Origin of the sequence: Sphingobium fuliginis (assembly GCF_004152845.1) — a bacterium.
Lineage (GTDB): Bacteria > Pseudomonadota > Alphaproteobacteria > Sphingomonadales > Sphingomonadaceae > Sphingobium > Sphingobium fuliginis.
Window position 1 is genome coordinate 1 of sequence record NZ_SEON01000002.1, and the last position, 842,236, is coordinate 842,236.

The 842,236-nt window shown below is 64.8% G+C and carries 783 protein-coding genes, 12 tRNA genes, 2 pseudogenes and 1 riboswitch; of the genes and pseudogenes, 389 read left to right on the forward strand and 408 right to left on the reverse strand.

From position 1 onward, the window contains the following. Nucleotides 1-124: 124 nt before the first annotated feature. On the reverse strand, nt 125-892 hold the full coding sequence (locus tag EWH10_RS04950) for a methyltransferase domain-containing protein (RefSeq protein WP_044661807.1): 768 nt from the start codon (nt 890-892) through the stop codon (nt 125-127). A 61-nt stretch (nt 893-953) separates the two neighbouring features. Between EWH10_RS04950 and EWH10_RS04955 the strand changes: the two genes are divergently transcribed. From EWH10_RS04955 to bfr, 3 genes are all read left to right on the forward strand, one after another. Then, complete coding sequence (locus tag EWH10_RS04955) at nt 954-2,198, forward strand: DUF418 domain-containing protein (protein WP_044661806.1); 1,245 nt, start codon at nt 954-956, stop codon at nt 2,196-2,198. Between the two features lie 53 nt (nt 2,199-2,251). Further along, entirely contained in the window at nt 2,252-2,422 is a 171-nt protein-coding gene (locus tag EWH10_RS04960) for a (2Fe-2S)-binding protein (protein ID WP_025547882.1), read from the forward strand. 150 nt (nt 2,423-2,572) lie between these two features. After that, entirely contained in the window at nt 2,573-3,052 is a 480-nt protein-coding gene (gene bfr / locus EWH10_RS04965; protein ID WP_025547881.1) for a bacterioferritin, read from the forward strand. A gap of 117 nt (nt 3,053-3,169) precedes the next feature. On the opposite strand, the gene EWH10_RS04970 is transcribed toward bfr, so the two are convergent. After that, complete coding sequence (locus EWH10_RS04970; protein ID WP_025547880.1) at nt 3,170-3,577, reverse strand: (deoxy)nucleoside triphosphate pyrophosphohydrolase; 408 nt, start codon at nt 3,575-3,577, stop codon at nt 3,170-3,172. A 78-nt stretch (nt 3,578-3,655) separates the two neighbouring features. On the opposite strand from EWH10_RS04970, the gene EWH10_RS04975 reads away from it, so the two are divergent. Together EWH10_RS04975 and EWH10_RS04980 are read left to right on the forward strand one after the other, a co-directional pair. After that, nucleotides 3,656-3,841, forward strand: coding sequence for a Flp family type IVb pilin (locus tag EWH10_RS04975; RefSeq protein WP_007682781.1), 186 nt, complete (start codon nt 3,656-3,658; stop codon nt 3,839-3,841). A 138-nt stretch (nt 3,842-3,979) separates the two neighbouring features. Further along, nucleotides 3,980-4,144 (forward strand): Flp family type IVb pilin, encoded by a 165-nt coding sequence (locus EWH10_RS04980; RefSeq protein ID WP_025772654.1) that lies wholly within the window; start codon nt 3,980-3,982, stop codon nt 4,142-4,144. A 66-nt stretch (nt 4,145-4,210) separates the two neighbouring features. Here EWH10_RS04980 and EWH10_RS04985 read toward each other — a convergent pair whose 3' ends face one another. The 5 genes from EWH10_RS04985 to EWH10_RS05005 form a co-directional block, all read right to left on the reverse strand. Beyond that, a complete protein-coding gene (locus EWH10_RS04985) occupies nt 4,211-5,689 on the reverse strand; it encodes a M48 family metalloprotease (protein ID WP_044661805.1) in 1,479 nt (492 codons plus the stop codon). 79 nt (nt 5,690-5,768) lie between these two features. Continuing rightward, on the reverse strand, nt 5,769-6,713 hold the full coding sequence (locus tag EWH10_RS04990) for an acetyl-CoA carboxylase carboxyltransferase subunit alpha (RefSeq protein WP_044661804.1): 945 nt from the start codon (nt 6,711-6,713) through the stop codon (nt 5,769-5,771). 11 nt (nt 6,714-6,724) lie between these two features. Then, nucleotides 6,725-7,642: a tyrosine recombinase gene (locus EWH10_RS04995; protein WP_044661803.1), complete on the reverse strand. Its 918-nt coding sequence runs from the start codon at nt 7,640-7,642 to the stop codon at nt 6,725-6,727. After that, nucleotides 7,642-9,456: a hypothetical protein gene (locus EWH10_RS05000; protein ID WP_065846814.1), complete on the reverse strand. Its 1,815-nt coding sequence runs from the start codon at nt 9,454-9,456 to the stop codon at nt 7,642-7,644. Before EWH10_RS05000 ends, EWH10_RS04995 begins: the two co-directional genes overlap by 1 nt. Nucleotides 9,457-9,461: 5 nt before the next feature. Further along, nucleotides 9,462-9,650, reverse strand: coding sequence for a hypothetical protein (locus EWH10_RS05005; protein ID WP_044661801.1), 189 nt, complete (start codon nt 9,648-9,650; stop codon nt 9,462-9,464). Between the two features lie 94 nt (nt 9,651-9,744). Between EWH10_RS05005 and EWH10_RS05010 the strand changes: the two genes are divergently transcribed. Then, nucleotides 9,745-10,293: a shikimate kinase gene (locus tag EWH10_RS05010; protein WP_025547872.1), complete on the forward strand. Its 549-nt coding sequence runs from the start codon at nt 9,745-9,747 to the stop codon at nt 10,291-10,293. Further along, nucleotides 10,284-11,396, forward strand: a complete 1,113-nt coding sequence (gene aroB / locus EWH10_RS05015; RefSeq protein WP_044661800.1) for a 3-dehydroquinate synthase — start codon at nt 10,284-10,286, stop codon at nt 11,394-11,396. Before EWH10_RS05010 ends, aroB begins: the two co-directional genes overlap by 10 nt. A 254-nt stretch (nt 11,397-11,650) precedes the next feature. Here the strand turns inward: aroB and rpmE are convergent, their stop codons facing one another. From rpmE to rpsB, 12 genes are all read right to left on the reverse strand, one after another. After that, nucleotides 11,651-11,875, reverse strand: a complete 225-nt coding sequence (gene rpmE / locus EWH10_RS05020; protein WP_007687040.1) for a 50S ribosomal protein L31 — start codon at nt 11,873-11,875, stop codon at nt 11,651-11,653. 181 nt (nt 11,876-12,056) lie between these two features. Further along, the gene (fabZ, locus tag EWH10_RS05025; protein ID WP_044661799.1) at nt 12,057-12,539 is read right to left on the reverse strand and encodes a 3-hydroxyacyl-ACP dehydratase FabZ; all 483 of its coding nucleotides are present in this window, start codon (nt 12,537-12,539) and stop codon (nt 12,057-12,059) included. A 7-nt stretch (nt 12,540-12,546) separates the two neighbouring features. After that, a complete protein-coding gene (locus EWH10_RS05030) occupies nt 12,547-13,206 on the reverse strand; it encodes an OmpH/Skp family outer membrane protein (RefSeq protein WP_025547868.1) in 660 nt (219 codons plus the stop codon). After that, entirely contained in the window at nt 13,206-15,845 is a 2,640-nt protein-coding gene (gene bamA / locus EWH10_RS05035; protein WP_044661798.1) for an outer membrane protein assembly factor BamA, read from the reverse strand. The genes EWH10_RS05030 and bamA overlap by 1 nt, the downstream gene beginning before the upstream one ends. Before the next feature lie 112 nt (nt 15,846-15,957). Further along, a complete protein-coding gene (rseP, locus tag EWH10_RS05040) occupies nt 15,958-17,091 on the reverse strand; it encodes an RIP metalloprotease RseP (RefSeq protein ID WP_044661797.1) in 1,134 nt (377 codons plus the stop codon). Beyond that, on the reverse strand, nt 17,088-18,245 hold the full coding sequence (locus tag EWH10_RS05045; protein ID WP_044661796.1) for a 1-deoxy-D-xylulose-5-phosphate reductoisomerase: 1,158 nt from the start codon (nt 18,243-18,245) through the stop codon (nt 17,088-17,090). Before EWH10_RS05045 ends, rseP begins: the two co-directional genes overlap by 4 nt. After that, a complete protein-coding gene (locus EWH10_RS05050) occupies nt 18,242-19,021 on the reverse strand; it encodes a phosphatidate cytidylyltransferase (RefSeq protein WP_025547861.1) in 780 nt (259 codons plus the stop codon). The genes EWH10_RS05045 and EWH10_RS05050 overlap by 4 nt, the downstream gene beginning before the upstream one ends. A gap of 5 nt (nt 19,022-19,026) precedes the next feature. Further along, complete coding sequence (locus EWH10_RS05055; protein ID WP_025547860.1) at nt 19,027-19,803, reverse strand: isoprenyl transferase; 777 nt, start codon at nt 19,801-19,803, stop codon at nt 19,027-19,029. 43 nt (nt 19,804-19,846) lie between these two features. Then, complete coding sequence (gene frr, locus EWH10_RS05060; protein ID WP_025547858.1) at nt 19,847-20,404, reverse strand: ribosome recycling factor; 558 nt, start codon at nt 20,402-20,404, stop codon at nt 19,847-19,849. Between the two features lie 6 nt (nt 20,405-20,410). Then, nucleotides 20,411-21,136, reverse strand: coding sequence for a UMP kinase (gene pyrH / locus EWH10_RS05065; protein WP_020821031.1), 726 nt, complete (start codon nt 21,134-21,136; stop codon nt 20,411-20,413). Between the two features lie 170 nt (nt 21,137-21,306). Then, the gene (gene tsf, locus EWH10_RS05070) at nt 21,307-22,233 is read right to left on the reverse strand and encodes a translation elongation factor Ts (RefSeq protein ID WP_044661795.1); all 927 of its coding nucleotides are present in this window, start codon (nt 22,231-22,233) and stop codon (nt 21,307-21,309) included. Between the two features lie 98 nt (nt 22,234-22,331). Then, on the reverse strand, nt 22,332-23,090 hold the full coding sequence (gene rpsB, locus EWH10_RS05075) for a 30S ribosomal protein S2 (protein ID WP_025547855.1): 759 nt from the start codon (nt 23,088-23,090) through the stop codon (nt 22,332-22,334). 172 nt (nt 23,091-23,262) lie between these two features. Here rpsB and EWH10_RS05080 point away from each other — a divergent pair, with 172 nt between their 5' ends. Continuing rightward, nucleotides 23,263-23,565 (forward strand): hypothetical protein, encoded by a 303-nt coding sequence (locus tag EWH10_RS05080; RefSeq protein ID WP_226869765.1) that lies wholly within the window; start codon nt 23,263-23,265, stop codon nt 23,563-23,565. 3 nt (nt 23,566-23,568) lie between these two features. Here EWH10_RS05080 and EWH10_RS05085 read toward each other — a convergent pair whose 3' ends face one another. Then, on the reverse strand, nt 23,569-24,345 hold the full coding sequence (locus EWH10_RS05085; protein WP_025547851.1) for a CDP-alcohol phosphatidyltransferase family protein: 777 nt from the start codon (nt 24,343-24,345) through the stop codon (nt 23,569-23,571). Further along, entirely contained in the window at nt 24,345-25,079 is a 735-nt protein-coding gene (locus EWH10_RS05090; protein WP_025547850.1) for a phosphatidylserine decarboxylase, read from the reverse strand. The genes EWH10_RS05085 and EWH10_RS05090 overlap by 1 nt, the downstream gene beginning before the upstream one ends. A 165-nt stretch (nt 25,080-25,244) precedes the next feature. On the opposite strand from EWH10_RS05090, the gene EWH10_RS05095 reads away from it, so the two are divergent. After that, nucleotides 25,245-26,465, forward strand: coding sequence for an NADP-dependent isocitrate dehydrogenase (locus EWH10_RS05095; RefSeq protein ID WP_025547848.1), 1,221 nt, complete (start codon nt 25,245-25,247; stop codon nt 26,463-26,465). A gap of 98 nt (nt 26,466-26,563) precedes the next feature. After that, nucleotides 26,564-28,177 carry a bifunctional GNAT family N-acetyltransferase/carbon-nitrogen hydrolase family protein gene (locus EWH10_RS05100; RefSeq protein WP_065846816.1) on the forward strand — a complete coding sequence of 538 codons (1,614 nt, stop codon included), beginning with the start codon at nt 26,564-26,566 and terminating at the stop codon, nt 28,175-28,177. 20 nt (nt 28,178-28,197) lie between these two features. Here the strand turns inward: EWH10_RS05100 and EWH10_RS05105 are convergent, their stop codons facing one another. Further along, nucleotides 28,198-28,746 carry a GNAT family N-acetyltransferase gene (locus EWH10_RS05105; RefSeq protein WP_229742449.1) on the reverse strand — a complete coding sequence of 183 codons (549 nt, stop codon included), beginning with the start codon at nt 28,744-28,746 and terminating at the stop codon, nt 28,198-28,200. A gap of 54 nt (nt 28,747-28,800) precedes the next feature. Here EWH10_RS05105 and EWH10_RS05110 point away from each other — a divergent pair, with 54 nt between their 5' ends. Continuing rightward, complete coding sequence (locus EWH10_RS05110; RefSeq protein ID WP_044661791.1) at nt 28,801-28,995, forward strand: KTSC domain-containing protein; 195 nt, start codon at nt 28,801-28,803, stop codon at nt 28,993-28,995. A 19-nt stretch (nt 28,996-29,014) separates the two neighbouring features. On the opposite strand, the gene glmS is transcribed toward EWH10_RS05110, so the two are convergent. From glmS to glmU, 3 genes are all read right to left on the reverse strand, one after another. Continuing rightward, a complete protein-coding gene (glmS, locus tag EWH10_RS05115) occupies nt 29,015-30,838 on the reverse strand; it encodes a glutamine--fructose-6-phosphate transaminase (isomerizing) (protein ID WP_044661790.1) in 1,824 nt (607 codons plus the stop codon). Between the two features lie 83 nt (nt 30,839-30,921). Next, complete coding sequence (locus tag EWH10_RS05120) at nt 30,922-31,779, reverse strand: metallophosphoesterase (protein ID WP_044663072.1); 858 nt, start codon at nt 31,777-31,779, stop codon at nt 30,922-30,924. Beyond that, entirely contained in the window at nt 31,776-33,068 is a 1,293-nt protein-coding gene (glmU, locus tag EWH10_RS05125; RefSeq protein WP_229742502.1) for a bifunctional UDP-N-acetylglucosamine diphosphorylase/glucosamine-1-phosphate N-acetyltransferase GlmU, read from the reverse strand. Before glmU ends, EWH10_RS05120 begins: the two co-directional genes overlap by 4 nt. 160 nt (nt 33,069-33,228) lie before the next feature. On the opposite strand from glmU, the gene EWH10_RS05130 reads away from it, so the two are divergent. From EWH10_RS05130 to EWH10_RS05140, 3 genes are all read left to right on the forward strand, one after another. Further along, a complete protein-coding gene (locus EWH10_RS05130; protein ID WP_170825624.1) occupies nt 33,229-33,897 on the forward strand; it encodes an HAD family hydrolase in 669 nt (222 codons plus the stop codon). Further along, a complete protein-coding gene (locus EWH10_RS05135; protein WP_025547835.1) occupies nt 33,894-34,655 on the forward strand; it encodes an enoyl-CoA hydratase/isomerase family protein in 762 nt (253 codons plus the stop codon). Before EWH10_RS05130 ends, EWH10_RS05135 begins: the two co-directional genes overlap by 4 nt. A gap of 149 nt (nt 34,656-34,804) precedes the next feature. Next, nucleotides 34,805-35,977: a GGDEF domain-containing protein gene (locus EWH10_RS05140; RefSeq protein WP_065846818.1), complete on the forward strand. Its 1,173-nt coding sequence runs from the start codon at nt 34,805-34,807 to the stop codon at nt 35,975-35,977. A gap of 172 nt (nt 35,978-36,149) precedes the next feature. Here EWH10_RS05140 and lpdA read toward each other — a convergent pair whose 3' ends face one another. The 9 genes from lpdA to EWH10_RS05185 form a co-directional block, all read right to left on the reverse strand. Beyond that, nucleotides 36,150-37,550 (reverse strand): dihydrolipoyl dehydrogenase, encoded by a 1,401-nt coding sequence (gene lpdA, locus EWH10_RS05145; RefSeq protein ID WP_044661785.1) that lies wholly within the window; start codon nt 37,548-37,550, stop codon nt 36,150-36,152. A gap of 49 nt (nt 37,551-37,599) precedes the next feature. Next, nucleotides 37,600-37,863, reverse strand: coding sequence for a GIY-YIG nuclease family protein (locus EWH10_RS05150; protein ID WP_044661784.1), 264 nt, complete (start codon nt 37,861-37,863; stop codon nt 37,600-37,602). Between the two features lie 75 nt (nt 37,864-37,938). After that, nucleotides 37,939-39,180: a 2-oxoglutarate dehydrogenase complex dihydrolipoyllysine-residue succinyltransferase gene (odhB, locus tag EWH10_RS05155; protein WP_065846821.1), complete on the reverse strand. Its 1,242-nt coding sequence runs from the start codon at nt 39,178-39,180 to the stop codon at nt 37,939-37,941. Between the two features lie 8 nt (nt 39,181-39,188). Beyond that, a complete protein-coding gene (locus EWH10_RS05160) occupies nt 39,189-41,984 on the reverse strand; it encodes a 2-oxoglutarate dehydrogenase E1 component (protein ID WP_044661782.1) in 2,796 nt (931 codons plus the stop codon). 86 nt (nt 41,985-42,070) lie between these two features. Next, nucleotides 42,071-42,955 carry a succinate--CoA ligase subunit alpha gene (gene sucD / locus EWH10_RS05165; RefSeq protein ID WP_025547828.1) on the reverse strand — a complete coding sequence of 295 codons (885 nt, stop codon included), beginning with the start codon at nt 42,953-42,955 and terminating at the stop codon, nt 42,071-42,073. 104 nt (nt 42,956-43,059) lie between these two features. Continuing rightward, nucleotides 43,060-44,022 (reverse strand): malate dehydrogenase, encoded by a 963-nt coding sequence (gene mdh, locus EWH10_RS05170; RefSeq protein ID WP_044661781.1) that lies wholly within the window; start codon nt 44,020-44,022, stop codon nt 43,060-43,062. Between the two features lie 288 nt (nt 44,023-44,310). Further along, nucleotides 44,311-45,423 (reverse strand): cell division protein ZapE, encoded by a 1,113-nt coding sequence (zapE, locus tag EWH10_RS05175; RefSeq protein ID WP_044661780.1) that lies wholly within the window; start codon nt 45,421-45,423, stop codon nt 44,311-44,313. Further along, entirely contained in the window at nt 45,420-45,866 is a 447-nt protein-coding gene (locus EWH10_RS05180; protein WP_044663071.1) for a PaaI family thioesterase, read from the reverse strand. The genes zapE and EWH10_RS05180 overlap by 4 nt, the downstream gene beginning before the upstream one ends. A 34-nt stretch (nt 45,867-45,900) precedes the next feature. Then, complete coding sequence (locus tag EWH10_RS05185) at nt 45,901-46,689, reverse strand: succinate dehydrogenase iron-sulfur subunit (protein ID WP_025547823.1); 789 nt, start codon at nt 46,687-46,689, stop codon at nt 45,901-45,903. 154 nt (nt 46,690-46,843) lie between these two features. Here EWH10_RS05185 and EWH10_RS05190 point away from each other — a divergent pair, with 154 nt between their 5' ends. The 3 genes from EWH10_RS05190 to EWH10_RS05200 are packed head-to-tail and all read left to right on the forward strand — an operon-like array spanning nt 46,844 to nt 49,451. Further along, nucleotides 46,844-47,935, forward strand: a complete 1,092-nt coding sequence (locus EWH10_RS05190) for a hypothetical protein (RefSeq protein ID WP_044661779.1) — start codon at nt 46,844-46,846, stop codon at nt 47,933-47,935. Then, nucleotides 47,932-49,026 carry a CDP-alcohol phosphatidyltransferase family protein gene (locus tag EWH10_RS05195; RefSeq protein ID WP_044661778.1) on the forward strand — a complete coding sequence of 365 codons (1,095 nt, stop codon included), beginning with the start codon at nt 47,932-47,934 and terminating at the stop codon, nt 49,024-49,026. The genes EWH10_RS05190 and EWH10_RS05195 overlap by 4 nt, the downstream gene beginning before the upstream one ends. Further along, the gene (locus EWH10_RS05200; protein ID WP_044661777.1) at nt 49,023-49,451 is read left to right on the forward strand and encodes an HIT family protein; all 429 of its coding nucleotides are present in this window, start codon (nt 49,023-49,025) and stop codon (nt 49,449-49,451) included. The genes EWH10_RS05195 and EWH10_RS05200 overlap by 4 nt, the downstream gene beginning before the upstream one ends. Here the strand turns inward: EWH10_RS05200 and EWH10_RS05205 are convergent. Beyond that, nucleotides 49,439-50,206, reverse strand: coding sequence for a phosphocholine cytidylyltransferase family protein (locus tag EWH10_RS05205; RefSeq protein WP_044661776.1), 768 nt, complete (start codon nt 50,204-50,206; stop codon nt 49,439-49,441). The two genes, EWH10_RS05200 and EWH10_RS05205, sit on opposite strands and share 13 nt — an antisense overlap. A gap of 119 nt (nt 50,207-50,325) precedes the next feature. Between EWH10_RS05205 and EWH10_RS05210 the strand changes: the two genes are divergently transcribed. Further along, on the forward strand, nt 50,326-51,657 hold the full coding sequence (locus EWH10_RS05210) for a lipopolysaccharide biosynthesis protein (RefSeq protein WP_044661775.1): 1,332 nt from the start codon (nt 50,326-50,328) through the stop codon (nt 51,655-51,657). Nucleotide 51,658: 1 nt separating this feature from the next. On the opposite strand, the gene EWH10_RS05215 is transcribed toward EWH10_RS05210, so the two are convergent. Both EWH10_RS05215 and EWH10_RS05220 read right to left on the reverse strand, forming a co-directional pair. Next, nucleotides 51,659-52,762, reverse strand: a complete 1,104-nt coding sequence (locus tag EWH10_RS05215) for an NAD(P)/FAD-dependent oxidoreductase (RefSeq protein WP_025547816.1) — start codon at nt 52,760-52,762, stop codon at nt 51,659-51,661. Continuing rightward, the gene (locus EWH10_RS05220) at nt 52,759-53,739 is read right to left on the reverse strand and encodes an alpha/beta hydrolase (protein WP_083199215.1); all 981 of its coding nucleotides are present in this window, start codon (nt 53,737-53,739) and stop codon (nt 52,759-52,761) included. The genes EWH10_RS05215 and EWH10_RS05220 overlap by 4 nt, the downstream gene beginning before the upstream one ends. Before the next feature lie 63 nt (nt 53,740-53,802). Between EWH10_RS05220 and EWH10_RS05225 the strand changes: the two genes are divergently transcribed. From EWH10_RS05225 to EWH10_RS05260, 8 genes are all read left to right on the forward strand, one after another. Next, on the forward strand, nt 53,803-54,255 hold the full coding sequence (locus EWH10_RS05225; protein ID WP_082166087.1) for an A24 family peptidase: 453 nt from the start codon (nt 53,803-53,805) through the stop codon (nt 54,253-54,255). A 52-nt stretch (nt 54,256-54,307) separates the two neighbouring features. Beyond that, the gene (cpaB, locus tag EWH10_RS05230; protein WP_025547811.1) at nt 54,308-55,327 is read left to right on the forward strand and encodes a Flp pilus assembly protein CpaB; all 1,020 of its coding nucleotides are present in this window, start codon (nt 54,308-54,310) and stop codon (nt 55,325-55,327) included. Nucleotide 55,328: 1 nt separating this feature from the next. Further along, nucleotides 55,329-56,858 (forward strand): type II and III secretion system protein family protein, encoded by a 1,530-nt coding sequence (locus EWH10_RS05235; protein WP_044661774.1) that lies wholly within the window; start codon nt 55,329-55,331, stop codon nt 56,856-56,858. 17 nt (nt 56,859-56,875) lie between these two features. Then, a complete protein-coding gene (locus EWH10_RS05240) occupies nt 56,876-57,547 on the forward strand; it encodes a CpaD family pilus assembly protein (RefSeq protein ID WP_044661773.1) in 672 nt (223 codons plus the stop codon). A 1-nt stretch (nt 57,548) separates the two neighbouring features. Further along, a complete protein-coding gene (locus EWH10_RS05245) occupies nt 57,549-58,835 on the forward strand; it encodes a pilus assembly protein CpaE (RefSeq protein ID WP_044661772.1) in 1,287 nt (428 codons plus the stop codon). 71 nt (nt 58,836-58,906) lie between these two features. Next, entirely contained in the window at nt 58,907-59,905 is a 999-nt protein-coding gene (locus EWH10_RS05250; RefSeq protein ID WP_044661771.1) for a type II secretion system F family protein, read from the forward strand. A 13-nt stretch (nt 59,906-59,918) separates the two neighbouring features. Beyond that, entirely contained in the window at nt 59,919-60,911 is a 993-nt protein-coding gene (locus EWH10_RS05255) for a type II secretion system F family protein (protein ID WP_025547806.1), read from the forward strand. 133 nt (nt 60,912-61,044) lie between these two features. Beyond that, on the forward strand, nt 61,045-61,476 hold the full coding sequence (locus tag EWH10_RS05260; RefSeq protein ID WP_065847693.1) for a DUF2147 domain-containing protein: 432 nt from the start codon (nt 61,045-61,047) through the stop codon (nt 61,474-61,476). Between the two features lie 300 nt (nt 61,477-61,776). Here EWH10_RS05260 and def read toward each other — a convergent pair whose 3' ends face one another. Then, the gene (def, locus tag EWH10_RS05265; protein ID WP_044663069.1) at nt 61,777-62,307 is read right to left on the reverse strand and encodes a peptide deformylase; all 531 of its coding nucleotides are present in this window, start codon (nt 62,305-62,307) and stop codon (nt 61,777-61,779) included. A gap of 48 nt (nt 62,308-62,355) precedes the next feature. Then, nucleotides 62,356-62,952, reverse strand: a complete 597-nt coding sequence (recR, locus tag EWH10_RS05270) for a recombination mediator RecR (RefSeq protein ID WP_044661769.1) — start codon at nt 62,950-62,952, stop codon at nt 62,356-62,358. A gap of 125 nt (nt 62,953-63,077) precedes the next feature. Between recR and fmt the strand changes: the two genes are divergently transcribed. Together fmt and truA are read left to right on the forward strand one after the other, a co-directional pair. Next, nucleotides 63,078-63,986 carry a methionyl-tRNA formyltransferase gene (gene fmt, locus EWH10_RS05275; protein ID WP_044661768.1) on the forward strand — a complete coding sequence of 303 codons (909 nt, stop codon included), beginning with the start codon at nt 63,078-63,080 and terminating at the stop codon, nt 63,984-63,986. Between the two features lie 4 nt (nt 63,987-63,990). Then, on the forward strand, nt 63,991-64,737 hold the full coding sequence (gene truA / locus EWH10_RS05280; RefSeq protein ID WP_044661767.1) for a tRNA pseudouridine(38-40) synthase TruA: 747 nt from the start codon (nt 63,991-63,993) through the stop codon (nt 64,735-64,737). 32 nt (nt 64,738-64,769) lie between these two features. On the opposite strand, the gene EWH10_RS05285 is transcribed toward truA, so the two are convergent. Continuing rightward, a complete protein-coding gene (locus EWH10_RS05285) occupies nt 64,770-65,489 on the reverse strand; it encodes a queuosine precursor transporter (protein WP_025550419.1) in 720 nt (239 codons plus the stop codon). Between the two features lie 86 nt (nt 65,490-65,575). Here EWH10_RS05285 and EWH10_RS05290 point away from each other — a divergent pair. Beyond that, a tRNA-Arg gene (locus EWH10_RS05290) sits at nt 65,576-65,652 on the forward strand. Between the two features lie 12 nt (nt 65,653-65,664). On the opposite strand, the gene EWH10_RS05295 is transcribed toward EWH10_RS05290, so the two are convergent. From EWH10_RS05295 to fsa, 3 genes are all read right to left on the reverse strand, one after another. Then, nucleotides 65,665-67,686, reverse strand: a complete 2,022-nt coding sequence (locus EWH10_RS05295; RefSeq protein WP_229742451.1) for an acyltransferase family protein — start codon at nt 67,684-67,686, stop codon at nt 65,665-65,667. Between the two features lie 193 nt (nt 67,687-67,879). Continuing rightward, nucleotides 67,880-68,224: an antibiotic biosynthesis monooxygenase family protein gene (locus EWH10_RS05300; protein ID WP_025550459.1), complete on the reverse strand. Its 345-nt coding sequence runs from the start codon at nt 68,222-68,224 to the stop codon at nt 67,880-67,882. Between the two features lie 105 nt (nt 68,225-68,329). Then, entirely contained in the window at nt 68,330-68,983 is a 654-nt protein-coding gene (fsa, locus tag EWH10_RS05305) for a fructose-6-phosphate aldolase (RefSeq protein WP_025550461.1), read from the reverse strand. A gap of 143 nt (nt 68,984-69,126) precedes the next feature. Here fsa and EWH10_RS05310 point away from each other — a divergent pair, with 143 nt between their 5' ends. Genes EWH10_RS05310 through EWH10_RS05320 form a run of 3 tightly spaced genes read left to right on the forward strand, consistent with a single transcriptional unit; the run spans nt 69,127 to nt 72,182 of the window. Beyond that, nucleotides 69,127-69,792, forward strand: a complete 666-nt coding sequence (locus EWH10_RS05310; RefSeq protein WP_044661766.1) for a DUF2490 domain-containing protein — start codon at nt 69,127-69,129, stop codon at nt 69,790-69,792. A 48-nt stretch (nt 69,793-69,840) separates the two neighbouring features. Further along, nucleotides 69,841-72,012: a primosomal protein N' gene (locus tag EWH10_RS05315; protein WP_065846501.1), complete on the forward strand. Its 2,172-nt coding sequence runs from the start codon at nt 69,841-69,843 to the stop codon at nt 72,010-72,012. A 14-nt stretch (nt 72,013-72,026) separates the two neighbouring features. Further along, nucleotides 72,027-72,182, forward strand: a complete 156-nt coding sequence (locus EWH10_RS05320) for a DUF1289 domain-containing protein (protein ID WP_229742504.1) — start codon at nt 72,027-72,029, stop codon at nt 72,180-72,182. Here the strand turns inward: EWH10_RS05320 and EWH10_RS05325 are convergent. Next, entirely contained in the window at nt 72,151-73,596 is a 1,446-nt protein-coding gene (locus tag EWH10_RS05325; RefSeq protein WP_229742506.1) for a tetratricopeptide repeat protein, read from the reverse strand. The genes EWH10_RS05320 and EWH10_RS05325 overlap by 32 nt on opposite strands. Before the next feature lie 133 nt (nt 73,597-73,729). Continuing rightward, the gene (ada, locus tag EWH10_RS05330) at nt 73,730-74,791 is read right to left on the reverse strand and encodes a bifunctional DNA-binding transcriptional regulator/O6-methylguanine-DNA methyltransferase Ada (protein ID WP_065846499.1); all 1,062 of its coding nucleotides are present in this window, start codon (nt 74,789-74,791) and stop codon (nt 73,730-73,732) included. A gap of 118 nt (nt 74,792-74,909) precedes the next feature. Between ada and EWH10_RS05335 the strand changes: the two genes are divergently transcribed. From EWH10_RS05335 to EWH10_RS05385, 11 genes are all read left to right on the forward strand, one after another. After that, nucleotides 74,910-76,460, forward strand: coding sequence for a S1C family serine protease (locus EWH10_RS05335; protein ID WP_025551224.1), 1,551 nt, complete (start codon nt 74,910-74,912; stop codon nt 76,458-76,460). Nucleotides 76,461-76,675: 215 nt separating this feature from the next. Continuing rightward, a complete protein-coding gene (locus EWH10_RS05340) occupies nt 76,676-77,230 on the forward strand; it encodes a F0F1 ATP synthase subunit delta (RefSeq protein WP_044663066.1) in 555 nt (184 codons plus the stop codon). Nucleotides 77,231-77,240: 10 nt separating this feature from the next. Next, complete coding sequence (gene atpA / locus EWH10_RS05345; RefSeq protein ID WP_044661763.1) at nt 77,241-78,770, forward strand: F0F1 ATP synthase subunit alpha; 1,530 nt, start codon at nt 77,241-77,243, stop codon at nt 78,768-78,770. 122 nt (nt 78,771-78,892) lie between these two features. Next, nucleotides 78,893-79,519, forward strand: coding sequence for a LysE family translocator (locus tag EWH10_RS05350; RefSeq protein WP_025551227.1), 627 nt, complete (start codon nt 78,893-78,895; stop codon nt 79,517-79,519). Between the two features lie 3 nt (nt 79,520-79,522). Further along, on the forward strand, nt 79,523-80,407 hold the full coding sequence (locus tag EWH10_RS05355) for a F0F1 ATP synthase subunit gamma (RefSeq protein ID WP_044661762.1): 885 nt from the start codon (nt 79,523-79,525) through the stop codon (nt 80,405-80,407). Between the two features lie 21 nt (nt 80,408-80,428). Beyond that, nucleotides 80,429-81,874 carry a F0F1 ATP synthase subunit beta gene (atpD, locus tag EWH10_RS05360; RefSeq protein WP_025551231.1) on the forward strand — a complete coding sequence of 482 codons (1,446 nt, stop codon included), beginning with the start codon at nt 80,429-80,431 and terminating at the stop codon, nt 81,872-81,874. Nucleotides 81,875-81,879: 5 nt separating this feature from the next. Then, the gene (locus tag EWH10_RS05365; protein WP_139111457.1) at nt 81,880-82,452 is read left to right on the forward strand and encodes a hypothetical protein; all 573 of its coding nucleotides are present in this window, start codon (nt 81,880-81,882) and stop codon (nt 82,450-82,452) included. 4 nt (nt 82,453-82,456) lie between these two features. After that, the gene (locus tag EWH10_RS05370) at nt 82,457-82,711 is read left to right on the forward strand and encodes an ATP synthase F1 subunit epsilon (protein WP_044661760.1); all 255 of its coding nucleotides are present in this window, start codon (nt 82,457-82,459) and stop codon (nt 82,709-82,711) included. Between the two features lie 339 nt (nt 82,712-83,050). Beyond that, nucleotides 83,051-84,577, forward strand: coding sequence for a TadA family conjugal transfer-associated ATPase (locus tag EWH10_RS05375; protein WP_044661759.1), 1,527 nt, complete (start codon nt 83,051-83,053; stop codon nt 84,575-84,577). A gap of 122 nt (nt 84,578-84,699) precedes the next feature. Then, on the forward strand, nt 84,700-85,506 hold the full coding sequence (locus EWH10_RS05380; RefSeq protein ID WP_044663065.1) for a class I SAM-dependent methyltransferase: 807 nt from the start codon (nt 84,700-84,702) through the stop codon (nt 85,504-85,506). A gap of 389 nt (nt 85,507-85,895) precedes the next feature. Then, nucleotides 85,896-86,801, forward strand: a complete 906-nt coding sequence (locus tag EWH10_RS05385; RefSeq protein ID WP_044661758.1) for a DMT family transporter — start codon at nt 85,896-85,898, stop codon at nt 86,799-86,801. Here EWH10_RS05385 and EWH10_RS05390 read toward each other — a convergent pair. Next, a complete protein-coding gene (locus EWH10_RS05390; protein ID WP_044661757.1) occupies nt 86,793-87,224 on the reverse strand; it encodes an OsmC family protein in 432 nt (143 codons plus the stop codon). The two genes, EWH10_RS05385 and EWH10_RS05390, sit on opposite strands and share 9 nt — an antisense overlap. A 102-nt stretch (nt 87,225-87,326) precedes the next feature. On the opposite strand from EWH10_RS05390, the gene EWH10_RS05395 reads away from it, so the two are divergent. The 11 genes from EWH10_RS05395 to EWH10_RS05445 all read left to right on the forward strand — a co-directional run bounded on the left by EWH10_RS05395 (nt 87,327) and on the right by EWH10_RS05445 (nt 98,157). Further along, entirely contained in the window at nt 87,327-87,692 is a 366-nt protein-coding gene (locus tag EWH10_RS05395; protein ID WP_044661756.1) for a PRC-barrel domain-containing protein, read from the forward strand. A 172-nt stretch (nt 87,693-87,864) separates the two neighbouring features. After that, a complete protein-coding gene (locus EWH10_RS05400; RefSeq protein ID WP_025549911.1) occupies nt 87,865-88,533 on the forward strand; it encodes an RBBP9/YdeN family alpha/beta hydrolase in 669 nt (222 codons plus the stop codon). Between the two features lie 155 nt (nt 88,534-88,688). Further along, nucleotides 88,689-88,880 carry a YezD family protein gene (locus EWH10_RS05405; RefSeq protein WP_025549910.1) on the forward strand — a complete coding sequence of 64 codons (192 nt, stop codon included), beginning with the start codon at nt 88,689-88,691 and terminating at the stop codon, nt 88,878-88,880. A gap of 174 nt (nt 88,881-89,054) precedes the next feature. Then, a complete protein-coding gene (locus tag EWH10_RS05410) occupies nt 89,055-91,547 on the forward strand; it encodes a TonB-dependent receptor (protein WP_044661755.1) in 2,493 nt (830 codons plus the stop codon). A gap of 162 nt (nt 91,548-91,709) precedes the next feature. Then, nucleotides 91,710-92,582, forward strand: coding sequence for a 3-methyl-2-oxobutanoate hydroxymethyltransferase (gene panB / locus EWH10_RS05415; protein ID WP_044661754.1), 873 nt, complete (start codon nt 91,710-91,712; stop codon nt 92,580-92,582). A 74-nt stretch (nt 92,583-92,656) separates the two neighbouring features. Continuing rightward, nucleotides 92,657-93,355, forward strand: a complete 699-nt coding sequence (locus EWH10_RS05420) for a tetratricopeptide repeat protein (protein ID WP_044661753.1) — start codon at nt 92,657-92,659, stop codon at nt 93,353-93,355. Between the two features lie 14 nt (nt 93,356-93,369). After that, nucleotides 93,370-94,713 (forward strand): outer membrane protein assembly factor BamB family protein, encoded by a 1,344-nt coding sequence (locus EWH10_RS05425; RefSeq protein ID WP_371873079.1) that lies wholly within the window; start codon nt 93,370-93,372, stop codon nt 94,711-94,713. A gap of 117 nt (nt 94,714-94,830) precedes the next feature. Next, a complete protein-coding gene (gene der, locus EWH10_RS05430; protein ID WP_044661752.1) occupies nt 94,831-96,198 on the forward strand; it encodes a ribosome biogenesis GTPase Der in 1,368 nt (455 codons plus the stop codon). After that, nucleotides 96,185-96,400: a sulfurtransferase TusA family protein gene (locus EWH10_RS05435; RefSeq protein ID WP_025549906.1), complete on the forward strand. Its 216-nt coding sequence runs from the start codon at nt 96,185-96,187 to the stop codon at nt 96,398-96,400. The genes der and EWH10_RS05435 overlap by 14 nt, the downstream gene beginning before the upstream one ends. Before the next feature lie 140 nt (nt 96,401-96,540). Continuing rightward, nucleotides 96,541-96,984, forward strand: coding sequence for an Hpt domain-containing protein (locus tag EWH10_RS05440; protein ID WP_025549905.1), 444 nt, complete (start codon nt 96,541-96,543; stop codon nt 96,982-96,984). Nucleotides 96,985-97,125: 141 nt separating this feature from the next. Next, on the forward strand, nt 97,126-98,157 hold the full coding sequence (locus tag EWH10_RS05445; protein WP_044661751.1) for an LLM class flavin-dependent oxidoreductase: 1,032 nt from the start codon (nt 97,126-97,128) through the stop codon (nt 98,155-98,157). Here the strand turns inward: EWH10_RS05445 and EWH10_RS05450 are convergent. Next, nucleotides 98,125-99,207 carry an acyltransferase family protein gene (locus EWH10_RS05450; RefSeq protein WP_238320061.1) on the reverse strand — a complete coding sequence of 361 codons (1,083 nt, stop codon included), beginning with the start codon at nt 99,205-99,207 and terminating at the stop codon, nt 98,125-98,127. The two genes, EWH10_RS05445 and EWH10_RS05450, sit on opposite strands and share 33 nt — an antisense overlap. A gap of 185 nt (nt 99,208-99,392) precedes the next feature. Here EWH10_RS05450 and EWH10_RS05455 point away from each other — a divergent pair, with 185 nt between their 5' ends. After that, nucleotides 99,393-101,051, forward strand: a complete 1,659-nt coding sequence (locus EWH10_RS05455; RefSeq protein ID WP_025549902.1) for an ATP-binding protein — start codon at nt 99,393-99,395, stop codon at nt 101,049-101,051. A 4-nt stretch (nt 101,052-101,055) separates the two neighbouring features. On the opposite strand, the gene EWH10_RS05460 is transcribed toward EWH10_RS05455, so the two are convergent. The 6 genes from EWH10_RS05460 to EWH10_RS05485 form a co-directional block, all read right to left on the reverse strand. After that, nucleotides 101,056-102,507 (reverse strand): MATE family efflux transporter, encoded by a 1,452-nt coding sequence (locus EWH10_RS05460; RefSeq protein ID WP_044661749.1) that lies wholly within the window; start codon nt 102,505-102,507, stop codon nt 101,056-101,058. A 106-nt stretch (nt 102,508-102,613) separates the two neighbouring features. Further along, nucleotides 102,614-105,337 (reverse strand): valine--tRNA ligase, encoded by a 2,724-nt coding sequence (locus EWH10_RS05465; protein WP_044661748.1) that lies wholly within the window; start codon nt 105,335-105,337, stop codon nt 102,614-102,616. A gap of 59 nt (nt 105,338-105,396) precedes the next feature. Then, complete coding sequence (locus EWH10_RS05470; protein WP_044661747.1) at nt 105,397-107,442, reverse strand: S9 family peptidase; 2,046 nt, start codon at nt 107,440-107,442, stop codon at nt 105,397-105,399. 217 nt (nt 107,443-107,659) lie between these two features. Next, a complete protein-coding gene (locus EWH10_RS05475; protein ID WP_044661746.1) occupies nt 107,660-108,151 on the reverse strand; it encodes a DUF2497 domain-containing protein in 492 nt (163 codons plus the stop codon). Nucleotides 108,152-108,220: 69 nt separating this feature from the next. Then, nucleotides 108,221-109,693: a TolC family outer membrane protein gene (locus tag EWH10_RS05480; RefSeq protein WP_044661745.1), complete on the reverse strand. Its 1,473-nt coding sequence runs from the start codon at nt 109,691-109,693 to the stop codon at nt 108,221-108,223. A gap of 20 nt (nt 109,694-109,713) precedes the next feature. After that, entirely contained in the window at nt 109,714-110,346 is a 633-nt protein-coding gene (locus tag EWH10_RS05485; RefSeq protein WP_044661744.1) for a protein-L-isoaspartate O-methyltransferase family protein, read from the reverse strand. Between the two features lie 200 nt (nt 110,347-110,546). Between EWH10_RS05485 and EWH10_RS05490 the strand changes: the two genes are divergently transcribed. Both EWH10_RS05490 and EWH10_RS05495 read left to right on the forward strand, forming a co-directional pair. Then, nucleotides 110,547-110,620: transfer RNA gene (locus tag EWH10_RS05490), tRNA-Cys, on the forward strand. Between the two features lie 162 nt (nt 110,621-110,782). Further along, nucleotides 110,783-112,033, forward strand: a complete 1,251-nt coding sequence (locus tag EWH10_RS05495) for a tyrosine-type recombinase/integrase (RefSeq protein WP_065846498.1) — start codon at nt 110,783-110,785, stop codon at nt 112,031-112,033. A gap of 70 nt (nt 112,034-112,103) precedes the next feature. Here EWH10_RS05495 and EWH10_RS05500 read toward each other — a convergent pair whose 3' ends face one another. Beyond that, entirely contained in the window at nt 112,104-114,083 is a 1,980-nt protein-coding gene (locus EWH10_RS05500) for a DUF6118 family protein (RefSeq protein ID WP_083199076.1), read from the reverse strand. Nucleotides 114,084-115,266: 1,183 nt separating this feature from the next. Beyond that, nucleotides 115,267-115,557 (reverse strand): annotated as a pseudogene (locus EWH10_RS22175) (ParB/RepB/Spo0J family partition protein); the annotation flags it as partial. A 783-nt stretch (nt 115,558-116,340) separates the two neighbouring features. On the opposite strand from EWH10_RS22175, the gene EWH10_RS05510 reads away from it, so the two are divergent. The 3 genes from EWH10_RS05510 to EWH10_RS05520 all read left to right on the forward strand — a co-directional run bounded on the left by EWH10_RS05510 (nt 116,341) and on the right by EWH10_RS05520 (nt 119,905). Next, nucleotides 116,341-116,553, forward strand: coding sequence for a helix-turn-helix transcriptional regulator (locus EWH10_RS05510; protein WP_065846496.1), 213 nt, complete (start codon nt 116,341-116,343; stop codon nt 116,551-116,553). Nucleotides 116,554-116,843: 290 nt separating this feature from the next. Further along, complete coding sequence (locus EWH10_RS05515) at nt 116,844-118,064, forward strand: SIR2 family protein (protein ID WP_165363319.1); 1,221 nt, start codon at nt 116,844-116,846, stop codon at nt 118,062-118,064. After that, nucleotides 118,061-119,905 carry an ATP-binding protein gene (locus tag EWH10_RS05520; RefSeq protein WP_130029844.1) on the forward strand — a complete coding sequence of 615 codons (1,845 nt, stop codon included), beginning with the start codon at nt 118,061-118,063 and terminating at the stop codon, nt 119,903-119,905. Before EWH10_RS05515 ends, EWH10_RS05520 begins: the two co-directional genes overlap by 4 nt. Here EWH10_RS05520 and EWH10_RS21660 read toward each other — a convergent pair. From EWH10_RS21660 to EWH10_RS05535, 3 genes are all read right to left on the reverse strand, one after another. Beyond that, nucleotides 119,870-120,106, reverse strand: coding sequence for a hypothetical protein (locus tag EWH10_RS21660; protein WP_165363320.1), 237 nt, complete (start codon nt 120,104-120,106; stop codon nt 119,870-119,872). The genes EWH10_RS05520 and EWH10_RS21660 overlap by 36 nt on opposite strands. 594 nt (nt 120,107-120,700) lie before the next feature. Next, nucleotides 120,701-123,637, reverse strand: a complete 2,937-nt coding sequence (locus EWH10_RS05530) for a class I SAM-dependent DNA methyltransferase (protein ID WP_065846493.1) — start codon at nt 123,635-123,637, stop codon at nt 120,701-120,703. 395 nt (nt 123,638-124,032) lie between these two features. Beyond that, complete coding sequence (locus EWH10_RS05535; RefSeq protein ID WP_044661728.1) at nt 124,033-124,824, reverse strand: sulfite exporter TauE/SafE family protein; 792 nt, start codon at nt 124,822-124,824, stop codon at nt 124,033-124,035. A 331-nt stretch (nt 124,825-125,155) separates the two neighbouring features. On the opposite strand from EWH10_RS05535, the gene EWH10_RS05540 reads away from it, so the two are divergent. Continuing rightward, the gene (locus EWH10_RS05540; RefSeq protein WP_025549127.1) at nt 125,156-125,830 is read left to right on the forward strand and encodes a glutathione S-transferase family protein; all 675 of its coding nucleotides are present in this window, start codon (nt 125,156-125,158) and stop codon (nt 125,828-125,830) included. A gap of 189 nt (nt 125,831-126,019) precedes the next feature. Here EWH10_RS05540 and rsmA read toward each other — a convergent pair whose 3' ends face one another. The 4 genes from rsmA to EWH10_RS05560 all read right to left on the reverse strand — a co-directional run bounded on the left by rsmA (nt 126,020) and on the right by EWH10_RS05560 (nt 131,622). Continuing rightward, a complete protein-coding gene (gene rsmA, locus EWH10_RS05545) occupies nt 126,020-126,877 on the reverse strand; it encodes a 16S rRNA (adenine(1518)-N(6)/adenine(1519)-N(6))-dimethyltransferase RsmA (RefSeq protein ID WP_044661727.1) in 858 nt (285 codons plus the stop codon). A 5-nt stretch (nt 126,878-126,882) separates the two neighbouring features. After that, the gene (pdxA, locus tag EWH10_RS05550; protein WP_025549697.1) at nt 126,883-127,908 is read right to left on the reverse strand and encodes a 4-hydroxythreonine-4-phosphate dehydrogenase PdxA; all 1,026 of its coding nucleotides are present in this window, start codon (nt 127,906-127,908) and stop codon (nt 126,883-126,885) included. Beyond that, on the reverse strand, nt 127,886-129,271 hold the full coding sequence (locus EWH10_RS05555; protein WP_044661726.1) for a peptidylprolyl isomerase: 1,386 nt from the start codon (nt 129,269-129,271) through the stop codon (nt 127,886-127,888). The genes pdxA and EWH10_RS05555 overlap by 23 nt, the downstream gene beginning before the upstream one ends. Before the next feature lie 86 nt (nt 129,272-129,357). Continuing rightward, the gene (locus tag EWH10_RS05560; RefSeq protein WP_044661725.1) at nt 129,358-131,622 is read right to left on the reverse strand and encodes an LPS-assembly protein LptD; all 2,265 of its coding nucleotides are present in this window, start codon (nt 131,620-131,622) and stop codon (nt 129,358-129,360) included. 180 nt (nt 131,623-131,802) lie between these two features. Between EWH10_RS05560 and EWH10_RS05565 the strand changes: the two genes are divergently transcribed. The 3 genes from EWH10_RS05565 (at nt 131,803) to ndk (ending at nt 134,365) form a co-directional block, all read left to right on the forward strand. After that, nucleotides 131,803-133,248 (forward strand): leucyl aminopeptidase, encoded by a 1,446-nt coding sequence (locus tag EWH10_RS05565; RefSeq protein WP_044661724.1) that lies wholly within the window; start codon nt 131,803-131,805, stop codon nt 133,246-133,248. A gap of 151 nt (nt 133,249-133,399) precedes the next feature. Further along, nucleotides 133,400-133,849, forward strand: coding sequence for a DNA polymerase III subunit chi (locus EWH10_RS05570; RefSeq protein WP_025549699.1), 450 nt, complete (start codon nt 133,400-133,402; stop codon nt 133,847-133,849). A 93-nt stretch (nt 133,850-133,942) separates the two neighbouring features. Then, nucleotides 133,943-134,365: a nucleoside-diphosphate kinase gene (gene ndk, locus EWH10_RS05575; protein ID WP_007684133.1), complete on the forward strand. Its 423-nt coding sequence runs from the start codon at nt 133,943-133,945 to the stop codon at nt 134,363-134,365. A 512-nt stretch (nt 134,366-134,877) separates the two neighbouring features. Here the strand turns inward: ndk and EWH10_RS05580 are convergent. The 7 genes from EWH10_RS05580 to EWH10_RS05610 all read right to left on the reverse strand — a co-directional run bounded on the left by EWH10_RS05580 (nt 134,878) and on the right by EWH10_RS05610 (nt 140,425). Continuing rightward, entirely contained in the window at nt 134,878-135,396 is a 519-nt protein-coding gene (locus EWH10_RS05580; protein ID WP_044663058.1) for a tetratricopeptide repeat protein, read from the reverse strand. Nucleotides 135,397-135,473: 77 nt separating this feature from the next. Continuing rightward, entirely contained in the window at nt 135,474-136,649 is a 1,176-nt protein-coding gene (locus tag EWH10_RS05585; protein WP_044661723.1) for an RsmB/NOP family class I SAM-dependent RNA methyltransferase, read from the reverse strand. Between the two features lie 46 nt (nt 136,650-136,695). Next, nucleotides 136,696-138,153, reverse strand: a complete 1,458-nt coding sequence (gene guaB, locus EWH10_RS05590; RefSeq protein ID WP_025549701.1) for an IMP dehydrogenase — start codon at nt 138,151-138,153, stop codon at nt 136,696-136,698. 304 nt (nt 138,154-138,457) lie between these two features. Further along, nucleotides 138,458-139,150, reverse strand: coding sequence for an aspartate/glutamate racemase family protein (locus EWH10_RS05595; protein WP_025549702.1), 693 nt, complete (start codon nt 139,148-139,150; stop codon nt 138,458-138,460). Between the two features lie 59 nt (nt 139,151-139,209). Beyond that, nucleotides 139,210-140,019: an NAD(P)(+) transhydrogenase (Re/Si-specific) subunit beta gene (locus EWH10_RS05600; RefSeq protein WP_229742508.1), complete on the reverse strand. Its 810-nt coding sequence runs from the start codon at nt 140,017-140,019 to the stop codon at nt 139,210-139,212. Then, nucleotides 140,019-140,288 (reverse strand): proton-translocating transhydrogenase family protein, encoded by a 270-nt coding sequence (locus EWH10_RS05605; protein ID WP_044661721.1) that lies wholly within the window; start codon nt 140,286-140,288, stop codon nt 140,019-140,021. Before EWH10_RS05605 ends, EWH10_RS05600 begins: the two co-directional genes overlap by 1 nt. A 29-nt stretch (nt 140,289-140,317) precedes the next feature. Next, nucleotides 140,318-140,425, reverse strand: a complete 108-nt coding sequence (locus EWH10_RS05610) for an aa3-type cytochrome c oxidase subunit IV (protein ID WP_226869800.1) — start codon at nt 140,423-140,425, stop codon at nt 140,318-140,320. A gap of 169 nt (nt 140,426-140,594) precedes the next feature. Here EWH10_RS05610 and EWH10_RS05615 point away from each other — a divergent pair, with 169 nt between their 5' ends. Both EWH10_RS05615 and EWH10_RS05620 read left to right on the forward strand, forming a co-directional pair. Beyond that, nucleotides 140,595-142,040: a sigma-54-dependent transcriptional regulator gene (locus tag EWH10_RS05615; protein WP_044661720.1), complete on the forward strand. Its 1,446-nt coding sequence runs from the start codon at nt 140,595-140,597 to the stop codon at nt 142,038-142,040. Between the two features lie 104 nt (nt 142,041-142,144). Next, the gene (locus EWH10_RS05620) at nt 142,145-142,786 is read left to right on the forward strand and encodes a hypothetical protein (RefSeq protein ID WP_044661719.1); all 642 of its coding nucleotides are present in this window, start codon (nt 142,145-142,147) and stop codon (nt 142,784-142,786) included. A gap of 61 nt (nt 142,787-142,847) precedes the next feature. On the opposite strand, the gene EWH10_RS05625 is transcribed toward EWH10_RS05620, so the two are convergent. The 9 genes from EWH10_RS05625 to EWH10_RS05665 form a co-directional block, all read right to left on the reverse strand. Further along, nucleotides 142,848-143,351, reverse strand: a complete 504-nt coding sequence (locus EWH10_RS05625) for an asparaginase domain-containing protein (protein ID WP_044661718.1) — start codon at nt 143,349-143,351, stop codon at nt 142,848-142,850. 70 nt (nt 143,352-143,421) lie between these two features. Further along, entirely contained in the window at nt 143,422-144,234 is an 813-nt protein-coding gene (locus tag EWH10_RS05630; protein WP_044661717.1) for a pyrroline-5-carboxylate reductase family protein, read from the reverse strand. Between the two features lie 11 nt (nt 144,235-144,245). After that, nucleotides 144,246-144,752 (reverse strand): type III secretion system chaperone family protein, encoded by a 507-nt coding sequence (locus EWH10_RS05635; protein WP_025549709.1) that lies wholly within the window; start codon nt 144,750-144,752, stop codon nt 144,246-144,248. 91 nt (nt 144,753-144,843) lie between these two features. Further along, nucleotides 144,844-145,134 (reverse strand): accessory factor UbiK family protein, encoded by a 291-nt coding sequence (locus tag EWH10_RS05640; protein WP_007683948.1) that lies wholly within the window; start codon nt 145,132-145,134, stop codon nt 144,844-144,846. Nucleotides 145,135-145,179: 45 nt separating this feature from the next. Next, nucleotides 145,180-145,728 (reverse strand): TspO/MBR family protein, encoded by a 549-nt coding sequence (locus EWH10_RS05645; RefSeq protein WP_025549710.1) that lies wholly within the window; start codon nt 145,726-145,728, stop codon nt 145,180-145,182. A 20-nt stretch (nt 145,729-145,748) separates the two neighbouring features. Then, nucleotides 145,749-148,853 (reverse strand): efflux RND transporter permease subunit, encoded by a 3,105-nt coding sequence (locus EWH10_RS05650; protein ID WP_044661716.1) that lies wholly within the window; start codon nt 148,851-148,853, stop codon nt 145,749-145,751. 12 nt (nt 148,854-148,865) lie between these two features. After that, the gene (locus EWH10_RS05655) at nt 148,866-149,924 is read right to left on the reverse strand and encodes an efflux RND transporter periplasmic adaptor subunit (RefSeq protein WP_044661715.1); all 1,059 of its coding nucleotides are present in this window, start codon (nt 149,922-149,924) and stop codon (nt 148,866-148,868) included. A gap of 87 nt (nt 149,925-150,011) precedes the next feature. Next, nucleotides 150,012-150,749: a TlyA family RNA methyltransferase gene (locus EWH10_RS05660; protein WP_025549713.1), complete on the reverse strand. Its 738-nt coding sequence runs from the start codon at nt 150,747-150,749 to the stop codon at nt 150,012-150,014. Continuing rightward, nucleotides 150,749-152,782: a protein-disulfide reductase DsbD family protein gene (locus tag EWH10_RS05665; protein ID WP_065846797.1), complete on the reverse strand. Its 2,034-nt coding sequence runs from the start codon at nt 152,780-152,782 to the stop codon at nt 150,749-150,751. The genes EWH10_RS05660 and EWH10_RS05665 overlap by 1 nt, the downstream gene beginning before the upstream one ends. 79 nt (nt 152,783-152,861) lie before the next feature. Here EWH10_RS05665 and EWH10_RS05670 point away from each other — a divergent pair, with 79 nt between their 5' ends. Then, nucleotides 152,862-154,514 (forward strand): alkaline phosphatase family protein, encoded by a 1,653-nt coding sequence (locus EWH10_RS05670; protein WP_044661713.1) that lies wholly within the window; start codon nt 152,862-152,864, stop codon nt 154,512-154,514. A gap of 64 nt (nt 154,515-154,578) precedes the next feature. On the opposite strand, the gene epsC is transcribed toward EWH10_RS05670, so the two are convergent. From epsC to EWH10_RS05715, 9 genes are all read right to left on the reverse strand, one after another. Then, on the reverse strand, nt 154,579-155,583 hold the full coding sequence (epsC, locus tag EWH10_RS05675) for a serine O-acetyltransferase EpsC (protein WP_025549715.1): 1,005 nt from the start codon (nt 155,581-155,583) through the stop codon (nt 154,579-154,581). Nucleotides 155,584-155,675: 92 nt separating this feature from the next. Beyond that, nucleotides 155,676-156,995, reverse strand: a complete 1,320-nt coding sequence (locus EWH10_RS05680) for an ATP-binding protein (protein ID WP_025549716.1) — start codon at nt 156,993-156,995, stop codon at nt 155,676-155,678. Next, nucleotides 156,992-157,702: a response regulator gene (locus EWH10_RS05685; RefSeq protein ID WP_025549717.1), complete on the reverse strand. Its 711-nt coding sequence runs from the start codon at nt 157,700-157,702 to the stop codon at nt 156,992-156,994. The genes EWH10_RS05680 and EWH10_RS05685 overlap by 4 nt, the downstream gene beginning before the upstream one ends. A 166-nt stretch (nt 157,703-157,868) precedes the next feature. After that, nucleotides 157,869-158,714: a TorF family putative porin gene (locus EWH10_RS05690; protein WP_025549718.1), complete on the reverse strand. Its 846-nt coding sequence runs from the start codon at nt 158,712-158,714 to the stop codon at nt 157,869-157,871. A gap of 297 nt (nt 158,715-159,011) precedes the next feature. Next, entirely contained in the window at nt 159,012-160,508 is a 1,497-nt protein-coding gene (locus EWH10_RS05695) for a SulP family inorganic anion transporter (RefSeq protein WP_044661712.1), read from the reverse strand. Nucleotides 160,509-160,512: 4 nt separating this feature from the next. Continuing rightward, nucleotides 160,513-161,211, reverse strand: coding sequence for a carbonic anhydrase (locus tag EWH10_RS05700; protein ID WP_025550378.1), 699 nt, complete (start codon nt 161,209-161,211; stop codon nt 160,513-160,515). A 206-nt stretch (nt 161,212-161,417) separates the two neighbouring features. After that, entirely contained in the window at nt 161,418-162,128 is a 711-nt protein-coding gene (locus EWH10_RS05705; protein WP_044661711.1) for a response regulator transcription factor, read from the reverse strand. Continuing rightward, nucleotides 162,125-162,577 (reverse strand): hypothetical protein, encoded by a 453-nt coding sequence (locus tag EWH10_RS05710; protein ID WP_025550374.1) that lies wholly within the window; start codon nt 162,575-162,577, stop codon nt 162,125-162,127. The genes EWH10_RS05705 and EWH10_RS05710 overlap by 4 nt, the downstream gene beginning before the upstream one ends. A gap of 154 nt (nt 162,578-162,731) precedes the next feature. Further along, a complete protein-coding gene (locus tag EWH10_RS05715; protein ID WP_044663057.1) occupies nt 162,732-163,256 on the reverse strand; it encodes a 3'-5' exonuclease in 525 nt (174 codons plus the stop codon). A 288-nt stretch (nt 163,257-163,544) separates the two neighbouring features. On the opposite strand from EWH10_RS05715, the gene EWH10_RS05720 reads away from it, so the two are divergent. From EWH10_RS05720 to EWH10_RS05740, 5 genes are all read left to right on the forward strand, one after another. Next, the gene (locus EWH10_RS05720; RefSeq protein WP_025550370.1) at nt 163,545-164,639 is read left to right on the forward strand and encodes a glycosyltransferase family 4 protein; all 1,095 of its coding nucleotides are present in this window, start codon (nt 163,545-163,547) and stop codon (nt 164,637-164,639) included. A 107-nt stretch (nt 164,640-164,746) separates the two neighbouring features. Continuing rightward, the gene (locus EWH10_RS05725) at nt 164,747-166,996 is read left to right on the forward strand and encodes an amylo-alpha-1,6-glucosidase (RefSeq protein ID WP_044661710.1); all 2,250 of its coding nucleotides are present in this window, start codon (nt 164,747-164,749) and stop codon (nt 166,994-166,996) included. Nucleotides 166,997-167,066: 70 nt separating this feature from the next. Beyond that, nucleotides 167,067-167,816 (forward strand): SDR family NAD(P)-dependent oxidoreductase, encoded by a 750-nt coding sequence (locus EWH10_RS05730; RefSeq protein ID WP_025550367.1) that lies wholly within the window; start codon nt 167,067-167,069, stop codon nt 167,814-167,816. A gap of 242 nt (nt 167,817-168,058) precedes the next feature. Beyond that, nucleotides 168,059-170,377, forward strand: coding sequence for a TonB-dependent receptor (locus tag EWH10_RS05735; protein ID WP_065846799.1), 2,319 nt, complete (start codon nt 168,059-168,061; stop codon nt 170,375-170,377). A gap of 4 nt (nt 170,378-170,381) precedes the next feature. Then, nucleotides 170,382-171,722, forward strand: coding sequence for an alkaline phosphatase family protein (locus tag EWH10_RS05740; RefSeq protein WP_065846801.1), 1,341 nt, complete (start codon nt 170,382-170,384; stop codon nt 171,720-171,722). A gap of 43 nt (nt 171,723-171,765) precedes the next feature. Here EWH10_RS05740 and EWH10_RS05745 read toward each other — a convergent pair whose 3' ends face one another. Continuing rightward, nucleotides 171,766-172,284, reverse strand: coding sequence for a CYTH domain-containing protein (locus tag EWH10_RS05745; RefSeq protein ID WP_229742455.1), 519 nt, complete (start codon nt 172,282-172,284; stop codon nt 171,766-171,768). A gap of 295 nt (nt 172,285-172,579) precedes the next feature. Here EWH10_RS05745 and EWH10_RS05750 point away from each other — a divergent pair, with 295 nt between their 5' ends. Next, complete coding sequence (locus EWH10_RS05750; RefSeq protein WP_025550361.1) at nt 172,580-172,948, forward strand: YciI family protein; 369 nt, start codon at nt 172,580-172,582, stop codon at nt 172,946-172,948. A gap of 101 nt (nt 172,949-173,049) precedes the next feature. Here EWH10_RS05750 and EWH10_RS05755 read toward each other — a convergent pair whose 3' ends face one another. The 6 genes from EWH10_RS05755 to EWH10_RS21945 all read right to left on the reverse strand — a co-directional run bounded on the left by EWH10_RS05755 (nt 173,050) and on the right by EWH10_RS21945 (nt 180,254). Then, entirely contained in the window at nt 173,050-174,252 is a 1,203-nt protein-coding gene (locus EWH10_RS05755) for an alpha-hydroxy acid oxidase (protein WP_065846804.1), read from the reverse strand. Between the two features lie 76 nt (nt 174,253-174,328). Then, nucleotides 174,329-175,726, reverse strand: a complete 1,398-nt coding sequence (locus tag EWH10_RS05760; protein ID WP_044661706.1) for an FAD-binding oxidoreductase — start codon at nt 175,724-175,726, stop codon at nt 174,329-174,331. 88 nt (nt 175,727-175,814) lie between these two features. After that, entirely contained in the window at nt 175,815-178,070 is a 2,256-nt protein-coding gene (locus EWH10_RS05765; RefSeq protein ID WP_065846805.1) for a TonB-dependent receptor, read from the reverse strand. A 56-nt stretch (nt 178,071-178,126) separates the two neighbouring features. Then, complete coding sequence (locus EWH10_RS05770; protein ID WP_065846807.1) at nt 178,127-178,867, reverse strand: HpcH/HpaI aldolase family protein; 741 nt, start codon at nt 178,865-178,867, stop codon at nt 178,127-178,129. Nucleotides 178,868-178,878: 11 nt separating this feature from the next. Continuing rightward, nucleotides 178,879-179,787 carry an MFS transporter gene (locus EWH10_RS05775; protein WP_229742458.1) on the reverse strand — a complete coding sequence of 303 codons (909 nt, stop codon included), beginning with the start codon at nt 179,785-179,787 and terminating at the stop codon, nt 178,879-178,881. Continuing rightward, on the reverse strand, nt 179,718-180,254 hold the full coding sequence (locus tag EWH10_RS21945; protein ID WP_229742460.1) for an MFS transporter: 537 nt from the start codon (nt 180,252-180,254) through the stop codon (nt 179,718-179,720). The genes EWH10_RS05775 and EWH10_RS21945 overlap by 70 nt, the downstream gene beginning before the upstream one ends. Nucleotides 180,255-180,376: 122 nt before the next feature. On the opposite strand from EWH10_RS21945, the gene EWH10_RS05780 reads away from it, so the two are divergent. Beyond that, nucleotides 180,377-181,222, forward strand: a complete 846-nt coding sequence (locus EWH10_RS05780) for a GntR family transcriptional regulator (protein WP_165363322.1) — start codon at nt 180,377-180,379, stop codon at nt 181,220-181,222. Nucleotides 181,223-181,305: 83 nt separating this feature from the next. Next, complete coding sequence (locus tag EWH10_RS05785; RefSeq protein ID WP_130029846.1) at nt 181,306-181,638, forward strand: hypothetical protein; 333 nt, start codon at nt 181,306-181,308, stop codon at nt 181,636-181,638. Between the two features lie 254 nt (nt 181,639-181,892). On the opposite strand, the gene EWH10_RS05790 is transcribed toward EWH10_RS05785, so the two are convergent. Both EWH10_RS05790 and EWH10_RS05795 read right to left on the reverse strand, forming a co-directional pair. After that, nucleotides 181,893-182,696 (reverse strand): OmpA family protein, encoded by an 804-nt coding sequence (locus tag EWH10_RS05790; protein WP_044661702.1) that lies wholly within the window; start codon nt 182,694-182,696, stop codon nt 181,893-181,895. Further along, nucleotides 182,671-184,560, reverse strand: a complete 1,890-nt coding sequence (locus EWH10_RS05795) for a YadA family autotransporter adhesin (protein ID WP_044661701.1) — start codon at nt 184,558-184,560, stop codon at nt 182,671-182,673. Before EWH10_RS05795 ends, EWH10_RS05790 begins: the two co-directional genes overlap by 26 nt. 407 nt (nt 184,561-184,967) lie before the next feature. On the opposite strand from EWH10_RS05795, the gene EWH10_RS05800 reads away from it, so the two are divergent. Next, entirely contained in the window at nt 184,968-185,873 is a 906-nt protein-coding gene (locus tag EWH10_RS05800) for a PAS domain-containing protein (protein WP_044661700.1), read from the forward strand. On the opposite strand, the gene EWH10_RS05805 is transcribed toward EWH10_RS05800, so the two are convergent. The 9 genes from EWH10_RS05805 to EWH10_RS05845 all read right to left on the reverse strand — a co-directional run bounded on the left by EWH10_RS05805 (nt 185,863) and on the right by EWH10_RS05845 (nt 194,902). Beyond that, a complete protein-coding gene (locus EWH10_RS05805; protein ID WP_025547243.1) occupies nt 185,863-186,336 on the reverse strand; it encodes a Csu type fimbrial protein in 474 nt (157 codons plus the stop codon). The two genes, EWH10_RS05800 and EWH10_RS05805, sit on opposite strands and share 11 nt — an antisense overlap. After that, nucleotides 186,333-188,708, reverse strand: coding sequence for a fimbria/pilus outer membrane usher protein (locus EWH10_RS05810; protein WP_052628213.1), 2,376 nt, complete (start codon nt 188,706-188,708; stop codon nt 186,333-186,335). Before EWH10_RS05810 ends, EWH10_RS05805 begins: the two co-directional genes overlap by 4 nt. 13 nt (nt 188,709-188,721) lie before the next feature. Next, nucleotides 188,722-189,459: a fimbrial biogenesis chaperone gene (locus EWH10_RS05815; protein WP_083199139.1), complete on the reverse strand. Its 738-nt coding sequence runs from the start codon at nt 189,457-189,459 to the stop codon at nt 188,722-188,724. A gap of 14 nt (nt 189,460-189,473) precedes the next feature. Further along, entirely contained in the window at nt 189,474-189,905 is a 432-nt protein-coding gene (locus EWH10_RS05820; RefSeq protein WP_226869815.1) for a Csu type fimbrial protein, read from the reverse strand. 474 nt (nt 189,906-190,379) lie between these two features. Further along, entirely contained in the window at nt 190,380-191,552 is a 1,173-nt protein-coding gene (locus EWH10_RS05825) for a glycosyltransferase (protein WP_044661698.1), read from the reverse strand. 3 nt (nt 191,553-191,555) lie between these two features. Further along, complete coding sequence (locus EWH10_RS05830; protein ID WP_044661697.1) at nt 191,556-192,056, reverse strand: DUF2141 domain-containing protein; 501 nt, start codon at nt 192,054-192,056, stop codon at nt 191,556-191,558. Beyond that, entirely contained in the window at nt 192,053-192,997 is a 945-nt protein-coding gene (locus EWH10_RS05835) for a hypothetical protein (RefSeq protein WP_044661696.1), read from the reverse strand. Before EWH10_RS05835 ends, EWH10_RS05830 begins: the two co-directional genes overlap by 4 nt. Continuing rightward, on the reverse strand, nt 192,994-194,163 hold the full coding sequence (locus EWH10_RS05840; protein ID WP_044663052.1) for a glycosyltransferase: 1,170 nt from the start codon (nt 194,161-194,163) through the stop codon (nt 192,994-192,996). Before EWH10_RS05840 ends, EWH10_RS05835 begins: the two co-directional genes overlap by 4 nt. 1 nt (nt 194,164) lies before the next feature. After that, on the reverse strand, nt 194,165-194,902 hold the full coding sequence (locus EWH10_RS05845; protein WP_044661695.1) for a polysaccharide deacetylase family protein: 738 nt from the start codon (nt 194,900-194,902) through the stop codon (nt 194,165-194,167). Here EWH10_RS05845 and EWH10_RS21665 point away from each other — a divergent pair. Both EWH10_RS21665 and EWH10_RS05850 read left to right on the forward strand, forming a co-directional pair. Then, nucleotides 194,816-195,154 carry a hypothetical protein gene (locus EWH10_RS21665; RefSeq protein ID WP_165363317.1) on the forward strand — a complete coding sequence of 113 codons (339 nt, stop codon included), beginning with the start codon at nt 194,816-194,818 and terminating at the stop codon, nt 195,152-195,154. The two genes, EWH10_RS05845 and EWH10_RS21665, sit on opposite strands and share 87 nt — an antisense overlap. Next, nucleotides 195,151-196,161 (forward strand): endonuclease/exonuclease/phosphatase family protein, encoded by a 1,011-nt coding sequence (locus tag EWH10_RS05850; protein WP_044661694.1) that lies wholly within the window; start codon nt 195,151-195,153, stop codon nt 196,159-196,161. The genes EWH10_RS21665 and EWH10_RS05850 overlap by 4 nt, the downstream gene beginning before the upstream one ends. A gap of 153 nt (nt 196,162-196,314) precedes the next feature. Here the strand turns inward: EWH10_RS05850 and EWH10_RS05855 are convergent, their stop codons facing one another. The 3 genes from EWH10_RS05855 to EWH10_RS05865 form a co-directional block, all read right to left on the reverse strand. After that, a complete protein-coding gene (locus EWH10_RS05855; protein WP_052628211.1) occupies nt 196,315-198,660 on the reverse strand; it encodes a TonB-dependent receptor in 2,346 nt (781 codons plus the stop codon). Continuing rightward, nucleotides 198,578-199,525, reverse strand: coding sequence for a FecR family protein (locus EWH10_RS05860; protein WP_044661693.1), 948 nt, complete (start codon nt 199,523-199,525; stop codon nt 198,578-198,580). The genes EWH10_RS05855 and EWH10_RS05860 overlap by 83 nt, the downstream gene beginning before the upstream one ends. 106 nt (nt 199,526-199,631) lie before the next feature. After that, entirely contained in the window at nt 199,632-200,150 is a 519-nt protein-coding gene (locus tag EWH10_RS05865; protein WP_044661692.1) for an RNA polymerase sigma factor, read from the reverse strand. A 383-nt stretch (nt 200,151-200,533) separates the two neighbouring features. Between EWH10_RS05865 and nhaA the strand changes: the two genes are divergently transcribed. Continuing rightward, entirely contained in the window at nt 200,534-201,721 is a 1,188-nt protein-coding gene (gene nhaA / locus EWH10_RS05870; protein WP_044661691.1) for a Na+/H+ antiporter NhaA, read from the forward strand. A 33-nt stretch (nt 201,722-201,754) separates the two neighbouring features. Here the strand turns inward: nhaA and EWH10_RS05875 are convergent, their stop codons facing one another. Further along, entirely contained in the window at nt 201,755-202,924 is a 1,170-nt protein-coding gene (locus tag EWH10_RS05875) for a citrate synthase (RefSeq protein WP_044661690.1), read from the reverse strand. 78 nt (nt 202,925-203,002) lie between these two features. On the opposite strand from EWH10_RS05875, the gene EWH10_RS05880 reads away from it, so the two are divergent. Then, nucleotides 203,003-204,040: a DUF2332 domain-containing protein gene (locus EWH10_RS05880; RefSeq protein WP_044661689.1), complete on the forward strand. Its 1,038-nt coding sequence runs from the start codon at nt 203,003-203,005 to the stop codon at nt 204,038-204,040. Between the two features lie 128 nt (nt 204,041-204,168). Here EWH10_RS05880 and EWH10_RS05885 read toward each other — a convergent pair whose 3' ends face one another. Next, nucleotides 204,169-206,766, reverse strand: coding sequence for a PAS domain S-box protein (locus EWH10_RS05885; protein WP_044661688.1), 2,598 nt, complete (start codon nt 206,764-206,766; stop codon nt 204,169-204,171). A 166-nt stretch (nt 206,767-206,932) separates the two neighbouring features. On the opposite strand from EWH10_RS05885, the gene EWH10_RS05890 reads away from it, so the two are divergent. The 4 genes from EWH10_RS05890 (at nt 206,933) to EWH10_RS05905 (ending at nt 212,019) form a co-directional block, all read left to right on the forward strand. Beyond that, the gene (locus EWH10_RS05890; protein ID WP_044661687.1) at nt 206,933-208,651 is read left to right on the forward strand and encodes a histidine kinase famiy protein; all 1,719 of its coding nucleotides are present in this window, start codon (nt 206,933-206,935) and stop codon (nt 208,649-208,651) included. 91 nt (nt 208,652-208,742) lie between these two features. Further along, entirely contained in the window at nt 208,743-209,975 is a 1,233-nt protein-coding gene (locus EWH10_RS05895; protein WP_044661686.1) for an FAD-dependent oxidoreductase, read from the forward strand. After that, nucleotides 209,972-210,388: a thiol-disulfide oxidoreductase DCC family protein gene (locus EWH10_RS05900; RefSeq protein ID WP_044661685.1), complete on the forward strand. Its 417-nt coding sequence runs from the start codon at nt 209,972-209,974 to the stop codon at nt 210,386-210,388. The genes EWH10_RS05895 and EWH10_RS05900 overlap by 4 nt, the downstream gene beginning before the upstream one ends. Continuing rightward, nucleotides 210,385-212,019: a saccharopine dehydrogenase family protein gene (locus tag EWH10_RS05905; RefSeq protein ID WP_044661684.1), complete on the forward strand. Its 1,635-nt coding sequence runs from the start codon at nt 210,385-210,387 to the stop codon at nt 212,017-212,019. Before EWH10_RS05900 ends, EWH10_RS05905 begins: the two co-directional genes overlap by 4 nt. A 292-nt stretch (nt 212,020-212,311) precedes the next feature. Here the strand turns inward: EWH10_RS05905 and EWH10_RS05910 are convergent. Beyond that, nucleotides 212,312-212,386: transfer RNA gene (locus tag EWH10_RS05910), tRNA-Gln, on the reverse strand. Between the two features lie 128 nt (nt 212,387-212,514). Between EWH10_RS05910 and EWH10_RS05915 the strand changes: the two genes are divergently transcribed. The 3 genes from EWH10_RS05915 (at nt 212,515) to EWH10_RS05925 (ending at nt 214,417) form a co-directional block, all read left to right on the forward strand. Beyond that, complete coding sequence (locus tag EWH10_RS05915; RefSeq protein WP_025550834.1) at nt 212,515-213,036, forward strand: MarR family winged helix-turn-helix transcriptional regulator; 522 nt, start codon at nt 212,515-212,517, stop codon at nt 213,034-213,036. 74 nt (nt 213,037-213,110) lie between these two features. After that, complete coding sequence (locus EWH10_RS05920) at nt 213,111-213,425, forward strand: hypothetical protein (RefSeq protein WP_044661683.1); 315 nt, start codon at nt 213,111-213,113, stop codon at nt 213,423-213,425. 107 nt (nt 213,426-213,532) lie between these two features. Continuing rightward, complete coding sequence (locus tag EWH10_RS05925; RefSeq protein WP_025550836.1) at nt 213,533-214,417, forward strand: DMT family transporter; 885 nt, start codon at nt 213,533-213,535, stop codon at nt 214,415-214,417. A gap of 154 nt (nt 214,418-214,571) precedes the next feature. Here EWH10_RS05925 and EWH10_RS05930 read toward each other — a convergent pair whose 3' ends face one another. After that, nucleotides 214,572-215,327: an enoyl-CoA hydratase-related protein gene (locus tag EWH10_RS05930; RefSeq protein WP_025550838.1), complete on the reverse strand. Its 756-nt coding sequence runs from the start codon at nt 215,325-215,327 to the stop codon at nt 214,572-214,574. Between the two features lie 137 nt (nt 215,328-215,464). Here EWH10_RS05930 and EWH10_RS05935 point away from each other — a divergent pair, with 137 nt between their 5' ends. From EWH10_RS05935 to EWH10_RS05995, 13 genes are all read left to right on the forward strand, one after another. Further along, on the forward strand, nt 215,465-216,454 hold the full coding sequence (locus EWH10_RS05935) for a bile acid:sodium symporter family protein (RefSeq protein WP_044661682.1): 990 nt from the start codon (nt 215,465-215,467) through the stop codon (nt 216,452-216,454). A gap of 4 nt (nt 216,455-216,458) precedes the next feature. Beyond that, nucleotides 216,459-216,974, forward strand: coding sequence for a phosphoribosyltransferase (locus EWH10_RS05940; protein WP_044661681.1), 516 nt, complete (start codon nt 216,459-216,461; stop codon nt 216,972-216,974). A gap of 69 nt (nt 216,975-217,043) precedes the next feature. Then, on the forward strand, nt 217,044-218,216 hold the full coding sequence (locus EWH10_RS05945) for an aromatic ring-hydroxylating oxygenase subunit alpha (protein WP_371873078.1): 1,173 nt from the start codon (nt 217,044-217,046) through the stop codon (nt 218,214-218,216). Further along, a complete protein-coding gene (locus EWH10_RS05950; RefSeq protein WP_044663050.1) occupies nt 218,213-219,823 on the forward strand; it encodes a phytoene desaturase family protein in 1,611 nt (536 codons plus the stop codon). The genes EWH10_RS05945 and EWH10_RS05950 overlap by 4 nt, the downstream gene beginning before the upstream one ends. A gap of 64 nt (nt 219,824-219,887) precedes the next feature. Beyond that, the gene (locus EWH10_RS05955) at nt 219,888-220,898 is read left to right on the forward strand and encodes an aspartate carbamoyltransferase catalytic subunit (protein WP_025550847.1); all 1,011 of its coding nucleotides are present in this window, start codon (nt 219,888-219,890) and stop codon (nt 220,896-220,898) included. A gap of 169 nt (nt 220,899-221,067) precedes the next feature. Continuing rightward, nucleotides 221,068-222,291, forward strand: a complete 1,224-nt coding sequence (locus EWH10_RS05960) for a dihydroorotase (RefSeq protein WP_044661679.1) — start codon at nt 221,068-221,070, stop codon at nt 222,289-222,291. Between the two features lie 170 nt (nt 222,292-222,461). Further along, nucleotides 222,462-222,537: transfer RNA gene (locus EWH10_RS05965), tRNA-Trp, on the forward strand. Nucleotides 222,538-222,707: 170 nt separating this feature from the next. Beyond that, a complete protein-coding gene (gene secE, locus EWH10_RS05970) occupies nt 222,708-222,914 on the forward strand; it encodes a preprotein translocase subunit SecE (RefSeq protein ID WP_025550848.1) in 207 nt (68 codons plus the stop codon). A gap of 29 nt (nt 222,915-222,943) precedes the next feature. Then, on the forward strand, nt 222,944-223,480 hold the full coding sequence (gene nusG, locus EWH10_RS05975) for a transcription termination/antitermination protein NusG (protein ID WP_007683610.1): 537 nt from the start codon (nt 222,944-222,946) through the stop codon (nt 223,478-223,480). A 187-nt stretch (nt 223,481-223,667) separates the two neighbouring features. Then, the gene (rplK, locus tag EWH10_RS05980) at nt 223,668-224,099 is read left to right on the forward strand and encodes a 50S ribosomal protein L11 (RefSeq protein ID WP_044661678.1); all 432 of its coding nucleotides are present in this window, start codon (nt 223,668-223,670) and stop codon (nt 224,097-224,099) included. A gap of 4 nt (nt 224,100-224,103) precedes the next feature. Continuing rightward, a complete protein-coding gene (gene rplA, locus EWH10_RS05985; protein WP_044661677.1) occupies nt 224,104-224,802 on the forward strand; it encodes a 50S ribosomal protein L1 in 699 nt (232 codons plus the stop codon). Between the two features lie 360 nt (nt 224,803-225,162). Then, nucleotides 225,163-226,911: a DEAD/DEAH box helicase gene (locus EWH10_RS05990; RefSeq protein WP_044663049.1), complete on the forward strand. Its 1,749-nt coding sequence runs from the start codon at nt 225,163-225,165 to the stop codon at nt 226,909-226,911. 40 nt (nt 226,912-226,951) lie between these two features. Next, nucleotides 226,952-228,493 (forward strand): cryptochrome/photolyase family protein, encoded by a 1,542-nt coding sequence (locus tag EWH10_RS05995; protein ID WP_044661676.1) that lies wholly within the window; start codon nt 226,952-226,954, stop codon nt 228,491-228,493. A gap of 141 nt (nt 228,494-228,634) precedes the next feature. On the opposite strand, the gene ybaL is transcribed toward EWH10_RS05995, so the two are convergent. The 3 genes from ybaL to EWH10_RS06005 are packed head-to-tail and all read right to left on the reverse strand — an operon-like array spanning nt 228,635 to nt 230,935. Continuing rightward, nucleotides 228,635-230,281, reverse strand: a complete 1,647-nt coding sequence (ybaL, locus tag EWH10_RS06000) for a YbaL family putative K(+) efflux transporter (protein WP_025551612.1) — start codon at nt 230,279-230,281, stop codon at nt 228,635-228,637. A 58-nt stretch (nt 230,282-230,339) separates the two neighbouring features. Then, the gene (locus EWH10_RS21670; RefSeq protein ID WP_165363323.1) at nt 230,340-230,480 is read right to left on the reverse strand and encodes a hypothetical protein; all 141 of its coding nucleotides are present in this window, start codon (nt 230,478-230,480) and stop codon (nt 230,340-230,342) included. A 56-nt stretch (nt 230,481-230,536) separates the two neighbouring features. Further along, nucleotides 230,537-230,935 (reverse strand): hypothetical protein, encoded by a 399-nt coding sequence (locus EWH10_RS06005; RefSeq protein ID WP_044661675.1) that lies wholly within the window; start codon nt 230,933-230,935, stop codon nt 230,537-230,539. A 188-nt stretch (nt 230,936-231,123) separates the two neighbouring features. Here EWH10_RS06005 and rplU point away from each other — a divergent pair, with 188 nt between their 5' ends. The 6 genes from rplU to EWH10_RS06035 all read left to right on the forward strand — a co-directional run bounded on the left by rplU (nt 231,124) and on the right by EWH10_RS06035 (nt 235,978). Then, a complete protein-coding gene (gene rplU, locus EWH10_RS06010) occupies nt 231,124-231,420 on the forward strand; it encodes a 50S ribosomal protein L21 (RefSeq protein ID WP_007683601.1) in 297 nt (98 codons plus the stop codon). A gap of 30 nt (nt 231,421-231,450) precedes the next feature. Beyond that, nucleotides 231,451-231,720 (forward strand): 50S ribosomal protein L27, encoded by a 270-nt coding sequence (gene rpmA, locus EWH10_RS06015; RefSeq protein WP_022683124.1) that lies wholly within the window; start codon nt 231,451-231,453, stop codon nt 231,718-231,720. 273 nt (nt 231,721-231,993) lie between these two features. After that, the gene (locus EWH10_RS06020; RefSeq protein ID WP_044661674.1) at nt 231,994-232,584 is read left to right on the forward strand and encodes a GNAT family N-acetyltransferase; all 591 of its coding nucleotides are present in this window, start codon (nt 231,994-231,996) and stop codon (nt 232,582-232,584) included. 122 nt (nt 232,585-232,706) lie between these two features. Then, nucleotides 232,707-233,801: a GTPase ObgE gene (gene obgE, locus EWH10_RS06025; protein WP_044661673.1), complete on the forward strand. Its 1,095-nt coding sequence runs from the start codon at nt 232,707-232,709 to the stop codon at nt 233,799-233,801. 121 nt (nt 233,802-233,922) lie between these two features. Next, on the forward strand, nt 233,923-235,053 hold the full coding sequence (proB, locus tag EWH10_RS06030; protein ID WP_044661672.1) for a glutamate 5-kinase: 1,131 nt from the start codon (nt 233,923-233,925) through the stop codon (nt 235,051-235,053). Between the two features lie 4 nt (nt 235,054-235,057). Beyond that, on the forward strand, nt 235,058-235,978 hold the full coding sequence (locus EWH10_RS06035; RefSeq protein WP_025551603.1) for an NAD-dependent epimerase/dehydratase family protein: 921 nt from the start codon (nt 235,058-235,060) through the stop codon (nt 235,976-235,978). Between the two features lie 80 nt (nt 235,979-236,058). On the opposite strand, the gene folP is transcribed toward EWH10_RS06035, so the two are convergent. After that, a complete protein-coding gene (folP, locus tag EWH10_RS06040) occupies nt 236,059-237,180 on the reverse strand; it encodes a dihydropteroate synthase (protein WP_044661671.1) in 1,122 nt (373 codons plus the stop codon). Between the two features lie 43 nt (nt 237,181-237,223). Then, entirely contained in the window at nt 237,224-238,348 is a 1,125-nt protein-coding gene (locus EWH10_RS06045) for a site-specific DNA-methyltransferase (protein WP_025551601.1), read from the reverse strand. 290 nt (nt 238,349-238,638) lie between these two features. Between EWH10_RS06045 and EWH10_RS06050 the strand changes: the two genes are divergently transcribed. Further along, nucleotides 238,639-238,980 carry an ArsR/SmtB family transcription factor gene (locus EWH10_RS06050; protein WP_025551600.1) on the forward strand — a complete coding sequence of 114 codons (342 nt, stop codon included), beginning with the start codon at nt 238,639-238,641 and terminating at the stop codon, nt 238,978-238,980. Between the two features lie 68 nt (nt 238,981-239,048). Here the strand turns inward: EWH10_RS06050 and EWH10_RS06055 are convergent, their stop codons facing one another. Further along, the gene (locus EWH10_RS06055; protein WP_025551598.1) at nt 239,049-239,846 is read right to left on the reverse strand and encodes a nucleotidyltransferase family protein; all 798 of its coding nucleotides are present in this window, start codon (nt 239,844-239,846) and stop codon (nt 239,049-239,051) included. Nucleotides 239,847-239,882: 36 nt separating this feature from the next. After that, nucleotides 239,883-241,412 carry a M23 family metallopeptidase gene (locus EWH10_RS06060; RefSeq protein WP_025551597.1) on the reverse strand — a complete coding sequence of 510 codons (1,530 nt, stop codon included), beginning with the start codon at nt 241,410-241,412 and terminating at the stop codon, nt 239,883-239,885. Nucleotides 241,413-241,885: 473 nt separating this feature from the next. On the opposite strand from EWH10_RS06060, the gene EWH10_RS06065 reads away from it, so the two are divergent. From EWH10_RS06065 to EWH10_RS06080, 4 genes are all read left to right on the forward strand, one after another. Then, nucleotides 241,886-244,531 (forward strand): helicase-related protein, encoded by a 2,646-nt coding sequence (locus EWH10_RS06065; protein ID WP_229742462.1) that lies wholly within the window; start codon nt 241,886-241,888, stop codon nt 244,529-244,531. Beyond that, the gene (locus tag EWH10_RS06070; RefSeq protein ID WP_044661669.1) at nt 244,524-244,820 is read left to right on the forward strand and encodes an RNA-binding S4 domain-containing protein; all 297 of its coding nucleotides are present in this window, start codon (nt 244,524-244,526) and stop codon (nt 244,818-244,820) included. Before EWH10_RS06065 ends, EWH10_RS06070 begins: the two co-directional genes overlap by 8 nt. Before the next feature lie 204 nt (nt 244,821-245,024). Further along, nucleotides 245,025-245,363, forward strand: coding sequence for a ferredoxin FdxA (fdxA, locus tag EWH10_RS06075; protein WP_025551122.1), 339 nt, complete (start codon nt 245,025-245,027; stop codon nt 245,361-245,363). A 280-nt stretch (nt 245,364-245,643) separates the two neighbouring features. Beyond that, the gene (locus tag EWH10_RS06080) at nt 245,644-246,171 is read left to right on the forward strand and encodes a CarD family transcriptional regulator (RefSeq protein ID WP_025551124.1); all 528 of its coding nucleotides are present in this window, start codon (nt 245,644-245,646) and stop codon (nt 246,169-246,171) included. Nucleotides 246,172-246,287: 116 nt separating this feature from the next. Here the strand turns inward: EWH10_RS06080 and EWH10_RS06085 are convergent, their stop codons facing one another. Then, entirely contained in the window at nt 246,288-246,527 is a 240-nt protein-coding gene (locus EWH10_RS06085) for a hypothetical protein (protein ID WP_025551125.1), read from the reverse strand. A 71-nt stretch (nt 246,528-246,598) separates the two neighbouring features. Continuing rightward, complete coding sequence (locus tag EWH10_RS06090; protein ID WP_044661668.1) at nt 246,599-247,066, reverse strand: hypothetical protein; 468 nt, start codon at nt 247,064-247,066, stop codon at nt 246,599-246,601. 128 nt (nt 247,067-247,194) lie between these two features. Here EWH10_RS06090 and betI point away from each other — a divergent pair, with 128 nt between their 5' ends. The 3 genes from betI to ahpF all read left to right on the forward strand — a co-directional run bounded on the left by betI (nt 247,195) and on the right by ahpF (nt 250,312). Further along, nucleotides 247,195-247,833: a transcriptional regulator BetI gene (gene betI / locus EWH10_RS06095; RefSeq protein WP_044661667.1), complete on the forward strand. Its 639-nt coding sequence runs from the start codon at nt 247,195-247,197 to the stop codon at nt 247,831-247,833. 131 nt (nt 247,834-247,964) lie between these two features. Next, nucleotides 247,965-248,528: an alkyl hydroperoxide reductase subunit C gene (ahpC, locus tag EWH10_RS06100; RefSeq protein ID WP_013040906.1), complete on the forward strand. Its 564-nt coding sequence runs from the start codon at nt 247,965-247,967 to the stop codon at nt 248,526-248,528. A 203-nt stretch (nt 248,529-248,731) separates the two neighbouring features. Next, nucleotides 248,732-250,312, forward strand: a complete 1,581-nt coding sequence (ahpF, locus tag EWH10_RS06105) for an alkyl hydroperoxide reductase subunit F (protein WP_044661666.1) — start codon at nt 248,732-248,734, stop codon at nt 250,310-250,312. Nucleotides 250,313-250,387: 75 nt separating this feature from the next. On the opposite strand, the gene EWH10_RS06110 is transcribed toward ahpF, so the two are convergent. From EWH10_RS06110 to glmM, 5 genes are all read right to left on the reverse strand, one after another. After that, entirely contained in the window at nt 250,388-251,029 is a 642-nt protein-coding gene (locus tag EWH10_RS06110) for a L,D-transpeptidase family protein (RefSeq protein ID WP_229742465.1), read from the reverse strand. Nucleotides 251,030-251,121: 92 nt separating this feature from the next. Next, nucleotides 251,122-251,721 (reverse strand): ribonuclease HII, encoded by a 600-nt coding sequence (locus EWH10_RS06115; RefSeq protein ID WP_025551133.1) that lies wholly within the window; start codon nt 251,719-251,721, stop codon nt 251,122-251,124. Further along, nucleotides 251,714-252,475: a bifunctional hydroxymethylpyrimidine kinase/phosphomethylpyrimidine kinase gene (gene thiD, locus EWH10_RS06120; RefSeq protein WP_044661665.1), complete on the reverse strand. Its 762-nt coding sequence runs from the start codon at nt 252,473-252,475 to the stop codon at nt 251,714-251,716. The genes EWH10_RS06115 and thiD overlap by 8 nt, the downstream gene beginning before the upstream one ends. Further along, nucleotides 252,472-252,696 carry a DUF1272 domain-containing protein gene (locus tag EWH10_RS06125; RefSeq protein ID WP_044661664.1) on the reverse strand — a complete coding sequence of 75 codons (225 nt, stop codon included), beginning with the start codon at nt 252,694-252,696 and terminating at the stop codon, nt 252,472-252,474. Before EWH10_RS06125 ends, thiD begins: the two co-directional genes overlap by 4 nt. Nucleotides 252,697-252,819: 123 nt before the next feature. Continuing rightward, on the reverse strand, nt 252,820-254,160 hold the full coding sequence (gene glmM, locus EWH10_RS06130; RefSeq protein WP_025551139.1) for a phosphoglucosamine mutase: 1,341 nt from the start codon (nt 254,158-254,160) through the stop codon (nt 252,820-252,822). Nucleotides 254,161-254,249: 89 nt separating this feature from the next. On the opposite strand from glmM, the gene EWH10_RS06135 reads away from it, so the two are divergent. After that, nucleotides 254,250-255,623 (forward strand): alanine/glycine:cation symporter family protein, encoded by a 1,374-nt coding sequence (locus tag EWH10_RS06135; protein ID WP_044661663.1) that lies wholly within the window; start codon nt 254,250-254,252, stop codon nt 255,621-255,623. A 393-nt stretch (nt 255,624-256,016) separates the two neighbouring features. Here the strand turns inward: EWH10_RS06135 and EWH10_RS06140 are convergent, their stop codons facing one another. From EWH10_RS06140 to radA, 4 genes are all read right to left on the reverse strand, one after another. Next, nucleotides 256,017-257,339: an aminopeptidase P family protein gene (locus EWH10_RS06140; RefSeq protein ID WP_044661662.1), complete on the reverse strand. Its 1,323-nt coding sequence runs from the start codon at nt 257,337-257,339 to the stop codon at nt 256,017-256,019. 118 nt (nt 257,340-257,457) lie between these two features. Beyond that, the gene (locus EWH10_RS06145; protein WP_025551144.1) at nt 257,458-257,640 is read right to left on the reverse strand and encodes a general stress protein CsbD; all 183 of its coding nucleotides are present in this window, start codon (nt 257,638-257,640) and stop codon (nt 257,458-257,460) included. Between the two features lie 265 nt (nt 257,641-257,905). Beyond that, nucleotides 257,906-258,421 (reverse strand): CvpA family protein, encoded by a 516-nt coding sequence (locus EWH10_RS06150; protein WP_044661661.1) that lies wholly within the window; start codon nt 258,419-258,421, stop codon nt 257,906-257,908. An 11-nt stretch (nt 258,422-258,432) separates the two neighbouring features. Then, nucleotides 258,433-259,800, reverse strand: coding sequence for a DNA repair protein RadA (gene radA / locus EWH10_RS06155; RefSeq protein ID WP_044661660.1), 1,368 nt, complete (start codon nt 259,798-259,800; stop codon nt 258,433-258,435). A gap of 89 nt (nt 259,801-259,889) precedes the next feature. Between radA and EWH10_RS06160 the strand changes: the two genes are divergently transcribed. The 3 genes from EWH10_RS06160 (at nt 259,890) to EWH10_RS06170 (ending at nt 263,642) form a co-directional block, all read left to right on the forward strand. After that, entirely contained in the window at nt 259,890-260,588 is a 699-nt protein-coding gene (locus tag EWH10_RS06160; protein ID WP_170825606.1) for an endonuclease/exonuclease/phosphatase family protein, read from the forward strand. Nucleotides 260,589-260,703: 115 nt separating this feature from the next. Next, nucleotides 260,704-263,037, forward strand: coding sequence for a patatin-like protein (locus EWH10_RS06165; protein ID WP_044661658.1), 2,334 nt, complete (start codon nt 260,704-260,706; stop codon nt 263,035-263,037). Beyond that, on the forward strand, nt 263,034-263,642 hold the full coding sequence (locus tag EWH10_RS06170) for a hypothetical protein (RefSeq protein WP_044661657.1): 609 nt from the start codon (nt 263,034-263,036) through the stop codon (nt 263,640-263,642). The genes EWH10_RS06165 and EWH10_RS06170 overlap by 4 nt, the downstream gene beginning before the upstream one ends. Before the next feature lie 4 nt (nt 263,643-263,646). Here the strand turns inward: EWH10_RS06170 and EWH10_RS06175 are convergent, their stop codons facing one another. After that, entirely contained in the window at nt 263,647-263,934 is a 288-nt protein-coding gene (locus tag EWH10_RS06175; protein WP_044661656.1) for a 4a-hydroxytetrahydrobiopterin dehydratase, read from the reverse strand. An 86-nt stretch (nt 263,935-264,020) separates the two neighbouring features. Here EWH10_RS06175 and EWH10_RS06180 point away from each other — a divergent pair, with 86 nt between their 5' ends. Genes EWH10_RS06180 through EWH10_RS06190 form a run of 3 tightly spaced genes read left to right on the forward strand, consistent with a single transcriptional unit; the run spans nt 264,021 to nt 265,692 of the window. Continuing rightward, on the forward strand, nt 264,021-264,446 hold the full coding sequence (locus tag EWH10_RS06180) for a metallopeptidase family protein (protein WP_044663047.1): 426 nt from the start codon (nt 264,021-264,023) through the stop codon (nt 264,444-264,446). After that, on the forward strand, nt 264,443-265,048 hold the full coding sequence (ccmA, locus tag EWH10_RS06185; protein ID WP_044661655.1) for a heme ABC exporter ATP-binding protein CcmA: 606 nt from the start codon (nt 264,443-264,445) through the stop codon (nt 265,046-265,048). The genes EWH10_RS06180 and ccmA overlap by 4 nt, the downstream gene beginning before the upstream one ends. Beyond that, nucleotides 265,045-265,692, forward strand: coding sequence for a heme exporter protein CcmB (locus EWH10_RS06190; RefSeq protein WP_044661654.1), 648 nt, complete (start codon nt 265,045-265,047; stop codon nt 265,690-265,692). Before ccmA ends, EWH10_RS06190 begins: the two co-directional genes overlap by 4 nt. Nucleotides 265,693-265,782: 90 nt before the next feature. On the opposite strand, the gene EWH10_RS06195 is transcribed toward EWH10_RS06190, so the two are convergent. The 9 genes from EWH10_RS06195 to EWH10_RS06235 form a co-directional block, all read right to left on the reverse strand. Then, nucleotides 265,783-266,466, reverse strand: coding sequence for a Fe2+-dependent dioxygenase (locus EWH10_RS06195; RefSeq protein WP_044661653.1), 684 nt, complete (start codon nt 266,464-266,466; stop codon nt 265,783-265,785). 49 nt (nt 266,467-266,515) lie between these two features. After that, the gene (locus EWH10_RS06200) at nt 266,516-267,280 is read right to left on the reverse strand and encodes an energy transducer TonB (protein ID WP_044661652.1); all 765 of its coding nucleotides are present in this window, start codon (nt 267,278-267,280) and stop codon (nt 266,516-266,518) included. A gap of 175 nt (nt 267,281-267,455) precedes the next feature. Further along, entirely contained in the window at nt 267,456-270,035 is a 2,580-nt protein-coding gene (locus tag EWH10_RS06205; protein WP_065846484.1) for a TonB-dependent receptor, read from the reverse strand. 86 nt (nt 270,036-270,121) lie between these two features. Next, on the reverse strand, nt 270,122-270,397 hold the full coding sequence (locus EWH10_RS06210) for a ribbon-helix-helix domain-containing protein (protein ID WP_044661650.1): 276 nt from the start codon (nt 270,395-270,397) through the stop codon (nt 270,122-270,124). Continuing rightward, nucleotides 270,397-271,119, reverse strand: a complete 723-nt coding sequence (phbB, locus tag EWH10_RS06215) for an acetoacetyl-CoA reductase (RefSeq protein WP_025548750.1) — start codon at nt 271,117-271,119, stop codon at nt 270,397-270,399. Before phbB ends, EWH10_RS06210 begins: the two co-directional genes overlap by 1 nt. A 36-nt stretch (nt 271,120-271,155) precedes the next feature. Continuing rightward, the gene (hemH, locus tag EWH10_RS06220; protein ID WP_044661649.1) at nt 271,156-272,127 is read right to left on the reverse strand and encodes a ferrochelatase; all 972 of its coding nucleotides are present in this window, start codon (nt 272,125-272,127) and stop codon (nt 271,156-271,158) included. 5 nt (nt 272,128-272,132) lie between these two features. After that, nucleotides 272,133-274,400, reverse strand: coding sequence for a molybdopterin cofactor-binding domain-containing protein (locus EWH10_RS06225; protein ID WP_044661648.1), 2,268 nt, complete (start codon nt 274,398-274,400; stop codon nt 272,133-272,135). Nucleotides 274,401-274,456: 56 nt separating this feature from the next. Further along, the gene (locus EWH10_RS06230) at nt 274,457-274,885 is read right to left on the reverse strand and encodes a CoA-binding protein (RefSeq protein WP_025548752.1); all 429 of its coding nucleotides are present in this window, start codon (nt 274,883-274,885) and stop codon (nt 274,457-274,459) included. A gap of 171 nt (nt 274,886-275,056) precedes the next feature. Continuing rightward, nucleotides 275,057-275,824 carry an Mrp/NBP35 family ATP-binding protein gene (locus EWH10_RS06235; RefSeq protein WP_226869663.1) on the reverse strand — a complete coding sequence of 256 codons (768 nt, stop codon included), beginning with the start codon at nt 275,822-275,824 and terminating at the stop codon, nt 275,057-275,059. A 334-nt stretch (nt 275,825-276,158) separates the two neighbouring features. Between EWH10_RS06235 and hflK the strand changes: the two genes are divergently transcribed. From hflK to EWH10_RS06275, 8 genes are all read left to right on the forward strand, one after another. After that, nucleotides 276,159-277,286, forward strand: coding sequence for an FtsH protease activity modulator HflK (gene hflK / locus EWH10_RS06240; protein WP_025548756.1), 1,128 nt, complete (start codon nt 276,159-276,161; stop codon nt 277,284-277,286). Next, nucleotides 277,286-278,131 (forward strand): protease modulator HflC, encoded by an 846-nt coding sequence (hflC, locus tag EWH10_RS06245; RefSeq protein WP_044661646.1) that lies wholly within the window; start codon nt 277,286-277,288, stop codon nt 278,129-278,131. The genes hflK and hflC overlap by 1 nt, the downstream gene beginning before the upstream one ends. A 109-nt stretch (nt 278,132-278,240) precedes the next feature. Beyond that, the gene (locus EWH10_RS06250) at nt 278,241-279,749 is read left to right on the forward strand and encodes a Do family serine endopeptidase (RefSeq protein ID WP_025548759.1); all 1,509 of its coding nucleotides are present in this window, start codon (nt 278,241-278,243) and stop codon (nt 279,747-279,749) included. A gap of 146 nt (nt 279,750-279,895) precedes the next feature. Continuing rightward, the gene (locus tag EWH10_RS06255; protein ID WP_044661645.1) at nt 279,896-281,521 is read left to right on the forward strand and encodes a helicase HerA-like domain-containing protein; all 1,626 of its coding nucleotides are present in this window, start codon (nt 279,896-279,898) and stop codon (nt 281,519-281,521) included. 15 nt (nt 281,522-281,536) lie between these two features. Next, nucleotides 281,537-281,980, forward strand: a complete 444-nt coding sequence (locus tag EWH10_RS06260; protein ID WP_044661644.1) for a hypothetical protein — start codon at nt 281,537-281,539, stop codon at nt 281,978-281,980. A 174-nt stretch (nt 281,981-282,154) separates the two neighbouring features. Beyond that, complete coding sequence (locus EWH10_RS06265) at nt 282,155-283,459, forward strand: MFS transporter (protein ID WP_044661643.1); 1,305 nt, start codon at nt 282,155-282,157, stop codon at nt 283,457-283,459. Next, the gene (cysK, locus tag EWH10_RS06270; RefSeq protein ID WP_044661642.1) at nt 283,456-284,373 is read left to right on the forward strand and encodes a cysteine synthase A; all 918 of its coding nucleotides are present in this window, start codon (nt 283,456-283,458) and stop codon (nt 284,371-284,373) included. Before EWH10_RS06265 ends, cysK begins: the two co-directional genes overlap by 4 nt. A 30-nt stretch (nt 284,374-284,403) precedes the next feature. After that, nucleotides 284,404-285,738, forward strand: coding sequence for a cell wall hydrolase (locus EWH10_RS06275; RefSeq protein WP_044661641.1), 1,335 nt, complete (start codon nt 284,404-284,406; stop codon nt 285,736-285,738). Between the two features lie 20 nt (nt 285,739-285,758). On the opposite strand, the gene EWH10_RS06280 is transcribed toward EWH10_RS06275, so the two are convergent. Beyond that, nucleotides 285,759-286,856: a helix-turn-helix transcriptional regulator gene (locus tag EWH10_RS06280; RefSeq protein WP_229742467.1), complete on the reverse strand. Its 1,098-nt coding sequence runs from the start codon at nt 286,854-286,856 to the stop codon at nt 285,759-285,761. A 119-nt stretch (nt 286,857-286,975) separates the two neighbouring features. Here EWH10_RS06280 and EWH10_RS06285 point away from each other — a divergent pair, with 119 nt between their 5' ends. Further along, nucleotides 286,976-288,178: an MFS transporter gene (locus EWH10_RS06285; RefSeq protein ID WP_229742469.1), complete on the forward strand. Its 1,203-nt coding sequence runs from the start codon at nt 286,976-286,978 to the stop codon at nt 288,176-288,178. Here the strand turns inward: EWH10_RS06285 and EWH10_RS06290 are convergent. Continuing rightward, on the reverse strand, nt 288,158-290,416 hold the full coding sequence (locus EWH10_RS06290) for a TonB-dependent receptor (protein ID WP_044661638.1): 2,259 nt from the start codon (nt 290,414-290,416) through the stop codon (nt 288,158-288,160). The two genes, EWH10_RS06285 and EWH10_RS06290, sit on opposite strands and share 21 nt — an antisense overlap. 448 nt (nt 290,417-290,864) lie before the next feature. On the opposite strand from EWH10_RS06290, the gene rpoB reads away from it, so the two are divergent. The 3 genes from rpoB (at nt 290,865) to EWH10_RS06305 (ending at nt 299,678) form a co-directional block, all read left to right on the forward strand. Continuing rightward, nucleotides 290,865-295,028, forward strand: a complete 4,164-nt coding sequence (rpoB, locus tag EWH10_RS06295; protein WP_044661637.1) for a DNA-directed RNA polymerase subunit beta — start codon at nt 290,865-290,867, stop codon at nt 295,026-295,028. An 85-nt stretch (nt 295,029-295,113) separates the two neighbouring features. After that, nucleotides 295,114-299,370 (forward strand): DNA-directed RNA polymerase subunit beta', encoded by a 4,257-nt coding sequence (gene rpoC / locus EWH10_RS06300; protein WP_037482269.1) that lies wholly within the window; start codon nt 295,114-295,116, stop codon nt 299,368-299,370. A gap of 234 nt (nt 299,371-299,604) precedes the next feature. Then, a tRNA-Gln gene (locus EWH10_RS06305) sits at nt 299,605-299,678 on the forward strand. A gap of 397 nt (nt 299,679-300,075) precedes the next feature. Here EWH10_RS06305 and EWH10_RS06310 read toward each other — a convergent pair. Continuing rightward, nucleotides 300,076-300,450, reverse strand: a complete 375-nt coding sequence (locus tag EWH10_RS06310) for an HIRAN domain-containing protein (protein WP_083199066.1) — start codon at nt 300,448-300,450, stop codon at nt 300,076-300,078. 424 nt (nt 300,451-300,874) lie between these two features. Here EWH10_RS06310 and EWH10_RS21675 point away from each other — a divergent pair, with 424 nt between their 5' ends. The 8 genes from EWH10_RS21675 (at nt 300,875) to EWH10_RS06345 (ending at nt 310,586) form a co-directional block, all read left to right on the forward strand. After that, complete coding sequence (locus tag EWH10_RS21675; protein ID WP_165363324.1) at nt 300,875-301,039, forward strand: hypothetical protein; 165 nt, start codon at nt 300,875-300,877, stop codon at nt 301,037-301,039. A gap of 427 nt (nt 301,040-301,466) precedes the next feature. After that, complete coding sequence (locus EWH10_RS06315; RefSeq protein WP_065846485.1) at nt 301,467-301,751, forward strand: hypothetical protein; 285 nt, start codon at nt 301,467-301,469, stop codon at nt 301,749-301,751. 73 nt (nt 301,752-301,824) lie between these two features. Next, on the forward strand, nt 301,825-302,196 hold the full coding sequence (locus EWH10_RS06320; RefSeq protein ID WP_065846486.1) for a thermonuclease family protein: 372 nt from the start codon (nt 301,825-301,827) through the stop codon (nt 302,194-302,196). Between the two features lie 558 nt (nt 302,197-302,754). Next, a complete protein-coding gene (locus EWH10_RS06325; protein WP_065846487.1) occupies nt 302,755-304,680 on the forward strand; it encodes an ATP-binding protein in 1,926 nt (641 codons plus the stop codon). A 391-nt stretch (nt 304,681-305,071) separates the two neighbouring features. Continuing rightward, a complete protein-coding gene (locus EWH10_RS06330) occupies nt 305,072-305,779 on the forward strand; it encodes a hypothetical protein (protein ID WP_229742471.1) in 708 nt (235 codons plus the stop codon). A 2-nt stretch (nt 305,780-305,781) separates the two neighbouring features. Next, on the forward strand, nt 305,782-308,817 hold the full coding sequence (locus tag EWH10_RS06335) for a phage tail length tape measure family protein (RefSeq protein WP_229742473.1): 3,036 nt from the start codon (nt 305,782-305,784) through the stop codon (nt 308,815-308,817). Between the two features lie 198 nt (nt 308,818-309,015). Continuing rightward, the gene (locus EWH10_RS06340; protein ID WP_130029849.1) at nt 309,016-310,014 is read left to right on the forward strand and encodes a hypothetical protein; all 999 of its coding nucleotides are present in this window, start codon (nt 309,016-309,018) and stop codon (nt 310,012-310,014) included. Beyond that, entirely contained in the window at nt 309,996-310,586 is a 591-nt protein-coding gene (locus tag EWH10_RS06345) for a hypothetical protein (protein ID WP_130029850.1), read from the forward strand. The genes EWH10_RS06340 and EWH10_RS06345 overlap by 19 nt, the downstream gene beginning before the upstream one ends. A gap of 254 nt (nt 310,587-310,840) precedes the next feature. On the opposite strand, the gene EWH10_RS06350 is transcribed toward EWH10_RS06345, so the two are convergent. From EWH10_RS06350 to EWH10_RS06415, 13 genes are all read right to left on the reverse strand, one after another. Beyond that, entirely contained in the window at nt 310,841-311,479 is a 639-nt protein-coding gene (locus EWH10_RS06350) for a hypothetical protein (protein ID WP_207212576.1), read from the reverse strand. Nucleotides 311,480-311,547: 68 nt separating this feature from the next. Further along, nucleotides 311,548-312,090 (reverse strand): hypothetical protein, encoded by a 543-nt coding sequence (locus tag EWH10_RS06355; protein ID WP_130029852.1) that lies wholly within the window; start codon nt 312,088-312,090, stop codon nt 311,548-311,550. Beyond that, nucleotides 312,087-312,371: a hypothetical protein gene (locus EWH10_RS06360; RefSeq protein WP_130029853.1), complete on the reverse strand. Its 285-nt coding sequence runs from the start codon at nt 312,369-312,371 to the stop codon at nt 312,087-312,089. The genes EWH10_RS06355 and EWH10_RS06360 overlap by 4 nt, the downstream gene beginning before the upstream one ends. Beyond that, the gene (locus tag EWH10_RS06365; protein ID WP_229742474.1) at nt 312,364-312,756 is read right to left on the reverse strand and encodes a hypothetical protein; all 393 of its coding nucleotides are present in this window, start codon (nt 312,754-312,756) and stop codon (nt 312,364-312,366) included. The genes EWH10_RS06360 and EWH10_RS06365 overlap by 8 nt, the downstream gene beginning before the upstream one ends. A 37-nt stretch (nt 312,757-312,793) precedes the next feature. Then, nucleotides 312,794-313,153, reverse strand: coding sequence for a hypothetical protein (locus tag EWH10_RS06370; protein ID WP_188453286.1), 360 nt, complete (start codon nt 313,151-313,153; stop codon nt 312,794-312,796). Nucleotides 313,154-313,186: 33 nt separating this feature from the next. Beyond that, the gene (locus EWH10_RS06375; RefSeq protein WP_165363325.1) at nt 313,187-314,635 is read right to left on the reverse strand and encodes a DnaB-like helicase C-terminal domain-containing protein; all 1,449 of its coding nucleotides are present in this window, start codon (nt 314,633-314,635) and stop codon (nt 313,187-313,189) included. Nucleotides 314,636-314,821: 186 nt separating this feature from the next. After that, entirely contained in the window at nt 314,822-315,523 is a 702-nt protein-coding gene (locus EWH10_RS06380; protein ID WP_013039465.1) for a hypothetical protein, read from the reverse strand. A gap of 471 nt (nt 315,524-315,994) precedes the next feature. Further along, nucleotides 315,995-316,195, reverse strand: coding sequence for a hypothetical protein (locus EWH10_RS06390; protein ID WP_165363326.1), 201 nt, complete (start codon nt 316,193-316,195; stop codon nt 315,995-315,997). Beyond that, entirely contained in the window at nt 316,185-317,012 is an 828-nt protein-coding gene (locus tag EWH10_RS06395; RefSeq protein ID WP_130029858.1) for a hypothetical protein, read from the reverse strand. Before EWH10_RS06395 ends, EWH10_RS06390 begins: the two co-directional genes overlap by 11 nt. Further along, nucleotides 316,999-317,625 (reverse strand): hypothetical protein, encoded by a 627-nt coding sequence (locus EWH10_RS06400; protein WP_130029859.1) that lies wholly within the window; start codon nt 317,623-317,625, stop codon nt 316,999-317,001. Before EWH10_RS06400 ends, EWH10_RS06395 begins: the two co-directional genes overlap by 14 nt. After that, complete coding sequence (locus tag EWH10_RS06405; RefSeq protein ID WP_130029860.1) at nt 317,622-317,903, reverse strand: hypothetical protein; 282 nt, start codon at nt 317,901-317,903, stop codon at nt 317,622-317,624. Before EWH10_RS06405 ends, EWH10_RS06400 begins: the two co-directional genes overlap by 4 nt. Before the next feature lie 63 nt (nt 317,904-317,966). Beyond that, nucleotides 317,967-318,155: a hypothetical protein gene (locus EWH10_RS06410; protein WP_165363327.1), complete on the reverse strand. Its 189-nt coding sequence runs from the start codon at nt 318,153-318,155 to the stop codon at nt 317,967-317,969. Between the two features lie 16 nt (nt 318,156-318,171). Further along, nucleotides 318,172-318,357, reverse strand: a complete 186-nt coding sequence (locus EWH10_RS06415) for a helix-turn-helix transcriptional regulator (protein ID WP_130029862.1) — start codon at nt 318,355-318,357, stop codon at nt 318,172-318,174. A 116-nt stretch (nt 318,358-318,473) separates the two neighbouring features. Here EWH10_RS06415 and EWH10_RS06420 point away from each other — a divergent pair, with 116 nt between their 5' ends. Together EWH10_RS06420 and EWH10_RS06425 are read left to right on the forward strand one after the other, a co-directional pair. Then, the gene (locus EWH10_RS06420; protein ID WP_065846488.1) at nt 318,474-319,115 is read left to right on the forward strand and encodes a hypothetical protein; all 642 of its coding nucleotides are present in this window, start codon (nt 318,474-318,476) and stop codon (nt 319,113-319,115) included. Continuing rightward, nucleotides 319,116-320,330 carry a tyrosine-type recombinase/integrase gene (locus EWH10_RS06425; RefSeq protein ID WP_065846489.1) on the forward strand — a complete coding sequence of 405 codons (1,215 nt, stop codon included), beginning with the start codon at nt 319,116-319,118 and terminating at the stop codon, nt 320,328-320,330. On the opposite strand, the gene EWH10_RS06430 is transcribed toward EWH10_RS06425, so the two are convergent. From EWH10_RS06430 to EWH10_RS06440, 3 genes are all read right to left on the reverse strand, one after another. After that, nucleotides 320,324-321,556, reverse strand: coding sequence for a hypothetical protein (locus tag EWH10_RS06430; protein ID WP_229742476.1), 1,233 nt, complete (start codon nt 321,554-321,556; stop codon nt 320,324-320,326). The two genes, EWH10_RS06425 and EWH10_RS06430, sit on opposite strands and share 7 nt — an antisense overlap. Before the next feature lie 240 nt (nt 321,557-321,796). After that, entirely contained in the window at nt 321,797-322,456 is a 660-nt protein-coding gene (locus EWH10_RS06435; RefSeq protein ID WP_083199068.1) for a DUF3800 domain-containing protein, read from the reverse strand. 220 nt (nt 322,457-322,676) lie between these two features. Further along, entirely contained in the window at nt 322,677-323,045 is a 369-nt protein-coding gene (locus tag EWH10_RS06440; RefSeq protein ID WP_044661636.1) for a thermonuclease family protein, read from the reverse strand. A gap of 574 nt (nt 323,046-323,619) precedes the next feature. Here EWH10_RS06440 and EWH10_RS06445 point away from each other — a divergent pair. Beyond that, nucleotides 323,620-324,645 (forward strand): DUF2279 domain-containing protein, encoded by a 1,026-nt coding sequence (locus tag EWH10_RS06445; RefSeq protein ID WP_229742478.1) that lies wholly within the window; start codon nt 323,620-323,622, stop codon nt 324,643-324,645. A gap of 126 nt (nt 324,646-324,771) precedes the next feature. Here EWH10_RS06445 and EWH10_RS06450 read toward each other — a convergent pair whose 3' ends face one another. The 8 genes from EWH10_RS06450 to EWH10_RS06485 form a co-directional block, all read right to left on the reverse strand. Continuing rightward, nucleotides 324,772-325,272, reverse strand: coding sequence for an energy transducer TonB family protein (locus EWH10_RS06450; RefSeq protein WP_025548772.1), 501 nt, complete (start codon nt 325,270-325,272; stop codon nt 324,772-324,774). Between the two features lie 148 nt (nt 325,273-325,420). Beyond that, a complete protein-coding gene (locus EWH10_RS06455) occupies nt 325,421-326,671 on the reverse strand; it encodes a glycosyltransferase (RefSeq protein ID WP_084694378.1) in 1,251 nt (416 codons plus the stop codon). Next, on the reverse strand, nt 326,668-327,693 hold the full coding sequence (locus EWH10_RS06460; protein ID WP_065846216.1) for a sugar-transfer associated ATP-grasp domain-containing protein: 1,026 nt from the start codon (nt 327,691-327,693) through the stop codon (nt 326,668-326,670). The genes EWH10_RS06455 and EWH10_RS06460 overlap by 4 nt, the downstream gene beginning before the upstream one ends. Nucleotides 327,694-327,698: 5 nt before the next feature. Continuing rightward, nucleotides 327,699-328,499, reverse strand: coding sequence for a nucleotidyltransferase family protein (locus EWH10_RS06465; RefSeq protein ID WP_065846215.1), 801 nt, complete (start codon nt 328,497-328,499; stop codon nt 327,699-327,701). Beyond that, nucleotides 328,496-329,542 carry a D-alanine--D-alanine ligase family protein gene (locus EWH10_RS06470; protein WP_025548776.1) on the reverse strand — a complete coding sequence of 349 codons (1,047 nt, stop codon included), beginning with the start codon at nt 329,540-329,542 and terminating at the stop codon, nt 328,496-328,498. The genes EWH10_RS06465 and EWH10_RS06470 overlap by 4 nt, the downstream gene beginning before the upstream one ends. A gap of 158 nt (nt 329,543-329,700) precedes the next feature. After that, complete coding sequence (locus tag EWH10_RS06475) at nt 329,701-331,323, reverse strand: NAD(P)/FAD-dependent oxidoreductase (protein ID WP_044661633.1); 1,623 nt, start codon at nt 331,321-331,323, stop codon at nt 329,701-329,703. Nucleotides 331,324-331,365: 42 nt separating this feature from the next. After that, nucleotides 331,366-333,387, reverse strand: a complete 2,022-nt coding sequence (locus EWH10_RS06480) for a TonB-dependent receptor family protein (RefSeq protein ID WP_044661632.1) — start codon at nt 333,385-333,387, stop codon at nt 331,366-331,368. Between the two features lie 44 nt (nt 333,388-333,431). Then, complete coding sequence (locus tag EWH10_RS06485; protein ID WP_044661631.1) at nt 333,432-333,848, reverse strand: hypothetical protein; 417 nt, start codon at nt 333,846-333,848, stop codon at nt 333,432-333,434. A gap of 105 nt (nt 333,849-333,953) precedes the next feature. Here EWH10_RS06485 and EWH10_RS06490 point away from each other — a divergent pair, with 105 nt between their 5' ends. Both EWH10_RS06490 and EWH10_RS06495 read left to right on the forward strand, forming a co-directional pair. Then, nucleotides 333,954-334,361: a MerR family transcriptional regulator gene (locus tag EWH10_RS06490; RefSeq protein ID WP_025548781.1), complete on the forward strand. Its 408-nt coding sequence runs from the start codon at nt 333,954-333,956 to the stop codon at nt 334,359-334,361. Between the two features lie 34 nt (nt 334,362-334,395). Next, nucleotides 334,396-336,198 (forward strand): acyl-CoA dehydrogenase C-terminal domain-containing protein, encoded by a 1,803-nt coding sequence (locus tag EWH10_RS06495; protein ID WP_044661630.1) that lies wholly within the window; start codon nt 334,396-334,398, stop codon nt 336,196-336,198. 58 nt (nt 336,199-336,256) lie between these two features. Here the strand turns inward: EWH10_RS06495 and EWH10_RS21680 are convergent, their stop codons facing one another. Then, nucleotides 336,257-336,403: a hypothetical protein gene (locus EWH10_RS21680; protein WP_165363328.1), complete on the reverse strand. Its 147-nt coding sequence runs from the start codon at nt 336,401-336,403 to the stop codon at nt 336,257-336,259. 367 nt (nt 336,404-336,770) lie between these two features. Between EWH10_RS21680 and EWH10_RS06500 the strand changes: the two genes are divergently transcribed. Beyond that, entirely contained in the window at nt 336,771-338,066 is a 1,296-nt protein-coding gene (locus EWH10_RS06500; protein ID WP_044661629.1) for an amino acid permease, read from the forward strand. Nucleotides 338,067-338,167: 101 nt separating this feature from the next. Here EWH10_RS06500 and dnaJ read toward each other — a convergent pair whose 3' ends face one another. Continuing rightward, nucleotides 338,168-339,295: a molecular chaperone DnaJ gene (gene dnaJ / locus EWH10_RS06505; protein ID WP_044661628.1), complete on the reverse strand. Its 1,128-nt coding sequence runs from the start codon at nt 339,293-339,295 to the stop codon at nt 338,168-338,170. A gap of 63 nt (nt 339,296-339,358) precedes the next feature. Next, nucleotides 339,359-341,257 carry a molecular chaperone DnaK gene (gene dnaK / locus EWH10_RS06510; protein WP_044661627.1) on the reverse strand — a complete coding sequence of 633 codons (1,899 nt, stop codon included), beginning with the start codon at nt 341,255-341,257 and terminating at the stop codon, nt 339,359-339,361. Between the two features lie 177 nt (nt 341,258-341,434). Between dnaK and EWH10_RS06515 the strand changes: the two genes are divergently transcribed. Next, nucleotides 341,435-341,905 carry a copper chaperone PCu(A)C gene (locus tag EWH10_RS06515; RefSeq protein WP_044661626.1) on the forward strand — a complete coding sequence of 157 codons (471 nt, stop codon included), beginning with the start codon at nt 341,435-341,437 and terminating at the stop codon, nt 341,903-341,905. Then, the gene (locus EWH10_RS06520; RefSeq protein WP_044661625.1) at nt 341,902-342,387 is read left to right on the forward strand and encodes a hypothetical protein; all 486 of its coding nucleotides are present in this window, start codon (nt 341,902-341,904) and stop codon (nt 342,385-342,387) included. The genes EWH10_RS06515 and EWH10_RS06520 overlap by 4 nt, the downstream gene beginning before the upstream one ends. A gap of 154 nt (nt 342,388-342,541) precedes the next feature. Here EWH10_RS06520 and EWH10_RS06525 read toward each other — a convergent pair whose 3' ends face one another. The 4 genes from EWH10_RS06525 to secB all read right to left on the reverse strand — a co-directional run bounded on the left by EWH10_RS06525 (nt 342,542) and on the right by secB (nt 346,608). Then, nucleotides 342,542-343,192 (reverse strand): DUF4136 domain-containing protein, encoded by a 651-nt coding sequence (locus EWH10_RS06525; RefSeq protein WP_025551911.1) that lies wholly within the window; start codon nt 343,190-343,192, stop codon nt 342,542-342,544. Between the two features lie 198 nt (nt 343,193-343,390). After that, complete coding sequence (gene trpS / locus EWH10_RS06530; protein WP_044661624.1) at nt 343,391-344,395, reverse strand: tryptophan--tRNA ligase; 1,005 nt, start codon at nt 344,393-344,395, stop codon at nt 343,391-343,393. A gap of 4 nt (nt 344,396-344,399) precedes the next feature. Then, nucleotides 344,400-345,989: a murein biosynthesis integral membrane protein MurJ gene (gene murJ / locus EWH10_RS06535; protein WP_044661623.1), complete on the reverse strand. Its 1,590-nt coding sequence runs from the start codon at nt 345,987-345,989 to the stop codon at nt 344,400-344,402. Nucleotides 345,990-346,110: 121 nt separating this feature from the next. Next, entirely contained in the window at nt 346,111-346,608 is a 498-nt protein-coding gene (gene secB / locus EWH10_RS06540; RefSeq protein ID WP_025551907.1) for a protein-export chaperone SecB, read from the reverse strand. A gap of 188 nt (nt 346,609-346,796) precedes the next feature. Between secB and EWH10_RS06545 the strand changes: the two genes are divergently transcribed. The 4 genes from EWH10_RS06545 to EWH10_RS06560 all read left to right on the forward strand — a co-directional run bounded on the left by EWH10_RS06545 (nt 346,797) and on the right by EWH10_RS06560 (nt 351,027). Continuing rightward, nucleotides 346,797-347,453, forward strand: coding sequence for a Tim44/TimA family putative adaptor protein (locus EWH10_RS06545; protein ID WP_044661622.1), 657 nt, complete (start codon nt 346,797-346,799; stop codon nt 347,451-347,453). Continuing rightward, nucleotides 347,450-348,706 carry a murein transglycosylase A gene (mltA, locus tag EWH10_RS06550; protein WP_065846214.1) on the forward strand — a complete coding sequence of 419 codons (1,257 nt, stop codon included), beginning with the start codon at nt 347,450-347,452 and terminating at the stop codon, nt 348,704-348,706. Before EWH10_RS06545 ends, mltA begins: the two co-directional genes overlap by 4 nt. Before the next feature lie 12 nt (nt 348,707-348,718). Next, complete coding sequence (locus EWH10_RS06555; RefSeq protein WP_065846213.1) at nt 348,719-349,252, forward strand: Smr/MutS family protein; 534 nt, start codon at nt 348,719-348,721, stop codon at nt 349,250-349,252. A 95-nt stretch (nt 349,253-349,347) separates the two neighbouring features. Next, nucleotides 349,348-351,027 (forward strand): putative bifunctional diguanylate cyclase/phosphodiesterase, encoded by a 1,680-nt coding sequence (locus tag EWH10_RS06560; RefSeq protein ID WP_044661619.1) that lies wholly within the window; start codon nt 349,348-349,350, stop codon nt 351,025-351,027. A gap of 175 nt (nt 351,028-351,202) precedes the next feature. On the opposite strand, the gene dapE is transcribed toward EWH10_RS06560, so the two are convergent. Then, the gene (dapE, locus tag EWH10_RS06565) at nt 351,203-352,345 is read right to left on the reverse strand and encodes a succinyl-diaminopimelate desuccinylase (protein ID WP_025552008.1); all 1,143 of its coding nucleotides are present in this window, start codon (nt 352,343-352,345) and stop codon (nt 351,203-351,205) included. Nucleotides 352,346-352,526: 181 nt separating this feature from the next. Here dapE and EWH10_RS06570 point away from each other — a divergent pair, with 181 nt between their 5' ends. Further along, nucleotides 352,527-352,970, forward strand: coding sequence for a cupin domain-containing protein (locus EWH10_RS06570; RefSeq protein WP_025552009.1), 444 nt, complete (start codon nt 352,527-352,529; stop codon nt 352,968-352,970). A 20-nt stretch (nt 352,971-352,990) separates the two neighbouring features. Further along, entirely contained in the window at nt 352,991-353,998 is a 1,008-nt protein-coding gene (locus EWH10_RS06575) for a S66 peptidase family protein (protein WP_044661618.1), read from the forward strand. 150 nt (nt 353,999-354,148) lie between these two features. Here the strand turns inward: EWH10_RS06575 and EWH10_RS06580 are convergent, their stop codons facing one another. The 6 genes from EWH10_RS06580 to mutM all read right to left on the reverse strand — a co-directional run bounded on the left by EWH10_RS06580 (nt 354,149) and on the right by mutM (nt 358,831). Next, a complete protein-coding gene (locus EWH10_RS06580) occupies nt 354,149-354,502 on the reverse strand; it encodes a hypothetical protein (RefSeq protein ID WP_044661617.1) in 354 nt (117 codons plus the stop codon). Between the two features lie 38 nt (nt 354,503-354,540). Further along, entirely contained in the window at nt 354,541-354,717 is a 177-nt protein-coding gene (locus EWH10_RS21685; protein ID WP_165363329.1) for a hypothetical protein, read from the reverse strand. Between the two features lie 275 nt (nt 354,718-354,992). Further along, a complete protein-coding gene (locus tag EWH10_RS06585) occupies nt 354,993-355,601 on the reverse strand; it encodes a peptidylprolyl isomerase (RefSeq protein ID WP_044661616.1) in 609 nt (202 codons plus the stop codon). A 176-nt stretch (nt 355,602-355,777) separates the two neighbouring features. Continuing rightward, nucleotides 355,778-357,193 (reverse strand): chromosomal replication initiator protein DnaA, encoded by a 1,416-nt coding sequence (gene dnaA, locus EWH10_RS06590; protein WP_025551638.1) that lies wholly within the window; start codon nt 357,191-357,193, stop codon nt 355,778-355,780. 442 nt (nt 357,194-357,635) lie between these two features. Beyond that, entirely contained in the window at nt 357,636-357,899 is a 264-nt protein-coding gene (gene rpsT, locus EWH10_RS06595) for a 30S ribosomal protein S20 (RefSeq protein ID WP_007687699.1), read from the reverse strand. Nucleotides 357,900-358,018: 119 nt separating this feature from the next. Then, nucleotides 358,019-358,831 carry a bifunctional DNA-formamidopyrimidine glycosylase/DNA-(apurinic or apyrimidinic site) lyase gene (gene mutM, locus EWH10_RS06600; protein WP_044661615.1) on the reverse strand — a complete coding sequence of 271 codons (813 nt, stop codon included), beginning with the start codon at nt 358,829-358,831 and terminating at the stop codon, nt 358,019-358,021. 125 nt (nt 358,832-358,956) lie between these two features. On the opposite strand from mutM, the gene EWH10_RS06605 reads away from it, so the two are divergent. Together EWH10_RS06605 and ubiB are read left to right on the forward strand one after the other, a co-directional pair. Next, nucleotides 358,957-359,688, forward strand: a complete 732-nt coding sequence (locus EWH10_RS06605) for a class I SAM-dependent methyltransferase (RefSeq protein ID WP_025551633.1) — start codon at nt 358,957-358,959, stop codon at nt 359,686-359,688. A 49-nt stretch (nt 359,689-359,737) separates the two neighbouring features. Next, nucleotides 359,738-361,279 carry a 2-polyprenylphenol 6-hydroxylase gene (ubiB, locus tag EWH10_RS06610; protein WP_044661614.1) on the forward strand — a complete coding sequence of 514 codons (1,542 nt, stop codon included), beginning with the start codon at nt 359,738-359,740 and terminating at the stop codon, nt 361,277-361,279. 105 nt (nt 361,280-361,384) lie between these two features. Here the strand turns inward: ubiB and EWH10_RS06615 are convergent, their stop codons facing one another. After that, nucleotides 361,385-362,134 (reverse strand): hypothetical protein, encoded by a 750-nt coding sequence (locus EWH10_RS06615; RefSeq protein WP_044661613.1) that lies wholly within the window; start codon nt 362,132-362,134, stop codon nt 361,385-361,387. 33 nt (nt 362,135-362,167) lie between these two features. Continuing rightward, a complete protein-coding gene (gene rlmB / locus EWH10_RS06620) occupies nt 362,168-362,908 on the reverse strand; it encodes a 23S rRNA (guanosine(2251)-2'-O)-methyltransferase RlmB (RefSeq protein ID WP_025551629.1) in 741 nt (246 codons plus the stop codon). A gap of 104 nt (nt 362,909-363,012) precedes the next feature. On the opposite strand from rlmB, the gene EWH10_RS06625 reads away from it, so the two are divergent. The 3 genes from EWH10_RS06625 to EWH10_RS06635 all read left to right on the forward strand — a co-directional run bounded on the left by EWH10_RS06625 (nt 363,013) and on the right by EWH10_RS06635 (nt 367,828). Next, a tRNA-Tyr gene (locus EWH10_RS06625) sits at nt 363,013-363,099 on the forward strand. Between the two features lie 133 nt (nt 363,100-363,232). Then, complete coding sequence (locus EWH10_RS06630) at nt 363,233-365,524, forward strand: glycoside hydrolase family 3 N-terminal domain-containing protein (RefSeq protein WP_044661553.1); 2,292 nt, start codon at nt 363,233-363,235, stop codon at nt 365,522-365,524. Between the two features lie 423 nt (nt 365,525-365,947). Beyond that, nucleotides 365,948-367,828, forward strand: coding sequence for an ABC-F family ATP-binding cassette domain-containing protein (locus tag EWH10_RS06635; protein ID WP_044661552.1), 1,881 nt, complete (start codon nt 365,948-365,950; stop codon nt 367,826-367,828). A gap of 95 nt (nt 367,829-367,923) precedes the next feature. Here the strand turns inward: EWH10_RS06635 and EWH10_RS06640 are convergent, their stop codons facing one another. Together EWH10_RS06640 and EWH10_RS06645 are read right to left on the reverse strand one after the other, a co-directional pair. Further along, nucleotides 367,924-369,021: an AI-2E family transporter gene (locus tag EWH10_RS06640; protein ID WP_065846217.1), complete on the reverse strand. Its 1,098-nt coding sequence runs from the start codon at nt 369,019-369,021 to the stop codon at nt 367,924-367,926. A gap of 42 nt (nt 369,022-369,063) precedes the next feature. Further along, nucleotides 369,064-370,302 carry a YceI family protein gene (locus EWH10_RS06645; protein ID WP_044661551.1) on the reverse strand — a complete coding sequence of 413 codons (1,239 nt, stop codon included), beginning with the start codon at nt 370,300-370,302 and terminating at the stop codon, nt 369,064-369,066. Nucleotides 370,303-370,517: 215 nt separating this feature from the next. Here EWH10_RS06645 and EWH10_RS06650 point away from each other — a divergent pair, with 215 nt between their 5' ends. Continuing rightward, nucleotides 370,518-370,955 carry an acyl-CoA thioesterase gene (locus EWH10_RS06650; protein ID WP_025552022.1) on the forward strand — a complete coding sequence of 146 codons (438 nt, stop codon included), beginning with the start codon at nt 370,518-370,520 and terminating at the stop codon, nt 370,953-370,955. Between the two features lie 37 nt (nt 370,956-370,992). Here the strand turns inward: EWH10_RS06650 and EWH10_RS06655 are convergent, their stop codons facing one another. Then, nucleotides 370,993-371,376, reverse strand: coding sequence for a DUF983 domain-containing protein (locus tag EWH10_RS06655; protein WP_044663034.1), 384 nt, complete (start codon nt 371,374-371,376; stop codon nt 370,993-370,995). Between the two features lie 93 nt (nt 371,377-371,469). On the opposite strand from EWH10_RS06655, the gene pabB reads away from it, so the two are divergent. The 6 genes from pabB (at nt 371,470) to EWH10_RS06680 (ending at nt 377,066) form a co-directional block, all read left to right on the forward strand. After that, the gene (gene pabB, locus EWH10_RS06660; protein ID WP_044661550.1) at nt 371,470-372,645 is read left to right on the forward strand and encodes an aminodeoxychorismate synthase component I; all 1,176 of its coding nucleotides are present in this window, start codon (nt 371,470-371,472) and stop codon (nt 372,643-372,645) included. A gap of 45 nt (nt 372,646-372,690) precedes the next feature. After that, nucleotides 372,691-373,314 (forward strand): aminotransferase class IV, encoded by a 624-nt coding sequence (locus EWH10_RS06665; protein ID WP_044661549.1) that lies wholly within the window; start codon nt 372,691-372,693, stop codon nt 373,312-373,314. Between the two features lie 283 nt (nt 373,315-373,597). Further along, a complete protein-coding gene (locus EWH10_RS06670) occupies nt 373,598-374,800 on the forward strand; it encodes a pyridoxal phosphate-dependent aminotransferase (RefSeq protein ID WP_044661548.1) in 1,203 nt (400 codons plus the stop codon). A 317-nt stretch (nt 374,801-375,117) separates the two neighbouring features. Continuing rightward, the gene (locus EWH10_RS21690) at nt 375,118-375,279 is read left to right on the forward strand and encodes a hypothetical protein (RefSeq protein ID WP_165363330.1); all 162 of its coding nucleotides are present in this window, start codon (nt 375,118-375,120) and stop codon (nt 375,277-375,279) included. Then, nucleotides 375,266-375,937 carry a peptide-methionine (S)-S-oxide reductase MsrA gene (gene msrA / locus EWH10_RS06675; RefSeq protein WP_065846212.1) on the forward strand — a complete coding sequence of 224 codons (672 nt, stop codon included), beginning with the start codon at nt 375,266-375,268 and terminating at the stop codon, nt 375,935-375,937. The genes EWH10_RS21690 and msrA overlap by 14 nt, the downstream gene beginning before the upstream one ends. 13 nt (nt 375,938-375,950) lie before the next feature. Then, a complete protein-coding gene (locus EWH10_RS06680) occupies nt 375,951-377,066 on the forward strand; it encodes a zinc-binding dehydrogenase (protein WP_044661545.1) in 1,116 nt (371 codons plus the stop codon). Between the two features lie 292 nt (nt 377,067-377,358). Here EWH10_RS06680 and EWH10_RS06685 read toward each other — a convergent pair whose 3' ends face one another. Further along, nucleotides 377,359-377,676 carry a 2Fe-2S iron-sulfur cluster-binding protein gene (locus EWH10_RS06685; protein ID WP_025549918.1) on the reverse strand — a complete coding sequence of 106 codons (318 nt, stop codon included), beginning with the start codon at nt 377,674-377,676 and terminating at the stop codon, nt 377,359-377,361. Nucleotides 377,677-377,752: 76 nt separating this feature from the next. On the opposite strand from EWH10_RS06685, the gene EWH10_RS06690 reads away from it, so the two are divergent. The 3 genes from EWH10_RS06690 (at nt 377,753) to EWH10_RS06700 (ending at nt 379,109) form a co-directional block, all read left to right on the forward strand. Further along, the gene (locus EWH10_RS06690) at nt 377,753-378,370 is read left to right on the forward strand and encodes a DNA-3-methyladenine glycosylase family protein (RefSeq protein WP_044661544.1); all 618 of its coding nucleotides are present in this window, start codon (nt 377,753-377,755) and stop codon (nt 378,368-378,370) included. Continuing rightward, nucleotides 378,371-378,598: a hypothetical protein gene (locus EWH10_RS06695; RefSeq protein WP_044661543.1), complete on the forward strand. Its 228-nt coding sequence runs from the start codon at nt 378,371-378,373 to the stop codon at nt 378,596-378,598. It begins immediately after the preceding gene. Nucleotides 378,599-378,671: 73 nt separating this feature from the next. Then, a complete protein-coding gene (locus tag EWH10_RS06700) occupies nt 378,672-379,109 on the forward strand; it encodes a response regulator (RefSeq protein WP_044661542.1) in 438 nt (145 codons plus the stop codon). Here the strand turns inward: EWH10_RS06700 and EWH10_RS06705 are convergent. Both EWH10_RS06705 and murA read right to left on the reverse strand, forming a co-directional pair. Further along, on the reverse strand, nt 379,054-380,577 hold the full coding sequence (locus EWH10_RS06705; RefSeq protein WP_044661541.1) for a sensor histidine kinase: 1,524 nt from the start codon (nt 380,575-380,577) through the stop codon (nt 379,054-379,056). The two genes, EWH10_RS06700 and EWH10_RS06705, sit on opposite strands and share 56 nt — an antisense overlap. After that, nucleotides 380,570-381,853: a UDP-N-acetylglucosamine 1-carboxyvinyltransferase gene (murA, locus tag EWH10_RS06710; protein ID WP_044661540.1), complete on the reverse strand. Its 1,284-nt coding sequence runs from the start codon at nt 381,851-381,853 to the stop codon at nt 380,570-380,572. The genes EWH10_RS06705 and murA overlap by 8 nt, the downstream gene beginning before the upstream one ends. Nucleotides 381,854-382,058: 205 nt before the next feature. Between murA and EWH10_RS06715 the strand changes: the two genes are divergently transcribed. Next, entirely contained in the window at nt 382,059-382,796 is a 738-nt protein-coding gene (locus EWH10_RS06715) for a Crp/Fnr family transcriptional regulator (RefSeq protein WP_044661539.1), read from the forward strand. 103 nt (nt 382,797-382,899) lie between these two features. On the opposite strand, the gene EWH10_RS06720 is transcribed toward EWH10_RS06715, so the two are convergent. Continuing rightward, entirely contained in the window at nt 382,900-383,466 is a 567-nt protein-coding gene (locus EWH10_RS06720) for an HNH endonuclease (RefSeq protein WP_025549923.1), read from the reverse strand. Nucleotides 383,467-383,563: 97 nt separating this feature from the next. Here EWH10_RS06720 and gluQRS point away from each other — a divergent pair, with 97 nt between their 5' ends. From gluQRS to EWH10_RS06740, 4 genes are all read left to right on the forward strand, one after another. Beyond that, on the forward strand, nt 383,564-384,466 hold the full coding sequence (gene gluQRS / locus EWH10_RS06725; protein ID WP_083198971.1) for a tRNA glutamyl-Q(34) synthetase GluQRS: 903 nt from the start codon (nt 383,564-383,566) through the stop codon (nt 384,464-384,466). A 9-nt stretch (nt 384,467-384,475) separates the two neighbouring features. Beyond that, nucleotides 384,476-384,709: a twin transmembrane helix small protein gene (locus EWH10_RS06730; protein WP_025549925.1), complete on the forward strand. Its 234-nt coding sequence runs from the start codon at nt 384,476-384,478 to the stop codon at nt 384,707-384,709. A gap of 14 nt (nt 384,710-384,723) precedes the next feature. After that, on the forward strand, nt 384,724-385,293 hold the full coding sequence (locus EWH10_RS06735) for a cob(I)yrinic acid a,c-diamide adenosyltransferase (RefSeq protein WP_044661537.1): 570 nt from the start codon (nt 384,724-384,726) through the stop codon (nt 385,291-385,293). A 117-nt stretch (nt 385,294-385,410) separates the two neighbouring features. Beyond that, nucleotides 385,411-386,286 (forward strand): GGDEF domain-containing protein, encoded by an 876-nt coding sequence (locus EWH10_RS06740; protein ID WP_044661536.1) that lies wholly within the window; start codon nt 385,411-385,413, stop codon nt 386,284-386,286. A gap of 72 nt (nt 386,287-386,358) precedes the next feature. Here EWH10_RS06740 and infC read toward each other — a convergent pair whose 3' ends face one another. Next, a complete protein-coding gene (gene infC, locus EWH10_RS06745; protein WP_013039295.1) occupies nt 386,359-386,892 on the reverse strand; it encodes a translation initiation factor IF-3 in 534 nt (177 codons plus the stop codon). 127 nt (nt 386,893-387,019) lie between these two features. Beyond that, complete coding sequence (gene thrS, locus EWH10_RS06750) at nt 387,020-389,017, reverse strand: threonine--tRNA ligase (protein ID WP_065846211.1); 1,998 nt, start codon at nt 389,015-389,017, stop codon at nt 387,020-387,022. 173 nt (nt 389,018-389,190) lie between these two features. On the opposite strand from thrS, the gene EWH10_RS06755 reads away from it, so the two are divergent. The 3 genes from EWH10_RS06755 to EWH10_RS06765 all read left to right on the forward strand — a co-directional run bounded on the left by EWH10_RS06755 (nt 389,191) and on the right by EWH10_RS06765 (nt 391,905). Beyond that, entirely contained in the window at nt 389,191-389,628 is a 438-nt protein-coding gene (locus tag EWH10_RS06755; RefSeq protein ID WP_044661534.1) for an ExbD/TolR family protein, read from the forward strand. Between the two features lie 121 nt (nt 389,629-389,749). Next, entirely contained in the window at nt 389,750-390,826 is a 1,077-nt protein-coding gene (locus tag EWH10_RS06760; protein ID WP_025549930.1) for a YjgN family protein, read from the forward strand. 5 nt (nt 390,827-390,831) lie between these two features. Continuing rightward, entirely contained in the window at nt 390,832-391,905 is a 1,074-nt protein-coding gene (locus EWH10_RS06765) for a M48 family metallopeptidase (RefSeq protein WP_044661533.1), read from the forward strand. A gap of 107 nt (nt 391,906-392,012) precedes the next feature. On the opposite strand, the gene rpmB is transcribed toward EWH10_RS06765, so the two are convergent. After that, the gene (gene rpmB, locus EWH10_RS06770) at nt 392,013-392,306 is read right to left on the reverse strand and encodes a 50S ribosomal protein L28 (RefSeq protein ID WP_025549932.1); all 294 of its coding nucleotides are present in this window, start codon (nt 392,304-392,306) and stop codon (nt 392,013-392,015) included. A 148-nt stretch (nt 392,307-392,454) separates the two neighbouring features. Between rpmB and EWH10_RS06775 the strand changes: the two genes are divergently transcribed. Together EWH10_RS06775 and EWH10_RS06780 are read left to right on the forward strand one after the other, a co-directional pair. Beyond that, nucleotides 392,455-392,676, forward strand: a complete 222-nt coding sequence (locus EWH10_RS06775) for a hypothetical protein (RefSeq protein WP_025549933.1) — start codon at nt 392,455-392,457, stop codon at nt 392,674-392,676. 76 nt (nt 392,677-392,752) lie between these two features. Next, nucleotides 392,753-393,211, forward strand: a complete 459-nt coding sequence (locus tag EWH10_RS06780; protein WP_044663033.1) for a nucleoside deaminase — start codon at nt 392,753-392,755, stop codon at nt 393,209-393,211. Here the strand turns inward: EWH10_RS06780 and EWH10_RS06785 are convergent. Beyond that, on the reverse strand, nt 393,173-395,074 hold the full coding sequence (locus tag EWH10_RS06785) for a hypothetical protein (RefSeq protein WP_044661532.1): 1,902 nt from the start codon (nt 395,072-395,074) through the stop codon (nt 393,173-393,175). The genes EWH10_RS06780 and EWH10_RS06785 overlap by 39 nt on opposite strands. Nucleotides 395,075-395,118: 44 nt before the next feature. Between EWH10_RS06785 and EWH10_RS06790 the strand changes: the two genes are divergently transcribed. Further along, a complete protein-coding gene (locus EWH10_RS06790) occupies nt 395,119-395,535 on the forward strand; it encodes a GtrA family protein (RefSeq protein WP_044661531.1) in 417 nt (138 codons plus the stop codon). A gap of 107 nt (nt 395,536-395,642) precedes the next feature. On the opposite strand, the gene EWH10_RS06795 is transcribed toward EWH10_RS06790, so the two are convergent. From EWH10_RS06795 to EWH10_RS06805, 3 genes are all read right to left on the reverse strand, one after another. Next, nucleotides 395,643-396,443 carry a LytR/AlgR family response regulator transcription factor gene (locus tag EWH10_RS06795; protein WP_044661530.1) on the reverse strand — a complete coding sequence of 267 codons (801 nt, stop codon included), beginning with the start codon at nt 396,441-396,443 and terminating at the stop codon, nt 395,643-395,645. After that, complete coding sequence (locus EWH10_RS06800; protein WP_044661529.1) at nt 396,440-397,546, reverse strand: sensor histidine kinase; 1,107 nt, start codon at nt 397,544-397,546, stop codon at nt 396,440-396,442. Before EWH10_RS06800 ends, EWH10_RS06795 begins: the two co-directional genes overlap by 4 nt. A gap of 146 nt (nt 397,547-397,692) precedes the next feature. Then, nucleotides 397,693-398,172, reverse strand: coding sequence for a winged helix-turn-helix transcriptional regulator (locus tag EWH10_RS06805; protein WP_025549937.1), 480 nt, complete (start codon nt 398,170-398,172; stop codon nt 397,693-397,695). A 112-nt stretch (nt 398,173-398,284) separates the two neighbouring features. On the opposite strand from EWH10_RS06805, the gene EWH10_RS06810 reads away from it, so the two are divergent. Continuing rightward, entirely contained in the window at nt 398,285-400,390 is a 2,106-nt protein-coding gene (locus EWH10_RS06810; protein WP_044661528.1) for a RelA/SpoT family protein, read from the forward strand. Between the two features lie 371 nt (nt 400,391-400,761). Here EWH10_RS06810 and rplL read toward each other — a convergent pair whose 3' ends face one another. Further along, entirely contained in the window at nt 400,762-401,142 is a 381-nt protein-coding gene (gene rplL, locus EWH10_RS06815) for a 50S ribosomal protein L7/L12 (RefSeq protein ID WP_007687446.1), read from the reverse strand. 84 nt (nt 401,143-401,226) lie between these two features. Beyond that, nucleotides 401,227-401,742, reverse strand: a complete 516-nt coding sequence (rplJ, locus tag EWH10_RS06820; protein WP_025551854.1) for a 50S ribosomal protein L10 — start codon at nt 401,740-401,742, stop codon at nt 401,227-401,229. 727 nt (nt 401,743-402,469) lie between these two features. Here rplJ and clpS point away from each other — a divergent pair. The 8 genes from clpS to EWH10_RS06860 all read left to right on the forward strand — a co-directional run bounded on the left by clpS (nt 402,470) and on the right by EWH10_RS06860 (nt 411,630). After that, the gene (clpS, locus tag EWH10_RS06825) at nt 402,470-402,829 is read left to right on the forward strand and encodes an ATP-dependent Clp protease adapter ClpS (protein ID WP_229742482.1); all 360 of its coding nucleotides are present in this window, start codon (nt 402,470-402,472) and stop codon (nt 402,827-402,829) included. 209 nt (nt 402,830-403,038) lie between these two features. Further along, nucleotides 403,039-403,755, forward strand: coding sequence for an integrase core domain-containing protein (locus EWH10_RS06830; RefSeq protein WP_268236494.1), 717 nt, complete (start codon nt 403,039-403,041; stop codon nt 403,753-403,755). 168 nt (nt 403,756-403,923) lie between these two features. Next, nucleotides 403,924-404,448, forward strand: a complete 525-nt coding sequence (locus EWH10_RS06835; protein WP_048577268.1) for a PilZ domain-containing protein — start codon at nt 403,924-403,926, stop codon at nt 404,446-404,448. Between the two features lie 188 nt (nt 404,449-404,636). Next, the gene (locus EWH10_RS21695; RefSeq protein WP_165363318.1) at nt 404,637-404,861 is read left to right on the forward strand and encodes a hypothetical protein; all 225 of its coding nucleotides are present in this window, start codon (nt 404,637-404,639) and stop codon (nt 404,859-404,861) included. A gap of 11 nt (nt 404,862-404,872) precedes the next feature. Continuing rightward, complete coding sequence (locus EWH10_RS22215; RefSeq protein ID WP_200887662.1) at nt 404,873-405,256, forward strand: GFA family protein; 384 nt, start codon at nt 404,873-404,875, stop codon at nt 405,254-405,256. Between the two features lie 305 nt (nt 405,257-405,561). After that, on the forward strand, nt 405,562-407,088 hold the full coding sequence (locus EWH10_RS06850; protein ID WP_165363347.1) for an alpha-N-arabinofuranosidase: 1,527 nt from the start codon (nt 405,562-405,564) through the stop codon (nt 407,086-407,088). Between the two features lie 501 nt (nt 407,089-407,589). Further along, complete coding sequence (locus EWH10_RS06855; RefSeq protein ID WP_130029863.1) at nt 407,590-409,902, forward strand: glycoside hydrolase family 127 protein; 2,313 nt, start codon at nt 407,590-407,592, stop codon at nt 409,900-409,902. Nucleotides 409,903-410,244: 342 nt separating this feature from the next. Further along, the gene (locus EWH10_RS06860) at nt 410,245-411,630 is read left to right on the forward strand and encodes a glycoside hydrolase family 43 protein (RefSeq protein WP_052628200.1); all 1,386 of its coding nucleotides are present in this window, start codon (nt 410,245-410,247) and stop codon (nt 411,628-411,630) included. Nucleotides 411,631-411,886: 256 nt separating this feature from the next. Here EWH10_RS06860 and EWH10_RS22220 read toward each other — a convergent pair whose 3' ends face one another. Both EWH10_RS22220 and EWH10_RS06870 read right to left on the reverse strand, forming a co-directional pair. Further along, a complete protein-coding gene (locus EWH10_RS22220) occupies nt 411,887-412,114 on the reverse strand; it encodes an Arm DNA-binding domain-containing protein (protein ID WP_083198967.1) in 228 nt (75 codons plus the stop codon). A gap of 182 nt (nt 412,115-412,296) precedes the next feature. Continuing rightward, a tRNA-Ser gene (locus tag EWH10_RS06870) sits at nt 412,297-412,387 on the reverse strand. A gap of 52 nt (nt 412,388-412,439) precedes the next feature. Between EWH10_RS06870 and EWH10_RS06875 the strand changes: the two genes are divergently transcribed. Beyond that, a complete protein-coding gene (locus EWH10_RS06875; protein WP_083198966.1) occupies nt 412,440-413,369 on the forward strand; it encodes a peptidylprolyl isomerase in 930 nt (309 codons plus the stop codon). 90 nt (nt 413,370-413,459) lie between these two features. After that, nucleotides 413,460-414,575, forward strand: a complete 1,116-nt coding sequence (gene ald / locus EWH10_RS06880; RefSeq protein ID WP_025551745.1) for an alanine dehydrogenase — start codon at nt 413,460-413,462, stop codon at nt 414,573-414,575. A 188-nt stretch (nt 414,576-414,763) separates the two neighbouring features. Here the strand turns inward: ald and EWH10_RS06885 are convergent, their stop codons facing one another. Together EWH10_RS06885 and EWH10_RS06890 are read right to left on the reverse strand one after the other, a co-directional pair. Further along, a complete protein-coding gene (locus EWH10_RS06885; protein WP_044663028.1) occupies nt 414,764-417,301 on the reverse strand; it encodes a penicillin-binding protein 1A in 2,538 nt (845 codons plus the stop codon). Between the two features lie 146 nt (nt 417,302-417,447). After that, nucleotides 417,448-418,446 carry an N-acetylmuramoyl-L-alanine amidase family protein gene (locus tag EWH10_RS06890; protein ID WP_083199152.1) on the reverse strand — a complete coding sequence of 333 codons (999 nt, stop codon included), beginning with the start codon at nt 418,444-418,446 and terminating at the stop codon, nt 417,448-417,450. 452 nt (nt 418,447-418,898) lie between these two features. Here EWH10_RS06890 and EWH10_RS06900 point away from each other — a divergent pair, with 452 nt between their 5' ends. The 9 genes and pseudogenes from EWH10_RS06900 to EWH10_RS06940 all read left to right on the forward strand — a co-directional run bounded on the left by EWH10_RS06900 (nt 418,899) and on the right by EWH10_RS06940 (nt 428,164). Beyond that, entirely contained in the window at nt 418,899-421,595 is a 2,697-nt protein-coding gene (locus EWH10_RS06900; protein WP_044661521.1) for an Rne/Rng family ribonuclease, read from the forward strand. A 442-nt stretch (nt 421,596-422,037) separates the two neighbouring features. After that, nucleotides 422,038-423,390 carry a M48 family metalloprotease gene (locus EWH10_RS06905; RefSeq protein WP_044661520.1) on the forward strand — a complete coding sequence of 451 codons (1,353 nt, stop codon included), beginning with the start codon at nt 422,038-422,040 and terminating at the stop codon, nt 423,388-423,390. Continuing rightward, on the forward strand, nt 423,387-424,157 hold the full coding sequence (locus tag EWH10_RS06910; protein WP_044661519.1) for a DsbA family protein: 771 nt from the start codon (nt 423,387-423,389) through the stop codon (nt 424,155-424,157). The genes EWH10_RS06905 and EWH10_RS06910 overlap by 4 nt, the downstream gene beginning before the upstream one ends. 320 nt (nt 424,158-424,477) lie before the next feature. Next, nucleotides 424,478-424,612 (forward strand): 50S ribosomal protein L34, encoded by a 135-nt coding sequence (rpmH, locus tag EWH10_RS06915; RefSeq protein ID WP_007683189.1) that lies wholly within the window; start codon nt 424,478-424,480, stop codon nt 424,610-424,612. A 32-nt stretch (nt 424,613-424,644) separates the two neighbouring features. Then, nucleotides 424,645-425,019: pseudogene (gene rnpA, locus EWH10_RS06920) on the forward strand (ribonuclease P protein component); the annotation flags it as partial. A 104-nt stretch (nt 425,020-425,123) separates the two neighbouring features. After that, nucleotides 425,124-425,336: a membrane protein insertion efficiency factor YidD gene (gene yidD, locus EWH10_RS06925; protein WP_025551802.1), complete on the forward strand. Its 213-nt coding sequence runs from the start codon at nt 425,124-425,126 to the stop codon at nt 425,334-425,336. 33 nt (nt 425,337-425,369) lie between these two features. After that, nucleotides 425,370-427,073, forward strand: coding sequence for a membrane protein insertase YidC (gene yidC / locus EWH10_RS06930; RefSeq protein WP_044661518.1), 1,704 nt, complete (start codon nt 425,370-425,372; stop codon nt 427,071-427,073). Nucleotides 427,074-427,083: 10 nt separating this feature from the next. Further along, nucleotides 427,084-427,731 carry a ribosome biogenesis GTP-binding protein YihA/YsxC gene (gene yihA, locus EWH10_RS06935; protein ID WP_025551804.1) on the forward strand — a complete coding sequence of 216 codons (648 nt, stop codon included), beginning with the start codon at nt 427,084-427,086 and terminating at the stop codon, nt 427,729-427,731. Between the two features lie 10 nt (nt 427,732-427,741). Beyond that, the gene (locus tag EWH10_RS06940) at nt 427,742-428,164 is read left to right on the forward strand and encodes a GFA family protein (RefSeq protein WP_044661517.1); all 423 of its coding nucleotides are present in this window, start codon (nt 427,742-427,744) and stop codon (nt 428,162-428,164) included. Nucleotides 428,165-428,199: 35 nt separating this feature from the next. Here EWH10_RS06940 and EWH10_RS06945 read toward each other — a convergent pair whose 3' ends face one another. Then, entirely contained in the window at nt 428,200-428,754 is a 555-nt protein-coding gene (locus tag EWH10_RS06945; protein ID WP_044663026.1) for a 2'-5' RNA ligase family protein, read from the reverse strand. Between the two features lie 128 nt (nt 428,755-428,882). Between EWH10_RS06945 and EWH10_RS06950 the strand changes: the two genes are divergently transcribed. Genes EWH10_RS06950 through EWH10_RS06965 form a run of 4 tightly spaced genes read left to right on the forward strand, consistent with a single transcriptional unit; the run spans nt 428,883 to nt 432,055 of the window. Next, on the forward strand, nt 428,883-429,317 hold the full coding sequence (locus EWH10_RS06950; RefSeq protein WP_371873080.1) for a pyridoxamine 5'-phosphate oxidase family protein: 435 nt from the start codon (nt 428,883-428,885) through the stop codon (nt 429,315-429,317). Then, nucleotides 429,314-429,772, forward strand: coding sequence for a DoxX family protein (locus tag EWH10_RS06955; protein WP_083199151.1), 459 nt, complete (start codon nt 429,314-429,316; stop codon nt 429,770-429,772). Before EWH10_RS06950 ends, EWH10_RS06955 begins: the two co-directional genes overlap by 4 nt. 52 nt (nt 429,773-429,824) lie before the next feature. Next, nucleotides 429,825-431,873: a carbon starvation CstA family protein gene (locus tag EWH10_RS06960; protein WP_044661515.1), complete on the forward strand. Its 2,049-nt coding sequence runs from the start codon at nt 429,825-429,827 to the stop codon at nt 431,871-431,873. After that, nucleotides 431,870-432,055, forward strand: a complete 186-nt coding sequence (locus tag EWH10_RS06965; protein ID WP_044661514.1) for a YbdD/YjiX family protein — start codon at nt 431,870-431,872, stop codon at nt 432,053-432,055. The genes EWH10_RS06960 and EWH10_RS06965 overlap by 4 nt, the downstream gene beginning before the upstream one ends. Before the next feature lie 203 nt (nt 432,056-432,258). On the opposite strand, the gene EWH10_RS06970 is transcribed toward EWH10_RS06965, so the two are convergent. Both EWH10_RS06970 and EWH10_RS06975 read right to left on the reverse strand, forming a co-directional pair. Further along, nucleotides 432,259-433,176 carry an XdhC family protein gene (locus EWH10_RS06970; RefSeq protein ID WP_044663024.1) on the reverse strand — a complete coding sequence of 306 codons (918 nt, stop codon included), beginning with the start codon at nt 433,174-433,176 and terminating at the stop codon, nt 432,259-432,261. A gap of 111 nt (nt 433,177-433,287) precedes the next feature. Continuing rightward, entirely contained in the window at nt 433,288-433,959 is a 672-nt protein-coding gene (locus EWH10_RS06975; RefSeq protein ID WP_065847022.1) for a S24 family peptidase, read from the reverse strand. Nucleotides 433,960-434,072: 113 nt separating this feature from the next. Here EWH10_RS06975 and EWH10_RS21955 point away from each other — a divergent pair, with 113 nt between their 5' ends. After that, on the forward strand, nt 434,073-434,258 hold the full coding sequence (locus tag EWH10_RS21955; RefSeq protein WP_025549299.1) for a hypothetical protein: 186 nt from the start codon (nt 434,073-434,075) through the stop codon (nt 434,256-434,258). Beyond that, the gene (locus EWH10_RS06985; RefSeq protein WP_044661512.1) at nt 434,255-434,623 is read left to right on the forward strand and encodes a hypothetical protein; all 369 of its coding nucleotides are present in this window, start codon (nt 434,255-434,257) and stop codon (nt 434,621-434,623) included. The genes EWH10_RS21955 and EWH10_RS06985 overlap by 4 nt, the downstream gene beginning before the upstream one ends. 46 nt (nt 434,624-434,669) lie before the next feature. On the opposite strand, the gene EWH10_RS06990 is transcribed toward EWH10_RS06985, so the two are convergent. Together EWH10_RS06990 and EWH10_RS06995 are read right to left on the reverse strand one after the other, a co-directional pair. Continuing rightward, nucleotides 434,670-435,527, reverse strand: a complete 858-nt coding sequence (locus tag EWH10_RS06990; RefSeq protein WP_130029939.1) for a hypothetical protein — start codon at nt 435,525-435,527, stop codon at nt 434,670-434,672. A gap of 5 nt (nt 435,528-435,532) precedes the next feature. Then, nucleotides 435,533-436,759 (reverse strand): TIGR04063 family PEP-CTERM/XrtA system glycosyltransferase, encoded by a 1,227-nt coding sequence (locus EWH10_RS06995; protein WP_044661510.1) that lies wholly within the window; start codon nt 436,757-436,759, stop codon nt 435,533-435,535. A 179-nt stretch (nt 436,760-436,938) separates the two neighbouring features. Between EWH10_RS06995 and EWH10_RS22095 the strand changes: the two genes are divergently transcribed. The 6 genes from EWH10_RS22095 (at nt 436,939) to EWH10_RS07020 (ending at nt 441,906) form a co-directional block, all read left to right on the forward strand. Beyond that, nucleotides 436,939-437,067 carry a hypothetical protein gene (locus EWH10_RS22095; RefSeq protein WP_255308758.1) on the forward strand — a complete coding sequence of 43 codons (129 nt, stop codon included), beginning with the start codon at nt 436,939-436,941 and terminating at the stop codon, nt 437,065-437,067. Continuing rightward, nucleotides 437,060-438,421: a putative O-glycosylation ligase, exosortase A system-associated gene (locus tag EWH10_RS07000; RefSeq protein ID WP_044661509.1), complete on the forward strand. Its 1,362-nt coding sequence runs from the start codon at nt 437,060-437,062 to the stop codon at nt 438,419-438,421. Before EWH10_RS22095 ends, EWH10_RS07000 begins: the two co-directional genes overlap by 8 nt. Continuing rightward, a complete protein-coding gene (locus tag EWH10_RS07005; RefSeq protein WP_044661508.1) occupies nt 438,418-439,113 on the forward strand; it encodes a hypothetical protein in 696 nt (231 codons plus the stop codon). Before EWH10_RS07000 ends, EWH10_RS07005 begins: the two co-directional genes overlap by 4 nt. A gap of 89 nt (nt 439,114-439,202) precedes the next feature. Then, nucleotides 439,203-440,210: a DNA topoisomerase IB gene (locus tag EWH10_RS07010; protein WP_044661507.1), complete on the forward strand. Its 1,008-nt coding sequence runs from the start codon at nt 439,203-439,205 to the stop codon at nt 440,208-440,210. A gap of 27 nt (nt 440,211-440,237) precedes the next feature. Continuing rightward, on the forward strand, nt 440,238-441,416 hold the full coding sequence (locus EWH10_RS07015) for a mechanosensitive ion channel family protein (RefSeq protein WP_044661506.1): 1,179 nt from the start codon (nt 440,238-440,240) through the stop codon (nt 441,414-441,416). Nucleotides 441,417-441,519: 103 nt separating this feature from the next. Next, entirely contained in the window at nt 441,520-441,906 is a 387-nt protein-coding gene (locus EWH10_RS07020; protein WP_044661505.1) for a hypothetical protein, read from the forward strand. A 41-nt stretch (nt 441,907-441,947) separates the two neighbouring features. Here the strand turns inward: EWH10_RS07020 and dgcA are convergent, their stop codons facing one another. Further along, a complete protein-coding gene (dgcA, locus tag EWH10_RS07025) occupies nt 441,948-442,922 on the reverse strand; it encodes an N-acetyl-D-Glu racemase DgcA (protein WP_044661504.1) in 975 nt (324 codons plus the stop codon). Between the two features lie 95 nt (nt 442,923-443,017). Here dgcA and EWH10_RS07030 point away from each other — a divergent pair, with 95 nt between their 5' ends. After that, a complete protein-coding gene (locus EWH10_RS07030) occupies nt 443,018-444,304 on the forward strand; it encodes a class I SAM-dependent methyltransferase (protein WP_044661503.1) in 1,287 nt (428 codons plus the stop codon). A 67-nt stretch (nt 444,305-444,371) separates the two neighbouring features. Next, on the forward strand, nt 444,372-446,159 hold the full coding sequence (locus tag EWH10_RS07035) for an ABC transporter transmembrane domain-containing protein (RefSeq protein WP_044661502.1): 1,788 nt from the start codon (nt 444,372-444,374) through the stop codon (nt 446,157-446,159). A gap of 48 nt (nt 446,160-446,207) precedes the next feature. Here EWH10_RS07035 and EWH10_RS07040 read toward each other — a convergent pair whose 3' ends face one another. Further along, nucleotides 446,208-446,534, reverse strand: a complete 327-nt coding sequence (locus EWH10_RS07040) for a hypothetical protein (protein WP_044661501.1) — start codon at nt 446,532-446,534, stop codon at nt 446,208-446,210. A 2-nt stretch (nt 446,535-446,536) separates the two neighbouring features. Next, the gene (gene pip, locus EWH10_RS07045) at nt 446,537-447,490 is read right to left on the reverse strand and encodes a prolyl aminopeptidase (RefSeq protein WP_044661500.1); all 954 of its coding nucleotides are present in this window, start codon (nt 447,488-447,490) and stop codon (nt 446,537-446,539) included. Between the two features lie 229 nt (nt 447,491-447,719). On the opposite strand from pip, the gene EWH10_RS07050 reads away from it, so the two are divergent. Further along, nucleotides 447,720-450,404: a TonB-dependent receptor gene (locus EWH10_RS07050; RefSeq protein ID WP_044661499.1), complete on the forward strand. Its 2,685-nt coding sequence runs from the start codon at nt 447,720-447,722 to the stop codon at nt 450,402-450,404. Nucleotides 450,405-450,888: 484 nt separating this feature from the next. On the opposite strand, the gene EWH10_RS07055 is transcribed toward EWH10_RS07050, so the two are convergent. The 5 genes from EWH10_RS07055 to EWH10_RS07075 all read right to left on the reverse strand — a co-directional run bounded on the left by EWH10_RS07055 (nt 450,889) and on the right by EWH10_RS07075 (nt 454,134). Next, nucleotides 450,889-451,206 carry a PilZ domain-containing protein gene (locus EWH10_RS07055; RefSeq protein WP_025549314.1) on the reverse strand — a complete coding sequence of 106 codons (318 nt, stop codon included), beginning with the start codon at nt 451,204-451,206 and terminating at the stop codon, nt 450,889-450,891. Nucleotides 451,207-451,525: 319 nt separating this feature from the next. Continuing rightward, a complete protein-coding gene (locus EWH10_RS07060) occupies nt 451,526-451,948 on the reverse strand; it encodes an ExbD/TolR family protein (protein WP_025549315.1) in 423 nt (140 codons plus the stop codon). A gap of 79 nt (nt 451,949-452,027) precedes the next feature. Next, nucleotides 452,028-452,516: an ExbD/TolR family protein gene (locus EWH10_RS07065; RefSeq protein ID WP_025549316.1), complete on the reverse strand. Its 489-nt coding sequence runs from the start codon at nt 452,514-452,516 to the stop codon at nt 452,028-452,030. 114 nt (nt 452,517-452,630) lie between these two features. Continuing rightward, entirely contained in the window at nt 452,631-453,389 is a 759-nt protein-coding gene (locus EWH10_RS07070; RefSeq protein ID WP_025549317.1) for a MotA/TolQ/ExbB proton channel family protein, read from the reverse strand. A gap of 85 nt (nt 453,390-453,474) precedes the next feature. Further along, the gene (locus EWH10_RS07075) at nt 453,475-454,134 is read right to left on the reverse strand and encodes an energy transducer TonB (protein ID WP_025549319.1); all 660 of its coding nucleotides are present in this window, start codon (nt 454,132-454,134) and stop codon (nt 453,475-453,477) included. A gap of 267 nt (nt 454,135-454,401) precedes the next feature. Between EWH10_RS07075 and EWH10_RS07080 the strand changes: the two genes are divergently transcribed. Together EWH10_RS07080 and EWH10_RS07085 are read left to right on the forward strand one after the other, a co-directional pair. After that, nucleotides 454,402-455,262, forward strand: a complete 861-nt coding sequence (locus EWH10_RS07080) for a hypothetical protein (RefSeq protein WP_083199150.1) — start codon at nt 454,402-454,404, stop codon at nt 455,260-455,262. Between the two features lie 113 nt (nt 455,263-455,375). Further along, on the forward strand, nt 455,376-456,680 hold the full coding sequence (locus EWH10_RS07085; protein WP_044661497.1) for a homoserine dehydrogenase: 1,305 nt from the start codon (nt 455,376-455,378) through the stop codon (nt 456,678-456,680). Between the two features lie 181 nt (nt 456,681-456,861). On the opposite strand, the gene EWH10_RS07090 is transcribed toward EWH10_RS07085, so the two are convergent. Further along, nucleotides 456,862-457,173 (reverse strand): hypothetical protein, encoded by a 312-nt coding sequence (locus EWH10_RS07090; RefSeq protein ID WP_065847901.1) that lies wholly within the window; start codon nt 457,171-457,173, stop codon nt 456,862-456,864. A gap of 141 nt (nt 457,174-457,314) precedes the next feature. On the opposite strand from EWH10_RS07090, the gene glpX reads away from it, so the two are divergent. Next, nucleotides 457,315-458,298 (forward strand): class II fructose-bisphosphatase, encoded by a 984-nt coding sequence (gene glpX / locus EWH10_RS07095; RefSeq protein ID WP_025549323.1) that lies wholly within the window; start codon nt 457,315-457,317, stop codon nt 458,296-458,298. A 69-nt stretch (nt 458,299-458,367) separates the two neighbouring features. Here glpX and EWH10_RS07100 read toward each other — a convergent pair whose 3' ends face one another. The 5 genes from EWH10_RS07100 to EWH10_RS07120 form a co-directional block, all read right to left on the reverse strand. Beyond that, on the reverse strand, nt 458,368-458,745 hold the full coding sequence (locus EWH10_RS07100; protein ID WP_025549324.1) for a MerC domain-containing protein: 378 nt from the start codon (nt 458,743-458,745) through the stop codon (nt 458,368-458,370). A gap of 192 nt (nt 458,746-458,937) precedes the next feature. Next, nucleotides 458,938-461,598, reverse strand: coding sequence for a bifunctional lysylphosphatidylglycerol flippase/synthetase MprF (mprF, locus tag EWH10_RS07105; RefSeq protein ID WP_229742486.1), 2,661 nt, complete (start codon nt 461,596-461,598; stop codon nt 458,938-458,940). Further along, nucleotides 461,595-463,010 carry an AcvB/VirJ family lysyl-phosphatidylglycerol hydrolase gene (locus EWH10_RS07110; RefSeq protein WP_065846968.1) on the reverse strand — a complete coding sequence of 472 codons (1,416 nt, stop codon included), beginning with the start codon at nt 463,008-463,010 and terminating at the stop codon, nt 461,595-461,597. The genes mprF and EWH10_RS07110 overlap by 4 nt, the downstream gene beginning before the upstream one ends. Further along, nucleotides 463,007-463,438: a DUF2147 domain-containing protein gene (locus EWH10_RS07115; protein ID WP_025549329.1), complete on the reverse strand. Its 432-nt coding sequence runs from the start codon at nt 463,436-463,438 to the stop codon at nt 463,007-463,009. The genes EWH10_RS07110 and EWH10_RS07115 overlap by 4 nt, the downstream gene beginning before the upstream one ends. Before the next feature lie 43 nt (nt 463,439-463,481). Beyond that, on the reverse strand, nt 463,482-464,276 hold the full coding sequence (locus EWH10_RS07120) for an AcvB/VirJ family lysyl-phosphatidylglycerol hydrolase (RefSeq protein WP_025549330.1): 795 nt from the start codon (nt 464,274-464,276) through the stop codon (nt 463,482-463,484). Between the two features lie 174 nt (nt 464,277-464,450). Between EWH10_RS07120 and EWH10_RS07125 the strand changes: the two genes are divergently transcribed. Genes EWH10_RS07125 through EWH10_RS07135 form a run of 3 tightly spaced genes read left to right on the forward strand, consistent with a single transcriptional unit; the run spans nt 464,451 to nt 466,951 of the window. Continuing rightward, nucleotides 464,451-465,692, forward strand: a complete 1,242-nt coding sequence (locus EWH10_RS07125) for a glycosyltransferase family 4 protein (RefSeq protein WP_130029864.1) — start codon at nt 464,451-464,453, stop codon at nt 465,690-465,692. 1 nt (nt 465,693) lies between these two features. Beyond that, on the forward strand, nt 465,694-466,224 hold the full coding sequence (locus EWH10_RS07130) for a sigma-70 family RNA polymerase sigma factor (protein ID WP_082718654.1): 531 nt from the start codon (nt 465,694-465,696) through the stop codon (nt 466,222-466,224). Further along, nucleotides 466,217-466,951 (forward strand): anti-sigma factor family protein, encoded by a 735-nt coding sequence (locus tag EWH10_RS07135; protein WP_065846969.1) that lies wholly within the window; start codon nt 466,217-466,219, stop codon nt 466,949-466,951. The genes EWH10_RS07130 and EWH10_RS07135 overlap by 8 nt, the downstream gene beginning before the upstream one ends. A 91-nt stretch (nt 466,952-467,042) precedes the next feature. Here the strand turns inward: EWH10_RS07135 and EWH10_RS07140 are convergent, their stop codons facing one another. Both EWH10_RS07140 and EWH10_RS21705 read right to left on the reverse strand, forming a co-directional pair. Then, entirely contained in the window at nt 467,043-467,636 is a 594-nt protein-coding gene (locus tag EWH10_RS07140) for a nitroreductase family protein (RefSeq protein ID WP_065846971.1), read from the reverse strand. A gap of 71 nt (nt 467,637-467,707) precedes the next feature. After that, nucleotides 467,708-467,875: a hypothetical protein gene (locus EWH10_RS21705; protein WP_165363332.1), complete on the reverse strand. Its 168-nt coding sequence runs from the start codon at nt 467,873-467,875 to the stop codon at nt 467,708-467,710. A 295-nt stretch (nt 467,876-468,170) separates the two neighbouring features. On the opposite strand from EWH10_RS21705, the gene EWH10_RS07145 reads away from it, so the two are divergent. The 8 genes from EWH10_RS07145 (at nt 468,171) to EWH10_RS07180 (ending at nt 481,308) form a co-directional block, all read left to right on the forward strand. Beyond that, nucleotides 468,171-471,488: a trifunctional glycoside hydrolase family 18/polysaccharide deacetylase/glycosyltransferase family 2 protein gene (locus EWH10_RS07145; protein ID WP_065846973.1), complete on the forward strand. Its 3,318-nt coding sequence runs from the start codon at nt 468,171-468,173 to the stop codon at nt 471,486-471,488. Between the two features lie 29 nt (nt 471,489-471,517). Continuing rightward, nucleotides 471,518-471,961: a PDZ domain-containing protein gene (locus tag EWH10_RS07150; RefSeq protein WP_083199149.1), complete on the forward strand. Its 444-nt coding sequence runs from the start codon at nt 471,518-471,520 to the stop codon at nt 471,959-471,961. Further along, nucleotides 471,958-472,644 (forward strand): response regulator transcription factor, encoded by a 687-nt coding sequence (locus EWH10_RS07155; RefSeq protein WP_025549336.1) that lies wholly within the window; start codon nt 471,958-471,960, stop codon nt 472,642-472,644. Before EWH10_RS07150 ends, EWH10_RS07155 begins: the two co-directional genes overlap by 4 nt. Nucleotides 472,645-472,915: 271 nt before the next feature. Then, nucleotides 472,916-474,208: a sensor histidine kinase gene (locus EWH10_RS07160; protein WP_025549367.1), complete on the forward strand. Its 1,293-nt coding sequence runs from the start codon at nt 472,916-472,918 to the stop codon at nt 474,206-474,208. 307 nt (nt 474,209-474,515) lie between these two features. Next, nucleotides 474,516-475,511, forward strand: a complete 996-nt coding sequence (locus EWH10_RS07165; RefSeq protein WP_065846975.1) for a LacI family DNA-binding transcriptional regulator — start codon at nt 474,516-474,518, stop codon at nt 475,509-475,511. A gap of 72 nt (nt 475,512-475,583) precedes the next feature. Beyond that, nucleotides 475,584-476,807 carry an HlyD family secretion protein gene (locus EWH10_RS07170; RefSeq protein ID WP_229742489.1) on the forward strand — a complete coding sequence of 408 codons (1,224 nt, stop codon included), beginning with the start codon at nt 475,584-475,586 and terminating at the stop codon, nt 476,805-476,807. Between the two features lie 7 nt (nt 476,808-476,814). Beyond that, nucleotides 476,815-478,761, forward strand: coding sequence for a glycosyltransferase (locus EWH10_RS07175; RefSeq protein ID WP_065846978.1), 1,947 nt, complete (start codon nt 476,815-476,817; stop codon nt 478,759-478,761). Between the two features lie 156 nt (nt 478,762-478,917). Continuing rightward, nucleotides 478,918-481,308, forward strand: a complete 2,391-nt coding sequence (locus EWH10_RS07180; RefSeq protein WP_065846979.1) for a membrane-bound PQQ-dependent dehydrogenase, glucose/quinate/shikimate family — start codon at nt 478,918-478,920, stop codon at nt 481,306-481,308. Between the two features lie 60 nt (nt 481,309-481,368). Here the strand turns inward: EWH10_RS07180 and EWH10_RS07185 are convergent, their stop codons facing one another. Continuing rightward, entirely contained in the window at nt 481,369-481,974 is a 606-nt protein-coding gene (locus EWH10_RS07185; protein WP_226870340.1) for a DUF1993 domain-containing protein, read from the reverse strand. Between the two features lie 551 nt (nt 481,975-482,525). Between EWH10_RS07185 and EWH10_RS07190 the strand changes: the two genes are divergently transcribed. Both EWH10_RS07190 and EWH10_RS07195 read left to right on the forward strand, forming a co-directional pair. Then, nucleotides 482,526-483,542, forward strand: coding sequence for a M12 family metallopeptidase (locus EWH10_RS07190; RefSeq protein ID WP_165363333.1), 1,017 nt, complete (start codon nt 482,526-482,528; stop codon nt 483,540-483,542). A gap of 41 nt (nt 483,543-483,583) precedes the next feature. Beyond that, nucleotides 483,584-483,976: a hypothetical protein gene (locus EWH10_RS07195; RefSeq protein ID WP_130029866.1), complete on the forward strand. Its 393-nt coding sequence runs from the start codon at nt 483,584-483,586 to the stop codon at nt 483,974-483,976. Nucleotides 483,977-483,988: 12 nt separating this feature from the next. Here EWH10_RS07195 and EWH10_RS07200 read toward each other — a convergent pair whose 3' ends face one another. From EWH10_RS07200 to EWH10_RS07235, 8 genes are all read right to left on the reverse strand, one after another. Further along, nucleotides 483,989-488,854 (reverse strand): hypothetical protein, encoded by a 4,866-nt coding sequence (locus tag EWH10_RS07200; protein ID WP_130029867.1) that lies wholly within the window; start codon nt 488,852-488,854, stop codon nt 483,989-483,991. Then, nucleotides 488,851-495,819, reverse strand: a complete 6,969-nt coding sequence (locus EWH10_RS07205) for a hypothetical protein (RefSeq protein ID WP_130029868.1) — start codon at nt 495,817-495,819, stop codon at nt 488,851-488,853. Before EWH10_RS07205 ends, EWH10_RS07200 begins: the two co-directional genes overlap by 4 nt. A gap of 61 nt (nt 495,820-495,880) precedes the next feature. After that, nucleotides 495,881-496,303 (reverse strand): hypothetical protein, encoded by a 423-nt coding sequence (locus tag EWH10_RS07210; RefSeq protein WP_130029869.1) that lies wholly within the window; start codon nt 496,301-496,303, stop codon nt 495,881-495,883. 793 nt (nt 496,304-497,096) lie between these two features. After that, nucleotides 497,097-498,200 (reverse strand): IS5 family transposase, encoded by a 1,104-nt coding sequence (locus tag EWH10_RS07215; protein WP_130029870.1) that lies wholly within the window; start codon nt 498,198-498,200, stop codon nt 497,097-497,099. A 320-nt stretch (nt 498,201-498,520) separates the two neighbouring features. After that, nucleotides 498,521-499,852, reverse strand: coding sequence for a hypothetical protein (locus EWH10_RS07220; RefSeq protein WP_130029871.1), 1,332 nt, complete (start codon nt 499,850-499,852; stop codon nt 498,521-498,523). Nucleotides 499,853-500,169: 317 nt separating this feature from the next. After that, nucleotides 500,170-503,241 carry a helicase-related protein gene (locus EWH10_RS07225; protein WP_130029872.1) on the reverse strand — a complete coding sequence of 1,024 codons (3,072 nt, stop codon included), beginning with the start codon at nt 503,239-503,241 and terminating at the stop codon, nt 500,170-500,172. 321 nt (nt 503,242-503,562) lie between these two features. After that, nucleotides 503,563-503,961, reverse strand: a complete 399-nt coding sequence (locus tag EWH10_RS07230; protein ID WP_130029873.1) for a hypothetical protein — start codon at nt 503,959-503,961, stop codon at nt 503,563-503,565. Nucleotides 503,962-504,059: 98 nt separating this feature from the next. Then, the gene (locus EWH10_RS07235) at nt 504,060-508,946 is read right to left on the reverse strand and encodes an autotransporter domain-containing protein (protein ID WP_130029874.1); all 4,887 of its coding nucleotides are present in this window, start codon (nt 508,944-508,946) and stop codon (nt 504,060-504,062) included. A 410-nt stretch (nt 508,947-509,356) separates the two neighbouring features. Here EWH10_RS07235 and EWH10_RS07240 point away from each other — a divergent pair, with 410 nt between their 5' ends. Next, complete coding sequence (locus EWH10_RS07240; protein ID WP_130029875.1) at nt 509,357-510,088, forward strand: hypothetical protein; 732 nt, start codon at nt 509,357-509,359, stop codon at nt 510,086-510,088. A gap of 57 nt (nt 510,089-510,145) precedes the next feature. Here the strand turns inward: EWH10_RS07240 and EWH10_RS07245 are convergent, their stop codons facing one another. From EWH10_RS07245 to EWH10_RS07255, 3 genes are all read right to left on the reverse strand, one after another. Further along, the gene (locus EWH10_RS07245; protein WP_130029876.1) at nt 510,146-510,793 is read right to left on the reverse strand and encodes a hypothetical protein; all 648 of its coding nucleotides are present in this window, start codon (nt 510,791-510,793) and stop codon (nt 510,146-510,148) included. A gap of 149 nt (nt 510,794-510,942) precedes the next feature. Further along, nucleotides 510,943-512,115 carry an adenylosuccinate synthetase gene (locus EWH10_RS07250; protein WP_130029877.1) on the reverse strand — a complete coding sequence of 391 codons (1,173 nt, stop codon included), beginning with the start codon at nt 512,113-512,115 and terminating at the stop codon, nt 510,943-510,945. A gap of 1 nt (nt 512,116) precedes the next feature. Further along, entirely contained in the window at nt 512,117-513,001 is an 885-nt protein-coding gene (locus EWH10_RS07255; protein ID WP_130029878.1) for a hypothetical protein, read from the reverse strand. Nucleotides 513,002-513,070: 69 nt separating this feature from the next. Here EWH10_RS07255 and EWH10_RS07260 point away from each other — a divergent pair, with 69 nt between their 5' ends. From EWH10_RS07260 to EWH10_RS07275, 4 genes are all read left to right on the forward strand, one after another. Then, nucleotides 513,071-513,739 (forward strand): NUDIX hydrolase, encoded by a 669-nt coding sequence (locus EWH10_RS07260; protein ID WP_130029879.1) that lies wholly within the window; start codon nt 513,071-513,073, stop codon nt 513,737-513,739. 196 nt (nt 513,740-513,935) lie between these two features. Further along, nucleotides 513,936-515,720 (forward strand): AIM24 family protein, encoded by a 1,785-nt coding sequence (locus EWH10_RS07265; protein WP_130029880.1) that lies wholly within the window; start codon nt 513,936-513,938, stop codon nt 515,718-515,720. A 666-nt stretch (nt 515,721-516,386) separates the two neighbouring features. Next, nucleotides 516,387-517,658, forward strand: coding sequence for a DarT ssDNA thymidine ADP-ribosyltransferase family protein (locus EWH10_RS07270; protein ID WP_165363335.1), 1,272 nt, complete (start codon nt 516,387-516,389; stop codon nt 517,656-517,658). A 3-nt stretch (nt 517,659-517,661) separates the two neighbouring features. After that, on the forward strand, nt 517,662-518,360 hold the full coding sequence (locus EWH10_RS07275; protein WP_130029882.1) for a DarT1-associated NADAR antitoxin family protein: 699 nt from the start codon (nt 517,662-517,664) through the stop codon (nt 518,358-518,360). A 457-nt stretch (nt 518,361-518,817) separates the two neighbouring features. On the opposite strand, the gene EWH10_RS07280 is transcribed toward EWH10_RS07275, so the two are convergent. The 8 genes from EWH10_RS07280 to EWH10_RS07315 form a co-directional block, all read right to left on the reverse strand. Beyond that, entirely contained in the window at nt 518,818-519,303 is a 486-nt protein-coding gene (locus tag EWH10_RS07280; protein WP_065847315.1) for an RES family NAD+ phosphorylase, read from the reverse strand. Continuing rightward, on the reverse strand, nt 519,300-519,734 hold the full coding sequence (locus EWH10_RS07285; RefSeq protein WP_130029883.1) for an antitoxin Xre/MbcA/ParS toxin-binding domain-containing protein: 435 nt from the start codon (nt 519,732-519,734) through the stop codon (nt 519,300-519,302). Before EWH10_RS07285 ends, EWH10_RS07280 begins: the two co-directional genes overlap by 4 nt. Before the next feature lie 325 nt (nt 519,735-520,059). Further along, entirely contained in the window at nt 520,060-521,592 is a 1,533-nt protein-coding gene (locus EWH10_RS07290) for a Fic family protein (protein WP_130029884.1), read from the reverse strand. A gap of 46 nt (nt 521,593-521,638) precedes the next feature. After that, complete coding sequence (locus EWH10_RS07295) at nt 521,639-521,833, reverse strand: type II toxin-antitoxin system VapB family antitoxin (protein ID WP_130029885.1); 195 nt, start codon at nt 521,831-521,833, stop codon at nt 521,639-521,641. 174 nt (nt 521,834-522,007) lie between these two features. Continuing rightward, nucleotides 522,008-522,520, reverse strand: a complete 513-nt coding sequence (locus tag EWH10_RS07300) for an alpha-ketoglutarate-dependent dioxygenase AlkB (protein WP_308507641.1) — start codon at nt 522,518-522,520, stop codon at nt 522,008-522,010. Between the two features lie 19 nt (nt 522,521-522,539). Further along, complete coding sequence (locus tag EWH10_RS07305) at nt 522,540-523,094, reverse strand: SOS response-associated peptidase family protein (protein ID WP_229742495.1); 555 nt, start codon at nt 523,092-523,094, stop codon at nt 522,540-522,542. A 184-nt stretch (nt 523,095-523,278) separates the two neighbouring features. Beyond that, nucleotides 523,279-523,779 (reverse strand): RES family NAD+ phosphorylase, encoded by a 501-nt coding sequence (locus EWH10_RS07310; RefSeq protein ID WP_130029886.1) that lies wholly within the window; start codon nt 523,777-523,779, stop codon nt 523,279-523,281. Nucleotides 523,780-523,787: 8 nt separating this feature from the next. Next, nucleotides 523,788-524,138, reverse strand: coding sequence for an MbcA/ParS/Xre antitoxin family protein (locus EWH10_RS07315; protein WP_130029887.1), 351 nt, complete (start codon nt 524,136-524,138; stop codon nt 523,788-523,790). A gap of 179 nt (nt 524,139-524,317) precedes the next feature. Between EWH10_RS07315 and EWH10_RS07320 the strand changes: the two genes are divergently transcribed. The 7 genes from EWH10_RS07320 (at nt 524,318) to EWH10_RS07350 (ending at nt 533,143) form a co-directional block, all read left to right on the forward strand. Further along, on the forward strand, nt 524,318-524,971 hold the full coding sequence (locus tag EWH10_RS07320; protein ID WP_229742496.1) for an SOS response-associated peptidase: 654 nt from the start codon (nt 524,318-524,320) through the stop codon (nt 524,969-524,971). Continuing rightward, on the forward strand, nt 524,971-525,393 hold the full coding sequence (locus EWH10_RS07325) for a DUF1810 domain-containing protein (protein ID WP_130029888.1): 423 nt from the start codon (nt 524,971-524,973) through the stop codon (nt 525,391-525,393). Before EWH10_RS07320 ends, EWH10_RS07325 begins: the two co-directional genes overlap by 1 nt. A gap of 264 nt (nt 525,394-525,657) precedes the next feature. Beyond that, complete coding sequence (locus EWH10_RS07330) at nt 525,658-526,272, forward strand: ImuA family protein (protein ID WP_340640824.1); 615 nt, start codon at nt 525,658-525,660, stop codon at nt 526,270-526,272. Then, nucleotides 526,190-528,001 carry a DUF6504 family protein gene (locus tag EWH10_RS07335; RefSeq protein ID WP_130029890.1) on the forward strand — a complete coding sequence of 604 codons (1,812 nt, stop codon included), beginning with the start codon at nt 526,190-526,192 and terminating at the stop codon, nt 527,999-528,001. Before EWH10_RS07330 ends, EWH10_RS07335 begins: the two co-directional genes overlap by 83 nt. Beyond that, nucleotides 528,001-531,264, forward strand: coding sequence for an error-prone DNA polymerase (locus EWH10_RS07340; protein WP_130029891.1), 3,264 nt, complete (start codon nt 528,001-528,003; stop codon nt 531,262-531,264). The genes EWH10_RS07335 and EWH10_RS07340 overlap by 1 nt, the downstream gene beginning before the upstream one ends. Nucleotides 531,265-531,446: 182 nt before the next feature. After that, on the forward strand, nt 531,447-532,103 hold the full coding sequence (locus EWH10_RS07345; RefSeq protein WP_130029892.1) for a hypothetical protein: 657 nt from the start codon (nt 531,447-531,449) through the stop codon (nt 532,101-532,103). Then, nucleotides 532,100-533,143: a hypothetical protein gene (locus EWH10_RS07350; protein WP_130029893.1), complete on the forward strand. Its 1,044-nt coding sequence runs from the start codon at nt 532,100-532,102 to the stop codon at nt 533,141-533,143. Before EWH10_RS07345 ends, EWH10_RS07350 begins: the two co-directional genes overlap by 4 nt. A 163-nt stretch (nt 533,144-533,306) precedes the next feature. On the opposite strand, the gene EWH10_RS07355 is transcribed toward EWH10_RS07350, so the two are convergent. The 6 genes from EWH10_RS07355 to EWH10_RS07380 form a co-directional block, all read right to left on the reverse strand. After that, nucleotides 533,307-535,187, reverse strand: a complete 1,881-nt coding sequence (locus tag EWH10_RS07355) for a hypothetical protein (RefSeq protein ID WP_229742514.1) — start codon at nt 535,185-535,187, stop codon at nt 533,307-533,309. Between the two features lie 274 nt (nt 535,188-535,461). Beyond that, nucleotides 535,462-535,893: a hypothetical protein gene (locus EWH10_RS07360; protein ID WP_130029894.1), complete on the reverse strand. Its 432-nt coding sequence runs from the start codon at nt 535,891-535,893 to the stop codon at nt 535,462-535,464. Between the two features lie 515 nt (nt 535,894-536,408). Further along, nucleotides 536,409-536,984 carry a hypothetical protein gene (locus EWH10_RS07365; protein ID WP_130029895.1) on the reverse strand — a complete coding sequence of 192 codons (576 nt, stop codon included), beginning with the start codon at nt 536,982-536,984 and terminating at the stop codon, nt 536,409-536,411. Next, complete coding sequence (locus EWH10_RS07370) at nt 536,981-537,478, reverse strand: hypothetical protein (RefSeq protein ID WP_130029896.1); 498 nt, start codon at nt 537,476-537,478, stop codon at nt 536,981-536,983. Before EWH10_RS07370 ends, EWH10_RS07365 begins: the two co-directional genes overlap by 4 nt. A gap of 141 nt (nt 537,479-537,619) precedes the next feature. After that, nucleotides 537,620-537,979: a hypothetical protein gene (locus tag EWH10_RS07375; protein ID WP_066526473.1), complete on the reverse strand. Its 360-nt coding sequence runs from the start codon at nt 537,977-537,979 to the stop codon at nt 537,620-537,622. Further along, nucleotides 537,976-538,512, reverse strand: a complete 537-nt coding sequence (locus tag EWH10_RS07380; protein ID WP_130029897.1) for a hypothetical protein — start codon at nt 538,510-538,512, stop codon at nt 537,976-537,978. The genes EWH10_RS07375 and EWH10_RS07380 overlap by 4 nt, the downstream gene beginning before the upstream one ends. A gap of 337 nt (nt 538,513-538,849) precedes the next feature. On the opposite strand from EWH10_RS07380, the gene EWH10_RS07385 reads away from it, so the two are divergent. The 12 genes from EWH10_RS07385 to EWH10_RS07440 all read left to right on the forward strand — a co-directional run bounded on the left by EWH10_RS07385 (nt 538,850) and on the right by EWH10_RS07440 (nt 551,960). After that, nucleotides 538,850-541,537, forward strand: coding sequence for a PD-(D/E)XK nuclease family protein (locus EWH10_RS07385; RefSeq protein WP_130029898.1), 2,688 nt, complete (start codon nt 538,850-538,852; stop codon nt 541,535-541,537). Nucleotides 541,538-541,539: 2 nt separating this feature from the next. Beyond that, nucleotides 541,540-544,698 carry a UvrD-helicase domain-containing protein gene (locus tag EWH10_RS07390; protein WP_130029899.1) on the forward strand — a complete coding sequence of 1,053 codons (3,159 nt, stop codon included), beginning with the start codon at nt 541,540-541,542 and terminating at the stop codon, nt 544,696-544,698. Between the two features lie 261 nt (nt 544,699-544,959). Next, nucleotides 544,960-545,817, forward strand: a complete 858-nt coding sequence (locus tag EWH10_RS07395; RefSeq protein ID WP_130029900.1) for a hypothetical protein — start codon at nt 544,960-544,962, stop codon at nt 545,815-545,817. Between the two features lie 296 nt (nt 545,818-546,113). Next, nucleotides 546,114-547,457 (forward strand): anti-phage deoxyguanosine triphosphatase, encoded by a 1,344-nt coding sequence (locus EWH10_RS07400; RefSeq protein WP_130029901.1) that lies wholly within the window; start codon nt 546,114-546,116, stop codon nt 547,455-547,457. A gap of 178 nt (nt 547,458-547,635) precedes the next feature. Further along, nucleotides 547,636-548,148 (forward strand): hypothetical protein, encoded by a 513-nt coding sequence (locus EWH10_RS07405; RefSeq protein WP_130029943.1) that lies wholly within the window; start codon nt 547,636-547,638, stop codon nt 548,146-548,148. A gap of 130 nt (nt 548,149-548,278) precedes the next feature. Next, nucleotides 548,279-548,548 (forward strand): hypothetical protein, encoded by a 270-nt coding sequence (locus tag EWH10_RS07410; RefSeq protein WP_130029902.1) that lies wholly within the window; start codon nt 548,279-548,281, stop codon nt 548,546-548,548. Continuing rightward, the gene (locus EWH10_RS07415; protein ID WP_207212577.1) at nt 548,532-548,987 is read left to right on the forward strand and encodes a type II toxin-antitoxin system VapC family toxin; all 456 of its coding nucleotides are present in this window, start codon (nt 548,532-548,534) and stop codon (nt 548,985-548,987) included. The genes EWH10_RS07410 and EWH10_RS07415 overlap by 17 nt, the downstream gene beginning before the upstream one ends. Before the next feature lie 279 nt (nt 548,988-549,266). Next, the gene (locus EWH10_RS07420) at nt 549,267-549,455 is read left to right on the forward strand and encodes a DUF6961 family protein (RefSeq protein WP_130029904.1); all 189 of its coding nucleotides are present in this window, start codon (nt 549,267-549,269) and stop codon (nt 549,453-549,455) included. 123 nt (nt 549,456-549,578) lie between these two features. Continuing rightward, nucleotides 549,579-550,199: a hypothetical protein gene (locus EWH10_RS07425; protein WP_130029905.1), complete on the forward strand. Its 621-nt coding sequence runs from the start codon at nt 549,579-549,581 to the stop codon at nt 550,197-550,199. A gap of 28 nt (nt 550,200-550,227) precedes the next feature. Beyond that, a complete protein-coding gene (locus EWH10_RS07430) occupies nt 550,228-550,620 on the forward strand; it encodes a heavy metal-binding domain-containing protein (RefSeq protein ID WP_130029906.1) in 393 nt (130 codons plus the stop codon). Between the two features lie 4 nt (nt 550,621-550,624). Then, nucleotides 550,625-551,188, forward strand: coding sequence for a hypothetical protein (locus EWH10_RS07435; RefSeq protein WP_130029907.1), 564 nt, complete (start codon nt 550,625-550,627; stop codon nt 551,186-551,188). A 73-nt stretch (nt 551,189-551,261) separates the two neighbouring features. After that, the gene (locus tag EWH10_RS07440; RefSeq protein WP_130029908.1) at nt 551,262-551,960 is read left to right on the forward strand and encodes a HEPN domain-containing protein; all 699 of its coding nucleotides are present in this window, start codon (nt 551,262-551,264) and stop codon (nt 551,958-551,960) included. Between the two features lie 90 nt (nt 551,961-552,050). Here the strand turns inward: EWH10_RS07440 and EWH10_RS07445 are convergent, their stop codons facing one another. The 5 genes from EWH10_RS07445 to EWH10_RS07460 all read right to left on the reverse strand — a co-directional run bounded on the left by EWH10_RS07445 (nt 552,051) and on the right by EWH10_RS07460 (nt 553,909). Then, nucleotides 552,051-552,788 carry a hypothetical protein gene (locus EWH10_RS07445; protein ID WP_130029909.1) on the reverse strand — a complete coding sequence of 246 codons (738 nt, stop codon included), beginning with the start codon at nt 552,786-552,788 and terminating at the stop codon, nt 552,051-552,053. Between the two features lies 1 nt (nt 552,789). Then, the gene (locus EWH10_RS22225) at nt 552,790-552,996 is read right to left on the reverse strand and encodes a DNA translocase FtsK (protein ID WP_165363338.1); all 207 of its coding nucleotides are present in this window, start codon (nt 552,994-552,996) and stop codon (nt 552,790-552,792) included. A 44-nt stretch (nt 552,997-553,040) separates the two neighbouring features. Beyond that, on the reverse strand, nt 553,041-553,199 hold the full coding sequence (locus EWH10_RS21710) for a hypothetical protein (protein WP_165363339.1): 159 nt from the start codon (nt 553,197-553,199) through the stop codon (nt 553,041-553,043). After that, nucleotides 553,199-553,546 (reverse strand): thermonuclease family protein, encoded by a 348-nt coding sequence (locus EWH10_RS07455; RefSeq protein WP_130029911.1) that lies wholly within the window; start codon nt 553,544-553,546, stop codon nt 553,199-553,201. The genes EWH10_RS21710 and EWH10_RS07455 overlap by 1 nt, the downstream gene beginning before the upstream one ends. 114 nt (nt 553,547-553,660) lie before the next feature. Further along, on the reverse strand, nt 553,661-553,909 hold the full coding sequence (locus EWH10_RS07460; protein ID WP_130029912.1) for a hypothetical protein: 249 nt from the start codon (nt 553,907-553,909) through the stop codon (nt 553,661-553,663). A 171-nt stretch (nt 553,910-554,080) separates the two neighbouring features. Here EWH10_RS07460 and EWH10_RS07465 point away from each other — a divergent pair, with 171 nt between their 5' ends. The 5 genes from EWH10_RS07465 (at nt 554,081) to EWH10_RS07485 (ending at nt 563,302) form a co-directional block, all read left to right on the forward strand. After that, nucleotides 554,081-555,565: an ADP-ribosylglycohydrolase family protein gene (locus tag EWH10_RS07465; protein WP_130029913.1), complete on the forward strand. Its 1,485-nt coding sequence runs from the start codon at nt 554,081-554,083 to the stop codon at nt 555,563-555,565. Nucleotides 555,566-555,697: 132 nt separating this feature from the next. After that, the gene (locus EWH10_RS07470; RefSeq protein WP_130029914.1) at nt 555,698-556,738 is read left to right on the forward strand and encodes a helix-turn-helix transcriptional regulator; all 1,041 of its coding nucleotides are present in this window, start codon (nt 555,698-555,700) and stop codon (nt 556,736-556,738) included. A gap of 65 nt (nt 556,739-556,803) precedes the next feature. Further along, nucleotides 556,804-558,291 (forward strand): DUF2779 domain-containing protein, encoded by a 1,488-nt coding sequence (locus EWH10_RS07475; protein WP_130029944.1) that lies wholly within the window; start codon nt 556,804-556,806, stop codon nt 558,289-558,291. A 71-nt stretch (nt 558,292-558,362) separates the two neighbouring features. After that, complete coding sequence (locus EWH10_RS07480) at nt 558,363-559,595, forward strand: exonuclease SbcCD subunit D (RefSeq protein ID WP_130029915.1); 1,233 nt, start codon at nt 558,363-558,365, stop codon at nt 559,593-559,595. Beyond that, nucleotides 559,595-563,302, forward strand: a complete 3,708-nt coding sequence (locus EWH10_RS07485; RefSeq protein ID WP_130029916.1) for an AAA family ATPase — start codon at nt 559,595-559,597, stop codon at nt 563,300-563,302. Before EWH10_RS07480 ends, EWH10_RS07485 begins: the two co-directional genes overlap by 1 nt. A 520-nt stretch (nt 563,303-563,822) precedes the next feature. Here EWH10_RS07485 and EWH10_RS07490 read toward each other — a convergent pair. From EWH10_RS07490 to EWH10_RS07530, 9 genes are all read right to left on the reverse strand, one after another. Then, on the reverse strand, nt 563,823-566,762 hold the full coding sequence (locus EWH10_RS07490; protein WP_165363340.1) for a DEAD/DEAH box helicase: 2,940 nt from the start codon (nt 566,760-566,762) through the stop codon (nt 563,823-563,825). Then, entirely contained in the window at nt 566,762-568,561 is a 1,800-nt protein-coding gene (locus tag EWH10_RS07495) for a phospholipase D-like domain-containing protein (protein ID WP_130029918.1), read from the reverse strand. Before EWH10_RS07495 ends, EWH10_RS07490 begins: the two co-directional genes overlap by 1 nt. Next, entirely contained in the window at nt 568,558-569,748 is a 1,191-nt protein-coding gene (locus EWH10_RS07500; protein ID WP_130029919.1) for a DUF6361 family protein, read from the reverse strand. Before EWH10_RS07500 ends, EWH10_RS07495 begins: the two co-directional genes overlap by 4 nt. Before the next feature lie 403 nt (nt 569,749-570,151). Next, nucleotides 570,152-571,648 (reverse strand): relaxase/mobilization nuclease domain-containing protein, encoded by a 1,497-nt coding sequence (locus tag EWH10_RS07505; protein ID WP_130029920.1) that lies wholly within the window; start codon nt 571,646-571,648, stop codon nt 570,152-570,154. Next, the gene (locus EWH10_RS07510) at nt 571,645-571,968 is read right to left on the reverse strand and encodes a plasmid mobilization protein (RefSeq protein WP_130029921.1); all 324 of its coding nucleotides are present in this window, start codon (nt 571,966-571,968) and stop codon (nt 571,645-571,647) included. The genes EWH10_RS07505 and EWH10_RS07510 overlap by 4 nt, the downstream gene beginning before the upstream one ends. A 293-nt stretch (nt 571,969-572,261) precedes the next feature. After that, on the reverse strand, nt 572,262-572,846 hold the full coding sequence (locus EWH10_RS07515) for a hypothetical protein (protein ID WP_165363341.1): 585 nt from the start codon (nt 572,844-572,846) through the stop codon (nt 572,262-572,264). Then, nucleotides 572,843-573,604, reverse strand: a complete 762-nt coding sequence (locus tag EWH10_RS07520; RefSeq protein ID WP_130029923.1) for a nucleotide-binding protein — start codon at nt 573,602-573,604, stop codon at nt 572,843-572,845. Before EWH10_RS07520 ends, EWH10_RS07515 begins: the two co-directional genes overlap by 4 nt. Before the next feature lie 147 nt (nt 573,605-573,751). Beyond that, entirely contained in the window at nt 573,752-573,931 is a 180-nt protein-coding gene (locus tag EWH10_RS07525; RefSeq protein WP_130029924.1) for a hypothetical protein, read from the reverse strand. A 95-nt stretch (nt 573,932-574,026) separates the two neighbouring features. Then, nucleotides 574,027-574,479: a hypothetical protein gene (locus EWH10_RS07530; RefSeq protein ID WP_130029925.1), complete on the reverse strand. Its 453-nt coding sequence runs from the start codon at nt 574,477-574,479 to the stop codon at nt 574,027-574,029. Nucleotides 574,480-574,634: 155 nt separating this feature from the next. Here EWH10_RS07530 and EWH10_RS07535 point away from each other — a divergent pair, with 155 nt between their 5' ends. Both EWH10_RS07535 and EWH10_RS07540 read left to right on the forward strand, forming a co-directional pair. Continuing rightward, nucleotides 574,635-576,137, forward strand: a complete 1,503-nt coding sequence (locus tag EWH10_RS07535; protein WP_130029926.1) for a hypothetical protein — start codon at nt 574,635-574,637, stop codon at nt 576,135-576,137. 172 nt (nt 576,138-576,309) lie between these two features. Then, complete coding sequence (locus EWH10_RS07540; RefSeq protein WP_308507645.1) at nt 576,310-576,450, forward strand: helix-turn-helix transcriptional regulator; 141 nt, start codon at nt 576,310-576,312, stop codon at nt 576,448-576,450. A 476-nt stretch (nt 576,451-576,926) separates the two neighbouring features. Here the strand turns inward: EWH10_RS07540 and brxL are convergent, their stop codons facing one another. The 9 genes from brxL to EWH10_RS07590 form a co-directional block, all read right to left on the reverse strand. Next, nucleotides 576,927-578,975: a protease Lon-related BREX system protein BrxL gene (gene brxL / locus EWH10_RS07545; protein ID WP_130029927.1), complete on the reverse strand. Its 2,049-nt coding sequence runs from the start codon at nt 578,973-578,975 to the stop codon at nt 576,927-576,929. 1 nt (nt 578,976) lies between these two features. Then, nucleotides 578,977-581,256 carry a BREX-1 system phosphatase PglZ type B gene (pglZ, locus tag EWH10_RS07550; protein WP_165363342.1) on the reverse strand — a complete coding sequence of 760 codons (2,280 nt, stop codon included), beginning with the start codon at nt 581,254-581,256 and terminating at the stop codon, nt 578,977-578,979. Then, nucleotides 581,253-584,582: an Eco57I restriction-modification methylase domain-containing protein gene (locus tag EWH10_RS07555; RefSeq protein WP_130029929.1), complete on the reverse strand. Its 3,330-nt coding sequence runs from the start codon at nt 584,580-584,582 to the stop codon at nt 581,253-581,255. Before EWH10_RS07555 ends, pglZ begins: the two co-directional genes overlap by 4 nt. Before the next feature lie 4 nt (nt 584,583-584,586). Then, a complete protein-coding gene (gene brxC, locus EWH10_RS07560; RefSeq protein WP_130029930.1) occupies nt 584,587-588,009 on the reverse strand; it encodes a BREX system P-loop protein BrxC in 3,423 nt (1,140 codons plus the stop codon). Between the two features lie 11 nt (nt 588,010-588,020). Then, the gene (locus tag EWH10_RS07565) at nt 588,021-588,566 is read right to left on the reverse strand and encodes a DUF1788 domain-containing protein (protein WP_130029931.1); all 546 of its coding nucleotides are present in this window, start codon (nt 588,564-588,566) and stop codon (nt 588,021-588,023) included. Beyond that, nucleotides 588,553-589,371, reverse strand: a complete 819-nt coding sequence (locus tag EWH10_RS07570; protein WP_130029932.1) for a hypothetical protein — start codon at nt 589,369-589,371, stop codon at nt 588,553-588,555. The genes EWH10_RS07565 and EWH10_RS07570 overlap by 14 nt, the downstream gene beginning before the upstream one ends. Next, complete coding sequence (mads1, locus tag EWH10_RS07575; RefSeq protein WP_130029933.1) at nt 589,368-589,574, reverse strand: methylation-associated defense system helix-turn-helix domain-containing protein MAD1; 207 nt, start codon at nt 589,572-589,574, stop codon at nt 589,368-589,370. Before mads1 ends, EWH10_RS07570 begins: the two co-directional genes overlap by 4 nt. A gap of 472 nt (nt 589,575-590,046) precedes the next feature. Next, a complete protein-coding gene (locus EWH10_RS07585; protein ID WP_130029934.1) occupies nt 590,047-591,369 on the reverse strand; it encodes a tyrosine-type recombinase/integrase in 1,323 nt (440 codons plus the stop codon). A gap of 153 nt (nt 591,370-591,522) precedes the next feature. Continuing rightward, a tRNA-Ser gene (locus EWH10_RS07590) sits at nt 591,523-591,612 on the reverse strand. Between the two features lie 122 nt (nt 591,613-591,734). Here EWH10_RS07590 and hspQ point away from each other — a divergent pair. The 3 genes from hspQ (at nt 591,735) to EWH10_RS07605 (ending at nt 594,897) form a co-directional block, all read left to right on the forward strand. Beyond that, nucleotides 591,735-592,106 (forward strand): heat shock protein HspQ, encoded by a 372-nt coding sequence (gene hspQ / locus EWH10_RS07595; protein WP_025549362.1) that lies wholly within the window; start codon nt 591,735-591,737, stop codon nt 592,104-592,106. Beyond that, nucleotides 592,063-592,839 (forward strand): GDSL-type esterase/lipase family protein, encoded by a 777-nt coding sequence (locus EWH10_RS07600; protein ID WP_044661426.1) that lies wholly within the window; start codon nt 592,063-592,065, stop codon nt 592,837-592,839. Before hspQ ends, EWH10_RS07600 begins: the two co-directional genes overlap by 44 nt. A gap of 120 nt (nt 592,840-592,959) precedes the next feature. After that, nucleotides 592,960-594,897, forward strand: coding sequence for an OPT family oligopeptide transporter (locus EWH10_RS07605; protein WP_371873081.1), 1,938 nt, complete (start codon nt 592,960-592,962; stop codon nt 594,895-594,897). An 87-nt stretch (nt 594,898-594,984) separates the two neighbouring features. Here the strand turns inward: EWH10_RS07605 and EWH10_RS07610 are convergent, their stop codons facing one another. After that, entirely contained in the window at nt 594,985-597,786 is a 2,802-nt protein-coding gene (locus EWH10_RS07610) for a TonB-dependent receptor (RefSeq protein WP_065846233.1), read from the reverse strand. Between the two features lie 180 nt (nt 597,787-597,966). Here EWH10_RS07610 and EWH10_RS07615 point away from each other — a divergent pair, with 180 nt between their 5' ends. Beyond that, the gene (locus tag EWH10_RS07615; protein WP_065846232.1) at nt 597,967-599,040 is read left to right on the forward strand and encodes a phytase; all 1,074 of its coding nucleotides are present in this window, start codon (nt 597,967-597,969) and stop codon (nt 599,038-599,040) included. A gap of 113 nt (nt 599,041-599,153) precedes the next feature. Next, nucleotides 599,154-600,470 carry an acetyl-CoA hydrolase/transferase family protein gene (locus tag EWH10_RS07620; protein ID WP_065846231.1) on the forward strand — a complete coding sequence of 439 codons (1,317 nt, stop codon included), beginning with the start codon at nt 599,154-599,156 and terminating at the stop codon, nt 600,468-600,470. 69 nt (nt 600,471-600,539) lie between these two features. Here the strand turns inward: EWH10_RS07620 and EWH10_RS07625 are convergent, their stop codons facing one another. From EWH10_RS07625 to queF, 3 genes are all read right to left on the reverse strand, one after another. After that, nucleotides 600,540-603,197, reverse strand: coding sequence for a M1 family metallopeptidase (locus EWH10_RS07625; RefSeq protein ID WP_065846283.1), 2,658 nt, complete (start codon nt 603,195-603,197; stop codon nt 600,540-600,542). 188 nt (nt 603,198-603,385) lie between these two features. Continuing rightward, the gene (locus EWH10_RS07630) at nt 603,386-603,649 is read right to left on the reverse strand and encodes a GIY-YIG nuclease family protein (protein WP_037482640.1); all 264 of its coding nucleotides are present in this window, start codon (nt 603,647-603,649) and stop codon (nt 603,386-603,388) included. A gap of 77 nt (nt 603,650-603,726) precedes the next feature. Continuing rightward, nucleotides 603,727-604,185, reverse strand: a complete 459-nt coding sequence (queF, locus tag EWH10_RS07635; RefSeq protein ID WP_065846230.1) for a preQ(1) synthase — start codon at nt 604,183-604,185, stop codon at nt 603,727-603,729. Between the two features lie 101 nt (nt 604,186-604,286). Here queF and EWH10_RS07640 point away from each other — a divergent pair, with 101 nt between their 5' ends. From EWH10_RS07640 to argB, 8 genes are all read left to right on the forward strand, one after another. After that, nucleotides 604,287-605,474: a hypothetical protein gene (locus EWH10_RS07640; protein ID WP_130029946.1), complete on the forward strand. Its 1,188-nt coding sequence runs from the start codon at nt 604,287-604,289 to the stop codon at nt 605,472-605,474. Nucleotides 605,475-605,569: 95 nt separating this feature from the next. Then, nucleotides 605,570-606,418: a sulfurtransferase gene (locus EWH10_RS07645; RefSeq protein ID WP_065847695.1), complete on the forward strand. Its 849-nt coding sequence runs from the start codon at nt 605,570-605,572 to the stop codon at nt 606,416-606,418. Further along, nucleotides 606,415-607,638: a cystathionine beta-lyase gene (gene metC, locus EWH10_RS07650; protein WP_065847705.1), complete on the forward strand. Its 1,224-nt coding sequence runs from the start codon at nt 606,415-606,417 to the stop codon at nt 607,636-607,638. The genes EWH10_RS07645 and metC overlap by 4 nt, the downstream gene beginning before the upstream one ends. Further along, entirely contained in the window at nt 607,635-608,894 is a 1,260-nt protein-coding gene (locus EWH10_RS07655; protein WP_025549353.1) for a mechanosensitive ion channel family protein, read from the forward strand. Before metC ends, EWH10_RS07655 begins: the two co-directional genes overlap by 4 nt. A gap of 252 nt (nt 608,895-609,146) precedes the next feature. Continuing rightward, nucleotides 609,147-609,887, forward strand: coding sequence for a TorF family putative porin (locus EWH10_RS07660; RefSeq protein ID WP_065847697.1), 741 nt, complete (start codon nt 609,147-609,149; stop codon nt 609,885-609,887). A 103-nt stretch (nt 609,888-609,990) separates the two neighbouring features. After that, complete coding sequence (locus EWH10_RS07665) at nt 609,991-610,500, forward strand: sterol desaturase family protein (RefSeq protein ID WP_061939372.1); 510 nt, start codon at nt 609,991-609,993, stop codon at nt 610,498-610,500. A gap of 70 nt (nt 610,501-610,570) precedes the next feature. Further along, entirely contained in the window at nt 610,571-611,242 is a 672-nt protein-coding gene (locus tag EWH10_RS07670) for a queuosine precursor transporter (RefSeq protein ID WP_044661417.1), read from the forward strand. 25 nt (nt 611,243-611,267) lie between these two features. Continuing rightward, nucleotides 611,268-612,185: an acetylglutamate kinase gene (gene argB, locus EWH10_RS07675; RefSeq protein WP_065847699.1), complete on the forward strand. Its 918-nt coding sequence runs from the start codon at nt 611,268-611,270 to the stop codon at nt 612,183-612,185. Between the two features lie 55 nt (nt 612,186-612,240). Here the strand turns inward: argB and EWH10_RS07680 are convergent, their stop codons facing one another. After that, nucleotides 612,241-612,768: a GNAT family N-acetyltransferase gene (locus tag EWH10_RS07680; RefSeq protein ID WP_065847700.1), complete on the reverse strand. Its 528-nt coding sequence runs from the start codon at nt 612,766-612,768 to the stop codon at nt 612,241-612,243. 205 nt (nt 612,769-612,973) lie between these two features. Here EWH10_RS07680 and EWH10_RS07685 point away from each other — a divergent pair, with 205 nt between their 5' ends. Genes EWH10_RS07685 through EWH10_RS07705 form a run of 5 tightly spaced genes read left to right on the forward strand, consistent with a single transcriptional unit; the run spans nt 612,974 to nt 615,759 of the window. After that, the gene (locus EWH10_RS07685) at nt 612,974-613,264 is read left to right on the forward strand and encodes a YggT family protein (RefSeq protein ID WP_007688568.1); all 291 of its coding nucleotides are present in this window, start codon (nt 612,974-612,976) and stop codon (nt 613,262-613,264) included. Further along, nucleotides 613,261-613,590, forward strand: coding sequence for a DUF167 family protein (locus EWH10_RS07690; RefSeq protein ID WP_025549347.1), 330 nt, complete (start codon nt 613,261-613,263; stop codon nt 613,588-613,590). Before EWH10_RS07685 ends, EWH10_RS07690 begins: the two co-directional genes overlap by 4 nt. Further along, nucleotides 613,587-614,480, forward strand: coding sequence for a bifunctional methylenetetrahydrofolate dehydrogenase/methenyltetrahydrofolate cyclohydrolase FolD (gene folD, locus EWH10_RS07695; RefSeq protein WP_044661414.1), 894 nt, complete (start codon nt 613,587-613,589; stop codon nt 614,478-614,480). The genes EWH10_RS07690 and folD overlap by 4 nt, the downstream gene beginning before the upstream one ends. Continuing rightward, complete coding sequence (locus tag EWH10_RS07700; RefSeq protein WP_065847055.1) at nt 614,477-615,145, forward strand: Cif family virulence factor; 669 nt, start codon at nt 614,477-614,479, stop codon at nt 615,143-615,145. The genes folD and EWH10_RS07700 overlap by 4 nt, the downstream gene beginning before the upstream one ends. Further along, the gene (locus EWH10_RS07705; protein ID WP_025549344.1) at nt 615,142-615,759 is read left to right on the forward strand and encodes a MarC family protein; all 618 of its coding nucleotides are present in this window, start codon (nt 615,142-615,144) and stop codon (nt 615,757-615,759) included. The genes EWH10_RS07700 and EWH10_RS07705 overlap by 4 nt, the downstream gene beginning before the upstream one ends. Nucleotides 615,760-615,862: 103 nt before the next feature. Here EWH10_RS07705 and EWH10_RS07710 read toward each other — a convergent pair whose 3' ends face one another. From EWH10_RS07710 to coxB, 10 genes are all read right to left on the reverse strand, one after another. Beyond that, nucleotides 615,863-616,744 carry a class I SAM-dependent methyltransferase gene (locus EWH10_RS07710; protein ID WP_065847057.1) on the reverse strand — a complete coding sequence of 294 codons (882 nt, stop codon included), beginning with the start codon at nt 616,742-616,744 and terminating at the stop codon, nt 615,863-615,865. Nucleotide 616,745: 1 nt separating this feature from the next. Then, nucleotides 616,746-618,146, reverse strand: a complete 1,401-nt coding sequence (gene thrC / locus EWH10_RS07715; protein WP_044661411.1) for a threonine synthase — start codon at nt 618,144-618,146, stop codon at nt 616,746-616,748. Nucleotides 618,147-618,190: 44 nt separating this feature from the next. Then, nucleotides 618,191-618,817: an SURF1 family protein gene (locus tag EWH10_RS07720; protein WP_065847059.1), complete on the reverse strand. Its 627-nt coding sequence runs from the start codon at nt 618,815-618,817 to the stop codon at nt 618,191-618,193. Continuing rightward, nucleotides 618,814-619,212 carry a DUF983 domain-containing protein gene (locus tag EWH10_RS07725; RefSeq protein ID WP_229742500.1) on the reverse strand — a complete coding sequence of 133 codons (399 nt, stop codon included), beginning with the start codon at nt 619,210-619,212 and terminating at the stop codon, nt 618,814-618,816. The genes EWH10_RS07720 and EWH10_RS07725 overlap by 4 nt, the downstream gene beginning before the upstream one ends. 84 nt (nt 619,213-619,296) lie before the next feature. Further along, the gene (locus EWH10_RS07730) at nt 619,297-620,127 is read right to left on the reverse strand and encodes a cytochrome c oxidase subunit 3 (protein ID WP_025549339.1); all 831 of its coding nucleotides are present in this window, start codon (nt 620,125-620,127) and stop codon (nt 619,297-619,299) included. A 36-nt stretch (nt 620,128-620,163) separates the two neighbouring features. Further along, a complete protein-coding gene (locus tag EWH10_RS07735) occupies nt 620,164-620,739 on the reverse strand; it encodes a cytochrome c oxidase assembly protein (RefSeq protein WP_065847063.1) in 576 nt (191 codons plus the stop codon). Further along, entirely contained in the window at nt 620,739-620,870 is a 132-nt protein-coding gene (locus EWH10_RS22100) for a hypothetical protein (protein ID WP_255308763.1), read from the reverse strand. The genes EWH10_RS07735 and EWH10_RS22100 overlap by 1 nt, the downstream gene beginning before the upstream one ends. After that, the gene (locus tag EWH10_RS07740; RefSeq protein WP_044661408.1) at nt 620,867-621,787 is read right to left on the reverse strand and encodes a heme o synthase; all 921 of its coding nucleotides are present in this window, start codon (nt 621,785-621,787) and stop codon (nt 620,867-620,869) included. Before EWH10_RS07740 ends, EWH10_RS22100 begins: the two co-directional genes overlap by 4 nt. A gap of 117 nt (nt 621,788-621,904) precedes the next feature. Continuing rightward, complete coding sequence (ctaD, locus tag EWH10_RS07745) at nt 621,905-623,572, reverse strand: cytochrome c oxidase subunit I (protein ID WP_044661407.1); 1,668 nt, start codon at nt 623,570-623,572, stop codon at nt 621,905-621,907. Between the two features lie 18 nt (nt 623,573-623,590). Continuing rightward, nucleotides 623,591-624,604 (reverse strand): cytochrome c oxidase subunit II, encoded by a 1,014-nt coding sequence (coxB, locus tag EWH10_RS07750; protein ID WP_025551904.1) that lies wholly within the window; start codon nt 624,602-624,604, stop codon nt 623,591-623,593. A 241-nt stretch (nt 624,605-624,845) separates the two neighbouring features. On the opposite strand from coxB, the gene pyrE reads away from it, so the two are divergent. Genes pyrE through EWH10_RS07775 form a run of 5 tightly spaced genes read left to right on the forward strand, consistent with a single transcriptional unit; the run spans nt 624,846 to nt 628,594 of the window. Further along, complete coding sequence (gene pyrE, locus EWH10_RS07755; protein ID WP_025551902.1) at nt 624,846-625,427, forward strand: orotate phosphoribosyltransferase; 582 nt, start codon at nt 624,846-624,848, stop codon at nt 625,425-625,427. A 3-nt stretch (nt 625,428-625,430) separates the two neighbouring features. Then, entirely contained in the window at nt 625,431-626,168 is a 738-nt protein-coding gene (locus EWH10_RS07760) for a pyridoxine 5'-phosphate synthase (protein WP_065847065.1), read from the forward strand. Continuing rightward, entirely contained in the window at nt 626,165-626,566 is a 402-nt protein-coding gene (acpS, locus tag EWH10_RS07765) for a holo-ACP synthase (protein ID WP_044661404.1), read from the forward strand. Before EWH10_RS07760 ends, acpS begins: the two co-directional genes overlap by 4 nt. A gap of 31 nt (nt 626,567-626,597) precedes the next feature. Beyond that, the gene (gene lepB / locus EWH10_RS07770; RefSeq protein WP_065847067.1) at nt 626,598-627,488 is read left to right on the forward strand and encodes a signal peptidase I; all 891 of its coding nucleotides are present in this window, start codon (nt 626,598-626,600) and stop codon (nt 627,486-627,488) included. Nucleotides 627,489-627,511: 23 nt separating this feature from the next. Continuing rightward, the gene (locus EWH10_RS07775; RefSeq protein WP_170825637.1) at nt 627,512-628,594 is read left to right on the forward strand and encodes an AI-2E family transporter; all 1,083 of its coding nucleotides are present in this window, start codon (nt 627,512-627,514) and stop codon (nt 628,592-628,594) included. A 160-nt stretch (nt 628,595-628,754) separates the two neighbouring features. Here the strand turns inward: EWH10_RS07775 and EWH10_RS07780 are convergent, their stop codons facing one another. Together EWH10_RS07780 and rpsU are read right to left on the reverse strand one after the other, a co-directional pair. After that, complete coding sequence (locus EWH10_RS07780) at nt 628,755-629,318, reverse strand: FKBP-type peptidyl-prolyl cis-trans isomerase (protein ID WP_044661401.1); 564 nt, start codon at nt 629,316-629,318, stop codon at nt 628,755-628,757. A gap of 88 nt (nt 629,319-629,406) precedes the next feature. After that, the gene (gene rpsU / locus EWH10_RS07785) at nt 629,407-629,613 is read right to left on the reverse strand and encodes a 30S ribosomal protein S21 (protein ID WP_004208618.1); all 207 of its coding nucleotides are present in this window, start codon (nt 629,611-629,613) and stop codon (nt 629,407-629,409) included. Between the two features lie 223 nt (nt 629,614-629,836). Here rpsU and EWH10_RS07790 point away from each other — a divergent pair, with 223 nt between their 5' ends. The 6 genes from EWH10_RS07790 to EWH10_RS07815 all read left to right on the forward strand — a co-directional run bounded on the left by EWH10_RS07790 (nt 629,837) and on the right by EWH10_RS07815 (nt 636,507). After that, nucleotides 629,837-630,607, forward strand: coding sequence for a class II aldolase/adducin family protein (locus tag EWH10_RS07790; protein WP_065847072.1), 771 nt, complete (start codon nt 629,837-629,839; stop codon nt 630,605-630,607). A gap of 286 nt (nt 630,608-630,893) precedes the next feature. Then, nucleotides 630,894-632,762 (forward strand): CHASE3 domain-containing protein, encoded by a 1,869-nt coding sequence (locus EWH10_RS07795; RefSeq protein WP_065847085.1) that lies wholly within the window; start codon nt 630,894-630,896, stop codon nt 632,760-632,762. 50 nt (nt 632,763-632,812) lie between these two features. Beyond that, complete coding sequence (locus tag EWH10_RS07800) at nt 632,813-634,060, forward strand: putative DNA modification/repair radical SAM protein (RefSeq protein ID WP_065847074.1); 1,248 nt, start codon at nt 632,813-632,815, stop codon at nt 634,058-634,060. 75 nt (nt 634,061-634,135) lie between these two features. Beyond that, nucleotides 634,136-634,486, forward strand: a complete 351-nt coding sequence (locus tag EWH10_RS07805) for a hypothetical protein (RefSeq protein ID WP_025549867.1) — start codon at nt 634,136-634,138, stop codon at nt 634,484-634,486. Nucleotides 634,487-634,539: 53 nt separating this feature from the next. Then, nucleotides 634,540-635,010 (forward strand): hemerythrin domain-containing protein, encoded by a 471-nt coding sequence (locus EWH10_RS07810; RefSeq protein ID WP_025549866.1) that lies wholly within the window; start codon nt 634,540-634,542, stop codon nt 635,008-635,010. A 99-nt stretch (nt 635,011-635,109) separates the two neighbouring features. Further along, nucleotides 635,110-636,507 carry a UdgX family uracil-DNA binding protein gene (locus EWH10_RS07815; protein WP_065847076.1) on the forward strand — a complete coding sequence of 466 codons (1,398 nt, stop codon included), beginning with the start codon at nt 635,110-635,112 and terminating at the stop codon, nt 636,505-636,507. An 82-nt stretch (nt 636,508-636,589) separates the two neighbouring features. Here the strand turns inward: EWH10_RS07815 and EWH10_RS07820 are convergent, their stop codons facing one another. After that, nucleotides 636,590-636,988: a DUF1489 family protein gene (locus EWH10_RS07820; RefSeq protein ID WP_065847077.1), complete on the reverse strand. Its 399-nt coding sequence runs from the start codon at nt 636,986-636,988 to the stop codon at nt 636,590-636,592. Nucleotides 636,989-637,016: 28 nt separating this feature from the next. Next, nucleotides 637,017-638,444, reverse strand: a complete 1,428-nt coding sequence (gene mgtE, locus EWH10_RS07825; RefSeq protein ID WP_065847079.1) for a magnesium transporter — start codon at nt 638,442-638,444, stop codon at nt 637,017-637,019. A 136-nt stretch (nt 638,445-638,580) separates the two neighbouring features. On the opposite strand from mgtE, the gene EWH10_RS07830 reads away from it, so the two are divergent. Further along, nucleotides 638,581-639,033, forward strand: a complete 453-nt coding sequence (locus EWH10_RS07830; RefSeq protein ID WP_065847081.1) for a peptidylprolyl isomerase — start codon at nt 638,581-638,583, stop codon at nt 639,031-639,033. Here EWH10_RS07830 and EWH10_RS07835 read toward each other — a convergent pair. From EWH10_RS07835 to EWH10_RS07845, 3 genes are all read right to left on the reverse strand, one after another. After that, the gene (locus tag EWH10_RS07835; protein WP_025549861.1) at nt 639,023-639,694 is read right to left on the reverse strand and encodes a hypothetical protein; all 672 of its coding nucleotides are present in this window, start codon (nt 639,692-639,694) and stop codon (nt 639,023-639,025) included. The genes EWH10_RS07830 and EWH10_RS07835 overlap by 11 nt on opposite strands. Then, a complete protein-coding gene (locus EWH10_RS07840) occupies nt 639,694-640,317 on the reverse strand; it encodes a hypothetical protein (RefSeq protein ID WP_065847084.1) in 624 nt (207 codons plus the stop codon). Before EWH10_RS07840 ends, EWH10_RS07835 begins: the two co-directional genes overlap by 1 nt. Nucleotides 640,318-640,441: 124 nt before the next feature. Beyond that, nucleotides 640,442-640,906, reverse strand: a complete 465-nt coding sequence (locus EWH10_RS07845) for a DUF6456 domain-containing protein (protein WP_025549859.1) — start codon at nt 640,904-640,906, stop codon at nt 640,442-640,444. A 97-nt stretch (nt 640,907-641,003) separates the two neighbouring features. Here EWH10_RS07845 and EWH10_RS07850 point away from each other — a divergent pair, with 97 nt between their 5' ends. Next, nucleotides 641,004-641,567, forward strand: a complete 564-nt coding sequence (locus EWH10_RS07850; protein WP_044661396.1) for a helix-turn-helix domain-containing protein — start codon at nt 641,004-641,006, stop codon at nt 641,565-641,567. Between the two features lie 130 nt (nt 641,568-641,697). Next, entirely contained in the window at nt 641,698-642,873 is a 1,176-nt protein-coding gene (locus EWH10_RS07855; RefSeq protein ID WP_044663001.1) for a glycosyltransferase, read from the forward strand. 185 nt (nt 642,874-643,058) lie between these two features. On the opposite strand, the gene EWH10_RS07860 is transcribed toward EWH10_RS07855, so the two are convergent. Next, a complete protein-coding gene (locus tag EWH10_RS07860) occupies nt 643,059-644,738 on the reverse strand; it encodes a molybdopterin oxidoreductase family protein (protein ID WP_044661395.1) in 1,680 nt (559 codons plus the stop codon). A gap of 106 nt (nt 644,739-644,844) precedes the next feature. On the opposite strand from EWH10_RS07860, the gene modA reads away from it, so the two are divergent. Continuing rightward, nucleotides 644,845-645,618 carry a molybdate ABC transporter substrate-binding protein gene (gene modA / locus EWH10_RS07865; protein ID WP_044661394.1) on the forward strand — a complete coding sequence of 258 codons (774 nt, stop codon included), beginning with the start codon at nt 644,845-644,847 and terminating at the stop codon, nt 645,616-645,618. 33 nt (nt 645,619-645,651) lie between these two features. Here the strand turns inward: modA and EWH10_RS07870 are convergent, their stop codons facing one another. After that, entirely contained in the window at nt 645,652-646,398 is a 747-nt protein-coding gene (locus EWH10_RS07870) for an HAD-IIB family hydrolase (RefSeq protein ID WP_044661393.1), read from the reverse strand. 122 nt (nt 646,399-646,520) lie between these two features. Between EWH10_RS07870 and modB the strand changes: the two genes are divergently transcribed. Beyond that, entirely contained in the window at nt 646,521-647,219 is a 699-nt protein-coding gene (gene modB / locus EWH10_RS07875; protein WP_044661392.1) for a molybdate ABC transporter permease subunit, read from the forward strand. Next, nucleotides 647,209-647,817 (forward strand): ATP-binding cassette domain-containing protein, encoded by a 609-nt coding sequence (locus EWH10_RS07880; RefSeq protein WP_025549854.1) that lies wholly within the window; start codon nt 647,209-647,211, stop codon nt 647,815-647,817. The genes modB and EWH10_RS07880 overlap by 11 nt, the downstream gene beginning before the upstream one ends. On the opposite strand, the gene EWH10_RS07885 is transcribed toward EWH10_RS07880, so the two are convergent. The 9 genes from EWH10_RS07885 to thiS all read right to left on the reverse strand — a co-directional run bounded on the left by EWH10_RS07885 (nt 647,799) and on the right by thiS (nt 657,023). Then, complete coding sequence (locus tag EWH10_RS07885) at nt 647,799-648,626, reverse strand: phosphotransferase (RefSeq protein WP_044661391.1); 828 nt, start codon at nt 648,624-648,626, stop codon at nt 647,799-647,801. The genes EWH10_RS07880 and EWH10_RS07885 overlap by 19 nt on opposite strands. Nucleotides 648,627-648,632: 6 nt before the next feature. Beyond that, entirely contained in the window at nt 648,633-649,907 is a 1,275-nt protein-coding gene (locus tag EWH10_RS07890) for a capsule biosynthesis protein (protein ID WP_025549852.1), read from the reverse strand. Continuing rightward, on the reverse strand, nt 649,900-651,537 hold the full coding sequence (locus EWH10_RS07895; RefSeq protein WP_044661390.1) for a capsular polysaccharide export protein, LipB/KpsS family: 1,638 nt from the start codon (nt 651,535-651,537) through the stop codon (nt 649,900-649,902). The genes EWH10_RS07890 and EWH10_RS07895 overlap by 8 nt, the downstream gene beginning before the upstream one ends. Nucleotides 651,538-651,648: 111 nt before the next feature. Beyond that, nucleotides 651,649-652,947, reverse strand: coding sequence for a glycosyltransferase family 4 protein (locus EWH10_RS07900; protein WP_044661389.1), 1,299 nt, complete (start codon nt 652,945-652,947; stop codon nt 651,649-651,651). Nucleotides 652,948-652,977: 30 nt separating this feature from the next. Next, nucleotides 652,978-653,418 (reverse strand): HIT family protein, encoded by a 441-nt coding sequence (locus EWH10_RS07905; protein WP_044661388.1) that lies wholly within the window; start codon nt 653,416-653,418, stop codon nt 652,978-652,980. Nucleotides 653,419-653,526: 108 nt separating this feature from the next. Then, nucleotides 653,527-654,162 carry a CoA transferase subunit B gene (locus tag EWH10_RS07910; RefSeq protein ID WP_044661387.1) on the reverse strand — a complete coding sequence of 212 codons (636 nt, stop codon included), beginning with the start codon at nt 654,160-654,162 and terminating at the stop codon, nt 653,527-653,529. Nucleotide 654,163: 1 nt separating this feature from the next. Further along, the gene (locus tag EWH10_RS07915; RefSeq protein WP_044661386.1) at nt 654,164-654,997 is read right to left on the reverse strand and encodes a 5'-nucleotidase, lipoprotein e(P4) family; all 834 of its coding nucleotides are present in this window, start codon (nt 654,995-654,997) and stop codon (nt 654,164-654,166) included. Nucleotides 654,998-655,061: 64 nt separating this feature from the next. Further along, entirely contained in the window at nt 655,062-655,772 is a 711-nt protein-coding gene (locus EWH10_RS07920) for a CoA transferase subunit A (protein WP_044661385.1), read from the reverse strand. A gap of 225 nt (nt 655,773-655,997) precedes the next feature. Further along, nucleotides 655,998-657,023, reverse strand: a complete 1,026-nt coding sequence (gene thiS, locus EWH10_RS07925) for a sulfur carrier protein ThiS (protein ID WP_082166098.1) — start codon at nt 657,021-657,023, stop codon at nt 655,998-656,000. A gap of 110 nt (nt 657,024-657,133) precedes the next feature. On the opposite strand from thiS, the gene aroQ reads away from it, so the two are divergent. The 4 genes from aroQ to arsC all read left to right on the forward strand — a co-directional run bounded on the left by aroQ (nt 657,134) and on the right by arsC (nt 659,856). Continuing rightward, nucleotides 657,134-657,574, forward strand: coding sequence for a type II 3-dehydroquinate dehydratase (gene aroQ, locus EWH10_RS07930; protein ID WP_044661384.1), 441 nt, complete (start codon nt 657,134-657,136; stop codon nt 657,572-657,574). Nucleotides 657,575-657,658: 84 nt separating this feature from the next. Continuing rightward, entirely contained in the window at nt 657,659-658,144 is a 486-nt protein-coding gene (accB, locus tag EWH10_RS07935; protein WP_025772776.1) for an acetyl-CoA carboxylase biotin carboxyl carrier protein, read from the forward strand. 14 nt (nt 658,145-658,158) lie between these two features. Then, entirely contained in the window at nt 658,159-659,505 is a 1,347-nt protein-coding gene (accC, locus tag EWH10_RS07940) for an acetyl-CoA carboxylase biotin carboxylase subunit (protein WP_065847289.1), read from the forward strand. A 6-nt stretch (nt 659,506-659,511) separates the two neighbouring features. Then, a complete protein-coding gene (gene arsC / locus EWH10_RS07945) occupies nt 659,512-659,856 on the forward strand; it encodes an arsenate reductase (glutaredoxin) (protein WP_044661382.1) in 345 nt (114 codons plus the stop codon). A gap of 522 nt (nt 659,857-660,378) precedes the next feature. Here arsC and EWH10_RS07950 read toward each other — a convergent pair. The 7 genes from EWH10_RS07950 to EWH10_RS07980 all read right to left on the reverse strand — a co-directional run bounded on the left by EWH10_RS07950 (nt 660,379) and on the right by EWH10_RS07980 (nt 666,140). Beyond that, complete coding sequence (locus EWH10_RS07950) at nt 660,379-661,734, reverse strand: sensor histidine kinase (RefSeq protein WP_044661381.1); 1,356 nt, start codon at nt 661,732-661,734, stop codon at nt 660,379-660,381. Continuing rightward, nucleotides 661,731-662,450, reverse strand: coding sequence for a response regulator (locus EWH10_RS07955; RefSeq protein WP_025551099.1), 720 nt, complete (start codon nt 662,448-662,450; stop codon nt 661,731-661,733). The genes EWH10_RS07950 and EWH10_RS07955 overlap by 4 nt, the downstream gene beginning before the upstream one ends. A 73-nt stretch (nt 662,451-662,523) precedes the next feature. Next, entirely contained in the window at nt 662,524-663,174 is a 651-nt protein-coding gene (locus EWH10_RS07960) for an EF-hand domain-containing protein (protein ID WP_044661380.1), read from the reverse strand. Between the two features lie 174 nt (nt 663,175-663,348). Further along, entirely contained in the window at nt 663,349-664,566 is a 1,218-nt protein-coding gene (locus EWH10_RS07965) for an argininosuccinate synthase (RefSeq protein WP_025551103.1), read from the reverse strand. Between the two features lie 160 nt (nt 664,567-664,726). Then, entirely contained in the window at nt 664,727-665,665 is a 939-nt protein-coding gene (locus EWH10_RS07970) for a hypothetical protein (protein ID WP_130029935.1), read from the reverse strand. Between the two features lie 179 nt (nt 665,666-665,844). Beyond that, nucleotides 665,845-666,039, reverse strand: a complete 195-nt coding sequence (locus tag EWH10_RS07975; RefSeq protein WP_044661379.1) for a DUF4169 family protein — start codon at nt 666,037-666,039, stop codon at nt 665,845-665,847. Between the two features lie 27 nt (nt 666,040-666,066). Next, nucleotides 666,067-666,140: transfer RNA gene (locus EWH10_RS07980), tRNA-Gly, on the reverse strand. A gap of 110 nt (nt 666,141-666,250) precedes the next feature. Here EWH10_RS07980 and EWH10_RS07985 point away from each other — a divergent pair. The 4 genes from EWH10_RS07985 to EWH10_RS08000 all read left to right on the forward strand — a co-directional run bounded on the left by EWH10_RS07985 (nt 666,251) and on the right by EWH10_RS08000 (nt 671,649). Continuing rightward, nucleotides 666,251-667,165 carry a LysR family transcriptional regulator gene (locus tag EWH10_RS07985; protein ID WP_044661378.1) on the forward strand — a complete coding sequence of 305 codons (915 nt, stop codon included), beginning with the start codon at nt 666,251-666,253 and terminating at the stop codon, nt 667,163-667,165. A 127-nt stretch (nt 667,166-667,292) separates the two neighbouring features. Further along, entirely contained in the window at nt 667,293-669,407 is a 2,115-nt protein-coding gene (locus EWH10_RS07990; protein WP_044661377.1) for a TonB-dependent receptor domain-containing protein, read from the forward strand. A 106-nt stretch (nt 669,408-669,513) separates the two neighbouring features. Then, nucleotides 669,514-670,629 (forward strand): DUF47 family protein, encoded by a 1,116-nt coding sequence (locus EWH10_RS07995; protein WP_044661376.1) that lies wholly within the window; start codon nt 669,514-669,516, stop codon nt 670,627-670,629. An 18-nt stretch (nt 670,630-670,647) separates the two neighbouring features. Then, on the forward strand, nt 670,648-671,649 hold the full coding sequence (locus EWH10_RS08000) for an inorganic phosphate transporter (RefSeq protein ID WP_044661375.1): 1,002 nt from the start codon (nt 670,648-670,650) through the stop codon (nt 671,647-671,649). Between the two features lie 61 nt (nt 671,650-671,710). On the opposite strand, the gene EWH10_RS21715 is transcribed toward EWH10_RS08000, so the two are convergent. Next, on the reverse strand, nt 671,711-671,878 hold the full coding sequence (locus EWH10_RS21715; RefSeq protein ID WP_007682549.1) for a hypothetical protein: 168 nt from the start codon (nt 671,876-671,878) through the stop codon (nt 671,711-671,713). A gap of 123 nt (nt 671,879-672,001) precedes the next feature. Between EWH10_RS21715 and EWH10_RS08005 the strand changes: the two genes are divergently transcribed. Next, nucleotides 672,002-673,417, forward strand: coding sequence for a helix-turn-helix domain-containing protein (locus EWH10_RS08005; protein WP_044661374.1), 1,416 nt, complete (start codon nt 672,002-672,004; stop codon nt 673,415-673,417). A gap of 76 nt (nt 673,418-673,493) precedes the next feature. Here EWH10_RS08005 and EWH10_RS08010 read toward each other — a convergent pair whose 3' ends face one another. Both EWH10_RS08010 and EWH10_RS22105 read right to left on the reverse strand, forming a co-directional pair. Beyond that, entirely contained in the window at nt 673,494-675,197 is a 1,704-nt protein-coding gene (locus EWH10_RS08010; protein ID WP_207212578.1) for an AAA family ATPase, read from the reverse strand. Between the two features lie 373 nt (nt 675,198-675,570). Beyond that, nucleotides 675,571-676,401 carry a cold-shock protein gene (locus EWH10_RS22105; protein WP_065847285.1) on the reverse strand — a complete coding sequence of 277 codons (831 nt, stop codon included), beginning with the start codon at nt 676,399-676,401 and terminating at the stop codon, nt 675,571-675,573. A 247-nt stretch (nt 676,402-676,648) separates the two neighbouring features. Between EWH10_RS22105 and EWH10_RS08020 the strand changes: the two genes are divergently transcribed. The 3 genes from EWH10_RS08020 to EWH10_RS08030 are packed head-to-tail and all read left to right on the forward strand — an operon-like array spanning nt 676,649 to nt 678,488. Next, nucleotides 676,649-677,266, forward strand: coding sequence for a ribonuclease D (locus EWH10_RS08020; protein ID WP_025552208.1), 618 nt, complete (start codon nt 676,649-676,651; stop codon nt 677,264-677,266). An 11-nt stretch (nt 677,267-677,277) separates the two neighbouring features. Then, the gene (locus tag EWH10_RS08025) at nt 677,278-677,925 is read left to right on the forward strand and encodes an LPS export ABC transporter periplasmic protein LptC (RefSeq protein WP_044661371.1); all 648 of its coding nucleotides are present in this window, start codon (nt 677,278-677,280) and stop codon (nt 677,923-677,925) included. After that, nucleotides 677,925-678,488: an LptA/OstA family protein gene (locus EWH10_RS08030; protein ID WP_044661370.1), complete on the forward strand. Its 564-nt coding sequence runs from the start codon at nt 677,925-677,927 to the stop codon at nt 678,486-678,488. The genes EWH10_RS08025 and EWH10_RS08030 overlap by 1 nt, the downstream gene beginning before the upstream one ends. A 239-nt stretch (nt 678,489-678,727) precedes the next feature. On the opposite strand, the gene EWH10_RS08035 is transcribed toward EWH10_RS08030, so the two are convergent. From EWH10_RS08035 to EWH10_RS08050, 4 genes are all read right to left on the reverse strand, one after another. After that, entirely contained in the window at nt 678,728-679,318 is a 591-nt protein-coding gene (locus EWH10_RS08035) for a histidine phosphatase family protein (RefSeq protein ID WP_025552212.1), read from the reverse strand. A gap of 52 nt (nt 679,319-679,370) precedes the next feature. Continuing rightward, nucleotides 679,371-680,180, reverse strand: coding sequence for a 3-deoxy-manno-octulosonate cytidylyltransferase (locus EWH10_RS08040; RefSeq protein WP_044661369.1), 810 nt, complete (start codon nt 680,178-680,180; stop codon nt 679,371-679,373). A gap of 397 nt (nt 680,181-680,577) precedes the next feature. Further along, entirely contained in the window at nt 680,578-681,585 is a 1,008-nt protein-coding gene (locus EWH10_RS08045; protein WP_044661368.1) for a KpsF/GutQ family sugar-phosphate isomerase, read from the reverse strand. A 343-nt stretch (nt 681,586-681,928) separates the two neighbouring features. Continuing rightward, the gene (locus tag EWH10_RS08050) at nt 681,929-682,939 is read right to left on the reverse strand and encodes an NAD-dependent epimerase/dehydratase family protein (protein WP_044661367.1); all 1,011 of its coding nucleotides are present in this window, start codon (nt 682,937-682,939) and stop codon (nt 681,929-681,931) included. Between the two features lie 475 nt (nt 682,940-683,414). Here EWH10_RS08050 and EWH10_RS08055 point away from each other — a divergent pair, with 475 nt between their 5' ends. Together EWH10_RS08055 and EWH10_RS08060 are read left to right on the forward strand one after the other, a co-directional pair. Beyond that, nucleotides 683,415-683,654, forward strand: a complete 240-nt coding sequence (locus EWH10_RS08055) for a CBU_0592 family membrane protein (RefSeq protein ID WP_044661366.1) — start codon at nt 683,415-683,417, stop codon at nt 683,652-683,654. A gap of 71 nt (nt 683,655-683,725) precedes the next feature. Then, on the forward strand, nt 683,726-684,451 hold the full coding sequence (locus EWH10_RS08060; RefSeq protein ID WP_044662998.1) for a glutamine amidotransferase: 726 nt from the start codon (nt 683,726-683,728) through the stop codon (nt 684,449-684,451). A gap of 149 nt (nt 684,452-684,600) precedes the next feature. On the opposite strand, the gene EWH10_RS08065 is transcribed toward EWH10_RS08060, so the two are convergent. Then, nucleotides 684,601-685,257, reverse strand: a complete 657-nt coding sequence (locus EWH10_RS08065) for a glutathione S-transferase (protein ID WP_044661365.1) — start codon at nt 685,255-685,257, stop codon at nt 684,601-684,603. A gap of 125 nt (nt 685,258-685,382) precedes the next feature. On the opposite strand from EWH10_RS08065, the gene EWH10_RS08070 reads away from it, so the two are divergent. The 3 genes from EWH10_RS08070 to EWH10_RS08080 are packed head-to-tail and all read left to right on the forward strand — an operon-like array spanning nt 685,383 to nt 688,620. Next, the gene (locus EWH10_RS08070) at nt 685,383-686,612 is read left to right on the forward strand and encodes a polyhydroxyalkanoate depolymerase (protein WP_044662997.1); all 1,230 of its coding nucleotides are present in this window, start codon (nt 685,383-685,385) and stop codon (nt 686,610-686,612) included. Nucleotides 686,613-686,647: 35 nt separating this feature from the next. Then, nucleotides 686,648-687,763 (forward strand): GNAT family N-acetyltransferase, encoded by a 1,116-nt coding sequence (locus EWH10_RS08075; RefSeq protein ID WP_044662996.1) that lies wholly within the window; start codon nt 686,648-686,650, stop codon nt 687,761-687,763. Continuing rightward, complete coding sequence (locus EWH10_RS08080) at nt 687,760-688,620, forward strand: cupin-like domain-containing protein (protein ID WP_044661364.1); 861 nt, start codon at nt 687,760-687,762, stop codon at nt 688,618-688,620. The genes EWH10_RS08075 and EWH10_RS08080 overlap by 4 nt, the downstream gene beginning before the upstream one ends. On the opposite strand, the gene EWH10_RS08085 is transcribed toward EWH10_RS08080, so the two are convergent. The 3 genes from EWH10_RS08085 to EWH10_RS08095 form a co-directional block, all read right to left on the reverse strand. Then, the gene (locus EWH10_RS08085) at nt 688,598-689,653 is read right to left on the reverse strand and encodes a GNAT family N-acetyltransferase (RefSeq protein ID WP_044661363.1); all 1,056 of its coding nucleotides are present in this window, start codon (nt 689,651-689,653) and stop codon (nt 688,598-688,600) included. The genes EWH10_RS08080 and EWH10_RS08085 overlap by 23 nt on opposite strands. A gap of 263 nt (nt 689,654-689,916) precedes the next feature. Continuing rightward, nucleotides 689,917-690,285, reverse strand: a complete 369-nt coding sequence (locus EWH10_RS08090; protein ID WP_044661362.1) for an Mpo1-like protein — start codon at nt 690,283-690,285, stop codon at nt 689,917-689,919. 65 nt (nt 690,286-690,350) lie between these two features. Next, a complete protein-coding gene (locus EWH10_RS08095; protein ID WP_044662995.1) occupies nt 690,351-691,322 on the reverse strand; it encodes a serine hydrolase in 972 nt (323 codons plus the stop codon). 79 nt (nt 691,323-691,401) lie between these two features. Here EWH10_RS08095 and ung point away from each other — a divergent pair, with 79 nt between their 5' ends. The 6 genes from ung to EWH10_RS08125 all read left to right on the forward strand — a co-directional run bounded on the left by ung (nt 691,402) and on the right by EWH10_RS08125 (nt 699,711). Next, on the forward strand, nt 691,402-692,097 hold the full coding sequence (gene ung / locus EWH10_RS08100; RefSeq protein WP_044661361.1) for a uracil-DNA glycosylase: 696 nt from the start codon (nt 691,402-691,404) through the stop codon (nt 692,095-692,097). After that, nucleotides 692,094-692,357, forward strand: coding sequence for a hypothetical protein (locus EWH10_RS08105; RefSeq protein WP_025552251.1), 264 nt, complete (start codon nt 692,094-692,096; stop codon nt 692,355-692,357). The genes ung and EWH10_RS08105 overlap by 4 nt, the downstream gene beginning before the upstream one ends. Before the next feature lie 39 nt (nt 692,358-692,396). Then, the gene (locus EWH10_RS08110; RefSeq protein WP_025552249.1) at nt 692,397-692,828 is read left to right on the forward strand and encodes a DUF488 domain-containing protein; all 432 of its coding nucleotides are present in this window, start codon (nt 692,397-692,399) and stop codon (nt 692,826-692,828) included. A gap of 198 nt (nt 692,829-693,026) precedes the next feature. Beyond that, the gene (locus tag EWH10_RS08115; protein WP_044661360.1) at nt 693,027-696,356 is read left to right on the forward strand and encodes a transglutaminase family protein; all 3,330 of its coding nucleotides are present in this window, start codon (nt 693,027-693,029) and stop codon (nt 696,354-696,356) included. Then, nucleotides 696,353-698,824, forward strand: coding sequence for a circularly permuted type 2 ATP-grasp protein (locus EWH10_RS08120; protein ID WP_044661359.1), 2,472 nt, complete (start codon nt 696,353-696,355; stop codon nt 698,822-698,824). The genes EWH10_RS08115 and EWH10_RS08120 overlap by 4 nt, the downstream gene beginning before the upstream one ends. Continuing rightward, on the forward strand, nt 698,821-699,711 hold the full coding sequence (locus tag EWH10_RS08125; protein ID WP_044661358.1) for a transglutaminase family protein: 891 nt from the start codon (nt 698,821-698,823) through the stop codon (nt 699,709-699,711). Before EWH10_RS08120 ends, EWH10_RS08125 begins: the two co-directional genes overlap by 4 nt. 146 nt (nt 699,712-699,857) lie before the next feature. On the opposite strand, the gene EWH10_RS08130 is transcribed toward EWH10_RS08125, so the two are convergent. The 4 genes from EWH10_RS08130 to EWH10_RS08145 all read right to left on the reverse strand — a co-directional run bounded on the left by EWH10_RS08130 (nt 699,858) and on the right by EWH10_RS08145 (nt 704,388). Beyond that, nucleotides 699,858-700,223 (reverse strand): hypothetical protein, encoded by a 366-nt coding sequence (locus EWH10_RS08130; protein WP_025547345.1) that lies wholly within the window; start codon nt 700,221-700,223, stop codon nt 699,858-699,860. Nucleotides 700,224-700,432: 209 nt separating this feature from the next. Continuing rightward, on the reverse strand, nt 700,433-701,263 hold the full coding sequence (locus tag EWH10_RS08135; RefSeq protein ID WP_025547343.1) for a sulfite exporter TauE/SafE family protein: 831 nt from the start codon (nt 701,261-701,263) through the stop codon (nt 700,433-700,435). 329 nt (nt 701,264-701,592) lie between these two features. Continuing rightward, nucleotides 701,593-702,495 (reverse strand): phasin family protein, encoded by a 903-nt coding sequence (locus EWH10_RS08140; protein ID WP_044661357.1) that lies wholly within the window; start codon nt 702,493-702,495, stop codon nt 701,593-701,595. Between the two features lie 153 nt (nt 702,496-702,648). Next, nucleotides 702,649-704,388: a PHA/PHB synthase family protein gene (locus EWH10_RS08145; RefSeq protein ID WP_044661356.1), complete on the reverse strand. Its 1,740-nt coding sequence runs from the start codon at nt 704,386-704,388 to the stop codon at nt 702,649-702,651. Nucleotides 704,389-704,527: 139 nt separating this feature from the next. Here EWH10_RS08145 and EWH10_RS08150 point away from each other — a divergent pair, with 139 nt between their 5' ends. The 3 genes from EWH10_RS08150 to EWH10_RS08160 all read left to right on the forward strand — a co-directional run bounded on the left by EWH10_RS08150 (nt 704,528) and on the right by EWH10_RS08160 (nt 706,983). Continuing rightward, nucleotides 704,528-705,736 (forward strand): LL-diaminopimelate aminotransferase, encoded by a 1,209-nt coding sequence (locus EWH10_RS08150; RefSeq protein WP_025547340.1) that lies wholly within the window; start codon nt 704,528-704,530, stop codon nt 705,734-705,736. Between the two features lie 237 nt (nt 705,737-705,973). Continuing rightward, nucleotides 705,974-706,450: a DUF2721 domain-containing protein gene (locus EWH10_RS08155; protein ID WP_025547338.1), complete on the forward strand. Its 477-nt coding sequence runs from the start codon at nt 705,974-705,976 to the stop codon at nt 706,448-706,450. Continuing rightward, nucleotides 706,447-706,983, forward strand: coding sequence for a (2Fe-2S)-binding protein (locus tag EWH10_RS08160; protein ID WP_044661355.1), 537 nt, complete (start codon nt 706,447-706,449; stop codon nt 706,981-706,983). Before EWH10_RS08155 ends, EWH10_RS08160 begins: the two co-directional genes overlap by 4 nt. A 21-nt stretch (nt 706,984-707,004) precedes the next feature. Here EWH10_RS08160 and EWH10_RS08165 read toward each other — a convergent pair whose 3' ends face one another. The 3 genes from EWH10_RS08165 to EWH10_RS08175 form a co-directional block, all read right to left on the reverse strand. Further along, complete coding sequence (locus EWH10_RS08165) at nt 707,005-707,814, reverse strand: DODA-type extradiol aromatic ring-opening family dioxygenase (protein WP_065847509.1); 810 nt, start codon at nt 707,812-707,814, stop codon at nt 707,005-707,007. A 94-nt stretch (nt 707,815-707,908) separates the two neighbouring features. After that, on the reverse strand, nt 707,909-710,476 hold the full coding sequence (locus tag EWH10_RS08170; protein WP_044661353.1) for an HWE histidine kinase domain-containing protein: 2,568 nt from the start codon (nt 710,474-710,476) through the stop codon (nt 707,909-707,911). Further along, the gene (locus EWH10_RS08175) at nt 710,469-711,002 is read right to left on the reverse strand and encodes a biliverdin-producing heme oxygenase (protein WP_037481584.1); all 534 of its coding nucleotides are present in this window, start codon (nt 711,000-711,002) and stop codon (nt 710,469-710,471) included. Before EWH10_RS08175 ends, EWH10_RS08170 begins: the two co-directional genes overlap by 8 nt. Before the next feature lie 226 nt (nt 711,003-711,228). On the opposite strand from EWH10_RS08175, the gene EWH10_RS08180 reads away from it, so the two are divergent. The 3 genes from EWH10_RS08180 (at nt 711,229) to EWH10_RS08190 (ending at nt 713,617) form a co-directional block, all read left to right on the forward strand. After that, complete coding sequence (locus tag EWH10_RS08180) at nt 711,229-712,161, forward strand: RcnB family protein (protein ID WP_065847511.1); 933 nt, start codon at nt 711,229-711,231, stop codon at nt 712,159-712,161. A 114-nt stretch (nt 712,162-712,275) separates the two neighbouring features. Beyond that, entirely contained in the window at nt 712,276-712,953 is a 678-nt protein-coding gene (locus tag EWH10_RS08185) for a prolyl hydroxylase family protein (RefSeq protein WP_044661351.1), read from the forward strand. Between the two features lie 193 nt (nt 712,954-713,146). After that, nucleotides 713,147-713,617, forward strand: a complete 471-nt coding sequence (locus EWH10_RS08190) for an RcnB family protein (protein ID WP_025547327.1) — start codon at nt 713,147-713,149, stop codon at nt 713,615-713,617. A gap of 218 nt (nt 713,618-713,835) precedes the next feature. Here the strand turns inward: EWH10_RS08190 and EWH10_RS08195 are convergent, their stop codons facing one another. After that, on the reverse strand, nt 713,836-715,416 hold the full coding sequence (locus EWH10_RS08195) for a lysine--tRNA ligase (protein ID WP_044661350.1): 1,581 nt from the start codon (nt 715,414-715,416) through the stop codon (nt 713,836-713,838). A 241-nt stretch (nt 715,417-715,657) separates the two neighbouring features. Between EWH10_RS08195 and EWH10_RS08200 the strand changes: the two genes are divergently transcribed. The 3 genes from EWH10_RS08200 to EWH10_RS08210 all read left to right on the forward strand — a co-directional run bounded on the left by EWH10_RS08200 (nt 715,658) and on the right by EWH10_RS08210 (nt 719,418). Then, entirely contained in the window at nt 715,658-716,014 is a 357-nt protein-coding gene (locus EWH10_RS08200; RefSeq protein WP_044661349.1) for a PilZ domain-containing protein, read from the forward strand. A 53-nt stretch (nt 716,015-716,067) separates the two neighbouring features. Continuing rightward, complete coding sequence (locus EWH10_RS08205; RefSeq protein WP_130029936.1) at nt 716,068-718,803, forward strand: ATP-dependent DNA helicase; 2,736 nt, start codon at nt 716,068-716,070, stop codon at nt 718,801-718,803. Between the two features lie 72 nt (nt 718,804-718,875). Next, on the forward strand, nt 718,876-719,418 hold the full coding sequence (locus EWH10_RS08210) for a SixA phosphatase family protein (RefSeq protein WP_044661347.1): 543 nt from the start codon (nt 718,876-718,878) through the stop codon (nt 719,416-719,418). Between the two features lie 121 nt (nt 719,419-719,539). Here the strand turns inward: EWH10_RS08210 and EWH10_RS08215 are convergent, their stop codons facing one another. The 5 genes from EWH10_RS08215 to rpmF all read right to left on the reverse strand — a co-directional run bounded on the left by EWH10_RS08215 (nt 719,540) and on the right by rpmF (nt 723,069). Continuing rightward, nucleotides 719,540-719,893, reverse strand: coding sequence for a MerR family transcriptional regulator (locus tag EWH10_RS08215; RefSeq protein WP_044661346.1), 354 nt, complete (start codon nt 719,891-719,893; stop codon nt 719,540-719,542). A 72-nt stretch (nt 719,894-719,965) separates the two neighbouring features. Next, nucleotides 719,966-720,262 (reverse strand): integration host factor subunit alpha, encoded by a 297-nt coding sequence (gene ihfA / locus EWH10_RS08220; protein ID WP_007687990.1) that lies wholly within the window; start codon nt 720,260-720,262, stop codon nt 719,966-719,968. A 568-nt stretch (nt 720,263-720,830) separates the two neighbouring features. Beyond that, the gene (locus EWH10_RS08225; protein ID WP_044661345.1) at nt 720,831-721,799 is read right to left on the reverse strand and encodes a beta-ketoacyl-ACP synthase III; all 969 of its coding nucleotides are present in this window, start codon (nt 721,797-721,799) and stop codon (nt 720,831-720,833) included. Beyond that, nucleotides 721,796-722,821 (reverse strand): phosphate acyltransferase PlsX, encoded by a 1,026-nt coding sequence (gene plsX, locus EWH10_RS08230; RefSeq protein WP_037481578.1) that lies wholly within the window; start codon nt 722,819-722,821, stop codon nt 721,796-721,798. Before plsX ends, EWH10_RS08225 begins: the two co-directional genes overlap by 4 nt. A gap of 68 nt (nt 722,822-722,889) precedes the next feature. Next, nucleotides 722,890-723,069, reverse strand: coding sequence for a 50S ribosomal protein L32 (gene rpmF / locus EWH10_RS08235; RefSeq protein WP_013848214.1), 180 nt, complete (start codon nt 723,067-723,069; stop codon nt 722,890-722,892). Between the two features lie 207 nt (nt 723,070-723,276). Here rpmF and EWH10_RS08240 point away from each other — a divergent pair, with 207 nt between their 5' ends. Continuing rightward, nucleotides 723,277-723,708, forward strand: coding sequence for an MAPEG family protein (locus EWH10_RS08240; protein WP_025547313.1), 432 nt, complete (start codon nt 723,277-723,279; stop codon nt 723,706-723,708). Between the two features lie 2 nt (nt 723,709-723,710). On the opposite strand, the gene EWH10_RS08245 is transcribed toward EWH10_RS08240, so the two are convergent. The 5 genes from EWH10_RS08245 to EWH10_RS08265 form a co-directional block, all read right to left on the reverse strand. Beyond that, nucleotides 723,711-724,367: an MBL fold metallo-hydrolase gene (locus EWH10_RS08245; RefSeq protein WP_025547311.1), complete on the reverse strand. Its 657-nt coding sequence runs from the start codon at nt 724,365-724,367 to the stop codon at nt 723,711-723,713. Between the two features lie 164 nt (nt 724,368-724,531). Further along, nucleotides 724,532-724,957 carry an RrF2 family transcriptional regulator gene (locus tag EWH10_RS08250; RefSeq protein ID WP_013848211.1) on the reverse strand — a complete coding sequence of 142 codons (426 nt, stop codon included), beginning with the start codon at nt 724,955-724,957 and terminating at the stop codon, nt 724,532-724,534. A 39-nt stretch (nt 724,958-724,996) separates the two neighbouring features. Next, on the reverse strand, nt 724,997-726,034 hold the full coding sequence (locus EWH10_RS08255) for a glycerophosphodiester phosphodiesterase (protein ID WP_165363350.1): 1,038 nt from the start codon (nt 726,032-726,034) through the stop codon (nt 724,997-724,999). Between the two features lie 11 nt (nt 726,035-726,045). Continuing rightward, the gene (locus EWH10_RS08260) at nt 726,046-726,402 is read right to left on the reverse strand and encodes an ArsC family reductase (RefSeq protein ID WP_025547306.1); all 357 of its coding nucleotides are present in this window, start codon (nt 726,400-726,402) and stop codon (nt 726,046-726,048) included. 5 nt (nt 726,403-726,407) lie between these two features. After that, on the reverse strand, nt 726,408-726,788 hold the full coding sequence (locus EWH10_RS08265) for a RidA family protein (protein WP_025547304.1): 381 nt from the start codon (nt 726,786-726,788) through the stop codon (nt 726,408-726,410). A gap of 135 nt (nt 726,789-726,923) precedes the next feature. Between EWH10_RS08265 and EWH10_RS08270 the strand changes: the two genes are divergently transcribed. Beyond that, entirely contained in the window at nt 726,924-727,229 is a 306-nt protein-coding gene (locus EWH10_RS08270) for a hypothetical protein (protein ID WP_044661343.1), read from the forward strand. Between the two features lie 27 nt (nt 727,230-727,256). On the opposite strand, the gene EWH10_RS08275 is transcribed toward EWH10_RS08270, so the two are convergent. Continuing rightward, nucleotides 727,257-727,649 (reverse strand): globin domain-containing protein, encoded by a 393-nt coding sequence (locus EWH10_RS08275; protein WP_044661342.1) that lies wholly within the window; start codon nt 727,647-727,649, stop codon nt 727,257-727,259. 116 nt (nt 727,650-727,765) lie between these two features. Between EWH10_RS08275 and EWH10_RS08280 the strand changes: the two genes are divergently transcribed. Beyond that, complete coding sequence (locus EWH10_RS08280; protein WP_065846901.1) at nt 727,766-728,341, forward strand: thermonuclease family protein; 576 nt, start codon at nt 727,766-727,768, stop codon at nt 728,339-728,341. Nucleotides 728,342-728,409: 68 nt separating this feature from the next. On the opposite strand, the gene EWH10_RS08285 is transcribed toward EWH10_RS08280, so the two are convergent. The 4 genes from EWH10_RS08285 to EWH10_RS08300 all read right to left on the reverse strand — a co-directional run bounded on the left by EWH10_RS08285 (nt 728,410) and on the right by EWH10_RS08300 (nt 732,594). Continuing rightward, complete coding sequence (locus tag EWH10_RS08285; protein ID WP_044661340.1) at nt 728,410-728,910, reverse strand: glycine zipper 2TM domain-containing protein; 501 nt, start codon at nt 728,908-728,910, stop codon at nt 728,410-728,412. A gap of 189 nt (nt 728,911-729,099) precedes the next feature. Then, nucleotides 729,100-730,155: a ribonucleotide-diphosphate reductase subunit beta gene (locus EWH10_RS08290; protein WP_044661339.1), complete on the reverse strand. Its 1,056-nt coding sequence runs from the start codon at nt 730,153-730,155 to the stop codon at nt 729,100-729,102. A gap of 6 nt (nt 730,156-730,161) precedes the next feature. Continuing rightward, complete coding sequence (locus EWH10_RS08295) at nt 730,162-730,548, reverse strand: endonuclease domain-containing protein (protein ID WP_044661338.1); 387 nt, start codon at nt 730,546-730,548, stop codon at nt 730,162-730,164. A gap of 90 nt (nt 730,549-730,638) precedes the next feature. Continuing rightward, the gene (locus EWH10_RS08300; protein ID WP_025547294.1) at nt 730,639-732,594 is read right to left on the reverse strand and encodes a ribonucleoside-diphosphate reductase subunit alpha; all 1,956 of its coding nucleotides are present in this window, start codon (nt 732,592-732,594) and stop codon (nt 730,639-730,641) included. A gap of 498 nt (nt 732,595-733,092) precedes the next feature. Between EWH10_RS08300 and EWH10_RS08305 the strand changes: the two genes are divergently transcribed. Beyond that, on the forward strand, nt 733,093-733,737 hold the full coding sequence (locus EWH10_RS08305) for a glutathione S-transferase family protein (RefSeq protein WP_025547292.1): 645 nt from the start codon (nt 733,093-733,095) through the stop codon (nt 733,735-733,737). Between the two features lie 33 nt (nt 733,738-733,770). Here EWH10_RS08305 and EWH10_RS08310 read toward each other — a convergent pair whose 3' ends face one another. From EWH10_RS08310 to rpsL, 29 genes are all read right to left on the reverse strand, one after another. After that, nucleotides 733,771-734,811, reverse strand: a complete 1,041-nt coding sequence (locus EWH10_RS08310) for an acyltransferase family protein (RefSeq protein WP_044661337.1) — start codon at nt 734,809-734,811, stop codon at nt 733,771-733,773. Between the two features lie 171 nt (nt 734,812-734,982). Continuing rightward, nucleotides 734,983-735,522 carry an SRPBCC family protein gene (locus EWH10_RS08315; protein WP_044661336.1) on the reverse strand — a complete coding sequence of 180 codons (540 nt, stop codon included), beginning with the start codon at nt 735,520-735,522 and terminating at the stop codon, nt 734,983-734,985. Between the two features lie 96 nt (nt 735,523-735,618). Then, complete coding sequence (locus tag EWH10_RS08320; RefSeq protein ID WP_025547288.1) at nt 735,619-736,275, reverse strand: adenylate kinase; 657 nt, start codon at nt 736,273-736,275, stop codon at nt 735,619-735,621. A 48-nt stretch (nt 736,276-736,323) separates the two neighbouring features. Beyond that, nucleotides 736,324-737,688 (reverse strand): preprotein translocase subunit SecY, encoded by a 1,365-nt coding sequence (gene secY / locus EWH10_RS08325; protein ID WP_013847751.1) that lies wholly within the window; start codon nt 737,686-737,688, stop codon nt 736,324-736,326. A gap of 250 nt (nt 737,689-737,938) precedes the next feature. Further along, nucleotides 737,939-738,463: a 50S ribosomal protein L15 gene (gene rplO / locus EWH10_RS08330; protein WP_025547286.1), complete on the reverse strand. Its 525-nt coding sequence runs from the start codon at nt 738,461-738,463 to the stop codon at nt 737,939-737,941. Nucleotides 738,464-738,618: 155 nt separating this feature from the next. Beyond that, complete coding sequence (rpmD, locus tag EWH10_RS08335) at nt 738,619-738,795, reverse strand: 50S ribosomal protein L30 (protein WP_013847753.1); 177 nt, start codon at nt 738,793-738,795, stop codon at nt 738,619-738,621. 6 nt (nt 738,796-738,801) lie between these two features. Continuing rightward, nucleotides 738,802-739,518 (reverse strand): 30S ribosomal protein S5, encoded by a 717-nt coding sequence (rpsE, locus tag EWH10_RS08340; RefSeq protein ID WP_044661335.1) that lies wholly within the window; start codon nt 739,516-739,518, stop codon nt 738,802-738,804. A 2-nt stretch (nt 739,519-739,520) separates the two neighbouring features. Further along, nucleotides 739,521-739,874, reverse strand: a complete 354-nt coding sequence (gene rplR, locus EWH10_RS08345; RefSeq protein WP_025547282.1) for a 50S ribosomal protein L18 — start codon at nt 739,872-739,874, stop codon at nt 739,521-739,523. Between the two features lies 1 nt (nt 739,875). Beyond that, a complete protein-coding gene (gene rplF / locus EWH10_RS08350) occupies nt 739,876-740,409 on the reverse strand; it encodes a 50S ribosomal protein L6 (protein WP_025547280.1) in 534 nt (177 codons plus the stop codon). Continuing rightward, nucleotides 740,409-740,804, reverse strand: a complete 396-nt coding sequence (gene rpsH / locus EWH10_RS08355; RefSeq protein WP_025547278.1) for a 30S ribosomal protein S8 — start codon at nt 740,802-740,804, stop codon at nt 740,409-740,411. Before rpsH ends, rplF begins: the two co-directional genes overlap by 1 nt. Before the next feature lie 12 nt (nt 740,805-740,816). Beyond that, nucleotides 740,817-741,122: a 30S ribosomal protein S14 gene (gene rpsN, locus EWH10_RS08360; protein ID WP_025547277.1), complete on the reverse strand. Its 306-nt coding sequence runs from the start codon at nt 741,120-741,122 to the stop codon at nt 740,817-740,819. 52 nt (nt 741,123-741,174) lie between these two features. Further along, entirely contained in the window at nt 741,175-741,747 is a 573-nt protein-coding gene (gene rplE, locus EWH10_RS08365; RefSeq protein ID WP_037481563.1) for a 50S ribosomal protein L5, read from the reverse strand. After that, entirely contained in the window at nt 741,747-742,058 is a 312-nt protein-coding gene (gene rplX, locus EWH10_RS08370; protein WP_025547274.1) for a 50S ribosomal protein L24, read from the reverse strand. The genes rplE and rplX overlap by 1 nt, the downstream gene beginning before the upstream one ends. Next, nucleotides 742,058-742,426 (reverse strand): 50S ribosomal protein L14, encoded by a 369-nt coding sequence (gene rplN / locus EWH10_RS08375; protein ID WP_007686569.1) that lies wholly within the window; start codon nt 742,424-742,426, stop codon nt 742,058-742,060. Before rplN ends, rplX begins: the two co-directional genes overlap by 1 nt. Nucleotides 742,427-742,626: 200 nt before the next feature. Further along, a complete protein-coding gene (rpsQ, locus tag EWH10_RS08380; RefSeq protein WP_006960320.1) occupies nt 742,627-742,890 on the reverse strand; it encodes a 30S ribosomal protein S17 in 264 nt (87 codons plus the stop codon). A gap of 15 nt (nt 742,891-742,905) precedes the next feature. Then, nucleotides 742,906-743,109: a 50S ribosomal protein L29 gene (rpmC, locus tag EWH10_RS08385; RefSeq protein ID WP_013847759.1), complete on the reverse strand. Its 204-nt coding sequence runs from the start codon at nt 743,107-743,109 to the stop codon at nt 742,906-742,908. Nucleotides 743,110-743,112: 3 nt separating this feature from the next. Further along, nucleotides 743,113-743,544, reverse strand: coding sequence for a 50S ribosomal protein L16 (gene rplP / locus EWH10_RS08390; RefSeq protein ID WP_007686573.1), 432 nt, complete (start codon nt 743,542-743,544; stop codon nt 743,113-743,115). A 21-nt stretch (nt 743,545-743,565) separates the two neighbouring features. Further along, a complete protein-coding gene (gene rpsC, locus EWH10_RS08395) occupies nt 743,566-744,261 on the reverse strand; it encodes a 30S ribosomal protein S3 (protein ID WP_021239758.1) in 696 nt (231 codons plus the stop codon). Nucleotides 744,262-744,266: 5 nt separating this feature from the next. Further along, on the reverse strand, nt 744,267-744,653 hold the full coding sequence (gene rplV / locus EWH10_RS08400; RefSeq protein WP_025547267.1) for a 50S ribosomal protein L22: 387 nt from the start codon (nt 744,651-744,653) through the stop codon (nt 744,267-744,269). After that, complete coding sequence (gene rpsS, locus EWH10_RS08405; RefSeq protein WP_007686576.1) at nt 744,653-744,931, reverse strand: 30S ribosomal protein S19; 279 nt, start codon at nt 744,929-744,931, stop codon at nt 744,653-744,655. The genes rplV and rpsS overlap by 1 nt, the downstream gene beginning before the upstream one ends. Nucleotides 744,932-744,936: 5 nt before the next feature. After that, a complete protein-coding gene (gene rplB, locus EWH10_RS08410; protein ID WP_007686579.1) occupies nt 744,937-745,773 on the reverse strand; it encodes a 50S ribosomal protein L2 in 837 nt (278 codons plus the stop codon). 2 nt (nt 745,774-745,775) lie between these two features. Next, nucleotides 745,776-746,093: a 50S ribosomal protein L23 gene (locus EWH10_RS08415; RefSeq protein ID WP_007686581.1), complete on the reverse strand. Its 318-nt coding sequence runs from the start codon at nt 746,091-746,093 to the stop codon at nt 745,776-745,778. Continuing rightward, a complete protein-coding gene (gene rplD / locus EWH10_RS08420; RefSeq protein WP_025547264.1) occupies nt 746,086-746,709 on the reverse strand; it encodes a 50S ribosomal protein L4 in 624 nt (207 codons plus the stop codon). Before rplD ends, EWH10_RS08415 begins: the two co-directional genes overlap by 8 nt. A gap of 2 nt (nt 746,710-746,711) precedes the next feature. Then, the gene (gene rplC, locus EWH10_RS08425) at nt 746,712-747,467 is read right to left on the reverse strand and encodes a 50S ribosomal protein L3 (RefSeq protein WP_025547262.1); all 756 of its coding nucleotides are present in this window, start codon (nt 747,465-747,467) and stop codon (nt 746,712-746,714) included. 274 nt (nt 747,468-747,741) lie between these two features. After that, complete coding sequence (rpsJ, locus tag EWH10_RS08430; RefSeq protein ID WP_007686587.1) at nt 747,742-748,050, reverse strand: 30S ribosomal protein S10; 309 nt, start codon at nt 748,048-748,050, stop codon at nt 747,742-747,744. A gap of 208 nt (nt 748,051-748,258) precedes the next feature. Next, nucleotides 748,259-749,449 (reverse strand): elongation factor Tu, encoded by a 1,191-nt coding sequence (gene tuf / locus EWH10_RS08435; protein ID WP_025547259.1) that lies wholly within the window; start codon nt 749,447-749,449, stop codon nt 748,259-748,261. A gap of 136 nt (nt 749,450-749,585) precedes the next feature. Further along, nucleotides 749,586-751,658 carry an elongation factor G gene (gene fusA / locus EWH10_RS08440; protein ID WP_044661334.1) on the reverse strand — a complete coding sequence of 691 codons (2,073 nt, stop codon included), beginning with the start codon at nt 751,656-751,658 and terminating at the stop codon, nt 749,586-749,588. A 174-nt stretch (nt 751,659-751,832) separates the two neighbouring features. After that, nucleotides 751,833-752,303: a 30S ribosomal protein S7 gene (rpsG, locus tag EWH10_RS08445; protein WP_007686590.1), complete on the reverse strand. Its 471-nt coding sequence runs from the start codon at nt 752,301-752,303 to the stop codon at nt 751,833-751,835. Between the two features lie 15 nt (nt 752,304-752,318). Continuing rightward, complete coding sequence (gene rpsL, locus EWH10_RS08450) at nt 752,319-752,690, reverse strand: 30S ribosomal protein S12 (protein WP_007686591.1); 372 nt, start codon at nt 752,688-752,690, stop codon at nt 752,319-752,321. A gap of 526 nt (nt 752,691-753,216) precedes the next feature. Here rpsL and EWH10_RS08455 point away from each other — a divergent pair. After that, on the forward strand, nt 753,217-754,395 hold the full coding sequence (locus EWH10_RS08455) for a M23 family metallopeptidase (RefSeq protein ID WP_044661333.1): 1,179 nt from the start codon (nt 753,217-753,219) through the stop codon (nt 754,393-754,395). 137 nt (nt 754,396-754,532) lie between these two features. On the opposite strand, the gene rpsI is transcribed toward EWH10_RS08455, so the two are convergent. The 4 genes from rpsI to EWH10_RS08475 all read right to left on the reverse strand — a co-directional run bounded on the left by rpsI (nt 754,533) and on the right by EWH10_RS08475 (nt 757,037). After that, nucleotides 754,533-755,060, reverse strand: a complete 528-nt coding sequence (rpsI, locus tag EWH10_RS08460) for a 30S ribosomal protein S9 (RefSeq protein WP_044661332.1) — start codon at nt 755,058-755,060, stop codon at nt 754,533-754,535. After that, nucleotides 755,060-755,539: a 50S ribosomal protein L13 gene (gene rplM / locus EWH10_RS08465; protein ID WP_007686594.1), complete on the reverse strand. Its 480-nt coding sequence runs from the start codon at nt 755,537-755,539 to the stop codon at nt 755,060-755,062. The genes rpsI and rplM overlap by 1 nt, the downstream gene beginning before the upstream one ends. A 137-nt stretch (nt 755,540-755,676) precedes the next feature. Next, complete coding sequence (gene cutA / locus EWH10_RS08470) at nt 755,677-755,994, reverse strand: divalent-cation tolerance protein CutA (RefSeq protein WP_044661331.1); 318 nt, start codon at nt 755,992-755,994, stop codon at nt 755,677-755,679. Next, nucleotides 755,991-757,037, reverse strand: coding sequence for a COX15/CtaA family protein (locus tag EWH10_RS08475; protein ID WP_065846899.1), 1,047 nt, complete (start codon nt 757,035-757,037; stop codon nt 755,991-755,993). Before EWH10_RS08475 ends, cutA begins: the two co-directional genes overlap by 4 nt. 146 nt (nt 757,038-757,183) lie before the next feature. On the opposite strand from EWH10_RS08475, the gene EWH10_RS08480 reads away from it, so the two are divergent. Further along, nucleotides 757,184-759,220 carry a hybrid sensor histidine kinase/response regulator gene (locus EWH10_RS08480; RefSeq protein ID WP_229742745.1) on the forward strand — a complete coding sequence of 679 codons (2,037 nt, stop codon included), beginning with the start codon at nt 757,184-757,186 and terminating at the stop codon, nt 759,218-759,220. Nucleotides 759,221-759,483: 263 nt separating this feature from the next. Here EWH10_RS08480 and EWH10_RS08490 read toward each other — a convergent pair whose 3' ends face one another. Then, a complete protein-coding gene (locus EWH10_RS08490; protein WP_044662993.1) occupies nt 759,484-760,386 on the reverse strand; it encodes a 2-dehydro-3-deoxygalactonokinase in 903 nt (300 codons plus the stop codon). Between the two features lie 122 nt (nt 760,387-760,508). Between EWH10_RS08490 and EWH10_RS08495 the strand changes: the two genes are divergently transcribed. From EWH10_RS08495 to EWH10_RS08515, 5 genes are read left to right on the forward strand one after another with little or no spacing between them, the layout of a single operon-like run. Then, entirely contained in the window at nt 760,509-762,311 is a 1,803-nt protein-coding gene (locus EWH10_RS08495) for an IlvD/Edd family dehydratase (RefSeq protein WP_044661329.1), read from the forward strand. A 24-nt stretch (nt 762,312-762,335) separates the two neighbouring features. Further along, nucleotides 762,336-763,913 carry an aldehyde dehydrogenase (NADP(+)) gene (locus EWH10_RS08500; RefSeq protein WP_044661328.1) on the forward strand — a complete coding sequence of 526 codons (1,578 nt, stop codon included), beginning with the start codon at nt 762,336-762,338 and terminating at the stop codon, nt 763,911-763,913. A 20-nt stretch (nt 763,914-763,933) separates the two neighbouring features. After that, nucleotides 763,934-764,911: an AraD1 family protein gene (gene araD1 / locus EWH10_RS08505; protein ID WP_044662992.1), complete on the forward strand. Its 978-nt coding sequence runs from the start codon at nt 763,934-763,936 to the stop codon at nt 764,909-764,911. Beyond that, nucleotides 764,908-765,831, forward strand: a complete 924-nt coding sequence (locus EWH10_RS08510) for a Gfo/Idh/MocA family protein (RefSeq protein ID WP_044661327.1) — start codon at nt 764,908-764,910, stop codon at nt 765,829-765,831. Before araD1 ends, EWH10_RS08510 begins: the two co-directional genes overlap by 4 nt. Nucleotides 765,832-765,849: 18 nt before the next feature. Beyond that, the gene (locus EWH10_RS08515; RefSeq protein ID WP_044661326.1) at nt 765,850-766,605 is read left to right on the forward strand and encodes a FadR/GntR family transcriptional regulator; all 756 of its coding nucleotides are present in this window, start codon (nt 765,850-765,852) and stop codon (nt 766,603-766,605) included. Between the two features lie 73 nt (nt 766,606-766,678). Here the strand turns inward: EWH10_RS08515 and EWH10_RS08520 are convergent, their stop codons facing one another. From EWH10_RS08520 to yajC, 7 genes are all read right to left on the reverse strand, one after another. Then, nucleotides 766,679-768,187, reverse strand: coding sequence for a YifB family Mg chelatase-like AAA ATPase (locus EWH10_RS08520; protein ID WP_044661325.1), 1,509 nt, complete (start codon nt 768,185-768,187; stop codon nt 766,679-766,681). A 134-nt stretch (nt 768,188-768,321) separates the two neighbouring features. Next, the gene (locus EWH10_RS08525; RefSeq protein WP_044661324.1) at nt 768,322-768,993 is read right to left on the reverse strand and encodes an RlmE family RNA methyltransferase; all 672 of its coding nucleotides are present in this window, start codon (nt 768,991-768,993) and stop codon (nt 768,322-768,324) included. 10 nt (nt 768,994-769,003) lie between these two features. Further along, on the reverse strand, nt 769,004-770,122 hold the full coding sequence (locus EWH10_RS08530; protein WP_025551587.1) for a Ppx/GppA phosphatase family protein: 1,119 nt from the start codon (nt 770,120-770,122) through the stop codon (nt 769,004-769,006). A 103-nt stretch (nt 770,123-770,225) separates the two neighbouring features. Continuing rightward, complete coding sequence (locus tag EWH10_RS08535; protein WP_306303108.1) at nt 770,226-770,627, reverse strand: Mth938-like domain-containing protein; 402 nt, start codon at nt 770,625-770,627, stop codon at nt 770,226-770,228. Next, nucleotides 770,624-771,610, reverse strand: coding sequence for a protein translocase subunit SecF (gene secF / locus EWH10_RS08540; RefSeq protein WP_025551591.1), 987 nt, complete (start codon nt 771,608-771,610; stop codon nt 770,624-770,626). Before secF ends, EWH10_RS08535 begins: the two co-directional genes overlap by 4 nt. Before the next feature lie 15 nt (nt 771,611-771,625). After that, nucleotides 771,626-773,227, reverse strand: coding sequence for a protein translocase subunit SecD (gene secD / locus EWH10_RS08545; RefSeq protein WP_025551592.1), 1,602 nt, complete (start codon nt 773,225-773,227; stop codon nt 771,626-771,628). Between the two features lie 9 nt (nt 773,228-773,236). Next, nucleotides 773,237-773,572, reverse strand: a complete 336-nt coding sequence (gene yajC / locus EWH10_RS08550) for a preprotein translocase subunit YajC (RefSeq protein WP_044661323.1) — start codon at nt 773,570-773,572, stop codon at nt 773,237-773,239. A 189-nt stretch (nt 773,573-773,761) separates the two neighbouring features. Here yajC and EWH10_RS08555 point away from each other — a divergent pair. From EWH10_RS08555 to EWH10_RS08565, 3 genes are all read left to right on the forward strand, one after another. Further along, nucleotides 773,762-773,838, forward strand: a tRNA-Pro gene (locus tag EWH10_RS08555). A gap of 140 nt (nt 773,839-773,978) precedes the next feature. After that, nucleotides 773,979-774,518, forward strand: coding sequence for a glycoside hydrolase family 108 protein (locus EWH10_RS08560; RefSeq protein ID WP_044661282.1), 540 nt, complete (start codon nt 773,979-773,981; stop codon nt 774,516-774,518). 9 nt (nt 774,519-774,527) lie between these two features. Further along, complete coding sequence (locus EWH10_RS08565) at nt 774,528-774,797, forward strand: 3TM-type holin (protein ID WP_044661281.1); 270 nt, start codon at nt 774,528-774,530, stop codon at nt 774,795-774,797. 313 nt (nt 774,798-775,110) lie between these two features. Here the strand turns inward: EWH10_RS08565 and EWH10_RS08570 are convergent, their stop codons facing one another. Further along, nucleotides 775,111-775,992: a LysR family transcriptional regulator gene (locus tag EWH10_RS08570; RefSeq protein WP_044662979.1), complete on the reverse strand. Its 882-nt coding sequence runs from the start codon at nt 775,990-775,992 to the stop codon at nt 775,111-775,113. A 100-nt stretch (nt 775,993-776,092) separates the two neighbouring features. On the opposite strand from EWH10_RS08570, the gene EWH10_RS08575 reads away from it, so the two are divergent. After that, nucleotides 776,093-777,604 (forward strand): acetyl-CoA hydrolase/transferase family protein, encoded by a 1,512-nt coding sequence (locus tag EWH10_RS08575; protein ID WP_044661280.1) that lies wholly within the window; start codon nt 776,093-776,095, stop codon nt 777,602-777,604. 644 nt (nt 777,605-778,248) lie between these two features. Here EWH10_RS08575 and EWH10_RS08580 read toward each other — a convergent pair. After that, nucleotides 778,249-778,788 (reverse strand): hypothetical protein, encoded by a 540-nt coding sequence (locus EWH10_RS08580; RefSeq protein WP_044661279.1) that lies wholly within the window; start codon nt 778,786-778,788, stop codon nt 778,249-778,251. A gap of 317 nt (nt 778,789-779,105) precedes the next feature. On the opposite strand from EWH10_RS08580, the gene rpsM reads away from it, so the two are divergent. The 11 genes from rpsM to guaA all read left to right on the forward strand — a co-directional run bounded on the left by rpsM (nt 779,106) and on the right by guaA (nt 790,917). Then, a complete protein-coding gene (rpsM, locus tag EWH10_RS08585; protein WP_025552414.1) occupies nt 779,106-779,474 on the forward strand; it encodes a 30S ribosomal protein S13 in 369 nt (122 codons plus the stop codon). 100 nt (nt 779,475-779,574) lie between these two features. After that, entirely contained in the window at nt 779,575-779,964 is a 390-nt protein-coding gene (rpsK, locus tag EWH10_RS08590) for a 30S ribosomal protein S11 (protein WP_004208752.1), read from the forward strand. Nucleotides 779,965-780,086: 122 nt separating this feature from the next. After that, nucleotides 780,087-781,151, forward strand: coding sequence for a DNA-directed RNA polymerase subunit alpha (locus EWH10_RS08595; RefSeq protein WP_044661278.1), 1,065 nt, complete (start codon nt 780,087-780,089; stop codon nt 781,149-781,151). Nucleotides 781,152-781,334: 183 nt separating this feature from the next. Continuing rightward, nucleotides 781,335-781,760 (forward strand): 50S ribosomal protein L17, encoded by a 426-nt coding sequence (gene rplQ, locus EWH10_RS08600; RefSeq protein ID WP_044661277.1) that lies wholly within the window; start codon nt 781,335-781,337, stop codon nt 781,758-781,760. Between the two features lie 203 nt (nt 781,761-781,963). Further along, nucleotides 781,964-784,156 (forward strand): prolyl oligopeptidase family serine peptidase, encoded by a 2,193-nt coding sequence (locus tag EWH10_RS08605; protein WP_371873104.1) that lies wholly within the window; start codon nt 781,964-781,966, stop codon nt 784,154-784,156. Between the two features lie 135 nt (nt 784,157-784,291). Beyond that, nucleotides 784,292-784,834, forward strand: a complete 543-nt coding sequence (locus EWH10_RS08610; protein ID WP_044661275.1) for a hypothetical protein — start codon at nt 784,292-784,294, stop codon at nt 784,832-784,834. 91 nt (nt 784,835-784,925) lie between these two features. After that, nucleotides 784,926-785,525, forward strand: coding sequence for a YqiJ family protein (locus tag EWH10_RS08615; protein ID WP_044661274.1), 600 nt, complete (start codon nt 784,926-784,928; stop codon nt 785,523-785,525). Between the two features lie 9 nt (nt 785,526-785,534). Then, nucleotides 785,535-787,250, forward strand: a complete 1,716-nt coding sequence (locus tag EWH10_RS08620) for a flotillin family protein (protein WP_065847885.1) — start codon at nt 785,535-785,537, stop codon at nt 787,248-787,250. Between the two features lie 18 nt (nt 787,251-787,268). Beyond that, nucleotides 787,269-787,916 (forward strand): YoaK family protein, encoded by a 648-nt coding sequence (locus EWH10_RS08625; RefSeq protein WP_044661272.1) that lies wholly within the window; start codon nt 787,269-787,271, stop codon nt 787,914-787,916. 145 nt (nt 787,917-788,061) lie between these two features. Continuing rightward, nucleotides 788,062-789,315, forward strand: a complete 1,254-nt coding sequence (locus EWH10_RS08630) for a TCR/Tet family MFS transporter (protein ID WP_044661271.1) — start codon at nt 788,062-788,064, stop codon at nt 789,313-789,315. A 42-nt stretch (nt 789,316-789,357) separates the two neighbouring features. Then, nucleotides 789,358-790,917 carry a glutamine-hydrolyzing GMP synthase gene (gene guaA / locus EWH10_RS08635; RefSeq protein ID WP_044661270.1) on the forward strand — a complete coding sequence of 520 codons (1,560 nt, stop codon included), beginning with the start codon at nt 789,358-789,360 and terminating at the stop codon, nt 790,915-790,917. A 224-nt stretch (nt 790,918-791,141) separates the two neighbouring features. Here guaA and EWH10_RS08640 read toward each other — a convergent pair whose 3' ends face one another. Continuing rightward, a complete protein-coding gene (locus tag EWH10_RS08640) occupies nt 791,142-791,402 on the reverse strand; it encodes a DUF6356 family protein (protein WP_044661269.1) in 261 nt (86 codons plus the stop codon). Nucleotides 791,403-791,505: 103 nt separating this feature from the next. Between EWH10_RS08640 and EWH10_RS08645 the strand changes: the two genes are divergently transcribed. The 6 genes from EWH10_RS08645 to EWH10_RS08670 all read left to right on the forward strand — a co-directional run bounded on the left by EWH10_RS08645 (nt 791,506) and on the right by EWH10_RS08670 (nt 797,407). Then, nucleotides 791,506-792,693 (forward strand): aminotransferase, encoded by a 1,188-nt coding sequence (locus EWH10_RS08645; protein ID WP_065846920.1) that lies wholly within the window; start codon nt 791,506-791,508, stop codon nt 792,691-792,693. A gap of 86 nt (nt 792,694-792,779) precedes the next feature. Then, on the forward strand, nt 792,780-794,213 hold the full coding sequence (locus EWH10_RS08650) for a DNA recombination protein RmuC (RefSeq protein WP_044661267.1): 1,434 nt from the start codon (nt 792,780-792,782) through the stop codon (nt 794,211-794,213). Between the two features lie 190 nt (nt 794,214-794,403). Beyond that, a complete protein-coding gene (locus EWH10_RS08655; RefSeq protein ID WP_268236561.1) occupies nt 794,404-795,036 on the forward strand; it encodes a nicotinate-nucleotide adenylyltransferase in 633 nt (210 codons plus the stop codon). Nucleotides 795,037-795,048: 12 nt separating this feature from the next. After that, complete coding sequence (gene rsfS / locus EWH10_RS08660; RefSeq protein WP_044661265.1) at nt 795,049-795,438, forward strand: ribosome silencing factor; 390 nt, start codon at nt 795,049-795,051, stop codon at nt 795,436-795,438. A gap of 158 nt (nt 795,439-795,596) precedes the next feature. Then, nucleotides 795,597-796,019 carry a 23S rRNA (pseudouridine(1915)-N(3))-methyltransferase RlmH gene (locus EWH10_RS08665; protein WP_025549938.1) on the forward strand — a complete coding sequence of 141 codons (423 nt, stop codon included), beginning with the start codon at nt 795,597-795,599 and terminating at the stop codon, nt 796,017-796,019. 152 nt (nt 796,020-796,171) lie between these two features. Further along, on the forward strand, nt 796,172-797,407 hold the full coding sequence (locus EWH10_RS08670; RefSeq protein WP_044661264.1) for a murein hydrolase activator EnvC family protein: 1,236 nt from the start codon (nt 796,172-796,174) through the stop codon (nt 797,405-797,407). 145 nt (nt 797,408-797,552) lie between these two features. Here the strand turns inward: EWH10_RS08670 and htpX are convergent, their stop codons facing one another. Continuing rightward, nucleotides 797,553-798,500: a zinc metalloprotease HtpX gene (gene htpX / locus EWH10_RS08675; protein ID WP_170825631.1), complete on the reverse strand. Its 948-nt coding sequence runs from the start codon at nt 798,498-798,500 to the stop codon at nt 797,553-797,555. 105 nt (nt 798,501-798,605) lie between these two features. On the opposite strand from htpX, the gene EWH10_RS08680 reads away from it, so the two are divergent. The 9 genes from EWH10_RS08680 to gltB all read left to right on the forward strand — a co-directional run bounded on the left by EWH10_RS08680 (nt 798,606) and on the right by gltB (nt 810,256). Continuing rightward, nucleotides 798,606-798,779 carry a DUF1674 domain-containing protein gene (locus tag EWH10_RS08680; RefSeq protein ID WP_064485884.1) on the forward strand — a complete coding sequence of 58 codons (174 nt, stop codon included), beginning with the start codon at nt 798,606-798,608 and terminating at the stop codon, nt 798,777-798,779. A gap of 198 nt (nt 798,780-798,977) precedes the next feature. Then, on the forward strand, nt 798,978-799,406 hold the full coding sequence (locus EWH10_RS08685) for a hypothetical protein (RefSeq protein ID WP_025549941.1): 429 nt from the start codon (nt 798,978-798,980) through the stop codon (nt 799,404-799,406). Nucleotides 799,407-799,493: 87 nt separating this feature from the next. Next, nucleotides 799,494-800,393, forward strand: a complete 900-nt coding sequence (locus EWH10_RS08690; RefSeq protein WP_025549942.1) for a UTP--glucose-1-phosphate uridylyltransferase — start codon at nt 799,494-799,496, stop codon at nt 800,391-800,393. A 111-nt stretch (nt 800,394-800,504) separates the two neighbouring features. Beyond that, nucleotides 800,505-800,622: riboswitch (yybP-ykoY riboswitch) on the forward strand. A gap of 94 nt (nt 800,623-800,716) precedes the next feature. Further along, nucleotides 800,717-801,295 (forward strand): TMEM165/GDT1 family protein, encoded by a 579-nt coding sequence (locus EWH10_RS08695; protein ID WP_025549943.1) that lies wholly within the window; start codon nt 800,717-800,719, stop codon nt 801,293-801,295. 103 nt (nt 801,296-801,398) lie between these two features. Next, a complete protein-coding gene (locus EWH10_RS08700; RefSeq protein ID WP_044662978.1) occupies nt 801,399-802,337 on the forward strand; it encodes a complex I NDUFA9 subunit family protein in 939 nt (312 codons plus the stop codon). A gap of 157 nt (nt 802,338-802,494) precedes the next feature. Beyond that, nucleotides 802,495-803,304, forward strand: coding sequence for an undecaprenyl-diphosphate phosphatase (locus tag EWH10_RS08705; protein WP_044661262.1), 810 nt, complete (start codon nt 802,495-802,497; stop codon nt 803,302-803,304). 165 nt (nt 803,305-803,469) lie between these two features. Next, nucleotides 803,470-804,921 (forward strand): NAD(P)-dependent oxidoreductase, encoded by a 1,452-nt coding sequence (locus tag EWH10_RS08710; RefSeq protein ID WP_025549946.1) that lies wholly within the window; start codon nt 803,470-803,472, stop codon nt 804,919-804,921. Next, nucleotides 804,921-805,631 carry a DUF2059 domain-containing protein gene (locus tag EWH10_RS08715; RefSeq protein WP_044661261.1) on the forward strand — a complete coding sequence of 237 codons (711 nt, stop codon included), beginning with the start codon at nt 804,921-804,923 and terminating at the stop codon, nt 805,629-805,631. The genes EWH10_RS08710 and EWH10_RS08715 overlap by 1 nt, the downstream gene beginning before the upstream one ends. A gap of 86 nt (nt 805,632-805,717) precedes the next feature. Beyond that, nucleotides 805,718-810,256 carry a glutamate synthase large subunit gene (gltB, locus tag EWH10_RS08720; RefSeq protein ID WP_044661260.1) on the forward strand — a complete coding sequence of 1,513 codons (4,539 nt, stop codon included), beginning with the start codon at nt 805,718-805,720 and terminating at the stop codon, nt 810,254-810,256. 9 nt (nt 810,257-810,265) lie between these two features. Here gltB and EWH10_RS08725 read toward each other — a convergent pair whose 3' ends face one another. After that, nucleotides 810,266-810,742 carry a hypothetical protein gene (locus EWH10_RS08725; protein ID WP_044661259.1) on the reverse strand — a complete coding sequence of 159 codons (477 nt, stop codon included), beginning with the start codon at nt 810,740-810,742 and terminating at the stop codon, nt 810,266-810,268. A gap of 149 nt (nt 810,743-810,891) precedes the next feature. Here EWH10_RS08725 and EWH10_RS08730 point away from each other — a divergent pair. The 12 genes from EWH10_RS08730 (at nt 810,892) to EWH10_RS08780 (ending at nt 820,981) form a co-directional block, all read left to right on the forward strand. Further along, a tRNA-Leu gene (locus tag EWH10_RS08730) sits at nt 810,892-810,978 on the forward strand. Nucleotides 810,979-811,283: 305 nt separating this feature from the next. Next, on the forward strand, nt 811,284-812,069 hold the full coding sequence (lptB, locus tag EWH10_RS08735; protein ID WP_025549950.1) for an LPS export ABC transporter ATP-binding protein: 786 nt from the start codon (nt 811,284-811,286) through the stop codon (nt 812,067-812,069). 48 nt (nt 812,070-812,117) lie between these two features. Continuing rightward, a complete protein-coding gene (gene rpoN / locus EWH10_RS08740; protein WP_044661258.1) occupies nt 812,118-813,632 on the forward strand; it encodes an RNA polymerase factor sigma-54 in 1,515 nt (504 codons plus the stop codon). A 161-nt stretch (nt 813,633-813,793) separates the two neighbouring features. Beyond that, on the forward strand, nt 813,794-814,645 hold the full coding sequence (locus EWH10_RS08745; protein ID WP_044661257.1) for a D-amino-acid transaminase: 852 nt from the start codon (nt 813,794-813,796) through the stop codon (nt 814,643-814,645). Nucleotides 814,646-814,902: 257 nt separating this feature from the next. Further along, nucleotides 814,903-815,907, forward strand: coding sequence for a winged helix DNA-binding protein (locus tag EWH10_RS08750; protein WP_170825632.1), 1,005 nt, complete (start codon nt 814,903-814,905; stop codon nt 815,905-815,907). Between the two features lie 85 nt (nt 815,908-815,992). Continuing rightward, nucleotides 815,993-816,068: transfer RNA gene (locus tag EWH10_RS08755), tRNA-Val, on the forward strand. Between the two features lie 88 nt (nt 816,069-816,156). Next, entirely contained in the window at nt 816,157-816,330 is a 174-nt protein-coding gene (locus tag EWH10_RS21720; RefSeq protein WP_165363344.1) for a hypothetical protein, read from the forward strand. 55 nt (nt 816,331-816,385) lie between these two features. Then, complete coding sequence (locus tag EWH10_RS08760; RefSeq protein WP_065846926.1) at nt 816,386-816,613, forward strand: zinc-finger domain-containing protein; 228 nt, start codon at nt 816,386-816,388, stop codon at nt 816,611-816,613. Between the two features lie 325 nt (nt 816,614-816,938). After that, nucleotides 816,939-818,381: a metalloprotease TldD gene (gene tldD, locus EWH10_RS08765; RefSeq protein WP_044661254.1), complete on the forward strand. Its 1,443-nt coding sequence runs from the start codon at nt 816,939-816,941 to the stop codon at nt 818,379-818,381. Between the two features lie 55 nt (nt 818,382-818,436). Next, complete coding sequence (locus EWH10_RS08770) at nt 818,437-819,012, forward strand: DUF924 family protein (RefSeq protein ID WP_025549955.1); 576 nt, start codon at nt 818,437-818,439, stop codon at nt 819,010-819,012. 275 nt (nt 819,013-819,287) lie between these two features. Further along, entirely contained in the window at nt 819,288-819,626 is a 339-nt protein-coding gene (locus EWH10_RS08775; protein ID WP_013847864.1) for a P-II family nitrogen regulator, read from the forward strand. Nucleotides 819,627-819,637: 11 nt separating this feature from the next. Then, the gene (locus EWH10_RS08780) at nt 819,638-820,981 is read left to right on the forward strand and encodes an ammonium transporter (protein ID WP_025549956.1); all 1,344 of its coding nucleotides are present in this window, start codon (nt 819,638-819,640) and stop codon (nt 820,979-820,981) included. A 101-nt stretch (nt 820,982-821,082) separates the two neighbouring features. Here EWH10_RS08780 and EWH10_RS08785 read toward each other — a convergent pair whose 3' ends face one another. From EWH10_RS08785 to crtY, 4 genes are all read right to left on the reverse strand, one after another. Next, the gene (locus tag EWH10_RS08785; RefSeq protein WP_044661252.1) at nt 821,083-822,036 is read right to left on the reverse strand and encodes a phytoene/squalene synthase family protein; all 954 of its coding nucleotides are present in this window, start codon (nt 822,034-822,036) and stop codon (nt 821,083-821,085) included. A 354-nt stretch (nt 822,037-822,390) separates the two neighbouring features. Continuing rightward, nucleotides 822,391-822,972 carry an LOG family protein gene (locus EWH10_RS08790; RefSeq protein ID WP_044661251.1) on the reverse strand — a complete coding sequence of 194 codons (582 nt, stop codon included), beginning with the start codon at nt 822,970-822,972 and terminating at the stop codon, nt 822,391-822,393. Between the two features lie 12 nt (nt 822,973-822,984). Beyond that, a complete protein-coding gene (locus EWH10_RS08795) occupies nt 822,985-824,466 on the reverse strand; it encodes a phytoene desaturase (protein WP_025552140.1) in 1,482 nt (493 codons plus the stop codon). 13 nt (nt 824,467-824,479) lie between these two features. Next, a complete protein-coding gene (crtY, locus tag EWH10_RS08800) occupies nt 824,480-825,640 on the reverse strand; it encodes a lycopene beta-cyclase CrtY (protein ID WP_044661250.1) in 1,161 nt (386 codons plus the stop codon). A 75-nt stretch (nt 825,641-825,715) separates the two neighbouring features. Here crtY and EWH10_RS08805 point away from each other — a divergent pair, with 75 nt between their 5' ends. From EWH10_RS08805 to EWH10_RS08815, 3 genes are all read left to right on the forward strand, one after another. Next, complete coding sequence (locus EWH10_RS08805) at nt 825,716-825,988, forward strand: metal/formaldehyde-sensitive transcriptional repressor (RefSeq protein WP_044661249.1); 273 nt, start codon at nt 825,716-825,718, stop codon at nt 825,986-825,988. Then, a complete protein-coding gene (dmeF, locus tag EWH10_RS08810; protein WP_044661248.1) occupies nt 825,985-826,980 on the forward strand; it encodes a CDF family Co(II)/Ni(II) efflux transporter DmeF in 996 nt (331 codons plus the stop codon). Before EWH10_RS08805 ends, dmeF begins: the two co-directional genes overlap by 4 nt. Before the next feature lie 174 nt (nt 826,981-827,154). Next, nucleotides 827,155-827,409 carry a hypothetical protein gene (locus EWH10_RS08815; protein WP_044661247.1) on the forward strand — a complete coding sequence of 85 codons (255 nt, stop codon included), beginning with the start codon at nt 827,155-827,157 and terminating at the stop codon, nt 827,407-827,409. A 358-nt stretch (nt 827,410-827,767) separates the two neighbouring features. Here the strand turns inward: EWH10_RS08815 and EWH10_RS08820 are convergent, their stop codons facing one another. From EWH10_RS08820 to EWH10_RS08835, 4 genes are all read right to left on the reverse strand, one after another. Beyond that, complete coding sequence (locus tag EWH10_RS08820; protein WP_044661246.1) at nt 827,768-828,952, reverse strand: BaiN/RdsA family NAD(P)/FAD-dependent oxidoreductase; 1,185 nt, start codon at nt 828,950-828,952, stop codon at nt 827,768-827,770. Next, complete coding sequence (locus EWH10_RS08825; protein WP_025551865.1) at nt 828,952-829,380, reverse strand: protein tyrosine phosphatase family protein; 429 nt, start codon at nt 829,378-829,380, stop codon at nt 828,952-828,954. Before EWH10_RS08825 ends, EWH10_RS08820 begins: the two co-directional genes overlap by 1 nt. Nucleotides 829,381-829,487: 107 nt before the next feature. Beyond that, nucleotides 829,488-831,260 (reverse strand): DNA helicase RecQ, encoded by a 1,773-nt coding sequence (gene recQ, locus EWH10_RS08830; protein ID WP_025551867.1) that lies wholly within the window; start codon nt 831,258-831,260, stop codon nt 829,488-829,490. Nucleotides 831,261-831,344: 84 nt separating this feature from the next. After that, nucleotides 831,345-831,659 carry a hypothetical protein gene (locus tag EWH10_RS08835; protein WP_044661245.1) on the reverse strand — a complete coding sequence of 105 codons (315 nt, stop codon included), beginning with the start codon at nt 831,657-831,659 and terminating at the stop codon, nt 831,345-831,347. A 38-nt stretch (nt 831,660-831,697) separates the two neighbouring features. Between EWH10_RS08835 and EWH10_RS08840 the strand changes: the two genes are divergently transcribed. Continuing rightward, nucleotides 831,698-832,819 carry a serine hydrolase domain-containing protein gene (locus EWH10_RS08840; protein ID WP_044661244.1) on the forward strand — a complete coding sequence of 374 codons (1,122 nt, stop codon included), beginning with the start codon at nt 831,698-831,700 and terminating at the stop codon, nt 832,817-832,819. A 75-nt stretch (nt 832,820-832,894) separates the two neighbouring features. Here EWH10_RS08840 and EWH10_RS08845 read toward each other — a convergent pair whose 3' ends face one another. The 6 genes from EWH10_RS08845 to EWH10_RS08870 form a co-directional block, all read right to left on the reverse strand. After that, on the reverse strand, nt 832,895-833,683 hold the full coding sequence (locus EWH10_RS08845; RefSeq protein ID WP_044661243.1) for a PhzF family phenazine biosynthesis protein: 789 nt from the start codon (nt 833,681-833,683) through the stop codon (nt 832,895-832,897). 111 nt (nt 833,684-833,794) lie between these two features. Then, nucleotides 833,795-835,573, reverse strand: coding sequence for an SLC13 family permease (locus EWH10_RS08850; RefSeq protein WP_065847416.1), 1,779 nt, complete (start codon nt 835,571-835,573; stop codon nt 833,795-833,797). A gap of 325 nt (nt 835,574-835,898) precedes the next feature. Continuing rightward, nucleotides 835,899-836,987 carry a chorismate synthase gene (gene aroC, locus EWH10_RS08855; RefSeq protein ID WP_044661241.1) on the reverse strand — a complete coding sequence of 363 codons (1,089 nt, stop codon included), beginning with the start codon at nt 836,985-836,987 and terminating at the stop codon, nt 835,899-835,901. 89 nt (nt 836,988-837,076) lie between these two features. Continuing rightward, a complete protein-coding gene (gene fabI / locus EWH10_RS08860; RefSeq protein ID WP_025552145.1) occupies nt 837,077-837,883 on the reverse strand; it encodes an enoyl-ACP reductase FabI in 807 nt (268 codons plus the stop codon). After that, complete coding sequence (locus tag EWH10_RS08865) at nt 837,880-838,851, reverse strand: YihY/virulence factor BrkB family protein (protein ID WP_044661240.1); 972 nt, start codon at nt 838,849-838,851, stop codon at nt 837,880-837,882. The genes fabI and EWH10_RS08865 overlap by 4 nt, the downstream gene beginning before the upstream one ends. A gap of 14 nt (nt 838,852-838,865) precedes the next feature. Next, nucleotides 838,866-839,804, reverse strand: coding sequence for a DnaJ C-terminal domain-containing protein (locus EWH10_RS08870; protein WP_044661239.1), 939 nt, complete (start codon nt 839,802-839,804; stop codon nt 838,866-838,868). A 123-nt stretch (nt 839,805-839,927) separates the two neighbouring features. Between EWH10_RS08870 and pdxH the strand changes: the two genes are divergently transcribed. Continuing rightward, nucleotides 839,928-840,503, forward strand: a complete 576-nt coding sequence (gene pdxH / locus EWH10_RS08875; RefSeq protein ID WP_044661238.1) for a pyridoxamine 5'-phosphate oxidase — start codon at nt 839,928-839,930, stop codon at nt 840,501-840,503. Between the two features lie 174 nt (nt 840,504-840,677). Beyond that, nucleotides 840,678-842,009 (forward strand): dicarboxylate/amino acid:cation symporter, encoded by a 1,332-nt coding sequence (locus EWH10_RS08880; protein WP_025552151.1) that lies wholly within the window; start codon nt 840,678-840,680, stop codon nt 842,007-842,009. Between the two features lie 18 nt (nt 842,010-842,027). On the opposite strand, the gene EWH10_RS08885 is transcribed toward EWH10_RS08880, so the two are convergent. Next, nucleotides 842,028-842,236 (reverse strand): transposase (locus EWH10_RS08885; RefSeq protein WP_165363345.1); only part of this gene is annotated, 209 nt, incomplete at its 5' end.

Sequence of the window (842,236 nt, forward strand, 5' to 3'; positions counted from 1 at the left end):
CTGCCGGAAAGCCCGCCAAGATCGCCATCACCGCCGTCATGCGAAAGCTCGTCGTCACCGCGAACGCCATGCTCAAAGCCGATCGATGCTGGACGCAATCTCCAGCTTGATCATCACGGATACTCTAACCGGCGCGCGTCACCCGGCCGAACAATATCTGATAGACGTCATCGCCGCCGTCCTCTTCGAAAGCCGCCATGACTCGGCGCAGATCGCGGGGAGGAAGCGGCTTTCTCCCCTCGCTCGGCACCACGGCGCCGATGCCCTTGAGATGGGCGATCAAACCCTTTGCGCCGCCGCATGGCAGGGCATATTCCTCATCGAAGGCGAAGGCGTCCTCATAGGGCGCCAGCATGGACCGCAATGCGGGTAGCGAAGGATAGTCGGGAATGCCCGGCCTCAATCCGGCGGCCTGATGCGCCGAACGCCAGCGGGCGAAGCTGCCCTGCCCCATGGTCGAGAAAAGCAGGCTGCCCCCCGGGCGCAGCAATCCCGCCAACCGTGCGATCGCGCTTTCCAGATCGTCGAACCATTGAAAGGCCAGGCTGGAAAGAATGAGGTCGAACCATTCGCCGTCGAAGATCGGCGCTTCCCCATCCATCGCCAGGAAAGTGCCCGCAACCAGTCCGCCCGTGGCGGCGCGGGCCAGCATGTCCGGCGACAGATCCGTCACCACCAGTTCGGCGCCCGGCCAGCGCGCCTGGATGTCGCGTGTCAGAAAGCCCGTGCCGCAGCCGATCTCCAATATCCGGCCGACCCCGTCAGGCCTCTGCCGCTGCGCAAGATCGGCCACCAGCGCGGCGGCCAGCCGCTGCGGCCCGGCATGATCGTCATAATGCCCCGCAGCCGCGCCGAAAGCGTCGCTTATTCGTTGCTTGCGGTGGCCGTTCATGGCTAGTCGCATTGACAGAGCCGCACTCTCTTTTCCAGTCTTTCAAGGACCGCGCCGACCGATGACCGCCCTTTCCGCCCGGATTCCCGCCATGGACGTTCTGCGCGGCTGCGCGGTCATGGGAATCCTCTGGATGAACATCGCGGCCTTCGCCCTGCCCGAACAGGCCTATTTCAACCCCGCGGCGGCGGGGCCGCTGTCGACAGGAGACATTGCCTTCTGGACCGTCAGCTTCCTGTTGGTGGACGGCAAGATGCGGGCGCTGTTCTCCATGCTGTTCGGCGCGTCGATGCTGCTGCTGATCGACCGGGAGGAAATGGCCGGACGCGACGGACGACGGGCGCAGATGATCCGGGCCGGCTGGCTGTTCGTCTTCGGCCTCGCCCATTACCTGCTGCTGTGGTGGGGCGACATATTGATGATTTATGCGCTGGTCGGGCTGGCGGCGCTGCCATTCGCGCGCAGGGAGCCGCTGGCGCTCGTCAAATGGGCCTTTTTCTTCTTCCTGGCGCATTTCCTGATCTGCGCAGGCTTCATCGGCACGCTCTATGCCTGGGGCCATGCCGCCGCCGCACCCGATGCTCCCGGCCATGTCAGTGAGGGTTTCGCCGATTTCGTCGCTTCGCTTTCCGATCCGAACCACGCGGCCATCAGCAGCGAATATAGGGTCTATCGCGGCGGCTATGGCGGCATCCTCCTCCATCATGTCGCCCTGTTCGGCGGACAGTGGCTCACGACCCTGCCATTCGTCGCATTCGATACGCTGGGTTTCATGCTGCTGGGCATGGCGATGTTGAAGGGCGGTTTCCTCACCGGCCGTTGGGAGGCGGAGCAATATTGGCGGACGGCGCGGCACTGCTTCCTGATCGGGCTGATTCCGATGGCGGCGCTGGCGGCGTGGATCGTTTCCAGCCGGTTCGCTCCGCTCACGGCATTGGGATCGGTATTGGCCTGGTCCTTCCCCTTCCGCATCCCGCTTGCTGTGGGGTGGGCGGCCCTGGTCCTGTGGCTGTTCACGCGCCATCCTGCCGCATCGTTGACCGGGCGCATCGCGGCCGTCGGCCGACTGGCGCTCAGCAACTATCTGGGCAGCAGCCTCATCATGTGCGGGATCTTCTATGGCTGGGGACTGGGACTGTTCGGCCAGGTTCCGCACCATAGGCTGCCGCTGTTCGTGATCGCGGCATGGGCGACGATGCTGATCTGGTCGCCCCTCTGGCAACGCCGATTCGCCCTTGGCCCGGCGGAGTGGCTGTGGCGCAGCCTTGCCCGCGGCCAAACGCAAAAGATTCGCAACAGCGCCTGAATTCCTATTGCGACCTATTATCATCTGCGCTATCTCCCCCTCAGGAGATTTGCATGGTTGTCTGTGTCTGCAATGCCATCCGTGAAAAGGACCTGAAAGAGGTCGCCCGTGAAGGTTGCGCAACCCCTTGCAGCGCCTATGCGCGCCTTGGCCGGCGGCCGAAATGCGGCCAGTGCGTGCCCTTCGCCCGCACGATCATCGCGGCGGAGCGCGCCTCCATTTGAAGCCATTGCGAAGCAAGCGCATCGGATTGACGCGAACCTGACGCAATAGCGTAGCAGAAAATGGCGGATTTCTGCGGCTTTGCGGATTAACAAACGCAAGCCGAACGCTTATGATCCCGGCACTTTCCCCTACAGCCGGAGAAGAACGCCATGAAGGGCGACGCCAAGGTTATCGAATATCTGAACGAGGTGCTCAAGAACGAGCTGACCGCGATCAATCAATATTTCCTCCACTATCGCATGCTGAATCATTGGGGCATCGAGAAGCTGGCCAAGTTCGAATATGAAGAATCCATCGATGAGATGAAGCATGCGGACAAGCTGGCGGAGCGCATTCTGTTCCTTGACGGCCTGCCCAACTTCCAGTTGCTCGGCCGGCTGAAGATCGGGGAAACGGTGGAAGAAATCCTGAAAGCCGACCTCGAGTTGGAATATGAAGCCCTGCCAGTGCTGAAGGACGCCATCGCCTATTGCGAATCGATCCGTGACTATGTGAGCCGGGACCTGTTCCAGCATATCCTCGAAAGCGAGGAAGAGCATGTCGACACGCTGGAAACCCAGTTCGAGATGATCGAGCGCATGGGCATCCAGAACTATATCCAGCTGCAGAGCAAGGCTGCGGAAGAATAAGGGATCACGGGCGGGCGGGCCTATCCGGCATGCCTGCCCCGCCACTGACGCTTCGGATCAGCGGTGGGAATGACATTGTGCTCATGCGAAGACGGGAGCAGGCGTCATTCAGCCCATTTAAATCAGCGAATCGAGCAAACCGATCAGCGGCAGGTCGGCCGGCGGCATCTCCAGCGCATACATTTGCGCCGGCCTGACCCATTGCAGCGCGGTCGCATGACGCGCTTCCGCTATTCCTTGCCACTTGCGGCAGACATAGAGCAGCAGCAGCAGATGGCGGTCGCCCAGCGGCTCGCTCGCGAAGGTCGCGGGCGCCAGGCAGCTCGCATGGGTGCGAATGCCCAATTCCTCCTCCAGTTCCCGGATCAGCGCGGTTTCAGGCGCTTCCCCCGGCTCGACCTTGCCACCGGGAAACTCCCAGAGATGCGCCATCGGCTTGCCTGGCGGCCGCTGCTGCAGCAGCACGCGGCCATCCGCGTCGACCAGGGCGGCGGCGACCACCAGCAGAGGAGAAATTATCGTCATAATGGTTCCGCTTGAGGGGTTTGTTAACTCTGCCCCTTTTACAAGGGCATCCGGGGCTGTGTGTAAATGGGGTGCGGCATGCGGGCATTATTCAAAAATTTCAGCTTCTGGAAGCTGATCTACTGCCAGCGCGGAGCGACGGCGGTGGAATATGGGTTGATCCTCGCCCTCATCTGCCTGGCCATAGTCAGTGCCCTGTCCAACGTCGCCAACAAGACCATCGGCATGTGGAACAATGTCGCGACGGAAGTCCTGGCGCATTAACCATTTATGTCTGACACCTGCTGCGCTCCATTAAATCTTTATCAACCCGCACTCTCTACACCGTCCGAAGCTGACCTTCATTCCAAGCGGGGGGCGGCCGGGTAGTTAAACGTGAAATTTGACGCAAGGAGACTTCCAATGCAGTTCATCCGCAAGATGATGAAGAATGAAAAGGGTGCGACCGCCATTGAATATGGCCTGATCGCCGCGCTCATCGCTGTCGCCGCCATCGGCGCCATGACCAGCCTGGGCGGCAAGCTCACCAACACCTTCAACAAGGTGTCGAACAGCCTGACCAACTAAGCTTAGGCTTTAGTTTTAAAAAGGGCGACGGAAGCAATTCCGTCGCCCTTTTCATTGCGCCCAGCTTCACCAAGTCACGATCTTGACCCGCTGCCCGGAACGCAGCACGCTATTCGCCGTCAGGGCGTTGATCGTCAGGAACCGGTCCAGCGGATAATCCGTATAGGCCATGCGCCTGGCCAGGGACTGGACGGTGTCGCCAGCCTTTACAGTCACGACATCGACCCGGCGAGGCTTGATCGCCGCCGCGTCCTGGGGCGAAAGACGTTGTACCGACTGCACCATGGTGGAAAAGGGACCGATCCCCTGCCCCGCCGCCGTCAGCAGCAGGAAATGATAGGCTTTCCCGCCGCCGAAATCATAAGCGAAGACCGTCGCATCCACCTGGCTGGACTGGGTGCTGGCGCGAACGGTGCGCCAGGCTGCGGGCAGGCCGTTGACGGTGGTGCGCCGCACCTCTCCGGCCGGAACGCCGCCATTGCCGCCGCCCAGCTTCGCGAACACTGAGTCGATATAGGCGGACAGATCGCCCGAATAGGGTGCGGCGCTGAACTGCGCCTGGCCGCCCGACCCCACGACGCTGACGGCGCTCGCGCCATTTTCCATGCCGAAGCCCGATGGCGCGGTGAAGCTGACCCGCAAATCGGGATGGCGGAAGCGGCTGCCCTCGATCACGCCCTGTTTCGGATCGTCGCCATAGAGAACGCCGTTGAGGGCGTTCAGGAACGCGTCCCGGTTGCGGACCGTGCTGGTCGAGCCGCTGCCGGCTGCATTGCGTGACGCGCGGCCAACGCGCGAGGCGGGGTCGGGATGGGTGCTTGCCCATTCCGGCACCGAACGGGAACTGCCGGTGACCCGGGCATCCAGGCTGCTCTGCGCCGCGAGCGAGGCCAGCATGGATGACAGGGCCTTGGGATCGTAACCGCCCGACGCAAGATAGCGGATACCCAGATCGTCCGCCTCATATTCCTGGCTGCGCGAGAATTTGAGCGTCAGCAACTGGCTGCCTTGTCCGATCCCCTTCTGCAACATGCCGGTGAGCGCCGAATCGCCCAGCAGAGCGCCCGTCAGCACCTGCAACAGGGTGCCGCCAATGGCGTTGCGCTGCGCCGCCTGCTGCCGCCTCTGGCCATGCTGCGCCGCGACATGGCCGATTTCATGACCGAGCACACCGGCCAACTCCGCCTCATCGTTCATCAGCGCCATGAGCTGGCGCGTCACATAGACATAGCCGCCGGGAATGGCGAAGGCGTTGTTCACCGGCGAATTGAGCAGGGTGACGGTGAAGTCCCCCTGCGCATTGGACAGGCCGGACTGGACCGCGATGCGTTGGCCCACGCCCTCCACATATTTCGCCTGCGGCCCGGCATAGGCGCCGCCAAATTCGTTGAGGAGCTGGGGATGCTGCTTGGCGCCCGCTTCCTTTTCCTGCGGACTGATCGACGAAACCGTACGGATCGCCCGCTGCTGGCCGTCTGCGGACGGCGCGGCCGTCAGGACGATCAGGCCCAGCCCGGCGACAGCCAGAGATGATGTTCGTTTCACGGCGCCTCCTGCTACCCCTGTTACCTTCGCGTAACGAGCAATAGCAGGTGGATGTTCCCCGAAACAGAGGATCGCGCGGTCAGACGCCGATCGCCAGAAACTTGTCAGCGCGATCGGTACGCAGCGCATCGCCGCCAAGACCCGAGAGCGAATCCAGTTCCTCCCCGATCGCCGCGCCCAGATTGGCGATGGCCTGCACCGGCTCGCGATGGGCGCCGCCGACCGGCTCCGGCACGATCCGGTCGATGACGCCAAGCGCCTTCAGATGCTGCGCCGTCACCTGCATGGCGGTCGCGGCGTCGCTTGCCTTTTCCGCCGTGCGCCAGAGGATGGAGGCGCAACCTTCGGGAGAGATCACCGAATAGACGGCATGTTCGAACATCAGCACGCGATTGGCCGCCGCCAGCGCCACCGCACCGCCGGAGCCGCCCTCACCCACCACGGCGGCCACCATCGGCACGCCCAGCGCCAGGCATTGTTCCGTCGAACGGGCGATCGCCTCCGCCTGACCGCGCTCCTCCGCCTGCACGCCGGGGAAAGCGCCCGACGTATCGACCAGCGTCACCACAGGCAGGCCGAAACGGTCGGCCAGCTGCATCAGGCGGATCGCCTTGCGATAGCCCTCCGGCTTGGCCATGCCGAAATTATGGCGGACGCGGCTTGCGGTATCGTCCCCCTTCTCATGGCCGATCACCATCACGCGCCGCTCGCCCAGCGTAGCGAAGCCGCCGATGATCGCCTGATCGTCGGCAAAGGCGCGGTCGCCGGCCAGGGGCATGAAATTGTCGAACATGCCCGCGACATAATCCTTGAAATGCGGACGGTCGGGATGGCGGGCGACCTGCGTCTTCTGCCAGGGCGACAGCTTCGCATAGGTGTCGACCAGCATTTTGGAGGCGCGCTGCTCCAGCTTGTCGATCTCGCCGCTGATGTCGATGTCGCCCGCATTGGCGGTCGCGCGCAATTCGATGATGCGCGCTTCCAGTTCGGCAATCGGCTTTTCGAATTCGAGAAAACTAACCATGGCGCATGGCGTTAGGGCGCAGACGCTTCGCCGTCAACGCGCCGATGCGTCATGGAAGCCAGCGGATGGCGGCTGTTGACCAGTTCGACCAGCCTGCGGCTGTCGACATGGGTATAGATTTGCGTGGTGCCGATGTCGGCATGGCCCAGCATGGATTGCAGCGCGCGCAGGTCCGCCCCGCCTTCCAGCAAATGCGTGGCGAAGGCATGGCGCAGCACATGGGGGCTGACCCGATCCGGCGCGATGCCGGCAGCGGCGGCCAGCGCCTTCACCATCTGATAGAGGCGAATCCGGCTGACATGGCTCTTGCCCGACGGAAAGAGCCAGGGGCTGTCGGCCGGAACATGCGGCAGCCAGGCCGCCACGGCGGCGCGGGCGCGGTCTGAAATCGGCACCAGCCGCTCGCGCCCGCCCTTCCCCCTCAGGATCAGGAAGGGCCGATCGGATGCCAGGGCGCGGCGCGGCAGCGACACCAGTTCCGTCGCCCGCAGCCCCGATCCGTAAAGCAGCTCGATCAGCGCGGACAGCCGCAGGTCCAGCGGCGCGGGATGCTCGACAGCCAGCTTCGCCGCGATCAGGGCGAACAGGGATTCGACCTCGCCCGTCGAAAGGATCTTGGGCAGGGACCGGCGGGTGACGGGACGCGGCAGGGCAGCGGCAGGATTGTCGGCGCGCAGCCCCTCCTCCTCCAGAAAGGCGTAGAAGGCGCGCAGGGCGGAAGACTTGCGGGCGACGGAAGAGGCCGCCAGTTCCGCCCAGGCCGTCGCCAGTTCCGCCAGGCCATCCTTGGTGGCGACCGCCAGGCCGCCGACAAGGTCCGCCGCCCCCTGCAGGTCCGCGCGATAGGCCAGCAGCGTGTTGCGCGAGGCACCCCGTTCGGCCGCCATCATTTCCAGAAAGCGGTCGATAAGCGCGGCATCCTCTCCCATCAGAGCCGCGTCATCGCCTCCGCGGCGATCATCCGGGCTTCGGGGTCCAGCCCGACCCGATGCAGTGCCGCGACGATGTGGTAGAGGTGGAAGGCCGGGAGCCGGTTCCAGTCGGCGGTCTGCATGCCGACCGCCGCCAGCAGCGCGACGCTGCCCTTCTCGCCCCGGCCGGCCGCCGCATCGATGGCGCGCGACCAGCGGCTGGCGGCAGCCAGATCGAAACCATGATCCTGCGCCAGCGCCGCACCGTCCTGCGCATTGAGCCGCGACAGGCCCGCCAGCGCGGCGATCAGCATCTGCGCCTTGTGGGGATCGGCATCCTTGGCGAAGGAGGAAACCCGTCCCGACCCGATCTCCACCACCGCGCTCGGCGCACCGACCGCCAGCAAGGCCCAAAGGTCGGCCGCGCCGTCACCGTCCGCCTGCGCCGCAAGCCGCGACCACTGCGCCGCGCTGCGGTCATAACCGGCGGTGAACATGGCCGCGACCAGATTGGCGGCATCGCGCGCGCTCAGCTCCGAAACCGGCAGCGCCGCGGCTGCCCGCGCCGTCGCGATCAAGCCGACGAAATCCGGCCGCGCCTCATTCTGCCAAACTGTCCGCATCGCCTGGAGCCGCTCGTCCGTCCCCGATCCGGCATAGGCGGTGCGCAGCGCGTCCACCCGGTCGGCCGCATTGGCGGGCACGTCGCCGTCGGATTGCAACTGGCTGTAGAAGCCAACCAGCGCCTGCGAGGAAAAGACGCCGAGCCGAGCCGCCACCTCTGCGCCCGGCAGGCGACGAACGGCGGACAAGGCAGGGGCACGCGCTTCCCAGGCGCGGACATGGGGCCCGGCCGTGGCATAGAGATCATCGGGTATCTCGACATTGAGCGCCGTCGCGAGGCCGAAACGCCAGGCCGTCAGCCGGTCCACCGCGTCCCATTCGATCTTCACCGACCTGCGGGCGTTGAATCCGGTGCCCACGACCTTTTCCGCCAGCCGATAGTCGATGCCGCGCACCACGCCCCGCCGTTGCGCCTGGTTGAGCGCCCCGCTGGCCGAACCCTGATCCCCTGAAAGCGCCGGGCATATGGCGCGCGTCATGTCCCAGCCCGGCTCCTTGCTGAACCGCAGCGCGCCCACCGACAGCGGACACAGTCCCGCCGGATCGGCCGTCGCCAGATAGGTCTGCATGGCGATGGCATAGAGGCGGGGGGTGAACCGGTCGGAATCGACGCTCTGCACCAGCAGGCGGGCGCTGTCCGCCTCCCCCATGCGCAGCAGCAGCCAGGCGCGTTCGGCGACCCAATCGGCGCCGTCGATGTCGCGGGGCGTATCGGTCGCGGACAAGAGCGCCCGGCGCAGCAGGATCGACGCCCAGCGGGAGGTGATCGGCGCCCGCGTTTCCTTCATCAATGCAGCAAGGAACTGGCCCGACTGCGCGCCGAAGGCATTGGGAGCCAGCCCCCGCTGCTCCGGCGTCAGCGGCCCAACGCGATCGAGTGAGCGATGGGCGTTTTCCGGCAGGTCGTATTTCTGCTTTTCGGCGGCCAGCTCCTCCTCGCTCATCGGTTCCGCCGCATTGTCCCCGGCCTCGTCCGTGATGGCGAAGCTGGGCGGCACGATGGGCGCGGCGGGCGTGGAGCCGACAGGCGGCGCGGGCGTGCCCGGGGCGGGGCGCGGCGGCTGCGTGCCGGGTTGCGGCGTTTCGGGCGCATCGCCGAAGCCGGGCGGCAGGAGCGATTCGGGCGTCTCCTGCGCCACCACCGGCAGCGCCAGAGCGAGCGCAAGCGTGCCCAGCGCCCATTTCGCATTCACCCGCCGTTGCGCCATGCCGTTTACTGGCCCAGCTTTTCGGCGGGAATGACCTTTTCCACGCGGGCCTGCGGCTTTTCGCCGCCGCGCGACCAGAGCAGGGCGATGATCCCCGCCAGCACAAGGACCGCAATGATGGGGATGATCGGCAGGGACGTCTTGCGGCGCCGGGAGCTGCCCTCAAAACTGCTGTAGGAACGGTTGCGCTTCATGAGTCCTGTTCTGGCTGGCTATTCTGGCTGGGCCAAAGCTGAAGGAAAGTTGCGATTTGCCTTGTCGACGCGGGGATGTATAGCCCCGCTCGCCATGCAGCGAAACAGCAAATCCGCCAATGCGCAAGCGAAGCGCGGTCCCATCGTCCTGGTGGGCATGATGGGCGTGGGCAAATCGACCGTCGGGCGTCGGCTGGCGGCGCGGCTTGGCGTGGGCTTCGTCGATGCGGACGAGGAGATCGAAAAGGCCGCGGGCATGACGATCACCGAAATGTTCGAACGCTATGGCGAGGCCTATTTCCGCGATGGCGAACGGCGGGTGATCGCCCGGCTGATGGATGGGGAGCCCAAGGTCATCGCGACCGGCGGGGGCGCCTTCATGCAGGAAGAGACGCGGGCGCTGATCCTGGAGCATGCGCTGGCGATCTGGCTGAACGCCGACATCGACACGCTGGTCGACCGGGTGTCGCGGCGCGAGGGACGGCCGCTGCTGAAGGGCAAGGACCCGCGCGTCGTGCTGACCGAGCTGGCCGCGATCCGCAATCCGGTTTACGCACTCTGCCCCATTCATGTGAAAAGCGCCGCCGCGCCGCATGACGTGGCGGTCGACAGTATCATGGAGCAGCTTTCCCAATGGCCATAGTCCGCGTCGCACTGGATTCGCGCAGCTACGACATTCTGATCGAACAGGGCGTGCTGGACCGGGCGGCAACGCATCTGGCAGGCTATGCGCGCAAGGGACGGCTGGTGGTGGTGACCGATCGGCATGTCGCCGCCGCGCAACTGCCCCGCCTGGAGGCCAGTCTGCGGGCCGCCAATGTGGCGGTCGAAGCGGTGGTCCTGCCACCGGGAGAGCAGACCAAGAGCTGGCGCCACCTTGAAGAGCTGCTCGATGCGCTGCTGGCGCTGGAGATAGAGCGCGGCGACCATGTGGTGGCGCTCGGCGGCGGGGTGATCGGCGATCTGGTGGGCTTTGCCGCCTCGATCCTGAAACGCGGCTGCCATTTCATCCAGGTGCCCACGACATTGCTGGCGCAGGTGGACAGTTCCGTCGGCGGAAAGACCGCGATCAATGCGAAGGCGGGCAAGAATCTGGTCGGCAGCTTTTACCAGCCCTCGCTGGTGCTGATCGATCCCTCGACGCTCGACACGCTGCCGGCGCGGGAGACGCGGGCCGGTTATGCCGAGGTGGTGAAATATGGCCTGATCGACGATCCCGCCTTTTTCGCCTGGTGCGAGGCGGAAGGGCACAGGCTGCTGTCCGGCGACGTCCAGGCGCGCGAATATGCCATCGAACGCAGCGTGGCCGCCAAGGCGGCCATTGTTGCCGATGACGAGCGGGAGACATCCGGACGGCGGGCCTTGCTGAACCTTGGCCATACCTTCGGCCATGCGCTGGAGGCGGATACCGGCTTTTCGGATCTTCTGCTCCATGGCGAGGGCGTCGCGGCGGGGATGGCTCTTGCCTTCCGCTATTCGGCGCGGCGCGGCCTGTGCCCGGCGGAGGATGCGGAGCGGGTGACGGCGCATCTGAAAGCCGTCGGGCTGCCGCACGACCTCGCCAGCGCGCATGTGAAGGCGGACGGCGCGGCGCTGGTCGCGCATATGCTGCACGACAAGAAGATGGCGGCAGGCACCCTGCCCTTCCTGCTGGCGCGGGGAATCGGGCAGACCTTCCTGTCGAAGGATGTCGTGCTGGATGATGTCGCCGCGTTCCTGGACGAGGATCGCATGGCGGCGGGATGATGCCCGGGATGGCTGATAGGGATGGTCAGCCACCGTTAAGCCCCTTCCCTTCAGGTTCAAACGGGGCATGTAACTCGTTTGAAGGGTGGGGATGGGAAGTGCCCATAGGCTGAGACTGCGCGTGAGGCACGCCCCTCTCCCCTGAAGAGGAGGGCAAGCGTCAATGTCCGCTTCTGGCGAAAAGCCGCCTCTACCAACCAAATAAAAAGGGCGCCCCAGGAGGCGCCCTTCCCTATTCTTCGCTTGAAGGCCGATTACTTCTTCAGCGTCAGGCCGCCGAAACGCTTGTTGAAGCGTGCCACCTGGCCGCCCTGCTCAAGCTGGCGGGTGCCGCCGGTCCAGGCCGGGTGCGACTTGGGATCGATGTCGAGCGCCAGCGTGTCGCCTTCCTTGCCCCAGGTCGAGCGGGTGCGGAACGTCGTGCCGTCGGTCATCTGGACGGTGATGAAGTGGTAATCGGGATGCGTATCGGCCTTCATGGGTCTGCTCCGTTCAGGGGCCGGTTTCCGACCGGCCATGGATGCGAAAATCTGCGAAGGCGCGCGGTTACATGGGAATGCGCGCAAAAGCAAGGGGAAGAACGGGCGGTTCCCTGTATCAGTCGACCCGTCATTCCGGCTGGGGAGGAAGTGGCGGGAAAGTCGGGATCACCGCCGCGTTTCAGTTCACCGGCGGGTCGGCAATCATCGCGACGAAACTGGCCTCGGCGCAGAGCTTGCCCTCGACCATCGCCTTGCCCGTGAACTTGCAGACGCGGCCGCGAATCTGGACCAGATCGACATGCAGGTCGAGCAGGCAGCCCGGTTCGACCGGATTGCGGAACTTCGCCCCATCGATGCTCATGAAATAGACGAGCTTGCCCGAACCGCGAAGGTCCATGGTTTCGACCGTCAGCACGCCAGCGGCCTGCGCCATGGCTTCGACGATCAATACGCCGGGCATGATCGGCCGGCCGGGGAAATGCCCCTGGAAGAAATCCTCGTTGATCGACACCGCCTTGACCGCGTGGATCGTGCTGTTCGGCACGAGCGAAATCACGCGGTCGACGAGCAGCATCGGATAACGGTGCGGCAGCGCCGCCATCACCCCACGAATATCGATGGGGCCGATGGCGGCGGCAGCATTGTCAGACTGAACCGTCATCAAGCGATCAGCGCGAGGTCGGCTGCTGCGACGGATTGGCGGGAGCAGCGGCCGGAGCGGCAGCGGCCTGGCCCTGGCGGCCCGGCTGCCAGCCGGCCGGCGGGGTGATGCCGACGCTGGGCACCAGCGCGTTGAGTTCGGTCACCACCGACTGGGTGATGTCGACGGTCGGCTGATAGGACACGGTCGCGTCAGGCGACAGGATCAGGTCGACCTTCGCCTTGGTCATCGCGGACTTCAGCGCATCCGACAGCTTGGCCGAAATCTGCTCCTCGACATAGGCGTTGGCGAGAGCGATCGGCTGACCCAGGCGCTGCAGTTCGGCCTGGCCGTCCTGACCGGCCTTCTGATAGGCCTCATATTGGGTCTGGATTGCCGGGGTCGGCTTGCCACCGGCTGCCTTCATCGCGGCTTCCAGGGCCGTGCCCTTGGCCTTGAGATCGGCGTCGATCGCATTCTTGCGTGCGGTAAAGCCGTCGATCTGCGCCTTGTAGGTGGTCTGGATCTGCGTGCGCGCGGTCGAATAGGCCGAGCTGGTGGCGACGGCGCGTTGCAGGTCGACGACGGCGATGCCGGTCTTCGACTGGGCAGCGGCCGGGACGCTGGTCAGCGCCATGGCGGTCATCGGCGCCAGAACCAGCGCGGCGGCCTTGAAAATGGTCTTCATCAGAATTGAGTCCCTACGTTGAAGCTGATTAGCTGAGTGTCGTCCCCTGGTTCCTTGAGCAGGGCCTTGGCGATGTCGATGCGGAACGGCCCGAAGGGCGAGTTCCAGTTGACGCCGAAGCCCACGGCGACACGCGGTTTCAGCGTATCGCCCAGATATTCCTCATCGAACGGGCCGATGATGAGGGTCTGGTTGGTCCCGCACGTGCCGGGAGTCCCCGCCTCGCTGCGCGAACCGGTCGTGTTGTCGGCGCAGATGCCGTTCGAATTCGTCGTGCGGGGATTGCGCAATCCGGCGACCGCACCGACATCCGCGAAAATCGAGGGACGCAGGCCCATTTCACGCGCACCCGAGCCCAGCGGAATTTCCATTTCCGCCCGCGCCAGATAATAGACCTTGCCGCCCAGGGCGTCGTCGGAAACATTGTTGTTCCCTTCGCCCCGCACATAGGTGGTATTGCCGCTCGAGTCGGTCTGCGACTGCAGGTAATAGCGCTTCACGCGCGGGCCGATGCCGCGAATATCGAAGCCGCGAATCTGCGGATTGCCCAGGAAGAAGCGATCCGTCAGGCGAACCTTGTCGACCAGCTCGTTCGAAGCGTCCCGGCGGTCGCCTTCAAGGCTGTGGATATAGCCGCCCTCCGCAGAGACGGAGAAGATGAACCCGCCGCCGACAGGCCAATATTTGGAGCCGTTCAACCGCGTGCGCACATATTTGACGCTGCCGCCCAGACCCGCGAAATCCTGGCTGAGAACGACATTATGGCCCCGTGTCGGACGAATGCGGTTGTCGCGGGTATCGTAGATCAGAGAATAGCCCAGCGACGACGTCGTCCGCTTGCCGATGGCGTCGCAAAGATAGCGTCCGGCCAGCAGCGGATCGCACTGAAGTCCCAGCGGACCTGCGCCATCGGGATCGGAGTAGTAGGTATCCTTGTCGAGCGTCACGTCGTCCAGATTCAACGTGTAACGCAGGGCCAGCGACATATATTCCGTGATCGGCACGCCGGCGCGAAGCTGGAAGCCGGTCGTCGTCTGTTCATAGGTCGTGTCGCGGTCGTTATTGTTCAGATAACGGAAGCTGTTGAGGTCGCGGCGATAGATGTCGCCGCCCAGTGCGATATTCTTGTCCATGAAATAGGGCTCGGTGAAGCCCACTTCCACCGACTTGGAATAAGCCGAATAATTGACGCTGGTGCGCAGTTCCTGGCCCTTGCCGCGGAAGTTGCGCTGGGTGATCGACGCCGCGACGATGAAACGCTCCAGCGAGGAGAAGCCGGCCGAAAGCGACAATTCGCCGGTCGATTTTTCCTGCACATTGGTTTCCAGGACGATGCGGTCCGGGGCGGAACCCGGCTTCTGCTCGATGTCCAGCTTTTCCTGGAAGAAGCCCAGCGAATTGATGCGGTCCTTCGACCGCTTGACCAGGAAGCTGTTGAACGCATCGCCCTCCGCCAGGCGGAATTCGCGGCGCACGACCTTGTCCTGGGTCAGCGTGTTGCCATTGATGTCGACCCGCTCGACATAGACGCGCGGCGCATTGGCGATGCGGAAGTCGATCCCCATCGTCAGCGTGTCCTTGTCGCGCTGGAAGTCCGGCTGGACGTCCGCGAAGGCATAGCCGAACAGGCCCGCCGTTTCGCTCAGCGTGTCGACCGTGTCCTCGACCTGCTTGGCGTTGTACCAGTCGCCCTTCTTCATCGGCAGCATCTTGGTCAGCGAATCGCCGGACAGGTCGCGAATGTCGCTGTTGACCTTCACATCACCGAATTTGTAGCGCTGCCCTTCCTCGACCACATAGGTGATGATGAAGTCCTGCTTGTCCGGCGTCAGTTCCGCCACGGCGGAGATCACTCGGAAATCGGCATAGCCTTCGGTCAGGTAGAACTGGCGCAGCTTCTGCTGGTCATAGGCCAGACGATCCGGATCGTAGCTGGTGCCCGACGAGAAGATGCGGAACCAGCGCGATTGCTTGGTCACCATCTGGCTGCGCAGTTCGCCGTCCTTGAACTTCTCATTGCCGATGATGTTGATCTGGCGGACCTTGGATTTCGGCCCTTCGGAGATTTCGAAAACGATGTCGACGCGGTTCTGGTCAAGCTGCACCATCTTCGGTTCGACCGTGGCGGCGAAGCGGCCCTGCCGGCGATACAGCTCGATGATGCGGGCCACGTCGGCGCGCACTTTCGAGCGGGTATAGATCTGGCGCGGAGCCAGTTTTATTTCGGGACGTATCTTGTCTTCCTTGAGGCGCTTATTACCTTCAAGGACGATGCGGTTGATGACCGGGTTTTCCTTAACCTCGACGGTCAGCGCGCCATTGTCGTTGCGGATCTGGACGTCGGCGAACAGCTCCGTCTCGTAAAGGTCGCGCAACGCTTGGTCGAGCGATTCCTGGGTGAAGGGCTGGCCGATCCGCAGCTTGGTGTAGGACAGCACCGTATCCGGCTCCAGGCGCTGCTGGCCAGTGACGGAGATGGCGCGGATGGTTCCGGCGGCTGGAGCGACTGCCGGAACGGGCGCAGGCGCGGCAGCCGGCGGGGCATTTTGAGCCATCGCCGGGATCGCAGACATGCCCGCGATCATCGTCGTCGCCAACAGGGCCACGACGACCGGGCGCTGCCTGTTGCTGCTCATCATCGCTGTCACCCGCTCCACCTTCTACAAAAAAGCAACATGTCGTTCACGCCGGACCCATTCCGTTCACATCCGGAAAGACGGCGCCAAATCGCGTCCTCCTGCCCGATACGGCTCAGCCGATCAAGCCGGACAGACGATCCCAGAGGCCGAAAGAGGATAAATCGTTGAATGTTACCAGCACCATCATCGCCAGCAGAACCGCCAGGCCCGAGCGATAGGCCCATTCCTGCACCTGCGGACTGACCGGTCGCCGCTGTATCGCCTCCACCCCGTAGAACAGCAGATGCCCGCCATCCAGCATCGGGATTGGCAAGAGGTTGATGAACCCCAAGTTAATCGAGATGAGGGCCATGAAGAAGACGAAGCTCTCCACCCCCAGCGTCGCCGCCTGACCGGAAACCTCCGCGATCTTGAGCGGGCCGCCCAGTTCCTTGACCGATCGGCCGCCCCCCACGATCTGGCCCAGCGTCTCCACCATGGTGCGGATGATCTGCCCCGTCCGCTCCACGGCGACGACCGGGGCTCGGGCTAGGCTGACGGGCTCGATCACCGGCTCACCCGGCGCGATGCCCAGCCGTCCGATGCGGAACTTGTTGCCGAAGCCGTCATCTTCCTCGACCGCGCCGACCTTGCCCTGCTTCTCGAACAGCTTGCCCCGGCGGTCGATCACGATGGTGACGGGTTCGCCGGGGCGGATCTGCGCGAACAGGCGAATATCGTCGAAGGTCGTCATTTCCCGCCCGTTGAGCGAGACTATGCGGTCGCCCACGACGATGCCAGCCGCCGCTGCCGCGCTGCCGGGCTGCACCTGCCCGGCGACCGCAGGAGTACGGCTCTCGCCATGGACGAAGGCGAAGGTTGCAAGGATCGCCATGGCGAAGAGGAAGTTGATCGCCGGCCCGGCCGCGACGATGGCCGCCCGCTGCCATAGCGGCTTGGCAGGGAAGCTCTCGGCCCGTTCGGCGGCGGGCATTTCCAGCCAGCGGGGATCGGTCTGGCTCGCCGCGTTCATGTCGCCCTTGAAACGCACATAGCCGCCCAGCGGCAGCGCCCCCAGGCGCCAGCGGGTGCCGCGCCTGTCCACCCAGGCCGCGATTTCCGGGCCGAATCCGATGGAAAAGGCCTCCGCCTTCACCCCGCACCAGCGGCCCACCAGATAATGGCCCAGCTCATGCACGAAGACGAGCGGTCCGATGACCGCCACAAATGCGACTACGGTCAACAGGAAACCGGGATTCTGGATCAAGCGGTCAATCTTTCCATCACTTGTGCAGCCATATTACGCGCCTGCGCATCCGCTTCCAGCACATCGTCGATCTGGCGGGGCACAGGCGCGCTATAGCGGTTCAGGACATCCTCCACAATCATGGCGATATCAAGGAAGCCTATGGCGCCTTTGAGGAAGGCGGCGACGGCGACCTCATTGGCGGCGTTCAATATGGCGGGCGCTGCGCCGCCCGCCTCCGCCGCCTGCCGGGTCAGCCGCAGCGCGGGGAAGCGATGCTCATCCGGCGCCTCGAAATCCAGGCGGGCGATCCGGGCGAGGTCCAGCGGCTGGCAAGGGGTAGCGATCCGATCGGGCCAGGCCAGCGCATGGGCGATGGGGATGCGCATGTCGGGCGAGCCAAGCTGCGCCAGGGTTGAGCGGTCGCGATATTCGACCATGGAGTGGATGACCGATTGCGGATGGACGAGGATCTCGATCCGGTCGAGCCCGACCGGGAAGAGATGCGCCGCCTCTATCAGTTCCAGCCCCTTGTTCATCATCGTCGCGCTGTCGACGCTGATCTTCGCGCCCATGGACCAGTTGGGATGGGCGACGGCCTGCGCGGGGGTGATGCCGCGCATCCCCTCCCGGCTGCGGGTGCGGAAGGGGCCGCCGCTCGCGGTCAGGGTGATCCTTGCGACATCTTCCATGCGACTGCCCGCAAGGCACTGGAATATGGCATTATGTTCGCTGTCGACCGGCAGCAGCGTCGCGCCCGACGCACCGACCGCGTCCATCATCAGCGCGCCCGCCGACACCAGCGATTCCTTGTTGGCGAGCGCGACCGTGCCACCCGCCTTCAACGCCGCCATGGTCGGGCGCAGCCCCGCGCAACCGACGATGGCGGCCATGCTCCAGTCCGCGCCTGCACCGGCCACGTCGACCAACGCGCCTTGGCCGGCCGCCGCCTCCGTCCCGGAACCGCGCAGCGCATCCTTCAGCGCGTCATAGCGGGTCTCGTCCCCGATCACCGCGATCGCGGCATTGCTCTGCCGCGCGGCGGCGGCCAGACCCGCCACATCGCCATGCGCGGTCAGCGCAACAACGCTATAGCTGTCCGGATCGCGCTGGATCAGGTCCAGCGTGGACATGCCGACCGATCCGGTCGCGCCGAAGATCGACACTTTCTTCATGGCAATTGCACCAGGATCATATAGCAGATCGCGGCCAGCGGCGCGGCGGCGACCACCCCGTCCAACCGATCCATCACGCCACCATGGCCGGGCAGCAGCGTACCGCTATCCTTCACCCCTGCACGGCGCTTCATCCAGCTTTCCAACAGGTCGCCCAGTTGCGCGGCGACCGCCAGCAGGCCGCTTGCCGCGGCAAGCTGAACCGGCAGGTCCGCGAACCGGTAGAGCAGGAAACCCACGGTCAGCGCCGCCAGCACCCCACCGCCAAGGCCGGCCCAGGTCTTGGACGGGCTGACGCGCGGAGCCAGCTTCGGCCCGCCAATGGAGCGGCCGGCGAAATAAGCGCCGATGTCGGTCGCCCAAACGAGGCCCAGCGCCCAGAGGGTCAGCAGCAACCCCTGAAGATTGGGCGCCTGTTCGCGCAGGAAAAGCAGCGCCATCACCGGCACGACGATATAGGGCACGCCCAGCGCCAGCTTGACCGACCGGCCCACCAGCGCGACGAAGAAGAAGGCGGCCGCCATCAATGTGAAGGCGAGCCAGGACACGCCGGCCGCCGCCGGGCAAAGGATCGCCAGCGGCACCGAGACGGCGAACATCGCCAGCTTGCGGTTCTCCGGCGTGGCTCCGGTCAGGTCGCCCCACTCCCCCTGCATCAGCACGCCCGCCACGGACAGCAGCATCCAGAAAAGGAAGCCGCCCGAAAACAGGGCCGCCAACGCTACGAGGATGAGCACGACGCCGACGATGGCGCGGGTGCGAAGCTCGCTCGACATGCCTGTCACAGCCCGCCGAAACGGCGGTCCCTCAGGCGGAAGGCGTCCAGTGCGGCAGCCAGCGCCCGCCCGTCGAAATCCGGCCACAGCATGTCCGTGAAATAAAGCTCCGCATAGGCGGCCTGCCATAGCATGAAATTGCTGAGCCGCTGCTCGCCCGAGGTACGGATCATCAGGTCGAGCGGCGGCAGGTCTGCGGTGTAGAGCGCCGCATCCACATCGGCGAGGCCGATCTCCTCCGCCGCGATCTCGCCGGCGGCCACGCGGCGCGCCAGCGTCTGGGCCATGCGAACCAGTTCGTCCTGCGCGCCATAGTTGAGCGCTATGGCAATGATCGGCCCGCTATTCCCCGCAGTCCGCGCCACTGCATTGTCGATCAGCGCCACCAGCGCAGGATCGAGCGCCCGATAATTGCCGATGATGCGCAGCCGCACGCCATTGGCATGGAATTCGTCAAGGTCGGACTGGATGAAATGACGCAGCAGGCCCATCAGGTCCGCCACCTCGCCGGCCGGACGCTTCCAGTTTTCCGAGGAAAAGGCGTAGAGCGTCAGGCATTCCAGACCCAGTTCCCGCGCGGCGCGGGCGACGCGGCGCACCGCCTCCACCCCCGCCCGATGGCCGGCGATGCGGGGCAGGAAGCGCTTCTTCGCCCAGCGTCCATTGCCGTCCATGATGATGGCGACGTGACGAGGCATGGCCGTTCCTGGCGGAACATCCTTGGGGCGCGCGCCATGGGCTGGCGCGCCGCTGGTCAGATCGGTTTTGGCTTGGGTGGCCATCAGACAGGAATGCGTGCTTTGGCCGCGAAAGGAAAGCCCCGGATCACTGACCGAGAATTTCCTTTTCCTTCGCCGCAGCCGCCGCGTCGATGTCCGCGATGGTGCTATCGGTCAGCTTCTGGACTTCGGTTTCCTTGCGCTTGCGCTCGTCCTCGCTGATCTCGCCCTTCTTCTCGTCGGTCTTCAGGCTGTCCATGCCGTCGCGGCGGACATTGCGGACGGCGATCCGGGCGCCCTCGGCATATTTGCTGGCGAGCTTGGCGAGTTCCTTGCGGCGCTCCTCGGTCAGGTCGGGGATCGGCAGGCGCAGCGTCTGGCCGTCGACGATGGGGTTAAGGCCCAGCCCCGCCGAACGGATCGCCTTGTCGACCGGGCCGACATTGCTCTTGTCCCACACCTGCACGGAAAGCATGCGCGGTTCGGGCGCGGAAACGGTCGCGACCTGATTAAGCGGCATATGCGCGCCATAGACCTCGACCGTCACCGGATCGAGAAGCTGGATATTGGCGCGGCCCGTGCGCAGGCCCGACAGATCGCCTTTCAGCGATTCCAGGGCACCCGCCATGCGGCGTTCGAGGTCGGCCTTGTCATATTGAGCCATTTTGTTTCAGCGCTCCTGATTTTGCACGATCGTCGCCACACCGTCACCGGCCAGCACCTTGGCCAGATTGCCGGTTTCGCGGATGTTGAACACGACGATGGGGATATTGTTTTCGCGGCAAAGGGCAATGGCGCTCGCGTCCATGACCTTCAGATTGTCGTTCAGCACCTGGTCGAAGCTGATCGCTTCATAGCGGGCCGCATCCGGCACCTTCTTGGGATCGGCATTGTAGATGCCGTCGACGCTGGTCCCCTTGAACAGGGCGTCGCAATCCATTTCGGCCGCCCGCAGCGCCGCCGTGGTGTCCGTGGTGAAGAAGGGGCTGCCGGTGCCCGCCGCGAAGATGACGATCCGTCCCTTCTCCATATGCCGCACCGCCTTGCGCCGGATATAGGGTTCGCAGACCGACGCCATCGGAATGGCGGACTGGACGCGCGTGTCGTAGCCCAGCTTCTCCAGCGCATTCTGCACGGCGAGCGCGTTCATGACGGTGGCCAGCATGCCCATATAGTCGGCGCTCGCCCGGTCGAAACCCTTGGCGGCGCCCGCCAGACCCCGGAAGATATTGCCGCCGCCAACGACGACGCACAGTTCGAACCCCGCATCCTTCGCCGCCGCGATCTCGCCCGCGACGCGGTTCACCGTCTCCGGCTCGATGCCGAACTGCCCCTGCCCCATCAGCACTTCGCCCGAAAGTTTCAGCAGGATGCGCTTGAAGGCTGGGCGAGACATGCGGGGCAATATTCCTTTTATGATCGGGCAAGGAAATGGCGCGCACCTTAAGCAGCGCGCGCCATGTTGTGAAGCAGGGTTTTGGAAACCCCGAACTTCCTTAGCGCCCGCTTCCGGCTTGTCGAGAAGCCTGAGCCTCCCGACACCGCCGAAGCGAACGAACTATCGGATCAGACGCCTGCGGCCGCGGCCACTTCGGCGGCGAAGTCGCTCGTTTCCTTCTCGATGCCTTCACCGAGCTGGAAGCGGACATAGTTCTTCAGCGTGATCGACGCGCCGGCATCCTTCGCCGCCTTCGCGACGACATCGGCAACCGGGGTCTTGTTGTCCATCACGAAGAGCTGGCTGAGCAGGGCCTGCTCCTTGGCGAACTTGGCGACGGCGCCGTCGACCATCTTGGCGACGATCTCGGCAGGCTTGCCCGATTCGGCGGCCTTTTCAGCGGCGATGGCGCGCTCGCGCTCCAGCAGGGCCGGATCGATGTCGGCGGCCGACAGCGCCAGCGGGAAGGCAGCGGCGATGTGCATCGCGATCTGCTTGCCCAGCGGCTCCAGGACGTCGGCGGGCGCATCGCCTTCCAGCGCAACCAGCACGCCGATCTTGCCCAGGCCCGGAGCGGCCGCATTATGGACATAGGGAACGACCACGCCCTGGTTCACCTCGACCTGGCCGACGCGGCGCAGGGTCTGGTTCTCGCCGATGGTGGCGATGTTGGCGACCAGCTTCTCGGCGACCGTGCCGCCCGAGGGATAGGCCGCGTTCGACAGCGCCTCGGCATCGGCCACGCCGTTCTCCAGCGCGATGACCGACACGGTGCGGACGAAATCCTGGAACTGGTCGTTCTTGGCGACGAAGTCGGTTTCGCTGTTCACTTCGACGGCCACACCCTTGGTGCCGGCGACGGCGACGCCGACCAGGCCTTCGGCGGCGGTGCGGCTCGACTTCTTCTGCGCGGCGGCCAGACCCTTGGCGCGCAGCCAGTCGGTCGCCGCTTCGATGTCGCCATTGGCTTCGGTGAGCGCCTTCTTGCAATCCATCATGCCCGCGCCCGAACGGTCGCGCAGTTCCTTGACGGCAGCAGCGGTAATCTCGGCCATGTTTCGGCTCCTAAAGTTCAATGTTTCAGAAAAACGGCAGGGCGCGTTCCAGTGGAGCGCGCCCTAGCCTGTCAATTTTGCAGTTCGAAGACCGCGTCTCAGGCCTGAGCGACGACCTCTTCGGCCTCGGGCTCGTCCAGAGCGCCCAGGTCGACGCCCGAAGCCTGCTGCGCACCGCGGTTGCCCTTGGTGGCGGCGGCGGCGACGGCGTCGCAGTAAAGGCGGATCGCGCGGCTGGCGTCATCGTTCGCCGGAACCGGGAACGCGATGCCGTCGGGCGAGACGTTGGAATCGAGGATCGCAACGACCGGGATGCCCAGCGTGTTGGCTTCCTTGATCGCCAGTTCTTCCTTGTTGGCGTCGATCACGAACATGACATCGGGGATGCCGTTCATGTCGCGGATGCCGCCCAGCGACAGTTCCAGCTTCTCGCGCTCGCGGGTCATCTGGAGGACTTCCTTCTTGGTGAAGCCGTGGGTGTCGCCCGACAGCTTCTCTTCCAGGGTCTTCAGACGCTTGATCGAACCCGAAATGGTCTTCCAGTTGGTGAGCATGCCGCCCAGCCAGCGATGGTTGACGAAATGCTGGCCCGACTTGCGGGCGGCTTCGGCGATCGGGTCCTGCGCCTGGCGCTTGGTGCCGACGAACAGCACCTTGCCACCGGCGGCGACGGTCGCCGACACGAAGTCCAGCGCGCGGCCGAACAGCGGCACGGTCTGCGACAGGTCGAGAATGTGGATGCCGTTGCGCTCACCGAAGATGTACGGCTTCATGCGCGGGTTCCAGCGGTGGGTCTGGTGGCCGAAATGCGCGCCGGCCTCGATCAATTGATGCATGGTGACGACAGGAGCCGCCATAATATTTCTCCTTCCGGTTACACCTCTGGGAATCAGGAACTGGGCGTCACGCACAGCACCGGATATGTCGATTCCCATGTGGAATGGGCGCGCCTTTAACGGCGTCGGAATATCAATGCAAGGGGGTTGACTCTCCATTCCGGATAGAACATAAGGAGAACATCGGGAACAAATGGCGGATTCACGCCGTTTGCCTGCCTATAGTGAACCAAGCCGTGCAAATGGCAAGACAGAAAGTGAGCTGCATATGTTCGCACTGGTCGCAGCACTTGTTTTCATCGGATCCTTCCTGCTGGCCGCAGGCACCATTATCGGCATGTTCCTGGCCTATCATGACAAGATGGTCGCGGCGCTGACGTTCGAACCGATACCGCAGGAAACGCCGGTCTATCGCCTGCGCATCAGCCGGCGACGCGCGTCACCCTCTGCACGGCAGGCCGCGCCGGCTTTTGCGGCGGCGGTCCTGGCCGCCTGAGGATTACGCTTCCTCGCCCGCCCGCTGGCGGCGCACCTTGGCATAGGACATCATGCCGAAGGGGATGAGCGCAAGGTAGAAGGCGCACAACACCAGCAGCGTCAGCCACGGATCGGTGATCAGCAGCGCCGCCAGCAGACCCGCCAGCGCGATCGCCTCCAGCCGGATGCGTTTGCGCAGGCGCAGCGCCGACCAGCTATAGGTCGCGATGTTGGAGATCATCAGGAAAGCCGTGAAGGCGGTCCAGGGCGCCACGACATACCATTCCCGAAAAAGCGGCTCGCCCGTCACCAGCCAGAGATAGAGCGGCACGAAGGCCAGCCCCGCACCTGCCGGAGCCGGCACGCCGGTCAGGAAACCGGCGGATTTGTGCGGCTGAACATCGGCGTCGATATTCGCATTGAACCGCGCCAGCCGCAGCGCGCAGGACAGCGCATGGGCGAGCGCGAAGATCCAGCCGAATTTCGGCATGGCGTTCAGCGACCAGAGATAGAGCACCAGCGCCGGCGCCACGCCAAAGGCGATGGAGTCCGACAAGGAGTCGAGTTCGGCCCCGAAACGGCTCTCCCCCCGCAACAACCGCGCGATGCGCCCGTCCAGCCCATCCAGCACCCCGGCGATGAGGATGGAGAGCACCGCCCTCTCCCACTCGCCCGATATGCCGTAGCGCACGCCGGTCAGGCCGAAGCACAGGGCCATTGCGGTCACGGCGTTGGGCGCCACCATCCGCAGGGTGATCCCCCGGCGCAATCCGCGCGGGATGGCGCGCCGCTGCCGCATTATTGCTGAATCCCCGAAATCACGCGCATGTCACCGATCTGGCCCAGGATCGTCTCACCCGCGACGGTGCGCTGCCCCAGCACCACGCGCGGCGCGGTGCCGGCGGGCAGATAGACGTCGACCCGGCTGCCGAAACGGATGAGGCCGATGCGCTGTCCGGCCGCGACCATGTCGCCCGGCTTCACGAAGGGCACGATCCGCCGCGCCACCAATCCGGCGATCTGGGTGAAGCCGATGCGCACGCCGTCATGCCGCTCCACCAATATATGCTGGCGCTCATTATCCTCGCTCGCCTTGTCGAGATCGGCGTTCAGGAACTTGCCCGAGATATAGACGACCGATTTCACCGTCCCGCCGATCGGCGTGCGGTTGATGTGGACGTCGAACACGCTCATGAAGATCGACACGCGGATCATGGGCTGGTCGCCCAGCCCATCCGCCCCTGCCATCTCGCGGGGGGGCGGCACCCGCTGGATCAGCGTCACCAGCCCATCGGCGGGGGCGACGATGGCCCGCTCATCCTGCGGCACCGCGCGCACCGGATCGCGGAAGAACGCCAGCACCCAGATGGTCACCATCACCATCAGCCAGCCGAGGATTTCCCAGCCGACCAGGAACAGCAGCGCGGTGATGGCCGCCGCGATCAGGCCGAATTTCACGCCCTCCGGATGCACGGAGGGGAAGCGCCATTTCACATTGCCGCCCAGTGCGACCGTCAGTTCGTCATTTTCCATGGGCACCGTCTTTAAGGACAGACACTTGCAGTGACAACGTCCGATACCGTCGCAGGAGCCATGAAATGTTCCAATCCTGCAAAGGGCATTGGACGGTTGAACATTGCCGTCGCTTTGCCTAGGGCGGTCGCAAATTCCACCCGAACGAGAAGGCGAACAGGCGCTATGGCTAAGATCAAGGTGAAAAACCCCGTCGTGGAGATCGATGGCGATGAAATGACGCGGATCATATGGCAGTGGATCCGTGAGCGCCTGATTCTCCCCTATCTCGACATCGATCTTAAATATTACGATCTGGGCGTCGAGAAGCGCGACGAAACCAACGACCAGATCACCATCGATTCCGCCAACGCGATCAAGGAACATGGCGTCGGCGTGAAATGCGCCACCATCACCCCGGATGAAGCCCGCGTGGAGGAATTCGGCCTGAAGGAAATGTGGAAGTCGCCCAACGGCACCATCCGCAACATCCTGGGCGGCGTGGTGTTCCGTGAACCCATCGTCATCCGCAACGTGCCGCGCCTGGTCCCCGGCTGGACCGACCCCATCGTCATCGGCCGCCACGCCTTCGGCGACCAGTATCGCGCCACCGACTTCCTCGTCCCCGGCCCCGGCAAGCTGCGCATGGTGTGGGACGGCGCCAATGGCGAGAAGATCGAGAAGGACGTCTTCAACTTCCCCAGCTCCGGCGTCGCCATGGGCATGTACAATCTGGACGACTCGATCCGCGATTTCGCCCGCGCCAGCATGAACTACGCGCTGGGCCGCGGCTGGCCGCTGTACCTCTCGACCAAGAACACCATTCTCAAGGCCTATGACGGCCGCTTCAAGGACCTGTTCCAGGAAGTGTTCGACAATGAATTCGCCGACGAGTTCAAGAAGGTGGGCGCCGTCTACGAACATCGCCTGATCGACGACATGGTCGCCTCCGCCCTCAAGTGGAGCGGCAAGTTCGTCTGGGCCTGCAAGAATTACGATGGCGACGTCCAGTCGGACACCGTGGCGCAGGGGTTCGGCTCGCTGGGTCTCATGACCTCCGTGCTGCTGTCGCCCGACGGCAAGACCGTCGAGGCCGAAGCCGCGCACGGCACCGTCACCCGCCACTATCGCCAGCATCAACAGGGCAAGGCGACCTCGACCAATCCGATCGCCTCGATCTTCGCCTGGACCCAGGGCCTTTCCTATCGCGGCAAGTTCGACGAAACGCCGGAAGTCACCAAGTTCGCGGAAACGCTGGAAAAGGTCTGCATCGAAACGGTCGAGGGCGGCGCGATGACCAAGGATCTCGCCCTGCTGATCGGTCCGGAACAGGCGTGGATGACCACCGAGCAGTTCTTCGAGGCGATCCGCGTGAACCTGGAAGAAGCCATGGGCAAGTGGCAATAATCGGACGGAACTGATCCGCCCTTCCGCGGTTCAATACGGAAACGGAACGAGGCGGCGCCGTGTATCGGCGCCGCCTTTTCCATGGCAGGAGATCAGCGATGACGACGACAGCCAAGAAACGCCTGGAGGTCCGGGCCGCCGTTCCTTCCGATGTACGCGGCATCCAGCGACTGATCGCCCGGGTCTATCCCGGCATGCCCAATTATTCGCTCGCCACCCTGCGCGGGCAGATCAACAATTTCCCCAATGGCTGCTTCGTCGCGCTCTACGACAATAAGGTCGTCGGCTATTGCGCGACCATGCGGGTCAGCAAGGCGATGGCCTTTTCCCATCATGACTGGGAGGAGATCACGGCAAACGGCTTCGGCACGCGGCACAGCGCGGCGGGCGAGTGGCTGTACGGCTATGAAATGGCCGTCGACCCCAAGCTGCGCGGCCTGCGCATCGGCCAGCGCCTCTATGACGAGCGCAAGGAGCTGGCCGAGGAACTGGACCTGCACGGCATCGTCATCGCCGGGCGCATGCCGGGCTATGCGCGTGCGAAGCGGCGCGTCGATGGCCCGGCGGATTATCTGGACAAGGTCGTGCACGGCAAGCTGCGCGATCAGGTGATCAGCTTCCAGCTCAAGAACCAGTTCGAGCCGCTCGGCGTGCTGGAAAACTACCTGCCCGAAGACAGGCAGTCCGACGGACACGCCGCCCATCTGGTATGGCGCAACCCCTATGTCGACCCCGACGAAGCGCCCGAAATGCGGGTGCCGCGCGGCGTGGAAAGCGTCCGCCTAGCCACCTGTCAGTTGCAGGCCCGCGCGGTGAAGGACTTCGAAGAGTTCATTCGCAATATCGAATATTTCGTCGACGTGGCGGCAGATTATCGCTCCGACTTCATCGTTTTTCCCGAACTGTTCACCCTGCCGCTGCTCTCCTACGAAACCAAGAAGCTCACTCCGATCGAGGCCATCGACAGGCTGACCGGCTACACCCCGCGCCTGACCCGCGAACTGGAGCGGATGGCGCTGGAATATAATATCAACATCATCGGCGGCTCCCATCCGACGCGGGCAGAGGATGGCGACATCCAGAATATCGCCTATGTCGCCCTGCGCGACGGTTCGCTGCACACGCAGGAGAAGATCCACCCGACGCCCAACGAAGCCTTCTGGTGGAACATCAAGGGCGGGGACTCGCTGGACGTGATCCAGACCGACTGCGGGCCGATCGGCGTGCTCATCTGTTATGACAGCGAATTTCCGGAACTGGCGCGGCGACTGGTGGACCAGGGCGCGCGGATCATCTTCGTCCCCTTCTGCACCGACTCGCGGCTGGGCTATATGCGCGTGCGCTATTGCGCGCAGGCCCGCGCCATCGAGAATCAATGCTATGTCGTCATGTCGGGCAATGTCGGCAACCTGCCCAATGTCGACAATATGGACATCCAATATGCGCAGAGCGCGATCCTGACGCCCTGCGACCTGCCCTTTGCGCGGGACGGGATCGCGGCGGAATCGACGGAGAATGTCGAAACGCTGACCATGGCCGACGTGAACCTGGCGGACCTGAGCTGGGCGCGGGCGGAGGGTACGGTCCGCAACCTGCGCGACAGGCGGTTCGACCTCTATCATATCGACTGGGACAGCAATCCCGACCACAGCCATGCGCCGAGCGGCGGGCCGGTGCCGGCGGGCGGGCACAATGCGCCGGGTGGCGGCTGAGCTTCTCCGCCGGGTCGCCTCTATGCGGACGATTTTTCGAGCATGACGGCCGTCCGCCCCTTGTAGACCGCCTCCCTGAACGGCGCATAGCCCAACCTGGCCGCAAGCCTGAGCGATGGGTCGTTGGCGGGATCGATGAGGCAGACGGTTCGGCCGGCACCCTTGCGCCGCGCATACCAGTCGTGCGCGGCGCAGGCGGCCTCGAACGCGTAGCCGCGGCCATGTACCTCGGATGAGAAAATCCAGGCCGCTTCCCCCGCCTTGTCGAAATCATCGCCGAGGCCCCGATGGAAATCCGCCAGCCCGGTTTCTCCGACATAGCGGCCGCTGGCCTTTTCGATCACCGCGAAAATGCCGTAGCCCAGAAGGGACCAGTGCCCCTCATAACGCAGGATGCGGTTCCAGGCGTCTTCCGGCGAAGGAGCTACGCCGCCGATATGCCGCATCAGGTCCATGTCCGACCACATGGCGCAATAAGGCGCGAAGTCAGCGAGCGTGTAGGGGCGAAGGCGCAGTCTTTCCGTCTCGATCATTCCCCAGAGGATAGAGCGGCCCGGTTCGGCCGGCAACGGCTGGCGCCCTCCGACACGCAACCTCCCCCGTCGCGGATCATTGTCATCCGCATGCCGTCGACCGCCATCGCCCGTTTCGACTATGACGCCACCCAGCGCCGGCTGGACGTGCAGTTCGTCAGCGGGCGGCGCTACAGCTATCATGATGTCCCGGTGGACGTCGCGGAAGGCATGCGCGCCGCCACGTCCAAGGGCGGCTATTTCAACCGCCGCATCCGGGACCGCTACCGCTTCACTCGCCAGTGAATCACTCGCCAGCCATCTATCACTCGACAGTGACGGACTTGGCGAGGTTCCTTGGCTGGTCGACGTCCGTGCCCTTGGCCACGGCGACATGATAGGCCAGCAACTGCACCGGCACGGCATAGACCATCGGCGCGATCAGCGGATGCACCTTGGGCATGGTGATGGTCGCCATGCAGCCCTCGCCCGCCGCCTGCACCCCGTCATAGTCGGAGATCAGCACAACCTTGCCGCCGCGCGCCTGCACTTCCTGCATGTTGCTGACGGTCTTCTCGAACAGCGGCCCGCTGGGCGCCAGCACGATCACCGGCACCTTGTCGTCGATCAAGGCGATGGGACCATGCTTCATCTCGCCCGCGGCGTAGCCCTCGGCATGGATATAGCTGATTTCCTTGAGCTTCAGCGCCCCTTCCAGCGCCAGCGGATAGTCCGGCCCGCGCCCCAGATAGAGCACGTCGCGGGCTCCCGCGATCAGATGCGCCATCGCCTCTATCGATTCATCATAGGCCAGCGCCCCGTTGAGCGCGGCGGGCGCTTCGGACAGGTGGCGGACCAGTTCCTTCTCCGCCTTCGCGTCCAGCCGCCCCTTGGCGCGGGCGAGATTGGCCGCGAACGCCGCCAGCACCGCCAACTGGCAGGTGAAGGCCTTGGTCGACGCCACGCCGATCTCCGGCCCGGCATTGGTGGGCAGCAGCAGGTCCGCCTCCCGCGCCATGGTGCTGGTTGGCACGTTGACGACGGCGGCGATCTTCTGCCCTTCGGCCCGCGCATGGCGGAGCGCGGCGAGCGTATCGGCGGTCTCGCCCGACTGGCTGATGACGATCATCAGGCCGCCCTCCTCCATCACCGGGGCGCGGTAGCGGAACTCGCTCGCCACATCGATGTCGACAGGCACGCGGGCGAATTGCTCGAACCAATATTTGGCGACCATGCCCGCATAATAGCTGGTGCCGCAGGCGACGATGGTGACGCGGCGGATGGTTCCCAGGTCGAAATCGGGGATCGGCAGCGACACCTGATCCTCCATCCGGCGCAGATAGGAACGCAGGGTCTGGGCCACGACCACCGGCTGCTCATAAATTTCCTTGAGCATATAGTGGCGGTGATTGCCCTTGGAGATCAGTTCGCCGGTCACGCCGCTGATGGTGACGGGGCGTTCGACGGGGTTGTTGTCCTTGTCGAAAATCTCCGCGCCGTCGCGGGTGATGACGACCCAGTCGCCTTCCTCCAGATAGGCGATGCGCTGGGTCAGCGGGGCCAGCGCCAGCGCGTCGGAACCGAGATAGGTCTCACCCTCGCCATAGCCCACCACCAGCGGCGAACCCAGGCGCGCGCCGATGAGAATCTCGGGATGGCTGCGGAACAGGATCGCCAGCGCAAAGGCGCCATGCAGGCGCGGCAAAACCTGCGCCACGGCATCGCGGGGCGACGCGCCCTGCTCCACCAGCTCGCTCACCAGATGGGCGACGACTTCCGTGTCGGTCTGGCTGTCGAAAGTCCGGCCCCGCGCCATCAGTTCCTCGCGCAGCGGCTTGAAATTCTCGATGATGCCGTTGTGGACGAGCGCCACTTCCTTCGTGGCGTGGGGATGGGCGTTGCTGGTCGTCGGCGCGCCATGGGTGGCCCAGCGGGTGTGGGCGATGCCGGTGGTGCCCGGCAGGGGCGCGGCGTCCAGTTCCTTCACCAGATTGGCGAGCTTCCCCTCGGCCCGGCGGCGGTCGATCCGCCCGTCATGGACGGTGGCGACGCCCGCGCTGTCATAGCCGCGATATTCCAGGCGCCTGAGGCCCTCCACCAGCCGTCCCGCCACGTCGTCCTTGCCGATGATTCCGATGATACCGCACATGGATAGTCAGTCCCAAAGCCGTGAAAACTCTATGCTTACGCCGCCTATGCCACGATCATGCGGCGGGCGACAGGGGTACCGCATCATCGTGGATGAATTGTAATCAGCCAGACATCGGGGGGCGCCAGCATCCGGATCGGCAGGCCGCTGGTGCCGAGCCCCGCGGACACCACCATGGTCCGCCGCCCTTCCCGATACACCCCGCAGGCATAGCGGGTGCCATAGCGCGAGGGCACATAGACGATGCCCGCAAAGGGCAAGGCTACCTGCCCGCAATGGGTATGCCCGACCAGCGTCAGCATCGCCCGGTCGGGCAGCAGCGGAAAGGCGTCCGGCCCGTGCGACAGCATCAGCGGCGCGGCGCCCAGCGCCTGCATGGCCGCCAGCGTCCCGGGAATATCGGGCCGCCCGGTATAGATGTCGCGCAGTCCGCCAATGGCCAGCGGTCCCCGCCGCACCGCCTGATTGTCGAGCAGGCGGATGCCGATCCGGCCGAACAGATCGCCCCATTGCCGGCGGCTGATCCCCGTATGCTTGCGCGCATCGTGATTGCCCAGCACCGCCACCACCCCCAGCGGGGCGCGCAAGGCGGCGAAGGGAGCGATGCTCTGCGCCGGATCATAGGTCGCACCGCCCTTGTCGTCCCCGATATAGTCGCCGCCCAGCACGATCAGCTCGGGCCTGAGGCGGTTCACCAGAGCGACGATCCGCGCCATCCGCTCCGGACTGTTATCGGGACCGGACAAATGGCTGTCGGTCAGCAGCGCCACCGTCACCGGGCGGCGCGGCGCATCCGCCGGAAAGGGCAGCGCAACGTCCAGCCGCCGCACAACCGGCATGGCCCGCGCATTGGCATAGAGCCAGACCGCCCCGCCCGGCACGGCCAGAAGGATGAGCAGCAGCGCCGCAAGCCAGCGCCGCCTTCGCAGAAGACCCGTCACTTGGCGGCTTTGCGCGCCTGCATCCGCGCCCGGAAGCGGGCCGCCCAGCCGGGCTTCGCCTCCTGCTTCGGCCGGACGAGGCATAGCGCGTCGGCCTCCACCGGCTGGGTCACGACGCTGCCGGCCGCCACGATCGCGCCGTCGCCTATCTTCACCGGCGCGACCAGCGCGCTGTTGGAGCCGATGAAGGCGCCCACGCCGATTTCCGTCCGATATTTGAAGAAGCCGTCATAATTGCAGGTGATGGTGCCCGCGCCGATATTCGCGCCCGCGCCCACGCTGGCGTCCCCGATATAGGACAGGTGATTGGCCTTGGCGCCCTCGCCCAGTTCGGCCTTCTTCACCTCGACGAAATTGCCGACCTTGGCCTTGACGCCGATTTTCGCGCCGGGACGCAGCCGGGCATAGGGGCCGATTTCCGCGCCCTTGCCGACGGCTGCGCCCTCCAGATGGGAAAAGGCGTGGATCGTCGCATCGTCCGCCACGCTGACGCCGGGGCCGAAGACGACATGCGGCTCGATCACCACATCGCGGCCCAGCAGCGTGTCATGCGCGAAGAACACCGTTTCCGGCGCGATCAGCGTCGCGCCCTCCCGCATCGCCTCGGCCCGGCGGCGGTCCTGCCAGACGGCCTCCACCCCCGCCAGTTCGGCGCGGCTGTTGACGCCCGCCACTTCCCAGGCCTCCGCCTCGATCACCGCGCTCTGGGCGCCGGGCAGCATGACGATGTCGGGCAGATAATATTCGCCCGCCGCATTGTCGTTGCCGATCTTGTCGAGCAGCACGAAAAGATCGGTCGACCGCACTGCCATCAGCCCGGAATTGCAGAGCGTCACCGCCCGCTCCTCCGCATTGGCGTCCTTATATTCGACCATCTTCTCGATCACGCCCTGATCGCGGGCGATGATCCGGCCATAAGCGGCGGCATCTTCCGGCCGGAAGCCCAGCACCACGGCGCGCGGCTCGTCGCCCCAGTTCAGGCGATCCAGCATGCTCCGCAGCGTTTCGGCGCGCACCAGCGGCACGTCGCCATAGAGGATCAATATGTCGCCCGCGAAACCGGCCAGCGCGTCATGCGCCTGCGCCACGGCATGGCCGGTGCCCAGCTGCTGTTCCTGCACGGCGATGACGGCGCCGCTGCCCTCCACAGCCCTTTCCACCTGTTCGCGCCCAGCACCGACCACCACGACCTGCCGCTCGGGCTGCAACTCCGCCACGCTGGCGAGCAGATGGAGAAGCATCGGCCGCCCCGCAATCGGGTGCAGAACCTTGTGTCTGGCCGACTTCATGCGCGTGCCCTGTCCGGCGGCAAGGATGATCACGGCCAAGGGGCGAGCGGGGGAGCGGCTGGAGGTCACGGGGGCATCCTTCACGAAAGGGCCAAGAATCTGAGCGCTCTCTGCCATGTTTGACTTGCCTTTGCCACCACCCAGGCGGCATGAGCCGGGCATGGTTTCCATTCCCTTCGACATTGTCGGCTTCGACCTTGACGGCACCCTGCTCGATACCAGCGGCGACCTGGCGGCGGCGGTCAACTACGCCATCGCCACCGACGGGCGGCCGCCCTTTCCGGTCGAGGCGATCCATCCCTTTGTCGGCAAGGGGGCGAAGGTGATGCTTCAGCGCGCGCTCGACGCCTCGGGCGGCTATGACGACGCCATGCTGGAAAGGATGCTGCCGATCCTGCTGGATTATTATGAGCAGAATCTGGCGATCCATTCGCTGCCCTATCCCGGCCTGATCGCGGCGATGGATGCGCTGGAGGAGGCGGGCGTGAAGCTCGCCATCTGCACCAACAAGGCGGAGCGCTTCACCATTCCCCTGCTGCACCAGATCGGCCTGTCGGACCGTTTCGCCAGCGTCGTCGGCGGCGACACGGTCGGCATCGCAAAGCCCGACCCGGCGCCGATCCACGCCATGATCGAGCGCGCGGGCGGCGGGCGGACGATCTTCCTGGGCGACACGATCAACGACATCGCCGGGGCGCGCAATGCGGGCATCCCCAGCATCGCCGTCAGCTTCGGCTTTCTCGACGGGCCGGTCGAGGCGCTGGAGGCCGACGCCGTCATCCACCATTTTGACGAGCTGGTGCCGCTGCTCGAAGGCTGGCCGGCATGACCCTTCGCCTGGAACGCGACGGCGCGGTCGCCACGCTGCTGATCGACCGGCCCCGGCAGCACAACGCCATGAACCAGGAGATGTGGGAGCGATTGCCCCAACTGGTGCAGGAAGCGATGGCGGACGAGGCGATCCGCGTGCTGATCCTGACATCGGCTGCACCGGGCCTGTTCTGCGCGGGTGCGGACATCCACGAATTCGCGCGTCATTCGGGCGAGGAGGATTGGCGCGTCGCCAATCAGGCGGCGATCCGCGCCACCCAATATGCCCTGGCCCATGCCGAAAAACCGGTGATCGCGGCCATAGACGGGGACGCGATCGGCGGCGGATGCGGCATGGCCATCGCCTGCGATCTGCGGATCGCCTCCCCCTCCGCCAGGCTGGGCATCACGCCGGCCAAGCTCGGGATCGTCTATTCGCTGTTCGACACCAGGCTGCTGGTGGATCTGGTGGGGCCGGCGCGGGCCAAGCGCATCCTGTTCACCGCCGCCCTCCATGATGCGGAGGATGCGCTCGCCATCGGCCTGATCGACCAGATCGCCCCCGCCCCGCTGGAGACAGCAGTGGAACTGGCTCGGCGCATGGCCGCCAATGCCCAGCATTCGATCCGTTCTTCCAAGGCGATCGTCCGCCGCATCCTGGATGGACAGGCGGATGACGACGCGGAAACGCTGGCCATGTTCCGGGACGCCTTCACCCTGCCCGACTTTCAGGAGGGCGTGCAGGCCTTCCGCGACAAGCGTCGTCCCCGCTTCTGACCCGCTCATCGCATGTTCATCCAAATTGGATGAACATCTCATCCGATCCGGAAGTATTTGTTAAGGATCGGCTTTTACCGGTCTCCCGACACGGACGACGCGCCGGCTCGCGCATGACTTTCGACCGATAGAAGGAACAGGCACGCAGCGTGGGAGAGAATTTCGCCTTCTTCCTGCCCGTCATGATGGCGAGCTTCGGCGTGGTTTTCGCCTTTGTCTGGACCCTGCGGGTGCGCGCCGCGGGATATTGGAGCGCCGCCTTCTTCTGCGTCGCGGGCGGCTTTGCCGTGCCGGCGGGCTTCGCCCTTGTGCCGACGCCCTTCTGGGGCTTCCTGGCGGACCTGCTGTTCGCCAGCGGCTTCCTGCTGTTCAGCCAGGCTTTGCTGGAACGGTGGCGGCCCAACTGGCTGCTGCGAGTGCGGATCGCGATCTGGGCGCTGTCCGTGATGCTGTGCGCCGTTTCCCTCATGCTGGACAATCTGCCCTTCGAACTGGCCGCGTCCGATTTCGGCTGCTTCCTGCTGATCGGCCTGCCGCTGATCGCCGGCAGGGATCGCCTCGACAACTGGTCGGACCGCACATTGTTCGGCGCGGCGACGCTGGTCGCGCTGGACAATCTGATACGCGGCAGCACCGTGCCCCTTACCCTGTCGGGCGGCAGTTTCCTGAGCAGCGACTATGCCTTCCTGATGCAGGCGCTTGCCTGCGTCCTTGGCCTGTTCCTGGCTCTGGCCGCGCTTGCGGCGAACATGCTCGACCTTCTCGCCCGCTATCAGCGCGACGCGCTGCATGACCCCCTCTCCGGCCTGCTCAACCGCCGGGGATTCGACGATGCCATCGGCCAGAGGGCGCGGAAACTGCCGACGCAGGGCAGCCTGATCGTCTGCGACATCGACCATTTCAAGTCGATCAACGATGCCCATGGCCATGCGCTGGGCGATCGCGTGATCGTCACACTGGCGCGGATATTGGTGCAATTCGCGCCTGCCGAGGCCATCACGGCGCGCTTCGGCGGGGAGGAATTCATATTGTTCCTCCCCGATGCCGACGCGGCCCGGGCAGCCACGGTCGCCAATGACATTCGGGAGAGCATCGCGCAGGAGGTCGCTCGCCAGCTTGGCCTTTCGCGCCCCCTTACCGCCAGTTTCGGATTGTCGGCCGTCCAATCCGGCGATGCCGCGATCCACGATGCCATCGCGCGGGCGGATGCGGCGCTCTATGAAGCGAAGACGCATGGCCGCAACCGGGTCTGCGTGCGGCGGGCGCTTGCCGTACCTGACAAGCGCGCCGACGGTCCAAGGTCCCGGGCCCAGAGCGGATAGAATTTGCTCCGCTCCCTGCACGACCTGGGAACGGCATTCCTGCCTTCGCGAGAATGGGCGTGCCTCAACGCAATCGGGGCAAGCTCCACGCAATGCTCCAATCATCAATAGGCCATGAAAAAGGCCGCCCCGAAGGACGGCCTTCTCATTCTTTCCCAAGGGCGGGACGCGATCAGATGTGGATCGGCTTGCCCGTCACGGCCATGGCCGCTTCCTTGATCGCCTCGCTATGCGTCGGATGCGCGTGGCAGGTATAGGCAATGTCCTCGCTCGAAGCGCCGAATTCCATCGCCTGCGCCGCCTGCGCGATCATCGTGCCCGCAACCGTCGCGATGATCCAGACGCCCAGCACCTTGTCGGTTTCTGCATCGGCAATGATCTTCACGAAGCCATCGGGCTCATGGTTGGTCTTGGCGCGGCTGTTCGCCAGCATCGGGAATTTGCCGACCTTGATCGCGCCCTTTTCCTTGGCGGCCTCTTCCGTCAGGCCCACGCCAGCGATCTCCGGCTTGGTATAGACCACCGACGGGATCACGTCATGGTTCACGATCCCGGTCAGGCCCGCGATATTCTCGGCCACGGCAATGCCTTCATCCTCGGCCTTGTGCGCGAGCATCGGGCCGGGGATGACGTCGCCAATGGCCCAGACGCCGGGAACCTTGGTCGCGAAGTCATGATCGGTCTCGATCTGGCCACGGGCATTGAGTTCCAGACCGATCTTGTCGAGACCCAGCCCCTCCGTGTTCGGACGACGGCCGATCGACACCAGCACCACATCGGCCTCGATCTTCTCCGCCTCGCCGCCGGCGGCCGGCTCGACGGTCAGGGTCACGCCCTTCTTGCCGACTTCCGCGCTCGTGACCTTGGTGCCGAGCTTATATTCGAAGCCCTGCTTCTTGAAGATCTTGTTCGCTTCCTTGCGGACTTCGCCGTCCATGCCCGGCAGGATCTGGTCGAGGAACTCGACCACCGTGACCTTCGCACCGACGCGACGCCATACCGAACCCAGTTCCAGCCCGATGACCCCGCCGCCGACGACGACCAGATGGCCGGGAACCTTGTCCAGTTCCAGCGCGCCGGTCGAATCGACGATCCTGCCCCCCGCATTGTCTACCGCAACGCCCGGAAGCGGCGTGACCGACGAGCCGGTGGCGATGACGATGTTCTTCGCCGTCACCGTCTTGCCCGCGACTTCAACGGTGTTGGCGCCGGTGAAGCTCGCCAGACCCCTCAACCAGTCGACCTTGTTCTTCTTGAACAGATATTCGATGCCGCCGGTCAGGCCCTTCACCGCTTCCTTGCGCTGGCCCTGCATGGTGTCGAGGTCCAGGCTCATCTTGTCGATCTTCACGCCCAGCTTGGCGAGGGCGCCATTGGCGGCTTCCTCATACAGTTCCGAAGCGTGCAGCAGCGCCTTGGACGGAATGCAACCGACATTGAGGCAGGTGCCGCCCAGCGTCTCGCGGCTTTCGGCGCAGGCGGTCTTGAGGCCGAGCTGAGCCGCGCGGATCGCCGCGACATAACCACCGGGACCGGCGCCAATCACCAGAACATCATAATCGAAGTCTGCCATTTCTCACTCCATTGCCGTGCTCCCGCGAAAGCAGGAGCCCAGGGCGTCGTCAGAACAGCGTTTCGAACAAATCCCGCCATTGTGGATTATCGCGTTCGATCAGCTCGATCTTCCAGGCGCGTTTCCATTTCTTCATCCGCAGTTCGCAATGTCGCGCTTCCTGCAGATCGTCATATGCCTCAAACCAGACCAAAAGCTTACAATCATGGTCCTTGGTGAAACCGTCAATCAAGCCTTTGCGATGTTGATATGCCCTGGCCGCCAGATCGCTGGTGACACCCAGATATAGGGTGCCGTTGCGCCTGTTGGCCAGAAGATAGACATAGCCGGCTCGCGTAGCGCGTCTCCACCCTGGACTCCTGCTTCCGCAGGAGCACGGGTCGCATCTTTACAGGTCGATCAGCAGGCGGGTCGGGTCCTCGATCGCGTTCTTCACCGCGACGAGGAAGGTCACTGCCTCGCGACCGTCGATCAGGCGATGGTCATAGCTGAGCGCCAGATACATCATCGGGCGGATGACGATCTGGCCGTCGCGGACGACCGGGCGATCCTCGATGCGATGCAGGCCCAGCACCGCCGACTGCGGCGGGTTGATGATCGGGCTCGACAGCAGCGAACCGAACACGCCGCCATTGGAGATGGTGAAGGTGCCGCCCTTCATGTCCTCCATGGTCAGCGTGCCTTCCTTGGCCTTCTTGCCGAAGCTGCCGATCGTCTTCTCGATCTCGGCCACGCTCAGGCTCTCGGCATTGCGGATCACCGGCACGACCAGACCGTTCGGCGCCGACACGGCGACCGAGATGTCGGCGAAGTCGTTATAGACGATCTCGTCGCCTTCGATCTGCGCATTGACGCCCGGAATATCGCGCAGCGCCATGCAGACGGCCTTGGTGAAGAAGCCCATGAAGCCCAGGCGGACGCCATGCTTCTTCTCGAACAGGTCCTTGTACTTGGCGCGCGCCTCGATGACGTTGGTCATGTCGACGTCGTTATAGGTGGTCAGCAGCGCGGCATTGTTCTGCGCTTCCTTGAGCCGCTTGGCGACGGTCTGGCGCAGGCGGGTCATCTTGACGCGTTCCTGCGCGCGGCTGGGGCCAGCGGCAGGCGCAGCAGCGGCGGGCGCGGCGCCAGGCGCAGCAGCGGCGGCCTTGGCGGTACCGGCGGCGGCGGCGGCCACGACGTCGTCCTTGGTCAGGCGACCGTCCTTGCCCGTGCCCTTGATCTTGCTCGGATCAAGGCCATGTTCCAGCACCAGACGGCGCACGGCGGGCGACAGGGTCAGGTTGCCGCCCTCATCCTCATCGGCGGGGACCGAAGCGGCCGGGGCAGGCGTGGCGGCTTCCGCCTTGGCGGCGGGGGCCGGAGCAGCGGCAGGCGCTGCCGCAGCGGCCGCGCCCTCGTTGACATAGGCCAGCAGCGCGCCGACCTCGACCGTATCGCCTTCCTTGGCGACGATGTCGCCCAGCGTGCCGGCGGCCGGCGCGGGCACGTCGACCGCGACCTTGTCGGTTTCAAGGCTGACGATGGGCTCGTCGGCCTTCACGGCGTCGCCGGGCTTCTTGAGCCACTGGCCGACGGTTGCTTCGGTAACGGATTCACCCAAGGTGGGGACTTTGACTTCGGTAGCCATGAGCTTGTTCAGCCTTTCTTCTGGCGACGGATTTCTTCACGGACGCTGTGACCCAGCGCATCGGCGACGAGGGCGCCCTGCTCAGCGACATGGCGCTTGGCGAGGCCCGTGGCGGGCGACGCCGACGCCTTGCGGCCGGCATAGCGGGCGCGCATCGGCGCCTTGCCGGCGGCTGCCAGCGCTTCCTCGACATAGGGCTCCACGAAGAACCATGCGCCGTTGTTGCGCGGTTCTTCCTGACACCAGACGACTTCTTCCAGGTTCGTCATGCGCTCGATGCGCTTGGCGAGGGCTTCGGCCGCGAACGGGTAGATCTGCTCGATGCGCACGATCTGCACGTCCGTGTCGCCCGCGGCGTCGCGGGCTTCCATCAGGTCGTAGAACACCTTGCCGGAACAGAGCACCAGGCGGCGGGTGTCCTTGTCAGCGGCCCCATTGGGGTCCGACAGGATGCGCTTGAAGTGCGTTTCGCCCAGGAAGTCCTCCGCCTTGCTGACCGCCAGCTTGTGGCGCAGCAGCGACTTGGGCGCCATGATGATCAGCGGCTTGCGGAAGGGCCGCAGCATCTGACGACGCAGGACGTGGAAGTAATTGGCCGGGGTCGTGATGTTCGCGACCTGGATATTCCCTTCCGCGCAAAGCTGGAGATAGCGCTCCAGCCGGGCCGAGCTATGCTCGGGACCTTGGCCTTCATAGCCATGCGGCAGCAGGCAGACGAGACCGTTGGACCGCAGCCACTTGGTCTCCGACGAAGCGATATACTGGTCGAAGATGATCTGCGCGCCATTGGCGAAGTCGCCGAACTGCGCTTCCCACAGCACCAGGCTCTTGGGATCGGCCAGCGCGAAGCCATATTCGAAGCCCAGCACGCCATATTCGGAGAGCGGCGAATCCAGCACCTCGAACCGGCCATGCGGCACGGTCGAGAGCGGGATATATTTGTTCTCCCTATCCTGGTCGGTCCAGACCGCGTGCCGCTGGCTGAAGGTGCCGCGCCCGGAGTCCTGGCCCGACAAGCGGACGCCATAGCCTTCCGACAGCAGCGATCCGAAGGCCAGCGCCTCGCCGGTCGCCCAGTCGAAATTCTCGCCGGACTTGAACATCTCGGCCTTGGCGTCGATCACGCGCTTCAGCGTCTTGTGGACGTTGAGGCCCTCCGGAATCGCCGTCAGCGTCTTGCCCAGGCTGTCGAACAGCTTCTGGCTGATGGCGGACTCGACGCTCTGGCGGCTCGTTTCGGCATCGGCCGGCTTGTGCAGGCCGGACCACCGACCGGCGAACCAGTCGGCCTTGTTGGGCTTGTAGCTCTTGCCGGCCTCGAACTCTTCCTCCAGATGGTTGACGAAGTCGCCCGTCACCTGGGCGACGAAATCATCGTCGACCACGCCCTCCGCCTTCAGCCGCGCCGAATAGACGTCGCTGACCGGCGGATGCTGACGGATCTTCGCATACATTTGCGGCTGGGTGAAGGACGGCTCGTCGCCTTCATTGTGGCCGAAGCGGCGATAGCACCACATGTCGATCACGATGTCGCGGTGGAAGGTCTGGCGATATTCCATCGCCAGCTTGCACGCGAAGGTCACGGCCTCCGGATCATCGCCATTGACGTGCAGGATCGGGGCCTGGACGCCCTTCGCCACATCGCTGGGATAAGGCGAACCGCGCGAAAATTGCGGGCTGGTCGTGAAGCCGATCTGGTTGTTGACGATGAAGTGGATGCAGCCGCCGGTATTATAGCCCGACACGCCGGAGAAGCCGAAACATTCCCAGACGATTCCCTGCCCCGCAAAGGCCGCGTCGCCGTGGATCAGCACGGGCAGCACCTGCTCATGCTTGGCGAGGTCGTCACGGAAGGTCTGCTGCGCGCGCACCTTGCCCAGCACCACTGGATCGACGGTTTCGAGGTGCGACGGATTGGGGACCAGCGACATATGGACCTTGACGCCGTCGAACTCACGGTCGGTCGAGGTGCCGAGGTGATATTTGACGTCGCCCGATCCGCCGACATCCTCGGGATTGGCGGTGCCGCCCGAAAATTCGTGGAAGATGACGCGGAAGCCCTTGGCCATCACATTGGCGAGCACGTTCAGCCGGCCGCGATGCGCCATGCCATAGACGATCTCGCGCACGCCCTGCGCGCCGCCATATTTGATGATGGCTTCCAGCGCCGGGATCATCGATTCGCCGCCGTCCAGGCCGAAGCGCTTGGTGCCGACATATTTGCGGCCCAGGAACTTCTCATATTGCTCGGCGTGGATCACCTTGGCCAGGATCGCCTTCTTGCCTTCCGGCGTGAAATGGATTTCCTTGTCCTTGCCCTCCAGACGCTCCTGCAGGAAACGGCGTTCCTCCACGTCCGCGATGTGCATATATTCCAGGCCGACATTGCCGCAATAATTGGCGCGCAGGATCGCCACGATCTCACGCACGGTCGCATATTGCAGGCCCAGCGTGCCGCCCAGATAGACCTTCTTGTCCGGATCGTTCAGGCCGTGATATTCCGGCGTCAGGTCGGCCGGCAGATCGCGTTGGGTCAACCCCAGCGGGTCGAGATTGGCAGCCAGATGACCACGTACGCGATATGTGCGGATCAACATCTGCGCGCGTATTGCATCGTCGGCCGCACTTACGGCATCGGCATCCGAAACCGCCTTGCCGCTGGCCTTGGCGGCGGCCTTCACGGCCACTTGCATCTGCGTGGGGTCAAGCGCCCCGGTCAGGTCGTCGGTGTCGATCGGCGGCCAGTTGGTGCGCGCCCAGCTCGGTCCGCGCTCAATCTCGAAGTCCTGGTTTTCGTAACCCATTTCTCTCGTCCCATGCCAACCGCGTGCAGTCGCGGGTGCGGGGTAACAGATGGCCGGGGTGCAGCCCGGCCATCTCCATGGCTGGATCAGCCCTTCAGCACTTCCAGCAGGGTCGTGCCGAGTTCGGAGGGGCTCGCCGCAACCTTGATGCCGGCTGCTTCCATCGCCGCGATCTTGCTCTCCGCGTCGCCCTTGCCGCCCGACACGATCGCGCCGGCATGGCCCATGCGGCGTCCCGGAGGCGCGGTGCGGCCCGCGATGAAGCCGGCCATCGGCTTCTTGCGGCCCTTCTTGGCTTCGTCGATCAGGAACTGGGCGGCCTGCTCTTCCGCGTCGCCGCCGATTTCACCGATCATGATGATCGATTCGGTGGCGTCGTCGGCCAGGAACAGTTCCAGCACGTCGATGAAGTTGGTGCCGTTCACCGGATCGCCGCCGATGCCGACGGCCGTGGTCTGGCCCAGGCCCGCATTGGTGGTCTGGAACACGGCTTCATAGGTCAGCGTGCCGGAGCGCGAGACGACGCCGACGCTGCCCTTGGAGAAGATGTTGCCCGGCATGATGCCGATCTTGCATTCGCCCGGCGTCAGCAGGCCGGGGCAGTTCGGGCCGATCAGGCGCGACTTCGAACCCGAAAGGGCGCGCTTCACCTTCACCATGTCCAGCACCGGAATGCCTTCGGTGATGCAGACGATCAGCGGGATTTCGGCGTCGATCGCTTCCAGGATCGAGTCGGCCGCGAACGGCGGCGGAACATAGATGACCGACGCGTCGGCGCCGGTCTTCGACTTGGCTTCGGCCACGGTGTCGAACATGGGCAGGCCGATATGGGTCGTGCCGCCCTTGCCCGGCGTGACGCCGCCGACCATCTGCGTGCCATAGGCCAGGGCGGTTTCGGTGTGGAAGGTACCGGTGGCACCGGTCATACCCTGGGTGATGACCTTGGTGTTCTTGTTCACCAGAATGGACATGGGCGTCCCTTCATTTTCTGTGGACGTGGCACTTTGGGTCTAAAGGCGGACCGCCCCAGGCTGCGCACTTACCTGGGACGGTCCGGTGCAAGCTCGTTTGCGGATCAGGCCAGCGAAGGATCGATGCCCTTGCAGGCTTCCAGCAGTTCCTTGACGGCGTCGATCGACACCTGAAGGTTCGCCTTGGCTTCGTCGTCCAGTTCGATCTCGACGACCTGCTCGACACCGCCGGCGCCGATGATCACGGGCACGCCGACATAGAGATTGTCGACGCCGTACTGGCCGGTCAGGTTGGCGGCGCAGGGCAGCAGGCGCTTCTTGTCGCCCAGATAGGCTTCAGCCATGGCGATGGCGCTGGTGGCCGGCGCATAGAAGGCCGAGCCGGTCTTCAGCAGCGCGACGATCTCGCCGCCGCCCGAACGGGTGCGCTGCACGATGGCGTCGATGCGTTCCTTGGTCGAGCGGCCCTGCTTGATCAGGTCGGGAACCGGGATGCCCGCGACGGTCGAATATTCGATCACCGGGACCATCGTGTCGCCATGGCCGCCGAGCACGAAGCTGGTGACGTCCTTGGCCGACACGTTGAATTCTTCCGCGAGGAAATGGTTGAAGCGCGACGAGTCGAGTACGCCCGCCATGCCGACCACCTTGTTGTGCGGCAGGCCGGAAAATTCGCGCAGCGCCCACACCATCGCGTCGAGCGGGTTGGTGATGCAGATGACGAAGGCGTCGGGCGCGTTGGCGGCGATGCCCTCGCCCACGGCCTTCATGACCTTGAGGTTGATGCCCAGCAGGTCGTCGCGGCTCATGCCCGGCTTGCGGGCGACGCCGGCGGTGACGATGATGACGTCCGCACCCGCAATGTCGGCATAATCGTTGGAGCCGGTGATCTTCGCGTCGAAGCCTTCGACCGAAGCGCATTGCGACAGGTCGAGCGCCTTGCCCTGCGGCACGCCTTCGACGACGTCGAAGAGGACGATGTCTCCAAGCCCCTTGAGAGCCGCCAGATGCGCGAGCGTGCCACCGATATTACCAGCGCCGATAAGCGCGATCTTCTTACGGGCCATATGCAATCATCCTCCAAGCCGTAAACTGGAATTGCCAAGAAACCGGAACTGAAAGTGCGCTTAGGCCTATCCGCCCTAGGTTTCAACCGCGCAAAGGCCCGCATGCCAATTTATCTTTGCAATTCATTCGCAATTTCATTAATAGCCGTTTCGCCTCTGTCGCCCACGCGCTCCTACCCTGGCGCATGGCCCTTCCCCACAGCGGCCACCTGCCGCACGCCTCCCTTCAATGGGAGCGTGCGGACCCTTTTTTCCAGAGCGGACAATGGCGAATTCGACGGAGCGAGATTATTTCTCGCCGTGGCCCAGCGCCAGATAGTCGTCGGACTGCATTTCCATCAGGCGGGATACGGTGCGCTCGAACTCGAACGCGCCATCGCCCTCCGGGTATAGACGCGCCGGTTCCGCATCGGCGGAGGCGAGCAGTTTCACCTTATATTCGTAGAGCGCGTCGATCAGCGTCACGAAACGCGCGGCCTCATTGCGTTTCTCCGGCCCCAACACCGGGATGCCGACGATGATGACGGTGTGATATTTGCGGGCGATCGCCAGATAGTCCGGCGCGCCCCGCGCCTCGACGCAGAGGCGCTTGAAGGAAAAGACGGCGACGCCCTTCAGGCTCTTGGGCACATGCAGCGTCCGGCCGCCCTGCACCTTGATGTCCTCGGCCGGAACCTTCGCCCGGTCTTCGACCGGATAGTCGGTCAGGCGGAAAAAGGCTTCCGACAGCGCCCTGGTCGCTTCCGGACCGTTGGGCGCGTGCCACAGGGTCGCATCGCCCAGGCGATCACGGCGATAGTCCGTCGGACCGTTCAGGGTCATGACGTCCAGCTTCGCCTTGATGAGGTCGATGAAGGGCAGGAAAAGCTGGCGGTTGAGACCGTTCTTGTAGAGTTCGTCCGGCTCGCGGTTGGAGGTGGTGACGATCGTCACCCGCTTTTCCAGCAAACCAGTAAAAAGCCGCGACATGATCGCGGCATCGGCCATATTGTTGACGACCATCTCGTCGAAACAGAGCAGCCGCGCCTCCTCCGCCAGCGACTCGACGACCGGGGGGATCGGGTCGCCCGTCTCCGACTTGCGCGCCTCAGCCAGCCGGGCATGGACATCGAGCATGAATTCGTGGAAATGGGCGCGCTTCTTGCGCTGGACATGCACCGTGTCGAAGAACAGGTCCATCAGCATCGACTTGCCGCGCCCGACGCCGCCCCACATGTAAAGGCCGCGCGGCGGTTCCGGCGCCTTTCGCAGCAGCCTCCACAAGGTCGAACCGCGCGGCGGCGACGCCTCCAGTTCCTGCTGGAGCAGGTCCAGGCGCATCGCCGCCGCCCGCTGGTCGGGGTCGGGCCGCAATTCGCCCGCGGTCACGAGCGCGTCGTAACGGGCGATGACGCTGCTCACCCTGGCAGCGGCTTCTTGGGTTCGGGCGCCTTGCGCACGGTCGCGGTCGATGCCGCGATCAGGTCGTCATCCTGGGAAATGGTCAGGCGCAGGAACATCAGCCGCCCCGTCTCCCGCAGCAATTCGACCTCCGCGCGCAGGACGGGACCGATCTTTCCGGAGCCACAATATTGCATGCTGAGGTCAACGGTCACCGCCGCCGCCTGTTCCGGGCGCCCCATCGCCGCCAGGGCCGCGAAATAGGCATGATCGGCAAATCCGGCGAGAAAGCCGCCATGCAGCGCCCCCAGCCGGTTGGCGTGCGACGGCAGGCTTTCCAGCATGACCGTCGCCCTGCCCGCCGCATCGCTGCGCGAATAGCTGGTGCCGATGGCCGAGTCGAGGAACGTGCCCGGCGCCGTGTCGGTCCAGCACGACCAGCCCGCCCAGGGCCCTTCGGCCACCGGGCTCAGATGACCCGCTCCGTCGCTCACCGTGTCAGAGTTGCCGCTCGACCATCATCTTCTTGGTTTCCGCGATCGCCTTGGCCGGGCTCAGGCCCTTGGGGCAGACATTCGCGCAGTTCATGATGGTGTGGCAGCGATAGAGGCGGAAGGGGTCCTCCAGCTCGTCCAGACGCTCGCCGGTATATTCGTCGCGGCTGTCGGCCAGCCAGCGATAGGCCTGGAGCAGGATCGCCGGGCCCAGGAACTTGTCGCTGTTCCACCAGTAGCTGGGGCAGGAGGTCGAGCAGCAGGCGCACAGGATGCACTCATAGAGACCGTCCAGCTTCTCGCGGTCGGCGGGCGACTGGAGCCGTTCCTTGCCGCTGGGCGCCGGGCTGACGGTTTGCAGCCAGGGCTTGATGCTGTTGTACTGGGCGTAGAAATGGGTGAAATCGGGGACCAGATCCTTGATGACGTCCATGTGCGGCAGCGGCGTGACGCGCACTTCCTTGCCCGCGCATTCCTCGATCGAGGTGGTGCAGGCCAGGCCGTTGCGGCCGTTCATGTTCATCGAGCAGGAACCGCAAATGCCCTCGCGGCACGAACGGCGGAAGGTCAGCGTCGGATCATATTCATTCTTGATCTTCAGCAGGGCGTCCAGAACCATCGGCCCGCAATTGTCGAGATCGATCTCGAACGTGTCGTAGCGCGGATTCTGCCCGGAGTCGGGATCGTAGCGATAGACCTTGAAGCTCTTGACGTTCGTCGCGCCGTCGGGCGCCTTGTGGGTTACGCCCTTGGCGCTGATCTTGCTGTTCTTGGGCAGCGAAAATTCGGCCATTGCTCGTCAAGCCTCTTCGGATAATCCTTCAGTCGGCGTTGCGCATAACAAAAAATCTGTAAAGGTCCAGCACTGACGCAATGCAAAAAACGGGTTGCTTGATTTGTGGCGGTCCTGATCGCTACGGCGCGGCACACCCTGGAGAGCCAGCCCGTTGCCGACCGACATCGCCTTCCTCGCCATTGCCGAAGCCCATCAGGTCTATCACTGGCTGCCGGCCGCGCTTGCCCTGTCGCGCCGGGCGGGGGTGAAGGTGCATGTGCTTTCCCCCTCCCGCCTGATCCTGGATCTGGTCGCCAGCTATGATCCGGAAGGCGCGCTGGACCTCATCCGCCTGCGCAGGCCGCCCGCCCAACCCGACTCGCTGTTCCGCCAGCCGTCGCGTTTCCTGACGCTGATGCTGAACTATGCGACGGTCCGCCGCTTTCCCCTGTTGGTGACGACGGAGATTTCCAGCGGCTGGCTGCGCACCATGCCCGGCTTTTCCGCCCGCATGATCCAGATCAAGCATGGCGCGGGCGACCGGGAGGGCGGGTACAAGGCGCGCCATTCCGCCTTCGACCTGACGCTGGTCGCGGGCGAGAAGGACCGGCGGCGGCTGATCGACCGCGGGCTCTGCACGGCACAGGATTGCGCGGTCGGCGGCTATGCGAAGTTCGAGCTGAAGGCCGCGCGGCAACGCTTTTTCGACAATGACCGGCCGGTGCTGCTCTACAATCCGCATTTCGATGCCCAATTGTCGTCCTGGCCCTGCCATGGGCCGGAGGTGCTGGCGGCGCTGGAAGCGCTGGAGGGGTGGAACGTCATCATCGCCCCCCATACCAAGCTTGCCTGCCGCACCGCGCCGATCCGCACGACGGCGCCCCATATCCGCGTCGACATGGGCAGCCGTCATTCCATCGACATGAGCTATACGATGAGCGCGGACGTCTATCTGGGCGACGTGTCGAGTCAGGTCTATGAATATCTGCTCCATCCCCGCCCCTGCATCTTCCTCAATCTCGACCGGCGCGACTGGCGCGGCGATGAGGCCTTTGCCCATTGGCGGCTGGGTCAGGTGATCGAGGATATGGGCGTCCTGCCACAGGCGCTTGATCGCGCGGCGGACTTGCAAGCCGGGTTCGTTGATGCTCAGGAAGCGGCCATGTCCGATTCCATCGACCGATCGCCCACGCCTGCTTCCGAAAGGCAGGCCGACCTCATCCTCGATTTCGCCCGGAAATCCGAAAGGACTGCCGCCGCATGACGCAGACGATCATGACCGCGCTGGGGCCGGTGCGGCTGCTGGGCGACAATGCGACCCGCATCTGGGGCATGTCCAATGCCGAACGCTGCCGCCGCATGGCCGAAAGCGCCGCGAAGAACGGCAGCGCATTGGCGGTGGGGCAAGAACTGCTGTTCAACCTGAGCTACGCCTTCGATCCGATGCTGCTGCGGCTGGTGCTGGAGGAGCCGGGGACGGTCTTCGCCTGGGGCACGGTACCGATCGTCGGGCAGGTGCCCGAAGGCAGCGATCCGCTGAGCGCGCCGCATGTCGTCGATCTGTCGGATGGGCGGAAGCTCTACAACCGGCAACTCCGCAAGCTGGAGCAGCCCTTCGTCCGGGAACTGACGCCCGCGACCCGGCGCGGCATCGAACGGCAAAGCTATTTCGGCGCCTATAAGGGCGTCACCGACCTGCTGACCAAATATCTCTGGCCCGAATTGGCGCTGTGGCTGACGCGGCTGGCCGCCTCCATCGGCATGACGCCCAATATGGTGACGGCCATCGGCGCGACGCTCTGCATATTGGCGACCTGGTTCTTCGCGCAGGGGCTGTATTGGACCGGCATGCTTGCCGGCTTCGTCTTCATGGTGCTGGACACGGTGGACGGGAAGCTGGCCCGCTGCACCATCACCTCGTCCAAATGGGGCAATGTGGCGGACCATGGCGTCGACCTGATCCATCCGCCCTTCTGGTGGTATTTCTGGGGCGTGGGGCTGTCGGCCTGGGGGCTGGCGCTGTCGACGCAGACCTTCGCGCTGGTGATGGCGGCAGTGATCGCGGGCTATGTGCTCCAGCGGCTGATCGAGGGGATGTTCATCAAGGATTTCGGCATGGACATCCATGTCTGGGGCCGGTTCGATAGCTGGTTCCGGCTGATCACCGCGCGGCGCAACCCGAATATGGTGATCCTGTTCGTCGCGCTGCTGGCCGGGCGGCCGGACATCGGGCTGATCGCGCTCGCCTGGTGGACGATCATCTCGCTGGGCGTCCATGCGGTGCGGCTGATGCAGGCCTATGGCGTGAAGCGCTCCGGGCGGCCCATCGTCAGTTGGATGGAGGCAAGGGCATGAACGCGACCATCGGGAAATTCGGCTATCCCGCGACCCTGATCGCGGAGTTCGCGCATTGGCTGGTGTTGCTGCGCCCCGCCCAGCCGACGCTGGGGTCGCTGGTGCTGGCGGCGAAGTCCGACGCCACGGCCTTTGGCGACCTGCCGGCGGAAGCCCATGCCGAACTGGCCCTCGCGACCAAGGCGATCGAAAGCGCGCTGACTGAGGCAGTCGGCTATGAGAAGATCAATTATCTGATGCTGATGATGGTGGACCCGCATGTCCATTTCCATGTGCTGCCCCGCCATGGGGGCAGCCGCGAGCATGAGGGCCTGCGGATAACGGACGCCGGATGGCCGGGACAGCCCGACCTCGGCAGCGCGGTGAAGCTCGACCCCGATCAGATCGCCGCGCTGACGGGCTGGCTCAGGCCCTATTTCGCGTAACGCCCCTCGGCCAGCCAGCGGGCGGTGAGCGTCTTCGCCGCCTCCACATCCTGCGGGAAGTCGACTTCCTGCCAGTCCAGCCCCTCGATGGAGACGGTGCCGACGCGGTTGCCCTTGGCGATGATGTCGATGGCGCGCAGATACCAGCGCTCGACGCCCTCGGGCGTGCGCATCATCTGGTCGATCTGGTTGCGGAAGATCGCCGGCCCCTCGCCCTTGAAGGCCAGCATGCCGATGGATTCGGCATTGGTGTCATGGGGCAGCAGCCGCTTGCCGATGGCAAGCAGGCGGCCGGTCTCGTCCCGGTTCACCTTCATGTCGTCATCGTCATAGTCGCCGGGCTTGACGTCCACGGTGACGGTGATGGCGTCCTCCGCCCCCGCGATCAGCTTCGCCACGATCTCGTCCGAAACGATGGTGTCGCCGTTCAGGATGATGAAGTCCCGATCCATCTCCTCCCGCACGATCCAGCAGGTGCCGAGATTGTCCGCCACCTGAAAAAAGGGGTTGAAGACAGTGCGGATGCGCGCGCCGGTGTCGCGGTAGAGTTGCAGCGCGTGATCCTCCACCCGTTCCGTGCGGAAGCCGGTGACGACGACGATGTCGGTCACGCCATTGGCCACCAGCGCGGCGACCTGCCAGCTGATGAGAGTGCGGCCGTTGAAGTCGATCATGCATTTGGGCACGTCGCGGGTCAGCGGAAGCAGGCGCGATCCCTGGCCCGCGGAAAGGATGATGGCTTTCGAGATAGTCATGCGTCGGGCCATTAAAGCAAAGACAGGCGGAGGGACAGGGTGTGTTGCATCACACCCGGCCCAATCCTAGATAGGCGCGCGCCCCAGCGAAGGCGTTGCATCGAAAGGCCGGAACCCAAGTGACGAGCAAGCGCGGATCGGGTGGCGCTCAGGAAGGCTTCGCCCGCATCCTGGCGAATACCGGCTGGCTGCTGGGCGGCAAGGGCGTGGGCGCGGTGCTGAGCCTTGCCTATCTGGCCATCGTCACGCGAACGCTGGGCGTCGCGGATTTCGGCCGGTTCGCGCTGGTGCTGAGCGCCGCTAACGTCATCAAGACGCTGGTCAGCTTCGACAGCTGGCAGATCGTCGTGCGCTACGGCCAGCCGCATCTGGCCGCGGGCGACGGCGATGCGCTGAACCGGGTGCTGCGCTTCTGCATCCTGATCGACCTTGGCTCCGCCGTGGCGGGCGGGCTGATCGCGGCCTTCATCATCCTCGCCTTCGGACCGCTGATGGAATTGTCGGCGGGCATGGGGTGGCAGGCCTGGATCTTCTGCATGGTGATGATGATCACCATCCGCTCCAGCCCGACCGGCGTTCTGCGTCTGTTCGACCGGTTCGATTCGGGCGCCTTTGCCGAAACCATGATCCCGGTGGGGCGGATGATCGGCGCCGGGCTGGCCTGGGTGCTGACGCCCGATGTCACCGGCTTCCTGATCGCCTGGGGCGCGGCGGAATTGTTGTGCGCGATCAGCTATTGGTGGCTGGCGCTGCGCGTCGGAGGCGAAAGGCTGGGGCGCTGGCGGTCCGGCCGGGCGCTGGACGCGCGCAGGGAAAATCCCGGCATCGTCGGCTTTCTCACCGCCACCAATTTGCAGACGACCCTGTCCTCCGTGGGCCAGCAGGTGGCCGTGCTGGTGGTCGGCCTGTTCGTGGGACCGGCGGGGGCTGGCCTCTACCGGCTTGCCAACCAGCTCGCCAATTCCCTGACAAAGATTTCCAGCCTGCTCTCCCGCAGCATCTTCGTGGAACTGAGCCGCACCCATTCCAGCCATGGCCATGAGGCGCTGGGTACGCTGTTCCGGCGGACCAACCGGCTGGCGCTGATCGCAGGGGCCGTGATCATCGCCCTCATCCTGGCCATCGGCCATCCGCTGCTGGGGCTGATCGCCGGCAAGGCATTTCTGCCGGCCTATCCGCTGCTGCTGCTGCTGGGGATCGCGGCCTGCATCGACCTGGTCGGGGTGAGCTATCGTCCGCTGCTGATGGCGACCGACCGGGCCAGCCTGTCGCTGCGCATCACGCTGGTTTCGACCGCCTTGCTGCTGGGGATGCAGGCGGCCTTGTTGCCGATCTATGGCACGGTCGGGGCGGCAAGCGCGAATATCGTCGCCGCGATCGCGGGCTTTGCCATGATGGGGCTGGCGAGCCGACGGGTTTTGACACAGCCCGGCATGAAGGAAGCAGGCTGAACTAACGGAACCGCGCCGGAGAATAAGGCGCCGGATCGATCCCCATGATCTGCGGCGGCAAAGCCTCTCCCCTGAGAAGGGCAGCGCCCAGCAAGGCCGCAGCGGGCGAGGTCTGGATGCCGAACCCGCCCTGCCCCGCAAACCAGAAAAAGCCCCGCGCCGCCGGATCGAAGCCATAGACCGGCGCCCGGTCGCGGGAGAAGCTGCGCAGCCCGGCCCATTTGCGTTCCACCGCCTCGACCGGCCAGTCGACCACCGCCTCGAAGCGGGCGATCGCTTCCGCCACCGCCATTTCCTCCGGCGCGGCGTCGCAGGGCGGCGAAGGCTCCTCGTCATGGGGCGTGAGCCAGACCCGGCCCTCCCCCTCCGGCTTGAAATAGAATTGCGAGGCAAGGTCCATGACCAGCGGCAGATCGGCCGCAGGCATGGCAGGCACGCGCAACTGCACCACTGTCCGCCGCAGCGGCGCAATGCCAATCGGCACGACCCCGCAGGCCCGGGCCACATCGTCCGCCCAGGCCCCCGCCGCGTTGACGATCATGGTGCAATCGATCGCGCCCCTGTCCGTTTCGACCCGCCAGCCGCCGTCCCGCGCCTCGGCACGCCGCAACGCCGTCGCCAGCCGCACCTCGCCGCCCAGGCGACGGAACAGCCGCAACCAGGCCTGATGCAACGCCGCCACGTCGATGTCGCGCACACCCGGCTCCAGCACGCCCAGCGTCCATTCCGGCCGCAGTCCAGGGACAAGCCCGGCAGGCTCGACCGGAACCAGGTCCACCTTGCCGCCGAACTGCTCCAGCAGGCGGTCCCGCGCCGCCGCATCGCCTGCCCGCCCGATATGCAACGTCCGGCGCGGCGTCAGGAAAGGGGTGTCGGAAAAGTCCGGATCGGGCGCGGCCAGCATCGGTCCCGACGCCGTGGTCAGGGGCTGAACCGCCAGCCCGCCATAGGTCTCCTCCCAGAAGGAGACCGCCCGCCCCGTCGCGTGATAGCCGGCGCTCGGCTCCATCTCCAGCATCAGCACGCTGGCACGGTCCGCCAGCACCGCGCCAAGGCTCGCCCCGGCGATCCCGCCGCCGACAATCACGATGTCGGGCCGGTTCATTCCAGTCCGGCCCGGCCGGGGGCGACTTCATCCAGAAAGCAATCGATCCGCGCCAAGGCATCCAGCCGCACCGGGTCCAGCTCCCGCAATATCTCGTGCGCGGCCTCCCGCCCATAGACATGCAGCCGCGCGCCGGCGATCCGCGCCGCGATCCGCGCGATGGCAGGCGTGGAGACGAGCCGGTCGGTCCGCGCCGCCAGGATGAGCAAGGGCACGGCAATCCGCTCGATCGCGCGCCCCTGCTCCAGCGCGCGAGTCGAATGCAGCGCCTGCGCCACCCATTTCCAGCTCGGCGGGCCCAGCGCCACCTCCCTGCTATGATCGCGCCACCACAGCTCATCGGCATAGCGTTCGGGATCGTGGGTCAGCCGCTTCTGCCGCATGCGCCGCTGGCGTTCCGACTCCTCCTTCTGCGTCCACGCCTGCTTTTCGGCAAAGCCCAGGGCGCACATCGCTTCGGCAATGGCCACCGCCAGCCAGCGCGGCAGGGGCGCGGTGTGCAGTCCCATCATCGGCGCAACCGTCACGGCGGCATCGGGCGGAGCCATCCCCTCCGCCAGCGCGCGCAGCAACAGATGGCCGCCCATGCTGTGACCGACGATCACGCTCGGCCCCACCCCCTGCCCGCGCCAATCGGTGGCGAAGGCTTCAAGGTCGGCGATCCACTGTCCGAAATCGTCGATATGGCCGCATAGCGGATCGCCGGTCGTGCGGCCCGATCCGCCCTGACCGCGCCAGTCGAAGCCGGTGACCGCCCAGTCCCGGTCAGCCCAGTGGCGGATGACCTCAAGATATTTCTCGATCATGTCGCCGCGTCCACCCAGCACCAGCATCCGGCCGCGACCACCTTCGCCCAGCCGGTAGCGGCGAAGGCGCCAGCCATCGGGCGCGGTCCAGTAATCGAGCCGCCCGTCCATCGGCCAGGCGCGCCGGTCGAAGGCAACGGGAACGAAACGGGGCGAATCCATGCGCCGCATGGTTACGCTTTGGTAAGCCATGCGGTCTATAGTTTCGAACCCATGACGGGGGATATTTTCCAAATGGCGCTGATCGGCGCCCTGACAGTGCTGCTGATCGTGGCGTCCGTCACCGATCTGCGGTCGCGCATCATCTCCAACCGGCTCAACCTGACGGTGGCCGCGCTGGCGCCGCTCTGGTGGCTGGCCTGCGGCCTGCCCTTCTGGCCGGGCATGGCGGTGCAGCTGCTGGTGGCGCTGATCGTGTTCATGGCGTTCGCCGCCCTGTTCGCGCTCGGCTGCATGGGCGGCGGCGACGTGAAGCTGCTGGGCGCGCTGGCGCTCTGGTTTCCCTGGCAGGCGACCCTGTCGATGCTGATGCTGATGGCGGTGCTGGGGGGCATCGTCACCATCGTGACCGTCGTGCACCATCGCATGACCCGGCGGCTGGGCCAGCCGCAAATCCCCTATGGCATCGCCATCTCGTTCGCAGCGCTTTGGCTGCTTGGCGAACGATATATTAACCAATTTGCGTGAATAAACGGGGGCTCGGGCGCAACTCGTCCGATTGAGGGAGGCGAATTTCATCATGGATGCCAAGAAGATCGTGCTGCTGGTGGGGGCGCTGATCATAGCGGTCACTACAGCCCTGCTTGCACGCAACATGCTGAGTTCGTCGAGCGCACCGCAAGCGGGCGCCTCGTCCATGCCGGTCGAGGCTGACCAGCCCCATGTGCTGGTCGCGACCAAGGCCCTGCCGGTGGGCACCATCCTGGATGCGGAGAGCTTCCGCTTCCAGCCCTGGCCCAAGGATCTGGTCGAGCAGGCCTATTATATCAAGGGCCAGGCCGATCCGCAGAAGCTGGTGGGCAGCGTCATCCGCACCGCCATTTCCGCCGGCCAGCCGATGACCCTGGGGTCGGTGATCAAGCCGGGCGATCGCGGTTTCCTGGCCGCGGCCCTCGGGCCGGGCATGCGCGCCGTGACCGTGCCGGTGTCGGCGCAGAATTCAGTGGCAGGCTTCGTCTTTCCGGGCGACCGCGTCGACCTGATGCTGACGCAGAGCGTCAGCGGCGGCGGCGAAGGCGAACCGCTCAAGGTCTCCGAAACCATCCTGCGCAATCTGCGCGTGCTCGCCACCGACCAGCGCATGGACGCGCTGGGCGCCGACGGCAAGCCGGTGGTTCAGACCTATTCCAACGTCACCATCGAAGTGACGCCGAAGATTGCGGAGAAGATCGCGGTGGCCCAGACCATCGGCTCGCTCTCGCTCTCGCTGCGCTCGCTCGCGGACAACAGTTCCGAACTGGACGCGGCCATTGCCGGCAGCGACGTCGACCTGCCGGACGGCAGCAATCCCAATGCGGAAAAGAAGCTGCTGGCCAGCATCGCCGCTCGCCCGGTCGACAAGGGCAGCACCTATTCCACAGGCGCCGACGTCTCGCGCTATCAGCGCAGCAGCGTCCCCGCCAAGCCTTTGCAGGCCATGGCTGCTGGCGGCGCTCCCGTCATCGGCGCGCCGGTCGGCGGAGGCATTGTCGGCCAGGGGCCGGTGATCCGCGTCGCCCGCGGAACCAGCGTGACCGTCGTTCCGGTCGGGGGGAAGTAAGATGAAGGGGTTCACTGTTCACACCCGTGCGGCCAGGCCGCACACCCTCTCGGCTCTTGCGGCCAAGCCGCTGCTCGGCCCCGCCATCGCGCTCGGCCTGGCGGTTGCAGCCGCTGCCGCGCCGACCACCGCGCTCAACGCCGCGCCCGCCTCCATGCAGGACAATGCGATCCTGCTCTCCGTGGGCGGCAGCAAGGTCATCAACCTGCCGGCCAAGATGTCGGACGTGGTGATCGGCGATCCGGATGTGGTCGACGTTCATGTCCGTTCGCAGAACCAGCTTTACCTGATCGCGAAGAAGGCGGGCGAAACCACCGTCTTCGCGACGGCGACGAACGGCAAGGTGCTGTTTTCCGGGACGGTGCGGGTCGGCAACAACCTGACCAGCATCGACGACATGCTGAAGCTGGCGATGCCGAACGCGGACATCGCCGTCAACAAGATGAACGGCATGGTCCTGCTGACCGGCACCATCGCCGCGCCGGAAGACGCGGCGGAGGCCGAAAGGCTGACCCAGGCCTTCGTCGGCAAGGAAGTGACCGTGGTCAGCCGCCTGCGCACCGCGACGCCGCTTCAAGTCAACCTGCAGGTCAAGATTGCCGAAGTCAGCAAGGATGTTGGCCATAAGATCGGCATCAGCCTTGCCTCCCGCGATCCTGGACTGGGCAAGGTCGTCGGCAATATTGGCGGCGGCATCCGTAATCCGCTGACCTTCAATGCCGATGGCGGCGGGACGTTCAACAACCTCTACGATGGCAGCTACACGCTCGGCGGCGTCGCCCGTATCCTGGGCATGGACATCGGTGCCGCTCTGGACCTTGCGGAATCGAGTGGTCTTGCCACCACCTTGGCCCAACCCAACCTGACCTCGCTCTCGGGTGAAACCGCCAGCTTCCTGGCAGGCGGCGAATATCCCTACACAATCAGCAATGGCACGCAGGGTAACAGCATCGAGTTCAAGCAATATGGCGTGCAGTTGGCCTTTACACCAACCGTACTTGCTGATGGCCGCATTTCGCTGCGTGTCCGCCCAACCGTGTCGAGCTTGGACTTCTCCGTTGATTCCAGCGTTCCGGCCCTCAAGAGCCGCACCGCCGAAACGACGGTGGAACTGGGTTCAGGTCAGGCCTTCATGATCGCGGGGCTTTTGAGCAGCGAAACGGCTAACAATATCAACAAGGTTCCCGGCCTGGGCAATCTGCCGATCTTGGGGAGCCTCTTCAAGTCGCGCAGCTTCCAGCGCAACGAGACGGAACTCGTTATTCTCGTCACCCCCTATCTGGTGAAGCCGATGAATGCTTCGGACGTGCGCCTGCCGACGGACGGGTTCCGCAACGCCAATGAAGGTCAGGGACTCTTCCTGCAGCAGATGCACGACGGCGTCAGCGGGGCCCGCTCCCCCATGCCGAGCCGCGCGCCGGGCGCTCCGGCGCCCGCGCCGGGTCCGCAAAGCTCCGCCGCTCTGCCGCCGGTTGCCTCTCGTGACACCGGCAAGCGTTCGAAGGACGCCGCGCCCGGCTTCAGCTTCTGATCCGAAGGACGAAAGACATGACTTTCCAGTCTCGCAAGACCCCCGTCCTCCCCGGCCTTGTCCGCCTTGGCGCGCTCGCGCTGATGGCCCTGCCGCTCGCCGGCTGCCAGACCGACCAGGCCGCCAATCGCGGCGTGCAGTCGGTCCATCAGCCGGTCGTCAGCCACACCGCCTTCACCTATGATGTGCAGGCGGCCCCCGATGGCGGCCTCACCGCATCGGAGGCGCGCCGGCTGGACGACTGGTTCGTTTCCATCGGCCTTGGCTATGGCGATCAGGTCGCCGTGGCGACGGATGCGGGCTATTACAGCCCTGCCCTGCGCGAAGGCATAGCCGATGTGGTGGCGCGGCACGGCATGCTGGTGGGCGAAGACGGCACCGCCGTCGCCGGCACCGCGCCGCAGGGCGCCGTGCGCCTGATCGTGCGCCGCGCCACCGCCCGCGTGCCCGGCTGCCCCGACTGGTCGGACAAGCCGGAAACCGACCAGCAACTGGGCGCATCGACCAATTTCGGCTGCGGCGTGAACGGCAATCTGGCCGCGATGATCGCCAATCCGGAGGATCTGGTGCGCGGCCAGACCACCGACAGCGACCTGCGCACCGCCACGTCCAACCGCGCGATTTCGACCTATCGCGAAAAGGCGCCGACCGGTTCCGGCGACCTCAAGACCCTGTCGGGAGGCAATTGACATGAACGCACCCTGGAAACCCGGCGCATCCGGCCAGCGTGACCCCTTCCATGCCTTCGTCTGCGACGATCACAGTTTTGACCTGCTGCGCGTCGTCGCGGCGGAAATGGGCTGGGCGCCGGAAAAGGTGAACAAGGGCGGCATGCGCAACGCCGTGCAGTCCCTGTCGATCACCGCTTCGCCGCAGATCCTGTTCATCGACATGTCGGAAAGCGGCGATCCGCTGAACGACATCAACAGCCTTGCCGAAGTGTGCGAACCCGGCACGGTCGTCATCGCGGCAGGCCAAGTCAATGACGTGCGCCTATATCGCGACCTGCTGGCCAGCGGCATCCAGGACTATCTGCTGAAGCCCTTCGGCGCGGACCAGTTGCGCGACGCGCTGGCGCAGGCGCAGGCCGTATTCTTCGCGCCACGCGATGCGGGGCCGGAACGGCCGCACATGACCACGGCGGTCATCGGCACGCGCGGCGGCGTGGGCGCGTCCAGCTTGGCAACCTCGCTCGCCTGGCTGCTCAGCGACAAGAGGCAGCGCCCGACCGCCCTTCTCGACCTGGACGTCCATTTCGGCACCAACGCGCTGGCGATGGACCTGGAGCCGGGGCGCGGCCTGACCGACGCCATCGAAAATCCCAGCCGCATCGACGGTCTGTTCATCGAACGCGCGATGGTGCGCGCGAGCGACACGCTGGCGATCCTGTCGGCCGAAGCGCCGATCAGCCAGCCCCTGCTGACCGACGGCGGCGCCTTCTACCAGTTGCTGGAGGAGTTCCGCGCGGCTTTCGAATGCAGCGTCATCGACCTGCCGCGCGCCATGCTGATCCAGCATCCGCATCTGATGAGCGACGTGAACGTCACCGTCGTGGTCACGGAACTGACGCTGGCGGCGGCGCGGGATTCGATCCGCATCCTGTCCTGGCTCAAGACCAACGCCCCGCAGTCGCGCGTGCTGGTGGTCGCCAACCGCGTCCACCCCGGCGCGCCGGAAATCAGCCGCAAGGATTTCGAACAGTCGATCGAGCGCAAGGTGGACGTGCTGATCCCCTTCGACCTCAAGGTCGCCTCGCAGGCCGCCAAGCTGGGCAAGACGCTGGCGGAGACGGCCAAGGGCAGCAAGGTCGGGGCCGCCTGCAACACCCTGCTGGATGCGGTATTGGGCGCGGCGGAGGAGGCGGAAGCCGATGAAGGCCGCGCGACCTCGTCGAAGAAGGGCGATTCCCTGCTGGGGAAGATCAGCGATCTCAAGAGCATGATCCCTTCGCGCCGCAAGGGCAAGGCTTCGGCCTGAACAGGATGGGCCGTGCCGCCTGGGGGCGGCATGGCCGCTTTGATGGAACCGGATAAGAAACGGGCAGGCACATGAACGGCAATATCATCCTGATGGCGGTGCTGCTCGCAACCATGCTGGGCCTGATCGTCATGGCCTTTGGCGGCCCGTCGCCCGAAAAGGCGCAGAAGCGCCGCATGGAACTGATCCGCGGCCGGCACAGCGATTCCACCGACGTCATATTGGAAGCGCGCATGCGCAAGGCGATCTCGAACCGCCCGGCCGGCAATGAATCGTCGATGCTGGTGTCCCTGGTGCCCAATCCGGAAAACCTCGCCAAGCGTATCCGCATGACCGGCAAGAAATGGACCGTCAGCCAGTATATGACCGCCTGCGCCGTGATCTTCCTGCTGCTGTCCGCCGTGCTGATGCTGCGCGGATTCCCGCCGCTGTTCGCCGTGATGCTGGGCCTCGCGGCGGGGCTTGGCCTGCCGCATATGTGGATCAGCCGGCTCATCAAGGGCCGCGTGCTGAAATTCAACGCCAAGTTTCCAGACGCATTGGAACTGCTGACCCGGGGCCTGCGCTCGGGCCTTCCCATTGCCGAGACGCTGAACGTCGTGTCGAGCGAAGTGCCGGGACCGGTGGGCGAGGAATTCAAGCTGATCACCGAACGCATCAAGATCGGCAAGACCATGGATCAGGCGTTGCAGGAGACCGCCGACCGGCTGGGCACGCCCGAGTTCCAATTCTTCGTCATCAGCCTGGCGATCCAGCGCGAAACCGGCGGCAATCTGGCGGAAACCCTGTCCAACCTCGCCAACGTGCTGCGCCAGCGCGCGCAGATGAAGCTCAAGATCCGGGCGATGTCCTCGGAATCCAAGGCGTCGGCCTATATTATCGGCGTGCTGCCTTTCACGGTATTCGGCCTGATCTGCTACATCAACTACGATTACATGTCCCCCTTCTTCACGCCCGACCCAGCCGGGATATTCGGCCTTTCGACCATGCAGGTGGTCGGCATCGGCGGCATGTGCTGGATGGCGATCGGCGCCTTCATCATGGCGCAGATGATCAACTTCGAAATCTGAGGAAGCCGACAAGATGGAAAGCACACCCGTCCCCGCCGGCACCCTCTTCGGCCTGACCGCCACTGATTTCGGCACGCTGCTCGCCGCCCTGGCGACACTGGCGACGCTGTTCGCGCTTTATGCGGTCATGACCGTGCGCGATCCGATGGCAAAGCGCGTCAAGGCGCTCAACGAACGGCGCGAACAGCTGAAGGCCGGCATCACCGCCTCCACCGCGCGCCGCCGCGCCAAGCTGGTGAAGAAGAACCAGACGACCGACCAGATGCGGTCGCTCCTCTCCAGCCTGAAGGTGCTGCAGGACGATCAGCTCAAGGAAGCGCAGATCAAGCTGGCCCAGGCCGGCATCCGGTCGAAGGACTGGGCGGTCGCGGTGATCTTCGGCCGCATGATCCTGCCGATCGTCATCGGCGGCATGGCGGCGCTGCTGCTCTATGCTGTGGGCATCTTCCCCGAATGGGGCGGCGCGAAGCGCTTCATGGCGTTCGCCGGCGCGTTGCTGCTGTCCTACAAGGCGCCCGACATCTTCATCGACAACAAGATCCAGAAGCGTTCCGCCGCGATCCGCAAGGGGCTGCCGGACGCGCTGGACCTGCTGGTGATCTGCGCCGAGGCTGGATTGACCGTCGACGCCGCCTTCAGCCGCGTCGCCCGTGAACTGGGCAAGGCCTATCCGGAACTGGGCGATGAATTCCACCTGACCGCCATCGAACTCAGCTTCCTTACAGAGCGGCGCATGGCCTTCGAGAACCTGGCCACCCGCGTCAAGCTGGACGCGATCAAGGGCGTGGTCACGACCATGATCCAGACGGAAAAATACGGCACGCCGCTGGCTTCGGCCCTGCGCGTGCTGTCCGCCGAATTCCGCCACGAACGCATGATGCGTGCCGAGGAAAAGGCCGCGCGCCTGCCCGCGATCATGACCGTGCCGCTGATTCTCTTCATCCTGCCGACCCTGTTCGTCGTCATCCTGGGTCCGGCCGCCTGCTCGATCAGCCAGGCCTTCTAAAATTTTGAAGGGGCGCAGGCGCGTTGCCGTAGCGTCCCTTCGAACGCCCGCGAAAGCCGCTGATTTTCCGCCTTGGCGAAGCGGCCGATCCTGCCCTATCCCCTTTTGCAAAGACGCAAAACCGGAGAGGTCCATGGTCGCCATCACCCGCATCGCCGCCCGCGCCGCGCTGCCCATCCTGCCCCTGTTCGCCGCCCTGCCCGCGCAGGCCGCCCAGCCCATCACAGGCCGCTGGGCCACGGTCGACGGCAAGGCCATCGTCCAGATCGCCCCCTGCGGCAAGACGCTCTGCGGGCGGATAGAAAAGATCGTGAAACCCACCCCCGGCCGCCCCCAGACCGACATCAAGAACCCCGATCCGGCCCAGCGCGGCAAGCCGCTGACCGGTCTGGCGCTGCTCACCGGCTTTGCCGACGCGGGCGATCTGTGGAAAGGGTCGATCTACGATCCGGAAAGCGGCAAGACCTATAACAGCAAGGTCAGCCGAAACGGCGACGGCACGTTGAAGGTGCAGGGTTGCATCATGATGTTTTGCAAGACCCAGACATGGACGCCCATGCGCTGATCGGCTGACCTCTTTTTGGATGAAGCCAGCCATTCCCCCTCCGCGGGCGGGAGGGGGTGAGCCAGCGCGACATCTGCGGAGATTCCCAACGGCCAGGCCGGAAACTCGCTACGCTCGCGCTCACCCTCCGCCTCCCGCCCAAAAACGAAATGCCCCGGCCAAGGCCGGGGCATTTCGTTTTAGAGCAGATTCCGATCCGATTGCATCGGCTCGACTGCTCTCAGTTTTTGTTTTGTCGCGTTTTCCGAGTCAGCAGATGATTCCATCTGCTTGGAAGACGCTCTAGCTCTGCCGCTGGGATCAGGCCGCCTTGCGCGCCTTGGTCAGCTTCTTCATCAGCATGTCCCGCTTCAACCGCGACAGATGGTCGATGAACAGCACGCCCTGCAGATGATCCATCTCATGCTGGAGGCAGGTGGCCAGCAACCCTTCCAGCCGCTCCTCATGGATGCGTCCGTCCCTGTCCATCCAGCTCGCGCGGATGCTCGCCGGCCGCTCCACTTCCGCAAACTGGTCGGGGACGGACAGGCAGCCCTCATTATAGACCGACAGGTCCTCCGATCCTTCCAGGATTTCCGGATTGATGAACACCATCGGCTTCCTGACCGGCGGCGCGCCCTCCTCATCGGATTCGGGTTCCTGCAGGTCGATCACCAGCACCCGCTTGGGTACGCCCACCTGGATCGCGGCCAGGCCGATGCCCGGCGCGTCGTACATGGTTTCGAACATGTCGTCGATCAGACGCTGCAATTCGTCATCGATCGCCTCCACCGGAGACGAGATGGTACGCAGGCGCGGATCGGGCGCCTCCAGGATAGGAAGAATGGCCATGGAACCAAAATAATCGGACGGCCGGAAAATTTCAAGCGACCGCCACATTCACCCGACGGGGCGCCGCGCCCTCAGCGCCTGGGCCAATGTCCCCTCGTCCAGATAGTCCAGTTCCCCGCCCACCGGCACGCCATGCGCCAGTTGCGTCAGGCGCACGGGAAAACGCTCCAGCCGTTCGGCCAGATAATGGGCGGTGGTCTGTCCCTCCAGCGTCGCGTTCATCGCCAACACCACCTCGTCTATGCCGCCGGCCTCCACCCGCGCGACCAGCGCATCGATGGACAGGTCCTCCGGACGCACGCCTTCCAGCGCAGACAGCCGACCGCCCAGCACATGGAATCGCCCCGGGAACAGTCGCGACTTATCGAGCGCCCACAGGTCCGCAACATCCTCCACGACGCAAAGCGCCCGCGCATCCCGGCGCGGATCGGCGCAGATGCCGCAGGGATCGACGGTATCGACATTGCCGCACAGGCTGCATGTCACCAGCCGTTCGTTCACCGCATCCAGGGCGCGCAGCAGCGGCTCCAGCGCGGATTCCCGCTTCTTGAGCAGGTGCAGCACGGCACGCCGCGCCGAACGCGGGCCAAGGCCGGGCAGGCGGGACAGCGCCTGCGTCAGCGCTTCGATCTCGGGAGAAGCCATGGAACCGGAATAAGGGCTTGCAAGTCGTGGGCACAAGGGGTTTGAGAGGCGTCTTCGGAAATACGCCCCCCAGCGCATTTCAGAGGCGGCGCCGGCCGGCGCCGAAACCCAACAAAAGGCCCGCCATGCGCATCGTTTATATGGGAACCCCGGATTTCGCCGTGCCGGCCCTGGCGGCATTGGCAAAGGCCGGGCATGACATCGTCGCCGCCTACAGCCAGCCGCCCCGCCCGGCCGGACGCGGCAAGGCGCTCCGTCCGTCCCCCGTCCATGCGAGGGCGCTGGAAATGGGCATAGAGGCGCGCACGCCGGTTTCGCTGAAGGATGCCGGGGTGCAGGCCGCCTTCGCCGCGCTGAACGCCGATGTGGCGGTGGTCGCCGCCTATGGCCTGATCCTGCCGCGCCCGATCCTGGAGGCGCCGCGCATGGGCTGCATGAACATCCACGCCTCCCTCCTGCCTCGCTGGCGCGGCGCTGCGCCGATTCAGCGCGCCATCCTCGCTGGCGACAATGTCACGGGGGTCACCATCATGGACATGGAGGCAGGGCTGGACACCGGCCCGATGCGCGCCAAGCATGTGACGCCCATAGAGGACAAGACCGCCGGCGCGCTGACGCAGGAACTGGCCGAAGCCGGCGCGGAACTGATGGTGGAGGTGCTGGACGACCTCTCCCTCCACCCGCCTGTCGCCCAGCCGGAGGAAGGCGTCACCTACGCCTCCAAGATCGAAAAGGCGGAATCGCGGATCGATTTCAGCCGCGACGCGCATCAGGTCGAACGGCAGGTGCGCGCCTTCAACCCCATGCCGGGCGCCTTCTTCGAATATCGCGGCGAACGGTTCCGCATCCTCGCCGCCCATGTCGAGGAGAATGACGGCCCGGCGGGCGAGTTGCTCGACAACAGCCTGCTGATCGGCTGCGGCCATGGCAGCATCCGCCCGACGCTGATCCAGCGCGCGGGCAAGGGCGCGATGTCGGCGGGCGAATTGCTGCGCGGCTATGACATGCCCGCCGGCAGCCGGATCGACGCCTGACCCCATGACCCGTTTCGCCTTCACCGTCGAATTCGATGGCCGCCCCTTCATGGGCTGGCAGCGGCAGGCCCATGGGCCGAGCGTGCAGCAGGCGATGGAGGACGCCATCTTCGCCGTCACGGGCGAACAGGTCGCGGTCCATGCGGCGGGGCGGACCGATGCGGGCGTCCACGGCCTTGGCATGCGCGCCCATGCCGACATTGCGAAGGACATCGCGTCCTTCCGCCTGATGGAGGCGCTGAACGCGCTTCTCCGGCCGGCGCCGGTCGCGATCCTTGCCTGCGAGGCCGTGGCGGACGACTGGCATGCGCGCTTCTCCTGCACCGGCCGCTCCTATGTCTATCGCATCGCCAACCGCCGCGCGCCGCTGACCTGGGAAAATGGGCTGGTCTGGCGGGTGATCCAGCCGCTGGATGCGGGCGCGATGCAGCAGGCCGCGCAACTGCTGGTCGGTCGGCACGACTTCACGACCTTCCGCTCGGTCCACTGCCAGGCGGAAAGTCCGGTGAAGACGCTGGACCGGCTGGATGTGGAGCGTGCGGGCGACCGCCTCGCCATCCATGCGGAGGCGCGGTCCTTCCTGCACCATCAGGTGCGGTCGATGGTGGGATGCCTTGCCATGGTGGGCATGGGGCGCTGGTCGATAGGCGATCTGGAGGCGGCGCGGGACGCGAAGGACCGGGCGGCCCTGGGATTGAACGCGCCGCCCGACGGACTCTATTTCGTGCGGGCGCGTTACCCGGGCGAGTAATCATGCTCCTGCGCAGGCGGGAACACCATGTCCTAGAGGCTTGCCCGGAACGGCGTGAAATTCGTGCCCTCGTCGAAGACGTCCAGCCCCTCCGCGCGCTTGAGGCGATTGACCACCACATAGGTCACGGGCGTCAGCACCGCTTCCCACGTCACCTTCATCAGCCAGTTGGTGACCATCACCGTCGCCACCTGCGCGTTGGTCCAGTCTCCATAAAAGGCGAGCGGATAGAAAAGCAGGCTGTCCACCCCCTGCCCGACGACCGTCGATCCGATGGTCCGCATCCACAAATGCCTGCCCTGCGTCAGCAGCTTCATCTTGGCGAGGACGAAGCTGTTGGCGAACTCCCCCGCCCAGAAGGCGGTGACGGAGGCGAAGACGATGCGCCACGTGCTGCCGAACACGGCCTCATAGGCCTTCTGGTCCGGCCATCCCTCCGCCGGAGGCAGCTTCACCACCACCCAGCTCATCAGCGCCATGAACAGCATCGCGCCAAAGCCCGCCCAGACGCATCGCCGCGCCCGCGCATAGCCATAGACTTCCGTCAGCACGTCGCCCAGCACATAGCCCAAAGGAAAGAAGAGGATGCCCGCGCCAAAGGTGAAGCCGCCCAGCGTCGACAGCTTCGCCGCGCCGATCAGGTTGGACAGCAGCAGGATCGCGACGAAACCGGCCATGCAGAAATCGAAATAGCGCAATGGGCGCGCACCCAGCGCATAGGCGTCGATTTTCCTTACCCCCGCATCGCTCATGCGCCCCTGCATATCGGGCCGGCGCGCAAATGCAATGCCGCCCATGATTGCAAGCCGGTCAAAGCCCCGCTATCGAACGCGCCGACGGCCCCGTAGCTCAGCTGGATAGAGCATTCGCCTTCTAAGCGAATGGTCACAGGTTCGAATCCTGTCGGGGTCGCCATTTTTCGCCAGTTCAGCGCTTTTCGGGGCGGCCGGCCCGTTCCCGGATCGGCCGCATCGCTTCATGGACCATGCCGCTCAGCAGCAGGCTGCCCTGCCGCGACAGATGGTCGTCGTCGGAATAAAGCGGCACGCCATGCATCATCGTCGCGCAATGGCCGGTGCCGCAGAGAAGGCGGTGCGGATAGACGACGCCGGCCGCGAAGCGCCGCCGCATCTCGTCGAAGGCGCCGAACACGTCGCGCTGCCGCCGCAGATAATCCGCCAGCGGCAGGTCCAGTTGCGCCGGTTCGCTGTAGAGTTCCGCCCGCGCAAGGCTTTCCGGCACGTTGCGGCGGAATTCCGGAATGGGCGCGACCAATATGACCCGCTTGCCCATGCCGGTCAGTGTCCGCACCGTTTCCTTCAGCCCGGCGCGAAACAGCAAGGCGTCGCGCTTGAGGCTCCGGTCGTCATTCCCGTCCCGGCCGAGATAGCAGGGCGTGCCGCCTTCGGGGCGGCGTCCATTGGCGCACAGACCCCAGCGGGACACCAGGAAGACCGTGTGGATCGTCGGACTGTCGCGCAGCATCGCCAGCACCTGCGCGTTGAAGGCGCTGCAATCATGGCTGGCGGGCTGGTCCAGCCGATCCAGCCCCAGCAGGGTGGGGCAGGCGGGGTAGGATGCGATCCGTCCGGAAAGGCCCAGCGCATCGCCTGCCTGATCGAATGCGGGTTTCAGCGCATGGGCGTGGGAATCGCCCCAGAGCAGGAAACTGGGTGCCGTGCCGTTATGCGCGCCCACCGCGCACAGCGCCCGGTGCCGCACCGCCGCCATGCCCGAACAGCGCTCCGGCAGATAGGCCATGCTCCGGCTCGCCGCATCGAGCGCGGCGACGGAGGGCGCCACTCGCGCAGGCAGGCCGCCGGACAGGTAGAGCATCGCGCCCGCTCCGCACCCTGTCGCCATCATCGCGCCGGCGAGCGCGAAGGCGCGGCCTGCCGTGAAGCGACGGGCCCGGCGGAACGGCTCCTCAATGAAGCGCCAGGAGAAAGCGGCGAGGAGGAGCGAGAGCAGGATGATGAGCAACTGCTCCCGCAACCGCCAGTCGCCGTCCGTGCGATAGGTCCAGAAGACGACAAGCGGCCAGTGCCACAGATAGAGCGAATAGGAGATGCGGCCGACCGCCACGGGCACCGCGCCGCCCAGCAGATGGCTGACCGCCGACCCGCTCTGCCCCGCATGCAGGATCAGTAGCGCCCCCAGCACCGGGTAAAGCGCGTTCAGCCCCGGAAAGGCCGTCGCGCTGGAAAAGCCGAACAGCGCCCAGCCGATCGACGCCACCCCCGCCAGCGCGCAGAGCTGCGCCGCCCAACGGTTCCGCAGCGGCGGCAACATATCCGTTGCCAGCAACGCGCCCGCCAGCAACTCCCAGGCGCGGGGAAAGGGAAGGTAGAAGGCCAGCACCGGCGCACGGTCGACCAGCAGCAGCGCCGTGGCGAAGGACAGAAGCGCCACCACCCCCAGCAGGAGCCGCGTCCGCCCGCCCGCCCGAAAGGCACACAGCATCAGCAGCGGGAAGAGGATGTAGAATTGCTCCTCCACCGCCAGCGACCATGTGTGCAGCAGCGGCGCTTCTTCCGCGGCGCTGCCGAAATAGCCGCTATGCCGCGCGAAATGGAGGTTGCTGGCGAACAGCACCGTCGCCACGGCGCTCAGGCCAAGCGCGCGATAGTCCAGCGGCAGCAGGATCTGGCTGCCGGCGATGATGGTGACGGCGATGGTCGCGAACAGGGCGGGGAATATCCGGCGGATGCGCCGCACATAGAAATCGGTGAGGCTGAACCGGCCTTCCGCTAGCTCCCGCGCAATGATCGAGGCGATCAGATAGCCGGAGATGACGAAGAAGATGTCGACGCCAACGAAACCTCCGGAAAAGGGCCAGAGGCGGACATGATAGAACAGCACCGGCAGCACCGCCAATGCGCGCAGCCCATCGATGTCGCGCCGATAGGCAACGGACGGGCTGGCCTCCAGCGCGGTCGGCGCGGGCAAGGCCGGACAGGATGCGCTGGCGGCGATGCTTTCCCTCCTCTTTTCCGGGATCTGGCAGGCGCTGATGGTGATAGAGCCTGTCTCGACCGGCGCATCGGCGCATCGGGACAGCCGCCGGGGTCAAAGGTGTTAGGGGGCTGGCTGGAAGGCGCAAGGAAGGGACGCGCAAGGGAGGCGCGCCTAGTCCGATCGGTCAGTCGCCGCCGCCACGCCCCTCCGCCGAACGCAACAGCAGGTCGTCAGTCACCGTCATGGTGAAGATGGGATCGGCGTCCGGCGGCACCTCCGCTATGGCGTCGACGAAGGCGGCGCGCGTCTCGGGATCGTCATAGACCATCTTCTGATCGAAAGCCGCGCGCCAGCTCGCCTCGTCCGGCCATTCGGCATAGCCGACGAAGCGCCCGTCGGCATCACGATGCAGGCGTGAACCGTAGCTGCCATATTTTTCGCGGATCAGGTCGGTTCCCCGACGCCAGGCCTTGCGGAACTGATCCTCCTTGCCGGGGTGAACGCGCCACCAATAGACCGCGACGAACATCGTGCCTCTCCTTTGCGCAGGAGAATGACGCTCCCCGGCGAAGGTTGCGACAAAAAAGGCGCGCAGGACCGGCCTGCGCGCCCTTCCTCAAACCCCCAACTCGGATCAGAGGACCGACTGGCCGGTCTTTTCCCAGTCCGCCAGGAAGCCGGCAATGCCCTTCTCGGTCAGCACATGGTTGAACAGCGCCTTGATGACGGACGGCGGCGCGGTCATCACGTCGGCGCCGATCTTCGCGCTTTCCAGCACATGGATCGGGTGACGCACGCTTGCGACCAGGATTTCCGTGGCGAAGGAATAATTGTCGTAGATCAGGCGGATGTCCTCGATCAGCTTCATGCCGTCGAAGCCATTGTCGTCATGTCGCCCGACGAAGGGCGAGATGAAGGTCGCGCCCGCCTTGGCCGCCAGCAGCGCCTGATTGGCCGAGAAGCAAAGGGTGACGTTCACCATCACGCCATCCCCGGTCAGCGCCTTGCAGGTCTTGAGGCCATCGATGGTCAGCGGCACCTTGATGCAGACATTGCCGGCGATCTTCCGCAAGACCGCGGCTTCCTTCATCATCGTCTCATGGTCGAGCGCGACGACCTCCGCCGACACGGGGCCTTCCACGATGCCGCAGATTTCCTCCACCACTTCCAGGAACTTGCGGCCCGACTTGTGGATCAGCGAGGGGTTGGTGGTGACGCCGTCCAGCAGGCCGGTGGCGGCGAGTTCGCGGATTTCATTGGTGTCGGCGGTGTCGACGAAGAACTTCATGGATCTGCTCCGGCAGAGGAAGGGACGAATCGCGTTTCCTTTAGCGGCTCCATGACGGATTAGCCATTATTGCCGGAGGCTGCCCCTTTACCTTCCGCCCGGCGCAACATTATGACGGCGGCACCTTTCCAAAGGACCGATCCATGCCCCGCCGCCAGCGTCCCCGCCACATATCGGACGCGCTGATCTCCGTCGGCCTCCTGGCCGCCTCGCCCGCCTTCGCCGCCAGCCAGGAAAATCAACTGTGGACGACCGAATCGCTGGTCGTGCAGGCAAGCGATGCGGACCTCGTCTCGCTCGACCTCAGCCAGCGTTTCCGCCAGGCATCCTCCAATGGCGGGCAGCAGACGGTGCGCGTCCTGATCGACCATCGCGTCGCCAGGGCGGTGCAGATCGGCGGCGGCCTCGCCTTTTTCCGCTCCGAACCGGAACAGGAAATGCGGCTGTTCCAGCAGGTGACGCTGACGAAAGGCATCTGGATGAGCCGCACCCGCATCGAACAGCGCTTTTTCGATACCGCCGACAGGGCAAGCTGGCGGCTGCGGCAGCGGGCGCAGGCCTCGGTGCCTCTCGACGCGGCGAAGCGATGGACGCTGATCGCGGCGGCCGAGCTGATGTTCCACCTGAACCGCGCCCGCCCCGGCGACAGGCCGGGCCTTGCCGTGATGCGCAACCAGATCGGGCTGCGCCATCCGATCGCCAGGGCGCTGGACGCGCAATTGCTCTATATGCGGCAGCAGACGTTCCGCGACGGCCGCCCGGATGCGGTGGCGCACATCCCCTGGCTGACATTGAGCTGGAAAATCTGACGCGCTCCAGGGCTTGCCTCAACCGCCCCTGCCATTAGGGAGAGGGCAATGAGTTCGCGCGCCCGTGTCATCCTGCTGAACGCCGCCCTGGGGCCGCTGGACTATCGCGTGCCGCATGGGATGAACGTCAAGCCCGGCAGCATCGTCGTCGCGCCGCTGGGTCCGCGCCAGATCGTCGGCGTGGTGTGGGACGAGGACAGCTTTCCCGAAATCGAGACGGTGGGCGACAACCGTCTGCGCAACGTCGTCGGGCCGGTCGACGCGCCCCCGGTGCCCGAAACGCTGCGCCGCCTGATCGAGTGGACGGCGGACTATTATCTCGCCCCCATCGCCGCCGTGCTGCGCATGACGCTGGCGTCCATGGCGGCGCTGGAGGGCGCGCGCACCGTCATCGAATATCGCGCCACGGGCGACCTTCCTGACCGCATGACCGAACAGCGCACCCAGGCGATGGAGCGCATCGGCGAACGGCAGGGGCTGATCCGCGAGCTGGCGATGATCGGCGGAGTCAGCGACGCGGTGATCCGCGGCCTCATCAAGGCGGGCGCCTTCGAAGCGGTGGAGGTCAGCGTCGACACCCCCTTCCCCATGCCGAATCCCGATCATGCCCCGCCGCTGCTGTCCGATGGGCAAGGCGCGGCCGCCGACCAGTTCATCGAAGCGGTCAGGGAACGGGCCTTCGCCCCCTTCCTGCTCGACGGCGTGACCGGATCGGGCAAGACGGAAGTCTATTTCGAAGCTATCGCCGCCGCTATCCGCGAGGGACGGCAGGTGCTGGTGCTGCTCCCCGAGATCGCGCTGACCGAGCCCTTTCTTGAGCGTTTCGAAAAGCGCTTCGGCACGGTCCCCGTCAACTGGCACAGCGGCCTGCGCCAGAGCGAGCGGCGGCGCGCCTGGCGGGCGATCGCGGCGGGCGAGGCGTCGGTGGTGGTCGGCGCCCGCTCCGCCCTGTTCCTGCCCTATCCCAATCTGGGCCTGATCGTGGTGGACGAAGCGCATGAGGCGAGCTTCAAGCAGGAGGATGGCGTCCACTATCATGCCCGCGATGTGGCGGTGATGCGCGGCCTAATCGAGAAATTCCCTGTCATCCTCGCCTCCGCCACCCCCGCCATAGAGACGCGGCATCAGGTCGAGCTTGGCCGCTACAGGGAAATCAAGCTGCCTTCCCGCTTCGGCGGCGCGGCCATGCCGGACATAGAGGGCATCAACCTGCTCACCGACCCGCCGGAGCGTGGCCGCTGGATCGCGCCGCCGCTGGTGCGCGCCATCGACGAGACGATGGAAAAGGGCGAGCAGAGCCTGCTCTTCCTCAACCGGCGGGGCTATGCGCCGCTGACGCTCTGCCGCCATTGCGGCTATCGCTTCCAATGCCCCAATTGCACCGCCTGGATGGTCGAGCACCGGCTGACCCACCGCCTGGCCTGCCATCATTGCGGCCATGTCATCCCCGCGCCGCGCTTCTGCCCGGAATGCAAGGAGGAGGATAGCCTTGTCGCCTGCGGTCCCGGCGTCGAGCGCATCGCGGACGAGGTGAAGGCGCTCTGGCCCAATGCGCGCACCGCCATCGTCACCTCCGACACGCTCTGGTCGCCCGCCAAGGTCGCGGAATTCGTGAAGTCGGTGGAGGCGGGCGCGGTCGACATCATCATCGGCACGCAGCTCGTCACCAAGGGCTATCACTTCCCCAACCTGACGCTGGTGGGCGTGATCGATGCCGATCTGGGCCTCGAAGGCGGCGACCTGCGCGCGTCGGAACGCACCTTCCAGCAGATCGTCCAGGTCGCCGGACGCGCCGGGCGCGGGCAGAAACCGGGCCGCGTCTTCATCCAGACCCGCATGCCGGAGGCAGAGGTCATCAAGGCCCTGATCGCAGGCGATGCAGAGCGCTTCTACGAGGTGGAGACGGAGAATCGCCGCCACGCCAACGCCCCGCCCTTCGGCCGCTTCGCCGCGATCATCGTGTCCAGCGAGGATGCAGACGAAGCCGCCGAGGTCGCGCGGCTGATCGGCAAGTCCGCGCCCTCGATCGAGGGGATGCGCGTCTACGGCCCCGCCCCGGCCCCGCTTTCCGTGCTGCGCGGGCGGCACCGCCACCGCCTGCTGATCCACGCGACGCGGCAGGTCGACGTGCAGGACGCAATCCGGGACTGGCTGGGCAACCTCAGCTGGAAATCAGGCACAAGGGTGGCGGTCGACGTCGACCCGTACAGCTTCATGTGATGGCCCGAGCACCGATGGAAAGCCCCTGCGTCAACATCTGCAAGCTGGACAAGGACGGGCGCATCTGCACCGGTTGCGGGCGCACGACGGACGAAATCCGACGCTGGGCAGGCATGAGCAAGGCCCAGCGCCGCGCGATCATGGAGCGGTTGAAGGGCTTTTCTTCCTAGCGGCCTCGGCATCGAAGCGCTTCTTGAGCGCCAGCGCGGCGTCCCGCGTGCCGGAGGGGTGCGGCGAATAGGCCAGCGGGTCGAGCAGTTGGGATGCCTTGGCATATTCCCCCCGGAATGCGAGGGCCTGCACATAGTTCATCCGATATTCCGGGCTTTGCGGCAGCAGCAGAAAGGCCTTGGCCAGGCCGTCATAGCCGATGTCCGGCATCAGCCCGCCCTTCATCGCATGATAGCGGTAGAACAGCGCCAGCGGCACCGGGTCTTCCGTATCCGCGCGATTCGCCTTGACGATGGCCTTCAGCGCAGCCTTCCAATCCTCCTCCTTGTCATCGTCCTGCGCCCGCTCCAGCAATGCCCGCGCCTGCGCGCTATAGGCCCGCGACAGTCCAGGATCGAGCGCGATCGCCCGGTCGGCGTCGGCCAGCGCCGCCGCCTTCTCCTCCGCCTCCCACTCCGCCTCCGCCAGCAGCGCCAGCGCATAGGCGCTGGACGGGAATTTGGCGGCGGTGGCGCGGATCGCACGGACGATGTCGGGCAAATCTTCGGTGCGGGGATGGTTCATCAGCCGCAATTCATCCTCGATCAGCGCGCCCTGCGCCGGATCGACCGGGCCGATCGCGATGGCTCCCACCGTCACTGCGCTGGGATCGAGCCGCGATGCCGACAAGGGACGGCGCATATAGGCCTTCAGGTCCTTTTCCAGCCCCTCGACGCCCCCGGCAAAATAGCCATCCAGCTTCATATCCGGCACGCCGGCCGCCAGATCCTTCAGATAATGGCTGATTTCCGCCCGCCGGTCAGCCTTATACTGGAAATAATGGGTGAGCAGCCAGGCCGTGCCATAATAGCGATCCCCGTCCCGCAGCCCCAGCCCGTCCGTATCGCGGGCGAACAGGTCCTTCAGCGGATAGGGCGAATCCTGCACCAGCGTGGGCGCCCGCGCCATCGGGATGCGGCCGAACTGGATCGACCCGTCCTTGGGGAATTTCACGGCGGAGAAAAATTCCGCGAAGCCCTCCACATACCAGGCCGGATAAGCCGCCGGGAAATGATGCAGCATGAAATGATGGGTATATTCGTGGAACAATATGTCCTCGGCACCCACATCATAATCGCTCGTCTTCGCGCCCCGCGCCAGGACGGCATAAGCGAAGCGATCCGACGTCGTGTAGAAACCGCCGATATTGGGATTGCGCGCCAGCGCCTTCACCTTGGCGTCGTTGGACAGAAGATAGACATGGACCGGGCTACCCGCCTCCGGATCGTCGACGCCGGTCACGCGGCGCAACAGGCCGTCGAATTTTTCCAGCTTCTCGGCAAATTCATGCAGCCTGGCTTCGCTGCCGTCGCTCATGATGGTGAAATGCCGGCTGTTAGCCTGCAACCACGCCGCCTGCGCCGTACCCGGCATGAGCGCCAACGCACCCGCCAGGAGCAGCAGCCCCTTCAACACCCGAATCGTCACGCCACCCCCTGCAACGGCGTTGAACCCCGGCTGCACTCATGGCCGACAGCCTGCTGAAAGAAAAGCGAAAAGCGTGGTTTCAGCCCCGGCTTTCGCGCTCCAGCAGGGCCTGCTTGCGCCGCGTGCCATAGGCGTATCCGCCCAGGCTCCCATCGCTCCGCAACACTCGATGGCAAGGGATCAGCACGGCCAGATTGTTGTCGCCGCAAGCCGTCCCGGCGGCCCGCACGGCGCCTGGCCTGCCGATGGCCGCCGCAATTTCGCCATAGGTGCGCGTCTCACCCGGCGGGATCGCGCACAAGGCCGCCCATATCGCCTGCTGAAACGCCGTCCCGCACACATCCATCGGCAAATCCGGCGGCGCCGACGGATCGTCGATCAACCGCACGACCTGCGCCGCCAGGGCCGAAAGCCCCTCGTCGGCGGGCAGGATCTCCGCCTTGGGGAAGCGCCGGCGCAAATCCGCCTCATCCTCGTCGAAGCTGATCCGGCAAAGCCCCCGCTCGGTCCCCGCGACCAGCGCCGGCCCCAGGCCGGTCTGCACCACCGCATGGCGAATCGCCACGCCCCGCCCGCCATCCTTCCAGGCGCTGGGCGTCATGCCCAGATGCCGTTCCGCATCGGCATAGGCGCGACTGGGCGCATTATAGCCCGCCTCATAGATCGCGCCGGTGACGCTGCTCCCCTCCTCCAGCGCGCTTTTCAGCCGTTCGGTGCGCAGCGATCGGGCGTAGGCGGCCGGCGTCATCCCCGTTTCGCGCTTGAACAGCCGGTGGAAATGATGCGGCGCATAGCCCGCATGCGCCGCCACCTCCTCCAGCGAGGGCGGGGTCTCGGCGGCAGCGATGAAGGCGATGGCCGCCTCCACCGCCAGCCGGTCGCGCCCGACCTCGTCGGGGCGGCAGCGCAGGCAGGCGCGGAAACCCGCCGCCCGCGCTGCCTCCGGGTCGGCAAGGAAGATCATATTCTCCCGCCGGGGATGCCGCGCCGCGCAGCTCGGCTTGCAATAGATGCCGGTGGTCAGCACAGCGCCCACGAACCGCCCGTCGAAGCTCCGGTCGCGCCCCAGAAAGGCGTCCCAGCAGGCATCTGCGTCCGGCATGGCGTGGATCGGGGCTTCGGGCTGTCTCATCTCGGTCATGAATAAGGGATAGCCGCGCCCGACGCATCAGCCTTCCCGCCGCTTGCGCTCAAAAAGCGGCTCCACGCTTTTTTGCGCATTGCCTCAATCCCACCATCGCATATGAATGCCGCCAACCATGGTCGCACTATTCCGTCGCCTCGCCCCTGTTCTGGCCGCGCTCCTGGCTCTTGCCGGGCCCTCCGGCGCGCATGCCGAACAGCAGGACATCGCAGCCGCCGCCCGCGGCGTTGTCCGCGTCGTGCTGGTCGCGACCAACGGCTCCGACGCCTATTTCGTGGGCCATGGCAGCGGCTTCGCGGTCGCGCCGGACAAGATCATCACCAACGCCCATGTGGTCGAACTGACGCGGGAGGAGAAGGACCTTGTCATCGGCGTCATCCCTTCGGAGGGGACAAAGACCTATGGCGGCCGGATCATCGCCTTCTCGCCCGGCAACGACCTGGCGCTGATCCAGTTGGAGGAAGGCAGCCTGCCGGTCAGCACCTTCTACGCCGGCGCGGTGAGCGACGGGCAGCATGTCACCGCCATCGGCTATCCCGGCACGGTGGACCGCGCGCAGGGCCTTGGCCTCAAGCAGTTGGTGGAACCGCTCGGCACGGTGAAGACCAGCGGCACTGTGTCCTCAGGCAGGGCCAGCCAGAATTTCGATACGGTGCTGCACACCGCGCCGCTGGCCGCAGGCAATAGCGGCGGCCCGCTGGTCGACGATTGCGGCCGGGTGCTGGGGGTCAACAGTTTCGGATCGGTCTCCGACGGCAATGATGCGGAGTTCGGCTTCGCCGTGTCCTGGCGGGAAGTCGCCTCCTTCCTGCGGCAGGCCGGCATATCGTCGCTGCACACCGTCGTTCCCTGCCGCTCGATGGCGGAGGCGGACGCCGCCGAAGCCGCCCTCGCCCAGCGGGAGGAAGCGCGGAGCGAGCAATCCGAACGCGCCCGCGCGGACGCTCGCGAAGCCGCGCTGGACAAGGCCCGCGACACGGCCGAACGCGACGTCATTTCCGCCCGGGAAAATGCGATGGCGGGCGCCGCAGTGCTGCTGGCGCTGGCGGTGCTCGGCCTCGGCGCAGGCGGCCTGTTCTACAGCCAGGGCCGGGAACGGCGCGCCACCTGGTGGCTGGCGGGCGGCGGCGTCCTGCTGTTCGCGGCGATCGGACTGTTCTTCCTGAAGCCCAGCTTCTCCAGTATCGAAGAACGCATCGAACTGCCGCAGGACGCGAACGTCATGGGCAACAACGCCTATGCCTGGGCCGGCGACAATGTCTGCCGGGTGGACGTGAATCGCAGCCGGCTCACCATATCCCAACCCAATGACATCGGATTCCACTGGGCGGAGGGAGGCTGCGTCGACGGCGACACCCAATATGTCTCCTCCGGCACCGGCTGGCAGCGCGCGGCCGTCCCCGACGACCATAATTTCGTGACCGTCAGCCGCTTCGATCCGGCAACGGGCACGCTTCGGGTCCAGCGCTGGCTGCCCGACATCGACACCATGGCAAAGGCCCGCGCCCTTGGCGGCGGCGCGATCAAGGGCTGTGGGAGCGATTCTGCCCTGCTGGGGAAAATCGCCACGCTGCAGAACGATCTCGCCGCCCTGCTTCCGGCCCAACCCAATGAACGGATCGTCTACCATTGCCAAAAGGGTCGGCTCACCCCCGAGGGGAAATAAAAGCGGGGCGGCGCCCAACGATTCGTCCCATATAAAAACTCAGTCAAATCGCGATGATTTCATACTGACGGTCGAATCGTGTTCCATGGCTTGCATAGTCACAATCCCACTGCTAACCGGCCCCCCAACAGGGGACCGGGACGGACAGAACCGCGCCCCCTTTTTGCATGACCGGCAATTCAAAATGCCAGAATCAAGTGGAGGACGGTAAGCGCGTGGAGACGACCGGCGGTATTCAGGCCAGCCTCAGCGGCCGCTATGCGGTGGCGCTGTTCGATCTGGCCCGCGACGGCAAGACGCTCGACACCGTCGCGGCGAGCTTGGCTGCGCTCAAGGCGGCACTGGCCGAATCGGCCGATTTCAAGGGCCTGGTGAACAGCCCGGTCCTCAGCCGCGACGCAGCGGGTAAGACGATCGCCGCCGTCGCATCCTCCATGAGCCTCGACCCGCTGACGACGAATTTCCTGGGCGTGCTGGCCCAGAACCGCCGCCTTTCCCAGCTGCCCGCGATCATCCGCGCCTATGAGACGCTGCTGTCGAATCACAAGGGCGAGGTTCGCGCTGAAGTGACGAGCGCCCATCCGCTCGACGCCGGGCAGGTCAGCGCCCTGCAACAGGGCCTGCGCGCCCGCGTCGGCCGCGACGTCGCGCTCGATGCCAAGGTCGATCCCGCGATCCTGGGCGGGCTGGTCGTCAAGATCGGCAGCCAGATGATCGATTCCTCCATCCGCACCCGTTTGAATAGTCTCGCCCACGCGATGAAAGGCTGAAAGGCTGAACATGGATATCAACGCCGCAGAAATTTCGAAGGTCATCAAGGACCAGATAGCCAATTTCGGCACCGAAGCGCAGGTGAGCGAAGTCGGTTCCGTGCTGACCGTGGGTGACGGCATCGCCCGCGTCCATGGCCTCGACAACGTCCAGGCGGGCGAAATGGTCGAGTTCGCCAATGGCGTGCAGGGCATGGCGCTCAACCTGGAAGCCGACAATGTCGGCGTCGTGATCTTTGGCTCGGATGCCGAGATCAAGGAAGGCGACACCGTCAAGCGCACCGGCACCATCGTGGACGTGCCCGTCGGCAAGGGCCTGCTGGGCCGCGTGGTCGACGGCCTCGGCAACCCGATCGACGGCAAGGGCCCGATCCAGTACACCGAACGCAAGCGCGTGGAAGTCAAGGCGCCGGGCATCATTCCCCGCAAGTCGGTGCACGAACCCGTGCAGACCGGCCTCAAGGCGATCGACGCCCTCGTCCCCGTCGGCCGCGGCCAGCGCGAGCTGATCATCGGCGACCGCCAGACCGGCAAGACCGCCGTCGCGATCGACACCTTCATCAACCAGAAGGGCATCAACGCGGGCGACGACGAGTCGAAGAAGCTCTACTGCATCTACGTCGCCGTCGGCCAGAAGCGCTCGACCGTCGCGCAGATCGTCAAGCAGCTCGAAGAAAATGGCGCGATGGAATATTCGATCGTCGTCGCCGCGACCGCTTCGGAACCCGCTCCGCTCCAGTATCTGGCGCCCTACACCGGCGTCACCATGGGCGAATTCTTCCGCGACAACGGCATGCATGCCGTGATCGTCTATGACGACCTTTCCAAGCAGGCCGTCGCCTATCGCCAGATGTCGCTGCTGCTGCGCCGTCCTCCGGGCCGCGAAGCCTATCCGGGCGACGTCTTCTACCTGCACAGCCGCCTGCTGGAGCGCGCGGCCAAGATGAACGACGCCAACGGCGCCGGCTCGCTGACGGCGCTGCCGATCATCGAAACGCAGGCAGGCGACGTGTCGGCCTATATTCCGACCAACGTGATCTCGATCACCGACGGCCAGATCTTCCTCGAAACCAACCTTTTCTATCAGGGCATCCGTCCGGCCATCAACGTCGGCCTGTCGGTGTCGCGCGTCGGTTCCGCCGCGCAGACCAAGGCGATGAAGAAGGTTTCCGGCTCGATCAAGCTGGAGCTGGCCCAGTATCGCGAAATGGCGGCCTTCGCCCAGTTCGGTTCGGACCTCGACGCTTCGACCCAGAAGCTGCTGAACCGTGGTGCGCGCCTGACCGAACTGCTCAAGCAGGCCCAGTTCTCGCCCCTGCCCTTCGAAGAGCAGACGGCGTCGATCTTCGCGGGCACCAACGGCTATCTGGACAGCATCCCGGTCAAGGACGTGACGCGCTATGAAGAGCTGATGCTCGCCTATCTGCGCCACGACCATCCCGAGGTGCTGGCCGCCATCCGCGACAGCAAGGATCTGGGCGACGAGCCCAAGGCGAAGCTGAAGGCCGCGCTGGACTCGTTCGGCAAGACCTTCGCGTAACCCACCACCCCGTCATTCCCGCGAAAGCGGGAACCCATCTCCCGACCGAGCGCCCAGACGCAACGCAAGGGAGATGGCCCCCCACGGGGATGACGGAAAAAAGGAAGAACGAAGCTGCGATAATGCTCACCGCCCATTCCCTCCTTGCCTGGACCGTGATGTCGATCGGTCTGGTGCTGCTGCCGGGACCGGACACCATGCTGGTGGCTGGTCACGCGGCGCGGCGCGGGCTGAGGGCGGGAATGGCGGCGATCGGCGGCATCCAGCTTGGCGGGCTGTTCTACATGGCGCTCTGCGGCTTCGGCTTCCTCAGCGTGTTGAACGCCGTGCCGGGCCTGTTCATGGCGGTGAAGATCGCGGGCGCGATCTATCTCGCATGGCTCGGCCTTTCGATGCTGCGCGGCGCGGTGAAGCCGTCGCCCGCATCGGAAGCGCCCAGGCTGCGGATCGGCGGATCGCCCTTCGCGCAGGGGTTCATCAGCACCGTGCTGAACCCGAAGGTCGCGATCTTCTTCCTGGCCGCGCTGCCGCAGTTCGTCGGCACCGGTCCGGACGCACCATGGCAGGGCATGCTGCTGATCGCGATCGTCTATGGACTGGGTTTCTTCTGGTGCGCCCTTCTCGCGATCCTCGCCACCAAGGCGGGGCGCAAGGTCGGGCAGAGCAGCGCGATGCGCTGGTTCGAAGGCGCCATGGGCGTCGGTTTCTTTGGTCTCGCGGGCCGTCTGGCCCTTGCTCGGAATGTTTGAACTATGGCTAGCCTCAAGGAACTGAAGCTGCGCATCGGGTCGGTCAAGTCGACCCAGAAGATCACCAAGGCCAAGCAGATGGTCGCCGCCGCGAAGCTGCGCAAGGCGCAGGCCGCCGCCGAAGCCGCCCGCCCCTATTCCAGCCGCCTGGAAGCGGTCGTCGCCAGCCTCGCCTCGAAGATCGCAGGGGGTTCGGGCGAAGGCGCCTCCCCGCTGCTGGCAGGAACCGGCAAGGACGATGTCCATCTGCTGGTCGTCGCCAATTCGGACCGTGGCCTTGCCGGCGCGTTCAACGCCAACATCGTCAAGGCCGCCCGCGCCAAGGCGGACGAACTGATCCAGCAAGGCAAGACCGTCCGCTTCTACCTGATCGGCCGCAAGGGCCGTCCGGTCATCAACCGCACCTTCCCCGGCATGATCGTCGCCCAGTTCGACACCACCGGCGTCAAGGAACCGGGCTATGCGCAGGCTGAGGAGATCGCCCGCGAACTGACCAACATGTATCTGAACGGCAAGTTCGACGTCGCGCATCTTTTTTTCTCGCGCTTCAAGTCGGCGCTCGCCCAGATCCCGACCGAGCAGCAGATCATTCCGGTGAAGATCCCGGCCGACGCCGACCGCAACGCCATCGGCGCGACGGTGGAATATGAGCCGAGCGAGGAAGCGATCCTCGACGACCTGCTGCCGCGCAACGTCACGGTGCAGATCTTCAAGGCGCTGCTGGAAAACAACGCGTCCGAACAGGGCGCGTCGATGACCGCCATGGACAATGCGACCCGCAACGCCGGCGACCTCATCAACAAGCTGACCATTCAGTATAACCGCAGCCGTCAGGCCGCGATCACCACCGAACTCGTCGAAATCATCTCGGGCGCCGAAGCCCTTTAAGTGCAGGCAAGGACAGTAGTCATGGCAACCACCAACAATGTAGGCCGCATCAGCCAGGTCATCGGCGCCGTCGTCGACGTTACCTTCCCCGATGCACTTCCGGCCATTCTCTCGGCGCTGGAAACCAGCAACAACGGCCAGCGCCTCGTGCTGGAAGTCGCCCAGCATCTGGGCGAGAACACCGTCCGCACCATCGCGATGGACTCGACCGACGGCCTGACCCGCGGTCAGGAAGTGACCGACACCGGCGCGCAGATCAGCGTTCCCGTCGGCCCGGCCACGCTCGGCCGCATCCTGAACGTCGTCGGTGAGCCGATCGACGAGCGCGGCCCGGTCGGCACCACCCTCTCCGCCCCGATCCATGCCAAGGCGCCGGAATTCGTCGACCAGTCGACCGACGCCTCGATCCTGGTCACCGGCATCAAGGTCATCGACCTTCTCGCTCCCTATGCGAAGGGCGGCAAGATCGGTCTGTTCGGCGGCGCGGGCGTCGGCAAGACCGTGCTCATCCAGGAACTGATCAACAATATCGCGAAGGGCCATGGCGGCACCTCCGTGTTCGCGGGCGTCGGTGAGCGTACCCGCGAGGGCAACGACCTCTATCACGAATTCCTCGACGCCGGCGTCATCGCCAAGGACGCCGACGGCAACGCGATCAGCGAAGGTTCGAAGGTGGCGCTGGTCTACGGCCAGATGAACGAACCGCCGGGCGCCCGCGCGCGCGTCGCCCTGTCGGGCCTCACCATCGCGGAATATTTCCGCGACCAGGAAGGTCAGGACGTGCTGTTCTTCGTCGACAACATCTTCCGCTTCACCCAGGCGGGCGCGGAAGTGTCGGCTCTGCTCGGCCGCATTCCTTCGGCCGTGGGCTATCAGCCGACCCTCGCCACCGACATGGGCGCCCTTCAGGAGCGCATCACCTCGACCAACAAGGGCTCGATCACCTCGGTGCAGGCCGTGTACGTCCCCGCGGACGACTTGACCGACCCGGCGCCGGCCACCAGCTTCGCGCACCTCGACGCCACCACCGTTCTCAACCGCGCCATTTCGGAACTGGGCATCTATCCGGCGGTGGACCCGCTGGACTCGACCAGCCGCGTTCTGGAACCCCGCGTCGTCGGTCAGGAACATTATGAAACCGCCCGCGCGGTTCAGGCGATCCTCCAGAAGTACAAGTCGCTTCAGGACATCATCGCGATCCTGGGCATGGACGAGCTGTCGGAAGAGGACAAGCTGACCGTCGCCCGCGCCCGCAAGATCCAGAAGTTCCTGTCGCAGCCCTTCCACGTCGCGGAGGTCTTCACCGGCATTTCGGGCAAGTTCGTCCAGATCGAGGATACGGTGAAGTCGTTCAAGGCCGTGGTCGAAGGCGAATATGACCATCTGCCCGAAAACGCCTTCTACATGGTCGGCGGCATCGACGAAGCCATCGAAAAGGCGAAGAAGCTGGCTGCGGAAGCGGCGTAAGGCAAATGACGGGAGGCGTCGTCCTTGCACTAGCCTTGCTGCAATCGGCAACACCGGCCAAGACGACGGCCTCCCAGTTGACCAGCGCGCTGGAAACAGCATTTCGAGCCTGCGCGCAACAGCTTACCGAGCGGGATCATTTGACCGCGAAGAACGAAAAGCTGTTGAAGAACGTCGGTATCACCTTGGCCATTCCTCCGGCCGATGTGGAGACCATGGCGAGCCGCTTATTTGGCAAGGAAGGCATCTACGCTTCCGTCGCCGTGCCCGAAGGCAAGATGTGGCTGGCTACTTCCGCTTCGGTGCCGGCTTGTAAGGTGACGCTGGCCGACACCATGCTCTCGCTGACGGCAAGATATGATTGGACGACCAAATTACGGTCGATCGAAGGCTGGACGATCGACAAAAGCCGATCCGGAATGCAAGGCAATTTCATGCGGGATCTGCTGGTACTCAATGCGGAACGTCCCGGCGGGCATATGATCGTCATTCTTGACGGTCCCAATATCGTTTACAATGAAGGCAAGGGCATTCAGATGATCATGACCGTCGCCCTTGATGCAGCAAAGGCTCAGTAAGACAATGGCACTGCATTTCGAACTCGTGACCCCGGAAAAGCTCGTCCGCTCGGAAGAGGTCTATCAGGTGGTCGTCCCCGGCACCGATGGCGACTTCGGCGTGCTGGAGGGCCATGCGCCCTTCATGTCGACCGTCCGTGACGGCACGATCCAGATCTTCGCCAACGCCGGCGCCGCCCCGGAAATCATCCCGGTTCGCGGCGGCTTTGCCGAGGTGAACGAAAAGGGCCTCACCGTCCTTGCGGAGCATGCCGGCTGACAAGCCAAACTGACCGCTGCTAAAAGCCAAAGGGCCCCGTTCCAAGTCGGAACGGGGCTCTTTGGCTTTCCAGACTGGCCGAACATGGCTCTCATCAGGATCATCAACGACCGAAATGCCCTATCGTTGAAGACTGGATGTCAGCCACCACGCCAACAGTTCGCCTCTTGTGGGCAAGCATCGTCCTCCCGCCAGCCGAACGCAGACGCCATTCGAATGTCCAAGCAGGCCTCGCCCCGCTGCGGCGCCCGGCCACCGACGCATTAGCCATTTATCAAAGTTTCCACGCTATTCACCTTTAACAACCATGGCTGATGCACATCATTTCGGCGGAGAATTATGAGCGCGTTTGGACGGAAAAATGGACCTGCGGGCATCAAGCCGGGTTTCGGCCTTGCCCGACCGATGCAGGGAGGCGCGCCCAAGGAAGAGATCAAGGGCGGCGAGCAGTTCCCGCCCCTGGACATGACGGCCCTGCCCCCGGAAGCCCCGCTCGATCCGCTCTCCGCGCCCACAAGCCAGATGCAGCGCAATGCCGACGCGATGCAGCGCCTGTCGGATCGCGCCAATGCCGAACATGCCGCCGATACCGGACCGCAAGGGTTCGAAGCCTCGGTCCACAAGATCAAGGAGCAGGTGCTCCCCCGCCTGCTGGAGCGCGTCGATCCCGAAGCCGCCGCCACGCTGACCAAGGATGAGCTGGCCGAGGAATTCCGCCCGATCATCATGGAGGTGCTGGCGGAACTGAAGCTGACCCTCAACCGCCGCGAGCAGTTCGCGCTGGAAAAGGTGCTGGTGGACGAACTGCTCGGCCTGGGCCCGCTGGAGGAATTGCTGGCCGATCCGGACGTCAGCGACATCATGGTCAACGGCCCGGAGCAGACCTATATCGAAAAGAAGGGCAAGCTACAGATCGCGCCCATCAAGTTCCGCGACGAAGAGCATCTGTTCCAGATCGCCCAGCGCATCGTCAACAAAGTCGGCCGCCGCGTCGACCAGACCACGCCGCTGGCCGACGCCCGCCTGCCCGACGGCAGCCGCGTCAACGTGATCGTGCCGCCGCTATCCCTGCGCGGCACCGCCATCTCCATCCGTAAATTCTCCGCCAAGCCGATCACGCTCGACATGCTCGCCCAATGGGGCGCGATGAGCCAGAAGATGTGCACCGCGCTGAAGATCGCGGGCGCCTGCCGCTTCAACATCGTGATTTCGGGGGGTACGGGTTCGGGCAAGACGACCATGCTCAATGCCCTCTCCAAGATGATCGACCCGGGCGAGCGCGTGCTGACCATCGAGGATGCGGCCGAACTTCGCCTGCAACAGCCGCACTGGCTGCCGCTGGAAACCCGCCCGCCGAACCTGGAGGGCCAAGGCGCGATCACCATCGGCGACCTCGTCAAGAACGCCCTGCGCATGCGCCCCGACCGCATCATCCTGGGCGAAATCCGCGGCGCGGAGTGCTTCGACCTGCTCGCCGCGATGAACACGGGCCATGACGGGTCCATGTGCACGCTCCACTCCAACTCCCCACGCGAATGCCTCGGCCGTATGGAGAACATGATCCTGATGGGTGACATCAAGATCCCCAAGGAAGCGATTTCCAAGCAGATTGCCGACTCCGTCGACCTGATCGTGCAGGTGAAGCGACTGCGCGACGGTTCGCGCCGCGTCACCAACGTCACCGAGGTGATCGGCATGGAAGGCGACGTCATCGTCACCCAGGAACTGTTCAAGTTCGAATATCATGACGAGGACGACAGCGGGAAGATCATCGGGGAATATCGTTCCATGGGCCTGCGTCCCTACACGTTGGACAAGGCGCGGCAGTTCGGCTTCGACCAGCCTTTCCTGGAAGCCTGCCTGTAACGACCTGCCCATAAGCGCATATTGCAACAATTGCTGCCGGCGGACATATTTCCCGCCGGCCCGCTTGCGCGGAGCCCGCATCACCGGCACATCGGACATTCCCCAGAAAGAGAGGAATGCCGATGAACCGTCTAGCCCGCGCCGCCCTGCTGCTGACCGGCCTGTCCCTGCCGCTGCTTCCCCTCGCCGCGCAGCATGCGCACCATCATCAGGCGGCCGATCCGATCGCGGCCGCGGTCGCCGCCCCCAGCCGCACCCCGGCCAACGCCGCTCGCGACACCTACCGCCATCCGGCCCAAACCCTTGCCTTCTTCGGGGTGAAGCCGGACCAGACAGTGGTCGAATATGCACCCAGCGGCGGCTGGTACACGGAAATCCTGGCGCCGCTGCTGCGCGAAAAGGGCACCTTCTACGCGCTCCAGCCGACCGGCCGCTCTCTGGACGGCTACAAGGCGTTCCTCGCGGCAAAGCCGGACGTCTATGACAAGGTGAAGGTCGTCCCCTTCCCCGACCAGACCGGCCTCATTCCGGCGGGCAGCGTCGACACGCTGCTGACCTTCCGCAACGTGCACAATATGGTGATGGGCGGGACCGAGACGGCCACGTTCAAGACCTTTTACGACCTGCTGAAGCCGGGCGGGACGCTGGGCATCGTCGACCATCGCCTGCCCGAAGGGCGCGATACGGCGCTGGAGAAGACCAGCGGCTACCTCAAGGTATCGACCATCCGCCGCCTCGCTGAAGCGGCCGGCTTCGAATATGCCGGATCGTCGGAGGTCAACGCCAATCCCAAGGACACGGCCGACTGGGAAAAGGGCGTCTGGACGCTCCCGCCGACCCTGCGCAATGGAGAGGTCGACAAGGCGAAATATCTCGCCATCGGGGAAAGCGACCGGATGACGCTCCGTTTTCGCAAACCGGTGAAGTGAAACGGCGCAGACAAAATAGGGGGCATCCCTGTCCTGAGCCCGTCGAAGGACGGAAACCGGTTCTGCTTGAAAGGATGCGACACGGAAAGCTGAAGCGCGGCCTGCGTCCGATTTAACGCCGCACGCTCCTTAACGCGCCGAGCGGCTGATTGGGGTGGAATCAGGACATTCCCCCTCCCGCAGGCGGGAGGGGGCTAGGGGGTGGGCTGGCGCGACATCAGCGTGAATTTTCAACGGCTAAGCTGGAAGCTCGCTGCGCTCGCACCCACCCCTAACCCCTCCCGTTTACGGGAGGGGAATGTCCTGAATTGGCCAATTTCCCGCATTCCGGACTCGTCCATCCCTCCTTGGGCGGTTGCGTCCTCCCGCAGCGGGGCTAAGGCGTTCGCATGCCGCCCCCACCCCCATCCAATCGCCCGCATCGTCCGTTCACCGCCATCGGCCTGCGCTTGCTCGCGGTGATCTGCCTTTCGATCATGTTCGTGACGGTCAGACTGGCCGACGCGCGCGGCGTCCATGTGGTGGAATCGCTGTTCTACCGCCAGGCCCTGGCGCTGCCGGTGGTATTCGCCTGGATCGCCATGACAAGCGGCATGGGATCGATCCGCACGCGACGCATCGGCGTCCATGCCACCCGCATGATCATCGGCCTGACGGGCATGGTGCTCAACTTCCTGTCCTATATCCTGCTGCTGCCGGCGGAAGCGGTGACCATCGGCTTCACCATGCCGATCTTCGGCACGATCCTGTCCGCCCTCATCCTGCGCGAGACGACCGGCATCCACCGGTGGAGCGCGGTGCTCATCGGCTTTCTCGGCGTGATCGTGATGGTCCGGCCGGATGCCGGGCACTTCCCCGCCATCGGCGTTGCGGTCGCGCTCGCCGCGGCTTTCGTCACCGCCTGCGTCAGCCTGGTCCTGCGCGAACTGGGCCGCACGGAAAGCGCCGGGGTGATCGTCTTCTGGTTCACCCTCCTCTCCCTGCCGCCGCTGGGCGTGGCGATGCTGTTCCACGGGCAGGCCCATGACGCCATGACATGGGGCCTGCTGCTGCTGATCGGCGTGACCGGCGGCATCGCGCAGATCTGCATGACCGCGGCACTGCGCTGGGCCCCCGTTTCCGTGGTGCTGCCGATGGACTACAGTTCCATCGTCTGGACGACGCTGCTCGGCTGGGCGATCTGGGGCAACTGGCCGATCGCGACGACGTGGATCGGTGCGGCGCTGATCGTGGGGAGCGGCCTGTACATCGCCTGGCGCGAACATGTCCACGCCAGGCGCACGCCTTCAGCCTAGCAGTTCCGCGTCCAGGCTGATCTCCGCATTCAAGAGCTTGGACACGGGGCAATTGGCCTTCGCCTTCGCGGCCAGTTCCTGGAACCGCGCATCGTCTGCGCCGGGGATGGTCGCCTTCAGGCTCAGCTTGCTCGCCGTGATGGCAAAGCCGCCTTCCTGCTGTTCCAGCGTCACGACGGCATTGGTCTCCATCTTCTCGGCCGTCAGCCCCGCTTCGCCCAATATCAGCGACAGCGCCATGGTGAAGCAGGAGGCGTGGGCCGCCGCGACCAACTCCTCGGGATTGGTGCCCGGCACCCCTTCGAAGCGCATCGCAAAGCCATAGGGATGCGCATCCAGCGCGCCGCTCTGGGTCGAGATCGCGCCCTTGCCGTCCTTCAGGCCGCCACTCCATACCGCCGATCCGCTGCGATTGATCTTCATGACCGTCCTCCTGTTCGCATATCATCTCGTCTGCCCCGGGGAACCCGCCCGGTCCCCCTTGGTTCAGTCAGCATAACGCGATTTCTTCGCAGGAGAGTGACGATGTCTGACGTGGCGAGGGAAAATCATGGCGACCTGATCGCATCCGACCGGATCGAAGGCACTACCGTCTACAACCGCCAGGGGGAGCGGCTGGGCCACATCTCCAACTTCATGGTCGACAAGCGCAGCGGGCAGGTCCGCTATGCCGTGCTGTCCTTCGGCGGCTTCCTGGGCATCGGCAACGATCATTATCCGCTGCCCTGGTCGATGCTGAGCTACGACACGGACAAGGGCGGCTATGTGGTGGACTTGGCCAGGGACATATTAGACCAGGCGCCCCGCCATCTGCCGGAAGAACGACCCGATTATGACGACGCTTACGGCCGCAGCGTCTTTCACTATTATGGGCTGATCTACCCCTGGTAAGGGGCGTTCCGGCGGTTTCGGGCGGCGCAAAGGTGGTAGTCCCCGACCCTTTCCATTATATGAACCTCAGATGAATCGGGTTGCCCAAATTCCGACACATTTTGCCGCTTGACCATTGTCTACCGGATAAATAGAATTATCTCTCCCTCGACAATAGGACGAGGATTTGACCATGGAGCGATTCGGACATTCGGGAGACGCGCGCCAGCCGGTCGTGCTGACCATACCGGGTCTCAACAATAGCGGGCCGGGTCATTGGCAGACGCTGTGGGAAAAGACGCGCGGTGATTGCGAGCGGGTCGACCTGGGAAGCTGGGCCAGCCCCAGCCGCAATAGCTGGGTCACGCGGCTGGACGCTGCGATCCGGGCGGCGGAGGGGCCGATCATCCTGGCCGCGCACAGCCTGGGTTGCCTTGCGGTCGCCTGGTGGGGCGCCTTGCAGAGCCAGGCCTATGGCTGGCCCGTGACCGGCGCGCTGCTGGTGGCGCCGCCCGACTGCGACCGGATGGAAACGCCCGAGACGATCGGCGGCTTCGGCCCCACGCCCCGCGCGCAACTGCCCTTTCCCTCGATCGTCGTGGCGAGCCGCAACGATCCCTATATCTTCTTCGAACGCGCCCACAGCATCGGCAAGAATTGGGGCAGCAGCTTTGTCGATGCGGGCTTTTGCGGCCATATCAATGCGGATTCGGGCCTGGGCGAATGGCGCTTCGGCCAGGCTTTGCTCGAAAAACTGATCGACAATGCGCATGAGCAGGCTTCTGCAATGCGCCAGTTACGGCCCGCCATCCCGCTGGCGCATCAGGAGCGGCGATTGGCGGCGCTGCGGGTCAACGGCTAGTCTATAGTTTTTGTTATCGCATCGTTTTTACGGAAAAACCGGACCCATTTTCCGAACGATGCTTTTGGGGCGCGACAAGAGAAACTTGAGCGCCCCTTATATTTGCTTTTTTGTCTATCAATACAGTTGAGATAAAGAGCGGCTAAGAGGTGTTTATGAGTGAAAACCGATCGATTGAATTCGCCCGCAACGGCCGCAGTGACGGGCAGCGCCACGACATTGCGGTCAGCATCGAAAAGGTGCGCAGCGTGCTGGAGGCGCTTCGTTTCGGATCTGTCACGCTGACCGTGCATGACGCACGCGTCGTGCAGATCGACGTGACGGAAAAGACGCGCCTCACCGCCTGAAACAAGAGCGGGGGGAGCAAGAAGATTCAGGGTTGCTGAACAAGGCCCGCAAAGGGCCGGATAACAGGTGGCAAGGGGTGGGCCACATTTTCCATTCCCAGACCAACGGCTTTGAGCGGATCACCGCAGGGGCCGCGATCAACATTCACCGGACATCCGGAAGGGGAATATACAATGATTGCGCGTTTTCTGTTGCTCGCCGGCGTGGCGAGCGCATCCTTTATTGCGTCCACCGCATCTGCGCAGGACGCGGCTCAACCCGTTGCGGACAGCGCCGAACAAGCCACTGCCCGCGGGGAAGTGATCATCGTCACCGCCCGCCGCCGTGCGGAAACCGCGCAGGAGGTGCCGCTGGCGATCTCCGTGATCCGCGGCGACAGCATAGAGGCGACCGGCAATTTCAACGTCGTGAAGCTCCAGCAACTGGCGCCGACGCTTCAGGTCTACACCACCAACCCGCGCAACACCTCGGTCAACATCCGCGGCCTCGGCGTGCCGTTCGGCCTGACCAGCGACGGCTTCGAGCAGGGCGTCGGCATCTATGTCGATGACGTCTATAACAGCCGCGTCGCCGCCGCGACCTTCGACTTTCTGGACGTCGCCCAGGTCGAAGTGCTGCGCGGTCCGCAGGGCACGCTCTACGGCAAGAACACCACGGCCGGCGCGATCAACATCACGACCAACCAGCCGACCTTCGATTTCGAGGGCCGCGCCGAACTGACCGTCGGCAATCTCAACTACAAGCAGGCGAAGGCAGCCATCTCCGGCCCGCTGTCCGACACGATCGCAGCCCGCATCGCCGTCGCCGCGACCAGCCGCCGGGGGACGATCTACAACGTCACGTCCCAGCGCTGGATCAACGAGCAGGACAATCTGGGCATTCGCGGACAACTGCTGTTCAAGCCGACCGACAATTTCAGCCTGACCCTGTCGGGCGACTACAGCAAACAGGACCCGGAATGCTGCGGCACCGTGTTCGTGCGGGTGGGCACGACGCAGCGCCCGATCACGCGCCAATATGATGAGCTGGTCAAGGCGATCAACGCCAATCCGAACCCCGCCTATCCGGGCCGCAACTATGCCGTGCCCAGCCGCAATCCCTATGACCGGCTGACCGATCTCGACAGCAACCTGAACGCTGGCAACAAGATCGGCGGCGTCTCCGCCAGGATAAAGTGGGATGTCGGCCCCGGCACGCTGACCTCCGTCACCGCGTGGCGCTTCTGGGACTGGAAGCCGGAGAATGACCGCGACTTCACCGGCCTGTCGGTCGTTTCGAAATCGCAGAACCCCTCGCAGCAGGACCAGTACAGCCAGGAATTCCGCTATAATTACGAAAGCCAGAAGATCGACTTCGTGGTCGGCCTGTTCGGCTTCAAGCAGCGGATCGACACGCAGGGCACGGAGCAGCAGGGCGCGGACGCCAGCCGCTGGAGCCTGACCGGCGCGAATGCAGGGAATCCAAGCATCCTTCAGGGGCTGACCGCCACCAACACGCAGTGGCTCAAGAGCACCAGCGCGGCGCTGTTCGGCCAGCTGAGCTGGAAGGTGACCGACGCCCTGACCATCCAGCCGGGCGCGCGTCTGAACTACGACAAGAAGTCGGGCTTCTACCAGCGCGTGGTCACCACTGGCTCCGGAGCGGTCATCAACAGTTGCGCACCCACCGCCACGCAGGGCAATGCCGTGCTGACGGCGCAGTGCGGCGTCTACCAACCGCAACTCAGCGCGCCGTCCGACAGCGCCTGGAACTTCACCTACGACTTCAACGTCAACTACAAGATCGCGCAGGACATCCTTGCCTATGCGACCTATGCCAAGAGCTTCAAGACGCTGGGCATCAACCAGAATGGCTTGCCGCTCAATTCGGACAATACGGTGAACTATGCCGTGGGCACGGTGAAGCCGGAACGGGTCAACCATTTCGAAGTCGGCCTAAAGACCCAGTTCTGGGACCGTCGGGCGACCTTCAACCTCACCGCCTTCCGCACGGAGATCGAGAATTTCCAGGCGACGGTGAACGGCGGCCAGTTCGGCACGACGCGCGGCTATCTCGCCAACGCCGACAAGGTACGGTCCCAGGGTATCGAGGCAGATTTCAAGGTCGTCGCCAGCGACCGCTTCACCGCCTATGCCAACGGCGCCTACACCGATGCCAAATATGTGAAGTTCTGCAACGCGCCGCCGCCGCCGGAACTGAGCGGCGGGTCGAGCACCGGGATTGCGGTGACCGGCAGGTGCACCTACACCGGCACACCCGGATCGGCAGCAACGGCCAATCAGGTCAGCCCCCCATTTGTCGACATTTCCGGCGAGCGTCTCCCCGGCGTGTCGAAATGGGCCTTCTCCTACGGCGCGGAATATAACATTCCGGTCACGCTGCTGGACAAGGACGGCCAGCTCTATCTGGGCGTCGACGGCAATTACCGGTCGCACTGGAACTCCAACGCCTCGCCGTCCATCTACACGGAGGTGAAGGGCTATGCCCTGACCAACTTCCGCGCCGGCTTCCGGGGTGAAGGGTTCGACATCTTCGGCTGGGTCCGCAACGCCTTCGACGTGAACTATATCGAAAATCTCCAGGTCGCGCCGGGCAATACCGGCCTGATCGCCGGTCAGCCCGGCGACCCGCAGACCTGGGGCGGTACGATCAAATTCTCGTTCTGACGATGCCCAAGGCCTCTCGATAGGGGCTGGCATCCAACGATGTTCACCCCCTGCGGGGAGCGACACGGCCCTGTCGCTCCCCGCATTTTTCAATGCCGCCCTGAACGGATTGGATACGGCCCCGATTTGCGCCCCGCGCCCCGCTGCGGTAGAGCGCATCCCATGTCCACGACCTTCACGCTCGATACGTCGACCAGCCGCGCCAACCCCACCCCCGCGCCGATGAAGCGCCTGACGGTGCCCGCCATCCAGCGCCGCAAGTTCGAGGGGAAGACGGAACAGCCGCTGGTGATGCTGACCGCCTATACCGCGCGGCAGGCGCAACTGCTCGATCCGCATTGCGACATGCTGCTGGTCGGCGATTCGCTGGGCCAGGTGATCTACGGCCTTCCCTCCACCCTGCCGGTCACGCTCGACATGATGATCGCCCATGGCGCCGCCGTGGTGCGCGGCAGCTATCACAGCGTCGTCCTCGTCGACATGCCCTTCGGCAGTTACGAAGCCTCTCCCCAACAGGCCTTCGCCAGCGCCAGCCGCGTCATGGCCGAAACCGGCTGCGCGGGCGTGAAGCTGGAGGGCGGCGTCGCCATGGCCGAAACCATCGGCTTCTTGAGCCAGCGCGGCATTCCGGTGATGGCCCATATCGGCCTGACGCCGCAGGCGGTGAACGCGCTGGGCGGCTATGGCGCGCGCGGCAAGAGCCAGGAGGAGCATGCCAAGATCATCTCCGACGCCCGCGCCGTCGCGCAGGCGGGCGCCTTCGCCATGGTGCTGGAGGGGGTGATGGAGGACATCGCCGTCACCGTCACCGACAGCGTCGACGTGCCGGTGATCGGCATCGGCGCGTCGTCCCATTGCGACGGGCAGGTGCTGGTGGCGGAGGACATGCTGGGCATGTTCGAACGGGTGCCCCGTTTCGTGAAGCGTTATGAAAATATCGCGGAAACCATCGGCAATGCCGCCGCCCGCTATGCGCAAGATGTCCGGAACCGGCACTTTCCGACCGAAGATCAGGTCTATCGGCCCAAAAAGTGATTTGCGTGAGCCAAGAGCCCCGCTAATGATCGCGCCTTCCGCGTGCCGTAACTGACGAATTTCTGGAGACCCAAGTGGCCCTGACGCCGCAAAACAGCGAAGCCTTCATGCGTGAGGTCGACGAAGCCGTCCGGCAGGACCAGTTGCTGACCTTCTGGCAGCGCTTCGGCCGCTGGATCGTGGCGGCGGTGGTCATCGGCCTCGCGGCCTTCGCCGGCTGGCTCTATTGGCAGCATTATACGAAGACGCAGTCGCAGGCCGTGTCGGAGGAAATGGACAAGGTGATCGCCACGGCGGTCGGCGGCGGCACGCCCGATGCGAAGGAACTGGACAAGCTGACCCAGGCGAGCCAGCCCGGCTTCCGCGCCTCCGCCCTGCTGGTGAAGGCCGGCGCCGCCGCGCGCAAGGGCGACAGCAAGGCCGCCATCGCCGCCTATAAGGCGATGGCGGATGACGGTTCGCTCGACCGCCCCTATCGCGACCTGGCGCTGATCCGCCAGACCACGCTGGAATATGAAAGCCTCGCTCCGCAGCAGGTGGTCGACCGGCTGAAACCCCTGGCCGTCGAGGGCGCGCCCTGGTTCGGCAGCGCCGGGGAACTGGTCGCCATCGCCTATATGAAGATGCGCAAGCCCGATCTCGCCGGGCCGCTGTTCGCCGCCATGGCGAAGGACAGGAACGTGCCGCAGTCGATCCGTTCACGCGCGCGACAGATGGCAGGCTTATTGGGTGTGGATGCAGTCGAAACGCCGGTCGCGGCGGGACAGGAATGATTGGGCGCATGGGAATGCACAGCATGACGAAATTTTCGGGCGCCGGCCGCGCCCTGACCGTGGCCATGATGATCGCCCTGCTGGCGGGTTGCGGCATCGTGGGCGGCAAGAAGGGCGGCCCCAAGACCCCGGTGGTCGGCAAGCGCACCTCGATCCTCAGCAATGAACAGGGGGTGGAGGTCGATCCGACGCTGGCCGACGTCCCCGTGACCCTGCCCGAACCCTATGTGAACGACCAATGGTCGCAGCCGGGCGGCAGCCCCGCCAAGACCATGGGCAATCTGGCGCTGGGCGCGTCCCCCTCTCAGGCGTGGACCGCCTCCATTTCGGGCAGCACGCCGCAGGCCCGCCTCGCCTCCGCTCCGGTGGTGGTCGGCGGCAAGCTTTATGTCATCGACGCCGATGCGCGGGTCATCGCCTTCGACGCCAACAGCGGTGCGAAGCTGTGGCAGACGCCCCTGCCCGCCGAAGGCAGCGGCCGGGCCCTGTTCGGCGGCGGCGTCAGCGTGATCGACGGCAAGCTCTATGCCAGCACCGGCGTGGGCGATGTCGCCGCGATGGATGCGAACAGCGGCGCGATCCTGTGGAAGAAGCGCCCCGGCGGCCCGCTGCGCGGCGCGCCGACGCTCGCCAATGGCCATGTCTATGTGATGGGGCAGGACAATCAGATCTTCGCCCTCAACCAGAGCGACGGCGAAGTGCAGTGGACCGACAGCGGCACGCTGCAAGTCACCGGCATTTTCGGCGTGGCCGCCCCCGCCGCCGCGCAGGGCACGGTGATCGCGGGCTACAGCTCGGGCGAACTGACCGCCTATCGCTATGAAAATGGCCGGACGCTGTGGGGCGACGCGCTGTCGCGCACCAGCATCTCGACCGCCGTGGCGTCGCTGACCGACATCGACGCCGATCCGGTCATCGATCGCGGCCGGGTGTTCGCGATCGGCCAGGGCGGTCGCATGGCGAGCTATGAACTGGTGAGCGGCCAGCGTCTGTGGGAAATCAACATCGCCGGCATTTCGACCCCTTCGGTCGTGGGCGAATGGGTGTTCGCCGTCACCAGCGACGCCAAGCTGCTCTGCGTCGCCCGCGCCACGGGCAAGATCCGCTGGATCAGCCAGCTCCGCCGCTGGCAGAAGGAAAAGAAGAAGGACAAGGCGATCCGCTGGACCGGCCCGGTGCTGGCGGGCGGGCGGCTGGTGCTGGTGTCGACCCATGGCGACCTCAACTATGTCGATCCGACGACCGGCAAGATCCAGGCGGAAATCGATCTCGACCGGTCGATGTCGCTGTCGCCGATCGTCGCGAACAACACGCTTTATATCCTGGCCGATGACGGAAAGCTGACGGCATTCCGCTGACGCCACCGGCGATTTCAGGTAAACGTGCTCCTGCGAAGGCAGGAGCCCAGTTCCACCGCTTGGACTGGGCTCCTGCCTTCGCAGGAGCACCCATTTTTTAAAGGATACGGGCCTCTCATGCTGCCCACCGTTGCCATTGTCGGACGCCCCAATGTGGGCAAGTCCACCCTTTTCAACCGGCTCGTCGGCAAGAAGCTGGCGCTGGTCGACGACCAGCCCGGCGTGACCCGCGACCGGCGGGAGGGGCAGGCGAACCTGCTGGGCGTCGATTTCACCATCATCGACACCGCCGGTTATGAGGATGAGGACCCGCAGACCCTGCCCGGCCGCATGCGCATGCAGACGCAGGCGGCGGTGGAAAATGCCGATGTCGCGCTGTTCGTCGTGGACGCTCGCGCGGGCATCACCCCGCTGGACGAGGAAATCGCCCGCTGGCTGCGCGAAGGCGACGCCCCCGTCGTGCTGATGGCCAACAAGGCCGAGGGCAGGGCCGGCGACGATGGCGTGATGGAGGCGTTCAGCCTGGGTCTGGGCGACCCCGTCCCCTTCTCCGCCGAACATGGCCAGGGGCTGGCCGACCTGTTCCAGGCGCTGCTCCCCTATATCGACCGCGAAGAGGAGGAAGAGGAGGCTGAACCCGAAGAGGCCGATCTCGAATCCGCGCCGCTGAAGCTCGCCATCGTCGGCCGCCCCAATGCGGGCAAGTCGACCCTCATCAACCGGCTGCTGGGCGAAAACCGCCTGCTGACCGGCCCCGAAGCGGGCATCACCCGCGACTCCATCGCCGTCGACTGGAGCTGGACCAGCCCCGACGGCGAAGAACGCCCCGTGCGCCTGATCGACACGGCAGGCATGCGCAAGCGCGCGAAGGTGCAGGACAAGCTGGAAAAGCTGGCGGTTTCGGACGGCCTGAACGCTGTGAACTTTGCCGAAGTCGTCGTGCTGCTGCTCGATTCCACCCGCGGGCTGGAGGCGCAGGACCTGCGCATCGCGGACAAGGTGATCGAGGAAGGCCGCGCCCTTGTCGTCGCGCTCAACAAATGGGACACGGTGGAGCATGGCTCGGCGCTCTATCAGGGCATCAAGCAGGCGCTCTCCGACGGTCTCGCGCAGATACGCGGCGTGCCGATCATGACCGTCTCCGCCGCCACCGGCAAGGGTCTGGACGACCTGATCCGCGTCGCCTTCGAAACCCGCACCGCCTGGTCGCAGCGCGTGTCGACCGGCATCCTCAACCGCTGGTTCGAACGCGCGCTGGAGGCCAATCCGCCTCCCGCCCCCGGCGGCAAGCGGATCAAGCTGCGCTACATCACCCAGAACAAGACCCGCCCGCCGACCTTCGTGCTGTTCGGCACGCGGCTGGACGAACTGCCCGAAAGCTATCGCCGCTATCTGGTGAACGGCATCCGCAAGGAATTGGGCTTCGGCGCGGTGCCGGTGCGGTTGACGCTGCGCAGCGCCAAAAACCCCTATGCCAGCAAGTGAAGCGGTTCATATCGACGCCAGGGGGATGAAATGCCCTTGGCCCGCGCTGCGCGTGGCGCGGGCGATGCGGTCCGCCGATGCAGTGACGATCGAGGCGGACGATCCGATTGCGCCAGTGGAACTGGAGGCCTTGGCCCGGCAGCAGGGTTGGACCTTCATTGCCGAGAGGCCGCATCTCTTTGCTCTCGCTCGATCGCTCTAACGATCCTCCTCCCATCGTCATGCTGAACCAAGTTCAGCATGACGATGGGGTGATATGGCGCCTTCTCCCCTCGCGCCGCAACTTAACCCCCTATTTACGCTCCTCTTCTATATTCCCCCGGCAGAACAGGGAGTGTCAGGGTGTCATATCAAGAGGCCGAACTGGTCAACTGGACCGATTTTGCCAAGTCCCGATCGGAGTTGGGGACCGCTTTCCTGCGGATTCTGGGCTATTTCCGCGAGGACGGCGCAAAGGCGATCAGCGCGATCGAGGAAGCCTTCCGCGCCCGCAACGCCGCTGCGCTGGTCACCCCGGCCCACACGCTGAAGGGCGAGTCGGCCCAGTTCGGCGCCTATCGGCTGAGCGGCATGGCCGAGAAGATCGAGATGGTCGCCCGCCGCTGCGTCGAAAGCCGGGAAGGGCCGGACGAACTGATCGAGGACGTGGTCGCGCTGCGCCCCTGCTTCACCGAGACGATGGCCCTGCTCGACCGCGACGCCAATCCGCTGGTCGCCCGCAGGCCGCAGGGCTTCGGCCGCCGCGTCGACAATCCGGTCCAGGGATTCGGCCGCGCCGCCAGTTAAATGCGCGCCAGGGATTTGTGGGCATAAAGCGCGCCGCGCTCCCGCGCAGGCAGGAGCACGCAAATCTCTCCGAAGACGTCCGCTTCCCATCCCTCCGAATTAGTATTGAAATAAAACCGGTCATCCCCCCATATGCGGGTCATGACCCGTTTCTCCGTTCTGGACCTTGTCCCCATCAACGAAGGCAGTAGCGCCAGTGAGGCGCTTGGCCGCGCCGCCGCCTTTGCCGCCCATGCCGAAAGCCTTGGCTTCCACCGCTATTGGGTGGCGGAACATCATGGCATGCCGGGGATCGCCTCGGCGGCGACCGCCGTGGTCCTGGCGCATATCGGGCAGGCCACCAGCCGCATCCGCATCGGCGCGGGCGGCATCATGTTGCCCAATCATGCGCCGCTGCTGATCGCGGAGCAGTTCGGCACGCTCGCGGCGCTCTTTCCCGGCCGCGTCGACCTGGGTCTCGGCCGCGCTCCCGGCTCCGACCAGCGCGTGGCGCAGGCGATGCGGCGGACGCTGACGGGCGGCCCGGACGAATTCCCTCGCGACGTGATGGAGTTGCAGGCCTATTTCGCGGGCGACAGCCGCCTCGGCTTCCAGGCGACCCCCGGCGCGGGCGAGGATGTGCCGCTCTGGATTCTCGGCTCCAGCCTCTATGGCGCGCAACTGGCCGCCGCACTGGGCCTTCCCTATGCCTTCGCCTCCCATTTCGCGCCGGGCGCGCTGGATGAGGCCATCGCCATCTACCGCCGTGATTTCCGTCCGTCGGCGCAGCTCGCATATCCCTATGTGATGGCGGGCTACAATGTCTTCGCCGCCGACACGGTGGAGGAGGCGCGGCTCATCGCCACCTCCATGCAGCAGGCCTTCGTGCGGCTGCGCACCGGGCAGCCGGGCAAGCTGCAACCGCCTGTGCCCGGCTATTATGAAAGCCTGCCGCCGCAGGCGCAGGCGATGCTGGCCGATGTGCTGAGCGCGTCGAGCATCGGCACCCAGGCCGATGTCGAGCGCGACCTGGCCGCCTTCATCCGCCGCACGCAGGTGGACGAGATCATCATCGGCGGCCAGATCCACGATTTCGGGGCGCGCAAGCGCAGTCTGGAAATCGCCATGGCGGCAGGCCAGGCGGTGGCCGGCCGAATGGCGTCAGACAGCCATCAGGCGGCCCCCGCTCAATAGCTTCGCAAGCCCCGGCGCGGCGCGGCTGAGCAGCGATCCCAGCAGCACCACGGCGACCAGCACCAGCAGCGGCTGCACCAGCAGATAGGCGGGATAGAAGGGTGAGCCCAGCTTGCCGAACACGACCCCCAGCACCGGGCCGCCCAGCCAGATCAGGATGAGGTGGGAGCAGAAGAGGAAGAAGGCGAAAGGCTCGATCCGCAACAACATGCCCCGCGCCGCGCTGGCCGCCAACGACCAGGCCAGCCGCCAGAAGAACAACGCCGCCGCGACCCGCACCGCCATGTCCAGCACCGCCGTGCCGACGCCCGGCGGCAAGGCGCCCGGATGCAGGGAAATATAGAGCTGCGCGGTCATCAGCAGCGCAAAGGGCGGCGCCGCGACCATCCAGGGCAGCGCCGCCACGCGATCGGCCAGCCCCTCGCGCCGGGCGACGATGCCCATGATGAAGAAGAACAGGATCGACGCGCGCATCAGCACCGGCGGCCCCCAGCCCATGATTTGGCACAGCGCCGCCATCGCGGCGACCGCCCCCAGCGCCCAGCCCGGCAGGCGGACGAACAGGGGCGCGGCGAGCATGCACAGGAACAGGTCGCGCAGGAACGGCATCTGCACGTTGATGTCCGGATTGCGGCTGACGATGAATAGCTCCTCGAACATCCAGCCGGTGGACGAGGGCACGGGCGCGGACAGGCCCAGCATCCAGGCCGCACCCGAAACGAACAGGATCGCCAGCGCATTCCACAGGATCATCGGCAACAGGATCGTCCGCGCCTTCCGCCCGACATGGCGCAACCAGTCGTGGGTCCGCGACGACCCCTCGACCAGCCAGCCGGAAATCAGGCCCAGCAACGGCACGGCGCTGCGCCCGAAAACCTCCATCAGGCCCCAGCGCAAACTGTCCTGCGACGTGCCCCTCAGGCTTTCCAGATCATGGCCGTTCAGGCCCGTCCACGCATGGACATAGACCACGCCCAGAATGCAGATCACCCGCGCGATGGAGATCGCGTCGGAGCGCCGCGCCGCATCCGTCGTCAGCACCCGCGACACAGGGTTTTCCCGATTTTCGGCCAATGTTTCAACAGCCAAGCCTGACACGCATTTCCTCTGACCATCGCGGCGCCGGGCGTGGCCGCACCATTAACATGGGTGAGCGATAAGCAGATTCTTTACCAGTCGCCGGTTAAATCGATCCGACGTGCCGGAATCCCGTCCGGTCGAGGGAAAACAGGTTCATGACCCAGATGCACGGTGCAGACCATTTCGCCGGCGCGCAGCCGCATGTCTTTCAGGCTCCGGTCGATGCCATGGGAATGGTTTTCCAGATTTCCGGGTCCAGTTCGCAATTGATCATCGACGCCTCGCGCATTGCCGCGCTGTCGCACGATTCCGATCCTTCGCTCGCCATGGCGGGGCAGGTCGGCAGCCAGGTGAAGATGCGCGTCGGCCAGGTCTGGCTGATCGCCAGCGTCCGCGCCATGACCATGGACCGGCAGGACAGCAACAGCATCATCGTCGACATCGACTTTCTGGGCGAAGGCGATGAGGAAAAGCTGACGGGCCGCATCTACCGCTTCCGCCGGGGCGTGACCCGTTACCCGACACCGGGGACGGAGGTCTATCCGGTATCGAGCGCGGACATGCAGCAGATCTATTCGGCCGACGACCGCCCCCATGTGCAGATCGGCACCGTCTATCCCACGTCCGACACCCGCGCCGCGCTCTATGTCGATTCGATGCTGGGCAAGCATTTCGCGCTGCTGGGTTCGACCGGCACCGGCAAGTCGACCAGCGCCGCTCTCATCCTGCACCGCATCTGCGACCTGTCGCCGCAGGGGCATATCGTGATGATCGATCCCCATGGCGAATATGGCGCCGCCTTCCAGCAGAATGGCGCCGTCTATGACGTCAACAACCTCGCCCTCCCCTATTGGCTGATGAATTTCGAGGAGCATTGCGAGGTGTTCGTCACCTCCGAAGGGTCGGAGCGGACGGTGGACTGCGACATCCTCGCCAAATGCCTGCTGGCCGCGCGGTCCAAGAACCGGCTGGCGGAGAGCATCGGCCGGCTGACCGTCGATTCGCCCGTTCCCTATCTGCTGTCCGACCTCACCAACATCCTTCAGAACGAGATGGGGAAGCTGGACAAGGGCACCGGATCGCTGCCCTATATGCGGCTCAAGACCAAGATCGACGAGATCAAGAGCGATCCGCGCTACAGCTTCATGTTCTCCGGCATGCTGGTCGCGGATTCGATGCAGGAATTCCTCGCCAAGATCTTCCGCCTGCCCTCCGGCGGCAAGCCGATCTCGATCATCGACGTGTCGTCCATGCCGTCCGACATCACGTCCGTCGTGGTGTCGGTGCTGTCGCGGCTGGTGTTCGACTATGCCCTCTGGGCGCGGGACGAGCCGCAGCGCCCGATCCTGCTCGTCTGCGAGGAAGCGCATCGCTACATCCCCAGCAGCACGACCGGCGGCGGTCAGGCCGTTCGCCGCATCCTGGAACGGATCGCCAAGGAAGGCCGCAAATATGGCGTGTCGCTGGGCCTCATCACCCAACGCCCGTCCGATCTGGCCGAAGGCGTGCTGTCGCAATGCGGCACGATCATCTCGATGCGCCTCAACAACGACCGCGACCAGGCCTTCGTGAAGGCCGCCATGCCCGAAGGCGCGCGCGGGTTCCTCGATTCCATCCCCGCCCTGCGCAACCGGGAGGCGATCATCTGCGGCGAAGGCGTCGCCGTGCCGATCCGCGTCGCGCTCGACAATCTGGAGGAGGAGCGGCGTCCCGCCTCGGGCGATCCGAGCTTCACGGAACTCTGGCGCCAGTCCGGCGGCGAAGCGGACATCCTCGACCGCACCATCACGCGCTGGCGCAGCCAGGGCCGGTAAGCGATTATCCCGCCGGGACGATCCGTCCGGCGGGCTCGCTCTCCGCATTGATGCTTTCGCGGCACTCCTCCTCGTCCACGGGGACGAGCAGCTTCGCCTTGCGCCAGCCGCCCTGCAGGTAAACCAGCCCCGCCAGCAGGAAGGACGACGCCGAACCGACGGGAAAGCTCAGCCACAGCGCGTCCGCCCCCAGATGCGGATAGCCCAGATGGTAGAAGCCCAGCCGCACCGCGAAGAGGGTGAAGATCAGGATCAGCAGCGGCCGCACCACCACGCCATTGGCCCGCATCACGCCGAACAGGATCATCGTGCCGCCGAACAGCACGAAGCTCCAGCTCGCCAGAAGCTGCATGTGCCAGGCGGCGGCGATGGCGGCCTCGTTCCGCCCCAGGAACAAGGCCAGCAGCGGCGCGTGGAACAGCAGGATCACCGCCACCATCGTGCCGGTGATCAGCAGCAGATAACCCATGCCATAGCCGGTGATCCGGCTGATCCGGTCCCATCGCCCGGCGCCGATATTCTGCGCCGCCATGGCGCTGACCGCCGCGCCCATCGCCATGGCCGGCATCTGGAGATAGGTCCAGATCTGCTGCGCCGCGCCATAGGCCGCGGTGACCAGAAAACCCTCCCGGTTGACGAGGCCGATCATCACCAGCCCTGACGCGGACATGACGATCATCTGCAATCCCATCGGCAACCCCTTGCCGAACAGGACGCGCATCTGGTCCGGCGCGGGGCGGAGATAAGCCAGTTCACGCCCGCGCAGGCGCAACGGCAGATCCTTCGCATAGGTGTAGAGGACAAGGCCGATCAGGCTGACCACGCCCGCCGCCGCCGTTGCCGCGGCCGACCCGCCTATGCCCATGGCCGGGATCGGCCCCAGTCCCAGGATCAGCACCGGGTTGAGCACCAGGTCGACGCCCACGCTCACGAACATGAAGATCAGCGGCGTTCGCGCATCCCCCGTGCCGCGCAGGCCCATCATCATCATGACGCTCAGCAGGGAGGCGGGCATGGCAACGAAGATCACCCGCAAATAGACGAGCGCCAGGTCGAACGCCTCCGCCGGGGTCGCCAGCAGCCGCAGCAAAGCGGGCGCGCCGATCCATCCGGCGGTCGCGACGACCAGGCCCAGCAGGGTGCAGAAGCCGACGGCAGAACCGAAGGCGCGGCGCGCCGCGTCCAGATCACCCCGTCCCACCGCCTGCGCGATCATCACCGTCGACGCCATGCCGAAGCCGAAGACGATGGAGAACATCAGGAACATGGTGATGTTGGCGTTGGCGGTCGCCGCCAGCGCCTGCGCGCCCAGGAAACGGCCGACCCAGATGGCGTTGATCGATCCATTCAGCGACTGGAGGATGTTGGACGCCAATGTCGGAACGGCGAACAGCAGCAGGGCCGATGCGATCGGTCCCTGCGTCAGGTCCCTGGCCCGATGTTCCCCTGCAACCATGATCCCTCCTGCCCCCTTGCGGATGGGGACCGTTGGGACGCCGCATCCTTCCGGCGCGCCCCTTCCGGTCCTTTTGCCGGCGCACCCTGCCCGATGCGCCGGCCGGTCAGGCGAGCCGTTCCAGCGCCGCCTTCAATCTTTCCGCCTCGGCCGCCTTTTCGCCATGGTCCTCCCGCGCCTTGGCGACGGCCTCGGGCTTGGCCTTCTCGACGAAGCTGGGATTGGAAAGACGCGCGGACAGCGAATCCCGTTCCTTCTCCGCCGCCGCCAGCGCCTTGGCGAGCCGCGCCTTTTCGGCGGCGATGTCGATCACGCCCTCCAGCGGCAGGATGAAGGTCGCCTCGTCCACCACGATCTGCGCCGCGCCGCCCGTGACGCTGTCGCCGAAGGACAGGCTTTCCACCCGGCCCAGGCGCGCCAATGCGGCCCCCTGGCGGTCGATGCGGCGGCGGGTTTCCTCCGACGCATCATGCACGACGACGCCCAGCTTCGCGCCCGGCGGCACGTTGAGTTCGGTGCGCGCCGTCCGCATCGCGCCGATCAGGCGGATCAGCCAGTCGATCTCCGCCTGCGCCTCGCCGTCGACGGCATAGAGCGCCTGCGGCCAGCGCGCGACGATCAGTTCGCCTTCCCGCGTTCCGGTCAGATTCCATAACTCTTCGGTAATGAAGGGCATGAAGGGATGCAGCATCACCAATATCTGGTCGAACGCCCAGCCGGCCACCGCCCTTGTTTCTTCATCCATGGAGCCTTTGGTCAGCTCGATATACCAGTCGCAAAACTGGTCCCATATGAAGTGATAGATGGCGTTGGCCGCAGCATCGAAGCGCAGTTCGGCCATGGCGGTGTCGATCGCCTGCACGGTCGCCACCGTTTCCGCGACGATCCAGCGATTGACCGGCGCCTCCGCATGGGGCGCCTCATGGCTGGTCGAGGCCGTGACGCCGTTCGATTGCAGGAAACGGGCCGCGTTCCACAGCTTGGTCGCGAAGTTGCGATAGCCCTCGACGCGCTTCTCATCCATCTTCACGTCGCGGCCCTGGCTTTCCATCGCCGCCATGAAGAAGCGCAGCGCATCCGCGCCGAACCGGTCGATCAGACCCAGCGGATCGACCACATTGCCCTTGGACTTGGACATTTTCTGTCCGTCCGCGGCGCGCACCAGTCCGTGGAGGTAGAGCTTGCGCCACGGCACCTTCTCTCGCGGATCGCTCCGCTCCGGACCCATGAACTCCATCCCCATCATCGCCATGCGCGCATCCCAGAAGAACAGGATGTCGAAGCCGGAGATCAGCAAGTCGTTGGGATAGTGGCGCTTGAGCGTCTCCGTCTCTTCCGGCCAGCCCAGCGTGCCGAAGGGCCAAAGCGCGGAGGAGAACCAGGTGTCCAGCACATCGGGGTCGCGGGTCAGCCCTTTATTGCCGGCAAGAGCCTGCGCTTCCTCTTCGCTTTCCGCGACATAGGGATTGCCGTCCTCGTCATACCAGGCGGGAATCCGATGCCCCCACCAGAGCTGGCGCGACACGCACCAGGGCTGGATATTCTCCATCCAGTTGAAGAAGGTCTTTTCCCAGGTCTTCGGCACGATCTCGATCCGCCCGTCGCGCACCGCCTGCATCGGCGCGACGGCGAGCTTCTGCGCATCGACATACCATTGGTCGGTCAGCCAGGGCTCGATCACGACGCCGGACCGGTCGCCAAAGGGCGTCTGGATGGTGCGTGGCTCGGCGTCGGTGACGACCTCCTCACCCTCCTTGTTCCTGGTGACATGCGGAACCAGCAGGCCAAGCGCCTTCATCTCCGCCACCACCAGTTCCCGCGCCCCGTCCACGCCGTCGTTGCGGAAGCGGTGCAGGCCCAGGAACCGCTCCGGGATCAGCCCGTCGGCGGTCTGGACGACATTGGCGTCGGCATCGAACATGTTGAGCATTTCGGCCGGCCTGAAACCCGCCCGCTTGCCCACTTCGAAATCGTTGAAATCATGTCCGGGCGTGATCTTGACCGCACCCGACCCCAGTTCCGGATCGGCATGCTCGTCAGCGACGACCTTGAAGCGGCGGCCAGTGATCGGCTGGAGGATGTCCTTGCCGATCACATCCCGGTAGCGCGGGTCTTCGGGATGAACGGCGACCGCCATGTCGGCCAGCATCGTTTCCGGCCGCGTGGTCGCCACGACGATATGGTCCGCGCCATTGGCAAGGCGAACGCCATCGGCCAGCGGATAGCGGAAATGCCAGAAGCCGCCCTTCACCTCCTGCGTCTCGACCTCCAGATCGGAAATGGCCGAGCGGAAGCGCGGGTCCCAGTTCACCAGCCTCTTGTCGCGATAGAGCAGCCCACGGCGGTGCAGTTCCACGAACACCTTGATGACGGCCTTGGAAAAGCCCTCATCCATGGTGAAGCGCTCATTCGCCCAGTCCATGGAGCATCCCAGGCGGCGAAGCTGGCGCGTGATCGCGCCGCCGCTCTCCGCCTTCCACTCCCACACCTTCTCGATGAACTGCTCGCGCGTGTAGTTGGTGCGCTTGTCCTGCCGCGCCTCCATCTGCCGCTCGACCACCATCTGCGTCGCGATGCCGGCATGGTCGGTGCCCACCACCCACAGCGCATCCTTGCCGCGCAACCGTTCGTAGCGGATCGCGATGTCCTGCAACGTGTTGTCGAGCGCATGGCCGATATGCAGGCTGCCCGTCACGTTCGGCGGCGGGTTGACGATGGTGAAGGGCTCTGCGTCGGGTCGTTCCGGGCGGAACAGCCCCTTCTCCTCCCAATGGGCGTACCAGCGGGATTCGATTTCGGCGGGGTCGAAGGTCTTGGGCAGTTCGGTCATAGGCTGGCCTTTACGCAAGGCGGCGGCGGCGTCAACTTTCCGCCGCCTCGGGGGGGACCTTATTTCTTCGTCCACCGGTCCAGCCAGCCCAGCGCCTCATCATACCATTGCAGCGAGTTGCGCGGCTTCAGCACCCAGTGATTCTCGTCCGGAAACACCAGCAGCTTCGATGGCACGCCGCGCCGCTGCAACGCGGTGAAGGCCGCCAGTCCCTGCGTATAGGGAATGCGGAAGTCCTTCTCCCCCGTCACCACCAGCATCGGCGTCTTCCACCGGGTCACATGGTTGACGGGGTTCCATTTCTCGAACTCCTGCGGATTTTCATAATAGGGTCCGCCATGTTCCCATTCGTCGAACCATAGCTCCTCCGTCTCATAGGCCATGGCGCGGGCGTCGAACACGCCGTCATGCTGGACCAGGCATTTGAACCCGTCGGGCCAGTTGCCTGCGATCCAGTTCATCATATAGCCGCCATAGCTGGCGCCGAGCGCGCAGCCATTGCCCGCATCGACCTGCGCATCCTTGGCCGCGGCGGCGGCCAGACCCAGCTTCAGGTCCTCCAGCGGCTTCCCGCCCCAATCCCTGTTGATGCTGTCGGTAAAGGCCTGCCCATAGCCGGTCGAGCCGTGGAAATCGACGATCACCGCCGCATAGCCATGGGCGGCGAACGCCTTGGGATTCCAGCGATAGGACCAGCTATCGTTGAAACTGCCCTGCGGCCCGCCATGGACCAGCAGAGCCACCGGCAGCTTGCCCGCCCCCTCCTTCGGCTTCACGATCTGACCCCAGACGGTGTCGCCATCGGCGCCCCTGAAGCTGAAGCGCTGCACCGACACGTCGTCGATCCCGGCCAGCTTGTCCGCATTCACGCTGGTCAAGCGCACGGCCCTGCCCTTGCCGCCGGGCATCTTCCAGAAATCGGCGGGCGCCTGGATGCTGTCGAGCGAATAGACGAAGCCGCCTTTGGGCAAGGGCAGGACGCTGCCCACATGCCCGGTCCGGGTCAGCCGCGCGACCCTGCCCGACGCAGCGTCCACCCGGAACACCGGATGATCCAGCACATCGTCCGCCGTGACCAGAAGGCCCTTCCCGTCCGCCGCCCAGGCGATGGACGCGACCGACCGGTCCCACGCCTCGGTCAGCGCCCTGGTCTCCCCGGTCGCGATGTTGCGCAGCATCAGCACCTGCCGGTCGCTCTCATAACCGGGCCGCTTCATCGCTGCATAGGCCAGCCATTTCCCGTCCGGAGAGACGGCGGGCATGCTGTCCATCGCATCATTGCCGTCCGTCAGGTTGACGGGCGCCGCGCTGCCGTCGGCGGGAACCGCGAAAATGTCGAGATCGGTCGAAAGGGATTCGATCCGCCCGGCCTCACGCAGCGCGAAGAACAGGGTCTTGCCGTCCGCGCTCCACGCAATCTCCTCTGCGCCGCCAAAGGGCTTGGACGGGCTGTCCCCGACCAGCGCCCCCATGACCGACACCGCCTTGCCGCCGCCAAGCGGCATCACGAATATCCGGGAACGCTGGCCGTCCGCCCACATGTCCCAATGGCGTACGAACAGTTGGTCATAGACCCGGCCCGTGCCCGCGCCGGGCGGCGGGGCCGCCTTCACATCGTCCAATGTCTTCGCGCCTACGGGCCGGTCCGCCCACAGCGCGACCCGATCGCCCGCCGGACTCAGCAGGAAACCGGAAATCCCGCCGGGCGCCTGCGTCACCTGCTCGCTTTTGCCGCCGGTCAGGGCAACCCGCCAAAGCTGGTCGTCGCCGCTCTGGTTGGAGAGATAATAGAGCGATTTCCCGTCCGCCGAAAAGGCAGGCGCGCTTTCATTCTTATCCGCGACGGAGGCGATCATGCGGGGCGCCGCGCCCGCCTGACTCAGGTCCAGCAGGTACAGGTCCGTCCGCCCCCTGTTTCCCGCAAGATCGGTCACGCGCAACTGATAGGCCAGCCATTGCCCGTCCGGCGAAACCGCCGGCGCCGACACGCGGCGGAGGCCGACCATGTCGCTGGGCGTGAATGGCCGGGCAGAGGCCGGCGCGACGGCCAACGCCGATTGGGCCAGGGCCAGAGCGCCAAGTCCCGCCTGCAGAAGATATTTCATGGATGAACACCCTTGGATCGGATCGCGCCGCTCTCGTGCGGGCGGCGTCGACAGCTATGGACAAGGGTGTAGGCAGCGTCCCGCCATGGCGCAAGGATCAACCACCTGAGCGTAACAAAAGAACAAAGATCGCCGGATCATGATGCGTAAGGCACGCAACGCGCCCAGGACCGGCAACCGTTCGCCACAAATAGGCGAATCAGCGCCTGCTGCCGGCTCAACGGCCGGTGATGCGGGCGATTTCCTTGGCCACCATATCCTCGACCATCTGCGGCAGCCGCGCGTCCAGCCATTCCTTCAGCATCGGCTTCAGCATCGAACGCACCAGCCCGTCCAGCGTATTGTCCTCGCCTTCCCTGGGCGTCACGAGCATGGAGGACAAGGCGGACAGCGAATGCCGGGCCGCCACTTCGCTCTCGACGGACAGGATGGACGCATCCTCCTGCTCGGCAACGGGCCGGGGGGTGCGGGACGTTCGGTGGGCGGGCATGGGTTCCTCCACAGCAACCTCGTCGGTCAGTTCCAGCACTTCGTCGCTGGCAGGGTCGGACATCGCCTCCGCGACCGGCACGGGCCTGACCTTCTGCGCGGCCTCGCCGCGCACGCGGCGCGGCAGGGTCTGCACCGCTTCCTCGCCCTCTTCAGCGATGATCCGCTTGATGGACGACAGGATGTCCTCCATCGAGGGTTCCTTGCTCATGTCGCCCATGGTCAACCCCTGTTCCAGTCCCCGTTAACGCCATAGCACCAAAGGAACGCCTTCGGGGTTAAAATTGCGTTAAGGCTGCGCCAAACCGGGGTCCACATTGGCGTTTTGCGCCGGGGAGTCAACGGTCCGCGTCGATTGGACCTTCGGTGCCGGGTCGAAATCCCAATCGAACCACTTGCCCTTCACCCGCTCATAATTGACCATCGGATCATAGAGGGTGCCGGTTTCAAGGTTCAGGTCGTCGGCCTCCGCATGGCCCATGGCCGCCAGCAGGCTGAAGCCGGCGACATAGGCATTGCGCCGCGCCGTCACCAGTTGAACCTTGGCGTTCACCGCCTCCTGCTCGGCATTCAAGATGTCCAGGATGGTGCGGCTGCCCACGGAATTCTCCGCCCTCACCCCTTCCAGCGACAGGTTCGCCGCGTCCACCGCCTTCTGGTTCGACTGGATGCTCTCCAGCGAGGCCTGCCAGCTCGCATAGGCGGATCGCGTCTGCGCGATGACGCCGCGCTCGACCTCGATCTCCTGTTCCATGGCCTGCGATTCGAGCGCCTGCCGCTGCCGCACCTGCGCGGCCGGACGCCCGCCCTGGTAGAGCGGAACGCTGATCTGCACGCCCGCGGACGCCTGCTTGTTGATCTGCGATCCGTTGGCGCTGTTCACGGCGTTGAGCGAGTCGAGATAATTGGTGTAGCCCGCCTGGGTGAAGGCGGAGAGCGTGGGCGACACCGCCGCCTTCGCCGCCCTCACATCATAGGCCGTCGCTTCCCGGCTCTTGGCCGCGGCCAGGATGTCCGGATTGTCCTTCAGCGCGACCTGCACCGCGGCGTCGGGCGTCGCGGGCAGTCCGGGCAGTTCGGGCGGCGGCTGAAGATCGCCCGGCGCCTCACCCACCAGCGCGATGTAATTTTCCCGGCTGGCGATCAGGTTCGCTTCCGCCGTCTGGAGATTGGAGCGGGCGAGCGCCAGCCGCGACTCGGACTGCGCGACATCCGTCCGGGTCACGTCACCCACTTCGAAACGGTCGCTGGTCGCCTGGAGATTGACCTCCAGCGCCTTCACATTGGCCTGGTTGAGCGCGACCACCGCACTGTCGCGGATCACGTCCATATAGGCGGCCACCACCTGCGAGAAGACGCTCGCCTCGGTCCCGCGCAGATCGGCCTGGCCCGCGGCAACGCGGGTCTTCGCCGCCTTCACGCCGTTGCGCACGGCGCCGCCGGAATAGACCGGCACGGTCAATTGCGCGTTCGCATCCACCGTCCGCTGCGGCGAGGTAAAACTGATCGTCGGCTTGAGAATGCTCTCCGTATAGGTTCCGGTCGCTCCCAGAGAGGGCCGACCCGCCGCCTTCTGAAGCGGCACATTCTCGTCGGTCGCCCGCTGCCCGGCACGCGCGCCCGTCAACGTCGGGTTGGACCGGTAGGCCTTGGCCAACGCCCCCTGCAACGTCTCCGCATGGGCCGCGCCCGCCAGCGTGGAGGACATCGACAGCAACAGGATGAGGGCGGCGCGCCCCGGAAGCTGAACTTTTGCCGTCATGTCCCCCCCAACAGGCCCTTTCAGAACACAAATCTTTCCGGCGCGGCGAAGCCCGGAAGCACAACCATTTCGATGTCGGCGAGGCGGGAAAGACCCAGCACGCCCGACACCACCCGGCCGCTGCACAGACGGGTGACGCCGCGCTCGACGATACCCGTCACCACCCGCGCGCCATCGGCAAGCTGCTGAACGAGCGCGGCGGGCACTTCCTCCACCGCGCCGTCGACAAACAGCACGTCATAAGGCGCGCCGGCCGCGGAACCGGCATTCAGGGGGCCGCGGACAAGGGTGATGCCGTCGACCGCGATCTGCGGCCCGCCCTCTTCCTCGACGGCGGTGACCTGCGCGCCCAGCGCCGCGAGCAGCGCCGCGCTGTACCCGGTCGCCGCGCCGATCAGCAGCACCTTGTCGCCCTTGAGGATCTGCGCTTCCTTGAGCAGGCGGCCCGTCACCAGCGGCGGATTGAGCGCACGCCCGTTCGCCAGCGGGACCGGCCGGTCGACATAGGCCATCGCCCGCCGCTCGGCCGGCACGAATTCCTCGCGCGCCACATGCGCCATCGCCGCGATCACGCGCTGATCATCCACATCGCTGGTGCGAAGCTGGCTTTCGACCATGGCGGTCCGCATCGATGAAAAATTCTGCTCGGTCACCACAATTCCTCGACTGGGATAGCTTTTAGAAAAGCTGTATTAGGAAAGCAATACAGCAAAGATATAATCGGACCTCTAAATCAGCGGACAAGCCACGCCAAGCGGCTTTGCGCACCGCGGCGCCAGAATCTTGCGCCCCAATATAACAGCGCTGCTTGACTTTGCATCAAAAGCCGCACATTTGCGGCCACCCATGCCGAGGCCCGATGGCGGAGTGGTGACGCAGCGGACTGCAAATCCGTATACGCCGGTTCGATTCCGGCTCGGGCCTCCATTTACCCTTCCGAGCACGTCCGAGAACGTCCCAGGAATGGCTGTTTTCCGCCGTTTTTTGTGATATGATGACCCAGTCAATCGCGGGCCATCGCATCATATCTCAGCCAATTGATGGATGAATTGATGGTAGGCCCCGATCAAGCGATCGGGAGATACCATCATGTCGGGCGGAAAGCGGCAGAAATCCGGGCTAAATGCCGCACTTGTGTCGCGAGCGAAGCCCAGGGACAAGCCCTATAAGCTGAGCGACCGGGATGGACTTTATCTTCTTGTCGAGCCGAGTGGAAGTCGCGTCTGGCGGATGAACTTCCGTATGCATGGCAAGCAACGAACCATCACGTTCGGTCGATGGCCCGAGCTGCTGCTGGGTGAAGCGCGCGATCGGCTTCTGGGCGCGCGGCGACTGATCGCCGATGGCGTCGATCCCATCGAGAGAGCCAAGCTCGAAAAGATTAGCAAGTCACTGGCAGCCGCCCACACCTTCGAGGCCATCGCCAAGGAGTGGGTTGAAAAGATCGAGGCCGAAGGCGCGGCCGCCATGACCGTCAAAAAGGCAAGCTGGCTCCTTTCCAAGCTCTATCCGACGATCGGGCGGCGTCCGATGAGCGAAATTTCTCCGCATGAGTTGCTGATCGCTCTCAAGAAGATCGAAGCCACCAAGCGCTATGATACCGCGACTCGGGCACGATCGACTGCCAGTCAGGTTTTTCGCTACGCCATCGCAACCGCGCGTGCCGAGCGGGACATCGCTTCCGATCTGCGCGGGGCGTTGATTGCTCCCAAGACCACCCATCGCGCGGCAATCACGACGCCGAAGGAAGCAGGAGCCTTGCTCCGCACGATAGACGACTATGATGGCCATCCCCTGACCCGGACGGCATTGCGGCTGCTGCCGCATGTCTTCGTCCGCCCCGGTGAACTGCGGTGGGCAGAATGGAAGGATTTCGACCTCGAAAAGCAAATCTGGACTATTCCGGCGCACAAGATGAAGATGCGGCGCCCTCATGCTGTTCCGCTCTCGCGGCAGGTTCTGGCGATACTGGCCGAGATCGAACATGATGCGGAATACAGCACATTCCTGTTCCCCTCGCTCCGCGCAGCCGATCGGCCCATGTCCGACAACACCATCAATGCCGCGCTCCGGCGGCTAGGCTATGGCAAGGAGGAAATGACGGGGCACGGCTTTCGAGCGCTCGCCGCCACATTGCTCAATGAAATGGGCTCATGGAATCCCGACGCGATCGAACGCCAGCTCGCCCATGCCGAAGGCAACTCGGTCCGCAGGGCCTATGCACGCGGACAATATTGGGATGAGCGTGTGAAGATGATGCAGCACTGGTCCGATCATCTCGATCAGTTGCGCGATGGCGCCACCATCCTCCGCCCGAAATTTGGCCATAGTGGATCATGAACCGATCGACGGACCGGATGGCTCCACCTGCCTCTGCCATTATGCGACGGCTCGATGAGCGAGCCATTCGCTACATCGAGACGGTGATCTTGCAGGTGACCACATCCGCCTTCGGGCGGGCGTTTCGGCACTTTGCGATCTTGTCGCGGTTCTTGACCATGAGCCGGGCACCCTCCACGATCTCATAGGCAAATAGCGGGTTGGCGGCGACCAGCAGATGTCGCCCTGCATCTGCCATTGGCAGCCGAAGTGCCCGAGCGGCCAACCGCTCAGGCAGCAACCATCTGGATGGAGCAGCACGGGCCAGCATGCCGGGTGCAACCATCATCAGCATCCCCCCGGCTACCAGACCCGAGACAAGCCATTGCCGACACTGCCTGGTTTGCATGCGGATCGTTCTTGCGCGCTCCGCCCCCAGCAGATGGGCTTCACGGCTGGCGTTCATCGCGTTGCTGATTTCGATCATGTCAGCCCGCGCAGCTTTCAGCGCTGCCCGATTCGGCCGATCCATCCTCGCGGTTGTTTCCGCAACCCGTTTCAACACATCGTCCGCCGTCAGCGGGTTCGCATATTGCTCGACAATCCAGTCGAGCGTCTTCTGAATGACGGCAAGGCTGGGCGCATAGTCCGGCGCGTCGGCCAACCGGTGCATCAGTTCGGCATGGCGCTCGCGCACCTCCGCGGTGCGCCCGGTGGCGAGCCAGCGGGTCGCCTGCCGCTGCCAGCCTTCCTGCTGCCGTCGCACGTCGCTGATCTCCATCGCGCCATGCCGCTCGACAAGCGAGCGGAACACTGCGCCCGCCTCGATCGCCTGCAACTGCTCGGCGTCGCCCACCAGCACGACCTGCGCCTGGTTCTGTTCGGCGACGGCCAGAACCCGCGCCATCTGCCGCGTGCCCACCATGCCGGCTTCGTCGACGACGAGGATATCGCCCGGCCCGGGAAGATCACGTCCCCGCGACCAGGCCAGTTCCATGCTGACGATGGTGCGCGAGGGGATATGCGAGCCTTCCTCCAGCTTTTCGGCGGCAATGCCCGAAAGCGCCATGCCCCACACCACGCGCCCCTGCGCCGCCCAGGCGTCGTGCGCGACACCCAGCATCGCGGACTTGCCGGTGCCGGCATAGCCGACCACCATCGAAAGCCCCCTGCCCTTCATGATGTGCTCCAGCGCCGCCTGCTGCTCAACGCCGAGCGTCAGGCCGCTCGCGCCGGCACGTTCTGCCTGTTCGATAACGATGTCCCTGGAAGCGCCTTCGTGACTGCGCGCCGCCAGCCGATCTGCGGTGGCTTCGAGGCGCTTCTCGGTGTCGAGCATGTCGCGGCTGGTGAAGCGTTCCTCCTGGCGCCCATCCTTGCCAAGCGGGACAAGATCGGGCGAGGCGCGCACCGCGCTCATCGCCCGCTCATATTGCTCATTCCCATCCGTGTGCCGATGGACGAACATGGCGAGGTCACGCCGCGTGAAGGTCGCCTGATAATGGGTAATGGCATCGAGCGCGATCGAAGGGTCTACAATAATGCGTTCGCCATTGCGCGCGGCGGCAGCGCGATGATCCTCGGCCCGCTCTGACGGCTCGCCCCGTTCAAGCCTGCGCGATGCCGCCGGTCCGATCTTGTCCTGGGGCTCGAGATCGATGCCCTGCGCCTCCAGACTGCGGTGATCGATGCGCGCATCGATATCGAGTTCGGCCAGCCGCGCGTTGACATGATCGGCCCAACGCTCGCGCCACAGTTCCACCAGCCCTGTGCGGTTCCATTCGCGCACCTTGGCACCGAAACCCTCGGGTCCGACCTCGCGAAGCCCAAGCATGACATGCGCATGCCTGATGAAGATCGAACGCAGCGTCTTTGCTGTACCCTTTCTCCATATCATATCGTGCGATGTCGAAGCGCTTGATCGCTGACGGAAACCATTCTTCAAAATATTCCTTCGCCATAGCCAGCGCTTGCGCTGGCGTTTTCGGCCGGGGCTTGTGCAGTTCGCTGGCATCGGCTTGGTACAGAGCGATCCCTTCACCGGCGACGTCCATGAAGAAATAGCGCCCATGGGCAAGTCCGTCGTTCACCTCTTGCAAGGTGTGGACGATGAAATTCACAGGGGTCTTGAGCGTCTGGGTCACCTCAAGCTGAACGCCCAGCAGCTCGATCAGCGCCGATCCCGCTTCCAGCGTCTCGCCCATGACGATAGCGAGGATGCCCAGCACCATGGCATCATCAAGCTCGAGCAGCCGCAGATAAAGCGGGATCAATTCCCTATCAAAACCCGCACCCGTCACGGTCGGCGTGTCGGGATCGAGACCCAGCAGGTCGAGCGCGATCCGCCGCTCCTTGTCGAAATCGGCCTCCGACCTGCAATTCTCGACGCTCTCGCTGATTGCATCGGTCGCCCCGCGCTGAGAGGCAACGTCGACCCGCCACAACGAAGAACCGGCAATGGAGTGGGCAACCATCAGCCGCAGGGCGATGGCAGGCGCAGCCGCGACCTTGGCCCGCACGGCGGCATGACGATGCAGGTCGATATAGCTGGCCAGCGGCGCGGACAGTTCGGGGCGAACCGCCTTCTCGACGCTGCCGCCCTGTTCCAGCCTGCGGGCCTCTTTGAGGGTCACATAGCCCTCATGGAAACTGACGTCGCCGCCATGGCCCATGCTCACATAGATGCGCCCGCCCTTGGCCTTGGAGCATCGCTCATGCTCCCACGCATGAAAAGCCTCACCCCGCGCCATGACGGCAATATCCTGCCACCCGGCATCTCGATAGCCCTCGATGCGCTCGGCAATTGCCGCCTCCTGCATCTGCCAGAAGAGGTCGGCGTCGGCAAAATAGCTGTGATCGCCAAACAGGTCAGCCACGATCCCACCTTTATAATCAGCCGGATCGAACAGCGCCATGTCGGTAGCGATAGCATTGCCGCCCAACAGCCACGCCTTTACATGATGCCCCATGGGCGGCCAGGCATCCTCATCGTCCAGCAGCGCCAGCCATTCACGCTGCCGCGCCTTGGACGCCAAGGTCAGATGCCGCACGGTCACGGCATCGATCGTGTCGCTGCGATAGAGATTGCGGATGCGGGGTAACAGATTGCCCAACGCCAGCGTTCGTTTCACCTGCAAGGCGGTAAGGCCGAAGGTCAGCGATATATCCTCGGGCGACCGGCCTTCCTTCACCAGCCGCGTGAACGTCTCCCAGCGCGTCACCTCATCGGGATCGAGCCGGGCGATATTCTCGATGAGCGAGGCTTCCAGCGCCGCCGCGTCATCGCCCGCCTCCATAATCGCACAGGGCAGCGGATCGACGCTTCCTTCCTCCTGCGCCACAATCAGCGCGGCATGATAGCGCCGCTTGCCCGCGACAATCTCATAGGTAGTAGGACTGCCATTCTGCCGCACGATCAGCGGCACCAGCACGCCCCGCGCCCGAACGGAGGGCAGGATATTGGTGAGGTCCGGCGCCTTCTTCACGCCCCGCATGTTGGCGGACGAGATCGAGAGGCAGGCAATATCGATATGCTTGAGTTCCATCTTCCTTACTCCTCTTGCACACACCGGACCCCGGAAAAGCGGAGTGGGCGGCGAGAGCGCACCGCCAGCCCCGGCAAAGCGGCGGGCTGCATCCGAAGGACCGGAACGCAGGTGAAGGAGCCGTGCCAGAGGCCGGCTTGCCGCCCGCCGCGACGGGCCTAGAGGGAAGCGACCGCCCACACCGCCTCGCCGGGACCGGCCAACGCCATCGCGCCTACGCGATGTCCACCGGCGAACCGTCAGGATCGCGCGTCAGCGATCACAACCCGTCAGGGACGAGACAAGCGAAGCTGGCTCGGTGGAGCGCAAGCGGAATAGAGCGCGGCCCGAAGGGGGCGCCCTCCACCCACTTTCTCACGACATATGCGCGCGCGAGATGTCCTGGGCATACATGGGACACCAATTTGATAACCCGAACCTCCCCCCTCTTGAATCGCGGGAAGAGAAGAGACAGTATGACCGGCAGCGGCAATGGCGGGCCGCTATAAAAGGAACCGCCATGCCTTTCCTATCGAGACCGCCGACGGATCACAGTCCCTGGCCAGAGGCCGGAGCCTACTCCGCTTGCACCTTGATCCCGACATTTAATCGACATCGACGGCCCTCCGAGGCTCCCGTCCATCGGCGTCCATTACACAGGCATAGCCGATACTTTTCAGGCCGTCCGCACCGTCCTCCTTAGTCATGCCGCGACTTGACGAGCGCTGGTGCCGTCAGGGGCCGGTGACAGGCGCTCAATCCAATGAATGGCGGGAGAAACAACCAGAAGATGATGGATTGACGATGACCAACACCCGAAACATGGAACGCATTATCCGTTTGAAGACCGTTCTCGACCGAACCGGGCTGTCGCGCTCGACGCTTTACCGCAAGATCGCGGAAGGGACGTTCCCCCGGCAGGTTCCCATCAGCGTCCATGGCGCGGGCTGGCACGAGTCGGCCATCAATCGCTGGATCGCAGACCCAGGACAATACCAGGACGACGGATCGGCCTGATATCAAAACTGGGCAGGACCTGCCACGTAGCCATGACTTGGGACTTTTTGGCCGTTCCGCTCCGTGGCGGATCATTGCGAAAAGCTGCCGCTTCGCCATCCGGAATGGATGTCAGGACAGTCCGCCCGGTCCGCCTCGAAGCAGTGGTTATGGGAATGGCTCATATCCAACACTCTTCCAGATTTAGATGACAACACGTTCTTCAACCGATAATAAAATGTAATGGGGAGCACACGTGACACGCCTCTATTTGTGCCTCCCCATGAAAATGTTGGACCATGGGGAGTCTAATGGGGCACGACGCGGATATTGCCGAACAGTTCGAGAAGCACCTCAACAGTCCGAAGCAGACTTGGCTTCTCGGGGCAGGCGTCAGCTACCCAGCCAATATTCCCCTGATGTACCCATTGACCGATCGAGTTATGGAACTGGCGCGAAACGACCTGTTCGCGGCTGATGCCGACGCCATTCGCGTTCTGGATTTTGTTATCGGCGATTGCTCTGAGACCTCGCACATCGAGCATCATCTAACCCACCTTGGGGATCTCATATCCATTGCTGAGCGGTCGCGGACCGGCGGTGTAGATATTGGCGGAGCGCGTGTTTCGAGGGAGAAGCTTGAAGAAGTTCATAGAGGCCTGATCGAACAAATCGCCTCGACCGTAAGATGGGGATATCAGGCAGCACGCAAAAACGGCCAGGGAGAGGTTGTTACCGAGGCACAAATAGGCAGCCAGAGTAAGGCCATCGTGGATATCTCGGGGCATCAGAAATTTGTAGAAGCCGTTTTCGGCACCAGTCGCGCCGGTCTCGACTTTGTCCGAGCGCCCGTGGAGTTCTTCACCACCAACTACGATACGCTACTCGAGGACGCCCTCGCGTTGGCTGGGATAGAATTCCAAGATGGATTCATCGGAGGTGGCGTCGCGTTCTGGAATGTTCAGAACTACGCGAACCAGACCGGGACTCGCGCTGTGGTTTCCAAACTGCATGGCTCAATCGACTGGTATAGACCGCATTCCGGCAAAACGAACTTGCTGCGAGTTAGGCATGGGGACACCTATCCAGGCCCTAGCGGCTCAGTCATGATTTATCCGCAAGCCACCAAATATCTGAATACGCAGCGTGATCCTTTCGCCGAAATTTTTCAGAGATTTAGGCGGCGGCTGTCTCAAGGTAACGATCACGTCCTTCTCGTTTGCGGCTACTCGTTCGGAGATGATCACATTAACGCCGAGATCGAAATTGCCATGTCTTCTTCGAGAAATCAGCTAACTGTCATTGCCTTCAATGACGAGCCGAACGGCGAACTGCCTCCAACTCTGAAGGATTGGCAGACTAAAGCTTGGAGCCAGCGGCTTTTCGTGGCAAGCCCCAAGGGAATTTACCAGGGATCAATCGGACCAGTCTTTTCCGTTGACGACGGCAATAGGGATTGGTGGACGTTCGATGGAGCCTCAACCCTTCTTGCCAGTGGACTCCCAAAGGACATCCAGGAGGCAATGGCATGAGCGCATTCCTCCTAGATTCCGATTTGGAGATTGGTACGGTCTTCGAAGTTGCTGGCAACGCCATAAAAGTCGCGCTCAAGCGCGACATAACCGAACTTACGAGGAGCCACAGCGGCCGCGTTTATGACGTTGGCCAAATTGGCAGCATTGTAAAAATGCACCTTGGGCGCAGAATTCTGTTCGCCACCGTCAGGCTCTTACGGCTCCAATCTGATGAAGAAGCAGCGGCGCTCTCATCAACTCAGGGCAAGCCTTTCGATCAAGATCGCAGGGTAATAGAAGCCGATATGCTTGGCGAAGCTTGGTTTAATGCCGCAGAGAACGAGTTGGCTTTTAAACGTGGGGTTTCGACATACCCTCTGCCGCTTCAGGCAGTACATTTGATAACTAAAGAAGAAACCGACAAGCTTTTTGCCAGTGCAGAACGGGCCTCGGACGATGGAGCAGACCGGCTCGTGCCCATCGGCTCTTATGTAGGTGCAACGCGCGTGCCTTGTCGCGCGAACATGGACAAGCTTTTCGGTCATCATTGCGCAATTCTTGGCTCTACGGGGTCTGGCAAATCGAGCGCCGTCGCAGCCGTTATCCACTCTATTTTAGAGCATCAATGCCGACCGGAGCAGGGCACTCGACCTTGTATCATTCTGATCGACCCGCACGGGGAGTATGCTTCAGCGTTTGGCAACCGGGCCAAAGTTTTTCGAGCATATGATGCGCTAGGGAATAACGCCGATGATGTTTCCACGCTGAAACTACCTTACTGGCTCATGTCTAGCGATGAATTCCGCTCGCTTGTGATCGGCAAAACGGAGTTCGAAGCCACGTCTCAGGCAAACACTGTCTATAAGGCGCTTGCTCACGCACGAATGGTAGGTGCGGGGCTTGCTCGCAGCGCAGCTGGCGGAATCCCTGGAGATCTTCCGGCTGGACAACATCCGGAACAGCCTATGCCAATGGCCGGAGTGAACGAAGATCAGCTCGTCTCGTTTGACCGGGATAAGCCTCGTCCCTTCACCCTCTCTGAATTCGAAACCCATATTAGGGAGCGTCAGGCCAAGCGTAACGGTCCCAACTGGACCGACGTGACGGCTTCGGATTTCCAAAAAGACTACGCGTCGATACTAAACAAGTTTCGCGTGCTCAGGACTGACCCGCGCGTTCGGTTCCTCATGGAAGAGCATGGGCCAGACGCGCCGAGCCTTTCCGACGTCTTGTCTCAATTCCTCAATGTAGAGGGAGCAGACGACGCCTGCTTGAAGATCATAGACATTTCAGGATTGCCCAATGAAGTGGCTGGACCACTCACGGGTGCAATCGCGCGCCTGCTGTTTCAATACAAACTTCATCAGACACGAGAAGAGCGCGAGCGAGATCCGGTACTGTTCGTTTGCGAGGAGGCGCATCGTTACGTCCCAAATCGTGGTGACGCTCAGTATGAAGTGGCGCAAACCGCCGTGCGGAGACTCGCGCGTGAAGGGCGCAAATACGGTCTAGGTCTTATGCTTGTTTCGCAACGGCCATCCGACATCGAAGATACGGTCATATCTCAGTGCAACTCATGGATTGTGTTGCGCCTCGCTAATAGCACCGACCAAGAACATGTCTCCCGCATCCTGCCGGATAGCTTGGCGGGTATGACAAAAATGCTCTCTTCGCTGCCCAGACAAGAGGCGCTTTTCGTTGGTGAGGCGGCGGCGATTTTCTCCAGGATAAGGTTGCGAACCCTAAGTCGTGATCAATTGCCTAATTCACACGATATCTCTTTTGCTGAAGGTTGGTCTTCTGAAGGCACGAGAGCCGAAGCACTAACGACAGTTGTAGGAAGAATGACGGCCTTTTGAGGAAAGCGCACCCAGTTTGGGCGTGCCGTTGAACAAAGCTTCGGTACGCGGAATGATTTTGCCAAGCGCAATCTCGATTTCGTGTTCAATGGCCGCATGAAAGGAGATGACTTTAATCGCCGAGGTTTCAGGCATTTCACCAACCTCCAGAACGCGAAGGATACTCGCGATTTCGTCGTAATCAATGTTTGCCCCGTGCACTGTTGATCGTTTTCAACGCCGTGCGACTACGCGACGCCAGTCCGATAGATCATGCGGCAAACCGACTTCTGACGTGTCGAGGCCGGCAGAATTTGAAAAGCAATGGTCGCCGACCAAATCGTCATGCGCAGCGATAGGCGAATGATAGCTTCCTAAGTCTTCATCTTCAAACATCGCGGACCAGCGGCCATTGGGCCGCGCAACTATAGAAAATCGGCCCCAACGCGTTTGATGCACATATGCAACAACCATTTCCATGTAATATCCTCCCCATCCTAAGTAGATCGTAGCCGTTTTGTGTTCGGTCTAGCAACATATCACAGCATTAACCGTAGTAGTTATGAATAACCTTCATCTTGACCCTGCGAATCTATGGTTACTTTCTTTACTACCCGCCAGCATGCGAGCAAACTGAAGTCGGCCAGCCTCGTGCATACGGATGGACAAGCGGACGTTCCGCACCCGAGAAAGAAAAATCGGCTGATGAATGCCTGAAGGGGGGTCAGCTCCCGCCGGCAGTCGAGTGCCGCGTCGTGGGACATTCCTGCCCTTCCAGTTGGCTTGTCGAACGTCGGCTCCTGTGAGGAGCCGACGTCAGCTTGTCTCAGTCGAACGGCTTTGGTTGAGCGCGAACAGGCGGGCGAGGATTTCGTCATCGTCCAGCCGCCCCGCGCGCCAGTCGTCTCCCCAGCCATAGGCGTCGGCGACGGCCGCATCGAGCGCGGCATGGGCGTTCGCCAGCCATTGCGGACGGACGTTGTAAAGGTTGGTCAGCGTGCGTTTCTTCAATTCCTTCGCCGCCGCCTCGTCCCTGGGCAGGATGCGGTCGGGATAGCCCGGCACCACTTCGCGCTCGCGCACCACCAGATCGGCGGGGTTGAGCCAGTTCTCGCGCAGTTCATTCAGCCGCGCCGCTGCGGCGGCGATGGCCAGCGCGCGGCGATCGTCGGCATAGTCGGCAGCGGGGATGTTCGGAGTCAGGCCTTCGGGGAAAGGGAAAGTCAGATAGACGAAGGAGGCATTGTACCGGCGCTGATTGCCAGCGCCGATCCGATTACCGAAATACGTGCACCACACCTCGTGAAATGTGCTCTGCAAGACCCCAAAGCCAGTCAGGCCCGCGTGTGGAAAAGCGTAGAGACTCTTGTCGGGAATTAGTGATGCGGAAAGAAACCTGAACAAGCGATACTCGGTGGTCTCGGCTGTGGCTAAGTAGGAATCAACGGTCTTCAAGGCCGCCCGCATGCCCTCCCTTGACCTGTGGGCCTCCCACCATTTTGGATTTTGGCCAACGGTCGCCTTCCTGTACTCTGGAAAGTTAACCAACTCTCCATCGCGATGAGGGTCGTAAACTGCCTTTCGAAGATGCTCGAAGGGTGCTTCAAACTCGCTGGCCTCGCTCTCACTCAGCCCTTTAGGAAAGTCGATCAAGAACTCTTCCGTGGGGCGCCCAACAATATCTTCCGTAGATGCGTATGCGGAAACAACATCGGAGTTGGGTTTTCCGTTTGGGTTGAGGGGCGCGATAAGCCAATCGATTGCTTGCGCGCGATCAACCGACAACGGCCCACTCTGCTGAACGCCGATGAAGACGGAATTTGCGTTCTCGCGAAGTTTTGCGACGGAACTCGTGTCCTGACCGGAGGTGAGGTTCGGATTGATCTGCTCGACTTCCCGCCCGTTAAGGCGAAGGCAGGGTGTAGGCTCGTCCTTTTGAGCGAAGCAAACGAGGGAGACCCTGACCGCCGCTCCATCGACGACCCACGGCTCATTTTGCCATGCTTCATAGATATTTGCGTCCTCTGCCAGCTTCTGAAGGACTGGTAAGTTCACATTCTTGGCAATTGCCTTGGTTGATACAAACCCACTGCGACTAACAATCCCTTCGGCGAGCATCGACCTCGATTTCTCGAACCAGTAACAGACGAGATCGGAAAATGCGGAGATTCTGCCGGAGTAGACATCCCGGATTACCCTCGTAGCGTCCTCTCCCATCGTGCGCTTCATACTCTTTCCGCCCAAGAAAGGCGGGTTTCCAACTATCACTGTGGCGATCGGCCAGCGCGCTTCCTGCCACTCGTTTCTTCCCTCATCGAAGAATACCAGCGCATCCCGACACTCGATCGTATCCAGCGGGCGCAGAATCGGGTTCTTCGCCGCCTCAAAACCATTGCGCCGCATCCACTGGATTTCGCCGATCCACACGCTGACCCGCGCGAGTTCGGCGGCGTAGGGATTGAGTTCGATCCCCAGCATGCATTCCGGCCCGACGCGCGGGAAGCCGCGGGGCAGGCCCAGCGCCTCGGCATCGAGATTGGCGCGATGTTCGATATCCTTCAGCGCCTTAAGCGCGACATAGAGGAAGTTGCCCGATCCGCAGGCGGGGTCGAGCACGCGAAAATTCGCCAGCCGTTCGATGAAGGCGGAGTGGATCGCCGCCGCCTCGGCCAGCATTCGCGTCGCCCGACCGCGTTCCGCCGGCTTCAGCAGCTTTTCGGCGGTGCGTTTGGGCGCGTTTTCCACCAGCGCGGTCATCTTCGCCAGCGCCTCGGCCCATTCTGCCTCCAGCGGCTCAATGATCACCGGGCGGATAATCATCATGATCTTGTCACGATCGGTATAATGCGCACCCAGTTGGCTGCGCTTGGCGGGATCGAGCCCGCGTTCGAACAGCGTGCCCAGGATCGATGGATCGATCTGGCTCCAGTCGCGCCGCGCGGCAGCGAGCAACTGGTCGATGTCCTCGCTTTCGACCGGCAGCACGCTGGCGTCGGTGAACAGCCCGCCGTTGAACCAGTCGATCGGCGTGAAATCGATGTCCCCGCCCTCCGCCATCGCGCCGAACAGCTTGGCGGCATTGCCCTCGAACCGCTCGGGTCGCACCCGGCTGGCGGTCAGCATCTTCGTGAACAGATTGTCGGGCAGGAGACCGACATCCTCAGCGAACATGCAGAAGACAAGCTGGTTGACGAAATGGGCCACCCGGTGCGGCTCGTGCCCCCGGTCGCGCAGCCGCTGCGCGATGCCAGCGAATTCGCGCGCGGTCTCCTCGGTCAGTTCCTGGCGCGACTTGGCGGGCCTGAACTGTTCGGGATCGAGGAAGGCGGCCTTCAGCCGATCGCGCACCGCGCCGTCGGTCAGGTCGTCCAGCGCGATCTCGTGCGTTTCCTGGACGCTGTTGGTCCAGTTGGTGCGGATCACGATCCGGTTCATGTCGGATACGATCAGCAGCGGCGGATTTTCCAGCGCCACCGAATATTGCAGCAACTGGGCATAGGCCTTGTCGAGATTGGCGTGCCGGCCCTTATATTCCCAGCCGAAGCATTCGCGGCGCCAGACATCGGCCCAGCCGTTGCCGCCGCTTGTTTTGTTCGCGCCCTTTTCGAAAGTGAACCACTCGCCCTTGGGATCGGCCGAGACCGGATCGAGGATGCCGAGCAGCGCGCACAGATCGTTGAAATGGCTCTGCGACGCGGACCGCTCCTTCAGCTCGACGTTGCGCCATTTCTTAAGAAAATCTTGCGGTTTCATGCGCCCCCGGAAACAAGTGGTTGGGCCCGCGTCAATTTTGCTCAGCCACGGCTCTTTAGTAGCGAATCAACGCGATGGAGCAATCACCAAGAGTGCGCTGCTGCGTGACACCCTCATATGACACCAGCGGCAGGTTCCCGCCGGATGCTGCCATCCAACGGCCGCCGGAGAACGGCTGCACCTGGTCGCAAGCTGCCCAAGCTGAGTATGCGAGAGAGGCCCCGGTTAAGGTTGAAAAGCATGCCCGCGAATCACGACTGCCATTCACATTCGGGAATCGAACCTATATAAATTAACACCTTGATGGTGCGATTGATGGATATAGCTTATTCGAATTCGATCTTATCATTTTAATACAACATCATACGTCAATAATTCGATTCCGGCTCGTCCCGTCAGGCGATCAACCGCCATCCCACCACCACCAACACCGCCGCCAGCAAGGGCTGAAGGACGCGGTCCGACGTGCGCGTCGCCAGCAGAGACCCGATCACGATGCCCGGCAGCGATCCGGCCAGCAGGTTGACCAGCAGCACGGGGTTGACGTTGCCGATCCACAAATGGCCAAGCCCGGCCACCAGGGTCAGGGGCACGGCATGGACGATGTCGGTCGCCACCAGCCGCTGCATCCGCATGCGCAGCGGGTAGAGCGCCAGCAGCAGCGTCGCCCCGATCGCCCCTGCCCCGACCGAAGTCAGCGTCACCATCGCGCCCAGCAACGCCCCCGCCAGCACGGTCAATGCCGGCTGCCAGCGGGTAAAGCGGTCGGCCGTGCCGACCCGGCGGGCCAGCGCCCATTGATGGAACCGCCCGCGCAGCAAGGTCGCGACCGCCGTGCCGATCAGCACCACGCCCAGCGCGCCCGTGATCACGCCGGTCTTGATCTGCCCCAGATGCATCTGCGACAGGATCGCCAGGACGATCAGCGATGCGGGAATGCTGCCGATCATCAGGCGCTTTACCACATCATAGTCCGGGCCGCCCTCCGCGCCGCCCTGATGGTGGTGCACCGCGCCCCCGACCGCCTTGGTGATCGATGCGAACCACAGGTCGGTGCCGACCGCCGTGGTGGGCGCGACGCCGAACAGCAGGATCAGGATCGGCGCCATCAGCGATCCACCCCCCACGCCGGTCATGCCAACCATCAGGCCGACAAAAAGGCCCGCGATCGCGTGCAACCAATCCATATTCCGCCCCAAACTCATTACGTCGTGAAATCGACCGACGTGTAAGGCCGAAAAACCATGCCAGCCAGCCCCCTTTTGGATTGGAAATTTATCGTCGCCAAAACAAATGCTGTTGAATGCATGAATGGCGCGATCCCCTCGACTTTCCGCGCCCGCCTCGTCTAAAGACCATTGGACAATGCGCCTTCATGGTGCATGGCGTCGCCGGCCCTTTTCGCCTCCCGGCCACCCAGCGGCATCCTGATATGAGCGGGTGGGAGGGGCAGAGAACCGGCACCGCATCGAAATTGGCTCTTTCGCGCATTTCCAAACAGGCTCTAAAGACAGGGGCATGATGAAGCTGTTCATTGGCAACAAGGCCTATTCGAGCTGGTCGCTGCGCGGCTGGCTGGCGTGCAAGCTGTCCGGCCTTCCCTTCGAGGAAGTGGTCGTGCCGCTTTATGACGAGGCATGGGAGAAGCGGCGCGAAGGCGACGAATTCGCGCCCTCTTCCGGCAAGGTGCCCATATTGTGGGACGGCGATGACATCGTCGTGTGGGACAGCCTGGCGATCGTCGAATATCTGAACGAAAAGTCGGGCGGCGACAGGTTCTGGCCGGCCGATACCGCCGCGCGGGCCATGGCCCGTTCGATGGCGGCGGAAATGCATTCAAGCTTCGCCGCGTTGCGCCGCGAGCACAGCATGAACATCCGCCAGATCTATGCCCCCGTCCCGCCGTCCGAAGCGGTGACTCAGGACATAGCCCGCATCATGCAGCTCTGGGCGCAGGCCCGCGCCCGCCATGGCGGCGAGGGAGAATTTCTGTTCGGAGACTTCAGTGCGGTCGATGTGATGTTCGCGCCGGTCGTGACGCGCTTCATCACCTATCAACTGCCCGTGCCGCGCTTTGCGGAGGCTTATATGCGCGCGGTCATCAACCATCCCTGGATGCAGGAATGGATCGGCGGCGCCCAGGCGGAAGAATGGGTGATCGACAAGTTCGAAACACCGCCGCAATTGGGGTGAGGCCGGTTTTGGCCAATCCAAGACATTCCCCTCCCACAGGCGGGAGGGGTTAGGGGTGGGTGCGAGCGCAGCGAGCTTCCAGCTTAGCCGTTGAAAATTCACGCTGATGTCGTGCCAGCCCACCCCCTAGCCCCCTCCCGCCTGCGGGAGGGGGAATGGCAGGAATCCACCCAAGCCGGGCTTTTAGAGCTAAAGGCGTCCCAGAACGCGCGCTGTTTCCACGAATTCCTCGACGCTGACGGTTTCCGCGCGGCGTTGCGGGTCTATGCCGACCGCCTCCAGCGCTTCCAGGGCGCCGGGCAGGCCCTTGAGGCTCTGGCGCAGCATCTTGCGGCGCTGGCCGAAGGCGGCGGCGGTGAGGCGTTCGAGATGCTTCAACTGCACGCCTTCGGGGGCGGGTTTGGGCGTGATATGGACGACCGCCGACATGACCTTGGGCGGGGGCGTGAAGGCGCTGCGGTGGACCTTCATCGCGATGCGGGCGTCGCTGCGCCATTGGGACAGCACGGCGAGGCGGCCATAATGATCGCCATTGGGTTTCGCCACGATCCGCTCTGCAACCTCCATCTGGAACATGAGCGTCAGGCTCGACCACCAGGGGAGTGGAGACCAGTCGGTGGAAAGCCAGCCGATGAGGAGGGCGGTGCCGACATTATAGGGCAGGTTGGCGATGATATGCGCGCCTTCGCCTGCTTCGGCGCGGGCGTCGACCGCCATCGCGTCGCCGGAAATCACCCGGAACTGGCCCGGAAAGGCCTCCGACAGTTCGGAAAGCGCGGGCAGGCAGCGCCGGTCGCGCTCGACCGCCACCAGCCTTGCCCCGGCGCGCAGGATCGCGCGGGTCAGGCCGCCGGGACCGGGGCCGACCTCGAAGGCGGGCTGATCCTCAAGCGGGCCGGGGATGGCCGCGATCCGGTCCAGCAACTGTTCGTCCAGCAGGAAATTCTGGCCGAGCGCCTTGCTCGCCTGCAATCCGTGGGCGGCGATGACGTCGCGCAGCGGTGGGAGCTTGGGCGGCGGGAGCTTGGAGCGGGTATCGGCGGCCATGAGCCTCAGCAGCCGGGGGTCAGCCGGGCGCGTGTCGCTTCGGCGGCCATCCTGATCGCGGCCATCATCGCGCTGGGATTGGCGCTGTCCTTGCCCGCAATGCCGAAGGCGGTGCCATGGTCGGGCGAGGTGCGCACGATGGGAAGGCCAAGGGTGATGTTCACCCCCTCGTCGAAATTCAGCGTCTTGATGGGGATCAGCGCCTGATCGTGATACATGCAGAGCGCCGCGTCATAGGTTTCGCGGGCGCGGCTGTGGAACAGGGCGTCGGCGGCGAGCGGCCCCTGAATGTCGTAGCCTTCCGCCTGGAGCGACTCCACGGCGGGGCGGATGACGTCGATCTCCTCCCGCCCCAGCGCCCCGCCCTCGCCCGCATGCGGATTGAGGCCCGCGACGACCAGACGGGGACGGCCGATGCCGAAATTGCGCTGAAGCCCCTTTGCCGTGGTGATGGCGCGGGCGCGGATCAGGTCGACCGTGAGCACGGACGACACCTCTGCCAGGGGGATGTGGATGGTGATCGGCACGACCTTCAGCGACGGCCCCGCCAGCATCATCACGGCGTTGTGGGGCGCGACGCCGCAGCGTTCCGCGATGAATTCGGTCTGTCCCGGATGGGTGAAGCCGACGCCGTAGAGCTGTTCCTTGCCCACCGGGGCAGTGACGATCCCGGCCGCCGAACCGCTGCGGGCGAGGCCGACCGCGACCTCCAGCGCCTGAAAGGCCGTGCGCGCGCCATCCATGCTGGGCGTGCCGGGCGTGATCTCGCCCGCCTCCGCCACCTGCAGGCATGGCAGGGCCTTGTCGAAGACCTCCACCGCTTCCTCCGGCGTGCTGACCGGCTCGACCGGGCCGAGCCAGACGGCGCGCAGGGACGCGGCGTCGCCCACGGCGAAAAAGGGCGACAGGCCCCGCGCCTCTCGCATGACCCAGCTTTTGGCGACGATTTCCGGCCCGATTCCCGCCGGATCACCGAGCGACACGGCGAATGGCGGCATATCCGCCGGATCAGTTATAGTCGATAACGGCATCGCGGCGGAGATCGCGCAGATAGATGCGGGCGCGCTTGTTGACCCGTTCTTCCTCCAACTGCGCCATGATCTGTTCGGCATTGGGCGCGGCGGCGGAGGAGGCTTCGTCACGGCCGCAGACGACCAGCACGCGCACGCCGTCGTTGATCGAGCCGAAGGGCGGCGTCGCCTCACCGACCTGGAGGTTCAGGAGGATGTCCTGCAATTGCGGGGGCAGGTCGCGCAGCTTCACATTGTCGTTGTCGACCACGTCGGCGCCGATCTTGCCGCCCAGTTCATTGGCCTGGCCGCAGCCCTTGATCGTCTTGACCTGCGCGGCGAACGCGGCCGCCCTGGTGCTCGCCTGTTCCTTGGTCGTGCCGGCGGGGAAGCTGACGGAGAGCTGCTTGAGGCTGAGCAGCGCATCGCGCGGATCGGCGGTCAGCACCTTGCGCTTGTCCATGACATAGATGATCGAGACGCCGCCCGGCACGCCGATGGGGCCGGCGATCTGGCCGACCTGCATTTCGGCCGCCGCCTGCGCCAGTTCGTCGGGCAGCTGGACAGGGCGGACCCAGCCCAGATCGCCGCCGACCGCCGCCGTGGAGGCTTCGGAAAATTGCCGCGCATAGGCGGCGAAGCTGCCGCCCTGCTTGATCTGTTCGATGATGTTGCGGGCGTTCGCGACGATCTGCTGCTGGTTTTCCGGCGTGGCCGACAGGTAGATCTCGCCGATGCGGAACTCGTCGCTGCCCTTGGCCGCGTTCATGCGGTCGACCACCGACTTCACCTCGTCCTCCGACACGTTGACGAAGGGCTGGATGTTGCGGCGGAGCAGGCGGCTCCAGGCCAGCTCGCCCTCGATCTGGCGCCTGATGCTGGCGGCGGAGCTGCCCTGCTGGCGCAGATATTGGTCGAACTGGGCGGGGGACTGGCGGAAATTGGCCGCGACCCGCTCATAGCTCTGGTCGATCTCGGCCTTATCCACCTTGATGTCGTTGGCGGCGGCTTCCTGGATCTGGAGCGTCTCGTCGATCAGGTTGCGCAGCACCTGGACGCGCAGCCTTTCCTTTTCCTCGTCCGACACCTTGCCGCCATTGGCCGTGATGATGAGGGCCAGCCGCTGGTCGACGTCCGTGCCGGTGATGATCCGGCCGTTGACGATGGCCGTCGCCTTGCGGACATTGGGGTCGCTCTTGCCGAAGACGGTCACATCCCTGGGCAGGTTGAGCTGTTGCGTGGCGACATTGTCATCGTCGGCGACCGTCTGGGCCAGGCTTCCGCTGACGCCGGTAGCCAGCAGCGCCGAGGACAGAAGCACGGTCCGCAGGCCCCTGTAGGCCGTGCTGCCAATGCGGGAAAACGGGGAAACGACAGGCTGCATCGTCGACAAAACTCTCCAATCGGTTCGGCACGAGATGCGCCGATCCGCCTTAACCGACCCTGAGCAGGAAGCGGGAAGGCTGATCCTTATATGCCAATATTGCGAAAAGCCAGCCGAAGCTGGAAGCTGTTGCCCTTTCGTGCGTCGCCCAGCACCTGATAGTCGCGCCGCCAGGTGACGCCGAGCGTCAGGCAATCGTCCTCATAGGCTATCCCCAGACGATGGCGCACGGGTTCATAGCCGTCCGCGACGGACAGCGGATCTTCCTTCGTGTCGGTCAGGTCGATGACGGTCGAGCCGAAGACCGACCAGAAGCGCGCGAACTGGACGCGACCGCCCAGCCGCAGTTCCTCGCGGTCCTGCAAATCCTCCAGATTGAGGTTCGCATCGCGGTTGAGGCGCAGATAGCCGACCGTCGCATAGGTCTTGCGGCTGCCGATGGTGGCGTCGATCTCGTTGCGGCGGACCGACAGATTGTCCTTGTCCAGCCGGAAGCGGTGGGTGAAGCTGATGAAATCCTTGTAGCGGACGGTGGTGCGCCCGACGACGTCGGACAGGCGGTCCGACAGGCCGGTTCCTTCCGGCAGGATGCTCTCTCGCTTGTCGAGGCGGTAGCTTTGCCCCACCACGCTTTCCAGCGAGAAGTCCGGAAGCGACAGGCTATATTCCATGCCATAGGTGACGCGGGTCGAATCCTCGAACCGGTCATATCCGGAAAAGCGGTTGAGCGCGAAGAGGTTGCTGTCCTCCAGGTCGATGGCGCGCGCATCCTCATTGGGGACGGAGAGATTGGCGATCTTGGGCGCGGCGACGATCTGGACGCGGGGGGCGATGCGCTGCACGCCGCCGAACGCCTCGCCCATGAAGGGCCAGCGCATGTCGATGGCCGCCGCCGCGATGCCGCGCGCCTTCCAGCCCGGATCGCCGGCATAGCTGACGATGCTGTTCATCAGATTGTCGCTGCTGTGATAGACGTCGCCGCGCAAATAGGTGGTGAAGGTCAGTTCCTGACCCATCGGCGTCAGCTTGCGCAGGTTCCATTCGAAGGCGGCAAAGGCGCGCTGCGTGTCCTGGCCATGGGTGCGGGTGATGGCCAGGCTGTTCGCCTGGAACTGCGCCACGCCGCCCAGCAGCGGGTCCTTCATCCGCAGGCGATAGTCGATGACGGGCAGCGCAATCGGCATCTGCCCCTGCGAATCGCCGGTGCGCAGCGTCTGCACCGCCCAGCCGGCGATGGAGAAATAGCTGTTCTCCCCGATTCGCTGGGCGTTGAGCGTAGAACGCAGCCGGTCGTCCCGGCTGATGTCGTAGCGGCGCAGGAAGGTGCGGTCGGTCGCGGCGCGGATCGACCCGCCGATGCTCCATTCCGGCGTCAGTTGCAGCGCGCCGCTGGCGTCGAGATAGCCGCGGAAATCCCTTTCCGATCCCGCCGGGGCGGTGGAAGAGGCATTGCCGGTGGCGACGCGGCTGCCATAGGTCGCATAGCCGGTGATCTGGTAGGCGCCCCGGTCCCATAAGTGGCGGTAGTTGGTCTCCAGCATCGGCAGCGTGTCGGTATAGACATGCGGCGTGACGGTGAGGTCGCGATTGGGCGCCAGCTTCAGATAATAGGGCAGCGCGACCTCGAACCCGTTGGTGCGGTCGTAGCGAAGATTGGGCACCAGCAGGCCGCTGCCGCCATTGTCGCCCACCGGATGGGAGAAGCCGGGCAGCGGGATCAGCGGCAGGCCGAACAGTTCCACGCTGGCATTGGTATATTTGACGCGGGCCTTGACCGGGTCATAGACGACCCTGACCGCCTTGATCTGCCAGGTAGGCTCCTTGGGGCAGCCCTCATGATCCTCCACCACGCAGCCGGTATAGGCGGCCTTGCGCAGGGTATAGACCCCGTTCACCCGCTGGCCGCTGGCGGCGGCCAGCCGCCCGCCCGATTGCAGCACCAGCAGCATGTTCTGGACCATGCCGTCCTGCAGGGAATCGGTGACGTCGAACCGGTCGCCATAGGCGATATTGCCTTCCGGATCGGTGACGGAGACGTTGCCGTTCGCCTCCACCTTCCCCGTGGTGCGGTTCCAGACGACCTTGTCGGCGCGCAGCCGGTTGCCCTCCCGCAGCAACTGCACATTGCCGCTGGCGGTCACGACCTCGCTGTTGCTGTCATATTCCAGCGCATCGGCGGCGAAGCCGATCTGTTCGTCGCTTTCGGGCACGGGGGCGTCGGGCGCGCTGATCGTCGCCTGCGGTTCCTGGAGTTGCTGGGCCGTGGCATGCGGGACGGCGACCAGGCACGGAAAGGCAGCGCCGGCGGCCAGGAGAGGTTTCAAACGCAAGGGAAAAGGGCTGTTCTGCAAAAGGATGGGGCCTCTTTGACGGGGCGCTTTGTTTCCCGCCTATCGCACTGCTTTGTCTGCGCTGCAATCGTCTCCGCCAAGAGTTTTGCGGGAAAATCAGTCGAACGGCTTTGCCAGACAGGGTAAGCCGCACTATCTGGCCATAGAGATACAAGCCTTGCAGGAAATAAAGGACCCTAGATGGAAATCGCGTTCAGCCCCGTCCGTCCCGAAGCCGATACGCTGGCCTTCGCCGTGCCGAAGGGCGGTTTCGACGCCTTGCCCCTGAGCGCCGCGCCCGTGTTGGCGGCGGGCGCCGCCGCGGCGCGCTTCACGGGCGAAGCGGGGTCGAGCTTCGAGAGCTTCGTGGAGGAAGGCGGCAGGGTGCTGCGCGTGGTGCTGGTCGGCACCGGCGGGGGCAGCGATGCCGATTATGAGCGCGCGGGCAGCGCGCTGACGGCGCGCCTGTCGACCAGCGGCGCGACCCATGCGGCGGTCGAATTCTTCGGCGGCGCGAGCGGGGACAAGGCGGCGGCGCTGGCCTTCGGCGCGTCGCTGCGCGGCTGGCGGATCGACACCTATCGCACGCGGCAGGCGGAAAAGGCCAAGCCGACGCTCAAGCGGATCACGCTGGTTTCGAGCGACGCCGGGGCGGCCTGGGAAAGCCGGTCCGCGGTCGCGGCGGGCGTGGCCTTCACCCGCGAGCTGGTGTCGGAACCGGCGAACATCCTCTACCCCGAAAGCTTCGTCGAGCGCTGCAAGCCTCTGGAGGAGCTGGGCGTCAAGATCACCGTGCTGGACAAGACGGCGATGGCGGATCTGGGCATGGGCGCGCTGCTGGGCGTGGCGCAGGGTTCGGTGCGCGAGCCGCGCCTGCTGGCGATGGAATGGGACGGCACGGGTGGCGCGACCGAAAAGCCGCTGGTCTTCGTCGGCAAGGGCGTGACCTTCGACACGGGCGGCATTTCCTTGAAGCCCGGGCCGGGCATGGAAGACATGAAATGGGACATGGGCGGCGCCGGGGCCGTGGCGGGCGCTATCAAGGCGCTGGCAGGGCGCAAGGCGAAGGTGCGCGTCGTCGGCATTTGCGGGCTGGTCGAGAATATGCCGGACGGCAATGCGCAGCGGCCGGGCGACATCGTCACCTCCATGTCCGGGCAGACGATCGAGGTGCTGAACACCGATGCCGAAGGGCGTCTGGTGCTGTGCGACGTCATCACCTGGGCGCAGAAGACCTATGCGCCGGAGGTGATCATCGACCTTGCTACGCTGACCGGGGCGATGATCATCTCGCTCGGCAATGAATATGCGGGCATCTTCTCCAATGACGACGGGCTGGCCGACGATCTGATCGCGGCGGGCAAGGCGGCGGGCGACCAGTTGTGGCGCTTCCCGCTGGGCGACGCCTACAACAAGCTGATCGACAGCCCGATTGCCGACATGAAGAATATCGGGCCGCGCTATGGCGGGTCGATCACGGCGGCGCAGTTCATCAAGCGCTTCGTCGATGAGGGCGTGAAATGGGCGCATCTCGACATTGCGGGCATGGTCTGGGCCGACAAGCCCGGCGCGACATGGGACAAGGGCGCGACCGGCTATGGCGTGCGGCTGCTCGACCGCTATGTCGCGGACAAGTTCGAGAGCTGATCTTTCTTCCCGTTCGGTTTGATTTGGTCCGGACCGAGGGCAAGCATTGTCTGGCTAAAACCCCGCCCCGTTCGGGCTGAGCCTGTCGAAGCCGTTGGCCTCGCCGACCTTCGGTTCGACAAGCCCGGGGCGAACGGTTAGAGCGTGAAGAATGCAAGTCGATTTCTACCAGCTCAGCCGCGATCCGGTGGAACAGGTGCTGCCCGCCATAGCGGGCCGTATCCTGGGCATGGGCGAGCGGCTGCTGGTGGTGGCGCGCGAGCCTGAACGGCTGGAGCGAATCTCCGCCGGGCTGTGGGCGGGGCCGCCGGAAAGCTTCCTGGCGCATGGCCGGGCGGGCGAGGGCGGCGAATCGGTGCAGCCGGTGCTGCTGGCGCAGGATTGCCCAAGCGTCGATCTGACCGCCAATGGGGCACGGCATGTCGCATTGGCCGATGGCCTCTGGCGCGAAGAGGCGCTGGGTTTCGAGCGGGCCTTTTACTTCTTCGACGCGGAAACCGTCGAAGGCGCGCGGGCAAGCTGGCGCGATCTCGCCAAACGCGATGGCGTCACGCCACGATTCTGGCGGCAGGAAGGCCGCAAATGGGTGCAAGGTCCATAAGCATGGGCCAAAAATCAGCCCTCTTGCGATAGGCTGCGGCCCGGTCTAAAGGGCGCGCCAACTTATCCCAACAATTCGGAGCTTTTGAGCCTTATGGCCGTGACCCGCACCTTTTCGATCATCAAGCCCGACGCGACCCGTCGCAACCTGACGGGCGCCGTGACCAAGAAGCTGGAGGAAGCGGGCCTGCGCGTCGTCGCTTCCAAACGCATCCGCATGAGCCGCGAGCAGGCCGAGGGCTTCTACGCCGTGCACAAGGAACGCCCCTTCTTCGCCGATCTGGTCGCGTTCATGATCTCCGGCCCGGTGGTCGTGCAGGTCCTGGAAGGCGAGGACGCCGTGAAGCGCAACCGCGACATCATGGGCGCCACCAACCCCGCCAATGCCGATGAGGGCACCATCCGCAAGGAATATGCCGAATCGATCGAAGCCAATTCGGTCCATGGTTCCGACAGCGAGGAAAATGCCGCGATCGAGATCGCCTATTTCTTCAAGCCGGACGAAATCGTCGGCTGATCCGGCATAGTCGGATTGGAAACGGGCCGGGGGCGACAAGCCTGCCGGCCCTTTTCTTTTGGAATCTTGGGTGGGAACCGGATTTTAAGCCCCTCCCCTTCAGGTTCAAACGTGACCCGCTTGAAGGGTGGGGTGGGGGAGTGCCGTTACAGATCAACTTTCCCCTGCCCCACCCGTCAATCCCCTCTCCTCAAGAGTAGGGGAAAAGCCAACGTGCGCCACTGGCCATTTCCGGACCCCCTTCAAATGATCCAACCCGCCAAACCTGGAACCGGAATGACTTCACCAGGGACCACCCGTAACCCAATCGCCACAGGCCAACCAAAAAGCATCCTATTTTCGACCGAAACATGATTTCGGCCTGTCCTATGCCGCATCCACGGGTCTATCCCGCTTCCTTCCTTGAAACCTCCGGTAAACCACACGCACCCGCCCACGCGCGCGCAGGCACGCGCGCGCATATCGTGTGAACTTCGGTGTAAAAGATTTGAGAGCAGTCCCGCGGAAACGGGTCAGGGCGTCTCGGTTTCCGCCGCCTTGGGCGCGGGCACCTTGTCCTTCGCGCTCAGCACCGTCGCGGGCGGCCCCTTCTCTATCGCCGCCGCCAGTTGTCCGACCGCCGCGCAGTTCACCTTGCACAGCCCCTGCGCCTGGGCGAGATTTTCCTTCGCCTTGGCGATGGCGCCCTTCTCGACCATCGCCTCGCCCTGACCGACCAAGGCGGCGACGTCATTGGGCTCCAGCAACAGCGCCTCGCGATACAGCCGGATCGCCTTGCCCTGCAATCCCTGGGCCCGCGCGACTTCGGCCAGCTCGATATAGGCCATGCGGTTGCGGGGATCGACCGCCAGCGCGCTTTCCAACGCATCGGTGGCGCCCTGATAATTGCCCGCCTTGCGCGCTGCTTCGCCCGCCTTCTGCCACTCGATGGACAGCGGCGAAATCTGCGAATCCGGGCGCTGCGTCAGCCCGACGCTGGAAACGGTGGTCAACAGGACGGCCAGGGCGATCGAAGCGGGGGTAAAACGCATGCACAACTCCAGCCATGTTTCAGGCGCTGATTCCGTCCAAGTCTCGCGATTTTGCGGGCGCTTGTCCATCGACTCTTTCACGCCGTCCGTCGCAGCCGCGCGAAATAGAAACCGTCCGTCCCGTCATGCGCCGGCGTCAGCAGCAGCCCGTCGCCATGGGCACGGCCCGTCGGCACATCGGCCGGTTCGGCCATCCATCCCTCATGCCGTGCCAGAAATGCCCGCACCTGATCCCGCCCCTCCCGGTCCGTCAGCGCGCAGGTAGCATAGACCAGCAGGCCGCCCGGTGCCAGCAAAGGCGCGGCGAAATCCAGGATTCGCGCCTGCTCCGCCACCAGCCGGTCGAGCCGCGAGGGGGTCAGCCGCCAGCGCGCCTCCGGATTGCGGCGCCAGGTGCCGGTGCCCGAACAGGGCGCGTCGACCAGCACCACGTCGGCGCGGCCATGCAGGCTTTGCAGCGCGCCCGCCTCATGCCCCTGATCCAGCAGCAGCGTCTCGATGAAGGTCGCCCCGGCCCGCTCCGCCCGCGGGTCGAGCCGCGACAGCCGCGACCGGATGGTGTCGGCGGCGATCAGCGTGCCCTTGCCCGCCATGGCGCTCGCCAGCGCCAGCGTCTTGCCCCCCGCCCCGGCGCAGAGATCGATCACGGTCATGCCCGGCTGCGCCCCGCAGGCGGCGGAGATCCATTGGCTGCCGGCATCCTGCACCTCGACCTGCCCCCATTTCCAGGGATCGCTCTGCTCGACCGGCGCGCCTTCGGGCAGGCGCAAGGCCTCGGGCAGGCCGGACAGACGCACCGCATCGGGATAGAAGGACGCCACCCTTTCCGGGTCGGCCTTCAGCCGGTTGATGCGCAGGTCGACCGGCGCCCGGCCCAACAGGGCCTCGCGCTCCACGGGCGCGGCCAGCAGAGGGTCGATCCAGCCGGGCACGACGCCTGCCGCCGTTCCCGCCTCGTCCGCGGCAATCGGCGCCGGCCCATGGGCCGATCCATTGAACAGTTCCGCCAGTTCCGGCCGCTCGCGGGCCAGCCCCACCATCGCGGCGCGCCCGCTTTCGGGACGCTCGGCCGCGCGGCGCACGGCGTCATAGACATGGTCGCGCACCGCCCGCCGGTCCCGCGATCCGGCATAGCGCCGATCCTTGAAATAGCGGGCAATCAGCGTATCCGCCGCCGGCCCGCCGTCACGCGCCGACGATATGATGGCGTCGAGCAACTCAATCGCGGCCTGAACGCGTGCGGACGGGGTCATGCGCTACTCCCCCATCACGGGAAAGGAAGAGAATGGAAAAAGGGCCTTACCGCGTCGGATAATTGGGTGCTTCCCGCGTGATCGTCACGTCGTGGACATGGCTTTCCGACAGGCCGGCATTGGTGATCTGGACGAAGCGCGCCCGTTCCTGAAGGTCCTTGATCGTGGCGCTGCCGGTATAGCCCATGGCCGCCTTCACGCCACCGACAAGCTGGTGGATGACGTCCTTCGCCGGCCCCTTGAACGGCACCTGGCCTTCGATCCCCTCGGGCACCAGCTTCATCTGGTCCTTGATGTCCGCCTGGAAATAGCGGTCGGCGGAACCCCGCGCCATGGCGCCGACGCTGCCCATGCCGCGATAGCTCTTATAGGCGCGGCCCTGATAGAGGAAGGTCTCGCCCGGAGCTTCCGTCGTACCGGCGAGCAGGGAGCCCACCATGACGCAGCCCGCGCCCGCCGCCAGCGCCTTCGCCACGTCGCCGGAGGTGCGCAGGCCGCCATCCGCGATCACCGGCACGCCCTGCTTCGCGGCTTCCTCGGCCGAATCCATGACGGCGGTCAGCTGCGGTACGCCCACGCCCGCGACGACGCGGGTGGTGCAGATGGAACCCGGCCCGATCCCGACCTTCACGCAGTCCGCGCCCGCGCCGATCAGCGCCTTGGTCGCTTCGGCGGTGGCGACATTGCCGGCGACCACCTGGACATGGTTGGACAGCTTCTTCACCGCCTCGACCGCGACGGCGACCTGGCGGCTGTGGCCATGGGCCGTGTCGATGACGATCAGGTCGCATTCCGCGTCGATCAGCGCCTTGCTGCGCTCCAGCCCCTTGTCGCCCACGGTCGACGCCGCCGCCACGCGCAGGCGGCCCGAAGCGTCCTTGGTCGCCTGCGGATAGGTGACGGCCTTTTCGATGTCCTTGACGGTGATCAGGCCGACGCAATGATAATTATCGTCCACCACCAGCAGCTTTTCGATGCGGCGCTGATGCAGCAGGCGCATCGCTTCGTCCTGGCCCACCCCGGTCTTCACCGTGGCCAGATTGTCGCGGGTCATGAGTTCGCTGACGGGCTGGGCGGGGTTCTCCGCAAAGCGCACGTCGCGATTGGTGAGGATGCCGACCAGCTTGCCCGACGCCTCGACCACCGGAATGCCGCTGATCTTGTGGCGGGTCATCAGCATCTGCGCATCGGCCAGCGTCGCATTGGGCGTGATGGTGATCGGATTGACCACCATGCCGCTTTCGAAGCGCTTGACCGCGCGTACCGCGTCGGCCTGTTCCTCGACCGACAGGTTGCGGTGCAACACGCCAAGGCCGCCCAGCTGGGCCATGACGATCGCCATGTCCGCCTCCGTCACCGTGTCCATGGCGGAGGAGAGGATCGGGATGTTGAGCTTGATTGCGCGGGTCACATGGGTGCTAGTGTCCGCCTGGCTGGGCAGCACATCGGATTCGGCGGGCTGCAAAAGCACGTCGTCAAAGGTGAGGCCAAGGCGGATGTCCATGTGAAGCCACTTTCTGCTGCGCGTTTCATGCGGGGGCCTGGCATGATCGCTGGGGGATTCGTGGCGGCCCATGTAACCATTAACCGGCAAAACAGCCAGACCCCCGAAAGCATTTTATTGCGGAGGCGAGAAAATCCCTGCGCGGCGCGCAACGGGGTGGAAGGTGAAGGTTCGAGAGAAGCAGGCGATTCCCGTCGCCGCCCCGGATTGGCGGCGTCCGGCGTCTCGACGCCGGCGCGTTTCGCTCCCTCGTCCGCTGCGCGGAGGGAGGATTGGGGTCTGGCCCGCCAAAGGTCCAGACGCTTCAATCCCCCAGGATCACGTCCACGCCCGCACGTGCATGGATGCTGGTGCCGTCATAGATCGGCAGGACGTTCGCCTTCACATCGACGATCATCTCCAATTCGGTGCACGCCAGGATCGCCGCCTGCACATTCTCCTTGGCGATGTCGGTGAGTTCGGACTTCATATAGCGTTCCGACTCGCGGCTGACCTTGCCGATGGTCAGTTCGTCATAGACGATCCGGTCGATCCGCTCGGCCAGTTCCATGTCCGGGGGCAGCAGCGATATGCCGTGCGCCACCAGCCGCTGGCGATAGAATTTCTCCGTCATTACATTGCGGGTGCCGATCAGCGCGGCCTTTTCGATGCCGTCGGCCTGCATCTTGCGCCCTACGGCTTCGGCGATGTTGACGATCGGAATGTCGACGCCCGCCTGCACATCGTCATAGACGCGGTGCATGGAATTGGCGCAGATCAGCAAGGCCGCCGCCCCGCCCTGCTCCAGCCGCCTGGCGGACGCGGTCAGCACATCGGCCGCATGGGCCCATTCCTCTTCGGTGATGGAACGGCCTATGTCCGCGAAATCCAGGCTTTCGATCAGCAGCGGAGCGCTATGCTGGCCGCCCCGGGCGCGATACACCGCCTGGTTGATGATCTGATAATAGCGCGCCGTCGACGTCCAGCTGAGACCGCCTATCAGGCCGAGCTTCTTCATGAATCCGCTTATCCCCATGCGCCGACAAAACCGGACAGGCTTGTCCCTCGCCCAAATCGTTAGGGACGGCGTCCCGCATCGGCAAGCCCCTTCCTGCCCGCACCGCCGCAAAGGCGCGCGCCGAACAGGCTGCCCGCCGCGCCCGCCAGCCCTCCCGCGACGGCCATCGGCATATTTTCCATCAGGAAAGCGGACGCCGCCAGCGACCAGCCTGCAAAGCCGCCCACCAGCGCCAGCGCAGGTCCGGTTCCCCACGACAAGGCCCATTTCACAACCGTCCAGCCCGCAAGCCATGCGGCTCCGACGCAGGCAAGGAGCCTGCCCAGGTCCGGAGTCGCGATGAAGGCCGCGACCAGCCCGCCGGTCGCCGGCAGCATGGCAGCAGCCGCAAGCGGATGCCACCGCCCCGCCGCCCCGCGCCACAGGACCGCCGCCCCCCCCGCGCAGGCCATGGCCCCGCAGGCGACGGCTGCGCCGATCGCAGCGGCGCCCTCGATGCGCAGCCGGTCCGTCGCATCGTCCAGCAGGCCGAAGGCATGCGGATCGCGCAAGGCCGCTCCGCCGATGAAGACGGCCGCCAGGCCGGCCTGTCCGATGAGACCGCTCATCAGCGATGGAAGCGCGGATCGCGGCATGCCGCGCCCCAGCGCCAGCCCGATCGCGCTTCCCGCGATCAGCGCCGCGCAGATTTGCGGCAGGGCCATGACATCATGGCTGTAGAGGGTCACGGCGCCCGCAACCATCATCGCGGCGCCCGCCAGATGCGCGCCCCGCCGCAACCCGCCGCCAAGCGGGGCCAGCAGAGCCGCCGCGAACAATAAGGCAGCCAGCGACCAGCCGGCGAGGATCGCCGCGTTCACGCCTTCCATCATGGCCGCGGCGGCATGCCGATCCGCCGCGCCGTCACCAAACCGCCGCAAAACCCGGCGCTGCCCGCTACTATCGCCAGCAGGCCCAATGTCCGGGCGATACTGCTGCCCGCCTCCGCCGCCACGATCAGCGCGCCGACCAGAATGGCGGATGACAGCATCTGAAGAACGGAAACGAGCGCCCAGCCCTCGTCCGGCCGCGCCCGCCATGCAACGAGCGCCCCGACGATGCAGGCCGCCAAAAAGCAGGGGAGAAGGAACGGCGTCATCTGCTCCCCCTTCAGCGATCAAGCCTGGCTTAGCTAGCGATCAGCAGCACGACCAGAGCGGCGACGACGGCGCTGGCGATGGTTCCCCATTTGATGAGGGCCACGAACCCTTCATAGGTCTGGGTTGCGCTGTTCATATTCCCGTCCGAAGCCATGCACTGTCCCTCTCTGTCCGTTTCGCGGCATCCTCTTATCGCCAAGCCCTCTCCCCCTCAAGCCGTCAGCGGACAAGAAAATTTTTCCGGTTAAGCCGGTCTTTACCCCTCTTCCCTACCTTCGGCACCAGTTCGCTTATGAGGGGTAAGGATGGCGCGCGACGGCGTTCCGATGCTGATGTTGATCGACGACGAGCCGGCGCAGCGCAGGCTGGTGTCGGCTCTCGCCGCCCGTGCGGGATGGCGCACCATCTTCGCCAATGACGGCGACACCGCGATTGCGATGCTGGGCACGCAGGACGGCATGCGGCTCGACGCCGTGCTGCTCGACCAGTGGAGCCCGAGCTATGAGCCGACCGGCCTGATCCGCGAACTGCGCGCCCGCCGGCCGGCCCTGCCCATATTGATCCTCACCGCGCATAACAATGTCGCCGTCGCGGTGGAGGCGATGCGGGCCGGCGCCACCGACTATCTCGCCAAGCCGATCGCGCCTGAGCGGCTGCTCGCCGCGCTCAACGCCACGCTGAACGGCGAACATGGCAAGGGCGAGTTGCGCCCGCTGACCGAAAAGATCCCTGCCGCCCTGTCCTTCGAGGATGTGGTCGGCGCCGCGCCGCAGTTCCGCGCCGCGCTCGCCATCGCGGCCAAGGCGGCCCGCGCCCGCGTCCCCGTGCTGATCGAGGGCGAAAGCGGCGTCGGCAAGGATGTGATCGCCCGCGCGATCCACGCCGCTTCCCCCCGCCACAAGCAGGCGATGATCACCGTCAATTGCGGCGCGATCCCGGCCAATCTGGTGGAATCCGACCTGTTCGGCCATGAACGCGGCGCCTTCACCGGCGCCTTCGACCGGCAGGTCGGCAAATTCGTCGCGGCCGACATGGGCACGATCTTCCTAGACGAAGTGAGCGAAATGCCGCTGGACGCGCAGGTGAAGCTGCTGCGCGTGCTTCAGGACGGCGAAGTCCAGCCCATAGGCGCGCGCCGCCCGATCCATGTCGATGTCCGCGTCATCGCCGCCACCAACAAGCGGCTGCATGACGAGATCGAGGCGGGGCGCTTCCGCGAAGACCTATATTACCGCCTCAACGTCGTGCAGCTCACCATTCCGCCGCTGCGCGAACGTCTGGGCGATGTGCCGGCGCTGTGCCGCCATCTGCTCGCCCGCATCGCGACCCAGCCGGGATTGCGCGGCCTTGGCCTTACCGACGACGCGCTGGCGCTGCTGATGCAGCATGACTGGCCGGGCAATGTGCGCCAGCTTCAGAACGCCCTGTTCCGCGCCGCGGTGCTGTGCGAGGGCGATGCTCTTACGCCCCAGGATTTTCCACAGATCGCCGCCCATATTCGCGGGCGCGGCCATGGCGAGTCCCGTGGCCGGCTTCATGCCGTGCCGCAGCCGCATCGGGAGGCCGCCGGCATCACCCTGTTCGAAGGCGACGGCCATGTCCGCCAACTGGCGGAGATCGAAGCGGACGTCATCCGCCTGGCCATCGGCCATTATCGCGGGCGCATGACCGAAGTGGCCCGGCGGCTGGGCATCGGCCGTTCGACCCTCTACCGCAAGCTCGCCGAACTGGGCATCGACAGCGCTGCCTGATCGGACCGGCTGCCGCGGGCGGACGCCCCGCACTGCCGTCGTCCCATCGCGCCACACGCGGTTGCGGCGTTGAAATGTCGCGGCGGCTATGCTTTGGGGGAGCGATGAAAAGCGCCATCCTCGCCGCCGCCATGCCCCTCCTCCTGCTGGTCGCCTGCGGCCGCGCGGAACCGGTGGAGGACCTCCCAAGCCAGGACGAACTCGCCGCCGCCGCCAATGCCGCCGCGGCTAGGGCGATGGCCGAAGCGAAGGCCGACACGCCCGCATCCCGCAACTATGTCAATGTCGAGCGCGGCTTTTCCATCACCTTCCCCGAAGGCTGGCAGAAGGACGCGGCCTCCAGCAATGCGGATGGCGTGGTCTATCAGGACCCCGGCGCGGGCGCGGACGTCCGCATCTTCTGGCAGAAGAAGGAGGGCGACCAGACGCTGCAACAGATCGTCGAGACGGTGAGCGAAGGCTCCGAAGGGGTGAGCGGCGACTATATCGGCGATAACGAATATCGCGGCACCGCCAATGACGGCGAGGGCAACAATGTCGCGCTGCGCCTGATGAAACAGCCGGACGGCTCGATCGTCACGGCCAGCTTCGTCTATCCTGAAATGCTGAGCGAGCAATATCAGGCGATGGCGGAAAAGACGCTCGACAGCCTCCGCATCTTCGCGCCAAAGGCGCAGACGCCGGAGGGCGGCGCGGTTCCCGTGGCGGCGGAGAATGCCGGCACACGCCGAAGCGGCCGGTCATGAAGGGATCATGGGCGAGAGGGGAAATGTCCCCCGATCGACCAGGAACACCCCCAGCGCAAACTCACCCGCCAATCGGGACGAAGGCGCCCTTTTCCCGATCCTTCACCACCCTGTCGGCCCGGAAGACCGACCCGCTCATCGTGATGTAAACGCCCGGCGCGGCAAGCTGCACCGTCGCAAAGGCCATGCCGAGGTTGAAGCTGGCGTCGCTTTCCCCGAAACGCGCCGGGGCGAGCGCGCCCACCAGCACGACCGTCTTGCCGGCGATGGCGGAAAGCAGCTTCGCCGTCTCCGTCATCGTGTCGGTGCCGTGGGTGATGACGATATGGCTTTCAGACGCGGCGGCCACATGGTCGCGGATCAGGGCGCGGTCGGCATCGTCCAGTTCCAGGCTGTCCTTGCGCACCACTTCCTCGATGCGGAAGGGCCGCTTGACGCGGGCGATGTCCAGCAGCTTCGCCACCACCGTTTCGCCCACCTGATAGTTCGACAGCGCATCGAAATAGATCTTGTCGATCGTCCCCCCGGTGGTGAGGACAAGGATGGACGTTTCGGGGGACAGCATCGCAGGACTCCAAAGGAGGGAAATGTCGTTTCTCTATGGGATTTTCGGGAAGAGGTGAACCGCCCCGGCCCTATTCGCCCCGGGCCATCGCCTCGCCCCGGTCGCGCGCGGCGACCAGCGTATCGGTGAGCAGCTTCAGCAACCGACCATCGGCATCGAGCACGTTCAGACCCTGCCGCGTCATGCCGCCGGGGCTGGCCACGCGATCCGCCAGCACGGCCGGGCTTTCGCTCGCCATGGCAGCCATGCTGGCAGAGCCGCGCACGGTGGCGAGCGCCATGCGCCCGGCCTGCTCGGCGGAGAGGCCGATCGCCTCGCCCGCCCGCGCAAGGGCATCGACGAAGCGGAACAGAAAGGCGGGTCCGCAGCCGGACAGCGCGGTGACTTCGTTGAACTGGCCTTCATCCGCAATCCATTCGGCAAGGCCTAGCGGGGCGATGAACGCCTCCACCGCCTTGCGCGACGCCGCCGGGAATGCGGCATCCGCATGGAGCGCGGTGACACCCTCCCCTATGCCCACCGGCAGGTTGGGCATGGCGCGGACGATTTCCGCCGCCGCGGGGAAGACGGCGCGCAGATCGGCGAGCCGCGTTCCCGCAAGGATCGAAACGATCCGCATATCGGCGCTGCAAAGCGGCGCAAGCAGGCCCGCGACATCGCCAAGCTGATAGGGCTTCATGCCCAGCAGGATGGTGGTGCCGGCGGGCAGAGAGGCGGGATAGTCGGTGACGACCCTCACCCCTTCCGCCACCGCCTTGCCGCTGGGACGCAACACGACCACCCGCGCCGGATCGAGGCCGCAGGCGAGCCAGCGCCGCAGCATCTGCCCCGCCATATTGCCGCAGCCGACAAGGAAAAGATGGTCGGGCCAGATGTCGGTCATGGGAAAGGGTCTCAGGCTTCGCCGCGCGTTTCGATGAGGCTGGCGGAAATCGCCTCCGTCGGGGTCTTGCCGCCCCAGAGGACGAACTGGAACACCGGATAGAAGCGCTCGCACTCGTCTATGGCGGTTTCCACCAATATCTGCGCCTGGTCGAGCGTCAGCGTGCCGCCCGCCCCCAGCAGCGCGCCGTGGCGGAACAGCACGATGCCGCTGGAGGACCAGAGCTCGAAATGGCCGAGCCAAAGCTGTTCGTTGATCAGGCCCAGCGTTTCGTAGATGGCGCTGCGCTTGTCCTCATTCACCCTGATGTCGGGCAAGGCGAGCATCTGCAGCACCTGGTCCTCGTCGCGCCAGATGCCGCGCAGCTCATATTGCGCCCAGGACCCCTGGGTGCTGGCGACGATCTCATCCTCACCGACCTGATCGTAGCTCCAGCCATGCGCCTCGAAATAGGCGGCCAGCATGTCGATCGGCGCGGCCTCCTGACCGCCATTTTCATATTCGTCGCTGTCCATCATCTGCGCGCCTTAAAGCATTTTTTGCGCCGGTGGAAACCGGGGCGGCATGGAAAATGCGTGGACAACTCCGCTTCCGCCGGAAATCAGCCGGTTATTCGCCGTCCCTGGGCTTGGCCCGGACCGTCTGCTTGACCGGTTCGGACGCCTTGCCCTCCAGCGCGTCGAGACGGGCCTTCAGCAATTCCACCTCCTCCCGGGCGGCGGCGGCCAACGCCTTGACCGCGTCGAATTCGTCGCGGCTGACGAAATCCATGCCGCCGATCCACTGCTTGGCTTTTTCGCGGGCATTGGTCTCGAATTCCCGGCTCATGCCCGCGACGGTTCCGGCCGCGCCGTTCACCAGCTTGGCAAGGTCGTCGAAAAAGCGGTTTTCGCTCTGCATGATGCTTATCCTTCCGTGCGGCGCCGCGATGGGCGGCGCCAAAAATCATATCTGGGTCTGGAGCGCGGGTTTGCCAAGGCTTTCCGCGTCCGGATTGAGGCGGCCGATCTCATAGTTGAGGTAGGAGGCGAAGGCCAGCCAGCACAGATAGGGCAGCAGCAGCAGGCCCGCGACGCGGCGGACGCGCCAGAACAGCGCGGTCGTGACGGCGACGAGCAGGAACAGCAGGACGATCAGCAGCAGCGCCTGGTCCACCAGATGCGCGCGGAAGAAAAGCGGGGACCAGAGGAGGTTGAGGCCCAGTTGCACGATGAAGGCCGCAATCGCGATGCCCCGCCCTCGTGCGCCGCGCGCGTGCAGGACGATGGCGAAGGCGAGCGCCATCAATATGTAGAGCACGGTCCAGGCAAGGCCGAAGACCCAGCCGGGCGGGATCAGCTCCGGCTTGGCGAGGGCGGCGAACCAGCGATTGCCATAGCCACTATTGGCGAGCTTGCCCGAAAGAAAGCCAAGGAAAACAATCGCAGGCACAGTAACCAGCGCCCAGCGCGCATAGGCAAGACGTAATTGACCCGGAGACGCAATCTCGTTCATCGGCAACGAAGCTCCACCTTTTATTCGGCGGCTTCGGGCGAATCCTTCAAGGCCGAGTCAAGCCGCCGACTGACGGTTTGCGGTGAAACGGTTCGTCCTGCAACCCGCGAATAGAGGATCGGGATCAGGAACAGCGTGATCAGCGTCGCCAGGCTGACGCCCGAAACCACCACCACGCCGATGGAATGGCGCGCCGCCGCGCCCGCGCCGCCGCGAATGACCAGCGGCACGGCGCCGATGACCGTCGCGATGGAGGTCATCAGGATCGGGCGCAGGCGCCGGGCGGCGGCCTGACGGATGGCCGCGCCGATCTCCAGCCCCTCGTCGCGCAGCTGGTTGGCGAATTCGACGATTAGGATGCCGTTCTTCGCCGCCAGCCCCACCAGCATGACGATGCCGATCTGGCTGTAGAGATTGACCGATCCGCCCGTCAGCGCCAGCCCCAGCACGCCGCCCGCCACGGCCAGCGGCACGGTGGCGATGATGACGCCGGGATGGACGAAGCTTTCGAACTGCGCGGCGAGCAGCAGATAGACGATCAATATGGTGAGCCCGAAGACCAGCCAGATCGACCCGCCGGTCTCGCGCAGCGACTGGCTCTCGCCCCGATAGCCGAGCGCCAGCACCTCAGGCGACTGGCGCGCCTGTTCCTCCAGGAAACCCAGCGCCTCGCCCAGCGAATAGCCCGGCGCGAGAGCGGCCGTCAGCGTGATGGCGCGCAGCTTGTTGTAGCGGTTGAGCTGGCGCGGACCGGCGACCTCGCGGACGGTGACCACGGCGGACAGCGGCACGAGGACGCCGGTGCGGCTGCGCACATTGATGCGTTCGAGGTCCGCCTGGGTCTGCCGCCCCTCCCGCTCTGCCTGCACCAGCACGCGATATTCCTCGCCCCGGTCGACATAGGTGGTGACGCGGCGGGAACCGAGCAGCGTCTGCAAGGCCTGGCTGATGTCGTTGGCAGACACGCCCAGGTCGCCCGCCCGCTGCTGATCCACCTCGATCCGCATCTGCGGCTTGGTCTCCTTATAGTCGGAATCGAGGTTGATCAGGCCCGGATTGGTCGCGGCGGCGGCCATGATGCGGTCGCGCGCGGCCACCAGCCCCTCATAGGTCGCACCGGCCAGCACCAGATTGACCGGCAGGCCACGGCCACGGCCCAGCCCGGAACGCGGCGCGACATTGCCGCGCACCCCCGGCTGGTTGGCGATCACCTTGTTGATGGTGTCGGCCACCTGCGCCGTGGTGATCGTGCGGTCCTCCCAGGGCCGCAGGAAGGCGATGATGTTGCCGCCGTTGAAATCGTCGCTGGTGCCGAAGCCGGCGGGGGCACGGATGTTCAGCACCTGCAGCGTGCCTTCATCGCGCAACGGCTGAAGATCGGTCTCGATCCTATGCATATAGGCGTTCATGCGGTCGAACCCGGTGCCTTCGGGCGCTGTCACCTGCCCATCGACGACGCCGGTATCCTCCGCCGGGGCCAGTTCGGTCGGCAGCGTGGTGAACAGCACGCCCGCCCCCGCCAGGAACAGCAGCACGGGCACGAGAGCGAGGACGGGCCGTTTCAGCACACGGTCCAGCAGCCGCGCATAGCCCGCCTCCAGCCGCTGGAACCGGTCGTCGACCCAGCGCGACAGGCGTGACCGTTCGGAATGACGCAACAGCTTCGAACAGAGCATCGGCGCGAGGCTCAGGGAAATGAAGCCCGAAAAGGCGATGGCGGCGATCATCGCGATGGCGAGTTCGCGGAAGAGCAGGCCCGTCTGCCCGGCGAGGAACATCACCGGCACGAACACCGCGCAGACCACCAGCGTGGTCGAAATGATGGCGAAGCCCACCTGCCGCGTGCCGAGATAGGAGGCGACCAGCGGGTCCTCCCCCTGTTCGATGCGGTGATAGACATTCTCCAGCACGACGATGGCGTCGTCCACCACCAGGCCGATGGCCAGCACGAAGGCGAGCAACGTGAGCAGATTGATCGACAGCCCCAGCAGCCACATGACCGCGCAGGTCGCCAGCAGGCAGATCGGCACTGTGACCGACGGAATGATCGTCGCGCGCAGGGAGCCGAGGAAGAGGAAGATGACCAGCACGACCAGCAGCGCCGCTTCGGCCAGCGTGTCGTAGACATTGTCGATGGCGCGGCTGATGAACAGCGATTCGTCCGATCCGATGGTGACTTTCATGCCCGCGGGAAGCGTGGGCCGCAGTTCAGCGATCAGCGCCTTCGCCTTTTCCGCGACCTCCAGCGTGTTCGCGCCCGACTGGCGGATGATGCCCACGCCGACGCCTGTCGCGGCGTTGGAGCGGAAGGAGGTATAGGGGTTTTCCGCGCCCTGCTCGATCCGCGCGACGTCGCCCAGCTTCACCTGATAACCGTCCGCACCGCGCCCGACGACAAGCTGGGCGAATTGTTCGGGCGTGGAAAAGGCGCGCTCGACGCGCAGCGTCTGGTTCTGGTCCTTCGATTCGAAGCGCCCGGCGGGCAGTTCGACATTCTGCGCGCGCAGGGCGGCCTCTATGTCGCCCGGCGTGATGCCGAAGGCGGTCAGCTTCTCCGCATTCAGCCAGATACGGGTGGAGGGCCGTTCGTCGCCGCCGCCGGTGACGCGGGCGACGCCGTCAATGGCCGAGAAACGGTCCAGCACATTGCGGTCGAGATAGTCGGCGATCTGCGTCGGGGTCCAGCCGTCCCTGGTGAACACGATGAACAATATCGACCGCGCATCCGCATCGACCTTGCGGATTTCGGGCGCGAGCGCATCCTCCGGCAAATCCTCCACCACGCCGCCCACGCGGTCGCGCACGTCGTTCGCGGCGGAATCGATGTCGCGCGACGGATCGAATTCGATGCTGATCGAGGAGACGCCGTCGCGCGAGGTCGAGGTGATGTTCTGTATGCCCTGTACGCCCGCGACGCCATCCTCGATGATCTGGGTGATACGGGTTTCCACCACCGACGCCGCCGCACCGGTATAGGTCGTCTCCACCGAGACGATGGGCGGATCGGTATCGGGATATTCGCGAATGGAAAGGCTGAGATAGCCGACCACCCCGACGATGCAGAGCAGCACCGCGACGACCGCCGCGAAGACCGGGCGACGGACGGACAGGTCCGAAAGCTGCATGGCCGCGCCTCCCTAACCGGCCGCCCGGCCGGCGCTGGCGCTTTTCGCTTCCGGCTTGTCGCCGGGCAGGCGGACGGGCACGCCGTCGGTCAGCTTGACGACGCCGTCGGTGACGACCGTCTGGCCCGGCTTCACCCCGCCCAATATCTCGACCAGCCCGTTCTGGCGGATGCCGGTATCGACCCTGGTCCGCCTGGCCTTGCCATCCTCCACCAAGAAGACGAAGCGATCCTCGCCATCGCCCACGACCGCCAACTCGGGCACGGCCAGCGACTGGCGCTGCTTCGCAAGCACATTCACCGTCAGCAGCATGCCGGGCTTCAGCGCGCGGTCGGGATTGGGCAGGATGGCGCGTATCCGGACGGCGCGGGTGGCGGGGTCGATCACCGGATCGATGGTGGCGATGGTGCCGGTGAAGGGCCGGTCGGGCCAGGCGGCGGAGACCGCCCTGATCGGCTGCCCCTCCCGCACCAGCGCCAGGCGGGTTTCGGGGATGGTGAAGTCCAGCTTGATCCGCGAAATGTCGCTGACCGTGGCGATCGGCGTGCCGGCGGTGACGATGGCGCCGGGCGACACCATGCGCAGGCTGACCCAGCCGGAGAAGGGTGCGCGCACCACGCGGTCCCCGATGGAGGCGCGGGCCTGCTGCGCGCTGGCGCGGGCGGCATTGGCCAGCGCGACCTGGCTGTCGAGGCTGGCGGCGGTTGCGAAGCCCCGCTCCTTCAACGCCTTGATGCGCTCCAGTTGCTGCTGCGCCTGAAGCGCCTGCGCCTGGGCGGCGGCGAGTTCCGCCTTCTCCTGACCCACGGCCAGGGACGCGATCACCTGCCCCTTGCCGACATAGCCGCCGTCGCTGAAATTGAGAGAGACGATCCGCTCCGTCACCGGGGCGGACAACACCACCTGCTCATTGGCGAAGGCGGTGCCGACCGCGTCCAGATTGTCGGTGAAGGTTTCGCGCAATATGGGCGCGGCTTCGACCAGTGCGGAAGGACGCGGCTTCTTTTCCTTTTGACCGCCACAGGCGGAAAGGGTCAGCGCGATCAGGAAGACAGGCAGGATGGTGCGCATGGGATCGGGCTAATCGGCCTTTGCAAGCGACTCAAATGGGCATTTGTCGCAGATGATGACTATAGCGGCGAAACGAACAGGATGGGATTATCCGCCAAATATTGCGAAGAGGAGAAATTCGACATTGCCCTGTGGGCCGGTAATCGGGCTGGCGGTTATGCCTTCGACCTGCCACCCGCGTGACAACACCCATTCCCGGACGTCGTTGCACACCCGTTCATGGATCGCGGGATCGCGCACGACACCGCCCTTGCCGACTTCCTCCCGCCCCGCCTCGAACTGCGGCTTGATGAGGGCGACCAGGCGCGCGCCGGGACGGGCGAAGCTCAAGGGCCGGTCCAATACCTTGGCGAGCGCTATGAAGCTGGCGTCGCAGACGATGATGTCCACCGGCTCCGGGATGTGATCGGCGGTCAGGATGCGGGCGCTGGTCTGTTCATGGACGATGACGCGGGGGTCGGAACGCAGCTTCCAGGCAAGCTGGTTGGTGCCGCTGTCCACCGCATAGACCCGCGCCGCGCCATGGGTCAGCAGGACGTCGGTGAAGCCTCCGGTCGAACTGCCGACGTCGATGGCGACGGCGCCGGTCACGTCGATATGGAAATGTTCCAGCGCATGGGCCAGCTTGATGCCGCCCCGCGACACCCAGGGATGGTCGCGGCCCTTCACCTCCAGTCCGGCGTCGGCGGCGACCTGCTGCCCGGCCTTGTCGATCTTCCGGTCGCCCAGGAAGACGAGGCCGGCCAGGATCAGCGCCTGCGCGCGCGCCCGGCTTTCGGCAAGGCCGCTGTCGACGAGCAGCTGATCGGCGCGGACCTTGGCCATCAGGGCACCAGCGCCGTCAGCGTGGCGGGCGTCAGAAGCTGCGGCAATGTCTGCGCCTCCCGGCCGGGCGCATACCAGAGGTAGAGCGGGACGCCGGAACGCCCCTGCCCTTCCAGAAAGCGGGTGATGGCGGGGTCGGCATTGGTCCAGTCGCCCACCATCACCGTGACGCCGGCCCTTTTGAAGGCCGCGCGGGTCTCTTCGCGATCGATGGCGGCGGCTTCATTGGCCTTGCAGGTCAGGCACCAGTCGGCGGTGAAATAAAGGAAAACCGGCTTTTTCGCGGCGCGAAGGCTGGCGAGGCGGGCTTCGTCGAAGGGGACGCCATGGGCCGATGCCGCGGCGGCCGGCGCATGCGCCGGCAGCAAAATGGCGGCTCCTGCGAAGAGGATGAGCGCCGCGCAGATCATGGCAAGCCCGCCGCGCCGGCCGTGACGCTGCCTGCGCCCAAGCCACCACAGGCCGGCGCCGAGGATCAGCGCCGCGCCGACGCCCAGCATGATGGCCATAACGCCGCGCTGCTGGCCGAGCAGCCACAGCAGGCCCAGCGCGGTCAACGCCATCGGGATGGCGAGAATCTTCTGAAGCCGCCCCATCCACGCGCCGGGCCTGGGCAAACGCGTGCGGAGCGGCGGGATATAGGCCAGCGCCAGAAAGGGCAGCGCCAGGCCAAGGCCAAGCCCCGCGAAGATCGCCAGCGCCGCGCCGAGCGGCAGGACCAGCGCCGCGCCCATGGCGGCGCCCATGAACGGTCCGGTGCAGGGCGTGGCGACGAAGGCGACCAGCGCGCCGGTCCAGAAGGCGCCGGACGCGCCGCCCTTGTCCGCCAGCCTGTCGCCGCCGCCGAAGGCGCTGAGTTCGAACAGCCCGGCGAGGTTGAGCGTGATCGCCGTCACCAGCAGCAACAGCAGCAGGATGATGCGCGGGTCCTGCAACTGGAACGCCCAGCCCACGGCCGCGCCCGCCGCGCGCAGGCCCAGCAGCAGGCCGCCCAGCGCGAGGCAGGTGAGGATGACGCCAAGGCTGTAGGCCAGCGCCTCCCGCCGGACGACATGCTCATCGCCCCCCGCGCGGGCGAGCTTCATCGCCTTCAGCCCCAGGATCGGAAAGACGCAGGGCATGATGTTGAGCAGCAGGCCGCCGACCAGCGCGCCGCCCAGCGCGAGGAGGACCGTCTGGAAGGTGGCGGGCCGCACCGCGGCAACCGCGCCGGGCCGTGCCGTCAGCAGGAAACCGACATGGTCGCCGGTGCGCAGGACGGCCTGGACCGGCCCGGATTTCATGCCTTGTCCGGCTTCGGTTTCGATCAGCAGCCGATCGCCCTGCCGCATGACGCTTTGCGGGGCGGCATAGCGGATGAGGCCGTCGGCCAGCGGGAAAAGATGGACATCGCGGGCGCTCGCCGCCGCGGGAAAAGGAATGGACAGGCGCAGGCGACCGTCTGCCATGGCATAGGCCGCCTCGCTGCCCAGCGGACGCGGGAGGTGGCTGCGCCAGCCGTCGAACTGCGCCCTGCTGCCCGGCAGGACGGAGCCGTCGCCCGCCATCAGGTCCAGCGCCAGTTCCGCCCCCTCGGGCACGCAGACCTTGTCGGTGCAGGCCAGCCAGTCGGCGCGGACGCGGATCGGCAGCTTCGTGCCCTTGGGCACGTCCGGCGCGACGGTCAGCTTCGCCAGCACGCCATAGGGGCCCTCATAGACATGGTTCATGAGGCCGGAGATCAACAATGTCTCCGGCACCGGATAGCGCAGCGGGCCAATGGCGACCCCCTTGGGCAGCGTCCATTTGACGGTCATGCCCAGCCCTGCATCGCCGGGATTTTCCCAATAGCCGTGCCAGCCCGGCTCCGGCGTCATGGAAAAGGCGATCGTCGTGCCCGACGCCTGCCCCTCGCCCGGCCTCGGCACGGCGCTTTCGACGGCCAGTTCCGCCGCGATATGCGGCGCGCCCCCGCCGAACGCGCCCTGCGCCCGCGCCATGGCTGGCGCGAACAGCAAAAGCACTGTCATCAGAAGGACATGAAAAATCCGCATCGGGCCTCTGTTCCGGTGGACGCAAGGGGGCTAGGTCCGCTTGCATGCGCCGTCAAGGCATCAGAAGGTCTCCTCCCCCATGTTCAAAAAAGTCGCCGCCGCCCTGCTCATCGCCAGTTCGCTGCCCGCGCTGGCCCAACCAGCGGCCACTCCCACGCCTTCCGCCCCGCCCAGGCTGATCGTCGCCATCGCCGTCGACCAGTTTTCCGCCGATCTGTTCAGCGAATATCGCCAATATTATAGCGGCGGCCTCAAGCGGCTGACGGAACAGGGCATCGTCTTCCCGCGCGGTTATCAAAGCCATGCCGCGACCGAAACCTGCCCCGGCCACAGCACCATCCTGACCGGCAGCCGCCCGTCGCGCACCGGCATCATCGCCAATAGCTGGTTCGACCTGCGCACCGCCCGCGCCGTCAAGCTGGTCTATTGCGCGGAGGATGAGACGCAGCCGGGCACCGACAGCGAAAATTACCAGGCTTCGCCCACGCATCTCAGGGTGCCGACGCTGGGCGGGCGGATGAAGGCGGCCCATCCGGCGACGCGCGTCGTATCGGTCGCGGGCAAGGACCGCGCGGCGATCATGATGGGCGGACCGACGGCCGATCAGGTCTGGTGGCTGGGCGGGCCGAAGGGCTATGTCAGCTACAAGGGCGTGGCGACGCCGCCGCTGGTCGCCAGGGTCAATGAGGTGATGGCCCAGCGTCTGGCAGAGGGCAATCCCGGCTTCGAACTGCCGCCGCAATGCGCGGCCAAGGATTTTCCGGTAAAGGCGGGCGACCGGATCGTCGGCACCGGCCGTTTCGCGCGGGAGGCGGGCGATTACAAGGCCTTCCGCATCTCGCCGGAGCAGGATGCGATGACCCTCGCCTTCGCCGCCGCCGCCATCGAGAACATGGCCCTGGGCCGGCAGGCGCAGACCGACATCATCTCCATCGGCCTGTCCGCGACGGACTATATCGGCCACACCTACGGCACGGAGGGTACGGAAAGCTGCATCCAGGTCGACCGGCTGGACCGCGAACTAGGCGCCTTCTTCGACCGGCTGGACAAGGATGGCATCGACTATGCCGTGGTGCTGACCGCCGACCATGGCGGCCATGACCTGCCCGAGCGGCACCGGATGAACGCCATGCCGATGGAGCAGCGCGTCGACAGGGCGCTCACGCCCAAGGCATTGTCGGCGGCGGTCGCGGAAAGGACCGGCATCATGGGCAAGACGCTGATCTGGGGCGATGGCCCGGCGGGCGACCTCTATTTCGACCGCAGCCTGACCGCCGCCCAGCGCGACAGGGTGGAAGCGGCGGCCCTCGCCCTTCTCCGCGCTCACCCCCAGGTGCAGGCCGTCTTCACCAGGGCGGAAATCGCCGCCACCCCCTCCCCCTCCGGTCCCCCGGAAAGCTGGTCGCTGATCCAGGAAGCCCGCGCCAGCTTCGACCCGCAGCGTTCGGGCGACCTGCTGCTGCTGCTGAAGCCGCGCGTCATGTCGATCCCCGAAGCGGCGGTGATGGGATCGGTCGCGACCCATGGATCGCCCTGGGATACCGACCGCCGCGTGCCGATCCTGTTCTGGCGCAAGGGGCTGGCCCATTTCGAACAGCCGCTCGGCGTGGAAACGGTCGACATCATGCCGACGCTGGCCGCGCTGATCGAATTGCCGGTGCCGAAGGACCAGATCGACGGGCGCTGCCTCGACCTGATCGCCGGGGACGGGGATAGCTGCGCGGCGGAGTAAATGAATAAACCTGTCATTCCCGCGAAGGCGGGAATGACGAAGTTTTTGAAGGCTCGCTGCCGCCTCAGATATTCTCCGCTATCCCGTCGCGCCCTTCCTCCAGCAGCGCGTGGACGCGATGGGGCGCGGACACTTCCACGCGGCTGGTGACTTCATAATGCGCCTTGGCCTGGCGGACGTTGCTGTCCGCGGGCACGCTGTCGGTCAGCCAGACATTGCCGCCGATCACCGACCGGCTGCCGATGATGATGCGCCCCAATATCGTCGCGCCGGCATAGATCACCACATCGTCCTCGATGATCGGATGGCGCGGCAGGGCCTTTTCCAGCGCGCCCTTCTCATCGGCCGGGAAGCTGCGCGCGCCCAGCGTCACGCCCTGATAGACGCGCACCCGGTCCCCGACGATCGCCGTTTCCCCGATGACCACGCCGGTGCCATGGTCGATGAAGAAGCTGTGCCCGATCCTCGCACCCGGATGAATGTCTATCCCGGTGCTGCCATGCGCGATTTCGGAGATGATCCGCGCCACCAGCGGCGCGCCAAGCTGATAAAGCCGGTGCGCCAGACGATGGTGCGTGATCGCCATCATCGAGGGATAGCAGATCAGCACCTCATCCACGCTGCGCGCGGCGGGATCGCCCAGAAAGGCCGCCTCCACATCGCTGTCGAGCAGTTCGCGCAGGGCCGGCAGGCTTTCCGCGAAAGCGCCGATGATGCGCGACGCTTCCCGGTCCACATGCGCGATCGGCTCGTCCTTCATCGCATAGATCAGTTCCAGCCTGATCTGTCCGTAAAGCCGGCTCAGCACCGTCTGCAGCGTCTGGGCGACATAGGCGTCCTCATTATGCAGGCGCACGAAGCTGGGGCCAAGGCGCAGCGGAAACAGCGCACCGCACAGCGCCTCCATGATCTTGGTCAGCGTGGCGCGCGACGGAAATCCCTCCGCGCCATATTCGGCATGGTGGTCCTGCCCCTGCCGCCAGCGCCGCCGCACCGCGCCCAGTTCGGTCGCCAGCCTGTCTATATCCCAATAACCCTGGGCGATTTCCTTTTCGCCTTCTGCCGTCATAAGCGCCTCTTTTCATACAGACGCCCGGCATAGCGCGGCATCCCGCCCGCCAGTAAATGAGTTTTGCTTGGGGGCAGGCAGATTCTCTTTTGTCAGCGCTTCTGGGCATCGGCCGGAAGATGCAGGCAGATTTCCGCCCGCAATCCCCCTTCCGGCCGGTTGGCGAGGGTCAGTTCGCCCCCCTCCAGTTCCACGGCCCGCGCGACGATGGCCAGACCCAGGCCAAGCCCGCGCGTGTTGCGCTGCCGCGCCTCGTCCAGACGCGCAAAGGGCTTCAACACCTCGTCCAGCTTGTCGCGCGGGATGCCGGGCCCGTCATCGTCGACCCGGATCAGCACTTCCCGGTCGCGGCGCTCCAGCGTGACGCGGGCGCGGCTGCCATAGTGCAGCGCATTTTCGATGAGGTTGACGATCGCCCGGCGCAGGGTGAGCGACCGCACGGCCATTTCCAGATGGTCGGGCCCCGCATAATCGACCTGCCTGCCCTGATCCTGGAAGGCGTCGACCACCGTCGCCACCAGCACGGCCAGGTCGGTGCGCACCGGCGGCTCGCCATTCTTCTCGCCGCCCAGGAAGGCAAGCAGCGAATCGATCATCTCGCCCATTTCCGCGAGGTCGCCCTCGATCGCCTCCCGCGCTTCATTGTCGGGCAGGTTCTCCAACCGCAGCCGCAACCGGGCGAGCGGGGTCCGCATGTCGTGGCCGACCGCCGCCAGAGTCTCCGTCCGTTCGGTGATGAGGCGATGGATGCGCTTCTGCATGGCGTTGAAGGCGCGGATGAGGTTGCGGACGTCATTGGACCCGCCCTCCTCCACGATCACTTCGTCGCTCAGGCCAATGCGCTCGGTCGCGCGGGTCAGGTCGCGCAGCGGCGCCAGCGTCCGCCGGATCATGATGCCGCCGACGATCAGCAGCGCCAGCACCGGGATCAGCGCCAGCCCCATGCGACCGATGGCGAAGGTCCATTTGCCGCCGCTATGGCGCATGCCGAAATAAAGCCAGCTTCCGTCTGCCAGGCGCAGGCCGCCATTGATCTCCGAAACCCGGCCGGGCGAGGCGAGGCGCAGCCACAGGCCCGACTGTTCCAGCGTCGGTTCCCAGTTTACGATCTGCCGGCGCATCCGCTCCAGCCCCGGCGCCAGGGCCGGCGGCGGCGGCGAGGACGGGGTCCAGTGCACGTCGTAGCGATCGGTGGTGAGTTGCAGCGACAGCGCATGCCGCTCGTCCGGCGGATGTTCGGTCAGCAGCTTGCGCGCGATGACCAGATGTTCGGCCAGGCGCCGGGCCTCGTCATCCTGTAGCGAGAGGTGGTTGGACCGTTCGTTCAGGAAGATGCCGACGGCGAATTCCAGCGTCAGGGTCAGCAGCAGGATCGCGAAAATCTGGCCGACCAGGCTGACATGCCGTCTCAAGCGCGGCTGACCTCCGCGTTGAACATATAGCCGACGCCGCGAACGGTGGTGATCGGCGCCGTGCGATCCTGCGTCGACAGCTTGCGGCGCAGGCGGCTGACCAGCACGTCGATGCTGCGGTCGCTGCTGTCGCCCATGCGGGTGCGCGAAAGCTCGATCAGCCGCTCGCGGGCGATGACGCGCTGCGGATGGCTGAGGAAGCTGCCCAGCAGGTCGAACTCCGCGCCGGTCAGGTCGACGATGGCGCCGGTCGGCGAACGCAGTTCCCGCCGGGGGAAGTTGACGATCCAGCCGTCGAAGCGCGCTTCATTCTCGCGATGCTCGTCCGGCCCGCGCTCCACGCCGACGCGGCGCAATATGGCGCGGATGCGGGCGATCAGCTCGCGCGTGCCGAAGGGCTTGGGCAGATAGTCGTCCGCGCCCAGCTCCAGCCCGACGATGCGGTCGGTCTCGCTGCCCTTGGCGCTGATGAAGATGATGGGAACGTCGCTCTTGCGGCGGATCTGGCGGCAGAGATCGATGCCGTTGGTGCCGGGCAGCATGACGTCCAGCACGACAAGGTCGACCGGCCCGGCATCGAACGCCACCCACATCTCCGGCCCGGAGGACGCCGGGCGGACCTGATAGCCATGCTCCTGCAGCGCCCGCGCCGTCAGGGTGCGCAGCGGCGGGTCGTCTTCGACAAGGATGATGGTCGGCGCGGTCATGAAAATGTCGGCACGGCTATGGGCATGACAGCGGGATAAGGACGGCCGGACCCCGGGTCAACCGCAGGGCCGGCGGGAAGCGCCCGGATGCGACAGCAGAAACAATTTGTCACGACCGGGAAAGAAGCATGCGCCGGGCCCGGCGAACCGGGCCCGGCGCATGGGATCAGAAAGCGGCGCTCAGCGAGAAGAGGATCGTGCTGCGCGCGATCGACTTGCCGAAGTCCTTGCTGTCATTGACCATGAAGTTCGGGCGCAGATATTCTTCCTCGACCCTGGCGATATCGGTGTCGACATAGGCGACGCCCACGGTCAGCGGCGTGCCGGGAATGGCCAGGTCGGCGCCGACCAGCCAGTCGAGATATTTGCCGGTCGGCGCGATCGAGGTGCCGTTGGGGCCCAGGCCCGAATTGCCGTTCGACCAGCCCATATGGGCCTTCAGCGTGACGGGGGTGTTGGGAACCGCGGCGCTCAGATCCCCCCAGACGTAGAAATTGTCTTCCTTGTCGCCCGGATCGTCGATGCCGCTGGTGGCGCTGCTCTGCCACTTGCCGAGCGCTTCCTGCTTGGGAGCATAGGCGACGCCCACCAGGCCCTTGACCGGGCCGAACTGGTGGGACAGCTTCACATAGGGTTCGGCGAAGTCCGTCTTGTCGGCGCCCGACGGATACATGTACCAGGTCAGGCCGACGTCGACCGTAGTGCCCTCGCCCAGCGCGGCGGAATAGCCGGCGACCAGGTCGAGTTCCATGTTCGCCCCGCCGAAACGGCCCCAGCCGCCAAGGCTCGAACCCCAGGTGCCGACATAGAAGCCGCTTTCATGCGTGGCGGTGATGCCGCCCTGAATGGCCATGCCACGGTCGCTCTGCGACACGCCGCGGAAACGATAGTCGGAAACCAGGCCGACGCTGCCAGTGACGGTGACGGGGCCTGCGGGCTCTTCCTGAGCGAAAGCCGGAGCGCTGGAAAGCAGCGCAAGCGCGGCACAGGCAATCTGATACTTCATGAACATTCCCCTTTTACGTAAGAATGTTCCGTCCTGCGTCCGCTCCGTCCGAAGATCTCTTGTCTTATCGTCTTCGATACCGGCGGATCGAGAGCAGGTTATGGGGATAAGGCGAATTGGGGAAATGGCTTTTTCGCAAATGCGAAAGGACATGAAGGCACTGTGATGTCCGCAACACGATTATTGTCTTACAGTCTTCTGAATATTTCTATTGTGTTTCCAGTTTGCATCTTAACGAAAAACCGCCGCATCGCCCAAGGGTGATGCGGCGGTTCGTTCAACGCCTGACGAGGGGGTGAAGGATCAGGCGGCGAGGTGACGCATGCGGCCGGTGGCGCCGAACAGTTCGACCTGCGCGCCGGTCCCGCGGCGGCGGTCGACCCATTCGCGGACCATTTCCGCGCAAGTATGGTCGATATGGCTGAGCCGCTCGACATTCAGGATGACGAGCCGCCCGGCGGGAAGCGCCTCCAGCCTGGCCGACAGCTTCGGCAGGTTGAGGAAGGTGGCGGTGCCATGCAGCGCGACTTCATGCGCGTCGTCGCGTGCTTCCTCGTCCACGCCCAGGCGGAGACGCCGGGCATGGGGCAGAAGCTCGATCAGCGAGAGGCCGATGCCGACCAGAACGCCGGTCAGCAGGTCGGTCGCCACGACGCAGATCAGCGTCGCCGCCCAGACCACGGCCGGCAGCGGGCCATAGCGGTGGAGGAGATGCTTCACATGGTCCACGCTGACCAGACGCACGCCGGTCACCACCAGGATGCCCGCCAGCGCCGCCATCGGGATTTCCCGCAACAGCCACGGCAGCAGGGCGACGAAACCCAGGATCCAGATGCCGTGCAGGATCGTCGACAGCCGCGTCCTGGCGCCGGCCTGGACGTTGGCCGAACTGCGGACGATGACGCCCGTCATCGGCAGCGCGCCGGCCACGCCGCAAAGCAGGTTGCCCACGCCCTGGGCGCTGAGTTCGCGGTTGTAATTGGTGCGCACGCCGTCATGCATGCGGTCGACCGCCGCCGCCGACAGCAGCGTTTCCGCGCTGGCGATGAAGGCGATGGCGATGGCCGTGGTGATGATCGTCGGGTTCAGGAGCTGCTGGACCAGATTGTCGCCCGGCAGCGAAATGGCCGAGACGATCGATTCCGGCACCACGACGCGCGCGACCGGAAGGCCGAGGAAGAAGGCGACCAGCGTCGCCAGCACCACGCCCACCAGAGCGCCGGGAAGCAGCTTCAAGGAAGCCGGACGCAGCTTTTCCCACCCCAGCATGCCGCCGATGGTGACAAGGCCGACCGCGAAGGCGGTGGCCGCGTCCTGGTTGCTGAGGCCGAAAATCTGCCCCGGCATGGCGATCAGATTGGCAAGGCCGCTGGAAAGCGGCTTGTCGTCGAACAGCACGTGGAACTGACCGACGACGATCAGCACGCCGATGCCCGCCAGCATGCCGTGCACCACCGCGGGCGAGATCGCGCGGAACCAGCCCCCGACCCGCAGCAGCCCGGCGATCACCTGAATGGCGCCGGCCAGGATCAGGATCGGCCCAAGGGCTGACAGCCCCTGTTTCTGCACGATTTCGAAGACGATGACCGCCAACCCCGCCGCCGGGCCGCTGACCTGAAGGGGCGAACCCGCCAGCAGGCCTACGATCAGGCCGCCGATCATGCCGGTGATCAGGCCCTTTTCCGGCGGTACCCCGGAAGCAATGGCAATACCCATGCAGAGCGGCATCGCCACCAGGAAGACGACGATGGACGCCGTGAAGTCGCGGCTGAAGGTGCCGCCGGAAAATGCCTTGAGCATGAGCTTACTCCGCGGCCTCGGCATAGGCGATGTCGACCGCCAGACGCCTGGCATGGGGCAGCGCCACGGGCAGCGGCTGGCCTTCGCGCAGCGGCAGGAAACGGCCGGTCTCGCCGTCAAGACCCAGAACCTGGCCGGCATGGATGTCGACATACCAGCCGTGCAGCGCGATCTCGCCGCGGGCGATGCCCGACGCCACCGAGGGATGGGTGCGCAGATGGGCGAGCTGCGCCACCACATTCTCCAGCGCCATGTTGCGCAGCTTCTCCGCATCGCTGAGGTCGGCGGGATAGCTTTCGCGACACACCTTCTGCGCGGCATGGCTGTGGCGCAGCCAGGCGGCGACATTGGGCATGGCGCTCAGGTCGGCATTGGTGGACAGCGCCTTCATCGCGCCGCAATCGCTGTGGCCGCATACGATGATGTCGCGCACGCCCAGCACCATGACGGCATATTCGACCGTGGAGGTCACGCCGCCATTCTGCGTCGCATGGGGCGGCACGATGTTGCCGGCATTGCGGCAGACGAACAGGTCGCCCGGATCGGCCTGCATGATATGTTCCGGCACGATGCGCGAATCCGCGCAGGAGATCATCAGCGCCTTGGGGCTCTGCCCGTCGCTGGCGAGGCGGTTGTAAAGCGCGCTCTGGTTCGGAAAGACATGGCTTTCGAAGCTGAAGACGCGACCGATCAGATCGTTCATGTCGTTGCATCCTTCTTATCTGATGGCCGGTCAGGGGGCAGACCGGCCTTGAGGATGCACAATAGGGAAGCGTTTTTGCTGCGTCGCAGCGGCTTTGTTAAATAATATGTCTGAGCGATGGAAAGCGCGATCGACAGGACGGCTCGTCCGATTTCCCCACGGAATCAATGTAATGGATGGGAAACATTCGACCGCGCCGGTTCGGCTCAGCGCCGGTCGACCACGGCGCTGAACATATATCCGCCGCCCCGCACCGTAACGATGGGCGCGGGCCGGCCGCCATGGCTGAGCTTGCGCCGCAGCCGGCTGACCAGCACGTCGACGCTGCGGTCTGACGAGGGCGCGTCCCGCACGCCGGCCAGTTCCATCAGGCGCGGACGGGCGATCACCACCTGCGGATGGTCGAGCAACACGAGCAGCAACGAAAATTCGGCGGCGGTCAGATCGACCTGCGCGCCGTCGGGATCGAGAACTTCGCGCCGGGAGGAATCCACCACCCATCCTTCGAACCGCGCCTCGGCCGGGCGGCGCACGCCAAGGGCGCGCTCATTGCGCCCACGGCGCAGCACCGCGCGCAGCCGGGCGACCAGTTCGCGGGTCGAATAGGGCTTCGCCATATAATCGTCGGCGCCCAGTTCCAGCCCGACCACCCGGTCGACCTCGCTGCTGTTGGCGCCCACCAGGATGATCGGCACGTCGCTGCGGTCCCGGACGTCGCGGCACAGGTCCATGCCGTCCGGGCCACGCAGCGCGGCGTCCAGCACGACCGCTCCCACGGGCATGCTGTCCATGGCATTCCAGATTTCGTTCGCAGAGGCGGCGGCCAGGGCCCGAAACCCGCTTTCCTCCAGCGACTGGCGCACTTCATGGCGCACATCCTGCTGGGCCTCCGCGATCAATATCAGCGGTGGACTCATCCGCCGGTTACGGCGTCCTTCGCGGACAGCGCATGAATGCCGTCAAGCTCGCCCAGCAATACCGAACGGTCCCGCTGCGCCACGGCGACCGCTTCGGCGGCGCGAGCGCTGGCGTGGCGGGCGACTTCCGCCTCGATCTCGTCGCGCGCGGCAGTGCAGCCGCCGGCATGGCTGCCCGACAGCGGGGCGAAGCGATGGATCGGCTTGGCGACGGCGGCCAGCGTGCGGCCCTGCGTCGCGACGTCCCGGTTCACGACCAGTTCGGCCTGCCAGCGGCACACCGGCATGGACGGCCGGTTGGCGAAGCGCGATTCGACCTCGCGGAAGCGGACCGTCGATTCGGTCTCGTAACTCGCCCGATAGGCGTTCGAAGCATGGGTGATTTCAGCGCTGTGGATCGGCGTGGCGACGGCAAGGGCCGCTGCGCCGGATGCGAGAATGAGCAACATGGGGCCTTCTCCCTGACGACCGGACATGGTCGGTCAGGGTTTAGGCGCACTGAATGTCTCCGAAATTTGCCGAGCGTTACAAATTGTTGCTCAAGCATTTTCCGGTTGCGGCAGGCGCATGGAACTCCTCCCGGTCTTCCGATGGGAGGACGGGTCAGGCCATGCGCATCAGGGCGGGGGCATGGATCGTCCGGCCGGCGATATGATCCAGCAGCGACGACAGCCACAGCGCATCGCTCGCCGCGCGGTGGCGATGCGGCTGGACCGAGTCGGCAAGGGCGACCGCTTCCATGATCTGCCGCTCGCCCGCGCGATGCTCGTCCAGCAGCAGCGAGACATGATCGATGAGGAAGGGCGTCGCCTGCCCCGCCGCGTCGGCCAGCGTGTCCAGCCAATATTGGTCGATCATGCTGTCGGCCACCATCCGCTGCCCCGCGCAGGCGTCGGCCAGTTCGGCCAGCACGGTTTCGACGGGCAGGCCTTCGCGCTCCACCCGGTCGCGGCTCAGGCCGTGCAGCGCCTCCGCCTCGGCCGACCAATGCCATCCGGCCCAATCGTCATGCGGCCGGATCAGCCAGCTTCGCGCCTGGCCCTTGCGGGCGATACCGACTTCGATGGGATAGGACAGGCCGTGCCGGGGCAGGCACGACGCCTCGAAATCGATCGTGATGACCGTCAAATTGCTCTCCATATTTCAAGGCCATGTCCGCCCCACTTCAGACCGGCCGGCCAGATTTTCGCTGTCGCTCACCTAAGCGGCGACTATGTCAGTCCGAAGTCAGCGGCGCGAAAAATGATGCGGACGGGCGCTTTCCGTCGACCGGCCGAAAAAGGCCCGCCCACCGGAAAATCCCGACATGGAAGCGCATTCGCCATGCAACCTGCGGGCCTTTCACGCTTTTAACGGGGGCGCCCACCGCAGGTCGGGGGATCGGTGGCGGCGCGATCTTCGAAGGGATGCCCGACCATGAAAATTGCACAGATTGCTCCGCTTGCCGAAAGCGTGCCGCCGCGCCTCTATGGCGGTACCGAACGCATCGTGTCCTACCTGACGGAGGAACTGGTGCGTCAGGGTCATGAGGTGACGCTGTTCGCCAGCGGCGACTCCGTGACCGCGGCGGAACTGGTGCCGGTGACAGACATGGCGCTGCGGCTCAATCCCGACGTGCGCGACCCCATTCCCTATCACATGATCCTGCTGGACGCCGTGCGCCGCCGGGCCGACGAATTCGACGCGCTGCATTTCCATATCGACCTGCTGCACATGCCGCTGGTCCAGGATTTCATCGGCCGCACGGTGACGACGCTGCACGGCCGGCTGGACCTGCCCGATCTTCCCGCCTTCTACCGCGCCTTTCCCGATCACAGCCTGGTGTCGATTTCCGACCATCAGCGGCTGCCGATGCCGCCGGTGAACTGGGCAAGGACGATCCACCACGGGCTGCCGGCCGACCTGCTGCCGCCCCGCACCGGCCCCAGCGACGGCTACCTTGCCTTTCTGGGACGGATTTCGCCCGAAAAACGCCCCGACCGGGCGATCCGCATTGCCGCCCGCGCCGGACTGCCGCTGCGGATCGCGGCGAAGATCGATGCGGTGGACCGCGCCTATTGGGAGGAGGAGATCGCGCCGCTGGTCGAACGCTATCCCAATATCCACTATATCGGGGAGATCAACGAGGCGCAGAAGGCCGAATTCCTGGGCCGGGCAAGCGCCCTGCTGTTCCCCATCGACTGGCCCGAACCCTTCGGCCTGGTGATGATAGAGGCCATGGCCTGCGCCACGCCGGTCGTCGCCTTCCGCTGCGGCTCCGTCCCCGAGGTGATCGACCATGGCCAGTCGGGCTATATCGTCGAGAGCGAGGATGAAGCGGTCGCGGCGGTCCGCCGACTCCACGAACTCGACCGCGCGCAGGTGCGCGCCGCCTTTGACGCACGCTTCACGGCAGAGCGGATGGCGGCCGATTATGTTCAGCTTTATCATGATCTTCCCGGCGCGCGGACGCAGGCCGCGATGCTGCGCCGGCTACGCGGAGAAGGTTCGGAACTTCAGGTCGTGGGATAGGGCATTTTCAACTGGACCGTTTACGGTCGACAGCCCGGAAAATGCGGCATCAAAGGACAAGAGCGTTTTCACCCGTCGTGAAAACGCTCCGGCATCAGGAGAGAGGCATGACGGCAAGCCAGTTGCAGCCGGAAAACCCCAGCCCTTCGGTCCCGAACGCCGGTCACGGCGTCGATCCGGGACAGGCGCTGTCGCAGGCGCAGACGCAATTCTTCATCCCGGCGACGGCGTCGCTGCATGAGCGGCGGCCGCGAACGCTGAAACATGGGGACAGCTTCGCCGTCTTCGACCATAGCGGCGATGCGATTGCCGGTCCGGGCAGTCCGGAAGGACTCTATCATCGCGACACCCGGCATCTGTCGCATCTCTACCTCACCATCAACGACACCCGGCCGATCCTGCTGAGTTCTGGCCTTCGCGACGACAATGCGATGCTGACCTGCGACCTCACCAATCCCGATTTTCCGGGCGGGGACGGCCGGGTGGCGGTCGAACACGATCTCATCCACCTGCGCCGCACCCGTTTCCTGTGGGAAGGCGCGGTGCATGAACGGATCACGATCCGCAATTTCGACACGGAGGTCCGCACCGTGGCGGTGAATATCGGTTTCGCCGCCGATTTCGCGGACCTGTTCGAGATACGCGGCATGACCCGTCTGCGGCGCGGCGCCGTGCGGGAACCTGTGATCGGCCCAAAGTCCGTGCTGCTGGGCTATGACGGGCGCGACGACAAGCGGCGCGAAACGCTGCTGCGCTTCGATCCCGCTCCCCAGATCCTGACGGAAAGCCGCGTACGCTTCGAGGTGGCCGTGCCGCCCGGCGAGCGGCGCACGCTATATCTGCAAATCTGCTGCCAGCCGCAGGATGATGAGCCGGTGGGCGACCTGTCCAAGCATTTCCTGAAGACGCTGCGCGAATCCATGCAGGCGCTGAAGCAGGCGCGCACGCGCGGGGCGACCGTGCGCTCCTCCAACCAGCTTTTCAACGAGGTGGCCCGGCGGTCGGTCGCCGACATCACGATGTTGTCGACCGACACCGAATATGGGCCCTATCCCTATGCCGGCATTCCCTGGTTCAGCACCGTCTTCGGTCGCGACGCGATCATCACCGCGCTGGAGACGCTGTGGCTGGACCCGGCGATCAGCCGCGGCGTGCTCGGCTATCTGGCCGCGCATCAGGCAACCGAATATGACGCCGCCGCCGATGCCGAACCGGGCAAGATCCTGCATGAAGTGCGCCATGGCGAAATGGCGGAACTGGGCGAAGTCCCCTTCCGCCATTATTATGGCAGTATCGATTCGACGCCTCTGTTCGTGATGCTGGCCGGGGCCTATCTGGAAAGAACGGGCGACAGCGGCTTCATCGCCTCCATCCTGCCCCATGTCGAGGCTGCGCTGAGGTGGATAGACGAGCATGGCGACCGCGACGGCGACGGGTTCGTCGAATATGGGCGGCTGACCGACCAGGGGCTTGTCAATCAGGGATGGAAGGACAGCCATGATTCGGTCTTCCATGCCGATGGCAGCATTGCGCGCGGCCCGATCGCGCTGGCGGAGGTGCAGGCCTATGTCTATGGCGCGTGGCGAGCGGCGGAGGCGATCTTCACCGCACTGGGCGATCCGGACAGGGCGGTGAACCACCGCGCGCGGGCGGACGATCTGCGCGATCGTTTCGACGCCGCCTTCTTCGACGCCGGGATCGGCACCTATGTGCTGGCGCTGGATGGGGATAAGAGGCCGTGCCGCGTCCGCTCCTCCAATGCCGGGCACGTGCTGTTCACCGGCCTCGCGAAGGAGGCGCGCGCCGACATGGTGGTGCACACGCTGATGGCGCCGGCCTCCTTTTCCGGCTGGGGCGTGCGGACCATCGCCTCGACGGAGGCGCGCTACAATCCGATGAGCTATCATAACGGATCGATCTGGCCGCATGACAATGCGCTGATCGCGGCGGGCTTTTCCCGCTATGGCTACCGGACGCAGGCGGCCCAGATCTTCGAGGGGCTGTTCGCGGCCGCGACCTATGTCGACCTGATGCGGCTGCCCGAACTGTTCTGCGGCTTTCCCCGGCGGCGGGCGCAGGGGCCGACATTCTATCCCGTGGCGTGCAGCCCGCAAGCCTGGTCCGCGGCGGCGCCCCTGTCGCTGATCCAGTCGAGCCTGGGCCTGACCTTCGATGTCGCGGGGGCGGAGATTGCCCTGCGCGATCCCACCCTGCCCCGCTTCATCGACGAGCTGACGCTCTACGGCCTGCGCCTCGGGGACGCGGCGGTGGACATCGCCTTCGACCGGATGGGCGACAAGGTGGTGGTGAAGCCGCTCGACCGGAAGGGGCATGCGCGCGTCGTGACCATTGCCTGACAAATGGCGCTTGGCATTGCCGCAAATGGGCTTACATCCCCGGCCATTGGCTGACAGGATGGAATGAAGCATGGCAGGGACGGCGCTGATCACCGGAGCAACCGCGGGCATAGGCGCCGCATCGGCGCGGCGTTTCGTCGCCGCCGGGTGGAAGGCGATAGTCACCGGGCGCCGCGCCGAACGGCTGGACGCGCTGGTTGAGGAACTGGGCGCGGACAGGGTGCATGCGATCAGCTTCGACATGCGCGACGAAGCCGCCATCGACGCGGCCTTGGCCGCGCTGCCTCCGGGCTTTGCCGATGTCGACCTGCTGATCAACAATGCGGGACTGGCATTGGGCACGGCGCCGGCGCAGCAGGCCGATCTCGACCAGTGGCGCCAGATGATCGACACCAATGTCACCAGCCTCGTCACCATCACCCATAAGCTGCTGCCCCGCCTGATCGAGCGCAGGGGGGCGATCATCAACATCAGTTCGGTCGCGGCGACCTATCCCTATGCGGGCGGCAACGTCTATGGCGGGACCAAGGCGTTCGTCAGCCAGTTCTCGCTGGGGCTGCGGTCGGACCTGCATGGCACGGGGGTCCGCGTGACGTCCATCGAACCGGGCATGGTCGAAACCGAATTCACCCTGGTCCGCACTGGCAGCCAGGCGGCATCGGACGCGCTCTATGGCTCCGCCAATCCGATGACGGCGGAAGATATTGCGGAAACCCTGTTCTGGGTCGCCAGCCAACCGCCCCATCTGAACCTCAACCGCATCGAACTGATGCCGGTCACCCAGTCCTTCGCCGGCTTCCAGGTCGCTCGCGAGGGCTAGGCAGCGTGGATATGTTCATGACCTCGCCGGACTGATTGATCGGGTGGCTGCAAGACATTCCGAATTCGTCCACGCGGCCGGGAACCTATTCCCTCATCCGTCAACTTGCCCATCACGCCACGCCATTGTGACAGCCCCGTCACAAAAACGTCTCCCTCCAGTCAAACAGCCCACATCGCAGTGCAACATTGAACCGCTAGGGCGCCCCCCAATCCACGATTGCGGAAAAAGGGGAAGTCCACATGCGTATCGCCACCGCCCTGCTGATGGCCTCGACGGCCATGGCCGCCATGCCAGCCTTCGCGCAGGAAGCCGCGCCCGTACCGTCCGCCGCCGACGCGGCGGTCGAGGGTGCGAACATCATCGTCTTCGGCCGGGGCGAAACCCGTCAGGTTCAGGAAATCCAGGCGCAGGACATCGTCACCCTGACGCCCGGCACCAACCCGCTGAAGGCCATTGAAAAGCTGCCCAGCGTCAATTTCCAGTCGGCCGATCCCTTCGGCAACTATGAATGGTCGCAGCGCGTCACCATCCGCAGCTTCAGCCAGAACCAGCTCGGCTTCACCTTCGACGGCATTCCGCTGGGCGACATGAGCTACGGCAATCACAACGGCCTGCATATCACCCGCGCCATCAGCTCGGAAAATATCGGCAGCGTGCGCGTGTCGCAGGGCGCCGGCTCCATCGGCACCCAGGCGACCAATGCGCTGGGCGGCACGATCGAACATTTCTCCGCCGATCCAGCCGACTATCTGACCGGCGGCGCGCTGGCCGGCAAGGGCAACCTCACCTATGGCAGCGACGAAAGCTGGCGCGGCTTCGCCCGTCTGGCGCTGGGCAGCCGCGACGGCATCCGGGGCTATGCCTCCTACGCCTATGGCTCGACCGACAAATATAAGGGCAATGGCACGCAGGACCAGCATATGGGCAATGCCAAGGTCGTGATCCCTGTCGGCGACGTGACGGTTGACGGCTGGCTCAGCTATTCCGACCGGCGGGAACAGGATTATCAGGACATGTCGATGTCGATGATCCGGCGGCTGGGCTGGGATTGGGACAACACATATCCCGATTATGCCCGCGCCATCGACTATGCCAGCCGCCTGAACGATGTCGATCGGGTCAGCAACAGCGGCGGGTCGCCCTTCCCCGATGGCCGCTACGACTATAGCGGCGCGCTCGTTTCCGGCGGGCAGGTCTATCCCGGCAACGTCACCAGCGCGGACGACGCCTATTATGACGCCGCCGGCCTGCGCAAGGACTGGCTGGGCGCTCTGGGCATCGCCGCCCCGCTGGGCGAGCGGGCCAGCTTCAAGCTCAAGGGCTATTATCACCACAACAAGGGCATGGGCCTGTGGGCGACGCCCTATGTCCCCAGCCCCAACGGCGTGCCGATGTCGGTCCGCACCACCGAATATGAAATGGACCGGATCGGCGTCTTCGGCAGCGTCGACTTCGCGCTGGGCATCCAGAATTTCACGGTCGGCGGCTGGTATGAGAACAACGAATTCAACCAGGCCCGCCGCTTCTACGCCTTCGCCAGCCGGACCGAGCCGGGCCTCAGCTTCCGCGACTATCCGAAGAACCCCTTCGCGACCCAGTGGGAATTCGACTTCACCACCGACACCATCCAATATCATGTCCAGGACAGGATCGACCTTGGCATGGTGAAGATCGACCTGGGCTGGAAGGGGTTCAAGGTCACGAACGAAGCCGACGCCGTGGTGCAGGCCAGCTTCCCGGAGGGCCGTATCAAGGCCGAGGACTGGTTCCAGCCCCATGCCGGTTTCGCGGTCGAACTGTCTCAACAGGCAGAGGTCTTCGGCGGCTTCACCCAGGCGACCCGCGCCTTCGCCAGCGCGACGACCACCGGTCCCTTCTCGACCAACCAGATCGGCTTCGACGCGATCAAGGGCAGGCTGAAGCCGGAAGCATCGGACACCTATGAACTGGGCCTGCGCTACCATGACGGCGTCTTCAACGGCGTGATCGGCGCCTATCTGGTCAACTTCCGCAACCGCCTTCTCGCGGTGCAGGTCGGCAGCCCCATTCAGGGCTTCGCCTCGGCGCTCCAGAATGTCGGCAATGTCCGCGCGATCGGCGTGGAAGCGGCGGGCACGCTGACGCTGGGCGGCGGTTTCAGCCTCTATGGCTCCTACAGCTACACCGACTCCACCTATCGCGACGATGTGGTGGACGACAGCGGCGCCGTCACGTCGATCAAGGGCAGGACCGTCGTCGACAGCCCCAGGCATATCGCCCGGGGCGAGATCAGCTATGACCATGAGGGCGCGTTCGGCCGGATCGGCGTCAACTATATGTCGCGCCGCTATTACACCTACACCAACGATCAATCGGTGCCGGGCCGGGTGATCGTGGACGCCAGCGTCGGCTATCATTTCAACGAGAATCTGGAATTGCAGCTCAACGCCACCAACCTGCTGGACAAGCGCTATGTCAGCACCATCGGCTCGGGCGGTTTCGGCAATAGCGGCGATGCGCAGACCCTGCTGGTCGGCGCTCCCTCGCAATTCTTCGCTACCTTGAAGGCGGGATTCTAAGGCGATGAATAAGGCCGCGCTGCTCCTCGCCGCCCTCGCCGCCCTTCCGGGCGCGGCGCTGGCGAACCCGGTCCTGCTGATCTCCATCGACGGGCTGCGCCCGGGCGACGTGCTGGAAGCGGACAGGCGCGGCCTTGCCATCCCCAATCTGCGCCGCTTCGTGAAGGAGGGGGCCTCCGCTTCGGGCGTGACGGGGGTGCTGCCCACCCTCACCTACCCCAGCCATACGACGCTGATCACCGGCGTTGCGCCCGCGCAGCACGGGATCACCGCCAATAACAGCTTCGATCCCAATGGCATCAACCAGGGCGGCTGGACCTGGTACGCCTCCGACATCCGGGTGCCGACATTGTGGGAAGCGGCGACCAAGGCAGGGCTCACCACCGGCAATGTCCATTGGCCGGTCAGCGTCGCGGCCAGCGGCGTGACCTGGAACCTGCCGCAGATCTGGCGCACCGGCCATGCCGACGACGTGAAGCTGCTGGATGCGCTGGCGACGCCGGGCCTCAGGGCGGAACTGGAACGCGCGACCGGCACGCCCTATGCCATGGGGATCGATGAAAGCCTGTCGGGCGATGAAAATCGCGGCCGCTTCGCCACCGCTCTGATCGAAAGCCACAGACCCGGTTTCCTGACCGTCTACCTGACCGCGCTGGACCATGAGCAACATGCGAAGGGTCCGGACACGGCCGAAGCGAAGACCGTGCTGGAAAGGATCGACGGCATCGTCGGCCGGATCGTCGCGGCGGAGCGCAAGGCGCATCCCGATGCGGTGATCGCGCTGGTCAGCGACCATGGCTTCCAGGCGACGCACAGCGCCGTCAACCTGTTCCGCCCCTTTATCGACGAAAAGCTGATCGTGCTGGACAAGGACGGCAAGGTCGCATCCTGGCTGGCCATGCCCTGGATTTCCGGCGGATCGGCCGCGATCATGCTGGCCCGGCCTGGGGATGAGGCACTCGCCGCGCGGGTCGGGGCGCTGCTCGACAGGCTGGCCGCCGATCCCGCCCATGGCATTGCCCATATCGCCGACCGCGAACGGATCGCCCGCATGGGCGGCAATCCGCAGGCGGCCTTCTACGTCGATCTCCAGCCCGGCTTCGTGACCGACATCTTCCGCGGCCCCGCCGCGCCCCTGGTGGCGCCCGCCCCGATCAGGGGCATGCATGGCTATTTTCCGGGACCGGCCAATCTGCAATCGACCTTCCTGCTGATGGGCGAAGGCGTACCCGCCGGGCGGAAGCTGGGACAGATCGACATGCGGGCCATCGCCCCCACCCTGGCGCGGATCATGGGCGCCAGTCTGCCCGATGCCGAAAAGCCGGCGATCGATCTGCGCCCCTGACCCGGCGGCGATGGCGGATGAGTCCTTAGTCTGATCCTCAGGGTCAGACCGCCGCCTCGAACCCCCGCATCAGCGCGATGGCCGAGTTGCGGAAGCGGGGGTCGCTGGTCACCTCGTCCCCCACCCAGTCCGGCAGGTCGAAGCGTTCGTCAATCGACCGCATCTCGACCTCCGCCAGGACCAGCCCTTCCGCCGCCCCGGCAAAGACGTCGACTTCCCAGACCTTGCCATCATGCGGCACGCGATAGCGGGTCTTCCTGATCAGCGTATCGACGCAGAGCCGGTCGAGCATGTCCTCCGCATCCGCCGCGGGTATCGCATATTCGAACTCGTCCCGGACCAAGCCCGCCCGCGCACTCTTGACGGTAAGCCAGGCCCCGTCCGCCGACAGGCGCACCCGCACGCTGGCATGGCCGCCATGCGCGACATAACCCTGCCGCAAGTCCCGCCCCGCGTCCGCCATCGCCCGCCATTCATCGCTCACGACCAGGAATTTCCGTTCGATCTCGACTGCCATGAACGCTCCGACGAAGGATCGCCAGCGGCCGGCGAACTGATCCATGTTTAGCGCATGTCGGACATGAACGGGAGTCGGTTCGTCGCGATTGAGCAATGACTCTTCCCGGACCGGCCGGCATGGAAGGGCCGCCGCCCCATGCGGTCATAGGTTGATCCGGCGCGCTTTCTCCTACATTCTAAGGCACGCTGCGTTAAATCGGGGGCAGGTCGCGCGCTCCCGGTTTCCGTGCCGCATCCTTTCAGGCAGAAACCCCTTTCCCACTTTTCTGCACGATGCTCCAGGACGGAACGGCAGCATATAGGCTGTATCGACATCCAGCCCTGACAGGAGAAAAGCCATGCGCGTGATGGTGCTCGTAAAGGCCACTGAGGACAGCGAACGAGGTTTCGTCGCCACTCCGGAGACTCGGGCGGCGATGGAAGCCATGGGCCGGTTCAACGACGAACTGGCGGAGGCCGGCATCCTGCTCGCCGCCGACGGCCTGACGCCCTCTTCCCAAGGCAAGCGGATCGCCTTCAACGGTCCGAACCGGACGGTCATCGACGGCCCTTTCGCACAGGCCCGCGAACTGGTCGCCGGCTTCTGGCTGTGGGAAGTCAAGGACATGGAAGAGGCCGTCGCCTGGGCGAAGCGCTGCCCCAACCCCATGCCGGGGCCGAGCGAGATCGAAATCCGGCCGATTTACGACCTGGCCGATCTTTCCTGAGATGCGGGGGGCAACAGGTCAAGGATTCGACGGGAAGGGCGCATATCCCCTCCCCCCGCGCCAGGGGCCCGTGGCAGGGAGCGGTTCGAAGCTGCCGGGCTCTATCCGCGATGACGGAGTTGCGGAACCTCTTCGCCTGTTTTCAATATCCAGGATCGGTCCAGATCGCGGACCGAGCGGCATCCCATCAAAATGAGCGTGCGATGCAAATCCGATCGCAACAGCTCGATGATCTCCCCAACACCCTTTTCTCCAGCCACCGCCAAACCGTAAAGATAGGGGCGGCCCAGGAAGACGCCGGTCGCGCCAAGGCACAGGGCCGTCACAATATCCGCCGCCCGCCTTACCCCGCCATCCAGATAGATTTCGGCCCGACCGCCGATCCTGTCGGAAATGGCCGGCAATGCATCGATCGAGGCCATGGCCCGATCGAGCTGACGCCCGCCATGGTTGGACACGACAATGCCATCGGCGCCGACAAGATCGATCGCCTTTTCCGCGTCATCGGCGTCCAGAATGCCCTTGATGTAGAAGCGTCCCCGCCACTGGTCCCGCATCCATCGCAGGTCGTCCCAGCCCAGATCCTGCTGCATGGCACGCCAAGCCTGCCTTGCCCCAGCCGCCCCGTCGAACCGCAACCGTTCTGCCTCGACATAAGGAACCGGCACATTGCGGCGATGCAGCAGCGCGTTCGCCATCCATCGGGGCCGGCGCGCGATGTCCAGAATACGCGCGGGTGTAAGAACCGTAGGCATGCCTATTCCGGCTCGGCGCTCGCCTTCGCGATTTCCCGGCACGGGCACGTCGACGGTGACGATCAGGGCGCCATAGCCCGCATCGCTCGCGCGCCGCATCAACCAGGACGCCACCGGCCGGTCGGCAAAGGGATAGAGCTGAAACCAGTGGTTGCTCTTCGTGGCCTGCGCGACCTCCTCGATCGAATAGCAGGACGCCGTACTCAGCGCCAGTCGGGTGCCCGCCGCCTCCGCGGCGCGGGCGGCTGCGACATCCCCGCTCCAATGCGAGGCGCCGGCCAGCCCGGTCGGCGCCAGCGCGACCGGAAGGCTGACGTCGACGCCGCACATGATCGTGCCCAAGGATGGCGCCGCCTGTCCTGTCAGACAGCGCTGCCGCAATTTCCAGCGGGTGAAGGCGGCCTCATTGTCGAGCCGCGTCAGATGATCTCCCGCACCGCTTTCCACATATGTCCAGATCATGTCGGGAAGGATGCGGCGCGCCCGCTTCCGGTAATCCTCTATGTTCTGCAGCGCGCTGAAATCCCGCCAAGCATATCGAAACGCCATTGAATCTCCAAATCTGCGCCTGACCGCATCGTCCCCATGCCCGCGCCGGAAGGCCGCCGGGCCGACCTGCCCGGCCTTATCCGGCGGCAGGAAAAACCTTGCCGGGGTTCAGCAGGTTCAGCGGGTCGAGAGCCTGTTTGAGCGACCGCATCAACGCGATTTCCTCCCGGGAGCGCGATCGATCGAGAAATTCCAGCTTGGCCTGCCCGATGCCATGTTCGGCGGCTATCGAACCGCGATATTGACGGATGGCGTCATAGACCAGGCATTCGGTCGCATGCATGACCTGCGGATCATGCAAGGCGGGGTGGCTCACGATCAGGTGCATGTTGCCGTCGCCGCCATGTCCATAGTGCAGGACCACGGCGCCCGGCAGCATCTCGCCCATTTTCGCATCGGTCTGTTCGATGAACCGGTCCATATCGAGCAGCGAAAGACTGATGTCGAAGCCCGCAAAAGGGGAGAGGGCCGCCAGCGGTTCGAGCAGATCTTCCCGCAAGGCCCAGATATTCTGCCTTTCACGCTCCGATTGGGCAATGACGACATCATGGACGAGCCCGCCGTCGAATATGGCCGACAGGACTTCCTCGAACACCTGCCGATCGCGCTCCGGGTGAGAACCCAGCGCTTCGACTATCGCATATAGCCGATATTCCGGCGACATGGGCAAGGGACGGCGGGCCGATTGCGCCTGGCCGATGACGTTGAAAAAATCCCTCCACATCAGTTCGAAGCTGGACAGCCGCCCGTCCAGATCCCGTTGCAACCGGCGAAGCAGCCGGCTTGCCTGCTCGACCGTATCGAACGCCAACAGGGCGGTCTGCGCCGTCGTGGGAAGCGGCCGCAGCCGCAGGACCGCCTGGGTGACGATGGCCAGCGTGCCCTCGCTGCCGATGAAGAGATGCTTCCAGTCATAGCCGGCATTGTCCTTCAGCACCTTGCCCAATCTCGACACCACCGTGCCATCGGCAAGGACCGCTTCCAGCCCCAGCACCATATCGCGCATCATGCCCCAGCGCAGGGTTCTGAGGCCGCCCGCATTGGTCGCTATGTTGCCGCCGATCGTCGCGCTGCCGCGCGATCCGATGTCCAGCGGCATCAGCAGGCCCTTGCCGGCGGCCGCCTCCTGCAAGGACTGGAGAGTGACGCCGGCTTCGGCGGTGATGGTCATGACATCCTCGTCGATCTCAAGGACCCTGTTCATCCGTTCGAGCGACAGGATGATGCCGCCATCCGTGCAGGCCGTGCCGCCGACGCCCCCCGTTCCGCCGCCCAGAACGGTGACCGCGATGCGTGCCTTGCGCGCCGCCTCCATCACCTGCGCCACCTCCCCCGTGCTTCCCGGGCGGACGACGCAGGATGGAGAGCAGGTGTAGAGGCCAAGCAGGTCCGTTCGATAGCGCTGGTCGATTTCATCCCCGGCAAAGCAATGGGCCCTGCCGACGATGGATCGAAGTTCTTCCCTATGATCCATCACGAGAACTGGCTTCCTTTCAGCGAATATTTCCCTGGACTGCGCCAGGGGCGGCTTCCGGGAACTTGCCCCGCAAGCCGCCTCGACCTCAAAAGTTCGCGCCCAGCGTGACGCCATAGGTGCGGGGTGCGGCGGCCGCATATTTGGCGCCGGCCGTCGACCCGGTCGTGGCGATGGTGTAATATTTCTCGCCCGTCAGGTTGTTCGCCCACAACCGCACGTTGAAAGTGCCGCCCGGCGCGGTCCACTGGACCGATCCATTGACGATGTCCGTCCTGGGCTGGCGCGTCAGCGGACTGCTGAAGACGTCATATTCATAATTGCCGCCATGCGCCCAGGATGCCGACAGGTCGAAATCCCCAAGGTCGGTCGGCAGCGTATAGAGAAGCTGAAGATTGCTGGAGAAGGGCGGAGCCTGGATCAGCCTGTTGCCCGATACGTCGCAGCTTCGTTGCGTCGCCGGGGCGGAACCCTGGACCGCGGGATAGGGATTGGGTCCACTACATCTGGCGGGATCATAGGGCGTGGGCGCGTTCGGCGGCAGCAGGAAGAAGGAAGGGGCATTCCGGAAATCCTTGTACCGCCCGTCCAGCAATCCGATGGAGGCGCTGACCGTCAGATTGCGGACCGGGATCGCGGATATTTCGAAGTCGATCCCCTTGATGGTGGCCTTGCTCGCATTGGTGAGGGTCGTTCCCGTCGGCAGGACGATCTGCACCTGAAGGTCTGAATATTCATAGAGGAAGGCTTCAGCATTCACGCGCAGGCGGCGATTGAGGAATTCGGACTTGAAACCTATCGTATAGGCATCCAGCGTCTCCGGATTTACCGGCGGGGGCAGAGTGGTCGTGCCCGCGACGATGCCGGTAAAATTATATATGCCCGATTTGAAGCCCCGATTATACGCAATATAGCCCATGAGATCGTCGGAGAAATGATGATCGATCGAAGCCCGGCCGGTCACGCTGTTGAATGTCTTTGCATCCTCGAACGGGCCGAATGAGACAGCCGCGCCGGTGGCGGGCAGCAATCGGGCAACGGCATCGAGCGACCGGCGGTCCGAAGTATAGCGCAAGCCCAGCGTCAGGTTGGTCCTCGGCAGGATTTCCGTTGTCACCTGCCCGAAGCCGGCGATCGAATTGGTCCGCTGAACCGCGTCGGTATGCGATTTGGAGGTGCCGAACGCCTGCCCCTCATAGGTCGCGTCCATGAAGGACCGGTCATGCAGGTAGAAGGCGCCCAAAATCCATTTGACCGCAGAGCCTTCGGGCGAGAGCAGTTGCACTTCCTGCGTGAACGTGCGCCCGCCCATGGCGAATTCGCGCGTCTGGAAGAAGGGGCTGGGCGATCCGTCGCTGTCGCTGACCACGGGATCGACGACGGTCTTGCTGAATGCGCTTATCAGCACGAGCCGCGCAGATCCGAAATCATGCGTCAACTTGCCGCTCAGGGACCGGGTGGTCGACTTTTGCACGGTGTCGAGATTGGACATGACGTCGTAGAATCCCAGCCCCGCCGCATCCGCGCTGTAACCGTCCCGCGTAAAGGTTCCTGCAATCGAGCGCCCCGGCTGCCCCTGATCGGAACTGCGCCGGTCATAGCTGCCCGCGACCAGCAGCGACGTCTCTTCGCCCATGTTCCAGAGCAGCTTGGCGCGCCCTCCCCAGCCCAACATGCTGTTGGCTTCGTTCCCTGTCGTGCCGTTGACGCCCCAGCCCTCGCGCTGGTCGATGCCCTGCAGGGCGAAATTGATCGCGACGGTGTCGGTAAGACCGGTCGATCCATAGAGCTGGCCAGAGATCGTGTCGTAATTTCCATAGCTGGCGGTCGCGCTGGCGGAGGGGTCGAAGCTTGGGTCTCTGGTGCGGATGTGGATCACGCCGCCCGTCGCATTCCGCCCGAACAAGGTGCCCTGAGGGCCCTTGAGAACCTCGATCGAGCTGATCGAATTGAGCTGGAAGACACCAGCCGAACCGGTCGGCAGATAAACGTCGTCCACGAACAGCGCCACCGCAGGCTCATTGCCGATGGCGACCGAATTGGTGCCCACCCCGCGAAGAAACGGCGTAAGGCCCCAGGCGGAGTGGTTCAGTTGCAGGCCGGGAACCATCTGAGCGATCACGTCCGGCTGGGTGATGCCCAGCTTGATCGCCTGTTCCGACGTGATGGCCGTTACCGAGATCGGGACGTTCTGCAGATTTTCCGACCGGCGTTGCGCCGTGACGACGATGTCGGCAAGGCTTGCCCCCTCTTGCCCCGCCTCGGTCGTCCCCTGCGCCATGGCCGGCATGGCGATCAGGCTGGCGCAGACCAATATTGTCCGGTGGATCGTATTTTTTTTCATGATACCTCCCCTTGTTGATATTCGTCGCGGGCAAGGCCGCGTCTTTTTCGGTGCGTCTATCCGGGTTTAGCCTTGATGGAAGCGGCAGCCGCCGCGGCCGCCTGAAGCGCGAACATCCGATCCATGCCGAAGATCGCCAGCTTTGCTCCGGCATCGCGGGCATGCTGGACCTGCCGGGCGGTGGCGCACACGGCGATGCCGGCAATGGCTGCATCGCGCGCCGCGCGGCAGATCCGGTCCATCGCGGCGGCATGCGCCGGCGACCCCACCGGATGGCCGATCGACACGGCAAGGTCGAACGGTCCCATGCACAGGCCATCGATGCCCGGAACAGCGGCGATCTGCTCCACCATGTCCAGTCCGGCCAGTGTCTCGATCTGAACGATCGCGGCCAGATGATCATTTGCCTGTTCCAGATATGGCTGCAGCGAAGCCCCATAATCGCATGCGCGGACTGCCCCAGCGCCCCGCGCGCCGTCCGGCGGGAAACGGACTTCAGCGACGATCCTTTCGGCCTGGGCGACGCTTTCCACGCGCGGCACGATGACGCCCGCGGCCCCCAGGTCCAGGGCTCTGCCGATGTCCGGACCGATGGCCGCCACGCGGACCAGCGCGGGCAGACCGGCGACGTCGGCGGCGCGGATCAGCGCCTCAAGCTCCGCAATGCCGAACGCGGCATGTTCGGCGTCGAGCACCAGCGCATCGAAGCCGATGCCGCCCAGGGATTCGACCAGCGAAGGAGCAGGCAGGGAGATGAACATGCCGATCAGACCGCCCTGCCTCAATCGATCGCGCATGCGGTGCAGCCTCATGGGATCGAACGCCGGTCCACCGGGTCGGCCATTCGGCCGGCAAAGGTGGAACACAGGGCCGCGAGGAAGGCGGGCATGGCCAGCAGGATGAGCACCAGCCTGAATTCGCCGGTCATATCCTTTGAAATGCCGACGGCGACCGGCGCCACGAAACCGGCAAGATTGCCAAAAGAATTGGTGAGCGCACCCGCTGCTGCGGCTGCCGCGCCAAAGACATGGACCCGCGGAATGGCCCAATAGGATGCCGACGCCATCGAACTCAGCGCAACGCCCAGCGACAGCAGCCACAACCCGGAAAGCGCGCTGTCGTCAAGGAGCAGCGCGCCGGCGATCGTGATCGCTCCCGACGCCAAGCAGGGCAGTATGGCGTGCCAGTAACGCTCGTTGGTCGAGGCTGAATGCCAGGCCCAGAGCGGCGTGAGCAGTGCCGCAAGCACCCATGGCACCGTGCTGAACAACCCGGACTCGAGCGTCGACATGCCGGTCGACCGGATGATCTGGGGGAACCAGAAGATGATGGCCTGGCTGCTCAGCCCTATGCAGAAATATTGCAGGCTGAGCAGGAGCACCTGGGGATGCGTCAATGCGTCCCGCCAGGACCCGGCCTGACGACGGGCGCCGTCCGCCATCAGCCGGGCGGACAGGGCCTTTTTCTGATCGTCGGAAAGCCAGGGCGCGTCGTCGATGCGCTCGGGCAGCGATTTCAGCACCAGAATGGCGACGAGAAACGCCGGCGCGCCTTCGATGATGAACAGCCAGCGCCAATCCACCGCCATCAGGAGACCCGTGGTCAGCGGCGCGCCAATCGCCAGCGACGCTGGCATCATCGCGATCATCAGCCCCATGACCTTCGACATTGCGCGCCGGTCGAACCATTGCGCGAGATAATAGACGATGGCAGGCACGAACCCCGCTTCAGCAATGCCCAGGGCCAGACGAACCGCATAGAAGCTCCGGCATCGGATATGAACCCGGTGGCAATCGCGATAAGGCCCCAGGCGACCAGCAGGGCCGCGATCCACCGGCGCGCGCCTATTCGGGCGAGCAGCAGGTTGGCGGGTACGCCGGCGAAGAAGAAGCCGATGTAGAAAAGGCCCGCCCCCATCCCGTAAGCCGATGCCGACAGGCCGATATCCGCGCGCATGTTGAGGGCGGCGATGCCCACATTGGTGCGATCGACGATATTCACGAAAACGCACAGCGCCAGCGTAGGCAGAATATGCCGCGCCGCGAGATCGACCGGAGATTTCTCCAACTCGCCCCTCCTGTTTATATTTGTACGCATGCATATCTTATTAACTGTAGACTGTCGACAGTTTTTTGCTTTTTCAAATGCTGAGAAGACGAAATCCGAAACATCCGATAATATCATTTTACTTCAATAAATTACTATCAAAGAGCGCTGATTCCGAGCCGGGCGGCGTCGCAAGCCGGAAAAGCATAGCTGAGGGATTTCAGCCCCAATTTCCCCGATTCGATATGCAAGCATATGACATGACAATGATCCGTCCATCGTCAGGCCAGGGCCTGGCTGGCCGTTCGACCTTGAACAGGACAAGGACCTTATCTTACAGCCAGCACCTCAATGTGAGACGATCGGATGGAAATCGTCATAAAGGCGGTGGAACGGCAATGGCACGCGCGAGCACTGATGACATGAATTTCACCGCGGTTCGAACCAGCTCGATCGTCAGCGAGGTATATGCCCAGATCAGGGAAAAGCTGCTGTCAGGGGAATTCCTCGCCGGGCAACCGTTGCGGGAGTCCGTGCTCGCGACGAGGATGGCCGTCAGCCGCGCCCCCGTGCGCGAAGCGCTTCGGTTGCTCGAACAATCCGGACTGATCGTGAAGGCGCATAATCGATCCTATGTCGTTGCTCCGTCCGCGCCGGGCGACATGCCCGAACTGGCCGCGCTTCGGGCGGCTGACGAGATATTGGCCATTCGCATCCTCGTGCAGCGCAAGACCGATCTCGGTCCGCTAGCCGCCGTGGTGGATGGAATGCGGGCGGCGCAGGCCAATTCCGATGTGGAAACCATCTCCGCGCTGGACATCGAATTCCATATGACGCTGGTCCGGCTCACCGGACTTCCGCGATTGATCTCACGCTACGACCAACTGAGAGATCAAATTCGGTTCGCCATGCTCTCGGTCGAGGATTTGCACGGCCGTGTCTTGCAGGACCAGGCGGTCATGCATGAGGAATTGCTGACGGCATTGCTGAACGCCCAGCAAAGCGGCCGCGCCGCCGACCTTCTGCGCCTGTGGGAAGAACATGTCTTCTTTTCCATGAACCCGGCAGATCACATCATTCCCTTGCACGATGACGACCCGGCCTGAGCGCCGGATCGAACAAAGGGCATCGAACGCCATGGGAAACCTATCTCCTCCGCCGCGTTCCTTCATCACGAAGGAGACCTGTCATGTTGAGGACTTTGGCATTGCTCGGCGTCGCGGCCTTGGCCGGGCGGCAACTCTTGAAAGGCGGACGCCCAACCTGGTCCACGCCCGTTACAGGAAACCGGGATTCAGCAGCGGAGCATGATGGACAGACCGCAGCGCATCGGCAACGGGCCGACGCCCCCGGCGAAGTGGGACATCGCCCGGTCGATCTGGAAGGTCCCGAACATCCCGACGGATCGCAACGCGCGGACGAACATTACCGGCCCGACATTCATGCAACCGTCGCTCCGGAGGACAAGGAAAGCCTGCGTCCCGTCACCCTGAAATCGGCGCGAGGCCCAACTGACGCCTAGAGCCAATCGACATTCAGAAAGATGACGAGCCGAGCCGAAGGCCACCGAAGGTAAAATGGTGGTTTTCCGTGACCCGGAGCGCAGCCTACTCAAAGTAGGTGAGCACCGGAAGCACGGAAAAGCGTCATTTGCAGGCCGTCAGGGCTGAATGTCGATGGCTCTAGCTTTTCGGCGGGACGCAGCGACCCTCGCTCCCGCGCACCGGCTTTGCCGGACATGCCAGCGATCCGGCTGCGAAGCGCAGGGATTTATCATCATTCGTCATTCGACATCATGCGGACCAGCACCCGCCGGTTGAGAGGATCGGCAGCGCCTCCCTCGGACCGGTGCGCGAGCGTGCGCTCCCCCGCTCCGGAGACCTGGAGGTTCGACAGGGGCACCCCCATCGCCACCAAATCCCTGGCCACGGCATCCGCCCGCATCAGGCTCAGCCGGTCATTATAGGCATCCGGTCCCGCGCTGTCGGTAAAACCCGTCACCGACAGCTTTTGGATGCTTCGCTCATTCCCCTGTAGGAATGCGGTCAGTTCGCGATGCGCGTCTTCGCGCACATCGGCCTTGTCGAAATCGAAATAGACCGTGAGCGTCGGCAGCTTCCGCACCGTAACCGGGCCTTGCGGATCGCTGGCCAGCGGTTGCGGCGGCGCGTAGACCATGTCCCGGCACGCCTTGTCGCTCCAGGCCATTTTTTCGAGGCGCATCCTGCGGTCCCAATGCAATTGCAGGCGGCAAATCCGATATTCCGTTCCAGAACCGGTATAGAAATCAAGGATATAGTTCCAGCGCCGCTCACCGATCAAACCCTCATGGAAATGGGGCACGCCCAGCAAGGCATAGACCTGCCGCTTGGTCATGCCGGGCGTTAACAGGCGCGGCGTCTGGGGCAACAGAAACACACCCTCGCGGCGGGTGGCGCGACCGGGATCGGGGAAATCCGACAAGGGCGCGATGTCCGGCAGAAAGTCCGGCTCGGCCGCCGCCGCGGGCGACGGACACAGGACCAGTGCCAGCAGGGCCAGATACCGGCGCCTTTCAGAACGCGATGCCCATGCCGGCATTGGCGCCTCCCTGATTGCGGCTGTTATAGGTTGCGGACGCCCGCATGATGAAACGGCCATTATCCGACACCTTCGATATTCCCATGGCGACCGCATGTTCGCCCTGCCACGTGCTGACGCCCAGGCCCAGGGTGCCGCCGCCGGCCTCGGAAAATTGCGGTATGCCAGCCATCGCCATGGACGCAGCGATGCCGCCCTCCGCATCGCGGCGCAAATTGCGCAGGCCGCTGTCGAACAGATTGAAGCGCACATCCGTATAGGCGTTGGCGGCATCCACCGCCTGCCCCATTCCGCCTTGCAGCTGGCGCAGATTGACCGCGTCGGTCGGCGCGATGCCGTCGGCGACATGGGTGATCTGCCGCTCCGCCCCAGCGCTGCCGACCGACACCGTATTGGCCCGGTCGGCGACAGAAGCATAGCCAAGCGCGACGCTGCCCGGCGCAATCGCCTGCGCCTGCGTGCCCAGCGCCAGGCTGCCGCTGCCGGACGCCACGGCGCCTGCCCCCGCGGCCAGCGTGTCCGCGCCGCTCGCAACGGGCTTGGCATGGCCGGAGCTGTTGTTGACCTGGAGATACCCTGCCCTTGCTTCCTGAAGGTCGGCGATGGCGGTCACATTATAGGCCAGTTGCACATTGGTCGCGTAGAGTTGCGCGCCATTGACCGCCTCGGCCGATGCCGCGCTCAGTTCGCCTGCGGCAACGCCGCCGATCTTCTGGTCGACGCCGCCGCGCGCGGCATTATAGGCCTGGATCGCCGGATCATAGGGCAGCGCGTCCTGCGCCGCACCGCCACCGCCGCTGCCGCTGCCGCTCCCCGAACTGCTCAACTGCGACAGGTTGACCGCGTCGCTGCTCGTGGTGCCGGCGGCCAGATTGGTGATGGCCGTGCCGCCTGCGCCGCCGAGGAGGATGGAGGATTTCGTCCCATCCTGATATTTGACGGCCAGATCGTTCAATATCGCAAGATCATAGCCTAGCTGGACGATGGCCGCGCTGTTCTGGGCCACAAGGTCGTTCGTCGCCTGCAATTGCGAGCCGTTGACCGCATCGGTGCTGGTGGCGTTCACCGCTCCCGCGCTAAGGTTGGTGATGCCGGTGCCGGTCGCGCCCTGCAGCGTGACCATCGACCGCGCGCTGCCGTCATATTGCACCGCGTTGCCGGCCAGGGTGCCCAGCGCGTCGTTGACGGCCTGCAATTGCGCGACATTGACGCCGTCGGTCGGATTCGCCCCGGCCGCGAGCCCGGTCAGGCGGCGGCCGCCGATATTCACCTCCGCGCTGGCAGTGCCGCCGACCAGATAGGCGGGCAGGTTCAGGCTGAGGCCGTTGGCGACCGATCCCGCACCCAATGCCACGCTGCGCATGTGGGTGGCAGATGCCCCCGCGCCGATCGCCACCGCCTCATAGGCGCCCGTGGCCGTGCTGGCGAGGTTGCCGATGGCGATGGCATCCAGCTCGCCCGCGCTGGCTTCAAGACCCGGCGTACCCAGACCGGTGATCTTGTTGCCGCCAAAGGAAATGCCCCTGGGCGTAAGAAGGCTGAAACTGTCGGAGGTCGTTTCGCAACTCGGGTCGGAGAGCAGGTCGACGGCATTGCCGTTGATGTCGAGCACATTCAGATTGATCGGCGCGCCCGACGCCGCATTGGACAATGCGGCGTTGATGCCGAGGTCGACCGATCCGAAGGTCAGGATGCTCAGCGTCGATTCCACCGGCGCCAGAACGGGCGTGATGACATCGCCGATGGTCTGCGTCAGCACCGATTTGGGAAGGCTGACGCCGGAGCAGGCGCTGACCACATTGGCTCGGGCGGTCACGCCCGACCCCGCGCCTGCCAGCAGCAAAGCGCCCGTCAGCCATCGCATGGCCTTCCTGCCTCGCCCCTTCGCCGGGTTCGCTATTCCGGCAGTCCCGGATGAATATCGCGATGCGTCGCGCCTCATGGATCCGTCCCCTGAACGGGTGCCCCCCACGCGCCCGTCCAGCGGTAGCGCAAGCCCGGCATCCCACGTCCCCGGACGGAAGATGGAAGCGCCACGGCTAAGGGCGCGCGAAGGCGAAGACAGGGAATTTTACGCAATATATGTATCGGCACGGCCCGCCGGATTTTTCCCTTCCCCGACCCCGTCCATATTCGTCCGGCAACACAATGGGTTGAGGAAGCATTTGATCGGCGGCAGCGCACTCGTTACGATTCCGTTTTAATGACAGGCCCGATATTGTACGCATTATGCGGACACTGACGGGATGATGGGAAAAGGGGAGCAAGCCGGTGGATGATTTACCGCCCGGTCAGGTCGTCACGGCCACGGCGCTGATTCGGCATTTCGCCGTGCATTCCCGACAGGCAATGGGCGAACCCATCCATATCATGAACCATGGCCATGTCGGCCTGACGCTCCTTGCGACGGACCTGTTCCAGCGTCTGGCCAGTGGCCGGCAATGCTCCAGCGGACCGGATCATCCGGAAACGCAACTGGACATCCTGCTGGACATGATCCCCACGCAGGTGATCCTGACGGATCGGGATCTTAAACTCTCCCGAATCAATCTGGCCGCCCGCCGCCGCTTTGGCGTCAGCGAGAAGCAGGTGCTGGGAGTCCCCCTGGCGCAGATGCTGGCGGGCTCCGACTCCCATTCCCTGTTGCGGGCGCTTGAACGCGTGCGCGACACGGGCATTCCGGAAGCGTTCGAGCAGAACGCCGCCGGGCCGCCGCCGCTCGTCCATCGCGTCCAGGCTGCGGCCTTTCCGGGCGGTTTTGCCGTGCTTGCCGACGAAATCGCGGATCGCGTGACCCTGCGCGCCCAGGATGCGCGGATCGCCGCCTATGAGGATCTGATCGACCGGCTGCCCGGACTGGCCCGCGGAACCTTCAATGTCCGGGCCATCGTCACCGATATTTCGCCCGCGCTCGCGGAGCTGGTCGGGACGGAGAAGAGCCGGATCGTCGGCACCCGATTTGCGACCCTGTTCGGGGCTTCCAACCGCGGCACGATCAGCGATGCCGTGGAAGAGTTGCTGACCGTGGGGAAACCGTTCGGCATGGCGGCGGCATTGGTGGGCGGCCGTCCCGACGGCCAGACCGTCTGGGTCAATGCCGCGCCGCTCTTGTCCGCCGACGGGCAGGCGGGCGGCGTCTTCATGATGGGAACGAAGCCGGTCGGCATCAGTAGCTGATGGTGACGATCAGGCTGTCGGCATAGGCCCCCGCCTGCGGCCATTGTCCCGCCGCGATGCGGCCATAGACGGACACGGTCTGGCTGAAGGACAGCAGCCCGTTCAACGAGGCGGTGACCGTGCCGGTCCCCGACGATCCGGTTCCCCAGACGGTCGTGCGGCTGGCATTTGTATAGAGGTTGTAGTTGAGCCGTGCGCCACCCTGCGTCATCTGGCGCGCCAGCGCATCGCCCGACGAGCCCGGGCTGATCGCGATGTCGATGGTCCCCGCCAGCGAGACCAGGCCCGTGCAACTGAGCGTCACGCTGCCCGCGGCGTCCTTGGGCGCGGGCGAAGTGGGATCGTAGCCGCCAAAGCCGATCCCCGTCGTCGACGCCGAACAACTGCACAGGGTGCAGCCCCATGCCGGCGTCGCCAGCCCCATGCCGGCCAGCGCGGCCAGAACGAATCCCGCAGCTTTCATCGCTTCCCCTCCCGATCCGGCACACAGCGTACCGGCCCCATCCGTGCCGCACCGGCGTTGCCCGGCAGGGCCGGGACGATCGCGCGGCAGGCGACCGCCGGGCCGGTCAGCAGGATTTCCTGCCCTTCATGCGCGTCGGCCAGATACACTTCGCCGCCATGTCCGGAAATGCCGGGTGCCGCTCCCTCCATGGTGACGGTCAGTCCTTCCGCAATGGCCGCGCCGCCGCCGTCGACCAGCCGCAAGGTGACGGGGTGAGCGGCCGCACCCCCAAAACCGATCCTCACCGCCTGCCGGTATCCCGGAACCGCGACCTGCTCCGCCGATGTCACGACGGTGTCGATCGGCAGGGCATCCAGGTCGATCGCGATCCGGTTGGCCGCATAGGGCTGCAACCCCGTGACGATCGCGGGCCTGCCCGGTTCCGCCTTGCGCGCGACCGGCCGGTTTTCGAAGAAGACCGTCACGTCCTGATCGGCGGCCACATCCACCACGGCAAAGGCGTAATCGAGCTGCGGTGTCGCGATGATCCGCCCCCCTACCCGCAGCAACGCCCCGCGGGCCTGGAACCGCATCCCTTCCATTTCCCCCATGCGCGACGCCGACAGATCGACATCGCCGGCCGCCGTGCGCCATGTCACGCCGCCTTCCATCTGTACCGGCGCATCCGCCTGACGCGACGCCAGGAAGCGATAGCCCCACCCCGCGTCCGGCGGCGGGTTCTGGCTGAAGCTGGCGGCGGTGCGGCCTCCCTCCACGAACAGGCCCGCGCTCGACCGCGCGCCGAGGGGAAGGGTCAGCGATCCGAAAAGGCCGTTGGTCCGGCTGTCCGAAAAGCGCGTCCGCCGCGCGCCCAGCGTGACCCAGGCCGCCCCCAGGCTGGCCGCATAGGAAAGGGAGCCGGTGGAGAAACGGTCGCCTTCGCCGCCCTCACTGTCGAGATAATGGGCATTGACGGTGCCACGCCCGCCAAGGGCCAGGCTTCCCGCCACGACCCATTCCCGGCGGCCGGCGGGCACTGGATCATCCTCCCCGACCTGCGTGAAATGCGCATCTTCCTGCATGTAGCTGGCGGTCACGGAATAGCGGGCCGTGATCCGCTGCACCTGCGCGCGCCACAGGAAACCATCACCCGAACGGCCATGCGACCCCGCCGCCGCCAACGATATTTCGCCCCAGGAAGACAGAAGCGCGCCAAATCCCAGCCCGGCCATCTGCCCATCCTCGCTTGCCTCCATACGGCCGGAAAGCGTCAGGCCGTCGCCCAGCCCATGCCGCCAGAAACCGGCGGCGAAGGGAGCCCCATAGGAAAAGCTGCGCGCACCGAAGTCCCTGCGCAAAAACCCTGCCTCCAGCGAAAAATCGTCCAGCCCTTCCCGCAACAGCCGCGGACTGGTGTAGAAGCTTTGCGTGACGGTGCGGGCGGCGCCATTGGCGTCCCTGATCGTCATCGTCACTTCGCCCGCGCCGGTAAAGACGGGCTGATAATCGATTTTGAAATCGCCGGGCTGAACCGCCATGCTCTGGCGGCTGCTGGCCGCCGCAAGGTCCACGACCGAGGGCAAGGCGGCGGAGCCGGAAAGCCGGGGCACCGGATAGGTGACGGCTTCCGGCGTCAACGAGAAATCGGTCCCCAGCCTCACCCCGGCGAACCGGACCGGCCGGTTCCAGTCGGCGCCGCGCGTCAATGTGTCGCCCAGGACCAGCCGCAAACGCCGATCCTGAAAATCGCGGATGACATTGCTGTCGAGACGAACCGCCCCCGGCCCGCCGCCGCCCTGCTGCACCAGGGCGGTGATGCCGGCGACGCCCCAGCCGCCCGACATCCCGGCATCCAGCAGGGCGGAAGCGGCCCAGCCGCCGCCCCAGCGCGCGACCGACAGATCATAGCCGGCAAATTGCACCGGCACCGCTTCCATCACCGGCCCGCCGCGCTGTTCCGGGCCGATATGGGCGGTCGGGAAGAAGGACGGCCCGGCGTCGATCAGCAGGGTTCCGCCCGAACCGTCGAGTTTCACCGAAAGGCCGGGCAGCCCGTCCAGCAAGGCATAGTCGCAGCCGCTCACCTCCATTTGCCGAAGCGGCGCGGGCAACCGCAAACCCCATTGGCTCAGCATGTCCTGCCGGACGAACAGGCGGCCCGCGCTCAGCACGACAAGGCCCGTCTCTTCAAGCGGCTGGCCATTGATGACGACTCCCACGGGCATGGGGCGCGGACTGCCGTCCGGCTCGACCGCCACCGGAACGGCGAGTGCCAACGGAAGATCGGACGCCGCCGCCGGTTGCGCCAGCGACAGCCATAGCAGGACCGATGCCCTGCCCGGCCGCCAGCCGGCCCGCCCTGCGCCGGACAATGCAGCAGCGAGCGGCATCGATCATCCACCCTCACCGCTCGGCGACGGCGGTTGACGCGGCGAGTGGGCCAGTGGCCGTCTCCACCTGCACTCCGCTGATCGCATCGCTATCCGGGGATTCAAGCGGCAGGTCGATGCGCCCGCCCGCCAGCAGGTAGAAACCACGGTCGAGCCGCGTGACTTTCCCGCCAGCCCCGGCAGGCGTCATGTCGATCGCCGTGACCTGGACATGCCGGTCGCCCTGGTTGAACAGAATGAGCGTCCGCCGTCCATCCGCACCCTTTCCGACCGACCAGCGAAGCAGGGGCGCCGCGCCGGACGGCGCGCGGAATATCGGCATGCTGATGCGAAGCAACGTCCGCACGGTACCGGGAGCAACCGTCGCCATCGGCAATTCATCGATGATCAGGCGGTAGCTCTCTTCACGCGACCCGCTGCGCGCCGGCAGGCTGCACCGGACCAGCCGGCTCGACCCGCCGGGAATGCTGAGAATGGAGGGATTGACGACCGGCCCCCCGTCCGGGTCCAGCAGGTCGATGCCGTTCGCATCCTTGCGCCAGCCAAAACCCCTGACCTGGACAGTCGCGGGCGCCTTGTCATCATTGGCGATGGTCAGGCTGCAAAACTGTTTCTCGGCCGCCATTTCGATCCGCACCGGCAGGATGCGCAGCGCGCCCGCATTCGCCGACGGCGCGATCCCCCAGAACAGGGCGCTGACCATCACCGCCAGAACCCGTCCGGTTCCTGCGCCATGCCGCCTGATTGTCATGACCGGACCTGCCTTCAGTAGCTGACGGTGATCGTCACCGTGTCGGTGTAGCTGCCGGCGGCCACGCTCTGCTGGGCGGGGATGCGGCCATAAACGGTGAACGCCGCCGGCAGGATCGTCGACGCGGTCTGGGCGACCGTGTCCGACCCCACCGAGTTGCCCCAGTTCGTGCTGCGTCCCGAATTGCTGTAGAGCGCGTAGCCGAGCGGATTGGCGCCGCTCAGCATCTTTCGGGTCGATACCGTCGCTCCGACGGCGCTTCCGGCGTTCAATCCTATGTTGAACAATGTGCCCGGCGTGCAGGTGACATTGATCGTGCTGGTCGCATCGGTCGGAGACGCCGATGTCGGATCATAGCTGCCAAACGCCATGTTCGTCGCCGACACCAGGCAGACGTTCAATACCGTGGCTGACACGCCCATCGTCGTTGTGGCATCCGTTGCCATCGCCGCATTCGGCAAGAGACCCAAAAGGAACAACGCACAATATTTGCGCATGACGTTTCCCCCTCCGGTGATTTCGACACCTATTGATCTGAACCAATATTGGAGCAGGAAAGGTTAGAGAAACGTTAGCAGTGTTTACTGTTTCCGATGCAAAGGAGATTATATTCACTTCCGATCACAATTTGCGGGATGGATATATAACTTTCGAAATATCGAAGAAGACCGATTATCTTTATTTGAATGTCAGGAATTGGCTTCCGCGCGACCTGACGCCGCGGTCAGGGTTGTCCCGGCCGCTTCCCATGTTGCCGATCGGCACGCAACAACCACCAAAGAATGGCGGCCACGAACGACCAGCACTCGCAAGTCGATCTATGGCGCAGGCCGCAGGGATGGACCTCCACCGCATCCTGCGGCGATTTCCGAAAGGCCGGAAAGGGAATGTGCGGACGCAGGGGGCGGGTGATGCGTCGGTCAAGCAACATGGCGTCGTGCCCCTGCAATATCGTCATAGGCCGCAAACAGCCGGTCGAAATGGTCGTCCATGGTCATGACGGCCGGCGCAGACTCCAGCGCCGCCCGGCGCCGCGCCACCGCATCGGCGCGCGCGAATTTCGCGATCACGCCGGCCAGACTGTCCGCCTGTCCCGCGCGATAGAGCAGTCCGCCGCCGCTGCGCGCCTGATCGGACGCGCCGCCTTCGTCGGGCACGATGACCGGCAGGCCGCTGGCGCGCGCTTCGGCCGCGACCATGCAGAAGGTCTCCGCCTCGCAGCCATGGACAAGCGCGTCGGCGCTGGCGAGCAGTTCGGCCAGCGCCGGGCGGGAATGCATCGGCGCCAGCAGCTGGATGTGCGGATTATGGGCCGACGCCCGGCGCACCCGCCCTCTCTCCCGCCCGTCACCGACCAGCACCAGACCGACCGGCGTCGAAAAGCCCGCCGACGTCACCGCATCGATTACCATCGGCCAGCGCTTTTCCGGGGCGTGACGGCCAACACCCAGCAGCAGCGTCGCCTCCGGCCCCAGCCCGCAGCGCTCCAGCAGGCGGGCGCGCAGCCCCTCATGCCGATGCGCGGGGCTGAAATGCCCCGGCTCGACGCCCATGGGCAGCGTCATCACCCGCCGGAGCCGTCCCGCCTCCAGCCGGCGCGACAGGCTGTCGCTGGCGCTGACCACCAGATCGAACCGCTCGTCCAGCCGGCGCAGGTGGCGCCAGAACCAGTCGAACCCCCGGTCGATCGCCTCGCGGCTCAGCACCGATCCGAACCAGCGATAGGCATAGGCCGACAGCGGATCGGCGTGCATGATGAGCGCGCGCGGCGCGCCGCCCCGCCACCGCGCCACCATCGCCGCGCTGGCCCAGGGCGAGGATGCCTCGACCAGATCGGGCTGCAACCGGTCGAGCATGGCATGGAGCGACGCTTCGTCGTCGAAATAGGAATAGCGCCGGTCCAGCGGAAAGCGGCGCGCGGGCAGCATGACGATCCTGCCGCCGCCCGCCTCCACCACCCGATCGCTGTCGGACGGCGCGAGGATGATGACCTCATGCCCGGCCAGCGCCCCGGCGCGCAGCTTGCGCTCGACATAGGTTTTCACCCCGCCGCCGCTGGGCGCGTAGAAGGCGCAGACGTCGACGATGCGCATGGCCTATTTCTCCACCGGGCCGAAGGACAGCAGCCCCCGGCGATAATTGACGATGATGCCGATATGGGCGGGGCCGCTGCCGACGACCGCCCTGGCGGCGGCGGCGGACGGTCTGGACCAGCCCAGCTTCGGATTGCCGGGAAAGCCGATCCCGTCGACCGAAAGCGAGAAGCGGCGGTTGGCGTCGCGGTCGTGCAGCAGGCTGAGCGCATAGGTGCCGGGACCGGGCGCGCGGATGCAGAGCTGCACGGGCCCGGTGGCCGGGACCGCCACCTCCACCCGGCGGAAGGGCTTGCCGGCCGCGACCAGCAGATTGTCGTCGGCCAGGAAGTCCGCGTCGTCCGCGGGGTACAGTTCCAGCTTCAGCCGTCCCTTGCGGTCCTTGAGGCCGTTGACGTCGACCAGAAAGGCCGGGCCCTTTTCATCCACCCGGCACTGGCCCTCCGCCTTGCCAAGGTCGTGGGTGGAGGGGATGGCGGCGGCGAGCAGCAGCGTCGCGATCATTGCACCTCGCTCTCCTTCATGAGGCCCGTCGCGCCCAGCGCCATGCCGACCAGCAGATGCGCCACCAGGATGAGCGAGGCCATCAACGCCATCGCCGACACGATCTCGCTGTCGCGCCCGATCAGGAAGGCGGCCATGCCTGCGAACACCACATCCTTGTTCGGCAGGAAGGGCAGGCGGGATACCAGTTGGCGCAGCGTGCCGAGCAGGATCCACCAGCTGAGTTCGATGTCGGGCAGCAGCATGTGCCACATCATCGCCGCCAGCACCGTGGTCGCGACGATGCGGGCCAGATGGATGCCCGCAACGACCCGCAATTCCGCGCGCGGCAGGGTGAACAGCCGCCTGCGCAGCAGCATCGCCACCAGCGATGTCGCCAGCACGAACAGGATCGACCCGCCCACTTCCCAACTGTTGAGCCGCGCGTCCACCGCCCCCAGCAGCGGCACGGCGAAGGCGACCATGACCAATGTGACGCCGTTGCCGACCAGCGCGGAAAGGATCGTCACATCCTTGATCGCGCCGAACGGCGCGGTCGTGATCTTCCCGCTGCGCCGCGCCCAGGCGTAGAAATAGACTTCGCCGAGATAGCCGAGCAGTATCTCGTTGCTGACCAGCTTGCGCAGCAGCGCTGCGAAGCCGTCCGCCGGGATCGCCCAGAGCCGGCGGAAGATCACCCATTCGGAAAGCGGCCCGGCCAGATAGTAAAGTGCGAACGCCGCCCAGAAGGCGATGCTGCCGGGCAGCATCGCCCACAGGCTGGACGGGTCGATTCCGTGGAACTGGTGCAGCGCGACGACCAGGATCAGCACCGACACCAGCGGCCCGGCCCAGCGGGTCCAGTTGCGGCCCGACTGGATCAGCGGCTTGGGGTCGAGCACCGGCGGCTCGAGCGGCACGACGGGGGGAGGAAGCAGGCCGGTGGAGCTGTTGCCGGTCATAAGGGGCTCGTCATTGTGGACGGGATGGGTTGACGACACGCAACGAGGAACGCCTCAGTCGGTCGCGCGGCAATTCGGGCGAAGCTGTCCAGATAGGCGGGGGCAGCCGCCTCCAGCGTGAAGCGCCGCGCCTGGGCCAGACTGGCGGCGGCATGCTGGAGCCCCGGCGCGTCGGCCAGGACCCTTGCGAAGGCGGCAAGATCACCTGCCGGCACCAGCCTCCCCAACGCGCCGTCGCCCAACAAGGACCGCATCGCGGCGCTGCACTCCGTCGCGATGACCGGCAGGCCGACCGCCAGCGCTTCCAGCACCACGGCGGGAACTCCTTCATAATCGGACGAGAGGAGGAAGGCGTCGGCCTGCCCGATCCTCAGGGCGGGATCGGGAACATGGCCCATGAAGCAAAGGCGGCCGGCAATGCCAAGCCGGCGAGACCGCGCGGCGAGCCTGCCGCGTTCCGGGCCCTCGCCGAAGATCAGCAGACGATCGTCGGGGCCCGCGGCCCGCGCGAAGGCGTCCAGCATCAACCCGAAATTCTTCTGTCGCGCCAGCCGGCCGATGGCGACGAACCAGCGCCCCTTGCCCGCCCTCTTCCGCCGGACGGCGCGCAGCCGGTCGATCTGGTCCAGCGACAGCGCCGGATCGGGGATGATGCTGATCGCCCCGGCCCCCGGCCGGACGAGCGCGGCAATCTCGCGCTCCAGCCCCGGCGCCATGGCGACGAAATGATCGATGAACCGCCCCTGGATGCGCAGCCACAGCCGGTAGGCGGTACGCACCGGCCAGACCATGTCCCGCCGCTCCAGGTCATTGCTGATCTTCGCCAGGACGGGCGGGCAACGGCGTCCCAGCAGCAGCTTCATCGCCACGGCGACCACCGCATAGCTGTTGCCCGCGCAGAACATCGCGTCCGGCCGCGTCCGGCGGATGAAGCCCGGCAATGTCATAATCATCCACAGGGTCTCGAACCCGGCAACGGAAAAGCCCGGCCCGCGCGGCACATGAGGGTCAAGGTCACGGCCCAGTTCAGCGCCCATCGCGCCATCGCCGCGTCCCAGGAACAGTGGCGCGTCGATGCCCTGGTCCCGCCAGCGGCACACCAGCCGCAGCGCGACCCGCTCGACGCCGCCCGGCTCGAAACTGTGGAGGAAGGTCAGGATACGCATTTCAGCCAGCCAGCAGATCGCCATAGCGCGCCGGGCGGTGGGTCCGCCCCAGACGCCGCACCACCCGGTCGATGCTGTCGAGCAGGGCGGGCACATGCGCGTCGCCCGGATGCACCGCGACCCGCGCGACCGGCGCATGGCGCAGGACAGGCGGCAACAGCCGCGCCGCCAGCAGGGAGGATGCGATGCGCGCCCGGCTGCGGCTGGCCCAGGTGATGACCGGTCCACGGGCCAATATCCTGCCCGATGGCGGATGCCACACCTTCATATGATCCTCCGCCAAGGCGAATCCGCACCGGCCAAGCGCGGCGCGCGCAGGGCTGCCGTAAAGCCAGGCGGGCGCGACGAAGCCCGCCACCGGCAGGCCCGTGACCTGTTCGATCAGATCGCGGCCGTCAGTCATCCGCCGTGCAGCGGTCGCCCCGTCCAGACCCAGAAACTCGCCCTCCCCGGCGGTCATGCGCCGCGCCTTGAACCGATCCAGGGCATTGTCATGGGTCGCCATGTCCCTGTGGAACCATCCATGGGCGAACATGCTGACGCCGGCCTCCGCCCAGCCACGCAGCCGCGTCGCGAAGGGCGATCCGGGCAACAGCGGGTGCGCGCCCCAATGATTGGGCACCACCAGCATCGCGAGCGCGCCGGGCGCGGCATGCATCGAAAGCCGATCCAGCAGTCGATCGACTTCACCCTCGAAACATGGACCAACATCATGAAGGGAAAGAAGAAGTCGTTTCATGACAGGTCCACACCCCCAGCACGCCTGCGCCTATCGAGCGCCGCTATGATGCCGGGTGATGACCTGCCTGTGACAATTTGCGCCATATCCGCCTTTCGCCCTCATCGGGAAGACGCCATCGCCGCCAAGGACCGCAGTTGCTGCATGAATATTTTTCTCGCCCGGCGACAACTGCGGTGTTGCTCTGCCGGCATCGTCGTTGCGCCACAGGAGAAGAAGCTGTGCGCATTCCGACATGGACTTTCCGCATGATCGCCGTCGCCGCACTGATCGCGGCGGCGCCTCCGGCTGACACGCGCGCCCTCCCGCCGCCGCCCGTCCCCATCGGCTTCGATGGCGCCCTGTCGGTCATGACCTATAATGTCCATGGCCTGCCCTGGCCGCTGGCCTGGGGGCGCGAAGCCGATTTCGACCGCATCGCAACGACGCTGCGCGACATGCGCGCGGAGGGACGCAATCCCCATGTCGTGCTGTTGCAGGAAGCCTTTACCGACGATGCGAGGGCGATCGGACGGGCGGCCGGCTATGCCTATGTCGCGGACGGCCCGGACGACCGGACGACGAACGATGCGCGACCGGCGGTCACGGAGCAGCGCTTCGTCGCCGGCGAGAGCCCGCTCCACGGCGAGGGCATCGGCAAATATGTCGGCAGCGGCCTGCAGATCCTGTCCGACTTTCCCATCGTCGCCGTCCACCGCATGGCCTTTCCGCGCTTCGCCTGTGCCGGGTTCGACTGCCTGGCGAACAAGGGCGCCCTGCTGGTGCGGATCAGCCTTCCCGGCCAGCCCGGGCCGATCGATATAGTCACTACGCATCTCAACAGCCGTCGCGCCTCCGACGTGCCGGATGCCCGCTCCAACCATGCCCACAGCCTTCAGATCGCCAGCCTCACCGCCTTCATCCGCCAATGGCACGACCCTCACGACCCGCTGATCGTCGGCGGCGATTTCAATGCAGGCCAGGCGGTCGAGCGGCGCGTCGACCTTATGGACCATGCGGCGCGGGACTGGAGCTTCGGCACGCCCATGGACAATGCCTATGCCGCTGCCGAAGGGTTGCACCTGCCCTTCTCCGCCGATGCCCGCCTGTCGGAACGGCGCGCCCGCGACTGGGAGTTTTTCGCGTCGGGCCGGCAGATGACTCTGACGCTGCGCCGGATCGACATTCCCTTCGGCCATGGGGCGGACGGCGCCATGCTTTCAGACCATGTCGGCTATACCGCCACCTATGCGCTAGAGCCAATCGACATTCAGCCCTGACGGCCTGCAAATGACGCCTTTCCGTGCTTCCGGTGCTCACCTACTTTGAGTAGGCTGCGCTCCGGGTCACGGAAAACCACCATTTTACCTTCGGTGGCCTTCGGCTCGGCTCGTCATCTTCTGAATGCCGATTGGCTCCAGGGCGAAGGCCGGTCACCAGTTTTTCGTGAGCCCGACCGCCCATTGCCGCGGCCGCAGCGGCGTATATTGCGTGCCCCTGGCGAGCGCGAAGGGATTGCCGAAGGCGAAGCTGTCCGCCTTGCAGTCCAGCAGATTGCTGCCCGACAGCCGGATGCTCCAATCCTTCCGGCGCAGCGCCAGATCGGCATTCGCCAGCGCATAGTCGCCCATCCGCCGGTCGAGGCCCGGATCGAAACTGAGACGGGAAGGACCGAGATAGGCAAGGTTCACGCCCATGCTGCCGCTCCAGCCGGACAGATCGAAATGGCGGTTCACCCCCAGCCGCGCCTTCCAGTCGGGAACGACAGGCAAATGCCGGTCCTCCAGCCGCAAGCCCTCGTTCGTGCGGGTCAACAGCGCGCTCTGCCCGACCAGCCCGGCGCTGATCGCCCATCCGGCCGCCGGTTTCCAGTCCACCGACGCCTCGACCCCCCGGATGCGGGCATCGCCGACATTGCGCGTACCGATCAACCCGTCGGCCAGCAGATAATCCGACTGCATATGCGACCATGTCGTCAGGAAGGCGTCGAGATTGACCGTCAGCCAGGCGGAGGCCGAATGCCGCCAGCCCATCTCGACCGTCTGCAGCTCGTCGGATTCGAACCGCTCGGCCGAAGCGGCGCCGGTCCGGCTAAGGCCTCCGGGCCGCAGCGCACCGGCATAGCGCGCATAGAAGAAATCATGCACGCCCGCCTGCCAGGACAGGGCCAGCGAAGGCGTAAAGCCGCTGCGCGCAACCGACGCCTCGATCCGTGCGTGGCGCGCGCCCTGCTCCTCCTCTATGCGGGAATGGAACAGGCGGCCGCCGACGCTGAGCGACAGCGCCCCGGTCAGCGGCATGCGCATGTCGCCGAAAGCCGAAAATTCGACCACGCCCTGTATGCCGGTCCCGACCGTCTCATCCCGCACCCCCCGGACCACGCCGGAAAGATGGTTGCGCACATCCACGAAGGAGAGACCCGCCAGCCAGGACAGACCGTCATCCCGCGTCTGCGACAGACGCACTTCCTGGTCGAACAGGCGATTGCGGCGCTGCTCCAGATAAAGCGCCGGGGCAGCAATGCCGAAGGCGGAGGCGGAAAGATCGCTCGCATCCAGCGTGCTCGATACGTCATGATCGACCCAGTTGCCGGCATAGACCAGGTTCGCGCCGCCCAGCTTTCCCGCGACGCGCAGCGCCATCAGGGCAAAATCATTGTCGTGCGGCTCGGCAGGCTGGGCGGGCCGCTCCAACGCATGGCGGGCATAGACATATTGGCTGTCGGCCACGTCCCGCATCTGGGCCATGCCGTTGAGATCGACGGTCCAGTCCCCCGCCAGCGCGCGCAACGCCACGCGCCCGCCGCGCAACTCACCCCGGTTCGCATCCCCCCGGCCCGCCGTGTCGATCCATCCCGGCTCGCGGACCGCATAGGCCACGGCGCGCAACGCCAGCCGGTCCGCCACGACCGGCAGGTTGACCATCGCCTCCGCGCTGCCGCCCATTTCGCCGTGGGTGGCCAGTGATGCGCCCATGCCCGCCATTGCCGCGAACGACCCCGCATCGGGCGGGCGCGTGACGATATGATAGACGCCCCCCAGCGTGCCGGTGCCGTAAAGCGACCCCTGCGGTCCCTTCAAAAGTTCCACGCGCTCGACATCGACCAGCTTCAGGTCGGGATCGGGCGCATTATAGGTGGCGCGCGCATCGTTGATCAGGATGGCGACGGTCGACTGGCTGTTTCCGTTGAAGGGACTGTCCGCCACGCCGCGGATGAACTGGCGATTGCGCCCCGGTCCCAGATTGGTGAGCGTCAGGCCGTCCAGCCGCTGCGCAACCTCCTCTGTGCCCGGAAGCAGCGCGCCGCCCTGCTCGCCGGGCGCCTGCACGATCGCGACCGAAATCGGCAGCCGGGCAAGAGGCTCCTCCCGCTTGGTGCCGGTGACGATGATATCCACCGACCCCTCCGGCGGAAGCGGAGGCGCTGGCCGGACGGGGTCGCGGCGCGATGCCGGCGGCGCGGCTTGCACCAGGCGATAGGCGGTGGGGGAGAGACGCCGCGCCTCCAGCCCCGTTCCCTCCAGCATCCGCGCCAGCGCCTGCTCCACCGTCATCCGCCCGTCGACGTGGCGCGACCGAAGGCCGGGCAGGCGGCCTTCGAAGCCGATCGCTATCCCGGTCTGCCGCGACAGCGCCGTCAGCGCCTCGGCCAGCGGCGCGGGTTCGACATGGATCGGCCGCTCCTGCGCCCCGACGCTAGCGGGCGCCAGCGCGCAGCAGCACAGCGCCGCCCTGATGCACGGTGCGAAGGTCCATGAACTGCGCGACTTCCCCGACAAGGCCCGATCCGTCCCCCACGATCAACACACCGGAAAATGGCCGGTCGGCAACATCGGCCCCGACCCTGACAGGCACCCCTGCATAGCGGCTGAGATCGGACGCCACCAGAGAGAGCGGCACAGCCTCATAGACCAGCCGTCCCTGCCGCCAGCTGCCGACGGTGCCGGGCGATACGGCGCTGGTCGCGCCGCGATGCGTCAGCCGATCGACCAGCAGTTGCCGCCCGGCCGGCAATGGGATCGCATCCCCGCCATCGCGCGGCGCGATGCTGATCCTGCCCTCCGCCACGGCCACCCGCATCGTCCGGGCGTCGGCCAATATGTCGAAACGCGTGCCGATGTCGCTGATCCGCTGCCCGCCCGCCTCGATCGTCATCGTCCGCCCGGGCCGGTGAGGAATGTCGAACAGGGCGCTGCCCTCCAGCGCCAGCCGGTCCTGCGCAGCGCCCTCCACGCGCAAATGGCTGGAGGCGGCAAGCGCGATCCGGGAGCCGTCCTTGAGCAGGATGGTGCGCCCCTGCCCCGGCCCGGTGCGATAGTCCGCCGGTTGCGGCGCGGGCGATCGCAAGGCGGGAATGGCGACGGCAAGCGCGAGCGCCGCCGCGACTCCACCGCCCACCCACCGCCGTCGCCGGCGCGGCGCCTCCGCCGCGATGGCCGGACCCGGCATGTCCACCGGCGGCACCAGCGCCGCCAGCGTCGCACGATGCTCGACGATACGGGCATCGACCAGCGCAATGGAATCGAACGCGGTTCGATGCGCGGGATCGGCCTCCAGCCACAGCGTAAAGCCGTCCCAGTCGAAATCCGCGTCATCCTGCGCGCGGTGCCAGGCGATCGCCTGGTCGAGGATCGTCTCCGTCATGGCCCTATCCCACCAAAGCCGGTCCCATCGAAGCTCGCCCGTTCGGGGCGCCGCCTCCCGCTCATGCTCCTGTGTCCCGCTGTGACGCCATCATGCCCGCTCCGCCTCAGTCCTCGCTCAGGGCCCGGCGCAGATATTTCATCGCGACCGCCATATGTTTCTCGACCCCGCTCCTGCTGATCCCCAGCCGCTGCGCCACCTCGTCATGCGACAGCCCCTCCAGCTTGTGCAACTGGAAGGCGCGTCGCGCCCCGGCAGGCAGGTTGGCGATCGCGGAAGCAAGCCGCGCCACCTCCTCCCGCTCGGTCATCTGCGCCAGCGCATCGGCGTTCGGATCGGCGGGATCGGCATGCCGCAGGTCCACGCCGGCGGCCATCTCCATCCAACCCTGCTCCCGCACCGCGCGCCGCCGCGCCTCCCGCAGGCGGTCCAGCACCAGATTCTGCGCGACCCGATAGAGATAGGCGCGCCCATTGGCGACAGGACCGCTTCGGCCCTGACCGACCCGCAGCCATATGTCCTGCAGAATATCCTCGGCCTCCGCCGCACTGCCGGTGCGCGCCAGCAGAAAGCGCAGCAGTTCGGCGCGGCAGCTATGATAGACAGTCTCCAGCCCGCCTTCCATCCTTGGGCGCCTTTCCGATCCGATGCCCCTCCTTCGCCCCTCCCGCAGCATTGCGCAATTTAATTGGCTGTAATCTTCTGCCCCACCTGCCCGGCAAGGGTAGCAGACCGTTGGGCCGATCATCATTGATCGAGCACAATCCGTTGCATGCGGAAGAGGCGACAGCGTCGATTCAGTTGCCGCGCCCGGTTCAGGGATCAGGAAAGCGTCCCATGCTCCCTCCTCATCCTCCGCGACCCGTCGCCTGACTTCGGGATATGGTTGTGCGCCACGAGCGCATTTGCCATAGCGGCGACGGGTGTTCGCTTCGGCTGTCGGGCGGGCAGGTTGATAGCCGTTGGTCGGGCCGCCAGCGGGCTGATGACTTGCCGGGAGTTTTCTCGATGGCCCTCTTGCGTGTGAAGCCGCTCAGCGCCCTGCGCCAGTTTCTCAAAGGACAGGCCTCCGGCGGCATCATTCTCATGGTCGCGGCCGCGCTGGCGATGCTGATCGCCAATTCACCCCTCGGTCGGGCTTATGAACATCTGCTGCACAGCCGGATTGGCCCATTGTCCCTGCATCACTGGGTCAATGACGGGCTGATGGCGGTCTTCTTCCTGCTCGTCGGGCTGGAGATCAAGCGGGAGGTGATGGACGGGCAACTCTCCACCTGGCCCCGTCGAATATTGCCCGGCATTGCGGCGGCGGGCGGCATGGCGGTGCCCGCGCTCGTCTATCTGGCGTTCAACGGCGGTGCGACCGCGCGGGGATGGGCGATCCCGGCGGCGACGGACATCGCCTTCGCACTGGGCGTGATCGCGCTGTTGGGCAACCGCGTTCCCATTTCCTTGCGCGTCTTCCTCACCGCGCTCGCCATCATCGACGATCTTGGCGCGGTCGTCATCATCGCCTTCTTCTACACGGCAAAACTCTCGCTGATCGACCTCGGCGGCGCGGCGGCCGTCACCATCCTGTTGTTCGCGCTCAATCGTTCCGGCGTGCGCCGGCTCATTCCCTATCTGCTCATCGGCACGCTATTGTGGCTCTTCGTCCTGCGCTCGGGCATCCATGCGACATTGGCGGGCGTGATCCTCGCCTTCGCCATTCCGCTGCAAGGGACGCCCCGCAAACCGGATCTGGAGGAACATAGCCCACTCCATCGACTCGAACATCTGCTGCACTGGCCGGTGGGCTTCCTGATCGTGCCGCTCTTCGGGCTGGTGAATGCGGGCGTTCCCCTTCTCGGCCTTCGGGCGGAGGCCCTTGTCGCGCCGGTCACGCTGGGCGTCGGGCTAGGCCTGCTGGTCGGCAAGGTGGTGGGTGTGTTCGGCGCATCGATGCTCGCCATCCGGCTCGGCATGGCCGACATGCCTGCTCATGCGGGCCGCCTCCAGATGCTGGGCACGGCGCTCCTGTGCGGGATCGGGTTCACGATGAGCCTGTTCATCACGCTTCTCGCCTTTTCGAACGACGCGATGCTCCAGGCCGAAGCCAAGATCGGCATTCTCGCCGGCTCCCTGCTTTCCGGCTTGCTTGGCTATCTGCTGCTGCGGGTCGCCAAGGGAGACACGCCGGACCGCATGGAGGCTTGAAGCACAGCCGTGTCGCGGCCAAGGCCCGTTCCGTCAATCCGACCCGATCAGCGGTTCCGGCCCCACATAGCGAGCACGGGGCCGGATCAGTTTGCCCGTCCGGTTTTGTTCAACGGCATGGGCGATCCAGCCTGCGCTGCGCGCTGTCGCGAACAGGGCAAAGGGCGCCTGGGCAGGCAGGCCGCAGGACAGGCAGATAGCCATCATGGCGAAGTCGATATTGGGTTCGACATCGGCCAGATCCTTCGCCGCTGCCCGCAATGCCGCCAGCGAGGCGGGCAGTTCGAAGCCGTCGAGCAGCGCTTTCGCCCTTATGTCGCCCTGCGGATAGAGTGGATGGCCGAAACCCGGCAGGGACCGCCCCTCAACCAGCCGCGCGTGGACAGCGTCCCGCGCGCCATGCAGCTCAGCCTCCACAGCGAAACGCCGCGCCATGGCGCTCATGCCGCCATGGCGCGGGCCGGAAAGCGTCGAAAGGCCGGAAAGGACAGCGGCGGCCAGCGCGGCGCCGGTCGATGCGGTCACGCGCGCCGCGAAAGTGGAGGCGTTCAATTCATGATCGGCGACCAATATCAGCATGCGGCGGATGATGTCGGCCGTCGCGCCATGGGGGTCGGCGCCCCAACTGTTCGCCAGCCGCTGATGGATCGGGCCAGGCAGGACAGCGCCAGCGGCCGCATCCGCGACGAGGTCCAGCAGCAGCGCCGCTTCGGCAGCAATCATACCGTCGCTCGACCCCAGCATCGGCGGCGAGGCCGCGGCACGCCCCGCCAGCATCTGGTAGAGGCGATGGTGGAGATCGACATGGTCGGGCGGTGGGGTTCGCTCCATGTTGTCGGCGCCGGGTTGGTCTTCGCCGAGCAGCAGGCGAGCGACGGCTTCGAGCGGCCGATCCTCCGCTAGTCCGACGGCATCATGGCCGCGATAGAAGAAACGGCCGGCGCGCACCGTGGTGATCGCCGAACTCAGGACGGGCTCGCCCCAGGCGATGGCGGCGGACGCCACATCCGCCAGCTTGCGGCTGCGCCCGTTGCGGACGGCGAGTTCATCCACATCGGTCGCACGATACAAGCTGCGGCGCGCGTCCGCTGGATGGGCACGCACCTGAACATGCCCGCGGCTGACATAGGCATAGAGCGTCTGCGCGCGAACGCCCAGGCGCAACTGCGCCTCCTCGGCGGATATCCAATCGCCCTCTTTCATATTGATTATATTTATCAAGATTGACCGATCAATGTCGATGGGGGCTTTTCCGGGCAAGCGAATATCCGGGAGACCGCCATGTCGAACACGCTTTTGGAAGCCTTTGAACGCCAATCTCATGCCTGCGCGACGCTGGGTGCGCCGTTCAGCGCGGCTGTGCTGGAACGCGCGGGCAGGGCCATCATCCCGGGCGGGATAGTGTCGCATCTGCTGGCGGACTGGAGCGGGGTTCCGGCCGATCGACTGGTGCGCGATGCCGTCGCGCTCCGGCTGCTGGCGAGCCTGCATTATCTGGTGCTGAGCGGGCAAGCGCCCGCTCTGGCAGCCTGCTACCCGCCTGCGGCAGAGGATCCGGAACAGGCTTGGGTGACGGCGGAGCAGGTGCTGATCGACCATGCCGGGCCGGTGGCCGCCATTCTGACACATGAGCCGCAGACCAATGAGGTGCGGCGCTCGGCATGCCTGCTGGGCGGGTTCCTGACGATCGAGCGCGAGGCCGGGCTCCCGCTACGCTGCTTTGAACTGGGCGCGAGCGCGGGGCTGAACAGCCTGTGGGATGCGTTTCGCTATGAGATCGGCGGGACGATCTGGGGCGATCCGGCCAGTTCCGTGATTGTCTCAAGCCGATGGGAAGGAGCGGCACCCTCGCTGGACCGGGACTTGATCGTGGCGGAGCGGCATGCCTGCGACCGTCGCCCGATCGACATCCGGCAGACGGCCGATGCCACCCGTCTGCTGTCCTATTGCTGGGCTGAGCAGCGGGAGAGAATGGAACGCCTGCAGGCGGCGGTCGCGCTGGGTCAAAGCGGTTCGCTGGTGGTCGAGGCCGAGAATGCAGCGCGTTTCGTGCAGCGCGCGGCACCTAAGACTGGCTTCGCGACGGTCGTGTTCCACTCGGTGGTCTGGCAATATATCCTGCCGGTCGAGCAGGCGCAAATCCTTGCGACGTTGGAGAGCCATGCCGCTGCCGCGACGGCCGATGCGCCGTTCTTCTGGCTCCGGATGGAACTGAATGAGACCGCGCGGCAGTTCGAACTGCGGCTATGGTCGGGGCCGGGGCACGACCGGCTGCTGGCTGTCGTCCATCCCCATGGTGAATATGCCGTCTGGCAGTAATGAGCCATAGAAACAGACGAAACAACGCGCTATTCCTAATTTTCGGTCCTCGGGTCCGGACGGTCAGCTATTTCATGCCACGCCCCTCAAGATGACCTTTGACCGATGCGGCCGGAGATCGGCGTCGATCAGGCGCCGAAGTGCCGATGTTCGATCATGTCGGTGATCTTGTTCGCGAGTTCGGTCATCACAAATGGTTTGGTGATAACCTCCATGCCCCTCTCAAGATGCCCGTTGCCGACAGCGGCATTCTCCGCGAACCCGGTTACGAAAAGCACCTTCAGGTCCGGGCGACCGACGCGGGCCGCGTCGGCGATCTGTCGGCCGTTCATGCCTCCGGGTAATCCGACATCGGTGATGAGCAGGTCGACCCGGACGTCGGACTGAAGGATTTTCAACCCTGAGGGGCCATCTTCGGCTTCGAGCGCGACATATCCAGCGTCTTCGAGCACCTCTACTATGAGCATGCGAACGGTCGGTTCGTCGTCGATCACGAGCACGGTTTCCCCGGCGCCCGTTTCCGGAATCGGCGATTCCGCCGCCGCGGCATCGTCCGCGACATCGCCGGAGTAGCGGGGCAGATAGAGGCACATCGTCGTTCCCTGCCCCGCTTCGCTGTAGACGCGAACCTGGCCGCCGGACTGTCGCACGAAACCATGGATCATGGAAAGACCCAGACCCGTGCCCTGACCGATCGGCTTGGTCGTGAAGAACGGATCGAATATCCGGTCGGCGATGTCTTTCGGTATGCCTGTCCCCGTGTCGGTGACGCACACCGAGATATACTGCCCCGGCGGCAGGTCGCGTTCCCGCCCGGCGCGATTGTCCAGCCACTTGTTCGCGGTCTCGATCGTCAGTTTGCCGCCGTCGGGCATGGCGTCGCGAGCGTTGATGGCGAGATTGAGGAGCGCGCTTTCGAGCTGGACGGTGTCGATCCTGGTTGGCCAGAGGCCCGCCGCGCCGACGACCTCGACCTTGATGGCCGGGCCGACGGTGCGGGCGATGAGGTCCTCCATGCCGAAGACCAGCCGGTTCACGTCGGTCGGTTTGGGATCGAGGGTCTGGCGACGAGAGAAGGCGAGGAGCCGCTGGGTCAGCGCCGCGGCGCGCCGGGCGGAGGTCTGCGCACCGTTGATGAAGCGTTCGATACCCTCGGTCCGGCCTTCGGAAATGCGCCTTTCGATGATTTCCAGGCTGCCGATGATGCCTGCCAACAGGTTATTGAAGTCGTGGGCGATCCCGCCGGTGAGTTGTCCTATCGCCTCCATCTTCTGCGACTGGCGCAGCGCCTCTTCCGCTTCCGCGCGTTTGCGGATTTCGGCCTCGACCTGTTCTTCCAGCCGCTCGTTAAGCTGGTGCAACCTGTCCTCGGTCGCCTTCCGCTCGGTAATGTCGATCACGGTCCCGACAAACCGCGTTCCCTGGTCGGTATCGAAGAGCGCGCGGCCGTTCGCGGAAATCCACCGCTGCCGTCCGTCCTCGATACCGATGGTGCGATATTCTATGTCGTAGCGGCCCATGCCCTCGGGATCGATCGCTCGCCGGACGGCCTCATCCGCGCGCTCCCGGTCGTCCGGATGAATTCCCGCGATGAAGGAGCCCGCATAGGTGACTGCCGCCTCCGGGGATAAACCGAAGAGTTGCTTGCACCGAACATCCCACCGAAGTTCGTTCGAGGCGGGGTGGTAGTCCCAGGTGCCGATTTCAGCCGCTTCCGTGGCCAGCCGCAAGCGCGCCTCGCTGTCGGCCAGCTCGCTCTCCGCCTTCCGCCGTTGTGTGAGTTCGCGTTCGAGCGCCTGAAACAGCCTGGCATTATCGATTGCGACGGCCGCCTCGGCCGCCAGGCCTTCCAGGCCCCGTTCCGACCGATCGTCGAAGACGCCGATATCGGCATGGCCGAAGAACAGGCCCCCGATCACCTCTCCGCTACGCGAAATGACCGGCACGGCCAGATAGCTGCGCACGGGCAGATGTCCCTCGGGCATGCCCTTGCGTGGCGCATTCTGCCCGTAACGCGGGTCCCTGGTTATATCGTCGGAGCGAACGATCCCTTCGCCTGAGAAGGTCGGCGCGAACACCGATGTGTTGCGCGGCATCGGAAATTTGGAGAAGGCCTCGGCCGGCGCCCCGGACAGGGTGTAGAGCATGTAGCTCTCCCCGGCCTCATTCTCGACATTGTAGAAGAAGGCGCCGAATTCGGCGCCGGTCAGTTCGACCCCCGCATCGGTGACGATCTGGACGAGTTCCTGAAGATCGGTCTTGGCCGCCAGCGCGGAGCCGGCCCGATTGAGTATCTCCAGCGCGCGCCGCTCTTCGGAGATCGCCTCCTGCGCTTCCCTGCTTTTCGTGCGGTCGTGCAAAATCTTCGTGAATCCGACCACGGAACCGGCCTGATCGCGGATCGGCGACATTTCGCCTACGGCCCATATCTGCGATCCGTCGCGGCAAATGCGCCAACCTTCCGTTCCGCCGCCACGGCCGACGGTCAGCGCGTCGGTCATCTCTTGTCGGAGCGCCGAGGCGCCCTCTCCGGGGGGGAACAGGCGCTCCAGCGTCTCACCCAGAACCTCAGAGGCGGTCCAGCCCAGCATCCGGGACGCGCCCTCGTTCCAACTCGTCACCCGGCCTTCGAGATCGGTGGTGACGATCGCCGTGCCAACCGCGCCATCGACGATCTGGCGCCATTCGTCAGCGCTGATCGCGCGCGACGGTTCTGGCTTTTTCATCGACCCCCCGGGAAAAATTCTTCTGATGCCGGACGCAAACGCAAAACGCCCGAACTGGTTGCAGACGGGACGGTCGGACCGGGCCGATAATCTCGATCGAAGACTCATGGCAACCAGATCGCCGGTGAAGATTTATTGCGATGTTGAAACTGATTTGAGGTAGCCCGTGGCCGACAAGGATGGCGCAGAAGCGCCCGTCAATCCCAACGAAGCGACCGGCGAGCCAGCCGGCGATCTGGAAGACACCAGCTCCTATAGTCCGACAGGCGCCCGACCGACGCATCACTGGAAGCGGTCGACCGTGGCGGAACCTGGGCTCGACCAGCGCGGTACGGTGTTCTTCGCTGCCTTGCAGATGACGCGGATGCCGATGATCCTTACCGATCCGCGCCAGGACGACAATCCCATCGTCTTCGCCAACAAAGCGTTTCTCGATCTGACAGGCTATGAGGAAAGCGAAGTCGTCGGCCGCAATTGCCGTTTCCTGCAGGGGGCCGACACCGACAGGGAAACCGTCCGCGCCCTTCGCGAAGCCGTAAGGGCGCAGGAAGCGATTTCCACCGAAATCCTGAACTATCGCCGCGACGGCAGTCCCTTCTGGAACGCGGTGTTCGTGGCGCCCGTCTATGACGACGACGGCACGCTCCTCTATTTCTTCGCCAGCCAGCTTGACGTCACGCGTCGGCGCTCCTCTGAACAGGCTTTTCGTCAGGCGCAGAAGATGGAGGCGATCGGACAACTGACTGCCGGCCTGGCGCATGATTTCAACAACCTGCTGCAGGTGGTGACAGGCAATCTCGACATCGTGCTCGGAGACGATCTGAACGATGCCCAGCGACGGATGCTGGGCAATGCTGCCCGCGCTGCCGAGCGCGGCGCGAGGCTGACGCGCCAGTTGCTTGCCTTCGCGCGCAAGACCCGGCTCGAGCCGCGCCGGATCAACATGAACGAGCTGATCCACGAATTCGGCGATTTGATCGACAATACCGTGGGGCCGCAGATCAGGCTGGTCACCGCGCTGGAGCGCCGGCTCCCGGCGGTGCAGATCGACCCCACGCATCTTGAGATGGCGGTGCTCAACATCCTGATCAACGCCCGCGACGCGATGCCGGGCGGCGGCACCGTGACGATCGCGACCGAGCTTTGGAAGCTGAACGGCAACGCGGCGGCGCATGGCCTTCCCGAAGGGGATTATGTCGTGTTGAGCATCCGCGACGAAGGCCATGGCATGAGCGCCGAGGTTCGCCAACGCGCCACCGAACCGTTCTTCAGCACCAAGGGCAAGGAGCGCGGCACCGGCCTTGGCCTGGCAATGGTCCACGGCTTTGTGCAGCAGTCGCTCGGCCGTCTGGAAATCGACTCCGAGCCGGGGCAGGGAACGACGATGCGGCTGCTCTTTCCCGTCGCGCCGCCCGAAGAGGTCGTGTCCGGCCCCGTGCGGCCCATGCCAGCGCCGGCGATTTCGGGCGAAGCCGGAGGACAGACGATCCTGCTGGTCGAAGACAGTGACGATGTCCGCGCGCTGGCGAGCGAGCAACTGGCTGCGATCGGGTACCGGGTCATTCCTGTCGCAAGCGGCGAGGAAGCCCTCCTGAAGCTTGAGAATATCAAGGTCGACCTGCTCTTCACCGATATGGTCATGCCGGGTGGCATGAGCGGCCTGGAACTGGTCGAGAAGTTCAACGAACTATATCCGGAAACGCCAGTGCTTATGACCACGGGCTATAATGAGGATCTGGTCGCCGACATCCCGCGCGGCACGCGGCTCGACGTGATCGGCAAGCCCTATCGCCGCGAGGAGCTGGCGGATCGCGTAAGGACGGCTCTGTCACGCCGCACCGTCGTCAGGCGGGAGGAAAGTCCGTTTGGCGCAAAGGAGGGGTGATGGGCTGAATCCCCACACGCCCTAGGATGCTGATTTAAACGCTTGTGGCACTCCTATTGGATAGGACGGTATACTCAGCTAGACAGCGACCATGCGGGGGCTGGACATTGCGATCGCGGGCTGCGGGCCGTGCGGACTGGCGGCGGCGCTGCTGCTTCATCGTGCCGGACATCATGTAACGCTGTTCGAACGCTTCGATACGCCTCGACCCATCGGGTCCGGCTTGATGCTCCAGCCCACGGGCATGGCGGTCTTGTTTCAATTGGGATTGCTGGAGGAGGCTCGGGCGCGGGGCGCGCGGGTCGATCGCCTTTTCGGCAAGGCGGGCAGGCGGATTGTCCTCGACGTCCATTATGCAGCCCTTCGCCACCGGGAAATGTTCGGCATTGGCATCCATCGTGCCAGCCTGTTCGCGATCCTGCATGACGCCGTCCTGCAGGCGGGAATCACCGTCCATACCGGCCGCACGCTGACGGGGAGCGCCCCGGTCGGGCTGAAGCGCGCGCTACATTTTGCCGATGGAGAGACGAGTGGCCCCTATGATCTCGTCGTCGATGCGCTGGGCACGCGCACAGCGCTGGCGCCGCCCACGGGTCGGGAACTGGCCTATGGCGCGCTTTGGGCAAGCCTCGACTGGCCGCAGACCGCCGCATTCGATCCCCACGCACTCGCACAGCGTTACGAGCGCGCCAGCATCATGGCGGGAGTCCTGCCCATCGGAACGCCGCCCGGTGCGACGATGCCCAAAGCTGCTTTCTTCTGGTCGCTCCGCGCGGACCGGCTGGACGATTGGCGCGAGACCGGGCTGGCGCCATGGAAGGCGCAGGTTGCCAAGCTATGGCCCGACTGCATGCCGCTGCTCGATCAGATTCATGATGCTGACCAACTGACCTTCGCCCGCTACGCCCATCGGACCCTTGCGGCTCCGGCGGAACCGGCGCTGATCCATATCGGCGATGCCTGGCACTCCGCCAGCCCTCAGCTGGGACAGGGCGCCAACATGGCGTTGCTCGACGCCTGGGCGCTGGCCAAGGGTCTAGCAAAGAAGGATAGTGTCGATGAAGGGATTCGGCACGCCATCGAACTGCGCCGTCGCCATGTGCTGACCTATCAATGGCTCACCGCACTGTTCACCCCGGTCTATCAATCGGACAGCCGTCTGCTGCCGTTGATTCGCGACCGCGTGGTCGGCCCCTTGTCCAAGCTCTGGCCGGCCACCGCCATACAGGCGGCGATGGTCAGCGGGCTGGTCGGCAATCCCCTGCCGCCACTGGGGCTGGATGGCGATTGGACGGTTGGGATGCCCTTGGCGGAGGCTGCATGAACGATGCGTCGAGCGATAGCGACGGCCCCATCATCGTATTCGACGCCATGTGCGTGCTCTGCTCCGCCAATGCCGCTTTCGTGCTGCGCCATGACCGCGCCGGTCGCTTTCGGCTCGCGTCCATGCAAGGTGACATTGGGGCCGCGCTCTACCGCCAGTTCGGGATCGACCCGGCCAATCCGGAAAGCTTGATCGTGGTGGAAGACGGCCGCGCCTTGCGGGACAGCGATGCGGTGCTGGCCATATGGGCGGGTCTGGACCGCCCCTGGGATGGGCTGGCGGCATTCCGTATCGTTCCGCGCTGGCTGCGCGATCCCGTCTATCGCTGGATTGCGCGCCATCGTTATCGGCTGTTCGGGAAGCGGTCGACCTGTTGGATCCCGACAACGGAACAGGCCCGCCGCATCCTGTGAGCCGGATCTTGCTCCTTGGCGGCTATGGCGGCTTTGGCGGGCGCATCGCGCGGCGTCTCGCCGCTGCAGGGCATGAGGTGCTGGTCGCTGGACGGTCCATCGACAAGGCCCGCGCCTTTTGCGGGGATGCGCCCAGCCTGATGCCGCTGGCACTGGATCGCAGTCGGATCGCCACCGCATTGGAGGAGCATAGGCCGGACATGGTGGTGGATGCCTCAGGCCCCTTTCAGGCGATGGATCATGCCATCCCCAAAGCCTGCATTGCTGCCGGGGTTCACTATGTCGACATCGCCGACAGCCGCGATTTTGTGTGCGGCATCGGGGCGCTGGACGATGCCGCCAGAGCCGCAGGCGTCATCCTCCTCTCCGGCGCTTCGAGCGTGCCGGCGCTGTCGGGCGCGGCGGTGCGTCATCTGGCGCAAGGCATGGACAGGGTGCGCGCGGTCGAGATGGCGATCAGCGCATCCAACAAGGCGACGGCAGGTCCGGCGGTTTCCGCCGCCATAGCAGGACAGGTCGGCCAGCCCCTGCGCATCTGGCGCGGTCAGCACTGGGCGAAAGCCTTCGGATGGCAGGAGATGCGTTCCGTCCAGTTCCGATGCGCGGGAACGGAGGCGATCACAGGTCGCAAGGTCGCGCTTGTCGATGTGCCCGACCTCGCCCTTCTGCCCGAAAGGCTGGCGGGACGCCCGGCCGTCACCTTCCGGGCGGGTACGGAACTCCGGTTCCAGAATTGGGCGCTCTGGCTCGCCAGCTGGCTGGTGCGTTGGCGGCTCGTCGCGACTCTCGCGCCGCTCGCGCGTTTCCTTCACCCTTTCCAATCCCTGACCCGGTCGCTGGGCAGCGATCGCTCCGCCATGATCGTGCGCCTGTTCGGTGACGTGGCTGGCCAAAAGGTCGAGCGCCGATGGACGCTGATCGCCGACCGGGGCGATGGCCCGGAAATACCGACATTGTCCGTGGTGCCCATCGTAGCGCGCATCCTGTCGGGACAGGAAGCCGCAGGCGCCCGCGATGCCGCAGAGGCGCTGACGCTGAGCGATTATGCCGATGCCTTCGAAAAGCTGGCCATCCAGCGCGATACGGCGGAACTGCCTGCTCCGCCGTCCCTGTATGACCGCATCATGGGTGACCGCTTCGGACAGCTCCCCCCGGAGGTGCGCGCCATTCATGATGTGTTTCGCGATGGCGGCGCAGCGGGCGAAGCCACGGTGACCGGCGCGTCGAACCCGGCCGCGGCATTGATCGCGCGGATCGTGGGCTTTCCCAAAGCCGGTACTCATCGCCTGTATGTTCATTTCCATGAAGCCGACGGCCGCGAAAGCTGGACCCGCAATTTTGGAGGGCGACGCTTTCAGAGCCATCTCAGCCAACGGGGCCGCTGGCTTGTCGAGCGCTTCGGCCCGTTCCGCTTCGCCTTCGATCTTCCCGGCGACGCTCAGGGATTGACCATGGTCATGCGGCGTTGGTGGATCGGTCCCCTGCCCTTGCCAACATGGCTTGCCCCGCGTTCGCCCGCCCGCGAATGGGCCGAAGGCGGGCGCTTCCATTTCGATGTGCCCATCGCATTGCCCCTGATCGGGCGGCTGGTCCATTATCGCGGATGGCTGGAACCGGCGACAATCCGATAGCAGGCCACGCTTTCGACCACTGGCTGCAATTTGGAACATCGATCCTGTGTGGACGGCCCTCCGTTGGCAAGGGTTTATGAACTTTGCCGAGCTGGTTGGTGCGGCCATGTGTCCGACCTGTTTATGCGGCTTTTGGATGCCGCTCGCCATAACGCCATTCGCGCGTCTCAGGCCCCGATCAAACGCATGGTGGGTCGGGTCAACGCCTCGCAGATCGCTTCCGCATCGGAACCGCGCCATTTGAGCCAGCTCCAGCGAGCGGCCGAAAAGTACCTCGTCATGTCGGAATATGTGGCTGGGGCGGCAGGATTCGAACCTGCGCATGGCGGTACCAAAAACCGCTGCCTTACCGCTTGGCTACGCCCCAGCATCGCCCGGACATCGCCGGCGCGGACCGCCATATAGCGCCTGTTGCGCGAAAGGAAAGCCTAGTCATTATTTTCCGGAACCGCCAATATGCGCGCGCCCTTTCCTCTCAGCCTGGAACCGACCGGCATGTCCGCGCCCCATTCCCCATCCCCCGTCCCGACATCCCAGATCGCGCCCGCTTCACCGCTTTTCCTGCGCGAGGATGAGATCCGGCGCGGCATAGAGATGCTCTATTTCGGCTATTCCGCGCTGACCCGCTCGATCGACGAAGGGCTCGCCGCGCAGGGGCTGGGCCGGGCGCATCACCGCGCCCTTTATTTCATCTCGCGCCAGCCCGACCTGACCGTCAAGGACCTGCTGCGCCTGCTCGCCATCACCAAGCAGTCGCTGGGCCGCGTGCTCAACGACCTGATCGAGCAGGGTTATATCGAAACCCGGCAAGGCGCCAGCGACCGGCGGCAGAAATTGCTGCGGCTGAGCCCAGCCGGCGTCGCGCTGGAGGCGGAGCTGTTCCGCGCCCTGCGGGAAAAGATGGCCGCCGCCTATGCCCAGGCGGGGCAGGGCTCCGTCACCGGCTTCTGGCGCGTGCTGGAGGGGCTGATCCCCGATCAGGACCGGTCCATGGTGTTCGGCCTGCGCGGCCGGTGAAGGATCGTTGCGCAACCTTATCGCCGCAGGGGCGCTTATCTGCTCTTTGTTGAAGGCAAGATAAGGGTGAACCCATGCGCACATCATTCTTGACCGCCATGTCGGCGCTGACCGTCCTCGGCGCATCGGCCTGTTCGGAAAAGGCGGCCGACAATCTGGAAAATGCCGGCTCCGCGATCGGCAGCGACGTCGGCAATACGGTCGACCGGGCGGGTGACAGGCTCGACCGCGGCCTGGACGAGGCGGGCAATGCGATAGACGAAGGTTCCGGCCGCCTCGGCGCGGCCATGGACAAGGCCTCCCGCGATGCGGAGCGGGAGGCGCGCGAAGCGAAGCGGGATGTCGGCGCGGCGATGGAACGCGCGGGCAGCGACATCCGCAACGACTGACGGCACGGAAAGGGACCTGGGAAAAGGATCGGAAAAAACGCCGCGCCCTGCCGACCGGACGGGAGCGGCGCTTGACCTGAGCGGCCATCCGCAGCACCAGCGACGGCATGCACGGCGCCGCACCCGAAACCCCCTCCCGGCTGATGATCGGGCGCCCGGAACTGGCGCTGATCGGCATCACCCTGCTGTGGGGCGGCACCTTCCTGATCGTGCATCAGGCGATGCGGCACAGCGGACCGCTGTTCTTCGTCGGACTGCGCTTCGGCACCGCCGCCCTGATCGCCCTCCCCCTCGCCCTGCCGGTCTTGCGCGGCGTCACGCGGCGGGAATGGCTGGCGGGGACGATGATCGGCTGCGGCATCTTCACCGGCTATACGCTCCAGACCTGGGGCCTGCGGACGATCCCCAGCAGCACCTCCGCCTTCATCACGGCGGCCTATGTGCCGCTGGTCCCCATCCTGCAATGGATCGTCCTGCGCAGGCGGCCGCGCCTCGCAAGCTGGATCGGCGTGGCGCTGGCCTTTGCGGGACTGCTGCTGATCGCCGCGCCGCGGGACGGGCTGTCGCTCGGCCGGGGGGAGGCGCTGACGCTCATCAGCACGCTCGCCATCGCGCTGGAGATCATCTTCATCAGCCTCTGGGCGGGCCGCGTCGATGTGGCGCGGGTGACGTTCATCCAGTTGGCGGTGACGTCCCTGCTCGCCTTCGCCTGCATGGTTCCGGCCGGAGAGGCCGTCCCGCCCATCAACTGGATCGTCATGCTGTCGGCCTGCGGGCTGGGCCTGATGACGGCGCTGATCCAGCTGGTGATGAACTGGGCGCAGCGCAGCGTGTCGGCCACCCGTGCAACGCTGATCTATGCCGGAGAGCCCGTCTGGGCGGGCCTGATCGGCTGGATCGCGGGCGACCGCCTGCCCGCCAGCGCCCTGCTGGGCGGCGCGCTGGTGGTCGCCGCCGTCATCGTCAGCGAAATCCGCTTCGGCAAGCCTTAGGGCGCGCCGGGAGCAGCCGACCCGCAGCCGATCCGATGCAGCCATAGCGGAATCCTCCGCAGCGGCGGGACGCTAAGAGCATCGTGCGCAAAAGCGGGAACCGGTTTTGCGCACGATGCGCGCGCGGCCTGCGCAGGATTTAACGCAGCGCGCTCTAGCGGCGGAACACCGGCGCGCGCTTCTCGAAGAAGGCGGCGAACGCCTCCTGCGCCTCGGCGGATTGCATCGTCTGCTGGAACAGGCGCGCCTCCTCCTCGATCCGCTGGTTCAGCGCCGCCGGATCGCCCTTCATCAGCCGGCGCGTGGCGGCAAGCGCCTGGGGCGGCTTGGTCATCAGCAACGCCGCCTTCTGCCGGGCATGGTCCAGCAGCGCGTCTGCCGGGACGATCGCCGTGACGAAACCCGCATGGTCGGCGGTCTGCGCATCCATCGGCTCGCCCAGAAGCAGCATCGACGCCGCCTTGGCATAGCCCAATATGGCCGGCGCCAGCAGGCTGGAGCCCGCCTCCGGCACGATCCCCAGATTGACGAAGGGCATGATGAACCGCACGTCGGGGCTCGCATAGACCAAGTCGCAATGGAACAGCATGGTCGTCCCCACTCCCACGGCCAGACCCTGCACGGCGGCGACCACCGGCTTGTCGAAGGCGGCGATGGCGCGGATGAAGGCGAAGGCCGCTTCCCCGCCCTGCGGACCGGACATGAAATCCTTAAGGTCGTTCCCCGCGCAGAAGGCGTCGCCCTTGCCCGCGAACAGCACGGCGCCGATCCCGTCCCGCGCGGATGCGTCGGCCAGCGCGGCGGTCATGGTGCGGTACATGTCGGCGGTCAGCGCATTCTTCTTTTCCGGCCGGTCGATGTGGATTTCGACGACGCCCTGATTTTCGACAATGGCTATCCCTTCGCTCACGACCGGAGTCTCCTTGCTGTTCTTCCGCCCTTGTCACGGATGTCGCCGTGTCGCGGGCCTCTTGGTTCGTCGCGACTGTTGGCGCATCGGCACGAGCGCGTCTATCCTTTTCCGTCCATCCTGCCTAAAGGCGACCCATGCAACGCCTGCGCGAGATACTGGACCCCTTCCTGCTGCTGCTGATCGGCACGGTGGCGCTCGCCTCCCTGCTGCCCGCCCGCGGGGAAGCCGCCGGCCTGGCCGGGGCGGCGGCCGATGCGGGCATCGTCCTGCTTTTCTTCCTGCACGGCGCCAAGCTGTCGCGGGAGGCGATCTGGAACGGCGCCCGGGCCTGGAAACTGCACCTGGCGACCCTGGGAACGACCTTCGCGGTCTTTCCCCTGATCGGCCTGGCGACTCAGCAGGCGGCGGCGATCCCGCCTTCGATGCGGGCGGGGCTGCTGTTCCTGACGCTGCTGCCCTCCACGGTGCAATCCTCGATCGCCTTCACCGCCATTGCGCGGGGCAATGTCGCGGCGGCGGTGGTCAGCGCATCCTTCTCCAACCTGCTGGGCATCGTCCTGACGCCGCTGCTGGTCGCGCTGACGATGGAGAAGAACGGAACGGGCGGCCTGATCTCGCTCTCTTCGGTCGAGGACATCGTGCTGCAACTGCTGCTGCCCTTCGTCATCGGCCACCTGTCCCGGCCATGGATCGGCGGCTTCGTCAGCCGGCACAAGGCGATGCTGGGGCGGGTGGATCGCGGATCGATCCTGCTGGTGGTCTATTCCGCCTTCAGCGCGGCGGTGGTGGAAGGATTGTGGCAGAAGGTGTCGCGCGGCGAATTGCTGCTGCTGGCCGCGATCTGCATCGCCATGCTGGTCGTCGTGCTGGTCTTCACCTTGCTGCTGGGACGGCTGCTCGGCCTGTCGCGGGAGGACGCGATCGTGCTGCAATTCTGCGGATCGAAGAAGAGCCTGGCGTCGGGCGTGCCCATCGCCGGGGTGCTGTTCCCCGCCAGTGCGGTGGGGCCGATCCTGCTGCCGGTCATGCTGTTCCACCAGATACAGTTGATGGCCTGCGCCTTCCTCGCCCGCCGCTACGGCGCGGCGGCGGATGCCGAAACCCGTCTGGCGGCGGCGGGCTGACGCGATGGGCCAGCCGATCCTGACCCCTGTCACCATGGATGCGTTCCTGGCCCAGATCGATGCGCTGGCCCGCGCGCTGGCGGCGTCGCAATGGCGGCCCGATTATCTGGTGGGCATCGGACGCGGCGGCCTGGTGCCCGCCACCTATCTCAGCCATGCGACCGGCCTCGCCATGCTGTCGGTCGACCTGTCGGCGAAGCTGCCCGATTTCGGAGAGGCGCTGCTGGCCGGCCTGGCGCAGCGCGTGGCGACAGGCGAAACGCTGCTGTTCGTCGACGACATCAACGACAGCGGACGGACGATCAATGCCGTGCGCAATGCCCTGGCGGCCGCTCCCGCCGCAGGGGTGCGCTTCGCGGTCCTGATCGACAATATCCGGTCCGCCGCCACGGTGGACTATCGCGCGGAAACGATCGACCGGGACGCGACGAAGGACTGGTTCGTCTTTCCGTGGGAGGCGGTGGCCAGCCGGGACAGCCTATTGGCCGACTGGGGCGAGGTGCCGGAAAGAACGGCTTAGGACAGGTCCGACCGCCGCCATTGCCGGAAAAACGAGGTTGTTATACATACGTAAAATCTATCGGCTGGGGTGGGGCGCGGGATAGTGGAGGAAGGCGGGCAACTGGCGGACCCGGATGCGGCATGGAGCCTGCCGGCATGGACCTATCGCGATCCCGAATTTTTCGAGCTGGAGCTGCGCCGGATATTCCGCCCCTCCTGGCAGATCGTGGCGCATGAAAGCGACATTCCCGCTCCCGGCGATTTCCGCACGCTGGACTATATCGGGGAAAGCGTCATCCTGATCCGGGGCGGGGACGGCGTCATCCGCGCCTTCGCCAATGTCTGCCGCCATCGCGGCGCGCGGATCGTGGACGCCGCCGCGGGCTGCGCCAGGAAGCTCACCTGCCCCTATCATGGCTGGACCTATGACGACCGGGGCCGCCTGACCGGGGTGCCGCTGAAGGCCGGCTACGACTTCGACCCCGCCCGCCATGGGCTCCACGCCGTGGAGGTCGAGGATTTCCACGGCTTTCTCTTCGTCAGGCTGGAGGATGACGGCGGCCCCGGCGTCGCGGAGATGATGGCGCCCCATGGTCAGGAGATCGCGGCCTATCGCTTCGCGGACTTGAGGGCCATGGGGCGCATGACGCTGCGGCCCCGCGCGGTGAACTGGAAGATCATCGGGGACAATTATTCGGACGGGCTGCATATCGCGGTCGCGCATCCCGGACTGCGGCGCCTGATGGGGGAGGGCTATCGGGTGGAAACCGGCGCCCATGCCGACCGGATGTGCGGGCCGATCCTCCGCCAGCCCTCCTCCAACCCGTCCGAGCGGGCCTATCAGCATTTCCTGCCGCGCATACCGCATCTGGGGGATGAGCGGCAGCGGCTTTGGACCTATTTCAGGCTGTGGCCCAATATCGCCTTCGACATATATCCCGACCAGGTGGACTTCATGCAGTGGCTGCCGCTGTCCCCCACCCGATCGCTGATCCGGGAGGTTCCCTATGCGATTCCTGACGAGCGGCGGGAAATGAAGGCCGCCCGCTACCTCAACTGGCGGATCAACCGGCGGGTGAATGCGGAGGACAGCGCCCTGCTGGACCGGGTGCAGGCGGGCCTTTCCTCGGAAAGCTTCACCGTCGGCCCCCTGTCGACGCAGGAGGTCGCGCTCCGCCATTTCTGCGCGCGGATGCGGCGGATCATTCCGCAGGCGCGGCTGCATCGCGCCCCGGCCCCGGGATGGAGCCGGGCGGCATGACCGGGGCCTATGACGCGGTCATCATCGGCGGCGGGCATAACGGGCTGGTCTGCGCCTTCTATCTGGCGCGGGCCGGCTACCGGGTGCGGATACTGGAACGGCGCGCTATCGTGGGCGGCGCCGCCGTGACGGAGGAGTTCCACCCAGGCTTCCGCAATTCGGTGGCAAGCTACACGGTCAGCCTGCTCCACCCCAAGGTGATAAGCGACATGCGGCTGGCCGAACATGGCTATCGCGTGCTCGAACGGCCGATCAGCAATTTCTTCCCCCAGCCGGACGGCCGCTATCTGAAGCTGGGCGGCGGGCTGGAGCGGACGCAGGCGGAATTCGCGAAGTTCAGCCAGAAAGACGCCGCCACCCTCCCCGCTTATTATGACGCGCTGGAGGTGGTGGCGGACCTGCTGCGCGACATGACGCTGAAGGCGCCGCCCAATGCGGGCGACGGGCTGGCGATGATCGCCGCCGCGCTCCGGCAGGGACGGCGAATGGGCAGCCTGACGCTGGAACAGCAGCGCGACGTGCTGGAACTGTTCACCCGCTCGGCACGCGGCTTCCTCGACGGCTGGTTCGAGAGCGAGGCGGTGAAGGCCGCCTTCGGCTTCGACGCGATCGTGGGCAACTATGCCTCCCCCGACGCGCCGGGCAGCGCCTATGTGCTGCTGCACCATGTCTTCGGGGAGGTGAACGGGAAGAAGGGCGCCTGGGGCCACAGCGTCGGCGGCATGGGCACGATCACCCGGATCATGGCGCAGGTGGTGCGTGGCCTCGGCGTGGAAATCAGCCTGGAGGCGCCGGTCGCATCCGTGCTGGTCGACGGCGCGCGCGCCGTGGGCGTCCGGCTGGAAAGCGGCGAGGAGGTGATGGGCAGGGCCGTCATCGCCAATGTCGGACCGAAACTGCTCTACGAGCGGCTGATGGACCCCGCCGACCTGCCGCCGGATTTCCTGAGGCGCATCCGCGGGTTCAAAACGGCGTCGGGCACCTTCCGCATGAATGTCGCGCTGTCGTCCCTGCCCGACTTCACCTGCCTGCCCGGCATGGGCGAACATCACCAGTCGGGCATCATCATCGCGCCCACGCTCGACTATATGGACCGCGCCTATATGGACGCGAAGCGCGAAGGCTGGTCGCGCGAGCCGATCGTGGAGATGCTGATCCCCTCGACCGTGGACGAAAGCCTCGCCCCGGCCGGCTGCCATGTGGCCAGCCTCTTCTGCCAGCAATTCGCGCCGGTCCTGCCCGACGGACGCCGTTGGGACGATGAGCGGGAGGCGGCGGCGGATCGCATCGTCGCCACGGTCGACGCCCATGCGCCCGGCTTCGCCCGATCGGTGATCGCGCGGGACATTCTCTCCCCGCTCGACCTCGAACGGAAATTCGGGCTGGTCGGCGGCGACATCATGCATGGCAACATGACCCTGGACCAGCTCTGGGCGGCGCGCCCGGTCCTGGGCCACGGCGCCTATCGCGGACCCCTGAAGGGCCTCTACATGTGCGGCGCGGGCACCCATCCGGGCGGCGGCGTGACCGGCGCGCCCGGCCACAATGCCGCGCGGGAGGTGATGAAGGACGGCGCGCTGCTGGGCCGCTGGCTCGGACGGGGCTGAACCTGCCGCGCAGGAAGGGGAGCATACTTGCCCTCTTCCCCACCCTCGCCTAAAGCGTCGGCTCATGCCCGACATCCCCGTTTCCTCCACCCAGTCCGATCTTGAAGGGGGCGACCTGACCGGCCGGGCGCTGTTCCCGCATCGGCATCTGCTCTCCATCGCGGACCTCAAGCCATGGGAAATCCGCTTCCTCCTCGATGAGGCGGAACATTGGGCCAGGAGCAACCGGGGCGGCGCGCGCAAGCATGACGACCGGCTGGCCGGCATGACCCAGATCAACGCCTTTTTCGAAAACAGCACGCGCACGCTGCTGTCCTTCGAGATCGCGGGCAAGCGCCTGGGCGCCGACGTCGTCAACATGCACGCCGGCCAGTCCAGCGTGAAGAAGGGCGAGACGCTGATCGACACCGCCATGACGCTCAACGCCATGGCCGCCGACGTGATCGTCATCCGCCACGCCAGCTCCGGCGCGGTCGCGCTGATCGCGGACAAGGTGGACTGCCCCGTGCTGAACGCGGGCGACGGCTGGCACCAGCATCCGACCCAGGCCCTGCTCGACGCCCTCACCATCCGCCGGCGCAAGGGCGGGTTCGAGGGGCTGATCGTCGCGATCTGCGGCGACGTGCTGCACAGCCGGGTGGCGCGCTCGAACATGCTCTGCCTCGCGGCCCTCGGCGCGCAGGTCCGCGCCGTCGCCCCGCCGACGCTGATGCCGCCGGAGGTCGAGATGCTGGGCGCGACGCCCTACACCCGCATGGACGAAGGGCTGGAGGGCGCGGACGTCGTCATGATGCTGCGGCTCCAGAATGAACGGATGGACGGCGCCTTCATCCCCTCCCCGCGCGAATATCACATGCTCTACGGACTGACGCCGGAACGGCTGGCCATCGCCAGACCCGACGCGCTGGTGATGCACCCCGGCCCGATGAACCGGGGCGTGGAGATCGCCAGCGTCGTCGCCGATCACCCGCAACGCTCCGCCATCACGGAACAGGTGGAAATGGGCGTCGCCATCCGCATGGCCTGCCTGGACGTGCTGACCAGAGGCGCGCGCGGCGTGGAGGGTTGGGCATGACGAGCCCCTCTCTCGTCATCCCCGCCCGTTCCTTCGCCACGTCCGCCCGCTCCTCAGTCATCCCCGCCCCCTCACCCGTCATCCCCGCGAAGGCGGGGACCCATCTCCCGCCCCATCCCAAAACGCAAGGCAGGGGGATTGACGGCATTGGCCGCAAGGTGAATCCGAAATGACCAAACTCGCCATCATCAACGGAAAGCTGGCCGACCCCGCAGGCAATGACCTCGCCACCGGCGTCATCCTGATCGAGGATGACCGCATCCTCGCAACCGGCGACATCACCGTGCCGCAAGATGCCGAAACCATCGACGCGGCGGGCCTCGTCGTCGCGCCCGGCCTCGTCGACCTCGGCGTTTTCGCCACCGACAAGCCGGCCTTCCACTTCGGCGGCATCACCCGCGCCGCGCTGATGCCCGATCAATCCTCCCCGCTGGACGACGCCGGCCTCATCCGCCAGGCGACGCGGGCGGGCAAGCCCGACTTCTGGGTCCACCCCATCGCGGCGGCCACCCGCGGCCTGAAGGGGGCGGAGCTGGCGGAGATCGGCATGATGCAGGCCGCAGGGGCGAAGGCGGTCGGCACCGGACGCCAGTGGATCGCCGATTCCGGCGTGATGATGCGCGTGCTGTCCTATGCCTCGGGCCTTGGCCTCACCGTCATCACCCATGCGGAGGATAGCGGCCTTGCGGGCAAGGCCGTGGCGACCAGCGGCGAAACGGCGACGCGGCTCGGCCTGCCCCACGCGCCCGCCTGCGCCGAAGCGATGGCGATCGCCCGCGACATCATGCTGGCGCGGGTGACCGGCGGCGCGATCCATTTCCGGCTGGTGACGACCCGGGCAGGTTTCGACCTGATCCGCGCGGCCAGGGCGGATGGCCTCAGGATCACCTGCGGCATCAGCCCGGCCTATCTCTTCCTCTCCGACAATGCGGTGACGGATTTCCGCACCTTCGCGCGCCTCTCTCCGCCGCTCCGGTCGGAGGACGACCGGAAGGCCGCGATCGAAGCGGTCGCGGACGGCACCGTCGACGTCATCACGTCCAGCCACGATCCCCGCGGGCCGGAGGACAAGCGCCTGCCCTTCGCGGACGCCGCCCCCGGCATGGCCGGCGCGGAAACGCTGCTCGCCCTGTCGCTCAACCTGGTGCGGGACGGGCATGTGACGCTCAACCGGCTGATGACGCTGCTCAGCGCCAACCCGGCAAGGATATTGGGCGTCAACGGCGGCAGCTTCGCGGCGGGCGCCGCCGCCGACCTGATCTTCATCGATCCGGACGCGCCGTGGATCGTGGATTCGGGGAAGATGGCCGCCCAGGCCGGAAACACGCCGTTCGACCGCATGCCCGTGCAGGGCCGCGTGCGCAGGATCATGAAGGGCGGGAATTTCCTCTAGGGCGATCTCCAGTGAAATGGCCCATTCCCAAGGTTCGGAAATCACGGCAGGCAGGGAAAACCGAGGGCATGTTCCGATTCCATCCAATCGGAACATGCCCTCGGTTTTCCCGCTTGCTCTCCCCGGCGGGCCACGCTAAAGCGCCCTCCTTCGCTGGCCCCGGCCAGTGCAGGAGTGTAGCTCAGTTGGTAGAGCGTCGGTCTCCAAAACCGAATGCCGGGGGTTCGAGTCCCTCCACTCCTGCCAAGCGAACTGGCCGCGAAACCTTGAAATATCGGGGGTTCGCGGCTAGCTGTGCTTGACGAAGCATGGGTCGCGGAGCGCGGCCGCACCCCCGGACGCCGAACAGGGCGGGATCGGGAGGGCGGACTGTTGCTTCGCGCTTTGGTGTTTGTTGGAAGGATTTGGTGCGGGCGATGGCGAAGGTTTCTCCGGGCGAATTCGTCAATCAGGTGAAGACCGAAGCGTCGAAGATCGTGTGGCCCACGGGCCGCGAAACGATCATGACCGGCGTGATGGTGGTCATCATGACCTCGCTGCTGGGCCTGTTCTTCTTCGGCATCGACACCTTCTTCGGCGCGATCGTCCAGTGGCTGCTGGCGTTCGCCGCCGGACAGGCCTGACGACGAAACTGGGAGTTTGACAGGATAACATGGCGCGCTGGTACATCATCCACGCCTATTCGGGCTTCGAGAACAAGGTCAAGGAATCGATCCTGTCCGAAGCCGAGCGCATGGGCCTCTCCCAGCTGGTCGAGCAGGTGGAAGTCCCCACCGAGACCGTGACGGAGGTGAAGCGCGGCAAGAAGGTGCAGGTCGAGCGCAAGTTCATGCCCGGCTATGTCCTCGCCAAGCTGGCGATGAACGACGACATCTACCATCTCGTCAAGAACACGCCGAAGGTGACGGGTTTCCTGGGGTCCAGCGGCAAGCCGCAGGCCATCAGCGAGGCGGAGGCCGCCCGCTATTTCGGCGCGCAGAAGGCCGCCGAAGCCGCGCCCAAGCACAAGATCAACGTCGATTACGAGATCGGCGACAGCGTCAAGGTGCTGGACGGCCCCTTCGCCAGCTTCAACGGCACGGTCGAGGAACTGGATTTCGAAAAGAACCGGGTCAAGGTGTCGGTGTCGATCTTCGGCCGCGCCACCCCGGTCGAACTGGACTTCGAACAGGTCGAACTGTCGAAGTGATTTTCACGTCATCCCAGCGAAAGCTGGGATCTCGTGCCCCAGGCCGTTCCCTTGCGGCCTGAGATGCCAGCTTCCGCTGGCATGACGACAAGGGAAAGTGCGGGAGGATCGCTCCGGTGATCCGTCAATACCGCTAAACTTGAACCGGGCGCGCCTTCGGGCACGCCCAGCAACAGAGTGAGTGAAAATGGCCAAGAAGATTACGGGCTATATCAAGCTCCAGGTGCCCGCTGGAGCCGCCAACCCCTCGCCGCCGATCGGTCCGGCGCTGGGTCAGCGCGGTGTGAACATCATGGAATTCTGCAAGGCGTTCAACGCCTCGACGGAAAAGATGGAAAAGGGCACCCCGCTGCCGACCATCATCACCGTCTATGCGGACCGTTCGTTCAGCTTCGTCACGAAGCAGCCGCCCGCCACCTATCTGATCAAGAAGGCCGTCAACCTGAAGTCGGGCTCGAAGGAGCCGGGCAAGGTTTCCGCCGGACAGATCAAGCGCTCGCAGCTCGCCGAAATCGCGCAGGCCAAGATGGCCGACCTGAACGCGAACGACATCGACGCAGCGACGAAGATCATCGAAGGCTCCGCCCGCGCGATGGGCCTCGAAGTGGTGGAGGGCTAAGACCATGGCAAAGCTGACGAAGAAGGCGAAGGCCCTGGCCGCTGCCGTTGACCGCGAAAAGCTGCACGGCGTCGATGAGGCGCTGGGCCTGATCAAGACCCATGCGACCGCCAAGTTCGACGAAAGCGTCGAAATCGCGATCAACCTGGGCGTCGATCCGCGTCACGCCGACCAGATGGTCCGTGGCGTCGTGACCCTGCCCGCCGGCACCGGCAAGGACGTCCGCGTCGCCGTGTTCGCCCGCGGCGACAAGGCTGAAGCCGCGACCGCCGCCGGCGCCGACGTGGTGGGCGCCGAAGACCTGCTGGAATCGATCCAGGCGGGCAATATCGACTTCCAGCGCGTGATCGCCACCCCCGACATGATGGGTCTGGTCGGTCGCCTGGGCAAGGTTCTGGGCCCCAAAGGCCTGATGCCGAACCCGAAGCTGGGCACCGTCACCCCGAATGTCGCCGAAGCGGTCAAGGCCGCCAAGGGCGGCCAGATCGAATTCCGCGTCGAAAAGGCGGGCATCATCCATGCCGGCCTCGGCAAGGCGAGCTTCTCGGCCGAAGACCTGCGCAGGAATTTCGACGCCTTCGTCGACGCCATCGTCAAGGCGAAGCCGTCGGGTTCGAAGGGCAAGTACGTCCGCAAGATCGCCCTGTCGTCCTCGATGGGCCCGGGCGTGAAGGTCGACGTGGCGGAAGTCGCTTCGGCCTGATCCGACGCACAAACAGATAGGGGAGCCTCCTTCCTCCATGCGGGGAAGGAGGCTTTCGCTTTTTAGAGACTTGGCACCATAAAACGCCCTCTCACCCGTTCGGGCTGAGCCTGTCGAAGCCCTCTTCTTTTCCTGAAGGAAAGAAAAAAGCCCCTTCGACAAGCTCAGGGCGAACGGAGGACAGGCATGCATGTTATAACGCGATCACCAGACACCGTGACCTTGGGCGGACTCGCCCGGCAACGGTGTGAACTTCGGGGTGCATGACCTTGCACCCCGGCTCCAAAACCCCCCGGAGCGCATTGAGGTCACCTTCGTATCCGTCGGGAATGGCGGGTCGCTTTACCGATGGAAAATATAATGTCTTTCGAACATCTCCCCGCCCTCCTGTCCGACGCGCTGACGCGAAAGGGCTATGAAAGCCTGACCCCGGTCCAGGCCGAAGTCACCCAGCCCGAAGCCAAAGGCCGCGACCTCATCGTCTCGGCGCAGACCGGATCGGGCAAGACGGTCGCCTTCGGCCTCGCCATGGCCGCCGAACTGCTGGGCGAACAGAACCGCCTGCCCGTCGCCGCCCAGCCGCTGGCCCTCGCCATCGCGCCGACCCGCGAACTGGCGCTTCAGGTCGCGCGAGAACTGGAATGGCTCTATGGCGAGGCGCGCGCCCGCATCACCACCTGCGTCGGCGGCATGGACGCCGCCAAGGAACGCCGCGCGCTTTCCCACGGCGCGCACATCGTCGTCGGCACGCCGGGCCGCCTGCGCGACCATCTCGAACGCGGCGCGCTCGACCTGTCGGCGATCAGGACGGTGGTGCTCGATGAAGCCGACGAAATGCTCGACATGGGCTTCCGCGAGGATCTGGAAGAAATCCTCGACGGCGCGCCCGAGGGCCGCCGCACGCTCCTTTTCTCCGCCACCATGCCCAAGCCGATCGTGGCGCTGGCCAGGCGCTACCAGAAGGACGCGCTGCGCATCTCCACCGTCAGCGACGAGCGCGGCCATGGCGACATCAGCTATCAGGCCGTCACCGTCGCCCCCGCCGACATCGAAAACGCGGTGGTCAACCTGCTGCGCTATCATGAGGCGGAAACGGCGATCCTCTTCTGCGCCACCCGCGACAATGTCCGCCACCTCCACGCCAGCCTGACGGAGCGCGGCTTCGCGGCGGTGGCGCTGTCGGGCGAACACAGCCAGAATGAGCGCAACCACGCGCTGCAGGCCCTGCGCGACCGCCGCGCGCGGGTCTGCGTCGCAACCGACGTCGCGGCGCGCGGCATCGACCTCCCCAATCTCAGCCTCGTCATCCATGTCGAAATCCCGCGCGACGCGGAAACGATGCAGCACCGCTCCGGCCGCACCGGCCGCGCCGGCAAGAAGGGGACGGCCGTGCTGATCGTCCCCTATCCGCGCCGCCGCCGGGTCGAATCCATGCTGCGCGGCGCGAAGATCCCCGTCGAATGGGGCACCCCGCCCAGCCGGGAAGCGATCCAGGAACAGGACAATGCCCGCCTGCGCGAGAAGCTGATGGAACGCGCCGAGCTGGACGAGCAGGACTGGGCGCTGGGCGCCGAACTGCTGGCCGAAAAATCGCCCAAGGAAATCGCCGCCATGCTGGTGAAGAGCGCCCGCGCCGCCCTTCCCGCGCCGGAGGAGCTGCTGGACGCCAGCGAAGCGCCCGCCCGCCGCGACGGACCGCGTCCGGGGTTTGAGGATACGGTCTGGTTCCGCATGGACATCGGCCGCAACCAGAATGCCGATCCGCGCTGGATATTGCCGCTCATCTGCCGCCGCGGCCATGTGTCGCGGCAGGAGATCGGCGCGATCCGCATCGCCGCCAATGAAACGATGTTCGAAATCCCTTCCGCCATCGCGGCGAAGTTCGTCGGCGCGGTGAAACGCACCGGCCAGGCCAGTGACGAGGGCGCCGAAGTCGCGATCGAGCAGATCGAGGGCAAGCCCCGCGAAATGGCGCGCGAAAACCGGCGCGACGGCGGCCCGCGCGGCAAGGGTCGCCCCAATGAAGGGCACGGCCCCAGGCCCGCCTATGGCGCGCGGCCGTTCAAGGGCGGCCCGCGCAAGGCTGGCCCCCGCAAGCCCCGCGGTTGACCGGGCGGGAGCCGGGCAGCCCTTCATGCATTGAAAAGCCATGGCTGCCCCCCTCCTCATCCCGATCCTCGGCGACCAGCTGACGCCCGGCATCGCGTCGCTCCGGAACGCCGACCCGGCAAGCAGCATCCTGCTGATGATGGAGGTAGCGGACGAAACCACCTATGTCCGCCATCACAAGGCCAAGATCGCCTTCATCCTCTCCGCCATGCGCCATCATGCCGATCGGTTGAGGGCGCTCGGATGGACGGTCGACTATGTGAAGCTCGACCAGCCGGAAAACAGCGGCAGCTTCACCGGGGAGGTCGCCCGCGCCGTCGCACGCCACCGTCCCTCCGCCATCCACGTCACGGAGGGCGGCGAATGGCGCGTCCGCGCGATGCTGGAGGAATGGGAAGGCCGCTTCGGCATCCCCGTCACCATCCATGAGGATGACCGCTTCCTCTGCTCCCATGCCGAATTCGATGCCTGGGCGGCGGCGCGCCAGCAGCTCAGGATGGAATTTTTCTACCGCGACATGCGCCGCAGGACCGGGCTGTTGCTGACGGAAGAGGGCGAACCCGAAGGCGGCCAGTGGAATTTCGACGCGGAAAACCGAAAACCGCCGCCCCGGCGCGACCTGTTGATGCCGCAGCCGCTCCGCTTCCGCCCCGACCCGATCACGCAGGACGTGCTGGCGCTGGTCGCGGCGCGTTTTTCAGACCATATCGGCTCGCTCGACCATTTCCACTTCGCCGTCACGCATGAGGATGCGCAACGCCAGCAGGACCATTTCCTCGACCAGGCCCTGCCCCGCTTCGGGGACTATCAGGACGCGATGCTGACCGATGAGCCATTCCTCTGGCACTCGGTCCTGTCGCCCTATATCAACGCCGGACTGCTCGACCCGCTGTCGCTCTGCCGGGCGGTGGAGGGGCGATACCGCGCCGGCAGGGTCCCGCTCAACGCGGCGGAGGGCTTCATCCGGCAGGTCATCGGCTGGCGCGAATATGTGCGCGGGGTCTATTGGCACGAAGGCCCCGGCTATGGCCGCCGCAACGCGCTGGATGCGAAGCGCGACCTGCCCGGCTTCTACTGGACGGGCAAGACCGACATGCATTGCATGGCCCGGGCGGTCGGCCAGACCATCGACCACGCCTACGCCCATCATATCCAGCGACTGATGATCACCGGCAATTTCGCCCTGCTCGCCGGGATCGCCCCCGTGCAGGTGCATGTCTGGTATCTGGAGGTCTATGCCGACGCCTATGAATGGGTGGAAATGCCCAACACCATCGGCATGGCGCTGTTCGCGGACGGCGGCCTGCTGGGGTCGAAACCCTATGCGGCGGGCGGCGCCTATATCAACCGCATGTCGGATTATTGCGGCCGGTGCCGCTATGACGTGAAGCAACGCCTCGGCGAGGACGCCTGCCCCTTCAACGCGCTCTACTGGGACTTTCTGGCCCGCAACGAGCGGAAGCTGGCGCGCAATCCGCGCCTCGCCATGCCCTATCGCAACTGGAACCGGATGAGCGTGGAGGACCGCGCCGCCCTCAGGAAACAGGCGGCGCGGTTCCTCGACGGATTGGGCACCGGTTAGAGCGCGCTGCGTTAAATCCTACGCAGGCCGCGCGCTCCAAGCTTTTGTTGTCGCATCCTTTTAAGCGCAAAACCGGTTCCCACTTTTGCGCACGATGCTCTAGAATGCCTTCGCATCGATCGACCAAGCTCCGTCAACACCCTAACCCGCCCCGCAGAGCGACAACATCCGCGCCGCCAGCTCCCGCTCCCCCATCACCACATGGGGCACGCCCAGCCCCTCCAGATGCCTGACCTCCGCATCGGAATGGGCGCGGGCGATGACCTGAAGATGGGGATTGAGGTGGCGCGCATGTTCGTGAATCGCGCCGCCCTCGAACCCTTCGGGCACGGCGATCAGCAGCCGCCGCGCCTCGTTTATGCCGGCCGCCCGCAGATGCCGGTCCTCCAGCGCGCTGCCCCGCACCACGGTAAGGCCGGCCTCCTCCGCCTCCTCCGCCCGGTCGGAATCGGCTTCGATCACCACGAAATGCGCGCCCTTCTCGGCCAGCCGATCCGCGATCAGCTTCCCCACCCGGCCATAGCCGACCAGGATGACATGGCCGATGCGCGGCTTGGCCTTCGCCTTCTGGGCCTGCGCCTCTTCCTCCACCTCCTCCTGCTTGTGCCCGCGCACGATCAGGGAGAAGATCAGCGGATTGAGGAAGATCGAAACGATCGCGCCCGCAAGGATCAGGTCGCGCGCCTCGGCCGGCAAGACCCCCAGTCCCGTGCCCAATGAGGCGAGGATGAAGGAGAATTCCCCGATCTGCGCCAGGCTCGCCGCGATGGTGAGCGCCGTGTCGCCCGGATGGCCGAAGGCGCGGACGATGGCGAAGGCGGCGATCGACTTGCCGACGATGATGATCGCCACCGTGGCCAGCAACGGCAGCGGCTGCTCGACCAGCACCGCCGGATTGAACAGCATGCCGACGGAAACGAAGAAGAGCACGGCGAAGGCGTCGCGCAGCGGCAGCGTCTCCTCCGTCGCGCGGCGGCTGAGCGGCGTCTCGCCCAAAATCATGCCGGCGAAGAACGCGCCCAGCGCGAAGGACACGTCGAAGGCGACCGCCGCGCCGAAGGCGACACCCAGCGCTATCGCCAGCACGGCCAGGCGGAACAGTTCGCGCGATCCGCTATGCACGACCCAGTGCAACGCCCAGGGAATGACGCGGCGGCCGACCACCAGCATCAGCGCGACGAAGCCCGCGACCTTCAGCAGCGTGCCCAGCAGCGGCGCCAGCAAGGCCCCGGCATTGGCCCCGCCCGCCGCATCGGCATTGTTCATGACCCCGGCAAGCGCGGGGAGCAGCACCAGCGCCAGCACCATCACCAGATCCTCGACGATCAGCCATCCGACGGCGATCCGGCCCCGGCGCGTTTCCACCAGGTCCGCCCCCTGCAGGGCGCGCAGCAGCACGACGGTGCTCGCCACCGACAGCGCCAGGCCGAAGACCAGCCCGCCCAGCAGCGGCCAGCCCATGACATGCGCCAGGCCCATGCCCATCAGCGTCGCCACCGCGATCTGGCCCAGCGCGCCGGGCACCGCGATGTTCTTCACCGACAGAAGGTCGCGCAGGGAGAAATGCAGGCCGACGCCGAACATCAGCAGGATGACGCCGATCTCCGCCAGTTCATTGGCCAGGCTGGCATTGGCGACGAAGCCCGGCGTGAACGGCCCGACCATGATCCCGGCGATCAGATAGCCGACAAGCGGCGACAGTTTCAGGCGATGGGCGATGGCGCCCATGACGAAGGCGACGACAAGGCCCGCGACGATCGTTCCGATCAGGGGCGTGTGATGGGGCATGGAGTGTCTTTCCCTGACCCCCGATGGAGGAACGCCCTCCATCGGCGGCATATCATATTCATTCAGCGACGGTCAGCATCGCCGCCGACAACAGCGCGCCGGCCGCGCCCAGTCCCGCCATGACGGCCGGCATGAACCACCATGGCGGACGGCGGCGGGACGACCCCGTGCTGCCGCGTCTCGATCTTCTGCGGGTCATGAAGAGGCTCCTTTTTCCTGATGGCGGCCTGGAACGGCCGCCCAGAGGGCGATACGTCAGGAAAGGACCGGGGGCGCCCGCGCCCGCCGGGGGGAATGCAGGTGGAAGGACGGGAAAGAAACGAAGGCGGGAGAGAATCGGTCGCCGGCGCGCAGCAGGACGACGCCCGGCAGCATCGCGATGGCCATCGGCCCGCTCATGGCGAACGCCGGAAACGGCGCCCGCCCGTCGCCATCCGGCTCGATGGCCTGCGCGGCGACAGGGGTCGCATGGGCGCGGGCCTTCAACACCACGGCGGTGGTGGCCGGGTTGAAGGCGGAGCCGGTGAACCGGCTGGATGGCGGTCCCAGGGGGGCGAGCGCGCTCAGCAGGGCCACGCCGATCGACAGCCACAGGGTCAGGATGAACAGCAGCCGGGCGGCCAGTGCTTCATTCCTGTATGGCGCTGGCGTCATGCGTGATGCTATCCTTTCGCCGCGCCAAGATAGGGACGCGCAAGGCCAAAAACCAGCCCCGAATGCCGCGCTTGCCGGTTGACATGGGCGAGTCATTCCAGTAGCGGGCCACATTCCCGCGCGGGTCCAACAGGGCATTGTCCCTCGACGATCTGCGTAAAGCAGATTTGAACGAGAAGAGAAGAGCCATGTTCGCAGTCGTGCGCACGGGCGGCAAGCAGTATCGCGTCGCCGCCGGAGACAAGATCGTCGTCGAGAAGCTGGCCGGTGAGGCTGGCGACAAGGTGACCCTGGATGACGTCCTGTTCGCCGGCGAAGGCAGCGACGTGAAGGACGCAGCCAAGCTGACCGTCGCCGCCGAAATCGTCGCGCAGGCGAAGGGCGAGAAGGTCATCGTTTTCAAGAAGCGCCGCCGGCACAACTACCGTCGTCGCAACGGCCACCGCCAGAATCACACGATCCTCAAGATCGTGTCGATCGCCTGAGCCGCAGCAAAGTCACGAGGAGTTTAAGTCATGGCACATAAGAAAGCTGGCGGTTCGTCGCGCAACGGTCGCGATTCGGAATCGAAGCGCCTTGGCGTGAAGAAGTTCGGCGGTCAGGAAGTGATCGGCGGCAACATCATCATTCGCCAGCGCGGCACCCGCGTCTATCCGGGCCGCAATGTCGGCATGGGCAAGGACCACACGCTGTTCGCGCTGGGTGAAGGCCGCGTGGTATTCCACACCGGCAAGCTCGGCCGCAAATATGTGTCGGTCGACGCACTGGCCGAAGCAGCCGAATAACGGACGATCGATGACGGATCGTCCCTCGCAATCGGGGCGATCCTCCTGGCGGAACGACTTTGGTCACACCGCCAGAGTTCGAGGGAAACAAGGGGCGCCCCATCCGGGAGCGCCCCTTTTTCGTGTCGACGGGCGTCTCCCCTGAATTTCCCTCAACTCTCTGGAACCCCTCGCTTTCTCGCGCGTCGTGCGGGCGGGGCCCAGCCAGAGAAGATAGTCGTCAAGCCGTAACTTTTCGCGGTCATTGGCGCGCCGGAGATTAGGAGACTTTCGATGTTCGCCCGTACCCCCCGCCTGTTGCTGCGGCCCGGCTGGATGGAAGATGCGCCGGCCCTTGCAGAAGCGATCGGCGATGCGGCCGTCCTGCGCAACCTGACCCGCGCACCGGCCGCCTACAGCCAGGCCGATGCGGAGGCGTTCCTGGCCCAGCCGCAGGACCCGCGCCTGCCCAGCCTGCTTGCCTTCACCCGCACCAAGGGCGCACCGCGCCTTGTCGGCGGCTGCGGCCTCCATGCGGCGGCTGATGGCAGGGTGGAGCTGGGCTATTGGATCGCCCGCCCCTATTGGGGACTCGGCTTCGCGACCGAAGCGGCCAGCGCCGTCATGCACATGGCCCGCGCCTCGGGCGTCCGCGATGTGCGCGCCGCCCATTTCGTGGACAATCCGGCATCCGGCAACGTCCTGCGCAAGCTCGGCTTCCGCTATGCCGGCCGGATGGAAAGGCGCTTCAGCCTGGGCCGAGGCGCGGCGGCGGATTGCCTGGTCTTCGAGGAAGGCGCCTCCGGACAGGCGGGCGCCAGCCCCATGATGACGGATTCGTCGACCGACCTCTACGGGGATTCGCTGCCCGCGCTGGCGGCCTGATCCCTGCTGCCGGGGATGGCGGCACGGCGCCGCCTTCTCCGGCGCCGGCCGCTTTTCGGGCAAGCGGCCGCTTTTGCCGCGCGCCTGTTTAATTCCGCCGCATAAACCGCTATGGGCGCGCGATGCATTTTCTTGATCAAGCGAAGATTTTCATCAAGTCCGGCTGGGGCGGTCCCGGCGCGGTCAGTTTCCGGCGCGAAAAATATGTCGAATATGGCGGTCCCGACGGCGGCAACGGCGGCAAAGGCGGCGACATCATCTTCGAGGCGGTGGCCGGGCTGAACACCCTGATCGACTTCCGCTACACCCAGCATTTCAAGGCGCAGCGCGGCATGCCCGGCGCGGGCAAGAACCGCTATGGCGCCGGCGGCGAAGACCTCGTCATCAAGGTGCCGGTGGGCACGCAGATCCTGTCCGATCCCACGCCCGTCGACGGCACGGAGGATGAGGACGGGACGATGGAATATGAACAGGAACTGCTCGCCGACTTCACGCAGGTCGGGCAACGCGTCGTGCTGCTGCGCGGCGGCGACGGCGGGCGCGGCAACCTGTCCTACAAGACCAGCACCAACCGCGCCCCGCGCCAGCATGGCACGGGCTGGCCGGGGCAGGAAATGTGGGTGTGGCTGCGGCTGAAGCTGCTGGCCGATGTGGGCCTTGTGGGCATGCCCAATGCGGGCAAGTCGACCTTCATCAACCAGGTCACCAACACCAAGGCGAAGGTCGGCGCCTATGCCTTCACCACCACCAAGCCGCAACTGGGCGTGGTGCTGCATCGCGACCGGGAATTCGTCCTGGCCGACATTCCGGGCCTGATCGAAGGCGCGGCCGAGGGCGCGGGGATCGGCGACCGCTTCCTGGGCCATGTCGAACGCTGCCGGGTGCTGCTGCACCTGATCGACGCGACCGGCGACGACCCGGTCGAACAGTTCCGCATCGTGCAGGATGAACTCGCGGCCTATGGCGGCGGGCTGGACGAAAAGCCGCAGATCGTGGCGCTCAACAAGGGCGACCTGCTGGGGCCGGAACTGATGGAGGACATTGCCGGCCAGCTTCGGGACGAGGCCGGGGTGGACGATGTGTTCATCATCTCCGGCGCGACCGGCGAAGGCGTGCCGGCCCTGCTGGACGCAGTGCTGCCGCTGCTGGACCAGCCCGGCGAGGATGATGAGGATGGGACAGAAGAAGAAGACGAGAAGCCGTGGTCGCCACTGTAACTCCTCCCCTCCCCTTCAGGGAAGGGGTCGGGGATGGGGGCTTGCCGGATAGGGCTTCCCCCGCCTTGCCTCCTCACCCCAACGCCTCCCCTGCAGGGGAGGAGCGCATTCGGACCGCTTCATGACTTCTTCCCTCTCCGGCTTCCCTCCTTCGCAAATCCGCCGCCTGGTCATCAAGATCGGCTCCGCCCTGCTCGTCGATCCGAAGGGCGAGGTGCGCGAATCCTGGCTGCGCACGCTGGTGGCCGACATCGCGGCGCGCAAGGCTGCGGGCCAGCAGATCATCATCGTCTCCTCCGGCGCCATCGCCCTGGGGGCCCGGCGGCTGAAACTGCCCAAGGGCGGACGCGGCTCGCTCGAAGACGCGCAGGCGGCCGCCGCCACCGGCCAGATCGCGCTGTCGCAATGCTGGGCCAGCCTGCTCCACGAAAGGGGCATCACCGCCGCGCAGATGCTGGTGACGCTGGACGATCTGGAAAACCGCCGCCGCTATCTCAATGCGTCGGCCACGCTGGAACGGCTGATGGCGCTCGACGTCGTGCCGGTCGTGAACGAGAATGACAGCGTCGCCACGGCGGAAATCCGCTTCGGCGACAATGACCGGCTGGCGGCGCGCATCGGACAGGCGGCACGGGCTGACGCAGTTGTGCTGCTGTCGGACGTCGACGGGCTTTACACCGCCAACCCGCATGTCGATGCGGACGCCATGCTGATAGAGACAATCGAGCGCATCGATGCGCGCATCGCCGGGATGGCGGACGGCGGCTCCGCCTCGGGCATGGGATCGGGGGGCATGACCTCCAAGATCGAGGCGGCGCGGATCGCGACCGGGGCCGGCGCGCATCTGGCGATCATCTCCGGCAAGGTGGATTCGCCGCTGTCGCACTGGACCGATGGCGGCAAGGGCTCGATCTTCCTCGCCGCACAGGCCAGGGGCGCGCGCAAGGGCTGGCTCGCCGGCCGCCTCACCGTGCGCGGTCGGATCGTGGTCGATGCGGGGGCGGAGGCGGCTCTGGGCCGCGGCAACAGCCTGCTCCCGGCCGGCGTGGCGCGGGTCGATGGCATCTTCGCCCGCGGCGACGTGGTCGACATATTGGCCGAGGATGGTCGGGTGATCGCCCGCGGCCTCATCGAATATGACAGCGAGGAAGCCTCCCGCATCGCCGGCAAGCGCAGCGAGGACATCGCCGCGCTGCTGGGGCATCTGCCCCGCTCGGTGCTGGTCCACCGCGATCATATGGCGATGGTCTGATCCCATGTCCCTGCGCATTGCGATGACGGGCGCGACGGGTTTCGTCGGCGCCGAAACGCTCCATCAGGCTCTGGCGGCGGGACATCATGTCAGCGCCATCACCCGCCGGGCGCAGCCGCCGCGCGCCCATCTCAAATGGGTGCCCGGCGCGCTGGAGGACCGGGCGGCGCTCAACACGCTGGTGCGCGACGCCGATGTGGTGATCCACATCGCCGGCGTGGTGAACGCGCCCGACCGCGAAGGCTTCGAAACGGGCAATGCGCGCGGCACCATGGCGGTGGTCGACGCGATGCGGCATCGCGGGGTCAAGCGGCTGATCCACGTCTCCTCGCTTTCGGCGCGGGAACCGGAACTGTCGGACTATGGCTGGTCGAAGGAACTGGCGGAGCGGCATGTGAAGGCGAGCGGCCTCGACTGGACGATCATCCGCCCGCCCGCCATCTACGGCCCCGGCGACCGGGAGATGCTGGAACTGTTCCGCATGGCCCGGCGCGGGATCATGCTGATGCCGCCCGGCGGACGCCTGTCGGTGATCGAGGTGGGCGACCTCGCCCGTCTGTTCCTGACGCTGGCGGTCGAAAAGGACATGAAGAGCCTGACCCATGTCTATGAGGTCGATGACGGCACGCCCGGCGGCTGGGACCATATGGACTTCGCGCAGGCGATCGGACGCGCCGTCGGACGGCCGGTGCGGACCTTCGCGACGCCCGCCTGGCTGCTGGGCATGGGCGCGCGGCTCGACCGGCTGGTGCGCGGCAGGAACGCCAGGCTGACGCCCGACCGGGTCAGCTATTTCTGCCACCCCGACTGGGTCGTGACGAAGCGCAGGCAACCGCCCAAAAAGCTGTGGGTGCCCCGGGTGCCGACGGAAGAGGGATTGAAGGCCACTGCCGAAGCCTATCGGGCGAAAGGCTGGCTGCGATAGGCCGAACGGCCTCCGCCACGGCCTGAGCGGGGACCTTCCTGGCAAGGCCTAAACCGCCTCCCCTTTCTCCGCACGATGCTCTAAACCGCGCCCAAGCCCGCATCCGCCAGACCGCGCCAAAGGTGCAGCGCCTGAACGCTTTCCGCGACATCATGCACCCGCACCATCTGCGCGCCCAGTTCAGCGGCGCGAAAGACCAGGGCCACCGATCCGCCCAGCCGCTCCGCCGCCGGCGCCTCGTTCGACAGCGCCCCGATCAGGCGCTTGCGGCTGCCCGCGAACAGCAGCGGCACGCCCAGCCCCTGCAACGTCGCCAGCCCGTTCACCAGCGCCAGATTGTCGCCCAGCGACTTGCCGAAGCCCAATCCCGGATCGACCATGATCTTCCCGCGCGGCACCCCCGCCGCCAGACAGGCGTCCACCCGCGCCTCCAGCATGTCGAACACATCGGCCACGACATCGCCATAACCCCCGGCATTGTCGTGCGGATCGTCCCCGGCCGACGGCGCATGCATCAGGATGACGGGGCACCCCGCCGCAACCGCCACTTCCATGGCGCGGGGATCATGCCGCAGCGCGCTCACATCATTGACGACCGCCGCTCCCGCCGCCAGCGCGGCTTCCATCACCGCCGCCTTGCGGGTGTCGATGGACATGGGAACCCCTGCCGCCGCCAGCCTTTCGATCACCGGCACGACGCGGGCGATCTCATCCCCTTCCCACAGGCGCGGCGCCCTGGGTCGGGTGGATTCGCCGCCCACATCGATCAGCGCCGCCCCCGCCGCCGCCATGGCGAAGCCCGCATCGGCCGCCGCCTGCGGATCGTCCATATGCCTGCCGCCGTCGGAAAAGCTGTCCGGCGTGATGTTCAGGATCGCCATCACCTGCGGCGCGTCGAACCGGATGGTGCGTTCCCCCAGCACCAGGGGCGGACGCTGCGCAGAGATATTGGCCGCCAGCCGCTGCGCCCGCTCCGCCAGCGCATCGGGCAGCCCCGCAATGGCGTCGGCAAATTCCGCGACCGGCACCGTCGCCCGCGCCACGCGCCGCCCGTCCTTCCGCGCCGTCAGCTCATAAGCCTGGAACCACAGCAACCCATTGCCCATCCGCGCCGCCGACCCGTCGGCCAGACTGACGGGCGACGGCACGAACCAGATGGGGCGCAGGTAAAGCCGCGCATCGGCAGGAAGCTGTGGCAACATCTTCAAACTCCGTCGCCCAGAGCCGGAAAGGAATCCGGGATCGTTAAGGCTCGTTCGCCAGCAAATAGGTCTGCCGCAGCGCATCGATCGGCTTCAGCACGCCCTCCACCTCGCAATGCCAGAAGGTCCAGCCATTGCAACTCGGCGCACCCTGCAAGGTCGCGCCCATCTTGTGGATCGAGCCGGTATCCGCCCCCACCGACAGCGATCCGTCCGCCCGCACCACCGCCTGCCAGCGTCGCTTCGAATCCGTCAGCACCGCGCCGGGCTGCAGATAGCCCGTCTCGACCAGCGTGCCGAACGCCACCTTGGGCTGCTGCCGCGCCGTCTGCATGATGGTCAGCGCGCTTTCGTCCAGCGGCAGCGCCGCCTCGATCCGCTCCAGCGCGACCTCGATATAATCGTCCTCGCGCTCGATGCCGATCCACCTGCGGCCCAGGCGCTTGGCCACCGCGCCCGTCGTCCCGGTGCCGAAAAAGGGATCGAGCACCACGTCGCCCGGCTTCGTACAGGCCAGCAGCACGCGGTAGAGCAGGGCCTCCGGCTTCTGCGTCGGATGCGCCTTGGTGCCGTTGCGCTTCAGCCGTTCCTGCCCGCCGCAGATCGGCAGCACCCAGTCGGACCGCATCTGCAACTCGTCGTTCAGCGTCTTCATCGCCTTGTAGTTGAACGTATATCGCGCATCCTCGCCCTGGCTCGCCCAGATCAGCGTCTCATGCGCGTTGGTGAAGCGCGTGCCCTTGAAATTGGGCATGGGATTGGACTTGCGCCAGATGATGTCGTTGAGGATCCAGAAGCCCTCGTCCTGCAACGCCGTGCCGACGCGGAAGATATTGTGGTAGCTGCCGATCACCCAGATGGTGCCGTTCGGCTTCAATATGCGCCGCGCTTCCCGCAGCCAGGCCTTGGTGAAACGATCGTAGGAACCCAGCGTATCGAACTTGTCCCAGTCATTGTCGACCGCGTCCACCCGGCTGCCCTCGGGCCGGAACAGGTCGCCGCCAAGCTGGAGATTATAGGGCGGGTCCGCGAAGATCATGTCGATGCACGCATCGGGCAGCTTCGCCATTTCCGCGATGCAGTCGCCGCGCAGCAGGCGGTCGGCCTCGACCTCCACGGGCGCAACCGCCTTTTTCCGCCGCGGCGCGACGCGTTCCATGACACCCATTTCGTGACCCCCGTTTCCTTCTGAGGCCCAGCGATGAGTCCTCCGGAGTCAGCCGTCAAGATCAGCAACTTAGGGTTCAAGCCTCACATAATGGTTAACATGACGGAGAACGAACCGGGTAGCCACTAGATATTGAGTCGACAGCGACTCTAAAGACTCAAGATCGGCTAGTGTGACTCAAAAGACTCAGCGGAGAACAGGCCCAAAGTTTTTTTGGTTAACGCCGCTGGGCAGGGTAAAAACCGCCTTCACCTTGACCCATCGATAACCCGATGATTATGAACGCGTCCATGACCGACCATATTTTAAAGGGGGATCGATCGGCCTCCTGCGACGAACTGTTCAAGGCCCTGTCGGACGGCACCCGGCGCGCCCTGCTGGAATATCTGGTGCGCGAAGGGGAACAGAGCGTCCACGCCCTCACCGCCATTTCCGGCGTATCGCAACCCATGGTGTCCCGCCATCTCGGCAAGCTGAAACGCGCCAGCCTCGTGACGGCCCGCCGCGCCGGGCGCGAAACCTATTATTCCGCCCGCGCCAAGGGCCTTGCGCCCGTCGTGCAGTGGATGGCGGTCTACGGCGCGCTCTGGTCGCAGCGTTTCACCGCGCTGGAGGAACTGGACGCCTACTGACTTTCGAACATGGAACAACATGCGGAAATGGAATTAGGTGCTCCTGCGCAGGCAGGAACACACCCCTTCTATCGCACAGACCCCGCCAGGATCGCCTCGATCAGCGCCACGTCGTCCGGCTTGTCCGCGTCGATGCAGGCCTCCGCCTTCTCCATCGCCACCAGGCGCGCCACGATCCCGAAGCGCCGCCCCACCCGCGCGATCCCGCCCCGCAGCGTCGAAATCCGCAGCACCGCGCCCAGCAGGGCCAGCGGTCCGAAGGCGGACAGAATCTTCCACCCCTTCTTCCGGTCCTGCTCGACCTCCTGCCACAGCGCGACCACCGGCCGCGCCTTGCCGCTGCCGAACCAGAAGAGATTCGCCCCCGACCACCCGCCGTCACGAAATTTGAGCCAGGTCCGCCGCGACCCCGGATAGCGCGCCAGCAATGTCCTGCGCTCGACCATCGCCACGGCGATGTCCGCGCCGGATGCCTCGCGCACCATCTGGTCCAGCATGGCCCCGTCCAGCAGCACATGATCCGCCGTCGTCATCAGCAGGGGAAAGGGCAGGTCCCCCCGGTCCAGCAAGGCGATGAGGGAGGAAGCGATTCCGCCCCCGCTCCTTTCGAACCGCACTTCGGGATGCTCCGCCAGCCAGGCGGTCGCCGGATCGGCGGCGAACAGCTCCGGCGCCTGGGTCAGCACGACCAGCCGCCCGACCGCCGGATGCGCCAGCAGGGCGCGGGCCGGCCGGTTGATCATCGGCTCCCCCGCCACCGGCACCAGCGGCTTGACCGCCACGCCGGCCGCCGCCGCCAGGGGATCGGGGATCGGCCGCGCCCCGGCCAGCAGGATCGCGGTGATGTCGGAAGCCGCTGCGTTCATTCACGCCCGTTAGCGGAGGGAATCGCCCGCGAAAAGCTATTTCCCGGCCGCGGCCGGCGCCGCGCTCTTCTGCGCCACCTGCACGGGCAGGCCGATGCGCAGGCTCTTCAACTGCACCAGCCGCTGCCGGAAAGCCGCCAGCTCCCTGCCCGCCAGTTGCGATGTCGTGGTGAACCGCACCGACAGCGGATTGATCGTCCGTCCGTTCCGGTACAGCTCATAATGCAGATGCGGCCCGGTCGACAGGCCCGACGATCCGACATAGCCGATCACCTGCCCCTGCCGCACCCGCTGCCCCGGCGACGCGGCGATGCGGCTCATATGCGCATAGCCGGTGGCAAGGCCGTTGCCATGCTCCAGCCGCACATAATTGCCATGCCCGCCATGCCGCCCGGCATAGGACACCACGCCGTCCGTCGCCGCATAGATGGGCGACCCGTAATGGGCGGCAAAATCGATCCCCGCATGCATGCGGGTATAACCCAGGATCGGATGGCGCCGCATGCCGAAGCTGGACGACATGCGCCCCGCCACCGGCGCCGACAGCACGCCGCGCCGCTGGCCGACGCCCGACGCCTCGAACCACTGGGTCCGCCCGTCCTGCGTCCATTTCAGCATGTCGATGCCGCGCCCGCTCGCCCGGTGCAACCCGGCGAACAGCAGGTCGCCCACCTCCACGTCGCCCGTGTCGGCCCGCCGATATTCGGTGACGATGTCATAGCGGTCCCCCGCCGAGATCGATCCGAGATCGACCTGCTGCGCGACGACGCGCAGGAAACTCTGGATCGCCTTGGGCGGCGCGCCCGCCGCCCGCGCCGAACGATAGAGGCTCTCGCCCACCACGCCCTGGATGCGCAGCGGCGTCTCGTCCACATGGATCGCCGTCCGCTGCACCTGCAGGACCCCGCCGGCCCGCGCGATCTCGATCCCCAGATCGAGCCGCGCCCGGAAGCTCAGCCTGTCCAGCGGCCGCGGCACGTCCCGGCTCGGCCGTCGGCCCAGCACGATGTCCAGCGGCGTGCCCGGCTTCAATCCCGCGCCGGTGTCGCCCGCCACCAGGCTCGTCACCGTCGCCACGTCGCCGCCGCTCACGCCCGCCCGCGCCAGCGCCCGGCCCAGCGAATCGCTGCCGCCGATCTGCGCGCGCAATTCGATCTGCGGCCGCTCCGGCGTCTCGCGCAGCGGCTGCACCGCGTCGGTCGGCCCCATGCGCCGCCCGCTGTCCGCGCCCAGGGCAAGCGGCATGATCATCTGGCTGCGCACTTCGTCGAACTGCCTCGCCGGCATCAGCGGCTGCGGCGCGCCGGGCAGGGCATGAAAGCCCGGCGACAGATAAAGCGCCGCCGCGCACAGCCCGAAACAGGTCGCAAGTCCCCGGAACCAGGTGAAACTTCCCACCCGCTGGCCAAGGTCGGGAACCAGTTCCACATCCTCGGCCCAGTCGCGCAGCTTCTCCCGCCAGTCGCGCCGATCCTCGGCCGGTCCCGCCCTGCGGATCGAGTCAGTCAGCCACAGGGACGCGGAAGCGCCACCCTGCTGGGCATTGATCTGACCATCATGAAACACGGTAAAACACGCCCCCGGGGCAAATATCGCCCGACCCCCGCCGCGCGTTCATCCGCAATTTTGTAAAAGCACAAGGTTAAAGTCAAATAAACACGCCTTTTTTAACCCTTTTTCCGCGACCGGCCGTGCCCCGCAAAGGACCGGCGGACCAATCCCCGGCGCCTTCCCGCCTCCGTCCCCGTCATCCTGGCCTATCCGCCCTTCATGCCGGCGTCTCCTCCCTTCATCCCGGCCGCTCGTCCCGTCATCCCCGCCTCTCCTCCCTCATCCCCGCCTCTCCCCGTCACCCCCGCCTCCTCCGTTCATCCCCGCCCCCTCCCCGTCATCCCCGCGAAGGCGGGGATCCATCTCCCACCCCCACCCCCGCCGCAAGGCCGGCGGCCCACCCGCAAGACCCGCGCACCCCAATTCGACCTCCCGCCCGGGCCTTTCCCCTTGCCCTTCCCCGATCCATGCCCGACATAGCAGGGACCATGGCCCAGTTCGCCCGATCGCCCCTCACCGCCGTCCTGGGCCCCACCAACACCGGCAAGACCCACCTCGCCGTCGAACGCATGTGCGGCCATAGCTCCGGGATGATGGGCTTCCCGCTGCGCCTGCTGGCGCGGGAAGTCTATGACCGGGTGGCCGGCATGAAGGGCCCGGCGCAGGTCGCCCTCATCACCGGCGAGGAAAAGATCGTGCCCCCCGGCGCCCGCTATTTCCTCTGCACCGCGGAATCCATGCCGATCGGTCGGCAGGCCGGGACCGCGAACGAAGGGCTGGCGGATTACGCCTTCGTCGCCCTGGACGAAGCCCAGCTCGGCGCCGATCCGGAACGCGGCCATGTCTTCACCGACCGCCTCCTGCGCGCCAGGGGCCGGGAGGAAACGATGATCCTCGGCTCGGCCAGCATCGGCCGGGTGGTGAAGGCGCTGGTCCCCGATGCGAAGATCATCGGCCGCCCGCGTTTCTCGACGCTCAGCTATGCCGGCGCGAAGAAGCTCTCCCGCCTGCCCAAGCGTTCCGCCATCGTCGCCTTCTCCGCCGAGGAGGTCTATGCCGTGGCGGAAATGCTCCGCCGCTTCCGGGGCGGCGCAGCGGTCGTGATGGGCGCGCTCTCGCCCCGCACCCGCAATGCGCAGGTGCAGATGTTCCTGAACGGAGAGGTCGACTATCTGGTCGCCACCGACGCGATCGGCATGGGCCTCAATCTCGACGTCGCGCATGTTGCCTTCGCCTCGCTGCGCAAATATGACGGCCGCCGCACCCGCCGCCTGACCGTCGCGGAAATGGCGCAGATCGCCGGGCGCGCCGGCCGCCACCACCAGGACGGCACCTTCGGCAGCCTGGGCCATGAGGATGGCGACGCCGCCTTCACGCCGGAAGAGATAGAGGCGATAGAGGCGCACCGGTTTCCGCCGGTGGAGCAGCTTTTCTGGCGCAACGGCACGCCGCGCACCGACCGGCTGGATCACCTCATTTCCGATCTGGAGCAGAAGCCCGACCGCCCCGAACTGCGCGCCGCGCCCGAAGCGGTCGACCTCGCCGTGCTCAGGCGGCTCGCCGACGACCCGCTGGTGATCGATCGGGCACGCGGCAGGAAGCAGGTCGAACGGCTCTGGGCCGCCTGCGGCCTGCCCGATTTCCAGAAGCTGGGCGCCGAACATCATGCCCGCGCCGTCAGCCGCATCTGGCGCTTCCTGTCCGAAGGGACGGGCCACATCCCCCGCGACTGGTTCGCCCAGCAGATTGCGCGACTCGATTCGGTTCAGGGCGACATCGACACCCTTTCCGGCCGGATCGCCGCCGCCCGCACCTGGTCCTACATCGCCCATCGCGCCGACTGGCTCGCCCATCCGGCGGAAATGGCGGAGCGCACCCGCGCCCTCGAAGAAAAGCTCTCCGACGCGCTCCACGCCGCGCTGACGCAGCGTTTCGTGGACCGGCGCACCACCGTTCTGCTAAGGGACATCGGCCAAAGCGCGGCCAATCTGCCGGTCGAAATCGAACAGGACGGGACAGTCTGCGTCGATGGCGAGACGATCGGGCGACTTGACGGATTTCGTTTCTCGGTCGATCCCGCTACCCGGCATCAGGACAGGAAGATGCTGCTGGCGGCCGCTGAACGGCGCCTTGGAAGGATATTGCGAGTGAAGGCTGACGAATTGCTGGGCGCACCCGATACCGATTTCGCGCTCATGGACGAAGCAGGACAGGCCCCCGGCATAAGCTGGAAGGGCGATCCGGTGGCGACGCTGCACGGCGGCCCCGCGCTGCTGACCCCGGAAATCCGTCTGGACCGCGCGCTCCTCGCAATGGGACAGGATGTGCAGAAGCAGGTGGCGGCCCGCCTTGCCGCATGGATGGACGCGCAGAAGGAAAAGCATCTGCTGCCCCTCACCAGGATGGTGGGCAGCAGCGCCGACCCCGAAGTCCCCGCCGTCGTCCGCGCCGTCTTCGCCCAGCTTGCCGATGCCGGCGGCGTCATCGCGCGCACCGAACTCGATTCGGCGCTCGGCCATCTCAACAAGGATCAGCGCCATCTGCTGCGCCGCGCCGGCATCGACATCGGCGTGCTCGACATCTATCATCCCGGCCTGCTGAAGCCCGGCGCCGCCCGCTGGCGCGCCGCCCTGCTGGCCGCGCGCCTGGGCAAGCCCTGCCTGCCCCTGCCCGGCCCCGGCCTCACCCTGATCCCGGCCGGCGAAAAGCCTGAGCAGATGGGCGCCCGCATCGCCGGCTTCCGCGGCTTTGGCGAACAGATGCTGCGCATCGACATGGCCGAACGCATGGCCCGCACCGCGCATGAGGCCATCGCCAGGAACGAGGCCTTCACCGCGCAGAGCCCGCAGATCGTCTCGCTCGGCCTGTCGGAGGACGCCTTCCTCCAACTGATGCGCCTCGCGGGCTTCCGCGCCGTGGAGGCGCCTGCGGAGGGCGGACCCAATTGGGCCTTCCGTGGCCGGCAGAAGGCGCGGACGCACCAGCAGCATCCGGGCCGCGAAAAGCGCGGCGCCCCCGCCCAGGGCAAGCCCCGCAACGACCGGGGGCCGCGCCCCGCCGCCTCGTCCGGCCCTGCCCCCACCGGCAACCATGCCTTTGCGGGCCTTGCCGAACTGCTGGGCCGCAATGGCTGACGCGGGCCTGGTCGCGGCCCACGGCCCCAGCCTGCGCATCGACAAGTTCCTCTGGTTCGCGCGCCTCGCAAAGAGCCGTTCGGTCGCCCAGAAAATGGCGGAGGACGGCCATATCCGCCTCAACGGCCGCCGCATCGAACGCTCGCACGCGCCGGTGCGGGCCGGCGACCTCATCACCTTTCCCCATCCCAGCGGCGTCCGGGTCGTCCGCATCCTCCAGCTCCCCGGCCGCCGAGGCCCCGCCCCCGAAGCCCAATCCTGCTATGAGGAACTGACGGTCGGCGCCTGAAGGGCCGCCTTTGTCGTTCCCGCGAAGGCGGGAACCCATCTCCCAACATTGCCCCAAGTTCATCGACAGGGGAGATGAATCCCCGTCTCCACAGGAATGACAGGAAAAAGCCCACTACCCGCGCCCCAACAATATCCTCATTGACCTTCGCGCCGACCGCGCATAGCAGGGCGCCGATTGTCTCCCTACCAAGAGTGCTGACCCATGACCTATGTCGTGACCGATAACTGCATCCGCTGCAAATATATGGATTGCGTCGAGGTTTGCCCCGTGGACTGTTTCTACGAGGGCGAGAACATGCTGGTCATCAATCCGAACGAGTGCATCGACTGCGGCGTGTGCGAACCCGAATGCCCTGCCGAGGCGATTCTGCCCGATACGGAGAACGGCCTGGAAAAATGGCTGGAGCTGAACACGAAATTCTCCGCCGAATGGCCCAACATCACCGTCAAGGGCGAAGCCCCCGCCGACGCCGACGAGATGAAGGGCATCGAAAACAAGCTGGAGAAATTCTTCTCGCCGGAGCCCGGCGCGGGCAGCTGAAGCGCCGCGCCGCAAGGCTGTCGCGAACCGCCGCCGACATCCTCCTGAAGACTAGCTGTTGCGTTTAATTTGCACCGCCACTCCCGGATTTTGTGTCCGGGGGTGGCAATTTTGTTACGAATCTGCTAAATAGGCGCCAACAGGTGGACATGGTCGCGTCCACTACGGAGACAAATGCCTGATGTTATGATGGTGGCGCCGCGCTTCCCCTGGCTCGTGCACCTTTTCGCACCTGCAACGCGAATGCCACCGCTCCCCCGAAGACATGGAAAGGTTTCAAATGGCTGCCAAGGCGCTGTCCTTTGACGTAGGTGATTATGTTGTTTACCCCAAGCATGGCGTTGGCCGCGTCATAGAACTGCAGAAGGAGCAGATTGCGGGCATGGAGCTGGAACTCTATGTCCTGCGCTTCGAAAAGGAGCGGATGACGCTCCGCGTGCCCACGAACAAGGCCGAGGGCGTCGGCATGCGCAAGCTGTCCTCCAACAAGACGCTGGAGGAAGCGGTCGAAACCCTGAAGGGCAAGCCCAAGGTGAAGCGCACCATGTGGTCGCGCCGCGCGCAGGAATATGAAGCGAAGATCAATTCGGGCGATCTGGTGTCGATCGCCGAAGTGACCCGCGACCTGTTCCGCGCCGATGATCAGCCGGAACAGAGCTATTCCGAACGGCAGATCTTCGAAGCCGCGTCCAGCCGCCTCGCCCGCGAACTCGCGGCGATGGAGGAAACGGACGAGCCGAGCGCGCTCAAGAAGATCCTGCGCATCCTCAACGAAGCCGCACCCCGGCATGCGAAGGTGGAAGGCTGACGACATCCGGCTGAGCCGACGACGGCAGGCCTGAATTAAGGGCGCCCCGAACAGGGCGCCCTTTTTTTGCAATCCAACCGGATGAACGGCGGGAAACCGCCGGTGCGGCGCCGGTCCTATTCGCCCTTCGCGGCGCCCGCGGCGTCCTTGGCCGCATCTCCGACATCGCTCGCCGCCTGGCCGACCTGCGTGGCCGCGCTCTCGACCGCGCTGTCCTTCCGGCTCTGGCTGCTGATCAGGAAGAAGGCGGCAATCGCCACGACCACGACCAGCAAGAGAACCGCCACCATGGTTCCGCCGCCGCCACGCTTCTCGATGATCGTGGTCGTCGCCGGACGATCCTGATAATCCGCCATAGAAATCCTCCTCGTCTTCACGCCACCCGGCGGCATAAATGCGCAAGCGAGCGGGCGGGTTCCTGACCGGATCAGCGGCAATAGCCCTCCCGGCCCGGCAGCACGATCAGGCAATCCTGCCGGCCGGCAAGGTCCTTGAACCCGGTTTCCGCGCCCGTGCCCGGACGAATGCTCAGGTCCCTGCCGTCGCGCACGAAGCGGATCGTCGCCCCTTCGGCCACGCCGGGATAGTCCCCCTGCCGGTCCAGATTGTCCTGATTGGCGATGGCATAATGTCCGGGCCGGCCATCGGGCGACGGCTGGATGTCCAGGAACAGCCCCTCCGGCCCATTCCACCGCCCGACCCAGTCGTCGGTGGGCAGGCCCGCCGCCCCGTTGGCGGCGGCATTGACGGCATCCGGCTCGGCAATCGCCTCCACATCGGCCGGCTGCGCGGCATTGTTCGCGGCCCCGCCCTCGTCGGCGCTCCTGGCGCAACCGGAAGTTAGCGCTCCCATCGCCATCAGCGGGAGAATCAGGCCCAGATTGCGACGATTCATCCATCTTTCTCCTTGCAATTGACCCGATAAACCGCTGAACGCGGGGCTTCGATCCATTTCCCGACAGGGGGCGGAGCCGCTTGCCAGCGGCTGCGGCGGGAAGGCAGGATCATGGGCGGGGAAAAGAGATGGAGAACAAGGTTGAGGGGCGCCCGGAAAGGGCGCGGTTCGTTCGCGAATCCGCCGATGTCCGGCGGCAGGCCCTGATCGAGGCGACGGCGCGCTGTCTTTCGGAAAAGGGCGTGGGCGGCACCTCCGTCCGCGCGATCTGCGCCTATGCCGGGGTTTCGGCCGGTTTGCTCACCCATTATTTCGACGGCGTCGACGCGCTGATCCTGGCCACCTATCGCGATGTCGGTGAAAAGGTCGCCGCCGCCATGGAACGCGCCGTGGCGGAGGCCGGCTCCTGCCCCCGCGCACGGCTCTGGGCCTATCTGCGCTCCAACTTCCAGCCGCCCGTGCTGGACCCCGATCTGCTGGCGACCTGGATTTCCTTCTGGAGCCTCAACAAGACCAATCCCGCCATCGCCGCCACCCATGCAGAAACCTATGGCGGCGGGCGCGAACGCATGGAGGTGCTGCTGCGCGAGGCGGCGCCCCAGATTCCCCGTCCCGACGCGCGCATCGCCGCCATCGGGCTTACCGCGATGATCGACGGCCTGTGGCTGGAACTGTGCCTCGACTCCTCCACCTTCACCATAGAGGAAGCGCTGGGCATGCTGGAGGAGGCGATGAACTACGTCCTGCAAAAGCCGAGAAGCGGCTAGATCGATCAATGAAGCTGGCGGTGATCGTTTTTATCAATCAACCTTGTCGATAAAACCAATTTCACGGCGCCCTGCGCTTTCCCTACATGGGTCGGGCAACAGCAACCCCCTAAAAAGGAACTGGAAAGCCCATGGCGCTTATCAACACGACCATCAAGCCGTTCAAGGCCACCGCTTACAAGGAAGGCAAGTTCGTCGACGTGACCGACGCCGACGTGAAGGGCAAGTGGGCCGTCTTCTTCTTCTACCCCGCCGACTTCACCTTCGTCTGCCCGACGGAGCTGGAGGATCTGGCCGACATCTACCCGACGCTGCAGAAGCTGAACGTAGAGGTGTACTCGGTGTCGACCGACACGCATTTCAGCCACAAGGCCTGGCACGACACCTCGCCGGCCATCGGCAAGATCAACTATTACATGCTGGGCGACCAGTCGGGCCAGATCACCAATAATTTCGACGTGATGCGCCCGGGCGTGGGCCTTGCCGACCGCGCGACCTTCCTGGTCGATCCCGAAGGCGTGATCCAGTTCATGGAAATCACCTCGGAAGGCGTCGGCCGCAACGCGACCGAACTGCTCCGCAAGGTCAAGGCCGCGCAATATGTCGCCGCCAACCCCGGCGAAGTCTGCCCGGCCAAGTGGGAAGAAGGCGAAGCGACCCTTGCTCCGTCGCTCGACCTCGTCGGCAAGATCTGAAGACCTGAAAGGCGTCTGCCGGATCGGGTCGAGTTCCTCCCTGATCCGGCAGCGCCTCTGCATGCCGCGTGCTCCTGCCTTCGCAGGAGCACGACGAAGTCAAATCGCATCATCGCAAACACCGCCGGACCTTCGGGTCGCACCGTTCCGGCGAACATATAGCCGCGCCCCGGATAGGCGCGCCCAACCCAAGGAGACCGAAGATGTTGGACGCAAATCTGAAGGCCCAGCTCAAGGCCTATATGGCGAACATCACCCAGCCGATCGAGCTGGTCGCATCGCTGGACGACAGCCCCAAGAGCCGCGAACTCAAGACGCTGCTGGATGAGATCGCCGAACTGTCGGACAAGGTGACGATCGCCGCCGGTAACGCCAGCCGCGTCCCCAGCTTCATGATCCGCCGCACCGGCACGGACATCGGCGTCACCTTCGCCGGCCTGCCCATGGGGCATGAATTCACCTCGCTCGTGCTGGCGCTGCTCCAGGTCGGCGGCCATCCGTCGAAGGCGGCGCAGGACCTGATCCAGCAGATCAGGGATATTGACGGCGACTTCGCCTTCGAAACCTATTTCTCGCTCTCCTGCCAGAACTGCCCCGACGTGGTGCAGGCGCTGAACCTGATGAGCGTGCTCAACCCGCGCATCAGCCACACCGCCATCGACGGCGCGCTGTTCAAGGAAGAGGTCGACGCGCGCAAGGTCATGGCCGTCCCCACCGTCTTCCTGAACGGCGAACCCTTCGCCAGCGGCCGCATGGAGCTGGAGCAGATCGTCGCGAAGATCGACAGCGGCGCGGCGGCCCGCGCGGCGGAGAAGATCAAGGCCCAGGACCCGTTCGAGGTGCTGGTGGTGGGCGGCGGCCCCGCCGGCGCGGCGGCGGCCATCTACGCGGCGCGCAAGGGCATCCGCACCGGCGTCGCGGCGGAACGCTTCGGCGGCCAGGTGCTCGACACCATGGACATAGAGAATTTCATCTCGGTCAGCCGCACCGAAGGGCCCAAGCTCGCCTCCGCGCTGGAAGCGCATGTGAAGGACTATGATGTCGAGATCATGAACCTCCAGAAGGCGGCGAAGCTGATCCCGGCCAGGGCCGAAGGCGGCTATCACGAAGTCGTCCTCGAAAATGGCGCGTCGCTCAAGGGCCGCACCGTCATCCTCTCCACCGGCGCCCGCTGGCGGCAGATGGGCGTGCCCGGCGAGGATGAATATCGCAACAAGGGCGTCGCCTACTGCCCCCATTGCGACGGTCCGCTGTTCAAGGGCAAGCGCGTCGCGGTGATCGGCGGCGGCAACAGCGGCGTGGAGGCGGCGATCGACCTCGCCGGCATCGTCGCCCATGTGACGCTGATCGAATATGACAGCCAGCTCCGCGCCGACGCCGTGCTCCAGCGCAAGCTCGCCAGCCTGCCCAATGTCAGGATCATCACCTCGGCCCTGACGACCAGGGTCGACGGCAATGGCGAGAAAGTGACCGGCCTCAGCTACAAGGACCGCAACGGCGGCACGGAGCATGATGTCGAGCTGGAGGGCATTTTCGTCCAGATCGGCCTCGTCCCCAACACCGAATGGCTGAAGGACGCGATCGCCCTCTCCCCGCGCGGAGAGATAGAGATCGACGCGCGCGGCGAAACCAGCCAGCCGGGCATCTTCGCGGCAGGCGACTGCACGACCGTGCCCTACAAGCAGATCGTGATCGCCATGGGAGCCGGATCGACGGCGGCGCTGTCCGCCTTCGACTATCTCATCCGCCTCCCCGCGACGGAGGAAACCGCGGAAGCGGCCTGATCGGAATGCCGGAAAACAGGAAGGCGGCGGGGTCTCGCAGGAACCCGCCGCCTTCCTGCCCCATCTGAAGGCCCCCTAACGCCGCATCAACCTCAGCCGGAATATCCCCGGATCGACCTCCAGCATCGGCGCGCCCGCTCCCACCCCCGCATCGTCGCGCTGCGCCAGCACGACCGGCGCCTGCGGCGTGAAGGTGGCGACCGCGCTCCCCGGATCGCCCACCACCAGCGCATCCACCATCAGCGCGGGGCTCAGCCGGTCCAACGTCACGCTGACCAGCGTGCCGATCTGCGTCATCCCGAACAGCTTGCGGGCAAAGGCCTGGGGCAGGCGAATGCACCCATGGCTCGCCGGATAGCCGGGATTATGCCCGGCATGCAGCGCGATCCCGTCCCAGGTCAGCCGCTGCATGAAGGGCATGGGCGCGTTGGAATAGAGGTTCGACCGATGCCATTCCCGCTTCTGCAACACCGGAAACTCGCCGGTGGGGGTGCGATGCCCCTTCATGCCGGTCGACACGCTGGCGACCCCGACCAGCCGGTCGCCGTCATAGACATGCACCCTCTGCCGCTCGATGCTGATGACCAGATAGAGCGGCCCGGCAAAGGGCCCCTCCTCCAGCCAGCGATAGCCCCCCGGCCCCAGCGCCTCCAGCGCCCCGGCCGGCGGCGCCACCGCACAGGTCAGCAACAGCAGGAAGGTCAGAAAGGCGCGCATAAACACCTTCTTAACCATAAGACGGCGCAGCGCCAGCCCCCGGCGGCCTCACATCGGTATCGGATCGGGACGGTCGCCGCCCCGGCGCGTCCCTAAAGCAGGCTCAACTGCGCGACCGGCGCAAAGCTCCTGCGGTGCAGCGGCGTCGGCCCATGCTCGCGCAGCGCGGCCAGATGCCGGGCGCTGCCATAGCCCTTGTTGCTTTCCCAGCCATAATGCGGGTGCGCCGCCGCCGCCTCGATCATCATCCGGTCGCGCGCCTCCTTCGCCAATATGGATGCCGCCGCGATCGACAGGCATTTGGCGTCGCCCTCGACCACCGCCGTCGAGGCCCAGCGCCATTGCGGACAGCGATTGCCATCCACCAGCACATGCGCGCAGTCATGGGTCAGCGCCTCCACCGCCCGCGTCATCGCCAGCATGGTCGCCCAGAGGATGTTGAGGCTGTCGATCTCCTCGACCGAAGCGACCCCCAGGCCCCAGCACAGCGCCCGCGCCTTGATCTCCCCCTCCAGCACGGCCCGCTTCGCCGCGCTGAGCTGCTTGCTGTCGTTGAGCCCGTCCGGGCAATCCTCCCGCCGCAGGATCACCGCAGCCGCCACCACCGGCCCGGCCAGCGGCCCCCGCCCGGCCTCGTCCACCCCGGCGACCAGCCCCGGATGATGCCGCAATTCATGGGCGAAATCAGGCATGGTCATGAAATCCGAACGGCGCGCCCATCGGCCCATGTCCGCCGCCAAGGCCGGGCGCCAGCGCCAGCGCCTCCCGCACATATTTGCGCGCCCGCTCGATCGCGTCGATCATGTCCCGTCCCTGCCCCAGCCCGGTCGCGATCGCGCTGGCCAGCGTGCAGCCCGTGCCATGGCTGTGCCGCGTGTCGATCCGCGCATTGCTCCAGGCCTTCACCACGCCGCCCGGCCCGATCAGCCGGTCGGTCAGCATCGGCCCCTCGCCATGGCCGCCCTTGGCCAGCACATGCGTCGCGAAGCGGACCGCGATCTCCTCCCCGCCCAGCGCCTCCAGCTCCGGAATATTGGGCGTCACCAACGCCGCCAGCGCCATCAGCCGCTCGAACGCCGCCACCGTCGCCTCATCGGCCAGCGCCGAACCGCTGGTCGCCACCATCACCGGATCGAAGACGATGGGCACGCCTTCCAGCGCCGCCAGCCGCTCGGCCACCGCCGCCGCCGTCTCCGCCGATCCGATCATGCCGATCTTCACCGCGTCGACCCCGATGTCGCCGATCACGCTTTCCATCTGCGCGATCACCATGTCGGCCGGCACTGGATGGACGCCCTGCACGCCCAGCGTGTTCTGCGCGGTGATCGCGGTGATCGCCGTCATGGCATGGCCGCCCAACAGCGTCACGGCGCGGATGTCGGCCTGGATGCCGGCCCCGCCGCCGCTGTCGGACCCGGCGACGATCAGGATGCGGGCGATGCTCATCCCCTGAAACGCCGCTCCGCCGAAGCCGGATGCCGCTTCAACGCATCCCCCACCCGCGTCGGCCGGTCCATCAACTCCCCGCCGCAATTGGGGCAGCGGTCGTCCAGCGCCTCCGCGCAGGGCGCGCAAAAGCTGCATTCGAAGGAACAGATGAACGCCCCCGGCTCGTCGGCGGGCAGATCGACGCCGCAGCGTTCGCAATCGGGCCGCATCTCAAGCATGGACGATCGCCCTCCGTCCGTCGTTCGCGCGCAGGCGGGAACCCATCTCCCGCCGCCTCCCCCGGCCCGGACGCGCCGGAAAGGCAGCGCCATATCCGCAAGGACAACCGCAACGCAACGCCGTCACGCCGCCGCCTTCGCCACGGCGTCGCAGATGCGCTCCACCACGTCCCTGACCTGCTCCTCGCGGTCGCCTTCCGCCATCACCCGGATCACCGGCTCGGTGCCGGACGGACGGATCACCAGCCGCCCGCACCCGTTCAGCTCCGCCTCCGCCTGCGCGATCACCTTCCGCACATCCTCATGCTCCAGCGGCCTGCCGCCGGAAAAGCGCACATTCTTCAGCAATTGCGGCACCGGATCGAACTGGTGCAACACCTCGCTCGCCGGCTTGCCGGACCGCACCAGCGCCGCCAGCACCTGCAGCGCCGCCATCGTGCCGTCGCCGGTCGTTGCATAGTCGGACAGGATCATGTGCCCCGACTGCTCGCCCCCGACATTGAAGCCGCCCTCGCGCATCCGCTCCAGCACATAACGGTCGCCCACCTTGGTCCGCTCCAGCGCCATGCCCTGCCCGGCCAGAAACCGCTCCAGCCCCAGGTTCGACATCACCGTCGCCACCAGCCCGCCGCCGCGCAGCATCCCCGCCTTCGCGAAATTGCCCGCGATCAGGGCCATGATCTGGTCGCCGTCGACGATCGCGCCATGCTCGTCCACCACGATCAGCCGGTCGGCATCGCCGTCCAGCGCGATGCCGATGTCGGCGCCCGACGACACCACCGTTTCCTGCAACAGCAGCGGCGCGGTCGATCCGCACTGGTCGTTGATGTTGATGCCGTTGGGCGTGACGCCGATCGCCACCACCTCCGCCCCCAATTCCCACAGGGCGGAAGGGGCGACCTGATAGGCCGCGCCATTGGCGCAATCGACCACGATCTTCAGCCCGTCCAGCCGCAGATCGGCGGGAAAGCTGGACTTGACCGCATGGATATAGCGGCCGCGCGCATCCTCCACGCGGCGGGCGCGGCCGATGTCCTGCGACGCGGCCAGCGGGATCTGCTGGTCCAGCATCGCCTCGATCTTCAGCTCATCCTCGTCCGACAGCTTGTAGCCGTCCGGACCGAATAATTTTATGCCATTGTCGAAATAGGGATTGTGGCTGGCCGAAATCATCACGCCCAGGTCGGCGCGCATCGAATGGGCCAGCAACGCCACGGCGGGCGTCGGGATCGGCCCGAACTGCACCACGTCCATGCCGACCGCCGTGAACCCGGCGACCAGCGCATTTTCGACCATATAGCCCGACAGCCGCGTATCCTTGCCGATCACCACGCGATGGCGATGGGTGCCGCGCTGGAAATGCTTGCCCGCCGCCATGCCGACCTTCATCGCCAGTTCGGCGGTCATCGGCCATTGGTTGGTGCGCCCGCGAATGCCGTCCGTACCGAAATATTTCCTGCTCATCGTCCCTGCCCGCCCCGCGGTGAAGCTCTCATGCTTCCCATAGCAATCTTTGTTCGACTTTCCAGCAAGGACCGGCCATCCCCTTGCGAATGGACGGATTCAATGCAGCGGTCGACGCCCTTTCCGGCGCGGTCTTCATGAAGGTGCCGGTGCTCGGCGCGCAGATCGAGCTGATCGTGCTCTATCTGGCGCTGCCGATGCTGTTCTTCACCCTCTGGCTCGGCTTTCCCAACCTGACCGCGGTGGGCCGGGCGCTCCGCATCCTCAGGGCGCAGCCGCATGCGGGCGAGGCGAAGGGCGACGTCAGCCAGTGGGGCGCGCTGTCGACGGCGCTGTCGGGCACCATCGGCCTCGGCAACATCGCGGGCGTCGCGGTCGCGCTGACGATGGGCGGGCCGGGCGCGATCCTCTGGATGTTCATCATCGGCTGGTTCGCCATGACGGTGAAGATGGCGGAAGTGACGCTGGGCCTCAAATATCGCGTCTTCGACGCGCAGGGCCATGTGCATGGCGGGCCGATGTATGTGCTGAAGGCGGTGGGCGCGGCGCGCGGCTGGCCGAAGATCGGGCTGATATTGGGCGGCTTCTACGCCTTTTTCGCGCTGTTCGGGGCGATCCCCATGGTGCAGGTCAACCAGAGCTTCGCGCAGGTGAAGGTGGTGACCGGCTTCGCCAATGGCTGGGCCTATGGCACGATGCTGGCCGGCGCGGTGGCGCTGGTGACGCTGGGCGGCGCGGCCTGGCTGGGCGAGGTGGCGAAGCGGCTGACGCCGCTCAAGGTCGCGGTCTATCTGATCGGCGTCGCGACCGTGCTGATCCTCCACGCTGCCGCCATTCCGGGCGCGCTGGCGGACATCTGGCACGGCGCATGGAGCGGGCAGGCCGCGACCGGCGGCGCGGTGGGCGCCTTCGTCGCGGGCATGCGGCGCGCCGTTTTCGCCAGCGAGGCGGGCGTGGGATCGGCGGTGATGGCGCACAGCCTGGCGCGGGTGCGGCATCCGGTGTCGGAGGGGCTGGTCGCCCTGCTGGAACCGCTGCTCGGCACGATGATCGTCTGCGCGCTGGGCGGGCTGGCGCTGGTCGTGGCGGGCACATGGAATGGCGGGCTGGAGGGGATCGCCATCACCTCCGCCGCCTTCGCGCAGGTTTCGCCCTCCTTCCCCTGGCTGCTGGCGGTGGTCGTGGTGCTGTTCGCCTATTCGACGCTGGTGGCGTGGGGCTTTTACGGGCTTCAGGCCTGGGGCTATCTGTTCGGCAACGGTCCCCGGGCGCAATGGACCTACAAGATCCTCTATATCGTCGCCTTGCCCCCCGCCGCCGCCATCGACCTCGGCCGCGTGGTCGGCATCGTCGACAGCAGCTTCTTCCTGATGGCGATCCCCAATGTCATCGCCCTCTACCTCTGCGCGGGCGAACTGCGACGCGACGTGCGGGCCTATCTCGCCGCGCCCGAAGAGGATTAAAATCGATTTCAGCAAGCCGCGGTCCTGCACGGACAAATTCAAGTCTCGCCAGCCCGCATGATGTGGGAAGGAATCGGACACCCACCTTACCCCTCTCCCTCGAGCGAGAGGGCTGCGCAGACTTGGCAGCTTGCTGCCTAGTCGCAGCTGGGTGAGGGGGTTGCGATCCAAGGGATCGCGCGGGCCGCAGGCCCGCCCCCTCATCCAACCCCGCCCCGGCTCCTCCGTCGCCAAGGCTTCCCATCCTTCCCTCAAGGGAGAAGGATGGTTTTGAACTTGCCCACACCCCCCTGAGCAAATTCCAATCCGACTGCATCGGCTCGACTGCTCCAAGTTTCCGTTTTGTCGCCTTTTCCAACTCAGCAGATGATTCCATCCGCCCGGAAAGCAAGCCTACCGCCCCATCGCCGCCTCGATCTCCGCGACGGTGCGCGGCACGGCTTCGCTCAGCCGCTGCGAACCGGTCGGCGTGATCAGGTACAGATCCTCGATCCGGATGCCGTAATTGGCGGACTGGACGTACAGCCCCGGCTCCACGGTGATCACCGCGCCCGCCGGCAGCGGCTTCGACATGTCGCCCACATCATGGACGTCCAGCCCGACCAGATGCCCCAGCCCATGGGTGAAGTCGTCCACCCGCCCGGCCTTGCGGAACACGTCCTTCGCCGCCTCGACCAGATCCTCATAATAGACCCCGGCCTTCAGCCTGGCGACGGCCGCCGCCTGCGCGGCGAGGACCAGCTCATAGGATGCCCGCTGTTCGTCGGTGAACCTGCCGCCGGCGGGGAAGGTGCGCGTCACGTCGCAGGCATATCCCCCGACGGAGGCCGCCGCGTCGATCAGGATCAGATCCTTCTCCCCGATCACCCCGCCGCCGCCGGTATAGTGCAGCGACGCCGCGTTGCGCCCGGTGGCGACGATGCTGTCATAGGCCAGCCCGTCGCCGCCCCCGGCGCGGAAGCCATCCTCCAATATCGCCTTCAACTGCCTTTCGGTCATGCCGGGCCGCACCTGCTTCATCGCGGCGAGATGGCCCCGCGCCGTCGCCGCCATCGCCTTGCGCATCAGCTCCAGTTCGCGCGCCTCCTTGACGATGCGCAGCGCGGGCAGAAGGCCGCTGTCGTCCTTCAGGGATACGCCCGGCACCCGCTGCATCACCTTGCCGTAAAGCTCCAGCGCCTTGGGCACGGGCGCGGACGCGCTGACGATCGGCCCCAGGAAATGCAGCGTCTTGGACCGCTCGGCCAAAGCGGTGACAAGGCTCCCCAGCCCGCCGGTGCGCGCCACCCGGGAAAAGCCCGTGCGCCGCTCCACTTCGGTGCCCAGCGGCAGGCGCTCGACCTCCCACCGCTCCGACTCCACATCGCGCGACGGCAGCAGCAGCCATTCCCTGACCGTGCGTTCGGCGGGCGCCATGACAAGCACGGCGTCCGGCTCGTCGACAATGCCGGTGAGCCATGCGAAATCGCCATCCTGCACGAAGGGCGGCGCCACCGCCGCGCTGCTTTCCACCGGCCCCGCGCCATGGACGACGGCGACGCCGTCCTTCAACGCCTCCATCACCCGGCGGCGGCGCTCGCGAAACACATCGGGCGCGAAGGGAACGGTGCCCGAAGGCGTCGCAAAGCCCTGCGGCGGCAGGACCTGCGCCCGCAACCCGGCGGCGCACAGGAACGAAGCCGTCCCGCCCGCGATTATCGACCGTCGATCCCACATGTCGCTGAACTCCTTGCTGAAAGGATTGGAACAGCAAGAGGCGTATGATGTCAATAATACAGTAAAAGGCCCCGCCAAAAAGGCGAGGCCATTCTATGGAAGCTTCTTGGACTTGGGCTCAGATCTTGTCGCCAAGCGCGCCCTTGACCGAACCCTTGACGTCCTGCGCCGTGCCCTTGGCCTTCTGCGCCTTGCCCTCCGCGACCAGATCGGGATCACGCTGGTTGCGGCCAGCCGCTTCCTTGATCGCACCGGCCGCCTTGTTGCCGGCCGCCTTCACCTTGTCGGTCATCTCGCCCATCGGTTGTCTCCTTCAGTTGCTGTTGTCCGATAAACGGACGGGCAGAACCGAAAGTTGCCTCCAATACGCAGGCGGAACGGACGGAAAGAGGAAACAGGGTGACAGGCGGAGTCGGGGGATCGCCCGCTAGAGCCAATCGACGTTCAGCCTTGGCGGCCTGCAAATGACGCTTTTCCGTGATTCCGGTGCTCACCTACTTTGAGTAGGCTGCGGGTCACGGAAAACCATCATTTTCGACTCGTCATCATCTGAATGCCGATTGGCTCTAGTCCGTCTCGGATGGCTTGCGCGCCCGCCGTTCCGCCACGAATTCGCTGATCGCCTGACCGCTGGCGTTCAGCAGCGGATAGGTCCGCGCATCGGACAGCCAATCCGGCCGCCGCGCGCCGCTGCCGTAGAAAGTGTCGTAAACCAGGCTGAACGCCAGAAAGACCAGCGTCGCGCCGATCAGCCCCTTGACCGCGCCGAAGCCCGCACCCAGCACCCGATCGACGGGCCCCAGCACCGACTGCCGCGTGCGCCGGCCGATGGCGTGAGCCAGCAGCTTGCCCGCGCCGAAGGTGATGCCGAACACCAAGGCGAAGGCAAGCACCGCCGCGCCGCTGGTGCTGCCGACGAAGGGCGCCGCCAGTTCCGTCGCCGAAGCGTGAAAAAGGCGGATCGCGAAGATCGCCAGCACCCAGGCGATCAGCGACAGGGTTTCCTGCACGAAACCGCGCATCAGGCCGAAAATGGCGCAGCCGCCGATCAGCAGCAGGACGAGAATGTCGATCGCGTTCATCGCGCTGTTGGCTATCCGCGGCCGAGCATCTGGTCAACAAGTTGCGCAAGCGCGCGATAACCGCTGACCGAAATGCCCTTGACCCCATCGGCCACGGCGGCGGGAACGAAAGCGCGGTTGAAACCGAGCTTGGCCGCCTCGCGCAACCGCAACGGGGCATGGGCCACCGGGCGGATTTCGCCGGACAAGGCGATTTCCCCGAACAGGACGACATCGGCGGGCACCGGCCGCTCCGACAGCGCCGACATCAGCGCGGCCGCGACAGCCAGGTCGGCCGCCGGGTCCGACAGGCGATAGCCGCCCGCGACGTTCAGATAGACTTCGCAGGTCGAAAAGCTGAGGCCGCAGCGCGCCTCCAGCACGGCCAGCACCATGGCCAGCCGCCCGCTGTCCCAACCCACGACAGCCCGGCGGGGCGTGGCCCCGCTGGAAAGGCGGACGACCAGCGCCTGGATCTCCACCAGCACCGGGCGCGTCCCTTCCAGCGCCGGAAAGACGGTGGCGCCGGTCACATTCTCGTCGCGATGGGTCAGGAACAGGGCGGACGGATTGGCGACCTCCTCCAGCCCCTCGGCCACCATCGCGAACACGCCGATCTCGTCCGTGCCGCCGAAGCGGTTCTTGATCGCGCGCAGGATGCGATATTGGTGGCTGCGCTCTCCCTCGAAGCTCAGCACCGTATCGACCATATGCTCCAGCACGCGGGGCCCCGCGATGCTGCCGTCCTTGGTCACATGACCGACAAGGATCAGGGCGGTGCCGCGCTGCTTGGCGAAGCGGATCAGTTCCTGGCTGGACGCGCGCACCTGGCTCACCGTGCCGGGCGCGCCCTCGATCAGGTCGCTGTGCATCGTCTGGATCGAATCGATGATCAGCAGCGCGGGCGGCGCGCCCTCCCCCAGCGTCGTCAGTATGTCGCGCACGGAAGTGGCGCTGGCAAGCTGCACGGGCGCATTGCCAAGCCCCAGCCGCTGCGCGCGCAGGCGCACCTGATCCGACGCTTCCTCGCCGCTGATATAGGCGACGCTGTGCCCGGCCGACGCAATGCGCGCGGCCGCCTGCAACAGCAGGGTCGACTTGCCTATGCCCGGATCGCCGCCGATCAGCGTGGCGGAACCGGACACGATGCCGCCGCCCAGCGCCCGATCGAACTCCGCAATGCCGGTGGTGGTGCGGGGCGGCAGTTCGACCTTGTCGTCCAGCCCCACCAGCGTCAGCGCCCTGCCGCCGCTATGCAGGTCGTGGCGGGCGGAAAAGACCGTTTCGGCCGCTTCCTCGACAATGCTGTTCCATTCGCCGCAATCGTCGCACTGCCCCTGCCACCGGCCCGAAACGGTGCCGCATTGCTGACAGACGAATTTTCGCTTTGCCTTGGCCATGCGGCACGCATATCAGAACATATGCGGAACACAAATCCTCTTTGCATCTTGCCATGGAAACCGGGCGCGCTGTGGCGCATTGTTTCGCCATGAAGACCATTCGCGTCGCGAGCTACAATATCCGCAAGGCCATAGGCACCGACCGCCGCCGGGTTCCCGAGCGGGTGATCGACGTGCTGAACGAACTGAACGCCGACATCATCGCCCTGCAGGAGGCCGACCGGCGCTTCGGCGTCCGCTCTGCGGCGCTGCCGCCCTGGCTGCTGGAGAGCATCAGCCCCTATAAGCCGGTGCCGCTCAACGTGCAGGTCGATTCGATGGGCTGGCACGGCAATGCCATATTGGTGCGCAAGGATGTGGAAATCGGCGCGCACGACGTTCTGCACCTCCCCTGCCTGGAGCCGCGCGGCGCGACCATGGCGGAGGTCAGGTTGGGCAAGACGCATCTTCGCATCTTCGGCATGCATCTGGACCTGTCCGGGCTCTGGCGGCGCAAGCAGGCCGCCGCCGTGATCCACGCGGCAGGGCAGCGCGACGCCATGCCGACGGTGCTGATGGGCGACCTCAACGAATGGAGCGCGGAACGGGGGTGCCTGGCGGATTTCGCACGGCATTACAGCTTCGCGCCCTGCGGCCGTTCCTTCCATGCGCGACGGCCGGTGGCGCGGCTCGACCGGATCATGCATTGCGGGCAGTTGAAGCTGGTCGATTGCGGCGTGCATGAAAGCGCGGGGGCGCGAAAGGCGTCCGACCATCTGCCCATCTGGGCGGAATTCAAGCTGGGGTGACGGCGAAGCTCCATCATGTTCCTGCGAGGGCGGGAGCACCGAACCCTTTGGGCAAACGCGCCTGTCCATCAGCACCCCCTCGACAAGCCCCCCTTGCTCTGCAACTCTCAACCCCATGAAAGAGCGGGAACTCAGGCTCGCACTGGTCTGCTATGGTGGGATCAGCCTGGCCGTCTACATGCACGGCATCACCAAGGAAATCTGGCATCTGGCCCGGGCCAGCCGGGCGTTCCATGACGGCGTGCCGTCCGGCAACAGCAGCGAGGCGGTCTATCGCAAGCTGCTGGAGGATCTGGAAACGGCCTGCGGCGTCAAATTGCGGGTGATGCCCGACATCATCGCCGGGGCCAGCGCCGGCGGCATCAACGGCATCTTCCTGGCGCAGGCGATAGAGACTGGCCAGTCGCTGGACCCGCTGACCGATATGTGGCTCGACAATGCCGATGTCGAAAAGCTGCTCGATCCCGATGCCCGCCCCGCCCGGCGGATCACCAAATTCTGGGCGACGCCGCTTGTGTGGATGGCGGCGCGGCATCCGGGAGACACGGTCGAGCGCACCGTCGCCCCCGATACGCGGGAGGAGGTTCGGCACAAGCTGTCGCACTTCATCCGCTCCCGCTGGTTCGAGCCTCCCTTCGGCGGGGAAATCTTCACGGCCATGATCCTGGACGCCTTCGACGCGATGGAGGCGACCGGGCGCGGCCCGGCGCTGCTGCCGCCCGGCCATCCGCTGGACCTGTTCGTCACCGTCACGGATTTCGAAGGGCATCCGCAGAGCCTGAACCTCAACAGCCCCCCACAGGTGGTGGAGACGGAACATCGGCTCTCCATCGGCTTTCGCGCCCGCGGGCATGGACAGCGCAACCTTGCCGATCCCGCCGAACTGGTCTTCGCCGCCCGCGCCACGGCCAGCTTTCCCGGCGCCTTTCCGCCCTTCACCGTGCGCGAGCTGGACCGGGTGCTGAAACGCCGCCATCGCGCCTGGCCGACGCGGGACGCCTTTCTGGCGCGCGCCCTTCCCCGCCATGCGGCGCGCGGACGCGCCGAGGACGCGGTGCTGATCGACGGCTCGGTGCTGGCCAACGCCCCGTTCGCCCAGGCCATCGGCGCGCTCAGGAACCGCCCCTCCCGGCGGGAGGTCGACCGGCGCTTCGTCTATATCGATCCCAAGCCCGGCCATCGCTCGATCCAGCTCAACCGCCACGGCGAGGCGGAGGAAGCCTCATCGGGCGAGGATGCGCCGCTGCCGGGCTTCTTCCGCACCATTTTCGGCGCGCTCAGCGACATTCCCCGCGAACAGCCGATCCGCGACAATCTGGACGCCATAGATCGGCACAGCGCCCGCATCCGGCGCATGGCGCGCATATTGACCGCTCTGCGGCCCGGCATAGAGGCGGAGGTCGAAAGCGCCATCGGCGGCATGCTGTTCCTGGATCGACCGACGCCGGCGCGGCTGTCCGCCTGGCGCAGCAAGGCCCAGCAACGGGCCGCCAGTTCCGCCGGCTTCGCCTTCCCCGCTTACGGCCACCTCAAGCTGTCCGGCATCGTCGAGGACCTGGCCGACCTGCTGTTCCACCTGAGCGGGGAGGAAAGCCCGCTGATGCGCGAAAGCTACCGCCAGGCGCTATGGGGCCATGTCAGGTCGATCGGCGCGGACCAGTTGACGGAGGATGTCGGACCCGCATCCGCCCCGGTCGGCTTCTTCCGCCAGCATGACCTGACCTTCCGGATTCGCCGCCTGCGCTTCCTCGCCCGGCGTCTGGCCGAAACGCTGGAGGTGGAGGGCGCCGCGGACGACGCCGTCATCCAGAAGATGCACGACGCCATCTACGCCGCCCTGTCGCACTATACCGAATGCGAGGGCGCCGACTTCTACAATGGGGAAATCAAGGCGGCGGCGCGCGAAGTCCCCAATGATCCCGGCGCAGCGCTGGAGGCGGTGGCGCAGCTACGCGGCCTGCGCGAACGGGACGAAGCGGCGGACATGATGCTGGCCGATGCCCTGGCGGCGCTGCCCAGGGCGGCGCGTCGGACCATGCTGCTCGCCTATCTCGGCTTCCCCTTTTACGACATCGCCACCCTGCCGCTGCTGCAAGGGCATGGGATGGACGAATATGATCCGGTCAAGGTCGACCGCATCTCGCCGGAGGATTGCAGCGCGATCCGCTCCGGCGGGGCGGAAGCGACGCTGAAAGGCGTAGAATTCAATAATTTCGGCGCTTTCTTCAGCCGCGCCTATCGGGAGAACGACTATCTGTGGGGGCGGCTTCATGGGGTGGAGCGGCTGCTGGACATCGTGATTTCTGCATGTCCCGCGGCAAGCCGTCTTTCCCAGGAAGCGGTGCATCAATATAGGCGAACCGCTTTCATGGCGATTCTGGATGAGGAGGAGGAGCGGCTGGACCATGCCGCCGACCTGATCGCCAGCTTGAGAGAGGAGATCGGGTGAACGCAGGCAAGACGCTGTTTCCGATGCTGGTGCTGGCACTGGCCGCCGGTTGTTCTCCTGGCTCCGATGGACAGACGAGCGCAAAGGCGGGGGAACGGCCCGGCGAGCCGCGTGACGTCCTCGGTTCCCTCGCGCTACCCGACATGCCTTTGCGCCGGGAAGAGGCGGCGGAGACGCTTCCTGCATCTTCCGCCCTCGCTGCCGCGCCTTCGCGCCCCGGCGGAAAAGGCGCCGGACGGCAGGCGGACGCCGACCCGACGAGCGCCGTGCCATTGCGGCTGCTGCCGATGAAGCCTTCGGTGGTCAACATCCCGCCGCCCCCCTATGTCCCCGACCTGCCGCCATCGGACGGCGCGGCCGACATCCAGCCCTTTCCCGATGAGGTGACGCGCTACATGGTCGACCGCGACAGTTGCGACCATTTCCGGGGCGAGGAAGCCTATGATCCGGAGCGGCTGGCCTATTTGCAGGACAATATCGCGGCGCTCTGCACCGGCACCGATGCGCGGCTGGCGCTGCTGCGCCACCGCTATGCCCATGTCCCGGCGGTCATCTCGGCGCTCAGCGGCTATGATGACCGGATCGAAGGAAATGCGTCGCAATAGGGCCTTATGAAAGGGCGTCGATCTGGGCGGCGAGTTCGATGTCCCGGCGCGACAGGCCGCCGGCATCATGGGAGGTGAGCAGGATGTCGACGCGGTTGTAGACATTCGACCATTCGGGATGATGATCCGCCTTTTCCGCAAGCAGCGCCACCCGCGTCATGAAGCCGAAGGCGGCGTTGAAATCCTTGAAGGTGAAAAGGCGGCGGATGCCGTCCGGATCCTGCACCGGCGCCCATTCCGGCAGATTCCTCAGCGCCAGCGCGCGTTCCTCCCCATCCAGTTTCGCGATCATTTGTCTTTCCCGTCCCTTGCCCGGCCGATTCCTGGCGGCGTTAACTCATTTTCCCAAGCGTCGGCGGTTTGCAGACGATTCGGAACATGCTTTATGTCTCTCCCATGGACGATGCCGGTCAACAGCCCCGATTTGCGCCGACGCGCGAGGATATAGAAAGCCTGGCGCTGGCGGCCCTGTCGCGCCTGCCGGAACCGTTTCGTTCGCACCTGTCGAATGTCGTGCTGTTTGTCGAGGAATTTGCCGATCCGCAGGTGCTCAAGGAAATGGAGATCGACGATCCCTTCGGCCTGACCGGCCTTTACACCGGCCGGCCCGTCGGGGAAGCGGCGCAGAGCGGAGACCTGCCGCCGACGGTCCATCTTTTCCGCCGCCCGCTGCTGGACGAATGGGTGGAAACCGGCGTGCCGCTCGACATGCTGATCACCCATGTCGTCGTGCATGAGATCGGCCATCATTTCGGCCTGTCCGACCTCGACATGCATGTGCTGGAGGACATGGTCACTCTATGAGCCGGGCGGGATTGCACCTGTCGGGCGTCGCCTGCGCGCGCGGCGGGCGGCTGCTGTTCCGCGGCGTCGACCTGGCGATGGAGCCGGGCGGCAGCGCCTTGCTGAAGGGGCCGAACGGCATCGGCAAGTCCAGCCTGATGCGGATTTGCGCCGGGCTGCTGCGGGCAACGGCGGGGACGGTCGATCGCCATGGCCGGATCGCGCTGGCGGACGAGCGGCTGGCGTTGGACATGGAGCAACCGCTCGAAGCGGCGCTCCGTTTCTGGACGCGGTTGGATGCAGTGGCGTCGGACGCACTGGACGCGGCGATAGCGGCAATGGCGCTGGAGCCCCTCCGCCAGGTGCCGGTGCGCATGCTGTCGACCGGGCAGCGCAAGCGGGCTGCGCTGGCACGGGTGATCGCCAGCGGCGCGCCGATCTGGCTGCTGGACGAGCCGGGCAACGGGCTGGACGAAGCGGCACTGGACCTGCTCGGAACGGCGGTTGCGGGGCATCTGGCCAAGGGCGGGATCGTCGTGGCGGCGTCGCACCAGCCGCTGCCGCTGGCGACGCCGGTGATCGTGGCGATGCAGGACCATGCATGGGCGGAGGAGGAGGCATGACCATCCTCCTGACGCTCGCGGCGCGGGATTTGCGGCAGTCCTGGCAATCCGCCGGGCTGTGGCTGCCGGTCGCCTTCCTGTTGCTGGTGGCCAGCCTCTACCCCTTTGCCGTGGGGCCGGACGCGGCGCTGCTGCAGCGGAGCGGCGGCGGCATGCTGTGGATCGCGGCGTTGCTGGCCAGTCTTTTGCCCGTGGACCGGCTGGTGGCGCCGGATCGGGATGCGGGCGTTCTCGATCAGATAGCCCTGCGCGGAATCGGGGAGGAGACGGTCATACTCGCCCGGCTGATCGCCCATTGGCTGGGCTTCGGCCCGGCGCTGATGATCGCCACCCTGCCCGCCGCCGCACTGTTGAAGCTGGACGGGGCGACCATAGGCTTGCTGGAAGCCGGATTGCTGATCGGCACGCCCGCCCTTGCGGCGCTGGGGCTGCTGGTGGCGACGCTGACGGCAGGCCTGCGCTCCAGCGGGGCGCTGGCCGGACTACTGGCCCTGCCGCTCGCCGTGCCGCTGCTGATCTTCGGCGCCGGGACGCTGGGCGACGGAAGCGGCGCAGCGCTCAAGTTCCTGGGCGCAGCGTCCCTGCTGCTGGTCGCGATCACCCCCTTTGCCGGCGGCGCGGCAATCCGCGCCGGGCGGGAGTGAGAGACGGGTTGGGTGGTTTCTTGCCATAAGCCCCTCCCCTGAAGGGGACGCGAAGCATTGACATCCGCCATTGCCCAATATCCCACAAGATCAAGCGTCGGCCCATCGCCGCAGCAGATTGTGATACACGCCGGTCAACCGGATGACCTGCGCATTGTCATGGCCCAGTTCGCCCGCCAGCGCCTGAACGCTGCTGTCGAGATCGAAGAGCATCTGCCGCGCGGCATCGTCCCGCACCATGGATTGTAGCCAGAAGAAGCTGGCCACCCGCCGCCCCCGCGTCACCGGTTCCACCCGATGCAGCGACGATGACGGATAGAGCACCGCATGGCCGGCCGGCAGCTTCACCTGCTGCACGCCGAAATTGGTCTCGACCGTCAGTTCGCCGCCGTCATAGCTGCCGGGCTCCTCCAGGAAGACGGTGATCGACAGGTCCGAGCGCACGCGAAAGCCCGTGCCGGCCTGCATCCGCACTGCATTGTCCACATGGGTGCCGAAGGCCTGACCGCCCGCATAGCTGTTGAACAGCGGCGGGAAGACCTTGAGCGGCAACGCGGCGGCAATGAACAGGGGCGAGCGGCCCAGAGCATCCAGCACGATCTGCCCTGCCTGCTTCGCTTCGGCGCAATCCTCCGGCAGTTGCAGGTTGCGCTTGGCGAGCGCGGACTGGTGGCCGGAGGTGACATTGCCGTCGACCCACTGCGCCGCGTCGATCAGCGCGCGGACCCGGGCGACGGCCTGGCCATCCAGCAGTTCGGGGATGACGGTCAGCATGCCGATGAACCTGGACAGGCACGGATGAAGCGGAAGCGGCCCATTGCCGTCACGCCGCCCCGCCGCGCAGGACGAAGGGAATTTCGACCACGCCCTTGACCCGAACCGCCTGGCCATCGCGCAGCACGGGTTTCCAGCGCCAGCCGCGCACCGCGTCGCGCGCCGCATTGTCGAGCCGGGGAAAACCGCTGCTCTGCGCGATGGAGAGATTCTCCACCGCGCCATCCAGACCCAGCGTCAGAGCGAGAACGACGGTCCCCTGTTCGCGCCTGCGACGGCTCTCCACCGGATAGCGGGGCGGCTTGCCGGCGATCATCTGCGCGCCCAGGTCGCCGCCCTGGACCAGGCTCGATCCCATGGATGCGGCGGGCGGCGCGGGGGGTGAGGAAAGCGCGACGGGAGGAGCAGGCGGCGCAGGCGGCACGATCTCGGGCGTGGTCGCCACGGCCGGCGCCGGCGGCTGGGGCACTTTCACCAATGGCGGCGGCGCGACGATCTTGGTCTGCGGCGGGGGTGGCGGGGCCTCCGCGGATGGAGGCGGAGGAGGCGGTGGCATGAGGTTCACGACCGACAGGCGCGCCTCTCGCACGCGCTGCGCATGATGCCGGACCTGGACCAGCGCGGCGATAAGGACGGCATGAAGCAGGATGATAACAAGAATGGCTGGAACATTCGGCCCACGCCGCGCGCCGTAGCGGGCGGGAGCAGCCTCGAATCGAACGGGTGCGCTGGGGACGGAGAGCGGAACGGCGGGGGATGGGACGATCGCGTCATCCGCCGCCTCTTCAACATATCCATCTGCTACGCGAAGCATGCCAGATCCCCTTTGCCGCCCTGCCGGCGAAACCGGTCCATAACGCGAATCCTAATGCTACTCAATCGCATCTTTACCATGGGACCGGACGGGTGGCGACCCGAGGAGGATAGGAGTGCATCGCCACCCGCCCGTTTCCCCCGGCAAGGGACGAGTGCCGGGGGATAGGGATCGGTCAGAACATATAGTTGAGGCTGAACACCGCCGACCGGGTCGGGGCAGGCTGCGCCCAGCTGTTATTGATGTTGTTGCGCACCGTCGTCACATATTTCTCATTGGTGAAGTTCTGCACATTCACCTGCGCCTTCAGATTCTCCGTGATCGGGTAGGAGGCCATGAAACGGTGGATCGTGTAGCTTGGCACCCGGTAGCCGACATAGCTGTTGGCGACCAGTTGGGCGAGCGACGGCTGGTTCAGCAGGAAGCTGCCCTGATAGGTCAGGCCATAGCCCAGTTCCAGGCCGAAGCCGAAGCGGTAGGTCGTGAACAGACTGCCCGAATGCTTCGGGGTATTGGTCAGCGCGTAACCAGCCGTCGGATCAAGGAAGGTCGTGCTGTTGGCGCAGGTGCCGGCGGCCGGGTCGGTCGCGCCCGGATGAGCGAGGCAATAGTCGGAAACGCCCTGCTTGATCTTGCTCTTGAGATACATGTAGTTGGCGGAAATCGTCCAGTTGCTGGTGATGTTGCCCGACGCGCCGAAGGACACGCCCTCCACCCGCTGGCGGCCGTCCGTCGCCTGATCGGGCAGCAGCGGATCGCCCGACACCACCTTGATCTGGTTGCGGTCGTTGCGGAACAGCGCGAGTGTCAGCAGCAACTGCTTGTCGAACAGGTCGGCCTTGGCGCCGATCTCGTAATTCTTCGTGGTTTCCGGCCTGACATTGCAGGTGCCGCTGCCGCCCGCGGCATTGTCCGCGGTGCAGCTTCCGTCGACCGACGATTTGGACGGCAGCTTGGAGTTGCCGAAAGCGACATAAAGGCTGGTGTCCGGCGTCGGCTTCACGACCGCGCCGATGCGGAAGGAAAAGAGATTGTCGTCCACCTCCAGCCGAGTGCCGACCGTGCTGATCTGGCCAAGCTGCGCCGAACCGCCCGTCGTGTTGTAGGTGAAGGTGCGGTTGAAGCCCTTGACCTTCTCATAGCGGACGCCGCCGTTGATCTCGAACCAGTCGGTGAACTTCATCGTATCGAACAGATAGGCGGCATAGCTGGTCTGTTCCCCGACATTATGCGTGCCCAGGATGAAGTTGACCGGCCCGACATAATTGTTGCTGCCATAGACGCGGGCTAGGCCGGTGGTGGCCGCCGGGCCGACGATGCCGGACGACGGATCGGCGATGTTCACCAGCGGCAGGTAGAAACCAAGGCTGGCGGCGGCGCTATAGGCCGGATTGGCGGCGCCGGCGCCGGTGGCAGGCGCGGTGAAAGGCGCGGCATAGGGATCGAATCCGTTGGCGCTGCGGCCCAGGCTGCCCTGCAACTGGTCGTAGCGCTCCCACAGGGCCGAACCGCCGACGACCAGCGTATGGCCGATGCCGCCGGTGCCGAAATCGGCGCTGAGGTCGATCTGGTTATAGGCGGTTTCATTGGTGATGAAGCGCTGGTTGCCGCGGCCGCCGATCGGCAGGTAATAGCCGACCGGAATGGTGAGCGTTTCGCCGGCGGCGGTCGTGCCGATGCGCTGGGTGCATGCGCCGCCGGTGTCCGGATTGAAGCCGCCCGCCGTTCCGTTGTCGAGGCAGAAGACGCCGTTCGGCTGGCTGGTCACCGTATCCTGGCGGATATGTTCGTACCGCGTCAGGTTGCGGACCTTGACCGTATCGCTGAAGGCATGGCTGAAGATCGCCTGCAGCGACTTGGTCTTGCTGTCCTGGCGGTCGATATTGGCGAAGCCGTAATAGCCCGACCGGTCGAACTGGTCGACGATGCCCCCCAGCGCCGGGAAGTAGCGGATGCCATATTGCGGCATCGCCTTGTCATCCAGATATTCGCCCTGCAGCGTCAGGCTGGTGGGGCTGTCGATGCCGATGGTGATCGCGGGCGCCACGCCCCAGCGCTCATAATCCTCGACATCGCGGCCCGGCACATCGTTGCGGTGATAGACGGCGTTGAGGCGCACGGCGATCAGGTCGTTGACGCGCTTGTTCGCGTCGATGGTCGCCCGATAATAATTGTCCGTGCCGATCCCGGCGTTCAGGATCGTCTTGTCGTCGGCCAGCGGACGCTTCGTCACCAGGTTGATCGTGCCAGCGACCGAACCGCCGCCGTTCATGACCGAATTGGCGCCGTTGGTGACTTCGACCTGCTCGATATTATAGACTTCGTTGCGGTTCAGGAACGCGCCGGAACGCACGCCGTCGACCGTGACGTCGTTCTTCGCGTCCTGCCCGCGCAGGATGATGCGGTCGCCATAGCCGAAGCCGCCCTCGCCCGCGCCGAAGGTGATGCCGGGAACGGTCGACAGCACGTCGCGCAGGGTCAGCAGGTTCTGCTGCTGGATGGTTTCCTTGCCGATCACCGTGATGGTCTGCGGCGTATCGAGCAGCGGCCGGGTATATTTGGGCGATTCCGCCTTTTCGACCTTGATGGGCGATTCCTCGATCGCCGTGTCGGTGACCGTCATCCCGCCAAGCTTGGCGCCCTGCGCTGCATCCTGCGCCTGCGCCTGCGCCTGCGCCTGCGCGGACGAGGCAAAGGCAATCGCGCCGACGCAACTCAGCGCCAGGAAGGACGGTCGTGACAGTGCTTTGGACATGGAAACAGAACCCCTTTCTTGAACCTTGAGGGGTCTGCTATTGCGACTTGTTCGCAGAGTCAACGCTATTGCGAGTAATTATTATTTTATGATCGTATATTATCGTTGAAAAGCCAGCATCTTATCGCGCTCGCCAGATTGGGCGGATCGGCCGCAGCCATGCGCGCGACATCGATGCGCGCGATCAAGGCGTTGACGGGCAAACCCTCCCGCAGGGCGGCCGCGCGCAGGGCTTGCCAGAATATCGGTTCCAGGCTGATCGCGGTCTGATGGCCCGCAATCGTCACGCTGCGCTTGACGGGCGGAGCGAAGGGCGATGCCGCCGGCGCCGAAGCGTCAATGGAAGGCCCCTCGCCTTCCATCAGTACATATGCTGGCCGCCGTTGATCGACAGCGTGCTGCCGGTCACGAAGCCCGCCTCCTCGCTGCAGAAGAAGGCGACGCCGCGGGCGATCTCATCGGCATGGCCCAGACGGCCGACCGGGATCTTGGCGACGATCTTTTCCAGCACCGCCTGCGGCACCGCCGCGACCATGTCGGTGTCGATATAGCCCGGCGCGATCGCATTGACGGTGACGCCATATTTCGCGCCTTCCTGCGCCAGCGCCTTGGTGAAGCCATGGATGCCGGACTTGGCGGCCGCATAGTTGACCTGGCCATATTGGCCCGCCTGCCCGTTGATCGATCCGATATTGACGAAACGGCCCCAGCCGCGCTCCCGCATCCCGCCGAAGGTCGCCTTGGCCATGTTGAAGCAACCGCCCAGATTGATGCGCATCACCTCGTTCCAGTCGTCGAAGCTCATCTTCGCCAGCACGCCGTCGCGGGTGATGCCCGCATTGTTGACGACGACGTCGATCGGCCCCAGCGCCTCGGCCACCTGCGCGCAACCGTCCAGACAGGCCTGGTGATCGCCCACGTCCCATTTGAAGGACGCTATGCCCGTCTTGTCCGAAAAGGCCTGCGCCTTGGCGTCGTTGCCGGCATAGTTGGCGGCGACCGTGAACCCCATCTCCTTGAGCGCCAGGCTGATCGCCTCGCCAATTCCCCGCGTTCCGCCCGTGACGACTGCAACCTTGCTCATAGTGGCTCTCCTCAAAGAATATTGACGGGACGAAACTTACCTCTCCAACCAGCCGGCCAGTTCGCGACGGGCCAGAGTCTCGTACAGATTCATAGCGTCCGGGGAGGCGTTCAAACAACTCAAATGGACAAAATTATTGCCACCGGAAGCGATAAAATCCTCTTTGCCGCGAATGGCGATTTCCTCTAGGGTTTCCAGGCAATCCGCCGAGAAGCCGGGGGTCAGGACGGCAACATTCCGGACATTTTCCGAAGGGAGCTGCCGCAGCACCGCATCGGTTGCCGGGCCCAGCCATTTCGCGGGGCCGAAACGCGATTGGAAGGTGACCCGGACCTCCCGCCCCAGAGCCTCGCCCAGCAGCCTTGCGCTTTCGACGCACTGGTCGCGATAGGGATCGCCCAATTGCCGCGTTCGCTCCGGCATGCCGTGGAAGCTGGCGATCAGCAGGTCCGGCGCGAAATCCAGGTTGGCGAGCTGCGCCTGGGTCGATGCGCGCAGCGCCTCGATATAGGCGGGATCGGCATGATAGGGCGGCAGCGTGCGGATCGCCGGCTGCGCCCGCATCTTCGCCAGAGCCGCATAGGCGGCATCGAGCGCGGTGGCCGTCGTCGCCGCGCAATATTGGGGATAGAGCGGAGCCAGCAGGATGCGGTCGCACCCTGCGGCGACCATCGCCTCCAGCCGCGCGCCGATCGCCGGATTGCCATAGCGCATCGCCCAATCGACCATCGCGCCGGCGCCCATCCGCTCCTGAAGCCCGCGGGCGGCGTCGCGCGTATAGACGGCGAGCGGCGATCCCTCCTTCATCCACACCTGCCGATAGGCATGGGCGGATTTCTTCGGACGGGTCAGCAGGATCGGGCCGCGCAGGATCGGCTGCCACAGCAGTTGCGGAATTTCCACGACGCGCCGGTCGGAAAGGAATTCGGCCAGATAGCGCCGCACCGATGCCGGGTCGGGACCGTCGGGCGTGCCCAGATTGATGAGGAGAAGGCCGATCTTGCCCAAGAATTTCACCCTTCCATCAGCAGGGGCAGGGTGCGGAAACGCCGCCCCGCCGTGGTGAACAGCGCATTGGCGACGGCGGGCGCCACCAGCGGCGCGCCCAGGTCTGTCAGCCCGGCGGGAGGCGCGGTGCTGCGGATCAGTTCGACCGTCACTTCCCCGACATCGCCCAGCCGCGGCAGACCCATGCGGCCCAGCATCGCCCGCGTCGGCATGCCCTTCGCATAGGGGACGGACGCCCCCATGGCGAATGCCAGCCCATGGATCAGGCCGCTTTCGACCTGCTGCCGGGCAATGTCCGGATTGACCTGATCCCCGCCGTCCACCGCGGCGACGATCCGTGAGACCTGCAACTTGCCCTCCGCCATGCCCGCCTCCACCATCACGGCGATGAAGGCGCCGTTCATCACATGCGCCGCCAGTCCCTGCCCGCTTCCTTCTATGCCGCCCTGCCAGCCGCCCATGGCGCCGACGGTGGTCAGGCAATGCGCCAGCCGGGGATTGCCGCCCAGCATCTGGATACGAAAGGACATCGCCTCCATCTGCGCCTGATGCGCCAGCTCGTCCATGAAACTTTCGGTGAAGAAGGCGCCGTGCAGATGCGCGTTGCCACGTGCGAACCCCAGCGGCAGGCCGACATCGGCGGGGAAGTGATCGACCGCCCAGTTGGGCACCGCATAGGGCAGCTCCATGCCCGCCACCGCCAGCCGGGTGGACGTGCCTGACGCATCGGCGCCGGCCTCGTGCGGCAGCTTGCCATGGGCGATGCGCGCCCATGTCTGGGTCAGGGCGCAGGGGGCGGCGACCTTCGCGGACCAGCCTTCGATCGCGCCGTTGCGGCCCAGCTTGCCCGCCATGCGCGCATGGGCGGGGGCGCTGGGCCTGTCCTGGATCACATCCTCCAGCCGCGACCAGAGCAGTTGCACCGGCCGCCCCATCTCGCGGGAGAGGAGCGCGGCCTGCACGCCGGCCTCGAAATCCATGCGGCGGCCATAGCCTCCGCCGGCATGCAGCGGGTAGAGCGTCACCGCTTCCGCCGACAGCCCCAGCGCGCGGGCGATGGCGGCACGGGCCAGGCCGGGCGCCTGCGTCGCCATCCATATTTCCGCGCTGTCCTCGCCGATCCGGGCGGTGGCGCACATCGGCTCCAGCGCCAGATGCAGGCCCGGCCGCACCCGATATTCGCTGGCAAGGATGGTCGCATCCCCGAACAGCGGCTGCGGATCGCCCTGCGCATAGAGCCGTTCGCCGGAGCCGGAAAAGGCCTGCTCCAGCGCCGCCTCCATCCCGGTGCTGTCCACCGGCCTGCCGGAAAGCGCGAAGACCGGATCGGCCAGATCGAGCGCCTTGTTCGCCGCCCACCAGTTGCTGGCGACCGCCGCGACCCACCGGTCCCGCCGCACCAGCTTCAGGAAGCCGGTGACGGATTTCGCCGCGCCCTCGTTGACGCTTTTCAGCACGGCATCCCCGATCGGCCCCTGCCGGATGGAGGCGAAGACCATGTCGGGCAGGCGGATGTCGGCGGCGAAATTATGGCTGCCGTCGATCTTGGACGGGGTGTCCAGCCGGGGAAGCTCCTGCCCCGCCAGCCGGTCCACCTCCGCCTGGCGGAAGGGCAATATCTCGGGCAGGTCGAAGGTCGCGGCATCCTCCACCACCTCGCCCAGCTTCAACCGGCGCTGCCCGCCGTCGGAAATGATGCCGTTCTGGATGTCGCAGCTTTCCCAGGCGACGTCCCAGCGCGCCGCCGCCGCCTTGCACAGCAGCACCCGCGCCGCCGCGCCTGCCTCCCGATAGGGCTGGTGGAACATCGGCACCGACGTGCCCGCGCCCGTCAGCATCAGGGCGCGGCGGGTCGCATATTGATCGATGGTCCATTCGCCCGCCTCGCCCGCCAGCCGGCTCCAGTCATTGGCCAGCCATTCGCGCGCCAGCAGGATATTGGCGTAGAGCGGCCCGATCGGCGCGCTCTGCACGCCGACGGTCCGCCAGTCCGCGCCCAGTTCGTCGGCCAGTATCTGCGGCAGAAGGGTCGTGACCCCCTGCCCCATCTCGGTCTGGGGCACGATGACGACGACCTGGCCAGACCGGTCGATCTTCAGGAAAGCGTTGAACGCGGTCTCGCCCGGCGCGGTGTTGAGACTGGCGCGATAGGAGCGCGGCCATATGGCCCATGCCAGCAGCAGCCCCACCGTGGCACCCCCGCCGACCAGCAGGGTGCGCCGGTCCAAACCCTTTTTCGTCTGCTGACCCTGCTTCCGCGGTGCGCGCCCCATGCCATCGCTGATAGAGGGGCTTGGAAGCTCTGCAAAGCCCTATTGCGCCCGAAGGTTCAGGCGACGGGCCTGAGCTGGAGCCGGCGTATCTCGATGGCGGGGCAGCGATCCATCACCACCTTGAGCCCGGCCGCCTCGGCCCGGGCCGCCGCGGCCTCATCGACCACGGCCAACTGCATCCAGACCGCCTTGGCCCCTGCCGCTATGGCATCGTCCACGACCTCCCCCGCGGCGTCGCTTCGGCGGAAGATGTCGACCATGTCGATCGGCACGCCGATGTCGGACAGGCTGGCCCAGACGAATTCGCCATGGACATGCTCGCCCGCGATCTGCGGATTGACGGGCAGCACGCGATAGCCGTGATCCTGAAGGGTCTTCATCACGCCATAGCTCGGCCGGTCGGGCCGGTCGGAAATGCCGACCAGCGCTATGGTGCGGGTTTCGTTCAACAGATCGGCTATATCCTGCGCATCGGTAAGCGGCATGAGGGGTCCTCCATATTCGCGAGACATGGGAAGGACGCTGGAGAGGCGCAAGCCGTTCCCTCCAACCCCTTCATCCCCACGGAAGCCGGGATCTCAGGCGATAGGGCATGGAGTAGTCTCACGAGGTCCGGCTATCGCCGGGATGACGAAAGAAGGAACAGGGTGAAGACGTCAGCGCCCACCCCGCAGCCACGCAACGACCTTCTCCGCAATCGTGCGGAAAGCCACACCATGCGCGTCGTCCCCCGCCGCCGGAGGATCGCCCGCATCGGACCGGCGGCGAATGTCGATGGCGAGCGGTATCCGGCCAAGGAAGGGCATCCCCATTTCCCCGGCGGCCGCTTCCGCGCCGCCCTGACCGAAGGGGTCCGACACTTCCCCGCAATGGGGGCAGGCATAGCCCGCCATATTCTCGACCAGGCCGATCATCGGCACCTGCGTCTGCTCGAACAGGCTCACCGCGCGTACCGCGTCGATCAGCGCCAGGTCCTGCGGCGTCGAGACGATCACGGCCCCGGCCGGCTTGTGCTTCTGCACCATCGACAGCTGCACGTCGCCCGTGCCCGGCGGCATGTCGACGATCAGCAGCTCCGCATCGCCCCAATCCGCCTCGATCAGCTGGGCCAGCGCATTTCCCGCCATCGGCCCGCGCCAGGCGAGCGCCTTGCCCGGCTCGACCAGATGGCCCATGGAAAGCATCGGAACGCCAAAGGGGCTCTGCACCGGGATGAGCTGCTTGTCCTTCGCCTGCGGCTTCCTGTCCTCGCTGGCCATCAGCCGCGCCTGCGACGGGCCGTAAATATCGGCGTCGACCAGCCCGACCTTCACCCCCAGCCTTTGCAGCGCGACGGCGAGATTGGCCGACAGCGTGGATTTGCCCACCCCGCCCTTGCCCGATGCGACGGCGACGATCTTCAGCGGCCTGCGCTCGGCCGTCATGGCGATGCGCACATCCTCGACGCCGGGCACGGTCAGCGCGCCCTCCCGGATCGCGGCGGCCACGGCGTCGCGCTGATCGGACGACAGGCCCGCCACGTCCAGCACCAGCGACATCACCCCGTCCTTCAGGCGCGGCGCGCTGGCGCGGCCGTCGGTCAGCGTTTTGAGGCGAGCGGCGAAATCTTCAAGCTGGGTCATGGCAGGCCATCTAGGGACTTTCCCCGTCCGGCGAAACCGGCAGGCCGCCGTTTTTCTTGGCCATCGACATCATTCGAAACAATAATCGTTGCGAAGGGCACTGTTTTTCGCCGGAGAGCCTACCTATAGAGAAGGCATGAAGAGATTTTTCGGGTGGATGCCGGGCATAGCGAGCGCCATGGCCCAGGGTCCGTGGGGCGGCAAGAGCGACGGTCCGGACGGCAATGACGGCCAGGGCAAGGGCGGCGAAGGCAAGGGCAGCGACGGGCCGCGCAACCCGTGGACCCAGCCGGGACGCCCCGGCGCCAAGGGCCCTTCCGCGATCGAGGAACTGCTCCGCCGCAGCAAGGAAAGCTTCGGCCAGGGGGGTGGCGGCTTCGGCAATCTGCCGCCCCGCCCATCCGGCAAGGCGCTGTGGCCGGCCGCCATCGGCATATTGGTGGTGCTGTGGCTGGTCCTGACCTGCTTCCACCGGGTCGGCCCGCAGGAACGCGGCGTCGTCACCCTGCTGGGCAAATACAGCCGCACCCTGTCCCCCGGCATCAGCCTGACGCTGCCTGCCCCGCTGGAAAATGTGACGACCGTCGACGTCGAGGAAATCCGCACCATCGACATCGGCTCGACGCGGGCGGAGAGCGAGAATCTGGTCCTGACCGGCGACCAGAACATCATCGACCTCGCCTATTCCGTGCGCTGGAACATCCGCAGCCCGGAACTCTATCTGTTCCAGCTTTCCGACCCTGACTCATCGGTGCGCGAAGTCGCCGAAAGCGCGATGCGCTCCGTCGTCGCCAGCGTCAGCCTGGAGGATGCGCTGGGCGCCGGCCGCACGGAGATCGAGCAGCAGGTCGAACAACGAATGCAGGAGATATTGGACGGCTACCGCTCGGGCATCCGCGTGCAGGGCGTTGCGATCAAGCAGGCCGATCCGCCGACCGCCGTCAACGATGCGTTCAAGGCGGTGTCCGCGGCGCAGCAGACGGCCCAGACCTATCTCAACGAAGCCCGCGCCGCCGCGCAGCAAGTGACCGCCAAGGCGCAGGGCGAAGCCGCCGCCTTCGACAAGGTCTATGAGCAGTACAGGCTCGCGCCCGACGTCACCCGCCGCCGCATGTATTATGAAACCATGGAGGGTGTCCTGTCGAACGTCGACAAGACCATCGTCGAAAGCGGCAATGTCACGCCCTATCTGCCCCTTCCCGAACTCAAGCGCCGGGCGCAGGGCGGCACCGCGCAGGGCAGCGCGACCGTGGAGGGCCAGTGATGCAGAACCTCGTCCGCCATCCCGTCGCGCTGGCGCTGCTGGCCATCGCCGCGCTGCTGCTGATCGGCAGCACCATCGCCATCGTGCCTGAAACCAAGCAGGGCGTGATCGTGCGCTTCGGCGATCCCAAGAAGATCATCAACCGCTATCGCCCCAGCGAGGATTTCGGCAAGACGGGCGCGGGGATCATCCTGCGCTGGCCGTTCATCGACCAGATCGTCTGGATCGACAAGCGCGTCCTGTCGGTGGAGATGGAGCGGCAGCAGGTGCTGTCCACCGACCAGCTCCGGCTTCAGGTCGACGCCTTCGCCCGTTACCGCATCGTCGATCCGCTGCGCATGTATATCGCGGCGGGCAGCGAGGAGCGGGTGTCGGACGCCCTGCGCCCGATATTGGGCTCCGCGCTGCGCAACGAACTGGGCAAGCGGCCCTTCGCGGCGCTGCTCTCCCCCGAGCGGGGCCAAGTGATGGACAATATCGAGGCGGGCCTGAACCGCGTCGCCCGGCAATATGGCGCGCAGATCGTCGATGTGCGGATCAAGCGGGCCGACCTGCCCGACGGCGCGCCGCTGGAAAGCGCCTTCACCCGCATGCGCACGGCGCGGGAACAGGAAGCGCTCACCATCCGCGCTCAGGGCGCCAAGCAGGCGCAGATCATCCGCGCGGAGGCGGACGCCAACGCCGCCCGCATCTATTCGGAAAGCTTCGGCAAGGACGCCCAGTTCTACGATTTCTATCGCGCCATGCAGGCCTATCGCTATACTTTCGCTCCGGACCGGCAGGGGTCGACCACCATGGTCCTCTCCCGCGACAATGATTTCCTGAAGCAGTTCCAGGGGCGTTGATTTCATTACGGAACCAGCGTCATTCAATGAGGGTTAAGGCAAGACGGCGCATCCCGCTCATCGCAGAGTCCCGCCTTTCCTTCGCAAGTTCATGAGAGGACCGTCACGAGTGCGTTACGCTTATGCCATTACCGGCGCCCTGCTGCTCGGCGGCACGGCCATCGCCGTCACGACCAGTTCCAATGTCGGCGCGCAGGTCGCGCAGAATGAAGGCATGCAGGCCGCCGCCCCCGCCGGCGCCCCGGCAAGCCTGGCCGACATGGTCGAGAAGCTGCAACCGGCCGTGGTCAACATTTCCACCAAGCAGCGCGTGCAGGTGCAGAATCCCTTCGCCGGCACGCCCTTTGGCGACCTGTTCGGCGCTCCGGGCGGAAGGCCGCAGACCCGTCAGGCGCAATCGCTGGGGTCGGGCTTCATCATCTCCGCCGACGGCTATATCGTCACCAACAACCATGTGGTGTCCGCCGGCGCCGAAGGGGCCAGCGTCGATTCCATCACCGTCACGCTGACCAATAGCGAGGAATATCCCGCCAAGCTGGTGGGCCGCGATCCCGCGACCGACATCGCCGTGCTCAAGATCGAGCCGAGGAAAGCCCTGCCCTTCGTGAAGTTCGGGGACAGCACCAAGGCGCGCGTGGGCGACTGGGTGATCGCCATCGGCAATCCCTTCGCCCTGTCGGGCACGGTGACGGCCGGCATCATTTCCGCCGTGCATCGCGGCACCGGCGGCACCTACGACAAGTTCATCCAGACCGACGCGTCGATCAACCAGGGCAATAGCGGCGGCCCGATGTTCGACATGCGCGGCAATGTGATCGGCATCAACAGCCAGATCCTTTCGCCCTCGGGCGGCAATGTCGGCATCGGCTTCGCCATCCCGTCGGAACAGGCGGCGCCCATCGTCGACACGCTGCGCAAGGGCCAGGCCGTCAAGCGCGGCTATCTGGGCATTCAGATCAGCCCGCTGGGCGAGGATCTGGCCGATTCCCTTGGCCTCGCCAAGAATCGCGGCGAATTCGTGCAGGGCGTGGAGCCTGGCAAGGGCGCCGACAAGGCCGGGATCAAGGCGGGCGACGTGATCGTCAGCGTCGCCGGCCAGGAAGTGACGCCGGACCAGAATCTCTCGTCCATCGTCGCCAACCAGCCGATCGGCGGACGCGTGCCGATCGTGCTGCTGCGCAATGGGCAGCGGCAGACGGTGACGGCCGTCGTGGGCGAACGCCCGTCCGAAGACGAACTCAACGCCTTCGCCCAGAGCCAGGATGAGGATTTCAGCCAGCAGCAGGAGAACCCCTCCAATAATGGCCAGGCCAGCCAGCAATCGCTGGGCATTTCGGCCATTCCGCTGACCTCGACCATCATCCGCCAGCTCGGCATCGCCGCCGATACGCGGGGTATCGTGATCACCGCCGTCGACGGCTCGACCGATGCAGGCGCCAAGGGCCTGCGCCGCGGCGACGTCATCATCACCGCGAACAACCGGCCCGTCGCGACCCAGGCGGACCTCGACGCGCAGGTGAAGGCGGTGTCGGCGCAGGGCCGCAGCGCGATCCTGCTCCAGGTGCTGCGGCGCGGCCAGCCCGCCGTGTTCCTGCCAGTGCGGCTGCGCGACAAATAAGCGCGCGCGCCGCACGACAGGCCCAGAGCTGAAAACCAGCCGATCGTTACGGGTCGCGCTTGCCGGAAGCCCTGCCTCGCCTCTACAAAGGGGACGGCAGACTCCGGTGGGCGCGGCCCGTCACCTTTTTGGGAGAATGACGCGAGATGAGCGACGGCATTTTCATCGGCCTTGGCGCGCCCGACAAGGACGGCGGCATCCCCCAGACGCTGAACCTGCGCCGGGCCAATCGCCATGGCCTGATCGCCGGCGCGACCGGCACGGGCAAGACCGTGACGCTCCAGGGCATAGCCGAAAGCTTCTCCGCACTGGGCGTGCCCGTCTTCCTCGCCGACGTGAAGGGCGACCTGGCGGGCATTGCCATGGCCGGCTCCCCCACCGCCAAAAATGCGGACAAGCTGGTGGCGCGGGCCAGGGAGATCGGCCTCGACAATTACAGCTATGCCGACAATCCCGCCATCTTCTGGGACTTGTACGGCGAGCAGGGCCATCCCGTCCGCACCACCGTCAGCGAGATGGGGCCGCTGCTGCTTTCCCGGCTGATGGACCTCAACGAAACGCAGGAGGGCGTGCTCTCCATCGCCTTCAAATATGCCGATGAGGAAGGGCTGCTGCTGCTCGACCTGGGCGACCTGCAGGCGATGCTGGCTTATTGCGCCGAAAATGCCGACAGCCTGTCCGCGCGCTACGGCAATGTGACCAAGGCCAGCGTCGGCGCGATCCAGCGGCAATTGCTCCAGCTCGAAAGCCAGGGCGGCGACCATTTCTTCGGGGAACCCGCGCTCGACATTCACGACATGCTGAAGGTCGATGAGAAGGGGCGCGGCTATGTGAACGTCCTCGCCGCCGACAGGCTGATGCAGAGCCCCAAGCTCTACGCCACCTTCCTGCTCTGGCTGCTCTCCGAACTGTTCGAGACGCTGCCCGAGGTGGGCGATCCGGACAAGCCGGTCCTCGTCTTCTTCTTCGACGAGGCGCATCTCCTCTTCGACGATGCGCCCAAGGCGCTGACCGACAAGATCGAACAGGTGGTGCGCCTGATCCGTTCCAAGGGCGTCGGCGTCTATTTCGTGACGCAGAACCCGATCGACATTCCGGAAGATGTGGCGGGCCAGCTTGGCAATCGGGTCCAGCACGCCCTGCGCGCCTTCACCCCCCGCGACCAGAAGGCGATCAAGGCAGCGGCGGAAACCTTCCGCGTCAATCCGGACCTGAACGTCGAAACCGCGATCACCGAACTCAAGGTGGGCGAGGCGCTGGTGTCGCTGCTGCAGGAGGACGGCTCGCCCGGCATCGTCCAGCGCACGTTGATCGCCCCGCCCCGGTCGCGCCTGGGCCCGCTTGATGCCAGGGAACGGGCGATCATCCAGTCCATATCGCCCTGCGCGGGCAAATATGACGCGACCGTCGATCGGGAGTCGGCCGAGGAAATCCTCGCCGCCCGGGGTCAGGCCGCCGCCGCCGCCGCGCAGGCCGCCAAGGCGCAGGCCGAAGCGGACAAGGCGGCCGCCGCCCAGGCCAAAATAGAGGCCAAGCAGCGCGAGGCCCAGCTAAAGGAACAGGCGCGGCAGGAAGCCGCCGCCGCCCGCGAAGCCGCCAGGCCCTCCTCCTTCGACAAGGCGATCCAGTCCGCGACCAGTTCCGCCGCCTCGTCCGTCGGGCGTCAGGTCGCCAATGAAATCGGCCGGGCGGTCTTCGGCGGGTCCAGCCGCAGGTCCGGCGGCATTGCGGGGCAACTGGTGCGCGGCATATTGGGCAGCCTGTTCAAATAATCGGGGAGACATGCCATGCGAAAGAGGATCATCTTCACCTTAGGCATCTTCACACGGGGCACCTTCACCCTGGGCATCTGCACCCTGGGTCTGGCGCCTGCCCTGCCCGCCCATGCACAGGATTATCGCGACCTGCGCCGCGCCACGGACGCCGCCATCGCCAGCGACATCGCCCGCGACCGTCAGGCCGAACGCGATGCCAGACGCCAACCCTATGTGTCGCCCGGCTACGGCCCGATCCAGACCGCCACGGCAGCCCGCAATGCCTGCGCGGCCAAGGCGCGGGAAGAGGCAGGACCGGGCGCGAAGGTCCTGGGACGGATCGCCGCCAGCACCATGTCCACCGGTTGGGAAGTGGAAGGCGAAGTCGGTCCGTTCGACGGCCGGCGGTCGGTGCCCTTCGTCTGCTCGGTGCGCAATGGATCGGTAAGCGGCATCCTGTTGCAGCCGGATCGATAGGGTTCGACCCCACCGACACGGAAAGCCTGCCCAGCCGAAAGCCGCCATGCCCAAGCGCATGGGGAACAGGCCCGATCTCCTCTAAAGCCAGACCATCACCGCCCCAAATATTGCTGCGCCTTTTCTCTACCGCCGCGGTTGCGAGGATCATTGTGCAGGCGCTAAGGAGGGCGCATGCTTAGCCCCCCGGTTCCCGCCCATCCCCTGCGCTTCGGCAATTTCCGGGCCTATCTGCTGGGGCGGCTGGCGACGGTTCTGGCGCAATATAGCATGATGATCATATTGGGCTGGCAGGCCTATAATGTCGCCCGCGAAACGATGAGCACCGCCGCCGCCTCGGCCCAGCTCGGCCTGATCGGGCTGGCGCAGTTCCTGCCCCTCTTCTTCCTGACGCCCGTGACGGGATGGGTGGCCGACCATTTCGACCGGCGCCTGATCACCCGTTTCACCCTGCTGCTGCTGGTGCTGGCGTCGGCCGTCCTCGCCTTCGCCACCTATGAGGGCTGGGTCAGCCTGCCGCTGATCTTCGGCATCGCCGCCCTGGTCGGCGTCGCGCGTGCATTCAATGGCCCGGCCTATAGCGCGCTCGCCCCCAATCTGGTCCCGCGCGAACTGCTGCCCAACGCGATCGCCATTTCCAGCGTCGTGTGGCAGGCGGGCATGATCGCGGGCCCGGCGCTGGGCGGCTATGCCTATGCGATGCAGCCTTGGGGGGCCTATGCGCTGGCGTCGGGGCTGTTTACGGTCGCCCTGCTCTGCATGATGCTGATCGGCCCGGTGCCTCAGCCGCCGCGCGACACCAGCCGGCACCCGGTGCGCCAGATGATCGACGGCCTCACCTATGTCCGCACCAACCGGCTGGTTCTGGCGACCATCACGCTCGACCTGTTCGCGGTGCTGCTGGCGGGCGCGACGGCGCTGCTCCCGGTCTATGCCCGCGACATATTGCATGTGGGTTCGGCCGGCCTCGGCCATCTCGCCGCTTCCCCCGGCATCGGCGCGGGGGTCACGGCCCTTTTCTTCTCCTTCCGGCCGATGAAGACGGAAGTCGGACTCAAGATGCTGGGCGCCGTCATCCTCTTCGGCATCGCCACGATCGTCTTCGGCTCGACCGCCTTCCTGCCCCGCGCCATCGCGCCGGAAGTCGGCATCGGCGCGCTGATCCTGCTGGGATCGGCCGACATGGTGTCCGTCTATGTCCGCCAGTCGCTGATCCAGCTTCACACCCCCGACGAGATGCGCGGCCGCGTATCCAGCCTGTCGCAGCTCACCATTTCCGCCTCCAACGAACTGGGCGAGGCGGAGTCCGGCTTCCTCGCCGCGCTGGTCGGGCCGGTCGCGGCGGTGATCGGCGGCGGGATCGGCGCCATCGTGATAACCCTTATCTGGGCGAAGCTCTTTCCAGAACTCCGCCTTGCCCGTACCTTCGACCCACCCGAAACAAGGGCGGCCGAGCCCACGCAGGAGAAAGTGCAATGAAGGCATCCAGTATCTTGGAAACCATCGGCAACACGCCGCATATCCGCGTCAACCGGCTGTTCGGTGATGCGGAGGTGTGGATCAAGTCCGAACGGTCCAACCCCGGCGGGTCGATCAAGGACCGAATCGCCCTGTCGATGATCGAGGCGGCGGAGGCGTCGGGCGATCTCAAGCCCGGCGGCACCATCATCGAACCGACATCCGGCAATACCGGCGTCGGCCTGGCCATGGTCGCGGCGGTCAAGGGCTACAGGCTGATCCTGGTCATGCCCGAGAGCATGAGCCTGGAACGCCGCCGGCTGATGCTGGCCTATGGCGCCAGCTTCGACCTGACGCCGCGCGAAAAGGGCATGAAGGGCGCGATCGAGCGTGCGCTGGAACTGGTCGAGCAGACCCCCGGTTCCTGGATGCCGCAACAGTTCGAGAACCCCGCCAATATCGACGTGCATGTCCGCACCACGGCGCAGGAAATCGCCACGGATTTTGCCGACTCGCCGCTTGACGCGCTGATTACCGGCGTCGGCACCGGCGGCCACATCACCGGCGTCGCGCAGGTGCTCAAGCAGCTCTGGCCCCATCTGAAGGTCTATGCGGTCGAACCGACCCTGTCCCATGTCATCAGCGGCGGCCAGCCCGGTCCTCACCCGATCCAGGGGATCGGCGCGGGCTTCATCCCCGCCAACCTCCACACCCAGTTGCTGGACGGCGTGATCCAGGTCGATCCGGCCGACGCCAAGGAATTTGCCCGCCGCGCCGCGCGGGAGGAAGGCGTGCTGGTCGGCATCTCCTCCGGCGCGACGCTGGCCGCCATCCATCAGAAGCTGCCGGAACTCCCGGCGGGCAGCCGCGTTCTGGGCTTCAACTATGACACCGGCGAACGCTATCTGTCGGTGCCCGACTTCCTGCCCGAATAAGGCCAGACACAGGCTAGAGCCGGAACGGGCATGACCGACGCAAACCCCACCAGCCAGCCGCATCGTTCGATGTGGCTGCTCTGGCTCGTGCTGTTCGTCGGCCTGCCCGCTATGGTTTCCGCCTGGGAGGCGCGGGTGCCTCCCGGCAGGCCGCGCCCGGAAGCCGTCGCCGCCGCCCGGCTCACGCGCCCCGCCACGCCGCCGCCGGCAGTCGCGCCGGTGGAGGTCTATGCGCTGGAGCGCGATCAGGCGCGGGCCTTCAACGCCGCCATTCCCTTCTCCCGCCTGCCCAATCCGGCGGCGCGGCCATTCCTCTTCTCAGGATCGCCCATCGACCTCGCCCGCGCCACGGACTGCCTGGCCGCCGCGCAGCTTTACGAGGCGGGCGACGATGCCGTGGGCGAGCGGGCCGTCGCGCAGGTGGTGCTGAACCGCGTGCGGCATCCCGCCTTTCCCAAGACGGTCTGCGGCGTCGTCTTCCAGGGGCAGGAACGGGCGACGGGGTGCCAGTTCACCTTCACCTGCGACGGCGCGCTCGCCCGCACGCCGACACAGGCGGCCTGGGAAAGGGCGCGGGACATCGCGCGGGCGGCCCTGGCGGGCAAGGTGTACAAGCCGGTCGGCTACGCCACCCATTATCATACCGATTGGGTCGTGCCCTATTGGAGCGGCAGCCTGGACAAGATCACGTCCGTGGGCACCCATCTCTTCTTTCGCTGGCGGGGCTGGTGGGGCACGCCCCCCGCCTTCCGCCGCGCGGGCGAAAGCGGCGAGCCGCTGGTGCAGCGCATCGCGCGCCTGTCCGCCGCGCACCAGGGCGATCCGGATGCGCCCGCCGGTCTGTCCCCGCCTGCCCTGACCGGCGGCACGCTGGCCGACCTCGCCGCCCGGCCGCAGCAGGCGATAGGGGCGGATTCGCTGGGCCGGACGATGGCCGGCGTCCGGCTCATCGCCATCGCGCCGGGGGCCAGGAGTTTCCTGGTCGAACTGGGGCGCGCCATCTCCCCCGACAGTTGGCCGACCATGGCCCAGACCTTCTGCGCCGGGCGCCCGGAATGCCGGATCATGGCCTGGCGAGCGGGAACCGCGCCGGGCGGCCTGCCTCTGTCGGGCGACCAGATGGAAAGCATGGCCTTCGCCTATATCCACAACAGCGCCACGGGATTGCAGCGCTCGCTCTGGAACTGCTTCCAGACGCCGCGCGGCAACAAGGATGAATGCATGCTCCAGCGGAACCCCAGGGCGGCAGCCCCGCCGCCGCCCGCCGCCGCGCCGGAACTGGCGGGCGTGCGCCGCAAGGAACGCTTCGAAGTGGTGAAGATCGCGCCGCCGTCGCCGGCCGTGACGGCGCCCGCCCAACCCTGAAGGGCGCTCCGCCTCGCCTGCTATTCCATGTCCTCGAACCCGCTCAGGCGCGGCAGCGCGCCGATGCGGGCGACCAGTTCGGACTGGCGGCTGCAATCCAGCTTCACATAGATATTCTTGATCTGCGTCCGCACGGTGTTGAGCGCCACGCCGCGTTCCTGCGACAGGTCTTCCAGGCCCCGTCCCTGGCAAAGCGCTTCGGCCACCTCCGCCTCCGCCCTGGTGAGGCCGTAAAGCGATCGGATGCGGCTGGCGAGGCTCTGGTCCCGGTCCGCGGGATCGGTGGCGATCGCGACGATCTGCCGCTCCATGCCGACCCGCACCGCGGCGATCGACAGCACATAGGGCGCGCCCCGTTCGCGATGGACGAAGATCGCGCTCGCCTGTCCACCCTGCCGGGCCGTCGCGGCCCTGAAGGCGGCCTGCAACGCTTCGTCGTCGCGGGGATCGCGCGCCTTCAACTGCCGCTGACGCAAGCTCAGCGCATCACCCCGGCGCAGCAGCGCGTCCGCCATCCGGTTGCAGTCGATCAGCGCGCCGTTGGCGCGCAGGGTGAAGACGGCATGGCCCACCATGTCGAGCGTGGCGTGCAGCGAACGGCCATAATGGTTGGCGCGGTCCAGCTTGCTGCGGATCGCGAACATGCGGCCGATATGATCGATGCTGTCCTGCATCGCCCGCACTTCGTCCTCGTTGAACGGCTTTTGCGCGCGGCCCCGATGCAGGCCGATATGGCCGGTCGTCCCGTCCTTCCGGATCACGCCGCCCAGGCAACGGAAAGTATCGTCGCCCATGCCCTTGATCCACTCATTGTAGATGCGGCTGCCTTCATAGGCATGGGTCGGTACGAGCGCTTCGACATTCCAGACGCGATTGACCGCCTCTGCCCGGTCCAGCGCAACGCCCCAAATGTCGTCGTCCTGAAACTCCTCGTCGTAAAGCGCCATTTGCGCATCGGTGAAATAGCCGGAGTAGGAGATTTCCGCGACATGCTGGGGCGTGCGGCCCCAATGCAGAACGCCCGAGCGCGCGCCGACCGCGTCGGCCAGCGTCGAAGCCAGCCGGTCGAACGCGCCGTCGTCGGTCGCCGCGTCGTAAATATCCTCCGTCCGGATCACAGCTTTGCCCCGATCTCTCCACGTCCCCATGCGGAATATACGCAATTGCGCCCTGCCGCATTGCACAAATCGGACACCGATCCATTCAAATTGCTGGAAAAACGGATAAAGCTGCCGTCGTGCCGCGTCCCTTGCTCCTCCTCCCCCGCTTTTCCGCAGACGGGGCCTGGCTTCCGGTCCTCGCCCTGTCGGCCATGACGCTGCTGGTCCAGGGGTGCACGCTGATGTCGCTGGGCGTGCTCCTGCCCGGGATCGCGGCCGATTTCGGGGGGCAGGCGGGCGGCGGCGCCACCGCGTTCCTGCTGGCGATGAGCCTTGCCAGCCTGGCGGTCGGCTCGTCCATGGGAAAAGCCGGCGTCCGGCCGGTGCTGCTGATCGGCGTTCTGCTCAGTGCGGCCGGCTTCGCGCTCGCCGCCATCGCGCAGCAGCGAACGGCCTTGATGGCGGGCATGGCGCTGTCGGGCTTCGGCGCGGGCGCATCGACCATCGTGCCCGGCATCGCCGTCATCACGCGGCATCATGTGGCGCGGCGAGGCCTGGCGCTTGCGGTCTTTCTGGGCGCCGCCGTCGTCGCGGGCGCCGTCGTACCGCCATTTGTCGCGGCGGCCATGACCTTCTGGACCTGGCGCATGGCCATGCTGTTCTGCTCGGCGGCGATCGTGCTGGCCTGCCCCCTGCTGGTGCTGCTCGTCCCCGGGGACCGGACGGATGCCGGGCCGATGCCGGTGGAGCGGACCGCGCTCCCGGCAGCCATCCGGACGGGGAATTTCCTCCGGATCGTGCTGGCCATGACCCTGTTGCAGCTCGCGATCAACGGCGTGCTGTTCGCGGCGGTGGACAGCCTGATGGCGGAGGGCCTGAGCCAATCCACGGCGGTCCTCGCCTATAGCAGCGCCAATCTGCTCGGCCTGCCCGCCCTGTTGATGGGCGGCATGCTGGCCGACCGGCTCGGCGCGCGGCACAGCCTGACCGCGACGGCGCTGCTGCTGGCCGCGGGGACCATGGCGCTGCTGGGCGTCCGCATGATGGACATGGCCGGGGTCTGGCTGTTCGTCCTGCTCTGGGGCGTTGCGAGCGCGCTGCCGGGCCAGTCGGGATCGATGCTGCTGGCCGACGCGGTGGAGGCGGAGGTGTTCCCCCGGCTGCTCGGCCTCAACACCGCGATCATCAGCCTGGTTGGCGCGCTGGCGCCGCTCTGGACAGACCAGATGCGCGCGGCGGGCGGCGGTTACGGCTTGCCCGTCTCGGTCTATGCGGCACTCGCGCTGGCCGCCGCGCCGCTTATCGCATCGGTTCGTTCGTCACAGGCCGAAGCTGGCTGACAGACCGACAGTGCGCGGCCGTTGCGCCATTTCGCGCAGCGGCGATCCGGTTACCGGCACTAGCTCCGCATTGCGGTAGAGCAGCGCGCGGCTGTTCAGCAGATTGTCGGCAAAGGCGGACAACTGCCAGCCATCGCGGCCAAGCCCCATGCGCAGGAACAGCAGTTCGCTTCCCTCGCCCGAATAGACACGCGGATCATAGGCCACCGACCGGGTCGAAGGTGCGCGGCGATAGCGCCCTGCCTGCCGCCATTCGGTCCGCACGAAACCGTCCAGCCGCCCCGGCAGCGTAAAGCCATATTCCGCCGCCAGCGTCCCCGACCATCGCGGTACATAGGGTATCCGGTCGCCCGCCGCGACGATAGTCGAGCCTGGAAGCCCAACATCGCGGCGGAAACGCGCATCCACGAAGCCGAACGAGAAATCCAGCACCAGCCGCCGCAGCGGCTCGCTCCGTAACGCCAGCTCGACACCCTGATTGCGAGCCGCCCCCAGGTTGTCGACATAGGAAAAGCCGCAATTGGGCAAGGTGACGGACTGCTGTATGCGTCGCCAGTCGATGCGGAAAGCGGCCAACGACAAGTGAAGCCGCCGAGCGGGCAATCCCGCCTTTACGCCCACCTCATAACTCCAGAGCGAGTCGGAGCCATAGCTGTCCGGTGCGGCAGCGCGGCCCAGCGCCGAAAGATCGGCCGCGCAACTGTTCGCCGGCACCGCTCCATTGGTCCCCCCGCCGCGAAAACCCTTGCCGGCGCTCAGATAGACAAGACTGTCGCCCCCCGGTCGCCAGGACAGCCCGGCATAGGGAATGAGGGGCGTATCGCTTTGTCCCCGGGGCCCGACCGCGTTGCTGCCGCCCGCAAAAGGCCCCTCCGACATCAAGCGGAAGCGCAATGGATTATAGGACAGACGCAGGCCTCCCGTCACTTCCCAACGGGGCGCGAAGGTCCAGTTTGCCTGCCCGAAAACCGCCAGCGTGCGCTCGCGAATTTGCTGCCGGCTTTGATAGCTCAGCCCGCCGGGCAGCAACGGCAGGCCGAAAATCTCCTCGATCGACAGGCCCAGTTGCGACTGCGCGAGATCGGCGATCCCAGGCTCGACCACATGCTGTTCCATGGCGATCCGCGATCGGCTGTAGAAGCCGCCGACGAGCCAGCGGACGGACGCACGAGGATCGGCGGATGCAATGCGCAACTCCTGCGTGAAAACCGTTTGATCGACCGTCGTCCGGCTATAGCTGCCGCCGGGCGTACGGATTCCCGGGACCATGCCACCCAATATGATCTCTCCGAAATATCCCGAATAATCCACTATCTGGCGGTTGCGGCGGTCCAACCAGGCGGTGACGCCGGTGAGCACGGCGCCGCCCAGGTCCAGCCGCGCAGTGAGGCCGGGCAAAAGGAAACGATCATGGCCCGGCTGGCGGAGGCTGGCGGTCTGACGGAAGAGACCCAGGCTGCTTTCGTAAAAGGGCAGGTCGCCCCGCTTCGCCCTCTGGAAGAAAAGCGACGGCGTCAACTCCAGGCGCTCGCCAAGAGCCGCCTTCAACGCGAAGCGCAGACCCAGCGCCGCGTCGTGATCGATATTCTTCGTCAACAGCCCGCCGGAAACAGGGCCGAACCGGTCGATAACGCCGGCATCGCGGCGATAATAAGCGCTGACGCGCATGCCGATCTGGCCGGGCAATATGGCGCCGCCCAGGGCCGCCTGCATTTCGCGGCTGAATCCCCCTCTCCCGACCAACGCAAACTCGCCGCTGGCCTGCCCATCCAAGCCTTCCAGTTGAGGCTGCCGGGTCAGGGTGCGGATGGTGCCGCCCATGGAATCCGCGCCGAACAGCGTGCCCTGCGGCCCGCGCAGCACCTCGACGCGGTCGAGGTCGAAACGGCGCAGGTCGGGATTGCCCGCCACCTCCAGCGACCGGATCTGAATAGGCACGTCATCGACATAGAGGCCAATCGTGGATGCGCCGATGGGAGAAAAGACGCCGCGCATGATCGGCTGCTGCGCACCAAAGGCACCTATGGTCGGCATGGTGAGATTAGGCACGACGCCAGCCAGATCGGCCAGCCTGGCAATACCGCGCCGTTCCAGATCGGCCGCATCAAGGCGGTCAAGACTGATCGGCACCCTCTCCTGCGCTTCGGCCACGCGACGGGCGGTGACGAAGACGGCATGCTCGCCGGCGGAAGGTTCCCCGGCTTCATCGTCCTCCTGCCCATAGGCAGGCGCCGCCATGGCCAGTGCGAAAGCGCAACACAGACGCGCCCATGGCTTCACGACAGACGAGCAGACGGCAGAAGAGGTTGAATCCCGGCAAAAGCCATCCCATCTCTCTACAGCAACGACCTGACGCGGCAACCAGCCAGAATCAACAGACCTGCCCCCTTCACAAGAGCGGGCATAGAGCCTATATGGGTCTTTCAAATCCGGCTCTTGCACTGCCCTCGGGCGTGCGGGAACCGTCCCCCGGATCGCCCGGGGACCGGCTTCGTTTAGCGCACGGGACCGGCGGGATTGGGCGAAAACGGCGGGTCACAAGACGCTGACAGTGCGGATCGGACAGTCCCGGCCCGCACTTTTTTGCGTGGCGGTGGAGGGGCGAATCACCCCTGAAACCGACAGGCCAGGCTGAATTTTCGCTGCGATGCGAAAAAATGCGACGAACAACCAGGCAGGATACGCAATGGCGACCAAAGCTCTCCCCACGATCAGCAATACCGGCGCGAAGAAGCGCATCAGAAAGGTATTCGGCGACATCCACGAAGTGGTGCAGATGCCGAACCTGATCGAAGTCCAGCGGGAGAGCTATGAGCAGTTCCTCCGTTCCGATCCGTCGATCGGCTATGTCTCCGGCCTGGAAAAGACCCTGCGCTCGGTCTTCCCGATCCGCGATTTCGCCGGCACCGCCGAAATGGACTTCGTCCATTACGAGCTGGAAGACCCGAAATATGACGTCGAGGAATGCCGTCAGCGCGGCATCACCTATGCGGCGCCGATGCGCGTCACGCTGCGCCTGATCGTGTTCGAGGTGGATGCCGACACCGAAACCCGCTCCGTTTTGGACATCAAGGAGCAGGACGTTTACATGGGCGACATGCCGCTCATGACGCAGAACGGCACCTTCATCGTCAACGGCACGGAGCGCGTCATCGTGTCGCAGATGCACCGCTCGCCGGGCGTCCTGTTCGACCATGACCGGGGCAAGACCCACTCTTCGGGCAAATATCTGTTCGCCGCCCGCGTGATCCCCTATCGCGGTTCGTGGCTCGACTTCGAATTCGACGCCAAGGACATCGTCAACGTCCGCATCGACCGCAAGCGCAAGCTGCCGGTCACGGCGTTGCTCTATGCGCTCGGCCTCAATGCCGAGGACATTCTGGGCTATTTCTACAACAAGGTGACCTTCCTGCGCGGCGAAGGCGGCTGGCAGATTCCCTACACCGCCGAAGCCTGGCGCGGCCAGAAGCCCGCCTTCGACATCGTCGACGCCAAGTCGGGCGAGGTGGTGTTCGCCGCCGGTCACAAGATTTCGCCCCGCGCCGCCAACAAGGCGGAGAAGGACGGCCTTGAAACCCTTCTGATCCCGACCGAGGAAGTCTATGGCCGCTACAGCGCCTATGACCTCATCAACGAGTCGACCGGCGAAATCTACATCGAGGCCGGGGACGAAGTATCGCCGGAAAATCTGGAGAAGCTGGACAAGGCGGGCATCGACCGCCTCGAACTGCTCGACATCGACCATGTCACCACCGGCCCGTGGATCCGCAACACGCTGAAGGCCGACAAGGCCGAGGAGCGGGACCAGGCGCTGGCCGACATCTATCGCGTGATGCGCCCCGGCGAACCGCCGACGAAGGAAACCGCCGAAGCCCTCTTCGCCGGCCTCTTCTTCGATCCGGAACGCTACGACCTGTCGGCCGTGGGCCGCGTCAAGCTCAACATGCGCCTCGACCTCGACGCCGAGGATACCGTCACCACCCTGCGGACCGAGGACATCCTTGCGGTCGTCAAGGAACTGGTGAACCTGAAGGACGGCAAGGGCGAGATCGACGACATCGACAATCTCGGCAACCGCCGCGTCCGCTCGGTGGGCGAACTGCTGGAAAACCAGTATCGCGTCGGGCTTCTCCGCATGGAGCGCGCCGTCAAGGAACGCATGTCGAGCGTCGACGTGTCGACCGTGATGCCGAACGACCTCATCAACGCCAAGCCCGCCGTGGCCGCCGTGCGTGAGTTCTTCGGCTCCTCGCAGCTTTCGCAGTTCATGGACCAGACCAACCCGCTGTCGGAAGTCACCCACAAGCGCCGCGTGTCGGCGCTTGGGCCGGGCGGCCTGACCCGCGAGCGCGCCGGCTTCGAAGTCCGCGACGTTCACCCGACCCATTATGGCCGCATCTGCCCGATCGAAACGCCGGAAGGCCCGAACATCGGCCTGATCAACAGCCTCGCGACCTTCAGCCGCGTGAACAAATACGGCTTCATCGAAACGCCCTACCGCAAGGTGATCGACGGCAAGGTAACGAACGAGGTCGTCTATCTGTCGGCGATGGAAGAAGCCAAGCACACGATCGCGCAGGCCAACGCCGAGCTGACCGAAGAGGGCACGCTGGCCGAAGACCTGATCTCGGCGCGTGAAGCGGGCGAATTCCTGATGGCGCCCAAGGACCACATCACCCTGATGGACGTCAGCCCCAAGCAGCTGGTGTCGGTCGCGGCCTCGCTCATCCCGTTCCTGGAAAATGACGACGCCAACCGCGCGCTCATGGGATCGAACATGCAGCGTCAGGCCGTGCCGCTGGTCCGTGCCGAGGCGCCGTTCGTCGGCACCGGCATGGAAGGCACGGTTGCGCGTGACTCGGGCGCCGCCATCGCGGCGCGTCGCGCGGGCATCATCGATCAGGTCGACGCGACCCGCATCGTGATCCGCGCCACCGGCGACATCGAACCCGGCCAGTCGGGCGTCGACATCTACACGCTGCAGAAGTTCCAGCGCTCCAACCAGGACACCTGCATCAACCAGCGCCCGCTGGTGAAGGTGGGCGACCTGATCGAAGCCGGCGACGTCATCGCGGACGGCCCGTCGACCGAGTTCGGCGAGCTGGCGCTGGGCCGCAACACGCTGGTCGCGTTCATGCCCTGGAACGGCTACAACTACGAGGACTCCATCCTGATCTCCGAGCGGATCGTGAAGGATGACGTCTTCACCTCGATCCATATCGAGGAGTTCGAGGTCATGGCCCGCGACACCAAGCTGGGTCCGGAAGACATCACCCGCGACATTCCGAACGTCGGCGAGGAAGCGCTGCGCAACCTCGACGAGGCGGGCATCGTCTATATCGGCGCCGAAGTGGAGCCGGGCGACATCCTGGTCGGCAAGATCACCCCCAAGGGCGAATCGCCGATGACCCCGGAAGAAAAGCTGCTCCGCGCCATCTTCGGTGAAAAGGCGAGCGACGTGCGCGACACCTCGCTGCGTCTGCCGCCGGGCGTGGCCGGCACGGTCGTGGAAGTCCGCGTCTTCAACCGCCACGGCATCGACAAGGATGAGCGCGCCATGGCAATCGAGCGGGAGGAAATCGACCGCCTCGCCAAGGACCGCGAGGACGAACGCGCCATCCTGAACCGCGCGACCTTCAACCGCCTCCAGGAAATGCTGCTGGGCCAGACCGCCACGGCCGCTCCCAAGGGCGTGCGCAAGGGCGTGGAAATCGACGAAGCCCTGCTGGCTGAGGTCGAGCGTCATGAATGGTGGAAGTTCGCCGTTGCGGACGACGCCCGCCAGGCCGGCATCGAAGCCGTCAAGGCGCAATATGACGAAGCGGTGAAGCTGATCGTCGAGAAGTTCGAGGACCGCGTCGACAAGCTGCAGCGCGGCGACGAACTGCCCCCGGGCGTGCTCAAGATGGTGAAGGTCTTCGTCGCGGTGAAGCGCAAGCTGCAGCCGGGCGACAAGATGGCCGGCCGTCACGGCAACAAGGGCGTCATCTCGCGCATCCTGCCGATCGAGGACATGCCGTTCCTGGAGGACGGCACCCATGTCGACATCGTGCTGAACCCGCTGGGCGTGCCGTCGCGCATGAACGTCGGGCAGATCTTCGAAACGCACCTCGGCTGGGCCGCGCGCGGCCTGGGCCAGCAGCTCAAGCATGCGCTGGAGGAATGGCGCGAAGCCAACCCGAACGCGCAGGGCGGTGAGATGCCGGATGCGGTGAAGACCCGCCTGCTCGAAACCTATGGGCCGCAATATGCCGACCAGATCGAAGGCCGCACGGCCGACCAGATCGTGGACCTGGCCGAACATCTCGCACGCGGCGTGCCGATGGCGACCCCGGTGTTCGACGGAGCCCGCGAAGCGGACGTGTCGGCGATGCTGGAACTGGCGGGCCTGCACTCGTCGGGGCAGTCGGACCTGTTCGATGGTCGCACGGGCGACAAGTTCGACCGCAAGGTGACTGTCGGCATCATCTACATGCTGAAGCTGCACCACCTGGTCGACGACAAGATCCACGCACGCTCCATCGGCCCCTACAGCCTCGTCACTCAGCAGCCGCTGGGCGGCAAGGCGCAGTTCGGCGGCCAGCGCTTCGGTGAGATGGAGGTGTGGGCGCTCCAGGCCTATGGCGCCGCCTACACGCTGCAGGAAATGCTGACGGTGAAGTCGGACGACGTGGTCGGCCGCACCAAGGTCTATGAGGCGATCGTCAAGGGCGACGACACGTTCGAGGCCGGCATTCCCGAAAGCTTCAACGTGCTGGTCAAGGAAATGCGCTCGCTGGGCCTCAATGTCGAACTCGCGTCGATGGACGAGATCGAGGACGATGACGGCTTCGCGCAGGCGGCGGAATAAAGGGAACTCCGGAGCGCTGTCTCCCGAAGACGGCGCTCCCTCCCTGCCCCGCCCCGAACAATTTACCCTCTAGAGGGACTGAAAAATGAACGAACTGACGAACTTCGCCAATCCGATCCAGAAGCCGGAAACCTTCGACCAGATCCAGATCGGCCTTGCCTCTCCGGAGCGCATCCGCAGCTGGTCCTTCGGCGAGATCAAGAAGCCGGAAACCATCAACTACCGCACGTTCAAGCCGGAACGTGACGGCCTGTTCTGCGCCCGCATCTTCGGTCCGATCAAGGACTATGAATGCCTGTGCGGCAAGTACAAGCGCATGAAGTACAAGGGCATCGTCTGCGAAAAATGCGGTGTCGAAGTCACGGTGTCGAAGGTCCGCCGCGAACGGATGGGCCATATCGAACTGGCCGCGCCCGTCGCGCACATCTGGTTCCTGAAGTCGCTGCCCTCGCGCATCGGCCTGCTGCTCGACATGCAGCTCAAGCAGCTTGAGCGCGTCCTGTATTTCGAAAGCTACATCGTCACCGAGCCGGGCCTGACCCCGCTGGAGAAGTATCAGCTCCTGACCGAGGACGAACTGCTCGACGCGCAGGACGAATATGGCGAAGACGCCTTCTCCGCCGGCATCGGCGCGGAAGCGGTCAAGCAGATGCTGATGGACCTCGACCTTGAGGGCGAGAAGCAGGCGCTGCTGGACGAACTGGCCGTCACCAAGTCGGAACTGAAGCCCAAGAAGATCATCAAGCGGCTGAAGGTCGTCGAGTCCTTCCTGGAATCGGGCAACCGGCCGGAGTGGATGATCCTGGACGTCGTGCCGGTCATCCCGCCGGAACTGCGCCCGCTTGTTCCCCTGGACGGCGGCCGCTTCGCGACCTCGGACCTGAACGACCTCTATCGCCGCGTCATCAACCGCAACAACCGCCTGAAGCGGCTGATGGAACTGCGCGCGCCGGACATCATCGTCCGCAACGAAAAGCGCATGCTGCAGGAGGCCGTCGACGCCCTGTTCGACAATGGCCGCCGCGGCCGCGTCATCACCGGCGCGAACAAGCGTCCGCTGAAGTCGCTGTCCGACATGCTGAAGGGCAAGCAGGGCCGCTTCCGTCAGAACCTGCTCGGCAAGCGCGTCGACTATTCGGGCCGCTCGGTCATCGTGACCGGCCCGGAACTCAAGCTGCACCAGTGCGGCCTGCCCAAGAAGATGGCGCTCGAACTGTTCAAGCCCTTCATCTACGCCCGCCTCGACGCCAAGGGTCTCTCCATGACCCTGAAGCAGGCCAAGAAGTGGGTCGAGAAGGAGCGCAAGGAAGTCTGGGACATTCTCGACGAAGTCATTCGCGAGCACCCGGTCATGCTGAACCGCGCGCCGACGCTCCACCGCCTCGGCATCCAGGCGTTCGAACCCGTGCTGATCGAGGGCAAGGCGATCCAGCTTCACCCGCTGGTCTGCTCGGCCTTCAACGCCGACTTCGACGGCGACCAGATGGCCGTCCACGTGCCGCTGTCGCTGGAAGCCCAGCTTGAAGCCCGCGTGCTGATGATGTCGACCAACAACATCCTCAGCCCCGCGAACGGCAAGCCGATCATCGTCCCCTCGCAGGACATGGTGCTGGGCATCTATTATCTGTCGATGGAACGCGAAGGCGAGCCGGGCGAAGGCATGCTGCTGGCCGACATGCAGGAGGTCCATCAGGCCCTCTATGCCAAGGCCGTCACCCTGCACTCGAAGATCATCAGCCGCGTGCCGCAGACCGACGAAGCCGGCAATCAGTATATGAAGCGCTTCGAGACCACGCCGGGCCGCATGCTGCTGGGCGAATGCCTGCCCAAGTCGCACAAGGTGCCCTTCGACGTCGTCAACCGCCTTCTCACCAAGAAGGAAATCGGGGACGTCATCGACCAGGTCTATCGCCACACCGGCCAGAAGGACACGGTGCTGTTCGCCGACGCCATCATGGCGCTGGGCTTCCGCCACGCGTTCCAGGCGGGCATCAGCTTCGGCAAGGACGACATGGTGATCCCGGATTCGAAGACCGCGATGGTCGACGAAACCAAGGCGCTGGTGGCCGACTATGAGCAGCAATATCAGGACGGTCTGATCACCCAGCAGGAAAAGTACAACAAGGTGATCGACGCCTGGAGCCGTTGCGGCGACCAGGTCGCGAACGCCATGATGGACGAAATCCGCGCCCAGCCCAAGGACCCGAATACGGGCCGCATGGCGCCGATCAACTCCATCTACATGATGGCGCATTCCGGTGCCCGTGGTTCGCAGGCGCAGATGAAGCAGCTTGCCGGCATGCGCGGCCTGATGGCCAAGCCGTCGGGTGAGATCATCGAAACGCCGATCATCTCGAACTTCAAGGAAGGTCTCACCGTCCTTGAATATTTCAACTCCACCCACGGCGCCCGCAAGGGTCTGGCCGACACCGCGCTCAAGACGGCGAACTCGGGTTACCTGACCCGCCGTCTGGTCGACGTCAGCCAGGACTGCACCGTCGTCGAGGAGGATTGCGGCACCGACAAGGCGCTGGAGATGAAGGCCATCGTGCAGGGCGGCTCGGTCATCGCTTCGCTCGGCGAACGAATTCTGGGCCGCACCACGGCGCAGGACATCGTCGACAGCAAGGACGGTTCGGTCATCGTGCCGATCGGCACGCTGCTCGACGAAGCGCTGGTCGCGCAGATCGAGGCCATCGGCACGCAGGCCGTGAAGATCCGCAGCCCGCTGATCTGCGAAAGCAAGATGGGCGTCTGTGGCAAGTGCTACGGCCGTGACCTCGCCCGTGGTACGCCGGTCAATATCGGTGAAGCGGTCGGCGTCATCGCGGCGCAGTCCATCGGCGAGCCGGGCACGCAGCTTACCATGCGGACCTTCCACATCGGCGGCGCGGCGAACTTCAACGAAACGTCGAACCTGGAAGCCATGTCGGACGGCACGATCGAGCTGCGCGACATGCCGACCATCACCGACAAGAATGGCCGCCGCCTGTCGCTCGCCCGCAATGGCGAGATCGCGATCATCGACAGCGAGGGCCGCGAGCGCGAAACGCACCGCCTGCCTTACGGCGCCACCATCCTGTTCGCGGATGGCGACACCGTGAAGAAGGGCGATCGCTTCGCTGAGTGGGACCCCTTCACCATGCCGGTGATCACCGAAAAGCCGGGCATCGTGAAGTATCAGGACCTGATCGACGGCAAGACGCTGACCGAACAGACCGACGAAGCGACCGGCATCGCGCAGCGCGTCGTGACCGAGCATCGTGGGTCCGCCCGCACCAAGGAAGACCTTCGTCCGCGCCTCACCCTGCTCGACGACCAGTCGGGTGAAGCCGCACGCTATATGCTGGCGGTGGGGGCGACCCTGTCGGTGGACGACGGCGCGCAGGTGCAGGCCGGTGACGTGCTGGCGCGTGTCAGCCGCGAAGCGGCCAAGACCCGCGACATCACCGGCGGTCTGCCGCGCGTCGCCGAACTGTTCGAAGCCCGCAAGCCCAAGGACAATGCCATCATTGCCAAGGTGTCGGGCCGCGTCCAGTTCCTCAAGGATTACAAGGCGAAGCGCAAGATCGCCATCAATCCGGAGGATGGCGGCGAGCCGGTCGAATACCTCATCCCCAAGAGCAAGGTGATCGACGTTCAGGAAGGCGACTATGTGAAGCGCGGCGACAACCTGATCGGTGGTTCGCCCGACCCGCACGATATTCTCGAAGTGCTCGGCATCGAGCCGCTGGCCGAATATCTGGTTGCCGAAATCCAGGAAGTCTATCGACTGCAGGGCGTGAAGATCAACGACAAGCACATCGAAACGATCGTTCGTCAGATGCTGCAAAAGGTCGAGATCACCGTGTCCGGCGACACCACGCTGCTGGTGGGCGAGCAGGTCGACCGCGAGGAGATGGAGGAGATCAACGCCAAGCTCCAGCCCGGCTTCCAGCCGGCAGAGGGCAAGCCGGTGCTGCTCGGCATCACCAAGGCGTCGCTCCAGACGCGCAGCTTCATCTCGGCGGCCTCCTTCCAGGAAACCACCCGCGTCCTCACGGAAGCGGCGGTCCAGGGCAAGAAGGACACGCTGGTCGGGCTCAAGGAGAATGTCATCGTCGGCCGCCTGATCCCGGCGGGCACCGGCGCCGGCATGAACCGCATGCGCGTCGCCGCCTCGTCGCGTGACGCGGCGATGCGGGCGGCGCTGCGGGCCTCCAGCCAGGTCGACCTGATCGCGCCCAAGACGGCTGCCGAAGAGCATGCCGCCGAACTGCGCCAGGGTCCGGAAGCCGCCATTGGCGACGATCCGCTGGCCGTCGTCCAGGGTGAGGATTTCACCACCGAGGACATGGAATAAGCGCTTTGAAATAATGGGGTCCGCTTCCTATCTCGGGAAGCGGCTCCCAGCCTTCGTACCCCATCGGGGATCGATGAAGAGCCCGCCGGAAGCGACAGCCTGTCCGGCGGGTTTTCTTTTATGGTTGCGCCGGGCAGGGCATGAAATTGTCCGGCAGGCCTGTCGCAAAACTCTTGACCAATCCGGAATCGCCGCCTATTTGCGCCTCTCCGGTGAGCCGCTGGCTCATCCTGATGCCCGATCCTCTAATGGTAAGAGAGCGGACTCTGACTCCGTCAATCAAGGTTCGAATCCTTGTCGGGCATCCACACTTTCCCCAATAAATTCAGCAACTTCGCGGTGCCAAGCCCCTCCTCCTCCCGCAATCCTATGTTGCAAGGGAAACCCGCGCAATTCCGCCGTTTTCCGGTGATTTCCAAGAGTTCCCGGCGGCTCCATGCAACATGGATGCAACATGGCAGGGGCCAAACTCTTTGGGATTATTTCCTTAGGTAAATGGGCGAATCACGCAAAATTTGGTAGTTGGAAGTCCTCACCTCCCCTTGGGTGAGATGCCCCGCGCTACCCCCTTCTAAGCGCGGGGCTTTCCATATCCCCGTAGACCGTGGTGCTGAGTTCCTCTGCCTTCATCTCGACGTCTTCCTGCGATGGCGAGCCGTCGAACGGATCGGCGGTTAGCGGTTCGTCCTTTCGAGCAGGGCGCTGTCAGAACATCTTCAGTTCAAGCAAGACCCCCCGCGAGGGCTTGCCCAGTTCACCTCCAACAATCATGCCAATGCACGCGGACGCTATGGCCTGATCTGCAAGCTTTTCACCAATCCATCCGTTATGGTCGCGGCTGATATAGCCTATGCAGATACCGCGCCGGGAGAGAACAGCGATCGCCAAAGAATCATAAGGGTTGTGTGGCTCTGCAACCAGTTTCACGGGCTCACCCACTCGACAGCGCCGAATTTCAGATTGGCGCGATGAGCCATCCGAGTTTTTGTGGCTCTCTCCGACTATGCCTACCGTGTAAATTCGGCGGAGCTGCTGCACATCATCCTTGCCGCCGCCAAACAATCGACTCAACCATCTCATAATCTGCCCCCGAGCTGTCAGGTTCGGACGGCTCCCCTGCTGTGTCAATCGACGCTAAGAGCTGGAACGACCGGCAGCCGCAGCACTGATGGAGGGGATCACCGCTGGTCTGCGTATAATTTCGAGCGGCTCCGCCAGTCACTACCACCATGACATTGCTGCTGGCCTGGGCATAAACCAAGGTCGCATTTCAGAGGTCCACCGGCAAGCGCTGAGCGCGATCCGATCTACAAAGGAGGGCGTGCATCGCAGCTCGCCCTTTCTTTTCCTGCGGCGACTTCCCTAGACGGGGTCATCCGCAAAGGCGATCGACACAGTTGAAGAATTGCCGCGCATTTTGATAAGATTCCTATCCCCAGGAAAGCTGCCTGGGATAGCGCCCCCTCAATGTGGGCGCTTTTGTTCAACTCAAGGAGGAGCAAAGATGCGTGATGTTTCGGATAAGGCCTACTATGAGCGCCGCGCCAGAAGCGAAATCCGAAAAGCCAACACCATTGATGATCCAACAGCCAAGCGGGTTCATCTCGCATTGGCGGCGAACTATCTCAAGCAAGCCCGATCCATGGACGAGGCGCTAGACGTGATATGATCACTCTGCTGTGCACCTGTGGATATAATCCGGAATCGTGGGGCACCTATCATTATGGGCATATCGTACCCCTATAGATTGACTGTAGCTTACTGGTCACAGGCTATGCCTGTGTGCGACCCAACCTGGCCCTGCCTTTCCTTCGCGTGAGGCGGGGCATTTTGACACACCAACGGCGAGTCATTCCCAGCGCAGCGGTTATCGCTTTTCTCGTCGCTAAACTGCGCTGGTGTCATTCCGATTCCGTCGGCTTAAAGTGGCGCCGTTCGGGCATGACGCGGTGGGAGCCTGCGAGTTACGATGGAGGCGCCCACCTAGCCATGTTGATGCGACAGCGGGCTGTCCGTTGCCCGCGGTCTCGCTTCGCTAGGCACACGCGGGCGGGGCATCTATTGACTGCCTATGCCTACCGCGCAACCATGCCTCTATGACACCGCTCGAACGCGCCGCCCGTGCCATTTGCCACGATTTTGGGGTCGATCCGGATTACACGATGACAGACGAAGACGATGTTCATATCGGTTTCGGCTTCAAGCCTCCGCATCCCGCGTGGACACGCTATGTCAGCTTAGCCCGCGCCGCGTTTCTAGCGGTACGCGATCCGAGCGAGGCCATGATATACGCGCACAGCGAGGGTGGCCTTGGATTTAACGATAAGGTCATTGAAGATTGGCAAGCGATGATAGACGCCATGCTGGAGGAGAAGCCCTGATCACCCCTCTGATTTTGGTCGCCGCCGTGATCGTCAATGACGGCAACAACCTCCGCATCGACATTAAAGTTGAATGATCCTCGCCTTCCTCATCAGCATCTACCAGCCTCCAACGATCTGCACCGCGATCGACGGCGACACGCTCCGATGTTCCGAGATCGGCCGGGTAAGGCTGCTCGGCATTGATGCGCCTGAGATGGCAGGGCACTGCCGCAAGGGCCGCGCCTGCGCGCCCGGAGATCCGGAGAAGAGCAAGGCCCATCTCGCCAGGCTTATTGCTCCAGGGGTGGTGATCTCGCCTGTCACCCGCGACCGCTACGGCAGGACCGTGGCTCAGGTCTATGCCGGCGAGAAGAACGTTGCGTGCGAGATGCTGCGGAAGGGGCTGGCAGTGTACAAGCCTGCTTGGGATAATGGCGGCCGGCTGGCGGCGGACTGCAGATGAGCCGCTATCGCCACCGCTGGAAAGACCGGCACGATGATCTTGTGAACCGCGGTCGCGAAGGTCCTTGGCCCATGCGGATAGAATTCGCCTTGCTGGCCGGCCTTTCTCTGCTGGGCATAGGCTCCTGGGTGGTGTCGAAATTCTAACACAAAGTCAGCCCTGTCGATTCCCTGCTGTTCTTGTCATCTCAGATTGGATCGAGGGCGTTGCTGGATCAGGTTGGTCTGTTTCGCATTTGCAGATGTAACTCGAAGTTCTAACAATCGCTTTCTGCCAAATGCGTCATACATGACAAAAATGCGGTTCCCCACCGCTTTAGACGTCCAAATCGGGCCCGGTAGGACCCACGATTTCTCAACCCTGACGGCGCAGGAAGCCCTCGCGCCCAGATTTCGGATCAGTCATCCGCGCCTCGCGATAGCGTTGCAATCGCCTCCTTCAGGCAACACCGCACTGGTCAGCTCAATCTTGTGCAGCATGCCGCCTTCATTTCTTGCTAAACCTTGACCTGATATCAACAAGCTGACACGGCGCAGCCGTGCTGATCGGAGGGGGATCATGGCTGAAGAACTAGGTTTGCTGTTCGACAACCGCTTCATGGAGCGGCACGCTGGCTCGATCATCACCGACGCTTCGACTGCTATCGTTGAACTGGTCGCAAATGCATGGGACGCTTGGGCGACACAGGTGGACATCGTATGGCCTGAGCGAACGGGCGACGAACCTTTCACCATCTCGGACAACGGCAAGGGGATGACTGAAGCGCAGTTCCTCACTCGATGGAAGACGCTGGACTACAATCGCGCACGGGAAGACGGGAATAGCTCAGCGCCTCCGCCAGAGCTTTCAGACCTCAGTCCTCGCACAGCATATGGGCGCAATGGAAAGGGCCGCCATGCAGCTTTCCGGTTCGGAGAAGCGTATAAGGTCCGCACTTGGCGTGATGGCCGCTCGACCACATTCGAGGTTCGAAGGGGCGTGACCCAGCCGTTCACGATCGAACGCATAGCCGCAGCGGATGAGGTGGAGGGGCACGGCACTGAGATTATGGCCATTCAACCCCATCTGGTCATGATGTCAGCTGAAGAGGCTCGGGAGGTGATCGGCACTCGGTTTCTTGCTGACCCCAATTTCCGGGTTACTCTGAACGGAACGACGATCACGTTCGATGACATCCCTGAAGCTCAGCGTCGGACGGTGGATGTTGACATCGAGGGATACGGCACAGCGCAACTCATCATCATCGATACCCAGAAGGCAGATAAAACGACCCGGCACCACGGCATTGCTTGGCGCGTGAACAATCGCGTCGTGGGAACGCCAGGATGGGTAGGATTTGATCAGGAGCGCCTCGTTGATGGACGGAGCAGCGAAGCCAAGCGCTTCATCTTTATCGTCCGTGCCGATTTTCTTGCGGACGAGGTTTTGCCAGATTGGGCGGGTTTTTGGCCAAACGGACTCGCATGGCCAGCTACTCAATCGGCCGTGCATGCCAAAATTCGGGAGCACCTAAGTGACTTCAGTGCAGATCGCCGTAGGGAGACAAAGGAAACTGTTCGCGAAAACCTTGGCAAGACAGTTTCCAAGCTGCCGCCCGTAAGTCGTGATCGCTGGAATGATTTTGTAGATCAAGTCGTCGATACGTGCCCATCTATGAACCTTGACACGGTAGAGCAGGTCGCCGCGGTCTTGGCGAATCTCGAGCTGTCCACGTCGAAATTCGAATTGATTAACAAGCTACACGAAATGAAGCCAGGCGATCTCGACGAATTGAATGCACTTCTCATGGATTGGTCAGTCCGCACCGCGAAGATGGCTTTGGATGAAATCGCGCAGCGTCTCCGTCTCATCCAAGAGCTTGACCAAAAGCTCCGCGACGAAACCATGGATGAAGTTGGCGACCTCCAGCCACTCTTCGATCGTAGTCTTTGGGTGTTCGGGCCTGAGTTCGAAAGCTTGGAGTTCACTAGCAATCGGGGCATGACCGAAGTGATCAGCAGGCTTTTTGGCCACGCAGACAAAGGTAGCCGATTGCGACCGGACTTCGTGATTCTTCCCGACGGCAGCGCTGGATTTTATAGTCGAGACTCCCATGATCTGGGGCACGACGTTGACGGTGTATCCCGGCTTGTGATCGCGGAGATAAAGAAACCTGGTGTTCTGATTGGCTCGAAAGAGAAGCAGCAGCCTTGGCAATACGTACGCGAATTGATTGCCAAGGGATTGGTGAATGATAGCACCATCGTAACCTGTTATGTGCTCGGATCCCGCATTGACCCTACTGAGGTAGGTGACGAAACCAAGAACAACGGTCGCGTGACGATCCGAGCGATGACGTATTCAACCTTCATCAAACGTGCAGAGAAGCGGATGCTGGGATTGCGGGAAAGATTGCGAGACGCGCCTTTTTTGGCGGAGCTCGGCATTGAACCAGAAGCTTACATGGCTCCTCAGTTGCCCCGACAGGCTGGGCTAGGCTTCTGAATTTTGCTACTGCTCCGCAAAGCCCCCGAACTCGACGGCCGAAATCCCGGCCGATCCTCTACGAGGACGCAAACGGCGAAATGCGCCGGTCCTACGAAATGGACCGGAGCTGGTTCAGCCTGTTCGCAACGCGTTTCACTGGCTCCCTAATTGCCACGGCAGGCTGAGCTGAGACAGCCGCTCAACCCCACCGTTTCCAATATCCCAACAGCCACGATTAAATCCGCCATAGCGGGAGCAGACTCGAAACTCACACCGTAATAATGCCGTCGGGGCTCCTTCTTTTGGCTATTGCCGTAAGCACCCGGATCACGTGATTATACTTGTGCGTTTTTGCACATTCTGACATAGAAATCCGGTCATGGCGCCGCATTTTTGCGGAGCGATTGCCATGTTCAAACCCACGGTCGCCGGACCGTCTTCTGCCCAGTTTCGAGAGTTGGAGCGCCAGATTCGCGAAAAGGCGGAAAGCGCACTCCTACAAGCCAGCCATCAAGGGGGTAGAATTGCTGTCAGCAGGATCCGGGGCGCTATGGCACGCGCTGGCCTTGGCCGGCTCGGCAATGCAGTGGAAGCATCTTCCGACCTGGATAAAGGCGGGCGCCTCCATCGATCCTCTGCTCGCGAGGTCTCGGCGTCCAGCGCCGTGCATCTGAAAAGTCGAAACGAAAGAACCGTCGGCGCAATTGAGGCGTACACCCGCGGCGCCAATATCCGCCCGCGGAACGCTCGCTGGCTTTGGATTCCCTCTCCCGAGTTGCAACGCCGCGTGAAAGGCGGTGGACGCGTTGAACCGTCCAACTGGAAATCGTCAGGTCTGGAACAGCGTATCGGGCCGCTCGTACAGATTCCCGGCAAGCATTCCGGCGAGGTCCTGTTGATTGTGCCCGCTGTGACAGTCGCCACCAGTGGCAAGGCCCGCCCTCGTCGCCTCCCCAGGCGGGGCGGCATCCGTCTCGGTCGCGAACTCCGCGAAAATTTTATCGCCTTCACAGGCATCCGATCAACGTCGCGCCAGGCGCGTGTCGATCCCCTTCAGATCATTGATGGCGTGCGGGCTGAGCTGCCCACGCTCCTCGCTAGAGAATTGGAGAAATAAGCATGGCAACTGAAGCCGTCTTTCCCGCTTTCATCCGCGCGACCTATCAGGAAACATCCGATGGGCTTCCCGCCTTCGAGCGGGCGATGCAAACGTCCGTCAATCGAGCCCAGAAGGCGGCGCAGGTCTCGATGGACCAGATAACACGCGAAATCTCTGACGCTTTGGTCGGGGGAAAGAGCGATCTTGGCGCTTCCGATCTACGCGCGGCCGCCGCGGCAGCGGAAATGCGTGCTCAAGCCGCCAGGAAGATAGCCACCTCCATGACTGCGGCTGCGGCCGCCGAAAATGACTACAGCTTAGCGACACAGGCCTCTATCATGGCGGCGCGCCGGCTTGCGGATGAAGAAGAAAATGCTGCTCGCGTGGCGAACCTTCATGTCGCCGCAGTTGAACGCATCAATCAGGTTGCTCGGCAGAACAGCATATCGTTAATCGCCCTTTCCGATGGCAACATGATAGCCACCCGATCCAGCAACGCCCATCGGCAGGCCCAGATGATGCTAGCCCAGCAAATGCAGGACGTAGCTATCCAAATGCAGTTGGGTATCAACCCGCTCATGATCCTTACCCAGCAGGGCAGCCAAGCAGCATTCTCACTGGCTCAGATGGGTGGCAAAGCTGCGGCGGTCGGTCGCTTCCTATCAAGCCCGTGGGTGGCCGCTCTCGCCATCGCAGGAACAGCGCTGGGTTCGCTGCTTACGAAATCGGAGGATACTGCTGATGCTCTGGAGAAGATCAAATTCTCCTCCGATGCTGTCGGCAGTGCGCAGGGCATCATGGGTGATGCAATGGATCTGGCCACCGGCAAAATCACGACACAGCGAAAGGAGCTTATTGCCCTCGCAATAGCTCAGTCGAAGGTTGGGGCCATCCAGGCACAAACGCGCGCAAATGCCCTCCGCGGGGAAGTCCAATCACTCCAGGCGCCCACCACCGAATTGTCGGGCGGCTTTGGTGGCGGCTTCGATGTCAGACGCGTCGATGCAGGTGCGCGGGGTGCCATCTCAAGATCCTTCCTTACTGGCGAGATAGATGGCAAAACGGCGGTTCAGCGCCTTGATAACCTCCGTAAAGCTGGCGCATTGACTGACGAAGCATTCGCCTCTGCTGCCAAATCCATCGCCAGCCTGGGAGTTGAGCTAGCAAACGTAAAGACATTTGAAGCGGCGGAGCGGCTTCTCAATGGTGCAGGCACCACCGGAGATCGCGGCCTGTTGTTGAAACCGAAAATTGATCGTTCGCCTAAGCCGAAAACGGACCCGCAGGCAGAAATGGCGAAGGATCTGTTCGAAGATCGACTCCAGGCTCAGGGTAACGTCGGCAAGCTGGCGCAGGATATGATTGAGCGTCAGTTATCGTGGGGCAAAGATCAAGTCACTGTTGGCGATCAGCTAATCCAGCAGGCGAAAGATCTGGCGTCTCTTGAAGAAGCCAGAGCGCAGGGTGCTCAACAGGTTCTCGACGGCCATCTGCGGCAGCTCGACGCTTTGCAGCGCCTTGGTGGGCTGGCGGGAGGTGCCGCCGGCATAGTCGGCGGCATTCTCGATGGCGGCAATTTCTACGGTGTGAACGGAAAGGCGGGCGACATCCTGCGCGCCTTCTCCCCGATGGTGGGCGAGGACGGCTGGAAGAACGTTACCGAAAAGCTGGACGAAATTTTCGGCGGCGACGGCGAATTCAAGAAGGGTATGACGAAAATCCTGCAAGGCGCTGGCGCAGGTCAGACTGCCGCTGGCTTGCTCCTTGGCGGGGCGAATAACGCGCTCACCAGCAGCATCGGAGGTGCGCTCGGTAACAAGATCGGCGAAAAGTTCCTGACCAAGCCCCTGAAAGATGCCTTTGGCGAAGCCTTCGGGGACTTTGCTGGCCCACTGGGCTCAATTGCTGGCGGCCTGCTAGGCGGCGCCCTGGGCGGCCTCTTGTCGAAGCCCAAATGGGGCACTGCCGTCGTCACCGGCCAAGGGAACGGCGACGTCACAGTCGCCGGCAATAAGGCGGCCTATCGGTCCAATGCCAATCTTGCGGGCACGTCGATCCAGAGCGGGCTGGACGCGATCGCTGAGCAGCTTGGCGCCGACGTCGGCGGGTACCAGGTCTCCATCGGCCAGTACAAAGGCAAGTGGCGTGTCTCCACCATCGGCCGCGAAGGCAAGCTGAAGGGCGGCTCCGGCCGGACCGACATCAAAGACTTCGGCAAGGAAGGCGGCGAGGACGCGATCAAATATGCCATTGCCGACGCGGTAAAGGATGGCGCCCTGCTTGGCCTTCGCGCTTCCACGCAAGCGCTGCTGACCCGCTCCGACGACATCGAGGGCCAGCTTCAAAAGGCGCTGGACTTCGAAAACGTGTTCCACCGGCTGAAGGAATATACCGACCCGGTCGGCGCAGCGCTGGACACGCTCGACAAGGAGTTCACCCGGCTGAAGAAGATCTTCGAGGAAGCCGGCGCATCCACCGAAGAATATGCGCAACTCGAGGAGCTTTACGGCAAGGAGCGCGCCGCCGCTGTCAAGGATGCGGCGGAGAAGGTCACCGCATCGCTGAGGTCTCTGTTCGATGAACTGACCGTCGGCAATGATGCCCGGTCGCTCCGCGAGCGCCTGGCGGAGGCTCAGGCCAATTATAACCCGCTCGCCCAGCGCGTGGCCGCCGGCGACACCTCCGCCTATGACGACTATTCGGACGCCGCCCGGACGCTGCTCGACTTGCAGCGGCAGATCTATGGCTCGAGCGAGGACTATTTCAAGCTGCTGGACCAGGTGACGGCGCTCACCAAGACTAGGATCGCTTCGGAAAGCAACATCGCATCGATTTCGGCTGCAAGGGAAAGCCTCTTCGCCAGCGACGGCGCCACGGCACCGGTTGTTTCAGCAACGGAAAGCCAGACGCAAAAACTGGTGGCAGCCCTGACATCGCAGACCGGCGAAACCACTGCCTGGCTGCAGGCGATTGTGAACCAGTTGGCCGCTCTACGCGCAGGAGTTGCGACAACGCCCGCTGCCCAAGTGCTCCGCACAGCGAAGCAGAACTTCTAAATGTTATTCATTGCCGCAGACCTGGTTCCTGGTAGCGGTGGGACCAGGGCGCTGCGTGCGCCCTGGCCCAAGAACGGCTGCAGAACCATAAACTCGTCCGATGAAATATTTTCAACCAATATGCGCTAACTGTTCATTTGCACTCGACTTTTAACGCTTTGCGATTTGTTATGCATGCGTAAGATTCGGAGGGATAGAGTGGCGAAGAAGTGCACAGTTCAATATCGGCAGCTAAAGACCGATGGGATCGGTGAAGGCGCTAACCTCAAGGCAATGATTGTTGATGTTCTTCAGCGGCGCGCGCGCGGGCAGGCGCTTGCTGAGAATGCGAAGCTGCGGAAATTGGATATCGACCAAGACAATAGTTTCGTTATTCTCAATAAACTCTCACCACGTGAGACCTGGGGCGGACCCATTTTCGCTGGTCAGCTGATCCATCTTCAGGAAGGTTCGGATGTCCATGCAGTGACGCAATCATTGGACGACGACACAGACGAGTTTGTCCTTCAAAGTTTGAATGTAGGCGAGCAGGCGCGGGTCCTCAAAGGTGCACTGTATTTCGCAGTCATCGGAAATAACGTTGGTCTCATCGAGGGGACGCAGGTTAAAGGCCGCACGCTCGAACGGTATCTGACGCGCATGTTTCAGGACGCTGGTGAACTTGAGCCCGGCCAAGCCATAATCCTTAATGGGAAATTTTTGGCCGGTGATGGCAAGGAGTTGTCCGAATCATCGGAAATTGAGATTGCCGCGGTCCCCAACAACAATCAGGGGCAGCCTCGGCGTGAAGTAGCTATTGCTGAGAGAGAGGCTGCTCAAGCGCGCGAAGAAGGTGCAACGGTTTTTGACGTATTGAGGGTTCTTGGGTGGACGCCTGAGGCGCTGGAACGACTTCGGGGAGAAGTTCCCGATGACGGAACAATTGAAGGTTATTTCAAGGTCTTCATCAAGGAACGGCGAAAGAAAAAGCCTATATCGCGTGCGACCATCAACGAGGCTCTTCGCAATATAGATCCAGCCGATATTGGCTTGCGCGGCGATGGCCGGGAGAAGGGAGGCATCGTAAAGCTTTCCACTCTGATGTCCGTCGACGCGGTCAACTCGCTTTTGGATCCCACAAGTGCTATGGAACAGATTGTGAACGCGCTTCGCATGTGGGCTGAAGCAGGAAGAATAGATTGCAACTTCGCCGGATAGAAAAGGTAGGATTGCCTGTCGCCTTTGCGCTTGGAGCGCTGCTGCCGCCGGCGACATTAGCCGGCGACAGCGGCCGACTATTGGTAACTTTCCTGAGCCTGGTTTCCGCGAGCATCTTGCCTACAATCTCCCTCATAATGGGAAGTATGACCGCAAGCGGCCGGTCGGTGAAAGCCATCAATGATCTGAACGACGAATTGAATGCGGCGGTGAATGCCTTGTTTGCGCTGTTTGGCCTAGTGGGCGTGACAATCGTGTGCCTGATCGCGCTGGCTATACCCGTTCCTGCCCCAATCCACCGATTGTCTCACATTGGTGAAATGCTCAATCGGGGTGGCCAAGCGACCGTAACAGCCGTGGTGGCATTGATTCTGATGCGAGCTGGCCAAGTCCCGGGAATTCTTCGCCGATCGCTGATGATCCGGCACCGCATCGCGATAGACGAAGCTGCAAAGAAAACAGCCGAAAACGCGCAAAAAATTCCACCGATGAAGGAGCTTTTTGGACGACACCCAGACTTCGGCAAGACGGTCAATCTTGAAGACCTTCAGGATCCCGAGAAGCGTCACTGAAGGCGCCCATGCGCCCAGCCCCAGATGGAATACTGCAGGACGGCGGCATCGTTCAGGGGCACGTCGTTTAATCCACTCGGAGTAAACATCGAAGCAAGGGCCATTATAGATACGATGTCGCATGAAGAGGCCCGGCGCGCTGGTTGTCATGGCGCCAGCACCGGGCCCGAGTTTCCGATGGGTGAAAAGGATGAAAAGCCCCACCGAGCGTTTATCGGCTGGCGCCAGACCGAAGCGCCAGCCAGTTGTCGTGATCAGAGGCCGTCTCGATCCATCTGCAGCTGCGAGGGCGGGTCGACCGTCTCGCGGATCTGCCGGCGCATCGCCTTCAATGCGGGCAGATCATTTAATGCCAATATCGTTTGATCCACTTCTATTGGCGTGGCGAACTCGAAAAATCTGCGGAACTCACGTCCACCAGCCAGCATTGTTCCGCTGAGGCGCCGCAGCGCATCAATCTTGCCTGTCTGCATGATCAAACTGAGTGAGACCACCGTGGCGTAAATCTGCTCGACCTGCGCGATCGCTTCTTGGGCTTGCCGATATAGATCGTCCAGCAATGGTTCGCCTGCCTGCCCCATCTCTTGCCGCAGTTTGTCCCAGGGACGGCGCAGTGGCAGGTAACCGTCATTAATCTGACGATTAAGCGCGCCGATGCCTACAACGAGCTGATCCTTCTCCCGAGCTAAGTCATCGGGGATGGGCGGCAACTTACCATCAGCTAGTAGCGCCTGTGCGATGTCATTGCCGTCGGGCTGCCGCCCGTCGCGGATTGTCTCATGCAATTCCAGCAGCCGCACCTGAGCCCGATCGCGTGCTTTTTCCTTGGCGGCGATACCAAGTTTGAGGGATTCTACCCGATTGACGTGTGTATCGACGTCAATCGCTTCCATCGCCGCACGTGCCTTGTCCAAGGGGGACAACTCAGCTTCATAAGCTGACTCTCGAGCGAAAAGCGACATTACCGATTACCTCCGTCCAAGTGGGCGCGGAGGGCTTGGTTTTTAGCGTATGCCCGTGCCCATACATCATCGCTTTTTTGCCGCTTGATGGTGCTAGCGGCAGTCGAACTGTTGTCCTGATCGGTACCAGATCGTGCGTTCGAGCCAGCTAGGCCCTCGTTGGCCGCTCTGGCTTTCGCCCAGACCGAGCCGTTAGCTTTGCGGCTAGCCTCGTCTCGCCGTCCATTCATGCCCGGCAAGCCTTCGCGCGGCGCCCATGCCTTTGCCCAAACGGCATCCGAAGCCTCCTTCCGACGTGCCTTTTCCTCGGCGGCAGCCACTTGGGCCTGGCGCTGCTGCTCCACCGCCGCCGCTATACGAGCGCGCTCGGCGGCATGGTGCTCGGCTTCGATCGTTGCAGTTGATTTCACCGGAGCGCTGGACTGCCGTGCCGAGGGCTGGGCAACAGCGGTCGGCGCAGCCACCGATACTTTACGAGGCACGGCCGGCGCGGCCGCAGAAAGGCCAGCAAACAAGTTCTGACGAAACGCGGGAATGGTCATTTCTTCGCTCCTGAAATGGTGGTGGCGAGAACGTTGGAAACATGGGCGTCATAAGCCCGAAGGGCGGCCTGCCAGCGGATTTCTGCACCTTGTGGGCTATCTTCGACTTGGGCGACCAAGGTGGCGAGCTGGTGATCTCGGAATGCCGCCAGCGCGCGTATGTCAGCTTCTGACAGCTGCGAACGTGCTCGGTCGGCGCCGACGATTCCGCCATCGGTCATAGCCTGGTGAATTGCGTAGGCGACCTTGCCGCCTTCAGCGATGAGCTTGGGATCAGGCATGGCCGAGTGTCTCCCCTGCCAGCGCAGCCACAACCTCTTCCTCGATCGCGACTAGGTCGGCCATCTCGGATAGGTTCAATCTCTGGATGGTAAGTTGGCCAGTAAACCGCCTGCTGTAGGTCTTTGCCAAGATCCGGCCCCCGACGTCGGTAGCGGCCAATGGCAGTTTGGCCAACACTTCTGCCAAGGCATCGGTCAGTGCGTCTGCGGCCGCCCCGATAGCCTGTCCTTCTGCGCCGTTTATGTTGAAGATGGAGGCGACGGCTTCGCGTAGTTGGCTGAGTAAGCGATCATGTAAAATTTGTGTGTCACTCATGCGATTTAGTCCTCCAAATCGAGGAGGAGATTCGCTCTGCTCTTCGATGTTTTGGTCGATTGTAGGCATTTCAGTCTCCATTTTGGGAGCGGTCGCCACAGTGGATTCAGCCTTTACCGCGAGGTTTGCGGGTTGGCCGGTCGGTGATTTTTTCGGCGGAGCCTATTGCAGAGTTTCGGCCACCCTGGCTTGGCGCTCCGCGAAGGTCGAACAACTCGCCCCGGTCCATCGCCTCGAGCATCATCCGCCGCATCATGCGGTTCCCCATCGCCAAGCTGATCGTTGTTGCCCCTTCCGGGTCGAGAGCTGCGGGAAGGCGGGCAAGCACATTGGCGAGCATGTCAGTCAGGGCCGTCGCCGCGATCTCGATGGCCTTTTCCTCAGCACCATCAATGTCGACCACCGCAGTGACTGCCTCTCGCAATTTGCTGAGCAGGCGATCATGCAGGATTGTCGTATCGGTCATGATGTTTTGGTCCTTCAACTGAAGCTTTGGATGTCACGCGGCGGCTTCTTCGCTGTAGAATGAATAGGAGGATCGGCGCGGATCGAACTGGATCACGACCGATCCCATCTTGCCCGGCAGGCCCATTCGAACCTTCGTCACGGCTATAGTGGTGGTCCAATATTCTCGGCTCTTGATCTGAAAGCAGAGCCCGTAGTCAGCCTTGTTCGCCCAATTCGCTGAGCCGCTGATGTCATACAGGCCGGGCATCCGGGGCTTGCCTTGCAACTGGGATGGCTTGGCAGGATGAGCAATCACCCACACCGCGACATCATTTTGCTTAGCAAAGCGTTTCATCAGCCGGATCGCCCGGCCGGTATAATCGGTTTCACTTTCGTCGCCGCGGCGCTTGTGGTCGATTTCGTTCCAAGGATCGATCAGCAGCAATCGCGTTCCGTTACGGATGACCGACGCCCGGCCTAGATCCAGCACATCTTCCACGCTGAGCGCATCTTCGTCGTCCATCGGTGAGTGCGAAATGATGGCGAGATACCGACGGATCATTCCGTCTGCCCAGTCACGCTCCTTCGGGTCGTGCTGCGCAAATTCACCAGTTTCGAGGATGGCGGCCCGCAGCTTGCGGTGGAAGATCGGCTTGATGTCCGTCTCGAAACTGGCGGCTGTAACGTGGATTCCGCGCCGGATTAGATTGGCCAGTATCCACATGAGGAAGCTGGTCTTTCCCTGCCCCGCATAGCCGGTGGCGACGGTGAAGGTTCGCGGCACGATCTGGAACAGTTCATCCAGTTTACCCACGCCTGTTGGCCAAGCCTGATAGGACGGTTGCTCGGGAAAGTCGTCCAGCGCGTACAGCCCTTTGACCGGATATGGCTTGGCTGCATCAAGAACTTCCACCAACCGCTGATGGCCAGAATGTATGACGACATCGTTCGGATCTTTGCAGCCAGCCGGATACTCCACGAAGCTGCACCGCTCCGGCCCGAAGAGGCGGCAAAGGTCGGCGGCCAGAGCCTTTCCCGGTTCGTCGTTATCTACTGCCAGGATCACGCTCTTGATCCGGGACAGGGCATCGTAATGACGCCAGAACCAAGCGTAGCGGGCTCCTTCCTGGAGTTCGTCATCGCCGCTCGCCTCCTTGGGGGCGCCGTTGGGGACTGAGACCACCCGGCGCTTGCCGGCCGTCAGCGTGGCGAGGAAGTCCCACTCGCCCTCCACAATGATCAGGGGCTGGCCGGCCAGAGATTCGTCCGACAGGCAATCTATGTTGAGCAGGGTCAGCGGGGCGCCTTGGTCCATGGCCTGCCGAGCCTTGTCGAGCGGGTCCCGGTACTTGTGATTGAGCGTTCGGCCAGCCTCGCGATAGGGGACCGAAAGCATCATCCTTCCGAACCGGTCCACGGATGCCAAACCAAACTTTGCCGCCAGTGCGGGATCGATTCCCCTGGCGTCGAGCCAGTCCATGTGAGGTTTGGTCAGTTTCACGAGATCCATCCTTCCAGCCGCAATGGTGGCAGCAGCATGCCCAGCCTCGGGCATCGATCAGCACCGACAGGCAGCGCGCGGATTTCTTTTTCCGGTGCGGCGAGCATTGCGGACAGGTGCTGGTGTGCTCCCCCGGCGAATAGCTCGATAGGCGAATGCCCAGCGCCGCCAGTTGATCGGCGGCGGTCATGCGTACAGCGGCATGTCATCACCGGCCTCCTGTCCCGCCTGATTTTTCAAGGCTCGTTCCATGTACGGGATCGGATCGCTCGCACTGTTCCGCTTCGCCTGGCTGATCGCTGCAATCACCGCCTCAACGGAGTAATCCCGCCGCGTCTTGCCGAGCCAGCTTCTGGCCTGCCTTTCGGGTGTTCCGGCCGACGTGATCAGTGCGATGCCCGCGTCGAACATGATTTTTGCCGGATCATCGATTTCGACGGCGGAGCCCGTTTCGTTAGAAACGGAATTACTATTACCTCCTCCATCCTCCATCTGCGGAGGAATTTCTCCACCGGTGGGGAACTCGGACGGAACTGCTTCATCCTTATGCGCGCAGTATTTCCGAACTTCGGGCGTTTGAGGGTATAGTGAGTTCGGCTTTTTGGGCCGTTGAAAGAGCGCGAAGTTCCGAACTGCACCAAGCTCACGACCATCGATTTGGTAACGCATGATGCAACCAGCGCCCGCTAGTTCATCCAAAAGCGCACCCGCGTCCGCATTGTCTGCGGGGAGAAGCCGCATCTTCAGCTTGAGTGGCGACCATTCAAACGAGCCCATGTCATCACACTCGTTCCAAATGCCGATGAACAGGAGCCGGGCGAGAGGAGTAACGGAGGCGAACCGTTCATCCGTCCACAGGCCGGGATGCACTGAACGAATGCGCGCCATTATGCCGTCCCTCCGACAAAGAGCCGGGACCAAGCCGAGTGGGCACGGGCCATTGACCGGCGATGCCATGTGTCCTTCAATAACTGCGGATCCTGCGCGGCCTGGAGAACCAGCGCCCGATAGCGATGCCATGCCATTTCCACCGGCGAACGGATGTTGCACTGTTGCGGAAGCGCGCCAGTTCGACTACATGCTGAGGCGTCGAGTATGGGGCCGGGCGTTGGCGCGTTCCGGCCCTTTTTCTGTGTGTCGAGCATCGGAATGTCCTATGCCTGTACGCGGTGGAGGTCGGCCAAGCCGGTGCGGTCAATGATGCGCCAACCGCGAGTGCGTCGAAGGCCATCAGCCCAGCGACTGGCCCGGCGATGATCTGGAAACGTGGCGTCCAGATTCTCTTCAGCCGGGGCAGGCGTGACCTTCACATCGAAGCCAGCAGCGAACGGCGCGTGCACAATTTGAATTACGTACCGCTCAGCGAGGCCCATAATCGCCTCCGCCGGTCATCCTCTTTATCGAGCGCATGGTGATCATCCGGCGGCCGGCGATCTTGACGCCTTCCAACCCGCCTTCAGTCCCCATGTGCGCATAGATCGTCGATCGCGAGAGGCCGCCGAGCAACTGCCGGGCAGTCGAAATCGGCACGACATGTGGTTCGATGCGATCAGCTTTCATGATCGTGGCTCCCAGTTTGTCCAACATTGTCCGACGATGGGTGACACGGATCAGAAGCCCCGTCATTCGGCCCGATTGCGCATATTTTTTGAGGCAATCGGGAGGATAAAGCGGCGCGGATCGATTTCGGCGCCAAGTCCGACGCTACCCCAGCTAGCGGCGCGAAGGCATGAACGAACCGCACAAACGGCGTCCGGTATTCAGGCTGCTCGCTGTTCTGCGCTGCCGTCGGCCGTCGGCCTGTCCATTCCTCGTACATCCCAGCAAGGCGAAGGATGAGGAGTGTCAGCCCTGGGTGCTGCTGACGCGTCGGCGCTCGTACATCCTCAACCGTAAAGCGATCAGCGAGATCGGCTGCTGCATCCGCGATCTGCGCAAATCCCCCGGTAAGAGGATCTTCGAAGCCGCCTTTCCATTCCGTGCGTGGAAGACGGAAGGCAGCCTGAACACTCTCGACCATCATTGGGAAGAGCGCCTGCCGATAGTCTTCGCGAGCTCCTCCCCCTTCAAATGCCGTCTGTCGTGCACGACGAAGGACAAGCAAGGCATCATCAATCTGCTGGGCGGCCTTGGCGACATTGCCAAGCGCGTCGATGATCTCACGGCCGCGAGGCCTGGAAACCTCACCGAGCGAGACGAACCGATATTCGAGGGCATAGCCGATCAGGAAGGCCGAAAGCCGGGCGCGATCGGCCGGATCAGCTATCCCTATAGCGTCCAACGCTGGCGCGCATTCGGTTTCACTAAAGGGGAGAATGCCAGTGATCGCATCCAGCGCGAAGCGTGCGATGTTATGAGGATAGTCAGGCGCGGCCATGTGCGCCTCCCGACTCATTGGCCACGTTTGCTACGACCACATCCCGGACCGCGGCGCGCTTCACCGCATCCGCGTCGATTATGTCGAACAGCCGCTTGGCCTCCTGCTGGGCGGCCGGGGGGTGGCCGTGGAGCATGAAACAAATCTCCACACCCTCCGGCTTCACGATGAACCCTCCGCCCACCGCTTCAAATTGGGTGAGCCAGCTAGCAGCATCGAATTCAATACTTGGGAGCGCCGCCAGCCTCGTAAGGTCCGCCATGATGCTGGACCACCAGTCATCTGGCCATTCCTCGAAGGCTGCCCACCGCCGGCGGGCATATTGGAGCTTCCACACTGCAGCCTGCAGATCGGGCGCGGAGGTAGCGATGAGAGCCTCCTCGGCTTCGCAACGGGCTTCAGTAAGCCGCTCCATCTCGGCATCGACGGCCGCAGGAATATCGGATCCGCCTCGCCTCTCCGCTCTATAGGCAGGGCGCCAGGTCGAACGATCGTATGAGGTTTCGGCGGTGCGGGCGCGTTGGAAATGGCATGTCGCAGCCATCCATGCCTCACTTGCACCCGGTGGGGTGGTTACGTTCTGCGGAAATGCGCAGTTGTGGTGTTCCATCATGCCCACTCCTGCTCTCCTGAGTCTGCGATCGGGCAGCCTGGGCCATCAAATCCCCTTCCATGCAGTGAGAAGAGGCCGTTTCCAGTGTTAACCCCGTCCTCATCGGACTGGCCGGCGGGATCATCGTCTTCAAAGTCGGGATCGCCGTCTATGTCGTCCAGCCGGTCTATGGCTGCCTGGGCAACCGCCTCAAGCGCCGGCCGATCAAGGCGGGCGAGAAAGCGCTGAAGTTTTGGGGTGACGTCAGCAGTCGCCCCAGGTAATGTTACCTGGTTCATAGGGACTTCCTTCTGATTGAACATCGCTGGCGAGGTCGGTGGCAGCCGCCTCGTCAGCACTCTTCAGGCCTGTGCACCCGCCATTTCATCGACGAGGGTCATCGCCCGATCCGCGTTGATCTTGATCTGCTGGGCAGCAATTTTCATCGCCGCGTCGTTCGCGTCATTTTCACGGACAATGATCAGGTCGTTCATGATCTGCACAACGTCGAGCGCAACGCGAAGCTGATCGGCCGGAGTGGGCATCGCCACATGGGCAAGGACAGCCTCAGCCATTTACAGCCTGCGAGCGGAAGGCGGCGTCCAGTTCTGATTTTCGAGCGTGGATACGCCCGCCGATTTTAAAGTGGGGAAGCTGGTTATTGTAAATTAGATGATAGGTGGCGCGCTCCGTTTTCCCCATGTGGTGGGCGATTTCCGGTACGCCTTTAAGAAGGTCATCTGCCAGGCTCATAACGTTTACCTTCCGTAAGTTTATTGTGGGCTACAGCTATAGCCGACTCTCTTCATGAACTTGCAATTTTCTTTCGTCAAGAGGTAGAGGGAGAGTTGTAGCCAGCAGGAGCAGCGATGATTCTCACATACGGTCAATTGGAGGCTACGGTGGCCGCGCATTTGCGCATTCATCCTGATCGCGTTGGCACCCTTCGAGCACGGATCAAACAGCTTCAGAAACTGCAGTTTCCGCCTGGCGTTAACGTTGGCCGCGGAGCAAAGATGGCTTACTCCGGCGCCCATCTTTTTCAGCTCATCAGTGCGTTTGAACTTATAAATCTCGGATTGCCGGCAGCGACAGCAACAGGGATTGTCACGCCAAGCTGGCGGCAGTTTGCGGCCGGTTTCGGGCGCGCCTTGCAAAATCCTTTTGGAACACGCAGCTCGGACACATTCATCCGTATCATGCAATACTCGCTGGAAGACCTGACCGGCGGCTTAGATCGTAAGGGTTGGAATTCACCAGTTTACATCGATGATCAAGAGAGCTTGAGTAATGATTTCCTGCTGAGAGATGATCAACGGATCGGGCACTCTCACATCATTATTTGCGCCAATGATGTGGTAAGAAGCGTGATTGTCGCAGCGGATCGATTTTCTCGAATTCCCGAATTTGTAGATGATAAAGAGTTCAAATCGTGGATAATTGATTATTCGGACGAGAACTACTGGGTCCGCGCTGGTGGCGCCTGGAAAGCGGATTATGAAGTATTCTAGATGACTAGCATCCGCCGCCGTACTTGGCCCACCCCCTCTGGCGAAGAGAAGACGGCCTGGCAGGTCGACTATCGAGACGCGGCCGGTAAACGCCGCAGCAAGCAATTCGCTCGGAAGAAGGATGCAGAATCTTGGCTGACCACAGCAGCCTATCAGGTCCAGCAGGGCACCCATACGCCTGATTCGCAGTCCATCACCGTTGCCAAGGCTGCTGACCTTTGGATCAAGCGCGGCGAACGCGAAAATCTCGAAGTGTCGACGCTGGCCGCCTACCGCCAGCATGTGAACCTTCATATCGTGCCGATGTGCGGCGACCGAAAGCTGTCCCAGATCACCCGGCCGATCGCGGAGGAGTGGCGCGACCAGCTTATGGAAAAGCTGTCCCGGCCGATGGCCAGCCGGGTTCTCCGTTCCCTGACCGCGATCATCAATGAAGCCCAGTCCCGCGGGCATGTGGCGCAGAACGTCGTTGCCGGCGTGAAGATGCGCCGGGCCAAGCGTGAAAAGCCGAAGATCGTCATTCCGACGAAAGCGGAGCTGAAGGCCATTCTGGAAGCCGCCAAGGTATCGGCGGAGCCGATGGCCTATCCCCTCGCCCTTATCGCCATCTTCGCCGGCCTGCGCGCATCCGAACTGCGCGGCTTGCCCTGGCGGTGCATCGACCTGAAGGCTGCAACGGTGACGGTCGACCAGCGCGCCGATGTGAAGAACGTCATCGGCCCGCCCAAATCGGAGGCGGGATATCGGACCATCCCCCTCCCCGCATCTGCCATTGCAGCGCTCACGGCATGGAAACTAGCCTGCCCACCAACCGACGACGGTCTGGTGTTCCCGTCGCTGGCCAAGCGGGTGATGAGCCACATGTTTATGAACGTGAACATCCTGGGCGCGGTCCAGCTTGCGGCTGGCATTGCCGATCCGGCGATGAAGGACGGGAAGCCCATGCTGAATAAAGAACGGCAGCCGGTGGTGGCCCAACGCTATACCCTGCATGATTTCCGCCATGCCGCTGCCTCGCTGTGGATTGAACAGCGGGTAAATCCCAAGCGCGTGCAGAAATGGATGGGACACAGCTCCATTCAGGTCACATTTGACACATATGGCCACCTGTTCGACCAGGCGGATCAGGACGCGGCCGTTGTTGCAGTGATTGAGCGCGAACTCAGCGAAGCGCTGGCAACGTCGACATCAGGGGAGCCGATCAGGCATCAGTAAAGCTTCGGTCGAAAGTCGAAATCGTCGTCTTCGCCGAAAAGATGCTTGTCGGTCAGGCGCTGCTCAAGCGCCTGCGCTGTCAATGCAGCTTCTCTTTCAGCCAACCGGTTTTCTGCAAATACGACGAAGGCGCCGACTCGCCCTTCAGCACCGCTTTGTTCAGCCCGTAAGGCCGATACCAGCCGCCGCAGCCGGTCAAGGGAGCCAACCTCCTCCAGTAGCTGGTCAAGCGCCGCACCCCGGCGTTCCTCGATGTGCCTGTCCCGTTGTACGCGCTCTCTTTCGCGGCGAGCTTCTTCTTTCCGCCGAAATTCTTCCTCTCGTCGGAGGCGATCATCCCGCATTGCCGCTGCAACGATGACGACGCCTACAGCGATGTCGATCGCCATGCTTTCCAGGCGCTGCACCTTCGCATCGCGAAAACTACGCCGAGGGCTGCTGCCCCAGAAGTATCGTTGATCAAACTCGAACGCCATCAGCCCGTTTGGGTGATAGTCCCATTCAGGTCGCCGGAGGAATGTCAGGTTGAAGTCCCCTTCGTCCCAATCGCTAGATCCACTCCAACGGCGCTTTCGCGCTTTTCGAGCTAACTCATCCTCAGCCAACTCCTGCGGGGTCAGTACGTGCGGTTCACGCCTGATCCCCTCATTTATAGAGAAACCCACCAGCTCGCCTTGGTAGGCGAAAGCAGCCGCTTTCTCAGTGGTGGCAACATCAATGCCAAGGCCCTCAGCAGCAGCCACGATTCGATTTAGTGCGAGTTCCAGCCGATCAAACGAGGCCCGCCCGACGCAAACTTTGATCAAGTCGCGACCTTCTACGGAAATAAGACCATTGATGGATGACGGCTTTCCCTTGCGTAACTGGGCGATGGTACGAGTCACCAGCGGATGATTCGGCACCTGAGCATCAGCTGAAAAGGACGAGGCGAGCACCCGGGCCTCTTCGCGCACGCTCACTATGAAATCTGAATCCGGCTTTGTGTCGCCAGCAGCGATAGTAATCGTGTCCGAGGCATCGGCTTGGACTCGGGGCAGCGGCGTCTGCTTCACAGGTTTGCCTGCCGCCTTCTTCGCCCACCACCCCAGCGGCGGATGCGGGATATCGTGCTTCTTGCAGATCTTATGCAACGCCACGTCCGAGAGGAGGAACTCCTTGGCGAGATGAGTCAGGGGCTTCGACCAGACGAGGTCGTAAAATTCCTGGCGGGTGAACGTGCGCGCCATGCTGGCCCCGTATCGACTCGACGGTGCCTTCTTACATGATGTTGATCGCGGATGACGGAATTGATTGCGTGCGAACTGGAGCGGCTCAAGCCAGCGGCCGGATTTCGGCCGATTCAACCCGCAGTTGAATTTTAACGTGTCATGCGTATATGCATACGTGCAAAGTCGCTCTTCCGCGCCGAACTGTCACCGGACGGTGTGCGTTCCAGCCAATCGGCTGGATAGGCCGGAAGAGCGCATTCACTCAAATTCCCAGACGTCATCCAGCTTGGTACGGATCATTTTCCGCCAACGACCGTGGTCCGGCCGGTCAGTGCGGTATGACCGGGCGACGGCGCCGACGCACATGTCAGCGAGCTGGACCAGGCTATCACCGCGCGAATCCTTCAATCGGATGTCCTTGATGGCTCCGGCCGCCGCGTGTTTCCTCAAGTGGGATTGGAGGTCTCGCCGGAATGCGCGTTCGCCCGACCCGTCGATGATAACCCGCGCCGCGTGCAACCGACCATTGTCGAACTTCATCATGGTTTTCACAAAAAACTGATAGAAGGCTTCCTTGTCGCTCCGGAGCCGGCCTGAATAAATTTGCTCCTTGCGAACCACCAAAACCCGCACGCGGAAATCGAAAGGCGCGATGGCCTGAAAGAAGGCATCCCTCGCGTCCCGGCTCGCCTTGCTGAATTTGAATTCAGCCAATCCGGGCCACGCAGCGCGCGCCTGATCGATCGCATCCGATGTCTGCCTCGCGATTTCGTGATCATCAAACATGACCATCGCGACGGCAAAGACATTCGAGGAACCACGATCCAGGCGAAAACCCGCATCCCCACTTTCATCTATGAACACCAACATTGCACACGGGATAGCGCGCATGTCGGCCGCGGCAAACAATTTCGCCATTTGACCTGATCAGAACTGCCGCCCTGCAAGGCGTTCTCGCTCGAATTGCAACATCGATGCAACATGGAGCCAAAAAATCCCTGAAAACCGTACCATCTTGGGGGACTCTGACTCCGTCAATCAAGGTTCGAATCCTTGTCGGGCATCCACACTTTCCACGAAATCACGGGACCCACGGCAAGGCCGGGGGCGCTTTGGGCTCCAAGAATGCCGCGCCCGATCACCGCCTTGTCAGGAAACGGCATTCCCTGGCCAGCCGGCGCCCCATGTCCCATGCCGGCCTATAGACGGCCATGCCCTTGCGAAGCTGTTCGCACGACATGTTGAGCCCACCGGCATAGACGATGGCCACGGTGCGCCCATACGCGTCGCGCGCCACGGGGACGATGGTGATGGGATCGCGCAAAGCGTGCTTCAGGCTTTCCTTGCTCCGGCGCGAACTGTCCTCCGGGCAGGCCTTGCCCTTGCGGCAACGGCCGACAATGTCGGGGGCTTCGATGCCGATCAGCCGGATCGGCTCGCCATTCACGCGCAGCATGCCGCCATCGACCACCGTCAGGGCGGACGCCAGGAACAGGGCGCCGATCATTCCCTCAACCTCGGACCGGGAAGGGAAACGCCCAGGCTAGCAATCATGTCCTCTCCCCATCGTCCTTGCCCCGCGCGGGACAGTGGCCCCATCGCCCGGAGCCGTTGCGGGAACCTGCGGGGGAAATGGTGCCAGAATCCCGCCGTCCACGACCTTGGGAAAGCTGGCGCTGGCACGGGAGCGACCTCTACGGGCCCCTCACCGACTGCCTCCATTCTCCACCGGAGACCTGTCCCCATTGCGTATGTTTACGCATTCATAATTGATCCTCCAACCTATTTTGCCTTTCCCCGCGAATATGTATCGCTTTGATACAGAATGGTAAAATATCCGATCCGATGCCATATGACTTCCGACATATAGGGCGGCCCGGGCATGCAGATGTCATGGCGCATCGCCGCCACCGGGGATTTTCGCCGGCGCGTCGGGGCAGGGCGCGATACAGGATATAGATCGTCCGCTATTGGACGCAGTTGCCAATGCAATAAGCAATAATGGGCAAGCATTACCCATTTTCGCAAATTGTCCCCCATGGCCGGTCCAGATTAAATTCCCGCGATGAGATCAAGCGCCCATGCAAAGCCTGCAATGGGCGCAGTCTGTCGGGGAGGAGAGGATGCGCCCTGCATGGACATTCCTGCCGCTCCCCTGGGCTCTCTGCATCGCCCTGACGCCGGCGGATGCGCAAGACGTCCGCCCGGATGAAGCGGTCCAAACGGCCCTGCTGGCAACACCTTTCGACCTCCGCGCCATGACGCCGGAACCGCCCGAGACCGGCAACAGGGTCCAGGGGCCGGCCGATCCGCGCATCCCGCCTCCTCCCGATCCCGTCATGGAAGGGCGTTACCATTCGCTGGGCAGCCGCATCGGCGCCGCCAGATGGGAGACTATCGGCCTGTTCGCCTATATCACCGCGACGCAGGCCTATTGGACCGACGGCACGACCCATTTCCATTTCAAGGATGAGGGCTGGTTCGGCAAGAACACCCATAATCTGGGCATCGACAAGCTGACCCACGCCTTCAATGCCTATCTCTTCGCTGAATTTCTGGGCGCGCGGATCGCCCGCAGGACTCATGACCGGGCGCGGGCGGCGGCGCCCGCGGCGCTGCTTTCCATGGGCCTCATGCTCTATGGCGAGCTGTGGGACGCGCATAAGAAGGACAGCGGCTTTTCGATACAGGACGTGGTCTTCAACAGCGGCGGCGCGGCCTTCTCGGTGCTCCGCCACACCGTGCCGGGGCTGGAGGAGAAGCTCGATTTCCGCCTGCTGATGATGCCCAATTCAGAGGTCTACAGCTTCAAGGGAAAGCGTCATTATGAGCAGCAGCGCTTCCTTCTGGCGCTCGAACTCTCCGGTTTCAGGGGATTGCGCGACAGCCCGCTGCGCTTCGTCGAACTGCAGGTCGGCTATCGCGGCAGGAATTTCACCAATGCCGACCGCGCCGCCGGAAGAGAGCCGGAGCGCGACATCTTCTTCGGCGTCGGCCTCAACATCAAGCAGCTGTTCTTCCGCGACAGCCGCTCGCGCCTGGGCCGGGCGATCGGCAGCGGGCTCAACTATTTCCAGCTTCCCTATACCGCCGCCTATTTCCATTGACGGGCAAGGGAAGCTGGAAGAGCGAACGGGGCGGATGCGCGCAGGCTGACCCGCGCCGCATCGAACCGCCCGGCCGCTCCTCCAGACTCCGCATCGCGCAACGCCGTCCGGGGGGAAGGACGGCGCTCAGCGCGACGCAATCAGGACCGGCCTGTCGCCGTCGGCCTGCGCCATCGTCCGGGCGCGGTGGTCGGTGCGCAGCCGGCGCAACATGGCGTCGCGTTCCAGCGCGTCGCTGGCGACGACGATCCAGGCTTCGAACCGGGACGAGGCGGCGATCTGCGGCGGCAGGGGCGTCAGCCGCCCCATCCGCTTCACCGCCCGCAGGGATATGCTGTCGACGGCGGGCGACGATGAAGGCTGGGCCAGCGAGACGGCTTGCGGCCGCCCCTCCCCGTCCAGACGGAATTCGACGCGGGTATAGCCGGTCGCATCCCGGTCGAAATTCTGATCGGCGGCGCGGCGGATGCTGCCGGTCAGCCGGGTCGCGGTCCGGCTCTGCCATTTTTCAAGGGTCATCTCCTTTTCGGGAGACGCAATGACGGTCAGCTGGTCGCCGGGCTGTCTGGCGCTAACCCCTGTCGACAGCAGCAGGGACGAGCAAAGCACCAAATATCTGGCACGCATAAGGGCCTCCTCTGCCAGGATAATGATGTCGTGGATTGCGGCTGCGGCTGTGTCTGACTGGCCGAAAGCAGCGCGAAGCTATATATTACAAAATCGATCCTGCTGGTAATGAATATAAACCAGCAATCTCATCGACATGCATAATATTTCACGATTGTGCCTTTGCGCCGGCGTGGCCGCATGGCTGCCGGGCGCGCGGCGGGGATGGCGGCCAACCCGTTGTCGTTGATCGGTTTTGGTGAACGGGACCGAAGCTCGCGGCGGCGACTCGGCCTTTCCCCGGACGTCCCGTCACCCCGAGCCGCTCCACAATATCCGTCCAGCCCGCCATCGCCCTCTCCAGGCTGAACGCTTCGATCCTGTTGCCCGGCAGGATGGCGCTGGCGGGTTCGATCTGGCCCAGCAGCGCATCCGCCATGGCCGTCGCATCCGCCGGGTCGACCAGCCGCCCGAACCGCCCGCCATCCAGCAGATCGGCCGCATTGCCCGCCGTGCGGGAGGCGACCACGGGAACGCCCACGGCCATCGCCTCCAGCAGCACATTGGGCGATCCTTCCCACCAGCTCGGCAGGACGAAGGCGTCGGCATGCGCCAGCCAGGGAAAGACGTTCGCCACCACGCCGGGCAGCGCCAGATCGTCCGCCATGCCCAGCCTGCGCGCCTGCTCCATCAGCCGGTCGCGCATCCGGTCCCGGCTCTCGCCCAGGATGATGAGCCGCGCCCGCCGGCTTTGCCGCAAGGTGGCGAAGGCGCGCAGCAGCGTCTCGAAATTCTTCTGCTTCGCCAGCCGGCCGATGGCGAGGATGACCGGCGCATCCTCGGTCATCCAGCCATGGGGCGCCGGACCTTCCGCCCTTGCGCGCGCCGCGGCGGCGTCGATGCCGTTGGGAATGACCGCGACCCGCCCCTCGCGCGCCGCCGCCGCGAAGGCCGGCGCGGCGGCCAGCGTCGGCGACACCAGCACGACCCGGTCGGCGTCGGCGGCGATCAGGCGGGTCATGATCCGCCGCTCCCACCCCGCCGATCCGCCATGCGGGGCGCCCGGAACGGCACGCACCATGTCGTTGCTGATGCGATAGACGCGGCGCAGGCCGCCAAGCCCCCTGCTGGCCGCCCAGGCGACGAAATGACCGTGATTGCCGGCGGAGATCAGCAGGCCCGGCGCGCGCCGCCGCAAATGGCGGTGCAGCGCGTGGATCGCGATCAGCTTTTCGATCAGGCGGGAGGCATGGCTTTGCTGGAGCAGCGCATGGTGGCGCACGCCCGGAACGCCCTCCCCACCGGGCGCGGCCGTCACCAGTTCCACCTGATGGCCGCGCTCCGCCAGGGCGGCCGCCAACAGCCGCGCATTGCGCACCACGCCGGTCGCCGCCAGGGCGTGGACGTAGAGGACGATCACCGCCGCGCCTCCGTTTCGATGGCGCGGGCCGTGCGCCAGCGTTGATCGGGCAAACGGTCGAGATGATGGCGGTATAATGCGCCCATGCGTCCGGTCCCGACGCCTCGCCCGCTGACAAGTTGCACAATGTCCGTGCCGGGGTTCCAGTTCCCCTCGATCAGCGCCGGTCCCTGCGCGGTCAGGCCGATGTCCCAGCCGATGACCGCGAAGCCCTCGCGAAAGCGCCGGTGCGCGGCCAGCGCCAGGGCCTCCGCCGCATCCCGGTCGGGAAGCATCATGCCTTCCAGCATCGCACCGGTGGCGGGGTGCCGGCCCGGACGAACCCGTCCCATGCCTCCGCGCCACGCAGCGCCGCAGCGCCCCGCATCGTCCACCGCCAGCACCAGATTGCCCGCATTGAAATTGTCGACCGGCCGCCCCTCCCCCGCCGACAGGCGCAAGGCCAGCGCGCCGGGCGACACCGGCTCCAGCGCCGGATGGGTGGCCAGCCGCTGCTGGATGACGCCGCCCCGCGCCCATTGCCGATGCAGCCGGGCGAGCAGCGCCGTTTCGGACAGGCGGCGATGGCCGCCGCGCCAGCGGTCCCCGTCCCGGACGAAACGCTCCACGCCCCGCCCCCTGGACGTGTAGCTGGGCTTGGCGATGATGTCATGATGGCGGCCCAGCCATTGCGCCAGCGCCTCCCGCTCCGGATCGTGGCTGTCCGGCGCGGGCAGGCCCGCCTCCCGCACCAGCCGGGCGAACAGGCGCTTGTTCTTGAGCGGGTTGGCGGCAAGCGGAAAGGCGCCCGGATTGAGCAGCCGGTGCAGCCCCTTGCGGTCGCGCATCGACAGGCCCTGGGCGCGCGTTGCTTCGCTCAGCATCGCCCGCTCGGCGCGGCTCCAGCCGCCCTGCCCCGCCTCCGCCAACAACCGCGCAAGGACCCATCGGCTCAGGCTCCAATGGCTGCGCAGCCCCCGGTGATAGGCGGCCATCAGCTCATTGTCGCCCGATCCGGCGGGCAGGGCGCGCAGGGTGAACAAGGCGGCTACTCCGCCGCCTGCGCCACCGCCATGCGGGCGTTCAGCAGTTCCGCCGCGACGGCGCGGGTGCGGCTGTTGTCGACGTCGATGGCGACCGCGCCGTCGCTCAGGATCACCGGCGCGATGGTCATGCCGAACCGCCGGGAAAAGCGGGCGAAGGTCTCCGCCAGCGTGCCGATGCCAAGGCGGAGACGGACGAGGTTCAGGAAACCGAAGGCGTTGACGATGCGCATCGGATGCTTGACGAACTGACCCCCCGACCGGAATGTCTCCGCAGCCGTCAGGGCTGCGCGGTCCTTCAGCCAATAGCTGTTGCAGTTGGAATAGCTGCCCTCGGCAAAGCGGTAGAATTTGCGCTGCCCCTCCGGATGGGCGGCCAGCGCGGACTCGCGCCGGGCGAAGGCGACCGCCGCGTCGGTTCCCGGCGTCCCGCATTGGCCCAGCATGTCGGCCACCGCTTCGGGCGTCAGCAGCACATTGTCGGCGGTGGTGATGAACAGCGGGAACTGCGCGCCCTGCGCGGCGGCAAGGATGCTGTCGACCAGATTGGGCCGCGCGGCCACCGGCATCATCCGGCCGCTGTCGAGCAGGCGGCGCAGCAGCGGTACGCCCGCCAGCACTTCGGGATCTTCGATGGCGACGCGGATCTCCCCGATCCCGTCGCTTGCCGCCAGTGCCGCGGCCACATGGGTCAGCATCGGGCTGCCGGCGACGGGCGCCAGGCATTTGTGCGACACGCCCGCTTCCAGCGCCAGCGGATCGGTCAGGCCGTCGCGCCTGCCCGCCAGGATCAATGCCGTCGTCATGCCGCCGCCCGGTCCGGCACGTCGGCCGACAGCCCCTGCCGCAACAGCCCCTGCCGCAACAGGCTGTGCGCGACGATGGTCTCGACCAGCGCGGGATGATCCACGCCCAGCGAACGGGCGGAACGCGAAATGGTCTTCTTCGACCAGAGATTGCAGGACAGGTTCAGTTCCATGAACAGCAGCGCATCGGTCGCCGGATCGTAGCGGAACTCGAACCGGCCATAGTCGAACGGCCAGAATTCGGGCAGCAGGCGGCGGGTCAAATCCTCCAGCCGCTCGCGCAGGTCGCGATCCTCGACCAGCACCAGCGGATCGTCGCCCGCATCCACCAGGCCGCGCTTTTCCTCATAGCTGCGCTCGCGATGCGGGTCGGCGGGGACGTACATCATCGGCGGCAGCACCCAGGGGGCGTTGCCGCTGCCGCCCACCACCGGCACCGCCACGTCCAGCAGCGGAGCCCAGGCCTCCACCAGCACGTCATGGCCCAGGTCGAACAGACGATCGGCATGGACCAGCGCCTCGGCCCAGCCGTCGACCATGGCCAGCCCCCAGGAGGCGGAGGATGCGTTCGGCTTCACCACCAGCCGCTCGGCCGCGAAAGCGGGGCCGCCGGGCAGGCCGCCGCGCCGGAAGAGCTGCGCCTTCATGGTCGGCACGCCGCGGGCGCGCGCGATCAGCTTGCTCAGATATTTGTCGTCCGACACGCCGCGCACGATCGGGCTGGCGCCCAGAAAGGGGACGTCGCGCCACGACAGCAGCAGGGGCGCCAGCATCTCGCTGTTCTGGAAGCCGCCGCGATTGAGCAGGGTGACGACGAAATCGGCATCGGGCCGTTCGAACAGGGCATCATAGCGGCTGGCGGCGGCGACATGGAGGCCGATGCCCTCCAGCGTGGAGCGCATCTCATGATGGTAGATGGCGTGATTGCCGTCCACTGCGTCCGGCCGCCCGCCCGCGCAGGCATGTTTGGCAAGGAAAAGGACGCGCAGCCGCGCCTTGTCGGCGGCCGGAATGCGCATGCAGCGGTCGGGGCTGGTCGTCATGCCACGACTGCTAACGCGGCTGCATGACGGCGCCTTGACGCTGGAGTTACGGCAGAGCGTCGGTCAGGAGACGACGGGATGACGGGCGCATGACCGCTTTGTTTCACCCCGCCAAAGCGGCAGGTCGCGCATGGCTGCGCAATCGGGAAGGTGCGACGTCATGTCGCCGCGATGCCCAGCCCCACCGCTTCCGCCACCTTGATGCCGTCGATGGCCGCGGAAAGGATGCCGCCCGCATAGCCTGCCCCCTCGCCCGCCGGATAAAGCCCCGCGACATTCAGGCTCTGGAAATCCCTGCCCCGCGTGATGCGGATGGGGGAGGAGGTGCGCGTCTCCACCCCCGTCATCACAGCGTCCGGATGGTCGTAGCGCGCGATCTGCCGGCCGAAGACCGGGATAGCCTCGCGGAACGCCTCCAGCACGAATTCGGGAAGGCAGCGCGACAGGTCGGTCAGGGTGACGCCCGGCTTGTAGGAAGGGACGACCTCCCCCAACCCGGTCGAGGCGCGGCCGGCAAGGAAATCGCCCACCTTCTGCCCCGGCGCATGATAGCTTTCGCCGCCCGCGACGAAGGCCATGCTTTCCCAATGGCGCTGCAATTCGATCCCCGCCAGCGGCCCGCCGGGATAGTCCCGTTCCGGATCGATGCCGACGACCAGCCCTGAATTGGCGTTGAACTCGGCCCGCGAATATTGGCTCATGCCGTTGGTGACGACGCGCCCCTCCTCGGACGTCGCGGCCACCACCCGCCCGCCGGGGCACATGCAGAAGCTGTAGACCGTCCGCCCGTTGGCGCAATGATGGGCCAGGCTGTAGGCCGCCGCCCCCAGCACCGGATGCCCCGCGCAACTGCCATAGCGCGCCCGGTCGATCCAGCTTTGCGGATGCTCGATCCGCACGCCGATGGAAAAGGGCTTCGCCTCGATATGCACGCCCCGGCGGTGGAGCATCTCGAAGGTGGGCCGGGCGCTGTGGCCCACCGCCAGCACGACATGGTCCGCCTCGATGAAGCCGCCATCCGCCAGATGCAGCCCGCGCAGCTTTTGCGTGCCGTCCGCCTGCCGCTCCAGCTCCAGTTCGTCGACCCGGTGCTGCCATCGATATTCGCCGCCCAGCCCCTCGATCTGCCGCCGCATCGCTTCCACCATGGAAACCAGCCGGAAGGTGCCGATATGCGGATGCGCCTCGGTCAGGATGTCGTCGGGCGCACCGGCAGCGACGAATTCCTCCAGCACCTTGCGGCCCAGGAAGCGCGGGTCCTTGACGCGGCAATAAAGCTTGCCGTCGGAAAAGGTGCCGGCCCCGCCCTCTCCGAACTGCACATTGCTGTCGGGGTTGAGTTCGGCCCGCCGCCAGAGGCCCCAGGTATCCTTGGTCCGTTCCCGCACCACCTTGCCCCGGTCGAGGATGATCGGCCGGAATCCCATTTGCGCGAGGATGAGGCCGGCGAACAGCCCGCACGGACCCGCGCCGATCACGATGGGGCGCTTGCCCGACCAGCCCGGCGGCGCACTGGCCACGAATTTATAACCGGTGTCCGGGCGCGGGCGGACGTCATGATCCTTCGCGAAGCGCGCCAGCACGCCCGCCTCGTCGGCCAGTTCGACATCGACGGTATAGACGAGCTGGATCGCATTCTTCCGCCGCGCATCATTGCCCCGGCGCACGACGACATGGGCCAGCAATTCCTGCGGTTCGAGGCCCAGCCGCTCGCAAATGGCGGCGGGCATAGCCCCGGCGGGATGGTCGAGGGGCAGTTTCAGTCCGGAAAGGCGCAACATCCGCCTGCCCCTAAACCTATTACCGAGTCGGCTCCAGTGCTGTTAGAAGCGGGCCCTTAGCCCGCCATAAAGAGCCCGCCTTTCGATCGGATAGAAGATCGCCCGGCTCGCAGGCGTCAGCTTCGAATAGTCGACCACGGCGCTGATGTCCCCGACCGCCCGCTCGCCGGTCAGGTTGCGCGCATCGAGGAACAGGGTCAGCCCCTTCCGCACTTCCGCCTGCGCTCCCAGGTTCAGCGTCGCGTAATCGCCCACCCGCTTCGTGTTGGCATAGTCCACCCAGGCACCCTGCGGCAGCCACTCGACGGCGGGCGAAATGCTCAGCCGCTCCGTCCCCAGCTTCAGTTCCGCCCGGTAGAAATGGCGCGGCGCCACCGGCAGGCGGTTGTTCCCGAACTGCGCATCGCCCCGGAAGCGGAAATCGCTATATTGATAGACTTGCCGCAGCGTCGCCCAAGGCGTCAGCGTCAGGTCCAGTCCTGCCTCGACGCCCTGATGGCGCGTGCGGCCCGCATTGAAGGTCGCCGCCGGAATGGCGCTGTCGCCCGCGCCATATTGCAGCATCTCGCCGCGAAGATCGGCCCGGTAGATGCCGATGTCCCAACGGGCTATGCCCAGCGTCCCGCGAGTGCCGACCTCCGCTGTCCATGCCTTTTGCGGCTGGAGCGGGACGAAGCCGACGGCCAGCGTATCGAACTGCGTCTGGCCAAGCTCGATAAAGCCGGGCAGTTCCACCGACCGGCTATAGTTCGCATAGAATTGCACCGCCTGCGCCGGCTCGACCAACAGCCCGAATTTCGGCGCGAAGGCGTCAAAGGACGCATCCCCGCTCCGCGCCGGAGCGAAGCGGTTGTCCAGCCGCCGCTCGCCATGGGTGTAGATGCCGCCCGCGATCAGCCAGAGCCCCGCAAGCGGCGCGATCCGCGCCTCGCCATAGCTGTTGATCGTCTGCGCCCGCGCCTTCTGATAGGATGTCGGCGCCCCCGCCCTGCCGTTCGCATTGACGAACTGCCGGAACCGGCCCTGCCCGAAACGCGCCTGCGTGCCCAGCGTCAGCCCGACCGGAATCCCGCCAAGGTCACCAGCCAGGTCGAGGCTGGCAAAGACCCCGCGATCCTCCGATTTCTGGTCCACGACCTGATAGATCGGATGATCCAGCGCCTTGGCGTTATAATAGACGCCGAACGCCAGCTCCCCGCCATCCAGCGCCACCGTGGTGCGGTTCTGCAAGCGGATCGAATCGATGTTGCGCGCCTGATCGCCAGTAAAATTGCCCTTCGCCGGATGATCCAGCGCGTCGCTTTCATTAAGCGCGCCGGACAACTTCTGCCGGATCGTCTGCACGCTGGCACAGAAGCGCGTTTCGACCCGCTCACTGAGTTTCAGCCCGACATTGCCGTTGAAGCGCAGCGCCCTGCGCCGTCCATGGTCGCGGTCGCCGTCGGACCGGTCGGCGGTCACCGCGGCCCAGGCGTCGCCCCGCGCGTCGGCATGGCCATAGGCCGCCTTCGCCCGCAACGTGTCGAACGACCCGCCGTCGACCCGCATCTCCACGCCCGGCGCCGTGCGCCCGGTCGGCGTCACCGCATTGATCGCCCCGCCCAGCGTCGACCCGCCCAGCCGCAGCGCGTTGCCGCCGCGATAGACCTCCAGATGCTGGAAGACCTGCGGGTCCAGTTCCTGGAAGTCGCCATTGTCGTCGGCCATGTTGATCGGAATGCCATCCTGCAACAGCGTCAGCCCGCGCATATGATAGCCGCGCGACAGGCCCGACCCGCGAATGGAGATGCGCACCTCTTGTCCGAAGCGCGGCTGGGTGTAGACGCCGGGCGAGAAGCTCAGCGCATCGCGCAGGGAGATGGCGAGCCTGTCCTCGAAATCCCCGGCCGACACCACGTCGACGCCGCCGGGGGTGCGGACGACTTTCGCCGCGGCTTCCTCCACCACGGGGCTGGCGGTGACGATGATCCGGCTCTGCTCGGCCTCCTCGGCCAAAGCGGGAGCGGACAGGGAACAGGCAAGCGCGCACAGCGAGACGCCGCGCGAAACGGAAAAGACTGGCATGAAATGATAACCTTACTGAAAAATCGCGGAAAAATGGCGGATTTTCAGAAGGCGGGCGGCCCCGAGGAGGGCGGCGGCGGCGCGGCCAGCCGCGCGATCAGCCCGGTCTTGAGCGCGAAGGCGATGGGCCCGAAACCAAGCTGCCAGGCGGGCAGGGGCAGATCGGCCAGAGCCAGCGGCGGAACCAGCGGCTGCACCGATGCGGCAAAGGGGCAATGCTGCTGCCCCGGCGCACCGTCGTCCGGACGATGCCGGCCCGACTCGCCATGCCGGTCGAAGGCGCCCCGGTCGACCACGACATTGACCGCGCCCTGCCCGGTGCAGAGCGTCACGACGACGCCCCGTTCGGTCCGCACCGGCATGAAGCCCGAAGGCGCGACAAGCTGGATCGCGAGGACGAGCAGGGCCAGCGCAGCCAGCAGGCCCCTTGCCGATTCCGATCGTCTGACTGCCCCCATCATGGCCCAGGCCCTAGCGGCGGCGGCCCGCCCTGTCACTAGGACAAAAGGGCCAGGGGCCGCACACTCACCTTGACGTAAACGTAAAGCACCGTTACATCAGCCGGCATGGACAAACACACCAGTATCGCCGGTATCGAACTGCCCGATCACAGCGACCGGCAGTCTTATACCATCACCGACCTGTCGGAAGAATTCGGCGTCACCGCCCGCGCCCTGCGCTTCTACGAGGATGAAGGGCTGATCGCCCCGGAACGGCAGGGCCTCGCCCGCATCTATTCGCGCCGCGACCGCGCCCGCCTGGCCTGGATATTGCGCGGCAAGCGGGTCGGCTTCAGCCTGTCCGACATACGCGAGATGATCGACCTCTATGACGCCGACGAGGAGCATGAGGAACAGCGCCGCGTCACCATAGAAAAGTGCAGGGCGCGCATCGACCTGCTCACGCGGCAGAAGGACGACATCGACGCCGCCATAGCGGAACTCTCGCAGTTCGTGACCGTCCTCGACAGATAATCCCCCACCAGAACAGAACCGTCCGGAGAAGATCATGCCCAGCTATACCGCCCCCGTCCGCGACACCCGCTTCGTGCTCGATCACATCGTGGGGCTGGACCGCTACACCAACCTCCCCGGCTTCGAAAATGCGTCGGCGGACCTGGTCGACGCGATCCTGACCGAAGGCGGCAGGATCGCCGCCGAAGTCCTCTTCCCCCTGAACGCCGTGGGCGACAGGGAAGGCTGCACCCGCCACCCCGACGGCAGCGTCACCACCCCGACCGGCTTCAAGGCGGCCTATGACGCCTATGTCGAGGGCGGCTGGACCACGCTGCACGCGCCGGCCGAATATGGCGGCCAGGGCCTGCCCCATGTCGTCGCCACGGCGGTCAGCGAATATATCCTCTCGGCCAATCACAGCTTCGAAATGTATCATGGCCTGACCAGCGGGGCGGTGGCCGCCCTGCTCGCCAAGGGCAGCGAGGAACAGAAGCGGAAATATCTGCCCAATATGGTGTCGGGCAAATGGACCGGGACGATGAACCTGACGGAGCCGCATGCCGGCACCGACCTTGGCCTCATCAAGACCAAGGCGGTTCCGAACGCCGACGGCAGCTACGCGATCAGCGGCACCAAGATCTTCATTTCCGCGGGCGAGCATGACCTTGCCGAAAACATCATCCACCTCGTCCTTGCCAAGACCCCCGGCGCGCCGGACAGCAGCAAGGGGATTTCGCTGTTCGTGGTGCCCAAGTTGCTGGTGAACGAGGATGGATCGCTGGGGCAGCGCAACGCGGTCTCCTGCGGATCGCTCGAACACAAGATGGGCATTCACGGCAACGCCACCTGCGTCATGAACTATGACGGGGCCACCGGATGGCTGGTGGGCGAGGAGAACAAGGGCCTGGCCGCCATGTTCATCATGATGAACGCGGCGCGGCTGGGCGTCGGCCTCCAGGGCCTGGGACAGGCGGAGATCGCCTATCAGAACGCCGCCCATTATGCCCATGACCGCCGTCAGGGCCGCGCCCTGACCGGCCCCAGGGACCTGGAGGAAAAGGCCGACACGCTGTTCGTCCATCCCGACGTCCGCCGCATGCTGATGGAGGCGAAGGCGCTGACCGAAGGGCTGCGCGCGCTGATGCTCTGGGGCGCGCTCCAGGTCGACCTTTCCCATCAGGCCGCCACCGAAGAGGAACGCCAGGCCGCCGACGATCTGGTGCAATTGCTGACCCCCGTGATCAAGGGCTATGGCACGGACAAGGGCTTCGACGTCACCGTCATGGCGCAGCAGGTGTTCGGCGGCCATGGCTACATCTGGGAAAATGGCGTCGAACAATATGTCCGCGACGTCCGCATCGCCCAGATCTACGAAGGCACCAACGGCGTGCAGGCGATGGATTTGGTCGGGCGCAAGCTGCCGATGAACGGCGGCCGCGCGCTTCAGGCCTTCCTGAAGATCGTCGCGGATGAAGTGGCGCAGGCCAAGGGTGACGAGAAGCTCGCCGGCCTTGCGGAGGCGCTGGAAAAGGCGAGCGGCCAGCTTGGCGCGGCGACCATGTGGCTGATGCAGAATGCGATGAAGAACCCCGACAATGCCGGGGCGGGGGCGGTGCACTATATGCACATATTGGGCATCGTCGCGACCGGCCTGATGTGGCTTCGCATGGGCAAGGCCGCGGCGGCCCTGCTCGCGGCGGGGGAAGGCGACGCGAAATTCCTGGAAGCCAAGCTGGTGACCGCCCGCTTCTTCGCGGAACGCATCATGCCCGACGCCGGCGCGCTCCGCCGCAAGATCGAGGGCGGCGCCGACAGCCTGATGGCGCTCGACCCGGATATGTTCCTGGCGGCCTGACCGCCGGGGCAGGCAAGGCGCTCCATCCGGCCCAAGCCGGACGGAGCGTCCCTGCGTTTCAGGCGGCGAGGGGCAGTCGTTCGGCCGGACGCCGCGCCGCCGGGGCGGCAGGGCGGGCTTCGGCCCTGGCCAGTCCGGCGACATAGCGCTCGGCAACGACGACATCGCGGCGATAGGCAAAATATAGCGACAACAGGGAGAACATGGCGACCTCTTGATAAAAGGATTGCTGCGTTGCAGCATCGACGCCCATCTGGGGTCAGCGGGAAAAATCCGCAAATGCAATGGCTTCGAACGCGATTGCAGAAAGCTCATCCTCATGACCGCGCGCATCATGGCTGGATTTTGAGCGGCGCGATCCCGCTTGCAGGCCGATGCTCCCGCTTTCGGCAAACCGTCCCAGTCAATCCAGCGAAGGCGGAAAAGCCGCGCCCTGCCTTCGCAGGCGCCCGTCGCGCATAGCGCCCGCAACGGACCGTCCACCGCCCCCCTTCATCGCCACCGACCATTGACCCATTGCGCGCGGCGCGGCATGGGCCCATCAAACGGGACATGATGCAGCGAGCCGCTTCGTGAACGGGCCAGTGCCGGCAAGCCGCACGCTCGGCCTGCCCGCCTGCATTGCGCTGGTGATGGGCAACATGATCGGGTCCGGCGTGTTCCTGCTGCCCGCCTCGCTCGCGCCGTTCGGCTGGGATGCGGTGGCGGGCTGGATATTCACCATCGCCGGCTCCCTCCTCCTTGCCTATGTCATCGCCCGGCTGACGGTGCGGATGCCCGACGCCGGCGGCACGGCGCAGTTCATCACCCGCGCCTATGGCCCGTCCGCCGGCTTCGCGATCGGGTGGATATACTGGATTTCGGTGATCTTCACCAATGTCACCATCGCCGTCGCCGCCACCGCCAATCTCAGCAGCATCCTGCCCGCGCTGCACCGACCCGGAATGGGGGCGCTCCTTTCCATCGGTTTCCTCTGGGCGACGACCGGCATCAACCTGGTCGGCGCACGCGCCGCGGGCGCGACCCAGCTCGCCACCACCGCGATCAAGCTGATCCCGATAGCGGTCGTCTTCGTCCTGCTCGCCCTGACCTTGGGCCATGGCCGGGCGCAGGTCGCGCCATTCCCCGCGCAAGGCTTCACCAGCGCCGGCATCACCGCCTCGGCCGCGCTGACGCTCTGGGCGCTGCTCGGCTTCGAATCGGCCAGCGTCGCCGCCGACAAGGTGCGCGATCCCGCCCGGACAATCCCGCGCGCCACGCTGATCGGCACGGCAGTCACCGGCCTCATCTACCTGCTGGTCTGCTCCGGCATCGCCCTCACCCTGCCGGCGGAGGAAAGCCGGTCCGGCTCCCCCTTCGCCGCCTTCGTCGCGCATTACTGGTCGCCCGGCCCGGCGGGGCTCATCGCGGTCTTCGCCACGATCAGTTGCCTGGGGGCGCTCAATGGCTGGACATTGTTGCAGGGTGAAGTGCCGCTTGCCATGGCGCGGGGCGGCGAATTGCCGCGCTGGCTGGCCGGGACCAACGGTCGCGGCACGCCGGTCCGCGCGCTGCTGCTGTCCTGCCTGCTCGGAACGCTGATGCTGATCGCCAACAGCCTGCAGGGGCTGGTGGCGCTGTTCACGGCGATGGCGCTGCTGTCGACCTCGGCCACGCTCTGGCTCTATGTCGGCTGCGCGCTGGCGGCGCTCAGGTTCCAGCTGGCGGTGCCCGCCGCTCTGCTGGGGCTCTGCTATGCGCTCTGGACATTATGGGGCGCGGGGCTGGTGCCCAGCGGAGCAAGCTTCCTGCTGATGGCGGGGGGATTTCCCTTTTACGCCTGGGCGCGGCGGGACCGAAAGTCCCTGCCCTGTCGCCATTCAGGCTGAGCCCGGCGAAGCCCTTCCCTTCTCCTCGAAGAAAGAAAAGCCCCTCCACCAGCTCGGGGCGAACGAAGGCAGGGAAGACCATCCGAAGGGTGGAGGGAAAATCAGTCCCCCCACAATTCCTTGAGCTTGCTGAAGAAGCCGGTCGATTGCGGGCATTCCTCGCCGGTTTCCGTCTCGCGAAAGGCTTCCAGCAGTTCGCGCTGCTTGGCGCTCAGCTTGGTCGGCGTCTCGACGTCGACCTGGATCACCAGATCGCCCTGCCCACGCCCGTTCAGCACAGGCATGCCCGCGCCGCGCTGGCGAATCTGCTTGCCCGACTGGATGCCGCTCGGAATCTTGATCTCATGCCGCCGGCCATCCAGCCCCGGCACCTCGATGACCCCACCCAGGGCGGCGGTCGTGAAGCTGACCGGCGCGCGCGCGAACAGGGTCGTGCCGTCCCGTTCGAAGATCGCATGCCGCTTCACATGCAGGAAGATGTAGAGATCGCCGGCCGGCGCGCCCCGCGCCCCCGCCTCGCCCTCACCCGACAGGCGGATGCGCGTGCCTTCGTCGACGCCGGCGGGGATGTTGACGGAAAGCGTCTTGGGCTTGTCCACCCGCCCCTCGCCCCGGCAGCTACGGCAGGGGCTTTCGATCACCTGACCCGCGCCATGGCAGGACGGGCAGGTCCGCTCGACCACGAAAAAGCCCTGCTGCGCCCGCACCTGGCCATGGCCATGGCAGGTGCCGCAGCTCTTGACCCCGGTGCCCGGCTGCGCGCCCGAGCCGTCGCAACTTTCGCAAGGGGCCGAAACCTCGATCTCGATCTCGGTCTTCTTGCCGTGATAGGCGTCGTCCAGCGTGATTTCCATGTCGTAGCGCAGGTCCGCCCCGCGCCGCTGCGCCTGCCGCCCGCCGCCGAAGCCGCCCGCCGCCTGACCGAAGATCGTCTCGAAAATATCGCCCAGATCGGAAAAGCCGCCCGCGCCGCCGCGCCCGCCGCCGAAACCGCCGCCATTCTGGAACGCCGCATGGCCGAACCGGTCATAGGCCGCGCGCTTCTGCGGGTCCTTCAAACATTCATAGGCTTCCGAAACGGCCTTGAACTTGGCCTCGCTGTCGGTGCAGCCCCCGGTCTTGTCCGGGTGATATTTCATCGCCAGCTTGCGATAGGCGCTTTTGATCGTGGCGGCGTCCGCCGTGCGCTCGACTTCGAGCAGTTCGTAATAGTCGATTTCGGTGCTCATCTCGCCCCCGGCGTCCCTGCCCCGTCAAGGCCATAACAGTCCTGACGGGGCAAGCACATCAGCTTACGCCTTGTTATCGTCCACTTCGGAGAATTCGGCATCGACGACATCGTCATCCGCCTTCGGCGCGTCCGCGCCCGGAGCAGCCGCAGCCGCCTGCTCCTTCTCGTAAATGGCCTGCCCCAGCTTCATCGCGACCGTGGCGAGTTCCTGCGCCTTCGCCTTCATGGCTTCCGCATCGCCGCCCTCGACCGCAGACTTGGTGGCCGCGATCGCGGTCTCGATCTCCGACTTCAGGCCAGCATCGACCTTGTCGCCATGCTCGGAAAGCTGCTGCTCGGTGGTGTGGATCAGGCTTTCGGCATTGTTCTTCGCCTCGGCCGCCTCGCGCTTCTTCTTGTCTTCCTCGGCAAAGCGCTCGGCATCCTTGACCATCTGGTCGATGTCGGCGTCCGACAGGCCGCCCGAAGCCTGAATGCGGATCTGCTGTTCCTTGCCCGTGCCCTTGTCCTTGGCATGGACATTGACCAGACCGTTGGCGTCGATGTCGAACGTCACCTCGATCTGCGGCACGCCGCGCGGCGCAGGCGGGATGCCGACCAGATCGAACTGGCCGAGCAGCTTGTTGTCCGCCGCCATCTCACGCTCGCCCTGGAACACGCGGATCGTCACCGCCTGCTGATTGTCGTCGGCGGTCGAATAGACCTGGCTCTTCTTGGCCGGGATGGTGGTGTTGCGGTCGATCATGCGGGTGAACACGCCGCCCAGCGTCTCGATGCCGAGGCTCAGCGGGGTCACGTCCAGCAGCAGCACGTCCTTGACATCGCCCTGCAGCACGCCCGCCTGGATGGCGGCGCCCATGGCGACGACTTCGTCCGGGTTGACGCCGGTGTGCGGTTCCTTGCCGAAAAATTCCTTCACGGCCTCGCGCACCTTGGGCATGCGGGTCATGCCGCCCACCAGCACGACTTCGCTGATCTCGCTCGCGCTCACGCCCGCATCGGCCAGGGCCTTCTTGCAGGGATCCATGGTCCGCTTGATGAGGTCAGCGACCAGCCGCTCCAGATCGGCGCGGGTGATGGTCTTGACGAGGTGCTTGGGACCGTTCTGGTCCGCGGTGATGAAGGGCAGGTTCACTTCGGTCGACTGCGCCGAGGACAGCTCGATCTTGGCCTTTTCGGCCGCTTCCTTCAGACGCTGCAGCGCCAGCTTGTCCTTGGTGAGGTCGATGCCCTCATCCTTCTGGAAGCCCGAAGCCAGGAACTCCACCAGCTTGGCGTCGAAATCCTCGCCGCCCAGGAAGGTATCGCCATTGGTCGACTTCACCTCGAACACGCCGTCGCCGATCTCCAGGATCGAGATGTCGAACGTGCCGCCGCCAAGATCATAGACCGCGATGGTCTTGCCGTCCTGCTTCTCCAGCCCGTAGGCGAGCGCGGCCGCGGTCGGCTCGTTGATGATGCGCAGCACTTCCAGACCGGCGATCTGGCCGGCGTCCTTGGTCGCCTGACGCTGGGCGTCGTTGAAATAGGCGGGCACGGTGATGACCGCCTGCGTCACCGTCTCGCCCAGATAGCTCTCGGCGGTTTCCTTCATCTTCTGCAGGATGAAGGCGGAAATCTGCGAAGGCGAATAATCCTTGCCGCCGGCATTGACCCAGGCGTCGCCATTGGGACCCTTGGCGATGCTGTAGGGCACCAGCTCCATGTCCTTCTTGGTCATCGGATCGTCGAAGCGGCGGCCGATCAGGCGCTTCACGGCGAAGATGGTGTTGTCCGGATTGGTCACGGCCTGACGCTTGGCAGGCTGGCCGATCAGGCGCTCGCCGTCCTTGGTGAAGGCGACGATGGAGGGCGTCGTCCGCGCGCCTTCCGCATTTTCGATCACCTTGGGCTTGCCGCCGTCCATCACAGCGACACAGCTGTTGGTGGTGCCCAGGTCGATACCGATTACTTTTGCCATTGTGTCCTCTTTGAACCCCAAATCATATTCAGCGGTTGACGGCCCCATACCTCACGAAAGCGCCAAGGCAAGGGCGTTTGCGCAAGGGATATAGGCGTGCTTTCGCTTGGCACAAGAAGCTGTGACGATTACCTCCAGGAAACGATCGGAAACGGGACATTGAGGAAGCCTTTGCCCATGCGCGCATTTTACCCCCTAATCGCCCTTGCCGGCCCGCTTGCGCTCACGGCGTGCGGCGATCCCGCGCCCACCTATGTCGATCAGGCCTGGGTGCGGCTCAGCCCCAACAAGGACATGCCGTCCTCCGGCTATTTCATCGCCCATGGCGGCGACGCGGACACGGCGCTGCGCGGCGTGCTCACCGACTATGCGCTGAAGGTGGAGATGCACGAGAGCATGAGCGAGGGCGGCAGGATGACGATGAAGCCGCTCGACAGCGTCCCCATCCCCGCCAGGTCCACGGTCGCCTTCGCGCCGGGCGGCAAGCATCTGATGCTCTGGGGCGTCAACGACACGGCGATCGGCCGCGGCAGGATGACGCTCACCTTCCTGCTCGCCAATGGCGACCGCCTGCTGGTCGACGCCATCATCCAGAAGCCCGGCGCGGCCGCTCCCGTTCCCCCGCAAAAGGAGCATGAGGCGCATTGACCGGACGTCCGCTGACCGAGGCTGAAACCGCCCTGGCCCGGTCGGTGTTCGCCGCCGCCATCGATTATCGGCGGGTGCGGGTGCATAATCGCAAATGGTGGCCGTTCCAGCCGCGGCAAGTCACCATGGCGCCCGACGGCGACCTCTGGTTTCATCCGGAAAGCGCCCTGTTCTGCCCTGATTTCTGCGACAGCCCCCTGCACGTCCAGGGACATTTCATCCATGAAATGACCCATGTCTGGCAGGCGCAGCGGGGCGGCAGATGGTATCTGCCGCTGATGCGCCATCCCTTCTGCCGCTACGGCTATGAGATCGTGCCGGGAAAGCCGTTCCGCCGCTATGGCCTGGAGCAGCAGGCGGAGATCGTGCGGCATGCGTTCCTGTTGCGCCGCGGGGTTTCCGTGCACGGCAAGCCGCCGCTTCCGGTCTATGAGGAGCTGCTGCCCTTCGCCGGCCGGCAAGGGGTCGACGACGGACCGTGATTCGCGCCATGTTCCGGCGAAGGCGCTCCAGCGAGACGGGCGGCCCGGTGCGATGGACCGCCCGGCGACCCTCGCGCTTTCCAGAAGAAAAGCCCGGCGATCCTCGACCGCCGGGCAAAGGGGCATGGCTGGGAGCCGCCCTGAGGAAAGCCGCTCAGCCCTTCTTCTCGGGCGGCAGCGTGATCTTCACATTCTCGCCATTCTGGCCCGGAAAGCCGGTGAACATCGCATCGATCAGGTTCGGCACCAGATAGGTCAGCTTGTTGGAAAGCGACTGGGCCTGCGCCTTGCCCTCGAACAGGCGGCGATTGTCGGCGGCGCGGTCGATCTTCATGCTGAGGTCGCCGGTATAGACGGTGTAGCTGGTCACGTCATTATAACCGCCGGGCCCGAACAGCCACGGGTCATAGAAGCCATAGCCCCAGGGGCGGCCCCAGCGGCCCCGCCAGCCCCAACCGCCGTAGAAGAACGGGTCGGGATTGCCGAATCCGGTCGATCGCACCTTTTCGCGCCCATTGTCGACGCCATAGGCCACGCGCACGATCAGGTCGGCCCGCGCTGGATCGCCGGCGGCGACATAGCCGGTTTGCGTCAGACGCTGGCTGACGAGGTCCGCATAATGCGAAAATTCAAGGCCGCCCGCCAGGCGCGGATCGTCCGCGACAACGGTGAAGCTCTGGCCGGCGGGTGCCGGAAGCTGCTGAAAGCGCGCCACATCCGCCTTGAAGGAACTCGCGCAGCCTGACAGCGCCACAAGCGCCAAAGCGGGCGCCGCGAGGAAGCCGATCTTTTTGAAACGGGTCATTTTTCTTGCGTCCTGTACCAGGCACTTCGCCTGCCAAACATCTTGCGTCCTGCCATGGCAAAACGCAACTGAACATCGTTTGAACGCACGTAACGGGCGAACGGGCGCAAACCATGTCCTGCCATCCGTATGACGCCGCGGCATGGATTATTCCGTCACGAACCGGAAAGGGCCGCCGCTTTGGCGACCCCTGCGGCATCAGCGCATCAGTCCCATCGCGTCATAGGCCGCCCGCAAAGTGGGCGCGGCCGCCGCCGACGCCTTGGCCGCCCCCTTTTCCAGGATGGCGTCCAACGCGGCGTCGTCGGTGCGCAATTCCATGAACCGCGCACGGATGGGGCGGAGCGTTTCCACCAGCAGTTCGCCCAGGGCCGGCTTGAACGCGCCGAAGCCCTTGCCGGCGAATTCGGCACAGACCGCGTCCACGCTCATGCCCGACAGCGTCGCATAGATGCCGAGAAGATTGTTCGCCTCCGGACGCCCGGCCAGCCTCCCGGCATTGTCCGGCAGCGGTTCGGGATCGGTCTTGGCCTTCTTCACCTTCTGCATGATCGCATCGTCATCGTCGGTCAGGTTGATGCGGCTCATGTCGGACGGGTCGGACTTGGACATCTTCGCCGTGCCGTCGCGCAGCGACATGATGCGCGCCGATTCCCTGGGGATGATCGGATCGGGCAGGGTGAACAGCTCCACGCCGAAATCGGTGTTGAACTTCGTGGCGATGTCGCGGGCCAGCTCCAGATGCTGCTTCTGGTCCTCCCCCACCGGCACATGGGTGGCGTTGTAGACCAGGATGTCGGCGGCCTGGAGCACCGGATAGACGAACAGGCCGATGGAGGCGCCCTCGCGGTCCTTGCCCACCTTGTCCTTGAACTGGGTCATGCGGTTGAGCCAGCCGATCCGCGCCGTGCCGTTCAGCAGCCAGCACAGTTCCGCATGGGCGGGCACCCGCGCCTGGTTGAAGAGGACGGAGCGGTCCGGGTCGATCCCGGCGGCGACCAGCGCGGCGGCCATGTCGCGGACATTGCGGATACGCTGTTCGCGCCCTTCATGCACGGTGATCGAATGCATGTCGGCCAGGAAGAAGAAGCACTGGCTCCCGCTGTCCATCTCGTCCTGCATCCGCACCCAGTTGCGGATCGCGCCCAGATAATTGCCCAGGTGCAGATTGCCGGTCGGCTGGATGCCGGAAAGGACGCGCATTCTTCTATCCGTTCTCTGTCTTGGTTGCACTTTTGCGCCGCATCAGCGCCTTCAGGTCCGAGAGCCGATAGGCGCCCGTAAGGAAGCAGGCCACCCCGTACAGCGCGATTCCCGCGCCGACAAGCACCGCCAGCGCCACATAGCGCTGGACCATCACCCCGCCGAGCCATGGATCGAGCAGCCCTTCGCCGGCATAGAGCGCCCCGCCCATCACGACCGCCGCCACGGCGAGGCGGGGCAGGCGCCGCCGCAACTGCCCGTCGGCGGCGAAATGGCCGCGCTTCACCAGCGTCGAATAGAGCATCGCCACATTGACGGTGGAGGACAGCGCCGTCGCCAGCGGCGGCCCGACATGGCCCATCAGCGGGATCAGGACGATGTTCCCGACGATGTTGATGAGGATCGACAGCATCGCATAGCGGACCGGCGTCCTGGTGTCCCCGCGCGCATAATAGCCGGGCGTCAGCACCTTCACGAGGACATAGGATGGCAGGCCGATGGAAAAGGCGGACAGCGCCCAGCCGCAGCGCTCCGCATCCAGCGCGGTGAAGCGGCCATATTGGAACAGGCCCCGCACGATCGGTTCCGCCACGGTGATGAAGGCGACGGTCGCGGGCAGGGTCAGGAACAGCGCCAGTTCGATGCCGCGGTTCTGCGTGTCCATGGCCACCTGCTCCTGGCCCGTCGACAGCAGGCGGGAAATGGTCGGCAGCAATATGGTGCCAAGGCCGATCCCGATCAGCCCCAGCGGCAACTGGTTCAGCCGGTCGGCATAATAGATATAGGTGATGGAGCCTGAGGCGAGCAGCCAGCCGGACAGGGCGGTGGAGATCAGCAGGTTGATCTGCGAAGCCCCGGCCCCCGCCGCCGCCGGCACGATCAGGCGGAGCAGTTCCTTCACATCCGCGTCCAGTCGCGGGCGCTTGAGCTTCATCGACACGCCCGCCCGGCGGCAGGCCCAGATCAGCCACAGCAATTGCAGCGCCCCGCCCACGGTGACGGAAATCGCCTGCACCTGCGCGGTTTCATATTCGTCGGCGCCGTGGAACAGCCACAGCCCCGCGATCATGGCGATGTTGAGCAGGATCGGCGCGGCGGCATTCACCCAGAATTTGTCGAGCGAATTCAATATGCCGCCCAGCAGGGAGGCAAGGCTGATCAGCGCCAGATAGGGCAAGGTGATCCGCGAGAGCGTCACCGCGAAGGCGAATTGCTCCGGCGTCGGGTTCTGGCGGGAGAAGCCGCCGGAGAGCGCCCATGTGATCGGCCAGGCCGCCGCGATCAGCAGCGCGGTGAAGACGACCAGCACCGGCAGCAACACGGCCAGCGCCCGCTCAGCGAAGCGATAGCCGTCCGCGACCCCACCCGGCCCCGCCGCCTTGCGGTTGAACATGGGGATGAAGGCGGCGGAAAAGGCGCCCTCGGCAAAGAGGGCGCGGAACATGTTGGGCAGGCGGAAGGCGACGCCGTTGAAGGCGTCCGACGCGAATCCCGCGCCGACATAGCGCGCCGCCAGCGAATCACGGACAAGGGCCAGCACCCGGCTGGCGAGCGTCAGCCCGCCCACGGAACCAAGGGCCCTGGCGAGTTTCATGGCAAACCCCCTCCTCCCGTTCGCCCTTGGCTTGTCGAAGGGCTGCACTTCTTCTTCATCGGAAGAAAGTGGCGGGCTTCGACACGCTCAGCCCGAACGGGGGGATGGATCATTCCCGGACTCAGGCGTGGCCGGCCGGCTCGCCTGCGGTCTGCGCCATGGCCTGCGCCTGCTGGACATAGAGGCCGCCGAAATCGATGGGATCGAGCAGCAGCGGCGGGAAGCCGCCGTCGCGGATCGCGTCGGCCAGCACGCGGCGGGCGAAGGGGAAGAGAAGGCGCGGCGCTTCGGCCAGCATGAAGGGCTGCATCTGGTCCTCGGGCACGTTCCGCATGCCGAAGATCGCGGCATAGACCAGTTCCACGGCAAAGGCGGTGCCCTGCGGCGCGGTGGCCTTGACCTCGATCTTCAGGGATACTTCGACGACTTCCTCGCCCACCTTGTCGGCGCCGATGTTGAACTGCACGTCGATCTGCGGCTGGTCCTGCCACTGATAGACGGCGGGCGCATTGGGATTTTCGAAGGACATGTCCTTCACATATTGGCTGATCAGCGCGATCTGGGGGCCATTGTCGGCGCCATTGCCGGTGGTCTGAATGGTATCGGCTTCCTCGGCCATCTCATTTCCCTGGTTTTTAAGGTTTGCCTGGCGGGCGGAATGTCCGCGCATGTCGATCCGCGCGCTTAGCAGGGGCGGCAGGAGGGGGCAATGCGGCACATGAAAAGCGGCCATTTGAATATGCGGGGAAACATGCCTATGTTGGTTGCGTTACAGTTTCAGATTCAGTCCAAAGGGTGCCTGACCCCGTGTATGTGATCGTCATCCTCGCCATGATTGCCGGCTTTCTGGCGTTGCGGCTTTATTCGGTGCTCGGCAAGCGGACCGGGCATGAGCAGGAGCCTGCGCTTCGCCCGGCGGAGGAACGCGCCAAGGTGACGATCGTGCAGCCGCGCCCGGTTCCGGAAATGGCGGGCGATTCGGTGCGGCTGTCGGACGGGCTGATCGCTCCCGGCGGCGAAGCGGGCGTCCGCGCGCTGATCGCGGCCGACCGCAGCTTCGACGTGCCCCAGTTCGTGGAGGGCGCCAAGGCCGCCTACAAGATGGTGCTGGAGGCGTTCTGGCGCGGCGACCGGCAGGAACTGGAATGGCTTTGCGATGCCGATGTTCTCGCCTCCTTCGAGGAAGCGATCGCGGCGCGGGAGGCGGAGGGCCATGTCCTCGACAACCGCCTGGTCCGCATGGAAAAGGTGCAGATCGTCGATGCGGGCGTCACTGGCCGCATGGCGGAGATTTCCCTGCGTTTCGAGGCGGACATCGCCGCCGTCACCCGCGACCGCGACGGCAATGTCGTCGCCGGTTCGCTGACCGACGCTGTCGGCACCAACGACATCTGGACCTTCACGCGCGACCTGCGCAGCACCGATCCCAACTGGAAGCTCAGCGAGACCGACGAGGCGGCATGAGCCTTCGTCAGTCGTGGGGCGCGCTGGCCGCGGCTTTGCTGCTGTCCGCTTGCGCCGGCGGCGTGATTCCGCCCGGCGCGGGTGGGCCTGCCCCCTCAAGGCCGCCTTGCGGCGCTGAGACCGCAACCCGCCCCGTTCCCGCCACTCCCCGTCCGCCCGTGGCGGTCACGCCTCCCGCGACCGCGCCGGCCGATACAGCCAATGCCGTCAGCGCCGGAATCGCCCCCGGCCCGGCCATCACCGACCTCATTCCGTCGGGCGAGCGTTCGCGCAAGGCGTTGCAGGCGTTCCGCCTCTCCTGCCCTTCGCTGATGCGGCGGGGCGACCAGAGCGGACTGACGCGCGGCACGGACTGGAACAGCGCCTGCGCCGCCGCGTCGAGCTGGCCGGAGGCGTCGGCCGGCGAATTTTTCGCCCGCTATTTCGAAGCGGTGCAGGTGGGCGACGGAAAGGCCTTCGTCACCGGCTATTATGAGCCGGAAATCGCGGGGTCGCGCACGCGGCAGCCGGGTTACGAGGTGCCGATCTACCGCCGCCCGCCCACGCTCATCGACGTCAATCTGGGCCAGTTCAGCGACAGCCTGAAGGGCAGGACCATTCGCGGCAAGGTGGACGGCAGCAATCTGGTGCCGTTCGACGAACGGTCGCAGATCGTTTCGGGGTCGCTCGCCGGCAAGGGGCTGGAACTGGCATGGGCCGCCGATCCGGTGGAATTCTTCTTCCTCCAGGTGCAGGGCAGCGGCCGCCTGCTGCTGCCCGACGGCGGCGTGATGCGGATCGGCTATGACGGGCAGAATGGCCGCGACTATACCGGCATCGGCAAGCTGATGAAGGATCGCGGCCTCATCCAGGCCGGGTCGATGCAGGACATCATGCAATATCTGCGCGCCCATCCGGCCGAGGGCGCGGCGATCATGAACGAGAACAAGAGCTTCGTCTTCTTCCGGGAACTGACCGGCGCCGGCCCGCTGGGCGCGATGGGCGTCGCCGTGACGCCCGAAGCGACGGTGGCGGCCGATCCCCGCTATGTGCCGCTGGGCGCGCCGGTGCTGCTCTCGCTGGACCGGGCGGAACCCAATGGCATCTGGATCGCGCAGGATACCGGCGGCGCGATCAAGGGCGCAAACCGCTTCGACAGCTTCTGGGGCGCCGGCAGCAATGCGCGCAGCATCGCGGGCGGCATGTCGGCGCGGGGCAGCGCGCTGATCCTGCTGCCGCTCGGGTCGGCGGCGCGCCTGGGTCAGCAGCCCTGACATCATGCTGCGATGCCCCGACGCGGTCTCACCTCCGATGAACAGGCGCTCTGGACGGCGCTGACCCGCTCCGTAAGGCCGCTGAGGCCGGGCGCGCGCATCTCTTCCCTTCCGACGCCGCCAACCCCCGCAAAGGACGGGACAGGGTTAACGGCTCCGTCCGTTCAGGCAGTCGCGACGGCCCCGGCGCGCACTCCCGCAGCCACTCTGGATTCTGGCTGGGAGCGCCGAATCCGTAGCGGAAATCTGACCCCGGACATGACCATAGACCTGCACGGCCACAGCCTGTCGGCGGCCCATTCGCGGCTTAACCAGGCGCTGGCCTCGGCCTGGGCCAGGGACGTGCGAATATTGCTGGTGGTCACCGGGAAACCGCCGAAAAGCCCCTCCGCCAGCGGCGGTTCGCGGCGGGGCGCCATCCGTGGCGAGATCGGTCACTGGCTGGAAACCAGCAGCTATGCAGACCGCATCGCCAGCGTGCGGATCGCGCATCGGCGCCATGGCGGCGACGGCGCGCTCTACGTCATCCTGCGGCGCAAAAAATAAGCCTTTCGGACTGATTCACTGACCTTTTCTTAACCACTGTCCTTCATATCCCACTGATCCAGTCCAACGCCGGACTGGCGGGGGTAGGGAGACTCATGCAGGGCGTGACATTGACGAGCCGCGCCACTGCCTTCGCCTGCGCCGCGGGGGCGCTGGTGTTCATCCTGTCGCTGGTCCTTGGGCAGGGGCAGGCGACCGACATGGACGGCATCGGCCGCTCCCTCATCATCGCGATCCTGTGCGGCACGCTCAGCTGGGCCTCCGCCCGCCGTACCGTGGCCACCACCGCCAGCGCCATCGACGGTGCGACCGAACGCCTGCTGGCGGCGGCCCATGGCGACCTGCAATCCGCCGTGCCGCGGGACATAGGCCGGGAATTGCCCGACCTGTCCGTGGCGATGGAAAGCCTGTTCAGTCAGGTCCGCACGAACCTGGACCATGTGCAGGCGCTCGCGCTGTTCGATCAGGTGACCGGCCTTCCCAACCGCGCCAGCTTCTGCCGGCAGGTCGAACGGCTGCTGGCGGAACGCAGCGAAGAAGGGCTTGCGGCCCTGTTCTTCATCGACCTGGACGGGTTCAAGGGCGTGAACGACACGCTGGGCCATGCGGCGGGCGACCAGTTGCTGGCGCGCGTTGCCGGCCGCCTGCGCGAAGTCGCCATGGCGCAGGCCAGCGCGGGCGCGGGCGATTGCCTGATCGGCCGCCTGGCGGGCGATGAATTCACCCTGTTCGTCCCCAGCATGCCCGATCTCGACACGGCCGGCCGCATTGCCCGCGCCATCCAGTTCGCGCTGCGCGAACGCTTCGACCTCGGCAGCCAGCATATCGACCTGGGCGCGTCCATCGGCGTCGCCTGCTATCCCGAACATGGCGACACGCTGCCCGCGCTGCTGCGATCGGCGGACATCGCCATGTATCATGCCAAGCATCAGGGCCGTAACCGGGCCGAGATGTTCACCACCGAACTGGCGCTGGAAGCCGCCGACCGCGCGGAGCTGGAGCGCGACCTGCTGCTGGGCCTGCAACGGGACGAGTTCCTCCTCGAATTCCAGCCGCAGATCGAAATTTCCAGCGGCCGGGCGATCGGCGCCGAAGCGCTGATCCGCTGGGTGCATCCGGAACGCGATCTGGTGATGCCCGGCTCCTTCGTGCCGATTGCGGAGGAAAGCGGCGCCATCGTGGCGCTGGGCGACTGGGTCATGAGCCGCGTGTGCGAAACGGCGGCGCGCTGGGCGCAGGCCGGGGTAAGGCAGCGGATCGCGATCAACATCTCCTCCCGCGAACTGGGGCAGGCCGACTTCTTCATGCGCCTGCGCCATGCGATAGACGCGCATCGGGCGCCGGCGATCATGCTGGAACTGGAGATCACGGAATCGCTCGCGATGGAGATGAAGTCGCGGACGCTGGACCAGATCCGCGCCCTGCGGCGCGACGGCGTGCGCATCGCCATCGACGATTTCGGGACCGGCTATTCCAACCTCTCGCGGCTGCGCGAACTGCCGGTCGACCGGGTGAAGATCGACCGGTCGCTCGTCCGCGACATCGCCGTTTCGGCTGAAGCGCGCACGATCTGCAGCGCCGTCGTCGGGCTGATCCAGGGACTGGGCATGGAAGTGGTAGTCGAGGGGGTGGAGACAGAGGCGCAGATGGAAATGCTGCGCGTGATCGGCTGCACGCTGTTCCAGGGCTATCATCTGGCCCGGCCCATGGGGGAGGAGGATTATCTCGCCCGCTTCGCCGCGCCCGCGCCGCTGGTCCGGCATCGCTCCGTCTGAAGCGGATGGCCATGCGCATCCCGCTCCTCATGGGGCGGGATTTCATTCCCTTCCGTCATGACCGGGTTCCTGCCCTTCGACAGGACCGGGACAGGCCGTTCCGCGCAACGCTCCAAGCTTTTGTTGCCGCATCCTTTTAGGCGCAAAACCGGTTCCCACTTTTGCGCACGATGCCCTAGCTCGCCAGCGCCTTCGCCGTAACCAGCCGGTAGATTTCGGTGAGGTCGCGCAGGTCGGCCAGCGCCACCGCCTCGTCCAGCTTGTGCATGGTCGCATTGTTGAGGCCGAATTCCACCACCGGGCACAGGCGCGAGAGGAAGCGCGCGTCGGACGTGCCGCCGGTGGTCGACAGGTCCGCCTCCACCCCCGTCACGTCCCGGATCGCGCCCGCGACCATGTCCGACAGCATGCCCGGCTCGGTCAGAAAGGGTTCGCCGCTGATCTTCGCTTCCACCCTGCCCCCTTCGGCCGCGGCGATGGCGGTGATGCGGTCGACCAGTTCCGCGCCGCCATGTTCATTGTTGAAACGGATCGAGATGCGCGCCTGCGCCGCGGCGGGGATGACGTTGGTCGTCGGATTGCCGACATCCAGATTGGTGATCTCGATATTGCTCGCCTGGAACCAGTCATTGCCCTCGTCCAGCACCAGCGCATCGATGGCGGACAGGATGCGGATCAGGCGCGGGATCGGATTGTCGGCCAGATGCGGATAGGCGACATGGCCCTGCACGCCGTCGACATGGATCCACATGTTGACCGATCCGCGCCGGCCGATCTTGATGACATCGCCCAACCGCTGCGAGGAGGTCGGCTCGCCCACCAGGCAAAGGTCGGGACGCAGCCCATGGGCGGCCATCCGCTCCATCAGGGCCAGCGTGCCATGCACAGCCGCGCCTTCCTCATCGCCGGTGATGATCAGGCTGATCGTGCCGGGCAGGTCTTCGGGCAGGTGGTGCAGGGCGGCGACATAGGCGGCGATGGCGCCCTTCATGTCGACGGCGCCGCGCCCGTAGAGCAACTCGCCGCGCACCTCCGGCCGGAAGGGATCGCTCGCCCAGCCATTGCCCGGCGGGACCACATCCAGATGCCCGGCAAAGGCGAAATGCCTGCCCGGCCCCGTCGTCCGCCATGCCAGCAGATTTTCCACCGGGCCGTCCGGCGCCTCCCCCGCCAGGAAGCGGTCGACGGTAAAGCCCAGCGGTTTCAGCATCGCCTCCAGCACGGCGAAGACATCTCCCGTGGCCGGTGTGACGGAGGGACAGGCGATCAGCTTCTCGGCTATGTCGATCGGGTTTGCATCGGCGCTGGTCTTGTTCATGGGGTTGCGTTAGAGCATTTTGAAGCTGGCCGAAACAGTCAGCGGCTCGCAAAATGCGTGCAGCCGACGTGCATTTTGAAGCTGGCTGAAACAGTCAGCGGCTCGCAAAATGCGGTGGCGCACAGCGCGCATTTTGAAGCTGGCGGGACCGCCGGCGCCGACGCCGGCAGGAGGATATGTCATGCCCAGGATCGACCTTGCCGCCATCGAACAGACCAATCGGACGGGCTATCCGCCCGAATATGCGGATGCGGTGGCGGGGCGATGGGTGCGCAGGCTGGGACCGGCGACCGGCCTTTCCGATTTCGGCATCAGCCATGTGGTACTGAAGCCCGGCGCCGCATCCTCCCAACGGCACTGGCATGAGGATGAGGACGAATTCCTCGTCATGCTGAGCGGCGAAGCGATGCTGATCGAGGAAGGAAGCCGAACGGCCCTGCACGGCGGCGACATGGCCTCCTTCCCGAAGGGCGATCCCAATGGCCATCATCTGGTGAATGAAAGCGGCGAGGATTGCGCCTTCCTGGTCGTCGGGCGCGTTCCGCTGGGCGATGCGCATTATCCCGACATCGACATGCAGTGGGTCGAGGGCAGCTACCGCCGCAAGAATGGAAGCAGTTTTTGAGGCTGGACCGGCGGGCATTGATGGCCGCGCTGGGCGCTGCGATGGCGGCTCCCGGGCTTTCGGCCGCGCCCCTTGCGGGCGTGGTGAAGCCGCCCCGGCTGCGCCCCGGCGACAGCGTGGGCCTGATCGAGCCGGCGGGCTTTACCGACGACAGCTTCGACCTCGATCTGGTCAAGGAAACTATCGTCGCCATGGGGCTGGTGCCCAGGCCCGCCCGGCATCTGGTCGAACGCTACGGCTATCTGGCCGGGACGGATGCCGACCGCGCAGCCGACGTCAACGCCATGTTCGCCGATCAGCAGGTGCGCGCCGTCTTCGCCACCCGGGGCGGATGGGGCTGCGCGCGCATCCTGCCCTATCTGGACTTCGCGAAGATCAGGGCCAATCCCAAGCTGCTGATCGGCTTTTCCGACATCACCGCGCTGCATCTCGCCTTCGCGGCGCGGGCTGGCTTCGTCACCATCCACGGGCCCAATGCGGCCAGCAGTTGGCCGCGCTTTTCCTGGGATGCCTTCCGCGCCGTCGCCTTCGATGGAGCAACGCCGCTGATGACCAATCCGGACGGGCATGAGGACCGGCTGGTGCAGCGCAGCGGGCGCATCCTGACCTTCCGGGGCGGAAAGGCCAGCGGGCGGCTGCTGGGCGGAAACCTGACCGTGCTTTCGACGCTGATGGGAACCCCGTGGCTGCCGGATTTCGACGGCGCGATCCTGTTCATCGAGGATGTGAGCGAGCAGCCCTATCGGATCGACCGGATGCTGACCCAATTGGCGCTGGCCGGCCTTCTGGGCAGGGTGGCGGGCGTGGTGTTCGGGCAATGCACCGATTGCGGTCCCAGCGGCGCCTCCTATGGCGGGTTCACCCTGGCGGAGGTGTTGCGGCAGCATCTGGCGCCCCTTGGCGTCCCCGCTTTCCAGGGCGCGCTGTTCGGGCATGTCGCCAGCCAGTTCAGCCTGCCGGTGGGCTGCCGGGCGGAAATCGACGCCGACGCGGGAACGATCCGCCTGCTGGAACCGGCGGTCCGCTAGGGAGCATCGTGCAGAAAGGCCTGGCCCGACCCCGGCTAAGGGCGGGAACCGGTTGCCCCTGAAAGGATGCAACGACAGGAACCCGGAGCGCGCGACCGGCGCCCGCTTCAACGCAGCGCCCCCTGAAGAACGGCCGACATGCAGTCGGGGTCAGTCCCTGTCGTCGGCGGGCCTGACATAGGCGCCGCGGCCATCGGGCGGGACGAGCGACCGGTCCTCGACTTTCAGGACAAGCGTTCGGAAGCCGGGTTCGGGCACGTCCTTCGTCCTTTCGGCAGTGAGGATGACGGCCCCGTCCCTCTCGGCCCACCGCCCCTCCGCGAACAGGTCCAGCGCGCCATAGACCAGATACCATTGGAAGCGGCCGTCCGGATGGAGCATCAGTTCGGACCCCGTCTCCATCACGCCGCGCAGATAATAATGCCCCGCCCGCTCGGAGGCTTGCGCCCAGACCGGTCCGGCAAGGAAGGCCGCAAGGGGGAGGAGTGCCGTGAGGACGCGCATCCCACGATGCTATCGCAAGCGGCCTCGGCAGAACAGGCCTACCAGGCGCGGGGGCTGTGCCCGACGCGATGGGAGACCTGCTGCTCGATCTCGTTGAGCTGGGCCTGGCTGAGCACGCCGGAATGAAGCAGCTTGCGCATCAGTTCATCGACCAGCGCCGCGAGGAAGTGAAGCTCCGCCCGTTCGGACAGGGTGTCGTTGCTGTCGACCTGCATGGCTTGCTCTCCGCAAAAAGCTGAATCTTAAAGGGGAAAGCGGCAAGGCATAGAGCCGACCGCGCAGGGCATCCCTCATTGGAGGCGGCCCGGCGAATATGGTTAACGATGCAGCGGCATCGGGCCAGCCGCGCTGCCGCAAGAGCAGGAGCCCGGCTCAGGCGGCGCGATTTTCCAACAGGGACAGGACTCGTCCCGAACAAGCCATGCCCCATCATTCGCCTTCCGCCCTCCATCATCCGCTCTCAGGGCCAGCGTCAGGGCCAAGGTCAGCGTCAGGGAAGACGGCGCGCCGTCAGGATCGTTACCGGCTGCTCCAGCATCTGCCCCTTCATCACGCCCTCGCCGGCCGTGGGGGATTTGGGGGCGGCGAGGATCGTCTTCACGACATCCATTCCCTCGATCACATGGGCGAAGACGGCGAAGCCCTGATTGTCGCCCGCCGCTTCGGGATGCGCGTCCATGCCGGGCATCTTGCCCAGCACGATGAAGAAATCCCCGGTCGCGCTGCCGGGCGCATAGCGGGCCATGGAGAGCGCGCCATCATCATGGGTAAGGCCGGTCTGGCTGGTCGGCTCATGCTTGACCGGCGGCAGGATGCGCTTGGGATCGTTCTGCGCCCCGCCCTGCACGAAGCCATAGTCGGCCGAACCGACGCCCCGGTAGAAGCTGGCGCCGTCCAGCCGCTTCTGATCGACATAGCGCAGGAAATTCGCCGCCGTCGCCGGCGCCTGCGCCACATGCACCGCGATCAGGATGCGGCCCGCGCCGGTGTCGAGCGCAACCCGCACATCGGCAGGCGGCGGCGCAGCAGCAGGGCTCTGGGCAAGGGCGGGAGCAAGGGAGAAGAGGGCGGCCAGGAACAGGGCGAGTTGTCGGATCATGGCGCGAAGCCTAGAGCCAATCGACATTCAGCCCTGACGGCCTGCAAATGACGCTTTTCCGTGCTTCCGGTGCTCACATACCTTGAGTACGCTGCGCTCCGGGTCACGGAAAAACACCATTTTCGGCTCGTCATCATCTGAATGTCGATTGGCTCTAATCCAAAGCCGCCCGCCTGTCAGCCTTCCAACTGGCGCTGCAGGGCGCGGATGTCCGCGTCTATGTCCGGATTGCTCTGCCGCAATTCCTCGATCGTGCGCACCGCGTGGATCACGGTGCTATGGTCGCGCCCGCCGAAGATACGGCCGATTTCGGGCAGGGAACGCGGCGTCATCTTCTTGGCCAGATACATCGCCACCTGGCGCGGACGGGCGACCGCCCTCGCCCGGCGCTTGGAACGCATTTCCGCCGCGTCGATCTTGTAATGCGCGGCACAGGCCTTCTGGATCTCGTCGACGGTGATGCGGCGGGCATTGGCCCGCACCGCGTCCGCCAGCATCGCCTGCGCGAACTCCAGGTCGATCGATCGGCCGGTGAGCTGGCCATAGGCGATGAGCTTGTTGAAGGCGCCTTCCAACTCGCGCACATTGGAACGGATCGACCGCGCCAGGAAATCGACCACCGCGTCCGGAACCGGCGGGTCGCCCGCAATGGCGCGCTTAGCCTCCAGGATCGCGAGGCGCAGGTCGAGCCCGGCGGGACGGATGTCGGCCACCAGCCCGCCGGCGAGGCGCGAGAGGATGCGCGCATCGATCGCGTCCAGCATCTGCGGCGCACGGTCGGCGGTCACGACGATGCGGGCGCCCGAATCGATCAGGTCGTTGATCGTGTGAAGAAACTCTTCCTGCGTCGAACCCTTGCCGGCGATGAACTGGATGTCGTCGATCAGCAGCAGCCGCGCCGCGCGCAGCCGCGCCTTGAACATCATCGTTTCGTTCGCCCGCATCGCGTTCACGAATTCCATCATGAACCGCTCGGCCGACATGTAGAGCACGGGGGCCGAGGGCGAATGCGCGGAGAAGCCCTGCGCGATGGCATGGAGCAGATGGGTCTTGCCCTGCCCGGTGCCGCCATGGATGAAAAGCGGGCTGAACCGCGGCTGGCTCCTGCCCGCCATGGCCTGCGCGGCGGAGAAGGCGAGATGATTGGTCTCGCCGGTCACGAACTGGTCGAAGCTGTGGCGCGGCTGGAAATTGGATGCGGGGGCCTGATCGTCCGCCACCCCGCCGTCGTTCACGGCAAGGGCCTCGGCCGGCGGCAGTTCCAGAACCCGGGGGCCCACCGCATTGGGGGCGCGGCGCAGGCGCACCTCGCGCACGCCGGCGCCGGCGCAGCGCCATGCCATGCGCAGCCGATCCCCGAACTGGCCCGACACGAAATTGGCCGTGAAGTCGGAAGCGAACAACAGGTCCAGCGTCTGCGATTCGGGGCAATAATCGCCCAGTTGCGCGGCCTTCAGCCACTGGTCGAACATGCGCGCGCCGATGTCGCGGCGCAGCCCGGCGCGAATGGTCGCCCAGGCAGTCTCCAGGCGCGCATTCTGCTGCGTGTCGAGACCGCTCAAACTTCCAATCACTGCCGTAATATCCTTCATAAACAGTCGACCCCCATCAACTGCACCCCATAGGCAGGGGCGATGCGACGCAGAGACCCGTTCCGGAAAAGCCCCGCCTTCCCGAATCTCGTGCATCAACCAACCATCTGATGACCGCCGGAAATTCGATTCGAGTGGCGGCCGGAGGATCAAAATAGACAGGCCTGCTTCGCCGGATCAAGGGCGCTGCCAGTCAAAAATGTGAAATAAAGCCGTTGACTCGGCAAACCCCGCAGAAAAGGCCGGTTTGAAAAATTATCCAGCAATTTCAATATATTATTACCTTCTCCGAACCGTCGCCCCTCTCGAATCGAAGGAGAATCGCCGGAAATCGGGGCTTCCTCCAAAATGACCTTTTGGTGAATGAAACATGAAAAAGCCCGCCCCGCATCGACTGCGGGGCGGGCCTGTTCTGACCGACGAGCTGGAAAGTGGCTGGGTCTTAGCCGAGCGCGCTGACGCGCTTCGTCAGGCGGCCGAACTTGCGGGCCGCGGTGTTCTTGTGCAGCACGCCGCGGGCGACGCCGCGGGCGAGTTCCGGCTGGACCGACTGAAGCGCCGTGGTCGCGGCAGCCTTGTCGCCGGCGGCGAGGGCGGTTTCGACCTTCTTCACCAGGGTGCGAATCCGGCTGATGCGGGCGCCGTTGATCTCGGCGCGGCGGGCGTTGCGGCGGATGCGCTTCTTGGCTTGCGGCGTATTGGCCATTTACTGTCCTCGGTTCTCGTCAAATCTCGTGAAGGAGCCCGTCGGAATCCCCAACCGGCTCTCGTGAAGGTGCGCCCCTTACAGGGGAACAGGGGTTGCGTCAACCGCTGAGCGCCCCGCTATTTCTGGCATTTCGGGCAGAAAAAGGTCGATCTGCCCCCATCCACGCGGCGCCTGACGGGCGTGCCGCAATGGCAGGCTTCCCCCTCCCGGCCATAGACCCGCCATTGCTTGGAGAAATAACCCAGTTCGCCGTCGGGCCGGGCATAGTCGCGCAGCGTCGATCCGCCCGCGGCGATGGCGGCGGTCAGCACCTCCCGAATCGCGTCGACCAGCAGGGCGAGGCGGGCGCGGCCGATCCGGCCCGCTTCGCGCGTCGGGGCGATGCCGGCCATGTGGAGCGCCTCGCAGACATAGATATTGCCCAGCCCGGCTACGATGCGCTGGTCGAGCAGCGCGGCCTTGATCGACGTCGCCTTGCCCTTCAGCGCGGCGGCCAGCGCATCGGCCGTGAAATCCGGCCCCAGCGGCTCGGGTCCCATGCGGGTGAAGGGGTTATGGGCCTCCCACGCCTCGCTGCGGACCAGGTCGAGCGAGCCGAAGCGGCGCGGGTCGTTGAGCGACAGAAGCCGCCCTCCCCCGGTCCCGATCAACAGATGGTCATGCGGCCCGATCTCCGCCGGATCGATTCGCCAGCGGCCCGACATGCCGAGGTGGAAGATCAGCGTGTCGCCGCGGTCGGTGTCGATCAGGCCGTATTTGGCGCGGCGCGACAGGCCGGTGACGGTGGCGCCGGTCAGCCGCTGGCGCAGGTCGACGGGTATCGGAAAGCGCAGGTCGGCGCGGCGCGGCTCGACCCGCGTCAGGAGCGAGCCCTGCAGGACCGATCGCAGGCCCGCGACGGTGGTTTCGACTTCGGGAAGTTCGGGCATGGCCCTCTATGGAGCGCCCCGGACCGCCCGGCAACAGGCCACTTGCCGCATGGGGCGCGCCATGGACATTTTACCCGATCTCGGAGGTTTCCTCTCCCCGGAAAAATGCTCTAGAGCGTGCGCCCATGAGTGAAACCGCTTCCTTTGGCTATCGCGATGTCGAAGCCGCCGAAAAACAGGGGATGGTCCGCGCCGTCTTCTCCAATGTGGCGTCCAAATATGATCTGATGAACGACGCCATGTCGGGCGGCGCGCATCGGCTCTGGAAGGACCAGTTCGTCAGCCGGGTGAAGCCGCGCCGGGATGAGCTTATCCTGGACATGGCGGGCGGCACCGGGGACATCGCCTTCCGCATGCATCGCCATGGCGCGCGGGTGACGGTTTCCGACATCAATCCCGAAATGCTGGCCGTGGGCGTCGATCGGGCGAGGAAGAAGGGGCTGGAAGGCCTCATCTGGTCGGAGCAGAATGCCGAGGAGCTGAGCTTCGCGGACCGGGCGTTCGACGCCTATACGATCGCCTTCGGCATCCGCAACGTGACCCATGTCGACAGGGCGCTGCGCGAGGCGCATCGGGTGCTGAAGTTCGGCGGGCGCTTCTTCTGCCTGGAATTTTCCACCACGACATGGCCGGGCTTTTCCGACGTCTATGACGTCTATTCGCACCGGCTGGTGCCCAGGCTCGGCAAGCTGCTGGCCGACGATGAGGACAGCTATCGCTATCTGATCGAATCGATCCGCCGCTTCCCCCCCATGCCGGCGTTCGAGCGGATGATCCGCGACGCCGGCTTCGTGCAGACGAAGGTGGAACCGATCCTGGGCGGGCTGGTGGCGATCCATAGCGGGTGGAAAATCTGATGGGGCGCCCGTCACGTCCTTCTCCCGCAGGGGAAGGGCATAAATAGCGATGCCTTCCCACCTCACGCATATCTGGCGGCTGCTGAAATGGGGCCGCACCCTGGCGCGGCATGGCGCGCTGACCGGGATCGAGCGCGATCCGCTGACGCCGACGCCGGTGCGGCGGCTGGTGCGGGTGGCGCGGCTGGGCGCGCGGGTGCCCCGGCAGCCGCGCTATGCCGACGCCTTCCAGTCCATCGGCCCGGCGGCGATCAAGCTGGGCCAGACGCTGGCGACGCGTCCCGACCTGGTGGGGGAGGATGCGGCGAACGACCTGCTGCGCCTGCAGGACGCCCTGCCCCCCGTGCCGTTCGCCACCATCCGCGCGCAGATGGAGCAGAGCTTCGGGCGGCCGCTGGAAACGCTCTACAGCCGCTTCGACGAGGTGCCGGTGGGCGCCGCCTCCATCGCGCAGGTGCACCGCGCGGTGACGACGGACGGGCGCGATGTCGCGGTGAAGGTGATCCGCCCCGGCGTCATCGACCAGTTCAACCGCGACATCCAGACCTATGAATGGGCCGCCGCCCATGTCGAGATGCTGGGCGGCGAAGTGGCCCGCCTCCGCCCCCGCCTCGTCATCGCCAACATGAAGCGCTGGACCGCGCGCGAACTCGACCTGCGGCGGGAGGCGGCCTCGGCTTCGGAACTGGGCGAGGCGATGGAGGCCATGCCCGGCTATCGCGTGCCCGCCATCGACTGGGATCGCACGACCGGCAAGGTCATGACGATGGAGTGGATCGACGGGGTCAAGATCTCCGACCGGGACGCGCTGATCGCCGCCGGCCATGATGTGAAGGAAATCGCGGCAAGGCTGGTCAACGCCTTCCTGCGCCAGGCGATCGCCGAAGGCTTCTTCCATGCCGACATGCATCAGGGGAACCTGTTCGTCACCGCCAATGGCGACATCGTCGCGATCGACTTCGGCATCATGGGCCGCATCGACCGGCGCGCGCGCATGTGGCTGGCGGAAATCCTCTACGGCCTCATCACCGGCAATTACCGCCGCGTGGCGGAAATTCATTTCGAGGCGCAATATGTGCCAGGCCATCACAATGTAGAGGAATTCGCCACCGCGCTCAGAGCCGTGGGCGAACCGATGCGGGGCAAGCCGGTGCGCGAACTGTCGGTCGGCGGCATGCTGGACGGCCTGTTCGCCATCACCCGCGATTTCGACATGCAGACCCAGCCGCACCTGCTGCTGCTCCAGAAGACGATGGTGATGGTGGAGGGCGTCGCGACCGCGCTCGACCCCGACATCAACCTGTGGGAGACGAGCGGCCCCTATGTGAAGGAATGGCTGCGCGCCGAACTGGGGCCGGAGGCGAAGGCCGCCGACGCGCTGATCGAGAATGTCCGGATCTTGCAGCGCCTGCCGGGCCTTGTGAAGCGGATCGAGGAAGCCTTTCCGGAAAAGGGCGGCGCCCCCCCTCCGCCGCCCCTGACGGAGGTCAGGCTGATCCGGGTGGGCAGCGGCTGGCGCTATATGCTCGTGGCCTTGCTGGCGGGGATGGCCGGCGCGGGCGCGATGGCGGCGGCTACGACCTTTTGGTGACGGCCGGCTCCTGGTTGCGAGCCCGCCGTCGGGCACGGCCTCGACGCGAACCCGCTACCTTATGCCATTCCGACGCCTCGAACCCGCCCGAAATGGGTGCTGAGCTTAGGGCCTGAACTTCAGCGTGGCCGCCGGCGCCTCGCCGGTCAGCGGCGTGATCTTCCAGACGATCCGTTTCCCCTGCGCCACGTCCTGCGCGCCGTCTTCCTGGTTCTGGCTGACGATCTCCGCATCGGTGGTGAGGGTGAAGGTGCCGTCCAGCGCCTTGGCGGCATCGTCGCCGCCATTGCCGCCCATCGGGTTCTGGCTCTTGTCATAGCCGTTGGAATAGCCCGGCGCCTTCACCCGCGCCCGGTCTTCCCCACGCAGTTCCACCGCCACGAAGGGCAGCACGATCTGCGCGTCGCTGTTGAAGGGAAAAAGGAAGGCGTGGGTCAGCCGGCCGCTGATCGCATAGTCGATCTCGAACCGGCGATTGCCCATGTAGCGGGCCGACCGAAAGCCCTTCTCCTTCGACAGCGCCGCCGCGATCGCCTGCATCTGCTGCTCGTCGCCCTTGTCGTCCTTGACGTCGAAACGCTCCTCGGCCTTGCCCTGCGTCCCGGACCGGAGCGCCGTGCGCAGGCTGCTCTGCTGGTCCCTGGGCGTCGCGCCGTTGATCGGATCGTCATTGCCCGGCATCGAACCCAGGCCCTTGCCCATGTCCGATGCCAGTATCTCGCCCTTATAGGTAAAGCTGAAGCTCCGGTCGGCGCGGATGTCGAGCGTGGAATCGAACCTGCCCGGCGTCACCAGGCAGCCGGAGAGCAGCAGACTGGCCGCCAGCACGGCGCCCGAGCGTAGAAAGACCGTCACGATCGAACCCCCTGTCGTCCGTGGCCCCGGCCGCTACCGGCTGGCAGCCGCGTAGAGGGCGATCGCCGCCGCATTGGAGACGTTCAGGCTCTCCATGCGCGGGCTGATCGGCAGTTTAGCCAAAATGTCGCAATGCGCCATGCTGTTGTGGCGCAGCCCTTCGCCCTCGGCCCCCAGCACCAGCGCGACGCGGGACGTGCCGATGGCCTCGCCCAGCGTCTGCTCCGCCTCGCCGTCCAGCCCGATGCGCCAGTAACCGGCTTCCGCGATCTCATCCAGCGCCCGGGCAAGGTTCACGACCCGCACCCAGGGCACGATCTCCAGCGCGCCCGACGCGGCGCGCGCCAGCACCCCCGATTCGGGCGGCGCATGGCGGTCCTGCGTCACGATGCACAACGCGTCGAACGCCGCGGCGGACCGCAGGATCGCGCCGACATTATGCGGGTCCGTCACCTGGTCCAGCACCAGCACGGGCCTGTTATCGTCCTGCCCCGCCTCCAGCACGTCGCCCAGCCAGACATCGTCCAGCGGCTCCACCTCCGCGACGATCCCCTGATGCGGCGCGTCCGACGGCACCATGCGGCCCAGATCGGCGCCATCGGCATAGACGATGGGCAAGACGGGCGGCAGGTCGAGCGCGTTCAGCGCCTCCCTCGTCCCCCATATCTTGCGCACCACCCGGTCCGGATTGGCGAGCGCGGCGATGACGGCATGCCGTCCATAGAAGCGGGGAAAGGTCCCTTTGGCCTTTCCGGTGCGATTTCCTCTTTTCATGGGAAGCGCTCTTTTCACATTGGGCCATTGACAGGCAAGTCTCCTTTCGCCATTGGAGCGCCCTCCAGCCGGTCGGGGCACCCTCCGACGCCGGTTAGGCGACTGGACAGGTGGCCGAGTGGTTAAAGGCAGCAGACTGTAAATCTGCCCGGGTTTCCCGTACGCTGGTTCGAATCCAGCCCTGTCCACCATCGCTGGCCGCGGGCGCCGCCGCCGGACCGAATTGATCCGCTTCAGGGCTCATCCCATCTCTCCATAGCTTGCTTTCCTGCGCGCATTGACGGGATAAGTGCGGTTCATCCGGAATCTGTTACGCTCCCCTTGATGACCCCAGTTCCTCCCGCGACCCGCCGCGCCGTCCTGACCGCCGCCCTTGCCGGCTTCCTGACCCTTCCCCTGCCCCGCCGCGCCCTTGCCGCGACGGAGGTGGAGCGCGTGGACGATCTGATCGCGCGCATGACCATAGAGGAGAAGGCGGGGCAGATGACCTGCCTGGCCGACAGTTTCCGCCCCTATAATCCCCCCAATCCGCAGGTCGGCATCCAGAATGAAAGGCAGCTTGCCGACGAAATCCGCAAGGGCCGGGTCGGCTGCCTGTTCAACGGCATCGGCGTCGCGGGCGCGCGCCGCGCGCAGGAGATCGCGCTCAAACAAAGCCGCCTCGGCATTCCGCTGCTGTTCGCGGGCGACGTCATCCACGGCCTGAAGACGATCTTTCCCGTGACCCTGGCCGAATCCGCCAGTTTCGATCCGTCGCTGGCGGAACGCACGGCGCGCGCCATGGCGGTGGAGGCGACGGCGGCCGGCCTGCACCTGACCTTTGCCCCCATGGTCGACGTCGCCCGCGACCAGCGCTGGGGCCGGGTGGTCGAGGGAGCCGGGGAGGATGTCGCTCTGGGCGGCCTCTTCGCCGCCGCCCGCGTGCGCGGCTTTCAGGGGCGCGACCTGCGCCGCGACGATTCCCTGCTCGCCTGCCCCAAGCATTTCGCCGCCTATGGCGCCGTCGCCGGGGGCCTCGAATATGGCAGCGTCGACATCAGCGACGAAACGCTGCGCGAAACCCATCTCCCGCCCTTCGGCGCCGCCTTCGCGGCGGGGGCGCTCACCACCATGGCGGCGTTCAGCGAGATCAACGGCGTGCCCGCCACCGCCGACCGCGACCTGCTCACCGACACGCTGCGCGGCGAAATGAAGTTCCGCGGCTTCGTCTTTTCCGACTATACGGCGGACGAGGAACTGATCGCCCACGGCTATGCCGAGGATGAGCGCGACGCCACCCGCCTCGCCATATTGGCCGGGGTCGACATGTCGATGCAGAGCGGCCTTTACATCCGCCACATCCCCGATCTGGTGAAAAGCGGCGCGGTGCCGATGGAAACGGTCGACGTCGCCGTCCGGCGCATCCTTTACGTCAAGACCGCCATCGGCCTGTTCGACAATCCCTGGCGCTCGCTGGACGAGGAAGCGGAAAAGACCCGCATCTCCACCCCCGCCCATCGCGCCTTGGCGCGGGAGGCGGCGGCGCGTTCCATCGTGCTGCTCCAGAATGATGGCGTCCTGCCGCTCAATCCCGCCCGGGCGCAGACCATCGCGCTCATCGGCCCGTTCGGGGAGGACAGGGAGAATGTCTACGGCCCCTGGGCCTTTTACGGCGACAAGGGCAAGGGCGTCGACATCGCCACCGGCCTGCGCGCCGCCATGCCGGACCCAGCCAGATTGCTGGTCGCGCCGGGCAGCGGCATATTGACGCCCATCGACGGGGGCGTCGCCAAAGCGGTGGAAACAGCGAAGGCGGCGGACATCGTCATCCTGGCGCTGGGCGAATCGCAGGACATGTCGGGCGAGGCGCAGTCCCGCACCGCCATCGAAATCCCCGTCGTGCAGCAGGCGCTGGCCGATGCCGTCGCCGCGACCGGAAAGCCCGTCATCGTCCTTCTCCGCCACGGCCGCGCCCTGGCGCTGCATGACGGCGTGGCGAATGCGCAGGCGATCCTCGCGACCTGGTTCCTCGGCTCCGAATCCGGCCATGCCATTGCCGACATCCTGTTCGGCAAGGAGAACCCGTCCGCCAAGCTGCCGGTCAGCTTCCCCTGGGAATCGGGGCAGGAACCCTTCTTCTACGACCGCAAGTCGACCGGCCGCCCGGTCATCGACAACCGCACCGAATATCGCTCGCGCTACGCCACCACCGACAACAGCGCGCGCTATCCCTTCGGCCACGGTCTCAGCTACAGCGATTTCACGCTGGAAGGGTTGAAACTGTCCGACACGGCGCTGCGCTGGGACCGCGCCATCGAAATCACCGCCCGCCTCACCAACAAGGGCACCCGCAAGGGCAGTGAAGTCGTCCAACTTTATATCCGCGACCGTGTCGCCAGCCGTACCCGCCCGATCCGCGAGTTGAAACGCATCCAGCGCGTCACCCTCGACCCGGGCGAGAGCAGGACGGTGCGCTTCTCCCTGTCCCGCACCGACCTGCAATTTGTCGGCGCGGGCAGCAGGATCATCGCCGAACCGGGCCTGTTCGACCTCTGGCTGGGGCAATCATCCAATGGCGGCCTCCACAGCCAGTTCACGCTTTATGCGGCGGAAACCACGCCCGCTTTCCCCCAATAAACCATCATCCCCACCCCGGATGGCGTCCATCCCGATCCCGTCACCTCTTTCCCCATTTCGTCATCCCCATCTCACTCCCGTCATCCCCGCGAAGGCGGGGACCCATCTCCTGCCCGTTCCCCTTGACGCCTCCCAAAGGACATGGACTCCCCCACCGCCCAAACCCCTGTCCTACACGGCCCCGACCATGGCATAGCGCCCTCACGCTCTTTCCCACCGTCAACCCATTCCACCCGCCCTAAGCGGGCATCTTCCGCACACCCATTCCGCAAAAATTCTCCTATTGCGAAATCAACGCCACCGGTCCGCACCCACGCAAATGCGTCGGCCACAACGCCGTGAACTTCGCAGGCATGAGGCAGTCTGCAAAACTCCCCCTCGACGCCTTCACCACGCCTTGCCGCTCTGCTAGAGGCCCCCTCCATGCTCAACCTGAACGGCATCACCGTGCGCCTCGGCGGCCGCACTATTCTCGACCGCGCCAGCGCTTCCCTGCCGCCGCGCAGCCGTGTGGGCCTGATCGGCCGCAACGGCGCGGGCAAGTCGACCCTGATGAAGGTGATGATCGGCCAGATCGACCCGGACGAGGGCAGTTGCGACATGCCCCGCGACACGCGCCTCGGCTATATCGCGCAGGAAGCGCCCTCGGGCACGGCCACCCCCTTCGACACCGTCCTCGCCGCCGACAGGGAACGCGCCGAACTGATGGCGGAGGCGGAACATACGCAAGACCCCGACCGCCTCGGCCATATCTACGAACGGCTGAACGCGATCGACGCCTATACCGCGCCGGCCCGCGCCGCCCGCATCCTCGTCGGCCTCGGCTTCGACGAGGAAATGCAGGGCCGCCCGCTCGACAGCTATTCGGGCGGCTGGAAGATGCGCGTCGCCCTTGCCGCGCTGCTTTTCTCCAACCCCGACCTGCTGCTGCTGGACGAGCCGTCGAACCATCTCGACCTCGAAGCGACGCTCTGGCTGGAAAATTTCCTCAAGGCCTATCGCGGCACCGTGGTCGTCATCAGCCATGAACGCGACCTGCTCAACAATGTGGTCGACTATATCCTGCATCTGGAGGGCGGGAAGATCACCCTCTATCCCGGCGGCTACGACGCCTTCGAACGCCAGCGCGCCGAACGCCTCGCGCAGCAGGAGGCCGCCCGCGCGAAACAACAGGCCGAACGCGAGAAGTTGCAGGACTATGTCGCCCGCAACTCCGCCCGCGCCTCCACCGCGAAACAGGCCCAGTCCCGCGCCAAGGCATTGGCCAGGATGCAGCCCATCGCCGCGGCCATCGAGGACCCGACGCTGCATTTCGGCTTCCCCAGCCCGCCGGAACTGCGCCCGCCGCTCATCACCATGGACATGGCGGCGGTCGGTTACAACGACACGCCCGTCCTGCGCCGCGTAAATCTGCGCATCGACCCCGACGACCGGCTGGCGCTGCTCGGCCGCAACGGCAATGGCAAGACCACGCTCGCCCGCCTGATCGCCGCGCAGTTGAAGCCGATGGAAGGCGCGATGAACGCCTCGGCCAGGATGAATGTCGGTTATTTCACCCAATATCAGGTGGAAGAACTGGACGTCGGCGACACGCCGCTGGAACATATGAGCCGGGTGATGAAGGGCGCCACCCCCGCCGCCGTCCGCGCCCAACTCGGCCGCTTCGGCTTCTCCGGGGAGCGCGCCACGCAGAAGGTCGGCTCCATGTCGGGCGGGGAAAGGGCGCGGCTGGCCCTCGCCCTCATCACCCGCGACGCGCCGCATCTGCTGATCCTCGACGAACCGACCAACCATCTCGACGTCGACAGCCGCGAAGCGCTGGTGCAGGCGCTGAACGACTATTCGGGCGCGGTGGTCATCGTCAGCCACGACCGCCACATGATCGAACTGGTGGCCGACCGGCTGGTGCTGGTCGACAATGGCACGGCCCAGCCCTTCGACGGCAGCCTGGAGGATTATACCGACATCATCCTGCGCAAGGCCGACGGCAATGGCGGCAATGGGGGTTCGGGGGGCGATGCCCCGAAGACCGACCGCAAGGCGGAAAAGCGCAACGCCGCGCAATGGCGCGAACGGCAGAAGGCGGCGAAGAACGCCGTCAGCAAGGCGGAAAAGGAGATGGCCATGCTGACCGCCGAACGCAGCCGCATCGACCAGGCGCTGTTCGACCCCAAAAGCGCGACCGGCGCGGAGGCGAAGATGACCATGACCGAACTGATGGTGAAACGCGCCGACCTGGAAAGGAAACTGGAAGCGGCGGAAGAAAGCTGGATGGAGGCCAGCGCCGCGCTGGAGGAGTTATAGATCGCGGAAACCAGGCTCCGTTCGGGCCGTTTTCACGAGCCACCTGTCCCGTTCAAATGTCGAAGCCCTTCACTTTCTTGAAGAGAAGCGCCTGATCATTCCGTCAAAGGCCCCTCCAGCCCATCCGCCCCCGTCCGCATCTTCGTCACGATGTTCCAGGTCGCGATGAACAGCGCCGCGATCACCGGCCCGATGACGATGCCGTTGAACCCGAACAGGTCGATCCCGCCCAGCGTGGTGATCAGCACCACATAGTCGGGAATCCGCGTGTCCCGCCCGACCAGTATCGGTCGCAGGATATTGTCCACCATCCCGATCACGAACATGCCGCAAAAGGCGAGGATCAGCCCCTTCACCACCGCCCCGGTGACGAACAGGTAAATGGCGACCGGCACCCAGATCAGCCCGGTTCCGACCGCCGGAATCAGCGAGAAGGCCCCCATCAGCACGCCCCAGAGCAGCGCACCCGGCAAGCCCAGCACCCAGAACACCACGCCGCCGATCAGCCCCTGGACGATGGCGACGACGATGCTGCCCTTGATCGTCGCACGCGTGACGACGACGAACTGATTGATCAGGGCCCGGCGATGCGCGGTCCGCATCGGCGCGGCCCTGTCCACCATCGCCGCCAGCTTCGGCCCGTCGCGCAGCAGGAAGAAGGTAAGGTACAGCATCACGCCCAGCGCCATCAGGAAACTGAACGCGCTCTGCCCGATCTGCAACGCCTGCGTCGCGACCGTGCGGAAGCTCGACGCGACGCCGGCGCTCAGCATTTCGCGCACGGCGGCGAAGTTGGTTATGCCCAGCCGGTCGAGAAAGGCCGCGGCCCAGCCGGGCAGGCTCGCCTGGAATTGCGCGAACATCCGCGCGAAGTTGATCTCGCCGCTTTGCACCTTGGCGTAGAAGAGGGTCGCTTCCTGCACCAGCGCCATGGCCAGGATGATCGCCGGCACGATCACCAGCGCGACGATCAGCAACAGCGTCAGCGCCGCCGCGCTGTTCCGGTGCCGGGGCATCATGCCGATCAGCTGCTGGTTGACCGGCGCGAACAGGATCGCGGCGATCACGCCCCACAATATGGCGGCGAAAAAGGGCTCGACCACCAGCGCGAAGGCGACCGAGACGATGAGGACGAAGCCCAGGAAGACCCCATCCTCTATGCGCGCGCTTGGCTTTTCCGTGCTCCTGTCCATGACGCCGCTTTGGCAGAAGTGCAGCGCCAAATCCATGCCTGCTTATTCCGCCTGCGCACTGAACCCGAAGCTGACCGACACCTTGGGGTCCAGTCCCGCGCTGCTCTCGCCATTGCCGACGCCGAAGGACGCGCGCGCGATGGTGGCCGATCCTGAGACCTTCCGCGCCTTGCCGGTGCCGGAAAGGGTGAAGCGGATGCTCTGCGGCTTGCTTACCCCCTTGAGGTTCAGTGTGCCCGAAGCGCGATAGGCGTTTGTCCCCGTCTTCTCCGCGCCCCTTGCGGTGAAGACGGCCCTGGGATGCGCCGCCACGCCGAAGAATTCGTCCCCGGCCAGCATGCCGTCCTTATAGCTGTCCCCGACGCTGGCGCTCGCCAGGTCGATCTCCACGCGGATGTCCGCGCTGTCCGGATGATCCGGGTCCATGACGATCTTCGCCGTCCATTTGGAGAAGCGGCCGCTGATCGTCTCGCCGCTGTTACCGACGGAAAAGCCGATGGTCCCGCCGGGCTGCACCGACCAGGCGGGCGGCGGTCCCACCGGTTCTTCCGCGACCGCCGCATTGCCGGCTTCGGCCGGGGCCGCGGCATTGACGGCATCGTCGGCCGGCTCAGCGGCATTGGCGGGCATTTCCTCTTCCTCCTCGGCCGCCGCCGGCAGGACCGGCAAGGCCACCGCCTTCGCTGCGGGCGCTGGCAGGACGGCGCGCCCAAGGACGAACCCCACCGCGATCAGCGCGGGCAAGGCTGCCAGCAACAGCGGCGAACGCGCCGGCATCATCCGCCACAGCAACCCATCGCCCATCAGCACATGATGCCGCAGCGCACCCCCGACGTGCAGGACGAACAGCGCGATGCCGATCCAGGCGATCAGGGCGTGTCCGCCCTCGGCCAGTTCATGCGCGCTCATGGGCAGGGGCAGATGAGGCAGGGGGACGATGCCGAAGATCAAGGTCGGCACCTTCACCTTCGCGGTCGACACCAAGGCCCATCCGGTGAGCGGCGCGCCCAGCATGAACAGATAGAGGCCCGCATGCACCGCCTTGGCCAGCGCGCCCTGCCAGCCGCGCTCGACCGGCGCGGGACGCGGCTTCCAATAGCGCATGGCGACGCGGGCGAAGGTCAGCAGCAGGATCGAGATGCCGATCGACTTATGCCACTGGAAAAGCGCGAAGCCGCGCGCGCCAAGATCCTCGAGCGCCCATCCCACCGCGATCTGGAAGGCAAGCAGGGCGGCGATCGCCCAGTGCAGGAAAATGGCCAGCCGACTATAGCGTTGCATCGAAACCCCCATGCGCGACAATCCGGCCCGGAAGCTATGCTGCACCTGCGCGGAAGTCTACCGCCGCGCCCGGAAACGATCCGTTACCTCAGCAGAACGATAAGCTTCGCGCCTGTGTCATAAAGGTCGCAGTCCGATCAATTTCGACCCGATGATTGCATCCCCGCCGCCAAGGGCTAAGAGCATAGGAAAACAGGACATAGGACAAGCAGGACATGGCCAAACCCGAATCCTGGCGCCTCCGCCCGGAAGCTTATCGTTTCGTCACCAGCATCGACACCCGCTTCCAGGACATCGACACGATGGGCCACATCAACAATGTGGCGATCTCCGGCATATTCGAAACGGCCCGCATCCGCTTCCACCATCATCTGGGCCGCCATCCGCAGGAACAGGGGGTGCGCTGGCTGGTCGCGAACGTGAACCTCAATTTCGTCGAGGAATCCCACTTTCCCTATCCGTTCGAGGTGCACTGCGCGATCGGCCATATCGGGCGCACGAGCTGGACGATCAGTTCGGCGGGCTTTCAGAAGGGCATATGCGTCGCCACCGCCGACACGACCGTCGTGACCCATGGTTCGGAAGGGCGCCGCACCATCGACGAGAGTCTGCGGGAGGCGATGGAACGCAACTTCATCATCCGTCCGGACTGATGGGATCGCATCGATTTTCAACCGATCATGGCCCGCTCTAGCGGAAGCCGTCCATGCGGCGGCTCCACTGGAAGGCGATGACCGCCGCCTTGGCGGGCTGGATCATCGCCAGCGCAAGCAGGATCGCAAGACCCGGCCATAGCGCCGCCTGCACCCCCAGCGGAATATCCAGCGCCGCGTTCACCTCTATCATCAGCGGCACGAGCAGGTGCCCCAGCAGCAATATGACGATATAGGCCGGGAAATCGTCCGCCCGCGATGCGTCCCAGGCCTGTCCGCAATGGCGGCAGGCGGGACTGGGCTTCAGGAAGCGGGCGAACATCCGGCCTTCGCCGCAGGCGGGACAACGGCCCCTGAGGGCCAGCGCCAGCGCCGGCCGCAGCGGCCGCGCCGCATCATCCTGGGGCAATCCCTTGTTCATGCCCTCCCCCCTATGGCCAATGCGCACCCCGTGCAACATGCCCGCGCCCTGTTAGAGCTTCCGCGCCGCGCAAAGCCTGTTAAGAGGGCGGCCATGCGCCTTCCGGGACCGACCGAAGCCTTCGTCCTGTTCGACGACGCCCGTGCCCGGGCTCCCGCCCCCGCGCGCCTCTATCGCGATCCGGTATCGGTCATCGCCGCCCATCGGCTGGCGGAGGTGCAGCCAGCGCTCGACCGGCTGTCCGAAGCGGCAGAAGCCGGGCTGCACGCAGCAGGCTTCATCGCCTATGAAGCCGGGCTGGCGCTGGAGGACCGCCTTCACCCGCTGGCGGAACGGCATCGGCAGGACAGGCCGAAGACGCCGCTGCTCTGGTTCGGCCTGTTCGAAGGGGTGCGCCTGATCGATCCCGCCGCCATGACCGGCCTGTTGCCGGACCCGGCGGGCGCCAGGGTCGATCGCCTCCAGCCGCTGATCGACGAGACCGCCTATCGCGCCGCCTTCGCCCAGGTCCAGGACTATATCCGCGCCGGCGACATCTATCAGGTCAATCTGACCTTCCCCTGCGCCGCGCATTTCATCGGCGATCTCATGGCGCTCTATGCCGCCATCCGTCCGCGCCAGCAGGCGGGCTATGGCGGCGTGCTGCGCACCGGGGAACATTCGATCCTCTCCTTTTCGCCGGAGCTGTTCTTCACCCATGTCCGGGGCCAGTTGACCGCGCGCCCGATGAAGGGCACCGCCCCCCGCGATCCCGATCTCGCCAGCGACGCGGAACTGGCCCAATGGCTGGAGCGGGATGCCAAGCAGCGCGCGGAAAATCTGATGATCGTCGACCTGCTGCGCAACGATCTGTCGCGCGTCTCCCGCGCCGGCACCGTCACTGTGCCCGACCTGTTCAAGGTCGAAACCTATCCGACCGTCCACCAGATGGTGTCGACCGTCCGGGCCCGGCTGTTGCCCGGCCTGTCGCCCGTCGACGTGCTGCGCGTCCTTTTCCCCTGCGGGTCGATCACCGGCGCGCCCAAGGTCCGCGCCATGGAGATCATCGACGCGGTCGAGCCCTTTCCGCGCGGCGTCTATACCGGCTCCATGGGCTGGATCGATCCGTCGGGCGATGCCGCGTTCAATGTTGCCATCCGCACCATTTGCGTCGAAGAAGGCAGCAGGGAGGGACGCCTGGGTCTGGGATCGGGCATCGTCGCGGATTCGGATGTCGCTTCCGAATGGGCGGAATGTCTGGCCAAGGGGCGCTTCCTCGCACCGGCCTGATTCATCGCGCCATCATCGATCGGCATAAGGGGTTTGCAATTTTCCATGGCATTGGCTGACGGACGGTTCGATCTGCTCGAAACCATGGCCTTCGATCCGGTCGAGGGCATCAGATTGCTCGAACTGCATCTGGAGCGGTTGAAGACCAGCGCGGAGGCGCTCGATTTCGCCTTCGACCGCCATAATGTGCGCAATGAGCTTCAGGCCGCGACCTTCCGCCTGCGGGAGCGCAGCCGCCTTCGCCTGCTGGTGTCGCGCCGGGGCTCCATCGCCATCGAAGTGCGCGAGCACCGCACCTGGCCGCAGGCGATCATGCAGGTCGCGCTCGTCCCCCGCAACGCCCCCGCCGCCGATGCGCGGCTGGCGCACAAGACGACCGACCGTTCGCTCTACCGTGACGCCCTGCGGCGCGGCGGCACCTATGAAGTGGTGATGACGGACGAACAGGGCTTCCTGACGGAGGGCAGCTTCTCCTCCATCTTCGTCGAACGCGGCGACAAGCTGCTGACCCCGCCTTTGTCGCGCGGCCTGCTGCCCGGCGTGCTGCGCCGCAGCCTGCTCGACATGGGGGAGGCAGTGGAGGCCGACCTGCGCCCCCGCGACCTGGAAACCGGCTTCTTCATCGGCAATGCGGCGCGCGGCATGGTGGCGGCGTCGCTGGTGCGCTAGAGCATCGTGCGCAAAAGTGGGAACCGGCTTTGCGCTTGAAAGGATGCGACAACAAAAGCTTGGAGCGCGCGCCCTGCGTACGATTGAACGCAGCGCGCTATAGGGGCACGGGCAACCCTTTTCCGCACGGAATGAATTGCAGATCTTCCTCCCTCCCGGCCCTATAATCTGCCGTTACGGCCAGCCGAAGCCAACTGGCGGTTGCCCCTTCTTTCGTTGCACACTAAGGAGCCTCGCGTCCGCTTCACGCGGACCTAGGGGATTCTAGAGAAAGATTGTCATGATGAGCCAGACTTCCGCAGCCCTCGGTCGCATCCAGCCCTCCGCCACCCTGGCGATGAGCGCGCGCGTGAATGCCCTGAAAGCCGAAGGCGTGGACGTCATTGGCCTCTCCGCCGGCGAACCGGACTTCGACACGCCTGATTTCGTGAAGGAGGCGGGGATCGCGGCGATCCGCAAGAACCTTACCCGCTATACCGACGTGGACGGCACCGCCGACGTCAAGGAAGCCGTCGCCTTCAAGTTCAAGCGCGACAATGGCCTTATCTACAAGCGCAGCCAGATCAGCGTCAATTCGGGCGGCAAGCACACGCTGTTCAACGCGCTGGTCGCGACCGTCGACGTGGGCGACGAGGTCATCATTCCGGCGCCCTATTGGGTCAGCTATCCCGACATCGTGAACTTCGCGGGCGGCACGCCGGTCTTCATCGAGGCGCCGGCAAGCCAGGGCTACAAGATCACCGCCGCCCAGCTGGAAGCCGCGATCACGCCGAAGACCAAGTGGGTCATGCTGAACTCGCCTTCCAACCCGTCAGGCGCAGCCTATTCGGCCGAAGAGCTGAAGGCGCTGGGCGAAGTGCTGCTGCGCCATCCCCATGTGCTGGTGATGACGGACGATATGTATGAGCATGTCTGGTACGCGCCCACCCCCTTCGCCACCATCGCGCAGGTCTGCCCGGACCTCTACGACCGCACGCTGACGGTCAACGGCTGCTCCAAGGCTTTTTCCATGACGGGCTGGCGCATCGGCTTTGCCGGCGGCCCGGAATGGATCATCAAGGCGATGGGCAAGCTCCAGTCGCAATCGACCAGCAATCCCTGCTCGATCAGCCAGGCGGCCGCCGTCGCGGCGCTGACCGGCGACCAGGATTTCCTGGAAGAGCGCAACGCCGCCTTCAAGAAGCGCCGCGACATGGTCGTCGCCATGCTGAACGACGCACCGGGCCTGGACTGCCCGACGCCGGAGGGCGCCTTCTACGTCTATCCCGATGCCAGCGGCGTGATCGGCAAGACGACGCCCAAGGGACAGGTGATCGACAGCGACGAAGCGCTGATCGGCTATTTCCTGGACGAAGCGAAGGTCGCCGCCGTCCACGGCGCCGCCTTTGGCCTCTCCCCGGCCTTCCGCATCAGCTACGCGACTTCGGAAGAGGTGCTGCGCAAGGCCTGCACCCGCATCCAGGAAGCCTGCGCCGCTTTGAAGTGAGCCCTCTTCAATCCCCCCGGGCTTAGCCTGGAACGGGACCAGCGAAGCTGGAAGGGAAGGACCGGACGCCAAGTCCGTCCTTCCCCTCCCCCATCACCTCCATTTCGGAAACGGAAAATTTCTCCGGCGCCGTCTTGCAGATGGAGAGCGGGGGTCTATATCCCGTTTCGAACCGAAACTGGCCTTGCCCGACATCCATCGTCCCACATCGGACGTTGGTCGAAACTGCCCTGGCGCAGCGTTCATCCGGGACTAAGCCGCGCGACATTCATTTCCGCCCGCTTGCGGCGACCAAGACGACCGAAAGGAAGAACGCCATGTTGGCCTTCTTGAAATCCGACCTGTTCCTGCGCTTCATGGGCGGGTTCGCGATCGGCGCTATCGGGGTCTTCGTGCTTCAGCCGAACAGTGACGCGCCGCCGCTCACCAGTCCCGCCATGGCTGCATCCGCCCCGGCCGCCGGCGATGCGGCGCGCTGACGGCATCGCGCTTGCTTTTCTGGCGGCCCTGGCCGTCGCTTCCCCTTTGCGTGCCGAACGGCCGGTCCTCCCGCCCGCCCCGGCGGTCGACGCAGCCCCTGCCCGCAAGCTTGAAACCGCCATCTTCGCGGGCGGTTGCTACTGGGGCGTGGAAGGCGTCTTCTCCCATGTAAGGGGTGTCCGCCTCGCCGTCTCCGGATTCGCAGGCGGTCCTCGGGGCCGCAGGGTCGATTACGAACAGGTCAGCCAGGGCGATACCGGCTTTGCCGAAGCCGTTCGCGTCACCTACGATCCCCGGCAGGTCAGCTACGGCACGTTGCTGCGCATCTTCTTCTCAGTGATCGCGGACCCGACCACGCTCGACTATCAGGGCCCGGACCACGGCACCCAATATCGCAGCGCGCTATTTCCCCTGAATGCAGGGCAGGACAGGGCGGCCCGGGCCTATCTCGCCCAACTCGGTCAATCGGGCCTCTGGCGCGATCCCATCGTCACCCGAATAGAAGGCTTCACCGGCTTCCAGGATGCGGACCCCCATCATCAGGACTTCCTGACGAAGAACCCGCGCCATCCCTATATCCAGCGTTGGGACATGCCGAAGCTGGCCGCCCTCAAGACGATGTTTCCGGCATTCTACAGCGACCGCCCCTCTGCCTGAAAAGGGAGTTTTCATGAGCGACACCCACGGCCTCAAGCTGCTTTCGACCCTGGATGACGACGGCCGCCTGATCGTCGAACTGGCCGAAGAAACGCTCCCCGCTCCCACGGGCGATCAGGTGCTTGTCCGGGTGGAAGCCGCGCCGATCAACCCCTCCGACCTTGGGCTGCTGTTCGCTTCCGCCGATGTGGCAAATGCGGATTATGCCGAAGGCCGGATCGTCGCCCGCATGCCCGATCCCGCGCGCCGCGCGCTTGCGGGGCGGGTCGGCCAATCCATGGCCATCGGCAATGAAGGCGCGGGCACGGTCATCGCCGCGGGCGAGGCACCGGAAGCCCAGGCCCTGCTCGGCAAGCGGGTCGCGATGATCGGCGGCGGCATGTACGCGGAACATCGCTTGCTCGCCGCCAGCGGCTGCATGGTCCTGCCCGACGATGTCACCGCGGAGGAGGGCGCATCGGCCTTCGTCAATCCGCTGACGGCGCTTGGCTTCGTCGAAACCATGAAGCGCGAAGGGCATAAGGCGATCGTCCACACCGCCGCCGCGTCCAATCTGGGCCAGATGCTGGTGCGCATCTGCCAGGAGGACGGCATTCCGCTGGTCAATATCGTCCGCAATGAAGCGCAGGTGGCGATCCTCAGGGATCTGGGCGCGGAATATGTGCTGGACAGTTCCCGGGACGACTTTCTCGTCCAGCTTCAGGACGCGGTCGCCGCCACAGGCGCGTCCATCGCCTTCGACGCGATCGGCGGCGGCCATCTGGTCAGCCAGATCCTCCATGCCATGGAGCAGGCCGCGAGCAAGGACGCGCCCTATAGCCGCTATGGCTCGAACGTTCTGAAACAGGCCTATGTCTACGGTGCGCTGGACCTGTCGCCGACCATCCTGACGCGCAGCTTCGGCTTTGGCTGGAACGTCGGCGGCTGGCTGCTTTTTCCCTTCCTGCAAAGGACGGACGCGGAAACGGCCGAACGCCTGCGCCAGCGGGTGCGCGACGGTCTGACGACGACCTTTGCCAGCCATTACAAGGCGCGCATCTCCCTCAAGGAAGCGCTGACCCGCGACGCCGTGCTGACCTACAATGCCCGCCGCACGGGGGAGAAATATCTGATCGTCCCGAACGGCTGATGGCGGGCAGAGGGCAGCTGTCGCGCCCAACGCGACCCGGGGCGCCGCTTTTCTTCCGAAACGCAGACGTCTGAATGGCAGGCCCCCCCGGATCAAGTCCGGGGGTGACACGGAGGACGATGTCAGGAACCAGCCCTCAGAGCGCGCTGCGTCAATCAGGCGCAGGCCGCTCCAGATTTCTGTCGTCGCATCCTTTCAAGCAGAAAACCGGTTCCCATCCTTCGACAGGCTCGGGACAGGCATTTCTGCGCGATGCTCTACAGGCCGGTTCGCTCCCCTCTGCCGGCCGACCTCAATCTTCCGGCGCGATGGTGACGCGCAGGCCGTCCAGCGAATCGCTGAACGTCAGCTGGCAGGACAAGCGGCTGGTCTCGTTGCGATGGTCGGAGCTGTCGAGCAGGTCGTTCTCATCATCGCTGATCGGCGGCAGGTTGTCGGCAAAGGCCGGATCGACGAAGACGTGGCACGTCGCGCAGGAGCAGCAGCCGCCGCAGAGCGCCAGCAGTTCGTCAAAGCCGTTGTCGCGGATGATTTCCATCACGGAAAGGCCGTTCTCCGCCTCGACCGCCTGCTCTTCGCCCGAACGGTTGACCACAATCAGTTTCGCCATGTACCCAGGTCCCTCAAATTTTTCCCGCCGCTCATGTCGGACGGGCAACGGGAAATCAAGGGCCGGACGACAATTCATGGTAAATACAGCAGAAGAATTGCGGGCCAGCCTGGACGCCATCGCCGCGATGGAGCCCGGTTTCGCCGCAGCGATAGGCCGGGTCGGCTATCCGCCGCCCCGCATCCGCGAGCCGGGCTATGAAACCCTGCTGCGCACCATCGTCGGCCAGCAGGTGAGCGTCGCCGCGGCCGCAGCGGTCTGGCGCAAGCTGGAGGCGGAACTGGGCGCGGGCTGCGCGCCGGATGCCTTGCTCGTCCGCGATTTCGATACGCTGCGCGCCTGCGGCCTGTCGCGGCAGAAGCAGGGCTATGCCAGAAGCCTGGCCGAGCTGGTGGTCGGCGGCGGCATCGACCTGCACGACCTGCCGGACGATGATGAGGACGCCATTGCGCAACTGGTGCGGATCAAGGGGATCGGGCGCTGGTCGGCGGAAATCTACCTGCTGTTCGCGGAAGGACGGCCGGATGTCTGGCCGGCGGGCGATCTGGCCGTGCAGATCGAGATCGGACGGATATTGGGCCTGGCCGAACGCCCCAGCGAAAAGCTGACGCGGGAACTCGCCGAACGCTGGCGTCCCCATCGCGGCGCCGCGGCGATCATGGCCTGGCACCATTATAATACGGAGGTTTTGTAAGTGCCCCTGCCCCATGCCCGCTACATCGTCCTGGAACATGAGGGCGTCTGGAAGATCAATCTCGACAACCGCTATTACGGGCCGTTCGCGACGCGGGAGGAAGCGGTGGAAAACGCCACCGCGACAGCGCAGAAGGCCAGCGGCGCGGGCTATCCCGCCTCGGTCCTGCTGATGCAGGGCACGGCCTTCGAAACGCTCTGGACCAGCGTGCAGCCCGACAGCGCCTGAAAAATTTTTTCGCATCTGCGGGAACCGCCCCGCGATCCGCGCATTTAACGCCTCCGGTTGCGTGGACGTTGGGATGAGCAAAAAGGTTCTGATCGTAGAAGACGAGATTTTCGTCGCGCTGGAGATCGAGCATATCGTGGAGGATGCAGGCTTTACGGTCGGCGCCATCGCGGCCGATCGTCAGGCGGCGCTGGATGCGGCCGACGATTGCGATATCGCCCTTGTCGATCTCAATCTGCGCGACGGACCGACCGGCCCCGGCATCGGCGTCGAACTGGCCAGCCAATATGGCATACGGGTCATCTATGTGACGGCCAATCCCGCGCAGATCGGGGCGGCTTCCACCGCCGCGCTCGGCGTCATCACCAAGCCGTTCCGGGCGCACAGCATAGCCGAAACGCTGCATCTCGCCGCCACCGACCGACCGGAACTGGAGGCCGCCGAGATCGCGGGCTTCACCCCTTTCCTGCCGGCATCCGACTCATGGAGCGCGCTGGAATCCAGAGGCTGAGGCCAAGGCCTTCAGGTCGCCAGTCGCGCGTCATCCGCCCGCCCAGTTGCCGTTCGATGCTGAGCTGCATCAGCCGGCTGCCGAAGCCCTCATGCGTCGCCGGAAGCGCCGGCGGTCCACCCTCTTCCCGCCAGTCGATGCGGATGTCCTCGCCTTCCCTCCCCACGAGGATCGCAACCCCGCCCGAAGGAACGGAAAGCGCGCCATATTTGGCGGCATTGGTCGCCAGTTCATGGAACAGCAGCGCCAATGGCGTGGCGGAGCGGTCGTCTATCGCCGGATTATCGCCTGAGAAGCGTATGCGCGGCCCCAGCGCGTCGCGATAGGGCGCAAAAATCTGTTCCAATATGCCCCAAAGCCGACCCTCGTCCTGGTCCGGCTGCGAATTGGGGCCATGGGGCCGCACGAAATCATGGGCGCGTCCCAGCGCCATGATGCGGTCGCGCAGGTCGTCGGCTGCCGCGCGAATTTCGGGATGCTGGCGCGCCGACAGGCCGATCAGGCCGGAAATCACCGAAAAGATGTTCTTGATACGGTGGGAAAGTTCATGGGCGATGACCTCCCGCTCCTCCACCATCGCGATCTGGTCGTTGATGTCGGTGCAGGTGCCGATCCAGCGGGCGATCGCACCCTCCTCGTCCCGGATCGGCAGCGCGCGACCCAATGTCCAGCGATAATCGCCGCTATGATGGCGCAGCCGATATTCGATCTCATAGGGCTCGCCGGTCTTCAGCGAATGGCGCCAGCGTTCCCAGGCCCGCTCCTGATCCTCCGGATGGAACATGCCGTTCCATCCCTCGCCATCGGTCGATCCCAGGGGAACGCCGGTGAATTCGTACCAGCGGGCGTTATAATAGTCATGATAGCCGTCCGGCAGCGTCGACCAGACCATTTGCGGCATGGTGTCGGCCAGGGTCCGGAACATGCGATCGCTTTCCGCCACCGCCTGCGCATCCCTTTGCTGGCGGGCGATCACGTCGCGGTCGCGGCGACGGCCCTCCAGCTCGACCATGACCTGACGGGCCAGCAGGGAAATCCCCTGGCGCTGCACATCCGTCAGACCGTCACGCGGTCTGTCGTCGATGACGCATAGCGCGCCGAGCGAAGCCCCCTCGCCATCGATCAGCGGCGCACCGGCATAGAAACGGATGAAGGGCGCCCCGGTGACGAGCGGATTGTCGCGGAAATCGGGGTTCTGCGCAGTATCGGGCACCACGAAGATGCCGCTTCCCTGCATCGCATGGGCGCAGAAGGACATATCGCGCGGCGTTTCCTCCGCATCCAGCCCGGTGCGGGCCAGGAAGCGTTGGCGGTCATCCTCCACGATGCTGACCAGAGCGATGGGCGTCCCGCACAGCGCGGCGGCGAAGGCGGTGATCTGGTCGAGCGTGGCAAAGCCACCGGTATCGAGATCGTATCGCGCCAGCAACGCCGCGCGGTCCGTCTCGAGCCCGCGTCCTTCAGCCATCGCTGACGCGCTCTATGTCGGCGCCGACGGCGGAGAGCTTCTCCTCCAGCCGCTCATAGCCGCGGTCGAGATGATAGACGCGGTTGACCTGGGTCTCGCCTTCAGCGGCGAGGCCCGCGAGGATGAGGCTCATCGAGGCGCGCAGATCGGTCGCCATGACAGGCGCGCCGACCAGCCGATCAACGCCGCGCACCACCGCGGTGCGGCCATTGACGCCGATGTCTGCCCCCATGCGTGCCAGCTCCGGCACGTGCATGTAGCGATTCTCGAAGATCGTCTCGGTCAGCACCGACGCGCCGTCGGCCAGCGTCAGCATCGCCATGAACTGCGCCTGCATGTCGGTCGGGAACGCCGGGAAGGGCGCGGTCGAGATGGTAAGCGGGCGAAGCCGGCCGTCCGCCGACACCCTGATACCGTCCTTCAGTTCCTCGACATGAACCCCGGCGTCGCGCAGCGCGGCGAGGATGGCGTGCATGTCTTCGGCGCTGGCTCCGGCAAGTTCCAGCGAGCCGCCGGTGATCGCCGCGGCGCAGGCATAGCTGCCCGCCTCGATCCGGTCGGGCATCACGCTGTAGGTGGCGCCGTGCAGGCGGGGCTTGCCGTGAATGGTCAGCTTGTCGGTGCCCACGCCTTCAATGTCGGCGCCCATGGCGATCAGCAGGTTGCAGAGGTCGACGATCTCCGGCTCTCGCGCCGCATTTTCCAGGATGCAGACGCCCTTGGCCAGCACGGCGGCCATCAGCGCGTTCTCCGTCGCGCCGACGGACACCACGGGGAAGGTGTAGATGCCGCCGGGCAGGCCGCCGTCGGGCGAACTGGCGCGAACATAGCCCGCATTGATCTCTATGATCGCGCCGAAGGCCTCCAGCGCCTTCAGGTGCAGGTCGATCGGCCGGTTGCCGATGGCGCAACCGCCGGGCAGCGACACCCGCGCCTCGCCCGCGCGGGCGAGCAGCGGGCCGAGCACCAGGATCGATGCCCGCATCTTGCGCACGATGTCATAGGGCGCCTCGGTCGAGGTGACGCGGCCAGCGCGCAGGGTCATGACGCGGCCGAAATCCTCCGGCCGGGCGCCCTCGATCATGGTCGACACGCCGAGCTGGTTCAACAGATGGCCAAAGCTGTCGACATCCGCCAGCCGCGGCAGGTTGCGCAGCGTCACCGGCTCGTCGGTCAGCAGCGCGCAGGGCAACAGCGTGAGCGCGGCGTTCTTCGCGCCGGAAATGGGAAGGCGGCCGTTCAGCGCTTTGCCGCCGCGGATATGAATGCGGTCCATCGGCTGGGTTCTTAACGTTAATTACGGTTTCCGCAAGGCAGTCGGCACGACGGTTCCATCGCGGGCTTCTTTCTGCGCCGCCATGAAACATTTGTGCGTTCGCCCGCTCATTATTGATCGAGTTTAGTGCAGTTTGCGGAAATGCAGCCAAAAGACGCGTGGGGCGTTTTGCCATCGTAACGACAATGTAAGCAAAAAGGTGTTTTTGGTGGCAACAAGTTGTTTCGCGGACAGGTTGGCGAAGCATGTGCCCCTGTCCGATGCGGAGAAGAAGGCGCTTACAAGGCTGGAGGAAAATCCCCGCAAGGTGAAGCGCGGCGCGATGATCCAGCGCGTCAACGAAACGGTGACGGAACTGTTTGTCCTGCGCGAAGGACGGGTAATGAGCTTCGTGATCCTGCCCGATGGAAGCCGGCAGATCCTACGGGTCTATTTCCCGGGCGATTTCATCGGATCGGCCAGCACAATCTATAACCGCGCGCCGGAATCGCTGGTGGCGCTGTCGGATTCGATCATCTGTCCGTTCGACAAGCATGCTCTGCGCCGGCTGCTGGAGGAATATCCCCGCGTCGCCGCGTTGCTGTTCCTGCTTTCCAATGCGGAGCGGGTCGCGCTGACCGACCGGCTCGCTTCATTGGGACGCACCTCGGCCAAGGCGCGCGTGGCTTCCTTCCTGCTGGACATTTTCGATCGCCTTCGGGTGACGGACGACGGCATCACCGACAGCTTCGACCTGAAACTGACGCAGGAGGAGATCGGGGATGCCATCGGCCTCACCTCCGTCCATGTGAACCGGATGATCCGGCAGATGGAGCAGGAAGGGCTGATCAGCCGGGCCAATGGGCGGATCACCCTGCGCGACATGGCGCGGCTGGAAGAGATCGGCCATTATACCAACCGGCACAAGGATATGGACCTGGACTGGCTTCCGGGCATGGAATGAGAATGAACGCGACATGTTCCTGCGCAGGCAGGAACCCGGTTCGAACCGTCGGGCCGGGCCCTTCCTTCGCAGGGGCGCGCCGCTCAGCCTTGCCGGTTTGTCGTCAAGCCAGCAATTCCACATCCCAATAAAGCCAGTCGTGCCAGCTTTCGTGCAGATAGTTGGGCGGAAAGGCCCTGCCATGTTCCTGCAACTGCCAGCTCGTCGGGCGGATCGGCGTCACATGCAATTGCATATGCGCCTCCTTCGGCGTGCGGCCGCCCTTCTTGAGATTGCAGGGCGAGCAGGCCGTTGCGACATTTTCCCAGGTCGTCCGCCCGCCCGCCCGGCGCGGAATGACGTGGTCGAAGGTCAGGTCGTTCGGGGAACCGCAATATTGGCAGGCGAACTTGTCGCGCAGGAACAGGTTGAACCGGGTGAAGGCGGGATGTTCCGACGGCTTCACATATTGCTTCAGCGCGATCACCGAAGGTATCTGCATCTGAACGCTGGGGCTGTGCACCTGCCGCTCATAGCTGGCGACGATGTCCACCCGATCCAAAAAAACCGCCTTGATGGCGGTTTGCCAGGGCCAGAGGCTCAGCGGATAATAGCTTAAAGGCGTGTAGTCCGCGTTCAGGACCAAAGCCGGACAGTTTTCCGGATGTCGTATCAGGTCGGGATGGTACATATATTACCCTTCAACCCCCTTTCGCCACCGTCCTGATCGATCAGAAACGTGACGCCAGCATGACAGCATTAACACCCCTATCCCGTCAAGGGCCTGTATGACTCAATCGGCGCAGCCACAGCATATGGTGACTCGCTTCGCCCCGAGCCCCACGGGTAGGTTGCATGTCGGACACGCCTGGTCGGCGCTGCTGGCCATGGACCTGGTCCGGACGCGCGGCGGATACTTCCTCCTGCGGATCGAGGATATAGACGGCACCCGCAGCCGGCCGGAGCATGTCGCCGGCATAATCGAGGACCTGCGCTGGCTGGGCGTCGCCTGGGATGGGGACATCGTCTTCCAGTCGGCGCGGCTGGACCGGTATCAGGCGGCGCTGGAACGGCTGGAGGCCATGGGGCTGCTCTATCCCTGCTTCTGCACCCGCGCCGACATCGCCGCCAGCGCGACTGCGCCGCACGGGCCGGAGGGGCCCGTCTATCCCGGCACATGCCGCGGGCTGGATGATGCGGAACGGGCAAGGCGGATCGCATTGGGCGAGCCGCATGCCTGGCGGATCGACATGGCGCGGGCTGCCGCACGGGCAGGCCCGCTGCATTGGCGCGCCCTGCCCTTTCCGCCCGGGGAAGAAGCGGCGTCCTGCATCAGCGCCGAGCCGCTTGCCGCCGGGGATGTGGTGCTGGCGCGCAAGGATGCTCCCGCCAGCTATCATCTGTCCTGCACGCTGGACGATGCGGCGATGGGCGTGACCCATGTGCTGCGCGGCGACGATCTGCGCAGCGCGACCGACATCCACCGGCTGATCCAGACGCTGCTCGACCTTCCGTCCCCCATCTATGTCCACCATCCCCTGCTGGTCGGGCCGGACGGCCGGCGGCTCGCCAAGCGCGACGGGTCGATCGCCCTCGCCGATCTGCGCGCGGGGGGCATGGACCCACGGCGACTGGCCGACGATCTGCGCCATGCACGCTTTCCGATTGGCATTTCCCTGGCCAGCGCCTAGATTCAAGGCATGAACACGCTGCTCGTCATCGCCCTGATCCTGGCCATGGGCGCCACCCTGTTCGCATTGATCCGGGGGATCGTCGCCTTTCTTCAGGCGACCAAGGAACAGTTGAACTCGCCCGAGGGGGGGCCGAGCCCATCCAGCCTCAAGCAGAACAGGATGATGATGAACCGCATCCTGTTCCAGGCAGTGGCGGTGATCATCGTGGCGCTGTTGCTGCTGATGAAGGGCAACGGCTGAGGGTCCCGCCCGGCATGGTGAAGCTGAACAAGATCTACACCCGTACCGGGGACGCGGGGACGACAGGCCTGGTCGACGGGTCGCGCCTGCCCAAACATGCCCCGCGCATGCAGGCGGTGGGCGATGTCGATGAAGCGAACAGCGCCATCGGGCTTGCCATCGTCGCCATGAACGACAGGCCGGAGGCGGGCTGGCTGACCGCGATCCAGAACGACCTGTTCGATCTGGGCGCAGACCTCGCCACGCCCTTGCCGGAGGGAGAGGACGCTCCCTGGGCGCTGCGGATCGTCGCCTCCCAGGTCGAGCGGCTGGAGCGGCAGATCGACGCGATGAACGCCGATCTGGCGCCACTGGACAGCTTCGTCCTGCCAGGCGGGTCGCCTGCTGCCGCCGCCGTCCATCTGGCCCGCGCCGTCACGCGCCGCGCCGAACGCTCCGCCACGGCCGCGGCAGCCGACGTTGCGCTCAATGCGCAGGCACTGGCCTATCTCAACCGCCTGTCCGACCTGCTTTTCGTGCTGGCCCGGCGCCTCAACGGCAATGGAGCGGACGATGTGAAATGGGTGCCGGGCGCCTCCCGTTAACCGTTCGACTCATGCACGGCACGGTTCGTCCACGCGCCGGGCGTTAACCCTCTTCCTTCATCCCGCCTTTACACGCCGTCCCAATTTTGGCCCCCATTGCAATGACAGGGCCCCGGGATGCAATTCTACCTCGCGACCTCCTTCATCTTTCCCCGCTCCCTGCGGTTTCGCCTCTTCACCCTCTGCTTCGTGACCACCCACCTGCCGCTGCTCGGCTATATCGTCTGGGGCGTGACAACAGGACGTATCGCCTGGGCGGAGTTCATAGTCCTGACTTTGGCGACCATGGCGGGCGCGGCCGGGGCGCTGACGGGCATCGGCGCCCTGCTGGACCCGATCCATGCGCTGGCGGATGCGCTGAACCCGGTGGGGCAGCCCGGCCGGAAAAGCGGTGGGGCGACCTTGCCGGAAGTGGGGGACATTATTTCCAGGCTCTTCCACGGCGTGCGCGGAGCCGCCGCCGCTACGCGGGAACAGATCGACGAACTGAACATCGCCGCCAATGAGGACGCGCTGACCGGCATCGCCAATCGGCGCGGGTTCCTGGCGCAACTCGACGCGCTCCCGCTCGCCAAGCGCAGGGGCTGCATCGCGATCATCGATCTCGACCATTTCAAGCAGGTCAACGATATGCTCGGCCATGACGCGGGCGATCGCGTCCTGGCCGATTTCGCCACGCGCCTGTCGTCCCAGACCCGCCGCATCGACATCATCGCCCGTTGGGGTGGCGAGGAGTTCGCGATCTTCTATCAGGACGCGATGGAGGATGAGGCGAGCTGGTCGCTGGCCCGCATTGCGGAACGGATGCGGCGGGAGCCCGTGGGCACGGCGAACGAGCAGCCGATCACCTTCTCCGCCGGGCTATGCGCATGGCGCGGCGGGCCGGTGATGGCCGCCATCGGCAAGGCCGACGAGGCGCTCTACCGTGCAAAGAAGTCAGGCCGTGACCAGATCCAGCGGGCGGAGAGGCCATCCGCACCCGCTTATGGTTAGGTGCCCACAGACAGTTCGGGCGGAGCCTGCTTCCAGACCCCGCCCGACTAATGTCACCGAAGAATGGCGACCTTATTTCGGCGCCAGCACCATCAGCATCTGGCGGCCTTCCATACGCGGATAGGCTTCGACCTTCGCGATCTCGCCCACATTCTCCGCCACGCGCTGGAGCAGTTGCATGCCAAGCTGCTGGTGCGACAATTCACGGCCACGGAACCGCAGGGTGATCTTCACCTTGTCGCCTTCACCGATAAAGTCGTGGACCTTCTTCATCTTCGTATCATAATCATGATCGTCGATGTTCGGACGCATCTTGATCTCCTTGATCTCCTGCGTCCTCTGGGTCTTGCGGGCGAGGTTCGCCTTCTTCTGCGCCTCGTACTTGTACTTGCCGATGTCCAGGAACTTGCACACCGGCGGATCGGCGTTGGGCGACACCTCGACCAGGTCCAGCCCGATCTCATAGGCGCGCTCGATCGCTTCCTGCGTATACATCACGCCCAGATTTTCGCCTTCGTCATCGATCACGCGCACCTTGGGCACGTTGATGAACTCGTTGTAACGGGGACCGGACTTCGGCGGCGGCGCCATGGGACGGCGCATCATCGGGGGACGTATAGTGGCTTCTCCTATGGTAGTTGATAGATCGACTCTGGCGGCCCTTTAGCGCAAAGCCGAAAGGGGCGGCAAGCCCGCAATCGCGGATTTGCCGGCCCCATGTGGCATTGCTGCCTCACTGCATATCGGGTGCCTTCGCCTCCTTTACAAGACGGGCGATGATGTCGTCGACAGAAAGGACGCTCTGCCCCTCCTTGCCCAGCTCGCGCAGCGCCACCGTGCCCTCGTCCGCCTCCCGGCGGCCGACGACCAGCAGATTCGGCACTTTTGCAAGGCTGTGCTCGCGCACCTTATAGTTGATCTTCTCGTTGCGGACGTCGGTTTCCGCCCTGATGCCAGCCGCCCGGAGCTTCTTCACCACCTGGCCTGCATAGCCGTCCGCATCGGACACGATGGTCGCCACCACCGCCTGCACCGGCGCCAGCCAGAGCGGGAAACGGCCCGCATAATGTTCGATGAGGATGCCTATGAACCGCTCATAGGAACCGAAGATCGCGCGGTGGAGCATCACCGGCCGGTGCCGCTCGCCATCTTCGCCAATATAGGAGGCGTCGAGTCGCTCCGGCAATACCCGGTCCGACTGGATCGTCCCCACCTGCCAGGTCCGCCCGATCGCGTCGGTCAGATGCCATTCCAGCTTGGGCGCATAGAAGGCGCCTTCGCCCGGCAGTTCCTCCCAGCCATATTCGGGCGTGTTGAGCCCCGCCGCCGCCACCGCGTCGCGCAGTTCATTTTCCGCCTGATCCCACATCTCGTCGCTGCCGAAGCGCTTTTCGGGGCGCAGGGCAAGCTTGATCGAATAGGTGAAGCCGAAATCCCTGTAGATCCGATCCGCCAGCGCACAGAAGGCGCGCACTTCCTCCACGATCTGGTCCTCGCGGCAGAAGATATGCGCGTCGTCCTGCGTGAACTGGCGCACACGCATCAGCCCGTGCAGCGCCCCATGCGGTTCGTTGCGATGGCAGCAGCCATTCTCGTAGAAGCGCAGCGGCAGGTCGCGATAGCTCTTGATCCCCTGACGGAAGATCAGGACATGCGCCGGGCAGTTCATCGGCTTCAAAGCCATCCAGTCGGCATCGTCCGACACCAGCGGCCCTTCATCCTCGACATTCGGCACTTCGTCGGGGATGACGAACATATTCTCGCGATATTTGCCCCAATGGCCGGACGCTTCCCACTGGCGCGCGTCCATCACCTGCGGCGTCTTGACCTCACGATAGCCCGCATCGTCGATGGCGCGGCGCATATAGGCTTCCAGAGCCCGCCAGATGATATAGCCCTTGGGGTGCCAGAAGACCGATCCATGCGCCTCCTGCTGGAGGTGGAACAGGTCCATCTCCGCGCCCAGCTTGCGATGGTCGCGCTTGGCCGCTTCTTCCAGCCGCGTCAGATGCGCATCGAGCTGCTTCCTGTTGAGCCAACCGGTGCCATAGACGCGGCTCAGCATCGCATTCTTCTGATCGCCGCGCCAATAGGCGCCCGACACGCGGGTCAGCTTGAACGCCGCCGGATCGAGTTTGCCTGTCGAGGCCAGATGCGGCCCCCGGCACATGTCGAGCCAGTCGCCCCCCGACCAATAGACGGTCAGTTCCTCGCCCTCGGGAAGCTCAGCGGCCCATTCGGCCTTGAACGTCTCGCCCTCTGCCCGCCAGCGCGCGATCAGGTCCTCGCGCTTCCACACCTCGCGGCGCAGCGGCTTGTCGGCGGCGATGATCTCCCGCATCTTCGCCTCGATGGCGGGCAGGTCTTCCTCCGTGAAAGGCCGCGGCTTTCCTTCGATGACGGGGGGCGCGAAGTCATAATAGAAGCCATCGTCCGTCGCCGGGCCGAAGGTGATCTGCGTCCCCGGAAACAGCGCCTGCACCGCTTCGGCCAGCACATGGGCGAAGTCGTGCCGGGCCAGTTCCAGCGCATCGGCCTCATCCTTCGACGTCACCAGCGCCAGTTGCGCATCGGCCTCCAGCGGGCGCATGATGTCGCGCAGTTCGCCATCGACCCGCGCGGCGATGGCCGCCTTGGCCAGCCCCGGCCCGATCGCCGCCGCAATGTCCGCCGGGGTAGTGCCGGGCGCGACTTCACGCACGGAACCATCGGGCAGGGTTATCTTGAGCATGGCGGACACGGAGGGTCTTTCTGTTGAAATGGCAGGTTGCGCAGCCGAAAAAAGCCGCGCCTTCCCCATAAATGGGCCGCCCGCCCTGTCAATAGAAGCCCTCTTGCCAGCGCATCGCGATCAGCGCATGATGTATGTGTTGTTATATCATTATTTCAACAGGAGGGATGCATATGGCCTTGAGCTTCGCAAGACCCCGGCCGGGCGACGGGGAAACGCCGATGTCGGACATGAACACAACGCCGCTGATCGACGTGATGCTGGTGCTGCTGATCATGTTCATCATCACGATCCCGATCCAGACGCACAGCGTCGGCGTCGACCTGCCGCAAACTCCCAAGGAACTGACGCCGCCGCCGGTCGACACGGTCAAGAACAGGGTCGGCATCGACGCCGACGGCACTATCCGCTGGAACGGCGGGGCCGTCGACCGGCTGACGCTCCGCCAATATCTCGCCGCCTCGCTGCGCCTGCCTGCCGAACCGGAACTCCAGTTCCAGCCCGATGCCGGCGCGCGTTACGTGACCGTGGATGAGGTGCTGGCCGACATCCGCCGCTCAGGCGTGACGAAGCTCGGCTTCATCGGCAATGAGCGCTACGCCAGCTTTTGATCGGCCGTAAAAAATGACGATCCGCGTGATTTCAGGGGGATAGCATTCCATATGGCCATGAAACCCCTTGACCAACGGTCCCCGGCATAGTCTTCTCCCACCGGGGACCAAGGGGGGCATCATGGATCAGGAACGCATTGGCGGCGACGGCTTCGCTTTTGAGGGCAATTGGCGCGACTATGCGCCCATTGCCTTCACCAACCTGCTGCTGACGATCGTCACGCTAGGCATATACCGCTTCTGGGCGACAACGCGCACGCGGCGCTATCTCTGGGCGAACACGCGCTTCATCGACGACCGGCTGGAATGGACGGGAACGGGCAAGGAACTGTTCCTCGGCTTCCTGATGGTGCTGGCGCTGATCGGCCTGCCGTTCCTCTTCCTTCAGTTCGGCGCGCAGGCCCTCGTCCTTCAGGGGCATGGCGGCATGGCCGCGATACTGACGCTCGCGGCGTTCGTGACGATCTTCTACATGGTCGGTCTCGCCCGCTTCCGCGCGCTGCGCTACCGGCTCAGCCGGACATGGTGGCACGGCATCCGGGGCGGCAGCGACGATCAGGGCTTCGGCTACGGCATTTCCTATATGTGGAAGTCGGCGGTGGGCAGCCTGGCGCTGGGCCTGCTCGTCCCCTGGTCGATGATGTCGCTGTGGAACGAACGCTGGAACAAGATGAGCTTCGGCCCGCACAGTTTCGAATCGGCAGGCGATCACGGCCCGACCTTCCGGCGCTTCCTGCTCTTCTACCTCCTGCCGATCCTGCTGTTCGTGGGCGGAGGCGCAATGGTCGCGATGGCGGGCTTTCCGGGACAGGACGGTGCCGGCTCCCGCATGGCCGGGGCCATCTTCGGCATCATCGCGTTCGTGCTGACCTTCTATCTGGGTCTCGGCCTCATCGCGCTCGCCTTCTACGCGAGTTTCTTCCGTGAAGCGGTGGAGGGGCTGTCGCTCACGGGCCTCGACTTCCATTTCTACGCGCGGACCAAAGACTGGATATGGCTGTTCCTGGGTGACATTGCGCTGGTCCTCTGCACGATCGGCATCGGGTCGATCTTCCTGCAATACCGGCACTGGAAGTTCTTCGTGACCCATATGGGCGTGACCGGCACGATCTATACCGACGAACTCACACAGTCGCAGACGAAGACCAGCCGCCATGGCGAGGGCCTGCTCGACGCGCTGGACGTCGGCGCTTTCTGAACCGCATGTCGGACTTCCGGCTCTGGCATTATGACGGCGCGTCGGCGGTCCGACGCAATGTCCTGCTTCGTACCGCCGGCACCGGCTTCGTGCTGGAGGAGCCGGAGAGCGGCTGGACAGGCCTGCCCATAGACTGGAGCGACCTTACCGTCATCGGCCTGCAGGACGACCGTTCGGCCTATGGCCATAAGGCGATCCCCGGCTGGCGTCTGGGCTTTTCCGGCGAAGCGCCTCCCGACATCGCCGCCCATCTGCCGACGGGCGAACGCTATGGCCGCTGGATCGATCGCTTCGGCCTGTGGCCGGCGGCGGGAATCTTCACCGTCGCCGCCGCGCTCATCGTCTGGGGGGCGCTCGAAGCACCCGCCGTCATCGCCCCGCTCGTCCCGCAAAGCTGGGAGAACCGCATGGGCGATGCCATGGTGGGCGATTTCGGCGGGCGGTTCTGCCACACACCGGCAGGCGATGCCGCGCTCGAACGGCTGGCGGCGCGGATCGACCCCGGCCATGAGGCCCGCGACATTTCGCTCGCCAACATTCCCATGGTGAATGCGGTGACATTGCCGGGGGGAAGGATCATCCTCTTCGATGGCCTGGTCCAGCAGGCAAAGTCCGCCGATGAAGTCGCGGGCGTGCTCGGCCATGAACTGGGCCATGTGCGCCACCGCGACACGATGACAGGCCTCATCCGCCAGCTTGGCCTCAGCGTCGTGCTGGGCGGCGCGGGGGGCAATGCCGGCAATTATCTGAACGGCGTGCTGTCGCTGAGCTATGGCCGCGGCGCGGAAAGCGCTGCGGACGGCGTCGCCATCGACCAGATGCGCGGCGCCGGGATTTCGCCTGCCGCGACGGCCGCCTTCTTCGACCGGATCGGCGGCAAGGACGAGGGCACGGAAGCGCGGGCGATAAGCTGGCTTTCCTCCCATCCCCTCTCCGCCGAACGCCGCCGCCGCTTCGCCGCTGCCGTGGAGCCGGAGACATCCTACCGCCCGGCGTTGGACCAGGCACAATGGCAGGCGCTGCGCGCTTCCTGCGCCAGCGATCCGAAGGTCGCCAAATTCTGGGGCAAACCCTTTTAGGGTACATGGGCTCGGATTGTTTAAATCAGCCAGCCCCACCATCCATGCGAACGCAAAAAAGCGGCCTGTTGCCAGGCCGCTCTTTCAAGCGAACGAAGCAAGCCGAATCAGGCCGCGGCAGCGGCCTTCTTCTTCGCGATGTCGCGCTTCAGGCGGCGAGCCTTCAGCGACAGCTTGTCGTCGCTGGTCTTCAGCAGCCAGTTGTCCAGGCCGCCATTATGCTCGACCGAACGCAGACCATGGGTCGACACGCGCAGCTTCACGGTCGTTTCCAGCGCTTCGGAGATCAGCGACACGTTCTGCAGGTTGGGCAGGAACACACGCTTGGTCTTGTTATTGGCGTGGGAAACATTGTGACCCACCTGGCGGCCCTTGCCGGTCAGCTCGCAAATGCGCGACATAGTCAATCAACCTTGTAATTCGGGTTCGTTCGGAAAGCGGCGCCGATAACGGGATTCCCGACGCTCGTCAACCCGCCCAGCGCCTTTCGGGGCCGCAACCCTTTCCGACTCATGAGCGTTGACGGGCCATAAGCCAAAGGAGGCGGAAATGCGATTCATTGGTGGCCTGTTGCTGATCGTCCTGCTGGTTCTGGCCGGCGGAATTGCCACCGGCTTCATCGACCTGCAGAAAACGCAGGAGGGACGGCTGCCGGAAATCGCGGTCAAGGGCGGCTCCCTGCCCAAATATGAGGCCAGCGTGGCCAGGGTCGAGGTCGGCAAACGCAAGGAGACGGTCGAACTGCCGACAGTGGACGTACAGAAGCCCTGAGGCCTGTTCTGACAGCGGGATAGCGAGGCATTACAGCCCCTCCCCCAAAGCTCCGTCATCCTGTATGGGCGAAGCCATGTCCTCGCCCTTCCCCCTGCCCGATCCGATGCGGCGTGCGCTCGATCTCGCTTATGCCGCCGCCGGAGCGGGAGAGGTGCCCATCGGCGCGGTCGTCACCCTCGACGGCCGCATCATCGGTGAAGGGGAAAATCGCAACCGGCGCGACAATGATCCCACCGCCCATGCCGAAATGGTCGCGATCCGCGCCGCGGCAACCCATCTGGGCGACTTCCGCCTCTCCGGCTGCGACCTCTGGGTAACATTGGAGCCGTGCGCCATGTGCGCCGGGGCGATCTCCCACGCCCGCATCGCCCGCCTCTATTATGCCGTGGCGGACCCCAAGGGCGGCGCGATCGAACAGGGGCCCCGCCTCTTCACGCAACCGCAATGCCTCCACCGGCCAGAGGTCTATGGCGACCTCGCCGCCGCGGAAGCATCAACGCTGCTCAAGGCTTTTTTTCTCGCCCGGCGCTGAATAGTCGATGCGGTAGAGCGTGTAGGGCAGCGTCATCCCTGTCCTCAACGGCACCGGCTTCAGCCAGCCGGGCACCTCGCCCCGCATCAGACCGGCATAAAAGCCCCTGGGGCTGCGCGACTGATAGATGGTGCCCTCGGGAAAGCCGGGGCAGACCAGCAGATAGGTGGCATGGTGCTTCGCCGCGATCGGCCGGAACGCGTCGGCAGGGCCGTCATAGGCATGGTGCATGTCGAGGATCGTCGCGCCGTTGCGGTGATAAGGGCCTGCCACGGCGCTGTGGTGCGTCGCGACGATCAGGCGCGGTCCCAGGTCGACCATGGTGAAGATGGTGGCGGGCGGCAACTGGTCGAGCACCTGCAGCGCCGGCAGGGTGCGGCACCGGCCATTGGCCTTGTCGATGGCCTTGCGACGCAGCTGTGCCGTCGGCCTTTGCGGCTTGGGCTGTTCGCCCGTCGCCTTGACCCAGAGCTGGTTCAACTGCGGATAAAGCGGCGTTGCAAAGGCTGCCCCGGCGAGCACAGCCGCGCCCAGCGCCGCGGCCAGACGGGCGGCGGGCCGCCCCGTCTCGATCAGGCACAGCAGCCGATAGGCGGCCCAGGCGGCGGGCGGTATGGCCAGCAATTGCGCCGCCGGTCCGGCGCGAAGCTGCCAGAAGAGCAGCGCGGTGGAAAAGAGCATCATCAGGCCTACGGTGGCCCAGGCCCAGAGCCGGTCGGCGTCCCTGCGCGCGTCCCACAGCGCCCAAAGCAGGCCGATCAGGCCAGCCGCCGGAATGGCCATCAACGGCACCACCAGGCTGCGCGCCTGCACGGTGATCGGCTTGGCTTCGCGGATATTGACCAGCCACAGCTTCTCCAGCTCGGGCGAGATCTGATAGGCGCCCGACAGGCATTGCGGCCAGTTCATCCAGGCGAAGGCCGCCACCGCCGCTCCGACCAGTACCCCCGCACCCAGCCGCGCCGGCCAGCTCTTGAGCGGGAGCAGCGCCAGCAGCACCATCCCGGCCGACGCAACCGCGAAGATCGCCACCCAGATGGGCGAGATTGCGTCGCATACCATTTCCCGGTTGGCGTAGCTGGCGAACAGCACGAACAGCAGCGACGTCGCTCCGCCAAGGCTGATCGCATAAGGCAGCATCCGCCGGGCCGCGCCGTCCTTGAACACCCAGCGCATCGCGATCAGCGCGCCGCCTGCCGCCAGATAGACGATCATTTCCATGCCGATGGTGATGGACAGCGCGCTGCTCACGCCCGCGACGATGCCGCCGCGCAGCCAGTTGCGGTCGACCACGCCCGCCAGCATCAGGACGGTGAAGGCCAGTTGCCAGCCATGATGGTCGATCCGCATCGGCAGGAACATGCTGATGCCCATCTGCGCGGCGAAGGGCGCCACCGCCGCCAGGAACCAGCTATTCCCCCCCGCCAGCCTTCGCGCGATGAAGCCAAGGCCCAGCATCAGCGGCAGCATCGGCAGCATCGGCGCAATGCCGCAGGCCAGCCGGTCGGCCAGCCCCTGGTCCAGGAAAGCGCGGAAGAACAGCATCAGCGCGGCCAGCGGCAGGTCCACCAGCCGCGACCAGTGGATATTGAACCCGGCGGGCGGATCCAGCCGATATTGCCGCAGGTCGTACCATGACTGCCCGGCCAGCCAGTCCTTCACCTGCAGATAGCGGATATTGTCGTCCGTATCGCTGAGCGTCAGCCAATGGATCTGCGGCCAGCGCGTGGCGATCATATAGGCCATGGCGCCGATCCACAGCAGGACGGTCAGCCACTTCCAGTTGCGCTCCGCATAGCCGGAGAATTGCGCCGCGACAGGGGCGACATGAGCGCGCAGGACAGACCAGCTTTGCAGTTTCATGGTGGCTCGATTAGAGGGTCCGCATCAAAGCGCAACGGGGCGGCATGAAAATCCTTCATATCTTCACACCGGAAAAGCAGGCGCTGTTCTGGCAGATCGTCCGTTACGGCCTGACCGGGCTGTTCGTGACCGCCTGTCAGGCGACGATCTACTGGACGCTGGCCGCGCCGGTCAGGCTGCATCCGCAAGTCGCCAACGGCATCGGCTATCTGGCGGCGGTGGCGGTCGGCTATGTCACGCACAGCAGCTTCACCTTTCGTGGGCATGGCGGGCGCGACAACCAGGCGGCGCGGGGGGTCCGCTTCGTCGCGGTGTCGCTGGTGAGCTATGCGCTGAACGCGCTATGGGTGTGGTTGTGCGTGACCCATATGCAATGGCCGGAATGGTCGCCCATCCCGGCCATGCTGTTCGTAACCCCGGCGGTGGTTTTCGGGCTTAATCGGCAATGGGTGTTTCGGTGAAGGAGTAAGCGTCGGAACGGAGGGCGATTACCAGCGGCCTGCCGTCCGGATGCTCGTTTCGCTCGCTGCCCACCCCCGGCCCCTCCCGCTTGCGGGAGGGGAGGTTGTTAATGCACGAACCGCGCCACCACATCGCGATAGGACCGACTGACCTTCACCTGCGCGCCCGATTCCAGCACCAGGAAGCATTCGCCATTGGTATGCGGCTTCACCTGCCGCACCTGGCTCAGATTCACGATGGTCGAGCGGTGCACGCGCTGGAAATTGCGGGGGTCGAGCCGCTTTTCGAGGTCCTTCATCGTCTCGCGCAGGATCAGCGAATTGTCGGCGGTATAAATGCACATATAATCGCCCGCCGCATCGATCCGCTCGATGGAATCGACATCGACGCGGAAAATCTGCCCGCGATCCTTGATGTTGATCAGCTTCTCGAAGCGATTGGCGGCCGGCGCGTCGCCATCGCCCGAAAAATCGTTCATCGCATCGGGCGCTACCTCGGCCAGCACTTCGCGCAGCTTTTCCACTTCCTGCACCTGACGCTTTTCCGAAAGCCGCTGCCGCACCCGGTCGAGCGCGTCGGCCAGCCGGCCTTCCTCGACGGGCTTCATCAGATAATCGACCGCCTGCGCCTCGAAGGCGCGGATCGCATGGTCGCTATAGGCGGTGCAGAAGATGAAAAGCGGCGGCTCGATCTCCATCAGCCCCTGCACGACGGAAAATCCGTCGAAACCGGGCATTTGAATGTCAAGGAACACAAGGTCGGGCTTATGCGTCTTTATGGCGCGGATCGCTTCCCGGCCGTTGGAACAGGTTTCTACGATTTCGACATCCTCATGCGCTTCCAGACGCAGCTTGAGGCCTTGGATAGCCAGGCTTTCGTCGTCGACGAGGATTGTTCTGATGGTCATGCGGCCACTCTCGATGGTTCATCCAGGTTAAGCGGTATTTCGATCAGGACCGAAAAGCCGCCAGGCGTGGAACGCGTTTCGAAGCTCTGTCGTTCCCCGAAGGCCTGAATCAGCCTGTCGCGGATGTTCGCCAGACCGACGCCCGTTCCTTCGCTGGCCGGATTGTTCGGGCGGGTGAACCCCTCATTCAATCCCGGACCCGTATCGGATACGATGATCCGGACGTTTTCACCGGCAGGCTGCGCCGTGACGGAGATTTCCGCGCCCTCTTCCTTGGGCGTCACGGCATATTTGATCGCATTTTCGACCAAAGGTTGCAGCAGGAGAGAGGGGAGGCGCGATTGCGAGACCGCCGGATCGATGTTGAAGACCGGCCGCAGCCGATCCTCGAACCGCATCTTCTCGATCTCCAGATACAGCTTCAGCGTCTCGATCTCCTGCTCGATCGTCACCTGCGCGGTCGGCTCGTTGATCAGCGTATAGCGCAGGAAGGAGGACAGGCGGGACAGCATGGCATTGGCCCGGTCGGTCTGCTTCAGCAGCACCAGCGTCGAGATCGAGTTCAGCGTATTGAACAGGAAATGCGGGTTGAGCTGATAGCGCAGCATCGCAAGTTGCGCGCTGGACGCCTGATTCTCCAGCCGCAGCAACTGGTCCGCCTGCTCCTCCACCGTCAGGTAGAAGTTGATCGCATAATATAGCGCCGACCATGCCCCCAGCAATGTCATGCTGAGATAGAAGGCGCCCAGGAACAGTTGCAGCCCCGCCGTGTCGCTGCCCCGATTCTGGGTGGAGAAGACCCAGGCGTCGATAAATGCGACCAACCCCGCCGCGACCACCACCGTGACGATGGAGGCGCCCCAGGTCACGATGGGCCGCTGCCGCTGGAGGAAGCGGAACACTACCGCGATCAGCAGCGTCACCGAATAGCCCGACACGGTCGAGATCATCACCGGGATCAGGCTGGAAAGCGGCTGCCCATTGGCGATGGTCGAGGAACCGCGCAACAGGAAGGCGCCGGCCCACCCCACGGACTGGAGGTTCCAAAAGGCGCGGTTCTTGTCCGCGAAGAAAGGCTGGGGCTGGAAACGATGAACCGACATTATCGCCAGCCTAAAGCATCAGGCAAAAAAGTGGGAACCGGTTTTTTGCGGCCGGTACGTGATCGATGAAAAAATGAAACACAAAGGGGGCTCGCCATGCTGGAACGAATTCAGCATGGCCGACCGATTCAAAGCGCGCATTATCGTCAGGCAGCCGCCGCTTCCTGAGTCACCGGCGTCTCCTCATCGACGCACAACCAGATCAGATCGCTCGGCTCCAGCGCGCGGCCGTCATGGGCCTGGATGGTCATCTTGCGGATCGGCTGCCGGTCGCGGCTGTCGGCCAGCACCTGGCAGGAGATGGGACCGCAGCCCCATTTCTCACCCCATTGGCGCAGCGCGATCATCGCAGGCGCCAGATCCTGTCCCTTGTCGGTCAGGCGATATTCCACCTTGCGCCGGTCGCATTGCATCGGCTGACGCACCATGATGCCGTTTTCCACCAGCCGCGCGAGCCGATTCGCCAGGATGTTGCGGGCAATGCCGAGGGTCGACTGAAACTCCTCGAAATGCCGGATTCCCGACAGAGCGCCCCGCAAGATGAGGAACGACCAGCGTTCTCCCATCGCCTCCAATGCGCTGGGCAGCGCGCATTGTTCCAGATCCTGCGCCAGATTATGTGTCATCGTCTTCATTTGATAGCTCAAAGCCACCCGCGTTGCAAAAGCGCATCGCTATTCACCTAAGATGGGATTTTTTTGTTGCACAGCAAGGGGCATCGCGGACAATCGCAACAGGATGCTACGCCAATACGAACTTGTTGAACGGGTAAAGCGCTACGATCCGGATGCGGACGAAGCGATGATCAACCGCGCCTATGTCTTTTCCGTCCAGAAGCACGGGTCTCAGAAGCGCGCCAGCGGCGACCCCTATTTCAGTCATCCCATCGAAGTCGCCGGCATATTGACCGATTTCAACCTGGACGATCAGACCATCGTGACCGCGCTGCTGCACGACACGATAGAGGATACGCTCGTCACCTATGAGGAGATCGAGCACGCCTTCGGCAAGGACGTCGCCCGGATGGTCGACGGCGTCACCAAGCTCAGCAAGATCGAGGCCATGTCCGAAAATGAGCGGGCCGCGGAGAATCTGCGCAAATTCCTGCTCGCCATGTCGGACGACATCCGTGTGCTGCTGGTGAAGCTGGCCGACCGGCTGCACAACATGCGCACGCTGCACTTCATCAAGAATGAGCAGAAGCGCCGCCGCATCGCCCGCGAGACGATGGACATCTACGCCCCGCTGGCGGAGCGAATCGGCATGTACGACTTCATGCGCGAGATGCAGTTGCTGGCCTTCCGCGAGCTGGAGCCGGAAGCCTATGACAGCATCACCAAACGGCTGGAGCAACTGAAGGAAGGCGGCCATGACAAGGTCGACCGGATCGGCGCGGAACTGCAATTGCTGCTGGGCGGCAAGGGGCTGCCGGTCACGGTCTCGGGCCGCGAGAAGCATCCCTATTCCATCTGGAAGAAGATGCAGGAACGCCATATCAGTTTCGAACAACTGACCGACGTCATGGCCTTCCGCGTCATCACCGAGACGACGGAGGACTGCTACCGCGCATTGGGCGTCATCCACCAGACCTACAAGATGGTGCCGGGGCGGTTCAAGGATTACATCTCCACGCCCAAGCGCAACGGCTACCGCTCGCTGCACACCACCGTCATCCATCAGGACAATGCCCGCATCGAGGTGCAGATTCGCAGCCGCGACATGCACCATGACGCCGAACTCGGCCTCGCCGCGCATTGGGCCTATAAGCAGAAGGGCGACGCCACCGACCACCATGCAGCCTGGCTGCGCGACCTGGTCGAAATCCTGGAGCAGAGCCAGGATGCGGACGAACTGCTCGAACATACCCGCATGGCGATGTATCAGGACCGCATCTTCGCCTTTTCCCCCAAGGGCGAGCTGCACCAGTTGCCCAAGGGGTCGACGCCGGTCGACTTCGCCTATGCCGTGCACACCTCGCTCGGCAACCAGACGGTCGGCGCCAAGGTCAATGGCCGGGTCGTGCCGCTGCGCACGACGCTGGAGAATGGCGATCAGGTGGAGATCCTGAAATCCGAAGGACAGGAGCCGCAGCCCGGCTGGCTGACCTTCGCCATCACCGGCAAGGCCCGCGCCGCCATCCGCCGCTATATCCGCCAGAAGCAGCGCGGCGAGGAAGTCGCTCTGGGCGAGAAGCTCTATGAGGAAATCATCGGCCGCTTCTCCCCCGAACTGGCAAGCGAACTGGGCGACAAGGCATTGAAGGCGGCGTTGAAGCGCCTGAAGCTGGACGACCGCGCATCCCTGATGGTCGCCATCGCCACCCATCGCCTGCTCGATTCGGAGGTGATGGAGGCGCTCATTCCCGGCTCCACCAGCGTGGAGGGCATGGAGGAAGCCCATCCGCGCCAGCACGCTCCGGTATCGATCCGCGGCCTGACGCCCGGCATCGCCTATAATCTGGGCGACTGCTGCCACCCCGTCCCCGGCGACCGCATCGTCGGCGTCCGCCGCACCGGCGAACCGATCGAGGTCCACACCATCGATTGCCGTTCGCTGGAGGCGGGACAGGATGACGACTGGGTGGATTTAAGCTGGGACAGCAGGTCCAAGGGCGGCACCGCACGGCTTCAGGTGATCGTCAAGAACCAGCCGGGCGCGCTGGCGGCCGTCACCAACGTTTTCGGCGCGACCAAGGCGAACATCCTCAACCTGCAACTGGTGAACCGCGAAGGCCCCTTCCACACCGACATCATCGACCTGGAAGTCGCCGACGCCCAGCATCTGAACCGCATCCTCTCCGCCCTGCGCGGCCTCGACACGGTGGTGCAGGCGGATCGGGTCTAGAGCGTTTTCCAAGCAGATGGAATCATCTGCTGACTCGGAAAACGCGACAAAACAAAAACTTAGAGCAGTCGAGCCGATGCAATCGGATCGAAATCTGCTCTAGCGGCAGCGAAGGATGGTTGGCGGGGGCCAACTCTTCTTGCCGGCCGCGCGGGGAATGAGGATGCGGGGTGGGCTGCTGCCCTTCAGCTTTCCTGGAAGTATGGCGCGCTCTTGCGAAGGCGGGGGTATGATGCGCTCAACCGCAGCAACCGACATTCCCTCACCAATACCGTCCAGGGAAAAGAAAAAGGGCGGCGCCGAAGGCACCGCCCCGATTTCCTCCGGCCATAGCCGGTAAGCAGCCCCGCCTGCGCGGGGCTCGACCGAACTTACTTGAGTTCGACGGTCGCGCCGGCTTCTTCCAGCTGCTTCTTGATCTTCTCGGCTTCGTCCTTGCCGACGCCTTCCTTGACGGCCTTCGGCGCGCCTTCGACCAGAGCCTTGGCTTCGGTCAGGCCCAGGCCGGTGATGGCGCGGACTTCCTTGATGACGTTGATCTTCTTGCCGCCGTCGCCGGTCAGGACGACGTCGAATTCGTCCTTGGCTTCTTCAGCAGGAGCAGCGCCGGCAGCGCCACCGGCCGGAGCGGCAACCGCGACGGCAGCGGCGGCCGAAACGCCCCACTTTTCTTCCAGAGCCTTGGAAAGCTCAGCGGCTTCGAGGACGGTCAGGGCCGAGAGCTGGTCGACCAGAGCATTGATGTCTGCCATGTTACTTTACCTATTCCCTTCTGGGCGGGGCATGAGCCCCTTAAACGAGAGTTGAAAACAATATTCCGGGCAATCCCGCGGCGATCAGGCCGCGTTCTTTTCCGCATAGGCGTTGAAGACCCGCGCGAGCTGGGCAGCCGGGGCCTGGGTGACGGTTGCGAGCTTGGTAGCCGGGGCGACCAGAAGGCCGACCAGCTTCGCGCGCAGTTCATCCAGCGACGGCATCGAGGCGAGCGCCTTGACGCCCTCCGCGTTCAGCAGCACTTCGCCCATCGCACCGCCAACGATCTCAAGCTTGTCGTTGGTCTTGGCGAATTCGACCGCAACCTTCGCGGCTGCGACCGGATCGGCCGAGGAAGCGAGCCCGACCGGACCGGTCAGCAGGTCGCTGATGCCGCTATAGTCGGTGCCTTCAAGGGCGATCTTGGCGAGGCGGTTCTTCGTAACCTTGTAGGTGCCGCCGGCTTCGCGCATCTTCTGGCGCAGCTGGGTCGACTGGGCGACCGTCAGCCCGAGGTTGCGGGTCACGACGACCACGCCGACTTCGGCCAGATGTGCGTTCAGCGCGGAAACGACCTCAGCTTTCTGATTACGATCCATGCCTTTACTCCACTTCATGTCCGCCGGAAAATCCGGTGGACGGCAAAAACCCGCGACGAATCGCGGGGCATTGGTCCGAAGGGGAGAGATCGACTGGCCCGCATCCCTCAGGGAGAACAGGCAGACCCGGACAGGCAAGGCCCGGCCGGTAAAGAACTTTTCCCCGTCTAGGCCGGAAATTAAGAAGGGCATATTCCCTTCACCGACTGTCTCGGACGGAAGACCATCGACATTTCTGCCGGGGGTCTGCTGCGGGCGCCCCTACAGATTTGGAGGCCCCCTGTCACGCAAAATCTGGCGATTGGCGATGGAAGGCGACGGAAAAGCGCCGCTTTACGCCGAAGTTCACACCATATGCGCGCATGCGCGCGAGCGCGCGTAGCCGCCCGGGTAATGGGTCCGACATTTCAAAGAAGGGAGCGGAATAGGCTGACCGCGGGGATGTAGGACAGGATGAAAGCGGTGCCAGGCCGGGCAATAGGATGTTTTTTCGCCAGCCGTGGCCGGGAGGTTACAGTCGGCAGGGCCGGTTCAGACGGTGCGATGATCCGCCGGGAGCAGGAGCGCGGAGCCCCCAGGCCAGAACGTGGAACAGAATCGCCGCCTTCCACCCCGTTCCCCCCTCCCCCAGGCCGTTCCCACCCGGAAGGATGGTTTACGCCCCGTCGGACCCCTTGCCATGCAAGAGCAAATAGCCATATCCTTCCCCATCATGAACAGCTTCTCGATGATGGCATATCCCGCGATGATGGCGGACAAGGATCAGGACGACCAGGGCGACGGCCCGGGCGGCCCCAATGTCGGCATCGCCACGCGCACGCGCGCCCGGACGAAAAAGCCCTCTCTCTACAAGGTGCTGATGCTGAACGACGACTACACGCCGATGGAATTCGTCGTGCACGTTCTCCAGCAATTCTTTCGCATGGACATGGAGGAGGCGACGCGCGTGATGCTGCACGTCCACCAGCGGGGCGTCGGCGTATGCGGAATCTTCAGCTATGAAGTGGCGGAAACCAAGGTGAATCAGGTGATGGACTTTGCCCGCCAGAACCAGCACCCGCTCCAGTGCACCTTGGAAAAGGCCTGATGGTGTCCCGGGGCACCTGACAGGCGGGCATAACGCGAATCTCACCGGCCCACGACTCGGGGCCATGCCCGGCAATCGATGACGTGGCACGGACCCAGCGGTTCGGTGACGCCTTCAGCCTGACCAGAGGATGGCATTCTGCCAGCGCGGCCGTGCAAGGCGTTTTTCCAGACGGTGCTGTCAGTCCAACGCGAACTCGTCGCCATCAGATGCTCTTATGTCAGCCGGGCACTCCAGCATGGGGAAAGCAGCGAAGGCATGCACATCCCGGCCCGGGAACTGGAGAATATCGTGGTAGAGAAGCTCCCGACCCTGTGCAGGTATCCGTTGCAGTTCGCCATGGACATCGGCATGTCCATCGATGGTGCCAACCTGCCAGCATTCGTCGCCGGCATCGAGACGCTGGCCGGTATGGCTATCGCCGCATCCATGCCTTGCTGGGCCAAGCGGGCTGGCAGGTCAGCCTGTCGGTGGTCGAGCGTCTCTGGCGGCGGGAGGGTCTTAAAGTGCCGAAGTGGCAACCGAAACGGCGGCGGCTCTGGCGCGGCGACGGATCGTGCGTCCGGCTGCGCCCGGAGCATCGCGGGCATGTGTGGTCCTACGACTTCGTCGAGGATCAGACGCACAACGGTCGCAAGTTCCGGATGCTCAACATCATCGACGAGTTCAGCCGGGAGAACGGCTATATCGAAAGCTTCAATGCCCGTCTGCGAGATGAACTGCTCAACGGCGAAATCTTCTTTAGTCTTGAAGAGGTGCGGATCGTCACCGGCTGGTGGCGCGATCATTACAACCGGGCAAGGCCGCACAGCAGCCTCGGATATCGACCACCGGCCCCGGAAACGATCAGGATGCCAGCCTGGCCGCTCGGCTCCGCTACGCTCCGCCTCCCGTCCAGGCTGGCATCGGAGGCGCAATTCAACTAACTACGCAATCGGACCAGTCATCGCGGGCAGTCCAATCACCCAAACTGGTGGAGGGTGATGCACCATGCCCTGACGCCATGCTCCCGGAAGCAACCTGTAATCGCTCCGTCTTAGCATTCTTTTCACCATGATAGTTTAGGAACGACGGATCTGGGAGAGGGCTGTCGCGTGCTCAAGGCGTTACAGATTGGCTACAAACCTCGTGAGACACGTCACCCGGTGTTGATTCCGGCGAGGATGCGCGTGGGCGAATCCTGGGTCGAAGCGGTGATCCATAATCTGTCCTCGGGTGGCGCACTCGTGGCATCCGACGAAGCCCCCGAGCGCGGCACTTATGTAGAGATACGGCGTGGGCGACTGACGATTATAGGGCGGGTCGTCTGGCGGAAAGATCGCTTTTTCGGGATTCAGGCGCAGGGCAGGCTCGATATCGCTGCCATAATCAATGAACCGCGCCTGGCTTCCCGTCCCCGATCTGCGAATGATCCCGAATCATCCTATGAGCGCCGGGCTCAGCCAAGAGCGGACGCAGATGCGCGCATTGCGCGCCAATTGGAGAATAGCCGACGTTGGTCAGCGGCATTCCAATTTGGTGTGTTCGTAGTCCTTGCTCTCATTGCCGCAGGCTTTGCCGCCAACGAACTTTACCAGATCCTCTCGCGACCGTTTTCCGAACTGGAAAGTCACCTTTAGTACTCCGCCTGTCAAACGGCCCTTTAGCTGCACGCTGCCCGAACCTACACCAGCAGGCTCAAGGCTGTGTGAGCCGTCCGGCGGCCAAGTCGCGCGCCATCGTGATGAATGCCTGGAAGAATTCCGGCGATTGGAATAATAGAGACACAACGGCACGAGCGGTGGCGTCCAGTCTTCGAGAATGAATCTTGGCTCGTGACACGAACTGGAACTCGCCCTACGCCCTGCAACATTACCCAAGACAGGCGATCGACCCAGCAAAAGCGACCCTTATACGACATATGGCGCATGATTTTATCTGCCCGACGGCGGACGGGCAGCTTTCGCTCTTCTCCGCCGTCGATGGACGCAAGGTCGTCTTCAACCCGATCGGCCTGGGTCTTTCCCCGTGGCTGCGTGTTGTTCGCGCATGACAACAGCAACTATGGAACGTTCGGGTGGCTGCGCCTGTGGCGCATTGAGGTTCATAGCCCGAGGTGACGCGTCACGTGTGGGCCTTTGTCACTGCCTTGTTTGTCAGAGAGCGCATGGCGCACCCTATCTTGCCTTTGCCGTCTTTGCCCGCGCGGCCGTCGCTCTTTGCGGTCCATATGCGGCGTGGGAGAGCAGCCCCGGCTATTATCGGCTACATTGCCCTACATGCGGATCTCGGTTCGTGAACCTTGCCGGCGATGAGATCGAGCTTCCCGTCGCGAGCTTCGACGACGCCACGGGTCTTGTGCCGCAATATGAGAACTGGATCACCCGTCGGCTGCCGTGGGTCGCGCCTCTTCCCGTTCCTCAATTTGCACGCAATCGGGAGTCTTGAAGTTTAGCGGACATATATGAGCACAGCGAGGCGGATCACCTCGGGCGACGAGTTGAAGTATCGGAACGGGCTCTTGGGGCGGCTGCTCACGCCGTCTGTTTACCCGTTGCCACTTAGCTTTGACGGCGCCCTCCCCAGCGCTGAGTGAAGATATTCCTAGAAATAGTCGGAGTAATTTCCTACAGCGGCATGTCTGAATATTGGATAGGCGGCGGGAGGGTCGAAGGGTGCAGCTAAATCTCACGCTGGCGTTGGCGGTAGCCGCTGTTCCGGCGTCGGCTCTGGCGCAACCGGCATCTGTCGCCATGACGGTCGCCGCCGACGGTACGGGACCGACCATCGACCGCGACATCTTCGGTCAGTTCGCCGAAAATCTGGGAACAGGCATCTATGGCGGCGTCTGGGTGGGCGAAGACTCGCCGATACCCAATGTGCGTGGCATTCGCAGCGATGTGGTTCAGGCGCTGAAGGAATTGAATGTTCCGAGCGTTCGCTGGCCGGGCGGGTGCTTTGCCGACGAATATCATTGGCGCGATGGGGTCGGTCCTCGCGCCAAGCGGGCGGTGACGGTGAACGGCAGCTGGGGCAACGCGCTGGAGAAGAATGATTTCGGCACGGACGAATTTTTCGACTTCATCGATCAGATCGGGGCCGAAGCCTATATATCGGTCAACATGGGATCGGGCAGCGTCAAGGAAGCCGCCGACTGGCTCGCGTACATGACCGCTGATCGCGGCACGACGGCGGGGGCGGAACGCGCAGCCAATGGCCATCCCAAACCCTACCGAGTCAAATTTCTGGGTCTTGGGAACGAAAGCTGGAGTTGTGGCGGCGCGTACACGCCCGACTATTATGTCGATGAAATGAAGCGCTACGCTCGCTTCGCCCGTAACCTCAACCTCGAACAGCAGGGCACGGACAATCCTGCGGGCGGTTCGGTAGCCGGATCGGACCCGATGCAACGGATCGCGGTTGGGCCCGGCGGACTGGACACGGCCTATACCGAAGCCGTCATGAAGGCATGGAAGGCGCATGACTGGAGCTGGAGCATCGAAGGGCTGTCGATGCACAACTATACCTGGATCAGCTGGCCCCCGCCCTTTTCCAGCATCGACTTTGGCGAGCGCGAATATGCGATGCTCATCAAGGACACGCTGAAGATGGAGGAGATGATCCGCGTTCACTCAGCGGTGATGGACAAATACGATCCGGACAAGAAAGTCCCGCTGGTCATAGATGAGTGGGGCGTTTGGCTCGCGAAGCTGCCAGGCAGCAAGGATGGTTTCCTGCATCAGCAGAACTCCATCCGCGACGCCGTCATCGCTTCGATCAACCTCAACATGTTCGTCCGCCATGCCGAACGGGTCCGCATGACCGCCATCGCCCAAATGGTGAACGTGCTTCAGGCGATGATCCTGACGGACGGGCCGAAGATGGTGCTGACGCCCACCTATTACTTGTTCAAAATGTATGTGCCGTTCCAGAACGCCACGCGCTTGCCGATTAGCTTCGACGCGGGAACATACAGGTTCGGCGAGGTGAGCGTGCCGCGCATCGATGCGATTGCGGCGCGCGGCGCCGACGGGAAGCTGTGGATCGCGCTCACCAACGTCGACCCGAACAATGCCGCCTCCATCGATGCGGCGGTGGCGGGCATCCGCGCGCGCAAGGCATCGGGTACCGTGCTGACCGCATCGCGGGTCGATGCGGTCAACAGCTATGACAAGCCCGACATGGTCAAGCCGCAGCCAAGTGCCGCCAAGGTGATCGGCGGCCGGTTGAAAGTGACATTGCCGCCCAAGTCGGTAACCGTTCTGAGCGTTATGGAATGATGGTCAAACGCCGACATCGAACGACCGCCCGCGCGAACCGGGACCGGATCGCGTGAAAGCTGTTGCCGCGTTGGCCGCAGTTGCAGCGACCATCTTTCCCGTCGATTTGCCAGCTTTTCCGTCGATTTGCCGGCCGCCTCTCCCCCACCGCCTTCCGCCGCGTCGCCGGCGGCGAAGCAGCGCCTTATCGTGCTGAGCGACATTGAGACGGACCCCGACGATACCCAATCCTTCACTGTTATGGTTCACAAGCCAGCATCTCGCCGCACCAGGATTTGAATAAGGTAATGGCCGTGCTGCACCAGCATAAGCACGGGCTTGTATATGCGCAGCCACGATGGTGTGTGATCCGCCATATGCGGCAAATATCGCACCCGACGAACGGTCCATGTCGAACCGAGGTGGCGCCTGGACCTCGACATTTACTCCGATAAGATTCATAGTTTACTCCGACAAATTGGTTCGATAGGGTGCTCTTGGGCATCTGATTGGGAGATTTACATGAGCTGGACGCGTCGCAGTACGCTGGGGGCTGGAATCGCGTTTGGGGCCCTGCCGCGATTCACATGGGCCGCGCCGGCTGCGACGTCGATCGCGACACCCTTTTCCCTGTCGCAGGTCAGGTTGAAGCCTTCGATCTTCCTGACGTCGGTCCGGGCGAACGCGCGCTATCTCCTGTCGCTCGACGCCGACCGGCTGCTGCATAATTTCCACGCCGGCGCCGGATTGCCGACTAGGGGTAAGGTCTATGGGGGGTGGGAATCGCGCGGGATCGCGGGCCATTCGCTGGGCCATTATATGAGCGCGGTGTCGCTGATCCACGCCCAGACGGGCGACCCGCAATTCCGCGACCGCGCCGCTTATATCGTCGGCCAACTCAAGGCGATCCAAGCCAGGCACGGGGACGGCTATGCTGGCGGCACCACGGTCGATCGCGACGGCAAGACCGTCGATGGCAAGGTCGTGTATGAGGAACTGCGCAGGGGCGAAATCCGCTCGACCGGGTTCAGCCTGAACGACGGATGGGTCCCCTTGTACACCTATCACAAGATCATGGCAGGCGCGCTGGACGCGCATCAGCATGCGGGGATCAAGGACGGCTTGACCGTGGCGATCGGGCTGGGCGACTATCTGGGCAAAATCCTAGAGGGGTTGAGCGATACGCAGGTCCAAGACATCCTGCGCACCGAGCATGGCGGGCTGACCGAATCATATGCCGAACTCTACAAGCGCACCGGCAATCGCCGCTGGCTGACCCTGTCGGAACGGATGCGGCATCACGCGATCGTCGATCCGCTTCAGGCCGGGCGTGATGAACTCGCCGGCAAGCACGCCAATACCCAGATTCCGAAGATCATCGGCGAGGCGCGACTGCATGAACTGACGGGCAACGCGGACCGCGCGAAAGTCGCACAGTTCTTTTGGACCACGGTCACGCGCGACCACAGCTACGTCATCGGCGGCAACTCGGATCACGAGCATTTCGGCCTGCCGCGCCAGCTTGCCCAACGGCTCGACCAACAGACGTGCGAGGCGTGCAACAGCTACAACATGCTGCGCCTGACGCGGCATCTGTACAGTTGGAGTGGCGAGGCCAGCTATTTCGATTTCTACGAGCGCGCGCACCTCAACCATATCATGAGCCAGCAAGACCCGAAGACGGGCATGTTCACCTATTTCACCGCGCTGGCACCGGGAATGGGACGGGTGCATTCCAGCCCCACCGAGGATTTCTGGTGCTGTGTCGGCTCGGGTATGGAGAGCCATTCGAAGCATGGCGAAAGTATCTATTGGAAGCGCGGCGATGCGGTTGCGATCAACCTCTATTACGCCTCCACGCTGAACGCGCCCGAAGCGAAACTCGACATGGATACCGAATTTCCGCTGGGCAATATGGTGCGGATTGCGGTGACGAATGCGCCGAAAAGGCTCGCGCTGCGCGTGCCGGGCTGGTGCGCCGACCCGTTGTTGAAGGTGAACGGCAAGACTGCGGGCGTCCGGGATGGCGGCTATCTGATGCTGACCGGACTGAAGGCGGGGGACCGGATTGAACTGTCGCTGCCCATGCCGGTACGGGTCGAATCGATGCCCGATGATGCCAAGCTGGTGGCGTTCGTCAGCGGGCCGCTCGTCCTGGCTGGTGATATGGGGCCTGGCAAGGGAGCTTGGGACGGCCTCGACCCCGCCATCGTTACCGACCGCGCCGAACCGGTGCTGGTGGCGGCTGCCGGACTGCATCACTATCGCCTGGGCGAACAGGGCAAGCCGGGCGACCTGACGCTACGCCCCTTTTTTGCGCAGCATGAGAACCGCACCGCCGTCTATTTCCGACGCTTCGACGTGGCGGAATGGCCGACCCAGGAAGCCGCGTGGACCCAAGCCTCGAAAGACCGGGCGGACTTGGCCGCGCGCACGATCGACGTGATCCGGCTGGGGGAGCAACAGCCGGAGGTGGATCACGCCTTTGCGGACAGCGGTCAGTCGGCGCCCGTTTCCCACGTCGCCGACCGCAGCCGGAACGTGAATGTCGGGTTCTTCGAATTTGACCTGGCCGTCGCGCCCGGCCCGCTCGCGCTTCAGGTCGCTTATGGCGGCAGGCAGCGCGACAAGGATTTTCGGATCATGATCGATAGCGAGCAACTGGTGCGCGAACGCTTGCCGGGGGAGAGTACTAGCGCCCGCAACGTGCAGACCTATGCGCTGCCGACGAAAATGACGCAGGGTAAGTCGAAGATTCGCGTCCGCTTCGAATCGGACAAGTGGCAGGGCGTCGAGGTCTATACGGCCCGCACCATGCGGCTCAAATCGGTCTAGGGTGTGTGGGGATTCAGTTCAGGGTGGAGCGAAAATGGTGGCTTTCGAGAACCAGCGCGCAGCGTACTCAAAGTACGTGAGCACTGGAAGCGCAGAAAGCCGCCATTTGCAGCCCGCCATGGGCTGAATCCCCACACACCCTAGAGCCGATTCCGATCCGATTGCATAGGCTCGACTGCTCTAAGTTTTTGTTTTGTCGCGTTTTCCGAGTCAGCAGATGATTCCATCTGCTTGGAAAACGCTCTAGCTCGAAATGCGACATATGCTCGAGCGTACGACACAGCAGAGTTCAAGAGGCAGAACTCGCGTCGACTATCCAGTTTGAAAATCGAAGGGATTTCAATGAACGGAATTGGTATCGGGGCGGCGACTGCAATTCTGTGTGCCCTGGCTGTGCCGTCGCTGGCTCGCGCGCAGAATCCCATCGTCCAGACGCGTTTCACGGCCGACCCTGCCCCCCTTGTGCATGATGGCGTGGTCTATCTCTACACCAGTCATGATGAGGATGACGCAACCGGTTTCAAGATGCTCGACTGGCAGCTCTACAGCTCGACGGACATGGTGAACTGGACCGATCGGGGAACCGTCGCCTCCTTGAAGACTTTTCCGTGGGCGGTGCAGAGCAACGACGCCTGGGCCCCGCAAGTCATCGCCAGAGATGGAAAATTCTACCTCTACGCTCCGATCAGTATCGCGGGGCGGCCCAAGAATGTCATTGCAGTGGCGGTCGCCGACAAGCCCGAGGGGCCCTTCGTCGATGTGTTGGGCAAGCCTTTGATCGCTCCGGCCAATGACAATATCGATCCGACCGTTTGGATCGACGACGACGGTCAAGCCTATCTTTACTGGGGCAATCCTGACCTGTATTACGTCAAGCTCAACAAGGACATGATTTCCTATTCAGGTCAGATCACCAAGGTCGATCGGATCCTGGATTATCAGGAAGGACCTTGGTTCTATAAGCGGAAAAACCGCTACTACATGGCCTTCGCCTCCACCTGCTGCTCGGAAGGGATTGGCTACGCAATGAGCGACAGGCCGACGGGCCCATGGACCTATAAAGGGCCGATCATGGCTCACGACGCGCGCGCGACCGGCAACCATCCTGGCATCATCGACTACAAGGGCGGATCGTACCTGTTCGGCTTTAACTATGAACTGAACTTCGCGATGACGCCGATGCATCACGAGCGGCGCTCGGTGGCGGTCGCCAAATTCAATTACAATCCAGACGGCACGATCCCCAACTTGCACTGGTGGGACAGAACCAGCGCACCTCAACTTGAGGCGCTGAATCCTTACAAGCGCGTTGAAGCAGAGACGATAGCCTGGACCTCGCGTCTCAAGCGCGATCAGGACCGGCCATATGATTGGGCTCCGGGCGTAACGACTGCGGGGGATGCGAAATCCGGTATCTTCGTGACCACGACCAAGAATCGCAGCTACATCAAGGTCGCTGGTGTGGACTTTGGTTCCGCTGGCGCCAAATGGTTCATTGCCACCGTCGCCAACGGCCTGCCGGGTTCGATGATAGAGCTGCGTTTGGACCGTACTGACGGGCCAGTGATCGGCACTCTGCCGATCGGCGAAACCGGCGCGCCTGGCGTTTGGCAGGAACGCCAGACAAGCATAGCGGGTGCAATCGGCACCCATGATTTGTACCTGCTTTTCAAGGGCAGCGGCGACAGGTCGCTATTCGACTTCGATCACTGGCGGTTTGTCCAATAACGACAGGGGGACGGCCAGACATTTGAGCTGGCCGTCTCTTCCCGTAAGCGAGAGACACACCCCAGTCATTTGCTTCAACCATGGGATCAAACACATAGTCAGGCCGCCGACGTCAGGCGATATAATATGACGCCGTGCGAGGCTATGTCAGCCTCCAGCCGGTTGGCCATGAGGCCCAGGTCGGCCTTCACCTCATTGGCCGTCAATTTCCCATGCTTCACCTCGCCAGGGCACATCCCACCACACCCCCTGAAATCTACCACACTTTCCACCACATTTTATCGAGGCTGTGGGTGAATAGTTGCGGACGTGACGGCCTCTGAAAGCCAGATTTTCCGCGGAAAACCGTGCCCTTCGGCGGGACACGCAGAAGCCAGCTTGCACCGCCAGTGCGACTTACTTTTAGGAAAAGGCCGTCCCCGTCACTATAGGTTCCGGGCTTGCCCAGTGCGGCTTTGACTTCATTGGCGGTCAGCTTGCCCATGTCAGTTCCCCACACAATGTGGGGACGCTTCCCCACACTTGGATTTCTCCCCACATCCCTCCCCACATTCTAGCGAGGCTGTGGGCGAATATCAACGGACACCGATGGATACATACGGCCTGAAAAGCCGCAGAAAACCGCGTCTTTTGGCGGTTGACTATGAACACTGAGGGATGGGTAAATGGCGGAGCGGGAGGGATTCGAACCCTCGATACGCTTTTGACGTATACTCACTTTCCAGGCGAGCGCCTTCGACCACTCGGCCACCGCTCCGCATTGCACTGGAGGCGGCTCCCTATCGTGCGTCGGCGCGCTAGGCAAGGGGATGCTTTACTTTCCTTTCCCTCCCATGCTTGATTGCAGCATGCAAATCCGTCCCTTCCCTTTCCTGGCCGCGCTTTTCCTGCCTTCCCCGGCGCTTGCCGCCGATGCGCCAGCCACCCCGTCCGCCATCGTCGCACAGGCGCCCGCCAGCGCATGGCAGGCCATCGCGGCCGATACGCTGCTGGTCATGACGGTCGAGGGCGACAAGCGCGTCGTCATCCAGCTCGCGCCCGATTTCGCGCCCGCCCACGTCGCCAATATCCGCGCACTCGCCCGCGCGGGCTGGTGGGATGGCGAAAGCGTCTACCGCGTGCAGGACAATTATGTCGCCCAATGGGGCGATGTGACCGAGAAGAAAGCCCTGCCCATCGGCATCGCCACGGACATCAGGGCGGATTATGCCCGCCCCCTCGCAGCCCTCAAGACGCCCGTGACACCCTTGCCCTATCCGGACGCCTATGCCCCGCGCACCGGCTTCATCAATGGCTGGCCGGTCGCGATCGACGAGGCGTCGGCCTGGCTGCCCCATTGCTATGCCATGGTCGGCGTGGCGCGGAACCTTTCCCCGGACACGGGAACCGGCGCCGAGCTTTATGCCGTGATCGGCCAGGCCCCGCGCCAGCTCGACCGCAATATCGCGGTCGTCGGCCGGGTGATCGAAGGCATGGACCTGCTCGCCAGCCTGCCGCGCGGCTCCGGCGATCTCGGCTTCTATGCCGCGGGGGAGAAGCGCCTGCCGATCCTCTCCGTCCGCCTCGCCAGCGACCTGCCGGAATCGCAGCGGCCACGCTATCAGGTGATGGACGTCGGCTCGCGGAGCTTTGCCGATTACCTTCGCCTGCGGGCGAACCGGAAGGACGATTTCTACGAGCGGCCCGCAGGCGGCGTCGACCTCTGCAACGCGCCGGTGCCGGTGCGGGAGGCGCCCTGAACGCTCATTCCGCCGCAACGGGCAAATTGCCGGAACGATGCCTATCTGACGGACATTACAGCTTCGCCGGCAAGGATGGAGAGGATGGTCATGATCGTAGGCACCGTCAGGGAGATCAAGAATCACGAATATCGCGTCGGCCTGACGCCGGAGAGCGTGCATGAGCTGACCGCCCACGGCCACCGCGTGCTGGTGGAAAGCGGCGCGGGGGAGGGGATCGGCGCGCATGACGGCCTCTACGCCCGCGCGGGTGCGGAGATCGTCGACGATCCGGCCGGCATCTTCGCGACGGCGGAGATGATCGTGAAGGTCAAGGAACCCCAGCCGGAGGAGCGCGCCCTGCTGCGCCCCGGCCAGATCCTCTACACCTATCTTCACCTGGCGCCCGATCCCGACCAGGCGCGGGAGTTGATGGCGTCGGGGGCGATCGGCATCGCCTATGAAACCGTGACGGACGCTCATGGCGGGCTGCCGCTGCTGAAGCCCATGAGCCAGGTTGCCGGACGCATGGCGATCCAGGCCGGCGCGACCGCGCTGGAAAAGGCGCATGGCGGGCGAGGCGTGCTGCTGGGCGGCGTGCCCGGCGTGTTGCCCGCGAAGGTGGCTGTGATCGGCGGCGGCGTGGTCGGCTTCAACGCGGCGCAGATGGCGGCGGGTCTGGGCGCGGACGTCACCATCCTCGACCGCAGCCCGGAAGTGCTGGAGCGGCTGGGCATTCATTTCGAGGCGCGGGCGAAGACGCGCTTTTCCAACCGCGCCAATCTGGCCGAATGCGTGGCGGAGGCGGACCTGGTGATCGGCGCCGTGCTGATCCCCGGCGCCGCCGCGCCCAAGCTGGTGTCGGCGGACATGCTGAAGACCATGAAGAAGGGCGCGGTGCTGGTGGACGTGGCGATCGACCAGGGCGGCTGCTTCGAGACCAGCCACCCCACCACCCATGACGACCCCACCTATATCGTCGAGGGCATCGTTCATTATTGCGTCGCCAACATGCCCGGCGCCGTGGCGCGGACCAGCACCTATGCGCTCAACAACGTGACCCTGCCCCATGCGCTGCGAATCGCCGACCTGGGATGGAACGAAGCGCTGCGGGCGGACCCGCATCTGCTCGCCGGGCTGAACGTGTGGAACGGGCAGATCACCTATCGGGCCGTGGCGGAGGCGCTGGGACTGCCCTACATCCCGGCGGAACAGGCGATCGGATAGGGGCTGAGGCGGCGCTCTGTTCGACAGTGGCTGCATTAAGCACAAAGCGCTCCTGCGAAGGCACTCATGAGAGCCCGGTTCAGGCGATGCGGCGTTCCACTGACGGCAGGACTCGGCTCCTGCCCTGGCGGCAGCATGTCGTGGTCAAAGGAAAGGGAGGGAGGCGACCACCCCCCCCCCCTGCCCTGTCAGTAAATCCCGCCCTGGTCCTGCAGGAAGTCGCTGTCGGTGCGCTGGCGGCGCTGGACAGTCGCTTCGATGCGGGCGGCGGCCTTGTCCTGGGCGGCGACCTCTTCCTTGCGGATCGAGCGGCGGGGTTCGGATTCGGGCTTGAACGCTTCCCAGATCACGGCGGGCTTGGGTTCGTCGGTCGGCCAGACGCCATAGACGCGCTTGCCCGAGCGGCGGTCGATCGTGACCATGCGGATGCCGGCCGGCGCGATGAAGGGCGTTTTGGGCATGGTTTCGAGGACCGGCGTCATCGCCGCCTTCCAGATCGGGGCGGCGACGCGGCCGCCCTGCGCCCAGCCGCCCAGGCTGCGCGGCTGGTCATAGCCGATATAGACGCCCGCGACGATGTCCGGCGATCCGCCGACGAACCAGACATTGGTCGGGCCGTTGGTGGTGCCGGTCTTGCCGAACAGCGGGCGCTTGAGGTCCGCCAGCACGGTGGCGGTGCCGCGCTGGATCACGCCTTCGGCGATGTGCACGACCTGATAGGCGGTCATGGGATTCATCACCTGCCGCCCCTCGAAGCCGAAGCGGGGCATGGGCTTGCCATCCCAATTGGCCATGTTGCAGCCGTCGCAGGCGCGCCAGCGCAGCGGCCAGATCACCTTGCCGCGCCGGTCCTGCACATAGTCCATCAGCTTGGGGCTGAGTTGCCGTCCCTGATTGGCGAGCATGGCATAGGCGTTCACCATCCGCTCCACCGTGGTTTCGCCCGCGCCCAGCGCGAAGGAGAGATAGGGCTGGTAATCCCCGATCCCCATCGCCTTGATGGTGCGCACGACACGGTCCATGCCGGTCTGGCTGGCGGCGCGCACGGTCATCAGGTTGCGCGACTGTTCGACGCCCCAGCGCATGGTCTGCGGCCCGGCGCTGCCGCCGGTGAAGTTGCGGAAGCATTTCTGGCCGAGGCCCGCGCCCTGATAGACGCATAAGGGACCATCGACGATGATCGAGGCCGGGGTCATGCCATTGTCCAGCGCGGCGGCATAGACGAAGGGCTTGATGGTCGATCCCGGCTGGCGCATCGCCTGCGTGGCTCGGTTGTAGGAGGAGAGACGGTTGTCGAAGCCGCCCTGCATGGCGCGGACGCGGCCTGAATGGGTTTCCTCCACCACCATGCCGCCGGAGACTTCGGGCACGTTGCGCAGCGCCCAGCTCGGTCCGTTGCGCGCCACCACGATCAGGTCGCCGGGCTTCATCGCGGCGAAGGCCGGGCTGCCCGTCTTGCGATAGGGCAGTTGCGCGGCGCCCGCGGGCAGCGTGCCGGTCGATCCATCGGAAAAGCCGATCTGCGCCGCGGAGGAATCCCGGCTGACGATCACGGCGACGCGCCATCCGGCATAGTCCACGTCGATATAGCTCGCCGCCAGCTCGCGCTTCCAGCCGCGATCCATGTCGATCCTAGCGACCGGCCCGGACCATCCCTTGCCCGCGTCGAAGCGCAACAGCCCGTTGCGCAACGCCGTCGTCGTCAGATCCTGTATCTTCGGATCATAGGGGCTGCGGACCCAAAGGCCGCCGGCATAGACGCTGTTGGGGCCATCCTCCGCCTTCTCCCCGAAAAGCTGGATCAGGCGGCGGCGCACCTCCTCCATATAATAGCCGCCGGCGCGGGCGTCGAAGCTGGAGCCGTGCGCGGCCACGGTGCCGAGCGGCTGGGCCTGCGCCTCGTTCCGCTGCGCCTCCGTGATCCAGCCATTTTTGTACATTTCGCCCAGCGCCCAGTCGCGGCGTTCGAGTGCGCGTTCGTGGCCGGTCGGGCTTTCCGGGCGATAATTGGCGGGCCCCTTGGGCAGGATCGCCAGATAGGCCATCTCATGCAGCTTGAGGTCGGCCACATCCTTGTCGAAATAGGCGCGCGCCGCCGCCTGCACGCCATAGGCGTTGCGGCCGAGGAATATCTGGTTGAGGTAGAGTTCCAGTATCTGCTGCTTCGAAAGCACCCCCTCCATGCGATAGGCGAGGATCATTTCCTTCACCTTGCGGGTGGGGGAATATTCGTCGCCGATCAGCAGGTTCTTCGCCACCTGCTGGGTGATGGTGGAGCCGCCGCGGGCGCGCTGGCCCGACCCGATCTTGGTCGCATAATCGAAAACCGCGCCGATGAAGCCGGGGATGTCGACGCCATGATGCTCGAAGAAGGTCTTGTCCTCCGCCGAAAGATAGGCGCGGATGAGGAGCGGCGGATAGTCGCTATACTGGAGCTGCACGCGCCGTTCGCGGGCATAGCTGTGGACCGGCTGTCCGTTGGTGTCGCGCACGATGGTCGGCAGGGGCGGTTCATATTCCAGCAGCGTCGCCGCATCGGGCAGCCCGCGCGCGAAGACCAGCCAGAACAGCGCATAGGCGAGGAGGAGACCGCCGAAACCGATCGCGATCCAGCGGAACCAGCGCTTGTCCCAATGGGGCCGGAGGCGTTCCCCAAAGCCGCTCGCGCCGCGGCGCAGGCGCTGAGCAAAGGACGATGCGGCGTATTTGGGGCGTGCCTCTTCCATGATGGTCGAGGCTGTAAGGTCAAAATGGGGGAAGCGCCAGAGTGGAATGCCCATGTGAGGCCGGACTGCGTTGGCGGCCCGGTCCTGATTGCCCAAGCGTCTTGCCGAACCTGTTTCAGCATGACGGCAAGACGGCAAGGACGGGCCTAACCGCCGTTACCGACCGCCAGCCTGCGGGCGAAATGCACTTCGATCGCGCGGGCGACGCCTTTGGCGATGTTGGCTTGGCCTGCCTTCGACGCCAGGAAAGCCGCGTCGGCGCTGTTGGAGAGATAGCCGGCCTCGAACAGCACCGACGGCGTGTCGGGCGCCTTCAGCACCATCAGCGAGGCGAAGCGGTGCGCCGTGCCGCGAAACGGCACATAGGGCGCCGCCTCGCGCTGGAGCAGCCGGGCGAAGGCCACCGAAAGGTTCATCGATTCCCGCTGCGTCAGGTCGATGAGGATCGAAGAGACATCGCTGGGCTGGCCACCCAAATTGACGCCGTTCAACACATCCGCCTTGTTTTCTCGCGCCGCCAGCCGGGCCGCCTCGCGGTCGGATGCGGTTTCGGACAAGGTGTAGACGGTCGCGCCGCGCGCCTGGTCGTCATCGGCCGAATCGGCGTGGATGGAGATGAACAGGTCCGCATTGAGCTGGCGCGCGATGCCGTAGCGCTCCTGCAGCACCAGGAACCGGTCGTCATTGCGGGTCAGCGCGACGCGGACGCGGCCCGAGCGCGCCAGTTGGTCGCGGATCGCCAGCGCGATGGCGAGCGTCACGTCCTTCTCGCGCTCGCCATTGTCGCGGTTCACGGCGCCCGGATCATGGCCCCCATGGCCGGCATCGATCACGACCAGCGGGCGGGATGCGTCGCGCGGTCCCTCCACCGGGGGCAAGGAAACGCCGCGCGCCACCGGCGGGATGGGAACGGTGATGCTGTGCAGGCGCTTCGCCGGACGGGGCGCCATATGCGCGGGCGCGTCGAAGCGCATGCTCGCCCGGTCGCCATGGAGCGGGTCGGCGGAAGTGGGGACGGCCGAAAGGATCATGCTTGCGAGCGCAAGACTTTGGAGCATGCGCCGCTTGTGCACCGCGCGGCCCGTCGCCGTCCAGCGCAATTTCATGCGCGCAGGCGAACGACAACCGAATGATGCGTCAAGCATTGCCGAACGGCAGGCTTAACACCATCTTCACACAAGGGGCGATAAACCGCCTGGCGCCATTCGGGTCGAAGTGGCGCGACGCGAAACAATATTTCCAGGAGCCGTTGCTCCTTGCCATTTTGACTGCTACCCATTCACATTCCTTGGAGACGCGCCTTTTCGGGCGACGTTCTTTCGGGGATATTCACGATGGCACCGGCGGGCGGCAACGCCCGGAACCGATGCACGAACAGGTTGACGCTGCATGAGGCATGATTTCCAATCCACGCTGAACCCGATCCCGGGCGATGCGGCGTGGTTGGTGGTGTCCGGCACATGGTCCGGCCCTGCCCCGGCAGCAGACACGCAATTTTCCATGCCAAACCGGGCGATGCAGCAACTCGCGCCGCCCCCTTACTATCGCGCGGCAGCCCGGCCCAGTGCCGTCGGCCGCCAGCGCCGGAGAACAATAAATGACAATGCGTATGCTGATCGATGCGCGCCACCGGGAAGAAACCCGGGTCGCGGTCGTCAAAGGTAACCGGATCGAGGAGTTCGACTTCGAATCGGCCGAGCACAAGCAGCTCAAGGGCAATATCTACCTCGCCAAGGTCACTCGCGTAGAACCGTCGTTGCAGGCGGCCTTCGTCGATTATGGCGGCAATCGGCACGGTTTCCTGGCTTTCAGCGAAATCCACCCCGACTATTATCAGATCCCCCGCGAGGACCGCGAAGCGCTGCTGCGCGAGGAACGCGCCCATGCGGAGGAAGAGGCCGCGCTGCGCGCCGAGGTCGAGGATGACGAGGATGTCGCCGCCGACGGCGGGCTGGAAGTCGTCGAGGCCACCCATCATCATGACGATGAGGATCATGGCGAGGAAACGGCCGAGAACGGCAATGGCGGCGATAACGGCAGGGGCCGCGGCCGTCGCGGCAAGGGCGACGATGCCGCCGACGAACTGCGCCGCAAGCGCATGGCGCTGCGCCGCCGCTACAAGATTCAGGACGTCATCAAGCGCCGCCAGGTGCTGCTGGTGCAGGTCGTCAAGGAGGAGCGCGGCAACAAGGGTGCGGCGCTGACCACTTACCTGTCGCTTGCCGGCCGTTATTGCGTGCTGATGCCCAACACCAGCCATGGCGGGGGCATTTCGCGCAAGATTTCGAACGCCGCCGACCGCAAGCGGCTGAAGTCGATCATCGCGGAGATGAACCTGCCCTCCACCATGGGCTGCATCGTCCGCACCGCGGGCCTCCAGCGCACCAAGCCGGAGATCAAGCGCGACTTCGACTATCTGGCGCGCCTGTGGGACGAAATCCGCGAGAAGACGCTGAAGTCGGACGCGCCCGCGCTGATCCACAATGACAGCGACCTCATCAAGCGGGCGATCCGCGACATCTACAACAAGGATATTGAAGAGGTCATCGTCGAGGGCGAATATGGCTATAAGGCGGCCAAGGACTTCATGAAGCTGCTGATGCCCAGCCATGCGCGCCGGGTGAAGCAATATGCCGACGCGGTGTCGCTGTTCCAGCGCGCCAGCGTCGAGGACCAGCTCGCGGCGATGTACAATCCCGTCGTTCAGCTCAAGTCCGGCGGCTATCTGGTCATCAATCCGACCGAGGCGCTGGTTTCGATCGACATCAACTCGGGCCGGTCGACCCGCGAGCATGGCATCGAGCAGACCGCTGTCGCCACCAATCTGGAAGCGGCGCGGGAGATTGCACGTCAGTTGCGCCTGCGCGACATGGCGGGCCTGGTCGTCATCGACTTCATCGACATGGAGATGAACTCCAACATCCGCAAGGTCGAGAAGGCGATGAAGGAGGCGCTGAAGGACGATCGCGCCCGTATCCAGGTCGGCCGGATCTCCGGCTTCGGCCTCATGGAAATGAGCCGCCAGCGGCTGCGCACCGGCGTGCTGGAAGCATCGACCCGCCAGTGCCCGCATTGCGAAGGCACGGGGCTGGTCCGCACCGCTTCGTCGGCCGGCCTCAGCGCGCTGCGCATGCTGGAAGAGGAGGCGGCGCGCGGTCGCGGCAGCCTGATCACGCTGCGGGCGAGCCAGGAAGCGGCCTTCTACGTGCTCAACAACAAGCGCCGGGAGCTGGACGAGATCGAGCAGCGCTATGGCGTGCGCATCGCGATCCTGCCCGATGGCGAGGTCGAAGGCGCGCGCATGTCGGTCGAGGCCAGCGGGCCGCGTCCGGAGCGGGTGGTGGACTATACTCCGATCGCGGAAGAGGATGACGATCTCGACGTCATCGAGGAACTGGACGAGGAAGAGATCGAGGAAGTCGACGCCGCGCAGGAGGAACGCGCCGAGCGGGGCGAGGATCGCGGTGATGATCGGGAAGGAGGCGGCCGTCGCCGTCGCCGCCGTCGTCGCCGTCGCGGCGGTCAGCGCGACGAGCATCGCGCCGAGTCGGAGACCCAAGGCGAGGCTGGCGAGGACGCCGACAGCGCTGAAGAGGAAGCCGAGATCGAGGGCGAGACCGAGGCTGTTCTGGCCGAAGCCGCCGCCGAAGCGGAGGGCGAAGGCCGTCGCCGTGGCCGTCGGGGCCGCCGGGGCGGACGCCGCCGCCGCGAAGCCGGCGAGGAAGCGGTGAGCGAAGGCTCGGTTGCAAGCGAGGAAGCCGTCGAGGCCGAAGTCGTTCAGGAGCCCGTGGCGGAAGCAACGCCCGAAGCCCCTGCCGAGGAAGAAGCGCCCAAGACCCGCCGCCGCCCCCGTGCACGCAAGGCGAAGGAAAGCGCCGCGCCTGCCGCCGAAGCGGTGGAAGCCGTTGCGGTCGAAGCTCCTGTGGAAACGCCCGTCGAAGCCGTGCCGGAAGCCGCCGCCGCCGAAGAGGCGCCGGCCAAGCCCAAGCGCACGCGCCGCAAGAAGGCCGATCCGGTAGCGGAGGAAGCCGCTGCTGCCGAGGCTGCACCGGCAGCGCCCGCCGCCGAAGAGGCGCCGGCCAAGCCCAAGCGCACGCGTCGCAAGAAGGCCGATCCGGTGGTCGAGGAAGCCGTTGCCGCCGAGACCGCGTCATCCGTTGAAACGCCCGTCGAGGCCGTTCCATCCGATGAGGCTGCGGAGACGCTCATCGTGAACGGAGAAGCCGAAGCGGCAGACGAAGGTGACGATGGCGCGCCGCGCCGCGGCTGGTGGCAGCGCACCTTCGGCCAGTAAGCCGACAGGCGATGGAAAGACGCCGCTGTCTTGCCGCTTCGGGCGGCCGGACGGCGGCGTTTTCATTTTCCCCCGGCGGGATTTTGCAGCTATTTCAGGACCTTCTTTCTTCATGGAGGGAGATGGGAAGCTTTGGCGACGAAGGAGCCGGGGCTGATCTGGATGAGAGGGGAGCGGGCCTGCGGCCCACGCGATCCTTGGATCGCACCCCCCTTACCCAGCTACGACTAGGCAGCAAGCTGCCAAGTCTGCGCAGCCCTCTCCCTCCAGGGAGAGGGATAAAGTGGGTGTTCGCTTCCCGCCAAAGCCCCTATTGGACCTGCCGCTTTATGGGCTACATAACGCCTTTCAGTTGCCGTTCATCCCCTGGACGGCATTGACAGTCAGCGATGGAGCCTTTTCCCCTGCCCCGCACCGCCCCTGCACGCCGAACCATCCTCGCATGACCGCGCGCTGGCTTCGTTTCGCGGCCATCGCCGCCGCATCGCTCGCCCTTTTGTCGCGCCCGGCCGCGGCGCAGCAGATCCTGCGGGACGCGGAGACAGAGGCGTTCATGGCCGACATGTCAGCGCCGCTGGTCGAGGCGGCCGGCATGGAGCCGCGCAATGTCCAGGTGCTGGTCATCAACGATCCCAATATTAACGCCTTCGTGGCGGGCGGCCAATATGTCTGGGTGCATAGCGGGCTGATCGCGGCCGCCGACAATGTGAACCAGGTGCAGGGCGTGGTCGCGCATGAACTCGGCCATATCGAGGGCGGCCATGTCATCCGTTACGGGGAGGGGATGAAGGAGGCGACCGGCATCACCCTGCTCAGCCTGGTGCTGGGCGCGGCGGCGATCGCGGCGGGCGGCGCGGAAGCGGGCATGGGCATATTGGGCATGGGGCAGCAGGCGGCGATGGGCAAGTTCCTGGCCTTTTCGCGGGCGCAGGAAAGCTCCGCCGACCTTGCCGGCGCGCGCTATCTCAGCAAGGCGGGGGTTTCGGGCAAGGGCAGCCTGGAATTCTTCAAGAAGCTGCAGAACCAGGAATATCGCCTCGCCATTCCGCAGGACGACAGTTACGGCCGCACCCACCCCCTTTCAGGCGAGCGCATCAATGTGCTGCGGGAAGTCTATACGGTCGATCCCGCCTGGGACAAGCCGATGGACCCGAAGCTGGAGGCGCGGTTCGAAAGGATCAAGGCGAAGCTGGTGGGCTTCGTGTCGGAACCCAGCCAGACCCTGCTCAAATATCCCGAAAGCGACCAGTCGCTGCCGGCGCATTATGCCCGCGCCTATGCCTGGCACAAGAGCGCCTATCCGGACAAGGCGCTGGCGGAGGTCGACGCCCTGCTGGCCGCCGCGCCGCACGATCCCTATTTTCTGGAACTGAAGGGGCAGGTGCTGCTGGAAAGCGGCAAGCCCGCCGACGCCATCCCGCCGCTGCGGGAGGCCGTGCAGCTCACCAACCAGCCGCTGATCGCCACGCTGCTGGGCCATGCGCTGATCGCGACGGAAAATGACGCGAATTTCGCGGAGGCGGAGAAGGTGCTGCGCAACGCCATTGCGCGGGACCGGGAAAATCCCTTCGCCTGGTACCAGTTGGGCGTGGTCTATGAACATCGCGGCGACCTACCCCGTGCCGCGCTGGCGACGGCGGAACGCTATTCGATGATGGGCGAGGATCAGATGGCGCTGCGCAGCGCCGACGCCGCGATGCAGGGATTGAAGCCGGGCACGGTTGACTATCTGCGCGCGCAGGATATCGCCATGGTTTCCCGCGCAGCCGTCGAGCAGAAGCGAAAGAAACGATGACAGATCAAAGGCGGCCCAGCTTTCGCGCAGCGCTTTCCAACAGGACCATCATGATGACCCTTGGCGTTTTCGCCTTCATCGCCGCCACCGCGACGGGCGCGGCGCTCGGCACCCAGAGCACGGGCCGCGTCGACGCCGGAGACAAGGCCGCCATCGAGCAGATCGTGCACGACTATATCCTGGAACATCCCGAGATCATCCCGCAGGCGGTCGAGAAGCTGCAGGCGAAGCGGATGTCGGGCATGATCGACGCCAGTCGCAAGACGATCGAGACCCCCTATGCCGGCGCGTGGGAAGGGGCCGCCAATGGCGATGTGACCGTGGTCGAATTTTTCGACTATGCCTGCGGCTATTGCCGGGCGTCGCTGCCCGATCTCGCCAGGCTGGTGGGTGAGGACAAGAGGGTGAAGGTCGTCTATCGCGAACTGCCGATCCTGTCCGACGAGAGCATCGATGCCGCGAAGGTGTCGCTGCTGGCGGCGGAGAAGAACCAGTATATGCCCTTCCACCGGGCGCTCTATGCAGCGGGCAAGGTAACGCATGAGACGATCCTCGCGGCGGCGGCGAAGGTCGGGATCGACGCGAAGGCGGCGCAGGCGGCGATCGCGGGGGGCAGATATGATGCGGAGATCCAGTCCAATATCGGGCTGGCGCAGAAACTGCAGGCAAGCGGCACGCCGACCTTCGTTATCGGGGGTCAGGTGCTGAATGGGGCCGTGGGCTATGACGCCCTGAAGGCCGCGGTGGCGTCGGCGCGGGGGAAGTAAGCGGCGGCTTCCGCGCGGTTTGCTGACCTTCCGCTTTCCTTGAAGCGCACCCCATGAAGCGCACCGTGCTCCTGCGAAGCACTCGAATGAGACAGGCGGCTCATGAGAGCCAGGTTCCCACGGTATGATGATCCACGGACGGCAGCGCTCGACCGGAATCCGACATCGCGCTGAACCGTCCTCGAAACCATCACGACCTTCTCCTCCGCCATTGACTCGCCTCTCCCTTTTGCCTATCGGACGCCCCCTGACATGCGGCCGCCCGCCCGGCGGCCCTTTTTTGTCACGCCCGATTCTTTTAGTTTTTTGAGGAATGAACGATGAAGCGCACCTATCAGCCGAGCAATCTGGTTCGGAAGCGCCGTCACGGTTTCCGCGCTCGCATGGCGACCCCCGGCGGCCGCAACGTGCTGCGCGCTCGTCGTGCACGCGGCCGCAAGAGCCTGAGCGCCTGAACGACGCGCCGCTTGAGCGCGCGCCTGCGGTCATGACCCGGCGCGCTGATTTTCTGGCGGCGAATCGCGGGCGGCGCGCGCCCATGCCAGGCTTTGTCCTGTTGGTGCGCGAACGCGGCGACGGCGATCCGGCGATGCGGTACGGCATCACGGTCACGAAAAAGATTGGCGGCGCTGTCATCCGCAACCGGATGAAGCGCCGCTTTCGCGTTCTGGCGCGGGATCTGTTGCCGGCGCATGGCATAGCCGGAGCGGATCATGTGCTGATCGGGCGCGCCGAGGGGATCGAGCGCGACTTCGGCCTGCTTCGCCGGGAGCTGGAAAAGGCGCTGGGCAAGGTGATGAGCCGGCCTGTTGATGAGGCGCCGCGCAGGAAGGGGCGGCCTTCCCCTCCGAAAGACACGGCACCCCTGCGCAGGCAGGAACCCGGGGTCGCGACGGAAGGCAGCGGCGGAACGGGCTTCCCGCCCTCGCAGGAACATGGCAGGGGCAGACATGGCAGGGACAGGCCGTGATCGCCCGCCTTTTCATCCTGATCGCGCGCTTCTGGCAGCTTGGGCCTTCGCGCATTTTGCCTCCTTCCTGCCGCTATGCGCCCTCCTGTTCCGAATATGCGATTCAGGCGATCGGCAAATATGGTGCGGTGAAGGGTAGCTGGCTGGCCACGAAGCGGCTAATGCGATGCCACCCATGGGGCGGTTCGGGTTACGATCCGGTCCCCTGATACGAATTTCGAGATACGGCGGAGCCGACAAGCGTGGACGACAAGAAGAATATCATCCTGGCGGTGCTGCTGACCGCGGCGATCCTGTTCGGCTGGCCCTATGTCGCCAAATATTTCTTCCCCGCCGCCAATCCGCCGGCCACGAAGATCGAGGGCGGCAAGACCACGCCGCTCACCCCGTCCGGCGCCGCCCCCGCGGCGGAAGGGTCCGCTGCGGTCCGCGACCTGGCGCTGGCGCTGAAGGACAGCCCGCGCGTGCCCATCCGCACGCCCAAGATCACCGGATCGATCAACCTGAAGGGCGCGCGCATCGACGACATCGTGCTGCCGACCTACAAGGAAACGATCGCCAAGGCGTCGCCGGCCATTCGCCTCTACAGCCCCAGCGGCACCCGGCACGCCTATTTCGCCGGCTTCGGCTGGCAGGGCGAAGGGGTGAAGACCCCGGACGGCAGCACGCTGTGGACGGCGTCGGCCAAGGAACTGACCCCGTCCAGCCCGGTCACGCTGACGTGGAACAATGGCGCGGGCCAGACCTTCGAGATCCGCTATTCCATCGACGAAAATTACATGATCACCGCGCAGCAGAAGGTGTCGAACAGCGGCGCCGGCGCGGTGGGCGTCAAGAGCTACGGCTATGTCAGCCGGGCGACTCCCTCGGCCGATCCCGACACCTGGACGATCCATGTCGGCCCGATGGGGGTGTTCAACGGCGCGGCCAATTATGACGTGAACTACAAGGATCTGGAAAAGGGTCCGGCGACGCAGAGCTTCCAGTCGACCGGCGGCTGGATCGGCTTCACCGACAAATATTGGCTCTCCGCCCTGATTCCCGACCAGAAGGCCGCCTTCACCGGCCAGATGCGTAAAGGTGCCGGCACGCAGTTCCAGACCGACGTGTCGCTGGCCCCCATCATGGTCGCGCCGGGCAAGGCAGTGACGCAGACCAACCGGCTGTTCGTCGGCGCCAAGGAGGTGAAGACGCTGGAAGCCTATCAAGACGCCGGCGTTCCGCTGTTCGACCGGGCGATCGACTGGGGCTGGTTCTACTGGTTCGAAAAGCCGATCTTCGCCCTGCTCCACTGGCTGTTCGAGCATATCGGCAATTTCGGCGTGGCGATCATCTGCCTGACCTTCGTGGTGCGCGGCCTGATGTTCCCCGTCGCCCAGCGCCAGTTCGCCAGCATGGCGGCGATGCGCGCGGTGCAGCCCAAGATGAAGGCGCTGCAGGAGAAATATAAGGACGACAAGCCCAAGCTCCAGCAGGAGATGATGGAGCTCTACAAGCGCGAGAAGGTGAATCCGCTCGCGGGCTGTCTGCCGATCTTCATCCAGATCCCGATCTTCTTCGCGCTCTACAAGGTGCTGCAGCTCACCATCGAAATGCGCCACCAGCCCTTCGTGTTGTGGATCAAGGATCTGAGCGCGCCCGATCCGCTGCACATCGTCAACCTGTTCGGCCTGTTGCCCTTCACCCCGCCCGCCTTCCTGGGGATCGGCGTGCTGGCGCTGCTGCTGGGCATCAGCATGTACTTCCAGTTCAAGCTGAACCCGGCGCAGATGGACCCGATGCAGCAGCAGGTGTTCGCGATCATGCCGTGGATGATGATGTTCATCATGGCGCCCTTCGCGGCGGGCCTGCTGGTTTACTGGATCACCAACAACTGCCTGTCGATGTTGCAGCAATGGTGGCTCTACAAGCGCCACCCGCAACTCAGCGCAGCGACCGCGAAATAAGGCCGGGGCGTTGACCGAACAGGAACAGGCTGAATTGATCGAGGAAGCGCGCAAGGTCTTTGCCGGCCCCATCGCCTTCCTCAAATCCGCGCCCGACCTCAAATTCCTGCCAGACATGGCGGTGAACGAGGTGGCATTTGCGGGGCGGTCCAATGTCGGCAAATCATCGTTGCTGAATGCGCTGACGAACCGCAACGGCCTTGCCCGCACGTCCAATACGCCGGGGCGGACGCAGGAGCTGAATTTCTTCGACGTGGGCGACCCGTTGCGCTTCCGGCTGGTCGACATGCCGGGCTATGGCTATGCCCGCGCGCCCAAGGACATGGTGCGCAAATGGCGGTTTCTGGTGAACGACTATCTGCGCGGGCGGGCGAAGCTGAAGCGCACGCTGGTGCTGATCGATAGCCGCCACGGCATCAAGGATGTCGATACCGACATCCTCGACATGCTGGACGCTGCGGCGGTCAGCTATCGCATCGTCCTGACCAAGGCGGACAAGGTGAAGGCCAGCCATCTTGCGGAAGTCCACGAGGCCGTGGCCGAGGCGATCCGCAAACGGCCCGCCGCGCATCCGGACATCATCGCGACGTCGAGCGAAAAGGGCATGGGACTTCCCGAATTGCGCGCCGCCGTGCTGGAAAGCGTGACCCAAGGGTGAGGCCCGGCCGATGGTGAGGATCACCTGCCTCTGCGGTCGGATCGGCCTGACGATCGAGAAACGCCCGGCGTTCATCAATGCATGCAACTGCACGCTGTGCAGCAAAACGGGCGCGCACTGGGCCTATCTCGACCCCCGCGAGGTGCGTGTCGAGGGCGCCACGCAAAGCTATTGCCGGGAGGACAAGGACGATCCGGCGGCGGAGATCCAGTTTTGCGGTCGATGCGGATCGACCACCCATTTCACCCTATCCGCCAGCGCGGTATCCCGGTTCGGAAACGGCATGATGGGCGTCAACATGCGCCTGGCCGACGAACGCGATCTGGCGGGAATCGAACTGCGCTATCCTGACGGGCGGTCCTGGTCGGGCACGGGCGACTTCGGCTATGTGCGGGCGCCCCGGATCATCGGCCAGGACGCAAGTTCCGGCTGATCCCCGGCAGGCTTTCCTCGCGGGAGCCGAAGCGGCTAGAAAAGGCTGTACTGCCCACTTCCTTTCAGAGTCCAGGTGGCCAGGGTCTCATGATGCGTGCGCCCGACATGGCTGCATATCAGCATGAACCGGTCGACATGCCAGCCAAAGCCATCGACCCGACGCTGTTCCGGCGGACCGTCGCGGTAGAACAGCGTCTGGTGCGGGCTGAAGCTCCAGCCGGGACGCAGCATCACCCCCGCGCCTTTCATGCCCGCCGCGATCTGCTTCTGAAGCGTGCCGAGCAGCGGCACGCTATGGGACGGACGCAGGGCGGCGGACCGGTTGCCGATGCTGAGCCGGTCCAGCCGCAGGTCGAACGGTTCCGCCATCACGCCTGTCCCGGCGCGCATCAGCGCCTTGATCACCGCATAGGGATATTCGACATAATCGCAGGTGATCGCCAGCGTCACATGCTGGTGATCCACGGCGATGCGCCGGGCGCCGCCGGCGATGGCCTCCGCGAAATGATCCGTCTGGCGGGCGATCAGCAATGTGGGCTTCAGGGCGAAGAACAGGCGGAAGAGGGTCTTGCCGGGCTGGTTTTCCATGACATTTCGCTCCATGCGAATCGGTCGATCATGTTCATGATATGTTCTTTTCCTTCCCAAGGCGAATCCGGTGGAGCCGCCCCTGATTTCATGCGTTTGCGCGATAGGGGACAAGGAGAGTGACTATGATGCAATTGACGCTCGACAGTCTGGCGGAGAAGATGAAGGACATCGATTTCGCGATGCTGTCGACCCATGCCGACGGCGGCCAGATCGGCGCAAGGCCGATGAGCAACAACCAGGATGTCGCCTATGGCGGCGACAGCTTTTATTTCACCACGGAAGACACGCTGATGGTGAAGGACATCGAACGCGATCCGCGCGTCGGCCTGTCCTTTCAGGGGCGTACCGGGTTGCTCAAGCAGAACCCGCTGTTCATCGCCGTGGAGGGCCGCGCCGACCTGATCCGCGATCGCGATGCGTTCCGCGCGCATTGGAACAGCCAGTTGCAGGACTGGTTCGAGGAAGGGCCGGACACGCCCGGCCTTGTCATGATAAAGGTCCAGGCGCAGCGCGCCCATATCTGGGACGGCGAGAATGAGGCTGAACTGGAGCTTGGATGATTCGCGACGGCGCGAGGCCGCACGGCAGAGGGAGACGGGTCGCGCAAACGGTCCTGGCCTTGGCTTTCGGCCTGGCCGGAACCCTGCACCTGACCCGGCCCAGCGGCTTCGTCGCGATCACGCCTGACTGGGTTCCCGCACCCCATATGACGATCGCGCTGACCGGCGTGGCCGAGATCGCCGGCGCCATCGGCCTGATGCTGACGCCGCTGCGCAGGGCGGCGGGCATGGCTCTCGCGCTCTACGCCCTGTGCGTGTGGCCAGCCAATTTCCACCATGCCCTGAACGACATTCCGCTTGGCGGCGTGCATCTGAGCTGGTGGTATCACGGGCCGCGCCTGGCTGCGCAGCCGGTGATCATATGGTGGGCGCTCTGGGCAGGCGGAGCAACGGACTGGCCGTTCAAACGGCAGCGGGCGCGCAGTCCGGTTTCCGGACAAGATGATTGTCTTTGAAGATTGCGGCTCTACTGTGCGCACTTTCCAACGAACAAGCGATCAGAGAGCGATGACCCGGCATATTCCCTGGATAATGATAGCGATTATGGGCGCGGTGGCGCTGTCGGTGGTGGCTGTATCCCGCGGCGAGGCGGTCAATGCGCTGTGGATCGTGGTGGCGGCGGTCAGCAGCTTCCTCGTCGCCTATCGCTATTATGGGCTCTACATCGCGCGAAATGTGATGCGGCTCGACCCGTCGCGGCCCACGCCCGCGATCCGGCGGGCCGATGGCCTCGACTATGTGGCGACCGACCGGACGGTGCTGTTCGGGCATCATTTCGCCGCCATTGCGGGCGCGGGCCCGCTGGTGGGACCGGTGCTGGCGGCGCAGATGGGCTATCTGCCCGGAACGCTCTGGATCATTGCGGGCGTGGTGCTGGCGGGCGCGGTGCAGGACTTCATGGTCCTCTTCATCTCCATGCGCCGCGACGGCAAGTCGCTGGGCGAGCTGATCCGCATGGAAATGGGGCAGGTTGCCGGGACCATCGCGCTGTTCGGCGCCTTCATGATCATGGTCATCATCCTCGCCGTGCTGGCGCTGATCGTGGTGAAGGCGCTGGCGGAAAGCCCCTGGGGCATGTTCACCGTGGCGGCGACGGTGCCGCTGGCGATGGCCATGGGCGCCTATACGCGCTGGATCAGGCCGGGGCGCATCGGGGAAGTGTCGCTGCTGGGACTGGTCGGGCTGCTCGCCGCCATCGTCTATGGGCAGAACATCGCCGCTTCGCCGGTCTGGGGGCCGGCCTTCACCTTCACGCCGGTGCAGCTTTGCTGGATCTTGATCGGCTATGGCGCGGTAGCGTCGGTATTGCCGGTGTGGCTGTTGCTGGCGCCGCGCGATTATCTGTCGACCTTCCTCAAGATCGGGGCGATCGCGGCGCTGGCGATCGGCATCGTCATCATGGCGCCGCCGCTCAAAATGCATGCCGTGACCCAGTTCGTGAACGGCAACGGGCCGGTCTGGTCGGGCGGATTGTTCCCCTTCCTGTTCATCACCATCGCCTGCGGGGCGGTTTCGGGCTTCCATGCCCTGATCGCCAGCGGCACCACGCCCAAGCTGATCGCCAGCGAAGCCCATGCGCCGATGATCGGCTATGGCGCGATGCTGATGGAGGCGTTCGTGGCGATCATGGCGCTGGTGGGCGCGTCGATCCTCGATCCGGGCATCTATTTCACGATGAACAGCCCTGCGGCGGTGATCGGCAAGGACGCGGGCAGCGCGGCGGCGGCGGTGACGGCCATGGGCTTCCCCATCTCGCCCGATCTGATCCTGCAGACCGCGAAGGATGTGGGCGAGCACAGCATCATCTCCCGCGCGGGTGGGGCGCCGACGCTGGCGGTGGCGATGGCGGAGATATTCTCCCATATCATGGGCGGGCCGGCGATGAAGGCCTTCTGGTATCATTTCGCGATCCTGTTCGAGGCATTGTTCATCCTGACAGCCGTGGATGCGGGGACGCGCGCCGGACGCTTCATGTTGCAGGATCTGATCGCGCTGGCGGTGCCCGCCTTCAAGGACAGCAAGAGCATGGCTCCCGGGGTCATCGCAACGGCGCTGACCGTCGCGGCCTGGGGCTTCTTCCTCTATCAGGGCGTGACCGATCCGCTGGGCGGGGTGAACACGCTCTGGCCGGTGTTCGGCATTTCCAACCAGATGCTGGCGGCCATCGCACTGATGCTGGGAACGGCGGTGCTGTTCCGGATGAAGCGGGACCGCTTCGCCTGGGTGACGCTGATCCCGACCGCCTGGCTGCTGATCTGCACCCTGTCGGCGGGCTTCCTCAAGCTGTTTTCCGCCGATGCGAAGGTCGGTTTCCTGGCGCATGCCGCCCGGTTCAGCGCCGCGGCGGGCGATGGCGAGGTGCTGGTCCCCGCCAAGTCGATGGCGGAGATGCGGCAGATCATCTTCAACGACCGGATCGACGCGGCGCTGGTCGCGGTCTTCCTGTTCGTGGTGTTGGCGGTGCTGCTGTTCACCATCCGCACCTGCCTCGCCGCGCGGAAGGTGGCGGCGCCGACCGCACGGGAAATTCCGGCGCAACTGGTCCCGGCGGAATGAGCATCTTCCTCCACCGGCTGCGGCAGATGGCGCATATGATGGTCGGGGTGCCGGATTATGACGCCTATCTGCGCCATATGCGGGCGCATCATCCCGAGCGTGCGCCGATGGACCGGACAGCCTTCTTCCGGGAGCGGCAGGAGTCGCGTTATGGGGGCAGGAATGGGGGGAAGTGCTGCTAGGGCTGGCCGCCCTCCCCTTCGTCGATGGGGAGGCTTGGCTTAGAGCCAATCGACATTCAGCCCTGACGGCCTGCAAATGACGCTTTTCCGTGCTTCCGGTGCTCTCCTACTTTGAGTAGGCTGCGCTCCGGGTCACGGAAAACCACCATTTTACCTTCGGTGGTCTTCGGCTCGGCTCGTCATCTTCTGAATGTCGATTGTCTCTAGCGCTTGGCGTTGAAGCCCGCGACCATGCCGGCTGCGATGGAGAGGGCGATTTCCGCCGCGCCTATCGCCCCTATGTCGAGGCCGGCGGGGCCGTCTATGCGCGCCAGTTCTTCCGCCGAAAAGCCCAGAGCAGCCAGCCGTTCCAATCGCGCCGCATGGCTTTTGCGCGATCCCAGCGCGGCGATGTAGCCCGTCGGCCCACGCAGCGCCGCCGCCAAGGCGGGATCATCGATCTTGATGTCGTGGCTGAGCGTCACGACCGCGGTGGATTCGCCGGGAAAACGGGCCGCAACCGCTTCGTCCGGCCAGCGGTCGTCCAGTTCGACGCCAGGGAAGCGCTCCTCCGTCAGGAAACGGCCGCGCGGATCGATGACGACGGGAGTGACGCCGATTGCCCGCGCCAGTGCGCTGAGCGACTGGGCGATCTGCACAGCACCGACGATCAGCAATCTGCGGGGCGGATCGTAGCGGTTGTGGAACTGCCCCTCCCCCGCCCCTTCCCGCGTGAGGCCGGTCGCAAGATCCGTCGACAGGGTGAGCGCCCTGCCCTTCTCGCTTTCCGCCGCGATCCGCTCGAACAATGCGGGGTCGAAGCCTTCCGGGCTGACCGGCTGGACCAGCACGCTGATTTCCCCGCCACAGGGCAGGCCTACCGCCCAGGCGTCGCCATCGGCCACGCCATAGGTTTCCAGATTCGCCGGCCGTCCCCCGATCACCTCCGCCGCGCGCTGGAGCACGTCGGTCTCGACGCATCCGCCGGATATGCTGCCTTCGAACCGGCCGTCCTCATGCACGATCATATGGCTGCCGCGCGGCCGGGGCGCGGAGCCCCAGGTCGACACCACCGTCGCCAGCGCCAGCCGCGCCCCACGCCATTCGGTGGCCTTGCGGATGGCCGCGCCATTGTCGTTCAAAAGCCTGCCTCCCAGAGCGATTTCCAGCAATCGAACCGATCGCTGGTCAAGAAATCGCGGACAATAAAGAGATTATAGCGGCGATCTGATTCAATCACATCGAAACCCGCCCTAAACCAGCCGTCTTCCTGTCCATACCACCCGACCCACGATCACGACCAGCGCCGGATCGATGTCGATCCAGTCGGGATAATGGGGATTGTCGCTGAGCACGGAGAAAAAACCCCTGCGCGGCCCCATGGCCACGCGCTTTACCATGAGCACCCCGTCGAGCCGCAGCACATAGACGCCGTCGCGCAGCCGCCCCGCATCGTCGTCATGATTGACCATGATCTCATCGCCATCGCTGAGCGTGGGGGCCATGGATTCGCCATCGACGCGGATGATCGATATTTTCTGCGGCCGAACGTCCAGATGACGCAGCCAGTTGGCGTCGAAGGCCATCAGGCCGGCCGCCCGCTCATCCTCGTCCAGCGAACCCGGCCCAGCCGAAGCGCCCAGCGAAAGCCGCGGCACGCTGACCACCGAAGGCAGCGACCGCACCCTGACCGGCGGGGTTCCGCGCGGGACCGACCCGCCCAGCATTTCCTCCGCCACGCCGAAATAGCGGGCCAATATGCGCCGGTCCTCCTCATCCAGCTTCCGCGGCGTGCCCCTTTTTATGAACTGCTGGATATAGGCGGGATTGCGGTTCAACAGGCGCGAAAGATCGGAATAGCTGTCGCCCCGCTCGGCAATCAGCCGCTCCAGCACCATGCGCGGATCTTCTCCAATACCGACCATATCTCATCCATTACTGATAGGAATTTTCCTAGACAAGTAGGAAATTAGGCAACATGAAAATCACCTGAGGGATTCGCGCAGGCGGATCGAATCGACAGAGGAGAAGCGGGACTATGCTGTTGCGAGAGGTCGAAAAATTTCTGCGGGAAAACGGCATTCCCGCGACCCGGTTCGGCCGCGAGAGCGTGCGCGATCCCCGGCTGGTCTTCGACCTGCGCAGGGGCCGCGAACCCGGCATGAGAATGAAGAGGCGAGTAGAACATTTCATGAACACATATCGCAGGAGCATGGGCGAATGACAAGCATCCACGTGAACGCTCCCATCCGGAATCTGCTCCAAAATGAAGGTGCGGCGAAAGCGCGCGACCCCCTGCCCCGTCTGCTGTCGCAACTGATCGCGCGGGCGGGTGGAACCGTCATGGTGGAACGCGCCGTCAGCCGTCCCTGGGCGAGCGCGCTGTTCCAGGGGCGGCGCCATGTCGTCGCGCTGACCCTGGCCGGGCCCGATGCGGCCGAGCGGCGCGCAGCCTTTGTCCAGGGAATCGAAGAAGCGGAATGGAGCCTGTCCGGCCATTTCGTCGCGGACATCAGCATCGACTGCCGCCGTCCGGTGCCGGGCGGCGAGTGGGTCGAATTGTCGGCGCTCACCATAGAGGACTGGTGAGAGCCATCAAGGGAGAGCGCCCGTCAGCGCGCTCTCGCCTGCCGGTTCAGCGGGCGCGGCCGGCCATGGTCCGCAAAGTCCCCAGAGCGGCGCGCAGGGCCTCATCGACGCCCTGCTCCACCTTATCGCGCACGGGCACGGCGGCTTCGACCGGCATGTCGGCCAGAACGGAGGCCGGCCGGCCCATGCGCTTGCGCTGGGCAAGACCCTGTTCCAGCCTTTGGGTCAGCTCCGCCAATGAAAGATGCTCGATGGGCGCAGGCGCGGGAGCGGTCTCGGGCTGCGCCGGCTGCGCGATCTCCTGAGGGTCGGCATCGACGGTCTCCGACGAAAATGCGCGCTGCAGGCGTGCGAAGGCCGTTTCCTCCGTCATCTTGTCCGGCATGCCGGGAATGGAAAGGCTGCCCGGCGCGGTGATGGGCGCCTCGACAGCGGCTTCCGCCTCCCCATCTTCGCGTCCGGGCGCGGTGCGGGCGAAAATGTCGAGGCCGCCAAAGTCGCGGCTGGCGAAGATCGGCGGACGCGCGGGGGCATCGGGATGGGCGTCGGCACGGCGCAGCGCCGGACCCGACCTGCTCCGGTCACGCGACAGCCAGTTCAGCTTCGACAATGCAAAACCCATTTCACTCACTCCTGCGGCGCCGTTCCCGCGCCCTTGCTTGTCATGCGTCAGCAGAGCGACGCGCTTTTCCCTTTGTCCCGCCCAGATCAGGCCCAGGACCATCGCCGCGCCGGAACCCGCCAGCAGCAGACGGGCCTTCAGCCCCAGCGGCGGCGCGGCGGCCGGGATGACTTCGCTAAGGCCACTCGACGCCACGACCGTTTCGACCAGCCCTGTGGGCAGCGAGAAGAGGAGCAGCCCGGCCCCGAGCGCGCCCGAAAGCGCCTTCAGCAGCCCACGCATTCTTCTCACGCCGCCGCACGCGCCCCTTCAGGGCGCGCCAGCAATTGCCGATAGACGGGTTCGTAGCGAAGAATGTTTGACGACCAGTTACGCTCCCGCTCCACAAAGGCGCGCGCCGCCGCGCGCCGCTCTTCCCAGAAGCCGCGATCCGCGAACATCCCCGCCAGCGCGGCGGCAAGGGCGGGCGGATCGTCAGGCGCGAACAGCGTGCCGGTGACGCCATGTTCGATCAGTTCGCGATGGCCGCCGACGCTGGACGCGGCGACCAGCCGACCCTGCGCCATCGCCTCCAGCGGCTTCAACGGCGTCACCAGATCGGTGAGGCGCATCGACTTGCGCGGATAGGCGAGGATGTCGACCTGCGCATAATAATCCTCGACCTGATCGTGCGGCACGCGGCCGACGAAGACGATATGGTCGGCAAAGGGCGAGGCCATGGCCCGGTCGCGCAACGCCTGCTCGCACGGGCCGCCGCCGACCAGCAGCAGCTTCGCCTTCGGGCGGGCGCGCACGAGTTTCGGCAGGGCGGCGATCAGGTCGTCCAGCCCCTCATAATCGTAGAAGCTGCCGATGAAGCCGACAACGTCGGCGCCCTCCAGCCCCAGTTGCGCGGTCAGCGCAGGATCGCGGGGAACGGGCGTGCCGAACTGGTCCATGTCGACGCCATTGGGCGAGACGATGATCTTGGCCGCGTCGATTCCCCGCGCCACCAGATCGCCGCGCAGGCCTTCGCAGATCACGGCAACCGCATCGGCTGCGCGGACGGCATGGGTTTCCAGTTGCCGTGTCAGCCAGTAGCGCGGACTGCCCTCCGTCCCGGTGCCGTTGCCGACCGCCGCATCCTCCCAGAAAGCGCGGATCTCGTAGATCATGGGGATATTGTGCCGCTTCGCCACCTTCTGCGCCGCGATCGCGTTCAGCACCGGCGAGTGGGCGTGGATGATGTCGGGCCGCCACTGGCGCACCAGCATATCGATGGCGTCGGCATGGGCGGAAATGTCGCGCCATTCGCGCAGCAGCGGATGGCCGCCGGTCGATTCGCCGGGCGTGCGGTGGAAATGCAGGCCGTCGACCACCTCCTCCAGCGGCCCCGGCGCGGCATGGCGATGGCCGGTGATGCCGCGCACGTCCCAGCCCTTCGCCAATTGCGCCCGCAGGATCGCGCGGGTGCGGAAGGTGTATCCGCTATGCATGGGCAGGCTGTGGTCCAGCACATGGAGAATCCGTGTCATGGCGACGAGTCTTGCCGAAAAAGGTTTAACGGGCCGTCAACTCTGTTGGGTTAGGGGTGGGAGGGTTCGGGCTTCAGTACAACATGCTCCTGCGAAGGCAGAAGCCTAGTCCTGCCGTCCGGCCTGGGCTTCTGCCTTTGCAGGAGCATGTTGGAAGTGACGGATAGCTCAAGCACGCGATGATCGACGCCCTTTCCCTTCTCATCAGCCATGGCGTCATTCTGCTGGCGGCCTGGCGGCTGCTGTCGCGGCCCGATCTGGATCGCGATCCTCCCTCCGGCCTGGAGGCGGAGAGCGGCGATGCGTGACCTGTTCTTCGTCGCCTTCCTCGGCGCTTTCTTCCTGCTGGGCTTCCGCAGGCCGTTCCTGCTGATCGCGGTCTATGCCTATATCGACATCGTTTCGCCCCAACGGCTCTCCTATTTCCTGCTGAACAGCATCCCCATCTCCTTCATCGCCTTCGTACTGGCGGTGGGGGCGTGGCTGCTGGTGGACGACAAGAAGGATTGCCGACTGTCTGCGCGGCAGGCGATCCTGCTGCTGTTGTTAGTCTGGTGCGGCTATACCACGGCGACGGCAGACTTTCCGATCAACGCCGCGAGCAAATGGGCTTGGGTGTGGAAGGCGATGCTGTTCGCCATCTTCCTGCCCGTCACCCTGCGCACCCGCCTGCGGATCGAGGCGCTGGCCCTGTTCATGGTGCTCTGCGCCAGCACGATCATCATCAATGGGGGCATGAAGACGGCGCTGTCGGGGGGCGGCTATGGCGTGCTGAACCTGATGGTCGACAACAATAGCGGCCTTTATGAAGGCAGCATCATTTCGACCGTCGCCATTTCGCTGATCCCGCTGATCCTCTGGCTGTCGCAACATGGCACCGTCTTTCCGCCCGACTGGCGGGTCAGGCTGTTCGCCTATGCGCTCTGTTTCGCCTGCCTTCTGATGCCCATCGGCACGGAGGCGCGCACGGGCCTTGTCTGCATCGCCGTGCTGGCGGGGCTGATGCTGATGCGGTCGAAGCGGCGGTTCATCTACGGCCCGCTGATGGCGCTGGCGGCGCTGGCGACCATCCCCTTCCTGCCGGCCAGCTTCACGCAGCGCATGTCGACCATAGAGAATCACAGCCAGGACGAAAGCGCCTCCACCCGGCTGGCCGTGTGGAAATGGACGCTGGACTATGTGGGCGAGCATCCGGGCGGCGGCGGTTTCGACAATTATCTGCAGAACAGGTTCACCTATGTCATGCAGGAGCGGGTGATCGACGCCGCCGGATCGCGCATGGAAAAGCGCATCGTCACCGACCATGGCCGCGCCTATCACAGCGCCTATTTCGAGATGCTGGGCGAGCAGGGCTATTTCGGCTTCTTCCTCTGGGCGCTGCTGCACCTCATCTGCTTCATCCGGACGGAGGCGATCCGGCGCATGTACCGGAACCGGGAAGGCGATGAAGCCTGGGTGTCGCCCTTCGCGCTCGCCCTGCAACAGGGCCATGTCATCTATATGGTGGGATCGCTGTTCGTGGGCATCGCCTATCAGCCCTTCATCTTCATGATGCTGTCGTTGCAGATCGGCCTCGACACCTATTTGACCCGGAAGCGCAAGTTGGCCGCGCGCCAGCCGTTATTTCCCGCAACACCCGTCGCGCAAGGGAGCGCCGCATGAAGGGCGAACTGAAGATATTGGGCGCGGCCCACGGCCTGCTGCTGGGGCTGGTGCTCGCCGCGCCGCTGATTGCGCCGGCGCTGCTGCCATGGGGCGCCGAAGCGCTGTTCATCATCGCCGCCTTCCAGTTGCGGCTGGCCGACCGGCGCTGGGATACCCGCGCGGGGTTGCAGGGGTGGATCAGCCACATCCGCATGGCGCCGTTGCGACTGGTGCCCTGGGCCGGGACGGCGGTCGTGGCGCTGATCGCGGGACCGGAGCAGGCCCGGCTCGCCACCGCAATCCTCATCGCCGTCGCCATGGGCGAATTGCTGATCTATCCGGTCATCGCCCATCTGCTCGGCCGCATGCCGCGCCTGGGTCTGGCGGGCGCGATCCTGCTGCTGCTGATCGGCTGCGGCCTGGCGGAACCGGCACAGGCGGCGCGTTTCGCCATGGCCTTCGCGCTGGGCGTCGGCGGATGCGTCTTCTGGCTGCGCGGGCCCGATGGCGAGCCGGGCGCGACTTTGCTGGCGCTGGGCGGATCGGCCGCCGCGACGGCAATCGCCCTGCTGCTGCCGGTGGCGCAGTCCGTGGCGATTCCCGCCGCGATCCTTTGCCTGACGCTGACGCTCGCCCATCTGTCGGTGATGCGCCGTCACCCGCTCCATTGGCGGTTGCCCAGCGGCATGCGGTTCATGCGGATTCATTGAGGGTTGCGCTTCGGTCATTGGCCACTTCCAGCCATTCCCCTATCGCGCATTGCGGAACGAAGCGAGGAACGGCGGGTTGAGGAAAAACCATGCCGCCCGATTCCCTCGTCCATGCCAATGACAGCCTGCCGGGCATCACGCGCCGGGCGATGAAAAGAGGATGGGCCTATTTCGACGCCAGCGGCGCGCGCATCACCGACCGGGAAGAGATCGACCGGCTGAACGCCATCGCCATGCCGCCCGCCTATCGCGACTGCTGGTTCTGTCCCCATCCGCACGGTCATATCCAGGCGACCGGCTATGACGACCGGGGCCGCAAGCAATATCGCTATCACCTCGATTTCCGCGCCGCGCGGGAGGCGGAGAAATATGCCGGCTGCCCCGCCTTCGGCCGCGCCCTGCCCAGGCTGCGCGCCCGGATCGAAGCCGACCTGTCCAGGCGCGGCCTGCGCAAGGAAAAGACGCTGGCAGCCGTCGTGCGCCTGCTCGACCTGGCGAAGGTGCGCGTCGGCAACGAGCAATATGCCGCCGCGAACAAGAGCTTCGGCGCGACCACGCTGCGCCGCCGCCATGTCGACCTGCGCGGACAGGCGCTGCGCCTGCGTTACCGGGCCAAGTCGGGGCGGGAGCATGAGCTGACCGTCACCGACCGCCGCCTCGTCCGCTTCGTTCGCGCCGTACAGGATCTGCCGGGACAGCATCTGTTCCAATATCTGGATGAGGAAGGCGTCGCCCGGCCCATCACCTCGGGCGACGTCAACGCCTATATAGCCGAAGCCATGGGCGGCGATTTCACCGCCAAGCATTTCCGCACCTGGGGCGCCTCCGTCATTGCCTTCGAAACGCTGGCGGCGGGCAGCATGTCGCTCAAGCAGATGATCGAGCCGGTCGCCGCCGCGCTGGGCAACACCCCGGCGATCAGCCGCAAAAGCTATATCCACCCCGCGCTGATCGAGCTTTGCCGCAACGGACAGGATGCATGGCGACAGGGGCTTCGCCTGCCGCGCGCAACCCGCTATCTTTCCCGTTACGAACGCGGACTGATCGCCTTTCTGGAGGATGCCGGCGGCACGGCCGCCCTTCCGATGGCGGCCTGATCCGCATCCAGAACCGCAAGGATATTCATGGCCGCCAAGAAAGATACCGCCACCCTGCCGCAGATCGACGTCCGCCCGCCCAATCTGGCCGAGATGTGGCAGTCGACGGTCCACTGGTTCTCGCTCCACTATCTGCAGATCCTGATCGCCATCGGCGCGGCTGTGGCCATCTACAGCCTTTTGACGGCGCTGCGCAGCGTGGGCGGACGGTTGAAGGGGCATCCCGGCGACACTCTGGGCCTTGCCAACGTCGCCGGCCGCGCCTTTGCCCGCACCACCCATTTCTTCATGGCGATGGTCGCCGCGCGGCTGGTGGTGAGCTATGCCCGGCCGCCGGAGATGGTGCTGAAGACCGTCGTCTTCCTCTTCACCATCGCCGCCGTCTTCCAATGCGCCATCTGGGCGCGGGAAATCATATTGGGTCTGGTGGAACGGCGCACCTCGGCGGACGAGAGCCAGAGCCTGGCCAACGCCATGGGCCTGATCCGCGTACTCGTGACCTTCGCTCTGTTCGCCATCGCGCTGATCGTCGTGCTGGACAATCTGGGGGTGAATGTCACCGGCCTGGTCGCGGGCCTGGGCATCGGCGGCATCGCCATCGGCCTTGCGGCGCAGGGCATCTTCTCCGACCTGTTCGCCGCCTTGTCGATCATCTTCGACAAACCCTTCCGGCAGGGCGAGGTCATCACCTATGACCAGACCACCGCCCGGGTGGAGCGCATCGGCCTTAAGAGCACGCATCTGCGCGCGATGAGCGGCGAGAAGAAGGTGATCTCCAACGCCAACCTCCTCCAGAAGGAGATCACCAGCCTGCAGACGCTGGCGCAGCGGCGCGTGACCTTCGCCATCGGCATCATCTACCAGACGCCGGAGGACAAGGCCGACGCCATCCCCGCCATGCTGAAGGAGATCGTGGAGGCGGAGGGGCATATCTTCGTCAATGCGGGGCTGGTCAGCTTCGGCGCCAGTTCGCTCGACTATCAGCTCAATTTCGACGTGCCCGACCCCGACACCCATGATTATTTCCTTTCGCGGCACCGCGTGGGCCTGGCCATCTGGAAGCGCTTCAATGCGGAGGGGATCGAATTCGCCTATCCAACGCAGACCAGCTTTACCGCCGCGCCCGACGGCCGGGCGATCATGCCCTATCCGGAGGTGCAGCCCGTGGTGCGCGTGGACCAGCCGGGGGGCAGCGCCCCCGCCTGACTCGCCTGACCGCATATCGGACTCGCCTTGCCTGCTCCCGCTTGCCCGGCGCATCGGCCGGAGTCAGGCGGGTGCAATGACGAACGGACATTTCGGAACAGCCATGAAAACCTGTTATTTGCTGGCCGCCGCTGCGCTCGCCTTCACCCCTGCCGCCCATGCCGAAGGGATCGGGGCCGAGGTGAATTACGGACGCGCGGACGGGCATTGGGGCACGGAAATCGGCGCCGGCTATGCGATGGATATTGCCGGCTTCAGCCTGACGCCGGGCGGCGGCGTCTATCTGCGCGATGGCGACACGAAGCTCTATGGGCGCGTCGAGGCGACCTACACCCTCCCCGCTTCCGCCACCATCGGCGCGGGCGTGCGCTTCAGCGGCGACAATATGCGGCCCTATGCGACGCTCGCCATGCCGCTGATCCCCAAGCTGCGCGCCAAGGCCAATGTGGGGCCGAAATATTATGCGGTGGGATTGACGCTAGGATATTGAGGGTCGCCCCCCTCTCCTCCTTCGTCATGCTGGGAGATAACTTAATCCAAGCCCCATAGCCCGCCAGGCAGCAGCAGCCCGTCGCGCAGTTCCAGCCCCCCTTCCCGATCCTTCGCCAGCAGCAGCGCGCCATCCAGATCGATCCAGTCCGCCCCCTGCGCCACCAGCGCGGCCGGAGCCATGCCCAGCGACGTGCCCAGCATGCAGCCGACCATCACGCGGAATCCCCGCGCCCGCGCCTCTCGCGACAGGGCCAGCGCCTCGGTCAGCCCACCCGCCTTGTCGAGCTTGATGTTCACTGCGTCGAAATCCGCCAGCCGGTCGAGATCGGCCCGCGTATGACAGCTCTCGTCCGCGCAGAGCGGCAACGGCGACCTGATCCCCGCCAGCCGCTCTTCCCTGCCGTGGAAGACCGGCTGTTCGACCATCTCCACGCCCAGTTCCGCCAGCGCCTGCGCCTCCGCCACAATGTCCAGATCGTGCCAGCTTTCATTGGCGTCGACGATCAGCCGGACGTCCGGCGCGCCCGCCCGCACCGCCGCGATCCTCGCCCGGTCGCCATCCCCGGTCAGCTTGCATTTGAGCAGGCCGAAGCCGCGCCCCGCCGCTGCCCGCGCATCCGCCTCCATCTTCTCCGGATCGCCCAGGCTGATGGTGAAGGCGGTGGGCAGGGGCCTGGGCTCCTCCAGCCCCGCCAGCTTCCACACCGGCACCCCGGCGCGCTTCGCCTCCAGGTCCCAGAGCGCGCAGTCCAGCGCGTTGCGGGCGGCCCCGCGCGGCATGGCGCTCAGCAGCGCCTCCCGCTCCAGCGGCCCGGCATAGGCGTCGATCGCCGCCGCGCAGCCTTCCGCCGTCTCGCCCTCATAATAGATCGCCGTGCCCTCGCCCCGCCCGACATGCGCGCCATCGCCCACCGTGCAGACCACGACATCCACCGACGTCTTCGCGCCCCGGCTGATGATGAAGGCCCCCGCGACCGGCCAACGTTCAACAGTCGCGGATATGATGCGTGTCATCGGCGTTCCCTGTGCTGGCGATATACGGGTCCAAGCGAACCGGCTATCCCGCCGCATAACCAGTCTCGACCCGCAGATAAAGGATAGGCGCACCCGTGACCTCCAGAGAATTGACCGGTTTCCTGTCCCTCAGCGAAGCCGATGCCGTGGCGGCCCGGCGCCGCCTGTCCGACATGATCTGGCGCGTCGGCTTCGGCGCGATCACCTGGCCCTGGCTGCTGGCCAGCCTGTCGGGCGGGCGCAAGGCGGACAAGCGCGCGCTGCTCGACGAGCTTGGCCTGCCCCATGACGCCCTGCCGCATCTGGGGAGCTGGAAGGCCGATGTCGGTTTCCTGCGCCATATCGTGCGGGAAATCGCCCGGCTGCGGCCCGCCCATGTGGTGGAACTGGGGGCAGGCGCATCGACGCTGATCGCCGCGCGCGCTTTGGCGCTGCACGGCGGGGGGCGGCTGACCAGCTTCGACCAGCATGACGGCTTCGTGCAGGCGACCCGCAACTGGCTGGCCGACCATGGGCTTACGGCCGATCTGCGCCACGCGCCGCTGGTTGCGGAAAGCGAGGACTGGCCGGGCCGCTGGTACGACATCGACAGCCTGCCCGACAGCATCGACCTGCTGATCATCGACGGGCCGCCCTGGGCGGTGCATCCGATGGTGCGCGGCGCGGCGGACAACCTGTTCGCGCGCCTGTCTCCGGGCGCGGTCGTGCTGCTGGACGACGCGGCCCGTCCCGGCGAGCGGATTGTCGCCCGGCGCTGGCGCAAGCGCTGGCCGCATATCGACTTCCGCCTGAAGCATGACGGGACCAAGGGCACGCTGGTGGGCCGCCGCCGCGACACATCGATCCCCGTCGCCAATGACAATGATCATGGCCGGGCATGGCGCCATCTCGGCCGGGCGGCGGGCATCGCCGCGCTGGTCGCCACCGGCTGGATCGCGCGGGGCGAGCTGGGCGAATTTCCGCAGGCGGCGCAGGCCACCACCTTCCTGGACGAAGCCGCCGCATCGCACCGCACCGGGCTGCTGCGCCAGAGCATGGCGTCCCAGGTGGAGAGCGCCACGCTCAACCCCGGCGAGATACAGCGTTCGACCGGCATCGTCCTGCCGCCGCTGCCGGCCCAGTGGCGCATCCATGACGTGCAGCTTTACCCGACGCCGGACAGCCCCGCCGTCGCCGTGTCGATCACCACGCCGGAGGGCGAGCAGCTCTCCTTCTTCGCGGACCGGGCCGAAACCCCGGCGGAGGCGAGGCCGCTGCTCGCGCGGCGCGCCGATGACGTCATCGCTTATTGGGAAGCGGGCGACATGGCCTATGCCCTGACCGGCCGTGCCGGACCGCAGCGCATCATGGCGCTGGCGGCGGAGATCGCGCCCGCCGGTTAGCGCCCGGTCGGATTTCGGAACCGGGAAATGTTCCCTTTCACGCAAAATCCCTTTAGAGCGCGGCGCCATGGAGGATGTGGACCAACCATCGCCGCGCGACAAGGCGCGCCCCCCACTCGGCAGCCTGGCGATGATCTGGCGCTTCGCCAGCCGCTATCCGGGCCGCATCGCCGGGGCGCTCGCCGCGCTGCTGATCTCGTCCGCCGCGACGCTGGCGATTCCCAGCGGGTTCCGGCTGGTCATCGACCGCGGCTTCATGGGCGGCGGCGACATCAGCCGCTGGTTCGAATATCTGTTCCTGATCGTGGTGGTCCTGGCATTGGCGACGGCCGCCCGCTTCTATTTCGTGTCCTGGCTGGGGGAGCGCGTCGTCGCTGACATCCGGTCGGCCACCCAGGCCAATCTGCTGCGGCAGGAACCCCGCTTCTTCGAGGAAAACCGCCCCTCCGAAATCGCGTCGCGCATGACCGCCGACACGGCCATCATCGACCAGGTGGTGGGATCGACCGTGTCGATCGCGCTGCGCAATGTGGTAACGGGCACCGGCGGCCTCATCTATCTTTTCGCGCTGGCGCCCAAGCTTGCCGGGCTGCTGCTGCTGGGCATTCCGGTCATATTGGTGGCGATCATCGGCCTTGGCCGCCGCGTGCGCGCCCTGTCGCGGGCAAGCCAGGACCGGCTGGCCGATGTCGGCAGCGTCACGTCGGAAACGCTGGGCGCGATGAAGATCGTGCAGGCCTTCGGTCAGGAAGGACGGGAAGCGGCGCGATTCGACAGCACGGTCGAGGCGGGTTTCGCCACGGCGCGCCGCCGGATCGCCCTGCGCGCGGCGATGACCGCCATCGTCATCGCACTGGTCTTCGGATCGATCACGGCGGTCATGTGGCAGGGCGCGCTGGACGTCGCCGCCGGACGCCTGTCGGGCGGCAGCATCGCCGCCTTCGTGCTGACCGGCGGGCTTGTCGCAGGCGCGTTCGGCGCGTTGTCGGAGACCTGGGGCGACCTGCTGCGCGGAGCGGGCGCCGCCGGACGGCTGCATGAACTGATGAGCGCCGTACCGCAGATAACCCCGCCGCCCCGTCCCGTCCCGGTGCCGCGAACCGAGCATGGCGCGCATCTCCAGTTCGAGGACGTGCATTTCCGCTATCCCACACGGCCCGACCAGGCGGCCCTGCATGGCATTTCCGTCGACATCGCGCCGGGCGAAACGGTCGCCATCGTCGGCCCTTCCGGCGCGGGGAAGTCCACCCTGATCCAGCTGGCGCTGCGCTTCTACGATCCGGATTCGGGCGTGATCCGCCTGAACGACGTGCCCCTGCCCGAGGCCGATCCGGCCGAGGTGCGCGGCATGATGGCCATGGTGCCGCAGGAAAGCATCATCTTCGCCGCCTCCGCGCGCGACAATCTTCGCTACGGGCGATGGGACGCCAGCGACGAGCAGATCTGGGCCGCAGCCCGCGCCGCCAATGCGGAGGGTTTCCTGCGCGCCCTGCCGCAGGGCCTTGACAGCTTTCTGGGCGAAGGCGGCGCGCGCCTTTCGGGCGGCCAGCGCCAGCGCCTGTCCATCGCCCGCGCCCTTCTGCGCGATGCGCCGATCCTGCTGCTGGACGAAGCGACCTCCGCCCTCGACGCCGAATCGGAACGGCTGGTGCAGGATGCCCTCGGCCGGCTGATGCAGGGCCGCACCACCATCGTCATCGCCCACCGGCTGGCCACGGTCAGGGCCGCCGACCGCATCCTCGTGCTGGACGAAGGGCGGCTGGTCGAACAGGGCGACCATGCCACGCTGATGCGGCAGAAGGGCCTCTATGCGCGGCTGGCCAACCTCCAGTTTCAGGATGTCGCCGCAGGCTGACGGCATGGGCCGCCATGCCTCGCACCGGGACATGCGCCAAGCCGACGGTCAGTGGGTGCGGCTGGTGACGTTGGCGGTGCCGTCGGCCTGAATTTCGATCAGATGCGCCGTGCCGTCATTGCACGCGGCCTTCCAGCCCTTGACGCCGGGCCGCACCTCGGTCCGCTCCGACCGGATGACGGTCGGGCAAGCCGCGCCCGACGCCCGCACCGCGCGTTCCAGCACGCCGTTGCGCTGGGCCTCGTCAAGCTTCGCGACGGCGGCCGCGGCGCCGGTTTCGGGCGTATCCCGGCGGTCGACCGCGGTGATCCGGTCGCTGCTCTCGCCACAGCCCATCAGGGTGAGGACCCCCGCCAGCACCATCCATATGCGCATGCTTATCCTTTCGCTTGGGCGGCAAACCCGTCCGTCGCCCGGATGAGCGCGTCCAATATGCCGGGTTCGTTGAACGCATGGCCCGCCCCTTCGATCATCTCGAAGCGCGCCCCGGGCCAGGCCCTGTGCAGCGCCCAGGCGGTTTCTGCGGGGCAGGCCATGTCATAGCGGCCCTGCACGATGACGCCGGGGATGCCCGCCAGTTTCCCGGCGTCGCGGATGAGCTGCCCCTCCTCCAGCCAGCCGCCATGGACGAAGTAATGATTTTCGATCCGCGCGAAGGCGAGCGCGAAATCATCGGCCTCATGCGTGGCGGACAGCGCTTCGTCGGGCAGCAGGCGGATGGTCTCGCCCTCCCAGACGCTCCAGGCCTTGGCCGCGGCGATCTGCCGCGTGCGATCGTCGCCGGTCAGGATCCGGCGATAGGCGTGGAGCAGGTCGCCACGCTCCGCCTCCGGAATGGGCGCGACGAAACGTTCCCATTTGTCCGGATAGATGCGGCTGGCGCCCTGCTGATAATACCAGTCGATCTCCTGCTTGCGGATGGTGAAGATGCCGCGCAGCACCAGTTCGGTCACGCGGTCGGCATGGGTCTGGGCATAGGCCAGCGCCAGCGTGGATCCCCAGCTTCCGCCGAAGACCAGCCATCGGTCGACGCCCATCATCTGCCGCAGGCGTTCGATGTCCGCGACCAGGTGCCAGCTCGTATTCGCCTCCAGCTCCGCATGGGGCGTCGAGCGACCGCAGCCGCGCTGGTCGAAGAGGAGGACGTCGTAGCGTTCCGGATCGAACAGGCGGCGGTGGTCGGGCGATATGCCGCCGCCCGGCCCGCCATGCAGGAAGACGGCCGGCTTGGCGCCCGGCGTCCCGGCCCGCTCCCAATAGACGCGGTGGCCATCCCCCATGTCGAGATGTCCGGAAGCGAAGGGTTCGATGGCGGGATAGAGCGTGCGCATGCGCAAAGGTGTAGAAAGTCTGGCGGGCAATGCAATCGGCAGACGCGCGATCCCCTTCCGGCATGGCAGGTCGCAGTCCCGCCGCCAGGGTCTTTTGCGATGCGGCCCGACCCGGGCGGCACGATGCCGGATTACATTTTGCGACAAATCTTTATGGGCATTGCCAGAGTCTTGCGACAACTTCCCCCTAGAGGGAGGGCATTCAGGGTTTGATCCTAAGGGGTAAACAGTGCGCCGTTCCTTTGCCTGTCTTCTGTTTCCGTTGATGATGAGTGCGGCGCCGGGCGCGCTGATGGCGCAGACCGAGGAGCCGAGGGGCCCGGCCGGGCAGATGGATGATGCCGATGAGATCGTCGTCACCGGCCAGCCTGAACGCGGCGCGGTGGTCGGCAATGTCAAGCCGGAGCAGCAGCTTTCCCCCGCCGATGTCCGCGCCCTGGGCGTCACGTCCATATCCGAAATGATCTCCGAACTGTCGCCTCAGACCAATGGGACGCCGGTGATCCTGCTGAACGGCAAGCGGATCTCCAGCTTTTCGGAAATTCAGGACATCCCGTCCGAAGCGGTGGCGCGGGTCGACATCCTGCCCGAACAGGTGGCGCTCAGCTATGGCTATGCGCCGACGCAGAAGGTGGTGAACATCGTGCTGCGCCAGCGGTTCCGCGCCGAAACGGTGGACCTGCGCGCGGGCACAACGACGCAGGGCGGGCGGGAGAACGGCTCGGCGGAAGGCGGGCTGCTGCGCATCCGGGGCGATAATCGCTTCACCCTCAACCTGCAGTACAAGACCGCCGCATCCCTGCTGGAGAGCGAGCGCGGCGTGGTGCCGACCGTGCAGGGTGAGCAGGCCAACCGGCAATCGGGCATCGACGCCTTTCTGGTGGGCGGGAATGGCATGACCGGCGGCGAGTTGGCCCATCATCGCACGCTCAGCCCGGCGACGGAGAGCTTCGCCGCCAATGCGACGCTGGCCCGCGCCCTGGGCAAGGTGTCCATGACCGTCAACGGGCGGCTGGAACTGTCCGACAATGACAGCCTGCAAGGGTTTCAGGCAGCCGCGTTCGACCTGCCCGCCGGCAACCCCTTCTCGCCCTTCGCCACGCCGACGAGCTTCTATCGCTATCTGCGCCAGACGGGCGAGTTGGGACAGCAGATCAAGGGCACGACCGGCCATGTCGGCGTGACGCTGAACGGCCTGCTGGGCGGCGGCTGGCAATGGTCGTTCACCGGCAATGGCGATTATTCGAACACCCGGACTTCGACCGACCGGGGGTTTGCGACCGGAGCGATCCAGAGCGCGATCGATGCAGGCGCGGACCCGTTCGGCGGCTTTTCGTCCGACCTGCTGTCGACGCGGGTGATCGACCGGGCGGAGGCGGAATCGAAGGCGGTGCAGGGCGACCTGCTGCTGTCGGGTCCGCTGTTCGACCTGCCGGCCGGCGCGGTGACGACCGCGGTGCGCGTGGGCGGATCGGCCAATGGCTTCGTTAGCTGGCCGATCCGTTCGGGCGAGGATCGCGACAACAGCTACAGCCGGGAAATCGGCAGCGGGCAGATCAGCGTCGACCTGCCGATCACCAGCCGGTCGAAGGGCGTGCTGGCCGCGGTGGGCGACATCGGCGTCAATGTGAACGCGGCGGCGCAGCATTATTCCGACTTCGGCACGCTTTCGACCCTGGGGTACGGCATGCGCTGGCGGCCGGTGCCCGCCGTGCAGTTGCTGATGTCGGCCAACCAGGATCGCGCCGCGCCCACGGGCACGCAGATCACCGATCCGCTGGTGTCCACGCCCAATGTGTCGGTGTTCGACTATGCGACCGGGCAGACCGTCTTCGTGACGCAACTGAGCGGAGGCAATGCCGCCCTCAAGGAGAGCGTGCGCGACCAGTTCCGCCTCAGCGCCAATATCAAGCCGTTCGACAAACCCAACCTTACGCTGACGGCGACCTACACCAACAGCCGGACGAGCAACCCGATCTCGGCCTTCCCGACGCCGAGCCCCGCCATTGAGGACGCCTTCCCCCAGCGCTTCCTGCGGGACGAAGACGGCAATCTGGTGCAGGTCGATGCGCGGCCGATCAATTATCTGCGATCGCGGAGCGAGCAGCTCCGCTGGGGCTTCGACCTTTCCATTCCGCTGAAATCGCACATCCAGAAGGTGGTGGAAGCCTGGCGTGCCGCCGGCGCCAGGCCTGAGGAGCGGCCCAAGGAGCTGCAGGACCTGCGCAGCCTGTTCGGCAATCGCGGGCCGGGCGGCGGCCAGGGCGGACAGCCCCCTCAAGGACAGGATGGCGGCGAGCGGCCAGGCGAAGGCAGTCGGGGCGGCTCGGACGGAGGCTTTGGCGGAGGTCCGCGCGGTCCCGGCGGCGGCTTTGGCGGGCCGGGAGGTTTCGGCGGCGGCCGTGGCGGCGGGGGCGGCGGCCGGCTCAGCTTCAGCCTCTATCACAGCTGGCATTTCACGGAGAGCATCCTGATCGCGCCCGGCGTGCCGGAACTGGACCTGCTGAACGGCGACGCCACGGGATCGTCGGGCGGCCAGCCGCGGCATGAGCTGAATGCACGGATGGGCTATACCAATAACGGCCTCGGCGCGCGGTTGAGCGTGGATTGGGAGAGCGGCACCCATGTCGACGGCGCCCTGAACGGCACGGCAGGCGGCGCGTCGCGGCTGGACTTCGGCAGCCTGGCGACGGTGGACCTGCGCCTGTTCGCCAATCTGGGGCAGATGCCTTCGCTGGTGAAGAACCATCCATTCCTGCGCGGGGCGCGCATATCGATCGGCATCGACAATCTCTTCAACCAGCGGCGCAGCGTGACCGATGCGAACGGGACCACGCCGGTCCGGTACCAGCCGGGTTATCTGGACCCGCTGGGGCGCGCGGTGACGATCAGCTTCCGCAAGCTGTTCTTCTGACGATTGATGGCGACGCGCGATGGGTCGGAATGACGCTTCGGCAGACGCAGAACAGGCGGTCGAAGCACCGTTCATGACGATCAGGATATAGCCCCACCCGGCTGCGTCGGAGCGCCGCCGATACGCTCGAATTCGCCATGGACGGAAGGACCGGATGGGTCGAGACCGTGGACATGGAGGCTTGTCGCGTCATCATGCTCTCCAGTCCGATGCGACCCGCGCCCATCACCGCCCGGCATCGGCAAGGCTGCGGCCGCTGCCAAAACAAGGCGAAGATCGCATGGACGGCAGCGAAGTTCATCGCGCCGGTCGAGGACGACGCGGATGGAGACGCGGATGGGATGGTCCGGAGCGGGCCAGCGGCACCGTCAGCGGGGGAGCGCAGCCGTGGAGGAGACGATGGGTCGGCGTCCCCGTCGGCGCCGATCATCGGCGTGATGGCGGCCTTTGAACTAAGCGCGCCAGCAAGCGAATCGCCGCCGGTTTACTGGCTGATCCGGATGATGTGATCGAGAATCGCCGGATGCAGCGGGCGTTCGAAGACGCAGCCCGATTCATGCGACCGGCTCCACAACACGCGCGCCCGGCGGCCTTCGAAGCCCGGCAGCATGATCCACAGATCATCGTCCGCCGCCAGTTTCATGAAACTTTTCAAGCGGAAGCCGACTTCGGAGACATCGGTGATGTGGCTCTTGAACCAGGTCTCGCCCGGGCGTCGGACCCGAACGCCGATCACAGCCGTGCGGCGATCCGCCAGACGATTATTGCCGTGATACGGGTTTGTCTGAACTTTGGCGCCCATGATCCCATGCCGATTTGACCGGCCGCATCATCGCCCGTCGCGGTGAAGAAAGCATTAAGCCGAACCCGGCCGGGCAAAAATAAGGGGCCGCCGAAGCAGCCCCCATGCAGGTCCGCGCATCACGCGCCCGATTGCGTCACCCCAGCCCGCGCCCGGAAACGGGAAGTCGAACATTCCCGGCCAGACGGCGGCGGCGTATTCGTGCCCTGGGGGCGCACGGACGTCCGATGATCCAGCGAACGCCCGTCCTGCGCCCCTTTCGATGCGCAAATCCTATCGAACCGGTTCCGGCGTTGTGCCGGCTCCGGTTCCGACGGCCTTAGAAATTGCCGTACTGTTCGTTGCCGACGAAGCCCAGCTTCGTCACGCCAGCGCGCTTGATCTCCGCCAGCACTTCGTCGACGACGACGTAGCGGGTGGCGGCATTGGGCTGGAACTGCAATTCGGGTTCGACCGGCAACCGCAGCGACTGCTGCAGATACTGACGCAGGGTCAGCAGGTCGATGGCCGAACCGTTCCAGGTGATGACGCCGCTGGGATCGATCGCCACCTTGTTCTTGACAGGGTCGATGACGCTGTCGGTCGGCGGCGCGTTCTGCGGCAGGTCGATCTTGACCGCGTGGGTCTGGATCGGGATGGTGATGATGAACATGATGAGGAGAACGAGCATGACGTCGATCAACGGCGTCGTGTTCATTTCCACCATCGGTTCGCCATCGTCTCTTCCGGCACTCATTGCCATGGCGATACTCCTAGAGCATTTTCATCGATGGACGTGGACCGGCCACCAGGTCTGAAAATGCGGCACAAAGGGCTGTAACTTAAAGCCGCTGCGTATGCGAACCCGGCTCGGGCTCGGATATGAAGCCGACCTTCGGGAAACCGGCGCGCTGCATCGTGTAGATGGTACCGCCGATGCACCGATAGGGAACGTTGATGTCGCCGCGGATATGCACTTCGGGCAGATCCTCGGGCGTCAGATTCTCAACGCCGCCCGCCTTCTTGATGTCCGCCTCCAGCTTCGCGACCGCACGGTCGAGCAGCTCGTCGGAGGAGACGCGGGTCAGGTTCCAGTAGACCGCACAGCTACCGTCGGAGCCCTGCGTGATCGACAGGGAGACGTTTTCCGGTTTCGTCGTCGTCGGCTCGAACGCGACCTTGGGGAGCTGCAGCTGAACCGTCTGGACGACGACCGGGACCGCGATGAGGAAGATGATGAGCAACACCAGCATGACGTCGACGAGCGGCGTCGTGTTGATGTCGGACATCGGCTTGTCTTCACCGCCGTCAGAGCCAACACTCATTGCCATTGATTATTTCCTAACATGCTTGTCGATGGCGCCCCGGCATTCCGGGACCCACGTCCGATAAGGGGGACCGGGCGTCGCAGCCGCCGCCGGCCCCCTTGCCGGCATCTCAGCCTATCAGGCCTTGGTCGGCGCAGCGGCCGGCTTTGCGGCCGGAGCGGCCGGGGCAGCGGCGATCGTCGGCTTCACGGCGCCGTTCGACACCAGGTGAGCCAGCAGGTCGACGGTGAAGCCGTTGAGCTGTTCCGCGATCGACTTGTTGCGGCGCTGCAGGAAGTTGTAGGCCAGCACCGCGGGAACGGCCACGGCCAGACCCAGGGCGGTCATGATCAGAGCTTCACCGACCGGGCCGGCGACGGCGTCGATCGAGGCCTGACCGGCAGCACCGATCTTGATGAGCGCGCGGTAGATACCGATAACCGTACCGAACAGACCGATGAACGGCGAGGTCGAACCGACGGTGGCGAGGAACGCCAGGCCGCCGCCGAGCTTCGAATTGATCGAGGCTTCCGAACGGGCGAGCGAGCCGTGCAGCCAGTCATGGGCTTCGACCGGGTCGGTCAGCTTGGTGTGTTCTTCCTGGGCCTTGATGCCGTCGTCGACGATCTGCTTGTAGGCCGAGTTCTTTTCCAGCTTGGCGGTGCCTTCCTTCAGGGTGGCGGCGCGCCAGAAGGTCGCACGAACCTTCTTGCCCTGGTTGATCACCTTCTGCTGTTCGATCAGCTTGGTGAACAGAATGTAGAAGGTGCCGATCGACATACCGCAAAGGATGATGAAGACGGTCCAGGCGATGGTGCCGCCCTGCTCAAGGGCCTCCATCAGGCCATACGGGTTCTCCGCCTTGGGCGCGGCAGCTGCTGCGAGATACATCAACATGTTCAAGACTTCCCTCTCAAAGGATCAATAAACAAGGGTAGGCGGCGTCCAGTCATCCGGAGGCGCTCGCCCGCCCTTTTCAAAATCATTCCGGCAGACGCCAGGTGATCCGGCCATTGTACGTGTCCGACATCGGACCACCCCCGGCTGCCGTCGCGGGCTTGAACCTCGCACGCTTCGGAAGCAGGCGGCACGTCGCCTCGTCGAGGTCGGCATGGCCGGTCGAAGAGGTGATGGTGCAGTTGGTCACGCGACCGTCCGGGCCGATTTCCAGGCGGAACCCGGCCGTACCCGAGCGTTCTTCACGCTGCGCGCGGCTCGGATAGTCGGCATCGCTGAGCCAGCTGCCCGGGCTGCTGCGCGGCGACGCACGGGATGCGGGCACCTCCGGCGGCGGGGGAGCCGGCGGCGGCGGCGGAGCGGCAACCGGAACCGGGTTGAAGACCGGCGGCGGAGTCCGGACCGTCTGGATCGGCGGTGCGGGGGCCGGGGTCTGAACGATCGGCGGCGGTGCGACGACCGGCGGCGGTTCGACCGGCTGGTCTGGCGGCGGCGGCGGCGGCTCCTCGTCCGGTGGCGGCGGTTCCTCCTTGACGTCGATCACGTTCAGCTGTTCCGCCGCCTTTTTGACATATTTCATGCCAAGACCGGTGACGAAGGCATAACCCAGAACAGCGTGAATCAGGGCGACGATAATGATCGAGATCGTGCGACTCGATCCTTGCGAGTGGTCAGCATAGGCCATTCGGCAACGACACTCCTTAACTCAGCTTACCAGTTGATTATCGGCAAATAAGCCAAAAACGGCCCGAGCTGGCCGGGCTACCCCGGTCATCTTGGCCCCTATCCGTCCATTTGCTACCGTGCGAACTCCTATCGCGGCGCATCGTGGCACGCAAACGCTTTATCGATATGATCATTTGCGACCGCCATTACACACCGGAAAGACTTGCATGTGACAAACATGTCACGGACTGCCATCATTAGGACGAAGATGAAAAAGAAATCCACCATGCCCCTGCGGAAGCTCGCCCTGCTCTGCCTCATTTCCGCCGTACAATCGCAGATTTCCGTGGCTCAGACGGGTTCGGGCCGGATGGTAACGCAACCATCGGAACGCGTGGCGGGACTCTCCTATGCGGACATCGCGGACCTCGCGGACGCCGCGCCGCTGGTGGCACAGGCGCGGATTGGCAACATCATCAAATTGAAACCCGCGCAGGCCGGCACCGTCCCGGCAGGGTATCAAAGGGTCTATGTGGAGGCTAATGTCGCCAATCTGATTCGCGGCGAGGGGGGAATCAGCCCCACCGTCCGTTACCTCTACGACGCGCCGCTCGATGCGCGGGGCAAAATGCCCAAGCTGAAGAAAGCGCAGGTCATCCTGTTCGCGCGTCCCGGCGGGCGCCCCGGCGAAATCCAGCTCGTCGCACGCGATGCGCAGATCGTCGCATCCCCTGCGGAGACCGAGCGGGTGAAGGCGATCCTGTCCGAACTGGTCGCCGTCGATGCGCCGCCCCGCATCATCGGACTGGGCGATGCCTTCCATGTCGCGGGCACGATCGCCGGCGAAGGGGAGACGCAGATTTTCCTCCGCACGGAAAATGGCGACCCCGTCTCGCTGTCCATCCTGCGCCGGCCCGGGCAACAACCGCGCTGGGCCGTGGCGCTGGGCGAGATCGTGGATGAGGCTGCCCGGCCCCCGGCGCCGGGCAGCCTGCTCTGGTACCGCCTGGCCTGCGGCCTGCCCAACGCGCTGCCGGCCCGGTCCGTGCGGGCGCTCTCGCCCCAGGACGCCGAGCTGGCCCGTGCGGATTATCAGATGGTCCTGAACGCCCTGGGCCCCTGCGGGCGGACAAGGACGGCGCGCTGATTGCGCGATGGCGGCAGCCTTCCGGTTCCGCGGCCGGCTCCTTTTCCTTGGACAGAAACGCAGAGGCCGCTATCAGCGCGGCGTCTCGTGATCAGGAAGGATGAACGGAAGCCATGACCAATCTGCACCGCCATGCCCCGCTGCGCGTCGCGCTGGTCGGCCTCGGCACGGTGGGCGGCGGGGTCATTCGGCTGCTCCAGACCAATGCCGACCTGATCGCGCGCCGCGCCGGTTGCCCGATCCAGATCGTCGCCATCTCCGCGCGCGACCGCAACAAGGATCGCGGCGTCGACCTCTCCCCCTATGAATGGGTCGACGACATGACCACGCTGGCGACCCGCGCCGACATCGACGTGGTGGTGGAACTGATCGGCGGGGCGGACGGCCCTGCCCTCACCCTCGCCCGCCAGTGCCTGAGCGTCGGCAAGCCCTTCGTCACCGCGAACAAGGCGATGCTGGCCCATCATGGCCTCGACCTTGCCGGGCTGGCGGAGAAGGCGGGCGTCGCCCTCAAATATGAAGCAGCGGTCGCGGGCGGCATCCCGGTCATCAAGGGCATGCGCGAAGGCGCGGCCGCGAACGAGATTGCGCGTGTCTACGGCATCCTCAACGGCACCTGCAACTACATCCTGACCACGATGGAGAAAGAAGGGCGCGGCTTCGACGAGGTGCTGAAGGAAGCGCAGGAACTGGGCTATGCCGAGGCCGATCCCAGCTTCGACATCGACGGTGTCGACGCCGCGCACAAGCTGACCATCCTCGCCAGCCTCGCCTTCGGCACGGAACTGGATTTCGATGCGGTCGCGACCACCGGCATCCGCCATGTCATCGCCGCGGACATCGCGGAGGCGGCAGCGCTCGGCTATCGCATCCGGCTGGTCGGCATGGCGGAGAATGGCCCCGACGGCCTGTTCCAGCGCGTCCACCCGATGCTGGTGCCGCTCGACCATCCGCTGGCCCATGTCGACGGGTCGCTGAACGCCGTGGTGGCGGAGGGCAATTTCGTCGGCCGCCTTTTCTTCCAGGGGCGCGGCGCGGGCGACGGGCCGACCGCATCGGCGGTGGTCGCCGACCTGATCGACGTGGCGCGCGACGAATATGGCGACGCGCTGGCCATGCCCGTGGCCGCCCTGGCCCAGCAGAAGCCGGCCGATGCGGGCAAGCGCGTGGGTCGCGCCTATCTGCGCTTCAAGGTGCAGGACCGGCCCGGCGTGCTGGCGGAGATCGCGGCGGCGACCCGCGACGCCGGCGTGTCCATCGAGAGCATGATCCAGCGCGGCGCCAGCCAGACGGACGGCGTGCTGGTGGCGATCGTCACCCATGCGGGCGAGGAACGCTGCGTAAGGGAGACGCTGGACCGGCTGGCGGGGTCGGACAGCCTGCTGCAAACGCCGATGGTGATGCATATCCTGGATTGAAATGCAGGTGTAAGGCATGGCGCTGGGATTGGCCCATCCAGGACCTTCGACAGAGGGGTGGCTGGCGCGACATCGGCGGCGGTTTTCAACAGCCAGCTTGTAAGCTCGCCGCTTGCGCCCCCCTATCCCTTCCACAGGCGGGAGGAGCATGGCTTCGAACGCCCCTTTCCGTTCCGCACGCTCAATCCAGCCCGAAACTGCGGGCCAGCGTCTGGCCGATGGGTTCGCCCAGCCGGAATATCTGCCGATTGGCGCGCTTGGGGCAGCCCATATTGCCCACGATCCGGCATGGCCGCGCATCGAAGCGGTAGGCGCTCATCTTCCCGTCGCCCGCTGAAGCCGCGCTTCGTCCCAGACGCGGTTCCTGCGCGACCGTTTCGGTCAGGCACAGCGCCGGCACGGCCTGGCATGGCGCTGGCTGAACCCTGGCGATCCGGCGCGGCGCGCCATCGGGCTGCGCGGCGAGGCTGGCGGCAATCAGCAGAAGGATCATCGGAGCGGCCCTTGGTCTTGTCCTGCTGCGAACGCCACAAACGCGCTTCCGTTGCATCCCCCTCGCGAAAAGCGCACCCTCGACAATGTTCGAGCGACATCCTATCGCGCTCTCCAAAATAGCGGCTGAAGAGGAAACGACATGGTGCAGGCAAGCTCGATACTCGATCGTGTGCTGGTGCTGGAGATGGTGCGCGTGACCGAAGCGGCCGCGATCGCCGCGTCGAAGCTGATCGGCCGCGGCGATGAGAAGGCCGCCGATGCCGCCGCGGTCGAAGCGATGCGCCTGGCCTTCAACGACCTCTATATGGACGGCACCGTCGTCATCGGTGAAGGCGAACGCGACGAAGCGCCGATGCTCTATATCGGGGAGAAGGTCGGCAACGCGATCGGCACCGGCCCGCGGATCGACATCGCGCTCGATCCGCTGGAAGGCACCACCATCACCGCCAAGGCCGGTCCCAACGCGCTGGCCGTGCTGGCGATTTCCGAAGAGGGCGGCCTGCTCAACGCGCCCGACGTCTATATGGAGAAGCTGGCGGTCGGCCCGGGCCTGCCCGATGGCGTCATCGACCTCAACAGGTCGGTGAAGGAGAATGTCGAGGCGGTCGCCCGCGCCAAGGGCGTCGACGCGCATGAGATCATCGTCTGCGTGCTGGACCGGCCGCGCCATGAGAAGCTGATCGCGGAGCTGCGCGCCATCGGCTGCGGCATCATGCTGATCCCGGATGGGGACGTGGCGGGCGTGATCGCCACCACCAATCCCGAAACCAATATCGACATGTACATGGGATCGGGCGGCGCGCCGGAGGGCGTTCTGGCCTGCGCGGCGCTGCGCTGCGTCGGCGGGCAGTTCAAGGGCAAGCTGCTGTTCCGCAACGATGACGAGCGTGCACGCGCCCGCAAATGGGGCATTGCCGACCTGGACAAGGTCTATGACCTCAACGAACTGGCCAAGGGCGACTGCATCTTCGCGGCGACCGGCGTCACCGACGGATCGTTGCTGGCCGGCGTCAAGCGGCTGCCGGGCGGCAAGCTCACCACCGACAGCGTCGTGATGCGCGCCAGCACCGGCACGGTGCGCTGGGTGAAGGGCGAACATCGGCTGGACCGTAAACCGATCTGAGCCGGAATCAGCGGCCAGGCAAAAAGGGGGCTTGCCGGCCCCCTTTTTTCATGCGCGATGTTGGAGCGGCTATCGCCCGGCGCGGTGATTGAGATCGTGGCCAAGCGCCAGGATCGCGACGCCCAGCAGCGTATAGGCGCTTTCCTGCCAGCCATGATCCATGGTGAGCGCACCGGCCATGATTCCCAGGCCCAGCGATCCGATCGCGGCCGGCATCATGAAGCCATGCGCCACGGCGCCATGGCCGAGCGCTACCGCGCCCAGCAGGATCGCCAGCACCAAGCCGGCCTCATGGAAGATCGGGCTTTCGAAAATCCCTCCGGCCGAGGCGAGCACGCCGAGCAGCACGGCCGTACCGAAGCAATGCGCCACGCACACGCCCGACAGAGCGATCGCGATGCGATCGATCCGGCCGTTGAGCAGATGCTGGCGAAGGCTGATCGGCATGGTGCGTGCTACATAAGCGAGGCCGAGCAAAGTTACAACATATCATCACGTGATTTTTGCGATATGTGCGGAAGATGTTTTTGGTAGAGCGTCGCCATCAGGCCGCGCCGCGCTCCTTCGGGAAAGGGCAGCGTTCAGACCGTCGGCCATCCCCTCTGCGTCACCCGCTTCCGAGCCGGCAAGCCGAAAATCTCAACCCACATCCGCCCCTGCCAGCCGTCCCGATGACTGGCCTCCCTCATCATCCAGGCCCGCCGCCGGCGGTGCATGCGTCCTGCGCCGCCGCGTCCTTGTCGCCGCGCTGCCTGGTCCGCCGCCGACCAGCTTTTGCAGGTCGATCATCGCGCGGGACAGGGATATGCCGTTTGGCCCCGCGATGAAGCGCGGTTCCCAGCGCGGGGCATATTTGTCCTTATAGGCGCGCAGCCCCTCGAAACCGTAGAAGCTCTCGCCATGGCGGAAGAAGAAGGCGCCCGCCTTGGCCCAGAAGGGCGACAGACGGCGCGCCTCTATGCCCGACAGCGGCGCGAGTCCCAGGGTGAACCAGTCATAGCCCTGTTCGCGGCCCCATTGCATCAGGCGGATGAACAGGAAATCCATCGTGCCATAGGGCATCTCATCCGCGTGGCGCATCAGGTCGACCGACAGTTCGCGGCGATTGGCGGTGGCCCAGATATTGGCGAAGGCGACGATCCGTCCCTCCTGCCGGACGAGGGCGCAATCGCAGGCGGCGATATAGGCGGGGTCGAAGCGGCCGACGCTGAACGCCTTTTCGCCATGGCCCTTGGCGGCGAGCCATTGGTCGGAGATCGCCTTCAATTCCGCCATCAGCATGGGCACCCGGCCCGCCGGCACGATCTCGAACGTCGCCCCTTCGCGCATGGCGCGGCGTTCGGCATAGCGCAGCGGCTTGGCGTCCGGCCCGTCGAGCGTGAAATGATGCAGGTCGACGCGGGCTTCCTCGCCATATTTGACGATGGCGAGGCCAAGATCGATCGCCAGCGGCAGGGCGTCGAGGCTCAGTTGGTAGAGCAGCAGGCGGCCCTGTTCTGCATCCGCCCTTTCGCGCAACTGCCACAGCAGGTCGGGCCATTCCGATCGGTCGCCCACGGGGTCGCCCATGACGATCCAGCTATGTCCCTGCACCTGGTACATGACGAAGGCGCGGCCGGTGCCGGAGGTCAGGAACAGCTTGTCGCCGGTAGTCGCGAGCAGCGCGTCGGTCCGTTGGGCCAGCGCCAGCGCGTCCGCGCTGGCCGTGATGGACGGGCGGTCGGCGAGGCGCGGCGCGGTTGCGGGGCGGAACATGCGCCAGAAGGCGGCGCCGACCGCCAGCACCGCGGTCGCAAGGCCTGCGCGCAGGAAGCGGGCGGCGTTGGCGTGCGGGCCGAAATGCCACCACAGGTCGTTCTGATAATCGACATGCTTATAGGCGAAGAAACCGATCCAGATCGACAGGCCGACCGCCACGGCCAGCGTCGCGATCCAGGCGGGGGTCAGCGCTTCGGCGGTGAAGCTGGTGCGGCGGTAGAAGGCGCCCCGCGTCCATTGCAGCAGCGCGGCGATCAGCAGCAGCGCGCTCGCCTCCTCATAATCCAGCCCCTTGATCAGCGAGAAGATCGCCCCCGCCAGCAGCAGCGCTCGGGTCATCCAGAAGGCGGCGTCCAGCCTGCGGTAGAGGCCGGAAGCGAGCAGGATCAGCAGCGTGCCGATGACGCTGGCGGCGAAATGGGACGCTTCGATGAAGGTCAGCGGCAGCCAGCCGGTGACGATGCGCATGCGGTGCTGGATCGCAGGCAGCGCGCCGGAGATCAGCAGGATCACGCCGCCCACCGCCACCAGCAGCGACAGCATGACCGGCGCCATGCCGGACGCGGCGGCCTGCGCGCCGTCCAGCACCCGGCTGACCGGGTGGCGCCAGCCATTGCCTTCATGCAGGGCGATGGCGATGACGCCCAGCAGCAGCGGGATCAGATAATAGATCAGGCGATAGGCGATCAGCGCGGCGAGCAGGCTGGGCCTGTCCACATCGGGCAGGGTGGCGACGATCACCGCCTCGAATATGCCCAAGCCGCCGGGCACATGGCTGACCAGAGTGACGATGACCGCCAGCCCATAGGCCAGGAACAAAGTGGGATAGAGCGCCGGGGCGATGCCGGGCACCAGGATGAACAGCGCGGCGCTGGCGGCGGCAAGGTCGATGCAGGCGACGCCGATCTGGGCGAGCGCCTGCCCCTGGGTCGGCAGGGCCAGCCGCCAGCCGAACAGGCGCGGGGCGCGGGCGGGGCGGGCGAGGAGGAACAGGACCGCCGCCGCCGTCAGCAGGATCGCGCCCCCCGCCAGCCTTTGCCACGGCATGCCGATCGTCCATCCCATGATGCCGATGGTGGCCGGATGGACCAGCATCAGCGCACCCGCCAGCACGAACACCCCGCCCCAGAAGGAGAGGCCCGCCGAGGCGATGATGCGGGCGATGTCGCCGCCCTCCAGCCCGGCGGCGGTGTAGATGCGGTAGCGCGCCGACCCGCCGGTCAGCAGCGAGAGGCCGAGATTGTGGCTGAGCGTGTAGCTGCAGAAGGACGCCAGCGCCGCCGTCAGCCACGGCAGGGGCCGCCCGACGATCCGCAGCGCGACATAGTCGTAGAAGGTGAGCGCGATGTAGCTCGCCGCCGTCAGCGCCAGCGCCGCCGCCAGCCGCCAGCCGGCGATCAGGTGCACGGCATGGCGGATGTCCTTCAGCCGCACTTCCGCCAACAGGCCGTGCAGCGCCACCAGCCCCAGCGCCGCCACCGCCAGCATGACGGCGACCGTCAGCGGCGCTTTCCAGGCCTTGATCCGTTCGACCAGGATCATATCGTCAGCCCCTTGAGCATATGAGTCACCAGCAGCGGGGCGTTGCGATCGAAATGATGGCCGCCGGGCACCACCACCATCTGCGCCAACCCTTGAGGAATGGAGGGGCAGGCGCTGTCATTTTCCAGCGTTCCGCGCACGCAGAGCATCGGCAGGCCGCGCAGCCGCTTTATGGCGGGAATGGTCGGATATTGACGGGTCGAATCCATGTCCAGCCAACTGCTCATGTGGAACTGGAAATCGGCGCCAGGGCTGAGGCCCAGCAGCGACAGGCGCTGCACCTGGGCGCGCTGGGGCGCGGGCAGGCCGCTGACGATATAGGGCAGCACATCCGCGCCGAAGCTGTAGCCGACCAGCAGCACGCGGGGGCGGCGCCAATGGCGCGAATAGCCGCGGATGATGGCGCTCAGGTCGCGGGCCGCGCCCTGGGGCGTGCGCTGGCTCCAGAAATAGGACAGGCTGTCCATGCCGACGACCGGGATGCCCGCATGGGCGAGCTGGCCCGCGACATCCTTGTCCAGCCCGACCCAGCCGCCGTCCCCCGAATAGAGGACCGCCATCATGCCGGTGCGCGGCGCGGCGGCGTCGGTGACGATGTTGAGCGGCAACCCGCTGGGCAAAGCGGCGTCGGCGGGCGGCGCGGCCAGGAAAGGCCTTAGCTGGGAGAGCAGCGCGACTTCCCCCTGCCCCTTGGCGGCGGTCACCAGCCTGCCGCTGCCGGTGCGGGCGACGAAGCGTTGCAGGGCCGGGCGGGGGCGGACGTCGGACAGCACGATCCACGGCGAAGGGAGCTTGCGGCTGGGAGCGAAGGCCAAGCCATGATGCACGGGTGCGGCCTTCAGGCTGCCTGACCGGCACCAGGGCCGCCCGCCGTCGAGAAATGGCGTGAAATCCTGCGAGAGCACTGCCTTGTAGGCCCCATTGGGTCCGGCGGCGAGCGTCGCATAGGCCAACGCCGCCCCCTCGCCCCGGCCGATCAGGACCGGCTTGTCATACATGGGCAGCGCGAGCCGGTGCTGCAGGTCGCGGGCCAGCGCGATGATGCCGTAATTGGGGTTGATGCAACGGCGCGAGGCCTGCAACGCCCGCAGGAAGGCGGGCGTGGAGATGCCCGCCACGAGCGCGCCCCGCGCCGCCAACAGGCGCGCGGTGTCGGCGCTGTCATCATCCCAGCCATGGCGGTCGGACAGCGCCAGCACGACACCGCTCGGCACGCCTGCGGGCCGATAGACGGCAATCCGGCCCAGCGACGGGAGGCTATATTGGCTTTCCGCGACCGGACCGGTCGCGCCGGGCACAGGATCGGCCGCCGCCCGGGCCGGATTGCTGGCGTTGGAGGTCGACAGCAGCAGCGCTGCCGCCGCGAGCAGGCCGGGTATCAGCCAGAGACGGGCGCGGCGGAACCGGATCATGACTGCCCCGGCAACCGGTCTATCCGGGTCCAGAGCTGCGACTTGCAGATAAGGCCGCCCAATATGCAGCCTTTGACCTTCAACTGGCCCGGTGAAAGCTGGCTGATCTGCGAACTGAAGCGGCGGCCCAGATCAGGGACGAAGACGGTGCCGCGCCACTGTCCTTTCCCCTCTGCGCGGTAATCCTCCAGCAATTCGGTGCCGACCAGCCGGGCCGTGCCGCCGTCGCGGGCGTCGGCCTGCGCCTCGCGGTCGGCCCAGACGATCCAGCCGCACAGCCGGTCGCCGCACGCTCCGGTGCGCACGGCGACATTATTGTGCGGGCTGAGCCACAATCCTTCGGGCTGCGCGACGGGCACCTTGGCCGCGAGGACGGCGGGGGCTGCAACCAGAAGCGCCAGCGCCGCCCAAAGCCTCCCTATCGCCATAAGACCCATCCTTTCGAGGAACGATCACGGCTTCTAGGCCCGTTCAGATTGCGGGAGGCTCTGCGCTGTCTGAATTTTTGGCAATGTTCGGGGCCAAGTCCGGCAAGGCGCGCAGCAGGGTCTTCGCCACCCGTTCCGAATCATCCTCCAGGAAATGGCCGCCGGGCAGGCCAACGACGCGGACATTGGGCTGGCGCCAGCCGGGGCAGAGGCTGCCGCTTTCCTTGACGCCATGGATGCATAGTACCGGCGCCCAGTCGAGCGCACGGGCTGCGGGCGCGGCCGGGCCGTCGTCCCCGAAGTCGAACACGCCGCCGGGCGTGGCGCGGAACAGCATGGTGTCGGCGGGCACGATCAGCGCGACCATGGCGACACGCGCGCGCAGCGAAGGCGGCAGGCGTTCCAGCCCGGCAAGCAGCATGTTCGCGCCGAAGGATTGCCCGGCCAGCACCAGCCTGCGCGCGCCGGGCAGGGCAAGGGCGCGCCGGGCCGCCGTCTCCACCAGCCTGCCGCTTTCCTCCGGCGACTGGCGGCGGGCGAAGGCGGCCAGCGAATTGACGCCCAGCACCGGGACGCCGCCTTGCGCCACATGACGGGCGATCACCGGTCCCATGCCTGCGTTGAACCCCATGTCGCCGGAAAAGAAGACCGCGACGGTCCCGTCTTCCCTGGGTGCGGCAGCGGGGACCGGGGTGAAGATTCGCCCGTTGGGATAGCCGAGATAATGGCAATAGCCGGCGGCGCCTGCGCTGATCGCCGCGAGGAAGGCTAGTATCAGGGTTGTGCGAAGTCGGCGTGAAGCCCGCCTCCTTCCGTCATGCTGAACTTGTTTCAGCATCCATCGCGCCTTCCGAGACCGCGGTTCGTGGGGACAAATGGATGCTGAAACAAGTTCAGCATGACGAGTGGTCGCGGCGATGGTTGGGGAGCGGGAGTCACCTCTTCAATCTAGCGCCGGCCCGCCTGCTGTAAACGGAGGGAATAGACCACCCTCCCCCCGCGTATACCGGGCATGAACCATGCCGCCGACCTTCGTGCCGACCCCATGCGCCTTTCCCAATCCCGCCTTGCGCTGGCGGCGGCGCTGGGCCGTCCGCTGCGGGTCGCGCTGTTTTCCGGCAATTATGATTGCGTGCGCGACGGCGCCAACCAGGCGCTCAACCGGCTGGTCGCCTATCTGCTGCATCGCGTGCGGGCGGAGGTGCGGATCTATTCCCCCACCGCGCCGCGCAAGGCGTTCGCGTCGGTGGGCGAGGTGCGCTCCGTCCGATCGATCAGCATTCCCGGCCGCCCGGAATATCGCATCGCCCTGGGCTTCACCCGCGCCGCCCGTCAGGATTTCGAGGATTTCGCGCCCGACATCGTCCATCTCTCCGCCCCGGACCTGCTGGGGCGCCAGGCGCAGAACCATGCCCGCGCGCTGGGCATTCCGGTAGTCGCCAGCCTGCACACCCGCTTCGAAACCTATCTCGACTATTACCGCCTGTCCCTCCTGCGCGAGTCGGTGGAGCGCTATCTCGACCGCTTCTATGGCGATTGCGACCGCATCCTCTGCCCTACCCTGCCCATAGCGCGGGATATGGCGGCACGGGTTGGCGGAGAGCGGATCGCCATTTGGGGGCGCGGCATCGACCCCGCCTGCTTCCGTCCGGCGCTGCGCGATCCGGCTTTCCGGTCCGGGCTTGGCTATGATGCGACGGACATGGTGCCGCTGTTCTTCGGCCGGCTGGTGCTGGAAAAGGGGCTGCGCGTCTTTGCCGAGACCATCGGCGCCGTCCGCGCCCAGGGCTTGGCCGTCCGCCCGCTGATCGTGGGCGAAGGACCGGCGCGGAACTGGCTGGCCGAGCGGCTGCCCAACGCCACCTTCATGGGCCATTTGTCGGGAGAAATGCTGGGCCGCGCCGTCGCCAGCGCCGACATCCTCATCAACCCCTCCGTCACGGAGGCGTTCGGCAACGTCAATCTGGAGGCGATGGCATCGGGCCTCGCCATCGTCTCCGCCAATGTGCCCAGCGCGTCGGCCCTGATCGCTGACGGGCGCACCGGCCTGCTGGTGCCGCCCAAGGATGTCGGGGCCTATGCGGCGGCGGTGGCGGGGTTGATCCGCCAGCCCGCCCGCCGCGCCGCGCTGGGCGCTGCGGCGGCGGAGGCGGCGGCGCGCTTCGCCTGGGACGATGTGCTGGAGGATGTGGCGCGCAGCTATGCCGGGGCGCTGCACATCCCGCTTGCCACGCCCGCCGCGCAGGCGGCATGACATGGCGATGATGGACGAGGGTTCCGGCATCAGGGACGATCTGGTCGCGATGCGGCGCTATGCCCGGTCGCTGACCCGCGACGAGCAGGACGCCGACGATGTCGTGCAGGACGCGATCGTCCGCGCCATAGAGCGGCAGGAGACGTTCCAGCCCGACCGCGACCGCCGCCGCTGGCTGCTGGCGATCGTCCACAATGTCTTCTTCTCCGCCAAGCGGCGCGAGGCGTCGGAGGCGCGGCGCAACAGCCGCTTTGCCGAAACGCTGGTCGACCGGCTGGAGCCGGGGCAGGAGGAACATGCCCGGCTGGTCCAGATCGCGCGGCAATTCGCGGCCTTGCCGGAGCATCACCGCGCCGTGCTGCACCTGACGGCGATAGAGGGCTTCAGCTACCAGCAGGCGGCGGAGACATTGGGGGTGCCGGTGGGGACGGTCATGTCGCGGCTGGCGCGGGCGCGGGCTGCATTGAGGGAGCGGGAACAGGGGCAGCAGGGGGCAACGGGCCTCCGGCTGATAGGAGGAAGCGATGACTGATCGTCCGACCGATCCGGAAATTACCGATCTGGAGATTGACGCCTATATTGACGGCGAGCTGGATGTGGAGCGGCGTTTCATCGTCGAAACCCGCCTTTCGCGCCAGCCCGAGCTGGCCGCCCGCGTCATGGGCGACCTCAGCGTCCGCAGCGCGCTCCGCATGCTGACTCAGGACCGGCGGCCGGTGCCCGCCGGGCTGGCCGACAGGGCCGAACGATTGGCGCAACCGCAGAAAAGCCGCTGGCGCCGGTTGATGCCGACGGGGTTGGCGACATCGGGACTGGCGGCGGCGCTGGCGGTCTGGATGGTGGGGTTCGAGCGGCCGCCCGCCTATGTCAGCTATGCGGTCGCCTCGCACCGGATCGCGATGCTGCGCGCCGACATGAATTCGCAGATCGAGGCGCCCCGCTTCGATGCGCGGGAAGTCGCGCTCAACACCCGCATCGCCATGCCGCAGCTGCCCGACGACTGGCATGTGACCGACGTCCAGCTCTTCCCGACCGACAAGGCCCCCGCGCTGCTGATGGCGGTGCGCACCGATACGGGTCACCGGATGACGATCTTCGCCGTGCATGAGAAGACCGCCGCGCCCGAACATCCCGACGCGGTGCGCGAAGGGGAACAATCCGTGGCCTATTGGCGGCGCGGCGACATGTCCTATGCCCTGACCGGCGACCAGGAGCCGGGAACGATGGACGCCACGGCGGAGGCGCTGGCGCGGACCTGAATTCGGGGCGGACCGGCGGGCGTCACTCGGGAACCGTCATGCCCACCTGTTTCAGCATGACGGAACAGGAGAAGGCCATTCCCTTCCCGCCTCAAGCCGGGAAATTGCCAGCCGTGACGAATTCCGAAATATCCTTGCGGCCGCTCGGCACCTCGCGCGCCTGGAGCGATTCGGACAGGATGGACTTGTCCGCGATGCGGCCGATCGCGACGGCGGCCTCGATACGGAAACGGTCGGGCACGGCCAGTTCCACGCGCGCCTTGTCGAAATCCACGCCCGACATCGCATGGGCATGATAGCCCAGCCGCGTCGCCTGCAACGCCAGCAGCGCCCAGGCCGCGCCGGCATCGAAGCTGTGGCTGTGCGACGGCTTGAAATCTTCCGATCCGGGCGCGGCGATCAGCGTGTCCGACAGGATGTAGAGCAGCACCGATGCATTTTGCACCCAGCTCTGGTTAAAGGGCAGCAGCACGCCCAGGAAGCGGCTCCAGTCGGCGCTGTCCCGCGTGGCGTACAGCAGGCGCCAGGGCTGATAGTTGAAGGCGGAGGGCGCCCAGCGCGCGCCTTCGAAGATCGTGTCCAGATCCTCCTGCGGGATGAGGGAGGAATCGAAGGCGCGCGGTGACCAGCGGTCGAGGAAAAGCGGTTCGACGGCACGGGTGGCGACGCGGGCGGTGGCTGACATATGATCTCCAGAACAAGAAGCGGCCGGAATATTGGAGGCAGGGACGGAAAGGGCAAGCCCGCCCGGCATGTTCACCGCAGTTCGAGCGAGCGTTCCAGCCGTTCGGCCTGTTCCGCGGGCGGCGCGACCGCTTCAGGCCCACGGTCGATGAGGATACGATCCGGCTCCCGCAGCAATTCGCGTTTCACGGCGTCGCTCCAGCGACCCCAGTGCCGGCCGATCGCCGATCGCCACTCCATATGTCCTCTCCCTGCCGAATCGAGACGGGCCGTTATCTAGTTTGCCGGTAGAGATTTGTCTTTCAAGCTTTGCTGATCGGCGGGGTAGAAAAGCTTGACCGAGGGGGAAGCCTGTTTGCCGCCCTGCTGCCGGAGAAGGCGGGATGACGGACCTGGCAGGAGCAGCGCGAGAGGCAGCGCGAGAGGCGACCTCGTTCAGCCCGTTCAATCATGACCAATAGTTCATGCATGGCCCATCGGCCCGGCAAGGCCGGGCGCGTAAAGGCTGGCCCGAAACAGGGCGACAGCGCGAACGATGACCAGACCCATATTCTTCGATCCCACCGGCCGCAGGGGACTTTGGGCGCGGCGCCTGCTGGCGGGCGCGCTGCTGTTGATCCTGCTCGCCGCCATCGCCTTCGCCACCACATTGGTCGCCGTGCCGTCGGAAGGCGACCTCGCCCTGCCCCTGCCCCAGCCGCATGCGGCCCGCCTGTCGGGCATCTCCTCGCTGCGGCGCGACATCGCCAAATGGCTGCCGCATTGGGGCAAGCATCGCGTGCAGGCCCGTCCGCTGAACGTCGGTTTCTATATGCCGGGCGATGAAAGCAGCATCGCCTCCCTGCGCCGCCATGTCGGACAGCTCGACTGGGTGGTGCCGGCCTTGATCACCGTGCCCGGTCCCGGCAAGCCGATCCATGTCGCGACGGACGCGGCGTTCGACCGCATGATCGCCGCCATGCCCCGTCCACCCAGGGTGCTGCCCATGGTGCAGAATATCGGCAGCGAAAGCTGGGACGGCGCGGGCGCGGCGCGGCTGTTGCGCGATCCCGCAGCGGCGCTGGCGCTTGCCCGGCAGCTGAGCGGCTATGTCGCCCGCCGCCATGAGGCGGGGCTGGTCATGGACCTGGAATCCCTGCCGGACAGCGCCATGCCCGGCTATCTGCGCTTCCTCCGCATATTGCGCGCCACCCTGCCGCACGGCGCGAAGATCGCGCTCACCGTTCCCGCCGGGGAACAGGGCTGGCCGCTGGCCCGCTTCGCCGCCGTGGCGGACCGGGTGATCCTGATGGATTACGACCAGCATTGGCAGGGCGGCCAGCCCGGTCCCATCGCCGCCCAGGACTGGTTCGCACGGCAGGCGGAGGTCGCGCTGCGCGCCATCGGCGCGGACCATATCATCGTCGCGCTCGGCAGCTATGCCTATGACTGGCATGGCGGGGCCGCCGACGCGCTGTCGCTCGATGAAGCCTGGCTCGCCGCGCATGACAGCGCCGCGCGCCCGCTCTACGACGCGGCGAGCGGCAATGCGGGCTTCGCCTATGACGAGGCGGGGCAGCGGCATCAGGTCTGGATGCTGGATGCCGCCGCGAGCTGGAACGAGCTGCTGGTGCTGAAGCGCCTGGGCGTCCAGAGCGTCGCGCTGTGGCGGCTGGGCAGCGAGGACCCCGGCATCTGGGCGGATCTGACCGCCTGGCGCACCGGCGGCCGGCCCAGGCTCGGCACCGTGGCGAGCACGCTCAACACCGATGTCGAGGGGTCGGGCGAGATCCTGCGCATCACCGCCACGCCGACGCAGGGCCATCGCGCCGTCGCCTTCGGGCCGCTGGGAACGATTGAACAGGAAAGCTATGGCGCGCTGCCCACCCCCTATCAGGTGGAGCGCACCGGCGGGCAGGACCCCAAGATGCTGGCCCTGACCTTCGACGATGGGCCGGATGCGGAATGGACGCCGAAGATATTGAAGGTGCTGGAACGGACCCGCACGCCGGCGACCTTCTTCGTGATCGGGGAAAATGCGCTGGAGCATCCGGGGCTGCTGCAACGGATCGTCGCTGACGGGGACGAGATCGGCAATCACACCTACGACCATCCCAACCTCGCCACTTGGTCGGAGGAGCCGACGCGGTTGCAGCTCAACGCCACGCAGCGGCTGGTGCAGGCCTATACCGGGCTCAGCATGCGGCTGTTCCGCGCGCCCTATTTCGGGGATGCGGAGCCGACCACGGCGGACGAGCTGGGCCCCGCGCTGGCGGCGCAGAAGCTGGGCTATACGGTGGTCGGCCTGCACGTCGATCCCAATGACTGGCAGCAGCCGGGCACCGACGCCATAGTTCAGCAGGTGATCGATCAGGTGCATGCGGCCAGCACCGACCGCTCCGGCAACATCATCCTGCTGCACGATGGCGGGGGCGACCGGTCGCAGACCGTGGCGGCGTTGCCCCGCATCATCGCGGGACTGAGGGCGGAGGGCTATCGCTTCGTGCCGGTGTCGCAGCTTGCCGGGCTGCCGCAGCAGGCCGCCATGCCGCCGGTCAAGGCCGGCGACCTGCTGGCGGTGCGCGTCGACGTCGCCGCCTTCGTGGCGCTGGCGACGCTTTCGGCGCTGCTCGGCTGGATATTCTATGTCGCGATTGCGCTGGGGCTCGCGCGGGCGGTGCTGATGACGCTGCTCGCCTGGTTCCAGGCGCGGCGGGGACGTCCCGCACCGCCGGACTATCGGCCCGGCGTGTCGGTCATCATCCCCGCCTATAACGAAGCCCGCGTGATCGAGGCGTCGGTGCGCCGCGTGCTGGCCAGCGACTATCCGGGCTTGCAACTGATCGTCGCGGACGATGGGTCGAAGGACGCGACCAGCGCCATCGTGGCGCGGGCCTTTGCCGACGATCCGCGCGTGACGCTGCTGACGCTTCGGAATGGCGGCAAGGCGGCGGCGCTGAACCGGGCGCTGCGCGATGCGACGGGGGAAGTCGTCATCGCGCTCGACGCCGACACCCAGTTCGAGCCGCAGACGATCCGCCGCCTCGCCCGCTGGTTCGCCGATCCCGCGCTCGGCGCGGTGGCGGGGGATGCGCGGGTGGGCAATCGCGTGAACCTCGTCACCCGCTGGCAGGCAGTCGAATATATCACCGCGCAGAATCTGGAGCGGCGGGCGCTCGCCGGCTTCGACGCCATGACCGTGGTGCCCGGCGCGGTCGGCGCGTGGCGCCGCGCCGCGCTGGACGCGGTGGGCGGCTATCCCGAAGATACGCTGGCGGAGGATCAGGACCTCACCATCGCGATCCAGCGGGCAGGCTGGCGCGTCACCTACGATCCCGAAGCCGTCGCCTGGACCGAAGCGCCCGAAAGCTTCCGGGCGCTCGCCCGGCAGCGCTACCGCTGGGCCTTCGGCACGCTGCAATGCCTGTGGAAACATGGCCGCATCCTGCGCGAACGGCGGCCGACGGGGCTGGCATTGGTCGGATTGCCGCAGGCCTGGCTGTTCCAGATCCTGTTCGCCGCCATCTCCCCGCTGATCGACCTGGCGCTCGTCACCTCGATCCTGGGCACCATCGTCCGGGTGAACCAGCATGGCTGGGCGCAGACCAGCAACGATGTGTGGACCATGGCGCTATACTGGCTGGCCTTCACCGGCGTCGACATCCTCTGCGGCTGGGCCGCCTATGCGCTCGACAACCGGGACATGCGCTATCCGCCGCATCTGCTGGTGGCGCAGCGCTTCGTCTATCGCCAGATCATGTATTGGGTCGTGGTGCGCGCCATCGCATCGGCCATTGGCGGCTGGGTGGTCGGCTGGGGCAAGCTGGAGCGGACGGGACGCGTCGCCGTCCACGAAGGCGCGGCCCCGGCATGAACAAAGCTTAACATGACATGGCGGCGCCCATGGATCATCCTTCCGCCCATGAAAGCGGGTGCATGGACAGGCAGAGGCTGAGCCACGCGGCATCGGGCGTCCTTCTGGCGGCGCTGGCGCTCTGCGCGCTGGTCATGAGCGGCGCCTTTTTCCTGCACGTGCGCCATGCCGGCGACGACCGGATGGAGGTGGCGGCCGCGCAGGCCCGCGCCCTGCCCGGCATCACCCTCAGCAACGGCATGCCGGCGGGATCGGGCGTGGTCGTCACCAGCATGGAAACCGACGGCCAGGCGGCGCGCCTGGGCATCCGCGTCGGGGACGGCGTCGTCAGCCTGGACGGCATGCCGATCCGCTCGCTGGATCAGGCCAGCGCCTATCTGCTACACCATCCCCAGCAGAGGATCATGCTGGGGCTGAAACATGCGGACCATATGCGCGTGGTGATGCTGGATCGGCCGGAAGGGGAAAGATGAGCCACAAGATACTGGTGGTGGAGGACGATGCGGCGACCGCCGCCTATGTGGCCAAGGGCATGGGCGAGGCGGGCTTCACCGTCGACCGGGCGGACAATGGCCGCGACGGCCTGTTCCTGGCGAGCGACGGCAGCTATGGCGCGATCATCCTCGACCGGATGATGCCGGCGATGGACGGCATGGCGATGCTGAAGGCCCTGCGCGCGGCGGCGATCGAGACGCCGGTCATCATCCTTTCCGCCCTCGGCACGCCGGAGGACCGGGTGGAAGGGCTGACCAGCGGCGCGGACGATTATCTGGTGAAGCCCTTCGCCTTTGCCGAGCTGATGGCTCGCGTCCAGTTGCTGCTGCGCCGGGGCGGCGGCGGCAGCGCGGTCGTCACCCATTTGCGGCACGGGGACCTGGAGATGGACCTGCTTTCCCGCCGGGTGAAGCGGGGATCGCGCACCATCGACCTGCAACCGCGCGAGTTCCGCCTGCTGGAATATTTCCTGCGCCATCCCGATCAGGTGGTGACGCGGACCATGCTGCTGGAGGGCGTCTGGGACTATCATTTCGATCCGGGCACCAACGTCATCGACGTGCATGTCAGCCGCCTGCGCCGCAAGCTGGACGAAGGCGGGGACAAGCCCTTGCTGCATACGGTGCGCGGCATGGGCTATCGGCTGGGACCGGAGAGTTAGAGCCAATCGACATTCAGATGATGACGAGCCGAAAATGGTGGTTTTCCGTGGCCCGGAGCGCTGCGTACTCAAAGTATGTGAGCACCGGAAGCACGGAAAGGCGTCATTTGCAGGCCGTCAGGGCTGAATGCCGATTGGCTCCAGGGCGTGCGGGACGGCGTCCATGACCGCTTCCGGCCATCCTAAGACCCTCCCCTCCCGCCGCTGGTTCGGCTTTGCCCGTTCGACCATCGGGCGCTTCGTCGGACTGGCCTTCCTCTGCCAGTTCCTGGTGACCGGCGGCGTGCTGCTGTTCGTGCAGCAGGCGAGCCAGCGCACCGTCGTGGCCGCCGACCGGCAGGCGGTGGAGGACGCCCGCGACGACCTGCTCGCGCTCCATCGCAGCGGCGGGACGGCGGCCCTGCGGTCAGAGATCGCCCGGCGTTTCCGCGCCATAGAGGGGGAGCGCGCCGTGCTGCTGCTGACCGACAGGGCGGGACGGCCCGTCAGCGGCAATCTGGGCGCCTGGCCCGCCGGGCTGGCGGCAGACGGGCGCTGGCAGATCATGTCGCTCTACCGCATCGGCCGCGACGCGCCGGAACCGATGGGCGTCATTCCCGTGAAGCTGCGCGGCGGCGGGCAATTGCTGACCGGCATGGTCGTTTCCAACAGCCTGCAACTTACCCGCATCTATGAGGAGGCGCTGACCGTCGCCTTCGTCATGAGCCTGGTGCTGGCGCTGGGCATCGCGATCATGCTGGGCCGCATATTGGCGCGGCAGGTTTCCGACATAGCGGAAACCGCCAACGACGTCGCCGTGGGTGCGCTGGACCGGCGGGTGCCGACCGATGGCAGCGGCGACGCCTTCGACCGGCTCGGCCAGTCGATCAACGCCATGCTGGAACGGATCGACGCGCTGGTGACGCAGCTTCGCATGATGACAGACGGCCTTGCCCACGACCTTAAATCCCCGGTGACGCGGCTGATCTCCGTGGTCGAGCAGGCCAGCGCCCAGACGCGGGACGACACCGCGCTCGATGCCTTGGAAAAGGTGCATCATGAAGCGCAGACGCTGCGTTCCATGTTGACCACGGCGCTGCTCATCAGCCGGACCGAGGCGGGCTTCGGGGGCGACCAGCGGCGCGACACCCATGTTGCGGAATTGCTGCGCGACGTGGGCGAAATCTACGGCCCGCTGGTGGAGGATAGCGGCTTTGCGCTGGCCATTTCCGCGCCTGACGCGCTGACCTTTCCGCTCCATCGCGAACTGGTGAGCCAGTCGCTCGCCAATCTCATCGAAAACGCGCTCTATTATGCGGAAAGCGGCGACCGCATCGAACTGAGTGCGGCGATCGAGGGTGGCGACCTTCTCATCGCGGTGGCGGACAATGGCCCGGGTATCCCGGCGGAGAGCCGTCCCGCAGCCTTGAAGCGCTTCGGCCGGCTCGACCCGGCGCGCGGCAAGCCGGGATCGGGGCTGGGCCTGTCCCTGGTGGAAGCGGTGGCGCGGCTGCATCATGGCATGGTGACGCTGGCGGATAACGGTCCCGGCCTGAAAGTCCTGCTGACCCTGCGACGACCGTGAAAAGCGCATCCCGGGCAACGGCCTGAAGCGTGCAGTTCATCCGACCGCCGCCCGGGATGACAGCCGTTGCCTTGCTTGGAGAGTATGACAACGTTGTCTTGTCGCTCTAGACCGTTACCGATGCCGGATCAAGGACAATTTTCACGGCTCCCGCGACCATTTTCCCTGATTTACGTACCATATTTACGATTCCGGCATGAATATCGGCGTCTGGCGGTGCCGTTATCCGGGTAAACGTTGTTTCCTCCATCGGCCTTCCATGGCAAGACCGGTGCATGACCGTCCTTTCTTTCGCTCAACCCCGCTGATGCCCAGCATCCACGACGTTGCGGCACTGGCCCGCGTATCGATCAAGACCGTCTCCCGGGTGGTCAACCAGGCGCCCAATGTCAGCGAGGAGCTGCGCGAAAGGGTGACGGCGGCGATCCGCCAGCTTGGATACCGGCCCAACCAGTCCGCGCGGCGGCTGGCTGGCGGGCGATCCTTCATGATCGCCTTCCTCTACAACAATCCCGCGCCCTCCTATAATGGCGGCATCCAGTCGGGTGCGGCGAACCGGTGCCGGGACCTGGGCTATCATCTGGTGGTGGAGCCGATGCCGCTGACGGGGGAAGAACGGTTCGCCATTCTCGACCGCCTGGTCGCGGCATTGCGGCCCGATGGCGTCTTCCTGGTGCCGCCCCTGTCGGACGACGCGCAATTGCTCCAGCGGCTGTCCGAACTGAAGCTGCCCTGCGCCCGCATCGCCGGATCGGTGATGGCGGAAAGCTTCAACATCCCCACGCCGGAGCGCGCGGCCGGTCGGATGATCGCGGATCATCTGATCGGCCTTGGCCATCGCCGCATCGGCGTGATCACCCCACCCGCCAGCCACAAGGCGGCAATGCAGCGCGTCGAGGGCTTTCGCGACGGCATGGCCGCGGCGAACCTGCCGCTGGAGGAGTCTCTGTTCGTCGAAGGCGCCTTCGATTTCGAGTCAGGCATAAAGGCTGGCGGGCATCTGCTGTCCCGAGGCAAGCGCCCCACCGCGATCTTCGCGACCAATGACGACATGGCGCTGGGCACGCTGACCGTCGCGCACCGGCTGAAGCTGCGCGTGCCGGAGGACCTGTCTGTTGTCGGTTTCGACGACACACCCGCCGGCCTCACGGCCTGGCCGCCCCTCACCACCGTCAGCCAGCCGCTGGAGGCGATGGGCAGCGCCGTGATCGACGCGCTCGCGGGCGGCTCCGCCGATGCGCCGCACTTCACCTTCAGGCTGGTGCAGCGCGATAGTTCCGGCCCGGCGCCGGCCGGGGCATGAAGCCGGCAGGCGGCGCCTCCAACCTTTCTTAACCATGTCCATGTATGATTCGCCCATCAGATTGGGGGCGAAATGAGCGTAGAAGCCAAATTTCCATCCGATGGTGCAAAGGAATTGCGGCTGGCCGAGGGCGACGGGCGGCAATGGTTCCACCTTCCGCGGCGAATGCTGGTCGGCGGCCTTCTGCTGATCATGGCCGTCGCAGTGCTGGTGCGCAGCTTTATCTTCACGGCGGGTTACAATACCACTTTGGTGGCGGACATGGGCCTGGTCAGGGCGCCGATCTCCGGCGAAGTCGACCGGCTGGGCGCGAACGTCGGCGACCGCGTGACGCGGAACCAATTGCTGGGGAGCTTCGCCGCGCCGGTGGGCCTGTCGGCGGCCGTCCGCGCCGGATCGGAAGATGTGGACCAGCTCAAGGCGAAGCTGGCCAGTATCGACGGCCGGATGGCGGCCCTCAGGGCTGACGCCGACCATATCCGCCGCGAATCGGGCGTCTACCGGTCCGAAGAGCTGGTGCAGATGGATGCCGTCGCGGACGAAAGCTCCGCCCAACTGTCGGCCGCGCAGGCTCGGTTGGCCTTTGCGCAGAAACAGTTGGACCGCACCCGCGCCCTCGCCGGCCGCGGCTTCATCAGCGCAGCCGGACTTGAGAAGGCGGAACAGGATCAGCGCGCCGCCCTGGCGGACAGGAATGCGGCGATGGCACGCCGCCGCACGAACCTGATCGAGGCACATGCCGCGGGCCAAGGGCTGTTCCTCAACAACGGCTACAGCAATGTCCAATATTCGACCCAGCGCCTGAGCGATCTCAATCTGGCGTTGAGCGAATTGCGGGGCGAGAGGGAGAACCTGACCGCAGCGCTGGCCAAGGCGCAAAAGCTGAGCGGCGATGGCAAGGCCGGCGCCATGCGGCGGCTGCAGCTTCCGTTGCAGGCGAGCATCGACGGCCGGGTCTGGGCGAAGGTCGCCGCCCCCGGGGAGTCGCTGCGTGAAGGCGATCCGATCTACATGCTGGCCGACTGTTCATCCTTCTTCGCCTATTTCACCGTGGGCCGCAGCGCCTATAGCAGGCTCACCATCGGTTCACCCGTGACGTTCATCGCCTTTTCGAACGGCGATCGCTGGCCGGGAACCGTCGTCAACATGGGGGTCAGCGATCCGTCCCAGCTCCGCGTCACCAGCCATGTCCCCAATCCCCCCGCAGGCGAATATCTGATCGGCGCGCGGATCATGCTGGACGCGAAGGGCAAGAAGCAGTGCCCGGTCGGCACGGCCGGCCGGGTGGTGCTGTAACGCGGCCATGAACCCCGCCGAGATCCCGTCCTATTTCTGGGGCCTCGCCACCCTTGGCCTCTGCCTGCTGATCTTTCCCAAACTCAGGCCGGCCAACCCGCTGCATCGGCTGATCGTCAGCGGCGCCGCGATCGGATCGATCCTGATCTACATGACATGGCGCATGGTCGCCACGCTCGACCTGGACACGCCCGGTTCCGCCCTGCTTTCGGTGGGCTTCTTCATGCTGGAGGTCTGCTCCACCCTGGGCGGGGTGCTGGTGCTGGTCGTGCTGACGCGGCGGCGCGACCGACTGAAGGACGTCAGCGGCAACATACGCTGGCTGCATGTCAACAGGCCCAGCGCCGCGATCTTCATCTGCACCTGTAATGAAGATGTCGGGATTCTCGACCGCACGATTACCGGCGCCCTCAACCAGAATTATCCGGCGAAGGTCTTCCTGCTGGATGACGGCAGGCGGCCGGAGGTGGAGGCGCTGTGCCGCCGTCGCGACGTGGAATGGCTGACGCGGCCGGATAATGCTCATGCCAAGGCCGGCAATATGAACGCAGGCCTGGCGACACTGGCCGCGCGTGGCGAGATGCCGGATTTCATCGCCATATTGGATGCGGATTTCGTCGCCCTGCCCAATTTCATGTCGCATTGCGTGGCCCTGTTCCAGGACCCGACCGTGGGGGTGGTCCAGACACCGCAGCATTTCTTCAACCCCGATCCGCTGCAACACAGGATCAAGGGGCATCTGGACCTGCCCGACGAACAGCGCTTCTTCTTCGACACCTTGCTGCCGGCCAAGGACGGATGGGGCACCGCCTTTTCCTGCGGGACGTCGTCCGTCGTCCGCACCGCCGCGCTTGCCGAGATCGGCGGATTCCCTACCGACAGCATTACCGAAGACATGCTGCTGTCGATCCGCATGAAAGAGCATGGCTTCGTCACCGCCTATCTGAACGAAAAGCTCAGCCTTGGCCTCGCGCCGGAAGGGATCGGCGAATATTGCACCCAGCGCATCCGCTGGTGCATCGGCGCGATGCAGATCATGCGCAGCGCCGACGGCCTGTTCTCGCGCAAGGGTCTGGGCTGGATCGACAGGATGAGCCTGCTGGAAACCCTGCTCTACTGGATGGGCAGCTTTCCCTTCCGCCTCGCCTGCCTGCTGGTGCCGATCCTCTACTGGATGACGGGCCTCACCATCATGGATGCGCCGATCGGCGAGCTTGCGACATTCCTGCTGCCCCGCATCCTGGTGGAAGCCTTCGCCATCAGCTGGTATTCCAACGGCCGGATACTCCCGCTTCTGACCGACACGTCCCAGTTGCTGGTCGCGCCGGAGATCGTGGCCGCATCCTGCCACACCCTGCTGTTCCCCGGGGAGCGGCCGTTCAAGGTGACCAACAAGGGGGGCGACCGTTCCCGGACGGTGATCCACTGGAAATTGCTGTCGCGCTTTGCGGTCGTGCTTCTGCTGACCGTGGGCGGGATGCTGTTCGGCTATGGCTCGCCACTGGCGCCGACCTTCTTCTCGGACCAGAAGGGCATCGTGGCGTTCTGGAGCATGTACAACGTCCTCGTCTGCATCATCGCCATCATCGTCTGTGTCGAAACGCCGCGAAGGGCGGAAGAGCGGGCTCCCATCAGCGGAACGGCGCTTTTCAGCGCGGGGGACAGCGCCACACCGGTCCGGCTGCTCGACATTTCGTCGAGCGGCGTGGCCTTCGCCAATGAAGGCGGCTGGCGCATAGGCGACAGGGGCACGATTTCCATCAGGGAACTGGGCGAGGTTCCGGCGATCGTCGCGCGCATCACGGATCGCGTCGTGGGGGCCAAGATCCTCCTTTCGCCCCAGCAGCAGGTGGCGCTCACGCATTTCCAGTTCGCCGGCGACCGCATGCGCACGCCGGACGTATCGACGCTCGGCAGCGTCCTGGCCCTGATCAGAGGTCTTGCGCTGAACTGAGCGGAGGACCGCTTCCGGCAAAACCATTCGAACCCGCGGGCAGCAAGGGTGCAACCTCCGGCAAGGCCCGTCTTCGTTTGCGTCTCTCTTCCCTTCCCGAAACGGAACATCGCTGCTGCGCGACGGTTTGCTTGCGAGATCATCGGAGGCAAATCGATGAAGTCCGGCCGCCAGACTGCAAAATTGCTGAAGGTCATCGCGGTCCTGACAGGCGCTGTCGGCACGGCCAATCTGATCGGCGGCATCTGGCTCGCCTCATTGGGCGGCAGCCCCTTCTATGCGGCCGCGGGATTGACGATGCTGGCCAGCGCCTTTCTGCTCTGGAAGCGGCGCGCGGCCGCCCTGCATCTGTTCGCGGCGCTCGTCCTCGCCACGATGGCCTGGGCCTGGGCGGAAATCGGCGTGGACTGGTGGCCGCTCGTTCCGCGCGGCGACCTGATCTTCCTCTTCGGCCTGCTGCTGATCCTGCCATGGACCGTGCGGCGCCTTGCGCCGGCTGGGGGATGGGTGCGAAACGCCGGCCCCCTGGCGGTGGCGCTGGCGATCGCCGGCATCTTCGGCCTGGCCGCGCTGATGCGCGACGTCCACAATCTCGACGGCACGCTTCCTGGCCCGCGCAGCACGATCGCGGCGGAGCCGAACGCAATGCCCGATGATGACTGGCAAGCCTATGCCCGAAGCTGGCGTGGCGACAAATTCTCGCCCCTGACCCAGCTCACGCCCGCCAATGTCGGCAAGCTGGAGGTGGCGTGGCAATTGCGGACGGGCGATCTCAAGCGCTCGGGCGATCCGGGCGAGACGACCTATGAAATGACCCCGATCAAGGTCGACGACACCGTCTATCTCTGCACGCCGCATAATCGGGTGATCGCTGTCGACGCGGAGACGGGCAGGGAGCGCTGGAGGTTCGATCCGCTGATCAGGACTTCGGCAAGGAACATGCAGCATCTCACCTGCCGCGGCCTTTCCTATTGGGATTCATCGCGCGCGGGGGCGAGCGCCGCCGACTGTCCCCGGCGCATATTCCTCGCCACGAACGACAGCCGCCTGATTGCGCTGGACCCGCGCACGGGCGCGCCGTGCCGCAGCTTCGGACGCGCCGGGACCGTCAGCCTGCTCCCGGGGCAACCTCATTATAATGGCGGCTGGTATCAGGTGACGTCCGCGCCCCTTGTCGCGCATGGCCTGGTCGTGACCGGCGGCGCGGTTTACGACAATATCTCCACCGACGTGCCCTCGGGCGTCATCCGTGCCTATGACGCGCTCACGGGCCGACTGGTCTGGAATTTCGATCCGGGCAATCCGGACAGCACCGCCCCGCTGGGCGCGGGCCGGCACTACACGCCCTCCTCCCCCAACAGCTGGAGCACGCCGGCCGCTGACGAGGCGCTGGGCCTGATCTACCTGCCGATGGGGATGGGCGCTGTCGACCAATGGGGCGGCAGGCGGCCCGCGACGACCGAACGGTTCGCCACTTCGGTCCTGGCGCTGGACATCGTGACCGGAAGGCCGCGCTGGGTGTTCCAGACGGTCCATCACGACCTGTGGGACATGGACGTCCCGGCCCAGCCGGCGCTGGTCGATCTGGACCTGCCCGGCCGCGGCCGGGTGCCGGCGCTGGTGCAGTCGACCAAGACCGGCAATCTCTTCGTCCTGGACCGCCGGAACGGCAAGCCCCTGTTCCCGGTGGAGGAGCGCCCCGTCCCGGGCGGCGCAGCGCCGGGCGACCGCCTGTCGCCCACCCAGCCCTTTTCCGCCATATCCCTGATGCCCGCCCCGGCGCGAGAAAGCGACATGTGGGGCGCAACCATGCTCGACCAGCTTTATTGCCGCATCCGGTTCAAGTCGCTCGACTATAAGGGGCCCTTCACGCCGCCCTCATTGCGGGGGACGCTGGTGTTCCCGGGAAATTTCGGCGTGATGGACTGGGGCGGCATTTCGATAGACCCGATCCGCCAGGTCGCATTCGCCCATCCAAACTATGTCGCTTTCGTGGACAGGCTCATCCCCCGCGCGGAAATGGAGGACCAAGGCGTACGGGGGCCGGCGGGCGGCTCCGACCGGCGCGGATCGGACGAGCAGGGGTACAATCCCAATGCGGGCGCCCCCTTCGCGGTCGACATGAACCCCTTCCTGTCCTTCGCAGGCCTGCCCTGCCAGTCACCGCCATGGGGCTATGTCGCGGGCATCGACCTGCGGTCCGGCAGGAAGGTCTGGGAACATAAGAACGGCACGATCCGCGACGAAACCTTCCTGCCTATCCCGTTCAAACTGGGCGTTCCATCGCTGGGCGGTCCGATGTCGACGGCAGGGGGGCTCACCTTCATGGCGGCGGCGATCGACAATTATCTGCGCGCCTATGACACGCGCACCGGCAAGGTGCTGTGGCGTGCCCGTCTTCCGGCCGGGGGACAGGCGACGCCGATGTCCTATCGGTCGAGGGCGAGCGGGCGGCAGTTCGTGATCGTCGTTGCAGGCGGGCATGGCTCCCTCGGCACGAAGCTGGGCGATCATGTCATCGCCTATGCTTTGCCCAGACAGCCTTAGTTCCCCGGCTCGCTACGTCAGCGGGCGCGCCGGGGCCCTGCCCGCCATGCCGCCAGCGGATCAGATCGGCGCTGGCGGGGACGGCAGCTTCCGAACGGCGCCCAGATAGTCCCGCTTCCCCAGGGGAACGCCGTTCGTCCGGAGAATGTCGTAGGCCGTGGAGGCATGGAAATAAAAGTTGGGCTGGGAGAAGCTGAGCAGGAAATCCTTGCCCAGGAAATCCCAGCGCAGCTTGTCACCGATGGTGAATGTCATCGGCCTGTCGCTCAAGCTTTCCACATCGGCAACTTGAAGTGCGCCAAGGGCGTCGGCCGCTTCCATCACCCTGGCGTTCAATTCCTCGAAACTGGCCGGTGGCGCCGCGATGTCAGGCGAGAAATTCCCGCGCTGAACGCCATGGATCGCGCCGATGGAATGGATTGCACAGCTTTTCACCTGATAGGCGAAGTCCAACATGTCGGGAGCGAGTCTGGCATGAAGCAGCCGTTCCGGGGGGAGAGACTGCGCATCGCAATAGGACTTCGCTTTCACAACCAGTCTCGACACAGACTCCAAAATCTGAAGGCACCCCGGTACGAAGGCGTCGTAAAGCGTCATCATGGATCCTGAACCTTTTGACTGGCCACCGAATGGACCGGCAATGGCCGATCTGGCCAGGATCGGCAACCGCATCCTTCCCGGCAGCGTTCCACAAGGACTGGAGCGCCCGTGGACGATCGATCGCACCGGATGGGGAGCCCGGGGTTGAATCTCTGGAAGAGGCACCCGTCATCGTCGGGCGTGGATCAACCGATCAAAGCAACCCTTATCGGGCACAGCTAGCCCATAGGGAGCAGGCGGAACGATTTGCCGGAATTCAGCGACTTGAGGGATAATATGGCGGAGAGGGAGGAAACCAAACATTCTGCACAAACCTCTATTTTCATTTAATAATAAAATCGCGTTTCTGCAAGATGCCCCCTCAAATGCCCCCACATTTCTGGATTGAGCGAAGAGGTGCCTTGCCCACCAGAGCCGACGCAAGTCACCCCCTCCAGCGCATGGTCAAACATAGCCAGGCATGGCGCCAACAAACAACCGCCCGTCTACGCCTACGCGCCGCCGCATTCCTTGGCATTGGCCAAAAGTATGTAATTGACTTCGACAATAGGTAAAGATGTTTCCGATTCCGTCATGCCACTGTATGTTGCAGCGCGATGGCGTTATTGGAGGGGACGATGCGACTTGCCGGTCTTTCACTTGCCTGCGCTTTCATCGGCCTGTTGTGCTCCGGAGCCGCCGATGAACCGACTAGCTGGGAGGGCGAGTTAAGCGAAAATCTTGTCAAGGGTCAGCCCGCGACCGCGCTTATTCCCAACGGGAACGGAGATGTTCGGACCGTTCATTACGTGAATGTCAATGGCCTAGCGGTCTCGGGCGGAGACATGGTGCTGGGACGGCATGAACAACTGCAGGTCATCAGCAGGCTGTCATTCATGATGCTGGCGAGCAAAGTTGAGGCTTCCGCCTTGTCGCCGGAGCTGCAAGCGTCCGTCAAGAAGATCGACAAGTCTGCACTCAGCACCCAGTTCGACGCGCAGATCAAGTTCTTCGGGTTCGGGATCGCCAACCGCGCCTGGCCGACCCGCACCATACCCTATCGCATCGACGCGAGCATCACCGATGCGGCGCTCAAGAACGCGATTGGCGAGGGGATTGCACGCTGGAACGCCACCGGCGTCGTCTCATTCGTCAATGAGGCTGCGGCGAGCCCGTCGCTCAGGGCGAAGACGCATAGCCTCGTCTTCCTCGATGACGTCGGCAGCGGGTTCAGCTGCCAGGCGCGCGTCGGTTATGCCCCCGCGGCCGCGGACCAGAACGTCTGGCTGAATCCAGGCTGCCAGGCGGGAAACATCCAGCATGAGATCGGGCATAGCCTGGGGCTCTACCATGAGCATATGCGCGACGACCGAACCGACTATGTCACCATCGCCGCCGCCATCCCCAAATCGGACCCTAACTTCGGCATCGGCGTCGGAACCTTCTATACGAGCTACGATCTGTGCTCGATCATGCACTATCCGGAGAGCAGCAAGCTGCAGCTGACGGCCGTCGGTAAGGCCGGGCTGGCGACATGCCAGAAGTCTCTCCCCGATCAGAAAGCGGAGTGCGTAAATCTGGGGCAGCGCTGCCAATTGAGCCCGTCCGACCTCGCGTCGGTGCGCGCGCGCTTCAAGGATACTCCACAAACCTAACCGCGGCTGCGCGGTGCTTCGCACAACAGGGGGAGAAGAACATGAAACAGTGGAAGTACCTGGCCATAGCCACGCTGCTGCTTACCGGCTGCAGCTCCGGCGGCACCGATACGGCCGCAAACTCGGCGGCGACCGAAGAAATGCCGGCGAACGAACTCGCCGATACGGCCGCCGACGCGACGACGGCCGATGTCGCCGCCGAGACGGCGAACTGGGTGCTCCAGCGCGCGAGCATGTCCGGCGCGTGCCATGTCAAGCTCGAGCCCGCGAAACCCGAGCTCGGCGCGGTGATCGCCAAGAAGCCCACGCGCGCCGAAATCTGCGCCGAGGCCAAGGCGCGCCATGCCGACGATGCCGCCGACACAGGCAAATGCTTTGCCTACACCGCAGGCGCCATCGCCGAGTGCGCGAAGGAAAAGATCACTCTGCCCTAGCCGGGCGCTTGCTCAGACCGGCAGCGACACCACGATCGGTTCGGGCAGATAGATGAGTGCTCCGTCACGGGCCTCCTTCTTGGCGGCTAGGCTGTTGGCGTGCGCGGTGGCGAGGCTGACGCGGACGGCCAGACGATCCTCGCTTGGGCCGGGCGGCAGGTCAAGCCGCATCGACCAGCGGGTGCAGCCGGCCGTGACGCCCGGATGGCGGTCATTGCCGTAGCCAAGCTCGGTTCGGACGCCCGGCGCCAAGTTGTTGGTGGCGATCCGCCGACCCTGCGACCCGCGCACCGGCATCGGCCGGCTGCCCGCATCATCCAGCCGCTCGAGCTCGGCGACGATCAGCGGCGTGCTGACGCTGTGTTCAATATCCTGGCCGGTCACGCCCGTCAGTTCGCTGGTCATTGGTGCGCGCCCGACATAGGCCGGCCCCATGGCGGCGACTTCGATGCCGTTCGCCGTGCGCGTAGCGGTGAATGTCCACGGCTGATGAAGAACGAAAGCGTCTGCCGCGACCGGCTCAGAAAGCTGGATGCCGGGCAATGCATGCGGCTGGTAGCGGGCTACGCTGAGCTTGAGCGTGACGCGAAAAGCCGCGACCTGCGCGAATTCGATGTCGCAGTACCAGCGGCCCGCGCCGCTATGGAATTGCGGTGTGAGCAGAGCCAGCTTGACGTCGTGCGGCTCTGGCGGCGCCCCAGGGGGCCGCCCGCCTGGACCTGGGACGACGGCGTCGACAATCCTCGCGTTGCGAATCTGCGACGGGTCGAGGTAGCTTGGATCGATCCCTTCAGTGTCGGCCGGCCGTAGCACCTGCGACGGCTTCATCGTCATGTCGCCGCCCCAACGGCTCAGTTGAGAAAGTAGCCAGTCTGGAGGACGCTGGGCACGTTCCCGGCAGACGATGGCGAGCTGCTCGCCCTCCCCGGAAGCGAACCAGTCGTCGCCCAGCCATAGCCGATAGCAATGCGACAAGGCCTTGCCGGACCCGCCCGCCGCGTCCCCGCCGGCGACGGCGGTTAGCCGACGCTGGTAGATCGACCCTTGATCCTTCATCAGCTTGGGCGGAGGCGGCCGTCGGGTCGCGGCGAGCCAGACCATCGCGGTACCCGGTAGCGGAGAGCTATCGCCCCAAACGAGCGTGGCAATCCGTCCGTCGCTAAGCGCCGCCACCGTATCGGCTCGCGAGGCACTGGCAATCGTGCTTCGCTCGCTGTCGCCTTCCGGCGCCGGCGAGGCGAAGCGCGAGCGCGCCAGCAGCCGCACCAAAAGTCGCCTTGCCTTATAGCACTGAAACTCGGCCGCCAGGCTGCGACGCCGCCCTCCCTCGTCCGTCACCAGGCTGAGCAGGTTGGCGCGCCGCGTATAATCGGCCGGAGTCTCACCGGAGGTAGCCGGCACGGCCGCGACTTGGTCGATCGTGAACAGCCGCCCGCTATCGGGCTCTGGGCGATAGTTCCACAATCCAAGCTGGTCGATCTCATCGAAGTCTTCGGCATTCGTGCTGCGCTGGCGCACGCGGGCGGGATCGTCCTCCAGCCAGAAGGCCTCCGCCCAGAGCGCGCCGGTGGTCTTACGATCGATTAGGAGCGTCCCCCAGCTGAACAGCGAATCTGCGTTGGCCGCGTCCACGTGAGTCGCCTCGCCGGCGACCGCGGCCCACGCTTCGGCGCTCTGCGCATGGACGCACCCAAACGCGCGGAACGACGGCACGCGCAAGGGAAGCGGCGCGACCTGCTCGATCCGAAACCGCATTACGTCATGCAGCACGCCGATGCGCCGATGGGTGCGCAGCTCTCTCCAAAGCGCGTCCGCCGCCGAGAAGCCGACATCGCCGGGCGTGGCCGGATCGGCGTCGCCCGCTCCCAAGGTCAATTTGGCGGTGCTGCTGACGGCGTTTCGCGCCATTGCGTTGGCGAGCAGATGCTCGCTCGTCCGGTTGAGCCAAAGCTCGAGATCGAACGTGTCGCCGGCGCCGACGTGGACGCGCAAGAGCGGCACCGTCAGCTTCCTGCCCGAATCGCTAATCTCAGTTTCCCCCGGCTCGATGCGGCTGAGTTCACCAGGCCTTGCGCCGACAACCTCAAGCAGGACAGGGCGCACCGCTTCGGGACGGAATCCCCCCAAAGAATTGGCCGGCGCGGCCGGATCTTCCGGCCAGAACGCCACCTCTCCGGTGCCGGCAGTGGGATCGATCGCGAAATGCGTGGTGGCCTTGGTCGGCACCAGCCGGGCGGCGAGGAACTTGAGGCTGTTGTCGACGAAATAGGGAGCCGCCGGTGGCGTCGTGGCAGGCGCCTGCAGCTTGAACCTCAGTGCCGCAGCGTGCCGATCGGAATGGCTGGCGACCGCGCCGATCGCGCTGCCGCTCGAGCGTTTCGGGAACTCGCCGGTGTTGGCATCGCGCACCAGCATCCCATAGCAGCCGAAGGTTGCCGCATGTTCGGCCCGCGCCTGCGCCATGGGCTCAGTTTCTCCAAGCCGCATAGGCATAGGATCGAATTGGCCCTGCTGCTCGGCGAGGTCGAAGCCGATCCGCGGCACCACCAAGTAGCGCGACATCCGCTGGTCCTGCGCGACCAGCATCGTCTCGCTTGCCGGCTGATCGTCCCCAAGCTCGGCTACGTTGAGAACCTGGTCGTCTGCGACCAGCACGACGGGAACCGGCGCCTTCTCGACGGGCGCGAACAAATAGCCGCGTGCGTCTGATCGGTCTCCGACCGAATATCGGGGAGCGAGCGCCTCGCTACGCCTGACGTCAACGCTCGAGCCGTTGAGCTTGCGCGCGCGCAGCATGTACCGGTAGCGCCCTGCGACGCGAAGAATCGGCCCGGGCACCGAAGTCGGCGCCATATCGTAGCGAATCGTTACCGGCAGCTGATGCGCCGGCGGCGGACTTTCCGTATCTCTGCGGTCATGCGCAAGCGCGGGCAAGCCGATATTGTCGCCGGACCAGCAGAGCAGCTGCTCCGAGACGATCAGGTTCTTCTCGATCGCGCCCGCCTCGTCCTTGGTGAACCAGCTGCGAGCGCCGGGTGCGATATACCCTTCGTCGCGCGCTTCAGTGGCCGCATAAAGATATGTCTGTCGGTCGGAGACGCTGTCGATCCGACTGTATCGAAGCTTCCTAGCGCCGGCAGGGAACGCTTTCCCGTCCGGCGCCACGACGTCGAGCCTGTAGCCGTCGACCAAATCTTCGGCATAATAGAGATGGGTCGGCTGGCGCTTCTCGGCCCTGCGATCTTCGGCCACCTTGAACGGCACGATCGCCTCCAGATCGAGCAACATCAGACCGCGCGTTCGCAGGCCCGGCTCCTCGTAGACCGCCTGGGCGGCTGGCAAGCCCTTGCGGCTCGCGCCGACGGCGACCTGCAGGCTACGGCGCAGTGAGGCGATGCTCGCCAGCGCGTCGATCACCTCGAGCCGGAAGCGCGGCTTGTGACCGTCCTCGCCGGGCGATTTGCCGTTGAGCCCGATCGAAAGCTGGACGACGCCGCGATAAAGCGGGAGCGATGGGACCAGCGCTGCCGACGGATGGCCTCCAAACTCGGCTTCCGGCGCCGGTTCGAACAGCGGGCCGCTGGCGTCGGTGAGCAGCTGAAAAGCTGTCGCGCTCCGCCGCGTCGACTGACCGCGCCCGACCACCGTCACGGCTACCACCCCTGCCCGGGCCGTCACCAGCTCGGCAGGAACTGCCGCGAGCGGAACGAAGACGTCGACGATGAGCTTCACAAACTTGCGCAAGGTTGGATGCGCCTGAAACGCCGCCACATGCCGCGCCGCGACCTGTTTCGGCGTCTCGATGTTGGGGTCGGGAGCCTGCACCGCACCCCGCTCGGCGTCGGTCTGCATTGCCTGGTCGTAAGCGGCCAGCGCGACGCGGACCGGGTCGGCTTCCGGCTCGGGGGCGGCGTCGCCGGCCGCCTGCGCGTCATCCAAGGGTGTCGGTTGCGCGGGCGCGACGGACCTTCCGAACCGCGTTTCGTCGTAGCGCACGTCGAACAGCCGCGCGAGCTGCCCGTTGGGCGTGACATCGTGAGCGGTTTCGGGCTCGATCGGAGCGAACGGCGCCCAGCTGGCGGCGGCTCCGGCGCCGTCCGCCGCTATCGTGCCGTCATTGGCGCGCGCCGCGCGGATCGCTTTGGTGGACGCCGTCAGGCGCTCTTCCAGCACCCGCATCAGCGCGGCGGTCTGCGTGCCGGCGCCAAGTCCGAAGTCGCTGCCGGCTTGGCGGGCTCCGGCGAGCGCCGCATCGATCCCGTCGCCCACCGGTAAGTCGTAGAACACGCTGCGCTGCATCAACCCTTCCGCGTCGGCAAGCAGCACCGTCGGATCATTAGGGTTTTCAAGTCGCGCTAGGGCGATCGCCGAGAGCGCCGAGGTATCGAACAAGGATCCGGCCTCGGCGGCGGCGCCGCGCGCCTTGTCGCGATGATAGGCGGCCGACAGCAAGCCTACCTCGACGCCGGTCTCGAAACGTGTTCTCGCGAGCTCGGCGATCTGGGCGTATCCATAGGCACCGACCTTTGCGGAGACCGGTGTCGCTCCTAGCAACTCGTAATAAGCATCGCGAATGTCATCGTCTTGCCAGGTATCGGTCCAGAAGTCCTTCGCCGCTTCGGAGACCTTTTCCGTCGCTTCCGGCGGATCGAACTCAAAGCGTGCGCCCTTGACCGGCTTCAGGGTCTCAACGGTTGCCCCGAGCTGAAGCTCGAACGCGAGCGTGGGGATCTCGCTTGGCCAATCCTTGAGCTCGATGGCGCCGGCGGCGTCGGGATGCGGCGTCAGCACGACGCTCACTCGCAGCATCTGGCCCGCCGCCGGCCCTACCACGCCGTCGGGGATTGCGGTGCATTCGACGTTGACGGGTTCGGTCATGCGACTGGCCACGACGGAGTGAAATGACTGCGATATTCGCGCCACTCCCGCCGCTTGTCGGGAGCATCGATTTCATAGGAGTCGTCGCGCGGAAACTGCGGCACCTCGCCCGAGGCACCCCCGCCTTTGAACGAATAGAGGGCCGGGACCGAATAGTCGAACTCGGCGAAGCCGACCTTGAAGGTGAACGTGAATGTGGCCGATCCCTTCATCGAAGAGCCGTCCGATACGATCTTCACCTCAAGGTTCACGCTGATCCCGAAGCAGGCGATTTGCCCTTCGCCGACCGCATGGACGAAACCTTCAAGCCGCTGGGTGCCGTCGCTGCGCAGGAACAGGTAGATGCCGGTGCTGACCTTGCCGCGGCCATCAAGTGGACCGAATTTGATCGCTGTCGCGGCGCCGAATTCGAGCATTATCTCGAATGCGAGGATGCGGTCGGCCGCGGCGGTAAGGGCGACGAATCCTCCGCCATAATAGCAGGGCGCGATGATGATCCCGAACGGCCGATTGCGGCTGGCGAAGGCGAAGCGGAATTGAGCCGGGCTGCCGTCGAACGGCAGCAGGACGGCAATCTCCAGCGCTACGTCGAGAACGGTTAGCGCGCCGACCGACAGAATTGGTGCGGCGAAGCTATAGCCGATAAGAACGCCGGGCGGAGAAAAGCTAGGCCGGATCGCGAACCCGCCCTTTCCGCCGACCAGCTCCATGATCGCCTCGAGAAACTTGAGCTGCGTGCCGATCTGAACGTCGTCGATCGTGGTCGAGAAGCGCGGCGATTGACCGGGCAGAACCGTGAATTCTGTGTCCTTGAGGCCGATCGTTATCAAATCGGTGGCCTTGCCCAGCAGCTGGATCGCGAACGGACGGACCGATCCCTTAACGGTGACTTTGCGGTCCTTGGGATTGAGTAAGTCGATCTGGATTTCAGTGTCGATGCTGAGGTCCGCCGACTTGCCGTCGGTGGACGGCTCGCCATCGGCCTTGGTGTTAGGCAGGAAAACAGGATCGGCCGGCGGGAACGGCTTTAGGCTCGCGGTCCATACATAACGCATCGTCACACGGGAGGGGATCAACCGGCGAACCGCGTCCTCGACTGCGCGCCGCACCTCGGCCAGATCGAACAAGGCGCCGATCTGGCCGCGCGCGACCGCCTCGAACAATTCAGCCACGGTCCGCGTGGCAGCGACGAGGCCCGGCTCCTCGTTACTCCAGCGCGTGAGCAGAACGCTCGCCTCCTGGGGATAGGTCGGGATCCGCGCCAGTGCAGCTTGGTCTCGCACCACCGCGTCGCGCGCCAGCCTGAGCCGCTCGAGCAGCGGACCGGTCAGCATCAGCAGCAGGTCGGGCCCGGTTTCGAGCAGCGCGACGGCCGCGGTGGCCTGATCGGCGACCAGCTTGTGGACATTGAGCAACGGCGCGCACACCGCGCCGGCAAGCTGGGCGACCATCGGCTTAACGGAATCCAGCACCGCGCCCTCAAGTGCCGTCAGATCGGTGGCGGTTGCCAACAGCCGTCGCTCGATGGCCGCCAGCTCGGTCGCCGTAGCGACAATGCCGGCGCCGAGCTCGTCGCTGATATGGTCGAGCCGCAGCTTGGAGACGCTGGATAGCCTGGCATCGAGATCGCTGCCAATTGCCAGCACCTGGGCAGCCGCTTCATTGACTCTTGCGCGCGCGCGCTTGCCCAGCTTGTCGAGACGCTGGCCGAGCTCGGTACCGCCGATCCTGGCGGCGGTCAGCCTGGCGAGCGTGAGGCGCACCGCGAGGATGATGAACTCGCGGCGAATGGATTTGACCGCCGACCGCGCATCCGCCCAAAGATCGGCGCTGATCAGCAGCAGCGCGCTCTCGACGAGACGCAGCTGGTCGACGCAATCCTTGACCGAAGCCAGGGTCGCGAGGCGCAGGCGCGCCAGCTCGGCTATCGCCGTCGGTATCCGCCCCGGCGTCGAGCACCATTGAGCCAGGTCCTTAAACTCGGCGCCTTTCTTCTGAACCGCCGCGATATTCGCGCCGACATTTTGAATGGCCAACCGCAAGGCGGCGGCGGCCTCGCGCGCCGCTCGCACCTCAGGGGTGGGATCTGCACCCGGCAGGTCGAGCAGCGGCAGCTGCGCCCGGATGAAGCTGAACGCCGAATTGACCTGTGCGGCACTCGGTAGAGCGTCGGTCGCCAGCGTCGCGATCTCGACGATGGGCGCGGCAGCTCCGGCGCACAGCGCGGCTGCCTCGGCGCTGGCCGCGGCGACGAGCGATTGGATCGAAGCTAGCGCGCCGAGCACGCGCTCGAGCAGTTCGCGCGCGAGATTCGCGATCCGCTCGATCGCCTTGCGTTCGCCGGCGGCGATCGTATCGACGAGCCGCCGCGCATCTCCGATAAGTCGCAGCAGCGGCAGCGTGAGCGCGTCGGCGAGCGGCGCGGTCAACGTGGCCTGCGAGATCACCTCCGGATGCGCAAGGAGCGCGTCGACGAGCTTTTGCAGATCGGCGCGCGTGGGCGGCTTCGCGATCGTCGTCTCGGGCGGGAGTGGAGGCCGCAGCGGACCGAACAAGGCGTCGAACATCCACTCGTTGACGAGCTTGCCGGCGGCGTCGAAGCAAGCGTCTAGAGCGGCCCTGACCCATGGCTCCACTTGTGTGGTCACGAACGCGTCGATGGCTTTGCGGACGGCCTCCTGGAGCGCACCAAGAAGGCCGTTTTCCAGCGCGTCAATCAATTGCCGAACCTGGCTGATGATGCCGCGGATCGGCTCGGGCGTGGGGTTGGCGATGACCGCATCGACCGTGCCCCGCAATCGCCGCCACCGCTCGCTAAGGGCGGAGGCATGCTCGGGCAGACGACTGAGATCGGTCGTCGAGGCGCCGATTAAGACGGCCTTGAGCGCTTCAAGGTCCCCGCTGAGATCGGGATAGAAGCGATCTAGATTGGGATGGCGGTCGGCGGCGGTAGGCTTGACCGGCTTGAAGCCCGCATTTTCCGAGGACAGGAAATCGAACAGCGCGGCATCGGCCTTGTCCAGCGCGGCTTCGATCGCCTTGGCGGCTAGGCGGCACGCTTCTTGAAGCACCTTGAGCACGGCCGCGGCGCCGCCCTCAGCCGAAGCGACCGCATATTCGTAGACCTCGGTCAGCTTGGGCTGCGCCGCCATCGTTGCGGCCATCACCACGTCGCGGAATTTGAGGATCCCGAGAAGCTTGCCGTCGGGCAGGAAGCTAGCCGGCTCGAAACGATCCTCAAGAGCGGGCTTGAAGTCGAACGGTATGTCGGCGCCGACCGGTGGCGGCATCCAGGCGTCGGCCTTGACGGCCGGAGCGGCATCCGCGACAGCGCGGTCGGGCGGCTTTCGAACCGGCTCGGCGCCCACGATCGCATTGGCGCGGCTGATGCCCGCCAGTGGTGTGGGAGTCTGAGCGACGCCGCCGGACTTCTCTCCACGCGCCGAAAGGTCCATCACCCCGCCGCGGTCCAGGAAGCCGAGATAGAGCTCTCCGGGATTGGCCTTTACGTTGAAGCCATTGCGTACATAATGCGGCACATAGCCGACCCGCTTTAGCCCCTGCGGCTCCCCGACTAGCCGGTCCAGCGGCGGGATCCGGATCGAGGCTTCGACCATTACCGGATAGAGCGGGGGCTCGTCCGCGCCTTCCATGAAGGCGTCCATGTGGAACGCCGCGTCGATGTCTGCCTCACTCGGCGCCGGGGGCGCCGCTGGGCGTGGGGCGGGTGGCGGCGGTACTTCGATCGTGCGGCTACGTGCTCTGAGGATGATATGGTCGGTCTCGAAACTCGTATCGCCGGCCTTGGCGGGCGGGGCGAAGATCGTCCGGCCGCCGTGGTGGCGCTCGGTGCGCAGATTGATCGGCGCCAAATTGTTGTAATAATCCATGATCGCCCGGATGGTCGGTGGATGATGGACGGCGGCGTTGTCGACGAACAGCAGCGGGACCGAACGCCTGACGCCGGTATCGTCCGCCTCGAAGTCGAACTGGATGACCGATCCGTCGATCCGCTTGCACGGCCAGAAAACCCGGCCGGCCGGCTTGCGTTCAGCTCCGGCCTCGCCCGAGCAACCGTTACTGACGGCTTTCGGCTCCTTAGGCAGCAACGCCGAAAGATCGTCCGGTGGCTCCATCCGCGACTGGTCGAGCTCGGGGCTGATGCCGTTGATGAGCCGCGCGTGCCGGACCGGGATATCGAGGCCGGCATAGGGCTGATAGATGCCCGGAAAGGTCTTCTCGACCGGTTTCGGCAGGATGAAAAAGCGCTGGATGGCGGGCATCATCGCGCCCATCCCGGAAATTTCGCGGCCCTCGCGCTCGGTGATTTTTACCAGCGAGACCCGAAATCCGTACGGCAGTAGGAAGCCCTTGTAGACCACCTCCACGAACATATCCGCGCCGAGGCTCGTGCGGTGGACATATTTCTCGACCGAGAAGGCGCGATTGAAGAAAGGCGCCTTCGAATAAGGCGCTGCGGGCTCGCCTTGCCAGAGGGCGTCAAGATCGGCCCCATAGCCCGTCAGGCGGGCATTGAAGCGAGTGAAGGGTGCCGGCAGCATGACGCCTTCCTGCGCGACGCCGGGGGCGTCGGGGTCGGGCGGCGGGCCGCCGGGAGTCGGCGGCGGCGTCTCGGGCTTGTTGCTGATATAGGAGAAAGTCGCTTTCGGGCGTCTTACAAGGCTGTAGGGCACGTCCTGGCCGCTCAGCGTGACCGCCCGCAGCGCGCCTAAGCCGAGGCCCGAGCTCAGCAGCATCACTTCGCCCCGGTCGCGCGCATTAACGGACGTCTCGAAAGGGGCGTCGTCGCCGAGCGAAGCGTTGACCCCGCAAGTCGTGTCTAGGATCGCGCGCGGATCGAAGCCGGTTGACCAGACCGCCCGCACCCGCGCCGGTTCGGCGAGGGCGCCTTCGGCGACCGGGACCGGCATCAGTTCGAGCTGAGCGGTCCACAGCGGACCGGTTTCGCTCGGCCGCCGGCGCGGCACTCGGAAACGGGCACGCCCATCGGGTGCGAATTGCAGGCCGGTGACGAGCTCGAGCGCTGTGACCGTTGGTCCGGGCTCCTTGAGCGAGTCGATCACCCGGCCCCGGGCGGCGGCCTGGTCCATGGCAGGTGTGATGCCGAGCCGGGTCAACTGGTCGTCGAGCGGGAGATTGGCCCATTCGGCGCGTGCAGGCGCGGCCAAAGCGAGATTTCGCCAATCGGTGAGGGCCGCCACGGTCAGGGGCAGGCCGGGCGCCGCCGCATCCGGTTTGAAGACGATCCAGCTCGGCCCCGAGGCGCGGGTTCGGGCGAGCAAGGTCTGCTCGCCTCCTGTGCCATAAGGGGCCGATTTGCCGAGCTCGCGCGCCGGCGACTTGGCCGTCGCAGCCCCGGTAAGCAGGCCGGCCGCAGCCGCCCTCACTTTCTCCAAGAGAGCTATCGGGTCCTGGAAGACTTCCTCCTGAAGATGTTGGGGATGGAAGCGGACCGCGCGTTGCGCCGCTGGTCCCGGCACGATAAGCGCGCCCTCCCGCCCGATTTTCAGTCGGTAATCGTGGAACTGAAAGCCTATATCCAGCGCATCCTCGTGGCGCCGCACCCGCAGCACTGGCCCGTCCCGATCGAGAGCCAAAGCCCCTGGGAAATTCAGCGTCACGTCGAGACCGCTCGCCCTGCCCAGCGAGATCATGCTGGCCTGACGACCTCCGTTGTCGGCGCCGGGAATTCCGATCACCAGATCGGCAATCGCCCCGCCCACTTCGGTTTCGCGCCAAAGGATCGCCGACCGATCAAGCCCCATATTGTCGACGCGGCGCACGCGGAAATCGACGTCGTAGCGCGCGCTGTCGGTGCCCCGCGCGTGCACGCCGATCAGCTCGATTGGCAAGGCGATACCGGGCTGGCGATTGAACTCCGGGAAAAATTCCTCACCGACGCCGCCAATGACGACTGCGGAAAATTCCTCGGTCTCGATCATCTGCGGCGTCAGCGGCAGGCGCATGGAAAGGCCCCTGCGCCAGTCCACCACTTGGACGAATTCGGCCTGCTCGACGAGGATCGTCCGCGGGTCGCGCCTGTCGCCGACGATCAGCCGTCCCGCTGCGCATATCCACCGCCAGGCGACATAGAAGCGATCGGCGGCGCGATCTTTGACTATGTCCGCGTGGATAATCGGCTGGTCCGGCAGCAGCCGCAGCCCGACACCGGAGACAAAGCCAAGCGCCCAGCCGTCGGCAACGTCGTCGAGGGTGACGAAGGTGAGTGAGGCGCGCACCTTGAGCTCAGCCTTGGGAGCGGTGTCAGTGAGCAGCTTGGAAATATTCTCGGCCAGCCGAGGATTGGGGTTGGGCCCCGCGGCGCCGGGCTCGTCAAAGACCGCGACCGCCACGGTCTTCGCGCTGCCCGACGTGGAGCCGAGCTTGAAACGGACGCCCGGCGAGGATAGCTCGACCGAGAGCGGCCAGCGCAGGCGGCCGACCAGCGGCGTGTCCCTGAGCTCCAGCGCGCTGTTCCTCGGCTCGACCTCCGCCAGCCGCGAGCACGTGATCGGAACGGACGCGCCGTTAAACCAGTCGGTGAGGCTGACCCAATCCAGCTGCTTGCCTTCATAGCGCCAGCCCAGGCCCCACACGCCGGTCCGCTGGCTGATGTCGATCTGGAAATTTGCTGGAATGTTGGTCCCGGCGTAGCGGCCGCTTACTGTCGCACGCGTGGACGAGCGGCGCCGGACGAGACGGCCGTGCGTACTATCTGCCTCGGCGACGACCCAATCGGCGTCGATCCTCCAGAATTTTGCTGCGCCCCCGCTGACCCACCTCAGTATAAGATCGCGACCGTCTTGCTCGAACGCCGGAGCCTCCTCCTGCCCGTTGGCTGACGCAGGCAACAGCAGCGCCGTGGCACTTGAACTGCCCAAGAAAGCGCGCCGCGTGATCGACAGCCAACCGCTGGCAGTCGGATCAAGATCTCCCCTTTTCATAAGAAACCCCTCCTCGACGGACGGGAATACTACCCCGATTTCGGCAACTGGTGACGGCGCCTCAGCCGTTCGCTGCAATCAAACGTTGAATATAGGCCATCGGCAGCTCGGTCCGGCCGCGAGCAGGTACTTTAAGCCCCCGCGGCTTGAGCAAGTTGGCAATATCTATTGCGAACGACATGCAGTCGTTCTCGGCGAGCTTGTACAATTCCGCTACTTCATCGGTAGGACGGCCGATTCCCATTTTCGCCAACGGATTGGAAGTGCGGGCAATAGCCGCCTCATAATCCTCTTTATTCACCTTCGCCGACAGGCACCGCTCGCGAATCGAAGTGTAGCGTTCTTCCGCAAGGTGCCCGGGAACGCTGTCCCCAAAGTAGCTCCAGGCGGCCGCCGCGCTACCTGTGCCCGCACCTACAGTGTGCCCAATTGAAAGGAACTTGCGAGGTCCTCCGGGCGGAAGATGGCTGTAGGCCACAAACATATGACCCGGCACCTTCGAATCAGGAGACGGTCTCGCACAGAAGGAGACCTCGTAAATACCTGTCGATTCGGTCCTTGTGCTTAGGTCGATCGTTTTGGCCGTCAGCGGAGATGCAATAGTTAGGAGAAGTGCAAGAATCGCTATTCGCATAACCGCCCTCCACGCTAGAATCGTAGCTAATAATAGATTGAGAGAGAGCTCAAGCCCTTTTAGCGATCTTCAAAAAATTTCTCGTTATAGTCTGCTGCTAAGCAGAACATATGACTTGGCCTTCGCCGAGATATCCATGTCGGCTGCATGATCAACGGAAGGTATGGATTCCAGCTTCGAATTCCAGTCGGTCTCCGGCATCTGCAATCAGACCTAGGAACTATCCGGCCGTTGCGGAAACACCGAACAAAATTATGCCTATCTATGCGGCGAGTCTGCACTATTCTGAGGAGAGCGACACCCCCTTTTGCTGATGAGCTTGAACTCTGGGAGGCGGATCTTTCACGTTCAGCGGCCTATATGGCAGCACCGTTCGGGCTAGGCCATTTCGATCATTACTTCGCGATCTATATACCTGGCGAAGCGATGGAGCCACGTTTCCGCGCTGGCGAACGGTAATCCTTGATCGCATTAAACCAGCGTCGATTCAGGCGGACGTGGTGGTCCAGTTGCTAGCAGGCCGCTGAAAAAGCCGGACTTACGAGATTTTTCGGGGCATTTCAGCGGTGCTGCAATAGCGGTGGAGTTTCAAACTGGCGTTTTGCCAGCGTCGTTGATCGACAAGCGGGGTTTTGGCTGGCTTTCATGTGGGCTTGGCGATGAGTTTGGGAAGTCGCACAAGGTTGTAGGCGATTATTCGGAAGGTGAAGGCGGCCTCTGCCCTGGCGAGGCCCCTGACTTTGAGCCTGGCGATACCGCCGACGGTCTTGACCCAGCCAAAGGCCTCCTCGATCCGTTTGCGGATGCGCAGGCTGGCGACATAGCCATCATGACGGGTCGTGCGGCGGTCGATCAGCGTCTTGCGCACCTTGCCCAGCTTGCTGACGGTGCCATTGATGGCGATGTGCGGCGTGATTTCGCGCTCGCGCAGGGCGGTGACGAAGCTGGCGGCATCGAACAGCCTGTCACCGGCCAAGGTGACGCGCCGCCCCGGCTTGCGGGTACGTTCGATCATGACGAGGGCAGCCTCGCGCTCGGCCGTGCCAGTGGCATGGGTCACGCTCGTATCGACGATCAGGGCATGACGGTTTTCCATCAGCGCATGACCCAGATAACATAGCCGGCTGGATTGGCCGTCCCCCTTGCGGAACAGGCGCGCATCCGGATCGGTGGTGGAAATGTGGGTCTCGTTCGAACGCTTTTCGCCGCGAAAGCTGCGCTCGCCGTTACGGCCCGGCCCCGGCGGATCGCCCGAGCCATCCCGAGGCCGGAAGCTCTTCATCGACGCCCAGGCATCGATCATCGTGCCATCGACCGAGAAATGGTCCGACGACAGCAGTCGCCGCACCTGCCCAAGGTTCATCAGGGTGACCAGGAATTCGCGCGCCACCTCGGCTTCGAGCAGGCGATCCCGGTTCTTCGAGAAGGTCGAGGCATCCCACACCCGAGCGTCCATCTCCAGACCCACGAACCACCGAAACAGCAGATTATAATCCATCTGCTCCATCAACTGCCGTTCCGACCGGATCGAGAAGAACGCTTGAAGCAGCGACGCCTTGAGCAACTGTTCCGGGGCAATGGAAGGGCGGCCTGTGTGCGAGTAAAGCCCCGCCAGCCGCTCCGAAAGCTCGGTCAGCGCAGCTTCCACCAGCATCCGGATCGCCCGCAACGGATGAGCCGCTGCTATCCGATCCTCAAGCCGGATGTACGAAAACATCTCCGATGACCGTTCTTCTGTTCCCCGCATCTCTCACCTCGCTAACACGCAAAGTGAATCAGCCAAGACCCCAAACGTCCAGCCCTTTTTCAGCAGCCTGCTAGAGGACCGGGGTCGCTCGCTCTGGACCGTCGGCAGGGTCAGTGCACGGGATCGCAACTTGGTTGAGCTGATGCAGTATCGCGATCGTGCAATGTCACCGATCCCCCACAGCAAAATCAAACGGATCTTCGCGATAATCGAAATGATTGGCGACGACGCATGATCGATTGAAGGCGATTGGTGCAACCGGCCATAGCGCCGACGCAAATGCCGCAGCCAAGGGTTGTCGGTAAATTCTGAGTTGCCGCCTAATTGGAAGTCCAATCATGGTGATTGGGATTGAACGTCAATTCAGCGACCGGACGGCGAGGGAGACTGACCCGCTTGAGATCAACTGGATCACGCGCCAACCCGTCAGCCAAGACGAGCCGCTCCGACGTAAATCCCATTTCGCATTTGAGGGTGGGGTCCAGTCTTGGACGTACAAAATCGCGTTCAAATGACAACTGCCATTTTTCAAGCATACTGGCGATCCAGGGGTTTGCTATTCCACCCCCGGTCAGGATCACCTGATACCCCAATTTTCCGCCGTCCGTTTGAGAAAAGCCCGTGCGGTTCAACTGGATTGACCGGCTGCAAACCTGATAATCTTGGTAGCGTGCCGCCCGGGCGCAATCCTCGGTGGTCGCCCCGGCATTACAGTAGGTAACACTTGCATCCGACCCGAGCAGCTCGACGCTGGCTGCGTATATCTCCAGAGGCCAGTCGGATTGGTCCAATTTGAATGTTGCCATGTCCAAGGTAGCAGACCCACAATCAATAATCATATGAGTGCCGAGGTAATGACGTGGCCCGCGGCAATATCCGGCAATCACGCCAGACAACTCGGGATGCAGTTCATATTCGAGCAGCGGATCTTCCAAGGAAGCCAGAGCTGCCCTGACGTTGTCGAGCGTCAGACTGTGAGCGCAGTGAAGCAACCTAAGTGCCGATCGCACCGCATGATCGAATGCAGCCTGCGCTCTTCCGCTCACACTGGCGTCGTCGCGGTCGAGGGCGGCCACTGGTATCGCCACGTTGACGAGGCTCACTTGGCCATCCAGCTCATCGATGGTGCCGAGTACGTAAGCAAGGTGCAGCGAAAGGAACGCGACTGCAGCTTCAAGCAATGTCACCGATGCTCCTGGAGCCATGCGATGCGCTGTCCCTTCAACTAGGGCAGCCTTGAAGCCATCGACACGCATGCTGCCGTTGGCGGGCAGGACGCTGAACTGCTGGGTGACAGGATCATAGAAAACTACGGACGGCCATATGTGGGGTTCCCCACCGCTGCACCAGCCCGCCGGCACAGAAATGGCATAGGCTGGACTAGACGCACGGTAGGGCCAGCGGATGACGGCTTTCGTCGAACTTGTACCAAAGTCGTAGCCGAGGAAGCCATCAGCATCCGGATTAACGATATGCGCAAAGCGCTCAACACAGCGCGCGATCCGGCGTATGACCACATCAGCAACATCAGAACTCGCATCTTCCGGAGCACGGTGGTCTGCCAAGAAGTCGCTTAATGCGGGGCGCAGCTGCGCAATCTTTGAAAATGCGGCCTTGCCAAAGTCATTGGCGACGACAGGTGGCGCTTGCATCTTGTTAGTAGGCTCCGCGCTCGAGCCGAATATTCGGAGCCGCTCCGCTGCGGACAATTTAACTCTAATCGGCTCGGACGGTCGCTTCTTTTCAGAACGTTGAGGTGGAGAGGGTGGACGTTGCCGGTGTTCGCGGCTTGCATGGTCCGCGATTGCCTTTTCAGCGGGCACCGACGTAGTTGCGGGTGGTCGTGTAACGCTAGGATGATCGGGTGTCAGGGCTGCCGCCAATTTCGCCAGAAGATCGGCCCCCTTCACATCGCCTAATGTGGCGCCTGTCCTTCTTCTGTCGCGCTTCGTTCCCAATCTGCCTCTCCTCAGACCAAATCAACCACGATCAGACCAATCAGCCGGTTATCATGCGAAAACCTGGCGCGCGCGCTCCTAAGCTGTTCCCGGCGCTCATCAAGCCGGGCCATCAGCTTGGCGAGTTTCCCCTGCTCGGCCGGGATCATCTTGAGCTTCTTGGGATCACCGCTGACTTTCCAGTCAAAAAGCTTGATTTCCAATTCGCGCCGGCGTTTTTCCCCCTGCCGATCAATCCGCGCCAACGCAGTATCGGCTCGGTCCTCGTGCCGCGCCTCCTCTTCGTCAAGGAAATCATCAAAGGCGGCTTCGAGGATCTCAGTGACAACGCGGTGCGCGACTGAGTCGAGTCCCGAAAAGTTGTGCCCCAGTTCGTTGGCTGTACCCACGCGCAGAGCCGCCTGAACCAGCCGCTCCGCTTGAACCGGATCGAGCGCATCGCCCGCCAAATTGCATGCACCGTGGAAAATTTTGTCGATCCGGATGGCCCCTTCGACTGTCCATCGCGCCACAGCTGCGACGTACACCCCTGGCGTGAGATCAGGCATCTCTTTGCTGGATAGCCGCACCGCGATAACTGGCTCGGCGACTTCTGCCTTAGCGGCCTCGTTACGGATGGTTGCAGCAAGACGCACGAGCGGGTGGACATTGGTGACGATCTCAATCGCCTTTGGAAGTCCAGGCCTCCGCTCGAACACCGCTCTCACGCTTGTTTGGCGCGCTAGCCGAGTACGGGCTCGGGCACCTCGGTTCAGGATGCGCTTCACAGCAAGGTGCGCCGCCTCGCTGAGCTTCACATCGTAAAGACCAGCTTGCCCGGGAACGTCGTCTACGCGGCTCCCAGGATAGCGCCCCGCAATTGCCTCGTGCACATAGTCGGCGAGTTCGACTGCCGCGATGCGGCGCTCTGGCCGGCGGTTCGCCTCGATCTGCGCCAAAATCATGTCACCGTGGGCAATCAAGCCGGGCGCTTCTTCCTCCAGCTTCTCAGTCTGCTGCTGGCGATTGATGAATGCCATTGCGCTGCGTTCAATTTCTTGTTCCTGATCGTCGCCCGTCAGGTCCGGGTCAAGGAGGCGCTGCTCCAAATCGGCGATTTCCTTGCCAAGGATCGCTTCGAAAGCACCGAGCGTCTCTTGAATCTCCATCAACCTGAGGAAGAGGCGCAGATAGATACGCTCCTCAATCGTGTCCTGGGCAATCAACGAGAGCACATTGATCCGGGCCGCCTTCTGTCCGATACGATCGATACGGCCAATGCGCTGCTCAACCTTCATGGGGTTCCAGGGCAAATCATAATTGATGAGCGAGCGGCAGAACTGCATGTCGAGGCCCTCGCCCCCGACTTCCGAGGTGAGGAGCACGCGTTGGCCCTCGCTCTCCGCGAAGTTGGCGATGATCTTCGTGCGCTCTTCCTTGATGCCTCCGTGCATCACATGGACCGCGATCCCCTGAGCGCGAAGCTTCTCGGCCAGGTAGTCTAAGGTCGTGCGAAAGCTTGAAAAAACGATGACCTTGTGGTCGCCGCGCGCGTCGTGCTCACGGAGTGCACCAAGCAGCTTTTGCAGCTTAGTGTCTCCCGCCTCCAATTCAGCCAAGAGCGCGGGAGAGGCGCAAAGCCGCGCCAGCTTGGCAGTTAGCGGCCCGGCCGACCGCTTCGTTACGCGGTCGTCGTCCTCGTCTTCAGAGAAGTCATCTACCGTGCGCGCCCAGTGCCGGCACGACGCGGCCAATGACGAAGCAATGAGCCTCTGCGGCGTCGCGAGCAGGAAGCGCTCCGACGCGGCCAGTTCATATGCATGCTGGCGAACGATGTCGGAGGCCAAATCATAAAACCTTCGCTCGCCGGGGGTCATCTCCCAAGGCAGATGATCGACTTCGCGCTTCACCTGTAGGTCGTTAACGTCACGCCGCCGGGTGCGATTGACCACCGAGCCAAGCAGCGACATCTCCTCGAGCATCGCCGCGATTTTCACGCGCAGATCTTTGCTATCGACGAGGTCCGGCGCGGAAAGCTCCCGCTTGAGGTTCTCGAGCTGACGATCAATGCGCAGCATCACGCCACTAGAGATTTCGCCCAGTTCGCCTATCAGCTCAGAAAAATCGGTCTGCGGGTCTAATGCCAAATCGCGAGCACGAACCAGCGGCTTGTTCTCGTCGTTCAGCGCACTGAAGGCAAAGTTACTGTCGAAGCTGTCAGCGTCCACCAGCGAAAGCAGGTTACGCAAGTCCTCGCTGCGCAGATTTATCGGCGTCGCACTCAGCAACAACTTGTAGTCGCTCACCTGCATGGCGGCCCGAGCGAAGGCGTGTGCGAGCGTCTCAGAATTGCGCAAATGGTGCGCTTCATCAAAGATCACACAATCGAACAGAGGACGAGCCAACCCCTCTGCATCGGTGATGAACCGGCACAAGCAAGCGCGATCGCTATCATCTGTGCCATCGTCCCAGTCACGCGGTGGGCGGATCGATGATAGAGAGGCAATCAAGGCGAAGCCATCTCCCCCCTCCCCATCCCGCTTGAGATGATCGAGGAGTTCGCCCGCGCCCACGATCTTCGCATCGACCGAGAACTTCTGCCATAGTTCCAGGCGCCACTTCTCTGTCAGTGACTTGGGGCACACCACCAATAGGCGCGATGCATCAAAGCGGGCGACAAGTTCGGTCCAGACCAGACCAGCCTCAATCGTTTTACCCAAACCGACCTCATCGGCAATTAGCAGACCCTGCGACGGCGAAGATAGGAGCTTAACGACTGGCTTGAACTGATAAGCATGGAAGTCGGCATCCGTGACATCCATGCTGTAGATCACATCGCGCAGGCGACCGGTGAGACGATGGTGCAGCAGCGAGCGACGGAGCCGGTCAGGATCGGTGAAACGTCCTGCGCGAAGCTCTTCGAGCGGGTCAACATCACGTGCGCCGACTACGAGCTGGCTTTCGGGAAACTTGCTTCGTCCACTACCGTCGGTCAGTGCGACTTCCCAGTATGTGCGGTTCCGGCGCGTCTCCGATACGCCTGTGATCATACCTCCGCGAGAGGGGTCATCCTTCAGACTAACGGTATCGCCGATCGAAAACATTTCGTTGATCCCCTTTTTATGGTCGCTTTATCCACCGGCTCCACGACAGAAACGGTCGCAAGGCTACGGTAAGTCAAGTTTCCCCGGTTCCCCGCGAGCTGCATACTATAAGGCTGCTCCGGATGAAGGCGAGCCGCTTCGGCCAGACCAAGCACTGTCGCTGCTTCGATACTCAAATCAGGTTTATTCCAGTTTGACTAACAGGCCACATTGCCGGTTCCAATCACCCGCAGGAGCCCGAAGAGTGGTTGGGAAGGTTGCAGCATAGAAGACATATCTGCCGCTGTCCGCCCAGCCGCGTCGGAACCGGGCCGATAGCGATCAATCGGAGGCCGAGGGCACTCCGGAATCCGTAAGCTCCGCCATAATGGCTTGGGCAATAACCGGCGAGGCCCTCACGAGCTGCTGCAGCTCCTTTATTGCCCCGTCTTCCAGTCCTTGCGCGTACTCACCTGCCACCCAAGGGCGACTGACATGACCGGGAGAGGGGGTAAAAAAGCAAAGTGCGCCGTTCCCGTTAGTCAAAATCTGAACCCCATAATGTGCCAGCCTTTCCATAATCAGACCGGCAATCGTCTTGAGCGGTTCTGCGCCTGTTCCAAAGTTGTTCACGTTATGTTTACTCGTTGATTCTGCGCCAATATTTCTCCGTTGGGATGTGAATAAGCGGCGCGACAGATTTGGACGCAGCAGAATTCTTGCAAGGCCGGCGCGCGCCATAGCTATCATCCGACGATCACGCGCGGGGGAGCAAGGCGGCCAAGCAAACGAAAGGGCGCGCCGGAACCGCCGCGCCCTCCCAGTTCTATCGAGATGTGTCAGAAGCCGAAGCTAATGCCACCGCGGACCTGGCCGAGGCTGTTGTGGCCACCGAAGCCATAACCGCCAGAAACGAACAGGTTGACGCGCTTGTTGACCGAGGCATCAACACCCAGTTCGATCAGCCCGTTACCGTCCGGATCCACACCCTTCAGGCGGAAGGCATCACCCCCGCCCAGATACTGGACCGTGCGATCGCTGCCGATGCTGCCCTGGAAGCTGTACTGGACCTTCGCATAGGGGCGATAGGCGATCCCATCGGCATCACCAAGCAGAGCGCCGGCCTTCACACCCAGAACGGGCGAGAAGACGGTCTTGGAGGCGTGATCCACCTTCAGTCCGATGCCAGCGCCACCTTCTTCAGTGAAGCCGTTCATCGACCAGCGACGCAGCGCCAGCTTACCATAGGGGGTCACAACCAGACCGCTTCGGGCAGCGAAGTCATAGCCCAGCTCCAGGCTGGCATCCAACTGCTTGCCCTTGAAGTCGCCTTCGATGGTGCGAGCCAGGATCGCCAGGTCGCGTTCGACTTCAAACTTGGAGAAGCCGTAAGCCGCCTGGAAGCTGCCGTAGAACGGGCCGAAGCCCTGGGTCGCATAGGCACCGATCGTATAGGTACGAACCTGCGCCTTTTCCGGCGAGCCCTGCGCGGTAACGTCGTGCTGGCCATAGCCAAAGCCGATGCCGAAGGCGCCATCTTCCTGATAGGCCACGTCGAGACCGAAGGCACCACCATAGCTGTTGGTCTTGATCTTCGACGCACCCGACTTGGTGCCGCCCGTCTTGGCGAAGTTCGCCGACGGGTTGAACCAGATCTGGGTGCCCAGCGCCTCACCATAGCCACGGCGAGCAGCCAGACGGTTGACGGTGGTGTTGAAAACCGCGTTCTGATCGACCGCGGCCAGCGAACCGTAGATCTCCGCCGAGGAAAGCTCGTTGAAGACCTGCGCCGCCTGTGCGCTGTTCAAGCGCCAGTCGAGACCAGCAGCGATGTTGGCGATGTCCTGCGCATTGGCGATCTCCGTAACCGAAGCAAAGCCATTGCCGCCAGCAGCATCCGTCTTCACCCGAGCAATGACGTCAGCCAGCGCGCTGTCCAGACCCACGGCTGCCGAAGTGGCATTGGGATTGGTTGCGCCCGTGGCGTAGCTGTTGCGGGTCGCCTCGATCGAAACGGTCTTGGCGGTCGCATCATGCTTCAGACCGAAGGTGACGAACTGCGAGGAGAGCGTCGGTGCCGCGGTGGCGGTGACATTGCCGGTACCGGTATAGGTGAACAGCGTATAGCCGTCGCCCGTCGAATAGAGGCTATCCTTCGACACCGTCACCGCGACCTTACCGGCCAGGTTCAGGTTACCGTCCACAGTGACCGACGACGGGATCGAGAAGACACCAGCATTGGTCGGGGTGGTGAAGTAGGGAACACTGACCCCACCGGTGATCGGACCCAGCACTTCGGGTGCTGCGCCGCCATCGTTGACTGACAGGTTGCCGAAGCGGACCAGCGAGGGGTTGACGCCCACAACCGTCGTGCCGTTGGCAGTCTGGGTGTAGTTGCCCTGCTGATAGAGCTCGATGCCCTTGATCGCTTCGGGTCCCGGCGTGACGATGCTGTTGCCAACCGTCTGAACGAAGGTCGGTGCACGACGGCCGAGGACCAGGGTGGCATCATTGTTGATGTTGCCCTTGATGCCGAACACGGCGTCGGCGCCAGCAACGTCCAGCTGAACTTCGCCAGCCTGCACGTTGAAGTTGCCAACATCCATCGTCCAGCCTGCGGGAGTCGAGCCTTCAGCCGGAACATATTCGGCACCCGTCACCACGAAGGTGCCCGCACCGGTCTTGTTGACCGTGTTGACGCCCAGCACGCGAACCGCCGTCGGGCTGAACAGGCCTTCAGCGTCTTCCGGCAGCGTGGCAGCTGGCGTGAAGTTCGCAGGCGTGGCCGCATCGGCCAGCCGAAGCTCGCTCGCACCCAAGAAGCCGGCACCATTCAGGTTGACGGTCGTGTCGGTGAGGAAGGCACCGCTGTCGTCACGCTGTGCGTCAATGTCGCCGAGCGTGATCGACCCGTTGTTCAGGTTGATCGTCGACTTGATGTCGGCGGTCTTGATGGCTGCCTCGCCACCAACGGTCAGATTGAACGCAGCCGGATCGACCTGCGAGGCATCGAGCGGAACGGCCGGCGACAAGAGTGAAGAAAGCGCGGACGCCACCTCGCTCTGGGTCGAAACGGCGCCCGTCACGTTGAAGCCACCCGAAACACCGTTCTGGTCAACCGTATAGGTCTGCGAAGCGGCAACCGGAGTCACGGTCACGTTGGTGGTGTTGATCGTCGCATCAACCGTGGCTGATCCGCTGAACACCGAACCACCAAGCGTGGTGCTGCCCGTCAGGATGCCATTGTTGGTGAACGATCCGGTCAAGCCTTCCAGCTCAACATCGCCAAAGGCGTTGCCGCTGTTGGTGAAGCTGGCGATGCCGCCCGCCGGCATTGCGTCAACCGTCGCGGCGAGGGCGCGGATGCCAGCATTGGTCGGGTTCGTGTCGGACAACGTGACAGTGCTGTTGCCATCCAGAGCCGAAACGCTGAACAGATTGCCGCCGGTTCCCAGATCGCCATTGTTAACGAGCGAAGCGGACGTCAGCCCCTGAACTTCGACATCGCCAAGAACGGTGCCGTTGTTGGTGACCGAAGCCGCGCCGCCTACTGCGGCAGTGCTGAAGGTCGACGCAACCGTGGCGGGCGTGAAACCGTCCGCAGCGTAGGTCGTGACCGTCTCATCGCTGCTGCTTTCGCCCAGACTGTTGGCGAACAGGTTGCCGCCCGTACCTGCCGCAGCATCACCGATGACGCTGCCGCTTCCGACCGTGATGGAGGCACCCCCAACGCCAGAGGCGAAGACATTGCCTGCAACGCTCGGCACGCCTTTACCCTGCAGCGCAGCGGCCGTGTCGATCACGACATTGGCCTCGCCACCAGCATCGGCGAAGCTGTCAGTGAAGGTTTGCGAAGTCAGCGTGTTGAGGCCACCATTGACACTGTATTCCGAGGTGGAACCGCTGCTCGACGTGGACGCGAACGCGCTGGCGTTCACCGAACCGCCAACAGTGCCGGTGATGGTGGCCGTAGCGTTGCCGAAGCCCGCTGCAACGGTCGCATCCCCATCGATTCGGCCCGCGTTGTTGAGCGTGGCATCAGCAGCAACAGCCGGCGCCGAAACCGTAAACAGCGACGTGTCGACCTGAGTGCCGTCTCCCGACGCGTCCGTTGTCCGCGTGCTGGAAGCTGTAGAGGAGGCATCGCCTACGGTGAAGGCGAATGGGCCAGTCGGGACAGCCGTGCTGACGAACACATCCTGTCCGATCTTGGCTGCCGAGCCGATAGCTGCCGAAGCAGAGGCACCGCCCACAACGCTGACATTGCCGTTAACCAGGCTGCTTCCCTGAAGCGATACGGACGCGTCTCCGCCTGCCCGCGCCTGATTGAACTGCGTGCCGCTTACCGAGGTGGAACCCTGGAAAACGCCCGCGTCATAGGTGTCGGTGTCTTCCGAGGTGAATGCCCCGTTGAACGCCACGCCCTGGCTGGTGGAGGACACATTGCCCGACACCTTGCCGCCGGCGATATTGACGGCGCTCGCAGTATCGCCACGGGAGGTAACATCGCCATTGCGGCCCGAATCGCCTGGGGCAACCGTGCCGGAAATGTTGACGGTGCTCGTGCCGCCAGTCGATGCCACATCGAAGCTGTTGTTGCTGCTGTTCACGACCGTGCCGGTGCCCGCCGCGTCGCGCGAGTCGGTCGATACGGCCACATTCTGCGTAGCAAATGACGAGCCAGACGCTTCGGAGTAGATGTCGCCGTACACGGTCCCCGTCACGGTCGCCGTGCTGTTCGTGCCGCTCACTTGAGTGATGCTGCCGTCATTGCCAGCACCGAAGTTCAGCGAGCCATTGATACCCGCATAAGTACCATCGATATCGCCGCCGACGGTCTGCTGCGAAGTGCTCGACTGGGTGGTCGTGGTGGTGCCCGAAACAGTGGTCGTCGGACCGGTCGAGGTGAAGGTCGTATTGCGGCTAAACGCGTCAGTCTGACCCAAGACCTGGCCGTTGTTCGCGATCGTGATCGCGCCGGACTCCGATCCCGCGGACACATCGCCGCTGATGCGGCCAGACGCGGCGTTGGTGACGGAGATCGCCCCTTCGCTGGTCGAGGCAAAGGCGCTGCCTGCAACATCGCCGCTGTTGGCGATGCTTACGGTGCCGGTGGTGGCCGATCCATCGAGGTCGCCATCGACAGTGCCAGCGTTAGTGATCGAGACGTTGGCGGCGTCGAGCGCCTGCCCGATAAGGCTGCCACCCACTTCACCGGCTAGGCCGTTTGCGAGTGTGACGTCACCAAAGCCAGAGCCGACAACGCTGCCGCCTACAGTGCCATTGTTGGTAACCGATACCGCGCCGCCAAAGTCCGTCGCGCTTACGCCGCCGACGACTTCACCATTGTTGGTGGCGGTAAAGCTGTTGGCGGCACTTGCCGCACCCACGCCGCCAAAGCTCAGGCCGGTCACGCGACCATCATTGGTGAGGTTTACCGCGCCGTCGCCCTGACCCGCAGCAAAACCTCCTGCAACGAAATCATAGCCGACGCTCGCGCCGCTGATATCGGCGCCGCTGGCAATCGTCACCGTGAGGTCGGGATTGGCTGGCGTGGTGATGGCCGTAGCAATGTCGGCGTTTACGGCTGCGCCGGTTCCTGCGCCGGTCGGCACGCTCACTGTGGCGGGAGCCGCCAATGCACCACCAGCGTTTGCGAGCAGAGCCGCCGCTGGTATGGAGGCTGACAACAGCAGCATCCGGTTGAACCTCGACTTCTTATTCATTCAAAACCCCTATTGGCTGCGATTCTCAGGCAGATGAGCGGCAAACGACGGGCGCAGTGCTTTCGCGTACGCAAAAGGCTTTGCGCTGATGCTGTTCGGAACTCCCCCCATGACACCTGTAGTTGCGCAAATATGCGCAACATGCGCAAACATCTATGTCCAGACCGAAAGCCGTGCAAATCTTTTTTGTGAGTTTGCGCCCTCAAAAATGACAGAAATGGTCGCAGCTGCGATATGCCGGTATGCCGAACCGCAATTTTTCTGATGCATTTGCGCAAATGCGCCCTTGCAAATTTGCGCTATTATAGTTTGCGCCGGAATGATCGAAGCGCATAATGATGCAGGCGCGACGGACGACGGCCGCATCTGGTCGTGGTTGGCTGTCGCGCTAAGAAAACGGGCGCATACACATGTCTTTTGTCGGTGAGTGGGATCAGGATAGAGCCCGCAGCCTGATCGGTTGCCTGATCAAGGAGACCGGGTTTTCAGCAAGCCAGATTGCACGCCGCTCAGGTCTTGCGCCCTCCACGCTCACCCGGATCTACCCCAACCCCACGGTCGGCTATTCGCTCTCACAACAAAGCGTGGCTAAGCTCAGGGCCACGTTTCCAGATGCATTTTCCATCTGTGAAACGGATGCGTTGCCGCTGCGATCTCCAGCATCCGACATCACGCTGAAGGACGATCCGGCCCTTCCCGTGGTTTCGAAGCAGAGCGGCATCCCAGTGTACGCGGCGAGTGTCCACTTTCCTAAGGAGAGGGGCCTAGCTTTTGCCGAGCAGCTTGAACTCTGGGAAGCCGATCTTTCTCGTCCAGTAGCCTATATGGCAGCACCTTTCGGGCTGGGCGACACTGAACGCTATTTTGTCATGTATATCCCTGGCGAAGCTATGGAACCGCGTTTCAGAGCCGGCGAGCGGGTACTACTCGACCGCGTCAAACCGGCATCGATCAATGCGGATGTACTGATCCAGCTGCGAGATGAAGCAGGGCGCTCATTGTGGACCGCCGGTCGACTGCTCGCCCGCGATCGCAACCTTATCGAGGTAAGGCAATATCGCGAACAAGCGACGGCATCGATCCCCCACGGCCAGATCAAACAAGTCTTCCCAATCATCGGCATGATCGACGACAACGTCTGACCGACTGAAAGCACCGCCCCCTATCTCGGCGCGCGGTGCATGCGCCAAATGACGCGGTCAGCGCGCCGCTACAGAATTCATCGCTTTTTCTATTCCGGCCCATTCATGGCCATGAGTGCCGACATGATTTTCCATTCCGGGCTTGGTCAGACAGCCTTTCGGACTGGTATAGCTGTGAATCGTTCTGGCAGGTTGCTCGAACCAGGATATGTTGAAAGCCCAATATTTGGGGAAGAAGTAGAGACTGGAGTAAGGCAGATGATCATGGATCCACCATGCAAGCTTCTGCCAGTCGCCCTCCTCCTGGAAGGCATCCCAAAAAGAGGGAACAACGATACAGGCCGTCGCTCCCATCATACCGTCACGCTTCCGATCCCAAATATGGCTCGCGTAGTTCCGCTCGTTGGAGGCGCAGTTATAGCCCGCTTTACCGGCATTCATCATCTCGGAGCCAAGTCCGTTGACGTCGCAGGAGCGGAATGCCGAGCGTATCGCCAGCCGACCGAAGCGGTCCTGTAGCGGCTCAAGCAGATCCTCACACAGGCGGCTACCCGCAGCGATGGCGAGATCAGGATCATCCGGTACATTTGGAAGTCCGTGAATTGCCGCGATGTCCGAGAACAAAAAGTCGCGCATGAAAAACGACTTTGACAGCCGCACCCTTCCAAATTCGCTCAGACTGGCGACGCTCACCGGCTTTTTCATAGACCCTCCATTTTTTCGCCCTTGCCAGTCAGATGCGACATTTCCGGTCACAGTAGATGGCCATCTATCGCACTGATAGCCAGCATCCGCCGCTCCTCGACAATCGCCGTATTCGCGCCAATGGCAACGCGGATGATTGAACTTTGACTTCATTCGTTGCTTGGAGCCCAAAATTCAGCGGTCCACGGAAGGCGGATAGCCATCTCAAGCTCCGCCATCATCTCTCGCACTGGCCCGCTTCGCACCTCAGCGCCGTCGATCCACCCCAAGCGATCATCCCTGGCCTGATCCAGACATGTGATCGCAAGCGACGGCGTGACGGTGATAGTATCGCTGACCACGGCCAGGTCAGCCGCGATACGGCGGCCGAGACGAGCCGGATCGAGAAGGCCGAAGCGCAAGGTTTCCTGCCAAGGATTGGGAAGGTTGGTTGCATCATCTACGCTGAACCATTGGTCAATCGACCTTTCATCCTCCATCCCTCCACGTCCATGACGGGTGAGATAGCAGCGGGTGACGTAGACCGCTTCAAGCTCCCCAAGCCCCGCCTCTGTGGCGATGGCAGTGATGTTGGCAAGACCCGTACTGGAGCGCGTGACGAATGGGAAACCAGCTGCACCCTGGTCGAGAAGTAAGCCCTGCGCTGCTTCGAAGATGATCGGCCCCACCCTGGGCAGATCGGCATCGGATTGCAGCACAACCCGTTCCGAAAAAGCCCGGCATTGCTCTACGAAGCGCTCAAGCAAAGCATCGGCCGCCGCAAATGCCAGCGGACCAGAGTTCAGGTCGATGCCGAGTTGCGCGCAGCGCACAGGCAGCCACTCATCCCGGATTGCTCGCAGCTTACCCACAAGGTCAGGCCTACAAAGATCTGCAACTGTCAGCGTGAAGGAAGGCTGCTCGGAGCGCCCTACCGTCTCTCCGAAACCAAGGCCACAGCTACCATGCCGGCGTCCGCCGCGCGCCAGTTCCACCGCCTGATTGACCATCATGTCCCACGGGGTCGTTACCCAACCGCGCGGATCCGCCGTGACCTGCGGCGCACCACCAAAACCGATCAACGTCTCCCGTTCATCGGCAAAAAGGATGGGATGCGAAACCATGAAGCGGGACAGATGCGTACGTCCCTGCCGCAGCGTCGCCGAACCAAAATGATGGAACACATGACGCCGCCCGCCCGTCACCACGGTATGGCCTGCCTGCGCGCCACCATTGCTGCGCACCACCACGACATCGGGGCCAAGGGAAGCAGCCAGCCAGTCGACCGTCCGCCCCTTGCCCTCGTCACCATAGTTCGCGCCGATCACGGCATAGGCGCGCATCTCAAATCCTCCCCAGCCCGGCCCAGGGAAGGCGCCGCAGCGGTTCGGGCAATAAGGTGGCAAGACTGCTCGCGGCTCGTGCGGGGCGACCACTCACCAGTTCAATCGTGGCAACGATCGTTTCAGCAAGCCGCGCCGGGTGCTTCAGATGGAGGACCCGTTCGGGCAGGATCGCCTCCCACGATGCCCGCACCTTCCGCATGTTGCGCGCCGCGTAGCTGCCATCGACGATGATGTGAAACACTTCATAGCCCGCGCTGGCCAGCTTCACCGCTTCGCGGCCCGACACGCCCCGGCGCGCATCGATGCCCAGCACCCGAGCCAGTTGATCACGCTCGACACCGTCCAACACGGGTTCATCGCCGACCGTGAACAGGAAGCCCTTGCGGCGGTGCTTCTCCATGGCGTCGTGCTCGGTCTTGAGGCCGGCAAAGACATGGGCGAGGCAATAGCTCTCCCCATCATTGCCGCCACCGCCGCCTTCCAGCCAGAGCTGGCGCAACTGCTCGACGATACGCAGGTCCGCCTCGAACTGCGTGACCTGCAGCGGCGCCCGGTCGCAATAGGCATCCCCGATCGCCATCGCCATGACATGGGGATCGCTGACCGGCCTGCGATCCATCAACATCGTGAATGTCTCATTGAGGCCGCGCACAACCAGCTCTTCCGCCAGCATGCCCATCGACCCGGTTACATCGACCCCGATGATGATTGGCGTGGAATCCGGATTGTCGGCGCTGTCGCGCGACTCCCGCATGCCGATCCGCGCCGGATCATAGGATGCATCCATACCCCGGGCGCCGAAAAGCTCGCTGCGGCTGCGCCCATGAACCGAGCGAGCCGCATAAGCCTCCCAATCGCGGGCGCTCCAATTTCCGTGTCCCATGGTCAATCTCCTTATCGACTCAATAAACGTCATTTTGCATTTTATTAGATAAGATGCAAGATGCAGTTTATGAGCCCGACATTCGAAAAGCCGATTCTGACCGTCGACATCGTCCCGCTGACATTGAACGAAGGCCGATTGTGCGTGCTGCGCGCCCGGCGCGGCGCCGACCCTTACGCCGAGCGCCAAGCCTTAATTGGCGGCTATGTCCATGTCGGGGAGGACAGCCATTTGGGCGATACGGCACGGCGGGTGCTGAGCGCCAAGGCTGGGCTCACCGATCTCTATGTCGAGCAACTTTCAACCTTTTCGGGCGCGGATCGCGATCCACGGGGATGGTCGGCCAGCGTCGCCTATTTTTCATTGTCTCCGCGCGAAAGGCTGGAGCCAGCTTTGAAGATTGAGGGACTGGAACTAAAGCCAGTGGGCGAGGCCGAGGGAATGCCTTTCGACCATGACCGCATCCTCGCTGCCGCGGTCGCGCGTCTGCGGGGTAAGGGCGCCTATTCCGATCTGCCTGCGCGGTTCCTAGGGCCGGCGTTCACCTTGGCGGAATTACACGGCGTCTATGAAAATGTACTGGGTGAAAAGCTCAACATTGATGCCTTCCGGCGAAAGGTGATCGAACGAGGCTTTCTGGAAGAAACCGGAGAAAAGCGCCGGGAGCCCGGTGCCAATCGCCCCTCCCTTCTGTACACGCTCAGAAAAGGCCATTCCGTCTTCGACCGTCGTGTCTGAATACCGCGCCTTGCAGCCATTAAACTGCCCGCAGGACCAGAATTTCTCAACGATCTGAGTGTCCATCGCTTCATGTCGGGTACACCAATTCGATCCAGCAGGAAAGAAATAGGCACCAGCAGCTGTCATCTCTCGATTGCGCCAACCATTTTTGTGGCCAATAGGGCGTTCAATCGCGCACAGCAGGATTCAGCGGGTGATCAGCAAGATATTCGGGTGGTTGGGTCGCAAGGTAGTGCTTTACGTCGCGGTCCTCGCTGCGATGCTCGCCTATGTAGTCTGGTCGTCCGGTGACATTCAGGCCACGTGGACGCGATCTCAAACACTCAACTTGCATCAGGCGGGTCAATTACAAGGCCTCGTCGAAGCGGACGAACGTCTCAGAGATGAGCTTGCATTGAAACTTAAGCGCGCCGGCGAAGCGGCCCAGCGGGAGAGCGTCGTCGAGTTGGAAAAGCAGATCCGAGAAACTCAGGCAGGGCTGAGGCAGTTGCAGGCTGATCGACCTAGCAGCTTGGACGCGATGCTGGCCAAAGCTACCCTGAACATCAAAGCAATACGGGCAGAACATGAGCGCATACTTCGAATTGCGTTTCTCAAGCGGAAAATCGAGGGCTTAAACAAAGCCGCTGACGCTGCCCGGAACTACGATGCCGCGCTCGAGATCTCAAGGGAGAACGCTCGTAAGGCCGAAACCAAGATCAGCCGTGAACGGGAAGTTTCGACTCAAGCTCTTGAAGACAGTTGGCGCAAGATGAACGTTGGGCAGGCGAAGTGCCGTGCAACAAAGGCTGCTGTCATAAAATTCGACGAATCGTGGGAGGCAGTTACTTTAGAACGGCTGCCCTTCCGGCATAGGCGTGCTGACCTGGTCCGAACTAAAGATGCTCAGTGTGCGGATTCTCGGAAGGCCGAAGACGCATTCCGTCAAGCGCAGAAAAACGTGAATTACTGGCGTCAAGCGCGGGCTGGCGCGGATCAATTACCAAAGCGTGTTAGCGACTGGATTGATAATGAATTGCCCGACATCACCGGTGCGCTGAAGGAACGAGTTATTGATGAGCAAAAGCGCGCGGAGGAAACAATATCCGCGTGGGCTACGTGGGCATGGACGCACTACAACGTCGGCAAGGTGGTTAAGGTTGCCCTCGCGACGCTCGGCCTCATCATCACCACTCCGTTTCTCATTCGCCTGTTTTGTTACTTCGTTCTCGCGCCCATCGCGATGCGCCGGCCCTCAATCCAGTTGCGAGTGCCCGAAGGCGGGGGTGTTGCCATCGCTCCAGCGGCGCCATCCGCAACCTCAGTCGCGGTTCGCCTCGCACCTGGCCAAGAACTGCTCGTACGGCAGGGTTATTTCCAGACGAGCAGTCTGACGACGAAGCCAAAGACGAAATGGGTTCTGAATTGGTGCAGGTTGTTCACCAGCATCGCTACCGGCCTCACCTTCCTTGTCCGCATCCGGGGCGAAGGCGAGACGACCACCATCTCCGCCATCCGTGACGGCCTCACCGAGATCACGATTCTGACCTTGCCCGAGGGCGCGGCCTGCGTGCTCCAGCCGCGCGCACTTGCCGCAGTGGCGCAGTCGATCCACCGCCCCTTGCGCATCAGCCGCCACTGGCGGCTCGGCTCGCTCAACGCCTGGCTCACGCTGCAACTGCGTTACCTAGTATTTCACGGACCAGCACAACTGGTTCTGAAGGGCGGGCGCGGCGTGCGCGTCGAGGCAGCGGAGCATGGCCGCGTTTTTGGGCAGGACCAACTGGTCGGCTTCTCTGACGACCTCGCCTATTCGGTCACCCGCACCGAGCCCTTCTGGCCCTATTTCTTCGGCCAACAACCACTGCTTAAGGACCGCGTCATGGCCGGCACGGGCGTGTTAATCATCGAGGAAGCCCCTCTCACTGCCCGCCGTGGAGAAGTACGACGCGGGCTGGAGGGAATGATAGATGCCGGTATGAAGGTGTTCGGAATGTAGCAAACAGGGCTTATTCAATCGACGCTCGTCGAAGGAAAACTTCCAGCCCTTATAGCCGCAGCGGGGGTAGCCGAGTGGCCGTGATGATATTCGGCTACCGAAATTTCCCAATGATCTGAGCGCCCATCGCTTCATACTGCGTACACCAGTTTCAATAATGGCGCTTACCGACCAGCAGTTGTCATACTTGCAAGTGACCGGTTTCGGCCTAAGCCTGTTAGGCGACATGCAAAACTGACCCCCTCCGTCGCGAAAGCTACCGCGGCGCACTTGCTCGGGGTTGGTCTGCACGCTGCGCCGCGTCGGGGCCTAAGCCCGGCAACATGACATCGATCAATTTATGTCAATTGTCCAATTTCAATTGGATTAAGCGCGTCGGAAGCCGTCCAGCCGTAGGTGACCGGTGATCGCTGATGCTGGAATGGATCATCTAGGATCAGAAGACAAGACAGCTTGGCGACGGTCAGGCCACCTATTAGGCCACCCAGCGGACATAACAGTAGAATCATATCGCACAATTCAAAGTGGCCCGTATTGATATCTCGTTCGCCTTCGAACTTGTACCGCGACCTCTATATAATCTATGACAATCAAGAAGGTACGCCGCTTCAAGGAGGTGGCTGCTCTTATTCAGGGACATCGCGCCCGACTGCTGAAGGGATGGGAATGATCGGAGGGATATTTGGTTTTCAGGCGCTGATCATTCTGACTATTTTGGTGACGCGCCTGATTGCCAAGGGCAAGCTGCTTTTGCTGTGCGGAGCATGGACGGTTTTCACGCTGGTGATGGTCTTTGCGACGCCGCTGATCCTGCTCCAGTTGCTGGTGATATGGGGGACATACAGCTTGGTCGCGCCCAAGGAGAGCGGTGTGGTGCAACCGCCTGATACTGCCCCGACACGACGCGTGCCTTCGCCGTCTTCTCCGCCATTCCTGCCAGGACCGACGTCCAAAGCCACTCCTGCCGAGCCAACGAAGACAGTCTCCGCTCCGCATCGGACGGAGAAGGTGGAAGCGGCCGCAAGGGCGTGCGAGGAAGATAGCAACCGCCTGGTTCAGGCTGTCAAACCAGGACGGGCTGTCCAACAGACCGTTGATGCTGTGGAGCGGGAAGGCTTCAGGGACTTCGCCGAGGGTCAAGCCGAAGCGGTGAACATCCGACAGGCGGTTGCCCCGCCGGCCTCAGACCGGCCAGCTGGCAGCGCACAGCCTCCCGAAACTAGGATGGGTAAGGCCCTGCGTCTGTTGAAGGAAAAGGGCGAACTAGCTCCCGATCCGAAGCTGGAAGCCTATTTCCGGGAGCGACTTCTCCAAACACGGGTAAGCCAACGTTCTCTGCCCTTTCTGGTGCATTTCACGCGGGTCGAAAATCTGCCATCAATCATGTGCCATGGCCTCCGATCGATATCCGCCATGCAGTCGGAGAAAATTGCTTTCCGCTGGAATGATGAGCAACGGCTCGACGGCCATGAGGATGCGGTGTCCCTGTCCATCGCTCATCCTAATGATAAGCTATTCTATCGCTGGCGCATGTCCAATCCGCAGCAAGGCTGGGCCGTTCTGTTGCTTGATCCCTCAGTCCTCTGGACATGCGCCAGCGCTTTCTGCGCGCACAATGCGGCGGATCGGAGGATCAGCCGGCAGGAACGTACCGCCCTTAGCAGCGTCGCTGCGTTTGACGCCATGTTCGCCGATCAAGATGGACAAACCTCACGGTCCACCCAAAATTTACGGTTATGCGATCCGACGGATGTCCAAGCGGAGATATTGGTTTTCGATCCCATTCCTGCCGCGCTTGTCAGCAGCGCCATATTCAGTGACCATACCAACCTGACACAATGGCGAGACCTTTTTCCGGGGCGAGACCTTCAGCTTCATGCAGATCGCACCGGATTGTTCGGGCTGCGCAGCGCGGCGCGTGCGAAGGGAAAAGGCTGAACCATGGCATATCGTCCAATATTTGTACCGATGGAAGCGGGACCGGTGCTCGTGCGCACTGATATGCTGTCCTTCACTTGGCATGCCGGCCTTTCGGTGTCGCAAAAGCAGAAATCCATCGCATCCCTGCATGAAGCGGCGCGGACCTCGCTCGGATGCTCTTCCCTGCTGGAAGTGTCGAGCAAGTCCGTCGATCCGGTGGGTATCGCGCTCAGCGCCTTCAACCTTAGCATGTATCATCCGGCCATCGACAGCACAGTTAGCGTCGAATGCGCGTTTCAGGCAGGCAAGGTCTTCCGCGATGGAGGCCCTTACCTCGACCTGCTGCATATGTCGTCGCGCGATGCGAAGCGCGATCCCCGGATCAGAGGCGACAGCCCTCTTGTTGCCTTTCGGTACTGCCAAATGGATTGGCCCCTAGAGCCGCAAACGGCTTTCTATGATTGGCTCTATATCAATGCGCTGCGCGAAAAACCGGCACTGTCTCAGCAGGTCATGGGCTATTCCGCCTTCACGGACATCGAATTTAATCCGCAGCAATCAATCAACTGCCAGGCCTATTCAGTCGCGCTCTTCGCGGCGCTGACCAAACGTGGCATGATAGCCGATGTGGCATCGCAGGACGCTTTTCTGAACTGTCTGCGGGGCAGTCGAATTAGCAATGCGCGACAGGATGAGGCGCGGCAAGGCTCTCTGTTTTAACTGAAAGAAAAACGAATGCGCGCGTTACGAGGATCGAAATCTCAGCATCTCGGTGGTAAGATCAAGGCGCACACCAACGGGTCAACGATCTTAAAGCCTCCCATCGCAATTGCAATATTGCACATGTAAATGCGGATGTAGCGACGGTTCGTCACGCGCTGACGATCCGGCCCCTTCAAGGCAGTTGCCTCGCTGGCATTGTCTTTTCGACATCATCGGCCGTAAGGTCCGCTTAGCATAGCCCCCGATCTTAAGGCTGATCTTCGTAAGGCTCTATCGGACAAGCCGTGGACGGCGAAGACGCAGTTCGCTTGTTCTGCCCTGAGCGACGAGCGAGCACGGAAACTCCACATCGGTTGTGCCGCTGAATGCCCGCTTCTGTATGCGGTGATCCAGACGTCGAGCGGCTGATGTTGGCGCACTGTGACCCGGCCGATGGTCCGCGCAAAAAAATTGGCTAAATCTGGAACAGGCGCAGGTCCCAAGGTACCGGACTCGCCATGTCGTGAGTGATCTTGCCCGCGTCGGGGTGACGCAGATTTATGAGAAAGTTGCGCTCGATTCGACCGCCGGGAATTGATGGGACGATGAGTATGCACGAGCGACATTCGAGACACCATGTGGCACCGAAGGTCTTCGAAATCGAATCGTCGATCCCGTCCCAGCCCGGATGGGAAGTCTGCGGGAATTCTTCGTAGCTGACGCCCGGCGGAATCGTGATGCGGATGTAGTGCTGGTTCCCGGGAAGCACCCCGTTGAAGTGGGCGAGTTTCTCGATCAGCGCGGTCGCATAATGCTCAGAGGTGTAGAGCATTGGGCTGCTCGGGGTGTTCCAGCGTCCCGGGAAAAGGCGGGCTCCCTCGTCATCATAGATTGGATGCTTTCCTGCAGGGTCACCGATCCGGTAGCTGTAGAGAACCCTGTCAACGATCCCCGGCTTCAAGCGCCGCCGCCATAGGCCGCTCGGCCGAGCAGATTGATAACAAGATCGGCACCAATTCCCGTGTCGGTAGCCACGTCAATCGGCTTCTGGTTCTCAAGCATTGGGTGCGAACGGTAGAGAAACTCGCGCGCCTTGATCTCGTCGTGATAGATCTCCATCGCAAATTCCCAGACCTTGGCGACGGCCGCGACACGATTGCCTTCGTCAACGGTGAGCTTTGGCTCGCTGGCGCCTTTGCGCCGCGTCAGCGTTGCACGGGGCACGAAGCGATACGGGAAGCTAGCGTCGTCCGGCGCGATAGCCTTCGACAACCGCTCTAGCGAGGAGAGCGGGAGTCCAGCCTTGATGCGGTTCGCGATCGCCAGCGGCGATCGCGGGCCTGTCTTTAGCCCGAGCGAGTCAGCGAGGCCGCATGCTTCCGCGATCATCATTATTCTCCTTCGTTCATATGAGCCATATATATGGCTCATATGGTCAAAAGACAAGATCGAACCGGTCGGACTATGGAGCTTGCTCCTCCCTGCAACCCGAGACAGCCTCAGCTAAACGCAGCCGTGCGTTCAACCCGCTAGAAAGCAAATTGATGCAGAGCCATCTTTGTCCGGTTCCAAGTAACCGCGGCACTTGAATGGCCCTTGGCGCGATGCCGAACGGCTGCTGGTCGATGCGACTGGCGGCAAGCTTGGTGGGTACAGGGATCCTAGTGTGCCGCCCACGTGATCGCCATCGCAGATAGCCTCGGGTAATCACATACTCTCAGAAGGCGTTTGCCGCACGAGGTATATCCCCCGCTTCGGCCAGCGCCCACTGCACCGCCTGCTCCATCTCGGCGATCTCGGCATCGGTCAGTTCGTCGAACTGAGCGCGCTTGCTATTGGAAAGACGTCCGCCGTTCTGAAGCATCAGGCGGATCAGCAACGCGGCGCGGCGGTCCGGCATATCGACGATTGCGCGCACCCCTTCCATTGCGCAGCCAAACATCGCCAGGAAGCTTAGTTCTTCGCGCAGCTCCGTACGGACGGTATCGACCACGCGGTCATAGAGATATTCGGCGACAGCGGTGGCGTCAAAGAAGCGATAGAACAGCGCGCTGTCGCTGCCGACCACGATCTCGCGCTCGCTGGTCCAGCCCCATTCGATCGCGCTTAACAGGGGTCTTGAGAAGCTCTCCAGCACCGCGTCATAGCTGCGTTGATCGCGGACGATGGCGGCCGACACAGGGAAGATCATGCTGTCAGGGCTGAAACCGGTCTTGCTCAGCACATGATGAACGATGAAGCGATGGATGCGACCGTTGCCGTCCTCGAACGGGTGAATGAAGACAAAGGCGAAGGCCGCGACTGCCGCTGCCACGACAGGCTCGATGTCGTCAGCGAGCATCCGCGCCGTCAGCGCCATCCAGCCCGTCATCAGCGAGGGAACGTCTTCAGGTCGGGGGCAGATGAAATGCACCTCCTCGCCGAGATCAACGGTCGTCTCGCCGACGAAGTTCTGGAAGCTGCGCCAGTCGGTCGCGGCATAGCGGCGATCGACGATAGCATTTTGCAGCTGAACGAGCGCGTCCTTGTCGCCCGTGTCGAAGCTGGCGGCGGCGCGCAGCGCCGCGGCGAATCGCTCGGTCCGATCCGGGCTGGGCACCTCCCCCTCGATCGCGAAGGACGCGCGCGTCTCCTTGGTGAAGAGGTGCCACACCGCGCGAGCGAGCAGGGCCGGGTCATAACGTTCGATGATCGCACGTGCTTCGGCATCGATGTGGAAGCCGATCTGCCCTTCCAGCTTCGCCGTGCGCCGCACCGTGGGGCACAGGTCCAGCGTGCCGAGCAGATTATCGATAACGCGGTGCCGCGACGAGTTCCGCCTCGCCCCGGCGACATGCTTCTGCGGATCGAGCGCCTCGACATAATTGCCGGCCGCGGCATCGGGCACGTCGAGGCGTTCGCCGGTCAGATACTCATAGAAAAACCAGGCGCGCCGCGCGTAGCTGCCGCTCGGCTCAGTGCGGACCCATGCCGCGATGACCTCGGCGTCGATGGCAACGAAGGTTGCAGCCAGCACGGCCAGATCCAGGGGTTCATAGCGTAGGGCAAAGCGCAGATTGGCGATGATGTCGTCACCGGTCGCATAGGAGCACGGGTAGAACTCGACAGTGCGACCAGCGATCACGTCGGTGCGCCGCGCACCCGAGACGAGATAGCTTTCGGTATAGGGTGGCGGACTCTGCGGCGCAAACTTCGCCCGCAGCCAGATGTGCCCTAGCTTCGGCCGATTGTCACCTATGTCATCGTTCATGTGAAAACACTTAGCGTGTCGATTTTAGCCTTCGAATCAGCGAGGATCATCGATCGTTCCGCATCGTGTCAAGATCTCCTTCCCAGGCGAGCTTGCCGCGAGCGCTACAACGCTTGGCCTGCGAATGGAGCGAGAGGAGCAACCTTAACCCCGCTTCCACCACCTCGCGCTTCGTCTTAAAGCCAATAGTACGGAGCACCTTGATCATAAGATCATCGTCGATCACGATGTTGGTTCGCACGATATATTTCTTTCCTGGTTCATCCCATTACGCTCATGAATCTGCGGATCAGTTAGATCCTCATGCTTGCTCCCCTCCCGAACCCTATGGGCATCTGAACGAACATTGCCGCTAGGCGAGACTGCGAAAAGTGATCGACCAACGCGTCCCTTCCATTTCCGCAATGCTGTGCTTTCATGCATGTCGTGCCTGGCCACTCAGGTGATAAATCGAGCGCGGCGCCAGTGGCGCGTTCCGTCGCTCAAACCTCCTTCCTATCCGCCTCCGAAACCGCATCGCGGCAGGTTCGCCCAGCGATATCCCGATGACATGTTCGAAAACAGGACGATCGCGATGCCATCCGATGCCGGCGCCTGGATCATAGCGGATCAACAAAGCCTGGACGAGATCCTCAGCCCGAAGACCAGCAAAGGACGCCGCCCTTGCCTTCAAGGGCAGCAGCCAATCAGGCATCGGCTCGGTCGGCGCAAACGTACTTGTCTGGAAATCATAGCTCCAGCCGTAGCTCCGGGTCAGACGCTTGCCCGTCCACTGCTGGAAGCGAAAGGGCGTAAGATCCGTGGCATCGATCCGGGCGATCAACGCCCTCTCCTCTTCCGCTGTGATGAACTCATGCTCCTGCCGCAGCCCCGGCAGAAGCGGCTGTCCGAACAGATCGGCCTGACTGGCGGACGGATGCGCGAACATATTCACCGCCCGCTTCTACTCAAAACGCCAGGCTGGTCTGCACCGGCTTGGTCAGGATCTCCTTCACCAACAACAGATGCGCAGGCGGGGTGACCAGCAGATCCGTTTCGGGCACCTGGCAATCCAGCCACTGCATGACCTGCCGGCGCTGGATGATTGCGCCATGGCGCTCCTGATAGCGCATCATCTCTGGGTTAGCGTCAACGGTGATGATCCGGTAGCTGACCGGCCAGTCGCCCATGGCGGGCTCCCAAATGGCAGCGAGATAGAAGAAATTGCCGTCTTCCATCGTTACCCGGAATTTCTTCTCGCCATTGCGGATGTGAAATTCCGAAGCCGGCACCAGGCAGCGATTGCTCGGAAATGATCGCCCTTCCGATCGGATGAACTCATAGCGCACGCCATCGCTAAAGCGCGGGTCTGAACCCCAGGCTGCCTCGATCATCTCGATCTCTTCTACGTCATCCGGGTTACGCCGGATGATCGCACGGCGACTTCCGAGCGCGTCGGGGTCGAACGGCGTTGCTTTCGAGTCCATTGATGTGAACATATAGGGAACAATCAGCAGGATCAAGCCCTCCGGCGAAGGGAGTCGATGGCACAGCCGGTAGAGTGACCGGCTGCGAGGTTAGGGGCTGATCAACGATCCCCGCCTAGCGTATTCCGCCAATATGGCTGCGTTTTTGGCAACCCTTCGCAGCAGCTTTGGCAGGAAACGGCGATGACCCATCCCACCCAAAGATCAGATATTACTCGGATCAGATATTACTTAGGCGTCCATCATCATCGATGAGCGTGAGTTTCAACGGGGCTCGATCACTCCACTTCCAGAGCACGAGATTGATATCCTCACAGCTCGCGCCGCGGGCAAAGCTGCGAACGAGCAAGCCGTTGAAGCCCTCGGAGATGAGGCTTTCAGCGAAGATCTGGGTATGCGCGTTCCCGGCCTTCTTCATCTGATCGCGCCAGGCCGGCTCGCCTAAGCTGGTTGGGGTCATCCCGTACTTTCCGAGTTCAGCAGCATCACGACCGTCGAAGACATTCGCGATATCTGCATCGTAGGAGACGATCGTCGTCGGTTGGAGATCTCCGACCTGGTTTGCCTCTCTAATTGCCGTCTGCAATGAGGTTGCGACGTAGAGAGCGGCCGTTCCTTTGGGATTGAAACGGCCGCCATATAGGGCAGCACCCCGGCCTGAAAGTGGCTCGCGCGCATAGATTGGGTTCAGCGCCCGGTAGAGTTTGCCCTGGTAGCGCATGAACGCAGTCAGGCGTAAACGCCTGCGTCGACAGCGTCGATATATTCCAGCACCTCGCTCGCCCTGCCATCCTGCACGAGCTGCATGGCGGTCTGGCCGGAGAATCCCGGCAGTGGCTCCGACCTGTACCAGGCATAGGCGATGAGAGGGGACCCAAAGCGCGGGCTGGTTTTGGTAATCACCTCGACCATCTCCCTTAGGCGGCGCTGAGTTTTATCAGAACGCAAGCGCTCTTTGCGCTGTACAGCATCACGACCCAAGCCGGCCGAGCGGGCAACCTCCTCGCTGGTCGTGCGGAATGCTGCCGCGATCTTACTTGGAGCAAAAAGTCCGTGATCGGCATACTCTAGCAGGCCCATAACACTTCCTGACACAGTAATCTTGACGCAATATAGCGTCAGAAAATGCGACATACAAGGTGCAGTGGCTTTGAGATCGACTGCACAAGGACGAAGCCACTCCCGAGGCGAACCGGTCGGACTAGTCCTGCGTTGATGTACCAGCGTACGCCAAACCTCCAATCAATCCGTTTTGCCGGATGACCGGGAGCAAGCGCGACCAAGAAGGAGGAGCGATGTGCAACGATTATAGGCTGGAGGTCGACATCGCCTCAATCGCCGAGGATTTTGAAGATCTCAAAATCAAGATCAAGATGCCCGAGGGCAAGCCTAACGTGCCCGCGCGTGAGGACATCAAGATGACCGACATGGCGCCGATCGTTCGATCGGTGGAGGGCGAGCGGAGCACAGGGGAGTTGGTCAATCGGCGATGGAGCTGGCCAGGCACGAAGGGCAAACCCGTCTATAATTTCCGTTCCGAGGGGCGCGAGTTCACCTCTCACCGCTGCCTCATCCTGGCCGACGGCTTCTACGAATTTACAGATCCCGCCGATCCCAAGCAGAAGCGGCTAGACAAATGGCTGTTCACCATGGCCGATCACCGCTGGTTCTGCATTGCGGGGATCTGGCGGGAGAGCCCGCTGGGCGAAGCCTTCACCATGCTCACCATGGACGCAGGACCGGATGTGGCGCCTTACCATCATAGGCAGATCATCCCCCTCACCCGCGATCAGTGGGTCGACTGGCTTGATCCGACCGTGCCCGCTGGGCAAGTATTGCGCTGGCTGCCGCAAGGAACCTTGCCCGTTTCCCACGTCTACGGCACCCCGCCAGCGCAAGGAGCGCTGCTCTGATGACCACAGATGCCACACTGGCGCGCTTCGTCGAGGCGCAGGAAAATAGCTATACCACCGCATTGGCCGAGATCCGGGCTGGAGCAAAGCGCTCGCATTGGATGTGGTACATCTTCCCGCAGCTGCGCGGCCTGGGACAAAGTCCAACCGCCCATTATTACGGCATCGCTTCGATCGACGAAGCCCGCGCCTATCTCGATCACGACCTGCTCGGCGCGCGCTATCGTGAATGTGCCGAAGCCCTTCAGCAGCTTGGTACCAATGACCCAGTCGCCGTGTTCGGCGGTACCGACGCCATGAAGCTGCGCTCATCGCTGACCCTGTTCGAGGCGGCGCAGCCATGCCCCTTGTTCGCAGGCGCGCTGGACCGCTGGTTCGGCGGAGAGCGCGACCCAGTGACCCTGCACATGCTCGTGGACTGATCCACCTAGATACAGGCGGATGGCAAAATCGAGATTCATCCCGCTTGACGAATCTCGCTCCCCATCAGAACATAAAGGGAACATCTGAGTCGTTATGTCCCCATGGTTTGCCCCGCTTCCACATCTAACCGGCCCCCCGCCGCCCCTCTTGCTGCCCTACTGGCGGAACTCACGCAGGCGCGCGCCGCGCGGGGGCCTGCCCTGCCTTTTGGCATCGACGCGATCGACCGGCGCCTAGCCGATCATGGGTTGGACGGCGCCGCCTTGCACGAGATTGCCGCCGCGTCTGCGACGCTCAGCGATGACGCTGCCGCGACGCTGTTCGCGGCCGGCATCGCCGCCCGTTTTGCAACTCAGCCCGGCTTCACGGTCTTCTGGGCGCTCACCAGGTTCGATCTCTATGCGCCCGGGCTTGAGCAGGTAGGGCTAGGCCCGGATAAGGTTCTCTATGCGCAGGGCACGAGCGACAGCGCCGTCCTCGCCATGACCGAGGACGCCCTGCGCGACGGCTCGCTCGCCTGCGTGATCGCTGAGGTAAAGTCGGCCGACCAGACCGCGACCCGGCGGCTGCAGCTCGCGGCCTCTGACGGCAAGACGCCAATGCTGCTCTACCGCCGCCATCGTGTCAGTGATCGCTGCCCCTTGAGCGGCCTCTCCTCCGCCATGACCCGTTGGCGGATCGGCTGCGTGCCTTCGGCGCGTCTTCCCCATCCCGGGGTCGGACGCGCGCGCTGGTCAGTCAAGCTCGTCCGTCAGCGAAACGGCAATCCCTTCTCCCTCGAACTGGACGCGTGCGATGATCAGGGTCGCCTCGCTCTACCTGCCCCAGCTCCCGATAGAGCGTCTGCGGCGGCTGGAGCGGCCAGCCAGGCGGCCTGAGCCCGCTGGCCTGTCGATCCGCCCCCCTTTGGCCGAGCCGATCGACGACAATCCAGGAGCCTGTTCGGTGCCGCGCGGCGGTGGCTGGCGGCCCGGCGCGCGCTGGGCGCGGGATGGTGCCTCGCGCCCCAGCCAGAGCGAGATTGACGCCCTGCCCGCGCACCAGAGGCCGACCATGCGCGAAATGGGCCGCCGCAGCGAGTCGGCGGAGCATCCTTTCAAAGCCATACCGGCTGATGAGGGGGGCGCCAGCATCCAGCCTGCTCCCGCTCCCACATGGAAGACGCTGTGGGGGCAGCCCATGATCCTTATCACCCGGACAGGGCAGCGTGAGATGGTGACCGCCGCCTGCCCGGTGGCTCTTGAGCTTGGCCTGCGTCCCGGCATGGCGGCTGCCCACGCTCGCGCGCTGGTGACCGACCTCGATGTGCGCGATGCCGATCCCGATGCCGACCGCGCCTGGCTAGATCGGCTGGCGCTCCACGCGGTCGGTCATTGGACGCCGACAGCCTGCCCGTCAAGCAACGACGGAATGTGGCTGGATCTCACCGGCACCACCCACCTCTTCGGAGGCGAGGCGCGCTTCTGCCGACGGCTGCTACGTTTTCTGGAGCGGCTGGGCTTTACCGGCAGCATCGCCATTGCCGGCACGCCGGGCGCCGCCCATGCCCTAGCGCGCTATAGCGGGGAGGCCATTACCCTGTTGCCACCCGGCACCGAAACCAAGGCGATCGCCGATCTGCCACTCACGGCTCTGCGGCTCGAACCCCAGGCGCTGCTATCGGCCGCGCGCTTCGGCCTTGAGAGGATCGCGGATCTCTATCCCATGCCCCGAGCCCCTCTGGCCCGTCGGCTGGGCTTGGCGACCGTCCGTCGACTGGACCAGGCGCGTGGACTGGTCGCCGAGCCGATCGCTCCGGTCGTGCCCTTCGAGGCACCACGGGCGGAGCGGCGGCTGCTCGAACCCATCGGCACCGCCGAGGCCATCACGCAGGTCATCGGTGATCTGGTCGACGATCTGGTGGTCCTGCTGCAGGAGCGCGGCATGGGCCTGCGCGCAGCCCATCTCACCTGCGTGATTGTCGATGGTACCGAGCAGCATGTCGCGATTGGCACCGCCCGCGCCACACGCGATGCCCGGCATTTAAAGCGCATGCTCGGCATGCGGATCGAGCGAATCGACCCTGGGCCTGGTATCGAGGCGATGATGCTCGTCGCGCCGCGGGTTGAGGAACTTCGGGCACAGACGCTGGAGGCGGGCCTTGGCACAAGTGACCGCCCACCCGACATCGCCCCGCTCATCGATCAGCTCGCCGGTCGCATCGAGCCGGACGCGCCGTTTCGCCTTTCCTCCCACGAGAGTGATGTGCCCGAGCGGGCAGTCCGGCGGGTCGAGGCTCTGGCAAAGCCCTTGGGCTGGCCGACATGGAAGCGACCCGTGCGGATGCTCAGAAGGCCCGAGCTTCTCTCCCATGTCGTGGCGCTGCTCCCCGATCACCCGCCCCGCCGCTTCACCTGGCGCGGCTCCGACTATCGCGTGGTCGCAGGCGATGGCCCGGAGCGCATCCATGGAGAGTGGTGGCGCAAGCCCCAAGAGATGTGGGCGGTTCGGGACTATTTCCGGGTGGAGGCGACAGGCGGCGAGCGCTTCTGGATCTTCCGCCGTGGCGATGGCGTCGATGCGCCGACCGGGGATTTGAGCTGGTACATGCACGGGCTGTTCGGCTGATGGCCCGTTATGTCGAGCTGCAGGTGACGAGCCACTTCTCCTTCCTGCGCGGCGCATCTTCGCCCGAGCAGCTCTTCTCCGCCGCCGCCTTGCTCGGCCACAGGGCGCTGGGGTTTGCCGACTGCGGCAGTGTCGCGGGCGTGGTGCGTGGCTGGGACGCGCAGAAGGCAACTGGGGTCCGGATGATCCCTGGCGCTCGCGTCGATCTGACCGATGGTCGGGCCCTGCTGCTCTATCCGACAGATCGCTCAGCGTGGAGCAGGCTGACGCGCCTGCTTTCCGTCGGCAAAGCGCGTGGCGGTAAGGGCTGCTGCCTGCTCGACTGGGCCGATGTCGCTAACCATGCCGAGGGTATGATCGCCATCCTGGTGCCGGACCTGCCTGACAGCGCGACGCTTGCCAGCCTTTTGGATCTACGGAACGTCTTCGGCCGCGGCGCCTATATGGCGCTGTCGCTGCGCCGGCGCCCGGATGACCTCGCTCGTATCCACGCACTTAATGCCATGGCGCGGCAGGCCGGGGTGCGCAGCGTCGCCACGGGCGACATACTCTATCACACCCCCGAAGCCCGGCCGCTCCAGGATGTCATGACCGCGATCCGCGAGAAGACCACCATCGATGGCCTCGGCTTCAGGCGCGAACGCTATATGGACCGCAACCTCAAATCGCCTCAGGAAATGGAGCGGCGCTTCGCAGCCTTTCCTGACGCGATCCAAGCCAGCGACGACATCGCCGCTGAGTGCCGATTCGATCTTGGCGAGATCCAGTATCAATATCCCTATGAGCAGGTGATGGAGGGGCGCACCGCGCAGCAGGCCTTGGCGGCGCTCACCGATGCAGCGGCCAAGCGGATGTTTCCGGGCGGCCTGCCCAAAGCTTATCGCGACCAGATTGAACATGAGCTGCGCCTGATCGGCCAGCTTGGCTATGCGCCCTATTTCCTGACCGTCAATGCGATCGTGGCGGAGAGCCGGCGGCGCGGCATTCTGTGTCAGGGGCGCGGGTCAGCGGCGAACAGCTGCGTCTGCTTCATGCTCGGCATCACCTCAATCGATCCGATCCAGCATGAGCTGCTGTTCGAGCGCTTCGTCTCAGGCGAGCGCAAGGAGCCGCCCGACATCGACGTCGACTTCGAGCATGAGCGGCGCGAGGAGATTATTCAGTGGATCTATGAGACCTATGGCCGCACGCGCTCGGCGCTGACCGCCGTGGTTACCCGCTACCGCACGCGCGGCGCGGTGGCTGAGGTCGGCAAGGCGCTGGGCCTCCCGCGCGATTTGACCAAGATGTTGACCGGTCTGGTCTGGGGCTGGTCGATGGACGGGATCACCGACGAGCAGATCGAGAGCCTCAATCTCAATGCCGACGATCACCGGCTCAAGTTGACGCTCGAGCTCTCCCGCCAGCTCATCGGGACGCCCCGGCATCTGTCCCAGCATCCGGGCGGGTTCGTGCTGACCCAAGACCGGCTCGACGATCTGGTGCCGATCGAGCCCGCACGCATGGAGGACCGACAGATCATCGAGTGGGACAAGGATGATATCGATGCTCTGAAGTTCATGAAGGTCGATGTGCTGGGCCTCGGCATGCTCGGCTGCATGAACCGTGCCTTCAACCTGCTGGAGGAGCATAAGGGGATCAAGGTCGGCATGGCCGATCTCCAGCATGATGATCCTGCCGTCTATGCCATGATCCAACGTGCGGACACACTCGGCGTATTCCAGATTGAAAGTCGGGCGCAGATGTCGATGCTGCCGCGGATCAAGCCGAAGGAGTTTTACGATCTCGTCATCGAAGTGGCGATCGTCCGGCCGGGTCCGATCCAAGGCGACATGGTCCATCCCTATCTCCGCCGTCGGGAGGGGAAGGAGCAGCCGGAATATCCCAAGGAAGAGCTCAAGGCCGTGCTCAAGAAGACCCTGGGCGTACCGCTGTTCCAGGAGCAGGCGATGAAGGTGGCGATCGTCGGCGCCGGGTTCACGCCGGCCGAGGCGGACCAGCTGCGCCGCGCCATGGCGACATTCAAGCTGACGGGCGGGGTCAGCCATTTCTACGACAAGCTGGTGAACGGCATGGTGTCGCGCGGTTATCCGAAGGATTTTGCTGAGCGCACATTCAAGCAGATCGAGGGCTTTGGCAGCTATGGCTTTCCCGAGAGCCATGCAGCAAGCTTCGCCAAGATCGCTTATGCCTCCTGCTGGATGAAGCATCATCATCCCGACGTCTTCTGCGCGGCGCTCTTGAATGCCCAGCCCATGGGTTTCTACGCCCCAGCGCAAATCGTGCGAGACGCGCGGCAACATGGCGTCGAGGCGCGGCCCGTGTCGATCAACCACAGCCATTGGGACTGCACGCTCGAGCCGGCGCGAGGCCGCTACAAAGCGGTACGGCTGGGTTTCCGGCAAGTGCGTGGCCTTGCCAATATCCATGGCGCGGCGATTGTCGGCGCCCGCGGACCAGCGCCTTTCGAGAGTGTCGAGGAGGTCTGGCGCCGCGCGGGCGTGCCGCGCGCCGCAATCGAGCGGCTGGCGGAAGCTGACGCTTTTTCCTGCATCGCACACGATCGACGGCAGGGCCTCTGGAAGGTCAAGGGCTTGGGTGAAGCGCCGCTGCCGCTCTTTGCCGCCGCAGATCAGCGCGAGGGGAAGTTCTCCCCCGAAGGTCTGGAGGCGCCCGTCACGCTGCAGCCGATGACGCAAGGGCGCGAGGTGGTGGAGGATTATCGCGCACTCCAGCTGTCGCTGCGCGATCATCCGCTGAGCTTCCTTCGGCCGCAGCTCGACCAGATGCAGGTCGTGCGCTGCGCCGACCTTCGCTCCATCCGCGACGGGCGCAATGTCGAGGTAGCGGGTGTCATTCTCGTGCGGCAGCGGCCCGGGTCGGCAAAAGGAGTATTGTTTGTCACCATCGAGGACGAGACCGGCGTTGCCAACGGCATTCTCTGGCCGGACAGATTCGAGATCTATCGACGGCAGGTGATGTCCGCCTCCATGATCGGCATGCGGGGGCGGCTGCAGAAAGAAGGCGAGGTTATCCATATCATCTGCGATCGAATAACCGATCATGATGAGATGCTGCGATCAATCGGACGATCTGAGTTTAAGGTCACCCCGGGTCGAGGGGATGGCGCAAGCCATGGCGGCGGCCCTGATCCGCGCGACCCCGGCTTGCGCCATGGCCGCATACCCGCGTCACCTCCCTTTCATGTTAAGGAAAATCGAGACGAAAATATGGTGCCGATCCGCAGCCACGATTTTCACTGACTTGCAGATTATTGACCCTGACGGGTCATCGGGCATGCCTCTCATTATGACCATAACTGGCCGCAATTCGACACGGCGGGTAATTTCGCGCGTTACCCTCACTGCAGGCATTTTCAGTCTTGTCGACAACGCATGAGGAGGTAATGCGTGCGCAGACGCCTTTTGTGCGCTGGGGGCACTTCATGAATCTCGACCTTCTCGCTCACCACCACGCGGTGGCTGAATGGCGCGACCGCGCCATCCTGGAAGCTGCTCGAATGCTCAACCAGGCTGGTACTACCTGCCTCGCTGCCTTTGATGGCGAGATTTCGGAGGCCAGCATAGTGGAGAGTGCTTGGGATCCCGCGAGCTTCGCGAACCTGCGTATCGATCGCGCCATGCTCGCTTGTCTTCGTGTGGACTTACCCGCCCTGCTCACCCGCGCGGCACAAGAGTTAGCTCGTATCGTTCCCGCGCAAACAGATTTCGTCGAAGGTGCAAGGGAAGCGGCCGACAAGTTGGCCTGGCCAGAAGTTCAAGAGGAGGCTGGGACAACCGAATCATTGCCCGAGGAAGAATCGCCCGCCGCCGCGTCCACTTCTCGCGTCAGCAGGATTGGCCGCCTGGCCCAGACCTTATCCACCGCTCGGTTCATTGCTGCGGACACTGTCGTGCACCTATCCGGGACGGCCAGTCGCAGCTTCAAGGATCGCTCCGGCCTCGACGACCGCCTACGCAGTGCCGCCCGCAGGCGGATAACCGAAGGTTGGATGGCCCTCATCAGCGAGCCACAATCCATTATGGCGCAAGTTATCGAGATCATTGATGATAGGGCCAACTTAGCTAGGAGTGCTGCGTGACTAGCTTGATTGATCCCATAGTTCTGCGTGCCATTCCCGAAGCTGCGCGAATTGGGCTGGATAATAAGACGCTACACCTGTTCGGCTCGGTGATCCGTCGTTCCAATGGAACGATAGCTTATCACCTACAAGAGGCCGCGCCTTTGGCGCAAGCGTTTGGCAGCGCAAATCCGATGGGAATGGCCTTGCAAGGTGTCAGCGCTGCCAGCAGCGTCGCCAATAACGTGCAGACCGAGATAGTACGACAAGGGGTGGCGAGGGTACAACACGGCATCAAGCTGCTGCAACAAATGGGCCTTGCCAATCTGGCGCTCGGGGGTGTCGGACTGGGTGTTTCAGTGGCTGGCTTTGCTATCATGAACCATAAATTGGACGACATCGCCAGCCGGCTCGGCGGAATTCAGGATGGCCTTTCGCAGATCAGCGCTAAGCTGGACGTGATGCGCGCTGAGCAAGACCGCGCTATAATTTCCCGAATGCGCGGACTTACAAACCTCTTTGAGGAAAGCTGGGAACTCACCGACTTGTCCCGAGCCGAAAGCAGTTGGACGCGCATTTATCAGGACGGGGCCGATCTGGAGGAACACATCCTCGCAAAAGCGAAGATCGACGTGGCCAACATCATGGCCTTCCCAGAGTCAGAAGCGCATTTAGATGCCTTCGCCCTAGTCAGCGGACTTCGGATCGCCGCTCAGCTTGCAGCTGGCGAAGTGGAGAGTGCCCGCGCTCTCGAGCGTCGCTCCATAGCCGACTTGATGCGATTGACTGGTAAAATCGGCGTTGCTGACCTGCTTTTGCCCACTCTCACCGAGGTGCAACCCGGCTCTTTAGAGTGGGATCTCACGCGTATTTCGCGCGCGGAAGAACTACGTCCCACCATCGACCGCCTGCGTCAGCGCGAGAGCCTAATGGCCACTCGCACGACCTTCCTCCCCCTCTTAAAACGCCAGGGTGCCTCTCCGCGCGAATGGCTACAGATGGCTCGTAACGAGCAACAAGCGCCTGTCTTGGTGCTGGCAGAAGCTGAGGAAAGGGGATAGACGGCGGTCCGGAATGGGCGCGGCACAGCCTGGCCGCTGATGAATGTCGCGTTCTTCCTATCCGAATCGGTAGGATTCTGAGCAGTTTCACGTTGCGACCCGAAGGCTTGGCTTATCCAAGTTCTTCTACTGGGGCCGGCTCAGCCGGCCCCACTTTTCCAGATCAAGCAGCTTCCCATACCCGGTTTAAAATCTGAGCGGCCATCGCCGCTTTGTCCTGTGGAAGGAACCGCCCATAGTGCTTGGCTACCATCTCCGGCGTGTCCTGGATGGCATAGCTTGCCTGTTCATAGGAGCCGGTGTGCTTGAGGATGTGCGTGGCCAGGACGTCCCGTACATTGTGCGGCCCATGCGGCAGCAATCCCTTGATCGCACCTCTCCCGGTATAAGGATTGAAGACACCATAGCGCTGGATCACGAGCCTCCATGCCTCATAAAATGTGTTCTGGTTATATGACGCGTCCCGGCTGTTCCGCTTGACCGTTTTGACGAAAAAAGTTCCAGGGTCTTCCGCGCCGTTCAGCAAGGCGAGACGATGCCGCTCGATGTAGGCGCTGATATGGTCATAGAGGCCGCCGAGATCGGGCAGGACCAACCGGAAGGGCTTGCCGGCGAAGAAGGATGAATGGGCGTTCTTGAACGCGACGGCTGGCACAAAAACTTCCCAGCCATGGTCGCGCTCACTCCAGCGAATTTCGCCGCGCTTCTGTGCCTCAAGCTGCCGTTCTGAACGCGGTAGATGCCCGCGCGGGCAGACCATAAGTTGCCGTAAATTCTTCTGTCGCAATCCAAGATGTAGGCCCAGGCGAATGAGAAGGTAGGAGCGAGCCACTTCCGCGGCTGCACGAGGAAACCGCCGCGCGTCTGGGCGAAGCTTCAAAATTTCATCGGCAATCTTCAGATACTCCGCCACCGGACTGGACGCCTCCAGGATCGGCAGTATCGGCTCAAACGGATCACGGTGAATCCGCGCTACCCGTTCGATTTCCTTCACACGTGCTCCAGCATGGGCGTGAAGGAAATCGCAAGCGCCCTGCCAATCGCCACGCACAGCTTCGACTTCCTCAGCCGATATAAGGCCTTCGACGGGGACAAGACGGGAAGCAAGTTCTGGATGCTGACGCAGCCAGCCAGTCTCGGAACGGACCAACGCCATGGCATTGCGCAGCATGTCGCATTCCCAGCGAGTGAAGAAGCCGCGCCGCCGCTCACGCCACTGCACATACCAGTCCCAAACACGCGGAAAGATGAACATGGCGAACGACATGTCCTTGAGCGGCACACCATGTCCATGAACGGCCCCTCTGGGCGAGGCCGCCAGGGCACCAAACATGAGGCCAAAATGCTCGATCTTCTGGGCCGTCGTTTCCTCGTTCCAGACGCCGATGCGTTGGAAGCCGATATCCGTGAGCGTTGTGGTCTTGAAACGCACAAGCTCGGTCAGTTCCGACACCAGACGAGGCGGCGCATCCACCACGCCGATATGATCAGCCTGGTCATCGAGATCGTCGGTCTCATCGCTCGCAACCGACGCTGTCATCTGCTTGCCTGTCAGAGAAGGAAACCGGATCGCATAGCGCAGCTTCATCGCCTGAGCCTGAAAGCGGCGATATTCGGTGGCGCCGGAGATCACGACGTTCTGCACCCAATCCAGGATCTCCTTCTGCTCCTTGAGCGACCTTGAGTTAAAATCATCGGGCAGGTGCCAAGCCAGCCGCCGCTGCTCAGCTCTCGGCAGCCCCTTCACCAACAGACCCGAAGCCGCACGCGCGGGGTTCGGCAGCTTCGATTTGAAGTAACCCAGGGGCAAATCGTACCGCCGCTCAATTCGCGTTAGCAGCTCAAGGCTGGTCGTGCTTTGCGGGGTGCGGCGTCCCTCGACCCAAGATTGCAGGGTCGCCCGATCAAATTTCTCCCCGGGCCGAACAATAGAGCGGTGGAGTTGATAATAGCTCTCGGAAAAGCGCCCCAGATGGAGGACGAGCGCTTCGCGAAAAGAGGGGGGATCCACCCAATCTGTGAACATTGGAACCGGGCGTTCCACGATCGGCAAAGGCTTGCGCCCCCGCTTCGATGAGACAGATTGATCCCCGTCGCCGTTACTCCGGCGTGTTGTTCTTAGCATCGTCGAGATTTCCAAATTTGATGGTCATTATCCAGCTTGGGCTGGCGACGCCTGCGATGCAGGCGCAGAGGCATGACGGCAAAGCTTTGCCTTCAACGTACCCCGAATTGATGAAGGCAAATTCCGCGACCGTGGTCGATCACGCTCTGACAGACTTCAGTACGTTCAATCTACGCTGGAACTTACCTCGAGGCTAACGAGAGATGCCGGCCGTCATGCCCCGCAACCTACCTTCTAGCCGCTGGCGTGAGGAATGCAGCGCGGTCAGCCGTTCGGCCGCCTCATCTTCATCTACGACCATCGCTTCGCGGACCGCTTCGCCCGATCTGAAGGTGAGCATCTTTAGCACCAAATGCCATCGGCCACGATGATCGACGGTCACCGTCGCCGTCCCGTGGCACAATAGGGACCGAAAGGAGTGATGTACGTTCCATTCGGCAAGTGATTTAGCTACGCCCTTCCCCTCGGCCGCGAACGCACCATTTTCACTCACCAATTCGCCCAACGCCGCGAAGCGCTGGCCGACAAGATGCGGCAGGCTAACCGGTTCGCCGCGCCCAGGAATTTCCGATAGCAACAGGAGCGCTTCGCTGACGGCTGCCTCGGCTCGGGCGAATTCGTCCATGGCGCGTCCTCGCCATAAATTGACGTTGCTCCAAATTGACGGCCATGTGTCAGTCGAAGGTAGCGCTGAAGGGGTGATAGCAAGCACCGTTCGGCCTTATTCTTCATTTCTTGCTAAGCCGTTAGCTCTGATCAACGTTCAGGTTGAACAGTGCCTCCGAGGCAGGCTAGTTCATGATGCGCCGAATGTCCAAAAATTCTGTTGAATAGGCGAAGCGGACCACCACGAAAGCAGGTTTGCCACAGCGAGGACAACTACCAGGTCATGCGTCGCCCGGGCGCAGACGACGGCCGGGTGTTCTCGCAACGTCCACAGGTCCAAACGTTTAACGCGGCGAGGGTAACCGACTGGGAGCTTGGCGCCTTTCACCACCCAAGTTTATCAAGTTGACGCTGGATCACCCCGTGCTTAAATCTGATACGCTTCGCCGCTTGCCACCGATGCGACTTGCTCATGCGCCTCGCGTACCAGCAGCAGGGATGCATTTCCCCACCAGGTTGCCGGCTCGATCAGCTTCATACGGCTTCCACCCCGTTGAACGCCAACCAGCTGGCAAGCGCTTCAGCCGCACCTGCATCGGAGCAAGTGTCACGGGCGTGCAGCCCAAACCCATTCGCAGTCAGCCGCCGAGCTGGCACCAAGATGTGGACATGGGGTTCATTCGCGGAGCCCGCCAGGAATGGCGCATGCAGGACGAGGACAGCGGCAAGTTGCAGCTCGCGCACGAAGTAGCTCAGTGCCCAGGCGCGGACCAGTTCCCAATCGGCATGGAGAGGGCGGTCGGCATCGAGAATGATGTTGAACTGGGCATAACCATTCCGTTCGATCACGGGCTGGGTAGCATCATAGCGTTCGAGCAAATAGCTCAGGTCCGCATATTCCCCTGGCGCACTGCTCGGAAGGAGAAGGTCATGCCGAGCCGCCTGATGGCCAGAGGGATTGAGCTTCGCCAACACGGGGGCGGCGATCCCGATGCGCGCGCCGTCGGTCTTCCAGTACCAACGCATGTAGCGAAACTGGGGATGGCCGGGCCAATCGAGATAAAAGCAAGACAGTTCCTCAGGGCCCGACTTCGATTTCTTCTGGGTCATGCGACATCCCTCCTGGTCGGCTCGATCTCGGCCGCACTAGGCCGCTGGAATGAGTTCGGCAGCATCGGGGGATTGAGGAACAGCCCCTGGCTGTCAGCCCTGACGGTGAAGGCTTGATCTTCATGCGCGGGGACAAACCAGACCTGTCCGCCCAAAAGGCTTTGCCGGTAATCCGACAGCCACTCGCCTTCGCCGTGGAAAAGAATATCGAAGCTGCAATGATATGCGTCGAACCGAACGAGCAGAGTGTCCATGCCGTAGAGGTCACCGATCTGGCCGAACAGCTGCTCCCCCAGGGGCCGAAATGCCGACGTACCAAGGATCAAGAGGTTGGCTTCCTGAAGCAGGAGCGCTCCACCCCCAAAGGCCGGATCGAAGCTGACAGGGCCGCCGATTTCCCAAGCGACCTTGATCATCGCGCGCTGGACTGCGTCACGGACGAACGGGATTGTTGGCGCACCCGAGCCGGGCTGCGCGTTCATCGAGCTAAACATATTTATTATCTTCCTTTTAGGGGCGCGATCCGCTGAGCTTGGACGCGCATCACCCCAAGATTTTCATCTCATCTGCTCAGTCACCTGAGCTCTTCTCATCCGATCGAAACCGCTGCCGCTCGGTGTCGGCAACGCTCGTCTTCAATCGTCTTTTGGGTACCGGAGATTAAGCGATATCATCGGCCGCCCGAGCGGTTTTGTGAAACCGGCCCCATGTTTCTCACAAAGGGTGGCATAGAGATAATTACCGACCATGAGCTCGCCAGCAGCGCCACACTCTTGGCACATGCGGGTCGAACGCTGCTCAGCGGCTGCAATGAGCGGCGCTGCCGCTTGGTCAGGCCGATCGATATAGACTCTCAGCTCCCCGAACTTCTCTTTGGCTTGCGTCACTCTCACCGAAATGCCAGCCGAATGCAGATCGGCCAACAGCTGGCGAAACAGCGGTCGCCATCCAGCGGGAAGGTACGATTCCCAATGCAAATTCTCGTCGTGGCTCATACGAAGTTTCCTCCGATTTCCGCGACCCAGCGAAGATCGGCGATCCGCAAGCCTGTCGCAGCAGAGACCGGATCACCAAAAGGTGCTCCAGCTTCCTCTGCAACGCCGGTCGACCGAATGCTGAAAAAGCAGGGGTCGAGATCCCTATCCCGTGGATCTGCGACTACCCACAGCGGCGAATCGAAGTCGGCAGACCAGAGCCGCAGGCCCCGGTGGAGGCGGACCTCGCCGGCCCGAGCGAGGATCAGCGAAAGATAATATGTCTTCCGCCCCGAGGTGTCGCGCCCTGGCTCAAGGATAAGGATGTCCGTTCGTATCTGACGGACTGCCTCGATCAATTTGCTGAACGAAATTTCGCGACGCCAGTGACCAAGAACGAGGCCGGCCCGATCACTGTAACAATATTGGCTCAGAATCTGCGGGAATAGCTCATCGCAGGGCTGAGTGGCCCAGCCCCCCATCTTGGCAAGCGCGCACACGGCCTCTTCGCCGTCCGAGATCCGCTGCCGATCTTCTTCATTCACATATACCATATTAAGTCTCTTCGACTTGGCGCGGAGGCGGCTGTCCTCCGGCGTCCGAGGAACATTTCACTTCTCAGCGACAGCCAAAATTCCCCCGCTAAACCTATCAAACATCCTGCTTCCAGCAGCCGCCCTGCGGGATTGATTCCAGTGCCGCCTTTCCGAGCATCTAGGCAAAGCTTAGCGACACTAGGACGAAACGCCAAGGCTCTGTTTTCATGGGCCGAAACTGTGACGACCGACTTTGTCGTGGGCGCATTCATTAATGACATGACAAAGCATTTGCGCTTACGGCCAGCGATGCCGTGCGCTGACGAGGCAGCTCGCGGATGGGGGATAGTTAAGAATGAAGCTTATCTTCGGCCTTTCATGCGATGGCCCTTCCTTTCCGGATTTTCCGGGGCGCAGTGAAGGCGTCTTCAATGCCGCCGTCGTGGGGCCACAAGGCCTCATAGAGATGCTCGAGGTGCAGCTGGGCCTCACCGCTCCTCGGGTGGCACATGCGGTTCGAGTTTCCAGCTATGCTGCTAAACTTCGTGCCGCGCTGGCCACCGCCCCCGACCTGTTCTTCGCTCAGTCGTTGACCCTTGATCCTTGGGCCACTGCCGCATCATTGCTCGATTGGCGAGATGAGCTGATCGCCGGGGGCTGGTCTGGCAGCCATATCGGCGCCGCCCGCCTTGATGCATTTGCGGTGGCGGAAGAGGCTGGTCCTCCCCTCGCGCCCGGGATCGGAGATCGCACGCGCACGCTCTGCGAGGCGGTTAAGGTCCGTGCCGGTCTACCGCTCGCCTCAATCGAGCTGGTCGAGCCCCGAGATTTGCTGCCGCCTCTCTGGCAGCGCCTTATCGATAAGCTGGAGGGATCGGGGGTAGAAATCTCGCACGCTCCTGCCTGTGCAACTTCCGCCAACGACCTGGGCCACGTGCAAGCCTTTCTCGCGGACGGCTCACCCTCGACGTTAACAGGCGATGGTAGCTTCGCGATCGTCCACGCGGACACTGCCTTGGCGGCGGCTGAAGCAGCTGCAGAGTGGCTTTCCCATTGTTCGGAAGCCGAGTTGCATGGCACGGTCATAGTGAGCGCTGACGGAGACACCGCGCTGCTGGACCGCGCGCTTCAAGCTCGCGGGCTTCCCGCTCTGGGCTTGTCGGCCTCGTCGCCGTGGCGTGGAGCACTTCAGGTGCTCCCACTCGCCTTCGCCGCTTCTTGGGGACCATTTAATGCGAAGGCGATGCTTGACTTGCTCATGCTACCGCGTCCCCCCATCGCGCGACGTGCGGCGCGCAAGCTCGCCTATGCACTGAGCCGCGAGCCTGGCACAGGCGGGCCAGCATGGCTCGCTGCATGGGGTAATATCGAGTCAGATCTTGCCGAAAGGATGTCCACAGAACCTCAAGAAAAGCGCGATGCGAAGCTTGCGGCGTGGAGGCAATGGACGTCTGGAGAATTATACCAGCGGCACGAAGGTATGCCTGCGGAGGCTGCCAAGTCGATCGCCTCTCGCGTCGCGCAATGGGCGCTTGAGACAAATGCTGGAAACGCAGATCCGCTTCTTCTGACGCTAGTTGGTGCCGCGCAGGCCCTCGTGCAAGCGATCGATGTTCTGAACATCGAGATGCTCTCTCCGCTGCTGCTTGGACGCATGACAGACCAGGTGCTTGCGGACGGCGCTCAAAACCCCAACCACGTAGCGACATCGGGCGGTTTGCGTGCGGTGCGTCATCCAGGCGCCGTTTGGGGCGATGCTAAGAATGTACTTTGGTGGGACTTCAATGGTCCCGGAGAACGCGTAAGTTCATCGCCATGGACCGCCGCTGAGGTTGCTGCTCTTAAGGCTAATGGCTGCGAAATCGAATCGCCGGCCGCGATCACCGCCCGGATTGGGTGGAGTAACGCCAACGCAGTGCATCGCGCTGGGGAGCGCGTCATTCTTTTCTCACCGGCGCTTTCGGCGGGGGAGGAGACGACGAGCCATCCCCTCGCCCATCAGCTGAACCCATTGACGACACCTGCTAAGGACATAATCCAATGGCCAGCAGAACAGCTATTGCACGGGCCGTCTCATGAGCTCGCAGGGCGCGGGATTCTACGTGAAGCGATCACTCCAAACCTCCTGCCAGCACAGCGCCCTCGCTGGTCTCTGCCGGCATCTGTGATCGCCAAACTCGAGGATCGCGTCGAAAGCGCCACCAGCTTGGAGCATCTCGCGGACTGCCATATGCGATGGCTCCTTCTCGACGTTTTACGGCTCTCAGGCGGCCGGGTTGCTGAGATCCCTGGCACAAGCCAGCTGCTTGGCAATCTCGCTCATGAACTTGCGAATCGCGTTTTCCCGCCAGGTCCTGTGCCTGATCCTGAAGCCGTTTTCTCGCAAGCCAATGATCTATTTGACGAGTTGCTCAGTGCGATCGCTACGCCGCTCCAGCAGCCGGAATATGCAGGCGAGCTCGCGTCGGCCCGGGTCAAAGTTCCAGCTGCTCTGGCCCAACTCGCACGTCTCCTACAGGCGATGGACGTAACGGTGATTGGGACGGAAATCGAACGCGCAAGGACGTTCGTCGATGGACCGGATGTCAAGGGCCGCATCGACATGCTGATAGAGCATCCGGCTCACGGCACAGGCGTAATTGATCTGAAATGGTCGAGGAGCGCTAAAACGCGACGCAACGAGCTCGCCGAAGGTCGTTCGATTCAGCTCGTGACATACGGTGCGATAGCAAATTCCAACAGCACTACGCCTGCTCCAGGCGCATTCTATATGCTGAACCAGCGACAGCTGATCGGACTGAGCGGTTCGTTCCTGGCGGAGGAATCGGTCGAATCCGACCATAGCCTGCCCGACACATGGTCGAATCTCGCGTCGACGTGGCAGGCGTGGCGCGATCTAGCCCGGGAGGGGATTGCGGTTGCGACGGGTGCCGATGGGGCCGAGGCCCACATACCGGCCGATCTCCCGATCGAGCCGGGGACCGAACCGTGTCGCTATTGCGAACTCACAGCGCTCTGTCGCGTGGGCGTGGAGGCTAACTGAAGATGACCGCTCCCAATATCACGACCGTCGTGGCGTCTGCCGGCGCCGGCAAAACCACCCGCATTGTCGGCAACATCGCGACGGAGGTCACATCCCGTGATCCCGAGACGATCGTCGCAACCACATTCACGGTGAAAGCAGCGGACGAACTGATCGAGCGCTCTCGAGCCAAACTGTTCGAACTGGGCATGCCGGATAAGGCGGCGCGATTGCTTGGAGCCCGCTTTGGAACGGTGAATGCCATTTGCGGTCAGATTGTATCGGAGAACGCCATCGCTCTTGGGCGATCTCCGCGAGCCGAGGTCATTCCCGAAGGCAGCGTGCCCCGAATTTTCGCGATCGCCGCCGATGCCGCGATCGAGCGTCACGCGCCGACGCTGAACTCGCTCGCCGATGTCATGGGATTCTTCGAGCCCAAACGAGCCGCTGACGCTGAACGAAGTGATTGGCGGACGACCGTCAGGCGTTTGATCGAGCTAGCTCGAGCGAATGGAGTTCCCGCCCAAGATCTATCCGTTTCGGCGGAGCGATCAGTCGCAACCTTCCTCGAACTGCTACCACCGGTGTCGATCCAGAGCAGTGACGATCTCGACGCAGATTTGCGAAGGGCCGTAAGTTCGGCAGTGGATGCGGTTCCCGCTGAATCGAGCGCCACTGCCAAATCCCACATTGCGTTGCTTCGCCAAACCGATTCAAGCATTCGTCGAGGAGAACGGATTTCCTGGCCCAACTGGGCTCGCCTCTCGAAGGTGAGTTGCGCTAAGAAAGATGGTCAGGCTTTCATCGACGCTCTTGAGGCAGTTGCTCAAGCAGCCGGCCGCCATCCTGCACATCCGCGGCTTCGTGAAGATTGCAGCCAGTTCATCAGGTCGGTCTTCGCCTGTGCGGCCGAAGCCCTGACCGCTTTCCAAGCTTATAAAGCAGAGCGCGGCTTATTGGACTTCACCGACCAAGAGGCGCTCGCGCTCGACGTCCTTCATGACCCGGCGATGTCCGCGGGGCTCGGTGAGCGCATTGGTCGGCTGTTTGTCGATGAGTTCCAAGATTCCAGCCCGCTTCAAGTCGCCATTTTCACAGCAATGTCCGGCTTAGTCGACGCAAGCACGTGGGTGGGAGACCCCAAGCAGGCCATCTACGGCTTCCGCAATGCGGACAGCGCCCTCACCCAAGCCGCGTTCGCGGGGGTAGCGGCTTCGTCGAGCGAACCGCAAGATGTGCTAGCGACGTCATACCGGAGCCGTGAGGGCATCATAAACCTCGTCAACGCTGCCTTTGAGCCGGCTTTGAGCGCGATGGGTCTTCAAGCGGAAGAACATGCGTTCAGCGGAACGGGTCGCAGCGAAGAAGGATTCACGCAGGCACCGCTCGCGGTTTGGTGGCTCGAAGGAAAGCTTGAGCTTCAATATGCCGCATTGGCCGCCCAAATCCGCGAGATGGTGACGGCCGACCAACCATGGGAAGTGGCAGCCAGGCCCAAAGGCGTTCGGGCGCTACGCGCCGGAGACATCGCTATTCTGTGCCGTAGCAAAGCCGATATCGCCAAAGTATCGGCTGCGCTTAGCCAGCAAGGCGTCAAGGCAGCCGTCGAGCGTGAAGGATTGGCGCAAACACCCCACGTCCAACTGGTGATGGCCGCGTTCCGCTGGGTTGCAGATCCGACTGACCGTCTCGCGCTTGCTGAACTTGCCCGCTTCTTCGCCGAGGATCCAGAATCAGAAACCTGGCTTGAGGCGCTTGGCGCTGAAAATGCCTCCGAAGCACTGCTCGCCATCGTACCAATCTCGGCGGCCCTCCAAGAGATTCGTGAGGGCATTCTGTCGCTGACGCCAGCCGACCTCGTCGATGCGATCATCCTTTTCCCTGAGCTCAATCGCCACATCGAAAGTTGGGGCGACGTGCCGGCGCGTCTCGATGATCTCGAAGCGCTTCGCGGCTTCGCTCGGAGCTATGAGGAAAGCTGCGCGGGCGAGGGATCTCCTGCGACGCCTTCGGGGCTGGCACTCGCGTTGGCTGCAGAGAACCCAGCCCGCCCGCGAAGCCTTCGGGACGATGCTGTTAAAGTCATGACCTACCATGGAGCGAAGGGGCTTGAATGGCCCGTCGTAATCCTGACCGGGCTAGGCAAAGAACCAAAGCCTCGACTGTTCGAACCCATGGCCGAGGCTGATGGTGACGTGGATTGGCAAAATCCTCTCACCGGACGCTGGATCCGCTACTGGCCTTGGCCATATGCGAGCCAAGAAAAGGACGTATATCTCGATGCTTCAGCGCCCAGTTCGGCGCTTGGGCAACAGGCTGCGATCCGATCGAGGGATGAGGAGGCCCGACTTCTTTACGTCGGCATGACCCGGGCTCGGGATCATCTTGTGTTTGCGCCTCCAGCAAAGGGGACACTTCACTGGTTGAAGGTTCTCGATGGGGACGAAACGGAGCATTTCGGTTTACCATGTACCGCCGGTGAAGAGATCCGTGCTGGGACGAAATCCTTTCCGGCAAGAACCATAACGCTGGTATGCGGCGAAGGCGTGGAGGCTCAACCTCCGGCTGTCTCATTCGGGCGCATCACGCGACCGACGGGGCAACGAGCACCGCTTCATCGTCGCCCTAGCGGGGCTTCCAGCGGCGAAACGTTCATCATCGTAGAGAAATCAACGATCGGCCCGCGTTTGCCGTTTGCAGGCAACCCGGACATGACCCTGCTCGGCGAAGCCGTTCACGCTATCATTGCGGCAGATCAGCCTCACAATCCGCACGATGCCCGGCTTAATCAAGCACAAGCGATCCTAAATCGCTGGGGGGTGCATCAGGTTGCCGCAAAGGACGTGCTGGGAGCCAATGATCGGCTGTTCGCCGAGATCTCAAAGCGATGGCCGAGCGGCCGAATTCATCGCGAGACCCCAGTTTCAGCCCGGATCGGTGATCAGCTAGTGACGGGACGCATCGACTTACTGGTTGAGCATGGCAGCGGCTTCGCCATCATCGATCACAAGTCCTTTCCGGGTTCGCCGGACAGCTGGGATGCACGAGCGGTCGGTCACGGCTCGCAACTCCAACTCTACGCTGACGCGCTGGACAAGGCACGTCTTGGCGCCCCTTGCGAACTATTCATCCACATGCCCATCGTGGGAGGATTTCTACGAATAAATCGTAAAGTTGAATGAGGCAGCTGCTAAGAACGCCACCTGTGGTGACTTTTCTTGGACTATGTATCTCCTTTGATATTTGCTGCGGACTCGGCGGGTAGGGGCAATATCTGTACTCAGCCCGTCGATTGCGACCGGCTTTCCATGACGAGGTTAAGCAAATTTTCCCAGTCCACGCGCTCGCTAAACTCCGAGACTGTAAGGAAACCTTTAACGCGTCTGGGTTAGCGCCCTCCAACATCTCAGTTGACGCACGTTAGCCGCGGAAGGATTACACAAATGGTACGCAGAACCTCGCAAAGCCTTACAGTGCGTCAGATTACCAACATCGATATCGATCAGTTTGTGGCTTGGGAAGATGCACTGGCAGACTCAGGGGCGATCTCCGCAGCGCAGCGCCTGAGCGACGCTATGAGTGATGTCCGCCGCGCCGACGCCGACGAGTGCTGGCGGCAAATTTGGACTAAGCCGCTATATTCGAACACAAAAGTCGCGATTGGCGAAAGCTATGAGAACAAACTTGCTCCCTTCATGAAAGGCGCTTGGCGCTTCATCGGGCTCGATCGAGAAAAATTCTTCGTGGAGCACGATGGAGGGGGGAATAAGAAGGAAAATCACAGCGCGGGCGGCTCCATCATAGAACAGATCCGTGAGGTATCTGGCATAGCTGCTAAGCGGCTCCTTGCCATTCAAGGCGGCGCAGCGTTTCTGCGAGCCATGGTTGCCGCCAATGGCGAGGCCGCCCCGCTAGCTTGCTATGCTGTCAATGACCTGGATGCCATGCTTAAACAACTCGCCACGCTGTCACCAACGTTGCGTCAGATGTTAGGACGCGGCTGGGGCCATATCACCGTGATGCACATGCTAACCGACTTTGGTCTTTCGGTGAAGCCTGACCTGCACCTGGTACGAACTGCACGGCATCTTGGGTTAGTCAGCGGCCTTCGCGATGTAAATGTACCAAGCGAGCGAGAGGCCATGGCCATTGTGACGGCGACTGTGCGCCTCGTACAGGCGCGCTATGGTGAAGCGGCCGATCCAGCCAAACTTCGCTATAGTGACAAGTTCCTGATGGAGGCGTCACGTAAGGGGCTCATTGCGCAAGAACCCAGAAACTCTGCCTCTAATCGAGGCTGATAAGAAATGTCAGCCTGACCTCAGACGCTGGCCCCTTCTACTGCAAGCCCACCTGCTCGGCGGCACGCATCACCAGCAGGACGGCGCGTCTTACAGGTATTGAGCTCAAGACGGACGAACCAACGGCAAAGAGGCGGAAGGTGCAATTCCCTCCGGCTCCACTTACTCAGAAGTTGGAGCCTCCGGCAAAGCCGGAGCGGTTGAGACCGCCTCAGGCATTGAAGCAGAAATTTGCCGCTGAGTTTTCGCATCATACCATCCATGCTAGCGGAAATTACTTACAGATGCGAAGGGGTATGATGTACTGGCTAGACCGCAGAGCGGCGGAATCACGGAAATCCTTCGATGCGCGGTCTGAGGGTGACGTGGATTATGGCCGCGTCGTTCACTCGGCCTCCTTCCGACGGCTGCAGGGCAAGACCCAAATCCTAAACTTGGGGGAAAGCGATTTCTACCGCACTCGCCTCACGCATTCGCTTGAAGTCGCGCAGATCGCTGGCGGGTTAGCCAAACAGCTCGTCCATAATCTGCCCGGCCATCCAGCCCTCGGGCACCTTCCCGAACATGCGCTCCTTCAGGCGATCGCCTGCACCCATGATTTGGGGCATCCTCCATTCGGCCATGGCGGCGAAATTGCCCTCAATTACTGCATGAGAGATCATGGCGGCTTCGAAGGGAACGGCCAAACGCTTCGGATCCTATCGCGCCTGGAGAAATTCTCTGAGGCTGCCGGCTCTAACCTGACCCGCGAGACGCTGCTCGGCGTCCTTAAATATCCCGCGCCGTTCAGCGAAGTGGCCAACCCTGACCTCCATCCGAGAATGTTAGCAGATACAAGCGGCACGCCGCTGCTTGATCGCAAAGCTTCCGAACCCCCGAAATGCTTCCTGGATTGCGAGCAGGATGTCGTGGACTGGATCCTCTCCCCGCTCTCCAAGGGCGATCAGGATGCATTCCGCCAGTTTGACATTCGAGCAGGGAGGCATGCCAAAGTACGCCATAAATCCCTCGCTTGCTCGATCATGGACCTTGCAGATGACATCAGCTTCGGCATCCACGACCTAGAGGACGCGCTCGAGCTCAGACTCATAGATCAAAAGCAGTTTCAAGCGCACGTACCCGCCGCGGCCTGCCAGGGCCTACTCGACTATCTTAATAGCCAATATCGCGGGCAGTATGGCAACGACGTATATGGAGGCCTACTCGATCGCCTATTTGGTGACGGCAACGACCGCAAACACCAGATCAACCGGATCCTCAACTTCGTTATTCCAAGCATCCAGATCCGTGACGAAGCCGAATTTGAGGAGCCGAGGCTTCGGTATCGTACGGAGGTCCCAAAACCCGTAGCGGATTTCCTGGCTGCGGTAACGAAGCTGGTTTACGAGGAAGTCATTTGTAGCCCAAGCGTCCAGCATCTCGAGTTCAAAGGGCAGATGATGGTAATCGCCGTATTCGAGGTCATGAAGTCTGAGCCGAAGAGATTCCTGCCCTGCGATGCGTACGCCAAATTCGCCAGCTCTTCCGATCCGATGAGGATCATCTGTGATTATGTTTCAGGCATGACGGACTCCCACCTGCTGCGAACCTATGAACGCCTTTTCGCACCGCGGATGGGATCGGTTTTTGACAAGCTTTGAAATGCTGAAGGTGTGTCTCAGCTGTAGCGGAGCGGGTCAGCGCTAACTCAGCGCAGGCGGCTTGCATTTCTGCTTCTCAGAAGGCTGGTGGTCAAGATCGAGATCCAACTGCAAGTCTTATGACCGATTTTGACGCAGGGTCATGTCATCTGACTCCGAGCAACGGCAGGGAGCAGGTGTGGCGGAACGCGAGAATGATCTCCTAGCCTGGGTGGGCGCGGGCATCGCATTCGCATTAATGATGCAGGTAGCCCCTTTCCGTTGGGCCGTTTACGCGCTCGTCGCATGGCTGGGATTTCTAGCGTTTCAAGATTGGTGGAGCGAACATGAGCTACCCGCAAGCTCTCCCATCGCAGAATGGACAATCGAGGAGCAGGCTCTTCAATCCAACGCCGCCGATCAGCAGCTTCGCGATTCCGTGAAAGGATGGTTCCAAAACCATGGGAGGGAGGCACTCGAAAGCGCGACCCTGGTCGGTCGCCTTTACGAATGCGACACACCCGACCAGCCGATCGACCGGTGCACTCCGGTCAGCGAAAGCCATGATAATCTGTCGCTCGACCTGAAGCCGGGCTTCCGCACGCATTTTACGGTATATCCCCAATTCAGCGGCGCAGGAGGACTTAATCCACGGGTGGTTTGGAACATGCGAAACATCGTTGCAGATAATGATTGGAAACTGGACCAGTGAAGTCGATTCCCTCAAGTCCTCTTTTCTACCAGAACGAAACGACGGTGTCAGATTGTAGGGCTAGCCAAAACAGAATTTTGATAGCCCGCCGAGCGTCGACATGTTATATCTGGTCGCAAAGGAGTCGGTCATGGGTCGTGCCGAAAATATCCAGCTCAACGTCCGCTCGGCTTTTGCGCGCGATCGGGTCCATGCGCTTGCGAAGCTCACCGGCATGACGGCCAGTGAGGTGATAGAGGACGCGCTGCGTGGCTATGTCCCGCCAGGCGTTCCGGCTAATACCGGCAAGCTAGTGCGGCGCGGCGCGCTGCTGGTTCGTCCGTCGAGCGGCAAGCCGGTCAGCCTCGAAAGCGCCAATGAGGCTCTCGATCGATCCCGTGAGCATGACATTGACCATTGACGCGCTGATCGACAGCAATGTGATTATAGCGGCGTTGGCAGGCGATCATGAGCATCATGCTTCGTCGGCCGACCTGTTCGACGCTGGTCGCGGTCATGTGCTGGGCGTTGCCGCACACAGCTATGCCGAAGCCTATAGCACCCTGACCCGTCGCGGCACACACGCGCCATTTCGTTTCACGGCAGAGGAAGCCTGGGCCGCGCTTGAAAGCGTGAGAACCGTCACCCAATTGATCGGCCTGACCCCAGCGCAGACGTTCGACACGGTGCGCAGCTATGCGGCCGATGGCGGGATCGGGGCTCGCCTGTACGATCGAATGATCGGCGAAACAGCGGTGGTACACGGTATCCCCACGATCGTGACCTGGAACATCGGTCATATGCGCGGCCTATCCCCGACGCTCGATGTCCGCACCCCTCGCGATTTTCCGAGGGCATGACAGCTTCAATCCGTTCGAAATCCAGCGTTTATGAGACGATTAGCCCACCGCCCCAGCTATTAGCCTGATCGAAATATCTCCGAACAATAAGGCTCACGTCAAAAGGGGATATGTCGTGCGCAGGTGCTTGATAACTTCGGGAGTCCAGACCGCGGGTATCGCACTTGTACTTACCGCCTACGGCGACAGAACCCTTGGCGAGCAGCGCTATCGCTACAAGATGACGGTGGAAGTCCAGACGCCGTCCGGCGCTAAGAGCTAATCCAGGAGAGCGATAGGATGACCAACGATCATATCGCACTGGGCGCAGCCATGATGCTGTTGAGGAGACATGGTAACCAAGCGCCGGTCAAAGTAGCCGAGCGGATCGGCGAACTTGCTGCCGAAGCTGATTGGGAAGGGTTGTCCTTCTGGAAGCTGATAGCATCCAAAATGGACCAAATACTTCGACCAGACTCAATTCAGTAAAAAGGTCGGCCAACAAGGTTTTTCAATCCCTGTGGCCAGTCGCTTGACATCCCGACGGGCGCTCTGCAACACGGTGACTGGTCTTGGGGAAGGCCAAATATGGGGGTAAAATCAATGAGATTGATGTATGTTGCGCTCGCGTGCGCAATCGCGTCGTCAACGCCTGCACATGCTCAGGTTCAAGTGCCTGCACTCGCTGTCGGACCGACGGCCAACAATGTTCTCCGCACTGGCACTGAAATCCAACTCAAGATGGAAGAGCCCCTGACGACCGAAGGCAAGAAACTTCGGGTAGGTCAGCACTTCAGGCTCTCCGTGATCGAGCCGGTTTCTGTTGGGGGGCAGATCGTCATTCCGGTCGGTTCGCCAGCCGTCGGTGAAATCACCGAGGTTCGTAATAAAGGGATGTGGGGCAAGTCTGGCCATTTGACCGCCTCGCTCCTCAATGTGAGCGTGAACGGGCGCCAGATCCGGCTGACCGGCACGTTTGATGACAAAGGCGTTACCGGAACGGCAGGTGTCGTAGCTGCTGTGGCCTTCGTTCCTGTCGTTGGATTTTTCACCACAGGAACAAGCGCCAAAATCGCTGCGGGATCGCAGGTCAAGGGCTTTATCGGTGAAGACGTGCCTTTGGTCTTCGCCGCGGCTGCGCCTTCTGAACCTGTGACCGTTCCCATCGCAGCTTCCTCATCTGTTGCAACCGCAGTTCAGCCAGGTTCGATAGTAGCTCCTGCCGCGAAGTAAGCCGGCTCCAATAGGGAGAGTACACTTTATGCGTTTCGTTCTGATTGCCGCCCTCTCGATGGGTACTGCAGCGCCTGCCTTTGGCCAAGCACCGCAAGCCCACCCGCTTGTGAACGAGGAAGTCGGCGTACCCGTTTTCCCATATGACATCACTGACCGCCCTTATGAGGTCCTCGGAGAGGTCAAGGCGGGCGTCCGCAAAGCAACCGTTTTCAGCAAGTCGCCCTCGCAGGACAAAATCTACAAGGAGCTTTGGGAACGCGCGCAGAAGCTCGGTGCTGATGCCGTGGTCAAAGCGCAATATGGCGATGCTCACGTGTCGGCATTCAGCTGGGGCAAGGCAAATGCGACTGGCACGGCGGTCCGCTTCTTGCCGGCCAGCGGCACCACCGCGGCAGTTACCGCTGCGGGCTCTCATTAACCCAATGCTGCGCGCAGCCTTTATGACAGGACTTCTCCTAGTCGGCAGCCCGTTGGCGGCCGCACAGGACGTCACTTCAGAAGCCTCGGTCGTCCCGGCCTCATCTCATCCTCGTTGGGTAAAAGGGACGGACGTCGAACTGATGGTCGTTCGGGAAGTGAACAGCCGGTCAGCCAAGGCGGGTGAGAGATTCAGGCTGCGCGTTAATTCACCTGTTACCGTCGATGGAGCCATCGCTATCCCGATCGGCGCTGTCGCTTGGGGTGAAATCGTTTCCGTCTCAGGCACCAGCGCGGCGGGAGGAAAAGGCCAACTGAGCCTGCGCTTGATCCATGTCGACACGCAATGGGGGCCGGTCGCGTTGACCGGCACGAAGGGCACTGAAGGAGCCTCAAACACAGGCGGAGTCATTTTGGGCGTGTTAGGCTTTGGTCTGCTCGGCCTCCTCAACAAAGGCGGCAATGCGACCTTCAAGGCGGGCGATATTATTCATGGCTATATCGCAGATGGCGAAGAACCCGCAGCCCCTCCACTCTTGATCTCGAACCAAGACGCCCCTCATTCATGATAAATGGTGGCCGCTTGCGCGATCTTTACATCGCAGAATTATGTTAGACATCTGAGATAGAGAAGCCGAGAAAATGTCTTTCCGCTACCCATCTTCTAGTCCGCTTCATCCAGAGGCGCTCAAGCGGAAGCAACGTAGCCTACGTGATGGCTTCGCGATGCCTCTCACCCTTCGAGTTCACCGAGCGCTTTCCTGGCTGCGCCGCGCAGAAGCAGATGAAGAAGACGAAGATATACGCTTCATCTTGCTGTGGATCGGCTTCAACGCAGCATATGCGGGTGACGTTGGACTAGCGTTGGGTGGAGAGAGCCAGCGCGAGCGCGATGCCTTCGCGCGCTTTTTCTCCACTTTGGTTGGCTTTGACAGTAAACATCGAATTTATGACCTGGTCTGGCAGCGCTTCAGTCAAGAAATTAGGCTGCTGCTAGACAACCGCTATGTCTTCGCGCCCTTCTGGCATCATCACAACGAGGTTGCCGGTTTCGAGGACTGGAGCGGTATGCTGGAACGGGAGCGCGTCGCTACGGCGAACGCTCTTCGTCGCCACGACACCGCCACCTTGCTGTCGATATTGTTTGGACGCCTGTACGTCCTGCGAAACCAATTGGTCCATGGAGGGGCAACCTGGAATAGCGAGGTCAACCGCACTCAAGTTAGAGATTGCGGCGCCCTGCTGGGCTCCCTTCTGCCCCTCTTTATTGACCTGATGATGGACAATGCGGATCATGAATGGCCGATGCCGCACTACCCGGTGGTCGATTCACCGGCTTGACGGCTCGGGGCCGTGCCGGACTTCAATGTCTAAAGAATCATCGTCGTTGACGTGCAGCACGCCACAAAGTCAGAATCCGCCGCCGCACCATCAGGAGGCGTCGCGTGCCGTCCGGCTTGCAATATGGGTTCGGACAACGTGCCAACTGTTGCGAAGCTGACGGCGGCGATTGTCGACTTCCTCGCGCGCGCGGCTCGCGATCCGTTCAAGGTCAACGACCAGTTCACCAGCAAGGCTGCTCCGCTCTGCGTGGTCGGCGTCCTTCATCAGTGCGGCTGCCGTTGAAACCGCATCTGGCACAGTGCGCGAGATGAATGTCGAACAATCGACGATGCTCCATTCGACCGGGTCCCCAGCTGCCATCTCCAACACTTGAGCGCAGCGGCGCCTAGCTGCGGAAAGACGCTGAGCATATTCAGGTGCAAGCTCTCCCGCCATTTCCCACGCCTCAGCGATGCGGGGATCCGCCTCAGGCTTGATCGCTTCCTCGACGATCGGGAAGGACGTCGACTGATCCTCTTCCATCGGGGACAGCGGACGAGCGGCGCGTCCGTCTCGAACCGCGAATTTCCTCCAACACAGGACGAAGGCTGCGATCGCGACACTCACAACCGCGATTCCAAACCAGTCACCGACGACAGTGATAGGCAAAACAACGAAGGCAACGAGGCCAGCCAATCCCGCTAACAGCGCCGCTCCCGCCACCTTCGCAGACATATAGGCGACTTTGACAATGCTCCGCAAAATCTTAAGCGCCGCATCCCAAGCCATGCGCAGCAAAACAGCGCCGGTAACCAGCAAGAACGCAATTAAAATTAGCCGTCCCAACTCATTTCTCCGAGATAGACACACCTAATCCGACTGTTCTCGCGCCGCGTTTGTCTAGCGCACTCACCAACCCGGAATGCTCAAGCTCCTGCATAATCCGGCGTGCATAGGCATATTGAATACCCAACTCTCGAGCTAATCGGTTTGTCGAACCGGAACCTGATCTTGTTACCAGATCGCGAGCCATTGCGATGCGATTAGCATGCATGACCCCGCTATCGCTTTGGCACTCGCCCTTCACCCCGTTCTCGCTCAACCGAACAGGCCAAAGAGCCACCTCACACCGGAGGCCAGCATCATGCCCGTGCCCAGCAGGATAAGGCCTCCAATAATGATCGCTTCTAGAGCCACTAGATAAGGGAATGCAGGACCATCCGCTTCTGTACCCTTCTCATCCCAGCGACGAGCCATCACCTGCACTCCCGCGCTAGTTCGAGCCCATTGTCCCACTTCCTCATATAAACCGCCTGCCCGCGGCCGATCTGCTCACAGGCAACGTTCACGCCGTTTACGTAGACATGCGCTAGGGTACGCCCATAGCGGTCGTGTCCGACGCGGCGAATGCTGAGGGATCCGTTCATCAGATTTTGTAGGCTGCGTTTGCTCGCCTGGCCATCGCCAGGAGCGCAGACGCGCCCTGCCGGACACCCATGTATCTCAGGGGCATCGATACCGACCAGACGTACGCGTTCACCGTCCAAGCGCAGGGTATCGCCATCTACGACGGTTACAGCCGCCAGCAGGAATAATCCAAACATGTTACGTTCCGTTCAGCGTTTCTCGATCATCCCGCTGCCTTCATGGAGGTGGGGCTGACCCATGACAGGTTGAAACCGTTTCGCCATTAGCGGGCTTCCGGTCCCAGACGATGTTTACTGACCCGACCTAACGTTCTTCGCCAACACGGAAATCGCGCCACCGATCAGCAAGCCTGCTCCAACCGTAACGAAGGGGACGACTGCAGCGATAGCAGCGCCGGCCGCAGCGCCGGTGATGGCCGTGCGCCCCATCTCCGTTTCCCAAGCCTTCTTAACCCCATCGACAGTCTTCTCGCCAATTTTCTGGCTGACCTTTGCGGAGCTGGCTCCTGCCTCTTTCAGCTTATCTCGATCAATCTTCATGATATTTCCCCCTATGATGCTTTCACCACCCTATCGTGGCTGCTGGGTCAAGACAGTTTGGCCTCACAAATGCCATGGCGAAGTAGGTACGACCGTATCTGTCAGATTCGGTCGTATTAGCTCTGACCGACGCCAAGCTGGTGCCATCGGGGATGGCTAGAAAGGACAAGAATGGAACAACGAGACGCTGCCAGTACCCCCCGCACGAGTTCGAGCCATCCGCTGCAGATCGCGTTCGTCCAAACACGCGAGAACGGCGGCAGAATAGGAATTACATTCTGCCCGGGGAAAAAGCAGCCCGACGCGATGACGGGTGCGTGGGATCGCGACCTTTGCATCGACCTCGACGCCATTCAGGCTAGCGGAGCCGCGGCGGTGGTTTCTCTCATAGAGGCCGCAGAATTCCAGAGCCTCGGCGTGGATCGGCTCGGCGAGGAAGTGCGCGCGCGCCACATGGACTGGTTCCATCTGCCCATTGCTGACGTGAGCATACCAGGCCCGCTGTTCGAGCAGGAGTGGACCACCATCGGCGCAAATCTGCGCTCACGCCTACGCCAGGGCTTCGATATCGTGATACATTGCAAGGGCGGCTTGGGACGCGCTGGAATGATAGCCGCCCGCCTGCTGATCGAGATGGGAACCGAGCCAAACGCTGCCACAGAGCAAGTGCGAATGGCTCGTCCTGGAGCGATCGAAACGCATGAGCAACTCACCTACGTCCAGCAGAAAGTCGCTGTCGCTGAGGTGCGCCCCGCCAAGATGCCGGGGGCCACGCGTGATCGAGGCCGAGGTGCCTTGATCGGACTGGCTGTAGGCGACGCACTGGGGACCACGTTGGAATTTGCGCGCCGGGACAGCTATCCCGTTCTGACCGACATGATCGGTGGTGGCCCATTCGGCTTGGAGCCCGGCGAATGGACAGACGACACGTCAATGGCGCTCGCCTTGGCGGACAGCCTCATATCCTGCAACGGCATTGATGAAGCGGATCTGATGAAGCGCTTCGTGGCATGGCGCGATGAGGGAGCCTATTCATCAAACGGGCACTGCTTCGACATCGGCATGACCGTCGGTGCGGCATTGGCCAAATGGGAGCGATCAGGGAACCCCATCGCTGGATCAACAGACCCTACGACTGCGGGGAACGGGAGCTTGATGCGCTTGGCGCCAATCGCTCTGCGGTATCATGACGACATACCTGCTCTCGAAGAAGCCGCTGCACGTCAAAGCCGGGTCACGCATGGAGCGCCTGAGGCCGTAGATGCCTGCGTCATCTACGGGCGAATGATCGCGATGGCGATTGCCGGCAAGACCCTCAACGATGTTCTCAGCATCCCCACAGCGAGCGTAACTCGGAGAATCTCCGACATCGTTGGTGGATCCTGGCGCGGTAAGCCGAGGCGGGATATTCGCGCGTCAGGCTATGTGGCCCATTCGCTTGAAGCGGCACTGTGGTGCATCGGCCGGACCGGCAGTTTCGCCGAGGCTGTCCTTACTGCCGCAAATCTCGGCGAGGACGCTGATACGACAGCCGCCATAACGGGCCAGCTCGCGGGCGCTCTCTATGGCGAAAGTGGCGTCCCAGAAGCCTGGCGAAACCGGATCGTCGGATATGAACGCATCGGCGAAATGGCAGATCAGCTTTTGTCTCGATAGATATTCACACCAGCGCTGTCCCTCCAGCCAACGCCGCCGCTCCACGAGCCGCGGGCCTCAATTTCCGCCTTTAGACTCTTGAAAAAACGACGGGTGCGGTCGTAGTTGGACACAAATGGGGGGTAGTGCAGCATGACCGATCGTATGGCCAAACTGGATCGATTGTTGGCGCTCGTTCACGCGCTATCGGAATCGACAGAGGGCCTGACTCTCGATGACATGGCGGAAACGCTCGGCGTCAACCGCCGGACCGCCGAGCGTATGCGCGACGTCATCGCTCGGCACTTTGACCTTGAGGAAGTGACAGAAGATCGCCGAAAGCGCTTTCTCATCAGGGATAGCCTTCGCCGTGTCTACACCCGCCCCACTGCCGCTGAAGTCGCAGCACTACAGGCCGAGGTGGATGGACGGCGAGAAGCTGGCCAGACGGTTCGTGCCGATCAACTCGCGAACCTTCTGGCCAAGGTGAAAGGGGCGTTCGACGACCGCGAGAAACGCCGCATTGACCCTGATCTAGAAGCCCTCACCCGGCTTCAGCGAACGATGGTCACCGCAGGCCCGGTCGCGACCGTACCGCCCGAGACGGTTGCGACCGTCCAAGCTGCGATATTGTCCGGTTGCTGCCTCGAGTTCAGCTATGCCGCTGTTCAGCAGCAGGAGCCGCGCTGGCGACGAGTCATTCCCTTCGGCATCGTCCACGGCCCCCTGTCGTACCTGGTGGGGAAGATGCCCGACCGAGAAAATGATCCGGTCTATTACCGGCTGGATCGTATGATCGACCCCCGGCTCAGCGAAAAGCTCGGCTGCGCCCCAGATGACTGGGATATCGACGCCTGGCTAGCCGACAGTTTCGCTGTCTGGCGAGACGAGAAGCAAGACGTCGTGCTTCGCGTCCACGCATCGGCAGCTGCGCGAGCCCGAGAATGGCGCTTCCATCGCCATCAGCAAATCGAAGAACTGGAGAATGGAGACCTCCTCATCCGGTTCACCAGCGGCGGCATGCGGGAGTTGGCCGAGCATCTGTTCACTTGGGGTAACGAACTCGTCATCGAGCAGCCTGATGCCCTGATTGAGATGATGCGCCAGCGCATCGTGGCGGCGTTGACGATGTTGCCAACTCAGGCCCAGCCATCAGAAACGACCACATTTGTCGCACCGACGATGCATAGTTGAACCATGACGATCAGCTCTCCAACATGCTTCTCCACGCTCCCCTATCTCACAATGATGGTGGCGGCATGAGCGTCTCACCTCGCCCGCATGGCCTTTCCAAATCCCGGATCACCTACTTCGAGCAATGCCCGAAGCGGCTCTGGCTCTCGGTGCATCGCCCTGAGCTCGCTGAAGATGATGAGGGCGCAGAAGCGCGGTTTGCTGCCGGACACGAGGTTGGCGCCGCTGCCTGCTCGCTCTTGCCGGGTGGCATCATGGTGGAGGCTGAACCCGATCTGTCCGCCGCGTTGGCAACGACGAAGGCTTTACTGGAAAGCGGTCACGAGGATCCGATCTTCGAAGCTACCTTCCAGCATGATGGCGTTCTGGTGCGCGTCGATATTCTCGAGCCAAATGGCCTTGGTGGTTGGCACATGGCTGAGGTCAAAAGTTCGACCAAGCCCAAGGATTATCACGCCAATGACCTGGCGACGCAGGTCTGGGTCGCCCGTGAAGCCGGCGTGCGAATCGACAGCGCAGCGATCCGCCATCTGGATTCCGATTTCGTTCTCAAACCTGAAGGGTCGCTTGAGGGGCTGTTTTTCGACAGCGAACTCACGTCCAACATACAGGATCGCGTCGAAACGCGAGCGGCGGTGGTGGCAGCTGCACGCGAGACGCTCGCGGGTACCGAACCCAACATCCTTCCTGGCTCACATTGTAACGGGCTCCCCTGCAATTTTGCGGCATATTGCGAGGCAGCGCTCCCGCCAGGCCCGGAATGCCCGGTGACCCTGCTTCCATACGGAGGCGGCAATCGGTGGCTGCAACGCGGGGTCGAGGATCTTTTCGACGTCGACCCTTCGGGGCTTACCAATCCGACCCATCAACGGGTGTTCCAAGCCACCCTAACCGGCAAGCCCGATCACAATGTGGAAGGTGCCCGAGCCGCCATGGCGGATTGGGCCTTCCCTCGGACGTGGTTGGACTTTGAGACGATCGCGTTCGCCATTCCGCGTTGGGTGGGCACCCGCCCCTATCAACAGGTTCCGTTCCAGTTTTCCGCTCATATCGAAGCGGAGGATGGAAGCCTTGAGCATCATGAATTCCTGAGCCTTGATGGGGCGGACCCACGAAGGGCTTGCGCCGAAGCGCTGGTAACGAAGATACCCAGATCGGGCGCGGTAGTCGCTTACAACGCAGGCTTCGAAAAGGGCCGCCTGCGCGAACTTTCTGAGTTTTTCCCCGATCTGGCAGACGATCTCAATTCGATCATTGAGCGGGTCGTCGACCTTTTGCCGGTCACTCGCGCCAACTGGTATCACCGCGACCAACGTGGCAGCTGGTCGATCAAGGCTGTTCTGCCCACCGTCGCTCCAGAGCTTGATTATTCTGAGCTGGAGGTCAAAGATGGCGGGAACGCCCAGGCCGCATATCTCGAGGCCATCTCCCCCGAAACGACGGCAGCCCGCCGAGCAGCACTCGATACGGCGCTACGCGCTTATTGCGGGCGAGATACAGAAGCCATGATCGTCCTTGCCAAGCATCTCTGCCAGAACGGAGATGGCGACTAAGCCAACGCCGGCCAATCCTTCCGCGATCAAGTTACGTCCATTTCTGTCGCCAATTTTGCGAAACTTAGCCCATGACCGAATCGATACCCGCCTTCCGGCTGATCCATAGTTCTGACTGGCATATCGGGCATGAGCTGTTCAGCCATGAACGAGAGGCAGAGCATGGCGCATTTCTCTCCTGGCTTCTTGATCGCCTAATAGCAGAAGAAGCGGATCTCCTGCTCATAACGGGTGACATATACGATGTGGCGAATCCGCCAGTGTCGGCCATGGCACGCCTTTATGCATTTCTTCGGGATGCAACGACGCGCTGCCCCAATCTGCAGATCGTCATCATTGGTGGGAACCATGACAGCGCCGCGCGGATCAATCTACCCGCCGCACTTCTCGGCCCTGGGCGCATCCACCTTGTGGGCTCCCTGCCCCGCGCAAATGGCGTGGCAGACCTCGATCGGTTGCTGATCCCGCTCACCGATCGGACGGGTAAGCCCGCAGCATGGTTGGCAGCCGTTCCCTACTGCCGGCCTGGAGATACGGGCGCCGGCGGCCTTGCCGAGTTGTACGCCAACGTTCTGACGGCGGGCGCTGCACGAGCAGACGAGCTGCCTCTCATAGTGACCGGCCACCTTCACGTCGCGGAAGGGGACATCTCTGAACATTCAGAACGTCGAATCACCGTGGGCGGGGAGGAAGCCCAAGCCACAGCCCTCTTTGACGACCGAGCAACCTATGTTGCGCTTGGCCATCTTCATCGTCCTCAGACGATCAAGGGCGATACTCTGATCCGTTATGCGGGTTCGCCGTTCCCCTTGTCCGCAACGGAAAGGCTCTACCGCCATTCAATCAGCATAGTGGACTTGGCGGCCGGCGGTGCGAGCGTCCGGGACGAAGAAATTCCCCGCCTTGTCCCCTTTCTGACAATCCCGGCCGACGGTCCAAAGCCGATCGGCGAGGTTGAGATCGCAATTCAGGGATTGGATTTCGATCCCGATATGCCTCGCGGGCTGCATCCATTTGTGGAAGTTTCAGTCCTCGTTGATGGCCCTGAACCAAAACTACAGGCTCGGGTCATGGCGGCACTCGATGGGAAGGCTGTGCGGCTGACGCGCATTGCACGGGTCTCGGCTCGTGAGGCCACCAACCAGGCCATCGCTGAGCGCGATGTAGATCTAGCCGAACTGCTTCCTGATGCTGTTTTCGCAGAGCTGTTCGAGCGGGCTCACGGCAGCGAACCGCCGGACGATTTAAAGCAAGCGTTTCAGACCCTTCTCATCGAGACTCAAGCATCGAGGGAGGACGCCTAATGCGTGTCCTAGCAATCCGCGGACGCAATCTCGCCAGCCTGAACGGCGATTTTAAAGTTGATTTCGAAGCCGAGCCACTGAGCGACGCCGGCATCTTCGCGATCACCGGCCCGACAGGCGCAGGGAAATCTACCTTGCTCGACGCAATGTGCCTGGCATTGTTCGATTCTGTACCACGTCTCGGCGCAGCACCGGCACGGGCCAAGTTCGAAACTGCCCAAGGTGACGAGTTGTCGGCAGGAGACCCTAGGGCCATCCTTCGGCATGGCTCCGGCGAGGGTTTCGCCGAGCTCGACTTTGTTGGGCGAGACGGAGAGCGCTACCGCGCCCGGTGGACCGTCCAGCGCGCTCGTCAGAAGACCGATGGTCGTATGCAGGCTACCCGGCACAACCTCACGCGCCTTGCTGACGGTGAGATCTTGGGGGGGACCAAAACTGAAACGCTGGCGGAAATTCACCGTCTCGTCGGTTTGTCAGCTGAGCAGTTTCGTCGGGCCGTCCTCCTGGCACAGGGCGATTTCGAGGCCTTCATCAAGGCTGACGATAACGAGCGAGCCCAGCTACTCGAACGGCTGACGGGGTCGCATATTTATGCGACTCTTGGCCGCGCAGCTCATGGAAAGGCAACGACACTCCGGGCCGAGCAGCAGGCAATCCTAGATCGCATTGAGGCGCAGAACGGCCTCGACGACGAAGCACGCCAGGTCGCCGAAGAGCAGCACAGTGCCGCGAAGAACGTCGCGGATAGAACCGCGGCCACGATTGGAGAACTCTCCAAAGCTGCTCGCTGGGAAAGCGATCGTACGGCCTTGGCCAACAAGGTGACGGAATGTGAGTTGGCCGTATCGACCGCGAACACTGCCCGCGAAGAAGCCGCCCCTCGGCATGAGACATTGCGCGTGCGCAAAGCCGCGTTCGCCCTCGCAGGAGACTGGACCGCCGTCCAAGATGCGGCCACGCTGGCGCAGGAAGCGCGCCAAACTCTTGTGGTGCGGCAAAGTGAACTTGGGCAGGCGAGCGAGCGCGCGACGCAGACGGCAGCTGAAGAAAGTCATGCAGCAGCTCAACTCCAGCTCGAGACGGAACGGGTCGCCGCTCAATCTCCTGAGATCGAAGAAGCCCGTGTGCTCGACCGGAAGCTGTCCGACACAAACGCATCGCTTGATGGCATAGCAGACGTTCGCGCTGCGCGCGCGCAAGCCCTATCCGGATGTCGGGAGCTTGAGCAGGCCGCCAACACCTTGTTGGCTGAGGCAGCAGAAACTCGTGACGGCCAAGCATCGTGGCTTACGGCGAACGCCGGGCTTGCCACGTTGGCTGCACAGCAGCAGGAACTCGCGGCAGAGCTCGTCGAGATCGCAGCGGTCGATATAAAGCTGTCCGAGCTTTCAGAGAGCGCAGAGGAAGCAGAGGCTTCCAAAATAGAGGCCGACGCCAGATGGGAGGCCGCCAAGGCAGCCGAAGAGGGAACAGCCGCCGCTGCCATGTGGGCTCGCAACATATTGGACGAGGCTAAGGCTTCAGCACCCTCAGATGCTGCCTTCTCAGCGCTCATTGAAAAACGGGATCGCTTGGGAGGTCTTTCCCCTCTCCTAGTAGACTGGAAGCATCAAGAAGCTCAGGTAGAAACATCCCGCGACCTCCTCGTCCGTCTGCGCAGCAATTTCGATGACGCTAAGGCCGAACGCGAAGATCTGGTCGCCCGGCATTCCCAGGTCAGCTCCTCCCTTCCTATTCTGCGAGCGCAATTGCAGGAGGCACGGCGTGCCGGCGAGCTAGCCGAAACGGCCTCGGGCGAAGCGGCAATGCAACTTCGCGCCACGCTTGAGGATGGACAGGCCTGCCCGGTTTGCGGAGCGACCGAACATGCGTTGAGTGCGATCGACTCACTCTTAGGCCTCCAGCTTCGGGAGCAGCGGGAGCGTATCGCCCAGCTGGACGCCTCACTGTCTTCAAAGACCGCTGAAGAGGCCGCCCTCACCACAGGCATCCAGTCTACTGATCAATCGATCCTCCGGCTGAACCACGACATAGAGAGCCAGACCGCAGCATTGGCCACGGCCAGCAATAATGCCCAGTCTGCCTTTGCAGTCCTGTCAGAAAAGTGCAGCTCCGTGGGCCTTGATCCGGCCGGGCCGGACTTCGAAGCTACTCTGCAAAGCGAACTCGCCGCGCTGGACAAGCAGCGCGCTTCGATGACGGAGGCGAGGACCGCAGTCACGATTGCGCAGGTCGCCGATGAAAAGGCTCGAAACGAGTGGGAGAAATGCCGCGCAGCCTCCAGTCTCGCCGCTCAGACAGTGCGCGATATCGAACAGCAATCGAGCGGCATAGCGGAGCGCCGATCGCACGCTACCGAAACACGTGATCGGCTCGCGCGGTCGATCGACGCGAGGTTCGGCGGCAGCGCAGATTGGCGACAGTTACCTGAACCCGCAGCCTGGCTCGACGAATCGGCCAAGGCTTGGCGCGCCCACTCTGCGGAACATTCACGGCTTCTCGCCGCAATTCCGGGGCTGGAGAAGTCCGTTGCTGACGCGCGTACGGAGACCGCCACAGCCACCGCCCGGTTCGACGAAATCGAGTCTCAAGCGAAGGGTTGGGAGGAGGATCAGCTTCGGCAAACGGACGCTCGTAAGAGCCTGCTTGACGGCGACACAGTGGATATCGTTGTCGCCCGCAACGAAGCGGCCCTATCGCAGAGCCGCCGAGCTGTGGAAGTTGCCCAATTAGAGGCCAGCAAGGCGCGAGAGCGGCAGGCGGCCGCAACAGCTCACAAAGAGTCCGCGGACCAAGAAGCAAAGCGCAGGATCAAGGACCATCTTGATCGCCAAGGTCGATTTCACGCACGCATTGCTGAGTTGGCGATCGAAGAAGACGCCGTCGCCGACGCAGCTCGAGCGGGACAGGAGGCCATCGATCAGGAGGCTGCGGCTCTTGCCAACATCGACAGGGCCGCAGAACAGGCTGCTGCCCTCCTGACCCAACGACAGCAGGATCTGAGCCGCCACGATCAGACTGACCCTCCTTCCCTCTCCGGCGATGCCCTTGCTCAAGCAGTCAGCGAAGCCAAACAAGCTGACGAGGCGGCCCAGCAGGCGCTCCAAGATGCCCAATTCGTACTCCGCCGGGATGATGAGGTTCGGACGCAGACTACGAAGCTTCGTGCCGACCTGGAACGCGAGCGGGCAGCGGCGCAGGTGTGGCTCGCCCTTGATGAACTCATCGGCGATGCGACGGGCGCTCGGTTCCGGCGCTTTGCCCAAGGCTTAACGCTTGATCGCCTGCTGGCGCACGCAAATTCGAGGCTGACGGATCTCAAGCCCCGTTATGAACTCCAGCGCGCTTCTGGTGCCGACATGCTTATCCAAGTGATCGACCATGACATGGCTGGCGAAATCCGCGGTGTGCACAATCTTTCAGGCGGCGAGCGCTTCCTCATCAGCCTTGCCCTGGCACTAGGCCTTGCCGAGATGTCGACCGGCCGCGGCCTCAAAATCGAAAGTCTGTTCATTGATGAGGGGTTTGGCGCATTAGATGGTGCCAGCCTCGGCCAAGCCCTATCGGTATTGGAGCACCTCCATGCGACGGGCCGCAGAGTGGGCGTCATCAGCCATGTCGAGGAGATCAAAGAACGTATTCCAGTGAAAATCGAAGTGACACCAGTGGCACGGGGCCGCAGCGAACTGGCCGTAGTCAGCGGATAGATAACTCACAGGTTTCATATCTTGATCCGCCCTCTTGATGTTGTTGATTCAACAATCCGCCAATGATCGGCGCTGGGGCATTCGCAACTGTCGAGTTCGGGGCGTCGATCTGAAGAATATGAGATTTGCGCCATAAGAGTTGGTGACTGTAGCCGCCAAGAGAGCTGTCATAAAAAAGGAGTAGGCGGTCACTACGCATACCGTTGCCTCCACCCTCCGCCCAATCGTGCGGAGCAGCCCCCGCCTCATCCCCCTCGCGAGTGGGGCCGGCCTCGATCTGCAGAGGAGGCAAGCGTTCGCGGTCACCGTAGGTGCCGTGCCAGCTGACACGTCGGACCATGCGAGGTGGTACATGCTCGATTGCGAATGGCCGGTTCGGAGCTCGGATGTGGGATAGCTGCCGATCGGGCGCGTCGCGTACCGAATAACACCGATACCGAGAACTCCTCCGAAGTTACCGTTCTGCGCTGCCAGGCTCCTGACCGTCTCGCGGCGAGATCCACCTTCGTGCAAGACCGCTTCAGCCCGAGGCCGCGGAGACCCGCGAGATCGCGGAGAGGTCGATCGCGAGCTCCCGCCCTCCGGTTTCATCAGCCCCCACGCGGCGGAGCATCGCGACGAAGGCCTCGGGGTCTGGCTGGCCCAGGGCGAGCCGGTAGTAGAGCAGGTCCTCGAGCATGCGGTCGCGTCGGGCGGCCCGATGGCTGAACCGCCAGTCGAAGCTGACGCTGGTTGGACGGCCTTCGGCCGGAAGCCACCATCGCTCGAGTCCCGTGCGATCGCTGTCGATCCTCCTAGCCAACGAGATCAGCTCGCCGAACGGGCTCGCGCCACGGGTGGCCGCGAGCGAAGGCGCGCCGTGCTCCCGCGCCAGCGAGCGGCGGACCGCGAGGCTTCCGTATCGCGCGATGCGGCCCTCGCGCTGCTCGAAGTCGACCGGATCGCCTGGCAGGTCCCAGTGGACGATCCGGCTGCACCACAGGTGAAAGTCCAGCCCCTCCTGGCCGATTGACGTTGTGCAGAGCATGTGCGGCCAGAAGGGCGAGTTGAACGCGCGGCGCAGGGTGTCACTGCGGAGGCGCCTGCCGCCCTTCTTGCCGCCTCGGCTTTGCTCGCCACTGGCGAAGGGGGTGACAGCCTGCACCGGGACGCGGTGGTTGGCTTTGCCGCGGCGGAACTGCACGAGGCCGGGACGGTCGAGCAGACCCGCCGAAAGCTGTTCGACGATCTCCAGTCCTTCGGCATCGCCCAGTCTGGAGAGGAGGCACATCTGCTCGTCCAGCACGGCCTCGAAGCCCCCCTTGAGCATCGCGTCGGCAAGCGCGTCCGGATAGCGCTTTTTCTTGGACGATGACTGGATGAGGTCGGCAAAGACCCTGTGGCCGAGATAGGGTCGCAGGCTTTCCCATGAGAATGCAAATGTCCGCTGTCGGTCCCGGGGTCGATGTTGCGGTACGCCGTGACGCACGAGGCATCGCGCCAAGATCGATCCCGGCGATGACAAGAGGTGTTCACTGAGCGCCGCCACCTCGGCCGGCGAAACCCGGTTAATCTTGGGCAGGTCGGACCAGTTTTTGGCTTTCGCACCCCTGGTGGCCTTTGCAGCCAGCCGGGACACGCCTTGGTATGTGGTCCCATTGATCTCGCGCTCGATCCCAGCCGCGACGATCCAGGTGGGACGTTTCTCCGTCCCATCGACGCGGATCCGCTTCGCCAGCAGATACGCCTCGAGCTGCCGCCGGGCGTCCGCCCGGACGCTCGTCAGCGTCGTGCCGCTGGACTTCTGCGGTTCGATCGCGAGCGGCAGGTTGGGCCATGGCATGAAGAGTCCGACCAGCGCACCGGTCTCGCTGCCGCCCGGTCGCAGGAGCGGGACCGGCGCCTTCTCCTTTGGCTTGCGAAGTCCGCCGAACAGGTTGATTGAGAGGAGCGCCGAGATGGCGGTCGGGGCACCGCGCCACCTGCTGAACAGCAGCGTCTTGCCAGGTAGCGGTCGCCTGCTAGACCACGGGCCCTCCAGTCGCCACCAAGCGACGGTTGGCGGCTGCCACGGCAGCGAGAGGTGGCCCGGATCCCCGACCAGCTGGGCGAGATGGCGCAGCTGGGGGTGCGCCAGGCTGCCCTTGCCGCTTCCGGCTTCGATCGGAGCGGGCCTGGCGGTCTTGAGGGACTTCCAGACCTTGTAGCCTTGCATCGTCTGCGCAGGGTACGGGATCGAAGTCCACATCGCTGGCGCCCAGCCAGCGAACTCCGACCCCGCCGCCTCGGCGAAATGCTTGAACACGACGAGGTCTTGGGTCTCCACCGAGACCTGCGGGTTCTCGCGATCGAACAGATCCTCCTTGTGCACCAGGGCACGCTCCGTCCGCGCCATCAGCGGCCGGAGGAGCGCCTCGAGCCTCTCCTTAGCGGCGAGGACCGAAGCACGGATCGCGTCCCTCGTCCCGGTCGTCTGCAGCGCCCGGTGGTATTCGCGCATCGCGTCTTCGACCGCGGCGCGGCGACTATCGTCGTCAGCGAGGAAGCCAGCGAGATCGATAAGTGATCGGTAGTGATCGACTTCGTGGATCTCGTCGCCGCCGAGGCGTCGTAGCCTGTAGGGCGTCGCCGATAGCAGCAGCACCGCTGGTCGCTCGTCGCCGCCGAGAAGTGCCTCCACCAGGAGCCGGTGGATCCGCGCACGCTCCTGCTTGAGCGGGACGTTCGACGTCTCGGTCTTCGGAATGATGAGGTCAGCGTATCGGTGGAACTCGTCGAGGACGACTAGGTCGGGCTTGACCGTCCTAAGGCGGAGGGCAGCCAGTGCGAGAACCGATCGGAAGCGCCCCACGAACTCGACTATGTCGACGTCCTCGCGATCGAGCCATTTCATGGCAGCCTTCTCGATGCTTTCCGACGGGCAATCGAAGACGTCCCGCATCGCCCGCTCGATACCAGCGGCGGTGAAGCCGTTCAGGTCACCGCGGTCGGCGAGCAGGCGTCGTCCGCCGGCCGCGCGCTCGCGGTCGAGCCGCTTCACGGCCGACAGCAACGCCGGGAAGCGGTCGAGCGCTGAGCGGATCAGTTCGCGCTCTGCCTTCCGCCCGGTCCTCGGGCCCGGCTTCCAACCGGGCAGGCTCGTTTCAGGTGTGAAGGTGAATACCCGGAACCCGTTTCCCTCCTCAGGCAGCCAGCCAGGGACCAACGCGAGCCGGTCGCCGCCGGGATCGTATTGCTCGGGGTCGATACCGGTGAGCGAGACGAACTTCGGCCGGTTCTGACCGGCTATCTCAAGGCTCGGGCAGAGATACATCACGTTCAGCCGCCTGCGTCCCGTTTGCAGCCGCTGGGCAATCGTCCGGGCGATGACGGTCTTCCCGAGGCCGACCTCGTCGGCTACGAGGAAGCGGCGCGACCCGCTGGCCTTGAGAACCTCGCTCGCCACTTCGACGGTCCGGGACTGGAACGGTGCCAGTTCCATCATACGCCTCCATGAATGGCGTCGTGGACGGTTTGAAGGAAGGGCCGAACCTCCGACAGGTCCGCGAGCGCTGCGCGCCTCTCTTCCTCATCAGGCAGTTCTTCGAAGGTTTCGCGGAAGGAGTCGAGCATCGCCATCATGCCGGCAGTGCGCCGCTCAAAGCCGCGCGGATCGCGAGCCCATACGGACAGCATCGTCTCCAATGTGAACATCTCAGGTATCCGCGAGGGATCGCCCTCGCGGGACTTCAGCAGCCCATCGGACCACCGCTCGCCCGCCGTGCCGTCGAGACCGTCGAGTTGTGAGCGTAGCCAATCCCGGAACCTGCTGGCCCCGATGTATCTGGCGAGGAGCGCTAGGTCGCGCCGATCGCGGTCGAAGCCCGAGACAGGTAGCGAGAGAACCCAGCATCGCTGGATCGTCGGATCCTTCAGGCTGGTCGCGCGGAACGAAACGAGGGAGGTCTGCTCGCTCGGCACGATGCTGCCGCGAAGCAGTTGAACGCTCCGCATGCCGGTGTCGATACGGACCCAGGCGTCGGGATCGAGGAAAGGCGCGGCCTCGAAACGCGCGGATGCAAGCGCGGTGTCCGCGCCTGCGCCGAGGGTGAGCGTCAAGCCGACGTCCTCGTATTTGAGGCCGAGCTCGCACTCGAGGAACAGGGCGATTCGCTCGTCCAGCTGCCGCTGGCTCTCCTCCCGCTCCGCGAGTTCCCCGTCCACCCGGGAAGGGTCGAACTCGAAGCCTGACTTAGCGAAGCCGTGCAGCGAGCCGGCCAGCGCTTTGTCGGTGACGTCAAGGATGGCCACGGCCTCCGCGTTTGGACCCAGCAGTCCGCGCTTGGTCAGGTTCGCACTGCCGAGCATGATGGCAGACTGGTTCCCCTTGCTGACAGCGATCAGCTTGGCGTGGACGCCTTCTGGTAGGGGCTCGGTGAACTCCGCAGTCCTGTCCTCGGTCTGCTGCTCGACCGAGACCGTAGTCTCTGGCTCGGGCGCCGAAGCCGTTCGGAAATCTATACCTGAAAGCGGCGCGCACTCGCCGGCCGCCACATCATTGGTGAGCAGGGTGACGAGGGGTGAGCCAGCGCGCAGCACCTCGCATAAACCGGTCCTGTCGATGAAGGGGCTGACCGCGCTAACCATCTCCGCCCGATCCAGCAAAGGCGCGGATATGAAGGGCCTAGTCTCGCCAGGCCTCCTCCACAGCAGGCGCCGGACGGCCGTCCCGGTGGGAGCAAGCCAGCGCGCCGCGCGCAGCTCGTCAAGTTCGGTCGAGGTGAACTCGCCTTCGACCAGAAGGTTTCGCGCCAGTTCTGCGATGTCTGCAACCGGGCGCGCGGCCCTGTCGCGCGACGTCACTAGGAGAAGACCCGCATCAAGGTCGCGCGAGCCGGTCAGGTTCCGGCTACCGATCCAGAAGCGCCACTGGACGGGGTCGCCATCATATCGAGCGAGGGCGACCTTCGGATGCCAGCTCTGACGACGCTCGTTCGCGGGGATCGCCTCGACCATCGTGTCGAGCAGCGGAAGGATCGACCTGTGCGCCTTGGGCGCGACGATCCGCCCCATCTGATGGAGGACGCGGAGCTTGCCTCGCACGCTGTCGAAAGCCTTCACAAGGCTCAGCGGCGAGTTCTCGAACTCGGCCTCTCCGTCGCCGCCGAGCGTCAGGACTAGCCCGAGCAGTGCGACGAGGTCGAGCGAGTAGGTCGCGACGACGACCTTGGAGACGGACTGCCCGAAGTCCGGCCGAAGGGTGCCGAACACGGATATTCGGTCTTTCGGAGCGAAGCTCATTGCGGCCTCCCAACCCGGATTATCATTTCGCGCACGACCGGCCACCGGTAGTCGAGCGGGGTCGCGACTCCCTTGCGCCATTCCGCCCTACGCTTGGCGTTCAGCAGGTAGGCGCGCTCGCGCTTGAGCTCGCGCTCGCGAATTTCGAGCGGGCGGGCGATATCGTCGAGCGGGCCGTCGGACCGCACCCACTCCAACATCTCCCGCACGAAGCGAGTCAGATTGGCATCCATACGCGTTGCGGCCTGCAGCGCGTCGACGTCGGTTTCGAGCGCCGCTTGGCGATGCTCAGCGACGAGGCCGGGAAGCGCCGCGGCGTGAAACCGGTCGTTGAGTTCCAGATCGACGTTGCGCTTGGCCTCGACAAGGGCCGCATACGCGGCGCGCGCGATGCAGGCGATAGATGCCGCCCTCCGCGCGAGCGCCAGCAGCTCGCGTTCTTCCTCAGTGGCCACGGCTTTCACCCCGCGCGCCCATAGAGACTCTGTCGTGACGCCAGCCTCCGCGAGTCGACTGAGAAGCGGGCGTGTTCCGCTTGGCCCAGCCTTCCGCCACTTCCGGCGGATGTAGTCGGCCTCATTGTCGCGGAGCTCGAAGTCGAGAGGTCCGGTCTTGCGGGTCCAACCCGCTGGCGCTGGTGGAATTCCATCGAAGAGTTCTGCGATGGACGTCCTAAGCGCGTCGCTGTCCTCCCGCGACAGCAGCCTTGGCCAGGCGGCCTGCAGCTGGGACTCGGTTGGAGCGCCGGAGATGCCCGCGATCGGGCTGGCGATTTGCCAAGACCGGAGGGCAGTCCAGTAGATCGTGCTCGCGCGGACGACCGGCCGCTCCTGGGCCTGATACTTCATCCAGCCCGAAATGCCGGAGTTCTGAAGCTGGAGGACGCCCTCCATCAGCCGTCGGGAGTAGCGCCGCTCGATCTCGAACAGCCGGTCCCTGTCGAAGCGGCCGCCGGAGCTCGCGGCCAGCAGCTCCTGATAGGCCCATGCAACGAAGAACACGTAGCGAAGCTGCTGATGCTGGACCGAGGTGCCGGGGAAGAAGCGGTCGGCGAACGCGAAGTGGATCGGTGCGAAGCCGAGCTCGTCGCGCGTCCCGTCCGACGAAAGCTTCGACAGGAACCGGTGGGCCGCGTCGCGATCGGCCTCCGAGAGCATGAACCATCCGATGGCGGGCGAGCTGGTCATCTGACCGCTCCTATGCCGGTCAGAGCAAGCTCTTCCCGCTCATGCATCAGCCGCGTGCCAATGACGAGGGTCCATGCCGCTGCGAGAGCCACGTGAGAAGAGCCGAGCGCAGCAAGATTATTCTCGATAGTCGGAACTGCATGCGCAGGAGTGTTTCGACCGCTCTCAGTATTTGCTCCCCGCTCGGCAAGCCAAGCCTTAAACTCCGCTTCTTGCAAATCAGCCCCCCATTTTCCGCGTCCAGCTAACGCTATCGGCTCGTTGGAGCTACGATTTTCTTGTTAACTTTCCACGCCTTTTAGACGAGCCAAGTTGTGCAACATTCTGCGACAGTAACGGTCGTATGTCTGAGAACGGGTTCGCAATTCCGGGGGCCTTGGCGGAGCTCGGCTCTCTCACAATGTCAACGCGAACGGCCTGATTGTTGCGCAAGCCAGGCCAGTTGACGATCGATGTCGGCGTCAGTTTCGACCGGAGGTTCAGCATGCGGTTGCGTGTGCAGGGGGGCAACGGCTGATCGCTCCACAACAGCTTCCTTCGTGCTTGGTTTGTGAGCGGGCACTTCGTAGAACACCGGATCATTATGCTTGACCACGGTTTTTTCGGGCACGTGCTGCGCCATGAAAAGCGCGTAGCTCAACAAGCGCGGTAGTCGAAGCTTGCCTATTTGCGTCCGATGTTCATCGTCCAGCGCCTTGAGCTGAGGCAATCGCACGTTCTTCGTGAACGCGACGCTGAACGATCGCCTTTGCGATGAAGGGAGACGTGCAGTTTCCTCCTTGCGCTGTTTGGTCAACCGCTCAGACAGAGCCTTCCGCTTTGCCCGGTGCGAGCGTTTCAGCTTCTCCCGCTCGAGACGCGCAATTCGGCGCGCCTCGAAATGCTGCGTCCGGTATAGATTAAATTCTGTCCGGTCTGGTCGCACCTCTTCGACCTTCATCTCCGGGCAGGCGCGCAGATAGTCGGTATTTTCAGGCCACCACCGCTCAAAGGTGATAGCGTCCGCAGGGCGGCGCTTTTCGATTTGAAGCAACCCATATCGGCACTCCGCGGTATCCAGATCGGAGGCTTTAATCCGGTTATTGACGCTCCGCAGATCGAACAGCGTCAGGCCAACGATCCTCGCCCCTGTCTTTTTGCTTTTGCGCAAAGCAGCCTCGAAGCCCACACCGATGGCGGCGAGAGCCCGTGCAGCTTGATGCCAACTTGGAAGTTCCAGAGCGGCACGGATGTCATCAGCCCTTTCAAGCAAAGACCGCTCACCAGTTCGGGCCTGTCGATGTTCATGGGCAGCTTTGGTCCGACGCGACGGCCCGGCTTCGCGTGCCAACTCCATCTCGAGGTGGGTACGCAATTGGCGCAGTTCGAGCCGCTTCTCGATCGTCCTGCACAGGTCTTGAAGCCGAAACAGTGCAAACTGATTGAACGAACGCCACACGATATTCGCCATGGGCAGCTGCTCAACCTCCGGCTTTTTGAGGGCGAAAGAAGGTACCCCCTTCTGGCGCGCGTGCGGCGCGAGGAAAGCCTGCTTCGAAGGTGTCTTGAGAGTTAAAGGCGACACGGTGCAGATCATGAGGTGAATGTGGTCATACTGCTTATCGCGATGGCGGACGGCAACTAGCTGGTGACCGTGAAGGCCGAATTCGTCGAGCAGATCATCAATGATCTGCTTCCATGTCGCGTCAGACAGCTCCCCGTCTTCGACGGCCGCGGAGAGCGAGATGTGCATCACGACCGCCTTGGCGCGAGGCGCCTGCTCGGCGACCAAAGCCATCTCCGCTGATGCATTCCCGAGTGACGAAACCTCGCGCAGATCGAGGATCTCGTGATCGCGATCGTAGGTGAGGTATATCTCCAGGCCGGAGAAGTTTCTGCCCCATGTGATTGAGGGGATCACGACGCAAGCATCCTGCGGATGGCGTCGAGCAGGTCTGCATAGGCGGCTTGCAGCTCGCCCACGAGTTCGACGGAGCGCGCGGTATTCGCATGACGCGCAATCTGGTTGATGTTCTGGCCGATACGCCGGACATCATGAACCAACTGACGCGAAGGAATGAGCTGGGGGTGCGATTGCCGCACCAAACGGCGGAGCACTTCAGCAGTTGAGATGTCCGAATGTTTTGCGATCTCCTGGAGGAGATCATATTCGGCAGGAGCCCAGCGGGTTGGAAGCACGACGGTGCGCACACGAACCTCGCTGCCTGAGCGATGGGTCATTTCATTTTCTCCAGAAACAAGGGTTTCGAAAAGTCTTGGAGGGAGGGGTCCAGGGGAGGGCAACGCTCCTCCCCGGCCAGGTCCGGCCTCGACTGAGGCAGCGCCAGAGCGGCCACGCGACAAAGCTGACGTCACCGCGCTGATGCGCGGTAGTCGAAGGCCAGCCCTGGCTAATTTCCTCCCAGGCTAATTTGAAAGCACACTAAACTTAAACCCGCAGCTATCTGCGGACGGAGCCGAAGGCGGAGGGGACAGCCTGTCAGTACAACATCGTTGAACTGACGGGCCTTCTATTACTGATTTGCGAGGCGGTCGGCGTATTCTGCCGCACAAATGCGAGCGTCGCTGCGGAACTGTTCCACGCCGTAATCTGCATCTTTCGCGACATTCCGCTGTTTGATCGCTGCTGCTCCGAAGACGGCATCAATGCAATGATTGAAGTTGATTTCCGAGATTGCGTGGTGGCGTACTTCCGGACGCGAGAGCCACCATTTGGTGCTGGCCCCACCAGTGACGAGGCCGAAGATCAAAACGAACAGCATCCAAAACGCGCCCCAGCGATACAGGCGCGCCATCGCGTCCCGACTGTCGACTGGCATCAGATCGCGGAAGGTATAGAAGGCAGTTTCCGCTGCCTTCTCAACTCGTTTGGGTAGGTCTCGATGAACGGTCTGTTGCGCCTCGAATGAGGCCTTCTGGACGACTTCATCAATCTGGCGGATATGTTCTAACCGGAAGATTATCTCAGCAAGGACACCGGGTGAGTCCCGCATTCCCACAGGAAGGCGCCGTAGGAATTTTTCCATTTTGACGTAATCTTCGGAACTTGCTTCGCGCTCCAACAGATCACGATACATCTGTTCGACAAGTTGTCTCATTGGACCAGCCCCGACTGTACGCAAAACGGACGAAAGGCTCGAATGACGTCGTCCCACCACAGCTCAAAATCGACCTGTTCGGATACGCTTAGGGTCAACATCGACAGATCATCGAACGGGCAACGTGCACGCGCGATCTTCGTACGAGGCCGAATTTGCAGCGCCGGAACGAAGGTCTCCGACGCGCCGGCCGCGAGCAATTCGTCACGAAGCTCAGACTCGTGCCACAGCACGAATGAGCGGGGACTGTCGCCGAACCGACCATTCATCACTATTAGAGTTTGCTCTGGAGGCGCGAAACCTTTGACGCGGTTCAACAGAGTGATGCTGTCTTGCTCCTCATCAATCACCCAAACATGCAAAATATCGCGATTAAGCTTTGCTACACCCCGATGCACCCGGTGCATCTCGCGCTCCATCGCGTCGCCAATATTTCCGGGCATATCGACCAGGAGGACGGCATTTGGAGGGGAATTCTCCCACCCATCAAGAAGCAATGCCCAGCCATCCGTATGGCGAAGATAAGCCCGCGTCACCGGCATGACGCTACGATAGTAGCGATCCAAATGCGCATTGCGCGCATCGCAATCGAAACCGATGACGAGGTAGCCGGCTGACCGGAGAAATGCGGCAAAAATACGCGCGATGAGAGACTTGCCGACCCCACCCTTATCACCATTGACGACAATGATGGGCAGAGGCGGTGAAGTTGCGAGCGGCGGAAGTTCCGGGCAGATTGATCCTGTCTTTGCGGACATAACGGGCACTCCAGAGAAATTTGTTCGATAGGAACCGCTTGTGAGTTGCTGAGCGCTGGTGACGGAAAGCGCAGAGCGCCTAGCGGCAGTTCTTCAATCTATGCCGGTGCGGGTTATCGGCCGGCTAGTTTGCGCTCGCCTGAGCTTTCAACGTAATTTCGGCATAGGAGCCTGAGGCCGGTCGGCTCGAGACAGACGCACAAGGTTTAAGGTGTTGGACGACTTACCCGTCCCTCCTTTGTCGCCGGTGGCGAAGATCACCGAGGGCCTTTCAAGAGCATGATGCTCACGGCGAAAGTCAGCATTTTGATCGATAATCATCGTCATGATTTGAGTCCTGTTGGGCGTTATTTCGAAGAATTGCGGGCAGATGACACGATCAAACCGCCCGCCATTTTGATGCAAGGCTTGGGCAGGAAGGGTTAGTTCGGCACCATCACATCACTATAGAGATCAGCACGAGGTGCTGGCTTGGGAGCCGCGACACTGTGAGCGCTGCTCGCCCTGGACGGGACTGGAGTTCCCAAAGCGGTTTGCTGCCGCGCATTCCGCGTCGAGACCGGCTCCGCGTCGACGGGCGCACACCTCTGGCGCTTCTTCGGCCGCTTCAGCGCGGTTTCAGCGCTGACCGCTTTCAACTCCTTGCGACCAGCGGCCAGCGCCTCACGGAGGATCGACGGCGTGACGCGGGCAGCCTCCATCCAATCTCTGGCCTTCTGGTTGGCGACGATCGACGGCAGTTTCACCCGAGGGTTCGCCGCCAGTAGAGCCTTCACGAACCGGGCGGCCGCTATCTGCGGCGCGGCAAGCAGCTCGCGATCTGCGAGCAGTTCGCGCGCAACTTCCGTACCAAGTTCCGCTTCATCGTTAGTCATCTTTACGTCCTCATCTAAACCGAACCACTGCGGCTCGATGAGGACGTTCGTACACAGCTAGCGACGGCTTCGATTGGTATACGATTCGGCTTTTAATCAGAACTTTAGGGTCTTCATCCACAGCGCTCCGGGCCAGTTCACCGGAGCGAAACCAGATGTTTGAAGATCCCTCGAATTTCATCGGACGGGCGTTTGGGAACGGGTCCGTGGACATGGCGGTAGTGAAATCCCTGGCGCGGGAGGCCGTCCTGAGCGCTCAAACGCATGGCATGGACCGGCAAACATATCTCAGCCGCCTGTTTGTTGAAGAAGATCTTGCGAGCCTGCCCATCGGACACCTGATGGACCATCGCATCCGCATGCCACGGGAATTCGCCCTCGACCTCAAAGACAAAGATCAAGACGAGATCACTGGCCTTTTGGATCACATGCTTTGCGTCCGCCCTCATCAGGAAGCCCGCCTCCTTCTTGCGGACGCTTTGAAGATCGACACGAGCAAGCTAGCATCAAATCTTATTGAGATGCGTGAGCAGAATCATAGTCTGTTTTTCGATGTCATCAGCGGACATCTCGATGAGCCTTTGGAATATTTAGCGACTCTGCAGCTGGGAAGTACGGATTTAACCCGCGCACAAGCATGTCTCGCAGATATGCTTGTGCTTTATTCAATGTTTGAAATTCAGGTTCTCGCAGCACGAGCTGTGGTTTTGGATGCCGGACAATTCTTACCCTTTGACTACACCGAAATGACAGAGCGGGGTATATTAGACCTCATGTCTGACATTGCCGACGCCTATGTTTATCGCTATCGTCAGAACCATCTTAAAGCCAATAACCTTCCGCTAATACAGGGTCGTCCTCCCATACTCGCATCGAAATTTAACCTAAATTTCGCCAAAAGCGTTGTTAAATCAAAAGGAATCTCCAAGAAGGACGAAGATGGCAATTTTGGGAGGCTGAGTGACGAACTTTATCAAACGTTTGGTGAGGTTAAAGAAATCATCGATCGAGCCAAAAATGACCCAGAATTCAAGCGCCCAACTAAAGAGGATATTGAAAACTTCAAGAGCACAGCGGCATCGACCTACTTTTTTGGCATAAGCGCCGGGGTCCAAATAGCTTTTGCCGCACTGCGACTCATGAACCTCTCAAAAAGAAAAAGGCAGCTGACGTCGCCAAATCCTAGCCATCGTGAGTTAGCGTTCCGGGAATGGCTTAAAGAGGATCTCCCAGCCAAACGGCACAACGGGGCCAAGACGATACTTTTTGTCATGAGAACGTTGATCCTTGAGGATCGCCAAGCCGGCACGGCGTTTGATTCCGATGGCAAGCCTTGTCATCTGTCATCGCAAATGAACTCGCACGATCATGACGGCAACGTGGCGGGCATATCCCTGCTCAGGGATGCAAAGCGAGGCTATCCAATGAAGAGGGCTGTCAATCGAGAAGCAGTGCCTCTGGATAACAAGCTGAGCTTAGCGGGAGTTCACGAGATAGATCTCCTGCCCGACTACAGGATTGGATTAAATCTCAAATCGTCTACCTCCAAGAAGGAGACGAGAAAGCCTAAGGTTGGGCATGACCAACCCCCGCGCCCTAAATACAAATTGGAAAGCCGCTCACGGAGAAGTCCCCGAGCGCCGAGTCGATTTGGATGAGTTGACCGACCTGGTTGCAAGCCTAACGCGGGCTTTGGGGTATTTGTCTGTTAAGGAGCGACAAAGCCTGGTCGCGGCCATCGTTCCTATATGTATGTCATCTATGGCATCGGCCGAGTTGAAGGCAGCAAACAATCGTTCTGCATCCAGCTTTCTGCGGCTTCCCGAGGTGATGCGGCGAACGGGTTTGAAGCGCTCGACACTGTACAACAAAATTGCGGCAGGATCATTTCCGGCGCAAATTCAGATCTCGCACAACTGCGCCGGCTGGCGAGAAGACGAAATAGACGATTGGTGCATCAATCCAAGGTGAGAATGACGTGCTTCCCTGATTGTTACCAGTCAGAGGCCGAGTCCGGTTCCTTCATGATGGTTGATTGACCGCCGCCATGTCAAAATATCAGCAGATGACCGCAAGGCCGCGCTCACCGGAGCGATACGTGGCTGCTGCAGCCGCAACCGTATAGTCCGAGGTGAACAGAATGCCATTATTCTGTTCCACCGGAATGCCCTTGGCGATCAGATCGGAGCGTTACGCGACTGTCCCCTTTGCGGATGGTGTTATTAGTCGTTTTGATCCGCGCCGCAGATCCCTTCTTCACCACGAACTCGCTACTCGCAGTAATCGACATCTGCGCAGCACATCTCTGGCCGCGGAATGTGAAAGCCACACGGGAGCAGGTGCCAAAGTCGGGATTTCCATTTTGCTTCCGTTGGTTAGATCCCCGGAAACCACCTTGAATGCCCTCGCCCCTCTAAACTTCCGGATGCAATTCTTGAATATTCTCGTCATTCGTGGAGGGATTTTCTTAACGCATCGGGCGCGTCGCCATAGAACAGAACCTGGATCTTTGTGGCCACTTCATCGGAGAGGTCGATCAGTGCCTTGCGACACGAAACGGGCATCATCACAGTTGATGCGCCTTTTTCCAAAGCCAACTCAACTACGTCGATTGGGTTATGAATAGGCTCGATTGAGCCGCCCAGATTTATGCCTCCAGCGATGATAAGGCCGCCCTTTAGCGACCGGCCTAACAGTGCAGAACACAACGCGATGAGCGCAGCAACACCAAGCTGGGCGCCATTCTTTGCGGCATCAAAGGAGCGAATTTGGACAGCAAATTCGTGCTCCTTCGGATTGCGGTCACCGACCAATTCGCGCGATCGGGTATACAGATTCTGTTCGGCGATCTTCACGCTTTCTTTGAAGGGCGGCGGAGGTGATTGGTTCAGGATGCGAACACCACTTCCCGAGTTTTCTGTCACTTCGATCCGGAACAGGCCGATTGCCTCATCTTGGCCACCTGGGCTTATCGCCCAAACTTGTCCCGGTGGCAGCGGATCAGAGCCAATGCTGTCTTCGCTCTGCAGTTCTGGTGTGGCGACATACTTTTCGACGCCATCCAGGCCCATGACATAGCTGAACTGTGTGTTCCGGAATTCCGCGGAACCGATACGTTTTTGCTGCTCTTTTACGCGACGCCGAACTTCAAGCGCGAGGCGCACGGCCCATTCCAGATCCTCATCAGGGACTTCCATGGACGGATCAGGAAATATCAACTTCAGCAATCCAGAAACCGTCTTGTTGACGGCATTCTGATCTCGCCCAGACAATGCACCTCCGAAATGAACGCGGCCAGAAAGGACGTTGACTCTGGACTCGGCGCGAAGCCGAGAGAAACACTCTGCTAGAACATCGCTCACCAATCCGAATTGGTTGGTGAAAAGATCCTTGCTTACCTTCGGAACATCCCATCCCGGCAGATAGCAGTGGATCCGATCCATGAAGGCAGTATCGTTGCGCATCTCCGGTGGCATCGGGCCAAAGAGGTGGCCGACACGTTGTTGATGCTGAACATCGACATCGAAATTGCCGACCATCACGATGCTACCTTCGGCCCGGATGCTCTCGCGGCCGCGCGAGAATTCGCCAGACTCCATGTAACCTTTCATGATGTTCACACCGTCCTTCTGGTCGAAGGAAATGCCCGACACCTCATCGAAGCAGACGACATCATATTGGCAGACCAAGCCGCGCTGGCCGTTCGACATGTTGACAAACATCCGCGCAACCGTCGCTTTGCCCCCTGAAACGAGGTGGGCATATGGCGAAACTTGCTGGAACAAATGGCTCTTACCGGTGCCTCGTGGTCCCAGCTCAACCATATTGTAATTGCTCTCGACGAAAGGAACCATGCGAAGCAGCATGGCGTCCTGTGCACGTTGGCTAAGCTTTTCTGGTTCCAGGCCGACACTGCGTAATAGGAAATTCTTCCACTCGGGCGTGCTAAGCTGCGCCCTCCCGGCAGCAATTTTATCCAGGATATCCCGTGTTGAGAGCTGGATCTCTCGGAGGCTCATTACCTCAAAAGGTCGGCCGCCTTTCTCTTGAGCGATGCTAGCGTCATAGCCGAGCTCGACTTCGGCATAAAAACCGCCGGTGAGCATTCGGTCATGATCCAGAACGATTTTATCCGCGATCCGGACATCGTTTAGGCGCAGGCTGGGCAATGTTGCGAGATAGCTGTCTGTCTTTGCATCGAGACGCGCAGTGACGATATCAATGATGCGGACTGCCCCGCGATCCCGAGCTCTCGACTTGAATAATTCCTCTTCACCGGCACGGACCGTCCGATCCGACAGCTGGGATTGAACCATCTGGATACCTTCCTCGATCTCCTCCGGCTCCGTGCTCGCGCAGTAGCGGCCAAGCATGAACTCGACGACATAGGTGGGCACTGGAAATTGTCCGCGAAAGCGACGAACCAGGTCTTTACGGACAATATGGCCCGGGAATGCGTTTGCCGCTTTCAGATCGAGGGAGTCCAAAGCATTCATACTATTCTCCACCGACCTTCGTTGTTCGATGTGCAACTACGCGATCATGGTCATCTAGAATCACGATCGATGCTTCTTGGCCCTCATGGTCATCACTGAGCAAAACTGATGTCTTTCCGTGTTCATCCAACACTCTGCCGCCCTTAGCCAAGCTTATTCCCGCAGTTTCGACACCCAGCCGAACATCCGCACGCATATCAGCTCCGCCTGCAACAGCGATCCGCAGTCGTAAGCCTTCCCAGCGCGCTTCCGTAATCGAAACATCGCGGCTGGAGGCGCTTCCGCTAATGTCCATCACTGGCAAAATGCATTCCTGCGGGCTGATGCCGCCATGGGCATATTCATAGGCGGCGTAAAATGATCGGGCTCCAGTTGCCGCGGCCACATAGACCTGGTCACTCCATGTCCAAGGGAGTTGGAGATAAGAGGTTTCGGCGCGCGATTTCACCATCGCACATCGCGTTCGCTTGCCATTAGCTTCGGTCAAACCAGCGTCGAGGGCTGCTACGGGAAGCCCCCCGGGCATGAGCAGCCATCCGTGGTCGGTTACAATCCGGACTTTGCGACCGGTCCGAACCAGTTGCATAACAGCATCCGCCGTATCGCGGATACCAGCATCGAGACGTTCTGCAAGCTTCGCGCCTAGCGCATGGCCTTCTTCGTCAAAGTCGGCAGTCTCAGCCCAGAGGTTCTGGTTGGGTAGCAGGGCGTTATCTGTCTCCCATCCCTGGCTCTTCATCAACTTGTAGAGCACCGATTTACTCGCAGCCTTTCCATCGGGTGCGAGTGGAAGAACATCTGAAGTCTGCGACGGACCGGAAAGCAGATGCGCGACGGGTGTGACCATTGGTTTGCACGTCGCTGTTACAGTTGGGAATCCCGACCAAGACCAGCTGAGCGCGACATTCAAACCTTGCGCCGTCAGGCGTTGCTCCAATTCCCGGGCCAAGTCCATCCGAAAGCCATCGACGAATAGAATTGTGGTTGCATCGGGGGAAGATGAAGGCGGAGCGGCAAGCTTTAGCTTACTTGTCTTCAACAATTCCTGGAGCGCGACAGCTCCTTCTTCGAGCCAAGGCAAATAAATCGCGCGGATCGCCGCGGTCACAGCCTCGCGATCAATTTGGCGCGGCGCGGCAGCCAGGGCCTGCATGGCTGCCCAATCAACTGCACTGCCTTGATCGACATATGCTCTCGCCAAAGCCGACCCATCGTGAGAAGGTAGTGGCTTTGCAGCGGCAACCACAACTAAATGGACAAGGGCTTGTGCAAGGGGTGCTTCTCCCCGGCGTGCCCAGATCGTCTTTCGGCGCCAACTGTGCTCGTCCTCCAACGCCATGATGCGCGCGCGGGCCGTCTCAAGTGAAAGATCGGAAAGGCTCAGTAGGTCCTGTCGAAGCTTTGCCTCTCCTTTGATATTGAGCTTTGGATAGGCGTCCGGGTTATCCTCATGGTCAAAGAGGCCGGTAGGCTCCTGCATCGCGAGTGCAGAGACCACGCCCTCATATCCGGTCGCCGCTTCAAAACGGGCCCAGACTTGTCGCCAGCGGCCATCGCGCTTGGTTAACCTCCGAACGGCATCTGGGATGCCTAGCTTGCGAGGATCAAAGTCGAGTTGTCTTGCAGAGAGGTTGGCAAACGCCTGAAATCGCGCGGAATCAGCTGCTTCATTTAACTGACCATCGATCCAATCGAGCATGTCGGCATCAAGATCGGGTGCAAGTAAACTGTTGAACTGATCTGCGTCCCAAATTCTATTTCTCAGTTCATCGATGGGCCGAGAAAACAAGCGTGTCGCGGCTTCGCCAAGCGCCGCGCGCGTTGCAGCATCGTCGTTGACTCGCAAGCGAAGCGCTCCTCGCTCGCTCACCAGGAAAGCACGAAGCGTCCAGTCTTTGCCATTCACGTGACCGAACAACGAACCGGCCACAGTAAACCAGACAAGTGGCTGTAATAGTGGCGGACAGTCTTCCGCCCCTTTCAAAATATCTCTCGCCACACCAGGCAAATAAATGATTGGCGTTAGATCTTGGGGCCATGTGACTCGATCGATCGCACCCGCCGTGGCGGCACGAATCCATACTGCTGGACCAGTACGTTCTGCGAATTTGTAGTCGCCGTAAGTCAAAAGTTCAGGAAGGCGTTCACGCAGCGTAGGTATCAGTGATACAAACTCACTGTTCGCATCGCACCAGACAATGGTTTCAGGTGGCGATTCTGCTGATGCATTGTAGCTTGCGGTATCACGGAGAGCGGCAACGAGGGCGTCAAGTGGAGTCACTTCATTGCATCCCGAGCTGAACGTTTTTCGGTAAGCGACGTATGGTGGTCGTTGCGCCTTTCGCCTTTGAACATGGAGTACCAGGGCGCCGAGTTAACATCGGTGCCGCGATCTTTGTCCTTCAGAATCTTCGAGAGGTCGTGTGTCAGCAGACCGGCCTTGATAAACGGACGTATATTCTGCCGCACGCCGTCGTCCAGATCGGGATCCCAGCCGAGCGGCTGTTGTGCAAGGGCCTTCCAACGCACGAAAATGTCGAATGGCTTCTCGCCTTCCAGCACCTTTTCCAGCTTCTGCTGCAATTCACGCCCCTTCTCATATCGCAGAGCATTGTTCTCGGCCTTGGCGCGTGCGAGCCAGTCACCAAGCAGGGTGTAAGTCAGCTTGCGAAGGCTGGCTTGATCGAAGCGCTGATAGTGAATGAAGATCGAAAAGCCGTCCTTGAGGCCGTCGGAGATGTGCCACAAAAATGGCCGCTGACCGAAGAGAGCACAGTGCTGGCGGAAGGCGCGGTCGCGCACCCAGGCTTCCAGTGAGCCATCGCGGGCGGCCTTTTTGTCGAATGTTTTGTCAGCTTCGGCGACGAGCTGACTTTCCAGAGCATCGGTCCAATCGCCTGCGAAAGCGGCTGCCAAGAACTCTCTGAGGCGGTCGGCGAGCGACTTTTCCCCTGCTACTGCGGGGACGCCAACTAATCCGTCATTGTCGCCAAGAGGTAGCTCGACTGCCCTAGACACCCATTTTCGAGCCTCTGGTGAAAGGTGCATTGTCTTGTCAGTTTCGGCAGGCCAATGATAACCGCAGAGCCGAGCAAGTGCTACATGTATAGCGCTACCGACGAGGCAGTTCGCAGGATGCCCATGGAAAAGCCATTGCGTCGGATCTTCAGAGTATGGCTCAGGTAGTCCGCAGGGATATTTCTCCGCAGATACTTGAGTCCATTTATTTAGGTCAAACGGCACTTTTACTAATGTTGCATTTGTAACATTGACCTTTTGGTCAACTTGACGAACTTTTGACTGGAATTCCAAAGAAGAGCAAAATGCCCAAATAGGCAATAAATAATCCTCTTTTTTAGGGATAATCACTGCGACGTTTGTATCGAAGGCGTCACCCTCATACAAAGTCGCCGGAAGAGATCCCATCTGACGAATTGCGACCCCCCGTTTCCCCCATGCTTCCGAACCGCGAATGTAAGCCTGGCCGGACTGAACCGCTCGATCAAGTCCTTCTCCGCGCCAAAGAACTAGCTCTCTCCCTCCGAAATTTTGTGTTTCAGAAACGGTGCTCTGCCAGAAAACAAAGTCAGAAGATCGGCCGCCCTCCCAAAAGTAACGACCAAACCTGGGAAAGTCGGCTGGAGATATACCCTGGCATGCCGATGCATAGCTCGACAGAAGAGGGCCTGTTAATGCTCCACCAACAGTAATCCTGTGATCTGGATTGCTTTTCTGAAGTTTCTGCTGTAATATATTTACATTACCGTATGTAATTTCGTTCGCCTTTTCCTTTTCATTGTTAAACGCATTTGCGTCAATTCCGGCGAATGATGAGTTCTCGGTCGGCCTGCTACGCGTGAACGCCGTCAGAGAAACATTAACCACTTCTCCGGAAATGGTTTCAAATGCATTTTTTCCGAGCGCAGCAACAAATGAAAATTCAAAATTTGACAATAGATCATATCTAAAATCAGAATATCCTGTCAGAAAATTCCAATTCTGAGGGGAAACAAACGCAATAGTTCCGCCAGCATCTGATAGTCCTGTCATTCGTGAAATCATTGCAGTTGCCAGGTCTGATTTTGCGTTCGGAAATCTCTGCTCTATATATTGAATTAGGTCGGCGTTTTGCTTGCCGCGCCCTAAAAATGGAACATTTGTAATCTGGAGAGTGTGGTGCGAATGCAATATCTGTGCAGCATCAGCCATGCCTCGGGCAGAAATGACACCTTCCATGTTTTCAGGCTCTGCCTTTCGAGCCTTTTCGATCAACCTATCTAAGAGTAATTCGATCTGTTTTAGCTTCTCTGTCTCAAATAGATCTCCACCAGAAGGCAACAAAAGGGTTCCGAGAAGAGGAGCTTTGCTAAAAAGATCGTGCAGAGCATTGAGCGCGTATTCGAGTTGTACATCACCCTGTGATAGCTCAAGAAACTCTTTCTTGGGAAGCGGCGGTGCCGCGCCAACCCAGGCAATATGTGGCAGCGGTAGAGTCTGCCAGCCGCCCATGCGCCAAGCGGTCAATGCAACCGCGAATGCGGCAATCTGGACGCAACGCCCGTCGATCTCTAGGCCATAAAGATTGTCTCGGAGCGCAGCAGGAACTGCATCAGAAGGCGATAAATGCTCCTCGACCTTTCGAAGCGCCGTCAGAATTACCAATGCTTCGGTCAGAAAATGCCCAGACCCACAGCAAGGATCGAGAATCGTTATTGCCTTGATCTCTTTTGGCCAGCCGGCGAACGTACCTGCTGCAGGACGCCAGTGACCATCCTGATCTTCGCGCACAAAGCGCAGCATATCGAAGCTGTAATCGGGCAGCGAACAGGCCGTGCGTAAAGCGTCCTCATCTGTTGCGGTTCGAGCGAGCACAGGATTGGCCGCGAGCACCTTGCCCGCCCACCAGGCCCCAAGTGTGTTGTGCAGCAGGAAGCGCACCATGTAGGGCTCGGTGAAAAGTTGCGTAACCGCAGGCAATTCATCTGCCCCTATCTTCACACCTGAGGCATTGACCGCGGCCTTCTCTGCTGCGCGCCAGAACTGATAGGTCCAGCCCAAACTGTCCTCGGCCTGGAAAACTTCAGGATCGAGGCCTGTGACTAGCCGGTGTAGCGTTTGTTGGTGAACTGGGTCGAGATCTAGCGCCAGGACCGGATCGTCGATCCGGAACACTGCCGGCAGCATTGATGCCGCATATCGTTCCGCGATAGCCCAAGCGTCGCTTAGTCCCTCGGCCTCGGCGAGCTCGCGGCAATCCTCGAGCGAGACTGGAACGTCATATTCAGGGTTCCGGAGAAGCCCTCGCTCAGCCAGGAAGCGCGCAAAGAGCATACGATGCCAATGTGCGTATGCCGCCGCTTCGACGAGCCGCTTTGTTTCCTGAGTGTCATCGCCCTTATCCAATGCGTCCCCCAGCGCGCGTGCATGGGCGCGCAGTCGGCGGCGCAGTTCTTTTTCATCATCGCTGAGGTGGGTCGGAGCTTTGCTGTCTGCGACACCGAGGCGTCGGATGGCGTCTCGCGCGCCATCTTCAGCAACGATTCTCGCTTCCTTCACTGTCCTCTCTAGGGTGCGACGCAGAGCAGTCGGGAGATAGTTATTGTTCACTGCATCATACCTTCGGAATTACAGGACCATCAGCGAGCGCCACAACGATGGCGGCGCGGACTTTTGCCAGCCAATCATCGATCTCGGTTTCCGACTTCAGCATTGCCCCAGGCAGTGGCACAGTGCGTGCCTTGGGTTCCAGCAGTGCGGCTGCTGCCGCCAGCGCATCATCAATGCGTGCAGGAAGCGCCTTAGTCATGTTCTCCCACTCAGAGAATCCGCGCCGAGTCAGGGTGTCGGCGATCGCCTGTGGCGTATCGACCGAAGGCTTCTCAACCAGCATGAGCCCGCTATCCTGGCGAATGCTGTGCTTTTGTTCCGGGGTTAGCTTCGCCCAAGTCGGATCGTTACCTAAGCGCTCATCTCCTTTTGCCCAGGCCGCCTCCCAGGCAGCATGAGAAGCGTTTAATTGAGTACGCAGCGCATCGGATGCCGCGGCAATCAAGGGAGGTACAGGATCGGGATCAGCCAAGAGGTTGCGACCAGAACGGATGATCTCCAAATCCGCCTCCTGGTCCTTGGCGCCAAGGCGGACAAGGCGTTCGGCGAGCCGCCAATTAGGGAGGCGAGCTGAAATCTTCTCCTCAGCGGCCTTCCATACCTTCAGCTTGTCGCGCAAAACCGTTGCATCAATTGCAAGTGCGGCCAACAGGTCATTGCCCGACAAACCTTTATAAGTGCCGAGATTTGGAACAATTTCTGCTTCTGGAGCGGGAGCATCGCCACCCGCGAGCCGCGCTGCGCTCTCGAGCCGATCAAGTAGGGCGGATAGCGCCAGCTGCTCCTGATTGTTTTCAAACGGCACCTTCGCATCGGTCAGGAGGCCTCGGACCGGCATACGCTGCGCGATGGTGATGATCGTTGTTTCAGCCCGGAACGTGCAGGTTCCTAGCTTCTGTCGAGGGAGATCGGGCAGCGAAGCTGGCTTTCCGTCATCGCCCGTCACACGTAGTAGGCCGGCGTTAGCCAAAGCGATAAGCGCGCCATCCACCGTATCCTGTGACCAGCCATAAGGAGGGCTGGTGAATTTAGTCCGCAAATCGGCACCTTTGCGGCCGGGACCAAGGTCAGCAAGCAGCGCCTTACAAACAGGATGACTTTCCGGCGCGCCGTTATGATCCACGGCCTTCATAGCGTCCGGATCCTTGCGTACGGCGCGCTCGCGAACCTTGTCCCATCCTGCATGGTCACCATCAGCGAACTGAGGATAAAGGCGCGCCAGCGCATTGGTCGCTGCTTCCTTTACCGCGTCAGCTGGGGATCCATTGATAAGCTTGCCGCCAGCCTGGAAAACGCGGGCTTGTGTCACAGCGTCTCGGATAATTTCCTTTGCCGCTGCGTGGGCTTTATTAGACCTGGAATGCATAGCCGACTGCGCCTCACGGCCGGCATCCGTCTGAGGCACACCGCGAAGCTGCAAGACGTGCTCTGAAGCGCGCCAGGTCGTAAGCGCCGTGGTCAGCTCATTGTCACGTATTGGATGGCGCGGGATGAGAAGGTGGACGCTCGCATCGGTCGTTGGCGCAGCGGCAATGACCTTCTCAACGGCGGTGAGATCTTCACTCCAACCATTTCGTAGGCGCAGTTCGATGCCATCACTAGGAGCCTTATCTTCGGGCTGTAAACGATGGATGCGCCGCTGTTGACGACTAGCCCCGTGGGGTACGCTTGCCGCACCGGACAATGCCACCTCGATGGCCTCTCCAAGCAAATCACGTCGTGTACGAGCGAGTGCTGATTGATCAGCCAGGATGGTCTTCTCTTCACTGCGATAGGCAGCTTCCCATTCGGCACTTTCTTTGGTTTGGAGCCGCCACTCGCCTCCGACTTCAATTATGGCACCATCTCTTTGGAGCTCGTTCAATAGCTCTGGCACACGGCGGCGCAGTTCGGCCTCTCCGCTCAGATCAACGATCAAGAGATCGGCAATCGTTTCCGGCTGGGCACGAACACCGTGCTGATCTGCTTCCGGAGCGATGCGGCCGAGCATATAAACCAGCATCAAGATGCGAGCGTTCAGCTGATCGGCCTCATCTCCGCCCTTCAGGGCCTCAATCCGATTCCGTGTCTCATCCGGCAGGAGGCCGGCATTGTAGGCTTCCGTAGCAAAACGTCCGTAGAGAAAATCAACAGGCACGGCATAGCCGAGCGGCTTTTCTCCATATGTTTTGGCCGCATCCAGCGTCGTACGGAGCTGGCCGCGCAAAGTGCCGCCCAGGCCGGTCCGGTCAAGCTCGCGCAATATCCGTTCCCAAACTCGACGGCGAGCCGGCAACAGCGGCCAATCCAGGACAGCGTCATCATCGTCCTGCATAGTATGCGCGAGACGGCTACCCCGAAGCTGCCGACTGATTTCACCGGCATTCTCGCTAAGCATCTTGCGAACGAGTGGCTCAGCACCTGCCTTTTTGCGCAAGACCGTCTTTCGGATAACCGAGTCCACATCAGCCTCTCCGAGCGCGATCTGGACTGGAAATCGATCAAGCAATTTTTGTAGGTTTTGTACGTCGCTCAAGGCCTGCTGGCCCGTTGCAACAAGAAGAACTCGGCCATCAAAGCGACCCGCCAATCTCTCGGCGATTGTTTGAATCTTGAGAGTTAGACTGGGGTCCTGGCGGATAAATTGCTGAACCTCGTCAAGCACGACGAGCGTCAACGGCAGTTCCGTTCGGCCAAGCATAAGCGCTTGGCGTGCCACCGTTTCTAGCAAGTCTACCGTTACGGGCGGAGGCTCTGGGAACTGTGACTGCAGGTGGCGGCTTAGCTCCTGTGGTGAGCTGGCCAGCTCTGGTTTTGCCTTCAAAACAGCTGCGCTAAATCGCGGGGACAGGATGAAGTTTCGTATGTCCGTCAGAAATTTATCGCCGAGATCTTCTCGGACTTGGTCCAGGATATCGAGGCCCGCGAGCCAGAGCGCAACCTGTGCTGCACGGGGATCGCTAGGCAACCCAACCGCGCGAAGAATGATGCCAAGTGTTGCTTCGGCAGGATCAGACGGCCCGGTACCTAGGGTGTCCCCCGCAGCGACCACGCCCCCGGCGCGCTTGGCGGCGATCCGGAGTTCTTTCAAAGGGGCGGACACCTCGGGAGGTAGGTGTGGAATAAGTCCTTCTGCTGTTGCGCCGTCGGAAAACTCAAGGTTTGTCCAAAGCGAAGCCAGCATGCTTGCCAGGTGTGATTTGCCGGAGCCATAGAACCCTGAGATCCAGACTGCTGGCGCGCCACTGCCCTTGCCGATCGAGCCTAGGAAAGCCTCAAGGATTCGGGCTAGGCCATTAGCGTAGGCGCCATCACAGACGAATGTTGATAGCTCACCACGCAATGTGTCCAGCGCCTCAGGAGCGGGCGGGAACGAAATCTTCGCGACGCCCTGATTTGCCAGCTGGTAGACAGACGGATCAGTATAAAAAGTCTCGCGGTTAAGCATTGATGGCTGCCTCACAGTGCACTGTCCGGGGGAATTGGGATCGCATGATAGTTCCAGCCATCTCTGGCATCGAGCAGGCGGTAGACCCCGCCTGAATGTTTGCCTGGAAAGCCGATGACAAGGCGACCGGGTACAGCGTCCGCTATCCGGCTAATCAGGGTGGAAACGCGGGCGACGCCAAACAGCGCCCCGCATCCATCAACGGCTAGGACATCATTCGGTGAGCAGGCCTTCAAAGCCTGCTGCAGCTCAGCGATTACTGCGTCCTCAATGTCTGGAAGAAGCCCGCGGAGCTCCTTGGGTTGCTCGACCAAGGCATCAAAAAACTCATGCTGGGCGATCCACTGTCCGAACCATTTAGACAGGTTGATATGACGCCAGCCATGACCAGCTTTGAGAGTCGCATGCTCGAATTCGCCGATGCGACCTGTGAATCGGCGCTGGAGGGCTTTTTCGTACCAGACGAGCCAGATCCGCTCTGCCGGGGCGATATCGGTTGCCCATGGTAGCTGCACCTGCCGGGTGTATGCAGCGAGAATGTCGTCAAATGTGTTCAAGTTCCGGCACCCCTAAAGTCGTCGCCATAGCCTGGCGAACTAATATTTCGGTTACGTCACCGGCTGCACGTATCTTTGCCAATCCTAGGCCTTCAGCTCTCCGCAACTGGTCCAAAGCTTGGTCTGGCGTTAAGTCCAAAACTTGGAGCCAAATCGACGACAAAATTGATGGTCCGCCAAAACCGCATGCGGACGCTATCAAGGCCGCCAGCGCCGCATTTGACGGCGTAGGAGACACACGGCGACGTATTTTCTTCGCCCTGCCTTCGAGGTGGCCGCTTTGTGTCCAGCTTGCGTTGCAATTCTGGGCAAGCGAACGCACCATCTTCTCGCTCATTCGATCAGGGTGTGCCGCGTTGAAGGCAGTTTCAACCTGCTGACGGTAAAGCTGGGTCCCTTTGGGAGTTTCAAGAACTACAGGTGCGCTGTCCCGAAGAAGCGGGTCTCGAGCTAAGGCCACTAGAAGACAATTCAATCGGCGGCCGGCAAGGTCTTCCGTCCACAGCCTCATGAGCACCTTGCTGAGTGCCGGCTGGGCATTCAAACCATAAAGCGACACCATATGCCGGTAGGTTAGACCGCGGGAGTTTTTGGTGCTTTTTCCTAGGACATTGTCCTCGATCACGGCGTGCGCCAGTTCCGTCGCCGATTGCAATCCTGTACCCAGGAGCAGATCAAGTTCGTCAAACATCATCGTCTTGGATTGATGCGCACCGCCACCGGCCAAACGCATCCCGAAAGCTACAGCAGCATCAGGTTTGCAGGCCGGCCCCATCCAGTTCGGATTTGGCGTCCGGTCCGTCATGAACCACCTTGCTGCGTAGGTCCATTGCCTGCCGCCGACTTCTGCGATTCGATCCAATCATCAATATCCGATCGCTTAAACCGCCATTGACCCCGGACCTTGAAAGCAGGAATTTCTGACCTTTGGGACATGGTGTAGACAGTTTTTTCCGCGATCTTCAGCAAATTGGCGACCTCGGGCAGTGTCATAATCTCATCGGGCATAACGAGCCCCTCAGGCTATCGGGAACTCTAGCGGATGGCAGATCTTGGCAAAGGATGCCAGTAGAGATCGGATGCTATCAGGCAAACGCTGGCATTTGGTTGATGAGGTTGGATTGCTCAGGACGGCGAAGGAATTACGAGTTTGTTTGCAGGATCTTGCCCACCGGTGATGATCCTTCATCACTGGAAAAGGTCTGTTCGCCGGAAGCGCAATGAGCCGCCCACCTTTAGACGAGGGGATGTGGCCCTCCGCTGCAAGCCTAAAAATCGTACGCTCTGTCACCTTCAGAAAGATGGCAACTTCCCGGATAGGCAAAATCTCGTCGGTCACTTTGGACCTATCGCGTAACCCTCCGCTAAAATATTCTATGATTATTAAAAATGACCAGCGCATCGCGAGCAGAACGATTTCACACAGCTTATCATCAGCCCAAATCCCGAGATCCCACTGAAAGGCGAGACTGACCGAGCATCACCGAGTATTAGATCTTGCCCTTCGCGGCCCTTTCAAGAGGTCGGTTGCCAAAATCTGATTCTGCATGATCATATCAGCCCACTGCTGTGACAATTCCCTCCTCCGCTCCATATATGCGGCACGGTTGTAGATCAGCTCGCTGCCGGACATCCCAGCCGGAATATGGGCCAGCATTAAGTCAATAATGAGCCGATCGATCAGGAGGCGATCCGAACCGGGATGCGATCGCTCTACCAAGCCATTCATCGTAGTTGAAAAGGACGAACGCCATCCATGCGGAACGTGCCGCCCCTTAAAGCCGATCCGATTGTACAAATATCCGACGGCATTTTCACTCAACGGTTCCAAGCCGCTGCGCGCCCCAGGAAACGCCAAGGGGCCGCGACCCGAAAGAAGACGGGCGACACGCAGAACCTCTACAGCTTGGTGCGAAAGCGGGACAATATGCTCGAACACCTCATCTTCACGGAGTGCCAGCATGAGCTTGATGCGGGCAGCCGGGATACGCCACAGCGGCCTATCCGCAAGCTCATCTGGCTTATTCCAATCGATGCCTTCGAATTCGCTCCACGGCGCGGTTCGAATCATCCCTGGTCGCTGAGCGGTCAGCGCCATCATTCTTGATGCGAGCCGGGTAATCGGGTGGGAGGCCGAGCAATCAACGGCACGAATTAGCGCCTGAATCTCGTCCATCTCCGTCAGCGCGGGCCACCTGCGCGCAGGGGGAACGGCCTTTAGGCTGACCTTCATATCAGCGGCAGGGTTCTCGCGGCACGCACCGAGACCCTTGCCATATTTGAATATCGCTGAACACCGCTGCAGCAAGCGATGAGATGTCTCGATGGACCCTCGCGCTTCAACTTTTTTAAGTGTGGCGAGGAGAAGGGGCTCGTCGATGTCGGTTATTGGAAGCCCTCCAATGACAGGAAAAATATCTCGCTCCAGACTGGTGATGACATCGGCCGCATGCACAGGCTTCCAGCGAGCTACTTGATCGGCATACCACTGCCTGCCCACCTTCTCGAAAGTGTTCTCCATCTGAGCCACGTTGGCGAGCTTGCGCTTCTTCGCCTCCATCACCGGATCGCGGCCGTCCCGTAACATCCGTTTGGCGTCATCCCGCATGCCCCTAGCCTCGGCCAACGACAAATCGGGGTAGCTGCCCAACACGAGGCGCTTCTCTTTATCTGCGAAACGGTATTTGAGCCGCCAGCTGCGGTGACCGGCTTTCGTTACGAACAGATACAACCCCCCGGAATCGGCCAGCTTGTAGTCCTTGTCCCTAGGCTTCACCTTGCGAATTGCCGCGTCAGTCAGCATGCCCCCAAATCCTCAATTCGATGCCCCCAAAATGCCCCCAGATGACGTTGGCTTGGGCTGGATATCGCTGGATGCGCTTGGACACGCGAATCACCTAAAATCCCGTTAATACGGGCTTTTCTGGACGTCCTTGGATCCGGCTGGATGATTAAGTGGCGGAGAGGGAGGGATTCGAACCCTCGGTACCGTTGCCGGCACGCCGCATTTCGAGTGCGGTGCATTCGACCACTCTGCCACCTCTCCGCAGAAGGTCCGGCGCATGCCGTTCCGGTCGAGCGGCGGCCATTAGCGAATGATTTCACCCTTGCCAAGCAGCGACGAGCATTTTTCTTGTTTCGCACCGCAAGCATCCTAAATTGCGTCATATGAACGATATGATTCAGATTTTCGGACCCGATGTGACCCCCCCGCCGATCGTCCACGCCCGCTTCAGCATCGGGGACGTGGTGCAGCACCGCCTCTTCGGTTTTCGTGGCGTCGTGTTCGACATCGATCCGGTCTTCGCCAATAGCGAGGAATGGTATCAGGCCATTCCCGAGGACATCCGGCCGGACAAGCATCAGCCCTTCTACCATCTGCTCGCTGAAAATGGCGAAAGCAGCTATGTCGCCTATGTCAGCCAGCAGAATCTGGTCGCGGACGACAGTGAGGAACCTGTCGACCATCCCGCCATTTCCGGCATGTTCGGCACCTATGCGAACGGCAAATATCAGCTCCGCCCGCTGCATCGGCACTAGGCGCGGCCTCAAGGCGGGCCGGGCGCTGATCGGCCTTGCCCTGCTGCTGGGGTCCGGCGGCCTGCTGCACGCCGCCACGCAGGCGCCGGCGCTGAAGGTCAATCCCGACCCCAGCTTTCCCTTCTCGCGCGAGATCGAGGCATTCGCCAGGGCCAATGAGGCCGGTCCCCCGATCACCGACGCCACCCTGTTCCTGGGCAGCTCCAGCATCCGCCTGTGGGACATAAGCGGCAGCTTCCCCGACATCGGCACCGTCAACCGGGGCTTCGGCGGCGCGACCACGCCGGATGTGCTGCATTATTACAAGCGCCTGCTGCCCAAGGCGAAGCCGCGCTCCATCCTCGTCTATGTCGGGGAAAACGACCTGGCAGCAGGCGCCACCCCGGCCGAGGTCGCGAACAACGTCCTGACCCTGCTCAGGCAACTCCGATCCGACTATCCCAAGGCGCATATCGCCTATCTGTCCCTGAAGCCCAGCCCGATCCGCTGGACGCTGTGGCCGAAAATGGCCGCGGTGAACATGACGGTCGCGGCACGGGCGCGGGTGAGCCGCTTCGATTATCTGGATGTCGGTCGCGTGCTGCTCGCCCCGGATGGCCTGCCCGATGCGTCGCTGTTCCGACCCGACGGGCTGCATATGAACCCGCGCGGCTACACGCTCTGGACGCGGCTGGTCGACGCCTATCTGGATGCCGCCGCCGCAGCCGACCTGAAGCCCGGCGCCTCCTCCTGACGCCTCTGCGCGCACTTTCCGATTGATCCAAGGCCAAGCAACATTATTACCGGACGCTGATAAAACAGCCGCAGGCAAGGGGACAGACGAGTGACAAGTGATTCGGCCAAGGCGGCCCCCATGGCGGAGCTGACGCTTCGCGGCGTCATATTGGGCGCGCTCATCACCCTGCTGTTCACGGCGGCCAACGTCTATCTGGGCCTGAAGATCGGGCTGACCTTCGCCACCTCCATCCCCGCGGCCGTCATTTCCATGGCCGTGCTGCGGCTGTTCGCGACCGGCACGATCCTTGAAAACAACATAGTGCAGACCATCGCGTCGGCGGCGGGCACCCTGTCGGCCATCATCTTCGTGCTGCCCGGCCTGGTCATCATCGGCTGGTGGCAGGGTTTTCCCTATTGGCTGAGCGCCTTCACCATCGCGCTGGGCGGCATATTGGGCGTCATGTATTCGGTGCCGCTGCGCCGGGCGCTGGTGACGGGGTCCGACCTGCCCTATCCCGAGGGCGTAGCTGCCGCCGAAGTGCTGAAGGTCGGCGCGGGATCGCGCGAGGGGCTGGAGGAGAACAGGCGCGGCCTGGCCGCCATCGTCGCCAGCTCGATCGCCGCCGCAGCCTTCGCCATCCTCGCCAAGACGAAGCTGATCGCGGAGGAGGCCGCGACCTTCTTCAAATTCGGCGCGGGCGCGTCCAGCGTCTCCACCAGCTTTTCCATGGCGCTGATCGGCGTCGGGCATCTGGTCGGCCTGTCGGTCGGCATCGCCATGTTCTTCGGCCTGCTGATCAGCTGGGTCGGGCTTGTCCCCTATCTCACCGCGCCGCTCGCGGCCGGCGCCGATCTGGCCGATCTGGTCGGCACCACCTTTCGGATGAAAGCGCGCTTCATCGGCGCCGGCACCATCGGCATCGCGGCGATCTGGACCCTGCTCAAGATATTGGGACCGATCGTCAGCGGCATCCGGTCAGCCATGGCCGCGGCGAAGGTCCGCAAATCGGGCAATGCCGGCCTGCTCGACCTTACGGAACGCGACCTTCCCATCGGCATCGTCGGCGGCACCATAATCGCTTCGCTGCTGCCGATCGCGGTGCTGCTGTGGATCTTCGCGCAGGGCGGGCCGATCGCGGCCAACCCGATGCCGATCATCGTGCTGACGCTGGCCTATATCCTCGTCGCAGGCATCGTCATCGCCTCGGTCTGCGGCTATATGGCGGGGCTGATCGGCGCGTCGAACAGCCCGATTTCCGGCGTCGGCATTCTGGCGGTGCTGGGCGCCTCGCTGATACTGGCGGCGATCTACGGATCGGGCGGCGATCCGAAACAGGCGCAGGCGCTGATCGCCTATGCGCTGTTCGTGACCGCCATCGTCTTCGGCGTCGCAACCATTTCCAACGACAATCTCCAGGACCTGAAGACCGGCCAGCTTGTCGGCGCGACGCCGTGGAAGCAGCAGATCGCGCTGGTGCTGGGCGTGATCTTCGGCGCGCTGGTGATCCCGCCCGTACTGGACCTGCTCAACAGCGCCTTCGGCTTCGCGGGCGCGCCGGGCGCCAAGGCGACCGCCCTCCCCGCCCCGCAGGCCGCGCTGATCTCCGCCCTGGCGAAGGGCGTGCTGGGCGGCGATCTCGACTGGGGCCTGATCGGCTTCGGCGCAGGCATCGGCGTGCTGGTGGTCGCCATTGACGAACTGCTGGGCAAGGCGGGCAAGCTGCGCCTGCCGCCCCTGGCCGTCGGCATGGGCATTTATCTGCCGATGGCGCTCACCCTGCTGATCCCGGTCGGCGCGGTGATCGGGCATCTCTACAATCGCTGGGCGCTGCGCCAGTCCAACCCCGAATTTGCCGAGCGCATGGGCGTGCTGATGGCGACCGGCTTCATCGTCGGGGAAAGCCTGTTCGGTGTCGCCTTCGCAGGGATCGTCGCGGCGACGGACAGCGACGCGCCCATGGCGCTTGTGGGGGAAAATCCGTGGGCCGTGGTGCTTTCGGTGATTGCCTTCTTCGGCATCATCACAGCGCTATATGCGCGCTTGCGGCGGTGGGCGAGTGCCCCCTTGGGGTGAAGCTTACCCCCGCCCATGGGAACCGGGATGACAGAATAAGGGGGGGCCGCCTCAAGGCAGCCCCCTCTCCCTCAAGCCTCCGCCGGATCAGAAGTTGAACCGGATGCCGCCCGTATAGCGACGGCCGAAGCGTTCCCACTCGATCGTCTGGTTGCTGCTGTCGGGCGCCTGCACGCCGCTGGCACGCAGCAGGCTGCCTGGGTCGGAGAAGCGGCGGCCGGGATGGTTGAGCAGGTTCGAGGCGTCGAAGTAAATCTCGAAATTCTTCGTGATCGCATAGCGCGCCGAGAAATCCAGCTCGTCGTCCGAGTCCCAATAAGTGTCGCCAGCGTCCGCCAGCGTATCGGAAACCGTGTCCAGCCATTTGCTGCGGTTCTGATATTGCAGGCGGATCGACAGGCCGTATTTCTCGTAATATCCGCCGATATTGTAGACGAAGTCCGATGTGCCCGGCAGGCGCACTTTGCGCGCCGGAATGCCCTCGACGGCAGGCTTTTCGACCTTGCTGTCATTGAGGGTAAGATTGGCCGAAATACCGAAGCCGCCCATGAAGGAAGGAAGACCCAGATTCTCCGTCCAGGGTTCGAGCTGGAACTGCGCGGCGGCTTCCATGCCATAGATGCGGCCCGAACCGCCATTGGCGATACGGGTATAGCCATAGTCGGAGCGGTCGATCCCGCCGGAATTGAGGTCGGTCAGGCCATAGGTGCGCCGCTGATTATACAGCACGTCCTCGACATGCTTGTAGAACAGGCCGACCATCAAATAGCCCTGAGGCTTCACATACCATTCGAAATAGGTATCGACGCCATAGGCCCGTTCCGGCTTCACATCGGGGTTGCCGCCCGAAATCACGCGGTCGCTGTCGTTCACGACGAAGTTCGGCCGCATCTGATCGTAATCGGCGCGCGCCGCACCGCTGTTGAAGGAGAAGCGCAGCTTCTTGCTGTCGTCGATATTGTAATTGATGTGCAGGCTGGGGAATGCCAGCGTCTGGCTGGATTCCCGCGTTTCCGGCGTGGAAACCGCCGGTCCGCTGACAGGCGTGACCGTGGCGATCGCAAAGCCATGGTTCTTGACATGCTCGACACGCACGCCGCCCACGACCGAGCCCCAGTCGTAGTGGACAGTGCCCATCAGGAAGCCGGCGAGCACCTCTTCCCGTACCCTGTAGTTGTTTCCGGTGTTGGGTGCGAAGGCATAAGCCGCCTGCGCCGCTTCGGAAGCCGCCCGCATCTTGTCGGTATCGAAATAGCGGAAGGTGTAGCCCATGGGGATCTTGCCCAGGAACTTCTGGTCGATCGAGAACTGATTGTAGTCGGTCGGCAGGACGGTCGCGGCCTGCGCCGCATTCAGCGTGATCTGCTGCTCGTCGGCGGTCTTGGTGCGGCGGTCATACTGGAACCCCGCCTTCAATGTCGCATGCTCCAGCTCGCGCGCCACAACCAGGCGGCCGGTATAGGCCTTGGTCGTGTCCACCGCGTCGAGGACGGTGAAGCCTGAAAGCGGCTTGGTGAAATCGTCGACCGCCGTGACCTGCGCGCCCGCCGTGTAGCGCGTCGGGCTGGCGAGTTGCAGCGTGCGATAGAGCGTCAGGCGCGAAAGATTGGGATCGCTGAAGTCATAGGCCACGGTCGGCCGCAGCGTGCGCGTGCTGGGGCTGTCCCAGGTCGCTTCGCCGACGATCGATCGGTCGTCCTTGGATTCGGTGTAGTTGCCGACCCAGCTCAGCTTCCAGCCATCGGCAAATTCATGATCGCCCGCCAGCGTGTTGGTGAAGATCGACTGGCGGAAAGCGCGCAGGGTCGAGCGCTGGCGGATGTCGATGCCATAGATCGTGCCCTTCTGCGGCGTGTTGCCGATGCAGACATCCGCATAGCCGGTGGTGGTCGGCGTGGTGTTCACCGCGGTCGGGCAGGCGGCCGAGCCGTTCGACAGGTCCGACTGGCGGTCGTCCAGGTCGAAGCGGTAATTGTCCCGCGCTTCATCGTCGGTGAAGATGGTATAGACCGACCGCAGCGAAATGCTGTTGGCCTCGTCCGGTTTCCAGTCGACCCGGCCTGAAACCGACCAGTTCTTGCGGGTCAGGCGGTACAGCTTGTTCTCCGCCTCATGCGCCCAGAAGCGGGTGGCGTTGCCGGGGCGCTGGTCCTGCGATACCCGCTCATAGTCGGTCTCGAAATTGTCCGTGACCATGTTGCGCTCATAATAGCTGCCCGACAGCAGCACGCCGATTTCGCCGATGCCCGTCTGGAATCGGTCGGAAACGACCAGCGCGCCTTCATATTCCTTCTTGTCGCCCAGTTCGGCAAAGCCAAGGCCGCCCTTCCCCGCCAGATGGAAGCCGTCATAGTCGAAGGCCGAACGGGTGATGACGTTCACATTGCCCGCGACCGTCTCGCCCGGCATGTCGGGCGTCACCGCCTTGGACACGATGATCTTGCCGGCAATGGCGGACGGGATGGAATCGAAGCGGGCGTCGCGGCCCTCCGGGCTCACCACATTGATGCCGTCGAACGACAGGGTGGTCCAGGTCTTGGGCGCGCCGCGCAGGTTGATGTAGCGGGCCTGACCCTGGTCGCGCTCGACGCTGATGCCCGGCAGGCGGCTGGCGGCCTGGGCGATGTTCTGGTCGGGCAGGCGGCCCACGGAATCGGATGCGGCGACCGTGACCAGCGAGTCCCAGTTCTTCTGGATTTCCAGCGCGGCGGCTTCGGATTCAGCGATCGGGCGCGTGCCGGTGACGACGATCGCTCCCATATCCTCTTCCGCGGCAGGAACCTGCGCCATGGCTTGGGTCGACGCCAGGGCCCAGCCGGCAATGCCGCAGGCCAGAGCCAGACGAACGGACGGCACGCCGGCGCGCCGCCGGATGAAACTATGCTGCATATGATCCCCCTGTTGGAACGGCCTTGTCGAATAGGCTTGGCGGGGCACCTAGATCGGCGGGAATACAATCGCGTGAAATTATGGTGACAGAACAGTGACATGCCGGGCGATATTCCGGCTGGGCCTGTCACATCATCGTCATGAAGCGCGTCCAAGAGGCGCCGCGAACGGGGGAACTTCATGACGAGACCTTTATCCGTCGTCCTTTGCGCGACTCTTCTGCTCGCCGCTTGCGCCGCGCCAGCGCCCGAAAGCCCGCTGGCCCAGCGCATCGCCAACGCCACTCCAGCCGCGACCGTCACCGCGCGCGGGGAAACCGCCCCCGTCGGCACCCCCAATGCCGACGCGGCGGACGATCCGGCGATCTGGCGCAACGCCGCCGATCCAGGGCAAAGCCTGATCGTGGGCACCGACAAGAAGGCGGGGCTCTATGTCTATGGGCTGGACGGCAAGACCCGCGACTTTCTCGACGCGGGCCGGGTCAACAATGTCGACCTGCGGGACGGTGTGGGGATCGCCGGTCAAAGCGGTATATTGGTGGCCGCCAGCGATCGCAACGACCTTGCCCATGCGAAGCTGGCCCTGTTCCGCCTCGATCCCGCCACCGCGAAACTCTCGGCGCTCGGCAAGGTCGATGCCGGGCGGGGCGAAGCCTATGGCGTCTGCCTCTATCGCGCGGCGAGTGCGACCTACGCCTTCGTCGTGCTGAAGGACGGCACGGTGAACCAGGTCGCGCTCGACATGTCCGACGCCACGCCCAGGGGCAGCATCGTCCGGACCTTGAAGCTTGGCTCCCAGGCGGAGGGCTGCGCGGTGGATGACCGCACCGGCATGGCCTATGTGGCGGAGGAGGATGTCGGCCTCTGGCGCTTCGATGCCCGCGCCGGCGGGTCCGCGACGCCCGCCAGGATCGCCGCGGCGGACGGCAGGAACCTCGTCATGGATGCCGAAGGCGTCGCCATCGCGCCGATGGGCGAGAAGGACGGCTATGTCCTCGTCTCCAGCCAGGGGGACAATGCCTATGTCGCCTATCGCCTGAGCGACCACAGCTATGCCGGCCGCTTCCGCGTGGTCGACGGCGCCATAGGCGGGTCGGAGGAAACCGACGGCATCGACCTGATGCTGGGCGATTTCGGGCCGGACTATCCCGGCGGGCTGTTCGTGGCGCAGGACGGCCACAATGCAACCGCGGCCCAGAATTTCAAGCTGGTCGCATGGGACGACATCGTCCGGGCGCTCGGCCTCGCCCGCTGAAAGCTTCCCCGGCTTGCGCAGGGGGCGTGCAAGCAAGACGCCCCCCTACTTTCGTCGCCATTGCACTCCCGCGCCAACGGCGCGACAATCCCCCGAAAGCCGGGGAGAGAAGGATGCCCATCACAGAAAAATATCGCGCCAGGACCATGTCGGCGGCTGAGGCGGCCGCACTGGCCCCGGACGGCGCGAAGATGGTCGTCGGTCTCGGCGTCAGCTACCCGCCCGCGCTGATGGATGCGCTGGCCGTCCGCGTCCGCTCGGGCGATCTCACCGGCGGCACGCTTTACTGCATGCTCGCCTGCGCCGCGGCCAGCGAGTCCATCCTCGCGCCCGACCTTCACGACCGCATCCGCCATGTCAGCCTGTTCCACGGTGGCGTCGAACGGGGGAACGACGCCCTGCGCGCCGGCAGCGCGCAAGGCCTGGTCGAAACCCTTCCTGTGCAATTCCACCAGATACCGCGCATCCTGACCGAGCATCTGCGCGTCGATACGCTGTTCGTCACCGTTTCGCCCATGGATGCCGACGGCTGCTTCAGCCTGGGCACCAACACCGATTACGCACTGATGGTCGCGCGCAGCGGCGCGCGGCTGATCGTGGAGGTCAATCCCGCCATGCCCTATGTCCATGGCGACTGCAAAATTCCGCTCTCGGCGGTCACGGCCATCGTGGAAAACCATGTCCCCCTGGCGCAGATCCCGCCCCTTCCGCGCACGCCCAATGACGATGCCATCGGCGCGATCATCGCCGGCATGGTGGAGGACGGCGCCTGCCTGCAAATGGGCATCGGCGCCGTGCCGGACGCGGTCTGCGCCGCGTTGATGGATCATCGGAACCTCGGCATCCATACCGAACTGCTCACGCCCGGCCTCGTCGGCCTGATCAAGGCCGGCGTGGTCGACAACAGCGGCAAGAAAATCCATCCCGGCCGCTCGGTCTTCACCTTCGCCATGGGCGACCAGGGCCTTTACGACTTCCTGCACGACAATCCGGCGCTGGAGGCGCATCCGGTCGAGCATGTGAACGCGCCGCACATCATCGCGCAGAACGACAGGGTGATTTCAGTCAACGCCACGATTCAGGTGGACCTCAGCGGCGCCTGCAACTCCGAATATATGAACGGCCGCCAATATAGCGGCACCGGCGGCCAGCTCGATTTCGTGCGCGGCGCCTATGCGTCGAAGGGCGGCCGGTCGATCATCGCCTGCCACTCGACAGCGGCGAAGGGGACGGTCTCGCGGATCGTGCCCTGGCTCGACGGCCCCGTCACGACGCCGCGCACCGACACCCACATCGTCGTCACCGAACATGGCTGGGTCGACCTGAAGGGCAAGACGCTGTCGGAACGCGCCCGCGCGCTGATCGGGATCGCCCATCCCGATTTCCGGGAGGAACTGGAACGCGGCGCGTTCGAGCGGCGGTTGCTGTAAGAAATTCCTCCCCATCGAAAGATGGAGAGGACCAAAAAAAGGCGGTGGATCGCTCCACCGCCCCCCATCTCACTTCCTGGCGAACCAGGCGAGCAGCGCAGGCTTCAGCCGCGCCCGCGTCTCGATCCGCGTCTTGATCGCGGCGATGGAGCGATCCACCACCTTGCGCGATTCCGGCGTCAGATATTGGGTCGCATAGGCGTCCAGCTTCGTCACCATCGCCGGATCGGCGGAGTTGCCGCCCAGCCGCGCAATCGCCTGGCTCCGCGCCGACACGTCGATCATCGCCTCATATTGCTGGCGGTGCGCCAGCACATAATCGACGGCAAGCATCGAATGCTCCCCGCCCACGGCGGAGATGATCGCCGCGCTGGTCGTCTTGCCCGGCTCGTCCGTCATGGCGAGGTCCAGCGCCTTCTTCGCCAGCGCCTCATCCTTGGCGACGCCCAGCAGCGCGAAGACCGTGCTCTTTTCGAGGTCCGTCTTCGCCCCATTGGCCATGGCGCGCAGCCTGTCCCAGGTCGCGGCGTCGGCATTCTCGGCAATGATCCGCAGCCAGACATTGCGCAACGGCCCGTCCAGCGCCGCCGGATTGCCGGCCAGCGCGGCGAAGCGCCTGTTCGCCTCCGCCACCACGGCCTTGTCGCCCATGCCGCCCAGCGTCGACACCAGCGCCGACCGCAGGACCGGCACCTGCGGATTCTCGCCCGGCCTGGCGTCGAAACCGACGGTCGCCAGCACAGGGCTCAGCTTCTTCGAGGCATAGGCGGCCACCCGCGCCTGCGCGGCCTTGTCGCTCTCCAGCATCATATGGGCGCTGTCGAGATAGTCCGGCACCTCCGCCAGCACGGCGGGGCTGGCCGTCGGGGGCACGGCGTCGATCAGGTCGAGGGCAAGCCCCATGGGCTGATAGCCGCCCAGGCCAAGCTGGAAATTGTCCGCCAGCAGGCCGATCTGGTCCATGGAGGCGAGCTTGGTGAAGTCCTTCGCAAGGGCCTTCACATTCGCCTCTGGATAGAGCGAGCGATAATAGCCCGTCTGCCCCGCATTGATGATATAGGCGCCGCAGCCCGGCAGCGTGACCTGCGCCGAGCCATTGAGGATCAGCCGCTGCTGCGCCCCGCCGCCCGCTTGACCGATAGCCTGGGCCATCACCGGCACATTCCATTTGAGCGGCACCTTGTCCTTGCGGTCGCGGCTGAACTCGCCCTGCGAAAGCGACAGGATGGTTGAACCGCCCTGGCACTGGGCGCTGTCCACCTTCACCAGCGGAATGCCCGGCTGGCTGGTGAAATCATGCGCGATGCCCACCACGCCCTTGGCGCCCGCGCCTTCGACCGCCTTCCACAAATCGTCGGTCACGGTGTTCCCATAGGCATGCTGCTTCATATAGGCGCGGATGCCCGATCGCCACGCATCCTCCCCGGCAAAGCCCTCCAGCATGGTGATGACCGCCTCACCCTTTTCATAGGTGATGTCGTCGAACGCCTGGTTCACTTCATCGACGGTGTGGATCTTCTGGAGGATCGGGTGGGTCGTGGCCAGCGAATCGAGGCTCATCGCCCGCTCGCGGCCATTGACGCGTGAAAGCAGCATTTCCCATTCGGGGTTCAGCTTGTCCGTGACCTTGGTCGCCATCCAGCTTGCGAAACCCTCGTTCAGCCAGAGGTCGTCCCACCAGGCCATGGTGACGAGATCGCCGAACCACTGGTGCGCCATTTCATGCGCGACGATGGAATAGATGGTCCGCCGCGTGCTTTCCGACGTGAAGCGCGGATCGACCAGCAGCGCGCGTTCGAAGGTGAAGATCGCGCCCCAATTCTCCATGGCGGAGAAGAACTGGCTCTGTCCCGGCCCGGCGACATTGTCCAGCTTGGGCAGCGGGAAGGGCACGCCGAAATAGTCGTTATAATAAGGCAGGATCGCCGCCGAAGCGTCGAGCGCGAGTTGCGCCTTCCCCGTATTCCCCTTGCCGGTGATCACGCCGACCTCGGTCGCGCCCGCCTGTTTGGTGGCGCGCTCCAGTTCGCCCAGACCGAAGAACAGCAGATAGGAGGACATTTTGGGGCTGGTGCCGAAAGTCACCAGCTTCTTCCCCGATCCGGCGTCGCTGCTGCCCTTGACCGGCATGTTGCTGACCGCAAGCTGGTCGGCGGGGATGACGGCGGAAAGGTCGAAGGTCGCCTTGTAGCTCGGCTCGTCGAAGCTCGGCACGAAACGGCGGGCGTCGGGCGCCTCGAACTGGGTGAAGAGGGCGCGCTTCGCCTGACCCGCATTGTCGGTATAATCGAGCGCGAACAGGCCATTCGCCTGCGTGTTGATGATCCCCGCATAGTCGATGGCGAGCGTGTAGCTGCCCGGCTGGACCGGCTTGCCGAAGTCGAAGGTGACGGTCTGCGCGGCGGCGTCGATCTTCGCGGTTCCCTTTACCGCCTTGCTCTTTGCGGGAGTCAGGGTGACGCTGCTCACCGTCAGGTCGGCGGCGTTCAGCACCAGCGCAGGCATCGCCTGCGTCACGGTGACGTCGATGGTCGTCTTGCCCGTGAACTTCAGATTGGCCGCATCGGGGGTGACGGTGATGGCATAATGGCTTGGCGCGGCGCCACGGGGCAATTGGGTGGTCACGCCCGCGGCGGGTCCGGCAGGCGCCGTCTGCGCCAGCGCCGGCATCGCCATGGCAAGCGGCGCGGCCGCCAGCATCAGCGGAAGGATCTTCGAAAAGGACATGAGGTTCGCAACTCCGACAGGTTGGAACGGCGCGGCAAAAGGTTCGCGCCAGGATGACAGGGGGATCGCCCCTTTCGCTTCACCGGTCAAGCCGGGCGTCCCACCGATGATGTCGTTGGTCGAATGTTGTTGTTCGTTTGTCAAACAAAGAGCTTCGTCATCCCAGCGAAAGCTGGGATCTCAGGCCGCTACGCGATGAAGTCGGACAAATCCCGCCACTCAGGATTGCTCTGCTCGATCAACTGAAGCTTCCAATCCCGCTTCCAGGCCTTCAGCGCCTTCTCCCGGGCGATGGCGTCATCGACCCGGCCATGCTCCTCGGCCAGCACCAGCCGATGCAGATTATATTTGCGACAGAAATCCGAACCCATGCCGCGACGGTGCTGATCGACGCGAACGGCAAGGTTGGTGGTAATCCCTACATACAACACGCCACGGGGCTTGTTTGTCATGATATAGGTCCAGCTTCGCCTCGCGGTCACGCATTGCCTCCTGAGATGCCAGCTTTCGCTGGCATGACGACAAAGGTTCAACCCCGCCCGCGATAGCCCGGCACATCCTGCGACGGCAGCCATAGCCCCGCCGGCGGCTCGCCCGATTGCCAGAACACATCGATGGGAATGCCCCCGCGCGGATACCAGTATCCGCCGATGCGCAGCCAGATCGGGTTCATCTCCGCGAACAGCCTCTCCCCGATTCCGACCGTGCAATCCTCATGGAAGGCGGCATGGTTACGGAAGGAGCCTAGGAACAGCTTCAGCGACTTCGATTCGACGATGGTCGCGGCGGGCGCATAGTCGATCACCAGATGGGCGAAGTCCGGCTGCCCCGTCACCGGGCAGAGCGAGGTGAATTCCGGCGCGGTGAAGCGCACCAGATAGGGATTTCCCGGCCGGGGATTGGGCACATAGTCGAGCACGGCGTCTTCGGGACGCGCAGGCAGGGCACTGGCCTGGCCCAGATGAAGTGGAGTCGGCATGTCAGTCATGGCAGGCCATCTACGCCATTGCACGGCAGATGTCATCGCCGCGCCTCTCTTGCCTTTCGTTCATGGCGGGTTCACTTGGGCGGATGCCTTGGCTGCCATCCATGGGGTTCCGCTTCTCGCTTCTGTTCGCCGCGCCGCTGCTGCTGGCCACGCCTGCCTTCGCCCAGCAGGAAAATAGCGCCGATCCGGTCTTCAACCTGCCGCGCACCCAGCCGCAGACCCAGACCAATCCCAATGCACAGGGGCCGGAACTGGACGTGTTTCGTGGCGCGCCCACCACGGTGACGCCGCCGCCGGTCGTCGCGCCGACGATCCAGCTTCCGCCCATCGCCGTCCCGGCGCCGGCCCAGCCGCAGCCGCAAAGCCAGCCCACCCGGCCATCCGCCGGGCCGGAGCGCGCCCCGCAAGCTGCACCGCAGAGCCAGACCCCGGCCGAAAAACCCGCCCCAGTGGAGACGCCTCCGCCGCCATCCCCCATCGAAAACCAGAGCCTCCCCGCTGCCGACAACGCCACCGTCCCGAGCCCGACGCCGGCGCCGCTGGGCCCGCCTCAGCAGCCCCCGGCGCCCACATGGCCCTGGATCGCCGCCGCCGCAGCGGTCGCCGCCGTCCTGCTGATCGGGGCCCGCTTCCGGCTGCGCCGCCGCAAGCAGGGCACAGCGGAGGAACCGCCCTACGAAGCCGAAGCCGCGCCGCCGCCCGTGCCGGCTACACCCCCGCCGCAAGCCGGGGCAATACCTGCCCCGCCCGAACCCAAGCCCGCGCCGGACGATGCCGACCGCCCATGGATCGATCTCGCCATGGACGTGCAGGCCGCCCGCCTGACATTGCTGGGCGCGACCATCGCCTACCGGCTGACGCTCCACAATCGCGGCAGCCGCACGGCGGAGGACATCCTGGTCCGCAGCCTGATCGCCAATGCCGATGCGCAGCAACAGGCGCTGTTCCAGCCATTCTTCGCGGGCGAAACCGGCCTACCCGTCCATTCGGTGGTATCCATCGCGCCCGGCGAGACGCAGAAGCTCAGCGGGGAAATGCGCCTGGACGCACAGGCGATCGCCGCCATTCCCATGGGCCAGCGGGCCCTGCTGATCCCGCTGATCGCCTTCGACGCCCGTTATAGCTGGACAGGCGACCGCGAAGGCACGGGACGCAGCGGCAGCGTCTTCATCGTCGGGGAAGAACAATCGCCCCCGGTCGAGCGCCTTTCTCCCTTCCGCCTTGACCTTGGCCCGCGCCAATACCGCACCCCCGGCAGCCGCGCGACCGCGCTCAACCTCTCCAGCTAAGGCCAATCGGCCCTTCCCACCTCCGCCCGCCGCTCCTAGAATGGCTCTGCGCCACCCAAGCAGGTGGCCGAACGAGCGAGGGAGCAAGGGCACGCATGGACATATTGGTATCGACCGACTGGCTTGAGGGAGAATTGGGCAAGCCCGACCTCCGGATCGTCGACGCCAGCCTGTTCCTTCCCGGCGTGCCCCGCGATCCCGGGGCCGAGTTCGAGGCCGTCCATATCCCCGGCGCCGTGTTCCTCGACCTGCCAAGCCTGGCCGACGCGGAAGATCCGCGCCCCGGCATGCTGCCGACCGACGATTTCATGACGGAGCGCTGCCGCCGGCTGGGCATCGACGCGGACAGCCGGATCGTCGTCTATGACAACAGCCCCACCCACAGCGCGGCGCGCGGCTGGTGGATGATGCGCCTCTATGGCGTGGGCAAGGGCGCGGCGATCCTCGACGGCGGCCTGCCCAAATGGCTGGCGGAGGGACGGCCGACGGAAAGCGGCATGCCGCCGCCACGGCCCGGCAATGCCGTTGCGAAACGCGCCGTCGGGCAGGTCCGCACCAAGGAGGATCTTCTCGCCAACCTCGAAAGCCAGGCCGAACAGGTGCTCGACGCACGCGGCGCGGCGCGCTTCACGGGGGAGGAGAAGGAGCCCCGCCCCGGCATGGCGTCGGGCCATATTCCGGGCAGCCGCAACATTCCCTCCTCCGCCTTCTATCATGCCGACAACAGCATGAAGCGGGGCGAGGACCTTCGCCGCCTGTTCCTCGACGCCGGGACCGATTTCGACCGTCCGATCATCACGAGCTGCGGCAGCGGCGTGACGGCGGCGATCCTGCTCGCGGGCCTCGAACTGCTCGGCAAGACCGACGTCACCCTCTATGACGGAAGCTGGTCCGAATGGGGACTGGACCCGGCCACGCCGAAAGCGACCGGCCCCGCCGCATGAGCCAGGATGCCGACAAGCGGCGCGACCGCAAGCCCCTGACCCAGATCGCACAGGCAGGCCGCAAGCCCGAATGGACGGGCATGCCGGGCCAGCCCGGCGGCATCGTCAACCCGCCGGTCTGGCGGGCCTCCACCATTCTCTACGACGATGTCGCGCATCTGCGCAGCGCGGCGGGGCGCAGCACGCATGAACGCCTGTTCTACGGGCGCAAGGGCACGCCGACGGCATGGAGCCTGTCGGACGCCCTCACCGAAATGGAGCCGGGCGCCGAAGGCACCATGCTCTACCCGTCGGGGGTGGCGGCCATCGCCTGCGCGCTGATGGCGGTGCTGAAACCCGGCGACCAGTTCCTGATGGTCGACAGCGCCTATGACCCGACGCGCAATTTCTGCGAACAGATGCTGCGGCCGCTCGGCATAGAGACGGTCTATTACGACCCGGCCGTGGGCGCCGGGATCGCGGACCTCATCACCGACGCCACCCGCGCCATCTTCATGGAAAGCCCCGGCAGCCTGACCTTCGAGGTGCAGGACGTGCCCGCCATCACCGCCATGGCCCGCGACCGGGGCATCGCGACCCTGATCGACAACACATGGGCCACGCCCTGGTTCTTCCCGGCGCTCAGCCATGGCGTCGACATCAGCATCCTCGCCTGCACCAAATATATCGTCGGCCACAGCGACGTGATGATCGGATCGGCGACGGCCACCCCAGCCTTCTTCCCGAAAATCCGCCAGACCGCCTATCTGTTCGGCCAGATGACCAGCCCCGACGACGCCTGGCTCGCCGCGCGGGGCCTGCGCACCCTGGGCGTCCGCCTCAACCAGCACCAGGCCAGCGCCCTGCGCATCGCGCAATGGCTGTCGCAGCAGCCCGATGTCGCCCGCGTCCTCCACCCCGCCCTGTCCTCCTGCCCCGGCCATGCCCTGTGGCAACGCGATTTCACCGGCTCCAGCGGCCTGTTCAGCTTCGTCCTCAAGGGCGGCGATGAAAAGGCCCGCGCCGCCCTGATCGACGGTCTCGCTCATTTCGGCATCGGCTATAGCTGGGGCGGCTTCGAAAGCCTCGCCCTGCCCGTCGATCCGGCGCGCTACCGCACCGCCACCGCCTGGCAGGCGGAGGGGCCGCTCGTCCGGCTCCAGATCGGGCTGGAGGACAGCGACGACCTGATAGCCGATCTCGACGCGGGCCTTGCCCGCTTCCGGGCCATGCGCGGATGACGCCGGGCTTGCCCGATCTCCTGTCCCTGTTGCCGGGCGATCCCGCCATCGTCCATCCCCTGGTCGCGCTGGCGCTGGCCGTCGCCATCCATCTGGTCGCCAGCGCCGTCGCCCGGTTCGCCTCGCCGCGCCTGCGCCACCGCTTCCGCGCCCTGGGGGAGGCGCTGGCGGGGCATCTGCGCCCGATCCTGCGCCACGCCATCGCCGCCCTCGTCATGGCCCTGGCCGTCGCCTTCTGGCCGATCGGGGACTTCGCCCATCTGATCCTGAGCGCCGCGCTCGCCCTGTCCCTTTCGCTGCTGGCCGTGCACATATTGCGCAGCCTCGCCATAGCGCGCCTTGCCGTGCTGCCGATCGCCCTGCTGCTGTTCGTGATGGTCCTTTCCGGCAGCAGCGGCGGCTTCGCCCCGGTGGCGGGCATGCTGGACGGCGTGGGCCTCGACCTCGGCAGGCGGCGCGTCACCCTGCTCGGGCTGGTCAGCATGGCCGCGATCTGCGTCGCGCTGTTCGCCCTGGTCCGCCTGGCCAACCGCATCGTCGGACGCAGCATCAGCCGCGCCCATGGACTGGACGCCACGCAGAAGCTGCTGGCGCAAAAGCTGGCCGCCATCGTCGTGGTCGTCGCCGCCTTCTTCATCGGCGTCGACCTGCTGGGGATAGACCTCACCGCCTTCACCGTCTTCTCCGGCGCGCTGGGGCTGGCCGTGGGTTTCGGCCTGCAGAAGACCTTCGGCAATCTGATCGCCGGGATCATCCTGCTGATGGACCGATCGATCAAGCCCGGCGACGTCATCGTCGTGGGCGACAGCTTCGGCTGGGTGAACAAGATCGGCGTCCGCGCCGTCAGCGTCATCACCCGCGACGGCAAGGAACATCTGATCCCGAACGAAAACCTGATGACGCAGGAGGTGGAGAACTGGTCCTATTCCGACCGCAACGTCCGCGTCCGCATCCCCGTCGGCATCGGTTATGACAGCGACCTGAAGCTGGCGCAGGAACTGATGCTGCGCGCCGCGCAGGAAAGCCCCCGCGTGCTGCGCAATCCCAAGCCCAATGTCTGGCTCACCGCCTTTGGCGAGAACCGGGTCGAACATGACATATTGGTGTGGATCAGCGATCCGGAAAGCGGCGTCGGCAATGTGAAGTCCGACGTGCTCGGCCGGCTCTGGCTGCTGTTCCGCGAACATGGCATCACCATCCCCTATCCGCAGCGCGTCATTCACGCGGCGCGGGATTCAGCGCCCCTTTTCCCCTAGCCGGCCCGTCCCGAATTGCGGCGAAAACCGTGCGCGGCCGCGCCCGGTGCCATAATCATGCCTGATTTTGTTGCAGACCAGCAACATTACAGCAGCAAACTTCATCGAACAGCAATAAAATCTTGTGCGCCGCAGCGGGGAAAGGCATCCCCTCCTTCGTTGAGGCAACCCGGTCCATCCCGTGCAGGGCGATAGAGATCCGGGACCATGACGCAGGTGGGACGATCGCAGATACCATCAAGGGGAAATCATATGCGTAAGTCCATACTCGGCCTCTCGGCCCTTGCCCTTGCCGCCATGTCGGCACCGGCCTTCGCTCAGGACGAGCCCACTCCGGATCTCACCGTGACCGGCAACGCTGCCGTGGTCACGGATTATCGCTTCCGCGGCATTTCGCAGACCAACAAGAAGATCGCGCTTCAGGGTGGCCTCACCATCACCCACAGCTCTGGCTTCTACGTTTCGGCCTGGGGTTCCTCGATCGACGATTATGTCGCCAATGGCTCCGATCAGGAACTCGACCTGATCGGCGGCTATTCGACGACCATTGGCGCAGCCACCATCGACGTCGGCGTCCTCTATTATTACTATCCCGGCAATGCCGAAGCGAATACCGACTTCGTCGAGCCCTATGCCTCGGTCAAGGGCACCTTCGGTCCCGCCACGGCGAAGCTGACCGTCAACTATGCGCCCAAGGCGAAGGCGCTGACGGTCGGCAACGGCAAGGAAGACAATCTCTACGTCGCAGGGGATCTGTCGACGAGCATTCCCAACACCCCGCTGGGCCTGTCGGCGCATCTGGGCCACAGCTTCGGCCCCAGCTACCTGACCATCGGCAAGGAGTATACCGACTGGAACATCGGCGCGACCTACACCTGGAATCACCTGACCCTGGGCGTTTCCTACGTCGACACCAACAAGTCGCTCTATTCGCCCGCGGGCCACAATATCAGCAAGGCCGGCGTGGTCGGTTCGATCACCGCTTCCTTCTGATCGGCCGAACGATCACCGGAAAAGGCCGCGATCCTCAGGGTCGCGGCCTTTTTCTTTGGCCAGCAGGGTCGCATGCGCCCCGTCCCGCCCCTATAATGCGCCGATGACCGCCCTTTCGCTCATCCTCATCTTCCTCGCGACAGTCGCCGCGATGGAGGGCTTCGCCTATGTCATGCACCGCTGGGTGATGCACGGGCCGGGCTGGTTCCTGCACGCCAGCCACCATCGGGAACGCACCGGCCGCTGGGAAGCGAACGACCTCTATTTCGTGATCTTCGCCATGCCCTCCATCCTGCTGCTGCTGGGCGGCGTGCAGTGGCAGTGGGGCGACTGGGCGACGGCGATGGGCGCCGGCATCGCGGCCTATGGCGCCATCTATCTCGGCTTCCACGACATCATCGTCCATCGCCGCATCGGCCATCGCCACGTCCCGCGCTCCGCCTATATGAAGCGGATCGTCCAGGCCCATCGCCTGCACCATGCGGTGGAGACGAAACAGGGCTGCGTCAGCTTCGGCTTCCTCGTCGCGCCAAGCCCGGAAGCGTTGAAACGCACACTCGCGCGGAACGGCAAGGCGGGGCTGCGCGCCGCCAAGGGCGCTTTGGAAAGCTGAACGGGCGAACGGAAGCTGCCCCGCCTTCTAAGCACTTCCCACTCCGCCGAAACCCCGGTAAGTGCCGGCAATGGCTTCACATCCCGCGCCCATTGCGCGTTCGCTTTTCGTCTTTTCGATCTTCTACGGCGGCATGGTCTGCATTGCGGGCGTGCTCGGCAACAAACAGGTGACGCTGGGGCCGCTGTCCGCCATCGGTCCCTGGTTCGGCCTTGGTCCGCTGGCGGTGGAGGCAGGCATATTCGCCTTCCTGCTGCTGGTGACGATTTCCAGCGCCGTGGCGGAACTGCATGGCCGCGCCGTCGCCAACCGGCTGGTGCAGGTGGGCTTCCTGCCGCTGATCGCCTCCATATTGCTGTCCATCGTCGTGCTGTCCGTGCCCGCCGCCAGCGACATGGACCCGGCAAGGCGCGACGCCTTCGCGCTGATGATGGGCGGCACGCCGCGCATCTGGCTGGGCGGGATCATCGCCTATGGCATTTCGCAGACGCTGAACGTCACCCTCTTCGCCGCGCTCAAGGGGCGGGAGGGCAGCCGCCTGCTCTGGCTGCGCGCCGCGGTCGCAAGCATATTGTCGCAGATCGCGGATACCCTGCTCTTCGTCTCCATCGCCTTTTACGGCGTGTTCCCGATCGGAGAGCTGCTGCTGGGCCAGATGCTGGCGAAGATCACGCTGTCGGCGCTGCTGGTGCCGCCCGTCATCTATGCGCTGGTCGCGCTGGGGCGGCGGCTGGATCGCTAGCTTGCGGCTGGGCGCATAGTGCCCTATGCGCCCGCGCATGAACAGCAAGCACGCCCCCGATCCGGCGCTCCTCGCCAAGGCCGAAACCCTCGTCGAAGCATTGCCCTATATGCAGCGATATGCGGGCAAGACCTTCGTCGTGAAATATGGCGGCCATGCCATGGGCGATCCGGAGGCGGCGCGCGATTTCGCGGAGGATGTCGTGCTGATGAAGGCGGTCGGCATCAATGTCGTCGTCGTCCATGGCGGCGGACCGCAGATCGGCGCGATGCTGAAGAAGCTGGGCGTCGAATCGCAGTTCGTCGGCGGCCTGCGCGTCACTGACAAGGAAACCGCGCAGATCGCGGAAATGGTGCTGGCCGGATCGATCAACAAGGAGATCGTGGGCTGGATCTCCGGCGCTGGTGGCCGCGCGGTCGGCATTTCGGGCAAGGATGGCGGCCTGGTCCTCTGCGAAAAGGTGCTGGGCAAGCGGGAGGCGGACCCCAATTCCGGCATAGAACGCAATGTCGACCTGGGTTTTGTCGGCGATCCGGTGCGGGTCGACCGCAGCATCCTCGACACGCTGACGCAGAACGGGATCATTCCGGTGGTCGCGCCGGTAGGCACCGGCGCGGACGGGCACACCTACAATGTCAATGCCGACACCATGGCGGGCGCCATAGCAGCGGAATTGCAGGCGGCGCGCTTCTTCCTCCTCACCGACGTGGCGGGCGTGCTGGACAAGCAGGGCCAGTTGCTGACCGATCTCGACCCGGCGGCGATCCAGGGACTGGAGGAGGACGGCACCATCAGCGGCGGCATGATCCCGAAGCTGGAAACCTGCGTCCGTGCGGTGGAAGGGGGGGTGGACGCCGCCGTCATCCTCGACGGCCGGGTGCCGCATGCGATGCTGCTGGAAATCTTCACCGATCGCGGTGCGGGCACGTTGGTGCACCGGTGATCGGACGGTAAGGCCATGTGCTCCCGCCCGCGCAGGAGCACACTCATCTGCCTCTTCAACGCCCTTTGAGAAGCAGCGCCGGATCGGCCCAATGATAGCGCTGCTCCGGCAAGGTGCGCCCATCGGAACCGGCTTTGGCCGTGTTTTCCACCACCAGCCCGCCGCGATGCCCATAAAATCCCCGCGCCGCATGATTGTCGGCATAGCACCAGAGGTACAGGCCGCTTCCGGGGAAATGCTCCAGCGACCATCGGGCCGCCTCGGCCAACAAGGCGCTGCCCAGCCCCTTGCCCCTGGCGTCCGGCAGGGCATGCAGATTGTCGACCAGCGTGCCCCAGCGCGGATGATCCGCGCCGACCAGGCAGGCGAAGCCGACCGGCCGCCCCTCCTCTTCCACGACGATGATCCGCTGTGTGGGCGCTGCTTCGGCCAGCCGCCGCCTCCAATGCGCCAACCGCTCCGCCTCGATCCCGCCCGCCAGATAGGCCGGGTCCATGAAATGCGCATAGGCGCTGCGCCAGCTTGCCACATGGCAGGCGGCGATCAGCGGAGCGTCCTCGGGCGTGGCATCGCGAAATTCCATGGGGCGGGGTATAGCGGCGGGGCCGGCGAAATCCATGCCGCTGGCCGAACGGGCCTTGCATCTGGTGGAATAATCCCCCACCGCGCTGGCGATGTGGGCATCCCCTCGGCTCCATCAGCTTTGCTTTCCGCGATTTCCGGGCCGTCTGATGTTCCATCCGGCTTGAAATCGCTCTAGAGCGAATGCCCATCAATTCGGAGATCGCATGGCCTACGCCCTCTATCAGATCATCGTCATCCTGCTCGATGTGCTGTGGTGGATCATCATCATCCAGGCCATCATGAGCTGGCTGATCGCCTTCAACGTCGTCAATCTCTCCAATGATTTCGTGCGCACCGTGATGGTCGCGCTGGATCGGATGACGGCGCCCATCTACAATCCCATCCGCCGGGTGCTGCCGGACCTGGGCGCGCTCGACCTGTCGCCCATGGTCGTGCTGCTGGGCATTCTCATCATCCGCCAGGCCATATTGCCGCCGCTGTTCGGGCTGGTGTGACGGTCTGGAGCCGGGACGGCGACGATCTCCTCCTCTCCGTCCGCCTGACGCCGGGCGCGACGCGGGAGGAGGTCGGCGGCGTCTGGACGGACGACAGGGGCGCGGCGTGGCTGAGCGCCCGCGTCCGCGCCGTGCCGGAAAAGGGCAAGGCCAATGCGGCGCTGATCGCGCTGCTGGCGAAGCGGCTGGATTGGCCCCGCAGCGCGATTTCGCTGGAATCGGGCGACACCAACCGGCTAAAGCGGCTGCGGATCAAGGGGGGCGGTGAAGCGTTGGCCTATGGCCGGCTCTCCACCATTATCGAAGAACAGGGTGAAGCATCATGACCATCGGCAAGATCATCGACGGCAAGGCCTTTGCGGAGACGCTTCGCGGCAAGGTCGCGGACGGGGTCGGCGCTTTCATAGCGAAGACGGGACGCAAGCCGGGTCTGGCCGTGGTGCTGGTGGGCGAGGACCCGGCCAGTTCCGTCTATGTCCGCAACAAGGGCAAGATGACCGTCGCCGTGGGCATGGAGAGCATGGAGTTCAAGCTGCCCGCTTCCATAGGCGAGGAGGAATTGCTGGACCTGGTCGAGGAACTGAATGCCGACGACCGGGTGGACGGCATCCTCGTCCAGTTGCCGCTGCCGTCGCACATCAACGAAGCATCGGTGATCGGCACGATCGATCCCGCCAAGGATGTGGATGGGTTCCATGTCGTCAATTCGGGCCTGCTCGCCACGGGGCAGGAGGCGCTGGTGCCCTGCACGCCGCTGGGCTGCATCATGCTGCTGAAGGATGAGCTGGGCGACCTTTCCGGCCTGGAGGCGGTGGTCGTCGGCCGCTCCAACATCGTGGGCAAGCCGATGGCGCAATTGCTGCTGGCGGAAAATTGCACGGTCACCATCGCGCACAGCCGCACGCGGGACATCGCCTCGGTGGTGCATCGCGCCGACATCGTCGTCGCCGCCGTGGGCCGGGCGGAAATGGTGAAGGGCGAGTGGATCAGGCCCGGCGCGACCGTGATCGACGTCGGCATCAACCGCGTCACCGATACGGATGACGGCAAGAGCCGGATCGTCGGCGACGTCGCCACGGCCGAGGCGCTGGCGCATGTCCGCGCCATCACCCCGGTGCCGGGCGGCGTCGGGCCGATGACCATCGCCGTCCTGCTGCGCAATACGCTGGTGGCGGCGCATGCGCGGGCCGGACTGCCCAAGCCGGAGGGGCTGTGAAGGCGCGCGCCGCGCTTCTTGCCCTGACATTGCCGGCGCTGGTGGGCGCGCGCCCGCCCATGCGTTATCAACCCGATCCCAGTTCCGTGTTCGCCGCCGAACTCGCCTTCAACCGGCTGGCGCAGCAGAAGGGGCAATGGACCGCCTTCCGCGCAACGGCAGCGGACGAGGCGGTGATGTTCGTGCCGCAGCGGGTGCTGGCGAAGCAATGGCTGAAGGGCCGCGCCGATCCGCCCGCCCCGGTAAGCTGGACGCCGTCGGCCATCTATGTGTCCTGCGACGGCAATCTGGCGGCCAGCACCGGCGGCTGGAAGCGGCCGGACGGATCGGTCGGCTATTTCACCACCATCTGGCAACGGGACAGGAAGGGCGAATGGAAATGGATCATGGACCATGGCGACACGCTCGCCAGCGCTCGTGAAGCGCCCGAATTCCTCATCGGCAAGGTCGCGACCTGCAAGCGCGGCCGCGCCGGCGACGGCCCCCGGCCGGCCGTTCCCCCTCCGGATCGCAAAACGAGCGGGATACAGCCGGTTCCCCGCGACGAAAGCCTGAGCTGGAGCGCAGAGGCCGCCGCGGACGGCAGCCGCCGCGTGACCGTGCGCATGTGGAACGGCGCCGGCTATGAAACGGTGATCGACGACAGGGTGGCCGCGGCGCCATGACGGAACTGTTCATCTCCGCCTTCGTCACCCTGTTCGTGGTGATCGACCCGCCGGGCTGCGCGCCGATCTATGCCAGCCTCACCACCGGCGCGACGCAGATCCAGCGGCGCGGCATGGCGATCCGCGCCGTGGCCATCGCCGCAGGCATCCTGCTGCTGTTCGCGCTCTGGGGCAAGCAGTTGCTGGGCGTGCTGGGAATAGAGCTGGACAGTTTCCGCATCGCGGGCGGGATCATGCTGTTCATCATCGCCATGGACATGGTGTTCGAAAAGCGCACCCAGCGGCGAGAGGACCGGGCGCAGAAGATCGCGGAGACGCCCGAGGTCGAGGATGTTTCGGTCTTCCCCATGGCGATGCCGATGATCGCCGGGCCGGGTTCGATCGCCACGGTCATGCTGCTGATGTCACGGGCAGAAGGGCTGAGCGAGCGGCTGGTGGTGATCGGCGCGGTGGTCGTGACGCTGGTGCTGATGCTGGGGTCGCTGCTGGCGGCGGGGCCGATCATGGCGCTGCTCGGCGCCAAGATCGAAGCGGTGATCACGCGGCTGCTGGGCGTCCTGCTGGCGGCACTGGCCGCTCAGTTCGTGATCGACGGGCTGAAGGCCAGTTTCTAAAGCGCACAGCGTTAATCGGGCGCGGGCAGGAGCCCGGTCGACACGTCTGGACCACGCAGACGGAACAAACTTCAGCCGCCCGTCGCCCAATGACGGAATGGACTCAGCGGCTCCACCGGGCCCAGATCGCGGTGGGCAGCATCAATCCGCGCGCCTCTTCGCGCACCGCCAGTTCGCCCGCTTCCACGGTGCCCGGCAGATCGGCAAAGGCCTGGCGCAGCAATTCCCCGATGGCCAGCGCCGACATGCGCACGGCATAGACGGTCAGGAACAGAAAGCGGCTGTCCGCATCCAGCAATTGCCGGCAATGGGCGATCAGCCCCGGCAGATCCTCCTCCAGCCGCCAGACCTCTCCATCGGGCCCACGGCCATATTTGGGGGGATCGAGCAGTATGCCGTCATAGCGCCGCCCGCGCCGCACCTCGCGCGCGACGAACTTCGCCGCATCGTCGACGATCCAGCGGACCGGCCGGTCCTCCAACCCCGACAGCGCGGCGTTGGCCCGCGCCTGCGCCACCGACTTCTTGGAGGCATCGACATGCACCATCTGCGCGCCCGCCGCCGCCATGGCCAGCGTGCCGACGCCGGTATAGCCGAACAGGTTCATCACCTGCGCCTGATCCCCGGCGCTGACCTTGTCCGCGACCTTGCCGCGCATCCAGTCCCAGACCGGCGCCATGTCGGGAAAGAAGCCCAGATGGCGAAAGGGCGTGCAACTCGCCTGGAACGTCACCTCGTTCCAGCGCAGGGGCCAGCCTTCGGCCGGCACGGGGCGCTCGTAGAACCAGCGCCCGCCGCCCTCCTCGTCGGAACCGGGGACGAATTCGCCGTCGGCCTGCCAATCGTCCTGCGCCGGCGCCCACATCGCCTGCGGCTCCGGCCGGATAAAGCGGTAACGGCCATAGCGCTCCAGCTTCCGCCCATGACCCGAATCGATCAGGCCATAATCGGACCAGGACTCGCCTATAAGGGTCTGGAGGTTCACCTCAGCCCCTCGGCGTCGCCCGCTCCGCGACATAGGCCGTGACCGCGTCGAAGGTGCCGGGCAGCTTGGCATAGGCCTCTTCCCGCGCGAACAGGTCGCCCACGCGCGAAGGCAGCGAGGGGCGGATTCCCGTGGCCCGCTCGACCGCCGTGGGGAACTTGGCCGCATGCGCCGTCGCCAGCGTGACCACCGGCACCGCCGGGTCGAGGTCGATCGCCCGCGCCGCCGCCAGGCCGACCGCGCTGTGCGGATCGATCACCTGCCCCGCCGCGTCATAGGCCCATCGCATCGCCATGGTCATGGCGTCGGCATCGACCCGCGCCGACGCGAACAGCGCCGATGCGCCGTCCCGCTGCGCATTGGTGAGGCGCATCGCCTTGCTCGCTTCGAATCCCTTCATCTGCTCCGCCAGCGCCCTGCCGTCGCGCCCGCCCGCATCGAACAGCAGCCGCTCGAAGTTCGAACTGACCTGAATGTCCATGCTGGGGGTGGCGGTCGCCACCACCTGCCCCTGGCTATAGTCACCTTCCGACAGCGCGCGGTGGAGGATGTCGTTGACGTTGGTCGCGACCATCAGTTTCGCGACCGGCAAGCCCATCTTCGCCGCGACATAGCCCGCGAACACATCACCGAAATTGCCGGTGGGGACGGAGAAGGCGATGGCGCGTTCAGGCGCCCCCAGACGGACCGCGGCGTAGAAATAATAGACGACCTGCGCCATCAGCCGGGCCCAGTTGATGCTGTTCACCGCCGACAGGTTGAAACGGCGCGCGAAGCCGGCGTCGTTGAACATCGCCTTCACCAGCGCCTGCGCGTCGTCGAAGCTGCCGTCGATGGCGATATTGTGGACATTAGGCGCCAGCACCGTGGTCATCTGCCGCCGCTGCACGTCCGACACGCGGCCGTCCGGATGCAGCATGAAGATGTCGATCTTCTCACGTCCGGCGACCGCATCGATCGCCGCCGATCCGGTGTCGCCGGACGTCGCGCCGACGATGGTCAGATGATCGTCCCGACGCGACAGGAAGCGCTCGAACAACTGGCCCAGCAGTTGCAGCGCCACATCCTTGAACGCCAGCGTCGGCCCGTGGAACAGCTCCAGCAGCCAATGCCGGTGGTTGAGCTGCACCAGCGGCGTCACCGCGTCATGGCTGAACCGGCCATAGGCGGCGGTGCACAGCTCCCGCAATTCCTCTTCGCCCAGCGATCCGGCGACGAAAGGCGCCATGACCCGTACCGCCGTTTCGACATAGGAAAGGCCCGAAAGCGCGCGAATCTGGTCTGCGGAGAAGCTGGGCCAGCTTTCCGGCACATAGAGACCGCCATCGGACGCCAGCCCGGCCAGCGTCACATCCTCGAACCCGAGCGCAGGCGCGCTCCCTCTGGTGCTCACATAGTGCATGATGGGGTAGCGCGGTAACGCCGGACGCGCCTTCGGGCAAGCTTTTAAGGTCGCGGCGTCCGTCTGCGCAACGCGAGGAGGTAGATGACCGCCGCGATGCCGGCGAAGAAGAACCATTGCACGGCATAGGCCAGATGGTTGTTGGGCACGTCGGCGGCGGTGGGCGGCGCCAGCGGCTTGAGACCCGGCACCGGTTCTCCGGCGATCAGCATGGGCCGCAAGGGCATGGCCCGGCCGCCGATCCGCGACAGGAGCGAGCGGTGATCGGGTTCCTCCCCGATCCAGCCACGCATCTGACCGCCCTGCCATTGGGGCTTGGCGTCCGGCGTTCTGGCGACGCCCGCCGCCACCAGCACACCCGGCCCCTCGATGCCCGTCGCGCATTCGGCAATATAGCGGTAGCCGACCGATCCATCAGCGGCCCGCCCGGCTTCGCTGCGCCATCGGACGACCCGAAGGCAGTGGACGGAGGAGCGCCGGAACAGAAGTTCGGGCGGCACGGGCGGATGGGCGGGAAAGGCGATGGCAGGCTTGGCCGGATTCGCCGCGACCAGGCTCAGCGTCGCCTCCTTCTCCGCCCGGCGTTGAAGCTGCCAGACGCCAAGGCCGATCATCACCAGCACCGCCGCCGCGACGATCAGCGTCGGGACAAGAGGCAGGCGGCGGCTCATGCCTCGCGGTCCCCGGCGGTCAACCATCCCTCGCGCGCCTTGTTGCGATATTCCAGGATGAGCAGCGCGCCCTTCGCCACCCGCAGGCTGCCGATCACGGCCAGGACGGTCAGCGGCGTCCAGAGCAGGATGTGCAGCCAGAGCGGCGGGTGGACCTTCAATTCCAGCATCAGCGCCATCGCCACCATCAGCGCGCCGATGATCAGCGTCAGGAAGGCGGCAGGGCCGTCCCCGACATTGAACTGGCCATAGTCCAGCCCACAGGACCGGCACGAAGCGGCAAAGCGAACGGGGCCCGCGAACAGCGTCGACGCGCCGCATCGCGGACAGGCGCCCATGGCCGAAGCGATCAACAGCGGCTGCGGCATGGGGGATTGGGGATCTGGCGAGGACATGGGGTCAGGCATAATGCCCGCCGCCGAAAAAGAAAACGGCCGGAACAGGTCCGGCCGTCTTTCGCAAATCCATCGGCGGAAGGATCAACCGCCGTGGACCGGCGCGCCCCAGCCGCCCCAGACATAGATGGCGACGAAGAGGAACAGCCACACCACGTCGACGAAATGCCAGTACCAGGCAGCCGCCTCGAAACCGAAATGCTGGCGCGGGGTGAAGTCGCCCCTGTGCGCGCGGATCAGGTTCACCAGCAGGAAGATGGTGCCGATCAGCACGTGGAAGCCGTGGAAGCCCGTCGCCATGTAGAAGGCGGAGCTATAGGGGCTGCCGCCGAAGGGGAACGGCGCATGGGCATATTCATAGGCCTGGATGGAGGAGAAGAGAACGCCCAGGATGACCGTCAGCGTCAGCCCCTTCTTCAGCCCCTCGCGGTCGCCGTGGATCAGCGCATGGTGCGCCCAGGTGACGGTCGTGCCCGAGCAGAGCAGGATCAGCGTGTTGAGCAGCGGCAGTTCGAAGGCGTTCATCACCTCGATGCCCTTCGACGGGAACAGGCCCTCGATCGGCGCCAACTGGCTGGGGAAGAGCGAGAAGTCGAAGAAGGACCAGAACCAGCCCACGAAGAACATGACTTCCGACGCGATGAACAGGATCATGCCGTAGCGCAGGTGAAGCTGCACCACCGGCGTATGATCGCCCGCATGCGCCTCCGCGATGACATTGGCCCACCAGCTGTACATGGTGAACAGCACGCCCGCGACGCCGATCAGGAACACCCAGCCGCCGCCGGCGGGCAGCGCATCGGGATGCATCCACATGATCGCGCCGAAAGCCATGACCAGCGCCGACATGGAGCCGAAAAAGGGCCAGATGCTGGGCGGAAGAATATGATAATCGTGGTTCTTGGCGCCTGCCATGACGTTTCTCATCCCCGTTCGCGTTATGATTGTGCCTTAGCTTGGCTTCTTGTCCTGCTCAACAGGATAGAAGGTGTAGCTGAGCGTGATTTCCTGCGTGTCCTTATTGTCGGCGTCCGTCAATATCTTCGGGTCGACATAGTAGATCACCGGCATGCGCACCTGCTCTCCCGGCTGCAGCGTTTGCTGGGTGAAGCAGAAGCACTGGATCTTGGTGAAATAGGCGCCCGCCTGAAGCGGCGTGACGTTGAAGCTCGCGGTCCCCGTCACCGGCTTGTCCGACATGTTCTTCGCCACGAAGATCGCCATGTTGCGCGCGCCGACCGTCACGGTCTGGGTGCGGCGTTCGGGATGGAACTGCCACGGCATGCCCGGCGCCACATTGGAATCGAAGCGGATCGACATGCGGTGGCCCACCGCTTCCCTGACCTGCACATCGGCGGCCGCCCGCTGCGTGGTGCCGCCGAAGCCGGTCTGCTCGCAGAAAATGCGGTAGAGTGGCACGGAAGCGAAACCCAGGCCCAGCATGGCGAGACCGACGCCCGCCATGCCGATCATGGTCCGCCGGTTGCGGCGGTCCCGGTCGAAAGGCGATGGCGGCAGGCTCGCCATCACTGGCCGCCGCCGATCTTGGCGATGGTGATCGCGTAGAAAAGGATGACCAGCGCGCCCAGCAGCACGCCCGTCACGATGGCGCGGGATTTCTGCCGCGCGCGGACCTGCCGGTCTTCCTCGGGGGTCATGCGGCCACCCAGCGGTCCACGACCACCGCGCCGAAGAGGAGGAAGAGGTAGAGGACCGAATATTTGAACAGGCGCTTTTCCGGGGTCATGCGCGCGGGATCGCTCTCGCGCCGGCGGAACACCTGAAAGGCCAGGGCCACGAACAGCGCCGTGCCGAGCAGGGCCGTGGTGCCATAGATGGGCCCGGTAAGGCGCAGCAGGACCGGCGCCATGGCGGCGACGGCCATGATCGCGGTGTAGAACCAGATCTGGCGCCGCGTCGCCACCTCGCCGGAAACGACCGGCAGCATGGGAATGCCGGCGGCGGCATAATCCGTCTTCACGAACAGGGCCAGCGCCCAGAAATGGGGCGGCGTCCAGAAGAAGATCAGCATGAACAGCGCAACCGGCAGGGCGCCGATGTCGCCCGTCACCGCCGCCCAGCCGATGACGGGGGGGAAGGCGCCCGCCGCGCCGCCGATGACGATGTTCTGCGCCGTCCTGGGCTTGAGCCAGATGGTGTAGACGAAGACGTAGAAGAGGATCGACACGGTCAGCACCGCCGCCGCCAGCCAGTTGGTCGCGACGCCCATCAGCAGGACCGAGAAGAAGGAGAGCCCGACACCGAAATGCAGCGCCGACTGGCGGTCCATCCGCCCGGCCGGCAGCGGCCGGTTGGCCGTGCGCTTCATCTTCGCGTCGATGTCGGCTTCATACCACTGGTTGAGCGTCGCCGCGGCGCCCGCGCCCAGCGCGATGCAGAGAATCGCCGTGAAGGCCAGAACCGGGTGGATATGCCCCGGCGCCGCGAGCAGACCGCACAGCCCGGTAAAGACGACCAGCGTCATCACCCTGGGCTTGGTCAGCGCGACGAAGTCCCGCCAGTGCGCGGGAATCACAGGAGCCGAACCTTCGGTCATGATCGGCGTGCTTGCCATAATCTCCTCATGCGGCAACCCGGCGCGACGGCCGCGCCGGGATCGCCCTGATTCCGGAATTGGCGGCCTTTACGCCAATCCGGGCGTTCCGGCAAACCGGAACGCCCTTGCCTGCGGTCAGTCGATGACCGGCAGCGTCTCGAACTGGTGGAAGGGCGGCGGGCTGGACAGGGTCCATTCCAGCGTCGTGGCGCCTTCGCCCCACGGATTGCCCTCCGCCTTCTTGCCGGCAACCAGCGACCAGACAAGGTTGACGAAGAAGATCAGCATGCCGGCCGCCATGATCTCATAGCCGTGGCTGGCGACCTTGTTCCAATAGGCGAAGGCTTCCGGATAGTCGGGATAGCGGCGCGGCATGCCCGACAGGCCGAGGAAGTGCATCGGGAAGAACAGCATGTTCACGCCGACGAAGAACACCCAGAAGTGCAGATGGCCGAGGAATTCATTGTACATCCGGCCCGACATCTTCGGGAACCAGTAGTAGAAGCCGGCGAACAGCCCGAACACCGCGCCCAGCGACAGCACATAGTGGAAATGCGCGACCACATAATAGGTGTCGTGCAGCACGTCGTCCACGCCGCCATTGGCCAGCACCACGCCGGTGACGCCACCCACGGTGAACAGGAAGATGAAGCCCAGAGCCCAGACCATCGGGGTCTTGTAGCTGATCGACCCGCCCCAGATCGTCGCGATCCAGGAGAAGATCTTGATGCCGGTCGGCACCGCGATCACCATGGTGGCGGCGGTGAAGTACATCTTCACGTTGACCGACATGCCGGTGGTGAACATGTGGTGCGCCCAGACGACGAAACCGACGACGCCGATCGCGACCATGGCGTAGGCCATGCCGAGATAGCCGAAGACCGGCTTGCGGCTGAAGGTCGAGACGATCTGGCTGATGATGCCGAAGCCCGGCAGGATCATGATGTACACTTCGGGGTGGCCGAAGAACCAGAAGAGATGCTGGTACAGTTCCGGATCGCCGCCGCCGGCGGCATCGTAGAAGGTCGTGCCGAAATTACGGTCGGTCAGCAGCATGGTGATCGCGGCGGCAAGCACGGGAAGCGCGAGCAGCAGCAGGAAGGCGGTGACCAGCACCGACCAGACGAACAGCGGCATCTTGTGCAGGGTCATGCCCGGCGCGCGCATGTTGAGGATGGTCGTGATGAAGTTGATCGCGCCCAGGATCGAGCTGGCGCCCGCGATGTGCAGCGACAGGATCGCCATGTCGACCGCCGGCCCCGCCGAGCCGCTGGTGGAGAGCGGCGCATAGACCGTCCAGCCGGTGCCCGCGCCGTTTCCGGTGCCGCCGGGCACGAAGGTCGAGCCGAGGAGCAGGACGAAGGCGGGGATGAGCAGCCAGAAGCTGATGTTGTTCATCCGCGGGAACGCCATGTCCGGCGCGCCGATCATGATCGGCACGAACCAGTTGCCGAAGCCGCCGATCATCGCTGGCATCACCATGAAGAAGACCATGATGAGGCCATGGGCGGTGATCAGCACGTTCCACAGGTGATAGGCCTGATCCAGCGTCGCTTCGGGACCGTCGCTGAACTGCGCCCAGGTCTGGAGATACTGGATGCCCGGCTGCGCCAGTTCGGCGCGCATCAGGCCGGAAATCGCGCCGCCGATGATGCCGGCGATGATCGCGAAGATCAGGTAGAGCGTGCCGATGTCCTTATGGTTGGTCGACATGAACCAACGCTGGAAGAAGGCCGGCTTGTGGTCGGCGTCATGATGCTCATGAGCATGATCGCCGTGATGATCTGCGGTAATGGTGGTCATGGCGTCTATGCCCTTACATCAAAGCTTGGCGGCAGGAGCGGCGGCGGGCGCGGCGGCTTCGGCCGTGGCCGCGGGTGCGGCGGCCTTCAGCGTGCCGCCCTGCGACAGCAGCCACTGGTCGAACTGCGCGGGCTCCAGCGCCTCGATCGCGATCGGCATGAAGCCGTGGCGCGCGCCGCAAAGCTCGGAACACTGGCCGTAATAGACGCCCGGCTTCTCGATGGTGAAGCTCTTCTCATTCAGGCGGCCCGGCACCGCGTCCATCTTCACCCAGAGCGAGGGGACCGCGAAGCTGTGGATCACGTCGGCGCCGGTGATGATCAGCTTGATCGGGCGGCCGACCGGCAGGACCAGACGATTGTCGGGCGCCAGCAGATAGGGCTCGCCATTCGCCTCCGCCTTGTCCTTGGGCAGCATGTTCGAAACGAATTCCGGAATGCCGTTGTCGGGATATTCATAGCCCCAATACCATTGATAGCCGGTGACCTTGACGGTCAGCGCATCCTTGGGGGCGGGCTTGTACTGGTCCGCCAGCAGGCCGATCGACGGCACGGCGATGGCCAGCAGGATCACGACCGGCACCACGGTCCAGATCACCTCGATCACCGTATTGTGCGATGTCTTGGACGGCGTCGGATTGGCGCTGCGGCGGAAACGGACCATCACATAGAGCATCAGGACCAGGACGAAGATCGAGATGATGGTGATGATCGGCACCAGCATCACGTCATGCAGCCAGCGCGCCGTGTGCCCGGTGGGCGAGAACTGCTTCTGGAGGGTGATTTCGCCCGGCATCGGCATGCCGATGCCTGGAGTGGGCTTCATCCGGGGCGGCGCGGCCACCTTCGCCGCGGGCGCGGCATCCGCGGCGGGCGCCGCTGCATTGCCGGCCGAATCAGCGGCCGCGGCTTCGTTCCCGGCGGCTGGAGCCGCGACGGCGGCATTGTCCTGGGCCAGTGCCGGACCGTTCATGGCGAGCGTGGGCGCAAAGGCCAACAACCCGGCGAGAACGAGCGATTTCACCTTGTTCATAAGCGTCTTCTTACCCCGTAACCCCTTGGCGCCGCTGCAACGAAGACACACGCATACACGTCCCCCCCGCCCGTATCGGTCTGCCGCGGCTTATAAGCATCTTTTTTTACGCCTCAAGCTTCCACAACCAGATTTTCTTCGCTGTTGCAACGCCTAGTTGGTGAGCCTATCTCGCTCTCCGCGCACAGGGGCGCGATCATGGGGCGACCCATGAAGGGTAAGCCATGGATCGAAGACACGGATGACCGACGAGGAAGTATTAGCGGAATTCAGGGCTGCAGGCGCGTTGCTGGAGGGGCATTTCATTCTGTCCTCGGGCCGCCGCAGCGCCAATTACCTGCAGTGCGCGCGCGTGCTGATGAACGCGGAACGCGCGGGGCGGCTGGCGCGCGCCACGGTGCAGAAGCTGCCGCGCGAACTGCGGCAGGAAATCGACCTGGTGGTCTCCCCTGCCATGGGCGGCCTCATCATCGGCCATGAAATCGGCCGCGCGCTCGACAAGGATGCCGTATTCCTGGAACGCCCCGAAGGCACGTTCGAACTGCGCCGCGGCTTCGCCATCGCGCCGGGGCAGAAGGTGCTGATGGTGGAGGACGTCGTCACCACCGGCCTCTCCTCCCGCCAGGCGATAGAGGCGGTCGAGGCGGAGGGCGGCATCGTCATAGCGGAAGCCGCGCTGGTCGACCGTTCCGCCGGAGAGGTGGAGCTGGGCGTGCCCTTCTATCCGCTCGTCAGCATCAACTTCCCGGTCTACGACGCCGATCAGGTCCCGCCCGAACTGGCGGCGATCCCGGCGATCAAGCCGGGCAGCCGGAAGCAGTAGCCCATGTCCCGAACCCCCGCTCATCTGCGCCTGGGCGTCAACATCGATCATGTGGCGACCATCCGCAACGCGCGCGGGGGAACGCATCCCGATCCCGTCAAGGCCGCGCTGCTGGCGGCCAAGGCGGGCGCCGACGGCATCACCGCCCATCTGCGCGAGGACCGGCGGCATATTCGCGACGAGGACATCGCCACGCTGATGGCGGCGCTCACCGTGCCGCTGAACCTGGAAATGGCGGCGACGCAGGAAATGCTGGGCATCGCGCTCCGGCATCGGCCGCATGCCGCCTGCATCGTGCCGGAAAAGCGGGAGGAGCGCACCACCGAAGGCGGGCTGGACGCAGCCGGGCAGATCGACGCTCTCGGCCCGATCGTCGATGCGCTGAGCAAGGCCGGCGTGCGCGTCAGCCTGTTCATCGAGCCCGATGCCGCGCAGATCGAGGCGGCCATGCGCCTGGGCGCGCCGGTGGTCGAGCTGCACACTGGCCGCTACGCGCATCTGGAGGGTTCCGAGCGGGCGGAGGAACTGCGCAGGCTGGCCGATGCGGCGGCGCTGGCGGCGAAGAACGGCATCGAACCCCATGCCGGCCATGGCCTGACCTTCGACAATGTCGGGCCGGTCGCGGCGATCCCCCAGGTCGCCGAACTCAACATCGGCCATTTCCTGATCGGGGAAGCGATCTTCGGCGGGCTGGAGAGCAGCATCCGCGAAATGCGCCGGCAGATGGATCTGGCCCGTTGATCGTCGGCCTCGGCTCCGACCTCTGCAATATCGAGCGGATTCAGAATTCGCTCGACCGCTTCGGCGAGCGGTTCGAGAATCGCGTGTTCACCGATGTGGAGCGGGCCAAGGCCAACCGCCGCCCCTTCACCAGGGCGGGCACGCTCGCCAAGCGCTTCGCCGCCAAGGAGGCTTTTTCGAAAGCGGTCGGCACCGGCTTCAACCGCGGCGTGTTCATGAAGGACATCGGCGTCGTCAACGGCCCCAGCGGCGCGCCGACGCTGCACCTGACCGGCGGGGCGCTCGCCCGGCTGGAATCGCTGGTTCCGGCGGGGCACCGGCCGGTCGTTCACCTGACGCTCACCGACGATCATCCATGGGCGCAGGCCTTTGTGATTATCGAAGCCCTGCCGTTATAAGCGTCGCACCTCTCCAGCCGGAAATCCTCCCATGACGGCAGCCGACATGACCGAAAACGAATCCGCCCCGTCCGAACAGCCCAGCCCGGCTTCCGAACCGGAAAAGGCATCCCTCGACTGGTGGCACGAGGCGAAGAGCATCGCCCTGCTGATCCTGGCGGTGCTGGCCTTCCACAGCTTCGTCGCCAAACCCTTCTACATTCCCAGCGAATCGATGATGCCGGTGCTGTTGAAGGGCGACCGGCTGGTGGTCAGCAAATATCCCTATGGCTGGTCCTATGTCTCCCCCAGCTTCCACCCGCTGCCCTTCCTGAAAGGCCGGATTTTCGGGCGCCTGCCGGAGCGGGGCGACATCGTCATCGTCTCTCCGCAGAACAAGCGGGAGGATTATATCAAGCGGGTCATCGGCCTGCCCGGCGACATATTGGAGGTGCGCGGGGGCCAGGTCGTGCTGAACGGCGTGCCCGTGCCGCAAAGGGCGCTGAAGCCCATCCGCATTCCCGTGGACGGCAACGCGCCCTGCCCGCCCATGCAATTTCCCGGCGCGCTGGTGACGGACGCCAATGGCAAGAGCTGGTGCGAACTGCCGGTGCGGCAGGAGGTGCTGCCCAATGGCAGGAGCTACGTCACCATCGACATGGGGCCCAGCACGCTCGACTGGTACGGGCCAGTGCGGATTCCGGCGAATCACGTTTTCCTGATGGGCGACAATCGCGACAACAGCGCCGACAGCCGCGCACCGCTGGAGGAGAACGGACTGGGCGGGCCGGTGCCATGGGAAGCCATTGGCGGGCGGGCGGAATTCATCACCTTCTCGCTCGACGGCGATGCATCCTGGAACCCGCTGAGCTGGCTCCATGCCTTCCGCGGTGGCCGCGCGGGGAACAGCCTGCGCCCGGCGAGCGTTACCCCGCCGAAATAAGCATTTCACGATAGGGGCTTGGGTTGAGCGGGACGAAAATCCACATAGAGGAACCCGGCCCCAGCGAGTTGCGCAGCCCGCTGGTCCAGCATGAGATAAAGCGGGCCGGCGTGTGGTTCGCCATCGGCATCGCCATCGCCCTGCTCGTCCTGCTGGCGCAGCCCATCATGCTGATCATGGGCGCGCTGGTGCTGACGACGATGATGGACGGCGGTACGCGGCTGCTGGGCCGGGTGCTGCCCATCGGGCGCGGCTGGCGGCTGGCCATCGTGCTGATCGCCGCCCTCGCCTTCCTGGTCTATACCTTCTACCTGACCGGTTCGAGCCTGGCGGCGCAGGCCCAGGCGATGCGGGTCATCGTGGAGACGCAGGTCAACCGCATCAGCCAGTGGCTCCAGCAACTGGGCGTCACCACCACGCCGGAGGATTTCAAGAGCCTGGCGCAGCAGGCGATGAGTTCGCTCGGCCGGGTGACGGCGGCGGTCGGCACCATGGTCGGCGCAATCACCAGCGGCGTGATGATGCTGGTGCTCGCCATCTTCATCGCGATCGAGCCCAAGCTCTACGAGCGCGGCGTCGCCTGGATGCTGCCGATGGACAAGCGCGGCCGCTTCTACGCCATTGCCGACAGGATGGGCTGGACCTTGCGGCGGCTGATGTTCGGCCGGCTGATCGGCATGGCGGTGGAAGGGGTGGGCACCTGGCTGCTGCTCTGGGCGGGCGGCGTGCCGATGGCGGGGCTGCTGGGCATATTGACCGGGCTGTTCGCCTTCCTGCCCAATATCGGGTCGATCATATCGGGCGTGCTGATCGTGCTGGTCGGCTTTTCCGCCGGCGTGGATGCGGGGCTCTACGCTTTCGGGGTCTATCTGGTGGTGCAGATCGTCGACGGCTACCTGATCGTGCCCATGGTGGCCAAACGCGCCACCGACCTGGCGCCCGCGCTCGTCCTTGCGGCGCAAATCCTCTTCGGCGCGCTGTTCGGGATCATGGGACTGTTCCTCGCCGACCCCATCGTCGCGATGATCAAGGTCTATCTGGAGGAGCGGTCGAAAGCGCTGGAGGCGGAGAATGACAGGAACGCGGCGGTTCCGGTCGCAGGATAGATGGTCCCCGCGCCTTACCCCTGCATTAGCGGATCATGGCACGGCCTGAACCGGGCTCCCGTCTCCGCAGCAGCGGGTTGCAGATGGACAAGGCAAATCCGCCAGGAAAAAGGGCCGGGAAAATCCCGGCCCCTTTTTCGCTTTTCGACTGTTGCCGACCTTATTGGCCCGGCACGCCCTGCGGCATTCCGCCCTGCTGCTGCATCATCTGCTGCATGCGCATGATGTCCGCCTTGGACTTGAAGTCATGCAACTGGACGTCGAACACCAGCACGGAATTGGCCGGGATCGGCCCCGCCGCCTGCTCGCCATAGCCAAGCTGCGGCGGAATCCACAGGCGATACTTGCCGCCCTTCTTCATCTTCTGCAGACCTTCGGAGAAGCCGGGAACCACGCCGTCCACCGGCATGGCGGTCTGCGGATTCTCGTCGAACACCGTACCGTCGAGCAGCGTGCCCTTATAGCCTACCAGCGCCACGTCGGCGGGCGTCGGGCTGGGACCGGCGCCTTCCTCCAGCACCTTGAACTGTAGGCCCGATTCGGTCGTCACCACGCCCTCTTCGCCGCCATTATGCGCCAGGAAGCTGGCGGGCGAAGGCTTCACGCCCTGCTGCCCGGCCCAGGCCAGGCCACCGGCCGCCAGCGCCACCACGGCGACACCCACCCAGAGCCGCGTCAGCGACCCCTTGGCGATAGGATGAAGGGGAACGGCCGTGGTCGACATGGCTTAAGCCTCGCAAATTGGTGCGGGTGATGTTTTCTGTCAGCAGGGGGACGGGACGATCGGTCGACCGTCCCGACAAAGGCGGTCCTTAACGGACGCCGTCGCGCTCGGCGCGCTTGCGCTCCAGCTTGCGGGCGCGGCGAACGGCGGCAGCCTTTTCGCGCGCGCGCTTTTCGGACGGCTTCTCATAGTGACGGCGCAGCTTCATCTCGCGATACACGCCCTCGCGCTGCAGCTTCTTCTTGAGCGCGCGCAGGGCCTGGTCGACATTGTTGTCGCGAACGATGATTTGCATAAGCCAGTCAAACTCCAGTCGAAAACGGACGGATCGCCAGGAAACATAACCCTTCCCGACGGGCCGCCCGAATGAAATAGCGGTGAGTCGCCGCAGGTCACCCTGCGCCGTGTGGGGCGCGCCCTACCAGCAGAGTCGCGCAAATTCAACCCAAAAGCCGTTTTTCTCGACAGGGGCGCGGGACAGGCAGATAGTCGCCCCATAAACAAGGAGGAGGATCGCCATGGCAACTGCCGCCAGGACCACGGGCCAGCGCCCCGAGATGTCGGCCACGGAATGGGCCGCGCGCCAGCAACTCGCCGCCTGTTACCGCATTTTCGACCATCTCGGCTGGTCGGAGCTGATCTACAACCACATCACCCTGCGCGTGCCGGAGGAGGAGAACGCCTTCCTCATCAACCCCTTCGGCCTGCTCTATGGAGAGGTGACGGCGTCGAACCTCGTCAAGATCGACATGGACGGCCATGTGCTGGACGGCAGCCCCTATCCGGTGAACCGCGCCGGCTTCACCCAGCACAGCGTCTTCCACCGCCACCTGCCCGACGCGCATTGCATCATCCACACCCACACCACCGCCGGCATGGCCGTCAGCGCCACGCGGGAGGGGCTGACGCCGACCAATTTCTACGCCGCGGCCTTCATCGGCCGAATCGCCTATCATGACTTCGAAGGCGTCACGATCCGGGCGGAGGAAGGGGAACGGCTGATCGCCCATCTGGGCGAGCGGCGGATCATGATGCTGCGCAACCATGGCACGCTGGTCATGGCGCAATCTCTGCCGGAAGCCTTCCTGATCCAGTGGATGCTCCAGCGCGCCTGCGAAATCCAGGTCGCGACCGGCGCCGCCGGAACGCCGGTCGACATCCCGCCGGAGGTCATCGCCGTGCACCAGCGCGACCTCAGCGGCGTGCAATTGCCGCTCGGCCCGGGCGTGCCCGATTTCGAAGCGATGGTGCGCAAGATCGACCGGATCGATTCGAGCTGGCGGGACTAGAGCCAATCGACATTCAGATGATGACGAGCCGAAAATGGCGGTTTTCCGTGACCCGGAGCGCAGCCTACTCAAGGTAGGTGAGCACCGGAAGCACGGAAAAGCGTCATTTGCAGGCCGTCAGGGCTGAATGTCGATTCGCTCTAGACGGTTTCGACCACGGCTTCTTCCTTCGGGAGGGGCGGGCCCGCCAAGGGTGGCAAAGCCAGGCAGGCCTGCCAGACCTCACCTGATTACAACAGCCTATCGCCGCTTGCTCCCCGCGCCATATTTTCGCATGTTCCACCCCATGCCCGCGATCCGCCCCGAACGGTCGATCTTCCTGCTGCTGTTGGCCTTGCTGATCGTCGGGTTGGCGTTCGGCAGCACCTATTGGCTCTATGCGGTGCAGCAGCGGGTCAACATCTGGGTTCAGCACACATTGCGCGTCGAGAACCAGCTTTCCGCGCTGCTGCTCCACGCGCAGGAGGCCGAAAGCGCGCAGCGCGGCTTCATGCTGACGCGCAAGGATTCCTTCCTCGGCCCCTATGAGGTCTTCCGCGGCCAGTGGCGGCAGGAACTGGCCGCCCTGCGCATGGAGGTGCGCGACAATCCCCCGCAGGCCCGATCGGTGGAGGAGCTGGAGGAGTTGCTCGACGACCGCCTGTTCCTGATGCGCACGGGCATAGAAAGGCGGCGGCGGGGCGAGGTCGTGCCGGCGGGCGACTTCGATGCGGGCATGGTGACGATGGCCCGCATCCGCGCGCTGGTCGCGACGATGCGGGCGCGGGAAGCGCAGCTGCTGAAGGGCCGGACCGCCAATGACAACCGCCTCAGCACCATGGTTTCGGCCGGGCTTGCGGTGTCCGCCGTGCTGATCACCCTGTTGGGCGCGGTGGCGCTGCGCACCGCCTATCGCCGCGTGGCCGAGGCAACCGAAAGCCAGCAGGCGCTGGCCGACATCAACCGGCGCCTGATGAGCGAGGCGCGGGACCGTGAAACGGCCGAGGGGCAATTGCGCCAGATGCAGAAGATGGAATCGATCGGCCAACTGACCGGCGGCATCGCCCATGACTTCAACAATATGCTCGCCATCGTCATCGGCTCGCTGGACATCGTCCGGCGGCGGCTGGCGCCGGACGCCGACACCCGGGTCGTCAGGGGCATCGACAATGCGACCGAAGGGGCTCAGCGCGCCGCCCAGCTTACCGCCCGGCTGCTCGCCTTTTCCCGCCAGCAGCCGCTCGACCCGCAGCCGACCGACGTCAACAAGCTGGTCGGCGGCATGTCGGAACTGCTGCGCCGCACCATCGGGGAGAGCATCCGGGTGGAAACCGTGCTGGCAGGCGGGCTGTGGCGGGCCAGCATCGACGCCAGCCAGCTCGAATCGGCCATCATCAACCTCTGCGTCAATTCGCGCGACGCCATGCCCATGGGCGGCCGGCTGACGATCGAGACGGCCAATGCCCATCTCGACGACGCCTATGCCGCGGTCCATGGCGATGTCGCGGCCGGCCAATATGTGATGGTATCCGTCACCGACAGCGGCACCGGCATGCCGCCCGAGGTGGTGGAGCGCGCCTTCGACCCCTTCTTCACGACCAAGGGCGTGGGCAAGGGCACCGGCCTCGGCCTCAGCCAGGTCTTCGGCTTCATCAAGCAGTCGCGCGGCCATGTGAAAATCTATTCCGAACCGGGCGAGGGCACGGTCATCAAGATCTACCTGCCGCGCCATTACGGGCCTGAACCGGCCGCCGGCACCCTGATGGCGGCGCCTGCCGAACTGCCCCGCGCGCGGGGCGAAGAGATCATCCTGGTGGTGGAGGACGAGGAACGCGTCCGGCACATGTCCGTCGATTCGCTGCGCGAGCTGGGCTACACCATCGTCCAGGCCTCCGACGGCGAACAGGCGCTGGCGATGCTGGCGATCCAGCCACGCATCGACATGCTGTTCACCGACGTCGTCATGCCCGGCATCAACGGGCGCGTGCTGGCCGACCGGGCGCGGGCAAGCCATCCCGGCCTCAAGATCCTCTACACCACGGGCTACACCCGCAACGCCATCGTCCACAACGGCATGCTCGACCCCGGGGTCTCCTTCCTCGCCAAGCCCTTCACCCTCGGACAGCTGGCGGTAAAGGTCCGCCAGGTTCTGGACGCCGATCCCGCGCAAGCCTGACTGATCGAGATTATGGACAGGGGAGATCGGGGAACATATGATGAACAATCATGGCCACCCTCTCCACCCGACAGAAGCTGGAAATCCTCGCCGACGCCGCCAAATATGACGCATCCTGCGCGTCGTCCGGCACGGCGAAGCGCGATAGCGCGTCGGGGCGGAAGGGCGGCATCGGCTCGACCGAGGGGATGGGCATCTGCCATGCCTATGCACCCGATGGTCGCTGCATTTCGCTGCTCAAGATCCTGCTGACCAACAGCTGCATCTTCGACTGCCATTATTGTATCAACCGCCGGTCCAGCGACGTGCGGCGCGCCCGCTTCACCGTGCGGGAAGTGGTCGACCTGACGCTCAGCTTCTACCGCCGCAACTATATTGAGGGGCTGTTCCTTTCCTCCGGCATCATCCGTTCGTCCGATTACACGATGGAACAGATGGTGGCGGTGACCCGGAGCTTGCGGGAAGAGCATGATTTCCGCGGCTATATCCACCTCAAGACCATTCCCGACGCCGATCCGGAACTGGCGCATCAGGCGGGCCTTTATGCCGACCGGCTGTCGATCAACGTCGAACTGCCCACCGAGCAGGGCCTGCGCAGTCTGGCGCCGGAGAAGGACAAGGACCGGATCGAAAGCGCCATGGCGGGGATGCGCGACGCCATGGAGGACGGGTCGGACGCCAGCCGCCGCTACACCCATGCGCCGCGCTTCGCCCCGGCCGGCCAGTCCACCCAGATGATCGTCGGCGCGGACCAGGCGGACGACCGCGCCATCATCCGGCGCGCGAGTTCGCTCTACAGCCGGCACAGGCTGCGCCGCGTCTATTACAGCGCCTTCTCGCCCATCCCCTCGCCCAGCAGCGTGCTGCCCTTGAAGCGTCCGCCGCTGATGCGCGAGCATCGGCTCTACCAATCCGACTGGATGATGCGCTTCTACGGCTATTCGGCGCAGGAACTGGAAAGCGCCACCGATCCCGTCACCGGCTGCCTGCCGCTCGACATCGATCCCAAGCTCGCCTGGGCGCTGCGGCATCGGGATTCCTTTCCGGTCGACGTCAACCGCGCCCCGCGCGAAGCGTTGCTGCGGGTGCCGGGGCTGGGCGTGAAGGCCGTGGACCGGATCGTCGCCAGCCGCCGCCATCGCCGGCTCCGGCTGGACGATGTCGCGCGGCTGACGCAGAGCATCGCCAAGCTGCGCCCCTTCCTGGTCGCGGCCGACTGGCGGCCGGTGCATCTGGCCGACCGGCTGACCCTGCCCATGGCGCCGCCGCCCGCGTCGCAATATGAGCTTTTTCCGTGAGTCGCGCGCATTTTGCCGTTGATCGGACGGGCGGTTCATGTTTTCCTTGTCCGACGCAAGGAAAGGGCCCGATTTTTGGCGACGAAGTGGAACGATGGCGCAACCCGCCGCACGGGCCATGCCCAGCGGATGAGCACCCATCTGGCCGCCGCTCTCGTCATCTTCTGCCTGCTTCAGATCTTCATCGTCGCCAGGATGGGCGGATCGTTGCTGCTGCATCTCGGCATCATCGTGGCGATCGGCGGCTTTGCCGTCGCGGCGCGGGGACTGGAACGCCGCTGGGAGTTGCTCGACCGCAGCGGCCTGCCCGCGCACAGCCTCGATCTTCGCTTCCGCCGCGATCTGGTGCAGCTCTGGTCCGCCAGCATCGTCGGCGGACTGCTCTGGATTCCCGTCGCGATCATCTTTCGCGCACTGTTCGGCTGAACCCAAAGCCGCGGTCCATCGTTGTTCCTTCTGCAAGAGAAGGAGCATGCCCCATGGCCGACAGCAGCATTTTCGACCGGTTGAAGCAGGATCATGACGCCCATCGGCAGCTATTCGACAAGATGGCCGATGCGAAGGACGAGCCGGATCGGCTGGAAAAGCTGTTCGAACAGTTCCGGGTGGAGGTAACCGCCCATGCCGCGGCGGAGGAAGAAACGCTCTACGCCACCATGCTGGCGCGGCCCGACCTGCGCGAAGATGCCCAGCACAGCGTGTCGGAGCATAAGGAGATCGACGATTATCTGGAGGAACTGGAAGACCTCCCCTTCAACGGCGATGAATGGAACCGCGTCTTCGCCCAGCTCAAGAAGCGCTACCTCCACCATATCGACGAGGAAGAGGAGGAGATGTTCCCCGACGCGGCGAAGGAACTGACCGCAGAGGAGGAGCAGAAGCTGGCGGCGCTGTTCGCCCGGCGCAAGCCGGCCGAACTGCAACGCGCCGAAGCGGAGACGAATGACTGAAGGCGCTCCTTCCATGTTCCCGCGAAGCCGGGAACCCGGCCCAGATACCGGCCCCGATACCGGCCCGGCGCGCCACGCCCAGGGCAGCCATGCCGAACCATGTATCGCGCAAGGCTGAACGGCCCGGATGATTTCGACGGCTGGCGCGACGCGGCCCGCGCCTTGACGCTGGCGGGCATCGCGCCCGCCGACATCGTCTGGCAGGACGGCGAGGGCGCTGGCGACCTCTTCGCCGCCGACGAACCGCTTCCGGTCGCAAGCGAAGCCGCCTTCTCCGTCCCGCGCGCCTTTGTCGAGCTGGCGGAAACGGCGATCCTGCACCGCGATCCGGAACGTTTCGCCCTGCTCTACGCCTTGCTCTCCCGGTTGCGCGACCGCCCCGCCAGCCTGGAAGATCGCGCCGATCCACTGGTCCGGCGCGTGGAATCGCTGGCCAAGGCCGTGCGGCGCGACATGCACAAGATGCGCGCCTTCGTCCGCTTCCGCGAACTGGCCGATGCGCAGGGGCCGCGCTTCGTCGCCTGGTTCGAACCGGACCATCATATCGTCCGCGCCAATGCCGGATTCTTCGTGCGGCGCTTCGCCTCGATGCGCTGGTCGATCCTGACGCCCGAACTCAGCATCCATTGGGACGGCGATGCGTTGACCGAGGGACCGGGCGCCACGCGCAGGGATGCGCCGGGCGACGATCCCGTCGAGGACATCTGGAAGGGCTATTATGCGGCGATCTTCAATCCGGCGCGGCTCAAGGTCGGCGCGATGCTGTCCGAAATGCCCCGGAAATATTGGCGCAACCTGCCAGAGGCCGCGCTCATTCCCGAACTGGTGGCGGGCGCCCAGACAAGGGAGGCGGCCATGATCGCGACCCCACCCAAACCCGCCGCCCGCCGGGGGAACGCCGCCACGGCCTGGAGCGCGCTGCGCGAGGAGGCGATGGGCTGCACCCGCTGCCCGCTCTACCGCGACACGACGCAGACGGTGTTCGGGGAGGGGCCGGTCGATGCGCCGCTGATGTTCATCGGGGAACAGCCGGGCGATCAGGAGGATCTGGCCGGGCGCCCCTTCGTCGGGCCGGCCGGGCAATTGTTCGACCGCGCGCTGGAAGAGGCCGGGATCGACCGCCGGCGCGCCTACATCACCAACGCCGTCAAGCATTTCAAGCATGAGCGGCGGGGCAAGCGGCGTATACACCAGACGCCCGAAACGCCGGAAATCCAGGCCTGCCGCTGGTGGCTGACGCAGGAGCTGGAGCTGGTCCGCCCCCGGATCATCGTCGCGCTGGGCGCCACGGCGGGGCGCGCGCTGCTGGGGAAGGCGGTGACGATCAGCCGGGTCCGTGGCGCGCCACTGGCGCTGGAGGGCGGCGCGCAGGGCTGGATCACGGTGCATCCCAGCTATTTGCTGCGGGTGCCCGAAGAGACGCGCAAGGCCGAGGAGAGAAAGCGCTTCGTAGAGGAGTTGCGGGAGATTGGAGAACGGGTGAAGGCGCTGGTCTAGAGCATCGTGCGCAAAAGTGGGAACCGGTTTTGCGCGGACCCATTATGTTCCTGCGAAGGCAGGAGCAGGATGATGCAAGACGTTAGAGCAAGCCCAGCTTCGACAACTCCCCCAGCAACCGCGTCGGCATGGCGTCCAGATCGTTCGCCTCGCCCTCGCCCAGATCGGGCGGCGCGTCCTTGCCCTCCAGATAGCGCCAGCCCTGATGCGCCCGCTTGGGCAATGCGCGCACCGGGATCAGCCGGGGCTCCAGCCTGATCCAGTAACGGCCCTGCCCGGTCTCCTGAAAGCCCAGCAGAGGACTGCGCCCGACAAGCTGATGCCCATGAATCCAGAAGAGCGAACCGCCCGTCAGTTCATCGACCCGCTTGGGCAGATAGCGCGTCGTCAGCCGCGCCTCCTGCGCATGGCTTTCCAGCCAGGCGCGAAGCGTCGCGGGACTTTCGCTCCGAAAGGCGATCTTGGTCAGGTGAAGCGGCATGGCACGAAGATGGGCGCTGGCTGGCCGATTACAAACCCCAGACCGTGGCAAGGCCAAGGAAGGAGAAGAAACCCATCACATCGGTCATCGTCGTCACGAACACCGCCGATGAAACGGCCGGGTCGATATTCATCCGGTCGAGCGTCACCGGCACCAATATGCCGGCCAGCCCGGCGACCAGATTGTTGATCAGCATGGCGAGCGCGATGACGATCCCCAGATCGTGATTGCCGTAGATGAAGCCCACCGCGACCCCGATCAATATGCCGAGCGCGGTGCCATTGGCGCTGGCGATGCGGAATTCGCGCACGATCTGCCGGATGGTGTTGGAACTGGTGAGCTGGTTGGTGGCGAGCGCGCGCACGGCCACCGCCATGGTCTGCGTCCCCGCATTGCCGCCCATGCCCGACACGATCGGCATCAGCACGGCGAGCACCACATATTTGGAGATGGTCGACTGGAACAGCCCGACCACCGACGCCGCCAGGATCGCCGTGCCCAGATTGACCACCAGCCATTGCAGGCGCGTGCGCACGGTTTCCAGGATCGGCTGGTTGATGTCGCCCTCACCCGCGCCCGACAGGCGGAGTATGTCCTCGCCCGCCTCCTCGGAGATGATGTGGACGATGTCGTCGACCGTGATCATGCCGACCAGCCGGCCGCTGCCGTCCACCACCGCGGCGGAGATCAGCGCATATTTCTGAAAGCGCAGCGCGACCTCCTCCTGGTCCATGTCGACCGGGATCAGGGTCTGTTCGCGCTTCATCAGGTCCGCCATGGCGACGCTGCGCGGGCAGGTCAGCACCCAGCTCAATTGGCAGGTGCCGATCGGCTTGTGCGCTTCGTCCACGACGAAGATTTCCCAGAAATCGGTGGTCAGGTCGCGATTGTCGCGCAGATAGTCGATCACCTGCCCGACCGTCATATGTTCCGGCACCGCGACCAGGTCGCGCTGCATCAGGCGCCCGGCGGATTCCTCCGGATAGGAAAGCGCGCTTTCGATGGCGGCGCGATCTTCCGGCTCCATCGCGTCGAGGACGGCCTGCTGGTCGGCCTCCTCCATATCCTCGATGATGGCGACGGCGTCGTCGGTGTCGAGTTCGGCGGCGAACTCCGCCACCTGTTCGGGCAGCAGCGCGTCCAGCAGGTCGTCGCGCACATAGTCGTTGAGTTCGGACAGAACCTCCGCGCCGACCAGGTCGCCCAGCGCGGCCGCCACCTCCCCGCGCCGTTCGGACGGGGTGAGTTCCAGAAGGTCGGCAATGTCGGCCGGGTGCAGCGGCGACACCAGTTCGCGCGCCCGTTCCCTGTCATCCGCCTCCACCGCATCCAGAACGGCGTCGACGAATTCGCCCTTCAGCCGGTCATCCTCATCATGGCGGGATTCGACCTGCTCGGCGGCAATATCCTCAAATTCGTCCGGCCGGGGTTCGGCCGTATCGGCTCGCTCGCTCATCGCGTCCCCTACTGTCCGGTTCCTGTAACATTTCGCTGCTTTTGCCCATGCCCGTCACAATTGCAATGGCTTCCATCCCCGTCTTAACGCTCTATATGGTCCATCTCCCCAATTTTCCCCGAAGAGAGGATTTTTCATGGCCGACGACACCCTGACCCTCACCCTCGACAGCGGCGGCGACGTCGTCATCAAGCTGCGTCCTGACCTCGCCCCCGGCCATGTGGAGCGCATCAGGCAGCTCGCCCAGGACGGCTTCTACGACGGCGTGGTCTTCCACCGCGTCATCCCCGGCTTCATGGCGCAGGGCGGCGATCCGACCGGCACCGGCATGGGCGGGTCGAAGCTGCCCGACCTCAAGGCCGAATTCAGCCGCGAACCGCATGTCCGGGGCGTCTGCTCCATGGCCCGCGCGATGAACCCGAACAGCGCCAACAGCCAGTTCTTCATCTGCTTCGACGACGCCACCTTCCTCGACGGCCAGTACACCGTCTGGGGCGAAGTCACTTCCGGCATGGAGCATGTCGACGCCCTGCCCAAGGGCGAGCCGCCCAAGACCCCCGGCAAGATCCTGAAGGCGACTATTTCCTGATCGGATTGTCCGTGGCGGAGATGGCGTTGCCCGCCGTCTCCGTCGCTTCGCCGGCAGGCGGTTCATAGGGGCCGATGCTCTCTATATGCCAGCGGCGGTCCGCCTCGCTGGAGCCGGGCACGTCATTGGCCCGCCGCAGCGTCACCTGCCGCAGCCGATACCAGGGCTTGCCGTTCGCGGCCAGACGGCCATAGACCTGCACCGGCACCGTCACGAACAGCGATCCCGCCGCCCCCTCGATCGCGCCGGGCGCGCCCACCTGGGCATGGATTTCGCTGAACCCGCGAAAACGGGCGGCGAAGCGCGCATCGTCTTCCGCCCCCATGGCGCTGTTGTCGTTCCACAGGTCCTGCGCGTCATTATAGCGCTTTTCCTCCAGCAGGCCGTAATAGCCCTGCACCACCTGGGCGGCGCCCTGCGCACCCTTGGGATCGATGGAGTCTTCCTCCACCACCGGCCGCGGGTCGACCGGCAGGCCGCCGGGCATGCCCGGCGCGGGAGGATTCAGCGGCTCCAGAACCGCCTGCGCCTCCGCCCGGACATTATTTTCGACCTGCGCCGCATTGGCGCCATTGGCCAGATTGTCGATCGCGCTCTCCTCCCGGCCATCGCAGGCCGCGAGCAGGAGCAGGGCGATAACCGCGCCGGACCCAGGCCGCATCAGTCGCGCCGACCCCGCCAGCCCTCACGGCCGGAGCGGCCGCCGCCACCGGAACGCGCGCCGCCGTCGGACCGCGTGCGCGGCGTCCCCCAATTGCGTTCGGTCCGTGGCGTCGTCATATCCCCTTGTCCCCTTCCTGGCCCGGGCGCCTGCGCGCCCGCAGCGGGATTGCCCTGTCGGGCGTTCCGCCAATTCCCATTCCACCGCCCATTTCCATTCCACCGCCCATTTCCATTCCACCGATTGCCATCGCCGCCGGAACGCTCCCGCCAGCCCTGACGCGGTGCGCCATTGTTCCAGTTGCCGCGCCGGCCGTCATCGCGGCGGGCCTCCCGGCGTCCTTCCCAATAGCGGCGCTGGCCGTCGTTCCAACGCTGGCGATGGCCGCTGCGGTTGTACACATAATAGCCGCTGCCCGGATAGTAATAGCCGTCATACCAGCCCCCATAATAGCCCGGGCGATAATAGCCCGGACCCCAATAGTCATCATAATAGCCGCCGCCATAATAGCCGCTGCCCACGCTCACGCCGCCATAATAGCCATCGTCATAAGCACAGCCGCCCAGGGCCAGCGCACCGGCAAGGCCGATCGCCGCGAGGAACCTCCGTCCGGTCCAGGCCATTGCCTTTCTCCTTCATCCTGCATCCATGCCATGCATAACGCCGGCTGCTTGAATTGGTTGTGAATGGCCGGGATCGAAGAGAGGATCGGGCCGGCGGCGGGAAAGCGCGCGGCGGTCCCGGCCGTCACCCCGCCTCCCCCACCCGATACCAGGCGGCGACGCGGTCCAGCGCCAGCGTCAGCACCAGCTTGCCCGCCCGGGTCGGCCAGCCCAGCGCCTTTTCCGCCGCGCTCAACCCCTCGCCCGCGCAGGCCACCCGCCACAGCACATCGGCCAAGCCCGGCCCTGCGGCGCGGATCGCGCCGTCGAACCGCTCCCGCGCGGACAGTTGCGCCAGGCCCGGCTCCGCTCCCGCCGCGCCGCCAGCCCGCTGCCGCCCCGGCGCCGCATCCCAGCGCATCGTGATCCGCGGGCCCAGACCCGCCTTCTCCCAATCGGCGCGCAGCCTGTCGCCGGCAAGATAATGCCGCTCGCTCAAATGCCCCCGCGCATGCAGCCAGGCGAGGGGCGATTCGTGCAGGTTGACCGCGACCTTCTGCGCCCGGCCGAAGGGGTCCTCTATGATCTGTTCGACATATTGCGTGGCCATGGCGCTTCTCCTTGCAGCAATCCGATGCAGGGGGACTTGCCATGCCGGCCTGTTTGTAGGAAAGCGTTAAAACCAAATAGGTGAAACAGGACAAGATATGATCACCCGCATCCGGGAGGTACGCAAGGCCAAGGGGCTCACATTGGAACAGGTCGGCGCCTTATGCGTCCCGCCCACCACGGCCCAGACGATCGGCCGCCTGGAAACGGGCACCCGAACCGTATCGGTCAACTGGCTGAACCGCATCGCAAAGGCATTGGGCGTCGCCTCTTCCGAACTGGTCGCGCTGCCGGGCCAGAATGTCGTGCCCGTGGCCGCCCTGCTGGGGCCGGAGGGCGCCCGCGCGCCCACCCGCCCGCTCTCGCTCGCCCCGCCGGCCCCCGCGGACGCGATGGTGGGGGTGCAGGTATCGGGCAGCATCGGCGATTACCGCAGCGGTGACGAGATATGGTGCCGCCGCATCATGCCGGAGGAGTTTTCCAGCGTGCTCAACCGCGACCTGCTCTTGCCGCGCCACGCCGGGCGCTTCCTGTTCGGGCGGCTGATCGGGCGCGAGGACGACCGGCTGCACATCCTTCCCCTGGGCAGCGGCACGCGCCAGCAGGTGATAAGTGACCCACCCTGGGGCGCCGTGGCGGTCCAACTGGTCAGACGACTGTAGACAAAGGCGCTTTCATCCTTAACCCTGTCCTGACCATGTCTGCCGGAAAGAGACCCGCCCCAGCATTGTCCCGTCGGACGGCATCGCCGGACGCCCGGGGCAATGCGGGAACAAGAGATAGTTGGATGCGATGACGCTGAACGTCCTGATGCTCTCGACCCTGTTCCCGGACATGAGCCGCCCCAATTTCGGCGTCTTCGTGGAACGGCAGGCGCGCGAGCTGGCCAGCCGGGACGGCGTCAGGGTCACGGTGGTCGCGCCGCTCGGCATTCCGCCCTGGCCGCTGTCCAGCGCCGGGCGCTACGCCGCCCTGCGCGCCCTGCCCGCCAAGGAACGGTGGAAGGACCTGACCGTCCACCGCCCGGTCTTCCCCATCATTCCCAAATTCGGCGGCCGCTTCAACGTCCACAGCATGACCCGCGCCATCCTGCCGCTGGTCAGGCGCCTCCATGCGCAGCAGCCTTTCGACGTCATCGACGCCAGCTTCTTCTTCCCCGACGGCCCGGTGGCGCAGCGCCTTTCCCGCGCGCTCGGCATTCCCTATTCGGTGAAGGCGCGCGGCGCCGACATCCATTATTGGGGCACGCGCAAGGGCACGCGGAAGATGGTGAAGCGCGCCGCCGACGATGCCGCCGGCCTGCTTGCCGTGTCGGACGCGATGCGCCGGTCGATGGCGCGCATGGGCATCGACGGGGACAAGATCCGCGTCCATTATACCGGCGTCGACCTCGACCGTTTCGAAATAAGCGACCGCGCCGCCGCGAAGGAAAGCCTGGGTTTCGAAGGCCCGGTGGTGCTGTGCGTCGGCGCGCTCATCCCGCGCAAGGGGCAGGAACTGCTGGTCCAGGCGCTGCCGCAACTGCCCGGCGTCACGCTGCTGTTCGCCGGACAGGGGCAATATCGCCGCGCCCTGGAAAAACAGGCCGAGGAACTGGGCGTCGACCGGCGCATCGGCTTCCTGGGCTCGGTGCCGCACGATCGCCTGCCGCGCATCTATGCCGCCGCCGACGTCATGGCGCTCCCCTCCTCGTCCGAGGGTCTGGCCAATGCCTGGGTGGAGGCGCTGGCCTGCGGCACGCCGGTCGTGATCAGTGATGTCGGGGGAGCACGCGAACTGCTCGACCGGCCGGAGGCGGGCCGGATCGTCGCCCGCGAACCCGAAGCGCTGGCCGCCGCCATCAGCGATATATTGGTGAACCCGCCCGAACGGGAAGCCGTCCGCGAAGCGGCGCTACGCTTCACCTGGGCCGCCAATGGCGACGCGCTGCTGGAGCATCTCCGCGCCATCGCAGCTCAGCCGGCCTAAAGCGCTTCCCAGGCAGATGGAATCATCCACCGACCCGGAAAACGCAGTAAAACAAGCAGTAAAACAAAAGGCCTGGGACAGATCCCGGGATCGCCGGATCGATTGGTCGGGACGGCTCGAACTGGCCAAATCCTGCCGCTCCGGACGCACCCACATCCGGAATCCGAAGTTCGCCACCTTGCCGGTCAGCGGGCCCGAAAGGCGGCCTGATCCCAAAAGGCGATCAACCGCGCCTTGCCATCCGCCGTCGGGAAAAGCCCCTCGTCGAACGGCACCTCCCCCCAGCGCCACGGCGTCAGCTCATCATAAGCCGGGTTGGAGATCGGCGCATGCCGCTTGAGATTGAGCAACCGCCTGCCCTCGTTGCGATAGGCGGTCAGCCGCACATGCTCGCGATAGATTTCCGCGGGGCGCTCATAATGGAAGGCGTCGCGCCAACCCATGGCCTGCGCGATCCGGGTGAGTATCCACCAGTCGGGCTTGGTCTCTCCGGGCAGCGGGAACAACCAGCGCTGGCGGCTGATCAGCCGGTCGGCGCCGGTCAGCGTCCCATCCTTCTCGATCCATAGCGGGGACGGCAAGGCGACCATGCGCAGCGCGTCCATTTCCGGCTCGCTCCACGGCGTCATCAACAGGACCAGCGGCACCTGCTCCAGCAAGCTGCGGATCGGATGGGATGCCGTAGGCAGGCCGCCGGGCATCAGCAGCGCCTTGATGCGCCCCGCCTCTATCGCCCGGGCCAGCGCCTCGCCGGCCAGCCCCGGCCGGTCAGCCAGCCTCGTCGCGCCCCAGAAACGGCCGACCTGCGCCAGGGCATCCTCCGAAAAATCCCGGTGCGCGGCCAGTTCCCCGGCCCGGCAGCCGACTTCCCGCACGCCCATGCCGTTGGCGGCGTCCGTGACGGCGAAGGGCGCGGCGCCCGCCTTGCCGATGCGTCCGGTCGCCAGATGGAAATTGAGGATGGCGGCCGACAGGCGATGCGCTTCCTCGCCCTGCCCATGCGGGCTGAACAGCGTCACCAGCCGGGGCGCCGCCGCGACCTGCTCGTAGAAGGCACGCACCTCGCCCGGCGCCAGGCCGCAGGCGCGCGCCACCGACCAAAGGTCATGACCCCGGCTCAATCCCGCCCAGAAACCGGCCGGCACCGACAGCCTCCGTTCCAGAAATTCCCGGTCCAGCAAGCCATTGTCATGGCAATGCAGCAGCAGCCCGCTCAACAGCGCCGCCTCGCTGCCCGGCGCGACGGTCAGGCGCTCATCCGCCTCGACCTCCGGCCCGTCGCCCGCATGCGCGATCAGGATCAGGCGCGCGCCCTGCTCCGCCCGCGCCTCGGCCATCCTCTCGTGCAGCACCGGATGGCGGCGGGCCGTCGGCATGCCCACCAGCAGCAGCATGTCCGCCTGCGCCAGATCCTCATAGGCGGCGGGCATCACATCCTCGCCAAAGGCCGCGCGCTGCGCCGCCGCCATGCCGCCCGCCTCGCTGCAGGGCGCCTCGACATGCGCGGAGCCGATGAACCCCTTCATCAGCTTGTTGGCGACATAATAGTCTTCGGTCAGCAGGCCACCCGGCACATGCATCGCCACGCTGCCCGGACCATGACGGTCGATGACGGCGGACAGGCGGCGCGCGGCCTGGTCGATGGCGCGGTCCCAGCCGACGGCGCGGCCATCCACCACCGGCCGCAACAGCCGCCCCTCCAGCGCGAACATGTCCTTCAGCGCTTCGCTGCGGGTGCAGAGCAGGCCGCCATTGGCAGGATGCACGGGATCGCCCTCGATCGACGCCTCGCGCCCCTCGCCGGTGACGGCGCGGATGCCGCATCCCACGCCGCATTGACCGCAAAGCGAACGAACGACCGCCACGGTGCGATCAGGCCGGGACCGGCGGGGTCGGAAACATGGTCATACGCTCCCGCTTAACCGATGCAGGACGAAGACAAAAGGGTGCGCAACTGGCAGGACAAGGGTCATGCCGAAACCGATTCTCCGCGCGCTCGCGTCCATCGCCCTGTTCCTCCATATGGTGCCGGTTCCGGCCATGGCGCAGCAGCGCGGCCCGCTGGTGCTCGCCGCCGCCAGCATGCAGGAGGCGATGGGCGCCGCCGCCGATGCCTGGGCGGCGCAGCGCCATGCTCGGCCGGTCTTGTCCTTCGCCGCCTCCTCCGCCCTCGCCCGGCAGATCAGGGGCGGCGCCCCGGCCGACCTGTTCGTGTCGGCCGACGAAGACTGGATGGACGATGTCGAAAGGGCGGGCTTCGTGCAGCGCGGCAGCAGGGCCGACATGGCGGGCAACCGGCTGGTGCTGATCGCCCCGGCGCGCGCCCCGCTGAAGCTCCGCATCGCACGCGGCATGCCGATCGCTAGGGCGCTGGGCGACTCCCGGCTGGCCATGGCCAATCCGGACAGCGTGCCCGCGGGCAAATATGGCAAGGCGGCGCTGGGCGCGCTGGGCGTCTGGCCCGGCGTCGCCAACCGGCTGGCGCTGGGCGACAATGTGCGATCCGCCCTGACCCTGGTGGAACGGGGCGAGGCGCGGCTGGGCATCGTCTATGCGACCGACGCCCGCGCATCGAAGGCTGTCCTGGTGGTCGGCGCCTTCCCGGCGGGAAGCCATGCGCCGATCCGCTATCCCCTCGCCCGCCTGCGCGCGAGCCGGAACCCGGACGCGGAAGGCTTTCGTCGTTTCCTGCTGTCGCGGGCCGGCCAGAACATCCTCGCCCGCTACGGCTTCAGCCGCCCGTGACCCTGTTCCTCCCCTCCCGCAGGAAGGGGAAAGTCACCTCTGACAGGCCACGATCGCGTCGATCACCGCCAGCGTCTCCTGCGGATCGCGCACCCGCACCGTGTCCAGCCCCAGTTGCTTGGCCGGATAGTCGTTGCCGCCGGGGAAGATCGCATCGCCGATGAACATCATCGCCTCCAGCGCGATCCCGCTCGCGTCGCGCAGCTTCTTCAGGCCATAGGCCTTGTCCACCCCCTCCCGCGTGATGTCGATGGAGGTCGCCCCGCCCATGTTGATCGACAGCCCCGGCAGGCGCTGGCGCAGGTCCGCCTGGATCACCTTGCGCTTGGCGAAGTCGGGGTCCCACCCATCCTTGGCATGGATCGGCGCCTGCTGGCCCAGCGCGGAAAAGGTGATCTGGCTGCCCCGATCCTCGATCCGCTCGCCCCACACCTCTTCCGGCACGAAGCCCGTCGCCTCCAGCGAGGCGTCGAACGCCGCCAGGATCGCCTGCTTCTGCGCCTCCTCGAACAGTTCGGCATAGACCGGCGTCCACTGCCCGTCGCGATGGGTGTAGAGCTTGGTCCCCGTCGTCGGCATCAGCCACAGGCGCGAGCGGTCGGCGCGTTCCGGCAGGCGGCTCGCCACCTGCTTGTCGAATTGCGGCCAATCCCCGCCGGAGATCACCGCGACATGCGCCACCTGCAACAGCCGGGCCAGGGCGTCGCCCATCGCCTCGCGCAGCGGCTGCTTGCTCTCCGCCAGCGTTCCGTCGAGGTCGAAGGCAATCAGGTCTTTCATGCACATGCTCCAGTTTGAAGGGCTGTCCGGCTTTGCCCTCTGGCCTCGACCGATGCAATGCCGATGAGCGGGACATGACGGGGGGCTGGTGTTTTCCCCTATCCTGACCGAAAGAGGGCGGCATGATCCTCTCTGCCGATGAATGGGGCATCGTTGCGCTGTCGCTCCGGGTCAGTCTGGTGGCGGTCGGGCTGATGCTGCCGGTCGCCTTCACCTTCGCCTGGCTGCTCGCCCGCTCGCGCTTCCCCGGCAAGCTGCTCGTGGATGCGCTGATCCACCTGCCGCTGGTGGTGCCGCCGGTCGTCACCGGATGGCTGCTTCTGCTCCTGTTCGGCGCGAACGGCCCGCTCGGCAGGCTGTTCGAACAGATGCTGGGCGTCAGCTTCATGTTCCGCTGGACCGGCGCGGCGCTTGCCTCCGCGATCATGGCGATGCCCCTCATGGTGCGCGCGATGCGGCTGTCGATCGAGGGCATCGACCACCGGCTGGAACAGGCCGCGCAGACGCTGGGCGCGGGCCGGTGGCGCGTCTTCCTCACCATTTCGCTGCCGCTGTCGCTGCCGGGCATAGTGGCGGGACTGGTGCTCGGCTTCGCCCGCTCCATCGGGGAGTTCGGCGCGACCATCACCTTCGTTTCCGACGTTCCGGGCGAAACCCGCACCCTGCCCATCGCCATCTATTCCGCGCTGCAGATGCCGGGCGCCGAATCGGCGGTGACCCGGCTCGCCATCATCTCGATCCTGCTGTCGCTGGCCGCGCTGGTCGCATCGGAGGCATTGGCCCGCCGGGCGAGCGGCGGAAGGACCAACCATGTCCTTTGACATCGCCGTCGACCATCGCATCGGCGACCGCCTCATCCACCTGCGGGCGCAGGCAGGCGCCGGCCTTGTCGCCCTTTTCGGCCCCTCCGGCGCGGGCAAGACCAGCATCCTCAACATGGTCGCCGGCATATTGACGCCGGACAGCGGCCGGATCGCCGTGGCCGGCGAGACGCTGTTCGACAGCGGCGCGGGCATCGACATTCCCGCCGCCCGGCGGCGCGCCGGCTATGTCTTCCAGGACGGGCGGCTGTTCCCGCAGATGCGCGTGCGCGCCAATCTGCTCTACGGCCGCCATGGCGACGCGCCGCTGCCGTTCGACGCGGTCATGGACTTTCTGGGCATCGGCCATCTGCTCGACCGCTGGCCCGCCACCCTGTCCGGCGGCGAAGCGCAGCGCGTCGCGATCGGACGGGCGCTGCTGTCCGGCCCCCGATTCCTGCTGCTGGACGAGCCGCTGTCCTCGCTCGACCCCGCCCGGCGCGAGGAAATCCTGACCGTGATAGAACGGATGAAGCGCGATCTCGCCATGCCGATGCTCTATGTCAGCCACGACCGGGCGGAGGTCGAACGGCTGGCCGATCAGGTCATCGCGCTGTAGGGGGGCAGGCCCGCCCTAGCCAGGGCCCGGTTCAAATAGGCCAGGAAAGCCGCCTGCCTGACCGGCGCCCGCGCCCGCAACCAGGCCAGCGCAACGACGGCCCGCCATTCCGCGCCATGCTCCAGCGCCGGGGCGAGCCGCCTGTAGCTGGCGACATAATGGCGCGCCGCCCAGTCCCGCGCCATGTTGGTCAACCGATCCTGCGGCCCCTCGCCGAAGCGCAGCAGCATCTCCGTCCGCAACAGGTCGGGCACGAAGTCGCCACGCGCCGCCTTCGACCAGTCGATCGCCACCATGCCCGAAGGCGACAGCAAAATATTGCCGATGTGGAAATCGCCGTGCAGCAGCCGGTCGCCGTCCGGCAGTCCGTCCAGCAGCGCCACCGCCCCCTCCTGCAAGCCGCGATCCGCCGGGCCGTAAAGGATGTCCGTGCGCAACACCTGCCGCAGGGAGCGCAGGCCCGGCGCCGCCTCCCCGTGAATCCGCCGGTGCAGCGCCGCCATGTCGCGCAGGCACGATCCCGATTGCAAAGGCCGCAGCCGCATGCGCCGCATCAGCGTCGGCCCGGTCACTTCGGGATAGAGGATCGCCCGCCCCTCCGCCATGTCCAGCCGTCGCAGGGGCCGGGCGACCGGCAGGCCCGCCTCCGCCGCCAGCGTCGCCGCATCAACCTCGCGGGCGATCATCTCCTCCGACACGGCGGCGTGGAATATCTTGGCCACGCGCCCCTCGCCCACGCGGCAGACGCGCGAACTCGCGCCAGCGGCCAACGGCACCAGCGGGCCGGGCGGATCGTCCTGCTGCGGCACGCGCCCCTATCGCAAGGCCGCCCGGGCAGGCTGGCGGTCATGCACCAGCCGCGGCTCGGCCCGCGAAGGGGCGGGACGGGTCAGCCGCTCCACGGCATTGTCCACCAGCATCCGCAGCCCTTCCTCGCTCAGCAGGCCGCCCCGGATCAGGCAACGGTCGATCAGCACCCGGCGGAAAGCCGAATAGAGCGCCATGTCGGGCGCCCCCGGCGCGGACCAGAATTCGTCGAGCGAACGCCTGTGCACCACGCCCGGCACCTTGTAGACCGCATGGCCCAGCACGACCACCGGCTTGCCGGCGTTAAGCGCCAGCGTGCCCACCGTGCTGTTGACCGTCACCACGCCCAGCGACCTGTCGACCACTTCGGCAATGTCCCAGTCCGCCAGGTAGAAGACCCTGTCCCCGACGCCATATTGCGCCGCCAGCCGCCGCGTCAGCCGTCCCCAGGCGACCAGTCCCGGATCGAGCGGATGGCGCTTCACCACCAGGGCGGTGTTGGCGGGCGCATGGGCGGCGAAGCTCTTGATGACGAAGCGCAAGGCCGCGCGCATCGTGCCGAAGGGCGAATGGACGCGGATCTGATAGTCGGAATCGAGCTGGAGCGGCAAAGTGAAATAGGGCCGGTCGCACACCGCCCCCCATTGCTCGCGCGACCTGCGGCGCTCCGCCTTGCGCAGGTTCAGCTTCTTGAACCAGCCCGCCGTCTCCCACAGGAAGCTGTTGGGCCGGTGCGTGCGATAGAAGGGAAAGGCGGGCCGCATCAGCGCCGACGCCATGCCGTTGCGCCCGGTGTTGAAGGCGCGCTGCCGGAAGGTGGAGGGGATTTGCGGCTGCCGCCCATTCTCCTCGGGCGGCAGCGCCCTCGCCTGCTCCAGATACCATTCGGGGTCGAGCGGCAGGGTCGAATTGCCGTTCACGCCATCTTCCTGAAGCGTCAGGAAATCGGGGCGGATATACCCCTCCTCCACCACATGGACGCGCAGGTTGCGCAGCCGCGCCATCTTGTGGGCGGAGGCATGATAGGGGCGGCAATCGCCATAGAGGATCAGGTCCGTCACGCCATGATGGACGATATGGTCGTCGAAGAAGATCGGCCAGTTGCGGAACGTCCCGCGATAATCGGTCGCCCCCTCCCCCGGCCAGTCGACCTTGTCGCCGCCATTGATGTTGATGCGCAGCGCCCGATGCCCCCGCGCCCTCAGCGCCTCCGCCAGCATGGCGAAAAAGGGCCCATGCGGCCCCTGGAGGAACAGGAAGGTTCTGGCCTTGGCATCAACCATGGAAATACTCGGCGGACAAAGTCATAAATCTCTGCAACTTCCCCTGTAAAGTCCGCAGCCGGATCAACCATGAAACCGGGGCCGGCGCCCCGCTTGCCAAACGCTCGACCATGATTTCAGGTCCGCATGGCAAGCGCGTCACCGGGTCCAGATAGCGTGGATAGAGAATCAAGGCCCCGGCCACAAGCTGGTCCAGGGTGAGTTGACGCCCGCGCCGTCCGTTGGGGGCCGCCAGATCGCGGGTCAGCCCCCAGCCGGCATAGAAGGGCATGCCATGGACCGTCACCGGCCGCCCGCGCATCAGCGCCTCGAACCCGGTGAGGGAGGAGAGGACATGAACCTCGTCCACCGCCTGCACCAGCTCCATCAGCGGCGACCCGGTATCGATGGCGTCGGCCTGCTCCAGCACCGCCGCATCGCTCAGATGCCCCTTGCGCAGACCCGCCTGCACATCGGGGTGCGGGCGATAGACGATATGGGCGTCGGGCTCGGCCGCGCGCACCCGCTTCAGCAGGTCGAGATTGCCCGCCACCCCCGCGCCGCCATATTCGACCGACAGATCGTCCTCGACCTGCCCGACCGCCAGCACCGTGCGGCGACCCTGGGGCAGGCCGATCATCCGCCCCCCGCCCTTGCCATATTTGGTGACGCCGGAAGCCCGGATCTGCGTCAGCAGCCGCGCCGCCCGCCGTTCCAGCGCGGGCGTGAAGACGCAGGTCGCCAGCAGCAGCTCCATGTCGCTGGCGGAGCGCGCGTCATAATAGATGCCCGTCCGGTCGATCACCACCGATCCGGGCGGATGCAGCGCCGCGCCCAGCCCCTTCGACCGCAGGAAGCCGTCCTCCACCCGGGCGATGGTCACGCCCTGCCGGCGCGCATCCTCCATGGCGCCGGGCGTCACGCGCGACGGCCAGACCGCAAGCGCGCCTCCCCGCCGGGCGGCACGCCGCAGGCCCCTGCGCTCCGGCAGGAAGGGCGGCGACGCGACGCCGTCCCACAGGAACCGCCGGATCGCCTCCCGCTTCCACAAGGCCATGCCGCTCGCCGCCGCGATGCCATGATTGCCGTCCAGATGCCGCCGCCAGTCGGCCAGTTGCGCCACGGCCTGCACGGCATCGGCGTCCTCGCCGCTGAAACAGTCGCGATAGGTCGCCGCCGCCAGCGCGGCACGGGCGCTGTCACGCAGGACCGCCGGCTCGATGGCCGCGCCGTCCGCGCCGAAGACCGGCACATGCAGCAGCCCGGCGATGATCGCCAGTTCGTCGTCCGCCCCGGCATGAACGGAGGCCGCGCCCGCGATCAGCGCCCAGAGGTCGGTCGGTTCCGGCAGGACATGACCGGGGCCGGAGTCCGCGCCCCGCCCCGCCTTCCCCACAATGCCGATTTCCTGCCGCGCAAGGCCGTCCATCATGGCCTGCGGGACGGCCACGCCGGCCCGCGCGACCCGCCTGATGCCGACGGGCCGATGGCCCCAGAATGTGCCGCCGACCCGCGCCTCGGCGACGGCGTCCAGCAAGGCGTCGGAAACAGGCGCAGCCGCTTCGCCATCGCGCCGCATGCGACTGATCGCCGCCGTCGCGGGGTCAATGCCCGGAAAGGGGGGCGAGCGCAGAAACGGAGTCGCGTTCACGTTGAAAAGCCGCCCCCAGCCACAGATAGATCAGCGCGAATGGAGCGACGCTTCAGCCATTCGAAAACGCAATCCATACAACAGCTTCTGTGATCGCCCGGCACAGGGACGTCAAGCGGAAGCGCGAACCGTCATTTCGTCCAGCATGCCGGCGACGATGTCGAAATAATCCCCCCATGTCGGCGCCCGCCACGCCGCGATCCGCGCGATCTGCGCCGCCCGTTCGGGCGCATCGGCCTTGCTGTACGCCTCTATGGCCCTCAGCCAGCCGAGGCCGTCCAGCGGGTCGAGATAATCCGGCGCCTCGCCGCCCACCTCCCGATGCGCGACGATGTCGCTGCAGATCACCGGCACGCCCGCCGACAGGGTTTCGATCACCGGCATGCCATAGCCTTCCTCGAAGGAGGGCATCAGCATCGCCCGCGCCCCGGCGACCAGCGCGTTCATCTCATTGTCCGGCACGCTGCCCGCCTCGATCACATGGCCGCGCAGGATTTCCGCCCGCTCCAGCATGTCGACGACATTTTCATTTTCCCAGCCGCGCCGCCCGATCAGCACCAGCACCGGCGCCTTGTCGCCCCATCTCTCCACCAGCCGCCGCCAGATGTTGAGCAGCAGAAGATGGTTCTTCCGCGGCTCGATGGTCGAAATATAGACGAAATAGGGCCGATCCGGCACTTCATGGCTGCCCTCCACCACCATGTCCGGCGCGTCCGCGCCGAAATGGGCGACGCGGATCACCCGCCCCTCCAGGCCGCGCGTCAGGCGCGGCGCCAGCGCATCGATCGTCGCCTGGCTGTTGCCGATGATCCCGTCGGCATAGCGGTCGATCGTGCGCACCCGCTTCAGATGCTCCTCCGCGCCCTGCGGCCGGGCGAATTCGGGATGGGTCAGCGGAATGACATCATGCACCAGCGTCACGAAGCGCGCGCCCTCCGCCCGCAGGATCGCGCCGACCTGATCGGCGTCGTCCAGATGATGGGGCGACACCTGCAGATAGATGCGCGGCCCATGCGCCACCGGCACCGGGCGCGGGCGCAGCGCGATCAGGTGGCGGATCACCGCCGCCTTGCTCTCGCGCTCGTCCACCTGCTCCGTGTTGCGCCAGCGCGCCGCGGTGAAGGCCAGGAACTGGCGCACCGCCGCATCCTTCAGCCGCCCATAATAGCCGCCCGCCGGATGAACGGCGGCGAAGGCCAGCCGGTCCGGCATCCGCTCCAGCAATTCGCGGGCATAGGTGAACTCGACCCGGTCGATCCCGGTCGGCGCGGCATGGAAACTGCGGGACAGCAGCCGGGAAATGTCCAGGACGATCTCCGCCGGCCGGCTGCCGCCGGCGAAGCGCCGGCTCTCCCGCTTGGCGCGCAGCGCCAGCCGCGCGCCGGGGGCCTTGAAGGGCTTGAGCGCCACCTCAGGGCGCTTTCACGAAGGTCTGGCGCATCAGAACTGGGCGCGAATCTCTTCGGCCAGCTTCTGCAGTTCCGCCGGATCGGCAAAGTCGCCCTGCGCATGGGCGACGAAGCCGCGCGGCTGGCCTTCCCAGCGCGGCACGATGTGGAAATGCAGGTGGAACACGGTCTGCCCGGCAGGCGCGCCGTTGAACTGCGCGACATGGATGCCGTCGGGGTCCAGCGCCCTGCGGGTGGCGTTGGCGACCTTCTTCACCGTCGCCATCACCTGCGCCAGCGCCTCGTCCTCGACGTCCAATATGTTCCGCGCCTTCGACCATTTGGAAATGACCAGGCTGTGCCCCTTGGACTGCGGCTGGATGTCGAGGAAGGCATATGTATGCTCGTCCTCATAAAGCCTGGTCGAAGGAATCTTCCCAGCCAGGATCAGGGCAAAGACATTGCCATCGTCATAGGTGCCGTCGAGGCTCATCGTGCTTCCTCAGAGCGATTTGCAGGTGATCCGACTGGATCGCCGGTTAAGAAATCGCGGTAAACAAAAAACTTCGGAGCGGCGATCCGATTCGATCGGATCGAAGCTCTAGGACTGATAATGCGCACTGGTCTTGGCGGCGACTTCCTCCGCTGTCACGCCCGGCGCGCATTCGATGAGGCGGAACGGGCTGTCATGGTCGGGCCGCTGGAACACGCAGAGGTCGGTGACGATCATGTCGACCACATTCCTGCCCGTCAGCGGCAGGGTGCAGGCCGGGATGAACTTGGGACTGCCGTCCTTGGACGTGTGCTCCATGACGACGATGATCTTCTTGACGCCCGCGACCAGGTCCATCGCGCCGCCCATGCCCTTGATCATCTTGCCCGGGATCATCCAGTTGGCGATGTCGCCATGTTCCGAAACCTCCATCGCGCCCAGCACGGTCAGGTCGATATGCCCGCCCCGGATCATCGCGAAACTGTCGGCGCTGGAAAAATAGCAGCTGTGCGGCAATTCGCTGATCGTCTGCTTGCCCGCATTGATCAGGTCGGCATCCTCCTCCCCCTCATAGGGGAAGGGGCCGATGCCCAGCATGCCATTCTCCGACTGCAGCGTCACTTCCACGCCGTCGGGAATATGGTTCGCCACCAGCGTCGGGATGCCGATGCCCAGGTTCACGTAGAAACCGTCCTGCAATTCCTTCGCCGCCCGCGCGGCCATTTCGTCACGAGTCCAGGGCATGTTATTTCTCCCCATCGGCAGGCGCGGCCCACCTCTTGTCCAGCGGAAAAACCTCGTCGAAGCCGCCCTTGAGGCCGCTTCCATAAACCGGATTGGGCAGGACGAACCAGCCATTGCCCCACATCTGCGCGATCGCCGGCCGCATGGTCGCGGCACGCCGCGCCGTCACCGGCGGTCCGCCATTGAACAGGTCCGAAAAGTCGCCCAACTGGTCGCCGCCCATGGCGATGACGCAATATCGCGCCGCGATCGTCGCCCGCCGCCCGTCCTTGCGCGATCCCATGGCGTCGTCGCCGCTCAGGAACAGCGTCTGCCCATGCACGGCATCGCCCAGACCGGCCGCCTTTATGGCGCGGACGGTCGGCTCGACATTCCCGGCGGTGCGATTGGTGTTGAACACCACCGTCACGCCCATCTGCCGCAGCGCGCGCACCATCCGGTCCGCGCCCGGAACCGGCGCGACCGCAGCTTCGCCCGTCCTTTCCCACGCATCCCAGGCGGCCGTGTCGAATCCCCTGCCCGTCCGCGCTGCATGATATTCATAGCCGATGTTGAGCATCACCGTCTCATCGACATCGAAGACGGCGGCAAGGGGCTTTGCGCCGCAGGGCACGAAGCGCGGATCGTCGAGGCCTGCGCCTTCGGCCAGGATCACGCTGTCGGCCGGGCGCGCCTTCACCTTCGCCGCGACATGCGCCAGCAAAGCCCGATAGGCCTGGAGCGAAAGCGCCGAAGCCTCCCCCGACCCATAAAGATACTGCATCCCGGCCGGGGGCGTTTCGGGCGCGACCGGAACCGCCGCCGGCCGATCGGCCGAACAGCCCGCCAACATCATCGAAACCGCCAGGCCGACAGCCCCCCTCCCACTCGCGGGAGGGGTCGGGGAAGGGCATGTCACGTCAAACCGCCTCCCTCTGGCGGACGGTGCGGAATTCGATTTTCTTGTCGTAAGGCGCTCCGACGATCATGCGCTTGACGTAGATGCCGGGCAGATGGATCGCATCGGGGTCGAGGCTGCCGGTGGGCACCACCTCCTCCACTTCCGCGACGCAGATCTTCGCCGCCGTCGCCATGGGCTGGTTGAAGTTGCGCGCCGTCTTGCGGAAGATGAGGTTGCCGCTCTCATCGGCCTTCCAGCCCTTGATGACCGCCACATCGGCGAAGATGCCGCGCTCCAATATATAATCCTGCCCGTCGAAGCTCTTCACTTCCTTGCCCTCGGCCACCGCCGTGCCGACGCCCGTCCTGGTGTAGAAGCCCGGAATGCCCGCGCCGCCCGCCCGGCAGCGTTCGGCCAGCGTGCCCTGCGGGCAGAACTCCACCTCCAGCTCCCCGGCCAGATATTGCCGCTCGAACTCCTTGTTCTCGCCCACATAGCTGGAGATCATCTTCCTGACCTGCCGCGTGCGCAGCAGCTTGCCCAGCCCCTCGCCATCTACCCCCGCATTGTTGGAGGCGATGGTCAGATCCCTGACGCCCGAATCCCGGATCGCATCGATCAGCCGCTCGGGTATCCCGCACAGACCGAACCCGCCAGCGCACAGATGCATGCCGTCGAACAGCAAACCCTCCAACGCACTCGCCGCATCGGGGTAGAGCTTGTTCACCATCGCCTGTCCTCCTGCCGGGAATCCGCCCAAGGAGATAGAAGCAACCCGACGAAGGGTCAATTTGCTGCAACGGCGAAAGTCGCAACCCCACCGATACCGCAATAACTCCCGCGCAGGCGCTCCAATGAGGCAGGCGGCTCATGACCGCCCCGTCCTGCCCCGTTCAGACACCATCCTACAGGCTCCTGCCTCCGCGGGAGCATGGCGCACCCTCTTGCCAGCGCCTCAGATCAGCCCAGCCAATGGACTTGAAGGATCGGCATACATGCGCTTCGCCATCCGTCCGGCCCGATAGGCCATCCGGCCCGCCTCGACCCCGGCCTTCATCGCGGCGGCCATCAGCACCGGGTCCTTCGCCTCGGCAATGGCCGTGTTCATCAGCACGCCGGTGCAGCCCAGTTCCATCGCCTCGGCCGCTTCGGAAGCCGTCCCCACGCCCGCATCGACCAGCACCGGCAGCCGGGTCCCTTCCACGATCAGCCTTATCGTCACGCGATTCTGGATGCCCAGCCCCGACCCGATCGGTGCGCCCAGCGGCATGATCGCCACCGCGCCCGCATCCTCCAGCCGCTTCGCCGCAATGGGATCGTCCACGCAATAGACCATCGGCTTGAAGCCTTCCCTGGCCAGTATCTCCGTCGCACGCAACGTTTCCACCATGTCGGGATAGAGCGTCCGCGCCTCGCCCAGCACTTCCAGCTTCACCAGATCCCAACCGCCCGCCTCGCGCGCCAGGCGCAAGGTGCGGATCGCCTCCTCCCCCGTGTAGCAGCCCGCCGTATTGGGCAGATAGGTGATCTTCCGGGGATCGATGAAATCCGTCAGCATCGGCGCCTTGGGGTCCGACACATTGACCCGCCGCACCGCCACGGTGACGATCTCCGCCCCCGAAGCCGCGACGGCCGCCGCATTCTGCTCGAAATCCCTGTACTTGCCCGTGCCGACGATCAGCCGCGAACGGAAGGTCCGGCCCGCCACGGTCCAGCCATCCTCATCCACCGCCGGGACATCGCCGCCGCCCGCGACCGGATGGTCGCCACCGCCAACGAAATGCACGATCTCCAGTTCGTCGCCATCGTCGACGCACACCTGCGCCAGCGTCGATCGCGGCACCACCTCCAGATTGCGCTCCACCGCCACCTTCTCCGGCACGAAACCCAGTTCGCTCGCCAGCTCCGCCAGCGTCATGCCCGCACGCACGCGGCGATGCTCGCCATTGATATGGATGGACACGGTTCCGTCGACGCTCAATGCTCTGTCCTGTCAAACAAGGTGTCTCGACTTGGCGCGACACGAAGGGCTAAAGATCAGCGCGCATATAGGGGCGTCGACGCCCCACCCGCAACCATAAGGGGACCGCCATGGCCGAAACGCGCAAAATCTATGTCCTGAACGGTCCCAACATCAACATGCTCGGCACGCGGGAGCCTGAAATCTACGGCTATGACACGCTGGACGACATTGCCGAGCGGATGGAGGACGCCGCCAACCGCGCCCATGTCGAGATCGATTTCCGCCAGTCCAACCATGAAGGCCATCTGGTCGACTGGCTGCAGGAGGCGCATGCGGAGGGCGCGCACGCCGTCATCCTCAACGCCGCCGGCCTTACCCACAGCTCCGTCGCGCTGCACGACGCGATCAAGGCCATCACGGTCCCGGTGATAGAGGTGCACCTCTCCAACCCCCACCGGCGCGAGGAATTCCGCCACAAAAGCTATGTCGGCATGGCGGCGAAGGGGACCATCGCGGGCTTCGGCGCCCTGTCCTACATGCTCGCGCTGGAGGCGGCGCTCGAACTGTAGCTCGACGCACATAAGTTGCGCTCCGGCGCAAATGCGCATAGGCGCGGGCATCGGAACACGAAATTCACCGTCCAGGGACTGAAAATGAACGACAAGGCTGAAAAGGGCGCAATGCAGGTGGACGTACAATTGGTGCGCGATCTCGCCGCGCTGCTCGACGACACCAACCTGACGGAAATCGAGGTGGAGGACGGCGACCGCAAGATCCGCGTCGCGCGCAAGGTGGGCGGCGGCGCCGTCACCTATGCGCCCCCGCCCGTCGCCGCCGCTCCGGTCGCCACGGCCGCGCCGGCCGCCGCCCCCGCTCCGGCCGAAGCCGCCGCCCCGGCCGTGGCCGCCAACGCCATCCGCTCGCCCATCGTCGGCACCGCCTATCTCGCCGCCGAACCGGGCGCTGCGCCCTATGCCGCCGTCGGTTCGACCGTAAAGGCGGGCGACACCGTGCTGATCGTCGAAGCCATGAAGGTCATGAACGCCATCACCGCGCCCCATGCCGGCACGGTCAAGGCCGTGCTGGTCGATAACGGCCAGCCGGTCGAATATGACCAGCCGCTGATCGTCATCGAATAAGGGCCGCTTCACACATGGCCATCGAAAAGCTGCTGATCGCGAACCGGGGCGAAATCGCGCTCCGCATCCATCGCGCCTGCCATGAAATGGGCATCAAGACGGTGGCGGTGCATTCGACCGCCGACGCCGACGCCATGCATGTGCGCCTCGCCGACGAAGCGATCTGCATCGGCCCGCCCGCGGCGAAGGACAGCTATCTCAACATCGCCGCGATCATCTCCGCCGCCGAAATCTCCGGCGCGGACGCGATCCATCCCGGCTATGGCTTCCTGTCGGAAAACGCCCAGTTCGCGGAGATCGTGGAGGCGCACAACATCGCCTTCGTCGGTCCCAAGCCCGAACATATCCGCATCATGGGCGACAAGGTGGAGGCAAAGCGCACCGCCGGCGCGCTCGGCCTGCCGCTGGTTCCCGGCTCCGACGGCGCGATCTCCGACATCGCGGAAGCGAAGGAAATCGCCGCGAAGATCGGCTACCCCGTTCTCATCAAGGCGGCCTCTGGCGGCGGCGGACGCGGCATGAAGGTGGTGCCTTCCGAAGACCAGCTCAAAACGCTGATGAAGCAGGCCGGCTCGGAAGCCAAGGCCGCCTTCGGCGACGACACCGTCTATATGGAAAAATATCTGGGCAATCCCCGGCATATCGAATTCCAGGTCTTCGGCGACGGCAACGGCAACGCCATTCACCTGGGCGAGCGCGACTGCTCGCTCCAGCGCCGCCACCAGAAGGTGCTGGAGGAAGCGCCCTCCCCCGTCCTCTCCACCGCCGAGCGCGACCGGATGGGCGAAGTCGTGCGCAAGGCGATGGCCGACATGGCCTATCGCGGCGCGGGCACCATCGAATTCCTCTGGGAAGACGGCGAATTCTACTTCATCGAGATGAACACCCGCCTGCAGGTGGAGCATCCGGTGACGGAGATGATCACGGGCGTCGATCTGGTGCGCGAACAGATCCGCGTGGCGGAGGGCAAGCCCCTCTCGGTCGAGCAGAAGGACCTGGTCTTCACCGGCCACGCCATCGAATGCCGCATCAACGCCGAAGACCCGCGCACCTTCGCGCCCTCGCCGGGCACCGTCACCAGCTATCATGTGCCGGGCGGCATGCATGTCCGCGTCGATAGCGGCCTGTATCAGGGCTATAAGGTGCCGCCCTATTATGACAGCATGATCGGCAAGCTGATCGTCTATGGCCGCACCCGCGAAGGCGCGATCATGCGCCTTCGCCGCGCGCTGGAGGAATATGTGATCGAGGGGATGAAGACCACGATCCCGCTCCACCAGAAGCTGCTGACCGACCCGGACTTCCTCAACGGCGACTACACGATCAAGTGGCTGGAAGAGTGGCTGGAACGTGAGGGATAAGAAGGCATGAGGGCGACCATCTGGCACAACCCCCGCTGCTCCAAGTCGCGCGCGGCGCTCGCGATCCTGGAAAATGCACCGGGGGTCGACATAGAGGTCGTCGAATATCTCAAGACTCCGCCCAGCCGCGCCGAAATCGAGGCGGTCCTGAAGAGGGCGGGCGTCCGCCCATCGGAAGCCGTCCGCAAGGGCGAGGGCATAGCGAAGGAAATCGGCCTGGACGTGTCGGACGACAAGGCCGTCCTCGACGCGATGGCCGCGCACCCGATCCTGATCGAACGCGCCATCGTGATCACGGACAAGGGCGCGCTGATCGCCCGGCCGCCAGAACGGGTGAGCGAAGTCCTCTAGCCTGCGTCATTCTGCGCTCGACCCAGGGCCAAGGCCGAAATGGAAGACGAAAAAGGGTGGAGAGCGGACACCCGCTTTATCCCTCTCCCTTGAGGGAGAGGGCTGCGCAGACTTGGCAGCTTGCTGCTTAGTCGTAGCTGGGTGAGGGGGTTGCGATCCAGGGGATCGCGCGGGCCGCAGGCCCGCTCCTCCCTCATCCAAATCAGCCTGGGCTCCTTCGCCGCCAAGACTTCCTATTCTTCTCTCTCAAGGAAGAAGGAAGGTCTCGAATTGGCCAATTTACAGCCATTCTGCTCCCGACCTTGCGCCAAGCCCCCCGCAGGAGCATGTGACCCAAGCGCAACAGGCTCCTGACAAAATATCCTATTTCCCCGACATGACCCAATTCGGCCTGTCCTATTGTCCGCCGGCCGGCCTATCGCCCACCCCTCTTTGAAACGTCCGACGCATTGCGCGACGCGCCTACGCGCGCCCGGGCACGCGCGCGCATACACTGTGAACTTCGGCTGAAAATCGCCGTTTTCAGGCCGGCAGAACCAGACTCGCTTCCAATCCGCCCTGCGCCCGGTTGGCGAGCTTCAGCGCGCCGCCATGTTCGGTCATGATCGCCCGAACCAGCGCCAGCCCCAGGCCGGCCCCGCCAGTGTCCCGATTGCGCGAGCCCTCCAGCCGGGTGAAGGGCTCCATCATCTCTTCCATCCGGTCTTCCGATATGCCGGGTCCATCGTCCGCCACGATCAGCCGGATGGTGCCATCCCCTCTTTCGACCGAGACATGAGCCCGCTCGCCATAGACGATGGCATTCTCGATCAGGTTGCGCAGCGCGCGGCGAATCTGTTGCGGGCGCACATTGGCGACCGCGCGATCGCTGTCGGCCAGATCGACCGGAGATCCGAGTTCCAGAAAATCCTCGACCACGGCGTCCGCCAGCGCCGACATATCGACCTTCTGCCGGGCTTCGCTGCTGCGACCCGCGCGGGCGAGCGAGAGAATATCCTCCAGCATCCGGTTCATCTCGTCGATCGTCTCGGACATGCGGGCGCGCTCGCCCTCGTCCTCCACCGATTCGGCGCGCACGCGCAGCGAGGCCAGGGGCGTGCGCAGGTCATGGCCGATGGCGCCCAGCATCCGGTCCTTCTCGTTCAACATCGCAAAGATGCGGCTGCGCATCGCGTTGAAGGCTATGGTGAGCTGCCGCACGTCGCCGGGGCCGCTTTCCTCTACCGGGTCGGCCGATCCGGTGCGGGCGAACTGCTCCGCCGAAAGGGTCAACTGCTTCAATGGCCGCGCCAGCCTGCGCCCGACCCAGAGCAGCGGCAGCAGCACGATCGCGTAGAGGATCAGCGTCTGCCCCACCAGCCATCCGCCGAAGCGCGGCGGCCGGTCCCCGATGCGCGTCTGCGTCAGCGCCCATTTGCCCGGCTGATATTCGACCGCCATCGCCAGACGCGTCATATGCACATGATCATGCCTGCCGCCGGCCGCGCGCATGCGGAAATTGTCCCAGCGCCGCAGCGGCAGCAGCTGCGGCTGTTCGGCCGCACGGATGGAGCGGACCGAAAGGCCGACATCGTCGAACATCGCCCTCGCGCGGCGCTCGACGTCCGGCCGGGCTTGCCCCGGCAAGGGCGGGGCAGCATCCAGGAAGCGCACCCTTCCCCGCCGATCCGCCTCGTCGCCGCCGCGCCGGTCCGGCCGGTTGTCGAGCGCGTCGACGATGCGATAGACGCCCGGCGCGGTCTGCGCGGTCAGCTCGATCCGTTGGCGCTCGCGCAGCAACAGGGTGAAATTGATCGCCTGCGCCACGAACAGCGCCAGCGCGACGAGGATGATGATCTGGCCGACGACGCTCTGCGGCCAGAGGCGCAGCCGCCTCACAGCTTCCGCACGTCCGCGGACAGGGTGTAGCCGCCGCCCCAGACCGTCTTGATGAGGGTCGGGTTCTTCGGGTCCGGTTCTATCTTCTTGCGCAGGCGGCTGATCTGGTTGTCGATCGCCCGGTCGAAGGCATTGGCCTCCCGCCCCTGGGTGATGTCCAGCAACTGGTCGCGGCTCAACACCTGATTGGGCCGGGTGGCGAAGGCCAGCATCAGATTATATTCCGCCGTGGAAAGGGGCAACGCCACCCCCTCGCCGTCGACCAGCGTGCGTTCCTGCGTCTTGAGCAGCCAGTTGGCGAAGGCATAGGTTGCGCCATCGGGGGCCGTGACCCGCTGCCCGCCGGTCGCGACGCGGCGGAAGATCACCTTGATGCGGGCGACCAGCTCGCGCGGGGAAAAGGGCTTCAGCACATAATCGTCCGCGCCCATTTCCAGCCCGACGATACGGTCCGTCTCCTCCGATTTCGCGGTCAGCAGGATCACCGGAATCTCGCTGGTCTCACGGATGTGGCGGCAGAGCGACAACCCGTCCTCGCCCGGCATCATGATGTCCAGGATCACTAGGTCGATGGCGTTGGCGTTAAGGCGCATCCGCGCTTCCGACGCATTTTCGACGGCCGTCACGCGAAAGCCGTTGCGGCCGAGATATTGCGCCAGCGGCTCGCGGATCGAGCGCTCGTCGTCGACGAGCAGCAGATGGGGTCGTTCGCTCATGGTCCGGTTCTTGTCATGGCTGGATGCGGGTGGGAAGGGCGAAGGCGCGCAATCGACGCCTTCACCCCTGCCCTCAATTGGCGGGCGGCGGCCCCTTGCGGTCGCGCCACCCGTCGCGGAAGGCCTGCCGCGCCGCCTTCATCTCATCGGCGGTCACCTTGCCGTCATGATTGGCGTCGGCCTTGTCGAACATGGCGAGCGGGCGGGCCATGAATTCGGCCTTGGTGACGGTGCCGTCCTTCTTCATTTCATCGCCCGGACCGCCGCGCATGCCCTGTGCCCCACCATATTGTCCGCCACCATGCTTTCCCCAACCGCGATGGCCCCAGCCATGGCCGTCCGGCCCGCCGGGCTTGCCCATGCGGTCGTGCATGCCGTCCCGGCCCCGATGCCCGGCGGCAAATTCCGCCTTGCTGATCTGACCATTCCTGTCGGTGTCCAGCGCGGCGAAGCGTTCATCGAGCCGCTGCTGACGGAGGACTTCGCGATCCGCCTGGTCGAGCTTGCCGTCCTTGTTGGCGTCCAGCCTGGCGAAGCGGGCTTCGAGGGCGGCGGTCAGTTCCACCTTTGTGACGGCGCCGTCCTTGTTGGCGTCGGCCATCATCAGCATGCCGCCGCCGCGCGGTCCGGCGCTGTCGTCCTGAGCGAAAGCAAGGTGCGAAGCAGCGAGCCCGCCGACGAACAGCGAGCCCAGCGCCACCGTGGTCATGAATTTGCGGATCATGGAAATCTTCCTTCAAAGCGTCTGTCACGAACGGCGCGCTGCCGTCCTTGCAGATGCTTATCGGGGAGTTTTGTCCCGCAATTTTGTCACGTCACCCGATAAAATGTCGCAATTTGTATCGGGCGGAGGCTTGGCTTCGGTTCCAAACCTCCTTCGCGGGGATGACAATCAAATTCAACGATCGCGGCGTCCCAGCAGACGCAGGCGAAGCGCGTTCAGCTTGATGAAGCCCGCCGCGTCGCGCTGGTCATAGGCGCCCGCATCGTCCTCGAAGGTCACGACCTTCTCGCTGTAGAGCGAATAGGGCGACTTGCGGCCGACGACATAGACGCCGCCCTTGTAGAGCTTCAGGCGAACCGTGCCGGTCACCTTCTCCTGGCTGAAGTCGATCGCCGCCTGCAGCATCTCGCGCTCGGGCGAGAACCAGAAGCCGTTATAGATGAGTTCGGCATAGCGCGGCGCCAGTTCATCCTTCAGGTGCGCGGCCCCCCGGTCGAGCGTCAGTTGCTCGATCCCGCGATGGGCGAGGTGGTAGATGGTGCCGCCCGGCGTCTCATACATGCCGCGCGACTTCATGCCGACGAACCGGTTCTCGACCAGATCGAGGCGGCCGATGCCATGCTTGCGGCCATAGTCGTTGAGCGTTTCCAGCAAGGTCGCGGGCGACATGCCGACGCCATTGATCGCCACGCCGTCGCCGCGCTCGAAATCGATGGTGATATATTCGGGCGCGTCGGGCGCATCCTCCGGATTCACCGTGCGCGAATAGACATAGTCCGGGGTTTCTTCCCACGGATCTTCCAGCACCTTGCCCTCCGAAGAGGTGTGCAGCATGTTCGCGTCCGTCGAGAATGGGCTTTCGCCGCGCTTGTCGCGGGGGATCGGAATCTGGTGCTTCTCAGCGAATTCGATCAGCCTGGTGCGGCTGGTGAGGTCCCATTCGCGCCAGGGCGCGATCACCTTGATGTCAGGCGCGAGACCGTAATAGCCAAGTTCGAAGCGCACCTGGTCATTGCCCTTGCCGGTCGCGCCGTGGCTGACGGCATCCGCCCCGACCTGCTTCGCGATCTCGATCTGCCGCTTGGCGATCAGCGGCCGGGCGATGGACGTGCCGAGCAGGTAAAGTCCTTCATAAAGCGCGTTGGAGCGCATCATCGGGAAGACATAGTCCTTCACGAATTCCTCGCGCAGGTCATCGATGAAGATATGCTCTTCCTTGACGCCCATCAGACGCGCCTTGGCGCGGGCGGGCTCCAGTTCCTCGCCCTGTCCCAGATCGGCGGTGAAGGTCACCACCTCGCACTGGTAGGTCTGTTGCAGCCATTTCAGGATCACGCTGGTATCCAGCCCACCTGAGAAGGCAAGAACGATGCGGTTGATCTGGTCGGACATGGGCAACTTTCCTTGAAGCGGGCCTGGGCGGCCATGCAATTACCGGCGGGCCGGTATCAGGCCGGGCGATCCAACGCAACCGCAACGGCGGAACTATCGCATGACGAAGGGGATGCCGATCGGAACCGGCATCCCCTTCCCTCAAGGAATCGAATCGGGCTCAGCTCGTCCGCGGCTTGAAGACGCTGTCGCGGCGCCGGTCGGAACCGAAACGATAGACCGTCTGCGTGGCCGCAGGCGCGGGCCTGGCTGATACTGGCGGCGCTGCCATGGTTTCCTCCGCCGCCGGGGTCGCCGCCTGCTTCTGCCGCTGCGCGAGGAGGAATTTTGCGCGGGTCATGCGCTTGGCGTGGGTTCGGAACGGGTTTTCCGGGCTGGGCGGCGCAGCCACCATCGCTTCCAAGCTGCTTTCCTCCTCGCTCCGCGCAGGAGCAATCGCGGGCGGCGGCGTCATCAGCGGCATGGCGGGAGCAGGTTCCGCAGGCATGGGCTGGATCACCTCGCCCTCCCAATGCTCCTCGCCTTCCCACTGCTCCTCACGACGCTTGCGCCTGCGCAACAGGGCAGCGCCCGCGAGGCCCGCCATCAGCAGCGAGCCGCCGCCCAGCGCCCAAAGCAGCGCGGGATCGATCCCGGCTTGCGACGGAGGAACCGGCGCCGGCCTGACAGGAGCGGCGGCTGCTGGCGGAGCGGCCGCCTGTACAGGCGCCGGGACAGGCGCTTCGCTTTGTACCGGGGCCGTAGCGCGTTGCGGGGACGCGACAGGCTCGGTCCGCGCTGCCGTTCGGGTCGCTGGCCTTGGTGCGCGCCGCTCCACCGGAGCCGCTACCGCAGTCTGCGCCTTCTCCTCCGCCTGCGATGCCGCGATGGCGGCATCCAGCCGCTGTTCGACCGAAGGCGTCGATTGAACCACAGGCTGCGCGGGCGCAAATGCCGGAGCGGACGAAGCTGGCGGTTGCTCCGGTTCCGCGGCTGGATTGACAATCACCGGCTGGCTCGGCGGCACGATGGTCTGCGCGAGCAGCGGAGGCGAACTGAAAGCCAGAACAGCGGCAATCGCGGCCCTGGCGGGGCGAAGTGAGCGAATGTTTCCAGTCATAGCCATGATCAAACCCGCGAGCCTCACGATTCAGCGCAAAGCCTGAAGGCTATTCCCGATCAATCGAGCCAAAGGGCCGACGAAATGATCAGAACAGGGCCAATATGAACATTCGTTCATTTTGATGGATGATGTTTTAGACTTTATATTCTTGCCTGTGGTTCAGAATCAGCGATCTATTATTTGGGACTATCATCCCTATTGTCACGGCGCGCGCCTTCGATCAGCCGCCTGTTCCGTTCTTCTTCCGCTGACTGCGCCAGACGTTCCGCCTTGGTGCGGCCGAATTTGACGCGATTGCCCTGCGCCTGGCGTTCCTTATCCGCCCGAGCCTTCGCCTTGCGCGCCTGTCGTAGATTGACGATGTCGCCCATGGGCGTGGACGGGCCTCCATGAGGGGATGGAGCGGGTAGCGGGGATCGAACCCGCATCACAAGCTTGGAAGGCTAGTGCTCTACCATTGAGCTATACCCGCCCGTCAGGCTGAGCGCCCTGCCATCTTTGGGCGGCCTTCGTCAATATGCCAAAGCGATATTCACCCAATATCGGCCTTAACCCCGCGCGATATTTGCACTATCAGGGGCCATGGCCACGCCTTCCCTGCGCCAGTTGGATATATTCGCGCAGATGGTGGCATCGGGCAGCCTCTCGCGCTGCGCCAGCGATCTGGGGATCACGCCCGATGATGTCGCGCGCGATCTGGCCTCGCTGGAGCTGCGTCTGGGCTACCGCCTCTTCGACGATCTTGCCGGCGCCCCGCGCCTGACCGCTGCGGGCCGGAAAACGGCGGAGGCCATGACCCTGTTGTCGCAGGATCAGCCGGAAAACTGGGGGGTCGATCAGGCGGACGGCATGATCCCCGCCACCCCTCCGTCGGAATCGGCGCCATCGCGGCAAAGCATCGTCCTGGCCGCGCCCGCCCCGGTCTTCGGCCATTTCCAGGAAGCGCTGGCCGCGTTCGAGGCCGCGAATGACGACATCGCCATCACGCTTGACCTGACGATCCACCTGGCCGACGAAGCTGCCTGGGCGCTCCGCCGGGGAAAGGCCGACATCGCCTATTTCTATGCGTTGGGCGAGACGAATGAGCCATCCTCCCGCTATGGCTGGTCGGAGCAGATCAACCTCTATGCGGGCGCGGAGCATCCGCTCGCCCGCCGCGACAGCGTTGCGACCGGAGAGCTTGCCGCCATGCCGACATTGGCGATGGAGCCGCGCAACGGCCTGCGGCGGATCATCGACGAGGCGCTGCTGCGCGGCGGCGTCCGGCTGGGCGATCCGGTGCTGGAAACCGACAATCTGTTCGACATCATGACCATATTGCGCGAAGGGGCGGGCTGCTTCGCCGCCTTCGGCCCCCTCGCCCGCGACCTGGGCCGGATGACCGGGATCAGGCGGGTCGCGCTCGAACGTCCGCTCCCGGCCATCGAAGTGCGGCAGGCTCTCCGCCCGGAAAGCCCGGCTGCGGTTGCCGCACTGGCGGAATTCCTCTTTCTCTGATCGTCCGCTGCGACTGGCTGAGCCGATTTCGCGGGCAAGCGATCGATCCCGCGCCGAGCAGTATTGATATGCTATATCATTTCAGATAGGAGAGCACATCTCCTCCCATTCAAGGATGACGAACCGAATGTATCGTTCCGCACTGTTGCGTGCCGGTTGCGCCTTTTCCGCATTGTCTGCCGCCCTTCCCGTCTTCGCTCAGGACGCACCCGCCGACGCGGCGCCCCAAGCCTATCATGATCAACGAGCGGACATCGTCGTCACCGCCATCATTCCACGCCGGCAGGGCGATATTCTTTCAGGAACGTCGGTCGTATCCGGCGAAGAACTCACCCGGGCGCTGCGCCCCACCATCGGCGACACTCTGGCGCACCAGCCCGGCGTCTCGGCAACCTCCTTCGGCCCCAATGCTTCCCGCCCCGTGCTGCGCGGCTTCCAGGGCGAGCGCGTGCGCATCCTGACCGACGGCATCGGCAGCTTCGACGTGTCGAACACCTCCGTCGACCATGCCGTGGCGATCAATCCCCTCACCGCCGACCGGATCGAGGTGCTGCGCGGCCCTGCGGCGCTGCTCTACGGCTCCTCCGCCATTGGCGGCGTGGTCAATGTGATCGACAGCCGCATCCCCCGCCGCGTGCCGGACGAACCGATCCACGTCGACGGCATCGCCACCTATGGCAGCGCAGCCAATGAACGCACTGGGTCGGGCGAGATCGAGGCCCCCATCGGTGACAAGTTCGTTGTCCATTTCGACGGCAGCTATTCCAAGAGCGGCGATCTGGACACCGGCAGCTATATCCTGACCCCCGCCCTGCGGGCCCAGGCGAACGCCAGCAGCGATCCGGAAATCCGCGACCTTGCCACCCTGCGCGACAAGTTGCCCAACAGCGCGGCGCGGACATGGGAGGTGGCGGGCGGCGCGGCGCTCATCACCGATGGCGGCAATCTGGGCTTTTCGGTGGCGCATACCGACAATTTCTACGGCGTGCCGGTCCGCTATTCGCTCGATCCCGATGGCGAAGCGGAAAAGGTGCGGCTGCACATGAAGCAGGATCGGGCCGACCTGCGCGCCGAACTGCCCGTCAATGGCGGCTTCCTGGAATCGATCCGCCTGCGCGCGGGCTTCGCCGATTATCAGCATCAGGAGATAGAGGAGACGGGCGAGGTCGGCACGACATTCTACAACCAGTCGATCGAATCCCGGCTGGAACTGGTTCAGGCCAGGCGCGGCGGCTGGGACGGCGCGATCGGCGCGCAGTTCTTTGCACGCAACTTCCACGTGGTGGGGGAAGAAAAATTCCTGCCGCGCAACGAGACGGAGCAACTGGGCTTCTTCACGCTGCAATCCTTCGACCTCGGCACCACCCGGGTCGAGCTGGGCGGGCGTTATGAACATACGCGGGTCGGGGCCGATGCGGACGAGACGCTGCTCAATCCCGCCTATCATCGCAGCTTCAATGCACTTTCCGGTTCGCTGGGGATCAGCCAGGAACTCGCTCCGGGCTGGCGGGTCGGGTTGAACCTGTCCCGCACGGAGCGCGCTCCTTCGGCCGAGGAGCTGTTCGCCCGCGGCAACCATGCGGGAACGCAGGCCTTTGAACTCGGCAATCCCGATTTCGGGCTGGAAAAGAGCTGGGGCATCGAAGGCACGCTGCGCGGCCAGGGCAATGGCTATACCCTCTCGCTTTCCGCCTATCACAACTGGTTCGACGGCTATATCTACGATACGCTGGCCGACGACAGCGTCTGCATGGCCGCCAATGGCGGAGAACCGCTGGATTTCCCCTGCTACCAGAATCTGCAGGCGAATGCTCGCTATCTCGGCTTTGAGGCGGAAGGCACGGTGAAGCTGGGGCAGATCGGCGGCTATGCCCTCAACCTGGATGGCGTGGCCGACTATGTGCGCGCCACCATCGTCGGATCGGGTCCGGCGCCGCGCATACCCCCGCTTCGCCTGCTGGGCGGCGTGGAATTGCAGGGCGACCGGCTGAGCCTGCGGGGCGAGGTCGAGCGCAGCTTCGCCCAGAACCGCATCGCGGACACCGAAACGCCGACCGACGGTTTCACGCTGGTCAACGCCTCGCTCTCCTTCAAGCCGCTCAAGGGCAATGACCGGACCACCATCACCCTTTCCGCCAACAACATCTTCGATGTGGAGGCGCGGCGGGCGGCCAGTTTCCTGAAGGATTACGCCCCCCTGGCGGGACGGGACATCCGCCTGACGGCCCGCCTGTCGATCTGATAACCTGGTTGATTGCGCAATGTGACGATTTCGTTACAAGGCGCGGATGGACCAGGGGTGGGCGAAACTCGATCGGATGCGCCGGCGGGCGTATAAGGGCGGCTGAATGCGTCAGATCGCCGCCCTTCCCTATTCGACCGGCCCCGACGGGTCGATGCGTATCCTGCTGATCACCTCTCGCGATACGCGGCGCTGGGTGATTCCCAAGGGCAATCGCATCAAGGGCATGGCCGGCCACCGCGCCGCAGAGCTGGAGGCTTATGAAGAGGCGGGCATTCACGGCATTGCCTGCCCCGCGCCGCTCGGCCGCTATCGCTATGACAAGAAACGGCGGCGGGGCGACACGAAAGAGGCGACGGTCGAGGTTTTCCCGCTTGCGGTGACGGGCCAGTTGTCGCAATGGCCCGAACAAGGGCAGCGGGAACTGCGTTGGTTCCCCGTTGCCGAAGCTGCAAAGGCTGTCGACGAACCCGATCTGCAATCCATCATCGCCGCTTTCCGCGAACCGCCCCGGGACCCGGGCCTGTTCGTGCGGACGTTGCTGCGGGTCAAGGAATGGCAAAGCGAAAGGACTGGAATGCTGCGCTGGTTTCACGCGCTGATGCCCAAGCAAGGGCGCTTTTTCGAGCAGTTCGAGGATCATGCCGCGACTTTGGTCGCCGGCGCCGATGCGCTCGCCAAGCTGCTGAAGGGCGGGCCGGACATCGACGCCCACATCAAGGAGATTTCGGACCGGGAGCATGAGGCGGACGACATCATCCGCGAAGTGCTGCAGGATGTGCGCCGCATCTTCGTGACGCCGTTCGACCGCAGCGCCATTACGGGGCTGATCGGGGTGATGGACGACGCCATCGACCAGATGAACCAGACGGCGAAAGCCATCGCGCTGTTCGAGGTGAAGGAATTTCCGTCGCAGATGCAGGACATGAGCGCCCTGATCGTCGAATGCGCGCGGATCACGGCGGAGGCGATGCCGCTGCTGCGGTCGCTGAACCTGAATTCGGCGCGGCTGCATGACCTGACCGAACGGCTGGTGAAGCTGGAGGGGCATGCCGACATCCTGCATGAGGCGGGGCTGAAAGCGCTCTACAATCAGGCGCGGCAGGGCAATCCGATGGATTTCGTCGTCGGCAACGAAATCTACAGCCATCTGGAGAAGGTGACGGACCGGTTCGAGGATGTCGCCAACGAGATTTCCGGCCTGGTCATCGACCACGCCTGATCCGGCCAGAGCAGATAGATGGAAGCCCATATCGCCTTTCCGCTGCTGATCGCGCTGATCGGGGTCGCGCTGCTGTTCGATTTCCTGAACGGGCTGCACGACGCCGCCAATTCGATCGCGACCATCGTGTCGACGCGGGTGTTGAAGCCGCAATATGCGGTCGCCTGGGCGGCGTTCTTCAACTTCATCGCCTTCCTCTTCTTCGGGCTGCATGTGGCGGAGACCGTGGGCAAGGGCATTGTCGACGCCAGCATCATCGATCCGGCGGTGATTTTCGGCGCGCTGATGGGGGCCATCGCCTGGAACCTCATCACATGGGGGCTGGGCATCCCCTCCTCCAGCAGCCATGCGCTGATCGGCGGGTTGCTGGGCGCGGGGACGGCCAAGGCGGGACTTTCCGCGGTGGTGTGGAGCGGGGTGTTCAAGACCAGCGCCGCCATCGTGCTGTCGCCCGCCATCGGGCTGGTGCTGGCATTGCTGCTGGTGCTGGTCGTGAGCTGGATTTTCCGGCGCTTCACGCCGCAGGGGGCGGACCGGGTGTTCCGCAAGATGCAGCTTGTGTCGGCGTCGCTCTATTCGCTGGGGCATGGCGGCAATGATGCGCAGAAGACGATGGGGATCATCGCGGTGCTGCTCTATTCGCAGGGCATGCTGACGGGCGGGTTCCATGTGCCCTTCTGGGTGGTGCTGAGCTGTCAGGCGGCGATGGGCCTTGGGACGCTGCTGGGCGGGTGGAAGATCGTCCACACCATGGGGTCGAAGATCACGCGGCTGACGCCCGGACAGGGATTTTGCGCGGAGACCGGCGGGGCGCTGACGCTGTTCCTGGCGACGCATCTGGGCGTGCCGGTGTCGACGACCCACACCATTACCGGCGCGATCGTGGGCGTCGGGGCTTCGCGGCGGCTGTCGGCGGTGCGGTGGAACGTGGCGTCGAGCATCATCGTCGCCTGGGTGGTGACGCTGCCGGCGGCGGCGGTGATCGGCGCGGCCTTTTACGGGCTGACGCGGCTGTTCTGACGGGAAAAGGGCGCGGTCGGTTTTTCCGCCGCGCCCTTCCCTCTCCTGAACCCTGAAACGCTCAGCTCACCCGGCCGAGGCGGTGGTAGAGATTGGCGTATTTGACAGATTCCGGCTTGTCCTGAACCTCGCGCAGATAATGGGCGATGGCGGTTCGGATCAGGCCGAAATCCTCCTGGGAGAAAACCGCGCGGGAGCGGGCGGGCTGGGGTGCTTCGGTCGTTTCCATGGGTCTTCCTTTCCGTTGGGATGACGCATCAAACCATGAACGAGTCGGTCAATGAAGGCCGATTAGTGAAGCGGTGTCATGCGGTGACTTGTTCATATTGTCATTTTTTGACATAGTGACAGTATGGCGGATGATCGGAAACTCTATCTGGGGCCGAAGCTGCGGGTTTTGCGGCGGGAGCTGGGGCTGAACCAGACGCGGATGGCGGAGGAACTGGGGGTGTCGCCCAGTTACCTCAACCATCTGGAGCGCAATCAGCGGCCATTGACGGCGCAGATGCTGCTGCGGCTGGCCAATGTCTATGACATCGACATTCGCGATTTCGTCGCCAGCACGCAGGAAGGGGCCGCCAGCGCGCTGGGGGAGATATTGTCCGACGCGCTGGTGCGCGACATCGGCATCGCCCGCGACGAAGTGCTGGAGGTCGCGGAAAATTATCCGGGGGTGAGCGAGGCGATCAGGCGATTTTACCGGGCGCTCAGCGATTTGCGGCGCCTGCCGGAGCAGGTGGCGTCCGGACTGGCGGGGGCGCCGGGGAGCGTGGCGCCGCTGCATGCGCCGCTCGACTGGCTGCGCGAGACGATCGCGCGGGCGGGCAATCATTTCGCGGAGCTGGATGCGGCGGCGGAGTCGCTGGCGGGGGAACTGGGCGACGATCCATCGGCCTTGCAGGCGGGCATCCGGGCGCGGCTGAAGGAGCGGCATGGCATGGCCGTGCAGATCGTGCGGGAGGATGTACTGGCGGGAACGCTGCGCCATTATGACATGCACCGGCGGCGGCTGTTGCTGAGCGAGCGGCTGGCCTCTTCGGGGCGGCTGTTCGCGGTGGCCTATCAGCTTTGCGCGCAGGAACTGGCGGACGCCATAAGCGGGCAGGTGACGCGGGCGGGGCCGCCGGACGAGGACAGCCGCCGCCTCGCCGGAATCGCGCTCACCAACTATGCGGCGGCGGCGCTGATCATGCCCTATGACCGTTTCGCCAAGGCGGCGGAGCAGAGCCGGCACGACCTGCCGCTGCTGCGGGCGCGCTTCGGCGTGTCGATGGAGCAATTGGCGCATCGGCTGACCAGCCTGGGGCGGACGGGGGCGCGGGGCGTGCCCTTCTTCATGGCGAAGGTGGACCGGGCGGGCATCGTGTCGAAGCGCTTCGACGGGGAGGCGTGGCCCTTTGCGCGGCTGGGGGGCACCTGCCCGCGCTGGGACGCGCATGAGGGGCAGGCGCCGGATGCGGTGCATACGCAACTGATCGAGACGGTGGACGGGCGGCGCTTCGTCAGCCTGACGGTGGGGTTGCCCAAGGAGGGCGGCGCGCGGGGGCGGTCGGTGATCGCGCTGGGCTGCGAGGCGAAGCATGGGGCGCGGATCGTGCATGCCGACGGGATCGATCTGGAGAAGGGCGCGGCGACCGGGGTGGGGCCGACCTGCCATCTGTGCGAGCGGCGGGGGTGTCCGGATCGCGCTTTGCCGCCGGTGACGCGGGCGCTGGATCTGCATGGCTATGAGCGGACGGTGGCGCCGTTTCCGTTTCGGCGGGTTTGAGGGGATTTTGGCCGGAACCGGAAAGGCAGCTTCCCCAGCATGGACGCAAAAATCGGTGTTCGGAGTCTACCGCAAGTTAAGCCTCTGCCGGTGCTGGCCCTACTTCATCACCCGCTTGCGGCGCTACCTTGTTGAGATACGCCTCGATTTTGTCGAGTGCGGGACCGAACGCTACAAAGTCGTCGCCCGTCCCATGCTCGCACATCCTCTGGCATAGTTCAGCCTTGCGAAGAGTTTTTCGAGTGAGAACATCCCCATTCGGCTTCCGGCTTTCAATCGCCTCATAATCAGCCTCGGTAATGGATGCTTCCGCCAGGAGATTTTCGATTCCTGCCCGCACTTTCGAGTTTCCGTCATTCGTCGGCATGCTTATTACTGAAACAATGCCATGGTCCGCATCGGCCTTATTCACATCGTTATCGTATAAAAGAAGGATCGGTCTATTCGAGAGCTTAGGATTTGCGCGAAGCACCGCGAGGGTATGGTCAAGTGCCGCCTTGCCGGTATGAAACCCTTGACCGCTTTCGTCCTTAGCGCCGATCCACTGAACATCACAGCGTTCAAGCAGTTCATTGCGACCGAGCAATTGAGCAGCGCGACGAATGTAAGGTGTGTCGGTTTCCCCTTCGACGAATATGATCGGAAGGCCTGTCTGTGCTGTCTCTGAAAGCAGCTTCTCATTGAATGCTTCGGTCGCCGTCAGAGCCTGCATCGCTTTGCCAAACTCAGAGTAGGTTTCAGCAGTGACGGAATGCCCGCCGGGCATTTCGACGAGCTGGAAACCGTCGGTACCGAACTCCTTCTCCATTCCCAGCACGAACAACGGTGAATGGCTTGAAATTATGAATTGAACGCGAGGAAATAGCTTAATCAGCGAGGGTAAAATTCGATGTTGAAGATCGACATGTATGTGCGAGTCGATCTCATCGACAATGCAGATTCCTTCAATCGACGCGAGATCGAGCGCATGACCACTGCTTGATTGATCCCCATACCGCAGAAGCGTGCCAAAAAGACCCAACAGAATCGACTGTCCTCCCGAAAGGGCATCGAGGTTGGGCAGGAAAAGCTCATCTCCTCGCGCGACTGCGAGCTTATCGGGCGACTTTCTCCCCAACCAAACAAATCTGACATCTTCGTCGTCAAGTACGCGACGTAGAACCAAGTTGCATTGGGCGAGTACCAATTCCGACATCAGTGTTGCGTTCACGTCGCCCCTGACTTGAAGCTGCAAGGCTTGTTCCGGGCCGACTGCCAAACCGATGTGCGCTCTGGATTCAAGGATAACGGAAATCAGCCATTGCTTTATTTGGTCAAGGCTCCGCTCAACGAAAATAGGTTTCCGCAAACGTTTAGCGAATGCGGCAAACACATCGAACTCAGTCTCCGGCAACGATTCCCTGTTGAGCCAGTACGGTATTTCGGACCGGCTGGACGGGAAGTAGGCATAAACCCCGTCCCCAAAGATGCGGCGTGATACTTCGTCCCCGACAGGAAACTCCTTCACTGAGCCTTCCGTCGGCCAGTTGACAGCCCCAGCGAGATCAGCGGACACCCTTTCCCTCGCTTGAACTGGATCGACGGTGCCAGCCTTCTCTTTGTAAATAAGGCTTTCACCGCCATGCTCGAACCGCAAAAGCGTGAATCCGCCAAGTGTGCCCACTGTGGTCGTTCGACCGCCGACCACCCTGAACCAAGCTCGGCCAGCACCTCTGGCAGGAAGCACGTTCTCATAGTGCACAGCAGCGGCCTCAAAGAGCGCATCAGTGATGAGAGACAAGATATTCGTCTTTCCGCCACCATTGGCTCCAACGAGCACAATAGGTCTCGGGGCGCCCTCGCTGCTGAACGCAAGATCTAGGTCGATCCGCCGGAGCGGACCACTGTTCTCGATGACTGCCTGTTTCAGATACATACTGCAATTAAAGCTACTATTTAGGATGGGGCAAGAGCGACAGTAGATATCGTCCTCTGGAGGGGCCATTTTGCGCCGCGAGCAAACACTCGGGACGCTGCTGATAGAGGGTGCATCTCGAAACGCTGAATGACCGGATTAGGCGCAAAGCTGCCTATCAAACCTAGCATGAAACAAAAAAGGGGCCGCCGGGCAGGCGACCCCTTTTATCCTCTCCCTAAAGCGGGCAGGCTGTTCTTTAGTCGGCCTTCGTCTGAAGGTTGACGGCCGCATATTTGCCGCGGCGGTCTACTTCCAGTTCGAAGTCGAGGCGGTCGCCTTCATTGAGGGCGCTCATGCCGGCGCGTTCTACGGCGCTGATGTGCACGAATGCGTCGGGCTGGCCGTCGTCGCGCTGGATGAAGCCGAAGCCCTTCATGGCGTTGAAGAACTTGACCGTGCCGCTGGCGCGTTCGCCGGTGAGCTGGCGCTGCGGGCCGCGGTCGCCGCCGCCCGGACGATCGCCGAAGCCGCCGGCGCGGGGTTCGCGGGGGGCGCGTTCGGTGACGGGGAGCGGTTCGCCCTCGATCTTGAGATCGGTGGCCGACACCTTGCCGCCGCGATCCACCAGGGTGAAGCCGAGCGGCTGGCCTTCGGCGAGGCCCGTCAGGCCCGCCTGCTCGACGGCGCTGATGTGGACGAACACGTCTTCGCCGCCATCGTCGCGGACGATGAAGCCGAAGCCCTTCTGCCCGTTGAAGAATTTGACCACGCCGGTGCCTTCACCGACGACCTGCGCGGGCATGCCGCGGCCACCGCCGCCGAAACCGCCGCCGCCGCCGCCGCGACCACCGCCAAAGCCGCCGCCACCGCCGCCGCCGCCGAAACCGCCACGGTCGCCGCCGAAGCCACCACCGCCGCCGCCACCGAAGCGGTCGCCGCCGCCGAAGCCACCACGATCACCACCGAAACCGCCGCGGTCGAACCCACCGCCGAAGCCGCCACGGCCGCCTTCATAGAAACTGTCGTCGCCGAAACTGTCGCGCTTGTCCTTGCCGCGCCCGCCGCGGCGACCTCTATCAAAACTCATGCCCTGTTGGTCACTTTCGCTTCGCCCCAGACTAAACCAGACAAGCATGTCGGGCGAATGACATGCAGAATCCACCGCTCACGCGCGGTTTGGGAATCACTATATCAACTTTTCCGGGACAGGCGAATGATTTTTGAGGCGGGTAAAAGGCCTGAAAATGGCGGCTTTGCGACCGCCCCGGTCGCCTTTCGTTCCCGGTCGCCAAGGGGCGATTGCGAACCGGCGGCTTTGGCCATAGAGGGGAATCATGACCGTCCATTTCCATGAAGAGGATTTGCCCGAGGGCGTCCTTGCCCCCGGCCCGATCGCCGTCGACACCGAAACCATGGGGCTGATCACGCCCCGCGACCGCCTGTGCGTCGTGCAGATCAGCGACGGCGGGGGGGACGAGCATCTGGTCCGCTTCAACCCCGGCAGCGATTATGCCGCGCCGAACCTGCGCGCGGCGCTGGCCGATCCGGAGCGGCTGAAGCTCTATCATTTCGGGCGTTTCGACATTGCGGCGATCCGCCATTATCTGGGCGTGGTGGCGGCGCCCGTCTATTGCACCAAGATCGCGTCGCGGCTGGTGCGGACCTATACCGACCGGCATGGCCTTAAAGAACTGGTGCGCGAGCTGCTGGGGCAGGAGATCAGCAAGCAGCAGCAGTCGAGCGACTGGGGCGCGCCCGTGCTGTCCGACGCGCAGAAGGATTATGCGGCGTCGGACGTCCGGTACCTGCATGCGTTGAAGGCGGAGCTGGACAAGCGGCTGGTGCGCGAGGGGCGGATGGAACTGGCGCAGGCCTGTTTCGATTTCCTGCCGCACCGGGCGGAGCTGGACCTGGCGGGTTGGCCGGAGATCGACATCTTCGCGCATATGTGAGGGCTGAACCCATGTCGATACAGGCCGATCAGCAACGCAATGTGCGCCGTCACTGGGCGCGGCCGGGGGGGAGCCACGACCGGCTGGTCGGGCTGCTCAAGAACTGGTTGCCGGTGTCGGTGGGCGTGCTGGCGGCGTTGCTGGCGACGGCGCCCTTCACCGGGGGGGACAAGGTGAGCTTCGTGCTCGACAAGAACAAGGTCGAGGTGGCGAAGGAGCGGATGCGCGTGACCGAGGCGCTCTATCGCGGGGAGGACAGCAAGGGGCAGCCCTTTTCCCTGCGGGCGGGTTCTGCCGTGCAGAAGAGTTCGCGCGAGCCGATCGTCGACCTTAACGACATGTCGGCGCGGATCCTGCTGTCCGACGGGCAGGCGCTGCTGCGGGCGCAGAAGGGGCGGTACGACATGGATACGGAGCGGGTCGCGATCGACGGGCCGGTGCAGTTCCAGTCGGAGGGCGGATACCGGATGACCACGCGGGACGTGGGCGTGGACCTCAAGACGCGGCGGATGCAGAGCGCGGGGCGGGTCGACGGGCGGATACCCATCGGGACGTTCAGCGGCGATCATCTGGAGGCTGACCTGAGCGCGCGGACGGTGACGCTGAACGGGCGGGCGAGCTTGCGTATCGAACAAAATGGTCTCAAAGGGCAAAGGTGATGAGAAAGCCCCTTCTTTTGCTGTCGCTGGGCGCGTTGGGCGCGGCGGGCCTCCTTTATGCGGGGGCGGACGCGCAGGTGCTGAAGAATCATGACAGCAATGCGCCGGTCAACTTCACCGCCGACCGGATCGAGGTGCAGGACCGCGCCGACCGCGTCGTGGTGTCGGGCAATGTCGAGGTGACGCAGGCGGGCATGACGCTGAATGCGGCGCGGATGACGGTGGCTTACCGGAACCAGCCGGGGGGCGGGACCGGGCCGGGCGGCGTGGAGATCGACCGGATCGATGCGTCGGGCAATGTCGTGGTGCGCAAGGCGGACCAGACGGCGAAGGGCAATGTCGCGATCTACGACCTCAACAGCAGGCTGATCACCATGCTGGGCAATGTGTCGCTGACGCAGGGGTCGAACCGGCTGACCGGGGGGCGGCTGGTGATCGACCTGACCAGCGGGCGCTCGACCGTGGACGGGCGGGCTGCCGGGGGCGGCGGTCCGGGGGTTTCCGGGAGCGGCTCGGGCGGGCGCGTGTCGGGGACGTTCACGGTGCCGCAGCGGAAGGATTGAGCCGGGGGCGACGTAAGGAGCTTGGGCGACGTAAGGAGCCTGGGCGACGTAAGGAGTCTGGGCGGAGTTGGATGAAGGGGGCGGGCCTGTGGCCCGCGCGATCCCCGGGATCGCAACCCCCTCACCCAGCTACGACTAGGCAGCAAGCTGCCAAGTCTGCGCAGCCCTCTCCCTTGAGGGAGAGGGATAATGGGGTTTGCTGACTGCTCTTGGTTGTCGTTTTGGGCTTTCGGCGGCGGTTATGGGCGGACGTCCCACCGGATGAGATCGACCTCGCCCCCTCCCCCCACCGTCAGTTCGCCGAAGGCGCCGGTGCGGAGTTTGAGGTCGGCGAGCGGCAGGCCTAGCGCAAGGAGCGCGAAGCGGGCGGCGCCGTTGCTGGTGATGAGGAGGTCGGCGCCCTCCCCTGCTTGCGCGAACCATTGCCTCCAGGCGGCGATGCGCGGTTCGGCGTCGACTTTCCAGTCCTTGGGCGGGATGCCCTGTTCGTCCCAGGCGGCTAGGGCCTGGGGGCCGAGGCGGGTCAGGACCTGCGCTTCGGGTTGGCCTTCGTCGGGGCCGTGGTCGATCTCGTTGAGCCAGGGAAGGGAGCCGTCGCTGGCGTGGCCGGTGGCGGCGGCGATGCTGGCGGCGGTCTGCCGGGCGCGGAGGAGCGGGCTGCTGTGGAGGCGGCGGATCGGCAAGTTCTGCGCCGCGAACCAGACGCCGAGGCGGTCGGCCTGGGCATGGCCGCTTTCCACCAGCGGAATATCGGTGCGCGCGCCGATGCGGCGGGCCTGCGCGCTGCTTTCGAAGGTGTTGCCGTGGCGGATGATGAAGATGCGGCGCATGGACTGATGATGTTTCCCGACTTCGCTCGAAACGAACGGAAGATGTTGAGGATCAGGGGGTGGGATCGCCATGGGCGGCGATCAGCGCCTCGACACGGGCGATGTCGGCTTCGGTGTCGATGCCGGAGCTGTCGAAGACCGGCGGGGATACCGGGACGGTGGTGACGGGGATGCCGAGTTCGAGCAGGCGGAGCTGTTCGAGGCCTTCGAGATTTTCGAGCGCCGTGGGGGGCGTGGCTTCGAAGCGGGTAAGGGCTTCGAGCGTGTAGCCGTAGAGGCCGACATGGCGCCAGACTGGGGAGAGCGGCTGGCTTTGGCGCAGGGCGTCCTCATTGCGGATGGCGGGGATGATGGTCTTCGAGAACCAGAGGGCGCGGCCGTCGGGCGCGCGGGCGCAGGTGGTGCCGCTGAAGGGCGAGCGGGTCTTGTGGTCGCGCAGGGCGTCGAGCGCGGGCCAGTCGAGGGCGATGACGGGGGTGGCGACCTGTGCGCCGGATTCCAGCGCGGCGATGACGGCGCGGAGGGCGTCCTGGGGCTGGAAGGGGCTGTCGCCCTGGAGGTTGACGATGAAGCGGGGTTGGCTGTCGCACTGGCGGGCGGCGGCGAGGGCGCGGCCGGAACCGGTGGCGATGGCGCTGTCGGTCAGGGCGGCGTCGCAGCCCGCGGCGCGGGCGTGGGCGGCGATTTCCTCGTCGTCGGTGGCGACGAGCAGCTGGATGTCGGAGAGGCCGGTCGTGGCGGCGCGGGCCATGGCGATGGTCCGGTGCAGCAGCGTGCGGCCCGCGATCGGGCGCAGCGGCTTGCGCGGGAGGCGGGAGGAGCCGGCGCGGGCGGGGATGACGATGAGGGTGGGCGGGGTCATTTCAGGAGCAATGCCGTTGAGGAGCTGCGTGAAGGGGCATGTGCGGAAAGGCGGTCAGGGGCTGGGTGGACGGATCGGGATGGGGGACATGGCCATTTTACGACCTTCCTTATCCATGGAGGGAGAAGGATGGGAAGCCTTGGCGACGAAGGAGCCTGGGCTGATCTGGATAAGGGGGAGCGGGCCTGCGGCCCGCGCGATCCGTTGGATCGCAACCCCCTCACCCAGCTACGACTAGGCAGCAAGCTGCCAAGTCTGCGCAGCCCTCTCCCTCGAGGGAGAGGGATAATGGGGGTGTCCGCTTTCCACCCAAATCGATCAGGCTGAAGAACCCCGAATTTGCCCGCCCCGGCTTCCGCCTTTGCGGGAGTGCGGTCGTCCCTGGGGCGAATGGCGCTCAGGCGACGCCCGCGTGGAGGAGGTCGTGCATGTGGAGCGCGCCGACCAGGCGGTCCTTTTCGCAGACGAAAAGGAGCGTGATATTATGGTCGTGCATCAGGCGGAGCGCTTCGGAAGCAAGTTCTTCCGGGCCGACCGACACGGGCCTGACCGTCATGTAGCGGCCGACCGGCTCGTTCATGTGGCGGGTGCCGGTGACGGTGCGGCGCAGGTCGCCGTCGGTGAAGGCGCCGATCAGTTCGCCCTTGCCGTTGACCACCGCCGTGCCGCCAAGCCGGGCGCGGGTCATTTCGATGGTGGCGTCGAGCAGCGAGGCGTCCTCCTCCACGCGGGGCACGTCGCCGCCCGAGGCCATGAGTTCGCGCACCTTGACGAGCTGCGCGCCGAGCCGGCCATTGGGATGGAATTTATGGAAGTCGTCCGCCGAGAAGCCGCGCATTTCCATGAGCGCGATGGCGAGCGCGTCCCCGAAGGCCATCTGGATCGTGGTGGAGGTGGTGGGCGCGAGCGAATTGGGGCACGCTTCCTTCACGTCGGGCATCAGGATGCAGATGTCGGACGCCGCCGCGACCGTGCTGCGCTTGCGCGCGGTCATGCCCAGCAGGGGGATGGCGAAGCGCTTGCAATATTGGATGATCGGGCCGAGTTCGTTGGATTCGCCCGAATGGGACAGCATCAGCACGACGTCGTCCGGCGTGACCATGCCCAGGTCGCCATGGCCCGCGTCGGCGGGGTGCAGGAAGATGGCGGGCGTGCCGGTCGAGGTGAGCGTCGCCGTCATCTTGCGCGCGACGATGCCGCTCTTGCCCATGCCGGTGACGATCAGGCGGCCGCGCACATTCATGATGATGCCGACCAGCCGCAGGAAGGTCGCCGAAAATTCCCGGTCGTTGAACTGGTTTTCGAGAGCGCTGAGCCCTTCGGCCGCGATGGACAATGTCCGGCGCGCGGTTTCCGCAATGCGCCCGCCTGAGCCGAATGGCACGATCTTCGTTACTGTCGACACGCGTAAGCCCTTTTTTCCACCGCCGCCGCCGGCTTTTTCCGACTGACGACAGCGGCGACGATCCACCGTCCCAGGGTGTTCCGTCCTTACCTCGTTCCGCGACCCGACCGGTCGAAACGACCGGCACCCGGCTGCCGGGGATAAGCGTCTTCCCCTAGTATTGGCAATCGATTTCGCAAGCGCGAATGATGATTTCCGCGCCATTAACGCCACAATGGATGAAAAAGCGATGAGCCGCCGAATAATATCGGCGGATGGCGGAACCTTTTACGAGGGAAGCGGTTATGGGGCGCCGTGCTGCATTGCGCCACGGTCAGGGGAATAAACCTGTAAAGGACGCCGTTTATGCGCCTGCCGTTCCACCATGATAGGCGCGGTACCAGTCGACGAAGCGGGGCACCCCCAGTTCGATCCCGGTGGTCGGCGCGAAGCCGATGTCCTGCGCGATGGCGCTGATGTCCGCGAAGGTCGCCGGCACGTCGCCCGGCTGCATCGGCTGGAAGTCGATCTCCGCCTTGCGGCCGCAGGCTTCCTCCAGGACGGAGATGAGGTGCATCAACTCCTCGGGGCGGTTGTTGCCGATATTGTAGAGCCGGTGGGGCGAGCGGCTGCCCCCCGCCTTGGGCGCGCCGTCATCTTCCGGCGCATGGTCGAGGCAGCCGATCACGCCGCTGACGATGTCGTCTATATAGGTGAAGTCGCGCTGCATCCGGCCGTGGTTGAAGACGGGGATCGGCTGGCCCGAGAGGATTTTCGAGGTGAAGATCCACATCGCCATGTCGGGGCGGCCCCAGGGGCCGTAGACGGTGAAGAATCGCAGGCCCGTCATGGGAATGCGGAAGAGATGGGCGTAGGTCTCGCTCATCAGCTCGTCTGCGCGCTTGGTCGCGGCATAGAGCGAGACGGGGTGGTCGGCGCGGTCCTCGACCCGGAAGGGCAGCGTGTCGTTGCCGCCATAGACCGAGGAGGAGGAGGCGTAGACGAGGTGCCGCACCCGCCTTTCCCGCGCCACTTCCAGCATGTTGACATGGCCCGCGAGGTTGGAGCGGACATAGGCGTGCGGGTTGATCAGCGAATAGCGCACGCCCGCCTGCGCGCCCAGATGGACGATCGCGTCGACGGGATGGTCGTGCAGCGCCGCCTGGAGCGCGTCCATGTCGGCGAAGTCCAGCTCCGCGAAGGTGAACAGGCCGCCATGGCGATCGTGCAGGGCGGCGATCCGGTCCCGCTTCAGCGAGACGGGGTAATAGTCGTTCATATTGTCGATGCCGAAGACGGCCCGGCCTTCGGACAGAAGACGGTCCGCGACGGCCATGCCGATGAAGCCGGCGGCGCCGGTCACGAGGATTGTCATGGGTTGCGGGTTCCTGTCCTTGCCTTGGCGCTGGAGTCTTTCACAGACAATCCGGGAGGCGATGTAAAGGGCTTTCCCCAGAAGCTCCGTGTTAGTCCCTAAAAATTGCCGGGTTAGGATGCGGATGGGCTGGCGGAAATGGGTGGTTTCCTGCCATCAAGCCCCTCCCCTTCAGGGTCAAACGAGGCACGTGACTCGTTTGAAGGGTTGGGGTGGGGGAGTGCCTCTACAGGCTGAGTTTGCGCGTGGGGCACGCCCCCACCCCTCGGTCCCCTCCCCTGAAGGGGAGGGGAAGCATTGTCGTCCGGTAGCCCCGGCCAGATGGAATATTGGATGAGGGTGGGACTGCATGAGGGTGGGACTGGGACCGGCCCTTGCAGACGCACGACTTGCCTGGATCGAGCCCAGATGATCCAGAACCACTATTCAGGTCCGCCTTCGGCAAGCTAGACCATCCCTTTTCCCGGGGGATGGATTGCCGATCCTTGTCGAAATCGCCGGATGGCTGGGCGCGTTGCTGGTGTTGGGCGCCTATCTGCTCGTGTCGAGCGGGCATGTGTCCGGCAAGTCGGCCCTGTTCCAAGGGATGAACGCTCTGGGTTCGACGCTGTTCATCCTCAACACATGGTGGCACGGCGCCATCCCCTCCATGGTGCTCAACATCATCTGGCTCGGCATAGGCGCGGTCGCGTTGATGCGCATCGCCCGCCAATAGCCCTCATTTCAAAAACCCAAGAAAGGCTGGGGTGGCAGGCCATGTTCTCTTTGGCTACCAGCATGGTGGAGATGAAGAAAGCGCTGATCGTCCGACATGTGCCGCGGGAGGGAGCGGCAGGCTATCTCCAACCGATCGAGGCCGCGGGCTATGCGATCGAACGGATCGACGTCGCCAGCCCCGACTTTGCCGATGTCGACCTCTGCACCCCGGACCTGTTGATCATGATGGGCGGCCCGATGGGCGTCTATGAGCAGGACCTGCACCCCTGGATTCCGCTCCAGATCGAAAAGCTGTCCGCCCGGCTGGAGCAGGACCTGCCGACCCTGGGCGTCTGCCTGGGCAGCCAGATGATCGCCGCCGCGCTCGGCGCGCCCGTCTATCCCGGCGGGCGGATGGAGTTGGGATTCGCGCCGGTCATGCTGAACGAGGCGGGCGCGGAATCCCCGCTGCGCCATCTGGACGGCGTGCCCGTCCTCCACTGGCACAGCGACACTTTCGACATGCCGACCGGGGTCGAGCTGCTGGCGTCGACCGAAAACTATGCTCATCAGGCCTTTCGCCGCGGTCCCAACCTGCTGGCGTTGCAGTTCCACGCGGAAATGGGCGAAGACCCGCGTTTCGAGGATTGGCTCACGCATTTCTGGGCCGATCTCGACATAGCGAAGCAATGCGGCACTGCCCTTCGGCAGGATCATGCCGACCATGGCCCCGCAGCCGTCGCTGCCGGACGCGCGATGATCGGCGAGTGGTTGAGCGGAATCGGGAACAAGGACCGATCGGCATTCAGGCCATGACGGCCTGCAAATGAGAGCGCGCGGCCTGCGTCCGATTGAACGCAGCGCGCCCCAGAGCATCGTGCGCAAAAGTGGGAACCGGTTTTGCGCTTAAAACGATGCGGCAACAAAAGCTTGCGCGACCTGCGTGCGATTGAACGCAGCGCGCCCTAAAATTCGACTTCCAGTTCCTCGACCTCATCCTTCTCCCCGCGGGCGGCGTCGATCCACTCGCGCATCAGGTCCCAGTCGTTGCTCCAGTTGCAATAGGCGGCCGACCGCTCCGACAGCGCCACGGCATAGGTCAGGAAACGCTGCGCCACGGGGGCGAACATCGCATCGGCCACGGTCGGCCTTTCCCCGAACAGCCAGGGTCCGCCATAGGCGCCGAGGCATTCGGTCCAGATTTCCTCGATCCGCTCGATGTCCTGCTTGGCCCCGGAAAAGACCGGGAACTTTTCGTGCCGCACCTTCAGGTTCATGGGCAGGGCCGAGCGCAGGTTGATGAAGCCGGAGTGGATTTCGCCCGAAACCGAACGGCAGTGCGCCCGCGCGATCCGCTCCGCGGGATAAAGGCCGGCGTGCGGATAGAGTTCATGCAGATATTCCGCAATGGCGAGCGTATCCCACACGCCCGCCCCCTCATGGGTCAGGCGGGGCACCAGCACGGACGGCGACAGAAGCAGCAATTCCGCCCGGTTTTCGGGATCGTCGAGCGCAATCGTCTTTTCCACGACCTTCAGCCCGGCCATGCGGCACAACAGCCATCCGCGCAGGGACCAGGACGAATAAGTCTTGCTGGAAATGGTGAGTTCGGCGTCGGCCATGGCGTTCCTCCCGCTTCATTCCTATGTTTCATCAATCATGATGCGGTGCAATATGCAAAACCTGTATAACGGTCCGGCATGGGACCGAATCGGCACCGAAAGAGCTTAGGACGCGTTTGAGCAAGATGATGATGCTATATAGCGGCTATCAGGCCTGGAACGACATGATGGCCCCTGCGCGCTTCGGTGCTCAGATCGCTCTCTCCTTCAAGGACAAGATGGGACCGGTGGCGGATTGGGCCATGCCCCGCCGCATGTTCGCCCTGATGGACGTGTTCCAGGGCGCGAAGCTGACGCATCGCCGGCCGGCCTATGGCATAACGGAGGTGCATAGCGGCAATGCGGTGGTCGCCGTGCGGGAAGAGGTGGCGCTGGACCTGCCGTTCGGCAACCTGCTGCACTTCGCGAAGGACGATGTCGAAACGCCGCAGCCCAGGGTGCTGGTGGTTGCCCCCATGTCGGGCCATTTCTCGACCCTGCTGCGCAACACCGTCCAGACGCTGCTGCGCGACCATGACGTGTACATCACCGACTGGAAGAACGCCCGGGACGTGCCGCTGAGCGCCGGGCGCTTCGGATTCGACGATTATGTCGACTACATCATGACCTTCATGCAGGAAATCGGGCCGGGATCGCATCTGGTTTCGGTGTGCCAGCCCTGCGTGCCCGCCATGGCGGCGGTGTCGATCATGTCGGAGGACAAGGACCCGGCGACGCCGCGCTCCATGACGCTGATGGGCGGACCGATCGACACGCGCGCCGCGCCCACGGTCGTCAACGAACTGGCCAATGAGCAGTCGATCAAATGGTTCGAGGAAAATCTGATCAGCCTGGTGCCGATGCGCTATGCCGGGCGCGGCCGGCGGGTCTATCCCGGCTTCCTCCAGCTTTCCGCCTTCATGTCGATGAACATGGACCGGCATGGCGCCGCGCACCGCGAGCTTTACCAGCTGCTGGCCGACGGCAGGCAGGTCGAGGCGGACAAGATCAAGACCTTTTACGAGGAATATTTCGCCGTGCTCGACATGACGGCGGAATTTTATCTGGAAACGGTGGACAAGGTGTTCCAGCGGACGCTGCTGGCCAAGGGCGAACTCACCTATCGCGGGCGGAAGGTCAATCCGGGCGCCATCCACAAGACGGCGCTGCTGACGGTCGAAGGGGAAAAGGACGACGTGTGCGCCGTGGGCCAGACCGCGGCCGCCCATGCGCTCTGCACGGGCCTGCGCCCGCATCTGAAACGCCATCACCTGCAGCCGGGCGTCGGCCATTATGGCGTCTTTTCCGGCAGCAAATGGGAAAAGCAGGTCTATCCGCAGGTGCGGAACATGATCCTGGCGATGAACGCGGGTTAGCCTTTCCCTAATCATTGGCGGATATGGCCGGGGGCATGGACATGGCTTCCCATCCCGCAATGGCGCATGCGCGCGCCTATGCGCCGGTGCAGCGGGCGCGCTGGGCCGCGCTGGCGGACGCGGCGGCGGAGGCCAATGCCTTCTACATGCCCGACATGCTGTGTGCGGCGCTGGACCATCTGGCGGTCGGCACCGCCGTGCGCATGCTGGAGGCGCAGCGGGACGGGGAACTGATCGGGCTGATGCCTGTGACGGTTTCGGCGCGGCATGGGCGGTTGCCGCTGCGCTGCGTCACCAACTGGATGCACGATCATTGCTTCTTCGGCGCGCCGCTGATCCGGCGGGGCGAGGAAGTGGCGGCGTGGCGGGGACTGCTGGAGCAGCTGGACGAGGCGGACTGGGCGCCGGGCTTCCTGCATCTGCGGGGGCTGGACGCGGCGGGGGCGAATGCGGCGGCGCTGGAGGCGCTGTGCGTCGAGCAGCGGCGCGGGCGGCGGGAGGTGCATCGGTACGACCGGGCGATGCTGCGGTCGGAACTGGACGCGGACGCCTATTGGGAAACCAATGTGCGGGCCAAGAAGCGCAAGGAATTGCGGCGCCTGCAGAAGCGGCTGGCCGAACTGGGCACGGTCGGGAGCCGGCTGCTGGGCGACGGGGCGGAGCTGGCCGCGTGGTGCGGGGAATTTCTGGCGCTGGAGGCCGCGGGCTGGAAGGGGGCGGAAGGATCGGCGCTGGCCTGCAGGGATGAGGATGCGGCTTTCTTCCGGGGGGCCTGCGCGGCGGCTTTCGAGAACGGGCGGCTGCATTTCCTGCGCATGGACCTGGATGGGCGGGCGATCGCGATGCTGGTCAATTTCCGGCATGGCGAAGGAGCCTTTTCCTTCAAGATCGCCTTTGACGAGGCGCTGGGGCGCTTTTCGCCGGGTGTGCTGATCGAGATCGCCAATCTGCAGGCGGTGCTGGGCGATCCCGCCATCGGCTGGATGGATAGCTGCGCGGCGGCGGACCATCCGATGATCGACAGCCTGTGGGGCGAGCGGCGGACGATCACGCAATATCGCATCGCCCTGCGAGGCGCGGGGCGAAGCGTCGCCTTTGCGCTGGCCAATGGCGTCGAGGCGCTGGGGCAGAGGTTGAAGGGGCAGATATGAACGCGGTGAGCGCCATCGAGGCGGCGGTGTTTCCGGAAGAGGCGCGGGCAGCCTTCGCGGCGGCTTATCCGGACAGGGCGGCGAAATTGAGCCATGGGCTGGCGGGGCATGCGCTGCTGACGCTGGAGGCTCTGGCCGGGCTGGCGGAGCGGATGCCCGCTGCTTCGGTCGAGTATAATCTGGGGAAGCTGCCTTTGGGGGTGCGGGCGGAGGATACGCCGTCCAACGGGCTGACGCTGGGCGAGACGATCCGGACCATCGAGACCAACGGCAGTTGGGCGGTGCTGAAGAATGTCGAGCGGGACGCGGATTATGGCGCGCTGCTGGACCGGGCGCTGGCGGAACTGGCGCCGCTGGTGGAGCGGGAGACCGGGCCGATGCTGCATCGGGAGGCGTTCATCTTCCTGTCCTCGCCGGGGAGCGTGACGCCGTTCCACATGGACCCGGAGCATAATATCCTGCTCCAGATCCGGGGCGAGAAGACGATGACGGTCTTTCCGGCGGGCGACGAGGAACTGGTGCCCGCAGTGCAGAGCGAGGCCTTCCATGCGGGCGGGCATCGCAATCTGGACTGGCGGGACGGTTTTCGCGAGCGGGGCATGGCGGTGACGCTGTTGCCGGGCGATGCGATCCATGTGCCGGTCAAGGCGCCGCATTTCGTGGAGAATGGCCCTGTCGTGTCGGTCAGCCTGTCGGTGACGTGGCGGTCGGAGCGGAGCGTGGCGGAGGGCGAGTTGCACAGCCTGAATGCGCTGCTGCGGCGGCGCGGGCTGCCGGTCGGGCGGATCGGGGCGCGGCCGGAGGCGCAGGGCGCGCGGCGGATCGCCTATCGCATCATGCGGAAGCTGGGCGTCTGAGCAGCTTGCGCAGCCACGCTTCGGCTTCGAGGCGGGGGCTGAAGCGGTCGACCTGCCACCATTCAAGGGCTTCCTCGCGGGTGGCGAGGCTCTGCTTGTAGCGGTCCTTGCCCGCGAGCAGCGAGTAGAGCGCGAGGCCGCGTTCCGCATAATGGGCGACGGCGGCGGCGTGGCAGAGCAGGCCGGGCTTGTCCTTCGGCGCGCGGGGGGCGGCGAAGGCGGACTGGTAGTTCATCGCTATGCCGTCGTGGAGGACGTTGAGGAGCAGGCCGACGGTTCCGCCGCCATCGGTGAAGCGCAGCAGTTCGACCTTTTCGTCGCGGCTTGCGAGGGCGGCGGCGAAGCGGCGGAAGGCGGGGTCGTCCCAGGCATTGTCGGCGTGGCGGCCGGTGTTGAGGGACCGCATTTCCTCCAGCCATGGGGCAATGTCGGCTGGGGCGGCTTTAGCGATGGCCGGGAGCGCGCCGCCATGGTCCTTGAGGGCGCGGCGGATCTGGGCGCGGCTGTTGGAGCTGAGCAGCGACAGATAGTCGGCGGCGCGGACGGCGGCGAGGTCGACCTGATAGACCGGGGAGCGGTCGAGGCGGGTCTTGCGGCGGGCGGGGATTGTCAGGAGCGGCGAGTCGGGGGCGATGCCGTCGAGGCGGAGGGTGCGCCAGTCGTTGCGGTTTTGCAGGGCCTGGAGGGCGGCCCGTGTCGCCTCCCCTTCCCTGCCCTTTGCGGCGAGCAGGCCGTTATATTCGATGAAGGGGCGGTCGGCGCCGGGGTCGCCGGACTGGTTGAGCGACAGGGTGGCGCTGCGGCCCAGCAGGCGGGGTTGCAGGGCATGGCCGAAGAGGGCTAGCGCGACGTCCCGGCCCTGCGCGTCGGTGACGGCGAGCAGTTCGGGGCGGACGGCGTAGCTTTCCAGCCAGGCGCCGGTCCAGGTCCAGCCGAGGAAGAAGCTGGCGGCGGCGCGGGACTCCAGCGCCTGCCAGCGGGGGGCTAGGCTCGCGAGGTCGGGCAGGCGGGTGAAGTGGGCGGTGAGGGCCATTGCGGGCCCCCTTTTGGCAGAGCGGGGGCGGGGGTCAAGCTTGCAGCACCTCAAGCTGTATGGGCAGGTGGGGAAGGTGGGGAATGGCCAATCCAAGACATTCCCCTCTCGCAGGCGGGAGGGGTTAGGGGTGGGCGCGAGCGTAGCGAGCTTCTGACTTAGCCGTTGCAAAACAACGCAGATGTCGCGCCAGCCCACCCCCTAGCCCCCTCCCGCCTGCGGGAGGGGGAATGTCCTGATTCCACCCAAACCGGTCGGGACCATCACAATTCGCGGCGCAATGCGGGGTCGACCGAGCCATCGGGGCGGACGCCCGCGCGTTTGAGGTCGCGGGCCATTCTTCCGGTCAGGAAGCGGAACCACATCACGAAATCGGCCCGCAGCGACCAGAAGGGATAGCGGAAGGTCGCGGGGCGGTTATGTTCGATCAGGCTGTGGCCGATCCAGGCGAAGCCATAGCCGGCGAGGGGCACGGCGGGGATCATCCACCAGCTTCCCGCGACCGGCAGCGCGGCGATCAGCAGCACGACCAGGCTGGTGCCGGCATAGTGCATCGCCCGCGTGCCCGCATGGGCATGTTCCTGGAGATAATAGGGCCAAAAGTCGCGGAACGCCGCCGTCTTGTCGTCCATCGCATCCCCTCCTGCCTGTGTCCGCAAGCCTATCGGGAAACGGGATGGAAGTTAAGATGGATGCGTCAGGCCGTGTGCCGATCGGGGGCGAACAGGAAATAATCATAAGCGGCCCGCGCCGCTTCGGCCATGATGCGGTCGCGCAGCTCATGGCCCATATGGTCCTTCATCACGAAGACCGAGATGACGAACATGCGGCCATCGGGCAGCGTGACGATGCCCGCGTCGTTGCCGAGGCCGTTCAGCGTCCCGGTCTTGTGCGCGATGCGCGTGCCCGGCGGCAGCATGGCGCGCAGCCGGGCCTTGCCGGTCTTGCAGCGTTCCATGACCGACAGCATCAGCGCGGTCGTCTGGGGCCGCAGCACCCTGCCCAGGCGGATCGCGGCGAGCAGGTCGTCCATCGCCCGCGGCGTGGCGGTGTCGCGCGGGTCGGCGGCGAAGCCCAGATTGGGCATGTCGCGGGCGTCGCGCTGGCTGGCGGAGAGGCCGGATTCCATCGCGGCTTCATCGCCGAAGCCAATGCCCGTCACCTTGGCGCGGGCGAGCAGGTCGCGGGTGTTGCTGTCGACGCGCAGCCCCCTGATCCCGGCGGCGCGGACCCAGTCGTTGACCGCCTGCGGCCCGCCGGCGCGGGCGACGAGGGCGTCGGTCGCCTCATTGTCGCTGAGCGTCAGGCTCATGTCGATCAGGGTGCGCACCGGCAGCGGGCGGCCGAGGCGCATGAGCGGTTCGTCGAGGCTGAGGCTGCCCGCGTCCAGCAACGAGAGGATCTTGGCCGTGACCGCCACCTTGTAGGTGCTGGCCATGGGGAACAGCGTGTCGCCATTATAGGCGAGCGTCTCGCCCGTGCCGAGATCACGCACCGCGATGCCGACCGTGCCGTCGGTCAGCGTGGCGAAACGGGCGAATTCGGCCATCAGGCGGGATTCGGCGCTGTGCTGGACCGGATTGGGGGTCGGGCCGAAGGCGTCGGCGGTGGGCAGCGGGGCCAGGAACAGGGCCAGAAAGGCGATCAGCTTGGTACGAAGGCGCGGCATGCCGCCTGTTTCCCCGATTTGCCGGAGAAGGGCAAGCACTGTTGACAGCGGATCGGCGCGGGGTTCATCACGCCGGGCCATGAGCGATACGATCAAGCTGGACGAGAGCTGGCGCGCGCCGCTGCTGCGGGAATTCGAGAGCCCCTATATGCAGGGGCTGAAGCGCTTCCTTCAGGAGGAGAAGGCGCAGGGCAAGCGCATCTTCCCCAAGGGCAGCGAATATTTCCGGGCGCTGGACCTGACGCCGCTGGACAGGGTGAAGGTGGTGGTGCTGGGGCAGGACCCCTATCATGGCGAGGGGCAGGCGCATGGCCTGTGCTTTTCGGTGAAGCCGGGGGTGCGGACGCCGCCGTCGCTGGTCAATATCTACAAGGAATTGCAGAGCGACCTGGGGCTGCCGCCGCCGCGCCACGGTTTCCTGGAGCATTGGGCGCGGCAGGGCGTGCTGCTGCTGAACAGCGTGCTGACGGTGGAGATGGGCAAGGCGGCGTCGCACCAGAAGCGCGGCTGGGAACAGTTTACCGATGCGATCATCCGGCTGGTCAACCAGCAGCGCGAGCCGGTGGTGTTCCTGCTGTGGGGCAGCTATGCCCAGCGCAAGGCGGAGTTTGTCGACCGGAGCCGGCATCTGGTGCTGAAGGCGGCGCACCCCTCCCCCCTTTCGGCGCATAACGGGTTCCTGGGGTGCCGGCATTTTTCGCAGGCCAACGCCTTTCTGGAGGAGAAGGGGCGCGGGGCGATCGACTGGGGGTTGCCGGAGACGGTGGCGGCATGAATTTCGACGACCAGTTGCACCGCTATTTCGGGGTGCGGGATGTGGACGCGCTGACGCCCGATGCCCTGGAAGCGGGGCTGGAGCGCATGCGGGTGGATTTCGGGCTGGAGACGGACGGGCGGCGGCGCTTTGCGCTGTGGTCGCTGATGTTCCTGCTGGGGGCGGCGCCCGATCTGGACGAGGCGTTCGAGGACCCGGCGGACCGGGACGCGGCGCGCGACTTCATGGAGATGATGGAGCGGGCCGAGGGGAACGAGTAGCGTTTTGCCGCCGCGCAGGAACAGGCTAGTCTGTCGGGCATGCGAATCTTCACCATCGGCTATGAGGGCGCGACGCAGGACGAGGTGATCGCCGCCCTGCGCGCGGCGGGCGTGACGATGCTGGCCGATGTGCGGGCGGTGCCGCTGTCGCGGCGGCCGGGCTTTTCCAAGAATATCCTCGCCGCCGGGCTGCGCGAGGCGGGGATCGATTATGTCGGGTTGAAGGCGCTGGGCACGCCCGCCGCCGGGCGGGAGGCGGCGCGCAAGGGGCAGCACCAGCGGCTGGCGGAGATTTATGCGGGGCAGTTGGAGCTGCCCGAGGCGATGGTGCAAGCGGCGCAACTGGTGGAGATGGCGGAGGAGCAGGCCGTGGCGCTGCTGTGCTTCGAGCGGGATGCGGCGGCCTGCCACCGGTCGTTGCTGATCGATGCGGTCATGCCGGATGCGGAGCGGGTGGATCTGGTGCCTTGAGGAGCGCGCTTCCCCTCCCCTTCAGGGGAGGGGATTGAGGGGTGGGGGCGTGCCCTAAGGGAAAGCTGGGAGTAACGGCCTGCCCCCACCCCAACCCCTCCCCTGAAGGGGAGGGGCTTCTATATATAAATTCAGTTTCTTTGCCGCCGAAGCGATTCCATATTGCATTGCAGCAGGGGGTGGCGTTTCATCGCTTTCATGCTGAAGGCCGCGCTCCACCACCTGACGTCCTATCGCTACAGTCGCCCGATCACGCTTGGGCCGCAGGTGATCCGGTTGCGGCCCGCGCCGCACAGCCGGACGAAAATCCCCAATTATGCGTTGAAGATCGATCCGCCGGGGCATTTCCTGAACTGGCAGCAGGACCCGCACGGCAACTGGCTGGCGCGGATCGTCTTTCCCGAGCCGGTCGACCGTTTCTCCGTCGAGGTCGACCTGCTGGCCGATCTCGACATCATCAATCCATTCGATTTCTTCGTGGAGCCTTATGCGGAGGAGTATCCCTTCGCCTATGACGAGCAGTTGAAGACCGACCTTGCCGCCTATTTCGACCTGGAGGATCAGGGGCCGCTGTTCGAGGCTCTGGTGGAGAGCCACAAGGGGTTTGAGGGGCGGACGATCGACTTTCTGGTCGAGGTGAACCGGCAGCTTCAGCAACGGGTCGGCTATGTGATCCGGATGGAGGCCGGTGTGCAGTCGCCGGAGGAGACGCTGGAGATCGGCACCGGGTCGTGCCGGGATTCGGCGTGGCTGCTGGTGCAGTTGCTGCGGCGGCTGGGCTTTGCGGCGCGCTTCGTATCGGGATACTCGATCCAGCTTGTGGCCGATGTCGAGCCGCTGGAGGGGCCGAAGGGGGTTTCGCAGGACGTGGTCGATCTCCACGCCTGGGCGGAGGCCTATGTGCCGGGCGCGGGTTGGGTGGCGCTCGATGCGACTTCGGGGATGTTCGCCGGAGAGGGGCATATCCCGCTCTGCGCGACGCCGCATTATCGTTCCGCCGCGCCGATCAGCGGGATGGCGGAACCGGCGGAGGTCGACTTTCACTTTTCCATGGGCGTCAGCCGCATTGCCGAGGCGGTGCGGATCACCAAGCCCTTCACCGATGCGCGCTGGGATGCGGTGATGGCCTTGGGCGCGCAGGTGGATGCCGACTTGCAGGCGCAGGACGTGCGGCTGACGACCGGGGGCGAGCCGACCTTCGTGGCGGAGAATGGCGGCGATGCGGGCGAGTGGAACGGCGATGCCGTGGGACCGACCAAGGCGGGTTATGCCGACCGGCTGATCCGGGGGCTGCGGGAGGCCTTCGCGCCGGGCGGGATGCTGCATCATGGGCAGGGCAAATGGTATCCGGGCGAGAGCCTGCCGCGCTGGGCCTATGCGGTCTACTGGCGGCAGGACGGGGTGCCGATCTGGCGCGATGCGGCGCTGATCGCGGATGAGGTCGCGCCGGAGGACGCGCGGGCGGTGACGGCGGAGGATGCGCAGGCCTTCATCGCGCATATGGCGGGGGCGATGGGCTTTTCCGCCGATCATATCCAGCCGGTTTTCGAAGACCCGGCGGTATGGGCGGTCAAGGAGGCGGACCTGCCGGTCAACACCTCGCCCGACGATCCCAAGATCGCCGATCCGGAGGCGCGGGCGCGGATGGTGCGGGCGTTCGAGCGGGGGCTGGACCAGCCGGTCGGCTATGTGCTGCCGGTGCAGCGGTGGCAGGCTCAGGCCGCGACGCCGCGCTGGCAGAGCGAGATTTGGCAATTGCGGCGCGGGCGGCTGTTCGCGGTGCCGGGGGATTCGGCCCTGGGCTATCGCCTGCCCCTGGGGTCGTTGCCGCATGTGCCGGAGGCGGCCTTTCCCTATATCCATCCCCGCGATCCGAGCGAGCCGCGCGGGCCGTTGCCGGATTTCCGGGCGACGGTGGACGAGGTTCACGCCCAGCCGGTGCAGCGGGTGCCCGACGCGCCGGGCGGGGCCGTGGCGCAGGAGCGGGTCGAGCAGTTCCATATCGAGGGGGCGGTGCGCACCGCCGTGACGGTGGAGCCGAGGGGGCATTTCCTGTCCATCTTCCTGCCGCCGGTGGAGGCGCTGGAGGATTATCTGGAACTGATCGCGCAGGTCGAGGGCGCGGCGGAGGCGATGCGGATTCCGGTGCGGATAGAGGGCTATGCGCCGCCGCCCGACCCGCGCCTGCAGGTGCTGAAGGCCACGCCCGATCCCGGCGTGATCGAGGTGAATATCCAGCCTTCTTCAAGCTGGGACGAGACGGTGGAGATCACCGAGCGGCTCTATGCGCTGGCGCGGACCTGCGACCTTACCGCCGACAAGTTCATGGTCGACGGGCGTTCGGTGGGGACCGGGGGCGGCAATCATATCGTGCTGGGGGGGCCGAGTTTGAACGACTCGCCCTTCATCCGGCGGCCCGACCTGCTGAAGAGTTTTGTGCTCTATTGGCAGCGGCATCCTTCGCTGTCCTACCTGTTTTCGGGGCTGTGCATCGGGCCGACCAGCCAGGCTCCGCGCATCGACGAGGCGCGGCATGACGGGCTGTACGAGCTGGAGATCGCGCTGGCGCAGGTGCCTGCTCCCGGTGATGGCGATGCGCCGCCGCCATGGCTGGTGGACCGGCTGTTCCGCAACCTGCTGGTCGATGTGACGGGCAATACCCATCGCACCGAAATCTGCATCGACAAGATGTTCTCCCCCGACGGGCCGACCGGGCGGCTTGGGCTGCTGGAGTTTCGGGGCTTCGAGATGCCGCCGGAGCCGAGGATGAGCCTTGCCCAGCAATTGCTGTTGCGGGCGCTGACGGCGTGGTTCTGGCGGCAGCCGCAGCAGGGCGGTCTGGTGCGCTGGGGAACGGCGCTGCACGACCGTTTCATGCTGCCGCATTTCGTCTGGGCGGATTTTCTGGAGGTGCTGGGCGACCTGCGCGGGGCGGGTTACGCGTTCGATCCCAACTGGTTCGAGGCGCAGCGGCAGTTCCGTTTTCCGGTGCATGGCGCGGTGGATGCGGGCGGCGTGGGGCTGGAGATTGCCCATGCGCTGGAGCCGTGGAACGTGCTGGGCGAGACCGGGGCGATTGGGGGGACCGTGCGCTATGTCGACAGTTCGACCGAGCGGTTGCAGGTGCGGGCGACGGGGCTGGTCGCGGGGCGGCATGTCGTCGCCTGCAACGGGCGGCGCGTGCCGATGACGCCGACCGCCGTGCCGGGCGAGGCGGTGGGCGGCGTGCGGTACAAGGCCTGGGCGCCGGCCGCCTGCCTGCACCCTGCCCTGCCGGTCAACGCGCCGCTGACCTTCGACGTGCTGGATAGCTGGAGCGGTCGGTCGCTGGGCGGCTGCGTCTATCATGTCGCGCATCCGGGCGGGCGCAATTACGACACGCTGCCGATCAACGCCTATGAGGCGGAGGCGCGGCGCAAGGCGCGGTTTCAGGACCATGGCCATACGCCGGGGCCGGTCGACATGCCGCCCGCCGAGGCCCCGGGCGAATTTCCGATGACGCTGGACCTGCGTTTCCGGCATCCATGACCGTGGCGAGCGCCCCTGTCGTGGAAGCGGCCGGTTGGGCCGACGCCTATCTGGCGCGGGCGCCGGAGGGCGACCTGTTCGCCGGAGCGAGCGCGGAGATGGCCGGGCACTGGCGGACGATGCTGGAGCGGCTGTCGGCGCAGGCGCAGGGCGATCCGGCGGTGCTGGCGGGCAATGTCGAGCGGCAGGCGGTCGACCTGGGGCTGGCGTTCCGGCTGACCGGGGACCAGCAGGAAAGGCCCTGGCCGCTCAGCCCCATTCCGCTGCTGATCGGGGCGCGGGAATGGACGCATATCGAGCAGGGGCTGATCCAGCGGGCGCAGTTGCTGGAGCGGGTGATCAGCGACATCTATTCCACCCAATCGCTGGTCCGCGATGGGAAGCTGCCCGCGAGCGTGATCACCGGCAGCCCGCATCACTGGAGGGTGATGACCGGCGCGCCGCCGCCGCATGGGCATTTCGTCCATTTTTACGCCGCCGATCTGGCGCGGGGGCCGCAGGGCGATTGGCGGGTGCTGGCGGACCGGGTGCGGACGCCCGTGGGCGTCGGTTATGCGCTGGAGAACCGGCTGGCCCTGTCGCGGGCGACCGGGGACCTGCTGGGCGCGCTCAATGTGCGGCGGCTGGCGCCGTTCCTGAGCGACCTGCGGCGCGGGCTGGCGGCGGATTGCGAGCGGAGCGATCCGCGCATCGGGCTGCTGTCGCCGGGGCGGTTCAACCAGAGCTATGCCGAGCAAGCGCATCTGGCGCGCTATCTGGGCCTGTTGCTGGTCGAGGGCGACGACCTGATCGTGTCGGACGGGCAATTGTTCGTGCGGACGATCCAGGGATTGAAGCGGGTCGATGGCCTCTGGCGCTGGATGGACAGCCGCTTCCTCGATCCGCTGGCGTTCGACGCGGAATCGCGGATCGGCGTGCCGGACCTGTTCGACGCCTGCGTCAAGGGCGGGCTGATGCTGGCCAACTGGCCGGGCGTGGGCGTGATCGAATCGCGGGCGATGGCGGCCTTCCTGCCGGGGCTGGCGCGGGAGGTGCTGGGGGCGGACCTCATCCTGCCCAATATCGCGACATGGTGGTGCGGACAGGCGGCCGAGCGGGCGCATGTGGCGGGGGCGATGGACGAGCTGGTGGTGGGGTCCGCCTTCGACCGGGACGTGGCGGGGCTGACGGGCACGCGGTTCCTGCCCGGATCGGGGATGGATGCGGCGCAGCGGGCGGCCCTGCTGGGGGCGATGGCGCGGCGGCCGATGGATTATGTCGGGCAGGAAGTGGTGCGGCTGTCGACCACGCCCGCGATCGTCGGGGGCAGGCTGACCGCCCTGCCCTTCACCCTGCGGGTGTTCGTGGCGCGGGACGAGCTGGGGCAATGGCGGATCATGCCGGGCGCCTTTGCGCGGCTGGCGGCGCATGGCGACATTCGCGCCGCGCTGATGGGCGAAGGCGACCTGTCGGCGGACATGTGCGTGCTGGACGGCAAGCCGGTGCCGCAGGACGGGCTGTCGGCGGCGGCTCCGGCGATCCGGCGGGTGGGCGGCATGCTGCCCGCCAAGGCGGCGGACAATCTTTATTGGCTGGGCCGCTATATCGAGCGGATGGAGATGACGGCGCGGGTGATCCGGGCGATCGTCGGCGGGTCCATCGAAGCCGATCTGGGGCCGGCGGTGGGATCGCCCGCCATGGACCGGCTGATGGGACAGCTTGCGTCCTGGGGCGCGATCCCGGCTGTTGCGGGGGCGGTCGGGCCGCTCTGCGCGCAGGCGTTGGGCGATGGCGCGCAGCCGGGCAGCGTGCGGGCCCTGCTGGCGGCGGTGGCGGGCATAGGGGAAGGGCTGCGCGACCGGCTGGCGGTGGATTATTGGCGGCTGGTGCGGCTGCCCCTGCCCGATTTCGACGGCGGGGTGACGGAGACCCTGCTGAAGGCGTCATCCCGGATGATCGAGCGGATTTCGGCGCTGTCCGGGCTGGCGGCGGAGAATATGGGGCGGACCGAGGGGTGGCGCTTCCACGACATGGGGCGGCGGATGGAGCGGGCGATCAATGGCTGCCGTCTGGCCATGCTGTTCGGGGGCGATGGGGCTTCGGCGGACGACCTGACCGTGCTGCTGGACCTCAACGACAGCCAGATCAGCTATCGCAACCGCTATCTGGCCGGGCCCGCCCTGGCGCCGGTGCGCGATCTGGTGGCGCTGGAGCCGCATAATCCGCGCTCCATCGTCTATCAGGCGGAGAGGCTGGCGGAGCATGTCGGGGCGCTGCCGACGCTGCATGGCGATGGCATGCCCGAGGAGCCCCAACGGCTGGCGGCGATGCTGGCGGCGCGGCTGGCGCCGCTGACGGGGGATGTGCTCGGCATGGCGGACTTGAGCGATGCGGAGGGCCGGTTGCTGGAACTGTCGGACGCCATCGGCCAGCGCTATTTCCTGCAGCGGCGCAAGGAAAAGAGCGAGGGCGCCAGCCTGCTGTCATGATCTACCGCATCCGGCATCAGACCATCGTGCATTATGATGCGCCGGTGCAACTGGCGCGCCTGAACCTGCGGCTGCGGCCCGCGCCCTGGCCGGGGCAGTGGACGTCGGACTATCATCTGGCGGTCGATCCGGCGCCTTCCTCCATCGAATCGCGGCCGGGGGCATGGCCCGTGCATGTCGCCCGGCTGGAGATCGACAGCCCGCTGCGCCGGATCAGCATCGACAGCAGCTTTCGCGCCGGGGTGCAGGGCGGGCCGGCGGCGGAAGCGCGGGACGATGATCCCACCGTCGGCGCGGTGGCGGAGGCGGCGCTGGTGGCGCGGGACATGGGACCGGCGGGGCCGGCGCATTATCTCCACGCCTCGCAGCGCGTGCCGCTGGTGGCGGAGATCGGGGCTTGGGCGGCGGATTTGCTTGTCCCGGAGCGACCGATTGTCGGGGCCGCGCTGGCGCTGGCGCAGCGGATCAAGGGCGAATTCGCTTATGTGAGCGGGGCGACGGACGCGGCGACGCCAGTGGCGGAGGCCTTTGCGGCGCGCCATGGGGTGTGCCAGGACTTTGCCCATGTGATGGTGGCGGCCTTGCGCTGGTTCGGGCTGCCCGCCGCCTATGTCAGCGGCTATCTGCGCACCGATCCGCCGCCGGGCATGGCGCGGCTGGTGGGCGCGGACGCGATGCATGCCTGGGCGATGCTGTGGTGCGGGCCGGCGCGGGGGTGGATCGGCCTTGATCCGACCAACGGCGTGATCGCCGGGGACGGGCATCTGTTCGTCGCCATGGGGCGGGACTATGCCGATGTCGCGCCGATGGACGGGCTGTTCGTCGGCGGCGCGGGCCAGAGCGTGCAGGTGATGGTGGACGTCATGCCGGAGGATGAAGCGGCGTAAGGCGCGCCCGGAGCGCGCTGCGCCAATCGCACGCAGCGCGCTCCGGCTTTCTGCCGCATCCTTTCCAGAGCATCGTGCGCAAAAGTGGGAACCGGTTTTGCGCACGATGCTCCGGCGGCTCTACCACCCTCCAGCCCATGTCATGGTCAGCGACCGGAACCGTGGACCCGCACCTGCCCGGTGCGATAGCCCTTCTCGCGCATTTCCTTCGCATAGTCGCGGCGGGCGTCGGCCAGTTCCGCGCGATATTCGTCCCAGGCGTCGCGCTCATCCTCCGCATCGGTGGCGTGGCGCAGGTCGTGGGCCAGTTCCTTGCGGGCCTCCGCAACATCGGTGCGATAGTTGAACCAATATTTATTCTGCACGCCCGCAATCGGCGCGGGCAGGGTCATGTCGTCCTCCATCGCGGCGAGCCTTTCCTCATAGCTCATCGCGCCATGGGGCATGGCCGTTGCGGAAAGCGGCGCCATGGCGAGCATGGCAAGGGCGCTGGCGACAGTCGAGCGTTTCATGTCTCTTCTCCTCTTCCTCGTCCCGATGGGGGGTCAACGTGCGAGGAAAGGGATTTTGCGCATGAACGGTTGTGCAGAATGGATGAAGCGCATCCCTGCGGCGACCGGCGGAAAAGAGAAACCGGCCGGAAATAACCTTATTTCAATAGGTTATGGCAAAATCCCGCCCATGGCCCTTGCAGCGGCCATGGGCGGGAAGGGGAAGCGGGTCACATGCGGATCGCGTTGCGGAACATGACGAAGGCGATGATCACCAGATAGACGCCGAAGATCTTCTTGAGCGGGGCGGCGGGCATGGCGTGCGCGACGGCGACGCCCAGCGGCGCGGTGAGCACGGACATGGAGGCGATGGCGAGCGTCGCGGGGATGTTGACATAGCCCAGCGATCCCCAGGGCAGGCCGCCTTCCTTGAGGCCGATCAGCGCGAAGCCGATGGCGCTGGGAATGGCGATGAGCGTGCCGATGCCCGACGCGGTGGCGATGGCGCGGTGGATCGAGCGGCCGCACAGCGTCATCACCATGATGGCGATGGTGCCGCCGCCGATGCCGAGCAGGGCGGAGAAGGTGCCCAGGCCCCCGGCGATGCCGACGCGGGCGATGCCCGAGGGCATGGTGTCGCTGATCACCTTGCCGCCGACCTTGGGCAGCAGGAAGTTGAGCGACATCAGGAACACGCCGATCGCGAAGATCATGGTCAGGATGCGTCCGTCGACATGGCCGGCCAGCAGCACGCCCGCGCCGTCGCCCAGGATGATCCACGGCGCCCAGGTCTTGAGCACCTCGAACTCCACCGCGCCGCGCTTGGCATGGGCGAGGAGGGAACGGATCGACGTCACGATGATCGTCGCCGCCGACGTGCCGATGGCGACATGGGCGATGGCGTCATGCGTGCCGCCCAGCAGCGGCAGCACCACGAACAGCGCAGGCACCACCACGAAGCCGCCGCCGATCCCGAAAATCCCCGCCGCGAAACCGGCGAACAGTCCCGCCCCCAGCATCGCGACCAGCGGCAGGAGCCAGGTCATCACGTCACCGTGCATCAGCGCTGCTCCCCTGCCGGTGCCGTGCGGGCGGCGTTATGGGGAAGATGCCCTGGTGGATCAAGGCGGCGGAAGCTGTGCAATCGACCATGATGGAAACCCATGCCTCTCTTCGGCGGAATGTAAGTGGCGGGGACGATCAACTGCCCCACATCTTCCCAAGACGAACGACGTTGGGGAACCCGCAAAGGAGAGGCGCAATATTGTGGGGGAGCGGGAGAGGATGCGGGTGGATTCCAGCGCCCGGACCGGGCATCTGCGCGCTGCGCAAAAAAGAAAACGGCCCCGATCACGGAGCCGTTTCCCTGTTTCAGAAAACCGAGGGGGGATCAGGCGGCGAGCGCCTTCACCTTGTCGGTCACCACGGTCACGCGGGCGGTCAGCGGCGAGGCCACGTCGCCGGCCAGCTTCATCAGCGCTTCGCTGCTCTTGGCCGCTTCCTTGGTGAATTCGTCGAAGCTGCTGGAGAGCAGCTGGCTCTGGAGCTGGAAGAATTCGGTCGGCGTCTTCACGGTCGAGAAGCTCTTGAACGAGGCAGTCGCCTTTTCGAAGCTCTTGCGGCTGTAGTCCACGGCTTCCTGGCCCAGGGTCTCAAAGCCCTTGGCCGCGATCTTGCCGGATTCGACCAGCGCTTCGACATTGCCCTTGGCGATGTCGCTGAACTCCTCGATCGCCTTGGTCGACTTCTCGACGCTCACCTTCGCCTTCTCGTTCAGGTCGGCATAGACCGTTTCGAGCTTGGCCTTGGTTTCTTCAGCGAATTTCTTTCCGGTCTCGATCACGTCGTTCATCATCTTCGTTCCTTCTGTGGCGGGCAGCAACATGGGCTCTAGCGGCCCGGCCTTGGACGACAGGCTCTTCCATAGCTCCGGTTCGGTCGGCGTCGGTTCCGCAACCGGCTCAAACTTCGGCGTCTTCACCGCCGGCGCCGCGGCGACGGGGGTGGGTTCGGGCGTCGCATCCTTCACCAGCTCGGGCTCAGGCGCGGCGTCGACCGCCGTGGTCGCCGCGATCACCGCCACCGGATCGGCCTTCGCCACGGGCGCCGGCCTGGCGGCCGGAGCGACGGGCTTGGGCGGCGCCGGTTTCCTGACGGCGGGCTTCGCCTTCGTCGGGGCCGGGGCCTTGATCGCAGCTTCGGCGGCCTTGAGCGCCTCACTGGCGGACAGGGTCGACGACGACGCCTTCTTGGCGGCAGGCTTCTTACGCACTGGCTTTGGGGTAACGGCCATGGACCAACCTCCATTTGTTGCAGTGCACAATATAGGGATCGAAATGCGGTTGCAAGTGTTTTTGTGCAGTGCAACAAAATTGCCTCATACGGCCCGTCGCTGCAACGAGGCGGGCTGCCGCAAACCCTGTCCCCCCTGTCCCATGTGAAGGAACTAACGGGTTTTCACATAGCGGCCGGGCGCATCCTCAATGGCCTTGAGTCGGCCCCTGCCCGGGCGGCGGGCGCCCTTCACCGGGACCGTGGCGGGGGTCTGCCCGCGAATCCACTCGATCCAGTCGGGCCACCAGCTCCCCTTCGTCTCCTTCGCCTGTGCAAGGAAGGCCTCCAGGGTGGGCTGCGATTCGGTGCAGGTCCAATATTGATATTTGCCGGCGGCGGGCGGGTTCACCACGCCCGCTATATGCCCCGACCCCGCCAGCAGGAAACGGATCGGGCCGGAGAAATGTTCGGTCAGTTTCCACACGCTTTCCAGCGGGGCGATATGATCTTCCCGTCCTGCCTGCACATAGGCGGGTGTCCTGACCCGGCGCAGGTCGATGGGCGTGCCCGCGACGCTGATCGCGCCCGGCCGGACCAGCAGGTTGTCGCGATAGAGCTGGGTCAGATAATCCCTGTGCCAGCGCGCCGGCAGGTTGGTGGTGTCGCCATTCCAGTAGAGCAGGTCGAAGGGCGGATAATCCTGCCCCAGCAGGTAATTGTTGACCACATAGTTCCAGATGAGGTCGCGCCCGCGCAGCAGGTTGAAGGTCGCGGCCATGTAGCGCCCGTCGAGGAAGCCGCCGGAGGAAAGCTGCTCCACCATCTTCATCTGCTCGTCATCGACGAACAGGCTGAGGTCCCCTGCCTTGCTGAAATCGACCTGGGCGGTGAAGAAGGTGGCGCTGGCGACCTTTTCTCCCTCCCCCCGCGCCGCCAGCAGCGCCAGTGTGGCGGCAAGGGTGGTGCCCGCGACGCAATAGCCGATGGCGTGGGCGCCGGGCACGCCCAGCAGGTCGCGCACCGTGTCGATCGCGTCGATCTGGCCGTTCAGTATATAATCGTCCCAGACCAGGTCCTTCATCGAGGCGTCGGCCGATTTCCACGACACCAGGAAGACGCTGATCCCCTGGTCCACGGCCCATTTGACGAAGCTTTTTTCCGGCGACAGGTCGAGAATGTAGAAGCGGTTGATCCATGGCGGGAAGATGATCAGCGGCGTTTCCAGCACCTTGTCCGTCGTCGGGGCATAGTGGATCAACTGGTAGAGCGGCGTTTCCCTGATCACCTTGCCCGGCGTGGAGGCGATGTTGCGGCCAAGCTCGAACGCCGTGCCGTCCGTGTGGGTGAGCTGGCCCTTTTCCAGATCGGCCAGCATGTGCTGGAGGCCCTTGACCAGATTCTCGCCGCCGCTCTGGATCGTCTTCTGCACGACCAGCGGGTTGGTCAGCGGGAAATTGCTGGGGGCGATGGCGTCGAGCAGGCCGGTGGTGGCAAAGCGCAGCTTTGCCTTCTGCTTCGGATCGACGCCGTCCACCGCGTCGGCCAGCTTCATCAGATAATCCGAGAGCAGCAGGTAACTTTGCCGGATCAGGTCGTAGAAGGGATGCTCGGTCCAGGCCGGGTCGGCGAAGCGGCGGTCGCGCGCGGCGGCGGGGCTGCCCGAGGGCGGCGGCTCCGGCTGGTCGCGCAGCAGGCCGCCGGAATCCAGGAAACGCTGCCACAGCGCCAAGCCTTCGTCGGCGAAGCCGGTCTGGATGCGCGCCACGGCTTCGGGATCGAAGGGCAGCGTGCGCCCGGTCGCGCCCGCCGCCTGTTCCAGCAGCAACTGCTGCGCCCGGCCCAGCACCTGCGTCCATTGCTGCATGTCCTCCAGCGTGGGGAGATGGGGTTCCATGACGTCCTGTGCTTTCATGGCCACCTTCCTTCGCCTGGCATGGTCCGGTCCGCCGCTTTCTCTGGCGTGTCGCGGGCTGGCGGGTTATAGCCGGATCGTGACAAGCCGAATGCGCGTCACGCACTATTCCTTACAGCGAGCTTTCAGGAAAGCCCCAATGTCCGAAGAATTCTACCGCATGAAGCGTCTGCCGCCCTATGTCATCGCCGAAGTGAACGCGATGCGGGCCGCCGCACGCGCCGCGGGGGAGGACATTATCGACTTAGGCATGGGCAATCCCGACCTGCCGCCGCCCGACCATGTCATCGCCAAGCTGTGCGAGGTCGCGCAGAAGCCGAGCGCGCACGGCTATTCCCAGTCGATGGGGATTCCGGGGCTGCGCCGGGCGCAGGCCAATTATTATGGCCGCCGCTTCGGCGTCGATCTGGACCCGGAGACCGAGGTGGTCGTGACCATGGGGTCGAAAGAGGGCCTCGCCAGCCTGGCCACCGCGATCACCGCGCCGGGCGACGTCGTGCTGGCGCCCAATCCCAGCTATCCGATCCACATGTTCGGCTTCATCATCGCGGGCGCGACCATCCGATCCGTGCCGACCACGCCGGACGAACATTATTGGCAGTCGCTGGAACGGGCCATGGCCTTCACCGTGCCGCGTCCGTCGATCCTCGTGGTGGGCTATCCCAGCAATCCGACGGCGGAGACGGTCGACCTCGCCTTCTACGAGCGGCTGGTCGCCTGGGCGAAGGAGAACAAGGTCTGGGTGCTGAGCGACCTTGCCTATTCCGAGCTTTATTATGACGGCAATCCGACGCCCTCCATCCTGCAGGTGCCGGGCGCCAAGGATGTCGCGGTCGAGTTCACCTCGCTCAGCAAGACCTATTCCATGGCGGGCTGGCGCATCGGCTTCGCCGTGGGCAACCGGCAACTGATCGCGGCGTTGAAGCGGGTGAAGTCCTATCTGGACTATGGCGCGTTCACGCCGATCCAGGCGGCGGCCTGCGCGGCATTGAACGGGCCGCAGGACATCGTGCAGAAGAACCGCGAACTCTACCACAAGCGCCGCGACGTGATGGTGGAGGCCTTTGGCCGGGCGGGCTGGGACATTCCCGCGCCCAAGGCGTCGATGTTCGCCTGGGCGCCGCTGCCCCCTGCCCTCAAGGACATGGGGAGCCTGGAATTTTCCAAGCAGCTCCTTACCCATGCCAAGGTCGCGGTCGCGCCGGGGGTCGGCTATGGCGAGGATGGCGAGGGTTATGTCCGCATCGCCATGGTGGAGAATGAGCAGCGGCTGCGGCAGGCCGCGCGCAATATCCGGCACTATCTGAAGTCCATGGGCGTCAACACGCCGGCCAAGGGCGCTGCCTGAGGAATATAGGCCTGAGGAATATAGGCCTGAGGAATATAGGATTGCGCTCCTGCGGAGGCGCTGAAGCGGGACAGGCGGCTCGCATTCAGCCCGGTTCGGAGGGTTGAGTGATGCCCGGACGGCGGAACTGGGCTCCTGCCTTCGCAGGCGCGCGTTTCCTTCAAGTCATGATGGCGTGAGTCCCATGCCATCATTTCAACCCTTGCCATTTCCTTCGCGCTGCGCTGCTGTGAAACGATGATCGCACTCCCCCAGGTTTCCCAGGTCGCACAGACTATTCAGCTCGCTTTGGCTCCTGTCTTCCTGCTTGCGGGTATCGGGGCGTTCCTGAACGTCTGCGTCGGGCGGCTGGCGCGGATCATCGACCGGGCGCGGAAGGTGGAGGAGAAGATCCTCGCGTCCCGCGGCAAGGAACATGACCGGATGGTCAGCGAAATCCGCGTGCTGGACCGGCGGATGAGCGTGGTCAATGGCGCGATCTTCCTGTCGGTGGCGTCGGCCTGCGCCGTCTGTCTGGTGGTCATCCTGCTGTTCGCGGCCAATCTGTTCGGGGTGCATCTGGGCACGCCGATCGCGATTCTCTTCATCCTGGCCATGGTGTTGCAGGCGGCGGCCTTCGGCACCTTCATCCAGGAAATCCGGCTCGCCTCGCGCACCATCCACATCCGCAACGAGGTGCTCTACCACAAGGTCGAGGAAGAGGGCGCGGGATGACGAAGTTCACGGTCAACGACCGGCCCGTCCAATATCGCATGGACCCGGCGACGCCGCTGCTGTGGGCGCTGCGCGACGCATCGAACCTGACCGGGACGAAATATGCCTGCGGCACGGGCGATTGCGGCGCCTGCACGGTCGACATAGACGGGGAAGCCGTACGCTCCTGCCAGGTGACGATCGCCGCCACGGAGGGCAAGTTCGTCACCACCATAGAGGGATTGTCGCCCGACCGCGGCCATCCGCTGCAACAGGTGTTCGCGGCGGACAATGTCTCGCAATGCGGTTACTGCATCCCCGGCGTCATCATGGCGGCGTCGGTGCTGCTGCGGCGGACCAGCGATCCGGGCGACGAGGAGATCGACGCGGCGATCACCAATATCTGCCGGTGCGGCATCTATCCCCGGTTGCGGGGTGCGATCCAGCGGGCGGGACGGGTGATGCGGGGCGAGGAAGTGGTGGACGCCGTGCCGCCATCCGGCATCACGCCGGACGAAGCGGCGAAGGCGGTTCCGGCGCTGCGGAAGCCCTGAGGCCATCCGCGTTCCTGCGGTTCAGCCGAAGCGGTAGCCCGACACGGCCCAGCCCAGCACATTGCTGGCGTGGTCGCGCACGGCCGCATCCTCCCCGCCCGCGCCCAGGGCGACCATCAGCGGCAGGAGATGTTCCTCGCGCGGATGGGCGAAGCGGGCATGGGGCAGGTCGGCCCAGGCGGCGACGCGCTGCGCCCGGCTGGCCGGATCGGGGTCGGTGACGGCGGCGGTCAGGGCTTCGTCCCAGAGCATCGAAGGCTGGGTCGCCTGTGCGCCGCGCACGCGCAGATTGTGGAAGCTCATTCCCGATCCGATGATGAGGACGCCCTCGTCGCGCAGCGGCGCGAGCGCCCGGCCTGCGGCGAGATGCGCGTCGGGATCGAGATCGCCGCGGAGCGAGAGCTGGGCGACGGGGATGTCGGCCTGCGGCAGGGCGACCTTCATCGGGATGAAGACGCCATGGTCCCAGCCGCGCTCATCCTCCCTGCCGGTGGGGAAGCCCGCCTGTTCCAGCAGGCCGGCGGCGCGGCGGGCGAGCGCGGGCGCGCCGGGCGCATCCCAGCGGAGCGCATATGTGTGCGGGGGAAAGCCGTAATAGTCGAACAGCAGGCTGGGCCTTTCGCCGTCATGGACGGTGAACCGGCTTTCCTCCCAATGGCCGGAGACCAGCAGGATCGCACGGGGGCGTTCGGGCAGGGTCGCGACGATGCCCGCCAGATAGTCCTGCATCGGCTGCCACATCGGGTCGCAATGCGGGCGATCGGGGTCGCTGGGGTCCATGAAGAAGCAGGGGCCGCCGCCATGGGGGATGAAGAGAGTCGGTTGTCTCATGCCCAGGAGATCGGATGGATTTGAGCGCGGCGCAAGCGGGGCGCTGGAAACGGACTGTTTCGGGTGGGGCGTGAAAGGCGGCGGCGGGCGGCCCTCAAGCTCCGTTTTCTTCCAGCACGGGGGCGATGGCCTGGGCCAGAGTGGCGCCGGAATAGGGCTTTTTGAGCAGGGTCACGTCGCCGAAGCGTTCGGGCAGGTCCAGCCCGTCGCCATAGCCGGTGGCGAAGAGGAAGGAGACGCCCTTTTCCGCCAGCAGTTCCGCCACGGGAAGGCTGGTTTCATTGCCGAGGTTGAAGTCCAGGACCGCCAGATCGACGTCATGGTTCGCGATCGCATCCCGCGCGCGGCTGACGCTGGCGGCGGTGATCACTTCGGCGCCGAGGTCGCGCAGCGCGTCCTCGCCATCCATGGCGATGATCATATTGTCTTCGACCAGCAGGACGTTGCGCCCCTTGAGCAGCGTCGGCGTGGGCGCCGGGGCGGGGCTGGCGCGTTCGATGCCGACGACGTCGGGCAGGACGGAGGCGACATGGGCGGAGGGGATGCAGAATCGCGCCTCCAGACCGGAAAGGCGGTAATGCACCTCCGCCCGGCCATCGAGATCATAGGGGATGGACCGTTCGATCACGGTCGATCCGAAGCCCCGGCGGGTGGGCGCGACCACGGCCGGCCCGCCGCTTTCCCGCCAGTCGAGCAGCAGGCTACCGTCGGCATCGACCCTCCAGCCGATGGCCACGCTGCCATTGTCGGACAGAGCGCCATATTTGGCGGCGTTGGTCAGCATCTCATGGATCACCAGCGCCAGCACCGTGAAGGCGGCCGGGGTGAGCAGCACATTGGGACCGGTCAGCTTCACCCGGTCGCGCCGTTCGGCCAGATAGGCGGCCGATTCCACCTCGATCAGGTCGTAGAGCCGGGCGGGCGCCCAGCGGTCGGCGGTGATCTGGTCATGGGCGCGGGCCAGGGCGTGGACGCGGCTTTCCAGCGTGTCGATGAACTGGTCGACCGATTCGGCGCTGTCGCGGGTCTGGGACAGCAGCCCCCGGATCAGCGAGAGGATGTTGCGGACGCGATGATTGAGTTCCGCGATCAGCAATTCCTGCTTCTCATGCGCCTTCTGCCGTTCATCATGGGCGGAATCGGACAGGCGCAATATGACTTCCAGCAGGGCGGTGCGCAGCGCCTCCGCCACGCGCAGTTCGGCGGCGGTGAAGGGCACGGCGGCGCCGCGCACCAGTTCCGACCATTGTTCGAAGCTCTTGCGCGGGGTCAGGCGGGGGCCGTTGGGGCCATATTCGATATGCTTTTCCGGGCTTCCCGCCCAGCGCACCGAGCGGAGCTGTTCCGCCCGGAACAGCACCACATAGTCGCGCGGGCGGCGCGAGAGCGGGATGGCGAGCAGCCCCGCCGCCCGGTCGGCATGGGCGGACGATTCGGGCAGCAGGCGCGCCATATGATCGGTGGTGAAGACCTGGCCGGCGGCGGCCCGGTTCAGCATGGCGACGATGGCGGCGAAGCTTCGCTCGTCCGGGGCGAGGCCGGAAAAGGTCATCTGGCCGTCGATATAGACGCCGACGCCGTCGGCCGGGATGGTGTCGAAGATCACCTCGCCCAGCCAGCGGGCGTTGGACAGCAGGTCATGGTCCTGCGCCACCGCCGACATCAGCCGGTCGGCCACCTGCCGCGCCTTGCCCTCATAGGCGGAGGTTTCGCTGCGCTCCCGGTTTTCGAGCATCATCGAGAAGATCTGGCCGAACAGTTCGGCGGCGCTGCGCTGCGCGAAGCTGGGCAGGCGGGGGCCATAATGGTGGCAGGCGAACAGGCCCCAGAGCCGCCCTTCGACGACGATCGAGATGGAGAGCGAGGCCCCTACCCCCATATTGCCGAGATATTCGATATGGATGGGCGACACCGCCCGCGTCAGGCAGAGCGACATGTCGAGCGCGGCGCCAGAGGGGTCGAGCTGCGGCACGATGGGAACCGGCTGCGCCTGCACGTCCGCGATCACGCGGAAGATGTTGCGCAGGTAGAGCGCCCGCGCCTGCGCCGGAATGTCGGACGCGGGATAATGCAGGCCGAAGAAGCTGTCGATGCCGGGACGCAGCGCTTCGGCCACGACTTCGCCGTCGCCGCCCTCCGCAAAGCGATAGACCATCACCCGGTCGAAGCCCGTCAGCGCCCGCACCTGCCGCGCGCCGTCCCGCAGGAAGGCGGCCATGCCCTGCGTCTGGCCGAGCCGCGACACCATGGAGCGGACCATGCTGCTGGCCTCCATCTCGTCATGGGACGCCGGTTCGGCCTCGATCACGACCAGCGATCCGGAGAAGTGGACGGCGACGTCGAACGGCGCGATCCCGTCGACCAGGGTGAGGGAGAAGATGCGCTCCACCGCGTCGGGGCCGCGCAGCAGGGTGATGCGGTTGCGCAGGGAATGGACCGCCTCCCCGCTGAAGATGCCGCTGATCGGCCGGCCCAGCATCTGTTCGGGCGAAAGACCGATATGATCGGCGCTGTTGGCCGACACGCGCGACACCAGCCAGTCGGCGGTCAGCGCGATCAGGAAACCGAAGGGCTGGACCGTGCCCAGCACATGGATCGGCTCCCGGTCGCAATTGCTGAGGTCGACGGCGAAATCCTGGGCCGGGATATTGCCGTCAGCCATGGACGGGCGCCACTTCGCCCCTGGCGGCGGCGGCGAACAGATCGAATGCGGCCTCCGCGCCGCGAATCGCGTCGCCGATCCATGGCTGGCCCCCATCGGCCGCGGCTTCATCCAGTCGTCGCTGGAAATCCGCCCAGCCGCCCTTTTCATGCACGGCGGACAGATAGGCGCGCGGCAGGCCGGGGCCGACGCGGCGGGCGAGCATGGCGCCGCCCAGGCGCGATCCTTCCAGCGTGTAGCGCAGACCCCAGCGATAGGCATCGGACGGGGGCGCCGGCGCGGCGAGCGGCGCGGGCTGCGGTTCGCCCAGGGCCGCAAGGTCCCGGGTCAGCAGCGGCAGCCGCGGCGCATCGGGGCGGGTCATCCGCTCCAGCGGGGCGAGCGCCCGGGCATGGGCCTTCAGGAAGGCGGCATAGCCGGGGCGATCGTTCAGCGAAAAATGCGAGAACAGGTCGTCGACACGCTGATGGCTTTCCATCGTCGCTTGGCGCAGGGCCTGTCGGGCGCTGCCGGCAGTGGGCGTTATCGTCACCCCGCATTCCTAAGGGGCTTTGCAGGGGCGCGCACTGATCTGGATCAGCTTTTGCCTTCCTTCGGTCACATTTCCGGGGATTTCGGCGCAAAGCAGCCTTTGAGGCGCCGCCGGGGATTCTTTCAAATCGCTGACAGACAAGTTCAGCATCGTGACATCGCACAAGTCCTAAAAGCGACATATGAGGGGCGAATGGCCCCGTGAAACAAAGGCGAACGGCATGTTGAGGAAAATGATGCTGGCGGGCTTGATGACCGCGACGGTACTGGGCGGGATCGCCCCGGCCTATGCCCAGCGGGGCGACGATGGCGGCTGGCGCGGCCGTGGCGGCGAACGGGCCGGCCGGCCCGAAGGCGGCCGTGGCGGCCAGGGCAACGGACAGCCGCAGCGCCAGTGGCAGGGCGGCGAAATGCGGCAGCAGCGGCCGGAACGGCCGGCGCAGGTCGCCCAGCCGCAATGGCGCGGCAATGAGGCGCGGCCCGACCAGCGCGGCCCCGCGACGGTCACCCGCTGGAACCGCGACCAGCAGCGCTTCGAGACCACACCCCGTGGTGGCGAAAGAGGTGGCGGTAATTGGGGTGGCGGCGACAGGGGCGGCGGCAACTGGGGCGGAAACGACCGCGATCGGCAGAACTGGCAGGACAATCGGCGCGACAATGACGGCCGGGACTGGAACCGGAACGACCGGAACCGCAACGACCGGGATCGGGGCGGCTGGGATCGGCGCGACGACCGCAACGACCGCCGCTGGAACGATGACGACCGGCGGTGGAATGGCGGCAATCCGGGCTGGAACAACGGACGGCGCTTCGACGACCGCACCCGGTGGCAAGGACAGAGGCGGTGGGACAATGGCTGGCGCAACGACCGGCGCTATGACTGGTACAGCTATCGTTCCCGCTATGGCGACCGCTACCGGATCGGCCGCTATTATGCGCCGCGCGGCTGGAACTATGGCTATTCGCGCTTTTCCATCGGGATCTTCCTGAACAGCCTGCTCTATTCGAACAGCTACTGGATCGACGATCCCTATTCCTACCGCCTGCCGCCGGCCTACGGCTCGCTGCGCTGGATTCGCTATTATGACGACGCGCTGCTGGTCGACATACGCGACGGCTATGTGATCGACGTGATCCACGATTTCTTCTGGTGATGCCGGAAGACATGCGCTCCTGAACTGGCCTTCAGGACATACTGGACCTGGGACGGCGACGTTCCAGGTCCTTTTCATTTGCGCAGGGGCGCGGGCCGGTGGCAGGAGAGCGGCATGAGCGAGATTGTTGACGATGGCGGGGTCGCCTCCGCGGCGCGGGCGCGGATCGGGGAGACGGTGCGGGCGCGGCTGGAGCGCAATCCGATGGTCAGCCGGATCGATACGCCGCAGCTTGAAATCTATGGCCGGCACGAATTTCTGAGCGCGGAGGAATGTGCGGGCCTGCGGGAGCTGATCGATGCGGGGGCGCAGCCCTCCACCCTGTTTTCCGGCAGCGCCAATGCCGATTACCGCACCAGCGCGAGCTGCAACCTCAGCCCCTGGAGCCCGCTGGTCGGGGGGATCAGCGACCGCATCTGCGCGCTGATGGGCCTGGCGGCGGAGCATGGCGAGACGCTGCAGGGGCAGCGATACCAGCCGGGCCAGGAATATAAGGCGCATTGCGACTATTTTCCGGTGACGGCCAGTTACTGGCCGGCCATGCTGAAGACCGGGGGACAGCGGAGCTGGACGGCGATGATCTATCTCTCCCCGGTGGAAGCGGGCGGGGAGACGCATTTCCCGCATTGCGGGTTCATGGTCCCGCCCGTCGAGGGCATGCTGCTGATGTGGAACAATATGGAGCGGGACGGATCGCCCAACCGATCCAGCCTGCACGCCGCGCGCCCGGTGGAGCGGGGCACCAAATATGTCGTCACCAAATGGTTTCGCGAGCGGCCCTGGACGCCCTGATCCCCGGACCGCCGGCCCCGGCGGCCCCTGATACAAAGTGCGACATAAATGACTGATTCCTGACCGTTTCATTCCCGGCGTGTTCAGGTGGCGGGGTGCATATCCGTCTTCGTGGTCGGCGGAACCGGTCGGGCCGGGGAAAGTTCTCCCCTCCCCCACCGCACTTCAGCCGCCAGGCAATGGGAGAAGACCTATGCGTAAATTGATCATCTTGGGCCTGATGGCCGCTACCGTCATGCCGGGGGCCGCCATGGCCCAGTCCCGCGCGGAGGTGCGCGACAGCGCCCGTGAGCTGCGCCACGAACAGCGCGACCTGCGCGATGCGCAGCGCTACGGCAACCGGCGCGACGTCCGCGAGGAGCGTCGGGACGTGCGCGAAGCCCGGCAGGAATTGCGCGAGGACTGGCGCGATTACCGCAGGTCGCACCGCGACGTCTATCGCGGCGGCAACTGGCGGGCCCCCTTCCGCTACAATCGCTGGGAAGTCGGCGCGCGGCTTCAGCCCAACTATTATAATTCGCGCTACTATATTTCCGACCCCTATCGCTATCGCCTGCCCCGCGCCGGCGCGAACCTGCGGTGGGTGAGGCATTATAACGACGTGCTGCTGGTCAATGTGCGGACCGGCCGGGTGATGGAAGTGCATCGCGGCTTCTTCTGGTAAGAGCCGCCAGGCGTGAAAAACGAAACGGCCCCCGGAAGATCCGAGGGGCCGTTTCCTTTTGCGCTATGGCGCTTCCGGTCCGTTTACCCCCCTTGGCCGCGCCGCTCGTTTCCGGGCGGGCGCGGCCGATGGCGCGCGCTGGGCGCACCATCAGTCCGAAAGGGGGTGGACCATATGCCGAAACGCCCCGCGCCCCGTTATGTTCCGCCGTGCGCCGCTCAGGCGGCCAGGGCCTCCGCGATCAGGTGGCGGCTGTTTTCGATGCCGTAGAGCGCGATGAAGCTGCCCATCCGGGGCCCCTGGTCGGCCCCCAGCAGGGTCTGGTAGAGCGCCTTGAACCAGTCGCGCAGTTCGGCAAAGCCATAGGCTTCATCCTTGCCGATGGCATAGACGATATTCTGGATGTCCTCCGCCGAGGCGCCTGCGGGCAGGGCGGCGAGTTCGGCGTCCAACCTGCGCAGGGCGGCGGCTTCGCCTTCGGTCGGCGCGCGGCGCTGGAGCGTCGGGGCGACGAAATCGCGGTGATAGGCGAGCGCATGGCCGATCAGCGCGTCCAGTTCCGGATAGCTTTCCGCATTGGCGTCGGCGACATAGTTCTGGAGATAGCCCCAGACCTGTTCGCGGCTGGCGTCGCCCATCACGCCGACCAGATTGAGCAGCAGGCCGAATGTCACCGGCAGGCGGCCCTGCGGCAGCTTGCCGTCATGGATATGGTGCACCGGATTGCCGAGTTGCTGTTCGACCGGCTGGTTCGGATAATTGCCGCGGAACTGCCAATATTCGTCCACGGCGCGGGGGATCACGCCCATGTGGAGCTGCTTCGCCTTCTTCGGTTCGCGATAGGCGTAGAAGGCGAGGCTCTCCTGCGGGCCATAGGTCAGCCATTGTTCCAGACTGAGGCCGTTGCCCTTGGACTTGGAGATCTTTTCGCCCTTCTCGTCGAGGAACATTTCGTAATTGAAGCCCTCGGGCGGGCGGGCGCCGAGCGCGCGGCAGATCTTCGAGGATTGGGTGACGGAATCGATCAGGTCCTTGCCCGCCATCTCATAATCGACGCCCAGCGCGACCCAGCGCATCGCCCAGTCGACCTTCCATTGCAGCTTCGCGCCGCCGGACAGGATCGACCGTTCGATCAGCTCGCCCTCATCCTCGAAGCGGACGAGGCCGGCGTCGGCGTCGATCACCTCGACCGGGACCTGAAGCACGATGCCGCTTTTGGGCGAGATCGGCAGGACCGGCGAATAGGTCGCCTGCCGTTCCTTGCGCAGCGTCGGCAGCATGATGTCCATGATGTCCCGATAGTGGCGCAGGACATTCTTCAGCGCGTCGTCAAAGGCGCCGGACCTGTAGCGCTCCGTGGCGGAGACGAATTCATAGTCGAAGCCGAAGCGGTCGAGAAATTCCCGCAGCATGGCGTTGTTGTGATGGGCGAAGCTTTCGAACTTCCCGAAGGGATCGGGCACCTGCGTCAGCGGCTTGCCCAGATGCTGCGCCAGCATCGCCTGGTTGGGCACATTGTCCGGCACCTTGCGCAGCCCGTCCATGTCGTCGCTGAACGCGATCAGGCGCGTGGGGATGTCCGACAGCGCATGATAGGCGTTGCGGACCATGGTGGTGCGCAGCACTTCGTTGAACGTGCCGATATGCGGCAGGCCGGAGGGGCCATAGCCCGTCTCGAACAGCACATAGCCCTTTTCGGGCGCGCCGTTCTGATAGCGCTTCAGGAGCTTGCGCGCTTCCTCATAGGGCCAGGCCTTGGACGCCTGCGCGGCGGTGCGGATGAGTTCGGACACGGTCATGATGCATGCCCCCCTAAGCATTTTCGCGGCCGTTGAAAACATCTGACGACTCGGAAAACATCATGCGGCGGAAGGAACGGCAAAGGCTTCATTAATATAGATCAAGCTTCATTTTGGACCCGACGCGGCGATTCCAGGTGCCGAAATGGAGACGAATGGCGGCTTTTCCCGCCAGCTCTTTAACTTTGATTAACCCTGTTCAGGCATATTTATCGGGAGCTTAGGGGGCTCAGGAGGGACTATGCAGCCGCGCAGCCGTCACAGAATAACGGTCGATATACCCGTCGTCGTGACGACGGTGCTCGACAGCGTGGAAGGAATGATCGTCGACCTGAGCGAGGGCGGCGCGCAGATTGCGGGCTGCGGCCTGCCGGTGCGCAGCCAGTGCCAGATCGACTATGAGGGCCATGTCGTGTTCGGCACGGTGCAATGGTCCGAAGAGGACCGCATGGGCATCCGCTTCCCCTATGAACTGACCGACGGACCGCTGTTCGACCGGCTGGAGATCGCACGGGCCGCGCGGCTGACGCCGACGGCCTTTCAGCCGCGCATGCCCGGCGGGCGTCCGGGGAGCGGTTTCGGGCGTCGGTTCGGCTGAATCGGGCGCTTTTTCAGGTTTCCCTTTTGTTCCCGTTCGCCTAAGCGGGAGAGGTGATCGACCCCGCTGCCCTGCCCGCCCTTCACGCCAGCCATGGCGGTATATGGCTTCGGGAAGGGGATCGGACCGCAGCGGTCGCCAAGGGCACCGCCATCGCGCGGACGGCGGAAACGCCGACGCTGCTGCTGAACGCGCCGCTGACCGGGCAGCGGCTGGGCTATCCCGATTTGAATGGCCTGGACCTGCTGGAATTGTGGGCCTTCATCCATCCCGCGCGCTTTCTGGTGCCGACGCCCAAGGGGCTGGCCGAAGCGCTGGACCTGCCTCGTCCGGCGAGCGAGGCCGACATTCCCCAATTGTTGCAGGCGGCGACCGGCGCCCTGCTGGCGACGCTGGAAGCCCCCGCATGGACCGAGCGCGAGGGCGGCTGGACGGCGGCGCAGTCGCTGCACCGGTTGCGCTGGCCATGGGCGCCGCTGGTGGCCGGGCGCATCGCCCAGCCGAAGGAGGCGGAGCGTTGGCTCTTCTCCAAATTGCCGGAATGGGAGGAGAGCCCACCCCGCCCTGCCCCCCGTTCGGTATCGCTGCAACCCGACGCGGTGGTGGCGCGGCTGGAGCAGTTGACCGGCGCGGGAGCCGAAGCGCGACCGGGACAGCGCGCCTATGCGGCGGCGGCGGCGGAGGTGTTTCGGCCCAAGGCGCATCGCGACCAGCCCAATATGCTGCTGGCGGAGGCCGGGACCGGGATCGGCAAGACCCTGGGCTATCTCGCCCCCGCATCCCTCTGGGCCGGGGAGGCGCAGGGGACGGTGTGGATTTCCACCTTTACCAAGGCGTTGCAGCGGCAGTTGGACCGGGAGAGTTTGCGCCTGTTCCCCGATCCCGCCGTGGCGGCGAAGCGGGTGGTGGTGCGCAAGGGGCGGGAAAATTATCTCTGCCTGCTGAACCTGGAGGATGCGCTGCAAGGCGGCTTTGCGGGGCGCGCGGCGATCCTGGCGCAACTGGTGGCGCGCTGGGCGGCGTTCACCAAGGATGGCGACATGATCGGCGGCGACCTGCCGGGATGGCTGCCGACCTTGTTCCGGCGCAACGGCTCCACCGCGCTGACCGACCGGCGGGGCGAGTGCATCTATGCGGGCTGTCCGCATTACCGGAAGTGCTTCATCGAGCGATCGGCGCGGGCTTCGGCCGATGCGGACATCGTGATCGCCAATCATGCGCTGGTGATGATCAACGCAGCGCGGGGGCGGGAAACGGGGCAGGCCCCGCAGCGCATCGTGTTCGACGAGGGCCATCATCTGTTCGATGCGGCGGATTCGACCTTTTCCGTCGCCCTGTCGGGGCAGGAAGCCATCGAGCTGCGCCGCTGGGTGATGGGGCCGGAGGGCAATTCGCGGGGGCGTCGTCGGGGTCTGGCGGCGCGGCTGTCGGACCTTGCCAGCTATGACGAGCAGGGCGGCGAGGCGATCCGGGCGGCGGCGGAGGCGGCGAGGGCGCTGCCGGCCGACGAATGGCTGAAGCGGATCGTCGCGGGCGAGCCGTTCGGGCCGGTCGAGGAGCTGCTCGCGGCGGTGCGGGGCACGGTCTATGCGCGGGCCGCCGATGGTGGCGAGGCGGATGCAGGCTATGGGCTGGAGACCGAGCTGGCGGAACCTGACGGCGCGCTGGTCGAGGCGGCGCAGGAGGCGGCGCGGGCGCTGGACGCGCTGCTGCGGCCGCTGACCCATCTTGGCAAGCGGATGGAAGCCGTGATCGAGGAAGCGCCCGACTGGCTGGACGGCGCGGCGCGGGCGCGGGTCGAGGGGGCGATTGCCTCGCTTGGCTGGCGGCGCGATCTGGTGACGGCCTGGCTGGCTCTGCTGGCGCGGATCGGCGGGCCGGCGGACGCGGATTTCGTGGACTGGCTGGCGGTCGAGCGGATCGAGGGGCGGGAGTTCGACATCGGCATCCACCGCCACTGGCTGGACCCGACGCAGCCGCTGGCGCAGGCGGTGCTGAAACCGGCGCAGGGCGTGCTGATCACATCCGCCACGCTGAAGGGCGGCGGCGACTGGGACAATGCGGCGAGCCGGAGCGGGGCGACCCATCTGCCGCGCGGGGCGGAGCAGTTCGAGGCGAGCAGCCCGTTCGACTATCCGGAACGGTCGGAAGTGCTGATCGTCACCGACATCAAGCGCGGCGACATTGCGGCGCTGTCGGGCGCCTATGCCCGGCTGATCGAGGCGGCGGGCGGTGGGACGCTGGGGCTGTTCACCGCGATCCGGCGGCTGCGCGCGGTGCATGCGCGGATCGCCGACCGGCTGGCCCGGGCGGGGCTGCCGCTCTACGCGCAGCATGTCGATCCAATGGATACGGGCACGCTGATCGATATTTTCCGTGACGATCCCCGCGCCTCGCTGCTGGGCACCGATGCCTTGCGCGACGGGGTGGACGTGCCCGGCCATTCGCTGCGGCTGGTGGTGATGGAGGGGGTGCCCTGGTCCAAGCCCACCGTGCTGCACGCGGCGCGCAAGCTGGCGGGCGGCGGAAGCGCCTATGACGACCGGCTGATCCGGGCGCGGATGGCGCAGGCCTTCGGCCGGCTGATCCGACGGGCGGAGGACCGGGGCAGCTTCGTCATCCTGTCCGCCGCCATGCCCAGCCGGTTGTTGAGCGCTTTCCCCGCCGGCACGCCGATCCGCCGCCTGACGCTGGACGAGGCCATCATCTCGGTCAGCGGGCAATCCCGCGCTGGCCTTAACGGTAATGCAACGCTAGGGCTTCAGGGACTCGAATCCGGCACCTGGTGACTGTGTTTTCGTGATTTCCGAGTCAGCAGGCGTTCCACCTGCTTCGAAATCACTCTGGGACCTGGAGAAAAAATGAAGCGGTTGATCCTGTTCCGTCACGCCAAGTCCGATTGGGACGATCCGGTTGCGCGGGACTTCGACCGGCCGCTCAACCGCCGGGGGGAAAAGGCGGCGCTGGTGATGGGGGAATTCGCCAAGGCGCGCGATCTGCATTTCGACATGGTGGTCGCCTCCCCGGCCGTGCGGGTGGTGGAGACGCTGAACGTCTTCTTCACCGGCTATGGCGAGGTGATCGACCCGCATTGGGACCGGCGCATCTATCTCGCCTCCACGCCCACCCTGTTCGACGTGATCCGCGACCTGCCCGACAGCGCCGGCAGCGTGCTGATGTCCGGGCATAATCCGGGTCTGGAGGAACTGGTCCTCGACCTCGTGCCCGACGATGGCGCGAGCCCGTTGCGCGAGGATGTGGAGGTGAAGTTCCCGACCGCTTCGATCGCGGTGATGGACCTGCCCATCGAACATTGGAGCGAGGCGAAGCCCAATATCGCGACCCTGGCCAGCTTCACGCGCCCGCGCGACCTGGACCCGGCGCTGGGGCCGGGATCGCGCTGAACCGGACGGCAACGCCGATCCCCTGACGGTGGGCGGCGGCGATGGGATGACGGCTGTCCGGACGCGACCGGAAAGGCGCATGATGGCGTGCAGCATATATCCAGATCGGAACGTGCGGTCCCTATTCCCCGATCGCCCTGACCAATAGGGCGCGGATGGCTTCCAGGCGCGGCAGCAGATCGGCGTGGGGGGCCGTTTCGCCATTTTTGGGCGCGGGCGCGACCGGCGGCTCGCCACCTCCATCGGCCAGCGCCTTTTGCGCGCCACGGACGGTGAAGCCCTCGACATTCAGCAGATGGTTGATGCGCCGCACCAGCGCCACGTCGGCCGGGCGGTAATAGCGCCGGTTGCCCGATCGCTGGAGCGGACGGAGCTGGGTGAAGCGGGTTTCCCAATAGCGCAATATGTGCTGCGGCAAATCGAGTTCGCTCGCCAGCTCACTGATCGTCAGAAATGCGCCCTCTGCCTTTTCCATGGTCCTGATGTTGCACCTTTAGCGGCGCAAAGGTCAACCTTCGGGAAAATGGCTGTTTTGCCGACGGCCCCCTCAGGCCGAGGCGACGCGGTCCCGCATCGTCTGGCTGGCGCGGAAGGTCAGCACCCGGCGCGGCTCGATCGGCACTTCCACGCCCGTCTTGGGGTTGCGGCCCATGCGCTGCGTCTTGTCGCGCAACACGAAGGTGCCGAAGCTGGAGATCTTCACATTCTCCCCGCGTTCGAGCGCGGCGGACATATGCTCCAAAATGGATTCGATTAAGGTTGCCGCTTCTGCCCGTGAAAGGCCAATATGACGGTTCACGCTCTCCGCGAGATCCGCGCGCGTCAGAGTTCCGTTACCGCTCATCGCATTTCCCCACCTTGACACCCGTCGAGCCTAAATGCGGGTGATCATTTGACAATGTGCGCGATTCTGCATGATTCGGCAAGATGACCACCCGGCGAAATCCTTAAAAAACCGTGAAAAATGGGCGGTGTAGCGGTCCCGCAATGGGACTGGGGAACAATATGGCGCAGGGATGCCATCCATTTTGGGTGACATCGGCCTGGCAAGGGGATGCTGCCGGGGCGCTGGTTGGTTGAGTCGGAAGTGAAGAGGTCTGGAAAGCAGACAGGCCGCTTTTTCTCACCCGTTCGCCCTGTCGAAGGGCTTCGCTTCTTTGGAACCGTGGGCCCGGAAAAAGGCAAGGCGTCGGACGGGCCCGGCGCGAACGGTTCCTTTTTGGCCTGTTCCGGAACGGATTCCGAACGACTGCATCGGATCGGCGGCTCCAGAGCGCGCTGCGTTAAATCCGGCGCAGGTCGCGCGCTCCAGCTTTTTGCTGTCGCATTCTTTCAAGCAGAAAGCCGGTTCCCATTTGTCGACAGGCTCAGGGCCGGCTTTTCCGCACGATGTTCCAGGACCGATCCTGGCCCTACACCCGCAGGACGCAGGCGCCCCAGGTGAAGCCGCCGCCCATCGCCTCCAGCACCAGCAGGTCGCCGGACTGGATGCGCCCGTCGCGCATGGCGAGGTCGAGGGCCAGGGGAACCGATGCGGCGGAGGTGTTCGCATGGCGATCCACCGTCATCACCACCTTTTCCGGCGCGAGCTTCAGCTTGCGCGCGGTCGCATCGAGGATGCGGGCATTGGCCTGGTGCGGGACCAGCCAGTCGATGTCCGCCGCGGTCATGTCGGCAGCGGCCATCACTTCGGTCAGCACCGAGGCCAGATTGGTGACGGCGTGGCGGAAGACTTCCTGTCCCTTCATCCGCAGCTTGCCGACCGTCTGCGTGGTGGAGGGGCCGCCGTCGACATAGAGAAGCTGGTTGTGGCGGCCGTCGGCGTGCAGTTTCGAAGCGAGGATGCCCCGCTTGCCATCGGTGCTTTCCTCCGCGCCCAGCACGACCGCGCCTGCGCCGTCGCCGAAGAGCACGCAGGTGGTGCGGTCTTCCCAGTCGAGGATGCGGCTGAAGGTTTCCGAGCCGATCACGATGGCGTTTCGCGCCGCGCCCGAGCAGATCATGCTGTCGGCCACGGTGATGGCATAGAGGAAGCCGGAGCAGACCGCCGCCACGTCGAAGGCCACGCAATCGTTGATGCCAAGCGCGGCCTGGACGATGGTGGCGGTGGCCGGGAAGGTCTGGTCAGGGGTGGCGGTGGCCAGCACGATCAGGTCGATGTCCTGCGCGGACAGGCTGGCGGCTTCCAGCGCCGCCCTGGCCGCATCGGTGGCGAGCGTCGCTGTGGTTTCACCCTCTCCCGCGATGTAGCGGGTGCGGATGCCGGTGCGCTCGACGATCCATTCGTCGCTCGTGTCCACGGTCTGCGCCAATTCGGCATTGGTGACGGAGCGGACCGGCAGGGCGGAGCCCGTGCCCAGGAGAACGGATCGGCGGATCACTTTGCGGGCAGCTCCATCCTGGATGCCGGGGCGGTCAACCCCTCGATCCCGTGCATGTCGGCGGCGATGCGCCGGGTGATGTCTTCCTCCAGCAGCCGGGCGGCGACATGGACGGCATTGGCGACGCCCTTGTCGTTTGCGCTGCCATGGCTTTTCACGACCACGCCATTGAGGCCGAGGAAAACGGCGCCATTATGGTTGTTGGGGTCGAGATGATGGCGCAGCAGGTGCATCGCGGGCTTGGAGATCAGGAAGCCGAGCTTGGAACGGATCGAGCTGGTGAAGGCGGTGCGCAGCAGGTCGGTGACGAAGCGGGCCGTGCCCTCCGCCGTCTTCAATGCGACATTGCCGGAAAAGCCGTCCGACACGATGACGTCGACATCGCCCCGGCCAATCTTGTCGCCCTCCGTAAAGCCTTCGAAGGACAGCGGCAGGCTGGTCGCGGCGCGCAGGATCGCGGCGGCGTCGCGGATTTCCTCCGTCCCCTTCATTTCTTCCGTGCCGATGTTCATCAGGCGGACGCGGGGCCGCTCCAGATCGAGCGCGATGCGGGCATAGGCGGCGCCCATCACCGCGAACTGGACAAGGTTGCGGGCGTCGCATTCGGTGTTGGCGCCCAGATCCAGCATGACCACGTCATTGTCGCCCAGGGTCGGCAGCATGGCGGCCAGCGCGGGCCGGTCGACGCCCTTCATGGTGCGCAGGGCGAGCTTCGCCATCGCCATCAGCGCGCCGGTATTGCCGGAGGAGACCGCAGCGCCGCAATCGCCCGCCTTCACCGCCGCGATCGCCATGCTCATCGAACTGGTCTTCTTGCGGATGGCGACGCTGGGCTTGTCGCCTGAAGCCACCACATCGGGCGCGTGGACGATTTCCGACGCGGCGCGCAGATTGGGGTGGTTGTCGAGCGCGGACTTGATCCGCGCCTCGTCCCCGAAAAGGGTGAAGCGCAACCCTTCGTGACGGCGACGGGCGAGCGCAACGCCCGCCATCATCACGCGTACGCCTTCATCCCCGCCCATCGCGTCGATTGCGATTCGCGGTTGGCTGGACAAGTTAACGCACCCTTTTCAGGAGAAATGCTTGAGCGTCAGGCCCCGACGGCGACGACTTCACGGCCGTTATAGTGGCCGCAGGCGTCGCAGAGATTGTGCGGGCGCTTCAGTTCGCCGCAGTTCGAGCATTCCTGATAGGCCTCGACACGCAGCGAGTCATGGCTGCGGCGCATGCCGCGGCGGGACGGGGACGTTTTCCTCTTGGGGACAGCCATGTCGGCACCTTATTCCATAAATTGATCTGTTAGTGCGACTGGCCGTATCCGATGGATGACGACGCCAACGGCGCCGCAGACCCATGCGGCCCGGATGATCGCGAAGCCCTGCGCCTATAGCGTTTTTTGGCCCGTGCGCAAGTCCTTCTTGCCCCGCCATGCCGCCGCCCTATTCTGGGGGCGTCGCCATGAAAGGGGGGAAATCCGATGTTGCTGCCGATCACGCTGACGCTGGCCGCCGCCTGCGCGCTGCTCAACATGTGGCTGGGGATTCGATGCGCGCGAATCCGGATTTCGGATCATGTGCTGCACGGCGACGGTGGCAGCGCGCTGTTGGCCAAGCGGATGCGCGCGCATGCCAATTTCATCGAATATGTGCCGGTGACGCTGATTCTCTTCGGACTGGTGGAACTGGCGGTCGGGGCGTCGATCTGGCTCTGGGGCGCGGCGCTGGCGCTGGTGCTGGCGCGAATCGCCCATGGCTTCGGGATGGATGCGGAGAAGCCGACCGTCTGGCGCGGCGCAGGAGCGCTGCTGACCTGGGCGGTGATGGTCGGCATGGCGGTGGCGGCGCTCACTGTCGCCTATGGCGCGACGCGGGAGGTGCCGGCGCCGCCCGCCATGGCGATGGTTCGATAGGGTCAGGCGAGGACGGCATCCCCCACGAAGGGATTGGTGCGGCGTTCATGGGCGAAGTTGCTCATCGGGCCGTGGCCGGGGACGAAGGCCGTGTCGCCGCCCAACGGCCAGAGCTTGCCGGTGATCGCATCGACCAACTGCTGATGATTGCCCATGGGGAAGTCGGTGCGGCCGATCGACCCCTGGAACAGCACGTCCCCGACGATGGCGAGCTTGCTGGGCGCATGGTGGAAGACGACGTGGCCGGGCGTGTGGCCGGGGCAGTGATAGACGTCGAGCGTGAGGTCGCCGACCGTGACCTGATCGCCGTCCTCCAGCCAGCGGTCGGGTTCGAAGCTTTCGCCGTCGATGCCGTATCGGGCGCCGTCCTCGCCCAGCCGGTCGATCCAGAAGCGGTCGGCTTCATGCGGCCCCTCGATCGGAACGCCCAGATCGCGGGCGAGGATGCCCGCCTGACCGCAATGGTCGATATGACCGTGGGTGACGAGGATCTTCTCTATGGTGACGCCATGCTGCTCGGCCGCCCTTTTCAGAATGGGCAGGTCCGCGCCCGGATCGACGAAGGCGCCGCGATGGGTCGCCGTGCACCAGAAGAGCGTGCAATTCTGCTGGAGCGGCGTGACGGGGATCAGGGCGGCTTTGAGGGGCGGAGTCGTCATGGCGCTGATGTGGCGAAGCTGCGCGCCGGGTGCAAGGCCTTGGGGAGCGAGGGGCATTCGAGGGGGCTGGGGCGGCTTGCTGCTTTTCCGCTTTCCCCGATGCACAAGCTGCTCCCGCGAAGGCAGGAGCACGGCGCGCCTGATGGCTCAACCGGCCAAGGTTCCTAACCCATTTCCTCCGTCGCGAAGGGTTCCGCCAGGCTGATGCTGTCGAGCACCTTGGCGGTTTCGTCGCGCACGCGGAGCATCACCCGGTGCAGGCGGCATTCCGATTCGGGCAGGCAGTTGGTGCAGGTCTCATGCGCGAAGCGGCTGGCGCAGGGGGTGAGCGCAAGCGAGCCGCGCGTCAGCCGGACGATGTCGCCATAGCTGATGTCGACCGGGGCCAGCGCCAGCCAATAGCCGCCATCCCGCCCACGCTGCGTCGCGACCAACCCTTCGCGCGCCAGTTCCGACAGGATCACCGTCAGGAATTTGGACGGGATATTCTGGCGCGTGGCGATCTCGTTCAGGGGCACCGGGCCTTGCCGGTAGCGGTCTGCGAGATGCTGGAGGGCGCGGATGGCGTAACGGGTCTTCTGCGAAAGCATAGGGCTGTTATTCGCTCCCGCCGGAGATTTGACAAGACATCAGGGCGCGGGATTCAGCGCCTGCCGCGCCTGTTTCGGAAAATCGCTGAACATCGCGTCGACGCCCGTGCCGGCGACCGCCCGGACATAGCCGGCAAAGTCCCCCCTGCCCTGCGGATCGTCCGGGCGCTGGAAGGCGGCGGGCAGGAAGCCGTTTTCCATGCGCAGCGTCCAGACATGGACCTGCAACCCGGCCTGATGGGCGCGGTCGACAAGGCCCGTCGACCCGTCGGGGGCAAGCACCATGGCGGTCGCAGGGCCGACGCCGTCCGCATAGTCAGCGATCTGTTGCAGCCCCTGGGTCGTCATCATGTCGGCATAGGTCGTGCCGGGTTCATCGGCCGGTCCGCCCTCGCCGTCCACCAGTTGGATCAGGCGCAGGCGGGTCGCCGCGCGCAGGGCCTTGAGGTTGCCGACCTCGAAGGACTGGATGAAGACCGGATCGGCCTCCGTCTGATAGCCATATCGGCTGAGCAGCGCGAGCAAGGGCTGCTGATGCGGCAGGCCGATGCCCGCGAAATAGCCGGGATGCTTGGTTTCGGGATAGAGGCCGATGCGGCGGCCAAGCTCCGCCTCCTTGGCGCGGACCAGCTTCAATATCTCCTCGAAGGTCGGAATGAGGTACAGGTCGTTGAAGCGGCTGTTGGCGGGGCGAAGCTGCGGCAGCCGTTCGCGGGCGCGCAGCGTGCGCAGTTCCGCGAGCGTGAAATCCTCCGTGAACCAGCCGGAGACGGGCTGGCCGTCGATGGTCTTGCTGGTTCTGCGGGTAGCGAATTCGGGATGATCCGCGACATCGGTGGTGCCGCCAATCTCATTTTCATGCCGGGCGACGAGGACGCCGTCGCGGGTCAGCACCAGGTCCGGCTCGATATAGTCGGCGCCCTGGTCGATCGCGCGCTCATAGGCGGCGAGCGTATGTTCGGGCCGCTCGCCGCTGGCGCCGCGATGGGCGATGATGAAGGGTTCGGCCATCGCAGGCGCCGCCATCAACAGGGTGAGGAGGAGGATGGCGGCCCGATACATGCCCGGCCGGAGCATCCTCCCCACGGTCATGCCTTCACGCCCTCCAGAGCGTCCTCATAGGTGGTCGCCTTGAAGCCGACGATGGTGCGGTCGCCCAGGTCCAGGATCGGGCGCTTGATCATTGAGGGGTTGCTCATCATCAGCAGAATCGCCTTTTCCGAGTCGATATGCGCCTTGTCGCCCGCGTCCAGCGCCTTGAAGGTGGTGCCGGAACGGTTGAGGATGGTTTCCCACCCATGTTCCATCACCCATTCCTCCAGCTTCGCCTTGTCGACGCCCGACACCTTATAGTCGTGGAAGCTGTAGGCCTTGCCGCTATTGTCGAGGAAATTGCGCGCCTTCTTGATCGTGTCGCAATTCTTGATGCCGTACATGGTCAGCATGGCTGTTATCCCTTGAACGCGGTGACTTCGATCTCGATCTTCATCTCCGGCTTGATGAGGCCGGTGACGATGCAGCTCGCGGCGGGGCGGATGTCGCCGAAGACCGGTGCGGTCGCCTCCCCCAGCACATCCCAATAGGCCGGGTCCGTGATGTAATAGGTGACGCGCACCACGTCCGCGAAGGAGAAGCCCGCCTCCTCCAGCGCCCGGCCGATGACCTTCAGCGCGTTCCTGCCCTGATCGACGACGGATTCGGGCATGGCCCTGGTTTCGGGATCGGTGCCGGTGGTGCCGGCGACGAAGCACCAGTCGCCCTGGACGACGGCGCGCGAATAGCCGACCTGCGCCTCGAAGGGCGAGCCGGAGGAAATAAGCTGGCGGGGCATGGAAGTTCCTTGTGCAGAACGAAGCGAAAAGGATCGCCGCGGCTCTTGCCCCGTTCGCGGGATGCTGTCCAGCGCCTTTTGCCCGGCGGGAACGGCGCGGGCCGCCGGCCGTTGGAGCGGGAAAGGAGACAGAGCATGAACCGACCCGACAACAGTCCCTTTCCCGACACGGGCGAGGAGAATGACGAACAGGCCGAAGCGGGTTCGCAGGCGCAGGACGTGGCCGATGAGGCGCGGGTGCGGTCGACGGACCTGGCCGAGGACAGCGAGCGCGGCGGGCGGCCCAACCCGGCGCAGATCATTCCCGACGACACGCCCGATCTGGTCGAGCGGATGGAGGAGATGAACCGATCCGGCCGGATCGACAATGACGCCTTCGCCGGCGAACCGCAGATGGACGATGAGGAGGATATATTGGGGCCGACCGAGGACGAGGAATAAGGTCCGGCCCGCCGGCCTGCTATCCGGCTAAGCCGCGTTCTGGTCCAGCGACAGGTTGATCATCCCCCGCGCCATATGGCCGAGCGCATCGGCCATGGCGGCGGCGAGTTGCGGGTCGATGCCCGGTTGCGCCTTTATGGCGCGGGTCATGGCGGCGGACCATCGATCCGCCAGCGCCGAGGTGATCGGGAAGGCGCGGTGCAGCGACATGATGCACTGGCCGCGTTCGAACCAGTCGCGCGGGCCGCCGGACCATCCCGCCAGAAAGCGGGTGAGACCATGGCGCACGGCGCTGAGGTCGGCCGCATGGATGGCGCGCAGATCGGCATAGGCGGGGTTCCGGTCGATCAGGTCGTAGAAACGGTTGGCGATGGCGGCGACGGTCGCTTCGCCGCCGATGCGGGCATAGGGGGTGGTCATGGAGCCTCCTGCGGATGGGCACAGCGTGGCGGCTTGCGGGCGGCGATCATTGATCAGGGTCAAATCGGACGCTTTTGGCGCGAGACGGCAGGAGCGGCTTTCGTTATGGCCGCGTCATGAGCCGAGGGTCGAGGAAGAAGCGCAGCGAAACGGTCTGGTTGGCGGAGGCGCGTCGGGCTGGGCGCGGGCGCCTGCAACCCAGGAAGTCCCGTGGGCCCTCCATCGCCGTCCTGGTGATCGGCGGGGTGCTGATCGGCGCGGCGCTTGGCTGGTTCGGGCCGGACCTGGCGCAGCGCTTCCAGAGGAGTGGGCGGGAGGCCGCCTTTCCCGTCGCAGGGGACAGCCTGTCGGCGCAATTCGGCTTCTGCCATGTCGGCGGGGGCGTCAATTGCGTGGTCGACGGAGACACCTTCTGGTTCCATAGCGAGAAGGTGCGGGTGATGGACATCGACGCGCCGGAAACGCACGGGCCGCGCTGTGCCGAGGAAGCCGCTCTGGGAGCGCGCGCGACGCAGCGATTGCAGCAGTTGATGAATGCCGGCCCTTTCTCGCTGGAGAGCGGGGATCGGGAGACGGACCGCTATGGGCGGGCGCTGCGGGTGGTGACGCGCGGCGGGCAGTCGATCGGCGAGATGCTGGTGACCGAAGGGCTGGCGCGGGAATGGGACGGGGCGCGGCATCCATGGTGTTGATGGCCCGCTATTGATGGCCCGGTGTTGAGCGGGTCGGGAGGGGAAGGCCTTCGCCCTCCCCTCACGGCTTAGCGGCAACTCAGATTGCCGCGGTCGATCTCCTGGCCCAGCAGCGCGCCCGCGCCTGCGCCGATGAGGATGCCCGCCGTGTTCGAATAGCCGCGGTCGAGCTGGCCGCCGAGCAGGCCGCCCAGCGCCGCGCCGACGATGAGGCCGGTGGTCCCGTCCGAACGGCGGCAATAATAGCGGTCGTCATAGCCGCGATAGATGCGGGTGGAGCGGGTGACGCGGATCGGCTCATAGCCGCCGCGATAATAGCGGTCGGGCCGATAGTAGCGGCCATAGCGCGGGTCCGGCCGGTTCCAGTCATAGCTGTAGATCACGCCGCCGGGACGGCGCCAGCCTTCGTGACGGCCATTGTCGTGGCGGCCGCCATGCTTCCAGTCGTCGCGGCCATGGCCCTTGCCATGTCCGGCCCATGGCGGCGGATCGGCGGCTGCGGGGGCGGCGCTCAGCGTCACGGCGCCAAGCGACAGGGCGGCGAAAGCGGTTTTCAGGGTGGATTTCATCTCTGGCTCCCTTGGTCGACTTTTCGATGGGAGCACAACAAACCAAAGCAGATAAACGTTGCATGAACGGAACAAAACAGGGCGTTCATGCGGGGGTCAGCTTGCCGGCCGGCGGGACTGCCGGGGAAGCATTGCCTTGGACCGAAGCGCGGCACCGTGGGAGCGGTGCCGCCTTTTCGCCTGTCATGATTATTCCGCCGCGATCCCGGCCGCCTTGAACATATCCGGATCGCCCGCTTCATCCGCATTGGCGGCGGTGCTGCCCTTGAGCTTGGAGCGGCGGTCGAACGCATCCCACACGTCGTTCCATTGGCCGCGGGTCGCCGCCTTCGAATATTCGGTGGCGCGGGTTTCGAAGAAATTGGCGTGCTCCACGCCGTTCAGCAGCGGGGTCAGCCAGGGGAGCGGGTGCTCGTCGATCATGTAGATGGGCTTCAGGCCCAATTGCCCCAGGCGCCAGTCGGCGATGTAGCGGACATATTTCTTGATGTCCTTGGGCGTCATGCCGGGCACCGGGCCCATTTCGAAGACGAGGTCGACGAAGGCGTCCTCGATGCGGACGGTCTTCTGGCACATGTCCATGATGTCGTCCTTGACCGCCGGGGTCAGGCAGTCGCGTTCCTTCACGAAGGCGTGGAACAGGCGGACGATGCCCTCGCAGTGCAGCGTCTCGTCGCGGACCGACCAGCTCACGATCTGGCCCATGCCCTTCATCTTGTTGAAGCGCGGGAAGTTCATCAGCATCGCGAAGCTGGCGAAAAGCTGCAGCCCCTCGGTGAAGCCGCCGAACATGGCCAGCGTCTTGGCGATGTCCTCGTCCGTGTCGACGCCGAACTGCTGGAGATAGTCGTGTTTGTCCTTCATCTCCTTATACTGCATGAAGGCGCTATATTCGCTTTCCGGCATGCCGATCGTGTCGAGCAGGTGCGAATAGGCCGCGATGTGGACCGTTTCCATGTTGCTGAAGGCGGTCAGCATCATCTTGATTTCGGTCGGCTTGAACACGCGGCCGTATTTTTCGTGGTAGCAGTCCTGCACCTCCACGTCCGCCTGGGTGAAGAAGCGGAAGATCTGCGTCAGCAGGTTGCGTTCATGGTCGCTGAGCTTCTGCGCCCAATCGCGGCAATCCTCGCCCAGCGGCACTTCCTCCGGCAGCCAGTGGAGCTGCTGCTGGCGCTTCCAGAACTCATAGGCCCAGGGATATTCGAAGGGCTTGTAGACCTTGCTGGCTTGAAGAAGGGGCATGGGTTTTTACTCCGCGAAACTTATACCAGACCCTCTCCCCTTGTGGGAGAGGGAGGGGCCCATCGCGTCAGCGATGGGAGGGTGAGGGGTGAAGGCGGCGATGGTTGCCAGCACGCCTTCCAGATTCTGCATCACGTCATGGTTCCAGAAGCGGATCACGCGATAGCCTTCCCGTTCGAGGAAGGCCGTGCGGGGCGCATCTGCCGCTTCTTCATGTTGGCCGCCATCCAGTTCGACGACCAGGCGGGCGGCATGAGAGGCGAAGTCCGCGAAATACGGGCCGATGGGAACCTGGCGGCGGAACTTGGCGCTCGGCAACTTTTCGCGGAGGAGAGTCCAGAGGCGTTTCTCGGCGTCGGTTGCGTTGCGGCGGAGTTCTCTCGCACGGGCGATCCTCGGGTTTGGGCCTTACCCCTCACCTTCCCACGCGGCTTTGCCGCGCGGGCCCCTTCCTCTCCCACAAGGGGAGAGGAAATTATCGGGTCACTGGCAGGCGAGGCACTCGTCATAGTCGGTGGTCTCGCCGATTTCGAATTTGGGGGCGTCGATGGTGTTGTCCGCTTCCACCCCGCCCGCGAAGCCGGCGCGTTGGACCGACTTGGAGCGGAGATAATAGAGCGACTTGATGCCCAGCTCCCATGCCCGGTAGTGGAGCATCAGCAGGTCCCATTTCTCCACATCGGCCGGGATGAACAGGTTCAGCGACTGCGCCTGGTCGATATAGGGCGTGCGGTCGGCGGCCAGTTCGAGCAGCCAGCGCTGGTCGATCTCGAAGCTGGTCTTGAACACATCCTTTTCTTCCTGGGTCAGGAAGTCGAGATGCTGGACGCTGCCGCCCTTTTCCAGGATCGAATTCCACACGGCCGTCGAGTCCTTCGCCTTTTCGACCAGCAGCTTTTCGAGATAGGGGTTCTTGACCGCGAAGCTGCCCGACAGCGTCTTGTGGGTGTAGATGTTCGCCGGGATCGGTTCGATGCAGGCCGACGCGCCGCCGCAGATGATGCTGATCGACGCGGTGGGCGCGATCGCCATCTTGCAGGAGAAGCGCTCCATCACGCCCATGTCGGCGGCGTCCGGGCACGGGCCGCGCTCGACCGCGAGCTGCATCGAGGCTTCGTTCACCTTCTCGTTGATGTGCTTGAAGATGCGCAGGTTCCAGCTTTTCGCCATCGCGCCTTCGAAGGGAAGTCCCCGGGCCTGGAGGAAGGAGTGGAACCCCATCACCCCCAGGCCCACCGACCGTTCACGGCTCGCACTATATTTCGCCCGCGCCATTTCCGGCGGCGCGCGGTCGATATAGTCCTGCAGCACATTGTCGAGGAAGCGCATGACATCCTCGACAAACTGCCTGTCGTCCTTCCACTCATCCCAGGTTTCGAGATTGAGGGAGGAAAGACAGCAGACGGCCGTGCGGTCATTGCCGATATGGTCGCGACCCGTCGGCAAAGTGATTTCGGAGCAGAGGTTGGAGGTCGACACCTTGAGCCCCAGATCGCGGTGATGCTTGGGCATCGTGCGGTTCACGGTGTCGTTGAAGACGATATAAGGTTCGCCGGTGGCGAGGCGGACCTCCACCAGTTTCTGGAACAGGGCGCGGGCGTTGACGCTGCCGCGCACCGACTGGTCCTTCGGGCTGCGCAGGGCGAAGTCCTTGCCGTCGCGCACCGCCTCCATGAACTCGTCGGTCAGCAGGACGCCATGGTGCAGGTTCAGCGCCTTGCGGTTGAAGTCGCCCGACGTCTTGCGGATTTCCAGGAATTCCTCGATCTCCGGATGGGAGATGTCGAGATAGCAGGCAGCCGAGCCGCGGCGCAGGCTGCCCTGGCTGATCGCGAGGGTCAGCGAGTCCATCACGCGGACGAAGGGGATGATGCCGCTGGTCTTGCCGTTGAGGCCCACCGGCTCCCCGATGCCGCGCACATTGCCCCAATAGGTGCCGATGCCGCCGCCCCGGCTGGCGAGCCAGACATTCTCGTTCCAGGTGTTGACGATGCCTTCCAGACTGTCGTCGACCGAGTTCAGATAGCAGCTGATGGGCAGGCCGCGTCCGGTGCCGCCGTTCGACAGCACAGGCGTCGCGGGCATGAACCAGAGGCGCGAGATATAGTCGTAGACGCGCTGGGCATGGTCGGCGTCGTCGGCATAGGCGGCGGCGACGCGGGCGAACAGGTCCTGATAGCTCTCGCCGGGCAGCAGATAGCGGTCCTGCAGCGTGTCCTTGCCGAAATCGGTCAGCAGCGCGTCGCGGCTGGCGTCGGTCACGACATGGAAACGGCGTTCCAGCACGGTTGACGAGCCCGGCGTGGGATCGGCCTTGGGGGCCGGCGCCTGGTCCGAAGGAGCGGGAGCCTTCTTCTTGTCCGCCACGGTTTCGACCACTTCGTCAATCACGGTTGCCACGTCGCTTGCACTCACCTGTTCGCTGTCTCGAAAATCCATGACCAGCTCCCCGAATGTTCCTGTTTCGTTCGATTCGGTCAAGCCGCTGCCGGCCGGGCCGAACGAATGTAGCATTATCGACCCGGTCAGGCACGGAGATGGGGCCAGCAGACGCGATCGCAAGGGCAAAAACAGCCTTCCTCCGGGAACCGGCCCGGTTGGTGCGATCACAATCTGTTGGGTAACCCCCGTTAACCCGATACAAGGGATAGTGCCACAGCTTCATTTCCTTTCAAGGGGGTAAATGACAGTTCGGGGACTCGGTTCATCGACGCGGAGACTCATTTCATCGACGGTCCGGCACGGCGCAGCGCAGCGACGCACGGACTTTCCTTGGCTTTGCAAAAGGCAAGAGGGACAATTTGGCGCGGAAAATAAATTTGGCTTGCCACGCAATTCCCCGGGCCGGGCGATTCCGCGCTTGGCGCTTCGTGACGGATGGATGACAAGACAGGGGAACGGAATGGCACGAACCCATGGCCGACGAGAGGAGCCGACATGATTCTCTATTACCACCCCCTCTCCTCCTGCAGCTGGAAGGTGCTGATCGCCCTTTACGAGAACGGCACGGCTTTCGAAGCGCGCATGCTGGACGATCCGGCCGTGGCGGAGGCGTGGCTGACGCTGTGGCCGCTGGGGAAGTTCCCCGTGCTGCGGGACGAGGCGCGGGACAGGACGGTCGCGGAAACGAGCATCATCGTCGAATATCTGGGACGGCATCATCCCGGACCCTTCCGGCCGATTCCCGAGGATGCCGACGCGGCGCTGGAGGTGCGGCTGATGGACCGGCTGTTCGACCTCTATGTGATGACGCCGATGCAGGCGATCGTCGCGGACAAGATCCGGCCCGAGGGCGTCGCCCGCGATTCCCATGGCGTGGGAGAGGCGCGGCGAATGCTGGGCAAGGCCTATGCGTTGCTGGAGGCGCGGATGGCGGGGCGGCGCTGGGCGGCGGGCGACGATTTCACCTTGGCCGATTGCGCGGCGGCCCCGGCGCTGTTCTATGCCGACAAGATCGAGCCGATGCGCGGGGGTTTTCCGGGGCTGCGCGCCTATCTGGAACGGTTGGAGGCGCGGGAAAGCTTTGCCCGAGTGCTGCGGGAGAAGCAGCCCTGGTGGTCCATGTTTCCCTTTGCGGATTAGGCCTTAGGGATCGAGCAGCGCTTCCGAATCGCCTCAGGCCCGGCTCGGGGCCGTCTCGCGCGGCGCGGCGCGTTCCCGGCGACGGCGCCACCAGCCCAATATCGCCTCGCCAGCCGGCCGTTCGACCAGCCGGTTGATCAGCGTGCCCAGCGCCAGCGCCACGGCGAACGCCGCCGCAAATCCCGCCCAGGGGCTATATCCCGCCTCCGCCATCTTGAGCATCACGACGAAACCGACATGCTGGTGGATGAGGTAGAAGGAATAGCTGATACCGCCCATCCAGACGAGCGGACGAAGGCTGAGGAAGTGCAGCCGCCCGGCGGTCAGCGCTGCGAAGGCGGCGAGCAGCAGGAGGCCGGCCAGCATGATGTCCGGGCTGTCGATCGTCGCGATCGACAGCAGCGCAAGCGCCGCATAGGGCGCCTGTTGCCGCCAGCTCCGCTGCCCTGCCCAGACGCGATAGGACAATATGCCGATGATGAAGAAGGGCACGTAGCGCAGCACCAGCAGCATCACGATCCGCTCCGGCATGCCCGGCCACAGCGCATAGAGCCAGCGCAGGGCCAGCCAGGCGAGCAGTACGGGTTCCAGCCGCCTGAGGCCCGTCCACTTCCAGATCGACAGCATGCAGACATAGAAGGCGATCTCTACCGTCAGCGTCCAATAGGCGCCGTCGACCTCCGGCAGGAAGGCGAAGCCCTGCAGCATGGTGACATTGGCCAGGATCGCTCCCGGCCCGATCAGCAGTTGCGAGACATGGGCCAGATATTCGATGCCCAGCGTCAGCAGCATGGCGACCAGATAGGCGGGATAGAGCCGGGCGAAGCGGTTGATCAGGAAATCGGCGGTGGTGCGGATGCGATCGAGCGTGAAGAAGATCGCGAAACCGGAGATGGCGAAGAACAGCAGCACCCGGTAATTGCCGCCCAGAAAGCGGAAGGGCACATGGGCCGCCTGGGGGAACAGCTCATGGAAGCGCGTCGAATAGTGGAAGACGAGCACGCACAGCGCGCCCAGCCCCCGCAAGGCGTCCAATTCCGTCAGGCGGCGGGTGGAAGGGCGCGGCCCCGTCATGAGTCCGCCATAGCAACAGAACAGCAATCATACCGTTAATATCGTGGTTAACGCGCAGCCCGGCGGCATTTCCGGAAAAAAGCGGCGGTGGCGCGACGAGGCCGGTTGCGCGCCCGTCGGCCTATCGGCTGGCATGGCATTGCACGTCAGCGGCGCAACCGGGGTGGAAAGCTATTGCCCGCCTGCTTCCGCGGCGCGTTTCAGCCCCTGCAACTGTTCGGCCAGCACCCTGTCGACGATCGGAGCGATGCCCGCCGCACCGGTGCGGAGATAGCCGCCGACGACATAGCTCATCCCGACGCGCGCGCCCTCGCCGTCGGGCGCAATGTCGAAGGTGAGCGTGCCGGTCACCGCCTCCGCCTGCAACGGGCCCAGCGCTCCGGACAGGCGCAACTGCCTGTCGGGCTGCGCCTGGATCACGCGGCCATGCTCGACGCTGCCCGGCCTGCCGTCCTTCCCCGGCACCTTCTCGCAAAAGCAGCCGCCGGCTACGGGATCGAGGCTGAGATTGGCGGCGTCGCCGCTATATGTATGCTGCCCGTTCCACCAGCGCCCCGGCTGCCCCAACAGCCGATAGACGGTGGCCGCGTCGGCGGAGATGTGGATGCTGTTCTCCACGGCGAAGCCATGATCGCTGCTGCCGGTGACGGCAGAATGGGCCGGCGCAGCCATCGCCACGCCAGCCCATATCCATATCCGATGCTTTCCCATCGCGCCTTCCCTTCCCTGATCAGGAGGGTAGCCTAATGCCGATTGCCGCATTTGCCGAGCGGCCGAATGCGACAATCCGGCGCGAACGGAGAGGTGTCAGGCGCCTTTGCCGTCCAATATGGCGGCAATCGCGACCGTCACATCGTCCATATCGGCCATGCCGTCGACCCGCGAGACGATGCCGCGCGCTTCGTAGATCGGCAGGATCGGCGCGGTCTTGGCGCGATATTCGGCCATGCGGGTGCGGACGGTCTCCTCATTGTCGTCGGGACGGCGCTTGAACTCGTGCCCATGGCACTTGTCGCACTCGCCCTCGACCTTGGGCTGCTTGAAGCTGTCGTGATAGCCCTCGCCACAGGTCGCGCAGGTGAAGCGGCCGGTGATGCGCTCTACCAGGGCATCCTCGTTCACTTCCAGTTCGATCACATGGTCTAGGGTGCGGTTGCGGTCGGCCAATATGCCGTCCAGCGAATGGGCCTGCGCCTCGGTCCGCGGATAGCCGTCGAAGATCACGCCGGTTTCGGGCGCCAGGGCATCCAGCGCCTCCCCGATGATGCCGGAGACGATCTCGTCCGACACCAGTTCGCCGGCCTCCATCACCGCCTTGGCCTTGAGGCCGATGGGCGTCCCGGCCTTCACCGCCGCGCGCAGCATGTCGCCGGTCGAGAGTTGCACCATGGCCCGGCTGTCCACCAGGCGCGTCGCCTGCGTTCCCTTGCCGGCGCCCGGAGGGCCGAGCAGAATGATATTCATGTCGCGCATTCTCCCCTGTTCTTCGCGCTTTTTACCGTTCCGCGCCGCTTAGCGCAGACGCCCTTTCAGCTTCGCCTTCTTGATCAGATCCCCATATTGATGGGCGAGCAGGTGGCTCTGGATCTGCGTCACGGTGTCGACCGTAACATTGACGACGATCAACAGGCTAGTCCCACCAAGGTAGAAGGGAATGCCCGCCCGGGCGATCACGAATTCCGGCACCAGGCAGATGAAGGCCAAATAGGCCGCACCGATCACCGTGATCCGGGTGAGCACATAGTCGAGATAATTTTCGGTGTTCTTGCCCGGACGGATGCCGGGAATGAAGCCGCCATTGCGCTTCAGATTGTCGGCCGTCTCTTCCGGATTGAACACCACGGCGGTGTAGAAGAAGCAGAAGAAGACGATGCCGAGACCATAGAGCGCCATATAGACCGGGCTGCCGTGCGACAGATACTGGTTCAGCGTCAGCACGAAATCGCCCAGCCTGCTCTCGCCCGCCACGGTCTGGCCGGCGAACTGAGAGACGGTGAGCGGCATCAGCAGCAGCGAGCTGGCGAAGATCGGCGGGATCACGCCCGCCGTGTTGACCTTCAGCGGCAGATGGCTGCGGTCGGCCTGCATCAAGCCCTGGCGCGTCTGGCGCTTGGGATATTGGATCAGCACCCGGCGCTGCGCCCGCTCCATGAAGCAGATGAAGGCGATGAGGCCGAAGCCCAGAACGATCACCAGGAAGATGACCAGGCCGGAAATCGCGCCCGTGCTGCTCGACTTGAACAGGTTGCTGAGCGTCACCGGCAATTGCGCGACGATGCCCGCCATGATGATGAGCGAGACGCCGTTGCCGATGCCGCGCGAGGTGATCTGCTCACCCAGCCACATCAGGAACATGGTGCCGCCGATCAGCGAGATCACCGCCGCGACGCGGAACAGATAGCCCGGATCGACCACCGCCTGCACGCCCGACTGGGCGCCGAAGCTTTCCAGCCCCACGGCGATGAAATAGCCCTGGACGGCGGTCAGGCCCACCGTGCCGTAGCGGGTATATTGGTTCAGCTTCTTGCGGCCGCTTTCGCCTTCCTTCTTGATCGCCGCGAGTTGCGGCGAGAGCGAGGCGGCGAGCTGCACCACGATCGACGCCGTGATATAAGGCATCACGCCCAGCGCGATCAGGCTCATGCGCGAGAGCGACCCGCCCGAGAAGGTGTTGAAGATGTCGAGGATGCCGCCATTGGTCTGCTTGTAAAGCTGCGACAACGCGGTCGGATCGACGCCCGGCAGCGGCACGAAGCTCAGGAAGCGGAAAACGATCAGCGCGCCCAGGGTGAACCACAGGCGCTTCTTGAGGTCGGTCGCCTGGCTGAACTTCGCCAGGCTGAGATTGGATGCGAGCTGGTCGGCTCTCGATGCCATCTTGGCTGCCCTTCAAAACATCTTGCCGGGATTTGGAAAGCCCGGAGCGGAATCGCTAACCCCTTAGCGGGGCGATGGGGCGCTGTCGAACCGGGAATTGCACCCCGTCCATTCCGAATGGCCTTGCGCCTGTCGACAGGCTCAGCCTCCACTCGATACGGACGGCGAGGGTTCCGGAGTCCCCAAAACACGTGGCCCCGCTCACCCATATCGGGCAGCGGGGCCATGCTTGCAAGCCTTACGGCTTAATTCACGCCTTCTTCGCGGCCTTGGCGCTGCCCTTCTTGGCGGCGGCCTTTTCAGCGGCGGGAACGACGGCGATCACTTCGACCTTGCCGCCAGCCTTTTCGACGGCTTCGACAGCGCCCTTCGACGCGCCGGCGACGAGCAGGTTGACCTTGGCCGTCAGCTCGCCCTTGCCGAGCAGACGCACGCCATCCTTGCCGCCACGGGCCAGGGCGGCCGCCTTCAGCGCCGCGTGGTCGATGGTGGCATTGGCGTCCAGCTTGCCGGCGTCGATCGCCTTTTGCACCGCGCCGAGGTTCACGATCGCGTAATCCTTGGCGAAGATGTTGTTGAAGCCGCGCTTCGGCAGACGCATGTGGAGCGGCATCTGGCCGCCTTCGAAGCCGTTGATGCTGACGCCCGAACGCGCCTTCGCGCCCTTCTGGCCGCGACCGGCGGTCTTGCCCTTGCCCGAGCCGATACCACGGCCGACGCGCATCCGGCCCTTGCGGGCGCCGGCATTGTCATTGAGTTCGTTAAGCTTGGTCATAATCTGCACTCGCTTTCGCTATGTTCGCGCGAAGGCCCGATCCACCAGGACCGGGCCGGAGCCCCGGCGAATGCCGGGGCCTCGTGAGGCTGGGCACATCCCGTTGGAAGAAGCGCCCAGCGGTTTGAGATCCCGGCTTGCGCCGGGATGACGGTTTAGTCGACCACCGCCACCATATGGGGCAGCTTCGCGATGGCGCCGCGGACTTCCGCAGTGTCTTCCAGCTCCACCACGCGGTGCATCTTGCCAAGGCCGAGGCCGATCAGAATCTTCTTCTGAGCTTCGGGACGGCGGATCGGTGAGCCGATCTGCTTGATCTTGATCTTCGCCATGATGTCTTACTCCGCAATCGCTTCGGCATCCGCCTGGGCGACTTCGGCCGAGGCGCCGCCGCGACGGAGCAGGTCGGCAACCTTCTTGCCGCGACGCTGCGCCACCGCCTTGGGGCTGACCTGTTCACCCAGCGCCTCGAAGGTCGCCCGGATCATGTTGTAGGGGTTCGACGTGCCGTTCGACTTGGTCACGACGTCAGCGACGCCGAGGCTTTCGAACACGGCGCGCATCGGACCGCCCGCGATGATGCCCGTACCGGCAGGCGCCGAACGCACGGTCACCTTGCCGGCGCCGAAATGGCCCTTGCCGTCATGGTGCAGGGTGCGGCCTTCCTTCAGCGGAACGCGGACCATCGCCTTCTTCGCCGAAGCGGTCGCCTTGCTGATGGCTTCGGGCACTTCGCGCGCCTTGCCATGGCCGAAGCCCGCACGGCCCTTGCCGTCACCAACGACGACCAGAGCGGCGAAACCGAAGCGCTTGCCGCCCTTCACCGTCTTCGAGACGCGGTTGATGTGAACCAGCTTCTCGATCAGCTCCTCACCCTGTTCCTCGTCACGATTGCCGCGACGGTCGTCGCGACGGCCACGGCCGCCACGCTCGCCACGGTTGCGGTCGCCACCACGGCCACGGCCCCGACCGGGACCCCGGCCTTCGGTCTGCTCGCCGCCTTCAACGGCCGCGGGTGCGCCCGGCTGGGCCTGGATATCGTTTTCGTCAGCCATGATCAGAACTCCAGCCCGGCTTCACGGGCCGCATCGGCCAGCGCCTTGACGCGGCCATGGAACAGGAAGCCACCACGGTCGAAGACGACCCGGGTGACGCCGGCGGCGGTCGCCGCAGCGGCAACGCGCTTGCCGACATCCGCAGCGGCATCGGCGGTGGCGCCGGTATTGCCGCGAACATCCTTGTCCAGGGTCGACGCGGCGGCCAGGGTCTTGCCCTGCGCATCGTCGATGATCTGGGCATAGATGTGACGGCCCGAACGGTGGACGCTGAGGCGCGGACGGGTGCCCGAAACAGCCTTGAGCGCGGTGCGGACGCGGCGGCGACGCCGCGCGAAGAGGGAAAGCTTTGCCATCTTACTTCTTCTTCCCTTCCTTGCGGAAGATGAACTCGCCGGCGTACTTGATGCCCTTGCCCTTATAGGGTTCGGGCTTGCGCCAGCGGCGGATCTCGGCGGCAACCTGACCCACCTGCTGCTTGTCGATGCCGCTGATCTCGACCGTGGTGTTGTCCGGGGTCTTGATCTCGATGCCTTCGGGCACCGCGAAGTCGACGTCATGCGAATAGCCGAGCTGCAGCTTCAGGGTCTTGCCCTGGGCATTGGCGCGGTAGCCGACACCGGTGATCAGCAGCTTCTTCGAGAAGCCCTCGGTCACGCCGGTGATCAGGTTCTGGATCAGCGTGCGCTGCATGCCCCAGAAAGCACGGGCGCGCTTGCTGTCATTGGCAGGCTTCACCGCGATCGAGCCTTCCTCGATGCTGTAGGTGACTTCGTCGGCCAGCGGCAGCGACAGGGTGCCCTTGGGGCCCTTCACCGAAAGCTGGCCGTCGGCGATAGCGGCGGTGACGCCCGCGGGGACGGCAACCGGCTTCTTACCAGTACGGCTCATCAGAACACCTCCGCCAGCACTTCGCCGCCGACATTCTGCTCGCGCGCTTCGGCGTCGGACAGAACGCCCTTGGGCGTCGAGACAATGGTGATGCCAAGGCCGTTGCGCACGACGGGAAGTTCCTTGGAACCCGAATAGACGCGGCGGCCGGGCTTGGACACGCGGGCGACATGCTTGATCGCCGGCTGGCCCTCGAAATATTTCAGCTCGATGCGCAGGCCGGCATGCTTGCCGAGCAGTTCCTCGGAATAGCCGCGGATATAGCCTTCGCGCTGCAGCACGTCGAGCACGCGGGCGCGGAGCTTCGAAGCGGGGGACACAACGCTGTCCTTCTTCGCCTGCTGCCCGTTGCGGATGCGGGTGAGCATATCACCCAGGGGATCGGTCAATGCCATCTCAAATGATCCTTACCAGCTCGACTTGGTGACGCCGGGGATCAGGCCCTTGTTGGCCAGATCACGCAACTGCACGCGGCAGAGACGGAATTTGCGGTAATAGGCCCGGGGACGGCCCGTCAGCTCGCAGCGATTGCGCACGCGGGTCGGGTTGCCGTTGCGGGGGATTTCCGCCATCTTCAGACGCGCGATCAGACGCTCCGTGTCGTCGAGCGCGGTATCGGCTGCGATCGCCTTGAGCTTCGCATAGCGGCCGGCATATTTCTTCACCAGCTTCTTGCGGCGCTCATTCTTGTTGATCGAACTCAGTTTCGCCATGACTTAAGTTCTCTTTCTTAGCCTAACGGTTGGAAAGAGAAGCGGGACCTTTTCAGGCCGCCTGCTTCTCTTCGAGCGGGAAGGGGAAGCCGAAGAGACGCAGCAGTTCGCGCGCTTCCTCGTCCGTCTTCGCCGTGGTGGTCACGATGATGTCCATGCCGCGCACCTTGTCGATGCGGTCATAGTTGATCTCGGGGAAGATGATCTGCTCCTTGATGCCGAAGGCATAGTTGCCGCGGCCGTCGAAGCTCTTCGGGTTGAGACCGCGGAAGTCGCGCACGCGGGGCAGAGCGATGTTGATCAGGCGATCAAGGAACTCATACATGCGCTCGCGGCGCAGCGTGACCTTGGCGCCGATCGGCATGCCTTCACGCAGCTTGAACTGCGCGATCGACTTGCGGGCCTTGGTGATGACCGGCTTCTGGCCGGCGATCAGTTCCATTTCCTCGGCGGCCGAAGTGACCTTCTTCTTGTCCTGCGTGGCTTCGCCAACGCCCATGTTGAGCGTGATCTTCTCGATCTTCGGCACTTCCATGACGTTCTTGTAACCGAACTTCTCGGTCATCGCCTTGGCGATTTCGGCGTCATAGAGCGCCTTCGAGCGCGGGATGTACTTGTCGCTCATTACAGCACCTCACCGGACTTGACGGCGACACGGACCTTCTTGCCGTCGCGATCCTCGAAGCGGACGCGGGTCGGCTTGCCATCCTTGTCGGCGACAGCGACGTTCGAAATGTGGAGCGGCGCGGGCTTGCGCTCGATGCCGCCCTGCGGGTTCGCCTGGTCGGGCTTGCGGTGACGCGCATGCACGTTGATGCCTTCGACGAGGACCTTGTCCTCCTTCGGCAGCACCTGCAGGACGGCGCCGGTGCGGCCCTTGTCCTTGCCGGCCAGGATGACGACCTTGTCGCCCTTCTTGATCTTGGCAGCGCTCATTACAGCACCTCGGGGGCGAGCGAGATGATCTTCATGTGCTTCTTGGCGCGCAGTTCGCGAACGACCGGGCCAAAGATACGGGTGCCGATCGGCTCCTCGTTCTTGTTGATCAGCACGGCGGCATTGCCGTCGAAGCGAATCACGCTACCGTCAGCGCGACGCACGTCCTTGGCGGTGCGCACGATGACGGCGCGGTGCACGTCACCCTTCTTCACCTTGCCACGAGGCGCAGCTTCCTTGATCGAGACGACGATGATGTCGCCCACGCTCGCGAAGCGACGCTTCGAGCCGCCCAGCACCTTGATGCACTGGACGCGCTTGGCGCCGCTGTTGTCAGCGACGTCAAGATTGGATTGCATCTGGATCATGGATCCGGTTCCTTCTTATTTGGCCTACCGGGACAATTCCCGGCGGTTCCGAATTTCACTGCACTAGAGCCCTTGGCGAACCATCTGACTCTCCTTTGAGGAGCCATCTGACTCTACGCGAAGCGCGGGCCTGTACCCTTTCCAGGCGGAAAAGGCCAGCCCCGCGCGACACTTTTCTTCAAAGGCTCAGCGAGCCTCCCTCAGGCCGCCGTTTCCGGCGACTTGTGGGTGTCCACGCGCTCGATGACCTTCCAGGTCTTGAGCTTGGAAATCGGAGCGGTCTCCTCTATGCGGACCGTTTCGCCTTCCTTGTAGACATTGCCCTCGTCATGGGCATGGTACTTCTTCGAACGGCGGATGATCTTGCCGTAGAGCGCATGCTTAACCTTGCGCTCCACGCGAACCACCACCGTCTTGTCGGTCTTGTCGGAAACCACCGTTCCCGTCAGCACGCGCTTGGGCATCGTGTGATTTCCTTCTTACTTCGCAGCCGAGCGCGAACGCTCGGACTGAAGGGTCTTGATCTGCGCGATCGACCGGCGGACTTCACGCACGCGGCTGGGCTTTTCCAGCTGGTTGGTGGCCGCCTGGAAGCGCAGGTTGAACTGCTCGCGCTTCAGGTTGTTGAGTTCGGTCGACAGTTCGTCGTCCGTCTTGGTCTTGAGGTCGGCAACGTTCGCCACGGCTTAGCCCTCCAGGTGCGAGGTGTCGCCGAGGCGGGCAACGACCTTGGTCTTGATGGGCAGCTTCATCGCGGCGCGCGAGAAGGCCTCTGCTGCGAGCGGGCCGGGAACGCCGTCCAGTTCGAACAGGATGCGGCCGGGCTTGACGCGGGCCGCCCAATATTCGACCGAACCCTTGCCCTTGCCCTGCCGGACTTCGGCGGGCTTCTTCGACACCGGCACGTCAGGGAACACGCGGATCCACAGACGGCCCTGACGGCGAAGGTGACGCTGGATCGCGCGGCGGGCCGCCTCGATCTGGCGGGCGGTGACGCGCTCGGGTTCCAGAGCCTTCAGACCGTAAGCGCCGAAGTTCAGGGCCGAACCGCCCTTGGCGTCGCCCTTGATCCGGCCCTTGAAGGTCTTGCGGAACTTCATTTTCTTCGGTTGCAGCATGACGCTATACCTACCTTATTCTCAGCGCGCCGGGCGCACGCCGGAGGTCTGAGCCTCCAGCATCAGCCGGTCGGTAGCCATCGGATCGTGACCAAGGATTTCGCCCTTGAAGATCCAGACCTTGATGCCGCAGACGCCATAAGCGGTGTGCGCTTCGGCTTCGGCATAGTCGACATTCGCGCGCAGCGTGTGCAGCGGAACGCGGCCTTCGCGATACCATTCCACGCGGGCGATCTCCGCGCCGCCCAGACGGCCGCCGCAGGTGATCTTGATGCCTTCGGCGCCGAGACGCAGGGCGCTCTGCACCGCGCGCTTCATTGCACGGCGGAACGCCACGCGGCGCTCCAGCTGGTCGGCAATGCCCTGCGCGACGAGCTTGGAGTCGATTTCCGGCTTGCGGATCTCGACGATGTTCAGGCTGACGTCCGAAGAGGTCAGGCTGCCCAGCTTCTTGCGCAGCTTCTCAATGTCCGCGCCCTTCTTGCCGATGATGACACCGGGGCGGGCAGCGTAGATCGACACGCGGCACAGCTTGGCGGGACGCTCTATCACCACCTTGGAGATCGCGGCCTGCGGCAGGTTCTTCATGATATACTGGCGGATCTTCAGATCCTCCAGAAGCAGGCGGCCATAGTCGGCGCCTTCCGCGAACCAGCGGCTGTCCCAGGTACGGTTGATCTGCAGACGCAGACCGATCGGATTGCTCTTGTGACCCATGTCTCTTACGCCTCCGCTTCTTCAGCTGCTTCGCGAACGACGATGCGCACGCGGCTGAAGGGCTTCAGGATCCGGGTCGACTTGCCGCGGCCGCGAGCGTGGAAGCGCTTCATGGTGAAGCTCTTGCCCACCGATGCTTCCGCGACGACCAGCGAGTCGACGTCCAGATTATGATTGTTTTCCGCATTGGCGATGGCCGAAGCCAGCACCTTGCGCACGTCGACGGCCATCGCCTTCTTCGAGAAGGCGAGGATGTTCAGCGCGTCCTCGACCTTGCGGCCGCGGATGAGCGTGGCGACCAGGTTCAGCTTCTGGGCCGAACCACGGATCTGCGTGCCGACGGCCAGCGCCTCATTGTCGGCGACGCGACGGGGAGCCTTTTCCTTGCTCATTAGCGCTTGCCCTTCTTGTCGGCGGCGTGGCCGGGGAAGTAGCGGGTCGGGGCGAATTCGCCCAGCTTGTGACCCACCATGTCCTCGTTCACCGAGACCGGCACATGCTTGCGGCCGTTATAGACGTTGAACGTCAGGCCGACGAACTGCGGCAGGATGGTGGAACGGCGCGACCAGGTCTTGATCGGACCCGAACGGCCACCGGCGTCCTGCGCCACTTCCGCCTTCTTCAGAAGGCTGAGGTCCACGAACGGACCTTTCCAGACGGAACGAGCCATCTCGCTTACCTCTTCTTCTTCGCGTGGCGGCTACGGATGATGAACTTGTCCGTCGCCTTGTTGTGGCGGGTGCGCGCACCCTTGGTCGGCTTGCCCCAGGGCGTGACCGGATGACGGCCGCCCGAGGTCCGGCCTTCACCACCGCCATGCGGGTGGTCGACCGGGTTCTTCGCCACACCGCGCGTCAGCGGACGCTTGCCGAGCCAGCGATTGCGACCGGCCTTGGCGAGATTGGTGTTGGCGTTGTCCGGGTTCGACACGGCACCGACGGTGCCCATGCAGTCCGAACGGATGTAGCGCTGCTCGCCCGAGGACAGGCGGACCATCACCATGCCACGATCGCGGCCGACGAGCTGGGCATAGGTGCCCGCCGAACGGCAGAGCTGACCGCCCTTGCCGGGCTTCATCTCGATATTGTGGATGATGGTGCCGACCGGCATCTGGCCGAGTTCCATCGCATTGCCCGGCTTCACGTCGGTCTTCTTGCCCGCGACGACCTTGTCGCCGGGAGCCAGACGCTGCGGCGCCAGGATATAGGCCTGGGTGCCGTCGGGATAGTTGACCAGCGCGATGAAGGCGGTGCGGTTGGGGTCATATTCCAGACGCTCGACCGTGCCCTCGACGTCCCACAGGCGACGCTTGAAGTCGATGATGCGGTAGCGCTGCTTGTGACCGCCGGCGATGCCGCGCGAGGTCACATGACCCTTGTTGTTGCGGCCGCCGGTCTTGCGCTTGCCTTCGGTCAGCGCCTTGACGGGCTTGCCCTTGTGCAGCGCGCTGCGGTCGACGAGGATCAGGCCGCGCTGGGCGGGGCTGGTCGGGTTGTAGCTCTTAAGCGCCATGGTCAGCGCACTCCTTCGGTGATGTCGATCGACTGGCCATCGGCCAGGCGAACGATCGCCTTCTTGACGTCCGAGCGCGTATAGGGCTTGCCCTTCCACTTCTTGGTCTTGCCCTTGGCGACCAGCGTGTTCACGCTCTTGACCGTCACGCCCCAAATGGCTTCGACGGCGGCCTTGATCTCCGGCTTCGACGCATCGTTGGCGACCTTGAAGACCACGGCGTTGTTCTCGGAGAGAAGGGTCGACTTCTCGGTGATGACCGGCGCGACAACGACGTCATAATGACGGTTGTCGACGGTCGCGGCTTCTTTCTTAGCCATTGAAACGCGCCTCCAGCTTTTCGACCGCGGCGCGCGTCAGCACCAGCGAATCCGCCTTAAGGATGTCGTAGACATTGGCGCCGACGGCCGGCAGCAGGTCCACGCCGACGATGTTCGCCGAAGCCTTCGCGAAGCTGACGTTCACCGCGTCGCCGTCGATGAACAGAGCCTTGTTGAGGTTCAGCTTGGCGAGGTGCGCGACCAGAGCCTTGGTCTTGCCTTCCGCCACGTCGAGATTGTCGAGAACGATCAGCGATCCGTCCTTGGCCTTCGACGACAGGGCCATTTTCAGGCCGAGCGCACGAACCTTCTTGTTGAGGTCGTGGCCGAAGGTGCGGGCGCGGGCGCCGTGCGCCTTACCACCGCCGATGAACACGGGCGCCTTGCGGTCGCCGTGACGGGCGGTGCCGCCGCCCTTCTGGCGGCCGAACTTCTTGCCGGTGCGGGCAACGTCCGAACGCTCGCGGGTGGCGCGGGCCGGGGCGCGACGCTTTTCGAGTTGCCAGGTGACGACGCGGTGCAGGATGTCGGTGCGGGGTTCGACGCCGAACACGGCATCGTTCAGTTCCACTTCACCGGCGGCTGCGGCATCGAGGGTCTGTACCTTGACCTTCATGATTAGCCCTCCTGGCCTTCGGTCGCTTCGGGAGCGGCCGCTTCTTCAGCGGGCGTTTCGGCCGGAGCGTTGTTGCTGTTGGCAGCCTGCTTCAGGCTCGCCGGATAGGGAGCGTCGGCTGGACGCTTGACCTTGACGGCGTCGCAGACGGTCAGCCAGGTGCCCTTGGCGCCGGGGACGCTGCCCTTGACGAACAGCAGGCCGCGCTCGACGTCCGTGCGGACGATTTCGAGATTCTGCTGGGTGCGCTCGCGGTCACCCATGTGACCGGCCATCTTCTTGTTCTTGAAGACGCGGCCCGGGTCCTGACGGTTACCGGTCGAACCATGGGCACGGTGGCTGATCGAGACGCCGTGGGTGGCGCGCATACCGCCGAAGCCCCAGCGCTTCATGGCGCCGGCGAAACCCTTACCCTGGGTGTGGCCGGCAACGTCGACCAGCTGGCCGGCGATGAAGTGGTCGGCCGCGATCTCGGCGCCGACATCGAGGAGCGCATCCTCGGCAACGCGGAATTCGACCAGGCGCGCTTTCGGCTCCACTTCCGCCTTGGCGAAGTGACCGCGCTGCGGCTTGGCGACATTCTTGACCTTCGCGACGCCCGCACCGAGCTGAACCGCGACATAGCCGTCGCGATCGGTTTCCTTGCGGGCCACGACCTGATTGCCCTCAAGGGCCAGAACCGTAACCGGAATATGACGTCCGTCCTCCTGGAACAGACGGGTCATCCCGACTTTCTTAGCGATCACGCCTGTGCGCATCACCGATTACTCCCATAGAGGCCCGCCTTAGCAGCGGGCGTATCCAACGAAAAAACCGCTCAGGATTTCTCCCTCGCGGCCCAACCCCAATATAGATCACCCCGTCCGGGTTGGATGCCGACCCCTATTCGGGACCAGCGACGGGGGACCAGGACCACGAGCCCTTTCCGGTTCACCGGAGAGGCCGTGCGGTATCCCTGTGTCTTTTGAGCTTCCGGCCAGCGGAATGCCCGATACCCTGCCCACCTTGCGGGTTGGCAGGGACTTGCCGGCTTCAGGCCAGCTTGATTTCGACGTTCACGCCGGCAGCCAGATCCAGCTTCATCAGCGCGTCGACCGTCTGCGGCGTCGGCTGCACAATGTCAAGCATGCGCTTGTAGGTGCGGACCTCGAACTGCTCGCGCGACTTCTTGTCGATGTGCGGGCCACGGTTGACCGTGAACTTTTCGATGCGCGTCGGAAGGGGAATCGGACCGCGGATAAGGGCGCCGGTGCGGCGGGCGGTGTCGGCGATGTCGCCGGTCGCCTGATCGAGCACGCGATGATCGAACGCCTTGAGGCGAATGCGGATGTTGCTGTCCATTGTTCCTGTACCGATGCGAAAGAGCCAAAACCCGGAGCATTTTCAGAAATCAGCCGGAGCAGCCGATGATTTATGAAAATGCGCCAACCAAAAAATATCCGCCCCGTTCCTTGCCCTTCTAGCTCGACTGGAGCCGGAGAAAGGCGATCCGGGGCGGTAAAAAACTCAGCGGCGCGAATCAGGCGATTCGCGCCGCTGCGGTCCTATATTACTTCGAGATCGTGCCGACAACCCCTGCGCCGACGGTGCGGCCGCCTTCGCGGATGGCGAAGCGGAGACCCGCGTCCATCGCGATCGGGGCGATCAGCTTCACGCCGAGCTTCACGTTATCGCCGGGCATGACCATCTCGGTGCCCTCGGGCAGGATCACTTCGCCGGTCACGTCGGTGGTGCGGAAGTAGAACTGCGGACGATAGTTGGCGAAGAACGGAGTGTGACGGCCGCCTTCTTCCTTCGACAGGACGTAGACTTCCGCGTCGAACTCGGTGTGCGGGGTGATGGTGCCGGGCTTGGCCAGAACCTGACCGCGCTCGACTTCTTCACGGCCCACGCCACGGATCAGCGCGCCGATGTTGTCGCCGGCCTCACCCTGATCGAGCAGCTTGCGGAACATTTCGACGCCGGTCACGGTGGTCTTGCGGGTATCCTTCAGACCGACGATCTCGACTTCCTCGCCAACCTTGACGATGCCGGTCTCGACGCGGCCGGTCACGACGGTGCCGCGACCCGAGATCGAGAACACGTCTTCGATCGGCATCAGGAACGGACGATCGACCGGACGCTCCGGCTGCGGGATGAACGAGTCGACAGCGGCCATCAGCTTCAGAACGGCGTTCTTGCCGATTTCGTCGTTCGAACCGTCCAGAGCCTTGACGGCCGAACCGGGGATGACGGGGATGTTGTCGCCGTCGAAGTCGTAGGACGACAGCAGCTCGCGGATTTCCAGCTCGACCAGTTCCAGGATTTCCGGATCGTCGACGAGGTCGACCTTGTTCATGAACACGACGAGCTGCGGCACGCCGACCTGGCGGGCGAGCAGGATGTGCTCGCGGGTCTGCGGCATCGGGCCGTCGGTGGCCGAAACGACGAGGATCGCGCCGTCCATCTGGGCCGCGCCGGTGATCATGTTCTTGACGTAGTCGGCGTGACCCGGGCAGTCGACGTGCGCGTAGTGACGGGCTTCGGTCTCATATTCGACGTGGGCGGTCGAGATGGTGATGCCGCGCTCGCGCTCTTCGGGCGCCTTGTCGATATTGGCATAGTCGACGAAGGTCGCGCCGCCGGTTTCGGCGAGCACCTTGGTGATCGCCGCGGTCAGCGAGGTCTTGCCATGGTCGACGTGACCGATGGTGCCGATGTTGCAGTGCGGCTTGTTCCGCTCAAACTTAGCCTTAGCCATTTTATCCTACCTTCTAATCAAATCAGCTTTGGTCTGACCGCTCGGCCGCGCCTCGCGAAGGCGCGTCCATAGCAGCAAATTTAGAGAATGCCAGCCCAAAACCGAGCCGCTTGCGCGGCCCGGCCCGGGAAATTCATCAGGCCATCTTCGCCTTGACCTCGTCCGCCACATTCTGCGGCACTTCGTCATAGTGCGAGAAGATCATCGAGTAGTTCGCGCGCCCCTGGGTGAACGAGCGAAGCTGGTTCACATAGCCGAACATGTTGGCCAGCGGGACCATCGCCTCGACCACCTGCGCGTTGCCGCGGCTGTCGGTGCCCTGGATCTGGCCGCGGCGGCTGTTCATGTCGCCGATGACGTCGCCCAGATATTCCTCCGGGGTCACGACCTCGACCTTCATGATCGGTTCAAGCAGCTTGATGCCCGACTTGGCGGCCGCCTCGCGCATGGCGCCGCGGGCGCAGATTTCAAAGGCCAGGGCCGACGAGTCGACGTCGTGATAGGCGCCGTCCGTCAGGTGGACTTCGAAGTCGATGATCGGGAAGCCGATGAGATGACCGGTCTCGGCCGTCTCGCGGAAGCCCTTTTCCACCGACGGGATATATTCGCGCGGGATGTTGCCGCCCTTGATCTCGTCGAAGAACTGGTAGCCCGAACCGCGCTCGCCGGGGATGACGGTGACCTTGACGCGGCCGAACTGGCCCGAGCCGCCCGACTGCTTCTTGTGGGTGTAGTCGATGTCGACCTTCTTCGCGAGATATTCGCGATAGGCGACCTGCGGCGCGCCGACATTGGCCTCGACCTTGAACTCGCGCTTCATGCGGTCGACGAGGATTTCGAGGTGCAGTTCGCCCATGCCCTTGATGATGGTCTGGCCCGATTCGTGGTCGGTCGAGACGCGGAAGGACGGATCCTCGGCGGCCAGGCGGTTGAGCGCGATGCCCATCTTTTCCTGGTCGGCCTTGGTCTTGGGTTCGACCGACAGCTCGATCACCGGCTCGGGGAATTCCATCCGCTCCAGGATGATCGGCTGGCGCTCGGCGCACAGCGTATCGCCGGTGGTGGTTTCCTTGAGGCCCGCCAGGGCGACGATGTCGCCGGCATAGGCGGTGTCGATGTCCTCACGCGAGTTGGCGTGCATGAGGAGCATGCGGCCGATCTTTTCCTTCTTGTCCTTGACCGAGTTCAGATAGCTGCCCTTGGTCAGCGTGCCCGAATAGACGCGCAGGAAGGTGAGCGAACCCACGAACGGGTCGTTCATGATCTTGAACGCCAGACCCGAGAAGGGCGCATCGTCGGCCGTCTTGCGGCTGTCGGGCTCGTCGGTATCGGGGTTGATGCCCTGAACGTCGGGAATGTCGAGCGGCGAGGGCAGATAGTCGACCACCGCGTCGAGCAGCGGCTGCACGCCCTTGTTCTTGAACGCCGAACCGCACAGCACCGGCACGAAGGCATGGCCCAGCGTGCCCTTGCGGATCAGCTTCTTGAGCGTGGCGACGTCGGGCAGATTGCCTTCCAGATAGGCTTCCATCGCATCGTCGTCCTGTTCGACGGCGAGCTCGATCAGCTTCTCGCGATATTCGGCGGCCTTGTCGGCGAGGTCGGCCGGAATCTCCTCATAGGTGAACTCGGCGCCCAGATTCTCATCCTTCCAGATGATGGCGCGGTTCTCGACCAGGTCGACCAGGCCCTTGAAGTCCGATTCCGCGCCGATGGGCAGATAGAGGACGGCCGGGGTGGCGCCCAGACGGTCGATGATCGTCTGCACGCAATAATAGAAGTTGGCGCCGGTGCGGTCGAGCTTGTTGATGAAGCACATCCGCGGAACCTTGTACTTGTCCGCCTGGCGCCACACGGTTTCCGACTGCGGCTCAACGCCCGCGACGCCGTCGAACGCGGCGACCGCGCCATCGAGCACGCGCAGCGAACGCTCGACTTCAATGGTGAAGTCGACGTGGCCGGGGGTGTCGATGATGTTCAGGCGATGATCGTTCCAGAAGCAGGTCGTCGCAGCCGACGTGATGGTGATCCCACGCTCCTGCTCCTGCTCCATCCAGTCCATGGTGGCGGCGCCGTCATGGACTTCGCCGATCTTGTAGGACTTGCCGGTATAGTAAAGGATACGCTCGGTCGTGGTGGTCTTGCCGGCGTCGATATGCGCCATGATACCGAAATTGCGATAGCGTTCGAGCGGATGGCTGCGGGCCATGATGCTTCTCCGTTGCCGGCGCGCCGGCGGTTGGGGATTCGTTAAATCTGCGCGTGGCCCCTAAACCAATCCGTCCGCCATGGGTAGCCACCCGTGGCGAACGGACCGATTTTTCGAAACCATGAGAGGAAGCGGACGATATGGGCGCCCGCTTCGCCTTTTTCCAGCGCCGGATTACCAGCGATAGTGCGAGAAGGCGCGGTTCGCTTCCGCCATGCGGTGCGTGTCTTCGCGCTTCTTGACGGCATTGCCGCGGTTGTTGGCGGCGTCCAGCAGTTCACCCGACAGGCGGGCGGCCATGGTGGTTTCGCTGCGGTTGCGCGACGCGGTGATCAGCCAGCGGATCGCCAGCGCCTGGGCGCGCTCCGGGCGCACTTCGACGGGGACCTGGTAGGTCGCACCGCCGACGCGGCGGCTGCGGACCTCGATGCCGGGCTTCACATTGTTCAGCGCGTCATGGAACATGGCGATCGGGTCCTTCTTGGACTTCGCCTCGACAGTGTCGAGAGCGCCGTACACGATGGACTCGGCGACGGCCTTCTTGCCGTCCTGCATGATGCTGTTCATGAACTTCGACAGCACGACATCACCGAATTTGGGATCGGGCAGGATGACGCGCTTTTCGGGGCGACGACGACGTGACATATTACTGGTCTCCCCTTACTTCGGACGCTTGGCGCCGTACTTCGAACGGCTCTGCTTGCGGTCCTTGACGCCCTGGGTATCCAGAACGCCGCGCAGCACATGATAGCGCACACCGGGAAGGTCGCGCACGCGGCCGCCGCGGATCAGCACGACGCTGTGCTCCTGAAGGTTGTGGCCTTCGCCCGGAATGTAGGTGATGACTTCGCGCTGGTTGACCAGGCGCACCTTCGCCACCTTGCGGAGAGCCGAGTTCGGCTTCTTCGGGGTCGTCGTGTAGACACGGGTGCAAACGCCGCGCTTCTGCGGGTTCGCTTCCATTGCAGGGACCTTCGACTTGGTCTTCTGCAGTTCGCGGCCCTTGCGGACCAGCTGGTTGATCGTTGGCATGAAGCCCTTCACCTCTTTCAGTTACTTTACCGCATGCATTCCCGCGTTCCTTGCGGCCTGGAAAACGAATCGCCTCCAAACAGCAAAGGCTCCGGCGGAAACCCGCCCGGAGCCGCAAGAGCACCGGCAATGTTCAGCTCTGATGCCCTGAGGACCGGGGTTCGGCGCGAACGAATCCGTCCATTCCGGCCTTTGGGCAGGCGCGCCTATAGCCATGTGGCGGCCGCCGGTCAAGAACAGGCCCGACGATCCGCCCCGTCCCGATCCGACGTGGCGGGGACGCCAGGAGATGACGCCTTTCTATCCAGCGCCGCAGAGGCTGGCGAGGCCGGTTTGCGAAGGGCGGAGAGCGCCGGCAAAAATTTCGCGGGGGACCGGAACCCTTTGCCCGGTTCCACGTTTCACCCCGTTCATCTTTCGACTCGTCACGACTCCGCTCCCCCGGATTCGCGCGACTCGATTCCTTTTGTTAGCGCCCCGTTCACTAAAAAAGCACGCGGGGTCGCAATTGTCGCAATGGAGCAAGATGGGGGCAGCCGCCCTCTGGGCCGGCATGACTGCCCGGTGTTCGAAGCTGTGTCCGGAACGGGAGATTTTCCTGCGCTCCGGCGGCCAGGTGAAGTTCATCCGTATCTCGCGCAGGGCGCAGCTCGCCACGGTCGGCCTGCTCTCTTCCGCCTTGATCGGTGGGCTTGCGCTATCCCTGTCCATGGCCGCCAACAACGCGGAGATCGAGCAGGAGCGCGCCGCCCTCGCCGCCCGTGACAAGGCCGTTGCCAACAGCGCCAGCCAGGTCGAGCGCTACCGCAAGTCGGTCGACCAGCTCGCGCAGGAGTTGCAGGAACGCCAGGATTTCATGGACGACCTCTACCGCACGCATTTCGGTCAGGAGGGCGCGGCCCCGGCCGGCGATGTGGTCGGCAAGGCCGACAGCGGAACCAGGAACGGCACGTCCAAGCTCGACACCAAGATCAGCGTCGCGCCCGAAGCGGCGCCGTTGTTCCGGATCGACGCACGGCAGCGCCGTTTTGCCGCCCTGCTGACCGACGCCGTCCGGCATCGTGCCGACAAGGCCGCCGCCGCGATCCGCAGCTTCGGCCTCAATCCCGACAGCCTCGCCCGCACGGCGGCCCGCGCACAGGGCGGCCCTTTCGTGCCATGGGAAGGGCAGGACGTCCTGCCGGACGAGTTCGAAAAGCTCGCCCAGGCGCTGTCCCGCATGGAATTTCTGGAAGGGAGCCTGCTCGCCATCCCCTCCGGCAAGCCCACGGCGACGCCGATGCTGAGCAGCAGCTATGGCTATCGGAGCGATCCGTTCAACGGCCATGCGGCCTTTCACGCGGGTCTGGATTTTCCCGGCAGCATGGGCCAGCCGATCCTGGCGGCCGCATCGGGCAAGGTCAGCTTCGTGGGCCAGCGCAACGGCTATGGCAATGTGGTCGAGGTCACCCATGGCAATGGCATCCTGACCCGATATGCCCATCTTTCGGGCTTCAGCGCGCGGGTCGGCCAGCAGGTGGCGCGCGGCGACGCCATTGCGCGGATGGGATCGACAGGCCGCTCCACGGGGCCGCATCTTCATTTCGAGGTGCGGGTGAACGGCAATGCCATCAATCCCCGCCGCTTCCTGGAGGCGCGCAAGGATGTCCTCCAGATCCAGCAGATCGCCACGGCGCGCCTGGCGGATGTCGGCGGCCGCGGTTAGCGCTTTTGCTTTCGGCTGATCCGGATTTCCAGCTCCGCCTGATCCGCGCGCCCTGCCTGCCGGGGGTTCATCTGCCCCAAAAGGAAAAGGGGCCGGAAACCCGACCCCTTCCCTTGCATTCGTAACGGTCGAACCGATCAGCGCTTCGAGAACTGGAAGCTGCGGCGGGCCTTGGCCTTGCCGTACTTCTTGCGCTCGACGGCGCGGCTGTCGCGGGTCAGGAAGCCTTCGGCCTTGACCGCGCTGCGCAGCGCCGGCTCGTACTTGGCGAGCGCCTGGGCGATGCCGTGCTTGACTGCGCCGGCCTGGCCGGACAGGCCGCCGCCCTTGACGGTGGCGATCACGTCATACTGGCCTTCGCGCTCGGTGACGCCGAAGGGCTGGTTGATCACCAGACGCAGGGTCGGGCGGGCGAAGTAGATTTCCTGATCGCGGCCGTTGACCGTGATCTTGCCGGTGCCGGGCTTCACCCAGACGCGGGCGACGGCATCCTTGCGGCGGCCGGTCGCATAGGCGCGGCCGAGGCTGTCGATTTCCTGGGCGCGCAGCGGAGCCGAGGGCTGGACCGGAGCGATCGGCGCGTCGGCGGCGACGGTTTCGGCAGCGGCCGGAGCGTTGGCGGTCAGCGACGCGAGGTCGGACAGAGACTGGCGGTTATCGGACATTATGCACCCACCTTGTTCTTGCGGTTGCGCGACGCGAAGTCGAGCACTTCGGGGTTCTGCGCGGCGTGCGGATGTTCGGCGCCGGCGAAGATGCGCAGGTTGCGCATCTGCTGACGGCCCAGCGGACCGCGGGGGATCATGCGCTCGACGGCCTTTTCCAGGACGCGTTCGGGGAAACGGCCTTCCAGAACCTTCTGGGGGGTGGTTTCCTTGATGCCGCCGGCATAGCCGGTGTGCTTGTAATAGACCTTGTCGGTCAGCTTGCGGCCGGTGAACTTCACCTTTTCCGCGTTGATGATGATGACATTGTCACCGCAATCGACATGGGGGGTGAAGCTCGGCTTGTGCTTGCCGCGCAGGATGTTCGCGACGGTCGAGGCGAGGCGGCCGACGACGAGGCCTTCCGCGTCGATCAGGACCCACTTCTTTTCGACCGTGGCCGGGGTCGCCGGCTTGGTGGTCTTCATCAGCGCCTTCATGGTGCCAATACTCCAAGAATGAAACAGTGAATTGAAGGCTGTTTCCAGCTTTCGGAAGATGCGGGCTAATGACGGGTGGAAGGGCGCAAGTCAAGAGATTCGGCGGCTTTGCTGACGGGTAAAATAATACCTGTCGATCAGCCCGTCCGATCGTCCACCCACCGGGCGAAGGCGGCGTGGGCGGCGTCTACGGGCAGAGCGAGGATCGCCGGAACCCGATAATCGTGCAGTTCCGCGATGCGCGCCATCAGCGCGTCACGGCGGGCGGGCGCGGTCTTGAAGAGGACGGGCACCTCCGCCGCGGTATCGACCGCGCCGTTCCATTCGTAGATGGAGGTCGCCTCCCCCAGCAGGTTCGCGCAGGCGGCCAGCCTTTCCTCCACCAGCTGGCGGGCGATGCGGGTCGCGGCCTCGCGCGAGCCGAACAGCGTGTAGACGAGCGCGACGGCGCTCATCCCCGGCGTTCCCCCAGCGCATGGGCGCCCCAGGTCGCGGACGCCACCACCAGCGCGCCGACCGCCTGGTGCAGCACCGCCAGCGGCAGGGCGATGCCGCTAATGACCGTGGCGATGCCGAGCGCGACCTGCGTGCCCACCGCCGCGTTGATCGCGATGGAGGGGCCGCGCTGCCCCGCCTGCTTCGCCATGCGCGCCAGCATGACCAGCAGGATCGCGGCGACCCAGGCCCACCAGCGATGGATGAAATGGACGAGATAGGGATCGCTGGAAAGGGTGGCCCAGAGCGAACCCAGCCATTCGATCCCCTCCGGCACCAGATGGTCGTTCATCAGCGGCCAGGTGCTGGAGACATAGCCCGCGTCCAGACCGGCGGTGAAGGCGCCGAACATGAGCTGCACCAGCAGCGCCAGCAGCGCGACCACCGCGAAGGGATGGAGCATGGCGGGCCTGGCGAAGGGGGTCTTCGCACGGGTCAGCAGGTCGAGCGCGGTCCAGATCAGCCCGCCCATGATGAACAGCGCCGTCAGCAGATGCACCGCCAGCCGGTAATGGCTGACGTCGGTGCGCACCGACAGGCCCGATTCCACCATCCACCAGCCGATCGCGCCCTGCAGCCCGCCAAGCGCCAGCAGCGCGACGAGACGGAAGCCATAGCCCTGCGGGATCGCCCGTTTCCACGCGAACCAGAGCAGCGGCAGCGCGAAGGCGACGCCGATCAGCCGCCCGAGCAGCCGGTGCACCCATTCCCAGAAGAAGATGAACTGGAAATCGCCCAGCGTCATGCCCTGCCGCAACTGCCGATATTCGGGAATCTGCTGATAGGCGCGAAACGCCTCCATCCACTGGTCGTGGGTCAGCGGCGGGATGGCGCCGCTGATCGGTTTCCATTGCGTGATCGACAGGCCGGATTCGGTCAGGCGGGTGATGCCGCCGACCACGACCATGCAGAAGACGAGGGCGGCGACCGTCAGCAGCCAGCGCGCGATCGGCGCGGGGCGTGGGACGGCGGTGGCGGGGCGGCTCAGGGTCGTCGCGGTCATGGCGCCGATCCATGCGCGCTTGTTTCGCCTGTTGCAAGGATAACCCTGACCGGTGGACAAAAGGTCGTAACGCCTTCTGCCTGAACGGATACAAAGCGCCGGACAGGCGTATCTCGCCCTATGAACAGGCTGACCGAGGATAATCGATGAGCGGCGCGCCGGGCATAGCGGAGATGATCGCCGCGCAGGGGCCGCTGGGCGCCCTGACCGCGCGCATCGACGCCGGATCGCCGCTGGGGCCGGTGCACGGCTGGTCCCCGGCGCTGGTGTCGACCGTCCGGCTGATGCTGTCGTCGCAGGCGGAGATCGTGCTGTTCTGGGGCCCCGATCTCTGCGCGCTCTACAACGAAGCCTATGCGCCCACCATCGGGGACAAGCATCCCCGCGTGCTGGGCCGCCCGGCGCGGGAGGGGTGGACGGAACTGTGGGACGATCTGGAGCCGCTGCTGCGTTCCGTCGTCGACCAGGGGCAGTCCGTGCATGCCAAGGACCGCCCCTTCTATATCGAGCGGGACGGCGGACAGGGCGAACAGGTGTTCTTCGACATCAACTATTCCCCGGTGTTCGAGACGGACGGCTCCGTCGGCGGCGCGCTGTGCATCGTCAGCGAGACGACCAAGAGGGTGGTCGCGGAAAAGGAGATGCGCGCCGATCGCGCCCGCCTCTGGGCATTGGCGCGCGACCCGTTCCTGGTCGCCGACCGGGACGGCACTTGGCTGGCCGCCAGCCCCGCCTGGACCGAAATATTGGGATGGAGCGAGGCGGACCTGATCGGGCGCACGTCCGAATGGATGGAGCATCCCGACGATCTGGAGAAGACGAAGGGGGAGATCGCCGGGCTGGCGCGGGGCATGCCGACGGTGCGATTCGAAAACCGGTTCCGGGCGAAGGACGGCAGCTACCGCAATTTCAGCTGGACGGCGGTGCCGGAAAACGACCTTATCTATTGCGTCGCCCGCGACGTGACCGAGCAGCGCGCCCATGCCCGGGCGCTGGCGGAGGCGGAAGAGGCGCTGCGGCAGGCGCAGAAGATGGAGACGCTGGGCCAGTTGACCGGCGGCGTCGCGCATGACTTCAACAATCTGCTGCAGATCGTCACCGGCAATCTGGAACTGCTGCAACGCGGCCTTCACGAGGATCAGGCGCGGCTGCGGCGCGCCGCCGACAATGCCATGGCGGGCGCGGAGCGCGCCGCGCTGCTGACGCAGCGGCTGCTCGCCTTTTCCCGCCGCCAGCCGCTGGCGCCCGAGCGGATCGACCCCAACCGGCTGGTCAGCGGCATGTCCGACCTGCTCAACCGCACATTGGGCGAGACGATAGAGGTGGAGACGATCCAGAGCGCGCGCATCTGGCCGATCGAGATCGACGTCAACCAGATGGAGAATGCGCTGCTGAACCTGGCGGTGAATGCGCGCGACGCCATGCCGGACGGCGGCAAGCTGACCATAGAGGTGGCCAATACCCATATCGACGAGGATTATGCCGCGCAGGAGGTGGAGGTAAAGCCCGGCCAATATGTGCTGATCAGCGTGTCCGATACGGGCGAGGGCATGGACGAGGAGGTGCTGAGCCACGCCATCGAACCCTTCTTCACCACCAAGGAGGTCGGGCGGGGCACCGGCCTTGGCCTGTCGATGGTCTATGGCTTCATCAAGCAGTCCGGCGGCCATATCCGCGTCTATTCCGAAAGCGGCCATGGCACGACGGTCAAGATCTACCTTCCCCGCTTCTACGGTCCGCTGCCGGACAACGACACCGGGTCGGTGGACCGCGCCGCGCCGATATGCGGCGGCGACGAGACGGTGCTGGTGTGCGAGGATGACGAGAAGGTGCGCGCCTATACCGTCGATGTGCTGAAGGAACTGGGCTATCGGGTGATCGAGGCGAATGACGGCGCGGCGGCCTTGCAGGCGCTGGACAGCGCTTCGCAGTCCATCGACCTGCTGTTCACCGACGTCATCCTGCCCGGCGGCATGACCGGGGCCGACATCGCGCAACAGGCGCGCGCGGAGCGGCCGGGGCTGAGGGTGCTGTTCGCCACCGGCTATGCGCGCAACGCCATCATCCATCACGGGCGGCTCGATCCGGGCGTGGAACTGCTGACCAAGCCGTTCACCTATGCCGAACTGGCCGCCAAGGTGCGCGACATGCTGGACCGGAACGGAGCGCGGCAGGTGGGCTGAATCCCGAGTTGAAGGGAAGTTCGAGAATGCGGGTGCCCGCCCCTATCAGGGCGGCGCCGACTGCAAGCGCTTCCTCCGGCCCGATGCCGTGCAGGATCGCGCAAATGGGCGGCGCGCCTTCGGCGAGCAGGTCGTCCAGGGTCATGAGGGGTCTCCGTGAGATGGGGCATTGGAGGGATGGGGCGTTGGCGGATGGGGCGGCGGGAACAGCCTCTCTCCTCCCCGGTCCTCATCAGGACAGCCCCCATCAGGACAGGCCCCCATCAGGACAGACCAGCGAGCGAGCAGGCGTCGCCGTCCAGCGTCTCGCTCGGCACGCCGCGCCTGCCCAGCGCCTGGGCGTAGCGCACCGAGAGCCGGGCGTCCCCGATCAGCCATATGTCGTCCGCCTGTCCGGACGTGGCGAGTCCGGACGTGGCGAGGATTTCCGCGACCTCCGACCCGATCAGCAGGCCCGACAGATAGCCTGCCGGCCAGTCCGCCGAACGTCCGGCGCGCAGCCGCATGCTGCGCGCGGCGAACAGGGAGGAGAGCAGACGCCCCTCCTCCTCCGCCCGGCGCAGGCCGTCCGCGAAGCCCTGCGCCTCCTGCGCCGGATCGGGCCGGTCGGCCGGCGCGCCCAGGGTGGAACGATCCCGCAGCAGGGCGAAAAGCTCCCCCGTCGGCATGGTGCGGAAGGAGGTGACGCGGCCATCCTGCACCACCGCCCATTTATTGTGGGTGCCGGGCAGGACGATGAGCCGGCGGCCCTGCCCCAGCGCCGGATCGCGCGCGATGGCGCCGAATATCTGCGTTTCCTCTCCGCGCATGAGGTCGGGCGCGCCGGTCGTCCCGGTGCAGGCGAGGCCCGCCATGATCGCGACGGGCACGCCGCGCCAGTCGAACCGCGCCGCCGCCGCACGCCAGGTCGCGGCGTCGGCGGGGCAATCCGCATAGGGCGCCTCCACCCAGCCGTCGCGGGCGCCGGCCATGCCGCAAAGGCGTATTTCCGTCGGCGCGGCTTCCTCCAGCCAGGGGGCGATGGTGGCGGCGAAGGCCGCTTCCGCCTGCCCGGCCGCCGCAGCGATGCCGGGGCCGTCATGGCGGGCGGTGACGCGGCCCTGCTCGATACGGAACAGCCGCAGGCGGCTGGTGCCCCAGTCCCCGACGACCTCGTAGCGGCTCAGCAAATTCGTCACTTGGCCCGAACCATCCTTGAATTTCTATTTGTATGAGTATATCGGAGAGGCAAGCGCGTCAACGTGCCCGAGAATCCATTGACCATTTTCTTCGACAGGGTGCCTTCTCAATGAGCGATTCGTCCAAGCCCGCCAACAAGCTGCGCAGCCGCGCCTGGTTCGACAACCCAGACAATATAGACATGACCGCGCTCTATCTGGAGCGTTATCTGAATTTCGGCCTGAGCCTGGACGAACTGCGCAGCGGCAAGCCGATCATCGGCATCGCCCAGACCGGCAGCGACCTGTCGCCCTGCAACCGCCATCATATGGTGCTGGCCGAGCGCGTGCGCGAGGGCATTCGGGAGATGGGCGGCATCGCGCTGGAGTTTCCGGTCCACCCGATCCAGGAAACCGGCAAGCGGCCGACGGCGGGGCTGGACCGCAACCTGGCCTATCTGGGGCTGGTCGAGGCGATCTACGGCTATCCGCTGGACGGGGTGGTGCTGACCACGGGCTGCGACAAGACGACGCCCGCGCTGCTGATGGCGGCGGCGACGGTCAACATCCCCGCCATCGCCCTGTCGGTCGGGCCGATGCTGAACGGCTGGTTCAAGGGCGAGCGGACGGGTTCGGGCACCATCGTCTGGCATGCGCGGCAATTGCTGGCCGCGGGCAAGATCGACGATGAGGGCTTCATCAAGCTGGTGGCGTCCTCCGCGCCGTCGACCGGCTATTGCAACACCATGGGCACGGCGACGACGATGAACTCGCTGGCCGAGGCGCTGGGCATGATGCTGCCGGGATCGGCGGCGATCCCCGCGCCCTATCGCGACCGGCAGGAGGTCGCCTACCTCACCGGCAAGCGCATCGTCGAGATGGTGGCGGAGGACCTGAAGCCGTCCGACATCCTGACGCTGGACGCGTTCCACAACGCCATCGTCGTCAATTCGGCCATTGGCGGGTCGACCAACGCGCCGATCCACCTGGCGGCGATCGCGCGCCATGTGGGGGTGGAGCTGCCGCTCAAGGACTGGGAGACGGTGGGGCACAAGGTGCCGCTGCTGGTGAACCTCCAGCCCGCGGGCGAATATCTGGGCGAGGATTATTATCGCGCCGGCGGCGTGCCGGCGGTGGTGGGCCAGCTGATCGGGCAGGGGCTGATCCGCGAGGGCGCGATGACCGTCAACGGCAAGACAATGGGCGAGAATTGCCGGGGCGCGGAGATCGAGGACGAGAAGGTCATCCGTCCCTTCGCCCAGCCGCTGAAGGAGGAGGCCGGGTTCCTCGTGCTGTCGGGCAATCTGTTCGACGCGGCGGTGATGAAGACCAGCGTGATTTCGGACGAGTTCCGCCAGCGCTATCTGTCCAACCCCGAAGATCCCAACGCCTTTGAAGGGCCGGCGGTCGTGTTCGACGGGCCGGAGGATTATCATGCGCGGATCGACGATCCGACCGTCGGCATCACGCCCGATACGCTGCTGTTCATGCGCGGCGCCGGCCCGGTCGGCTATCCGGGCGCGGCAGAGGTGGTGAACATGCGGCCGCCCGCCTACCTCATCACCGAGGGCGTGTCCGCCCTGCCCTGCATCGGGGACGGGCGGCAGTCGGGGACTTCGGGCAGTCCCTCCATCCTCAATGCCTCGCCCGAAGCGGCGGCCATGGGCGGCCTGGCGCTGCTGCGGACCGGCGACCGGGTGCGGATGGACCTGAACAGGGGCACGGTGAACGTCCTCATTCCCGACGAGGAACTGGCCGGCCGCCGGGCGGCGCTGGAGGCGGAGGGCGGCTATCCCTATCCCGCCTCGCAGACGCCGTGGCAGGAAATCCAGCGCTCCGTCGTCGGCCAGCTGAACAGCGGCGCGATCCTGGAGGGCGCGGAGAAATATCAGCGCATTGCCCAGACCATGGGCCTGCCGCGCGACAATCATTAATCCCCCATTTCGGAGTTTATCCCCATGTTCAACGGAGCCATTCTTGTCGGCGCGAGCGAGCGCCAGGGCGGCGAGCCCTTCTTCGCCATCGACCCGTCGACCGGCGCGAAGGGCGGGATCGCCTTTCACAACGCCTCGGCCGCCGATGTCGCGGACGCCTGCGCGCTGGCGGATGCCGCGTTCGAGAGCTTCTCCACGCTGACGCCCGACGCCCGCGCCGCCTTTCTGGAGGCGGTGGCCGACGGGATCATGGCCATTGGCGACCTGCTGATCACCACCGCCATGAGCGAGACCGGCCTGCCGCGCGGGCGGCTGGAAGGCGAGCGGGGCCGCACCGTCGGCCAGCTTCGCCTGTTCGCAGGCTATGTCCGCCAGGGCGACTGGCTGGACGCCACCATCGACAAGGCCTTGCCGGAGCGGCAGCCGCTGCCGCGCAGCGACCTGCGCCGCGTCAACCAGCCGGTCGGACCGGTCGCGGTGTTCGGCGCGTCCAACTTCCCGCTCGCCTTCTCGGTCGCGGGCGGCGACACCGCATCGGCCTTCGCGGCGGGTTGCCCGGTGGTGGTGAAGGGCCATCCGGCCCATCCCGGCACCGGCGAACTGGTCGCCCGCGCCATCGCCGCGGCGGTCGAGGCCAGCGGCCTGCATGAAGGCGTGTTTTCCTACCTGCCCGGCACGACCAACGACCTGGGCGGCGCGCTGGTGGCCGATCCGCGCATCAAGGCGGTGGGCTTCACCGGGTCGCGCGGCGGCGGCCTTGCCCTCATGAAGATCGCGGCCGGGCGCGACGAGCCGATCCCGATCTATGCCGAAATGTCGAGCATCAACCCGGTCGTGCTGCTGCCCGGCGCGCTGGCCGCCCGGGCCGAAGCGCTGGGCGCCGCCTTCGTCGGATCGCTGACGCTGTTTTCGGGCCAGTTCTGCACCAATCCCGGGCTGGTGATCGCGCTCGACAGCCCCGATCTGGACCGTTTCGTCGCTGCGGCGGCCCAGGCGCTGTCGGCCAATGCGGCGCAGGTCATGCTGACGCCCGGCATCCATGCCGCCTATGAAAAGGGCGTCGCGGCGCTGGCCGGGGCGGAGGGCGTCACCACCATCGCGCGCGGCGCGGCGGCGGACGGCGTCAATCGCGGCCAGCACGCGCTGTTCGCCGCCAGCGGCGAGCAGTTCCGCGCCAATCCGGCGCTGGCGCATGAAGTGTTCGGTTCCTCCTCCATCCTCGTCAAATGCGCGACGATCGAGGAGGTCATCGACACCATCGCCCGGATGGAGGGCCAGTTGACCGCGACGCTCCAGATGGACGACAGCGACCAGGCCGATGCCGCGAAGCTGCTGCCCACCCTGTCCCGCAAGGTCGGACGCGTGCTGGCGAATGGCTGGCCGACCGGGGTGGAAGTCACCCATGCCATGGTGCATGGCGGCCCCTTCCCCTCGACCTCTGACGGCCGTTCGACGTCCGTGGGCACGCTGGCGATCATGCGCTTCCTGCGCCCGGTCTGCTATCAGGACGTGGCCGACGCGGTGCTGCCGCCCGCCTTGCAGGCCGCCAATCCGTGGAAGCTCAACCGCCGTATCGAGGGCAGGCTGGAGATCGCCCGGTGATGCCGTCCGTGGATGAATCCATGATCCGGTCGCTGGTCCAGTTCGAGGAAGGCGGCCGCCGCGGCGTCGCCGCCCTCGACCGGACCGGCGCGGCCCGGCGCGTGGAGGGCGCAAGCTCCACCCGCGCGCTGGCGCTGGAGGCGATTGCGGCCGGGCAGGGCCTGGCCGCCATGGCGGAAGCGCGGCTGGGCGGGGCGGTGGACCTTTCCGCCGTCCGGCTGCTCTGCCCCATCGACCATGAGGATGCCGCGCACCTGCTGGTCGCGGGCACCGGCCTCACCCATCTCGGCTCGGCGGAAGGCCGCGACAAGATGCACAAGGCGGCCGCGTCGGGCGATCTGACCGACAGCATGCGCATGTTCCTGATGGGCGTGGAGGGCGGCAAGCCCGCCGACGGCGGCGTCGGCGCGCAGCCCGAATGGTTCTACAAGGGCGACGGCCAGATACTGGTCCATCCCGGCGAGGATTTCACCATGCCGGCCTTCGCGGAGGATGGCGGGGAGGAGCCGGAGGTCGCCGGCATCTACCTGATCGACGGGGACGGCGCGCCGGTTCGCCTCGGCTTTGCCATCGGCAATGAATTTTCCGATCATGTGACCGAACGCGGCAATTATCTGTGGCTTGCGCACAGCAAGCTGCGTCAGGCCGCGCTGGGCCCCGAACTGCTGCTGGGCGACCTGCCGGAGGACCTGCGCGGCACCAGCCGCATCGTCCGCAATGGCGTGACGGTGTGGGAAAAGCCCTTCCTTTCCGGCGAGACCAACATGTCCCACCGGATCGACAATCTGGAACATCATCATTTCAAATATGGCCTGTTCCGCCGTCCGGGCGACATCCATGTCCATTTCTTCGGCACCGCCACCCTTTCCTTTTCGGAAGGCTTCGCCGCGCAGGAAGGCGATGTGTTCGAGGTGGAGGCCGCGCCCTTCACCCTGCCCGTGCGCAACGGCCTGCGCCGCGCGGCGGACGAGGGCAAGACGAAGGTGAAAGTCCTATGACCATCAGGGCAGGCCTTGTGGGCCTGGGCAAGATCGCCCGCGACCAGCACCTTCCCGCCATCGCGAAGACCGGCGGCATAGACCTTGTCGCCGTCGCCAGCCGCAATGCGCGGGGCGAGGGCGTGAACAACTATCCCGATATGGACGCGATGCTGGCGGGGGAGCCGGACATGGACGCCGTGATCCTCTGCCAGCCGCCGCAGGTCCGATACCAGGCGGCGCGGCAGGCGATCCTGGCGGGCAAGCACGTCTTCCTGGAAAAGCCGCCGGGCGCCACCGTGTCGGAAGTGGAGGCGCTGATCGCCCTCGCCCGCGCGCAGGGCGTCACCCTTTATGCAAGCTGGCACAGCCGCTATGCCGCCGCGGTCGCGCAGGCGAAGGCGTGGGTGGCGGAGCGCACGATCCGGCACATCGACATCCAGTGGCGCGAGGATGTCCGCCACTGGCATCCGGGCCAGCCGTGGATCTGGGAAGCGGGCGGGTTCGGCGTGTTCGATCCGGGCATCAACGCCCTGTCGATCCTGACGGAGATCGTGCCGGAGCCGGTGACGATGCTGTCGGCCAGCCTGGAAGTGCCGGAGAACAGGGACGCGCCCATCGGCGCCGCGCTGAGCATGGCGACGGCGTCGGGCGCGACGGTCGAGGCCGTGTTCGACTGGCGCCAGACCGGCCCGCAGACATGGGACATCGCGGTCGAGACGGCGAATGGCAGCCTGCTGCTGTCGGAGGGCGGCAATATGCTGCGCCTGGACGGGGAAATCCAGATCAAGGCGCCGGACGAGGAATATCCGGCCATGTATCGCCGCTTCGTGGGGCTGGTCGAGGACCGGGCGATCGACGCCGACATCGCGCCGCTGCGTTTGGTGGCGGACGCCTTCCTTTGTGGGCGGCATTGCCCTACGACGGCCTTCGAGGACTGAACCGGGGGGGCCTGAACATTGGGAAGCGAGCGCAAGGACGTAACGGAACGCAAATTCGCGACGGACGAAGGCTCGCTTCGCATCCATCAGGCCATCGCCCGGCAATTGGGCACGGCGATCCTGATGGGCGTCCACAAGCCCGGCGACCTGTTCGAGGGGGAGATCGAGGCGTCGGAGCGGCTTCACGTATCCCGCACCGCCTATCGCGAGGCGGTGCGCATCCTGATCGCCAAGGGAATGCTGGAAAGCCGGCCCAAGGCCGGTACCCGCGTGCTGCCGCGCAGCCGATGGAATGTGCTGGACCCGGAAATGCTCGCCTGGATGTTCGCGGGGGAGCCGGACCGCGACTTCATCCGCGACCTGTTCGAACTGCGCGGCGTGATCGAACCGGCGGCGGCCGAATTCGCGGCGCGGCGGCGGACCGACGAGCAACTGGCGATCATGGCGCGGGCGCTGGACGAGATGGAAAAGCACGGCCTTTCGACGCCGGAAGGGCGGGCGGCGGACCAGCGTTTCCATCATGCGGTGCTGGCGGCGACGCATAATGACGCGCTCGCCGCGCTGGCCAGTTCGGTGGGGGCGGCGGTGAGTTGGACCACCACCTTCAAGCATCGCAAGAAGCTGCTGCCGCGCGATCCCCTGCCCGATCACAAGGCGGTCTATCGCGCCATCGCCACCCGCGACACGGCCGCCGCGCGCAACGGCATGGTGGAGTTGCTGCGGCTGGCCATGGCGGACATGGACGTGGTCATGACGGAACCCGGCAAGCTTTAACAGGGCGTAGAAAAGCGGGCGCCGGCTTTCCGGGCGATGCCGTGGAGGGCCGACCCGGCCGGGTCGGGCGCCGTCAGTTCACCGGGGCCCGCCGCCTGTAGCTGAGCGCTTCGGCCACATGGACGCGCCCGACGCGATCCGCCCCCGCCAGATCGGCGATGGTCCGCGCCACGCGCAGCACGCGGGTATAGCCCCGCGCCGACAGCTTCATCGCCGCAGCCGCCTGCGCCAGCAGTTCGCGCCCGGCCTGATCCGGCCCGGCGACATCCTCCAGCCGCTCTCCATCGACCTCCGCATTGGTGCGCAGCGACGTCCCTTCATAGCGGCGCGTCTGCACGGCCCGTGCGGCGGCGACCCGGACCGCGACCTCCGCCGATCCTTCGGCGGGCGGGGGCAGGACCAGGTCCGCCGCCGTCACCGCCTGCACCTCCACATGCAGGTCGATGCGGTCGAGCAGCGGTCCCGACACCTTGGCCTGATAGTCCGCCGCGCAGCGGGGGGCGCGGGAACAGGCCAGCGCCGGATCGCCCAGATGGCCGCAGCGGCAGGGGTTCATCGCCGCCACCAGCTGCACCCGCGCCGGGAAGGTGACATGCGCATTGGCCCGCGCCACGGTGACTTCCCCCGTCTCCAGGGGCTGCCGCAGCGAATCGAGCACCGTCCGCTGGAATTCGGGCAGTTCGTCGAGGAACAGCACGCCCAGATGCGCCATGCTGACCTCGCCCGGCCGCGCCTTGTGCCCGCCGCCGACCAGCGCCGCCATGGAGGCGCTGTGATGCGGATTGCGGAAGGGACGGGCGCGGCTGATCCGGCCGCCCTCCAGCGTGCCGGCGACGCTGGCCACCATGGAGGTTTCCAGCGCCTCGCCCGGCGTCAGTTCGGGCAGGATGCCGGGCAGGCAGCTCGCCATCAGCGACTTGCCCGCGCCGGGCGGGCCGACCATCAGCAGATTATGGCCGCCCGCCGCCGCGATCTCCAGCGCGCGCTTGGCGCTTTCCTGCCCCTTGACCTGCCTGAGGTCCGCGGTCCGGATCGGCGGCTCCACCTGCCCGGGCTGCGGCGGCGAGAGGGCGGCGGCGCCCTTGAAATGGTTGAGGATGGCCAGCAGGTCGGGCGCGGCGATCACCTCCACCTGACCGGCCCAGGCGGCTTCGGCGCCCTGCGCCACCGGGCAGACGAGGCCCAGTTCCCGCTCCCCCGCATGGAGCGCGGCGAGCAGCACGCCGGGCGTCGGAGCGATGCGGCCGTCCAGACCCAGCTCGCCCACGACGACATAGCCCGCCAGCGTCTCGGCATCGATCACGCCCATGGCGCCGAGCAGGGCCAGCGCGATGGGGAGGTCGAAATGCGACCCCTCCTTGGGAAGGTCGGCGGGCGAGAGGTTCACGGTGATCCGCTTGGGCGGCAGCGAAAGGCCGATGGCGGCGATGGCGTTGCGCACCCGCTCCCGGCTTTCCGCGACCGCCTTGTCCGGCAGGCCGACGACGATGAAATTGGGAAGGCCGGGAACGAGCTGGCACTGAACCTCCACGCCGCGCGCTTCCAGCCCCAGATAGGCGACCGTCGATACCGTCGAAACCAATGATGTTCCCCCATGCCCCGGACGGCCTCCATGGCGCTCCCGCGAGGGCAGGAGTGCCGCGTCAGGGGCCGAACCGGGTTCCTGCCTTCGCAGGAACAGGGAGGCATTTCAATCTCTTGGTGATGGTGGACGGATCAGCCCTCTTCCGGGCGGCCCTTGAAGCCCTGCGCCACGACATACCATTCGACGCTGCCCTTGCGGCTGGCGGGCGGCTTGGCATGCTTGATCGTGGTGAAATGCCTTTTGAGGATGGCGAGCAGGTCGGCGTCGGTGCCGCCCGCGAACACCTTGGCCACGAAAGTGCCGCCCTTGCGCAGATTCTCCACCGCGAACATGGCCGCCGCCTCGACCAGCCCCATGGTGCGCAGATGGTCGGTCGCGGCATGGCCGACGGTGTTCGCCGCCATGTCGGAAATGACCAGATCGGGCGCGTCGCCCAGCGCCTCCGCCAGCAGGGCGGGCGCGCTGTCGTCCATGAAGTCCATCTGGAACAGGGTGACGCCCGGAATGGGATCGGTCGGCAGCAGGTCGATGCCCACCACCTTCGCCTTGGGGCAGAGTTTCCGCACCACCTGCGCCCAGCCGCCAGGCGCCACGCCCAGGTCGACCACCGCGCGGGACCCCTTTACGAAATGGAACTTCTCGTCCAGTTCGATCAGCTTGAAGGCGGCGCGGCTGCGCCACCCCTCCGCCTTGGCGCGGCGGACATAGGGGTCGTTCAACTGGCGTTCGAGCCAGCGGGTGGACTGTGCCGTCCGCCCCTTCGCCGTCTTGACCCGCACCTTGCCGGCACCGGTACCTCTCACAGGGGGCCTCTCACATCTTCACTCCGTCGCGGTCCATCAGGCCGCGCAATATGCCCTCGCGAATGCCGCGATCAGCCACGCCCAGGCGCTGGGCGGGCCAGATGTCGAGGATGGATTCCAGGATGGCGCAGCCCGCAACGACCAGATCGGCCCGCTCCGTCCCGATGCAGGGCAGCTTCTGCCGCTCCGCCAGGGGCATGGAGGACAGCCGCGCCGAAATCGCTCGCATCGACGTCGACGGCACGATCAGCCCGTCGATCGCCTGCCGGTCGTAGCGCGGCAGGTCGAGATGCAGGCTGGCCAGCGTCGTCACCGTGCCCGACGTGCCGAGCAGGCGGATATCCGCCTGCGGAGCCGGCAGGCGGCGGGCCAGCGGCGCGAAGGCATCCGCCACGCGGGCGCGCATCCGGGCATAGGCGGACAGCCGGTCCATGGGATCGGCATGGTCGAAAGGCTCGCTCTCCGTCAGGGAGACCACGCCCCAGGGGGCGCTCACCCAATCGACGATATGCGGCGCGCCGGCGCGATTGGCGTCCACCAGCACCAGTTCGGTCGAGCCACCGCCAATGTCGAAGATGAGCGCGGGGCCGTCGCCCGGCTCCAGCAGCGCGTGGCAGCCGAGCACCGCCAGCCGCGCCTCTTCCTGCGCGCTGATGATGTCGAGGGCGATGCCGGTTTCCCGATAGACGCGCTGGATGAATTCGGCCCCGTTGGAGGCGCGGCGGCACGCCTCCGTCGCGACCGAGCGGGCCAGGGTGACGTGCCGGCGGCGCAGCTTGTCGGCGCAGACCGACAGGGCGGAAATCGCGCGCTCTATGGCGGCGTCGCTGATCCGGCCGGAAGCGGCAAGCCCCTCCCCCAGCCGCACGATTCGCGAAAAGGCGTCGACGACGATGAAGCCGTCCGCCGATGGCTTGGCGATCAGCAGGCGGCAATTATTGGTGCCAAGGTCGATGGCCGCGTAGGACCGGCGTCCGCGCAGCGGATGAGGCAAAAGGCCCCGCGATTTCGACGGGGGAGTGAGGGCCGCAGCCTTGCTCCCATTGCCCTGACCGGAACGGACCCCCTTGCCCGAAATTCCGCCGGCCGGGCCGGAACTCTGCGGCGATGGGCGGCTGTGCTGCACCATGGCCGTATCTCTTTTCTTCTTCGCCAGCGCCGAAAAGCGCCGGAACTTGGCGACAAGAGTAGGCAAAGGAACAGGAAAGCGCAAGGCGGGGCGGACAGCCCCCTCAGACAAGCGGCATGAGGGCCGCGACGATCCACCGTTCCTCGGCGCGCAGCACGCCCCAGGCGCGGGCGGCGGCGCGGCTGTCCATCACCTCCACGCCGATGCCGCGCCCCTCCAGTTCGCGCACGAAGGCGCGCGGCGGCTGGCGCAGGGCGGCGCCCGTGCCGACCAGCAGGAATTCCGGCTGGACGTCGAGGTCGAACAGGTCGCCCAGATGCGCCACCGTCAGCGCATCGACGGGCGGCGCATCCTGCCAGGCGAGCGCCCGCACCGGGGAGAGCAGCAGGCCTTCGGGAAAGACATCGTCGCGGACCCGAAAACCCCGCCCCTGAAAGCCGGTGACGATCGGCCCCTGCCCCGATTCATCGCGGCGCAGCTCTATGCCGGAGCGGTTCCCGTTCAGGGTCGCGCCCCGTCGTCGCGCGGGCCCATCCGCTCGGCCTGGGCGGCGATATTGACCTTGCTCGCCTTCTTCTCCGCCGTGGCAGGCGACAGGCCCAGGCTGATGAGCAGCGAGGAGGAGACATAGACCGACGAATAGGTGCCGACGATGATGCCCAGCATCATGGCCGCGGTGAAGCCGCGCAGCACATGGCCGCCCAGCAGCAGCAGCGCGCCCAGCGCCAGCAGCACCGTGACCGAGGTCATGACCGTGCGCGGCAGCGTTTCGTTGACCGACAGGTCGATCAGCGACTTCATGTCCATCTTGCGATATTTGCGCATATTTTCGCGGATGCGGTCGTCGATCACCATCTTGTCGTTGATCGAATAGCCCACGATGGTCAGCACGGCGGCGACGATGTTGAGGTCGAATTCGAGCTGGGTGATGGCGAAGAAGCCCAGCGTCATCAGCACGTCGTGCATGATCGCGACGAAGGTCGAGACGCCGAACTGCCATTCATAGCGGAACCAGGAGAAGATCGCGATGCCGATCACCGCCAGCATCACCGCCAGCACGCCGTTCTGGATCAGTTCGCCCGACACCTTGCCCGACACCGTGTCGTAGCGGGAGAAGGTGACGCCGGGGAATTCCGCCGTCATCGCCTTGCGCGCCTTTTCGACGATGGCGTTGGCCGCGCCAGCGCCGCCCTGTTCCGGCAGAGGGAGGCGGATCTGCACCGTTTTCGGATCGCCGAACTGCTGGAGCGAACCGTCGCCGACGCCCAGGCGGTCGATTACCGTGCGCACCTTGTCGGTCTGCGGCGGCGTTTCGAACTTCGCCTCGATCATCAGGCCGCCGACAAAGTCGACGCCCAGGTTCAGCCCCTTGTAGAAGGTCGCGCCGACCGCCAGCACCGTCAGCAGCGCCGTCAGGGCAAAGGCCCAGTGGCGCAGCTTGACGAAGCCGATATTGGTGTTGTCCGGGACGAGCTTAAGCAGTTTCATGTTTCTCTCCGCCCGTCAGATGTGGATTTCGGTCGGGCGCTTGGCGCGGACCCAACGCGACACCAGCAGGCGCGTGAAGGTGACGGCGGTGAACACGCTGGTCGCGATGCCGATCAGCAGCACGATCGCGAAGCCCTTGACCGGTCCCGACCCCAGAGCGAGCATGATGCCGCCGGCAATGGCATGGGTCACGTTCGCTTCGAAAATGGTGCGGCTGGCTTCCTTATAGCCATGTTCGATCGCCTGCACGACCCCGCGCCCGCGCCGCCGCTCCTCGCGGATGCGCTCATAGATCAGCACGTTGGCGTCGACCGCGGTGCCGATGGTCAGCACGAAACCGGCGATGCCCGGCAGCGTCAGCGTCGCGCCCAATATGCCCATGACGCCCAGGATCACCAGCACGTTGATGGCGACGGCGAGGTTGGCGTACATGCCGAAGCGGCCATAGCTCATGAACATGAAGGCCGCGACCGCCGCCACCGCGATCACCGAGGCGAGCAGGCCCGCGCGGATCGAATCGGCGCCGAGTTGCGGGCCGACCGTGCGTTCCTCCACCACGGTCAGCGCGACGGGCAGCTTGCCCGAACGCAGCGCGATCGCAAGCTGGTTGGCGCTTTCGACGGTGAAGCTGCCGCTGATCTGCGCGCTGCCGCCCAGGATCGGCTCGTTGATGTTCGGCGCGGACAGCACCTTGCCGTCGAGGATGATGGCGAAGGGACGGTTGACGTTCTGCGACGTCACCTGGCCGAATTTGCGCCCGCCCGCACCGTTGAAGCGGATGTTGACGATCGGCTCGTTGCCCTGCTGGTTATAGCCCTGCTGCGCGTCGGTCAGATCCTCGCCCGACACCATGACCTGCCGGTAGACGGCGATCACCGGCGGGCCGGCGGGATTTGTGGGATAGGGCAGCACTTCGCTGCCCACAGGCGCGCGGCCCTGCGCCACCTCGGCGGGGTTGGCGTTGACGTCGACCAGCTTGAATTCCAGCTTGGCGGTCTGGCCCAGCAGGTCCTTCAGCGCCCTGGGGTCCTGAAGGCCGGGCACCTGCACGACGATGCGGTTGTCGCCCTGCTGCTGGATGGTCGGTTCGCGCGTGCCCATTTCGTCGATGCGCTTGCGGATCACCTCGGTCGCGACTTCCATCGCGCCCTTCACCGCATTGTCGATGCCCGCCTTGGTCGGGGTGATGACGATGGTGGAGCTGTTCACCACCTCCACATTGAAATCGCGCTGGCCGGTGAGACCCGCACCCTGGGTCAGCGGCCGGATGCGCTCGACGGCAGCATCGACCTGCGACGGGTTGCGCACCATGAAGCTCAATTTCCCGTCGCGGCTGGAAATATCCCCGATCGCGATCTTCGTGTCGCCCCGGCGCAGTTCCGTGCGGACCTGCTCCTCCATATTGGCGATGCGCTGCTTCGCCACGTCCTGGGTCGAGGCTTCGAGCAGCAGGTGGCTGCCGCCCGACAGGTCGAGGCCCAGATTCACGCGGGTCTGCATGAATTTGGGCAGTTGCCCGACCACCGTGTCCGGCAGGAAGCTCGGCACGGCGCAGGCTATGCCGATCAGCAGCGGCAGCAGGATCGCGACGACCGCCCAGCGAGGGAAATTCAGCATGGGTGGGGCTCAGTCGTTCGCGGGCTTGGCGGTGGCGGGATCGATCACGTCGGTCAGGGTGGACTTCACCGCCTTCACCTTCATGCCCGGCGCCAGTTCGACTTCGGCGTAGAATTCGTCGACGCGCACCACCTTGCCGACCAGACCGCCGCCGGTCACGACCTGATCGCCCTTCTTCACGGCGTCGATCTTGGCCTTGTGCTCCTTCATCTTCTTTTGCTGCGGACGGATCAGCAGGAAATAGAAGACGACGAAGATGAGGACCAGCGGGGCCATCTGAACCAGCATGGAGGCGCCGGACGATTCCCCGCCCGCAGTCTGGGCAAAGGCTGGAGATATGAACATGCTTGGGACTTTCGCCTTATTCTCTTGTCCAGTCGCGGGCGCCGATAAACGCCCACAGATCAAGGGCGCGCGGCTAACACAGATCGCACGGCGGAGGCAACATGATTAGGGTTTCCGACGAATGCGCAAAAAGCCTGCATCGAATGGCTTGCATATTCCCCAAACTGCTTCTAATTGCGCCGCTCCGGTCGGGACGTAGCGCAGCCTGGTAGCGCATCACACTGGGGGTGTGGGGGTCGGAGGTTCGAATCCTCTCGTCCCGACCAAATTTCCGGCAGGGCCTTTTCCGGCCTGCCTGCCTTTTTCCCATTTTTATCCATTTCGCCCGCGCGAGCGCTTTTCCGCTGTCCTACAGCTAACCAAATGGGATAAATGACCCGCCTTTCCGGAACAGGAGGGCGTTTTCATGGATATTGCGGCTCTGATCGATGAAGTCATCGCGCGGGAGGGTGGCTACGGCAACCATCCGGCGGATCGCGGCGGACCGACCAATTTCGGCATCACCCAGGCCGTAGCGCGGGCCAACGGCTATGGCGGCGACATGCGGGCGATGCCCCGGACGGTGGCCGAGGCGATCTATCGCAGGCTCTATTGGGAGAAGCCGGGCTTCGCCTTCGTCGCGGAACTGGCGCCGGCGGTGGCGGAGGAACTGTTCGACACGGCGGTCAACATGGGGCCGGGCACGGCCGGCGGTTTCCTGCAGCGGGCGTTGAACGCGCTCAATCGCAACGGGCGGGACTATGCCGACCTGAAGGTGGATCAGGCGGTGGGGGCGAAGACGCTTTCCGCGCTGGGCGCCTTTCTGGCCGTTCGCGGGCGGGCGGGCGAGAAGGTGCTGCTGAAAGCCCTCGAAGCGCTTCAGGGCGAGCGCTACCTGGCGCTGGCCGAGAGCAGGCCGGCCAATGAGGCCTTTCTCTATGGCTGGCTCGCCAACCGGATCGGATAGGAGGCAGGGATGACGTCTTCACGCAGGCGAGTCGCGGGGGACCGGTGGACGCTGCGGGCGCGGCCGGCCTTTCTCTACATGATGTACGGGTTGCTGCTGTGGTCGGTGCCGCTGGGGCTGGTCGGCGGGGTGCGGCCCGATGTGGCGGCGGGGATCATCCGGGCGATGCGAGCCTATTTCAACGCCCTGCCGGAGCCGCTCTATGCGCTCTTCGGGACGGGCTATCTGGGCTATACGGCGGCGCGGGCCTGGGGGAAGGCGAAGGGGGTGGAGCGGTAAGAGGCGCCCCTTGCCCCTTATCCTGTTCCTGCGAAGGCGCTCGAATGAGCGCGGCGGGTCTTCAGGCCAGAGCATCCTGCGCAAAAGTGGGAACCGGTTTTGCGTTCAAAAGGATGCGACAACAAAAGCTTGGAGCGCGCGGCCTGCCTATGATTTGACGCAGCGCGCTCTAGAGCCAATCGCCATTCAGCCCTGACGGCCTGCAAATGACGCTTTTCCGTGCTTCCGGTGCTCACCTACCTTGAGTAGGCTGCGCTCCGGGTCACGGAAAAACACCATTTTCGGCTCGTCATCATCTGAATGTCGATTGGCTCTAGGGCCGTTCACCGGGGAAATTCTCCTTGAGGAAGTCCAGCACCACCCGCGCTCTTGGCGGCAGGCGTTTGTGGGACGGGTGGACGGCCCAGATGTCGAGCGGGGCGATGTGGCTTTCCGGCAGGACCGGGACCAGCCGTCCCGCCGCGATGTCGCCCTGCACCCGGATGGCGGGGAGCAGGGCGATGCCGAGGCCGCTGATGGCGGCGCGGTGGACGGCTTCGCTGCTGTCGCTGCGGAAGGTGCCGCCCACCACCCTCTCCCGCCCGTCGATGGTCCAGCGGGCGGGCACGTCGCCATAGGCATAGGCGATGCACTGATGCCCCGGAAGGTCTTCGGCGGACGAGGGCATGCCGTGGCCGGCAAGATAGGCGGGATGCGCGACCAGCAGGCGGGGCAGCGCGCCCAGCGGATGAACCACGAGGCTGTCGTCGCCCACGGGGCCGACGCGCAGGGCGAGGTCGAGGCGGTCCTCCACCACGTCGCGTTGCCAGTCCGTCATCGCGCAATCGAGCTGGAGCGCGGGGTAGCGCGCGGTCAGATCGCCCAGGCGCTCGACATAATAGAGGCCGAGCGCGGTGGTGAAGCCGATGCGCACCAGGCCGCCCGGTTGATCGCGGACCGGGCCGAATTCCTGTTCCGCCCCATCCAGCGCGTCCAGCATCGCGCGGGCGTGGACCAGCAGGCGGTCAGCCTCCGGCGTGGCGATCAGCCGGCGGGTGGTGCGATGGAACAGGATGGCGCCGAAATGCGATTCCACCTGATCCAGCCGGCGGGCTATGGTCGTATGGCTGGCGTGCATCTCTCCAGCCACGCGGGAGAAGTTGGGTTTTTCGCATAGCCGGACGAATGTCCGCAGGGCGATCAACAGATCGGACATTTGCACGATACTCGCACAGATATTGTGCGGCTTATCCTTATTGTCTGATCGGCCGAAAAGCCAGATGCCAGCGCGCAAGGAAGGATGGAAGAGGATAGCCATGACCGATCGCATCGCCCATGCCGGGCTGGCCGCCAAATGCCGGACGGCGGAGGAGGCCGCGGCGCTGATCCGCAACGGGATGGCCGTGGGGATGAGCGGCTTTACCGGGTCGGGCTATCCCAAGGCGGTGCCGCTGGCGCTGGCGAAGCGGATCACCGAGGCGCATGCGGCGGGCGAACCCTTCCGCGTCAGGGTGTGGACCGGCGCGTCGACCGGGCCGGAGCTGGACGGGGCGCTGGCGCAGGCCGACGGCGTGGAGTTCCGCCTGCCCTATAATAGCGATCCCATTGCCCGGGAGCGGATCAACAAGGGCCAGATGCAATATTTCGACATGCATCTGAGCCAGGTCGCGCCGATGGCGTGGCAGGGTTTCCTGGGCGATCTGGATGTCGCGGTGGTCGAGGTGACGGGGATCACCGCCGGGGGCGAGCTGGTCCCCTCCGCCTCCGTGGGCAACAACAAGACCTGGATCGACCGGGCGAAGGGCGTGATACTGGAGGTCAATCGCTGGCAGAACCCCGCGCTGGAGGGGATGCACGACATTTATTACGGCACGGCGCTGCCGCCGCATCGCCAGCCGATCCCGCTGATGCGGGCGGACCAGCGCATCGGCCAGCCGACCTTCCGCTGCGATCCGGACAAGGTGATCGCGGTGGTCGAGACGGATGCGCCGGACCGCAACGCGCCCTTCAAGGCGCCGGACGACAAGGCGCGGGCGATTGCCGGGCATTTGCTGGAATTCCTGAGCCATGAGGTGAAGAAGGGGCGGTTGCCCGCTTCGCTGCTGCCGTTGCAGTCGGGGGTCGGCAATATCGCCAATGCGGTGCTGACCGGCCTGATCGATGCGCCGTTCGAGGATATGGTCGCCTTTACCGAGGTGATCCAGGACGGGATGCTGGACCTGCTCGACGCGGGCAAGCTGCGGATGGCGAGCGCGACGGCCTTTTCCCTGAGCCCGGAGGCGGCGGCGCGGATGAATGCCGATATGGGGCGCTATCGGGACCGGATGATCCTGCGGCCGCAGGAGATCAGCAACCATCCCGAGCTGGTGCGGCGGCTGGGCTGCATCGCGATGAACGGGCTGATCGAGGCGGACATCTACGGCAACGTCAATTCGACGCATCTGATGGGATCGCGCATCCAGAACGGCATTGGCGGGTCGGGGGACTTTGCGCGCAATGCGTTTCTGTCGATCTTCATGACGCCGTCGACGGCCAAGGGTGGGGCGATCTCCGCCATCGTGCCGCATTGCAGCCATGTCGACCATATCAACCAGGATGTGCAGGTGATCGTGACCGAGCAGGGGCTGGCGGACCTGCGCGGGCTGGCGCCCCGGCAGCGGGCGGAGGTCATCATGGAGAATTGCGCGCATCCGGACTTCCGGCCGATGCTGAAGGACTATTTCCGGCGGGCGCTGGCGGGGTCATATGGGTTGCAGTCGCCCATGCTGCCGGGGGAGGCGCTGGCGTGGCACCAGCGCTTCATCGATACGGGGACGATGCGGGGGTAGGGATTGGGGAGATGGGGATGAGGTGGCCGGGCTGGCTCGATTTGGCCAATGGCGGACGTCAATGCTTCCCCTCCCCTTCAGGGGAGGGGACTGAGGGGTGGGGGCGTGCCCCAAAGGAAAACCAAGCCTGTAGAGGCACGCCCCCACCCCAACCCCTCCCCTGAAGGGGAGGGGCTTAATGGCAAGAAACCAACCATCAAACCGCCATCAAAAATGAGAGGGGCCGCCGGGTAGATTAAACCCCGACGGCCCATCATTGACATGGTCAGCGGCCGGAAGCGCCGCCCAAGGGAAACGTTGATCGCGCTATTTTCCAGATACGGCGCCTCGATCGCGAAACCGCGGTCGACAGTCACCCTATTCTGGAAAACCGACGCATAAGGCGTCGCTCAGCGGCGCGTTCCCCGAATGGACTTGACCGACCCCATTGCTGAACCATGAGACATCGGATCACCTCCTTTCGCTAGTTGAAGCCCCTATAGCCGTTCCCGGTACTGGTCCTTCGCCGTCTATGAAATGATATGTGAATCAGACCGGCCGCCACTTCAAGGCTTGTAAAATTCTTTTTTCGAATCATACTTTTGCGTCCGCCTTTTGCAGGCGATTTGCGTTGAAACCAGCGCCTTTCGCCTGAAATCAAGGACTTAGGCGCGGCAGTCCTCCACGACGCGGCCGACCTCCGCCCAGCTTGGCAGGACCAGCATCTCCAGACCCTGCACCTCGACCGCGAAACGGCCCCGGCTGTAGGCGATCTGATCGAGCGTGGCGTCGCTGGCGGCGCGGGTCGCCTGGGTCGCGGCGATGGCGCCGGTGGCGGGGCCGGCCGGCCAGTTGACCGCGCCATAGCTGGTCCGCACCGTCATCGCCGCCTGCGCCGGGCCGGGCCGCAAAAGGCTGACGCGGCGCGTTGTCCGGTCGCAGCGGATGACGAACAGGCTGCCTTGCGCATCCGGGCCGAACAGGGCGGCCGATCCGGCGCCGTCGACCTGATAGCGCCAGTCGCCCGCGGTGGTCGCGCGGTCCTGCCAGTCGGCCGGCGGCGGCGGAGGGGGCGCCGGCTGGGCCGCGGGAGCCGGCCGGGGCGCAGGCGCGGGAACAGGCGCGCGCTGCTGGGGCGCGCCCACGCAGGAAGCCAGCAGGACGAAGGCGGCCGCCGGCATGGCGGAGGGCAGAGTGAAGCGCATCCCGCCTCCATGCCTTAGGCACGGGGATGGCATCAACCCGAAAAGGGCGGGACGACATGCCGGACCGGTCGAAAGAAAGGGCGGCGGAAGCGCCGGATTACGCCGCTTTCGCGCCTGCCCGTCATTGACAGCCGGAGGCCGAATCGCTAAGGGCACCCCTTCCCGACACGCTGACGAGCGGCAGTGCAGTGGCACTGGCCGTCTTTTTTGCGTCTTGGGGCCTATCGAATCGGCTGTCGTCTCCTTAAGGACTTCAGCCCTGACGCTTTGAGATGGGGCGGCGCCAACCGCCCCGTGGAGCAGGAGTACAGAATACCATGGCACGTATTGCGGGTGTCAACATCCCGACCAACAAGCGCGTGATCATCGCGCTCACCTACATCCACGGCATCGGCCGCAAGACCGCCGTCGACATCGCCGACAAGCTGGGCATCGACCACAGCCGCCGCGTGCAGGACCTGTCCGACGCCGAAGTGCTGCAGATCCGCGAAGCCATCGACGCCGACCACACGGTCGAGGGCGACCTGCGCCGCGAAACCGCGATGAACATCAAGCGCCTGATGGACCTGGCCTGCTATCGCGGCCTGCGTCACCGCAAGGGCCTGCCGGTCCGGGGCCAGCGCACGCACACCAATGCGCGCACCCGCAAGGGCAAGGCGAAGCCGATTGCCGGCAAGAAGAAGTAAGAAATAGTCCGGGGGACTATTTCATCTTCTTCTCCGCCGGAGGCAGCCCTACCTGGGCGCAGCCTCCCGGAACACAAGATTTCAGTAGGATAGAGCAAAAATGGCACGCGAACCCCAGCGCATCAAGCGCCGCGAACGCAAGAACATCTCGGCCGGCGTCGCGCACGTCAACGCCAGCTTCAACAACACCATGGTGACCATCACCGACGCCCAGGGCAATGCGATCAGCTGGTCCTCGGCGGGCATGATGGGCTTCAAGGGCAGCCGCAAGTCGACGCCCTATGCCGCGCAGGTCTGCGCCGAAGACGCCGGCCGCAAGGCGGCCGAACATGGCGTGCGCACCCTGGAAGTCGAAGTGAAGGGTCCGGGTTCGGGCCGTGAATCGGCCCTGCGCGCGCTGCAGGCCGTCGGCTTCCACATCACCTCCATCCGCGACGTGACGCCGATCCCGCACAACGGCGTGCGTCCTTCCAAGCGCCGCCGCGTCTAACAACGACGCGCGGCTTGTCGGCGGGCGGCGGACGCGTCGCCCGCTCACCCATCTGCATCGGTCGGAACGTCCTGTCGGGTCAGGATTTTTGAACGTTTCGGCCTCATCCCCAGGGGAAATACATGACTGTCAACATGAAGAACTGGCAGGAATTGAAGAAGCCCAACAGCCTTGAGATCAAGGTCGCGGGCGACGGCAAGCGCAAGGCGACCTTCGTCGCCGAACCTCTGGAGCGCGGCTTCGGCCTGACGCTTGGCAACGCGCTGCGCCGGGTTCTTCTGTCCTCGCTCCAGGGCGCGGCGGTCACCTCGATCAAGATCGAGAACGTCCTCCACGAATTCTCCTCGCTCGCGGGCGTGCGTGAGGACGTCACGGACATCGTCCTCAACATCAAGCAGGTTGCGCTGAAAATGGAAGGCGACGGTCCACGCCGTCTCCAGCTTTCCGCCACCGGCCCCGCCGAAGTGCGCGCGGGCGACATCACCACCGTGGGCGACATCGAAGTGATGAACCCCGACCTGGTGATCTGCCACCTGGACCAGGGCGCGACGCTGAACATGGAACTGACCGCCGACGTCGGCAAGGGCTATGTCCCCGCCGTCGCCAACCGTCCGGCCGACGCCCCGATCGGCCTGATCCCGGTCGACGCGCTCTATTCGCCGGTGCGTCAGGTCGCGTACAAGGTCGACAATACCCGCGTCGGCCAGGAACTGGACTATGACAAGCTGTCGCTGACCGTCGAGACCGACGGCACCGTCACGCCGGAAGACGCGGTGGCCTATGCCGCCCGCATCCTGCAGGACCAGCTCCAGCTGTTCGTCCACTTCGAGGACGCGCTGCCCGTCGCCGCTCCGGCCGCAGGCGCCGCTGCCGGTGGTTCGGCCAGCGAGGGCGAGAGCGACGCGAACCAGATCAACCGCTACCTGCTCAAGAAGGTGGACGAGCTGGAACTGTCGGTCCGCAGCGCCAACTGCCTCAAGAACGACAACATCATCTATATCGGCGATCTGGTCCAGAAGACCGAGGCCGAGATGCTGCGCACCCCCAATTTCGGCCGCAAGTCCCTGAACGAGATCAAGGAAGTGCTGTCGTCCATGGGCCTGCGCCTGGGCATGGACATCCCCGGCTGGCCGCCGGAAAATATCGAGGAAATGGCCAAGAAGCTCGAACAGGAGCTGCTGGGCTGATCCGCCTTCCCTCCGGTCCGCCCGGAGGGATGCTGGACACCGGAAAGCACGGATTCGCGTCCGCTTTGAACGGTGTGAACTTCGCCCCTTTTTAAGGGGCAGGGCAAAGGGGCGGCGGCCCTGAAACGCCGCCTGGTCTGGGGTACCTGAAACGGCCCCTTAACGAACGGAAGGAAGAACATCATGCGTCACAAGGTTGGTCATCGCAAGCTGCAGCGCAGCGCCGGACATCGTAACTCGCTGCTCCGCAACCTCGCGGCTTCGCTCATCAAGCATGAGCAGATCCTGACGACCACGCCCAAGGCGAAGGAACTGCGCCCCTATGTCGAGAAGCTGATCACCCTCGCCAAGAAGGGTGGCCTGTCCAATCGTCGTCTGGCCCATGCCCGCCTGCAGGACGACGCGCAGCTCACCAAGCTGTTCGACGTTCTGGCCGAGCGCTACAAGGACCGCAATGGCGGCTACACCCGCGTGATCAAGGCCGGCATCCGCGCTTCGGACGCGGCGCCGATCGCGATCATCGAACTGGTGGACCGCGACGTCGACGCCAAGGGTCAGGATTCCGGTCCGGTCCAGGGTGCGGACGCCGACGAGCTGGAAGCGGCGTGATCCGCTGACGGCTCGCGCAAGCGGGCAGATGAAGAGGGCCGCGGCTTCCGGAAGGGGGCGCGGCCCTTTTTCTTTTTTGGGGCGTGGATATGCGGGGTGTCGGGCCATTCGGTTGGCCCCCACCCCCGGCCCTCCCCTGAAGGGCGGGGAGATAGGAAATATTCTTTGTTTTCTTGCCTTTCCTCGCCATGAGACGCCAGAGAATGGGAATGGGATTTCGGGGGGATCGGATGCGCGCCTTTGGCTGCTTTGCTTTGGCGGCGCTGTTGTTCGCGGCGCTCCCCGCGCAGGCGGAGCCGGATGCGGCGGTCGCTGGCGCTTCAGGACTGCGCTATCCCGCCGCCAAGCGGCTGGACCTGGTGGAGGATCATTTCGGGGTCAAGGTGACCGATCCCTATCGCTGGCTGGAAAACGATTTGCGCGCTGATCCCGCCGTCCGCGACTGGGTGGGACAGGAAAACCGCCTCACGCGCCGCCATATCGACGGGCTGCCGGGTCGCGAGGCGCTCAAGAAACGCATGCAGGCACTGTTCGCCCATGGCCGCTACACCATCCCGCGCAAGGCGGGCGGGCGCTATTTCTACGGCTATAACAAGGGGCTCCAGAACCAGACGCCGCTCTATGTGCGCGACGGCCTGAACGGTGCGCAGCGGCTGCTGATCGACCCCAATGACTGGGCGGAGGACGGGTCGGACGCGCTGGCGGAATGGGCGCCCTCCCCCGACGGCCGGTTCCTGCTCTATGCCGTGCAGGAGGCGGGGAGCGACTGGCGCACACTGAAGGTTCTGGACGTCGCCACCGCCCGGCCGCTCGACGATGTCGTGCAATGGGTGAAATTCTCCCAGCTTGCCTGGGACGGGCGAGGACAGGGTTTCTTCTATTCGCGCTTCGCCGCGCCGCAGGAAGGCGCCGGCCTGCAATCCTCCACGGTGGGGCAGGAACTTCATTATCACCGCCTCGGCACGCCGCAGGCGCAGGATCAGCTTATCTACGCGACTCCGGACCAGCCGCGCCTCAGCCACACGGCGCAGGTGACGCAGGACGGGCGCTGGCTGGTCATCAGCAGCTTCCAGGGCACCGACCCGCGCCGCGAACTGCATCTGGCCGAACTGACCGGCGGCAAGGTGAAGGTCCGCCCGCTGGTGAAGGGCATGACCAACGACTGGCGGCTGATCGGCAGCCGCGGGCCGACGCTCTATTTCATCACCGACCAATATGCCCCGCATCTGCGCGTCGTCAGCATCGACGCCCGCTTCCCCCGGCGCGGCGCCAGGCAGGTGGTGGCGGAACGCATGGACACGCTGGCGGGCGGGTCGCTGGTCGGGGACCGGCTGATCCTGGCCTATCTGTCCGATGCGGAAAGCGTGGCGGAGCTGATCGATCTCAACGGGCGAAAGGTCAGCGACGTGCCGCTGCCCGGCCTGGGCACGGCGGCCGGTTTCGGCGGGCGCGACGGCGATCCGGAAACCTTCTTCAGCTTTTCGGGCTTCACCACGCCGTCGAGCATCTACCGCTTCGACACGGCGACGCTGCGTTACGAGCTGTTCGCGCGGCCGGAGCTGCCCTTCAATCCCGACGATTACGGCATAGAGCAGGTCAGCTATCCGTCGAAGGACGGCACGATGATCCCGATGACGGTGATCCGCAAGAAGGCGCTGGCCCTTTCCAAAGCGCCCGCGCCCACCATCCTGTACGGCTATGGCGGCTTCAACATCGCGCTGACGCCCGGCTATTCGGCTACGCGCATGGCGTGGCTGGAGCAGGGCGGCGTCTATGCCATCGCCAATCTGCGCGGCGGCGGCGAGTTCGGCAAGGCATGGCACGATGCGGGGCGGCTCGCCAACAAGCAGAATGTGTTCGACGATTTCATCGCGGCGGCCGAATATCTGAAGGCGAATGGCTATACGACGAAGGACGGCCTTGCCATCGAGGGGCGGTCCAATGGCGGGTTGCTGGTCGGCGCGGTGGTGAACCAGCGGCCCGATCTGTTCGCCGCCGCCCTGCCCGCCGTGGGCGTGATGGACATGCTGCGCTTCGACCGTTTCACCGCCGGCCGCTACTGGATCGACGACTATGGATCGCCCGACCGGGAGGAGGATTTCCGCCTGCTCTACGCCTATTCGCCCTATCACAACATCGCGAGCGGGAAGGACTATCCGGCGATCCTCGTCACCACGGGCGACACCGACGACCGGGTGGTGCCGGCGCACAGCTTCAAATATGCCGCGGCCTTGCAGGCGGCGGAGCTGGGGCCGAAGCCCCGCCTGATCCGGATCGACACCAAGGCCGGGCATGGGGCGGGCAAGCCCGTGGACAAGCTGATCGACGAATATGCCGACAGCTATGCCTTTGCGGCCTATTATACCGGGCTGAAACTGGACGCGCAGCCGCGATAGCCGGGCAGCAGGGCGGGCGCTTTCCGGTTCGGGAGGGATGCGTCCATGGCCGCCGGTGGCGGCGCATCCGCGTTCAGGCCTCCGACAGCCATGATCGCCTAGCCATCGGCAAATTTCGGCTGAGGGACGAGGGTCATGAACAAGATGAGGTGGATGACGGGATCGCTGATCGCGACGGCCCTGCTGGCGGGCGGCGTCGCGTCGGCACAGGCCTATCAGCCGCGGCAAGGCGCGCCGCAGGAACAGGATGACCTGTCGGACGAAGCGCAGCCGCCCGCCGATGACGCCGCCCCGGACGACCGAGCGAGCCCTACGCGCGCCGACGATGATTTTTCCGATGTCGTGGCGGCGGATCAGGACCATGCCGGCGCCCGATCCCCTGACAGCGACGGCGGGCGGGGCGATCTGGCGGAGGCGCCCGCCGACCGGGATGGCGAGGATGCGATCACCTATTGCGCGCTCGCCGCCCGCGACGAGGCCGAGCGGGAGGGCGGCTTTGCCGAGGTGCGCCAGGTGCAGGAGCCCCGCGAGACCCGCAACGGCTATGATGTGGAGGGCGATGTCGAGGTCCGGTCCGGCTGGCGGGCGCAGGATGGACGGTCACGCCACTTCACCTGTTCGGTGCAGAATGGCCGGATCGCGGACCTTTATTTCCGGCGGGAACGCGCCGCCCGATAAGCGCGCTCCGTCCGCCGCATCGCGGCCACGCTTTGCCCTATCCTGTTTTACGTCAATCCATTAGCATCGGCGCGAATCAGGGGAGTCAGGGGTGGCCGCGTTCCTTTTCGCGACCGAGAATGTCGTTTTCGTCTCAGCGATCGTCCTGATGCTGCTCATCGGGGCGGTGCAGGCCATCGGAATCGCGGGCGACTTCGATCTCGACATTGACGGCGATGCGGATCTGCTGGGCTGGCTGGGCGTCGGTCGCCTGCCGCTGTTGATGCTGCTGGCGATATTCCTGGCGCTGTTCGGCATGATCGGGCTGATCGGGCAGCATCTGCTGCTCGATCTGACCGGTGCGATGCTGCCGCCGCTGATCGCCGCACCCGCCGCCCTGATCGCCAGCCTGCCTGCGACCGGCCTTGCCGCGCGACGGCTCGCCCCCCTGCTTCCCCGCGACCAGAGCAGCGCCGTTCCGCTGGACGCGCTGACCGGAAGCTTCGCCCGCATCGTCACCGGCGTCGCGCGCAGCGGCTCCCCTGCCCGCGCCCGCGTCGAGGATGCCTATGGCCAGGCGCATTATGTCATGGTCGAACCCGACAATTCCGGCCAGACGCTGGAAGAGGGCGAAACCATCCTGCTGGTCCGCCGGGAGGACCATGTCTTCCGCGCCATATCGCATGGCGACCATTATCTTCCCCGCCTTTAGGAGTTTCCCATGAATCTGCCCGCCGTGCAGGAGAGCTTTTCGCTCATGCCCTATCTGATCATCTCCGGGACCGGGCTTCTCCTCCTGATCGTGCTCGGCGTCGTGCTGGCGCGGCTCTACAAGCGGGCGTCGAAGGAGATCGGCTTCGTGCGGACCGGCTTCGGCGGGGAGAAGGTGGTGATGAACGGCGGCGCGCTGGTGCTGCCGATCTTCCATGAAACGATGCCGGTGAACATGAATACGGTGCGGCTGGCCGTGGAACGCAAGAACAGCGACGCGCTGATCACGCTGGACCGCCTGCGCATCGACGTGAAGGCGGAATTCTACGTCCGCGTGAAGCCCGACGCGCAGTCCATCGCCACCGCCGCGCAGACGCTGGGCGCGCGGACGATGAATCCGGAGGCGTTGAAGGAATTGGTCGAGGGCAAGTTCGTCGATGCGCTGCGTTCCGTCGCTGCGGGGATGACGATGAACCAGTTGCATGAGCAGCGCAGCGAGTTCGTGCAGAAGGTGCAGCAGGTGTCTTCCGTCGATCTCGCCATGAACGGGCTGGAGCTGGAGAGCGTGTCCCTGACCGGGCTGGACCAGACGTCGATCGAGCATTTCAACGCCAACAACGCCTTCGACGCCGAGGGGCTGACCAAGCTGACCGAGCAGATCGAACTGCGCAAGAAGTCGCGCAACGACATCGAGCAGGAAACCCGCGTCCAGATCGAGACCAAGAATCTGGAGGCGGAGCGCCAGTCGCTGCTGATCGCCCGCGACACCGAATTCGCCCGGCTGGAGCAGGAGCGGGAGGTCGAGATGCGCCGCGCCGTTCAGGCGGCGGAGGTGGCCCGCGAACAGTCGCTGCGCCAACAGGAGGCCGACCAGGCGCGGATCGAGGCGAAGAAGCTGGTCGACAGCCAGCAGATCGAGGCTGACCGCGCCGTGCAGCAGGCCCGCATCGCGCAGGAACAGGCGCTCGAACTCGCCCGGCAGGAACAGCAGATCGCGGTGCAGAACAAGAGCCGCGAGGAAAGCCAGGCCAAGGCGCAGGCCGACGAGGCGCGCGCCAAGGCGGTGGCCGCCGAGGAGCAGGTCCAGACGTCGCGCCAGACGGAGATTGCCGAGCGGACCAAGCGCATCGAACTGATCGACGCGGCGCGGGAGGCGGAGCGCGCCGCCATCCAGGTGCGGGTCGAGGCGGAAGCGGAGAAGCAGGCCGCGGCGGACCGTGCCGAAGCGCTGCGCCTGGCGGCGGAGGGCGAGGCCGAAGCCGCCAAGCTGCGCGCCGAGGCGGACCGGGTGCGTTTCGAGGTCGAGGCGGCAGGTCAGCGCGCGGTCAATGAGGCGGCGAACATCCTGTCGTCGGACCAGATGTCGCTGCAGACGAAGATGGCGCTGCTCAAGGTGCTGCCCGATCTGGTGCGGGAGGCCGCGAAGCCGATGGAAGCGATCGATTCGATCAGGATCGTGCAGGTCGACGGCATCACCGGATCGCATTCGGATGGCGCGGCGGTTATCGGCGGCGGCGAGCAGAACCTGGCCAATGCCGCGGTGTCCGCCGCCCTGCGTTACCGGGCGCAGGCGCCGGTGATCGATGGCCTGATGAAGGAATTGGGGTTGGATGGCGCGAGCCTCGATTCGCTGGTGAAGGGCGCTGTGGAGCCTGCCGCGGCCTCATTCGCGCCGGTCGTCGTCGAACCCGTGGACGGCGCGCGCAAGGCACCGCCGCAGGCCTGATGGTGCGGGGGCCAGCGCATGCGCGGATATGATGCTTCCCGCCACATGCTGGCCATCGGACTGGCGGCGCAGGCGGGGTTCATCGATGCGCTGGGGTTCCTGAAGCTGGGCGGGTTGTTCGTTTCCTTCATGAGCGGCAATTCCACCCGGCTGGGCGTGGGGCTGGCCAAGGGCGCGGCGGTCGCCGGGATGGCGGCGGGACTGGTCGGGGCCTTTGTCGGTGGCGTGCTGGCCGGTGCGCTGGTCGCGCGCCGGGCGGGCCGCTGGCGCAAGCAGGCGGTGCTGGGCCTTGCGACCGCGCTGCTGTTCTGCGCCGCGTTGCTGGCCCTGCCGGACCGGCCGGGCTCCGGGCTGACGCTGCTGATGGCGGCGGCGATGGGCGCGGTGAACAACGTCTTCCAGCGCGACGGCGAAGTCAGCATCGGCGTCACCTATATGACCGGCGCGCTGGTGAAGCTGGGCCAGCAACTGGCGGTGGCGCTGACCGGCGGGCCGCGATGGAACTGGCTGCCCTATCTGCTGCTGTGGCTGGGGCTGGTGGCGGGCGCGGTGGCGGGGGGTGGCCTCTTCGCGCTGATGGGCCTGCATGCGCTGTGGGTCGCCCTGGCCTTTTCCGGGCTGTTGCTGCTGTGGAGCGGCCGCCTGGGACCGTTGGACTTGGCATGACTGGGCGCAGCGCCTAGAGCCCTTTGCAAGCAGAAGGAATCATCTGCCGGCTCGAAAAACGCGGTAGAACATCAGGCTGTGGCATTCGATCCGATGCAGTCGGCTCGGAACAAGCTCTGTCCGGATCGACACCCAGGAGTCCATCATGTCACCGCGCCCATCCCATCGCCGCAAGGCCGCGATCGCCTTCATATTGGTGACGGCGCTGCTCGACGTGATGTCGATGGGGATCGTCATCCCGGTGCTGCCGCAACTGGTCGAGACGCTGTCGGGTTCCGGAAGGGCGGCGGGGATGTGGAACGGGTTGTTCGTCGCGCTGTGGGCCGGGATGCAGTTCCTCTGTTCGCCGGTCATCGGATCGCTGTCCGACCGGTTCGGGCGGCGGCCGGTGATCCTGGTCTCGGTCGCAGGACTCGCGCTCGATTTCCTGCTGATGGCGATCGCGCCCAATCTGTGGTGGCTGGCGGTGGGGCGGATGCTGGGGGGCGTGACGTCGTCCAGCTTCACCTCCACCTTCGCCTATATGGCCGACATCACCCCGCCCGAAGAGCGGGCGCGGGGTTATGGGCTGATCGGGGCGGCGTTCAGCGGCGGCTTCGTCGCCGGGCCGCTGCTGGGCGGGGTGCTGGGGGAGATTTCGCTGCGCGCGCCCTTCTGGGCGGCGGCGGGCCTGTCGGGGCTGGCCTTTTTCTACGGGCTGTTCGTGCTGCCGGAATCGCTGGCCGCCGACAAGCGGATGGATTTTTCGTGGAAGCGGGCCAATCCGTTCGGGGCACTGCGGCTGCTGCGGTCGCATCCCGAGCTGTCGAGCCTGGCGGTGGTCAATTTCCTGCTTTATTTCGCGCATCACCTCTTCTCCGCCGTGTTCGTGCTTTATGCGGGGGACCGCTATGGCTGGGGGGCGTGGCAGGTGGGGACGCTGCTGGCGCTGGTGGGCCTGATGGACATGGGCGTGCAGGGAATATTGGTCGGGCCGGTGGTGAAGCGGCTGGGCGACCGCACGACCATGGTGATCGGGCTTGGCTTCGGCGCGGTCGGGATTTTCGCGATGGGGCTGGCGCCGACCGGCTGGCTGTTCGTTGCGGCGATGTTCCCCAATGCGCTCTGGGGCCTTGCCATGCCGACCATCCAGTCGCTGATGACGCAGCGCGTGTCGGAATCCGAACAGGGCCAGTTGCAGGGCGCGAACAACAGCGTCGGCTCCATCGCGGGCATCGTGTCGCCGCTGTTCTTCGGCACGGTCTATTCCCTGTCGGTGGGCGCGAAGCCGCTGCTGCCCTTCATCGGCAGCGCCTTCCTGATCGCCGCGGCGGTGCTGGCGGGCGGGGCCGTGCTGGGATGGGCGGCGGGGCGGCGCGAGGACGCGGCTTCGCTGGACAAGGGGGCGCAAGCGCACTAACCGGGCGCGAATCCCTTCCTCTGGACATATAAAGGCGATTCGATGACGCTGCCCCTTCAGGATTCCATCCTTATCGTGGATTTCGGCAGCCAGGTGACGCAGCTCATCGCCCGGCGGGTGCGCGAGGCGGGCGTTTATTCCGAGATCGCGCCGTTCAACAGCGCCGCCGAAGCCTTCGAACGGCTGAAGCCCAAGGGCATCATCCTTTCCGGTGGCCCCTCCTCCGTCATGTGGGAGGACAGCCCCCGCGCGCCCCAGCATTTCTTCGAGGCGGGCATTCCGATCCTGGGCATATGCTACGGCCAGCAGACGATGATGCAGCAGCTTGGCGGCCATGTCGAAGGCGGCGAGAGCGGCGAGTTCGGCCGCGCCTTCATCGAGGTGAAGAAAGGCTGCGCGCTGTTCGACGGCCTCTGGACGGAGGGTGAGCGCCATCAGGTGTGGATGAGCCATGGCGACAAGGTGACGCGGCTCGCCCCCGGTTTCGAGGTGGTGGCGGTCAGCGAGGGCGCGCCCTATGCGATCACGGCGAATGAGGAGAAGCGTTTCTACGCGACGCAATTCCACCCTGAGGTCGTGCATACGCCGGATGGCGCGAAGCTGCTCGCCAATTTTGTGCGCCATGTCTGCGGCCTCAAGGGCGACTGGACCATGGCGGAATTCCGCGCGACCAAGATCGCGGACATCCGGGCGCAGGTGGGCGAAGGCCGGGTGATCTGCGGTCTGTCCGGCGGCGTCGACAGCGCCGTCGCGGCGGTGCTGATCCATGAGGCGATCGGCGATCAGTTGACCTGCGTGTTCGTCGACCATGGCCTGATGCGGCTGGGCGAGGCGGAGCAGGTGGTGAGCCTGTTCCGCGAGCATTATGGCATCAAGCTGGTCCATGTGAATGCCGAGGAACGCTTCCTGGGCGGGCTGGCGGGCCTGACCGACCCCGAGAAGAAGCGGAAATTCATCGGCGGCGAGTTCATCGCCGTGTTCGAGGAGGAAGCGAAGAAGATCGGCGGGGCGGACTTCCTGGCGCAGGGGACGCTTTATCCCGACGTGATCGAGTCCGTGTCCTTCACCGGCGGGCCTTCGGTGACGATCAAGTCGCACCATAATGTCGGCGGCCTGCCCGAGCGCATGAACATGAAGCTGGTCGAGCCCTTGCGCGAACTGTTCAAGGATGAGGTGCGCGTGCTGGGCCGCGAACTGGGGCTGCCGGAGATTTTCGTCGGGCGGCATCCTTTCCCCGGACCCGGCCTCGCCATCCGCATTCCGGGCGAAGTGTCGAAGGAGCGCTGCGACATCCTGCGCAAGGCCGACGCCATCTATCTGGAGGAAATCCGGAGCGCCGGGCTGTACGATGCGATCTGGCAGGCCTTCGCCGTGCTGCTGCCGGTCCGCACGGTAGGCGTGATGGGCGATCACCGCACCTATGACAGCGTGTGCGCCCTGCGGGCGGTGACGTCGACCGACGGCATGACGGCGGACATCTATCCCTTCGACGCCGCCTTCCTGAGCCGGGTGGCGACGCGGATCATCAATGAGGTGAAAGGGATCAACCGGGTGGTTTACGACTACACCTCGAAGCCGCCGGGGACGATCGAGTGGGAGTAAAGCCGGAAAAGCGAATGTCCGGGGGACATTCGCCGGCTTTACTTGGCGCCGTGCGGCGCCGGAGCGGTTGCAGAGCGCCGGGGAAATAGATGCAACTGCGCCTGCGAAGGTCTGATCCAGTCCAAGCGTCGCCGTTTTAGCGCACCGTCAGCACTGGGCTCCCGCCTTGGCAGGAGCGCGTTGCCCTATAAGCGAAGCCGCGCCCTGCCGGTCGCCTTCTTCCTTCAAATCTCATATTCCGGGCGCCATTTCGGGTTGAGATAAGCGGGTTCGGGAAGGTCCGGCTGGCGTTGGCGCATTTCATCGTACAGCCGCTTCACCGTTGCGCTGCCGGTGCGGGTGAAGAAAGCCGGGACCAGCCCATGGATCATGCAGGCAAGCCCCGCCCGCACCATCAGGAAGCCGAAGCGCGTCGCCACCTCCAAATGCTCGCCATAGCTTTCATTGACCTCTCTGGGATGCTTCAGGAACAGGCGGTCGATCATGTCTGCTCGCTCATGGCCATGGGAAAGCGGCATCCTAATGCATAAGCGGGCCGAAGCAGAGGGCCGATTGCACGGAACTTGACCCCCCACCCCGAAAACCGGCATGTCCACCGGCATGAGCGAACGCGATCCTCTCGGCCATCCCGTCTATCGGAACATGCCCACCACCATCTTCGAGAAAATGTCCGCCCGCGCGCGGGAGACCGGTGCGATCAACCTGGGACAGGGCTTTCCCGACGCCCAGGGACCGGAGGAGATACTCCGCGCCGCCACCGACGCGCTGCTGACCCGGTCCAACCAATATCCGCCCATGGCGGGCCTTGCCGAACTGCGCGAGGCGGTGGCGGCGCATTATGCGCGGCATCAGGGGCTGGACCTGTCGCCGCAGGAGGTGATCGTCACCTCCGGCGCGACGGAGGCGATCGCGGCCAGCCTGCTGGCGCTGGTCCGGCCCGGCGACGAGGTGCTGGTGCTGGCGCCGCTCTACGACGCCTATCTGCCGCTGATCGAGCGGGCGGGCGGGGTGGCGCGGGTGCTGCGGCTCACCCCGCCCGAATGGCGGATCGGGCGGCAGGCGCTGGCGGCGGCGGTCACGCCAAAAACCCGGTTCCTGCTGATGAACAATCCGGTGAACCCGACGGGCATCGCCCTGCGCGAAGAGGAACTGGCGCTGCTGGCGGAATTTTGCGTGGAAAACGACCTGATCGCCATTTGCGACGAGGTGTGGGAGCATATCGCCTATGACGGCATCGCCCACAGGCCGCTGATCGGCTTTCCCGGCATGCGGAATCGGACGGTGAAGATCGGGTCGGCGGGCAAGATCTTCTCCGTCACCGGATGGAAGGTCGGATGGATGTGCGCCGCCCCGCCGCTGGCGACGCTGCTTGCCCGCGCGCACCAGTTCATCACCTTCACCACCCCGCCCCATCTGCAATGGGCGGTGGCCGAGGGGCTGGCCAAGCCGGAACGCTGGTTCGACGCGATGCGCGCCGCCTATCAGGCTTCGCGCGATCGCCTGGTCGCGGGGCTGCGCGGGGCAGGCTATGTCGTCAATTCCAGCGCGGCGACATGGTTCGTGACCGTCGACCTGCCCGCTTCCGGCATCGACATGGACGACGTCGCCTTTTGCGAGCGGATCATCGATGAAGCGGGCGTGGCGGCGATCCCGATTTCCGCCTTCTATCCCGCAGAACCGGTGACGCATCTCGTCCGCCTGTGCTTTTCCAAGGCGGACGAAATATTGGACGAGGCGGTGGCGCGGCTGGCGGCTTTCCGAACGTCCCTGACCTGAAACGCCTGGCCGGCGGATGCCGCATGCCGCTTGCGGCGGTGACGTCATGCGGCTAGGTTCACCTTTCGTTCTGCAAAGGGGCATATATGGACAGCCTGGCCGCCATTCTCATCATTGTCGCTCTGGTCGCGGGGCTGGCGATCGGCTGGCTGGCGCGGGGCCGGTCCGTGGCGCCGCTGCTGACGGAAAAGGCCGATCTGGCGGGCAAGCTGGACATGGCGGCGGCCCAGCGCAACGCCGCGATCCAGGAGCTGGTGGTGGCGCAGGAGCGCGCGGCGCAGGCGGCGGATCTGGCGCAGAAGCTGGAGGCGGAGCGCGCGGCGCGCGAAGCGGCGGCGCGGGAACTGGCGGCCTTGCGATCCGACACGCAGGCGCGGGCGGAAGCCTTCGAAGCGCAGATCGCGGCGCTCAAGGATGCGAAGGAGCAGCTTTCGGCCCAGTTCAGCGAAATTGGCGGCAAGCTGCTGCACCAGGCGCAGAGCCATTTCCTGGAACGCGCCGACCAGCGCATGATGCAGGCCCATGAGAAGAGTGAGGCGCAGCTGAGGCAATTGCTTCATCCGGTCAACGAGACGATCCAGCGTTACGACCAGAAGATCACCCAGATCGAGCAGCAGCGGACGGAAGCCTATGGCATACTGCGCGGCGAGATCGAATCGATGAAGTCGGGGCAGGAGGCGGTGCGGGCCGAAGCGCAGCGGCTGGTCGATTCGCTGCGCCATGCGCCCAAGGCGCGGGGCCGCTGGGGCGAGCAGCAATTGCGCAATGTCCTGGAGACATGCGGCCTTTCCGAGCATGTGGATTTCCGGACCGAGGTGAGCGTGGAGGGCGAGGACGGCCGGCTGCGCCCCGACGCGATCCTGCGCGTGCCGGGCGGGCGGGCGCTGGTGATTGACGCCAAGGTGTCGTTGAATGCCTATCAGGACGCCTATGGCGCGGAGGGCGAGGAGGAGAGGAAGCGGCTCCTGTCCGCCCATGCGGCTGCGATGCGCGCGCATGTCGAGACGCTGGGGCGGAAAAGCTATGCCGACCAGTTCGACGAAGCGCCCGATTATGTGATCATGTTCGTGCCCGGGGAACATTTCCTCTCCGCCGCGCTGGAGCATGATCCGCAGCTTTGGGACCATGCCTTCGGGAAGCGGGTGCTGCTGGCCACGCCGACCAACCTCATCGCCATTGCCCGGACCGTCGCGGCGGTGTGGCGGCAGGAGAAGATGGCGGATGAAGCCAAGCGGATCGGCATGCTGGGCAAGGAGCTTTACGAGCGGCTGGCCGGAGCGGCGGCGTCGCTCAAGAAGCTGGGCAACCGGCTGAACGGGGCCGTTGCGGATTATAACAGCTTCGTCGGCAGCTTCGAGGGTCGCGTGCTGGTGACGGGCCGCAAGCTGCGCGACCTGAATATCGAGACGGGGGGCAAGGAACTGGAAGAACTGGAGCCCGTGGAGGCGCTGGTTCGCGAACCGTCCTCGGCTGAGGCCGTGCGGGCTTTGCCGGAGGCGCTGCCGGATGCGGCGGAGTAGATTTCCTGTGCATGAGGTTAGGAGGCTAATTATTTTAGGGTGAAGCGGGATTCGGGAACTGGGCTGCTGCCGTCTCAGGAGCGTGGACCGGAGGAGGCCTGTTTGTCGCTCGATCTATCTATTAGCTGGCTAAGCATCATGCCCACTCGGCAGGAAATTTGCTCCCGGCCCCGCCAACTGGCATGGGCGAATCATGAAACGCATCGGCCTTCTCGGCGGCTCCTTCAATCCGGCGCATGACGGGCATCGGGACATTTCCCGGTTCGCGATCCACGCCTTGCGGCTGGATGAAGTCTGGTGGCTGGTTTCGCCGGGCAATCCCCTGAAGCCCCGGGCCGGCATGGCGCCCCTCCCCGCCCGTCTCGCCCGGGCCCGAAAAGTCGCGCGGCGCAACCTCATCCGGCCCACGGCCATAGAAACGCAGCTGCGCACCCGCTACACCATCGACACGGTGAAGGCCTTGCGAAGGCGCTATCCGCGCCACCGGTTCCTTTGGCTGATGGGGGCCGACAATCTCGCGCAATTCGGCCAGTGGAGGGACTGGCGCGGCATAGCCCGGATTATGCCCATTGCCGTGATCGCCCGGCCCGGCTATGATGAGGCCGCCCGTGGCTCACCGGCCATGAGCTGGCTGCGGCGCTTCGTCCGGCCCGCACGCCAGAGTGCAGCATGGACGGATTGGAGACCGCCGGCGCTTGTGCTTCTGCGCTTTCGCCCTGATCCAAGATCGGCGACCCTGCTGCGGCAGGCAGACCCCCTCTGGCATCGCGAATATGAACACAAACGCGTGCGCGACCCGCTCACGCGCCGGTTGATTGTCTAGAATGGAGCATCTTTGACCAGACCGCATCCCGCCAACGACACGGCTCATAATGCCGACAGCGTTGCCGCCCTGCATGACCTTGTCTTGAAGTCGCTTGACGACGACCAGGCGCAGGAAACCATCTCCATCCCCCTTGAAGGCAAGAGCAGCATCGCCGATCACATGGTGATCGCCAGCGGGCGTTCGTCCCGTCAGGTGGCGTCGATGGCGCAGAAGCTGGCTGAGCGGATCAAGCAGGCGACCGGGCGCTCCGCCCGCATAGAGGGCCTGCCCGTGGCCGATTGGGTGTTGATCGATGCCGGCGACGTGATCGTTCATCTGTTCCGGCCGGAGGTGCGCAGCTTCTACAATCTGGAGCGGATGTGGGGCTTTGTCGACGCGCCGGTGGCGGGAACCGCCTGACCCGCCGCTTCGACAAGCGCGTCCCGCCTTGTTAGAGCGCGCTGCGTTCCATCGGGCGCAGGTCGCGCGCCCTAATTTTCGTCGTCGCAACATTAAGCGGAAACCGGTTCCCACTTTTCTGCACGATTTTTCTGCACGATGCTCTAAGGGGGCAGACCATGCTCCTCCACATCATCGCGCGCGGAAAGATCGGGCGCTCGCCCGAGGCGGAACTGGTCGACCGTTATGCGAAGCGGCTGACCATGCCGTTCAGGATCACCGAACTGCCCGATCGGGGCGGCAAGCTGCCGCCGGCCCCGCCGGGCACCGTCACCGTCATGCTGGACGAAAAGGGCCGGCAGCTCAGTTCCATCGATTTCGCCCGCCGCATCGAGGGGTGGCGAGATTCCGGCAAGCGCGAATGCCGCTTCCTGATCGGCGCGGCGGACGGCTTCGACGATGCGGATCGGGACAATGCGGACCTGCTGATCGCCTTTGGCGCGATGACATGGCCCCATATGATGGCCCGCGCCATGCTGGCCGAGCAATTGTGGCGGGCCTGCTCGATCCTGGCCGGGCATCCCTATCATCGCGAAGGGTAGGGTCTGAAGTTTCTCCTGCTCTGAACAGGGAGTGCAAGAGCCGGGTTCCTGCCTGCGCAGGAACCTGCGGGATGGAGGTTCTTTCATTCCGCCGGAACACAGCCTAGTCAGGGACGGTCGGCGCCGAACCGCGGACCGGCAGGGGGTTTTGGTTGAAACGGACGGCGATCATCGCGGCCTTTCTTGCCGGCGCGGCAGCGCTCGCCGGATCGCGCCTGCCCGCCGCCGAGGGGCAGGCCATCATCCTGACCGGCACTGGCGGCACCAGCCTCAGCGAGGAACAGGCCGCCCTGAAGGCCGCGCGCCGCCAGTCGGAAGAAGCGCGGTCGCGCTCCGAACGGCTGGAACAGCAGGCCGCCGCCGCCCGCAACGAAGCCGACCAGGCCCGCCGCCGCGCCGCCGCCATGGCCGCCCGCATCCAGCAGGCGGAGGCGGACATACAGGCCGCGCAGGCCCGCATCGCCATCGTCGCCCGGCTCCAGCGGGCACAGGCCGTTCGCCTGGCCGCCAGGCAGGAGCCGGTCGTCCGCCTGACCGCCGCCTTGCAGATGATGGCGCAGCGGCCGCTGGCGCTGGCGCTGGTCCAGCCGGGATCGATCGACGACGCCATCCATATGCGCGCCGTGCTGGGGCAGGTGCTGCCCGTCATCCGGGAGCGGACCGCCGGCCTGCGCGCGGAACTGGAGCGCAGCCGCGCCCTGCGCGCGACGGCCGAGCAGGCGGCGGATTCGCTTGCGCAAAGCCAGCGGGACCTGAAGCAGCGGCAGGCGGCCCTGCAAAGGCTGGAAACGCAAAAGCGGCTGGCAGCGCAGGATTACAGGGCCAATGCCGATCTGGAAAGCGACCGCGCGCTTGCCCTTGGCGAGCGGGCGCGCGACATCGTCGACCTGATGGACAGGCTGGAGGAGGCGGGCGACCTGCGCGACCGGCTGGCTGCCCTGCCCGGTCCCCTGTTGCGCCCCGCCCGACCCGATCAGGCGCGCGCGTCCGCACCGGCCCGTCCGCGCAGCCCTGGCGCGCCGCCGCCCTATCGCCTGCCGGTCGTCGGCCAGCTGGTGACGGGCATGGGCGAAGTGTCGGAAGGCGGCGTCCGCTCACGCGGCCTGACCATCGCCACGCGCCCCGATGCTCTGGCCGTGGCGCCGACGGCCGGCCGCGTCGTCTTTGCCGGCCCCTATCGCGGCTATGGGCAGATCGTCATCATCGACCATGGCGGCGGCTGGACGACGCTGATCACCGGCCTGCTGCGCCTCAACGCCGCCGTGGGGGATGTGGTGCGGCAAGGCGATCCGCTCGGCAATGCCGGGCCCGGGCGGCCCAGCATCACCGTCGAACTGCGACGGAACGGCCGCCCTGTCGACATCGTGCCGCTGGTGGGCGCTGGCTGATCCGTCGCGCAAGTCGGGAGGTGATCCCCTGTCCCGGAATGGCGGCCCCAGAGCGCGCTGCGTTAAATCGGACGCAGGCCGCGCGCTCCCACGGGACAAGCGGCTCGTGGGAACGGGGTGCAAGGATGCCAGCGGCGTGCGATGCTTAATCCCGGCGCAGCGGATCGAGCGCGCTCGACCTGCGGGCTCGGGTCGCTGCCGGGGGCTGGACTGCCGGAAACTGGGCTGGCGGGGATAGGGCGGATGCGCGCCGCGGCAGGGATGGGCCGCCCGCCATCTCCTCCAGCGCGGTGATGCGCTTTTCCGTTGCCGGGTGGGTGGAGAAAAGCTCGCTGACATGCACCGGCACGATATAGAGCTGGGCCGCGGCGGGATTGCGTTCGGCCACCGGATTGGGAATCGCCTCCGCACGGCCGGAAATCTTGGCGAGGGCGGAGGCGAGCGCGCGGGGATTGCCGCTGATCTCCGCGCCGGCGCGGTCGGCGCCATATTCGCGCGTGCGGCTGATCGCCATCTGCACGATCATCGCGGCGAAAGGCGCGACGATCACCGCCAGCAGCGTCGCGGCGACATTGCCATGGCCGTTGTCATGATTGCCGCCGCGGAAGAACAGGCCGAAATTGGCGAGCATGGAGATCGCGCCCGCAATGGTCGCCACCATCGTCATGATCAGCGTGTCGCGGTTGCGAACATGGCCCAGTTCATGCGCCATGACGCCCGCCACTTCGTCCCGGCTGAGCATCGACAGCAGGCCGGTGGTGGCGGCGACGGCCGCATGCTTCGGGTCGCGGCCCGTTGCGAAGGCATTGGGGTGCGGCTCATCGATCAGATAGACGCGCGGCATGGGGAGATCGGCGCGCCGGGCGAGGTCCGCGACGAGGCTGTAGAATTCGGGCGCGCTCCGCGCATCCACCTCCCGCGCATGATGCATCGACAGCACGATCCTGTCGGCGTTCCAGAAGGTGAGCAGGTTCATGCCCGCCGCCACCAGCAGCGCGATCACCGCGCCGCCGCCGCCGCCGAGCGTGTAGCCCAATGCCATGAACAGCGCCGTCAGCGCCGACAGCAGCATCACCGTCTTCATCCCACTCACTTGCGAAAGTCTCCTTTACGGCCCAGATAGCGGCCTTACTCTGAATATGGGGCGCCCCTGAATATGGGGTGACGATGACGCCCCCGCAATCGAAAGGATGGACCGATGGGAACCTTCAACGGCAAGCGCCCCGCGCATGTGAAGCCGCCCGCGCACCTTTCCAAGAGCCCGCCGGTGCCGCAGCCCGACCCGATCGACAGTCCCTCCCGCCATGACGAGTTATTGAGCCCCGTTCGCTACGGCGACTGGGAACGCAAGGGAATCGCTATCGATTTCTGATCCGGCCGCCAAAGACGGTTAACGGTTCATCGCTGTTTGGGCACAGTTGGCGATGGCCTGTGCCGCGGATGCGGGCGGCACCGAACGCCCCCCTAGCCTTTTGCGCTGCAAAACGGGCAGGCTTTTATCCGAGCGGAAAGCATAACATACCGGGGCGCGGATGAAGTGAACGTGGTTGCCGAAGTCAATGTGAGGTCAGTGTCGGATTACGCGCCGGAGGATGCGGCGCTTCTGTGTGCAGTGGGTCGTCTGGTCTGTGCCTGGACGATGCTGGAACAGAGCCTGGAGGCGAAGATCGCGATGATGCGGGAAGCCATGGGGGATGTGCGGACCGTGGGTGCCCGGACCCGTCCGGGCATGACGAAGCTGATGACCGAACTGCGGACCATGGTGTCGATGCGGGACAGGCGCAATGCCGGCGCATTGACGGAAATAGCGGATATCGAGCGCGACATGCAGAGGATCGACCGGTTCCGGTCGCTCATCATCGGCGGCTTTCAGCAGCCCGCGCCCGGCGGCTTCACATGCCGCGATGCGCGGAACAATCAGACGCATGTCTCGCTTGAGCAACTCGAAGCGGAAATTGCTTCCCTCGAAAGGGTGGCGCAGCGCCTGCTGGCTGTCTGAACGGGTTAAGTAATCTTCCACGCTTGATCTTTATGCGGCGGAGGGCGAAGCCTTCATTCCGCGCGCGAGCCAAGAAACAGGAGCCTCATGTCCTACAAACCGATTCGCAAAGCCGTTTTCCCTGTCGCGGGTCTTGGCACGCGCTTTCTTCCGGCGACCAAGTCGGTGCCCAAGGAATTGCTGCCGGTGGTCGACCGTCCGCTGATCCAATATGCGGTGGACGAAGCGCGGGAGGCGGGGATCGAGCAGATGATCTTCGTGACCGGCCGCGGCAAGGGCGCGATCGAGGATTATTTCGACATGGCCTTCGAGGCCGAGGCGACGCAGCGCGAGCGGGGCAAGGACCTGTCCGCGCTGGACGGCACGCGGCTGTCGCCGGGCAATGCGGTGTTCCTGCGCCAGCAGGAGCCGCTGGGCCTGGGCCACGCCATCTGGTGTGCGCGGGACATTGTCGGCGATGAGCCTTTCGCGATCCTGCTGCCCGACGAATTCATGAAGGGCGCGCCGGGCCGGGGATGCCTGAAGCAGATGGTCGACGCCTATGACAGGGTCGGCGGCAATCTGGTCTGCGCGCTGGAAGTGCCGATGGCCGACACGCCGAGCTATGGCGTGATCGATCCCGGCCAGCGCGACGGCGCGCTGACCGAGGTGAAGGGACTGGTGGAAAAGCCCGCGCCGGGCACGGCGCCGTCCAACCTGATCCTGCCGGGGCGCTATATCCTCCAGCCCGAAGTGATGAAGATCCTGGAGACGCAGGAGAAGGGCGCCGGCGGCGAGATCCAGCTTACCGATGCGATGGCGTCGATGATCGGCACCCAGCCCTTCCATGGCGTGACCTTCGATGGACGCCGCTTCGACTGCGGATCGAAGGCAGGATATATCGAGGCGAACCTCGCCCTCGCGCTGGACCGCGAGGATATGGGCGAGCATATCCGCAAGTTCGCATTGGCCGAACTGGGCGTCAGCGGGATCGCCGCCGCGGCCTGACAGGGCGATGGAGAGGAAAGGCGTGGCCGGCCGCCACGCCTTTCCCGTCTCTGCGGCGCGCGGCAACAGCGCCGGGCGGTCTTGCCTCTGCCGCCGATTCATCCTATGGGCCCCTGCGTCATCTGGGGAGTAGCCAGCCGTTCCCGAGGGAGCGGGCCGTTCGTCAACATATTTGGCCGAGAGGCCATGGCGGGCGGGATGCGGGAGACCTTCGGCGTCCTTCCGCATCGGGCGAGACCAATGGCATCATCTTCTCCGTCCAGCCGGGCGGGAGGGGATGGTGGCATTGCGTCTTCACCTTCGCCCGGCCCGGACAGACCCTGATGGAAGCATTTCTCACCTCCACCGCCCTCGTCGCGCTCGCGGAAATGGGGGACAAGACGCAATTGCTGGCGATGCTGCTCGCCACCCGCTTTCGCAAGCCAGCGCCCATCATAGCGGGCATATTCGCCGCCACTTTGGCCAATCATTTCCTCGCCGCGCTGGTGGGCCATTCGGTCGCCGGCGTGCTGACGGAACCATGGTTCCGCTATGCCGTCGCCGCCAGCTTCGTCGCGATGGCCGCGTGGACGCTGATCCCCGACAGGATCGACGAGGATGAGCCGTTGCGCGCGCCGTCGAAGGCGGGGGTATTCCTGACGACGCTGGTCGCCTTCTTCCTGGTGGAGATGGGCGACAAGACGCAGGTGGCGACGGTGATGCTGGGCGCGCGGTTCGACAATGTGCTGGCGGTCACCGCGGGCACGACGCTGGGCATGATGATCGCCAACGTGCCCGCCGTGCTGTTCGGCGAGGTGCTGGCGAAGAAGGTGCCGATGCGCGCGCTCCAGATCGGGGCGGCCCTGCTGTTCCTGGGCCTGGGCCTGTGGATGATTGCTGATTTGCGGGGCTGGATCGGGTAAAGCAGTTGTCAGCGGGCCGCGGCTGTTGCAAGGGGATGGCGGAAAGCCATTCCTTATCGGATGACAGGGGATGCGCGGAGTCATTCCCTTTGAACAGACAGGCATGGGACGCGTGATGAAGGACAGTCTGGTTACGGTGTTCGGCGGCGGCGGCTTTGTGGGGCGGCAGGTCGCCCAGGCGCTGATGGCGCGCGGCGCCCGGGTGCGCGTGGCGCAGCGCGATCTGTCGACCGCCGTGCGCGTCAAGCCGCTGGGCGCCCTTGGCCAGACGCAGTTCGTCGCGGCGGACATCCGCAAGCCCGAAAGCGTCGCCCGCGCCATTGCCGGCAGCGACATCGTCATCAATCTGGTGGGGGTGCTTTCCGGCGATTTCCAGGGTTCGCACCATGACGGCGCGGCGAACGTCGCCAGGGCGGCGGCGGAGGCGGGCGTCCAGGCGCTCGTCCACATCTCCGCCATCGGCGCGGATGCGCAGAGCCCCTCCGCCTATGGCCGGTCGAAGGCCGAGGGCGAGGCGGCGGTCAAGGCCGCCTTCCCCAATGCGACCATCCTGCGCCCCTCGATCATTTTCGGGCCGGAGGACCGGTTCCTCAATCGCTTTGCGGAGATCGTCCGCATCGCCCCGGTGGTGCCGGTGATCGCCGCCGACACCCGGTTCCAGCCGGTCTATGTCGCGGACGTGGCGCAGGCCGTCGCCAACGCCGCCGAAAATCCCGGCGAGCATGGCGGCAAGACCTATGAACTGGGCGGGCCGCAGACCTATACGATGCGGGAACTCAACGCCTGGATCGCCAGGACCATCGGCCGCGATCGCAGCCTGTGCGCCGTTCCCGCTTCGGTCGCCTCGCTGATCGCCATGCTGCCGGGCGGACCGATCACGCGGGACCAGTTGTCCATGCTGGCCAAGGACAATGTCGTCGCGCCCGGCGCGGACGGGCTGGCCGAACTGGGCGTCGCGCCCACGCCGATGCCGGCTGTCGCGGAGAAATGGCTGGTCCGCTACCGCAAGCATGGCCGTTTCGCGGGCCGGGTTCAGGCCTGATCCGCCGGAATCCGATCAGCCGGACCGACATCGGGCCGCGACGGGCCGTCTTGCGCGGGCCGTTCGCTTCTGCACAATGGGCGCAACGCACCCAACGCCCTCTCCCGCCCCGGGGGAGGGTTTCCCTTTGTTCGCCCCATAAGGACTGCATCCCTCCATGGACCTGCATTATCTGACAGTCATCCTGCTTGGCATCGTCGAGGGGTTGACCGAGTTCCTGCCCGTATCCTCGACCGGCCACCTGATCCTGGCGAGCGAATTGCTGGGCTATGACGCGTCCACCTGGGCGATGTTCAACGTCATCATCCAGTTGGGCGCGATCCTGGCGGTGGTGGTGCTGTACTGGCGCACATTCTGGGCGGTGGGCATGGGCCTGCTGCGCAAGGAGCCGACGAGCTGGCGTTTCCTGCGCAATCTGCTGGTCGCCTTCATTCCGGCGGCGGTGATCGGCCTCGCCCTGCATAATCATATCGAGGAACTGCTGGGCGCGCCGCGGGTCGTCGCCTGGGCGCTGATCGTCGGCGGCGTGGCGATCCTGGCGATCGAGCGGATGGTGAAGGAAAACCGGTTCCACGGCATAGCCGACATTCCCTTCGTGCGGGTGGTGGGCATCGGCTTCATCCAGTGTCTGGCCATGATCCCGGGCGTCAGCCGGTCGGGCGCGACGATCATGGGCGCGCTGACGCTGGGGGTGGAACGGCGCACGGCGGCGGAGTTCAGCTTCTTCCTCGCCATTCCGACCATGCTGGGCGCGTCCGCGCTGGAACTGCTGAAGAATGGCGACAAGATCACCTCCGGCGCGGTGGGATGGGACAGCATCGCGCTGGGGTTCGTGGTGTCCTTCATCGTCGCCGTGCTGGTCATCAAATGGTTTGTGGGGCTGGTGTCGCGCCATGGGTTCGCGCCGTTCGCCTGGTATCGAATCGTCGCGGGAATAGCCGCCCTGCTGTGGCTTTCCATGCGATAAGACCGAAACGGACCTATTTAACGCAAGATTATTTCAGGAGCGGAGAAGTTCCGGAGGCATTTCCCGGAAAATAGGTCAATCATGCTGACATAAGTCGCAGAATCCGCGTGACTCTGCGGGTTTTTCTGCTATGCGCTCCCTGCAAATTCATTTCAGGGACTCATCATGGCAGACAATCCAATGCTGAAATTCGTGGGAACGGGCCAAGCCTATCCCGAGAAGCGTTCGGCCGACGATCGCGCCGACGATTTTCTGGAAATCAGCCGCAGCTTCATATTGGATCGGGCGGAGGAACAGGCGTCGCGCTGCTCGCAATGCGGCGTGCCCTATTGCTCGACCCATTGCCCGCTGCACAACCATATCCCCGACTGGCTGCGCCTGACCGCCGAAGGGCGGCTGCGCGAAGCCTATGAACTCAGCAACCTGACCAGCACCATGCCGGAAATCTGCGGCCGCATCTGCCCGCAGGACCGGCTGTGCGAGGGCAATTGCGTCATCGAATTTTCGGGTCACGGTTCCGTCACCATCGGTTCGGTCGAAAAGTTCATCACCGACACCGCCTGGAAGGAAGGCTGGGTCGAACCGCTGGTCCCCGGCGCCCCCACCGGCCAGTCGGTCGGCGTGATCGGCGCGGGTCCGGCGGGTCTGACGACCGCCGAATATCTGCGGGTCGCAGGCTATGAGGTGCATGTCTATGACCGGCACGACCGGGCGGGCGGGCTGCTGACCTATGGCATTCCCGGTTTCAAGCTGGAGAAGGATGTGGTCATGCGCCGCATCCAGCGGCTGAAGGACGGCGGCATTGTCTTCCACGAAAGCTTCGAGGTCGGCCGCGACGCGACCATGGAGGAGCTGCGCGGCCGCCATGACGCCATCCTGATCGCGACCGGCGTGTACAAGCCGCGCGACATCAAGGCGCCGGGCGTCGGCGCGCCGGGCGTGGTCAAGGCGCTCGACTTCCTGATCGCCTCCAACAAGGCCGGTTTCGGCGACGCCGTGCCGGAACATGAGGACGGTTCGCTGCACGCCAATGGCAAGAAGGTCGTCGTCATCGGCGGCGGCGATACGGCCATGGACTGCGTCCGCACCGCCGTGCGTCAGGGCGCGACTTCGGTGAAGTGCCTCTATCGCCGCGACCGCGACAATATGCCCGGATCGCAGCGCGAGGTCGCCAATGCCGAGGAAGAGGGCGTTGAATTCGTCTGGCTTTCCGCGCCCATCGCCTTTGAAGGCACGGAGCATGTGACCGGTGTCAAGGTCACGAAGATGCGCCTTGGCCAGCCCGACGCATCGGGCCGCCGCGCGCCGGAACCCGATCCCGGCACGGAGCACACGTTGGAGGCGGACCTCGTCATCAAGGCGCTGGGTTACGATCCGGAGGAACTGCCCAGGCTGTTCGGCGCGGAGGACCTGTCCGTCACCCGCTGGGGCACGCTGCGCGTCGATCACAAGACGATGATGACCAGCATGGACGGCGTGTTCGCGGCAGGCGACATCGTGCGCGGCGCTTCGCTGGTGGTCTGGGCGATCCGCGACGGCCGCGACGTGACCGAACATATGCACCGCTATCTCAAGGCCAAGGCGAAAGCGGCGGCCGGGGAAAGGCAGGCCGCCTGATGCGCGCCGCCCTCCTCCTCCTGCTGGCGACGCCGATCGCGGCTGAGGCGCAGACCCCGGTTCAGGCGGCAGCCGTCCAGTCTGTCGATCCGGCACTGCTGACCAAGGCTCAGCCGATTGCCGCCGTCATCCTGCCCAACGGCACCATGGAAAAGATGATGGGGCCGATGATGCAGAAGATGATGGGACCGATGATGGACGGCATGACCAGGATGCCGATCCGCGAGTTCCTGAAGGTCGGCGGCCTCGACCCGGAGCGGGCGGAACATCTGGGTGAAGGCACGATCGAGGAAATGATGGCGATCATCGATCCCAATTTCCGCAAGCGGATGGACGTGATCGTCAACAGCATGATGCCGGCCATGGGTCGTTTCATGGGACGTTATGAACCGGACATGCGGGAAGGCATGGCGGAAGCGTTCGCCCATCGCTACAGCGCGGCCGAGCTTGATCAGATCGGTGCGTTCCTGAAAACGCCCGTCGGCGCCAAGTTCGGCGCGGGCTTCATGGAGCTGGCCGCCGACCCGCATTATATCGGGCGGATGCAGAAGATCATGCCTGAAATGATGCAGGCCATGCCGGAGATCATGAAATCCTCCACGGCGGAACTCGCCAAGCTGCCCAAGCCGCGAACCTATAATGATCTGACGAAGGCTGAACGCGAGCGTCTCACCGCATTGCTCGGCGCGGACGCCAGGAAGGCCCACTGACAAAAGCGCCGGCGATGCCGGCAACCAACGGAATGACAGCGGCCTTACCCAAAGACAGGGACGGCCACATGCAAGGGTAAGTCATCATGACCGACACCAATTTCATGGCCAGCCCCGAAGAGCGCGCACGGATCGCGGCCGAGGGCATGTATCACCCGGAAATGGAAGGCGATGCCTGCGGCGTCGGACTGGTCGCCGCGACGGACGGCCGCCCGAGCCGTCGCGTGGTCGCCAGCGCCATCGACGCGCTGAAGGCCGTCTGGCACCGTGGCGCCGTGGACGCCGACGGCAAGACCGGCGACGGCGCGGGCATCCATGTCGACCTGCCGGTGCGTTTCTTCGATGACGCCATTGCCGACTCCGGCCACAAGCCGCTGCCCAACCGCCTTGCCGTCGGCATGATCTTCCTGCCGCGCACGGATTTGAGCGCGCAGGAAACCTGCCGCACCATCGTCGAGGCCGAGATCATCGACGCGGGCTACACCATCTATGGCTGGCGCCAGGTGCCCGTCGACGTCTCCGTCATCGGGGAGAAGGCGCAGCGCACCCGTCCGGAAATCGAGCAGATCATGATCGCCGGTCCCATGCCGGAAGAGCGCGATCAGGCCGAGTTCGAAAAGGACCTCTATCTCATCCGCCGCCGGATCGAGAAGAAGGTGATCGCCGCGCAGATTCAGGATTTCTACATCTGCTCGCTGTCGTGCCGCTCGATCATCTACAAGGGGCTGTTCCTCGCGGAATCGCTGTCGGTCTTCTATCCCGACCTGCAGGACGAGCGGTTCGAGAGCCGGGTCGCGATCTTCCACCAGCGCTATTCGACCAACACCTTCCCGCAATGGTGGCTGGCCCAGCCGTTCCGCACGCTCGCGCATAATGGTGAGATCAACACCATCCGCGGCAACAAGAACTGGATGAAGAGCCACGAGATCAAGATGGCTTCGCTCGCCTTCGGTGAGCAGTCGGAGGACATCAAGCCGGTGATACCGGCGGGCGCGTCCGACACCGCCGCGCTCGACGCCGTGTTCGAGGCGATCTGCCGTTCGGGCCGCGACGCGCCGACTGCCAAGCTGATGCTCGTGCCCGAAGCCTATCAGTCGGCCAGCGCCGAACTGCCCCAGGCGCATGCGGACATGTATGAATATCTCGCCTCCGTGATGGAGCCGTGGGACGGCCCCGCCGCGCTGGCGATGACCGACGGCCGCTGGGTCGTGGCGGGCGTCGACCGCAATGCGCTGCGCCCGCTGCGCTACACGCTGACCGGCGACAATCTGCTGATCGTGGGTTCGGAAACCGGCATGGTCGTCGTGCCCGAAACCACCATCGTGCGGAAGGGCCGCATGGGTCCGGGCCAGATGATCGCCGTCGACCTGCAGGAAGGCACGATCTACGACGATCATGAGATCAAGGACCAGATTGCGGGCGAGCGCCCCTATTCGGAACTGATCAAGGACTTCATGACGGTCAATGATCTGGGCGATGTGCCCAGTGCCCTGCCCTCATGGGACAAGGCCGAACTGACGCGCCGTCAGGTCGCCGCCAACCTGACGCTTGAAGACATGGAGCTGATCCTCGCGCCGATGGTCGAGGATGCGAAGGAAGCCGTCGGATCGATGGGCGACGACACGCCGCTGGCCGTCATTTCCGACAAGCCGCGCACGGTCAGCCATTTCTTCCGCCAGAATTTCAGCCAGGTCACCAACCCGCCGATCGATCCGCTGCGGGAACGGTACGTCATGAGCCTGAAGACGCGCTTTTCCAACCTCCACAACATATTGGAGCAGGACGCGCAGAACAGCCATGTGCTGGTGCTGGATTCGCCGGTGCTGACCTCTTCCGAATGGGCGAAGCTGAAGGGGCATTTCGGCCCTGCGGTGGCCGAGATCGACTGCACCTTCCGAGCCGAGGGCGGGCAGGAGCAGTTGCGCGCCGCCATCGCCCGCATCCGGGAGGAAGCGGAACAGGCCGTGCGCGAAGGCCGCACCGAAATCTTCCTGACCGACGAGCATGTCAACGCCGACCGCGTCGCCATCGCCGGCGTGCTGGCGGCGGCGGCGGTGCATACGCATCTCGTCCGCAAGGGCCTGCGCAGCTATGCATCGATCAACGTGCGTTGCGCCGAAGCGCTCGACACCCATTATTTCGCGGTGCTGATCGGCGTCGGCGCGACCACGGTGAACGCCTATCTGGCCGAAGCCAGCATCGCCGACCGCCATGCGCGGGGGCTGTTCGGCGATCTGACGCTGGACGCCTGCTTCGAACGTTATCGCATCGCCATCAACGAAGGCCTGCTGAAGATCATGTCCAAAATGGGCATCGCGGTCATCAGCAGCTATCGCGGCGGCTATAATTTCGAAGCGGTGGGCCTCAGCCGCGCGCTGGTCAACGACCTGTTCCCCGGAATGCCCGCGAAGATTTCGGGCGAGGGCTATCAGTCGCTCCACTACAGCGCGAAGCTGCGCCACGACACCGCCTATGACAGCGCCATCGTGCGCCTGCCGGTCGGCGGCTTCTACCGCCAGCGCAATGGCGGCGAGACGCACGCCTATTCGGCGCAGCTCATGCACCTGTTGCAGACCTCGGTCGCGACCGACAGCTATTCGACCTATCTGCAATTCTCGCGCGGCGTGCGCGATTTGCCGCCGGTCTATCTGCGCGACCTGCTGGAGTTCAACTTCGCCCGCGAGGCGGTGCCGATCGACGAGGTCGAGGCGACCACCGAAATCCGCAAGCGTTTCGTGACGCCGGGCATGTCGCTCGGCGCGCTCTCTCCGGAGGCGCATGAGACGCTGGCCATCGCCATGAACCGCATCGGCGCCAAGGCCGTGTCGGGCGAAGGGGGCGAGGATGCGAACCGCTTCAAGCCCTATGAGAATGGCGACAACGCCAATTCGGTGATCAAGCAGATCGCGTCAGGCCGCTTCGGCGTCCATGCGGAGTATCTGGGGTCGGCCGAGGAAATCGAGATCAAGGTCGCGCAGGGCGCCAAGCCCGGCGAGGGCGGCCAGTTGCCCGGCTTCAAGGTGACCGAGTTCATCGCCAAGCTGCGCCATGCGACGCCCGGCGTGACGCTGATCTCGCCGCCGCCGCACCATGACATCTACTCGATCGAGGATCTGGCGCAGCTCATCTACGACTGCAAGATGATCAATCCCCGCGCCCGCGTCTGCGTGAAGCTGGTCAGCCAGGCGGGCATCGGCACCGTGGCGGCGGGCGTGGCGAAGGCCCACGCAGACGTCATCCTGGTCGCGGGCCATGTCGGCGGCACCGGCGCTTCGCCGCAGACGTCGGTGAAATATGCGGGCACGCCTTGGGAAATGGGCCTCAGCGAAGCCAATCAGGTGCTGACCCTCAACGGCCTGCGCCATCGAGTGAAGCTGCGCACCGACGGCGGGCTCAAGACCGGCCGCGACATCGTGATCGCGGCGATATTGGGCGCGGAAGAGTTCGGCATCGGCACGCTGTCGCTGGTCGCCATGGGCTGCATCATGGTGCGCCAGTGCCACTCGAATACCTGCCCGGTCGGCGTCTGCGTGCAGGACGAGCGCCTGCGCGAGAAGTTCACCGGGACGCCAGAGAAGGTCATCAACCTCATGACCTTCATCGCGGAGGAAGTGCGCGAGATTCTGGCGCGTCTGGGCTATCGCAGCCTGGACGAGGTGATCGGGCGGACCGAACTGCTGAAGCAGGTCAATCGCGGCGCCGAGCATCTGGACGATCTGGACCTCAATCCGATCCTCGCCAAGGTGGACGCGCCCGACGACCAGCGCCGTTTCAGCCTGACGGAATGGCGCAACCCGGTGCCCGACAGCCTTGACGCGCAGATGATGAAGGACGCCCGCGCGGTGTTCGAGCGCGGCGAGAAGATGCAGCTCACCTATACGGTGCGCAACACGCATCGCGCCGTGGGCACCCGCCTGTCGGCCGCCGTCACGGAGAAGTTCGGCATGTCGACGCTGGCGGACGGCCATCTGACCGTGCGGCTGCGCGGTTCGGCCGGCCAGTCGCTGGGCGCCTTCCTGTGCAAGGGCATCAAGCTGGAGGTCTTCGGTGACGCCAACGACTATGTCGGCAAGGGGCTGTCGGGCGGCATCATCACCGTGCGCACCACGGTGTCCTCGCCGCTGTCGAGCAAGGACAACACCATCATCGGCAACACCGTGCTCTACGGCGCGACCAGCGGGAAGCTGTTCGCGGCGGGACAGGCCGGGGAACGCTTCGCCGTCCGCAATTCGGGCGCGCAGGTGGTGGTCGAGGGCTGCGGCGCGAACGGCTGCGAATATATGACCGGCGGCACCGCGGTTATCCTGGGCAGGACCGGCGCCAATTTCGGCGCGGGCATGACGGGCGGCATGGCCTTCATCCTGGACGAGGACGGCAGCTTCCCGACGCGCGCCAATCCGGAAAGCATCGTCTGGCAGCGGCTGGAAAGCGCCCATTGGGAGGCGGAGCTGAAGGCGCTGATCGCCCAGCATGCGGTGGCGACCGACAGCAAATGGTCGAACACGATCCTGGACGATTGGGACCGCTGGCGCCGCTACTTCTGGCAGGTCTGCCCGAAGGAAATGGTGGGCCGCCTCGCCCATCCGCTGAGCGATGCGCCGACGCAGGTCGTTGCCGCCGAATAAGCGGCCGGTTCAGTAAGACAGGGCAGCGTCCGCCGGGGCTTCCTCGGCGGACGTTCTGCTTTCGGGCGCCTGCGCGATCCGGACGGGCTGGAAACTGCCTTCGCTCTCGCCATTGGCGAATCTTTCGATGGAGGCCGGCAACGTCCGGACGGTCTGGGGCGGTTCGGCATGATCAGGCGCCATCTCGTCCCCCTGCGCCGCATAATCGCGCACCACAGGATCGTTCATTCCGTCCCAGCCAGCCATGTCGGCCGCCATCTGCCTGTCCGCAAGCGTCGGACCGCAGCCGTCGCAGCGAACGATGGCGGGGCCGGTCAAATCGGCAGACCCCATGTCGTAACCGGTCCCGTCGGGACTGACCGCCTGCGGCAAGGAGGTTTCGGTTCCAGGCCTGGGCTGTGTCGTGGCGTACAGGCCCAGACCGAAGCCGCCGGTCAGCGCCACCCCGGCACATGCACATGAAAACAACCAGAAACGCGCGGACATGGGGCAACCCTTCCTCTATCCTTCACCCGCCCCCTGACTTTCTCCGACCAAAACAACGCAAATGAAGATCGGTTGTTGCATGAGGAAAAAGCCTTTGCTAAGGGCCGCCTCCTACCAAGGCACCGGCCCCGCCGGTTCCCGGAAAATGTGCGGTCGTGGCGGAATTGGTAGACGCGCAACGTTGAGGTCGTTGTGGCCGAAAGGCCGTGGAAGTTCGAGTCTTCTCGACCGCACCATTTTCCTTGAGATCCAATAGTCTCATCATCGCCAAATTCAGAAACGCAGCGATGCGTATGCGGGCAGCATATGATTGGCTGGTTGGAAAATCTGGCCGGGCGCGCTCGCCAACCGAGGATGCTTCCCGCCATCGTCATTGAAAGCGCCACCGCCAGTCCCAATCTTGCGGCCTTTCACAGCCCTAAAAGGCGCATGGAACCATTTTCCCCTTGCCCCGGCGGCGATCCCATGCACAAAGCTTGCCAATTGCCGCACGGGTCATGGATTCAACCCGCAAGAAGCATGCGGCAGCAAGGATGACGTGATGGACGACGTGATGATGCAGGACCGCTCAGCCCCGGCATCGCCCCTTCCCCCGCAGGAAGTGGGAGAAGGCCTGTCCGTCATCTCCATCGCCAAAAGCTATGACAAGCGCGTCGTGCTGGCCGATGTGTCGCTGACCGTCGGCAAGGGCGAGGTGGTCGGCCTGCTCGGCCCCAATGGCGCGGGCAAGACGACCTGCTTCTATTCGGTGATGGGGCTGGTGCGGCCGGACCATGGCCGCATCGTGCTGGACGGGCAGGACATCACCGGCCTGCCCATGTACCGCCGGTCGATATTGGGGCTGGGCTATCTGCCGCAGGAAACATCGATCTTCCGGGGCCTGACCGTGGCGCAGAATATCGGCGCGGTGCTGGAACTGGCGGAACCGGACAGGGCGGCGCGGCAGGCGCGGCTGGAACAGTTGCTGGAGGAATTCGGCCTGACCCGGCTGCGCGATTCCTCCGCCATGGCGCTGTCGGGCGGCGAGCGGCGGCGGTGCGAGATCGCCCGCGCCTTGGCGGCCAATCCTTCGATCGTGCTGCTGGACGAGCCGTTCGCGGGCATCGATCCGCTGTCCATCGCGGATATTCGCGACCTGGTGAAGCAGTTGAAGACGCGCGGCATCGGCGTCCTCATCACCGACCATAATGTCCGCGAGACGCTGGAGATCGTGGACCGCGCCTGCATCATTTATGACGGCAAGGTGCTGTTCGCGGGCAGCCCGACGGAGCTGGTCGCCAATGCCGATGTGCGTCGGCTCTATCTGGGCGAGAATTTCTCGCTCTGACATGGGCGGCGGGCGGGTCCTTCCTGACGGCGGCGAGGGGGAAGGCTGATGGCGCTCGCGCCCCGTCTCGACCTGCGGCAGAGCCAGTCGCTGGTGATGACGCCGCAGCTTCAGCAGGCGATCAAGCTGCTGGCGCTGTCCAATCTGGAGATCGAGGCGTTCGTCGCGGGCGAACTGGAAAAGAACCCGTTATTGGAATCCGGCGGAGCGGATGATTTCGCGCCGCCCGCCGACGGCGTGGACCGGGCGGCGGAACAGCATGACCTGCGCGCCGAGACCGGCGATGCCGACCAGTTGATCGGCCAGGGTCTGGGCGGCGCGGATTCGCCGCTGGACGTCGACTATAGCGCGGAGACCTTCATCGACGATGGGCCGGGCGACCGGATGGCGACGGCGGCCATCGGTTCCGGCGGCATGGACCTGCTGTCCGGCGGCAGCGGCGAGGCGCCGGATTTCGACAGTTTCGCCAATCCGGAGCAGGGCCTTCAGGAACATCTGATGGATCAGGCCCGCAGCGCGCTGTCGGGCATGGACCTGATGATCGCCGCGCAACTGATCGGGCAGATCGACGAGGCCGGCTATCTGGAGGCCAATCTGCTGGAGACCGCCCATGGCATGGGGGTGCCGCTCTTTCAGGTCGAACAGGTGCTGGCGGTGATCCAGGCTTTCGATCCGACCGGAGTGGGTGCGCGGTCGCTGTCGGAATGTCTGGCGTTGCAGGCCAAGGAGGTCGATCGTTACGATCCCTGCATGGCGAAGCTGCTCGCCAATCTGGACCTGCTCGCCAAGGGGGCGCTGCCGCAGCTACGCCGGATCTGCGGCGTGGACGAGGAGGATATGGCGGACATGATCCGCGAGCTGCGCGACTATGATCCCAAGCCCGGCCTGCGCTTTTCCACCGAGAGCGCGGCGCCGGTGACGCCCGACCTGTTCGTGCGGCCGACGCGGGAGGGCTGGGCGATCGAGGTCAACAGCGCCACCCTGCCCCGCGTGCTGATCAACCGGACCTATTATGTCGAGCTGGCGTCCGGTCCGCAGGACAAGACGTCCAAGGCCTGGCTGGCCGACTGCCTCGCCAGCGCCAACTGGCTGGTCAAGGCGCTCGACCAGCGGCAGAAAACCATCATCAAGGTCGCGAGCGAGATCGTCCGCCAGCAGGAGGATTTCTTCCGCAAGGGGGTGGAGCATCTGAAGCCGCTGACGCTGAAGGCCGTGGCGGATGCGATCCAGATGCATGAATCGACCGTCAGCCGGGTGACGTCGAACAAATATCTGTCCTGCCCGCGCGGGCTTTACGAACTCAAATATTTCTTCACCAGCGGCGTTTCTGCGGCCGGGGGCGACGGCGCGGTGTCGGCCGAGGCAGTCAAGAGCCACATCAAGGCGCTGATCGCGGCCGAGACGCCCGACGCCATCTTGTCCGACGACACGCTGGTCGACCTGCTGCGCGCCAAGGGCATGGACATCGCCCGCCGCACCGTCGCCAAATATCGCGAGGCGATGGGGATCGGGTCATCGGTGCAGCGGCGGCGGCAGAAGGCGTTGCGCGGGCAGGCGGCTTAGCGCGGGTTTAGACGCGGAGAGCCCCCCTCTCCCCTTCGTCATGCTGAACTTGCTTCAGCATGACGAAGGGGAGAGGGTACAAATCCGCTCATAAGCTTGACCCGGCCGACACAAGCGGCAACATCGACCCCCTCTTCCCTCAAGGATTTCATCGTCATCCCATGTCCATCGCCTATCTGAACGGCCGCTTCCTGCCGCTGGAACAAGCCCAGCTGTCCGTGCTGGATCGCGGTTTCCTGTTCGCGGACGGCATTTATGAGGTCGCGGCGGTGATCGACGGCAAGCTGGTCGACAGCGCGTCCCATCTCGCCCGGCTGGAGCGGTCCACCCAAGCGATCGGCATCGCCCTGCCCCTCTCCCTGACGGAGATCGAGGCGGCACAGAAGGAACTGGTGGCGCGCAATGCGCTGGCCGAAGGGCTGGTCTATCTCCAGATCACCCGCGGCGCCGATGCGACCCGCGATTTCCTGCCCTCGCCCGGCATCCAGCCCACGCTGGTCATGTTCGTCCAGGCCAAGCCTTTCCTCGACGTGCCCGCCGTGCGCAACGGGATCGCGGTCGCGACCATGCCCGACCTGCGCTGGGCGCGGCGCGACATCAAGAGCGTCGGCCTGCTCGCCCAGGCCATGGCCAAGCGCGCCGCCGCCGAAGCAGGCGCGCAGGAGGCCTGGATGGTCGAGGACGGCTTCGTCACCGAAGGGGCTTCGTCCACGGCCTTCATCGTGACGGAGGAGGGCATCGTCACCCGGCCCTATAGTCAGGCGGTGCTGGCGGGCTGCACCGGCGCGGCGCTGACCGCGCTGGCGGAGGAAAGCGGCATCGCCATCGTCCGCCGCCCCTTCACCGTTGCGGAAGCGTTGGCGGCGAAGGAAGCCTTCATCACCAGCGCTTCGACGCTCTGCCAGTCGGTGGTGCGGATCGACGGCCGGGCCATTGGGGACGGCAAGCCCGGCCCGCTCGCGATGCGGCTGCGCGCGCTCTATATCGACTTTGCGCGGCGCACCGCTGTCTGAGCAAAAGGCGGTTTGAGCAAAAGAACGCGCAAAACTTGATCCATTTCGGATGAACTAAGGGAATGCCGCCATTCCCGCCATTTCGGCGGGGATCGAGGCTCCATTTTGGCGGTCCGTTACGGTGAGGCTGGAAAAGAGCCGTTTACAGGGCGCTCCATGAACGCGATGGGCGGCATTATCTCCATAATGGAGAATGGTTTGGCTGCGTAACGACGGCGTTGCGATAAGCTGGAACAAACAGGATGGAGATTTTCGGCGTGGGTTTGGATCATGATGAGATCGGTTTCGGCGCATCCCTGGACCAACCCTTCGGCGCGCGCGACGAACGGCCGGGCCTGCTGATCCTGGCCGACGACATCTATCTGGACGACGCCGCGATGCTGAGCCAGGCGGCGGGCCTTCGGCTGCTGGGCACGGTGCCGCTGGACCAGGCGTCGACCCGGCTGGACGTGCAGATCGGCTGCGACATCATCCTGTGCTTCTGCCCGACGCCCGATCCGATGATCGAGCGGCTGCTGGTGCAGATCGAGACCTTGGCGCTGCAGAACGACATGCCGGTCATATTAGTGGCCGATCTGGGAACCGTCGATCTTGCCTATGCCTGTCTGCGCAGCGAGCGGACGCAATTGCTTTGCCGGCCGGGGCATACGGATCTGGCCGCCGCCCTTCTGGCGGCCGCCCGCCAGAGGCCGTCCGGATCGCTGCACGAGGCGAACCGGGATAATGAAGGCCTGCGGCTGCAACAGTTGAGCGACGAGGTGAGCCGCCTCGCCCGCACGCTGGAGGCGCTGACGCTGCGCCCGCGCCATGCGACGCCGTCCTTCGACCTGGGGCCCCGCATATCGGACGAGCCGAGCGACTATATCGGCATGCCGGCGCTGGAACCGATCGGGAGCGCCGACAAGTCCGCCGATGCCGCGGCCCTGGAAGCGGCGCAGGTGCGCGACCTGTTGCGGGCGCGTCGCTTGCGCGACGATTTCCTGCCCGCCGATCTGTTCGCTGACCCGGCCTGGGACATGCTGCTGGACCTGCTGGCGGCGCGGCTGGAGCATGAGCGCGTGTCCGTGTCCAGCCTGTGCATCGCATCGGCCGTGCCGCCCACCACCGCGCTGCGCTGGATCAGGACGCTGACCGAGATGGGCTTTGTCGACAGGCAGGCCGATCCGCATGACGGGCGCCGCGTCTTCATCGCGCTGGCCGACCACACGGCGGAGGCGCTGACCCGCTGGTTCACCGCCAGCCGCCGTTTCCTTTGCGCATGACGTACCGGTGCGCATCGCCGCTTGACCGACGCCCGGATTGCCGTAGATAGGCGCGCACCGGACGCTTGGCATCAGGACAGGCATCGGGCGATTAGCTCAGTTGGTAGAGCGTCTCGTTTACACCGAGGATGTCGGCGGTTCGAGCCCGTCATCGCCCACCATGCCCCCTTCTTGGAGAAAGCTGTTCCCGCGGCCGGGGGAATGGCGTAAGGTTCCGGCAACGGAACGCTTTTGTGAGGCACTTGCATCATGTCTCTCACGCTTCTTCTCGCTGGAACGGTGGCCCCCTTCCTGCTGATGTTTTCGCCGGTTTCGCTGGCGGCCGCCCGCGATTGCCTGGATTGGGAAGCGCCGGCCAAGGCGGTGGACCTGGGCGTGGAGAAGCCCTGCCCGAAAAAGAAGCCGCCATTGCTGCTGATGTAAGCCCCGTCTCCACGGATATTGCGGCGCAGCGCCAGCGCTGCTAATCGGTGCGGCCATGATCCAGCCGCCTGAAATCATCCGAGTCACCAAGTCCCGCGTCTCCTGCGACGGTTCGGGCGACATTCCCGCCGCGCTCGGCCATCCGCGCGTCTTCCTTGAGATCGATGAGCATGGCTATATCGACTGCGGCTATTGCGACCGCCGCTTCGTGCTGACCGGCAGCGTTGCGGATACGCCGGAAATCGCCGGGCTGCCGGATATTCCTTCGGGCGCTAGCCTTTAAGTAGGGCAATCCCATTCAAATCGTTATTCCCGCGAAGGCGGAAATCCATCTCCTGCACGTTCCGCCTGACGCGAGTGGGGGAGATGGATCCCCGCCTTCGCGGGGATGATGGAAATGCCTTTTTAATTGGCTTAGGGCCAATCGACATTCAGATGATGACGAGCCGAGCCGAAGACCACCGAAGGTAAAATGATGGTTTTCCGTGACCCGGCGCGCAGCCTACTCAAAGTAGGTGAGCACCGGAACCACGGAAAAGCGTCATTTGCAGGCCGTCAAGGCTGAATGTCGATTGGCTCTAGCCTCTGCCGCCCCTATATCGGACGGCATGACCGATGCTGCTCCCCAGTTCACCGACGCCCGCGGCCTGCTCTACCGGCCCGGCCTCCTCGATCCCGACGGCGCGCGCCGCCTGACCGCCGAGGCGCTGAAAGGCTGCGACGATGGCGAACTCTACCTGCAATATCGGGCGAGCGAGAGCTTCGGCTTCGACGATGGGCGGCTGAAGACCGCCGATTATTCGACCGATGCGGGTTTCGGCCTGCGCGGCGTGTCGGGCGAGATGACCGGTTTCGCCCATGCCAACGACATCAGCGAAGCCGCGATCCGCCGGGCGGCCGAGACGCTGACGCTGCTCGATCCGGCCAAGGGGCAGCCCGCGCCGCCGCCGCAGCACACCAACCGCCATCTCTATACCGACGTCAATCCGCTGGAGATCGTGCCCTTTGCCGAGAAGGTGACGCTCTGCGCCGCCATCGACGCCGCCGCCCGCGCCCGCGATCCGCGCGTCGCGCAGGTGTCGGTGAGCCTGGCGGGAAGCTGGTCGGTGGTCGAGATCGTGCGCGCCGACGGCTTTACCGCGACCGACATCCGCCCGCTGGTGCGGCTCAACGTCTCCGTCATCCTGGAGGAGAATGGCCGCCGGGAGACGGGCGTGTTCGGCATTGGCGGGCGCTATCTCTACGATGAGGTGATGGAACCCGCCATCTGGAACCGCGCCATTGACGAGGCGCTGGCGCAGGCGCGGGTCAACCTGCGTTCCGTGGCCGCGCCCGCGGGCGAGATGACCGTGCTGCTGGGACCGGGCTGGCCGGGCGTGCTGGTGCATGAAGCCATCGGGCACGGCCTGGAGGGCGACTTCAACCGCAAGGGCACCAGCGCCTTTTCCGGCCGCGTGGGCCAGCGGGTCGCCGCGCCGGGCGTCACGGTGGTCGACGACGGATCGATCATGAGCCGGCGCGGCTCGCTCTCCATCGATGACGAGGGCACGCCGACGAAGGAAAATGTGCTGATCGAGGACGGCATCCTCAAGGGCTATATGCAGGATCGGCTGAACGCCCGGCTGATGGGCGTCGAACCCACCGGCAACGGCCGCCGCGAAAGCTATGCCCATGCGCCGATGCCGCGCATGACCAACACCTTCATCAAGGGCGGACAGGACGATCCGGAAGAGCTGCTGAGCCGGATGAAGTCGGGCATTTTCGCGAAAAGCTTCGGCGGCGGGCAGGTCGACATCGTGTCGGGCAAGTTCGTCTTCTCCTGCACCGAGGCCTATAAGGTCGAGAATGGCAGGCTGGGCGAGCCGATCAAGGGCGCGACGCTGATCGGGGACGGGCCGACGGCGCTGACCAAGGTGATCGGCATCGGCCATGACTGGGCGCTGGACGAAGGCATCGGCATGTGCGGCAAGGCCGGGCAGAGCGTGCCGGCGGGCGTGGGCCAGCCGACCCTGCTGATGGAGGGCCTTACCGTGGGCGGCACGGCGACCTGAGGCACCAACGCCACGGGCGGAGGAACCAGCGTGAGAGTGCGTCTTTATCTCTTTCATGAACATGCTGACCGACAGCCATGATGCGGTGACCGCCGATTGGGCGGCTGCCCTGCTGGATTTCTGGTTCAACCGGATCGGGGAACAGGGGTGGTGGAGCCATGATCCGGCGCTGGACCGGGCCTGTCAGGCGCGCTTCCGCGCATTATGGGAGGAAAAGCGCCATTTGCCCGCCGAAGAGTTTCTGGAGCGGGCCGATGACGCGCTGGCGGCGGTGTTGCTGTTCGACCAGTTGCCGCGCAACATGTTCAGGGGATCGGCGGCGGCGTTTTCGACCGATCCTCTTGCCAGGGAAGTGGCGCGCGGTGCGGTTGCCCATGGCTATGACATCCAGATCGGCGGGGCGGGGCGTCTGTTCTTCTACATGCCCTTCCAGCACAGCGAAGCGCTGGACGACCAGAAACTGTCGCTGAGCCTGTTCGAGGGAGCGGGCGACGAGAAGTCGCTGGCCTTTGCGCGGGAGCATTATGAGATGATTGAACGCTTCGGCCGCTTTCCGCATCGTAATGCGACGCTGGGTCGCGCGAACAGACCGGGCGAGGAAGAAGCGGCGAAGGAAGGTGGGAGTTGGTGAAGGCTTGGTAAGGCTTTCCCCACTCCGTCATGCTGGACTGTTTCAGCATGACGTTGGGGATGACTTCGTTACGACTGGGCTGATGGCTCCATCCCAATTGGGGGCCTGATCATAGGCAACGGCCGTGCCTAATTTTTAAGCATCGTCCTGGCGCTGCCCATTTTTTCAGCGCCCTGTTTTGACGCACCGCATCAAAAGCCCGCATTAACCCGCCTTTTACGAATTGGCACGCCTCTTGCTGAGTAGTTTGTCGCACACCAGTAACAGGGGGCGACATGAAACTTGTCATGGCTATCATCAAGCCGTTCAAGCTTGACGATGTCCGCGAGGCACTTTCCTCGCTCGGCATCGCCGGCATGACGGTGAGCGAAGTGAAGGGCTTCGGCCGCCAGAAGGGGCAGACCGAAATCTATCGCGGCGCCGAATATTCGACCAACATGGTTCCGAAGATCAAGATCGAGGTGGTCTGCGACGACGACCTCGCGCCGCGCGTCGTGGAAGCCACCCAGGCCGCCGCCAATTCCGGCGCCATCGGCGATGGCAAGATCTTCGTTCTCGATGTCGAGCAGGCAGTGCGCATCCGCACCGGCGAAACCGGCGAAACCGCTCTGTAAGGGGGGAATTAATGACCTTTTCCAAGAAGCTTAGCGGCGTCGCGGGGGCCATGGGCCTGTCGCTGTTCGCCGCGATGCCCGCCTGGGCACAGGCCGCCGCGCCCGCGGCCACCGTCGACAAGGGCGATACGGCCTGGATGATGACCTCCACGGTCCTGGTGCTGGCGATGATCCTGCCCGGCCTGGCGCTGTTCTATGGCGGCCTGGTCCGCACAAAGAACATGCTGTCGGTCATGACGCAGATCGGCGCCGTGGCCTGCCTCGCCATGCTGATCTGGGTGATCTACGGCTATTCCATGGCGTTCGGCCCGGATTACACCAGCGGCCTCAGCAACTTCATCTCGACCTTCGACAAGGCCTTCCTGAAGGGCATCACGCCCGCATCGCAGGCGGCGACCTTCACCGCGGGCGTCGAAATCCCCGAATATGTGTTCGTCAGCTTCCAGATGACCTTTGCCGCGATCACCGTGGCGCTGGTGCTGGGTTCGGTGGTCGAGCGCATCAAATTCTCGGCCGTGATGGTGTTCGCCATCGTGTGGCTGACCATCGTCTACTTCCCGATCGCGCACATGGTCTGGGCGGCGAGTGGCCTGTTCTTCAAGGCTGGCGCGCTGGACTTCGCGGGCGGCACCGTGGTGCACATCAACGCCGGCGTCTCGGCGCTGGTCGCCTGCCTCATTCTGGGCAAGCGCGTGGGCTTCCCCAAGGAACCGATGCCGCCGCACAGCCTGACGCTGACCGGTGTCGGCACCGGCCTGCTGTGGGTCGGCTGGTTCGGCTTCAACGCCGGTTCGGCGCTGGAAGCCAATGGCTCGGCCGCTCTCGCGATGATCAACACCTTCGTCGCCACCGCCTCGGCCGGTCTGTTCTGGATGCTTGCCGAGCGCGTCAACGGCCACAAGGGTTCGGCCCTGGGCTTCTGTTCGGGCATCATCGCCGGTCTGGTCGCCGTCACCCCGGCCGCCGGCAATTCCGGACCCTTCGGCGCGATCGTCCTGGGCGCCGTCGCTTCGATCGTCTGCTTCTATGCCGTCACCGTCCTCAAGCCGAAGCTCGGCTATGACGACTCGCTGGACGCCTTCGGCATCCACGGCATCGGCGGCATGATCGGCGCCATCGGCACCGCCATCGTCTACTCGCCCTCGCTGGGCGGTCCGGGCGCTGCGGACTATGACATGGGCGCCAAGCTGGTCGTCCAGATCGAAGCGGTCCTGACCACCATCGTCTGGGCGTCGATCGGCACCGCCATCGCCATCTTCATCGCCAAGGCGGTCACTGGCCTGCGCGTCAGCAAGGAGGTCGAACTGGAAGGCCTCGACCTCGGCGAACATGGCGAGCGCGCCTACAACCCGTAAGTTTGGCAGGGCGGGCCGGTAAGGACGGCCCGCCCGCCCCACCTTGTTCCTCCTGCGAACATGCCTTGGGACCGATGCGCAAGTATCGGTCCCTTTTTTTGTCAGGTCCGGGGGCGGGTCCAGAGCATGTCCGGCCGCGATGTTCCAGCGGGCCAGCGGCGGGCGCGGCCCGGCACCTGAAGGCCCGCGCGAAAGACCCAGCGGAGCTTGTCGCCTTTCGGCGTGGTGACGCGATGGTCCCAGGCATGGTCGCCCCGGCGCGCCACTTCTCGGGCGATGTCGCCATAGATGCCGGCGGCGGCGAGGACCGCCCAGGCGGATCGCGGCGGCAGGGCGCCGGTGCCGTGGCGGGCGCTTTCCTCATAGGCGGCGGCCATGTTGGCCATGCGACGGGCAAGGATGGCGAGGCGCGGGCGGACCCACGGCTTCATATGCTCGCCCGGCGGGATGTCCATTTCGACCAGCCATTCCTCCGGCAGGTAGCAGCGGTCGGCGGCCTCATCCTCGCTGATGTCGCGGGCGATATTGGCGAGCTGGAAGGCAAGGCCCAAGTCGCAGGCGCGGTCGAGCGTGGCTTCGTCGCCGGGATCGACGCCCATCAGGATCGCCATCATGCAGCCGACCGTGCCCGCCACATGGTAGCAGTAGCGCAGCATGTCCGCCTCGCTGCGCGGGCGCCATTCGCGTGCGTCGAGGGCGAAGCCTTCGATCAGGTCATGAGCGTAGCGCTCCGGAATCGCGCATTCGCGCATGACGAGGCCGAAGCCGTCGAAGGCCGGATCGCCGGTGGGTTCGCCCTGAAGCGCCGAACCGGTCAGCACGCGGATGGTGGAGAGGCGCGCCTGACCGTCCGCGACGCCGCGCATCGTGCCGCCATGGTCCTGCCCGTCCGCGATGTCGTCGCATTTGCGGCACCAGGCGTAGAGCAGCCATGCCCGTTCGCGGGTGGAACGGTCGAAGAGTCTGGAAGCGAGCGCAAAGGATTTGGAACCCCTGGCGATGCTGTCGCGAGCCTGGGCGATGAGGGAGGGGCGGTCAGGAAATTCGGAGGACATGGTCAGGACATGCCCTGCGCAGGCGCCAAAGTCACCCGACCTCCGTTCATTTCGAGCGAAGTTGAGAAACGGCTATCCGGCGTGGACAAATTCAAGACTCGCCGGATTGGGTGATTTGGGTGGATTGCGGACATTCCCCCTCCCGCAGGCGGGAGGGGGTTAGGGGGTGGGCTGGCGCGGCATCTGCGCTGTTTTGCAACGGCTAAGTCAGAAGCTCGCTGCGCTCGCGCCCACCCCTAACCCCTCCCGCCTGCGGGAGGGGAATGTCTTGGATTGGCCATTTCCCGGCATTCCGAATTTGTCCGCAGCGTGGCTCAGCGCTTCCCGTTTCTCGGAACGGGTCCTGCTATGGGATCACAACCGATCCGCCTTCATCGCGAAGATGGTTTCATGCGGCTGATAGGCCGCCATCCTGTCGAGCAATGCCTCGATCGCGTTGGCATGGATCAGGATATTGGCGTGTTGCGCGCGGATGAAGCCCGCCTCCACCATATGCTGGTTGAAAGCGATGAGTTGGTCATAGAAGCCCGCGACATTGAGCAGGCCGACCGGCTTGCGGTGATAGCCGAGCTGCGCCCAACTGATCGCTTCCCACAATTCATCCATCGTGCCGACGCCGCCCGGCAAGGTCACGAAGCCGTCGGACAGGTCGGTGAAAAGCTGCTTGCGCTGGTGCATGGTCTGGACGACGTGCAGTTCCGTGCAGCCGCGATGGGCGACTTCGGCCCCGACCAGCGCTTCGGGGATGACGCCGATCACTTCGCCGCCCGCTGCCAGCGCCGCGTCGGCCACCGCGCCCATCAGTCCCAGCCGGCCACCGCCATAGACGACGCCGATGCCCCGTTCGGCTAGGATGCGTCCGACATCGCGGGCAGATTCGACATAGGCGGGATCGGCCGGGGTGGCCGAGCCGCAATAGACAGCCAGTCTCTTCATAAATCCTTCATGTCAGGCCAGGTCTTCCAGCATCAATGCGGCCGTCGCCTTGGCGCTGCCGACCACGCCGGGAATGCCCGCCCCCGGATGCGTGCCCGCCCCTACCAGATAGAGGTTGGGAATGACGTCGTCGCGATTATGCGCGCGGAACCAGGCGCTCTGGGTCAACAGCGGCTCCAGGCTGAATGCGCTGCCCAGATGCGCCGACAGGTCGCGACGAAAGTCTGGCGGCGCATAATGGAACCGCGTCACAATGCGCGAGCGGATGTCCGGAATCAGGCGATGCTGGATCTCGTCTAGGATACGTTCCGCATAGGCCGGCGCGAAACGGTCCCAATCGATAGGCAGCTTGCCCAGATGCGGCACCGGGGCAAGCGCGTAGAAGGTCGAATGGCCCTCCGGCGCCATGCTGGGGTCGGTGACGGTCGGATGGTGCAGGTAGAGCGAAAAATCCTGCGGCAACACGCCATAATCATAGATGTCGGTCAGCAGCCCTTCATAGCGCGGGCCGAACAGGATCATATGGTGCGGGATGCCCGGCCAGCTTCCCCGGATGCCGAAATGCAGCACGAACAGGCTGGGCGACCAGCGCTTGCGGGCAAGCTTCGCCGCCTGTTTCTCGCCCCTGGGATGATGGCCGATCAGGTCGCGATAGCTGTGCATCAGGTCGGCGTTGGAGGCGACGGCATCCGCCTCCCCCCGCCAGCCCGAAGCGGTGCGCACGGCGACGGCGCGGTCGCCATAGGTTTCGATCTGCACCACCGGATCGGCGAGGCGCAGCGTGCCGCCCAGCCGCTCGAAATGCGTGGCCATCGCCTGGACGAGGCGGTTGGTGCCGCCCTTGGCGAACCAGACGCCGCCATCCTTCTCCAGCTTGTGGATCAGGGCGTAGATCGAGCTGGTCTGCATCGGATTGCCGCCGACCAGCAACGTGTGGAAGGAGAGCGCCTGCCGCAGCTTCTCATCCTTCACATGAGAGGAAACCACGGAATAGACGGAGCGCCACGCCTGATGCTTCATCAGCGCGGGCGCGGCGCGGACCATGGAGGCGAAGTCGAGGAAGGCGACCGAGCCGAGCTTGCGATACCCCTCCTGATAAACGCCGTCGGCATAGTCGAGGAAGCTTTCATAGCCCGCGACATCCTCCGGATTGAGCCGGGCGATCTGGGCGCGGAGGGCGGTTTCGTCGTTGGAATAGTCGAAATTCGTGCCGTCGCGCCAGTTGAGCCGGTAGAAGGGGGAGACGGGGACGAGGCTGACATCCTCCGCCATGTCGTGGCCCGAAAGGCGCCACAACTCGCCCAGGCAATCGGGATCGGTGATGACGGTCGGCCCGGCGTCGAAGACGAAGCCGTCCTTTTCCCACATATAGGCGCGGCCCCCCGGACGGTCGCGCGCCTCGACCAGAGTGGTGTCGATTCCGGCGGATTGCAGGCGGATGGCCAGCGCAAGGCCGCCGAAGCCCGCGCCGATGACGATCGCTTTCCGGTTCATCGGGTCCGGTTCATCAGGCGGGAGGGCTCAACAGGGCGCGCATGGCGTCCCTTATGGGCACGGGGGGCCGCCCGCACAAGATGCGGATGCGATCCCCGAGCGTCGAGCGGCCCGCATAGAAGCGGCCGATAAGGGAGGGATCAAGCCGATAGAAACGTTCGAAGATGCGCCAGCGCTGGTCCGGTCTGGCCGCGCCGAACAGCATGCGGCCGAGCAACCGGTAATAAGCGCCCTGCCGCCAATGGTCCCGCGCCCAACCGCGCGTGGCCTGGGCGAGCAGTTGCCCCTCCACCGGCCATTCATTCGCCAGGCGCAGCGCGAAGCGCACCGCATCGGGCAGGGAATAGCCGGTCATGGGCTGGAATAGCGCCGCCCTTGCCCCCAGCCGCGCGACCGGATCGTCCTGCGGCCAGAAGCGGTCGAAATCGCCGCCGTGGACGACCGGAAGGACGCCGCTTTCGCCATGGACGACCTCCTCCACCTGCCAGTCCCGCGCCCGCGCATAGGCGGCGATCCGGGCGCCGAGCATGGGCACGTCGAGGTTCGGCGTGTCGCTATAATAAGTATCCTCGACGAAGACGGTCCGTTCGTCCCAGGGCAGCAGATAGACGAAGCGATAGCCGTCCATCTGCTCGACCGTGGCGTCCATGACGACCGGACGGGAAAGGCCGTGCGGGGCACGGAGGCGCAGGGTCTGGCCGACGAATTTCTGCCAGCCGCACCGCAGGGCGGAAAGATCGCCGCCCCCTCTGGCGTCGAGCACGGCCTTGGCGCGGACGACGCGGCCGTCGGACAGGGTGACGCTGGTGGGCGTCAGCCCGGTGGCCTGCGCGCCGGTCAGCACGGCATCGCCAAGCCGCTCCCGGACATGGGCGTCGAGGCGCGCCGAGGTGATGCTGTTATAAGGCACGGCAAGTTGGCGGCAGTGGCCGGGGAAGCGGACCTCATAACCCTCCGGCCAGCGATGGGCGATCAGGGGCTCGACCAGCCAGCGGTCCCCGGCGTCAACGTCGCTGTCGAAGAAGGACCAGATATGATTGCCGCCCAGCCGATCGTCGCTTTCCAGCAGGCGCAGGGAGACATGCGGGTGGCGCGCCGCGAGGGCGAGCGCGGTCAGGCTGCCGGCAAGGCCGCCGCCCACTATCGCCACGTCGCAATCGGTCATGGTCGCCATCGCACCCTTGTTAGGGGCTGCGCGGGGAAATGCACGGATTGATTTTCACACCGGCATAGTATAGGGGGGTACCCTATGCATATCGTGGCGGATCGGGACAAGCTGCTGGCGCGGGTGCGGCGCATCGCGGGGCAGATCGGCGCCGTAGAACGGCAATTGTCGGGCGATGCGGGTTGTTCGGAAACGCTGCAACTCGTCGCCTCCGTGCGGGGTGCGGTCGGCAGCCTGATGGAAGAATTGATCGAGCAGCATATGCGCGAACATGTCGCCCGGCCGGGCATCAGCGACGCAGCGCGAGAGACCGCGGCGGAGGAAATGCTGGCGCTGATCCGGCGCTACGGGAAATGAGCATGCACGACGACCATGGCCATGGCGGCCACCATCATCCCGAGGGCCATGATCATGTGCATGGCATTCCGGTGGCCAATGCGGATGATGGCGAGGAAAGCCATTATTTCGACCATATCTACCTGACGCGCGGACATGACGAGAATGCCCGCAAGACGATCTGGGTGGTGTGGCTGACCGCGGCGACCATGGTGGTCGAGATCGTCTTCGGCTGGCTGACCGGGTCGATGGCGCTGCTGGCCGACGGCTTCCACATGGCGACCCATGCCGGCGCGCTGGCGGTGGCGGCCGCCGCCTATGGCTATGCCCGGCGGCATGCGCGCAACCCGCGCTATACGTTCGGGACAGGCAAGGTGGGCGACCTGTCCGGCTTCGCATCCGCGCTGATCCTGGCCTTCACCGCCCTGTTCATCGCCGTCGAGTCCGTGATGCGCTTCTTCGAACCGGTGAAGGTGGCCTTTGGCGAAGCGACGCTGGTCGCGGTGATCGGCCTGATCATCAACCTGATCAGCGCCCTGCTGCTGGGACACGACCATAGCCATGATCACGGGCATGATCACGGGCATGATCATGATCACAGGCATGGCCATGCCGACAATAATCTGCGCGCCGCCTATGTGCATGTGCTGACCGACGCGCTGACGTCGGTGCTGGCGATCATGGCGTTGCTGGCGGGGCGCTATATGGGCTGGTGGTGGCTGGACCCCGCCGTCGGCCTGCTGGGCGCGGTGGTGATCGCGCGCTGGGCCTGGGGGCTGATGAAGGATACCGCCGCGATCCTGCTCGACACGGCCGAACCGGCGCTGATGGCGCGGATCAAGGCGCTGGCCGAGACGGAAGGGGCGACCATCCGCGACCTGCATGTCTGGCGCATCGGGCCGCATGCCCATGCCGCGATCGTCAGCCTGGCCCCCGGCGCCGATGTCGCCGCCGTGCGCCGCCAGGTCCGCGCCCTGCCGCGCATGGAGCATGTGACGGTGGAGTGCGGATAGCCAGCCCGCAGACTCCGCTACCGAAGAGATAATCCTTAAGAGTTAGAGCAGCGAAACCGCCGGGTTAAGGCGGAAATTCACCACGATGGCAGATCGGCATGGCTTGACTCGACTCGGGCGGCCATTCAATTTCCCTTACGGAAATCTATAAAATACCGTCGGAGAGGAGGCTTTATGCCGGTTGCAAAGCCCTTTGCGGGAAAGGTTTTTCACGCCCTCTTGATGGAATGTTTCGCTGAACAGCGAAGGCCCACCGCCGATGAAGTGGACTCGGTCGCCTCCAAAATCTGGCAGGACAGTCATGGATCGATGACCGGGCAGGATTGGCGGGATGTGGCAAGGGGAAGCGACGCCCACCGGCAGATGATCAATGCGGCTCTGATGGCGTTCGGGTCGGCTCCGGCGGAAATGCATAGGGAGATATCCTGACGCTCGGTCGATGTTGAAGCCAAGGCGGGGATGACCGGCGCTGGCTCCATCCTCATGATGGGGTTTGAATGGCGACTGTTCCCTATCAGCCATTGTGAGGCGCGAAGTAGACGCATCAGCCCGAAGAAAATTCTCCGTAGCATCTTGAAACTGAAATAGCTCTTCCTATTTCCCTCTTGTCCCGGCCTTCTCCCCCCTCCCGCCGGGACATCCCTCTTTGTGGCCCCGGCGTTCCCTTGCGCCGGGGCTGCTTTTTTAAGAGCATCGTGCGCAAAAGTGGGAACCGGTTTTGCGCTTAAACGATGCGGCAACAAAAGCTTAGAGCGCGCGGCCTGCGTCTGATGTAACGCAGCGCGCTCTAGAGATATTGGGCCGCTACCCAGCCGCTCGCCCAGGCCCATTGGAAATTATAGCCGCCCAGCCAGCCGGTGACGTCGACCGCTTCCCCTATGGCGTAAAGGCCGGGCAGGTGGCGCGCTTCCATCGTTTGCGAGGACAATCCCGCGGTCGAAATGCCGCCGATTGTGACCTCCGCCTTGGCGAAGCCTTCGGTGCCATTGGGCGTGAAGGGCCAGGCCGACAGGCGGCGTTCGGCGTCCTGCAGCTTGCGATCCGGGATGTTGCCCAGGTCGCCGGGAAGCGCCAGCCGCTCCGCCAAGGCGTCGGCCAGACGGTCGGGCAGGTGGCCGCGCAGGCATTGCGTCAGCGTGGCGCGCGGCCTGCCGCGCTTCGCCTCCGTCAGCCAGCCTTGCGGCTGGTCGGGCAGGAGGTCGAGAGCGATGGCATCGCCATGCCGCCAATAGGATGAAATCTGCAGGATCGCCGGGCCGGATAGGCCCCGGTGGGTGAGCAGCGCGGCTTCGCGGAAGGCGGTCTTGCCATGGCGGGCGATGACCTCGGTCGAGACGCCGGAGAGCGAGCGGAAGAGCAGCTCTTCGCCGCCGAGGGTCAGGGGCACCAGCGCCGGTCGGGGTTCCACCACCTTGAGCCCGAACTGGCGGGCGAGGTCATAGGCAAGGGCGGTTGCGCCGATCTTGGGGATGGAGGGGCCGCCGGTGGCGATGACCAGCGCCGGGGCCGTGGCGGTCCTGTCGCCATGGGTGACGCAGTACCGGCCGTCGGCATGGGTGACGGCGGCGATGGCGTGGCCGAGCCGGATCGCGACGCCGCCCGCCTCGCATTCGGCCAGCAGCATGGCGACGATCTGGCGCGCGCTCTGGTCGCAGAAGAGCTGGCCCAGAGTCTTTTCGTGCCAGGCGATGCCGTGGCGTTCGACAAGCCCGAGGAAATCTTGCGGCGTGTAGCGGCCCAGCGCCGATTTGGCGAAATGAGGGTTGGCGGACAGGTAGCGGTCGGGCGCGGTGTGGATATTGGTGAAGTTGCAGCGGCCGCCGCCGGAAATCAGGATTTTCTTCCCTGCCTGGTCGGCATGGTCGATGACGAGGATGCGCCTGCCCCGCTGGCCCGCCACGGCCGCGCACATCAGGCCAGCGCCGCCAGCGCCCAGGACGATGGCGTCATAGGTTTCCGCTGGGGAAGCCATCAACCGGCGGCGAGCGCGTCCATGATCTGGCGGACGGGCGTGACGTCATAGCCGGCGGAGGCGGCCTGCTCGGTCAGCGCCGCCGGATGGTCGCCCGCGCGGGCGCGGGTCAGCGCCCAGAGCAAGGTGCTGCGCGTGCCGGAACGGCAATAGGCGAGTATCTTGCCCTCGCCCGCCTGCTCCAGCGCGGCGGCCATGCCGTCGAGCTGCCAGGGCGCGAAGCCGCCATGGGCCACGGGGACGGCGGCATAGGCGATGCCGGCGGCCCTGGCTGCGGCTTCGATCTCCGCGCCGTTGGTCTGGCCCGGCTCCTCGTCGTCGGGGCGGTTGTTGATGATCACCGTCACGCCCAGCGCCTTGGCTTCCGCCACCTGATCGACGCTGATCTGTGGGGAGACGTAGAGGCTTTTGGTGAGCTGGCGGAACATGGGCGGGACTCCTTTTCGGGTCTCCTTGCGCTTGTGGGCGGCGGGATTCAAGAGGGTAGGCTACAGAGCAGCATGCTCCTTCGCAGGAGCAGGTCAATTCTTCCGTTCTAAAGATAAGGGCGGATCGCCGCGAGGAAGGCGTCGCCATAGGCGTCGAGCTTGCGCTGTCCCACGCCGCTGATGTGGCCGAGTTCCGTGAGGCTCGTCGGGCGCTGCTCCGCCATTTCACGCAGGGTCGAATCGTGGAAGATCACATAGGGCGGCACGCCCGCCTCCTGCGCCAGTGCGCGGCGGCAGGCGCGCAGGGCGTCGAACAGCGGATCGCCCACCGGATTTTCCGCGCTGCCGTTGCGGGCGCTCTTGCGGCGGCGTTCCTTGCGGGGCGGGAGGACCAGGCTGACCTCTTCCTCCCCGCGCAGGATCGGGCGGGCATTGGGGCCGAATTCCAGCCCGCCATGCTCGTTGGTCTGGAGCGCGTCGCGCACCAGCAGGGCGCGGGAGACGGGGCGCAGCAACGCCGTCTCCTCTCCGTCGACGATGCCGTAGACCGAAATCCTGTCATGGCCGCGTTCGCGAATCTTGTCGGTGACGGCGCCGGTCAGCACCTGCTCGATATGGCCGACGCCGAAGCTCTGGCCGGTGCGGTAAACGGCGGACAGGAATTTGCGCGCGGTCTGGGTCGCGTCGATGCTGGGCGGCGGATTGAGGCAATTGTCGCAATTGCCGCAGCCCGGCGGGGGATTTTCCCCGAAATGGCGGAGCAATATGGCGCGGCGGCAGGTGCCGGTTTCGACCAGCCCGCCCAGCGCGGTGATGCGGGCGCGCTCGCCCTGCTGGCGCAGGGGATCGAGCTCGCCGATGCGCTGCCGGGCGCGGGCGAAATCGTCGGCGCCCCAGAAAAGATGCGCTTCGGCGGGTTCTCCGTCGCGGCCTGCGCGGCCGGATTCCTGATAATAGCCCTCGATCGACTTGGGCAGCGCCGCATGGGCGACGAAGCGGACGTCGGGCTTGTCGATGCCCATGCCGAAGGCGATGGTCGCGACCATCACCATATCCTCGCTGGCGATGAAGGCGGCCTGGTTGGCGGCGCGGACCTGCGGGTCGAGCCCGGCATGATAGGCGCGGGTCGGGCGGCCGGTCTTGCTGAGGGTTTCGGCCAGCTTCTCGGTCGCGGCGCGGGTGGGGGCGTAGACGATGCCGGGGCCGGTCTGGCCGGCGATCAGGTCGGAAAGCTGGCGGGGCAGGCCATCGCGGGGATGGACGGCGTAGCGGATGTTCGGACGGTCGAAGCCCGCGATGATCAGGCCTTCGCGGGGAATGCCAAGCTGGACAAGGATGTCGTCGCGGGTGTGGTGGTCGGCGGTCGCGGTCAGTGCGAGACGGGGAACGTCCGGAAATTCATCGAGCAGCGGGCGCAGCAGGCGATAGTCCGGGCGGAAATCATGGCCCCATTCGGAGACGCAATGGGCTTCGTCTATCGCGAAGAGGGCGATCTTCGCGGCGCGCAGGAGGTTGCGGAACCCCTCCCCGCTGGCGCGCTCCGGCGCGACATAGAGCAGGTCGAGATCGCCATTGCGCAGCCGGTCCTGCGTCTCGCGCCAGTCGGCGTCGACGCTGGTGAGGCTGGCGGCGCGGATGCCGACCGCCTGCGCGGCGCGAAGCTGGTCGTGCATCAACGCGATCAGCGGCGATATGACGACGCAGCAGCCTTCGAGCGCGACGGCGGGAAGCTGGTAGCAGAGAGACTTGCCCGCGCCGGTCGGCATGATCGCCAGCGTCGCCTGCCCCGCCATGATGCGGCTGACCACCTGTTCCTGCACGCCCCTGAAGCCGGGAAAGCCGAAAACATCGTGGAGGAGGGTCGGGATGTCAGGACGCATGGGAAGGGGCTGTAGCGCTTTGAGGGGATTGGGGCCAGCTTCCCACATGGTCATCCCAGCGAAAGCCGGGATGACCATGGAAGCTCAAGGCTCCAGCAGACAGCCCCAGCCCTTGCGATAGCGCGCCGTGCGCGAAGCGAGCAGCGGAACCGCCGCGTTGACCGATTGCGATTCGGGCATGTCCTTCAGCGACACGGCCCACATGCCGGGTTCCTTGTCGCCATGACAGCTTTCCATCGACCGGCCTTCCATATAGCGGCAGGAGCAGGTGACGCGCGCGCCGAAGCCCGCGCCGACCTGGGCATGGGCGCGAAGGGCGCTCCAGTTCCACGCCAGTAGCGCCAGCGGCAGCAGGGCCACCGCCAAAACCCCATAAATCCATTTCCGGCGACCGGACATGCTCCCCTTTCCCGCGCTCCATGCTAAGGCCGCGGCTTATGAGGCTTGAGCGGAACAGCGTAAAGCGCCTTGGCATGCCGGGCGGGATTTTGGCGATTCTGGCCGTGGCCGGGTTGTGGACGGTGCGCGCCGCCGGGCCGGAGCCGGTCTACCATGTCGCAGGCGATTCGGACGCGGACGCCGCCGCCCTGCGCGCGGCCATCGATCCTTTGTTCGAGGATGCGGTGGGCGAGACCCGGGCGCTGGTCGTCATGCACGATGGCGAAATCGTGGCGGAGCGCTATGCGCCGGGCTATGGGCCGCGGACGAAGCTGCCGTCCTGGTCCACGGCCAAGAGCGTGACGGCGGTGCTGATCGGGCTGATGGTGTCGGACGGGCGGCTGGCGCTCGATTCGCCGGTGCCGGTCGCGGCCTGGGGGCAGCCGGGCGATCCGCGAGGGCGCATCACCCTGCGGCAGTTGCTGGCCATGACGTCGGGCCTCGATCATGTCGAGGACAGGGAACCGCTGGCGGAGGCCGACACGATAAGGATGCTGTTCACCGACGGAGCGCAGGACATGGGCGCCTTTGCGGAGGCCAAGCCGCTTGCCCATGCGCCTGGGACCGCCTTTTCCTATTCGACCGGCAACAGCGTCATCCTGGCCGACCTGATGGCGCGGATGCTGACCAACAGCACCGATCCCGACGTGCGGCGGCGGGCGATGCAGATGTTCATCGACGGGCGGCTGAAGATTCCGGCGCGCCTCGACAGCTTGGCGGTGGAATATGATGCGGCCGGGACGATGATCGGCGGCAGCTTCATGCATATGACGGCGCGGGATTATGCCCGCTTCGGGGAATTGCTGCGCAATCACGGGCGCGGCGTGGCGGGGCATCAGATCGTGCCGGAAAAGTGGATCGACTATATGCGCGCGCCCTCGCCCCGCAATGCCGCCTATGGCGCGCATCTGTGGCTGAACCGGGACAGCGAGGACAGCGCGCTGATGCCGGGGCGGGCGCCGCGCAGCCTGTTCGGCTGCGTCGGGCATGGCGGGCAATATATACTGGTTTCGCCTTCGCAGCGCCTGACGGTCGTGCGGCTGGGCATGTCGCCCACGAAGGAGGAGCGCGATGCGCTGAAGACGGGGCTGGCGAAGCTCGTCGGGCTTTATTCGCGGTGAACTGACCTCTATTTTCTTTGCGCAGGGTCGCCGGTTGGCTGGAATTGGCCGGACGGCCTCAGCCATCGCCACCTCTCAAAGCAGGAAATTGCCTTCGATCACCGTGCGGCAGGCGCCCGTCAGGATCACCCGGTCGCCTGAAAGCCGGCACGTTAAGCGCCCGCCGCGCTGCGATGCCTGAAATGCCGTCAGCCTGATCTTGTCGAGCCGCTTCGCCCAATAGGGCGTGAGCAGGCAATGGGCGGAGCCGGTCACCGGGTCTTCGTCTATGCCCGCGCCAGGAACGAAGACGCGGCTCACCATGTCGCTGTCCTCGCCGGGTGCGGTGGCGATGAGCAGCAGGGGCCCCGCCTTCTTCAGCGTCGCGAAGTCCGGTTCCAGCGCATGGATCGCGGCGGCATCGCGATAGACGAAGATCGCGAAGCCGCCCTCGCGCCACTGGGTTTCGAGGACGTCCCCGCCCATCGCCGCCGCCAGCTCCGGCAGCGGGCTGGGCGCGGTCGGCCAGGCCGGGAGCGAGAGGCCATAGCCGTCGCGGTCCCGCGACACGGTCAGGATGCCCGCTTCCCGCGTGCGGAAGCGGACGGCGGTACGCCCGCCCATCAGCACATGGCCGCTCGCCAGCGTGGCGTGGCCGCAGAGCTTGACCTCCACGGCGGGCGTGAACCAGCGCAGCGCATAGTCCGCCTCCGGATCGTCGGGCGTGGGCACGGTGAAGGCGGTTTCGGACAGATTATTTTCCGCCGCTATCGCCTGAAGCGTCGCATCGTCCAGCCATCGGCCGAGCGGCATGACCGCGGCCGGATTGCCGGTGAAGGGAGCGTCGGCGAAGGCGTCGACCTGAATGATGGGCAGGCTGGTCACGGGCAATCCTTTGGTTTTCGGGCCATCATGACGATGCGTTCGATGCGGGGACAGGGCCGGTCCGCCGAAAATGGCTTGGCGTCGCCCGGCTCCTCAGGCCAGGCCCGCTCCTCAAGCCAGAAGGGTGAGCGTGGTGCAGACCGCCAGTCCGACGATCAGGTTGAGCGGAATCCCGATGCGCACGAAATCGGAAAAGCGATAGTCGCCCGCCGCATGGACGAGCGCGTTGGTCTGATAACCGATCGGCGTGGCGAAGCAGGCCGACGCGCCGATCATCAGCGCGATCACCAGCGGACGCGGATCAGCGCCGAGTTGATGGGCGAGCGCGATGGTGAGCGGCGTGAGCAGCGCCGCAACCGCATTGTTGCTGAGCAGTTCCGACAGCAGAAGCGCGAAGAAATAGATGAGGAACACCAGCGTCCATGCCGGAGCGGCGGCGAGCAGCGGCTCGATCCAGCCGACCATCAGCGCGACGCTGCCCGCCTGTTCGAGCGCCAGCCCGACCGCGAGCATGGCGAAGATCAGGATCAGCACGTCGCCGTCGATGGCGGCCCAGGCTTCCTCCGGGTCGATGCAGCGGGTGACGAGGATCACGCCCACGGCGATGAAGGCGGCAAGGCCGATGCCGATGAGCTCGACGGCCGAGAGCAGCACCACCGCCGTCAGGGCAAGAATGGCGATCCATGCCTTTCGCGGGCGGAAGGCGCGGGTGCGGCTGATGTCGACGCCGATCAGATGGGCATTGTCCTTGAGCGAACGGATGCTGTCGTCGCTGCCCGCGATCAGCAGGCGGTCGGCGCCGCGCACGCGGGTTTCGCTGAGGTCCGGACCCGGCAGGTGACGCGCCCGGTGGATGCCGATGATCCGCACCCGCAGCGCGTGCAGGAAGGGAATGTCGATCAGCCGTTCCCCGATGGACGGATGGCTGGGCGCGATCATCGCTTCGATGACGGTGCCGCCGCCCGGAGTCTCCGACGCCGCGGCCAGCCCGATTTCGAAATCGCCGGATTCGCGCAGGGTCATGATCGTCGCGCCGTCGGCATGGACCAGCAGGCGGTCGCCGGCGTGCAGTTCCTCTTCCTCTATCCCCCGGCGCCGTATCTCCCCCGCCCTCTTGAGGCCGAGCAGGCTGGCGGAGCGGCCGATGATCGACAGGGAGCCGACCGTGCGGCCGATGAGGTCGCTGTCGCGCGACAGGGTGAGTTCGGTCAGATAATCCTGCACATTGCCGCCATCCTCCCCCGCGATGGAGGGCGGATCGCCGGGAAGCAGGAAGGACAGGCCGGTCAGCGCGGCGACGCCGGCCAAGACCCCCGCCAGCCCATAGGGCGTGATGTCGAATATGCCGAACGGCGCCATGCCCTGCTCGGCGGCGATGCCTGCGACGATCAGGTTGGTCGATGTGCCGATCAGCGTCACGCAACCGCCCATCACGGCAACGGCGTTCATCGGGATCAGCAGCTTCTTCACCGGATAGCCGGTCGCCTGCGCCAGCTTGAACATGATCGGGATCAGCAGCACCACCACGGGCGTGTTGTTGAGGAAGGCCGAGAGGATGACCGTGCCGAGCGTGACTTCGGCCAGCGCCAGGCGCGGGTGGCGCTGGGCGCGGGCCATGACCAGGTCGGCAACGCGATTGATCGTCCCCGTGCGGATCAGCGCGCCGGAAAGCACGAACATCGCGCCCACCGTCAGCGGCGCACTGTTGGAGAAGACGGAGAACAGGTCCTTTTCGTCGAGCAGGCCCAGCGCCGCGAACACGCACGCCCCGACCACGGAGACGACCGTGGGCGAATAGCGTTCGCGCACGAAGGCGACGAACATCAGGGCGAGGATGAGAAGTCCGATTTCCGCGCGATAGATGCCGATCAGCGCGGTGATGAAATGCATGCCTTGTGCCCCGGATCGCGTTTTCGCGTCCTGCCTGAACGAAATGGGCCAGCCATGGTTGCATGGCTGGCCCGTGTTCGCGGCTGAAGGGGACGTTTTGACCGTCAATCCATGGAAACCATGGTGACGCTCCCCAGGCTTACGCACTGCCGCTCGCCCTCCCGCGGGCGATCTGTGACGATGATGTTACCGCAGATTGGCTGAGTCGTCTCGCGCAAATCCTGCCTTTATCGAAATAATGGCTCGATTCGGCGCGTTATATTGCGGCGGTGAACGCGGTTCTCCTGCGGGCTCCTGCCCTTGCAGGAGCATGGGGACGCCTGACTCAGACTTCACCGCATTGCGCGCGGTGGAGCAGCTTCTGGTCCGCCAGCACCAGCGCCATCATCGCTTCCACCACCGGCACGCCGCGAATGCCGACGCAGGGGTCGTGGCGGCCCTTGGTGATGATCTCCGACGCCACGCCTTCGCGGGTGACGGTTTCGACCGGGATCAGGATCGAGCTGGTCGGCTTGAAGGCGATGCGGACCTTGACCGGCTGCCCGGTGGAGATGCCGCCCGCAATGCCGCCCGCATGGTTGGCGAGGAAGACGGGGTTGCCGTCATTGCCCCCGTCCATATTGGGCCGCATCGGATCGGCATTCTGTTCGCCGCGCAGGCGGGCGGCGGCGAAGCCGTCACCGATCTCCACGCCCTTGACCGCGTTGATGCTCATCATCGCGGCGGCCAGTTCGCTGTCCAGCTTGGCATAGAGCGGCGCGCCCCAGCCCGCCGGAACCCCGCTGGCGACGCATTCGACCACCGCGCCGAGCGACGAGCCGTCCTTGCGGGCGTCATCGACCAGTTTCTCCCAACGCTTCGCCGCTTCCGGGTCGGGGCAGAAAAAGGGGTTGCTGTCGATCTCGCTCGCGTCGAAACGGGCCGGATCGATGGCGTCGCCGCCGATTTCGCTGACATAGGCGAAGATGTCGACATCGGGGATGACGAGCCGCGCCACCGCGCCGGCCGCCACGCGGCTGGCGGTTTCCCGTGCCGAGGATCGCCCGCCGCCGCGATAGTCGCGGAAGCCATATTTGGCGTCATAGGCATAGTCGGCATGGCCGGGGCGATAGGCCTTGGCGACCTCGCCATAATCCTTGGAACGCTGGTCGGTATTCTCGATCATCAGGCTGATCGGGGTGCCGGTGGTCCGCCCCTCGAACACGCCGGAGAGGATGCGCACCTCATCCGGCTCGCGGCGCTGGGTGGTGAATTTGGAGGTGCCGGGCCTGCGCTTGTCGAGGAAGGGCTGGATGTCGGCTTCGCTGAGCGACAGGCCCGGAGGGCAGCCGTCGACCATCGCGCCGATGGCGGGACCGTGGGATTCGCCCCAGGTCGAAAAGCGGAAGACGCGGCCGAATGTGTTGAAGCTCATGATCCCTGCCCTTTGGGTGAGGTGGTTCGCCCTCACCCTCCCAGCGCTTCGCGCCGGGGCCCTCCCTCTCCCGGCGGGAGAGGGTTTTGTTACTTGTCCAGCGCGATGTCGGGGGCGTCCTCGGCCTTCATGCCGATGACATTGTAGCCCGCGTCGACATGATGGACTTCGCCGGTCACGCCCGCCGCCAGGTCGGAGAGGAGATAGAGGCCGGCGCCGCCCACATCCTCGATCGTCACATTGCGGCGGAGCGGGCTGTTCAGTTCGTTCCACTTCATGATGTAGCGGAAATCGCCGATGCCGCTCGCCGCCAGCGTCTTGATCGGTCCAGCGGAGATGGCGTTGACCCGGATATTTTCCGGGCCCAGGTCCATCGCCAGATATTTGACGCTGGTTTCCAGCGCCGCCTTGGCCACGCCCATGACGTTATAATGCGGGATGACCTTTTCCGCGCCATAATAGCTGAGCGTCAGCAGGCTGCCGCCCTCCGCCATCAGCGCCCGCGCGCGCTTGGCGACGGCGACGAAGCTGTAGGCGGAGATGTTCATCGTCAGCAGGAAATTCTCCAGGCTGGTGTCGACATATTTGCCGCGCAGCTCATTCTTGTCGGAAAAGCCGATGGCATGGACCACGAAATCCAGCTTGCCCCACTTCGCCCTGACCTCTTCGAAGGCGGCGTCGAGCTTTTCCATGTCCGACACGTCGCAGTCGATCAGGAAGTCGGAACCCAGTTCCTCCGCCAGCGGCCTGACCCGCTTGGCCAGCGCGTCGCCCTGATAGGAGAAGGCCAGTTCCGCCCCCTGGGCGTGCAGCGCCTTCGATATGCCCCAGGCCAGCGACTTGTCGTTCGCCAGCCCCATGATCAGACCGCGTTTTCCCGCCATCAAGCCTGTCATTTCGTCGTCCCATTCCCTTTGTCGACCTGCGCGGCGGCCGCGGCTTCCTCTTCCGGGAACTCCGCCAGCGCCGCATTCAATTCCGCGCCAATTACCACGCCAAGCCCGACAAGGAAGAAGAAAATGAGGGTGATCATCACGCCGGCCAGGCTGCCATAGGTCATGTCATAGCCGCCGAGCATGGAAAGCGTGACCGGCAGCAGCAGGGTGACGCCGTACCACCAGAGCGCCGTGGCGATGGCGCCGGGCCATTTCGGGAAGCGCGGATCCTTGTACAGGCTGGGGGTCAGGGAAACGTAGAGATAATAGAGCGCGACGCACAGGATCGCCATGGGCGCAAGCTTGGTCAGGCCGACGATCTGTATCGCCTGGTCAGCAAAGGGCAGGATCTGGTGCAGGAACTGGTCGATGCCGGTGATGATCACCTGCATGGAGAAGGCGAACATCACCGCGAACACGCTGACCAGGGTGATGCCGATGGCGGTCAGGCGATAATGCCAGAAGGGGCGCGTGCTCCTGGTGCCATAGGCGCGGCGCAATATGTCGCGGATCGTCTCTATGAGGCTGCCGACGGTCCACAGCCCGACCAGCCCGCCCAGCCAGAGCAGCGGCCCCGTGCGGGCGTTGAGCACATCGACGATCGGCTGGCGCACCACCTCCGCGACGCCGGGCGGCACCGTTTCCAGAAAGGCGCCGACCGCCGCCAGCCCGTCCTGCGACCGGCCGAAGATGCTCGCCACCGCCGCCGCCACGATGAAGAAAGGGAACAAAGTCATCAGCGAAAGATAGGCAAGGTTCCCCGCATGGATGAAACCGTCGCTATAGGTGCCGACCGCCACCCGCTTCGCGATTTCGAAGGCATGGCTGCCGGGGCGCACCCGGGCGATCTGGCGGTGGAACTTGGTGCGGGCTTCTTCGGTGAGCCGCTGGCGACGGGACTCCGGTGAATAGGGGGACGGCTGCGGCATTCCCCCCTAACCCCTCAAACGCCCAGATGGGTCCGCACGGCACGGCTGTCCCGCCAGCCTTCCACCAGCGCCTTGATCGCCGGATCGTCGGCGGGCACGTCGATCAGCAGGGTGACGAGCTGGTCGCCGCGCTGGCCGTTCCTGCCGGTGAAGCCCCTGCCGCGCAGGCGGAGCGTCTTGCCGGAGGATGCGCCCGCCGGCACGCCCAGCATCACCGGGCCGTCGACCGTCGGCACCTTGACCTTCGCGCCCTGCACCGCCTCGTCCAGGGTGATGGGCAGGTCGAGCAGCACATTGTCGCCGTCGCGGTTGAAGAAGGGGTGCGGCTTCACCTCTATGGTGACGATCGCGTCGCCCGCGCCGCCGGGACCCTGCTGCCCCTTGCCGGAAAGCCGCATCTGCGTGCCCGTCTCGACCCCCGCAGGGAGCTTGAGGTCGATGGTCTTGCCGTCCTGAAGCGTGATCCGCTGGGGCGCGAGGGTCGCGGCGTCGACGAACGGGACGGCGAGGCGATAGGTGACGTTCGCGCCCTTCTGCGGAGGCGCGCCACGGCCGAAACCGCCAAAGCCTCCGCCCGCCCCGCCACGGCGGCCTGCGCCGCCGCCGAACAGGCCTTCGAATATGTCCCCGAAATCGGCGCCGCCTTCCTGGAACTCGAACCCGCCGCCCTGACCCGGCCGGCCCCGAAAGCCGCCCGCCCCGGCGCCGCCGAAGCCGAAGGGCGCGGTCGGATTGCCCTCGCCGTCGATCTCGCCCCGGTCGAAGCGCGCGCGCTTGTCCTTGTCCGACAGCAGGTCGTAGGCGCTGGTGACGGCGGAGAATTTCTCCGCCGCCTTGGGATTGTCCTTGTTCCTGTCGGGATGCAGTTCCTTGGCGAGCTTCCGATAGGCCGATTTGATCTCTGCCTCGCTCGCGCTGCGCGCGACGCCCAGGGTGGAGTAGGGATCAGCCATTGCCGCCAACATATCCTTTTGCATGAAAAACCGTTTGCGCCTTATGTGGCGAAAGGCGAGGGATCGTTCAAGCGTGGGAAAGCCTTATCGACATGGCTTTATGAGGGGCGTACATCACCGCGCATGACCGATCCCTTCGTCCTGTTCGATGCCTGGTATGTCGAGGCGCGCGAAACCGAGATCAACGACAGCAACGCCATGGCGCTGGCCACCGCCGATGCGCGCGGGCGGCCTTCGGTGCGGATGGTGCTGCTGAAGGGGCATGGGCCGGACGGCTTCGTCTTCTACACCAATTTCGAGGGGCGCAAGGCGGGGGAGCTGCACGCCAATCCCCTTGCGGCGCTGCTGTTCCACTGGAAGTCGCTGCGGCGGCAGGTCCGGATCGAGGGGGCGGTGGGCCCGGTGGAGGAGGCCGCGGCCGACGCCTATTTCGCGACGCGCAGCCGTGACAGCCAGTTGGGCGCCTGGGCATCCGACCAGTCGCGCCCGCTGGAATCGCGCGACGTGTTCATGGCGCGATATGAGGAAGTCAGCCTGCGCTTCGAGGGCGGGCCGGTGCCGCGCCCGCCGCATTGGTCGGGCTTCCGCCTCATCCCCGAACGAATCGAATTCTGGCAGGATCGCGAACATCGCCTGCATGAGCGCCGCCTGTTCGAACGGACCGGCGACGGCTGGCGCGAGGGGCTGCTCTACCCCTGAGGCCGTGCTTTTCCGGCGCCGGACGGGGCGCGGAATATGATTCCTCATTCGTCTAACCCGATGACGGCAGGCGCGCGCCTTCGATTGCGGGCGCTGCGGGTGGCTGTTAGGTGTAGCCACCATTTGGGACAGACCATGGATGCGGTGCGCCCACGCGCCGGTTAAAGGAACGAGATGCGAAATCGACTGACGGCGTTCATCCTGACGGGCATGGTTCTGGGGGTGATCGTGGGCTTTGCCACCAATATCTGGGTGGGTGGCGACAAGGCGCTGGCGAAGGATGTGGCGGGCTATTACCACCTGCTGGCGGACATCTTCCTGCATCTGATCAAGATGATCATCGCGCCCCTGGTCTTCTCCACGCTGGTGGCGGGCATCGCGCATATGGGCGACAGCGCCGCGCTGGGGCGGATCGGCGGGCGCGCGCTCGCCTGGTTCATCATCGCCAGCCTGATCTCGCTGACGCTCGGCCTCATCTTCGTCAATTTCTTCGCGCCGGGCGAGGGATTGAACCTCGTCCGGTCGGGCGCGGATTCGGGCGTGAATACGGAGGCGCTCAACTTCCGCGACTTCATCCTGCATGTCTTTCCGACCTCCATGGTCGGGGCGATGGCGGAAAATTCGATCCTGCAGATCGTCGTCTTCTCCCTGTTCGTGGGCATCGCGCTGACCGCCATCGGTGAGAAGGGCAAGCCGGTCGTCACCGTGATCGAGGCGATGGTGGAACTGATGCTGCAGGTGACCGGCTATGTCATGCGCGTCGCCCCCTTCGCCGTGTTCGGCGCGCTGGCGTCGGTGGTGACGACCGAGGGGCTGGGCGTGCTCAAGACCTTCGGCGAACTGGTGGGCGAATTCTACCTGTCGCTGATCGCGCTCTGGCTGCTGCTGTTCGCGGCGGGATCGATCTTCCTGGGGAAGCGGATGGTGAAGCTGATCCGCTATGTGCGCGAGCCGATATTGATCGCCTTCTCCACCGCCTCGTCGGAGGCCGCCTATCCCAAGATGCTGGAGCAGCTCGACCGCTTCGGCGTGCCGCGCCGCATCTACAGCTTCGTGCTGCCGCTGGGCTACAGCTTCAATCTGGACGGGTCGATGATGTATTCGACCTTCGCGACGATCTTCATCGCCCAGGCCTATGGCATCGACCTGCCGATCGCCACGCAGATCACCATATTGCTGGTGCTGATGGTGACCAGCAAGGGCATCGCCGCCGTGCCCCGCGCATCGCTGGTGGTGGTCGCGGCGACGCTGGGGCAGTTCGACCTGCCGGTGGAGGGCGTGGCCTTCATCCTGGCCGTCGACCATTTCATGGACATGGGCCGCACCGCGACCAACGTGCTGGGCAATGCCATCGCCACATCCGTCATCACCAAATGGGAAGGCATGCTGGAGGTCGAGGAACCCGAATATGTGCCCCACCCCAAGGCGCCGGCGCATACCGCCGCGCACGGCCGAGCCGGGCTGGAACTGGCGCCCGACATGGTGGAGGAAGAGGAAAAGGGCTAGGCCGTAGTGACGATTTAATCATTTGAGCCATAGCATGATGCTGGCGAGTTTGACGAAGCCGAGGAAGTTTGCGGCGAGTTTGTCATAGCGTGTTGCGATGCGGCGCCACTGCTTGAGCTTGGCGAAGAAGCCCTCGATGCCCCAACGCTGTTTGTAGGCGATGCGATCATAGTGGTGCTGATATTTGCGATGGCGGCGAGGTGGGATGACCGGCTCGCCGCCTTGCT

Excerpts from the sequence above, each read along its gene's own strand:
- EWH10_RS04950 (WP_044661807.1), bottom strand. The coding sequence starts at position 892 with ATGAACGGCCACCGCAAGCAACGAATAAGCGACGCTTTCGGCGCGGCT.
- EWH10_RS04955 (WP_044661806.1), top strand. The coding sequence starts at position 954 with ATGACCGCCCTTTCCGCCCGGATTCCCGCCATGGACGTTCTGCGCGGC.
- EWH10_RS04960 (WP_025547882.1), top strand. The coding sequence starts at position 2,252 with ATGGTTGTCTGTGTCTGCAATGCCATCCGTGAAAAGGACCTGAAAGAG.
- bfr (WP_025547881.1), top strand. The coding sequence starts at position 2,573 with ATGAAGGGCGACGCCAAGGTTATCGAATATCTGAACGAGGTGCTCAAG.
- EWH10_RS04970 (WP_025547880.1), bottom strand. The coding sequence starts at position 3,577 with ATGACGATAATTTCTCCTCTGCTGGTGGTCGCCGCCGCCCTGGTCGAC.
- EWH10_RS04975 (WP_007682781.1), top strand. The coding sequence starts at position 3,656 with ATGCGGGCATTATTCAAAAATTTCAGCTTCTGGAAGCTGATCTACTGC.
- EWH10_RS04980 (WP_025772654.1), top strand. The coding sequence starts at position 3,980 with ATGCAGTTCATCCGCAAGATGATGAAGAATGAAAAGGGTGCGACCGCC.
- EWH10_RS04990 (WP_044661804.1), bottom strand. The coding sequence starts at position 6,713 with ATGGTTAGTTTTCTCGAATTCGAAAAGCCGATTGCCGAACTGGAAGCG.
- EWH10_RS04995 (WP_044661803.1), bottom strand. The coding sequence starts at position 7,642 with ATGGGAGAGGATGCCGCGCTTATCGACCGCTTTCTGGAAATGATGGCG.
- EWH10_RS05000 (WP_065846814.1), bottom strand. The coding sequence starts at position 9,456 with ATGGCGCAACGGCGGGTGAATGCGAAATGGGCGCTGGGCACGCTTGCG.
- EWH10_RS05005 (WP_044661801.1), bottom strand. The coding sequence starts at position 9,650 with ATGAAGCGCAACCGTTCCTACAGCAGTTTTGAGGGCAGCTCCCGGCGC.
- EWH10_RS05010 (WP_025547872.1), top strand. The coding sequence starts at position 9,745 with ATGCAGCGAAACAGCAAATCCGCCAATGCGCAAGCGAAGCGCGGTCCC.
- aroB (WP_044661800.1), top strand. The coding sequence starts at position 10,284 with ATGGCCATAGTCCGCGTCGCACTGGATTCGCGCAGCTACGACATTCTG.
- rpmE (WP_007687040.1), bottom strand. The coding sequence starts at position 11,875 with ATGAAGGCCGATACGCATCCCGATTACCACTTCATCACCGTCCAGATG.
- fabZ (WP_044661799.1), bottom strand. The coding sequence starts at position 12,539 with ATGACGGTTCAGTCTGACAATGCTGCCGCCGCCATCGGCCCCATCGAT.
- EWH10_RS05030 (WP_025547868.1), bottom strand. The coding sequence starts at position 13,206 with ATGAAGACCATTTTCAAGGCCGCCGCGCTGGTTCTGGCGCCGATGACC.
- bamA (WP_044661798.1), bottom strand. The coding sequence starts at position 15,845 with ATGATGAGCAGCAACAGGCAGCGCCCGGTCGTCGTGGCCCTGTTGGCG.
- EWH10_RS05045 (WP_044661796.1), bottom strand. The coding sequence starts at position 18,245 with ATGAAGAAAGTGTCGATCTTCGGCGCGACCGGATCGGTCGGCATGTCC.
- EWH10_RS05050 (WP_025547861.1), bottom strand. The coding sequence starts at position 19,021 with ATGTCGAGCGAGCTTCGCACCCGCGCCATCGTCGGCGTCGTGCTCATC.
- EWH10_RS05055 (WP_025547860.1), bottom strand. The coding sequence starts at position 19,803 with ATGGCCACCCAAGCCAAAACCGATCTGACCAGCGGCGCGCCAGCCCAT.
- frr (WP_025547858.1), bottom strand. The coding sequence starts at position 20,404 with ATGGCTCAATATGACAAGGCCGACCTCGAACGCCGCATGGCGGGTGCC.
- pyrH (WP_020821031.1), bottom strand. The coding sequence starts at position 21,136 with ATGTCTCGCCCAGCCTTCAAGCGCATCCTGCTGAAACTTTCGGGCGAA.
- tsf (WP_044661795.1), bottom strand. The coding sequence starts at position 22,233 with ATGGCCGAGATTACCGCTGCTGCCGTCAAGGAACTGCGCGACCGTTCG.
- rpsB (WP_025547855.1), bottom strand. The coding sequence starts at position 23,090 with ATGGCGGCTCCTGTCGTCACCATGCATCAATTGATCGAGGCCGGCGCG.
- EWH10_RS05080 (WP_226869765.1), top strand. The coding sequence starts at position 23,263 with ATGGCGGATTCACGCCGTTTGCCTGCCTATAGTGAACCAAGCCGTGCA.
- EWH10_RS05085 (WP_025547851.1), bottom strand. The coding sequence starts at position 24,345 with ATGCGGCAGCGGCGCGCCATCCCGCGCGGATTGCGCCGGGGGATCACC.
- EWH10_RS05090 (WP_025547850.1), bottom strand. The coding sequence starts at position 25,079 with ATGGAAAATGACGAACTGACGGTCGCACTGGGCGGCAATGTGAAATGG.
- EWH10_RS05095 (WP_025547848.1), top strand. The coding sequence starts at position 25,245 with ATGGCTAAGATCAAGGTGAAAAACCCCGTCGTGGAGATCGATGGCGAT.
- EWH10_RS05100 (WP_065846816.1), top strand. The coding sequence starts at position 26,564 with ATGACGACGACAGCCAAGAAACGCCTGGAGGTCCGGGCCGCCGTTCCT.
- EWH10_RS05110 (WP_044661791.1), top strand. The coding sequence starts at position 28,801 with ATGCCGTCGACCGCCATCGCCCGTTTCGACTATGACGCCACCCAGCGC.
- glmS (WP_044661790.1), bottom strand. The coding sequence starts at position 30,838 with ATGTGCGGTATCATCGGAATCATCGGCAAGGACGACGTGGCGGGACGG.
- glmU (WP_229742502.1), bottom strand. The coding sequence starts at position 33,068 with ATGAAGTCGGCCAGACACAAGGTTCTGCACCCGATTGCGGGGCGGCCG.
- EWH10_RS05130 (WP_170825624.1), top strand. The coding sequence starts at position 33,229 with ATGGTTTCCATTCCCTTCGACATTGTCGGCTTCGACCTTGACGGCACC.
- EWH10_RS05135 (WP_025547835.1), top strand. The coding sequence starts at position 33,894 with ATGACCCTTCGCCTGGAACGCGACGGCGCGGTCGCCACGCTGCTGATC.
- lpdA (WP_044661785.1), bottom strand. The coding sequence starts at position 37,550 with ATGGCAGACTTCGATTATGATGTTCTGGTGATTGGCGCCGGTCCCGGT.
- odhB (WP_065846821.1), bottom strand. The coding sequence starts at position 39,180 with ATGGCTACCGAAGTCAAAGTCCCCACCTTGGGTGAATCCGTTACCGAA.
- EWH10_RS05160 (WP_044661782.1), bottom strand. The coding sequence starts at position 41,984 with ATGGGTTACGAAAACCAGGACTTCGAGATTGAGCGCGGACCGAGCTGG.
- sucD (WP_025547828.1), bottom strand. The coding sequence starts at position 42,955 with ATGTCCATTCTGGTGAACAAGAACACCAAGGTCATCACCCAGGGTATG.
- mdh (WP_044661781.1), bottom strand. The coding sequence starts at position 44,022 with ATGGCCCGTAAGAAGATCGCGCTTATCGGCGCTGGTAATATCGGTGGC.
- EWH10_RS05185 (WP_025547823.1), bottom strand. The coding sequence starts at position 46,689 with ATGGCCGAATTTTCGCTGCCCAAGAACAGCAAGATCAGCGCCAAGGGC.
- EWH10_RS05195 (WP_044661778.1), top strand. The coding sequence starts at position 47,932 with ATGACGCAGACGATCATGACCGCGCTGGGGCCGGTGCGGCTGCTGGGC.
- EWH10_RS05200 (WP_044661777.1), top strand. The coding sequence starts at position 49,023 with ATGAACGCGACCATCGGGAAATTCGGCTATCCCGCGACCCTGATCGCG.
- EWH10_RS05205 (WP_044661776.1), bottom strand. The coding sequence starts at position 50,206 with ATGACTATCTCGAAAGCCATCATCCTTTCCGCGGGCCAGGGATCGCGC.
- EWH10_RS05215 (WP_025547816.1), bottom strand. The coding sequence starts at position 52,762 with ATGAACCGGCCCGACATCGTGATTGTCGGCGGCGGGATCGCCGGGGCG.
- EWH10_RS05220 (WP_083199215.1), bottom strand. The coding sequence starts at position 53,739 with ATGCGGCGCATGGATTCGCCCCGTTTCGTTCCCGTTGCCTTCGACCGG.
- EWH10_RS05225 (WP_082166087.1), top strand. The coding sequence starts at position 53,803 with ATGGCGCTGATCGGCGCCCTGACAGTGCTGCTGATCGTGGCGTCCGTC.
- cpaB (WP_025547811.1), top strand. The coding sequence starts at position 54,308 with ATGGATGCCAAGAAGATCGTGCTGCTGGTGGGGGCGCTGATCATAGCG.
- EWH10_RS05235 (WP_044661774.1), top strand. The coding sequence starts at position 55,329 with ATGAAGGGGTTCACTGTTCACACCCGTGCGGCCAGGCCGCACACCCTC.
- EWH10_RS05240 (WP_044661773.1), top strand. The coding sequence starts at position 56,876 with ATGACTTTCCAGTCTCGCAAGACCCCCGTCCTCCCCGGCCTTGTCCGC.
- EWH10_RS05245 (WP_044661772.1), top strand. The coding sequence starts at position 57,549 with ATGAACGCACCCTGGAAACCCGGCGCATCCGGCCAGCGTGACCCCTTC.
- EWH10_RS05250 (WP_044661771.1), top strand. The coding sequence starts at position 58,907 with ATGAACGGCAATATCATCCTGATGGCGGTGCTGCTCGCAACCATGCTG.
- EWH10_RS05255 (WP_025547806.1), top strand. The coding sequence starts at position 59,919 with ATGGAAAGCACACCCGTCCCCGCCGGCACCCTCTTCGGCCTGACCGCC.
- EWH10_RS05260 (WP_065847693.1), top strand. The coding sequence starts at position 61,045 with ATGGTCGCCATCACCCGCATCGCCGCCCGCGCCGCGCTGCCCATCCTG.
- def (WP_044663069.1), bottom strand. The coding sequence starts at position 62,307 with ATGGCCATTCTTCCTATCCTGGAGGCGCCCGATCCGCGCCTGCGTACC.
- recR (WP_044661769.1), bottom strand. The coding sequence starts at position 62,952 with ATGGCTTCTCCCGAGATCGAAGCGCTGACGCAGGCGCTGTCCCGCCTG.
- fmt (WP_044661768.1), top strand. The coding sequence starts at position 63,078 with ATGCGCATCGTTTATATGGGAACCCCGGATTTCGCCGTGCCGGCCCTG.
- truA (WP_044661767.1), top strand. The coding sequence starts at position 63,991 with ATGACCCGTTTCGCCTTCACCGTCGAATTCGATGGCCGCCCCTTCATG.
- EWH10_RS05285 (WP_025550419.1), bottom strand. The coding sequence starts at position 65,489 with ATGAGCGATGCGGGGGTAAGGAAAATCGACGCCTATGCGCTGGGTGCG.
- EWH10_RS05300 (WP_025550459.1), bottom strand. The coding sequence starts at position 68,224 with ATGTTCGTCGCGGTCTATTGGTGGCGCGTTCACCCCGGCAAGGAGGAT.
- fsa (WP_025550461.1), bottom strand. The coding sequence starts at position 68,983 with ATGAAGTTCTTCGTCGACACCGCCGACACCAATGAAATCCGCGAACTC.
- EWH10_RS05310 (WP_044661766.1), top strand. The coding sequence starts at position 69,127 with ATGCCCCGCCGCCAGCGTCCCCGCCACATATCGGACGCGCTGATCTCC.
- EWH10_RS05315 (WP_065846501.1), top strand. The coding sequence starts at position 69,841 with ATGAGTTCGCGCGCCCGTGTCATCCTGCTGAACGCCGCCCTGGGGCCG.
- EWH10_RS05320 (WP_229742504.1), top strand. The coding sequence starts at position 72,027 with ATGGAAAGCCCCTGCGTCAACATCTGCAAGCTGGACAAGGACGGGCGC.
- EWH10_RS05325 (WP_229742506.1), bottom strand. The coding sequence starts at position 73,596 with ATGCCGGGTACGGCGCAGGCGGCGTGGTTGCAGGCTAACAGCCGGCAT.
- ada (WP_065846499.1), bottom strand. The coding sequence starts at position 74,791 with ATGACCGAGATGAGACAGCCCGAAGCCCCGATCCACGCCATGCCGGAC.
- EWH10_RS05335 (WP_025551224.1), top strand. The coding sequence starts at position 74,910 with ATGGTCGCACTATTCCGTCGCCTCGCCCCTGTTCTGGCCGCGCTCCTG.
- atpA (WP_044661763.1), top strand. The coding sequence starts at position 77,241 with ATGGATATCAACGCCGCAGAAATTTCGAAGGTCATCAAGGACCAGATA.
- EWH10_RS05350 (WP_025551227.1), top strand. The coding sequence starts at position 78,893 with ATGCTCACCGCCCATTCCCTCCTTGCCTGGACCGTGATGTCGATCGGT.
- EWH10_RS05355 (WP_044661762.1), top strand. The coding sequence starts at position 79,523 with ATGGCTAGCCTCAAGGAACTGAAGCTGCGCATCGGGTCGGTCAAGTCG.
- atpD (WP_025551231.1), top strand. The coding sequence starts at position 80,429 with ATGGCAACCACCAACAATGTAGGCCGCATCAGCCAGGTCATCGGCGCC.
- EWH10_RS05365 (WP_139111457.1), top strand. The coding sequence starts at position 81,880 with ATGACGGGAGGCGTCGTCCTTGCACTAGCCTTGCTGCAATCGGCAACA.
- EWH10_RS05370 (WP_044661760.1), top strand. The coding sequence starts at position 82,457 with ATGGCACTGCATTTCGAACTCGTGACCCCGGAAAAGCTCGTCCGCTCG.
- EWH10_RS05375 (WP_044661759.1), top strand. The coding sequence starts at position 83,051 with ATGAGCGCGTTTGGACGGAAAAATGGACCTGCGGGCATCAAGCCGGGT.
- EWH10_RS05380 (WP_044663065.1), top strand. The coding sequence starts at position 84,700 with ATGAACCGTCTAGCCCGCGCCGCCCTGCTGCTGACCGGCCTGTCCCTG.
- EWH10_RS05385 (WP_044661758.1), top strand. The coding sequence starts at position 85,896 with ATGCCGCCCCCACCCCCATCCAATCGCCCGCATCGTCCGTTCACCGCC.
- EWH10_RS05390 (WP_044661757.1), bottom strand. The coding sequence starts at position 87,224 with ATGAAGATCAATCGCAGCGGATCGGCGGTATGGAGTGGCGGCCTGAAG.
- EWH10_RS05395 (WP_044661756.1), top strand. The coding sequence starts at position 87,327 with ATGTCTGACGTGGCGAGGGAAAATCATGGCGACCTGATCGCATCCGAC.
- EWH10_RS05400 (WP_025549911.1), top strand. The coding sequence starts at position 87,865 with ATGGAGCGATTCGGACATTCGGGAGACGCGCGCCAGCCGGTCGTGCTG.
- EWH10_RS05405 (WP_025549910.1), top strand. The coding sequence starts at position 88,689 with ATGAGTGAAAACCGATCGATTGAATTCGCCCGCAACGGCCGCAGTGAC.
- EWH10_RS05410 (WP_044661755.1), top strand. The coding sequence starts at position 89,055 with ATGATTGCGCGTTTTCTGTTGCTCGCCGGCGTGGCGAGCGCATCCTTT.
- panB (WP_044661754.1), top strand. The coding sequence starts at position 91,710 with ATGTCCACGACCTTCACGCTCGATACGTCGACCAGCCGCGCCAACCCC.
- EWH10_RS05425 (WP_371873079.1), top strand. The coding sequence starts at position 93,370 with ATGCACAGCATGACGAAATTTTCGGGCGCCGGCCGCGCCCTGACCGTG.
- der (WP_044661752.1), top strand. The coding sequence starts at position 94,831 with ATGCTGCCCACCGTTGCCATTGTCGGACGCCCCAATGTGGGCAAGTCC.
- EWH10_RS05435 (WP_025549906.1), top strand. The coding sequence starts at position 96,185 with ATGCCAGCAAGTGAAGCGGTTCATATCGACGCCAGGGGGATGAAATGC.
- EWH10_RS05445 (WP_044661751.1), top strand. The coding sequence starts at position 97,126 with ATGACCCGTTTCTCCGTTCTGGACCTTGTCCCCATCAACGAAGGCAGT.
- EWH10_RS05455 (WP_025549902.1), top strand. The coding sequence starts at position 99,393 with ATGACCCAGATGCACGGTGCAGACCATTTCGCCGGCGCGCAGCCGCAT.
- EWH10_RS05460 (WP_044661749.1), bottom strand. The coding sequence starts at position 102,507 with ATGGTTGCAGGGGAACATCGGGCCAGGGACCTGACGCAGGGACCGATC.
- EWH10_RS05465 (WP_044661748.1), bottom strand. The coding sequence starts at position 105,337 with ATGACCGAACTGCCCAAGACCTTCGACCCCGCCGAAATCGAATCCCGC.
- EWH10_RS05470 (WP_044661747.1), bottom strand. The coding sequence starts at position 107,442 with ATGAAATATCTTCTGCAGGCGGGACTTGGCGCTCTGGCCCTGGCCCAA.
- EWH10_RS05475 (WP_044661746.1), bottom strand. The coding sequence starts at position 108,151 with ATGGGCGACATGAGCAAGGAACCCTCGATGGAGGACATCCTGTCGTCC.
- EWH10_RS05480 (WP_044661745.1), bottom strand. The coding sequence starts at position 109,693 with ATGACGGCAAAAGTTCAGCTTCCGGGGCGCGCCGCCCTCATCCTGTTG.
- EWH10_RS05495 (WP_065846498.1), top strand. The coding sequence starts at position 110,783 with ATGTCGGGCGGAAAGCGGCAGAAATCCGGGCTAAATGCCGCACTTGTG.
- EWH10_RS05500 (WP_083199076.1), bottom strand. The coding sequence starts at position 114,083 with ATGGGCGCTATTTCTTCATGGACGTCGCCGGTGAAGGGATCGCTCTGT.
- EWH10_RS05510 (WP_065846496.1), top strand. The coding sequence starts at position 116,341 with ATGACCAACACCCGAAACATGGAACGCATTATCCGTTTGAAGACCGTT.
- EWH10_RS05515 (WP_165363319.1), top strand. The coding sequence starts at position 116,844 with ATGGGGCACGACGCGGATATTGCCGAACAGTTCGAGAAGCACCTCAAC.
- EWH10_RS05520 (WP_130029844.1), top strand. The coding sequence starts at position 118,061 with ATGAGCGCATTCCTCCTAGATTCCGATTTGGAGATTGGTACGGTCTTC.
- EWH10_RS05530 (WP_065846493.1), bottom strand. The coding sequence starts at position 123,637 with ATGAAACCGCAAGATTTTCTTAAGAAATGGCGCAACGTCGAGCTGAAG.
- EWH10_RS05535 (WP_044661728.1), bottom strand. The coding sequence starts at position 124,824 with ATGGATTGGTTGCACGCGATCGCGGGCCTTTTTGTCGGCCTGATGGTT.
- EWH10_RS05540 (WP_025549127.1), top strand. The coding sequence starts at position 125,156 with ATGATGAAGCTGTTCATTGGCAACAAGGCCTATTCGAGCTGGTCGCTG.
- rsmA (WP_044661727.1), bottom strand. The coding sequence starts at position 126,877 with ATGGCCGCCGATACCCGCTCCAAGCTCCCGCCGCCCAAGCTCCCACCG.
- pdxA (WP_025549697.1), bottom strand. The coding sequence starts at position 127,908 with ATGCCGTTATCGACTATAACTGATCCGGCGGATATGCCGCCATTCGCC.
- EWH10_RS05555 (WP_044661726.1), bottom strand. The coding sequence starts at position 129,271 with ATGCAGCCTGTCGTTTCCCCGTTTTCCCGCATTGGCAGCACGGCCTAC.
- EWH10_RS05565 (WP_044661724.1), top strand. The coding sequence starts at position 131,803 with ATGGAAATCGCGTTCAGCCCCGTCCGTCCCGAAGCCGATACGCTGGCC.
- EWH10_RS05570 (WP_025549699.1), top strand. The coding sequence starts at position 133,400 with ATGCAAGTCGATTTCTACCAGCTCAGCCGCGATCCGGTGGAACAGGTG.
- ndk (WP_007684133.1), top strand. The coding sequence starts at position 133,943 with ATGGCCGTGACCCGCACCTTTTCGATCATCAAGCCCGACGCGACCCGT.
- EWH10_RS05580 (WP_044663058.1), bottom strand. The coding sequence starts at position 135,396 with ATGCGTTTTACCCCCGCTTCGATCGCCCTGGCCGTCCTGTTGACCACC.
- EWH10_RS05585 (WP_044661723.1), bottom strand. The coding sequence starts at position 136,649 with ATGACCCCGTCCGCACGCGTTCAGGCCGCGATTGAGTTGCTCGACGCC.
- guaB (WP_025549701.1), bottom strand. The coding sequence starts at position 138,153 with ATGGACATCCGCCTTGGCCTCACCTTTGACGACGTGCTTTTGCAGCCC.
- EWH10_RS05595 (WP_025549702.1), bottom strand. The coding sequence starts at position 139,150 with ATGAAGAAGCTCGGCCTGATAGGCGGTCTCAGCTGGACGTCGACGGCG.
- EWH10_RS05600 (WP_229742508.1), bottom strand. The coding sequence starts at position 140,019 with ATGGAAGGCGTGAACGCGGCGATCCTCGCCGGCTGGTCGCTGGCTGCC.
- EWH10_RS05605 (WP_044661721.1), bottom strand. The coding sequence starts at position 140,288 with ATGACGCCGTTCCTTCTCCCCTGCTTTTTGGCGGCCTGCATCGTCGGG.
- EWH10_RS05610 (WP_226869800.1), bottom strand. The coding sequence starts at position 140,425 with ATGAACAGCGCAACCCAGACCTATGAAGGGTTCGTGGCCCTCATCAAA.
- EWH10_RS05615 (WP_044661720.1), top strand. The coding sequence starts at position 140,595 with ATGGCGCGCGACGGCGTTCCGATGCTGATGTTGATCGACGACGAGCCG.
- EWH10_RS05620 (WP_044661719.1), top strand. The coding sequence starts at position 142,145 with ATGAAAAGCGCCATCCTCGCCGCCGCCATGCCCCTCCTCCTGCTGGTC.
- EWH10_RS05625 (WP_044661718.1), bottom strand. The coding sequence starts at position 143,351 with ATGCTGTCCCCCGAAACGTCCATCCTTGTCCTCACCACCGGGGGGACG.
- EWH10_RS05630 (WP_044661717.1), bottom strand. The coding sequence starts at position 144,234 with ATGACCGACATCTGGCCCGACCATCTTTTCCTTGTCGGCTGCGGCAAT.
- EWH10_RS05635 (WP_025549709.1), bottom strand. The coding sequence starts at position 144,752 with ATGATGGACAGCGACGAATATGAAAATGGCGGTCAGGAGGCCGCGCCG.
- EWH10_RS05640 (WP_007683948.1), bottom strand. The coding sequence starts at position 145,134 with ATGCAGAGCGAAAACCGCTTTTTCGACGACCTTGCCAAGCTGGTGAAC.
- EWH10_RS05645 (WP_025549710.1), bottom strand. The coding sequence starts at position 145,728 with ATGAACGAGATTGCGTCTCCGGGTCAATTACGTCTTGCCTATGCGCGC.
- EWH10_RS05650 (WP_044661716.1), bottom strand. The coding sequence starts at position 148,853 with ATGCAGCTTTCGGACCTGTCCGTCCGTCGCCCGGTCTTCGCGGCGGTC.
- EWH10_RS05655 (WP_044661715.1), bottom strand. The coding sequence starts at position 149,924 with ATGCGCACCATCCTGCCTGTCTTCCTGATCGCGCTGACCCTTTCCGCC.
- EWH10_RS05660 (WP_025549713.1), bottom strand. The coding sequence starts at position 150,749 with ATGGCCAAGGTCCGCGCCGATCAGCTGCTCGTCGACAGCGGCCTTGCC.
- EWH10_RS05665 (WP_065846797.1), bottom strand. The coding sequence starts at position 152,782 with ATGCGGATTTTTCATGTCCTTCTGATGACAGTGCTTTTGCTGTTCGCG.
- EWH10_RS05670 (WP_044661713.1), top strand. The coding sequence starts at position 152,862 with ATGTTCAAAAAAGTCGCCGCCGCCCTGCTCATCGCCAGTTCGCTGCCC.
- epsC (WP_025549715.1), bottom strand. The coding sequence starts at position 155,583 with ATGACGGCAGAAGGCGAAAAGGAAATCGCCCAGGGTTATTGGGATATA.
- EWH10_RS05685 (WP_025549717.1), bottom strand. The coding sequence starts at position 157,702 with ATGACCGCGCCGACCATCATCCTTGTCGAAGACGACCCGCCGCTGCGC.
- EWH10_RS05690 (WP_025549718.1), bottom strand. The coding sequence starts at position 158,714 with ATGTTCATGAAGTATCAGATTGCCTGTGCCGCGCTTGCGCTGCTTTCC.
- EWH10_RS05695 (WP_044661712.1), bottom strand. The coding sequence starts at position 160,508 with ATGCTCAAGGCATTTTCCGGCGGCACCTTCAGCCGCGACTTCACGGCG.
- EWH10_RS05700 (WP_025550378.1), bottom strand. The coding sequence starts at position 161,211 with ATGAACGATCTGATCGGTCGCGTCTTCAGCTTCGAAAGCCATGTCTTT.
- EWH10_RS05705 (WP_044661711.1), bottom strand. The coding sequence starts at position 162,128 with ATGAGTCCACCGCTGATATTGATCGCGGAGGCCCAGCAGGATGTGCGC.
- EWH10_RS05710 (WP_025550374.1), bottom strand. The coding sequence starts at position 162,577 with ATGTTGCTCATTCTCGCATCCGGCGCAGCGGCCCTTGCCGTCGCCACG.
- EWH10_RS05720 (WP_025550370.1), top strand. The coding sequence starts at position 163,545 with ATGAAAATTGCACAGATTGCTCCGCTTGCCGAAAGCGTGCCGCCGCGC.
- EWH10_RS05725 (WP_044661710.1), top strand. The coding sequence starts at position 164,747 with ATGACGGCAAGCCAGTTGCAGCCGGAAAACCCCAGCCCTTCGGTCCCG.
- EWH10_RS05730 (WP_025550367.1), top strand. The coding sequence starts at position 167,067 with ATGGCAGGGACGGCGCTGATCACCGGAGCAACCGCGGGCATAGGCGCC.
- EWH10_RS05735 (WP_065846799.1), top strand. The coding sequence starts at position 168,059 with ATGCGTATCGCCACCGCCCTGCTGATGGCCTCGACGGCCATGGCCGCC.
- EWH10_RS05740 (WP_065846801.1), top strand. The coding sequence starts at position 170,382 with ATGAATAAGGCCGCGCTGCTCCTCGCCGCCCTCGCCGCCCTTCCGGGC.
- EWH10_RS05745 (WP_229742455.1), bottom strand. The coding sequence starts at position 172,284 with ATGGATCAGTTCGCCGGCCGCTGGCGATCCTTCGTCGGAGCGTTCATG.
- EWH10_RS05750 (WP_025550361.1), top strand. The coding sequence starts at position 172,580 with ATGCGCGTGATGGTGCTCGTAAAGGCCACTGAGGACAGCGAACGAGGT.
- EWH10_RS05755 (WP_065846804.1), bottom strand. The coding sequence starts at position 174,252 with ATGGCGTTTCGATATGCTTGGCGGGATTTCAGCGCGCTGCAGAACATA.
- EWH10_RS05760 (WP_044661706.1), bottom strand. The coding sequence starts at position 175,726 with ATGGATCATAGGGAAGAACTTCGATCCATCGTCGGCAGGGCCCATTGC.
- EWH10_RS05765 (WP_065846805.1), bottom strand. The coding sequence starts at position 178,070 with ATGAAAAAAAATACGATCCACCGGACAATATTGGTCTGCGCCAGCCTG.
- EWH10_RS05770 (WP_065846807.1), bottom strand. The coding sequence starts at position 178,867 with ATGCGCGATCGATTGAGGCAGGGCGGTCTGATCGGCATGTTCATCTCC.
- EWH10_RS21945 (WP_229742460.1), bottom strand. The coding sequence starts at position 180,254 with ATGATATTATCGGATGTTTCGGATTTCGTCTTCTCAGCATTTGAAAAA.
- EWH10_RS05780 (WP_165363322.1), top strand. The coding sequence starts at position 180,377 with ATGACAATGATCCGTCCATCGTCAGGCCAGGGCCTGGCTGGCCGTTCG.
- EWH10_RS05785 (WP_130029846.1), top strand. The coding sequence starts at position 181,306 with ATGTTGAGGACTTTGGCATTGCTCGGCGTCGCGGCCTTGGCCGGGCGG.
- EWH10_RS05790 (WP_044661702.1), bottom strand. The coding sequence starts at position 182,696 with ATGCCGGCATGGGCATCGCGTTCTGAAAGGCGCCGGTATCTGGCCCTG.
- EWH10_RS05795 (WP_044661701.1), bottom strand. The coding sequence starts at position 184,560 with ATGCGATGGCTGACGGGCGCTTTGCTGCTGGCAGGCGCGGGGTCGGGC.
- EWH10_RS05805 (WP_025547243.1), bottom strand. The coding sequence starts at position 186,336 with ATGAAAGCTGCGGGATTCGTTCTGGCCGCGCTGGCCGGCATGGGGCTG.
- EWH10_RS05810 (WP_052628213.1), bottom strand. The coding sequence starts at position 188,708 with ATGCCGCTCGCTGCTGCATTGTCCGGCGCAGGGCGGGCCGGCTGGCGG.
- EWH10_RS05815 (WP_083199139.1), bottom strand. The coding sequence starts at position 189,459 with ATGACAATCAGGCGGCATGGCGCAGGAACCGGACGGGTTCTGGCGGTG.
- EWH10_RS05820 (WP_226869815.1), bottom strand. The coding sequence starts at position 189,905 with ATGGCAACGGATGCCACAACGACGATGGGCGTGTCAGCCACGGTATTG.
- EWH10_RS05825 (WP_044661698.1), bottom strand. The coding sequence starts at position 191,552 with ATGCGCATCGTCGACGTCTGCGCCTTCTACGCGCCCAGCGGCGGCGGG.
- EWH10_RS05830 (WP_044661697.1), bottom strand. The coding sequence starts at position 192,056 with ATGATCGCGACGCTGCTGCTCGCCGCCGCCATCCCCTCCACCCACGAC.
- EWH10_RS05835 (WP_044661696.1), bottom strand. The coding sequence starts at position 192,997 with ATGACCGGCAACAGCTCCACCGGCCTGCTTCCTCCCCCCGTCGTGCCG.
- EWH10_RS05840 (WP_044663052.1), bottom strand. The coding sequence starts at position 194,163 with ATGCGTATCCTGACCTTCCTCCACAGTTTCGAGCCGGGCGGCGTCGAG.
- EWH10_RS21665 (WP_165363317.1), top strand. The coding sequence starts at position 194,816 with ATGCATCGAAAGCCGATCCAGCAGTCGATCGACTTCACCCTCGAAACA.
- EWH10_RS05845 (WP_044661695.1), bottom strand. The coding sequence starts at position 194,902 with ATGAAACGACTTCTTCTTTCCCTTCATGATGTTGGTCCATGTTTCGAG.
- EWH10_RS05850 (WP_044661694.1), top strand. The coding sequence starts at position 195,151 with ATGATCGCCGTCGCCGCACTGATCGCGGCGGCGCCTCCGGCTGACACG.
- EWH10_RS05860 (WP_044661693.1), bottom strand. The coding sequence starts at position 199,525 with ATGACGGAGACGATCCTCGACCAGGCGATCGCCTGGCACCGCGCGCAG.
- EWH10_RS05865 (WP_044661692.1), bottom strand. The coding sequence starts at position 200,150 with ATGGAAGGCGGGCTGGAGACTGTCTATCATAGCTGCCGCGCCGAACTG.
- nhaA (WP_044661691.1), top strand. The coding sequence starts at position 200,534 with ATGGCCCTCTTGCGTGTGAAGCCGCTCAGCGCCCTGCGCCAGTTTCTC.
- EWH10_RS05875 (WP_044661690.1), bottom strand. The coding sequence starts at position 202,924 with ATGAAAGAGGGCGATTGGATATCCGCCGAGGAGGCGCAGTTGCGCCTG.
- EWH10_RS05880 (WP_044661689.1), top strand. The coding sequence starts at position 203,003 with ATGTCGAACACGCTTTTGGAAGCCTTTGAACGCCAATCTCATGCCTGC.
- EWH10_RS05885 (WP_044661688.1), bottom strand. The coding sequence starts at position 206,766 with ATGAAAAAGCCAGAACCGTCGCGCGCGATCAGCGCTGACGAATGGCGC.
- EWH10_RS05895 (WP_044661686.1), top strand. The coding sequence starts at position 208,743 with ATGCGGGGGCTGGACATTGCGATCGCGGGCTGCGGGCCGTGCGGACTG.
- EWH10_RS05900 (WP_044661685.1), top strand. The coding sequence starts at position 209,972 with ATGAACGATGCGTCGAGCGATAGCGACGGCCCCATCATCGTATTCGAC.
- EWH10_RS05915 (WP_025550834.1), top strand. The coding sequence starts at position 212,515 with ATGTCCGCGCCCCATTCCCCATCCCCCGTCCCGACATCCCAGATCGCG.
- EWH10_RS05920 (WP_044661683.1), top strand. The coding sequence starts at position 213,111 with ATGCGCACATCATTCTTGACCGCCATGTCGGCGCTGACCGTCCTCGGC.
- EWH10_RS05925 (WP_025550836.1), top strand. The coding sequence starts at position 213,533 with ATGCACGGCGCCGCACCCGAAACCCCCTCCCGGCTGATGATCGGGCGC.
- EWH10_RS05935 (WP_044661682.1), top strand. The coding sequence starts at position 215,465 with ATGCAACGCCTGCGCGAGATACTGGACCCCTTCCTGCTGCTGCTGATC.
- EWH10_RS05940 (WP_044661681.1), top strand. The coding sequence starts at position 216,459 with ATGGGCCAGCCGATCCTGACCCCTGTCACCATGGATGCGTTCCTGGCC.
- EWH10_RS05950 (WP_044663050.1), top strand. The coding sequence starts at position 218,213 with ATGACCGGGGCCTATGACGCGGTCATCATCGGCGGCGGGCATAACGGG.
- EWH10_RS05955 (WP_025550847.1), top strand. The coding sequence starts at position 219,888 with ATGCCCGACATCCCCGTTTCCTCCACCCAGTCCGATCTTGAAGGGGGC.
- EWH10_RS05960 (WP_044661679.1), top strand. The coding sequence starts at position 221,068 with ATGACCAAACTCGCCATCATCAACGGAAAGCTGGCCGACCCCGCAGGC.
- secE (WP_025550848.1), top strand. The coding sequence starts at position 222,708 with ATGGCGAAGGTTTCTCCGGGCGAATTCGTCAATCAGGTGAAGACCGAA.
- nusG (WP_007683610.1), top strand. The coding sequence starts at position 222,944 with ATGGCGCGCTGGTACATCATCCACGCCTATTCGGGCTTCGAGAACAAG.
- rplK (WP_044661678.1), top strand. The coding sequence starts at position 223,668 with ATGGCCAAGAAGATTACGGGCTATATCAAGCTCCAGGTGCCCGCTGGA.
- rplA (WP_044661677.1), top strand. The coding sequence starts at position 224,104 with ATGGCAAAGCTGACGAAGAAGGCGAAGGCCCTGGCCGCTGCCGTTGAC.
- EWH10_RS05990 (WP_044663049.1), top strand. The coding sequence starts at position 225,163 with ATGTCTTTCGAACATCTCCCCGCCCTCCTGTCCGACGCGCTGACGCGA.
- EWH10_RS05995 (WP_044661676.1), top strand. The coding sequence starts at position 226,952 with ATGGCTGCCCCCCTCCTCATCCCGATCCTCGGCGACCAGCTGACGCCC.
- ybaL (WP_025551612.1), bottom strand. The coding sequence starts at position 230,281 with ATGCCCCATCACACGCCCCTGATCGGAACGATCGTCGCGGGCCTTGTC.
- EWH10_RS21670 (WP_165363323.1), bottom strand. The coding sequence starts at position 230,480 with ATGACCCGCAGAAGATCGAGACGCGGCAGCACGGGGTCGTCCCGCCGC.
- EWH10_RS06005 (WP_044661675.1), bottom strand. The coding sequence starts at position 230,935 with ATGACGCCAGCGCCATACAGGAATGAAGCACTGGCCGCCCGGCTGCTG.
- rplU (WP_007683601.1), top strand. The coding sequence starts at position 231,124 with ATGTTCGCAGTCGTGCGCACGGGCGGCAAGCAGTATCGCGTCGCCGCC.
- rpmA (WP_022683124.1), top strand. The coding sequence starts at position 231,451 with ATGGCACATAAGAAAGCTGGCGGTTCGTCGCGCAACGGTCGCGATTCG.
- EWH10_RS06020 (WP_044661674.1), top strand. The coding sequence starts at position 231,994 with ATGTTCGCCCGTACCCCCCGCCTGTTGCTGCGGCCCGGCTGGATGGAA.
- obgE (WP_044661673.1), top strand. The coding sequence starts at position 232,707 with ATGCATTTTCTTGATCAAGCGAAGATTTTCATCAAGTCCGGCTGGGGC.
- proB (WP_044661672.1), top strand. The coding sequence starts at position 233,923 with ATGACTTCTTCCCTCTCCGGCTTCCCTCCTTCGCAAATCCGCCGCCTG.
- EWH10_RS06035 (WP_025551603.1), top strand. The coding sequence starts at position 235,058 with ATGTCCCTGCGCATTGCGATGACGGGCGCGACGGGTTTCGTCGGCGCC.
- folP (WP_044661671.1), bottom strand. The coding sequence starts at position 237,180 with ATGTTGCCACAGCTTCCTGCCGATGCGCGGCTTTACCTGCGCCCCATC.
- EWH10_RS06045 (WP_025551601.1), bottom strand. The coding sequence starts at position 238,348 with ATGGGTGTCATGGAACGCGTCGCGCCGCGGCGGAAAAAGGCGGTTGCG.
- EWH10_RS06050 (WP_025551600.1), top strand. The coding sequence starts at position 238,639 with ATGACCGACCATATTTTAAAGGGGGATCGATCGGCCTCCTGCGACGAA.
- EWH10_RS06055 (WP_025551598.1), bottom strand. The coding sequence starts at position 239,846 with ATGAACGCAGCGGCTTCCGACATCACCGCGATCCTGCTGGCCGGGGCG.
- EWH10_RS06065 (WP_229742462.1), top strand. The coding sequence starts at position 241,886 with ATGGCCCAGTTCGCCCGATCGCCCCTCACCGCCGTCCTGGGCCCCACC.
- EWH10_RS06070 (WP_044661669.1), top strand. The coding sequence starts at position 244,524 with ATGGCTGACGCGGGCCTGGTCGCGGCCCACGGCCCCAGCCTGCGCATC.
- fdxA (WP_025551122.1), top strand. The coding sequence starts at position 245,025 with ATGACCTATGTCGTGACCGATAACTGCATCCGCTGCAAATATATGGAT.
- EWH10_RS06080 (WP_025551124.1), top strand. The coding sequence starts at position 245,644 with ATGGCTGCCAAGGCGCTGTCCTTTGACGTAGGTGATTATGTTGTTTAC.
- EWH10_RS06085 (WP_025551125.1), bottom strand. The coding sequence starts at position 246,527 with ATGGCGGATTATCAGGATCGTCCGGCGACGACCACGATCATCGAGAAG.
- EWH10_RS06090 (WP_044661668.1), bottom strand. The coding sequence starts at position 247,066 with ATGAATCGTCGCAATCTGGGCCTGATTCTCCCGCTGATGGCGATGGGA.
- betI (WP_044661667.1), top strand. The coding sequence starts at position 247,195 with ATGGAGAACAAGGTTGAGGGGCGCCCGGAAAGGGCGCGGTTCGTTCGC.
- ahpC (WP_013040906.1), top strand. The coding sequence starts at position 247,965 with ATGGCGCTTATCAACACGACCATCAAGCCGTTCAAGGCCACCGCTTAC.
- ahpF (WP_044661666.1), top strand. The coding sequence starts at position 248,732 with ATGTTGGACGCAAATCTGAAGGCCCAGCTCAAGGCCTATATGGCGAAC.
- EWH10_RS06110 (WP_229742465.1), bottom strand. The coding sequence starts at position 251,029 with ATGCGCGCCTTTCTGACCTTCCTGCTGTTGCTGACCTGTGCGGTGGCG.
- EWH10_RS06115 (WP_025551133.1), bottom strand. The coding sequence starts at position 251,721 with ATGCCTGATTTCGCCCATGAATTGCGGCATCATCCGGGGCTGGTCGCC.
- thiD (WP_044661665.1), bottom strand. The coding sequence starts at position 252,475 with ATGAGCATCGCCCGCATCCTGATCGTCGCCGGGTCCGACAGCGGCGGC.
- EWH10_RS06125 (WP_044661664.1), bottom strand. The coding sequence starts at position 252,696 with ATGCTTGAGATGCGGCCCGATTGCGAACGCTGCGGCGTCGATCTGCCC.
- glmM (WP_025551139.1), bottom strand. The coding sequence starts at position 254,160 with ATGAGCAGGAAATATTTCGGTACGGACGGCATTCGCGGGCGCACCAAC.
- EWH10_RS06135 (WP_044661663.1), top strand. The coding sequence starts at position 254,250 with ATGGACGGATTCAATGCAGCGGTCGACGCCCTTTCCGGCGCGGTCTTC.
- EWH10_RS06140 (WP_044661662.1), bottom strand. The coding sequence starts at position 257,339 with ATGTGGGATCGACGGTCGATAATCGCGGGCGGGACGGCTTCGTTCCTG.
- EWH10_RS06145 (WP_025551144.1), bottom strand. The coding sequence starts at position 257,640 with ATGGGCGAGATGACCGACAAGGTGAAGGCGGCCGGCAACAAGGCGGCC.
- EWH10_RS06150 (WP_044661661.1), bottom strand. The coding sequence starts at position 258,421 with ATGAACGCGATCGACATTCTCGTCCTGCTGCTGATCGGCGGCTGCGCC.
- radA (WP_044661660.1), bottom strand. The coding sequence starts at position 259,800 with ATGGCCAAGGCAAAGCGAAAATTCGTCTGTCAGCAATGCGGCACCGTT.
- EWH10_RS06160 (WP_170825606.1), top strand. The coding sequence starts at position 259,890 with ATGAAGACCATTCGCGTCGCGAGCTACAATATCCGCAAGGCCATAGGC.
- EWH10_RS06165 (WP_044661658.1), top strand. The coding sequence starts at position 260,704 with ATGAAAGAGCGGGAACTCAGGCTCGCACTGGTCTGCTATGGTGGGATC.
- EWH10_RS06175 (WP_044661656.1), bottom strand. The coding sequence starts at position 263,934 with ATGATCGCGAAACTGGATGGGGAGGAACGCGCGCTGGCGCTGAGGAAT.
- EWH10_RS06180 (WP_044663047.1), top strand. The coding sequence starts at position 264,021 with ATGCTTTATGTCTCTCCCATGGACGATGCCGGTCAACAGCCCCGATTT.
- ccmA (WP_044661655.1), top strand. The coding sequence starts at position 264,443 with ATGAGCCGGGCGGGATTGCACCTGTCGGGCGTCGCCTGCGCGCGCGGC.
- EWH10_RS06190 (WP_044661654.1), top strand. The coding sequence starts at position 265,045 with ATGACCATCCTCCTGACGCTCGCGGCGCGGGATTTGCGGCAGTCCTGG.
- EWH10_RS06195 (WP_044661653.1), bottom strand. The coding sequence starts at position 266,466 with ATGCTGACCGTCATCCCCGAACTGCTGGATGGCCAGGCCGTCGCCCGG.
- EWH10_RS06200 (WP_044661652.1), bottom strand. The coding sequence starts at position 267,280 with ATGCTTCGCGTAGCAGATGGATATGTTGAAGAGGCGGCGGATGACGCG.
- EWH10_RS06205 (WP_065846484.1), bottom strand. The coding sequence starts at position 270,035 with ATGTCCAAAGCACTGTCACGACCGTCCTTCCTGGCGCTGAGTTGCGTC.
- EWH10_RS06210 (WP_044661650.1), bottom strand. The coding sequence starts at position 270,397 with ATGGAAGGCGAGGGGCCTTCCATTGACGCTTCGGCGCCGGCGGCATCG.
- phbB (WP_025548750.1), bottom strand. The coding sequence starts at position 271,119 with ATGAGCAAGGTTGCAGTCGTCACGGGCGGAACGCGGGGAATTGGCGAG.
- EWH10_RS06225 (WP_044661648.1), bottom strand. The coding sequence starts at position 274,400 with ATGGGGCGCGCACCGCGGAAGCAGGGTCAGCAGACGAAAAAGGGTTTG.
- EWH10_RS06230 (WP_025548752.1), bottom strand. The coding sequence starts at position 274,885 with ATGCCGCTTACCGATGCGCAGGATATAGCCGATCTGTTGAACGAAACC.
- EWH10_RS06235 (WP_226869663.1), bottom strand. The coding sequence starts at position 275,824 with ATGACGGCCGAGCGCAGGCCGCTGAAGATCGTCGCCGTCGCATCGGGC.
- hflK (WP_025548756.1), top strand. The coding sequence starts at position 276,159 with ATGAAGAGATTTTTCGGGTGGATGCCGGGCATAGCGAGCGCCATGGCC.
- hflC (WP_044661646.1), top strand. The coding sequence starts at position 277,286 with ATGCAGAACCTCGTCCGCCATCCCGTCGCGCTGGCGCTGCTGGCCATC.
- EWH10_RS06255 (WP_044661645.1), top strand. The coding sequence starts at position 279,896 with ATGAGCGACGGCATTTTCATCGGCCTTGGCGCGCCCGACAAGGACGGC.
- EWH10_RS06260 (WP_044661644.1), top strand. The coding sequence starts at position 281,537 with ATGCGAAAGAGGATCATCTTCACCTTAGGCATCTTCACACGGGGCACC.
- EWH10_RS06265 (WP_044661643.1), top strand. The coding sequence starts at position 282,155 with ATGCTTAGCCCCCCGGTTCCCGCCCATCCCCTGCGCTTCGGCAATTTC.
- cysK (WP_044661642.1), top strand. The coding sequence starts at position 283,456 with ATGAAGGCATCCAGTATCTTGGAAACCATCGGCAACACGCCGCATATC.
- EWH10_RS06275 (WP_044661641.1), top strand. The coding sequence starts at position 284,404 with ATGACCGACGCAAACCCCACCAGCCAGCCGCATCGTTCGATGTGGCTG.
- EWH10_RS06290 (WP_044661638.1), bottom strand. The coding sequence starts at position 290,416 with ATGGCGGCGCCTGCCTATGGGCAGGAGGACGATGAAGCCGGGGAACCT.
- rpoB (WP_044661637.1), top strand. The coding sequence starts at position 290,865 with ATGGCGACCAAAGCTCTCCCCACGATCAGCAATACCGGCGCGAAGAAG.
- rpoC (WP_037482269.1), top strand. The coding sequence starts at position 295,114 with ATGAACGAACTGACGAACTTCGCCAATCCGATCCAGAAGCCGGAAACC.
- EWH10_RS06310 (WP_083199066.1), bottom strand. The coding sequence starts at position 300,450 with ATGAGATGGTTGAGTCGATTGTTTGGCGGCGGCAAGGATGATGTGCAG.
- EWH10_RS21675 (WP_165363324.1), top strand. The coding sequence starts at position 300,875 with ATGCGTGATGTTTCGGATAAGGCCTACTATGAGCGCCGCGCCAGAAGC.
- EWH10_RS06315 (WP_065846485.1), top strand. The coding sequence starts at position 301,467 with ATGACACCGCTCGAACGCGCCGCCCGTGCCATTTGCCACGATTTTGGG.
- EWH10_RS06320 (WP_065846486.1), top strand. The coding sequence starts at position 301,825 with ATGATCCTCGCCTTCCTCATCAGCATCTACCAGCCTCCAACGATCTGC.
- EWH10_RS06325 (WP_065846487.1), top strand. The coding sequence starts at position 302,755 with ATGGCTGAAGAACTAGGTTTGCTGTTCGACAACCGCTTCATGGAGCGG.
- EWH10_RS06330 (WP_229742471.1), top strand. The coding sequence starts at position 305,072 with ATGTTCAAACCCACGGTCGCCGGACCGTCTTCTGCCCAGTTTCGAGAG.
- EWH10_RS06335 (WP_229742473.1), top strand. The coding sequence starts at position 305,782 with ATGGCAACTGAAGCCGTCTTTCCCGCTTTCATCCGCGCGACCTATCAG.
- EWH10_RS06350 (WP_207212576.1), bottom strand. The coding sequence starts at position 311,479 with ATGGAAGCGATTGACGTCGATACACACGTCAATCGGGTAGAATCCCTC.
- EWH10_RS06355 (WP_130029852.1), bottom strand. The coding sequence starts at position 312,090 with ATGACCATTCCCGCGTTTCGTCAGAACTTGTTTGCTGGCCTTTCTGCG.
- EWH10_RS06360 (WP_130029853.1), bottom strand. The coding sequence starts at position 312,371 with ATGCCTGATCCCAAGCTCATCGCTGAAGGCGGCAAGGTCGCCTACGCA.
- EWH10_RS06365 (WP_229742474.1), bottom strand. The coding sequence starts at position 312,756 with ATGCCTACAATCGACCAAAACATCGAAGAGCAGAGCGAATCTCCTCCT.
- EWH10_RS06370 (WP_188453286.1), bottom strand. The coding sequence starts at position 313,153 with ATGACCGATACGACAATCCTGCATGATCGCCTGCTCAGCAAATTGCGA.
- EWH10_RS06380 (WP_013039465.1), bottom strand. The coding sequence starts at position 315,523 with ATGGCGCGCATTCGTTCAGTGCATCCCGGCCTGTGGACGGATGAACGG.
- EWH10_RS06390 (WP_165363326.1), bottom strand. The coding sequence starts at position 316,195 with ATGAAAGCTGATCGCATCGAACCACATGTCGTGCCGATTTCGACTGCC.
- EWH10_RS06395 (WP_130029858.1), bottom strand. The coding sequence starts at position 317,012 with ATGGCCGCGCCTGACTATCCTCATAACATCGCACGCTTCGCGCTGGAT.
- EWH10_RS06400 (WP_130029859.1), bottom strand. The coding sequence starts at position 317,625 with ATGATGGAACACCACAACTGCGCATTTCCGCAGAACGTAACCACCCCA.
- EWH10_RS06405 (WP_130029860.1), bottom strand. The coding sequence starts at position 317,903 with ATGAACCAGGTAACATTACCTGGGGCGACTGCTGACGTCACCCCAAAA.
- EWH10_RS06415 (WP_130029862.1), bottom strand. The coding sequence starts at position 318,357 with ATGAGCCTGGCAGATGACCTTCTTAAAGGCGTACCGGAAATCGCCCAC.
- EWH10_RS06420 (WP_065846488.1), top strand. The coding sequence starts at position 318,474 with ATGATTCTCACATACGGTCAATTGGAGGCTACGGTGGCCGCGCATTTG.
- EWH10_RS06425 (WP_065846489.1), top strand. The coding sequence starts at position 319,116 with ATGACTAGCATCCGCCGCCGTACTTGGCCCACCCCCTCTGGCGAAGAG.
- EWH10_RS06430 (WP_229742476.1), bottom strand. The coding sequence starts at position 321,556 with ATGGCGCGCACGTTCACCCGCCAGGAATTTTACGACCTCGTCTGGTCG.
- EWH10_RS06435 (WP_083199068.1), bottom strand. The coding sequence starts at position 322,456 with ATGGCGAAATTGTTTGCCGCGGCCGACATGCGCGCTATCCCGTGTGCA.
- EWH10_RS06440 (WP_044661636.1), bottom strand. The coding sequence starts at position 323,045 with ATGATCGGCGCCCTGTTCCTGGCGTCCGCCCTGACGGTGGTCGATGGC.
- EWH10_RS06445 (WP_229742478.1), top strand. The coding sequence starts at position 323,620 with ATGCAAAGCCTGCAATGGGCGCAGTCTGTCGGGGAGGAGAGGATGCGC.
- EWH10_RS06450 (WP_025548772.1), bottom strand. The coding sequence starts at position 325,272 with ATGCGTGCCAGATATTTGGTGCTTTGCTCGTCCCTGCTGCTGTCGACA.
- EWH10_RS06465 (WP_065846215.1), bottom strand. The coding sequence starts at position 328,499 with ATGACGACGGCATTGATCCTGGCGGGCAGGCGCGACGGCCTGACCGAT.
- EWH10_RS06470 (WP_025548776.1), bottom strand. The coding sequence starts at position 329,542 with ATGACGACCAGCCCCGACCGCTGCATGCGCATTCCGGCCGCCGACAAG.
- EWH10_RS06475 (WP_044661633.1), bottom strand. The coding sequence starts at position 331,323 with ATGTTGCGCCTTTCCGGACTGAAACTGCCCCTCGACCATCCCGCCGGG.
- EWH10_RS06480 (WP_044661632.1), bottom strand. The coding sequence starts at position 333,387 with ATGCCAGTCTTTTCCGTTTCGCGCGGCGTCTCGCTGTGCGCGCTTGCC.
- EWH10_RS06485 (WP_044661631.1), bottom strand. The coding sequence starts at position 333,848 with ATGATGGGGGCAGTCAGACGATCGGAATCGGCAAGGGGCCTGCTGGCT.
- EWH10_RS06490 (WP_025548781.1), top strand. The coding sequence starts at position 333,954 with ATGGACAAACACACCAGTATCGCCGGTATCGAACTGCCCGATCACAGC.
- EWH10_RS06495 (WP_044661630.1), top strand. The coding sequence starts at position 334,396 with ATGCCCAGCTATACCGCCCCCGTCCGCGACACCCGCTTCGTGCTCGAT.
- EWH10_RS21680 (WP_165363328.1), bottom strand. The coding sequence starts at position 336,403 with ATGTTCTCCCTGTTGTCGCTATATTTTGCCTATCGCCGCGATGTCGTC.
- dnaJ (WP_044661628.1), bottom strand. The coding sequence starts at position 339,295 with ATGAGCACCGAAATCGACTATTACGAACTGCTCGAAGTCGAGCGCACG.
- dnaK (WP_044661627.1), bottom strand. The coding sequence starts at position 341,257 with ATGGCAAAAGTAATCGGTATCGACCTGGGCACCACCAACAGCTGTGTC.
- EWH10_RS06515 (WP_044661626.1), top strand. The coding sequence starts at position 341,435 with ATGCGCGCATTTTACCCCCTAATCGCCCTTGCCGGCCCGCTTGCGCTC.
- EWH10_RS06525 (WP_025551911.1), bottom strand. The coding sequence starts at position 343,192 with ATGACCCGTTTCAAAAAGATCGGCTTCCTCGCGGCGCCCGCTTTGGCG.
- trpS (WP_044661624.1), bottom strand. The coding sequence starts at position 344,395 with ATGCGCGTCCTTTCCGGCATCCAGCCGACCGGCAATCTGCACCTGGGC.
- murJ (WP_044661623.1), bottom strand. The coding sequence starts at position 345,989 with ATGAAACTCGCCAGGGCCCTTGGTTCCGTGGGCGGGCTGACGCTCGCC.
- secB (WP_025551907.1), bottom strand. The coding sequence starts at position 346,608 with ATGGCCGAGGAAGCCGATACCATTCAGACCACCGGCAATGGCGCCGAC.
- mltA (WP_065846214.1), top strand. The coding sequence starts at position 347,450 with ATGAGCCTTCGTCAGTCGTGGGGCGCGCTGGCCGCGGCTTTGCTGCTG.
- EWH10_RS06555 (WP_065846213.1), top strand. The coding sequence starts at position 348,719 with ATGCCCCGACGCGGTCTCACCTCCGATGAACAGGCGCTCTGGACGGCG.
- EWH10_RS06560 (WP_044661619.1), top strand. The coding sequence starts at position 349,348 with ATGCAGGGCGTGACATTGACGAGCCGCGCCACTGCCTTCGCCTGCGCC.
- dapE (WP_025552008.1), bottom strand. The coding sequence starts at position 352,345 with ATGAACAAGACCAGCGCCGATGCAAACCCGATCGACATAGCCGAGAAG.
- EWH10_RS06570 (WP_025552009.1), top strand. The coding sequence starts at position 352,527 with ATGCCCAGGATCGACCTTGCCGCCATCGAACAGACCAATCGGACGGGC.
- EWH10_RS06575 (WP_044661618.1), top strand. The coding sequence starts at position 352,991 with ATGGCCGCGCTGGGCGCTGCGATGGCGGCTCCCGGGCTTTCGGCCGCG.
- EWH10_RS06580 (WP_044661617.1), bottom strand. The coding sequence starts at position 354,502 with ATGCGCGTCCTCACGGCACTCCTCCCCCTTGCGGCCTTCCTTGCCGGA.
- EWH10_RS21685 (WP_165363329.1), bottom strand. The coding sequence starts at position 354,717 with ATGCAGGTCGACAGCAACGACACCCTGTCCGAACGGGCGGAGCTTCAC.
- EWH10_RS06585 (WP_044661616.1), bottom strand. The coding sequence starts at position 355,601 with ATGATCCGACAACTCGCCCTGTTCCTGGCCGCCCTCTTCTCCCTTGCT.
- dnaA (WP_025551638.1), bottom strand. The coding sequence starts at position 357,193 with ATGAAGGATATTACGGCAGTGATTGGAAGTTTGAGCGGTCTCGACACG.
- rpsT (WP_007687699.1), bottom strand. The coding sequence starts at position 357,899 with ATGGCCAATACGCCGCAAGCCAAGAAGCGCATCCGCCGCAACGCCCGC.
- mutM (WP_044661615.1), bottom strand. The coding sequence starts at position 358,831 with ATGCCCGAACTTCCCGAAGTCGAAACCACCGTCGCGGGCCTGCGATCG.
- EWH10_RS06605 (WP_025551633.1), top strand. The coding sequence starts at position 358,957 with ATGAGTGAAACCGCTTCCTTTGGCTATCGCGATGTCGAAGCCGCCGAA.
- ubiB (WP_044661614.1), top strand. The coding sequence starts at position 359,738 with ATGCCTTCCCACCTCACGCATATCTGGCGGCTGCTGAAATGGGGCCGC.
- rlmB (WP_025551629.1), bottom strand. The coding sequence starts at position 362,908 with ATGAAAAGAGGAAATCGCACCGGAAAGGCCAAAGGGACCTTTCCCCGC.
- EWH10_RS06630 (WP_044661553.1), top strand. The coding sequence starts at position 363,233 with ATGACCCCAGTTCCTCCCGCGACCCGCCGCGCCGTCCTGACCGCCGCC.
- EWH10_RS06635 (WP_044661552.1), top strand. The coding sequence starts at position 365,948 with ATGCTCAACCTGAACGGCATCACCGTGCGCCTCGGCGGCCGCACTATT.
- EWH10_RS06640 (WP_065846217.1), bottom strand. The coding sequence starts at position 369,021 with ATGGACAGGAGCACGGAAAAGCCAAGCGCGCGCATAGAGGATGGGGTC.
- EWH10_RS06645 (WP_044661551.1), bottom strand. The coding sequence starts at position 370,302 with ATGCAACGCTATAGTCGGCTGGCCATTTTCCTGCACTGGGCGATCGCC.
- EWH10_RS06650 (WP_025552022.1), top strand. The coding sequence starts at position 370,518 with ATGGCCAAACCCGAATCCTGGCGCCTCCGCCCGGAAGCTTATCGTTTC.
- EWH10_RS06655 (WP_044663034.1), bottom strand. The coding sequence starts at position 371,376 with ATGAACAAGGGATTGCCCCAGGATGATGCGGCGCGGCCGCTGCGGCCG.
- pabB (WP_044661550.1), top strand. The coding sequence starts at position 371,470 with ATGCGCCTTCCGGGACCGACCGAAGCCTTCGTCCTGTTCGACGACGCC.
- EWH10_RS06665 (WP_044661549.1), top strand. The coding sequence starts at position 372,691 with ATGGCATTGGCTGACGGACGGTTCGATCTGCTCGAAACCATGGCCTTC.
- EWH10_RS06670 (WP_044661548.1), top strand. The coding sequence starts at position 373,598 with ATGAGCCAGACTTCCGCAGCCCTCGGTCGCATCCAGCCCTCCGCCACC.
- EWH10_RS21690 (WP_165363330.1), top strand. The coding sequence starts at position 375,118 with ATGTTGGCCTTCTTGAAATCCGACCTGTTCCTGCGCTTCATGGGCGGG.
- msrA (WP_065846212.1), top strand. The coding sequence starts at position 375,266 with ATGCGGCGCGCTGACGGCATCGCGCTTGCTTTTCTGGCGGCCCTGGCC.
- EWH10_RS06680 (WP_044661545.1), top strand. The coding sequence starts at position 375,951 with ATGAGCGACACCCACGGCCTCAAGCTGCTTTCGACCCTGGATGACGAC.
- EWH10_RS06685 (WP_025549918.1), bottom strand. The coding sequence starts at position 377,676 with ATGGCGAAACTGATTGTGGTCAACCGTTCGGGCGAAGAGCAGGCGGTC.
- EWH10_RS06690 (WP_044661544.1), top strand. The coding sequence starts at position 377,753 with ATGGTAAATACAGCAGAAGAATTGCGGGCCAGCCTGGACGCCATCGCC.
- EWH10_RS06700 (WP_044661542.1), top strand. The coding sequence starts at position 378,672 with ATGAGCAAAAAGGTTCTGATCGTAGAAGACGAGATTTTCGTCGCGCTG.
- EWH10_RS06705 (WP_044661541.1), bottom strand. The coding sequence starts at position 380,577 with ATGGCTGAAGGACGCGGGCTCGAGACGGACCGCGCGGCGTTGCTGGCG.
- murA (WP_044661540.1), bottom strand. The coding sequence starts at position 381,853 with ATGGACCGCATTCATATCCGCGGCGGCAAAGCGCTGAACGGCCGCCTT.
- EWH10_RS06720 (WP_025549923.1), bottom strand. The coding sequence starts at position 383,466 with ATGTACCATCCCGACCTGATACGACATCCGGAAAACTGTCCGGCTTTG.
- gluQRS (WP_083198971.1), top strand. The coding sequence starts at position 383,564 with ATGACTCAATCGGCGCAGCCACAGCATATGGTGACTCGCTTCGCCCCG.
- EWH10_RS06730 (WP_025549925.1), top strand. The coding sequence starts at position 384,476 with ATGAACACGCTGCTCGTCATCGCCCTGATCCTGGCCATGGGCGCCACC.
- EWH10_RS06735 (WP_044661537.1), top strand. The coding sequence starts at position 384,724 with ATGGTGAAGCTGAACAAGATCTACACCCGTACCGGGGACGCGGGGACG.
- EWH10_RS06740 (WP_044661536.1), top strand. The coding sequence starts at position 385,411 with ATGCAATTCTACCTCGCGACCTCCTTCATCTTTCCCCGCTCCCTGCGG.
- infC (WP_013039295.1), bottom strand. The coding sequence starts at position 386,892 with ATGATGCGCCGTCCCATGGCGCCGCCGCCGAAGTCCGGTCCCCGTTAC.
- thrS (WP_065846211.1), bottom strand. The coding sequence starts at position 389,017 with ATGCTCAAGATAACCCTGCCCGATGGTTCCGTGCGTGAAGTCGCGCCC.
- EWH10_RS06755 (WP_044661534.1), top strand. The coding sequence starts at position 389,191 with ATGGCCTTGAGCTTCGCAAGACCCCGGCCGGGCGACGGGGAAACGCCG.
- EWH10_RS06760 (WP_025549930.1), top strand. The coding sequence starts at position 389,750 with ATGGATCAGGAACGCATTGGCGGCGACGGCTTCGCTTTTGAGGGCAAT.
- EWH10_RS06765 (WP_044661533.1), top strand. The coding sequence starts at position 390,832 with ATGTCGGACTTCCGGCTCTGGCATTATGACGGCGCGTCGGCGGTCCGA.
- rpmB (WP_025549932.1), bottom strand. The coding sequence starts at position 392,306 with ATGTCGCGCATTTGCGAGCTGACCGGCAAGGGCCGCCAGGTGGGTCAC.
- EWH10_RS06775 (WP_025549933.1), top strand. The coding sequence starts at position 392,455 with ATGCGATTCATTGGTGGCCTGTTGCTGATCGTCCTGCTGGTTCTGGCC.
- EWH10_RS06780 (WP_044663033.1), top strand. The coding sequence starts at position 392,753 with ATGTCCTCGCCCTTCCCCCTGCCCGATCCGATGCGGCGTGCGCTCGAT.
- EWH10_RS06785 (WP_044661532.1), bottom strand. The coding sequence starts at position 395,074 with ATGAAACTGCAAAGCTGGTCTGTCCTGCGCGCTCATGTCGCCCCTGTC.
- EWH10_RS06790 (WP_044661531.1), top strand. The coding sequence starts at position 395,119 with ATGAAAATCCTTCATATCTTCACACCGGAAAAGCAGGCGCTGTTCTGG.
- EWH10_RS06795 (WP_044661530.1), bottom strand. The coding sequence starts at position 396,443 with ATGACCATCAGAACAATCCTCGTCGACGACGAAAGCCTGGCTATCCAA.
- EWH10_RS06800 (WP_044661529.1), bottom strand. The coding sequence starts at position 397,546 with ATGTCGGTTCATCGTTTCCAGCCCCAGCCTTTCTTCGCGGACAAGAAC.
- EWH10_RS06805 (WP_025549937.1), bottom strand. The coding sequence starts at position 398,172 with ATGACACATAATCTGGCGCAGGATCTGGAACAATGCGCGCTGCCCAGC.
- EWH10_RS06810 (WP_044661528.1), top strand. The coding sequence starts at position 398,285 with ATGCTACGCCAATACGAACTTGTTGAACGGGTAAAGCGCTACGATCCG.
- rplL (WP_007687446.1), bottom strand. The coding sequence starts at position 401,142 with ATGGCAGACATCAATGCTCTGGTCGACCAGCTCTCGGCCCTGACCGTC.
- rplJ (WP_025551854.1), bottom strand. The coding sequence starts at position 401,742 with ATGGATCGTAATCAGAAAGCTGAGGTCGTTTCCGCGCTGAACGCACAT.
- clpS (WP_229742482.1), top strand. The coding sequence starts at position 402,470 with ATGATGGCATATCCCGCGATGATGGCGGACAAGGATCAGGACGACCAG.
- EWH10_RS06830 (WP_268236494.1), top strand. The coding sequence starts at position 403,039 with ATGCTCTTATGTCAGCCGGGCACTCCAGCATGGGGAAAGCAGCGAAGG.
- EWH10_RS22215 (WP_200887662.1), top strand. The coding sequence starts at position 404,873 with ATGGAACGTTCGGGTGGCTGCGCCTGTGGCGCATTGAGGTTCATAGCC.
- EWH10_RS06850 (WP_165363347.1), top strand. The coding sequence starts at position 405,562 with ATGACGGTCGCCGCCGACGGTACGGGACCGACCATCGACCGCGACATC.
- EWH10_RS06855 (WP_130029863.1), top strand. The coding sequence starts at position 407,590 with ATGAGCTGGACGCGTCGCAGTACGCTGGGGGCTGGAATCGCGTTTGGG.
- EWH10_RS06860 (WP_052628200.1), top strand. The coding sequence starts at position 410,245 with ATGAACGGAATTGGTATCGGGGCGGCGACTGCAATTCTGTGTGCCCTG.
- EWH10_RS22220 (WP_083198967.1), bottom strand. The coding sequence starts at position 412,114 with ATGGGCAAGCTGACCGCCAATGAAGTCAAAGCCGCACTGGGCAAGCCC.
- EWH10_RS06875 (WP_083198966.1), top strand. The coding sequence starts at position 412,440 with ATGCTTTACTTTCCTTTCCCTCCCATGCTTGATTGCAGCATGCAAATC.
- ald (WP_025551745.1), top strand. The coding sequence starts at position 413,460 with ATGATCGTAGGCACCGTCAGGGAGATCAAGAATCACGAATATCGCGTC.
- EWH10_RS06885 (WP_044663028.1), bottom strand. The coding sequence starts at position 417,301 with ATGGAAGAGGCACGCCCCAAATACGCCGCATCGTCCTTTGCTCAGCGC.
- EWH10_RS06890 (WP_083199152.1), bottom strand. The coding sequence starts at position 418,446 with ATGCTTGACGCATCATTCGGTTGTCGTTCGCCTGCGCGCATGAAATTG.
- EWH10_RS06900 (WP_044661521.1), top strand. The coding sequence starts at position 418,899 with ATGACAATGCGTATGCTGATCGATGCGCGCCACCGGGAAGAAACCCGG.
- EWH10_RS06905 (WP_044661520.1), top strand. The coding sequence starts at position 422,038 with ATGACCGCGCGCTGGCTTCGTTTCGCGGCCATCGCCGCCGCATCGCTC.
- EWH10_RS06910 (WP_044661519.1), top strand. The coding sequence starts at position 423,387 with ATGACAGATCAAAGGCGGCCCAGCTTTCGCGCAGCGCTTTCCAACAGG.
- rpmH (WP_007683189.1), top strand. The coding sequence starts at position 424,478 with ATGAAGCGCACCTATCAGCCGAGCAATCTGGTTCGGAAGCGCCGTCAC.
- EWH10_RS06940 (WP_044661517.1), top strand. The coding sequence starts at position 427,742 with ATGGTGAGGATCACCTGCCTCTGCGGTCGGATCGGCCTGACGATCGAG.
- EWH10_RS06945 (WP_044663026.1), bottom strand. The coding sequence starts at position 428,754 with ATGGAAAACCAGCCCGGCAAGACCCTCTTCCGCCTGTTCTTCGCCCTG.
- EWH10_RS06950 (WP_371873080.1), top strand. The coding sequence starts at position 428,883 with ATGCAATTGACGCTCGACAGTCTGGCGGAGAAGATGAAGGACATCGAT.
- EWH10_RS06955 (WP_083199151.1), top strand. The coding sequence starts at position 429,314 with ATGATTCGCGACGGCGCGAGGCCGCACGGCAGAGGGAGACGGGTCGCG.
- EWH10_RS06960 (WP_044661515.1), top strand. The coding sequence starts at position 429,825 with ATGACCCGGCATATTCCCTGGATAATGATAGCGATTATGGGCGCGGTG.
- EWH10_RS06965 (WP_044661514.1), top strand. The coding sequence starts at position 431,870 with ATGAGCATCTTCCTCCACCGGCTGCGGCAGATGGCGCATATGATGGTC.
- EWH10_RS06975 (WP_065847022.1), bottom strand. The coding sequence starts at position 433,959 with ATGGTCGGTATTGGAGAAGATCCGCGCATGGTGCTGGAGCGGCTGATT.
- EWH10_RS21955 (WP_025549299.1), top strand. The coding sequence starts at position 434,073 with ATGCTGTTGCGAGAGGTCGAAAAATTTCTGCGGGAAAACGGCATTCCC.
- EWH10_RS06985 (WP_044661512.1), top strand. The coding sequence starts at position 434,255 with ATGACAAGCATCCACGTGAACGCTCCCATCCGGAATCTGCTCCAAAAT.
- EWH10_RS06990 (WP_130029939.1), bottom strand. The coding sequence starts at position 435,527 with ATGCGTGGGCTGCTGAAGGCGCTTTCGGGCGCGCTCGGGGCCGGGCTG.
- EWH10_RS06995 (WP_044661510.1), bottom strand. The coding sequence starts at position 436,759 with ATGACACGGATTCTCCATGTGCTGGACCACAGCCTGCCCATGCATAGC.
- EWH10_RS22095 (WP_255308758.1), top strand. The coding sequence starts at position 436,939 with ATGATCGACGCCCTTTCCCTTCTCATCAGCCATGGCGTCATTCTGCTG.
- EWH10_RS07000 (WP_044661509.1), top strand. The coding sequence starts at position 437,060 with ATGCGTGACCTGTTCTTCGTCGCCTTCCTCGGCGCTTTCTTCCTGCTG.
- EWH10_RS07005 (WP_044661508.1), top strand. The coding sequence starts at position 438,418 with ATGAAGGGCGAACTGAAGATATTGGGCGCGGCCCACGGCCTGCTGCTG.
- EWH10_RS07010 (WP_044661507.1), top strand. The coding sequence starts at position 439,203 with ATGCCGCCCGATTCCCTCGTCCATGCCAATGACAGCCTGCCGGGCATC.
- EWH10_RS07015 (WP_044661506.1), top strand. The coding sequence starts at position 440,238 with ATGGCCGCCAAGAAAGATACCGCCACCCTGCCGCAGATCGACGTCCGC.
- EWH10_RS07020 (WP_044661505.1), top strand. The coding sequence starts at position 441,520 with ATGAAAACCTGTTATTTGCTGGCCGCCGCTGCGCTCGCCTTCACCCCT.
- dgcA (WP_044661504.1), bottom strand. The coding sequence starts at position 442,922 with ATGACACGCATCATATCCGCGACTGTTGAACGTTGGCCGGTCGCGGGG.
- EWH10_RS07035 (WP_044661502.1), top strand. The coding sequence starts at position 444,372 with ATGGAGGATGTGGACCAACCATCGCCGCGCGACAAGGCGCGCCCCCCA.
- EWH10_RS07040 (WP_044661501.1), bottom strand. The coding sequence starts at position 446,534 with ATGCGCATATGGATGGTGCTGGCGGGGGTCCTCACCCTGATGGGCTGT.
- pip (WP_044661500.1), bottom strand. The coding sequence starts at position 447,490 with ATGCGCACGCTCTATCCCGCCATCGAACCCTTCGCTTCCGGACATCTC.
- EWH10_RS07055 (WP_025549314.1), bottom strand. The coding sequence starts at position 451,206 with ATGGGCGCCAAAGTTCAGACAAACCCGTATCACGGCAATAATCGTCTG.
- EWH10_RS07060 (WP_025549315.1), bottom strand. The coding sequence starts at position 451,948 with ATGGCAATGAGTGCCGGAAGAGACGATGGCGAACCGATGGTGGAAATG.
- EWH10_RS07065 (WP_025549316.1), bottom strand. The coding sequence starts at position 452,516 with ATGGCAATGAGTGTTGGCTCTGACGGCGGTGAAGACAAGCCGATGTCC.
- EWH10_RS07070 (WP_025549317.1), bottom strand. The coding sequence starts at position 453,389 with ATGTTGATGTATCTCGCAGCAGCTGCCGCGCCCAAGGCGGAGAACCCG.
- EWH10_RS07075 (WP_025549319.1), bottom strand. The coding sequence starts at position 454,134 with ATGGCCTATGCTGACCACTCGCAAGGATCGAGTCGCACGATCTCGATC.
- EWH10_RS07080 (WP_083199150.1), top strand. The coding sequence starts at position 454,402 with ATGCCCCTGCGGAAGCTCGCCCTGCTCTGCCTCATTTCCGCCGTACAA.
- EWH10_RS07085 (WP_044661497.1), top strand. The coding sequence starts at position 455,376 with ATGACCAATCTGCACCGCCATGCCCCGCTGCGCGTCGCGCTGGTCGGC.
- EWH10_RS07090 (WP_065847901.1), bottom strand. The coding sequence starts at position 457,173 with ATGATCCTTCTGCTGATTGCCGCCAGCCTCGCCGCGCAGCCCGATGGC.
- glpX (WP_025549323.1), top strand. The coding sequence starts at position 457,315 with ATGGTGCAGGCAAGCTCGATACTCGATCGTGTGCTGGTGCTGGAGATG.
- EWH10_RS07100 (WP_025549324.1), bottom strand. The coding sequence starts at position 458,745 with ATGCCGATCAGCCTTCGCCAGCATCTGCTCAACGGCCGGATCGATCGC.
- mprF (WP_229742486.1), bottom strand. The coding sequence starts at position 461,598 with ATGATCCTGGTCGAACGGATCAAGGCCTGGAAAGCGCCGCTGACGGTC.
- EWH10_RS07110 (WP_065846968.1), bottom strand. The coding sequence starts at position 463,010 with ATGATCCGGTTCCGCCGCGCCCGTCTCTGGCTGATACCCGGCCTGCTC.
- EWH10_RS07115 (WP_025549329.1), bottom strand. The coding sequence starts at position 463,438 with ATGGCGATAGGGAGGCTTTGGGCGGCGCTGGCGCTTCTGGTTGCAGCC.
- EWH10_RS07120 (WP_025549330.1), bottom strand. The coding sequence starts at position 464,276 with ATGCTGAAACAAGTTCAGCATGACGGAAGGAGGCGGGCTTCACGCCGA.
- EWH10_RS07125 (WP_130029864.1), top strand. The coding sequence starts at position 464,451 with ATGAACCATGCCGCCGACCTTCGTGCCGACCCCATGCGCCTTTCCCAA.
- EWH10_RS07130 (WP_082718654.1), top strand. The coding sequence starts at position 465,694 with ATGGCGATGATGGACGAGGGTTCCGGCATCAGGGACGATCTGGTCGCG.
- EWH10_RS07135 (WP_065846969.1), top strand. The coding sequence starts at position 466,217 with ATGACTGATCGTCCGACCGATCCGGAAATTACCGATCTGGAGATTGAC.
- EWH10_RS07140 (WP_065846971.1), bottom strand. The coding sequence starts at position 467,636 with ATGTCAGCCACCGCCCGCGTCGCCACCCGTGCCGTCGAACCGCTTTTC.
- EWH10_RS21705 (WP_165363332.1), bottom strand. The coding sequence starts at position 467,875 with ATGGAGTGGCGATCGGCGATCGGCCGGCACTGGGGTCGCTGGAGCGAC.
- EWH10_RS07145 (WP_065846973.1), top strand. The coding sequence starts at position 468,171 with ATGACCAGACCCATATTCTTCGATCCCACCGGCCGCAGGGGACTTTGG.
- EWH10_RS07150 (WP_083199149.1), top strand. The coding sequence starts at position 471,518 with ATGGATCATCCTTCCGCCCATGAAAGCGGGTGCATGGACAGGCAGAGG.
- EWH10_RS07155 (WP_025549336.1), top strand. The coding sequence starts at position 471,958 with ATGAGCCACAAGATACTGGTGGTGGAGGACGATGCGGCGACCGCCGCC.
- EWH10_RS07165 (WP_065846975.1), top strand. The coding sequence starts at position 474,516 with ATGCCCAGCATCCACGACGTTGCGGCACTGGCCCGCGTATCGATCAAG.
- EWH10_RS07170 (WP_229742489.1), top strand. The coding sequence starts at position 475,584 with ATGAGCGTAGAAGCCAAATTTCCATCCGATGGTGCAAAGGAATTGCGG.
- EWH10_RS07175 (WP_065846978.1), top strand. The coding sequence starts at position 476,815 with ATGAACCCCGCCGAGATCCCGTCCTATTTCTGGGGCCTCGCCACCCTT.
- EWH10_RS07180 (WP_065846979.1), top strand. The coding sequence starts at position 478,918 with ATGAAGTCCGGCCGCCAGACTGCAAAATTGCTGAAGGTCATCGCGGTC.
- EWH10_RS07190 (WP_165363333.1), top strand. The coding sequence starts at position 482,526 with ATGCGACTTGCCGGTCTTTCACTTGCCTGCGCTTTCATCGGCCTGTTG.
- EWH10_RS07195 (WP_130029866.1), top strand. The coding sequence starts at position 483,584 with ATGAAACAGTGGAAGTACCTGGCCATAGCCACGCTGCTGCTTACCGGC.
- EWH10_RS07200 (WP_130029867.1), bottom strand. The coding sequence starts at position 488,854 with ATGACCGAACCCGTCAACGTCGAATGCACCGCAATCCCCGACGGCGTG.
- EWH10_RS07205 (WP_130029868.1), bottom strand. The coding sequence starts at position 495,819 with ATGAAAAGGGGAGATCTTGATCCGACTGCCAGCGGTTGGCTGTCGATC.
- EWH10_RS07210 (WP_130029869.1), bottom strand. The coding sequence starts at position 496,303 with ATGTTTGTGGCCTACAGCCATCTTCCGCCCGGAGGACCTCGCAAGTTC.
- EWH10_RS07215 (WP_130029870.1), bottom strand. The coding sequence starts at position 498,200 with ATGCGGGGAACAGAAGAACGGTCATCGGAGATGTTTTCGTACATCCGG.
- EWH10_RS07220 (WP_130029871.1), bottom strand. The coding sequence starts at position 499,852 with ATGCAAGCGCCACCTGTCGTCGCCAATGACTTTGGCAAGGCCGCATTT.
- EWH10_RS07225 (WP_130029872.1), bottom strand. The coding sequence starts at position 503,241 with ATGTTTTCGATCGGCGATACCGTTAGTCTGAAGGATGACCCCTCTCGC.
- EWH10_RS07230 (WP_130029873.1), bottom strand. The coding sequence starts at position 503,961 with ATGGCGCGCGCCGGCCTTGCAAGAATTCTGCTGCGTCCAAATCTGTCG.
- EWH10_RS07235 (WP_130029874.1), bottom strand. The coding sequence starts at position 508,946 with ATGAATAAGAAGTCGAGGTTCAACCGGATGCTGCTGTTGTCAGCCTCC.
- EWH10_RS07240 (WP_130029875.1), top strand. The coding sequence starts at position 509,357 with ATGTCTTTTGTCGGTGAGTGGGATCAGGATAGAGCCCGCAGCCTGATC.
- EWH10_RS07245 (WP_130029876.1), bottom strand. The coding sequence starts at position 510,793 with ATGAAAAAGCCGGTGAGCGTCGCCAGTCTGAGCGAATTTGGAAGGGTG.
- EWH10_RS07250 (WP_130029877.1), bottom strand. The coding sequence starts at position 512,115 with ATGCGCGCCTATGCCGTGATCGGCGCGAACTATGGTGACGAGGGCAAG.
- EWH10_RS07255 (WP_130029878.1), bottom strand. The coding sequence starts at position 513,001 with ATGGGACACGGAAATTGGAGCGCCCGCGATTGGGAGGCTTATGCGGCT.
- EWH10_RS07260 (WP_130029879.1), top strand. The coding sequence starts at position 513,071 with ATGAGCCCGACATTCGAAAAGCCGATTCTGACCGTCGACATCGTCCCG.
- EWH10_RS07270 (WP_165363335.1), top strand. The coding sequence starts at position 516,387 with ATGATCGGAGGGATATTTGGTTTTCAGGCGCTGATCATTCTGACTATT.
- EWH10_RS07275 (WP_130029882.1), top strand. The coding sequence starts at position 517,662 with ATGGCATATCGTCCAATATTTGTACCGATGGAAGCGGGACCGGTGCTC.
- EWH10_RS07285 (WP_130029883.1), bottom strand. The coding sequence starts at position 519,734 with ATGATGATCGCGGAAGCATGCGGCCTCGCTGACTCGCTCGGGCTAAAG.
- EWH10_RS07290 (WP_130029884.1), bottom strand. The coding sequence starts at position 521,592 with ATGAACGATGACATAGGTGACAATCGGCCGAAGCTAGGGCACATCTGG.
- EWH10_RS07300 (WP_308507641.1), bottom strand. The coding sequence starts at position 522,520 with ATGTTCGCGCATCCGTCCGCCAGTCAGGCCGATCTGTTCGGACAGCCG.
- EWH10_RS07310 (WP_130029886.1), bottom strand. The coding sequence starts at position 523,779 with ATGCGCTACCAGGGCAAACTCTACCGGGCGCTGAACCCAATCTATGCG.
- EWH10_RS07315 (WP_130029887.1), bottom strand. The coding sequence starts at position 524,138 with ATGGGCCTGCTAGAGTATGCCGATCACGGACTTTTTGCTCCAAGTAAG.
- EWH10_RS07320 (WP_229742496.1), top strand. The coding sequence starts at position 524,318 with ATGACCGGGAGCAAGCGCGACCAAGAAGGAGGAGCGATGTGCAACGAT.
- EWH10_RS07325 (WP_130029888.1), top strand. The coding sequence starts at position 524,971 with ATGACCACAGATGCCACACTGGCGCGCTTCGTCGAGGCGCAGGAAAAT.
- EWH10_RS07335 (WP_130029890.1), top strand. The coding sequence starts at position 526,190 with ATGATCAGGGTCGCCTCGCTCTACCTGCCCCAGCTCCCGATAGAGCGT.
- EWH10_RS07340 (WP_130029891.1), top strand. The coding sequence starts at position 528,001 with ATGGCCCGTTATGTCGAGCTGCAGGTGACGAGCCACTTCTCCTTCCTG.
- EWH10_RS07345 (WP_130029892.1), top strand. The coding sequence starts at position 531,447 with ATGAATCTCGACCTTCTCGCTCACCACCACGCGGTGGCTGAATGGCGC.
- EWH10_RS07360 (WP_130029894.1), bottom strand. The coding sequence starts at position 535,893 with ATGGACGAATTCGCCCGAGCCGAGGCAGCCGTCAGCGAAGCGCTCCTG.
- EWH10_RS07365 (WP_130029895.1), bottom strand. The coding sequence starts at position 536,984 with ATGACCCAGAAGAAATCGAAGTCGGGCCCTGAGGAACTGTCTTGCTTT.
- EWH10_RS07370 (WP_130029896.1), bottom strand. The coding sequence starts at position 537,478 with ATGTTTAGCTCGATGAACGCGCAGCCCGGCTCGGGTGCGCCAACAATC.
- EWH10_RS07375 (WP_066526473.1), bottom strand. The coding sequence starts at position 537,979 with ATGAGCCACGACGAGAATTTGCATTGGGAATCGTACCTTCCCGCTGGA.
- EWH10_RS07380 (WP_130029897.1), bottom strand. The coding sequence starts at position 538,512 with ATGGTATATGTGAATGAAGAAGATCGGCAGCGGATCTCGGACGGCGAA.
- EWH10_RS07385 (WP_130029898.1), top strand. The coding sequence starts at position 538,850 with ATGAAGCTTATCTTCGGCCTTTCATGCGATGGCCCTTCCTTTCCGGAT.
- EWH10_RS07390 (WP_130029899.1), top strand. The coding sequence starts at position 541,540 with ATGACCGCTCCCAATATCACGACCGTCGTGGCGTCTGCCGGCGCCGGC.
- EWH10_RS07395 (WP_130029900.1), top strand. The coding sequence starts at position 544,960 with ATGGTACGCAGAACCTCGCAAAGCCTTACAGTGCGTCAGATTACCAAC.
- EWH10_RS07400 (WP_130029901.1), top strand. The coding sequence starts at position 546,114 with ATGATGTACTGGCTAGACCGCAGAGCGGCGGAATCACGGAAATCCTTC.
- EWH10_RS07410 (WP_130029902.1), top strand. The coding sequence starts at position 548,279 with ATGGGTCGTGCCGAAAATATCCAGCTCAACGTCCGCTCGGCTTTTGCG.
- EWH10_RS07415 (WP_207212577.1), top strand. The coding sequence starts at position 548,532 with ATGACATTGACCATTGACGCGCTGATCGACAGCAATGTGATTATAGCG.
- EWH10_RS07420 (WP_130029904.1), top strand. The coding sequence starts at position 549,267 with ATGACCAACGATCATATCGCACTGGGCGCAGCCATGATGCTGTTGAGG.
- EWH10_RS07425 (WP_130029905.1), top strand. The coding sequence starts at position 549,579 with ATGTATGTTGCGCTCGCGTGCGCAATCGCGTCGTCAACGCCTGCACAT.
- EWH10_RS07430 (WP_130029906.1), top strand. The coding sequence starts at position 550,228 with ATGCGTTTCGTTCTGATTGCCGCCCTCTCGATGGGTACTGCAGCGCCT.
- EWH10_RS07435 (WP_130029907.1), top strand. The coding sequence starts at position 550,625 with ATGCTGCGCGCAGCCTTTATGACAGGACTTCTCCTAGTCGGCAGCCCG.
- EWH10_RS07440 (WP_130029908.1), top strand. The coding sequence starts at position 551,262 with ATGTCTTTCCGCTACCCATCTTCTAGTCCGCTTCATCCAGAGGCGCTC.
- EWH10_RS22225 (WP_165363338.1), bottom strand. The coding sequence starts at position 552,996 with ATGCATGCTAATCGCATCGCAATGGCTCGCGATCTGGTAACAAGATCA.
- EWH10_RS21710 (WP_165363339.1), bottom strand. The coding sequence starts at position 553,199 with ATGGCTCGTCGCTGGGATGAGAAGGGTACAGAAGCGGATGGTCCTGCA.
- EWH10_RS07455 (WP_130029911.1), bottom strand. The coding sequence starts at position 553,546 with ATGTTTGGATTATTCCTGCTGGCGGCTGTAACCGTCGTAGATGGCGAT.
- EWH10_RS07460 (WP_130029912.1), bottom strand. The coding sequence starts at position 553,909 with ATGAAGATTGATCGAGATAAGCTGAAAGAGGCAGGAGCCAGCTCCGCA.
- EWH10_RS07465 (WP_130029913.1), top strand. The coding sequence starts at position 554,081 with ATGGAACAACGAGACGCTGCCAGTACCCCCCGCACGAGTTCGAGCCAT.
- EWH10_RS07470 (WP_130029914.1), top strand. The coding sequence starts at position 555,698 with ATGACCGATCGTATGGCCAAACTGGATCGATTGTTGGCGCTCGTTCAC.
- EWH10_RS07475 (WP_130029944.1), top strand. The coding sequence starts at position 556,804 with ATGAGCGTCTCACCTCGCCCGCATGGCCTTTCCAAATCCCGGATCACC.
- EWH10_RS07480 (WP_130029915.1), top strand. The coding sequence starts at position 558,363 with ATGACCGAATCGATACCCGCCTTCCGGCTGATCCATAGTTCTGACTGG.
- EWH10_RS07485 (WP_130029916.1), top strand. The coding sequence starts at position 559,595 with ATGCGTGTCCTAGCAATCCGCGGACGCAATCTCGCCAGCCTGAACGGC.
- EWH10_RS07490 (WP_165363340.1), bottom strand. The coding sequence starts at position 566,762 with ATGGAACTGGCACCGTTCCAGTCCCGGACCGTCGAAGTGGCGAGCGAG.
- EWH10_RS07495 (WP_130029918.1), bottom strand. The coding sequence starts at position 568,561 with ATGAGCTTCGCTCCGAAAGACCGAATATCCGTGTTCGGCACCCTTCGG.
- EWH10_RS07500 (WP_130029919.1), bottom strand. The coding sequence starts at position 569,748 with ATGACCAGCTCGCCCGCCATCGGATGGTTCATGCTCTCGGAGGCCGAT.
- EWH10_RS07510 (WP_130029921.1), bottom strand. The coding sequence starts at position 571,968 with ATGACCCATCGCTCAGGCAGCGAGGTTCGTGTGCGCACCGTCGTGCTT.
- EWH10_RS07515 (WP_165363341.1), bottom strand. The coding sequence starts at position 572,846 with ATGAGACAACTTGTCGAACAGATGTATCGTGATCTGTTGGAGCGCGAA.
- EWH10_RS07520 (WP_130029923.1), bottom strand. The coding sequence starts at position 573,604 with ATGTCCGCAAAGACAGGATCAATCTGCCCGGAACTTCCGCCGCTCGCA.
- EWH10_RS07525 (WP_130029924.1), bottom strand. The coding sequence starts at position 573,931 with ATGACGATGATTATCGATCAAAATGCTGACTTTCGCCGTGAGCATCAT.
- EWH10_RS07530 (WP_130029925.1), bottom strand. The coding sequence starts at position 574,479 with ATGACTAACGATGAAGCGGAACTTGGTACGGAAGTTGCGCGCGAACTG.
- EWH10_RS07535 (WP_130029926.1), top strand. The coding sequence starts at position 574,635 with ATGTTTGAAGATCCCTCGAATTTCATCGGACGGGCGTTTGGGAACGGG.
- EWH10_RS07540 (WP_308507645.1), top strand. The coding sequence starts at position 576,310 with ATGCGGCGAACGGGTTTGAAGCGCTCGACACTGTACAACAAAATTGCG.
- brxL (WP_130029927.1), bottom strand. The coding sequence starts at position 578,975 with ATGAATGCTTTGGACTCCCTCGATCTGAAAGCGGCAAACGCATTCCCG.
- brxC (WP_130029930.1), bottom strand. The coding sequence starts at position 588,009 with ATGCTTAACCGCGAGACTTTTTATACTGATCCGTCTGTCTACCAGCTG.
- EWH10_RS07570 (WP_130029932.1), bottom strand. The coding sequence starts at position 589,371 with ATGACGGACCGGACGCCAAATCCGAACTGGATGGGGCCGGCCTGCAAA.
- mads1 (WP_130029933.1), bottom strand. The coding sequence starts at position 589,574 with ATGCCCGATGAGATTATGACACTGCCCGAGGTCGCCAATTTGCTGAAG.
- EWH10_RS07585 (WP_130029934.1), bottom strand. The coding sequence starts at position 591,369 with ATGCTGACTGACGCGGCAATTCGCAAGGTGAAGCCTAGGGACAAGGAC.
- hspQ (WP_025549362.1), top strand. The coding sequence starts at position 591,735 with ATGAACGATATGATTCAGATTTTCGGACCCGATGTGACCCCCCCGCCG.
- EWH10_RS07600 (WP_044661426.1), top strand. The coding sequence starts at position 592,063 with ATGCGAACGGCAAATATCAGCTCCGCCCGCTGCATCGGCACTAGGCGC.
- EWH10_RS07605 (WP_371873081.1), top strand. The coding sequence starts at position 592,960 with ATGGCGGAGCTGACGCTTCGCGGCGTCATATTGGGCGCGCTCATCACC.
- EWH10_RS07610 (WP_065846233.1), bottom strand. The coding sequence starts at position 597,786 with ATGCAGCATAGTTTCATCCGGCGGCGCGCCGGCGTGCCGTCCGTTCGT.
- EWH10_RS07615 (WP_065846232.1), top strand. The coding sequence starts at position 597,967 with ATGACGAGACCTTTATCCGTCGTCCTTTGCGCGACTCTTCTGCTCGCC.
- EWH10_RS07620 (WP_065846231.1), top strand. The coding sequence starts at position 599,154 with ATGCCCATCACAGAAAAATATCGCGCCAGGACCATGTCGGCGGCTGAG.
- EWH10_RS07625 (WP_065846283.1), bottom strand. The coding sequence starts at position 603,197 with ATGTCCTTTTCGAAGATCCTTCCGCTGATGCTGGCGGCCGCGCCGCTT.
- EWH10_RS07630 (WP_037482640.1), bottom strand. The coding sequence starts at position 603,649 with ATGACAAACAAGCCCCGTGGCGTGTTGTATGTAGGGATTACCACCAAC.
- queF (WP_065846230.1), bottom strand. The coding sequence starts at position 604,185 with ATGACTGACATGCCGACTCCACTTCATCTGGGCCAGGCCAGTGCCCTG.
- EWH10_RS07640 (WP_130029946.1), top strand. The coding sequence starts at position 604,287 with ATGGGGTTCCGCTTCTCGCTTCTGTTCGCCGCGCCGCTGCTGCTGGCC.
- EWH10_RS07645 (WP_065847695.1), top strand. The coding sequence starts at position 605,570 with ATGGACATATTGGTATCGACCGACTGGCTTGAGGGAGAATTGGGCAAG.
- metC (WP_065847705.1), top strand. The coding sequence starts at position 606,415 with ATGAGCCAGGATGCCGACAAGCGGCGCGACCGCAAGCCCCTGACCCAG.
- EWH10_RS07655 (WP_025549353.1), top strand. The coding sequence starts at position 607,635 with ATGACGCCGGGCTTGCCCGATCTCCTGTCCCTGTTGCCGGGCGATCCC.
- EWH10_RS07660 (WP_065847697.1), top strand. The coding sequence starts at position 609,147 with ATGCGTAAGTCCATACTCGGCCTCTCGGCCCTTGCCCTTGCCGCCATG.
- EWH10_RS07665 (WP_061939372.1), top strand. The coding sequence starts at position 609,991 with ATGACCGCCCTTTCGCTCATCCTCATCTTCCTCGCGACAGTCGCCGCG.
- EWH10_RS07670 (WP_044661417.1), top strand. The coding sequence starts at position 610,571 with ATGGCTTCACATCCCGCGCCCATTGCGCGTTCGCTTTTCGTCTTTTCG.
- argB (WP_065847699.1), top strand. The coding sequence starts at position 611,268 with ATGCGCCCGCGCATGAACAGCAAGCACGCCCCCGATCCGGCGCTCCTC.
- EWH10_RS07680 (WP_065847700.1), bottom strand. The coding sequence starts at position 612,768 with ATGGAATTTCGCGATGCCACGCCCGAGGACGCTCCGCTGATCGCCGCC.
- EWH10_RS07685 (WP_007688568.1), top strand. The coding sequence starts at position 612,974 with ATGGCCTACGCCCTCTATCAGATCATCGTCATCCTGCTCGATGTGCTG.
- folD (WP_044661414.1), top strand. The coding sequence starts at position 613,587 with ATGACCATCGGCAAGATCATCGACGGCAAGGCCTTTGCGGAGACGCTT.
- EWH10_RS07705 (WP_025549344.1), top strand. The coding sequence starts at position 615,142 with ATGACGGAACTGTTCATCTCCGCCTTCGTCACCCTGTTCGTGGTGATC.
- thrC (WP_044661411.1), bottom strand. The coding sequence starts at position 618,146 with ATGCACTATGTGAGCACCAGAGGGAGCGCGCCTGCGCTCGGGTTCGAG.
- EWH10_RS07720 (WP_065847059.1), bottom strand. The coding sequence starts at position 618,817 with ATGAGCCGCCGCCTGCCTCTTGTCCCGACGCTGATCGTCGCGGCGGCG.
- EWH10_RS07725 (WP_229742500.1), bottom strand. The coding sequence starts at position 619,212 with ATGTCCTCGCCAGATCCCCAATCCCCCATGCCGCAGCCGCTGTTGATC.
- EWH10_RS07730 (WP_025549339.1), bottom strand. The coding sequence starts at position 620,127 with ATGGCAGGCGCCAAGAACCACGATTATCATATTCTTCCGCCCAGCATC.
- EWH10_RS07735 (WP_065847063.1), bottom strand. The coding sequence starts at position 620,739 with ATGGCGAGCCTGCCGCCATCGCCTTTCGACCGGGACCGCCGCAACCGG.
- EWH10_RS22100 (WP_255308763.1), bottom strand. The coding sequence starts at position 620,870 with ATGACCCCCGAGGAAGACCGGCAGGTCCGCGCGCGGCAGAAATCCCGC.
- EWH10_RS07740 (WP_044661408.1), bottom strand. The coding sequence starts at position 621,787 with ATGGCAAGCACGCCGATCATGACCGAAGGTTCGGCTCCTGTGATTCCC.
- ctaD (WP_044661407.1), bottom strand. The coding sequence starts at position 623,572 with ATGACCACCATTACCGCAGATCATCACGGCGATCATGCTCATGAGCAT.
- coxB (WP_025551904.1), bottom strand. The coding sequence starts at position 624,604 with ATGAACAAGGTGAAATCGCTCGTTCTCGCCGGGTTGTTGGCCTTTGCG.
- pyrE (WP_025551902.1), top strand. The coding sequence starts at position 624,846 with ATGACCGACGAGGAAGTATTAGCGGAATTCAGGGCTGCAGGCGCGTTG.
- EWH10_RS07760 (WP_065847065.1), top strand. The coding sequence starts at position 625,431 with ATGTCCCGAACCCCCGCTCATCTGCGCCTGGGCGTCAACATCGATCAT.
- lepB (WP_065847067.1), top strand. The coding sequence starts at position 626,598 with ATGACGGCAGCCGACATGACCGAAAACGAATCCGCCCCGTCCGAACAG.
- EWH10_RS07780 (WP_044661401.1), bottom strand. The coding sequence starts at position 629,318 with ATGTCGACCACGGCCGTTCCCCTTCATCCTATCGCCAAGGGGTCGCTG.
- rpsU (WP_004208618.1), bottom strand. The coding sequence starts at position 629,613 with ATGCAAATCATCGTTCGCGACAACAATGTCGACCAGGCCCTGCGCGCG.
- EWH10_RS07790 (WP_065847072.1), top strand. The coding sequence starts at position 629,837 with ATGGCAACTGCCGCCAGGACCACGGGCCAGCGCCCCGAGATGTCGGCC.
- EWH10_RS07795 (WP_065847085.1), top strand. The coding sequence starts at position 630,894 with ATGCCCGCGATCCGCCCCGAACGGTCGATCTTCCTGCTGCTGTTGGCC.
- EWH10_RS07800 (WP_065847074.1), top strand. The coding sequence starts at position 632,813 with ATGGCCACCCTCTCCACCCGACAGAAGCTGGAAATCCTCGCCGACGCC.
- EWH10_RS07810 (WP_025549866.1), top strand. The coding sequence starts at position 634,540 with ATGGCCGACAGCAGCATTTTCGACCGGTTGAAGCAGGATCATGACGCC.
- EWH10_RS07815 (WP_065847076.1), top strand. The coding sequence starts at position 635,110 with ATGTATCGCGCAAGGCTGAACGGCCCGGATGATTTCGACGGCTGGCGC.
- EWH10_RS07820 (WP_065847077.1), bottom strand. The coding sequence starts at position 636,988 with ATGCCGCTTCACCTGACCAAGATCGCCTTTCGGAGCGAAAGTCCCGCG.
- mgtE (WP_065847079.1), bottom strand. The coding sequence starts at position 638,444 with ATGAGCGAGCGAGCCGATACGGCCGAACCCCGGCCGGACGAATTTGAG.
- EWH10_RS07830 (WP_065847081.1), top strand. The coding sequence starts at position 638,581 with ATGGCCGACGACACCCTGACCCTCACCCTCGACAGCGGCGGCGACGTC.
- EWH10_RS07835 (WP_025549861.1), bottom strand. The coding sequence starts at position 639,694 with ATGCGGCCTGGGTCCGGCGCGGTTATCGCCCTGCTCCTGCTCGCGGCC.
- EWH10_RS07840 (WP_065847084.1), bottom strand. The coding sequence starts at position 640,317 with ATGGCCTGGACCGGACGGAGGTTCCTCGCGGCGATCGGCCTTGCCGGT.
- EWH10_RS07845 (WP_025549859.1), bottom strand. The coding sequence starts at position 640,906 with ATGGCCACGCAATATGTCGAACAGATCATAGAGGACCCCTTCGGCCGG.
- EWH10_RS07850 (WP_044661396.1), top strand. The coding sequence starts at position 641,004 with ATGATCACCCGCATCCGGGAGGTACGCAAGGCCAAGGGGCTCACATTG.
- EWH10_RS07855 (WP_044663001.1), top strand. The coding sequence starts at position 641,698 with ATGACGCTGAACGTCCTGATGCTCTCGACCCTGTTCCCGGACATGAGC.
- modA (WP_044661394.1), top strand. The coding sequence starts at position 644,845 with ATGCCGAAACCGATTCTCCGCGCGCTCGCGTCCATCGCCCTGTTCCTC.
- EWH10_RS07870 (WP_044661393.1), bottom strand. The coding sequence starts at position 646,398 with ATGAAAGACCTGATTGCCTTCGACCTCGACGGAACGCTGGCGGAGAGC.
- modB (WP_044661392.1), top strand. The coding sequence starts at position 646,521 with ATGATCCTCTCTGCCGATGAATGGGGCATCGTTGCGCTGTCGCTCCGG.
- EWH10_RS07880 (WP_025549854.1), top strand. The coding sequence starts at position 647,209 with ATGTCCTTTGACATCGCCGTCGACCATCGCATCGGCGACCGCCTCATC.
- EWH10_RS07890 (WP_025549852.1), bottom strand. The coding sequence starts at position 649,907 with ATGGTTGATGCCAAGGCCAGAACCTTCCTGTTCCTCCAGGGGCCGCAT.
- EWH10_RS07905 (WP_044661388.1), bottom strand. The coding sequence starts at position 653,418 with ATGAGCCTCGACGGCACCTATGACGATGGCAATGTCTTTGCCCTGATC.
- EWH10_RS07910 (WP_044661387.1), bottom strand. The coding sequence starts at position 654,162 with ATGCCCTGGACTCGTGACGAAATGGCCGCGCGGGCGGCGAAGGAATTG.
- EWH10_RS07915 (WP_044661386.1), bottom strand. The coding sequence starts at position 654,997 with ATGATGTTGGCGGGCTGTTCGGCCGATCGGCCGGCGGCGGTTCCGGTC.
- EWH10_RS07920 (WP_044661385.1), bottom strand. The coding sequence starts at position 655,772 with ATGGTGAACAAGCTCTACCCCGATGCGGCGAGTGCGTTGGAGGGTTTG.
- aroQ (WP_044661384.1), top strand. The coding sequence starts at position 657,134 with ATGGCCGAAACGCGCAAAATCTATGTCCTGAACGGTCCCAACATCAAC.
- accB (WP_025772776.1), top strand. The coding sequence starts at position 657,659 with ATGAACGACAAGGCTGAAAAGGGCGCAATGCAGGTGGACGTACAATTG.
- accC (WP_065847289.1), top strand. The coding sequence starts at position 658,159 with ATGGCCATCGAAAAGCTGCTGATCGCGAACCGGGGCGAAATCGCGCTC.
- arsC (WP_044661382.1), top strand. The coding sequence starts at position 659,512 with ATGAGGGCGACCATCTGGCACAACCCCCGCTGCTCCAAGTCGCGCGCG.
- EWH10_RS07955 (WP_025551099.1), bottom strand. The coding sequence starts at position 662,450 with ATGAGCGAACGACCCCATCTGCTGCTCGTCGACGACGAGCGCTCGATC.
- EWH10_RS07960 (WP_044661380.1), bottom strand. The coding sequence starts at position 663,174 with ATGATCCGCAAATTCATGACCACGGTGGCGCTGGGCTCGCTGTTCGTC.
- EWH10_RS07965 (WP_025551103.1), bottom strand. The coding sequence starts at position 664,566 with ATGTCCGACCAGATCAACCGCATCGTTCTTGCCTTCTCAGGTGGGCTG.
- EWH10_RS07970 (WP_130029935.1), bottom strand. The coding sequence starts at position 665,665 with ATGACTGGAAACATTCGCTCACTTCGCCCCGCCAGGGCCGCGATTGCC.
- EWH10_RS07975 (WP_044661379.1), bottom strand. The coding sequence starts at position 666,039 with ATGGGCGACATCGTCAATCTACGACAGGCGCGCAAGGCGAAGGCTCGG.
- EWH10_RS07985 (WP_044661378.1), top strand. The coding sequence starts at position 666,251 with ATGGCCACGCCTTCCCTGCGCCAGTTGGATATATTCGCGCAGATGGTG.
- EWH10_RS07990 (WP_044661377.1), top strand. The coding sequence starts at position 667,293 with ATGTATCGTTCCGCACTGTTGCGTGCCGGTTGCGCCTTTTCCGCATTG.
- EWH10_RS07995 (WP_044661376.1), top strand. The coding sequence starts at position 669,514 with ATGCGTCAGATCGCCGCCCTTCCCTATTCGACCGGCCCCGACGGGTCG.
- EWH10_RS08000 (WP_044661375.1), top strand. The coding sequence starts at position 670,648 with ATGGAAGCCCATATCGCCTTTCCGCTGCTGATCGCGCTGATCGGGGTC.
- EWH10_RS21715 (WP_007682549.1), bottom strand. The coding sequence starts at position 671,878 with ATGGAAACGACCGAAGCACCCCAGCCCGCCCGCTCCCGCGCGGTTTTC.
- EWH10_RS08005 (WP_044661374.1), top strand. The coding sequence starts at position 672,002 with ATGGCGGATGATCGGAAACTCTATCTGGGGCCGAAGCTGCGGGTTTTG.
- EWH10_RS22105 (WP_065847285.1), bottom strand. The coding sequence starts at position 676,401 with ATGAGTTTTGATAGAGGTCGCCGCGGCGGGCGCGGCAAGGACAAGCGC.
- EWH10_RS08020 (WP_025552208.1), top strand. The coding sequence starts at position 676,649 with ATGACCGTCCATTTCCATGAAGAGGATTTGCCCGAGGGCGTCCTTGCC.
- EWH10_RS08025 (WP_044661371.1), top strand. The coding sequence starts at position 677,278 with ATGTCGATACAGGCCGATCAGCAACGCAATGTGCGCCGTCACTGGGCG.
- EWH10_RS08030 (WP_044661370.1), top strand. The coding sequence starts at position 677,925 with ATGAGAAAGCCCCTTCTTTTGCTGTCGCTGGGCGCGTTGGGCGCGGCG.
- EWH10_RS08035 (WP_025552212.1), bottom strand. The coding sequence starts at position 679,318 with ATGCGCCGCATCTTCATCATCCGCCACGGCAACACCTTCGAAAGCAGC.
- EWH10_RS08040 (WP_044661369.1), bottom strand. The coding sequence starts at position 680,180 with ATGACCCCGCCCACCCTCATCGTCATCCCCGCCCGCGCCGGCTCCTCC.
- EWH10_RS08050 (WP_044661367.1), bottom strand. The coding sequence starts at position 682,939 with ATGACAATCCTCGTGACCGGCGCCGCCGGCTTCATCGGCATGGCCGTC.
- EWH10_RS08060 (WP_044662998.1), top strand. The coding sequence starts at position 683,726 with ATGAAGAAAGCGCTGATCGTCCGACATGTGCCGCGGGAGGGAGCGGCA.
- EWH10_RS08065 (WP_044661365.1), bottom strand. The coding sequence starts at position 685,257 with ATGGCCGACGCCGAACTCACCATTTCCAGCAAGACTTATTCGTCCTGG.
- EWH10_RS08070 (WP_044662997.1), top strand. The coding sequence starts at position 685,383 with ATGATGATGCTATATAGCGGCTATCAGGCCTGGAACGACATGATGGCC.
- EWH10_RS08075 (WP_044662996.1), top strand. The coding sequence starts at position 686,648 with ATGGACATGGCTTCCCATCCCGCAATGGCGCATGCGCGCGCCTATGCG.
- EWH10_RS08080 (WP_044661364.1), top strand. The coding sequence starts at position 687,760 with ATGAACGCGGTGAGCGCCATCGAGGCGGCGGTGTTTCCGGAAGAGGCG.
- EWH10_RS08085 (WP_044661363.1), bottom strand. The coding sequence starts at position 689,653 with ATGGCCCTCACCGCCCACTTCACCCGCCTGCCCGACCTCGCGAGCCTA.
- EWH10_RS08090 (WP_044661362.1), bottom strand. The coding sequence starts at position 690,285 with ATGGACGACAAGACGGCGGCGTTCCGCGACTTTTGGCCCTATTATCTC.
- EWH10_RS08095 (WP_044662995.1), bottom strand. The coding sequence starts at position 691,322 with ATGCCGCGCCTTCGTACCAAGCTGATCGCCTTTCTGGCCCTGTTCCTG.
- ung (WP_044661361.1), top strand. The coding sequence starts at position 691,402 with ATGAGCGATACGATCAAGCTGGACGAGAGCTGGCGCGCGCCGCTGCTG.
- EWH10_RS08105 (WP_025552251.1), top strand. The coding sequence starts at position 692,094 with ATGAATTTCGACGACCAGTTGCACCGCTATTTCGGGGTGCGGGATGTG.
- EWH10_RS08110 (WP_025552249.1), top strand. The coding sequence starts at position 692,397 with ATGCGAATCTTCACCATCGGCTATGAGGGCGCGACGCAGGACGAGGTG.
- EWH10_RS08115 (WP_044661360.1), top strand. The coding sequence starts at position 693,027 with ATGCTGAAGGCCGCGCTCCACCACCTGACGTCCTATCGCTACAGTCGC.
- EWH10_RS08120 (WP_044661359.1), top strand. The coding sequence starts at position 696,353 with ATGACCGTGGCGAGCGCCCCTGTCGTGGAAGCGGCCGGTTGGGCCGAC.
- EWH10_RS08125 (WP_044661358.1), top strand. The coding sequence starts at position 698,821 with ATGATCTACCGCATCCGGCATCAGACCATCGTGCATTATGATGCGCCG.
- EWH10_RS08130 (WP_025547345.1), bottom strand. The coding sequence starts at position 700,223 with ATGAAACGCTCGACTGTCGCCAGCGCCCTTGCCATGCTCGCCATGGCG.
- EWH10_RS08135 (WP_025547343.1), bottom strand. The coding sequence starts at position 701,263 with ATGCACGGTGACGTGATGACCTGGCTCCTGCCGCTGGTCGCGATGCTG.
- EWH10_RS08140 (WP_044661357.1), bottom strand. The coding sequence starts at position 702,495 with ATGGCCGTTACCCCAAAGCCAGTGCGTAAGAAGCCTGCCGCCAAGAAG.
- EWH10_RS08145 (WP_044661356.1), bottom strand. The coding sequence starts at position 704,388 with ATGAAAGCACAGGACGTCATGGAACCCCATCTCCCCACGCTGGAGGAC.
- EWH10_RS08150 (WP_025547340.1), top strand. The coding sequence starts at position 704,528 with ATGTCCGAAGAATTCTACCGCATGAAGCGTCTGCCGCCCTATGTCATC.
- EWH10_RS08155 (WP_025547338.1), top strand. The coding sequence starts at position 705,974 with ATGATCGCACTCCCCCAGGTTTCCCAGGTCGCACAGACTATTCAGCTC.
- EWH10_RS08160 (WP_044661355.1), top strand. The coding sequence starts at position 706,447 with ATGACGAAGTTCACGGTCAACGACCGGCCCGTCCAATATCGCATGGAC.
- EWH10_RS08165 (WP_065847509.1), bottom strand. The coding sequence starts at position 707,814 with ATGAGACAACCGACTCTCTTCATCCCCCATGGCGGCGGCCCCTGCTTC.
- EWH10_RS08170 (WP_044661353.1), bottom strand. The coding sequence starts at position 710,476 with ATGGCTGACGGCAATATCCCGGCCCAGGATTTCGCCGTCGACCTCAGC.
- EWH10_RS08180 (WP_065847511.1), top strand. The coding sequence starts at position 711,229 with ATGTTGAGGAAAATGATGCTGGCGGGCTTGATGACCGCGACGGTACTG.
- EWH10_RS08185 (WP_044661351.1), top strand. The coding sequence starts at position 712,276 with ATGAGCGAGATTGTTGACGATGGCGGGGTCGCCTCCGCGGCGCGGGCG.
- EWH10_RS08190 (WP_025547327.1), top strand. The coding sequence starts at position 713,147 with ATGCGTAAATTGATCATCTTGGGCCTGATGGCCGCTACCGTCATGCCG.
- EWH10_RS08195 (WP_044661350.1), bottom strand. The coding sequence starts at position 715,416 with ATGACCGTGTCCGAACTCATCCGCACCGCCGCGCAGGCGTCCAAGGCC.
- EWH10_RS08200 (WP_044661349.1), top strand. The coding sequence starts at position 715,658 with ATGCAGCCGCGCAGCCGTCACAGAATAACGGTCGATATACCCGTCGTC.
- EWH10_RS08210 (WP_044661347.1), top strand. The coding sequence starts at position 718,876 with ATGAAGCGGTTGATCCTGTTCCGTCACGCCAAGTCCGATTGGGACGAT.
- EWH10_RS08215 (WP_044661346.1), bottom strand. The coding sequence starts at position 719,893 with ATGGAAAAGGCAGAGGGCGCATTTCTGACGATCAGTGAGCTGGCGAGC.
- ihfA (WP_007687990.1), bottom strand. The coding sequence starts at position 720,262 with ATGAGCGGTAACGGAACTCTGACGCGCGCGGATCTCGCGGAGAGCGTG.
- plsX (WP_037481578.1), bottom strand. The coding sequence starts at position 722,821 with ATGGGCGGGGATGAAGGCGTACGCGTGATGATGGCGGGCGTTGCGCTC.
- rpmF (WP_013848214.1), bottom strand. The coding sequence starts at position 723,069 with ATGGCTGTCCCCAAGAGGAAAACGTCCCCGTCCCGCCGCGGCATGCGC.
- EWH10_RS08240 (WP_025547313.1), top strand. The coding sequence starts at position 723,277 with ATGTTGCTGCCGATCACGCTGACGCTGGCCGCCGCCTGCGCGCTGCTC.
- EWH10_RS08245 (WP_025547311.1), bottom strand. The coding sequence starts at position 724,367 with ATGACGACTCCGCCCCTCAAAGCCGCCCTGATCCCCGTCACGCCGCTC.
- EWH10_RS08250 (WP_013848211.1), bottom strand. The coding sequence starts at position 724,957 with ATGCTTTCGCAGAAGACCCGTTACGCCATCCGCGCCCTCCAGCATCTC.
- EWH10_RS08255 (WP_165363350.1), bottom strand. The coding sequence starts at position 726,034 with ATGCTCCGGCCGGGCATGTATCGGGCCGCCATCCTCCTCCTCACCCTG.
- EWH10_RS08260 (WP_025547306.1), bottom strand. The coding sequence starts at position 726,402 with ATGCTGACCATGTACGGCATCAAGAATTGCGACACGATCAAGAAGGCG.
- EWH10_RS08265 (WP_025547304.1), bottom strand. The coding sequence starts at position 726,788 with ATGCCCCGCCAGCTTATTTCCTCCGGCTCGCCCTTCGAGGCGCAGGTC.
- EWH10_RS08270 (WP_044661343.1), top strand. The coding sequence starts at position 726,924 with ATGAACCGACCCGACAACAGTCCCTTTCCCGACACGGGCGAGGAGAAT.
- EWH10_RS08275 (WP_044661342.1), bottom strand. The coding sequence starts at position 727,649 with ATGACCACCCCCTATGCCCGCATCGGCGGCGAAGCGACCGTCGCCGCC.
- EWH10_RS08280 (WP_065846901.1), top strand. The coding sequence starts at position 727,766 with ATGAGCCGAGGGTCGAGGAAGAAGCGCAGCGAAACGGTCTGGTTGGCG.
- EWH10_RS08285 (WP_044661340.1), bottom strand. The coding sequence starts at position 728,910 with ATGAAATCCACCCTGAAAACCGCTTTCGCCGCCCTGTCGCTTGGCGCC.
- EWH10_RS08290 (WP_044661339.1), bottom strand. The coding sequence starts at position 730,155 with ATGCCCCTTCTTCAAGCCAGCAAGGTCTACAAGCCCTTCGAATATCCC.
- EWH10_RS08300 (WP_025547294.1), bottom strand. The coding sequence starts at position 732,594 with ATGGATTTTCGAGACAGCGAACAGGTGAGTGCAAGCGACGTGGCAACC.
- EWH10_RS08305 (WP_025547292.1), top strand. The coding sequence starts at position 733,093 with ATGATTCTCTATTACCACCCCCTCTCCTCCTGCAGCTGGAAGGTGCTG.
- EWH10_RS08310 (WP_044661337.1), bottom strand. The coding sequence starts at position 734,811 with ATGACGGGGCCGCGCCCTTCCACCCGCCGCCTGACGGAATTGGACGCC.
- EWH10_RS08315 (WP_044661336.1), bottom strand. The coding sequence starts at position 735,522 with ATGGGAAAGCATCGGATATGGATATGGGCTGGCGTGGCGATGGCTGCG.
- EWH10_RS08320 (WP_025547288.1), bottom strand. The coding sequence starts at position 736,275 with ATGAATATCATTCTGCTCGGCCCTCCGGGCGCCGGCAAGGGAACGCAG.
- secY (WP_013847751.1), bottom strand. The coding sequence starts at position 737,688 with ATGGCATCGAGAGCCGACCAGCTCGCATCCAATCTCAGCCTGGCGAAG.
- rplO (WP_025547286.1), bottom strand. The coding sequence starts at position 738,463 with ATGACCAAGCTTAACGAACTCAATGACAATGCCGGCGCCCGCAAGGGC.
- rpmD (WP_013847753.1), bottom strand. The coding sequence starts at position 738,795 with ATGGCGAAGATCAAGATCAAGCAGATCGGCTCACCGATCCGCCGTCCC.
- rpsE (WP_044661335.1), bottom strand. The coding sequence starts at position 739,518 with ATGGCTGACGAAAACGATATCCAGGCCCAGCCGGGCGCACCCGCGGCC.
- rplR (WP_025547282.1), bottom strand. The coding sequence starts at position 739,874 with ATGGCAAAGCTTTCCCTCTTCGCGCGGCGTCGCCGCCGCGTCCGCACC.
- rplF (WP_025547280.1), bottom strand. The coding sequence starts at position 740,409 with ATGAGCCGTACTGGTAAGAAGCCGGTTGCCGTCCCCGCGGGCGTCACC.
- rpsH (WP_025547278.1), bottom strand. The coding sequence starts at position 740,804 with ATGGCATTGACCGATCCCCTGGGTGATATGCTCACCCGCATCCGCAAC.
- rpsN (WP_025547277.1), bottom strand. The coding sequence starts at position 741,122 with ATGGCGAAACTGAGTTCGATCAACAAGAATGAGCGCCGCAAGAAGCTG.
- rplE (WP_037481563.1), bottom strand. The coding sequence starts at position 741,747 with ATGAGCGACAAGTACATCCCGCGCTCGAAGGCGCTCTATGACGCCGAA.
- rplX (WP_025547274.1), bottom strand. The coding sequence starts at position 742,058 with ATGAGCGCTGCCAAGATCAAGAAGGGCGACAAGGTCGTCATCCTGGCC.
- rplN (WP_007686569.1), bottom strand. The coding sequence starts at position 742,426 with ATGATCCAGATGCAATCCAATCTTGACGTCGCTGACAACAGCGGCGCC.
- rpsQ (WP_006960320.1), bottom strand. The coding sequence starts at position 742,890 with ATGCCCAAGCGCGTGCTGACGGGAACGGTGGTTTCCGACAAGACCGAC.
- rplP (WP_007686573.1), bottom strand. The coding sequence starts at position 743,544 with ATGCTGCAACCGAAGAAAATGAAGTTCCGCAAGACCTTCAAGGGCCGG.
- rpsC (WP_021239758.1), bottom strand. The coding sequence starts at position 744,261 with ATGGGTCACAAGAGCAATCCGATCGGTCTGCGTCTGCAGATCAACCGT.
- rplV (WP_025547267.1), bottom strand. The coding sequence starts at position 744,653 with ATGAGCAAGGAAAAGGCTCCCCGTCGCGTCGCCGACAATGAGGCGCTG.
- rpsS (WP_007686576.1), bottom strand. The coding sequence starts at position 744,931 with ATGGCTCGTTCCGTCTGGAAAGGTCCGTTCGTGGACCTCAGCCTTCTG.
- rplB (WP_007686579.1), bottom strand. The coding sequence starts at position 745,773 with ATGGCGCTTAAGAGCTACAACCCGACCAGCCCCGCCCAGCGCGGCCTG.
- EWH10_RS08415 (WP_007686581.1), bottom strand. The coding sequence starts at position 746,093 with ATGGCTAAGAAAGAAGCCGCGACCGTCGACAACCGTCATTATGACGTC.
- rplD (WP_025547264.1), bottom strand. The coding sequence starts at position 746,709 with ATGAAGGTCAAGGTACAGACCCTCGATGCCGCAGCCGCCGGTGAAGTG.
- rplC (WP_025547262.1), bottom strand. The coding sequence starts at position 747,467 with ATGCGCACAGGCGTGATCGCTAAGAAAGTCGGGATGACCCGTCTGTTC.
- rpsJ (WP_007686587.1), bottom strand. The coding sequence starts at position 748,050 with ATGGACAGCAACATCCGCATTCGCCTCAAGGCGTTCGATCATCGCGTG.
- tuf (WP_025547259.1), bottom strand. The coding sequence starts at position 749,449 with ATGGCTAAGGCTAAGTTTGAGCGGAACAAGCCGCACTGCAACATCGGC.
- fusA (WP_044661334.1), bottom strand. The coding sequence starts at position 751,658 with ATGGCCCGCAGCCATCCGCTCGAACGCTATCGCAATTTCGGTATCATG.
- rpsG (WP_007686590.1), bottom strand. The coding sequence starts at position 752,303 with ATGTCACGTCGTCGTCGCCCCGAAAAGCGCGTCATCCTGCCCGATCCC.
- rpsL (WP_007686591.1), bottom strand. The coding sequence starts at position 752,690 with ATGCCAACGATCAACCAGCTGGTCCGCAAGGGCCGCGAACTGCAGAAG.
- EWH10_RS08455 (WP_044661333.1), top strand. The coding sequence starts at position 753,217 with ATGGGGGCAGCCGCCCTCTGGGCCGGCATGACTGCCCGGTGTTCGAAG.
- rpsI (WP_044661332.1), bottom strand. The coding sequence starts at position 755,060 with ATGTCCGATAACCGCCAGTCTCTGTCCGACCTCGCGTCGCTGACCGCC.
- rplM (WP_007686594.1), bottom strand. The coding sequence starts at position 755,539 with ATGAAGGCGCTGATGAAGACCACCAAGCCGGCGACCCCGGCCACGGTC.
- cutA (WP_044661331.1), bottom strand. The coding sequence starts at position 755,994 with ATGAGCGCCGTCGCGCTCGTCTACACGCTGTTCGGCTCGCGCGAGGCC.
- EWH10_RS08475 (WP_065846899.1), bottom strand. The coding sequence starts at position 757,037 with ATGACCGCGACGACCCTGAGCCGCCCCGCCACCGCCGTCCCACGCCCC.
- EWH10_RS08480 (WP_229742745.1), top strand. The coding sequence starts at position 757,184 with ATGAGCGGCGCGCCGGGCATAGCGGAGATGATCGCCGCGCAGGGGCCG.
- EWH10_RS08495 (WP_044661329.1), top strand. The coding sequence starts at position 760,509 with ATGAGCGATTCGTCCAAGCCCGCCAACAAGCTGCGCAGCCGCGCCTGG.
- EWH10_RS08500 (WP_044661328.1), top strand. The coding sequence starts at position 762,336 with ATGTTCAACGGAGCCATTCTTGTCGGCGCGAGCGAGCGCCAGGGCGGC.
- araD1 (WP_044662992.1), top strand. The coding sequence starts at position 763,934 with ATGATCCGGTCGCTGGTCCAGTTCGAGGAAGGCGGCCGCCGCGGCGTC.
- EWH10_RS08510 (WP_044661327.1), top strand. The coding sequence starts at position 764,908 with ATGACCATCAGGGCAGGCCTTGTGGGCCTGGGCAAGATCGCCCGCGAC.
- EWH10_RS08530 (WP_025551587.1), bottom strand. The coding sequence starts at position 770,122 with ATGGTGCAGCACAGCCGCCCATCGCCGCAGAGTTCCGGCCCGGCCGGC.
- secF (WP_025551591.1), bottom strand. The coding sequence starts at position 771,610 with ATGAAACTGCTTAAGCTCGTCCCGGACAACACCAATATCGGCTTCGTC.
- secD (WP_025551592.1), bottom strand. The coding sequence starts at position 773,227 with ATGCTGAATTTCCCTCGCTGGGCGGTCGTCGCGATCCTGCTGCCGCTG.
- yajC (WP_044661323.1), bottom strand. The coding sequence starts at position 773,572 with ATGTTCATATCTCCAGCCTTTGCCCAGACTGCGGGCGGGGAATCGTCC.
- EWH10_RS08560 (WP_044661282.1), top strand. The coding sequence starts at position 773,979 with ATGGATATTGCGGCTCTGATCGATGAAGTCATCGCGCGGGAGGGTGGC.
- EWH10_RS08565 (WP_044661281.1), top strand. The coding sequence starts at position 774,528 with ATGACGTCTTCACGCAGGCGAGTCGCGGGGGACCGGTGGACGCTGCGG.
- EWH10_RS08570 (WP_044662979.1), bottom strand. The coding sequence starts at position 775,992 with ATGTCCGATCTGTTGATCGCCCTGCGGACATTCGTCCGGCTATGCGAA.
- EWH10_RS08575 (WP_044661280.1), top strand. The coding sequence starts at position 776,093 with ATGACCGATCGCATCGCCCATGCCGGGCTGGCCGCCAAATGCCGGACG.
- EWH10_RS08580 (WP_044661279.1), bottom strand. The coding sequence starts at position 778,788 with ATGCGCTTCACTCTGCCCTCCGCCATGCCGGCGGCCGCCTTCGTCCTG.
- rpsM (WP_025552414.1), top strand. The coding sequence starts at position 779,106 with ATGGCACGTATTGCGGGTGTCAACATCCCGACCAACAAGCGCGTGATC.
- rpsK (WP_004208752.1), top strand. The coding sequence starts at position 779,575 with ATGGCACGCGAACCCCAGCGCATCAAGCGCCGCGAACGCAAGAACATC.
- EWH10_RS08595 (WP_044661278.1), top strand. The coding sequence starts at position 780,087 with ATGACTGTCAACATGAAGAACTGGCAGGAATTGAAGAAGCCCAACAGC.
- rplQ (WP_044661277.1), top strand. The coding sequence starts at position 781,335 with ATGCGTCACAAGGTTGGTCATCGCAAGCTGCAGCGCAGCGCCGGACAT.
- EWH10_RS08605 (WP_371873104.1), top strand. The coding sequence starts at position 781,964 with ATGGGAATGGGATTTCGGGGGGATCGGATGCGCGCCTTTGGCTGCTTT.
- EWH10_RS08610 (WP_044661275.1), top strand. The coding sequence starts at position 784,292 with ATGAACAAGATGAGGTGGATGACGGGATCGCTGATCGCGACGGCCCTG.
- EWH10_RS08620 (WP_065847885.1), top strand. The coding sequence starts at position 785,535 with ATGAATCTGCCCGCCGTGCAGGAGAGCTTTTCGCTCATGCCCTATCTG.
- EWH10_RS08625 (WP_044661272.1), top strand. The coding sequence starts at position 787,269 with ATGCGCGGATATGATGCTTCCCGCCACATGCTGGCCATCGGACTGGCG.
- EWH10_RS08630 (WP_044661271.1), top strand. The coding sequence starts at position 788,062 with ATGTCACCGCGCCCATCCCATCGCCGCAAGGCCGCGATCGCCTTCATA.
- guaA (WP_044661270.1), top strand. The coding sequence starts at position 789,358 with ATGACGCTGCCCCTTCAGGATTCCATCCTTATCGTGGATTTCGGCAGC.
- EWH10_RS08640 (WP_044661269.1), bottom strand. The coding sequence starts at position 791,402 with ATGATCGACCGCCTGTTCCTGAAGCATCCCAGAGAGGTCAATGAAAGC.
- EWH10_RS08645 (WP_065846920.1), top strand. The coding sequence starts at position 791,506 with ATGTCCACCGGCATGAGCGAACGCGATCCTCTCGGCCATCCCGTCTAT.
- EWH10_RS08650 (WP_044661267.1), top strand. The coding sequence starts at position 792,780 with ATGGACAGCCTGGCCGCCATTCTCATCATTGTCGCTCTGGTCGCGGGG.
- EWH10_RS08665 (WP_025549938.1), top strand. The coding sequence starts at position 795,597 with ATGCTCCTCCACATCATCGCGCGCGGAAAGATCGGGCGCTCGCCCGAG.
- EWH10_RS08680 (WP_064485884.1), top strand. The coding sequence starts at position 798,606 with ATGGGAACCTTCAACGGCAAGCGCCCCGCGCATGTGAAGCCGCCCGCG.
- EWH10_RS08690 (WP_025549942.1), top strand. The coding sequence starts at position 799,494 with ATGTCCTACAAACCGATTCGCAAAGCCGTTTTCCCTGTCGCGGGTCTT.
- EWH10_RS08695 (WP_025549943.1), top strand. The coding sequence starts at position 800,717 with ATGGAAGCATTTCTCACCTCCACCGCCCTCGTCGCGCTCGCGGAAATG.
- EWH10_RS08700 (WP_044662978.1), top strand. The coding sequence starts at position 801,399 with ATGGGACGCGTGATGAAGGACAGTCTGGTTACGGTGTTCGGCGGCGGC.
- EWH10_RS08705 (WP_044661262.1), top strand. The coding sequence starts at position 802,495 with ATGGACCTGCATTATCTGACAGTCATCCTGCTTGGCATCGTCGAGGGG.
- EWH10_RS08710 (WP_025549946.1), top strand. The coding sequence starts at position 803,470 with ATGGCAGACAATCCAATGCTGAAATTCGTGGGAACGGGCCAAGCCTAT.
- EWH10_RS08715 (WP_044661261.1), top strand. The coding sequence starts at position 804,921 with ATGCGCGCCGCCCTCCTCCTCCTGCTGGCGACGCCGATCGCGGCTGAG.
- gltB (WP_044661260.1), top strand. The coding sequence starts at position 805,718 with ATGACCGACACCAATTTCATGGCCAGCCCCGAAGAGCGCGCACGGATC.
- EWH10_RS08725 (WP_044661259.1), bottom strand. The coding sequence starts at position 810,742 with ATGTCCGCGCGTTTCTGGTTGTTTTCATGTGCATGTGCCGGGGTGGCG.
- lptB (WP_025549950.1), top strand. The coding sequence starts at position 811,284 with ATGGACGACGTGATGATGCAGGACCGCTCAGCCCCGGCATCGCCCCTT.
- rpoN (WP_044661258.1), top strand. The coding sequence starts at position 812,118 with ATGGCGCTCGCGCCCCGTCTCGACCTGCGGCAGAGCCAGTCGCTGGTG.
- EWH10_RS08745 (WP_044661257.1), top strand. The coding sequence starts at position 813,794 with ATGTCCATCGCCTATCTGAACGGCCGCTTCCTGCCGCTGGAACAAGCC.
- EWH10_RS21720 (WP_165363344.1), top strand. The coding sequence starts at position 816,157 with ATGTCTCTCACGCTTCTTCTCGCTGGAACGGTGGCCCCCTTCCTGCTG.
- EWH10_RS08760 (WP_065846926.1), top strand. The coding sequence starts at position 816,386 with ATGATCCAGCCGCCTGAAATCATCCGAGTCACCAAGTCCCGCGTCTCC.
- tldD (WP_044661254.1), top strand. The coding sequence starts at position 816,939 with ATGACCGATGCTGCTCCCCAGTTCACCGACGCCCGCGGCCTGCTCTAC.
- EWH10_RS08770 (WP_025549955.1), top strand. The coding sequence starts at position 818,437 with ATGAACATGCTGACCGACAGCCATGATGCGGTGACCGCCGATTGGGCG.
- EWH10_RS08775 (WP_013847864.1), top strand. The coding sequence starts at position 819,288 with ATGAAACTTGTCATGGCTATCATCAAGCCGTTCAAGCTTGACGATGTC.
- EWH10_RS08780 (WP_025549956.1), top strand. The coding sequence starts at position 819,638 with ATGACCTTTTCCAAGAAGCTTAGCGGCGTCGCGGGGGCCATGGGCCTG.
- EWH10_RS08785 (WP_044661252.1), bottom strand. The coding sequence starts at position 822,036 with ATGTCCTCCGAATTTCCTGACCGCCCCTCCCTCATCGCCCAGGCTCGC.
- EWH10_RS08790 (WP_044661251.1), bottom strand. The coding sequence starts at position 822,972 with ATGAAGAGACTGGCTGTCTATTGCGGCTCGGCCACCCCGGCCGATCCC.
- EWH10_RS08795 (WP_025552140.1), bottom strand. The coding sequence starts at position 824,466 with ATGAACCGGAAAGCGATCGTCATCGGCGCGGGCTTCGGCGGCCTTGCG.
- crtY (WP_044661250.1), bottom strand. The coding sequence starts at position 825,640 with ATGGCGACCATGACCGATTGCGACGTGGCGATAGTGGGCGGCGGCCTT.
- EWH10_RS08805 (WP_044661249.1), top strand. The coding sequence starts at position 825,716 with ATGCATATCGTGGCGGATCGGGACAAGCTGCTGGCGCGGGTGCGGCGC.
- dmeF (WP_044661248.1), top strand. The coding sequence starts at position 825,985 with ATGAGCATGCACGACGACCATGGCCATGGCGGCCACCATCATCCCGAG.
- EWH10_RS08815 (WP_044661247.1), top strand. The coding sequence starts at position 827,155 with ATGCCGGTTGCAAAGCCCTTTGCGGGAAAGGTTTTTCACGCCCTCTTG.
- EWH10_RS08820 (WP_044661246.1), bottom strand. The coding sequence starts at position 828,952 with ATGGCTTCCCCAGCGGAAACCTATGACGCCATCGTCCTGGGCGCTGGC.
- EWH10_RS08825 (WP_025551865.1), bottom strand. The coding sequence starts at position 829,380 with ATGTTCCGCCAGCTCACCAAAAGCCTCTACGTCTCCCCACAGATCAGC.
- recQ (WP_025551867.1), bottom strand. The coding sequence starts at position 831,260 with ATGCGTCCTGACATCCCGACCCTCCTCCACGATGTTTTCGGCTTTCCC.
- EWH10_RS08835 (WP_044661245.1), bottom strand. The coding sequence starts at position 831,659 with ATGTCCGGTCGCCGGAAATGGATTTATGGGGTTTTGGCGGTGGCCCTG.
- EWH10_RS08840 (WP_044661244.1), top strand. The coding sequence starts at position 831,698 with ATGAGGCTTGAGCGGAACAGCGTAAAGCGCCTTGGCATGCCGGGCGGG.
- EWH10_RS08850 (WP_065847416.1), bottom strand. The coding sequence starts at position 835,573 with ATGCATTTCATCACCGCGCTGATCGGCATCTATCGCGCGGAAATCGGA.
- aroC (WP_044661241.1), bottom strand. The coding sequence starts at position 836,987 with ATGAGCTTCAACACATTCGGCCGCGTCTTCCGCTTTTCGACCTGGGGC.
- fabI (WP_025552145.1), bottom strand. The coding sequence starts at position 837,883 with ATGACAGGCTTGATGGCGGGAAAACGCGGTCTGATCATGGGGCTGGCG.
- EWH10_RS08865 (WP_044661240.1), bottom strand. The coding sequence starts at position 838,851 with ATGCCGCAGCCGTCCCCCTATTCACCGGAGTCCCGTCGCCAGCGGCTC.
- EWH10_RS08870 (WP_044661239.1), bottom strand. The coding sequence starts at position 839,804 with ATGGCTGATCCCTACTCCACCCTGGGCGTCGCGCGCAGCGCGAGCGAG.
- pdxH (WP_044661238.1), top strand. The coding sequence starts at position 839,928 with ATGACCGATCCCTTCGTCCTGTTCGATGCCTGGTATGTCGAGGCGCGC.
- EWH10_RS08880 (WP_025552151.1), top strand. The coding sequence starts at position 840,678 with ATGCGAAATCGACTGACGGCGTTCATCCTGACGGGCATGGTTCTGGGG.